Below are 647,601 nucleotides of genomic sequence, written 5' to 3' on the forward strand. Positions count from 1 at the left end.
CGCCTGCCCGGTGCTGGAAGGTTAAGAGGAGATGTGCAAGCATTGAATTGAAGCCCCAGTAAACGGCGGCCGTAACTATAACGGTCCTAAGGTAGCGAAATTCCTTGTCGGGTAAGTTCCGACCTGCACGAATGGCGTAACGACTTCCCCGCTGTCTCCAACGCAGACTCAGTGAAATTGAATTCCCCGTGAAGATGCGGGGTTCCTGCGGTTAGACGGAAAGACCCCGTGCACCTTTACTATAGCTTTACACTGGCATTCGTGTCGGCATGTGTAGGATAGGTGGTAGACTTTGAAGCAGTGGCGCCAGCCATTGTGGAGTCATCCTTGAAATACCACCCTTGCCTATATGGATGTCTAACTGCGGCCCGTTATCCGGGTCCAGGACCGTGTATGGTGGGTAGTTTGACTGGGGCGGTCGCCTCCTAAAGAGTAACGGAGGCGCGCGATGGTAGGCTCAGAACGGTCGGAAATCGTTCGTCGAGTGCAATGGCATAAGCCTGCCTGACTGCAAGACTGACAAGTCGAGCAGAGACGAAAGTCGGTCATAGTGATCCGGTGGTCCCGCGTGGAAGGGCCATCGCTCAACGGATAAAAGGTACGCCGGGGATAACAGGCTGATGACCCCCAAGAGTCCATATCGACGGGGTTGTTTGGCACCTCGATGTCGACTCATCGCATCCTGGGGCTGGAGCAGGTCCCAAGGGTATGGCTGTTCGCCATTTAAAGCGGTACGTGAGTTGGGTTCAGAACGTCGTGAGACAGTTCGGTCCCTATCTGCCGTGGGTGTAGGAATATTGATAGGATCTGTCCCTAGTACGAGAGGACCGGGATGGACGTATCTCTGGTGGACCTGTTGTCGTGCCAACGGCATAGCAGGGTAGCTATATACGGACGGGATAACCGCTGAAGGCATCTAAGCGGGAAACCCACCTAAAAACGAGTATTCCCTATCAGAGCCGTGGAAGACTACCACGTTGATAGGCCGGGTGTGGAAGTGCGGCAACGCATGTAGCTTACCGGTACTAATAGCTCGATCGACTTGATCACTCCCATTTACAATATCCATCGAACAAACTTCGATGAATTTATAGCGCTCACGCCAGTTTGGCTCCGCCAAACGGCTGCGCGGGCGCGGCCTCCGGCCGGCACACAGTCGTGTGCTTATTGTTTATCAGCGTTTATCGCTGAATTATCTGCACGAAAGACAACCAGCTTCTCATATTTGTGTTCTTCGCCGACCTGGTGGTTATGGCGGAGCGGCTGCACCCGATCCCATTCCGAACTCGGCCGTGAAACGCTCCAGCGCCAATGGTACTTTGTCTTAAGACACGGGAGAGTAGGTCGCTGCCAGGTCTGCCAAGAACACAAATCAAATCATCTTCTCAAATACATACAAAACACCCATAGCGCGGGGTGGAGCAGCCCGGTAGCTCGTCAGGCTCATAACCTGAAGGCCGCAGGTTCAAATCCTGCCCCCGCAACCAAATTCCCACAAAAATACACGAAATCTCTCAAGCATAACCGATGTTCGTATCTTTGCGAACTGGCTCCGGCTTCTCCCAGAAGACCGTTCGACCTAATATCGATGCACGGAAGCGAGTTCTATACGCACGCACCGCAGCGCGCTCATAACCCCAAGGGTGGGCAGCAAAAAGAAACGATCCAGCGTAACAATCCCCCGACAAACGCAACCAGGCACCAGCCAAAAACCAAATCAAAACCCGCCGCAACGCGGGCTTTTTTTTGACCAAAGCAGCCGGGGCAGCTGCAAAACTTCCCCGTCCCGACCATAACGACAAACTGACCCGTTTAAGCTATCAAACAGCCTCGTTATCAAAGGAAGACAATCGTGAACCTCGATCGCTCCGCGCTGGCTGATCTCAACATATTCGTGACAATCGTACGCCGCAAAAGCATGAAAATGGCTGCAATCGAGCTCGGCGTAACAACCTCCGCTATCAGTCATCGTATGAAAAATCGAGTGTGTCCGGAAGCCTGGCTCCCAATGCCCACTAAGTGAGGGACTTATTCATATTGATACCCGTCACATGAAATCCCGTTGCATCATAAACATGTCTGGCACGTGCGTTGTCAGCGGACTGTTTTATGCTGGCGATATGTCCGGTGCAGATCGCTGAGCCTGTCTTGGTGCTCGGATTTATGCCGCTCAGCCCACTCGAATACCGGCCTATACGTGGAAGAAACTTTCAACCGCATCTTTATCGGGAACAAAATGGCTTCAGATTCATTTAGTTCGAGCGTTTGTCTGGGAATCACCGGATGATTTGCTGCGTCCAGGTTTCCGGTCGTCACAAATCGGAAGTTTGGGGGCATATCGGTTTTCAACGATTGGAGTTCATTATGGGGATTTTCGATAAGATCAAGAACGCCATTTGGGGCGAGGCACAAGCGGCAACTCCTGAGGCGGAAACGGCTGCACAGCCTGCTCCGACACCTACCGCTTCCTCTACTGCCGCCGCTCCGGCGCCATTTGCATCCGCACCCGCTGCCGCGGGCGCTGTCGACGTAGGCGCCATTCTGGACGCTGCCGTTGCCAAAAGCGGCCAGAAGCTCAACTGGAAGACTTCGATCGTCGATCTGATGAAGGCTCTTGGCCTCGACAGCAGTCTGGAGCACCGCAAGCAACTTGCCAAGGAGCTGGGCTATACCGGCGACACAGGCGATTCCGCGACCATGAATGTCTGGCTGCACAAGCAGGTTATCCAGAAACTCAAGGATAATGGCGGTAAAGTTCCCGCCGGATTGTAATCAGGAGGGTTCCCGATGGGAAGCGCAGGAATTGGCTGGATTGCGGCGATCATCATAGGCGGCCTGGCCGGCTGGATTGCCTCCAATTTCATGAACAGCAATACCGGGATATTCATGAATGTCATTCTCGGTATCATCGGCGCAGCCGTAGCGAGTTTTATTTTCGGATTTCTCGGTGTTTCGTTCGGCGGCTGGCTGGGCTATCTGATCGCGGGCTTTATCGGTGCCTGCATATTGATATGGCTGGGCCGATTGGTAAGTTAGCAAAAAGGCGCCTTACGGCGCCTTTTTCTTTTGGTGCGTTATTTTCTTGCCCTATGCTGGGCGAGAAAAATACGGTCGTCGCGATTGGAACAAATGACTGCGAAGATGACCGCCAGAGCTGCGCCCAGAAACGTATCGAGGATACGTTCGGAAATTATACCATTGTGGGACACTCTGGGCATTGCCAGATAGGTCATCAAAAGCGCCATCGGAGTTACCAGAATCTGCCCCAGCGCATAATTGCTGCCAATAATGACTTCGGTGGCGAATTGCAGTCCGGCCAGGATTGCAATGACGCACCAGAGACTGGGGCCTTGCGCAAGCACCAGCCATGTAATCAAGGCGCCCAGAAGCGTACCTGCCATGCGTTGCAAGGCTCGGTTCATGCTGATGTGCAGATGCGCGCCCTGCATCACGGCGACAGCGCCCATGGCTGCCCAGGCTGGGTGGAGGGCGCCGAGAGCATAAGCGGTCAGCGCGGCAATTGCGGCGCCAAGCGAAATCCGACCGGCGGCAATAAGCCGGTGAACTGTCGGACGTGACGGCTCGGATGGAAATGGCTTTTCCGGAGATGCCTGATGACGAAACTTCTCGGTCAGGGCACAGATCAGGCAAGCGAGAGCCGAGACGATTGCTGTCGCGGCGGTACGCTCAAACACAACGTGCAGCGACGCGACCGGCGTCATGGAGGCACCGGCTGCGAAGATGAATATGAGCGCGCCGGGTGGTCCGAATTTGCCGGTAACGGTTATGAAAGAGAATATGCCCGCAGAAAGTGCCAGCAGCAAAAGCTGGCCGGGCAAGGGCAGGCCAACCCATGTGGCGAGCGACATGAAAAACACCGCGAGTGTCTGGCAGATCGCGCACAGGAGGACGATCCATTCGCGTTTTGCCTCCGGAGCAAACCGGCCGAACAATGCGACGAGCGAGCCAAGCGAGGCAAAGCCGATCAGATGCGACCACGAGGACAGGCTGACCAACGGAAGCGCGATGGCAACCGTGGCGGCAGCCTGTAGCCCGGCAAGCGACGAGTTTCGGAGCGATGGCTGGCCAGCAAGGGCGATGCTTTCGCGAAACTGCTGAGGCTTCAGAAGGTTATAGGCGGCGTGGCGCCGTCCTGAAAGAGATCCGTCCGCTTTCATTATTCTCGGTCCTGCTCGCGATCGGATTGCATCAGCGTCAGTCGGTGCTCAATGCTGTCAAAGCTGCGAAGCATGATTGCAATGTCATTGTCTGACAGATCGGCGAGCATTTCATGCTCGCCCTTTGCAAGCTCCAGACGAATTTCGGCGACCCGCTTTTCCCCTTGCGCCGTCAGATGAACCAGCCTTGCACGACTATCCCTTTCATCGACGCGGCGCTCCGCCAGGCCTTGCCGACATAGAATGTCGAGGAGGCGCACGAGACTGGACCCATCTATGCCGACCAGGGCAGCCAGTTCCTTCTGCGTCAGGCCGCCGCCGGTCTGGTGAAGGTGGACAAGGGGAACCCAGGTCGCATCAGTCAGCCCGGCTTGGGCAAGGCGGATGTCGAGCGCACGTCGCCAGCGCCGTGCCAGCAGTGAAAAGCGAATACCGAATTGAGAGCGGGGAGCGTCTGAAATCATGAGGTCATTAAGATGCAATATAGTTTGAATTGCAAATCAAATTATATTGCGGAATGCGAATGACAGTTGCCGGAACGGGATTAGCCGCTCCGGCTTATGGCCTGTCCCTATTGCGGCAAGCGAGCGATGACTTTGATTTCAAAGTCGAAACCGGCGAGCCAGTTGACGCCGATAGCAGTCCAATTGGGGAAAGGTGGGGCGCTGAAAATTCGGTCCTTGACCTGCAGGACGGCCTCGAACTGGTTTTCAGGATCGGTATGAAAAGAGGTTATATCAACAATGTCATCGAAAGTGGCGCCGGCTGCCTTCAGTGTCGCTTCAAGATTATCGAAAGCGAGTTGAACCTGCTTTGCGAAGTCGGGTTCGGGCCTGCCGTCGCTGCGGCTTCCAACCTGACCGGAGACAAACAGCAGGTCGCCCGAGCGGATAGCGGCGGAATAACGATGCTTGTCATAAAGGGCACTGCGGTCGGCGGGGAAAATTGTTTCTCTTCTGGTCATTTTCGTTTTCCTTTTTGATGCTGAGGCGTGCGTTATCGGAAGATTTTTGTATCTGCGGCTTCACAAACAACCGGGATATTTGATATACGTTACGTATACTAAATAGTGATATACGATCCGTATGTCAATTAATATACGGTGCGTATATCAAAAAAAGGTATGACGATGGCCATGAACCTGCGCATCAAGGCGATGGAAGAAAACCGGGTGAAGCTAATAGCGGCAGCCCGGAAGGCTTTTGCGGAAAAGGGTTATGCCGCCGCCTCTATGGATGAACTGACTGCGGAAGTCGGCCTGACACGTGGTGCGCTCTACCATAATTTTGGAGACAAGCGCGGGCTGCTAGCGGCTGTGGTCAGCCAGATGGATGGCGAAATGGCCGAACGTGCTCAAGAGATTGCTGCGCGGGCGGATAATCTGTGGGAGGGGCTTTTGGCGGAAGGGGTTGCCTATATCGAGGCGGCACTCGATCCTGATGTCCAGCGCATCGTGCTGCTTGATGGACCGGCGTTTCTCGGCGATCCGTCACAATGGCCGAGCCAGAACAGTTGTCTGCAGGCGTCCCGGCAAAAGATTGCTCTTTTGATAGAGCAAGGCGTGCTGAAACCGGTCGACCCGGAAGCCGCCGCACGGTTGCTCAACGGGGCAGCATTGAATGCGGCGCTCTGGATTGCCGCCTGTGACGATCCGAAAGCGGTTCTTTCGAAGGCGATTGATGCCTTTCGAGCGCTTGCAACCGGCCTGCTTGCAAAACCGGTTTAGATATCAGGTCGTCTGGATCGCAATCCGGTTGCCTTCGCTGTCCCTGATCTCCGCGACAAAGCCGCTTCCAACCGGCGTTTTCGGGAACAGCATTTCGCTGCCCTCTTGCACGGCCTTGGTGATGACGGTGTCCACATCGTCGACATTGAAATAGATAATCGCGCCATGCACGGTTGGAATATAGACGTCGCCTTCGGCAAGCGCGGCACTCGCGCCATCCTTGCCTTCTTCAAAAGGGAAATAGGCCATTCTGTTTCCGTGTATCGTAACGACTTCACCAAAAGTCACTCCGAACACTGCGGAGTAGAATCGCATAGCCCTTTCAAGATCAGTTACCGGTATCTCCACATGGGCGATCAGGTTCATTCTTGCTCCGTTCTATATAACCACATGGAATGTAAGCCATAATCAGTTCGGCTGCCACATCGCGGATGGAATTTGAATCCGGTTGACGGAGATGCGTTAATTGTTCAGTTTTTATTGACTTGGTATATTAGTGAAACATAACAAACGGATCCTGACACGGAGACCATATGGCGACTGAAGGACTTGGACAGACACTCGGGCCTGCGGTGGTTCTGCTTGCCGCCGGTGTCGTGGCGGTGCCGTTGTTTCGGAAAATGGGTCTCGGTTCTGTGCTGGGATATTTCGCTGCCGGTGCCTTGGTGGGGCCTTCGGTCTTCGGCTTCTTCACTGACCCCGCAACGATCCTGCATTTTTCCGAACTCGGCGTCGTCATGTTCCTGTTCGTCATCGGACTTGAAATGCGCCCTGGCAAGCTCTGGACGATGCGGCAGCAGATATTCGGTCTCGGTCTTGCACAGGTTCTGGGCTGTATCGCCCTTCTGACAGGGGCGGGGGTTCTTCTGGGCCTGTCTCCGATAACGGCCTTGATCGCGGGGGCTGGCTTCGTGCTGTCTTCCACAGCTGTCATCATGTCGATGCTGCAGGAGCGAGGCGAAATAGCCACGCCCGACGGCCAGAAGGCCGTTTCCATTCTCCTGCTCGAAGATTTGATGATCGTTCCGCTGCTGGCGCTCGTTGCTTTCCTTTCGCCTTCCCAGCATGAGTCCGGCGGAATCCTAGGCATTGCGACGGCCATTGGCGCCATTTTGCTGCTGATTGCTGTCGGTCGCTGGCTGCTTGATCCGTTCTTCTCCTTGCTGGCGCGTGCGAGGGCGCGCGAGGTTTTGACGGCTGGCGCACTGATCGTTGTGCTTGGGGCTGCCCTGCTGATGGAAGCGAGCGGCCTTTCCATGGCGATGGGCGCTTTCCTGGCCGGGGTCATGCTGTCCGGTTCCAGTTACCGGCACCAGATCGAAAGTGACATCGAGCCGTTCAAGGGGCTCCTGATGGGGCTGTTCTTTCTGGCTGTCGGCATGTCGCTTGATCTCGGCGTGGTTGCTTCGGACTGGCCCACGGTCCTCATCTTCCTCATTGCCTATGTGATTACCAAGGCAATCGGCATCTATGCCGTCGCCCGAATTTTCGGCTCCAGCCATCGTTCGGCGCTCGAACGGACGTTGCTCTTCGCGCAGGGCGGAGAATTCGCCTTCGTGCTCTACACGTCGGCATTCGGTAACGGGTTGCTTTCAGCACGCGACAATGCGCTGTTTTCGACTGTCATCATTCTATCGATGGCCGTGACACCGTTCGTGCTGCTTCTGGGTTCCCGACTTTTGCGCGAGGAAGCGCCTTCTCTCGAAGGCGTTGAAACCGCTCATAATCTCAAAGGTCGGGTGTTGATGATCGGTTTCGGGCGTTTTGGACAAATCGCGGCGCAATTGCTTCTTGCCCAGAGATCGGATGTTTCGATTATCGAAGCCGATCCCAACCGTATCCGTGAAGCCGGGCGGTTCGGTTTCAAGATATTTTATGGCGATGGATCACGTCTCGATATCCTGCATCATTCAGGTGCAGACGAAGCGGAAGTCATCATGATCTGCGTGGATGACCGAAAGACGGCCAATCGCATTGTGGAACTGGTCAAGTCTCATTTCCCGGCAGCAAAGATCATGGTGCGCTCCTACGACCGCACGCATTCCATCGAGTTGTTGAAGGCAGGTGTGGATTTTGAACTGCGCGAAACGTTCGAATCTGCACTGCTTTTCGGAAAGGAAGCGCTTTGCGAGCTTGGTCTGGATGAGAGTCTCGCAGAGGATACGCTACGCGATATTCGCATGCGCGATGCTGAACGGCTGACGGCACAGGTGCAGGGCGATATTTATTCGGGGGCCGATCGGCTGCTCACCGGCGTTCCTGTTCCTGAACCGCTGACGCCGCCCGGCAAGGTTACGAAGCTTGCCGGGGACGAAGGTTCAAACTGAACAATATGGATGGGGCGGGGAGCTAGTCCCGCAGCGCCATCTGAAGCTCGGCATGACGTCCCAGCCTCTCCATCAATTCGGTAAACTGAGGGGTGCGTTCAATCTGGCGTCCGTAATGTCTGCGCAATGCAGCGGTCAGTTCGCCTCTGCGTCCAAGCTGCTCGTCGGCAAAGCCGATCATCTGGGAGTTCGGCCATGCCTGCGGGCGAATGGCGACAAGGCGGGTGAAAAGGCTTTCTGCCGTCTCGTCCGGATTGGCCTGTGCCATAAGCGAAACCATTGCCGCCGTCGAGCGCGACACGCCCATATGGCAATGGACCAGCAGATGGCTCGGCGCTTGCGGGTTCGGTGCCGCCTGGAATTCCGAGCCGAACTGCAGGATCGCATTCACATGGTCGGGCGTTGGCATTGTGTGGTTGTCGGCTGCGTTGATGATGTCGTGAAAACGCAGCGTTACACGATGGTGCTGCTCGAAAGTCTGAAACGCATCCAGTTCCGGAAGGTCCGGATCAACCAGCGAAAGAACATGTGTGACTTTGCGCGTCCGCTGATCGGGCAGTTCCTGAATTCCACACACAGTCAGTTGCGGGGCGAAATGCACAGTCATGCCAGTCTCCTTGAATTTCAGTTATGCTGTTCAGTTTGCATTGACGAATGGTGATACACCGGCGGGACGACATTTTCATGGCTGCTATCAATCCCTTGGAAGCTGTCGTCTGGCCCATTCTCTTTCCGGAATTGCCCTGCCGATATTGTAGCTGAAAGAGCCAATCACCATTGTTTCCGCATCGACCTTGCATGTGAAGTCGATAGCATACCACTTGCGCTGGCTGCGAAAGGCGCCGTCGCTGACGGTCAGGCCGGTTGTCGAAACGGAGCCGCCTTCACGCGCAAGCATATCCGGAAAAGCACCGGCTTTATGGCGGCGCACCTGTTCAAGCGCCTCGATGCCGCAAATCTGGATGATCCGGTCCTTCGGCGCGAGCTTTCCCAGCGCCTGTTTCACACGAGGATCGGACATGGCGTCCTTCGAATAGATTTCACGCGCTCGCGTCAGTTTCTTGGCAGGCGTCGCCGGTTTGGGAGCATCGGCTTTTTGCTTCGGTGCTGTTTGAGTTTTTTCCGCGGCGGCCTGACCGGATTCAGATGGTTTCTCCGCTTGAAGAAGCTGTTCGGAAGGCTGGCCCTCCGTCACAGAAGGTTTTTCTTCCGCCTTGTCAGCATCCGTTGTGGCTGCAGTCTCGGAGGGTTCGTCCGGCTTCTGTATTTCTTCAGGCGCTGCGGGCGGCAGGTCCTGCTCTGGCGGTGACTTCACGTCTTGCTTCGCCGAGGCAGATTCGAATGCCTGTGGCTGCGGTGGAGGGGCGGCCTGTTCCGGCGTCTTTGGTGTTTGCTGCTGAGGCTTCTTTTCAGGGGGCGGTGGTTGAACCAGCTCCACATTGACGCTTTGTTCCGAAGCCGGCGAAGGGAGTGCCGGAAGGCGGACCAGAAACAGAGTTGCCAGCACCAGATGCAGGACCACTGAGGCTGGCAAGCCCCAACCGGCCTCTTGCAAAACTCTTCTGGTGAACTGCAACATGGATCCAACGATCAGGGACTCGAAAGCTTCAATCTAGAGCGCATCCTGAAAAGTGTGAAACGGTTTTCGGGTAAGATGCGCGTCAAAATAAACAGTCAGAGACCGACATTCGGCCGGTCGATCACCTCACGCAGCGCAAAACTGGAATTGATCTTCACGACATGCGGAAGGGCCGAGAGCCAGTCGCGATGGATGCGCTCGTAATCCTCAAGATCGCGGGCTGCAACGCGCAGAATATAATCATATTCCCCCGACATCAGATAACAGACAAGTACGTTGGGACAACGCTTCACCGCAGCCTCGAATTCGGCCAGCGTCTTGGCGAACTGTCCGGAGAGCGAGATATGGACAATTGCAATCATCCGGTATTCGAGCGCCTTCTGGGACAGGCGGGCATGATAACCGGCGATTACATCGCTTTTTTCCAGAATGTCGAGGCGACGCGAACAGGCTGAAGGCGACAATCCAACCTTCTCCGCAAGTTCTGCATTGGTGATGCGCGCATTGGCCTGCAATGTCCTGAGAATTGCAAGATCGATAGGATCAAGATTGCTCATTCGAAGAACCTTCGAAAAAGAGGATCATCTGCACAATAATTCACTAAAAAACCTGCGCAGGCAAATCTTCTTTGCAAGGACATTGCAAGCCGCAGATGTTCTCATTTTCGGATCGACAACGACCCACGGCAAGTGGGCAAAAAATGAGAGGAACGCTTATGCGTGTCGGCTGCCCGAAGGAAATCAAGAACCATGAATATCGTGTCGGACTGACCCCCGCCGCGGTTCGTGAATATGTGGCTCATGGCCACGAAGTCTGGATTGAAACAAAGGCAGGTGCCGGTATCGGTGCCGATGATGCCAGCTACATCGCCGCTGGTGCGAAAATTGCCGCTTCTGCAAAAGACATTTTTGAGAAGTGCGACATGATCGTGAAGGTCAAGGAGCCACAGCCCTCCGAATGGGCGCAGCTTCGCGAAGGCCAGCTTCTCTACACTTATCTCCATCTCGCCCCCGACCCGGAACAGACCAAGGGCCTGCTCGCCTCCGGCGTGACGGCAATTGCCTATGAAACCGTAACGGATGATCGCGGTGGATTGCCGCTGCTCGCCCCGATGTCGGAAGTGGCGGGCCGTCTGTCGATACAGGCCGGTGCGACGGCGCTCCAGAAAGCCAATGGCGGCCTCGGCATTCTGCTGGGTGGCGTGCCCGGCGTGCTGCCGGCAAAAGTCACGATCATCGGCGGTGGCGTCGTCGGGCTTCATGCGGCCAGAATGGCAGTGGGGCTTGGCGCCGACGTGTCCATTCTGGATCGCTCGCTGCCGCGTCTGCGCCAGCTCGACGATATATTTAGCGGTCGCGTTCATACCCGCTATTCCAGCATTCAGGCGCTTGAAGATGAAGTCTTCTCTGCCGACCTCGTCATCGGCGCCGTGCTGATCCCCGGTGCCGCAGCGCCGAAACTCGTCACCCACGAAATGCTCTCGGGCATGAAGAAGGGGGCGGTTATCGTCGATGTGGCTATCGATCAGGGCGGCTGTTTCGAGACATCCCATGCAACGACACATTCCGATCCCACTTACGAAGTGGACGGGATCGTCCATTACTGCGTGGCCAATATGCCGGGTGCTGTTCCGGTGACCTCGGCGCACGCCCTCAACAATGCCACCCTTCATTACGGTCTGGCGCTTGCCGATCGTGGCCTGAGAGCAATTGCCGAGGACAAGCACCTGCGCAATGGCTTGAACGTTCACAAGGGGCGCATCACCAACAAACCTGTTGCCGAGGCGCTTGGTTATGAAGCCTTTGCGCCCGAAAGCGTTCTGAACGTGGCTTGAAGCCTTATAGGAACAGCATTGAAAGGGACTGCGATGGCGCTTTGTGCCATCGCAGTAACAAGTAGTCCACTAATATTCCGGTGCGTCGGTCTTGCGTGAAACGGGAAAAAGCTGGATTAGGCTTTGATCTATATCCTGGCAGGAAAATCCCGTGCAGTTTAAATTTTCGCGATCGGCATTGTGTTTCACGCTGATGCTTCTGGCGCTACTTGCTCTGCTGGCGACAATGGGGGCAGGATTGGGCTGGATCAGAAGCTTCATCGGGGATGTGATTGCCGTCATCTTTGTCTATGCGGTGCTCAGAACTTTTATTGACGGAAACCGCCTGCTGCTGGCTTTGATCGCGTTTCTGACCGGAATGGCGGTGGAATATGGTCAGTATCTTGCAAAGCAGTTCGATATCGTGATCGGAAACCCGGCCCTGCGTATTATTCTCGGAGCGACGCCGGATTGGCTGGACGTTCTGGCCTATGCGATCGGTGGCGGAATTGTCGTCGTGTATCTGCTGGCGCGGCGTCAGGTTAAAGCGTCAAACTAATTTATAGAAATTGTTGCACGACCTTGTTTTGAACAAGATGTGCACCTATATGGTTGTCATAGGCATTGCTTAAGAGCGCTGGAACGCGTCTGTCGCTCGCAATAGCCTTCATCGCTTGATGCTTTTGACCACGGATGTACTGGCACTGGTAGGAAAGCGATGATCAGGAAGGTCGGTGCGTTTTCGCCCCGGCCTTTTTTGTTGTCTGCAATTTCACGAGAATGAAGCATAACGGCCTGCTGAAATCCTCAAGCAGGCCGTTTGGCTAGAAATTAAGCAGCCAGTGCTTCGTCTTCCGAGGTCGGGACTTCAGAAATCGTCTTCAGAACCTGCGAAGCGATCTGGTATGGGCAGCCCTGCGAGTTCGGGCGGCGATCTTCCAGATAACCGCGATATCCATCTCTGACGAATGCGTGTGGAACGCGGATCGAAGCGCCACGGTCGGCAACGCCATAGGAGAACTTGTTCCATGGGGCGGTTTCATGCTTGCCGGTCAGGCGCATGTGGTTGTCCGGGCCGTAAACGTCGATATGGTCCTGCAGGTTCTTGTCGAACTGAGCCATGAGCGCTTCGAAATAGTCCTTGCCGCCCACTTCACGCATATACTTGGTCGAGAAGTTGCAGTGCATGCCCGAGCCGTTCCAATCGGTATCGCCGAGCGGCTTGCAATGGAATTCGATATCGATTTCGTACTGTTCGCAGAGGCGAAGCAGGAGATAACGGGCCATCCAGATCTGGTCGGCGGCGTTCTTGGAGCCCTTGCCGAAAATCTGGAATTCCCACTGGCCCTTGGCCACTTCAGCATTGATGCCTTCGTGATTGATACCGGCATCGAGGCAGAGATCGAGATGTTCCTCAACGATCTTGCGGGCGATGGAGCCGACATTCTTGTAGCCGACGCCCGTGTAATATGGACCCTGCGGGGCAGGGAAGCCCTGTTCCGGGAAGCCGAGCGGACGGCCATCCTTGTAGAAGAAGTATTCCTGCTCGAAGCCGAACCATGCATCATCGTCTTCAAGGACGGTTGCGCGGCTGTTGGATGGATGCGGCGTGATGCCATCCGGCATCATGACTTCACACATCACCAGAACGCCGTTCTTGCGCGCGGGATCGGGATAGATCGCGACCGGCTTCAAGACGCAATCGGAGCTGCGGCCTTCGGCCTGCATCGTCGATGAGCCGTCGAAGCCCCAGAGCGGCAGTTGTTCAAGTGTCGGAAAAGCGTCGAATTCCTTGATCTGCGTCTTGCCGCGCAGTCCGGCAGCAGGGGTGCATCCATCGAGCCAAATGTATTCGAGCTTGTACTTGGTCATCGCTAGTCTCTCTGTCATCCTCGGTTGATCGATCACCACAAGTCATGCGGTGTCGCGCGGCTCGGTGTTCGATTTAATAGAAGCAAGGACCGTGCCAGTTTCAAATTTGACGCATTTCCACGGCGACACAGGCGCAAGCGATAAAGCGGCAAGATTTGCACAACGGAAAGCGGAGAATGTCTGCTCAAAAAACAGGCAACAGATTAGAATTTCATCACGCCTGAAATACCGGGTGCGTCATCCCAATCTTGTCACCTGTCACTCAAGCCCAGAAACCCCTGAAATTCAAAGGCATAAAGCAAAATCGAACAGGCGGACAGAATAAGTCGTTGGACGCTCCGACCACCATTCTTCACCTTACCTTCAAACAAAAGGGGAGTGACTGATGGCACGTTCGATCAACAGAAAATCGGCTTTTCTGGCAAGTTTAGCGTTGAGTGTTTCGGCAATGACTGTTTTCGCAGCCAATGCTGCTGAAATCACGGTGATGGGTTATCGCGGCGCATTCCAGGACAATTATGTCAAGGCCGTCATCGAGCCGTTCCAGAAGGAACATCCCGACATCAAGGTCACCTATTACGGTGTGCAGAATGCAGCGACATCGCTCGGCAACATGCGCGCCCAGAAGTCCTCTCCCCAGACGGATGCGGTCATCTATGACCTTTCGGTCGCCAAGATCGCCGATGAGGAAGGGCTGGTCGAGAAGCTCGATCCGGCATCGCTCAAAAATTATGCGGATGTCGCCGACCTCGGCAAGGAACTCGCAGGCGCTGCAATTCCGATCACATATGACACGCTTTCGCTTCTTTATAACAACGATGCATTTGCGCAAGGTGCACCGGATAGCTGGGAAGCGCTCTGGGACAAGCAGCAAAGCGGTAAGGTTATCATCCCGGCACAGGGCGGCGGCGATATTCAAGCCATCCTGCTTACGATCATCGCGAACCGTCTCGCTGGTGAAGACGACTATACGAAGACTGTGAAGCCGGGCGTCGACAAGCTGGTGGAGCTGGCGCCTGCCGTGCAGACGTGGGAACCGAAGCCCGATGCCTATACGCTGGTTGCAAACGGCACTGCGACCTTGTCCATCGGCTATAATGCCCGCGCCCAGTTCTACTTCGACCAGACCGGCGGAAAGCTTCAGTCGGTCGGCCCGAAGGAAGGCACGGCTGCGCAGGTGAATGTCATCAGTGCGATTGCCAACGGCAAAAATATGGATGCAACCAAGACATTCATCGACTATGCGATAAGCCCCGAGACGCAGGCCCGGTTCGCCGAGATCATGTTCTATGCGCCATCGAACACGAAAGCGGACGTGAACGACGAAACGAAGAAGCGCATTCCGTACATGGATGCGGCCCAACGCGAAAAGCTCATTCCGGTCAACTGGATGACCATTGGCGATATGCGCGACAAGCTGCTCAATCCCTGGCGCCGCCAGATCATTCCGGCTGGTCGTTAAAACTCTACCTCACCCTGAAATTCACGCTTCCGCCCCGTTTCTCCGGGGCGGCAACGACCCCTCACAGGTTTCGATATGGTAGCAGAAAGCTCATTTCTACAGTTGAAGGCCCTCACCAAGCTTTACGGTAACAACTACCGGGCAGTGGACGATCTTCATCTCGATCTGCCGCGCGGAAAACTGCTTGGCCTCCTCGGTCCATCCGGTTGCGGCAAGACGACGACTTTGCGCATGATTGCAGGTCTCGCTTCGATCTCGGACGGCAACATCCTGATTGATGGCAACGATATTTCGCACAGGCCGCCCCATCAGCGCGATATCGGTCTGGTTTTCCAGAACTACGCCCTGTTCCCACACATGACCGTGGCCGAAAATGTCGCTTTCGGTCTCGATATGCGCAAGGTCGGCAAGGCCGAAGCAAAGAAGCGCGTTGAGGAAGCACTCGAAATGGTGCGGCTTCCCGGCTACGGTTCGCGCAAGCCCAAGGAGATGTCCGGTGGTCAGCAGCAGCGCGTGGCGCTGGCGCGTGCGCTGGTCATCCGTCCGCGCATTCTTCTGCTGGATGAGCCCCTGTCCAATCTGGATGCGAAGCTGCGCGACGACATGCGGATCGAAATCCGCGAGATTCAGAAGCGCCTCGACATCACGACGGTTTTCGTCACACATGATCAGGTCGAAGCACTGACAATGTGCGACGTCGTCGGCGTGATGGATAGCGGCAAGCTGGCACAGCTCGGTTCGCCGGAAGAAATCTATGAGAAGCCATCCTCCCTGTTTGTGGCCAAATTTGTCGGACGCGCCAATGTCCACAATTGCGAGATCGTTGACGAAAACGTCTGCCGTCTGGGCAGCGGCACCTATCGCTGCAACACGCATGGAAAGTCACGCGGGTCAGGGCAGATCGCCATTCGTCCGCATCGCATCAATCTCACGCCCAACCGCGATCGCAATCTTGTCAGTGTCGTAACCAATAGCGCCCACGGCGTGGTCGAGCGCACGACCTATATCGGTGACATCGTTCAATATGACATCGAGATTGAGGGCGCCTGCCTGAAAGTAGAAGTGCCAACCGCCAGTGCAGGACATGCATTCCATACCGGCGACCGACTGTTATGCGAATGGAAACCGGAAGACATGCTGGTTTTCGGGAGCTGATGTCATGACAGCGATCACATCGACCGACATCATCCCGGCAAAGTCATCAAGGCGCAGACGCTACAGCCTCGTCGCCGTTGCGCTTCTTCTGCCGATGGCCTTGATCAATCTCATTGCCTTCATTGCACCGGTTGCCCATCTGGCGCAGATATCCTTCCTGCAGAGCGAGAGCGGCGGTGTCCTGACAGACCGCTATACGTTTGAGAATTATATCAATTTCTTCACCGACAGTTTCAATTGGGGTCTGGTGTTCAACTCGCTCTGGCTGAGCGCGTTCATCACGTTGGCAACGCTTATCTGTGCCTATCCGATCGCGCTTTTCCTGCACCGTGTTTCGCCGGTCTGGCGCAACTTCCTTTTCGTGGTGACGGTCTCGCCGCTGCTCGTCAGCAGCGTGGTGCGCACCTATGGCTGGATGGTGCTTCTCGGCGATCAGGGACTTGTCAATGGAGCCTTGATGAACCTCGGCATCATTTCCTCCCCCATCAGGCTCGTCAACAATACGCTCGGCGTATTCATCGGGATGGTGGAAATCCTGATCCCCTATATGGCGCTGTCGCTGATTGCCGGTTTCGGGCGCCTGAATGCCTCACTTGAGGAGGCTGCAGCATCCCTCGGCGCCAATGCCTTCACGCGGTTTCGCCGGATCATCCTGCCACTCACCTTGCCGGGCATCGCACTTGGCTGCCTGCTTTGCTTCGTGCTGGCAATCAGCTCCTTCATCACACCGAAATTGCTTGGTGGCGGGCGCGTATTCCTGCTGGCGACGGAAATCTACGATCAGGCTGTGATCCAGCTTGAATGGCCGCGAGCCGCCGCAACCTCCGTCATTGTCCTGATCATCTTCGGTCTCGCCTTGATGGTCTATTCCCGCATCGCACGTCGCATCGACTGATTGGCAAAGGAGAAACGAGATGATTGGTTCAACTTCATTGCCATTCCGCCTACTGGTCGGCCTGCTCTATTTGTTCCTGCTGGCCCCAATTCTGGTCGTCGTGCCGCTATCGTTCAGCAACGACAACTATCTCACTTTTCCGCCGCAGAGCTGGGGTGTGCGGTGGTATGCGGAAATGCTGCATCATGAAACGCTCATTCAGGCGTTCTGGATCAGCCTCGGCATTGCATCGGTCGTCACCGTCCTGTCGCTTCTGGCAGGTATCCCGGCGGCCTATGCCATCCGCCGTTATCAGTTCCGTGGACGCGAAGCGGTGCTGAACCTCTTTACCGCGCCGCTGCTTCTGCCTTCCATCGTGCTTGGCCTTGCCATTCTGCTGGTCTTTGTGCGGCTGGAACTGCTCGGCACGTTCACCGGTCTGGTGATCGCCCATCTGATCGTGACGACCCCTTACGTCATCCGCATCATGATAACGGCGTTCTCGACACTGCCGCCATCGGTTGAAGAGGCGGCCACGATGCTGGGTGCGTCACCGTTCACCGTGTTTCGTCGCATCACCCTGCCGTTGATGATGCCGGGTCTGGTGGCAAGTGCCGCACTGTCCTTCCTTCTGTCCTTCGATGAGGTGGTGATCTCGCTCTTCATCACCGGACCGCGCATGACGACGCTGCCGGTGGAAATCTTCAACTATGTCGAAAGCCGCACCGACCCGATGACCGCTTCCATCTCGGTCGTGCTGATCGCGGCCACGCTGCTCATCATCTTCGTCATCGAACGCACACTCGGATTGTCACGCACAATCGGCAAATAACCTCCCAACTGAAAGTGACTGCAAGCATGGAAAATATCGCCCTCTGGATGTCGCAACCGCATTTCAGCTATCTCGAAATTGCCCGGACCTGCGGCTTCTCATCCTTCGTTCTGGAACTCGAACACGGAACCTTCGACCTGTCGACGCTGGACCAGTTTTTGGCTTTCACCAAGGCGCAAGGTCTCTCCACCCTGACGAAGGTGCTGGCACCGACGCCAGAAGCCATTCAGCAGGCGCTGGACTTCGGATCGGATGGCGTCATCGTTCCGCATATTCTCGGCGTGGAACATGCGCATCAGGTTACGAAGGCTGCAAAATATCCGCTGGTCGGCACGCGCTCTTATACGGGTGGCCGCATTTTCGGCTATGCCCGCCCGGCGACCGATGCCTTCGAAAAAGAGAACAGGCGCACCAAATGCTTCGCCATGGTCGAGACGGCGGAAAGTCTAGCCGACGTCGAGAAGATTATCGCGCTCGATACGGTCGACGGCTTGTTTCCGGGCCCTTCGGATCTGGCGCTTGCGCGCGGTCGGGGAGCATACGCTTTCAATGATGACGACAAGGCCGATCTGCGCCGCTGTGCGGCGGCTGCACGCGCTGCCGGGAAGCCATGGATCATGCCCGCCTGGACTGAAGCCGAACGGCGCTTCGCACAGGAAGAGGGCGCCGCGGTGCTGGTCGTCGCTACCCAGAACATGACGCTTCGCCAGGGCATGGTTTCGACTGTGAACATGCTGAAAAACGAAGCCCTGGTTGCCTGACTGAACTGAATACCCACTCATTCGCTGGAGGAAGAAATGAAGATTAGCCTGATCCAAACGAGCCCGCAGACCGACAAGGCAGAAAACCTGCGTATTACGCGGGGATTGATGGAAGATGCCGTGCGCACGGATTCTCCGGACCTGATCGTGCTGCCCGAGTATTTCGAATATTACGGTGGTACTCCGGAAGAAAAACTTGCGGCAGCCGAGAGCGTTCCCGGTGGCCCTGCCTACAAGATGGCGCAGGACTTTGCTCGCGAGCACAAGGTCTTCGTCCATGCCGGAACCTTGATGGAAAAGGTTCCAAACGAAAAGCGCATCTACAATTCCACCTTTGTCTTCAATCGCGAAGGCAAGGAGATTGCGCATTATCGCAAGATCCATATGTTCGACATCGTCGGGCCGGACGGGACGGCCTATAAGGAATCGGCAACCGTCAAGCCGGGCGAGAATGTTGTCGTCTATGACCTTGACGGGTTCAAGGTCGGCTGCGCGATCTGCTACGACATCCGCTTTGCCGAACTTTATCTGGAGCTGGAAAAGGCCGGTGCCGATGTCATCGTGCTTCCCGCCGCATTCACGCTGCAAACCGGCAAGGACCACTGGGAAGTGCTGGCGCGTGCCCGTGCCATCGAAACCCAGACCTATTTTGCCGCCTGTGGCCAGACCGGCAGCACGGTTTCGAATGGCGAGCGGCGTCATACCTATGGTCACTCGCTCGTCTGCGATCCGTGGGGCCACGTTGTGGCGCGCGCGTCTGACGGTGTCGGGTTCGTGACGGCGCGCATCGAGCGCGCGCAGATCGAGCGTGTGCGTTCGCTCATCCCCATGGTCAGCCATCGCCGTATCGGCAAGCAGTTGCAAGCCTGCGCATAGGAGGCCCCATATGTATACGATCAATCCCATGCCGGAGCAGGTTGCTGCCGGTGACCTCCAGCTTCTGTCGGGGGTCGAGACAGCCACTGTCGGACACTGGCGCTTCTTCGGTTTCATGCACCGTTCCATCCAGCCGCTCCTCCCGAAGCGCCGTGTGGTCGGTACCGCCGTCACCATCGCCATACCGGGTCCGGATTCCACCCTGCTTCACCACGTAACCGGAATGCTTCGCCCCGGCGATATTCTGGTGGTGGACCGGATGGGCGACGACCGCTATGCGTGCTGGGGCGGCGGTGTGACCATCGCTGCGAAGGCCTCGGGTGCGGTCGCTGGCATCGTGGATGGCCCGTGCACGGACCTGACGGAAATCGAGGATTCCGATTTTCCGATGTGGGCGAGGGGTATCTCGCCCATCACCACGCGGCTCTATGATCTGGGCGGTGGCATCAACATTCCGGTCTCTTGCGGCGGTGTGGTTGTCAATCCCGGTGATGCCATTCTGGCCGATGAGAGCGGGGTTCTGGTCCTGCCGCGGGACGAAGTGAACGCGGTTGCCTCGCGCGCGCTCGATATACAGGACAAGGGAAAGGTGCGTGAGGCTTCGGTGAAAACCGGTCTCAAGCTCGGTGACGTGTCTGGCGCCACCAAGAAAATTCTCGCCCACGCGGGAAGCTGATCCGATACGGGCCGGTTTCGGCCGGCCCTGATCATTTGTGGGATGGAATATGACTATTTGCTTATTTTCATCCCGCAAGTGTCTTAGAAGGAAAGGACGAATCTGATTGCCCGGAGCGCTATAAGGGACTTCAAGAAACGCAGGCGCGCGGGTGATTGAAATGGGAAGGGACATGCCCGTCCATGAATATCCGTTTTCTGGAAACGGTGATCTGGTTGTCGGAACTGCGTAATTTCCGGGCGACGGCGGCTCGCCTCAATATGACCCCGGCGGCGATATCCAATCGTATCGGCGCGATGGAGCAGGAACTGGGGTTCCGGCTCTTCGACCGCGATGCCCGCGACGTCAATCTGACGGCGGAAGGCGAAGCTTTTGTCGAGGGCGCGCGCGATGTCGTACGCCGTTATCATGATCTGGTGGAAAGCCTGAGTCCGCAGAACGGGCTTGAAGGCACGCTGAAGATTGGTATTGTTCCGAGCCTCGCCATGACCATATTGCCAGGTATTCTCGATATCGTCCGCCAACGCTATCCGCAGATACGCATCTCGATCACGACCTCATCATCGAAAGGGATCGTGCAGAAGCTGGAGCAGCGGGAACTCGACATCGTTTTTGCCATCAAGCCCGAGCCTACGCCCAACCTGCGCATCGTCGACATATGCACTTTCGGCATGTTCTGGATATCGCGCAGCAATCAGTTTCCGGGCGGGGCTGAAGACATGCTGTCACGCGATGACCTGCTTGGCTGCAATCTCATTTCCTATGAGAGCGGTTCCTATAATTATCAGCAGATCATCAATTATTTCACGGAAGAGCGCCTGAAAGACGCGACCGTTCATTATTCCAATTCGCTCACCACGACGATCAACATGATTTCGGCTGGTGTCGGTATTTCCGTCATTCCGCCGGTGGTGATCCAGAAAGAGCTTCGGACAGGTGAGTTGCAGGTGCTGAATACCAATGCCGTTTTCCCGGCGACGAGCTATAGCGCTATTTATCTCGAAAGCGCAGCGACGCGCCTGATCACGCTTGTGGCCAATATCGCCCGTGAAGCCGGGCGCAATTTCAGCGGCAATTTCAGTGATAGTCTGGCCTATCAGGATTAGCGCGCAGCTTTCCGTTCAGGCTGGTTTCAGGCTCTGCGTGGGCATATCCCCGCAATAAATGCTGATGATCTCTTCGGCGACCAGACGCTGCAACTCCCAGAGATTGCGGTCGCGGATGCCTTTTTCTTCCAGATGCTTGACGGTGAGATAGAGATATTCGGCGCAGGAGCCCATATGCCCGCAGGCGCGCGCAAGCAATTGTGCCACGGACGTCAGGGGCATGTTGTCCGAAAGCCTGTCTCCACGCGGTCCGGCCCAGAAAACGAGCGCACGTATTGGTCCATCCTCGGTGTCGATCGAAACCCAGCGGATGGAATAGGCATCGTCAATCGAACTGATTTCGCGCCGGATCATTCGACGCAATTGTCCAAGGCGGTCCTCATCGGACAGCCGGAAAGCAATACCCTTGCAGCTGCCGCCCGGTCGCAGCGCCAGCATAAGGCCCGGCTGGGCCATCGTTGCGCGCCAGCGGGTCAGCCGAAGGCAGAATGAACGGTGCCAGCCGCTCGCCGTTCCGGCGCGCGAGTCCACCGCCTCGAAATCCGGCTTCCAGATCAGGGAGCCATAGGCGAAAACCCAGAGCGGTTCGTCTCCTGCTTCGTGAAAGAGCTGTTCCGCCAGTTCATCGACCTCATTGTCGGTGATCGGTGCCCGGCTCGGATCAGGACCGCGATCAACCTCAAGCCGAAGGCTCAGCGAAACGAGCTCCTCGGTCAAAGCCATACGGGACAGATCGGCAGAAGGCACGGCGTATTCAGGCTGATCGTAATTCTGGGTCATTCTTTCACGGCAAAGCATGTTCATGGATGCGTCGCCTCAGATACTCGCATTTTTGCGCATATCATCAAGCTGCCGCAATGATGAAAACAACAATTCCCGGTCTCGCAGATGTTCTTCGTAGAGAGACACGAAAATGGAATTCGTCGTTACATGTGGCTCAGGCGCGGACTGGGCGCGTCGCAAGCTGTTGTTGGCCTTGCGCTTGGCATCTTCGACTTTGGCAAGCAATTCCTGAAGTCTGCCGGAATTGCCAAACGCACGAACACCGGCTTCCGGTGCGCCTGAGGCGACTGTATTCGATGTCGAGTGGATCATGGTCTGCATCTCCAATGGCAAGATATAGAGCTGATCGTGGAGTCTGTTTATGATATAATGATGTTATAAAATGTACTAAATTACATTCTTGTGATGTTGTGTTTCGGGCATTGTTTTTAAGAATAATTCTATTTCTTGCTAAGAGCATTTTTAGCACTGTCGCCCCATTGAAAACGAGGCATTCAATGCCAAAACATCCAGTGAACAAGGAAAATTCGCGCGGTAGTGCTGCGCTCGGACAGATTCCGGGATGCGCGGGCAGCTGGCATTTGAGACCGGGATATCAATCAGCGTCATGATTCATGAAGGGGAGCATATCGACCGTGTCGATTGTCGTCGGCTCGACGGGCTTGCCGTCTGGCTTGGCAAAAATCATCACTGCAAAACAGTAGATCAGAAACACTGCCACGCCGATAGCTAGCAGGCTGGCAAATATGAGTGGCCAATCAATCATGGCCGACACCTTGGCGCAGTTTTCGCGTCAACTCAACCGTCTGTTGCGATGGGAAAGCCTTAACGCTAGCCTGTAAAAGAGAGCGGCAGGTTTCGACCGGAGGCTGGATGTCGGAAATAAAAACACTGGGATCCAGACGGGTCTACGAAAATCGTTGGATGAAGGTTCGCGAGGATCGCATTGTTTATCCGGACGGCAGCGAAAGCATTTATGGCGTTGTCGAGAAAAACGATGCCGCACTGATTTTCGCAATGGATGACGAAGACGGCGTCTATTTAGTGGAACAGTTCCGCTATCCCGTCGGGCGCCGCTTCTGGGAGCTTCCGCAAGGGGCCTGGCAGGAGCAGGAGAACGTCGATCCGCTCACTTTGGCTCGTGGAGAACTGCAAGAGGAAACCGGGCTGACCGCTGAGGAAATGGTCTATTTCGGAGAGACTTACGAAGCCTACGGCTTTGCGGCTAACAAGTGCCATATCTTTCTCGCTACAGGACTGAAAATGGGAAAGCCCAACCTCGATGCCGAAGAGCAGGGGCTCATCTGCCGCCGCTTTCCTATCGGGGAAGCCGTCGAGATGATTCTTCGTGGCGATATCAAAGATGCGAGTACTATTGCCGCCTTCGGGCTTCTGCGCCTGAAAGGGATTATCTGAAGCATACTGCGCGGTAACAGGGAGCGCCCACTGAAATCAATGGGGCAATCTCCACAGCAGATACAGGCCTACGACCGTTGAAAAAATGACGCCTGACCAGAGCCAAATCTGATCGGCAAGTAACAAGCGCGTCATTTTCTGTGGATCTCGATCCAGGTAATGCCGAAGACAACAGCGCTGACGGCCAGGATCGCTGTTAACTCAATCCAAAAAATCAACTGCATGGCGATGTCCTCCAGCATGGTTAACAAACAACTAATGAAAAGGTTCACTCAGCCGGGTGAGTTTCATTGACATCATGACATCATGATGTCACTATCTTCTGATGAAAATCGCAGAAGATCATGCTCCGCTCTATGCCAAGGTGGAAACATCGCTGGCGGACGATATTTCAGCCGGTGCTCTGCCTGCTGGCAGTCAGCTTCCTCCAGAAGATCGCCTGATCGAACGTTTCGGAGTCAGCCGGACGACCGTTCGCAAGGCCATCGAGAATCTGGTCGCGCGTGGCCTTGTCGAAATTCGTCGCGGCAAGGGAACCTTCGTTGCCCAGCCCAAAGTCACGCAGGAATTGACGGAGCTGACCGGTTTCGTCGAAGACATGCAGGCGCTTGGCCGCGCGCCGACGGCACGATTGCTTGACACGGAGATAGTGCCGGCCGATGCAGACGTTGCGCGTCAGCTCGCTCTGCCGTCCGGAGCTCTGGTGATGCGGATCCGGCGCGTTCGGCTTGCCGACGGCGTCGCCATGTCTCTGGATGAAACATATCTGTCACGTGAAATCGGTGAGAAGATTGTTACGCACGATCTGGACGTCGAGCCGATCTTCACACTGCTGGAAGACAAATATGATCTGCCGCTTGTCGAGGCGGAGTATCGGCTGGAGGCTGTCACTGCTTCGCCAGATGTTGCGGAGGCCCTCGCAGTCGAGCCGGGCAGCGCTGTCTTCCTGATCGAGCGCACGTCCTACACCGAGGGGCATCGGGCAATCGACTACGAAAAGCTTCACTATCGCGGTGATCTCATCAGCTTTGTCACTCGCCTGGCCCGGCGACCGCGCGGCCAAAGATAGCCGGGGGTGAAATGTTGGCTTTATGGCTGTTCATAGCGGCTTTCGGGGCAAGCGCGCTCGGTGGCGTGCTGGGCATGGCAAGCGGCATCTTCATCGTGCCGGCGCTTACGCTGTTTTTCGACGTGGATATTCACGTCGCTATCGGGGCGAGCATTGTTTCGGTCATCGCCTGCTCTTGCGGCAGCGCGGCTCCGCTTTTGAAGCGACGGCTGACCAATGTCCGGCTCGCGGTCGTTCTTGAGACGGCAACCACGCTTGGTGCGCTGACCGGCGTGCTTCTGATCGGAATCGTTTCGACTTCGGTTCTATATGGTTTGTTCGCAGCCATTCTGGTGCTTTCTGCAAAGCAGATGCTGGTACGGCGGCGCGACGAAATCGGCTCAGCGATGCCGGATGCGAAGAGCCTCGCCACAAGCCTGCGACTGCATTCCAGCTTTCCCGATCACATATCCGGGCAGGAGGTGCACTATCGCGTCGGCCATGTTCCGCTGGGCATGGCGCTGATGTATGGGGCAGGACTGGTCTCGGCCCTTCTGGGGATAGGCTCGGGCGTTTTGAAAATCCCGGCGATGGACACCGCCTTGAAACTTCCTATCAAGGTCTCGTCCGCCACCTCCAATTTCATGATCGGCGTGACGGCTGCTGCAAGCGCAAGCGCCTATTTTGTTCGCGGTGACATCGATATCGGGATCACGGGACCGATTGCGCTTGGTTCGGTCATCGGTGCGCTGGTCGGCGCTCGCCTGCTGATGAGCCTTCCAGCGGAAAAACTGCGCATCTTCTTCGTCGTGGTTCTCCTTGTTCTCGCGGTCCAGATGCTTCTGAGCGCTTTCGGTATAGAGATATTTAGAGGCTTAGAATGAAAGTTACCGCAGACGCCGGACGAGGGGACAAAATCATTGCAGCGCTTCTTTGGTATGGCACATGGTTCGCTTCTGCCTTGATCGCGGTCGGAGTCGTTATGACTTCTATTGAACCACCGTCGCTTGCACTGAACGGCTATGACATCGTGAAAGCTGGTATTGCGGTATTCATTCTCCTGCCGATCATCCGGGTCGCGCTGACGATGTATCTTTTTCTGCGCGAGCGTGATTACGTCTACACCGTCATTGCCGCAACGGTTCTGCTGATTATCGCAACCGGCATCGTCGTGGACTTTCGCTAATCCCGATAAATCGCGTGAAGCATAAGCAATATGGCTTGCATCGGCGTGCGTGGGCTGATTTTCTGCTCGCCAAAGCCGAAAGCATCGACCCTGATCTGTCGCACGCTCCGGACAAAAGCGGAGGGGACGGGATGGCCACTGGATTGGCAAAGCGACTGGCAGCATTCGGCATGGTTATCCTGCGCGAGGCGATCGGCGTCTACTGGACGCTCGTCAAGATCATGCTGCCGGTGATGGTGCTGACGCAGCTGGCAATCGAGATGGGCTTGATCAAAGCCATTTCTCCTGCCTTCGCTCCCGTCATGCAGTTCGTGGGGCTGCCGCCTGAAGCCGGTTTTGTTTGGGCTATGAACCTGCTGGTTGGCGTGTGGAGCGGGGCAGTGGTGATGTTCGCCGTCTTGCCGGTCGACACGCTCACCACAGCTCAGGTGACGATCCTCGGTTCGCTTTTCCTCTTCGCTCATGCTCTTCCCATCGAACAGCGTATCGTACAAAAGGCAGGCCCGCGCCTGATCGTCTCGACGCTGATACGGCTTGTTGGCGGACTTGCTTTCGCATGGGGGATCAACCTGATTTCCAGTCATACCGGCTGGCTGGCAGAACCGACTGCACCGAGCTGGGTGCCGGGCCATTACGATTCAAGCTGGAGCAGCTTCGTCACCGATACGGCCTCCACGCTGGTCTGGATATTTATCGTCCTGCTCGGTCTGGTGGCCGTGCTGAGAACAATGGACGCGCTGGATGTGACACGCTTCCTCAACCTGCTTCTTTCACCCTTGTTGCGCTTGCTCGGCATATCGAAAAATGCCGCTCCATTGACCGTGGTCGGGCTGGTGCTGGGACTGTCCTATGGTGGAGGTCTCATCATCCGTGAAGCACAGCGCGGACACATTCAGCCTCGGGACGTCTTTCTCGCGTCGAGTTTCATGGGGCTGTGCCACAGCCTGATCGAAGATACGCTGATCGTGGTGGCTCTTGGCGCGGATATCTATGTCGTCCTGTTCGGTCGATTGATTTTCTCCATTGTTCTGGTCGCGATATTCGCCAGACTTCTGCGCGGAACGGGCGACGCCTTCTTCTTCCGTTTCCTTTATAGGGATACACTGCACGGCAAATCCCGACTGCACTACGGGGCAACAGTTGAACAGCCGGCAGATTCATCGCGCTGAGCTATTATTTCATCTGACAAGCATCGTCTGGAATTTCATTCTTGAGCATTCTCGCTCGGAATGAGCGCATCGATGACACTGGCAAGCTGCATGTCACGTTCACCCGCCTCCATGGTACGCCTGAGTACTTCAAGCACAGTTGCAGCGGCGCTGCGGGCTGCCTCGATCAATGTATTCCCCCGCGTAAGCTTGGCGGTCAGAAGGCCGGTGAAAAGGTCACCAGTCCCCACAGGTACGATCGGCAGGCGCGGCGATATCAGTCGCGTGCGGGTCTCGTGGTCGAAGACGATGTTTTCCAGCAAGCCTTCAGGAGTGTCGGCAAGTTCGCAACTGGTCACAACCAGCTGCGCGCCGTGAAGTGCCTGCACACGCCCCGCCGCGGTTTCAAGTGCAGCCCAGGAGGTTACATCTGTCTGTGCGATAAGACCCAATTCGAACTGGTTGGGTGTCAACAGATCGGCTAGCGGAACAAGCCGTTCAACGATACATTCCACCACCTGATCGGCAACGAAGATCCCGAGGTTCATATCGCCCATGACCGGATCGCAAATGTATTTTATGTCGGGATTGATCTGGCGGGCGCGTTCGACGAACGCGGCGACCACATTCCCGTTTGCCTGAGAGCCGAGATAGCCGGAAACAATATAGTGGCTTGTTTCAATCAATCCGCGCTCTTCGACGCCGCGCAGAAGATCGCCGACCAGTTCGGATTCGAGAACCCGCCCGCGCATGGTTTCGAAATGCGGATTGTTGGACAGCAAGGTCGTCGGGACTGCAGCGACATTCAACCCATGGGCCTGCATGGGCAGAACCGCAGCGCTGTTGCCGACATGCCCGTGCACAACCTGGCTCTGGATTGAAATGATGGAAGTGGTCATTCCAGTGCTTTTGGCAGTCATTTTGCAGCTCCTTCGCTCACGCTCAATTCGGTCCGTTCACGACGCGGCAGACGACCGTTGAGAACGATATAGGCAACCAGTCCGATTATCAGTCCCCAGAAAGCACCGCCGATGCCGAAGAGATTGATGTTTGCGGCGGATGCGAGAAAGGTAATCAATGCTGCCTCGCGATGCGTGGGGTCTGACATGGCTCCAGCCAGACTGCTGCCTATCGTGCCCAACAGGGCCAGACCTGCGAGCGTTGTGATAAAGCTTGCGGGAAAGGCCATGAAGACAGCTGCGAGCGTCACACCGAATATGCCGACGAGAATGTAGAACACGCCCGCTGCAATACCGGCGATCCAGCGCTTGGATGGATTTTCGTGTGCTTCAGGCCCGGTCGCGATTGCTGCCGTGATTGCCGCAATGTTGAAGGCATGCGATCCGAATGGCGCCATGATGAGCGAGCCGAGACCTGTTGCGGTAACGATTGGATTGGCGCTGGTCTTGAAACCATCATTACGCAGAACCAGCATCCCCGGCATATACTGTCCCGTCAGTGTGATGAGGAACAATGGCAGCGCGACGGACAGCAGGGCATTGAGAGAGAATGCAGGCATGGTGAAGACTGGAGTTGCAAACTCCAGTCGCAGTCCAGACAGGTCGACCCTGTTTTGCAGAAGCAGGAAGGCCAGTCCGAGCACGAGAATGCCGACTACGGCGTAGCGGGCGGACAGCCGTTTCAAAACCACATAGGCAACAATCAGCAGTCCAACCAGCAACGGGTCGGTGGTGGTGCCGCCGAAGGCCCCTATTCCGAATTGCAACAGAATGCCGGCCAGAAGCCCTGAAGCTATGCTTGGTGGTATCAGCCGGATGACTTTCTCGAAATAGCCCGACACGCCGAGGATGACAAATGCGAGAGCCGAAATCATGAAAGCGCCGATTGCCTCGGCGTAGGATGTGGTGGCAAGTGCCGTTACAAGAAAGGCAGCAGCTGGCGTCGACCAGGCGGTGATGATCGGCTCGCGGTAGCGCCAGCTGAGATAAAGGCCGGTAAGCCCGACGCCAATCGAAACCGACCAAACCCAGGAGGCAGTCAGTTCCGGGCTCAATCCCGCAACCTTTGCGGCCTGAAAAACAAGAATGAATGTGCCGCCATAATTGACAATGACGGAGATTAGGCCCGCCACGATAGGATGGGCAAGGTCGCTCAAGCGGATCGATGACGTTGAAGCACGGGATGGTATCATCCTCAAAAACCTTCTGGGAATTGGGCACATGGCCTGCAAGTCGGGCTGAAAAGATTGATTGACAGTTAGCTGTTTAATGGCCTGATATGCCCATCCATTTTTGACAAAAGGACCAGTCCATTTGTTCAGGCATTCGCAACTTGAATCCGTCAAGGCTTGGATTGCCCACCCCGCCCATGCGGCAATGCCGCTCCATGCGCGTATTCAGCGGTCGATCCGGCAATTGATCATCGATGGTGCGCTGGGGCCGGGAAAGCCGCTTCCGGCTTCGCGCAGCCTCGCCAAATCGCTGGGTGTCTCCCGAGACACGATCGAAGCGGCTTATGCGCAGCTGCATGCAGAGGGCTTTATCGACCGCCGGGTGGGCAGTGGAAGTTTCGTGGCGCAGATAACGGAATTCACACCCGGACACAGCGTTTCCCAGCGCGAAGCGTTATTGCGCAATCAGGCGCCCAATCTGAGCAAACGCGGAGCAGCCATGTTCCGAAGCGGTGGTGTACGCGAGCTGCTGGCGCCACGACCTTTCGCTCACGGTGTTCCGGAAACACGAAATTTTCCGCTTCAGCTTTGGGAACGTCTGGAACGGCAGGTTTTGAAGGAAGCCGGCACGCAAGCGCTGCTGCATGGTCATCCGCAGGGGACAGAGCCATTGCGACGCGCTGTTGCCGAGTACATGAACCTGGAACGCGGAGGACGCGCGACACCTGACAGGGTGCTGATCCTCACCAGCTCGCAACAGGCGCTGACTTTATGTGCCAACATGCTGTTCGACCCCGGTGACCGCATCTTCATCGAAGACCCGGCTTATTACGGTGCACGCAAGGCGTTCGATGCTGCAGGCCTTGAATCCATTCCGGTCAATGTGGACGACCAAGGCATTGTGATCGAGCGGATGGTTGGCGAAACGCTCAAGGCCAAGGCCGTGTTTCTCACACCCTCGCACCAGTTTCCAACCGGCGCGACCCTGTCGCTGGATCGTCGACTGGCGCTGATCGAATGGGCCGCCCGCCAGCAGACATGGATTATCGAAGACGATTATGACAGCGAGTTTCATTACGCTGGCAAACCGACCGCCTGCGTACAAGGCCTCGACCGGCATGAGCGGACAATCTATATCGGCACTTTCACCAAATCACTCTTTCCGGGCCTGCGTATCGGCTACATGGTTTTGCCGCCGCAACTGGTCAAACCGATGACCGTTGCGCGCACCCTGCTTGATGGGCATTCCGCACCGATGGCGCAGTTGACGCTTGCCCGGTTTATGGAAGGTGGACATTTCGGCGCGCATGTCCGGGCCATGCGCGGCATCTATGCTGAACGGCGCGATGTACTGGCCAGACTGATCGAGCGATATCTGGCGGATTTCGTCGAGCCGCATGTGCCTGCCGGAGGGTTACAGATGTCTTGTCTGCTCACCGGTGATTTATCTGAGCGCAATGCCGTCGCTGCAGCCCAACGTGTCGGTATCGAGCTCCTCGGTCTGTCCGGGCTTTACGCTGCCGGTGATGGAAAGGCCGGTTTTCTGATGGGGTTTGCAGCCTATACGCCGACAGAAATCGAGATCGCAGTTAAAAAGCTGGCGACGGCCTTTCGCGCGATCATGAAGCCATAGGTGTTCGAATGGTCAGCCGTTGAATGATCGTCATTACCGGATGACTTGGAAATTGGTCTGATCTTTGTGCTGGAAGTGGATGGGAGAACCAGACCATCTCCATGATACAAGCTGGCGGGATGGTTGCCATGTCGTATCCGCGCAGCGGCAAGCATTTGTATCGGCGCTTGAAGGGAGATTGGCGATGCAACTATCTGTCGAGCCGCAGCCGGTTGAGGGGCAGGCAATCAAAGACGAGATAGCGCGTTTCGGTGCTGATCCGACTTCTGTTTTCGCGAGCAATCTCAAAGAGGTTCGCGCGCGGATCGCCGCGGCTTGTCATCGCAGCGGACGCGACCCGAACGATGTGCGCCTTCTCCCGATCACAAAAACAGTTCCGGCTCGCATCCTGCGGCACGCTTATGCGGCCGGAATTCTCGATTTCGGAGAAAATAAACTTCAGGAAGCGCGCGACAAACAAACGGCCCTGAACGATTTGCCGATCCGTTGGAGCATTGTCGGCCATCTGCAGACAAACAAGGTCAAATATCTCGTTCGTCTTGCATGGGAATTCCATGCGCTGGATAGTTTCCGCCTCGCGGAAGAACTGAATCGCAGACTGGACGCAGAAGATCGTGATCTTGATGTTTACGTTCAGGTCAATACTTCGGACGAGGAAAGCAAATATGGGCTGCATCCGGACGATCTCATGTCGTTCGTGGCGCGCCTCTCAGAGTTTCCCCGCCTCAAACCACGTGGGCTGATGACGCTCGCAATTTTCAGCTCCGACACAGAGCGCGTGCGCGCCTGCTTTCGCCTGCTTCGTGGTCTGCGGGATCGTGTTGTTGATGTGCATCCGCATATGAACGGACTTTCCATGGGCATGTCTGGCGATTTCGAGGTTGCAATCGAGGAGGGGGCAACCGTGGTGCGGGTCGGGCAGGCCATTTTCGGTCCGCGTCCGACCAGCAATGGTTATTACTGGCCGGGTCTGGCTGCGGACGCCCACACTCAGGCTTCTGGCGGCCTGCGATAGCAGTATACGCCAGAAAAATGCGGGGTCAGGGTTTCAGGCTGATCCAGTATGAACCTTCAAACGGGACAGCCGCGAAACGCTGGTTAATTTCCGCCAGTGTCGCTTCGGGGCTGATATCCGCGAACAGTTCCGGTCGCAACCAGACGGCGAAGGCTTCTGCTGCCAGAACATTCAAGGGAACAGCATTGAAAAAGTTCCACAATCCATACACGCGCTTGTCGTTCACGGCCTTCAAACCAGCGCGGAAAGGATTTTTCAGGGCATTTGAAAGTGTGTCGCGCGCTTCCTGTTCGCTTACGCCCGGCCCAACCGAAAAACCGCTATACTTCCCGCCTGGGGATGAGGTGGCGATGTAAACTTGCGGGTCGGCGGCAACGATAAATTCGCTGCTGATCACCCCTCCCTGTGCTGGTCCATCTGCAGCAATATTTCGGCTGCCGGTCAATGTGATGAACTCGCCCATACTGGTTCGCCCGTAAGCGTAGCAGCATTGATCGGCATTGGGAAAGGCTTCCAGCAATACAGTCGGTCCGGCATCGCTCTTCGCCACCCGATCACGAATGCGGGCAATGCGCTCGTCGTAGAAGTCGGCAAAAGCGTTAGCCTGCTCCTCGCGGTTGAGTACCTTGCCCAGCAGGCGCATGTTTTTCGAAGTATTTTCGAGTGCATGATTGCCGAAGTCGACCACGAGCACCGGTATGCCCATTTTCTCGAGATAGGCGATCGCCTGCACGCCTTCATCATTGCGCATCTGCCAGTCTGAAAGAATGACCAGATCGGCTTTTACAGAAACGATTTTCTCGACCGAAACTGTAATGCCGTCGCCAATGATCGGCAGTTTTTCAATTTCCGGGAAGCGCTGTTTGAAGCCGGCATAGATTTCCGGATTGTCCCCCTTGAGGTCACCGGCCCAACCGGCCAGCACACTGACGGGATCTGGATGGACGAGCGACAACGCAATCAGATTGAATCCGCTGCCAAGCAATATGGATTTTGGTTGGGCGGTAATGGTGACTTCCCGGTCAAGCGCATCCTTGACGTGAATGGGATAGGTTACCTCTGCAACAGCGCTTTTACCGAGGGCCAGCCAGATTACAGTCAGACACACAACAAGACGGATCATTTCATTGCTTTCTAAGTTCGGGGAGCGCGCATAATTCACCGCATCCGGCAACGCCCGGCAGTTTATAGCGCAGGCAGCAAATCTTGCGCCGGCACAAATTGGCGCCATGATCTGTTTCTTGACGCAGACACCCAAAAAACGGGTTGCGCGTTCCATCGTCAAAAATCTGCGTTTCAAAAAGCGGGCGACATGGCCAGCCATCACGACAATGGTTTTCAGCTGCGCTGTTGACGGCGTAGTCGATATAGACCGCTGCATTATTCCAGGCGAGCTTCGGTGAGATGCCGGTGCGGTCTTTCAGGACTTGAACGACAGTGTTCAGATGGCTTTTTGCGACATGGCTGATAACCGTCATCACATCCGGCGCGTCACAAGCTTGCCCTTCGTGGGGCAAGCCAAAGGAACGTGGCAAGCCCTGATCATTGATGGCAATGGTCATATTCTCGAGCTCGACCGGAAGGGCCACTCCACTTTGTCGGGCGCAGATATAGGGAATGACCAGAAGCGAAAAATAATAGAGCGACCAGAACGAAGAAACCGCCCGCAGGTCGGCATCAGGATAGGCGGCTGCGCATTGATGCAGGGTTTTCGTCAGGAGAGGGCCGTACAGAAATTCCGACAGAGGCATGCTGTCAGTCATTTCGCAGGACAGCATCATACTATCGGCACACCATGCATTGTCACCATGGAACAGTGCTCTCAGGCCTTGGGGCCTGAGAGCTTGCAGTGCTTCATTTCTGGTATCGGCGCTTACCATGAATATTTCAGGCTGCCGACAACAGTGCGGCCCTGATCACGATAACAGAAACCTGCGGAGCAGACCGGCTTGCTGGTGTCGAACAGGTTGGTGGCGTTGACCTGCAGTTTGACACCTTCATAGTCCTTCTTGATCGCGCCAAAATCGAAATCAATTGCTGCATCGACAAAGGCGCGCGAACTGTTTTTCATAGTATTTTCGTCATTGCCGTAACTTGAGCCGACAAAACGGACACCTGCGCCGACACCCAGCCCGTAAAGGAAGCTGTTCTCAGGCAACTTATAGTGAGCCCAGGCTGACGCCATGTGGGTCGGTACAGATGAGATTTCATTGCCCACTGTTCCGTCCGGACCGTCCTTGATGCTGGTCTGCATGTAGCTATAGGACGCAATGAGGGAGAGGCCGTTGTCGAGACTGGTGCTGGCTTCCAGTTCCAGGCCGCGCGAACGCAGTTTCCCGCGCTGTACCTGAATGTTGGCCGGGCCAGCATCCAATTCGACCACTTCGTAATAGAGACCGTTGTCCTGATTGATGTTGAACAGGGCGGCCGTTATCAGGGTGTTGCTGTTGGGCAGCTGATACTTGATCCCGACTTCCTGCTGTTCGCTTTCCGTTGGCTCGAACGGATTGCCTGTTGCCCGGTTTACACCGGCATTGGGCGAAAAGGCTGTCGAATAGCTGGCATATGGCGTGATGCCCCAAGGTGTTTCGTAAGTCAGCCCGGCGCGCCATGTGAAGGCCTTGTCGCTCTGATCAAAATCGCTGGACGTGCCGGTTGCCAGATCGGTGTTCTTGGTGTCGGTGCTGACCCAGTCCTGACGACCGCCGAGGGTTATGGTCCAGGCATCATAGCGGATCTGATCCTGCAGATAGATGCCAGCCATGAGCTGGTCCTGAACGTCTTTTGTCTGGAAATCGATTGGCGCTACAGGGCGCCCCATGGACGGATGTCTGGTATCCAGCGGTGGCGTATAGCCATACCCGTTCAATCCCTTCCATTGCAGCTTTGTCAGGTCTACGCCGGCCAAAAGCGTGTGCTCGAAATTGCCGGTATCGAAGCTTGCTTCCAGTTGATTATCGATTGTGAAACTGGTCAGCCGCTCCTCAAAAGTGCCTGCGCTGCTGTCGAGCAGTAACGGATCGATTTCATTGGCCTGATAGGCAAAGGCCCAGTCGGCTCCGATCTTGGTCGATGCAAGGCGAGCATTCTGGCGGAACACGAACGTGTCGTTGAGGCGGGTTTCAAATTCATAACCGACACGCCCCTGCGTTTGTACTGAGTCATTGAAGGCAGTGTTGCCTGCAAAAATGTCGGATACCTTGCCCGTTACGGCATCGTAATAATAAGCGGCAGTGCCGCCGGTTTTGATGCGGGAGAACTCGCTGAGGATTGTCAGGCGCGTGTCTTCGTCGGGCTTCCACGTAAATGCCGGTGCAATGTAAATACGGTCGTCGGGAACCGAGGGTTGTTCGGTATCGGCGTTGCGCCAAAGCCCTGTCAGGCGGTAGTAAAGTGGGTCGCCTTCCTTGACCGGGCCGGAGAGGTCGAACTGGGTCTGATAACGATTATTGGTACCGTACTGGACCTGTACTTCGTGAAGCGGGGTTTCGGTCGGGCGCTTGCTGATCAGGTTGAACAGGCCACCGGCACCGGAAGCGCCGTAAAGGGCTGACGATGGGCCGCGCAGAATGGAAACGCCTTCCAGGCCATAGGGTTCAGTCTTGAACAGCGCCGAGCTTGCTCCGGGCTGGCGCAGATTGTCACGAAAGACACCGGTATAGGTGACGTCGAAGCCACGCACGGTGAAGGAGTCGAACCGCGGATCGAAACCAAAGCCGCCAACGCGTGCACTGGGCGTATAGGCAATGGCGTCGAGCAAGGTCTGCGGATTGCGATCTTCAAGCTGCTGTTGGGTGACGGACGAAATGGACTGCGGGGTCTGCACAAATGGCGTGTCGATCTTGGCGCCGGTCGCACTGCTGCGCGCCACATAACCGTCCGCATCGATCACGCCGCCGCTGCCGCCGTCGATCACAATCTTGTCGAGAACGATTGCACCATTCTCCGTTGGAGAGGCAGTGGTCTGGTCCTGCGCTATTGCCGTGGCGGCAAGAGCAATCAGGGATGTACCAGCCAGAATTGTACGGCGAAGAGGCATGCAATCGGAGCGCATATAGAATATTCCCAACATGATTTTGACAATCATGAGTGATATATTCATGTATTGGTGCTGGCAAGAAATTACATGATTAAAAGAGTCATGTTTGTTGGTTTGTAGTCATCCTGCAACACTCCCACTTTTGAAGCGGCGAAAGACCGGAACAGGTGTATGAGCGCATGATGTTCAACCGCTCATTTGTCGTCTTGGTGAAGGTCACGATGAATTCTGGCAAGGTGATTGGTTCCGGTGCAATCTTCTCACTCTGCGGACCGGTGTGGTGCGATCAATGTGGGTGAGCATGATAATGGCAAGCACGTCAGGTCACGACCACCGGCGTCAGCGCTAGCATGGGTTATCATCTTGCCAGAGAACTGACTGTCGGGGCAGCTTCGGCTGTGGTCGTGATGATAGCGATATTGGCGACAAAGGGACAAGCAGCACTGCTTGAATATCGTGGTCTGATAGCTGCAGACGGGGACCGTGAACACGGTTTCCTGGTCAATTTCAAGAAGCGGTTCTGATAACGGAGGCGGCATGTTCCGCCTGTCCATCCTTATTTTATTTGCATCGGACGGCTCTCAGGTCAGTCAGTGTGTCACGTCGTTACGGACAGTTCGTCGAAAGGCACTTGACTGATGTATAGCCATTCGGCTATGTATCAACGCATAGCCAATTGGGTATGAATTGAGCGATGACTATGCGAGACGAAGTTTTCAAAGCTTTATCCGATCCGACCCGACGGTCGATATTTGAACGACTTTGCCGAGAGGGCGAGAAGACGGTTACGGTTTTGACTGCAGGAACGAGTGTGTCCCAGCCGGTCGTCTCAAAGCATCTTGCCGCTCTCAAGAGGGCAGGCCTCGTCAGTGATCGTCACGAGGGGCGCCAAAGCCACTACAGGGCCGAATACACGGCACTAATTCCACTGATCGATTGGGCGAAAGAGTTGAACGGTTTCTGGGAGCAGAAGTTCGATGCCCTTGAAGACCTGTTGAAGAGGATGGATCAATGACCGAGATATCAGATGATGTGCGAACGGTAATTGTTGAGCGTGAAATGCCTCATCGGCCTGAAAAGCTCTGGCGCGCATTGACGGAGCCTCACCTCATCGCGGAATGGCTGATGAATAATGATTTCGCTCCGACCGTAGGCCATTGTTTCAAGCTCAAAGGTGAGTGGGGCGGGGTGCTGGATTGTGAGGTTCTGGTGGTCGAGCCGAACAGGCGGCTATCCTACACCTGGAACCACACCCATGAGGACGAAGCATACAATCTCAGAAGTATCGTGACCTTGACTTTGATACCGACCGCCACCGGGACACATTTGCGGATGGAACAGTCGGGCTTTATGCCAGGTCAGAAACAGGCCTTTCACGGTGCACATCATGGATGGCGAAATTTCCTTGAAAAGCTCGATGCCGTCGCCGCTGATTTGGACTGAACCTGCTCCTAGAGAGAGTGCCGCAAAACATAATGAGCTGGAAGGAGCTGGAGTTCAGCCAATGTGGTTGGCGAACTCCATAAGGAGAAGCACATATGGTCTTGAATAAATCCATACGCCAAATTCACCGCTGGTTGTCGATCATATTCACGCTTACCGTGATTGCGAATTTCGTCACTATGGCGTTCGGGCAGCCTCCGGTGTGGATCGTTTATTCTCCGCTTCTACCGCTGTTTATATTACTCGCAACCGGGCTGTATCTGTTTATTCTGCCCTATACTCTGAGACGGGGTGAGTGAAGCCTTTTGAACTCCGTTCGAGAGGCTCCTTCACCAGGCCAGCTTGGGCACCGCGTCAAGCAGCATGCGCGTATATGGCTGTTTCGGCTGAGTGAATATTTGAGAAACGGTACCTTCTTCGACAATCTTGCCGTGATGCATGACAACAACGCGGTCGCACAGATGGCGAACGACAGACAGGTCATGGCTGATAAAAAGCAATGTCAGATCAAGGCTTTTCCTCAGTTGCAACAGGAGATTGATAACCTGTGCCTGAATGGAAACGTCGAGCGAAGCCACTGGTTCGTCGCAAACGATGAGCTCCGGTTGCATTGCCAGCGCCCGCGCAATAGCAATGCGCTGTCGCTGTCCGCCGGAGAATTGGTGAGGATAACGGTCTGCCAGCGCCGGATCGAATGCCACTGATTTCAGCCAGCGATTGACATATTCGCGCGCGTCTTTCTTGGTGCAAAGCCCGTGTGCGATCGGCCCTTCCGCGACGGACTGAAATATTGTGCGGCGTGGATCAAGCGATGCAAAGGGGTCCTGAAAGATCATTTGAACGGAAGTGCCGATCTTACGGTCTTTTTCCCGCACCTTGCGAGCGTCAACCAGAACATTACCCGAAGTTGGCGTGGAGATGCCGCAGATGATGCGGCCAAGCGTTGATTTCCCCGAGCCGGATTCGCCGACCAGCCCCAGCACTTCGCCGCGTGCAATCGTAAGAGTTGCGGACTGAACGGCATGGACGGCATGAGCTGGTTTGGCGAGGCCGAGCCGTTGGGCAAAACGGCCAAGCGAGCCTACCGGCTTTTGGAAGACCATCGTAACGTCATCGGCGCTGACGAAGTTCGGGCTTGGGGCGAGAGATTTATTCTTCTGCGTCTCTATAATTGAATATTCGCCAGCGTTCTCGGTGGCGCTTGAGGTTAGAAGCTCCCCTGGCTGTTTTCGTGACGGCAGGGCATCAAGCAGGCCTTGAGTGTAGGAGTGCTTGGGAGAACCGAGTACTTCGGCAACGCTCCCCATCTCGACAATCTTGCCAAGCCGCATGACGGCTATTCTCTGTGAGATTGAAGCAACGGTCGCGAGATCATGGCTGATCCAGATCATCGAAATACCCAGTTCAGAGACGAGCGCTTTCACTTCTTTGAGGATTTCCGCTTGAACCGACACATCGAGCGCCGTTGTGGGTTCGTCCGCGATTACCAGTTTTGGCTTGTGAAGCAGCGCAATAGCAATCGCCACGCGTTGGCGCATGCCACCTGAAAACTGATGTGGATACTGGTCGACCTTCTTTTCCGGCTCGACAATGCGCACCCGCGCCAAAGCTTCGATCGCTCTGCGGCGAACTTCGGCATCCGAAACCTTTTCGTGAGCGCGGATAGCCATTGCGATCTGGTCGATGACCTTGAGGACCGGGTTTAGGGTCATCATGGGGTCCTGAAAGACCATAGAGACTTCCCGGCCGCGAATGCTGCGCAATTGGTTTTCCGGCAATCCGACCAGCTCCCGGCCTTCAAATCGAATTGAACTTCCGGGTTGAATTCTGCCAGGCTTATCGATCAGGCCAATCAGAGAGAAACCGGTGATCGATTTTCCTGAACCGGATTCTCCAACAAGGCCAAGTATTTCGCCTTTCCCGATTTCAAATGAGATGCCATCGACGGATTTCACCGTACCGCGGTCAGTTTCAAAATAAGTGGAGAGATTGTCGACTTGTAGCAGAGCTGTCATTTGCGCAGCCTCGGATTGAGTATGTCTCTGATCTGATCGCCCATGAGATTGATGGCCATGATCAGAACGATCAGCGCAACGCCCGGATAGATGGAAATCCAGTAGCGGCCCGACAGAAGATACTGAAAGCCATTGGCAATCAACATTCCAAGGGAGGGCTCTGTTGGCGGCAGGCCGACACCAAGAAATGAAAGCGTGGCTTCCAGCGAAATGGCTGAAGCAACTTGCACAGTTGCCACGACGATGAGCGGTGGCAGGGAGTTGGGCAGGATATGCCGTGTCACGACGTGCCAGCCACTCATCGGCACGGAAAGGGCTGCCTGCACGTAATCCTTTTGCCGTTCCGCCGCCGCCGCACCATGTGCCGTGCGTACGAAATAGGCATATTGCGCGAAGACAAGTGCCAGAATGAGCTGCCACTTTCCCTGACCGAGCACGGCGGCAACCACGAAGGCCAGCAGGATGGCCGGAAAGGACAATTGCACGTCCACAAGGCGCATTATGAAAGTTTCTGTTCGCCCGCCAAGATAGGCCGCGAAACAACCGACAATCGCGCCGAGGCTGAAGGCTATGGCCCCTGCAATCAGTCCCATTTCGAGTGATATGCGCAGACCATATATAATGGCTGACAGCAGGTCGCGTCCCTGACTGTCCGAGCCGAGCAGATAATACATGCCCTGGGCACCGACATAGCCGGGCGGCCGGCGCGCATCACGCAGCACGAGAGATTTGAGGTCGTAGGGGTCTTGTGGCGTGATCCATGGCGCGAATATTGCCAGCAGAGCAATGATGACAACCACAGCGAATGCGATAACCGCGACCTTGTTCTTGGAAAAGGCCCGCCAAAACTCCTTCACAGGAGACGTGCTGCTTATTGGAGCGGAGCTTTGAGTTGATACCGTTTCGGCCATCTCAGCGACCTTTCTGACGCAGTCGTGGATCGAGGGCTGCATAAGCCAGATCGACGCAAAGGTTGATGACGACGAAGAGGATCGCGACCATCATCAGATAGGCGACCATGACTGGACGGTCGAGCGATGCGATGGAGTCTACGATGAGTTTTCCGAGCCCCGGCCAGTTGAAAATGGTTTCCGTGACAAGAGCGAAGGCAAGTGTTGAGCCGAGTTCCAGACCAAACACCGTAACAAGCGGAATGGAGATCAACTTCAATACATGCCGGCGCAGGATCGTGTGTTCAGGAATGCCTGCCGCCCGTGCAAATTTAATTGTATCGGTCGTCATTATCTCGCGTGTGCCTGCTGCTGCCAGTCGACACATCATCGCCATCTTGAACAGAGCCAGATTAAGAACTGGAAGGAAGAGATGTGACCAGCCATCGCGGGTCAAAAACGAAAAGGGAATCCCGAAAATATCGGCAGTCTCTCCTCGCCCACCGGCGGGCAACATGCCGAGCTGAACAGCAAACACCATAATCAGCATCAATCCGATCCAGAAGGTAGGTACGGAAAAGCCAAGTATCGAGCCTGCCATGATCAGTTTGGAAACGAACCCTTCTGGCTTGTAACCGGCATAGACGCCAAGAGGGATGCCGATAAGAGAGGCAAGCAGAACGGCGATAACAGCGAGCTCCAAGGTCGCCGGCAATCGCTGGGCAATCAACTCGCTGACTGGCATGTTGAAGACGAATGATCTTCCGAAGTCGCCACTGACAGTCTTGGCGACAAAATCGGCATATTGTTTCCAGAGGGGCTGGTTGAGGCCGTATTCCTCGATAACCCGCTGGCGGATTTCTTGCGTAACATCCGGTGAAATGAGTACGTCAATGGGGTTGCCGATGACGTAAACGCCAATGAACACAAGAATGGACATGACCACCAGGACGATGAACGCCTGTCCCGACCTGCGGAGAATGAATGAGGCCATTGGCTTTTCTCTGGCTAGTGCCCCAATGGTTGCATTCGGGCAAGGGTTGCGAGGGACTTGGAAGGTTTGACCGGCGCGTTAATGCCAGTCATGCTCGATCTCGTGGCGTGTTTCCTCGACACCGACCTTCCAGATTTCCATCATGTCCCGATCGGGCCTTTGGAAGACGCCGTGATAATTGCCCTCGGCAATACGTTCACGCTTTCTGCCAGCATCGACGCGCGCGGATGCGGCAAAGTCGATGCGCTCTTTCTGGAAATTCGGGATCGGCGCACCTTCCAGGCGGGTCCATGGAAAGTTCTCCATCCAGCTGGCATGGCTGGCAGCAGGGTCAATCTCCTGCACTTTTGCCATGGTCTTTGGCGCGCGCCACCAGTCGTGAAGCTTGACCGAAGTGTCGCGATGACTGTTCATCCATTCCGACAGGAGAGGGTTGATAGGCGAATTGCCGCCATGACCGTTGACAATCAGAATGCGACGGAAACCTGAATGATAGACACTGTTCAGAACGTCCTCGATCACATTGATGTAGGTGCGCAGCGTCAGCGTAACCGTACCTGGAAAATCAGCGAACCCGGATGCCATTCCATAGGGCAGGCAAGGAAACACCGGCACGCCTGTCGGCTCGGACGCCTCTACGGCAACGCGTTCGGCCAGGATCATATCGGTTGCCAAGCTCAAATAGGCATGTTGTTCAACAGACCCGATCGGGATGACGCAACGGTCGTCTTCTTTTACACGTGCTTCGACCTGCGACCAATGCATGTCCTGAATGCGCATTTTCGTCTCCTGCAATTTTCCGGATTGGCAACCAGAGCGCACTAACCCCTCGCAGGGATGGTTGTGCGATGGCATCCCTGCATTCATTTGCTTTTTTGAATTCGGTTCCATTAGGAACAAAAAAATAGAGTTGACGCAACAAAATTTTTAAATATCGTTCCAAATAGTACTAAATGAAAAACCGCTGAGGTTTTATCGATGGATGATTTGTTGCGTACGGCTCTTTACGAAGGGCGCGCGGGACGGGAGGAGCCGGGGCTTTCCAGTCTTTCGGAGGGCGATCCGCTCTATCCCAAGCTCTGGCGAAATCCGTGCTGGCTTTCATTTCGGTTGAACTATCTGGCGTTGCGGTTCAACAATCCTGTTTATGGATTGATCCAGCAGCAACTTGGTTTGCTGCGGCCGGAGTTTGTCGTGCTTTGGTCGCTCTATCTGAGCGCCGAGTTGACCCTGACCGAAGTTGTCCGGTCGTCCGGTTTCCCAAAAAATACCTTGAGCCGTGCCGTGAACAAGCTCGACACGTTGGGCATGATCAGCCGCGAGCTCGACCCCATTGACCAGCGCCGAGTTGCTTTAAAACTGACTGAAAAAGGGCGTTTGGCGGTGGAAGCTGTCGAGGCGAAGATGATGGATCACGAACGCATGATGCTCGAATCCCTGTCGCCCGCCGAGCGTTTGAACCTTTCTGAAATCCTGACCAAGCTGGTGGTAGCTTCGGAAAGCTGGCCGCAGCAGCTCGTCGCGGATTTGGAGCCTATCGAAGGCGAAGATACCTGAAACAGCACATCTCGGATCAATAATCGGCAAGTCGGCTTGCCATGGATTTTACTACTCGTCATGCCAATGAGAAAATTACAGGGGAAAAAATGACCATTCGTTCGATATTCAACACCGCCTTACTGGCAACGACACTGATGATGCCGTTGTCAGCGATTGCTGCCGACCTCGTGATTGCCACGAAATCGGGGCCAGCTTCAATGGACCCGCACTTTACGGCAACGTCTGCGAATGCCGAAGCGACCAAGCATGTTTTCGATACGCTCTTGAAATCGGGCAATAAGCTCGAAGTCGAACCGTCACTCGCTGTGAGCTGGAAGCCTGTCGATGACACGACGTGGGAGTTCAAACTGCGTGAAGGTGTCAAATTCCACGATGGATCGGACTTTACTGCCGAGGACGTGAAGTTTTCCATCGAGCGCATTCCAAATGTTACGGGACCTAATCCTTCGACCATTTATATTCGCAGGGTGAAGGGTGTGGAAGTGATCGATCCGCTGACCGTCCGTGTGACGACGGTTGGATCGGCGCCAACATTGCCCAATGATTTCGTACGTCTGTTCATTGTTTCCCACAAGGCTGCAGCGGATTACTCGACCAAGGAAACGGCCGCAGACGGTTTCAATTCAGGTAAGGCTACGATTGGTACGGGTCCTTATAAATTTGTGAAATGGGCTCCCACGCAGGACTTGGTACTGGAAAAATTTGACGGTTACTGGGGTGGTGCCCAGCCTTGGGATCACGTCGTGCGCAAGGAAATTCCCAATGATGCTGCTCGCGTTGCCCAGCTGAAGGCCGGTCAGGTTGATTTGATATCGAAGGTTCCTTCGACAGATCTTGCTGCCTTGGAGTCCGATTCCAAGCTGGACGTCGTGAAGGATGAATCCGTCTATATTCCCTATCTGGAGTTCGACTTCCGCAAAGAATCGCCAATGGTCTGGGATAAAACCGGCAAAAAGCTGGAGAAGAACCCATTCCTTGATCCGCGTGTGCGTGAAGCTTTCGACCTGGCTATTGATCGCCAGACGATCACGGAAGTAGCGTTGGAAGGCATGGGCTCGGTGCCCACGCAAATGGTGGCCTCGAATATTTTCGGCTACAACAAGGACATTGCTCCGGCTGCTTACGACGTTGAAAAGGCAGTCAAGCTGATGGCCGATGCTGGCTATCCGGATGGTTTCAAAGTGTCATTGAATTATGCCAATGACCGTATGCCGATGGAATTGGGGCCGACAATTGCCCAGTTGCTCGCTTCGATCAATGTTCAGGTCGATGTCAGCGGCGTCCCTGCAGCGGTATTTAATCCGGCCAAGACGCGCGGGGATTATTCGCTCTATATGGCGTCTTGGGGCACGCTGACCGGTGAATCCAACTATATGCTGTCGTCATTGATGCATACAAATGACACCGCGAAATCACTGGGCGCTTTCAATACGCGCGGATATTCCAATCCGGAAATGGACAAGCTGATTGAGGATGCCGGTAGTGAAATGGACGAGGCCAAGCGTGGCGCTCTTCTTGAGAAAGCCAATCTGCTTGTTTCAACCGACAGACCAGATTTGCCGCTTGCTGTGAACATGTCGGCATGGGGTGTAAAAAAGGACAAGATTTCCTATACGCCGCGCTCTGACGAGGACACGTTGGCAATGGACGTCAAGCCGAAATAAGACCGTATCCACTGGCGGCTTCAAGGCCGCCGGTTTTTTTAGCGAGTTAATGCAGATGCCCGAATTTGTACCTGTCATCGCGTTGCATGGCGGCGCTGGAACCATTCTTAAAGCCAATATGACGCCAGAGAAGGAAGCAGCCTATCATGCCGGCCTGCGGGAATGCCTGCAGGCTGGACTGGATGTTCTGCGTAAAGGTGGCAAAGCACTTGATGCCGTGACGGCATCTGTGATTGCCCTGGAAGAAAATCCGCTTTTCAACGCCGGGCGCGGAGCCGTTTTCACGACGGATGAAACGCATGAGATGGATGCGGCCATCATGGATGGTGCAACGCGGGCATGCGGTGCCATCTCCGGAATTTGCGGGCCACGCAATCCTGTTCTGGCGGCACGTGCAGTCATGGAGCAGACCGAACACGTATTTTTCGCAGGCGAAGGGGCAAAGCGATTTTGCGAAGCTGCCGGTCTGGAAATGATGGCGCCGGAATGGTTCTCGACGGAACAGCGTCGCAAGGCCTTGCACGACGAAATGGCACGTCGTCGCAGTGGTGCCGCCGACGATGGCGATCCTGCCCGCAAACATGGCACTGTCGGAGCAGTTGCACTGGATCGTTTCGGTCATCTGGCGGCAGCCACATCCACGGGCGGCATGACCGCCAAGACACCGGGACGCGTTGGCGACAGCCCGGTCATCGGTGCTGGAACCTGGGCGGATGACGAGACGGTAGCGCTTTCCGCCACAGGTCACGGAGAATATTTCATTCGCTGGGCGGTGGGTCACGAAGTGGATGCACGGATGCGCTGGGCAGGGCAATCGCTCAATGAGGCAGCTGGCGCGGTTGTCCGCGAGCTGGGTGAAATCGGTGGCTCTGGCGGTCTTGTTGCGGTGGATCGCAAAGGCAATGTCAGCCTGCCGTTCAACAGCCCAGGCATGTATCGTGCATGGTGCGGTTTGGACGGGGAGATAAATACGGGTATATATAGATAGCAGAGATGCCATAAAGACCAGAACACAGCCTGATATCGGGATGCAATTTATGAACCTCTACAATGGAAGCATCCGATCTGCCTTGCTTCCATTTCTCTTGTGTCTGCTGTTCAACCTTCTGGCGATAGGCAGCCTTGCTGTTTATCAACGAGCGGCGCTGTTGTCCGAACTTCAAGCTGCCAGCTTTACGTTACATCGTGAGGCTTCCCAACGTGCCGACCAACACGATGCCCATCTGACGGCGCTTTCAACGATCGCTCAATCCAAAGCGCGAACGGCTGATGTTTCGCAGGATGACGTTTTCCTCGAAGTGGCGGCAACGATCACTCGTTTCTATCCGCGCATCGATGAAATTCAACTGGTGCCGATGAACCCGGCTGAGCCGGTGACCGGCACAAGAAAGCTGGAACCGGAACTGGCTGATGCCATACGTGTGGCCGCTCGTTCATCGCGAGGCGTCCCCGAGCTTCTGGCACCTGCTGCGCGACCCGGGCATTACATGATCGTAAAACGCAGCCCGAATACGGACACCCCGCACGACGGTCTGACACTCTCGATCAATGCGAGCAGTCTCATCAGTTCTGACGATGCATTCTGGAGCCGGGATGGCGTTGCGCAGCGTATCCTCATGCCAGATGGGAAGGTTTTGTTCAGTAGCGCGGGCACATTTGGTGAAGCGCATTTTTCCAAGAAACTGGGCAGTGCAACGCAACCGCTTCTCTTCCAGACAGCCCTTGCCATGGGCTGGACTGATCTTTTGCCGTTTGACCAGCTTATTCCGATCCTCGTTCTTACGAACCTGCTGTTCTTTGGTGGATTGGTCATCGTTCGCCAGACACAACGCACGCGCCATGCGGAACGTCGTGCAGAACTGAGTAGCCTCGAAGCCCGATTGGCACACGCCTCACGCGTCAACACGATGGGCGAAATGGCAAGCGGCATGGCACATGAGTTGACGCAGCCCCTGACGGCCCTTCTGGCGGGGGCTCAGGCGGGGCGCCGCTTGTTGAGCCGCAACAATATGACGGCACTGGCCGGAGCGCTGGACGATATGGTGGATCAGGCGCGTCGGGCATCCGCCATTCTGGATCGGCTACGCAATTGGTCTCGTCCGCAGCGCCGGCAGACGAAACATGCTGATCTGCGCCTTTCACTTCAGAACGTGCAGACACTGCTCGCCTCGGAGGCTGTACGACAAGGCGTCAAAGTTGAACTCTCGATACCCGAGACACCTTTGTTGGCTGCGTTTGACCCGGTGGAAATGGAACAGGTGATGTTCAATCTTCTCCGCAATGCAATTGAATCCTTTCATGATAGTGATGGTGATCGACGGATCAACGCATCTCTGAAAGCTGACGGATCGCTCGCTATTCTGGAAATTGCCGATAACGGCCCCGGTGTTGCGCCAGAGTTGTTGCCGCGTCTTTTTACCCCTTTTACGACAAATCGCCCTGAAGGGACCGGTCTCGGCCTGGCACTCAGCCAGCGGCTGGTTGAACGCTTTGGTGGTGAAATTTCCTATATTCCTCAGGAGCAAGGTGCGTTGTTTCGCGTTGTGCTCCCAATCGCCGATGGCACAGGAAGTTAAGACGATGGTTCAACCGGTCTATCTTGTCGATGATGATGAAGCGGTACGAAAGTCGCTCAGCCTTCTTCTGTCGACCATAGACATCGAGGTCAGGGGGTTTGCTGATCCTTCCGCTTTTTTGGCGCAGCTGCCGCGACTGAAACCCGGATGCATGATTTTCGATATTCGCATGCCTGTCATGACGGGCCTGAAGCTTCAGGAGCTTCTGGCCGGGCAGGAAGTTGACTGGCCGGTGATCATCATCTCGGGCCACGGCGATATCGAAGCCTGTCGTCGCGCCTTTAGAAATGGCGCGGTGGATTATCTTTCCAAGCCGGTCGATGAGCAGGATTTGATCGATGCAATCCAGAAGGCTCAGCAACTGCTTGAACGCAAGCTGGGGAGCGAGGCTCTGAGAGCCGAAACGCTGGCATTGCTGGACGCGCTGACGGCGCGTGAGCGTGAGGTGCTTGATCGTATTGCACAGGGCTTCACTACCCGGCAAATTGCCGATGGTCTTGAATTGTCGCCACGCACGATAGATAGCCACCGTGCGGCCATAGGAGCAAAACTGGGCACGACTTCGCAAGCGGAAATGACACGCTTGTGGCTTGAAGGACAGTCACATCCGTAGAACTACCGATAAGTTCGTAAATGTTACGGATTTCACTGCTTGCTGACGGGAACTAAATGTTCCTCATCACAACTGAGGAACGACCATGATCCGTAAACTTGCAATTATCGTTTTGTCGATGGCCCCGGCTGCCGCTTTCGCTCAGACTCTTCCCACCACGCCCTATCTGCCGCTTGATCTGGCAACCAAAGCTGCACAGGCTGCACTGGATGCCTGTGTCGCCAAGGGCAATAATGTGAGCGTTGCAGTTGTGGCGCGAGACGGATCGACCAAGGTTCTGCTCAAGGCCGATCTTTCCGGTCCGCATACCGGCAACAGCGCGGAAGGAAAAGCGTTCACGTCGGCTGCTCTGGGCCGTGATTCCGGTGAAGTCGCAGAGTTTATCGCGTCGAAGCCAGCCAATAATGGCATGCGGGACATGGATTCTCGCTTCGTTATTCAGGCGGGTGGGTTGCCGATCAAGATCGGGGATGCATTGGTTGGCGGAATTGGCGTTGGCGGCGCACCATCGGGTGCAACTGATGCGGAATGCGCACTTGCCGGTCTGCAGGCTATCGAAGCAAAGTAAGAATGAACAATCGGGGCTGAACGTGGTTCAACCCCGATCATTTTCAGCGAGAATGAAAAAAGGGGGCGCGGTTACGCGCCCCTTTCGCTAATAGTGACCCTGCCTCACGCGTGGCCCACTATAATAGTGGTGTCTGTGATGATTGCGCCAGGCGTTGTGCCTGTAATGACGATGCGAATGCCAGCGTGGTCCACGATAATGGCGGTGATGCGAGCGCCAGTTGTTTCGCTTGTAGTGATGCCGTTTCTTCCAATGTTTCCGTGAATGATGCCCCCGATGATCCCGGACTTGTTCGACATTCGAACTCACGTCTGGTTTTGCGACGTTCAGTGTCGGCGCGGCATTGGCAGCACCTGCTCCGATCAGCATCCCGACACCGAGAACACCGGCGATCAGTCCTTTAACTAGGTTCATTCTGCGTACTCCTTTCAAGCTCGCATCCTGAAATCTGGCGCATGAACTGATGATGAACGGGAAAAAGCGGGGAAAATCCGGCTTGATGGTCATACAAGTTTTACAACCACAAACCTCCCCAGACTGGTAGCTTCGCGATTCAACGACTACGTATAAGGGTGGAATCGTAACCCGTGAAATCGCGACGGAGAAACATGCACAGAACTGGCTTCGTCGGAACTATCCTGATGCTGTTTGCAGCCTTTCCCGCTGCTGCAAACGACGCGCAATTGGTTGCCGATATGGCTTCCGAGTGCTGGAAGTTGCCCGAGAATATTGACTATCAACGAGCGTCCGCAACTTTCGAGGTTACATATAATGCTGAGGGCGAGTTGGTGCGCATCGTGACTGTCGAGTATCAACCAGTTAGACGAGCGGGCCGAGAATTCGCAATCAGCGCGCAGCAGGCGCTGAATGAGTGCGCGAACAGAGCTCCGGTTAAGTCGCGGACGATCCGGGTGGTAATGCGATATACGGCACCCGCCTCAGATGGGCCATTGATCATGAAGAAGCCCCTCCGGTAGCCAATGTCTATCTCTTATGGGCCAGTACCAAGTGCCGCTCGACTGAATAATTCATACAGACGGTTGCCAAAAAAACATAATTGCTGAACAAGGGTTGGAACTAAGCGCTCAATGTCGAGAATGGAACACAGCTTGAAACGCATTAAAATTGGCTTGGTCTGGCTCTTTTTGGCAGGCATTTCGTCAGCGCATGCTCTTGAAGTCAGTTCTCCGGCCATTTTGAAGCCGTCGCCGGAGCAAATGCAAGCCGCCAATCTAACGGCAGAGTTTCTCACGCGTTTTCATTATCGGCCCATTCCTCTGGATGATGCGCTGTCGATCCGGATCATGAACCGGTTTATCGACTCGCTGGACCCGGATCGGCTCATCTTTCTGCAGGCGGATGTCGACAAGTTCCTGACCGGCAGCAAGGAAATCGATGATGCCATCGAACGTCAGGATTTGACTGTTCCGTTTTCCATCTTCAACACCTACCAGATGCGCATCATCGAGCGCATGACCTTTGCGCGCAGCCTGCTCAAGCAGGGGTTCGATTTCAGCAAGCAGGAAGATTTCTCTATCGTGCGCGACAAGGAGCCCTGGCCGCGATCAAGTGAGGAGAGCAATGATCTGTGGCGCAAACGCGTCAAGAACGACTGGCTGCGTTTGAAGCTTGCCGGCAAGGATGATGCGACGATTCGCAAAACGCTCGACAAGCGCTATGAAAACTCCATCGAGCGCACGTTTAAATACAACAGCAACGACGCTTTCCAATCATTCATGGCTGCCTATACGACGTCGGTCGATCCGCATACCGATTACTTCGGTGCTAAGGCTTCAGCCGAATTCGATATTTCAATGAAGCTGTCTCTGGTCGGTATCGGCGCGGTGCTCCAGGAAAGAGACGACTATACGACGATCCGTGAACTGGTTGCGGGTGGTCCGGCACAGTCATCGGGCAAGCTTGCCGTGGGCGACCGTATTGTTGGCGTTGGACAGGGCAAGGAAGGTCCTATCAAGGAAGTGATCGGCATGCGTCTCGATGAGGTCGTGCAGATGATCCGTGGTGACAAGGGTTCGGTTGTGCGGCTCGATATCCTGCCCGTTGATGCTGGCCCCGACGGCAAGCACCATGTCATCTCTCTAGTCCGCGACAAGATCAGTCTCGACAAGCAGGCCGCCCAGAAGAAGATCCTTTCGGTGAAAGACGGAGACGCCTCCCGCAAGATTGGAGTGATCACTCTGCCTGCGTTTTACGAAGACATTGAAGCGCGGCGCAAGGGCGATAAGAATTACAGGAGTGCCAGCCGCGACGTTGCCAAGCTCATTGCTGAGTTGAAGCAAGACAAGGTTGATGGTGTGCTGGTCGACCTGCGCAACAACGGCGGCGGTTCGCTCAGCGAAGCGATCGATCTGACAGGATTGTTTGTTGGAAAAGGACCGGTCGTTCAGCAGCGCAATGCAAGCGGCGAAGTCAAGGTGGAAAGCGATACTCTTTCGGCACCTGCCTGGAAGGGCCCGCTGGGCGTACTCATCAATCGCGGTTCAGCTTCGGCTTCCGAGATTTTTGCTGCGGCGATACAGGATTATGGTCGTGGTGTGGTTATCGGCGAACCAAGTTTCGGCAAGGGAACGGTGCAGACCGTGGTCAATCTCGACGAAGTGGCCAATAACCCCAAACCCGAATATGGCGAGCTTAAATTTACAGTCGCGCAGTTCTTCCGAGTTGACGGTGGTACGACCCAATTGCGTGGTGTAACACCCGATATCAGTCTACCGGGGCTTTTCGATCTCAAGCTTGTCGGTGAATCAAGCTTCGACAATGCGTTGCCGTGGTCGCAGGTGAAGGCTGCGAAGTACAAGTCATCGGATAATATAAAGACGCTGTTGCCCCGGCTGCAGAAGCTGCATGACGAGCGCGTGCAGAAATCTCTGGAGTTTCAGGACTTTTTGCAAGACGTTGCAACGCTGAAAGAGCAGCGCGAGAAAACGTCCATATCCCTCAACGAAACTGAACGTCGCAACGAGATGGCCGCTCAGGAAAAGCGGATCAAGGCACGCGGGAAGGTCAACGACGGTATTGATACCGGGATGGATGACGGTCTGCAGTCGAATGAGCGAAGCTTGAGTGCTGATCTGGCGATTGAGAAAAACCGCAAGAGCGCGACAGATGTCCTGCAGAACGAGGCTGCGGCGATTGTGGGCGATCTGGTTGATCTGCGATAGGGCTTTGGTTCAAGCCAGTGCGGGAGAGAACTCGCAACGGGAGGTGCTGGCGCCGCCCGCTGCGCTGTTGCGAAACTTAGGGATTATCGGATTTCAGAAGATAACCCGCACTAAACCCGTTAGGTCGCGTGAACGGTCAGGTTTTACGGTCCGCGCTTATTTGCGCAACTCGGCTTCGATCTGATCGAGAACCTGATCCTTGCCGATGCCGGTCAGGAAGGGGAGGCCCTTGATGACGGGCTTGGTCACCGAAGCCGAAATAGGCGTGGTGGAAACGATGAAATCCACATTGTCGGCGAGAGAAGGAACTTCCGTGGCTTTTGCCTGTTGAGCATTGAAGGTAAGCCCACGCTTTTTCATTTCTTCGGTGACGGTTGCATTCACTGCCGTAGATGTCGCTACACCTGTACCGCAAGCGAAGAGAATTGTTTTCATTTTAGCCATGGTTTCCTCCAATTGGTGCTTGTGTGTTCAGGGCGCTAGAGCATTTCCTGTTTTTCTTGAATCATTGGAAATGCTCTATTTCTTTGTTTTTCGCATTATCCGACGCAAAACCGCTTCGCACTTTTGCTGGAAATGCTCTAGCCTCTATTGCAAGGCAGTTTGAACGTCCTCAAGCGTGCGTGCGGCCTTCAGCCTGTCGAGTGCATCAGCATCCTGAATGGTTGCCATGATCTGCTGCAAGGTTTCAATCTGTTTGTCCTTGTCATTGATGGCAAGCAGAAACACATATCCAACCGGGACAGCTTCTTCCGGGTCTTCCATATTGGCGAACTGGATGGGCGATTTCAGCGTCGCGAATGCAATACCAGCCTTGATCACATGTTCAGGATCGGTGTGAGGGACTGCGACGTTATCATCGCGCTCAAGCGGTAATCCGGTAGGCATGGACAGTTCGCGGCTGACGACGGCATCAGCATAGCTTGGCTTGACGTAGCCAAGTTTCTCCAGCTTGCCCGCCAATATCCGGATAATCTCTTCGTTGGTTTTTGCGTCGCTCTGAAGCTCGATCGCTTGTGGGTCGAGAAAATCAATCAGACCAGCAGCCATTCCATTCTCCATTCAAAGAAGGTCGCACGCCGATCTCGACGTGCGACTTGTATTTCATGCAGCGATCATTGCCGCCCTCAGGCAGCAATTTCGTCTGCAGGTTCGTCCTCAGCACCCGCAGCGCGTTCCCATGCCTGCGTATTGCGACGATAGAGCATGAAAAGCGCTGCAATAACGACGGCGATTACCGCGATACCAATAGCACCGAGCCACTGGATGGCCGAGATGATGACGTAAGGCACCCACAGGAATCCATCGACCACCGAAGTAATCTGCAAGGCGTTCTCAGGCAGCTTGAAGCCCGATGAAACAGCAGCGCCGGTGAACAATGGTGCGAGCGCATTGGCGACATAGAAGCCGATGGCCAGTGTGATGGTTCCGACAACGACCATACGGAACACGTTTCCTTTCAGAAGCGGTGCCGTCATGGCGACGATAAACGGAATGACGGCAAGATCGGCGAACAGGATCACGCGGTTACCCGGCAGGATGACCGACAGAATGATCGCAATCGGCACAAGAATGAGTGACGACGAAATCGCAGCCGGGTGTCCGATCAGGATTGCCGAGTCGAGACCAACGAGAAGTTCGCGGTCGCCTGTGCGCTTGCGCACAAATTCCTGTGCAGCATCAGAAACTGGCAACAGACCTTCCATCAGGATTTTCACCATGCGCGGCAGAAGCAGCATGACTGCTGCAAGCGTCATGCCGGTGCCGAGAACCTTGGCGAGGATCGTGCCGAAGTCGCCTGCATTATAAAATGCGATAGTACCAAGAACGAGACCTATGATCAGCCCCATCACGACCGGCTCACCGAAAACCCCAAAGCGACGTTCGATGGTTTCGGTGTTGATGTTGATCTTGTTGATGCCGGGGATGCGATCCATGATCCAGTTGAGCACGATGGCAATTGGCAGGATCTGCGCCGAGGCCAGATGCGGCACGGACACACCGGGTACGCCATAGAACTGCTGAACAGCGCGTGCGGACCAGTCTGCAAACAACAGCGACAGTGCTGCAACCAGTGCTGCAATGATGATGCCGTAAGCGAGGTTATCGGTTGCAGCGACAACCAGCGAGCCCACGAAAGCAAAGTGCCAGAAATTCCATACGTCCACATTGAGCGTGCGCGTCCAGCGCATCAGCAGGAGGACGATGTTGACCAGAATACCTACTGGAATAACCCACAAGCCCACGGATGAACCAAAGGCAATGGCTGCAGCGGAAGGCCAACCGACATCAACGATGTCGCGTTTGATGCCTGTATTGGTCACGATTGCCTGAGCCACTTCACCGATGGAGGTGAACATAAGGCCAAGGACCAGGTTGATACCGATGAAAGCGACGCCAATTGTTATGGCTGCACGGAAGGCTTTGCCGACCTTCGCCCCAAGTACCACTGCGATAATGAAAATCACGATAGGCAACAGGACTGTCGCCCCAAGCGTATCGACTGCCGTTTTAAGTCCGCTCAGAAATGCGTCCATTTATCTCTCCTCCCCCTCGGAGCACGTCCCAAAGTGCACCGAACTAACAGAACATCATTATTAGCTCGCACGTATCGACGTTTCAAAATGTGAATTGGGCGAAACGGCAGAACATTTGTATTCTATAGCAAACTAAAGTTGAATAACAAGATGGCATTTCGGGAGGTGTAAACGCTGCGAGAAATGAACACTGGTATTGACTTAGAAACAAATGTTCATTAATCGATAATGCATCAGAGGAGACTGCGAGAATTTTGCAGGGACGTTCAGGAGGAAACGATGGCAACCAATGTGGCGTTGACAGGTTTGGCGCGTGACATGCAGGCGCGGGCGGATAGTGGGCGACCAATTCGCATCGGACTGATTGGCTCCGGCGAAATGGGCACCGATATCGTCACGCGCGTTGCACATATGCCGGGCATCGAGGTTGGCGCTATTTCTGAACTGCGCGTTCCCAATGCTCTCAAGGCTGTGGATATTGCTTTTCAGGAAGAAGGCCATGGCCGCGAGGTCTCGACAGCTTCCGACCTGACTGCTGCTATGGAAGCGCACAAGGTTGCTGTAACCGACAATGCCAATCTGATCCTCGAAAATGATCTTATCGATGTCGTGATCGATGCAACCGGTGTTCCAGCTGTGGGGGCCGAAATCGGCCTGCGCGCTATGGAGCATGGCAAGCATCTTGTCATGATGAATGTCGAAGCGGACGTCACCATCGGTGCATATCTGAAAGCCGAAGCCGAGCGCCTTGGCGTGACCTATTCGCTGGGCGCAGGCGATGAGCCGTCATCCTGTATGGAGCTGATCGAGTTTGTGACTGCCATGGGTCATCCGATTGTGGCGGCGGGCAAGGGCAAGAACAATCCGCTCAATATCGACGCCATTCCAGATGAATATATGGAAGAAGCCACGCGCCGTAACATGAATGTACGCATGTTGGTGGAATTCGTTGACGGTTCAAAGACCATGGTTGAAATGGCGGCTATTGCCAATGCCACAGGTCTCGTCCCCGATAAAGCTGGTATGCACGGCCCTGCTGCAACGCTCGACCAGCTCAATAAGACGCTGATCCCTGAAAAGGATGGCGGCGTGCTGTCGAAGGTCGGTGTGGTCGATTATTCCATCGGCAAGGGTGTTGCGCCGGGCGTATTTGTTGTCGCCGACATGTCGCATCCGCGTATTTCCGAGCGCATGGAAGATCTGAAAATGGGCAAGGGTCCATATTTCACGTTCCATCGTCCGTATCACCTGACTTCCCTTGAAGTGCCGCTCACCTGCGCCCGCGTTGTGCTCTATGGCAAGCCGGACATGGTTCCGCTTTCAAAGCCGGTCGCCGAAGTGGCAGCCGTTGCAAAGAAGGACATGCAGCCGGGCGAAAAGCTCGATGCGATTGGCGAATATTGCTACCGCGCTTGGATCATGACTTCCGGTGAAGCAAGAAGCGCGCATGCGATCCCATGCGGGTTGTTGCAGGGTGGCAGCGTGACCAAGCCGATCAAAAAAGGCGAACTGATCACTTACGACAATGCGGCTGTGGCACCCGGTTCCAAGATTGCCGAGCTGCGCGCACGTCAGGACAAGCTCGTTTACGGAGCGTGAGGACAAAACATCATGGTTCAAGCCAAAAAAGTCGAACCGCAGGATACGGGCGACCGTCACAATTTGCCTTATGCTTTCCGCACTTATTCGCCGGAACAGCTGAAAGAAGCACTGCATAAAATGTATCTCATCCGCCGCTTTGAAGAGGGCGCGGAAGAAAGCTACACGCGTGGCCTCATTCATGGAACGATGCATCTGTCCATCGGGCAGGAAGCAAGCGCGATGGGCTCGTGTCTGCCGCTTAACGATGACGACATGATCACCTCGACCCATCGTGGTCATGGCCACTGCATCGCCAAGGGTGCAGACGTGAAGCGCATGTTTGCTGAGTTTTTCGGCAAGGAAACCGGCTATTGCAAAGGCCGTGGCGGCTCGATGCATATCGCAGATGTTTCCAAGGGAAATCTCGGTGCGAACGGTATTGTCGGCGGGGGTATCCCGATTGCGGTAGGTGCAGCTCTTTCCGCCAAGAAGCAGAAAAACGGCAAGGTGGTCGTGTCGTTCTTTGGCGATGGTGCGAACAATGAGGGTGCTTTTCACGAAGCACTCAATATGGCCGCGGTCTGGAAGCTTCCGGTTGTTTTCATCTGCGAAAACAATGGCTACGGCATGTCCACCTCCACTAGGCGCTCGACGGCAGTTGCCAATGTTGCTGACCGCGCCTCGGCCTATAACATGCCGGGCGTGATCGTGGACGGCAACAATCTGTCGGAAGTGGCGGAAGCTGTGAATGAAGCCACTGAACGCGCGCGGCGCGGCGATGGACCGACGCTCATTGAAAACAAGACCTACCGCATTCGTGGTCATTCCAAGAGCGATCGCAACCGCTATCGCACCAAGGAAGAAATTGAGCATTGGCAGAATGATCGCGATCCCATCGCGCATTTCGAGGCCGATTTGAAAGCCTATGGCTTCATCAATGACGCTGAGATCGAGGCAATTCGTGCTGAGGTGGAAAAGGAAATCGCCGACGCGATTGAATTCGCCAAGAACAGCCCGGCGCCTGATCTTACCAACCTGACCCGCGACGTTTACACGGATGATATTTGAACATGGACACAGCAATCCGTGAGTTGAGTTACTCGCAAGCTATTCAGGAAGCTATGGCAATTGCCATGGAACGCGACGACCGCGTTTTTCTGATGGGTGAAGACATTGGCGTCTATGGTGGCGCATTTCAGGTGACAGGGGATCTGGTGCATCGCTTTGGCGAGGACCGTGTCATGGACACCCCGATTTCAGAACTGGGCGGCGCAGGTGTAGCGGTCGGCGCAGCACTGACCGGCATGCGTCCGATCTTTGAATTCCAGTTCTCCGACTTCGCAGCACTTGCCATGGAGCAGATCGTCAATCAGGCTGCCAAAATCCGCTATATGCTTGGCGGGGCGGTTTCTGTGCCACTGGTCATGCGCTTTCCTGCAGGCTCTGGAACGGGTGCCGCAGCGCAGCACAGCCAGAGCTTAGAGGCTTGGCTTGGTCATGTTCCGGGTCTCAAGGTTTTGCAGCCCTCGACACCTTATGATGCCAAGGGCATGTTGCTTGCGGCCGTTGAAGATCCTGATCCGGTTATGATTTTCGAGCATAAGCTGCTTTACAAGACCAAAGGTCCGGTTCCTGAAGGCTTCTACACCGTGCCAATCGGCAAGGCGGAAGTGGTTCGCGAGGGTCGCGATCTGACCATCGTCGCAACCGCAATCATGGTGCACAAGGCGCTTGATGCGGCTGCTGAACTTGCCAAAGAAGGCATTGATGTTGAAGTGATCGATCTGCGCACCGTGCGCCCGATTGATCGCGAAACCATCATTAAAAGCGTCAAGAAGACGTCCAAGCTTCTCTGCGTTTATGAAGCGGTGAAGACGCTTGGTATCGGTGCTGAAATCTCCGCAATCGTCGCAGAAAGTGATGCCTTTGACTATCTTGATGCGCCAATCGTGCGTCTTGGCGGGGCAGAAACTCCAATTCCTTACAATCCTGATCTTGAACGCGCAACGGTTCCGCAGGTGCCTGATATCCTGAAAAGTGCGCGTGATCTGGCCAAGGGAGTACGCTGACCATGGCTGTGGAAGTCATTCTCCCCAAGGTCGATATGGATATGGAGACGGGGCAGATTTCGCGCTGGTACGCCAAGGATGGCGATACCGTCACGAAGGGCCAGCTTCTCTTTGAAATTGAGACTGACAAGGCGGCGATGGAAGTCGACGCTCCGGCATCAGGCATCATTGCGGATATCAGTGCCGCAGAAGGCGCCGTTGTCCCGGTTGGTCAGACTGTCGCCTGGATCTACGACGAAGGCGAAGAGCGTAATGCTAAGTCAACTTCGGTCGTTGAAGAGCCAGTTGCCGCTGTACCCGTAGAAACCGTCATTGAGCCGGTAACTTCAAAACAGGCTGAACCAAAATCCTCCCAAGGCTTTGAGCCGAGCTCAGCCAATGATGTGCGGGCAACACCACTCGCTCGTCGGCTTGCACGTGAAGCGGGTGTTGATCTTGCAAGTATCTTGGGTTCTGGACCCAAAGGTCGTGTCCAGAAAAAGGACGTTGAAGGCAATATCAGCGTCGCGAAGCCAGAAATTTCTGGGGTTGCTGCTAAACCGCCAGCGAGAAACACTGCTGAACCGTCCTCTGCGGGACAGCTCAACGCAGTCTGGTTGCGTGAGGGTGAGGCCGATCGGTTGCCGATTGTTCTGATCCACGGCTTTGCTGCGGACCTCAACTCATGGCGTGGCTTGTTTGCCGGGGCATCGCTTGGCCACCCGATACTGGCGCTTGATCTTCCGGGACACGGCAATTCGCCACGTGTTGTTCCTGAAAGCATCGATGACATTGCTGCTTCAGTCGAAGCGACGCTTGCTGCTTTCGGTGTGACGTCGTGCCTGTTGGTCGGCCACTCGCTTGGTGGAGCTGTCGCCACAGTCACCGCTGCGCGTGGTGTTGTCGATGTGCGTTCCCTGTTGCTTATTTCTTCGGGGGGCTTGGGACCGCAGGTCAACGGCGCGTTCATAAAAGGTCTCGTCGGCGCGAAAAGCGAAGCCAGCATCGTTCCCTGGTTGAAACTGCTCGTTGCCGATGAGAGCCATCTGACGAAGCCGTTCATCAATGCAACAGTTGCACAAGCCGCTGATGCAGAACTGCGCGATACGCAGGAAGCGATTGGTCATCGGTTTTTTGCGGACGGCACACAGACTTTTGAGGTTCGCTCAAGCATTGCCTCGCTTGCAATGCCGGTGCGGCTCATCTTCGGTGCCGAAGATCGGGTTATTCCCGTTGCCCAGGCTCATGGTTTGCCGGGGAAAGTTGGCGTCCACATTTTCGCAGGTTGTGGACATATGCCACAAATCGAAGAGCGGGCCGCGGTGCTGCAAATCCTGAAAGAATGCGCTGCCGCCGCCAATTGATGCGGTAACCGAAAAAAGCACATTGTTTGTGACGATGTGCTTTTTGTTGTTACTCGGACTGCGCCTTGTCCTTGAGCATCTGTGTCGCACTTTCTTCATCGGTGATGAGAACGGTGGGTTTCAGAAGTTCGATTGCACCAAGCAGAGCGGCAATCTTCTCTTTGCCGCCTGATGTAAGAATACGTTGCGGCGTCTTCTGAAGACTTTCAATTTTGGCCGACATAACGCGATCATGCACGGGATCATCAACGATCTTGCCGTTCTTGTCATAGAAGTGGAAAAGTACGTCGCCAACAGCGCCATTTGCAATGAGCGATAGCTTCTGTTCCTCGTCAATCAGGCCGACGCGATAAGACGTGCTGCTGGCGGTTTGAATGTCGCCGACGCTGAGCAGAACCATGTCCAATTCTTCGGCCATATCCAGCACAGTATTCAATCCGCAACGTTCGATAAGAGCTATCCGTGTCTCTTTGCTATCAACCAGAGCAGGGGCGGGGATAAGATAGCCTTCACCCTGAAAAATCTGCGCAAACTGCCAGGCAAATTCCGGCGGATTGGAACGGCGTGGTTGCACGATGCCGCCGAGCAGCGAGATGACTTTCAAATCGTTGAGTGGGCGGGCACCGATGTGCTGCAGAGTGCTGGAAAGGGTACGCCCCCAGCCGACGCCAATCGTCATACCGTGCTGCACCTTTTCCGACAGATAAGCGCCGGTGGCAGCACTGATCGGTGGAATAGGATCAATGTCGGATGAAGAGAGCGGCGCGACAATCGCGCGTTCCAGACCAAAGGTCTTTTCAAGCTCCACTTCCAATGCGGTCAGGCTTGCCAGCTTGCCTTCGATGGTAATTTTTACTTCATTGCGAGCACGGGCATCAGCAAGAAGGCGAACGATTGTGACACGGCCGACGCCAAGCGCTTCAGCAATGTCGTTCTGGGTCATTTGTTCGACATAATACATCCACGCAGCACGCGTTCTCAGCCGGCTCGTGCGGTTTTCAGCGGCAACGCCTTCCGATCCAATGATGAGGTCAGCGGTCTCCGGATTCTTTTGCGTCTTCTTGCCAGCTTTTTTCAAAATAATCCCTCAAATTATTGGCGCAATACTGCTTTATAGAAGTGATACTCTTAAAGCGAACCTATTGCTTTTCCACGTGAAGGCAAACAATAATTCATGTGCTCTGTCCAGGCTGTTCCGGTGGCGCTTCGGTTAAGGAAAATGAACATGCTACGCATTCTTTCGGAAGAAATTGCAGTCAATCTGAAGGACCGTCTGCGCGAGGTTCGATACATGATTCGTCGCAATCGTCATGAAAGTTTGCAGGGCGAACAGGCCGCTTCCCGGCCGGGTGAAATCGTGTCACCGGAACTGCTGCTTGGACATGCTGCGAGCATGATGGACAAGGCGCTGACGACGGCTGAAACAATCTCCATTTCGTTGATTTCATCGAACCCGAATGTTCATAACAGTGCGCCGCATGTGAGAAGCCTGTCAGTCTATTTCGGCGCAGGAGCTGAAGGTGGGCGCGCGTTCCGCAAGGATATGTACTATCTCACCAAAGAAGTGCTCCGCCGCCATCAGTTGCAGAATGTGCTGATTCAGGAAGCTGTGTTTGTCACCGTGCATGCAAAAGTAATGCGCAAACATGGAGCTCTCTTGAAGAGCGCGGTTGCCGCCGAGGCGGGCGACAAAAAAGTAGCCGAAACGGCCAAGGCCATCACGGCCATGTTTTTCGAGCTTCTCGCGGAAAAGCCGGTTCGTTTTATTTCATTGGATGGCCATTGCGATCCGCAGGCTTTGCGTAAATTCGAAACAATGTGTTTCGCTGCTGTTGGCCTGGCATGCGGACTGGCCACAGCGAAAGCTGGCGACCTGGAAGGAATTGACCCACTTGAGAGCGCCATTCTGGCTTTGGACGCAAGACATGAGCGTCTGATGCAGGCTGCTGAAGATCGAGATCATCCACAGCTCGAAAATCTGTTCCAGACCTTGATTGCACACCTGCCATAAAACAAAGCCCGGATACGATGATCCGGGCTTTGTTTTATAGATGCGTCGCAGATGAAGTTTAGTTTCCAAACATATCTGCGATCAGCTTTTTTGCGCGGGGAATTGAAGCCGGACTCATGCTGAGCTCGGTCAGTCCCATGCGCAGGAATTCGCCGATGAGTTCCGGCTTTCCTGCAGCTTCGCCGCACATGCCCACCATGATGCCTGCTTCGGTACCCGCCTTTGCGGTCATCTCAATTGCCGCCATGACAGCCGGGTGGCTTACGTCGTTGAGCTTCGCAACGGTTGGATTGAGCCGATCCGCAGCCATCACATATTGCGTGAGATCATTGGTGCCGATGGAGAAGAAAGCCGCTTCTTTTGCGAGTTCTCTGGCGGCAAAAACAGCCGCCGGTGTCTCAATCATAACGCCAAGGTCGAACTGGGCGAAAGCTTTACCTTCGTTTGTAAGTTCGCTGATGCATTCTGCGATCAGTCGTTTGGTTGCGCGAATTTCTTCGACATCCGAGACCATCGGCAGCATCACCTTGAGGTTGCCGTTGACCGCTGCGCGCAGCAATGCGCGCAACTGCGGCTTGAACACATCCAAACGATCCAGACACATGCGAATGCCGCGCCAGCCAAGGAAAGGGTTTTCTTCCTCGGGAAACTCGATGCCTGCAATGGGCTTATCGCCACCGATATCGAGGGTCCGGACAATAACCGAATGTGGTGCAAATGCTTTGAGAAGTGCCGAATAGGTTTCGGCCTGCATATCTTCGGACGGCAGATGAATATGCTTCATAAAGAGGAGCTCAGTACGGAAAAGACCAACACCCATCGCACCGGCTTCGAGCGCGACGTCGATCTCCTCAAGTGCGCCCATATTGGCGGCAACTTCGATAATATTTCCATCTGCGCGTCGAGGAATTATCGAGCGGTAGGCATCAAGCGCCTGCTTTTCCTGTAATGCCACAGCGATGCGTGCTTCGATATCGCTGCAGGTGGCCGCATCCGGGTCTGAATGAACGATACCGCTACTTCCATCTACAGCAACGACTTTAGCATTTTTAAGCTGCTGAACCGCACTTCCGAGGCCAAGAACAGCCGGAATGCCATGCGTGCGCGCAATGATCGCAACATGCGATGTGGCGCCGCCATGTCCGCAGACAACACCTTTGATTTTCTTGAGCGGTGCACGTGCCAGATCCCAGGCGCCGATGTCTTCGGCAATAAGCACCGATCCTTCCGGCAAGCCTTCCAGATTGATATCTTCCTTGCCGAGAAGTGCAAGACAGATCTGGCGACTGACGGCATGCACATCATCTGCACGTGCAATAAGATAGTGATCGTCGAGTGCCGCAAACTGCCCGGCAACTGTGGAAGCCGCAGCAAGCATCGCCGAAATGGCATCTAAACCATCTCGAATGAGCCCAAGTGCTTCGTCGGTCAGGCTATCATCCGCAGCAATATCCTTCAATGCCGCAATGATGCCTCTGTCAGCGTCAGCGAGGTTGCCGCTGGAGAGCGAAGCATCCATGCGTTGCTGTACCGTCGCGATAGCCGACTTAAAATGGGCAATCTCGGTGTCTATTTCAGATGCTGCAAGCTTCCGGCCCAAAGGCTTGATTTCTTCAGGAAAAAACGGAAACGCAGTGCCCAATGAGATGCCTTCGCTCGCACCAATGCCTTTTATCTGACCCGTGGGCAGCTTTATCGTAATCGCAGGCTGAATAGCGGCTGGCGGCGCGGTTTCTGCTTGAGGGGTAGCAGCGGGTGCAGCGGCCTCTTCAAGACCAGCCTGCGGGTTTTCCAGATAGCCAATCAAAGCTTCGATGGCTTCAATGGCATCGGCACCATCGGCACGAACGGTCACTTCATCAAGTTCTTTCACACCAAGCAGCATCAGCTTGACGGAGCTTTTGGCACTTACGCTTTTCCCGGCCTTGGCGATTTCGATGTCGCTTTCAAAACCCTTGGCCAGTTTAACGAAGCGGGTTGCGGGGCGCGCATGCAGCCCTTCATGCACCCGGACGATAGTCGAGCGTTCCATTTATATAAGCCTCAAAGCGACATCTGAAACATTCCAACATCCTGAATGTCGAAACTTGTTCCAATTATCTGTTTTAACACGTAATTCCAAATCCAATGATGGCCAGATTCAGCCGCCAATGGTGATAATCTGCCCTTCTTTGAGAGCAGCGACAAGCTCTTCGCCGACGATTTCAGTAGCGCAAATTTCGCCTGGACGATCTGTCGATTGTGCGCCCGTAAACGAAATAACGACGTGGCCGATTTCGCGTACTTTTTGCCAGGCGCTATCACCGACAGCAGTGATTTCTGCGTTGAGCGAGCCGATGGTGATGCGGGCTCCGACAGCAGGTGCGGCCGCTTCAGGGCCTTCTTCCACGACATGCATTACGGAAACTTCAGCGAGTTCGGGTGGCGACCCATCTGCAAAAAGAATGAGAACGCCGCCTTCAGCGAGATCCGCAACTTCCGGGCCGATCGCGGTGATCCGCGTTTTCAGATGTATCGACATAGAGGCGGTCCTTTCTTGGTATGGTCTTCGATGCCCGGAAATAGTGATCAGGGGACGCCGACATTGCAGATGTTTGGGAGATTGCCTGCCGCTGCTTTTGCTGCGACAGGCTGAACGTCTTAAAGCACTGCGAGGCTGACAACCCATGCGATCAGGACCGAAAGTGGCCCCATGATCTGACGGCTGATCAGAACTGCCGGAACACCAATTTCGATTGTCTTGGGTTTCGCCTCACCGAGCGCGAGACCAACCGGCACGAAGTCACAACCGACCTGCGTGTTGTAGGCAAAGAGCGCAGGCAGGGCCATGGCCGGAGCGATGGTGCCGTTGGCGATCTGCGGTCCTATGATCGCCACGCCCACGACCTGCGCGATAACCGCGCCCGGTCCGAGGATTGGCGACAGGAACGGCAAGCCGCAGATGGCGGAAAGCACGAGCAAGCCGACAATATTATTGGCTAGGGGGCCAAGCGGCTGGGCAAGAATATCGCCAATGCCTGTATAGAGGATCAGACCGATCAGCATGGTCACGAATGCCATGAATGGCAAAACGTTACGGATAACCTGATCGATTGTGCGGCGACCCGCCTGGAAGAAGATACCAACCACACGGCCCATAACACGACCGATACTGCTGATCAGTCCGACCAAGCCGCCTTCGCTCGGCTGTTCTACCGGTGCAGACTCTTCTTCTTCAACTGCGGCAACTGCAGGGGCAGCGGCGGCCGAGCCATCAGCAGAAACGATGTCTTCCGGCTTCACACCTGACACGTAAATGTCCTCGGTGATGAACTGCGCCAGTGGCCCGGATTGTCCAACCGGTGTGATGTTTACCGTTGGAATGCGCTTGCGCGGATAGACGCCGCAGCGGGCAGTGCCGCCACAATCGACAACCACGACTGCCATTTCGCTTTCAATTGGTGGTGAGCGGAAGCCGTCAACGGCCTCTGCTCCGGTCAGTTCGGCAATCCGGCGTGCAAGCGGATGAATGCCGCCGCCAGTGACCGAAACCACCTTGTTGCGTTGCTCTGTCGGCTGAATGACAAGCGGACCGCCCCAGCCATTTGAGCCGCGGGAAATTTTAACTGCCTTATAGGTCTTTACCATGTCGTCCTCCCCAATTCCCGCTTAAAGCTCAATGCCTTGACGCCGCGCCATGATGGCGGTGATGCGTTCTGTGAGCATGCCTTTAAGGAGGATCACGACGAGACCAACGATGGCGTACCAGATGGCGACGTTGATGTGATAACCCGTTGGAACAGCGCCCTTCTTCTCAAGTTCGAGAAGTGCAACGAGCACGCCGCCCCAGACAAAGTATTCGCCCGGATTGATATGCGGGAAGAGACCCAGTGGCGGATGAACATAGGAAACAGCCGCGTCATAGAAGGCGGGCTTGTATTTTTCGTCCAGAAACGACCCGAATGTGTAGGCCATCGGGTTGGTCAGGAAGAACACCGAAAGAACCGGCAGAACCGTATAGCGGGTAAGCGCGATACGTCCGGCGCTGCGGGCAATGCCGTGGACGCGCTTTTCACCGACCAGTTCGGTTACGGCATAGAAGGCGGTCATCAACACGACGAGCGTCGGGATAATACCCGTTACAAACCCGGCAAAAACTTCGCCACCCTTCTGGAAGACGCCAATGAAATGCTTGCCGATCGAAGCAAGCCAGCCCAGCTGTTCTTCCTGCTGGACGTTCTGAAGGCGTTCCTTGAACTGATCAACGGTAATTCCGCCGCTGCCGGCATCGGCTGGCGCGGTGGTTGTTGCTTGTGCAAGCTGCAGAAGATCATTTCCGGCGTGCTCTGCGGCATGTTTGCCATGCAGGGCCGCATCGGAAATCATGCTGCCGGCCATATGTATAGATTGCATTGTTACGTCAGCATGTTGTGCCAACATCGTCACTATCGACATTGCTCCTCCTCGATTGCTTGTTTCAGGCAAGCAACTCCTATGCTCCCACTGCCTTCAGACCTTCGAGTTCGATCCCATCGGATTGATCTCTTATGCGACCGATCTGCTCTATCGCCTGCTTGGCAGCAGCCACCACTTCAGGCGTTCCTTCTCCAATTGCGGGATTGTCCTGCAACTCGCTGAGGCGCATTCCCTCAAAGCCTTCGCGGCGGCTGAATTTTGCAAAAACTGTTCGTCCGCTCATTTGCAGGAAGCGTCGCACCACCAAGTTGCGGTCTACGACGAGTAAAACAATGACGCCTCTGCCAAAGCGACCTCGCACATGACCCGCGCCGACAAAGCCGTCAGAATATTTCGAGGTGATGCCTTTCATCACATCGGAATAGTGACGCATCTGAAACCAGACGCCCAGAGACTGAAAGCCCCAAAGCAAGGCGAGCGCCAGCAAAGCCCATTGCCAGATAGCCATTTTGTTCTCCTCCCACGAAGGACGAATAGGATATTTTCCGAGTTCGTCCTTCAGTAAATAGAGAACATTTGTCTTCTTGAATGTCAATATGTATAATTTTGTCAGCAAATGAAGACGAATGACGACTGACATTGCAATCGGTTTCGCATAATGTCGTTTGTAAACGGGAGGCCGCTCGCAACATGGATTTGCTACTCAGAGAACAAATGGCATCGATGCCAGATTTGCGTCATCGACTGCGCCAGCTGCGTTGGTTCAGGGCGACGTTCCGTAAACATGCGAGCTTACTGCATGAGCTTTATGGCGTCGAATATGAGATTGATGAAAAGAAGCTCACAGAAGCCTTCCTAAACTGGGTGGAGCTCGTTAATCAGAACAAGCGTTTCGCCAAGGTGGATCGTAAGGATTTCATCACCTTTGCTGCGGGCCTTGTGTTGCGAGAGCTGATCCGCTTGTCACCTGCGAAGGTCGTTTCGCCGCCAAAGCACGCTGCAGACGATGCCGCGCGTCTTTACGAAATCGTCAGCTTCTGGCCAGAAGGTTTTCTCTACACAAACTACTGTATCTGCGCGATTGCTGCTGTGCAGGAGCAGGAATTCGGTACTGTTCCGGATATCGATCAGTGTGCTGATGAGCTGCGGACATGGTGGTCTTACAAGGAAAACGTCTCGGAAATGCCGGGTTATGCGATAGCATTTCTTGATAAGTTTCTTGGTAGCGAGCCGAACTGGGTCATGCCGGATCTGGCGTCGGCGCGTGCAGCGGTGAAGCGTGCTTTGGGGGCTGATAATCCGGTCACGAAGATCCAAAATAATTAGTGGCCGCTTTGTTCCAGTGCGGAAAGTGCTTATTCCACTCGGAATATCTGCGTTTAACCAGCACCGGAGCCGGGCATTTCAAAGGCTCATATTCCACCATACCAGTCATAGCCATAGTCCTCCCAGTAACCACCTTTCCCACCTTGAATGGCCGCAAAGCTTGAGACAAGCTCAATCGACTTGATGTATTTGCTCATCTTGTATCCGAGTTGTCTCTCTACGCGCAGACGAAGCGGAGCTCCGTTTTCTACCGGCAGGACACGATCATTGAGACCATATGCCAAAATAGTCTGCGGATGACGGGCGTCGATGAGATCTATGCTGCCGTAAAATGACGCTGCTCCTTTCGCGCCGTCTACCCTATCGAAGCAGTGGAAGACGACAAAGCGTGCGGATGGCGTGGGACGTGCCGCATTGAGAATCTGGCTCAAGGGAACGCCTGTCCATTTGGCGATTGTACTCCAGCCTTCCACGCAGTCGTGGCGGGTGATCTGGGTGCGCCCTGGCATGTTGCGCAGTTGCTCCAGCGAAAAACTTGCCGGTTTTTCCACGAGACCTGTTACCTGCAAAACATAGTCTGAGAAATCGGCTGCGCGAAGTGCTTCATATTCTTCCGTCGCAGGATTAGTTTCACCATTCGGTTTTTGACCCTGACGCAGCTCGCTTTCCCCATACTCCCTTGCAAGTGCATTATGTCCCTGCAGTTGCCGTTGAATGAGGTAGGTCAGATCGTTCGCCTTTTCGAGGACTTGCCGCGTAGCGCTTTCGTTGTTGCCGACAAAATCGAAAGCATCACAACCGCTCAACATAATGGAAGAGGCTGCGGCTCCGGAAAAAGTTAGGAACTTTCGTCTGGAAAGATTCAGCTTGCTCATGGATGCCTGTCCTCGTCTTTTTTCGGAAGATCGGCGCGATACCAACCAGAAATCATCGATCGCATTTCGTTGAACGGACCTGCCGCAAGCACCATCACGATATGAATGACGACGAATGCGCAAAGCAGGAAAACAGCTACAAAATGAAGAGTGCGGGCTGTCTGGCGTCCGCCGAGCCATTCCGTCAGCGGCAGTATGGCATCCATGCCGGGAGACATGGCCAGCCCCGTAATTATAACCATCGGGAAAAGCCCGAAAAACACCATGCAATAGGTCAGTTTCTGCATAGGATTGTATGTTTTCCCATGCTGGAAACGAAATTTCAGATGGTTGAGAAAATCGCCGGGCAGGCTCTTTATATCCAATGCAGATGGCAGTAGCTCGTTCTTCAGATGCCTGTTCAGAACACTGCCGATCAACCATAGCATGAGCGTGCCCACCAGAACCCAGGCGAAGAAGAAGTGAACCACACGTCCGGTTGCCAGATCGCGATAGGACGGAATGATCAACGCTGGGGGAAATGCCTGATAGTCGGGAGCGCTTGTGGCTCCCGATACGCCGAGAAAACCGGTTGTCTGGAAGCTTTTACCCAAGATATCGACACGACCTTCAGGGCCGCTTTCGCCCTCGACGGCATAAATTGCCAGAATGGCATTATCATAGTCGAAACCGGATTCGTTGCCGAGATAGAGTGTGGGGTGCGCATTGAATATCTGCAGCCCGGACAGCAGCAGAAAGAAGAGGCTTGCGGCCCAAATCCAGTGTGTGAGACGCGTCAGCAGACGCTGGCGATAGACGAGCTGTTTCATGATGTTGCGCTCCGGTAATTTGCCCGCCAATCGTGAGGGAAGACTGGCGGGCCAGAACAATTACTGTGGCTTCTTCATGGAGTCGGACTGCATTGCGTCCTGTTTCATGGCATCGCTCTTCATCGCTTTGTCGTCATGTTTCTTCATTTTCTTTTTTGTATCGCTATGCATGGCGTCACCTTTCATGGCGTCATGCTTGCCCATGGAATCCTTCTTCATAGTGTCAGACTTCATGGTGTCGGTTTTCATCGCGTCTTGCGCGAAAGAAACCGGCGTGAAAGATATAGCGGCAAGCAGGGCGAGCGCCGGAAGGACGATGATGTTCTGTTTGATGGTCATGACGATACTCCTGTTCATCTGGGCGCCAGCGGCGCGTAACGGGAGGAGTTTCGACAGGCAGAGGCAAATGGTTACACCGATCACGGCGATGTGATCACCTCATTGGAAGATGTAACCTTTTCCGCTTCTTTCACGAATATGCCGGTGATTGGGAGTTGTAACCTGACCTATTCGAACGAAGAGAGGTTGAAAAAACTGATGATATTGGCGCTCGACGGAGACAAGGCAGCCTATCGGACCTTGCTTGAGGATCTGTCGCGCCGACTGAAACCTTATTTTCTGCGGCGTCTTTTCGGCGATAAATCGCAAGCGGAGGACCTTATTCAGGAGACTTTGCTGGCGATCCATACCCGACGCATAACCTATGATCGAGGCATGGCGTTTCTACCCTGGGTGAATGGAATCGCACATCACAAGCTTGTCGATCATCTACGCCGTCACGGGCGTGAGACTGCTACACCTCTGGAAGAGGATGTTCCTGTGTCCGATGATGCTGAAGCCGCCGATGCGCGCATGGATGTGGACCGGATGTTGAGCGGTGTTTCCGAACGCACGGCAGGTTTGATCCGCAAAGTAAAAATCGAGGGACAATCCATAGATGAAGCTGCACGTGACACCGGCTTGAGCCAGAGCGCGGTCAAAGTCGCCATTCACCGCGGTCTTGCAACAATAGCGAAAAGATTTGGAGGCAAAGGGCATGACCGATGATCTGATCGACAAGCTGACAGCAGATGTCAAACCGGTTGGCCCTCACGCAATGCGCCAGCTTTTCTTGCGCTATGCGACGGGAGGCATTGTAGGCGGGCTTGCGATTATGCTGGTTTTCCTTGGCGTGCGTCACGATTTGTTGTTGGCGATGACGACGACAGCCTATTGGATGAAATTCGGCTACGCAGTCCTGCTTTTATTGATACTGATCCCCGCATTATTCACCTTGTCGCGGCCCGTTCGCACGGGATTGCACTGGTTGCCGCTGGCCATACTTCTGGCTTGTCTTGCAGGCGCTGCATCAATCCAGCTGCTGAACGCCGAGCCCGGACAAGCAGAGGTGTTGATATGGGGGCGGACGGCGTTGGTCTGTCCATGGTTGATTGTTCTCATCGCTCTTCCCATGCTCGGGTTTCTGCTTACTGCCATGCGGCGGCTTGCTCCGGCAAATCCTGCTCTGACCGGTCTTGTCGCCGGTATCGTTGCTGGCGCCGTAGGAGTTCTTATCTATTCACTACACTGTCCGGAATCCGGAATGCCGTTTATTGCAATCTGGTATACGCTCGGCATCGCAATCATGGGTTTTTTGGGCATGATTGGCGGGCGCGTTTTACTCAAATGGTAAGACCTGAAAGCAGACAGCTTCTATCCTGGTTTGAACCAGTAACAGACCTCTCACTGGCGAGTTAACTGCTAGCCCCGGACGAGTGGGCTTTGATCTTGGTTGAAACACGGCTTTGCCGTGCGCTCTGCATAACGGTGGCAGAACCTCGTCGTCTTCAAAGCAAACATGGTGAATTAAACTCACTGGGCAATAACGGTCAAAAACATTTTGGATTCTCCCCAGAATGCGTTAGCGTCTTCGCAGTTCCGTGGGAGGACCTTATGAAATGCAGTGGGGGAAGTAATCTAGAAAAACTTCCCGCTTAGTCGTGGTGTCTGCACCATGGCAAAATCTATTGGAGTGAGGAGGAAGTATGCAAATCTTTAATCGGAAAACGACTGTTTCTCTGGCTGCCGCATTGGGGCTTGTGTTCGGTGCTGCGCAAGCGAAAGCCGAGGAGTTTGTAAATATTCTGACCGGTGGCACCAGTGGTGTCTACTACCCGCTCGGCGTCGCTATGGAAAAAATCTACTCGAGCATTCCTGATGTGCGTCCCTCGGTTCAGGCGACGAAAGCATCCATTGAGAATATCAATCTCATCAACAGCGGCCGGGGTGAAGTGGCGTTCACGCTGGGCGATTCCCTGCGCGATGCCTATGAAGGCAATGAAGCAGCCGGTTTTAAAAAGAAGCTCACCAATCTGAGTACGCTTGCGGCAATCTATCCGAATTATGTGCAGATCGTCGCCTCCAAGGAATCCGGCATCAAGACATTGGCTGATCTCAAAGGAAAGCGTTTGTCCGTCGGTGCACCGAAATCGGGAACCGAACTCAATGCGCGCACCATTCTGGGGGCTGCTGGACTTTCCTATGATGATCTCGGCAAGATCGAATATCTGCCCTTCGCGGAATCCGTCGAGCTGATGAAGAACCGCCAATTGGATGCAACCTTGCAATCTTCCGGACTTGGCGTCGCCTCGCTGCGCGATCTTGCCAATTCCGTGGACATCAATGTGGTTGAGGTTCCGGCAGACGTTATCGAGAAAATCGGCGCGCCGTATCAGGTCAACACGATCCCGGCGAATACCTATAGCGGGCAGGACAAGGATGTCGTGACAGCTTCCGTGATCAACTATCTGATCGTTCGCCCCGATATGGATGAAGAACTGGTTTACCAGATGACCAAGGGGCTATTCGAAAATCTCGACCAGCTAACTGCCGCCCATTCTTCCGCAAAGGCAATCAAGCTCGATAAAAGCACCATCGTGTCACCTGTTCCGGTTCATCCCGGTGCTCTGCGTTACTACAAGGAAAAAGGCATCGAATAGGCTGGCAGCAATCCTGCGCGGCGGTTGGTACCCGGGTGACAGTCCCGGGTTCCTTCCTTTTTCTGACAGACGGTGTCCGATCCTTGTTAATCGGAACGCTCCCTTAACTGTTCATTTTAAATGCACAATCTGATGAAGGTTCGTTCATGACGCAGAGCGAGAACAGCGCCGTAGAATCGGCCGAGCATATTCCCGCCTGGGGCACAGGCACAGGCGCAAAAGTCCTGTTTGCCATCGCCGTGGCTTTTTCGGTTTTCCAGCTTTGGACTTCCGCTTATTCACCACTGCCAAGTCAGGTGGTCCGCTCCGTCCATGTCGGATTTCTGCTTCTGCTTCTCTTCGGCCTTTACGCCAATGCGAGCACAGTCGCTGCAAAGCGAGCGGCCTTCTGGCTGGCGGCCATCGTTGCTTTCGTGCTCAGTCTTTATCATTGGGTTTTCTACGAAGACCTGGTGATCCGGGCTGGCGAACCCAACACGCCGGATATCATAATCGGCATTCTCGTGGTCGCTCTCGTCTTCTGGGCGGGAAAAAAGATGATGGGTTGGACCTTACCTCTCATCTGCGCGATCTTTCTGGCTTACGGCTTGTTCGGACAATATCTCCCGCACCCGTTCAACCATCGCGGATATGATTTCGAGCAGGTGGTCGAAGTTCTCTTTCTGGGAACAGAAGGAATTTACGGCACGCCGATCTATGTCTCATCGAGCTATATTTTCCTTTTCATCCTGTTCGGCGCATTTCTCGAACGCGCGGGCATGATCCAACTCTTCAATGACATTGCCATGGGAACGGTTGGCGCGTCGCGTGGCGGCCCTGCAAAAGTTTCGGTGATTTCGTCGGCCTTGATGGGAACGATCAACGGTTCCGGTGTCGCCAATGTTGTGACCACGGGCGCTTTCACCATTCCGCTCATGAAGCGCTCCGGTTTCCGCCCGGCATTCGCGGGTGGTGTCGAAGCCGTTGCGTCTATGGGTGGCCAGATCATGCCCCCGGTCATGGGGGCGGTTGCTTTCATCATGGCTGAAACGCTGGGTCTGCCTTATGTTGAGATCGTCAAAGCGGCAATCGTGCCTGCTATTCTCTACTTCATAACTGTCTTCGTGATGGTTGACCTTGAGGCGCGTCGCCTCAAGATGAAAGGCCTCAATAAAAGCGAAATGCCAAGCGCCCTCGAAGCAATCAGAAAACGCTGGTTTCTGGTTCTGCCGCTCGTCGCATTGGTGTGGCTCCTTTTCTCCGGCTATACGCCACTTTTTGCAGGCACTGTCGGCCTCAGTCTGACCGCGCTCATCATTCTCGGCGTGCCGCTTTCCGGCTCGATGTCGATGCCTTTGCGTGTGCTGTTCTGGGTCGCGCTCGGCGTCATGTCAGCAGCAGCCTTCGGCACGACCTTCAACATTTTCGGCTATGCCCTGCGCGGTATTACGCTGATCATCGCCCTCGTTGTGCTGCTGGTCATGATAAATTTTCTGGTGCGCGGTGGTCGGGAAACGCTCAGTCTGTGTCTTCAAAGCCTCGGGGAAGGTGCCAAGAATGCGCTGCCCGTGGGCGTTGCCTGCGCGCTGGTTGGCATCATCATTGGCATTCTGGCGCTTACCGGAGCCGGGTCTACTTTCGCTCGTGTGATTGTCAGCGTTGGAGAAAACTCGCTGTTCTTTTCGCTGGTGCTGACCATGCTGGCCTGTCTGGTACTCGGTATGGGCATTCCGACTATCCCAAACTACATCATCACATCCTCGATCGCTGGCCCAGCACTCCTTCACCTGGAAGTGCCGCTTCTGGTATCGCACATGTTCGTTTTCTATTTCGGTATCATGGCTGATCTCACGCCGCCTGTTGCGCTTGCGGCTTTTGCGGCAGCGCCAATCGCGCGCGAGTCCGGCATGAAGATCGGCATGCAGGCGATCCGTATTGCGGTTGCGGGTTTTGCCGTGCCTTTCATGGCGGTGTACGAGCCGGTCATCATGCTTCAGGAAGGAGGGCCTCTTTCGGAAACGCTCGGGTTCTGGCCTGCATTCGCCTATATGTTCATCAAGGCACTGCTCAGTATTCTGCTATGGGGCGCAGCCGCTATCGGCCATCTTCGAACGCCGTTGAACATGTGGGAACGCATATGGGCTTTCGTCGCTATCGCGCTGATGCTCGCAACCTATCCCTATAGCGATGAACTCGGTTTTGCTGCCTGTGCAGCTTTCCTTGCATGGCATTTCTGGAGATCGCGGCCTTCCGTCGTCGCGTCATCCGGTTGATGGCGGTCTGCATTGCGACGGCTGGCGGCGTACTGAAAATCGCCGCCACGAGCTTTGTTCTCTCATGGACGCACAGCGTTGAGAAAGTGCCATGGCAGGAGTTCTGGAATGTTACGTCCCAGGGCTTGGTATTGTCAGAAGCTCGCATCAAAGGCTCTGGCGCAGGCATGGATCCACCTGCCGATGCCGTTCTTAAGGACGGTTGGTATATCTATCACCCAACCATCCCTCCGCGTCATGAAATTGTTCTGGCTGCCTCCGGCAAGACGACTGAAGGCTGGACTTTCTGTTCGGAACAAAAATGTGTTGAACTTGGAAAGACGGAGGAGACACCGATCCATATCAAGTCGTGTAGTTAGGTCTCTTTTACCTGTAGTTCACTCGTTCTGCTCACCTTGATGTGCGACGGCTTAGCACAAGAAACCTGCGAAATAGCGTTTTGCTGCGACGTGATTTGCCTGTGAGTTGGGAAAAACGGGGAGCCATGATGGCCCCCCGTTTCATAGGCGACGTGATGAGAATTAGTGCCCAGAAAGCACAAGGGTCTGCACTGGCATCATCACGGCTTGTATTCGCAGGATCATGGCATGAACGAGCGCGGTTGCGTCGACGGCATGCAGGAATATCGACCGCAGCGTACCCGCTTCACCGGATTGCAGTTCCTCGTGATTGCTCGTGTAGGCATTGGCCACACAACTGCTACCCGGGGGTATGCCTGCAAGCTGTCCTTCGTAGAGAGGCTCCAGAGTGACTGTGATTGTTCCCGGTTTCGCCAATTGCTGGATGTCGACCAACTGATCGCTGGCGCGTACCTGTCCGCCAGCGATAACGTCTTGCACCTCGGTTACAACCATAGGGATAATCGTGAACGGCTTTCCGATACATGTAGCTTCAGCAATCATGCCGGGCTTCATGACTTGTGCCTCAATCTGTCCGAATCCTGCGATAAGAGCCGTTCGGCCTGCTGTTTCCGGCACCAGTATGCCAGCAGGGCGGAGCAGTGGATTGACGACTTCACCTGCGCGCAGGGTGAACTGTTGAACGGTTCCCGAAACGCCCGCCTTCACGATCGTTTTATTAAGTTCAACTTCCGCCTGAGCGGCGGCAGCTTCGGTGCTTGCCCTCTGCGCCGGAAGTAATGAGGTGATTTTGGTTTCGAGCGTCTGCTTGCTGGCGGTTGCGGCTGCCAGTTCGCTGCCTTTGCCATCGGCTATCGACTGGAGACGTTCAATATCCTTGCGGGCGACGATGTTTGAGTTGCGGCGTTGCAGTTCAAGCTGCGTGTTTACATCGTTCTGTGCTTGAACAAATGCTATCTCACCTTGCTTGATACGGGCGTCGGCAGCGACAAGATCGCTTTTGGCGACAACCATCTCCGCATCGATTTCTGCAATGCGTTTCCGGGCTGTTTCCAGCGCGGCTTTTTGTTTGCTGTCGTCGAGCTTGAAGAGCGCCTCGCCGGCTTTTACCTTCTGGTTTCGCGAGACATATACCTCATCGACACGTCCGCCTATTTCAGGAAGGATCGTAACGGTTCGAAATGCAGCCGTTACGTTAGATGTAGACGGATGGTAATAGAAGATCATCGTAATCAGGGAAATTGTGAGGATGAGGCACGCCGTGATCCCCCATCTGAGTTCAAACCACATGGAATAGATCGTGATCTCGTGTCCAATTCGCTTTCCCTGGCCAAATCGACGGTAAAGATAATCTGGAAGTATGGTGATCATCGAACAAAGCAGGAATTCGAACATTATTTCTGCTCCTCTTTGTTCTGATCGAGGGATAATCCGGTGTCGGGCGCGGTTGTCGAAGCGGCAACATTTTGCGGCGTCGGTGATGCAGTCTGTGACGAAACATCATCGCCTGTCGTTGGGGCGGATGGCGGAATCGTCAGGTGAAGTCCTCGCCGAGCAATGGTACGCAGAGACCTTGCCATTGATGTTACCGGCGACAGGAAGTCTGGAAGATCCGTCATTGCCAACAAAAGAGCTGCAATCCAGAAGAGCTGATTGTGGGTGAAGAGCGCTATCAAGCCTAATACAGCAACAAGCTGAATCTGAATCTTGTTCGTCTGATGAGCGATGTGTTCGGGGAGAGCATGGAGTCTCAGGTAGAGAATACCAGTTAAGAATACTACGCAGATAAGAAAAATAATGACGATGTTCAAAAGTACATCGGTTTGACCTGGGGGTGTTATAAATGCGGGTATGTGTCCGGCCGCTGCTTTATGCACGGCATCTGCTGATTGAACCATGTTGCCTCCAGCCTTTGTTTGTTGGCGTCCCATACGCTTCACCGGATGGTGGCGATAGAGAGCGCGGCTGTTCACCAACAAATGTGCCCGAAAAATGTCAGGCACTCCTCATTATATCAGATCGCAATAACGTTGTCGGAATTTCATTTTAGGATAGGGAAAATTACCAAATGCGCCGAGAACTATAAACAAAGTAAGCCATGGTTAGCCGCTCGGAGCCTGATATCGTCACGTTCATTATGATTCAGGCTCTTGTGTTCAGAGCAATGACAGCAAAGTCTTCTGCCTGTATCGACGCTCAGGAAGCTTCTGCCGCTTTTTGTTTGATGACCTTTGGCATCCCTTCCGACTGGATTGTGTGAAGCGTATCACGCAGCGCTGAACCGAATACGCCATTTGTTAGCTTACTGGGAAGGATATCGGGACACACAGACGCAACCGCACGGATTATTTCCTCGGGCGTCTTGATGTCTTTCAAGCCGGTCTGAAGCTCGGTCGCTTTGGGGTCATTCAATGGAACCGGGTGGCCGTCGTCCTCCTTTCGAGCCAGATAGGCGAGCCACGCAGCGAGAGCAAATACGAAGGGTCCGTACGGTTTGCCCGATGCCAGAGCTTCCAGGGCCGGGGTTGTGATGCGTTGGGGAAGCTTCTGTGTTCCATCCATTGCAATCTGTGCGGTGGAATGGGCGATAGCCGGGTTGGCGAACCGCTCGGCAAGAGCCGCAGCATAGGCGTCGAGATCGATGGACAGTCCTTCTACAGTTGCCGCAGCGACAGCAAGGTGACGACGGACGAGCACAGCATGATCCGGGTCGGCCATCACGTCTCGGACAAAGCTTTTACCTGAGAGCTGCCCGCTATAGGCAAGCATAGAATGTGCCCCGTTCAGCATTCGCAGCTTCATGCTTTCATATGGGGCGACATTGTCGACAAAGAGGGCGCCAGCACATTCCCATTCCGGTCGTCCGGCACAGAATTTGTCCTCAATCACCCATTGGCTGAAAGGTTCGGTTTCAACGGCAGCGTGATCTTCTCGCCCCGTCAGCTCCACGGCGAGCTTGACGGTCTGGGCATTTGACGCCGGCGTGATCCGATCCACCATAGTGGACGGGAAGGCGACTTTTTCTGCTATCCAGAGCGAAAGCAGTCTTCCACCCGTTTGATCGGCGAATGCCAATACTGCGTCCCGCAACTTCTGACCATTGTGAGAGAGATTATCGCAACTGAGCACCGTGAAGGGTGGCAATCCACCGATCATACGGCGAGATAGCGCTGCCACAATAAGCCCGATCACGCTGGTGGGCGCGTCTGGATTAGCGAGGTCGGCGACGATTGCCGGATGCTCACGATCCAGCCTACCGTCACTGGTGATGCCATATCCTTTTTCCGTTACGGTTAAACTGACGATGCGACATCCGGGCGAGGTCATGGCATCCAGGGCATCATTGCCAACCGTCGGGCCGGATAGCACCCGGTTCAGTGCGCCAATCACACGTGCTTCTGTGACCGGACCGCGTGTGATCAGGGTATAGCGGCCGTCTTGTGGATTCAGACTATCAGCAACGGCGGTTCCGCGCAGCGACACTCCCGTCACCCGCCAATTGCCACCTTTCTGTGCCAACACGGTATCGGTATAGGATAACAAGTGCGCGCGGGCAAAATTGCCGAGGCCGAGATGAACAATACCGACCTCGTGATTTTCGGGAGTATAAGCGGGCCAGCTGGCTGCTACGGCATCGTTCACCAGTGCTGAAAGCCGTGTCACTTGTCTATCCTGACATTTGGATGGGACAGGGCGGTCATGATTCCGCGCAATTCGGCCAGGCCTTTCAGGCGCCCAATGGATGGATAACCCGGCTGAGCGCGTCTGTTCAGATCATCGAGAATATCCTGACCGTGATCAGGGCGCATAGGAATGCGCCAGTCGGCACGACCTTCGGCCTTGCGGCGGTTCTCCTCTGACAAAATGGCAGCAATCATCGCCACCATATCCGTATGGCCTTCAAGATGAGCGGCCTCATGGAACGATCCGCCAAGGTGGGGTTCTTCAAGTGCGACATTGCGCAAATGCAGGAAATGCACACGGTCACCCAAGCGCTTCATCATACCTGGCAGGTCATTATCGGCGCGCGCGCCCAGTGAGCCAGTGCAAAGTGTGATACCGTTCGCCGGAATGTTTACTGCATCCATGACCGCTTTATAATCAGCTTCGGTGGACATGATGCGCGGTAGTCCGAGAAGGGGGAAGGGCGGATCGTCTGGATGGCAGCACAGACGTACGCCAAGCTCTTCCGCCAGCGGACTCACCTCTGCCAGAAAGTCGATCAGGTGGTTTCGCAGGCGCTCTGGCGAAATATTGTCGTAATGGGCGAGATGAACCTTCACATCGTCCATCGACATGCGTTCGGCAGCGCCAGGCAGACCGAAGACGACGTTGCCGGAAAGCTCAAGCCGCCGCTCCTCGGACATCTCCGCAAAACGCTTGCGTGCAGCTTCGATGAGTTCAGGTTTGTAACTGTCCGATGCGCCCTTGCGTTCGAGCAGAAACAGATCGAAGACGGCGAAATCGAGGGCGTCGTAACGCATGCAGGTTGCCCCGTTCGCCAGCCGATAGGCAAGGTCGGTGCGTGTCCAGTCGAGGATGGGCATGAAATTGTAGCAAATGACCTCGATGCCTGCGTCACGCAGGTTATGCATCGATGTCTTCCAGTTCGAGATATGAGTTTTCCAGTCACCTGTCTGGCGTTTGATATCTTCTGAAACCGGAAGGCTTTCCACGACTTCCCATTTCAGTCCCGAAGGTTCGCCGTTCTTCATCCGGGCAATTTCGACCTGCCGTTTTTCGATTTCGGCGGGCGACCAGACGGATCCGGTCGCCACATGGTGCAGGGCGGTGACAACGCCTTCAACACCTGCTTGTAGCATATCATCGATGGATACGAGGTCCTTGGGGCCAAACCAGCGCCAGGTCTGTCTCATTTATTCGTCTTTCTGTTTTCAGTACTAGGCTGACGCATCAGCGAAACTAATCTGAACCTTAACGGACCGCGTACGATCCGTAGCCGCCTGAAAGGCAGACAAGGCTTCCGTCAGGGGAATGGTTGCGGTGATGATCGGTCGAGGATCGATAGCTTTTGATCCGATAAGGCGTACGGCCTCGGCGAATTCTGTATCGAACCTCTGCGAGCCGACAAACTGGATTTCTTTACCCACCATGACGTTGAGAGGTAGGACGGTCGGTCCGCCGACGCCAACCTGTACGAGGGTGCCGAGCGGTCGAAGGCAGGAAATTGCGTCGCCGATGGCCGGTGCTGCAGCAGAGCATTCAAATACCAGATCGACCTTGCCTTTGCCTTCCTGCCAGCGGGCGAGCCCTGTCGGGTCGGTTGCAATATTGACCGTATGATCTGCGCCCATGCGTGCGGCGACAGCCAGAGTGGCGTCCTGAATATCAGTCACAATGATTTCCGACGCGCCGCGTTGTCGCGCTACCGCCACGCAAAGGGCGCCGATCGGGCCTGCACCCGTCACCATGACGACCTTACCGACCAAGCTGCCTGCAATCGCTTCCCCACGATTGGCGGCATGAAGGCAAACTGCCAGTGGTTCAGAGCAGGCTGCGGCTCCCGGATCAATACCGTTCGGGACAGGAAAACACTGGTCCGCCGCAATCACTATCCTGTCGCGGAACATGCCTTGTTGGTGCGGGAGATACATTGCCGATCCCTTGAAGCGCATCGCACTGCAATGGCGCGTCAGACCCTGCTGGCAGAAACTGCAGGTGCCGCAAGGCTGCGAAGGGTTCATAGCAACGAGCTGACCCGGCACCAGCCCCGTCACTCCCTCGCCGAGAGCCTTGATGCGTCCCGAGGCCTCGTGACCTAGGATGATCGGTTCCCGGACACGGATAGTACCAATGCCGCCTTCCAACCAGTAATGCAGATCCGATCCACAAATCCCGCCTGCTTCGACCGCGACCAGCACTTCTCCTGGCCCTGGTGTTCCGACAGGCCGACTTTCGATCCTCAGATCGTCCTGCGCGTGAAGGCAAATCACGCGCGTGTTCGACAACTTAGTCATTCCCACCTCACGGCATCAGCGTGTTGGGCAGCCAGGTCGCCAGAGGCGGCATGTAGCTGACCATCAAAAGGACAATCAGATTGGTGATGATATAGGGAATGATCGCCCTGATCACCGGCGAGAGTGGGAGACGCGCAATATTGGACGCGACAAACAGGCAAACGCCGACCGGTGGTGTAGTCAGGCCGATCATAAGGTTCAGGACCGCAAAACACGCAAAATGAATGGGGTCGATACCGACTGCCAAGGCTAGAGCCTGCAATGGTACGAATAGAATGATCAGGGCTGCAATCGTTTCCATGAACATGCCGACGAACAGAAGCAGAATGTTGATCAGCAGGATAACGAGAAACTTGTTATCGGTGATGGAGAGAACCGCATTGGCCAATGTCTGCGGAATACGTTCGGCGACGAGAATCCAGCCGAACACATTGGCTGTGCCCACCAGTACGAGAATGCCTGCCGAACTGATTGCACTATCGATGATGATTTTCGGAATCCGACTTACTGGCAGTTCTCTATAGACGAACAGCCCCACCACCGCCGCATAAAGGCACGCAACCACTGCCGTTTCGGTCGGTGTCGTGATGCCGATCAGCAGGCCACCCACGATCAGTGCGGTCATTGCAATAGCCCAGATCGCTCCGGTGAATGACGACAGCAACTCTCGGGCGCCCTTCCAGTCCTCGCGAGGGAAATTTTTCTTCTTGGCGATGAAATAGGTCGTCACCATCATGGCAAAACCCATCAGAAGGCCGGGTATTGCACCTGCCAGAAATAACTTGCCGACCGAAAGACCGGAGAGCGATCCGACGATAATCATCGGCACGCTTGGCGGGATCATTGGGCCGACAGTCGATGAGGCGGCTGTGACTGCAGCGGAGAAATCAGCCGGATAACCAACCTTCTTCATGCCGGGGATCATCATGCCGCCAACGGAAGCTACATCTGCGACTGCGGTTCCTGAAATACCGCCGAAAAGCATCGAGGCTGCGATATTGGCCTGTGCCAGCCCGCCGCGCATCCAGCCCACAAGGGCATTTGCAAAGCGAATAATCCGTTCGGTAATGCCGCCGGAATTCATAAGGTTACCAGCCAGAATGAACCCTGGAATGCAGAGCAGAACAAAGCTGTCCATCCCGGCATACATTTTCTGCGGGATGACAACCAAGGGGATGTCCGCGAACAGAAGATAGGCCATCGAGGAAAGGCCCAATGTCACAGCTACGGGCAAGCCGATGGCAAGGCCCAGCACGAACGAGCCAAGAAGAAGGGTCAGGCCCATCAATTTTCCTCCGAATTGGGGATAGGGCGCCCATCATGACGGCCCGAGAGCATTTCAATGATGCGCATCAGTGCCCAGAGACCCAGAGCGACGAGAAGAATGAGCTGTGTTGCGTGGACGAAATCCATTCGCCAGCCAAGCGACGGGGCGGTCTGACGGCTGCCGATCATGGTGTAATCCCACGCGGCGGGCAGGAGAATAGCCGCAAAAGCCACCGTCAATGCGGCGCTGACCAGTCGCAAAAGCCACGGGATACGTCCGGGAAGGCTTTCGCAAAGAAGGTCAACATTGACCATATCGCCACTACGCAGCGCAAGACCCGCGCCGAGCGCACCAATATAGAGCAGGCAGAATCTGGTCAGTTCCTCGGTCCAGACCGGGGCGCTGCTCAAAAACGTGCGTGCATAGACCTGCAACAGCACCGCCCCCATCAATAAGAGAAATGCTGCCAGTATCAGAAGGCGACATATGCCTTCCAATCCTTTGAATAGTTTTGTCATGGTATCCTCGACGTGGCAGCTGCCGGATTGGGTCCGGCAGCCCCATTATCTCAGTCGTTGAAAACCTGTTCGACCAGGGGACGGATTTCCTGCGGAACAGAGTTGATGACAGCGTCGCGCGCCTTGTCGGCAAAGGCAGCCTGATCCACGTCGACAAACTTCACGCCGCGGCTTTCGAGATCGGTGACGAGCGCCTTTTCGTCGGCGATGAACAATTCGCGTTCGTAAGCCTGCGTGGCCTTGGCGGCTTCCTGCAATGCAGCCTGATCGATCTCCGAAAGCTTGCCCCAGCTTCGTTCCGATATGGCCAGATAGATCCACGAGCGAACGTGTTCCGTCTTGTTGACGACTTTCTGGACTTCATAGAAGCCGCCAGACTTGAAAAGCGCGAGCGGGTTTTCCTGACCTTCGATAGTGCCGTTCTGGAGTGAGGTGAAAACCTCCGAGAAGGCCATCGGGGTTGGGTTCGCACCAAGCGATTGCCATGCGGCGACAAAGATCGGCACATTCGGCACGCGAACCTTGAAGCCTTTCAGCTCTTCCGGCTTTGTTATCTCGCGATTGGCAGAAAGGTTGCGCGGGCCGCGTGCAAAATAGGTCAGCGGGCGAATACCCGCCTTTTCGACGATCTCTGCCTCGATCTGCTTTCCGATTTCGCCGGAGGCAATCTTGTCCATATGTTCAAGCGATTTGTATGCATATGGCAGAGCAAGCAGGGCTGCTTTTGGCGCCCAGTTCTGCAGGCTTTCACCGGTGATGGTCATATCGGCCGTGCCAAGCTGCATGCCGTTGATGACGTCGATTTCCTTACCGAGCGATTCATTCGGATAGACTTCGACGGCAACGCGTCCTTCTGTACGAGATTTGACCTCTTCCGCGAATTTCAGTGCCGCTTTGTGCCAGATATTCTCTTCATTGGCCAGATGGCCGAGCTTGAGTGTTACCTCCTGCGCCAGCGATGTTCCTCCCATGATAGCGAGAACAGCACTGGTTGCTGCCAGACGCGTAAGAATCCGAAATTTCATTGTTTCCTCCTCTGGATAATGTCTTTGCTGTTGCTGTGAACCCTACAGAAAATATTCGGGCCGCTCCTGTTCGATGACAGGCAAATCACTCAGAATTCCTCGCAGATGTCCTCGCATCGACTGTTCGGCCTGGATGGCATCGCCGTCCGCAATTGCTTCCACCACTGCGCGATGTTGTGCAATGAGGCGATCAACCGGGAAATGCATGCTGGAAAGAAACCGTACCCGGTCCATCTGAGCCTTCATCTCGACGACGACGCGCCAGGCTTTTCCCTTGTCAGCTCCCTCGGCCAGGGTGCGGTGAAATATTTCATCCGCCTCCATGAAATCCCGTGCAGACCCGCCAACGAGCTTTTCCTGACAAACGAGCTGGGCTCGCAACTCGGTAACCAACGTCTGATCAGGAGATTGGGCCAGAAGCTTAACGATGTCCGCTTCAACCGCTTCGCGCACGAAGCGCGCATCCATTACGGCCTGAAGTGAAATTTTCGCGACGAAAGTGCCTCGCTGAGGCCGAACCTCCAGCAGCCCTTCATTGGCAAGCTTGATGAAGGCTTCACGCACAGGCTGACGGCTAACCCCATATTGCTGAGCCACATCGGCCTCGGAAATCCGGGTGCCGGGCGACAATGCATTATCAATGATGGCAGCCCGCAGCGTTGCATAAAGCTGATCGACCACACTGACGTGTTTCGGTTGCAACAATGGGCTTCGCATGATTTTGACTCCTCAAATTCCGGATATACCATACTACCATACCAGTCAATATAGGACGTGTTCATACGTCATCCGAACCAAATGATTCCAGAGCCGTCAGAATTGCAGATGTCGAGAAACAGCTAAACGAGTTACGAGAAAACGGGCTGAACCCAAGAAGCTGTGCCTGGATTTCCAGGCCGGATCGTTCCTGTTGACGAAGAGGCAGAAAAATATTGAAACAGCGGACGCTGACAAACCTATGTAACGAACGTCCTACTTGGTGGGGCCTTGAACACGAGGCTCTGGACGAGGTTGTAGCTGCAGCATACGGTTTGGCGGTCGACTTGACGGAAGAGGACGTGCTTGCCGGCCTGTTCGCCCTCAACCAAGAGCCGGCAACTAAACACTAAGAAGGTTGTCGCTCATCAGGCGAAATGTTGACATTTACTGGATCGCTCAGTACCCAGAAGAAAGCTCGAAAATATGCTTGGAATCTCATAAGACGTTGTTTTCGTTTCTAATCTAAGCTCGCGCTGGTGTGCCCGCTCTCCCCCCGTGCCCAAAAACTGCATGTCGCTCTTAATAGGGCAGAACGTCCGCTACCGCCATCTTGGAAGCCACAAGCTGATAGTCCACTCTTGGCCCCATTCCGGCTACTCACAAAATTAATGACCAGTTGGCGGTTCATATCTCTTTCAAGCGCAGGGATATAATAGTTATCGAGTGGGTCGATAATCTTGGCTGACTTCAGTCTGCGGTGCTGAATATCTGAGACATCGGAAACAACTCGGCTGGAAGTCGTCCTTTCAAAGTCCACCCATCTTTTGTACCAAAACCACCTTACTCCGTGAGATGTTCGAAGAAGGTATTTCCTGAATATTCTGAACGCAGTAACCCTTCTTCGCTAAGCCTTGGCATGAGTTCATCCAGCGCTAGCCGCATTGATCCGGTTGAGCCACCCGGCGCGGTTATGAAACCGTCGATTGCGCCTGCCTCAAACCATTTGCGAATCTCTTTGGCTGCATCCTCAACCGTGCCGATCACCTGCCAATGAGCGGCGCTGATGACCTCGGGTCTGCGCAAGAGCTCATCAAGCGAAAGCTCCTCACGTTGCAGCAAACGCCGAAGCAATCCTGCATGGGTTTTGCTTCGGACCTTTTCGGGTGGGGGTGGCAGGTCGGCTGGTCGAATGAGACGATTTGCGGGCCATTCGGATAGGTCGAGACCGGTCATCTCGCGGATGAATGCGATTTTGCGAACCCTATCGCCTCGCGCATGCGTGTAGGCGAAAAGTTCTTCCGCTTCTTTCCGCGTGGGAGCCAAATAGAGGCTGAGACCGGGAAGCAGGCGAACGTCGTCCGACTTTCGGCCATGGAATTGCGCACGGTCACGAAGATTGCGGCGAAGATCGATTGCCGCTTCCATATCCGGGGTCGCGGAAAAGACGGCGTCGGCAACGGATGCCGCAAAGTCGCGCCCTGCCGGTGACGCGCCAGCCTGAATAAGCGGGATGGGAGCATCCTGAACAGAAGGGACATTGAGCGGACCTTTAACCCGGTAATAGGTACCGTCGTGATTTATCGGATTTATGGCTGCCGTATCTGCAAAGCGGCCGCTTTCACGATCACGTTTCAAGGCCGATCCAGGAAAACTCTTCCATAAATCACGCACGACGCTGGTAAATTCGGCTGCCCTTGCATAGCGTTCGTCGGATGAAGGCATTTCCGTCAAACCGAAATTCTCGTTGCCATCGAGTGCCGTGACAATATTCCACCCGGCCCGGCCATTACTGAGCCAGTGCAGGGACTGGACCTGACGGGCAACGACATAAGGCGGCATGAAAGTTGTCGATATCGTGGTCAGAAGACCGATATGCGAAGTCTCCCGCGCCAGCGTTGCCATGACGAGCGTCGCATCCATGCTGCCGAAGCCCGGAGTGGTTTCCATGATCTGATGGTTCATGAAAAGGCTATCGGGACGGAATACGAAATCAAGCTTCGCCGCCTCGGCTCGCCGGGCGATATCGATATAGAAATCTGAACCGAGTGTCCCTTCGATGTTGCTGTCCGGATGCCGCCACCCGTCGCCACTCAGCCAGGTCGGTGCCAGCGACATACCAATGTGAAGTTTCCGTTGCTTACCCATTTCGGGCTCCCGTTAATGCATATAAAAAGCTGTGCCGGCCACGGATGTGACCGGCTGGATTGGCGATTTTACAAAATGCCTAGAACGTGCCCTTGATGCCGACGCCGAATGTGCGAGGCATGGTCATGCTTGCCTCGATGCCACCAATACCGCGGTTCTGCTGCAGATAGGTCGGGGTGCGCTCATCGAAAATATTCTTCACATAGCCGTAAAGCTGCAGTGATTCATGGAAATCATAACTCACACGCGCATCGGCAATCGTATAGGCGTCCACGACATAGGTCGGTGTATTGGCAAGGTCGGAATAGTAACCGTCAGTGTGGCGAACCTGTCCGGAGATATTGAGCTTTTCCGTTGCATCCCAGCTCGCACCGATGCTGAACATATAACCGGGAGACTTGGCGAACTCGTTACCCTCATAGCGCACATTGCTCGAAATTTCGTCGATTTCGGTGCGGAGAATACCGGCACTTGTCTTGATCGTCAGATTAGACAAAAGCTGATAGTCGAGCCCCATTTCGAGACCATAGGCATGAGCCTTTTCGGCATTGATCGTATAGGATTGCGCCACACCGGGAGAGACGACGACAGGAATGTTGTACTGGGCGTTCTTGAAGTCCATGTAGAACAGATTGCCTGTCAGTGTCAGCTTGTCGTCAAGCAGATTGGCGCGCGTGAACAACTCGTAGTTCCACAGCGTCTCATCCTCAAAAGGCTTCCACTGCCTTGAATTGAGATTGAGGGAAACCCCGCCGGGGTTGTAACCCTTGCTGACCAGTGCTCCGATCGTCAGATCGGGTGTGACAGCATATGCCAGCGATACCTTTGGCAAGAGCGCGGAGAATGTTTCGTCGTAATCGAGCGGCGTTGGCGCCAGCGCCGATTTTCCGATGCGCTGTACACGATCCTGCTGGTAACGAAGCCCACCGGTCAACGTCCACTGGTCGTCGAGCCGGTAGCTCACTTCGGCAAAAAGCCCCAGATTGTCTTTCGTATCGTCAAACGTCGTCGTGCCTTGAAGCAGCATGAACTCGTCCGACTTGGTATTGGCGTAGAAAATACCGGCGACACCGCTGATGACGTCTTCCTGCTCGCCAAACGTGATACGAGACTCATTGGAAATGTTCTTCTGGTTGATATCGGCCTTGCCGTTATTCGCAATGCCGGTATGGCGATGCACAGACGAGGCGGAATATTGCGCCTGGTTGTAGAATTTCACGCCGTTGCCAAAATCATAGCCAACATCAAGGATGCCTGTATTGGTATCCTGCTTCCAGCTTGGCATGGTCGTAGTCAGATGTTCGAGTTCGTCGAATGGTGCAGACGCTGCTTCCTGGCTTGGACGGTTGGATCGATTGTGGGAATAGGTCAGCTTTGCCGTGAGGCCGGGAATCTCTGCCGGTTCCCACAGCAGTTTCAGCCGCGCATTCAGTGCTTCGAAATCTTGATTTGTCTTTTCGGAAATGAAGTTGGGGCTGATATAGTCGATGAAGGTATCACGGCCCGAATAGTCGATTGCAAGGCGCGCTGCCAGCTCATCCTTGTAGATGGGACTGTTCAGCATGATTGAGGTGCGCTTGGTGTTGTAATTGCCGATCTCGACCTGATAAGCGCCTTCGCGTGTGAATACCGGGTCCTTGGTGTTCACGATGATCGCACCCGCAATCGCATTGGCACCCTGAGATGTCGTCTGCGGGCCACGGAACACTTCGATGCTGTCGAGATCCCACACCGAGGTCGCACCGAAGTAGTATTCATTATAGTTGAGATAATGTCCGTCGAGATTAATCGTGGCGCGCGGCACGGTGCCGCCCCAGAACACGTTCTGCCCTGTGTTTGGGCCCTGCGTATCCTGCCCACGAATGATGGGAGCGCCGACGTTGTCGGTATAGATGAGGTTTGGGACGTTCGCGATCACTTCAGCCACGGATGAATCGCCTGTCTTCTCCTTGTCGATTTCCTTGGCCGAAATGACGGTGACCGATGACGCCGTGTTCTTGATGTCGCGCGCGACTTTTTCCCCTGTCACGACCACAGTATCAAGCACGATCGCGTCGGAGCTGGCTTTCGCAGCCTCCTGGGCAAGCGCAGGCGTTACCACAAACACTGCCAGCGTGAGTGCACTGGCGCTGGACATCAAGCCACGATTCAAACGGATATTCATAAGTCGCCCCAAACATGAGTATATTAGTCATGTTCTGTTAAAGCATAAGGGCATCATTCCGCAATAAGGAATGCATACCGCAATACAGTACAATATCAAGCCTCCGATATGTGTTGCATGCCCGCAACAGTGAGGGAGAGGCAATTCAATCCGGCTCAAAACCCTCGAGGTCCTCCCATCGCATTCACAATGTAGAGGGCATGACTTTCCAACGGCTTGTCGCTAAACATCGATTTGCTATTACCGAGGAGGAGGCAAAGCATTTGAACGAGAACGACCTGTCCGATGAGAGCGACACCACGAGTGAAAAACGCTCGGGTACAATACAGTCGGTTTCCATTGCCGCGCGCTTTCTCCGGATTCTGGCCAATGCTGAAACCGAGCTTGCGTTGGGCGAAGTCGCCCGGCGGGCAAAGACGGGCGGCTCGACAGCGCATCGTTATCTGCAGAGCCTCGTCAAGGAAGGCCTTGCAAAACAGGACGCTGCAAGCGGTCTTTACGATCTGGGGCCGACTGCGCTGAGCATCGGCATAGGCGCCTTGAAACGTGTGGACGCTGTGGAGATTGCGGCGCAACACATGAAGGCCCTTTCGCAACGACATGCCGTCAGCGGTGGTGTCGCTATCTGGACAGATCGTGGCCCGACGCTCGTGCGCTGGTATCGAAGTGCGTATTTCTCGGTCAATCCGCTGGCGCTGGGAGACACATTGCCCATCGATAATACGGCTTGCGGTCTGGTTTTTCAGGCTTTTCTACCCAAGGCTATGGTCGATGCAGCGCGTAAGGTACAGCCAACTCACTTTCGGGGCAGCCCGCCGGCAAAGTCACTGCTGGAACAAGTGCGCAACGAACGATGGTCCGAAATGACCAGCCATCTTCTTTCAAATGTGACAGGGCAGGCCGCCCCGGTCTTCGACGCGCAGCGGGAAATCGTCTGCGTTATGACGACGGTGGCCGATCTTGGGCAATTGCGAAGCGAGGACGAGCGGAAAGCGCTTTTTCATGAAGCGTCACTGGTCAATCAGGCAACCGGCGGAAGGATCGTAGACGGGGAGGATGGCGCCGCCAGCGATTGAAATATCACGGAGATTGCGAGGGCGTTGCTCGGGGGACGACGAGCGGCGTTCCCGAAACCGGATCGGTAATGATTACCGATGCAAGGCCGAACACATCTTCTATCAGCTTTTCTGTAACGATCTCGGATGGAGCGCCTTCCGCCATGATCGCCCCGTTTCGCATGGCCACCAGATGTGAAGCATATCGGCAGGCATGATTGAGATCGTGTAGTACGGCAACGACAGTCCGGCCCTCGCGGTTAAGTTTCGCCAGCAATTCCAGAAGTTCGATCTGATGCGCGATATCGAGATAGGTTGTCGGTTCATCGAGCAGAAGGATCGGTGTTTCCTGGGCCAGCACAAGCGCAATCCAGACGCGCTGACGCTGTCCGCCGGAAAGTTCGTCGACTGAACGGTTGGCGAGGTCGGAAATGCGGGTGGCTTCCATGGCGAGTGCTACCGCTTCTTCGTCTTTCACCGACCATTGTCGCAGAAAGGACTGATGTGGATAACGACCGCGTGACACCAGATCGGCAACGGTGATGCCATCGGGAGCAACCGAGGTTTGCGGAAGAAGACCGAGCCTGCGCGCAGCTTCCTTTGCCGGAAATTGGCTTATATTCCTGCCATCCAGCACGACTTCTCCACTGGCCGGTGCAAGCAATCGTGACAAGGCACGCAGCAACGTGGACTTCCCGCACGCATTGGGGCCGACAATGACGGTGAAAGACGCATCGGGAATACTGACCGACAAGTTCTCGACGATGACCCGATCATCATAGCGCAATGTAACGGCGTCCGCATGCAGGCGTTGCATCATGGTTGGTCGTCCCTGGAGGAAATCATGTGGCTGTTCGTATTGCATTGTAGAACGCATTCTGCAATATGGAGTAATCAGCTCCAGTTTTCGAAGCTGAAGCAGACCGCTCGCTCCTCGTTCGATAACGGCGCAGTGTTTTCCTATTCGAAATGCTGGCTGGTCGCGCATTCGTTCGGAAAGCTTTCCGTCTGAAGATTTCCAATTTGCGTCGGTGGAGAATAGCCATGCAAGCCGCACGTCCGATTTTCTTGCTTCTGGCCACCATGGTTATTCTGTTTTCTCCATATCGGACAGCCATTGGAGCCGAACAGGTCTGGCCCCGCACTGTAAAACATGAAGCAGGTGAACTCACACTGAAAACCAAACCCGTTCGCATCGTATCGACCACGCCCAGCATAACCGGCATTCTGCTGGCTATGGGCGCTCCTCTGGTGGCGACAGCCGCGACGACCCCGAGCCCGCTGACAGATAACAAGGGCTTCTTCCTTCAATGGGCAGACGTCGCCGATGAGCGCGGCGTCGAAGTGCTATATCCCAATCTCGAATTCGACATGGAAGCCATTATCGGTTTTGAACCGGACCTGCTGATCGCATCGGCGACCGGAGCGGATAGTGTCGTCCAACATTACAGTGAATTGAAAGCGCAAGGTATTCCGACGCTGGTCGTCAATTATTCCAACCAGAGCTGGCAGGAGATTGCTACTCAGCTCGGCACGGCATTGGGGTTGGAAGACGAGACCGGCGCGACCATCGCCCGTTTCGACGCGAAGGTTGCAGTGGTGGCTGCAACGATTACGCCGCCCAGCGAACCCGTCACAATCGTCGGCTACAATATCGGCAACAGTTACTCGGTCGGCAGAATTTCGAGCCCGCAGTCACAGCTACTGCAAGCATTGGGTTTCAAGGTCGATGGCTTGCCCGACACGGTAGCCAAGGATGTCACACGCCGGTCCGATTTCGATTTCATTTCCCACGAGAACCTTTCGGCAGCGATCACAGGCAAGAGCATTTTCCTTTTGCGCGGCTCACAAAATGACGTCCAGGCATTGTTGAAAGATCCAGTATTGGCGAACCTTCCTGCGGTCCGCGATCATAACGTCTATCCTCTCGGACCATCTTCTTTCCGTATCGACTATTATTCCGGTCTCCAGATGATCGAGGCTGTCGCGTCCAATTTTCCCAAATGACGTCAAACAGGATGCAGTTTGTCATGCCATTGCAGAAGAGGCGTGTTAGGGGTCTTATTGTTGCCGCCGCCGTTTTGACCGCAATGGCGCTTTGCAGCCTTGCTCTGGGCTCCCGGTCAATCGCCCTTAGCGAGACCATCCATGCGCTATGGCAGCCTGATTTTTCGAACAACGAACATCTTGTCATTCGCGAACTGCGTATCCCGCGCACCATCGTTGCAATCATTGCCGGTATGGCCCTTGGAACCGCTGGCGCCATCATGCAGGCTGTGACGCGCAATCCGCTCGCCGAACCAGGATTGCTGGGGATCAATGCAGGTGCAGCCGTCGCAGTTATTCTGGGGATCGTGACCTTTAACCTGACGACAATGGCGCAATATGTCTGGTTCGGATTTGCGGGCGCTGGTCTTGCTGGAATTGCTGTCTTCATTCTCGGAGATGCCCACGGCAAGGCGAATAATCCCGTGCAACTGGTGCTGGCCGGAGCCGGATTGTCGGTTGTGCTTGCGTCGGTCACGGGTATTGTTGTCATCAATGCACCGCTCGCTGTCCTTGACCAGTTTCGTCACTGGGCCGCAGGCTCCGTTGAGGGGCGCGGCCTTGATGTCGTCGCCATTCTGGCTCCAGCAGTCATCGCAGGGCTTGCCGTGGCGATGTCGATCGCCGGTAACCTGAATGCAATGGCGCTGGGCTGGGATTTTGGTGCTGCGCTGGGCGTCAACCTGCATGTAACCTGGCTTTTGGCCTGTCTTTCCGTAATGCTTCTGGCAGGTTCTGCCACTGCTGGGGCTGGCCCCATTGCGTTCGTCGGACTGGTTGCGCCGCATCTGGCCCGGACCATCACCGGCCCGGACTATCGTTGGATACTGCCATATTCCGCATTGCTGGCATCCATCCTTTTGCTTGGCGCTGACATCATCGGCAGGCTAATTGCAGCACCTTCGGAAGTTGCGGCCGGGATTGTCTCCATGTTGATCGGCGGGCCTTTCTTTATTTTTGTCGTGCGCAAATTCCGGCTGACAAAACTATGAGCAGTTCAATGAATATGTTGCGAATAGGTCCTGTTTCTGTTCGCTGGAAATCGCGCCCGCTGATGATTTTCTGCCTCTTGCTTGCAACCATCCTGTTGCTTGCGGTTTTCCACATCGCAACAGGCACAATGTCATTCAGCTTTTCCCAGGTCGTCTCGAGTCTTCTTGGCGGAAGCGACAATGCGACCGCCGACCGTATAATCCAGCGCGTACGTCTGCCCCGCCTTGTCACGGCCTTGTTTGTGGGGGCTTCACTCGGCATGGCAGGCTCGATCTTCCAATCAATCTCGCGCAATGCCCTTGGCTCGCCCGATGTGATCGGCTTTACGACAGGCGCAGCAACCGGCGCCATTGCACAAATCATATTGTTCAATGCCGGTCCGCTTGAAACAGCGCTTTCAGCCGTTGCAAGTGGAATGGCGGCGGCAGTTCTTGTGTTCATGTTGGCTGTCAAAGGGCGACGAACCGGTGGCTATAGGCTTATCCTTGTCGGAATTGGCGTGGGGGCCATTCTTTCGGGCATCAATACTGTACTCCTGGTTGCGGGCGATCTGGACCAGGCCGCGTCGGCCCAACTCTGGCTATCGGGGTCACTCAACACAAGAAGCTGGGCACATGCTGTCCCGGCGATGACCGGATTCGCGGTAACCGTGCCATTGGCACTTTACTACGCCAAATCTGTCAATCTGCTGGAAATGGGCGATGATGCAGCATGCCAGCTCGGCATCCAGCCGGAGCGTACGCGTCTGACAATGGTGTTGGTCGCGGTCACCCTGACATCTGTTGCTACCGCATCCGCCGGACCGATTGCCTTTGTCGCTCTGGCAGCGCCACAATTGGCCCGGCGTCTGACAGCGAGTTCGAATGTCCCACTGATATCGGGCGCGCTCATGGGAGCGACCCTTCTGGTCGGCGCTGACTTGTTAAGCCAGCATGTGCCATTCGGCATCAAAATGCCGATTGGTCTTACGACCGGACTATTGGGTGGACTTTATCTCCTCTGGATTCTTGCTTGCCACAAAAACGTGTTTAGTTCTAGTTGAGAAGCAACGTAAATCAGCCAACAGATAACTCACTACAGGAGCTGTGTTCTACGGCAGATGGCGTCTAAGACACTCATAAGTTTCATGATTCAGGTTCGGTCGCATCAAAATTAGTGCGCTTTTTGCGATCATGCCGCCCCACACCTGCGTTTCGTCGGCATTGATATGCAACGGCCGTCGATCCGATGGTTCAGCCCGAAAATGATAGCGCCTATTCTCGGCCCGTCAGTTTCTGAAGGAGTTGTGGAATGCGCGGCGCAGATATTTTGGTCCAAATGTTGATTGGCTATGGCGTGGAGACAATCTTCGGGGTGCCGGGCGATACCAATGTGCCTTTTTATGAAGCGCTCCAGCAACGTGAAGGCGAAATCCGCCATGTCATGGCCCGGGATGAACGCTCTGCTGGTTACATGGCGGATGCCTATGGTCGTTTTTCCAATAAGCCCGGTGTTTTCGAGTGTCCGTCAGGTGCGGGTGCTATGTATTCGCTGCCGCCCGTTGCTGAATCGAATGGATCATCGATACCTGTTATTCTTCTGACCATTGATATTCCTTTGCCGGGAGAAGGGCGCGGTGTTCTCACCGAGCTTGATTGCGCCAAACTGTTCGAGCCTGTGACCAAGCTGTCCGTTCAGGTGAAGTCAGCGGAGAAATTGCCGGAAATCATCCGTCGCGCGTTTCGTGTCGCTTGTTCCGGTAAACCGGGTGCGGTACATCTCCAGATCCCCGAGGACATGCTTCTCGCTGAGGTCGATTCCGCGCGCATTTCACTGCACATTGAAGAAGAGTGCAAAACGTTCCCGGCTTTTCCGACATTGCCGCCAAAACAGAAGCTGCATGAACTGCTCGAACTGATTGCGAAAGCAGAGCGACCTTTGATCGTTGCTGGTGGTGGCGTCAATCGTGCCAGAGCGGGCGATCAGATTTCGAGCTTGGCTGAGAAATACAACATTCCAATGTGCACAACGATGACGGGGCAGGGCGCGATTGATGATGATCATCGTCTGGCCATCGGGGTGATCGGCGACAATGGTTATCATCCCCATGCCAATTGGGCTTTGGAACATTCTGATTTTACCCTTTTTGTCGGATCACGCATCGGCTCTGTCGTGACGATTGGCTGGACCTTTCCCAAGATCACGCTCAATCGGCGCCTTGCACAAATCGATATTTCGCCTGAAATCATGGCCAACAACTATGAGAATTTGCTCTCCATTCAGGGCGATGCATTGCTGGTTCTTGAAGAATTACTGCAGATCGATCTGGCGATTGAACCGAAAAAGCATGATGGCTGGATCGAGGAATTGAATGCTCGCAGGCGCATATTCTGGGAACATGCTGAGGAAGCTTTGAATGACGAGCGTGTGCCTTTGCGTCCAGAGCGGGTTGTACGTTCCTTCAATGATGCATTGAGTCAATCGGGACAGCCTGCCCTGATTTACTCTGATGCAGGCACACCGACGCCCTACATGACACGCTTCTTGAAGATCAACGATCAGGAAACACGGTTTGCCATTCCGCGTGCTTTTGGTGGTCTTGGATCAGCACTTCCAGCTACGGTGGGTGCATGGCGTGCTGATCCAGACAAGCGTCCCATCGGATTGTTTGGCGATGGGTCTTTCGGCATGACGGTGGGCGAGCTTGAAACGCTGGTGCGCTTGCAGGTGCCAGCGATCCTTATCTTGTTCAACAATGCGACATTTGGCTGGATCAAAGGTTTGCACAGGTTGAAAGGGCACAATCAATGCTTTGGCGTCGATTTTCTTGCTCCCAAAGGTCAAGCAATCGCCGAAGCCTATGGCCTGAAAGCATGGACGGCAAAAACCGCCGATGAGGTTGATATAGCCTTGGCGGAAGCTTTCGCGTGGAAGGATGGCCCTTGCTTTGTCGATATTCATGTTGAATCGATCGCTGACCGAGTGCCGCCGGTTTATTCATGGCTTTTAAAGCGTGGTGAAGACCCGCTTAATCTCAAGCCTGTTGAGCGTTCTTACGTCTGAGCCGTTTTTGAACGCCATTATTTACGACGCTACAGGCAGAGAATGTCTGTGGCGTTTTGCTTCAGTAATAAACCAATCGCGGAACAGCCGGACATTTTTCGAACCCTGACGCGCCTGCGCTGAGCAAAGAAAATAGCTCTCGCCAGATGTCTGCACGCGCTCAAGTGCCAGCTTGAGTTTTCCGGAGCGCAATTCTTCCTGCACAAAAATTCTGGGCGCGATTGCAAGCCCCATACCCGCCACGGCGCATTCGATAATAACGTCATGTGTTGGCAGACGCGGCCCAAAGATACGCTTGTTGTAATGGATGCCTGCGCCGCGCAGCCAATGCAGCCATAGGCTAGGCCTGTTTGAGTTCTGGATCAGTGGGAAATCGAGCAATTCGACGTCTCCGGCCAGTCCGTTTTCAGGCACGATGTCAGGTGATCCGATCACGACGAGCTCTTCAGGAAACAGCAAATGGCTACGCACATTGGCCCAATTGCCAATACCGCGCAGTACGGCAAGATCGAGATCGGACTTCCCCCAGTCAAGATCATGTGAGCAGGGAAACACCTCAAACCATATTTGCGGATGAGATCTCGCAAAGGTGCTGATAATACCCGGCGCCCATTTCCGCATCAGTGTTGGCGGCAAGCCCACTTTGAGCAGGCTTTGCGTTTTATACCCACGGACTGCATCCATCGACACTTCTTCAAGCTTTGCCAGAATGCGCGAAACTTCCTCGTAATAGTTCTGCCCCTCTTCGGTCAGAACCAGTCGCGGTCCAGCGCGTTCAAACAGTTTAAGCCCGAGAAAAGATTCAAGATTTTGTATCTGGCGGCTCACTCCGCTTTGGGTCATCCCGAGATTTTCCGATGCGCGCGTGAAGCTCAGATAGCGTACCGAAGCATCGAAAGCGTGCAGAGCCGAAAGAGATGGAAGAAAGCGGCGCATTGGGTAACCTCAGAATTTCATCATGAGTTTAAGTCATGCATAATCCAATTTTCAATGCTTTTATTTGATGAGAAAGCGCCGCATTCTTATTAAAAACAAACATAAGGGAACACGATGGACTACGGTGATAGTATCGACCGAAATCTGGTCAGTATCCTGGAGGAAAACGCACGTCTCCCGGCGAGTGAGTTGGCGCGGCGCGTGGGTCTTGCCCGATCAAGTGTTCAGGAGCGGATAGGCCGCCTGGAGCGTCGCGGCGTCATATTGGGATATCGGGCTATCGTTCGTCGGGCGAAGGATGACAACAGCATTTCCGCCTATTTGTTCATCACGGCCTCACAACGCATTGTGCAGCGCTTGTTTGCAGCCTTGCGCGCCTATCCGGAAATCCTGACCGCTGATGCTATTAGTGGCCCGGCCAACATATTGTGCCGGGTTCATGTCGGATTTCTTGAAGATCTGGAAGCACTCATCGAGGAGCTGGCACAAATCGAAGGTATCGAGAACGTCAGTTATTCGGTGGTACTTTCCAATAAGTTTAATAGAGAAAGCAGTCTGGCGCATTCAAGCGCTCAATAATATTCGACGGAATGCTCGATTCAAAAAGAGGGAAACAACAATGAATAGACGTAAGTTTATCCAGACAACGCTTTTGGGTAGCGCAGCGGTCATGCTTGCTCCCGGCTTTTCGTGGGCTGTCGAAGACGGTGCAACACTGAAATCCATCAAGGACCGGGGTGCCCTGCGTATCGGTGTGTTCAATGGTACACCGCCTTATTATCAGAAAAATCTCGCTACCGGCGAATGGGACGGCTTCTGCGTTTCCATGGGCAGGGACTTGGCCGAATATATTGGTGTTCCGCTCGAAATGGTCGAAACCACCTGGGGTAATTCCGTCATGGACCTTCAGGGCGGCAAAATCGACATCATGTTTGCCCTAAGCAACAATCCTGAGCGCGCGAAATCCGTCGATTTCACCGAAGCCATGATGGATAACGTCTTCACCGTCATCACCAACAAGGACCGCGAGGTCAAAAATTGGGAAGAATTGAACAAGCCGGAAATCCGCGTCACGGTTGATCTCGGATCAACACAGGATCTCTTCGCCCGCAAAACCTTACCTAATTGCACGCTCGTTGCGCTCAAGGGTGCGGATGAAACAGTTATCGCACTACAGTCTGGCCGGGCAGATGCGATTGTGCAGGTTGCTCTGATGTCCGTGGTGACGGCGCACAAGCTTGGCAGCAAGTTTAAGGTTTTTGTTCCAGAGCCGCTGGATAGCCAGCCAACGACGATTGGTGTGCGCAAAGACGAAAAGGGCGAATTCCGCGACTACGTTGATGTTTGGCTTAAAAAGCGCCGCGAGGAAGGCAAGGTCAATGAATGGATTGTCAGCAGCCTGTCGCTTGTTGGCGTGCAGCCATCTGACCTGCCGCCAACTTTGAAGTTCTGATGCGTCAACCATCATGCAGCATCAGCAAGGATCACTCGGTGTCATCATGCTTGACACCGGCTTTCCACGTCCGCCCGGAGATGTCGGCAATCCGGCATCATGGGAGATGCCGGTAAGGTTCAAGAAGGTAAGCGGAGCATCGCCGGATAAGATCATTCGTCAGGGCGGCGCCGGGTTGATCGAAGACTTCGTCATTGCGGGTGAAGCCTTGATCGCTGAAGGCTGCAGCGCGCTGGTGACGTCTTGCGGTTTCATGGCCCGTCACCAAAGCGCGCTGAGTGCAAAGCTTGCGGTGCCGATTGCCACTTCCAGCCTGCTTCAATTGCCAATGGTCCGCACGGTGATCGGACAGGAACGCAAAGTGGGAGTAATCACCTATGACGAAGCGAGCCTTGATGATGCGATCTTCGCGGCCTGTGGTGCCGACATCAGAACCCCACGAATTGGCATGTCAGACGGTGGCGCGTTTCGTGAACTGATTGAAGGCGGCGGAACTTATGACCACGCTGCGCTTGAAGCTGAAATCATACATGCGGCGCGAGAGTTGAAGTCGCGCGAACCCGACCTTGGTGCTGTTGTTCTTGAATGCACGAACATGCCGCCATTTGCTCAAGCCGTCGCAAAAGCCTCTGGCTTGCCGGTATTCGATGTTCTGTCGCTTGGACATTGGCTGTTCAGCTCAACGTCTTCCCGTGCCGTTGCCGGGATGTCAGAAAGAGTGAATTAATGGACTATCAATGGGACTTTTCCGGCCTTTGGCAGTATCGGGGATTATTCCTTCAGGGACTTGGCTACACCGTTGGTTTCACGGTTATCACTGTGATTTCCGGCATTCTTGTTGGAACGGTTTTTGCTCTCGGCAGGCTTTCCGGCAACAAGATCATAACCGTCCCCATCATGACGGTCGTTGAGATATTTCGTTGCACACCAGTGCTGGTGCAGCTTGTCTGGTGCTATTACGCGCTTCCAATGCTGATTGGCTTTGAAATTTCGCCTGCCATGGCGGCTTTCATCACGCTTACCTTCTATGGCGCTGCATTTTATGCAGAAATCATTCGTGGTGGTATCGTTTCCATTGATGCGGGCCAATGGGATGCAGGGCGTGCAATCGGCATGCGCCGCGGCCAGCTCATGGGCAAGATCATATTGCCACAGGCACTGCGTCGCATGGTGCCGCCGCTGGTCAACCAGTCCGTGCTTCAGCTCAAAAACACATCGCTTTTATCGGTTCTTGCTGTGCCTGACCTTCTTTATCAGGGCCAGCTTGTCACCTCGGCAACCTATCGCCCGCTTGAAACCTACACCCTGATTGCAGTGCTTTATCTCGCCGTTCTCTTCCCTCTGACACGGCTCGCTCATGGACTGGAAGGCAGGCTGAAATGATGAACCGTATCGAGCGAACCGTCATTGTGGAGATAAGCCATGAGCGCTGAACCGATGATCGAAGTACGCGGGCTGAAAAAGTCGTTCGGCGAAATCGAGGTGCTGCGCAATATCAGCCTCACAGTCGAGCGCGGGCAGGTGGTAGGGCTTATCGGGCCAAGCGGTTCCGGAAAGTCGACACTGCTGCGCAGTCTCAATCTGCTTTCATTGCCTGATGCCGGTTACATCGCAATTGGTGATCAGAAAATAGACTTCTCGTCCGGGAACGTGTCACTCAAGGACAAATATCTCGCGGCGTTCCGTGCCAATACCGGCATGGTGTTCCAGAACTTCAATCTGTTTCCGCATATGAGCGTTCTCGATAACGTTATGATCGGACCGGTCAGTGTTCTCAAACAGGACAAAAAGGCTGCCCGCGAGCTGGCCATGGAACTGCTGGAAAAGGTCGGCCTTGCCGCCCGTGCGGACGCCAGACCAGAACAGCTCTCAGGCGGTCAGAAACAGCGTGTTGCGATTGCAAGGGCGCTCGCAATGCGCCCCGATGTGATGCTGTTTGACGAGGCAACATCGGCTCTCGATCCGGCACTTGTCGGTGAAGTTCTGGCGGTCATCCGGCAATTGGCCGAGCAGGGCATGACGATGATCCTTGTGACCCATGAAATGGCGTTCGCTCGTGATGTCGCCGACAAGGTCATCTTCATGCAGGACGGTTACGTCGTTGAAACCGGCGACGCTCGTCAAGTGATCAATGAGCCGCGCGAAGCTGCAACCCGTGAGTTTCTGAGTCATTTCCATGGCGGTCTCGCATAAATGCGCGCGCAGAACGGATAAATGTCATGACAGGCAATGTTATTGTCGTTGGGGCTGGCATTATCGGCTCCACCACCGCCTTGCGGCTCGCTGAAGCCGGTCTGAAAGTAACGCTGTGCGACGGCTCAGAACCGGGTGGTGAGCAAAGTGCAAGCTATGGCAACGGTGGCTGGATCAGTCCCGCCTCGATCATTCCCATGAGTATGCCGGGCCTGTGGCGACAGGTCCCCGGATTTCTGCTTGATCGCAACGGGCCACTGACCCTTGACTGGAAATCGGTGCCTAGGCTGACACCATGGCTTCTGCGTTTCCTGCTTGCTGGCGCCACAAAATCGCGGGTGACAAAAACTGCGGCTAAGCTCAACTGGTTGCTTCATGATGGGCCGAAACGCCACCTTGAGCTGGCCAGCAAGACCGGGCAGGAACATCTCATCGTGCAGAAAGGCCTGCTTTACGCCTATCCTGATCGTGCAGCCTTTGAAGCTGAAGCGCTTAGCTGGCAGCTGCGCCGTGATAACGGCATTCTGTTCGACGAATGGCAGGAAGCAGAATTGCGCGAACGTATCCCTGCTCTTGGGAGTAACTATCGCTTTGCCATTCATGTGACGGAAGGCGCGCATTGTCTTGATACCGGAGGTTATGTTGCGGGTATCGCGGCGCAGGCTGAAAAAGCCGGTGTTCGCTTCATCCGAAGAAATGTCGTGAGGGTCCTCACCGGCGTTTCGCCGCGTATTGTGCTCGATAATGATGAGAGTATTGCCGCCGATCACATCGTGCTGGCAGCGGGTATTCATTCTGGGCGTATCATGCACGATCTCGGCATGCATGTGCCCATGCAAAGCGAGCGCGGCTATCATGTAACCTTGCCGATGGCCGAGCTTCCCTTTGATATCCCGATTATGCCGAGCACCGGGCGGATGGGAAATACACCAACCAATATGGGACTGCGGCTTTCCGGCCAGGTTGAATTGGCAACTGTGGAGAAAGCCCCGGATTGGCGACGCTCGGAGGTGCTGCTTAAGCACGCATTGGCGAGCTATCCCGACCTGGCAAAGCAGGATCTGCAGAATCTCAAACTCTGGATGGGGCACCGGCCATCGCCTGCAGATGGCGTTCCGGTGATAGGCAAACTAACTCAGCATCCGGGAATTATCGCAGCTTTCGGCCACGGCCATATCGGGATCGCTGGGGCCCCCAAAACGGCCGATATGGTGCTCGATGAAATCAACAACTTACCTTCCGAAAGCGCTCGCGCCTTCTCGCCCGCTCGCTTCGGCTGTTAGAGCGGTTCCAGTTAATATTGAACAGTTGGAACTGCTCTATCTTTTTGTTTTTACGCATTATCCTTACGCAAAACCGCTTCGCACTTTTGCTGGAAATGCTTTGATTATCCTGAATTCAAAGGAATGAAATTATGATGCTCAAAGGTGGCTACACCAATTATGGCCAGCAGATCGGCGTGCTGATGCTGGACACGATTTTTCCTCGTCCTGCTGGCGATATCGGCAATGCGCTGTCCTATGATTTTCCTGTGCGTTACAAGACCGTAAAAGGTGCGCATGCCACACGCATTATGGGCAACAATCCTGATCCAAAACTCATCGAACCCTTCATTGATGCGGCACGCGAACTGGAAGCGGAAGGCGTGCGCGCCATCACCACGAGCTGTGGCTTTCTTGGGCCGTTTCAAAAGGATATCGCGGCAGCGGTCAACATTCCGGTCTTTACTTCATCCTTGATGCAGGCGCCGATCATCCACGCAATGCTGGCGCCCGGCAAGGTGATTGGCGTCTTTACCGAACGCGCGCATCACATGAATGACGAACATTTCAAAGGCGTTGGCTGGTCATCTGAGGTCATTCCCGTGCAGGTGCAGGGGATGAAGCAGAATGCTGAATTTCCGCAGACCTATATTGAAGGCCGCGATTATCTTGACACGGAAGTGCTGAAGGAAGAGATGCTGGAAATGACGCGGGAGTTCATGGCAAGCTGTGAAAATCCCGGCGCGATCTTGTTTGAATGCACGAATATGTGCCCGTTTTCGTCCTATGTGGCTGCTGAATCCGGTTTGCCGGTATTCGATATCAACACGCTGATCAATACGTTCTATCTCGCAGCCAATCCGCGTCGCTATCTCTAAGTTCAACCCGACAATCAATAAAGTCAGCGATTCAGACGTAGTGCTTGATGCCATGATAATTGCCCTTAACATGGCATATAACATTAGCTCAGACTGAAAAGCCCCGGTTTTGTAGACAGCTGCGATTAGTGTTTCTGCTTTTCGAATTCGACGTTTGACCGCATCCCGTTCCTGATGTGGTTGCGTTTCGGATGGTAAAACATTTTGATGTAATCGAAAGCGTCCGATCCCTGGTAGAAAGCGGTATAGGTAAGATGTCAGTTGGCTTCCGTGAAGCTATCGCGCATTGCACGCAGGATGATGATTGCGGAAGCCGCACCGGGATCGACATGCCCAAGCGAGCGCTCGCCCAGCCGGGCAGCTCGACCTCGCGTAGCGACCATTGAGCGGGTTGAATCCGTACCTTTTTCGGCGACTTCGAGAATTTTGCTCCACATTTCCTGGCTGGCCAGATTGTGTGTTCGCGCGTCGATGGCTACCTCCATCGCTGGTATCCATGCATCCAACATGGTTTTATCGCCGCGTTGGCCCTTTCCTCGTTCCTGAATGCCACGTGTCATCGCCTCTACGATGATGGCTTGTCCCTCAGTATCGAGGGCTTCATGTGATTTAAGCGCTTTTGATGCATGACGGAATGCTGTCGCATAAAGTGGCCCGGTTGATGCACCCACGGCATCGAGAAAAGCGGATGCTGCAGTAGTGAAAATATCAGAGGGCAGTGCTTTCTCGAGATCCATTTTTGCGAGTGCACTATTCACCGCTGAAAAGCCGAGAGCCATCGTGATACCGTGATCCGCGTCGCCGATAGCTCCGTCGAGATCGGAAAGTCGCTCTTTCTCCGCCTGCATGGAAAAGGCGATGAGCTGAAACATTCGGCTAAGACGACGCGCTGCGGCTTCCTGCATTTTTACCTCCCAGATGATCTGGAATTCATGATCCGCCGGAGGCGGCATTAGTCAGTTGATCCGAAGAAAAGCCGTATCGCAAGGGTGTGATAGGAGACCGGACAATTCCTGGTCGAGATGCATGATGGATATGGATGCTCCATTCATGTCCAACGATGTACAGTAATGGCCGATCCAGTTGGCTTCGATTGTTATTTGTTTAGCACTTAAGCGTTGTTCGACACGTCTGAACAGGATGTACAGTTCCATGAGTGGCGTTGAACCGAACGAATTTACGAGCACTGCCACCCTGTCTCCGGGTGACGCATTCATCTCACTGAAAATCCGATCCATGATGTGATCAACAATAGCGTCGGCTGGCATCATTTTTTCGCGGATAACGCCCCGTTCGCCGTGAATACCCATGCCGATTTCCATTTCCTCGGCACCGATTTCAAAATTGTGGCGTCGCGTCTGAGGCAAAGAACAGGGCTCCAACGCGACACCCATCGTATAGGTGCGCCGATTGGCCTTGCGTGTTACCGCCTCGCACGCCTCAAGCGACATGCCCCGATCACAGGCTGCACCTGCCACCTTGAAAATGAAGAAGTTACCCGCGACACCGCGACGGCCATCGCGATCCTCTATGGGGGAAGAGGATATGTCGTCTGTCGTCAGAACGGTGCGCGTCGGAATAGCAACTTCTTGCGCCATTTCGGCAGCCATCTCGAAGTTCATGACGTCTCCGACATAATTACCGTACACGAAGAGCACGCCTTCTCCGCCGGAGGCCGCCTTGGCACATTCAAGGATTGGGGCCGGCGGAGGGGAAGAAAAGACATTGCCGATAGCTACAGCATCGGCAAGACCTTTGCCGACATAACCAAGAAAGCAGGGTTCATGTCCTGACCCACCGCCAATTACCAGGCCAACTTTTCCCTGGCGCGGACCCTGACGTGCGACGAGTGCACGTTTCGATTCCTTGATCGGAGCAAGATAGGATCGGTGCGCTTTGATGACACCGTCAAGCATTTCCTCGACGACATCGTCTGGGCTGTTCAGAAATTTCTTGATATGCGTACGATAATGGCTGGACACATTGACTGTCGGTTCTGCACGCAGCTTCTGGGAAAGCTTGCTGTCGATTTCTGTCACGCCGTCCGCATTGAGAATGCCGCGCCCTGTCGCAGCATCAGTAATCAGAACATTGACATAGTCGCCTCGCAACGCTGCAAGAATTGCCGGTACCTTGTCGAAGCCACCCGCAACGGCGATACGCATGTCGATGTTTTGCAGCATTTCGAGCGTGATACCGATGGTCCTGTCGTCAAGTGGTCCGGACACGGGCTGCCCATAAGAATCGATGAAGCGTCCAGCCACGACGCCGACGGCATTCTTGGTGAGATAATCCTGTATAGAGACGCTCTCAAAAAAGCCGCTGGTGTGAATTGTCGAATTTGGTCGTAGCGAAGAAATGCCGAACAGTGCCTTGTTCGCATGATTGAGCGCCTGAAATTGCTCCGCAATAATCGGTTCTCCGATAATCGCCGCTTTTACATCGGGACTGGATACGATGGCAGGCGCGGTGATGTTGACGAGGTGTGCATTTGTCGCCCGGGCCATGGCGGCCGCGCATAGTTCGGGGGTGTAAGCAAAACTGGCGCGCGTTCCGCCCGTCGCCTGTACGACGGTCACATCCTGCAGGTTGGATATGCGAGTATTTTCGGCGATCGCGAGAACTGTTCGCCCCCAGGCTACAGCAAGTGTGTCTCCCGATTTCAGAAGCTTGGCGATGGCCTGCGCTGCGGCTGTCCCGAGCCGGTCAATAAGAGTCTGTGCACCGTCGTCATTGGGCACCACCAGACAGTCATTCAAACCGAAATGACGCTTGAGTTCCTGGGCGATTGCAAGAGAACTGAGGCGTGCGGGTTCGATCGAGATATTGACGATGCCACGGCTACGTGCATCTGCCAAATAGCTGTTCACCGTGGCTCGCGAAATTCCCATGATTTCGGCGATTTCGCCTTGCGTGCGTCCATCTTCGTAGTAAAGCCAGCAAGCCCAGACGTAAGGATCGTCGCCATATCGCAGTGGAATGCCATCAGTCGGGACCACCTGCCCGATTTTGCTTGCGGTTGTTTTTCCGTTTGACGCCATCTTGTTTGCACTAATTCCCGTGGTTTTTCCTTCTATCTGCCGGCTTGTCCTGCAATACAATGTTTTTGTTTGTTTCCTACCGGATTCAATCTGCCGGAGAACGGATCGGCCCGGTTTCGCGACAGTGCGCCAAATCTATTTGAATGTAGATGCTCGTATTACTGCAATCGTTCCCGCGCACCGTTGGAAAGCTCTTTAAGGATGATCGCGCATGAGGTCGCTCCGGCATCCAGCACGCCCAGTGATCGCTCGCCAAGACGGCTGGCACGACCGATTTTCGCCACCAGATCAATTGTGGAGTCGCGGCCTTTCTCAGCGGCAGCAACCAGAGCTTCGAGTGCCTCGGCAAAGGTTCTTCCGGCAGCAGTGGCTTCATCGAAGGCTTCGACCGCTGGCACAAGCGTATCCAGCAAGGTTTTGTCACCAACCTTGGCAGAACCGATGGACTGAATGCCCTCCAGTCCGGCATGAAGCATACGGCTGAAAGCAGCGGCATCGATATTGTCGATCCCATCGATTTTTTCTGCAAATTCGGTGAACATAACACCATAAAGTGGTCCCATCGAACCGCCAATCTCGGTCATGAGCACAGTGCCGAGCGTATCGAGGGAAGCAGCCAGCGCTTTATTCTTTCCCTTCAGGCGTTCAGCAGCCATGTTGAAGCCCTTGGCCATGTTGACGCCGTGATCCCCGTCGCCGATTTTCCCATCAATTTCACTGAGATAGGCGCGATTTTCGACAATCCGGTCGGCCATTGCGAGTACAATGTCTCCGGCTGTTGCGTTATTAAGTGTTTGCACAGGTCTCTTCCTTACAGAATGATGGTGCACTGCACTTCGACATCGAGCAATTCCTTCAGCTCGCTGTCCAGCGCCATGACTGTCAGCGTTGCTCCTACCATTTCAAGTGACGTGAAGTAGTTGCCGATATAGGTGCGATGGATTTTCAGGCCGCGTTTGGTAATTTCCGACTCAATCGTATCATTCAGAATATAAAGTTCGTTGAGCGGTGTTGCACCGAGACCTGAAATGAGAACGGCGACTTCGGTACCTTCTGCCAGTGCATGATCGTCAAGCACGATCTGGCACATGTCTTTTGCTACCTCGGCAGCAGACTTAAGCGGCTCAACCCGCACGCCCGGTTCGCCATGATGACCAATACCGACTTCCATTGTACCCGGCGCAATCTCGAAATTCGGATGTCCGACTGCGGGCAATGTGCATGGGCCGAGACCAACACCGATTGAGCGGCAGTTGTCGATGGCCTTCTGAGCTGTTGCGCGAACCTCTTCGAGCGTGGCTCCGGTTGCCGCTTTTGCACCGCCAACCTTCCACATGAATATCTCGCCAGCGACGCCGCGACGTTTTTCACGTTCATCGACCGGGGCTGAGCAGACATCGTCATTAGCGACAACAGTGGCAACTTCTATACCGTCTTTGGCGGCAAGTTTCGTGGCCATCTTCACGTTCATGTTGTCACCGGCATAATTACCGTAAAGTACGACAACACCTTTGCCGCCATTAGCTTCGCGGATTGCGTCATGGAAGCTCTTGGCAGTGGGGGAGGAAAACAGTTCACCGACCGCTACAGCGTCAAGCATGTTCTTGCCGGTATAACCGATGAATGCCGGTTCGTGACCGGAACCGCCGCCGGTGATGACACCGACTTTGCCAGCGATAGGGGCGTTTCTGGCGACAATGACACGCGGGTTTTCTGCAAGTCGAACGATGTCGGAATGAGCTTTGACAAAGCCTTTTACAGTATCCTCAACGACTTCGTCCGGATTGTTGATGAAGCGCTGCATGGTATCTCCTATAAGGTGAATGAGGGCCGGGCTCAAAGAATGGTATAGCCGCCATCGACCAGAAGATCGGCGCCTGTAATCATGTCTGCTCCAGCTGAGGCAAAGAAGACTGCAGCGGCGGCGATTTCTTCCGGATATGCGAAGCGCCCAATCGGAATGCGTTTCTTTGCGGCCTCACCCTTTTCGCCAGCCCATGCTTTCTTGCCAAGTTCGGTGAGGACGATGGTCGGGGAAAGCGTGTTGACGCAGATGCCATATTTGCCCCATTCGGCGGCAAATGTCTTCGACATGCCAATGACGCCGAACTTAGACGCGCAATAGGCGACATGCTCTTCAATGGCCACGGTTCCGGCCTGGGAAGCCAGATTGATAATCTTGCCACCCTTGCCTGCCGCAATCATGGTGCGACCAACGGCCTGAGTGACGAGAAAGCTTCCCTTGAGATTGATGTTGATCGTCTTGTCCCAATAGTCGAGCGATATATCTTCCGCCGGAGCCAGATAGACCACGCCTGCGCTGTTGACCGCAATATCGATAACCCCGAGTTGTTCGATAACGCTGGCGATCGCATCGTTGACCGATTGCTGGTTGGAAACATCGCAAACGAAGGGCTTTGCGTTTTCGCCAAGCTCCTCGGCTTTGGCTTTCGCTATGTCGGCACTAATGTCCAGCACAGCAACTTTAGCTCCTTTGGCAATGAAAGCCTTGGAAATTGCAGCACCAATGCCGGAAGCGCCTCCGGTCACGATGGCAACTTTTCCGGTGAGTGGAAAGTTCAGGTCAATTTGGGGAGCTTGATCGGACATTTTTGCCTCGGAGTTCTGGATTGTGAGCCTGATGGCCCGGCGCGTTCATGACACTTTTCATGAGAGGGTGTGCCGGGCCGCCCAGACAATTTTACTTGCGGCTTTCCAGGAGCTTGTCGACGTTCTCAGCCGTCACCGGCGTCCATGGAACATTGTAGTTCTTGTCCTTGCCGTCGTTGAAAGGCATATCGGGATATTGGGCCCAGATATCGGACTGAGGTTTGTAGTCGCCCTTCTTGGCGTGGAAGATCGCGAGGTCGAGGGCGCCTTGCGCCTGAGCGTTCGCGTCCTGCAGGATGGAGGTCATCGTGCCTTCCTTGACAGCACGCAGTGCGTCGGTAATGCCATCGATGCCGGCAATGGAAAAATCGCCCACTTTGAGATTGGCGGCTTTGATCGCTTCGATTGCACCCAGTGCCATTTCATCGTTTTGACCGATCACGCCGTTGATCTGGCCGGGATGAGCCGTCAGCCAGTTCTCCATAAGTGTCTGGGCCTCAGCGCGAGACCAGTTTGCGGTTTGGTCTTCGAGAACTTTCACGTCCGGGCATTCGGCAAGAGCCTTCTTGTTACCTTCCAGACGGGAAATCTGTGCGGACTGCCCGATCGGGCCTTCCAGAATGACGACATTGCCTTTGCAGCCGATCTTGTCGAGAACGTTCTTGGCTTCCATATAGCCCGAAATCGTATCGTCGGAGCCGACATAGGCGGCAAGCAGCTCGGAGTTGACGCGGGTGTTCGAGCCGACAACCGGAATGCCTGCATCGCTGGCTGCCTGAACGGCCGTAGCACCCGCTTCGATGTCAATAGGAACGAAGATGATCGCATCGAATTTCTGCGTGATCATCGTGTTGAATTGTTCCTGTTGCACGAGAGCGTCGTAACGTCCGTCGAAGATGGTCAGATCGACTTCTCCGTTCTTCACGGCAGGGTGTTTTTTCAGCGCTTCGGACCAGACCTGCATGAATTCAGCATTGAGCCCGTATGGTGCAGCGCCGATCTTGAGTTTCTTGTCCTGCGCCAGAGATGGTGTCACCATCAGTGCAGATGCTGCGGCAAGCGCAATGAGAAGTTTCTTCATTTCATTCTCCTCCTTTGATAATTGGCCCCGGTCGGGCGGCACGTTTGTTGTTACAAGTCAGGGTAGATTACGCATTTTGGTTGCGCTTCTGGTCAAGCATGACTGCGCCGACGATCAAGGCGCCTTTCAGAACCTGCTGGTAGTAGGACTGGATGCCCATCAGATCGAGGCCATTGTTCATGACACCAATGATGAGTGCGCCGATGAGCGTTCCGGTGATGCGGCCGACGCCGCCGGACAAGCTGGTGCCGCCAATGACGACCGCCGCGATGGCGTCGAGTTCATAGCTGATACCGGCCTGCGGGAGGGCGGAGCCGGTGCGAGCTGACAGGATCATGCCTGCAAGACCTGCAAGGCCGCCGGAGATGACGTAGACCGAAAAACGCACCCGGGAAATATTGATGCCCGATGTATTGGCAGCATGGGGATTGCCGCCGACAGCATAGATATAGCGCCCGAACCGTGAACGGTTGAGGATCCACCACGATGCCAGAAAGACGACGGCGAGCAAAATAACCGGAACCGGAATACCCAGTATGTTTCCGGTTCCGATCCAGCGGAAATCCGGGATGAGAGCAGGCACCGGCTTGCCACCGCCATAGATGAGCGTCAGGCCGCGCGCAGCGGAAAGCATGCCCAATGTCGCGACAAAGGCTGGAACCGCGAAGCGCGAGACAATCGTGCCGACGAGCGCGCCGCAGCCAACGCCCACCAAGAGGCCAACGGGAATGGCTATGAATGGCGAATAGGGAGCGCCTGCAACACCTGCAGTCGCCGACGTGGTTGCAAAGCTGGCGCTGACAATACCGGCCAATGCCACCACCGAGCCAACGGAGAGGTCAATGCCACGCGTCAGAATGACGAAGGTCATGCCAATGGCGAGAATGCCGTTGATCGAGGTCTGTAGCAGGACGTTGGAGATATTGCCTGCTGTCAGGAAATACTGGTTGGAGAATGAGAGGATCGTAACCAGGAGCAGAAAGGCGATGAATATGCCATATTCCTGGATGACCAGTCTGCGACGTTCGGAGCCAAACCAGCTCGTCGATGAATTGTTTTCTGTGGTGGACACTGTTCTACCTCTCTAGAACGAAACACGGTGCTTTTGGGGTGGCTTTCATGTCGAAAGATGCACCAGCGACTGCGCGTCCGTTTCCTCCCTGCGAAAAATGCCTGCCGACTGTCCACTGCGCATGACCATGATGCGATCGGACATGCCAAGAACTTCATCAATCTCGGAAGAGACCATGATGACGGTCCCGCCTTCAGCGGCAAATTCACAGATGATGCGATAAATTTCCTGTTTTGCGCCGACATCAACGCCGCGTGTGGGTTCATCAAGCAGCAGAACGCGTGGTTTTCTCAGGAACCATTTTCCCAGCACGACCTTCTGCTGATTGCCTCCCGAAAGGCCGGAAACGGGCATCGTATCGCGCGCGACCTTGATCCTGAAACGTTCGATCATGTCTCTGCTGGCGGATGTTTCCTCACGCTGGTTCATTGCAAAATGCGGGCTCATCTCGGGAAGACTGGCAAGGCAAATATTGTTGCGAACGCTGTCATCAAGGTTAAGGCCGGTCAGCTTGCGATCTTCTGTCACAAAGGCCAATCCCAAAGCCATGGCATCGGAGGGTCGCCGGACGGTGACGGGTTTACTCTCAAGTCTGATTGCACCCTGGGAGGCTTTATCCAGCCCGAAAAGACAGTTGAATATTTCTGATCGGCCAGACCCCATCAATCCGTAAATGCCGAAAATCTCGCCCTTATGTGCTGTAAAGGAGATGTCGGTTATCTTGCCGGGCGCGCTAAGGCCGGAGACCTCAATGCCTGGTATTTCAGTTGGTGCATTGGTCTTGATATATTCGTCGCCCAGCTCCCGTCCGACGATCATACGGATCAATTCGGCACGGGTAATGCCATCGAGATTGCCGCTATCTATATAGCTGCCGTCACGAAACACAGTATAGGTATCGGCGATCTGGAAAATTTCCGACAGGCGATGCGAGACATAGACGATACCTTTTCCGCTCGCTTTCAGGCGCTCTATCGCGGCAAAGAGATGTTGCGCTTCTTTTTCGCCGATGGCCGAAGTCGGCTCGTCCATAAAAATGACTTCGGCATCGTGGCTGAGCGCCTTGGCGATCTCGACGAGCTGAATCTGGGCAACAGACAGGTTCATCATGAACTGGTTGGCACGGATCTTGAATTCGAGCTGATCTAGAAGTTTCTGAGCATTTCGGTTCATCGTCTTGAAGTCGATTCCGCCGAAGCGACGGAGCGGCTCGCGACCGAGATAGATATTCTCAGCGACGGTCATATGCGGAACCGGACTTAATTCCTGCTCGATAATGGCGATCCCGGCCTGAAGCGCTTCAGCGGGACTGGAATAAACAACGTCTTTTCCACGTCGCCGGATGTGACCGTCGTCGCGGGTATAAATCCCCATCAATATCTTCAGGAAAGTGGATTTGCCTGCGCCGTTTCCGCCGCACAGTGCGTGAACTGAGCCAGCTCGCAACTTCAGCCGTCCATCCCGCAAGGCGGCAACGCCACCAAAGGACTTCTTGAGTCCTTCTACTTCCAGCAGAAATTCCAATGCAGTTCCTCCGTTGGCAACAGTTAGCGCCGTCGCCATTTTGACAATATTCGATAAATGATCGACAAATGTCAACCCATGCGGTATGAAAGTAAAAAGAAGGGGAGAAACGCTGGCCTTTGATAACCGGGCTAAGGACTGGGAGGCATGAATGATCGTTTCTATTCAATTTGTTAGCGCAGTTCTGCGCGCTTGTTAGGCTTCGACAGAGCGTGTTGCTATGTGCTCGGCTGTTTCAGCCTGCAGCTCCATTTTTAGAGGATCTCGTTGAATGGGGGAAACATATTGACAAGAGACAAAAGTGACTGACAAATGTCAAAAGTGAGTTTGATCTTCAAGTCATAAGACTGTCTGGAGGCGGCAGGGTTTGATGATCAAAGAGGTGCTTCGATAGCGGGAGGATGGACGTGTCATCGAATAGCCTGGATCGACAGACGCTATTTCTGGCGTTGATCAATGTTGCTGTTCTGGCAGCGGGCGGCTTTCTGGCCGGCTCCAATTTCATGGACAGTTATAATCTGCAGTCGATGGCTTCACAGGTTCCGGAGTTGGGACTTCTTGCGCTGGGGGTTATGCTGGCGATGATTTCCGGCAATGGCGGGATCGATCTGTCCGGCATAGCGCTAGCAAATCTCGCTGGCATTATCGCGTTCTTACTGACACGCCATTACATTCCGGCTGCTGATGCGCCTTTGCTGTTTTCATGGGTATTCGCTGGTTTAGCGCTCGTTGTCGGGCTGGTTGGCGGCATTATCAATGGGGTTGTAATAGCCTATGCACGCCTGACTCCGTTGATCGCTACGCTTGGGACACAGCTTCTTTTTACCGGCATAGCCGTCTATCTCACTAACGGTTCAGCCGTCAGCATGGGTTACATCGAGCCGATGGATAATTTCGGCAACATGCCCATTCTTGGCATTCCCATGTGTTTCGCGCTATTTCTGGTTATCGCTGCGGCGCTTTCATTTCTGCTGAAATATACGCCTTTTGGCGTGAAACTCATGCTGCTCGGAAGCAACGCCAAGGCGGCGCGCTACGGTGGTATCAATGAGAAACGCATGCTCCTCATCACCTATACGCTGTGCGGCCTGCTCGCGTCCGTTGCGGGAATTATCATCGCGGCACGCAACTCGTCCGTAAAGTGGGATTACGGTGGGTCTTATGTGCTGATTGCTATCCTCATCGCCGTTCTTGGCGGCGTCAAGCCGGAAGGTGGATATGGCAAGGTGATCTGTGTGTTGCTGGCTGCAACCGCGCTGCAGATTCTCTCAAGCCTGTTTAACTTCATGAACATTTCGAATTTCTTCCGCGACCTCGCTTGGGGTGTTCTGCTTCTCGCGTTGCTCGCATCGGCACGCGTGCACTTGGGTTACTGGTTACGACCAAAACGACAATAGAAACAAAGCCGGCAACTTCGAGATGAAGGACGCTGGCAAACACCTAAAGAAACAATCTGCTTATATTCATGGAGGAGTCATATGAGCATGTTTTCCAAAATAATAGCTGGCACAATGCTTGCCAGTACAGTCGTAGCAGGGGCGGCATTTGCCCAAGACAAGCCCACCATAGTGACAGTGGTCAAGGTTACCGGCGAAAACTGGTTTACCCGTATGAACGAAGGGGTTGATGCTTATGGCAAAGATAATCCCAACGTGAGCACCAGCCAGGTCGGACCCGCAAAAGCGGATGCCGCCCAGCAGACCCGTATTATCGAAGATCTCGTCGCCAAGAACGTCTCAGCGATTGCGATCGTGCCTATGGACCCATCAGCGCTTGAAGGTGTACTGCGTCGCGCTTCGCAGCGTGGTATCAAGGTCATCACCCATGAAGGCGATAGTCTGGTCAATACGGACGTCGATATCGAAGCCTTCGACAACAAGGCTTTCGGCGCACGCATCAACGAAAAGCTTGCTGAATGCATGGGTAAGTCCGGTAAGTGGACTTCTTTCGTTGGATCACTGGGCAGCCTGACTCACAATCAGTGGGTTGATGCTGGTGCAGAAAACGCCAAGCAATATCCGGACATGGAGCTGGTGGCGGAAAAGAACGAGTCGTTCAACGATGCCAACCGCGCCTATGAAAAAGCCAAGGAGATTCTCCGCAAATATCCGGATATCAAGGGCTTTCAGGGATCCTCTGCCATCGATGTGATCGGGATTGGCCGCGCTGTCGAGGAGGCCGGTCTTCAAGACAAGACATGTGTGTACGGTCTCGGTCTGCCAAAAGATACCGGCCCATATCTGGAAAGCGGCGCCGTCGACCAGATCTTCTTCTGGGATCCGAAAGACGCTGGCTATGTCATGAACAAGGTCTCCGATCTCGTTCTGAAGGGCGAGGAGATCAAGGATGGTATCGACCTTGGTGTACCGGGTTACGAGAAAATGACTGTCATCAAGGGACCGGGCAAGGGCATCATCATCCAGGGGCAGGCCTGGGTCGATGCGGACAAATCCAACTACAAGGACTTCCCGTTCTGATCGAATAATAACGCACCAAAGCTGACTTCCGGGGCCGACCACACTACGGCGGTCCTGGAAAGAATATTCGATAATTTCAGGAATTTGCCATGCACGCCGTCAATGCCACGACACATCCTGTACCACCGTTTCTTGAGGTCAGAAACGTCAAGAAATCCTTTGGCGGCGTGAAGGCACTGAAAGACGTCAGTCTGACGATCGAAGCCGGACAAATCTACCATCTGATGGGAGAGAACGGTTGCGGTAAGAGCACGCTGATCAAAATCCTCTCGGGTGCGCAACCTGCCGATGAGGGGCAAATACTGATTGATGGTGAGGTTATAGGCTCGCGTGCTGGCGATCTCGGCGCCATAGGAGCCCTTCGCGCCGGGATCGAAACCGTCTATCAGGACCTGTCGCTGCTTCCAAATCTTTCCGTTGCGGAAAACGTGGCCTTTACCGAACAGCTTGTTGAAGCCTCTGGGCGCCTTGCTCGCCGATTGAACGTTTCCCTTCTGAATGAAACAGCGCGACGGGCGCTTGCCGAAGTGCACCTACCAACCGACAAGGCGTTTCTTTCGCGCCGAACCGACACGCTACCGCTGGCGACCCGCCAGCTGATTGCCATTGCACGCGCCGTTGCGTCCGAAGCGCGTCTCGTTATCATGGACGAGCCTACGACATCGCTGACGCGTCAGGAAGTTGAAAATCTGTTGCACGTGGTAGAACGCCTTCGCAACAAGGGTGTCGCGGTGTTGTTCGTCACGCACAAGCTTGATGAATGCAAATTGCTTGGCGGACGTGCAATTATCATGCGCGACGGATTGAAAGTGGCCGAACTTGACGTCGCTGGGCATAGCAAAGCGGAATTCAGTCATTGGATGACGGGTCGCGAAATTAGCCAAACGCGCTATCGCACCGAGCCCAAGCTGGGCGAAGTCATGCTCGAAGTTGAAAAGCTTGGCGACGGTGAAGCCTTTCAGGATGTCTCATTCAGTCTCAGAAAAGGCGAGATACTCGGTGTCACGGGACTGCTGGATTCTGGTCGTAACGAGCTTGCACTTGCACTTGCTGCCGTCAAACCGGCAACGAATGGTAAGGTACGCTTGAACGGGCGCGAAATCGCACCACAATCGACGGCACAGGCCATTGAATATGGCATCGGTTATGTGCCGGAAGATCGGCTGACGGAAGGCCTTTTCCTCGAAAAGCCCATACAGGATAATATCACCTTGCCGATCCTCGATCGGCTGCGCAGTGCACTAGGCATCATCAGTGATCGTCGCGCACGCCGTGTTGCGGAGGAAAGTGTCGCGGATCTTCAGATTGTAGCGCCGGATGTCACCATACCGGTACAGTCTTTATCGGGGGGCAATCAACAGCGCGTTTTGATCGGTCGCTGGCTGACCATTAACCCGCAACTGTTAATTTTGCATGGGCCAACAGTCGGGGTTGATGTCGGTTCGAAAGATACGATCTTCCGCATCATCCAGCGCCTAGCCGATGATGGCATGGGCGTCATCATCATCAGCGACGACCTGCCGGAGCTTCTGCAGAACTGTGACCGCATTCTCATCATGCGTCAGGGCCGTATTGTTGCAGTACATGCTGCCGAAGACCTGACCGAAGATGCCATCTACCAATCCATGGCCAGCACGTCGAAGGAGGTGGCACAATGACCGAGATCGTATCAGCCAACGTTACGGACAAAGGTCAGCCCGGTATTGGTGCGCGGCTCTGGGATATGATGGGCCGTAGACCTGAAATGTTCACGCTTCTTTTGATTATCGTAACCTGCGTCGTCGTGATCGCAGCCAATCCTGATTTCCTGCAAATGAGCAATATCGTGGATATTCTACGCGCTTCCGTCGTGCGCGGACTGTTTGCGATGGGCGTGCTGGTCGTGCTGGCTTCGGGCGGGATTGACGTCTCGTTCACCGCAATTGCAGCCTTTGTGATGTACGCTCTTACCATGCTGGTTACGAACTGGTTCCCCGAAATGCCGATGACGATCATTCTGATCCTTGCGGCAATTGGGGGGGCTGCTTTCGGTGCGCTGAACGGCTTGCTGGTCCAGAAGCTGCAGGCGCCTTCGCTTATCGTCACCATCGGCACGCAATACGTGATCCGCAGCTTTCTGCTGACCTTTGTCGGGACCGCGCTGTTCATGAATATTCCGGTGGCGATGGATGCATTTGGCAAGGCATCACTCTTCACCCATCATGCATCGAATGGTGTAGTCTCCGTTCTACCGGCGACGGTTCTGGTTCTTGTGGCTGCTGCCCTCGTGACGTGGTTCATTCTTGAGCGGACACTGATGGGACGCGCGATTTTTGCGGTTGGCGGCAATCCGGGCATTGCCGAAAGACTGGGTGTCAACCTTTTCCGTGTGCGTATTTTCGTCTTTGCTTATGCGGGCCTTCTGGCCGGCATTGCGGGCGTCGTGCACGTTTCGAGTAATCGTCTTGCAAATCCTTTTGACCTTGCAGGTATGGAGCTTGAAATTATCGCCGCCGTTGTGCTGGGCGGAGCGCGTATCACGGGCGGTTCAGGCTCAGTGATGGGGACGTTACTCGGCGTGCTTCTCATCACGATTGTCAGTAATGTGCTGATTTTTGTTGGCATTCCAAGCACGCTGCAGCTCGCTATCGTAGGTATTTTCATTCTGCTTGCTGGCACAATCTTTGCTTTGCGTGATCGCGGCTGAAACCAAAATAATCGCGCTTTGGCTTAAGCGCTCTTGATGCGGTCTTGTGCATTTTCTGGGAGGTTTTTCATGTCACACGATGTGTCGGTCGTCGGGCTTTATATTCTTGATGTGCTCGGTCGGCCGGTCGATGCAATTCCGCCAGGCGGAAATGTTGAGTTTATAGATGAAATCCGGTTGACCGTTGCAGGCACCGCCGGCGGTACGGTGGTGGACCTAGCCAAACTCGGTCTCAACTGTCTGGCTGTGGGTGCAGTTGGCGACGATGAGAAGGCCGATTTTGTTATCGCGACGCTACAACGTTTTGGGGTCGATACGGCACAGATGCAGCGTCTTAGAGGCGTGCCAACATCATCGACGATTCTGAATATCCGCCGCAACGGCGAGCGCCCGGCTTTGCATGCACGTGGTGCATCCGATCATTTCGAGATCGCCGACGATGCGCTGGATGCAGTGCTGGAACCACCGATCATTCACCTGGGAGGCACCGGCCTGCTGGCAAATCTCGACGGCGAACCGAGCCGTAAGTTGCTTGCCGAAGCAAAGGCGCGCGGAAGGACGACAACCTTTGATCTGCTTGGCGCGAATGATGGCACGCTTGACCTTATCGCTCCACTCTTCCCACATATCGATTACTTCATGCCGTCCATCGAGGAAGCGAAGCAGATTTCGGGGGCAGCGGATGCCGAAGGCGCGGGAGCATTCTTCCTCGAACGCGGTGTGAAGCATTGCGTGTTCACGCTGGGTGGCGACGGTGTCTGTTTCATGGACGCATCGGGAGAAATCGTGCGTCAACCTGCTTTCCGGATTGAGGTTGTTGACACGACCGGATGCGGTGATGCTTTTGACGCCGGATTCATTACAGCATTGCGTCGCAAGATGGACTTGAAAACTGCTTTGAATTTCGCTCAGGCGTCCGCAGCGCTGGTCGCGACGGGACTCGGTTCAGATGCGGGTATCCGTTCGTTCGATGATACGCTTGCGTTCATGAACACAGTGCCTGTTCATCAATAAACTGACGGATGGTGGGCCGGTCGAAAATCGGCTCGCCCTCTAATCGGCAAGAAGCTGTTCGGCGGCGTCCATATCAGTAACCAGATGCGTGGCGTAACCACCCTTTAGAACAGCGCGGATCGCTTCGACCTTCTGGACTCCACCCGCAACGCAGAGCCTCGTTGGCACACCACGCAGTTCATCCAGTTCGATGCCGATAACGCGCTGGTCGAATTCGCGGACGATTTGGTTACCGTCGCGATCAAGAAAGCGGCATATCAGAACCGCTGCGGCCCCCTCACGAGCATAAGCATCAATCTCTTCATTACTGGTCACATCGGCGATGCGCATCGTGCTGTCGGCGGCCAGGCCGCCGACACCGAACACAATTATATTGGCCTGGCCGATCAGTTCGAACTGTCGTTGGAGTACGGGTTCGCTCATAAGGGCATCCCGTAGCTTGGCCGTGCTCAGTACTGCCGGAGCCAGCATATTGACGCTGGTCGCTCCCATGTTTCGCGCCATGATCGATGTGCAAAGCTCTGCGGAAAACTCTCTTTTGCCGATGGAGGAACCAGTGACCTGCACTACGACCACCCCTTCCATGGCTTGCGGCAATGAAATAGCGTCGGCGACGGCGAGTACTGTGCGTCCCCATGAAACACAGATGGTTTGGCCTGGCTTGACTATGCGTTCCATCAAACGTGCACCACCTGCGCCCAGCGTTTTCAGACGCGTTTCTGTCGTGAATGATTTTTCCGATGGAATGACGAGCACTTCCGACAATCCAAACCGCGCAGCCAATTTACGTGCGATATGCGTGCGTGTCGCGATTTCAGGATTCATCAGAATGCGCACAACGCCTCTTTGTCGCGCTTCCTGCAGATAGTTAACTATGGTTGCGCGTGAAACGCCAATCATCTGTGCAATTTCGTTCTGGGTCAGCTGGTTCTCGTAATAGAGCCATGCCGCCCAGATGATGGCGTCATCGAACTCGGCCGGGATGGCATGCGCAGACGGTGTTTGAGCGCCCGATGTCATACTCGTTTCCTACTGTCTCTGTTGTGACTGAGTTGCACAGAAAAATCTTTCGATCAACACGACAAACATACGATCTGACTAATGTCAAATGATGATGCCAATTGTGTTTGAGATGACCTTGCCCCCAAGTTTTATCCAGTTTTGAGTTCGCTCCAGCGGTTTTGGGTTGCTGTATTTGGGGCGGTAGCGGCGGGTTGCGGTGCGGAGCCATTTCGGCTGCGCAGCACCGCATCACGTCGCGGGTTGATGGTCTGAGCGAACTCGGCAGGTGTCAGCCAGCCGAGGCCAGAATGTGGACGGTGATCGTTGTAATCGCCGCGCCAGTTTGAAAGCGCTGATCGAGCATGGGTCAGTGACGAGAAGAGGGTTTCATTCAAGAACTCGTCTCGCAGCCGTCCATTGAAGCTTTCGATGAAAGCGTTCTGAATGGGTTTGCCAGGCGCAATGTAGTGCCAATCCACCTTAGTCTTGTCCGTCCATTGCAGGATCGCGTTGCTGGTGAACTCGCTGCCGTTGTCACTGACGATCATTTTCGGTTTGCCGCGCTCCTCGATGATCCGGTCAAGCTCGCGGGCAACGCGCAGACCGGAAAGCGATGTATCGGCGACGAGTGCCAGGCATTCCCTGGTGCAATCGTCGACGACCGTCAGAATCCGGAACCTGCGTCCATCGGTGAGTTGATCCGACACGAAGTCCAGTGACCAACGATCATTGGCCGTCATCGGAACCAGCATCGGTGCTCGTGTGCCGATCGCTCGCTTGCGACCGCCGCGCTTGCGCACCATCAGCTTTTCCTCCCGATAGAGCCGGAAGAGCCTCTTGTGGTTCACAAGGTGCCCCTCGCGTCTGAGTAGGACATGAATGCGTCGGTAGCCAAAGCGGCGGCGTTCATGCGCCAACGCCTTCATTCGCTCGCGAAGGTCATGGTCGTCGATGCGGCTGCTTTCGTAACGAACTGTCATCCGGCAAACACCGATAGCTTTACACGCCCGCCGTTCGCTCATCCGATGTTGGTTCATCAGATGCGCGATAGCGTTCCGCTGGGCTGCGGGCGTCACCACTTCTTTCCCAAAAGGTCTTTCAACGCGGCGTTGTCGAGCATCGCATCCGCCAGAAGCCGCTTCAGTTTCGTGTTCTCGTCCTCCAGCGTCTTCAGCCGCTTAGCCTCAGACACGTCCATCCCGCCGAACTTGGCCTTCCATTTATAGATGCTCGCATCGCTGACACCGTGTTTGCGGCAAAGCTCCGAGACAGGCGTGCCCGCCTCGTGCTCCTTCAGGATGCCAATGATCTGTTCGTCTGTGAAACGGTTGCGCTTCATTCTCTGGTCCTCTCAATGGGCCAGAGCTTACTTCAAAATGGATTATTTCAACGGGGCAAGGTCAGAGAGTAAGAAGAATATCCATAAGACATTGTTATACAACATAAAAAGAAAATCTCTTATGAAGGAATCTATGTGTTCGCACTTCAATGTGTGGGTCAGTAGTTAAGGAAACTGTAGATGAAATCAAATTGGTGACAGGCAGACTTCGACAGGATTGTCAGCTCACGAAAAGGCGAGGGCGGCTTCTGGTATGACAAGCGGCGATGCGCCTCCCAGTGTTAGCTGGTCTACGAAGCTTATGGATGCTTTCAAATCGCCCAAACATGAAGCGATGGGCTTCAGGCTTGTCGTGGGCCATCGGCTTCCCTGTCTGGATGCCCATTCGTCATGCACCAACCTTGTTGCAATTAGTCTGATCGTATTGACCCTTTTTGTTTACAATGAACGCATATGGCGAAGGCTTTCGCTCATTATGTCCAGCTGTCGGATGTAGTAGCGCCCCGAACAGCACTCCGCCCATACCGGCGCTTCCGCTACGATGCGCTCATTTGATGCCATGTCGGGGCCGACGAATAGCTCTTACCTTTCCGCTGCTTCCACCTCCGCAGAAAAAGAGGTCGCCGCCATCGGATTCAAGCCCCGATACTCCGGTTCCGTCCGGCATGTCCAAACGTTCAAGCACGGCCCCCGTTTTCTGATCGATGCGGCGAATATCACTGCCGATGTCTTCCCACGTGCCGTGCCAAAGTTCGCCGTCGACCCAAGTGACGCCGGTGACGAACCGATCGGATTCGATCGTGCGCAGTACTTCTCCTGTCTCGGGGTTCACCTGATGTATCTTTCGAGCGCGATGCTGTCCGACCCAGAGCGAACCCTCTGCCCAGGCCAGGCCGGAGTTTCCGCCATTTCCGGGAGCCGGTATTGTGGCGACTATCTCTCCGGTCTTGGGGTCGATCTTTCGGATGATGGAATCACCGATCTGGAACAAGTGCTCGCCGTCGAACGCGGTTCCCGCATCGGCCGCGACGTCGAGCGAGCGCAGGATCTCTCCGCTTTCGGGGTCAAGAGCATTCAGTTTCTTGCCCGTTGCAAACCAAACTTTATTGCCGTCGAAGCTGACCCCGGCCACGTCATCTGCATCGGGGAAGGGGCCATATTCACGGATGATTTCAGCGGTTGAGTGTTTCATGTCTTCATCCTAACTGTAAATCTGCGTGGTGGGGAGCAACAAGCTTGTCGGGAATCCAGGCACACTCGCCGCGATCCAGCGGCATGCTCTTCCGCGTCCGAATGTCTCGACCTTGCTGTCGCGAGCAAGCTCTTCGAGTGCTCGCTGCACCGTACGTGGGCTCACGTTCAAGGCGAGCGCCAATGCCGAACTCGACCAGGCTTCCCCATCGCTGAGCAAAGCTAGGATTTGGGCATGGTCGCCTTCTACGTGCGGCACCAGCACGGCGACATTGCGCGTGGTGTGAGGTTGCAGAACAAACCCGTCCCTGGTTGCATTCAGTGTCGCCAGCGGTTTGACGGCCTCACGCAGCCGGGCAACTTCAACACGCAGGCGCGCGCGGTGTGACACATCAGCTTGCCGCGCGTTGAAAGCCCGTTTGAGAAGCGTCTCACGTGCTACATCCTTCGGCCAAGCTTCCGCCAGAGCGCGCATGAGTTTAAGCAGCACCGGACGAGTGATGAGTGGAACTATTGTTGTCCCTCCACGCACTACATTGCGGCAGGTATCCACTATGAGTGTATCGGAGGCCAAAAGCCTTTCGATGTCTTCGAGATGGAGCAAGCGCTCTTTGCCACAGGCTACCAAGCGAGTTGCTGGCGCGCCGAATGCTTGTTCTGCCCGGTCGACCTCGGTCGAGAGCGCCGGAATACGTGCGTCTGTCGCCGCCTGTCTTGCCCGTTCCAGAGCTGCTTTCGCCAGTTCGGTCCTGATGCGGCGGATGGCTATGCCAGCCGCCACCAGTTCCCGACCGGCCAGCGACGCGCGAGGCAGAGCGCTGTCATCCAACTGACTGAGCAATGCTTCGGCTTCATCAAGACGGCCGATCAGGAGAAGGTGCCGGGCTTCGAGATAGCCGGCGTGGGCCGCGTTGCTGCGGTCACCGAACGCTTGAAGTGCCGACCGGGCTGCATTGAGCCTTTGCAATGACCGGCCGAGATCACGCGAAACAAGTGCGATTTCGGCTTCGGCAACGGCGCAACGCGCACGGGCTACAAGTTCTTTCGGACCGAAATTACGCGCAGCGCTTCGCAGAAGCCCCCTAGCGCGCACAAAGTCTCCGAGTTGCGCCATTGCGATGCCGCGCAACGCCAGCGCTGGCGGGTCATCACGTAATGCAACCCTTTTCAGCGCGGCGAGGGGATCGCCTGCCGAGAGAGCGTTTGCAGCGGCGGCGATCAGTGGGTCCATTGAAATCCCGTCACACTTGTAACTCTCACGCGCACCTCCATCCGAGCTAGCTTCATTGTATCGCAACCGCTGGAAACGGCAATTCGATGGGAGAAGCGGAAATGCCAATGCGCACCGTAACAGGAAAGGTCGGTTCGCCGTCCAGACTGACGAGCAAAGCGTCCGGTTGGATTGGGCTCGCCGCCACCCCGACATTCGCGCTGATGGCGTGGATTTCTGCATCCGGCTCGCAGGACATAATGATGTGTTCTGGCGCATCGACCTTCGCCGCCGTCAACAGTATGGCCGTGATGTACGTGTTGATGAGCCTCTTTCACCTATCGCCGTGGATGAAGCTTTTTGCCGCCTGTTTCCAACTCCCCAATACCAAACCATAGGAGACTCACAATGCAACACGCTGTTGTTTCACACGATGACTGGCTGACCGCTCGCCGGGATTTCCTGAAAGCGGAGAAGGAGCTGACACATCTTCGCGACAAGGTTGCCCAGCAGCGGCTCGCCTTGCCGTGGGTGCGCATCGACAAGGAATATGTCTTCGACACGCCGGAGGGCACACGCACGCTGTCCGATCTCTTCGACGGTAGGTCTCAACTCTTGGTGCAGCATTTCATGTTTGCGCCGGGATGGAAGGAAGGCTGTCCCAGCTGCTCCTTCATGGCTGACCACACCGACGGTATGAACAAGCACCTTGCGCATCACGACGTTACCATGATCGCCGTCTCCCGCGCGCCGCTTGCCGACATTGAACGTTACCGCAAACGTATGGGCTGGGAGTTCAAATGGGTGTCGTCGTTTGACACTGACTTCAACTATGATTTTCGGGTGAGCTTCTCACCCGATGAGGTCGCCAGCGGAAAAATTGACTATAACTTCGGCGAATGGAAGGAAAACGGTGAAGAATGGCCGGGCGTCAGCGCCTTCTACAAGGACAATGCAGGCGAGGTCTTCCGCACCTACTCCACTTATGGACGCGGTGTCGAGGCAATGATGGGCACTTACAATATGCTCGATCTCGCTCCGAAGGGCCGTAACGAGGTCGGCGGAATGGACTGGGTACGCCGCCACGATCGCTACGAGCAATCGCCCCATAAGGCATGATGACCGTCTGGCAAAGAGAGAACGAAGCACTAGCCGGAATCCGTTGGAGTTCCGGCTCTTGCCTCTTTGCTGTTATGGCACCGCCTTCTTCTTTTAAACTGTTCAACAACGGCCCCCTCTGAACATTTGAGTATTCAGTGCTCGGGGAGCAAACTCTGCACGCAGATCAAGCCGACGCCGTATTCTTGGAATTGGCCGTTTAATGTGTTTTTGCTCGGATATTGTCTTCGTATGAATACATGAACCATCTTCTTGATAGTCCAGGTTTTCTTCCGCATTCCCGTATGTCAGGGTGCTTCGGCTTATTATCATGGTTTCTGTTCTTGTGCCGATCCTGCAACATTTTTATCTCGACGCAATGCGATTTTTCGCACCACGACGTAGAATATCGGCGTCAGGAGCAGCCCGAACAACGTGACGCCGAGCATACCGGAAAACACGGCTATGCCCATGACATGCCGCATTTCGGCACCCGCTCCTGTTGCGATCACAAGTGGTACGACACCGGCAATGAAGGCGAGCGAAGTCATCAGTATGGGTCGAAGTCGAAGCCGTGCCGCCTCTAGCACGGCATTTAACGGATCGACGCCCTCATTTTCCTTTGCTCGCGCGAACTCGACGATCAGGATCGCATTCTTGGCAGCAAGGCCAACCAGAACGACGAAACCGATCTGAGTAAAAATGTTGTTGTCGCCACCGGTAAGCCAGACCCCGACAATTGCCGAAAGCAGAGCCATCGGCGCGATCAGCAATACAGCGAGCGGTAACGACCAGCTATTATACTGGGCAGCCAGAATGAGAAAAGCGAGTAGAACGGAAAGTGGGAAAATATACATTGCCGTGTTTCCGGCCTGCTTCTCCTGATAAGCGAGCTCGGTCCATTCGAAGGCCATGCCGGATGGCAGGGTTTCTGTCATTATGCGTTCTATTGCGGCTGTTGCCTGTCCGAACGAATAGCCGGGCGCCGGACCGCCGCTGATATCGGCCGATGGGAAGCTGTTGTAATGCATGACGCGATCCGGTCCCGAACTATGCTGGATCGTCAAAAGCGCCGACAACGGAATCATTTCACCAGCCATGTTGCGCACCTTCAGTCGGCCAATATCTTCCGGGTGCATCCGGAAAGGCGCATCTGCTTGGACAACCACCCGATAAGTCCTGCCAAAACGATTGAAATCATTCACATAGAGAGAACCAAGGTTCACCTGCAGCGTTTCAAAAATTGTGTTGAGGGGCACACCTTGCGATTTGGCTTTCACCCTGTCGATATCCACCTGAACCTGCGGCGCATTCATCTGGAAGCTTGCAAGCATGCCCGCGAGTTCCGGTGCCTGCATCGCCTTGGCCATGATTGCCCCTTGCGCCTCGGCAAGCGCTTCAAGCCCAAGGCTGGCCCTGTCTTCGATCTGGATTTTGAAACCTCCAGTCGTACCGAGGCCAGGAACCGGCGGTGGCGGAAATATACCGGCAAAACCATCAGGTATCTGGCTGAACTTGCCCATCAAGCGGCCTGCTATGGCAAAGGCGGACAAGGAGGGATCGTTACGTTCGTCAAAGGGCTTGAGCATCGTGAACATGACAGCAGCGTTCGGGATATTGACCATGCCATTGACCGAAAGCCCCGGGAAAGCGACCACACTTTCCACGCCGGGTTCGGCAAGTGCGATCTCCGACATTTTCTTAACCACCGCCTCGGTTCTGTCGAGCGACGCTCCCGTCGGCAGCTGCGCAATACCAACGAGATAATATTTGTCTTGAGCCGGAACAAATCCGCTGGGTACAGTCTGGAACCCCATCCATGTCATGCCGAGCAGGCCAGCATAGACGAACAGGACGAACGCGCTCAACCTCAAGGCCCGTCGCACCGACCAGACATAGGCAGTTGATGCACTGTCGAAGAACCGGTTGAAGAGCCTGAAGAACCAGCCGAACAAACCGTCGATCACCCGTGTCAGGAGATCACGTTTCACGTCGCCGTGATGCGGCTTCAAGAGCACGCCTGCAAGTGCGGGAGAAAGTGTGAGGGAATTGATTGCCGACAGGATGGTCGAAATTGCGATTGTGAGGGCGAACTGGCGATAGAACTCACCTTGCAGGCCGGACAGAAATGCGGACGGGATGAAGACCGCCGAGAGCACAGACGTAATGGCAATGATTGGTCCCGTCACTTCGTCCATAGCCTTGCGAGCAGCTTGCTTGGGCGTTTCGCCGAGCGCGATGTGACGCTCGACATTTTCGACGACGACGATAGCGTCATCGACCACAATTCCGATGGACAGCACCAAGCCGAACAGAGATAGCGTGTTCAGCGAGAAACCGAACATATACATGAGGGCGAATGTGCCGACCAACGATATCGGCACGGCGACCAAAGGAATGATCGAAGCACGCCAAGTCTGAAGGAAGAGCACGACAACGATTACGACCAGGACAATGGCTTCAAGCAATGTCATCACGACAGCCTCAAGGGAGGCTTTCACGAAGACTGTGGGATCATAGGCAATGCGATATTCGATCCCTTCGGGAAACCCCTTCTGCAGTTCTTCCATGGTGCCGCGAATGGCACTGGCTACATCGAGTGCGTTGGCGCCGGGGCTCTGGACGATCTGCATCGCCAGTGCCGGTTTTCCATCGAGAAGACTGCGCAGAGCATAGCCGTCAGCCCCTAGTTCGATTCGTGAAACGTCCCGCAACCGGGTAACCTGACCATCAGCGCCGGTCTTGACGACGATATCGCCGAACTGTTCCTCATTGGATAACCTGCCGAGTGTATTGACCGTAACCTGAAGTGCAGCCGAGGCATCTGGTTGTTGGCCTACCGAGCCTGCGGCTACCTGGGCATTCTGCTCCTGAATTGCTGCCACGACGTCCGAAGCGGTCAGACCGCGGGCGGCCACTTTCGCCGGATCAAGCCAGACCCGCATGGAGTATTCACCAGCCCCCCAGACAAGCACGTCGCCTACACCCGAGATACGCGCAAGCTGGTCGCGTACCTGCAAGGTGGCGAAATTCGACAGATAGAGCGGATCATAGCGATCATCGGGTGATACGAGATGAACCACCATCAGAATATCGGGCGAAGTCTTTTGCGTCACCACGCCGATGCGCTGAACCTCCTGCGGCAGACGCGGAAGCGCGCGTGAGACACGATTCTGCACCTGAATTTGCGCCATGTCAGGATCCGTGCCCTGCTGGAACGTCACGGTCAACGTCATACGTCCATCGGTGGCAGCCTGCGAGCTCATATAGAGCATATTCTCCACGCCATTAATGACCTGCTCCAGCGGCGCGGCGACCGTTTCGGCGATCACTTCAGGGCTGGCACCCGGATAGTTCGCCGTAACCTGCACCGTTGGAGGAGTTACCTGCGGATACTCACTCAAGGGCAGCTTCAGGAGTGTGAGTCCTCCACCAATCAACATCAGGACAGAGAGGACAACCGCAAAGATCGGGCGATCTACGAAAAAGCGCGGGATGTTCATCGATGCGCCTCCCGAACATCTGCTGCAGCCTGGGCAGCTTCGCCCTGCTGGTTGGAGAGCATCGGCACTATCTGCGGATCGACTTCCATTCCGGGGCGAACGAGCCCCTTGATGATGATTTTTTCACCGGACTTGAGTCCCGCAGAAATAACGCGCATTCCGTCGATCATCGGTCCCAGTTCAATCGGGCGGTACTCTGCCTTATTCTCCGCTCCGAGTACCAGCACATAGCGTCGCCCCTGGTCGACGGCAATCGCCTGCTCATCAATGAGTACGGTTTGGGTCGGTTCGGCAGTCACGAGCTTCACTCGGACGAAAAGGCCAGGAGCCAGCCTGTCGTCGTAATTCTGAACGATTGCACGGGCTCTGATCGTGCCTGTGCCCCGGTCGATGCGGTTGCCGAGAAAATCGAGTTCGCCGACAAGCGGGTGGCCATTATCGGTCATCAAGCCGACCTTAACCGAAAGCCTGTCTGCTTCGCCCTCCGTCACGGATGCGCGTCCACGAGCTGCGAATTCCAGATAGGTTGCTTCATCGATATCGAAATAAACATAGAGTGGATCGGTCGAAACAATCGTGGTGAGAAGCGTGGCAGCCCCCGCATTGCCGCCGGTAACGAGATTGCCTTCTGTGACAAGAACGCGATCAACGCGACCGGCAATCGGTGCTGTGACACGCGTGAAAGACAGATCGAGTTCTGCAGCTGCAATGGCAGCCTTGACGATCTCCACCTGAGCCTTGCGCTGCCTAAGTGCAGCCCTCGCATCATCAAAGGTCTTACGCGATACAGTCCCATTCGGAGCCAGCGCTTCAGCGCGTTTGAAATCGATCTCAGCCTGATCAAGCAAAGCAATAGCCTGCTGCAATTGAGCTTTGGCTGCATCCAATGCGACCTGGAACGGCCTTGCATCGATCTGGAACAGAAGATCGCCGGGTCGAACAAGGCCGCCTTCAGGAACGCTGACGCTAACTATGGCCCCACCTACACGTGGACGCAGGTCAACTGTCCTTGTGGCCTCGGTATGACCGGTAAACTCTACGGATGGGGCAACATTGCGTGTGACGACCTCGGCAACCGGTACTTGGGGAGCAGGCATTTGAGCGGGCTGTGCGGCTGCGGATGAAACAAGCGAGAGGAATCTTTGGGTATATGGCTCGATATCGTCTCGATAGACCGCATAAAAGGTACCACCAACGATGACGGCGCCGGCCAGGAACAGGGCGGCGGCTCTATTACTCATTCTCGTTCTCCTTCATAGGGCCGCAGCGTCTGCCAGCGGGACATGACGACGGTCATTTGACGACCTTGCTGTTTCCAACGGTGGAAAGGTCAAGGCCCTGAGAGTTATTTTCCCAAGGAGAGTATTGGTGGCAGCTGCAACCTCGTTTGGCGGCCAATCTCGCGCGTTGTTTCGCCAATATTCCGGGAAAGAGAAGAAGCGATCGATCAAACGATGCTGCTCTTGCATGTGAGGGCCGGAGCCTTCGCACTGTTCGTGATCGGGTCACGTCCCTGCGCAAAAAAACGGTCTTGACCTTACAAGTGTTGGAAGCTGCAGGCTGACAAAAATTCCGCTCAGAACGCCAGTCGATTGTCGGCCGGACTGGGAACGCAAGCACGTCCACCGAGTGAAAGGCCCAGATATGACGCACACCAGTACGCCACACATTCTCATTTACACAACCCCGACTTGTCCGGACTGTCATGCCCTTAAGCGCTGGCTCTCCGAGCAGGGGCTTTCCTATGAGGAGCGCGACCTAAGTGAGCCGGAGATTGCCGAGGAAGCCAAAGCGCGCACAGGGGTTCGGGTGGCTCCGATCACGATTGTCGGTTCCGAAATTTTCTACGGAACATTCGTGCGGCAGAAGCCAGGTTTGCTCAAGGCCCTCGGATTGAATGATGGACTGTAAGGAAAGCCGGATGACCAGAAGAAACGTTGATATACGACAGACACGGACCCGACTGGAAGTCTCGAACGGACAAACAATCCTCGAAGCTGCACTCGCTGCCAGTATTTCCTATCCTCATGGCTGCCGATCCGGTCGCTGCGGTTCATGCAAATCGCGCCTGATCGAGGGTGAGGTTCAATTGCTTCAGCACTCGCGCTTTGCACTGACTGAGGAGGAGAAATCCGACGGCTTGATCCTCGCGTGCTGCGCATTGCCGCAAACGGATGTCGCTGTCGCGTGGCTTGTCAGCGACGAAAAGGCCGTGGAGGCTCCGCGGCGTCTTGATGCGGTCGTGATCGGACTATATGACCTCACGCACGACATCAAACTGATACGAATTGCGCTTGCAGATGGCTCGTCTTTGCCGTTTACCGCCGGACAATATGCCCAGATCAGATTTACCGGAACTCCGATGCGCAGCTATTCCATGGCCAACCGTGTAGGTGAGGGCAGTCTGGAATTTCACGTTCGCCGCGTCGCAGGAGGTATTACGTCCGAACACATACACGGCGCGCTGAAGTCCGGTGACAAAGTTGAACTCGAATTTCCCCTTGGTTCCTCCTATCTGCGCCAAAATCATTCCGGCCCGATGCTGTGCATCGCTGGCGGTTCCGGCCTTGCGCCGATCAAGTCGATCGTTGAGACCGCCCTTGCTCACGGCATGAAGCAGCCGATCCATGTTTATTTCGGAGCACGCAGCGAGTGTGATCTCTACCTCGTCGAGCATTTTCAGTCCTTGGCCGAACAGTATGCCAATCTTACCTTTGTGGTGGTGTTATCCGAGGCAGAAGCGACACAGTACCGCTGTGGTTTTGTGACAAAGGCGGTTGCCGACGACCTGATGGACCTTGATGGGTGGAAGGCCTATTTCGCCGGCCCGCCGGGAATGGTTGACGCTGCCATTCAGCTCGCCTTGGCGCGCGGATTACGTGTTGAGGACATGCATGCCGATGTGTTTTTCACGCCCGATGACGGGCCTAACCAAACACCAGCCCAGTGAACTGGATCAAGGGTCAATCCTGAGAGAGAGTATGAAGGGAGAGAATTCATATGTGCAATAGATTCGACTGCTACCCGGAGCCAACCGCTCAGGAACTACTCTCGGATCCCATAATCCGCGCTGTCATGGCTGCAGATGCTGTGGATGAAAACCAGTTGCGAGCCTTGCTTGAACAGATGAGCCGGCAGCAGGCGGCGAAAACTCAGAGTATTGTTGCTCGCCACTAAAATCGCTGTGCAAATCGACGAAGTGGACAACGTGATGATAGAGCGCAGGTCTGGATCAGATTTGCGCCCTTTAATTTTGCTCCGAAAGCCGACTTGTTCGAAACCTTTTCACTTTTTCCGAGATGCGTTCCAGACAGGACTGCCCCATACCGATGATTTCCGGCGGAGAATAATACTGAGATAAAAAGCCGCCGCTGCGTATGGTCATGATACGCGGCGGCGGTTCCAGGCAGCTAGTCGCTGTGATCGGCGCTTCATTTCTTCATCATGGTATCCATGGAGACTGTATAGGCCTTTGTCGAAGGACTGCTCGACAAAGGCTTCTACATTGCAGACATATCGTGACAATGCATGGATTATCCGTTGTCATCTAGCCTTGTGCGATCGCCATGCCTGCGCTGATCGCAAGCACATCCGTGATGAATATCGGCGCGATCTTGTTCCTATTCAGTTAGCGGTTGCGGGATAACCTGCTTCCTCGAGAACCTTCAAGACAGATGCCAGTGTCGCAGTTGTTTCGACCTTGACCGCGCGCTCTGTCGGATTGGTGTCGACCTTGGCGCCGGAATCTACCGATTGGATCGCCATAGTTACAGATTTGGCGCACCCGCCGCAGGTCATGCCTTCGATTTTCAATTCCATGAGATTTCTCCTTGTTTGGGTCTCATGACATGCAAGGTGGTTCTTCCAACCGTGGAAAGGTCAAGTGGAAAAAACAAGAAAAATGTCATTGACCTTCCCACGGTTGGAAGAACCATACTTCAACTGAACCTGAATTTAGGAACGAAAAAGGAGTCAGCTATGAATGCTCTTGTTAGAACTCCAGAGACGAAGAACGCAGCAATTTGTCTACCCAATAAAGGCGATACTTGCACGTTCCAGATCGGCTCTCGCGAAAATGCTCTTAAGGCTTTGCCGGCCTGAAGATTGCGGGAGTGATTACATGAATATTGGACAAGCTTCTAAAGCATCCGGCGTATCAGCCAAGATGATCCGCTACTATGAGCAGACCGGCCTCATACCTGCTGCCGACCGAACAGCTTCCGGCTACCGCGACTATTCGGACACAGACGTGCATATGCTCCGTTTCATACGGCGAGCCAGAGATCTCGGCTTCTCCGTTGCGGAGATAGGTGATCTTCTCGGGTTATGGCGTGACGAGACGCGACAGAGCGCGGTAGTCAAACGTTTGGCACAAGTTCATATCGACGAACTCCAGAAGAAGATCGCCGATCTGCAAGACATGACCCAGACACTCACGACGTTGGTCAACGCCTGTCACGGCGACCATCGCCCCCATTGCCCGATTCTGCAGCGGCTCGAAACCGATCAGGATGATGAAGACCTTTCGGTTCAGCCGCGTAGTGGTGCTATTGCCCGCTTCATGCAGTGAGACTGACGCCACTGCGACAGAACCCATGAACGCCTTGCGTCTGGCGTCATTGAGAACCTCGACTGGAGCGCCTTCATCGACCGCTACGACCGACCGGAGACGCTGTTTTATCTCGATCCGCCGTATTGGGGCAGCGAGGGCTGTTATGGGAAGGAGTTGTTCAGCCGAGGCCAATACGAGGTGATGGCCGAGCGCCTCGGTCGCATCAAGGGTCGCTTTATCATGTCCATCAACGACGTGCCGGAGATCCGATCGATCTTTTCGGCCTTCGACATCGAAGATGTGGACCTGACCTACGCAGCGGCTGACGGTAAGGGGAAGGTGGTCAACGAACTGATAATTAGCGGGAGGGCTTAACGGCCCCTTCAGTGGGGCTTCAATGAACGTTCCGCTCAGTTCTTTGAAATCGTAAAACTGTTGTCATTCGATTTTGCGCGCTACACAACGATGATTGCTATTTGATTGCTAGCGTCAATGTGGTGAAAACGAAAACTGGCTAAATCATTGATTTTATGGTGCCGCTTAGGTGACTCAATGATGTAGCATAAGTCATTGTAAATAAACAGCATTCACTTCATCGATTGTGCCCGATACCACGTATGATACCATGACTCGGGACACGTGCTCAATCAATATCAATCTGTGTCAATCAGTATCACAGATTAAGTGCTTCCTCAATGTCGACCAAAGGATCGACCTGTTCGTTGCCGACAATATACTCGCCTTCGATGCACTTAACTAGCAGCTCGGTCATGCCGTCCTTCTGCTCGCCATGCTTCCGGATAAGCTCAGCAGTAAACGGAAGTACGTCAATGCGGAATGGTGCCGTGCGGCAGACGCCGAGTACCAGACATTTTTCAAACCGATTGGTGAACCTAAAACGGAATAGACCGGGCTCGCCGGTATCGCTTGCGGGGGAGCCATGAATACGAAGCTGTCGCCCTTTGACGATGGCATAAAAGTGCACGAATGACGAGTTATCGTCATTCGCATCAGGAATGGCGCATTGCCAGCCAGCCATTTGAATAAAACCAATTAGGCAGTTTACGGAGCCATCGCCAACAATTTCAAATTGACGGCTTGCTCTATCGTCAAGTTCCGGCAATTTTCCACTGGTTAGCCACGTCGGATCGACGCCGAGCACCTTGGACAAAGCGGCCAGTTTCATTGAGCGGGGCTTCGCATTGCCATGATACCAACGATGGATGGACTGGAGCGTCACTTCGGCTCCGTTCATCTTCATTTCGTTAAGCAGCCAAGTAAGGCGTCCGGCATTCATCGCCGGCGCTCGTGGGTGATTGTCGAGTGCAATCTCCATGCGTTTTGCGAACCGCGGGTCGATCTCTGGTTCTCTTAGTGCGTCACTGACTTTAGCCACGGTGCCACTCCTTAGTTCGCAGCACGTTTCGTACTACGCTATCGTAATTAACATACTAACTAAGGTTTCCAGTTAAAGTAGTCAACTTAAAAGTGACTAAACACGTTTAAGGTGATAATCATATCGCTCAGCAAGGTTAACGCGGAACGCTCTCATGATGGAGTCTTGCGTTTGCCCTCTTTCACTCAGAAGAGGTAACATTTCTTCATCATAAGTGCCACGGGCTATAATATGATAATTAGTAACGCGCCGTTTTTGACCGGGGCGGTGAAGGCGTTTATTGAACTGCAGGTATAATTCGAGATCAGGGGTTAGGCCGTACCAAACCATATTATTTCCACCGAACTGAATATTCTGCCCGTGCCCGACGGACTGAGGATGGGCCAAGAGCATATCGATTTCACCAGCGTTCCATGCGGCTTTAGTCTTGCGAACATCTCCCTGACCGAAGACAACTGCTTTCTTGTATCGTTTTTTTATGCGTGCCAGATCGAACTTAAAACTGTAGCCGACTAGGACGGGCTCACCGTTTGCTTTCTCGACGATCTCTTCCAAAGCGTGCAGCTTCTCGTCGTGAATGTGAATGTCGCCGCCGTCGTCTTGATACATTGAGCCGTTCGCAAACTGTAGCAGCTTGCCAGCCAGAACGCCGTTATTAACTGCCTCAACGTCGTAAAGCTCGGAAACGAGAGTCTTCTCAAATCGCCGGTATTCATCCATCGCCTTCCGAGGGAGGTCCACCTTGAAGTTCTTCGAAAGAAGAGGCGGTAGTTCAGGGTAGTCGTCAGGACCGAGGGTGAACATGATGTCACTGAGCCGTTCGGTGATCTGCTGCTCGGCTCCATCGCGAGGGGTGAGGTTCCATCCCATATAGTCAGATTCAAACCAACGCTCCTCGAATTTCGTGCGACTGGTGCCGAGGCGTTCACCGAGATCGGCAATGTAGGCCAATCCCCATAAATTCCGGAGCCCCTTGGGGGCCGGAGTGCCGGTCATAAGTACGACGCGCTTTGCGTGTTTCCGGGCTTTCGCCATGACGCCAAACTGGCTCAGTTGCTTGAGCTTGGTACGACGGCGGCCATTTTTGAACATCGAGGCTTCGTCGACTATGATCATATCGTAAGGCCAACGTTTGCCGCTCCCGAAGTGATCCCAAAGCCAAAGCAGTGCTTCTTTGTTGACAATGTGCACTTCGGCACGGTCATCGGCCAAACGTCGCCGTTTCCATTCCTTTATCTTCGTCTTCTGCTTATTCGCCCACCGAGCAGCTTCCGCGGCGTCGAGGCCGATCACGTCGCGAGCGAAGCGGTATTCAGATTTCCTGCCGGCGACAACATCATCATCTTCATCTTCGGCGCGGATCAGTGTCCAGTCGATGTGGTTGAGGTGCCCCCAATCATCGAACTCGTCAGGGAAGGTCGCAGAGGCCACCAGGAGCGGCGCGACGATGAGGACGCGCCGAACGATGCCATCTTCTAAGAGATCGTCCATAGCGGTCAGGGAGGTGACAGATTTACCTGCTCCCATGTCCCAAGCGAGGATTGTGATCTCGTGATCATAAATGTGCCTCACACCCCATTTCTGCACGCGACGCATATCGCGGCGACGGAGACCGTTGCTCATGCCAGATCCCCGATCTCAAAGACACGCCGGGCCTGAGCGACTGTGCTAACGACACGGACATCGAAGCCGAGGGCGCGGAGGCGCTTGATCTCGCGCTCCTGATGCGGTTTCGGAGGTTTCCCTGGACGTTTGTGCTCAATGATGATGAGGCGGGCGCCAGCGCCGAAATACCAGTCGTCAGGCGCTCCCGTGCGCCCCTGATAAACGACCTTTCTGTGGAGGAAACCCGCACGCTTAGCAGCTTTGTTGGTGGTCTGGACGACTTCCCATTCCCCCACGTCTTTCATATAGCGTGGCTTCATCAGGCTACCTTCCGCTTGCGAGGGGGAGCCTTACCGACCAGATCGTCGTGATAGCCTATGTCGTGTAATATTTGCCGTGCCTCGCGAACGTAAGCAGCGAAATCGACGTCATTGGGGAACTCGATGGGGAGCTCCATGAGTGGTCGACAACCGTCGCTCTGAGGCACACGATTGAGGTTTGTCTTGTAGTGGAGCGCACCGAGAGACTTCGTGGAGCGGTAGTAGCGGACCGCTTTGCCGAGGTACTCAGCACCGCTGTCGTCGAATTTGACACCGGGCTTCAACACCTTGCCAGTCTTCTCGCTGATGCGCTCGAACTCAACCTCTCTCACACCGTATATCGCGCCGCCGTTGACGGTGCGGACGGTGACGAACTGACGAATATCACGGCACTTCCTGATGGTATCGGAGATCGGCGTCCCATGTTCTAGGAACTGAGCGACGGCTTCCGAACAGATGTCGTTCGCCGGGTTGACCTTGGCCTCGAGTCCCGACTTCGCATAAAGGCCCTTGCGCTTCACACCCCCGCCAGCCTTGAGCGCGAAATATGAATTGACGCTCGACTGGTACATCGCCTTGTAGGGCGTCTCTTCCATCTCAAACGAAGTGGCCTTCTGCCAGTCATCAATGATCTCGCGCATCAGTCCCAACTGCGACTCGTGCGGACGCACAACGATGCCGTCGGTGTTACCGCTGGCCACTGAGATACCCTCGTCTTCGAGCCATTCGATCAGCATGAGTAGCGACAACTGTCCCGTGAGCGTCACGGTCAACATCAGGTCGTGTGAGCAGAGAACCGAGTATGGCGATCCGAGTTTGCCGAAGGAGCCGTTGATCATGATCTTGCCGCCTTCATTGGCGACGTTTTCCACCTGCCACTCGGCTTTGAGTTCCGCCAGGCGCTCTTCCATAAGCTCCGACGGCCCGTTCGCTTGCTTAATACGGGCTTCGAGATCATCGATCTCTTTTTGGAGGGCCTTGGCGGCGGCCTTCGCTTTGAGACGACGCTCGACGATAGCGCGATAGACCTTGAGGAATGCCTTGCCGAGGTGCTTCGGGTACAGGCCAAGATTGAGGATGATGTTCGGGTAGTAGGAAGCCACGTCCACGTCGAAGAGCAGATAACCATTCTCGGCGAGCAGTTTCCGGTTTTTCTCGGACGAGTGAAGGCCGCCAATGCCCATACGATAGATGCTGTCGCCGATCCGTATCTCCGCTTCGGAGAGAAAGTCGGGCATCAGAACCTTGCCGCCGAGTGAGATGCGGAAATCCCAATCCTCGATCATGTCGAGGATGCGGTTCAGATCACGGTTGCGGAAACGAATGTAGTCTGGTGCGCGATAGCGGAACTTCATGCCGCCGTGCAGTTCTGGCTTCTTCACGCGCTGGCCGAGGAGTTTCTCGACCTGCTTCTTGATCACCGCTTCTGCGAGCTGCGCGTCCGACTTCGAGCGCAGTTCCAAGCCGTATTGCTTGCCCATGGCCGTGCGCAAATCGAGTTGCGTCTTCAAATTAGTATGGAGAAGTTCCGTGGCAGCGAGGTCATTCTTCCAATAGGAATAGACGTTCTCGATTTCCTCGTCGCTGAGCCGATGGTTCGGATTATATGGCAAGTCCTGCATGCGCTTGCCGTGCATGCGTCCATTGTAAATTTTCAGGGACGCTTTGCCGGGGGCGACTTCGATAAGGTCGATAAAATCAAGGTTGCGGGGCACTGTGATGCCGTATTCATCTTCGGCTTCCCACGACTTCATGCCGCCGACGATAATGTCGTCGCGCAGTTCCCTGAGTTCGCGGACGGTCAGACCGGCGATAGCACCGTAGATGATGAGAAGATCGAAGCCATTCAGATTAAAACCGATTATCCGATTGCGGCGCATGAACTCGCGCAGCCAATTCCGGTCTTCCTTCGACAGCCGGTCGTCTGGACCGAACGCCTCAACAGACCAGACCTTCCCGGTCGATTTGTCCCTGAAGCCAATCAGCAGATAGTTCGGATAGATTTCTGTGTCGTTGGTGCAGGTCTTCTTCATGCCGCCCCTCAGAACGGCGGGGCGGTTTAACACCGCCCCACGCATTAACTTTAAAAGTGATTATCAGATTAAGCCAAATCGTCGTCGTCACGAGAACGGCGACCACCTCCACGGCGACTTCCGCGATCATCATCGTCCCGAGAGCGACGGCTACGACGCTCGTCACGGCCACCGTCGTCGTCATCATCATCCCGACCACGGGAGCGACCACCGCGACGGTCGTCACCATCATCGTCGTCATCCCTGGAACGGCCCCGACGGTTGCTGCGGCGGTCATCACCATCATCGTCGTCATCCTTGGAACGACCACGGCTACTGCGGCGATCATCACCATCGTCGTCATCCTTGGAGCGGCCACGGCGGCTGCTGCGACGATCATCACCATCGTCGTCGTCATCCTTGGCACGACCGCGACGGCTGCTACGGCGATCATCTCCGTCGTCATCGTCTTTATCGCGCGACCGGCCACCGCGACCGCCACGGGAGCCACGATCATCATCGTCTTTGTCACGGGAACGGGACGACTTGTCGCGACGGCTACCGCGATCATCATCGTCATCGTCGTCGAACTCATCAGGATCGAGCGGAGCAGCGCCGAAGGCATCACCGTCGTCACGGAAGCGGATGCCTTCCAGTGAGGCATTGATGCGCTTGCCGAACTTGTTATCCTGCGCCCATACACGAACGATCATATCGACATAGCAGCCGGAATACGGAGCTTCGTCATCGCCTTCCTGCACGTCGAGCTTGTCGCGGTCCAAGATGCGGGGCTTTTTTGCATTTGACGCCGAGACGTACATCATGCCGTCGTAGCCATCAGAATCCTGATTTTCACCATCGCGAAGCGGCAATTTGGCTTCAGGGAACTTAGGGGTCTTTCCGCCCGACCACTTATGCTCACCGATCACATAGTCGATGGCATCTTCCATCTTTTCGATGTTAACTTTGCCTTCGCGGGTTTCTGGATCAAGCAGAGCATTGGCCGAGAACTTCGGTTCGCTCTTGTCGTCACCATTCCCGCCCGCAAAGCCTTTCGCCTTGTAGATATGAGCGTATGACAACCGCACGTTCTTCAATTGAACGCGGGCCGGGTCTTTCTTCTTTTCTGCCATGTTAGAATCTCCTTTTATGGCATCACTAACTTTAAAAGTGATTCTCAATCCATGTCATCGAACAGATCGATGATTGTGGAGTACGCCGGTCTGGCGTCATCCGATGGAACGAGAACCGGCTTCTTCTCTCCATGATCAACAAGGCGTTTCAATTTGCCGTACTGTTTTTCTGGCAGTTCCCTTTCCGCCTGCGTAGGTGAGATCAGCTTCTTTGTGAAAATGTCTTCCTCTGGCAGGACAGCCTTGAGGCGAGCCTCGGCTGTCATTTGATCCTTCCATTTTCGCGGGGGTGAGCGTCCTTCGACGGCTTTCAGGCCGGGTGTCGGGAGCCCTTTCAGAGCGTCATCCAGAGTGTCCGCATGGAGACGATCGAGGAATTTGGTGATGAGCGGTCGATGCTTCACAATGAAACTGCGCCGCTCAGGAGTAATCAGTGACGGACGTTGCATTCGCATCGGCAAATCGTGCTCGATGCAGTCGTCCATCTCGTCGAACTCAGCGACCAGCATGTCCAGATTGAATTTCTGGTACTCATCGCAAGTGAGCTTTTTGGCACCTGGGCAGTAGGTACTGTCGCAATGTTCGCCTGCAGTGCACGGGGCATTCGGATCACGGGTGAGGCGAGCTCTCTTTTTTACCCAATCGCCGAAGTCGAGCAGGTCGTCGAGGCTGACATCCCATTCGCCACCGCCGCCCGGTGCGCGGGGCTGCCAGATGATCAATCGAAAGGTTTCGATGTTGGGATATCGACCACGGATGTAGTTGTCGTAGACGCCGAGCGCATAGATGCGGAGCTGGTCGTTTTCGACCGGGGAAACAGGAATGTAGCCGAACTTATGATCCCAAACCGTGACCCGCCGCTTGCCGATAATGATCACGTCAGATGTTCCGAACTGGTCCGGCATCCACCGGCCAAGATCGACCCGCTTTTCGATCAGCAGTTTTCCCGGTATCGCATCGATCTCATCAAGGCCCGACTGGAGCATGTCGGCAATCTCGTCGTCCACATCGAGGGTGACATTGTTGAGTGTGTGCGTCTCGCCGATGAAATCGTATGCGTCCACGTCTTCTTGCAAAGCCCGTTCCATCAGGCCATGCAAGATCGTCCCTTCGTCAGCAGCATCGTTCGTCTCATCTTCTTCTTCGAGGCTTTCGATGAAGTTGACAGAGCCGAGGCAGCGGAGCCATCTGCGGGACGCCGAAGGGCTGAGACGGGCGTGAGCGCGTGGAGCCATTATGACTCCAGCTTTGCGCGAACCAAACAATCCTTTGCTTCAAGGAGCTTCCGGAGACCTGCGCTCTTTTCCGCGCTGTCGGGCAGGCTAATGTCCATGACACGCGCCAGATCGCCTATAGGAGCACTTACCTCCTGCAAGTGAAGCGGGAGATGCTCATAGGCGAAGTGCTTCATGATCGGGGAGGCCATACTGATGATCCTAAAGTTGGTTGGAGTTTGATGAGACGCGCCCTCGTTCTTCGGGCGGGGCGGGGGCGTTGCGGGCCAGATCGCTGACGCGCCTCACCAAACTCCAACGATCAATGGACAAGCCTCAGCGATGGCTTTTGACGTGCGATCCGCGCCTGTTCGGCGTTGCGCTCGCGGTTCATATCGGCGTTCAGCCGAACGAAATATTCCGCTTGTCGCTGCGCCCGTTCATCATTTTCCGGATCGCCAGGGAAAGAGATTTCATTCCACCGAGCGAAAATCGCCCGGATGCTATCCAGCGCAGGTGTTGAGATTTTCACGGTGTTCTCCATGGGTCTTCGGGAGAGCGGCGGATCAGCGCTGTGGGTCGTTACAGCCCCACATGGCTCACGGGGCGACCCGCCGCTCACCGAAAGACCCCGCTGTCGCGGGGATTTCGATCAGGCCGGGCCTACGGCGTCTTCCTGCCACCAGTTCTCAACCAACCGTCCGTCGCCGGCCTTGTAGCGGACGAGGTAGCGGTCGGTGTCGCCATCATATTCGGCGCGACCTATCACGACGCCCTGCTCGCCACTCATTGCGAGGGTCACGGTCTGTTTCAGCTCAAGCTTCCAGCTCTTCATGTTGTTCTCCAGATCAGTGCGACGCCTCACGAAAAGAGAGGCGTCACTTTAAAAGTTATAATCAGGTTACGCCAGATCGTCGTCCTTGCGCGCGTCTTCTGCGAACGGATCGTCGCCGTTCTTATAAGTATCGAGGAAGTCCAGGGCGGTCTGACGGTCTTCCTCTTCGATCTCGCTCATCTTTTTGACGCCGAACTTATCAACGATCTGCTTCACGAGGTCGCGCCGGTCCTTGTATTCACCCTCGTCATCGACATCGAGGAAGTTTGTGGTGGCTTCGGACATATCCTTGGCACTCGGTGCCTTTGGCGCCTTGGTTGACCGCGAGCGGGATGCGGGTTTTTTCTCTTCGGTTTCCTTGGCGGAAGCCTTGGCAGGCTTGGTCGATTCGTCCTTGCCAGTCAGACCGTCGCGCGCCTTCGATGTCAGAAACTCAAGGAGTTCGCTGTTACGGTTCAGCGCTTCGGTGTTGGCTTTGAGGGCTTCTTCGATGCTCATTAAGGTGTTCTCCTGTTAGAAATTATCGTGGGTAGATCGTCGTTGTGTGATCCACTAAAATCACTTTAAAAGTAAGTTGTCAATCAACAAAATCACTTTTATAGTTATTATCAAATCACTGAATGAAGGACACACAATGAACAACGTCGATCAGATCGAGAGCGTTGGTCGCTTCGTGAACGGCCGTGAGCCGAGCGACCTCTACAAGCTGTTGGTAGACAAGCTGCCGGAGCATCGCTTTCAGGAGAAGGGTCGCGACATCCTCGATGTTGAGAAGATCGCGAATGACACGAAGGTCAAGAATAAGCAGACCATCTACGTCTGGACGAAGAACAATGCGCTCCCTGCAATTCGCATGCAGCAGCTCATCGAACTTCCGGGCTCGAAGCTCACGGCTGCCGACCTCACGCCGTACATCACCCGCAAGTAATCCCTCCTGTTTCCTCGATTGGAGGTGCGGCGTTGCTAGAAGAAGCAATCCGGCTGGCAGAGGCCGGTTTTTCTGTCATTTGGCTTAAAAATCGCTCAAAGGCGCCAGTTGGTAACAACTGGACCGATCTACCGACAATGACCGCTGCGGAATTGGATAAAACCTATATTCCCGGCAGGAATATTGGCGTTCGTCTCGGCGAACCATCTCGGATCGAAGGTTTCTATCTCCAAGTCATCGACATGGACATCAGAGATCCGGACTATGCCGAACTTGCGCGCGAAAAGCTCGTAGAACTGCTAAATTTGCCTAATTCCGAAGCGCTTTTGGACTACCCGAGTGTGATTTCGGGGTCTGGCGGCGATTCCAGGCACATCTATTTGCTTTCTGAGAATGCGTATCGCTCAAAAAAGCTCTGGCACACTGATGAGAAAATCAAAGGTGCCGATGGTAAAATGCATTGGTGTGCTGAAATTGAGCTATTCGGGACGGGCAAACAGGTAGCTCTGCCGCCTTCAATTCACCCGGATACCGGCGAAAAATACCGTTGGGAAAGACCTTTCGACCCCATGAAGACGGCGATCCCGGTCGTCGATCCTGATCTTCTCGACGAACTGACCGGCGAAGACGTGGAATACGCCGTCGACTACGACGCTGAGCCACTCGGAATCAGTTATGCGGATGCAGAAGACTACCTGAAGCAACTCGACCTGCCCGATTGGTGCGATGACCGCGAGGGATGGATTAAGGTCGGTATGGCATTGCACCACGAGTTCGAGGGTGCCACTGAGGCCATGCAAGTATGGGCCGACTTCTCGAAGCAGTCCCGCAAATATCAGGCCCGCGTCCTAAAGGACCAGTGGCGCTCATTCAAATTCAGCAAAGACCGCCCCGTCACCTTCGCCAGCATCATCCAAGCGTCGAACGATTGCCGTTGGCAGGCCGAATATGACGCCATCGCTGACGAGTTCGATGACATAGTTGGCGAAGAACCCGAGATCGACATCGCCGATGAGTTCGACGACCTGCCGACCCGCGATGATAAAGAAAAGCAGGAAGCCCCGCGTACCAAGGGCATCCCCCCGCATCTACTCTCTGTACCGGGTGTTCTCGGCAGCGCCGTTGACCACTACAACGCAACGTCGGTTCAAACGCAGCCGCAGTTTGCTGTGCAAAGCGCATTGGCTCTTGGATCGGTGGTTCTTGCACGTTACTTCTCAACTGACTTCGACAATTTCACGTCACTCTATCTGGTCAATCTCGGCGCGACAGGTTCCGGTAAAGAGTTCGGTCGCAAATTCTTGACACGCTCATTGGGGGAGGCCGGTCTCGGCCACTTGATGGGGCCGAACAAGTACGCATCGGAAGCCGGTATCATGGGCGAGATCGCCTGGAAGCCGCGCCACGTAACCGTTTATGACGAGTTCGGTCGTTTGCTCGACTCCACCGGGAAGGCATCAAGCACGAACCTCCGCGACGCTCAGACTATGCTCATGAGCTTGTTCGGCACACTGGACACGGAAGCCCGTCCCACATCCTACTCAACAAACGGGAAGTCGAAGGAACAGATCGAGGCGATGCGGAACATGGTCGTCAAACGCCCTGCAGTCACTATGCTTGGGCTATCCACGCCTGAAACGTTCTTCGATGCCTTGTCTCAAGACGACGTTGCCAATGGTTTCATGAACCGCCTTATCGTGGTGAACAGCCGCGAACCGCGTCGCGTAGAGCAGCCGCGGCGATGGAAACAAATTCCGGTCGAACTCAAAAAGTGGCTCGCGGCCTACGGAAATCCCGACAGTGATGATGAGTTCATGGCGGAGGAAAGCGCTGTTGAAGTGGATGAGCCTGAGATCGTCGAGTTCAATGATCGTGCGAAGCGCCGGCTTGACGAGATCGCTCAATCAATCGTCGACTTGCAAAACGAATATAGTTCCGCGAGGCTCGACGGGCTCTTTTCGCGTTCCAAAGAGCTGACGCAGCGCATCTCGCTGATTGTCTGCCTCTCGACTGATTCCAAGCGGATCACGGAAAAGCACGTCGATTGGGCGTGGGATTATGTGCGTTTTTACACAATGGAAATGGTGCGTAACGCTCAGAAGATGATGGGCGCAAGCCAGACCGTCCGTGTGGCTGACCATGTTGCGAAGCTGATCATAGATAGCGGCAGCAGGGGGATGTGCCACTCTGACATCGCGCGCAAGGACACCTCGTTCGACAAGATGTCCAAGCGCGATCAGGAAGAAGTCGTCTATCGACTTGCGAATGCTCACGACATTCACATCGTCAACATCAAAACCTCGAAGAGGGGCCGCCCCACAAAGCGGTTCCTCCACTCAGATTACATCAATCATCAAGGCCGGGATCGTTAGTCTCGGCCTGCGGGCGGAATATCGCTTCCAGAGTGGCTGAAACCCGCAGCGCAATGCGATCAGCAACTTCCGCCTTGCTCAATGAAGGCCAATCCTCAACGCCGTTGCGGCTGATGAGATAGACCTTATTGCTTTCTTTCCCGAACGCACCAGAGTTCTCTCCCGCCACCGACACGTCGTTAGCGACTATGATGTCAGCTTTCTTATTAGTCAGCTTAATCTGCGCATTTGCGATCAGATCGTTGGTTTCTGCTGCAAAGCCGACGACAAGGATCGGCCTGTTCTCAGCGTGACCGACCGTAGAGAGAATGTCCGGATTACGCTTGAACTCAATGTTCATCCGATCCTGGCCGGGCTCTTTCTTCATTTTCATAGGAGCAACATTCACAGCTTGCCAATCCGCCACAGCTGCGGCCATGACGGCCACATCGGCCGGCAGCGATGCTTGAACAGCTTCGAGCATCTGCTCGGCACTCTCAACGTGCGTCACCTTTACGCCTTCAGGATTCGGAATGGAGACTGGACCAGAGATCAGATGTACTTCGGCGCCGAGAGCGGCGAATGCAGCGGCAATAGCATGACCTTGTTTTCCGGAAGAACGGTTGCCGACGAACCGCACCGGGTCAAGCGCCTCATAGGTTGGACCCGACGTGACGATGACCTTGCGTCCTTTGAGCGGCGATTGTCGGCCCATGAGAGCATTGCTGACGACGCTGACTATGGTGTGAACATCTGACATCCGACCAACGCCGAGCTCGCCACGTTCTGCCATCTCTCCACTGTCGGGGCCGACAAACCTCACTCCATCGGCTGCCAGCATCTCCCTGTTGCGGCGCGTCGCAGCGTTGTCCCACATCGCAGGGTTCATTGCTGGAGCTATGACGACGGGTATCTTGCGCGCCAGCAGGACCGCGCTGGCGAGATCGTCGGCGAGGCCATGGGCCATCTTCGCCATCAGGTCGGCAGTCGCAGGTGCCACGACGATCAGATCAGCATCACGCGCGAGTCTGATGTGCCCAACGTCCTGCTCTTCATCTCGCGAAAACAGATCGGCGTACACGCGGTCTGCTGTGACCGCTCCGATTGCAAGAGGCGTTATGAATTTCTGTGCCGCTTCCGTCATCACGACACGAACGTTCGCGCCGCGCTCGCGAAGTCGGCGAATGAGGTCTGGTGTCTTATATGCAGCGATACCTCCGCCGATGATCAGCAGAATTTTCGCGCCATGTAGAGATTTAGTACGAGTGTTTTCTTCATCGGAGGTCGGGATTGGGAGTGTTTCCCCGCTTGCGGTAGATGCGAGAAGGTTTCGGACTTCCTGTTCAAGCGAAACTCCGTGCAGTGCAGCTCGTTGACGAAGTGCTTCTTTCACGTCGTCAGTTATGTTTCGAATGGTGATGCTCGCCATGAAAATTTCCCGAACGCTTTGATGTCAATTTCGATGTCGTTATAGCGGTTTTCTATTTAATTGCATTTTTTGCATTTTCCGCGGAGGGGGTATCTGTGAATGACGAACGTTGAAACGACGTAGATGAACACCCTTTGCAGAAAATGCAATTAAATACCCCCTAACTATATATCATATTGAATCTACGTTGTTTTTTGCCCTTATTTTTCTGCAAAACGCTTTGCAATTAAATGCAATTAAATGCAGAAAATTCTCCGAGGTGATCTTGTGAAATTTTGCCGCAAAACTCTCATAACCCCCGGCTCTGCGCCCCCCGCGGTCCGACCGTCCAGGAGGAGGGACCCGAAGCCGGGCTTGTGTCTATCAGTGTCAAGCGGTCTCACACGCGCACAAGCGGCCTCATTCACGGCCTGTCACGCTCTATCAGTGTCAATGTGTTTCAATTAGTATCAGTCACGCGCTATCACGTTCATGCATGTGCACGCTCTATCATGCGCTATCCATTAGGCGCATGTGCGCACTATCACGCTATAGCTATCAATGCGCACCACATGACACGCATAGACACAATTCAATTCCATCCCTCGATATAGGCTCATGGTTTAGGTTTATAGGCTGCATACCAGGCTCACACCTAAAGCCCTGCAGCGCTGGCGCCTTTCGACGGCGCATCATTTCGCTCACTTTTTGCTTGACTTAATAACTTTAAAAGTGATTATATGAGGCACGAACAAACAAGGAGTCTCGCATGTCTATCCCGGCTCATCGCCTCGCCCTCGCAGTAGAAACCAAGGCCGAACGTTCGGCACGTCGCGCATGGGCAGGCCCTGCAGTGGTTCGTCGTCCTGCAATGGTTCAGCCGGTTGAAAGCTACAGCTTGTTTGATGATGCGTACTTGACGCTTTCGAATATCGGCCTTGCCCTAGCGTTCGGTTTCGTGGGCGGTTGCGTACTCGCCTTGTTTGGCATGCCTTTCTAATAACTATTAAAGTTAGGAGTCACTTTAATGTTGAAGACTTTCGCCCTCATCGCCGCACTGCATGGGAATGTCTATGTGCTTGATAGCGGCCTGACATCCGATGACTGCATGACCGCCATTATGAGCGGCGTTCACACGATCCAGCTTGATAACGGCGAACTGGTTAGCGCCCGTGGCGCGCGCCTCGCATGTGAAGTTGAAGACACGGAATAAACCGTCAATCCATCCAAGGAGTCAGACAATGAAGCTCGAACTTAAAGCTATTTCCTACAATGCGGGCCTTTCAGAAGAGACCCATGCCTATAGCGCTAATCTATATTTGGACGGGCGCAAGGTCGCTGTCGTGTCTAATCATGGCCATGGTGGATGCGATAACCAGCATTGGCTCGACAAGGCGGCGGAAGCAAAGATAACCGCTCATTTCGCCGCAATGCCGGAAGTAGACACGGGCATGACGTTGCGCGGCGAGCCGTTCATGATGCAGCCCGATCTTGAGTCATGGTGCGCTGATCAAGTCACTGACTTTCTGATTTTGCGCGACACAAAGCGCCTATGCAGCCGCAAGGTTATCGGGATCGACGACGGCAAGGAATACCAATTCAAAATGAAGCCTGCCGACTTGAATAAGATGTTCAGCGATGGCAAGGGCGGCACGATAACCGGGCGCGCTCATCTGCTTTCGAAGTATCCGAACATGGTCATTCTTAATGAGCTGGACGACGCTGGCAAATTGGCCGCTGTAAAGGCGGTGCACAAATGAGAACGCTTGAAACATTGCAGGTTGAACTTGCCGCGACGGAATACGGCAAAACGTTCATGAAAGCCGGTTTCGAGGTCGCACATATGGGCGGCGGTTGCCTCGCATGGGAACGCTACCAGTTCGGACTCGGCTTGTCATTGCGCATCACGGAGTCGGAAGGCGTTGACGTTCGGCTAGGCGATGCGCATGCAGATAATCCCGACAAGCCCGATGCGTGGCTGATAGGGCTTTACACGTCCGAACACTGCGAGGGCTTCTATATGGAAGCGGCGACTGCAGGCGACGCGATAGCGTCATGCCTCGCGCTTGTATTCCGGTTCATTGTGAAGCGCGACCTTGCCGCTCATCTGGTCGACATAGACAAACGGAATGCGGTTTACAAGGCAACGGGCATGGGCGCGCTTTGTGCCACGCATGATTATTGCGATACGAACATGCTCATGTTGGAAGCATGGGAAAAGTTCTGCCTGCAACCGATGCGCCCGCATGTGCAAGCCAATGCCGATCTATGGAATCAGGCTTGGCAGATTGCCCACTCGCGGCCTTTTGGGGAGGCGTGACGATGGATAATCAATGGATCATAGTTGCCGGTTCAATGGGTGGCGGTTTCTTCTTTCATGGCCCGTTCCCGACGCCTCAAGCGGCGGAAGAATACGCGCATGCGGAAGCCTTCGGCACATACGAAATTAGCGAATTGGCCGCACCCGTGACAGATGAGGAGTCAGAACGATGAACAAAGAAGCTTTCCTTTCGACATATCGCAGCGAGCTTATCGACCGTTACGCATGGGCCGCTGATACAGCCAAGCTTGATCGGTTCATGGGATCGGTGAAGGCGACAATAAGTGACGCCAGCGTGTCGACGTGGAACCATGACGGCGAAGCAGTTACCGCCGCATGGCGGGCGATAGGCGGCAAGGGCAAGCCGACAAAAAAGGCATTGCGCGCGCTTGCATAGTTACTTTTTGTGCTTGTATAATCACTTTAAAAGTGATTATGTGTTACTAGATCAATTCAGGCAAAGGAGTCATTGCCATGTCATCCGAATTTCAGGCGGCGATTGATAAACACGGCATTTCAATCAAGGCTGAATTTGTGCCCTTTTCGAAGTCGCGCAACGCTGCAAACGATCCGGGCAATAAGCCTAGCTGGCGGTCGCTCAACTGGAAAGTGACGCTTGTTAAGGACGGGCGCGACATCGTGACAACCGACTATAGCGCGGGAGTAGGTCACTGCCCGTCATACAAGCAAATGGCGTGCTGGACGCTGGATTATACCGCCCTAATCGTGTTCGAGACGGAACACGGCAAAACTGCAAAGCGCAATCATGGTTTCGGTTCCCTCATTGGCGGCAAGCCGATCCTGCCCGAAACGCTAAGCGTGATTTATTCCCTCATTCGAGATTGTGACGTGCTGGATTATTACGGGTTCGAAGAATGGGCGCGTGAATTTGGTTATGATGAGGACTCCCGCAAGGCCGAGTCTATCTATCGGGAATGCCTAGAAATAGCGCTGAAGGTTCGCAACGGCATAGGCGAAAAAGCCATGTCGGAAATTCGAGACGCTTCTAGCGATTATTGAGCGCAATCAATCACTTTTAAAGTTAGGAGTCACGCAATGGCGCAAGTTCATAGGTTCCGCGAAAAGGTCGCGGTTTCACTGGAAACGGGCGAAACCGCCTATTTGAGCGCAACGGAAGCCCGGAAGATTGCCCGCGCGATGAATGCCGCCGCTCGCGAGATAACCAAGGGAGTCGCCTTCACGGACTCCAAGGTCGGCACGGTTCAAATCACGCTGGAGTCGCGCAATGGCAAGGCTTGATTATTGGCAGGCTCGCGCGCTCGCTTCGTCATTCGGGTTTAACCCGATGGAAGATTTTCACGCGATGAGCACGGCTAGCAAAGAAGCCGTCATAAGGGCGGCGGACTCCGTGAAGTACCGCGCGCCAAAGAACGCGAACGGCTCGCGCGGTCGATACTTCGCCGCATACGTCCGCCGCGTCATCGAAAAGGGCGACGTTTAGAGCGCCCGCATAATCACTTTTAAAGTTAATCGCAATTGTGAGGAGTCACGCAATGCCCAAATTGATTATTGAAATTTGCCCGCATGAGCCGCGCGCAAGCATATGCACAATGGATGGATTGCCGGTTTCGTGTGATCCCGTTTTGAGCGCTCATGTTATGGATTGCACCGCGTCGGGCGATTGCCAGCCCGCTTGTGAGTATGTGCGCGACGTGATCGGAGTCGAGTTCCGCATAGTCGCGCGGAATGCGGCGGGGGAATACGAAAACCGCTTAGCGACTGCCGCCGAAAAGGCCGCGACCTCGCGAGTAATCTATTTCGAGTCCGAGTCTGATTTTGACGACGAACCGACGGCAGAAACGTATCTGATTTGGAGCGCGGCCCATGACGCTGAACAGGAGTCGCACCAATGAAGGGATTCACTTTTCACGCTGAAATGCCGGAAGCCATGAAGAGCAAGCACGGCAACCATATGTTTAACCCGTGGACTCGCGCGACGTTGCGAGACATGGCGGAAGTCGGTTCACACGCGAACGTCATCGCAGTTTTTACCGATCGGGAACACTGGCGAGTCGAGCGCGGCGGGCTGATGAAAGAATGCATTTCGGCAATTCAGGACATTAAAAATTCGCCCGTCACCTATTGCGCCGCGAGCGATGAATATTTGCGGACGCGCACGACTCGCATTGATGAGGCAACCGCCCGCAAGTTGCATCCGGCATTGTTCGCCCGGCTTGATGAGGTGACATCATGAGCAACCTTGTCCCCTTTGAAGCCGTCGCGCCCTCGCATTGGGCTTCATATCTTATCAATGGTGATGCATCCGGGCTTGAACCGGACGAAAAGCGGCAAGCCGACTCATGGATTGCGCGCGAGGGACTCGGCCTTCCTGTTTCTTGCGAGGATGCGGGTTTTCGCTGGCGGCACGACGCCTATGCAGAATGCCCGCTAGGCTCCGATTGTCAGACTTACGTTTTCCTTGTGAAGGAGTCGCGCTCATGAGCCTGCCATGGTGTGACATGAAAGTGGCGTTCCCGTGCGACAATCCAGAACGGCTTTGGCGCGCAATTGAGAACGGTAAAGCATCGTTGCCGGAAGGCTGGCAAATGGTCGAAACGGATTGCAGCGGCGCGCGTTGTGTCGCAATTTTCCGGGTAGAAGAAACCGGCTTTGTGCCGTCGCCTGATATGGTAATTAAAGGCCGCGAAGTGACAGCAGTTATTAGGCGGTTTGGCAGATGAATAACCCCTATATCGGTTTCGTTCTCATCTTGGCAGTTGTGGGCATAGTTAGCGCCGTATCGCAGGCCAGTTTGACTCCCCTTTGGATCGTCGCCCTACTGGCGTTCATGTTAAAGCCCTTCCTACCGCCGCGCGACTGACTCCCGCACGGCATAGGCAAAGCCCGGCAAGGTTGACTCCCTTTGCCGGGCTTTTTGCGTCGACTGATGCGCAACGGCTTTACCGGCGCAACTGATTCCATGCACTTCTAGGGCGGTTAGCCACGGCTGGCTTATCGCGAACTTGCCCGGATTCCCTTTATGGGTTCCGGGCCTTTTGTTTCCCGATCCGTTGCATAGCCTGCATTTCAGGCCGGTTTCGCCGAAACCGTCATAGGGCGACGCTGGCGCGCGTTCTCCCCGGCAGTGTGAAACCCTTCGACTTGTCCGCGACGCGCCCCACGGCCTTGCCCTGGTTGAACCTGGACGCATTCAGACGGCGTTCGAGGGGGCGGGTTCGCGTTAGACCAGGGCGTCTGCAGTTAGCCGCGACGTGGATAGTGAGATGGTCCTTCGAGAACAGCAAGCGCCAGCACTACCTGGACTACCTTGGCGTTTGAGATTCAGTCCTTACCTTGGAGCTTTTGATTCAGTCCTGCAGCGCGCTACCTCAGAACTTGCGAGTCAGTCCTTCGCGCAGATCCGCAGCGCGATCGAGGGAGGGGCAGGAGAGCGACGAAAAGTGATTCAAAAGTGATTTTGTCTTTGACAAAGTGTATATCACAGTATACAGTTTGATCATGTTCACGATCAAGCGCACCAACCTATTCATCGACTGGCTCAAGCGGCTGAAAGATCGCCGCGCCGCCGCTCGTATCGCAGTCAGGATCGACCGGCTGGCCGATGGCAATCCGGGGCAGGTCAGGGAGGTGGGCGAGGGCGTCAGTGAATTGAAGATCGACTATGGACCGGGTTATCGTGTTTACTACATTCGACGCGGCAAAGAGGTCTATCTCTTGCTCTGTGGCGGTGACAAGGCGACACAGAACAAGGACATAGCCGAAGCGAAACGGATCGCGAAGGAGTGGAAAGATGAGTAAGAAAATAGAGGTAGCGGCGTGGGATAGCGCCGAAGTCCTCGACACGCCCGAGGCGATTGAGGAATACCTCACTGCTGCGTTCGAAACCGACGATCCCGTCTTCATTGCGAAGGCACTTGGGGTCGTTGCACGCGCACGTAACATGAGTGAGCTGGCGCGAGATGTCGGAATGACACGTGCGGCGCTTTACCGTGCGTTCAGCGGCGAGACCAGTCCTGAGTTTGCGACGATCATGAAGATCATGCATGCCCTCGACATCGGGATCGCGCCAGTGGTCAAGAAGACAGAGAAAGCCGCTTAATCGCTGGCGCGGCTTAGCGCGTCCAGGCTGAAAACGAATCCATTTTGTAGGTTGCGGAAACGAATCCGCGCCTGAGTTTGTGCGAACGAATCCGCTCATGAGTTTGAGCCATTTCACAAAGGCCAACTCATGAGCGACTTTGTACTTGAATAATAACTTTTAAAGTGATTATATCACCTTAAAGGAGAACAGAGATGCAGTTCATTTTGGAGGTTCCGGGCGCGCAGTTCGTTGCCGTTTACGAGCCGATCTACAACGTCGAGTTACCTTGCTATTATTCCATCAGCTTCGATTATCGATTGCTGTCCGAGGCTGCTGCCGATCTGCTCAAGCACAAGATCGAAGCGTGCCTGCGCGGTGCGCCGGATCGCAACGGTTACGGTCTCATATCTGCTTCATCGCAGCGTCGCCCACTCGTGATCCCTCTGCCTGGCCATTGGAATGAAGTCGAGGCTGCCCTCGCGGACGCCGATATGTGCGGTCTGCGGCGCGACCACCTGCTCAGGGGCACACCCGTCAAACTCAACTGCCGCGTCTACGAGTATCGCAGCCCGGAGGGAGGCGGGCACGGGCTTTCCCTTGAGTCCGTGCAGGTTGACGGGCAGGTTATGCGGAAGCGGTTCGAGGTGCTAATCGAGGAAGCTCGTTCCCTTGATGACGGCCCTGACTGCGAGGCGGCATGATGAGCGGACTGTTCAGGAACATGCTCGCACTTGGGGCTGCTCTCATGGGCGATTTACCCGCAGGGTCGGACCTCAGTGGCATCCGGCATCCACGAGCGCCATACAAGCAGCCCGTCACGAGGGCAGAGAGCAAGAAGCGGCAGGTCATCAAGGCGAAGCGCGCCAAGGACAAGGCGAACCGAAAGAGGGCACGCGCATGACGAAGCTGACAACAGCGAAATTGCAAGCCGCCTGTCGGCTTGCCGAGAAGCACACCAAGGTTAACCGGGAAATTCATCGGCTATTCGAAGAACGCTACGGGGTTTCCTACAGCGAAATTGATGAAGATTGGCTGATTGACAGCCTCGATTACGGAACAGGTGCGCTAGTTACTTTGAGACAGTGCGACGATCTTATGCGCACGAATGGCTATCCAGCGTTGCCGAGCGGGAAGAGGGCACGAGCATGACGGGCGAAACAGTAAAGAAGGCAGTCGAGTTCGCCCGCACCTATCTACAGGAAGGCGACGATGAGACCCATGCCCGGCGCCGAATGCAGGTCAAAGCTTTCCTCGATTCCGTCAATAAGCAGAAGGTGAGCGAACTCTCCGAAGCGGAAGCGGACAAGTTCATTCGGACGATTGACAGGCAGACTTACCCCACCTCTTCGGACGATGTGCGAGCGCAATTGCCTGGAATTGTGGTGGAGCGCATCAACCGTTTCGACGATTCCGCGCGGCATTGGGGGTACATTTCAGATCAAGGTAGCAAAAGCGACGACATTGAAGGAGCACTTAGGGATTACAAGTCAGCCCGTAGAGAGCTTGAAACGGTCATTTGGGCGTTACTGCCATGAAGTGGGAATCGATCAACGACCGCGAGGATCGCTCAGATAAGCTGACAGTGGTGGGTGGGCGTTTCCGTGCGTCTCATGCCGACTGGTTCATTACCTTGGAAGATGACGAGGGAAAGCGCCTCGAACTTCAAGTCAACAACTTCACTCAGTTTGTTGACTCGACGGGCGGATCGGTCATCAGCCTCAGTGACAATGATGTGGTGCGGGTCATAAGCGACAAGAAGCACAAATACATGCGATCAGCGATGATCGTCGGCACTGTGAAACCCGTCCAGATCGTAGATGCACCGAAAACCCCGGCGAGTCCGATGCGCAAACTCCGAGTTGCCACAAAGGCCGAGCGCACTGAGATCGACCTCATCGCAGCCAGTTTCGTTGATGCTTGGGCCCCGCCGAAGGACGTGCGCAATGCCTTCATCGACATGATCGACGAGGCCGAACTGACCGAATCCGTGGCGTTCCTGATCACACAGGCGATTTTGCAGGATAGGGGGTTGAGATGAACCTTACTCTTATGATTTTCGAAAACAGCATCATGGCGCACCGGGCCGGGTTCAGGGGGCACAGGCATCCTCATGATGCCGACTTGGTTGCATGGTGGCCTGCGGCAGGGGAAACCTCGATCTCTGCGATGCGGTTTCCACGCATCATCGTCTCGGCGGAAACACGTCTCCCCGGTGAATATGAGCACTTCCTGCGCTCAGGTCAGCGCGTATTCGAAAACCCGATCTGGATTGAGCTATGAGTGACCGCCTTGATGAAGCCTTCGAACAACTCCGGCGATACGCGGGCGAGCCTGACGATCGGGTGCTGAGACTGGTCGAGGTGCTCACCGACATCAACGATAATCTCTACAACATGCGCAGTCCGGAAACAGTAGCCGAGGGCATCATGAAGGCGGAAGAATTACTGGTCGAGATCGCCTTCAAGCCGGAGCTTGTGTTCACCGTCCATCAGGACAAATAAAAAGGCCGCCCATCACAGGGACGGGCGGCTAGTCTGGAGGCTCAGGAGCAACCAAAGCCTCCTCTCAGAAGTGAAGAATGAATTAGCCGCCGGTGCCAGTCGTGCCAGTCGCGCCAATCTTGTCGGCAATCGTCTGGAACGTAGTGGAGATGTTCTCTCCAAGTGCGGTGACTGCGCCAATAATGACAACTGCAATCAGAGCGGCGATCAGGCCATATTCGATTGCGGTAGCGCCACTTTCATTCTTACGAAACTTGCGGAAAATCTTCATCATGGTAATGCCCTCGTTTAACCCTATACCCTGTTACCTTAATTATTCGTTTCGAGGCGTTTTGCTTCGATGGGGTTATTACTACCTTGGATTTGTTTCGCCTCATTTAAGAGTTGTAGTTAAGTCGAGATTAAATACACGTATTTCGTGAAATTGATAAAATGTCGCAGGGGGCGAATATGACCGAGAGCGAACTCATCACAGAGATCATCCGTTTAAAACAGGGCGACAAGGCGTTTCTGCTTTGGTGTGAAGATGAGGAGTACGGCCGTTGTCCGTGGGTCGCTGCAATCGGCAATAAGTCACCACATGTCGGCATCGGCGAGGCGCTCACTTATGGAAATCAATACGTGGATTTCTGTGCCGAAGGGGCTACCCCGCTCGAAGCCCTCGCAAATCTCCATGTCTTGCTCAAGAAAGCGTTGAAATGAACAAGATCGATACAGGAAAAATCTTAGCCGAAGTGAGAGAGAACAACCGCCGTTGGCGCGAATGTCCACGTCATCTGTACGAGGCATGGGACCCGAGCAAACACAAGTTCGGTCAGAAGCACACTTGTCTCAACTGCGGATCGTCGATGTCGCTCACGGACATCGGCTGTTACATCGAGGGTTATGAGGCTGCAGGCGGCGATGCCAACGACATCATGCCGGGATATTCGTAATATGTGAAAAGGGACGCCGAAGCGCCCCTTTTTTCTAGTCAGTTGCCGCCAGATATTCTCTGCCGGGCGGTTGTGAGGCGCTGGATCGCTTCACTCAATTCAACCAGGCGATCACGCTCAGCTTCAACGATTTCCGGCTTGGCGTTTGCGACAAACTTCTCGTTCGAGAGCTTGTTCCCTACGCGCTCCATCTCTTGAGCAAGCTTGGTCAATTCCTTGTTCAGGCGAGCGTCTTCGGCCTTGAGATCGATAAGGCTGCCGAGTGGGATACAGATCGTAGTCTGATCCAACATCAGCTGTGCGGACGAGCCGGGAGCCTGTTCGGCGAAGGAAATCTCTTCTACGCGAGCGAGACGCTGGATTGCTGCCTCATGGCGTTCGAAGCGTCGCTTCGCCAATGCATCCGCATCCAGTACCACGATGGGAGCCTTTGCGCTGGCGGGGACGTTCATTTCAGTGCGAACCGAACGAATGCCTGTGACCAGATCGACCAGCCAATTGATGTCAGCCGCCGATTCCGTATCTTCGAACGTGAGGGCCGGCCATTCTGCGAGAGCGAGTACGCTTTCACGCGGCTTGCCCTCGCTTGCGGTCAGCGACCACAGTTCTTCCGTCATGAATGGCATGAATGGATGCAGCAGTTTGTAAATCTGATCCAGACAGTACGCAGCGATAGCCTGAGCCTCTGCCTTCGCAAATTCATCATCGCCCATGAAGATCGGCTTCAGGAGTTCCAGATACCAGTCGCAGAACTGGTTCCAGACAAAACGATAGGCGGCGCCGGCGGCGTCGTTAAAGCGATAGCCCTCGATGCCTTCCGTGACGGCGCGCGTAGCCTTGGTCAGTTCGGTGAGAATCCAACGGTTGACCGGGAGTTCAGCTTCGTGCGGCCGGAAATCAGGATTGATCTCCACACCGTTCATTTGAGCGAAACGGGTCGCGTTCCAAAGCTTGGTGCCGAAATTGCGATAGCCGGCGATGCGAGCCGGGTCGAGCTTAACGTCACGGCCCTGTGCTGCCATGATAGCGAGGGTGAACCGCAGCGCATCGGCGCCATATTCGTCCATAAGTTCTAGCGGATCGATGACGTTGCCCTTGGACTTGGACATTTTCGCGCCGTGCTTGTCGCGAACCAATGCGTGAAGGTAAACCGTGTGGAACGGGATTTCCTCCATGAAGTGGATGCCCATCATCATCATGCGGGCGACCCAGAAGAACAGGATGTCGAAGCCTGTGACCAGCACGCTTGTCGGGTAGTAGGTTGCCAGTTCCGGGGTCTTATCCGGCCAGCCGAGCGTCGAGAACGGCCACAGGCCCGATGAGAACCATGTGTCCAGAACGTCGGTATCGCGTTCGAGCGTGACATCTTCACCGTAGTGCGCGCGAGCCGCTGCCTTGGCTTCCTCTTCGCTCTTTTCAACGAAGCAATGACCATCGGGACCGTACCACGCTGGAATCTGATGTCCCCACCAAAGCTGACGCGAGACGCACCAGGGCTGAATGTTTTCCATCCACTCGAAGTAAGTCTTTTCCCAATTTGTCGGGACAATTTTGGTCTTGCCCTCGCGAACCGCCGCCATCGCCGGTTTCGCCAGCTCTGCCGCGTTCACATACCACTGATCGGTCAGATAAGGCTCGATCGGCACGCCACCGCGATCCCCGTGCGGGACCATATGCGTGTGATCCTCGATCTTTTCCAGATAGCCGCGCTCATCCATTAACTCGACGATGCGCTTGCGTGCTGCGAAGCGATCAAGACCGTCCAGATCGTGAATCAGAGCCTTCAACTGTGGCGTCAGTTCCAGACCTTCGAGGAAGTCGGCATTATCCTTGATCGTGATCGACGCATCTGGTGTCAGAATGTTGATGGCACGCAGGTCGTTGCGCTTGCCCACTTCGAAATCGTTGAAGTCGTGCGCGGGTGTGATTTTCACCGCACCGGAACCGGCTTCCGGATCTGCATAGTCGTCCGCGACAATCGGGATATGACGACCGACAAGCGGAAGAACCACGTCGTTGCCAACCAGAGCGTGGTAGCGTTCGTCGTTCGGATTGACGGCGACGCCCGTGTCACCAAGCATCGTCTCCGGGCGCGTGGTGGCGACGACAATATAAGTGTGCGGGTTTTCCGGATCGAACGGTACGTTCTCCAGCGGATAACGGAAGTGCCAGAGGTGGCCTTTGGATTCCCTCGACTCGACTTCGATGTCGGAGATCGCCGTCAGAAGCTTCGGGTCCCAATTGACCAGTCGCTTGTCGCGGTACATTAGACCTTGCTTATAAAGCGTGACGAAGACTTCCAGAACAGCACGAGATAGACCTTCATCCATCGTGAAACGTTCGCGGGACCAATCGCAAGATGCCCCGAGGCGTCGCAACTGATTGGAGATCATGCCTCCGGATTCGGCCTTCCACTGCCAGATGCGTTCGATAAACTTCTCGCGCCCCATGGTATGGCGGTTTGGTTCTTGACGTTCAGCTAACTGGCGTTCAACGACCATCTGCGTCGCGATGCCAGCGTGATCCATGCCGGGCTGCCACAGCACATTCTTCCCGCGCATCCGTTCGAAGCGGACCATGATGTCCTGAATCGTGTTGTTGAGCGCGTGGCCCATATGCAGAGACCCGGTGACATTTGGCGGAGGAATAACCACGGCAAAGGGATCGGCGCCCGGCTTTGCTCCCGCGCCAGCCTTGAATGCGCCAGCATCTTCCCATCGTTTGGCGATTTTCGGCTCTATCGCCTCGGCGTCGTAGGTCTTCTCAAGCATGAAATTGTCCGGTGTCAAAAGGTATGGATGAGTTTGCAAGCCTATTAACAATTAAAGCTACTAAAATCACCATCTAACTCACCGATTGGCGTCTCGCGACGCTCTGCGAACGATACCTCTTGACTCTCTGTGGTAATGTTCTCTTTATGTTCTCATGCAGATCGAGACCCTTGGAGACGCTTTCACCCACAGCGCACGCATCACCATGTTTTGCAATCATGGTAAGCGTGACGGGATGTATTCGATACGTGAATGTCAGTTCGAGTTCGAACTGGACATGATGACGTTGCTGTGCACGCGCGGGCGAGACATGCCAATTTCTATGCTACGCGAGCGCCTCAAATGTCCGCGATGCGGCTCCCGCCAAGTGGTGTTCGTCATGAAATTCCCGGATCAGCCTAACGCGCAACCTGCTCGTATCGTCGGAGCACGACGCTGAGATTAACTTTAATCACTTTTAAATTGACTTCCTTTTAATTATCACTTTAAAAGTGATTATGAAGAAGGAGAACGTCATGCAGATTCGAGAAGGCGGGTATTACAAGCAGCGAAACGGTCTCATCCGTGGGCCGATGTTGATCGCAGAGGATGAGGGGTTCGCGTTCGAGGGAACGAAAAGCGCCAAGCCGAGGCCGATGCGGTGGAGGTTGAACGGCCAGTATATGCCTCGCTCGGAGGCAATAACCAACGAGAACGTCGATCTGGTCGAAGAGTTGGCCGTCTTCCCGATGCCGGAGATGTCCCCGCGCGATAGCACTGTAGCGAGCGATGAGGACGGCTACGTCCTTGAGTTCGTTATGGACTATCAGGCCGACTCGGATGACGACGGATTGTATCTGTTCACACGCGGTCGCCTACTCGACATGCTCAAGGTCCGCGACGGTTACAACAAACGCATGGTGTCGATGAATGTCACCCTCGATACGACCGAAGCGCGTGAGAAACTGAGCAAGGCGCTGGAAGAGATTGCTCTTGAACGCACCATGATCAGCCATTTGGCTCCACCTACACCCATGCGGTTACCCAACATCAGCCCTGAAAAGGTCTACACATTCGCGGCCGGTCTAGCGCAGAACATCATCGATACTACCGCCCTCAATGGTTTTGTCAGCGATAAGACTGCCACGAAGGTACGCGGGAAGCAGAAGAAGACAATCGAGTCTGCCATCGCCGAACGCATGCTCAACTTCCTCAACCTAGAGGGAGTGGCGACGTTCCATGACGGCGGTTACGTCAAAGGACCAGGCGAAACGCTTTTCGGCGAGCATGCGTCAGACTCATTCGCATTCACCATGAACGCCAAGAATTGGGCCGAAGGCGGCTTCACCGGAAAGCCGGGTCTCAAGCCGGACGAAGGAGCAGGCGTCGTAAGCCCTGAGAAGGTTGGGGAACTCTATACCGGGGTAATGCGCAAAGCCGTCGTTTCGTTGGAAGATTTCAGAAAAAAAGCCGAAACGATTCTTGGAAAAGGGAAGCCGAAGGAGTTCATCGTCGCGGCAGCCATCCATCACGGCGGCATCATTTCCCTGCCGCGTCCGGCCCGTCATCATACGATTTTACAGACGTTGGACACCGAGATGCAGATCGGCGGCGTCATCAATCCACAGCAGCAGGGCTTCATCACCTCGACGGGTCGCTACGTGAACCGCACTGAGGCTTGGTACATCGCCCTGGCGGCCAATCAGATCATTCGGAAGTCGAACGACGACACACCGAACCTCTATTCGGAGGACTTGTGGTGAGCGAAGCAGGTCAGGTCAGATTCCGCTGCTCGCTCTTCGGCAAGCTCATCCCTCAAATCTCATATCGCGCCAGCAATACTTACTACGACGACTTCTATTTTCAGGAAAGCGTCTATTGGCGCGACCTGACGGTCGAGGACATGAAGACGATCTCGTCATCTGAGAGTTTCCGTTACCGTCGCAGCTTCTTCGGCAGGCTTATCCTGCAGGTCAAGGAGGTCGATTGGAAATGGCGCGATGCGACGATCATGGACTTGCAGAACAGCAGATTTGCAGAGGTGCTCAAATGAGCAACGACAAGATTATCATTGCTCCGAAGGGCCGTCTCACATTCGGCGATCTGGTTCCGCCGAAGCCGCGCAGTATTATCGATGACTTGCTCGGCCCGAACCCAAGTCCCGACGCCGAGATGGTCTATCTGACCAATTCCTCGATTGATGATGAGGTTGGACTGATGGGGCCTCAAGACCCACTGCGCAGAGCCGAGTTCAATTTGCAGCCGTCATACCACCCCTACGACGAGCGTTGCTATCCCGAAGCCGAGGACGATTTGATACCGCTGGCAGTGACGCGGGAGCCGACCTACCGCACCGAGTTCAAGTTGCAGCCGTTTCAGGCAGAAGCCATGCAAAAGTTTCTGGGGCAGACCCAGGAAGCCTATCAGCGTGCGATGGACCGGATGGTCGGCGATATCTTCATGGTTCCGGCCCGGCGCTTCGGCAAAACAGTCACTGCCACGACAGCTACCGAGACGGCGCTCCGCGTGGAGGAAATGTGGAAGAAGCTCAGATTGAACGCCGAATATGGTCGCGCCAACAATCATTTCGTCAACATCCTCTACAGCGAGCATGCGACTAAGCCGACTGCGGAGCGCCTGTTCCCGTTCAGCCGACACCGCTCGGCGCGTATCACGAAGAAGCTGATAAAGCGCTTTGGCGGTGTCTATGGACACGAACCTGCGATCTGGAAGATGGGCTACCTCGTTATCGCTCATCCGTCTTTCCGGGCCGAGATAGAGGCGAAACTTGCGGTTGAGAAATAACTTTTAAAGTTAGAAAAGGATTTGGTGATGAAAGCACCTCTGCATTTTTGGGACTTAATCTGCCCGAAGTACGACCAAATCGACCGACGGAACGAAGGCGGCATCATCGACGGCGACGAGTTGGCAGCAACTTTGATCGAAGCCGTCGCACCATACCGAGGCATCGACGATGAATATCGCGAGAAGCTTCAGGCCGACCTCAATCAGCTCGACGGGCAGGAGACCATCCTCGTCGAAGAGCTCATGTACCGGGAGACTCGGCTCAAGGAGGTCCGTCGCAGCAAGACGGCCATCAAGGCCGCCCTCGATGCTCTCGCTCCTGAAAAGAAGGTCGCTGACGGTTACGCCGGGGCTGCGTGATGAAGGGCTGGCACGAACTCAGCATCAAGGAGAAGCGCTCGGCGATTGAGAAGGTATACGGTGATGAGGGCGGGAGCGCCTCAGCAATCGCCGCGCGAATTTCTCATGAGACCGGCTTTCAGGTCAGCCGCAATGCGGTGATCGGCTTCTACGCGCGTCATCCGAATTTGCACACGTCCCACCCTTTCACCGGGATGCGAGTCGGAGCAGCAATAAAAAGATCGGCGAGCGAGTTACCAAACGGCCCGTTGCGCAGGTCTCCGCGGACAACGAAACGCAAGTTCGGAATCCTTGATCAGATCGGGGAGACAGTACCGGAACCGGCTCCAGAGATCGAACCCTCTGCAAGGGAAATCTATGACGCCAAGTCTCTCCGGATACCGCTCCTTGATCTGAAATCGAACCAATGCCGATACGTGGTCGACGATGGTGGACCATACCTGTTTTGCGGGCACGAAACCGAGCCGGGCGTAAGTTGGTGCCAGCATCACCGTGAGCGCGTAACACGAGCGGCCCCGGAGATCGTCAAAAAGAAGAAGAGGAACCCGCGCTATGCGTGACCCGATCACTTTCACTCCGATCATGAAGCAAATCGCGCAAGCTTTATATGGACACGGCGGTGAGATGACTCCGACGCAGATCGGTCAAAGTATCTATCCGAAGATGAGCGGCCAGCAACTCACAGGCGCGTTACGGTCTCTCCGAGTTGGCGGATGGGCGGTGAGAAGGAAGGAAACGACAGGTCGTAAAGAGTATGGACACCGATCCTTCCCCGTCATCGCCCGATGGTATCGACTAACTGACGAGGGTCGCCGCGCATGGTCCGACTATCTTATAGAATGCAAGATGAACCGACGGACGGCTGCAAGCTGCGAACATGCAGGGTGTGACCACAACTGGCTCAATCACTATAGCGCCGAGAACGGTGACCTGCCCGACGCGCGCCTGTGCACTACCTGCGGCGAGTTCGAGCAGACCGAAAGTTTCGGCCGCCCGACACGGTTCCCCGATCTGCGTGACCAACTCACCAACCAGAGCCTCATTGCCCTCGACACAGTAGAGCGGGCACCTTGGCATGAGCGTGTCTGGTCGAAGGTACTGCGAGGCTATCGTAACCTCGTCGACTTCGTTTTCTTCCGCAACTAACTTTTAAAGAGAGTAATCACATGAGTGTGTTGTTTCAGGCCCGCGTTCTCAACAGCAGAGAGACACCCGAAGCGATCCAAATTGCACATCCAAACAAACCGCTGAAAGTCCTGTTCTTACCTAAGTCTGAAATTCGTGACATCTCCCCGATAGAAGGTAAAAAGGGTTTCTACGACATCGAAATCCCTGACTGGCTGGCGGAAAAACACGATCTTTGATTCTTGAGTAATCACTTTTAAAGTGATAATAACCTTAACAAGGAGAATGCCATGACCAGTGATGAAAAAATTGCAGAAGCTCGCGCCTTTATGGCGGAGGATCACCGCGCAAAGTTCGCCGGAAAAGTAGATGGCGGAATTGCAGTCACAATGCAGGCACCCGGTTACGACTCCTTAGCCCGCATTCTTGGCGAAGCGTTCGTCCAGTCGGCTTTCGGCAAGGGCAAAGAGCGGCACGCGAACGACCGATCGTTCGACAATCAGCCAATCAGCACCATCCCCGAGCTTCTTGGGAACGTTGGCGTCGGCGGCACCGCCTATCAGGTGATCAAGAAGACTCAGGAAGCCGTCGGCATGCACCAGCGAGGTAAAGCTGACGCAGCTATCGCCGAAATGCTCGGCGTCATCGTCTACGCGGCGGCAACGATCCGCGTCATCGAAAAAAGCTTGGAAACTGAATAACTTTAAAAGTTAGGGAGAGTATCATGGCCCGCAGACACGACGATGACGAGGACTTGGCTGGCGACGGCAGCGATTCACGCGGACACAACAGCAAGAAGTTCTCCGGCGACGACATAACCTCCGACGCATCGACCATCGCGGTCGGACAATTGCGGGCGTTCATCGAACGCATTGAGCGGCTGGAAGAAGAGAAGACGACAATCGGCGACGACATCAAGGAAGTCTACGCCGAATTGAAAGGGTCAGGCTTCGACTCGAAGATCGTCCGAATGATCATCCGCCTGCGCAAGAAGGAAGATCACGAGCGGCAGGAAGAAGAGGCCATGCTGCAACTTTATATGGATGCGCTTGGGATGAATTGATGACGCTCGCCGACATCCCATTACTTCTCGCCGTGGGTATCGGCTTGAATGTGGTCCTCGACCTTCTCGAAATCGCGCTCAGAAACAGGCGGTAGCGACATGTCGATCAAACTCAGCATGCCACAGGCAACAATTCTAGGGAGCCTCGCGCACGGCCCGATGAATGGCGTGAAGCGGACTCCCCCCGTGATGGTGCTGGTCAGCAAAGGTCTGGCCGAGTTCACCAGCCCCTCAACGCTCACGATCACGGAAGCCGGAAAGCGCTTCATCAAGGTAGCCTTATGAAAATGAAAATAGTCGAATGTGATGCCAAGCACGCGGCATTCATGGATGACCTCAAAGCCGTGCTCAAGAAACACGGCGAGGACCTGACCGCCAGTGAGATGCTTGCCATCTGCGCTCAGCTAACCGGGCAAGTGCTGGCTTTGCAGGATCAGCGCGCCATGTCGCCGGAGATGGGAATCCAGATCATCGGCCAGAACCTTGAGATCGGCAATTCACGGGCGATCGAGGAAGTGCGGAACAGCGCCAACACGAGGCCCATATGAGCGATAGTCTTGCCGCAGAGCTGCGCCGTGCGATCAAGAATGGCCTCCTGCATATCAGCCTACATCGCCGATGGGATGGCAAAGTCTGGTGCGCCGGCTACCGGAACACCGACAATTCGAATGTTCAGTACAAGGAAGACGCCGATCCAGAGAAGGCGCTTCTCACCGCGCTCAGAGCTGGCATCCGTGATGTGAAAAGCCATTCTCCGAGGATGGAGCCGAAGGCGCAGGCGAAGCCATCGCGCCGCCGAGACATCGAGGATCTGGCATGAGTGAACTCCTGAAAGACTATCTGCCGTGGCTGCTTTCTGTGATCACCATCTACATGACGGTGCTTGCAGGGAATAAATCGAAGCATGCGTGGCTCGTTGGTCTCGCCAGTCAGGCCCTCTGGCTTGTTTGGATCATTGCGACATCTGCGTGGGGGCTGCTGCCAATGAACGCCGCATTGTGGATTGTTTATGCCCGTAACCATTTCAAATGGAGTGCGGCATGAGTGAGATCGACCGTCTAATCCGCAAAGCATTCGTCTCCAAGAAGAAGGGCATCACCCTTTGGCCGCGTCAAGAAGGGGGCTTCCAGGCGAACGTCCAGCATGAGGACGGATCATGGACCGTCGAGATGGACGACATGCCAGACGAGGCCCTCCTGAAAGCCCTCAACACGGCACTCGCCTTCCCCCGACACAGAACACCGCCGAAGCCCGGAGCTAATCGCCCGGAGGCGAAGAGGCGTCGTGATATTGAGGATTTGGCATGATCCCTGTCATTATTGAATCGCCATTTGCCGGTCGATCACCCCATGAGCGTGAGCGAAATATCGGTTACGCACGCCGCTGCATGCGCGATTGTTTGGAACGCGGGGAAGCGCCATTCGCATCGCACCTGCTCTACACGCAGGATGGTATTCTCAACGACGATATTCCGGCGCAGCGTGCCCTTGGGATCGAAGCAGGTTTGATGTGGGGGCAGTATGCCCTGAAGACGGTTGTCTACATTGATCTCGGTATCAGTCAGGGCATGCAGCAGGGCATTCTATCCGCGCAGAAGTTCAACCGTCCCGTCGAGTATCGTCGGCTGCTCGGGGAAATCGGATGACGGAAGTCCTCGATGTCTGTTGTGGCAGTCGCATGTTCTGGTTCGACCAATCAGACCCGCGAGCGATATTCGGCGACAAGCGCAGCGAGCGTCACATTCTGCGCGACTCGTCATCGACAGGGGGCTCACGCGAGCTCGTTATCGAGCCTGACATTCTACTCGATTTCACCGATCTACCCTTCGACGACAACAGCTTCTATCTGGTTGTCTTCGATCCGCCGCATCTGCTCAACAACGGCAAGAGCGGCTGGCTCGCGAAGAAGTACGGCAAACTCGGCCAGAACTGGAAAGACGACATTCGTGCTGGTTTTGCCGAGTGTTTCCGCGTTTTGAAAAACAACGGCACCCTCGTTTTCAAATGGAACGAGCATGAAATTCCCGTCTCGGAATTGCTGGCGCTGACTCATCGGAAACCTCTGTTCGGCAATCGCAGCGGGAAAGCAATGAAGACGCACTGGCTGGTTTTTATGAAGCCATCTCGTCGTCAGGAAATAGAGGAACTGGCATGACAGCGTGGGCCTATTACAACGAGTTCGACCCCCACGCTGCCGCTTGGCTCCGCAACCTGATCACAATGGGGCTGATCGCCCCGGGAGAAGTAGATGAACGTGACATCCGAGAGGTTCAGCCCGACGATTTACGAGGCTTTACTCAGTGCCATTTTTTCGCCGGCATCGGCGTCTGGTCGTACTCACTCCGTCGTGCAGGGTGGTCGGATTCGAGGCCAGTTTGGACAGGGTCGTGCCCATGTCAGGGGTTCTCGGCAGCTGGCCAGCAACGCGGGTTCAACGACGAGCGTCACCTCTGGCCTGACTGGTATCGACTTATCAAAGAAGGGAAACCGCCTGTCATCTTCGGCGAACAGGTTCAAAGCGCCCTCATCGTCGGAAAAGCTCGAAATAAGACGAGCGAGTTTGGACCTTACGGCCTCTATGACCCGGATCGCGATGCGCAAATCCCGACAGCTTGGTTCGACCTTATATGCGCTGACCTGGAAGAAGCAATATACGCCGTGGGGGTTCGAGATACCCCGGCTGCGGGCAGTGGGGCGCCCCATATCCGTCAGCGTCTCTTCTTTGTTGCGAAGCGGATGGAACACTCCCAGAGCGACGGACGGCTCGAATGGCGGCCCGAACCAAGCCGGGGGAGCATTGTCAGCGGATGCGGCGCTGTCGGGCTGGTCGACGGCGAGCGCTCGGGACTGGAAGGACTCGCCGGGCATGACGGTAGTGACCGAAGACGGCAGGGTGAGGCTGGATCAGTTGCCGCGTCAAGTTTCGTTGGCCGGGTGGCCGACGGCAACATCGACAGATGCGACGAGAGGATCACCAGAGACGCCCGAAGCGAAGAAGGCTCGCGGAGCGAACACGGGAACGTCGATGATCGACGCGGCGCATCTGGCAGCGTGGCCGACGCCGAATGCTTCGAACGGCAGCGGGGGAAGTCAGGCGAAGAGGGCGTTCAACAAGGAGCGCTCGAACGAACTGAACGACTTCGTGATGCTGAGCGGATGGCCTACGACGGTGGCGAACGACGACAACAAATCGCCAGAGGCGCATTTGGCGATGAAGAAGAGAATGGGCGAACGAGACGGATCGGAAGCCGAGCGGACAGCGATAACATCGCTACAGGTTATGGCGAAAACGATTGGTCCGGCCCGGTTAACGGCTTCTGGCGAAATGTTGACTGGCTCTTCTGCCGAGATGGAAAGTGGCGGCCAGTTGAATCCGGCACATTCCCTCTGGTTGATGGGGCTGCCTTTCGATTGGGTTCTGGCAGCCCCTTTGAAGGCAAGTCTCGCCAAGAAATCCTCAAAGGCGTGGGAAACGCAATCGTCTTTCCGGTCGCCGTCAGCTTCATCGAGGACTTCCTCGAAGCCACGGGCCAGATCATTGACAGCGATGACGAAATTGTTGTGCGCGCTGAATCACTTTTAAAGTGACATATTAACTATAATAGTTATAAGAGGTGAGTATGAACCTAAAAAGCCACCCAATTCGCGAATCTGCCGACCTCGACGAGGCATTGTCATGAGCCAACCTCGCCTCGATCGCAACGCGCATCTGGCTGCCATTCGACCCGATCTCGACGCATGCGGACTGCCGTGGCGCGCGCTGAACGGCAAACGGCACATCAAGGTTTTCATTCGAGAAAAACTCGCTCTCGTCATTTCTCACGGGAAGGGTGGTCTCGGTAACCAACGAGTTTTGAAGAACGCTCGCGCTCATATCCGTCGGGCAGTAAAGGCAGCATCGTGATCAGATCAGTCAGGCTCTTCGAGGGAGATAGCAGGCAAGTTCTCACAAGAATGATCGCATTGGGCGAACAGGTAGATTCAGTAGCGACTGACCCGCCTTACCACCTCGATTCCATGGTGAAGCGCTTTGGGAAGGAAGGCTACAAAGCTGCGAAATTCGGTCGCGACGGTGCTTATTCACGAGCTTCGGCCGGGTTCATGGGTCAGAAATGGGACGGGTCTGACGACGAGGGCACCAAGATCGCTCAGGATCCAGAGTTCTGGAAACTAGTTTATCAGGTGCTCAAACCGGGAGGCTACATCGTAGCGTTCTCGTCGAGTCGGACATACGGTCATATGCAGGTTGCCTTGGAAGCTGCTGGCTTCATCACTCATCCTATGATCGGATGGGTTTACGCCAGCGGTATGCCAAAGGCCCACAGCGCCGCCCGTGCAATCGACAAAACCCTCGGCAAGCGTGGCGACATTGTGCCGACGGGAAATCCGGTTCGCCGCATTCGGCCCGGAGCCGATCAGAATAAAGACGGATCATGGGAAAAGCTTGCTGACCGGGAATATCAGCCGGGAGAGTATGTCCCGGCGAGCGACGAGGCGCGGGAGTGGGATGGCTGGCATTATGGTGGCCAAGCTCGCAAACCGGCGATGGAGCCGATCTATGTCGGCCAGAAGCCATTCTCCGAGAAGAACGGCGCACTCAATATCCTGAAGCACGGCGTCGGCGCAGTGAACATCGACGGTTGCCGGGTTCCATCGGAAGGCGGCAAGCACCGTGAAGGCGAAGCTTCGCAGGGACGCGACTATCGTGAGAACGGCTCGACGAACTTCGCCATGAAGCCCGGCCCCCGCGGTGGCGATCCGAAGGGTCGCTGGCCTGCGAATCTCATTCACGATGGATCGGCTGAGGTTGTCGCATTGTTCCCCGAGAGCAAAGGAGCGAAAGCCCCTGTGAAAGGGACTGAGCCTTCCAGCCCGACAAAAGAAATTTACGGGCAGTTCGCTGGCAGGGTGCCTGGGCCGTTTTATGGAGATCAATCCGGCTCTTCGGCACGGTTTTACGAAAGTTATCCTCACCCCTTCGACGTCTGCGAAAGTGGGGAACAAATTGAGAACATGCCGTTCGAAGGAGTGCCGATCATTTATCATCCGAAGGCGAACAATTCCGACCGTTGCGGATCGCGCCATCCCACAATCAAACCTCTCGGCCTAATGCAGTCGCTAGTTCGCCATGTGACTCCGATGGGCGGGATCGTACTCGATCCGTTTGCTGGCTCAGGCAGCACCGGGGCAGCGGCATTGCTGGAAGGGATGCGGTGCGTCCTGATCGAACAAGAGCAGACATATTGCCGCGACATCCGTCGGAGGCTCGGCATTAGTGAGCCAGTTACCTTTTCGATCACAGAGTATTTAAGCGCGTTAGGTTTTAGTGATCTTCGCGCGTGAGTGACCCCCGATGGGGAGGAAATGAAAGTGGAAGGGCGGAAAGCCGCCGAAAAACACCAAGGCAACACATCGTTTTAGGAGTAACTACAGTGTGCATTTTGCAAAGGCATCGGGCGCTCGCATCGACTTTGAGTTTCATCTCAGTTGGTGACGACGGGGCAGTTAAGTATTGGGCTCCGGCCCGTACTGAAGCGTGGGATGTCGATTGTGCAGCGGGGCGCAAAGCTGCTGTTGAATTAACTACCTACATAAAGAACAGTCAGGATCAGAGGATTATGGCTCTGGTTACCTCGGCTATTGCTGCGGAGGAAAAGCTGGAGGAGGGCGTTGAAGTGGGCTTCTTCACTGCTCTTTCTCAAATGGCCATTCGCGGACTTTTTGGATGAGCCCCACGACACGCACCCGATTGATCGTGCTCAAGGAGACGCTGGAAAGCTGGTATGTCTCCTTGGCACTTTTTTGTATTCAATTCGGAATGGCACTCTCGGTCGCGTTTTCGAGCTGGCGATGGTTTTCCATCCCACTGTTCGCATTAGCGGCGGTTGACGCTATCCAGTTCATCCGCCGCTTTTCGATGTCAAAGCGAGCCAAATAACACCGATAATGCCGCTTGTAAGGATGGCAATGGCGGTCATCAGTGATTGCTTCTTTACGGTAGCAACTGACTTCCGCCATTCGCGTAGATGCCGCATGTCCGCCTGAACTTCGATAGGGTCTTGGGTATCGATCCCAAGAGTCAGAAGGGTCTGGCGGACTGCTTCTTTCGCAGCGTGCTCAGCCGTATCCTTGACCAGTTCTCGAATTTCTTCATTGTGGATCATCTCGTTCTGGTCCCGCACAGTTCTTTCCACACAGCGTTTCTCGCCTTTGCCTGGCGAATGGTTTCGTCTGTATCCTTTTCCGACCACATGATCGGTTCGGCGTTATCACAGTAAATGCTAATCCCGGCGCTTGAATCCGTCGTCGTCGCGCAGCCGGCTAGGATTGGCAGCGAGAGAGCGATCACGAGCGGCCCGAGCGCGCTTGGCGATGTGAGCCTCATATTCCTTCTCCCTTTTGATGCGCTCCTGCCAACCATGCTGTTTTCCGCGACGGTAGGAGAGGGCGACGAGGAGCGATGTCCCGACTGCAAAGGCTGCGATGATTGCGCTGCGAACGCCGAAGGTGCGGCTGACGAATATAAAAATAGTCAGCAGCGTGGCGGTTGCAGGGAAGGCCCACAACCACCATGGAACATCATAGCCGAAGAAGTCGGAGAGCACCGACATTATGGGGTGGGGGTTTCGAGTGCGGTGACGCGGGTTTTGAGGTCCGCTACATCGGCGAGCAGAGCATCAATGCGCGGATCGGCACCTCCGCTGCCACCAGTCTGCAGGGCTTTCACTGCCTGGTCGATCTTCTCGAATCCGTCGCGAACGGAGCGTTGCATCTGGACGTGGCCGGAAGTACGGAGCGGGAGCTTCAGGTTTTCAGTTTCGACTTTCATTTCAGAGTTCCTTCGTTAGTTGATTATTGAGTGACCTGAAAAATGGTGGGATATGTGTATTCGAGGAGGGTGCCGTTAACGGCGACCGCCTTCCCGGTGAACCGCAGTGCCATCCAGTTGTCGGCAGTCTTGAGTGACCATTGCCGCTTGAACTCTACGCGAGGGATCGAAATGTCGATGTTCGGCCCTACAACGTTGCGCGCCTTGAAGGAGACCCGACCAGCATCGCATGTGAAGAACATCTGAATGTTCTCTTGGCTGATGTCGTCGCAGTCGAACTCGACGCGCAGCTTTCCCGCCTTCGACATGCGGAGGTCGAACTTTGGCGTGTTACCGATGTAACGGCCGTCAATGGAAACTTCGCCGCGTCCGAGTACTACGCTGCATCCGGGCTTGAGATTCTTGACCTTCACGCTGTTACCCCTTCATAGGTGCGCCGAGACTTGAGCCAGCCGTAACCGGCCCAAATAATCCCCCCGACGACCAGCACGGCGCTGATCGTATAGAGACCGTTGGAGATGTGATTGAAGATGCCCTCAGCTCCACCAAGCTTCTCAGCAATCTCGTTGATCTTGTCGGCCGCGACAGCCGTGCCTACGCCGCCGATAGTGCCAGCGCCGCCAGTGGTTGTTTCGGGCAAGGTTATCAGCGCTGGCTGACCGACCTTTTCCTCGATCGAGGAACGATAAGTGGCGAGAGTTTCCATAGTCTTCGGGCCAACGACGCCATCCGCTTCGAGGCCGTGTATCGTCTGGAAGGACTTCACTGCGTCGCGTGTCGCAGGACCGAAGTCACCGTCGACGGAAAGAACGCTGCCTGCCCGTACAAGGAGCTGCTGCACCTCGCGGACGCGAGCGCCCTTCGAGCCGAGCCGCAACATGGAAGATGCGCTGCCCTTCGAATTGTTTTCGACGTTGCGTTCTGCAATACGCGGGTCCGCGATGGCTTCGGCATAAGCCGCTGCCATTTTGGTATGGTACTTGTTCTTCTGATATGCCGGGCCGTTGTATGCGCGCGCGAAGGCTGACCAGTCGCGGCGCTGGATTTCATCGACGAGGGAGTTCTCTTCAATGAACTTGAGCATGACTTCGACCTGCCCCTTGAAGCCGGAGCAGGCACGAGTGAACATCGAATAAGGGGACGCGAAGCCGAGAGTTTTCCAATGAGAACCCATGACCTGACCGACTCCCATGGAGATCGACGAGTACGCGGCGTCCTTGTCGATCCCCGCCGCCCGGCTCAGGAGGTCGTAGCGAGCGGATTGGGAAGTCGGGTTCTTGATTGCTCCGGCAGTAGGACTCGCGAGCTTGGCTGCTATTGCCTTGTCGCGCTTGGCTCCCTTTAGGAAACGGTAGAAGTAATGTCCTTCCCACCGAATAACGGGGAGCTTGGTCTCGGGCGCAAAGATAATGCCGTTGCTCTCGACAGCTATAATGGCAGCGAGTGCAGCTACTTCAATCTCGTAGGGCTTTGCGAGGGCGACCAGATCGGCGATCTGAGAGTCTGAGAGGCGCATCACTTTCACCGTTTCCGGATAAGTCAGAATCACTTTTGAAGTGATTATATACTTTTAAAGTGATGTCGCCTCCCTGCTTAGGCGAGGAAGCCGATAGTCTGGAAGCTGAACGAACCAGATGTGGGGAGAATTAGCGGCGTCAGAGTCCCGTCCGCTTCCTGCTCATAAAAATGAATATCCTTCGTCCAAGCCCTCCATCTTGCCACAACAGGCTTCGTATTCCCGACGCCTTCGACATGGACGGGGATCGGAAGATCGAGGCCCATAACGTTATCATAAGGCATGACGGGCGCGGTCATGGCTCCGGAGCCTGTATGGCCTTCCCAAACAAGGAAACCGCAGAAGAATGTGGTTTCTCCGCTTCTCATGGCCCACATAGAGTTGCGGGTGTAGGTGCATTGACCAGGCACATCGCCGCCAGCGACGGTCAAAGTGTTGTAATAGGCCGTGCGGAACGTGCTCATCCGACCGTTGCCGTCGGTCGATTTGAAATCGAATATCTCATCGAAATCGCCCGAGCCGAAATTGATTCCGCGACCGTAGATGCGCAGCGCCTCGCTGTAAGGGTCATCATCGAATGCGATAGTCGTAGAGGCCCCGCCTGATCGAAGAGCGACGCTTGCGATCTTGGATATGGTTTCATAGCCAAGAGAGGACATATGAACGTCCTTTAAGCCACCTTCGCCGTCAGGCAACCAATATTTTGACTCAGCGAGGGTGGCGGTGGGAACAAAAACACCGCTTCCGCCAAGGCGCGAAACGAGAGCCCGTAATATCCGATTGATGTTGCTGTTCGTAGCCCATTCGACGCGAGGTGCATCCATAATCCCGAAGATCAATGTCTGAGTTGCGCGCCAGTCGAACCAGTCATTACTGTCCAAGGCTTCCATAAAGCGAAGATAGTTTTCAGTGTACTGGTTTGCGAGTGTGTAGTTGGTGTCGTTTTCCCCCTGCCACCAGAAGAAATAGTCGAACGGCTTGTTGATCCCAATGTGCGAAAGTGCAGCTTGCACATTAGCGACAAGCGTATCCCGTGCTGCGATAGGCGTGTTGTCTGACCAAGCACTGAGCGCGGTGCCTCCAAAGGAGACGTTCACGACATACACTTTGCGCCCCGGATGCGTCTTCGCAATTTCGTTGCCGAGGCACATCGCCACGCTGACCTCAGTCGCAGCAGGTTTGCGGAAAGACGTTCCTACTTCCCCGTCCCAACCCGGAAAATTCCAGTAATGGAGATTGTCGGCATACGCGACGTTGTTGGTCTCCTCGTCATAGACATAAGCCATGTTTGACTGACCCGACGCCAGGATCAGAATTGGCTCACTGTTCACCGGCGAACCGCCTCCTGCGGAAGAAGTGAAGCCGATGTGCGGATTATCGTTGTTGACAGAGATAGCCATGGCAAAACCTCAATAGCTCATGACTACAGCATCGGCGGACGACCCTACCGAACGGATGTAAACTTTGCTTCCTGCCGGGATGTCACTCGCCGAGAATGTCTGTGTTCCGGTGATAACGAGGCCGGGTGCATCTGCCTCGGGTGCATTCTCCAAGATGCAAATCATGAGCCGACCCTGCGTCCGGAGTTGAATGGCGACATTCGCTGCATCGTCTGCCGCGAGCGTCCACTCATTGGTCGCTTTGACTGTTTCCGTTTTCGCCATGGCCGCCACCTGTTCTAATCTTTGGCAAGGGAATCACTTTTTGTAGTGATTATACACTTTTAAAGTGATGACTCGATCAAGCGTTACGCGCTATCGCCCTCGTGATCGCCGATCCCGTGCCGACTTTTTCCTGAATGAAGGACTCCAGCTTCCAGTTGGTCCCGTCATCAGACGACCAGAGGAAGAAGTTGGGGTCGCCCATGCTTCCATCAGTCTTGATAGGGTTGATGTAGTATGTCGTTGGCGATACTTGCGCTGCAAACTCATATTGCAGCCAATCGGTATTGCCTGCGCCATACGTAGTACACCATTCATTTGAGGTATTTTGATTGAAGGCATTGGCGGGACTATAAGCGGCACCATATTGACTCGATGCCGATGCGATCCCGCCAGTGGTAAGCAGAAGGTCACCGTCGTACATATCGAAGTTGTAAATATCGACGTATCCGCCACGCCGCTCACGGAACTCCATGCGCCAGAACTTATGCGGCGTACCGTCATAGGTTACGGCACCTGGCTTGATGTTGTAGTTCCAACGATTGGCCGACCCTCCTGCGGGCGGTATCCAAGGTTCCCATGCATCGACCCAAGCAACTCCGTCCGTGGAGTACTGGACCTGCACGGATTTGGGAAAGCGTCCTGGTGCTAAGGAATTTAATCCGATGAGCCTTACATCGACAATGTTCTTTGGCTCTGGAAACTCATATGCGATCCACGAGCCGACGTGCTGGTTTTTAGCACTACCCCATGCGGTATTCCTTAAACCGTCAAACGCAAACTGCGGTGCGTAAGAGCTTGTGTCCCAAGCGCTACTCGCGCTGGCGACACCTGTTGTTGTGTCGAGTGAACTCTCCGTTGGAAACGCACGGAACTCAATTTCAGAGAGTTCGAGGTAGTTGTCGCTGACCGCCCCGTCAGGGAATAGGAGACGCCAGAAGCGATAGCCTTCTGGAGCGGGTGCCTCATTGAAGAATACCGTGTTGATGACGGGCGACGGTGATAGTTCGACCGCCTTCGGCTTTATGATGGCATAAGCATTGACCTTCGAAACCTTTGCGCCTGATGGAGGTTTCAGGACGGCATAAGCGTTCAATTTCGAAACGTCGGAGGTCATACCGTCACTCCAATGCCGAACTGCAGGGCAGTCCCGTTAATGTCCGTTGGCCGCCAAGGTGCGCCCGTCGCCGGGTTCGTCGGCCACAAAGAGCGGAAAGTGGCCCAACCGACATTCAAGGTTTCGGGGATATCCGCGTAATTCTGACCGTCGAGACGGACGAAATTGCTGATCGCAGCCGTCGTGTCTGAAAGAGCATAACTGCTCAAACTGATGCCCGCTATCTCGAAACCAGCCGGTACGTTCCACGACGCGGGCTTGAAGCTCGACTGTGCACTTTCGTCAGCGCTGATCTTGGTGTCGTTGTTGAGTGTCGTTTCATTGATGCCAGCAAAGGTTCCGGAGAACTCAGCAAGATCACCGGCAGCCGCGGGAGCGAGGGTCTTTAATTTCCAACCGAGCGTCGGTTCCGTCGCAATAATCACCTGTGAATACAGCCATCCCCAGGATGACGTGTACGAACCATGACTGAGGCGGAAGTTCGTGAGAGTATATGTCTGTAAGAGCGTGAAATTCTCGGCCCGTACGAGAACTTCATTATTATATAGTTCCACGAGTAGGGAAAGACCATCAACACGGACATGCATGTCCCAAGTACTCAATGTCGATACATTGGGAAGAAAAAAACTATCCGACACGATATACGCGCTCAAGCCGTCATAAACCTGAAGCCGGGCAGTCGATTGCCCCGGATTGGTTTGGACAGTCACCTGAGAATCATTTCTCTCCGGAGACCAAAAGCCCCAAGCCCCATTGAACTGGTTCTGGCTTGCTGTGCCTATTACGCTTACAAAGTGCAACCAGGCTTCAGTCGTGTTGAAAGTTTTCTTGCCTTCTAGCCGCGTTATCGCACGTATTGCTACACGAGAATAGGCAGTTTGCATGTAGGATGAGTGGTCCACGTAGCTGCTTGCAGCTCCTCCGACAAAATTGAAGTCGATGTCTTCGGCTCCGATGAAAAGAAGGGCCATTTGATCAACCTCACAGCGACAGTTTCAGAGAGATGGCAACGTCCGCCAGAGTGCTGTCGACTGTCGCTGGCGCTGAAATGCCGAGCACGTCGCCCGCGACGAAAGTGACACCCGACTCTACGGTAAAAGTGCCGTCGGTGGCACTCGCGGCAAAGTCGACCGTTCCAACGGAGATGCCATTTTTCAGAATCGTGAGGGATTTGGCAGCCGACGGTGCCGTTCCGGCCTTAGCCACGCTACCCACTGCTCCGACCGAGAGCGATGCATCAAACAGCATAGGGTAGTCCAAGAGCTTCTGACTTACGCCATAGGTGCCGGGCACGTACACGCTGACAGCGACAGAGGACGCTCCACCGCCACCACTCGTCACTTCGGACCAATCGCCGTCCCTTCGACCATAGGTTTTGCCGTCCGAGGGGGCGTCAGGAAGGCCCTCGCTGTCTGTCTCATCCACCCACGCCGATCCGTCGAAGTGCGCGAATGACGAAGTGTCAGCCAGCCACGCGCGCCAGCCAGCCTTCGGTGTCAGATACACCCACGCACCGTTGTCGCGGATCGCAATCTTGTTCGCATCGCCGCCGCTCGGCACGATGTAAATCTGACCATCAGTCGGTGATGCGGGAAGGGAGGTGACCTTCGAGAGCACGCCCATCTGCGTTACGGCAGAGAGCATGCGTAGATTGCCGTCCATCCCCGTGTCCCATCCATCCGAACCAGTGAGCCAGAAGCCCGTCAAGCCGAGTCCTGGAAGTTGCCTTTCAGCCATTTCAGCCTCCGTAATTCATGCCATAGGCGAGGCCGTATCCACCTTCGGCGACCTGAACCTTGATTTCGTGACCTTGTAGGGATTCGAGACCCTCACGCTTTGATTGGATGCGAACAATGCCGACCGACTTGCCGCCGAATGATGCTTTCGGCAGATCGAAACTCGTACCGACTAAGCCGTCGTGCGTCGTGATGACGTTGCCCGAGACATCGAGGACTCTAATGGTCGTCGTCTGTCCGCTCTCCGGATTGACCGTTGCTTCATTCCAACGCAGCACCACGGCATCTTCCATCTCGCGGTTACGGTTCGACCAAGTGACAGTGATGCTGGTCGCGTCGACCGCATCTACTAGGCCGTGATCGATGCCATTGATCTTTACGTTTGCCGGACGGCTCGGGAGCCAAGGGCGTTCGGTCAGAACAGCTTCGAGCGTGGGGGCATCCTCGACATTGAGTCTGCCCTTGGAAGTGATCGTCAGCAGCCGGTATTCGACACCCTGGCCGCCAACGCGGATTTCGGCATCCGCGATGATGCTCTCGTCGTCGACGAACCAAATCGGGGTGCCCGCAGCCCATTCCTTCGGCGTCGTGTCGAGCACACCGCGATTGACCGTGATGACGTTGCCGGTGATGTCGGTGACGACGACAAGCTCCATGTTCTCATCGGTCGTGCCGAGAATGCCGAACGAGCCGACGGCGACACCCAACCCCTGCGATAGATCGTTGATTGCGACCGCACTCGTCGGGCCAAACGAAAGAGCAGTGTCGATGTATCCGCGCGAGGTGATTGATAATTGAGCGCCAGCCTGCCAGCCGATCTCACCGGCCGGATTGGCGCCCTCATAAGCGAGAAGGAACTCCTTCGTGTCGCTACCGGGCTGACCGCCGAGAACGGCCGACACGACCTGCGGATAAGTGCCTGTCGCTGTATCTTCGGCCAGATTGCGCACCCAAAAATAAGGCATCGTCATAGCCAATGCCCACACCATCGGTACTGGAGCCTCAGAAGGATCGATCCATTCTGATGAAGGTGGGGTAACATAGTGCGCCTGGGGCAGAGAGAACACGTCTTCCGCAAGCTGGACGCGGATCGCAGAGTCGCTTGTCTTGCCGTAGTCGACGTTACCGACACGCATGACGACTTCATCCATGCCGTGCTCGGGCCAGGTGACCTTCACGACGCTACCGGGCACAACGTCCCATGCGTCGCGGTTGACGATAGCCTCACAGCTGGCGAGAGGGGCTGACGCGACGCGGAGATCGCGCGCAGCTACCATCATAGCCGTATCGGCGTTCCGGATGCCTTTGTAGTCCTTCGGGCTGCTGACTACGCCGCCCTGCATGGCGATGTTGCCGAGATCCTGAATGGTTACAGTCTCGGTCTCCTCGCTCTCAGGATTTGTCCAAGAGACGACTATCTCATTGGTCGTTTCAGCCCAAAGTTTACGGGCGAAGTTCGAAAGTTTAGCGTTGCCCGGATTGATGACGAAGAGACCGTCAGGGCTATAATCCCCTCGAATCAACTTTAAAGTGATTAGGCCGTCGCGCGGATTGACGAATAGCACACCTTCGATGTGGTTGATGATATTAGTTACGAAATTCTCGATTGTTTCTTGCTGCGTCCAGAGCAGCGAGATGCCGAGCTTTTCGTTGAAGAGTGTTTGCGCAGCATCGAGGAAGGACTGGATATTGATCGATTGCGGAGAACCGCCCATTCCCCAATCAGTGTTCGTCAAACATTCGTAGATGATGTGAGCGCCATTGGCGTCATCGCCGATCATAGCGGTAGCGCTATCAAGGCCGCGCGGGCGGCGTTTCACCGTTATCCACGTTCCGGGCAAGTAAGGTGTATTTGCGCGCCAGTAGAAGCCGCCGCTTCCCGTGCCACCGCCACCGAACATACGGATGGCTTCGCCCAATGGCGTCTTAGGTAGCTCGCCATCATTGAAGCCGAGAGCTTGACCGTTGTGGAAGAATATCGACGACAAGCCGCGATATGCGGGGCAGGTGTCTCGCGTCAGCCCCAATTTATTTGCGAGGATTTCGGGGAAGCTCTGGAGAGAGTCGCCCGCAAGATAGGTTGCCGTACCTTGGGCGCCGCCTTCTTTTTTCAACCCTCCGAAGAGCTCGCTCTTATTTATGGCGAGGTCCGTCGACGCGGTGACGCTGCCTGTCCATGCATCCTTCTTGTCGATCTGGATGCGACTGATCTCATCAACGGGCCCAACACAGATGCCGTAGTGAATCGACATATAGTATTGGGTGACTTCCATCTTTGGAGATTTAGAGCCCACGGCGTTTCCTCGTCAATTCGACGGCACGAAGGCCGAGGGCGTCTCCCAACTCGACGAGAGCCGAAGATGCGATGCCGTTCGCCAAAAAGTCTTTGAAATCAAGATTGTGGTCGAGAAACCAGCGGCGAACACCGGAAGCGCACATGCCGCACTTCCGCAGGTCCTCCATGCTGATCACGAGGTCCTCGCTCATGCCTTGATCTTTCTTTTCTGATAACGTTTCTCGCCGTACCAAAGAACGTTGAGCCCCTTGATCGTCATCTTTCCGAAGGCCACAGGCATAGGCTTCCCGGCTTCCGCAGTCGGGTCGTCCATGTCCTGTATTTCGGGGGATGCCTGCTTCGGCTTCGGCATGATCAGGTACGAAACCACCATCAATGCCAAAGCGATAATCAGGCCGAGAAAAAATCCCATTGCTCACCTTAGAATCACTTCTAAAGTGATTATACACGATCAATAGAACTGGTTCGTCAAGCCGATAGGGTTCTTCGTGGGGATAGCGAAGCAGCCACCGAAGTTCTTAATGTTGTTGTGAACGAAGTGGCAGTCAGTCTTCTGATCAAGGCCGATGCCGTTCGCGTTCTTCCAAAGGCCGTGATTGCAGCCGAGAATGACGCGGATCGGGGAACCAGCTTTCAGGTCACGGGTTGTTCCGGAAACGATGAGATGCCGACCGTCACCCACCTGCAGGATGGTGCGAATTTCCGTATCCCCACCCTTGTTCTCCCACTCCACCATTCCATTGACGTACTTTGAGGCTCGCTCGGGTGTGACCCAACCATCGGGGAGGACAATAGTTGTGCCGTTGACAGACTCCACGGTCGCCCCCATCGTCGCTGCGGCCTTCGACGCCTGGCATCGCTCACCATAGAGAGCGTGCGGGCAAGAGTATTGATAGTGGCGTCTCAGGCCGATGCGCTTGAGAGATGTCGAGACCGGCTCACAAGACAGGACAAGCTCGTGCCCGTCTCGTTTGGCGCTCACAACACGGCCGGCGTATGCTACGAGGAACTGCGAGTCCGGATCACTCAGATGCCCTTGATAGATTGTGATGTTGACGACCTGCGATGGCGGATAAACCCGGAAATGTTCGGCGAGGGGGATGTTCAATGTGGCGCGAACTTCGAGCTGCGACTTGTCGAGTGTACCGCTGGCAGTGATCTTGCCGCGCGTGATGGCAATCGGCGTGTACTCGATGCCGCCGTTGATGATAGTCTTTTCGGCATCGGTATAGGCGTAGAACGAGTTCGGTGCCGCACCGTAGCGCACGAGAAATAGATTGGTCGGGCGACCCTTGTAGCGGGTCTTTTCGATTCCGCCGAAGCTCATATTTTATCCTTCCGCATCGTTGTATTCGAGTGTCTTCATATTGAGTGCGAACTGAGCAGCCTCGTCGGTGACGTACTGAATCGTCATGCTGTCTGAGAGGAGGCGCCAAAGTGGCATCCAACAAATCTGCCGAACGTTGTAATCACTCAGCTCGACGGGCCACGGCTCGGTTACCTGTATAATGCTGTCATTCCCGATTGCATCATCGACCTGATAGATGCTCTGCACGTGCCGGAGCAGGTACGAGCCGTCAGCCAGGAAGACGATGAGATCGCGATAAACGGTCCCATTTGTGTAGTCGTCGGCCGTCCCCGCTCCTTCAATACGCAGGTTGCTTGTCGTTGCGGGCGAGGGCAACTTGATCTGGAGGTCTTCTGTAAAGGTCGGCATGAAGAACTCACCCACCTGACCGAATTGCCGACGGAAGAAGTCAGTGTACTCCTTCACGTTACCCACATTGACGCCGAGATACTCGGCTTTATGCAGTCGGTCATTGAAGAGTATCGGCAGATAGTTGTCGATGCGACCCACACCATAATCCACCTGCTCGATAACGGCGGCGAACTCTGGCGAAACGGAGGCTCCCCAATTCGGACGCTTCAGGAAGACTTCTCGCCCGAGATGCGTGACTGATGGAGCCGCGGGATCAGCCCAATCTTCAAGTCCGGGGTCAGCATTAAAACTGAGGCCGACTGTAGCCGTTCTGTTCGTGTGCTGAGTCGCCTGAATGCTGGTAGCAAGGCGGCCGGACAATGCCGAGAACAGCCGTGAGCCGGCGAGCCAATCACCCTCGATCGAGGATGAGAAGGAGACCGTGTTACCGCTGACACCCTCAATCGTGCGAAGAAGCGCTCTCTCACGATCCATGAGGACGACGAGGCTACCTGCTTTGAGCCAGTCAGGTACTACCTCGACGCTCGCGCTACTAAATCCATTGTAGAGCGGGGCAGCTAGTCGCGCTGTTCTGCTGAACTCAGGGACAACCGTGCTGCGCTGCTGCCAGACCGACATATGTCTAATGAAGCGACGGAAGCGTTCCTCATGGACGAGAGAGTTGAATGAGAAGGACTTGCGCGGCGTCTGCCGTAATGCACGGCGCTGTTCTTTACCGGAGTCTGATGTGATGATTTCGCTACGGTATTCGAGGGTTACCTCAAAACCGTTATCCCAATTTGGCGGAAACTCCCACAGCCGCGACCGAATACCAACGGTACGGAGCTTGACAGTTTCGACAGGGAGGAACTGAAATGTGAACTCATCGTCAATGGATGGCTGTCCATTTGCGTCCACCCATACGTCGAAGAACGCACCCCCGAGCGCGTGAAATGTCGTCGGGGGCGTGAGGCCCGACAGAGTGATGGTCGTATCATCGGGCATCGTGATCTGGTTGAGCGTCGTGGGACGAAGATGCGCGTTCCAGACATACACCTGCTTAGAGGTCGTGGCCGTTATAGGTCCGAAGTCCAGCGTCGTCGGCACGAACCAGACGCGCTCATAATAGTCCTCGAAATATGACCGCATCCTTGCGCCGATATAATGGCGTGGCAGGAAGTTGACCGGCTGCTCGATGTGGAACGAACCGTAGCTCGCACCCTGCGTATGCAGCACACCATAATCTCCGACGACGAGACCGTCCGTAGGCTTAATGGTAGTCCGCGCTACAGGAAATGGGACAGATGGAAAAGGGAGCGCACCGGAAACAGTGACCATCAATCCCCCCTATATGCGTAGCCAAGGTAATAGCTGCTCTCACTGACCGGATAACGGTAAGAGTTCGTGGGTCCGCGCGTGTAAAGGTCGTTGGTTTTGCGATGAGCTGCGAAAACATACCACGTCTCACCGCCCACTTCCGCGACGCTCTGAGCTTCCAACTCCTCGATGTTGATCATACGGACGCCAGTCGGGCATCCGATGGGAATGAATCGAGCGTCACCCGTCACCGGCTGAGACACGAGGAGGTTGATTGGGGTCAGGACACTCGCGCCAGCGAGAGCGTTCTTCCCCTTCGCCACGTAGAGGTCGTTGAACGAGTCTCCGAAGCCACCGAGAGCGTCGGTGCCGTCGAAGGCAACCCCCCAATTCTCAACCCCGGTAATTGTCGTGGAACGACGGAAGTGTCGCCATTTATTTGCGTTGTCAGCATGTTCCAAATGGACCCCACCCGAAGCGTCTTGAGACCAAACACTATTGTAACGCCTGAAGAGGTAATGGCAGCCGGGATATGTAGCGCCGCCGTCATCGTACCAAAGGCGAGTATCGTAGACAGTCTGACCAACATTGCCGTTCGAGGAGGCAATTACTTCCCCGCCAGTGTAATTTCCAATCTTCTCCATGAAGCCGAAATAAAGGTGGCGGTAGAGGTTGTAGCCATATTCAACGACGATGGCGATGTATGGCTCAGGCTCAAGTCGGCTGATCAGGAACAATTTCGTCGGCGTCTGTGTCACACCTACGGTCGGGGCGGCGACTGTCGAAAAGATAGGCGAGCGCAGAACAGCCGACTTCGTATTGTAGGGAGGGGTCGCGCACGTCCAGCGCAAACTATGGTTGAGACCGTCGATGTCCGCAGTCAGTTTAAAGGCAAGGCCGCCCGGCCCGGCACCCTCGTAGTTTGGATGGCGAAGCGTGTTCGTGTCAGGTACGTTCCATCCGAGGCTTGACGCAAAGGTAGAGACAATAGCCGGGATGTCTGTGATCGCGTTAATTGAATATTCCTGATAAGCCATCGTTCACTCCAAACGCAGGGCGCAATAGTCCTTCGTCGTTGTGCGGTAGACGTTTTGCACGACGAGGTGGTCTATCGAGTCAATTTCAATGATGTTCTCGGAGGCGTTGCCGACGCCGGGTGCCGCATAAAGACCGTCGAGAACGCCGAAGTTCTGAATGCCGGGGACGCTCTGAATCAGCGTGAAAGGCAGCAGCGCAAAACCGCCGCCGTAATTCTGTGTGATGCGGGAACGGATGTCATCCCAACCGTAGCGGTCGCCGCTATAGGAGTAGCTATTGTAAAGCTTCCATCGATTTGTTCCGTCCGGATCACCTCCATTGACATTGCGAGGGGCAATATTGATGCGGGCGGTGGTATCAACTCCGGCCACGGTCAGCCATTCTCCGGTTGGTGACAGCATCCAAGCGTTAGTATAGGTGCTGGCGTCCCCGTACGTGTTGTAGGGGCCGTAAGGGAAGATGGCGTGGAGGTTCGACTGTGTGCGCCAACTCGTAACAGGCGTTACGCTGCTACCGGAATAATTGTTCGATGAGCCGCCGATGAACATCGGATACGGATATGCGAGCGGGTTCGCGTAGGGCAGGAAAAACCCGGCATAGGCCATCTGATAGACGGTGCTCATGTTCACTACGACGATGAAGCGACGGCCGCTGGCGACGAACCAGTATTTCATCGGCGATCCGTCGAGCCAGATGCGCACTTCCGGCGACATGTTAATATGAGTGTTCCAGGAAGTGGAGTCGGGCAGATAGCCCGTCATACCTCTGATGCGGATATTCTTCGTGTCCGTATCCGCGGTGTCGGTTCGGGCGAGCCCCACATAGATGCTATCAGTAGCTGATGCTCCCGGTCCTTTGAGAACCACGCGAGGCTGAGCGTTTTCCGTATATGTCTTGACGACCTGCCATGCCTCTTGCGCTGCAACAAGCTCTGGATTCGTCGTCAGGAATGCGATGAGCTTGTCCCAAAGATCGATGCTGTTTGCGGCTGTCCCTGATTGAAATGCCATATCGTTACCCCATTGCAGCCTTGAACGCGGCGGGGTTTGCCCGCACGAAGTTCAGGATGGTTTCTTCGCCGATGGCGCTATGCATCGCTTCCGATAGGAAGCTGGCGGCATCGAACATATTGACGATTTTGGTGCGGCCCGACGCCCCGTCGGAGCCTCCCTTGCCGAGGTTCTTCGAGTGGCGAGCGTCCTGTTCAGTGAGCACTTCCTCGCCTACCTCAAGGATCGCTGGAACTTCATTCGGCTTGAGACCAGCAATGCCGCCAGTGTGATAACGGGTGGCGCCAGCAAACCAGCCGGGAGCGACGGTTCGGGAGCCACTGACCGATTGACCTACGATGCCACCCGTGTGAGCGACGATAGACATAATGCCACCAGTAAGAGCTCGGCTGATCGACTGCAGGGCATTGAACATGATCTGCTTCAAGATCATCTTCGCGATTTCCATAAGGAAACTTGCTGCAAACTGACGGAATGCGTTGCCAAGAGCCTGAATAGCGTTCTCGCCGTTAGCGACAGCCTGGGCGAAGGAATCAAAGGCGCTGATGATGCCGCTCTCAAGATTAGAGAAGATGGCCGACTGCATTTCGCCCGCAGTCATCGCCATCTTGCGCATGCCATCGCCGGCCGCGACAATCTTTCCCTTCATCGCTTCGAGCTTGCCAATAGTCGCATCTGCCGTCGCGCCCCCGAGTGCCTGGTGCATGGCGATGGCTTTGTCGATGGCTTCCTGCAGCTTTGTGTTTACGCCAGCGAGCTCGGCATTGACCTCTTTGACCTTCTCGGTGTTACCCTGATCCTGATATGTCTTGCGAGTGGCGAGGAGGGCGTTCCGCTGCTGCTCCAGCAGGTTGACTTCCTTCATCGCCTCTTTGATCTGCTTATTCTCTTCCTTCTCAGCTTTTTTGAGTTGCTGCTTGTCCCACAGAGCCCCCGTCTGCTGACGAATGGTTTCGAGTTCCTCTGCCGAGATTTTCGGGTTCTCGGCCTTGGCATCACGTATGGCCTTCTCGATGGCAGCTTCACGTTCCTTGCCGACGTTCTTTAGATCCTGCTGAGTGATCTCGAACTTCTGGTCTTCGATACGCTTTTTGGTCGCGTCGCCGGCTTTCTTTTCGGCTTCCGCGATTTTTTCCTTCTGCTCAGCGACTTGCTTCACGACCTTCGGATCGTCAGCCCCACTCGCGAAGAGATCAGCTTCACGCTGACGACGCTTTTTGAGAGTCGGTACTTCTTTTCCCTTGGAGGTGGTAACACCATTGCGGATCGCCGCTTCGGCGCCTGCGTAGTCGCCACGATTCAAGGGCGCGAGGATGCCGTCTCGCTTGAGGGAGCCGATGCCCGCATTATAAGCATATGAAACAAGGGCACGAAGCTGGCCGTCGGAAAGGGCAACCTTCACCATCGACTCGATCTGTGCGATCAGCTTGTCCAGATCGCCGATTGCCTGTTTCATCCCCTCGTCTTTGGTGACGTAATCTCCCTGCTGCACGGCCTTGCCGTTCAGTCGGGTGGACCCGTAACCGATGGTCCACGTGCCGTATCCGTCGTCATAAGCCTTGTTGCGGAAACTTTCTTCCTTGAAGATGTCATTGAACATCTCCTTGGAAACCTTTGTATTGCCCGCGATTTCTTTAAAGATTTTCTGATCAGCTTCGGACAATACGGCTTCAACAGCCTGCTTTCCGTAGCGAGCCATCTCGGGCGTAATGTTATTAAATCCAATGGAACCAAACTGAGACTGTATCTCAGTGAGGTCCTTCATTTTCTTCATCTCAGCGGCGAGGCCGGGGATGAATCCTTTGATTTTTTCGAGAGCTTCCTTGTACGCCTCAGCGGACTCCGCACCGGCATCGAAGGCTTTTGCGTTGTCGTCGGCAGCAGCAGTGGCTTCGTCAAGCGGACCTTTCACATCGCTGAGCGTGCCACGCAGTCCGTCTATGCCCTGCCGGGCCTTGTCGGAAGCATCCTGAAGGCGCTCGGCGTTAAGTGAGGCTTCTTCGAGTTGGCGCGCAACTTCGAGTTGGTTGCGCACGAATTCCTTGGCACCATCATCGGACAGTCCGTTATAAATGCGCTCAATTGCTTCACGGTATCGTTTGGCCGTGATCTGTCCGTCGTTCAACTCCCCGCGGAGCTTTTCCAGTTCGTCGCGTTCAGCTGACCATCCGCCCCACCACGATTTCATCGAGGGCGTGACGTTACCGACCAGCTGTGATTTCAGACCAGCAACGGTGTCTTTGGCTTCTTTGAGTTTCCCATCGATCTGGTCAAGAGGGATGCCCTTGAGAGCTTCGGCCCAACTCCGGGTGGCCTCGGGAAGTGACTCGTATTTCTCTACGATGCTATTGACGAAGTTCTTATGCTTCTCAATTGCTTCGGTGGCTTTATCAACTTCCCCGACCCAACTCGCGATGAGTTCGGTAGCAAAATATGTACCCACGGCAATGGCTATGCCGGCAGGGCCGCCAAGTGCCGTCAGTAGCCCCGTGACTGCGACGCGCGCCGCAGCGAGTCCACCGCGAAGAACCGCAAGCGAACCAGCCCACGCACTCGTCATTGCCGACGCAGCTGCCATACGCGCCTGTGACAGATTTGTAGTTGCGGCGTAGACCTTTGTTGCGGTTTCGAGCAGCTTCACCTTCGTTTCGGCGAGGCTCAGATTTCTTACGTAGGAGACTAGGCCGGTGCTGCGGCCGAGGAGACCGAAAAAGCTGTTGGTGCTGCCGAGAGCTACGTTCTGTGCGGTTGCTAGTCCTTTTGTCTCTGCACTCAGCAAGGACATATTACGCGAGGCCGCCACGGCATTGTTCGCGATGCCAGTCAGCCACGAAGCTGCCTTCATCGTGACCAGGATGCGGACGACGTTGAGCACGAGGTCCATATTATCGAAAAGGGCATGCACGATATCGACGACGCCACCGGCAGCTGCGCCCATAGACATGAAGAAGCTTACCGCGTCGTCTGTCTGGAACCATTGGTTCATGTCGCGGAGAAGATCAGTGAAACTCTGGATGAAGCCGCCTTTGGCGAACATCAGCTGAGCCCTGTAGAGGTTATTGCTCAAAAGACCGATCTGTGTCGTCGTGGAACGCAGAGCTTCTGACAACTGCGGGCCGAACCGCTTATTCAGCTCGTCCGCGAACTTGAGCATGGTGTCTTGATTGGCGATCACCTCGCCTTTCTTCATCATGTCGTCGAGTTCGGCCGTCGTGACACCGATCGCGTCCGCCATGATGTTGAACGCACCTGGCAGTTGGTCACCCAACTGACGGCGGAGTTCTTCAGACTGGATTTTACCCTTCGAGATCATTTGCTGGAGGGCAAGGAAGATGAGCGACATCTGCTGCATCGACAGCTTGTTGACGCGCCCGGCCTCTGCGACACGCAGGAAAACCTTGCGGGTTGCTTCCGATTCAAATCCAGCAGCTTTTGTGGCTACAGCAAATTTGGAATACTCATCCGACAAAACATCGAAGCCGATGCCGAGGCGAGCGGCTTGGCGTTCAAGCCAGCCCATCTCATTACGAATGGAGGATGCATTTTGCTCGAATACCGCGCCAAGTCGGTTCTGCGCTGCCTCAAACTTCTGGTAAGCCCCGATGACATTGCCAATGTTGGAGATCGTTCCGTAGAGACCAACATACGCCGTCGACAACGACAGAAGTTCACCGCGAAGGCGTTGAAAAAGGGACATGGCCTGCCGCGATTCACGCGCAGCGCCGCCGAACAGACCACCAGAGCGACTGCTCTGCTGCATACCTTTCATGGCAGAAGCGGCTTCGCGAAATTCCTTCTCAGCCAGATTTGCTGCGGAAGCAAGGTTGCGCAATTGCTGCGCTTCTCCCGCAGTGGAAGCCCCACTGGCAGAGATTTGCGCCTGAAAGCGCTGTACCTCAGATCGAAGGAGCTCATAACGCTTACGGGCAACATCGACTGCATCGGCTTGCTTGCGCATCGACGCCGCCTGCTCGGCGTTAGCAAATCCTCCGGCTCCCGTAGAATAACGCTTAACAGCGGCCTCCAGCGCTTCCGTGCGTTGACGTGCAGCTTCTAGATCTTGACCGACCCGCTTCAACGGGGATGTACTGGCGGCAAATTCAGCGAATGTGGATTTGGCGGTTCCCTGCAAAGCATACAGGGCGGACTGGTTCGCCCTGTATTCAGCCTTGGCGGCGGCTGCTGCCGCAGTCACTTGCTTGAAGGCTGCAACCTGTTCCTGCGTCGGCTGAGCGACACCTCGCATCTCTCTGGCAAGACGCTTCGCTTCTGACTGCAAGGTGCGCCAAGTCTGCTCAGTCTTATCCATCTCGGCGCGTTGCGCACGGAAGGCCGCAGCAGACTTCGGATCGACAAATGCGCCTCCGCCCGTCGAATATCGCTGCATTGCAGCCATAGTGCGTCCGAGGCGTTCTGCCTGCGGAATCAGTGTAGCGAGTGAAGCAGCTAGATCACTTTGTTTCGTGGAGACATTACCGAGGGCAGACGCCGCCCCATCAATGACGGTACGAAGTTGAGCAAATTCATGTTCACCCTTCGCGAGATTGGTGCGCTGGCGACCAAGTGCTACCTCGGCGTCGGAAGCAGCATTCGCAAGCTGGTTCTGGTTTTTCGTAGACTCACGGATTTGCTTGTCGAGGCTCGCGGCCTCTGTCTTCGTCCCGGTATATTCGCCCTTGAGACGCTTGTAGGATTCGACGTTGGCATTGACCGCAGCCTGCGCAGCGTCGAGCGTCGCTTTGGTGGTCGCGATGCCTCCATCGCGACCGGCTGTACCCTCTTTCACCTTGAGGGCATCGTTGTAAGCTTTCCGGGCCTGAGTTAGTTCCTTCTGCGCTTCGGAGTTGCGCAGCGTGGCCTTGCGCGCGGCTTCCATCTCGGAGCGCTGCTGTTTCTGGCGTTCATTGAGAGCCGTGGCCTGCTTTTCGAGTTCCTTAGTGGAAGCAGCAGCTTCGGTTGCAGACTTCGATAGTTCTGCGAATTTTGCTTCGGCTCCGCTGACGCCCTGCTTGAGATTGCCGACGGCGCTGCCAGCACGATCGAGGAAGCCCGCAACCTTGTCGAGGGCACCGAGCGCGGACACTTGCGAATTGAGTTTCTGGAACTCTTGCCCCAAACGACCGATCAGGTCGTCCGTTTTTGCTGCGGACGACCCAACCTTCTTTTGGGATTTTTCGAGGTCATTAAGAGCGCTACTGACGGATTCAATCGTGCGGGTCGCTTCGTTCTTTGCCCGAATAATGAGTTTTACGTCGCGATCTGCCATTCCTGAATCTCACTTCCAGAGTGATAACTGACTTTAAAAGTGATTTCGTACTCAGCCGTTGCCCGTCAGTTCTTTGATCTTTTTGTCGAACGCCTTGCCGCCCTTTTTCGAGAAGAGAGATGAGGCCGCCAACTGAACCAGAATTGCCCTCGTCGCTTCCTCTCGATTGATGCGCTCGACGACGAACTCTGACTCCACGAACACCTTGCCGATGGGATAGCGAGCGGCATGCAGGTGTCCGTGCGCAATCAACAGACTTACTTGCCTGCGGACGCCAACGATCCAATCTTCGACTGATTCAGGTCGATCATCAGATTGGTCGTTCCGCCCATGATGCGGATGACGGCCTCGAAGAATTTTTTTGGGCCGCCCTCGGCTTCGAAGGTAAGCGCTGCAATCTTTTCGAGTGCGTCAAGCTGAACGTTCAGCGGGAGCTTGGTTGCCCTGTCAGCCATCTTCGGTTCGTCAGCCGCACATGCGATGATCTCGCCAACCAACTTAGGGGCCGCGTCGAGGAGCTGCATGCCCAAGTCAGAGGAAAATCCCGAAGGCAGACCGCTCTTACCTGTTTGCATGCCGCTGTACTTCGCGAAGAAGATGCGAATTTCGGGACCACGGCTGCGCAGAAGCACAGACACGTCTTCCAATCCGATCCCGCGAACCGAGAAGCTCTTGCCTTTCGGCAAAGAGACCTCTTCGGTTGCGATTTCATAGTCTTCAAGTGCCATGGTGTTCTCCTGTTATGGCGGTGAGGATCGATGAAGCTAGAACTACGGGGTCGGCGTGTAAGGTCGACCGTCGATGTAGATGGCTTCCAGAGGGGCCTTCTTGAGGATTTCGATGCTGAAAGGAATCTGCTGCCACTCGTCACCCTTGAGGTTGTAGTCACCGTTCGGGGAGAGCTTCACGTAAGGCATGTACCAGTCGAAGTTCGAGCCAACCGGGTTGTAGGCGATATAGCGAAGTGCGCCGGAAACTGCTTCCGCACCGGAGATGATACGGTCGCGAGTGCCGCTCTTGGTGTCGTAAGTGACGCGCAAATTGATGCCGGCGGTGATTGCTCCGCCCGAGATGATTTCCAGGCGTCCGAGATCATGGTTGATCTTGTAGTCGGTGCCTGCAGTGAACTCGACGGGATCGGTCGCTGCGTCGTCAGTCACCTTGAACGGCTTGTCAGCATCGATGAGGCGAGCACCCGACGGATTGGTTTCCGTCATGCCAAGCTGGTAGGTGAGACCGGGAATGACGCCGTTGATAGCTTCGCTCGTGACAGTAGCGGCGGCGATAGTCAGCGCACTCGAACTGCCGAGGAAGAAAAGGGCAATGTTTTCAGGAGCAACGTTGTCGGTGATGAGAGAACCAGAGCGGTTTGTCTGCGTCGTAATCGACTCGTCCTTTTCATTGACTCCGTGGTCAGAGTCGAAGTGATCGAGCGTTTCAGACTCGATGGTTGCGTTGAACTCCGGCGAGTTGCCGATGTAACGCTCGCCTTCCGGGTCGCGGGTTCCGGGCTTGTACTTGGCGAACCAAAGCTCACCACGACCCAAAGTAAGATTGTTCGCCATTTCGGTAATCTCCTTTAAAGGGATAGAATCACTTTAAAGGTGATAATACACGAATATGGATGTTCACTCGTAAGGTTTGTCCAGCGTTTCCGCGATGCGCAGCGTCAGAGTGAGCCAGAAAAACGCTTTGTCGGAAACCTCGTCTGGCGGACGCACCGACCCTTGCCCGATCTGCATTTCCATGACGCGACCACCGAGGCCGAATATGTTCGGCTCACGGTCGTTACGACGAAGCTTTTCGAGGGCGAGTACAGCCTTCACTTCTGCCATGAGATGATGAGCAGGATCGCTCGGATTCTTGGGATCATCCTTCACGAAGCCCTGAATAAGAAGCTCCCAAGGGCCGCTCGAATTAGGGTTCGCTCCCCGGCTCTGGATCACATCGAGCGGGATCGGCGCTTCGAGGATTGAGAGCATCGGTATCGGGTCTCTCGGGCCGTAGCGAACGCGGCCACGGAAGACGGCTTTGCGCATATCGTGCGCGTACCCGTTATCGAGATTGACCTCTTCGAGGGTCTGTGTGAGCGCTTTCAGGACGCGAAGGCGAAACGGGTCGATACTCATATCCGAAGATCCAGAAGACGTGAGAACTCTGATGCAAGATGACGCTCGGCATCCGGTGTCACGTCTTTTCGAACACTCTTGAATGCCTGATCAACAGAGGGTCCATAAAGAAGCCAGAGACCGTCTGCGATGCGCGTCGGTTTGTATGCTCCATCAGGTCGCGCACCCTTGGAGGTTCGAATGGCTAGACCGAGGTTATTCTTGGTTTCTATGTCGTTGCCTGAGCGCAGTTTCATAAGGAAGGCACTTGGCATCGCAACATTGCGCCCCGGCTTTACTGCCACGTTTACACCACGCTTCCCAGGAGTACCGCTCGTTACGAAGCGCGCGAGGGAGGTTGCCCGGCGACGGCCTGTGATGATCGCTTCGAGGCTGCTGCTATTGGCGCGCTGCGAAACGATAAGGCGACCCTGCGAGGGCTTCAGGTATGCGGCGGGGAAATTGAGTTGCCGACGAATTTCGTCTGCTGAGTCTGTGCGGGCGCGATCTGCCGTGGAATTTATGGCCCGGTATGCCGCCTGCACGATTCGGGGATCAACCTGCTTGTCGAGGTCGGTCAGCTCGCTTAGCCCCTCTACAAACAGTGCATATTCGAGCATCAGACACCTTCTGGTAGCGGAAAACCTACGGTCTCTTCCGGACGCAGTTTCGAGACGGTAGCGGTGACGGTGATGTCGTCAGGTTCCAGCGGGGTATCGATCCGGTATGCGACGCCCGGTTCGACCGAGATAATCGCGTTGCGGGCCGGGTCTACTTCCGACAACATGAAAATAACGCGGGGAGTGATGGACTCCATTTCCGCATAATTGAAATTCGTCCCTTTCAGATCGCCGAGGGCCATCCACTTTTCATGAGGACGGACTGTGATCTGGATGGCGTTTTCCGGCTCATCCTCCATGAAGTACATAGCAGGGACGCTCATGTCTCCGTGGAGGGTGCGCCGGGCATCGCGCATCTGTTCGCGAAAGACTCCCATTAGAAGCTCTTCTTGAAACGCGATGCGCGACGTGGAAAACGTTCGCGGCGATCTTCGACCACCTCGACCTCGGAGACTTCGCTCGATACCGGAGACGCGACGGGCACACGCTTAATAGCTCCAGCTCGGACGAGTTCGGCTTCCAAGTCCACATCGATATGAATGTGAGCAGGGATGTCCTTGCCCGGCCCGATCAACTCACGGGCATTCTGAGGTCCGACCTCAACCGTGTGGATGGCTACAAGTTTGCTGTCAGTCATGTCGGTCTCCCTTCGGATCAGGCGAGGTCGTCGTCCTTGTTGGGCGCACCCTTCTTGGCGCCATCTTCCGATTTCTGCTCCTTGGCGGCGGTCTTTTTGTCAGAGGGAGCGACAACCTTCTTGGCCGATGATTTCTTTCCAGGAGCGTCGCTTTCGACAGGGCCGCGATAGGTGCCATTGTCCTTGGCTTCGGCTACTTCGCCGACGGTGGCCTTGCGGGCGTAACCCTTACGATCCCACTTAGCAAACTCGTCTGGATCGAAATCTGCGAATACGGTGCCAGCAACGGCGGTCGACTTCTCGCCCTCAGTATTGAGGTATTTCAGCGTCACAAGCGCATAAGCATTCATTGTTGTTCTCCATTTTAAGGTGATTAGTCCCCGCAAAAGTGATTCTGCGGGGACGGTGAAAATGGGCTGATTACTGATCCAGAACGGTCGCCTTGAAGGTACGGTTCGGGAAACGCGGGATCGGGAGCGGGGCCGACTGAGTCAGAAGGTTAAGCTGAGACGGGTTGTCCTGCTCGTACTGCTTCTGGAACACGTCGGTCGGAGCGCCCGAGCCATTACCGATGGCCTTGAGGTCGTAGATTGCGCCATATGCCATGACACCATCGACGCCCGGAGCCGACAGGAACACGTCGTTCGGGTCGAGCATTTCATGCACGTTGCCCGCGTCGTCGTACTGCTGATCCGAGTAGGCGTACACGTCAATCGAGCCGCCGTTGCCGCCGAGACGACCGAGATAGGTCGGCACGTTCTGGTCTTCGTTATAGAGCGTTTCCCTTTCAAGTTGGATCATATCCGCACGAGTTGAAGTAATTCTGAGCCTCTTGCGGTTCGATGAGTTCAACCATCTGACCGATGCGATCCCAAAGCCCATTGACTGTTCTCTCGGCAGCCTTTCGTAAAAGCGCCTTCAGCTTGGAGAAGGCCTTTTCGATCGGGTTGAAGTCTGGACTGTAAGGTGGAAGGAACATCATTGTCGCGCCGACCGCCTCGATCAATTCTCTTGCTGCCGGTCGTTTGTGGCTGGACAGATTATCGAGGATGACAATATCACCTGGTTTCAATGTTGGAACCAACACCTGAGCGACATACGCCTCGAACCAATCACCGTTGATGGGGCCGTCGATGACAAGTGGCGCGACCATTCCCGTATTGCGCAGCCCCGCAACCAACGTGGTCGTTTTGCGATGGCCGTGAGGAAAACCCATTCGCAACCGCTCACCCTTGCGGCACCGCCCATGACTACGGGCCATATTGGTCGCTGTCCAGGTCTCATCGATGAACACGAGCCGCTCTGGATCGAGATCAAGTTGCTCCTCGAACCAGCATTGCCGCTTTTCCAGAACGTCTGGACGGCTTTGCTCTACAGCATGGCCAGTCTTTTTTTACGCGTTTGTTCGTGCCGGACAAGAAAGCGGTGCAGTGCCGACTTGCTGATTATGATGCCTTGGGCGGCCAAATCACTGCGAAGTTCGAAGAGAGTACCGTCCCTGTGTTCGGCGAGCCAGATCATGATCTGATCAGCATGAGCTTCTGTCTTGTGAGAATTGCGGTCGCCGCCCAGTGGACCGGGTCGAACATTTCCCTGCTGGAGTTGAAGGTTACGCCAACGGCTAACGCTGGCTGCGCTTACACCGAAACGCTCAGCAGCCTCTCGATGCGATGCACCGCCATCAACGGCAGCAACTACACGTATTCGAAGATCAATGGAAAGGGCTCGCGACATATCTGCCGACCTCCATCGGCAGATAGCTTGAATCAGAAAGTAACTGATTTGCAAAGCCTGCTGATTCAATCAGGCAGGGAAACGCTCTAGAACTGCAGGCCACGGGTGAACTGAGTTCCTTCGCCGCCACGAATCTGCGTGTCGAGCTTGTCGACGATCGAGGCGTTGTTGGCGAAATACGGAGCAACGTTCGCGCCGACAATCATCTGCGTGAGATTGCCACCGAACTTCGACTTGCGAGCCGTGTCGATGTACGTCTGCACTTCTGCGAAGATATCGAGTGACGGATCGGACCAATCGGCGCCGGAGCCGTAAGCGACAGTATGAGCGGCGCTGCGACCGAAGTCGATGATCACCGACGGATAAGGCATGCCCTGTTCCGCGAGGTACTTGATCTCGACGCGACCGTCGATGGCAGCGCGGGCGCAGAGCCAATCCCAGGTGCGTTCGACTGCGGTGAGATGTTCCTTGCTGATCTCGGCGGTGCGAGCGTCGAAGCGAGCGTCGATGCTCATCTGCTCGCCGGTCAGAATTTCCATCGGAGTGACGGTCGTCGCATCTTCCGGACGCACGGCATCGAGGAGCTTGATGTAACCAGGCGTGAAGGATTCGAGGCTTGCGCCGCGTTCCGTCATGATCGGTTTACCCATGCTGCTCGGCAGAGCGAACGGAGCCATGATGCGATGGCCGCCGATCTCGCCGAAGTGAATCTCCTTGTTACGGGAGAAGTGGCGGCCCTTGAAGAAGGTGCTCCGCCAGAAGTTGGTAGCGCCTTCCAGCTTCATATCCTTGCGGATACCCATCAGGTCGCGCTGCGTCCACAATTCCAAAGGCATTGATGTCTTCCTTATCGATTCAGTGTTGCGTCAGAGCCGGAGGAGACACCCCTTATGGGGTGTAGCTCCGAGGCGTACCGATCCGGATGTTCGTCGGGGTCGGAGCACCCTCGAACGCCATCACCTTGTCGGCGTCGGTGGCGTAGGATGCATCCCAAACGAGACGCTTGTGGTTGAAGTGGCCGGCGCGATAGACGCCAGTGCCGACGAGAGGCGCAGCGCCGGTCTTCACGTCAATCGGCAGAACGCCAATCGCTTCAACCGTACCTTTGACTGCAGGCACAATCTCATTGTCGCCATTGAAGCCGACGACGGTATTGGCCTTCATGTCCTGATTGGCCGCGATGACATAATCGAACGTCAGTGCAGGCGGATGGGTGCTCAAGAAGAGAGCGCCGAGAGGAGCCGCGATAGTATCCTTCCACTGAGAAGGAATGCCGACGGTGTGCTCCTGATTTGGAATTTCGATAGCCATTGAACTACCCTTTCAAGAATTGTTTCGGGAAGACGAACCGGGCGACTGTTAGGCCGCCTTGTTGTCCGTCCAGCCCATCATGCGAGCGGTACGCTGCGCACGGGTTTCTTCGGAGCCACCTTTGCCAGCGTCGGCGCCGACCTCCGGATTGCCGGATTCCTTCATGGCCTTGCTGAAATCAGCCCCCTGTTCGGCAGCCGTCTTCTTGCCTTCCTCTTCGGCGGGCTTTTCCACGACGGCAGCCTTCGGAGCTTCTTCTGGAAGCTTGGCGATGAAGGCGGTTGCGGACTCGACGCTCATGTCAGTGTCGAGGGCGGCAGCGAAAGCAGCAGCGGGGCGCTTCTTGCCTTCTTCGGAATCGAGGATTGCCGAGATACGCTGACGCTCCTCGATCGCACCTTCCTTCTTGCCCTGAGCAATGCCCTCGGTGCGCGCGGTATCAATGGCGGCCTGATCGACCGCCGCAGGGGTCTTGTCACCCATCTGCTCATCTCCTTCTACGTTGGAAAGATCAGCTGCAAACGCAGCCATGGCGTCATCAAGCGGACCAACTTCATCAGCCAGGCCGATAGACATTGCCTCGGAGGCTGAATAGGTGAGCGCTTCGGTCCCCCGAACCGCGTCCTCATCCAGCCCACGGTTTCGCGCCACCGTGGCGACGAACACTCCACCAAGCTCGTCAATGCGAGCCTGAATACGGGCTTTCACCTCGGGCTTGAGTGCCTCGTAGGGGTTCCCGTCAACTTTATGCTTGCCGAAATGGATGAAGGTGATCTTGTAACCGTTTTCCTTCATCATCTCGCTCACATCGAAATGCGCGGTGACGACGCCGATGGAACCAACGCCACCCGTGCGAGACATGACTAGCTTGTCAGCGACCGATGCGATGGAGTATGCCGCCGAGTAGGCGAACTCACTCGCGAAGGCCCGCACCGGCTTCTGCCCGCGCATCGCGAACATCCGGTCCACCATGTCAAAGTTGCCTGCAACATCGCCGCCCGGAGAATGGATCAGGAAGGCGATGCCACGCACTTCGGGGTCGTTCTGTCCTCGCTGGAAGGCACGCCAGATATATTCATAGCCGGTGGCCCACGAGCCGATCTGCCACGAGAAGTCGTGCAGCAGTACGCCCTTGACTGGAATCGTCAGGATGCCGTTGCGCACACTGTACGGACGATAGCCTGCACGCCAGTTGTCGGGTGCGGGCCAGAAGTTATCGTCGTTGTCGCTCGTCGAGCGCTCGGTCATCAACTTCGAGAAGTCTTCCATCTTCGAGAGCGCTGAAAGACATCCCTCGAAGGTGTGCTGACCTTCGGGAGCTACGAGTGCAGGGGAGTCCTTGAAACGAGCGAGGAGTGTCTCAAGCATCGGTGTTATCCTCCGAGCCGTCGTCTTTTTCGTCTTTGGCCTCTTTCTCGCGAGGAGCGCCGGTCGTCGCGTTCATCGTGTTGTCGTCTTCCATGAAGACGAGGCCGCGTTCTTTCGCGAGGGCTTCTTCACGCTCAAGCTGAGCGAACACTTTGCGCCAGTCCTTGCCGAGGCGGGCGAGTTCGTCTTCGCGGGTAGAGAGGCCGTATTTCAGGCGGAGGACGGCGGCTTGCGTTTCCTTCAATTCGTCGATCTGGCCGCGAGAAGCGCCGATCCATTCGCAGGCTGAGTACGCCTCGCGGTTGAGACCTTCCCAAAAGTTTGGCGCTCGACGCGGGAGAGAAGTGATCTCCCCCTTGGCGAAAGCTTCTTCAAGCCAGAGCATAAAAATTGACGTTGCGAGGCGGTCTGCGGTCATCCGCTTGCTCGCCTGCATCGTTTTGTGGGTTTCGTTCATCGCGGCACGGGCCGACGAATAGTTTGTCCGGCTATAGTCCTTCGACAACTGCTCGTAGGATACTCCGAGCATGGCGGCGATGTAACGGAGGAGCGACTGCTCGAACTCGGTTCCGAGGGGGCCGCCCTGACCTGCTGGCCGAAGTTGAAGCTTCGTCCCCGGCATCAGATGCGGGATTTTCACCCCGTCGATGCTCAGGTTTTTAGCATTCGACATGTATTCCGAGATGGTCTCCATGTATCCGCCAGCGAAGGAACGGACGGCATTAGCTACCGTCGCGGCGTCCAGCTGCCCGCCGCCAAGCATGGCGTAGACGGCCTCAGTCGGCAGATCGGACTCAACGGAAGCCGCGTATGTGGCGTTGACGACAGCATTCTGCAGGACGACATCGCGGAAGCGCTTTGTGATGCGGGTTTCTTTCAGGGCCGAGACCATGCGAGAAACGCCACGGCTCTGATCGGGCCTGAACTGCTCGTAAATGTGGATGACTTGCTGGCGACCCCAGGGCTTGCGGGCAGCAACACGCTTCCATTGATAGGAATCCGGGTTCAGAAAATCTGTCGGATGAGCTTTGCGGATATGATAAGCAAGCGGCTGACCATACCTGTTGCGCTCAACGCCACCTCGAACGCGATCCGTGCCACGCAAGTTAGGTGGTGTCGAAAGGCGATCCGTGTCGATCATCTGCATTGCGGTGTTGAACGGTCGACCGTCCTCGATCCACTCTGCCGTCGTGAGAATTTCCCCGGTGAGGCCGGAAATTCCGACGCCCAATCGAATGAACGCCGTGAAATTGTTGATTGCCGAAGCGTCGACGTAGTTGTTCTGGCTTTCAGCCCAAAGCGTAAACTTCGCTTCGACCTCTTCCTGATATTCCTCTTCCCATACCTCATCGAGGCCGAGCACCCTGGCGTTCGGTTTCGAGTTGAGTAGGAACATCGAGCCGACGATGTTGTCCTTGCGGATTTCTGAACCGGCAGCGGCGTAAGCGTCGTTGCGCGCAGTATCGCGGACACGGGCGTCGATGACAGGCTTGTCATGTAGAAGGTCGGAGTCGGCGGATCGAATGGAAGGGGTCCAGAGCGCTACTTCCTTGTCGAAGCGGCTCGCCGCGTCATATGCCCCGCCGACCATGGCACGTTCTTTGCCCCCGCCAGCGCCGGGCAGGAGAACGTCCCCCTGCGCTGGCGGGGTTGCTTGATCGAGATCAAGCAATTCCAACATTTCAGGATCGTTGGCCAAGAAGCTCATGGGAACCAAGCCCTCATGGGACCTACGGTCGTCAGGAGGCCGAGTTGTCGCTTCAAATCCTGGATGTAGGCTGCGAGGCGATATGCATTGATGGCTGTGAACTCCATGCGTTCGCCGTTCTGGTCGACGAGTACGCGCGCAGATTTCCCGGTCAGCAGGAGGTGCTGAGAACGCTCCGCTTCCGCCAATCGCTGTTCGAGTTCTGCTTTTGTAGCCAAACCGATTCTAACCTCCAGATGTGAGGCAAGCATATATCACTTTAATAGTAAGTCATCACCTTAAAAGTGATTATTTAGCCAAGCTTAGCCGCGAGCTTTGCAAAGTCGATACCAGAGTCTTTTGCGGCAGTGGTAAACGGAAGTCCGTCATTCGGAGAGAACACCATGTCATTGTCATCCCACAATGCAGCCCATGCGGGAGGATTTTCCCAATCGATCTTTTCGATACCGATATGCCGACCTGTCAGGCAAATACCTATAGCGTAGACAAGCAAGTCCCACGCCTCGTTGCGGAGCTTTTTGGGGTTCTCCCATCCCTTGTTCGGGATTTTTACCTCGACGGTCAATTCGGTGAAGAACCAGTCAGGTAACCATTTAGGGAAATATACAGACGAGGACTGACCGTCGATGCGATCGAGCATGCCATCCAGCTGATCTTTGAGCATATCCACATTGAGCAGGAGAACCGGCACTTCGCCACGAGCTCCAGCGTGTCGATCCTTACGGTCGCTGTCAGGAAATGAAAGCGCCGTTCGAGGTGCCGTGCGTTGAGGATTTCCCTTGATGAGCTGAAAACGGCGATGGTGGTTTCCGGGATGCTCATCGCGAAGCCAGCGCCAGAAAGCATACGCTCTCGTTGTCACACCTTCGCGCCCACCGGAGTCGCAAGCGATTGCTTTAATGCGCATGTGGCGACCGCTGTCATCAGCGAGGGGATAGGTTTTCTCAATGACTTGCTCGACGAGGACGTGCCAGTCCTCTTCGTAAGCATGAGGGGAGAGAGGATATGGATGACCGTCTTCATCGAGGCGCTTTGATTTCTTGATACGGAAGCGGTCGATCACCGTTATAGAATTGTCAGAACTATGCCCGTGGACCTGCACGATGAACATATGTTTCTGAACGTCGATACTGGTCGTCAGGAAGCGAATGCCATCGGGCACAACCTTCTCGCCAATTTCCTTCGCACGGGATTTCAGATGCTCAGGGAGACGGTCGCCAACGAGGATCGGAGGTGTGAATGGATGTCCTTGGTCGGTGTTGACGGTCTTTTTGAGAGGCCCGATGTCGAGGTTTCTCTCATAGTCATCCATCGCATTGAGATAGTTGAGGACGATTTCCTTCCACGGCATGAATGCCGCAGCTGTCCCCTTAAGCCAGAAAGATGCGATCTTGCTTTTGCGTGCATCGCCTTCGAGGCGGCCGCGAATCTCTGCTTCATTGCGCTGCCGAGGGATCCAGAGCTGTCCATCCTTTACCCACTGAGCATTGCCGAGGTTAATCTGGTTTAGCTCGTGCTTGCCCGGCTGACCTGGACCCGGATCATGGGTGTGGTCATATCCGCAATGAGGGCAACGCATCGTCGCCATCTCGGCTGCTTCCATAAAATCGGCACTGTCGGGGTAAACGAGATGTTTGAAATCACCTTCGAAGGGCTGCTTGCAGTCCACGCAACGCCAATAGTACCGGCGCCGATCTCCCTGATTGTAGAGCGATAGGATACCGAGTGTGGGCGGAGCTTCGTGCGGGGTGCTAGGCATCCAGCGATGGTTTGTCACTTCGTAGCCCGGTGACGATTCGGCGACCGTCATGGCCTTGCGCATGAATGTCTGAGTACGTTTCTGGCCGAGGAAGAACGGCGGACCTTCGCCCGCGATGTCTTGCTCAATGCGATCATAATCCTTGAACCAGACCCGGCGCAGCGTCTTGCCCGAGAGTTCGGTGATCGTCGGCCACTTCACAAGCAGGCGCATGTTCACGAAATTGATGTCGTGAGTATTCAGATTTTGTCTGCCGCCCATGAGCTTAGCGGCGACTTTCTTGGAGTGACGGAAGAATTTGCGCAGTTCGCCCTGCGACCACTCACGCGCCGTCGCCTGCGTCATATCAACGACCATCATGTCACCCGGATCGGTCATGACAGAATGTGCGAGCCAGTTGTTGAAAGCGTAGGATTTGCCGCAACGGGCGGGACCAACAAAGATCACGCCGTTATAGAATGGCGACTCCATCTCATCCATGATGTCGACGAGGTAAGGAGCGATGGTGTTATCGAACCAACCGCTATGAGTGGCCTCGCGGAGGTAGACATATTTCTCGGCTGACTTCGAAACCGGCATTCGCTCGGGAGGCTTGATGCCAGCAGCGAGGGTTTGGAGCATGTTGCCGAAGGTGCGGAAATGATAACTCATGCCAAATCCTCTTCTTCCTCGTGCTCCTCTTGCCCCAACTGGTTGAGGGTGGTGTCGCCCGCAGCAAAGCGGGTCATTTCGGCAAATATCTCTTCCTGAGCTTGGTCGACGAGATTGCGCACCATCTGCCACTGCTTGACATCGAGGCCGCCAAGACGTTCCACGGTGTCGGGAATGAGTTGGAGCTTGTCGCGGATGTTGCTGAGAACTTCCGCAAACACTGTCATGACTTTCTCGGTTTCCCAAAGATCGCCGGCGGCCCGCTTCCAACGCTGTTCTTTAAGCTTGGCGTTCCAAAAGCTTTCTCGGAGGCGTTCGGGGAGCTTCTCGGGTTTGATCTTGGAAAAGTATTCTTCGAGGTCGATCTTCGGTTCGACCAGATAAGCGGCGGCATCACGCAGGTCATACAAGGGGTTACCGTAGTCGCCGCTCCCGACGATCCGACATCCGCGGATGCGTTTCTCGACGTGATGTCGCGTGTAACCGAATGCTTTGGCGAGCCATTGCACGGAGACACCATTGACGATTTTGTAAATGTCGCGCGAAGAGGTGCTGAACTCCTCTTCGGGTTCTGCAGGTCTCTTCTTTACTGGCGGACGTTTCGGCTCGACGACCTCTCCCTTTCGAGGGCGACCACGGCCGCGCTTCTCAGGGAGGACGTCTCCGGCTAACTCGGCCAGATCACGCTGACGCTGTTCCTTCCATGTGCTCATGCCAGATCATCGATTTCCCTGCGTTGACGACGGGAGCGAGAACCGGAAGGCTTGGGCCGATTGTCATCCAGCCATTTCCTCAATTCAGCACTCGACCAGACGTTGGTAGCGCCTAGCTTCATTGGCCTCGGGAACTTCTCATCTTTGATGAGGCGATAAAGCGAGACCTTGGAAATCGGAAAGAGCTCCAGCACTTTGTCGATGCGGAGCATCCGGAGGTCTTCGTGGGAGTGATCAATCGATGTCATATTAAGCCTATTGATTAACTTTAAAAGTGATTATCACTTAAAAAGTTAATCAGCAAGCGCTATTTGACACCGATTGAAACGACCTGTTGTTGACAGCTGCCTCTAGAAGCTCGTCTAGGCTAGTTGCAGTTCATCGATAATGTTCGCCCACTTTTGCATCAATTGGACCCGGTCTTCCCACATATCTCCACGGTTATAGATGCGGCGGATGCGATCCGTGTTCAGATGAGCAAGTTGCAATTCAATCGCATCAGCGTCGAATTTTCTACCATTCAGAATGGTACTGGCGGAAGAACGGAAGCCATGGGACACCATCTCGCTCCCTGAGTAACCCATCCTACGGAGAGCTTGATTGATGGCATTGTCCGATAATGGGCGCCGATTGGTTCTGATGGAAGGAAATAGCCAAGCACTTCTCGGATCAAATTCTTTGGCCTCCCATAGCACTGAGATCGCCTGATGTGACAGCGGCACTCGATGCGGGCGACGCATCTTCATGCGTGAAGCCGGAACACTCCAAACTTTATTGTCGAAGTCGATCTCATCCCACTTGGCCAATCTGGCTTCCCCTGGACGACAGAACGTGAGCGCTATGAAGCGCATTGCCATGCGAAGAGTCGGCCAACCGCTGTGCTCGTCGATAGCGTTCATCAAAATGCCGAACTCTTTCTCGTCGATAATTGCGGCCATGTGAGTGGGCTGAGGGGCAGCAACGGCGTCTCGGAGGACTGGTGTCGGATCACTTTCCGCTCTCTGAGTGGTGACCGCAAACCGAAAAACTCCGCCTAAGACAGAGCGTGTCCTTCGGGCAGTTTCGAGATGTCCTTTGCTCTCTAACTTTTGAAGGATATTGAGAACTTCGACCGGCTTAATTTCGGCAACTGGTCTACGATCGAGGACCGGGCCCGCGATGTCTTCGATGATCCAGCGCTTCTTTTCCAAGGTTCTTGGTGCGAGTGGAGGCTTTCGTTTGCTCTCACGTTCAAGGTATTCGGCACCGACGAGTTTGAACGTGACGCCTCTTAGGGTCGCGTCTGCGAGTTTTTGCAGGCGCTTCTCTTCGTTAGGGTCTTTTCCTTCGGCGAGTAGCTTCTTGAGCCGATCTCGCTCTTCCCGAGCGGCCGTCAACGTCACTAGCGGATATGACCCAATGGCGGCTGTTTTCTGCTTCTTGTCGAATGTGTAGTTATAGCGCCAAAGCTTCGCGCCTGTTGTCGAAACCAGCAGATACAGCCCAAAAGCGTCCGATAGCTTATAGTCCTTTTCTGCCGCCTTTGCGTTGCGGACACGAACGTCGCTCAATGGCATCCGAGAATTTCTCCCTTCGAAGCCATGGTATCCTAAAAAATAGGATTTTGCGCAATACCATGCACGATACCATGTGTTTCAGTTGCTAGAGGGTTTTTCCAATCGGAACTGAATGACACTGATTGACACAACGGAAATTCAAGAAAACTTGCGCAAACAGCGTCTTAGGTCCGATTGAAGAACCTAACTGACATCAATTGAGACTGTTTGAAAAAGTGTGTTGGTGCCGCTTAGGTGACTCGAACACCTGACCCCATCATTACGAATGATGTGCTCTACCAACTGAGCTAAAGCGGCCCGGAACATTACATTCCAATTTCCCGAAGGAAGCCAACCGTTTCCGACTGAACGGTGCGCTGATAACCAAAAGCACGGAGGAAAGCAAGGCCCAAATCAAACAATATCGTTGTTTGTTAGAAAGGTTTCACAACATGTACATCGGCAGTACCAGACGGGGCGGAAATCAACCGGGTTTTACAGCGGGCATGCGATAATGATCCGTAGAGTGTGAAACGTTGGAACCGCACCAGCCTTCAAGCTGGCGCGGTTCCGTGACCATCAAAGAATCAAACGCCTGCGCAAAGACGCTGGCGGGCGTCGTTATATTCACGCTCCAGCCGGTCGACCAGTTGCCCGGCAGGCGCAACTTCATGGATGGCGCCGATACCCTGGCCGCAGCCCCAGATATCCTTCCAGGCCTTGGCTCCTTCCTGCTGAGCCTTGTCGAAATCCATCTTGGACGGATCGGCTTCCGGCAGGTTTTCCGGATCGAGACCTGAATTGGCGATCGACGGCTTCAGATAATTGCCTCCGATGCCGGTGAAGTAGTTGGAATAGACGATGTCGGATGAATTCGAGTCGACGATCATCTGCTTGTAGGCATCTGTCGCGCGCGCTTCGGTCGTGGCGATGAAAGGCGAGCCGATGTAGGCGAGGTCGGCGCCCATGGCCTGAGCGGCGAGGATCGATCCGCCATTGGCGATGGCGCCCGAAAGGAGCAAGGGGCCGTCGAACCAAGAACGGATTTCCTGCACAAGCGCGAAGGGCGATAGCGCACCGGCGTGGCCGCCAGCACCGGCAGCCACCGCGATGAGGCCGTCCGCGCCCTTACGGATTGCCGAATTGGCATGGCGGTTGTTGATGACGTCATGAAGGACGATACCGCCATAGGAATGGATTGCCGCATTCACTTCCGGCACAGCGCCGAGCGAGGAAATGACGATCGGCACCTTGTATTTCACGCAAAGGCCAAGATCGTGCTCAAGGCGCTTGTTGGAACGGTGCACGATCTGGTTGACCGCGAAGGGCGCGGATGGCCGATCCGGATTGGCCTTGTCGTAAGCGGCAAGTCCTTCCGTGATCTCTGCCAGCCACTCATCGAGTTGTGCTTCAGGACGGGCATTGAGTGCGGGAAAGGAACCGACGACGCCTGCCTTGCACTGCGCCATGACCAGAGCCGGATGCGAAATGATGAATAGGGGAGCACCAACCACCGGGATGCGCAGTCTGCTTTTCAGAATATCCGGCAAGGCCATCTTCAATCGTCCTCCGTGATTGACGTTTCCGTAAACGTAATATTTCTAGCAGCTCTTTGTCCAACGGCAATATCAAAAGCGCGCGAGCCGACCTATCAATACAGGTCGCCTGCGGTTTTCCGAGAATCTTGACAGGAAGCGACGGAAACCAGCTGATTGGGACATTCTTGATGCACGGACACTCTATGGTAAGCGGAAATGCCGGGAGGGGAGGGAATCGCCAACATACTTTGGGATGTCTCGTTCATTCGCATGGCGCAGTTTGGCGCTGTAAAACCATACGGATGGGGGAAAACCGCAGTCAGAGTTAATATTTGGTGTCTCCGACATGCTTATTGGCTAGTCAAAGCGGGTGATGAACAGCTAAATGCCTTGATTCAGACGTTAATTTCGCTGAGGCTTATGAAATCGTCTGCATCGGAGACCGCTTGCTCCTGTTGAGGGCGTGACGAAACGGCGGGAAGAACGAACAAGGGAAGAGCAACCTTTGGAAAGTATTGAGCGCGCGATCAGGAATGCATTTGCCAAGGCGGATGCGCATAATCCGGCGACCCGCCAGCGAATCTATGAGTCCGCTTGGGGTGCGCATGAGCGCGCTCTTGCGGCAAATACCGCGCTCAGCGATGTGCAGAAGGAACAGCGCCGCCAAAAGCTAAAGGACGCGATCTCGCACATTGAACAGGAATTCAAGACCGGTGGTGACAAGACTGAGCGTCACGACCCGTCACTTGATGCTCCGCACAGGGAAGATCCGATCCTTGGCGGTAAGGCGGAAGAGGCATCGCCTGCGCTCGATACCAGCGACATCCGTGCGACCTCGCGGCAGAAGAAGCGCAGCAATGCCGATCTCGGTTATGAGGGCGGCGTTTCGCGTAAGGACCGCAGGAAAAAGAAACGCCATTCGCCTTTCTATAGCTATGGTATTCCGGCGCTTGTGCTCGCTGTTGCCGCTTTCATCGGTTATTCGCTCTATAACAGCTTTATCGATTTGAGCCGTGGACCGGCGAACAATCCGCTGCATAGCGATGGCAGTATTGCGCCTTTGAAAGAAGGCGAAGAGCCCGGCGGATTGAAATGGATCACGATTTTCCAGCCATCTGAGGCAACACGAATGTCCGTCAAGGGACGTGCGACGGCGGAAATCAGGCAGGAAGGCACACGCAGTTTTGCACGTGTACAATCTTCCGGTGCCGAAGATACGGTCACATTCGATGTGGGCGAAGGCATTTTGAACCAGCTGGAAGGCAAGAAGGCGACCTTCGACATTGTTGCGCGAGCGGATGATGGCAAGACGACCCAGATGTCAGTCAATTGTGATTTCGGCGGTCTTGGCGATTGTGGGCGAAGGCGCTACGACGTTCGCGATTCCGTGAGCGACTTCCTTTTCGATATGGATATTTCGTCCGGCCAGAAGGCAGGTCGCGCAGGCACGATCACGGTCAACTCAGATTTGAGCGGTTCCGGCAAGCCGGTGAATATCTATGAAATCCGCGTTTCGACGGCGGCTGAATAATCAACTTAGCAGCTTTTCCAGTGTTTCAAGCCGGTCCGCTTCGCGGGGCGGCTTGTCCCAGCGAAGCCGTGAGAAACGCGGAAAGCGCATGGCAACGCCGGATTTATGGCGCGTGGAGCGATTGAGACCCTCGAAAGCAACTTCCACCACCAGGCCATGATCGGGCTCGGCACGCACGGACCGAACCGGCCCAAAGCGCTCGGTGGTGTTCTCGCGCACAAACTTGTCCAGCAATTTCAATTCTTCGTCCGTAAAGCCGAAATAGGCTTTGCCAACCGGCACCAGCACTGGCTCGCCTTCCGGTCCCGTCCAGACGGCAAAGGTGAAATCTGAATAATAGCTGGAGCGCTTGCCATGTCCACGCTGGGCATAAACGATCACGGCATCGACGGTGAACGGATCACGCTTCCATTTGAACCAGGGCCCTTTCGGGCGTCCGGGCAGGTAAGTGCTGTCGTGGCGTTTCAACATGACGCCTTCGATGACGGGATGGGGTGGATTGGCGCGAAACTGCGCCAATTCCTCGAAGTCAGCGAAAGGCAGTATTGGCGAAAGATCGAAGCGGCGAGGGTCGAGCTTGCTGACGAAACCTTGCAGGCGGGCACGGCGCTCGGAGAAAGGCAAGGCGCGCAGGTCTTCGCCAGTCTGCTGGTTCCCGTCCTGCAACAAATCATAGGCCCGCACAAAAGCGGGATAGTCGCGTAACTGCTTCGCGCTCACGGTCTTGCGGTTCAGTCTTTGCTGGAGATCGGAAAACGTGGCAGTTTCTATGCCGGTTTCGCCGTGATGACCGACAAGCAATTCGCCATCGATTGCACCTTCGAAATCCATGGCCTCCAGAATGTCCGGGAATGCGCCGGAAATATCGTCACCGGTGCGCGAGTAGAGGCGGCGTACACCGCTTTCCGCGACAGCCTGAACGCGAATGCCGTCCCACTTCCATTCGGCGCTGTAGGCGGATGCCTCAAGCGAGGGGATTTCAGCTTCGTCGAGTGCTGTCGCCAGCATGACGGGGTGAAACGGTGCGGCCGCGGTGGCAGCAGGCTTTTCACCGCGACCTTCAAGCCAGGCGAAAAGCGCCTCATAAGGCGGTGACTGGCCGTGCCAGAGTTCTTCGATTTCCACGATGTCGACGTCGCCGAAATCAGCAAGAGCCTGTTTGGCCAGACGGGCCGAAACCCCGATGCGCAAACCGCCGGTGACGAGCTTCAACAGTGCATAACGTTCGGAAATGCCGAGCAGATCGAGCCATCCGGCCACGAGCATCGGGCCTTCGCGGCGCGACGCAAGCCGCAATTCATGCACCACAATCCCAAGTGGCAGATTTGCGCCGGGCGCGGTTTCACTGGGGCCGGGCCAGGTGAGCGAAATCGTTTCGGCGAGATCTCCCACATAATCATAGGAATAGGCAAAGAGTGTGGGATCGGTGCGCTCGGCTATCAGTGCGCGCAGCATGGCGGGCTTCACGCTTTGCAGTTCGAGATCGCGCGTGATTGCCGCCAATGCCAGACCGCGATCCGGGTCGGGAGTAGCACGGAAATAGTCAATAAGCAGACGAAGCTTGCCGTTGCGCTGCGGTGTCAGAACCAGCCGGTCAAGAAGTTCAGCGAAAGCACGCATCAATCGCCCTCATCTTCATAGCCGATGAGATGCAGCGGCTTGGCCGGTATGTTCTGCAACTCGCACCAGCGAACAAGCGCTTCCTCGCGTCCATGCGTGACCCACACTTCGGCAGGTGCGATTTCCGTTATGGTCGCCGTCAGTTCATCCCAGTCGCAATGGTCGGAAATGATGAGTGGCAGTTCAACGCCCTGTTGCTTGGCGCGCTGGCGGATGCGCATCCAGCCGGAGGCGAAGGCCGAAATGGGATCGGGAAAACGCCGCGCCCAACGGTCGGAAAAAGCCGATGGAGGACCGACGATGATCTTGCCTGCAAAATCCGGCTGCGCTTCGTCACGTTCCAGGGTTGCCGGTTCAAGCGGACCGAGATCGATACCTTGTGCCTGGTAATAATCGCACATCTTTTCCAGTGCACCGTGAATATAGATCGGTTCCGAGTAGCCTGCGTTGCGTATGAGTTTGATAACCCGCTGCGCCTTGCCCAGCGAATAGGCACCGACAAGGTGCGCGCGTTCAGGAAATTGCCGGATTGATTTGAGAAGCGTTGCGATCTCGTGTGACGCATCAGGGTGACGAAACACTGGCAGCGCAAAGGTTGCTTCGGTGATGAAGACATCACAGGCGACCGGCTCAAAAGGTGCGCAGGTTGGATCGGCTGCGCGCTTGTAATCGCCCGAAGCGACAATGCGGGTTCCGTCCTTCTCCACTGCGATCTGGGCCGAACCGAGCACATGGCCTGCGCCATGAAAACTGACCCGGACACCATTGATCGTCAGGGTTTCACCGAGGCCTATCGGTTGCGTGGTTTCGGAGAAGTTCGCGCCGTAGCGTAGCGCCATGATGTCGAGCGTTTCGGGCGTTGCCAGTACATGGGTGTGGCCCGAGCGGGCATGATCGGAATGTCCGTGCGTGATGAGCGCGCGTTCCACCGGACGCACGGGGTCGATGTAGAAATCGCCGGGCGGGCAATAAAGACCTTTGGGAGAGGAGCAGAGAAGCTGGTTGAAACGCATGGTTTCAAGATAGGTCACGAAGTTCGCGCCGAAAAGAGAGGGAACTTGCATCTGCTGACAAAATGAGAACAAAAGTGAACAAACACCTTGGCGGCTTGCCTCGCTGCGATTAGATTGACGGCGTGACACTGAACCTGAAACCCGCCGCCGCATCTGCCGCTTTTCCCTTGCCGGACCGTTTTCTTGAATGGTTTGCGGCCAAGGGCTGGTCGCCGCGCGCGCATCAGCTTGAGCTTCTGGCCCGTGCTGAACAGGGCCAGTCCACGCTTCTGATTGCGCCCACCGGGGCAGGTAAAACGCTGGCCGGGTTTCTGCCTGCATTGGTGGACCTGGAACGAAATGGCCGTAAAAAGCCGGGTATGGCGAAGCGCGGCGTGCATACGCTTTATATCTCGCCGCTGAAGGCTCTGGCCGTCGATATTCATCGCAATCTGACGGTGCCGGTCGAGGAAATGGGTCTCGACATCACCATCGAGACCCGGACCGGCGATACGCCTGCGCACAAACGCCAGCGGCAGAAGCTGGCACCGCCGGATATTCTGCTGACCACGCCAGAGCAGCTTGCACTGTTGATCGCATCCAAAGGTTCGGAACAGTTCTTCAAGGGGCTGCGCTATGTGGTGCTGGACGAATTGCACTCGCTGGTGATTTCCAAGCGCGGGCATTTGTTGGCGCTGGGGCTGGCGCGGCTGCGCCGCCTGCAGCCGCAATTGCAGACCATCGGCCTTTCCGCAACGGTGGCTGAGCCCGATGAACTGCGCCGCTGGTTGGTGGAACAGGACAGCACCGGGCCGATGGCCGGACTTGTGACGGTGGACGGCGGAGCCAAGCCGGAAATCACCATTCTCGATTCCGACGAACGGGTGCCATGGTCAGGCCATTCGTCACGTTATGCTATTCCTGACATTTACGAGGCGATCCGCCAGCACCGCACGACGCTTTTATTCGTCAATACGCGCAGTCAGGCAGAGATGCTGTTTCAGGAGCTGTGGCGGGTCAACGAGGACACGCTGCCCATTGCGCTGCATCACGGTTCGCTCGATGCCAGCCAGCGCCGCAAGGTCGAGCAGGCCATGGCCGCCAACACGTTGCGGGCTGTGGTAGCGACTTCGACGCTTGATCTCGGGATCGACTGGGGTGATGTCGATCTAGTCATTCATGTCGGCGCACCGAAAGGGGCCAGTCGCCTTGCGCAGCGCATTGGCCGTGCCAATCACCGCATGGACGAGCCAAGCCGCGCCATTCTTGTACCCGCCAATCGCTTCGAGGTGATGGAGTGTCGCGCCGCACTTGATGCCAATTATCTGGGTGCGCAGGATACGCCACCCCTGATCGATGGGGCGCTGGATGTGCTGGCGCAACATGTGCTCGGCATGGCCTGTGCCGAGCCTTTCAACGCCGATCAGCTTTATCGTGAGGTGCAGAGTGCCGCACCCTATTCGAACCTTCCGCGAGACACGTTCGACCGCATTCTGGATTTTGTGGCGACCGGCGGCTACGCACTCAAGACCTATGAACGGTTCGCGAAAATCCGCAAGACCGTGGACGGCACTTGGCGGGTTTCCAATCCGCGCATTGCGCAGCAATATAGGCTCAACATCGGCACGATTGTCGAAGCGCCGGAGCTCAATGTCCGGCTTACTCGTGGCGGCAAGGGCGGAAATGCGCGCGGCGGACGTGTTCTTGGTCGCATCGAGGAATATTTCCTTGAGACGCTCACTGCTGGCGACACGTTCCTGTTTGCCGGAAAGGTTCTGCGGTTTGAAGGCATCCGTGAGAACGAATGCATCGCCTCCAATGCTGCCGGGCAGGATGCCAAGATTCCTGTCTATGCAGGCGGCAAGTTTCCGCTTTCCACCTATCTCGCCGCGCAGGTGCGCGCCATGCTTGCCGACCGCACGCGCTGGCAGTTTTTGCCGGAACAGGTGCGGGAATGGCTGGAAGTGCAGCAGTGGAAATCCGTGCTGCCTGCAACGGATGAGCTGCTGATCGAAACCTTTCCGCGCGGCAATCGCTTCTATATGGTCGCCTATCCGTTCGAGGGCAGGCTGGCGCATCAAACGCTCGGCATGTTGCTGACGCGCCGTCTGGAACGCATGGGCGCGCATCCGCTTGGCTTTGTCGCTACCGATTATTCGCTGGGGCTTTGGGGCCTCAAGGATATGGGCGCGCTGATCGGCACGGGAAAGCTCAATCTCACCCGTCTGTTTGACGAGGATATGCTGGGGGATGATCTCGAAGCCTGGCTTGATGAAAGCTACCTTTTGAAACGCACTTTCCGCAATTGTGCCGTGATTTCAGGGCTTATCGAGCGCCGTCATCCGGGACAGGAGAAAACGGGCCGTCAGGTTACGGTTTCCACCGACCTGATCTATGACGTGCTGCGGACCCATGAGCCGGACCACATATTGCTGCAGGCGACGCGCGCGGATGCCGCGACCGGGCTTCTGGATATCAAGCGTCTTGGCGACATGCTGGCGCGTGTGAAAGGTCATCTCCTGCACAAGCCGCTCGACAGGATTTCACCGCTGGCGCTGCCTGTGATGCTCGAAATCGGACGCGAGCGTGTGGCAGGCGATGGCGATGAAATGTTGCTTGAAGAGGCCGCAGACGACCTGATCAAAGAGGCGATGCAATGAAGACTGCCGTGTGGGGCAATGGAGAGGCCTACAGTCTGGCCCATACGGAAGTGCGTGGCGTTGCAGCCGTGTGCGATCCATCCGGTGCACTGTTCCTGCCTGATCTCCATATGCTGATCGTTTCCGATCTGCATCTGGAAAAAGGTTCATCCTTTGCCCGGCGCGGCCAGCTCATCCCGCCTTATGACACAGCAGCGACGCTCGACATGCTGGCGCTGGCCATCGCGCGTTATCAGCCGCGAACCGTCATCAGCCTTGGCGACAGTTTTCACGATGCGACGGCCAGCGAACGCCTGCCGTCGCTTTATGCCATCCGGCTGAAATCGCTTATGGAGCATCGGGACTGGTTCTGGATCACTGGCAATCATGATCCGGATCGCCCGGTCGACCTGCCGGGCGATTGTGTGGAGGAACTGGCAGTCGGGCCGCTTACCTTCCGGCATGAACCATCGCGCAAGGCCGGGCAGGGCGAGATTGCAGGGCACCTTCACCCCGCGGCCCGCATCGTGCGACGTGGACGATCAGTACGCCGCCCCTGTTTTGTTAGCGACGGGGAAAGGCTCATCATGCCTGCTTTCGGAGCCTATACGGGTGCGCTGAATATTCTGGATCGCGCTTTCCGAGGGCTGTTCGCTGACGAGACCCTGCGCGCCTATATGCTGGGACAGGGTAAGGTTTACCCGATTGCGCGCGGTGCGCTTTATGGGGGTTAATCCCTGCGGAACAGAATGCGTCCGAACCAGCCGGTGAAGACGGCAAGGAAAACGGCAAAAAGGCCGTAGAGAAAGCTGTTCTGGTGGGCGGCGTTGTAGATGCTCTGTTCAAAACCAGCCTTGACGATTTCCAGACTGGCATTGGCTTCACGCAAAAAAACACCGTTGCGGAACAGAAGCGCCCGAGCCTTGTGGCGCCCGACCGGCACATTGGCGGGCAGGTTCAATGTGGCGCGAAACAAGGTGCGGGAAATGAACTCCACACCCCCGATGCGCTGCGTATAGAGGCCCTGGCGGATTTTCATTTCGCGCAGTTCGTTGCCAAATGTCGGGATATTGCCCGACAGGCTGCCCGGATCTTCCGGGACGAGATAGAAGTTGCGCACGCCCACCGAAAGTTGTCGGTAGATTTTCTCTTCGGTAATGTCCTGCAGATTGCGGGTAGAGGCCAGCGAGTAGGAGAGCGGCACGCCCATGAAGGTTTCCGAATCCGAATTCACCCAGACACCGAGATAACGGTCCTTCTTGCGCACCACGAGATCGCGCGAGGGGCCTTGCAGCACGACGATGATATCGTAACGGCCTTGTCGCTGGATCATCGGGTCGGCATTGTCGAGCGCGCCGAATATGGTGAGGTCAGTGCCGCCGAAATTCGATGTGATGGCGATGGTTTCGGTTGAAAGTCCGATTTCGATGGTTTCATCCGCAGGGTTCTGCAATTGCGGAACCGTGTTGCCGTTGCCGCTGGAATCGACCTGCGCCAGTGCGCTTCCCGTCATTAGAAGGAACATCAATGCGGAGGAAAGCGTAAGGCTCCGCATGTCAGATATCCGCAATCGAAATGGAAAACAGATTGTCGGGCCGCACGAACAGGCCAAAGGCGAGGCGCAGGCCAACGGCAAGCACGAGAAGCGCCAGCAAAAGGCGCAACTGTTCGCCGCGCAATTTTTGGCCCGCGCGTGCGCCATATTGCGCACCGATCACGCCGCCAACCATCAGCAGGAAAGCAAGCACGATATCGATGGACTGGTTGGTCGTTGCCTGCAGGACGGTCGTGACTGCGGTCACAAAGGTGATCTGAAACAGCGAGGTTCCGACAACCACATTTGTCGGAACATGCAGCAGATAGATGAGCGCCGGAACCATAATGAAACCGCCGCCGACACCCATCACCGATGACAGAAGGCCGATGAAGAAGCCGATGCCGAGAACCGGAATGATGCTGACATAGATGGTAGAGGCGCGAAACCGCATCTTGAATGGCAGGCGGTGTATCCACGTATGCTGGCCGGATCGCCGCACAGCACCTGCTTGTCCCTTCTTCACACGGCGCAAGGCGCGCAGGCTTTCCACCAGCATCAGACCGCCGACAGTGCCGAGAAAGAAGACGTAGAGGATGGAAACGATCAGGTCCAACTGGCCGAGATCGCGCAGCCACGAGAACACGAAGATACCGACAAGGGAACCCAATACACCACCCGCCACGAGAAACAGGCCGAGCTTGATATCGAGCGTGCGACGTTTGAAATGCGCCAGTGCGCCGGAAACCGACGAGGCGATGACCTGATTGGCACCGGTGGCGACCGCGATTGCAGGTGGAATGTTATAAAAGATCAGAAGCGGCGTGATCAGAAAGCCGCCGCCGACGCCGAACAGTCCGGAGAGAAAACCCACGGCGGCGCCCATGCCGAGAAGAACCAGCATGTTGACCGATAATTCCGCAATGGGAAGATAAATACCCAATTCCGAACCCGGCTTTCACGAACGCATGACACACAGTTGCTTGCGGTCGCGCTTCTCCGCAAGATGTTTCACTCTACTAAAACATCTCCGGCAAAATTATGAAACTGTTCTGCGTGCGGAAATGCATGAAAACAAGTAGTTAGGCTTAACTTCACACGTGAGTTTCAGCCCGACCACTCCTCATAATGTCTTGCTCTGTCGCCATCGCGAAGTCAAACGCCGATTGCTGATAAAGTTATCTCGCGAAACTCTATTCGAGGAAAAATGCTAGGTGTTGTTTAAGAACAACAAAAAGAGCCTTGAAGAGAGCTTAAAACAGTCATTGTTGGTATAATCCCATAGAATATATAGGAAATACATGAGCGCAATCTGGCCACGATGCACTGCCGATCAGTCGATGGCATTCTGTCGGTTGCTGATGACGATATTGATATCTTCTTTCGGCGTGATGATGGAATGGCCAGACGATGGGTAAAACTGTGCACGGATCGAAATGTTGTCGGACATTTTACTGTCGGTCAGGCTGCCGTTCTTTATAATATAAAGATAGGGATTGGTCAGGTTTACGCTGAAGTTTCCAGCAAAGCGGCTGCTGGACTTGAAACCAAAGCAGTTCATGCTTTCGGCATAGTAGTTGCCATTCATGACATTCCATTCTTCCATCGGGCTGGACCGTGTGAGACAGGTCTTTTTGCCGTCTGGTGTGGTGAAATTCGCATTGAACGACACGCCTATGAAGATGTTCTTCAGCTCGAAACTGCCGGATAGGACTTTGAAAATGGATTTGTACGGATGAATATCCTCGGCAGGGATAAGTTGCTTGTCGCCAGAGGAAATCTCAAAGTCGATCGCATCTCCCTGGAAGTTTTTGATGTCCTTGTCGAGCGCGAGGGGAATCTTCGCGATGATCCCGTTTTCCATGTCGTTGTTTACGTGCAAGAGCATCGTCTATCCCTCGTTGATAGGGCTTAGATAATAAGGCTCAACGAGTCGATTCAACCTGTCACTTCTTTCAGACGCTTGTGGCCAAAACGAAAAAAGGGCAGCATCTGCTGCCCTCGAAAAATCCGATTTACTTCAATGCGTTACTTGTTCTTCTCGAGAAGAAGCTGGACCAGTTTCTGGTCAACGTCACCGGTCGGCGTCTGGCCATTCGCCTTCTGGAAGGCAGCAATTGCAGCGCGGGTCTTGCCGCCCATCAAGCCATCGGCGGTGCCGACGTCGTAGCCGTTCTTCTGGAGAATAAGCTGGATGTTACGAACAGCCTTCTTCATATCCACCGAGCCGGTGGTGAGCGGTTTGCTCTCGGTCCAAGCATCCGGGACGTCGATGGAGTTGGTTGCCTGGTCGAGCGGCTTGGCCTTCCAGAGCTTGACTAAATCCTTGGCGCGTTCAAGCTGTTCCGGTTTCAATGCCTTGGCAATCTGGTCGCGCTTGTCGGCAGCATCCTTGTCACCAGCATTGGCGGCGAGCGAGAACCATTTGTAGCTTTCTTCCAGATTGACCGGCATGCCCAGTCCCTTGGCCGCAAGGATTCCAAGATTGAACTGGCTGTCCTTCACGCCGAGTTCGGCGGCATCGGTGAACCAGCGCACGGCGGAAGCATTGTCAGGGTTGCCGTTGGCACCGGTTGCGAAAAGGACGGCGAGGTTGTGCATCGCGCTGGCGTTACCCTGTTGCGCTGAAAGCTGGTACCAGGTCTTGGCCTTTTCGAGATCGCGGGCCATGCCAAGGCCCTTCTCGTTGAAGTTGCCGAGACGATATTGCGCGGGAGCAAAGCCTTGACCTGCAGAAATCTCATACCATTTCGCCGCCTTGGCAAAGTCGGCAGCAACGCCGCGACCTTCCATGTAGCGATTGCCGACCTCGAAGAGGGCACGGGCGTCGCCCTTGGCTGCAGCCTCGCGAAGCGCTGCCGGACCGGCTTCTTCCGGTACAGACGGAATGGTGGCCTGAGGCTGTGCGGCAGGTTCGGTTGATGTAGCCGTTTCCGCAGGGGCTACCGGATGGACGGTTGTTCCGGTTGCTGCGGCAGGCTGTTCAATCTGTGTGGGGATTTCGACCGCTGCCTGTTGCTCGTTCGCTAGTTTCGGGATTTCTTCCTGCGCAATTTTTTCCGCGCGGGGCTCTGCGATTACGGGCGTGGTTTCCGCGGATTGTTCGAGGGCAGGTGTGGTGTCCGACGCGATTTTTGCAGCGATTTCGTCGGCTGGCGCAGGTGTATTATCGGCGGCAGTTGTGTCGATCTGAGGCGGCACCGTATCAAGTGCGGCTTCCACCGGCTCGTCGCGGTTGAGGAAAGCTGAGCCGATCTGCAGGCCAGCCATCGCGATCATCACAGCACCGATTGCCATCAGGATCGGCTTGCGCTGGCGCTGGATCATGTCGCCGACTGATGACTTTTTCTTACCAGTGCGCTTGGTCGTGCCCTTCTGAAGCTGTTCGGATTCAGCGGCGGCAAGCTGGGCGGCGCGACGCGCCGCCGTGATGAAGTCCACCTTGCCGTTGGCGGCAAGGGCCAGATCGGCAGCGTCTTCGCGCTGGCGGCGTTCTTCGCGCACCCGCTTCATAATCGAATTGAGGTCCGGCATGCCTTCGCCCTGAGGGCGAGGGGATGGAGTCGTTTCCAGCTCCGGTTCTTCGCGTGTGATCGGCTCGATGGCCGCAAGATCGCTTTCGAAGGCTGGCGCATCAAGCGTCGCGTCAAAAGCGCTGGCTTCGAGTGTTTCGTCGTTCTTTCCGACGGATTTGTCGGCGCGGCGACCGCGTATAGCTTTCGCGAAACCGCCGAAGAGCGATGACTTCCCGGTCAAGTCACCTGCCTGCATATCGGCGGGACCAGCTTCGCTCTGGACGGTTGCAAAAGCTGCTTCCGCTGCCGCTGCAGCCGGGGAACGCGGTGCCGACGGACGCGGCGATCCAGCGTTGGGGCTGGTGAAGGCCGACTTTTCAGTGTCCGACGTGTCTGATTTGCCTGCCACGTCCTGCTCAAGCCTGGCCAGACGATCAACGATCTTGACCAATGTGTCGTGGACGGTCTCGAATGTCTTGCCGTTGCGCTCGTCGGAATTGCGCGCCAGGGCCTCAAGCGATTTCATGTCTTCGGCGAGTTGCCGGGCGATCACGCTGTCGCCATGTGATCCATGCTGCAGAACGCGCGCGACAGCACTTTCGGCAGCTTCGCGCGCTGCATCCAGCACTGTTTCGCGATTGGAGGCGATGGAGCGCTCGATGGAAACGAGACGCGGCTTCAATTCTGCGAGCTCGGCAACGGGCTGCGCAAGATGATGGGCGATATTTGCAATCTGATCTTCGAGGCTGCGGATTGCCTTCACATCCAGTCCAGGGCCGTCATAGGTCGGCGCCTGAAGGAGACCCAGTGAAATCTGCTGCGAAAGATCGTCGAGGCGGCCTTCCAGAGTGTGGATCGCGCTGTTGTCGACATGCTGCGTGGCATATTGCGCGTCGAGACGCTCGGTCAGTTCTGCAAAGCGGCGGTCGATTTTGTCCAGAACGGAAGGATGCGGCTCCTCTACCCGGCGCTCGGCAGCTTCGAGCTTCTCGCCGATGGCTTCAAGACGTGCCTCTACAGCGTGATAGTCGGACTGGTTCAGATTCTCCATGACCTTGCCAACCTGATTGGCAAGCAGGTTAATCTGGTGTGCGAGCTGGTCAATGACGCCTTCCGGTAGCGCTGAGCCGCTTGAAAGGCCGTCGATGCGAGAGGAAAGTTCGCCGAGCTTGCGATAGAGCGTATCGGAATTCTGCTGCGTTGCCGAAGTGGCGAGCTGTTCTGCGAGCTCTGCCAAACGGCTTTCGATACGCTCCAGTCGGCGCGCACTGTCCTGATCCGGGCGCTGGGCGCGGCTGGTGGCGATGATAGCGCGGCTGATTTCGTCCAGCCGCTCATCGATCTGCTGCAGACGGCTCTGATCGAGCGACGACGCGTGTTGTGGGCTGAGCGATTCCTCGATGGAATTCGCGAGCTGGCCGATGCGATCCTCGATTGCGCTCAGGCGGTTCGACTGGGGCAACGTACCGATGGCGTCGCGCACCTGCTCAAGCCGCGAGCCGATCGCATCCAACGCCGGATCGACGGCGTTGTGGCGCTGTTCGAAGGCCTCGAAACGCGCGTCGAAGCGATCCCAACGATTGTTGAGACGATGCAGTGTTTCTTCGCGCGCGAGGCTCTGGACGGTGCGATGGAGCTCTTCGAGCTGGCGGCGGAGCGCCTGCGCGTTTGCCTCACTGCTGCGTTCGGCGAGAAGGCGTACGCTGTCGTTGATACGCTCGAAATCATCGCTCATCTGCTGTGAAAAGCCTTCTTCGCTTGCGGCGCGCTGAAGGCGGGTCATCTCGCGGCTGGCACGGCTGACCTCGGCGCTTGAGGCATAATGCGGCTGCGGTTCTTCATGGCTACCGCGCATCCGACGCAGATTTTCGGCAATTTCGGCGAGGCCAGTTACAGTCTCGTCAGGATGGCGAACTGGGTGACGTTCGGAACGCAGAATATCGCGTACGTCCGGGGCGCTGTCGTGCTCCAGATCCATCAGGCGTTTTTCAAGGCTCGCCAGCGTGCGGTTAAGTTCTTCCATGGCAGGCGATGACGCTCGGCGCTCGCGGTGGGCATTCAAATCGTCAATAATTGATCGTGAACCTGACGCCATATCTGGATTTGCCATGATAAATTCACTTTTTCTAATGATAGAGGCCGCCGGGAGCAAATTTCACCAGCGCAACAGGCAAGAATTTGCTCTGCTTACATTTGTACAAACGTGGTAAATAACTCGTTAATATATGCGGCTAAGTGAGTGCTTTCGTGGATGCCGAATAGCATCCCATGGTTGAGCGGGCTGAATTCAGCGTGTCAAACGCAACCCGGCATGAAAAGCGGATCTATCGAATACGAAAGATGCGTGAACCGCGGCGGCAAAATGTAAATCGAAGCTACGGCACTGACAGCAATGTCAATGTGAGCTGTCATCAACAGTGGTTCCATCGCGCAATCGCGCGGTGACCGGGCGTTTCCGGGGGCGGAAACAGGGTAGGACATGAGTAAACAGGCTAACGCACCAGGGCTGGTCGCAGATTTAGCAATTGCGGATTTGCTAACCGGCACAAGCGTGAATATGCGAAAGGAAGGTCAGTCAGGCGGTCAACTATACCGGATCGGCGATCTAGCGGAGGAGTTCGACCTGACGTTGCGCGCTTTGCGCTTCTACGAAGACAAGGGATTGCTCAATCCGCGCCGTGCGGGCGTGACGCGGCTTTATGATTACAACGACCATACACGCTTGCGTCTCATCCTGTTTGGACGACGCATCGGCTTCACGCTGAGCGAGATGGGGCAGTTGATCAGCGTGTGGGAAAATGAGACCCGCGACGCTGTCGAAGTGGAGAAGCTACGCAAGCGTTTCAAGGAAAAACTGGTCGAGCTTGAGAAGAAAAAGGACGAGGTTGATCAGTCTGTCGAAGAGCTGCGAACCATCCTCGCACGAATGGGGCGACAATCGTTTTGATTGCGGGTGTGTGAAGTTTGAAAATGTGGCTGCCCCTATCTGATTGACAGGACAGATAAGGGCAGCCTATTCGCTCGTAATGAAAAATATATATAAAAATCAACGCTTTTAGAATGCAATCTAGACTTTGACGCCATACGGGGAATGACGGAACAGCCTGTCTTGTATCGGTAATATACAAGCCATTTTGCATCCTCCATTTTTGCTCTGCAGGCTGTGTTTGGTCTAATCCACCAACACAGATGTTGCTTGCAGGGCGAGAACGGGTCGCGTTTAGCAATAAGAAAAAGTTTTAAAACCTCCTGTTCATTGAAAACAAGGCCATCTTAACTGGATTTAGATCGATCTTAAAATAGCAACTTGCTGGGTAAGATTTCTCAATCTATATTGGCTAATTTAACTAACGCTAAATATTGAAATGTAATTTTCGAATAACTGATTTATCCGCAAGGAAGCTTCCGGAAGGCTTCGTTCTGGGATTCCTGAAAACTTGTATCGACTTGTGTCTCGCCAAGTGCGCTCTGGGGCGGCTTTGGGCAATGAAACTACGGTTCACAATTATTCGCCGTCATCTTTTTAATTTGGGTATATGTGCGCATCCACGAATGTGCGGCCTCGGCCAGATCGAAGTCAGAGCGAACTCCGCCTGACAGGTCCGAATGTTTCAGCCTGTTGCATGAAGTGTGCCCTGGAGTGGGAACCTCGACGCATCGACGGGGTTATTCCAGCCTTGCGACTGATGGCGCATCCAAGATGTGCCCAGAACGAACAGATGGAGCGCCGGTCTGATCCAATCAGATCGAATTCGCTCTGATGCGAAAGTGAGGCTGACAATGAAAAAAGCTCTTGTTCTGACCGTAGCGGCGTTTCTTGCTAGCTCCGGTTTTGCGCTGGCGCAGGATCGAGTGCTTATCGAAGTGCCTCAGGCAGCACGCGATTATGTCATCGCAAATCCTTCGGACCCGGTCGTCATTGAGGGCGAAATCAGTGACGGTTATGTTCTCCCCGATGCAATCGCGGTTCATCCGATCCCCGACAATCCGGGTTTCGGTTACATCTATGTCAATGGTGAACCGGTGATCGTTTCCATGCAGAACCGTCAGGTCGTCTATTATACCGAAGGGCCGAATGCTGGTCCGCTGGTGCCGAATGAAGTCGTGACCTACATCGAAACCAATCCGGTTGATCCGGTCATCATCGAAGGAGATATCGCCGAAGGTATGGTCATCCCCGAGGATGTGCCTCTGGTGGCTGTTCCTGAGCAGCCGACTTATTCCTATGTTTATGTGGAAGATCGTCCGGCTCTGATCGATACGCAGACCCGCCGCGTTGTATGGGTCAAGTAAGCCTTCAAGGATCGATTAATAGTAGAAGGGCGGCAGAATTGCCGCCTTTCTCATGTCTCACATCTGGTCATCCGGTCTACGCAATCGGCGTGATTTTCACCGTTCAGCTCGCGTTACCGGTCAAAAATGACCGTTCACGAAGCCGTAAACTTGACCATAACACCACGCTGGCGAAAATATGCCTGCATGAGCTTCCTGCCGGAGCGATTGTTCTGCACCAGCTTGGCCGGATCGAACACAGCCTCTTTCAGGCCCGCGCGCTCAAGCGCTGCTTTCAGGGCGGCGATATGTAAATCGATGTCGACATTATCCGCCTGAAGCGATTCATAAATTCGGTCTGTCGCTTCCGCTACAGTAGGTTCGCTCACCACTATACTCCTGTTGTTGCTTGCAGGCGCTTATCACACTTTCCCTTCGACCACTATCAGGATGAAAAGCGTCTTTACATGAACATTTCCCCGTCCCGCACGAACTTGTGTAATTTTTGACGTTTACGGAAACGTCAAAGTAGGTTAGCTTCGAGCCGAAATTGACTGGACGAGCGCGAATTCCGTGATGTGGTCAGTCAAAAAAGCGGCAAAAATGGCTGTTTTCGGAGAAAATCATCCCTTTTTGTTGCAACATGCGCGCTGTCACAACGTTTTGCTATAATGTGGCATGCAGGCATGAAACGCGGTTACGGGCTCGTTCCAGCCATCGCGGAACGGCTCAGGTGGTGAATTTGGAGGATTTCTATGCCGAGCTATCGCGCGCCAGTTGAGGATACGAATTTCGTTCTCAATGACGTTCTGAATTATCAGCGCTACAACAATCTACCGGGCTTTGCCGACGCGTCGCCCGATGTCGTCGAGGCAATCCTGTCTGAAGGCGCGAAGCTTGCCGAGGGCACCCTGTTTCCGGTCAATCAGACCGCTGATCGCGAAGGCTGCAAGCGTCATTCGGACGGTTCGGTGACGACGCCGAAAGGCTACAAGCAGGCTTACGACCTTTATCGCGAAGGTGGCTGGCTCGGCCTCGCCGTGCCGGAACAATATGGCGGGCAGGGGCTTCCTTATCTGCTGCACACGGCTGTCGGCGAATATATGTCGTCTGCCAATATGGCGCTCACCATGTATCCGGGCCTGACACAGGGCGCGATTGCCGCGATCCTGACCCACGGCACCGATGAGCAGAAAGACACCTATCTGCCGAAGATGGTGGAAGGCACCTGGACCGGCACGATGAACCTGACCGAGCCGCATTGCGGTACCGATCTGGGCTTGCTGCGCACCAGCGCCGCGCCGCAAAAAGACGGTTCCTACAAAATTTCCGGCCAGAAGATTTTCATCTCGGCTGGCGAACACGACATGTCGGACAACATCATCCATCTGGTGCTGGCCCGTATCGACGGCGCGCCGGAAGGTGTGAAGGGCATTTCGCTGTTCATCGTGCCGAAGTTCATTCTTGATGAGAACGGCAATCCGGGCGAGCGCAACGGCGTGTCCTGCGGTTCCATCGAAGAAAAGATGGGCATTCACGGCAACTCCACCTGCGTCATGAACTACGATGATGCGACGGGCTTCCTGATTGGCGAGGCACACAAAGGCCTGCGCGCCATGTTCACCATGATGAATGAAGCGCGTCTTGGTGTAGCTTTGCAGGGCCTTTCGATTGCCGAAACTGCTTACCAGAATGCCGCTATCTATGCGCGTGAGCGTATTCAGGGTCGTGCGCTTTCGGGTGCCGCGGCACCGGACAAGAAGGCCGATCCGATCATCGTGCATCCGGATATCCGCCGCAACCTCATGAATATCCGTGCTTTCAACGAAGCTGGTCGCGCGCTTATCCTCTGGACCGCACTCAACTCCGATATTGCCCATCGCGCAGGCGATGAGGCGGAACGTCAGGCGGCGGATGATCTCGTTGGTCTTTTGACGCCGGTTCTGAAAGGCGTTCTGACCGACAAGGGATTTGAACACGCCGTCATGGCGCAGCAAGTCTTCGGCGGGCACGGCTATATCGAAGAACACGGCATGAGCCAGTATGTGCGCGATGCGCGCATCGCGATGATCTATGAAGGTGCAAACGGCATTCAGGCGCTTGACCTCGTCGGTCGCAAGCTGGCGCTTAACGGTGGTCGCGCAATCACTGCCTTCTTCAAGGAAGTGGGCGATTTCTGCGAAGCCAACCGCGAAAATGAGAAGTTTTCCTTCTTCACGAAGCATCTGAAGAAGGGCCTCAACGATCTTCAGGCTGCCACCATGTGGTTGATGCAGAATGCGATGGCCAAGCCCGACAATGCAGGTGCCGCCTCCAACGACTATATGCATCTGTTCGGACTGGTGGCGCTTGGCTTCATGTGGGCGCGCATGGCGAGGATCGCGGAAGAAAAGCTTGGCAGTGGCGAAGGCAACAAGGCGTTCCTTGAAGCCAAGCTTGTTACCGCGCGCTATTATTTCGAGCGGATCATGCCGGAAAGCGCCGCACATCTCGCACGCATCCAGTCGGGCGCGGATTCGATGATGGCGCTCAACGCGGACACATTCTGAGTTAGAGATCAGGCTGAGTTAGAGATCAGGCTAAGTTTTCGAACTTAGCGGGAAGGAGCAAAAATGGCTGAGGCTTATATTTACGATCACGTGCGCACACCGCGCGGACGTGGCAAGAAGGATGGCAGCCTGCACGAAGTGCCTGCCGTTCGTCTGGGCGCGAAGGTTCTGGAATCCCTGCGCGACCGCAACGGTATCGACACGGCAAAGGTCGATGACATTATTTTCGGCTGTGTCGATCCGGTGGGAGAAGCTGGTGCGGTCATCCCGCGTTCGTCAGCTTTTGAAGCCGGTTACGACTTCAAGGCGCCGGGCATCCAGATTTCGCGCTTCTGCGCTTCCGGCCTCGATGCGGTCAATCTGGCGGCAGCCAAGGTCGCCTTCGGTTCCGACGATCTGGTGATTGCAGGCGGCGTGGAAAGCATGTCGCGCGTCGGCATGGGCATGTCGGGCGGTGCCTGGTACATGGACCCATCGGTCGGCTTCCCGGGCTATTTCATGCCGCAGGGCGTTTCCGCCGATCTGATCGCCACGAAATATGGTTTCAGCCGCGATGACGTCGACGCTTATGCCGTCGAAAGCCAGAAGCGTGCCGCCAAGTCGTGGGAAAAGGGCTATTTCAAGAATTCGGTCATTTCGATCAAGGACCAGAATGGCCTGACCATTCTCGACCATGACGAGCATATGCGCCCGACAACCGACATGCAGGCGCTGGGCCAGCTCAATCCATCCTTTGTGATGCCGGGTGAAATGGGCGGCTTCAATGCGGTCGGCATTCAGGCCCATCCGGAAATCGAAACCGTCAACCACGTCCACCATGCCGGTAACTCGTCGGGCATCGTCGACGGTGCGGCTGGCGTTCTGGTTGGTTCCAGGAAGGCTGGCAAGGCATTCGATATCAAGCCGCGTGCGCGCATTCGTGCTTTCGCCAATATCGGCTCCGAACCGGCGCTCATGCTGACCGGCCCGGTTGATGTGACGGAAAAGCTTCTCAAGCAGGCGAAGATGAAAATCTCGGATATCGATCTGTTCGAGCTGAACGAAGCCTTTGCTGCCGTTGTTCTGCGCTACATGCAGGCCTTCGACATTCCGCACGACAAGATGAACGTCAATGGTGGCGCCATTGCCATGGGCCATCCGCTCGGTGCAACCGGTGCGATGATCCTCGGTACGGTGCTGGATGAACTGGAACGCCGCGATCTCAACACCGCGCTGGTGACATTGTGCATCGGTGCCGGCATGGGCACGGCGACGATCATCGAGCGCGTTTAAGGCGAGGGAGGTTTTACGAATGGCTTATGTAAATTTCAAAGTTGAAACCGACGCCGATGGCATTGCTCTCGTCACTTGGGACATGCCTGAAAAGTCGATGAACGTCTTCACCGTCGATGCGATGCAGGAATTGAATTCCATCATCGACGCGGTGACGGCCGACGATAAGATCAAGGGCGTTGTTATTACGTCAGGTAAGGACAGCTTCTCTGGTGGCGCCGACCTGACCATGCTGGAAGGCATGTTCAAGGAATTCCAGAAGCAGAAGGCCAAGGACCCGCAGGGCGCGGTCCAGACCCTGTTCGACAATGTCGGCAAGATGAGCGGTCTTTTCCGCAAGCTTGAAACCTGCGGCAAGCCGTGGGTGTCGGCCATCAACGGCACCTGCATGGGCGGCGCGTTTGAAATGTCCCTCGCCTGCCATGCCCGCGTAGCATCCGATGCGCCGGGCGTGAAGATGGCACTGCCGGAAGTCAAGGTCGGCCTGTTCCCGGGCGCTGGCGGTACGCAGCGCGTTCCGCGCCTTGCCAATCAGCAGGACGCGCTCCAGATGATGACGACGGGTTCCAGCCTGACGGCGCAGCGCGCCAAGGCAATGGGTCTCGTCACCGAGATTGCTCCGGCCAAGAAGCTGGTCGAAACCGCAAAGAAGCTCATCAAGGGCGGTCTCAAGCCAGTTCAGCCATGGGATGAAAAGGGCTTCAAGTTGCCCGGCGGCGCGATCTATTCTGCTGCCGGTGCGAACCTTTGGCCTGCCGCAACGGCAATCCTGCGTCGCGAAACCTCCGGTAATTATCCTGCAGCCCTTGCTATCCTGAAGTCGGTTTATGAAGGTCTGCTGGTCCCGTTCGATACCGGCCTCAAGATCGAGCAGCGCTATTTCACCGAAATCCTCCAGACGACCGAAGCGGGCATGATGATCCGTTCGCTCTTCGTGTCGCTGCAGGAATTGAACAAGGGCGCACGCCGTCCGGTCGATGAAAAGCCGACCAAGCTCAAGAAGATCGGCGTTATCGGCGCTGGCTTCATGGGCGCAGGCATCGCCTATGTGACCGCCAAGGCAGGCATTCCGGTGGTGCTGATCGACCGCGATCAGGAGTCTGCCGACAAGGGCAAGGCACATACGGCTGACCTTATCGCCAAGGAAATGCAGAAAGGCCGCGCCACGGAAGCCGACAAGGAAAAGCTCCTGTCGCTTATCACGGCAACGCCGGATTACGCGCTTCTCGAAGGTGCCGATCTGGTGATCGAAGCCGTGTTCGAGGACCGTGAAGTCAAGCGTGTTGCGACTGAGAAGGCCGAGGAAGTGCTCAAGACTTCCGCAGTCTTTGCTTCCAACACCTCGACCCTGCCGATCACTGGTCTTGCGAAAGTCTCGAAACGTCCAAAGAACTTCATCGGCATTCACTTCTTCTCGCCTGTCGACAAGATGATGCTGGTGGAAGTGATCCTCGGCAAAAAGACCTCGGACAAGGCACTGGCCGTAGCCCTTGATTACGTTCGTGCGATTAAGAAGACGCCGATTGTCGTCAACGATACACGTGGCTTCTACGTCAATCGTTGCGTGCTGCGCTATATGTCGGAAGCCTACAACATGCTGGTTGAAGGTGTTCCGGCGGCCATGATCGAAAATGCCGCCCGTATGGCTGGCATGCCGGTTGGTCCGCTGGCGCTCAACGACGAAACCGCTATCGACCTGTCACAGAAGATCCTCAAGGCAACCCTTGCTGATCTCGGTGAAAAGGCGGTCGATCCGCGCCATGTAGAACTGGTGGATCGTCTCGTCAACGAGTTCGACCGCAAGGGCCGCAAGAACGGCAAGGGCTTCTACGATTATCCGGCGAAGCCTGCCAAGAAGCATCTGTGGCCGGGCCTCAAGGATCTCTATCCACAGCAGAATCCGGACAAGATCGATGTAAAGGAGCTGAAAGAGCGCTTCCTCGTCACCATCGCTCTGGAAGCTGCCCGCGTGATGGAAGAAGGCATTGTCACCGATCCGCGTGAAGCCGATGTCGGCTCCATTCTTGCCTTTGGTTTCGCGCCTTATACCGGCGGTACGCTGTCCTATATCGATGGCATGGGTGCGAAGAAATTCGTCAAGCTTGCCAAGGAGTTGCAGAAGAAGTACGGCCAGCAGTTCAAGGCGCCGAAACTTCTGCTCGACATGGCCGAAAACGGTGAAAGCTTCTACCAGCGTTTCAACCCTTACAAGACGGAAGCAAAGAAGGCAGCGTAAGCTTAACCCTTCGCAAGATCATCAGGCGCGGCATGTTTCATGCCGCGCTTTTTGTTTGTGCTTCTTGTCATAGCTGAACTGCAGCATCCCCGGATAAGAAAATTTTCCCTGTTAATTCAGCCGTCTTGCGCAATTACTGCTTTTTCGGTAGGTTGAAGCCGAAGATGGGACGGAATAATAGGTTTAAAATCCTTTGAAACATATCTTTCCTGATGGGGATTATTCAGGAAGATATGTCGGAACCTAGGTGGCGGATCATTACTATGTTTTCTCACGAGAGCGTGTGGGCGGCCATTGATGCCCTGGCTGAACGTCATTCCCTGAGCGCGTCCGGGCTGGCGCGTCGTGCAGGGCTCGACCCTACGACCTTTAACAAATCCAAGCGCTATGCTTCCGATGGGCGTGCGCGCTGGCCTTCGACGGAATCGCTGGCCAAGGTGATGGAAGCAACCGGCTCGACGTTCGATGAATTCACGCGGCTCATCCGTGGCGAAAATCGCACGCCGCAATTCGGCGAATATACGCAGGACATGCAGTCCATTCCATTGCTCGGCATGGCCGAAGCGGGCGCTGGCGGCTATTTCGACGATGCCGGTTTCCCGGCTGGACAAGGCTGGGACATTGTGGAATTCCCGGCCGGATCGGGGGAAGGTGTGTACGCGCTGGAGGTTTCGGGCGACTCAATGTTGCCCCTTTACCGTGATGGCGATACGCTGATCGTAGCACCCAATACCGCCATTCGCCGGGGCGATCGCGTAGTGGTGCGGACGAAAGACGGAGAAGTGATGGCCAAGATCTTGCATCGCCAGACGCCACGAACCATTGAGCTTCATTCGCTCAATCCCGAACATCCGAACCGCATTTTCGAGTCCAAGGATATCGAATGGGTCGCCCGCATTTTATGGGCGAGCCAGTAATGGCGCAATCGCAGGATAGAAGCCATGCACGCGCCGTTTTCGGCGGTCTGGCTGGCATAACAGGCGCAGTTCTGATCGCAGCCTTCGTGGCGCCGTTCTATGGTGCACTGGATCGCCCGGTGGTCGTCATCAACTCCGGTGATACGAAGACAGAATCCGGTACGGGAAACGGTATCGTCGTCGAACAGTTTGACTATAACGAGCCGGAGACATCGCCTGAAACGGGCAATGCTTCGGAGGAGACGTCGCCGCAACCGGGCCAAACCGCCCCCGTTGAAGGGCAGCCGCCTGCGTGGAAAGAGAACGGCAAGGTCAACGACCAGGTGAATGACAACGGCATTGAACGCGAAGCACCGCGTCCACCGCTGAGCGATCTCGGTCTTGCATCCACGCCCAAGCCGCCGGAGCCACCGGCACCGGCCACGCCTGTCGATGCGGGTGAACAGATGCAGCTTTTGCAGCGACCTGTCGCTGTGGCGGCCGGACGGCTTGAAAGTCAGGGCCGTATTATTGAATTGCAGGGCATCGAAATCGTACCCTTAGAACAGACCTGCCAGACCGCTTCCGGTGAAAGCTGGCCATGCGGCATGCAGGCGCGCACTGCCTTCCGGCAATGGCTGCGCTCCCGTGCCGTCATGTGCCGCCTGCCTGAAAACGACAGCGGTGGCGCGGTGGCGACCGAATGCTTGCTGGGCAATGAAGATGCAGCCGCATGGCTGGTTGCCAATGGCTGGGCGAAGGCCGCTCCGGGCGGTGCCTATGACGAAGCGGGTCGTAAGGCTGTGGAAGCGCGTCTCGGCATTTTCGGCGACAAGCCCGATACGTCTCTGCCCAATCCGGAGCCAGATAGCGGCAATATGATGGATAATCCGTCGCCGCTGGCCCCTGAACCGGAGCCGCAACCATCCTCGCCGTCGCCGCAGCCGCAGGGTGATTTTCCGCCCGCGCCGCCTGCACAATGACGAAAAGAGATCAAGCCTCTTAAAGCAAGCCTCCAAGAAGAGGATCGTATCGAACTGGAATGCGGGTGTACCTGTTCTCAGATGCCAGAGAATACCGTTCGAAATGTGCTGTTCATCGACATGAGGCTTGCCGCGCACTGTGGTCGGAAGAAGTGGTTCAATCACCGACCATTCGAAATCAGTTCAATCAAAGGCACTCTCACTGCCTCCAATCGCTGGAGACAGTGAATCGCAACATACTTTATAGTATGTGACGTAGTCTTTCTTGGCTCTGTGCAGGACTTCCTTGTCGCAGATGCTACTGTCCGGTCGTTTTTTCTCCGACGATGAGTGCGAGTGCACGGACCGGCGAGCCGGTTCCTTTCACGAATTTCAGGGGTGCTGCGATCAGGATCGCCCCCTTGGCTGGTAGCTGATCAAGGTTGCTCAGGCTTGCCAGTCCGTATCGGTTTGCCTTGTGCATGAGGTTGTGTGCCGGAAATGGAGGGGTCATGGCTCCTGCGGATCCTGCATCCGTACCGACTGTTTCCTGACCCCAACCGATAATGCCTTTGGAAAGCAGATACTCGATTGCTTCAACCGTTGGTCCCGGAGAATGTGGGCCGTTTTCATCGGCATTCAGAAATGTATCGGCTGAACCATTGCGCTTGTACCAGTCGGTACGCATCAAAACCCATGATCCAGCTTCAATTTCGCCATGCTCTGCTTCCCATTCCCTGATGCTATCAACCGTCAGCAGATAATCAGCGTCGGCGGCGGCTTGTGCGGAACGGTCGATTACGTTTACGGGAGCAACGAAGTTCTGTGGCGGGATCGTATCAGTGGTGTTGTTGGAGTGATCCTTGCCGGTGATCCAGTGACACGGGGCATCGAAATGGGTGCCGGTGTGCTCGCCAAGCTCTATCCAGTTCCAGGCCCAGAACGGACCATTCTGATCGTATTGGCTGATAGTGTGAACTTTAACGTTCGGTGTGTTTTTGCCGAATTGCGGGGGAAGGTAAAGGACGGGCGTATCCGGACCGAGTGGTGCGGTGATGTCAACGACCTTGACGGTGCCAGACAGCAGTCCGGACGCAAGGCTGGAAAGAGCAGATGTATCGTTCATGAAATCCCCATTTCGCCCTGAGCCGGCGCCGGCTTTATTGTGCGGTCCTTGATGAACCGGTCTCTTTCGGACGTTCACTCGAAGCCTATGGCAGGAAATATGCTCTTGCAAGTATCTCTTTTACAAAATCTTCTAGGAATTTTCTCGCGGCAGAAGAGCGTTCGCCAATAGACCAAATTTCTGGACTTTTCTGTCCGTACGTCCTTCTGTGACTGGTAGTAAAACCTCATGCAAGGTAATGCAGTTATATGCATTCAAGTATAATATCGGTCATCTGTAAAAAACTGGGCTCGCATGTCGACGGCATTCTTCACGGTTCGATTGCTTTAAGGGAAGGTTTTTGTGTGATCTGCCGACCAACAAAGGGCAGGGGTGTAGCGGTCAGGTTAATTTAGGCTTGAAATATCGGCTGTCTGGCGCAATTCTCATTGATTGCAGCGCAACGATATGCACCGGGCGGATAATGGATCTCGAATTTATAGTCACCGAAGTCGATGAGGGCGAGAAGCAGGAATTGCGCCTCTGGCTGCGTATGCTGGCAACAACCAGACTGGTTTCACAGGAAATCCGCCGCCGTCTGCGCAATGAATTTGGTGTCACGCTGCCACAATTTGACATTCTTGCCCAGCTTTACCGGGAACCGGACGGGTTGCGGCTGGGAGAACTCTCGCGTCGGACCATGGTGACGAATGGCAACATCACCGGCTTGATTGAGCGATTGGAAGCCGACGGTCTTGTGCGTCGTGAAACACCTGGTGCCGACAGACGCGTTACCGTCGCGCGATTGACTGATTCTGGGCAGACGGTGTTCGCAGAAATGGCACGGGTCCATGAAAGCTGGTTACGTGATCTGATGGCCGAGGTCGATCGCGACACGATCGCTTCGTTGCTGAGAGATATGAAGCGTGTCAAAAAATCGGTCGGCAATCACCTCATGGATGACAATGAGGAATAGCATTCCCATATCCGCTGTTCGATATGGATTACTGACCTACTCTCTGCCCTCGCGTTGAGATACGATAAAAAACACAATAATAACAATTGGATATAAGGAACGATATAATTCCTGCACTTGCAGAAATTATCAGGGAATATTTCACTTGCTTATTTGATCAAATGATCTTTAGATACGCGCATGTTGGGAAGCCAATCCAGGTTGAAGCTGCGTTTATGCAGTCTGCTCAGGACGAAGATGTGAAAACAAAGGGACAGGACGGTGTTGGCTTGAATGCGCCAGCTGACCAGATTCCCGGAAGGCCGGCTTTGACACTCGCTGAGGGGCAGGGCTGAGACGGAAAACAACAGGAGAGAAAGACTTATGATCCGCCTTGCCAGACGCATCACCGAAAGTTCCCGCAAATCTTTTGGCATGTATGCCCGGGCGGCAGCACTCGGAGCGAATGCCGGTGACCTCATTCACATGGAGCTTGGCAGCCCCCATGCCGATACGCCACTGCATATCAAGCAGGCGACGGTCAATGCACTGATGGCAGGCGATGTCCATTATTCGCATTTTCAGGGAATTCCAAAATTGCGCGAAGCCCTGGCCGCCCGTCTGCGTGAGAAGAATGACATGGATGTTTCAGCCTCCGATATCGTTGTCACTAACGGGCTGACCCATGCGTCCTTTGCCGCTTTCATGGCGCTGCTTGACCCGGGCGACGAGGCGATCCTGTTGGAACCTTATTATCCTCAGCATATCGGCAAGATAGAACTCGCCGGAGCCAAACCTGTTCTGGCGCCGCTGGATGCCAGCGACCGTTTCTCGATCAAGGCGGAACTGATCGAACCCAAGATCACGGCCCGCACAAAAATGATTGTTCTGATCAATCCGTGTAACCCGACAGGACGGGTCTACAGTCGCGAGGAGCTGGAAGTTCTGGCGGATATTGCTCGCCGTCACGATCTGGTGGTGGTTTCTGACGAGGTTTACGAAGAGATACTGTTTGATGGCGCGCGCCATGTTTCGATCGCTTCGTTGCCCGGCATGAAGGAGCGAACGATTTCAATGTTCGCCTTTACCAAGAGTTTCGCCATGGATGGTTGGCGACTTGGGTATCTCACCGCACCGCGGCATATGATCGAAGGTATCCTGAAGATCACGACCAACGACGTCACTCACGTGAACACATTCATTCAGGCGGGGGCTCTGGCGGCGGTCTCGGGGCCAGAGGAGATATTGGCCGAACTGGTGACGGAAGACAAAGTAAAGCGCGACATTGTCGTGTCGCGGTTAAATCAAATGTCTGGTGTCACGTGCGACTGGCCGGAAGGCACGATCTACGCGTTTCCCAAAATCGCTGCATTGGGTCTTAAGTCGCAGGACATGGCCGAACGCATCATGACAGAGGCGGGCGTTGTGCTGGAAGCGGGGAGTTTTTACGGAGCGGGCGGTGAAGGGCATTTGCGTGTCTGCTTCGGTTCGCAATCGCTTGCACGTGTCAATGAAGCCATGGATCGCCTTCAGCGGTTCTTTGGTTCCCTTTGAATGACTGGAGCATCTTCGCTGCGGTCTGGTTGCTCAGACCAATGCGATTTTAGTTGAAACTTAAAATTCCATATGATCAAATAATCAAATAGGTCGACGCAGGTAGGAGCAGGAACTTCTGCCGAAAAGAAACGACCCATAGAGGGAATAACAACATGATGATCTGTCGCCGTAATTTTCTGGCTATGGCAGGCCTTGCAAGCGCTCTGGCTGCGAGCTCCTTTGCCATGACATCTGCATCTCTGGCTGCCGATGCACTTAATATCGGTGCCTATCCCAGTAACCCTCCTTTCGAGTTGAAAAATGCCGATGGGACGTTCGAAGGCTTCGAAATCGATATCGCGACCGAGGCAGCCAAACGGGCCGGTCTAGAGCCGGAAATCGCTGATTACGGGTTTCAGGCCCTGTTTGCTGCAACGACTTCCCGGCGTATCGACGTGGCGGTTTCGTCCATAACAATTACGCCGGAACGCCTGAAATCACAGTCCTTCACCCAGCCATATTACGATTCAGACATCGGGGTTGCGACCAAGACCGATAGTGCTGTCACCGGACTGGCCGATTTGAAGGGCAAGACCGTTGGTGCCCTTTCCGGCTCTACCGGCGAAAAATGGGTCAAGGAAAACAAAGAGGCCAAAGGCTTCGTCGATATCAAAGGCTATAACTCGCAACAGGATCTGTTTCTTGATCTCGGTGCAGGCCGCATAGATGCCGTCATTTCCGACATACCCGGCATGGAACATCTCTTTCTGAAGATGAAGGGGTTTGCCGTGAAAGACCGAATTCAGACCGGGGAGCAATATGGTCTGATGATGGCGAAGGACCATCCGTTGCTTGGCAAGCTCAACGATGCGATTACCGCCATGAAGCAGGATGGGACCACTGCGGCTATTCACAAAAAGTGGTTCGGTACGGAACCTGCAGCCAGTTCCTCGACAGTCACCGTCGTGCCGATCCCCAAGCCGTAATCTTTTGACGTTGGTGACAGATGGGCCGCATTTGCAGGATCGGCCCATCTTCGACCGTTAATTCTCAGACTGACCGGTCGTGCGCTCCCAGGATTTGCCTGCGAAGGACGCCAATATGACATTCGTCGAAACCTTCCTGAACACCGATGTTCTCGCTTCGAGCCTGCCAGCGCTTGGACGTGGCCTGCTCAATACGTTTCTCATCGGTATCGCCAGCATTTTCTTTGGTGTTCTGTCGGGCTTGCTGATCAGTATTGTCCGTATATACGGACCGAAGGTTCTTCGTTATCTCGCGATCGCCTATATCGATGTATTCCGCGCCATGCCGGTTTTGGTCGTGCTGATCCTGATCTATTATGCACTGCCATTCATCGGGATACGCTTTTCTGCCTGGACCTCTGCCATCATGTCTTTCTCCATGGTTATGGCGGCATATTCGGCGGAAGTGTTCCGGTCCGGCATCGAAAGTGTACCACGCGGCCAGTTCGAAGCTGCTTCTGCGCTTGGAATTCCATTCCCGGTTACTCTGTGGAAAGTGGTTTTGCCACAGGCGATCCGTATCATCATTCCGCCGACTACCAGCAATTGTGTTTCCATGTTCAAGGACACCGCATTGGCGTCTACTGTGGCTCTGCCCGAGCTTTTGAAGGAAGCGCAGGACGCGCAGGCGCTTTATGCCAATCCGACACCATTGATCGGCGCAGCGCTTATCTATCTCATCCTCCTGCTGCCGCTTGTGCGCTTGGTCGCGCTTCTTGAGGCGCGGTTCAAAAAGGAGAGAGTCCGATAGTTCCAATTTCGGTTTCATCGACGGATATCGGCAATAGCAATATGGCAGGCATAATATGAGCGGTTATTTTCTCTATCACTCGATCGGTACCTTTCCGGGTAAAGCGGAAAAGGTGAAAGCGGCACTTAGTCGTTATTCGGATATCTGGTCGGCAGAAAATGACTCTCAATGGCCGGCAATGCTGGCGGAGCGCGGGCATTTCATCCGAAGCTGGGAGAACCTGATTGGCGCTCCCGCAGGCTCCATGACTACTGCAGAGAATGTGACACTGGCCCTTTACAGTCTGATCGGTGCACTGCCTGAGGAATTATTGCGCGGCCGCCGAATTCTGGCCGCCGCCGATTGCTTCCCGAGTCTGCATTTTTTGCTGGCTGGGTTGCAGGCGCGGTTCGGATTTACGCTCGAAACCGTACCCATGAGACAGGGCGAGAGTTTTGTACGCGACGAGGATTTCATCGATGCTTGGGGCAGCGATGTTGCGATTGCGTTGGTGACATGGGTGTCGTCCACGACATCGAAGCGCGCCGACCTGGACCTGATGTCCAAACACGGCAGGCAGCACGGCACGATCATCGTTGCAGATGTCACCCAGGGCGTAGGCATCCGCCCCTTTTCCGTCGGAGAGATAGATGTCGTGGTGGGATCGTCTCTCAAATGGCTTTGTGGAAGTTCGGGAGCAGGGGCAATCTATGTGCGTCCGGGACTATTGACGACTTGCAAGCCGGAATTGCGTGGCTGGTTTAGTCAACCTAATCCGTTTTCCTGGGATCTTGATACTTTTGCCTATGCCGACGATGCGCGGCGCTTCGACCATGGCACGCCTGCCGTGCTGGCGGCTATAGCCTCGCAACCCGGCCTTGATTTTGTTTCCGCGACAGGTGTCGACATGCTGGCCCGGCATAACGAACTGTTGACCGGCAAGATTGTGGAACGGGTCGCTGCCAACACTGCACTGTCGTTGGTCTCTCCAGAAAGGCCTGAAGAGCGCGGCGGCAGCGTGATGGTGCAAGCGGTTTCGGCTGAAAAGGCGGCCGTGATCGTGACCGCATTGAAGGTTGAAAATTTTTACTGTGATTGTCGCAGTCGTATTCTGCGGTTTTCACCTGGGTCGGTGACCTCCCTGATGGAAACGGAAGCCTTGTGTGATGCGCTGGATAGGCTGGCGCTCGATTAAGCCTTTTGGTTCCATGCCGATTTCTGCTCGAACCTGTTGTTTTCACCGTATTTATGCGACACCCGGTGATCCTATCGGGTGGTAAAATGCTATAACTGAGGAACACGGAGACAAGGGATTTGAAGCAAATGATCGGTGAAACCCGTCTGTTGAAGGTATCCTCGCGCGTAACTGTGCAGGACGGTGTCTACCAACAGCTTCGCCAGGCTTTGATGTGGGGCTCATTCGAGCCGTCGCAGGCGGTGACGATCGCTTCACTTGCCGAGGAGTTCGGCACAAGCCATATGCCCGTACGTGAGGCGCTGCGACGGCTGGCGGCGGAGAACGGACTGGAAATCGCCCGTAATGGATCGGCACGTGTGCCTGATATTTCGCGGACACGGCTGGATGACATTTGTCGGGTCCGCGTTGCTCTCGAGGGGCTCGCCACCGAACTTGCAACGCCGCGGATGACGGCTGCCGATATTGACCGCTGTCTGACGCTCGCGCGGGAGCATGAAGCTCTCGGTCAAGAAGGCAAGATCTATGAGATGCTGCGCAAGAACCAGGAGTTTCATTTCACGATCTACGAACTATCGGGATCGGAAACATTACCCCAGATGATTGAAACGCTGTGGCTGCGACTTGGACCCTATATGCGCCTTCTTTCCAATCATGTCCGTCAGCAAGTGGACCAGGGTATTATCCATCCTTATTCAGCCTATCATTACGAAATGCTGGATGCCATTCGTGCCGGCGACGCAAAAAAAGCGGGCAGTCTGATGATCCAGGACATTGAAGCAACGCAACGACTTTTGCAGAAACTTTGTTAGGCATCGAGATACGCTTGCCTTGATTGCAGACTGACGCGCTCTAAAGGGCTGATCGTTGCGATGGACGTTAAACCCTTTCAAGCGCGATGGCGATACCTTGCCCCACACCGATGCACATCGTGGCGAGCGCAAAACGACCACCGCCAAGTTTCAGTTCCAGCGCTGCCGTGCCGGTGATGCGCGCTCCGGACATGCCGAGCGGATGTCCGAGAGCGATGGCACCGCCATTCGGATTGACGCGGATGTCGTCGTCGGCAACTCCAAGAAGACGTAACGTGGCCAATCCCTGGCTGGCGAAAGCTTCATTCAGTTCGATTATACCGAACTGCTCCTGCTTCATTCCCAGCCGTGCCATCAATTTCTGGCTGGCTGGCGCCGGGCCGATACCCATGATGCGTGGAGGAACTCCTGCCGTAGCACCACCCAGAACTCGAGCAACAGGCGTGAGGCCGAACTTGCGGGCAGCGGCTTCCGAAGCAATGATGAGCGCTGCCGCTCCATCGTTGACGCCCGACGCATTACCAGCTGTAACTGTTGCACCTTCCAGCTGGTTGATTGGTTTCAGTTTGGCCAGTGCGTCCAGCGTGGTTTCACGCGGATGTTCGTCAGCACCGACGACCACGGGATCACCCTTGCGCTGAGGAATGGAAACGGGCGTTATTTCTTGCGCCAGTCGGCCGTTGCTTTGTGCTGCTGCAGCCTTCTTCTGGCTTCGCAAGGCGAATTCATCCTGATCGGCGCGTGTGACCGCGTAATCGACAGCCACGTGATCCCCGGTCTCCGGCATGGAGTCGATGCCATATTGAGCTTTCATCACCGGATTGACGAAACGCCAGCCAATTGTCGTATCGTGAATTTCTGCGCGGCGGGAGAACGGGCTGTCTGCTTTAGGTAAAACAAAGGGCGCGCGGCTCATGCTTTCCACACCACCCGCAATCATAAGTTCTGCTTCGCCTGCACGAATGGCACGCGCGGCGGCAAGCACGGCGTCCATCCCGGAACCGCAAAGCCTGTTGATCGTCGTACCGGTGGCGGTAACGGGATAACCGGAAAGCAGTGCCGCCATGCGCGCAACATTGCGGTTATCTTCCCCGGCCTGATTGGCGCAGCCGAAAATCACGTCCTCAATCGCCTCGCAATCCAGTGCCGGATTGCGCTCGACCAGCGCTTTGAGCGGAATAGCGGCAAGATCGTCCGTGCGGATGCTGGACAACGCCCCGCCAAAACGCCCGATGGGGGTGCGGATGTAGTCGCAGATGAAAGCTTCTGTCATCGGGTTTCTCCAGTCTGGCGTGTCGCGAACAGGGGGCCGCCCTTGATCGAGGGAAAGCTGTAGCCGTTGACCAAAACGAGATCAATGTCGTCGGAATGGCGCGCAATGCCTTCTTCAAGCAGGGCTTCCCCTTCATACGCCATGGCGGCGAGCAGGCGCTGCATGATCGCTTCATCGCTGAAACTGCGAGGAACAATGGCGTTGCGCGCGCGGTAATCGTCGATCAGCGCGTGGACGTCGGGGTCGCTTGTGCGGACACCGTCCGCATAGCGATACCAGCCGAGACCGGCCTTGCAGCCAAAACGCCCGGCTTCGCATAGTTTGTCGGCAACGTCGAAATAGGGAAGGTTAGGATCGCGGCTTGCCGCCGCTCTCTTGCGCCGCGCCCAGGCAATTTCCAGGCCGGCCATGTCGTAAACCGCGAAGAGTCCCATCGGAAAGCCATAGGCTTCCATGGCACGATCGATATCTTCGGGATAGGCGCCTTCAGCCAGCATTTTCTCGGCTTCCGTGCGATAGGCCGAAAACATCCGGTTGCCGATGAAGCCTTCACAGACACCGGTGACGATGGGCAGCTTCTTGATTTTGCGGGCAAAGGCGATACCCGTTGCAAGCGTCTCGTCGGAGGTCTCCGCGCAGCGCACCACTTCCAGAAGCCGCATGATATTGGCTGGCGAGAAGAAATGTAATCCCAGCACCCGGTCGGTGCGGTTCGTAACGGCGGCCAGTTCATCCGGATTGAGATAGCTGGTATTGGTTGCCAGTATGGTTGCCGGAGGCAGCAAAGCGTCGAGCTCGCGGAACAGCGATGCCTTGACGGTGAAATCATCGAAGACGGCTTCGATGACGAGATCGGCATCGGCAAGCGCAGCCATATCGGCACTGACGGAGAGCTTTGCGCGTTGCGCGTCTGCGGCTTCGGTGGAAAGCCTGCCGGTATCGACAGCCTTCTGGATCATATCGCTGATCCGCGCATGGCCTTTGGCAGCTGCTTCCGCGGTCGTTTCATAGCCGATAACCGTGTAGCCAGCGGCAAGGCAGGCGACGGCAATGCCTGATCCCATCAGGCCGGTCCCGGCAATGCCGATGGTCGAAAGCGCCAGAGGTTTTGCCTCCATGCCTTCGACTTTTCCAGCGGCGCGTTCGGCAAAGAAAAGATGCCGCAAGGCGGCCGCCTCTTCGCTGTCGCGCAGGCGGATGAAGGTTGCCCGTTCCTCGGCCAGACCTTCGGCAATCGAGATCGTGGTGGAAAGCTGCACCAGCCGCGCGGCTTCGCCAGGGGCGGTCGCGCCACGCGCTTTCTTCAGTATCTTCGCTTTGGCCTGTTCAAAGGTGGCGGCATCGGGCGCGGTAACCGGCAGATCGCCGGTCCGGCGCAAAGGCTTGCCGACCAGCGCATGGGCAAGCGCGATGGCGTCGGTCACAAGATCGCCGTCCGAAATCCGGTTGATCAGGCCCAGTTGCTGCGCTTCGTCCGGGGCAATCTGGCGTCCCATGGCGATCATGTCCAGTGCTGCGAGCGACCCGATCAATCGGGGCAGGCGCTGTGTGCCGCCAGCGCCGGGCACGATCCCAAGCTTGACTTCCGGCAAGGCAAAGGAGGCGCTGGTCGATGCGATGCGGGCGTGAGCCACAAGTGCTACTTCAAGTCCGCCGCCCAAAGCGGGGCCGTTGATTGCGGCCACCACGGGTTTGTCGGCGTTTTCGATGATCGTGATGACATCCGGCAATGTCGGTTCAACCGGCGGTTTGCCGAATTCGCGAATGTCCGCCCCGCCGATGAAGATCTTGCCTGCACCGCTCAGCACGGTCGCCCGGATCGCAGCTGTTGCGGAAGCATGGTGAATGGCTGCGGCAAGCCCTTTGCGCACCTCGGCAGAGGTGGCATTGACCGGCGGGTTGTCGATCGTGACGACAAGAATGCCATCGACAACCATGCCTGTCACAACGGGGGAGAATTCGCGTCTATCGGCCATGGTGGTCTCAGTCCGGTATCACGGCAAAAGCCTGTATTTCTATCTTGGCCCGGTCTTCGACCAGCGCGACCACCTGCACCGCCGCCATGGCGGGGAAGTGCTTGCCGATCACATCGCGATAGGCGCGACCGATGCCTTTCAGATTGGCGTTATATTCAGCCTTGTCTGTGAAATACCAGGTCATGGAGGCGATATGCTCCGGCCTGCCGCCAGCTTCCGCCAGAATGGCGACGATGTTCTTCAATGTCTGCTCGGTCTGCTCGACAAAATCGTCGGTCTCGAACTGTTGCTGTTCGTTCCAGCCGATCTGGCCGCCGATATAGACGGTGCGCCCACGCGCTTCAACGCCATTGGCATATCCGATGGGGCGGGCCCAGCCTTGCGGCTGAAGTGTCTTATGCATGTTGTGTCTCCAGAAAATACGTGCGGGACAGGCTTAGTTGGCCTTCAGCAGTTCGCGCGCGATAATGAGTTTCTGCACTTCCGTTGCGCCCTCATAGATGCGAAGTGCGCGTATCTCGCGATAAAGCCGCTCGACGATTTCGCCGCTTTTCACACCGCGACCGCCAAACATCTGCACGGCCTTGTCGATGGTTTGCTGGGCGTTTTCCGTCGCAACCATCTTGGCCATCGCGGCTTCCTTGGTGGTGTTCAGCTTCTGAACGTCGCGCCGCCATGCTGCGCGATAGGTCAGAAGCGCTGCGGCGTCGATATCGGTCGCCATGTCGCCAAGCGTCGCCTGCGTCAGCTGCAAGTCGGCCAATGCGCCGCCGAACATCGGGCGCGACCGTGCATGGGACAGCGCCTCGCTGGCGGCACGGCGTGCAAAGCCAAGTGCTGCTGCGGCAACCGATGCGCGGAAAATATCAAGCGTGCGCATGGCGATCTTGAAACCTTCGCCCGGCGCGCCGAGGCGGCGCGAGGCCGGGATGCGGCAATTGTCGAAGCGGATCGTGGCCAATGGATGCGGCGCGATCACATCAATGCGTTCCGCGATGGAAAAGCCGGGATCGGTGGCGAAAACAACAAAGGCCGAAATGCCCCGTGTTCCCGGTGCTTCGCCCGTGCGGGCAAAGACGGTGTAGACATCGGCGATGCCGCCATTGGAAATCCACGTCTTTTCACCGTCGAGCACATAGTCATCGCCGTCGGCTCTGGCGGCGCAACTCATTGCCGCCACGTCGGACCCCGCCAGTTTTTCCGACAGGGCAAAGGCCGAAATCCATTCGCCGCTTGCCACTTTCGGCAGTACGGTCTGCTTGAGTTCGTCCGATGCCGTGAGGCTGATCGCACCGGTGCCAAGGCCCTGCATGGCAAAAGCGAAATCAGCGAGACCATCGTGGTAGGCCAGTGTCTCGCGGGCAATGCAAAGCTTGCGGGAATCGATACCTTCGCCGCCAGTCAGGCTGACTGCTGCTTCCAGCAGTCCGGCTTGGCCGAGTGCCTTCACCAGCGCGCGGCAGGCATTGTCCGTGTCGCTGTGGTCGACACCGGCCAGCGCCGGGCTTTTAGCAAAGGCATCCAGTTTTGCGGCCCAGTCGGTGTGGGCTTTGTCAAAAAACGGCCAGTCGAGATGCTCCCGCGTGAGCGGTTTTGCTGCGGAACTATCCATCGTCAGTTCCCCTCGAAAACGGGCTTCTGCTTGGCTGCGAAAGCCTCAAAGGCGCGGCGGAAATCCTGCGTCGCCATGCAAATGGCCTGCGCCTGTGCTTCCGATTCCACCAGCTCTTCAATGCCCATTGCCCATTCCTGATTGAGCATGGTTTTGGTCATGCCATGCGCGAACCATGGGCCATCGGCGATGTTGCGCGCCAGCGCTTCGGCCTTGCCGATGAGGTCGCCCTCCGGATGCAGCGCGTTGAAGAAGCCCCAGCGCTCGCCTTCGTCAGCGCTCATGAAGCGTCCGGTATAAAGCAGTTCCGATGCGCGGCCCTGACCGATCAGTCGCGGGAGAATGCCGCAGGCACCCATATCGGCGCCTGCGAGACCGACGCGGGTGAACAGGAAAGCCGTCTTTGCTTCCGGTGTTGCGATGCGCAAATCCGATGCCATGGCCAGAATAGCGCCAGCGCCAGCGCAAATGCCGTCAACGGCGGCAATGATCTGCTGCGGACATTTACGCATGGCCTTGACGACATCGCCCGTCATGCGCGTGAAAGCCAGAAGGTCGGGCATCGCCATTTTGGTCAACGGTTCGATGATCTCGAACACATCGCCGCCCGACGAGAAGTTTCCGCCAGCGCCGGTCAGGACGATGGTGCGTACGTCGGAGGCATAGACGAGATTGCGAAACAGGTCGCGCAGCTCGGCATAGCTTTCAAACGTCAGCGGATTTTTCCGGTCCGGGCGGTTCAGGGTCAGCGTGGCAACGCGACCGTCTTCGCTCGTCTGCCATAGAAAATGCGTCGCCTGATAATCCTTGAAAGGCTTCAGATTGCTCGCCATCGAAACAGTGCCGTCGCTCATCCTGCCATTACCTCCCCACCGGCGATTGCAATCGCCTGTCCAGTTATCGATTGCGCGCCGGGCGATGTGAGCCACAGCACGGTTTCAGCCACTTCTTCCGGCTGTATCAGGCGTCCCTGCGGGTTCGCCTTGACGAATTCCGCCAGCACATCGTCCTCCGACCGCCCGGTCTTCGCGACAATGGCGGCAATCGAGCGGGAAATGATCGGCGTATCGGTGAAGCCGGGGCAAACGGCGTTGACGGTCACGCCCTTGCGGGCGAGTTCCAGCGCCAGTGCTCTGGTCAACCCGACGACCCCGTGCTTTGCGGCGCAATAGGCCGAGACATAAGCATAGCCGCTCAGGCCCGCCGTGGAGGCGATATTGATGATGCGCCCGCCTTTGCCGCCCGCCTTGATATCGTCAAGGGTGGCCTGCGTTACATTGAAAACGCCGGTCAGATCGACGTCGAGTACACGGCTCCACATGTCGAGGCTGGTTTTCTCGAAAGGTGCGCTCGGTGCTTCCCCGGCATTGTTGACAAGAATGCTGACCGGCCCGAAAGCGGCGCGCGCGCTGTCCAGCCCGGTTGCAATGGCTTCGCGGTTGGTCACATCGAAACCATCGGCAATGAAGCATCGCTGCCAGTCCAGAAGGGCGGCGGTTGCTTCCAGCGGTTCGCGGCGGCGACCCGCCAGGGTCACATTGGCCCCGGCGCGCGCAAGACCGACGGCGATGGCGGCGCCGATGCCGCTACCGGCGCCGGTGACCAGCGCATGCTTGCCGGAAAGGGCAAGACCAACAGCGGCATCGTTCATCGCAATCTCCCGTTACTTCGCGCCTTGCGGCGCTGTGGCGGCGCGGGCGAGATTGGCTTCATACTGATATTTGGCGGAGCGATATTGCTTCGGCCATGCGATGGAGTTGATGCCGATTTTTGCCGCTTCGTGCAACGCCCAGGACGGATCGGCCAGATGCGGACGGGCCACGGCGCAGAGATCGGCGCGCCCGGCAGCAATGATCGAGTTGGCATGATCGGCTTCCGAAATCGCGCCGACGGCAATGGTCGGAATGTGGATTTCGTTGCGGATCTTGTCGGAGAACGGGGTCTGGAACAGACGGCCATAAACCGGCTTTTCTTCCTTCCAGACCTGACCCGACGAACAGTCGATCAGATCGGCACCTGCGGCCTTGAACATCTCCGCAAAGATCGCCGCATCTTCCGGCGTGTTGCCGCCTTCGAACCAGTCGTGGCAGGAAAGACGAACCGAGATCGGCTTGTCCTGTGGCCAGACTTCGCGGATCGCATGGAAGACTTCCAGCGGATAGCGTGCGCGGTTTTCATAACTGCCGCCATATTCGTCCTCGCGCCGGTTGGTGAGCGGCGAGAGGAAGCTCGACAGAAGATAGCCATGCGCACAGTGCAGTTCGAGCCAATCGACGCCAGCTTCTGCGGCGCGTTTGGTGGCGGCGACGAAGTCCGCTTTCACTCGATCCATGTCGGCGCGGTCCATCGCCTTCGGCGTCTGGCTGTGCTTGAGATAGGGAAGGGCGGAAGCGGACAGAAGCGGCCATGAACCCTCTTCCAGCGGCTGGTCGATCCCTTCCCATGCAAGCTTGGTAGCACCTTTGCGCCCGGCATGGCCGATCTGCATGGCAACTTTGGCATTGCTGTTGTTGTGCACGAAATCCACAACGCGCTTCCAGCCTTCGGCCTGTGCATCGTTCCAGATGCCGAGACAGCCGGGCGTAATCCGCGCATCAGGCGACACGCAGGTCATTTCGGCAAAGACCAGTCCCGCGCCGCCCATGGCGCGGCTGCCCAGATGCACCATATGGAAATCATCGATCAGGCCATCGGTCGCGGAATACATCGCCATCGGCGACACGACGATGCGGTTTGGCAGCGTCACGCCGCGCAGCGTATAGGGCGTGAACATTGGCGGCAGGCAACGCTCGTCTTCCGTCACGTTCAGCCCCTGCTTGCGGGCAAACCAGCGCTCATAGCCTTCCAGCCAGTTCTTGTCGCGCAGGCGCAGATTTTCGTGGCTGATGCGCTGCGAGCGCGTGAGCATGGAATACATGAACTGTTCCGGCTCCAGCGTGTCGGCATAACGCTGGCCTACGACCTCGAACCATTCCATGGCATTGCGCGCAGCGTTTTGAATGCGTGCGACATCGACCCGGCGGATCTCCTCATAGGCATGCAGCACTTCAGGAATGCCTTCCTTGCCGTGACCGAGCTTCTGGAACTGGTTGGCCAGTTCAATCGCGTCGTCGATGGCGAGTTTTGTGCCCGATCCGATGGCGAAATGCGCGGTATGGGCTGCGTCACCCATCAGCACCACATGGGAGTTGCCGTTGAAGTGGCTCCACTTTCCGCAAATCAGACGGTTGAAGTTCAACCAGGCCGAGCCGCGCATATGGCGCGCATTGGTCATCAGCGGCACGCCTTCCAGCGTTTCCGCAAACAGCTTTTCGCAGAAATCGATGGATGCAGTCTGGTCCATCTGGTCCAGGCCATGCGCCAGATAGGCTTCCTCGGTGGTTTCGATGATGAAGGTCGAGGTTTTGTCGTCGAACTTGTAGATATGCGCCTGGAACCAGCCGTGATCGGTCTTGCGGAAGTCGAAGGTAAAGGCGTCGAACAGCTTTTCCGTGCCGAGCCAGATATAGCGATTGGGCCGCACGATCAGATCGGGCTCGAACACATCCTCATAGCGATTGCGAATGCGGGAGTTCAGACCGTCCGAAGCGATGATGAGATCGGCGTCCGGGAAATCGAGATCGCTTTCCACGTCGGTTTCAAACTGAAGCTTCACGCCCAGCGCTTCGCAGCGCAGCTGAAGAATGTTGAGCAGGCGCTTACGGCCGATGCCGACAAAGCCATGACCGCTGGTGCGCTGGCGCGTGCCCTTGAACAGCACCTCGATATCGTCCCAGTGATTGAAGGCGTCCTGAATTTCGGCCGCACTTTCCGGGTCCCAGACCTTCATGGACTCCATGGTCGCGTCGGAAAACACCACGCCCCAGCCGAACGTGTCATAGGGGCGGTTTCGCTCCACGACCGTAATGTCATGTTCCGGATGAAGTTTTTTCATCAGAAGGCCGAAATAAAGGCCGGCCGGACCTCCTCCAATACACACGATACGCATGTTGAGTTCCCTTTCCGATATGCTGCCGAACGGCGCCGGTTAATTATTTTAAGTTTAAAATATAATTGGCGACTTCGACGCGTCAAGTGAAAAAATCGCCATCTTTTTCATATCGCCTACGACACAGGGGAAATGGCTGTGAACTAAAATATGCAAATGCAATAATTATAATCACACCAAAAACCGCTATTGACACAGTTTAGAATTGGAAAATATGCTGATGCAAATGAATTGATATTCCGGCAAACGGAAAAGGGGAACTATCATGGCGGAGCGGTCATTCGCCCGCGAGGTCGAGGATCTGAAACTCGGCTCAGGCGAAATTTTCAGTGGTGAAGGCATTCTCGCCATCACCAAGGCGCTGTTGCAGTCGGGCGTGTCCTATGTCGGCGGCTATCAGGGTTCGCCGATTTCCCACCTCATGGACGTTCTCGCGGATGCGAAGGACGTGATGGAAGATCTGGGCGTTCATTTCGAATCGTCCGCGTCGGAAGCTGCGGCTGCGGCCATGCTTTCCGCCTCCGTGATGTATCCGGTGCGCGGGGCGGTGACGTGGAAATCGACGGCTGGCACCAATGTCGCCTCCGACGCCCTGTCCAACCTTGCCTCTGGCGGTGTGACCGGCGGCGCGCTGGTCATCATCGGCGAGGATTATGGCGAAGGCTCCTCCATCATGCAGGAGCGCAGCCATGCCTATGCGATGAAATCGCAAATGTGGCTCTTGACGCCGCGGCCCAACCTGCCCTCGATTGTGGAAGCCGTTGAAAAAGGCTTCGAATTGTCGGAAGCCTCCAACACGCCGGTCATGTTGCAGGTCGGCATTCGCAGCTGCCACGTGCATGGTCAGTTTGTGGCGAAGGATAACAAGCGGCCTACCCACACGCTGGCCGAAGCACTGGAAAATCCGAGGCGCGACGTCAACCGCATCGTCCTGCCGCCTGCATCTTTCCTGCATGAGAAGGAAAAGCTCGAAAAGCGCTGGCCCGCAGCCGTCGAGTTCGTCAAAGCCAATCGTCTCAACGAATATTTCGGCCCGAAAGAGGGCGATGTCGGCATCATCCTGCAAGGCGGGCTTTACAACAGCGCCATGCGCGCCTTGCAGCAAATGGGGCTGGCCGATGTTTACGGCGAAAGCCGGGTTCCGCTCTATGTGATGAATGTCGCCTATCCGATGATAGACGACGAGGTCATCGACTTCGTTGCCGGCAAAAGAGCCGTGGTGATGCTGGAGGAGGGCGCGCCTGAATATATCGAGCAGGCGCTGCATACGCTGCTGCGCCGCCGCGATATACAGACAAAACTGTCCGGCAAGGACGTGCTGCCGCTTGGCGGCGAATACACAACGCCTGTGCTTTTGAAGGGCTTGACGGCGTTCTTCGATGCGCATGCGCCGCAATTGCTCGGCAACCGTCCGCCGCTGCCCGATCCGTCGCCGGTTCTGGCCGATGAGCGCGTCAAGGCGCTGGCCGAAGTGGTGCCGCCGCGCCCCGCAGGTTTCTGCACCGGTTGCCCGGAACGCCCGATCTTCGCCGCCATGAAGCTGGTGGAAAAGGAGCTCGGCGAGCATCACGTGTCAGCCGATATCGGCTGCCATCTTTTTTCCATTCTGCCGCCGTTCAATCTTGGCGGCACGACCATGGGCTATGGCCTTGGTCCGGCCTCGGCTTCGGCTTTCAACGTGCCTGCGGGCAAGCGCTCCATTTCGGTGATGGGCGATGGCGGTTTCTGGCACAACGGTCTTGCCACTTCGGTCGGCAATGCCGTCTTCAACAAGCAGGACGGCGTCATCCTCGTGGTCGACAATTACTATTCGTCGGCGACGGGCGGTCAGGACGTGATGTCCTCCAGAGCGATCAATCCGCGCCGCAAGACCAACAATTCCATCGTCGATGCGGTCAAGGGAATTGGTGCGGGCTGGGTCCGCCAGATCGACCACACCTATGACGTTGCAAAGATGCGCGACACGCTGAAGGAAGCGCTGACGACGGAAGAAAAAGGCCCAAAGATCATCGTGGCGTCGTCGGAATGCATGCTCAACAAGCAGCGCCGCGTGAAGCCGCAATTCGCCAAGGCGGTTAAAGACGGCAAGCGGATGGTCAAGCAGCGTTTCGGTGTCGATGAGGATGTGTGCACCGGCGATCACGCCTGTATTCGTCTGTCGGGCTGCCCTTCGCTTTCGGTGAAGCACACCGACGATCCGCTGAAGGACGATCCGGTCGCGGCCATCGACAATTCATGCGTCGGTTGCGGCAATTGCGGTGAGGTTTCGGAAGCGGCGGTTCTGTGCCCGTCCTTCTATCGCGCCGATGTCATCCACAACCCGACGGGTTGGGACAAGTTCGTGCATCGCCTGCGCTCGGGCGTCATCGGCTGGCTGCAAAAGCGCCGCCGCGCGTCGCGCATTGTCTTTGCGGATTGAGGAACAGGCCATGTCTACATTGAATGCATCGGCGTCCGCCCCTCTTTCGCAGGACAAGCCGCTATCGATTGCTATTCTCGCCATGGGCGGTCAGGGCGGCGGCGTTCTGGCCGACTGGGTTGTGGCGCTGGCGGAAACCAATGGCTGGGTCGCGCAGACCACATCCGTGCCCGGCGTGGCGCAGAGAACCGGCGCGACGATCTATTATCTCGAACTGTTGCGGGCCCGCGAAGGGGCGCATCCGATCCTGTCGCTGATGCCCACGCCCGGCGACGTCGATATCGTCATCGCGGCTGAATTGATGGAAGCGGGGCGCTCGGTGCTGCGCGGCCTCGTGACGCCCGACAAGACATTGCTCATCACCTCCACCCATCGCTCCTTCGCGGTGGGCGAAAAGGAAAAGCCGGGCGACGGCACCGGTAATCCGGTGGTGGTTGAGGACGCGACGGCCTTTGCAGCGCGCAAGACCATTGCCTTTGACATGGAAGCGCTGGCGACAAAAAGCGGCAGCGTGGTATCTTCGGCTTTGTTCGGCGCGCTTGCGGCTGCCGGCGCTTTGCCTTTCGACAAGGCCGCCTTCGAAGCGACCATCAAGTCTGGCGGCAAGGGCATCGAGGCAAGTCTCAGGGCTTTTGAAGCTGCCTATCAGCGCGCACTTGGCGGCGCGAATGACAAGCTTGCGGCAACGCCCGCAAAGCGGCTTGACCCTCTGCCCGAACGGTCCGATCATCCGGCACTTGACGGGCTTATCAAGCGCATTCGCAGCGAATTCCCGGGTGAATGTCATCCGATGTTTTTTGCGGGCATCAAGAAACTGACCGAGTTTCAGGACCCGGCCTATGCGGATGAATATCTGACCCGTTGCGCTGCCTTGCTCAAGGCGGATCGCGATAATGGCGGCACGGCGCATGGCTTTGCCTTCACCGAACAGGCGGCAAAATATGTCGCTATCGCCATGGCCTATGACGATGTGGTCCGGGTGGCCGATATCAAGGTGCGCGGCTCGCGGTTCGAGCGGGTGCGTAAGGAAATCGGCCTCAAGAAAGACCAGATTGCCTATACGACCGAATACATGCATCCGCGCATGGAAGAAGTGTGCGGCACTTTGCCCAAAGGCATCGGCGCCTGGATCGAAAATCGACCAAAACTCTTTGCCTGGCTCGACAAGCGCATCAGCAAGGGTCGCCGGGTGAATACGGGAACATTGTTCTGGTTCACCGGGCTTTATGTCGTGTCTGGCCTGCGTCGTTTCCGGCGCGGCAGCCTGCGCCATCAGCGTGAGGTCGAACATCGCGAAGCCTGGCTGGCGCAGGCGCTGGCCACCTTACCCAAGAATTACGATCTCGCGGTCGAGGTGCTTGGTTGCCGCCGTCTGGTCAAGGGTTACTCCGACACGCATTCGCGCGGCTTGTCGAAATTCGACCGCGTTCTGTCCGCCTTGCCTGTTCTGACCGAGCGGGACGACGGCGCGGCCTGGTTGCGGCGCCTGCGGCAGGCAGCCTTGCTGGACGAACAGGGTATCGCGCTTGATGGCGCGCTGAAAACAATCGCGACGCTCTGAGAGAAGCGCGCCGCTATTTCAAAGAAAAAAGGGGAAGGACTATGTCTCAAGCGCAGAGCATAGATGCGCCGGCTGTTGCCGGAAAGGAAATATCGGCAGGCAAAAGCCTGCTCGTCGTCGGCCTGTGCTGGCTTGCCATTTTTGCGGAAGGCTATGATGTCGGCGTCATCGGGGCCATTCTGCCCGCCTTGTCCGTCGATCCGGTCTGGCAATTGACACCGATAGAGCTTGGCGCCATCGGCAGCTACACGGTCATCGGCATGCTGATCGGCGGTATTCTTGCTGGCACGCTGAGCGAGCTTCATGGGCGCAAACCGCTATTCGTCGCCTGTATCACCCTGTTTTCGCTGTGCATGATCGTCAGCGCCATGGCGCCGTCGCCTTTCATCTTCGGATTGAGCCGATTTATTTCGGGCATTGGTCTTGGCGGGATTATACCGGTCGCCGCCGCGCTGACGGTGGAATATTCCCCGATCAAGAAGAAGAGCTTCAACTACGGTCTCATGTATTCGGGTTATTCAATGGGATTGCTTGCCGCTGCCTTGTGCGGTCGTGGCTTTCTGGAAGTCCATGGCTGGCGCACCATCGTGCTGATCGGCGCAATCCCGCTGCTGTTTGTTCCGATCTTCCTCGCATTCCTGCCGGAAAGCGTGGAATCGCTGGTCCAGCGCGGCAAGCATGATGCAGCACGCAAGACGGCAGCGCGCATGGGCGTCGGCGTTCCGGCGGCAATTGTCCGCAAGCATGGCAAGGTTGGTTGGCGCACCGTTTTCAGCGAAATCTTCTCCCCGAAAAAGGCGTTCGAAACCGCCTGTTTCTGGATCGCGCTCTTCATGGGGCTACTGCTGGTCTATGGTCTCGCGCAATGGCTGCCGCAGATCATGCGCAAGAATGGCTATGATCTTGGCAACAGCCTGCTGTTCCTTGCTGTCTTCAGCCTCAGCTCGGCGATTGGCGGTATTGTATTGGGCACATGGGCGGATCGCTTTGGCGTGCGCCGCACGGTTGCCTGCTCCTATGCGCTGGGCGCGCTTGGCATTGTGGCGCTCGCCTTCAAGGGCTCGCTGATGATGAACTATGTGTTTGTCGCGATTGCCGGTTTTGGCACCGTGTCCGCGTCGCTGGTTCTCACGGGCTTTCTTGCCCAGCGGCTCGATTCCTCGATCCGTTCTGCCGGAACCGGCTGGGCGCTGAGCTTCTCGCGCATTGGCGCGCTGTCGGGTCCGCTTCTGGGCGGATTGATCGCAAGCCTCAATGTCGGCCCGCAGTGGAACTTCTATATCTTTGCCATCGTCGCCGCTTTGGCCGCTGTGGCAACCGCGCTGATTCCGTCACGCTCGACGGACTAAGCCACGAAAAGGCCGATCCGCACTTGAGAGCGGATCGGCCTATTATTCAGCATACTATCAAAGTTCGTTCTTACGGATATTGCGCAGCATTTTCTGCAAGGTGCCGACAAAGGCGCGATGCTCGTCTTCATCAATGCCTTCAAACAATTGCAACAGCAGATCATACATGACCGGCCATGCTTCGTTAAAAATGTTGCGGCCTTCTTCGGTCATCGAAATATCGCGAATGCGCATGTCTTCTGCACGCGCCTGACGGCGGATGTAACCCTGCTCTTCAAGGGAATCGAGCGTGCGGCTCATCGTTGATTGTTCGGTCACGGTAAAGACCGCAAGCTCATTGATCGTGGCCGAAGGCGTGACACTCAAGACGGCCAGCGTTCGCAATTTGACTGTCGTGATCTGGCGGCCTTTCAGCGCCTCCGCAAGGTTCGCATTGTAGCGTGCCATCAGGCGGTTCATCAGGTAGGGCGCAAAACTGTTCAGGCCGATTTCGCCCAGCGAACGCGCGGGGTTCTCCTCCTGATGTTCGGAAGCCAGAACCGTACCTGAGAAGCGTTCCTCCATGAATTCCCTCACTTTAGATCATGGTTACAATAGTCATGCGCCCGATGCGGTGAGGCATCAGGCGCAACAAGGCGCTCTCATCGGTGTTAATATCGGTTGTGGAAAGATGCCAGAGAAAAAGGCGGATGCGATCTTGCAATCGCATCCGCTGCTGTTTCTGGATCAGGGGCGGGAGGCCTCACTCGAGATGCCGTTGCCGCTGGTGGCAATGGCAACCTTGTCGTCGTTGAGGCTGAAACTCTCGCGGGTGACTACAAGAACGATAGCCAGAATGATCGCTTCCATGATCGCGAAGGTCAGGAAGGCGCTGACAAAGGACCCGCCCGAAACCTTGATGACCACGCCCATGACCCAGGGCGAAATGAACGTCGCAAGGATGGCGAAGATTTCAGCATAACCAACCGCTGCTGTTGCCAGCTCTTCTGGGTATTTTTCACTGAGAAAGGCGAAGATTGCACCGCCGCCGAAAAGTGCCATGCCGCTCAGGAGCGCCATCAGGATGAGCCAGCCGAAGCCAAGCGGTATGGCCATGCCGACCGTGAACATTGCAGCGACGAGGACGGCAAGCACGGTTCCGAACTTGATCATCCCTGTTTTGTTCAGGCGGTCGGCGGCGTAACCGCCGATGACGAGAAACACGACCTGCGACAGTCCCATCAAGGTGCCGATCAGTGCTGCGTCTTCCACCGGCATCTGATGCACGGCAATATATCCGGGAATGACCCAGGTGGCGGTTCCGGCAATGGCCATCGTGCAGGCCGAAATGCCGAGGCTGCCGACGATAATCCATTTCGAGCGGAAGATGCTGGCCAGAGACGCCGTGGAGGTTTGCTGCTTTTCCGGCTCCCAGCGGAAATCCTTATAGCCGATATGAGCCGGATTGTTGCGGGTGAAGAGCAGCACAGCCGCCGCCGTCACCAGCGTTCCGATGGCAAGAATAGCAAAGAAGGTGCGCCAGCCGTAGGTGATGGAAAGCGGAATGCCAATCGCAAAGTCCAGCGTGATTGCAAGACTATAGGCCGCGAGGATCAAGCCGATCATGCTGCCGCGCCGCTTCTGCGGGAACCAGCCGATGATGAGTTTCATATTGCCGAGGAAGATTGCGGCATCGAAGAAACCGATGAACAGGCGCAACGCAATCAGCTGGGCATAGTTCTGTACATAGACTTGCGCCACCATGCCGACAGCGGTGCAGAACAGACCGATCAGCAGCAGCGACCGGGCATTCATGCGGCGGCTCAATTGTGACCAGACAATCATGCCGAGACCATAGGTCAGTGCGAAAATCCCCTGTGCCAGACCGGCCTGCGCGGAATCAAGCTGGAGCGTTTCCGAAATGAACGGTATCACTGCCGCAAAGGCGTACCAGTCAGCGGCGAGAAACATTTCGCATAAAAGCGCCAGCGCCAGCATGCCCCATTGCCAGCGCTTTATTCTGGATTGATCGAAGTCCGATAGGCTTTCCCATTGCATGGCTGGTTCCCCTTATTTTTACCTGCAAAGTTATGATGCTTCCTCGCGGGAGCGTGCTGTGCCCAATGTTTGAAGTCGGATCTCAGACCGTAGACAGGAAATCGCGCACAAGTGTCGCCGCAGCTGGCGCCTCTTCAAACAGCAAATGTCCGGTCGCGCCGAGTTTTTCCAGCCGTGCTTCATCGATCCCGCGCTGCCATTCTTCGGCATATTGCGCGGGGATGACCCTGTCTTCCTCGCCCCAGAGGATCAGGGTCGGCATGTGAAGCCGGTGCAGCCAGTGTCCAAGCTTCGGATTGCCGCGTCCGTCAGTTGCGTGGACCAGCGCCAGCGCACCCATTTCGCGTCCCAGTGCTTCATCGAACCGGCTGTCAGGCGCAGTTGGGAAATAGCGGAGTGCAACTGACGGATCATGCGTGAGATGGGCTGGGATATCGGCAGGCGCGACCTGAAACAGATCGGGAAGAGGGATTGCCGGAAGGTCAAGTCCGGCGGGCGCTGCCAGAAACAGCGCGGCGAGCCTGTCCGGCTGCCTGATCGCGAATTCTGCGGCAATCCAGCCGCCAAGCGAAAAGCCGCCAAGGCTGAATTGATCCAGCGCGAGTGCATCGAAGAAATCCATGTAATGGAGTACATAGTCGCCAATCTGCACGATATCGGCGTCGTCGTCGCTTTCACCGAAATTCGGATGAAACGGAATGATGAGCCGGTTTCGCGAAGCAATGTCGGCCAGGCTGTCAAAGCCGGGAAATGTCCCGGTTCCATGCAGAAAGACCACATCCTTGCCTTCACCCTTCACAAGATAGGTGACGGTTTTGCCTCGGATTTCGACCGTGCGTTTTTCAAAACTGCTCGAGTAATTCAACATCTTTCCACCTTATGCCGCTGGCTTGGTGTGACTGGACCAATTGCTTTTTCATCTGGTCGACGGCGCTGTCGATCCGCGCTTCCAAGGCCGGGGGCAGAAGCCCATCCGGTTCCAGGTCCGCCGAACAGGCATAAATGCCCGTTGCGACGGTTCCCGCTTCGAAAAAGCCGAAGAGCGGACGCAGATGATGCTCGACGACCAGCGCATGACGATGCCCGCCGCCCACAGCGCACAGCACGGTCGGGCGACCGCGCAGCGCGAGCGGATGGACGAGATCGAACACGTGTTTGAAAAGACCGGGATAGCTTCCCTGATAAACAGGGCAACCGACGATCAAAGCATCGCAATGTTCAATCTCTGAAATGAGGCTTTCGGATTGCCGGTCCAGCGCCTTGCGATTGACGGTAAACAGGTTCGGCCCGGCATGCGACAGGTCCAGATGCGTGACCGACACATCGTCTTCCGCTTCCAGCCTTGCGGCAATCGCCTGGGTTAGCCGGTGAACTTTCGTCGGGCGGTCACACCCGACGAAGCTGACAATATTTCGCGCCATGGCCGGTCTCAGTTTTCGCTGATGCCGAAAACGGTCCATCGCGCATCGGCGCCTGAAAGGCCAAGTAGCCCTTTGCCGCATTCCTCGACGATCTGGTCGGCGAGCAAAATATGCTGGGTGCCGGAATGGATATCGCGATAGAAGCGCTGCATGGCCGTGTTATGCAGCGATGCGCCCCGAGCCGCCCGATGCGCGAATGTCGCCACATCTGAAACGATGTCGTGTATATAGCGCAGCGAGAGCTTCACCATCGTCATCTGGTCGAGGGACGGGACACCGCCGGATGCGGTGGTCTGCGAGACGTCTTCCCATGTTTCCATGGCCAGCGCCCGTGCGGCCCGGTAACGGGCTTCGGCATTGGCAAACTGGAACCGCAGGCTGGCGCTGTCTGCGCTCTTGCCGAACGGATCCTGTCGCTGACGGATCACCTTGGCGAGTTCGTCGAGTATCCGGCGACCGACGCCGATGGCCCAGCCTGTATGGGTGAGGGCGCTGTAGCCTGCCAGCCCGAGATGGCCCTGTGTCTGACCGCGCTTCGGTGCGGACTGCGTGAAACTATAGGTCATTGAATCCGGCACGAAGAGGTCTTCATCGGTTGCCAGCGTGTAGTCGAAGCTGCCGGTGGCGCGCAGGCCCAGCACATCCCAGTTGCCAAGCAGCTGGATCGTCGAGCGCGGGTGATGTGCGACGATGATCTGCGGTGCGCCGGTTTCGTCTTTCAAAAGCGCCTTGCCGCTCGGATCCTTGGGATCGAGCAGGAAGCAACCGGAATGAATCCATTCCGCGTGGAAGATGGAGCTTCCATAAGCCCAGTTGCCGCGGATCATGTAGCCGCCATCGACCTTGCGGGCAAAGCCGCGCGGCACGCCATTGCCTGCAATAGTGATGTCGACGCCGTCCTTGAAGACATTCGCAATCCCCTCGTCGTCGAGGTAGATCGCCATGGTGGTGCCTTCCATATTGTTGACCATCGTGCACCAGCCCGATGAGGCATGGGCATAGGAAAGCGCCGACATGATCTTCATAGCATCGATGGGTCGCAATTCCGCGCCGCCGACTTCCTTGGGAAACAGCATTGTGTAGAAGCCACCCTTGCGCATGGCGTCCACGACGTCGTCATGCATCCGTCCGAGTGTCTCTGCCTCTTCTGCCTTTTCTTCAATCAAGGGTAGAATCGCTTGAAGGCGGTCATTGAAGCCCTGAAGGACTGCGGAATAGTTGTCGGCTGTGTGAGTCCGGTGCACGCTGGTATCCAAGTTAGTTCCCCTTGATTTAGTGGTTATAAGCAGGAATGATACGGACAAGAGTGGGAACGGACATTCCCCCCAGATGGGGGGCTTGGGAACTCGGGAGAGAGAATGCCCAGGCAAATATTATCGACAGACGAGCGGATATCTGCAGCGCTTTCCGTTGCGGAGAGTCGCAATTATGACGACTTTACAATAGCTTGTGATTATTTTGCCGCGAATGTCCTGCGGGTGCGATCGCTTGGAATTTATTTGCTGGAGAATAATCGGCCGCGCCTTTTTCACAGCATCAACACGCCCACCGGCTTTCTTCTTGAATATCAGAATGGGCTTGCGGATTCGGATCCGATGATTGCGGCAGTGGTGCAGAATGCCGGCGCGGTTGCGGGCTCGCGATTGCCCCAGAATGCGGCGGGGAATGTGCCGCTGATGCGAACGCTGCTCTATCGATGGAACTACAACGATAACTTGTGCTGTCCGGTTTACGTTGGCGACAACATACAGGCGCTGATCTATGCCGCCGGTTTCGAGATGCACGCAACACAGCTCGAAGAACAGGTTTCGCTGCTGTGCCGTTCGTCGGCGCTTGCCTTGCGCAACATTCAGGAAGCACGTCCGGCGAAGACGCCCAGCGCCAATCTGACCAACCTGTCGCCGCGCCTATCGACGGTCGCCCGGTTGCTTGCAGCTGGCAATACCAACAAGCAGATTGCCCGACATCTGGAGCTTTCACCCCATACGGTGAAGGATTATGTCGACGATCTGATCAAGCGTTTCGGTGTTCGTAACAGAACCGAAGTGGCCGTCCTGATCAACCGCATGAGCGGTGCGAGGAAAGCCGAGCCGGCCGGATTTGTCCTGTCGGGACAGGAACGGCGCGGCCTTCCCATAGAGCATTTCTGAAAACGCTTTCCGCGTTACTAAGGGCAGAGGAATTTAACGGCGCGGCTTTCGGGATCGCACAGCGTGTCGATGACATTGCAATGATGCGTGCCATCGATTTCCCAAGCGCTGGTTTCTATCCCCAACCCGTACCAGATGTTTTCCAGCAGCGCATTTTGCCGTCTGAACTCCATCAGCTCATCGCCGCCGACGCAGCAATGAACGGCAATATCTGTACGCGGGCGCTGGAGTGCCGCGCTCTCCGCGACAGCTTCGGCCTCGTCCATAGAGAAAATATCGTTCATCGCGGTTTTGAGAAGCGGGCGTAAATCGTGCAGCCCGCTGATAGAAAGAACACGCTTGATCCGTTCCGCCGTTGCGACGGCAATGGGCGCATTTTCGCACGCCATGCGGCTGACCAGATGCCCTCCGGCGGAATGGCCGGTCAAGGCGATATCGCCGTCCACTTCCTGCGCCAGATGGTCGATAAAGCGGCCAATTTCCCGTGTGATACCAGAAATGCGCGCTTCGGGGCACAGCGTATAGCTTGGCATGGCAACGCGATATCCGCGCGCAAGCGCGCCTTGCGCCAGATGTGACCAGAAGCTTTTGTCCAGCCCCTTCCAATAGCCGCCATGGACATAAACAAGTGTGCCCTTGGCCGTGCCTTCCGGCAGGAAGAGGTCATAATGGTTCCGCGCGCCGTCGGCATAGGCGATGTCAGGGATCAAGCGACCCTGATCGCGCATTTTCTCGCGAAAGCCGGATGCCAGTTTCGTCCAGCGCGGCGGATAGGTGGCGGAATCGCTGATGGCCTTCATATTGTCGTAAGCGGTATCGTAGTCGTGCAGCACAGAAGTCTCCTGCGTATTTCATGCTTGAAGCCGCACGTCAGGCGCGGGCTTCGGTTGCCGCCTGCGCGCGCAGGGCGGATCGCTGCAATTTTCCGGATTCTGTTTTGGGCAGGCTTGAAACCCAGCATATGAGGCGTGGATATTTATAAGGCGCGAGTTCGCTTTTGACGTGACTTTGCAGTGCTTCCTGCAAGTTCGTGTCGCCATTATATCCTTCGTTCAGCACGACATAGGCTTTGACGATGCAGCCCCGTTCGTCATCGGGCGCCGCCACCACGCCACATTCCGCCACGGCTGGATGCGCGAGCAGGCTGGCTTCGACCTCCGGTCCGGCGATGTTGTATCCGGCAGAAACGATCATGTCGTCATTGCGGGCCTGATACCAGAAATAGCCGTCCGCATCCATGACATAGGTATCGCCGGTGATGTTCCAGCCGTTCTCGACATATTTGGTCTGGCGCGCGTCGGCCAGATATTTGCAGCCGAGCGGCCCGCGAACGGCAAGTCGTCCGGGGGTGCCGGGCGCGCATTCCTGCCCATTGTCATCGATGACACGCGCTTCATAACCGGGGATGGGTTTACCAGTCGCTCCGGGTCTGATGTCGTCTTCCGGCGCAGAGATGAAGATATGCAGCATTTCCGTCGCGCCGATGCCGTCGGCCAGCGAAAGCCCGGTCGCACGCTTCCACGCTTCGAAAGTAGGGAGCGGCAGGGCTTCACCAGCTGAAACACATTTGCGCAGGGACGAAAGATCGTACTGATCGATCTTCGAAAGCATGGCTCGGTAAGCGGTCGGCGCTGTGAAACAGACAGTTGGTTTATATTCCCCGATAGCGATCGCGAGGTCATGCGGGGCGGTTTTTGCCGGTAGCACTGTGGAAGCGCCGATCCTGAAGGGAAACAGGACCAGTCCGCCAAGCCCGAATGTAAAGGCCAGCGGCGGTGAGCCGATGAAAATGTCATCTTCGGTCGCGTTCAATATATGATGTGCATAGCAATCACAGACGATCAGCAGGTCGCGGTGGAAATGGATCGTCGCTTTCGGCAAGCCGGTGGTGCCGGATGTGAAGCCGAGCAGGCACGGATCATCCCCGCGTGTCGCGACCGCCTCGAAATCGCTGGAGGCACCGGCCAGCAATGCCCCAAGCTCTCCGCCTGCATTGCCCTCCCAGGTCACCAGAGTTTTAATGAAATCGGTCTGTGCCACGGCATTCTGCATCTCGCCGATCAGCGCGTGATCGCAAAAGGCAATGCTGATTTCGGCCTTGTCGATGATCTGGACCAGTTCACGGGCGCGCAGGAGTGGCATGGTCGCGACCACAACGCCGCCCGCTTTGATGATCGCCATATAGAGCGCAATCTTGGTCGGGTTATTGCCCGAGCGGATCATCACGCGATTGCCTGTTTTCATGCCGAGCTTGTCGGTCAGCACATTGGCGATCTTGTTGATCATTGCGGCGAGATCGCTATAGGTCCAGCGCACGCCAGGCGCCTGCAATGCAATGCGGTCGCCTTTGCCGTTTGCAAGATGTGCATCCACCAGTTCGGTGGTGGCATTGAGCTGTTCCGGGTAGCCGAGTGCGTCGAGGTTGATGATATCCGGTAGAAATTCCGCAGCCGGGAGATTATCCAGAACGAATGTGTCCACATGAGCGCTGGGGTGCATGCTCGTCTCCTGTCAATGCCAGTTTGCGTTCGACTGCTGGGTCAAACGTGCAAGTAACGTTCCTTGATGTCCGGGGTGTTCAAAAGGGCGGCGTTGTCACCGCTCCACACCACACGGCCCTTTTCGATGACCACATGACGGTCTGCGAAGCGCGCCAGCGCATCGACATTCTTGTCGATGACGAGGATCGCTTCGCCCTCGTCCTTGATGTTGCGCAGGCAGGACCAGATCTCTTCGCGCATGAGCGGCGACAGGCCTTCCGTAGCCTCGTCCAGCACGACCATTTTCGGATTGGTCATCAATGCGCGACCAACCGCCAGCATCTGCTGCTCACCGCCGGAAAGCTGGTTGCCCATGTTGCGCCGCCGCTCTTTCAGGCGTGGGAACATCCGATAGATGCTTTCCAGCGTCCATTTGCACGAGCGCGCTTCCGAACGCCGGGTGGCCAGCAGGTTCTCTTCGACGCTCAGCGTCGGAAATATCTGCCGCCCTTCCGGGACCAGACCGAGCCCCTCGCGGGCAATTGCATAGGGCGGTTTGCCGGTAACGTCATGGCCATTGACGAACACCTTGCCGCCCTTGGGCGGCAGCAAGCCGAAGATCGACTTGATGGTCGTCGTTTTCCCCATGCCGTTTCTGCCGAGGATCGTGACGACTTCTCCCGCACTGACTTCAAAGTCGATGCCGAAGAGAATGCGAGACTGGCCATAGGCGTTCTGGAGTCCTTCGACCTTCAGCATCACGCGGCCTCCTCTTCGCCGAGATAGGCGGCGCGCACGTCCGGATCAGAGCGCACGGCAGCGGGTGTTCCGGACGCGATGACGCGTCCGTAGACGAGGACGCTCACCTGATCCGCCAGCGAGAAAACGGCATCCATGTCATGCTCGATCAGAACCAGCGTATGCGTCTGACGTAATGCGCGCATCAGTTCGACCAGCACCACGGATTCCTCGTGGCTGGTGCCAGCCAGTGGTTCATCGAGCAACAGCATCTGCGCTTCGGTGGCGAGCGCGATGGCAATCTCAAGCTGGCGCTTTTCGCCGTGCGACAGCGCTCCGGCCCGGCGATGGGCGCGGTCGTCCAGCCGGACGCGAGCAAGCGCAGTCATGGCTTGCTCGTTGATATCGGCTTCCTTGTTTGCCGCCTGAAAAAAGCGGAAGCTTGAACCGGATCGTGCCTGAACGGCAAGTGCAACATTGTCCAGCACGCTGAAACCTTCAAGAACCGAGGTGATCTGAAACGAACGTGCAAGGCCGAGATGGACACGATTGGGCATAGGCAGACCGGAAATGTCACGGCCATCGAAGATGACCGAACCGCGGTCGCTTTTGAGATTTCCCGAAAGCTGGTGGATCAATGTCGTCTTTCCGGCGCCATTGGGGCCGATCAGCGCGTGAATTTCGCCGCGTTTGACGGTGAGATTGACCCCATCCGTGACCTTGAGCGCGCCGAAGCTTTTATGCAGGTCATGAACCTGAAGCAGTTCATCCGACATCGGAACCTCCACGCAGCTTGCGGAGCAGCCCGCCGATACCGTCGCGACTGAAAAGCACGACGAGAACAAGGAAAAGACCAAGGCCGAGTTTCCAGTGCTCTGAGAAATGCGCCAGCACTTCCTCAAGAAAGATGAAGGCAGTTGCGCCGAGGACCGGGCCGATCAGCGTGCCCATTCCACCCAGAACGACCATGACGATCAGTTCGCCAGAACGCTGCCAGCTCATGAAGGCAGGCGAAACGAACTGGATCTGGTTGGCTAGCAGAACACCGGCAATGGCCGCTGCCACACCGGCAATCACATAGGCGGTGAGCTGAAACGAGAAGGGCGAGAAACCGATGGCGCGCATACGCACCGGATTGTCCCGCGTTCCACGCAGCACACGACCGAACCGTGAATGCACCAGCATGCGGAAGATGAAAAATGCGCCCATCAGAACCGCCAGCACGAAGTAGAACAGCACCAGATTGCTGGAAAGCAGCGTATTGCCGAACAGCGTTGAGCGGGTGGACAGCGTCATTCCATCGTCGCCGCCAAAGGCTGACAGGGAAACCATGAAGAAGAAGGCCATCTGCCCGAAGGCCAGCGTGATCATGATGAAATAGACGCCGCTGGTTCTCAGCGAGATATAGCCGGTGACGAGGGCGAAGAACGCCGCAACAACGATGGCCGCAACCAGCTGAAGGACCAGATCGTCGATGCCATAGCTGGACAGGATGCCGACTGCATAAGTGCCGATCCCGATATAGGCGGCATGACCAAAGGACACGAGCGCGCCGTAACCCATGATGAAATTGAGCGAAAGCGCGGCTAGCGCGAAGATCATGATGCGTGTCACGATCACGAGAAGAAAGCTGTCGTTCAATACGGATGCGAGAAGCGGAACGATTGCAAAGGCGGCGAAGACCAGCCACGGGCCCGCATCCAGCAAAGGCGAGGTTCGGCTCTTTGCCGTTTCCGGCATGGCGGTATCGCGGGTGCTGTTATGGGTAATCTCGCTCATCGGGTTCCTCCCTGCGCCGGGAAGAGACCTGTCGGACGGAAATAGAGCACGGCTGCCATCAGAATATAGGTGAGCATCGGCACCAGCGTGCGGCCCATCTGGGAGGCAGCGGCCGGATCGAGCAGGTTGCGGAGCAGCATCGGCCCGAAGGTGCGGCCAAGCGTATCGACGAGGCCAACGGTTATGGCGGCAACGAAAGCACCGCGCACGGAACCGACGCCGCCGATCACGATGACGACGAATGTGAGGATCAGGATGGAATCGCCCATGCCTGGATCAACGGAGAGAATGGGAGAGATCATGCCACCGGCAAAGCCTGCAAGCATCGCGCCAAGTCCGAAGACCACCATGAACAGGCGGCGTATATTGATGCCCAGAGCCGAGACCATGTCGCCATTGGTCGCTCCGGCACGCAGCAACATGCCGATGCGCGTGTGATTGACGAGGACATAAAGACCTGCCGCCGTGGCGAGGCCAGCGGCGATGATCAGCAGGCGATAGACGGGATAGCGCAGGTTGCCAAAGAGCTGGATGGAACCGGATAGGGAATCCGGCATCGGCACGCTGAGCGGAGCCGCGCCCCAGATGATCTTCACGAGTTCGTTCACGATCAGGATCAAGCCGAATGTAGCCAGAACCTGATCGAGATGGCTGCGTTCGTATAATCGTCGAAAGACCAGCACTTCCAACACAATGCCGATGACAAGGGTGACGGGCAGGGCGATCAGGATGCCGTAAAAGAAGCTGCCTGTCATGGCAGTGAAAGTCGCAGTCAGATAGGCGCCGACCATATAAAGAACGCCATGCGCCAGATTGATGAGGTCCATGACGCCGAAGATCAGTGTCAAACCGGCTGCGACGAGAAAGAGCAAAATGCCAAACTGAATCCCGTTAAGGGACTGCAGCAGAAAAAGATTGAGCATGGGGGACGTCCGGAACTCGTTGTACTGAAGTCCGTTTCACGCCAGACAAACTGGCGTGAACTGTTTCAGACTTGGAAATTGAGAGGACTGGGCTCATCGGAGCACCCGCCTTCCACCGGGTTACATCTTGCATTCAGCTGCGTAATTATCCTTGTAATCGTTGAAGACCGTTTCAACGTAGGACGTGGCGAACTGGCCGTCGTCACGCTTGACGACTTTGGTCAGGTAGAAATTCTGGATCGGAAAGTGGTTGTCGCCAAAGCTGAATTCACCGCGCGGCGAGATGAATTTCGCGTCTTTCATGGCGGCCCGCAAGGCATCCTTGTCGGCAATATTGCCGTTGACCTGCTTGACGGCCGCATCGATCAGCATGGCGGCGTCATAAGCCTGCACCGCAAAAGTCGCCGGAATGCGCTTGAATTTGGCTTCATAGGCGGCGGCAAATTCCTTGGCTGGTGCGGAATCAAGATCCGGCGCCCAGTTCGAACCGGCGAAGAAGCCAACTGCCGCATCCTGCTGCGCGGGCAGGGTGGTCTCATCCACGGTAAATGCCGAGAGGAACGGGGTGCCTTCAAGACCGGCCTGACGATACTGTTTGACGAAATTTACGCCCATGCCGCCGGGCAGGAAGGCGTAGACGGCGTCAGGCTGTTCGGCTGCGATCTGCGCCAGTTCTGCCGAATAGTCGAGCTGGCCAAGCGGCACATAGATTTCCTGCGCGACTTCGTTCTTGTAGGAGTGCTTGAAACCGGCCAGAGCGTCCTTGCCAGCCTGATAATTCGGGGCGATCAGCACGACGCGCTGGTAGTTCTGCTTTTCGGCATACTTGCCGGAAACTTCATGCATCTGGTCGTTCTGATAGGAGGTGACGAACAGATTGGGGTTGCAATCCTTACCGGCCAGATTGGACGTGCCTGCATTGGTCGAGATCAGAAACGTGCCGGAATCGGTCGCTGGCTTGACGATAGCGTTCAGGACATTGGAGAAGATGGGACCTACGACAAAATCCACCTTGTCGCGCTGGATCATCTGCTGGACCTTGTTGACGCCGATATCCGGCTTCTGCTCATCGTCCTGAATGATGATTTCAGCATCGAGGCCGCCGAGCTTGTTGCCCAGCTTGTCCATGGCAAGCAGAAAACCGTCGCGGGATTGTTCGCCCAGCAAGGCCGCTGGCCCGCTCAGCGTATAGATCAAACCGATCTTGATCTTGCCTTCTTCGGCCTGCGCGGTTCCGTTCAACATGGTTGCGGCGAGCAGCGCGAAGGCCGCTTTCGTCGAAATTTTCATTGTTCCACCTCGATTGCAGCGTTCTGCTTTGTCTTATTTTTCTTTCGCATTATCCGGCGCAAAACCGCTTCACACTTTTGCTGGAAATGCTCTGATACCCGGCAGATGTACTCCCATACTTCTGCCGGGCGGATGCATTATTCTGCTGGAGCGGGCAAAAATTCAACCTCGTGTGCCGGTGCAATGCGAACTATTTCGGCAGGATCACCGACATTGTCGATACGAACGAACAGATCCCAAAGTTTTGCGGTCGGCGAAACCCAGAAAACGCACTTCACTGGCTGCTCGGTCTTGTTGAAAATACCGTGCGACACGTTGCGTGGCAGGCAGACGAGATCGCCAGCTTCGGCAACGGCTTCCTTGCCGTCGAGAAGCAGGTCGAAGCGTCCTTCCAGCACGTAGATGAATTCTTCCTGCGTGGTGTGGATATGTGGCGGAACGAAAGTGCCGGGAGGGAAGGTTGCGTGCCAGGACATGGAGCTTTCGCAGACATGCTTGGGCACATAGGTCTGACCGAGAATATGCCAGACAACACCGTCCACGGAGGAACCGGATTTGGTCACGCCAGCTTGAAGAACAGTCACTCGAATTCCCTTTCATTAGAGCGCACCCCGAAAAGTGTGAAACGGTTTTCGGAAAAGATGCGCGTTAAAAATTATTCCGACGCAGGTTTCAGGCAGAGGCCCGAGACACTCCCCGATTGACTTGCTGTGTTGAAAAGCCAGCCTTTGCGGCATAGCCGCGAACAATGGCTTCGCGCTCGGCAAAGCTGATGACGCCGTCCAGATCGGCAACACCGGATGGAGCGCGGCGTTCAACCTCATCGATGACGCCTTCCGGGCCGCCCAGCCGGTTGAGCCGGACGATTTCCGCCGTCGCGGGCAGCCGGATTGCCTGATAGGCCGCCAGCGCCGCGCGACCGTGCTCCGCAGCGGCAAGATGGTCGGCAAGCGTGCGTGCGTCGATGATCGCTTGGCTCGCGCCGTTCGACCCCACCGGATACATCGGATGGGCGGCGTCGCCGATCAGCGCCACGCGGCCATCCGTCCACCAGCGGGCGGGGTCGCGGTCGCACATCGGATATTCGAAGAATGTATCGGTTGCGCGCACCAAAGCGGCAAGGTCCACGACATTGATGCCGAATTTTTCGACATGGGGCATCAGCTCTTCATGCGTGCCGCGACGGCTCCAGTCCTCGCGCTTCGGCGCAGGCGATCCGTCGGCGCCGGGACGATAGGTGACGACCCAGTTGTTGAGAATCTTGCCGGGCGTGGTGCCCTTGGCTATCGGGTAAAGCACCAGCTTATACGTAAAGCCGCCAGCGACGATCATGGTGCGACCGTCAAGGAACGGATCGCTTTCAACAGCGCCGCGCCACATCATGACGCCGTTCCATTTGAGACCGGCTTCGTTCGGGAACATCTGATGTCGAATGACGGAATGAATACCGTCCGCGCCGATAATGATGTCGGCAGTTGCCGAGGTAATTTTTGAACCTTCGGCAAAATGAACCGTGGCAGAACCCTCGTTCTGGGTGTAGCTCACGCAGCGCTGGTTCGCGATGACGGCATCCGGTCCAAGCCGTTCGATGACGGCATTATAAAGCAGTTTCTGCAAATAGCCGCGATGGATTGAGAACTGAGGCACATCATAGCCTGCATCGATGCCGCGGGGCTCGCGCCAGATTTCCTGACCCTGCCGTGTAGCGTAAATCAGCTCTCGGGTGCGGATGCCGGTGGCGTCCAGCGCGGGCAGAAGGCCGATTTCAGCCAGTTCGCGGATGGCGTGCGGAAGGACATTGATACCAACGCCCAGTTCACGGACTTCCGGTGCTGCTTCGAAAATCTGGCAGTCAATGCCTCGTGCGTGCAGCATCAATGCCATCGTGAGGCCACCGATGCCCCCTCCGACGATAATCGCTTTCATTCGCGGTTCCCTTTTTCGTGGCTGCTCTTTGGCGCCTGGGACCAACGATAAAAGCGGGAACAATGCTGTCTATCACCAAAACGCCATTCCTAACAGGAAACCGCCAGAAACGCGCTTTCGTGCAAAATTTTCGTGGCGCTTGCGCTCTCGCTCCAGCGTGATACTTTAATCTTAAAATAAAATGCTCTCTAAATGAGATACGGGGAATATCGTGATGCCGACTACGAGCTATATGCACAGGCTTTCGCCGTCCATCGATTCGTTCCAGGACACCATGTCGGGTCTCCTCAGGCCTTGCCGCATCTCGAAAAAATCCAGCCGGACCTACCGGACGGAAGTTTCACATGGGCGCATGCGTCCCTTCGGCCTGACTGCGATCCGCATTGGCGGCCATGCCCGCATCGAAGTTGAAGCGCATAACGACATGACTTTGTTGCAGGTTCCGTTGCAGGGCATCTTCGTCTCGCGCGACCGGCGCGGTGACGAGTTGTTGTATCAGTCCGGCATGAATGCGCAGCTGGTCGACGCGCATTCGGCGATTGATCTCGAATTTCACCCTTCCACGCGCATGCTGATCTTCAGCCTGAACGATACCCAGATCGATATTCTGGGGGGCAAGGAATTTATCGAGCAGTTTACCCATAACAAGCGCGTCGTATCCTTCGATACTCTGGTGGGGCATGCCTTCTATCAGCTGGCGCATTTCGTCATAAACGAAATCGAGAAGGATAAGGAAGCATTTTTCCATGGCGGTCTGTCGGAGCGTCTCGAAGACAGCCTGATGGCATCGCTTGCAGCGGCGCTCGACACGCAGCCGCGCGCAAGGCCGCTGACGAGTGCGGTTCCGAGCTATGTCCAGCGTGCTGAAAAATTCATGCTCGACAATCTCGACAAGCAGCTGACCTTGCAGGAGCTTGTCGATGCAACGGGCACCAGCGCACGTACCTTGCACCGCACATTTCGCAGTGTCCGGGGCAACACGCCGCTCGGCGTGTTCAAGAACATGCGGCTGGACAAGGTGCATGCAGAGCTTGTCCGCGGCCACGCCGGGCCGGGGGATATCACGCGTATCGCCATGGCCTGGGCTTTCAATCATATGGGCTTGTTTTCAGCGGATTACCGACAGCGCTTCGGCTATCTCCCATCGGAAACCGTGCGCCGCGCGCAATGATCCTTCGGTAGACCCGCCTCGGGGGGCACCCCGTATATTGAATTTCCGGCTGGACTGTGGTGCTGCACGCCGCCAACCTCAGGCGTGCCTGTGCCGGGAGCAAAGCCCCGGGGCCTGCTCGGCGAGCATATGTTCTTGCAAATCAGAAACACTATCACTGCCGACCGTATAGACGGTAGGACGGCCGGTCGGTTACCTTGGCTCTTGAGATTTGAACCGGAGATGAAGCCTTCATGATCAAGGGTATAGCGCTGCTATTGTTGTTTCAGCTGCTTGGCGAAAGCTTTATCTTCATGAGCGGGCTTCCTATACCGGGCCCCGTTGTGGGGCTCGTGCTTCTGTTCGTTGCCATGCAACTGTGCAAGATATTCGACTGGGGTATATTTGCCGAAGCAGAAACGGCGGCCGATGGTTTTCTTGGTAATCTCGGCCTGCTTTTTGTCCCGGCGGGGGTCGGAGTGGTGGCTATGTGGAGCCAGATTCAGGGGCAGGCCACGGCAATTCTGGCTATCGTGGTGATCTCGGCAATTCTCACATTGGCGGTGACGGTCTGGACCTTCATTCTTGTGCAACGCTTCATGGGGCGGAGGTAGCGTCATGAAACATCCACTGGAACTATGGGTTTACCTTTCAGCATCACCTTTGCTGTGGCTCACTCTCACATTATGCGCATGGATCGCGGCGACGCATATTTCCGTTCGACTGAAGCGCCATCCATTGGCCAATCCTGTACTGATTTCCATCGTGCTGCTTTCCAGCCTGCTTGTGATTTTTGATGTTCCCTATGGACGATTCTTTGAAGGAGCCCAGTTTATCCACTTCCTGCTCGGTCCAGCCACAGTAGCCATCGCCGTGCCTCTATTCCGCCAATGGCATCAGGTGCGGCAAGCGCTGATCCCAATGGGAGCAGCGCTGGTCGTCGGCTCTTTCTTTGCGGTTCTTTCCATTGTGGTGATGGGTAAATGGGCCAATCTCTCCAATGAAGTGCTGATTTCTTTTCTGCCAAAATCCGCAACTGCCGGGGTTGCCATGGCGATCTCTTCCACACTTGGCGGCACACCGTCGCTAACCGCGGTATTGGTCGTACTTACCGGTATCATCGGCGCACTTGTCGTCACCCCTTTCATGAATGCCATGCGGATAAGGGATTACGCCGCACGTGGATTTGCTGTTGGGCTGACGTCGCACGGTATCGGAACTGCACGTGCTTTCGATGTCGATGAGACGGCTGGGCTCTTCGCCGGGATTGCCATGGCGCTGAACGCTATTGCAACGTCACTCGTTGTGCCGCTGCTCGTCAAATTGTTCCTCAGCTGAAACGCCGACGCGGTATTCCAGCAGGTGGCTGATTGATACTAAAGCGTATTCCGAAAAATGTGGAACGGTTGTCGGAACGAGATGCGTGTTGAAGCAAACCGTTAGAGCTTCTCATAGCCACGCGAGCCGTTTGGCTCGCTGGCTGGCACTACGGCATGGTGCTATGCAGTTCGGATTACGGTACTCAATGTCCCATAGGTAGGACGGCTGCCTACGCTGAATCGAAACTGCACAGGATGCTACATATTTTCGGGGCGTATCTGGCAGTTGACGGCTGCGCTCCGTTCTCCGTGAAGCGATAACAGCTTCTCAAGCCTGACTCATCAGAAGTGACAAAAATGCCGGGCTATAACCCGGCGTTCTCTTGCAACGTTCCAACCGACAAGCACAGCTCGCTTACCGGAATTGTCGCGGCGGCTTATTTGCCGGATGCCATCGTGTTGTAGCTGGTAATCAGGTTGCGATAATCTGGAATGTGGTTTGCAAACAGCGTACCCAGACCTTCAATATCGTTGCGCCAGTCGCGATGCAGTTCACAATATCTGGTTGTGCTGGACGGTGCCGGGATCGTGCAGTTGCCAACCATGATGATCTGGCGTGACCTTGCCGCAGGCACATTGGTGCCTGTCTTGCCCGAATGGCGCCCGGCCGCGGGTATCGTCCATGCAGTATTTCCATCCAGGCGTGGCCTGCTGCCTTCGGTGCGTACCCTGATCGACTTTCTGGCGCGGGAATGCGCCGTTCAGCGCAAGGCCATCGACGAAACTATTCTTTAGCCAGCGGCAGACCATACGTCCGAGAAGGTCTCTGGGTCGTCATGACCTGTGTTCGCTTGCGGATAAAGCGGCATACTCTTCGACCAAAGAATCGAGAAGCGCGCGCACCGAAGGCAGCAAGCCACGCCGCGAGGGAAAGGCAGCATGGATGATGCCGCTGCGGGGTGCCCAGTCGGGCAGAAGATCAACCAACCGCCCAGCCTTTATATCATCCCGGACAACCATTGTAGGAAACTGGCAAACGCCGATGCCTTGAAGAGCGGCCAGCCGCAGCGCAACCATATCTTCCGTGATCAGCAGCGGTTGATAGGGAATTTCAGCCGTGGTGCCGTTCGGACCAAGCAGGTTCCATTCAAAACTGTTGTGGGATGATCCCCAGGCAAGGCCGGGCATGTCGACGAGGTCGGCGGGGACGGCGTTGCATCCCTCCTTGACGAATACAGGGCTTGCCACCAGTCGTTGCTCGCTTTCCGCCAGCTTGCGGATGACGAGATCGCTATCCTCGAGCGGTGGAAAGCGGACGCGGATAGCGAGATCGAAGCCTTCGCGGATAACATCCACGCGCCGGTTTGTGCTTTCCAGATGTATTTTCACCTTTGGGTATCGCGCCATGAAACGGGCGATCATTTCACCGACCTGGAAATAAATGACCGATGCCGGGCAACTCACCCGCACCGTGCCTTGCGGTTCTGTGCGCATTCTGTCGATCACATCCAGTGCGGCATCGGCCTCAACCATCATCGCCAGACAATGGCGATAAAATTCCTGGCCGATATCCGTCACGGCAAATTGTCGGGTGGTGCGCTGGATAAGCCTGACACCGAGATCATCTTCCAGCAGGGCGATCCGGCGGCTCAGCCTGGAGCGCGGCATATCCAGTTTTCGGGACGCAGCGGAAAAGCCGCCTTGCTCCACGACTTCCACATAAAGCCGCATATCGTTGAGATCAGCCATGGCCGGGCCTTTCATTGTCCTGTTTTCAGGACAGTATAGCCTGAACTTCGATCTACCGGTCAATTTGTTCCAGATTTATTTTGCTCTCAGACAGTCAATTCAGTGTCCGCAAGGCAACGAAATAAATCGGGAAGATCGAGATGAGACAGGTTATCGGCATTTACAGCAGCTCATCGCCCCATTGGGTGGGTGATGGATTTCCGGTTCGCTCCATGGTTTCCCATGCGACAATGGGCGAACACATCAGCCCCTTCTTGCATCTTGATTATGCCGGGCCGGAACAGTTTGCACCCACGGCAACCCCGCGCGGTGTTGGCAGCCATCCCCATCGCGGTTTTGAAACCGTGACCATTGTCTATCAGGGCGAAGTTGAACATCGCGATTCCACTGGAAGCGGAGGCATGATCGGTCCCGGTGATGTACAATGGATGACTGCTGCCGCCGGGATTTTGCACGAGGAGCGCCATTCGAAGGCGTTTACCGAACAGGGAGGCACGCTGGAAATGGTGCAGCTCTGGGTCAACCTGCCTGCCAAGGACAAGTCCGCGCCCGCCGCTTACCAGACGGTGCTCGATCGGGATATTCCGACCGTGGCCCTGCCGGATGAAGCTGGAATTGTCCGTGTCATAGCCGGGAACTATGCCGGACATGCCGGACCAGCACGCACCTTCACGCCGATTGATCTATGGGACCTGCGCCTGAAACAGGGCGGAAGCGTTGTGTTTGATCTTCCCGATCAACATACGACCGGCCTGGCAATCTTGCGCGGAACGATCACCGTCAACGGCAACAGATCGGCACGGGATGCGCAATTCGTTCTGCTCGACCGAAAGGGTGGCAGTTTCGAGATTACGGCTGACAGCGACGCAACCGTCCTTCTGCTGAGTGGCGAACCGCTTGGCGAGCCTGTCGCCATGCGTGGCCCTTTCGTTATGAACACAAATGAAGAATTGCAGGATGCTTTCGCGGATTTCCGAACAGGGAAATTCGGCACCATTCCTGCCTGATCCATTCCCCTGGTGTCAGTATGAACCACGGGTATCCCCGGACCGGAAATGCTTTCGGCCCTGAATACGTCCAAGCCTGAAGAAGGAGACTTAAAATGAGCAGCCCAGCTAACTTTAATGGCCAGCGTCCGGTTATCGACCCCAACGACGCCGTCATGCTTCTGATCGACCATCAGAGCGGCCTGTTTCAGACCGTCGCAGACATGCCGATGCCTGTTTTGCGCAATCATGCGACCGCGCTTGCCAAGATGGCCACGCTGACCAAGATGCCGGTCATCACCACGGCATCCGTGCCGCAGGGCCCCAATGGTCCGCTGATCCCCGAGATTCATGAGAACGCCCCTCATGCCAAATATGTAGCGCGCCGTGGCGAGATCAACGCATGGGACAATCCGGATTTCGTTGCTGCCGTGAAGGCCACGGGCCGCAAGACCCTGATCATCGCAGGCACCATCACCAGCGTTTGCATGGCCTTCCCGGCAATCAGTGCCGTTCAGGATGGCTACAAGGTTTTCGCCGTGGTGGACGCATCCGGAACCTATTCCAAGATGGCGCAGGAAATTACGCTCGCTCGTGTTGTTCAGGCCGGTGTCGTGCCGATGGACACGGCTGCGGTGGCTTCGGAACTCCAGAAGACATGGCATCGTGACGATGCGCAGGAATGGGCCAATGTCTACACCAAGATTTTCCCTCCCTACCAGCTTCTCATCGAAAGCTACATGAAGGCGCAGGAAGTCGAAAAGAACCACGAACAGCTCGATTCACAGCGTGGCTGATTGTGACCGAAATACAAAAGGGCGGCATTACCTGCCGCCCTTCTTCTTGTTCTCAAGTTGATATGAAAACCGCATTGCGCAATGAATGTACGCAATGCGGTTCAATGTTCAGCCTGTCGTGTCATCCCACGGATTTCCCGACAGTGTTTATGCGCAAGGCTTACTTCTGCCAGCTCTTGACCAGTTCATCGTAATTGACCGTAACCGGCTTTTCTTTTTCGTTCTCGATCTTCAGCTGAGGAGCGAGGTTACCCTTGGAAACGGCATCCTTGTTCCAGTACTCGATGTCATGTTCCTCGGCGAGCTTCGGTCCGATGTCGCCCTGTACCCCCGCACGTTCCAGACGCGAGAGAACTTTTTCCTGTTCGGCGCAAAGTGAATCCATCGCTTCCTGTGCCGTTTTTGCACCCGACGATGCATCACCGATCGCCTGCCACCAGAGCTGAGCCAGCTTTGGATAGTCAGGCACGTTGGTGCCGGTTGGCGACCACTGGACGCGGGCCGGCGACCGATAGAACTCGACCAGACCGCCGAGCTTCGGTGCCCGATCCGTGAAGCTTTGATGATGGATGGACGAGTCGCGGATGAAGGTCAGACCCACATGGCTCTTTTTCACATCGACCGTCTTGGACGTCACGAACTGCGCATAGAGCCAGGCAGCCTTGGCCCGGTCATCCGGGGTGGACTTCATGAGGGTCCAGGAACCCACGTCCTGATAGCCCAGCTTCATGCCGTCCTTCCAGTAGACGCCATGCGGGGAGGGGGCAACACGCCATTTCGGCGTGCCATCCTCGTTCACGACCGGCAGGCCGGGCTTGGCCATATCGGCGGTGAAAGCCGTGTACCAGAAAATCTGCTGGGCGATGTTGCCCTGCGACGGAACCGGACCGGATTCGGAGAAGGTCATGCCTTGAGCTTCTGCCGGAGCATAGGCCTTGATCCAGTCGAGATATTTCTGGATGGCGTAGACCGAAGCTGGTCCATTGGTATCGCCGCCGCGGGCTACGCATGAGCCGACCGGACGCGACTGGTCATCAACCTTGATACCCCATTCATCGACCGGCAGACCGTTTGGCAGTCCCTTGTCACCGTTGCCAGCCATGGAAAGCCACGCATCGGTAAAGCGCCAGCCGAGAGACGGGTCCTTCTTGCCATAGTCCATATGGCCGTAGACCTTTTTGCCGTCGACATCGCGACCGGTGAAGAACTCGGCGATGTCCTCATAGGCAGACCAGTTGACGGGTACGCCAAGATCGTAGCCGTACTTGGCCTTGAAGTCGGCCTTGTTCTTCTCGTCGTTGAACCAGTCGTAGCGGAACCAGTAGAGGTTTGCGAACTGCTGGTCGGGAAGCTGGTAGAGCTTCTTGTCCGGAGCCGTCGTGAACTTGCTGCCGATGAAATCGTCCAGATCGAGGCCCGGATTGGTGACATCTTTACCTTCATTGGCCATGAAGTCGGTGAGGTTGCGGACCTGCTGATAGCGCCAGTGCGTGCCGATCAGATCGGAGTCGTTGACCCAGCCGTCATAAAGATTCTGGCCGGTCTGCATCTGGGTCTGAATTTTTTCGACGACGTCACCTTCCTGAATAAGGTCATGCGTGACCTTGATGCCGGTGATGGCGGTAAATGCGGGCGCCAGCACCTTCGATTCATAATCATGGGTGGTCAGCGATTCCGAAACGACCTTGATGTCCATGCCCTGGAAAGGCTTGGCTGCATCGATGAACCACTGCATTTCCTTTTCCTGATCGGCGCGCGAGAGGGATGAAAGGTCGCCAATTTCCTTGTCGAGAAATTGCTTCGCCTCATCCATTCCCGCTGAAGCTGCCCCTGTCATTGCCAGCACGATAAGTGCTGTAGTCGTCATTAGATGCCGTCGCATGTTGATCCTCCCAAAGCTTGCGAGTGCATTGCATATCGACTTCCGGGCGCGGTTTGTCCCCCGAGCCCATTTTGCGCGGAGCGGAAACCTTCCGCTCCGGATTTCTCACACAAAGCGGAATACGCCGATGGCGTAGACCACTGAAATGGCAAGAGCCCACCAGAGGTTCGGACCAACCAGCCCGAGCCATGCCAGATTGATGAATGCGCTGCCGAGCAGCGAGATAAACAGGCGGTCGCCGCGTGTTGTCTCGAAGCGCAGGATACCATTGCGCGGCGAGCCGCCGGGCGAGATATATTCCCACACGCCCATGCCCAGCAGCAGAAATGCTATGGCGCAGAAAAACGCCGCCGTCTGCCAGGTCCAGGCCATCCATGAGAAGTCGGGTATATGAAACATCGTCATACCCTCCCCAGGGCAAAGCCCTTGGCGATGTAATTGCGAACAAACCAGATCACCAACGCACCGGGTATCAGCGTCAGAACACCCGCCGCAGCGAGCAGCCCCCAGTCCATACCGGCAGCAGAAACGGTGCGTGTCATCGTGGCTGCAATGGGTTTCGCGTCTGTCGTCGTGAGCGTGCGGGCGATGAGCAATTCCACCCATGAGAACATGAAGCAGAAGAAGGCTGCCACGCCGATGCCGGATGCGATCAGGGGCATGAAGATCTTCACGAAGAACTTTGGAAACGAATAGCCGTCGATATAGGCTGTCTCGTCGATTTCCTTCGGTACGCCCGACATGAAGCCTTCCAGAATCCACACCGCCAGCGGCACATTGAACAGACAATGCGCCAGTGCGACCGCGATATGTGTATCGATGAGCCCGAATGCCGAATAGAGCTGGAAGAACGGCAGGGCGAACACCGCCGGAGGCGCCATGCGGTTGGTCAGGAGCCAGAAGAACAGGTGTTTGTCGCCCAGAAACCGGTAGCGCGAGAAGGCATAGGCTGCAGGCAGCGCCACCGAAACCGAAATCACCATGTTCATGACCACATAGATGATCGAGTTGATATAACCCGAATACCAGGCGGAGTCGGTGAAGATGGCGCGATAGTTCTGCAATGTTGGCTCATGCGGAAAGAGCGTCAGCGACGTCAGGATTTCCTGATTGGTCTTGAAGCTCATATTGATGAGCCAATAGATCGGTATCAGAAGCAGAACGATGTAGATTGTCGGTATCAGCCAGCCGAACCGCGACCTCTCACGTCTGCTCGATTTTTGTCGGACGGCGTTTGAGACCGGTGCAATTGCAGGTGCACTGCCCACGGAAGTTCCCTGTATGGCGTTCATCTCACACCTCCTGATCGTGGCTGGTCATGACGGTGTAGAACACCCATGACAGCAGCAGGATGATGAGGAAGTAGATCAACGACATCGCCGCCGCCGGTCCAAGATCGAACTGACCCAGCGCCATCTTGACCAGATCGATCGACAGAAATGTTGTCGAATTGCCCGGTCCGCCGCCAGTCACCACGAAGGGCTCAGTATAGATCATGAAACTGTCCATGAAACGGAGCAGGACGGCGATCAGCAGAACGCGCTTCATCTTCGGCAGCTGGATGTAACGGAACACTGAAAACCGCGAAGCTCCGTCGATTCTGGCTGCCTGATAATAGGCATCCGGAATGGATACGAGACTTGCATAGCACAACAGCACCACGAGGCTGGTCCAGTGCCATACGTCCATGATGATAATCGTCACCCAGGCGTCGAACGGATCGTTGACGTAGTTGTAGTCCAGCCCCAGCCAATTGGCGTAATAGCCGAGCAGGCCGATGTCGCTGCGTCCGAAAACCTGCCAGATCGTGCCGACCACGTTCCACGGGATCAGCAGGGGCAATGCCATTGTGACAAGGCAGACGGGGACCCAGAAGCCCTTTTTCGGCATGTTGAGCGCAATCAGGATGCCGAGCGGTATCTGGATCGCGAGGACGATGAACGAGAAAATGAGATTGCGCCAGAGCGCATCCCAGAAACGACCGGAGTGAAGAATTTGCTCGAACCAGTCCGTCCCGGCCCAGAAGAACTGGTTGTTGCCGAACGTATCCTGCACCGAATAGTTCACCACCGTCATCAGCGGAATGACGGCGGAAAAGGCGACCAGCACCAGCACCGGCAGGACCAGGAACCAGGCTTTGTTATTCCAGCTTTTTTCCATGGTCAGCCCTCCATTCCCACGCGCCAGGAATCCGCGAATATGCCGATTGCCTTCGGATCGAAGGTCACGCGCGGTTCGGCTGGTATCTCGTCGTCCTCGCCGATCACGACGGCGAGTTTCTGCCCCTCGAAGCCTGCCCGCACGATGCGGTAGCGCCCGATATCCTCGATCTTGTCGATGTGGATTGGCAGGCCTTCGCGACCGAGCCTGACAAATTCCGGCCGGATGCCCAGTTCGATGCTTTTTGCATCGCCAATCTGCGGTATGCCGGGCAGTGGAATGGCCTGCGCGCCGACTGTGGCAGTCTGGCCGTCGATCCGTGCTGGCATGAGGTTCATACCCGGCGAGCCGATGAAATAGCCAACGAATGTATGCTTCGGGCGCTCGAACAGTTCGGCAGGCGTGCCGATCTGCACGATTTCTCCGTTATGCATCACCACGACCTTGTCGGCGAATGTCAGCGCCTCCGTCTGGTCATGTGTGACATAGACCATCGTGAAACCCGATTGGCGGTGCAAGCGTTTCAGCTGCGAGCGCAGCACCCATTTCATATGCGGATCGATAACCGTCAGGGGTTCATCGAACAGGATTGCGTTCACATTCGCGCGTACCAGTCCCCGACCGAGCGAAATCTTCTGTTTCTGATCTGCCGTCAGTCCGCGTGCGCGTCGCCCGGCAATGCCGCCGAGATCGGTCATTTCCAGAATATCCTTGACGCGACGTTCCACTTCCGCTTCCGGCATCCGTCGGTTGCGCAACGGAAAGGCCAGATTGTCGAACACGGTCATCGTGTCGTAGACGACGGGAAACTGAAAGACCTGCGCAATGTTGCGGTCTTCGGTGGCAAGGCCGGTTACGTCCTGCCCGTCGAAAAGGATGCGCCCCTCAGTCGGTTGCAGCAGGCCGGAAATGATGTTGAGCAGGGTTGTCTTGCCGCAACCGGACGGGCCGAGCAGCGCGTAGGCGCTGCCGTCCTCCCACTCGTAATTGACCATGTTGAGAGCGTATTCGCCTGCGGCTTGCGCCTTCGCATTATAAGCGTGGCGGATATGATCGAGAGTGATACGTGCCATCGTCGCCCTCCTATGCCGCCAAACCAACCGTGCGGCCAACCGCGCGGCCAGTTTCATCGAATGCCATCAGGTGTCGCGTGTCGAGGTAGACCTCGATTTCGCGATCAGGCTCAATGATCTGGATACCGTGCGCCAGCATGACCCAGCGGTCGCCTTCGTAATCGAGATGGATAAAGCTTTCCGATCCTGCGATCTCGGATACCAGCGTGCGGGCCCGAATGGGAACCGTAGCGTTTTCCGCCGGACGGACCAGCAGATGATGTGGCTGAAACGCGATCGTCAGTGGACCGTCGCTTATATCAGCCAATTGGCTTGGTACGGCAATGGCCGGGCGGTCGGCGCGCAGGAAACGATCCCCCGACTTCACCATGCGTGCTGTGTTCAGGGGCGGGTCGGCAAATGTTCGTGCCGTGATGAGGTCGAGAGGGCGGCGATAGACATCGATTGTGCGCCCGAACTGCGTGATGCGGCCTTCTGAAAGTGCCGCCGTATTGCCGCCGAGCAGCAGTGCTTCCGAAGGTTCGGTTGTTGCGTAAACAAAGATCGCACCGGATTCGGCAAAGATGCGCGGCAGCTCTTCACGGAGTTCCTCACGCAGCTTGTAGTCGAGATTGGCCAGCGGTTCATCGAGGAGGACGAGATTGGCCTTTTTCACAATGGCCCGGGCAATCGCAGTGCGCTGTTGCTGTCCGCCGGAGAGGTTAAGCGGTGTGCGGTCCAGATAAGGCGTCAGCTTGAGAAGGTCCGCCGCCTTGCGAACCTCGCTGTCGATCTCCGACTGTGCCTTTCTGGCGATGCGCATCGGCGAAGCAATGTTTTCATAGACCGTCAGAGCCGGGTAATTGATAAACTGCTGGTAGACCATCGCCACATTGCGCTTCTGCACGGGCATGCCTGTAACATCCTGTCCGTCGAACAGAATCGAGCCTTCACTTGGCTTGTCCAGACCCGCCATGAGGCGCATGAGCGAGGTCTTCCCGGACAAGGTCGGTCCGAGCAGCACATTCAGGCTCCCGCGAGGCAGTACCAGACTTGTCGGATGGATATGGGTGGCTCCACCAACCGTCTTCGAGATATTTCGCAATTCCAGCATATGTCCCGAGGCCTCCTCCAACCGTCGGAATTATTGCGCTTATTGGCAATTCCTCTCAATATGAACTTCCAGGGACTGTGCCTTATCCCTTATGAGCAATCCGTGTTCTGCGGACCGCTTCCACACTTTCTCAGGAAACATGCAAGTTCCAACGACAATCCGGGCGCTGTTAACAGGATGTTTCCCAACGGATTTCATCCAGCTTAACACAACACCGAACCCGGCGCTCAATGAGCGCGAGCCAGCAGATGCGGCAGCGCGACCGTGATCTTTAACGCTTGAACAAACTCGGTTTGGATGACTTCGACAAGCACGCAGCTTGTCGCTTTGGCGATGGTGCCGAACACCGTTATCGCCACTGTCCGAGAAGAGGGCATGCGCACTCGTAACTGACATGTTCCTCCCCCTGTTCACACGTTCGGCCATTGCGAGTGTGAAAGCCAAACAATGAAAATCGAAAACAAAAAGAAAGTCAAATGAAGATAATTGTTTCACTTGCGAAATGTGGGCAGACCGTCGCGCGCCATGTGAAATGGTGGCTGTCGGTATAGCCATGGTCCGTGCAGAGCACGTTTCCAGCAGCGGATCCATATAAGCTCAAGTTACCCGCACGGAACCCGAAGGGTGCATTACACCCAAACAGATGTAGACAAATTACCGGCTCTTCTTTTGCGTCATTTGACGGCACAATAGCCATGGAGCCGAATATTTCTCAACACCATTGGGAATTGGGCCCGGCGAGGAGAAATGGTGATGAATGAACTACGTCCCATATCCAACGAGACCCTCACTGCAGGTGGTGTTCAAGGTACGTCTTTAACTACCGCAGCCGGACATCTGGCGCTCGTGCCGACATGGCTCCCTTTCGGTGTCGCTTCAGGCACAACTGGCAATTCCGCTGGAAGCGGTGGAATGGGACTGAGCGTCGGTGTGATAAGCAGCGACGCATCCGCTGTGTTCGTTCCGTCCAATACGGCAATTGCCGGTCCGGGAGCCGGGGCGGGCGCGGACCAGTTCAACAATGCATTGATTAATCAGCATGTCGTTGAAATGGCTGGAATGGGGGGAGACGGCGGAAACGGCAACGCCGTGATCGGAGGTACAGAAGGCGCGACCTCCAATCATGCAGGAAGCGGTGGCGCCGGGGTTTTCTTCGGGGGACTTGTCAGCTCTGACGTCGCGGTTTTTGCTCCCGTCAATGCTGCGGTTGCAGGCGGATCCAATTCCGTAGCGTCTGCCAACCAGACCAACAACGCTGCCTTCCTGCAAGGCGCGGACCAGATGGCGGGTATTGGAGGCTCGGGTGGAGATCATAATGCCGCCGGGTCCGTTTCGGCCTCTCCGATACATACAGACGCTGGAAATTCCTATTATTTCACCGGTGATAATTATGCGGGTCATGGTGGCGCGGGTGTTTTTGCCGGCACCATGATCGATGTGAACGTGGCGATTTTCTCCCCCATCAATATCGCTGTCGCTGCCGCTGGCGGCAATGCAGAGGCGCACCAGACAAACAACGTGATTTTCGATCAGGGCGGCACGCGGATTGCCGGGATCGGCGGTAATGGCGGCGGCTTCAACATGGCCTCGGACACAATTTTCACCGGCAATACAGCTGCAGGAAGCGGTGGTGACGGTGTTTCCCTGGGCAGTATGGTGGACGTGAATATCGGGTATTTCCACCCGATCAATATTGCAGTTCCCGCTGGCGGAACCGCTGATGCCCAGCAGATAGACCATCTGCTTGTCGATCAGCATGCTTTACAGATTGCCGGTATCGGTGGTTCAGGCGGCTACGATAATCTGACCGACACAAGCCATGATGCGCTTCTTGCAAACGACATTCTTGGCCTTCTTCACGCTTGATACATTCCGGTCTGATCCACCCTAAAGTAGGTACCCGAATTTCTAGCTAGTCCCGTAACATCAACACGCGCACTCTTTAGAACACGGTCGGTAACGCGATTTTACCAATCTCTTATCTGGGAGTGCCGACCACCAAGACTGATGTTCAATCCGAAACAGGGCTGGGGCTCAACAGGGAGGAATTAAACAATGCCTATTCCGAGAGTTTCCGACACAATCCATCTCAGTGACGTTTATGCAGGCGACGCTAATGCCGGTAACGGTGCTGATGGCTATAATTTTGGGAATATCAATTACAATCCAAGTGCAGTCGTGGCCAATACGCAAAACGTAACAGGCGCAGCCGTTGATGTGCATAGTGGCGATTCCCCGTGGTTAAACGCCAGCTGGGACGCAGGCCATGCCGGAGATGGTGGCGGAGCCGATGCAGCGAATGGCTTTCTCGCCAACATCACCAACAATGGTGCTGGCGGTGCTGGCGGCGACGCGAATTCCAACGGCAGTCTGGGTTCTTCGAGCGGCGGCAATGTAGCAGCCGGTCAGGCGGACACCAGTGCCGTTCAATATACCGAACTTCTGGCCGACCAGCACGCAACGATCCTTGCAGGGGTCGGTGGCAACGGCGGCGATGGGAACATGGCTCGCGGCGGTGATATTTCCTCTGCGCTCGTGCACTCCAATCCGGAAACGACGACCACAACAACCACTACGACGACCAACGATATAGCGAACTTTATCGACAGCTTTAACGACAATTTTCACGATATCGATCTGAGCCACTTGCCGCTGTGATCGGCGATTGGCTTTTGCTGGGTAGTCGAGAAATCCGACTTGGGAGCGACGGTTGAAATCGTTGCTCCCCATTTTACCCGGAATTGCCGATACGCTGACATTGCCTCACAGGCCAATGGGTATTGTGAACCTACGATAACAATGGAGATCTCGACGGAGACGACACATGACAGCGGCATTTACGCAAGCGCGCTATACGGTGACCCCATTGGTCGCTGCCTTGCGTCGGTGTGCCGGTGCCTTCGGTTTGGTCTTCGCCTATAGCTGCGGCTATAATATCTTTCTGCTTGCTCCCTCCCTCTATCTTCTTCAGATCTATGATCGTGTTCTGTCGAGCCGCAGCGTCGATACTTTGTTGATGCTCACGATCATCATCGCGATAGCTGTTATTGTCGGGTCTCTGCTCGATATCGTACGCCGCGCCGCGCTTTCCCGGATCGGTAGCTGGCTCGACCGTCAATTGCGTCCTGTCGTCATGAATGCATCCTTCGAATATGCGGCGCGCACCGATGCCGGAACAGCCGCTGAAAATTATCGTGACCTTTCCGTTTTGCGCCAGTTTCTGGATTCCCCATCATGTGCGCTATTGTTCGATATTCCCTGGGCCCCAGTTTTTCTTGTGCTGCTTTTTCTGGTTCACCCGCTCCTCGGGTTTATCGGCTTGAGCAGTGCATTGTGCCTGCTGCTTTTGGCCTTGTTGAATGAATTCACGACGCGCGAATTGAATGAACAGGCAAATATTGCGCAGGCACGAAGCTATTCCCGCTTCACAATGGCTCTCAAATATATCGGTGTAATCCGCGCGATGGGGATGCAACATGGCGCAGCTCACCTCATTTATCGGGATGCCGAGGCTGTCAGAGCGGCTCAGGACGGTGTGGCACGTCGAACAGAGGTGCTTCAGGCATTCTCGAAATCGGTGCGTGCGTTGACGCAAATTTTGATGATGGGAGCCGCGACATGGCTCGTCCTCCAGAACAACAGCAACCCCGGAATTATTTTTGTCGCCAGTCTGTTGCTGGGGCGTGGACTGGCACCTGTAGAAGGCGCCATAGGCGCGTGGCGGGCACTGGCTTTCGTGCGCGGCGCATTCAACCGCCTGAATAAGATGCTCACTCTGGTTGCACCCGGAGACAACAAGCGAACCATTCTGCTACCGGAGCCCAAAGGCCAGCTCGTTCTCGACAATGTCGGCTATCGGTTCCCCTCATCGGATCGGTTCATCCTGCGAGGCGTATCGTTTCAGGTTGCTCCTGGCGATTGTGTTGCCTTGATCGGCCCTTCAGGATCGGGAAAATCCACTCTCGGACGAATTCTGGCCGGCGTTTCACGGCCCACCTGCGGATGTGCTCTTCTGGGCGGCATCGATATTTCACTGCTTCGCCATTGCGACAATGCCCGCCATATCGGCTATCTGCCGCAGGATATTGAACTTTTCGGCGGTGCGATCAAAGATGTCATCGGTCGGCTCGACAGCTCGGATCCGCGTAAGGTTATCGAAGCTGCCAAACTCGTCGGACTGCATGAGACGATCATGCGATTGCCGCAGGGATACGAAACCGATATCGGCGAAGGTGGCGCCTTGCTTCTGCGGGCGCAACGCCAGCAATTGGGACTGGCGCGCGCAGCCTATGGCAACCCTCCTCTCGTGGTCCTTGATGATCCGAATTCCAGTCTCGACTATGAGGGTGAGCGGCTGTTGTTCGACGCCATAGAGCGCATGAAGTGCAGGCAAATTACAATTGTGATCATCACGCATCGAATGGGCATTCTGCCCGTGACCGACAAAATCGCTGTGATGCGCGACGGTATGGTGAGCGCTTTTGGAGATAGCGAGAAAATCTTCGATGCTTTCCTTCGCGTCCCCGCGAAAACTGGACCGTAAGGGATGCCTCGTCATGACCCTCGTTCCCATCGAACTCCCGGTGAAGGTAGCAAATGCGTTGAAGTATTCGCTGCTGCTGGCTCATTTGCGGGCAATACAGCTGAAGCTCCCGTCTTTCCCGCTGTTGCTGCCTGGGAAAAACACTTTGCCAACGCCGCTTACATCACGGCCAAGGCTGCGCGGCGTGGCCTGGACAGGAAACCTGCTCGTATTGATATTCGTTGCAGGCTTCGGAATATGGGCAGTTTTCGCACCGCTTAAAAGTGCGGCGGTTGCTGTGGGTGTTGTCGAAGCGGAATCCAGCCGCAAGACCATTCAGCATCTGGAAGGTGGTATTGTTCAGCAGATCTATGTCCACAATGGAGATCTGGTTTCCAACGGCCAGACTCTGATCAAGCTGGACGATACCAAGCCCAGGACGGAGCTGGTTGGCATTCAGGGGCAGCTGTGGGACGCGCAGGCGAGCCGGGCTCGGCTGGTCGCTGAACAGGCGAACGAGATGCAACTTTTGTTTCCACCGGAGCTGGAACAACTCGCGCCGCATAACCCGGCCGTCAACGCCATTGTCGTCGGACAACGAAGAATATTTGAAGCCCGTCGCGACGTCTATCGATCTGAAATTGCCATAACGCACGAGAAAATGGGGCAGGTGAAGGAAGAGATAACCGGATTGGCAGCGCAAAAAATGGCCTTGTCGTCCCGCATCGAGATCACGCGCCAGCAACTGGACATGATAAACCCGCTTGTGAAAAAGGGACTCGAGCGCAAAACGAGCGTATTGAATCTCGCACGCGAGAAAGCTGATCTGGATGGACAGCTGGGAGAGACCATAGCTCAGATGTCCCGCGCTTATCAGGTGATCAATGAAGCACAGGCCAATCTCGTCAAGCTGGAGAGTGATCGCCAAAACGAGATCGCAAAGGAACTGCGCGAGACCGAAAACCAGCTTTTCCTGTTAAGCGAACGATACCGCGCAATCAACGATCAACTGATCCGGACAGATATCAAGGCGCCCGAGAACGGGATTGTCATGGATTTGCGCATTCACACGACGGGCGGCGTTATCGGGGCAGGCGAGCCGTTGCTGGATCTGGTGCCGCAGGATGGCAACATGATCGTGTCAGCGCATGTTCGGCCCGAGGATATCAACCTTGTGCGTCCCGGCTTGAACGCTCAGGTGCATCTTTTGCCCTATGATCAGCGACGCGTGCCTCTTCTGGAAGGACAAGTGACATATGTTTCGGCCGACCGGCTTATCGATAAACAGACCGGGCAGCCCTACTATGCCGCGACGATCCGCGTGACCGACGATGAACTGATGCAGGCCGGAGACGTGGAAATGATCCCCGGAATGCCTGTGCAGGCCCTGATAGAAACCGGGGAAAGCAGTGTCGCACTTTATGCTGTCAGGCCATTGCTGGACAGTTTTCACCGGGCTTTCCGCGAAAACTGAATTATCTGCGCCTATTGAATGGCGCTCCCATTGGCAGTCGCTTTGGCACCAAGCAACAGAACGACTTCAGTTCTGTTCTGAACATGTAGTTTACGCATAATATGCTGCAAGTGCATCTTCACGGTATTGCCGGAAAGATTGAGCTTCTCAGCAATGACCTTGTTTGAATGACCGCGCTGCAACTCAGTCAGAACGTCAACTTCCCGCGGTGTGAAACCGGTAATGGCTGGCTGGCACCAGCTGTAGTTCACACTATCGGTTCCATCGTCGGTCAATTCAGTCGTTGATCTGTCTTTGAGGGAGATCGTTGTTTGAATCGTACTCTGAGCGCCCTGCGGATGCGGACAGAATATGCCTCCCGCGAGCACCAGCCGAATGCCAGCCAGAGCGATCTCTACCGGAAGGGACGACGTAAAGAACCCTCGCACGCCCATTTTAATCGCTTGTGACTCCAGCAGAACATCGTCCTTGTCAGAGAAAAGGGCAATCGACGGCGCTTGAAAGTGGCTCTCAACGGTGAGGAGCTCTTCCCGCAGTGCGGAGCTATCCATCGCTCTGCCTCCCAGATCCAACGCAATAAGAGCTATGTCACGTCTGCTGGCTTTGACCAGTTCTGTTAAAGAGGCCATGCCAACGACATTACAATCGGCAAGTTCGTATTCCAGGAATTTCACGATGGATGTCCGCACGAGCGTATGTTTGGCCACGATGATCATGGTCCGACGTCTGCGCACTGTGCGCCGTATCTTTTCAAACTCGGTTGACACTGCAGGCTCCGTTTCTTCAATCGCCGGAGGTCTTCTCGACAGTTCCGAATGTCCATCGAATCTAGCATTCGATGGAGTAAAGGGATGCTCGCACTGTGTGTGAAGATTGGATATTATCCATACATCCTATCACAGATGATGGTGGGATTACCAAATAATCTTTGGTTTATATTCCATTTTCGTCTTTTAATAGAGATTATTTCAGATTAACATATGTTAATACAAGAAAAGTCGAAATGACAATCAAGAGTATATTTAAACTTACTTTGAAATACTCCGGTGCCGGAGCGCAGAAGTGAATAGGTGACCGGGAGGCCACCATGGCTCCTCAACAGGATTGGTTCAGCATAGGAAGCGTGGTTGCTCATCATCCCAGGCATATTGGGGTCGAGTGATAGATAGCAGCTGGGCGGCGGAGGTTATTGAAACCGCGCAGAGCCCGCAGATCAGGCGCTTTTTCAGCGCATGGGTATATGTGACCCAGGGCAATGTCGGTCATCCAATGAAAAAAGCCCCGGAAAACCGGGGCTGTTTCCTGTAGTGTCTGGGCACTTAGGCCAGTTCGCCAGCCAGCGCCTTTTTGATCAGCGCGCGGGTTTCGTCGATGCCGTAAAGCGCGACGAAGGAGCCGAAGCGCGGTCCGCGTTCCTGACCGATCAGCACTTCATAGAGCATCTGGAAGAAGGAAACCGAAACGCCGGGACCGCCTTCCGGGCTCTTCTTGGTGTGGTCCTGATAACGCTCAATGGCGCGGGCAACGTCGAGAATGGCATTCTGGATGTCGTTGCCATCGGTGCCGGCAGGCAGCGTTGCGAGCTTCGCATCCAGCGCTTCGAGCGCTGCGCGTTCCACATCGTCCGGCGCGCGGAACTGCTTGGTCGGCTTCACGAAATCGTTGAAGTAACGGATCGCATAGCCGACGAGCGCGTCGAGTTCCGGATTGTTTTCCGGCGTAACGCCCGGCACGTGGCGCGAGATAAAACCCCACAGCACAGCCGGATTTTCGGCATTCGATGCGCTGACCAGATTGAGCATCAGCGCGAAAGTGACTGGCAGGTTCACCTTCGGCGGGTTGCCGTAATGAATGTGCCAGACCGGATTGTTCAGCCGGTCCTTCCATTCCTGACGCTCATAGGCCGAGAGATAGGTGAAATATTCGTCCACCGCCTTCGGGATGACATCGAAGTAAAGCCGCTTGGCGGTCTTCGGCTTCTGAAAATTGTAAAGCGCAAGGCTTTCAGTCGGCGCATAGGCCAGCCATTCATCGATGGAAATGCCGTTGCCTTTGGACTTGGAAATCTTCTGGCCCAGCTCGTCGAGGAACAGTTCGTAGACGAAATGTTCCGGCGCGCGACCCCCGAGGATTTCGCAAATGCGGTCATAAACGCCCGCATTGGTCTGGTGGTCCTTGCCGAACATTTCGAAATCGACGCCGAGCGCTGCCCAGCGCATGCCGAAATCCGGCTTCCATTGCAGCTTCACCTTGCCGCCTGTGACGGACAGCGTGGTTTCAACGCCATCCTCATCGTCGAACGTGATGGTGCCAGCCTTGGCATCCACGCTCTTCATCGGCACGTAAAGCACGCGACCGGACTTCGGCGAGATCGGCAGGAACGGGCTGTAGGTCGCCTGACGCTCTTCGCCGAGCGTCGGCAGCATCACCTTCATGATGTCGTCATAGCGCTCGACAGCCTTGAGAAGCACGGCGTCGAACTTGCCGGACTGGTAATATTCCGTCGCGCTGGCGAATTCATAATCGAAGCCGAAAGTGTCGAGGAAGCGGCACAGCATGGCGTTGTTATGGTCCGCAAAGCTCTTGTAGTCGCCACCGAACGGGTTCGGAACGGCGGAAAGCGGCATCTGCAGATAGGGTTCAAGGGCTGCCTTGTCCGGCACGTTGTCCGGGATCTTGCGCATGCCGTCGAGGTCGTCGGAGAAGCAGATCAGGCGTGTTTTGACCTTGTCTTCGGTGAGGATGCGAAAGGCGTGGCGCACCATCGAGGTGCGCGCCACTTCGCCGAACGTGCCGATATGCGGCAGGCCGGAAGGGCCATAACCGGTCTCGAAAATCACCGTTTCCGGCAGGCCGGTCTTTGCATAGCGCTTGAGGATTTTCTTCGCTTCTTCAAAAGGCCATGCTTTCGCTTCCGCAGCCGCCGCGGTCAGTTCCGGGGTCAGCGTGATTTCGGGAAGGCGGTGCGAGGTCATGGTTTAATCCTGTGAAGAAAGTTTATTCATTGAAAACTTGCGCGCAAGGGAGGCGCATACTGCTCTATGGCGCGGCAACCACTGTCCGTCAACGGTTGCGACCGAATTTCCTTGCGCAACGGGATGCGGCTTCCTAACTTTCAAAACAATTTGGGCCGTTGAAGTTGATTCCGGCTATTGTTGTGCAGGAGTACCCGATGAAAAAGATCACCCAGCAGGATGCACTCGTCTATATTATGATTACGACGTCTGCCGCCGACACCACCATGACCGATGCCGAGCTGGAATCCATCGGCAATGTGGTGACGCGCCTGCCGGTTTTCCGCGGTTTCGATACCGGGCGCCTGCCGCAGATTGCCAATGATTGCTATGCGCTTCTTGCCGATGAAGACGGCCTGGAAAAAATTCTCGACCTTGCCCATGAAGCACTGCCGGAACGTCTCTACGATACGGCCTATGCGCTGGCTGTCGAAGTCGCTGCTGCCGATCTCCATGTGGAGCAGGAAGAACTGGAATTTCTCCAGATGCTGCGTGACCGCTGGACACTGGATGAACTGACCGTTGCCGCCATCGAACGCAGCGCCCGCGTGCGCTTCCGCAAACTTGAACCTGTTGTTTAGAGCCTGTTCCAAAAGCCATCCTGTGTGGCTGCAAATGGCAATTTGTCTGCGTTCCGGCGCTCATGTAGCTTTCTCTGGTGCATAGTCTTATCCGAAAAGTCTGCAACTTTTGGGGACCATGCTCAAAAGTACACTGCGCTCCGGTACTCGAAAATCACCATTTTCGCACACACATGCAGCTTTTTGATTCAGGCTCTTAAGCGCTGGTGGCTGAATAGGCTCGGCTTCCTTCATCCAGAACTGTCGAACCTCATCCTGAGCTTGTCGAAGGATCAGCAGTTGAATGCAAAACGGGCGGAAAATCCGCCCGTTTCCTTTATGGTTTCAGGAAATCAGCACACGACCGGGAGCCGTCGTGCCTTGCGCCCTTCCAGAGCGGCACGCATGATGCGGGCAGCTTCTGCAAATGTGGGCGTTTCCTTCCAGTGTTCAGCATGGATGATGCCGGTCGGAACGATATCCCTCAGCGCTTCCAGCGTGTGGCGCGGCACCATGTCGGTGCAGTTCCACAGGCGGCGGAAGATGACACTGATCCGTGTGACCTTGCCGTTGACCTGAACGGACGGTTCGGTCGTTTCCAGAGCCCAATCTTCATAAGCATCGACCGCATCCTGGAATGCATGATGCAGATAGATCGGTGCGTGACCGTCATGAAGCGGGGGCAGCAAACTAGACATTTCTGTTTCCTCTCTTCCAATGGGTTCAGCTTTCAGGGGGCATTTGCCGCCAGATGAATGAAATGGGGCGCACAAATGCATTCAAATAAGAGCCATGAATTGCTCTTCAGTGGTCTATGCGTGCCGTGTCGAAATGGAAGCTCACGAAATACGACAACACATAATTAACCATGATCTACGGAAGAAGCCCTGTTTGGCAAGAGGGGATTTTCTTTAAATTGGGTTTAATCGAAAAAATAATTCAAACGCATAGGTTGAAATACTTCAATAATAAGCTAGCAAATAATTGAAATATTATTTTTACTTGACGGTTAAAGATGCCGGAAAGCGAAGTGTTTTTCGATATTTATTGTTCCGGTAACAGGTTTTGATCCTGTCATTTACGGGTGACTGGTATAAAAAGTCGTCAAATGAAAATGTGATTGCGGGGCAATGGATATGGTTCAACTGGTTCTGTCACGTAGGGCTTTTCTGGCGGGATCGACCGCTTTGGCCGCTGTCGCCGTCTGGCCGCAACGGTCGAATGCGGCTGGTGAAGCGCAGAAAGGCGGGCGACTGGTCGTGGCCGCAGATTCAGAGCCACGTAATCTGAACCCGGCCATCGTGGCCTCCAATGGCGTTTTCTTTGTCGCAAGCAAGGTGATCGAACCTCTGGCGGAAGCGTCCTTCGAGGGCGAAAATGGTCTCGCGCCACGGCTTGCCACGAGCTGGGAAGGTTCGACCGACGGGCTGACGGCGACGTTCCACCTGCGCGAAGGCGTCAAATGGCATGACGGCACGCCTTTCACATCGGCGGATGTGGCATTTTCGGCCATGGAAGTCTGGAAACCGCTGCAAAACCTGGGACGTGTCGTGTTCAAGGCGCTGGAGAAGGTCGAAACGCCGGATGACCTCACTGCCGTTTTCCATTTCTCCGAGCCGACGCCCTTCCAGCTTATCCGCAATGCCCTGCCGGCGCTGACGGCAGTGCTGCCGAAGCATGTCTTCGCGGGCAGTGACGTCATGGCCAACCCGGCCAATGAAAAGCTCGTAGGCACCGGCCCGTTCAAATATGCCGAACATAAGACCGGCGAATATTACCGGCTGACACGCAACGACGATTATTGGGGCGAGGGTGAGCCTTATCTGGACGAGATTGTCTATCGCGTGCTGCCGGATCGCGCCGCAGCGGCTGGCGCGCTGGAGGCCGAAGAAATCGACCTCGCCGCCTTTTCCGCCGTGCCGCTCGCCGATCTGGACCGCATTTCGAAGGTTCCGGGCCTCACGGTCATCTCCAAGGGCTATGAGGCGTTGACCTACCAGCTCGTGGTGGAAATCAACCACCGCCGCAAGGAACTGGCGAACCTGAAGGTTCGGCAGGCAATCGCCCATGTCATCGATCGTGATTTCGTGGTGAAGACAATTTTCCTCGGTTACGCCAAGACCTCGACCGGTCCTGTACCGCGTTATGACAGCCAGTTCTATACCGATGACGTGCCGTCCTATCCGTTCAACGTCGCGAAAGCGAATGCGCTTCTGGACGAGGCTGGTTACGAGCGGGGCAAGGACGGAACGCGCTTCACGCTCAAGCTTCTTCCGGCGCCCTATTTCAACGAAACGAAACAGTTCGGTGATTATCTGCGGCAGGCGCTTGCGGCGGTCGGCATTGATGCACGCATCGTCAACAACGATTCCGCCGCGCACCAGAAGGCAGTTTACACTGACCACGATTTTGATCTGGCCATTGCGCCGACGGTTTATCGTGGTGATCCGGCCATATCCACGACAATTCTGGTTGAGGGCGGTATCCCGGCAGGCGTGCCGTTTTCCAATCAAGGCGGCTATGCCAATGCTGAACTGGACGCGCTGATCGCCAAATCCGCACGCGAAATCGATGAGAAAAAGCGCACGGCGCTCTATCATCAGTTCCAGCAGATGGTGGACGCAGATTTGCCGCTCATCAATGTTGCGGAATGGGGTTTCATCACCGTAGCCAGCGACCGCGTGAAGAATGTTTCCAGCAATCCGCGCTGGGTAGTTTCCAACTGGGCGGATACGTGGCTGGAACAGTGACGAACCTCGTGGATTGATTGTATCCTGCCACCGTGAAACAGATTCTGGCCCTTTTCCGCAAACGATTGATCAGCAGCATTATGGTGCTGGTGATTGTCATTGTCGGCTGCTTTTTTATGTTGGAAAGCGCGCCGGGCGATGCCGTCGACGCTTATGCCGTAACATTCGGCGGTGATGCGGCAACGATTGCAGAAATGCGGGCGCGCTGGGGACTGGATCAGTCGGTCTGGCATCGGCTCGGGGCCTATCTGGCAACCCTTGTGCAGGGTAATCTTGGCTGGTCCGTCAGTTTCAACCGGCCCATTCTCGACGTTATTCTGGAGCGCCTGCCCAACACGCTTCTATTAATGGGCGCGGCGACTGCCTTGTCTTTTGCCGTGGGGTCGCTCCTTGGCATCGTGGCAGGGGCGAAGCCCGGAAGTTTTAGCGACCGGTTTCTTTCCGTTGCATCGCTGGTTCTTTATGCGATCCCCGGTTTCTGGCTGGCGCTCGTGCTGGTCATCCTGTTTTCGATCAGGCTGCGCTGGTTGCCGTCGAGCGGCATTGAAACAATCGCTTCCGACAAGCACGGGTTGGCGCGGGCAGGCGACATTGCGGTCCATCTGGTGTTGCCGGTCGTTTCGCTGGCGGTGATCTATCTGGCGCTTTACCTGCGGGTCATGCGCGCCGCCATGGCCGACATATGGCGCATGGATTTCGTGCGCGCCTTGCGGGCGAGGGGCATTTCGCATTCGCGTATTGTCCTGCGCCACGTGGCGCGGAATGCATTGTTGCCGCTCTTTACCGTGCTGGGCTTGCAGGCCGCATCCATGCTCGGCGGCAGCGTGGTGATCGAAAGCGTTTTCGCCGTGCCGGGGCTGGGGCGGCTTGCACAGGAGGCCGTCGCAAGCCGCGATACGCCGCTTCTGCTCGGAGTCATTCTGATCAGCGCCGTCATGGTGATCGTGGTGAATTTCCTTATCGACCTGATCTATCTCTGGCTTGATCCGCGTATCGCTGCCGGAGGCGGTAGGGCATGAGCGGGGCTAAACGTTATTTCAGAACGGGTGAGGGTATAGCAGGTGCAATCCTGCTGGTGCTGCTCGTGCTGGCAGCACTTGCCGCTCCGCTACTCTTTCCCGCAGATCCTTTAAGTATTGTCTCAACGCCGCTGCTGCAACCCTTTGACAATGCAGATTTTATTCTTGGAACTGACCGGTTGGGACGTGATGTTCTGGCTGAGCTTTTCTATGGTGCGCGCACATCGCTTGCAGTCGGGCTGGCCGCGGCCTGCGCCGCAGTCGTCCTCGGCAGCATTGTGGGGACGCTGGCCGGTTTTGCGGGCGGTATCGTCGATGAAGTCCTGATGCGGATTACGGAAGCCTTCCAGACCGTGCCGGGCTTTCTGCTGGCGCTGGCGCTGGTCAGCATTGCCGGGCCGTCGCTGCCGGTGCTGATTGCAGCAATTGCACTTTCAAGCTGGACGCAGGCTGCGCGCCTCACACGCGGGCAGGTGCTCACAATTCGCGAAAGCGATTACGTGGCGTCGGCTCGCGTCATCGGCATGCATCCGATGGAAATCGCTTTCCGCCAGATATTGCCCAATGCTCTGCCACCGGTTCTGGCGCTGGTGCCGGTGATCGTCGCTTCCGCCATATTGATCGAAGCGGCCTTGTCCTTTCTGGGCTTGGGCGATCCGAACCGCGTCACCTGGGGCGGCATGATCGCCGAGGGTCGCACGGTCCTGCGTTCCGCCCCCTGGCTTTCGATCTTGCCGGGACTGGCACTGGCGTTCACTGTCGTCGGTGTCTATCTGGCGGGCGAAGGACTGACGAACGCCTTGTCCCGGCGCGAGGTGCAGTCATGACGGTGATCGTCCGGCTGGAACAGCTTTCCGTGCGCTATGGCCGTGAAACGGCGCTGGAGAACATCGATCTTGATGTCCGACGTGGTGAAACTCTGGCAATCATCGGCGAAAGCGGTTCGGGCAAAAGCACGCTGGCGCTCGCGCTGGCCTCGCTCCTGCCGGGGAATGCAAGCATTTCGGGCAATATGGAATGGGCAGACGGTAAGCTGCTGCCGGGACGCGACATTGGCTTCGTGTTTCAGGACCCGGCATCGAGCTTCGACCCACTGATGACGGTGGGCGCGCAACTTGTCGAGACCATTCGCGCCCACACAAAAATTGACCGAGCGGCAGCGAAAGCCAAAGCAGTAAGCCTTTTACAGCGGGTTCACATTCCGCAACCCGAAGCAAGTTTTTCGCGCTATCCGCACCAGTTTTCGGGCGGGCAGAAACAGCGTATCGCGATTGCGCTCGCCATTGCCGCCGGGCCGCGCCTGCTGATCGCGGATGAGCCGACAAGCGCGCTCGACACCATTGTGCAGAAGGAGATTGTCTCTCTTCTGCAGGAACTGGTGCGCGCAGACGGAATGACGCTGATCTTCATCACCCATGATATTGCTTTGGCATCGGGACTGGCGGATCGCATCGCGGTTTTCCGGCGGGGTGTGCTGGTGGAACTTGGCCCCGCTCGAACGATCATTTCTGACCCACAAACAGATTACACGAAAGCGCTGATCACCGCCGTGCCGGTGCTGGAGGCGGCCCATGGCTGATCCGCTTCTGAATGCAGATCAGCTTGTGGTTCGCTATGGCGACGCCCTTGCGCTTGACGGCGTCAGCCTGACGATCCAGCCGGGCGAGACACTGGCGCTGGTCGGTCCGTCTGGCAGCGGCAAGTCCACGCTGGCGCGGGCACTGCTGCGACTTCACCCGCTTGCAAGCGGTACAATCCGTTTTGAAGGCGAGGACTGGCTGGCGCTCAAAGGGGCTAGTCTCCGCAAGCAGCGGGCGCGCATGCAGATGGTGTTTCAGGACCCGCTCTCGGCTTTTAATCCACGTGCGAGCGTCTACGATCTCTTACGCGAACCGCTGCGCATTCATGGGCTGAAACGCGATATTGCCAGTCTTCTGCAAGCGGTGGGGCTTGATCCGGCACTGGCCCGGCGCGGCGTCCAAGAGATTTCCGGTGGGCAGCGCCAGCGCGTCGCAATTGCGCGGGCGCTTGCAACTACTCCGTCGCTGATCGTGCTGGACGAGGCTGTTTCGGCGCTCGACGTCACCGTACGCGGCGCCATTCTCAACCTTTTGCGGGATATACAGAAAGCCGAACAGACAGCCTATCTCTTCATCACGCATGATCTCGCAGTGGCAGCGCAGATGGCGGACCGTATCGCGGTGATGGAACGCGGGCAGATTGTTGAATGCCGCCCGACGCGGGAGCTGATAGCGGCACCGCAAGCGCCTGTTACAAAGGCGCTCATCGAAGCGGTGCCGCGTCTCTCAGTTTAGCTTTTGCCCAGTTCCACCGAACGCTTGCGAGCCGCTTCCACCGCTTCGGCCACCAGCGTCTTGAGGCGGTCGCCGCCCATCAGAACTTCGAGCGCGGCAGCGGTGGTGCCGTTCGGGCTTGTCACCTGTTCGCGCAGCTTTGACGGCGTGTCCGTGCTGGCATCGGCCAGCGCGCCTGCACCCATCACCGTCTGCATGGCCAGCAAAGCTGCCGTTTCCTGCGGCAGACCGGCGGTCACACCGGCATCGGTCAGCGCCTCGATGAAGTGGAACACATAGGCAGGCCCGGAACCCGAAACGGCGGTTACAACGTCCATCAGCACTTCATCGTCAACACTTGCGACCTTGCCGGATGTCTCAAGCAGGCGGCCTACGAAGACTTCGTTCTCGTCGGTCACATTGGCGTTCTTGTAGGTGACGAGCATCCCCTTGCCGATGGCGGCAGGCGTGTTCGGCATACAGCGAAGCACGGCTGCATCGTGACCAAGCTTGCTTTCAAAAAGGGCGACCGGAATACCGGCTGCAACACTGACGAAAGTGGCAGCGGGTGCGAAGCGCTTATAGGCTGGCAGAACCTGTGCCATGACCTGCGGCTTGACCGCCACGAGAACCATACGCGGCTTCAGATCGCCGGGCAGGGCTTCAGCATCGGCAAATGCATGGACGCCAGCACCAGCGGCGCGATCGCGAAGCGCTTCGGTCGGCTCCACGACATAAACGTCTTTTGCCTTGAGGATACCGCTATCGAGCCAGCCTTTCAGCATGGCGAAGCCCATATTGCCGCAACCGACCAGAATTACCGTGTCATGCATATTGATTGTTCCACCTTTGGATTTCATTTGGACATGGCCCGCGATGGTATAGCCCCGCCTTATTACACTCCGCAAGTATATGCGGCGTATCCACGAATTTCTGAGGTTAAATCATTGATCGCCCAAAATATATCGACCAATATGAACCAAAGTTGAGTGAAGCTTCGGAGGGGAAGAATGGATCCGGCTTTGACAACGGGTGTGCCGCCAGCCGAAGCCTTTGGCCATGTCCGCATCATCATAGGCATGATCCTCGGCCTGTGTGTTTCACGCCTTTTGACTGGATTGGCACGCTTTATCCAGCATCCCGGCAAGCAGAAAATTTACCCGGTCCATCTGGCTTGGGTGGGTTTCATCCTGCTTTCGGTCATCCATTTCTGGTGGTTCGAGTTCAGCTTGCGAACCATTCCGCTCTGGACTTTCGAGAAGTATCTGTTCGTAATCTTCTATGCCGGATTGTATTTCCTGCTCTGCACGCTGCTCTTCCCCGACAGTATGGAAGAATATACCGGCTACCGCGATTACTTCATTTCCCGGCGCAAGTGGTTTTTCGGCATTCTGGCGCTGGTCTATGTGGCCGATTTCATCGATACGTTGTTGAAGGGAGCCGATCACTACCGGCTCTATGGCACTGAATATCCGATTCAGGTTGCAGGCTTTATCCTGTTCAGTCTGATTGCGGTGTTCTGGGATAACCGGCGCTATCATGCGATTTTCGCCGCCGCCGCGCTGATTTACCAGATCACCTTCACACTGCGCCACTTCGCGACGTTGAGTTAGAGCATGTCTTTATCCCGCAACGATAGGATAAAGACATGCGTAGAAACAAAGAGATAGAGTATTTCTGATGGTGCAATCAAAACAGGAAATGCTCTAACGCTTTTCGGCATTGCGCCGGGTTTCCGCGTCCACGATTTCGCGGAACTGGCGTAGCAGCGGGTGGCGCGCTGTCTGCTTGACGCCGTAGTCGAGATTGAATGCATAATCAAAATCCGGCGGATTGAGCCCGATATTATGCTGCATCATGGTTTCGAGCTTGTCGAAGCCCTTGGCAAAAATAGCTTCAGTCGATTTGCCTTCGCTGTAATCCGCCCACAGCTCCATGATTTCTGCGCGCAGATCCTCCGGCAGCGGGGCACACAGCGTCATGAGGTCCGTTTTTTCGCGCTCGGCTCGCCCGTCATCGGCAGATTGGTGGATTGCGGGCACATCGCCGGAAATCGCCTCGCCCAGATCGTGGACGATGCACATCTTGATGAGTTTCAGCCGGTCGCAATCGCCCAGCTCGCGGTCGAACAGCGTAACTAGAAGGCATAGCCGCCAGCTATGTTCGGCGGTGCTTTCCGGTCGGCCCTGTGAGGTATGACCGGATCGCAAAGTGCTTTTCAGCCGCTCTGCATTCTGGATAAACTCGATTATGCCACTCAGCCGCTCTGGATCGGTCGGGTACTCCGTTTCGGTGCTCACAACGGCCTCCTGATTTATCTGTATGAATCAATACATATAATTGCAATTTTAACGATTTATTTGCCATGATGAATACTAATCTGGATTAATAGCCACGGGTGAAAAACGGGACGGAGCGATGGTGGAAAGGGACGGAGAAAGGAGACGTGCCGCTGCGCGCCCACTTCTGGCCTATGCGCCGGAATTCCTTGTGCCTGTGCCATCCGCTCGCGCGACCGAAGACAATGACGAAGAGCGCGAACATCAAAGGCGCCGCGAGGAGTTGCTCCGCCGCAAACAGGATTTGTTAGACGCTGAAGCGAGCGAGCGAGTTGATCCGAAGGCGGATATGCAGGGCCGGATGAATGCCGTGCGGGAGGCGCTGCAAGCCAATCTCGACGGTGCACCGGTCAAGACGCAACCCGCGCCAGCTGCCCCCACATCAACCATCGTCCCGAAGCTTGAAAAGCCGCTACAATTGCCACGCCGCAGGCGTCGCTGGGGGCTTCTGGCGGGTTTCACAATGCTGGGCGGAATTATCGGAACCGCATATGCTGTTCTGGAGCCGCCCCAATATAGCGCGACAGCATCCTTGCAGGTTTTCCCGCCCGAGCGACGGAGCGAAATTGCCTCGAATGCCGTGCTTGAGCGCGCTGCACAGATGGCGCGCATTGAACGTGCAGCCGATCTCGGCGCTCCTTCATTTCTGGAGGAATTGCACTTTCGCCTGACCCTATTGTTGCCCGAAGACCAGCAATCTCCGGCCCTGGCCGGACACAAAAAGATGTCGGGTGCGCAATTGCTGCGCCAGCGTCTTGATTTTACACAGGCACTCGACAGCGGCACGGTCAATGTCGAGGCTATGGCTGACAGGCCGGAAACGGCAGCACTTTTGGCCAATGCCGTTGCACAGGCGTTTCGCGATCATCTGCAGGGTGGCGCGGAACTGAGCGGGTCTGAGGGTGATCTTCCGACGCGCCTGCAAAGTCTGGAAACAGACGCCGAAGCGGCGCAGCAGGCGGCAACTGCTTTTCGCGTCAGCCGCGATTTTGGCGACGACGACAACAAGGCCGCACTTCAACGTGAATTCGCCGACAGCAAGGCCGAGACAGCGCGCATCGCAGCGGAGGCCAACAGCCTGAACGGCGCGACTGCGGAGAGCCTCGCCGGTAAGGGCGTGCCTGAAACCATGCGATCTGGAGCGTTGGGTGCTCTGGTGGAGCGTTATCGCGCTGCAGGGCAGGGGGCTGACGCGAACCAGATCGAAGCGGAAATCGACAAGGAGATTTCCAGCCAGCGTAGTGTGTTACAGGCCGATCTTAAGAATGCAGTCGAACGCGAGCAAAAGGCAGCAGCTGCTATTGCCGGTTTCGGCTCGACGCCTGCCACGGACGAAGACAAAGCACGCCTGCAGATGCTGGAACGCGATGCGGCGGCAAAGCAGGCGCTGTTTGAAGATTTGCAGATGCGTGCGGCACGGGGCGAACCTGCCTCGGCGGGGTCTGCTGCGACAGTGCGGATCGTTACGCCAGCGATGGCGGAACCGAACCCGCGCACTCTCTCTCCACAAGGGATTATCGCCCTTGGACTGCTGGGCGGGTTTTTGCTTGGCCTTCTTGCGATGATGCTGGCCGGTCGCAAGCCCCGATCGTCGGTCAGAAGCGAAGCCGATCCGGACGAGGTACTGGAACCCTATGGCGAAACCCGGCTTGCTGCCGTTATCCGCGAAGCCAATGCGCGCTGGGAAGCCGAGAATGAAGGCACCAACAGCACCAGGGAAAATGCCGCCCTCGGTCGTGCCATCGATGATGTGCGCTCATCCCGTGTCGCAAAGTCCTGACCGGTTCTCGCAGGACTTTCCGTTCTGAAACTTCATAAAATCCTGCATTGTCGCGCATTCGCCAATTGTCATCGGGCATCATGACGCTTATGGGCATGTGTACGAAAAAGATGTCGTGTATCTCCCAGACACTTAAGCCCGATATCACAAAAGAACGGAGCGCTCGCTATGGCTCAATTGATTGATGGCAAGAAGCTCGCCGAGGATGTGGTTTCCACGGTGAAGACCGAAACCGAAAAGCTCGTGGCCGCAACCGGCATCGTGCCCGGCATTGCGGTGGTGATTGTCGGTGAAGACCCGGCAAGTCAGGTCTATGTCGCTTCCAAGAGCAAGAAGGCCAAGGAATGCGGTTTCCACTCGGTGCAGCACGATCTGCCGGAAACGGCGTCGGAGCAGGAGCTTCTCGACCTGATCGAGAGTTTGAACAACGATCCCGCCATTCACGGCATTCTGGTGCAGTTGCCGCTGCCGAAGCACATCGACTCGGGCCGGGTGATCCAGACCATTTCACCCGACAAGGATGTCGATGGCTTTCACTTTATCAATGTCGGCAAGCTTGGCACCGGCGAAGTTGAAACGGCTTTCGTTCCCTGCACGCCCGCGGGCGCGATGATCATGATTGAGCGCATCCATGGCCATGATCTTTCGGGCCTTAATGCCGTGGTAATCGGTCGCTCCAACATTGTTGGCAAGCCGATGTTCAATCTTCTGCTCGCTGCCAATGCAACCGTTACGGTTGCGCACAGCCGCACGAAAGACCTGCCCGCGATTGCCCGCACTGCGGATATTCTGGTGGCGGCGGTCGGACGCCCGCAAATGGTCAAGGGCGATTGGGTCAAGCCGGGCGCAACGGTGATCGACGTCGGTATCAATCGCATTCCGGCACCGGAACGGGGCGAGGGTAAGACGCGACTGGTCGGCGATGTCGATTTCGCGGAAGCCGAAAAAGTTGCCGGAGCGATCACGCCAGTTCCAGGTGGCGTCGGTCCGATGACCATCGCCATGCTGATGGCCAACACGCTGACTGCGGCCTGCCGCACTGCTGGCGTGAAAAAGCCAGTTTTTTGACACAATTGAGCCGCGCTTTTTGCGCAGTTTTATTCCGGTTTTGATGGTTTGAGAGGCAAAACAGCTGAAATCGCTGTTTTGCCTTAATTTCATTCGGACTGTTTTCAGAACACCGAAGCGCCTTCGTCGGCCCGTCCCGCGATTTGGCGGAAAGCGCGGAACAATTCGCGCCCCATGCCATGCTCGTTGCCTGAAAGATCAGGACGGTCTTCGCCACGATCATTCAGCAAGGCCACATTGACCAGAGCTTCCAGAGTGCCGTTCACGGCATCCAGACGAATGACATCGCCGTCGCGGATTTTTCCGATGGCGCCGCCATCGAGAGCTTCCGGCGTGACATGGATAGCGGAGGGCACCTTGCCTGATGCACCGGACAGGCGACCGTCGGTAACAAGAGCAACACGCTGGCCGCGATCCTGCAGAATGCCCAGAACCGTCATCAGCTTGTGCAGCTCCGGCATACCATTGGCTTTCGGCCCCTGATAGCGAACCACCGCGATGAAATCGCCGGTCAGCTCGCCAGCCTTGAACGCGGCCTGCATTTCTGCCTGATCGTTGAAGACCTTGGCGGGCGCTTCGATGACCTGGCGCTCCGGCTTCACGGCGGAAACCTTGATGATCGCATTGCCGATATTGCCGGTCAGAACCTTGAGGCCGCCGGTCGGCTGGAATGGCGTATGGATCTTGGCCAGAACCTTGTCGTCGCCGCTTTTCTCCGGCACCGGCTCACGCACGACTGTACCGTCAGCACCCAGCTTCGGTTCGATCGCGTAAGGACGCAGACCTTCGCCGAACACGGTGCGCACATCCTCATGCAGGATGCCGCCATCGAGCAGTTCGCGGATCAGGAAGCCCATGCCGCCAGCGGCATGGAAATGGTTCACATCGGCAAGGCCATTCGGATAGACGCGGGCCAGAAGCGGAACCACATCCGAAATCTCGGAAATATCGTGCCATGTCAGCTTGATACCGGCCGCAGCTGCCATGGCGATCAGGTGGATGGTATGGTTGGTCGAACCGCCGGTCGCATTCAGACCGATGACGCCATTGACGAAGGAACGCTCGTCCAGCATCTCGCCGACCGGCGTATATTCATTGCCGCAGGCAGTGATCGCCAGCGCGCGCTTGGCAGCCTCGCGGGTCAAGGCGTCGCGGAGCGGCGTGCCCGGATTGATGAAGGATGCGCCCGGCAGATGCAGGCCCATGATTTCCATCAGCATCTGGTTGGAATTGGCCGTGCCGTAGAAAGTGCAGGTGCCGGGACCGTGATAGGACTTCGATTCCGATTCCAGAAGTTCGGCACGCCCGACCTTGCCTTCGGCATAGAGCTGGCGGGTTTTGGCCTTTTCGTCGTTCGGCAGGCCGCTGGTCATCGGACCGGCAGGCACGAACACGGCGGGCAGGTGGCCGAAGGTCAGCGCACCAATGATGAGACCGGGCACGATCTTGTCGCAGACACCGAGATAAACGGCTGCATCGAACATATCGTGCGACAGGCCGACGGCGGTTGCCATCGCAATCACTTCGCGGGAGAACAGCGACAGTTCCATACCCGCAAAACCCTGCGTAACCCCATCGCACATGGCAGGCACGCCGCCAGCAACCTGCGCCACGCCACCCGCTTCACGTGCAGCCTGCTTGATAAGCTGCGGGAAGGTTTCGAATGGCTGATGCGCCGACAGCATGTCGTTATAGGCGGTGATGATGCCGAGGTTCGGAATCTCGTCGCCGATCAGCGCCGCCTTGTCGTGCGGGCCGCAGGCGGCGAAACCATGCGCGAGATTGGCACAGCCCAGCACTGCGCGTTTTGGCTTGTTGGATGAAGCCTCTCGCACACGGCCAAGATAGGCTTCGCGTGTCGGCTTGGACCGTTCGCGAATGCGCGCGGTGATTTCCTGAATGCGTTTATGTGCCGTCTCGGTGGGCATGGGTATCACCTGTGCCAATCTGGCTTGAATCGAATTTAACTTGTCCAGTAGAGCTGGATCGGTGTGCGCGCATGATGGAAGACAGCCCGCACGGGCATTTCATTCTCGTCATCGCCGGAAAGCGCCTTTTCCAGCGTTGCCTGCTTGGCAGCGCCTTCGATATGCAGAACCAGCAGGTCGGCTTCGGCAATGATGGGAAGGGTCAGGGTCAGACGTTTTTCGCCAGCACCCTCGGCATGGATCGGCAGCACAAGCGCCCTTGTTTCCGGGTTGATCGCCTGATCAAGCCGGTCGGCACCGGGAAAGAAGGAGGCGGTATGACCATCATTGCCCATGCCAAGCACCACCACGTCGAAAGGACGACGCAACGCATCGATGCGGCTGGCGGCAGCAAGCGCCGCCGTTTCGGCCGTCGCCGCCGGATTGTAAAGGCCGACGAATTTGGCCACGCCCGCATGATCGCGCAAAAGATGCTCGCGCACCAGCTTTTCGTTGGAACGGTCGCTATCGACGGGGACGAAACGCTCATCCACAAGGGTGATCGTGACGAGGTTCCAGTCGATCATCTTGCGGGAGAGCACTTCGAACAGCTTGAGCGGCGTGGTGCCGCCAGAGACGGCCAAGGTGGCCTGTCCCCGTTCAGCGATGGCGGCATTCAGCTTGTTCGCAATGGCTTCCGACAATGCCTGCGCCAGTTCCGTTCCGCTGGTAAAATCGTGCCGTTCAATGCTCATTCCATACCTTTCCAAAGCAGAAACCAGAGCGGTTTCAATCGGATAAAATCGTGAAGCCGCTCTATCTCTTTGTTTTTCGCATTATCCTACGCAAAACCGCTGCGCACTTTTGCTGGAAATGCTTAGAGCGCGTTTCGATCTGATTGGATCAGATCGGCGCTCTATCTCTTTGTTTTGACGCGCATCTTTTCCGAAAACCGTTTCACACTTTTCGGGATGCGCTCTAGAGGCTTTCGTGCCATGTGCGTCCGTCACGCTCAATGAGCGCGATGGACGATGACGGTCCCCAAGTTCCTGCTGTGTAGCCCTGCACAGGCTGGCTGTTCAATTCCCATCCCTGAAGGATAGGGTCGACCCAGCGCCATGCCGCCTCAACTTCGTCGCGCCGCATGAAGAGGGTCTGGTTGCCGCGAACGACATCCATGATGAGACGTTCATAGGCATCCGGATTGCGCTCGCTGAAAGATTCGGCAAAGCTCATATCCAGCGGCACGTGACGCAGGCGCATACCGCCCGGACCCGGATCCTTGATCATCATCCACTGCTTCACGCCTTCATCCGGTTGCAGGCGGATGACAAGCTGGTTGGCGATGACCTTGCCAGCACTTTCGCCGAAGATGGAGTGCGGGATCGGCTTGAACGTGACGACGATTTCCGAAACGCGCGTGGCAAGCCGCTTGCCGGTGCGCAGATAGAACGGCACGCCAGCCCAGCGCCAGTTGGCGATTTCAGCTTTCAGCGCCACAAAGGTTTCGGTGTTGCTGGTGTTGTTTTCGAGGTCTTCCAGGTAGCCCTTGACCGGACCGCCTGCGGATGCGCCTGCACGATATTGGCCGCGAACGGTCAAGTCTTCAACATTTGCATTGGTAATCGGCTGAAGGGACCGCAGAACCTTGACCTTCTCGTCATGGACGGCATCGGCCTCCAGCGAGGATGGCGGTTCCATGGCGACAAGGCAGAGCAGCTGAAGAATGTGGTTCTGCACCATGTCGCGCAGCGCGCCTGCCGTGTCGTAATAACCGGCGCGGCCCTCAAGGCCGACAGATTCGGCAACCGTGATCTGCACATGGTCGATATGGGCAGAGTTCCACAACGGCTCATAAAGCGCATTGGCAAAGCGCAGCGCCATCAGGTTCTGCACGGTTTCCTTGCCGAGATAGTGGTCAATGCGGAAAATCTGATCTTCGCGGAAAACGCTGCCCAGCGTATCATTGAGCGCCATGGCGGATTCCAGGTCGCGACCGATCGGCTTTTCCACGATGATGCGTGTATCGCGGGTAATCAGGCCATGCGCCTTGAGGCGCGTGGCGATATCACCGAAGAGCGTGGGGCTGACGGCGAGATAGAAAGCGCGAATCTTTTCCGGCTTCTTGCCGATCAGCGTCTTGAGCGCATCCCAGCCCTCTTCGGACTTGGCATCGACCGCCACATAGCTGAGACGGGCGAGAAACTTGTCGACTTCCTTCTCGTCGACTTCCGAAGCCTTCACATGCTCGTGGATGGCATCGCGTGCGAACTGCCGATATTCCTCATCGGTCATGGCACTGCGCGATGCGCCGATGATGCGCGTTGGGTCGGTGAGCTGGCCTGCACGCTGACGCTGATACAGTGCCGGAATGAGCTTGCGTTCGGCAAGATCGCCGGAACCGCCGAACACGATGCAGTCGAAAGGCTCTACCGGAATTGTCTGGCTGGTCATCTATCGCTCTCTTCTCTTCTTGCGCAAATCAGTCTGCCTGTGGGCAGCATGCGATTTTCAAGCTGCCCTTGTCTATTATCTAATCGATTTAAATTCAACAGTCGCAATGCTGCAATCGCACGAAATTGAAGGCGCCCTGCCATAATTGACGGATTAACGGGTTGTGCATACATGACATGTTCATTTTGGTTCAGGCTCTTTACGCCATATTGAAACAAATAATCTGGATTCAAGTGATTGCACTTTACTGGAAATGCTCAAAAGGAGAATGACATGAAGAGGCTGCAGGATAAGGTCGCAATCATCACCGGTGCCGGCTCGGGCTTCGGTTCAGGCATGGCGCGCCGATTTGCAGCCGAAGGTGCAAAGGTCGTTCTCGCCGATGTGAACGTGAAGCGTGTCGAGGATGAGCTTGCCGATATCGGCAAGAACGCTCTTTCCGTGCAGGCCGATGTCTCGCGCAAGGACGACATGGAGCGCGTGGCGCGCACAGCCTTCGAAACGTTCGGCCGCATCGACATCATGATCAACAATGCCGGTTTTACGCATCGCAACATGCCGCTGACCGAAGTGACGGAGGACAGTTTCGACCTGATCGCGTCCGTGAATATGAAGGCGCTTTATTATTCGACGCAGATCGTTGTACCGATCATGGAGCATCAGGGCGGAGGCGTCATCATCAACACGGCTTCGGCAACCGCGCTGCGTCCGCGCAAGGGTCTCGTCTGGTACAGCGCGTCCAAGGGCTGGATCATCAGCGCGACCAAGGCGATGGCGCTGGAACTCGCGGACAAGAATATCCGCGTGAACTGCATCTGCCCGGCCGAAAGCGACGGTGAGGCACTGAAACTGTTTCTGGAGGAGGACACGCCGGAGGCTCGTGCAGCACTCAAGGCCACCATTCCCCTCAATCGGTTTTCGACGCCGGAGGATGTGGCCGAAGCTGCACTCTGGCTGGCCTCGGACGCCGCCTCCATGGTGACGGGTACGGCACTTAATATCGACGGTGGTTACTCAATCTAGCCATCGGCTTCGGCAAGGAAGTCATCAAAAATGGCTTCCAGCCGCCTGTGCCGTTCGGCGGCCATGAGCTTTCCGGTTTCCGTCTTGAAACCGGAGGCGAGGCCGAACAGTTTGGTGCGGAAATGGTCGAGCGCGAAAAGTTTGTCGTCCAGCGGGCGGTTTTCGGCGTGTGGATCGCGCCAGTCGTAAAGCGCACTGCCCATGCGGCCCGCAATGTAGAAACACCGGGCAGCTCCAATCACGCCAATGGCATCAAGTCGGTCCGCATCCTGCAGGATTTTCGCTTCCATCGTGACAGGCTCGATATTGGCTGAAAAGCTGTGCGCCTCGATGGCATGGGCGGCGAGGTCGATGTGTGTTTCATTCCAGCTGAGACTGCGCAGCAGCGTTGTCGCCTTTTCTGCCGCCAGACGCGAGGCGCGATTTCTGTCGGGCGAATTCTTCTCCACGCTTACGCAGTCATGCAGCAGGGCTGCGGCGCAAAGCACTTCGGCATCGCCGCCTTCCTGACGCTGGATCGCAGCGGCATTTTTCCAGACACGGGCAAGGTGGGACAGGTCATGTGACCCGTCCTCGCCGTGTTCGAGCGCATGAGGCAGCAGCCTTTCGGCAAGCGTTGCGAAAGGCGCGAAGATATGTGCTGTCATTCTGGTTCTGCCGTGGGTTTTGCGGATTCGGGAGATGGCCGAAATTATCGGTTCTTCCGCAGGACGGTCCAGTTATAAAATGCGCCGAGAGCCATAATCAGGCATGTGCCGAGAAAAACGGAACGCATGCCGAAGTGACCGCCGACGAAACCGCCAGCGACGGGGCCTGCAACCTGCCCGACATATTGGGCCGAGACGGAATAGCCCAGAATGCCGCCCGCTACGCGGTCGGGCACATTGTGCCGGATGACGCTGGTGATGCAGGGCAGCAATCCGCCCAGCGCCAGCCCCATCAGAAAACGCAGGCCGATCAGCTGCCAGGCTTCCGTCACGAAAGCCTGCGGGATCAGAAGCAGCGCGGAAACTGACAGTGCACCGATGATGACGCGGGTGTGGCCAATGCGGTCGGCAAGGCGCCCCAGTCGCGAGGATGACATGATGCTGCCGAGGGCTGCAGCAGCCATTACCACGCCGGAAATCAGTGTCACTTTCGTCTGATCGTCCATCAGCTGGATCACATAGACGGTGATGATCGGCTCAATCGACATATTGGCAAAAAGCAGCAGCATACCCGTCACCAGCATGGCGATAACCGGTTTCCTGTCAGGAATGGCAGCCCAGATGGATTCCGCCTTCTGCTCTTTGGTCGGCTTCGGTGGCTTGCGCTCTTCGCGGATCAGAAAGGTGGTGGCCAGAAAGGTGAGAAAGATCACGCCGCCAGCCAGCCAGAAGGTTGCGCGAATGCCGATCAGCGGCGGCAAAGCGCCGCCGAGCAGCGGGCCGGCCAGATTGCCCGCCATGATGCCAGCCGAAAGCGCGCCCAGCGCCCAGCCGGTCTTTTCTTTTGGCGTCTGGGTAGCGACGAGGATCATCGAGCCGGACGAATAGCCGCCCGCAATGCCCACGAACAGGCGCAGCGCCACCAATTGCCAGACGCTCGTCACCATGCCGATCAGCGACATGGCGATGGCCATGCCGAGGCTGGCGCGGATCAGCATCAGCTTACGTCCATAGCGATCGCCGAGCCTGCCCCACAGCGGTGCGACGAAGGCTGCTGCCAGAAAGGTGGCGCCGTAAGCGATACCTGACCACTGCACGATTGCCGCGTGATCGGTGACGCCCAATTGTTCCACATAGAGCGGCAGGAAGGGGAGGAGGAGCGACATGGCAATGAGCGTCGTGAACGAACCGATGAGGCAGATCAGCAGATTCTGCTTCCAGTAGCGCTCGTGATTATCTTCGACGGCCATATTTTCCTGGCGGGCTGCAGCGACGGTTTCGTCGCTTGCAGCGGCTTGGGCGGTGCTCATGTCATGTCTCGCGATTGCAATGTATTCCATTTTGGGATACCAAAACGGTATGCATGAATGCGCCTGTTGATGAGACTTGTCAATTGCAGCGCTGCCTTAGAGAGCGTTTTGTTCTGATTGTATCAGATCAAAACGCTCTAAGCCCTTTTATTTGAAGCATAATCTTATCGATCCTCGTTTCACTCCGGTCGGATTATGCTCTAAAATGGAGAATGGTCGCCAATGTCACAGATGAGGCAGGTTGAAACGCAGCTTCGCGACATGATCCTCGGTCTGGAACTGGGGCCGGGCGAACGTTTGACCGAGCGCTGGATCGAGGCACAGTTTGAAGCCTCACGCACGCCGATCCGGGCAGCGCTTCTGCGGCTGGAGGCGGAAGGCCTGATCTGTCGTGAAGGGCGTGGCTGGACGGTCTCGCCAATCAATCTCAGCGAAATTGAACAAATCGGTGTCTATCGTGAAGCACTGGAAATTGCCGCGTTAAAGCTCACCTGCGCGCTTGAAGATCGCAGCGGTGCGGAGCTGATTCTGGCTATGCTGGATAGCTGTGATGCGGACACATCGCGCGAGGAATGGCACCGGATCGGCATGGATTTTCATATCGAACTGGCGCGCCTGTCCGGCAATGAGTTCCTCAGCCGTGGCGTGCGCGATGCTATGCAGCGCCTCTCACGGGCGCGCTGGCTGGAAGTGCGCGACGAGGCGGCGCTCGCTCGCGCATGGGCCGAACACCGCGCCATTCTCGATGCGGTGCGCGAAGGAAATGCCGACAAGGCGACGGCGTTGATGAGCGCGCATCTGGACGGAAGCCGCAGCCGCCTCGTCAATAGTCTGCACGAGGACCGGCGCGGGCTCAAGGCGCGGGGCTTTGCCGTCATCAGTGCGTGACGCAATCATTACCATTCGGGCAGCTTATGGCCGTCTCGCGAATAATATTGCGTGCGCCCATCACCGATGCCGATATCCCGCAAGAGATATTCCGGCGAATGTTCGGTAACGACGATATGAGTACGTTTGCGCGAAAACAGGCGGGAGAACAGCGCGCTCCAGCCGCTTTCCGGTCTGTGGTTGATCGTGGGCGCTGTGGCGGTTGTGCAGGCAGAATCGACGTTTTTCATGATCTCACCTATCGAATGAAGCGGCTGTGGGAGGCAGCTGCTTGTTAAATTCTGCCTATAGGTATGCGCCTGAAAACCTTTGTTTTCCAATCGAACCTCGATTAGTATGCATAAGGAGGACTTATGCATCATGACGACAGCGCTTCCCCCTTTATCGGCCATTCGCGTTTTTGAATCCGCCGCCCGCCATGCAAGTTTTACCCGCGCTGCGGAGGAGCTGGGCATGACGCAGGCTGCGGTCAGCTATCAGATCAAGATATTGGAGGAGCGTGTCGGCGCACCGCTTTTCTTACGTATGCCGCGACAGGTGGAACTGACCGAACTTGGCAGGCAGCTTGCTCCCGCGATTACGGAAGCGTTCGAGACGATGCGCAATGCCTTTGCCAGCCTGCGGGAAGATGCGGAAGGTACGCTGTCGATCAGCGTTCTTGCCACTTTTGCCGCCAACTGGCTGGCGCATCGGCTTGGTTCGTTCCAGATGCGGCATCCGTCACTCGCGGTCCGGCTCGATACGTCCGACAGCATGATCGATTTTGCGACGACCAATGTGGACATCGCGATCAGAAGTGGCTTCGGCAAATGGCCGGGGCTGGAGGCGCATCAGCTCATCAAGGCGAGTTTCACGCCCATGCTGAGCCCGGCCTTGGCGGCCACTATAGGCGGGGTGAAAGAACCTGCGGACCTTCTGCGGCTCAAGATCATCGATGTGAGCGATCCGTGGTGGAATATCTGGTTCAAGGCGGCGGGGATCGAAAACCCGCAAATGCAAGGCAATACGCAGAGCCGGCTCGGAGCGCAGCATATTGAAGGTCGGGCGACAGTCGCAGGGCAGGGGGTGGGCATTCTCACGCCTGCTTTCCACCAGATGGAAATCGCTACCGGCCAGCTTATCCAGCCGTTCGATATTCTTGGCGATGATGGACGATCTTATTGGCTCGTCTATCCCAAATCCCGTCGCAATACGCCAAAGGTGCGCGCATTCAGGGAATGGATATTGAGCGAGCTCGACTGCGGATAGATAGCTGCCAAGACAGGCTCAACCTTTCGACACGGCGAGGAAAACCGCGTGCTGGGCGTCATACGCACGCTCGAAGGCGGGGCGGGCTTCTCCGCGCGCCACATAGGCCGCAAGGTTCGGATAGTCGTTCAATATGCCTGAACTCTTCAGCCTCCGCAGCACGGTCACCATCAGAAGATCACCGGCACTGAACGCACCCTCCAGCCAGTCCTTGTTGACAAGACAGGCGGAAAGGGCATCAAGTCTTTTGCGGATACGCGCTTCCACGATGGGGATGCGCTGCTCGTACCAGCTTTCCTTGCGTTCTACGAAACCGGCAACTTCCCTTTCGAGGATCACTGGCTCGATGGTGTTATGCGCGGCGAACATCCATGTGATGGCGCGTGCCCGGCCATTGGCGTCATCCGGCAGAAGGCCTGGGTTCTGTTCTGCAATATGAAGCACAATTGACCCGGATTCGAACAGCGCCAGATCGCCCTCTTCATAGGTTGGTATCTGCCCGAAAGGTTGCAGATCGAGATGGGGGTGGGCTTTCAGCGCCTCAAACGAGACGAGGCGGACATCATAGTCCTGCCCGGTCTCTTCAAGCGCCCATCGAACGGGCATGTCACGCGCCATCCCTCGGCCGCGATCGGGCGAATTTTCAAATGCGGTGATGACGGGACGTTTCGGACTGTTGCTGTTGGTGGACGCGTTTTTCATGATGGTTCCTCCTCACTACAGCACAGCTGCTCGCAAGGTGTGTTGCAAACCGTGCGCCGGTTCAGTGGCAGCCTGCTGTCGCTTGCTCTGAGCGGTTCCCGATATGATCGGGAAAATCTCCTCCGCTAAATAATACCGACCGGTTGGTATGTTGTCAATGTGGAGAGGCAGGAAGATGGGGTAAGGGGGCGGAGCGAGGGTAGAAGGAGGAACCGGGAGATGGGCGTTGGAAAGGTGGGAGCAGGTGAAAGGAAATGGGGAAAGGATGAGCGGATTGGTGCTGTTTGGATTTAAACAGATCACGGAAAAGCAGCCTATCTTGTGGCGTTCTCATACATCAATTTCACCATAACGTGGCGATTAGTTCCGTCGATTGGTTTCGTGGGAGGCAGTTTGTTCCATCGCATAAGAACCAAAATGTCGGGCATTCAAATTTTTTTCCACCGGATGTCACATTCGGCGTTGCTGTCTCGTCATGTCTATCGAACCCCTTGAACCGAAAGGAACAATGCCATGACCCCTCTGCTCAACCCGTTCGATGTTGCCCCTGCCACGATGAAATCCTGGTTGAACGCTTCGATGACCATCGCATCCAGTCTGGAAGCGAGCCTGATCGAGCTTGTCAAAATCCGCTCCTCGCAGATCAATGCCTGCGCCAATTGCATCAATATGCATACGCTTGAAGCACGTTCTCTTGGCGAGACCGAACAACGCATCTATTTGTTGTCCGCATGGCGCGAAGCACCGTGCTACTCTGAGCGCGAACGTGCGGCTCTGGGATGGGTCGATGCGCTGACCCGTTTGTCACAAGGTCACGATCTGGAAGACGCCCGCACTGCCATGCAGGCACAGTTCACTGAGGAGGAGCAAGTGAACCTTACGCTGATGATCAACATCATCAATGGATGGAACCGCATGGCGGTTGGCTTCGGCCTCTGGTTCGAGCCGGAAGCCAAGAAGCCGGCAGTAAAGGCAGCCGTCTGATGGCTGACACATCCTTGCAAGGCGATGCAGCTGACAGCTTCGATCCGCTGCGCCCGAAACTGATCCGCGTTGCCTATCGCATGTTGGGTTCGGTCGCCGATGCCGAGGATATGGTGCAGGAGGCGTTCATCCGATGGATGAACGCTGATCGCAGCGAAGTGCGCGAGCCGGAAGCCTTTCTGCGTCGCACTGTTACCCGCCTGTGCCTCGATTTTCTGAAATCCGGTCGCAACCAGCGCGAAACCTATTTCGGGCCATGGATTCCCGATCCGGTTGTCGAAGAGGAAGCGGATGACGATGTCACCCTTCCGCTCATGCTGGCGCTGGAGCGTCTTTCGCCATTGGAACGCGCGGCCTTCCTGCTGCATGATGTCTTCGGGCTGGATTTCGACGAGATAGCCAGGACAATCCAGCGCGATGCCGCTGCCTGCCGCCAGCTTGCTGCACGGGCGCGCAAGCATGTGCGCGAGGAGCGTCCGCGTTTTCAGGTCGATAAGCAGCGCGGGCTCGAACTGGCGCAGGCCTTCTTCAATGCATCGCGCAGCGGCGACATGAATGCGCTTGGTGCGATGCTGGCAGCAGATGTCAACCTTCAGGCCGATGGTGGCGGCAAGCGCCCAGCTTTCCCGAAGCCTGTTTTCGGCTTCGAAGAGGTGATGAAAACCCACGAGAAACTGGCGGGCTATTTCCGTGGCAACCAGTCCACGCTTTTGCGTGCGGTCTTCATCAATGGTTTGCCCGGCATCATCACGCGTGAAGCCGATGGGGAAATCCAGACGACAGCTCTCGATATAGAAGACGGCAAGATTGTCGGTATCTATGTGGTGCGCAACCCGGACAAGCTAAAGCATCTGCACTGAGCAATACTGGGCCCCGCTTTCGGGCAGCATGCTTATTTGTTTTCAAACATGTCTTTGTCCCGAAACCGGTCTCCACTTTCGGGAGACATGTTTATTTGCTTTCAAGCATGTCTTTATCCGAAAACCGGTTTCCACTTTTTGGAGACATGCTTTACCCGATCAGGTAGCGGCAAGCGCCTGCCGCGCCGATGCCGATCAGCACGGTTGGCAGCATGGAAAAGCGCGTCGCAGCGAAGATCGTGATTGCAAGCGCGATCAGGTCGGCAGGCTTGTCGGACACGAAATCGGGCGCGATGACCGAAATCAGAACACAGCCGGGAGCTGCTTCCATCACCGCCGTCGCGCGCTTGCTGAGCGTGCGGTTGCGCAGCAGCACATAGCCGCCGATCCGCGTGAGATAGGTGACACTTGCCATCAGAACGATGGTCAGAACGGCCAATGGATCGATCATTCTTCACCTGCCAGCAGATAGGCTGCAACGAGTCCGGACAAGGCACCGGCGGCGACATACCAGGCGCCGGGAATGGTGAGATAGGTCAGCGCGGCCACCACAAGGCTGACCAGCCACGGGCGCGCGGCCGCAAAACCTTTCCACATGCCCGCCAGCAGAACCAGAAACACTGCCGGAAATGCCATGTCGAAACCATAAGGGCGCAGGTCTCCCATCATCGGCCCGAAGGCGGCACCCAGCGTGGTGAATAGAACCCATGCGAGATAGAAAGGAATGGCCACACCGGCATAGAAGGTGAGGCTCAGTGCCGGATTGACGCCTTTCGACTGGCGACGTTTCGCATCGGCAAGTCCGAGCGCCCAGCTTTCATCGCACATCAGAAACAGGCTCGCAAAAGCCTTGCGCTTGGGCAGATGGCGGATGAAGGGGGCCAGAGCCGCGCCCATCAGCAGATGGCGGCTGTTGACCAGAAAGGTGATCGCAACAATCAGCAGGACATGCGGCGGCGAGGTCCAGAGCTGGATGGCTGCGAATTCCGATCCGCCTGCAAAATTCAGTCCGGTCATCAGGGGGACTTCGATGACGCTGAGGCCTTTTTGTGCGGCCTGCGCGCCCAGAACCAGCGCATAGGGAATAATGCCAAGCAGAACCGGCAGACCGGCTGCGGCCCCGCGACGGAATTCCGAGCCGCGCCCGGATCTGCTTTTTTGAGGCACATAGGCCTGTGAAATATCCATAAAATTCCCGTTGACCAACCGGTAACTGGTTGCCCCTTGCTCAGTCTCTTGCGTGTTTGCTTGAGAAGTTTCGCGACTATAACCAATCTCTTGAGCAATTTGGTTGCGAATTATGCCCTCATGCATCAATATTTGGCAGAGAATGCCAGTAAGGTCAGCATAAATGGAATCGAACGCCAATGAAGCTGGATGATATCGATAAACGGATTCTGCGCGTGTTGCAGCGCGATGGCCGCATCGCCAATAACGATCTCGCACGCGAGGTCGGCCTTTCGCCGTCACCATGCCTGCGGCGGGTGAAGCTTCTGGAAGAGGCGGGCGTGATCGACCGTTATGTCGCCGTGCTGAACCCGGCCAAGGTTGGCAAAGGGCTGACTTTCTTCACGCGCATCCGGCTCGACCAGCAGGATGAGGAAACGCTTCAGACTTTCGCCAAGGAAATCCTGAAGCTGCCGCAGGTGCTCGAATGCTATTTCATGCTCGGCGATTATGATGCGATGATCCGCGTGGTGGCGGCGGATATCGAGGATTACCGCCGCTTCCAGTCGGAATATCTGAGCCGTATCAAGGGCGTTCAGAATCTGAAGACCGACGTACCGAGCCAGACAGTCAAGCAGACTTCCGAAATGCCGCTCTAACCTGTCTTGCGGGCGGCGATGCCGGGCAGCAGCGCCAGACTAAGCAGCGTGACGGCGGATAGAATTGCACCGGCAAGGAAGGTGGCGGAGGAGCCATAGCTTTCCCACAGCCAACCGGCGCCGATGTTGCCGACAAGCATGACAAGACCCGTTATCACGTTGAACATGCCAAAGGCCGTACCCTTGAGGTGGCCTGGTGCCGTGTCGGCGATGAGCGTTGCGAGAATGCCCTGCGAAAAACCCATATGCAGGCCCCAAAGAACGATGCCCGCAAGGAACGGATAGATCGTGGTCGATTGGGCAATCACAAGATCGGCGACGATCAGGAAGCCGAGACTGGCGGCAAGCAGGCCCTTGCGCCCCAACCTGTCCGAGAGCGCGCCAACCGGATAGGCTGTCAGCCCATAGACGGCATGCATGACAACCATGGTGATCGGTACCCATGCGGCTGCAAACCCGGCTTCCTGCGCCTTAAGGAGCAGGAATGCTTCGCTGAAACGAGCCACGGTAAGGATCGATGCAACTGTAATCACGATCCATACGGTCGCGTTCAGCTTGCCCGCATCGGCAAATCGTGGAAATCCCTTGGAGCGAGCAAGGGGGCGTTTAGAGGGCGTTTCCGGTTCACGAATGCCGACAATCAAAAGCGCGACCGCAATGAAAGCCGGAATGGCAGCAATCCAGAAAATGGTGATGATGTTGCCGCCGGTTGCGAGCATCAGCCCTATGGCAATGAGCGGGCCAACGAAGCCGCCGACCGTATCGAGAGACTTGCGTAGCCCGAAGGCTGCGCCGCGTATTTCCGGCGGTGTCACATCGGCAATCAAGGCATCGCGCGGCGTGCCGCGTATGCCCTTGCCAACACGGTCTATCGCCTTGGCCATTACGATGCCGCCCGCTGTCGTTGCCAGCGGGAAGATAAGCTTGGAAATGGCTGCCAGCCCATAGCCTGCGACGGCAAGCGGCTTCCTTCGGCCTGTCCAGTCGGAGATGACGCCCGAGAAAAGCTTGGTCACCGTTGCTATGGCGACTGACAGCCCTTCGATGAATCCGACCATCATGGCCGAAGCGCCGAGACCGGCCACCAGATAGAGTGGCAGCAGCGTCTGTACCATTTCCGAAGAGATATCCATCAGCAGGCTGACGAAACCAAGAATCCACACCGTTGACGGTATGGATGCGGTTTTCTGAGTGGACGCCATGTTGAAAACCCGAATCTGCCGAAGGAATTATCAAGCTGTTAGCACAGTACGAAAAAAGATGAGTAATAAACTCCTATTATTTCGGATAGGCGTCGGCCATATTCAGCAGTTTAGCTGTATTCTCGTTGAGTATTGGTTGCATATCGTCAAGCGAGCTGTGTCGACGGGATTGATGATCCAGTTCTTCGTTGATGCGGTCGGCAAGTGCGAAGAAATGTTTGCGTACCTTTGGAGCATAAGGATTGGCGCGCTCGATGGCCTGAAACACTTCCGGTGCATCGTGGCGGACCATGCCGACCGCCTGCATCATAAGGTCGAAGCTCTTTGTCGTCATGCGGGTTGGTAACGGCTCCATCTGCACCAGAACCTTGGCGATCAGATGCGTCAGACCCTGAACCATTGCGGCTTCGCGGTCGTGGTCTTCTGGTGTGGTGACGATGACGTCGAGGGCAAGATGCTTTTTCAGGAAGGCTGCAATGCGGCGAAATTTTGTACCGCGCACGGGGCAGACGGCGATTTTTAGACCGGCAATGCCGTCACGCGCGCTCTGCGGACCGAAGAGCGGATGTGTGGCGACAATATCGACATGCATGGGCAGGCCGCGCTGCATGATATCGGCAGGCCCGACCTTGACTGAACCGACGTCGAGAACAAGCGCGCCGGGACGCAGATGCGGCGCGATCATCGCTACCACGCGGTCGAGCGTCGCGACCGGCGTTGCGAGGATGACGATATTGCACCGGGCGACCTGTTCCATGGAGGTCAGGGTAACGCCATGCATTAGCACCGTCTGTTCAAGGTCTGCGACGGGGTCGTAGGCATACAACTGGAAATACGGGTTCAGGTGACGGGCTATAAGCTGCCCGAATGCACCAAAGCCGATAATGCCAATTTTTATATGCTGATTATTGTCGCAAGACATGGACTGACCTCTTTAGGGCCGCATGGCCAGAGGCGCTGTCCTTGAAACTCAACCGCTGGCAATGCAGCGGTTGAACTATGACAAAGCAAACCCGCCGCTATATGAGCGGGGCGTAATAAGACCGGGTGCTGATGAGTGCTTTGTTCATGCCGCCTTGCTATTCCTGCTTTTGGTAGATGTCAACACACCGTCTATTTCATATAGGCGCGAACCACGTCGACGAGTTCGCCTGCACCTTCGTCGCGTTCCTTTTGCGGAAGGGCGCCATCGGCAACATGCATCAGGATGTGGTCTTCGATCACTTCCGCCATCAGTCCGTTGACCGCGCCACGGACGCCCGCAATCACCTGCATGACTTCGGCGCAGCCCTTCTCTTCCTCAAGCATCCGTTCCACGCCCTCAAGCTGGCCACGAATGCGACGCACGCGATTGATGAGCTTCTGCTTTTCACGGATAGTGTGGGTCATGGGAACTTCGGTCCTTCATGGCAATGTTGCGATTTTCAGGCAGCGCGCGCTTCCACCTCCACCGTCACATGCGACAAATCATGGATCGCCGCAAGCTTGTTCCGATAGTAGGACGGTGCCTTCGGCTGCTCCGCGACGATCGACACAATGGCACCGTGATGGCCCGGCCCGAGTTGCCAGACATGCAGGTCGGCGATCTCTCCGCCCTCGCGGCTGATGATCTCCGCGATCTCGTCCGGCAGGTCTTCGTCTTCGGGCAGATAGTCCAAAAGGGTCGAGCCGGTGTCTTTGATCAGCCCCCATGACCAGTGTGCGATCACCGCAGCGCCGACAATGCCCATTGCCGGGTCGAGCCAGAGCCAGCCATAAAGACTGCCCAGCAGGAGCGCTGCGATGGCAAGCACCGATGTCAGCGCATCGGCGAGCACATGCATATAGGCTGCGCGCAAGTTCTGGTCGTGGCCACCCGCGTGATCGTGATCGTGGTCATGGTGATGGCCATGATGGTGTGAATGATCGTCCCTGAGAAGCCAGGCGCAGACGAGGTTGACGATCAGTCCGATGATTGCGACGAGAATAGCCTCGTGAAAATTGATGTTTACCGGGGAACTGAAGCGCCAGAAGCTTTCCCAGCCGATCAGGAGGGCGATCAGTGCGAGAACGATTGCGCTGGCAAAGCCAGCGAGATCGCCAAGCTTGCCTGTGCCGAACGTGAACCGCGAATTATGTGCGTGCTTGCGCGCATAGAGATAGGCAAGGGCCGCGATCAGCATTGCCGCTGCATGGGTGGACATGTGCCAGCCATCGGCAGTGAGCGCCATGGAGCCATAAAGGTTTCCGGCTGTGATCTCGATTATCATCATCGCTGTCGTGATGGCGATCACGATCCAGGTTCGCTTTTCATTACGCCGGTGGTTTTCTCCCAGAAAGACATGGTCGTGTCTGGAACTCAGCTGATGCCCGGAATGGTGGGAGTGATGATGCGCGCTCATGAAAACAGCCTCTCTATTAGAATAGGGGGGTATACTATTTTCTGGAGCGCTACAAATCACACTTTCAGGAGCCGACTTAACTTCGATCAGCAGGAGCAACCGCTGGCAACGCCTTTCAACGGCAGAAAAACTCACCTTTCGATGTAGGGCTTACGCCTATTCGAGGAGGCTTTAGACCTGATTGCCGGAATCTTTTCGAGGTCGGGATCAGTTAAGATCAGACTTGTTAACTTGGGGCAAAGCACTGAAGCGCCGCTGATCCGGGCAACACGGAACGACGCTTCAGATTTTGAAGCTGTGCATCGTGCTTTGCTAGAAATCCACGCTGATTTTCAGGCCGGTGCCGTAACGAGAAGAGCGGAGGGATTCATGTCTTCAGAAAAGAACGGGCATTCGCCGCGAAGTCGTGCGCGACGACATTTTCTGGGTCTCACAGCAGCCACTGCCGCCAAGGTTGTGGCACTGGGTGCTCTGGCTTCAACAATGTCATCACGCCCGTCGCAAGCCCTGGGCACGAAATGGTGGCATGGTGGTCATGGTGGCGGAGGAGGCTCCGGATCGCACTGTCTTTTGAAAGGCACACTTATCGAAACGCCCACCGGCCCGGTGGCGGTGGAGACATTATCCGTTGGCGATCTTGTGACCACGACTTGCGGTGAAACGCGTCCGGTCAAGTGGGTCGGATGGCAGAGCTGCAGAAAAGGCGGCACGCAATGGAATGAGAGCGTGATGCCGATCCGTGTCAAACGTTATGCCATCGACAGCAAAACCCCGCAGCGCGACCTTTACCTTTCGCCCAACCATGCGCTGCTTATCGACGGCGTTCTGATCCGCGCGAAGGATCTGGTCAACGGCCAGAGCATAGCGCGCGTGTCGATGGATACGACAATCGACTATTACAACATCGTTCTCGACAGTCATGATGCCGTGCTGGCGGAAGGGGCAGCCGTCGAAACCTACCTGATGCGCGGCGACAGCTACAAGGGCTTCACCAACTTTGCCGAGTATCAGGAACTATATCCGGACGAAGCCAATATCATCATGCGGCCCTATGCGCCGCTTATGGGCTATGAAGGTGCCCGCCAGCACATGCATGCATTGTTGTGCATGAGCGGCATTCTTCCGCTGCGCGACGTGGTTGAGGAAACCTATCAGCGTCTGGCAGCAAAGACGAGTGAAAGCGTAGCGTAGAATAATGAATAGTACCGGGCGGTGGTAAGAAAGGCGGGGCGCTGATTGGTGCCCCGCCTTTCTCGTGAACCGAGTTTAGCCAGCTTCTGCCGTGCGCAGGAAGGATTTCCGTTCCATTTCACTGCCGTTGATCTGGCCTCTCAGTTGCAGGAGGTCTTTTCGGCTGACCAGTCCGCAGAGTTTTCCGTCGCGTGTCACAATCGGGATACGTCCACAATCGGTAGCGATCATCATGTCGGTGATGAACGCCACGCTGTCGTCCTGATGGCCGACGGGATTGGAGGTGTCGGAAACAGCATCTGCAAGCGTCTGGCTGGACAATTCGCTCTTACGTTGCCATTCCAGCGCATCAGCGCGCGTCACCATGCCGATCAGTATCCGGTCGTTATCGATGACTGGATAAAGCCGATGCCGTGCCGCTTCCGAGGCAAAAAAGGCAGAGGCTTCCTGCACGGTCATGCTTGCCGGTAGCGTGTCCACATTCGTCACCATGACTTCATGCACACGGGCGGACTCGAACGGACTTACGCCATATTCGCGCGTAATGTGCTGTCCGCGCCGCGCAATTTTCTCGGTCAGGATTGAACGCTTGAGCAGAAGAACCGTGACCGCATAGGCGGTTACCGTCGCCACGAACACCGGAACGATCTGGCCGAAATCGCCAGTGACTTCAACTGCAAAGAACGTGCCGGTCAGCGGTGCGCGCATCGTGCCGCCCATCATGGCGGCCATTCCGAGCAGCGCCCAGAAGCCGGGTTCGCCGCCTGGCAGGATCAAGCCGAGCAGCCAGCCCATCGCGCCGCCGAAAATCAGAAGCGGGGCCAAAACACCGCCGGACGTGCCCGATGCCAGAGCGCAGAGCCAGATCGCGCTTTTGACAAGCAGGACCACCAGCACTGTGGTTGCCAGAAATTTATCATTGAGGAAACCGTCGATGAGATCATAGCCGACGCCAAGCGCACGAGGCTCGATCAGACCGCCAATGCCGATGGCAATGCCGCCGATTGCCGGCCACCACATCCAGTGAATGGGCAGTCGCTCGAATGCATCCTCCAGCTTGTAGAGAAGGGTCGTGAGCAAGCCGGATTGCAGGCCGGCGACAATGCCGATCAGGGCACATGCGACTATTCCCCACCAGGGCAATGCCAGATGAAAATGGGTCTGGAACAGCGGACCTGTTTCGAAAAACAAGGGTCGGTTTGTGTGAGCGACTGCTGCTGCAGCTGCCACAGGAATGAAGCTGCGGGGCTTCCACTCGAAGAGCAGCAATTCGACGCCTAGCATCACGGCGGCAATGGGCGTACCGAAAATGGCGGTCATGCCTGCGGCGGCACCGGCTACGAGCAAGGTCTTCCGCTCGGCTGAACTCATCTGAAACAATTGCGCAAAAAGCGATCCGATAGCTCCGCCCGTCATGATGATCGGACCTTCGGCGCCAAAGGGGCCGCCTGTACCGATCGAGATCGCCGATGAAAGTGGCTTCAGTATCGCCACTTTGAGCGACATGCGACTGCCGCCGATCAGGATGGCTTCAATCGCTTCCGGTATGCCGTGCCCGCGAATTTTCTCGGAGCCGTAACGTGCCATCAGCCCGATGGCGAGGCCACCCACCACGGGGATAAGCACGATCCAGAAGGACGGCGAAAGGTGCGCCAGTGTTGCCGGGTCAATGCTGATGCGGCCAAACCAGACCAGATTGGTGACCAGGGCGATCAGGCTTACAAGCACCCATGCGGCAGCGGTGCTGGCGGCACCGATAACGATCGCCATCGCGATCAGGAGCAGCATTCGCCTGTCGGCGGTAAAATCGCCCGCGACGCGGCGCGCGACGCCGCCGGTGAAATCGTGCGGTCTTCGAAACTCGTTTTGCCGGGCCATAGCAAACTCCTGTCTTTCTCGGCGGATACGCTAGCTTGGGGGAGAGCGTCTTGGAGCGCGTATCGATCTGATTGAATCAGATCGGCGCGTCTCGATGTTTGTTTTGACGCGCATCTTGTCCGAAAACCGCTTCACACTTTTCGGGATGCACCTAAACGGCGGGTTAAATATATCGTAATACGATATAAATCAATTGCCATCTTTGTGTTTGGGCAAGGGGCTTGCTATTGGGGAAGGGATTGCTGCAAAGCGCCTTCGGAAAAGCCGAACGGGCGTGTTTATATTGAGGTCAGGGAAGAAGCCTGTTGTGAAACAAAATCCGGATGCTTTGACACAAGCCGACTATCAGGCGCTTGCGGAACTTCGCTATCGTTTGCGCCGGTTCATGAGTTTCAGTGCAACGGCTGCGGAAGCGGAAGGGCTTCCGGCGCAACAGCATCAGGCGCTGCTTGCGATCAAGGCCCATGCCGCTGATGCACCGTTGACGGTTGGCAACCTTGCGGAATGGCTTGTCATTGCTCCGCATACTGCAACGGAGTTGGTCGGCAGGCTGGCGGATGCCGATCTGGTGATGCGGATGGTCGATCCTTCGGACCGCCGCCGCCACACATTGGCGCTGACCGACAAGGCCGAGCAGGTTCTTGAGCGGCTCAGCGCCGCGCACCTTGCCGAGATACGCGAGCTTGCCCCCAATCTGATCGGTGTGTTGACTAAGCTGGAGCGCGCAGCGAACAAGCCGAAGTAACGGCTTAGAGCGCGTATCGATCTTATTCAATCAGATCGATACGCGCATCTTGTTCCGAAAACCGTTTCACACTTTTCGGGATACGCTCTAAATCCTGTCCATCAGTGCATACCACGACAGGGCGAGGAACAGCAGCGGTGAGCGGAAAGTACGGCCGCCGGGGAAGGCGGGAATCCGCAGTTCTTCGAACAGTTTCAACCGGTCGCGATTGCCAGCAACGGTTTCGGCATAGAGCTTGCCCATATAGTTTGCCAGCATGACGCCATGACCGGAATAGCCACCTGTGGAAATGACACCGGGCATCACCTCCCGCACGAAGGGCTGGCGCGGCATGGTAATGCCGACCGAACCGCCCCATGCATGGGTGATTTCGACCTTGTCCAGCGCCGGATAAATCTCGGCTATCTGGCGGCGGATGTGGGTGCTGATATCGCGCGGATTGTCGGCAGTGTAGGCTTCGCGCCCGCCGAACAGCAGCCTTCCGTCCTTTGAACGACGGAAATAACGCACCACGAAGCGGGAATCGTCGATGGATTCACCGCCCGGAATAATGGGGCTGTCGTCGCCGAGCGGCACTGTTGCGCCGATGAATGAGCGGATCGGCATGACATGCGATGCGCTGACCGGCTCAAGCAATCCGCCATAGGCATTAACGGCAATGAAGGCGTTTTTCGCGACAATGGTTCCGCGATTGGTTTCGACTTCGACCCGCCCGCTTGCGGTGCTGATTTTGGTGGCTCTGGTGTCTTCAAACAGCTTTGCGCCCGCCGCATGGGCGGCCTTTGCAGTTCCGACAAGCAGTTTCAGCGGATGAATATGGCCGGTGCCTGCATCATAAACGCCGCCAAAATAGCGCTCTGAACCGAGCAGACTCGCTGTTTCAGCGCGGTCGAGCAGACGCAGGTGCTGATAGTTGAAGCGACTCGCCATCAGCTCGACATGGCGTTCATACGACTTCAGATAGCGCGGCTTATGCACGACCGAAATCTGGCCGGGCACATATTCCATGTCGATCCTGTGTTCGTCGGCAAAGGCAAGGAGATAGGCCTTGGCTTCTTCCGCCACGTCGAACAGAGCCTTGGCGCGCTCAAAGCCATATTCCGCTTCAAGATCTTCGGCCCATGTGCGCTGGCCGGTGCCGAACTGGCCACCATTGCGTCCCGACGCCCCATCGCCGAACCGCGCTCCGTCGATGAGTGTGACGTCCACGCCCTGTCTCGCCAGATGGTAGGCAGCCGAAAGCCCTGTATATCCGCCACCAATGACAACGACATCGGCCTGCCGCGAGCCATCCATTTCAGGATATTGCGGCCGATCAGGGACACTCGCTTCGTACCAGGAAATGCCGGGCGAGATTGGGCTTTGGTAGGGCATGTGGAACCGGTCAGACGTTGAGCAGCAGGAACTCGCGTTCCCACGGGCTGATGACTTCCATGAAGGTTTCGAACTCGGCACGCTTGATGGCGGCATAGGTCGTGACGAAGGAACTGCCGAACAGATTGCGCAGCTCCGTGTCTTCCTCAAACAGTTCCACCGCGTCGATCAGGCCGCGGGGCAGTTCGATTTCCTTGGTGTTGACGCTGGTGGTCGCAGGCTGTTCAGCTTCAATCTTGTTCACGAGGCCGATCAGGCCGCAGGCAAGCGAAGCCGCCAGCGCGAGATAGGGGTTGGCATCGGAGGAGGGGATGCGGTTTTCCACGCGGCGCCCATTGGGGTCGGAGCGTGGGACGCGGAAAGCGGTGGTACGGTTGTCGTAGCCCCATTTGACGTTGACGGGTGCGGAAGCATCTGGCGTCAGGCGGCGATAGGAATTCACATAGGGCGCGAACATGACAAGTGCATTCGGCACATGACGCTGCATGCCGCCGATAAAATGGCGGAAAGCCTCGCTTTCGCTGCCATCCTCATTGGTGAAAATGTTGCGTCCGGTCTTCTTGTCCACGATGGACTGGTGGATATGCATTGCCGATCCGGGCTGGCCCTGAATGGGTTTGGCCATGAAGGTGGCATACATGTCGTGCTTGAGCGCCGCCTCGCGGATGGTGCGCTTGAACATGAAAACCTGGTCGGCGAGCTCTACCGGGTCGCCATGGCGCAGGTTGATCTCAAGCTGGCCAGCGCCTTCTTCGTGGATCAGCGTGTCGATCTCCAGCCCCTGGCCTTCGGAGAAATGATAGATGTCGTCGATCAGTTCGTCGAACTCGTTCACGCCTGCAATCGAATAGCCCTGACCGCCGCCAATGGCACGACCCGAGCGACCGACAGGTGGCGTCAGCGGATAGTCGGGGTCGGGGTTCTTGCGGACCAGATAGAACTCGATTTCTGGGGCAACGACCGGTTTCAGGCCGCGCTTGCTGTAGGCGGCAACGACATTGCGCAGCACGTTGCGCGGAGTGAATTCCACCCCGCGTCCGTCCTGATAGACGAGATCGCAGATAACTTGTGCCGTTGGATCGGATTCCCACGGCACAGCCGAAAGGGTCGAGAGGTCCGGCACCAGCTTGAGGTCGCCGTCATCCTCCGGGTAATGAAAGCCGTAGCCGTCTTCCGGATAGTCGCCGGAAATCGTCGTCATGAAGACGGCCGAAGGCAATGCCAGCGAGGTATTGGAGGTGAACTTCTTCGACGGCATCATCTTGCCGCGGGCAACCCCGGCCTGATCAGGGGTGATGCATTCGATGTCTTCGATGTCACGCCAGGCAAGCCATTCGGTCGCCTGCTTCCAGTTCTTCACACCGCGAAGAGATTTGACATAGGCAGGTGTACGGCGACGCGGGGCGCGCGTAACCTTCTTTTCCGTCGTATCAGCAGACATCAATCACCAGAAAATGATTTCGATAGTGGCATGATAGCTGCGACCGGCCTCAATGACAAATGGGTCCGGCAAGCTTTTGTGTGCGCCATCGCAGAAAGCGCACACAAAAGAAATTTGATGCGTCAGAGGCCGAAATGACCCTTGAGTGCAGGCACGTTTGCCACCAGCTGGTCGACCAGCTGCGGGTCATGGTCGCGCACATAATTGATCACCTGCCCGCCTGCTTCGGTGATCTGGTCGCTGGAGAGGCCGCTGGAACGAAGCGTGGCAGCGGCTTTGAGAAGCGCACTCATCTTTTCGCCAGCCACATTATCCATCAGTCCCGACAGCGCACCCATAATGCCGCCCGTGCCTGTTGCAAGTACATCGTGGGCGCTGGCGAGCTGCTGGGCATCCGGCAGAAGTGCGAAGATCTTGTTGCCGATTTCCGGTGCGCTGTGCTGCAGAACGGAAAACACCGAGCCAGCCAGCTTTTCTGCAAGCTGCGGATCGATGTTGATCTTGGTGGCGATACTATCAATGAGAGACTGAACAGACATGAAAATTCCAAATTCCTTGCCCCCGCAAGGGGCGGTTCAAACCGCAGTCGGCGAGCAAACCCTATGGCTTCCACGACCAACCATTCACAAGTGACCCGCAGGCTTGTGCGCCGGATCGGGGTGCAGGGACCACCAATGGTGCACCGGCGTCAATGCATGAGGCGCGGCTTTGTTGGAGTTCGGTGAATTTTCGGTCAAGATTCAGTTTGCGGAATATTGAAGTGGCTTTTCAGTGCCGGGACGAAAGCAAAGAGCTTTCGCACAAGCTCGCGATCTTTTTGCCTTATATGACGGATGACTGTCAGGAATGCCTGATTGGCCTGATCCATGCTCATGCCGGTGGATTTCAATGCCGCCAGACCGCAGACCAGAGCGCCTATTCTCTCGCCCGCAAAATTTCCGGCCACATTCGAAACTGTTCCGAGGATCCCATCTGCATGATAATTTTCAGGGTTGAGCACATCATTGGCGCGTGCCAGTGCGGGCGCTCCGGGAATCAGGTTGAATATTTGCGGCGCGACAATCGGAGCCTCGTGTTGGATGATGGAGAGCAATATACCAACTGTTTGCTCGGCGGTTCCAGGGTCTATATTGGCGTTTGAGGCAATATTGTCTATCAAGGATTGGATTGACATTTCTCACCCATGAAAATTGATAAAATAATATTTGTCAGAACAATTTTATGAGAAGTAATACTGTTATTTAGAATAATATAATTTTGTATTATCTTATACGGTAAGAAAATACAGGGTGCTTCTGGTCGTGTGTTGCAAGAAGGCGTATAGGCTGCATTTGCTCATCTTCGTCGGACCCACTTGAAATGATCGTTCGCCCGCGCCCCCCTTTGTGGAAGCTCTTCTTCATACTCAAGGGCTCCATCATCCTGCGTATCCTGCCGCAGATTTTTGCGGTTTTCCTTCTGTCGGTGCTGGTTGTGTGGGCGCATCGCGCGTTTCCCGGCTGGGTGCCAGCCGTCAACAACGGGACGGCTTTGGCGCTGCTCGGCATTGCGCTTTCGATCTTTCTCGGCTTCCGCAACAACGCCTGTTATGACCGCTGGTGGGAGGCTCGCAAAATCTGGGGCAAGCTCGTCTATACGACGCGCGGTCTGGGGCGTCAGACGCTGTTGCTGGAGAATGTGCCGGGACTGGAAGGCGGACGGGAAAAGCTGCTCCGTTATGCGATTGCGTTTTCGCAGGCCATGGTCAGCCATCTTCGGCCAGAGGAAACCGGTGGCTCAAACAAATACGACAAATGGTTGTCTGCGGAAGAGCGGAAAGCGTTGGCGGAAAGCCGCAACAAGCCTGATTTCATCTTGCGTCGGCTTGGTGCTGCTCTGGCGGATATGCGTGTGAAAGACACTCTGCATCCGGTCGATTTCCAGACGCTTGACAGTTCAGTGTCCGCATTGGCAGAGGTTCAGGCGGCCTGCGAGCGGTTGCGGTTCACGCCGGTTCCTTTCGGCTATACGCTGCTTCTGCATCGCACGGCCTATCTGTTCTGTTTCTTCATACCGTTCGGCTTTGCCGATATGCTTGGTTGGGGAACGCCATTTGCGACGACACTGGTGGCCTATACTTTCTTTGGGCTGGATGCGCTGGGCGACGAGCTGGAGGAGCCGTTCGGAACATTGCCCAACGATCTGCCCATCGGGGCCATCGCCGATACAATCGAAATCAATCTGCGGGAAGCATTGGGTGAGGAAAACCTGCCCGACCTTCCTCAACCAGTCGATTATCTTCTTATGTAAAAAAAGCCCCGACTGGCAGGGCCAGCCGGGGAGGTCAGTTGAGGAAATCCGACCATAAAGCGAGTGGCAGATCAACCCTGTTTCATCGAATTTTACGGGCAACTGCCAGTTTGGACATTGTGTCGCTGCCAAAAGAGAAGTGTGTGAGCATGGCAGCGAGCATGAGAGCGAGGACCGTCATCATTTGTCGTGGGTGACAATGACTGGGATCAGTAGGTCACCCCAGTTGCCGTCGCCACCATGATGCCGGGCCGAGCGGACCAATTCCACGGAAACGCCTGCCTCGACCGCCTTCATGACGGTGTAGTTGAGGCGATGCAGATCGTTGGCGAGCATACGGATAACGGTCTGCTGATCCGTGGTCATGCTTGAAGATTGTTCTTCTGCTCTTTCCTTGACGCGTGCTGGCGAATTCATGGAACTATTCCTCCTGTTTGTCGCCGGGCTGTTACTCAGCAGCCGGTCTGAACTGTGCTGTTTCAGTCGATTCCTTCATGGCGGTGGTCGAAGACTGGCCGCCGGTGATTGCGAGTGACACGGCATCGAAATAACCGGTGCCGACTTCACGCTGATGCTTGGTCGCGGTGTAGCCGTTGGCTTCGGCTGCAAATTCCGCCTGTTGCAATTCGGAATAGGCTGCCATCTGCCGGTCCTTGTAGCCGCGTGCCAGTTCGAACATGCCGAAGTTGAGCTGGTGGAAACCGGCCAGCGTGATGAACTGGAACTTGTAGCCCATCGCGCCCAGCTCACGCTGGAACTTGGCAATCGTGGCATCGTCGAGGTTCTTCTTCCAGTTGAACGACGGCGAGCAGTTATAGGCGAGCTTCTTGCCCGGATGTGCCTTGTGTACGGCTTCCGCGAAGCGGCGGGCCTGTTCAAGATCCGGCTTGGATGTTTCCATCCAGATCAGATCGCAATAAGGCGCATAGGCAATCGCACGGGCGATACATGGCTCAATGCCGTTCTTCACCTGATAGAAGCCTTCAGCCGTGCGGCCCGCATCGTAATCGACGAAGGGCTGGTCGCGCTCGTCAATGTCCGAGGTCAGAAGCTTGGCGGCTTCCGCATCCGTGCGGGCGATAACCAGCGTTGCCGTTCCCATCACGTCAGCAGCCAGGCGCGCCGCGTTAAGGTTGCGGATGTGCGCTGCCGTCGGGATCAGAACCTTGCCGCCGAGATGGCCGCACTTCTTTTCCGAGGCAAGCTGGTCCTCGTAGTGAACGCCTGCTGCACCCGCCTCGATGAAGGCTTTCATGATCTCGAAAGCGTTCAGCGGACCACCGAAGCCTGCTTCAGCGTCGGCAACGATGGGGGCAAACCAGGTATCGACCGAAAGTCCCTTGCCTTCGGCGGTTTCGATCTGGTCGGCACGCTGCAACGTCTTGTTGATGCGCTTGGCCAGTTCCGGGGCGGCATTCGCCGGATAGAGTGACTGGTCCGGATACATGGCCGAAGCCGTGTTCGCATCCGCTGCAACCTGCCAGCCGGAGAGGTAGATTGCCTTCAGTCCGGCGCGAACCATCTGCATTGCCTGATTGCCGGAAAGCGCGCCCAGCGCATTGACGAAATCTTCCTCATGGATCAGCTTCCAGAGGCGGTTGGCGCCCATCTCGGCCAGCGAATACTTGATCTCCACCGAACCACGCAGCCTTTTTACATCTTCGGCCGTATGCGCACGCTGGATGCCGTCGAAGCGACCCTTTGGTGCCGAAGGAATAAGGCTGTAAAAATCTGTCATTTCGGTGTCTCCTCACACTTTGGACTGGTTCTGGAAGAGCAATTTGTATGCGCTCTTTCTGTGACCAGATTTACAATCGAGATTGTTAGTGCGCCAGAAAAACCAATAAAAAGAGCTTATAATTGAGGTAATGCTGTCGGAGTTTTGACTGGATGGCACTGTAAATTTGTAAATCTTGTCAAAGTTGAATTTTACAGCTATTTTGTCATGAATTGTAAAACTGCCGTTATGGGTCGGGAGGATCAGGTGAGCGAACGCAAGATATTTGCCGGCCCACGCATCAGGCGCATCCGCAACGAGCGAGGCTTGACCCAGACGGCGATGGCCGAGGCGCTTGGCATTTCGCCGTCCTATCTCAACCTGATCGAGCGCAACCAGCGGCCCTTGACGGTGCAGCTCCTGTTGAAGCTCGCCAGTGTTTACAAGCTCGACCTCGACAGTCTTCAGGCCGAAAGCGGCTCCACGATCACGGGGCTGAAGGAAGTGTTTTCCGATCCACTTCTGACCGGTGAACTGCCGGGCGATCAGGAATTGGTCGAAATCGGCGAGGCCGCGCCCAATGCTGCCGTCGGCATTATGAAACTTTACCGTGCCTATCGCGAGCAGCAGCAACGCTTGTCCGATTTGTCGCAATTGCTGTCGCATGAGGGAAGCGGGGCTGAGCTTTCCGCGACGCGCCTGCCGCTCGATGAAGTGCGCGATGTGATGGCGCGGCGGGCCAACCATTATCCGCGTATCGAGGAAGAGGCGGAGAGCTTTTACACCCTCCTTAAGCCGGACGGGGATTTACCCAGCGCCTTGAAGGACTGGCTGCGCCGCGAGCATGGCATCACGGTTCGCATGTTGCCGGTCGCCACCATGCCGAACTGGCGCAGGCGTTATGACCGGCATTCGCAGCGGCTTTTCATCTCGGAGCGTCTGTCGCCCTTCGATCAGCTGCAGGAAATTGCCATGGAGGCGGCGCTGATCCGGATGCAGGTGGTGATCGGCGCAGAGACGGAGAACTTGAAACTGTCGTCGGGCGAAGCGAGGCGCATCGCGCGGTTCGAACTGGCGCGCTATGCGGCGCAGGCTTTGATGATGCCCTATCGCCAGTTTCGTGATGCAGCTGTGCGGGCCCGTTATGATGTCGATGTGTTACGCACGCGTTTCGGGGTTTCATTCCAGCAGGCGGCAAACCGGCTGACCACCTTGCAGCGACAGGGGGCAAGTGCGCTGCCCTTCTTCGTGATGGAAATCGATCATGCAGGCAATCGACTGCGCGTTGCAGGGGCGGAAGGTTTTCCGACCCGCTTCGGCGGTCAATGCCCCAAGCTGCCGGTCTATGCGGCTTTCGCTCAGGCAGGGCAGGTGCTGGTGGAACCGGCGGAACTGCCGGACGGCTCGGCTTTCCTGACAATTGCCCGCACGCTGGAAGGGCCGCAGGGCGCATTCAGTGAGCGCCCGCGCCGGACAGCGCTGTTGCTTGGTTGTGCGCTGGAAGCGGGGAGCGACACGGTCTATGGCGCGTCACTTTCAAAGGCTGGCAATACGGAGATCGGTCCGGCCTGTCGTCTGTGCGAAAGGCAGGGCTGCATCACTCGTGCCGAGCCACCGCTGACACGTCCGCTCGGGCTGGATGAGATGGTGGCGGGGTTATCTGCCTTCGACTTCCAATAGTAAGCTGGTGTTTGTCAGGCATAACCGAAATCTCATTGCCCCACGGATGGGGGCGGATGGGGCCTGCGATGCAATTTTTATGTTCGTCCTGTCACGACCCTGTTGACGAATGCTGTGCAATCTAAAAAAGTGCAATAAAGAAACAGTATATCCACCTTGAACCTGCACCGGAATTTATCGTGCAGATTGGAGCAAATGATGGGGATCAAATCCTTCCTTCTGGCAACGACCGTCGTGACGGGCTTTGTAGCGGCTGCCACATTTTCCGCGAGCGCGCAGGAGCGGGTGGTCAATATCTATAACTGGTCGGATTATATCGACGACTCCATTCTCAAGGATTTCACCAAGGAAACCGGGATCAAGGTCGTCTACGACGTTTACGACTCCAACGAAATTCTGGAGACCAAGCTTCTGGCCGGTGGCAGCGGCTACGATCTCGTGGTGCCATCGGGCGAATTCCTTGGCCGTCAGATTCCGGCAGGCGTGTTCCTGAAACTCGACAAGGACAAGCTGCCGAACCTCAAGAACATGTGGGATGAAATCTCCAACCGCGCGGCAACCTACGATCCGGGCAACGAATATTCCGTCAACTACATGTGGGGCACGACCGGCATTGGCTACAACAAGGCCAAGATCAAGGAAGCGCTCGGCACCGACACAATCGACTCCTGGGACGTGCTTTTCGACCCGGAAAAGTCTGCGAAGCTTAAAGGTTGCGGCATCTATCTTCTTGATTCTGCCAGCGAAATGCTGCGCCCGGCTTTGAATTATCTGGGTCTCGACCCGAATTCGCCGTCGCCGGACGATCTGCAGAAGGCTCAGGACCTTTATCTGAAGATCCGCCCGAATATCCGCAAGTTCCACTCGTCTGAATATATCAATGCGCTGGCCAATGGCGATATCTGCATGGCCATCGGCTATTCGGGCGATATCTTCCAGGCACGTGATCGCGCTGAAAAGGCAAAGCAGGGCGTCGAGATCGGCTATTCGATCCCGAAGGAAGGCGCGCTGATCTGGTTCGACCAGATGGCGATCCCGGCAGACGCCAAGCATGTGCCGGAAGCGCTTGAATTCATGAACTACATGATGCGTCCGGAAGTGGCTGCCAAGGCTTCGAACTACGTGTTCTATGCCAATGGCAACAAGGCGTCGCAGGAGTTCATCGACAAGGAAATTCTTGACGATCCGGAAATCTATCCGACCGAAGACGTCATGAAGAAGCTGTTCGTGCCCACGCCTTATGACACCAAGACCCAGCGCGTGGTCACCCGCGCCTGGACCAAGATCGTCACCGGCCAGTAAGAGCCGAAATACTATGGGACCGATATGTCCCGCCCGACATCGTGAAGAGCGGCCCACTGTGCAGACGGAGGGCCGCTCTGCGTCTTGTAATACAGCAAATTATCGAGAGCGGTCCCGCTTTATAGACAGGCTTTTGGTTCCGGGTAGATCGGATAGGGGAACGGAATGGAATCTTTTGGCAGTTTTCGCCGCAAATTTGCGCCCTGGAACGATCCGGCGGCCAAGCCCTTCATTTCTTTTGAGAATGTGACGAAAATATTCGGCGATTTTACCGCCGTCGATGATCTCTCGCTCAATGTTTTCAACCGCGAGTTCTTCGCGCTGCTTGGCGCTTCGGGCTGTGGCAAGACCACGCTGATGCGCATGCTGGCAGGCTTTGAGGAGCCGACATCGGGCCGCATCACGCTCGACGGCCAGGATATGCGCGGCATCCCGCCCTATAAGCGCCCGGTCAACATGATGTTTCAGTCCTATGCGCTGTTTCCGCATATGACGGTCGAGAATAATATCGCTTTCGGCCTCAAGCAGGACGGCATGGCGAAGTCGGAAATCGATGCGCGCGTCGCTGAAATGCTCAAGCTCGTGAAGCTGGAGCAATATGGCAAGCGCAAGCCGCATCAGTTGTCTGGCGGCCAGCGTCAGCGCGTGGCGCTCGCCCGCTCTGTCGCCAAGCGCCCCAAGGTGTTGCTGCTGGATGAGCCGCTGGGCGCGCTCGACAAGAAGCTGCGCGAGGAAACCCAGTTCGAACTGATGGATTTGCAGGTCAAGCTTGGCATGACCTTCATGGTCGTCACCCACGATCAGGAAGAAGCAATGACCATGTCCGACCGCATCGCGGTGATGGACAAGGGCCGTATCAAGCAGGTGGCGACGCCGGCGGAAGTCTATGAGGCGCCGCGCTCCAAATTCGTGGCCGACTTCATCGGCAATGTGAACATCATCGAAGGCGAAGTGGTGAAAGCCGCCAATGGCGAGGCCGAGATCGCTACCGAAAAATTCGGTTTCCACATTCAGACCGAGACTCGCGAAGAACTCAATCCGGGCCAGAAGGTCTGGTATGCGGTGCGTCCTGAAAAGACGCGGATCACACGCGAAAAGCCGGACGATGCGTCGGTCAATGCGGTGGAAGGCGAGCTTTGGGATATTGCTTATTTCGGCGACATGACGGTGTTCCACGTGCGGCTCGAAAATGGGCGCACGATCAAGGCTGCAAGCCTCAATGCCGCGCGCAGAACCGAAAATCCGCTGACCTATGACGAGCGCGTCTGGGTTTCCTTCGATACCGATGCCGGTCTGGTACTGACAGTTTGAGGAGGCAAGCCCATGCAAAAGCTGATTGCTTCCATATCCAGTCGCCTCGTCATCGCAGTGCCTTATCTCTGGCTGTTGGTATTCTTTCTTGTCCCGTTTTTCATCGTCTTCAAGATTTCCCTGTCGGAAGTCGCGATGTCGATTCCTCCCTACATGCCAACTTTCGATTTGATTGATGGCTTTGCGACAAACTGGGAAAAGATAAAGCAGCTTAGTTTTGATAACTATGTGTGGTTGATGGATGATCCGCTTTATATAAAGGCGTATCTATCCAGTGTACGCATAGCGGCGTTATCGACGCTTTTGGCACTGTTAGTCGGTTATCCTTTAGCTTATGGCATCGCGCGCGCGCCGACAACAATCCGCTCGACGCTGTTGATGCTGGTCATTCTGCCGTTCTGGACGTCCTTCCTCATCCGTGTCTATGCGTGGATTGGTATCCTCAAGCCGGAAGGGCTGCTTAACCAGTTCCTGATGTGGCTCAATGTCATCGATACGCCACTCACAATTCTGAATACAGACACTGCGGTGTATATTGTGATCGTTTATTGCTACCTGCCATTCATGGTGCTGCCGATTTATGCCTCGCTTGAAAAACTTGACTATTCGTTGATCGAGGCAGCGCAGGATCTTGGCTGCACACCATTCGCTGCATTTTGGAAGGTGACATTCCCTCTATCCCTATCCGGCGTGCTGGCTGGGTGTTTCCTCGTCATGATTCCGGCGATCGGCGAGTTCGTTATCCCGGACATGGTTGGTGGGTCTGAGACGCTTATGATCGGCAAGACAATCTGGAGCGAATTCTTTTCCAATCGCGATTGGGCTGTGGCATCGGCCGTCGCTGTCGTTCTGCTTGGTATCTTGATTATCCCGATTGTCTTTTTCCAGCATGTTCAGGCGCGGGCACAGGAAAAGGGGAAATAGGATGCAAAACAACTGGTCCCGTTTCAATATCGCATCGGTGGCTCTGGGCTTTGCCTTCCTCTATCTGCCCATCGTCCTGCTGGTCATCTACTCGTTCAATGAATCCCGGCTCGTTACCGTCTGGGCGGGGTTTTCGACCAAGTGGTATGTCGAGCTGTTTCGCAATCAGGCGCTGATGGATGCGGCATGGGTGACGATCCGTGTCGGGCTTCTGTCTGCAACGATTGCAACTGTTCTGGGCACGCTCGCAGCACTCGCGCTGACGCGCTATACGCGCTTTCGTGGACGCATCCTGTTTTCGGGCATGGTTTACGCACCGCTGGTCATGCCGGATGTCATCACCGGTCTTTCATTGCTGCTGCTGTTCGTGGCGATGAATTTCGACCGTGGCTTCTGGACGGTGACGCTTGCACACATCACCTTTTCGATGTGTTTCGTGGCGGTCGTCGTGCAGTCGCGTCTGGTGAGCTTTGATCGTTCGCTGGAAGAAGCGGCAATGGATCTGGGTGCGCCGCCGGTCACGACCTTCATGAAGGTAACTCTGCCGGTCATCCTGCCTGCCGTGGTTTCAGGCTGGATGCTTGCATTCACCCTGTCGCTAGACGATCTGGTGATTGCAAGCTTTACCTCTGGTCCGGGCGCAACCACGCTGCCGATGAAGATTTACAGCCAGGTGCGTCTTGGTGTGACGCCGGAAATCAACGCTGTCTGTACAATCCTGATCGCGCTGGTGACCATCGGCGTCATTATTGCTTCGGTCGTCAACAAGCGCCGTGAAGTGCAGCGCCGCCGCGACGAGCAGGCGGCATTCCGTATGGGATAATGAAAAACGGGGCTTACTGCCCCGTTCCCATGGATGACGGTGAAATAAATGGCCGATCCCACGAGCCGCCGACGAAGAAATTGAGCGGCGGCTTGGCGGGCGGAGTTTCGGCTGGCGGCTGGCTATCCTGACCGTCTGTGCTGCCTTCCTCTGGCTGCTGCGGCTGGCTGTTCGGGAAAACGACTTCACCACTCAGCGCCAGACTGCGATCCACGAAAGGCACAATGCCTGCCAGCGTCAGCGTGCCATCGGAAGTGTCGAGACGCGCATTTTCCAGCGTCGCCACACCATCGGAAAGATTGGCTTTCACATCCAGACGATTGAAGGCAAGCGCCACGTTTTCCTTCCGTTCCAGAGCGAAGAAGCGCTGGCTCTGCGCCTTGGTCAGAAAATCCTGCACGGCAAAGCCCTGCATCTGACCATTGTTGAGCTGGATGGAAACATTGCCCTGCGCGTTGGTCAAAAGGCCGGACCAGCGATTGGCCGGACCTCTCATGAACAGGGAAACATTGCCTTTGCCGCTTACGAAAGGCTTATCGAAGCCAAGTGCCGTAAAGAACTGCGAACTGTCGATATCCGAGGCGTTGAAACGCAATTCGCCGCTCGCACTTTTCAGGTCACGCACGATCTGCACATTGGCTTGCATGATGCCGTTGAAGGCTTTGGCGTCGCCGATGTCGAAGATGGCACGTCCGCCTCGTATCTGAACCGCAGCAGCTACACCCGTCATGTTCACCGGGCCCGCCGTGGCACTCTGCGCGGAAAGGCGAAGGTCGACTTCTGCGCGATCAATGAAGCTCGTATCGACCACGTCGCGGTCGTGATTGTTGCGCTCGTTCGGCGAGCGCGCGCCGCTATCGGGCAGTGGAATGAAGGCTGAAAACAGACGACCAAGGTCAAGCTTGTCGAAAGCCAGTGTTCCGGTTACCGCAGGCTGTTCCTGTTCCAGACCGATCTCGATCACGCCCTTGGCCGGGCTGTCGCTGGCGGTCATTTCCACATCGGCGAATTTCAGCCGTTTCGGTGTCGCGGTTATGGTAGATTCCAGCGAGAATGCACCGATTTCGGCGCTGCCCGCAATTGGCGGAAGGCTGAGCCAGCGCACCGCGCCGCTGAGTGACGGGGTCTTGGCAGTCAGATCGCCTTCGAAAAAACGATCCTTGGAAATATTCGCCTTGCCCTGAAATGTGAGGCTTAGCGGATTGGCGGTCAGGCTTGCGGTCACATCCGATGTGCCGCCCGCCAGAAGCGGCAGCGCTTGTGCGGCAGTCAGGCTGAACTGGGAGGTCTCTTCGCGCCATTTGGCGCTGCCTTTCAGCGTTGCGGCACTCGATGTGCGCGGCCATTCCAGCGTTGCGTTGACATCGGTTATCTGTTCGTCACTGGTGATTTCGGGCTCGCTATCCGGACGGTTGAAGGCAATCGTCCCATCACGAACCACGACACGGCCAAACGGTTGTGAAGCCTGCTGCGTTGCCTGTGCATTATCTCCGGAACCGTCTTTTTGCAGGGCGCGCTGCGCACGGATCGCGGTGCCGAGGCGTCCGTTGGAATTGGCGATGGCGTCGAGGAGCTGTGAGAAATTCGAAATCGGTCCGTCGAGGTTCACATGCGGACGGACGATCTGCGTTTCGGAAAACGAGATATGTCCCATGATGGCATCGAGCGGAGAAAGCTCCACATCGATGCGATCAGCGCTCATGAGTGGCTTCTGCCCCTGATCGGTAAGTTTGCTGAGCGTCACGCCGTTCAACGATGCGCGCAAAACGGGGAACACCTTCAGGCGAGGGGCTTGTCGCAGTTCAACGCTATAGCCGGTCCAGGCGCTGATTTCCTGTGCAACGCGGATACGGATGGCATCGGTAGAGACGATAAAAGGCACCACGGCCAGCAAGGTTGCTGCAGCCGCGGCGCAGAGAATGACGAGCGCAATTATGAGGCGCGTAAATCGGGGCCAGCGCATCAACCATCCAATCAGTGAAGTTTCATAGAAACACGCCACGTTTTTTCTTCGCGCCGCGCCTCTGGTATTCGTTTTTTTGCATATCGTTATCGCAAAACTGCTGAGCACTTTTGCGCGACATATTTCAAGCTGTAAACCAGCAATGGGTCAAAGCAAAGACGCTAGTTTTATGATAAGTCGTCTACGGTTGCAGAGAACGGAATCAAATCACCAGCGCTGCTTCTTTCCTATGGTTAATCAATTGTTGCGCGGAAATTAACCCTGATTTTACAGTCGCTACTAATGCGTAAATTCTGAACGAAGAACTTAAGGCGTCGTTAACCGGCTTCACGCGATAAGGAATGCAACACTGAGTGATGATCGAGCTGCCGTTTCCGGCGCTCCGTTGCGAATTGCTTTTGTGTCCTTTGTCTCTGAGATTCTGATAGCGCCGGTTCGTCCGGCGCTTTTTTTTGAGTTGAATCAGGACATGAAAAAACCTCCCGCAAGGGGAGGTTCTTTAGTCTTTCAAGGTGCCGATCAGTCAGCCAGTACGCGTGTCGGTGGGAAGGCAATCTCGACCACCGTTCCGTGTCCCGGAGTGGAATCGATGGCAAATTGCGCCCGATTGGCTTCTACCATGGCTTTTGTCAGGGGCAGGCCCAGCCCGGTGCCTTCACTGCGCCAGTCCTTCGCGGTCTCGGCCTTGCGGCGTTCCAGCGCGTTGACCTGCCGGAATGGTTTCAGTGCCTGCTCGACCTCGGATTTGGTCATGCCGATGCCGGTATCGCGCACCCGCATCACGACATCGCCGTTCATTTCATAGCTTGTCGACACGATCACCTGACCGCCCGGAGCCGTGAAGCGCACAGCGTTGGACAGAAGGTTCAGGGCTACCTGCTTGATTGAACGCGTATCGGCAACAATGTCGGGCAGGTTGGATTGGAAGCTCGAACGGATGATGACGCGCTCGCGATTGGCCTGCGGTTGCATCAGTGCGATGGCTTCGGCAATGGCATCGTTGAGTGAGACCGCTTCAAACTGCATGTCGAGAGCGCCAGCTTCGATCTTTGAAATGTCGAGCAGATCATTGACCAATGCCAGCACGTGATTGCCGGAACGGTTGATGTCGCGCAGGTAATCCCGATAGCGATCATTGCCGATGGAGCCGAACTTTTCATCGGCCATCAGCTCGGAAAAACCGATGATTGCATTGAGCGGCGTGCGGATTTCGTGGCTGATGCGTGCCAGAAACTCTGTTTTCTGGCTTGAAGCGCGTTCAGCTTCCTTGCGCGCATTGGTCAGTTCTTCCTCGGTGCGTTTCCACTGCGTGATGTCACGCAGAACGGCGCAGAACCCACGCGTGTGCGGCAGTTTGCCGATGGTCATGAACAGCGGAATGAAGCCGCCCTTGGCTTCGCGGCCGATCACTTCGCGCCCATCATTGAGGACACTCAGAACGCCGTTGCCGGAAAGGCCGTGCAGATAGTCCATGGCGGCGCGCTGGCTTTCGATGGCGAACAGCATCGAAAAGAACTTGCCTTCCGTCTCGTCGCGTTCATAGCCGAAGAGGGCCGAGGCCGAATGGTTCATCGAGCGGATGCGGCCTTCAGGGTCAATAAGGACAACGCCATCCGTCGCCGTGTCGAGAATGGTCTTCAGTTCCTCGACATGATCCGCAAGTGCCTGCTTCTCGTCGTCCTTGTCGATCGCAACCGGCGCTTCAGCGGGGGCCGCAACGGCTTCAACGGATACCGGTGCAGCTGCCACCGGCATCAGGCTCAGCATGAGTGCGCGGCCTTCGCGCCAGGAAATGGCGTTGAGATGCGCATCGACAGGTTCTTCGCTGCCATTGGCGCGGCGCAGCACCATGCCTTGTCGCGTTTCGCCATCGTCGCTTTCGCTGTTGAACAGCACATCGACGCCACCCGCACCGCGAATATCATCAAGCGATTCATAGCCGGTGAGATCGAGCAAGGCCTGATTGACGTAATGGATCTTATCGCCCGAATGAATGATGACCGGCACAGGCAGATTGGCCAGCAGGGCCGTTTCATCTCCATAGGCCATTCCGGATGACGGAAGTGATGCTTCGTCGGCGCTAACTTCGTCGATGAGCGACGCTTTCACTTCGGTCTTTTCGACCGGCTGCGAGCTGTCAATAACGGTCTTGTCCGATATGGCGACCGTTTCGGTTTCGGCGCGCGAATTGGCAAGACCCTGCTTGCGCAGACGATCAGCAATTTCGCGAAATGCGTTGCGCTCGGTCTTGGTCAGCCCGCCTTCGGGACGCTCTTCGCGCTCCCGTTCTTTAAGCATCCGTGCCTGGTCCGCAGCCACTTTCTCTTCTGCGCAAGCGTTCAGTAAGCTGATCACCTTATCGGATTCCCGGCGTCCCGGTGTTGGCGCGATATCCAGCGGCGGCTTGGGCAGCGTTGCGACAGGACTGTCGTCATTGGCAATTTCTTCGCCTAGCGCCAGAACATCGTCGTCTTCGACAGGCGTTGCCGTTTCGACCGGTTCGCTGACGGGCTTGCGCGCCTGCGGAATGCCGCCTGCAAGCACCAGTCCGATTTTTTCCGGGTCCTTTTCGGCCTCAGCCGGACGCACCAGGCCAAAGCCGCGGAAACCGGTAAATTCCCGATCGCGCGAATAAACGGGCAGGGCGGCAAGCTCGACCGGCACGCGCAAATCCGTGCCTTCCACCGGCCACATCAACCGTTTTCCCGACCATGTGTCACGCTTGTCCAGCAGCGCCGCAATACTGCCATCAGGGTCGAAGCCGAAGACATTGGCCACATCGGCAAAGCGACGCCCGACGACATCAGCCGCATTCGGCCCAATCGTGGCGGCGAGGTCCGGCGATATTTCGCTGAATGTGCCGTCCGGTCCCACCTTCCAGATGAAGCGCGCGGGCGGAGCATCCTGTTCGAACACAAAACTGCGGGGCTTCTGCTGATCGGCGGAAGCATCTTCAGTATTTGCGCTCTCCACAGGCTCTGGAAGTATCTCTTCCAGAATTTCTTCGGCTTCACCCTGCAGAGCAGCGGGTGCTTCCAATGTCGCGACGGGAGCATCACCGATGATGCAAAGAAGATGCATGGGCGGTGTATCGGTCAGCCGCGCAATCGCTCCCGGCACGGAATGCTTTCCGGCGCGGATACGGCGCTTGACGATACGGTCGGTCGCATCTGCAGCTTCGATGACAAGGTCTTCCAGCGTCGTGGAGGAAATGTCGAGCGCAGCAAAACGCGGGCTTGCGGCAATCACCCGGCTGTTCGCGTCGATCAGCGCAATATGCGTGCTGTCGTCGCTGAGGCCGGAAATGATGTCTTCAGCTTCTGCGTCCTTGCCATCGGCAGTCAGCAGCAGCCCGGATACGCCGTCGGGAAGCGTAATATGCGACACGCTGAACCGGGTAAGGTCGGAACGCAGTCCGCCGCCGAGGCGAACGGAAACGGTTCGGGTTTCACCCTCCGCATTGCTGTTCGAAGAGGCGATCTGCCGGCGTGTGGCGATGGGCAAATCAAGTCCGCCGCCGATCATGTCTTCCACGCGATCGAAGCCGAAAAGCTTCGCGCCGGGGCCGTTGACCCAAAGCACTGCCGACAGGTCGTGCGTCAGCACGAGCTGCGCATCGCCCTTTGCAAAGCCCTCGCGGATAGAATCCAGCGCGGCAATATCGATGAAGGGGTATGATCCTGACATACCTGTCCTTACCTGTTCTTTCGACCGCCCGCAGTGCTCGTTAACACCCTGTTAATAAGCCTCTTATGGGCGCGGGTCCACATTGCCATTTGGTATGGGCTGCATTTTCTGTTTCATTAGTTAATACGGGAAAGGCAATTTTACAGGCTCGGGCCAATATCCGGGTTGTGCACAGCCGGTCACCTATAATGGTTACCAGCCGGTGACCGTTAACAGCAGGATTTGATATTGAATCCCGCAATTGGGAATTTCTCAAAAAAGAGAGCTATAATCACTTGCAATATGGATCGATTCTCCGTATGTGACCCCCTGTCGGCGACGCCAGAGCGTCACGCAGCCGACACAAAGGTACGCGGTCGTAGCTCAGTTGGTTAGAGCGCAGGATTGTGGCTCCTGAGGTCGTTGGTTCAACTCCAACCGACCGTACCAATTTCACTTTCAGGCCATCACTATAAGACATTGAATTTACAGCGAGAAATGACAATCGCGCTGTATTGCTATTGTCGCTTGCGGAAAATTTGGCTACATATGCGGACACAAACGGGCGCACTTATGGGTGCACAAATCGCCGGATTGCATATGTGGAGCTGCCTATGGGGCGCAGGATTGACGATAGCAGTGCAGACCGTCATCTGACCAAAATCAGGGGCATTTACTATTACCGCCGTCGCGTACCGGGAACCATCGGGACGCTCGATTCGCGCTCTCCCATCATTAAACAGTCACTGCAAACGACAGATTTGGTCGTTGCGCGGTCCAAGCGTGATCTGCTCGAAAAGGCAGATGGCGAGCTTTGGGCCTCGCTAATTATGGGCGGTGACAAGGACGAGGCCAGAGCGAAATACGACGCTGCAGTTAAGCGCGTGGAGGCTCTGGGCTTCACCTTTCATACGGCAAGGGAAATCGCTTCCGAGCCGCTGGATAAGATCCTCAAGCGCATTGAGACCATCCTCGCGCCGAGCGCGCCGGTTATGCAGGCCGCTGCCATTCTGGGTACCGTCGATGCGCCCAAGGTGACGATCAATCAGGCGTTCAAGATTTATCGCTCTCAAATTGCAGCTGACCAGCTCCGCGACAAGAGCGAGGCGCAGCGCCGCAAATGGGTGCAGCAGAAGCAGTCGGCGGTGAATTATTTTGTCGAGTTGAATGAAGATAAGCACATTGATGAGATTACCCGCGCTGACGCGCTCAAGGTCTATAATTTCTGGTTGAAGCGGATAGCCCCTGACAAGGGTGAAGCTACACACACAGCGACGGCTGGCAACCGAATCCTGTCGGATCTCAAAATTCTCTACGGTCGTTACTTCACTCACATTGGTGACAAAAACCGCGAAAACCCTTTCGCAGATCTCGGTTTTATCGAGAAGAAGAGATCCAGACCGCCTTTCAGCGCCACGTGGATCAAGGATAGCATTCTCAAAAAAGGTGCCTTGGCTGGCCTGAATGATGAAGCGAGAGGCGTTGTTCTCGCTATGATCGAGACAGGCGCGCGCCCCAGCGAGATCTGCAACCTCCTGCCTGAACATATACATGCAAACGAAAAGCTGCCTTACATAGAGGTAACAGCTATCGAAGATGGCGAAGGCAAGCGGGAGATCAAAACGGAATCATCCAAGCGGATTATTCCGCTCGTGGGTATCGCTGTTGAAGTGTTTAAAAAGCACGATGGGGGATTTCCCCGTTACCGGCACAAAGAAACCCATATGTCGAACACGCTGAATAAGTTCTTCAAAAATAACGGGCTGTTCCCAACCGACAAGCACAAGATCTATTCGTTTCGACACGCGTTCGAAGATCGGATGAAAGAAGCAGGTCTGGATGCAGAACTGCGCCGGTCGTTGATGGGGCACACCATCGACAGGCCTAATTATGGGGAGGGCGGCTCTCTGGAGTGGCGGCATACTGAGCTGCAGAAGATTGCACTGCCGTTTGATGCTTCGATCGTTTAGCGCGAGCGAAGATCTCCGCCATTTTGCTTTCTGTGGATGAAAGCGCCTCCAGCTCCCGCTCAAGGCGTTCATATATAGGGAGGCATTTCACTCCATCCGCGCCAAGTCTCACCATCCACTGGGCAAGTGCGTCCATCGCACGCTCGATGCGCTCTCGCGTGATAGGCTGAGAATGGCCGGATATGCCATCAGCCATGACCAGCATCCTTTGCGCGCAAGGCGAACTCGATCCGCTCGACTTTTTCCTTGAGGTAGGCCAGTTTGTATTGAAGTACTTCGACACTCACCCAGTCGATGACTTTTCGATAGGTGACTGTTTCCCTGTCATGATGGCGATAAAGCCATGTCTCCAAAAGATATTCTTCAATCTGACGTTCTACAAACTTTGAAAAGTCATTAGGCCGCTCCGCAGGCGCGGTCGAAATGCGTGAAAGTGCAACATTGTTCTCGGCAAAAGATTGGCGCTGTTCTTCCATCATTTCGTGCTGCTGCTCTGGCGACAGGGCGTTGAATGCAGCGACTGCTTTCTTCAAAAGGTCTTCACTCGCCATGACGGTCGCCTTCTGATGGGTAGGAAAGCAGGCCAAGACCATCCGCAAATGCTCGTTCAAGCGCAGTTACGCCGGTAGAGCCTGATGCAAAAAGGGTTGTGCCTGTGGACGGTGATTTACCAACACTGCCATCTGGCCGGATGAATTTGACCTTTCCAGCAATGAATAACAGGGCATCGGCCTTCTTTGCGGCCTCCTGCCACCAAGGCGCACTCGTCCGATCTGGAGTGAGCGCAATGCCGTTGCCATGTTTGAAGAACTTATCGAGCCACGGTTTCAAGCCATTACGGCCACCGAATGGCGGGTTCATCCAGATAAAACCATGCCAAGGAAGATCTAGAGAGTTGCTTGCGATCAGCTGATCAGCAGGAACGTGGGTTTTCTGCGATGCAGGATGCGCAACGTCCAGATCGAACCGACAACCGAGCCTTCCGAACACATAAGCTGGCGTGTACCATTCATCAGATGGGCCGTTGTTTTCCCAGAAACTCATTCCGATGCCTCCTGAGAAGGTGCAGATGGGAGAGCCATAACGTTGGCGATCAACTGATGATGCCAAGTGTAGTCGGAATAGAAGCGTTCAATCATCAGAACGACTTCTTGGCGCATTAGCTCGCGACTGTTGCACCCATCCCCCTCGACCTTACCGGCGTCGGCATGGTCCGGGGAGGATAGGGAGCGGCGTTCTTGAATGGCCTCGATAATGTCATTGCAGGCCAAACGGTATTCGCTGTCGGGCTGGCTGTCTTCGCCGTAGTCCCTGCAAAGCGCAATGACTTCATCCAACACCGTTTCCCATTCGCCATGCGCTCCCGGTTCGTTCTTCTGCTGATCCGGTACATTAGAGACAGCTTTATTTAGCTGTTCGCGGGACGTTCCAAGGGCGCGGATGGCGGAGATGTGTGAAATGATATGTGATTGAAGCGTTTCGAGCAGGATACGCTTTTCATCGTGGAAATATCCAAGATTGACGACAAGCTGTTGTTCTATAGCCTGAAGTCGTTCCTCCAATGCCAGCTCACGCGCTGCGGATGGCTCAAGCGCGGAGAGGATGCGGGCGTCATAGTCAGCCTGTGCGGAGGCTCTGGCCTCATCCAGCGTCCAGAAGCTAAATACTTCACCGATTGGTTTGGTGAGGTTCCACATCCTGTGAGGCAAACCGATATGATACCAGCCAACGATACTCTCCGCGATGAAGTCGCCATTCTCCTCTTGCCGCCACTCCAGTTCCTTCACACCCACCCCTTGCGGAAGGTGAGGCAATGCGGCAGTGAGGGCAACCGTAGCTTTATCGACGCATTTTTCAGTCATTCCGTGGCCGATGTAGTTCGCCAAGGCTGTTGCTGCCGCCTTCACGGCTTCTTCCGGTACTGTGGTCATGCTCGCGCACCTTCGCTAACAGGGCGACCGAATATGTCGCGCTTACGGGGAGGGAGTTGTTTTGTGAGGCGCTTCGGCTGCTTGTCCTTGGCGGAAAGCTTTGAAGATGGTTTGATCGCGCCGTTGTTCTTGTCCCGCTGGCGGTCGGCCTGACGTGTGCGGCGAATATCATCTGCCGTTTTTTCGATATGGCAGACTTTGCAAAGAACCTGAGCATTGGCCAATACGGGCTCGCCGCCGAGAACATCAGGCAAGATGTGGTCTACTTCGGCCTCTCCCTTTTTGAGAGCGGCCTTGCATTTCTCACAGTGACCGGATGCGCGCGCGATGGCGGCGGTGCGGATTTTCCGGGTGAACTCTTTCCGGGCCATATCAGTGCCTCGCATAGCCGAGTTCTTCGGCCAGTTGCTCGGCCATCAGGCCGTTGAGTTCGTCGTAAAGGTGGCTTCGCGGGCGATGCTGGCGCTTGGCCGTTTCGATTTCTGCGATCTTGGCGTTAATCTCGGCCTGAAGGTCGCGGCGCTCCGGTTCGGGGAAAAGCCAGTTGAAGAATTTTGCAATGAAAGAGGGGATCATCACGCAACCTCCTCACGGACATAGCCGTAGGTTTCGGCAAGCCATTTCTCAGCCTTCTTGAAGAAAGACTGGAATTCGGCCTCGCTCATTTTGTCGAAAGAAATGGAACCCGGAATAGCGATGGTGAGGCCGCTTGGAAGCGTGACAGGATCAATGACGCCATTCTGAAGCTTGAGAATTTCGTGCAACTTTTCCTTGGTGTAAGGTAGGTCGCAAGCATTGATGACTTCGCGGAGGATGGCGAAATACGCACGAAGCCTTGAAGTGTTTCTGAATTGCTTGATTTCGATGTTGACCAATTCGCCTTGAGCAACGCCATCAAGCGCGGCCATGTCGAATTCCATTGCCGGAACAAGAGAATTCCCCTTGCGGACGAAACCGTAGACTGGCTTTTCTCGCTTGCTCATGGCTCACCCCGCGTTGACAGGGTGAGAGTTGAGCATTGCGCGAAGAACGCGGGCGATCTGATGCTTGCGAAGGTCAAAGGCGCGCTGAAGCGCTTCTTCATTCTCGGTCAAGGTTGCCTCAACGTCGAAGTCATCCCAGATTTCTATAATCTGTTCCTCGGTCTTTCCGGTCGCCATGGCTTCATCGACCTCGGACAGAAACGCATCAATGTCGAAGGCTTCGCCACCATTGATGATTTCAGCTTCTTCAATGACTTCCTGAGCCGGCGCCGAGATAGAAGGCGAAGGCGGAGAAGGTGGGCTTGGTGGTGACGGTGGCGTGACGTTGACAGCTTCCTGTTGTGCCGGAATGTCTTGCACTTCTTCAGCAATGCCCAAGCCGCGAAGAACATCAGAGAACCCATCACGCAACGCGAAGGCGCGGGCACGCATCTTAAGCATGCGGTCGGCATATTGCGACCAAGGGCCAGATTTACCCCAGAGGGAAGCCTTGCGGGCATGTGCAACGGAGAATTCGCCAAGTTTTGCTTCAGGGTCGCCCTTGCGCTTCACAAGGCAGAGCGCTTTGCGGTTATCGCCTTCGCCTTCAAACCATTCTTTGAAACTCTCCATCTTGCCAGACGCTTGCACGACACCAAGTGCACCGTCACCCCAGAGGGTGGCACGACTGTTGATGACGGCAATCGACTGTAAAGCGGCCATCGGCGTTAAACCGACTTCCATACCGTGCATGATTGCAACCATGGCTTTTTCTGGCGTTTCCAGTCCCTTTGGGGCCATGCCCGCCTTGCAAACTGCTGACGCAATCCGCCATGCGCCGTCAAAATCCTGCGGGACTATTGCGCTAACCCTGCCGCCTGCTGGCAAAGATGGGAGGCGATTGCTTTCGTGATGAGCTACAGCGTTCATTATGCGGCCCTCTTTTCTTCAAAGCGCTCAACGCCAGCAACTTCGACACCGGCGCGAACCACACGGTTGGCAAGCTGCTCGACAAGAGCTTTCATTTCGGGGTGATCTTTCAGGGCAACCAAGGCCTTGTCGTAATCAACGATCCGGGCAGAGACGAACGTGCGAAGGCTCACCTTTGCCCCAGTGCGACCGGCGTGAGCATTCGTAGCCTGCGCGGCTTTCTCACGCTCGGAAGCTTCTGCCTTTAGCTGTTCCGCCTCGGCCAATGCAGTTTCGTCGTTGCCTTGCTCTGCTGCACGGGCGCGTTCCTCAGCCTCTCGGCGCAACCGGTCTGCTTCTTCCTGCTCCTTACGGCGGCGCTCGTTTTCAAGGCGCTGCTGCTCAATCAGAAATGCGTCCATATGGCGCTTGAGCTTCTTGGATAAGTCGGCGGGTTCTTCCTTGAGGTCGCGCCATTTGTCATCAACGGCACGACCAGCATCAAGGCTAGGCTGTTTCTCGACCTTGTGCAGATCGGTTGCCTTCTTGGCGATACCGGCGAGCTTCTTTGACCACACCGCCGCCTTGTCGGCCTGTTCCTGAGTGGTGATAGGCGTTTTCAGGAATGTATCGGCCAACTCCTTCTCGGCCTGAAATTCTAGCTTAAGCGCTTCGTGGGGATCATCCGGCAGATTGTGACCGATTGGAGCAACCGGCGCGTCATCATCCCAACCGTTGCCGTCAACGGCCTTACGATATGCAGCCTCGGAAACCGGGAAACGGCAAACCCACGACCATAGGTCAACCGGATCGCCCATTTTGTCGCCAATCTTTGCAACAAGCTGGCCGTCCTGTTCCCAGATGGCGACCGGAAGCCAAGGTCCATCCTTGCCGTTGCGCTTGCGGTAAAAACCGGGCTGTGCATCGCCTTCGTGGACTGGCAGGCCCTTGCCCACTTCTTTCGGGTCTGCAAGCGCGGCGGTCCAGAATTCATAGGTATGCGTCATGCTGCAATTCCTTCTTGAACAAGGTCGCGTGTGTCGGTCAGGTCGAGGTAAATCGACCGAATTTCACGACGGGCGTCATATGGGAGAGGACGGGCGAGAAGATCGCCAGCGGCTTCAATACGATCTTCGATAGGCTTGTCTGTGCTGATTGCGGTCAGATACAAATCAACCTGTTCAGCGCTGAGGTGATCGGCGTGACTGGTCATGGCTTACCCCCACCGGCTGTCAGAGCCGATAAGCAAGCTCTGCTTGGTCGTGATGAAAACCGGGCCAAGTTCTTCCATGCGAATAGCGTGATGGGCGTCCTGAAGCGCGTAGCCGAACTGCTTGGCGTTGAATGATGTGTTGCGCTTGAACCAACGCTCAAACTGTTCCGGCGTAGCCTCGGCGCGGTACAGTTCAATGTCCTTGAGTTCTGCCGCCTGTTTTGCGCGGTACATGGACCATGCAAGCTGCATGACGCGTTTTTGGCGGGTGGTTTCACGTACTGGCTTTGGTGCGCTTGATTTCAGGCCCGTAAGAGCCTGCGCAAGGTCGTTGTAGGTTGTCTGGATTGAGGGGTGCATGTTGCGCTCCGATCTCGTTTATTGAGATCGAATATACACGCTTCTGCGTGCATTGCAATAGAATACACGCAATTACGTGCAATTAGTTTTGACGCCAGCCCGTGATGTGCTAGAATCAGCGGTATCCCAGATGGCCATTTTTACTGTTCATCAACCGCCATCGGTTAACCATAAAGGGATGCTAGGAGCGGGTGATGGCTGACACGTCGATTGAATGGACAGATGCAACATGGAACCCGGCTGCCGGATGCACGATTCTTACCGCTGGATGCACTAATTGCTACGCGATGCGCATGGCGGCTCGATTAGAAGCCATGGGCGTTGAAAAGTACGTCGGCACGACACGCAAATCAGGTGGGCGTGCAAAATGGACAGGTAAAATCGTTCTAGATGAGAACGCCTTACAAATCCCTGAGACTTGGTCAAAACCTCGGCGCGTGTTCGTCAACTCGATGTCCGACCTGTTTCACACCGATGTGCCGGAAGAATTTGTGAGGAAAGTCTGGGATGTCATGGCGCGCACCCGTCGTCACACTTATCAGATACTTACAAAACGTCCTGACCGCATGGCGGAAATTCTCCAGAAGGACGGGTTTAAAGTCCTTCCCAATGTATGGCTGGGGACCAGTGTGGAAGATAGCCGTGTGCTACACCGACTTGATGAGCTTCGCGAAGTTCCTGCTGCGGTTCGGTTTGTTTCATACGAGCCGCTAATTGGTTCGGTTGCAGGCGGAGAACTTAGAGACATACATTGGGCAATCGTCGGCGGCGAAAGCGGACCGAATGCCCGACCAATGGATCCGCGCTGGATTGATGAGATTTTTGATCAGTGCACGGATGCTGACGCTGCATTCTTTTTCAAGCAGTGGGGTGGCAAAAACAAAAAAGCCACCGGCCGCGTTTATCGTGAACGCACTTGGGATGAGCTCCCGCGCTTGAGTATGTGAGACGCGATATCTGAAGCCAGTTTGACAGCGGGCGGACTCGTATTTGAAATTGCGAAGAAAAGAGAGGCGAGAGGCGCGCCGTTTTTGTGATGCAAGCGGATCGGCTTCAGTACTGCACCCCTGAAGGCATCTGACAATCTTTCTGCCACATAGGCTTCAATGGCGTCGACATCAGCAGTCCTGGCCGTTGCAATTGGATCGCCGAACAAATCGGTTGTTACTGTTTCATGGTTGTACCAGCGATTGTACCATTCTTCTGTACCAAAGAGTCTATTGAGCGCTCGTCGTTTATCTGCGCTCAATTTTGGAGCTTGCTTAGGTGCATTTCTGTAAAGGCCTGAAAGGGGAAAGAAGTACCAGCAATCCAACGCCTCAGTTTTCCCGATTTCAGAAACCGTCTGCCAATCTACTTCCATTCCATACGGATCAAGAAATATAACGCCTCTAATGCCACGTCCAACCGTATTTGGCCCTCGCCACGGGGTCCTTTTGCACAAACGCTGCACTAGTTCATTCGCATCACCATTTTTAAGTATTACGCGCCTTTCCGGATATTCGGCCTGCAACTGGATGAGAGCGTTGTAACGATGCGGATCGCGTTCAATAAGTACCAATGTGTTCAGTGGCGGATCAACGTCCAGTGCGAGGCGCGCCGATCCAGGTGTCGTAACTTCTTCAGGCTCGCTGAACTCTGAACCAAGTAGCGGCAACGCCGGGCGCACTTGAGTGCGTTCACCGGAGCCAGCAAAAGCATCAATATAAATGCGGGCGAATTGCTGTTTGCGAAGCGCAGTGGAAAATGCGGTTAGATACTCATTGAGGCACTGAAGCTTGGTTTCGGTGTCCGGCCCACCGAAAATATGTCCCGCCATGATCTCCCCCTTGAACGTGTCCCCACCGAACATCGAAGCCGATTTACATGGGCAAGTCGAGTCAAAATAGGTGGGAAGAACCGCAACGCGTGGCGCTTCTACAATGATAATTGTCTAACATCGATTTCATCGGAACGTTTTTGCGCTCTCTCCGTTTTCGCTTGGCGAAGAAATTCATATCAATCAAAGGATGATGAGATGAGCAGCACCACGGACAAAATTAAGGGAAAAGCCAATCAGGCTGGCGGAGCTATCAAGGAAGAAGCTGGCAGGCTTACAGGCAACCGAAAGGTTGAAGCAGAAGGTGCGGCCCAGAAGCTGAAGGGCAAGGCTCAGGAAGCCAAAGGTAAAGCAAAAGACGCCGTAAAGTCCGTTGTCGATAAAGCCTAAGTGATTTTTCACTGATAACTCCCCATTTTGCCGGGTGGGGAGTTTTCTTTTGCGCAAGCAAAACCCCACCGAAGCGGGGTTGTCTGTTAAGCTGCTTTCGCGGGGAACAGCACATCCAACCGTAACGGGTGTGCCAACTTGCCCGCTTTAATGTCACCAGCTACAAGCGCGATATGATATCTTTTCCTTGGTGGGTTGCCGTTCTCGTCATCATGTCGATCTATTGGCCGATTACCGTAATGGTCGCGGCAGCTATAGTCATGACGGCATTTCTGTAACGTCCCGATTGCTGCCGCCTTTTGAACCAAGGCCTCGTGGCATAAGACACGTGTTTAACGACGTCGTTAGCGACGTGTCTTATGCGAGGATTGGATGCGAGTTGAGGTTCTTGGCGCGGAACGGCGTCGTCGCTGGGGCGATCAGAAGAAACTGGATATCGTCATGTCGATTGGGATCGGCGGTGCGACGGTCACGGATGTGGCTCAGCGGTACGATGTGACCCGTCAGCAGATTTACACATGGCGACGGGAACTGAAGAAGAAGGGTCTTCTGCTCTCTTCGCGGGAAGCCGTATTTCTTCCTGTTGATATGGGTAGTGAGCAGATCCCTTCTGGGGTTAGCGATGACGCTGATGCTTCGTCCTCAATGATTGAATTGCACTTGCGCTGCGGTCGCAGCCTTCGTTTCACGAGCACGCTGGAGGATACGGTGCTGGCACGGCTCATCCGGACGGTGGAACAGGCATGATTGGACCGGGCACTGGCGTTCGGGTTTACCTTGCCTGCGGCGTGACAGATATGAGGAAAGGTATTGAGGGCCTTTCGATGTTGGCGCAGGATGTCTTGCGCCAGAAGCCGACAGGTGGAGCTGTCTTCGCCTTTCGCGGGCGGCGTGGTGATCGGGTGAAGCTGTTGTATTTTGATGGCCAGGGATTTTGCCTTTACTATAAAATCCTGCAGAAAGGGCGTTTCCCCTGGCCTTCAGCGGCCGATGGGACGGCTCGACTGACAGCAGCGCAGCTGGCGATGCTATGGGAAGGAATAGATTGGAGACGTCCGGACTGGGGTGCTCCGCCCGCCCGCGTCGGTTGATTTTATCTTACTGAAACTACTTGTTTTTATGGCGTTCTGTCCTGACTTATGCTAGTCAGGATCATGTCGAATGCGAGCTCAATTCTTCCTGATGATCCAGCCTTTCTGAAGGCAATGATCACCGCCTTGCAGGCGGAGAATGCGAAGATGTCGGCGGCGTTGAAAGCACACGATCACCTGATCCAGGGTCTGAGGCTACGCATTGCGCGATTGAAGAAACAGGTCTTCGGCAAGTCTTCTGAAAAAATCGAGCGGGAAATTGCGCAACTGGAACTGGCGCTGGAGGATCTGTTGATTGCCAGCGCCGAGCATGAGGCCGGGCCCGTCGAAGAGCTTGAAAACGATACGGCTTGCGGTCCGGAGGAGACTTTAAAGCCCAAGTCATCACGTCGGCGTCCACGTGTGTCGGAAAATGCTGTTCGCGAACGTCGTGAACTGGATCCCGGTCATTGCTGTCCTGCGTGCGGAGGCGAGTTGCGTTTTGTTGGAGAGGATGTCAGCGAAATCCTCGACATGATCGCAGCGACGATGAAGGTCATCGAGATCGCCAGGCCAAAGAAGTCATGCCGTTGCTGTGAGAAGATGGTGCAGGTTCCTGCTCCCAGCCGCCCGATACCGGGCAGTATGGCTGGTGCCGGGCTTCTGGCCTATATTCTGGTCTCCAAATTCGATGATCATCGTGTGTCCTGAGTACCAACATGGAAAGGAGGTACGTAACTGCAAGAGAGATGAGGGTGGGCCCCTCGGGTTCGGCGATCAGGAGCCGATCCCAAACCACCACAAGCTGCTGTCGTAAAGAGCGATGGTGGTGAGCGTTGTGGAAACGGCGGGACATGATCCCGTCAGGTAAGATCCAGAGAGACGAGCGAAAGCGAACCGTCGATGAACTGCCGAAAGCGTATGGTTGATGTCAGAACCGGGGGTGGTGGTCATCCCGGGATGAGTATGGGCGGTGCCCTGAAGTCCGGCCCACACGGCATCCGGCTCGAAGGCGGCGTGAATCTGGGTCAGGCTCTTTTGCGGAACAGGAGAACCTGTCGTCCCGATGCCAAGGGAGAGGACCGATCGGGCAGCCCCCGAAAGGGCCAGAGTACCGATGCGGGGCACAGGGACAGAACAGCTCGTAGTAGGGTTGAAGGCGCTGTAATGGTGCTGGACCAAAGGGGCTGTGGTGTTCAGCCGCTGCCACTGGCCAACTGGTAACAGGATGAGCTGGATGACAGAGGCAAGACCGTTTACAATTGAGAAGAGAGAGATCTGGGAGGCGTTCCAGCATGTGAACGCCAATCAGGGAGCAGCTGGTGTAGACGGGCAGACGCTCGAAAGCTTTGGGGAACGGCTTGGTCCGAACCTTTACAAGCTTTGGAACAGAATGTCTTCGGGCAGCTACATGCCATCGCCGGTACGCCGGGTGATGATCCCCAAAGCAGACGGGACCCAACGGCCGTTGGGTATTCCGACTGTCACGGACCGCATCGCGCAGGAGGTCGTCCGGCTTTATCTGGAGCCGCTTGTGGAACCAGTATTCCACAAGGATTCCTATGGGTATCGGCCTGATCGCTCTGCCATTGACGCCATCCGGACGGCGCGTCAGCGATGCTGGCGTCACGATTGGGTGTTGGACATGGACATCAAAGGGTTCTTTGACACTATCGATCATGGACTTTTGCTCAGGGCGGTCCGCCATCATACGGATTGTCGCTGGGTTCTGCTCTATATCGAACGGTGGCTAAAGGCACCAGTGATGATGGCGGATGGCAGTCTTGTCTCGCAGGAACGCGGAACGCCGCAGGGTGGGGTGATCTCGCCGCTGCTGGCTAACCTGTTTCTGCATTACGCTTTCGACAAATGGATGGATCGAGAGAATCCGCAAGTGCCGTTCGAGCGCTATGCGGATGACATCATCTGCCATTGTCGGACGGAAGATGAAGCACGCAGGCTATGGCAGCAGGTCGAAGATCGTCTCGCTGACTGTGGACTGACGCTTCATCCGCAGAAGACAAAGATCGTCTACTGCAAGGATACCAACCGGAAAAGATCGTTCCCGACGGTTGCTTTCGACTTTCTCGGCTACAGGTTCCAGCCCCGGCTGGCGATCTGGCGTGGAGGGTTGTTTGGCGTATCCTACCTTCCGGCGGCCAGCCCAAAAGCGCTCAAGGCGTTTCGACGTCGGGTACGCAATTGGGGATTGCAGCGGCGTAGCGACAAGGGGCTGATCGATCTGGCCCGTATGTTTAATCGACAGATTAAAGGTTGGATCGGCTACTTCAGGTGTTTCTACAAATCGGCGCTTTATCCGACACTTCGTCTGATTGACGCTCATTTGCTCCGATGGGTGATGCGGAAGCATAAACGCTTTAAGCAGCGGCCCCGGCAAGCGCGACTCTGGCTCGCCAGACTTGTGAAATCCACGCCGGGGTTGTTCGCCCATTGGTCTCTTCTTTACGCAAATGGTTGAATACTGGGAGCCGTATGAACCGAGAGGTTCACGTACGGTTCTGGGAGCGCGTGAGGGTGAAATCCCCTCGCGCGACTCGCTTGCCGCTCTATCGCCTCAACGAGATATTCGCGCGGATGGGGGCCGATATACCTGACAGCACACTGGTGGATTGGTGCGGTCGTGCCATGCAGGTGCTCCGTCCGCTGATCGAGCGCATTGAGATTGAGATCATGAAAAGCGATCTCCTCCATGCTGACGATACGCCGATCCGGGTGCTGGATCGCTCATTGCGCGACAAGGGATTGGGCAAAGGTGTGAAGAAGGGCAGGATCTGGACATATGTCCGCGATCAGCGTCCATGGGCAGGTAGTGCGCCACCAGGTGCGGTTTATTACTTCGCGCCCGACTGGAAGGAAGAGCACGTTCATCGCCATCTCGAAAAGGCGAGTGGCATTCTTCAGGCCGATGGCTACAAAGGCTATACGAAGCTATATGAGCCGGGATCGGACGGAAAGCGTCGGTTCTGGGAAGCTTCATGCTGGGCGCATTGGCGGCGTGACTTTCATGACATCTGGACCGCGAACAAATCCGGGATTGCGCGCGAGGCTCTCGATCGGATCGGTGCGCTGTATGATATCGAACGGGATATTGTAGGCCGGCCCGCCGATGTACGGCTCGCCACGCGTCAAAAGCACAGCAAGCCAAAGATCGATGAACTGCACGCATGGGCAGAAAAGCAGTTGCTTCGCATTCCGGGAAAAAGCGAACTTGCGAAAGCTTTGCGCTATGGGCTGAGCAGATGGCCGTCACTCTGCCTGTTCCTGGAGGACGGACGCGTGGCCATGGACAACAACGCTGCGGAACGAGCCCTCAGACCGATAGGAGTAGGACGCCGGAATTGGTTGTTCGCAGGCGCTGACACCGGCGCGGAAACCTTGGCACGCGCCATGACGATCATTGAAACAGCGAAGATGAACGGCATCAACCCGCAAGCTTATCTGGCCGATGTGCTCGACCGCATTCACGACCACAAGATCAATCGGCTCGATGAGTTGCTCCCGTGGAATTGGAAGCCCCTCGCAGCTGAACATGCAAAGGCAGCCTGATGACCACGGTCAGATTTGTTTACACGCTCGACTATGTCGCCGAAATGCTCGAAGAGGATGTCGATCTTCTTCAGGCGATCATCTACAATGATGACAACTTGACCTATGGCAATATCATCAGTGTCGTGACCGGAGACGACCAGTCTACAAGCGCCCTGACGGACGACGGCATTGATGAGCTAAGACAGATGCTGGCTGACGCCCGTAAATCAGTCGAAAAATGGCAAGAATTCCTCGAATGCTTTGTCGATGACGAAGAGATCGTCGCCCGCCTCAAGACATATTCACCACGGTAACAATCGGGCGGTTACGCATTTCTGGGAACGAAGAGCGTTGGATGGCGAGTAACTTGGAGTGTAGCTGCTTTCCTGATCGTCGCGCCGGTGCTTTGGTTTTACTCGCTTGCATAAGCAAAAACCCCGCCGAAGCGGGGTTGTCTCATTAACCGCCGTTAGACATAGCAAGCCCCTTCTACGACAATCACGAGTGATATAGTCAATATAATAGTTATACAGTTTGATTAGTCAACGATTCCTCAACACGACTCGAACAGAATCACCTCACCAGCAGCAAGGCGGGTCAATTCAGCCCACGCTGCAAGGTTATGTGCATTCTTATGTGTAGGTAAGATAACCTGTTGTTGTTTCTCATCTTTTCCGTGTGACAGTGCGTTTCTGATCTTTCGGATGGTAGATGCGAAAATCGACAGACCGTTGTTGCAGAAATCCTTGTAACTTTCAGGCCCGCTGACCAGGGGTGGTACGGTATGCCCTCCGTCGAACTCAAGCTTCTTGGCAAATGCATCTAAATTTTTCTCAATGTATCGCCACAGTACATCCGGAGAAACCGACAGTTTCATTATTGCTTCGAATTTATTGTAATCATCGATTTTCGATTTGCTCATCGCTGTGATAATATCAGCGCAAGCTTGGTCGATATTATCGGAAATATGAGGTGATAGCAAAACCTTTCGGATTGCTTGTTTTGGTGCGGTCTCAATGTAGTTCGTTCCTGCATACTCAATTATGCGATATGAATAAAGAAATCTCTGAGAGGAATCGTTTGATTGTGCTGCTGACCAGAAATTGGTTAGATTGCGATCTAAAGGACGTGCGGAAATTTTTGTGGGGAAATTTCCATGGATGTACCTTACGGAGTTTGTTTCATATGATTTTTTAGCTTCATTATGTATCAAAATGGACGGTGATTTGTTGTCATAGTAATGTAAATAAAAGTTTAGACTGTCCAACGTTGCCTCAATTAGATCCTCATCATATTCTATATTGTCAATCCAGAAGCATCTGGGGGAACCAAAGATACCTTTTCGGTCTAATTTTGCGTCATTCTGTCCCCGGAGATATGAACGAAATGAACGCAAATTCCGGTAGTCGGTTTCGGTGGCACCTAGTTCAATGAAATTTTCAGCAAGGATATGCAGTTCGTTGCTACTAGGGGCAAATCGACATTGGTAAGATCTTCCCTCAAATCTGAATTCAAACTGACGCCCGATAACTTCGGCTCCTGCAGGAGAGGGAAGAAACGCGGACCAAATGAATTCGAGCGATCTAGTAGATTTGTGGTAGATAGCAGAAAGTGTTGATGGAAAGAACAGTTTGGTAATATTATTCAAGACATTTCTGGCTTCTGCCTCGCTGTCTGGAATTACTATTCCGACTGATTTGTCGCGCCACAAGCCATGTATCGCGTTTTTGACTATTCCATTCGACTGAACAGCGGTAAAGGTAACTTCATCGTTCTCTGCTTTGATTAGCTCCAGAATTTCGTTTACTTTCTTATCATTTGCCGGATCGGCAATATCATTGTTGCGATGAATGGTAATATTGGAATCGTTATTTTGCATACCCCGTAACCCCTAAAATCCCTGTAAACTGCGGAAGAGTTGTGCTGTCGCCAAGAAAGCCACAAGCGCTATAGTCGCGTTGTGTCAGGTGGCTGCGAATCTAAGCATCGGTATTCCCACATTATTAGGATACAGCTAGTTGCATCGCTGTCTATAGCCGACAGTTTTTTGTTCGCCGCTCCACATCTAGCGGCGGCAAAATGCCGTTAAAGTTTCATCAAGAAGGTTCTTGTTTTGTTCTAATATCTGAGTCATCCTGTCGCACATAACAAGCGTACAGGGAGTAACGGGTATGAGCATGCAAACCAATTTTATCGTGCAGAGCTACAGCAAGGGGCCGAGGGGCAAATTGATTGCCGACACACCCTTCGTCGCGAAGGACGTGGCCCACGCAAAGCGCATGGCAGTGAGCAGCCCCATGGTGATTGCCTTCGCCAATACAGGCGACGCAGATACCGGAGATTTCGAAGAACCTAAGCTGATTTATGCTCATGGCGATCCGTTGCCGCCCCAAATCGAAGAAATGGAAAAAATCTAACGCCGGAGGCCGAATTGATCCGTTATGTCTCAGGCGGTAAAATTCTAAAGAAATCAGCCGTGGATGAAATGCTCGAACAAGCTCTTTCCTGCAACGAGTTAAATGCGGCAAGGGAAATTGAAAAGATCAGCCAGCGACTATCCGATCTTATGGAGTTGGTTCACGGTGGGGATTGGCAGTCTCAGATTGATCATCAGTACGGCTATGTTCTCGTTCGTAAGCATTCGCCTTGATGGTGTTCAGGATCATACCCAAAAGTAGCCCTATGTCGTCTGGCTTCAGCCCTTGCACACGACCTAACATAGCTCTGATTTCGTGTTCACCACGGATAGGGGCTTTGTCATCTTCTGCGCCCCAGAAGAGATAAGCCAAGCTTACGCCTAGCTCTTCGCTCAGCTTCATAACTTTTTCGATGCTGGGCGACTTATCAGTATTTCGCAGTTCGTTGACCGTGTTGACGCCAAGACCCGTCGCCAAACTAATGGCGCGATCTGATCGTGGGTCTTCATCGACAGCCTTCAAAAGGCGGCTTTTCCAGTTCTCTTCCATAGCAATTTTTTATCACGTACACGGAAAAGCGTGCACACGTTGTTGCGTGTATTGATCATGCACGCGATAGCGTGTATATGTCGGTTATGAGCACGAAACTTCTCGAAGAAATTGAAGCCTTCATGGCTGAAACAGGAACCGGCGCTTTCCGATTTGGGATGAAAGCGATCAAGAACGGTCGCCTTGTCGAAAGGCTTCGTTCTGGCGGGAGAGTTTGGCCTGAAACGGAGATGGAAGTTCGCGCATACATCCGTGCCGAGCGCGCAAAGCCCAACGTACAGGCTTCCCGCCCGCGCAAAGAGGCGAAAACAACCGACCAACCACCAACCCTATCAGGAACCGTATAATGAGCGACGATATCACATCGGAAGCGCAGACGATTGCCGTTGGCCAGCTTCGGGCCTTCATTGAACGAATTGAACGCCTCGAAGAAGAAAAAAGAACCATCGGCGACGATATCAAGGAAGTTTACGCGGAAGCAGATGGCAGCGGCTTCGATAAGAAGATTGTCCGCGAAATCGTCCGTCTCCGCCGCAAGGAAGACCATGAGCGTCAGGAAGAAGAAGCGATGCTTCAGCTTTACATGGACGCTTTGGGGATGTCGTAAGCCATGACCGCGACCGTTTTCCCAACCCATGATGGAACATTCATCGCCTCTTGCCGTAAGACCGGCAGGAGCGCGAGCGGTCGCACGCATGCACACGCATTGCGGAATTTTCATTCGTTGGTGAACTCCTCCCACACTGACGAAGAAAGCCTCACCGCCTTCAATAAGCGCGGTGAGGCTCCCTTTTCGAGCGAGGGGCGGCGATGAGGAACAAGCCTCGCTCAATCTCCAATTCACGAACCCGTGGGGCGCTTTTTGCGCGTTCTTTCAAGTCCAGAGCGTTCTCCCACGGTAGGAGAAGCGGCGCTCTGGCGCGTGTCCGGGTAACTACCCGTCGCAACCTTGAACAAGGCAGGATCACGCTCTCCCGCTTCTTCGACATTTCCTCGGGCAATTGCTGCTTTTCGTGCGTTCTGCAAAACGCGCCATGCGGCATGCCCGATGTGCTCCAAACCTCTACTCCTGCTCTCGTTTCGTTTCAGTCGGCTGCTGTTGTCCTGAAACGTAGCTGGAGAGCTTTGCAATGTCCGACAAAGGTTTTGAAGGATCTGACAAAATGAGTGTCGAGTTTGTCAGCAGCGCGAGAGGGATGAGTGATTTCATCCTTCAAAGTACCTACCGGGGGCCGGGTGATACCGTTGACGCTGCCATGCACCGGGCTGAGCGCATGTATGGCGCTCCGGCTTCTTGGATGCATCGCCTCCGCTATCGATCAATCAAAGATATGCCTGTTTCCGCATATGCGGCCATCGCTCGCGCCTACAAAGCGGCGCTTGAAGCATCAGAAAGAGCCTATGCGGCTGAGAGGGAACTAGCCCATGCGCGCAATTCGAAACTTCTTGGCATCGCGGATGCTCTGGCTGGAACGCCTTATGCAAGCAGCGTGGCGGAAATTGCGCCAGTACTGGTTGAGACTGGTTCAACGGGAGAAGGACGAAAAGACATTCCCGACACGAATAGAGAAGGGTGAGAAATGAACCCTTTACCCGCGGCCACTCTCGCCACCCTTCTGACAATCCTGCTGATCTTTTTGATCGGCCTCTATCTCGTATGGAGGATGTAATGGAAACCCAGAAAATACCGCATTACGTGAAGCCAGCTCTTGGCCGTCTCTATGGGGGGGCAACCCTTGCTCACGAGGTATCGCAGACGGAAGAAGCCATAAAGGGCGGCGGTTTCGTTTATTTCACATTGCCAGACGGCAAATCTGTGGGGCCTGCCTCGGGGAAATGGCTGATCGAAAATGGCTTTGTAGCAGCAACTGGAGACGATTTGTTTCCGGGTGGCTCGCAAACCTATCGGATAGCGTGAGGCCCTGATGCTCTCCCTGCGCCAGATGCACGATATCGCCATAGGCGAAGTGCGGTCGATGGATGACCTGCTTCGCAAAGGCCGCACGTCCAAGCCGCCGCGTCCAGATATGTGGATCGCGCAGCATGAGCGTATTCGTCAGCATCGTTTGCAGGTCGTCAAACTGATCGAAAGCGAGATTGACCGCCGCAAGGCAGAAGGTGAGGCGGCATGATCAAGCTTGCGCTCCCATTCCCACCTTCTGTCTGGGATATTTACGTTGGATGGGGCAAGGCGCGCCGCCTTTCGCCGGAATATGCGAAGTGGCGCAGCGACTGCGGCTATTTCCTCAATGGGAAGAACGGCTTCATCGAAGGCCCATTCAGCATTCAGGTTGCCTTGAAGCGTCCGCATAAGCGCATGGACCTCGACAACCGCATGAAAGCGCTTCTGGACGTTCTCCAGCACTACAAGGTCATCAAGAACGACAGCCTCTGCGAACGCCTCACAATGACGTGGGACGCCGGTTTGAAAGAGGAATGCGTCGTTATCCTGCAGAGCGCCGAGGAGGCGCAAGCAGCATGAGCCGCGACCGTATCCCTTATTTCGATTTCTACCCCTCCGACTTTATGCACGGCGTGCGTGGCCTGTCGGCGCAGGAAGTCGGCGTTTACACGATGATGCTCTGCCGCATCTATGAAGAAAACGGCCCCGTTGAATTCCACGTCATGCGCCTATCCACCTATTGCGGAATGCGTGAGAACACGTTCGTCAAGACAGTCGAAAAGCTTATCGAGCTTGGCAAGCTTCAGCTTATCGATGGCATGATAACGAACCATCGTGCTGAAGCTGAAATTTCAAGTCGTGCGAACAAGTTGAAAAATAATTCCAAGGCCGGGAAAGCAAGTGCCGAAAAAAGGCAACAAAAACAACGGTCGAATTCAACAGACGTTCAACAGACGTTCAACCATACAGATACAGATACAGATATAACATCTTCACTTCGTTCAGATGTATCGATCAAACCGGATTTCGACAGCGAGTTCGAGCAACAGTTCTGGCCGATCTATCCGCGTCGTGTCGGCAAGGGGCAAGCGCTCAAGGCGTTTCGTTCGGCTCGAAAGCAGGCCGAGCTTGAAACGATCCTCGCTGGCGTCCGTCGATACGCGGATGACCGCCAAGGCGAAAGCCCGGAATTCACCAAACACGCTTCGACGTGGCTCAACGGCCAATGCTGGCTGGATGAGACGGTTCCGAAGCGTGCCGCTCCCCCTCCGAAGCAATCATCACGCGCCAATCCACGGCAACAGATGTGGATAGACGAATTCAACAAACACAGCGGACAGAGCCATGAACCAGTTAGCGAAGAAGGATCAGTTTTGGACCTTAGCCACGGCGACGGATATAGCCGCAGCGATGGCGGGTCTGTCCGTCTTGCCTACTCGCGCCTTGGGTAATCCTGACGCCGAGAAAATGGCCTACATGAAGGCTCTGGACGGCGTGACGAAGCACGGGCTGGAACTGGCCGTCGATAACATCCTGCGCGGATCCCTTGGACACGGCTTCATGCCATCTCCGCCAGAGATGCGCCTGCAATGCGATGAGGTCATGCGACCGATCCGAGAAGCAGAAGCCCGCGACCGCCGCGAAGCTGAAATCCTCAAGGAGCAGCGCGAAGAAAAACGCCAGCGTGAGCACTCGCAATCCACGTGGACGCCAGAAAGCCGCCAGCGCGCATCAGCCAAATGGCAGCAGATCAAAGCCCAGATGCAGGCAGAAGGCGCGAAGGATGACGCCAAGCGTGATCAGTATGACGTTAGCCCGGAAGCCTGCATGGCTCGGTTAAAGGCGGCGGCAGAAGCCAACGGCCACAAATTCAACATCGACAATCTCAAGTCAGCGCCAAGCGGATCATTCAAGCAAGTAGGGAGGGCAGCATGATGATATCAGACTCGAAAGTGGTCCACGACAGTGTAAGTTCGAGTTGTTCCACGCTCACTACGAAACTTAACTTTGAATTCAAATTGCCATTTATATGTCCCAGATTCAGGATGGGGACCTTTTACATTGAACTTTATCAATTTGCACGGCGGAGCGTGATCTGGTCGAATATTTCCGTCAACAAACTGTCGGTCAGGAAAATCGGTTCGCGTCTCGCCCGGTTTGAAATAACCGATATCTTTATTGGTGTCCCAGTACATTTTTACTTGAAATGGTGTGAGATTTGTAACCGAAACAATCTCCACACGCCTGCGATTAAAGTTTTGAACCAAAATGCCAGCACTGATCGCGGAATCAATGGAGAGCTCGAAACTTGGATCGGTGTTGCCCAGAATAAAGTCAGTTTGTCGCCTCTGATCGGAAATCTGCTTTCTCAGGTGGGATATAGTCCAACCAGCAGCAACCAAGGCGCCAATAGCGCCTGCCCATCCGCTCAGCGCCCCGATCCACTCGCGCCACCAAACTTCTTCTTGTTGGCTCATGTAACTTACAAAATGAATAAGAAGGCTAACTGGCCAAGTTTGTGTCAGTGTGTATATCGCGAACACGTAGGCCGCGCAGGCCGCATAAAACCACTTAATAGTGTTCATTCCCCAATCCCCCGTGTTTTGACTGATTTAACTGGAGCGGATGCTATCCGCAAGGTCGCAGCATGATGCACGATGCAGCAGAGCACCCCATGGGCAAATATCACGGCTATGCACCGTCTCTCATCAGGAGATTGCAGGCGCAGAAGAAGTTCTTGACGGGAAACTCCCGCCGTTCTCAGGCGCACCGGCTGTTCCGCAAGGGAATGGATACGGTCGAGATTGCCCAGATAATGAACAAGACGGAGGCCGAAGTTGAAAAACTCCTGCATCAGGCGCGAAACGAAATTCTCGGTATCGAGATAGCAGCATAACCCACGTCAACGAGGAACAGACATGGCGAAAACCAAAGCGGCGAAGATCAAGGCGAAACGCGGACGGCCGAAGAAGGAAGGAGCTCTGCGTACGCCTTCTGGCCAGATTAGCAGAGCAAAGGAGCCGCCAGCAAAAATGGCCCAGCTTGCGAGGATGAGGATATTCGGCATGACAGCATCGGAAGCGCTTTCGGATCTGGCAAGCGACAATCTCGGTAGGCTTCACATGGCGTACAAGCGCGACAAATCGGAAGGCATCAGCACAAGCCAGTACGACGCCGCCGAGCGCTATCGTGAAGTGCTGAATGACCGGCGCAAGGCCGAATGCTCTCCGGCTGCGCATTACGACCAAACAGGCACCGTCGGAACATCTGAACCAGACGATTACGAGAAATGGGTTGTTCGGGCAAAACAAGCCTATAGCGATGCGCGGAGGGCCATTGAAGAGGCTCAGCTTGAGGCACGAAACTCGAACCTATTCGCTGCCGTGCAGTTCATGCTTGAGAACGACCAATACTTACCTCACATGATAGGGGATATTCGTCTCGCTTGTAATGCACTTCATCGACATTTTTTCACACAAACTCGTAAGAAAGTCGCATAAGTGTCTTGTCACATCGGGCGAAGCAGAATAATCTGCGCATAGTTTCAGGGTGCAAAATCGCGTCCTGATAAGAATTCAGCGGCCTTCGGGCCGCTTTGTTGTTTTAGGCGAGCCGATGTTCACCGCATTTTTAGCGGCCTTCACATTGCTGATCTGTGCGCCTATGGCATATGTTTGCCTCAAACTACCAATGCCAACCTTGTTCAAGTTCGTACACCTGGCGGTAATCGTGTTGGTTGCAGGTATCACAATTATTCTTGGCAGGCATTTAGGCTAAGGGAATGGGACCCTCTGCATAGCGGATGGGCACCAATAGGCGGCTTTAGGGGCGCTTTATAAGGGAAATTGACGGCAAGGTTGTTGCGATAGTGGATATTATCGAAGCTCATAAGCGTTCCATCCATCACCGACCTGAGATAGAGGCCAGCGGGAAGTGCGGGTGCTTCTACTGTCTGGAAATATTCGAACCGGGTGCAATCACAGAATGGGTTGATGACGATGACACGGCCCTTTGTCCCCATTGCAGCATTGACTCAGTGATTGGTGACGCATCGGGCTATCCAATTGATGGCGCCTTCTTAACTCGGATGCACAGGCATTGGTTTATGAACGAAGTGTAGGGCCTCCATGGAATGCGAAGGCGTTTTACACATCGAGCGTATTAAACGCCTATCCTCGCAAGTAGCTGACGGCCAGCGAAGATAGCCGTAGTCGGTTAAGGGTGGCGTAAAGACGTTGTGAGAGCCTCGCCTGAGAGGTGGCTCGGTTTGTCTGAACAGTTTCGGGCGTTTCGCTAAGTGGATTTCCGCCTCGATTATGCCGCCGCCATCATTGGCGTCAGCGCGTTGAAGTAGGCCTGATCCGGTGTCTGCCGGTCAAGGGATGAATGTGGGCGTCGGCTATTGTAAAAGGTCAGATAGCGGCCGATGCCAGCGCGGGCCTCGGACACTGTTTTATAGGCGTGGAGGTAGACTTCCTCGTATTTGATCGAACGCCAGAGCCGCTCGACGAAGACGTTGTCCCGCCACGCACCCTTGCCATCCATCGAGATGGCGATTTCCGCCTTCTTCAGCACCGTCGTGAAGTCCATCGAGGTGAACTGCGAGCCCTGGTCGGTATTGAATATGTCGGGTCTGCCATAACGGGCCAGCGCTTCCTCGACTGCTTCGATGCAGAAGGCTGCCTCCATCGTGATCGACAGTCGCCACGACAGAACCTTCCGGCTGAACCAGTCCACAACGGCGCAGAGATAGACAAATCCGCGAGCCATCGGAACATAGGTCAGGTCCATCGCCCAGACCTGATTGGGTCTGGTAACCGCCAGCTTGCGCAGGAGGTAGGGATAGATTTTGTGCCCAGGTGCCGGTTTCGACGTGTTCGGGCGACGGTAGATCGCCTCGATGCCCATCTTCTTCATCAGCGTGGCGACGTGCAGTCGACCGGTTTGTAACCCTTCTCCCCTCAAGAGCCCTTGCAACATCCGGCTTCCGGCAAACGGGTATTCGAGATGCAACTCGTCGATCTGGCGCATCAGAGCCAGATCGCCGTCAGACACCGGACGCGGCGAATAATAGACACTGCCACGGCTGAAGCCGAGAAGCTTCGCCTGACACACGACGGACAGCTTGTGCTCGCGGTCGATCATTTCTTTCCGCTCAGCAATCCCGCCTTGCCGAGCGCTCCGGCTAAAAAATCATTCTCCAGCGTCAGCTCCCCGATCTTGGCGTGCAGCGTTTTGACATCGACAGTTGGCCCCGTCGGCTCCGCCTTCGCTTCATCGCCGAAAACGCCTGTCGCCCCCTCAAGGAGCTGGTCTTTCCATTGCTTGATCTGGTTGGCGTGCACGTCAAACTGTTGGGACAGTTCCACCAGCGTCTGCTCGCCTCGAATGGCGGCGAGCGCCACTTTTGCCTTGAAAGCCGGGCTATGGTTCCGGCGCGGTCGTCTCGTCATGGTATCTCCTGTTCCCGGCATCTAAGCCGAACTCAGGCAGAAATTCCACTTATCCCCCTGTTCAAATTTCCCGAGCCAGCTCTCCTGAAAGGGTCCGACTAGCGCAGAATTTAGATCGCAAGTTTTATTGACCAAGTGACCAGACTCACAGAAGCCTAATGCTTTACGGGCCATTGGGGTGAGTTATGGAAAAAGAAGATCATCTTTCAAATGAGATTTCTGTATCGGCAGAGGTAGTTGATAACAGCGTTAAGGCATCCGCCAAAAGTAGAGCTTTATCTGGAATTGATCGGTTAGTCGGCAGTTCAGCTGACTTTTTTAGCGCACAAATTGAAGCGCTTACGGAAAAGCGTCGAGAAAAAACGCAAGGCGAAGTTGCTATTATTCGTAAGGCGGCTGAGTTCGGGATACAAGAAATGCATACTGATCACGACTTTGCTAAGCGAGCCTTTGAAACACATTACAAAGGCATATTGCGAGAACAAGAGAATAAAGAAGCGGTTGTTGTGAACGCTCTTCAGGATTTGCGCAGCGATCCAATGAGTGAAGATACAATGAGCGCAGGTCCTGAGGAGTTGAGTGAAGATTTTCTGGGACGCTTCGAGGAGTATGCTAAGGGCGCTTCCACTGAGGAATTGCGAGAGCGTTGGGGTAAAATTTTATCGGGAGAAATTCGCAAGCCAGGCACTTTTAGCCGAAAAGTATTAAGAGCAATTGACGAATTAGAGCCTAGCATCGCAGCACTATTTGAAGACATATCAAAGTTTTGCATACAAGGAGCGATGTTTAGGCCCATTGCACGAGATTTAGCCTATACTGAAAGGGTTAATCTCTTCACTGCCGGTCTGATCACAGACGTTGGCGAAAGCCAGGTAAGATACTTTACCGAGGCGCCTTTGGTTGACGGAACCACAGTGTGGTTTCTAAGATTAGGAGATTTCGCAATAGCATATCCAAAAGATGCTGTTGTTGATTACACCAATAGTAAAATCCTATCTAAGGATGACAATAAACCTTATCTTCCAACCAATCTTCTCAGTGACGTTGGCAATGCGTTACTTTCAATTATTCCACGTGATGAGAAGCTAATCGCGCGCAATATAGCAAACGTTGTGAGCTCTCAGCTGCCGGCTGGAATACTGATGTATTATAAGATGGATGCAAAATCAAATAAGTGGTTAAATATTCCCGTGATTTAACAACTGACCGAATTAATTCAAGCTACTTGAGGCCGGGGTAGCGTCCGGCCCGTTCTGGTCAACAGCGCCGATAGAAATCGGCAAGCATGAGCAGAAGCATTAATGTGGCGATTGTGTCGGAATAGCTGAGAGCGTTCATTGCTTTGAACCGTCGATTGTTGAACCGACAGTTCTATTAGCGCCCAAATAGTTTCCGCACAAAGCACAGGTTTAGCCTCGTCATTGAGCGGGGTTTTTCATTGACTTCGTTCGACAGCAAAGCTCGGAGCGTCGTCGCCTTTGCCTTCCTGCAGGAAATCGATCAGTTCACCCATCAAGGCTTCGGCGACAGGTTTGATCATTGCCAGTTCGATTGTACCTGTATCGGTCTTGAGTGTGAGAATCCCGACCAGAGGGTCTTGGTTGAGTACGGTATAGCCCGCGCCTAGTATTTTGTTGAAGCCGGAACGACCGATCTTAGCCATGTGTTTTCTCCATTGGGTTCGGATGGCTTGATCTCTATCACCAAAAAATGTGGAGAACGATATGCGCTTTGGGTTCAGTGTCATGGCGGCGGCGCTGAAGTCGTCTGTTTGTGGATTCTTTGGCGGAGCAATGGTTTCTCCGCTCCTGGAGATTTCCTTACCGGCATCGATCGTCAGGCAAGCGTATTCGTCTCGGTGGACGCACATTTAAGCCAAACGGCGTCCCTGAAGCGGCCCGCCGCCAACGCCAGATTGCCGAGGGGAGACCTACCGCGAGCAACGGGAATATCTGAATATGAGTGCTAAAGAGGAGTCTATTTTGAACGCAACTGCTTTATTAACGTCTCGCCGAGGGCTTCAGTTTCGTTCCATAGGTCGATTTCTGATTGGACAATATCAATAACCTCAGCAGGGCCGCACTTGTCGAACTTTCCTTCGTCCGTGGCAATCAACGTAAGTCGTATCGCAGCTGATTGACTATAAAATCGAACAATACCGCCACAAACTGATCCTAACTTGCCAATTTTATCGACATTATTTCGGAAGACGGGGAACGCTTCGCTGTTCTTTTCAAAAGAAGTTAGCCATCCCTTTGGAAGTACTGATGATGAAGAAGTGAAATGTCCGTGGTTTAGTGCCGCGCGATTTGCCTCGATTAATTGCTGAGCCAACGGAATTTGGTCTCTGAGGCGCACCATATGGATGTAGGCCTCTATCTCTGCTGCAAGAGCGTTCTTAAGACCTGCCACTTCTTCCTTGTTGGCGTCTCGCCGGATAATCCTCTGGCCAATTAGCGTGGAGCCAGCTCCAACTAAGGTTCCGATAAGCCCTGAAAGACCAGTAATTATATTCGGCCAATAGTCAGCCATTCAATCGCCTCCGTCTAAACCCATCAGGAATTGAACCGTGAGTCTCACGCCGAAACAAGAGCGGTTTGTCGCTTAACATGGAGATCGGAAATGCACCGAACTATGTGTTCGACAACTTAGTTTCCAGCTCTTCTATCCGCTTCTCAAGTCTCCGGACTGTTGCCGAATGCATAGCCTCACGTAATTCCCTAGTGGAGAGGAAAATATGCAGCCGGAAGTGACCACTGAGAGCGAGCTTCTTCGAACGAGAAACATAAATCTCGACGCCATCATCGGTTGGAAAGAATGCGGACTGACTTAAATCGGCCTCGGTAAGAGTATGTGAGCCGACGACGTTGCGACCGTATCCATTTGCTGTAACTTTCATTGTATTCCCCAAGGTTATCCCATGCCTGTTCTGAAAAATGCCCGTCACGAAGCGTTTGCACAAGAGCTCGCAAAGGGAAAGACTGCGGATGAAGCATACAGGATTGCGGGGTTTAAACCGAACCGAGGGAATGCAGCGACGTTAAAGCAGAAACAAAGCATTTCAAAACGGGTGAATGAGCTTCTCGAGTGGGAGCAAACGGTAGAGCGCAAGGCCACTGAAAAGGCCATCGACAAGCTTGCGATCACCAAAGAGCGAGTGCTCGCAGAACTCGCCAAGATCGGGTTCTCGGACATCCGTAAAGCCATCAAATGGCAAGGATCGCTCGTAACCGAGGAAGACAATCCCGGTGGCGGCGACGTGCTGGTCATCAAGAACGTGGTCACGAACAACGTGCAGCTCGTTTCGAGCGACGAGATTGACGACGACACGGCGGCAGCAATTGCAGAGATCAGCCAGAATTCTACCGGCGGGATCAAGTTGAAGCTGCATGATAAGAAGGCGGCGCTTGTCGACATTGGTAAACACCTCGGGATGTTCATCGAGAAGCACGAGCACTCCGGTGAGATATCTCTGACTGTGTCGCAAGAGGACGCTGAACTGTGAGACATGGCTTCAATTCAACTTACGGAGAAACAACGACAGGCTAACCGCCTTTTGGCTGGTCCTGCGCGCAACATCATGCTGCGCGGCGGATCCCGGTCGGGAAAGACCTTCGTACTTGTCCGAGCCATCATTCAGCGGGCAATCAATGCGCCAGGCTCTCGGCATGTCATTTTCCGTTTCCGGTTCAACCATGCCAAGACCTCGGTTTGGTCCGATACGCTGCCAAAGGTTATGAAACTGTGCTTTCCATCGCTGCGCGTGCGGTTTGACAAGACTGACTTCTATGTCGAGTTACCGAACGGTTCTCAGGTCTGGATTGCGGGGTTGGACGACAAGGAGCGCGTTGAGAAGATTCTCGGGCAGGAATACGCAACCCTCTATTTCAATGAAAGCAGTCAGATTCCGTGGGCATCGGTGGAAACCGCAATGTCCCGCCTGGCCCAGAAGTGTGTGCTCGCCGCTCAAATAGCGAAAGCCACCGGACGGCAGTATCTGGCGCTTAAGGCCTATTTCGACTGTAACCCGCCGTCAAAACTGCATTGGAGCTTTCAGCTATTCCGGTCGAAGATGAAGCCTGGCACGAAAGAGGCGCTTCCCAATCCCGACGACTACGTCGAGATGAAGGTAAACCCATCCGATAATGCCGATAACCTGCCGGCGGAGTATTTCGACGTGCTGGCCTCGATGTCGGCAGCAAAGCGGCTTCGTTTTGAAGCGGGTGAATGGGCAAGTGAAGTCAACGGCGCCTTGTGGGCGCTGGATGACCGCATGGCTGCCGACGGCAAAATCATGCCGGGTATAGACAGCCTGCGCGTGAAGCAGGCCCCGGAACTTGTTCGAATTGTGGTTGCTGTCGACCCCTCGGGTACGCGGGGTGATGACGGTGGCGACGACATCGGCATTGTTGTCGCAGGTCGTGGGGTAGATGGTCACGCATACATTCTCGAGGACGGCACTTGCCAATTGTCGCCGGAAGGATGGGGCAGGCGGGCAGTCGACCTCTATCACCGTTTCGAGGCTGACCGGATTGTCGGTGAGCGGAACTACGGCGGCGACATGGTGCGCTTCACGGTGGCGACCGCCGATAAGAAGGCTGCCTTCAAGGAAGTTGTTGCCAGTCGTGGCAAAGCCGTTCGAGCCGAGCCGATCAGCGCCTTGTACGAGCAAGGCAAAGTGCATCACGTGCGCATTTTCCCCGATCTTGAAGACCAGATGTGCAACTTCACTGCCTCCGGTTACGTGGGTGATGGATCGCCTGACCGTGCCGACGCCCTTGTATGGGCAATCACTGAACTGATGCTTGGTGCTGAGATGCCGAAAGCTGTCTTCGGAACCTATGGACGGATAAATGGCTGATACAGATTTTCTCGCTACATCAGCCGATTATAAGGCGATGCTCGGCTACTGGACGAAGGTTGCGGCGATCCGCGGTGGCGTCGACGCCATGCGGAAAGCTGGTAAATCCTATCTTCCGCAGTTTCCCAATGAGAGTGACCCGAACTACGACTATCGTCTGGCGAACTCGAAGTTCACTGACATCTATTCGGATATCGTGGAGAACTTGGCGTCCAAGCCGTTTTCGAAGGAAGTGACGCTCGCCAACGATACCGTGCCGGAAGCGATCAAGGTTGTGACCGAGGATATCGACGGTGGCGGCAATCATCTGCACGTCTTCGCCGACACAGTGTTCTTCAACGGGATTCACAACGCCATTGACTGGATACTGGTCGACTATCCGACAGTGCCGGAAGGTGCCACGCTTGCCGATGAGAAGCGGATGGGTGCGCGGCCGTACTGGGTGAATATACCCGCTACCGACATGCTCTGGGTCGAAAGCAAGGTCATCAACGGCAAGGAACAGTTCACCTACGCCAAGATTTACGAGCCCGTCACCCAGCGAGACAGAACCGGTACGGAACAGCGCATCGATCGTGTTCGCATCCTGCTCCGGGATGAACTTGAAGGTGGTCAGTATGGTCCTGCCCGATATGAAATCTGGGAGAAGGCCACAACGAACAATGCGGGTTGGACGCTGATCGCGGAAGGGCCGATCTCGATTGGTGTGATTGCATTGGTGCCGTTCTTCACCGGCAGACGCGAAGGCTCGACATGGCGCATTCGCCCACCGATGCGAAACGTCGCTGAATTGCAGGTCGAACATTATCAGCAGGAAACCAATCTCAAGTCTGCGAAGGAACTGACCGCCTTTCCGATGCTGGCGGGCAATGGTGTGACGCCGCCGGTAGATGAGAATGGCAAGCCGATCATGGCGCCGATTGGCCCATCGGTCGTTCTCTATGCGCCTCCGACGCCGGATGGCACGAAAAGCGGGCAGTGGCAGTTTATCGAACCTTCGGCATCGTCTCTCAAGTTTCTCTCTGAGGAGGTGGATAAGACCGAGACACAGATGCGCGAGCTTGGCCGTCAGCCACTGACAGCGGGCACAAGCGGAATTACGCAGGTTGCAGCCGCCTTCGCTTCCCAGAAGTCAGCCAGCGCCGTACAGGCTTGGGCTTTCATGCTCAAGGATTGTCTGGAGCGGGCATACGTATTCACATCGATGTGGCTGAAGGTGAAGCTCGAGCCGACCGTTTACGTGAATACTGACTTCGCAATCGAACTCGGCGAGGACAAGGCGCCTGACACGCTTCTGACCATGAACGAGCGCGGCAAGCTCAGCACACAGACGCTCTGGCAGGAAATGAAGCGCAGAAGCATCCTTTCGCCCGAGTTCGACGCGGACGAAGAGGAAAAGCGGATCATGGATGAACTCCCCGCTGACGACACTGAGGATGATCTGACCGCTGCCGTCACTCCCCCGGTGAAAGAACGGGCGGAATAGCTCAACGACAATCTGACTTCACACGGCTCGGCAGGGTGATCCTTCCGGGCCTTTTTCAATGCGCGGGACGCGCACAACTATCCGGGATGGATAAACATGGCTCTCAAAGCAATTCTGGCATCGCTTGATGGTATCGATGAAGCAATCTCGGCTTTCTATGTCGAGAAGGACGGCAAGTTCATTCTTGATGTGGAGGGTGTCGACGGCTTCGCACTGGAAGACGTGAATGGTCTCAAGACTGCACTCGGCAAGGAACGCACGACACGCGAACGTCTTGAGCGCGATGTGATCAAGTTCAAGGACCTTGACCCAGACAAGGCTCGCGAGGCTCTGGCCAAGCTGGAAGAACTGACCAGCATCGACCCTGCCAAGGAAGCCGACAAGATCGCGAATACGAAGTTCGAGGCTGCCAAGGCCCAGCTTCTGGAGAAGCACACCGGCGAGCTTACGAGCCGTGATGAGCGTATCGGGCATCTGACCAAGACGGTTGAGGGTCTGCTCATTGACGCCGCTGCAACCTCTGCGCTGGCTGAAGCCAAGGGCTCGGTGGAACTGCTCCTTCCTCACGTACGGGCTCACACCCGCGTCAAGGAAGTCGACGGCAAGTTTACGGTCGAAGTGATCGACAAGGACGGCAACGCAAAGATCGCGGATTCCAAGGGTACGCCGATGGATATCTCTGGTCTGGTTGCCGAAATGAAGGAATCTGACGCGTTCGGACGCGCCTTTGAAGGTTCCGGCCAGTCGGGCAGCGGTAAACAACCGGGCGCAGGTGGCGGTGGTAATGCTCCGCAACGCGGTAATTTCGGCGGATCGAAGGAAGAGCGCGCAGCCGCTATCGCTTCGAAGTTCCCCGAACTGAGGGGCTAAGCCCCTCAAATCTCTCTGCTGCTGTCTCGGGATGAGAAGCGGCATCAAGCGGGCGGGAAGCCCATCCAACCAACAATCCCGAGACACAGCATAGGAGCTTTCCATGTCTCTTTCCCAGATGCAGGTATTCAACAAATACTTCATGCCCGCCATCATCGAAACGCTGGCGCAGATGGTGCAGAAGTTCAATGCCGCCTCCAACGGCGCAATCCGTCTCACCACGGAGGGTTTTGAGGGCGATTTCCTTCAGGAATCGTTCTTTGCATCCATCCACTCAGCACAGCGTCGTGTTGATCGGTATGCGGCACAAGCCGCAGCAGCCGCGACCGATCTGACCCAGCAGAAGCACTCTTCGGTCAAGATCGCCGGCGGCTTCGGCCCGATCCGCTACGAACCATCGCAGATGACTTGGCTTCAGAAGCCGACCGCTGAAGGTATCGAAGTGGCATCCCGCAACTTTGCCGAAGCCATGATGGCTGACCAACTCAACACGGCTATTGCTGGACTTGTCGCCGCCATCGGCAATCAGCCGGACGCGACGAATGATGTGTCCGCGGCAACCGATCCGGCCCTGTCGTACGTGGCAATGAACGATGCGCATGCAAAGTTCGGTGATCATTCGGGCAATCTGATCGCTCAGGTCATGAACGGCACGGCCTATCACAAGCTCATCGGCGCCAATCTCGTCAACACGGCTCAGCTCTTCCAGGCGCAGAATGTCCGTGTGGTCGATATCCTCGGCAAGCCCGTGATCGTCACCGATGCACCGGCTCTGTATGAGGCCGGAACGCCGAACAAATTGAAGGTGCTTTCTCTCGCGGAAAGTGCTGCGATTGTTCATGACGGCAGCGATGTGATCACGAACATCGAAACCTCCAACGGCCAGACCCGCATCGAGACGACTATGCAGATGGACTATTCGTTCGGTCTGTGTCTTAAGGGCTACACTTGGGATGAAGCCAACGGTGGTAAGTCGCCGTCCGACGCTGAGATCGCCACCGGCACGAACTGGGACAAGGTCGCGACCAGCATCAAACACACGGCCGGCGTTCTGACTGTGGCCGCAGCCTAATCATCAACCTGGGCGGGCTTCGGCTCGCCCTTTTTATTTGAGGGTTCCCATGTCGAAAGAGCGTGAAATCGCATATGTCGTTCACCCGGTATCGCAGAAGCTCAAAGAAAAGCTTCGGGCCGATGGCTTCAAGATCATCGATGCTCGGTTCGCGCCGGAAGACGCAAAGGTGATCAACCCGCACAAGAAGCGCGGGAAGGACGAAGGCCAGCAGTCGCAGACGCCGCCTGCCAACGGCATTGGCACGGACAGCGGCGACCAGTTCAGCGAAGAGCAGCTCCGGGCGGCAGTTGAAGCCGCAACCGGCAAGGCTCCTCATCCTTCAGCCAAGCTTGAAACGCTGATCGACAAGTTCAATGAACTGAATGCCCAGGCTGCCGCAGAATGAGCGACAAAGACCGCGTGATTTGGTGTGATCGCGGTTGGCAACCAGTCTATTTCGGCTTCTGCCCGTCAAAGAGGGCATGGAAGCGCGAAATGAAGCGATTGGACTGCAAGGAACCTTATCCAGACACCGACGGGCGATGCACCACTTTCACGAATGACGGGAAGGTGGTTGTCATCGTCACGATCCGCGACGGGAGTGAGAATGAACGGTCGATTACTGAAATCACCGGCCTTCTTGTCCATGAGGCTACTCACGTCTGGCAGACAATCCGCAATGACATTGGTGAGCAAGACCCGTCGCCAGAATTCGAAGCATATTCGATGCAGGCGATATTCCAGGGCTTACTCTCAGCATTTCAGGAAACGCGAGGTTTGAACTGATGCCACTCATCATCACTCCTGGCGATCCTGACGCTGACAGCTACGTCGATCTGGACGAGTTCAAGGCCTACTGTGGAAAAGTCGACTATGACCTTGAAGGGAAAACAGATACCGATCTTGAGCAATCCTTGCGCCGTGGCACGATATGGTTAGACGGAACTTACGGACAGCGATTCATCGGTGAACCCGCCACGGTAGAGCAAGCACTGGAATGGCCTCGCAAGAACGCCGTATGGCGCGGATCTGCGCTTCCGAGTGATGTTGTTCCGGTAAAGGTCAAGAACGCGCTGTGTGAAGCCGCTTGGCGGGAATTGAGTGCACCGGGAAGCCTTTCGCCAGACTACGTGCCAGCCGAAGCGATCAAACAGGAGGTAGTGGGGCCAATCTCGACCACTTATCAGGATACGAACGGTGGAGCCTCCGATGTTCTACCCGTTTTGAGCATCGTCGACGGCATCCTTGCCGGGTTCACCCGCGGCAAGGGCCCCGGTGTGTTCGGATCGGCAGCAAGAGCCTAAAGCATATCGTTATATGGCTGCTTCGTTTCGCCAACCAAACGGGCAAGTTCGGTGAAGTTCCACGGACGTTCTGCGCCGGTGGTATTGGCGATTTGAAGAACCCTGATGGGAAAGCAGATTGCATCGCGATTGGACGGGTTTAAGTCCTCAACAAAGCGATCATCTCCACGAGCGGTTGCTTCGGCCCGTCTGAGGGCTTCGTCAATCTCAACCTGAGAGAGAATGCCCTTCTCGACCAGTGCATGATTGATCGCGGCGAAAGCGAGGCACAGACCCTCGAGCTGCAAGTTTGCGACGTTCATGTTGTCCTCCTTCGGTTCCCGATGTTTTTCAACGCATTTGGTCGGGGATTTGATCCATTGGAGAGCGCCATAATGGCCAAGTTCAATTATGCCCGCTCGGTAGCCACGGCGAACCGTTTGATTGATAAGTTCGGTCAGACTGGCGCTATCCGGCGTACCGAGACATCGGGTGACCCGTGGAACCCCGGTACGAGTGATACGGACTATCCGTGTACTCTGGTCGCGCTGGATTATGACCAGAAGGACGTTGACGGGACACTGATCAAGTCGACCGACAAAAAGGTCTACGTCGCCATCAAGGGCCTGGCAATCCAGCCGACGACAACCGATAAGGTTATTATCGGCGGTGTTGTCAGCACGATCGTCGAGGCAAAGCCACTCAATCCGGCGGGCATCATCGTGCTTTTCGAGTTTCAAACTAGGTCGTGATAATTATCTCATTCTACTATCGATGAGATTAGAAATTTCGTCATATGTCTCGTTCAGCTTGAGAGCGCTGCGTCTTGCGGCTTTGTATGCTCGTTCAAGTTCAGTAAACCGTCCTGAGTACCTATCGCCATACTCTGAATCTAGGAAGTTCGTGGAGTCGGGCGCATAGTAGGTATTCTTATGAATAGCAAAAGTGTAACCCAGCTCGCCGGTATCATCATCAACGTACTGGCGCGTCACGGCTACCACATTTCCTAGCTTACAAACGTAAACTTCGTGCGCTTGTTCTGTCCATTCGAACTTCCCTGTTTCAGTGGCCTCGGTTATTTTGATTATTAGCTCGGATAATTTCATAGCTGTGCACTCGCTTTTGTTTGGGCCACGGCTTCCCATCTGGCACTGATCTCCATCACGCCAGAAATTGCCTTAGTAAGTGAAACGCGATTGAACTTCTGATTGGGTTCAATCGCGAGGATCAATTGATAGTCAACAATTCCAAGTCTTCGTTTCAGATCTTGAGCGTCAGACTCGAGAAATTCGGCGTGCAGAGACTGTATATGTAAGCTTCTCTTGATTGGGTCAAACAACGCTTGTGCGACCGAGAATTGGTTATTTTGGATAGCGCTGGAGACCGCAATTAGCTGACCGCTAGCAAAGGCGGCGTTAGATGCATCAATGCGCAATTTAAGGGCGTCCGCGGCTGTTTTGGCAGCTACAGAAGCGCGCTTGGCAGCAGTTGCTTGATAAATCGCAAAGATTAGCCCAACGAAAGTTAGAATAAAGCCGATCCAGGTAACCCAGCCCATAACAGGGGCGGACACAAACCAATCAGCCCAGCTGAGTGGATCTATTGCCGTAGTAATAGGTTCGAGCCCGGATTCTGTCACGCTATCACCCCAAATGATTCCCCACACATTTGTTTATCACGGAGTGTAAAATGCTCAAGCGTCTCACGCCCCGCGAGCGGGTTGAAGCATTTATCGCGACATACGAGCCAATTCTGCGCGCCGCATTTATGGCAGCCGTGGATGATATCCGGTCCAACATTGTCCTTCGGAGGGTCGTTGAACGGCTGGAGAAGGGCGATATATCCGGCGCGATTGATGCAATGTTCATTGAAGAGGCGGCATTCAATCCGCTCGAAGAGGCTCTACGTCAAGCGTTCAACGCGGGCGGCGTCGACACTGTATCCAACATGCCAGCTCTCAAGGACCCAGAGGGCCACACCGTCGTTATTCGATGGGATGCGCGAAATGTCGTTGCTGAAAACTGGCTACGCGATCATTCAGCAAGCCTTGTTTCGGGAATCGTCGCTGATCAGGTCGAAAGCATCCGCACCGCTCTGACGGAGAGCCTTGCTCGAGGCGACAACCCGACGAAGGCCGCAAAATCCATCGTTGGGCCGGTGAATCGGGCTACTGGAAAGCGAGAAGGTGGGATTATCGGTCTGACGGCAGCACTGGCCCGGTTCGTCCAGAGCGCTCGCGATGAACTGCTGTCCGGCGATCCTGCGCTGTTGCGGAACTACCTGGAGCGCGGCCGGCGGGATAAGCGATTTGACCGAACGGTGATGAAGGCGCTCAAAGAGCAAACCCCGTTGCCGGCGGATGTCGTGGACAGGATCGTCAATCGATACAGTGCGGGTCTGTTGAAACTTCGCGCCGATACGATAGCGCTGAATGAAACATTCGATGCGATGGCAGCGGCCAAAGACATCGCTTTTCGTCAGCAGATCGATAACGGGAACCTTTCGGCAGACATCGTCACCAAGACTTGGCGGCATACACCGCAGGAGCACCCGAGAGCGCAGCACGTGGCGATGAGAGGCCAGAAGGTCAGATATGACCAGCCTTTTGTCGCGCCTGACGGGACGTTGATTATGTATCCGCATGCGCCAGGCATTCCGGCTCGGCACAAGATCGGATGCAAGTGCATCGCCGAATACAAGATCGATTTCGTCGCTCAGTTGGTGGAATAATGGCCAAGTCTTTTGCTGCAACCGTCGGACAGTGGGCCGTTAAGGTCGATGGCGCGCTAGAAGTCGTGTTCAAAGAGAGCGCGCAGGCGCTAGTCAGCCAGATGGATAAGCTTCTGTCTGACATGGTCTATGACCAGCCATCGTCTGAGAAATACCGGCGAACCGGCTATCTTCGTGCGTCTCTGATGGCATCGCGTGAAGCCATGCCGAGGCTGTATCGTGACAATCCCGGCGGGTCGGTTCCTCCTGATCTGCAGCCAGTCATTCTGGTGATCAACAGCGCTGATCTCGGCGATACGATCTATCTCGGCTACACGGCGAACTATGCGGCCTATGTGCACTACGGTGCCAAAGGTTCGGCTCCCCGCCCGTGGGTAACGCTCATCGCTCAGCGGTGGGAGGAAATCGTTGCCGCCAAAGCCAAAGAAGTGAAGCAAAGGCTCAAGCTCTGATATGACTATCGAGAAGAGTATAGAAAACGCTCTGTTCGAGCGTGTGGCTTCGTTGGTGCTTAATCCTGCGCTTCCGGTCGCTTGGCCCAATATCGCGTTCCAGCGGCCTGCGACGGGATATTTGCGCGTGACACATGTCCCGAACACATCGCGCCGCCGGTTCGTCGGGTCGACTGAGCCGCACCAAAGACGCGGCATTCTTCAGATTGACGTATTCCTGCCGCTGAACGGTGGCACAACAAGTTCGACAGAGAATGCAGGGAAGGTGGCCGAACATTTCCCGACGGACCTTATGCTGCCGAAAGACGGATTGTCCGTTCGCATCACCAAGGCGCCCGACATCGCGCGAGGGTTCAGCGACGAGACGCACTGGCAAGTGCCGGTGACGATCTCATACGACTGTTTCGCATAACTTTCATCCGGCCTGAGCCGTTAACAGCCCCGATCCGGGGCTTTTTTCATATGGAGAAGACCCATGATTACAACTGCTTCGGGCTCTACGATTGCTATCGGGCCTGCAACTCCCGTAACCGGTGCCAATGAGGCCGCTATCATCACAGCATATAAGGCTCTGGCGTTTGTTCCGGTTGGCGAGGTCCAGAACCTCGGCGAATTCGGCGACGAAGCCAATGACGTGACCTTCACGTCATTGTCGGATGCCCGGGTGCGCCATCTTAAGGGTGCTCGGGATGCTGGCGTTCTCGCCCTGGTGTGTGGTCGTGATCCTCTCGACGCCGGCCAGATCGCGCTGAGGGCGGCTGAAAAAACCAATCTGGCTTACGCTATCCGTATCATCGCGAACGATGCTCCAGATGAAACCGGAACCCCGACCGAGTTCTATTTTCACGCGCTCGTACAGTCGGCCAAGGAAAGCTACGGCGAAGCCGATGATGTGGTCACTACGACTTTCAATCTCGGCATTACGACTGCCGTTTTTGAACAAGAAGCCACTGCCGGAACCCCGTAATTCCAACAGTTTATCAACCGCTTCTCCACAGACGTATCAACAGGAAGTTCACAGATGGATCTGTCAGTATTTGACGGTGCGGCGAAGGCATTTGACGAAGGTTTCGAGGTGGATATTGTTCACCCGACCACAGGCAAGAAATTGGGCATGAAAGTTCGCGTTGCGTCGTATCAGTCGCAACGCGTTCGTGATGTCCAGCGTCGCTTGGCTAATGCCAATATTCGCGACCAGAAGCGCAATCCGAAGAAAGTTCAGACGGTCGAAGAAATCGAAGATCGCGCAATTGATGTGATGGTGGCTGCTGTACTTTCGTGGGAAGGATTCGAGCGAGGCGGCAAGGCCATTGAATGCACGACGGAAAACGTCCGAGCAGTGCTGACCAACCCGGATTTGTGGTTCATTGCCGAGCAAATCGACGCCGCGGCGGATAATCAACTGGCTTTCGTGAAAGCCTCGCCAGCGACCTAATTTCGTTCGGCGAGGCCGTCTTCGCTAAACGACGGCCTACCGTACTGCCAGACTTCCCAGACGATTTACGGCACGTCTGGGGCTGGTTCCTTGATCTGAACGCCCGCCGATCAGTTGGCATGTCTGCAAATCCGATCTCGTATGGAGAGATCGACGCCTATAGCCGTGTTCATGGCATCTCGATGCTGACATGGGAGGTCGAACTGATCTGCTTACTGGATAACGCCATCCTCGCTGTTACGCGGGCAGGGCAGAAAACGAAATCCAGCGACCAGTTGAAGAATGAAACACCAGCCAGTGACGGGCATGGCGTTGCATCGCTGTTGCGCGGCTTCAAACGGAAGAAGGGGTAGGAGATCGCACGCGGAGCGATGGACAAGCAGTCGCCGGGAGGTGTCGAGCCTCGTTCAACCTTGCTGATAACAACCCAACTGGGCAGCTTCGGTTCTGGCCTGTACTCGCTCGATTTCCCGAATGGCCGGGTATTCCGTCCGACTGAGCAACTGCTTGCAGCGAACTTCCTTGTACTCAGGGTCAGGCGCCCTATTGCTTGTGCAACTGGAAAGGACGAGCAGGGCGAAACTGGCGGTCACAAGTGCTTTCATGTGGGTTCCCCTCTATTGGGGAATTATAGCGTTCGATTCGTGAGTTGGTAGGTGTCGATGGATGCAGATAATGTTTGCAATTTATAATTATACCGGTGTTTGCTTGGGTACTCAAATTACCGTGCTCGGAATCATGCAGGGGGCGATATGTCTGAATATTCGGAGGCCGATCACTTAGGCAGGGTTGGAGAAGATTTTTTCCAAGGGCTAGCGAATAAGGCAAGGTTGCTCGTTGGGAAGATCGACCCTGATCGTGTGGGAAAAGACCGAATAATTGAGTTTAAACTTCCAGAACGAGACGAGTGTCTCTCTTTTGACAAGCAACTCCCACCTCTAAAATGTGCCGTACAAATTAAGGCAGTGAAGCAAACAACCGAACGAGTAACGCTGTCACTTTCTGTCGCTGCTCGTTTGATCGCGGATTCCCATCCTGTTTTCGTGGCGATGCTCAAAATAGGTCCAGAGGACGATGTAGTTGAGATGCGTCTATTGCATCTATTGAATGATCCTCTAGCTAAAATTCTAAAACGTCTACGAGAAGAATACGCAAAAGGCTCTACTAAACTAAATGAGCATAGTATTTCATTTTCGTTTGGAGAAGGCGAACAGGTAGATCTGGCGCCTACGGCTCTGGTGGAAGTATTACAGCGCGCCATCGGTCCAGACATGGATCGATATGCGGCGGAAAAAACCCGTCAGCGTAAATTGCTCGGATATAAGCAAAATTTCTTCAGTGTGAATACCACTTTTGATGCCAAGGACATGGGTGAGATTGTTGATGGTATGCTCGGCCTTAAGACACTCAATGTGCAAAGTATAAAGGCATACGAAGAACGCTTCGAAATTAAGCTGGAAGACAAAGAAATCTTTCCATACGACTTCACGGAAGGAACGATGACCATCACAGCGAGTTCCTCGGAAAAAGCTGAGGTGGTCGTGCGGTCAATGGAGAATGAAGATTTTGCGAAATTTGTTTGCGAAGTAATTAGCCCTAACATACCGAACTTGCCAGCTGAGTACTTTAAAGTAAGATTAAAGACAAATATGGTGGATTTCATATTTGGGGGCGGAAGCCTAAAGTTCAGTATTACTAATGGGTTAAATGAATATTCGATCGCTACGGTTTTTTCTTGGTTGAATATTTTAAGGGTCTTGAAGATATTTAAGGAAGGGAAGTTCGCGCTTTGGGTGGTCCGGGATGGCGAAGAACATCGAGTTGGTCATGTTGATGAGCCTATGCTGATCGACGATCAGGGGTGGCTAAGTTTACTGCCTCTTGTCGAACGATTTGGATATCTGCGCAATGAAGCCGCAGTGCCTGATAAAGAGATTTCCATAAAGGATATTTATGATGCCAAAGATGCCATTGATGCAGCGTACTATTCGTTCAGGGATCCTGGGGCATTGAGCCCACTAACATTTAAAACGGATGCCCCATCCGTTGAGCTTCCAAGGACAATGTCTTGTCTTCTTACAAATTTGCTTGTGGTCGGCGATGAGCGTTATGCGTATGCGACGAAATTTGAAATGACCTGGAGCAAGTCGAGCCTTGGGTTTAACTGGACAGGAAAGAACGGACAAGCAGTCGCGATTGAACCCATTTTTGATCAAGCTTCGATCAGCAGCTTTAGTAAGAGAATGGGAAGAATTAGCGGTTGCCAGTTAGCGATCGTCCCTGATTTGACAATGAATGTTGATGCTCCGGTAGATACGGTTGAAATGGATAAATCTGTGGAGAAGTATTGTGAACCTCAGGTCCGAGATCAGTCATCTTCTGACGCATAAGCCCTTCCAGAAACGGTCAACCAGCAGCGGCGCAGACTCCCAGCATAAGGAGCGGCCTACGGGCCGCTTTTAATTTCCTAGCTCTTGTTTCAATGATGTTGCCAACTTCCCGCACATGGTCGGATTGAACAGCGAGAAATTGGTTTGCTCTTTTTCCTGCGGTTGGTCGGCAAGTTTCTTCAAAGCATTGCTTGCCGTTTCAGAGGGGTTTTTCACGCCAGCCGAGGCCAAAAAATTGATCAATGCCTTTTGGGCGTCTTCAACGATTTCTGGCATATCTAGCCGCTTGTTACATTGATCCGCAAAGATCAACCGAGTGAGAGATTTTTGTAACTGTTCCTGTTTTTCTGGTGCAACTTCAATTGGCTGAGAAATAGCAGGAGAGGTTAAGGTCAGTGCCAATGCAAATACACTTGACCTAATCATTTGAACTCTTCCTTCGACCCGTCCTCGTACAGGACAGCGGAAACGCATATCTTAGCGGTTACGTCTTGAGGCCGGACTTTTGCTAGCCGAGCGGCGCTCCAAGAACCCTTTTCCACAAGGGCTGCCTTGGGCTTGATTACCGTGTCAGGATCGAGTGCAAGGTTTGCGATTTTCTCGCCAAAAGGGTCAACGAACAGTGCGACGGCTTTGAGCATGCGGATTTGTTTGTCGCTGTTGCTTTGTAGGGTCATGCTGACGGATACGCTCCCGAAATCTCCCGGTTTCGCTGACCAATCTTTGATCGTAAGCAGTTGAGAATTAAGGTTACCGCAGTCTGCGGTTTCAGCCGCTGCCGTGCTGGCCCAGAGCCCCGCAATCATTGCCCCGATGAATAAATACTTCATGCCCCGTCTCCTTCTTAGGTGGCGAGGACGATAGCTTTCGCCTGAAAGGAACGCAACATGGCTGACATCGCTACTCTGGGCTTGGAAGTGCGCAGTGATCAGGTTGAGAAAGGCACTCGTGCGCTCGACAAGATGTCCGGTGCGGCAAAACGGGCAGAAGCAGCGGTAAACGGCTTTTCCTCGACCAGTTCAGGTGCCGCATCTGCGGCTTCGCGGCTTGCGGCAGGAACGAATAACGCCGAAGCCGGACTGGAACGTGTTGCGGGCGCTGCAAGGCAAGCACAACAGTCACTTCGGTTGGCGAGTGCTGCCGCAAACGACAACATCAAGGCAGCAAGCAAGTTCAATACAGCCAACATCGCGGCACAATTTCAGGACATCGCCGTTTCTGCGCAGATGGGAATGGGCGCATTCCAGATCGGCTTGCAGCAGGGCACGCAGCTTGCAGCGGTCATCAGCATGATGGAAAACCCGTTACGCGGTCTCGGCGCGGCATTCATGTCCGTCATCTCGCCAGTAAGCCTCCTGACCATCGGCCTTGTGTCGCTTTCTGCGGCGGGTCTGCAAATGGTCGATTGGCCAAAGCGCACCGCTCAGGCTCTCATCTTCCTTGCCGACAATCTTAAGGCCATTGCTCCTTACGCTGCAACGGCTGCTGCGGCACTCGCGCTAATCTATGCGCCATCCGTGATCGCCGGAATGGTAAATCTCATCGCCTGGATGGGACGTGTATCGGTCGCTGCGGTCAGCATGGGTGCATCGTTCGCGCTCGCTAATCCCGTTACCGCTCTGGTGGCTGGTTTTGCCGCAGCCGTCATTGCCGCAAATATATTCCGCGATGAACTGACCAGGATCTTCGGACTGGACATCGTCGGGGCCGCAAAAAGCGGGGTCAATGCTATCATCGGGGTATTCGTCGGAAGCTACAATGCTATTGTAAAAGGATGGTCGGCACTTCCCGGGGCATTTGCTGATCTGTCCATTCAGGTCGCTAATAATTTTCTCGGCGGTATCCAGTATATGGTGCGCGAGACTGTAAGCCTCGTGAACGGCATGATTATAAGCATCAACGGGTCGCTTCGGAACGGATTTGAAGCATTGGGAATGGATCGGGAAGCGGCGCCGCAGTTTCCCGATCTGGGGCCATTGCGCAACTACAAGATTAGTCAAATTGAAAATCCCTATGCAGGCCAAGCCCAAGCATTTGACAAAGGTGTGTTAAAATCCATTCAGGATGCGCAAAAGACTGACTATGTCGGCAATACGTACTCAGCTATTGAAAGCGGGGCATCTGCCGCAGCGGGTAAGCTGAGAGAGCTTGCCAAGGGCCTAACCGACGTTGACGATAAGTCGAAGAAGGGTCGGAAGCGGAGGGGCAAGACTGATGCCGAATATTATCAGGACATCATTGACGGTGCTGATCGGCGGATAGCGTCACTTCTGGTCGAACAGCAGGCACTTGGCATGACGGAAGAAGCCGCCAATGCGCTTCGGTACGAGCAGGAAATGCTCAATCAGGCGCAACAGCATGGTATCGAGCTCACGCCGAAGCAGGCTGACTATATCAAGATGCTTGCCGGAACCATGGCGGGTCTGGAATCAGCAATCCAGAAGGCACAGGATGCGATCAACTTCGCCAAGGTTACAACTAAGGGATTCTTCTCCGATATGGCGAACGGTCTTGCCAATGGGCGAGGCTTGTGGGGTTCACTTGCCGACGCTGCGGTAAATGCGATCACCAAGATTGCTGATGCCCTGATCGATAGCGGGATAGATTCGCTCTTTGGCGGAAGTGGCTTTGGCAGCCTCTTAGGCGAGTTGTTCGGCGGTAAATCGGCAGACCCGTGGTCAGGCCTGCGGCTTGCAAGTGGCGGCTACGTATCCGGTCCCGGCTCTGCGACCTCTGACAGCATTCCTGCATGGTTGTCGAATGGTGAGTTCGTCATGAATGCCCAGGCAACCAAGGCATTCGGGCCGTGGTTGCAGGCGATGAACGATAACAAGTTGCGCGGTTTTGCCTATGGTGGTCCGGTCGACGGGAATGTCGTCTCTATGCCGTCTCGCTCCACCTTGCCGAGTGTTCGAGAGGCTGCTGTTAGCGGCGGTCGACAGACTGTTCGTGTCATCACCGAAACTCGTTTCGTGAACGATGGAAACTTTCAGAACTATATCAAGGGCGAAGTTGAGGAAGGTTCTGCGAAGACCTTCAAGGCCGGTATTCAGAAATACGACAAGGGCGGCGCCGTTCGTGCTGCTCGTGATCTGCGTCAGGTGAACCAGAGAGGCTATGCGAAATGAGTATCAGTCTCCCTGACTTCATCGAGTATCAGGCTGGCCGTCCACGACTGAACAAGCCGATTTCCATGTCTCGGTATGGTGAACGCGCCATATCAATGATTCAGAACGGTGATGAGTGGTGGACGGTCAATATCGAAACACAGCCAATGTATGATGAAGACTTGGCCGAGTTCGAAGGCTGGCTTGCTCAGGCACAGAACGGCATGGAGACGATTGTTTACACGGTTTTGGGCAAGCAATCGCTTCCTCGTGCTTATTGGATCAATCCGAATAGTGCTGTTCCGGCAGACAATGGTACTCTTACATCCGTGACGAATGGGAAAGCGCTGCTGATCGGAGGCGTAACGGTTGGACTGGCGATGACAAAGGGCGATTTGATCTCGCTTACGACCGGTGAATATCACAGCCTGCATCGAGTAACTGCTAATGCAACCGCAGGAGCGACAATCACTCTTCCCGTCGAGCCTCCGGTGCCATCGTATATCGCCAACGGGGCAACGGTTCGCTTCAAAGACCCGGTTCTGAATACCCGGATTGTTCCGGGATCGACCGAAGTTGAAGATGGCGTAATGCCAACGGCAAAGTTTCAAATCATTGAGGTGCCGAAATGAATGTTACCGAAACTCAATAGTGAAATTCACGGGGCCGATATATTTCGATTTCAAGGGTTCGCATTCCAGAATCAGATCTGAAGCGTCTTTCCCGAATGTAACGTTGCCGTCGTCTCCGTTGTGTCTGACTTCAATCTCTTGAAATATTCCACCTTCCGAGACAACGAGTTTGATCGATGCTTTGCCGTCTAGTGGTATCCCTTTGACCTTACTCAACTTGGATACACACTGGATTATTTCCGTTCGGAGCTCCTCTATTTCCTGCTGAGCGTATTCTTTGGGTGGTCCATAACCGGCCAAGACAATTGATGCAGCAGGTACGAAAAGCAATCGAACATTCCGCTGCATCGTCTTGCCTCCAAAAATCGTCGATCGCTCGTATTACGATGAGTTTATCACATGGCTTTCCCAGCACGTCTACAGCAATTGCTCAACGAGGGCAGGGGCAAGATCGCCTCTGCCGTGAAGTTCGAGTTCGGCACCGGCATTTATGGATTCTTTTCAGGTAAGGGCAGTCAGGACTACGGTGGCCTGACCTATCACGGCAATACGCTGATCGATATCGACGAGCCGATGTATGCGCTCGGCACGGCAGCGCAGCCAGTGACTATGCGACTGCCAGCTGCCGCCGACTTTGGCCTGACCCCAGACAAGCTCGGTCAGATCGAGCAGGAAGACTACAAGAACCGTCCTGTCACTTTCTACGACTTCTATTTCGACCCTGACACCAACGCTTTCCTTCATGTTGAGCCGACGTGGTACGGGTATGTCGATACCATCGATCACCGCGAGGAAAGCGACGAGGTTTGGCTTGAAGGCCATATCGAGACCGGCGCAGTCGACAATTTCCGCGAAGGCTATCGATACGCCTCACATGAGGATCAGCAGCTTGTTTCGCCGGGCGATATGCTTTTCGAATACGCAGCAAGGACCAAGAATGAATTCTTCAAAATCAAGTTCGGCTAGGGTTGCGGGCTGGGATCGAGCGCTGGAAGACCTTGCAACCACTCACGTGTCGATCATTCCGGAATGGGGCGTTTCAGACTGCCTGATGACGGCAGCTGATGCGATCAAGGCAGTCACCGGTGAAAACCCACTTGCTGAGTTTCGAGGCAAGTACAAAACCGAAGCCGGTGCGGCTCGAAAGATGCGCGCAAATGGCTGTGAGAACGTCAAGGACGTGTTCGAGACCTATCTCCGGCTTGAGCCAATTAATCGGCTCTCCGCCCGCCGGGGTGATGTCGGCGTGATGATCATCAACGACGAATACGTGGCCGGGTTCATCTGTGGATCAGGCTTTGCTGTGAAACAGCCGCACGGGCTCACGTTCTTTCCGGTGACCGATATCGAGCAGGCCTACAGGGTCGGCAGCTAACCACAACTACAATTTGCGCCTTTGAAGGTCCGCCAGCAGCGGGCCTTTTTTGTTGCGCGTGCATGAGGCTTCCATATGCCATTCCTAGCACCTATTGGCGCTTTCATTGGAGGCGTTGTGTCCAGCGTTGCCGCATGGGCGGCAGCAAGCCCGATCCTTGCCGGTATTGCGCAGACAGCCTTCGGCATTGCAGCTAAGTTTGCTCTCAATGCAATATTTCCGCCAAAGACGCAGAGCCGCGCTTCCGAACTGGAAACTCAGTACGGGGCAAACATCCCGCGTTCAGTCATTCTTGGCACGTGTGCGACCGAAGGTCATCATATCTATCGCAACAGCTACGGCAGCGGCGGGCGTCTCATTCAGGACGTGTTCGTCCTGTCCAGCTTCCGTATCACCGCTGTGCCGCGTGTACGCTACAACGGTGAGTGGCGTTCGCTAGTGCAGCAAGATGCTGACGGATACTGGCTTGTGCCGAACGAAGGGACGAGTGGCGACGATCACGACAACGTCCGGGTGAAGTTCTATTACGGCACGATGGATCAGCTAGCAGAGCCGACGCTGATCAATAATGCCCGCCCTGCCGGTCGCTGGACTGCGAACCATCGTGGCGCTGGCATTGCCTATGCCATCGTGTTTTCGGAACTGCGCAAGAACGGCGATGGCCTGACCTCGCCAGCCAAGTTGCTGTTCGAAGTCGTTGGCGCTCCGCTGTACGACTGGCGCAAGGACAGCACCATGGGCGGTTCGGGCGCGCATCGCTGGAATGACCAGAGCACGTGGGAATATTCCGATAATCCGCCAGTCCAGATCTACAATCTGGAGCGCGGTTTCTTCAACGGAACCCAGCGCATGGTCGGCAAGGCCGTTCGTGCAAGCCGCCTCCCATTGGCAGAATATACCCAGGCTGCGAACATCTGCGATGAATCCATGCCGGACGGTTCGAAGCGTTATCGTGCACATGCGATTGCCAAGGATGGTCCCGGAGCGAACCACGATGCCAACCTGATGCCGATCCTAGAAGCGATGTGCGGCTCATGGGTTGAGCGCGTTGATGGTGAATTCCCGATTGCAGGCGCGCCACAGGCAATCGTTGCCACGATCACGGACGACGATATCAAGCGTGGTGCACCGCTTCGCTTCAGCGCGAAACGCAAGCGGACTGAGCTTATCAACACTGTTGCGGCTTCTTATGTCTCACCTGAAGATTTCTACGAGACGAAGGACGCGGCAACCCGCATCGATGCAGGCGCTCTGGCCGAAGATCGGGAAACGCTGGCCAGCGCCATTCCTTACGCCGCCGTCACCGATGTACGGCAGGTGGACAGGCTGGCAGACATCGCAATTCGTGGCGCTCGCTATCAGGCGTCGGCGGAAATCGTCGTTCATCCGAAGTTCCTCGACACGATCAAGGAAGGCCGGTGGGTTCGCTGGAATAGCGCCAAGTATGGCGATCGCACGTTTCAGGTGCTGACCCGCCAGCTTGGTGGGATCAATACCGATGGCGCTCGCGATATCTCGCTGTCTTTGCAGCAGATCAGCAACGGGGTCTTCGACCCGACCGCATACGAAACAAATCCGCCTGCGTAGCGACAATCAAGGTGAGATTCAGCGTCAATCAGGATGAGACTCGCGCCGGGGTGTGACGGAGAGAGGGCGTAGCCCGACCGTAGTCATATCCCGGCGCGGCGCAGATTTTCGACGTCTCATGATCGCGGTCGGTCCGATACATTTCAGGTTTTCTGGATTGGAGAACCAGTTTGTGCCGGGTCGTCATGTAACCGATCATCAGATGAGATTATTCATGAAGTATCGACAAATGCATTCAGTAGAGGTCGCCGCTGCAAAAGCGTCGATCAGCCGGGCCACGGCCTATCGTCTCGATAAGGAGACGCAACTTCCATCCCAAAGCAAAGCACCACGCGGGCGTCGTCGTCCTGATCCGCTTGAGCCGATATTCGATACGGAAGTTGTTCCGCTCCTCAAAGCAGCACCGGGCATCCGCGCCGTGGCCGTTTTCAACGAGATGCTACGGCGGCATCCAGAACTGCCCGAAGGTATCCGCCGCACGCTCGAGCGTCGCATCCGGTCCTGGCGTGCTGTTCACGGTGAGGCCCAGGAGGTCATCTTCCGCCAGACGCATGAACCTGGTCGGCTGGGCCTTTCGGATTTTACTGACATGAGCAGCCTCGGCATCACAGTCGCCGGCCAGCCGCTCGATCATTTGTTTTATCACTTCCGGCTTGTCTGGTCTGGGTTCGAGCATGCTCATGTCATTCTCGGCGGCGAGAGCTTCGTTGCGCTGGCAGAAGGGTTGCAGAACGCCCTGTGGTCTGTGGGGGGCGCGCCCCTTTATCACCGCAGCGACAGTCTGTCGGCCGCCTTCCGCAACCTCGATGCCGATGCCAAGGTCGACCTGACAAATCGCTATGACGAACTGTGTGCCCATTATCGCATGACGCCGACGCGCAACAACAAGGGCATCGCACATGAGAACGGCTCGATCGAAAGCTCCCATGGCCATCTCAAGAATGCTGTTCGTGATGCCTTGCTGATGCGCGGTACCAGGGAATTCGCTGATCTCAGCTCTTACCGCGCCTTTGTCGACGAGATTGTCAGCCGGCGCAACGCCGCCCATGGCAAGCGTATCGATGCCGAGCGGTCCCATTTGCAGGCGCTGCCCGAGCGCCGGACCACGGACTTCGAAGAGGTTGTCGTGACGGTATCTCGCACCGGCGGCTTTACCTTGCGCAAGGTGTTCTACACCGTGCCGTCCCGCCTCATCGGGCATAGACTTCGGGTGCGCTTGTTCGACGATCGGCTTGATGTCTTTGTCGGGGGTACGCACCTGATGACGCTGCGCAGGGGACGTGGCCATGCCGACGGGCGGCATGATCAGGTCGTCAATTACCACCACATCATCCATTCCCTGCGCAAAAAGCCGATGGCGCTGCGTGGTCTCGTCTATCGTGACAAGCTCTTTCCACGGCAGGAATACCGCAGAGCCTACGAGACACTCATCGAGCATCTTCCCGACAAGCAGGCCTGCAAGATCACCGTCGAGCTTCTGGCGCTGGCGCATGATCGCGGCTGCGAGCGCGAACTTGCCGAAGAATTGGCCACGACACTCGATGCCGGAGATCTGCCCGATCTGGCTGCAATGCAAGCGCTCTTCGGTCCCGATCCAGCCAAATTGCCGACCGTCCATGTCCAACTCGCATCGCTTCATGGCTACGAGGCCTTGATCGGGACAGGAGAAGCAGCATGAAGAACGCTCATGTCATCGATGAAGCGCGGCTCGGCATCATGCTCAACGAACTCCGACTGCCGACAATCAAGACTCTATGGTCGCAATTTGCCGAACAGGCCGATCGAGAAGGATGGCCGGCCGCACGCTTCCTATCGGCCATCGCCGAGCACGAATTGGCCGAGCGTGCCCACCGCAGGATTGAAAGGCATCTCGCTGAGGCACACCTGCCACCTGGAAAGACCCTGGATAGCTTCGCTTTCGACGCCGTGCCCATGGTCTCAAAGGCCCAGGTCATGGCAATTACCGCTGGCGACAGTTGGCTCGCCAAAGGTGCCAATATCCTCATGTTCGGCCCACCCGGTGGAGGAAAGAGCCATCTCGCTGCCGCTATCGGCCTCGCACTTATCGAGAATGGATGGCGCGTGCTATTCACCCGAACAACCGACCTCGTGCAAAAGCTACAGGTCGCGCGCAGGGAACTGCAGCTCGAATCTGCTATCGCCAAACTCGACAAGTTCGACTTGCTCATCCTCGATGATCTCGCCTACGTCACCAAGGATCAGGCCGAAACGAGCGTGCTCTTCGAGCTGATATCGGCACGCTACGAGCACAGATCGGTCTTGATTACCGCAAACCAGCCATTTGGAGAGTGGAACCGGGTCTTCCCAGATCCTGCCATGACACTCGCAGCGGTCGACCGGCTTGTTCATCACGCTACGATCTTCGAGATGAATGTCGAAAGCTACCGGCGAAGAACGGCGCTGGAGGAAAAACGCCAACGCGGACGACCGGCATCTTTTGCGACAATCAAAACCTCGACGGTGATTGCCGCGGAGCGACAATCAGAAAGCGACGAAGAGCTTGCCAGCGACATTCAACGTGATAACTTCAACTCGACCGCGACATAAGAATCTCATCCAGATTGTCGCCCGCGTCTCATCCTGATCGCCGCGCTATATCCGCCCAACATCATCGTTGTCCCGCCGCCGCAGTATCTGGCCGAGGTGCAGAACTTCGATGTCATTCCAACCATCGTCAAGGCTGATGGAGCTGGAGAACTACCGGGTGCCCGACTGCTGTGGGATACGATCGATGACATTTCTGTTGTCGGTGTCGATATCGAGTACTGGCCGGCCAACGATCCAAACCAGGTATTCAAGCGCTTCGTGACGTGGGACGTGGTGAACGTTCTTCTGGTCGAAGGCCTGACCTCTCTTACGGACTGGTTCGTTCGGACGCGCCTGCGTGTCGATAATGGGCGTGCTGTGGCGTGGGCCGCGGCAAAGCCATTTCGGACGCTGAATGCACAAGGTGATCAAAACCCGATCGATTATGAAGCTCTGGCCGATGATCTGAAAGGTTATCTCGGCTGGATAGGGCCACAGGTGCGCGAACTGATCCGTCTCAGTCAGGAGCTGGTGACACAAATTGCTGACAACCATGCCAATGCCTATGAGGACCGGCAGATGCTGGTCCGCAGACTGGAAAGCACGTTCGGCAGTGCTCAAGCACAGTGGGAGGAAGCCATTTTCGTCGCCACCGGGCCAAACAGCGCCATCGGGCAGCAACTCACGACGATCAATGCTCAGCTGTTCGACGTGAACGGCGCGAGCATCATTCAGTTGCTGCAAGTGCGGGTTGATGGTGTCGAGGATGATGTAGCGGCACAAGCCAATCTCATCACGCAGCTTTCCTCCAATATCGGTGAAGTGTCAGCCAATGCCACGTTCCGGATGGGCACTTACAATGCTCCATCGGGCTGGAATGCTCGTATCGGTATGGAAGTGCGCGGTGGGACAGATGACAGCTTCAAAAGTGCTGGCTTGTTCCTTGATGTTACCAGCACCCAAGCGCGTATCGCTCTTATTGCGGAGCAGATCGTATTTTCGAACGGAACCGAGTTCTTCAAGCCTTTCGTCATCCAGAACAACGTGATGTACGGCGAAGGCTTCGTCATGGATTGGGCGAAGATCGTAAATGTTTCGATCCAGTGGGCACAGATACAGAATGCCGTTATCAATAATCTGGTCGTCGGAACAAGCAATCTGGATTTCGGGGCAGTCACAGGCGGCTCACGCGCTTCATTCAACCAGCTTCTGAACGGATCAACCGGAGCTGTTGCGGCCCTGACCATTAACAATCCGGTCGGCAACAAGACTATCCCCGGCTGCAATGTCTCCCTGACCTATTCGTCTACGGGTTCAATGACGCTGAAACTGGCGCTCCTGAATATAACCACCGGTGCAGAGATAATCTCGAACACCGGCACGGCTTCGGGCGGTAGCAACACACTGACCCTTGGCGGCAGCAATGTCGATTTCAGTTCGGTTGCCGGAAACAACGTCTACGGGCTTCAGGTAACCGTTCTGGCCAGCAGCGGAACCACAACAGTGAACAATACTGTCGGGACCGTACAAGCGCTCTTCTGGAAGCGCTGACCTTCATCAAAATCCAATCATAGGAAACCGCGTGAACAGCGCGGGGAGGTATTTCATGGCTGTTCTGTCGGACTATACCGATGGCACGATCACCGTAACCAATGGATCGGTTGATTTCACGGGAACGGACACGCTCTGGCGAAGTGCTGCATTTCGAGAGGGTGATACCGTCCTTCTACAGGGCTTCACCGGAGTGATCGCCGGTACGTCGGACGATGATCCGCTGATCTTGTCCAACACGACAGGGCAGTTCACCGAGCCGTGGCCGGGTGCAAGCGGTACGTTCTCCTATCGGATGCGCTATCAGCCAGACAATGCCCGTTTTTCGGCGAAAAGCACGGCTCTGATCAATCTTCTCGCCAATGGCATTCTGCGAGGTATTGCTGACATCGGCGTGCAGGATGGCAAGCTTCTAATCGGCAACGTTGCTGGTCTTTATGACCTGATTGATAAATCGGAACTCGGATTGCAAGACCCGAACGGCAGTCTCGCCAAGCTGGCGGCGCTGCAGCTGGCTGCGAACATGGTTCTTCGGACAAACGCCGAAGGAGCAATGGAACAGTCTCAGTTAACGTCATCCGGCGTGGCGCTCTTAAAGGCTCCACCAGTCGCGGACGGCCAGTTTCTATACGCAATTGGACCGGACGAATTTTCTGTCGCTACGCTCACGACATGGTCGCGCAGTTTTCTGGCTTCACCAGATGCGGCCGAGCAGCGCCGTATCATCGGCTATAATCGACCGGCATTCAAAGCGCATCTCGCTTCCAATCAGCTTGTCTATAACGGCACGACTAATCTGACCTTCACGGCAGCGCCTTTGAATGTCAACAACGGGTGGTCAGGCGGCAGGTTTACCATCACCCAGCCAGGCACCTATTTCTTCATGTTGAATATTACGATTGGCGATGGCTTTGCCGGGCAGTTCATCCCGCAGATATTCGTCAGTAACGGTACAAATCCATCATCTGTCTACAGTGAGGTCGTTGCCCCCATCGGGCCGCAGAGTGCGCAGCGGTTCTATGCCGGAGGAAACGTGGGAGCCGCTATATGGCTCAACACAGGATCTTACGTAGAATTCAAGCTAGTGTTGGATGCCGTACAGGGCAACCCGTACATGGGTGCCTTTCGGTGTTCTGCGACCGGCTTTTTGATGTGAGGGCACTATGAAATACAAGTTCATCAAGTTCGGCCCGGAGGGTTTCCCGCTCTTCTATTATGACGAGGTCACCTATCCGCCGACCGAAGACGGAAACCGGAACCCTGATATTCCAATGGATGCGGTTCCTGTTACCGACGAACAATGGGCAGATGCACAGCGTATTGCTTTGTGGCAATCGCTGGACGGCACGCTTACAACCCCGCCGCCACCGGAGCCGGTGGAAAGCCCTTCAGTTGTCGTCATTCCATCTGTAAGCCTCTGGGAGCGCCTGACTGAAGCCGAGGCGGAGCAAGTAAATGCTGTCATGGCAACACAACCGTTCCGCACCCGGCAGATTTTCCTGACAGCAAACACCTTTTGTTCCGACCATGAATTGTGGCCACTCCTGCAGCAGATGGCGATCGAACTGTTTGGAGAAGTCAGGGCAGCTGAACTACTCGCTGGCTGATTGCGTCACCTGCGTTTCTCCCGCCAGATCATCCATATGATGATTACCAGAAGCGCTGCAACCAGAGCGCCTTCGATCCAGTAGTACCAATGCATGGCGTCCCTCCCGCTGATGATAACGGCGAACGGACAAAATAGTTCAAAATTCAAAATATCGAGGTTCTTATGAAACTCGTCTCCGACTGGAGGTGGGTGCTTCGCTATGCGTGGTCCATCCGCCTCTTAATCGCTGCCGGCATCCTGACCGGCCTAGAAGCTGTGTTGCCCTACCTGGCTGACACATCCCTCATCCCCGATCAATGGTTTCGCCTTTTGATGTTCGTCGTGACGATAGCGGCGTTCATGGCGCGCATCATTTCCCAAAAGGATTCCTCAAATGAGTAAACGTGCAAAGGGCGCTCTGGCGTCCGGACTTGGCCTTGTTGCGATGACCGCGGCATATCTCACCGTTCCGTGGGAGGGCGTCGAGAACAAGGCCTACTACGACAAGCTGGGCCGTGTCTGGACGGTTTGCGCAGGCGAAACCAAGGGCGTGAAGCCAGGCGACCGATACAGCGATGCGCAATGCCTCAAGATGCTGGAAAAGCGGCTTGAGAACGATTTCCGCAAACCCCTGCAGAAATGTATCGTCACCTTCGATCTTGCTCCGATCAGCGTGCAGGCCTCCATGCTCGATCTTTCCTATAACGTCGGGATAGGTGCGGCCTGCAAGTCGACAGCAGCGCGGCGCATGGCCGAACGTAAATGGCGAGACGCTTGCCAAGCGATGACGCTCTATAACCGCGCCGGCGGCAAGGTGATCGACGGCCTGAAAAAGCGCAGGGAATACGGAGACGCGCAGCGCGTCGGCGAACTGGAGCTTTGCCTCGCGGGGCTGGGTTGATGTTCGGGCTTCTGGACTACATCAAGATCGGGCTGGGTGTGGTCGCTGGCATCGTGCTTGCCTCGATTTACTTCAATGGCGTTCCGGTTCTCAAGGATCTGCCAGCAGTCGGATTCCTGTTCGAGGGGCAAGCGAAGAGAGGCCTTGTTCCCCAGTTCGAGCTTGCTGCAGCACGTGCCGAGCGGGATGAGCTGCAGCGCCAGCTGAAAGTCAGCGAGTTCGTGACTGCCGCCTATCAGGAACAGATCCGCAATGTCTGGGCCAGTGAAGCCGCCCGGACTGAGAAAACCGAACAGGAGATCGCCGACTATGAACGCAAGCTTGCTGAGGCGGGCCGCGCTTGCCTGCTTGATAACGACGATATTGAGTTCCTGCGCCGCTGAAAGAAAGCTGATTGCCGCAGGCGAGGCACAAGGGCGGGCCGCTGCAGGAACGACCCTGCCTGACTACCCTGAAGACTGCCGGCGCAAGGAAGCGCATGCGCCGCTCGTCGAGGGGCAGGAAAAGCTATCGATCTTGAAACGTGAGCGTGAGGCGCTCGATAGGCAGAACGCACGGACTGACCGGTGCGCCGGCTTTTATGATGAAGTGAAGAGGGGGCTTCAATGAATGCTGATTTGCAATGGTTGATCGGCACGGCTCTCGGTTTGGCGACTTTCTTCGGCGGAGCGCTTCTCACCGCATTCAGATCCCTGTCTGCCTCCATAAAAAACGGGGATGATCGGTTGGCCGAAGGGATCAAGGCGGGCGACGATCAACTGCATGAACGGGTTAACCGCGTTCGCGACGAATATGTCCGACGTGTAGATCTGGACGACCACGTGAAGCAACTGCGCGACGGCATGAAGGAAATGCGGGATGAAACCAGAGAAGGCCTGAAAGAGACGAACAAGCGCCTCGATCAAGTGCTCGCCGTTCTAGCGCAGGATAAAAAGGTTTGACCTAAAAAGAGCCCCGCAGCGAAGAACGTGCGGGGCTGGAAGTCATATGTCATCATCGGCACCCAAAATTTTATTGAGGGATTCGGATTTGTAAAGCCCCGATGTTTAACGTTCATTCAAACGGTACCAGCCTCGCATCACTCGGATGTAGGCTGGCTTATGCTGATAGTTGGTCTTGACAGAATGCTTGCGCAGATGATCTGCGATTTTTGCAACGTCCACGTCAGGCAAAGCACGATGAACGAACCTAGCGCTAAATGGTTCGCGCAGCTGCAGGCGTCGAAGCGCCCTTTCGATCTCTGAATTTTTCATTGCCCCCTCTGCCCACAATCGAATTAGATGCCCCGACGCGCTCTTCCCGGAGGCGTCGGGGCCGCGCTCGACAAATGAGGTGCATGCCCTTGCCTTGCGCTTTATCCGCTGAGCTTCGTACGACCCAGCGAATAACTGAAAAATGCCCTGCCGAGGGACGAGCTAGGCAGGGCTGCGCCAGCGGTGGTTCTGGTGCCAGTAGTAGAGGTGAACTGGCGCGAAGTTATCGTTCTTGCATCATTAAAACTCTGGGGAGGGGGAATGGTTCCGCGGCGGGAGCTCCAGACCATTCTTCGGGAATAGTTCTCTTATCACCCGTGTGTACGCCATTAACCATGCTATTCATTAAATCATAGCTACGCGTTTCTGCGACGGCGCTTATTGGTTAGCAGGGTCTAATTAAAAGTTGTTAAGAAGGTGTTTGGCTTCGCCTGGGCGTGGTCGGTGCCTTGCGCTTAGGTTTGGGTAACAAGCCTTCCCTTTGTGCCCTCTTTTTCGCATCCTTACGTGCACGTCGAATAGCCTCTCCCTTTTCGCGGGTGCGCTTTTCGGATGGCTTTTCGTATGCTCGGCGCTCTCGAAGTTCACGGAAAATGCCTTCTCGCTGCATCTTCTTTTTGAGCACGCGCAGCGCTTGATCAATATTATTATCTCGTACAAGTACCTGCATTAAATTCCTAACTATGGCTTTGGTGGTTGGTTATGTTCTAATCGCGCAGCTCGCAGCCGCTCTGTTTTGGCGTCTATAGCTGCTTTTTCTGTCTCGAGAATAGCTTTTGCGGCGTTGTCCGTTATCGCGTTTTTCGCTTCCGTACGTGACAACGGTTTCTTGAAAAGCGTATCTTTAGTTAGTTCGGTCGATTTTGCTTCAAGCATTTTCCTTGTCCTTGTCCTGGTTCTGGAAAGGTCACACTTTCCGTGAAGGATTGAATGGGTGGGGGACAAGCCTCCATATGATCGCCGTAACATCGGTTTCGCCGACATAATTGGAATTGCTGATATCTATCCTATCAATGCGAGAACACCGTTTGGATGTTTTAACCTCTGTTTACGGGCAAAAAACAAAAAAGGCCGGGAAAACCCGACCTTTTAATCGCCTCAACGATCAGTGCCAGTACATCCGTGGTCATGGATCGAAGGCAATGTCTGAACACTAAAACTAAAGTGCTTGCAGATTATCTGCGGCTTTCTTGCCAGAACGGCGATCAGCTACGAGTTCGAAGCTAACCCGTTGACCTTCGTTGAGCGTATGCAATCCTGCGCGTTCAACTGCGGAAATGTGAACAAAAACATCTGGAGATCCGTCTTCGGGTTGGATAAATCCAAAGCCTTTGCCGCCATTAAAGAATTTTACTGTTCCGTTGGTCATATTGAATATCCTTCAAATCGAACGGTTAAATAATAACGAAAATTAATTCGCTGCGAGTTTTACGATTTGAAAGAAAAAGAGGGGCTTTAAATCTTAGCCACGTCGTTCGATAACAAAGTCGATGGACATCATTTAGCGTTAATCAACGCTTTTTACAAGAGTAGCGCTCTTGTTTTATTAAAAATTGATTCTGCGGCTTAAAAAAAGAACCCCGCAGCGAAAACTGCGCGGGGTAATGGGGAGGTATAATGAACCTGACCAAAATTCTAATCACGCGAGATAAAAAGTAGAGCCCCGACGCTTTCGGCCGGCGTCGGGGTCGCGCTCGGCATTTGAGGTGCATGACCTTGCCGTGCGCTCTATCCGCTGAGCTTCGTACGACCCAGCGAATAACTGAAAAATGCCCTGCCGAGGGACGAGCTAGGCAGGGCTGCGCGCGATGGTTCTGGTGCCAGTAGAGGTGAACTGGCGCGAAGTTATCGTTCTTGCATCATTAAAACTCTGGGGAGGGGGAATGGTTCCGCTGTGAGCGCCACGCTATTCCTCCGGGTCAGTTCCCATCTCTCCCATCTGGACGCGCTTAGCCATGCTGGCGGCTGGAGGTCAGTCAGCGTCGGCGCGTACCCTAGAAAGCGGATTCCCCCGTCCTCCTACTAATCCGCTTGATCCTTGATGTTCTTTGAGAAATCTACGACTTTCACTTTATTCCCGTAATCCCTCGCGGCCTCTTCCTCTGTAAGATGATCAAGTGGAATATACGTATGGATTTGATTGCCCGCTGCCTCGCGTTGCCTCTGATGCTCACGAACAGCGTCTCTGAGGCCTTGTATAAATGTGGCGTCTGGGCGTGACTCCCTGCCCATAGGGCTTGGATGTGATGACATTACCGCTTGAAGGATTTCATCGATAACCGCACGAAACGTTTCGTTTTCGATGTTCGTGATGTGTGGGCAATCCGCCAGTCTGTCTCGTTCACGCTTCAGGTTGTCGTGAAACCTGATTTCATTCCAATTAGCCATAGTCCCGCCTAAAGTTTAGAATTGCGTGGATTGTTTTGTATCCAAATTGTTTCGACTGTGCAGCCTAACAGGCCTGCACGGGGGCTCAGACCAGCTTCAAGCCAGTTTTGTTCCCTCCGGTTGGGCTTCCTGGTGCTCCGGTCAAACCAAAGACCAATTTTTCAACTTCATCGTGGGGCCACCCGAGCTCCTTCGCGATATCTGCTTTAGTCATTTTGCGCTGCCAGAGATCCGTGAGAACGAGCTGCCAAAGCGTTGACCTTTCTCGTTCGATGCCGATCTTCTCACTTTTCCGGTAACCGCGTTTCGCTAGGTCGATACAGAAACTACGGTATTGCCAATCGGATAAGAAGCCTAGCTGGTTCAATCTAACAGTAAGGGCCATGGCAGAAACTCTCCATCGCTTCTTGGCGCTGATGATCAAATTGACGCTAATACCCCTTCTCGGCATTGTGGCCTTTATGTCATTCTCAGGCATCAAGAAGGCTGACCCAAATTGGTTGGCTTCTATTTCCGCAGATTTTGTAGGACGGGGACCCGCATGCTTATGCATCACGAGGTGGCCCAGTTCGTGGGCGCTATCAAAAATGCTATGCTCGGCGCTTTTACACGTGTTCAGGAAAACAAAAGGTTTTTCGTCGCGCCAGAATGAATAGGCATCGACGTTATCATTGTTCTCCGCCAACGACAGTACGCGAACGCCCTTCGATTCCAGCAGTTTAAGCACATTACCGATTGGTCTATCCCCGATACCCCAATGTTGCCTCACAAGCCGCGCAGCTCCTTCTGGATCATCAAGTGAACTGAGATCCAGAAGGTCGGGTTGTGGCAGATTATAATGCTTCTGAACCCAGTCGTAGAGCTCCAAGCCCAACGTACCGGCACAGAGCGCGGTATCGCGCTCTTTGGCACTCATCTTCTTCAAACTGCGGAAACTAACTGTTTCGGGATCGAGTTCTTCCGGATCGATATCAACTTCAAAAAACTCTGCTGGATATCCTAAAGCCTGCGCCAAAGCTCCGACAGTATCGTTATCGGGCGACCGTGTCTGGCCACTTTCGATGCGCGAGATTGTAACAGCCGTAATGCCGGACATTTCTGCCAGCTGGATACCAGAAATCCCTCGCCTTTTGCGGGCGAGGGTGAAGCGCTTACGGTTAAACATGGTCTCTACTAACGTCTCGAAATGGTTACGTCGAATTCGTCTGCCGGTTGAGGCGGGGTCGCATCTAGCTCAATTTTCCCGAAATCTGAGCCATCAGATACAAAAATTCTCTCAACAAAATCAATGAATTTCTTCTCTGCTACGATAGGTCTCGATACTTCGACGCCGCCCTTTTGATCGACCATTACAAAATATATTGCAGATCGAGCTCCAATAGGGGTGGGCTTGGGTGGAACCGCTACGCCTGCCTTTGCGAAGAGATTTCCTTGGCACGCGCGCTCAGCGCCCGCACCTTTTTCCGAAATGGGCTTGGGTTCCGTCAACGGATCACACGCTACATCGATATTTTGGAAACATACTTTTACCCCGGTATTGATATTAACAATTCCTTCGAGGCCTCCATCTCGGTCAAGGCGCCAAATGCTTCCGATATACTGTTGGCGCATTGACTCGACACCAAAGTGATATGCGAGCGAACCGGGTGCGTTCGCCGCCATTAGTGGACCAGCATCGAGACGATAACCGTGCGCCACGTCGCGAATCGTGAGAATGCCATCTTTGGATAGTCCCAGCGCAGTTAACCGAGCCTCTGCGGAGTGTGCTTCTACAATTGTGTACTTTGACTTGACGCTGCTCATTGCTCAAACCTTGTTAATTTTTCTTACCACAAATGTGGATCAAAAAATTAACAAGGTCAAGCCGGGTTCTGTTCCCTGTTCACAAGGAAATTGCGTTGCACCTTGAATCTTTCGGCGAGCGATTGCCTCAACTTCGGGTCGAATCGAATCCAAGGCACTGTTTTCCTTCAGAAGGTGGGGCAGGCGCATGAAAAAACATAATGTTTGCAACGAATACTTTTCTGCCCCACTTTTCTGCAAGCTATTGAAAAGGCCGGAAATCCCTAGAACCTCCGGTACTCCCATCTAACAGTGCGCTGCATCTGCTGCATAGCGGATGAAGATCTAGCCTCCAGAAGTGTAGATCGGCGGCTGCCAAACTGGCGGGTCGTAAGTCTTCGATCTTTTAATCTGACCAGTGAATCCAGTTGCGTCCCGTATCTTGGATTTATCTGACTTCCAATTGGTGCGATTTCTGTTCGGGTCTGCCATTATCTGAGTGATCATAGTGTGCGGATCTACGTCATAACGATAAAGCCCGCGATTGTTGAAATCGCCATTGTTGCCAAAAAAGAGAAGCCGCACTTCGTTCTCGTGTCGAAATGCACGCCGCTTCAGTAGCAAAGACTGCGCGAAACGATGAGCCGATAAAGGCATTGGTCCGCCTTCACCCAGGAATTCTATGAGACGTTTTTCCGTGCAGTATGAGACTTTGCCAAGAAAGCATGTCTGATGCCATGTCGATGCATGCGCCTGAGTAAGCCCCGCGAGGAGTTTACGGGGAGTAGAACGAATACGGAGATACCGCTCCGTAGGATCATTGGCGTAAATTCCCCACATGGCCTCGGAAAGATAGCTTCGGCTCCAGCACTGACCACCAAAGTCATCCTTAAAGCTGTAGGTAAACTTTCTGCCGTCGAGCACTCCTCCCAGTGCCAGTTGAAAATTTTCGAATTTATCTTTCCAGTTCTTAACTTGACTAATCACATTCTTCTTTTGGACGAAAAGATCTAAAACGTACTGTTCTTTCATTATCCGATAGATTGGTTCATCAAGTTGCTTCTCTGTCAAGTTGAGAAAGTTTTGTTCTGCCAATACGACCTCCCGCGGTTTCGAATCGTATCCCCTTCGAAGGGGCTAATTTGTTCCAACTTTGTATTATTTATATATCTTGCCGGATCAAGAAAAGTTGGAACTCCTGCTGTAATTGCAGGGTATGTTGCCGCCTTCTAAGCCGGTGCTGGACCTCGCGCGGGCCGTGAGCGGTGCGTCGATATCAGGTATGAAATAGCCGGAGTATGGGTACACATATAGGCGCATAAATAAGTACACATAACGGCGCACAAAAAACCTAGAAACCCACAAAACATGGATTTTTGGAGCAATAAAGTTGCTAGTGGCTCCAACCGACCGTACCATTGTCTCTCATATATTCGTTGCGAGTTTAAATCAGCGATAAAACGCTGGTTCGTAGATCTGAGAAAAATTTATAAAAACAACAGTTTGACGCGAATTGCAGGAATGCGATAGCGCGCTCGATGCTTTAATTGGAACCAATAGCCTACCCTGCCATTAGGTCTGTAGCGGCAAATCTTATGCCGCTGAAACCAACAGGAGGATTTGATCCATGAAACAGGTCAACCCGACTGAGGCAAGGCAGGGGCGCGAAGGCAAGCCCGTTCTCATCGTGCTGCTGGTCAGTATCGCGGCGGCACTGGTCGTGTGGGTGCTGGTCGAAATCTACGGCACCGTTATTTCTCCCGATGAGAATACGCCCAATGGCGAGAACTCCCTGCCACCCGCCACGACGGAATCGGTCCCACCGGCGTCGGCGAAATGATCGTTTGCTTGCGAGTGCGCGTCGTTGGTACATTCGTCTATAGCGGAACCAAACCCAATGGTGCCCGTTGTGAAGCATGGAACAATTCTGGGCTGAATTTACGCATGAGAATGTAATCAGTTTGCCGGTGGTTCTGGCGCGGATGCTGCTGGCAACACTGCTCGGTTCCATTATCGGTCTGGAGCGGGAATGGCGTCGGCGACCGGCCGGGTTGAAAACCCATATGCTCGTCTGTCTCGCCTCCGCTACCTTCACGATTGTTTCGCTGGAACTGGTCAATGTGCCGGTATTCAACGATCAGAATATCCGGATGGACCCTTCGCGGCTCGTTGAAGCAATCACCAGCGGGGTCGCCTTTCTGGCGGCGGGTTTCATCATCTTCGCACGCGGAAAAATAACCGGCATCACGACCGGCGCTGGCATGTGGCTTGCAGCCTCAGTGGGGCTCGCCAGTGGTCTGGGCCTCTGGCATATCGCAATCATGGCGACGTTGATTGCCGTCACGGTTCTGGTCGTGGTGGGCAGGATGGAAAACTCGGTTGGCCCGGACAACAGCAAAGTCGAGGACAAAACCTCCTGAGCGGTTACCGAGCCAACAGTTTGCCGGAGTGACGGATCAAGCGTCGGCGAGCGCTTCGGCGATGCTGTCCTTCAGGGCAAGGCGCTGTTTGCGCAAATTTGTTTCTTCTTCCTGGCTTACTGGCGCAATCTTCGTTTCAGCGCGGTGGATGCGGTCATTGACGGAATCGTATTCTTCCAGAATGCGGGCAAAATGCGCATCCTTTGCCTTCAATGCGTGAATGGCGTCGAGCTGGCCGGGAAACTCTTCTCCAAGTGTATGGGGGGTGTTCGACATTCTTTAGCTCCTTCTTTTGTTGAAAAGAGCTTCGCAAGCCAGCGAGCCAAAGGCATTGATCGCGATCAAGTTGAGCGGAAAGGAATATGCGGAAACTGCATGGCTGGCATGCAAATGCCGATCTTCTAAGTTGTCAGTGCGATCCCCATCTCATGGGCACGGACCAATGAAGTGTCCGTGATGGAGAGAAAAATGTTTACCCGCTTCAATAATCGTTTCGGTCGTGCATTCGCGCAATTCGGCAGCGCCATTCGTGCTTCTGCTGCTGTGCGCGCTGGTCAGAAGCCTACTGCCCAGGACCTTGAGACGCTTGGTATCGACGTTGACCAGTTCCGTCGTATTCAGGGTTGAGCAATCAAGTAAGCGTATGCGTATCTGAGTAAAAAAGCCCCGGATTTCCGGGGCTTTTGTTTTTAGTCTTCGTCCGTCGCCATCTGGCTCAGCAGGGCACCCTTGCCGCGCTGGCGCATGATCATCGGCACAACGACTGCTGCAATCGCCAGTGCGATCAGTACAATCGATACCCAGGAATGCACCAGAGCCATCGGGTTGCCCTGACTGATCTGCAATGCCTGACGCAGGCTCTTTTCTGCCATTGGCCCGAGGATCAGGCCAACAACAACCGGCGCGATGGGATATGAGAAGCGCCGCAGCACGTAGCCCAGCACACCGAATGCCAGTAGCAGGCCGAGCTCGAATGAAACCGGCAGGCCGAACAGCATCGAGGTGGAGGCATTCGCACCGATTGTTCCAAGCGTTGCGAAAACCAGAATGCCTGCATAGAGCCAGTGGCGCGGGATGGTGAGCATCTTCACCCACAGGCCGATCAGTGGCAGGTTGAGAACCAGCAGCATCAGATTGGCCACGAGAAGGCTCGCCACCAGACCCCATACCAGCGTGGCATTGGTCACGAACAGGAGAGGGCCGGGCTGCAGGCCGAACTGCTGAAAACCGGCAAGCATGATTGCTGCCGTTGCCGTGGTTGGCAGGCCGAGCGTCAGAAGCGGCACGAGGGTGCCCGCAGCCGAAGCGTTATTGGCCGCCTCCGGTCCCGCAACGCCTTCGATAGCGCCTTTGCCGAATTCTTCCGGATGTTTCGAGAACTGCCGTTCCGCTGAATAGGAAAGGAAGCTCGACACGTCGGCGCCGCCTGCTGGCATGGCTCCGATTGGAAAGCCGATGGCGGTGCCGCGCAACCACGGCATCCATGAGCGTTTCCAGTCATTCTTGGTCATCCAGACGGAACCCTTGACGGCGATGACTTCATCCTCTGGTCGAAGCTTCTTCGACACGACCGCAAGGGTTTCACCGATGGCGAACAGCGCCACCGCCAATGTCGTGACATTGATCCCGTCGAGCAGGTTCGGCGTTCCCATGACGAGACGTGCCTGACCCGTCAGCTGATCGATGCCGATCAGGCCGAGCGCCAGTCCGATGAACAGGGATGTCAATCCGCGAAGCGTGGAATCGCCGAATGCTGCCGAGACCGTCATGAAGGCCAGAAGCATGAGCGCGAAATATTCGGACGGTCCGAAGGACAGGGCGAATTTCACGACCCATGGTGCGACGAAGGCAAGCGCCAGTGTGGCGAGCAGGCCTGCGATGAACGAGCCGATGGCCGCCGTTGCAAGCGCTGGCCCGCCACGCCCGGCCCGGGCCATCTTGTTGCCCTCCAATGCGGTGACGATGGAGGCGCTTTCTCCCGGCGTATTGAGCAGGATCGACGTGGTCGACCCGCCATACATGCCGCCATAATAAATGCCCGCGAACATGATGAGTGAGCCGGATGGATCCAGCTTGTAGGTAACGGGCAGGAGGAGCGCGACGGTAAGTGCAGGGCCGATACCCGGCAAAACACCGACAGCGGTGCCGAGCGTGACGCCGATCAGCGCGTAAAGAAGGTTCGATGGTTCAAGCGCCACCAGAAGTCCGTTGGCGAGAAGTGCGACAGTATCCATGATGGCACTGAGCCTTTAAAGCATTTCCAGCAAAAATGCGAAGCGGTTTTGCGTGGGATAATGCGACAAAACAAGGACTTAGAGCATTTCCAATGTTTCAGTCAAAACTGGGAATGCTCTAAACGAATTGTTCGAGCCAGCCGGACGGCAGCGATAGCTGCAGGCCGCGTGCAAAGATGAACCAGATCACGAAGGCGAAGACGATGCCGACGGGAACGCTGATCCAGAATTTGCGATAGCCGAAGCCACGTGCGGTTGCTGCGAAAAGCAGGCCGGTGGACAAGGAAAAGCCGACAGTCTTCATCGTCAGCATCTGGATGGCCAGACCGCCGATGATCCATGCCATCGGGGCGATCTCCTGATGCTCTCGCTCTGGAAAATCACCGCGAAGCGCCTCGAATACGGTCCAGATGGCAAGGCCGAACAATCCGGCTGCGACGACATAGGGAACGGTTTTCGGGCCGACCGGCGAGTAGCTCGTCACGTCGTTTCCATAGGTTGTCGACCAGGCAATGGCGATGGCGACAGCGGCAAGAACAAGGGCGATGACAAGAGCGGCGAAATCTGGCGCCGCCCCTTCCGGGCGGCGCTTTTCCTGCGGTTCTGTTCCTGTCATTTGACGAGGCCGATTTCCTTGAGGATGGTTTCAGTCGCAGCGACGTCCTTGGCAAGCTGCTCCTTGAACGCCGGGCCGGCGAGATAAGTATCCGCCCAGCCCTTGTCTTTCAGAGCCTTCTGCCAGGATTCCGACTTCACCATTTTCTCGATGTCGGCATTGATGGCAGCTTCCTGCTCGGCAGTGATGCCGGGAGCAGCGGCCACCATGCGCCAGTTCTGGATAGAAACGTCCACGCCGCCTTCCTTGAAGGTCGGTGCGTCAATGCCTTCCACGCGCTCGTCGCTCGAAATGCCGATGATGCGCAGCGTACCGGCCTTGATCTGGGCGTCGAATTCGCCATAGCCGGAAATGCCGACGGTTACCTGATTGCCGAGAATGGCTGCCAGTGCTTCGCCGCCGCCTGAGAAGGCGATGTAATTGACCTTGGTCGGGTCGACGCCTGCTGCCTTGGCAAAGAGGCCAGCGGTGATGTGATCGGTGCCGCCCGCAGAACCGCCGCCCCACGAAACGGAGCCTGGATCAGCCTTCAGCTTCGCGGCAAGGTCGCCAAGGTTCTGGATGTCGGAAGAAGCAGGCACGACGATGGCTTCATATTCACCGGTAAGGCGTGCAATCGGCGTGATGGCGTCGAGCGTGACCGGCGATTTGTTGGTCAGGATAGCGCCGACCATGACATAGCCACCGACGATGAGCTGGCTCGGGTCGCCCTTGTTCTGGTTCACAAACTGGGCAAGGCCGATAGTGCCACCAGCGCCCGGAACGTTGATGACCTGCACGCTGCCGGAAATCTTTTCGTCCTGAAGCGCGCTCTGCATCGTGCGCGCCGTCTGGTCCCAGCCGCCACCCGGAGCCGCAGGCGCCAGCACCTTGTAGTCTTCTGCGGAAGCAGAGCCTGCCATAGCCAACGCCGCTACCGACGTCAGGGCCAGAATAAATCTACGCATATGTCCTCCCAGATAGAATGTATGCCGCCTCCCGGCGGACCTCCCCAAAGTCCCGCTCCTCTAGCGGGAGAAAACTACATGGAGATTAGCGAAAACAAATTCAATAGGCCAGCGCATGCGACGATAGTTTGGCCGCAATTTAAATAACGGGCTTTCGAATCGCTTGAAAACCGTGTGTTGGAAATAGCCATCGAGACCTGCTTGACGGCGACATCGGGTCAACGTAATAGTGTAACGACGGTTCCCCGACCGAGAGCGAAGGGGATTAATAGGGAACACGGTGAGGACGACCCGAAAAGGGGCCAAGACCGTGGCTGCCCCCGCAACTGTAAGCGGATTGCCGTTCATCCTCGTGACGTTGAAAGCGTCATGCCACTGTGCCGGAGAAGCGCGGGAAGGCAGATGAACAGCAGATATTCGTGAGCCAGGAGACCTGCCGTCTAGTGTTGTCCATTGTCACGGGCGGGGATGCCCGGAGCAGGAGCCGGTTATGACAGATTTCCGCGTCGCAGGACGCATCCTTCCATCGTCATCACATGATTTCGACATGTCCCCGGATATGCCTGTCCGTCTTCCGTATCGGATTTTTTCCGTCAGCTGACAGGGCGTCTTTTTCTCATCATTTCGGGGACTTTCATGAATATTCTCGGCAAGATGCCGTTTCGCGCCGCCCTCTGTGCGGTTGCATTTCTCGCAGGCGGTTTGGCTGCACAGGCAGCGGAAACGCAATATCCGCTGACGCTGAAAAATTGCGGTCGTGACGTGACCTTCAAGCAGGCACCGAGCCGCGCGGTTGCGGTCGGCCAGAGCAGCGCAGAAATTCTTTACAGCCTTGGTCTCGGCGACAAGGTCGTCGGCACGGCAGTGTGGTTCGGGCCTGTTCTCAAAGGTTTTGAGGAGGTGAATGCCAAGGTAAAGCGGCTCGCCGATAACGATCCGAGTTTCGAAAGCGTTCTGGCGCGGAAGCCGGATATCGTGACGGCGGATTTTCAGTGGCATGTCGGGCCGACCGGCATTGTTGCGAAGCCTGAACAATTCGAGGAACTGGGCATTCCGGCCTATACATCGCCTTCCGATTGTGTTGGCAAGGACAATTCCAGCGGTGGCGACGGTGTTCGTACGGCAGCCTTCAAGATGGATATCGTCTATCAGGAAATCACCGAACTGGCGGAAATCTTCAATGTGCAGGATCGCGGCGAGAAACTCGTCGCCGACCTGAAGGCGCGCGAAGCGGCCGCGCGCGAAAAAATTGGGTCTGCTGGCGGCAAGCTGTCTGCCGTTGTCTGGTTCTCCAGCACGCAGGTCGATGCCGATCCTTACGTCGCAGGCAAGTTCGGCGCGCCCGCCTATATTCTTTCGGCGCTCGGCATCAAGAATGTGATCAACAGCGAGGAAGAATGGCCGACGGTCGGATGGGAAACGATTGCAAAATCAGACCCTTCGATGATCGTTGCTGCAAAGCTGGATCGCCGCCGCTATCCGGCTGACGATATCGCTGTCAAGCACCAGTTTCTTGAGAACGATGCGGTGACGAAGCTGATGCCAGCAGTCAAGGACAAACATGTCTTCGACATGGATGCGCAGTCGATGAGCACTTCGCTTCGCGTGATCGAAGGCATCGAAACACTTGCAGCCGATATCGCCGCCTCGGACCTGAACAAGTGACGGCGCGGGCAGCGACAACAGGCTTCAAACAGAAGGGAAGGGCCCGCTCCGGCGTGTTCTTCCTGGCCTTTTCGCTTGTCCTGCTTCTTCTTGCCCTTTGGCTCGGAGCGGCGATAGGCGAAACGGCGATACCGCTCGATGTGGTTGCGAAAACCGTAGCCAATCGGGTGTGGAATGCCGGATATCCGCTCGAACCCATCGATGAAGGGATTGTCTGGAGCTATCGCCTCAGCCGTGCGGTTATCGCTGCATGTTGCGGCGCGTCACTCGCAATATCCGGCGTCATTCTGCAGTCGCTGCTCCGAAACTCGCTCGCCGATCCGTATATTCTGGGCATTTCCGCCGGCGCCTCGACTGGAGCCGTCGCCGTTGCCATTCTCGGCATCGGCGCTGGCGTGCTGACACTCTCGCTAGGTGCGTTCATTGGCGCTATTGTTGCTTTCTGCCTTGTTTCCTTGCTGGCGCTGCGGGCGGGGCGGGGCAGCAGCGCGATCATTCTGGCGGGTATTGCCGGTTCACAGCTTTTCAACGCGTTGACTTCGTTCATCGTCACCAAAGCTGCAAATGCCGAACAGGCGCGCGGTATCATGTTCTGGCTCCTTGGCAACCTTTCCGGCGTGCGCTGGCCCGATGTCACTCTTGCTCTGCCTGCCTGTCTGATCGGTCTTGCCATCTGTCTGTGGCATGCGCGTGCGCTCGATGCCTTCACCTTCGGAACGGAATCCGCAGCTTCTCTCGGCATACCGGTGCGCCGCGTCTACGCGGTGCTGATCGGCGTCAGCGCCATGATGACGGCGGTCATGGTCTCCATCGTCGGCTCTGTGGGCTTTATCGGTCTCGTCATTCCCCATGCGGCGCGAATGGTGGTCGGGGTCAGGCACGGCAGGTTGTTGCCCGCGGCGGCCCTTATCGGAGCAATCTTTATGATCGTCGCCGATATTCTGTCGCGTATCATCATTCCGGGTCAGGTTCTGCCGATCGGGGTCATTACGGCGTTGTTCGGTGCGCCGGCCTTCGCCCTGTTGCTTGGACAAAGGAGGGCGTCGTCATGATCCTCTCAGCATGCAATGTCGGCTGGTCGGCGGGCAGTGTCGAAATCTTGCGCGATGTTTCGCTGGAAGTGGCGGAAGGTGAGTTTCTCGGCATCATAGGGCCGAATGGATCGGGAAAGACCAGCTTTCTGTCTTTGCTTTCCGGTGTTCGCAGATGCCGCGTTGGCGAAGTGAACCTCTGCGGTGCATCCATCGACAGTTTTAGTCGTCGCGAGATTGCGCGCCAACTGGCGCTGGTCGAGCAACAGGCGGGAACAACCGAGCGCATTACGGCGCGTCAAGCGGTCGAACTCGGGCGAACGCCCTATCTTGGGGCCCTGTCGCCATGGTCGGCGGAGGATGATGCCATCGTTGACCAGGCGCTGGTCAATGTCGATATGGTCCATCTGGCTGACCGCTATTGGCATACGCTTTCCGGCGGAGAGCGGCAGCGCCTGCATATAGCGCGCGCCCTGGCGCAGGAGCCGCGGATTTTGCTTCTGGACGAACCGACCAATCATCTCGATATCGGGCACCAGATCGGGTTGCTTGATCTTGTCAGTCGTCAAAAACTGACAGTCGTGGCCGCCTTGCATGACTTGAACCATGCCGCGATGTTCTGCGACCGCATCGCGGTGATGGACAAGGGCAATCTCGTCGCGCTCGGCACACCGCGAGAGGTGTTGCGGGCAGAGCGTATCGCCGAGGTCTTCGGTGTCGATGTCGACGTCGAATATCAGGGCATCAGCGGCTGTCACATCCGCTATCGTGCTCCAGGTCAGCGCCCGTTGGAACTCAGACATTCTGCATGATCGGTCAGGCTGCAAGTCGTTGTTTCGGTTGCTGCGGTACTTCTAATAAACGGGAAATAAATAGGATTATAAAATAGGTATTACTAATATTAATATTGATGTTTTCGGATAACATCATGAAAAGTTGTAGCTTTTTCAGAGTTTACTCACAGTAATGTGAGCGGTTTTGTTGACAAACTGTTTCCATCGCGTTGACGGTTGCGCTATACAGCCTCAGCGCATCAGGGCATGCATTCACTTGTAAGGCTGTGGCCTTTCTTGTTGAGTGCAGGCTGAAGGACAGAAGAGATCATTCTTTGATTTGTTCCGTCATTCACGGTTCTGATATGCGGGTCGCCCCGGTTTTGGGCCGGGAAGATCCGTTTTAAATAAAGAAACCTTATTGGCAGGTTCGCATGAATGCGACTTGCGGCGAATGCAGTTTTTTCAATGAATTATTATACTTATAAAGAGCGGCGGCTTTTCGTTTTGGAAAGCCGCCGTTGTTTTATCAAGGATATTGGGCACCGGTGACGGTGAGATAGACCGCATAAAGCGACTTCGTTGCTGTGATGAACAGCCGATTGCGACGCGGACCGCCGAAAGTCACATTGGCGACAGTTTGCGGCGTCCTGATCTTGCCGAGTAGTGTCCCTTCCGGCGAAAAGCAGTGCACGCCATCACCAGCACTGGTCCATAGATTACCATCCGTATCGAAACGAAAGCCATCCGGCAGGCCCATGTCGATGGTGCAAAAAACCGTGCCGCCCGTCAGGCGCTTACCGCCATCCACAACGTCGAAGACGCGGATGTGACGGGGCGCATCCTCATTGTGGCTATAGGCGCTGTCGGCGACGTAGAGTTTTGTTTCGTCCGGTGAAAAGGCGAGACCATTCGGCTGGTGGAAGTCAGTTATGACCGCATCGATATTGCCGGTCTTCGGGTCGAGGCGATAGACATTGCGCGACGGCTGTTCCGGGTCGGCCTTATAGCCTTCGTAATCGGCCATGATGCCGTAGGTCGGATCGGTGAACCAGATCGTTCCATCCGAGCGCACGATGACGTCGTTAGGCGCATTGAGCTTCTTGCCCTGATAGCTGTCCGCCAGCACAGTGATGCTGCCATCTGGTTCCGTGCGGGTGACGCGGCGACCGCCATGCTCGCAGGTGACGAGGCGTCCTTCACGATCACGGGTGTTGCCGTTGGAGAAATTGGAGGGCTGGCGGAACACTGAAACGCCGCCATCTGGGACCCAGCGCAGGATGCGCTGGTTCGGAATGTCACTCCACAAAAGGCAGTTCTGGTCACCGAACCACACCGGACCTTCCGCCCAGCGGCAGCCGCTATAAAGTTCGTCCAGATCGGCGCTCGGCACGATCATCTGCTTGAAGCGTTCGTCGTGGATTTCGTAAATCGAAACAGTCTGAGACAAGGGAGATACTCCGAAGATAATTAGCGCTCGGCGCGTCGACCACTGGCGAGGATGATCACCGCAATGATGGTGAGGCCAGTCAGGACAAGACGGACACCGGCGCCGAAGCCGTAGGTGTTGAGCATCGAAACTATGAGGAACATGAAGAGGGCGGCACCCCAAATACCAGGGATGTTGGAATCACCACCTGCAACCGCCGTGCCGCCGATGATGACGACGGCAATCGACATCAAAAGATATTCCGCGCCCATGTTTAGCGCTGCGCCGCCCGAGAAGCAGGCAAGCAGGAAGCCGCATAGCGAAGCGAGCACTGCACAGAGCAGATAGGTTACGAAGCGGGTGCCATCGACCGGAACGCCCGCCATGCGTGCAGCGAAAGGATTCTGGCCAATTGCCGAAATCCAGCGTCCATAGATGCTCTTCTTCAACAGTACCCAGCCAATGACTGACAGGATCAGCGCCACGAGGGCAACATTGGGAACGCCAAACGTGGAGGATGTTGTGAACTGCGCTAGGCTTTCTGGCGGTTTCACGCGCAGGCCGCGATTGCTCCAGATGGCGGTGGACTGGATCAGGAAGCTCATCGACAAGGTGGCGATGATGGGCGGAATGCGTAGAAGCTTGATCAGCGCATAATTGCAGATGCCAATGGCAACACCAACCAGAATGGCAACACCAAGCCCCGCCAGCACCATGCCGTCCTGCGTATCCATGAGCTTGAGCGCCAGTGTTGCGGCGAGCGTCATATTGGCCGGGACCGACAGATCGATATTGCCGGGTCCGAGCGTGATGACGAACATCTGGCCGAGGCCGACAATCACCGAAAAGGACGCGAAAGTGAAAGCTGCGTGGGAGAGCCCGTGCGCGCCAGCACCGCCGGTAAAGAGGATGGTGATGATCCAGACGACGGCAGTGGCGATGAACGACCATATCCACGGACGGTTGGTCAGGATGGTGAGACCGCTCATTGCTTTTTCTCCCTCTTTTCGAGGCGATTGAGGAAGAGGCGCAATGCCAGCACCACGATGAGAATGCCGCCTTGCGCACCGATCTGCCAGTCCGGCGAAATGCGCATGAAGGATAGGAAGGATCCGGCAAGCGTCAGCGTCAGTGCGCCGATGACGGCTCCGATAGGCGATACGCGTCCGCCGACGAATTCACCACCGCCGAGAATAACGCCTGCGATAGACAGAAGCGTATAACGTAACGCGATATTGGCATCGGCTGATGTGGTGAGACCGACGAGTGCTATACCTGCAAGCACTGCGAAGAAGGCCGCCAGTGCATAGGTTCCGGCGCGGATCATGGTCACAGACCAGCCCGCACGTTCTATGGAACGGCTGTTACCGCCCGCGCCACGCATCAGCACGCCGAAGGTCGAGCGCATGACGATGAAATGCGTGACGACCGCGATCAGGATGCTGGCGACAATGGCCATCGGCATGAAAGGCGGCTTGGCGGTCATGATCCAGCGCGCCCAGTCCGGCGCCTGTCCGCCGGGCGAGGGCAGCAGCAGAACGGCAAACCCGCCCCAGACGAAGCTCATGCCAAGCGTGACGACGATGGAAGGCAGATTGCGCAGGTGGATCAGCGCGCCAAGCGCCGCATAAGCTGCAATGGCTGCGGCAAGGATCAGCACTCCGATGACGGGCGCAGTGTTGAGATAGGTTGCGGCAACACAGACCACGAAACTCACGAAGGTGCCCATCGAGAGGTCGAGGTCGTTGACCGCCATGATGAGCATCTGGGCGATGGTCGCTAGCGCAATGGGGACGGCCAGATTGAACAGCAGATTCAGCCCGGTATAGCTCATGGCGCGTGGTTGCATGTAGAAGACGGCGGCAAGCAGCAGAACCAGCGAGAAAACCGGCGTCAGCAGGCGGATGGAGGAAGAGGAAAGGCGCATTATTCGTGACCTCCCTCAAATGATGCTGCAAGCACGTTCTTTTCCGTAATGTCTTCGCCGGTCAGTTCCGCAACGATAGCACCGTCGCGGAAAACATAGACACGGTCGCAAAGTTCGATTTCGTCCATTTCGGTGGAGTACCAGACGAATGTGCGTCCGTTTTCGGCCTCATGGCGCAGGATTTCATAGACTTCCTGCTTGGTGCCGACATCGACGCCACGCATCGGATCGTCCATCAAAATAGTGTTGGCGCTGGTTGCCAGTGCACGGGCGAAAAGCACTTTCTGCTGGTTGCCACCCGACAGTGACAGGATGCGGTTACCCATATCCGGTGTGCGTATCTGGATGCGGTCTTTCCAGTCGCTGCCGAGGACGTCTTCCCGCTTCTGGTCAACCAGCTTTGCCGACGACAGCCGGTCCAGCGAGCCGATGGTGAGATTGTGCAGAATGCTCCACAGCGGGAAGGTGCCGTTGAGGCTGCGGTCGCCCGCAACGAAGGCGATTTCGCAATTGCGAGCCGGAACCCAGTTCGGCCGCCGTGCATAGTAGAGATCGAGCAGCATCCTGGTCTGTCCGTGTCCGGCAAGACCGGCGAGACCAATGACTTCGCCCCTGAATGCCTGAAACGGCTTGATGTCGCTGGCGCGCTTGGCAAAGGACAGAACGGGCGTGCCGCTCATATCGGTCTTTGCAACGCGGCGCGCAGCCTTTTCGCGCTCGACGCTGCCCATGGCTTCGACAAGGCTGCGATTGGTGAAATCGTTTGCGGCGCGGTTGGCGACCACCTTTCCGTCCTTCATCACCACGATGCGGTCGGAGGTTGAGAGGATTTCACCCAACATATGCGAAATCAGGATAACCGCGCCGCCGGTGCTGACGAAACGGCGCACATAGGCCATGAGCTGCGCGGCGATGCCTGCATCAAGCGAAGAGGTCGGCTCATCGAGAATAACCAGTTTTGGCGCAGTGCCGGGCGCGGTAAAGTTGATGGCGATTTCCACCATCTGCCGTTCGGCGATGGAAAGCTCGTCGATGGTGGCACTGCTGTCGATCTTGTGGCCCGGAAAAATCTCGTTGAGCTTTTTGGCAATCAGATCGACCGCCTTGCCGCGCCAGCCAGCGCCCGTCAGGTCGCGCTGCATGATGCGGACATTTTCGGCAATGGTCAGGTTTGGAAGCAGCGACAATTCCTGAAAGACGCAGCGCACGCCGTGCTTGCGCGCCATCGCTACGCCGTATCCTGCTTCCTCATGATAGGAAACGCTGCCTTCATGTGGCGACAACCCGCCATTGATGACATTGACGATGGTGGATTTGCCCGCGCCATTGTGGCCGACCAGCCCGACGCATTCACCTTCGCGGATCACGAGCTCGGCGCCATCCAGTGCTTTCACCGCACCGAACTGCACGCGAATATTGCGCGCGGCGACGACCTCCCGTTTCTCTGCTGTTTCTGTCATACGCTCAACTGATTGCTGGAAATGCTGAAGAATAGACGATGGAAAAGGGCGGGAACGAAACCCGCCCCAATCGCTCGATTATGTGACGTCCGGCTTACTTGGCCGCGGCGATGACCTTCTGCGCGTCTTCCAGCGAATATTCGACATTGGCGACGCCACCCTTCTGGGTGTTGGCCAGATCCTTGTCGAGCGATTCCTGGCTGACGCTGAGGAACGGAACCACGAGGTCCTTCTTCACGTCCTTGCCGTCGAGAATCTGCTGGGCAACCCAGAAAGCAAGCGTTGAAACGCCGGGTGCAATCGAAACCGACATGGTTTCGTAGCCATTGGCGTCCTTCTGTTGCTTCCACCACTGCAGTTCGTCTTCACGGTTGCCCATGATAATGATCGGCGTTTCGCGCTTGGCGGCGGCGAAGGCCTGTGCAGCGCCATAGCCGTCACCGCCTTGCGTCACGACTGCGTCAACTTTCGGCAGGCTTGGGAGGATGCCGGCGACGGCACGCTGTGCGACGTCCGCCGCCCAGTCGCCATTGACGGAGCCGACGATCTTGAATTTCGGATGCTTCTTCACGCCTTCTTCGATACCGGCATGGATATTGTCATCGACCGAAACACCGGCAAGGCCGCGGATTTCAAGCAAGTTGCCGCCATCGGGGAAGCGCTTTGCGAGATAGTCGATCTGGCCTTCGCCCATTGCCTTGAAATCGACCGCGATGCGCCACGCGCAAGGCTCGGTGACGATGCCGTCGAAGGAGACGACGGTGATGCCCGCATCGCAGGCTTCCTTCACGGCACCGTTTAGGGCGGTCGGTGAAGCCGCGTTGATGACGATGGCGTCATAGCCCTGCAGGATCATGTTCTGGATCTGTGCGGCCTGCTCTGTGGCCTGATTTTCAGCCGTCGTGAACGGGTCAGCCGCAGCGACCACACCGGCCTTCACGGCTTCCTTGGTAATCTTGTCCCAGCTTTGCAGCATGGCCTGGCGCCATGAGTTGCCAGCATAATTGTTGGAGAATGCAATCTTCTTCGACGATGTGTCAGCCATCGCGCTGCCAGCGGCGAGAACGCCTGCCAGTGCTGCGGATGCGAAAAGGATTCTTGCGAGTTTCATTCTTTCCTCCCGGTTGCCAGTGTACGACCCGCAGCGCCCCGGCACTTCGGATCGTCTGAATTGATTATGATGCGAGCCTCCCGCACCGCCGCTCCTCAACGGCACCAGTCTGCACCTGACGCGATTTTACGCTCTTGTCTTGCGGGCAATTTTCTGGTGAAGCGAGGATGAAAGAAGACAAGCCTTCTGTGAAGGCCGAATGAAGCAACTGTCTTGCGGGTTCCCGCAGCAAAATTGCGGGAACCCGCAAGACGCGCCGAGGATGTGACGGCGTATTATAGTGCTTCAGGAGCAATTTGCGTTTGGAGGAGAAACGCTTGGCCGAACTCGTGCCCCAGAGGTTGCTCGACCACTATCTGAATATTTCCAGATTGCTGGCGGGACAACTCGACTTCGATTCCATTATTCAGGCGGTGGCGGCGGAAATCACGCATATCGTGCCCTATGATCATCTGGACGTTTGCATTAAGATGGTCGATGGCAAGTTCCACATCGCCTATGAGAGCGGCATATCGACGGCCTGGAGCCGTAATCCTCCCGCCCTGTTGTCGGGCAGTCCCATTCGAACAGTGCTCTCCGGCGAAGTCGACCATCTTCTGACCGACGATGCGCGCACCGATCAGCGTTTTCACTTTGAAGGTTCCTTTTCCAGTCCGATCATCGAGCATGATCTGAAAGGCCGCCTGCATGTGCCCTTGAAGGCGCAGGGCGATATTATCGGCGCGCTCAGCTGCTCCAGTCTCGCGCCCGCCTGCTACACCATGCGGGACGTGGAAAACGCCCAGTCGATTGCTGATCTCCTTGCACCATACTTTTTTGCGATCCGCGCGGCGGAACAGGCCAAGCGTTCCGCTATCGTGGAAACGGAAGCGCGCGCTCGCGAGGAAGGCTTGCGTTTCGGCGCGTTGAAGCTGACCGAAGCACTGGAGACAGAGCGCCATCGCATCGGTATGGATTTGCATGACCAGACGCTGGCCGACCTGACACGCCTTGCGCGTCATGTGGAGCGGCTTACCCATGCACCGGACCTCTCGGGCGAGCAGCTTGAACCGCTGTTTCGCGGGCTGCAGCATTGCATGCACGATCTCAGGCAAATCATTGAAGAAGCTAAGCCTTCGATTCTTCAGCTGTTCGGTTTTGTGCAAGCGACGGAAAACCATCTTGACCGTTCGGTGCGCGACAGTGGATCGTCTATCGAATGGACGCTGGACGACCGCAGCGACGGCATGGCCGATCGGCTGGAGGAAACGGTTGCGACTTCGCTGTTCCGCATCGTGCAGGAAGCGATCAACAATACGATCCGCCATGCTCATGCCAGCCGGTTGCAGGTTACGTTTCGCGACAAGGGCGGTCGCCTGCACGTCGAAGTCGCTGACAATGGCATCGGCATGGATCGCCAGGTGCAACGTTCCAGTGACGGGCATGGCGTCGGACATGGGATCGACAATATGCGCACGCGCGCGCGGTTGATTTCTGCAAGTTTTGCTATCAGGAAAAATGGGGAAGGCGGTGGCACCAGCGTGACGATCCATCTGCCTGTGGAAATGTGCCGGGAGACGGGAGGGTAAAATGCATGTTCTGATCGTGGAAGATGATCCATTGCATCGCGCCTATCTTGGCGAGGCTGTGCGTGCGGCATTGCCTGAATGCAGCGATGTGCTGGAAGCCGACAACGGCTCGGCAGGTGAGAAGCTGGCCCGTCAGCACCGCGCAGCCCATATTGTCATGGACCTGCAGATGAGCGGGCGCAATGGTATTGAGGCCGCCCGCACCATCTGGAAGGAGAATCCTGAAACGCGCATCCTGTTCTGGTCGAACTATGCCGACGAAGCCTATGTGCGCGGTGTGTCGCGCATCGTGCCGGAAGGGGCGGCTTATGGCTACGTGCTAAAATCGGCGTCCGACGATAAGCTGCGGCTGGCATTGCGCAGCATCTTTGTCGAAGCACAATGCGTCATCGACCGCGAGGTGCGCGGCCTGCAGCAAAAGAGCCTCGGTCATGCCAGCGGTTTCAGCGAAAGTGAGTATGAAATTCTGGTCGATATTGCGCTGGGGCTTACGGATCGCGTTATTGCGCGCCGCCGCAATCTGTCGCTGAGAAGCGTCCAGAACAGATTGCAGCAACTCTATGAAAAACTTGGCGTTTATCAGGAGAAAGGCGAGCCGGAGGAAGGGCGTTTCAACCTCCGGGCTCGTGCCGTGACGGTAGCGCTTTTGCGCAAACTACTGAATTACAGTGCGCTGGAACGCGCAGAAATCGAACTGAACGAATGGCTTAGCCGACAGCTGCCTTCAAACGGCTCTGTGCGAGATTGAGGCCGAGTTCCGACGCACGGGCGATGACCGGAGCGAAGCGACGCCGCTTCTTTTCGTCATGGTTGGAAGCAATGTCTGCGATGCGATGCTTGAGGAAAGGGTTGAGAAACCGCTCTCGCACCGAAGCCACGTAAGCTTCGGCCTGTTCGCCAAGGCCGTCCGCAGCAAATACCGGCAGGACTTCCTCGCGCCATACCGCTTCCAGTTCATTCCGGATCGTTTCGTCCTGCATGGCTTCCAGTACGATCTCGTCTTTCGGACGGCTGCCCTTGAGCCATTGTTCCGCGATGAATGTGTGGCCAAGGTTGAGCAAGTAGAGTTTCAAATGCTCATAGCGCGCAAGATCGTCGGTGACGACGATATCTTCGTGTTCGCAAGGAAGCGTCAGGCCATCGGCCTTCTCGATTGCCCAGAGCGCATAGGGCTCGGCGATGGCGCCGATTGGCTCGATAGGTTCGGAAACGATGCGGTCGACAAGGCTGTTGGCAAAAATGCATCGGGTTTCGAGCCATTGCACGAAACCGTCCGGCAGTTTCCAGTTATGGGCAAGATCGATGAGGATCGAGTGCAACCTGTCGCCATTGCGCGAGATCAGCTCGCAGGGAAACAGCGACAATGGCGCATCGGGATTGTGCTGCCAGCGGTGATGTAGAAGCACCAGAAGTTTGGCTGGAAAACTCTTCGGCAAAGCATCCGGGTTCGCAAGAAGCGAGCTGTCATCGCTTCTGTCGAGTTCGTAGCCCTTGTCGCCGGTGTTGGAGAGGATCACATCGACGCTGGCACCGAGGTCGAGAATCGCCGCCCAGTCGTGATGTGCGGAATAGGCAGCGGTAACGCCCTTCGCCTGATGTTCCGTCTCGGATGGCTTGCTGTCGACAAGCCCACGGATCATCACAGGATAGCCGTTGCTTTCGTTCAAAGCCGCGATGCGCTGGCTGCTCTGCGGGTTTGAAGTCGTCTGCACGACGGCAATTGTCCCAATGGCTTTGCCCTTGGAAAGCGCCTCTGAAACAAAGAAATCGACATGAGCCAACAGAAAACGGCTGGTGCCGAACTGCAGGATCGCTGGCTTCTCGTGCATGACCTTCTCCCATAAATCAGTGGTTTTAACTAAGCGATGCAGGGTAAATTGGTCAAGCCAGTAGGATTCTTTATCGAACGATTGGTTCGGTTCCACATGATGAAATGCGCGATTTGCCGCAATTAATCGGGTTTTTAAGCATATTGCGCTTCTGTCCGGTTGGAAATATGGTAAGGCCAATTCGAGGAGAGGCGGATTTGGGAGCGCTATGAGCGATTTTACGGCAACTGCGGAACCGCGCAGGCTTTATCAGCAGATTGCAGACCGGGTGAGAAGCCTTATCCAGGACGGCCAGTTTCCTGCTGGCAGTAGGCTACCGGCTGAACGCGAGCTGGCGCAGCAACTTGGCGTGTCGCGGCCTTCGCTGCGCGAGGCGCTTATTGCACTCGAAATCGCCGGTAATGTCGAAATCCGCATGGGGTCCGGCATCTATGTCACGGCAGAGTCGGAAAAGCGTTCGCTTTTACATGGCGCTTCCATCGGCGAGAGCCCGCTAGAAATCATGCAGGCGCGCGAAATGGTCGAAGGCAGCGTGGTCGTCACGGCTTGTGCGCGCATGACGCCTGAAAGGCTTGCCGAGTTGCGCGCAACGATTGACGCAATGAAGGTGAATGTCGATGCCGGGCGAAAGGCGATTGAGCTCGACAGGCAGTTTCATCTGCTCATTGCCGAACAATCGGGCAATTCCGTGCTGGTGCGCATCGTGCGCGACCTTTTTGACGAGCGGCATAGTCCGCTGACGTCGCATATCAGGACGCGCTTCGAGGACAACGATACATGGGCTCTGGCTTTGGCCGAGCATGAAGCCATCTATGCGGCGCTGGAAGCGAGGGATCCGCTTCAGGCGCAGGCTGCCATGCGAACGCATCTGGACCGGTCCAAGCAGCGTTGGATGGATAATGAACCCAGCGAGTAGTTAGCCGGGACGATTTGGGAGTGAGGTCAGACAAATGAATGAATCCGTTGATACAGCGGTTGCGCCGGTTATTCTGCTGCATCCGTCGGATGATGTTGCCGTTGCGCGCATTTCGGTTCGCGCCGGTGATCCGATCGGCCTTGACGGGATCAGGGCCAGCGAACTGATCGGTCGCGGGCATAAGGTTGCCATTCGTGATATTCCGGAAGGCAAGGAAGTCCTGAAATACGGTCAGGTGATCGGCGTTGCGACGAAGGATATCGCTCAGGGCGAGCATGTGCATTTGCAGAATCTCGCCATGCTGCCCTCCGAACACGAGCATCAGTTCTCCATCGATATTGAAGAGCGCGGTATGCTGCCCGAGGCGGAGCGTCGTCATTTCATGGGCTATGACCGGGGTGCTGGCGGTGTCGGCACGCGCAATTTCATTGGGGTGATTTCGTCGGTCAATTGCTCGGCCACGGTGTCGCGTTACATCGCCGATTATTTCAACCGCATGGGCGGTCTCGATGGTTTCGACAATGTCGATGGCGTCGTGGCGCTGACACATGGCAGCGGCTGTGCGCTCAACACCAAGTCGGAAGGCTATCGCCTGTTGACGCGCACTATTCAGGGCTATGCCAAGCACCCGAATTTCGGCGGCATCCTGCTGATCGGGCTTGGCTGCGAAACCAACCAGATCGCGCCGATCCTCGAACATTACCGCATGGAAGAAGGCTCGCGCCTGCGCACCATGACGATCCAGCAGCATGGCGGCACGCGTAAGACCATCGATCATGCGATCGCCGAGATCAAGGAAATGCTGCCGCTGGTCAATTCGGCGGTGCGCACCAAACAGCCTCTGTCGAAGTTGAAAGTAGCGCTGGAATGCGGCGGCTCGGATGGCTATTCCGGCATTTCGGCCAATCCGGCATTGGGCTATGCCTCGGACCTTATCGTGCGCAATGGCGGCACGACCGTTCTTTCGGAAACGCCGGAAATTTATGGTGCCGAACATCTTTTGACCCGTCGCGCAGTAACGCCTGCGGTCGCTGAAAAGCTGTTGCAGCGCATCGACTGGTGGCGTGATTACACGGCGCGCAATGGCGACGAACTCAACAACAATCCATCGCATGGCAACAAGCTCGGCGGGCTGACCACCATTCTGGAAAAATCGCTCGGTGCAGTTGCCAAGGGTGGTTCCATGCCGCTCAAGGCCGTCTATGAGTTTGCCGAAACCGTCACGGAACAGGGTTTCACTTTCATGGATACGCCGGGTTACGATCCCGTCGCGGTGACTGGACAGGTGGCCGGTGGCTGCAACGTGATCTGCTTCACCACTGGCCGTGGTTCGGTTTCCGGTTTCAAACCTTCGCCTTGCATCAAGATTGCCACGAATTCCGAAATGTACGAGCACATGAAGGAAGACATGGACATCAATTGCGGCGGTATCGTCACCGGCGACGAGACCATCGAACAGTCCGGCATCCGCATCTTCGAACATATCATCGCGGTCGCATCCGGCGAGAAGACGTTGAGTGAAGTCTACGACTATGGCGACAACGAATTCGTGCCTTGGCAGGTCGGCGCCGTAACCTGATCCCTTTCTTTAATGACGACTGACAGGAATAATTCGATGGTCAAAGCTCTGCGTATCGAGAGCGAAAACGTCACACGTTTTGCAGAAATCGACGAAGCGCCGTTGCTGGCCGGTCAGGTCCGTGTGCGGGTTCGGCACGTGGGTCTCTGCGGCAGCGATCTGAACACCTTCAAGGGGCTTAATCCGCTGGTGCAGCTGCCCCGCATTCCTGGGCATGAAATCGGCGGCGAGATCATGGAAGCCGGAGAGGGTGTCAGCGCTGCCTATGTCAAAGGCAAGCGGGTTATCGTGCTGCCTTATACGAATTGCGGTGAATGCTCGTCCTGCCGCAAAGGTCGGCTCAATGCGTGCCGTTATAACAAGACGCTCGGCGTGCAGCAAAATGGCGGACTGGCCGACCAGATCGTGTTGCCTGCCGAAAAATTGATCCTCAATGAGACACTGGCGCCCCGCCATCTGGCGCTGGTCGAGCCGCTTTCGGTTGGCTTCCATGCCGTCGAGCGCGGACGTGTTCAGGCAGGTGATACGGTTGCTGTTCTCGGTTGCGGCATGATCGGTATGGGTGTTCTCATCGGCGCGCTGGCGCGCGGTGCCAAGGTCATCGCCATTGATCCAAGTGCCGAAAAGCGCGAACTCGCACTGCAATTCGGCGCAACGCACGCATTGCCGGGCGGTGAGGATGTCGTCGCCAAGGTTCAGGAACTGACCAACGACGACGGCGTGGATGTTGCTTTCGAAGCAGTCGGCCTGCCGATCACCTTCACGCAGGCTGTCGACCTGGCGGGCTTTGCGGGCCGGGTGGTTTATGTCGGCTATTCCAAGGCGCCAGTCACCTATCAGACGCAGTTCTTCAACCTGAAGGAACTCGACATCATGGGATCACGCAATGCGACGCTGACCGATTTCGAGGCCGTCATTGCGCATCTGGAAAAGCTTGGGGCGGATGCCGACAAGCTGATCTCGAAGATATTTCCGTTTGATGAGGCTGAAGCGGCACTCCCTTACTGGGACGGCGACCGTAACGTTTTGAAGATCATCATCGAACGCGACTGAAATCGAAGCAAATGCTCCACGTCGGGAAGGAAGACGTGGGCTGCCACGCATCGATGGAAAATCGATGCGTAAACTGAAGAAATTAGAGCGTCCTTTATGCGTCCAAATTGGACGCATGGCGCTCTAACGGAGGAAACCGGCCCTAAGGCCAATTGTTTAATGACCCCATATGGGAGGACAAAGATGAAGAAACTCGTTACCGGCATGATCGCCGCCAGCATGCTGCTGGCAGGAAGCATGGCTGCCTATGCTGCCAATGTTTCGATCAAGGTTGCCTATGAAAACAACCCCGGCGAGCCTTTCGATGAGGTGATGCATTACTGGAAAGATGATCTTGCCAAGCGCAGCAATGGCGAGATCACGCTCGAACTCTATCCAAGCTCGCAGCTTGGCTCCAAGAAGGACGTGACCGAGCAGGCCATGATGGGGCTCAATGTCGTGACCATTTCCGACGTTGGCTTTCTGGCCGAATATGACCCGGACCTCGGCGTACTCTACGGTCCGTTCCTGACCGATGATCCGGCACAGCTTTTCAAAGTTTATGATGGTCCCTGGTTCAAGGAAAAGAGTGAAGAGCTGAAGAAGAAGGGCATTCACATCGTAATGCCGAACTATCTCTACGGCATTCGTCAGATCATTTCCAAGAAGCCGATCCGTACGCCTGAAGATTTGAAGGGCATGAAGATTCGCGTGCCGAACAACGTCATGCAGATCAAGACTTTCGAAGCCATGGGCGCAACGCCAACCCCGATGCCGCTGGGCGAAACCTTCCCGGCGCTGGCGCAGGGCGTGATTGATGGCGTTGAGAACCCGATCTCGGTTCTTTACGGCCAGAAGTTCCAGGAAGAAGCCAAGTATCTGAGCAAGGTCGGCTATCTGACCAACGTTGCTCTGATTGTCGGCGGCGAAGCCTTCTTCTCCACGCTGCCGGAAGATCAGCTCAAGATGATCCATGAGTCCGCTTACGATGCGGGTCTCTACAGCCAGAAGCTGACGATCGAAAAAGACAATGAAATGATCGAGAAGATGAAGGAAGCCGGTGTCGAGATTATCGATGTCGACCGCGCTCCTTTCAAGGCACTTGCTGAAAAGGTCTACACCCAGTTCCCGGAATGGTCGCCCGGCCTTTATGACAAGATCAAAGCCGAACTGAACTGATCCATCCTTACTCGGATAATGCCGTGTCGCGGTTTGCCGCGGCATGGCTCGATCGTGGAACTCAATCCGATGAAATACTTTGAAAAACTGATCGAATGGCTGGCTGCTGTGCCGCTGTTCATCCTGCTTGCGATGTTCAACATTGCCGTCGTCATGCGTTATTGGATGCATCAGCCATTGCAATGGACCGAGGAAATGGCCGGTCTGTTGATGATCTGGATCGTGATGCTTGGCAGTGTCGCCGCAGAACGCAGCAACCAGCATCTTGCCATTCCGATGCTCGTGGATCTGCTGTCGGAAAAGGTGCGCGATGTCGTCAACGCCATCGTCTCCATCCTGTCGGGACTGTTCCTGCTTTACGTGTCCTATGCCGGTTACAAGCTTTCGGTTGCGGCTCAGTTCAAAGTGACTGACGTGCTGCGGGTCTCCTATTACTGGATCGATATCGCTGTGCCGGTCGGCTTCGTCATTATCGCTCTTTATATGTTTGCAGGCGCATTCAAATCCTTGCGCGCCGCTTTTGCGGGAGGCAAGGCATGAACCTGACAACCATCGTTCTCATCATGCTGGCGCTGATCGCGCTCAATATGCGCCTCTATGTGGCCATTTTGATTGCGGTCTTCACCTATTTCACCTTTTTCAATCAGATGCCGATAGCGATTGCCGTGCAGCGCTTCATCAGCCCGGCACAGAACACGTCGCTGCTTGCCATTCCGTTCTTCATCATGCTTGGTACGGTGATGTCGCATACCGGCATTGCAGAACGTCTGATCAAGGTCGCGGAAATTCTGGTCGGTCGTATGCGCGGCGGCATGGCACTTACCAACATCATGGTTTCCACCCTGATGGGTGGCGTCAGCGCTTCCAATCTGGCCGACAGCGCCATGCTCACCCGCATGATGGTGCCGGAAATGGTCAAGCGTGGCTATGACAAAGCGTTCTCCTGCGCGGTGACGGCAGCTGGCTCGCTGATTACGCCGATCATTCCTCCCGGCATTGCGCTCATCATCTATGGTCTGATTGCGGATGTTTCCATTGGCAAGATGTTCATGGCAGGTGTGCTGCCGGGCATTCTGGGCGCCGTTATCCTGATGATCGCGGCTTATGCGACATCGGTAAAGCGCGGCTACAAGCCAAGCCGTGAAAAGCGGATGAGCGGCGCCGAAGTTGCCTCGACGCTTGCTTCGGCATGGCCTGCGGTGCTGCTGCTGTTCGCGATCATCGGCGGCATCCGCTTGAACATCTTCACCCCGACGGAAGCCGGTGCAGTTGCCGTTACGCTGGTTCTGATAATCGGCTTCGTGATCTATCGCGAAATGCGCGTCTCGCATGTGGTGGATTCGCTGATCGAAACGGCGAAATCGACCGCGTCCGTCATGCTGGTCATCATGGCATCATCGGCGCTCGCATGGGTGTTTTCGCTTGAACAGGCCGGCCAGTCGCTGATGCAGCTGATCTCGTCCTTCACCAGCAATCCTTATGCGTTCCTGCTGGCAGTCAACGTGATCTTGCTGATTCTCGGCGCGCTGATCGAGGGCACGGCCCTGATGATCGTTCTGGTGCCGCTTCTGATGCCGACGGTAAAGGCTCTGGGCATTGATCCTGTGCATTTCGGTATCATCGTGATTATCAACCTGTCGATTGGCACGCTGACACCGCCTGTCGGAACGGTCATGCTGATGGTCTGCAATATTGCGAAGGTGAGGGTGGGAGATTTCACCCGCCAGGCATTCAGCATGTATATGGCGCTGTTCATCCTGCTGGCGCTGGTCACTTACGTGCCGATTATCTCAACCTATCTGGCTCATTAGAGCATTTCCAGCAAAAGTGCGAAGCGGTTTTGCGTCGGATAATACGAAAAAACAAAGAGATAGAGCATTTCCAATGTTTTAATTTAAACCGGAAATGCTCAAAAAAAGCGCGGGAAATTCCCGCGCTTTTTTCGTTTGTTCACCACGGGTTTTCGACACGCGGCCAGATGGCACGGCTGAGCTTGCGGTAATTGGTCGTGCGCGGATTGCTCGGATAGGAGCTGGGCGCCGCGACATAGATAATCTCGGCAGCAATCGGCACGAAGCCTGCGTGGAAATGATTGGTGGATTTGACTACCAGTATATCCTTCTTCATCGGATCGATGCCGATATTGGAGAAGATATCCGGCTCGAATGTCTGCGTCCGGTTGGTGTTGAGAATGATATCGGTCTCGGTGCCTTCTAGGCGCACGACTGCCGAGGCCCCCAGCGTCACGCGGCTTGGGCCAAAACTCTGCCAGCCTTCGGCAAGGGTTTTCATGACTGTCACACGCGCATCGATGGGTTCGCCACCAAGCGGACCGGACTTGCCGCCGAAACGAAGATCGATCACCGCGCCTTCGCCTGCCGCATGACAGAAGGTCACTGCGATGGGGTCCCAGATCGTAGCAATGCCTATATTGTCGATGCCGCGTTCGATCAGGCGGCGAAGGACATAGGTTCCGTCGCCTGCAACCCCGCCGCCGGGATTGTCCCATACATCGGCGATCACCGCAGGTTTGGCGGGATTGGCTGCATGGGCAGCCAGCGCCCGGTCGATGCCCTGATCGGTGTCGAACATGGTCATCAATGTCTGCTCGCGCATCGCAATCAGTTCACGCCCGAGTTTTTCGGCAAGTGCTGCCCCCTTTGCCGGATCGTTGTCTGTGACGACGAGAATACGGGTTCCCATTTCCGGCACATCGGCAGCCATGAAGCCATGAATGACGGAGATCGACAGAATTCCGTCTTTGCCGTGCATCGCCTTGATGCGGTCGACGAAGGAGCGCATCGGTTCCTTGCTTGTGGGAAAAACACTGATCATATGGCAGTCGAATGTGGATATGACCGGCTTGATGTGACCTTTCAGGGCGTCCAGCGCAAGATCGACCACATGCTCGCCGCGCTCATAAAAATCCGTGTGAGGAAATTCGAGGAACGACGCGAAAATATTGAGGTTTTCGACACGCTTCGGCGTCAGATGGCTATGCGGATCGAATTCGCTGGCAACCAGAATATCCGGCCCGACAATGGCGCGCACGCGTTCCAGAAGATCCCCCTCGCAATCGTCGTAACCTTGAGCGACCATGGCGCCATGCAGGCCGAGCACGACTGCATCAACGGGCATTGCGGCTTTCAGCTGGTCAAGGATTTCATCGCGCAATTCCTCGAACGTCTGCCGCTGCAACAATCCGCCCGGTTCCGCCCAGGTGGCAGTGCCTTCGATGACGGTCAGCCCTTCCGCTGCCGCACGCTTGCGCAATGCGACAATGGGCGAAGAGCAAAGCGTCGGCGTTTCCGGATGCTTGCCCGGCGCGGCATAAAAAGCCATCTCGAACGAGGCCCTGTCGGTTGGAACCGGCGAGAACGTGTTGGTTTCTGTCGCAAGCGATGCGGTGAAAATGCGCATGGAAATACTCTGTGCGGGGAGGTGACGTGCTAATTTTGTGGTGCGTAGGCGATGGCTTCGACTTCGATCTTGATGTCGATCATCAGGCGGGATTCAACCGTGGTGCGCGCGGGAGGCTCTTTTGGAAAATAGGTGCCGTAAACGGCATTCATCCGCCCGAAATCCCGAGCATCTTCCAGCCATATGGTGGTTTTGACCACGTCTTCCATTGTGGCGCCTGCAAGCGCAAGTGCGGCCTTGACGTTTTCGAGGACCTGTTTTGTCTGGGCTTCGATGCCGCCTTCAACAATTTGGCCGTTTGGTCCGACCGGTACCTGACCCGAAATATAGACTGTGTCGCCTGCGCGAACGGCGGGGGAAAGTGGCACATGTGATGCGCCGAAGACCTGTTTTCTGGACATGATTTTCTCCGGTTATTTGACTGCTCCAAGGGCCAGTCCCTTGATGAGATAGCGCTGGAGCCAGATGAAAAGGATGGCGACCGGCAGTGTTGCAAGAAAGGTGGCTGCCATGACGTAGTGCCATTCGACCGTGTAGCGCCCCGCGACGAGCGAGAAGACCTGAATGGGCAGGGTGTAGCTTTCCTGCCTGCGCAGCATGGTCAGCGCCACGACAAATTCGTTCCATGCATTGATGAAGGTGAAGATTGCCGTGACGGCAATGGCGGGCAGGCAGAGCGGCAGAAACACTTTTATCAGTGTCTTGCCGCGCCCGGCGCCTTCCATCCACGAAGCTTCTTCCAGATCGCGCGGTATGGTGTCGAAATAGCTTTGCAGCATCCACACGGTGAAGGCGATGTTGAAGGCCATATAGACCGCGCCGACCGCGGAGACACTTTCAATCAATCCATAGGCGGCGAGCAGCCGGAAAAGGCCCAGCACCAGAACGATGGGCGAGATCATCTGCGAAATCAGCAGGAATTGCCGGAATGCACCGTGGCCTGCAAAGCGGAAGCGCGACATGGCATAGGCGGCAGGAATGGAAACAATGATGGCACCGACGGAAGCAATAACCGAAACGTAAAGCGAGTTCAGAAGCGCTTGCCCGAATTTGGTCTGAACCCACATTTCCGAAAAATTCTGCCAGCGGAAGCTGCTTGGCCACCATGTTGGAGATAGGACCTCCTGTGGAGGCTTGACGGCGGTGAAAAACATCACCGCGAAGGGAAACAGTGTCAGCACGATAAGCGGCGACAGAACGGCCCAGGCAATGATTGTGCGTTTCAGCTTCGAGCCGGTCATGCGCGTTCTCCCCGCATTGCGAGGCGGATATAGATCGCCGTGAAGACGAGGAGTATTGCCAGCATGATAAGCGATACGGCGGAGGCTTCTCCCAGCTTTCCGAGGCGGAAAGCCAGCTTGTAGAGATGCGTTACCAGAATATCGGTGGAGTTTGCCGGTCCACCCTGCGTCATGACCCAGATGATCGGGAATGAATTGAAGACATAGATCGTATTGAGCACGATGGCGATGTTGACGAAGGGCTTGAGCAGCGGAAACGTGATTTCGCGAAACTGCTGCCACAGGCTAGCGCCTTCGAGAGACGACGCTTCATAAAGATCCTCCGGGATGGATGACAGTCCGCCGAGAAATATGGTGGTCGTGAACGGCACGGTGACCAGAATGCCGACCAGTATTTGCATTGGAAAGGCGGTGGCCGCGCTCGCCAGCCATTGAATATTGCTGTCGATGATACCGAGATTGCGCAGTGCGGAATTGAGCATTCCGCTTTCGCCATTGAGCGCCCAGCGCCAGACAATGGCTGTCATGGTGAGCGAAACTGCCCACGGCAGCATGACGATGACCCGCGCTACCGAACGGCCATAGAAATCCATGTTGAGGATGATGGCGACCGGAATGGAGACGATAAGTGCCCCGCCAACCACGGCGACGGTCCAGAGTGCGGTGCGCCAGAGTGCATTCAGAAAATCGGGTGTTGCGAAAAGTGCAGTAAAATTTGCGCCGTCGTTGAAATCGCGTAGCTGCCCGAAGCGGTTTACGTCATGGCTGGCAATTTCAACGAGATGCACCACGGGCCAGAAGATCACCACCGCAGCCAGAAGCAGGCTCGGCAGGATCAGGAGATAGGGCAGGGTGCGGCTTTGCATTGGCAATCAAAATCCCTGAAAAGAAAAAAAGCCCGGCAGAGCGAGGGCACTGCCGGGCAGGCGGGGAGTGTTACTTCTTCAGGATTGCATCCGCCTTGGCGGCGGCGTCCTTCAGCACGGCATCAGGTTCGCCCTTGCCGAGATAGATGCTCTGCATGGCGTTGGACGTGATGTCGGCAATTTCTTCCCAGCCCGGAATGATCGGTGCAAAGCGGGCATCCGGCAGAAGCGCGGTGAAGGCGGCAAGATCGGCATTATTGACGTAATAATCCATCTTCGCTTCTTCCTTGTTGACCGGAAGGAAACCTTCACCCTGCGTGAACTTGGCGCGCCATTCAGTCTGGAACAGGAAGTCGAGCACCTTCCAGGCTTCCTCCTTGTTCTTGGAATTCTGGAACATGATGACGGAATCGGTCACGCCATAAGTGCCACGCGCGCCTGTCGGTCCGGCAGGAATGGCTGCAACGCCATATTTGAGGTTTGGCGCTTCTTCCTTGATCTGATTGGAAAGAAAGGGCGCGGTAATCATCATGCCGACCTTGCCCTGCTTGAAGAGGTTCTGAACGTCTTCACGGGCATAGGAGGTGACGCCAGGCTGGGTCAGGCCATCATCGATCAGCGACTTGTAAAGCTTTGCGGCTTCAAGTGCACCGGGTGTGCTGAGGCCCGACGTGCCGTCCTTGTTGAGAATTTCTGTCCCATAGGACCACATGCCGTAATAGTAATAAACGTCGGTCTCGATTTCCTTGCCCTGTAGGCCGAAACCGTAATTCTCTCCGCCAAGTGCCTTGATCTTGGTGGCGGCGGCTCTCAGCTCGTCCCAGGTTGCGGGCGGGTTTTCGACGCCTGCCTTGGCCAGCAGATCCTTGTTGTAATACATAGCGCGGGCAGAGGCTGCGATCGGCAGGCCGTAAGTCTTGCCCTCAAGGATGGACGGAGACAGGAAAGTCTCGATGAACCGGCCCTTGAACTCGTCGTTCATGTAACCGTCGAGCGGTTCGGCGATGCCCTGTTGCACGAAATCGATCAACCAGCGTGTGCCGATGATCGAAAGGTCTGCGTTGGTGCCTGCTGAAATGTCGGTGGTCAGTTTCTGCAGAAGTACATCCCATGGAACCACTTCAAAGTTGAGCGTGATGCCGGGATTGGCAGCTTCAAATGCCTTCTTGACCTCTTCGAAGTAGGGGCCGGTCTTGGAGCTGTACTCCGCGACGGTCATGCGCACTTCGCCTGCATTCGCAACCGATGACAGCGCCAGAACGCTCAATCCGGCCAGCAGGCCGGCCTTCCATTTATTGATAGACATCTTCCCGTTCCCTTGTTTTGCCCCGCATTGGTGCGGAGACGATCTATTTTTGTTATTTTCTTACATTATCGGCTTAATCTGCACTTTCAAGCGAAAAGTTTTGTTGCAAACTTACATTTTGACTTTTACGCTGGTGGGAATAAACAGGTGCAGAAAGCTGCCGCATAAAAGGGGAATAGCGTGGAGCAAGCAGGCGAATTTACCGGAAAGTCGGTGCTGGTTACCGGAGCCGGTGGCGGTGTTGGAAGAGCGCTGGTCAAGCTGTTCTCTGAACGCGGCGCCCGCGTGATCGGTTGCGATACGACACTGGAGGCAATGACCGGCGATGATTTTCATGTGCGTCATGCCTTTGATCTGCTTGATCGCGACGGGCTGGAGCTGGCTGCAAAGCGGATAATAGCGGAATCGGGCCTGCCCGATATTGTCATCAACAATGCGGGCTGGACCCGTGCCGAGACCTTCGATGGGCTGGATCAGGGCAACATCGACGCTGAGATCGATCTCAACCTGACTGCGGTTGCCGGATTTTCAAATGTCATGGCGCAGGCCATGGCAGCGCGAGGACAAGGCGTTTTCGTCTTCATTTCCTCGGTCAACGGTCTCCTGCATTTCGGAAACCCGGCTTATGCGGCTGCCAAAGCCGGAATCAATGCCTTTGCGCGTGGTATTGCGGTTGAGTTCGGAAGGAAGGGCGTGCGTGCCAACGTCGTCTGTCCGGGGTCGATAAGAACACCCGCATGGGATCATCGTATCGCACAGGATGCGAGCGTGCTGGAGCGCCTACAGCGCTTTTATCCGCTGGGGCGCATCGTTGACACGCGTGAAGTGGCGGAAACGGTAGCATTTCTGGCCTCTGACCGCGCATCGGGGATTACCGGCGCGATCCTTCCGGTCGATGCCGGGCTGACTGCGGGCTGCCGTCCTTTCATCGAAGATATTCTCGGAGGGAACTGACCGATGAAAGAGGTTTCTCTGCGCGGCATCACCAAGACTTTCGGACAATTAACGGTCCTCGACCATGTCGACCTCGATATTCAAAGTGGAGAGTTTCTCGTACTGGTTGGCCCTTCCGGCTGCGGAAAATCCACGCTTTTGCGGATGGTGGCCGGGCTTGAACCCATTTCCGGTGGTGACCTTCTGATTGGTGGGGAACGGGCTAACGAGTTGCCACCGCAAAAGCGCAATATTGCGATGGTGTTTCAATCCTATGCGCTGTTTCCGCATATGACGGCGCGTGAAAACATCGGCTTTGGTCCGCGCATTCGCGGCGAGAAGTCAGAAGAAACGGCCGCGAAGGTCGACAGGGCGGCGTCCATCCTCAATCTCCATTCCTATCTTGATCGCTACCCACGCCAGCTTTCAGGCGGGCAGCGCCAGCGCGTCGCCATGGGGCGCGCCATTGTTCGCGAACCGTCGGTATTTCTGTTTGATGAGCCGCTTTCCAATCTGGATGCGCAATTGCGCGTGCAGATGCGCACGGAAATCAAGGCGCTACATCAGCGGCTGAAGTCGACGGTGATCTATGTCACCCATGACCAGATTGAGGCCATGACCATGGCCGACCGGATTGTGGTCATGAATCAGGGTAAGATTCAACAGATCGGTGCACCGCTGGATCTTTACGATCGTCCTGCCAACAAGTTTGTCGCGGGCTTTATCGGCTCGCCGTCGATGAGTTTCATTCCGGGAACTGTGTCAGACGGAGTATTCCGTACCGGAGAGGGCGAGGAAATCGCTGTTGGCGCGGGATCATCCGAAATCCGGCAGGTGGAAGCAGGCATTCGACCGGAAAATTTTACGGTCGCGCCGGATGGCAAGGGGCTGAAACTCACCGTCGAGGTGATCGAGCCGACTGGTCCGGAAACGCATATTTATGGCCGGATTGCAGGACAGCCTATACGAGCTGTGTTTCGCGAGCGCATACGTCTTGCGCCCGGCGAGCAAGTGCCTGTAACTGCGAAGAGCGAACACATACATCTTTTCGACAAGGATAGCGGTCTCCCGCTTTGAATTTCCGATGAGCAAGGTTGCCGACATCATCACGCGGCTGCATGTCGTGGCGCAGGACGGATCGAAATCCGACCGGAGGCTGGCTGCACTCGTGCTGGCCGATCCCGATTATGCTTCCAAGGCGGCAATCTCGGAAATTGCGGCCAGAGCAGGTGTCAGCGAACCCACGGTGACACGTTTTTGCCGGGCACTTGGCTGTGACGGGGTTCGTGACTTCAAGTTCTTTCTGGCGCAGGCCTTGGCCATCGGCGGGCAGTATCTGACGGCTGAAATCCCCGCGCGGGATGTGCGTGAAAGCCGCATAGCGACGGCTGTGACCGATGCGGCAGTTGCTGCTATCCAGCGCGCCAGCGACGGGCTCGACATGGGCGTGTTGATGAAAGTGGCCGAACGGCTTGCCGCCGGTGGCCCTGTGCTATGTCTCGGGTCTGGCGGCATCTCGTCCATGCTGGCAACAGAAATGCAGAACCGCTTGTTCCGGCTCGGTATTCCGGTCAGCGCACAGGTTGATGGGCAATTACAGCGCATGTATGCCGCCGTCACCACGCATGAAACAACGGTAATCGCTTTCTCCGTCTCCGGCTTTGCGCGTTCGGTGGTGGAGGCCGTGCTGGTTGCGCGGCAATATGGAGCGCAGACGGTAGCGATCACGCCTGCCGGTTCCGATCTCGCCAAGGCGGCGGATGTGCTCATTCCATATCAGGCCAATGAAGACGGCAATATCTACAAGCCGACATCGTCACGCTTCGCGCTGCTGGCCATTCTCGACATGATCGCCACGGCGACAGCAGAAGCGCGTGGCCCGAAGGTGCTGGAAAGCCTGCGCCGCATCAAGCATAGCCTCAATACGCTCACCATAGACGATCCGCGCTTGCCGCTGGGAGACTGATCCATGACCAGACCGAAAACCGTTCACGAGGTGGATACACCTGCGATCCTCATCGATATTGATCGCGTGAAGGCGAACATCGCCAAGGCGCAGGCCCATGCGGATGCGGTGGGGGTTAAACTGCGCCCGCATATCAAGACGCATAAGCTGCCGCTCTTCGCCAAAATGCAGGTGGAAGCGGGCGCGACCGGGATCACCTGCCAGAAGCTAGGCGAGGCAGAAGTCATGGCCGATGCCGGGCTGACGAACATTTTCCTGCCCTACAATATTCTCGGACAGGAAAAGCTTGATCGCCTTCATACGCTGCATCAACGCATCACCCTGTCTGTAACGGTCGATAATCGAACCTCCCTTGCAGGACTGGCGGCGCGTTTCACTGATGAAAAGCATCCGTTGAAAGTGCTTGTCGAATGCGACACGGGCATGGGGCGCTGTGGCGTGCAGACGCCAGCCGAAGCCCTGGAGCTGGCACGCATTATAGACCAGAGCGCAGGACTGCGTTTCGGTGGTCTGATGACCTATCCCGCAGCGGGTAAGCCGGACGAGGCTGAACAATGGCTTTATTCGGCCCGTGAGTTGCTGGAGGCGAATGGCCTTCCCTGCGAGACGATTTCAAGCGGCGGCACGCCCGATATGTGGCGCAAACCCAGCGACAGCGTCGTCACCGAATATCGCCCCGGCACCTATATCTATTTCGATCGTTATCAGGTCGAAAAGGCCGCGGCGACAGTGGATGACTGCGCCTTGACGGTGCTTTCAACGGTCGTCAGCCATCCAACATCAGAACGAGCGATCATTGATGCCGGGTCCAAGGCACTATCCAGCGATACGCTGGGACTGAGCGACTTTGGTGAAGTGATGGGCCGTCCCGATGCCCGTGTGATCGGCCTGAGTGAGGAGCACGGCAAGCTGGTTGGTGATGTCGCGGGTCTGAAGGTTGGTGAGCGGCTCCGAATTATTCCCGACCACGTCTGCGTCGTTTCCAATCTCTTTGATGAAGTTCATCTTGTTTCGGGCGAGGATGTCGTCGATATCCTGCCGGTCGCCGCACGTGGAAAATTAAGATAATCAGGAGGATAGCATGAAGGGTGCGGCCAATCCGTTTGCTGGCGACAAGGATCGCGAGCAGATTTGGGAGATGCTTGTACGGCGCGATATCGAGGCCTTCGTATCGCAGGACTGGTCATTGGTGGCCGATGATTTCGATGAGGTGCGCTTCCTTGGCATTCATGCGCACAATGATCGCGATCCTGACAATTGGGACGCCGGTTTTCCGACGCTCGCAAGTTATCGCGATGAATGGCTGCGACAGGCAGCGGAGAGTGCAGCGGTGGAATATGCCGAATCTCTGGCGGACGGTATCTTTCGTGCGACCAACCTGAGTGTGATCGATATTACCGGCGACGTCGCTCTCGCACGGAAAAAATTCGATGGAACGATCGCCAGAAAGGACGGAACAATCGATCGCCTCAACTGGCAGACGCTTTATTTTTGTCGTCGCGACGGGGCACGCTGGAAGATCACCGGCTTTGTCGGATATATGGCTTATCGTTGAAGAAACAGGCCTTTGAAACAGGTCTATCACGGCGCGGATTGCTCAATCCGCGTCGTCTTTATGTATAGACTAGATAATTCCGAGCGACAGTATAATCACACTATTTTTCTGTAATTATAGTCATTTTTATCCCGAATTGTACTAATTCGGACGATGTCGCAGCTGATAGCATATTTGTCGCAGGGTGTTCCGGTAATTGACTGGATCGGGACTACTATTGTGTTCAAGCTGGTCGATTGCCTCCTGCTTTAGGCAGTGTCGAACAGCCCTCGAAATGCGTCGTGCAACCCTTCAAAAAAATCATTCAAGGGGACGGTTGCTGGACGGATCATTCAGATGAATTCACGGCTGTGGGTGGACATGTCGGGAAATGACCTATATAGAATCAAGCAATCTATCGATAATCATTCCATGCGGACCGTTTGCGGAACGCAGATCGCGTGTGGGCACTTTGCGCTGGAATGAAGTTCTATCAATGTTAAAAAGGAGATTAAGTCCGCCAGCACAGCGGGGTTAAACTTAATGCATGGTATTTTATACAAGGAAGAAAGTATGAAGTCGCCGGCTGAGACGAAAATAAGCTTGAAGAGAGTTTTTAAAGTCTTCGGCGATGACCCGGAGCGTGCAATGCAAGAATTGCGCGCAGGTAAATCAAAAACCCAGATTCACAGCGAACTTGGCGCAACAATCGGCGTCGATGATGCGACCTTCGACATCTATGAAGGCGAAGTATTCGTTATTATGGGCCTCTCCGGCTCGGGCAAATCCACGCTTCTGCGTCTGCTCAATCGCTTGATCGAACCGACTGCCGGTTCCATCGAAGTGGACGGCCGCGATATCGTCAAAATGACGAAGCGCGAGCTGATCGATCTTCGTCGTCGCGACATGAGCATGGTGTTCCAGTCTTTTGCGCTCCTGCCCAATCGTTCGGTTCTGAACAATGCGTCGTTCGGTCTCGAAGTGGCCGGAATGGGTGAGGCTGAACGTCACCAGAAGGCACTGAAAGCACTCGCTGCTGTTGGTCTTGAACCATATGCCCACAGTATGCCGGATCAGCTTTCCGGCGGTATGAAGCAGCGTGTCGGACTGGCGCGCGCGCTGGCAAGCGAGCCGACCATTCTTCTGATGGACGAGGCATTTTCTGCCCTTGATCCGCTGATCCGCACCGAAATGCAGGATGAACTCAAGCGGCTGCAGGCTGAACATAGCCGGACGATCATTTTCGTGAGCCATGATCTGGACGAAGCCATGCGTATCGGTGACCGTATCTGCATCATGCAGCACGGCAAGGTCGTCCAGGTGGGAACGCCGAACGAAATCGTGTCCGCACCGGCCAACGATTATGTTCGTTCCTTCTTCCGCAATGTCGACGTGTCCCGCGTATTCAAAGCCGCTGATGTGGCTCGCGACGACGAGCTGATCGTGTTTGAACCCGAACAGCTGGCGACGGCGCTCGAGCGTTTCGACGCGAGCGGCAAGACGTTCGGCGTGTTGATCGATGCCGACCGCACATATCGCGGCATGGTCAGTCGTGATGCGCTGGCAAAGGGTGCTGTCGCGCAGGATGGCGAGAGACTGGATAGCGTCTCTGCTATCGAAGCCGAAGCGCCGCTTGCCGGATTGCTGACACAGGTGGCGGAAAGCCCTTGGCCGGTCCCGGTCACTGACCGCCAGAACCGTTATGTCGGTGCTATCAGCAAATCGGCCTTGCTTGAAACGCTTGGTCGCGCGGGCTGAGACCTGCGCGCCAACGGCCTTTTGCCTGATGAAGGCAGAATTGGTCCAATCCAGAAGAAATACGGAAATGGACGGTAAAACATGGATTTGAATTTCAGTGTCGGCGGATGGGCGGATGTTGTGGTCAACTACATTCTCGACCACTTTACGCCTGCGCTCGATATGATCGCAGCCGCCATCGGTTTTGTGACTGACGGTATTCAAAACGCTCTTCTCGCAGTCCCGCCGATAGGTGGGGTCGCAATTCTTACACTGCTCGCGCTGTGGCGTGTGGGGTGGAAGTTCGCGATATTCACGGCTCTCGCATTGGGCCTTATCATCCACATGGAATTGTGGACGGGCACGATGGAAAGCCTCTCTCTGGTGCTGGCATCAACGGTTATTGCTGTCGTGATCGGCATTCCGCTTGGCATCGCCATGGCGCGCAGCGATACAGTCGCCTCGATTGTGCGCCCGGTGCTCGACCTCATGCAGACGATGCCCGCTTTCGTCTATCTCATTCCGGCAGCAATGTTCTTTGGCCTCGGTGCCGTGCCCGGAACAATTGCGACGGTGATTTTCGCCATGCCGCCGGTTGTGCGTCTGACCAATCTTGGTATCCGGCAGGTACATGCCGAATTCGTTGAAGCCGGGCTGGCCTTCGGCTGCACGTCACGGCAGCTTCTGTTCAAAGTGCAGCTTCCAAACGCCATGCCCTCGATCATGGCCGGCATCAACCAGACGATCATGCTGTCGCTTTCAATGGTGGTCATCGCGTCGATGATCGGTGCGGGCGGCCTCGGCAATACAGTGTTGACCGGCATCCAGCGCCTCAATGTGGGCCTCGGCTTTGAAGGTGGCCTTGCAGTGGTCATTCTGGCGGTCATTCTCGACCGCATTACCCAGAGCTTCGGCAAGGGCGGAGCCGGATTTTTCAAAAGGTTCGCATCTTTAAGAAAGGCGGCGGACACTCAGTCCGCCTCGTCCTTTCGCAAGCAGGAAGCATGAAGAAAGCCAAAATAACCAAGAATAACCCAATAATAACAATGGGAACTGATACCAATCGAAAAGGAGAAGCTATGTTAGGCAAACTAACCAAATTCGGTCTGGCGGCAGTTGTGGCGGGAACGATGACTATGGGCGCAGCATTTGCGCAGGACGGCAAGCCGGTGAAGATCGGCTGGGCACCTTGGTCGGATGCTGAGTTCGTCACCAAACTTGCCAAGAAACTGATCGAAGACAATCTCGGCCAGAAGGTTGAGCTGGTTCAGACGGACGTGGCCCCACTTTATCAGGGCGTGAGCCGTGGCGATATCGATGCCATGATGATGGCCTGGCTGCCGGAAACGCACGCCGATTACTATGCACGCGTGAAGGACAAGGTCGAAGACCTAGGCCCGCTCTATGAAGGTGCAAAGCTCGGTTGGATTGTTCCGGCTTACATCCCGGAAAGCGAGATCAGCTCCATTGAAGACCTGAAGAAGCCGGAAGTTCGCGAGAAGCTGAAGGGCGAAATTCAGGGCATCGATCCGGGCGCAGGCCTCACTCGTCTGTCGCAGGAAGCGATCAAGAAATATGGGCTGGACTACAAGCTCAATATTTCGAGTGAAGCGGCCATGCTGACGACAGTTGATCGCGCCACACGTTCCGACGGCTGGTTCGTGGCAACTTCGTGGAGCCCGCACTGGATGTTCGGCAAGTACAAGCTCCGCTATATTGCCGATCCTGAAGGCGCACTGGGTGGTGCCGAACATATCGACGCCATTGCACGTAAGGGCTTCAAGGAAGACAATCCGAAAGTTGCTTCGTTGCTGACCAAGATGAGCATTCCGATCAGCGAGCTCGAAGCTGCAATGTTCGATGCGCAGGAAACGTCCTATGAGAAGGCCGTCGATAAATATATCGCTGACCATCCGGACCGCATCAAGGAATGGCTGGCTGAGTAATCAGCTCCGTAAGAAAGCCCCGGGAAACCGGGGCTTTTTCATATCTTATCCTCTTCGAGCGATCAAAATGCCCGATATCACGATGATGCCGCCCAGAGCCTGTAACATGCCGATAGGTTCCGACAGGATAGTCCAGGCAAGAAACGCTGCGACAACCGGTTGCAGAAGCAGGGTGAGTGACGAGAACGATGCCGGAAGATAGGCGAGGGAATAAGCGATCATGCTCTGGCCTGCGGCATGAGTTACCCATGCGAGGCCTGCAAGAATAAGCCATCCATAGAGCGTGGCAGGCAGTATCTGACCTTCCATGAAATACGCAACCGGCAGCGAAAAGACGGCTGCAATCGCGCTGCTCCACAGCATGATGCGCATGGTGGAAAAGCGGCTGCGCAAGCGGCCAACCGAGAGAATGTAACCGGCATAGAAGACTGCGGCCAGAAGCGCCATCGCATCGCCGGACGATTGGGACTGGAGAAGCTCGCCCGGTCCACCCTTTAGCACGACGACGCCAATGACCGCGACGGCAAGGCCGATCATGAAAGACGTGCTCACGCGCGATTTGAAAAGCAACCAAGCGCCCAATGTCACGAAAATCGGCGCCATATTGGCAAGCAGCGTGGCATTTGCAACGGATGTCATGTGCAGCGACAAGTGCCACGCGCCGAGGTCGAAAGCGATAAACAGGCCTGGCAGGGCGAGGCGCAAACAGTCGGACAGCGTGAGCGGGGTAGTATCCTTTTCGTCGCGCCGTTCGCGACCATCCATGAGCAGAAGCGGTAAAACTGCGAGTGCAAGACGCCAGAAGCCTGTTGCGAGCGGACCCACCTCGGAAAGTCGGACAAAGATCGGCGAGCTGCCAATAGCGATTCCGCCAACGATCAGAGCGGTCATCGCCAGACGTTGCGCATTGGTAGGAGCGGGGCTTGCGGCGGTGGTATGCGACATTCTCAAACTCAAGGTTGTGCCGAAATCGTTCTGTTGCCCGCGCAATGCACGCAGCTAAAGAGCGACTGCCGGCTTTGGACTGAACTGGTCGTGGAGAAAGTCGAGCACATTTCTTTCACCATCCACGTTCTGAATATTGTCCGTCATGTCGCAAAAGAATGGGAACGAAGAAAATTTTGCCCGCGACATTGTTATGACGCGGGCTTGCTTATTCCTCTTTGAGAGAGGCGTCCAGCATTGGGTTATCGCAGAAACCGGAAATTTCATCACGTTTCTGTTCGGCACATCGTAAAATATATGAAAAAGCGCCCTCAAAAGGCGCTTTTCCAATTATCAACGAGAATAGGGCGAATAGCACTGTCTGCGCGGCCCATTATAGGGCTGGAATGTATTGTCCGAGGAGCGATAGGATTTGTAGCGGTTATAGCACCACTGAACATGCGCGTTGGACATCCTCGGTGCACGATAAACGGGGCGAGGCTGACTTACGGCACCGCCAATGATGGCACCTGCGCCGAAAGCTGCCAGCGGATACCACCACCCGTCATTATAGCGACGATAGCCATGACGATAATGCCGATAGCCGCGATGACCGTTCCAGTATCCCGGCCGGTGGGGCCTATGGCCATTATAGTGACGTGGCGGGCGGCGATGATCGCGCACCTGTTCCACATTATGATTGATGACCGGACGTTCCAGATTCAAAGGCGCTGCCATTGTCGGCGCGATGGACGTCGCTCCGAAGATCACGGCCAACGCACCGACACAGGTCTGTTTGAAGATATTCACGTGCAACCCTCCGTCTTAGGTGATTAAGGTAAACGCTTGAAATATCGATTTGTTCCCGCTTCTCTACAGGCGGAAAGCCGGGTTTTCGCTATTTTGGGCAGGCCTGAATGTTGCGCAAAATGAAAGGGAGCAGGCTCCTCCCCAAGAACCTGCTCCCCAATGCATCGCCCCCCGCCATAGGTGGTGCGATGCTTACTTCTATGGCCCTCGCCGAGCCTGAATTCAGCGTGTCAGACCTTACCTTCGAGTGCAGCATTTAGCAACTTCAACGCGCGTTCTTTTGTCAATTCAATCGGGTTGCCGCCAGCGGTCGGATCGACGATAGCCATCTCGGCAATCAGGTCTTTCCGGGCGTCATCCATTGTGAGGCCTTTGATGAATTCGGGCAGCGTATTGGGGACGCTCAAATCGCTCCGCAATTTCATGACTGCTGCCAGAAATCCGTCGAATCCGCCCTTGATGCCGAGATAATCGGCAAGCCGTTCTATACGCTTTTCGATGGCAGATCGGTTCTGAAGCAGGACATAGGGCATGAAAACCGCATTCGTCATGCCATGATGGGTATCATAAAGGGCACCGATGGGATGCGACAGCGAATGGATTGCGCCGAGCCCTTTCTGGAAGGCCGTTGCACCCATTGCGGCCGCTGCCATCATGTTCGCACGCGCTTCAATATTCTTGCCATCGGCATAGGCGGTGGGAAGGTTTTCAAGAACCAGACGGATACCCTCCACCGCGATGCCATCGGCCATCGGATGAAATCCCGGAGCGCAATAGGCTTCAAGGCAGTGTGCCAGTGCGTCCATGCCAGTGCCCGCAGTGATGAAAGGGGGCATTCCGGTGGAAAGCTCAGGATCGGCAATGACTGTGACCGGCAGCATCTTGGGGTGGAAGATGACCTTCTTGGTATGGGTCGCTTCGTTGGTCAAGACACCTGCACGGCCAACTTCCGATCCTGTGCCAGCGGTCGTGGGCACGGCAATGATCGGGGCAATTGCTTTGCTGTCAGCGCGCGTCCACCAGTCACCAATGTCTTCGAAATCCCAGACCGGTCGTGTCTGCCCTGCCTGAAAGGCAATCAGCTTGCCGAGGTCGAGCGCTGAACCACCACCAAAAGCGATGACACCATCATGCTTGCCGCTTTTGAAGACCTCAACGCCCGCATAGAGATTGCTTTCGACCGGATTAGGTTTGACGTCGGAGAAAACCCCGTATCTCACACCGGCTTCATCCAGAATAGCGAGCGTGGACGCCACCACTGGAAGTTTTGCCAGACCGGGGTCAGTCACAAAGAGCGGATTCTGAATGCCAGCGGCCTTGAGGACGGCAGGCAATTCCTTGATGCGGCCTGGGCCAAAAAGCACGGTGGTGGGGAAATTCCATTTGGCAGTCAAAGTGGTCATGTCGATTGCTTTCCAGAAATTCAATTCAGATCAGATTTTCTCACGCAGGTGGAAGGATTTCGGTCGCGTGAGGTTGCCGTAGCCGATGGGTGACAGGGCAGCACCCTTGCCAGTGTCTTTGACCCCGGTCCAGACAAGTGCGGGGTCGAGATAATCGCAGCGGTTCATGAAAACCGTGCCCGTTTCGATGCGGTCACCGAGAGCGGCAGCGTGGTCCGTATCTGCTGTCCAGAGCGAAGCTGTGAGGCCGTAGATGCTGTCATTCATGAGCGCGAGAGCTTCCTCGTCATTGCGTACTTTCATGATGCCGACGATGGGGCCGAAGCTTTCTTCACGCATGACGCTCATCTGGTGGTCGACATTGGTGAGCACTTCCGGCGCGACATAGGGAGAGCCCGCGCGATCATTCTCGACGCTCATATTGACGTGGGTCTTCGCACCCTTGCGCAACGCTTCCGCCTTCTGCTCGCGGATGAGATCGGCAAAGCGCGCCTGCGCCATTGGTCCAAGCGTCGTTGAGTTATCCAGCGGATTGCCGACGACATATTGCTTCGTCAGGTCGATGAAACCATCGACGAAGCGGTCATAGACTGCTTCATGAACATAGATGCGCTCGATCCCGCAGCAGCACTGGCCGGAATTGAAAAAAGCACCATCGACCAGATTGGCGACGGCATGGTCCAGATTGACATCAGGAAGCACATAGGCCGGGTCCTTGCCGCCAAGCTCCAGCCCGAGCGTCATGAATGTGCCTGCAGCAGCCTTTTCGATGGCGCGCCCCCCGCCAACCGAGCCGGTGAAATTCACGTGGTCAATTGTGCCGGATGCAAGCAACTTTTCGGTCGATGCGTGATCGAGAACGATATTCTGGAAGACACCCTTGGGCAGCCCGGCCTTCTCAAACGCTTTTGCAAAGCGTTCACCAGCCAGAAGTGTCTGCGTTGCATGTTTGAGGATCACGGTATTCCCGGCCATAAGTGCGGGAATGATTGTGTTGACGGCGGTGAGATAGGGATAGTTCCACGGTGCAATCACCAGAACCACGCCGAGCGGCACGTGCTTCACATACCGACGGAAACCATCCTTCTGTGTGGGCACATAAGGTTTCAGCGCCTCTTCGGCGATGTCGATCATATATTGGCCGCGTTCCTGAACGCCGCCATTCTCCCCGCCGTAACGGGTCGGGCGCCCCATCTGCCATGCGATTTCAGGGATAATCTCTTCCTGCATCCCGGCAAGCGCATCCAGTGCGGCCCGGCAATAGCGCGCGCGCTCAGCAATACTCAACTGAGCCCAGCCTGTTTGCGCAGCGCGCGCTGCCGCCACCGTCGAGGCGATTGCAGCCTCATTTAAAAAAGGACGCTCGGCATATACCGAGCCGTCTATCGGAGAGATGATCTTGGCCGTGCCGCTCATCTGCAATTTCCTCTGAAGTCTGGCATTGCGTTATTCATTTCGGGACCGGTCACGCGGGTCAATAGCGCTCGAAACCGCGATGTAGTTCCCAGTCGGTCACGCGCCGGTCGTATTCGATCTGCTCCCAATGGGCGGTGTGGACATAGTGGTTGACCACAGCCTCCCCAAAAGCTTCCTTGAGAAACGACGAGTTCTTGAGCGCCTGTGCGGCCTCCCGGAGCGTGTAAGGAATTTCCTTGAGTTTGACCGCACTATAGGCATCGCCGACAAAGGGCTCATCAAGTTCCAGTTGTTCATCTATGCCTTGCAAGCCCGATGCGATAAGCGCTGCAAAGGCCAGATATGGATTGAGATCAGCACCACCGATGCGGCATTCGATACGGATGCCTTTCGTGCCTTCGCCGCAAAGGCGGAAACCTGCAGTGCGGTTATCCTGGCTCCACATGATTTTCGTTGGCGCAAAAGTGCCTGCCTGAAAGCGCTTGTAGGAATTGATGTAGGGCGCCAGGAAATAGGTGTAGTCGGTGGCGTATTTGAGCTGTCCGGCCACCCAGGAACGCATCAACGGCGTCATAGTGTATGGGGCTTTCGGATCAAAGAAGAGCGGTTCCTTGCCATCGGCGCTCCAGATGGAATTATGCACGTGGCTGGAGCTTCCAGCCTTGCCGTAATCATACTTGGCCATGAAGGTGATGCATTTGCCGTGTGCTTCGGCGATTTCCTTCATCGCATTCTTCATGATGACATGGCGGTCTGCCATTTCGAGCGCTTCGGCATAGCGCACATTCAGTTCTTCCTGTCCCGGACCCCATTCGCCCTTGGAGTTTTCGACCGGAATTCCCGCTGCCGCGAGCTGGTTGCGCATTGCGCGTAGAACCGGTTCCTCCTTGGTGGTCAGGTGGATGACATAATCCTGTACGTAAGGAGATGCCGTTTCCATATCCTGCCAGTGCTTTGCGCGGGCTGTCTTATAGGTCTCGTCAAAAAGATAGAACTCAAGCTCAGACGCGAAATAGGCGCGATAGCCGCGCTCGTGCAGGCGCGCGAGCTGTTTCTTAAGGATAGCACGCGGGGAATGCGCCAGATCCTGATGGTCGTGATGATCGAGCACGTCGCAAAGCACGATGGCGGTCTTTTCCAGCCATGTGGCGACGCGCAAGGTTGAAAGATCCGGCTTGATGACAAAATCACCATAGCCCTTGTCCCATCCGGCGGCCTCATAGCCCGGCACCGGTTCCATATCGATATCGTCGGCAAGAAGATAATTGCAGCCGTGGGTCTCGTCGTAACCAGATTCCACGAAAAACTGCCCGTAGAAGCGTTTGCCGATCAAGCGTCCCTGCATGTCCACAAAACATGCGAGAACCGTATCGATTTCATCATTCGCAACAGCTTTTTTCAATGCATCGAAAGTCAATTGTCCGGCCATTTATGCTCGCTCCAGAACGGAAAAAAGTGATGGACGCGGCACAGTGTGCCGCGTCCAAAATCCTTAGGCATAACGGTAAGGTGCACCCGCACCTCGCATGGTTTCCTGATATTTTTTCAGGATTGCGACCACCTTCGCGTTTCTCTCGCTCTTGGTTGCGATTTCATCCCAGAACTGTTCGGCAGCGTCCTCGATCTGCTTCCATTCCGATTCCGGAATAGTTGTCAGTTCCAGCTTCCCACCGGTGGTGCGATAGTGAGCTTCGCCCCACCAGTACCAATGCTGGCGATAATAATGCGATGAGTCCATTGCCAGCTTGAAGAGCGTCTTCAAGTGATCCGGCACAGCGTCCCATTTCTCGGTATTCGCGAAATAGGAACCGGCCCATGCGCCGTTGATATTGTTGGTCAGATAGTATTTGTTGATGTCGGCCCAGCCGACTGTATAGGCCTCGGTCGCGCCACACCATGCAACGCCGTCAAGCTCACCCGTCTGGATAGCGACTTCGATATCTTCCCAAGGCAGCGTGACAGGCACGACGCCGAATTTGGTCAGGAAGCGGCCACCGGTCGGGAATGTGAAGACCCGAAGTCCCTTTAGGTCAGCAACGCTGCGGATCGGCTTGGTGGTTACGAAATTGCAGGGGTCCCAGGAACCGGCGCTGAGCCATGTGACGCCCGGAATTTCCTTATAGGCTTCCTCCCAGATTTCATTGAGTCCGTACCAGTTGAACAGGGCAGGCACATCGAGGCTGTAGCGCGATGCGAAGGGGAAATAAGCCCCAAACACCGCGACATCGACTGGTGACGCCATGGAGTCGTCATCACTTTGCGCGGCGTCGATTGTGCCGGACTGAACCGCGCGGAACAGCTCACCCTGCGGCACAAGCTGGTCGGCAGTATAAAGTTCGATCACCATCTCGCCATTGGCAGCCTTGTTGAAGGCGTCGATAGACGGCTTGATGACGTGCTCTGCAAGTGCCGGACCTGCATAAGTCTGGAGCCGCCATTTGATTGGGCTTTGCGCCCTCACATATGGCGTTGCAAGCGTGCTTGCACCCAGCGCGCCAACAGTTGTCAGCCCGGCTTTCTTGAGAAAATCGCGTTTGTTAAGCTTGCTATTCTCACTCATGCCCATTCTCCCACTCTTGTTTGAGTTCACCCTTTATGTGTTCCGGTCTGGCCGTTCTGGCTCTTGTCACCGGCTTATGCGCATTCTCCCGTAATTATCGTCATCGTCCGGTGTACCAGTTGGGCAACCACATCGCGATCTGCGGAAAGATCATCAGAAGGATGATGGTCAGCACCATGAGGAAGAAGAACGGTACGATTGAACGATAGATGTCTATCAGCGTGACTTCCTTCGGGGCCAAGGCCCGCATCATGAATAGATTGTACCCGAAAGGCGGCGTGATATATGCGATCTGGCAGGTGATCGTGTAGAGCACACCGAACCAGATGGCGTTGAAGCCGAGGCTCTTGACCAGCGGTATGTAAAGCGGTGCCACGATGACCAGCATTGCCGTGTCATCAAGGAACATGCCCAATATGATGAACGAAAACAGCATCAGTATCAGGATTGTCCAGGGCGACAGATCGAAGGTGTTCAGCAACACGCTTTCAATGGCTTTCACCGCTCCGAGGCCATCGTAGACCGACGAAAAGCAGAGTGCAGCCAGAATGATCCAGAGGAACATGCAGGTGACGGTGAGACTGTTCCGTGACGTGGTTTCCCAGACAATCTTGTTGAGGCGTCCGGTGAAAAGCGCGGCAAGCGTTGCAAGTAATGCGCCGACGGCCGAGCTTTCAACAAGGCTGGTAACGCCGGTGAGGAACAGGCCCATCATCGCGCCGAAGACCACGAGTGGCAGAATGCCTGCGCGTAGCGCGACGAAGCGGTCGTGCCATGTGATCCTGTCCAGTTCTTCTTGTGGCAAAGTCGGTCCGAGCTCGGGCTGGAGGCGGCAGCGTATGTAGATATAGATCGCAAAGAGCGCGGCCATGAGAAGGCCGGGACCAATCCCTGCGAGCCAGAGCTGCAATACCGGCTGCCGGGCAATCATCGCATAAAGTACCAGCACGACGCTTGGCGGAATAAGGATACCAAGCGAGCTGCCCGCCTGGATAACGCCCGTTACCATAACCTTGTTATAGCCACGCTTGAGAAGCTCTGGCAGTGCGACGGTAGCGCCGATTGCCATGCCTGCGACGCTCAGGCCGTTCATGCAGGAAATAATGACCATCAGGCCGATCGTACCCAGTGCCAGACCGCCGCGAATGCCGCCGAACCACACGTGGAACATGCGGTAGAGATTGCTGGCAATGCCCGATTCCGAGAGCATGTAGCCCATGAAGACGAAGAAGGGCACAGTGATAAGCGGATACCAGTTCAGCACCGCAAAGGTGGCATTATACGGCATCTCGAACGAGCCTTTGCCCCAAAGCAGAAGCGCGGCGAGCGAGCCGACAAAACCGATCACGCCGAATACGCGCTGCCCGGTCATGAGCAGCACCATCATGGTTGCAAACATGAAGAGCGTTATGAATTCCGAACTCATATGTGATGCCCTTCCTCAATGGCAGGACCCGCAATGGTGCTGATCGGCTGTCCACGCAGGGAGGCCCAGTCCTTGAAGAAATTGGAGACGCATTGCAGCAGCAGCAGGAGAATACCGACAGTCATGATGAGCTTGATCGGCCAGAGAAGCGGCGCCCAGGCGGTATAGTTCTTCTGGCTGTAAACGATGGCGTAGTTGGTCGATGAAATGCCACCGGCGACCATCACACCGAGATAGAAGATGATGAACAGGATGGTGATCATGTCGGTGATCATTTTCCTGCGCGGTGAAAGACGGTCAAAGAACAGGTCCATGCGCACATGCGCGCCCTGTTGCATGGCGTATGCTCCACCGAGCAGATAGTAGGCCGAGAGCAGAAACTGGGACATTTCCAATACCCAGTTGACCGGTACTCCGAGAACAACACGCGAAAAAGTCGAATATAGAAGGCAGGCACCGAGCACGAAGAAGAGATACATCGCGAAGCGCCCGACATAGTAATTCACTGCATCAACATATTTGACGAACAGTCTGATCGGCTTCGGCATTTCCCGCTCCTTCAGGCTTTCTGTTCTGTGTTGCGAGGGTCAATTGCTTTCGCAATGTCCCTCAATATCGTTGCGAGTTTTTCGGCCCAGGCAATCTGTGCCGGACCATCGGCAATCTCATTGTTGCGAAGTTCGATCATCACGCAGGGCGCATTGCGCGGACGCGCGTGCCGCTCCAGCGTGTAATAGACGCGATCGGCTGGTGAATAGGGTTCGTTGACGCCGACATTGAGCGCTGGATCTTTTCGCAGTGCGGCGATTAACGGCTTGCCGATCCGGTCATCTTCGTCGTGGATGATGCCGATCGGCCAGGGGCGGGGGACGTCGCGATAGATGGGCGTGAAGGAGTGGATCGTCACGATCCAGGATGCCTGTCCTCGTCGCGCACGCTCTGCAATCACGTGTTCGACAGCAGTGTGGAATGGCCGATGTGAAAGATCGATACGTGCCAGACGTTCCATGGAATTGAGCGCGTGATTTCCGGGAACCACGGTTGTCTCGCTGATTTCCGGAATGAGGTCGTGAGCGTCGAGTGGACGATTGCAATCAATCAGCAGTCGCGAAAGCTGGCTTTCGACGAGCGGCGCGTGAAGGGACGAGGCGAGATGCCTTGCGACTTCCACCGCGCCGGGGTCCCACGCGATGTGTGCCTGCAAGGCATCTCCCTCCAGACCGAGCCCCTTGAAAGTCTCGGGAATGAAATTGGATGCGTGCTCGCAGACAAGAAGATAGGGACTTTCCCCATTCTTGTTGAAGACAGAAACAGGCTCGCACGTAGCCGTGCGATGTTCTCGCTCGTCCGTCATTCTGTTCGTTCCCCGCGCTGTAACTTATGTTACGTTTTTTCCAATTATGCGCTATTGCGGATTATTTGATACGTCCTATGATTATTTGTCAAACACAATTTCGCCCGAATTCAAAAAGGGTGTTCAGGAATGGGAAGTGCTGTGCCGGTGCATGCAAGCGTTGCGGAATTGATCAATGAACGGATCGACACGATGCCAGCGGGCGAGCGCAGTGCCGCCCAGACGCTGATCGCCAATTACCCGATGCTGGGACTAAAAACTGTCGCGGAGTTTTCCGGCTTGGCCGGTGTCAGCTCCCCAACGATATTGCGCTTTGTGAACAGGCTCGGGTTTCAGAGCTATCCTGATTTTCAAGCGCGCTTGCAGGATGAACTTGCGGCTCAACTGCAATCACCGCACCACCGCAACGAACAGCCGGGAACCGGGCGAGACACAGCCTATCCGGCGGTGGAACATACGCTTGAGAATATTCGTGAAAGTTTCCGGCATTTGGGTGCAAAGCAGTTGCGGCAGGCCGTGTCGGCTTTGAGTGACGCCAAGGGCAATGTCTATCTGATTGGCGGGCGCTTCACCGATCCGATTGCGCAATATATGGCGGCGCATATGACGGTCATTCGCCCGCATGTCTTTCACTTGGGCGGACAGGAGAGCGTGTGGCGTGACCGTCTTCTCGATATGGGAAAGCGTGATGTTCTGGTGGTTTTCGATATTCGTCGTTATCAGGACAGTCTTTTGAAACTGGCTGAGACGGCAAGGTCACGAGGCGTGGAAGTCATCCTCGTGACCGACCAGTGGCTTTCACCGATTGCACGCGTGGCGCGCCATGTTCTGGCGGGACGTACGGCCGTACCGTCAGCCTGGGATTCTTCGGCAGCGCTCTTTGTGCTGGCGGAAACGGTCATTCGCGAAATGACCAGAATGCTTGAAAAAGACAGTGCCGCCCGCATCGCGGAACTTGAAGGATTACGCTGAAAGGGTTGTCGGTACGCGTTTTATTCCAACCCACAGGCCCGCAGAAACAGCGCCGAAACCTCTTTCTCGATCCTTTCGAGATCGAGCGGTTCGTCCTTGTTGAGTTCCATCATGCTGCGAACCTGCGTTTCAAAGTCGGCATAATGCTGGGTGACGGCCCAGATATGCATCTGAAATAGTAGGGGATCGACAGGTTTGATCCGACCATCATCCACCCACGACTGGATGAGTTTCACTGCATTATGGGTCGCTGCGACGTGCTTTTTCCAATGGCGGCTCAGATAAGGTGCGCCATTGGCAATTTCGGTGGTGAAAAGGCGCGAGGCTTTGGGGCTTTTCTGGCTATATTCGAGCTTGGCGCGGATATATTGGCGGATCACCTTGGCAGGGTCATCTTCGGTACTGGCCCCGAGGAATATGTCTTCCCATTCTTCGAGGATGTAGACGATGATATCCTCGTAAAGCTCTTCCTTGCTCGAAATATAGTAGTGCAGTTGCGGCTTGGTGAGACCGGCGCGGTGCGCAATGCCTTGCGTGGATGCCCCCGCAAGGCCTTTTTCGGCAAATTCATCGATCGCGGCAGCCCGTATTGCACCGAGAATGCGCCGCCTGCGTCCGAGAACCTTGTCCCGTCCGGTCAGTTCGGTGTCGTCATTCTCGTCGCCGTTGTTCATTCATGCCTGCCGCGATTGAGGAGGGGTTATTGCCCCAGCTTTTTCTTGATGTCGAGCCCTACGCCCTTGTTTACGAAGGCATCGGTCGCGACCTTGCTCATGTCGAGTTCGTCGCCGCTGACAATCCCTGCCTTGCGGGCGAGTTCGTAGAACGCCTTGACGCGATCCATCGAGATTGCGCCAATTCCCTTTTCAAGCGTATCGCCACTGTCGATAAGCTGAAGGTTCTTTATCCGCTCCAGTTCCGCATTGAGCGTTTCCTTGCTCATATCCGGATTGTCTTTCAGGATCAGTTCATAGGCTTTGCTGCGGTCGCCGTAGAGGAAATTGGTCCAGCCTTCCACGGAAGCGCTGACGAAGCGCTGTACCAGATCAGGGTTCTTTTCGATCAGATCCTGACGGGTTTCGATTGTATTGCCGTAAGTGCTGTAACCGTAGTCGGCGAGGAGATAGGTCGTAACCTTAGCGCCTTCCTTTTCTGCATAGATCGGCTCGGCGGTCGCATAGGCCTGTTGCACGACTTTCTTGTCGTTGAGGAACTGGGCGAGGCTGTAGCCATAAGGGCGCAGCTGTTCGTCCTTGAAGCCGAAATCCTTGACGAGCCATGGCCAGAACGAGAACTGGCCGTCCTTCGAAATCAGGATCGTTTCGGCATTGGCCAGGTCTTTGAAGTCCTTGTACGCACCTTCATGCGCCATCAATGCCTGCGGATCCTTCTGGTAGAACGCGGCAACAACCGTCGTCGGCACGCCGTTGGCGACATTGTTGAACGACAGTAGCAAGTTTCCGGTCAGCAGGAAGTCGAGACGGCCTGCAGCAAGCATCGGGCGATTGTTGACCTGCGGTCCGCCCATTTCGATTTGCACATCGAGGCCGTATTTTTCATAGGTACCATCTGCGACAGCCTGATAGAAACCGCCGTGACCGGCTTGCGCGAGCCAGTTGGTGCCGAGCGTCACCTTGTCGAGCGCATAGGCCATCTGTGCAGAAAGGCCCATGGAAAGTGCAGCCAACGCCGCAACCAGTGTCTTTTTCATTTGGTTCCCCTTGTTTTAATCAGTCGAAGCCATGTCAGCGGTCCAGCCGCGCGTTTTGCCCGGATTGAGCAGGCCATATGGGTCTGCCAGTTTCTTGAATTCGATCTGGACACTGTCGATTTCTTTCATGCCGCCATCCTCGATGGTGTAGGCATGCGGATCGTAGATATCGCAACCGTCAACCTGCTCCAGTTCCTTGATCAGGCGGTACATCTCGTCACGGCCTTCAAAGCGAACAAGCGGAAGCGCGAAAATCTGCACTTCTCCTTCAAGGCGCGCCATTTCATGATGCATATACTGCGTTTCGCCGTAGCGCTTGATCTGGCGTGTCACTACATCCACGTCAAACGGACGCGGATAGGCGACCTGCAGATAGGTCCAGCCTTCCTCGGCTTTCAGTGCCTGCAAGGTTGTGTGGTTCCAGCCACATTCATAAGCGGGTTGCAGCCCGTTCTTGTGCAATTCATCCAGCGTCATGGCGAAGGAAATCTTGCCACCAAATTCAGTGGCGAGCGCTTCGAAACGAGCCATTTCTTCCGGGGCAATCATGGCAAAAACCGCATCCTTGTCGGATGGGAATAGGTCGCCGAACTTGGTGTAAAAGCGCGCAAAACGGCGATCTACAGTGGTCAGAAGATAGCAGTCGAGATTGCCTTCTAGCGCCTTGAGGCAGAAGTTGAGCGTTGCCTCGTAACTATCGAACAAGGCTGCAGTATGTATCCAGTCCGTTGCCTTGGTAAGACCGATTTCCAGTTCCAGAATGATGCCGTTGGTGCCATAGGCATGCTGGACTTTATGAATGTCGCGTCCGGTCAATTCGATAATCTTCGGCTCCGGTTCGACAGTCAGAACCTTGACCGAATAGACATTGCCATCGTCGCGCAACATGCCGTGACGCAATGAGCCGATGCCGCCTGAACCACCTGAGAAGAAGCCGCCAATCGTGGCGATGCGGCGGGTTGACGGATACATCAACAGTTCCTGACCGGTTTCGCGCACGGCATCGTCGAGGCGCGAAATGCGCGCGCCGCCTTCCACGCGAACCTTGCCGGGTTCGATGGAGACGATGCGGTCGATCTTGGTCATGTCCAGAATGATGCCGCCTTCGAGCGGAACGCATTGACCGTAATTGCCGGTACCTCCACCGCGAACGGTGATCGGAATACGCAGCTTCGCGGCGGCTGCCGCTACGCGACGCACCTCATCCTGATCTTTCGGGATGACGACGAGATCGCCGACATAATGGCCGATATCTTCGGTGAGGATCGGGCTATACCAGAAATAATCACGCGAGCGCAGTTCGACTTGCTTTGGGTCGTCATAAATGCGGATTCCATCGATTTCGGCGCGAAATGCGGCCCAGTCGTAGATGCGCTGTGGAGCGGCAGAATTCATGTGGCTCTCCCGTTGATTTGAGGCACGGCAACGCCATTACGCCAGACGACGCGGCGGGCCTGCGGGCGGCTGATGAGATCGTTCAGGTCTGCTGCGTCGTGCCAGACAAAACTGGCCACGCCACCTGCCTGCGGTTGCTGCACGCATTCGCTGCCAATAAGGCGGGCGGGCAGGGTGGTGATGCTGTCGAGCCAGTCCTGCGGCTCGACATGGCAAACCGGCGCTGCGAGACGAAGAATGGCGAGCGGGTCGTAATCGCCATAGGGATAGAATGCATCGCGGACATTGTCGGAACCGAGCATGACATCCATGCCTGCTGCGCGCGCTTCCTTCAACGGTGCAACACCGCGCAGGCGCGGAGACTTTCCGCCGATCCGGTCTTGCAGATAGAGATTTGTCGTGGGTAGCGAAACGAGTGCCGTGCCTGCATCCGCGGCAGCGTCCAGGATACGCTGCAGTTCGTCCGGCTTGCGCAGTGATAGCGAGCAGGCATGACCGCACAGCACCCGACCAGCCATGCCATGGCGTTTGGTTGCCGATACTATCAGCGAAAACCCGTTTGCTTCGACATCCAGACCTTCATCGACATGGAAGTCGAGATTGAGATCATGCTGCACGGCGAGGCGGAACATCTCTTCGATTTTGGCTTCAAGATCGGCGTTGCGATAGAAGAACGCTCCGAAGACGCCGCCGTCTTTTGCAACACGGGCCGCGATTTGTGAGCCTGCATCAAGCACCAGATCACCATGCACAAGTGCCGCCAGCTGAAGGTCGATCCGGTCTTTCCATTCCTCGCGCAGCTCGTTCAGAACGGGCCATGCAACAGGAACTTCCGGTGTCGTCCAGTCCACATGGCTGCGCATGGCGCCGACGCCTTGTTCGAACGCAGCCTCAATGCCTCTGCTAGCGCGAGTGCGGATATCTTCCGCGCTCCAGTTCGTCCGATCTGTGCCCATCAGGTCTATGGCGTCGAACAGGCAATCCACTCTGGCGCTGCCATTTTCTGCAATACGCTGAATCGTGAACGTCTTGTCGAGATGGACGTGGACATCCGCAAAAAGTGGGGTGACAAGTCCGCCGCCAACTGCCTGCGACGGAACAAGCGATGCGATGCGATCACCTTCGATCTTGATGTCGTAGTGTCCGGAACGTCCGGCTATGGCGACGCCAGTCAGCATTTTAGCGCTCACGACGGATTTCGCTTTCGTGCCAGCGTCCGAGGACGAAGCGCGACAACCAGCTTGTGATGAGGAAAATCACGATGCCGAGCAGCGACACGAGGAAAAGTGCCGCAAACATGCGCGGAATTTCGTTGCGAAAGCTCGATTCCAGAATACGCGAGGCAAGACCGGTGCTCTGGCCTGCCGTACCGGCAACAAACTCAGCTACAACCGCACCAATCAGTGACAGGCCGCCAGCGATTTTCAGCGCGGCCATGAAATAGGGCAGAGCGCTTGGTGCCAGCAGATAGCGAAGGCGCTGCCATGGCGAGGCGCGGTAGAGCTTGAACAGATCGCGCAGATTGTGGTCGGCGCTGCGCAATCCTATTACCGTGTTGGAGAGGATCGGAAAGAACGCCACGATCCAGGCGCAGATCAACAGGGCTGAAAATGTATCGCGTACATAGATGAGGATGAGCGGCGCAATAGCAATGACCGGTGTGACCTGCAGGATTACGGCGAAGGGAAAGAACGCCATTTCTATCGGGCGCGATAGGGCAAAGATCATGCCGAGCAGAACGCCGCCAATAATGGCACAGGCCAGCGAAATCAGGGTTAGCTTGACGGTAAACCACATGGATGCCGTTAAGGATGGACCGTCCTTGATCAGGGTCTCGGCGACCAGCGAAGGAGCTGGGATCAGGTAATGCGGTACCTGATAGTAGCGGACAAGGCCTTCCCATATGCCGAGCGCGATGATGATTGCCAATGTCGGCATCATGATGCGCAAAGTGCGCTCGCGCCGGGCGAGGCGATCCTGTTCGGAATTGAGGACTGGCAGTTCGTTTTGCATCTGGTTCATCTTCCCGCCCTCAATGGTCTATATCTTGAGAAGAAAGCGTCGCGGTCAGCGCGTCGGAAACCTTGGCGCAATATTTCGCATATGCGTCTGTCGTGCGGTAATTTTCGGCGCGAGGATAGGAACCAATGATTGGTATATCGGCAACCACTCGGCCCGGTCTTGCCGCCATGACGATAACGCGGTTTGACAGGTAGACCGACTCGTAAACGCTGTGAGTGACGAAGATCACCGTCAGGCCATGTTCCTGCCAGAGGCGCAGCACGTCATTATTGAGCTTGAAGCGCGTCATTTCATCGAGTGCCGCAAAAGGTTCATCCATCAAGAGAAGGCGCGGACGTGTAACTAGCGCGCGGGCGATGGAAACGCGCATTTTCATGCCGCCTGAGAGCTCTCGTGGAAAAGCCTTGGCAAAGCGTGACAAGCCAACCTGTGCCAGAGCTTCTTCAACGCGCGGGGTCGCCTCCTTGCGGGAGATACCGGCAAGGCGCAGCGGCAGATAGACATTGTCGAAAACGCTGGCCCACGGCATCAGCGTCGGCTCCTGAAAAACAAAGCCGATATCCTGCGCTCCGATAGGACCTTTGCCGGGAGCATGGCCGTTGACGCGGATATCACCGGCGGAAATCGATTCCAGACCGGCGATCATACGCAGCGCTGTGCTCTTGCCGCAGCCCGATGGACCAAGGAAGCTGACGAACTGGCCTTGCTCGATCGTGAGCGACATGTCGCTCACGGCCATCACACCAGTGCCATATTGCTTGTAGACGCCGTCTATCTCGATCAGAGAGGACGAAGCTTGCGAGTTGGGGGCCACGCTCATTGTCCTTACCAGGCTGGTTGATTGTCGAGCCAGGAAAGCGGCGCTCGTTCGATTTCTGCGAGAACCTCGACCAGCCGCTCGGCGGCAAAATCGATGGTCGCTCGACCTTTTTCGGCAGTCGCGAGCGTTGCGTCGCCAGCGGCGCCGTAGGGATTGATATCCTGAATCTGCCAGGCAGGCTTCGCGCCGCCGCTCAGCGCAAGATGCTTGAAATCACGTGCAAAAGTTTCCGTAAGAGTGCGGAAATCCTGGGCTTTCGACATGTCGACCAGGTCTGGATGCATTTCCAGCATCACCGAGGTTTCCATGTCACCGGCATGAATGCCGTGCTTGGCGTCGTGGTCGCTGTAGACGCCTTCCGGCATTCCGAGACCGAACCAGTTGATGCTCACAACCATCATATTGTGGCGGATACGAAGTTCTCGTGCCACGATATCCATGACACTGATCTGGCCGCCATGGCTGTTGAGAAGCGCCATCTTGCGAACGCCGCTTGCCGCCACGCAGCCACCTATTTCGCACCACATGCGAATGATCGTCTCTGCCGAGAACGTCAGCGTGCCGGGATAAAGACTGTGTTCGTTGCTCTTGCCAATGGCCTGCGTCGGCAGGAAAAGCGCGTGGCTTGTTTCAGGCAGGCGGGCGATTGTTTCCTTCACCATGCCGTCGACAATCGCGGCATCGACCGCCAGCGGCAGGTGCGGTCCGTGCTGTTCGATTGCGCCGACGGGCAGAACCGCCACGAGCTTCTCGCGATCGAGGCGGGAGAATGCCTCGCTCGTATAATCGGACCAATATCGTTTCAAGATTGCAACTCCTACACGCTCGGGCCAAGGGCGTTAGACATATCCTACTAAACAATCTGACCGATCGGTCAAACTAAATGTTTTAAATATTCGAATTGCGTGCAATTAAGGTGTGAATCCGTGGCTATTCGGTCACGCGACGGGCCGTGACGTGTTTATGATGCGCGGAAATTTCCGGAGGTCCTATGGACGACAGATGCATTATCATTGGTGCCGGCCATGCCGGTTCGCAGGCCGCTATCAGCCTTCGGCAGGAAGGCTATGCAGGCGAAATCGTTCTCATCAACGACGAAACCGATATTCCCTATCATAAGCCTCCGCTCTCCAAATCCTATTTGAAAGCCCCGGAAGGCGGTGGCCTGGTGTTGCGCCCGGAAGCAACCTATCGCGACAATAATATCGAGATGCTGTTCGGCCATCACGTCGATGCCGTATCGATTGCCGACAAGACGGTCGCGCTTGATGATGGGCACGTGTTGAACTGGTCTGAACTGATCTTCGCGACCGGCGCACGTGCGCGCATTCCCAATGTACCAGGTGTCGGGCTCGAAGGTGTCTTTACGCTGCGCCGGATGGAAGATGCACGCCGTATCGCAGCGGCAATGCCGAATGTCGAGAATGTCGTCATTATCGGTGGCGGTTTCATTGGCCTCGAAATGGCCCATAGCGCAATCGCGCTTGGCAAAAAGACGGTTCTGATCGAAGCGGCGCCTCGTGTGCTGGGGCGTTCGGTTGCAACGCATATCTCTGCCCATGTGGAAGCGCGCAGCCGCGCCGCTAACATCACACTTTTAACCGGTCTCGGCGTGGCGGCAGTCGAGGGGGAAAATAACCATGTTATCGGCGTGAAAGCTGCAGACGGCACGATATTCCCGGCGGATATGGTCGTGATCGGCACTGGTGCGGTGCCAAATGTCGAGCTTGCAGTAACGGCGGGACTTGCAATCGACAACGGGATTATTGTCGACGAGAACCTGCGTACTTCTGCTAGCCATGTCTACGCCATTGGCGATTGCGTGAGCTACGATCACTTTCATGCTGGTCGCCGGGTACGGCTGGAATCGGTACAAAACGCGACCGATCAGGCAAAGCATGTGGCGCGCACCATTGTCGGACGCGAAGCGCCGTTTCGGGAAGTCGCCTGGTTCTGGTCTGATCAGGGCGATATGAAGCTGCAGACGGCAGGACTTTCCTTCGATGCTGATCGGCATATCCTTTCGGGGAACCCGGAAGAAAATGCATTTTCCATCTTCCATTTTGCCGGTGACAGGCTTGTGGCTGTCGATTCCATCAATCGTCCGGCAGACCATATGATCGCGCGCCGTCTGCTGGCTGCGGGTATTAATCCGACCGAGGCCGATATTGCCGCCGGGGCGGCGCGGCTGAAAGAAATGCTGGCCGCTGCGCCGAAATCTTGAGGATTCACGATGAACAGTTTGAAACATCTGCTGCCTGCTGACATGGCAGCACCCTTTGCCGCCTACAGCCATGGCGTGAAGGTTAAAGCCGGTGCTGAAATGATTTTCTGTTCCGGTCAGTTAGGCATCGCGCGGGATGGAAATGTGCCGGAAGACGCAGGCGCTCAGGCTGAACTCTGCTTCGAGAATATTCGCCGTATTTTGCGCGATGGCGGTATGGACCTTTCCGATGTCGTGCGTATCAACGCCTATGTGACAGACCGGGCCTATATGCGTCCTTATATGGATGTTCGTGACAGGCTGTTCCCGCAACCAGCGCCAGCCTCCACGCTGATGATCGTTTCCGGTTTCACACGTGAGGAATTCAAGGTCGAAATCGAGGCGGTCGCGGCCAGATAATCGTTTGTTTTGAGCCGTCAAAGCGCCGCAGCAATGCGTATCGCCTTTGCCTGAAAGGAGTGGTAGGGTTGTCCGACATCCTCCATTCCCTTCAGGCCCATTCATGTCCAAAATTCAGCCTTCGGCTTCATCGCCGGAAACTTCGCTACGTTCGTCTGCACGATTGGCGGAACTAGCGCTTGCCATCGGCGGCTTCGGTATAGGTACCGGTGAGTTCGCCATTATGGCGCTGCTGCCCGATATCGCGCGTGATCTTGAGGTGACCATACCGCAAGGCGGCCATCTCATCAGTTCTTACGCGCTCGGTGTTCTGATTGGCGCACCGGTGCTTGCAGTGATCGGCGCAAAGCTTGACCGCCGCAAGCTCCTCTTCCTGCTGATGGGGCTATTCGCTTTCGGTAATCTCGCAAGCGCATTCATGCAGGACTATGCCGGTCTTTACATGATGCGGTTCGTCGCTGGTTTTCCTCACGGAGCCTATTTCGGCGTTGCTTCACTTGTCGCCGCATCTTTGGCGGAACCGGGCAAGCGTGCTCAGGCTGTAGGACGGGTCATGATGGGACTGACCATTGCGACATTGTGCGGGACGCCGCTTGCGACCTCTCTCGGCCAGATTGCCGGGTGGCGCGCAATGTTTGCATCCGTTGGCCTGATCGCAATGCTAACTATGGTGCTGGTCGCGATCTATGTACCCAAACAGCCTGCAGAGGAGGGGGCGTCACCCCTGCGCGAACTGGGAGCATTTCGCCGCAAGCAAGTCTGGCTGACGCTTGGGATTGGTGCAATTGGCACGGGCGGCCTGTTTTCCGTTTTTACCTATGTCGCGGCAACAGTTACCGAGGTTTCGCATGTCGATGTGAAATGGATGCCTTTCGTCTTCGCGATGTTCGGCCTCGGCATGGTGCTTGGCAATATAGTTGGGTCGCGACTGACAGATCGTTCGGTTATGGGAACGGTTGGTCTGGTGCTGCTCTATGATATGGCCGTCATGTTGGCATTCCCCGTCCTCATGCAGCATCCTGTGACTGCATTCTTGAACGTGCTTCTGGTCGGCGGCGGGTTTGCACTCGTCCCCGCATTGCAAACGCGTCTGATGGATGTAGCGGCGGATGCGCAAACGCTGGCGGCTGCCCTCAACCATTCCGCGCTCAATCTCGCCAATGCGCTCGGTGCTTGGCTCGGCGGTCTTGCGGTTGCATGGGGCTATGGCTGGACGTCGACGGGAACAGTCGGCGCATTGCTTGCCTTATCTGGTCTGGCGGTCTTTGCAATCTCGATTGCATTCGACAGACGCGGTGCGGCAACACCTGCCTCGCAGGAGGCATAAATACAGCCCATAAACGAAAACACCCGTCGCGGGAGGAGGCGACAGGTGTTTTATGGGGAAGACCGGACTTGGGAGGAGGACATCCGGTCTTGAATCACCGAGGAAATGGGAGGAGGAGAAAGCACCCCGGTGATATTCTGGAAACTGTAGGACCGCGCGGTTATGGGGACTCGCGATCCTTGAAGAAGGCTGATGCCTTCCGGATGGGCTATTAGCGAGCAGCGGCCTTGCGTGCAACGAACGGGATTTCCGAAGGCAGGATGCCAAGGTCGTTCAGTTCACGTGGGCTCAGGCGGCTCAGTTCGTTTACGGTGTTACGGTAACGGCGCCAGTTGTTGTACGAGCGGATCAGGTTCATTTCTCTCACCTAGTAAAATCTTATCTCTTTGTTGCAAACAGCATATAGGCTTGAAGCATTTCGAATTGGAGAGACAGATTTGCATAGCTGCAATGCGTTAAAGCTTGTCAGTTGCACGCCTTTTGCGCAGCTTGGTCATCATGCGATCACAATCTGATGCCCTGTTAGGCAAATCGGCCGGATTCAGGCTGCTCCGGCAGCTAACTGGTTAAAACTTCTTTAAAAATTCGCTGGCCGAAAAACTGCTCCACAAAATGTGATGGAGAGCGGCACGTCCAACGGATTTAGTTGCCGGTAAATGCGCGGTCTCGTCTGTGCCGCAATATGCATGTATAATAGAGTATAAATCCGGACCTCCTGTCCGCTTAAAATTTTGTCGCAAAAGTCCGGGAAATCGTCGGTTAGAGACAACAATTCTACATGACTTGCGCGCCGGATTGGAGTAAGGGAGTTCCGTCGGGTGTCGGGACGCCATATCATGTGACGTTCTTGCACTGTCTGTCTGCGGGAGAGCGCCAACTGGCCGCCGAAGGGGAAATCGCCCGAAATCTCTCAGGTACAAGGAACCGCAGACGGGTAAGACAACTCTGGAAAGTCAGGGGAAACCCTGCGCCGAAGGTGTAAGTATGGCTTTCTATATAGCCATGCGAGTCTCTCAGGCCTGAGACAGAGGGGCACGAAGCAACCGCATTTTGCGGAGGCACACGTGCGACTCTGGAGTTGTTATGGGCGATACCGCACATTTGAATACCCTGCCTTTGCAGGATTTGCATGAACAGGCTGGCGCGCGCTTCGGCGGCTTTGCTGGCTGGAACATGCCGATCACCTATCCGCTGGGCGTCATGAAGGAACATCTTCATACGCGTGAACATGCGGGCCTTTTCGACATTTCTCATATGAAGCTGATCGAGGTTTCGGGTGCGGATGCCGCTGCGCTTCTTGCCGAAACCTGTCCGCTTGACCCGACTGTGCTGAAGGAAGGCCAGTCGAAGTACACTTTCTTCCTCAATGATAATGGCGGCGTTCTGGACGATCTGATCGTCACGCGTCTTGGCGAAGACCGTTTCATGGTTGTCGCCAATGCGGGCAATGCCGATGCCGATATCGAGCATTTGACGGAAGCTGCATCGGGCAAGGACGTTAAGGTCAATCCGCTTGACCGTGTGTTTCTTGCTCTTCAGGGACCGGAAGCGGAAGCCGTCATCAATGATGCCGGGCTGGCTGGTGCCGAGCTTGCTTTCATGAGCGGGTTTGAACCCAAGGCTGGCTGGTTCATGACCCGTTCGGGCTATACCGGCGAGGATGGTTTCGAGATCGGCGTTCCAGCCGATGAAGCCCGTGCGCTTGCAATGAAACTGCTTGCCGACGAGCGCGTCGAATGGATCGGCCTGGCTGCTCGCGACAGTCTGCGCCTTGAAGCCGGTCTCTGCCTGCACGGTCAGGACATCACGCCGGAAACGGATCCTGTTTCGGCGGGCCTCACATGGGCAATCACCAAAGCCGTGCGCGAAAAGGCTGCATTCAACGGCGCAAAAGCCGTGCTGGACGCGATCGCCAAGGGCGCATCTGCCAAGCGCGTCGGCCTGAAGCCGGAAGGCCGTCAGCCGGTTCGCGGCGGAGCCGATCTTTTTGATGAGTCCGGTCGCCAGATCGGAACAGTTACTTCCGGTGGGTTCGGTCCATCGGCAGGCTTCCCAGTCGCCATGGGTTATGTCGAGGCAAGCCTCGCTACCCCCGGCACACGTGTTTTCGCTGACGTTCGCGGCAACAAGGTTCCCGTTGACGTTTCGGCGCTTCCCTTCACTCCGCATCGCTATCGCAAAGGATGATTTCCATGGCCAATATCCTGTTCACCGAAGATCACGAGTGGATCAGCGTCGAAAACGGCGTTGCCACTGTCGGCATTACGATCCACGCACAGGAACAACTGGGTGACCTCGTTTTCGTCGAACTGCCGGACGTCGGCCGCACGGCCACCAAGGGTGAAGGCATCGTGGTTGTGGAATCGGTCAAGGCCGCTTCCGACGTTTACGCGCCAGTCGATGGTGAAGTGGTCGAAGTCAACGAAGCCGTTGCAAGCGATCCAGCCCTTATCAATCAGGCCGCAGAAGGCGAAGGCTGGCTGTTCAAGCTGAAGCTTTCCGACGAAGGCCAGCTCTCCGGTCTGCTCGACAAGGCCGGTTACGACAAACTGGTAGGATAAACAAATGACGCAACAGGTTCTTCCCTTTGTTGCCCGTCATATCGGGCCAAGACTGGAAGACGAGCGCGCAATGCTTGCAGCGCTCGGCCTTCCTTCCATGGAAACCCTTATCACCCAGGCGGTTCCAGCATCCATTCGTTTGAATCGCGCGCTCGATTTGCCAGCCGCTTTGAGCGAACATGCAGCGCTTGCGGAGCTCAATGAAATCATGGGCCGCAATGTGGTGAAGAAGAGCTTCATCGGCGCGGGCTATCATGGTGTGGAAACGCCACCCGTCATTCAGCGCAACCTGTTTGAGAATCCGGCCTGGTACACGGCCTATACGCCCTATCAGTCGGAAATCAGCCAGGGCCGTCTTGAGCTTCTTTTCCACTTTCAGACGCTTGTTGCTGAGCTTTCCGGCCTGCCGGTTGCCTGCGCATCGCTTCTGGATGAAGCGACTGCGGTTGCTGAAGCCATCGGCGTTGCTTGCCGTCACCACCGCGACAAGCGCAGCCGTATTCTGCTTGCAGGTGAACTGCACCCACAGACCGTCGATGTGATCAACACCCGCGCCGAACCGCTCGGCTGGGAGATCGAAACTGGCAGCACTGTCGATGACAATACCGCTGCCATCGTCGTGCCGTGGCCGGATACGCGTGGTGTCTATGGCGATTTCAGCAAGGTCATCGCCGATGCGAAAGCCAAGGGCGCCCTCGTCATCGCCGTTGCCGATCCGCTGGCATTGACCATTATGGAAGCGCCTGCCAGCTGGGGTGCCGACATGGCTGTAGGCTCCATGCAGCGTTATGGCGTTCCGATGGGCTTCGGCGGTCCGCACGCCGCGTATCTGGCGGTGTCCGAGCCTCTGACCCGCATCATTCCGGGCCGCATCGTCGGTCAGTCGGTTGATGCGCATGGTCGTGCGGCCTATCGTCTGGCGCTCCAGACTCGTGAACAGCATATCCGTCGCGACAAGGCCACGTCGAACATCTGCACTGCACAGGCACTGCTTGCCAATATGGCTGCATCTTTCGCGATCTGGCATGGCCCGGCAGGACTGCAGGCTATTGCTACACGCGTGGCCGGCCTTGCTGCACGCTTTGCGGCTGGCCTCAAAGCTGCTGGTGTCGAGATCGCAGGTGATAGCCTATTCGATACGGTAACGATTAAAGTTGCCGGTAAGGCTGCGAAGATTGCCGACGAAGCCGACAAGGGCGGTCGTCTGCTCCGCATCATTGATGCGGATACAGTTGGTGTCACCTTTGACGAAACCTCGACCGAGGAAGATCTTGCAGCACTCGCCGTTCTGTTCGGTGCCAAGTCGGTCGATGGCGACAAAGCTCTTGTTCCCGGCAAGGGGCGCGGTGAAGGTTTCCTCACGCAGGACGTGTTCCATTCGCACCGTTCCGAAACCGAGATGATGCGCTTCCTGCGTCGTCTGGCCGACAAGGATCTGGCGCTTGACCGTGCAATGATCCCGCTCGGTTCCTGCACCATGAAGCTCAATGCAGCGGCAGAAATGATGCCCGTGAGCTGGAATACGGTTGCAAACCTGCATCCATTCGCGCCTGCGGCCCAGACTGAAGGCTATGCGAAGATGACGGCTGACGTCGAAGCATGGCTTTGCGAAATCACCGGCTTTGCGGGTGTTTCGTTGCAGCCTAATGCAGGCAGTCAGGGCGAATATGCTGGTCTCCTGGCCATTCGCCACTATCACCAGTCACGCGGCGAAGGTCATCGCAACATCTGCCTTATCCCATCGTCTGCACATGGCACTAATCCGGCCAGTGCTTCGATGGCAGGCATGAGCGTTGTTGTGGTCAATTGCCGTCCGGATGGCGATATCGATATCGACGATCTCAAGGCCAAGGCCGAGAAGCATCGCGATAATCTCGCGGCGTTCATGATTACCTATCCGTCGACCTATGGCGTGTTCGAGGAAGGCATCAAGGCTTTCTGCGAAATCGTCCACGATAATGGCGGTCAGGTCTATTTCGATGGCGCAAACCTCAATGCACTCGTCGGCCTTGCGCGCCCTTGCGATATCGGCGCCGATGTCTGCCACATGAACCTGCACAAGACCTTCTGCATCCCGCACGGCGGTGGTGGTCCGGGCGTCGGTCCGATTGGTGTTGCGAAGCATCTGGTGCCTTACCTGCCGGGCCATGTGGATATCGGTTCCAAGCATGCGGTTTCGGCTGCACCGTTTGGTAGCGCATCCATTCTGGTCATCACGTGGATGTATATCCGCATGATGGGCGGCGCAGGTCTCAAGAAGGCAACCGAAGCTGCGATCCTCAATGCCAACTACATCGCGCATCGCTTGAAGGACGCCTATCCGATCCTTTACACCGGCGCGCATGATCGTGTGGCGCATGAGTGCATCGTCGATACGCGTGTTCTGAAGGACAGCGCAGGTGTGTCCGTGGAAGACGTGGCCAAGCGCCTCATCGACTATGGTTTCCATGCACCGACCATGTCCTGGCCGGTCGCCGGAACGCTGATGATCGAACCGACCGAGTCTGAGCCGAAGTCGGAAATCGACCGTCTCTGCGATGCGATGATCGCCATTGCGGGCGAAGCGAAGAAGGTTGCCGACGGCGTTTGGCCAGCAGATGACAATCCGCTTGCCAATGCACCGCACACGGCAGGCGATACACTGGCAACGGAATGGACGCATCCTTACACGCGTGAGGAAGCCGTATTCCCGGCAAGCGCGATCAATGGCGACTTCGATGCGACGGCAAAATACTGGCCGCCGGTCAGCCGTGTCGACAATGTCGGCGGCGACAGAAATCTCATCTGCTCGTGTCCGCCAGTAGCAGCCTACGGCTGAGATAAAATGTAGGTCTATTGATGGAAAGCGCCGCGGAAACGCGGCGCTTTTTTCTATGTTGCACCCAAGTGTATTTGGCTGATTAACTGAGAATAAGTTAATTTGCAGAGGGGCGAATATAGTGAAGCTGATTTTTATGAATTAGTGTTTTTAAAACAGCAAGTTGCACAAGTTGCACATTTTTAGTGAAACGAGCCGCTATCCAGATTTTGGGCAAAAAAAGAGCCGGACTGAGAAGTCCGGCTAAGTTATGAAGGTGCCACATTGGGCAAACCTCCAGAGGGGAACACTTACCGCGCGCAATGGGAGGAGGCACAGCGGTAAGTGACTGTGATATGTATCACCTTGCTCCAATCTTCAACCCCTGAAACACGAAATTTTTGACCATTTCGGAAAATTCTGAAACTTTTCGAATTTCGGCCGTGCTCTTTGGCTTATTGGTCAGTATTTGTATCCCATGGCGGCTTCGCCGTACTCCAAATCGAAACAATCTCCCGTTGCAAATGCCAAGTCGGTTGCGACTAGCAAATCGGCCCGCAAAGTTTTGGGATGTATTCGCACTGGTTGATGACTAGGATGTCGTCGGGAACATTTTGGCATCGCTGCGAATGGGAGATTTCATGGATTTGCGGCTGCTTCTGCTTATGGTTGTCGCCGGGATAGGCTTCGGGGTTCTGTTAATTCATTTTCTGGGTGGAGGGCTTAAGCGTAGCATTCTTCCCGACGACGAAAGTGTCAAAGCGCGCTTTCATCTTGACTATCCTGAAATCAAAATCGGCGAGATTTGTTATACCGATGATCGTCGTACAGCATTTTTCCCGTTGCGTGGCGCATCCACAGGGCTCGTCCATAGCGTCGGGGACCGCTTTTTGACGCGATGCGTGACCGCCGCAGACGTCCTTGCTCTAGAGGATAAAGGCAATACCGAACTGATATTGCATATGAAGGATTTTACCTGGCCCAAAGCGCGGTTTCTTTTCAGTAATGCTGAGGACCGGGAAAGAGTGATGGCCTGGCTTTCAGGTCCGTCTGGGGAGGGGAACCGACATGGATAGCAATCCGGTATTTTTCGATGTGACGCGTGTTGCGATCCCGCTTTATGTGCTGGGAATCCTGATTGAACTCGTGGCAATCCGATATTGGCAACGCAAGGGCGAATTTGAGACAAGAGACGCTTTTACAAGCCTGTTGATGGGGGCGGGCAATGTTGCGGCGGGTTTGCTGCTCGGCTTCGTTTCCGTGACAGCGCTGCTTTGGGTTTGGCAGTTCCGCTTTCTTGATCTCGGCCTGCACTGGTGGGTATTTGTAGTCGCCTTCATCTTCGATGATTTGCGCTACTACTGCTATCATCGGATTGCGCATCGTGTGCGCTGGGTCTGGGCGGAACACGTCAACCACCACTCCAGTCAGCACTATAATCTCACGACGGCGCTGCGTCAGTCGTGGACAGGACAGATGACGGGCATGTTCGTGTTGCAAGTGCCGATGGTACTCATCGGATTTCACCCTGCGGTGATCGCCTTCGTCTATGGGTTCAATCTGATCTATCAATTCTGGATTCACACGGAAGCCATAGACAAACTACCGAGGCCTATCGAGTTCATCTTCAACACCCCGTCGCATCACCGCGTGCACCACGCGACCAATCCGCGTTATCTTGATGCAAATTACGCTGGCACGCTGATTATCTGGGATCGCATGTTCGGCACTTTCGTGGAGGAATTACCGGAAGATATGCCGCGCTATGGCATCGTGAAAAATGTCGGCACATTTAATCCGGTGCGTGTGGCGTTTCACGAATGGGTTGGTATGTTTAAAGACGTATTCTCGTCAGGTCTCACCTTGCGGCAGCGCCTGATGTATATGATCGCGCCTCCCGGCTGGAGCCATGATGGCAGCCGCAAGACATCCGAAGATTTGAAAGCTGACTATGTCAGGCTTAATCCGTCGCAAGCCGGGAAAGCAGGTTTGCCCGAGGGATTTGAAACCTAGATCGGTTTGATTTCAGCTCGCAATCAACTGCTGTCTAAAAGTGCTTGGGCCATGGCTTCAGTGCATTTTCAATGACTTATGCAATCATCTCTGAACTTGGCAGACGATCATTCCTCGCTAACAAACGGACTCATAAGCTCCTGAAATAATTAGAATAATTCTAAAACATTCCTACGTTGGTCAACTTCATTTAGCTTGCAGCGCTGGCCGTGCGGATATAAAAAGATGACCAAATGGCGAAGGCTTCATGCCGGGTTTGAAGAGAAGCGACCGAGGGACAGGCCGATTTCTCTGTCTTTTGGATAGTTGGAATGCTCGTACCTTTTCTAATCATGTTCCGCGAAGGCGTGGAAGCAGCGCTGATCGTTGGCATTATTGCCAGTTATCTCCATCAGACTGGCCGCAGTGCCTGGATGCCAGTGGTCTGGATCGGCATATTGCTGGCATTGGCCATGTCGTTGGCCGTCGGCGCTATCCTGCAGCTTTTGAGTGCAGAATTCCCACAGAAGGCGCAGGAACTGTTTGAAGCCATTATTGGTCTGATTGCCGTTTTTGTGTTGACCTCGATGGTGTTCTGGATGCGCAAGGCGGCCCGTTCTATCAAGTCGGAACTGCATCATTCCATCGATGCAGCTTTTCAGACACCGACACATAAAGGTTTCGGCCTCATTCTGATGGTGTTCTTTGCTGTCGCACGCGAGGGGCTTGAATCGGTCTTCTTTCTGCTGGCGGCTTTCCAGCAGAGCGAAGGGGCGGCAGCACCGCTTGGCGCGCTTCTTGGCGTGTTGCTAGCTGCGGCAGTTGGCTACGGCATCTTTAAAGGCGGCTTGAAGCTGAACCTTCGCCGTTTCTTCCGCTGGACCGGCGGTTTCATTTTGATCATTGCGGCAGGCATTCTCGCCAATTCGGTCATGGCGTTGCACGAAGCTGGCATCTGGAACCATTTCCAGACGGTCGTTTTCGATATGAGCGATATTCTCCCGCTCGACAGCACGCTTGGTTCAGTTCTTGCTGGCATTTTCGGTTACATCGCGACACCGACCGTCAGTGAAGTTGTTGCCTATGTAGCCTTCCTCGTTCCAGCGCTCATTCTGTTTCTGATGCCTGCAAATGCACCAGCAACGGCAAGCCAGGCCAAAACAAGCGCACAGTAAAAGAGATTTCAATGACGAATTCGAAACCTGCTGAACCCATGTCGCGCAATCTGGTCCGCATCGGACTGGCTTTCGCCGTGCTGTTGCTGCTCGCCGCTGGCGCTGCGTTTTATTATGCATCCCGTGTATCGGACAAAGCCCGCCATGCAGAAGCCGGTGACACAATACAGGTCGCGATCAACGCAAAAAGCTGCGAGCCGAACGAACTGACCGTTCCGGCCGGGCGCTCGGTATTCGAAATTGTCAATAAGTCCGACCGTACGGTCGAGTGGGAAATTCTCGACGGAGTAATGGTTCTTGAGGAGCGCGAAAATATTGCTCCTGGCTTCAAGCAGACCATCACCGCCAAGCTGACGCCAGGCGAATACCAGATTACCTGCGGGCTTCTTTCCAATCCGCGTGGCAAGCTGATCGTGACTGCGACCGCTGCCAGTGAAGCGGAAAAGGGCAAGCTTCCGCTTACAGCTTTCATTGGTGCACTGGCTGAATATCAGATTTATCTGACCACAGAGGTTGCCGAATTCCAGAAATCGGTTTCGGCACTTTCCACGGCAATAGCCAGCGGTAATCTTGAGGCTGCGCAAACCGCCTACGGTCCGGCGCGAGAAGCCTATGCGCGCATTGCTCCCGTGTCGGAAGCGTTCTCCGATCTCGATACAGCTATCAATGCTCGTGCGGATTATTTTGAAAAGCGCGAGCAGGACCCTGCGTTCGGTGGTTTGCACCGTATCGAATACGGTTTGTTCGAACAGAAATCCGTCAATGGTCTGGCTCCTGTTGCTGGCAAGCTTGAGCAGGATGCCACTGCATTGAAAGAGCGCATTCGCGGGCTTCGGATTTCGCCGGATCGCATGATGGCGGGCACTGCTTCTGCATTGAACCGTTTTGCATCGACGGCGTCGGATGCTGGTGAAGACCGGTACGCTCACACCGATCTGCAGGCTTTGTCTGGCCTTCTTGAAGGCTCTGGCAAGACTGCCGATGTTCTGCGCCCCATTGTTATAAAGGCTGATCCGAAAGCCTTTGAAGGCATCGACAAGGACGCAGCTTCGATCAGGAAGCTGCTTGGTACGGGTGCTGAAGGCAATGGCTACAAGGCGTATGATGCTCTGTCGTCTGATGAAAAGACGAAAATTAAGGAAGGTGCGGCTCAACTCGCTGCACAGTTTACGAAACTCCGCGATCAGCTTGGGGTAGATTGATGACCAGAAAATTTTTCAAAACCGATAAGATTACCACAGAAGAGCCTGTTTCCGCCGGTCGCCGTGCACTGCTCCTCGGGGCTGGTGCAACCGGGGTTGCCGGAGCAGTTGCAGGCGTGCTTGCCCCGCAGACAGCCCATGCTCTTTCTTCGGAAAGCGTGACCAATGCGCCGGAAAGCGACAAGATTCACGAAAGTCAGCCTTTTTATGGGAAGCACCAGCCCGGTATCGTCACGCCGCGCCCTGCTGCGGGTCTCGTCGCTTCCTTTGATGTGTTGGCGCGTGACCGCGCCGAACTGGAACGCATGTTCAAACTGCTCACCGAGCGGGCAGAATTTTTGATGAAGGGTGGAGAACCACCGGAGCTTGATGCGAAGTTTCCGCCATCGGATTCCGGTATTCTTGGACCTGTCGTCACGCCGGATAACCTCACGGTTACGGTGGCGCTCGGCTCATCATTGTTCGATGATCGTTTCGGTTTGAAGCCGTTGAAGCCGAAACTTCTGCAGCGCATGACCGGTTTCCCCAACGACGCCCTGCAGAAGGACATCTGCCACGGGGACCTCGTCATTCAGTTCTGTTCGAATACGCCGGACACGAACATCCATGCGCTGCGCGACATCATGAAGAACATGCCTGATCTTCTGATGGTTCGCTGGAAGCAGGAAGGGACGGTTCCGGTGCAACCGCCGCATTCGCCCCGGGCGAAGGAAAGCGCACGAAACTTCCTCGGTTTCCGCGATGGATCCGCCAATCCGGATTCCGCCGATGATGCATTGATGAACCGCATCGTTTGGGTGCAGAAGCAAAATGAAGAGCCGGGCTGGGCCGCTAATGGCAGCTATATGGCTGTGCGCATCATTCGCAATTTTGTCGAACGCTGGGACCGCACGCCGCTGCAGGAGCAGGAAACCATTTTCGGACGCCGCAAGAATAGTGGCGCGCCATTCGACGGTAAAACCGAAGCCGATGTTCCCGATTATGCGAAGGATGCGGATGGCAAGGTGACGCCACTCGACTCGCATATCCGTTTGGCAAATCCGCGGGATGCCAATGCCGAGCAGCACCTCATTCTGCGTCGACCATTCAACTATTCAAACGGGGTCAGCAAATCCGGCCAGCTTGATATGGGGTTGCTCTTCATCGCCTATCAGGCCGATCTGGAGAAGGGCTTCATCACGGTCCAGAACCGTCTCAACGGCGAGCCGCTGGAAGAATACCTGAAACCGATTGGGGGCGGGTATTTCTTCGCGCTGCCTGGTGTTCAGGATCATAAGGACTACTACGCGCGCGCACTTTTGGAGGCAAGCGGTCCGCAAAATGCTGGCGGGTGAGGATCGCATCTCAAGTTTTTGATTTGACGCGCATTTCCCGCAATGCGCTTTATCTGGAGAGGCTAAACATGAAGTATCGTCTGCCATTGTTCGCATCGGCATGTGCCGTTGCCCTCACGCTCAGCTTCGGCGCAGCCAAGGCCGAAGTTTCGCCGCTGGACCTTGTTCAGCCGATTGCTGACTACAAAGTCTATGTGCAGGAAAACCTCGACGTTCTGGTAAAGGACACCAAGGCTTTCACCGACGCGGTCAAGGCAGGCGATCTGGAAAAGGCCAAGGAGCTTTATCCTTCATCGCGCGTCTCCTACGAAAAGATCGAGCCGATTGCCGAGCTTTTCGCCGATCTTGACGCTTCGATCGACAGCCGCGCCGATGACCATGAAAACGGCGAGAAGTCGGAAGACTTTATCGGGTTCCATCGCATCGAGTATGGCCTGTTTGCGCAGAATTCAACCGAAGGACTCGCTCCGGTTGCCGACAAGCTCTACGCAGATGTGCTGGAACTCCAGAAGCGTGTAAAAGACCTCACCGTTCCGCCAGAAAAGGTTGTTGGCGGAGCTGCTGCCCTGCTTGAAGAAGTGGCTGCAACCAAGATTTCCGGTGAGGAAGATCGTTACAGCCACACCGATCTTTGGGATTTCAAGGCCAATGTCGATGGCGCCCAGAAAATCGTCGAGCTCTTCAAGCCTTTGCTGGAAAAGGAAAATCCGGATCTCGTGAAGAAGGTGGAAGCCAACTTCAAGACTGTCGACGACATTCTTGCAAAGTACAAGAAGGGTGACGGCTACGAATCCTACGACAAGCTGTCGGATGATGATCGCAAGGCGCTTGCTGGTCCTGTGACCACGCTTGCCGAAGATCTTTCTACCCTGCGCGGGACGCTCGGCCTGAATTAAAAAGCGAACACTGAAATGGCGGGTTACCCCGCCATTTTCATGCGCTCATGCGCAGTTTGATTTCGGCATTGAGTAGAATGCGCTGTGTTTCTGGAAGTTCCAGTCGGTCATCCGTTGTTTCGCCCAGTGTTCGAAACAAGAGCTCAATCGCCAGCCGTCCGATTTCATTGTAATCCTGCGCCACTGTAGTGAGTGGAGGACACGTATATTCCGATAACGGATTATTGTCGTGACCGGCGACACGAACGTCGCAATCCTTGAGTCTGCCAATTTTCAGACCGGCCTGCCAGAGTGCACTCGTTACGCCAAAGGCGATGCGATCATTGGAGCACAGAACAGTGCTTGTCGGCAGGCGTCCCTTTTCGCGTAGAATTCTCGCGGTCTGCTCGAAGGCATAACGTTCGAAATCCCAGCTTCGGCTTTGTTCGAGGTCAATGATGCGTGGCTCATAACCAAGCTTTTCCATGGCTTGTCGATACGCATCTTGCCGCTTGATTGCATTGTTGTTGACCATCGGCATGGAAAAATAACAAGGCTCGCTGCCCGAGCGGCACAGATAATCGACAATCAGATGGAAGGATTTGAGATTGTCGGTGCCGACAAAGGGTGAGGTGCTGTCGAGCGGAGAGTCGACATAGACAATTGGAACGTGTTCCGCGAGACGTGCCAGCGTCGAATGTTGCGACTCTTCGCCAAGCGGTGCGATGATGGCACCAGCGACATTGAGCGAACGCAGGGTTTCAATTGCCTGCTTTTCCAGCTCAGGCTTGCCATCGGATGACAGGACAATCGCAAGATAGCCGCGTTGCTCTGCGAGCGATTGCAATCGTTTCGTCATCGCCATGTAGAAATGATCGAGCTGGTTGGGGATAATTATACCCAGAATTGTCGTGCGACGTCGATTGAGGTTCACCGCGAAAAGATTGGGACGAAAGCCGGATTGCTTGATTGCCGCTTCAATCAGTTCGCGGGTCTTGGGACGGACGGACGACGGATCGCTGAAATATTTCGACACTGTCGGGCGGGAAAGCCCAACAAACTCCGAAAAATCCTCCATGGTGCGTATTGTTTTGCGCACGTCTTTACGTCCTGTTCGTCAGTTGTCGCGGCCTAGGTACACACGACGATGCTGTTTTCTGCGAAGCCGCCGCATAAACTGGAATGTGCTGATTTCTCGGGACAAAATCTGGTCCCGGTTGCCGCTTCTGTAACGATTTCAGGATGTTCCTCCAGCTCCGCTCGCCGTTGTATTCCTCCAGGCGAAGTCCCGTCAAACTGTCAAAGGCGGGGCAAAACGTCAAGCAGTCAAATGTGTTCGCAGAGAATGATGCGGTGAATATCCATATATGCTAAAACAACGGTTCGTGAATTTGGCAGGTGGAAATGTCCGCGATTTCGGCCCTTGGAACTGTTCACAAAAGCGGTCGTTTCTTCTCGCAACGCAAAATTGAAAACCGTGCTTGACAAGCTACGGAAGCTCACGCCATAAATTTTACATATGTAAGAATTTTGCTATGCATTCGTAAAGGAGGAGACGAAATGCGGACCAAGTCTTATGTTGCAGGGCTTATTGCGTCTGCTGCAAGTATTGCAGTTATGGCCGGGGCTGCGTGGGCGGAAGAGCTCACCATCGCGACGGTCAATAATGGTGACATGATCATCATGCAGAAACTGTCGCCGGAGTGGGAAAAAGCCACCGGCAATAAAATCAACTGGGTTGTGCTTGAAGAAAACGTGCTGCGTCAGCGCGTCACGACCGATATCGCCACCAAGAGCGGCCAGTTCGATATCCTGACCATTGGTGGTTACGAGACGCCAATCTGGGGCAAAGCTGGCTGGCTTCTGTCGGTGGATGATCTTGGTGATGATTACGGCTATGACGATCTCATCAAGCCGGTTCGCGCCGGTCTGACGGTGGATGGCAAGCTTTACGCCGTGCCATTCTATGCCGAAAGCTCGTTTACGCTCTATCGCAAGGACTTGTTTGACGCGGCGGGTCTCAAGATGCCCGATGCGCCAACCTATGCGGAAATCAAGGATTTCGCGACCAAGCTGACCGACAAGTCGAAAGAGCAATATGGTCTCTGTCTGCGCGGAAAGCCGGGCTGGGGCGAAAACATGGCTTACCTTGGTACATTGATCAATACGTTCGGTGGCAGGTGGTTTGATGAAAACTGGAAGCCCCAGATCAATTCCGACGAATGGAAGAAGGCGATTAACTTCTACGTCGATCTGATGAAGGAAGCGGGCCCTCCCGGAATTACCTCGAACGGTTTCAACGAAAATCAGGCCCTGTTCTCGACCGGCCATTGCGCCATGTGGATCGACGCCACTTCGGCTGCCGGACGCATCTATGATCCGAAGCAGAGCCAGGTTGCCGACAAGGTTGCCTTTACCAAGGCGCCGGTCGAGGTGACGCCAAACGGTTCTTCATGGGCGTGGTCCTGGAACCTCGCAATTCCGGCATCGAGCAAGAAGGTGGAAGCCGCGAAGTCGTTCCTGAAATGGGCGACCTCGAAGGAATATGTCGAGCTCGTCGGCAAGTCCGAAGGCTGGGTTGCTGTTCCTCCGGGCACACGCCAGTCCACCTATGCCAATGAGGAATACAAGAAGGCAGCTCCCTTCGCGGATACGGTGCTGAAAGCCATCGAATCTGCCGATCCGACAAAGCCGACCAAGGACCCGGTCCCTTATACCGGCATCCAGTTTGTGGCCATTCCTGAATTCCAGGCCATCGGCACGCTGGTTGGACAGGCGATTTCGTCGGCTGTTGCCGGCCAGCAGAGCGTTGATGCGGCACTCGACGGTGCGCAGCGTCAGGTCGAACAGATCATGACGCAATCCGGTTACATCAAGTAGCCGTGAGATAAAGGTCTGCCGCCTTCGGTAGGAGGAGGGCGGCAGACCTGATTTTCGTAGAGGTTCGCCACGGTGAATCCGAAACGGGAAAGGGAGGATAAGTCCGAATGCCAGCAAACCATGCGTTGGCCGCAGGCACAAAATCACGCTTTGCAGCAAAGTCTCGTCGCAGTGTCCGCACTGGACCTCTGCTCGCTCCGGCAGTCATTCTGCTTTTGCTGTGGATGATTGTTCCACTGGCGATGACCTTGTGGTTCTCGTTTCAGTATTACAATCTCATCAATCCATTTATTACTGGTTTTGCCGGTTTCTCGAACTATTCCTTCCTGTTATCCGATCCGACCTTGTGGTCCGCAATCGCCAAGACACTGATCCTTGTTGTGTCGGTTCTTGTGATATCGGTCGTCCTAGGAGTGCTGTTCGCGGTCATCTTTGATCAGGATTTCTGGGGCAAGAATATAGCGCGGCTTCTGGTCATTGCGCCGTTCTTCGTTATGCCAACCGTTTCGGCGTTGATCTGGAAAAACCTGCTGATGCATCCGGTGAACGGGCTGTTCGCCTTCATTTCACGCAGTTTCGGATTGCCGGTCATCGACTGGTTCTCGCAGTTCCCAATGGCTTCCGTCATCATAATTGTGTCCTGGCAATGGGTGCCGTTTGCGACGCTGATCCTGATGACGGCGATGCAGTCTCTTGATCGGGAACAGATGGAGGCCGCGCGCCTGGACGGGGCCAAAGGCCCGGTAATGTTCTATTATATCGTGCTGCCGCATTTGCTGCGCCCGATCTCGGTCGTCATCATGATCGAGACGATCTTTCTTCTGTCGGTGTTTGCGGAAATTCTTGTTACCACTTCGGGTGGACCGGGTATCGCCACGACGACGCTGACCTATTTCATTTATCTGAAAGCGCTCCTGCAATGGGATATCGGCGGCGCTTCCGCAGCCGGCGTCATCGCCATCATCCTTGCCAACATCGTTGCCGCGTTCCTGATCCGGACTGTCGCACGAAATCTGGATAATTAGGAGGGCTGACCGATGGCTGCAAAACGCAAGATCAACAAGGCTGCCGTCTCTGCCGGGATCATTGGCTGGATCGTGGCGTTGCTGATGTTCTTCCCGATCCTCTGGATGCTGCTTGCTGCATTCAAGACGGAAATTGACGCGGTGGCACCACCAAAGCTGTTCTTCGAGCCAACGCTGGAGAATTTTGTCGCGGTCAATCAGCGTGCTGATTATTTCCGCTATGCCATGAACAGTGTGGTTGAAAGTCTGGGTGCGACTATTCTCTCGCTCATTATCGCGGTGCCCGCGGCTTATGCGGCAGCGTTCTTCCCCGGCAAGCGCACCAAAGACCTTCTTCTATGGATGCTGTCCACCAAGATGCTGCCTGCAGTCGGCGTGCTGGTGCCGATCTATCTTTTGGCACGCGATACTGGGCTTCTTGATACGCGCACCGGTCTCATCATCATCTTCACCTTGTCCAATCTGCCGATTGTGGTCTGGATGCTCTATTCCTTCTTCAAGGAAGTGCCCGGAGAAATCCTCGAAGCAAGCCGTATGGACGGTGCGAAAGTCGGCCAGCAGATACGCTATCTGCTTCTGCCGCTAAGCCTTCCGGGTATCGCGTCCACCGCGCTCCTTTCGATCATCCTTTGTTGGAATGAAGCGTTCTGGAGCCTGAATCTGACGGCTTCGCAAGCAGGCCCGCTTACCGCCTTCATAGCGTCCTTCTCGTCACCGGAAGGGTTGTTCTGGGCAAAACTCTCGGCAGCTTCCACGCTCGCCATCGCGCCAATACTTGTCTTCGGATGGGTCACGCAGCGCCAGCTGGTGCGCGGCCTCACTTTCGGCGCAGTGAAATAAAGGGAATGAAATGGCTACACTATCACTGAAAAACGCCACCAAGTCCTTTGGCAATATTGATGTCATCAAAGGTGTCGATCTCGACATTGCAGACCGCGAATTCGTGGTTTTCGTCGGGCCATCCGGTTCGGGCAAGTCGACGCTTCTGCGCATGATTGCTGGGCTTGAGGAAATCACCGGCGGAGACCTCACGATTGATGGTGAGCGTATCAACGATACGCCGCCGGATGAGCGTGGTCTTGCCATGGTTTTCCAAACCTATGCGCTCTATCCACATATGAATGTGCGCGACAATATGGGTTTTGCGCTGAAACTGGCGGGCGTTGCCAAAGCTGAACGCGATCGCAAGGTGGAAGAGGTTGCAAAAACGCTGCAGCTTGACCAATTGCTTGACCGCAAACCGAAACAGCTTTCCGGCGGTCAGCGTCAGCGTGTTGCCATTGGACGCGCAATGGTGCGCGAACCGAAGATTTTCCTGTTCGATGAGCCGCTGTCCAATCTCGATGCCGCGCTCCGCGTGCAGATGCGTATTGAATTGGCGCGCCTGCACGACCGGCTCAATGCGACGATGATCTATGTCACGCATGATCAGGTGGAAGCGATGACGCTCGCACACAAGATCGTGGTTCTCCGCGACGGGAAGGTGGAGCAGGTAGGATCGCCACTGGAGCTTTATCATCATCCGGTCAATCGTTTTGTGGCTGGTTTTATCGGTTCACCGACCATGAACTTCATCGAAGTCAAAGCTAGTGCCGTCGATACCGACGGGGTGACAGTTCAGCTTGCAAATGGACGTTCGGTCAAAGCGCCTGTCAAAAGCGAAGGCGTAAGCGCTGGGGCGCCGCTGGTTCTCGGTATTCGTCCGGAACATCTTCATCCGGCAGCGGATGGTATCCTCGAAGGTGAGATCATGGTTGTCGAGCGCCTTGGTGGTGAGACCTATCTCTATGTGCAAAATGAAAGCACAACCGGACTGATTGTTGCGGAGGCGGGCGGTGGCAGCGCAGCACGTGCACACGAAACGACGAAACTGGGTTTTGACCCGACCGACGCGCATTTGTTTACACCCGATGGCAAGGCTTTGGAGCGCTTTGAACGGCATCCATTATTGCTGACGGAAAAGAAAACGCACCTGTGAGTGCAGGCTGCAATATCCCGGAGTATCCCCATGCGACTTAAAGACAAGGTGGCCCTCATCACTGGTGCTGCGCGCGGTATCGGACTTGGCTTCGCTGAAGCCTATGCGCGCGAGGGCGCGAGGGTTATTATTGCCGATATTAATATTGAGCGGGCAGAGGAGGCCGCACGCGGCATCGGTTCATCGGTCAAGGCGGTAAAGCTTGACGTGACCGACCTCAATCAGATTGACAAGGTCGTTGCAGAGATCGACGCGGAATATGGCGGCATTGATATTCTGGTGAACAATGCCGCGATCTTCGATATGGCTCCTATCAACGAACTGACCGAAGACAGTTATGAGCGTGTGCTCGGTATCAATCTCAAGGGACCGCTTTTCATGATAAAGGCGGTCTCGAACGTGATGATCAAGCGCGGACGCGGCGGCAAGATCATCAATATGGCGAGCCAGGCCGGTCGTCGCGGCGAGGCGCTGGTGACCCTCTATTGCGCGTCTAAGGCCGCCATCATTTCCGCCACGCAGTCGGCTGCTTTGGCGCTCGTCAAGCATGGCATCAATGTCAATGCGATTGCACCGGGCGTGGTCGACGGTGAACATTGGGACGTGGTGGATGCGAATTTTGCCAAATGGGAAGGTCTGAAGCCGGGTGAGAAAAAAGCGGCGGTAGCGAAGTCCGTTCCAATCGGTCGCTTCGCGACGCCGGAAGATATTACCGGCATGGCCGTTTTCCTTGCATCATCTGATAGCGACTACATCCTCGCCCAGACCTTCGGCGTTGACGGTGGCAACTGGATGGCTTGAGACAGGGCCGGGACACACAATGAAAGCGATCTATTTTACAGGCCACGGCGAAGCCGGACTGACTGATCTGCCGGAGCCAGCATTGCGGCCGGGACACGCCTTGATCGACGTCAGGGCGTCGGGTTTGTGTCACACCGACATAGATGTTTTGCATGGCCGCTATGGGTCCAGCGCATTTCCGCTGGTACCAGGGCATGAATATGCGGGCATTGTGGTCGCGGTGGCGGAAGACGTGACCAATGTGAAGGTGGGCGACCGCATTGCGGTCGATCCGAATATTCCCTGCGGTCATTGCCGTGCCTGCCTCAAGGGACTGACCAATCTGTGCTCGGACTTAAAGGCCTATGGGGTAACCCATAATGGTGGCTTTGCAGGCATGAGCCTTGTCGATGCCAGCCATCTCCATTCCATTGGCAATCTGCCTTTTGACGTAGCAGCACTCGCGGAACCACTTGCCTGTGTCCTCAACGGTCTTGGCGCAGCGAAACTGAAAATCGGCTCACAAGGTGCCGAAAATGCACTCGTCTTCGGTGCAGGCCCGATTGGCTTGTTGCTAGCCTTATCGTTGAAGGCGCAAGGCGTGCAACAGGTTGCCGTGGCTGACATCAACGAACACCGTCTGACTTTTGTCGAAAGTCTCGGCCTTGAGCCAGTCGTGTCGGGCTCGGAAATGCTGGATAAGCGTAAGCGCAGTTTCGATTTTGTTGCCGATGCGACCGGTATCGCCAAGGTCGTTGAAAGCATGATTGGCTTCACGGCTGACGGTGGTACGGTGCTGGTGTTTGGCGTTTGCGCACCTGACGCGCGGATTTCGATTGCGCCTTTCGACATTTTCCGTCGTCAGATCCGAATTGCCGGGTCACATTCGCTGAACCGCAACATTCCGCAGGCCTTGGAAATCCTGAAAAAGGACAAGGGCGAAATGGCGCGCCTCGTTTCGCATCGGCTGCCGCTCAGTGAAATGCTGTCGTTCTTCACCAAGCACGGTGGCGATCCAGCTACGATGAAAGTCCAGTTCGTACCCGATTGAATTGAAGGAAATCGTCATGACCAAGCTGTCGCGCGCAACGCTCCAGAGCTTCGACAAGGTACACAAACCCGGCTACGATCCAACCGGTTTGAAACCGGGCATCGTGCATTTCGGCGTCGGCAATTTTCATCGCGCTCACCAGGCTGTCTATCTGGACGATCTGTTCGGAATGGGTGAGGGGCACGATTGGGCGCTGGTCGGCGCTGGTGTGCGTGGCAGTGATGATGCCATGCGGGACACGCTCAAGGCGCAAGACTGGCTTACCACAGTTGTCGAACAGGAAGCCGATTATGCGGGGGCAAGGATTACCGCTTCCATGATCGATTATGTAACCATATCGACCGAGGAAGGGCGAAAGGCTTTGATGGCCTATCTCACATCGCCCTCTACTCGCATTGTTTCCATGACGATCACTGAAGGTGGTTATTATATCGATCCGGCCAGCCAGACCTTTGATCCTGCTCATCCTGATATTGTGGCAGATGCCACTCATCCGGACCAGCCAAAGACCGTGTTCGGCTTAATCGTGCAGGCACTGAAACTGCGCAAGACGGCGGGTGTTCAACCTTTCACCGTCATGTCGTGCGATAACATTCCGGGCAACGGGCATGTGACGGAAGATGCCGTCACCGGCCTCGTGAAGCTTAGTGATCCGGCCTTTGCCGACTGGATTTCAGCCAATGTCGCATTTCCGAATTCCATGGTGGATCGCATTACGCCAGCCACTGGTACACGCGAGCGTGAAATCGCTGCGAAAGATTTCGGGGTTGAAGATGGCTGGCCGGTCTTTTGCGAAGTTTTCAAGCAGTGGGTGGTAGAGGACAATTTCCCCACTGGGCGTCCTGCGTTGGAAAAAGTCGGTGTCACGTTCACTGATCAGGTCGCTGCTTATGAACTGATGAAAATCCGCATTCTGAACGGCGGTCATGCAGCCATTGCCTATCCGGGTGGACTGCTCGACATTCACTTCGTGCATGAGGCGATGGAGCATCCGCTGATCCGGCGCTATCTGGAAAAGCTCAGCAAGGATGAGATCATTCCGGAAGTGCCACCCGTGCCGGATACCAATCTCGAAGACTATCGCATCCTCATCGACGAACGCTTCGCCAATCCAAGCATCGGCGATACGATCCGCCGCCTTTGCCTTGATGGCTCCAACCGTCAGCCGAAGTTCATTCTGCCCACTGCTTCTGATCGTGTGGCAGAAGGCAAGTCTGTGACAGGACTGGCGCTTGTTTCCGCATTCTGGTGCCGTTACTGCTATGGCACGACCGATAGCGGCACGGTTATTGAGCCGAACGATCCGTCATGGGACCGCCTGACAAAGCAGGCGGCTCTTGCAAAAAGCAATCCGGCGGCATGGCTTGCGATGGATGATATCTTTGGCTCGCTCGCTTCAAATCCAGCTTATGTGGCGGCTTTTTCATCCGCACTTCTGCGCATCTGGCAGGATGGGACTGTCAAAACGCTCGAGCGTTATCTGGCAAGTGAGCCGCTATAACTGAAAATTACAATGCGCCCGGATAGACCCTTACCGGGCGGTTGTCCTTGACCGACTCCATCACCACAAATGTCGATGTGCTTGCGACATTGGGCAGGCTCGATATCTTTTCGCCCAGCACCTCGCGGTAACGCCGGATGTTGGGCGTTCGCACCTTCAGAAGATAGTCGAAAGAGCTTGCGATCATATGGCATTCTTCGACTTCACGTATCTTGCGCACGGCCGTGTTGAACGCCTCAAGCGCGGCTTCGCGTGTGTCGGAAAGCTTGACCGTCGTGAAGGCGATATGATCGAGACCGAGTTTCTCAGGGTCGATGGCCGCACGAAAGCCGACAATATAGCCTTCATCGACCAGTCGTTTCAGCCTTGCCTGGCATGGTGTCTTGGAAAGACCGACCTTTTTCGAGAGTTCGGTGACAGGAATGCGTCCGTCTTCGCTCAATACTTCCAGAATACGCCGATCGAATTGGTCCAGATCGTCTACAGAATCTATCTTTCGCATTCTTTTAGCCTACTTTGGAACCTATAATAAGATCGATAATCCTTTATATGGAGCAAATGAAGGCAGAATGCAATTTGCACAAATGATAGTGTGCGCCCACTTAAAGCAGAGCTAAACTGGGCAAAGACGCTCGGGGCTGTTTTCATTTGTGAGCATTGCACCATGACCGACACCATACCCGCTCCTACCAATCCGGTTTTCCAGAATTTTGCGCCGCCGATCCGCGAGCAAAGCGCACTGAGGCAGGCGATTACCGCCGCTTATCGCCGCCCGGAAGCTGAATGCGTTTCCGCGCTGGCTGCACAGGCCGCCTTGCCGGAAGAAACAGCCAAGCAAGTCCGTTCCACGGCTCGCAAGCTGATTGAAGCGCTGCGCGCCAAGCACAAGGGTACAGGCGTCGAAGGTCTGGTTCATGAATATTCGCTGTCGAGCCAGGAAGGTGTGGCGCTCATGTGCCTTGCCGAAGCGCTGCTGCGTATTCCGGACATGGCGACGCGTGATGCGTTGATCCGTGACAAGATTTCGAATGGCGACTGGAAATCTCATATCGGTGGTGGCCGTTCGCTCTTCGTTAATGCTGCAACCTGGGGACTTGTCGTTACCGGCAAGCTGACCAACACGGTCAATGATCGCGGCCTGTCAGCTGCCCTGACACGTTTGATCGCTCGTTGCGGCGAGCCTGTCATTCGTCGCGGTGTAGACATGGCCATGCGGATGATGGGCGAACAGTTTGTCACCGGCGAAACCATCGACGAAGCTTTGAAGCGCGCCAAGCCGCTGGAAGAACGCGGCTTCCGCTATTCCTACGACATGCTGGGCGAAGCCGCGACCACCGCTGCCGACGCCGAGCGTTACTACAAGGATTACGAAACCGCCATTCACGCCATTGGTCGCGCTTCCGCCGGTCGCGGCATCTATGACGGCCCCGGCATTTCCATCAAGTTGTCCGCTTTGCATCCGCGCTATGTCCGCGCGCAAAGCGAACGCGTCATGGGAGAGTTGCTGCCGAAGGTAAAGGCGCTGGCCGCTATCGCCAAGTCCTATAATATCGGTCTCAACATCGATGCCGAGGAGGCAGACCGTCTGGAACTGTCGCTTGATCTGTTGCAGAGCCTGATCGAAGATCCGGATCTGGCAGATTGGGAAGGCATCGGCTTCGTGGTGCAGGCCTACGGCAAGCGTTGCCCGTTCGTGCTCGATTTCATCATCGATATGGCCCGTCAGAACAAGCGCCGCGTCATGGTTCGTCTGGTGAAGGGTGCCTATTGGGACGCCGAAATCAAGCGCGCACAGGTTGACGGTCTGGAAGACTTCCCGGTTTATACCCGCAAGGTACATACCGACGTTTCCTACATTGCATGCGCACGCAAGCTTCTTGCGGCGACAGATGCTGTTTTCCCGCAGTTTGCAACGCATAATGCGCAGACGCTGGCCACCATCTATCATTTGGCTGGTCCGGATTTCAAAACCGGAAAGTTCGAGTTCCAGTGCCTGCATGGTATGGGTGAACCGCTTTATGACGAAGTTGTCGGTGCCGAAAAGCTCGGCCGTCCGGCCCGCATCTATGCGCCGGTCGGCACACATGAAACGCTTCTGGCCTACCTTGTTCGCCGACTTCTCGAAAACGGTGCGAACTCGTCTTTCGTCAATCGCATCGGCGATGAAAGTGTCTCCGTCGATGAACTGATCGCGGATCCGGTTGATGTCGTTCGCTCAATGGCTGTCGTCGGAGCACGCCACGACCAGATTGCCCTGCCGGAGAATCTCTATGGCGCTCGCAAGAACTCTGACGGTTTCGACCTGTCGAACGAAGTCACGCTCGCTGAACTCAGCAAGATTCTGAAAGACAGCGCTGACCGCGTGTGGACATCGGAACCTCAGCTTGCCGGAACCAAGGTAAAAGGCACCAGCCGCTCGGTTCTCAACCCCGGTGACCGGAACGATGTTGTCGGTACGGTGACGGAGATCGCCGAAGAAGATGTGGCGAAAGCCATGAAAGCTGCACAGAAGGCAACGGCAAGTTGGTCTGCGGTTGCGCCAGCCGAACGTGCGGCTTGTCTTGAGCGCGCAGCGGATATCATGCAGCGTGATATGCCGGTTCTGCTTGGCCTCATCATGCGCGAAGCCGGCAAATCCATGCCGAACGCGATTGCTGAAGTGCGCGAAGCCATCGATTTCCTGCGTTATTATGCAGAGCAGACCCGTCGTACGCTGGGCGTCGGCCACAAGGCGCTTGGACCTATCGTCTGCATTAGCCCGTGGAACTTCCCGCTGGCGATCTTTACCGGTCAGATCGCAGCCGCACTCGTTGCAGGCAATCCCGTGCTGGCAAAGCCTGCCGAAGAAACGCCGCTGATTGCAGCACAGGGTGTTCGCATCCTGCACGAGGCTGGCATTCCAGCGGATGCGCTGCAACTTCTGCCGGGGGATGGCCGCATTGGGGCCGCGCTGGTTGCTGCGGAAGAGACTTGCGGCGTGATGTTCACCGGTTCGACCGAAGTGGCGCGGCTCATTCAGGCTCAGCTTGCCTCGCGCCTGTTGCCGAACGGCAAGCCAATTCCGCTGATTGCCGAGACCGGTGGTCAGAATGCAATGATCGTGGATTCGTCCGCTTTGGCCGAGCAGGTCGTGTTCGACGTGATTGCATCGGCATTCGACAGTGCGGGTCAGCGTTGTTCGGCGCTCCGCGTTCTCTGCCTGCAGGAAGATGTCGCAGATCGTATTTTGACAATGCTGAAGGGCGCGCTCAGGGAACTTTCCATCGGTCGCACCGACAAGCTGAAGGTGGACATTGGGCCGGTTATCACCGATGAAGCCAAGAACATCATCGAAAAGCACGTTCAGGGTATGCGCGATCTCGGTCGCAAGGTTGAGCAGCTTCCGCTCGGTCCTGAAACCCAGAATGGAACTTTCGTTGCACCGACCATTGTCGAGATCAATTCGCTTCGCGATCTGAAGCGGGAAGTCTTTGGCCCGGTTCTGCATGTCGTGCGCTACAAGCGCGATGATATGGAGCGCCTGATCGATGATATCAATGCGACCGGCTACGGGCTTACTTTCGGCCTGCATACGCGCCTTGATGAGACCATCGCCAATGTTGCGGATCGTATCCGTGTCGGAAACGTCTATATCAACCGCAATGTTATTGGCGCGATTGTCGGCGTGCAGCCATTCGGCGGACGCGGCATGTCCGGCACTGGTCCAAAGGCAGGTGGTCCGCTCTATCTCGGACGTCTGGTGGAAACAGCTCCAATCCCGCCGCGTCATAGCTCGGTTCACACTGATCCGGCGCTCAAGGATTTTGCGAAATGGCTTGGCCAGCGCGGCATGAACGATCTGGCTCAGGCTGCGCGCGACACCGGTAGCGCTTCGGCTCTCGGTCTTGACCTTGAATTGCCGGGTCCTGTTGGCGAGCGCAATCTTTATGCGCTGCATCCGCGTGGAAATATCCTGCTGGTTCCGCAAACGGAAGCAGGCCTTTATCGCCAGATGACGGCTGCCCTCGCTACGGGCAATACTGTGTATATCGACGAGGCTTCAGGTTTGCGGAATGTCCTGAAAGATGTTCCAGCTTCAGTCGCAGCGCGCACGATCTGGACGAATAACTGGGAATCCGACGCACCGTTCGCTGGAGCGTTGGTTGAAGGGAACGCTGAACGCATTGTCGAGATCAACAAGAAGCTTGCAACGCTTCCCGGACCGTTGGTTCTGACGCAAGCCGCTTCCACGGAAGAACTGGCAAACAACCCGGATGCCTATTGTCTCAACTGGTTGCTGGAAGAAGTTTCGACTTCGATCAACACCACAGCGGCTGGCGGCAATGCCAGCTTGATGGCAATCGGCTGATCTCCTTGGGGACAGGCAATAACTAAAAGGCGGCTTCGGTCGCCTTTTTCTTTTATCGATACAAGTTTGCATGGCTGTGCAAATGATGGTCAAAAACAGAATGATTGAATTATTTTTTGTAATTTCAGAATAAAATTTACAAAGGCATTGACAGGCTTTCATAAAAGGCAAACACTGTGCACACGCTTGCAAAAGCGTCGGCGTGGAGGCGCCGTATAAAGGGAGGAAAACAATGCGTTCGGCATTTCTGGTTGCGGCGCTGGCCGCAGGTGTATCTTCATTCGCTTTTTCTGCGCAGGCCGCAGGCAATCTCAATCTTATCTGTTCCGCGGACGTGGTCATCTGTGAGCAGATGAAGAACATGTTCGAGAAGGATACGGGCATCAAGGTCAACATGGTGCGGCTTTCCTCCGGTGAAACCTATGCCAAGGTGCGGGCCGAAGCGCGCAATCCGAAGACAGATATCTGGTGGGCCGGCACCGGCGATCCGCATCTTCAGGCTGCAGCTGAAGGGCTGACGCTCGAATATAAATCCCCGATGCTCGACCAGCTGAACGATTGGGCCAAGAAACAGGCCGAGAGCTCCGGCTTCCGCACGGTTGGCGTTTATGCCGGTGCGCTTGGTTGGGGTTACAACACCGATATTCTTGCCAAGAAGAACCTGAAAGAGCCGAAATGCTGGGCCGATCTGCTTGATGCGTCCTATAAGGGCGAAATCCAGATGGCCAATCCGAATTCTTCCGGTACCGCCTACACGGCACTGGCAACGCTTGTTCAGATCATGGGTGAAGACAAAGCCTATGATTATCTGAAGAAGCTCAACGAAAATGTATCGCAGTACACCAAGTCGGGCTCGGCTCCCGTCAAGTCGGCTGCGCGTGGTGAAACTGGCATCGGCATCGTCTTCATGCATGATGCAGTATCGATGACGGCAGAAGGTTTCCCGATCAAGTCGGTCGCACCGTGTGAAGGCACAGGCTACGAAATCGGTTCCATGTCGATCATCAAGGGTGCCAAGAATCTCGAAAATGCGAAGAAGTGGTACGACTGGGCGCTGACCGCCGAAGTGCAGTCGCACATGAAAGATGCGAAATCCTTCCAGTTGCCTTCGAACAAATCAGCCGAGGTTCCAAAGGAATCCCCGCGCTTCGAGGACATCAAGCTCATTGATTATGACTTCAAGACCTATGGCGAACCCGCCAAGCGCAAGGAATTGCTCGAGCGCTGGGATAAGGAAATCGGTGCACACGCCAACTGATCTTTCATTGGCTTGAAATCCGGGTGCGCCGCTCTTGTTGTGCGACGCACCTGTCCCGGATGAGGGAACAAGGCAGCGGTTTTCCTGAAATATGCAGGAGCCGGCGCACCTGGAGCATTTCCAGTTTAAATTGAATCATTGGAAATGCTCCATCTCTTTGTTTCTACGCATTATCCTGTGCAAAACCGCTTCGCACTTTTGCTGGAAATGCTCTAGCCATTCCTTGGAAATCCCCGATCTGGAGGGACGCGGACATCCATGAAACAGCATAATCGCAGACTGGATATCGTTCTGGCACTTGCACTCGCGGCATTTGTCTTGTTGCCGTGGTATCGCATAGAAGACGGCTTTCTGAGCTTCGGCTGGCTCGCTGGAATGTTCGGTGATGGTGCAACGGCACCCGGCCTTTGGCAGGTAGCCTTATTCGGACGGCCTTGGCTTGGCGCTGTTGCTGTATTCATGCTGCTTTGTGCCGGTGCCCGCTTGCTATTGCCTGTTGAACGTCGGAGCGGTGTTCTGATATGGGCGAGCCTTCTTGGTGTACTTTTCCTGGCGCTGCAAGGCTTGGCCATCGGTTTTTCCGGCTGGAACTGGACCATCAGTGAAAATCTGTTCGGCGCACTTTCTGACGGCCAGCCAGCCTTCGGCGCTGGAGCAATCCTGACAGGTCTCTGCTTTCTGCTGATTTTCTCGTTTGGTCTCGCGGAACGCGGTGTGATGAAGGGGGATGCTTTTGTCGTCTCTTCCATTACACTGCTGGTTGCATTGGTGGCTGTATTCGTCTTCTATCCTGTTATCAGCATGTTTGCAGGGTCGGTGCAGGATTTCGACGGTTCTTTCAAACCTGAGGGGTTTATCGGCAATATTCAGGATTCCTCGATCTGGAGTCTGGCCTGCGTTATTGGCGAAGGGCGATGTGGCGTTGCATGGCGCACGTTATGGCTGGCGCTGATGACGGCGACCGGATCCACAGTGCTGGGGCTTGCCTTTGCACTGGTTGCGACCCGCACAGGCTTCCCTTTCAAGAAAGGCTTACGGCTTCTCACCATATTACCGATCATCACGCCGCCCTTCGTTGTCGGTCTTGCATTGACGCTGCTTTTTGGCCGTGCAGGCGTGGTGACGGAGCAGATTTCCAATATATTCGGGGTGGAGCCGGGACGGTGGCTTTATGGCCTCACCGGCATATGGATCGCGCAGGTCCTGTCTTTCACCCCGATTTCCTTCCTCGTACTTATCGGTGTTGTCGAGGGTGTGTCGCCGTCGATGGAAGAAGCATCTCAAACTCTGCGCGCTGATCGCTGGCGTACGTTTCGCAGGGTTTCTCTGCCGCTGATGGCACCGGGGCTTGCCAATGCGTTTCTCATTGCTTTCATCGAAAGCATGGCGGATTTCGGCAATCCTATGGTGCTCGGAGGCAGCAATGGCGTGCTTTCGACTGAAATCTTCTTTGCCGTGGTTGGTGCGCAGAACGATCCATCGCGCGCGGCAGTTCTCGCAATCGTGCTGCTCTGCTTTACATTGACTGCGTTTCTTATCCAGCGCGTCTGGCTCTCAGGCAAGAACTTCGCAACTGTGACCGGCAAAGGCGATTCCGGTATGCATGCCGGGCTGCCACGCGGCCTAAAGATCGGCGTTTATGCCCTTGTCATTCCTTGGATGATTTTCACTGTCGTTGTTTACGCGATGATCCTTATTGGCGGCTTCGTGCGTCAGTGGGGGCTCGACAATACATTGACAGTCGAGCACTACGCGCGGGCGTTTTCCGTCAATTGGACAGAGAGTGGCATTGCGTGGACCGGTGTGGCATGGAATTCGTTCTGGACGACGATGGAAATCTCGCTGATCTCAGCTCCGCTGACTGCTGCTGTCGGGTTGCTGACGGCCTATCTGATCGTTCGCCAGCGTTTTGTTGGACGGAACGTCTTTGAATTCGCCTTGATGCTGAGCTTTGCAATTCCCGGCACCGTTATCGGTGTCAGCTACATCATGGCTTTCAATCTGCCACCGCTTGAAATGACTGGCACGGCGCTGATCCTGATTGCATGTTTCGTCTTCCGCAACATGCCAGTGGGTGTGCGTGGCGGCATCGCCGCAATGAGCCAGCTCGACAAGAGCCTCGACGAAGCCTCGCTGACGTTGCGGGCAAACAGCTTCCGCACGATCCGCAAAGTCATTCTGCCACTGCTGCGTCCCGCAATCACAGCTGCATTGGTCTATTCCTTCGTGCGTGCCATCACGTCCATCAGCGCGGTTATTTTCCTCGTTTCGGCGCAATACAACATGGCGACATCCTACATTGTCGGTCTGGTCGAAAACGGTGAATTCGGCGTGGCTATTGCTTATTCATCGATGCTGATTGTCGTGATGATCGTGGTCATTACAGGCTTCCAGCTCCTCGTGGGTGAACGCAAACTCAGGCGCGAGAACCGCGTTGCGGCTGTCCCCTCCGTCAAAACCGTTCGTCAGGAGAAAACCGCATGACTGCGATCCGTCCCGGCTCCGTTACATTTGAAAATGTCACCAAGAAATTCGGTAATTTTACCGCCTTGCCCGATCTGTCCCTGACCGTCGAGCCGGGAACTCTGGTGACGCTCCTTGGACCATCCGGTTGCGGCAAGACGACGACATTGCGGCTGCTGGCTGGGCTTGAACATCCGACTTCGGGTCGCATTCTGATCGGTGGCAAGGATGTGACCAATCTGCCAGCCAATGAGCGGGATGTGTCCATGGTCTTCCAGTCCTATGCACTCTTTCCGCATATGAACTCGCTCGACAACGTGGCCTACGGCTTGGAATCTTCAGGTTTGAAAAAAGTGGAAGCGCGCGAACGTGCGGAAGACGGGCTGAAGCTCGTCGGTCTTGCAGGAATGGGGCATCGCCTTCCGGCAGAACTGTCGGGTGGCCAGCAACAGCGCGTGGCCGTAGCGCGCGCGCTTGTGCTTGAACCGCAGGTTCTGCTTCTGGACGAGCCGCTTTCGAACCTCGACGCTCGCCTGCGCCGTCGGGTAAGGACCGAAATTCGTGAGTTGCAACAAAGGCTCGGGTTCACTGCCGTCTATGTCACGCATGATCAGGACGAGGCGCTTGCCGTTTCCGATACGATCATCGTCATGAAGGAGGGCAATATCGCACAGAAGGGAAGCCCTCGTGATCTCTATGAAACACCGGCCTCAGCCTTTATCGCGGATTTCATGGGAGAGGCGAATGTTGTGCCGTGTGAGGTGATGACGGCAGATGGGGGCGAAGCTGTCATTCGTGTGGGCAGCCTGACCCACCGGGTTACCGCGCGCAACGCTCGACCAGGTCCGGCGCAGCTTGCGATCCGGCCCAACGCGGTGACCTTGCAGCCAAAGGCTGGCGGCGGATTCCCCGGACGGGTTGCCCATTCGGCCTATCTTGGCGATCATATCGAGTATGAAATCGAGACCGAGCACGGCAAGCTTTTCATTGTCGATCCGGCGGTCGAAGAGGCTCTGCCGCCGCAAACCGATGTATCGATCGAGTTCAAAACGCGCGGACTTGCCATTATCAATCAATAGGCGCAAAAACGTCGCGCCTTTCTTTATCTCTCATCGGAAAATCATCATGACTTCCCATCCCCGACAGGAACTAGAAGCGCGGCTGGCGCTTGCCGAAAAGATCGCGCGCGAGGCGGGCGCCAAGGCTCTCGACTATTTCAAGCAGCGTGAAACACTGGTTATCGAAACCAAGCGTGATCCGCAGGATGTGGTGTCGATTGCTGACAGGGACGTCGAACAGCTTATCCGTGCCCGTGTGTCGGAAGCGTTTTCTCAGGATGGTTTTCTGGGAGAGGAATACGGGTTGAATGAAGGCACTTCGGGTTACACATGGGTTGTGGATCCTATTGATGGCACCAGTCCTTTCGTCAACGGTATGCCGAACTGGTGTGTTTCCATTGCCGTTCTGAAAGACGGCGAGCCCGTCATCGGCGTAATCCAGGCGCCGTGCTTCGACGAGCTCTATGCTTCGGCAAAAGGCTTGGGTGCAACACTTGATGGAAAGAAGCTGGTTCTCGATCCGAGCCGCACGATCCGTAATTCGGTGACGGGTATCGGCGCCAACAACTACGTAACACCACAGGTTGTTGCAAAAATCGTAGAAGACCTGCTTGAGGCGGGCGGAACCTTTATCCGTAATGGTTCAGGCGCACTGATGATCGCTTATGTCGCGGCTGGCAGGCTGGTCGGATATTATGAGCCTTATATGCATGCCTGGGATTGCATGGCAGGCTTCTGTCTCGTGCGTGAGGCGGGAGGTTATGTGCATCCTTTTCCGGTAGACGGAGAACAGCTCACCAAAGGCAACAAGGTCTTCGTGGCTGCACCCGGTGCGGTGGAAGATCTGAGAAAAATCGCGCGTTTAAGCCCGAGATAAGCAAGGAGAGGACAGAAACAAAGAACGCCTAATTTCCTAAACTGTTTGTTTCGGTTTAGCTGAGAGGCTCTGATAACGTACTCGTGAATGTGTTTTATTTAACTAATGCAGGCCGCAATAATATGCTGGCATAGTGTTTCATTTGAAGGAAGGAAGCCTATGTCGGCAAACGGATGGACAGCTGCATATCAACCGATCATGCTCAGTATTTTACGTATCGTGGCAGCTCTTGTACTCTTCAGTTATGGTACGGAGAAGATACTTGGCTTTCCTTCAGGCCGTTCGCCAGCAATGTTCTCATTGTCGTGGACCGCGGGTGTCCTTGAGCTTGTTTTGGGCTTCACGCTGCTAATCGGTCTTTTCAGCCGGTTTTCTGCCTTCATTCTCTCGGGCCTGATGGCATGCGCCTATTTCATCGCTCATGCATCCCAAAGCTTTTTCCCAGGCCAGAATGGCGGTGTTGCTGCAATCCTGTTCTGCTTCATTTTTCTTTATCTGTTTATTGCCGGACCTGGCCCCCTGAGCATCGATGCATCGCGGGCGAACAATGCGCTGCCAGCCGGCCGATAGCGACGAACGACAGCTTATTGAAAAGCCCCGGATCCGGGGCTTTTCTGTTTACGGATTGTCGCGTTTGAAAATCCAGTCATGGTCGGGATGGTTTTTGAAGCGCCATTTGCGCAAGGGACCGGCCATCACATTGAGATAATACATCTCGTAGCCATAGGGCGCGCCACATGGATGGTGGCCTTTTGGTACAAGCACGACGTCTCCGTCAGAGACCGCCATGGTTTCATCAAGGCTTCCGTCTTCGGTGAAAACACGCTGGAAGCCGAAGCCCTGCGCCGGGTTGAGACGGTGATAATAGGTCTCTTCCAGATAGGTCATATGCGGGAAATTGTCTTCGTCGTGTCTGTGGGGTGGATAGGACGACCAGTTTCCCTGCGGTGTGAATACCTCGGTAACAAGAAGGCTATCGGCAACATCGCGGCTTTCCATTGCGATATTATGGATAAAGCGGGTATTGGCACCTTTTCCGCGTTGTTCAAGTGTCAGGCTTTCCGGCCCAAGCTTCTGTGCCTTGCGACCTGGCTTGCCCGGTGCGGTGCAAACAGCCAGAACACAATCTGTCGTGGCGGTTGCATGCCAGTCGCTTTCAGCAGGCACATAGAGGCAGTGTGGCGGCAGTTTCTCGAACACGTTTATGCGCTGGCCCATCTCGCCGAAATCCTCGCCAGAAGCGGAAATCTTTGCCTTGCCTTCCACAAGAACAAGGATCACCTCCGTCGATCCGGTCTTTTCGGAGACACTCTCGCCGGATTTGAGACGATAGAGCCCGAACCCGACATAACCCCATTTGGCGCTTTTCGGAGTGATGTCGTGGACCTTGCCATGCGTGCCGTTGGGCTTGCGTAACAAATTGGCCATGTCTCAGTCTCCTTTGTCGAGTCCTGCTTCGCGTGCGAATGATTTTAACGATTTTAGCCCAAGTGACTGATACTGATACGGATTACGAATATCGGGGTCCTGTTCTGCCTCGATCACCAGCCAGCCTTGATAGGTTTTATCAGCGGCAACTCTCATTACGGGCACGAAGTCGACGCCGCCATCTACATCGCCCGGAACAGTGAAGACGCCGCGACGGACCCCCTCCAGAAACGACAGGCTCTGGTCGCGTACTTCAGTGGCTACGGCCGGACGAACGTTCTTGGCGTGGATATGCCCGACGCGGTCCATATGCTTTTTCGCAACCCGCTCCGGGTCGCCACCACCAAACAGGCAGTGACCGGTATCGAGAAGAAGTTTCGTGTGCGGTCCTGTATGCTGCATCAGAAGGTCTATCTCGTCCTCGCTCTGCACTACCGTTCCCATGTGATGATGGTAGACAAGCGCGATACCTTGGGCGGCGGCATGTTCTGCCAGTGCTTCGACGCCCGCGCCGAATTCTTCCCAGCGCGCTTCTTCCAGCACTGGACGCTCGGACAGCGGCTTGTCGTTATCGCCGTGAATGGCATTCGACGTTTCGCAAACAATGATGACCTTCGAGCCCATTGCTTTCAGGAGGTCGAGCGCGGGCTGCATTGCCTTCTTTTCTTCTTCGACCGAATTCACCAGCAGATTGAGCGAATGCCAGCCCGATACATAGCGAAGCTTGCGAGGTTCAAGCACGGCTTTGAGTGCAGCCGGCTCCTGCGGAAATTTGTGACCTTTCTCGATTCCATCGAAGCCGATCTCGGCGGTTTCATCGAGACATTGATCCAGGGTGATATGCGCACCGAGGTTGCGATCATCGTCGTTCGACCAGGCAATAGGATTGGTGCCATAGAGGATCATCGGTCAGTTTCTTTCTTTGAGCTTGGCTTCATAATCTTTACGCGCAGCACGTACCTGTTCACGCTCCGAGACTTCCGGCACCGCGACATCCCACCACCAACCGCCAGTTTCAGGGGTCGGGTAAGGATCGGTATCGATAATGACGACAGTGGTGCGCGGGCTGTTGCGGGTTTCCGCCAAAGCCTCTTCCAGCTCGCGGATCGACCCTGCTTTCTTCGTATCGGCACCCATAGCTCCGGCATGGGCGGCGAAATCGATGTGCGACGGGTTCACGTGGCTCGAATGGTCGAGCAGGTTGTTGAACTCAGCGCCACCAGTCGCCATCTGCAGCCGGTTGATGCAACCGAAACCACGATTGTCGGTAATAACGACCGTAATCTTCTGCCCCATCATGACGGCAGTGGCGAGTTCGGAATTGGCCATCATGTAAGAGCCGTCACCGACCATCACGATGACGTCTCGATCTGGTTCGGCCATCTTGATACCAAGGCCGCCAGCTATCTCATAACCCATACAGGAGAAGCCATACTCCATATGGTAGGACATGGGGCGACCGGCTTTCCAGAGTTGGTGCAGTTCGCCCGGCATGGTGCCTGCCGCGCACATGACGACTGTGTTCTCTTGTGCCTGACGCTGTACCGCGCCGATCACCTGCATATCGGTTGGCAAAGCGTTGCCGTCACTGGGGGCAGCGGTAAACCCGTCTGCCGCCGCAAACCATTTTTCTTTCAACGCTGTGTCCGCAGGTTGGCGCTTATAGCTGCCAACCGCTTTCGAGAGCGCTTCAAGGCCAATCTTTGCATCGGCAACCAATGGAAGCGAACCGTGCTTGGAGCTGTCATAGGGTTGGACGTTTAGCGAGACAAGCTTGCGCCCTGGATGTTTGAACAGCGCCCATGATCCGGTCGTGAAGTCCTGAAAGCGTGTGCCGACGCCGATCACAAGATCGGCTTCCGCTGCGATAGCATTGGCGCTGTCTGCCCCAGTCACGCCAACCGGACCAAAATTGAGCGGGTGATCCCACGGTAGCGCCGATTTGCCAGCCTGGGTCTCGATGACTGGAATGCCATGTGCTTCGGCAAAATTGCGCAACGCTTCGTGAGCGCCGGAGTAGTGGACTCCGCCGCCTGCAACGATAACGGGTTTCAGCGCTGCCTTGATTGCTGCCGCTGTGGCATTCAGTTCATTCTGATCCGGCGGTGGACGGCGCCAGTGCCAGACTTTCGGTTCAAAGAACTCTTCCGGCCAGTCATATGCTTCCGTTTGCACATCCTGACAGAAAGCAAGCGTAACCGGCCCACAATCAGCAGGATCGGTCATGGTGCGGAAGGCGCGGGGCAGGGCAGTGAGAAGCTGTTCAGGCCGGGTGATCCTGTCGAAATAGCGGCTGACCGGACGAAAACAGTCATTCACGGTCATAGTGCCGTCATTGAAGTTTTCGATCTGTTGCAGCACGGGATCAGGTCCACGATTGGCAAAGACGTCGCCGGGAATGAGGAGAACTGGTAGGCGGTTCACATGGGCAAGGGCTGCTGCAGTGACCATATTTGTTGCGCCGGGGCCGATGGAGGAGGTGACAGCACAGGCACGCTTGCGGCCAAGCTGCTTGGTATAGGCAATGGCTGCATGGGCCATGGTCTGTTCATTATGGCCGCGCCATGTGGGCAGTTCTTCGCGAATGCCATGGAGGGCCTCGCCAAGTCCGGCCACGTTTCCGTGGCCGAAAATAGCCCAAACACCTGCGATAAAGGTCTCACCATCCGGCGTCATCTGATTGGCGAGGTAGCGCACCAATGCCTGTGCGGCGGTTAATCGAACGGTTTTCATAGCTCCTCCAGTTTCCTCCCGGCAGAACGAATTCAATATGTACGCACGCTGTCCCAGACGTTGCAAAGGCCACGATAACGCATCATCATGTCGGCGATTGCTTCTTCGTCGCTGATCGAACCGTTCAGCCATTTGCGTGCCGCGTCACCAAAAATCGTACGTCCCACTGCAAAGCCTTTGACGAGGTCGAATTCGGCAGCAATTGCAAGACTGGCTTTGAGTTCTTCCGCTGGTGCATCCAGACCCAGAACAACAATACCGCGTGTGTGTGCATCATTGCGCGTGATCGCGTCACAGGCATTGGCCCAGGCCGCTCTGGTCTTCATGGGTTCTAGCTTCCACCAGTCGGGATAGACGCCGATTTCATAAAACCGCTCGATCACACGCGCAGTTGTGTCGTCATCGACGGGACCTGCTTTGGATGGGATGACTTCCAGCAGGAATTCCAATCGGTTGCGCCGTGCGGCTGCGAAAAGACGTGAAACAGTTTCTTCCTGTTCTGCCTTGAATTCAGCTGTGTCATCCGGATGGTAGAAGCATAGCAATTTCACTACATTCTCGACAGGCCACTCGACCAGTCCACCGCAGTCTGGTCCGAGTTCCGGTTCCAGCTTGAGTGGACGCGATCCGGGCCATTCGGTCGGACGTCCGATCCACAAGCCCGAACCGGCGGCCCGGTAAAGAGCATCGCGGCCCAGTCGACCATCACACAATATGCCGTAACCCTCATCCCCGTTTGCCACCTGCAAGGCCGCATTCAGGCAAAGCTGTTTGAACTCGCCAATCTTTTCCGTTGAAACGCTCGCCTCGGCGGCCATTTCTTCCAGTTGAATACGGTGATCAAAGGCAAAAACGCGCATATTTGGCCAGTGGCCGTTGCGATTGGTGGACCAATGTATCTGCTCCAGCGCGGCATCCTTGCGCAAAGCCTTGTTGCGAATGCCGGTACGGAAAAAATACTGAAGCTCTTCCCAGCTCGGATAAGCTGGCGTGCATCCATGTCGCGAGACTGCAAAGGCCCCACAGGCATTGGCTAATTTGAGGCTGGTAGGCCAGTCTTCGCCCTTCAACCAACCGCGCAAAAGCCCGGACATGAACCCGTCGCCCGCACCAAGCACGTTGAAAACGTCAATCGGGAACCCTTCGCCGCTCTGTCCCTCGTCGAGGCTGTTAGGGATTGGGCCTTCGAAAACCACGGCTCCCATGGGGCCGCGTTTGCAAACCAGTGCAGCGTCCGTTACTGCGCGCACGGCTTTCAGCGCTTGAAGCGTGTCTGTCGAGCCGCCAGCGATATGAAACTCTTCTTCCGTGCCGACAATCAGGTCGAACAGATGCAGGGTCGATTGCAGTTTGGTCGTAACAGCTGCGGATTCGATAAAACGGTTTTCGCCGTCGCCATGACCGGAAAGCCCCCAGAGATTGGGGCGATAGTCTATGTCGAGTGCCGTCCGGCTGCCATTGTCGCGAGCAAGACGGAGTGCTTTCAGAACAGCCGCTTCTGTCTTCGGATGTGATAGATGTGTGCCCGTAACCAGAATACAGCCAGCTTCGGCGATGAAGACCGGATCGATGTCGTCCTCGCACAATGCCATGTCGGCACAATTCTCGCGATAGAATATCAGTGGAAAATGCTGCTGATCGCGAATGCCGAGAATAACGAGCGCGGTCAGGCGTTCGGGATCGGTGACGATACCGCGTGTGTCCACGCCTTCGCGTTCCAGCTCGCGTAACAGGAAACGGCCCATATGCTCGTCACCAACACGGGTGATAAGTGCGGATTTAAGGCCCAGCCGTGCAGTCCCGGTTGCGATATTGGTAGGAGAGCCACCTACATATTTGTTGAAGGAGGCCATGTCTTCCAGAAGGCCGCCAACCTGTGCGCCATACAGGTCAACCGAAGATCGGCCAATCGTTATCAAGTCGAGCCGCTTCACTACAATCCTCCCTCGCTATTTTCTTATTGCTGCAAGGCTGTGCAGAATTCATGCACGCATAGCAGTTATTCCATTTTTGATTAAAATGGATTTATTATTCCATTTCAACTAAAAAATGGAATATGCACGGGAAGGATCAGTCGCTTTGACGTGCGGTGCCTACGGCTACAGCGAGTGCTATAGCAAGACAAAGCGTTGCGGAGAGTGAACGGAAGGCGCCGAAATCCACCTCTGAAACGAGCAATGTCTGTTTGGCGGATTTACTCATCGGGCTGACAAACGTGTCAGTGATACCAACGACGTCGATACCACGCGCAGCGACAGTTTCGGCCATTGCGACCGTTTCCGGTGAATAGGGGGAGAAGGTAATCGCCAGAAGCACATCACCTTCGCGAATAGCATGCAGGTTCTCCAGTTTGCCGACAGCGCTGTGCAGCATGGCAGGCACTTGCATCTTCTCCAGCGCGTAAGCCAGGTAGCTCGCGACGGGAAAAGCACGGCGGATGCCGACAATGTGGATTGTCTGCGCGCTGGCCAAAAGCTGAACGGCCTTTTCGAGTGCATCTGGATCAATGGTTTTGAGCAGCCCTTCAAGAGACGTGCGCCCTGCTTCGGCAAACTCGGCAAGAAGGGCAGGGGCGCTGCCGGTCGCCGTTTCTCGCAAATGTTGCAATCTGGTTGAATAGTCAGGCCAGCCGCCTGCATAGGAATCCCGGAACAGCTTCTGCATCTCCGAAAAGCCGGAGAAACCCATGATCTGGCAGAAACGCATGAAGGCTGAGCTCTGCACACCCGCACCTTCGGCCATCTCGGCGACGGTCGACACAGCGATACGGTCCTGGTTGGCGGCAACGAAATCGGCGCACTGTTTCAGCCTCTTCGGCAAACGGTCGGAAACCTCTAGCAGCTTCGCCTCGAATTCCTTGATATTCGTCGGAACGTTGATTGATGACGGGGCGGGGGAATCCATCAGTGGCCTTTCATATGGTCTCTTGACAATCTTTATGTCACATTCTAGCAAAATAGAATAAATATTCTATAGTATATCTTCGTTTACCCGAAGATGGCCGTTTCCTGGGAGGATGAGGCAATGGTGACACGTCTGGCACTGCTCGGCGCGGGCCGTATCGGCAAGGTTCACGCAGGCGCAATCGCTGCGGACAAGCGGGCCCGATTGGTCGCGGTCGCAGACGCAAATGAGGCGGCGGCGCGAGCAATTGCTGATTCTGCCGGTGCGGAAGTCCGCAGTATCGACGCTATTGAGCAATCAGACGATGTGGACGCAGTGCTGATATGCACGCCGACCAATACCCACGCCGATCTTATTGAACGGTTTTCTCGCGTCGGCAAGGCTGTTTTTTGTGAGAAGCCGATTGATCTTGACATAGCGCGCGTCAGAGCCTGCCTCAATGTCATTCGAGAAACTGGCGCGAAAGTGATGCTGGGTTTCAATCGCCGTTTCGATCCGCATTTTGCAGCAGTGCACAAAGCCATCGAAGATGGGCGCATAGGCAATGTTGAAATGGTGACGATCACCAGCCGTGATCCGGGTGCACCGCCGGCAGAATATATCAAGGTATCCGGCGGTATTTTCCGCGACATGACGATCCATGATTTCGACATGGCGCGTTTTCTCCTCGGTGAGGAAATCGAGAATGTATCGGCCTCGGCTTCGGTGCTGGTCGATCCGAAAATTGGAGAACTTGGCGATTATGATAGTGCAAGCGTCATTTTGACGACTGCTTCCGGTCGCCAGTGCGTCATTTCCAATTCGCGCCGCGCTTCCTATGGCTATGATCAGCGCATTGAAGTCCATGGATCGCTCGGTGCTGTTTCGGCGGAAAACCAGCGTCCGATCTCGATAGAAATCGCTTCTAAAGACGGTTATAACCGTCCGCCATTGCACGATTTTTTCATGACCCGCTACACGGCTGCTTATGCAGCGGAAATCGCCTCGTTTATCGATACGCTGGACACCGGCAAAGCGCCGCATCCTTCAGCAGAAGATGGATTGCAAGCTTTGGCTCTGGCTGAGGCAGCACTTCGTTCGGTAAGGGAAGGCCGGACTGTCAAAGTTGCGGAAGTTCTCGGATAAGGCGGTAATTTTGTTTGCCTTTGTTCGCAATCGGCTGCGATATGCGGGGCATGGCCTACAAGATCGATGATTTGCCGTTCGGAGAATTTTTCGTACCCGTGAGCAAAGCTACGGCGGCTCTGGTGCGGCTCGATGAACGACTTTTGCGCTCGCCCATTCGCGAAGGGATGCTCGAGCGAATGCATATGCACGATGCCGTCGCTTCGATGTGGCTTGAAGGCGAACTGGTACATATGGAAGACTTGGTCTTGCATGATGCCTTGATGGACAGCCGGATGCCTAGTCACGCCCTGACCATCGCACATGCGGTTTTGCGCATGCGTCGGCAGATTGCTGGAAGACCTGCAGATTGGGCCCTTGACCCTGCTGGTGTTCAGCAATTGCTTGGCCGCACGGTCGATACCGTGCCCTCTGGAATTGAGCCATCCGGGGCAATGGACGACGATGATGTTGATCCGATGCTTGATGACATCGACAACTTGCTTGCGCGAACTGATGCTCTTTTGAAGGGAACTGTCTCAGACAGGTCGAAGCCGGAAGCCGTCGTGCGCGATACGTTACTCTACGACGACGACTGGGATGAGGATGCGCGTTTGCAGGAATGGCGGGACTGTCTTGCAGCGACAAGGCATCTGCCGCCCCTTATGCGCGCCGCATTGATCCACGACGCGTGGTTTTCTCTGGAAGTCGTGCAGCGATCGTCATGGATTGGTCGGTTGCTGACAGCCGCCTTCTTGCGTCAGAGTGGCCTTGCAATCGGTCATTTGCCAGCAATCAGTCTTGGTCTCCGCGCGAAACGACCGGATGAACGGCGCTCACCTAACCGTCTTGTCCGTCTCAGGGCGTTTTTTGAAAGTATCGAAGATGCAGCCGATACGACCATGAAGGAGCATGACCGGCTGCTGCTGGCGCGCGAACAGATGCAGCGTAAGCTCAAGGGGCGCAGGTCCAATTCGCGATTGCCGCAACTGATGGATATGGTTTTGCGCAGTCCCGTTATTTCCAGCCAGATGGTGGAGAAGGAATTGCAGGTTACGCAGCAAGGGGCTTTGAAGCTGATCTCGGAACTCAATCTCAGAGAAGTCACCGGGCGCGGACGGTTTCGCGCCTGGGGAATTCTCTAGGCCGGCTTCATGCACTTGCCGCGAAGATGGTCAGCGAAGAGCTGAAACTCGTTGCGGCGGGCGGCGTTGGAGCGCCAGACGAGAACCAGTGACCGATAATTGTGCTTGCCCTCATAAGGAACGATGCTCAGCTCCGTTCCGCGCGTGGCTCCGGCTTTGACCGCCACTTCAGGCAGCAGCGTAACACCCATCCCGAAGTCGACAAGTTGCACCAATGTCATGATAGATGTGGCATGAACGTCACCGCTTGCTTGGGCCGGTGTGGACCCTATGGCAGCCATGACGTGTTCCCGAAGGCAATGCCCGGTTTCCAGTAGAAGAAACGGCTGGTCCTGCAAGTCGTCTGCATCGACCTGTTCGCGATTGGCCAGCGCATGATCGCGCCGTACTGCCAGATAGAAGATATCCCGACCAAGCTCTGCTATCTCAAATTCATCGAGGTCGTAGGGATGGGCGACCAGTGCTACATCGAGCGAACCTGAACGCAAGCTGTCGAGCAGCGACCGAGTGAGACCTTCACGAATGGTCAATTGCAATTCGGGAAAGGCTTTAGCGGTCGCAGGCAGGACTTTAGGCAGCAGAAAAGGCGCTATCGACGGAATGACGCCCATTCGTAGTCTGGTCGTCAGCGGTCGTTCAGCTTGTCGCGCGTGTTCAGGCAATTCTTCAATGAGGGCTATAATCGTACGAGCGCGTGCCAGAAAATCCTCACCAGCGGGCAAAAGCTGCATTCGTCTGCCCGAGCGATCGATCAACGTTACGCCAAGTTCTGTTTCAAGCGCCTGAATAGCAGCACTCAATGTCGATTGGGTAACACCCACGACCTCAGCTGCACGCGAAAAGGACCCCGCTTTGACAAGGGCCATAAAGTAATGGAGCTGGCGGACACTGATATTGAGCATTGATTCTTTCGACTTTGCTCCATCGTTAAAATCGATGGATTTGATCGTTATAATCGCTTTGACCGATTTAACAAGAATCCCTATATATGACTCGCAGTCGGAAAATTCTGTAAGTTCAGAAATTTCCGCATAACAATTGAATTTACAGGCAGGTATAAAATGCTCGGTATCGGCGATAAGCTTCCCTCCTTCAAGGTCACCGGCGTAAAGCCCGGTTTCAACCATCACGAAGAAAACGGCGTTTCGGCATTTGAAGAAATCACCGAAGCAAGCTTTGCGGACAAGTGGAAGGTTATCTTCTTCTACCCGAAGGATTTCACCTTTGTTTGCCCGACCGAGATTGCCGAATTTGCGCGTCTTGCATCGGATTTCGAAGACCGTGACGCAGTCGTCCTGGGCGGTTCGACCGACAATGAGTTCGTGAAGCTCGCATGGCGTCGCGATCACAAGGATCTCGACAAGCTGCCGATCTGGTCGTTTGCCGACACCAATGGTTCGCTGGTCGATGGCCTCGGCGTTCGTTCGCCAGATGGTGTTGCGTACCGCTACACCTTCGTTGTCGATCCGGACAACACGATCCAGCACGTTTACGCAACCAACCTCAACGTTGGTCGCGCTCCCAAGGATACGCTGCGCGTTCTCGATGCGCTGCAGACCGATGAGCTCTGCCCATGCAACCGTGAAGTCGGTGGCGAGACGCTCAAGGCTGCCTGATAGGCCCTGATTGGTTTGCAGAAAGGCGGGTCAAGGCCCGCCTTTCTTTTATCTAGAGCGGTTCCGGTTAAAACGGAAACGTTGGAACCGCTCTATCTCTTTGTTTTCGGCATGTCTTTACCCCAAAACCGGTTCCCACTTTCGGGAGACATGCTCTAATATCCAAATGACAGATAAAGAGGGTTCCATGTCCATTGATGATCTGAAGTCAAAGATCCCGGATTTCGCCAAGGACGTTCGTCTCAATCTTTCGTCGATGGCAAGCGACGAAACTCTGACACCGCAACAGAAATACGGTCTGTTCGTCGCCTGCGGCATTGCTTCTCGTAATGCCGACGTGCGCAAAGCGCTTGTTGCCGAAGCCGCTGCCAAGGTCGATGCGTCCGTCATTCAGTCGGCAAAATCTGCTGCGTCGATCATGGGCATGAACAATGTCTATTATCGCTTCGTGCATCTTGCGACCAACAAGGACTACCGCACCATGCCAGCGAAGCTGCGCATGAATGTGATCGGTAATCCGGGTGTCGATAAGATTGACTTCGAACTCTGGTCGCTGGCCGTATCTGCTATCAATGGCTGCGGCATGTGCATCGATGCGCATGAGGATGTTTTGCGCAAAGCCAATGTGACGTCGGAAACGATCCAGACAGCCGTGCGTTTTGCGTCGATTATCCAGTCAGTGGCTATTGCGCTGGAAGCTGCTGACACAGAATAAAAGCTGCAAGCTCCTTAAAAGGAAAAGCCCACGTGGATCGCTCCACGTGGGCTTTTTCGTTTCGGAAGTTCGTTATTCGCCGCGCTTGAACGAGATAAAGGCAAAACCGATCAGCGAGATCACAGCTGCGGCAGACATGTAATAGCCGACATAGTCGAAGCTATAATGCGTTGCGAGCCAGGTTGCGATGTAAGGCGCTACTGAAGCACCCAGAATGCCTGCCAGATTAAAAGTCAGCGAAGCACCGGTGTAACGAACCGAGGTTGGGAATGGTTCGGCCAGAGCAGCGCCAATCGGACCGTAGGTCAGACCCATCAGGCCGAAGCCGATGACGAGGAATGCGAGTACGCCGGCCGTACCAGCCATGAACAAAGGCGCCATGATGAAGCCGTAGAGGCCGATCAGAACGGTGACGATGATCATGACCGGACGCATGCCGAAGCGGTCTGACAGCAGGGCCGCTACCGGAATCATGAGGCCGAAGAAGATTACGCCAATCATCTGAAGAATAAGAAATTCTTCGCGGCTGTAACCAAGGGCGCGCGTGCCCCAACCCAATGAGAAGACTGTCATCAGATAGAACAGGACGAAGGTTGCAACCGCACCGATCGTGCCGAGGAACAGGCTCATCTTGTGCTTTTTGAACAGAGCTGCGACCGGTACTTCGACGCGTTCAGCCTTGTCGATTGCTTTCTGGAATTCTGGCGTTTCAGCGATTTTCAGTCGGATGAACAGGCCTACACCGACCAGAAGTGCACTGGCGATGAAAGGAATGCGCCAGCCGAAAGCGAAAAACTGTTCTTCAGTTAGAGCTTCTGCCAGAACTAGGAAGATGCCCGTCGCCAGAATGAAGCCAACTGGCGCGCCAAGCTGCGGGAACATGCCGTACCAGGTGCGCTTGCCTTCGGGTGCGTTTTCTGTTGCGAGTAGCACTGCACCACCCCATTCACCGCCAAGACCAAGTCCCTGGCCCAGACGGCAGAGAGCGAGCAAAAGGGCTGCCCAGACGCCAATCGAATCATAGGTTGGCAGGAAGCCGATGGCGACGGTGGAAATGCCCATGGTCATGAGCGCTGCAACGAGCGTCGCTTTGCGTCCAACCTTATCGCCAAAGTGACCAAACAGAGCACCACCGATAGGGCGGGCGAAGAAGGCAATCGCAAAGGTTGCCAGAGACTGGAGAAGCGCGGAATTGCCGTCGCTCGCAGGGAAGAACAGATGCGGGAATACGATCACCGCAGCGGTGGCATAAATATAGAAGTCAAAGAATTCGATCGTGGTGCCGATCATGCTCGCGGCCAGAACTCGGCGCGCGGAATTTTTCTGCGGGGCAACCGCTACAGCGACAGTCATTGTTTCAGATCCAATATTTACGGGCCGTCTAAATTTGGGGGAGGAGCCCGAGATACGGCTTCTTTAAAACCGCAGGGTATGGAATCGCAAGCAAAAAACGGCTTTTGAGCAACTTTATGATTTCGAATAGGCGATTTTGGAAAGAAAAGCGAAAGTGGGTAAAATTCCCGTCAGTGCTCCGTCAGGTCTTTTAATTGCCGCAACGGACGACTAGATTTCCAATGTCGTCCGTTTGGAAGCAAAGATGTATCGAGCACAGTACGATATCGGTTTCAGGAATACAGCACGAGGCCATGCGGTCTTGTGTTCGCCCTCCCGCGTGCTCGTGACAATGCTTTCGTTCGTGTTTCTTCTCTCAGTGCAACTCTGTTACGCAATGGCGCATGACATGCCATCTGTGCAGACAGTTTCTGATTGCAGTGTGAGCCTGCCGCATCACGTGGACAATTCGTCGATGCCGTCGAGCATGGATAAATCTGCCCCAATGGATCACGGCGCTAAAGCACCCAATGCTTGTGTCATGATGATTTGTGGCTGCGTCGTTCAGCTTGGCACGAATTTGCGTGCCTTTACTCCTGTTCTGGATTTTGGTTTGCCGCCGCTTGTCGCGGCACTTAGCGGCAAAATGCCGAATAGAGATTTGCGGCCTCCCATACTGCTTCCGGCTTGATCTGAAAATCGCCGCCAAACCTTTGGCGGCCATGAGATTATTGTCTGGAGAATAACCATGACTGGAATTACACGTCGTCGCCTGCTGTCTCTTGGGGCAGGGGCCGCTTTTCTAACCGCTATTCGCCCTTTTGACAGCATTGCCCAGGACGCGCACATGGGCCATGGCGCTGCTTCCTCAGCGACCGCCACGGCTGGACGGCCTTTGCCTTTACCGCCGTTGATCGAACCGGACGCATCGGGCGTTGTTGAACTGAAAGTGCAGACAGGCCGGCACAGCTTTGAAGAAGGAAGCGAAGCGGCATCTGCTGGCATCAATGGTGCCTATCTCGGCCCCCTCGTCCGTCTGAAGAACGGCGAAACGGTCACTCTTTCCGTTGAAAATGGCATGGATGAAGAGACTACACTTCATTGGCATGGGCTTTTCGTTCCGTCCGTACTCGACGGCGGGCCACACAATCTGATTGCGGCGGGCGCAGAATGGAAGCCGAAAGTTACGGTTAACCAGCCGGCCTCGTTCAACTGGTTTCATCCACATTTGCATGGCAACACCGCCCGCCAGGCGCATATGGGTATTGCCGGTTTGATGGTGGTTACTGACGGCAAGGATGCTGAGCGCGGACTACCAGAAGATTACGGAGTGGACGATATTCCGCTGGTGCTTCAGGATCGCCGGGTGATCGAAGGTGATAAGGTCTATCAACCGGATATCATGGACTTGATGCATGGTTTCCGAGGTGACAAGCTTATCGTGAATGGTATCGTTTCACCGGAAGCACGTGTTCCCGCCTCCATTGTCCGCCTGCGTATCCTGAACGGTGCCAATGCGCGAAATTTTCATATTCGTCTGAGCGACAATCGGCCTTTGCTTGTCATAGCATCTGATGGCGGCTTCATTGGAAAGCCAGAAGCGGTCGAAAGGCTGACCATCAGCCCCGGCGAGCGCTACGAGGTTCTGGTTGATTTCTCCAAAGGTGAAGCCGCTGATTTGTTGACCTATGGGGATGACAGCGGCGGTGACGATCTGCACTTGATGCGGTTTGTCGTGGACAGCACCTTGCGAGGGAAAATCACGGCAGTTCCAGATCGTCTTGATGGTCCTGATGCAGCCGATGAAAAACTATCCGTAAAACGTCGGTCATTTTTCTTCGATGAGCGCATGGCGGAAAATATGAAACTGATGATGGCAAAGCCGTCAGCTGATCCTCATGCCGGGCATAATATGGGCAATATGGATATGAACTCGATGTCCAGCGCCATGGATCATGATATGCACGGTGCCAGAACTTCTGCCGATGCGGGGCCTGCGCTTGAAGCTCTGACTTCGGGTGTGGAAATGGCAATCGCGGGTAAACCGTTCGACATGGATCGTATTGATGTCGAGGCTAAACTTGGCTCCTGGGAGATTTGGGATCTCACAACCAAAGAGATGCCACACCCATTCCATATCCATGGAGCCTCATTCCGCATTCTTTCCCTGAATGGCAAGGCTCCGCCAGTGTACCAGTCGGGATGGAAGGATACTGCTTTGATCGATGGCAAGGCCGAAATACTTGTCCATTTTGATCGTGAGGGAGCGAAGAGCCACCCGTTCATGTTCCATTGCCATGTGCTGGAGCATGAAGATGTGGGCATGATGGCTCAGTTCGTAACGGTATAATCCGGCTGGACCGCGTGTCAGGCGTTTGTCACGCGGTCCTCACACGGAAGATTTATTTTCGAACAATTTCTGACGGTGTGCGTTGTCCTCTCATCACGAATTATCGCGATCAGGAGGAAATGATGCAGCCGTTATTGATTGCTTCAGCAATGATGCTTCTGACAGTTCCAGCCGCTGCGGCGGATGTGAGTGTCAAACTCTACGAAGCTCTGCCGACGGGGCAGGGGAAGGAAATCGGCACCGTCACGATCTCGCAGACTGCGGACGGATTACAATTCAAACCCGATTTGCGTGGCCTTCCCGCGGGTGAGCACGGTTTTCATGTCCATGAGAAAGGAAGCTGCGCACCCGGCGAACAAGATGGAAAAACTGTTCCGGCGCAAGCCGCCGGTGGGCATTACGACCCCTCACATTCCAAGCATCACATGGGGCCGGAAGGCGAAGGACATCTTGGTGATTTGCCTTTGCTCAAAACAGATGCCGAGGGCAACATAACGCAAAGCGTTATGGCACCGCGTCTCAAGTCACTGGATGAAATCAAAGGCAGAGCTTTGATGGTTCATGTTGGTGGCGACAATTATTCCGACGAGCCCAGGCCCCTTGGCGGCGGCGGAGCACGGTTTGCCTGCGGTGTGATCGAATAGTCTGGAGCGCAGATCTATCCCCAGTTCTCGATGCGGATTTTGGAGCCATCTGAAAAGCGCGATATATGAAACGCTGAAGGATCGACAACCGGCGTTTCTCCCGTGACCATATCGGCCACAAGCTTACCTGCGCCTGGGCCGATACCGAAGCCATGCCCTGAAAAGCCTGTCGCTACGATCGCCCCTTCCACGCCTGGAAGGGGTGAAATGACCGGAATGACGTCCGGCATTGTGTCAATGAGGCCTGCCCATTCCTGCGCTATTGTGGCCGACGCGAAAGAAGGAATTGCCTGCTTCAGTTTCGCAAGGACCTGAGCATTCGCTGTCTTATGTGGAGCGGGGTCGAGAGTGCGGATTTTCTCGAAGATGGAGACCTGATCGGCGGGACAAAGCTTCCACTGGAATGCTTCCTCGAAGAAACGTTCGCCAAACCGGAATCGCAACGACCGCCACTCGGTCGAAAGCGACGGTATAAAATCGCGGAAGAACCGAAAGCTGTCGGGCACGATATCGGCGATGGAGCCTCCAAGGCTTGCGACCGTATAACCTCCGTCCAATCTTTTGCGTAGTGCAAAATCTGAAAATGCAATCGCAGGCTCCACACCGGCATCAATAGGCGCTGTACGGAAGACGGATGAACGAACTTTCAATTGAGGCAGATGGGCATCAAAAGCGGAAACGATAAGTCTGGACCAGGCCCCGCCCGCGATGACCACCGCTTCACAGCGCAGGCGGCCCTTTTCAGTCAAGACTGCAGTGACTCGGCCATTGGTCGTTTCGATACCGCGTACTGCACAGTTTTGCAGGATGACAGCACCATTCTCTTGTGCTTTTGCTGCAAATGCCGGAACGGCCTTTTGCGGTTCCGCGCGACCGTCGAGTGGCGTAATCATGCCGCCTGCGAGATGTCGATTGACGCCCGGTGCAAGTGCTGCAGCTTGCTCAGTATTGAGAAGTTGTGTTTCGATACCGTGTTCGCTGGCGATTTTTATCCATTCGGCATAAAGAGCCATTTGCTCTTCTTTTTCAGCTGTATAGGCAATCCCGGTAACGCGAAAGCCCGTTTCACGACCTGTGCGTTCGTTCATACCACCCCATAGCCGCATGCTCTCGACGATGAGCGGCATTTCGCGGCTGTCACGGCCTGTGCGGCGGCACCAGCCCCAGTTACGGCTGGACTGTTCGCCAGCAATCTCTCCCTTTTCAAGAAGAGCGACGGGAATACCGCGTTCGGCCAGGAAGAGGGCTGTAGAAACACCAATAATGCCGCCGCCAATGATGGCAATTTTGGTTTCCTGCGGCAAGCTTTCGGCTGTCGCCACCTTATCCGTGACCGGCCCCATTTCGGTATTCTCCTGCAATGCGATTGGGTGATTTGGGTATGTGGAAGCATGGTGAGCATGGCCCGCTTTTTGTTCGCGATCAACCAGATAACCCATTCGAAAAATACTCAATTACGATATTCCTGAGATATTCTATCCTGTTTTGGTAGCTTTCTGGAGAATGTGTCTCTATATCCGCCTGAACTGCAATCTGGACACGCGATCTTGCTTATGGACGCACGCAACCCGCATGATGAACGACAGGTCTCCGGTCATTCCGGTCCGGCGCTGACTCTGTCCGGTGTCAGTCGCCAGTTTGGCGCAGTGCGTGCGCTTGATGACGTGTCTCTTGATGTTCATGCGGGTGAGATCATTTGTCTGGTTGGTCATTCGGGCTGCGGCAAGACTTCCCTGTTGCGCATCATCGCCGGCATTGATGCTCCAGATAGTGGAACACTCACGATGGGGGGCAAGACACTTGTCGGACCATCTATCTTTATTGAGCCGGAAAAACGGAACGTTGGTGTGGTCTTTCAGGACTACGCCTTGTTTCCGCATCTGACGGTCAAAGAAAATATCCTGTTCGGCTTGCGAAGAATACCCCGCGACGAAGCGAACGCACGAGCAACCGAGCTTCTCGAACTGGTGTCGCTCTCCCATATGGCGGATCGCTATCCGCATATGCTGTCGGGCGGTGAGCAGCAGCGTGTTGCTCTTATCCGTGCCCTTGCTCCGAACCCACATCTTCTGCTGATGGACGAGCCGTTTTCGAACCTCGACAGAGGTCTGCGTGCCCGGGTTCGTCGTGAGACAGTGGCATTGTTAAGGGAACTTGGAACGACAGCGATTATCGTAACGCACGAAGCAGAAGAAGCATTGTCGACTGGGGATAGTGTGGTGTTGATGCGCTCCGGCAAGATAGTTCAAAGCGGCCCGGCACGCGAACTCCATGACCGGCCAACGAACCGTTATGCCGCAGATTTTTTCTGCGACTTCAATATGATATCGGGCAAAGCTGAAGACGGTAAACTGGCAACTCCCTTTGGAGAGCTTGCTCTGGCTGAACAGCTTGAACCAAATGTAGAAGCGTTTGTTTATCTGCGTCCGCGCGACTTCTCGATTCTGTCCGATGCTGAATCCAACGAAGCTGTGCTGCATGGACATATTGAATCACGAACGTTTCTCGGTGAAATCGAAGAATTGGTTGTACGGGTGACTGATGCTGCGCCGTTGTTGCGGGTGCGTACAGAATTGAGGCTTCCGGCCTCTGCGACCGATATTTTTTTATGCCCACATTGGGATAAGGCGCTCATTTTCCCCAAGTGATGGAAAATATACGCCGTTAGAGTTGCATGGGTAATTGACCGTCAGCGAGCCTCACCGTATAACTTGATTAGTCCGCTCATAATTCAAAATGAACCATGTCCATCTGGAGGTAAAATGTCCAAATTTGCGCGTTCCGGTCTCGCCCTCGTCGCAGTAACGCTGTTCGCAGGAGCCGCCCACGCAGATGAAGTGAACATTTACACGACACGCGAACCGGGTCTCATTCAGCCTTTGCTCGACTCTTTCAAGTCATCCACGGGAATTACGGTCAATACGGTGTTCCTGAAGGATGGTCTGGCAGAGCGTGTGGCCTCTGAAGGTGCGAATTCGCCCGCCGACATCCTTATGACGGTCGACGCCGGTAATCTGGTCGATCTCGTTGACAAGGGCCTTACCCAGCCGGTCGACTCCAAGGTGCTGAAAGAGGCCGTTCCGGAGCAGCTTCGCGACGCGAAGGATAACTGGTTCGCGCTCTCCATGCGCGCTCGCGTTGTCTATGCAGCCAAAGATCTGGAACTCGACAAGATCAATTATGAAGACCTCTCTGATCCGAAGTGGAAAGGCAAAGTCTGCATTCGTGCGGGCCAGCATCCTTACAACACCGCTCTCTTCGCGGATTATATTGCGCACTATGGTGCGGAAAAGACTGAAGAATGGCTCAAGGGTCTCAAGGATAACCTCGCGCGCAAAGCTGCTGGCGGGGACCGTGACGGAGCTAAGGACATCGTCGGGGGTATCTGCGACATAGCAGTTGCCAATTCCTATTATGTCGGTCTGATGCGTTCGGGCAAGGGCGGCGACGAGCAGAAGGCTTGGGGCGAAGGCATCAAGGTTCTGCTGCCAACCTTCAAGGATGGCGGTACTCAGGTTAACATCAGTGGTGCGGCTGTTGCAAAGAACGCGCCGAACAAGGACGCGGCAGTCAAACTGCTTGAATATCTGGTTTCCGATGAGGCTCAGCAGATCTATGCCAAGGCCAATTTCGAATATCCGGTAAAGCCGGGCGCGCCGCTTGATCCGATTGTGGAATCGTTCGGTGCGCTGAAGATCGACAGCGTTCCGCTGTCTGAAATCGTCAGCCATCGCAAGCAGGCAAGCGAGCTGGTCGACAAAGTCGGTTTCGACAACTAAAAGCCTGATGAGTTAAGCGAAATAACGCCGGTGCAGTTCATGCGCCGGCGTTGCACTATAGAGAGACGAATGGAAGTCCTTGCAGCCATGCGGAAACGAGTTTTGCGACCCGCAAGAGCAGGGCGCAACTGGTTATGGTTCTCGGTTTTCGTCGCAATTCTGGTTTTGCTGCCGGTTTTCGCCCTTGCATTGGAAGCCATACAAGGCTCAGCCGGGCTATGGACGCATCTATTTACCACCAACCTGCCAACGGCTTTTCTTGAAACAGTCATTTTGCTTACCGGCGTTGGCATTATCGCTGCCGTCCTCGGAACGTCGATGGCTTGGCTGGTCACAGCTTATGATTTTCGCGGTCGGGGTGTGCTGGAATGGGCGCTTCTGCTGCCATTGGCTGTACCGACATATATTATCGCTTATGCCTATCTCGATATCCTGCATCCCATTGGTCCGGTGCAAGGTGCTGTGCGCTTCGTACTAGGATATGAAAGCCCGCGTCAGTTTCGATTGCCCGACGTCCGCTCGATGACCGGGTGTATCATTCTGCTAGGCTTCGTTCTCTATCCCTATGTCTATATTCCTACACGAGCCATGTTTCTCACCCAATCCGCCAGCCTCATCGAAGCAGCGAGAACTCTGGGGGTAAGCCGCAAGGGCATCTTCTGGCGGGTTGCATTGCCACTTGCCCGGCCTGCCGTGGCGGTCGGTGTCAGTCTGGCCTTGATGGAAACATTGAACGATGTGGGGGCTGCCGAGTTCCTGGGCGTTCGCACATTGACCGTTTCGATTTATACGACCTGGATAACGCGTTCCGATCTGCCTGGTGCAGCCCAACTTGCACTCGCTCTTCTGTTTCTGGTTGTTGCTCTCGTTTCAATCGAGCGCTGGGCACGGCGCAAGCAGCGCTTTGCTTCCAATATCCGCCATTCGCGTGGCTTCGAGCCGTTGAAAGTCAGACGAGGGCAAGCGATCTGGTTGTTCTGTCTCTGCTCACTGCCGGTAGTTATCGGATTCGTACTGCCGGCAATCTATCTGGTCGTGGAGGCCATAAAACGTATTCGTTTTGCAGGTGTGTCCCCGCGATTGCTCGGAGAAGCTTTTAATACTGTTGCTCTGGCTTCGATCGCGACTGCGCTGGTGCTCATATGCGGAATGTTTGTCGCATATGCCGTCCGACTTTTTCCGGGTTCAATTTCGCGCTGGTCTTATCGCTTTTCGACGATGGGATATGCGGCGCCGGGCACTGTAATCGCCATCGGTATTCTGGTGGTCGCCGGCGGCTTTGATCATCTCTTCAATCAGTTCACATTGCATTTCTTCGGATATTCCGCCGGATTGGTACTGATCGGAACGGGTGCAGCGGTCATTTATGCCTATGTGGTCCGATTTCTCGCCATTTCTGCAGGTGGTATTGATTCCGGATTAGAACGCATACCCTTGTCGCTGGATCATGCATCGCGCACATTAGGGCGCGGTGTGACACAAACATTCTGTGCAGTTCATCTGCCACTATCCAGAACAGCCATTGTGGCGGCAGGTCTGCTCGTATTCGTAGACTGTGTGAAAGAATTACCAGCAACACTTTTGCTGCGCCCACTTAATGTCGAAACTTTTGCAACGCATCTTTATGGTGAGGCTGCGCGCGGGACTTATGAGGAAGCGTCCATTGCGGCGCTTGCCATCGTGGTAGTCGGAATTTTGCCCGTGATATTGCTTGCTCGTGTCGGACGGCGTTTTGGCAAGCGTACTTGATCCACTCTTGCAACGTCAGCTTATGTGGACCGATATATATCATAGTTCAGAAATGCTTAAATAGTTATTGGTACTTTTGTTCAGGGAACAAAGCACAGTCTGAATGATGCTTCTGGTTGTATTTTTATATGGTGGCACTTCAGGCGGGCGCAGGGGGCGGTATGTTTAAAGTCCTGGAATGCGTAACAGTACAGCACGATCAGCCTTTCGTGGTTTTGGCTGCATCCATCTCATTTGCAAGCATGTTTGCTTTCTTTCTGTTGCTCGTCCGCGCGCGGGAATGCACGGAAAGCCGCCGTGACAATTGGCTGGCGATAAGCGCGCTTGCGGGTGGATTGGGCGTGTGGGCAACCCATTTCGTGGCGATGCTTGCATATCGTGGCACTGTGGCAATCGAGTTCGATTTTACAATCACGGTTCTTTCAGCAGCTATTGCCGTACTTGGCTTTTGGCTGAGCGTGCGCTTCCTGAATGGTAAGGCGTTCAAATACGTTTTGATCGCAGCCATTTCAGCAACCCTATCGATTGCCGCGATGCATTTCACTGGTATGAGTGCAATCAGAGCAGCTGCAGATGTTCATTATGACCTTCCACCGATCTTGACTGGCAGTATAATATCGATCCTGCTTTTGCTGGCTGCTTTCTGGTTCGTGATGAACACTTCCGGCTGGATGCGCGTTTTGCTACCGACCGTTGGGGGGATTCTTGCTGTTTGCACGCTCCACTTTACTGCAGTTGCGTCGACCGAGCTGGTTCCAAACCCGACCCTTCCTGCTGCTGATCCGCTGGGCATAGGGCGTCTCTGGCTGATCGGTGCAATTGCCGCTGTTGTCAGTATAGTAGCGCTGACAACGATTGTTGCAGTATTTGTAGATCGTTACATGACGGACTTGAAGGGATTTGCGAACGCTACCCTGGACGGACTGGCCGTCGTTCGTGATGGTGGAATAGTCGAGATGAATGCTCGGTTTTCCGATCTCATGCGACGCAGTGAAAAGGCGCTTGTCGGTGTTGTGCCGGATACTCTGTTGCTGGCGGCTGATGGGCTCCCCGTCTGTGCTTCTCGCCCGGAAGCAATCGAAGCCGCACCCAGATTTCCAAATGATGAGCGTATCTTTGAACTCGCAGTTCATACGATTGAGTATCAGGGACGCCCTTGCGAAGTTCTGGCTGTCCGTGATCTTACCGAAAAGCGTACGGCCCAGCGTCAGATCGAGCATATGGCGCGGCATGATACACTCACGGATTTACCTAACCGAATGTTCTTTGAAGAGCGTCTCGCAAACGCAGTGGCACGCCGCAGCCGAGAGCCTTTTGCTGTACTCGCGCTTGATCTGGACCGGTTCAAAGCAGTGAACGATATTTTCGGCCATGCCGAAGGTGATCGGGTATTGAAGACGGTTTCAAGCATTCTGAAGCGATCCATAAACGGTATAGACACGGCAGCACGTATTGGCGGCGACGAGTTTATCATTCTGCAGGTCGGGGTTCCGCAGCCCAAGGGTGCACGGAAACTGTCCGAAAAGATTCTGGATACCTTCCGGTCGGAACTGAACACAGTACTCGATCCGACTGCTGTCGGTGTCAGCATTGGCGTTGCCGTGTATCCGAATGATGGCAAGGATGCAGAAGCCATCCGACATGCGGCAGACATTGCGCTTTATCGGGCGAAGACAGAAGGACGGGGTACGGTTGCATTCTACTCGCCGGAAATGGACCGCGAAATAAGAGAGCGTCGCCAGATGGAGGCTGATTTGCGCCACGCCATGGTTCGCGGTCAGATCAGTATTGCCTATCAGCCATTGTTCGCAACAGCAGATGGTAGTTGTACCGGCTATGAAGCACTGGTTCGTTGGAACCATCCGGAACGTGGCCAGATACCACCGGAGGTTTTTGTTCCTATCGCTGAGGAAACGGGGGTAATTGTCCCACTCGGTGAGTGGGTTCTGCGTGAAGCCTGCCGCACTGCCGCCGGATGGGAGAAGCATCTAACTATCGCTGTAAACCTCTCCCCAGTACAGTTCCGTTTGGTCAATCTGCCGGACACGGTCAGTTCGGTTCTTCTAGAAACGGGCCTGGATCCTACGAGATTGGAGCTGGAGGTAACGGAAGCCGCATTAATGAAGGACCGATTGACGACACTCGAACTGTTGCGTCGCATGAAGAAGCTGGGTGTCCGTATCGTGATGGATGATTTCGGCACTGGCTATTCGTCGCTCAGTAACCTTCAAAGTTTCCCATTCGACAAGATCAAGATCGACCGCAGTTTCATCACCAGCATGGAAACGGATGTTAGTGCGAGAGCCATTGTACGAGCCATCGTCGGGTTGGGTCGTAGTCTTGATCTCCCGGTGGTGGCCGAGGGTATAGAAACCTTTGACCAGCATCGCATGGTGATCGAAGAGGGCTGCGAACAGGTTCAAGGCTTTCTTTTCGGACGTCCGGCCAATGCGCCAGCGTCAGCGGATCCGTCTTCGCGGCTTCCTAGCAAAAAGGGCGGTGGGCAAGTAAAGACTACCTAGGCGGCGTGGACGAATTTGAGCCAGTATCTTGCGGTAGCAATATGAACCATGCTGATGAAGCTCTCGGCGAGTTGGTCGTATCGAGTAGCAATGGCGCGGTTGATTTTCAGTCTGCCAAACATCCGTTCGATTAGGTTGCGCTGTTTATACAGCGTGCGATCATATTCAATCTTCACGCGGCGGTTTGCTCTGCCAGGAATGACGGGCTTGATATTGCGGCTGGCAAGATCATCACGAATGGCATCCGCATCATATCCCTTGTCAGCAAGAAGCGCCTGTGGCGCTTGCTCGGGTAAGCTGATCAGAGTGTCGTAAGCCTTGCAATCTGCGGCTTCGCCAACCGTCAGATGGAAGGCAAGCGGTCTTCCTCTGGCATCAGCCAGACAGTGAAGTTTACTGGTGAACCCGCCCCGCGAGCGGCCAAGAGCGCGTCGATGAATCCCCCCTTTCCGCCCGCTGCCGAAATATGGGCCCGAACTGTGGTGCTATCGATGCTGTAGTGGCCGCTGTCAGCCATGATCTCAGCGAGCGTGATCGAAACAGCCTCCCAGACCCCGGCTTCGCTCCAACGCCGAAACCGCCGATAGATCGTATTCCAATTGCCGTATTTGGGTGGGACATCCCGCCAAGGCGTCCCGCAGCGAAGTCTCCAAAGTATGCCGTTGATGATCGCACGATTTTGCTCCGGACGACGACCGCGTCCCCGATTGACTGCTTCAATCGGCAATAAATCCTTCAGAACACGCCATTCGGATTCGCTCAGATCGCCTCGGCTCATGACTGCCTCCAAAAAGCAGTCTTGAATCAAGCTGCGATCAATTCGTCAACCAATTCGTCCACGCCGCCTAATAAACTGCGACCTTGTGAATAACTTTGAGGCTTCGGTGTTGCCGGAGCCTCTTTGCTGTGCCGAATTGTTACAAAGCTGTTATTTGATGCGATTGTGAATGAAATTCCATAGTGAAATATTCAGGGGGCGGAACCACAAATTTCTCAATCGCTGGAAGGGGTTGCGCCACATCCAATGCAGTCGAACACTGCGAATAGCGTAGTGTTTTCAACACGATATTTCGCGTGATCGCAATAATAAGTGAATTTATCCGAAGGAGCTTTCCGTGCTTGTAACACGTTACGGCCACAAAGCGAAAGCTGAATAGGACGAACAGTAACAGTACTAGTGATCGTAAAGACAAATCCCGTAACGGGGTCCTCGATACGCATCTTGGTTAAGTGGATGATGGAAACGATGCTTACTTCGCAACAATGGCTTCCGGTCGAGTTGCTCAATATCGGGCTGGCCGCTGCCCTTTTCTTCGCCTGCCTTGTTCACTCACTGTGGAAGGCCGTCTTCGATGAGCTCAACCCGGTATTCTGGCGCCGCACGGCTGCTCTGCTCTGGGCTGGTATCTTTACTGTCGCGCTGAGCGGCGGGATTGAAAGCTTCAACTGGCCACAGGCCATTGGATGGCTTCTCGTTCTTGGCGGTGTTGTTGCGACTGTGACACGTACCGGTATGAGCTATTATCGCCAATATTGCGCACATACATCGCGCGGTGTTCATTCGGGCCGCACCCGGCTTTCTGGACGGTGATCGCCATGTTTGCAAAGACTGTTGAAATGCCTTTGCGGCTTCACCGCCCACATAGCTTGCGCTCGTTCTTTATCCGCGCTTTTGCTGCTGCACGATCCCGTAAATATTCGTAGAGCGTGCACCCGATCGGCAGTAACCAAGAATGGGGCCCTCAGCTTCATCCAGCGCTGCTGCCATTGCATCCACATCTTCTTGCGTCAATTGTCCGCCTACAACCGGGATGTAGTAAGTTGCAAGCCCGGCTTTTTCGGCGACACGTGCAATTTCGCTGAACTCGGGTTGTTCAGGGCCGCCTTCGCCGTCTGGCCGATTGCAAATGATTGTGCGAAATCCCTCCGCTGCAATATCGCGTACGTCGTCGGGCTCGATCTGGCCCGAGACTGAATAATTGTCGTCTACCTGGCGAATATCCATATTTTCCTCACTTGCGGCTCAAATCGCGACGGCTTGTCCGGTGGCAACTTACATTAAAGTTGTTTTCATGCCACATGAAACTGCTGGGAGAACGGATGCGATGACAGGGGAGCGATTAAGGTGACGATCCACAAGGTTAGCCAGAGCGCTGTACGTATCGCGCATCGTGTGTCGAGCTTTCATGAAAGCACCCGAATGGTCCCGGAAGAAGTGCCTGTGGCGGTCAGCTATAACGGTTCAACCCAAGCCGTAATGATGGCTACACCGGATAATCTTGAGGACTTCGCGATCGGTTTCACGCTCACCGAGAATATCGTTGACCATATTTCCGAGATAGAAGCGGTTGATGTCGTAGCCTTTGAAAAGGGTATAGACCTACAGATCAGACTGTCCGAACGCCCCGAGCAGAGGCTTGCCGCGCGACGCAGGTTTATGGCTGGTCCCGTTGGGTGTGGTCTCTGTGGTATAGATTCAATCGACCATGCGTTGCGGTCGCTTGAGGCTTTGGAACAAGGTGATAGGAAATTTTCTTCCAACGATATTTCAATGGCTGTCGTGTCTCTTACGAAAGAGCAGCAACTGAATGCTGAGACCCATGCAGTTCATGCGGCGGGGTTCTATGTGCCAGGCGAGGGGCTTATTGCTGTACGTGAGGACGTGGGGCGTCACAACGCATTGGATAAACTCGTCGGAGCTGTCTCGCGTACCGGTACTGCACCGGGAAATGGGATCGTCGCGATTACCAGCCGTGTTTCGGTCGAAATGGTGCAGAAAGCAGTTATGTTCGGCGCGCCAGTTCTGGCCGCAATCTCTGCGCCGACAGCTCTTGCCATTCGAACGGCGGAAGATGCCAACCTAACGCTTGTTGCACTGGTGCGAGGTGTTGAATTCGACGTTTATGCCCATGGAGAGCGTATCGCAGGAGAATGACCGGCCTTTTCGCAAAGGCCGGTCGAAGCATCATTATGCAAGGGCGGCAATACGGCTGCGTTCGCTAACGACCTGTAACACCGCATTGGCTGCTTCCACGCCCTTCACCTTGAAGTGGGCATGGAAAAATTCATGATGTTCCTTGCTTTCATGGAAATGATGCGGTGTCAGAACAACGCTGAGCACCGGAACTTCGGTCTCTAGGCCGACTTGCATCATGCCGTTGATGACAGCAGTTGCCACGAAATCATGTCGATAGATGCCGCCATCCACGACGAACGCAGCGCCGACAATGGCAGCATACTGGCCGGTTTTGGCCAGAGTCTTGGCGTGGAGAGGAATTTCATAGGCACCTGGAACGTCGAAGATGTCGACTTCTATATTTGTGCCAGCCTTTGCGGACAGTTCCGCGATAAAGCTCTTGCGAGCTTCGTCGACAATATCGGCGTGCCAACGGGCCTGAATGAATGCGATCTTGAAGGAAGTCTTGTTCGGATAGCTCTGGTTCATAGGTTCCACACGAAACTAGAATCAGGGCGCACAAAAGAACGCATTGATTGTGCCCAAGGGCGCAATCCTAACGCTCATTCGCTCTCTTCCATCCGGACTTTAACCGTCGGCTCCGGCATCTCACCGGATCTGCTGACCCTGAACGGAAGCCGAATCGGCATCTTTCAGGCGCTCGCGGGCTCGAAACTTTCGCTTCATACCGCCGGTGGGGAGTTTCACCCCGCCCCGAGAACAAGCCCGCACACCATTGTGCGAGCGGCGTGAAATTAGGGTTTCGTCGCGGGCTTGTCCAGTAAAATAAGGGAAATTTTATACTCCCGACATTTCAGGTCGATGAGGGGGATTTTAGAGTGCTGGTTTGATGGGAGGCACCATGTAAAACGCTGCCCTTGAGGTGGTAATGCTTTAATTTCTAAGCGTTTTTCAGGGCGCCGGCTCTACCTGAAGTTTTAATCGATTGAATTTTACGTGTTTTATCTATCGGAAGATATTGACACCCTGGCAGGGTTTGGGCCTATCCTATGTTCACATCTTGTCTTGCGGATATTTAGCGTCCTTAAAAGACAACGTTGTCAATTGGGCTTAAGCGGCGTATGAGTGGGATGGAGGATTGCAGGAAAAGCGTCGTGAGGGATGGCCGGGCACAGGTGAAAGCGGAAGCTTTCGCATCGTATTGCGGCAGTGAGTAGGAGAAACTGGTTGTGTGGTGCAGCTGGTTTCGAGTCTGTGCCGAAGAGGCGCGGATGGGAATGACGAGACGGATTACTGCGCTGAAGCAAAGGCTTAGCCAGATATCCGATAGTCTTAGTTTCGTTTGTTTCTACGGGAGGTAGACATGCATAAACTTTTGAAGCTCGCCGCGATGGGTACAGCGGCCTGTGCTTTGCTCGCCGGAACGGCCCCTGTTGCCAGTGCGCAGGACAAGCAGAACGTTGAAGTTCTGCATTGGTGGACTGCTGGCGGTGAAGCCGCCGCGCTCGACGTTCTCAAGAAGGATCTCGAAAAGAAGGGCATTAGCTGGACCGATATGCCGGTTGCCGGTGGCGGTGGTACGGAAGCCATGACAGTACTGCGCGCGCGCGTCACAGCTGGCAATGCTCCGACGGCAGTGCAGATGCTCGGCTTCGACATCCGCGATTGGGCAGAGCAGGGTGCTCTTGGTAATCTTGATGAGATCGCAAACAAGGAAGGTTGGGAAAAGGTCATCCCGGCTCCTCTGCAGGAGTTTGCCAAGTATGACGGCCACTGGATCGCTGCTCCTGTCAATGTTCACTCCACCAACTGGATGTGGATCAACAAGGCAGCGCTCGACAAGGCTGGCGGCAAGGAGCCTACCAACTGGGATGAACTGATCGCTCTCCTCGATAAGTTCAAGGAACAGGGCATCACTCCGATCGCTCATGGCGGCCAGCCATGGCAGGACGCAACGATATTTGATGCTGTAGTGCTTTCTTTCGGTACAGATTTCTACAAGAAGGCCTTCATCGATCTGGATCCAGAAACGCTCGGCAGCGATACGATGAAGCAGGCTTTCGATCGTATGACGAAGCTGCGTTCCTATGTTGACGATAACTTCTCGGGTCGCGACTGGAACCTGGCTTCAGCTATGGTCATTGAAGGCAAAGCCGGCCTTCAGTTCATGGGCGACTGGGCGAAGGGTGAGTTTGTCAAGGCTGGCAAAAAGCCGGGCGAAGACTTCGTTTGCATGCGCTATCCGGGCACCCAGGGCGCTATCACATTCAACTCCGATATGTTTGCCATGTTCAAAGTCTCGGAAGACAAGGTTCCTGCACAGCTTGAAATGGCATCGGCGATTGAAAGTCCGACTTTCCAGTCGGCATTCAACGTAGTGAAGGGCTCCGCTCCGGCTCGTACCGATGTGCCTGATACCGACTTCGATGCTTGCGGCAAGAAGGCTATCGCTGACGAAAAGGAAGCGAGTGAAAAAGGCACGATGCTGGGCTCCATGGCGCATGGTTACGCTAACCCTGCTGCGGTGAAGAATGCGATCTATGACGTCGTAACACGCCAGTTCAACGGTCAGCTTTCCTCGGAAGATGCTGTAAAAGAACTCGTGTCGGCTGTTGAAGGTGCGAAATAACAGCAAAGAGGCGTCCGGTCCTTTCCGGACGCCTTCTATCTCAGGTGCTTTGGATATTGGTAGAGCATCTGAAAGTACTGGCATCAGTGGCCAGAAATCAAAACAACAATTGCATGATGAAGGCCTGCATGTTTCCATCGGAAATTGCGGCAGACTGAATTTATTGGGTGCATTCGGTCGCGCATAATGCAGAAGCGCTGGAATGCCGATCAAACAGATGTCCGGAACGTGCGCCTGATGTTTGGCGTATGTCTGGGTGGCGTAAACAAGGTGACGCAGAGATGCAGCGTAACAACCGATTACAAGAACTGGTGCCAAAGCTGGTTCTGGGGCCGAGCTTTCTGATAGTGCTCGTGTTTGTCTATGGTTTTATCATCTATACGGGCGTTCTTTCGCTAACCAATAGCCGAATGCTGCCGTCATATGGCTTCGTCGGACTTACGAATTACACCAAGTTGTGGGCCTTGCCTCATTGGTGGCGTGCGATCACCAATCTGGCGATCTTTGCATCGCTCTACATCATTATCTGTTCGGTTATCGGGCTGTTCCTTGCGATCCTTCTTGACCAGAAGATCCGCGGTGAAGGCGTTCTACGTCCGATCTATCTTTATCCGATGGCGTTATCTTTCATCGTCACTGGAACGGCATGGAAGTGGTTTCTCGATCCAGGTATCGGTCTGGAAAACACAATGCATTTATGGGGTTGGGAGAGTTTCTCCTTCAACTGGATCAAGAGCAATACAATGGCAATCTACTGTCTGGTGATTGCTGCTGTGTGGCAATCCTCCGGATTTGTGATGGCGATGTTCCTAGCAGGATTGCGCGGCGTGGATAATGAAATCATCAAAGCGGCGCAGATTGACGGAGCATCATCCGGTACGATCTATCGCCGCATCATTATCCCGTTGATGCGTCCGGTTTTCCTGTCAGCTTTCGTGGTTCTCGCTCATCTGGCAATCAAGGCATACGATCTTGTTATTGCGCTGACCGGTGGCGGTCCGGGGCAGGCCACCGAATTACCTGCCACTTTCATGTATTCCTATACGTTCACACGGAACCAGATGGGCATCGGTGCATCGTCGGCGATTATTATGCTGGCGATGATCTTCTCGATTATCATTCCTTATCTGTATTCTGAAATTCGCGGAGGGTTGCGGTCATGAGCGCCCAGTCGCAAGACAATGCCATCAACAGCGGAAAGCTGACGCGAGCGCTGATCTACACTGCGCTAATGCTCTTCGCATTCTATTATCTGCTGCCGCTTTATGTGATGCTGGTCAACTCCTTCAAACCCCTTGAAGAAATCCGCCAGGGCGGGATGTTGAACTTCCCGCAGCAATGGACCATCGAACCATGGTTATCTGCATGGTCGACCGCACAGATCGGAGTTCAGCCTACCGGGCTGAAGCCGTTCTTTATCAACTCGATCCTGATGGTGGTTCCAGCCGTTGCGATCTCGACTATTGTCGGCGCGTTGAACGGTTACGTTCTAACCAAATGGCAATTCCGCGGGTCGAACATCTTTTTCGGCTTATTGCTGTTGTCGTGCTTCATTCCGTTCCAGATCGTACTCATTCCGATGGCGCGTGTTCTTGGTTTTCTGGGGATTGCGGGCACGATTTGGGGACTGATCCTCGTGCATGTGGTTTACGGTATCGGTTTCACGACGCTCTATTTCCGCAACTATTATGAAGCCTTCCCGACAGAACTGGTGCGGGCGGCGCAGATCGACGGAGCGAGCTTCTTCCAGATATTCTGGCGTATTTTGCTACCGTCTTCAGGACCGATCATCGTTGTGTCGGTGATCTGGCAGTTCACGAACATCTGGAACGACTTTCTGTTTGGTGCCTCCTTCTCGGGTGCAAATTCCACACCGATGACGGTTGCACTCAACAATCTGGTTTCCTCCTCCACCGGCGTTAAGGAATACAATGTCCATTTCGCAGCTGCCATCCTGGCAGCTCTGCCGACGCTGATCGTCTATATCGTTTCCGGTCGCTATTTCGTACGTGGCCTGATGTCCGGTGCCGTAAAGGGATAAGTTGCAATGTCTTTTCTGAAAATATCTGATCTCTACAAATCCTACGGCAATGTTTCGGTTTTGAAGGATATCAATATCGAGATTGATGAAGGCGGTTTCCTCGTTCTCGTGGGCCCGTCTGGCTGCGGCAAGTCAACATTGTTGAATACTATCGCCGGGCTTGAGCCGATCACATCGGGTGACATAGCCATCAATGGCAAGTCGGTGTCCGGCCTGCATCCATCCCAGCGCGATATTGCAATGGTCTTCCAGTCTTATGCGCTTTATCCGAATATGACGGTTGCCGGGAATATCGCTTTCGGCATGGAAATTCGTAAGGTTCCGAAGGCTGAGCGCGATAAGGCTATTCAGGAAGTTGCCGATATCCTGCAGATCGGCCATCTGCTGGATCGCAAACCAAGCCAGCTTTCAGGCGGCCAACGTCAGCGTGTGGCCATGGGGCGTGCTCTGGTGCGTAATCCGCAGGTATTCCTGTTTGATGAACCACTTTCCAACCTCGATGCCAAGCTGCGTGTCGACATGCGCACCGAGATTAAACGGCTGCACAGCCGGATGAAAACTACGATCGTTTATGTGACGCATGATCAGATCGAAGCAATGACGCTGGCAACTAAGATCGCCGTTCTCAAGGATGGAATCTTGCAGCAATTCGGAACGCCAGCCGAAATCTACAATAATCCGTCCAATATGTTCGTTGCTGACTTCATGGGATCGCCAGCAATGAACCTACTAACTGCTCGGGTCGAAAAGAACGGTTCGGGCTATGCCATCAATCTCGGACGTGGTGAAGGTGAACCGTTGAAGCTGCCATTGAAGGCGGCGCCCCAAGGACTAGGCGCTTATGAAGGCCAGGATATTGTCTTCGGTATTCGCCCTGAAGCACTCACAGATCCGGATGGAGCTGATCGCAATGCAAATACGATAGTGGAAGGGGATTGCCTGATCGATGTTGTCGAGCCCGCAGGCTCGGATACGTTTGCTGTTACGCGATTGGGCGGCAAGCACGTTGTGGCACGACTGCGCGCAGATGCCCGCATCGCTGCGGGACAACCGGCCACGTTGGCCTTCAACCTGGACAAGTCGGTCTTCTTTGACCCGAACAGTCAGGGTCGAATTCTCTGACTGTGAGGCACATAGTGCAATCTTTGCCAACACTGCGGAGACTGTATGAAACGAAAAGAGCGCTTCCATTTTATTGGAAACGCTCTTTTTCATGTCTGCCTGGAGGGCAAAAAACTTTGTTTAGGGGCACGCTTTAATGCAGGAAATCAAGCCCAAGAAGGCCGACTGCAAGCGCAGTGTTCAGTGAAATGATCATCATTCCGTAGATGATGGCGGTTCTTGTAATATCGTTCATTTCCTACCTCCTTGAACCGGAGCGGCCCCCCACCCGGTTCGAAGCCTCGTGAAACTGTAACGAAATGTAACAAGCTGTTACGGGAAGCGCAACCCTGTTTTACGCAAATGTGAACGGTTGAAATCTGGCGTGAGAAATTCAGTGACTTTTGTCGGCAGAGAGCCAGTTAGGCCCAAAACCGCGATAAATTACTGATTTTATCGCATATTCACCGCAATGTGACGCTGCTCTGACTAGCAATAATCAGTGTGGCGCTACATAGGATTGTCAGCTCTTAAATATCCGTCATTTCGGAATATTACCGTGAATCGCATCATTCCTCTCGTACTGGCCATAGCCCTATTCATGGAGCAAATGGATTCGAACGTCATCTCGACGTCGCTTCCTGCTATCGCTGCTGACATCGGTACAAGCCCTATTGCGCTCAAGCTGGCGCTGACTGCTTACCTTGTTGCGCTCGCAGTTTTTATTCCCGTCAGCGGCTGGATGGCCGATCGCTTCGGGGCCAAGAATGTCTTCCGGGCTGCAATTGCGGTATTCGTGGTTGGTTCTGTAGCCTGCGCTGCATCGAATTCACTGACTGCTTTCGTCGTTGCGCGGTTTTTGCAGGGTATGGGCGGTGCGATGATGACACCGGTTGGCCGTCTCGTACTTATCCGTTCGACTCCGCGCAGTGAACTTGTGTCAGCCATGGCGTGGCTTACGATTCCAGCAATGGTCGGGCCGCTGGTAGGTCCACCAGTCGGTGGTTTCATCACGACTTTTCTGACTTGGCATTGGATTTTCCTGATTAATGTACCGATCGGTTTCGTCGGTATCTGGTTTGCAACGCGGTTTCTGCCGGACACAGACGAGCGCATCGTAAAGCGCCTTGATTGGACGGGCTTCTTTCTTTCCGGGATCGCAATGTCGGGCGTTGTCTTCGGATTGTCGGTCGTCAGCCTGCCAGCCTTGCCGCCTGCGGTGGGTTTTACAACCCTTGCAATCGGTATTGTCTGCACGGTTCTCTATCTTCGGCATGCGAGGAGAACCGATGATCCGCTGCTGAACCTGAAACTTTTCGATAATCAGGTATTTCGTTCCGCAGTCATCGGCGGCAGCATTTTCCGGTTCGGGATCGGGGCTATTCCATTCCTGCTGCCATTGATGTTTCAGCTTGGCTTTGGTCTCACACCGTTTCAGTCGGGTATGATGACTTTCGTTTCGGCGATCGGTGCGATCAGCATGAAATTCGGTGCAAAGCGTATCTTTGTTCGCGTTGGTTTCCGGCGCGCCTTGATGGCAGGGTCCTTGATTTCGGCCTGCTTCATTGCCGTCAACGGCCTGTTCACACCGACAACACCTTACTGGATCATCATCGGCTTTTTGCTGGTGGGGGGCTTTGCGCGTTCGTTGTTTTTCACTGGTGTCAATGCGCTTGCTTTCGCCGAAATCCCCGATGAAAAGACCAGTCAGGCGACGCCCATCACGGCAGTGGCGCAGCAGGTTTCCATTGCTATCGGTGTGGCACTGGCAGGTGGTATTCTGGAAATCAGTACGTCGTTACGCGGAGCCCATCTCGAATTGGTGGACTTCCACATCGGCTTCTTTGTGGTCGCTGCCGTTTCCGCTCTGGCTTTTCTCTGGTTTGCGCAGCTCGCACCTGATGCAGGCAAGGAACTGTCTGCGCCAACAGTCGTGAAACATCACGGTAAGGAGCCCGCAGCCATCGAAGCCGCGAGCACCTCAGCCGGAAAATAAGCTTCAGCCTTTGAAATCGCGGGCGAGTAGATAAAGCTCGACCGATTCCGCGCGTGATGCAGGTGGTTTGACATGATGCACAGAGCGGAACTTCTGCTTCAGCAGAGCTAGTAGTTCATTTTCCGTGCCACCCTGGAATGTCTTGGTGAGAAAATGCCCGCCCGGCTTCAAAACCGAAATGGCAAAATCAGCGGCGACTTCACACAGATGCACGGTACGCAGATGATCAGTCCTGCGGTGGCCAGTCGTCGGGGCAGCCATGTCGGAAATGACTAAATCGGGCTTGTCACCGAGCGCATCCATCAGTTTTTGTGGCGCCTCATCATCGAGAAAATCCATTTCCAGCAAGACAACGCCGGGCAGGGGGTCGACGTGAAGGTAGTCGATGCCAACGACGTTCGGATTCTCGTCGGTTGAACCGACAATCTTGGCCGCGATCTGCGACCAGCCGCCAGGCGCAGCGCCGAGATCGATGATCTTTTGACCCTTTTTGAGCAGATCATAACGATCATTGATTTCAATGAGCTTGTAGGCTGCGCGCGAACGATATCCGTCCTGCCTGGATTTGTGCACATAGGGGTCGTTCAAATGGCGCTGCAGCCAGCGGCGTGACGATTCCTTGATCGTGCCTGCCTTTTTCTTCACACGTACCTGCAGATTGCTGGAGCCCGCGCCACCGCGACCACCAGTTTTTACTCCACCCTTGTTTCCGCCTGCCTTGCTCATTTTCAGTGCCTGTTTCTAGCGCCTGTCGCGCGATTGTGTCGCCATGCGCCGTCGCGCGACATCAGTTCGGTCAAAATGCCTTCACGCAAACCACGATCGGCAACAAGTAGTTTTTCGCTGGGCCATACTTTGCGTATCGCATCGAGAATAGCACAGCCTGCCAATACCAGATCGGCGCGATCTGCGCCAATACACGGGTTCGCTACACGAGCGTCAAAATCCCACGACAGAAGACGGTTGGTCATTTGCGTCACATCGTCGGCATCCATCCACATGCCATCGACCCGGCGCCGATCGTAGCGGTCGAGGCCGAGATGAATTCCAGCGAGCGTGGTTACGGTTCCAGATGTACCCAGCAGGTGGAAACGCGGACTGGCAGTCAGATTTCCGAGACACTGCCGCTCGGCAAATTGCGCAAGCAGATCGGTCACATGCGAAACCATGGAATCGAAACTTTCCTGCGTGACATTGCGTCCGCCGAAACGTTCTGCCAGCGTCACGACGCCGACAGGAAGAGACGTCCAGGCCATGATATGCTCTGCCAGACGAGGAGAACGGCGACGGGAAACATCAATCAGCGCAATTTCAGAAGAGCCGCCACCAATATCGAACAACACGACGGCATCCGTTTCGCGGGTAACCAGTGTACCGCAGCCTGAAACAGCGAGCCGGGCTTCCGTCTGCCGGTCTACGATCTCCAGTTCAAGTCCGGTTTCCGCCAGAACCCGTGCCAAAAATGCTTCGCCATTCGAAGCCGAACGGCAGGCTTCGGTGGCTATCAGTCGCGAACGTCTGATTTTCTTTCCTGCAAGTTTGTCACGGCAAACCTTCAGTGCTTCAACGGCACGATCCATCGCATTTTCGCTAAGCTGGCCAGTGGCACTCAAGCCTTCTCCCAATCGTACGATGCGTGAAAATGCATCTACAACGCGGAATTGGCCAGGCCGCGTCGGCGACGCAACCAGCAGGCGGCAATTATTTGTGCCAAGATCCAAAGCTGCATAAAGTGGAGCGTCGCCCTTTTCGTGATGCGCGCCATTAGCAGCGCGGGGCATCTGGCCATTGCCGCCCTTACGCTTGTTCGGCGTCGATGCATGTTGGCTTTCCGCGCGCGCGACATTATGCGTAGACTTCAACGCAGCTTCAGCTACCAGCGGCGTCTGCGCACCCTGTTGTCGTGACTGCTTCTTTTTACGAGCGCGGCGGCGGCGATTCGAGATTTTTCCGGAAGATCGCTGTTGGTTGTTTGCTGCTTCTGCAGCCTCGGGCTTTTGCGCAGAAGCTTCAACAGCCGGCACAGACTTACCGCGCCGACGCCGACGTGCGCGTTTACGCTGGCTCTGCGAATTCGTGCCTTCGGTCTCGTCCTGTGGCTTTGAGCGTCCTGAATCGGATGCACTACGGGCATTGCCGATATCTGTAACGGCTTTCTTGCGCGGTCTGCGCTTGCCGTTATCGGACGGATTCCGGGCCTGCGAATTGCCCGATTGTCCGCCGGACGCCCCTTGATGCACCATTTCGGCGGTGCGCTCGTCGGGGTTCTTCAAGGTTTTTGTCCTTATGGCGCCGCGCGAACCTGTCAGGACGCAAGCAAGGCGCTTCAATTTCTACGTTGTGCATAATGTAACAGTGGTTTTCTGTTTTACCAAGGGGCAGGCTGTCGAGAGCCGCCGGAAAATTTTGAATGCACGTATGAAATTTGAGCCAACGGCGCGCCCGAGGGCTTTCGCTGGTGGCGAAAGCCCTTAAGGAGACGATATGTCTGCAGGTTAGATGTCGTAAGTATGGGCTGCGTTGATTGTCGCAACGAATTGTTTTGTGCGCTCACGCGTAGGCCGCGTGAAAACCTCGTGTGCGGAGCCCGTTTCAACGATGTTGCCCGACTCGAGAAAGACGACGTTCTTTGCAATTTTGGAAGCGAGCCGCAGGTCGTGTGTCGCGATCACCATGGTGGTGCCTTCCTTTGCAAGTTTGCTCAGAACATCAACGACTTCGGAGGCGAGTTCGGGGTCAAGGGCCGAGGTGGGCTCATCGCATAACAGAACACGCGGGGATGGTGCCAATGCACGTGCAATCGCGATACGCTGTTGCTGGCCACCAGAGAGCGTTGAAGGCCAAGCATCCGCTTTATGCGCCATCCCTACCTTTGTGAGCAATTCCATCGCACGTTCTTTTGCCTTGTCCTTCGGCCATTTCAGAACCGTAACGAGGCCTTCCATCACATTCTGGATCGCGGTCTGGTGAGGAAAGAGCTGGAAGTTCTGAAACACCATGCCTGTCTGGCGGCGGATTGATTGGATTGCCTGCCAGCTCGGCTTACGGTCAGGCTCGAAGCTGAGACTCTGGCCACCCAGAACCAGAGTGCCCGACGTCGGAATCTCCAGCAGGTTTATGCAACGGAGCAACGTGCTTTTGCCTCCGCCGGATGGACCGACTAGTGCTGTTACTGTGCCCTCGGCAATCGCAACGTTGATATCATTAAGGATCACAGCGTCGTCAAAGCGCTTTACGATATGTTGCAGCTCGATCATGCGTTTGTCTCCAGTGTGCCGCCATAACGTCCGAAGCGTTTTTCAAGGCGCACTTGCAGCGCTGAGAGTACGGAACTCATCACGAGATAGATCAAGGCTGCTTCGATATAGAGGATGAGAGGTTCGTAAGTGGTCGCGACGATACGTTGCGCGGACTGGAAAAGCTCCGGCACGGTGATGGCGGCTGCAAGCGACGTATCCTTTACCAAAGAAATGAAGGAATTGGAGAGCGGTGGTACTGCGGTGCGGGTTGCCTGTGGCAGAATGGTGCGCGCAAGTGCCTGACGCCAGCTCATACCAATTGAATATGCGGCTTCCCATTGACCTTTCGGAACGGCGGATATGACAGCCCGGATAATCTCCGAACTATAAGCACCAACGCTGAGAGAGAAACCAATTACGGCTGCTGGAAATGCATCGAGATAGATGCCGGCGCTTGGCAGGCCATAAAAGATTACGAACAACTGCACAAGCAGGGGGGTGCCGCGAAATATCCAGACATAGAAGCGTGCAATAGATGAAAACCAGAGCGGAGCGAACAAGCGCACGAGCGCGGTCAGTAGCCCTAATGTCAGGCCGAATGCAAAGGACAGAAGGGTGAGGGGAATGGTGAAAATCAAGCCAGCCCACAAAAGAGTCGGCAGGGATTCCACCATCAGTTGAAGCCAATCGGGCACGGTTTTCGGCTCCTCAATAATGCATAAAGTCAGACTGAAATGAACTTGCGCTGATGAACCTGCGCGTCCTTATCTTATACAGTCTGACATTCATGTCTTGGGAATAGTTTTTCACAATCACAATAAAACGAAGCCGGAAGTGGCTTCCGGCTTCGTCTTGTAAACCAGGAAAAACGCTTACTTGGAAACGTCCTGACCGAAATACTTCTGTGAAATTTTGTCGTAGGTGCCGTCGGCTTTAATTTCGTCGAGAGCCTTGTTGATCGCCGTAACGAGATCATCGTCGCCCTTGCGGACGATGATGCCCGACGCGTCGGCATTTTCTTTCTCGGCCACAACCTTGACCGGAGCTTTAGGCTGGTGCTTTTTGAAGTCGAGGAAAGACAGGCTGTCATTAAGGGTCGCATCCGCACGGCCTGTCAGAACAAGCTGGATCGACTGGTCGAAACCATCTGTGGCTACGAGTTCAGCGCCAGCTTCCTTCGCGAGCTTGCCGTAATTGCTGGTGAGCGACTGTGCTGACTTCTTGCCCTTAAGGTCAGCAAAATCCTTGATCGTATCGTCCTTGTCGTTGACGATCAGAACGACCTTGGAAACGATATAGGGGTTGGAGAAGTTGAACTTCTTCTGACGCTCTTCGGTAATGCCTACCTGGTTGATAACGGCATCATAGCGTTTGGAATCAAGCCCAGCGATGAGCCCGTCCCATTTGCCTTCAACGAATTCCGGCTTTACGCCGAGCTTGGCAGCCACGGCTTCACCGATTTCCACGTCGAAGCCGACGAGCTTGTTGTCCTTGTCGTGATAGGTGAACGGCGCGTAGGTGCCTTCAGTGCCGATCTTTAAAACGCCCGCCGACTTTATGGCGTCGAGATTTTCTCCGGCCATAGCACCAGTGAAAAGAGCTGCCTGAATGATGCCTGCGGTAGCGATGATCTGAGCGAATTTCATTTTCGGTATCCGTGAACTGGTTGAGGTTCTATTGATCGCAGAAATTTAATTCTAAAGATGCGTCCAAAACGACCATTACGCAGCAATTATTAGGATTGGTTACTAATTATTTGAATAATTTGAGTGAATAATTCTAACACCTTTCAGTCCGGATCGGAAGGGTGGAGAAAGCATTCACCCGCCCTGAGTCACTATGAGATGACTTTAACCAATCGATGCCGGTTGAACGCAAAGCGCCGCCAGAATTTCAGCTGGCGGCGCTTTGCGTGTCGGTGGGCAGGCCAACTACTAGGGTTTGCCGTAACCGCCACCGGTTGGTGTGATGACGGTGAAGGCTTCACCTGCTTCCAGAACGGTCTGGTCGCAGTTGCCGAGCACTTCGATGGAGCCGTCCTTTCGCCGTACTTCATTGCGACCGGTTTGACCGGCTTCGCCGCCTTCAAGGCCGAAGGGCGCTACGCGGCGATGTCCTGAGAGAATGGCGAAATCGAGCGTCTTAAGTGCACGGATCGTGCGCTTGGTGCCGTCGCCAGCGTGCCACTTGCCCTTGCCGCCCGATCCATGCCGAATGTGGAAATCTTCCAGCAACACCGGGAAGCGTGTTTCCAGAATCTCCGGATCGGTGAGGCGGGAATTGGTCATATGTGTATGCACGGCATCTGCACCGTTGAAACCCGGACCGGCGGGGGCACCAGAACAGATGGTTTCGTAATACTGATATTCATCATTGCCGAAGGTCAGATTATTCATAGTGCCTTGCGCTGCGGCCATGGCCTTGGTCGCGCCAAACAGGCAGTTGGTGACAGCCTGACTGACTTCGACATTGCCCGCCACCACGGCTGCCGGATAGCGCGGTGAAAGCATCGAACCTTGCGGAACGATGATCTTGATCGGGCGCAGGCAGCCCGCATTCATCGGAATGTCGCCTTCGACCAGCACACGGAAGACATAAAGCACAGCTGCGCGGGTCACGGGTTCCGGTGCGTTGAAATTGTCGGAACGTTGTTCCGATGTGCCGGTGAAATCAACCGTCGCTTCGCGCTTTTCTTTGTCGATCGTGACGCGCACCTCAATTTGGCAGCCCTGATCCATCTCATAGGTGAAATGGCCGTCCGGCAGCTTGTCGAGCACACGGCGCACGCTTTCGGCGGCATTGTCCTGAACATGGCCCATATAGGCTTTCACAACATCCTCGCCGAAAAGACCGATCATTTTTTTCAGCTCGGCGACGCCCTTTTCGTTGGCGGCGATCTGCGCCTTCAAGTCGTTGACGTTCTGCGTCAGGTTGCGGACGGGGTAGGTCGCACCCGTCAGCAGAGCGGCGAGCGCTTCCTCGCGGAAGGTGCCACGATCAACCAGCTTGAAATTGTCGATATAGACGCCTTCCTGCTCGATATTGACCGCAAGCGGCGACATGGAACCCGGCGCGATGCCGCCAATATCCGCGTGATGGCCACGGCTAGCGACCCAGAAGCGGATTTCGCGATGGTCGTCATCGAAAACCGGCGTGCATACTGTAAGATCGGGCAGATGCGTGCCGCCATTATAAGGCGCGTTGATGAGGAACACATCGCCCGGCTTGATGTCGCTGTTTTCGCGGATGGCGGTGGCGACGGATGCATCCATGGAACCCAGATGCACCGGCATATGCGGCGCATTGGCGACGAGATTGCCTGCCGCGTCGAAAACTGCGCAGGAAAAGTCGAGACGTTCCTTGATGTTCACCGAATAGGCGGTGTTTTGAAGCGTCACGCCCATCTGCTCGGCTATGGACATGAAGAGATTGTTGAAAATCTCCAGCATGACCGGATCGGCTTCGGTGCCGATGGCCGTGCGGGCGGGCAGCGCCTTGATGCGCGTCAGCACCACATGGTCATGCGCGGTCAGGCGAGCCTGCCAGCCATCTTCGATGACGATGGTCTGGTTTTTCTCGATGATGATTGCCGGGCCGGTGACGGTCTGGCCGCGCTGCATCTGCTCACGCAAGACGACGCCCGCATCGTGCAACGTGCCTTGCGAGAAGAAGCTGGTCCGTTTGGCGGTTGCCGCTTCCAGATCGCTGTCGAGCGACTGGGCGCTTTCGGTCTCGCCAGCACCTCCGCCAACGGCTTCAACTTCCACTGCGTCGATAACGAGAGTCTTGTTTTCCGCAATGAAGCCGAAACGGCGCTTATGGGCGGCCTCGAACTCGGCGCGAAGACGGTCGGCATTATCCTGTGCCGGGAAGGCGGCTTCAATGGAGAGCACCGTGTCGGTGCCCGCATAGCGGATGTGGGCGCGCAGATGACGCTGCACGGCTTTAGCCTCTATGCCCTGGGCCAGAAGTTCAACGACGCATTCCTGCGCCAGTTCTTCGCCGAGTTCTTTCAAGGCTGAAGGCGCTGCTGAATCGAGCGCGACGCCAAGCGCCTTTTGGCGCGTGGCGCGAATATCGGCCAGGCCCATGCCATAGGCGGACAGCAGGCCGGACATGGGATGGAGAAGAATATTCTTCATGCCAAGCGCATCGGCCACGAGACAGGCATGTTGTCCGCCCGCGCCACCAAAGCAGTTGAGCGCATAGCGCGTCACATCATAGCCGCGCTGGACGGAAATTTTCTTGATGGCCTCGACCATATTGGCAACCGCAATGCGGATGAAACCATCGGCAACGGCTTCCGGCGAACGGCCATCGCCGATTTCAGTTGCCAGCGCGGCGAAGCGTTCACGCACCCGCTCCACATCCAGCGGCTGGTTCTGGTTGGGGCCAAAGATTGCCGGGAAAAATTCCGGCAACAGCTTGCCCAGCATGACATTGGCATCGGTGACGGCGAGCGGTCCACCGTTGCGATAGCAGGCCGGACCGGGATTGGCGCCTGCCGAATCCGGTCCGACACGGAAACGCCCGGCATCGTAATGCAGGATCGAACCGCCACCTGCGGCAACGGTGTGGATCAGCATCATCGGCGCGCGCACGCGCACACCGGCAACTTCCGTTTCAAAAGCGCGTTCATATTCGCCGTCGAAATGCGCGACATCCGTGGAGGTGCCGCCCATGTCAAAGCCGATGACATTCGGGAAACCAGCCGTTTCGCCGGTCCGGGCGAGGCCGACGACGCCGCCTGCCGGGCCGGAGAGGATTGCATCCTTGCCCTGAAACAGATCGGCTGCGGTGAGACCGCCAGACGACATCATGAACATGACGCGCGCGCCGGTGCGCTCGACATCCAGCTCGTTGGAGACCTGCGCAACATAGCGGCGAAGAACCGGCGACAGATAGGCATCGACGACGGTGGTGTCGCCACGCCCGACCAGCTTGATCAGCGGCGAAACTTCATGGCTGACGGAGACCTGTTCAAAGTCGAGACTGCGCGCAATGCGAGCAATTTCAGCCTCATGTGCAGGGAACTTATAAGCATGCATGAGCGCGATGGCGACGGATTTGTAGCCCTGTTCCTTCAGTGCAGCCAGTACGGCTTCCGCCTCGGCGGGATCGAGCGCCGTTTCAACCGTGCCGTCTGCCTGAACGCGTTCGTTCAGTTCCACGACCTTTTCATAAAGCGCTTCCGGCTTGATGATCTCGGTCGCAAAGATGTTCTTGCGCTCCTGATAGCCAATGCTCAGCGCATCGCGAAAACCCTTGGTGGTGACAAGGGCCAGCCGCTCGCCCTTGCGCTCGAGAAGCGCATTGGTCGCGACCGTCGTTCCCATGCGAACTTCGCCGATAATTCCGGCGGGAACCGCTTCGCCGGTCCTGAGGCCAAGATGCAGGCGAATGCCGTGAACGGCGGCATCCTTATAGGCAGACGGATTTTCGGAGAGAACCTTGCGTGCAAGGAGCTGGCCCTGCGGATCTCGCCCGATGATGTCCGTAAACGTACCGCCGCGGTCGATCCAGAAGTCCCATACTCCGCGTCCCGTTCCGCTCATCGTCGGCTCCCTTACACAGCACTACTGGTGCATTTCGAAATCTTTTCAGGATTTCATAGTCCCACTTTATTGACAAAATGTCGATAAGATGGTGACATAAAATACACATAAATAAGGGAGCAGCAAGAATGGGGAAGAACAGGGACAGCGAAGAAACTGTAGCGGTGTCTTCCGAGACCCGGGAAGCAAGCTTCGATGAAGTCGCGTTGCCCAAGCATCTGCGCCCGGTTGCCTCAATAGGTCCCATTGTATCGTCTGCGCATCTTGCCGAAGGTGGTTCGCCAGGTATGTCCGAGGTTGAATATGGCCTCATTCTCGCATCGCACGCATTTTCGCGCTGGATGGTTCGCTGCATGGCCGCGGCGGGCTTGCCGGGGCTTTCCCCCATCGAAGTGCTGATTCTCCATTCGATCCGCCACCGCGACCGTGAGAAGAAGCTTGCCGATATCTGCCTCGTTCTCGACATTGAAGACACGCATATTGCCACCTATGCCATCCGCAAGCTTGAAAATGCCGGCTTGCTGACGACCGGCAAGGCGGCAAAGGAAAAGACGGTGAAGATCACCGCCAAGGGCGCCGATGCCTGCGCGCGTTATGCGCAAATTCGTGAGCGCCTTCTGGTCGATTCTACGGCCAATGCGCGCCCATCGGAAGAAACGCTTTCCGAAGTGGCTGCCCTTCTGCGCTTCATGTCCGGTGCATTCAATCAGGCCACACGGTCTGCCATCACACTTTAAGAGGGTTGAAAGTTTGAGCGGAACCGAGTTGAGCGAACCAGTTTCAAAACCTCTGCTGACTGTCGATGGCCTCAGTGTCGAATTTGGCGCGAGCCGTGTCGTTGACGATCTGAGTTTCTCGGTTCATCCGGGTCGCACGCTGGCCGTGGTCGGAGAGTCCGGTTCGGGCAAGTCCATCACGTCGCTTTCCATCATGCGGCTTGCCGATATGAGCGGCGCGAAATTCCCGTCTGGCCGCATTCTGTTTGGCGAACGCGATTTGCTCAAGGCCGATCAAAAGACGATGCGGAGTATTCGCGGCAAGGAGATCGCCATGATCTTCCAGGAGCCGATGACGTCGCTTAATCCCGTTTTCACCATCGGCAACCAGCTATCTGAAGTGCTGATGCTGCATGAGGGCATGACCCAGCAGGCGGCGCTTGCCGAGGGTAGGCGGCTTCTGGAAATGGTGCGGCTGCCGGATGCGGAAGGACTGCTGAAGCGCTATCCGCACCAGCTTTCTGGCGGGATGCGCCAGCGCGTCATGATCGCCATGGCGCTTGCCTGCCGCCCGAAACTGCTGATTGCCGATGAGCCGACCACCGCACTCGATGTGACCATTCAGGCCCAGATACTGCACATTATCAGAGATTTGCAGCAAGAGCTTGAAATGGCGGTGATTTTCATCACACACGATATGGGCGTGGTGGCGGAAATGGCCGACGATGTCGTCGTTATGTGGAAGGGCAGGAAGGTCGAGGAAGGCCCGGTCGGGCAGATTTTCTCGAAGCCGGAACATGCCTATACCAAGACGCTGCTATCGGCAGTGCCGAAGCTTGGCAGCATGACGGGCGAAGTCTTTCCCAAACGGATGCCGGTCATGACCATGCGTGACGGCATGCCTGTTTTGACGGGCGAGGAGCGCATTCAGGACACGGCGCGTTATGGCGACAAGCCGTTGCTTTCCGTAGACGATCTTTATGTACGCTTTCCGATCAAGAAGAACCTGTTCGGGAAGGTCACGCATGTCTGCAACGCCGTGTCGAAGGTCGCATTCAATATCTATCCGGGTGAAACGCTGGCGCTGGTCGGTGAATCCGGTTCGGGAAAATCGACCATAGGGCGCACCATCCAGCAATTGCAGACGCCGCTTTCCGGCGATATTCGCTTCAACGGCAAGGCCTATTCGGCCATGAGCGCTGCCGAGCGATATGCCATGCGCCGCGAAGTGCAGTATATTTTCCAGGACCCGTTTGCATCGCTTGATCCGCGCAAGACGGTTGGCTTTTCCATTGCAGAACCGATCCGCACGCATGGCCTTCTCGACAATAGTAAGGCGATCAATGCGCGCGTGGCAGAATTGCTGGAGCGGGTTGGTCTCGGCCCGGAACATGCCAAGCGCTATCCGCACGAATTTTCCGGCGGTCAGCGCCAGCGCGTCTGCATTGCGCGTGCGCTTGCCTCCAAGCCGAAGCTCATCATTGCCGATGAAGCTCTGTCGGCGCTTGATGTTTCCATTCAGGCGCAGGTTATCAACCTGTTCATGGACCTGCAAAAAGAGCAGGGGCTCGCATATCTCTTCATCAGCCACGACATGGCGGTGGTCGAAAAGATGAGCCACCGCGTCGCTGTTCTTTATCTCGGCCAGATCATGGAACTCGGCTCGCGGCAACAGGTTTTCGAAACACCATCGCATGACTATACGAAGCGACTTCTCTCGGCTGTGCCGATTGCCGATCCGTCGGCGCGCACCAACCGGCCTGCGCTGGAAGGTGAAATTCCAAGCACGACGCGCCGGATTGATGACAAGCCGCCGATCTATCGTCATCGCGAGATCGCAGCCGGACATTTCGTGGCCGAAACCGTCTGACGCATAAAGTTCAACAGAAACCCAAAGGGGAAAACAATGATAAGGAAGACACTTAAAGCCGTTCTCATGGCTTCCGCCCTCTCGGCGGCTGTGTTTGCATCTGCTCCGGCCTTTGCTGCCGGAAAGCTGACCATTTCGTCGCCGCAGGACCCGGGCAGCTGGGACCCGATCGACACTTTCCTCGTCAACTGGGCTTCTGTCGCCACCAATATTTTCGATGGTCTTGTCTATCGCGGACCGGACCTCAAGATCGTTCCGGCACTGGCAACCTCATGGGAAGAGCTGGATAACGGCAAGCGCATCCGCTTCCATCTGCGCGAGAACGTCAAGTTCCATAATGGCGAGCCGTTCAACGCCGAAGCCGTCAAGTTCACCTTTGATCGCCTGCTCGGTGACGAGGGCGCGAAAGGCCCGCAGCGTTCGAACTATATCGCCATCGAGAAGGTGGAAGTTATAGACGACAAGACCGTCGATTTCCATCTGAAGGCGCCAGATCCGGTTCTGATCACCAAGCTGGCCGGTTATGGTGGCATGATCGTTCCGCCAAAATACATTCAGGAAAAAGGCGACGATTATTTCAACACGCATCCGGTCGGTACCGGGCCATTCAAATTCGTGTCCTATGAACCGAAGGTGAGCATCAAGCTTGAGGCTTTCGCTGATCATTGGGGCGGTGCGCCGAAACTTTCCGAACTGGAATATCGCTTCATCACCGAGCCTTCGACCGCCGTTGCCGAACTTCAGGCCGGGCGCGTCGATCTGGTCATTCCGCCGACCATTCCGATTGGCATGATCCCGACCATTCAGGGCGATCCGAAGCTGGAACTCGTCACGACGGCAGGCCCGACGGTCTATGCCCTGCGCTTCAACACGGCTGATGGCATCACCAAGGACGAGCGCGTTCGCAAGGCGCTGATCATGGCGGTTGACCGCGATGCGATCATCCAGTCCATTCTGGCCGGTCAGGCAGAACCGATTGCAAGCTTCCAGGGCTCGCTGTCCTTCGGTTTCGATCCGAACATGAAGCCGCTGCCTTACGATCCGGAAGGCGCGAAGAAACTGCTCGAAGAAGCGGGCGTCAAGCCCGGCGCAACCGTGCAGATCGATGTGCGCGGTCAAGATGCAAGCTTCAATGAAGTGGCGCAGGCTATCGCAAGCTTCCTGCAAATGGTCGGCGTCAGTGCCACCATCAAGCCTTATGACACCAATGTTTTGCTGAACGATATCATCCCGCAGGGCAAGACCGGCGCGATGTTCCAGCAGGCCTGGGGCGGCTGGACCTTCGACTACGATAACACCGCCTATTCCATGTACCATTCCGGCGAGAAGTGGAACCCGTACGACAAGGACGAAAAGCTCGACAAGATGCTGGAAGCGCAGCGCTCGGTTATTGATCGCGGCGAGCGCGAAAAGCTCTTGCAGGAAATCGCGGTTTACGCTGCCGACCGTGCACTCGAAATGCCGCTTTACAATCTCAAGGCAATCTTCGGCGTCAACAAGCGCGTGAAGAACTTCGTGCCGGTTCCCGACAGCCGTCTGCGTCTCACGGACGTCACTGTCGAGTAAGCAAGAATGACAATACGGCAAGCCGGTCATATCCGGCTTGCTGCAGCATTTTGGAGGCGCACTGGTGGCCGGATTTCTGATCAAACGAATTTTGCAGGCGTTGTTCGTGCTTGTCGCGATGACGCTGCTTGTCGCTTTCGCGGTCCGCCTGACAGGCGATCCGGCATTGATGCTGACGCAAGGCGCGGGCAGCATTACCGAAGCTGATCTTGCGCGCATCCGTGAAGGCCTCGGTCTCAACCAGCCGTTCTTCGTTCAATACTGGCAGTTCCTGAAGGGACTGTTCACGATGGATCTGGGGCGCAGTTTCCTCGGTGGAACGCCGGTTTCCACGCTCGTTGCTGGCGCTCTGCCCGCCACGCTGATGCTGGCCTTCGCCTCGCTGTTCGTTTCTATCGTGATTTCCGTTCCACTCGGTATCAAGGCTGCGGTGTCGCGTGGAAAATGGGCCGATCAGCTGATCCGCATCTGCTCGCTGGTGGGCCTGTCCTTTCCGAACTTCTGGCTGGCGACCATGCTGGTGCTGCTGTTCGGCATCTCGCTGCAATGGCTACCGCCAAGCGGCATGAGCGGCATTGCAAGCTTCATCATGCCCGCGCTCACCATGGGCGTCATCCTGACTGCAACCAATGTTCGTCTTGTGCGCACGGCGATGCTGGAGACGCTGCAATCGCAATATATTATGGTGGCGCGCGCCAAGGGGTTGAGCGAGAACAAGGTTCTCTACAAGCATGCGCTGCGCAATTGCGCCATTCCGTTGATCACCTATCTCGGGCTTCAGTTCGGCGGTCTTCTCGGTGGTATCGTCGTGGTGGAACGCGTGTTCAACTGGCCGGGCATGGGCACACTTGCCTTCGACGCGGTGGCCGGGCGCGATTATCCTGTCCTGCAGGCCACCATCGCGATCCTTTCCATGCTGATCATCGGCGTCAATCTTCTCGTGGACATCGCTTATGGCCTTGTCGATCCGCGTATCCGCACGGAGTAGGACCCATGGCAACCAAGACCTCATCCGTTCTGTTTTCGCGTTTTGCGAGCCTCGAATTCATCGTCGGCGTCGTGCTGACCGGCTGCATTTGTCTGGCGGTGATTTTCTCCGGCTATCTGTTTCCGGGCGGCGCCAACAAGATCGATCTCCTGGCGCGCCTGACACCGCCATTTGTCAATCAGGCCCATATTTTCGGCACAGATCCGCTGGGCCGCGATGTGCTGGCGCGTGTCATCACCGGCGGCAAGATTTCGCTGTTTGTCGGTTTTGTCTCGGTGATCGGCTCCGTTCTTATCGGCACCATCATGGGTCTCGTCGCTGGCTATTATCGCGGCTTCTGGGATATGGCGCTGATGCGCTTTGTCGATGTGCAGCTGGCCATGCCCTTCATTTTGCTTGCCATCACTGTGATGGCCATTCTGGGTGGCGGGCTTTTCAACACCATCATTTTGCTGATCGTCTCGCAATGCGTGCAATATGCGCGACTGGTGCGCGGCTCGGTGTTGTCGTTGCGCGAGCGCGAGTTCATCCTGTCAGCCCGGGCCATCGGCGTGAAGGATTGGCGCATCATCTTCCAGCACCTGCTGCCGAACCTGCTTGGTCCGGTCATCGTGCTGATGACGCTCAATGTCGCCAATAATATCCTGCTGGAATCGAGCCTGACCTTCCTCGGCCTTGGTGTTGATCCGACCATTCCAAGCTGGGGCGGCATGCTGGCCGATGGTCGCACTTATCTCCAGACTGCATGGTGGGTGAGCATTTTCCCGGGCCTCGCCATTCTGTTCACGGTGCTTGGTCTCAATCTTCTTGGCGACTGGCTGCGCGACAGCCTAGATCCAACCGGCAGGACTTCCCGATGAGCGTGCTTTTTGAGAAAACCTATCCGCGTACGGTTCATGCGCTTGTCGAACGCTTCCTGAAACCGGAAATGCGCGGCGCGAAGGTGGAAGCATGGCTGTTCGATGACCAGCCGAGCCGCTTTGCCGCGGAAACGACGTTGCGCGAGGCTGGTGTCGAGGTGCGGCTGCGCTCGGCTTATAAGCCGCTCCTGCATTTCTTTCTGGAAGAAGTTGATGGCTCTGCGCTGAAGTCGGTAGCGATCCGTTATCCGCGTCATGACGCCTGTGTGCAGAACAGGTTTCTGCTTGAGACCTATCCTTTATCAGCGCTTCTTCCGGAGACGGAGATAGATTTCTCGGCTTCGGGCAAAGACGATTTTCATTATGAAGTCGATCTGGTCTTTGCCGATGGCCATAGCGAGAGCCGCCGGGTTTTCGCACCGAACCGCGTGCATGTGGATTTCATCGGCGAAACGCTGGTGTCGCCGACCGGCTGGCTGGCCGTCACGCAGCACGGCAAGATTGAAAGCGCGCGCTATGAGACATCCTATGAAAAGCTGTTTCATGACACCGTCGCGGCCATCGCCGCCCATGACTGGAAGCGTGGCGAACCTTATTTCGATGAGCTGAACATCGCGCTCAGTCTGCCGATCACCGACCGCCGCCTGCCTTACGATGAGGAAACGCTGAGCCTCACCGAAGCCATGCACGAGGATATTTACTTCTCGCTGCTCGAAGTTTTTCAGAAGAAGTCAGGTCGCCCGGTGGGCGATCGTGGCTTGCAACCGGGCCAGATCGTGCCGGAAGTCCGCTTTCGCGATGCCGAGCCGTCGGTCAAAGTGGAGACACGCTCGCTTTCAACCGATGACGCGCTGACGGCAGAACAGGTTCTGGAGACGGCGCAAGCGCCGCTTTCCGCCGATCAGATCCGCCGCGAAATCACCAGACTGGGCGGCAAGCCGTTCGAGGCAAAGACCCGTTCAGGCAGAACGGTGCGCGCGACCTATCGCAAGGGCAGCGATGCCGCGATGATGATCAGCGCCGGACAGCACGCCAATGAAACGACGGGCGTTGTCGGGGCGTTGCGTGCGGCCAACCGGCTTGCTGCGCGCGAAGGCGCGCATTTCACGATCTCCCCGCAGGAGAATCCGGACGGATACGAGATACACAAGCGGCTTTGCGCACTTCAGCCGCACCACATGCATCACGCCGCGCGCTATACGGCGCTGGGTGACGATCTTGAATATCGCAGCGGCGAGGGGCTTTACGAAAAGGCCATTCGTGTCGAGGCTGAAAAGCTGACGGATGCGAAACTGCACGTCAACCTGCATGGTTATCCATCGCATGAATGGACGCGTCCGCTGTCCGGTTATGTGCCGCGTTCCTTTGCCATGTGGACGCTGCCGAAGGGCTTTTTCCTGATCATCCGCCACCATGCCTCCTGGGAGAAGGCAGCAGAAGAACTAATCGACCGCGTGACGAAACATCTGGCCGCGATTGATGGCTTGGTTGCCTATAACAATGCCCAGATCAGGCTGTTCGAGCAGCATGCAGGCGAAACGGGTTTCCGCATCATAAATGGGTTTCCGTGCCTCGTCGGCGTGGATGACCGCCATACGGCGCCATTGACGCTGATCACCGAATATCCGGATGAGACGGTTTATGGCGATGCTTTCGTCAAGGGACATACCGCGCAAATGGAAACCGTGCTGGCATCCTATGATGCCTTGCAAATGCTGTTTCCCTCGGATGCGGTTGCTTAAAGATAATAGACGCCAATGCGTTTGTCGCCGATAATTTCGACGGCAATCTCCATCTCGTAAATGTCTGCAAGGATTTCCGGATGAATAAGTTCATCCGGGCTTCCTTGATGCACAACCTTGCCGTGGCGCATGGCGACTATGTGGTCGGAATAGCACGATGCGAAATTGATGTCGTGCAGAACCAGAACAACGGTTTTTCCAAGTTCGTCTGCAGCTCGCCGCAACAACTTCATCATTGAAGCTGAATGCTTCATATCGAGGTTGTTGAGCGGTTCGTCCAGCAGCACATAATCTGTATCCTGGCATAGCACCATTGCTACGAATGCACGCTGGCGCTGTCCGCCCGAAAGTTCATCCAGAAAGCGTCCGCTTAGATCTTCAAGACCGAGATAGCCGATGGCCTGCTCGACATGATTGCGGTCTTCACTATTCGGGCGGCCTTTAGAATAGGGATAACGACCGAAGGTTACGAGGTCGCGCACGGTCAGGCGGGAATTAATCGCATTTTCCTGTCGTAGGATCGAAAGGCGTTTTGCCAACACATCACCGGATGTCGTTGAAACATCGAGTCCGTCTACGGTCACACGACCCTTGTCCATTGGCAGGAGACGGCTCACCATTGAGAGCAGCGTCGATTTTCCTGCCCCATTCGGCCCGATGATCGAGGTTATGCCGCAAGCAGGCAATTTCAGGGACACATCATCGACGACAAGTGTGCTGTTGTAGGATTTGCTGACTTGGCTGATTTCTATCAACGCGCGTGCCCCCTGACGAGAAGGATAATGAAGACAAGGCCGCCCAGAAACTCGATGATGACACTGAGTGCGGTATTGAACGAGAAGACCCGTTCCAGAATGGTCTGTCCGCCAACGATGCAAAGGATTGCAAGCAAGATGGCTATAGGCAGGATAAACCGGTGTTTTGCCGAGCCGGCAAGCATGTAAGCCAGATTGGCGACCAGAAGACCGAAAAAGGTTATAGGTCCAACCAGCGCGGTGGAAACGGAAACCAACACTGTGACCATGAACAGGATTTTGCGCACGATGCGTCGATGATCGACGCCCAGATTGATTGCCGGATCTCTGCCGAGTGACAGGACGTCAAAGACATAGACGAAGCGCAGACCGTAGAGCGAAACAGCCGCGACAATAACGGCTGACATAATCAGAATGTCGCTATTGATGGTGTTGAAACTGGCGAAGAAACGGTCTTGCAGAACAGCGAAAAGATTTGGATCAAGCATCCGCTGCATCAGGTTGGAAATGCTGCGGAAAAAGACACCGCAGACAATGCCGACAAGCATAACGAGGTGCAGGCTGCGCGTTGCTCCGGAGAAGAGCCAGTAATAGAGTGTACCAGCGAAAACCACCATGATAGCGGTTTCTGCCAGAAAGCGAATATTCGGTCCGATCCAATCGATTTGAACAGCGCCGAAGAAGAAGACTACCAATGTCTGAATCAGAATATAAAGCGCGTCGAACCCCATGATCGAGGGGGTTAGGATGCGGTTGTTCGTGACTGTCTGGAACAACACCGTTGAAACCGCAATCGAGTATGCGACCAGTACCATGGCTGCAAGCTTGGTGCCGCGGAAGGACAGGATGAAAGACCAGCTTCCCTTTGCGCCGACTGTCATGAATGCTGCCACTGCAAGCAGAGTGATCACAGAGAGGAGCGAGAGGATCAAGGTAGGGCGCTTAAGCAAGGCGTGATCCCCGCCGCAACAGAAGATAGAGGAATATGACGCTTCCCACGACTCCCATCATGGTACCGATTGGAATTTCGTAAGGAAAGCGGACTACTCGCCCGACAATATCGCAGGCAAGAACAAGTCCAGCGCCGAGTATTGCAACCCACGGTACAGCCCGCCGCATATTGTCGCCGATGAACATGCTGACGACGTTCGGGACGATAAGGCCAAGGAAAGGTATCATGCCAACGGTCACGACGACTGATGCGCTGACCATCGAAACGATGACAAGGCCAAGTGTGACTACACGGCGATAATTTAGGCCAAGGTTGGTGGTAAAATCCTCGCCCAGTCCCGCGACCGTGAAGCGGTCAGCGGAAATGTAGGCGATGACTGTAAGGAAGAACGCAAGCCACAAGAGTTCATAGCGTCCGCGAAGAACGCCGGAAAAATCGCCGGTTGTCCAGGAGTTGAGCGATTGCAGAAGATCAAAGCGGTAAGCAATGAAAGTAGTGATTGCGCTGACAACACCACCAAGCATGATGCCGACCAAGGGCACGACAAGAACGGATCGCAACGGAATGGCGCGAAGAATGCGAAGGAACAAAGCAGTTCCGGCAAGCGCCGTGACAGAAGCGACCAGCATTTTTCCGATTACAGGCGTTTCCGGTGCGAACAATATGACCAGAAGGATGCCAAGACTGGCTGATTCCACTGTGCCTGCCGTCGATGGTTCAACGAAACGGTTGCGTGTCAGCATCTGCATGATCATGCCTGAGACGGCCATGGACATGCCCGCCAGAATGATTGCAAGGGTGCGTGGAATACGGCTGACAAGCATGACTTCGGCGGCACGGTCAGTGCTTTCGGTGCCGAATAGCGTGCTCAGCGACACATCGCTGACGCCAATAAACAGGCTGATGACAGCCAGTATGGCGACAACGGCAATGGCTGCTGCAAGTCCCTTCACGCTCGTTTCCTGTTCTGTTGCCTGATCACGGTTTCGGGCCACCTGCTATAACTGTGTGGCCCGACCGGATTGGGTTTGGAAAGCTGTTACTTTGCTTTGTCGAAAGCCTGGGAAAGCTGATCGATCGTGCCGTGAAGCGCGCCGAGACCGCCACCAATCAGATACCAGTTCTGAGCGTTCAGATAGACAAGCTGCTCCCTTTTCCAGGCATTGGTCTGGCGCACGAGCTCATTGTCTAGAACCTGCTTTGCCGAATTGCCTTCACGACCGATGGCGGCGTCACGATCGATGACAAACAGCCAGTCGGGATTGGTTTCGAGGATAAATTCCGAGCTCACGGGCTGGCCATGATTGCCGATGGAAAGGTCAGGCGCTGCAGGCTTGACCCCGAAACTGTCATGCAAGACGCCGAAACGCGAACCGGGGCCATAAGCGCTGATTTTGCCGCCGGAAGTGAGGATCAGAAGGCCGGTGCCTTTGTTGGCGGCCTTTTCCTTCAATGCAACAAGTGCGGCATCAAGCTTCTCGGCTTCCGCCTTTGCTTCTGCTTCCTTCCCGAAAATCTGGCCAAGTTTCTCGACATTGGCTTCAGTGTCGGCGATGAAATTCTTCGCATTGGTCGTTAGATCGATGGTTGGAGCGATCTTCGAAAGCTCACCATATTTCGCAGCCGAACGACCTGCCACAATAATAAGATCTGGTTCTGCCGCATTAACGGCTTCATAGTCAGGCTCGAACAATGTGCCGATTTTCGCATACTCGTCGCCCTGATATTTCTTCAGATATGCAGGAAACGATATGCCGCTGGGAACACCAGTCACCTTGACGCCAAGGCGATCCAGATTGTCGAGGGTGCCGAGATCGAAAACCAGTACCTTAGCTGGTGAGGCTGGAACTGCTGTTTCACCCTGAGCATGCTTGATAGTCACATCAGCAGCATTTGCAGTTGAGGCAATGCTCAGCGCCATTATGGCGGCACCGCACAAGCGTGTAACCTGTTGAGCGATATTCAGCATGATGTTCGATCCTTTCATCAATCCTGTGCTTTACAGTCAAGTATCTTCTCCGTCAAAGACCGAGAGAGAAAATTCAGTTGTTTTTGCCCTTGGGGTTTTGTCCGAGCACAATGAAATTAAGGCTGTCCGCCACCGTGAGCGGTATCATTGAGCCGTGGCTCTCATCCTCGAAACGATGAAAGGCTGCGCCAACTTGCGGTAGTTCAGAAAGCTCTTTGAAGATGTCTGAACCGGAAGGTCCGCCACGCAGTTTCTTCAAACGGTCATCGTCCTGCTTCGTCTGGCCGGGGCGGCTACCACGTTTGCCGGAGGTTTCTATAAGCAAGCGGATTGGGCGAGGGGCATCCTTGAAGCGCGTGATGAACTGATTTTTATCAGTTAGAATTGAACGATCATTCCACCAGATCGATGGGTCCGCTGCGCTATAGCTCTGGAAGGAATTCGTGTGGTTGAACAAGGCATAAAGGGTGAACAATCCGCCCAGAGAGTGGCCGAACAGGGCCTGTCGGCTTTTATCGACGTTGAAACGCTTTTCGACTTCCGGCTTTACCTGATTGTCGATGAAGTCGAAGAATGCATCTCGTCCTCCAGTCTTTGGTACATTGAAGTGGACTGGGATCAGATCGTCAGGTGTCGGAGGCGTGAGGTCGAAATATCGCAGGCGGACGATTTCTTCCTGATTGTCAGTCGGGTAGCCGATGCCCACAAATACAGCCTTCAGGGCAGAGTTTTCTGCCATGAGCTTTGCTGCAATCGGCAACATGCGATTGCCGTCGACCATGTATATGACAGGATAGCCACCTTCGGGTGCAGCCTCCTGCGGTGCAGCGGTGAATATACGATAGGCGATGCCGTTGGCTTCCATATCAAAGGACGAGGTGGAAGGCTCAGCAGCCTTCACGGTGGAAGCCATCAGTATCCCCGTCATCATCAGGCATGCTTTCTTCACGATATTCGTCAGTGCGCTCATAAGAGCATCCCATTCATGCAAAAGACGCCAGCCATTGCGGGCAGGCGTCTTTTTGTTGTGATACTAGAAGCGGGAAGTCATACCGACCCAGAGGCGACGACCATCGACGACTGTATTGAAGTCATCAACATCAACCTTCTTGTCGAAGACGTTGTAGACGGCAGCGTTCAGAGTAACATTCTCGCTGAAGTCATACGAGCCGCCGATATCGAAGGTTGCATAGGGCTTGTACTTGCGAGCGACTACCTTGCCGTTCCTGTAGACGGGTTCACCGGCTGTGCCGATACGCGCACCCGCATTGGTTTCTTCGCCGTGGTAGTTACCGCTGGCCCATGCACTCAAGCCTTCAACCGGCGTTATCCAATCTGCACGCAAGCTGGCCATGTGCTTCGGTGTACGTGTCAGAGGCAAGCCCTTGTAGTCACCGGTCTGCTGTTCGGAGTCGGTGTAGGTATAGTTGCCGCGCACGGTAATTGTGTCGGTTGCTTCCCAGTTGAAGGTTAACTCCACACCTTGCATGACGGCTTCATCGATATTGAAGCTGTACCAGAGACGATAGTTCGGATCTTCGCTCCAGCGAATTGGATTACCATTGGCATCCGTCACCAGCGCATTGCTGATCTTGTCTTTGAAGTCCGTGTAGAAATAGGTTGCGCCGAGGCGAAGGCCAGACTGGTTGTCCCAGAGAACACTCGCTTCATAGCTTGTGCTTTTTTCAGGCTGCAGATCTGGATCGCCGATGATTACGCCGCAGGTGCCGTTTGGACCATACGAGCATCCCGCGCCGCCCGTCGTATAAGCATATCCCGGGGCGATAGTACGGAGTTCCGGTGCACGGAAGCCGGTGGAGATACCGCCCTTGAACGTCAGTTGTTCAGTTGCGTGCCAGACGGCATAGCCGCGTGGGCTGAAATGGGAGCCATAAATCTCATGGTCGTCCATACGCAGACCGCCTGTCAGGGCGAAGTCTGGCGTGATCCACCATTCATCTTCTGCAAAGAGCGCCCACTGGCGAACGCTGAACTCTTCATCCAATCCGGTACGACGTCCTGGGTTCTGATCGGTCAGCACCGATTGCGAAAACTGTCCACCGGTTACCAGCGTGTGATTACCGTAGAATTCGAACGGAGTTGTGAACTTGCCATCGAGTACCGAATTACGGATATGCGGCGAACGCAGGTTCTCGACGTAGCTCTTGGTCTTGTTGTCCCAATTGAAATTGGTGCGTTCTGCCCATTCTTGCTGGAATGAGAATTCCGACGTTGTCGGTCCCCAGCGACCAGTATGGCTGATCGACCAATGATCGCGATCATTGTAGTTGTAGGAATCCGAGCCCGATGCCGCCGTGTTGCCGACGGTGGCGTCGCGACGAAGGCGAGTCTTGCCCAGCTCGAGCATGATATCATGATCTTCATTCGGCGTGATTGTAACGCGACCGGTGATGTCGATATCTTTCTGTTCTGGCGTCCCGCTGACGATATTGTCTTCCTGCCGCTTGAGACCGCGTCCCCAGACCTGAACGCCGACGAGGTTCGGGACCAGCGGCCCGGTCATGTAGTAAGACCCCTGCAACGAATTTCCGAATTTGGAATGCTGCTGAACCGTGCCGTCTACAGAGAAAGAACCGCTCCAGGTGTCCGATACTTTCTTGGTGATCACGTTGATAACGCCGCCCATTGCGTCCGATCCGTAGAGCGAAGACATGGGGCCACGAATGACCTCGATCCGTTCGATTGCATTCGCAGGCGGTAAGAAGCTCTGCTCGAAGCCGGAGTTGCCGTTGGTGCGGGCATCGCGCGTGCTCTGGCGCTTCCCGTCAACGAGCAGCAAAGTATAAGAACCAGGAAGACCACGAATGAATATGTCGCGCTCGGCCGCCGGACCTGTCACCGCGACGCCCTGAACGTCTTTCAGAGCATCGGTCAGATCGCGATAGGCGCCTTTTTCCAGCTCTTCGCCAGGAACGACAGTGATGCTTGCCGGAGCGTCGGTGATGTTCTGTTCGAACCCTGTTGCCGTGACAACAATCTGATTAAGTTTGACAGCTCCATCAGCGGTCGTTTCGATGCCCGCTTCCGTTGCCTTTTTCTTCTTGGTGCCAGCTTCGTCTGAAGTTGCCTCTTCCGCAGCGTTGATCGCGGTTTGCGCGATGGCATTCATTTCGCTCAGAAGTAGCGTTGTGGAAAGACACGTCCCCGCAAGGATCGCCCGATAAATGAGCGATTTGCTGGCCAAACGCCTGTTTTGTGTACCATCGGCCCACAATCCCCGAAACAAGCTGGTCATTTTCGTCACCGTTTAAAGTTGAGTTTTCAAGTCTCCTTATGTATGGCTGTCGGGTGACGTCAATCGTGATGTTTTATAAGTGTTCTAAATTTCAAAAACCGCAAATGGACGGGCAAGAAAGTGATGTCGGGCAAGCCGGTGAAAACGCAGCAACAAACGGAGAAAGGTGAGAGTGAAAGCCTTCGTTTGGGACAATTGCGCTTGCTTATCGCTCTTGATGCACTTCTTGTGGAAGGCAGTGTTGGCGGTGCTGCCAAACAGATGGGGTTAAGCATTGCGGCTATGAGCCGACTGCTCGGACAGATTCGCGAAAAGTTCAACGACCCCATTCTGGTTCGCTCCGGCCGAAACATGGTGGCCACCCCGAAAGCCGAGGCGCTGCGCGGGCGTTTACGGCGGTTGGCGAATGAGGCCGAAACGCTGTTGAGTTTGGACTTTACCGAATTGCCGAAGTCGAGCTGTACCGGGCATCACGGGTGGAAGCGAAGCGCCATTGTAACACCGCCGCCGCTCGGAATCCGTAAGGTTGTTGAGCTTGAAAACCATCCGACACCAGAGCAGCTTGCAGCACAGTTCGCCAACATCCAGGACGAAAACGATCCGGCCAGACGACTAGCGAAATATATCGCTGTTGTAGGGCGAAAAGCCGGGCACACCCGTCCGCTCGAGATGTCTGAGGCTGATGATGCATTCACGACGATCTTTACGGGTAATGCCGATCCGATGCAGATCAGTGCGTTGCTGCGGCTCATTCACTATCGTGGGGAAACTGCACCGGAACTTGCTGGCATAGCGCGAGCAGCGAGACGAATTTATTCCGTGGAGGCGGGCTTGAACATGCCAGCGCTGGACTGGCCAGCTTATCTATCGCCGAATTCTGTGCAGTCACCGTGGTTCATGCTTTCAGCCTTGCTGGTCGCGCGGGCTGGTTATCCTGTTGTCTTACACGGTAATTGTGGCACAGGTGAAATCTCGGGCAAGCTTGAGATAGCGGCCGAAGCTATCAATCTCCCGATCGCGACATCACATTCGCTCGCAGAAGGTGCATTAAGAGCGCATGGCATCTGTTTTATGCCGTTGGCCGGTTTCGCTCCTCAGATTCATGCGCTGATGGCGCTTTACCCACTGTTCGAGTCGCGTTCATCGATGAATAGCCTCGTTCATTTGCTCAATCCGATGAATCTCAAGGCATCGTTTTTGGGGGTTACACAGCCCACATATCGTGAGTTACACCGCGATGCGGGCGTACTTCTTGATATGCCTTCTATTTCGGTAGTTTCGACCAGCCGGGACGTTGCCGAGTTAGTTCCGCATCGAACGCATACGATCCATAGGCTTCTTAATGGTCGTGAAACAGATTTATTGCTTCCGACCCTTTCCAAGGAAAGTGGTGACAAGCATTCGAGCTTCAGTTCATTCGAATACTGGTATGGCATCTGGTCTGGCGCGGCAACGGACAAACGTGCAGAAAATACAATCGTTGCGACGGCTGCCATGGCGATGATGACGGCCGCCGCCGCAGACAACGAAAGCCATGCGCAATTTTTCGAGAAAGCCGAAGAGCTCTGGCGAAATCGCCACAGCCGGGCGGCGGCGTGATTTGGAAGTAGTTGCGATTGTGGAACGTAAAACTGTTTCACGTCCGGCAGAATTTGAAAAAGCTTTCTCTCGCTCGTTCGAGGATGGCAAGTCCATGCTTTGTCCACTAATTTTGTAGGCTTTATCTTTCTCCCCGTGAATTCGATTGCAACAGGGGAGCTTCGATGGTCAATCAGGTACTCGGCGAGGCGGGGACGTCTATTTTTGAGGCGATGTCGCGACTTGCTGTTGAGCGTGGAGCCATCAATCTGGGGCAGGGATTTCCAGAAGGCTTTGAACCGTCCGAACTCCTTGATGCCGCTGCTCGCGCTCTTCTTGAAACTTCACAACAATATCCGCCCATGATGGGGCTGCCGGTTCTCCGCCAAGCTGTCGCAGAAAACGCAAGGCGATTTCTCGGTATTGACGTAGACTGGGAAAGGGAAGTTCTAATTACGTCCGGCGCTACGGAAGCGCTCGCCGATACGTTTCTGGCGCATCTGGATACGGGCGACGAGGTTATCTTGTTCGAGCCGGTCTACGATGCTTACGCTACGCTTATCCGCCGTGCAGGCGGGAAGGTGGTGCCGGTACGGCTGAAACCACCTCATTGGGAGCTACCGCGAGAGGAGCTGGCAAAAGCCATTTCTCCACGGACGAAACTCATTGTCGTCAATACGCCGATGAACCCAATCGGCAAGATACTGGATCCAGATGAGCTGGACTTTCTCGCCGAACTTGCGATCAAGCATGATCTCGTGATCGTTTCGGATGAGGTCTACGAACATCTCGTCTTCGACGGTCACCCGTTTCATTCTATGTTCGGTGTTGAGAAAGTCCGCGACCGTGTCGTGCGAATTGGCTCCGCTGGAAAGAGCTTTTCATTGACAGGATGGAAGGTCGGCTATGTGACAGCTTCCGCGAAGCTTCTCGCACCGATTGCTCGTGCTCATCAGTATGTCACTTTCGCCACGCCGCCAGCATTGCAGTCGGCGGTTGCGGTTGGGCTTTCGTTACCTGATAGCTACTTTGTCGGCCTTCGGACAACGCTGGCATCGCGACGGGATCTGCTGGTTGAAGGGCTGAAATCTGTAGGTTTTGATGTCGTAGCTGTCCCTGCCACCTATTTCGCGGTGGCCGATATACAGTCGCTCGATCATGGCGGTGACGATTTCGATTTTTGCCGACGGTTGACGCTTGAAGCAGGTGTAACCCCGGTTCCTATCTCATCTTTTTATGGTGCACGCGATGTGCGCAGCCATGTCCGTTTCTGTTTCGCCAAGGGCGAAGAAACGCTGCGGGAGGCCGCTTCACGGCTGGTCCAGTGGAATAATGAGCACAATTGGCGCGCGGCATCATAGGCGCGCCCGAAAATCACTGCAGGGAAAATAAGATGCATTCAGTTTCATTTTTGCGCGGTGCAGTTTCCGCAGCACTCTTCTCAGTGCTCGTCGCTTCACCGGCGCTTGCGGAAAAAATCCGGTTTGGTGTGACTTCGGGGCCGCATGCTGAAATCGCCGAAGCACTCGCGCCCGTTGCCAAGGCAAAGGGGCTGGATATCGAGATTGTGGAGTTTTCGGACGGCGCACTGATCGACCCGGCGACAAATGATGGCGATCTCGACGTCAATGGCTTTCAGCATACACCTTACTTCGATCAACAGAACAAGGATCGAGGTCTCAATCTCGTTGCTGTTGGCGGACGTACTGTCTTGCTGCCAATGGCTGGTTACTCACGCAAGTACAAATCTCTAAGTGAGCTGCCAGAGGGCGCACAAATCTCCATTCCCAATGATCCGAGCAATGCAGGCCGTGCCTTGAAGCTTCTTGAAGCTGGCGGCGTTATCAAGCTTACGCCGGGTGTAACTTTCAACGCAACTGAACTCGATATTGTCGATAATCCGAAAAAGGTCAAAATCATACTGATGGAAACGGCCCAGCTTCCACGGTCGCTGGAAGACGTGGATTTTTCCGTCATCACTTCACATTTTGCGCTGAGTGCCGGGCTGGTTCCGACCCGTGATGCGATCCTGATCGAAGACCAGTTATCCGATTATTTCTGCCTGCTTGCTGTCGCGGGAAAGAACAAGGATGCCACGTGGGTCAGGACGCTTGTCGAGGCTTATAAATCTCCTGATGTCAAAGCCTTCATTGAGAAGAAGTTCGATGGCAATATCGTAGCGGGTTGGTGACATGAACGTGCTCGTACGCAGCGGACCTGTGTCGAACGCCGTATCGGACGATACAAACCCGGCACCGTCAATCATCGACATACGTTCGCTGACAAAGACCTATGACACGAAGGCCGGTCCGGTCATCGACAATGTCTCGCTTCAAATCGCCAAGGGAACCATTCACGGAATAATTGGTCGTTCAGGCGCTGGAAAAAGCACGCTCGCGCGTTGCCTGAATGGTCTGGTGCACCCAACCGGAGGACAAGTCGTTGTCTCCGGGCGAGAGATCACAACGTTGCGTCAAGGCGAATTGCGACAGGTTCGGCGTGAAGTATCAATGATATTTCAGCATTTTAGTCTGCTGTCTTCACGAACTGCTTTTGGAAATATCGCCCTGCCATTGGAGCTCACAGGCGTTGATCGCAGCACCATAAGAACCCGCGTGAACGATTTGCTTGATCTGGTGGGGCTCAAGGGAAAGGCCGATGCTTATCCATCGGAATTGTCTGGTGGTCAGAAACAACGTGTGGGTATCGCGCGCGCATTGGCTCTGGAGCCGAGCATCTTGCTGTCGGATGAGGCGACGTCGGCGCTTGATCCCGAAACCACGGAGCAAATTCTTTCACTATTGAAAGATATCAATCGGCGACTGGGGCTGACGATTGTACTCATAACGCATGAAATGGACGTGGTGCGCCAGATCGCAGACCATGTGACGGTTCTTGATGGCGGCAAAGTCGTTGAAAGCGGAGCGACCTTCGACGTTTTCGCCTTTCCGCAAACACCGATCGCCCGATCATTTCTAGCTAGCATCGTCGCCCACGACCTCCCGCCGGAGGTATCGCAGCGGGTGCTTCCACAACCAGTTGTTGGGTCGGATCCGGTTCTGCGCATTATCTTTTCCGGTGAAGCCGCGCATGCGCCGGTCGTTGCGACACTCGTGCAGCGCTTTGGGATAAATCCGAACATACTGCATGGACGCATAGACTATATCGGCGGCAGACCACTGGGCGTCATGACACTCGTCGCTGAGGGTGGTTCCACCGATCTTACCGACGTCCGCAATTATCTGTCTTCACTCAATCTTCATGGAGAGGTCATCGGTCATGTTGTCCGATCTGCTTTCGCCGGCACTCGTCGGGCTCTTGCTTGAATCGCTGAAGCAGACGGCCATTATGGTGGCCGCATCTGCCATTCTGTCGACATTAATTGGCCTGCCGCTCGGTGTTGCACTGGTTGTTACCAGTCCGGGCCAGTTTCTTGAACGACCGGTCTTCAATCGTATTGCTGGCACTGTCGTCAATCTGGTTCGATCCACGCCATTCATCATTTTGATGGTGGCGATCATTCCCTTGACGCGCCTGATTGCCGGAACAACTGTTGGCACCTATGCGGCCATCGTGCCACTGACCGCGGCCATCACACCTCTCTACGCACGGCTCGCCGAAACGGCGATGCGTGAGGTGGACCACAGCCTGATCGAGGCTGCGGAAAGCATGGGCGCAACACCAATTCAGATCATCTTCAAGGTACTCTTGCCTGAAGCGCTACCAGGGATCATTGCGGGGCAAACGGTTACGCTAGTCAGCCTTGTCGGGTACTCGGCGATGGCAGGAACAGTCGGCGGCGGTGGACTTGGCGATCTCGGAATTCGCTTCGGATATCAGCGCTTCATGCCGGAGGTCATGGTGGCCGTCGTCATCATCCTGGTTGTGATCGTGCAATCCATCCAGATCACGGGCGACTACGCCGTCCGTCTTGTCAACCACCGTGTGGCGCGCAGCCGTCGTTCCCGCTGAGAGTTTTTCAGGAGCTTCCGATGAATATACATACCACCCCAATCAATCTGCCTCTGCTTGATTTGTCCCGTTTCAACGGCAGCGCCGAGGAGCGCGACAGTTTCATTGAGGAGCTGCGCCGCACTCTTCACGAACATGGCTTTTTCTATCTCACGGGACATGGCGTCGATCCGAAACTCGTGGAGGACGTGGTTGCAACGGCGAAGACGTTCTTCGCACTTCCAGCGGAAGAAAAACTCAAGATAGAAATGGTGAAGTCATCGCATTTCCGCGGTTACAATCGTGCCGGCCTTGAACGGACGCGTGGCGAGCAGGATTGGCGCGAACAGCTCGATATCAACACGGAAGCAGAACCTGCCGAGATCGGTCCGAATAGCCCGGCATGGAAGCGTTTGATCGGCCCGAACCAGTGGCCGGAAGCACTGCCCGAACTTAAGCCATTGTTGCTTGCTTATCAGGCCGAGGTGACACGCGTTGGCATTGATATTCTCAAGGCCATCGCGGCGGCTTTGGGACAGCCGGAAGACTTTTTCGCCCAGATCTATGAGCCGCATCCGTCTCAGCTCCTAAAGATTATCCGTTATCCGGGGCGCGGTGTGGCGGAAAGCGAACAAGGGGTAGGAGCCCACAAGGACGGCGGTTTCGTTACTGTTCTGTTGCAGGATGTTGTCCCCGGTCTGCGCGTTCAGCGGGAAGACGGTGAATGGATCGATGCGCCTCCGGTTCCCGGCACTTTTGTTATCAATACGGGAGAATTGCTTGAGCTTTCCACCAATGGATTCGTGCGGGCAGATGTGCATGGCGTTGTCGCGCCGCCAGCCGGTGTGGAACGCTTTTCCGTCGCCTTTTTCCTGGGCGCCCGATACGATGCAATCATCCCTGTTATAGATTTGCCGGATGAGTTGAAGACCAGGGAGCGCGGCGTTACTGTTGATGCGCTAAATCCAATCTTCCGAGAGGTCGGTGCAAATAATCTCAAAAGTCGCCTCCGGTCCCATCCTGATGTTGCGCGTGCTCATCATGCAGATTTGCTGACACCCGAACAATTGGCGGATCGCTCGCCCGGATCGGCATATTGACAGGTTGGTCGTCATTTTCCAGGGCGTCGTGGTCGTGCTGACGAGGATGCCCTGTTCACCCCATCCCTTGACGGCTAATTGTGCTGGTCTCAACAGTCGTCAAGGAACGAGTTCGGGGGTACGTGGTTGATCCAGATTGTTCCGGATCATGCGACACCCTCACGAGTGACCGCCGCTCATGTTTCGCTTTTTCGCTAACATTTATAAGCTGCGATTGCTGACAGGTGAGCGCGGCAGCTATCATTATGGTGGAAACCTTTTATCATTTTGCCAAGCGGATGCCGGTCTTTTTTTCAAAAGTTTCGGCAGATTGACCGTGTAGTTGTCATTTTGAACAATTTGTTCCCACGAAATTTAACAAATCCACGGCTTGATCGTTCAAAGCATCAATGGAAATCTCCCTGCACTTATAAAAGCGTGAAGTAGGGAGGGGATCGCTGAAATGCCTGTAATGCCCAAATTGTGTGCCGATACCATAGTTTATAACGGCACGATCTGGTGTGGATATGAAGAGGGCACAGTCGAAGCCCTAGCGATCTGGCAAGGCAAGGTGCTTGCTACGGGCACCAAGGATCAAATCTGGTCTTTGAAGGGCGATAATACGCGTTTGATCGATCTGAAAGGGCGCTTTGCCACACCCGGGCTGAATGACGCTCACCTGCATCTCATTTCGATTGGGTTGACACTCAAGTGGATTGATGCGACGCCGCAGGCGGCCCCGACATTGCAAAGCCTGCTTGACGCCATTCGGGAACAAGCTGCTTCCGCACCTCCCGGGGCATGGATCAGAGCACGCGGCTATGACCAGACCAAGCTCGATGTCGGTCGCCATCCGCATAAGTCGGAGCTTGATGCTGTTGCTCCAAACAATCCTGTCATGGTGGTACGCGCATGTGGCCACGTTTCGATCTTCAATTCGAAGGCATTTGAACTGGCGGGTATCGACGAAAATTCCCCGGTACCGGATGGCGGCTTGATCGAGCAAAAGAATGGTACTTTGACGGGGATGGTTGCAGAAAATGCGCAAGGCGCCGTCCGCAAAGCGATCCCCAAGGCAACGACGGAAGAGATGATCGAGGCCATTGAGGCCGCAGGCAGTCTTCTCCTTTCCTATGGCATCACCAGCGTTATGGACGCCGCTGTCGGTCAGGTCGCGGGCTTCGATGAAATCCGTGCCTATAACCTCGCCAAACTCGACAAGCGCTTGCCGGTGCGCACCTGGCTCGTACTGCTCGGCGATCCGGGACCTTCCATTGTCGAAGAATGCTACAAAGCAGGCCTTGTTTCCGGTGTCGGCGATGACATGCTGACAGTCGGTGCCGTCAAGATTTTCCTTGATGGATCGGCGGGCGGACGCACTGCATGGATGAGCAAGCCGTATCTCGGCGACGACGATAATATAGGTGTCCAGATATTGCCGGATGCAGAACTGGAAGCGCTGGTGCTCGATGCCCACAAAAAGGGTTATCAGTTGGCTTGCCACGCTATCGGCGATGCAGCGATTGGACAGCTTATTACAGCCTATGAAAAGGCACTCGCAGCGCATCCCGATCCAGATCGCCGCCATCGTATCGAACATTGCGGATTCTCTACGCCGGAACAGCATGAGCGGATGAAGAAAGCCAGGATTTATCCTTGTCCGCAACAGGTCTTCATATACGATTTTGGTGACGCCTATATTTCTGTTCTTGGCGAGGAACGCGCTCTTTCAAGCTATCCGCTGAAAACTTGGAAGGATCTGGGCTTTAAGCCTGCGACTGGCAGTGATTCACCGGTCTGCCATCCGAACCCCTATCCAAACATCTATTCGATGCTTACGCGCGAAACGGGTAAGGGAACGGTGATGGATACCCGCGAATGCGTGACCATCGAAGAGGCCCTGCAGGTTTATACGGAGTTCGGTGCTTTCTCTCAGAAGCTGGAGAATGTGAAGGGCAAGCTTGTACCTGGGCAGGTTGCTGATATTGCGGTCTTTTCACGCAATATGCTCACCGCGAAGCCGGAAGAGATTCTCAACGACACGCATTGTGTTCTTACCATGCGTGACGGTGAGGTCGTATTCGAACGGTCGTGAGTTAAATGCTCCCGGTTTCCGGGGGCAATAAAAAGAATTGAAGCGTAAACGCTTCGGGGCGATTTCGGGCAGCGAGGTTTCGACAGAGCTGCCCGAAGAACGGTTCATCTGAATCGCAAGAATGACATTTATGAAGGGGAACAACATGAGAAAATTTGCATTGCTGGCAGCGCTGTCCGCAGTCCTGCTGGCCGGAACGGCGGCTTACGCGGCGGACGAACCACGTTCGGGAGGCGTCATCAATTTTGTCGCGCCCTACGGCGACAGCTTCTCGACGCTCGATATTCAAGCATCGCCTGCCACACAAGACGAGTTCTACGCCAAGGCGATTCACCGTACGCTCTATGATTGGGATGCTGATCTCAACAAACCTGTACTCGGTCTTGCAACTGATGTGACTGTGTCCGACGACAGGCTCGTCTATACCTACAAGCTTCGTCAGGATGCATTTTTCCACAATGGCAAGCCTTTGACGGCAGACGACATTATCTGGAGCTATACCCGGATCATGGATCCGAAAAAGGCATTCCCACCGGCACGTTACATCGCCGAAATCAAAGGAGCGGAGGAATATACGCAGGGCAAGGCCAAGGAAATTTCCGGCCTGAAGAAGATCGATGACCATACGCTCGAAATCACGCTGAAACAGCCAATTGATCCGGGCTTCCAGTTCATGCGCAACAACACTGCCATTTACCCGGCAGGTGAGGGTGATAGCGAAGAGTTTCAGCGCCACCCGATTGGTCTCGGACCTTATAAGTTTGCGGAATATGTTCCCGGCTCTCGCCTGACAGTGGAGAAGTGGGACAAGTACTACGAAAAGGGCAAGCCCTACGCCGACAAGATCAATATCATGATCATGGGTGATGCGGCCGCGCGCGACGTTGCGTTCCGCAACAAGGAGATCGACGTAGCCGTGCTCGGGCCGGCACAATATACCGCCTATCTTGCCGATCCTGAACTGGCAAAGAATATGGTCGAGGTAGCTGAGGTATATACGCGCGCCGTCGGCTTTAATCCGGATTTCAAGCCGTTCCAGGACAAGCGCGTTCGTCAGGCAATCAACTACGCCATCGATAGCGATCTCATCATCAAGCGTCTCGTCAAAGACAAGGCCTATCGTGCTGTTGGTTGGCTGCCGAACTCATCGCCAGCCTTCGACAAGGATGCGAAGCCTTATCCGTATGACCCTGAAAAAGCAAAAGCTTTGCTTACTGAAGCTGGGTATCCCGACGGCTTCGAATTCGAATTGACGGCAACGCAAAACGAGAGCTGGGGCCTGACCATCGTTCAAGCGATCATTCCGATGCTCGCCAAGGTCGGTATCAAGGTGAAGGCAAAGCCGGTCGAAGCGTCAGTGCTTGCGGATGTAGTTCCGGCTGGCAATTTCCAGGCCTATATGTGGTCGCTCGAAAGCGGTCCGGATGCACTGACGGCGATGCAGTGCTTCTATTCCACAACCCCACAATCTGCGTGTAACTACCAGAAGTTCTCGAACGCAGAATTCGACAAGATTGTCGATGAGGCAAAGGTGGCGAAAACCGAAGAAGAGAAGAACGAGCTTCTGAAGAAGGCCAACAACCTGTTGCAGGAAGAAGCGCCGGTCTGGTTCTTCAACTACAATAAGGCTGTCATGGCACATCAGCCATGGTTGCATGGCCTGCAGCCGAACTCGGCGGAGCTCGCCGTTCAGTCCTATGAAAAGCTGTGGGTTGATGACACGGTTCCGTCCGGTCGCTAATTCTGGCTGATCTGGATCGGCCCGCTCGTTATCGGGCGGGCCACTGATCCCCTTTGCTCCAGCGTAGTTTACGCTGATCCGAAAGGAGGACCATGTGCTCTATTTTATTTTTCGGCGCGTCTTGCAGATGATACCGACGGTCGTCGCTGTATCACTGCTGATCTTCATCATTTTCAGTGTTGTTCCGGGCAGCATCGCTTCTGGCCTAATTGCCAATGGCAAGGGCATGAACGACCCGAAGATGGTCGAAAAGATCACTCAGGAATTTGGCCTCGACAAGCCTGTCCATGTGCGTTTCGGCAATTATCTGGTTCAACTGGCACAGTTTGATCTTGGTACGTCCTATCGATCAAGACAGCCGGTTGTCTCGCTTATTCAGGAGCGCATGTGGCCAACATTGAAGCTCGCTTTTGCGGCTATGGGGTTTGCGATCCTGATAGGCGTACCGCTTGGGTTTCTCGCGGCACTTAAACCCGGAAGCCTTCTCGACAGTGTGACGATGATAGGCGCAGTCTCGGGCCTCTCGCTACCACAGTTCTGGCTGGGCCTGCTGGCCATGTATCTCTTCGCACTGACACTCGGATGGTTGCCGAGTTTCGGCTATGGCGATGGAGGCATCAGAAACGTCATTCTGCCTGCGCTGACGTTGGGTGTTGCGCCATTGGCGTTGCTGGCAAGAACAACGCGTGCAGCCGTGCTTGAAGTGATGGGCGCTGATTTCATTCGTACCGCCCGCTCTAAAGGCATGAGCAGCTTTCGCTTGGTGAAATGGCATGTCATGCGCAATGCGCTGGTGCTGATTATCACGACAATCGGCTTGCAATTCGGATCGATGATGGGGCAGGCCGTGGTGGTGGAGAAGTTATTCTCGTGGCCGGGCCTTGGTTCCTTGCTGATCGATAGCGTTTCGCTGCGCGACATTCCCGTGGTGCAGGGGGCAATTCTCGTAATCGTGTTGTGGTTTTTGGTCATCAATACGATCGTTGACATTCTCTACGCGGTTATCGACCCGCGCATAAGCCACGAGTAAGCCCATGAAGCTCCGTTTCAATCTCGTATTTGGCGGGTTCGTGTGCATCGTAATCGTAGGCGCTGCCGTATTTGCACCATTGCTGGCGCACTATAATCCGGTTCTCGATGCCGATCTGATGAATGCAGAACTGCCACCCGATGCACAATTCTGGTTTGGCACTGATGCCCAGGGTCGTGATGTTTATTCGCGCATCCTTTATGGTGCGCAAGTGTCTTTGACCGTTGGTGTCGTCTCGCAATGCATCAACACGGTTATTGGTCTGTGTTTTGGCATTTCTGCCGGTTATTTCGGCGGTTGGTGGGATGATTTCGTCAATGGTCTCACTAATCTCATGCTGGCAATTCCGTCGCTGATCTTCGCGCTGGCAATTATGGCGGTCCTCGGCCCCGGTTTGCCAAGCCTTCTGCTCGCGCTTGGCCTGACGAATTGGTCCTGGACTTGCCGCATTGCGCGCAGTTCGACCCTTTCACTAAAGAAGCAGGGCTATATTCAGGCTGCCAAGATGCTTGGCTATAGCGATGCGCGCATCATGATCACGCAGATCGTGCCAAACATGATCGGACCGATCCTCGTTATCGGCACTCTTGGAATGGGCGACGCAATTCTCGCAGAAGCAGCACTTTCCTATCTTGGTCTTGGGATCAGTCCACCGGATCCAAGCTGGGGCAACATGCTCACTGATGCGCGTGAGTTGATCGTGAACGCGCCTTGGGCTGCCGTGTTTCCCGGTTTGGCCATCTTCTTCACGGTGCTTGGACTCAATCTGTTCGGCGACGGTCTTCGCGACTGGCTCGACCCGCATATGAGGACGCGCAAGGTATGAGCGAACAAGCACTTCTTGAGGTAGAGAACCTCCGGATCGATATTGTTTCTGGTTCGAGCAAGCATAACGTGGTCGAAGACGTATCGTTCACTATCGGAGCCGGCGAGACATTCGGACTGGTTGGAGAGTCTGGCTGCGGAAAGAGCATCACTGCACTATCGATGATCGGATTGCTGCGCAAACCACTGTCGATAACGGATGGCGTGATACGCTTCAAAGGGCAGGATTTGCGGTCAATGTCGTCGCGTGAAATGCGCAAGCTGCGCGGCAATCGCATAGCGATGATCTTTCAGGAGCCGATGACTGCTCTCAATCCGTTGTCGCCTGTAGGGCGGCAGATCGCGGAAATGTTCGTGCTGCACCAAGGTGCTACTTGGCACGAGGCGGAGCGCAAAGCGATCGAAGCGCTCGCCAGTGTTCAAGTTCCTGCGCCAGAGCAACGTGTGAAGAACTATCCACATCAGATGTCGGGCGGTATGCGCCAGCGTGTAATGATCGCTATCGCACTCGCGTGTGATCCAGATTTGCTGATCGCTGACGAACCCACGACCGCGCTTGATGTGACTGTTCAGGCGGAAATTCTTCGTCTGATGCAAGAGCTTTGCACTGCACGAGGAACTTCTGTCCTGATGATTAGTCATGATCTTGGTGTCATCGCGAAAATGTGTCGTCGCGTGGGGGTCATGTATGCTGGGCATCTAGTCGAGCAGCGCATAACAGCAGGCCTGTTCCACCACCCGGCTCATCCTTATGCGCATGGTCTTCTGGCCTCTCTACCGCAGCTCGGCTCACGACAAAAAGCAGGTCAGTTGCGGCTGCAGGAAATCGAAGGCGTGGTACCCTCCATTTCCGCTTTTCCAAAGGGCTGCAGGTTCGAGCCGCGTTGTACGCGCGCGACTGATATTTGCCGTGCGCAAAAACCGGGCTGGACGCCACTTGAAGATGCCGGTGTGGTGAGGTGTTTCCATCATGAATGACATGCATTCAGCCAAACTAGCAGAACCATTGGTCCGCATCGACGATGTCTGCGTTTACTTCCCGGTGAGCGGCGGCATTTTCAGTCGCTCAAAGCAATTGCTGCGTGCCGTCAACAATCTCAGCCTGACCCTCAACAAAGGCGAGTGTCTTTCGATTGTTGGAGAGTCCGGTTGCGGTAAATCTACGCTTGCACTCTCCCTCGTCGGCTTGCAAAAGCCGACGAGCGGGCAAATCTATTTTGAAGGACGACCGATCACCGGAAAGGACGAACCGTCGCGGCTGGAACGAGCAAAGATGGCGCAGATGGTCTTTCAAGATCCGTTCGCTTCACTCAATCCGCGCCAGACAGTCTATACGTCCCTGGCGGCGCCCTTGCGACTTCACGGTGTGACCTCGCGCAGCGAAGTCGATGGGCGCGTCGAGGAAATTCTGCGTCTTGTCGGTTTGAAGCCCGAGCAGGCAAAGCGTTTTCCGCACGAGTTTTCGGGTGGGCAACGCCAGCGCATCGGCATAGCACGCGCGCTGCTGCTCAATCCGAAAGTTATCGTGCTTGATGAGCCTGTTTCGGCGCTCGATGTTTCGATCCGGGCTCAGATCATCAATCTGCTGCTGGAACTGAAAGAACGGCTCGGTCTCTCTTATATCATGATCAGCCATGATCTGAGTGTCGTAGAGCATATGAGCGACCGTGTGGCGGTTATGTATTTCGGGCAGATTGTTGAGAGCGGACCGTGGGATCGGATATTCTCGAACCCGACGCATCCCTATACACGGAGACTGATTTCGGCCATTCCCGATCCGATGACGGAATTGACGGGCGGTCGGCTGCTCGACGATACAAGCCCACCGCAAGCACCGGAAGGTTATGCATTCTACCCCGAAAGCTTTGGCACGCACGATGTTCATGAAGTGCCGCCACGGACACAATTCATCGATATAGGCGGGGACCATCGCATTCGCGTTATCGAGAAAGCTTGAGTATCAAGTAAAAAACTAAAAAGCGCCGCTAACCGGCGCTTTTTATTGTCGTAGTATAAAGATCAGCCGCTGATTAGCTTTACTTCCATGAAGTCTTCCAGCCCCCATTTGCCGCCCTCGCGACCATTGCCTGATTGCTTGTAGCCGCCAAACGGACTTCCCGGTGCACGCGATGTGCCGTTGATCTGCACCATGCCAGCGCGCAATTTGCGGGCCACGCGTTTTGCGCGTTCCGGACTACCGGTCTGGATATAGGCTGCAAGCCCGTATGGAGTGTCGTTGGCAATGGCGACGGCTTCTTCTTCGGTATCAAACGGGATCATTGCAAGCACCGGTCCGAAGATTTCTTCGCGAGCAATCGTCATGTCATTGTTTACATCGGCAAAGACGGTTGGCTTGACGAAATCACCTTCGGTGAACCCGTCGGGACGTCCCGTACCACCCGCAACAAGCCGTGCACCTTCATCAATGCCCTTCTGGATCAGGTGTTGAACTTTCTCGAACTGGATTGAGGAGGAAAGCGGGCCGATGTGATCGCCTTCCTTTGCCGGGTCGCCGACCTTCGTGCCTTCTGTTATCTTTTTCGCGAGGTCTACTGCCTTGTCGTAAACTGAGCGCTCCACGAGCATGCGCGTCGGCGCATTACAGGACTGTCCGGTATTCTCGAAGCAATGCGCAAGGCTGCGTGCCATAGTCTTTTCAAGATCGGCGTCGGCGAAAACGATGTTCGGCGATTTGCCACCAAGCTCCAGCGAAACGCGCTTTACCGTTGCTGCTGCTGCTCGCGAAACTGCCGTTCCGGCGCGGGTCGAGCCGGTGAAGGACATCATGTCGACATCTGGGTGTTGCGACAAGGCTTCGCCAACAACGGTGCCTTCACCATTGACGAGATTGAAAACGCCTTTCGGGAAACCTGCCTGATCCACAAATTCGGCAAAGAGCATGGCCGACATCGGCGCAATCTCGGACGGCTTCAGGACGACGGTGCAGCCGACCGCAAGTGCTGGAATAACTTTCAGCGCGATCTGGTTCATCGGCCAGTTCCACGGCGTAATGAGGCCGCAAACACCGATTGGTTCGCGCACGACCGTCTGGTTCGGGTGTTTCGGAGAAAGGATCTCTTCGAACTCGAAGTTTTCAAAGGCCGCAATGAAAGCCTTGGTATGCGAGAGGCCTGCCGCTGCCTGCGATTCCCGCGCAAGTGTAATCGGTGCACCCATTTCGAGTGAAATTGCCTTGGCCATTTCCTCCAGACGGGTTTCGTAAATTTCCACTAACCGTCGGATGTAACCGATGCGTTTTTCCGCCGGGGTTTCGCTCCAGGACGGAAAAGCCTTGCGTGCGGCTGCGACCGCCAGGTCGATGTCTTTTGCGGAACCGGCAGAGATGACGGCATAAGGCTTTTCGTTGGCGGGGTTGATGACCTCAATGGTCTTGGCTTCTATCGGAGCGCGCCACGCTCCATCAATATAGAAGTCTGTTTTCTGGTCGAGGTTTTTCTGAAGCATTGTGCCGTCCTCCGTCGCGCTGAATGTTCGAGTTCAGCATAAGCCAACCCGATTTGCTTTCGACACTAATGCCGGGACATGGCAGCGTCAAAACAGAAGGGTGCATGGAAACATCAATTTTTCTTATTCATTATCGTAGGCTTCAACATCAAAACCCAGGGCAACCAGTCCTTCTTCCAGATAATCTCCGAGAAGCGGTGTGCCTATGAGATATTTGGCTTCACGGCCATTGTCACGATCAGCGGCGGTTGAGAGGGCTTCGTCCCATTCTTCCGCACTGAAATCTCCACGTCCAACCCACATCAAAGCGAGCAGTTCCTGCCGCTCATCTATGTTTAGGGACCGGATAGCCGCAAAAAGTTCCTTGCGGGTGGGATTTGCCAGTGAGGCGTCGAGAATATCAACTTCATTGTCATCGCTGGCATTTGACCCGGATTCTTCATCGGTTGCGGGAACCTGAACGTCATATTCCCGGGCCTTGGCGATTATAAACTCCAGATTGTCGATATTGTTGACCAGCTCGACCACGCTTGCCTCCGTTACCTAGAGCATTTCCAGCAAAAGTGCGAAGTGGTTTTGCGTAGGATAATGCGTAAAAACAAAGAGATAGAGCATTTTTAGTGGTTCAGTTTAAGCTAGAAATGCTCTGGGTTGTTTGGCAAACAACGCTTCCGCAGAGGCTTGGTTCCGGCTGCCTCAGGGAGCTGGATCAGCTTCGCGCAGCCTGTAGCCGACGCCTGTTTCGGTTAGGATATAATGCGGCTGATCCGGGGATTTTTCAATCTTCTGTCTCAGCTGGCGGACATAGATGCGAAGATATTGCACATCAGCCGCCGGCCCCCAGACCTGGCTGAGAATGAAATGGTGCGTCAGCACTTTTCCGGCATGCTGCACGAGAAGACGGAGAATATCGTATTCCTTCGGCGACAGTTTAATTTCTTCACCATTGAGTTTCACAATACGGCGCACAAGATCGACGGTTAGGCCGTCACTCTGGAAAAGTGGCTTTTCTCCCTGCTGTTGCAACCTGTGCCGCAACGCGACACGCAAACGCGCGGCAAGTTCCTTCATACCGAAAGGTTTCGGGACATAGTCATCGGCTCCTTCTTCAAGTGCACGAACAATCCCCGCTTCGTCGGTTCGGCTTGAGAGGACGAGAATAGGCAAGGTCACGCCGGTTTCTCTCCAGCGTTGAAGCAGCGCATGCCCATCAGTGTCAGGAAGGCCCAGATCAAGTATCACGATATCGGGCTTTTCCGTCGTAATGCGCTCGTCGGCTTCGCCACCATTCACGGCCTCGACGACGGTGTAGCCTTCCGTCGTCAGTCCGACCCGCAACAGTTTGCGGATGGCTGGTTCATCGTCGACAACAAGAATTTTCAGTTTCGGATCGTTCATGAGTTCCTGTCAACTTCATCAGCTGGGACGGGCAAAGCGATTGTAAAGACGGCACCGGTGCCTTCATGCCGATTTCCGGCCCGAATAGAGCCCCCCATTGCTTCGATGAAACCGCGAGCGATTGAAAGCCCCAGTCCGGTACCGGCCTGCACGTGATCACCTTTACGCACACGATAGAACGTATCGAACACGCGCTCCAGATCACCGGGTGGAATACCTGGACCCCGATCACTGATTTCCAGTGTTATACGAGACGGAGCAGCATGAGCCTTAATTGTAATCGGTGTGTTTTCGGGGGCATATTTCGCCGCATTGTCGAACAAATTGAACAAGACCTGCTCGAACAGAACGGCATCAAGCTGAACCATAGGCAAATCAGCTGGAACGGCAATGTTGACCTGATGATGAACCAGAATCTTGGCTGCACGATTGAGCGCTGCTCCGACAAGATCACCAACGTAGTGAAGCGACAGATTGGGCTTCATCGCTCCTGCTTCAATCCGCGTCATATCGAGGAGGTTTGCGATGAAGCGGTTCAAGCGCTCTGATTGGTCTACCACGGTTGCAACGAGATCGGAACGGTCTGTATCTGGCAATGAGCCGGAATAGTCGCGCAAGGTCGTGGCTGCGCCCAGAATTGCCGCCAGCGGGGTCTTCAGATCGTGTGAGATTGAGGTGAGCAGGGCCGAACGCAATTTGTCAGCTTCGGCGGCGAGTTTTGCTCGCTCCACATCACCGACAAGCTGAACGCGTTCGATGGCAATTGCGGCCTGATCGGCCAAAGCCTCGAAGAGACGCTGTTGTTCAGGCGTGAGGATAGGCCCCATGCGATCATTGTCGAGGCCGATGACGCCAACTGATGTTCTGGCGGTTTTGAGAGGCAGATAGAGTCGCTTGGCACCCGGCAAAGTATTGGCACCACGCCCAGCGGGAAGGTCGTGCTCCCAGGTCCAGTGTGCTGCAGCGATATCGGCGTCATCCAGAGTGTCATCAGGCGGATAACCACCTCTGACCGTTATACTGTTTCCTTCAGGGAGAAGGATCACGACCCGCACCTTGAGCATTGATGCGATCTGGAATGCGGTGGCCCATAACACATCATCGAGCGAGCCAGTCCCTGCCAGCTTTTTGCTGAAGAGATACAGATCTTCCGTCATGCGTGCACGTTGCCGTGCCGCTGCAGCCTGCCGCTGGACCCGGCTCGCCAGATTGCTGGCAATGAAACTCACGAACAGGAAGAAAATCAGCGCCACAACACTTTCAGGATCGGCGATGGAAAGCGTGTAGAGGGGAGAAAGAAAGAAGAAATTATAGGCGAAAGCGCTAAGTACGGATGCGAAAAGCGCTGGCCAAAGACCAAGGGTGACCGCAACACCAAGAACGCCGACAACGAACACCAGTGCTATGCTGCGCACATCCAGAAACTGGTCGAGCAGCAAGCCGGTGACAAGCGCTATTCCTGTCATCACCATACCGATCAGATAGGGCGTGATGTCGGGCGTTGCCTTCTGACTGGCGGTCTTTACCTTACGAGGGGCCTCCCCGTTTTCATAGTCGACACCTGCCGTTATGTGAATGTCGATGGCGCCGGAGAGCCGCACCAGTTCTCGTGCGATGGAGCCGTCGATCATCTCACGCCAGCGCGATTTTATCGATTTTCCGGCGACGATCTGGGTGAAATTGTGTGTTGAAGCATAGCGAACAATGTCTTCGGCGACGGATTGACCGGGAATGATGATTGTTTCCCCGCCGAGCTGTTCGGCAAGCCTCAATGCCGTTGCAAGCCTGTCCTTTGCTTCTTCAGTAAGCCCCGCAGACCGTGCCGTTTCTATATGGATGGCCGCCCAAGGTGCACGAAGACGATCCGCAAGCCGACGCGCGTAGCGAACCAGCGATATACTACGGGGGCGTTCATCGACCGCAACCAATATGCGGTCGCCTGCAGCCCATGGCCCTTCAATGGCATGGGCGCGCATGTGACTGAGCAGTTGCTCGTCGACACGCTGGGCGGTGCGGCGCAGTGCCAATTCACGCAACGCGGTCAGATTCCCGGGAGAAAAGTAATTGCGGATCGCTCGTTTCGCGGTCTTTGGTAGGTAAATCTTGCCTTCATTAAGACGTTTGATGAGATCATTCGGCGTGAGATCGATAAGCTCAATGTCGTCGGCACGGTCGATGATGCTGTCGGGTACTGTTTCACGCACACGGATACGCGTGATCTGTGCCACAACATCATTTAGGCTTTCGACATGCTGGATGTTGAGCGTCGTATAGACATCAATCCCGCGCGCCAGAATTTCCTCGACATCCTGATAACGTTTGGGGTGTCTGCTGCCCGGTGCATTCGTGTGCGCCAGTTCATCCACAAGAACCAGTTGCGGTTTGCGAGCCAGCACAGCATCGATATCCATTTCATCCAAGAGATGCCCGCGATAGGCCACTTGCGCACGCGGAATAATCTCAAGCCCTTCCGTCAGCGCTTCGGTTTCCACTCGACCATGTGTCTCGACAACGCCGATGACGACATCTATGCCATCAGCTTTGCGCGCGCGACCGGACATCAGCATTTCATAGGTTTTACCAACACCCGGCGCGGCACCGAGAAATATCTTCAGGCGGCCACGCGTTTCGCGTTCCGCCTGTTCAAGCAGAGCATCGGGGGACGGTCTGTTCTCGCCGAAGCGAAGCGGGTCCGATGTCAAATAAAGCTCCTGAAAGGAAGGGGCGGCAAATCATGCCGCCGCCAGTTATTCTACTTGGTGCTGGTCCTGTCCAGAACAAGGTTCAGCTTCAGAACATTGACCACCGGTTCCCCGAGAAATCCGAGCTCACGAGCTTCAACTTGTTGCTCAACAATTCCTCGCAGTGCGGCTTCATCGATCCCGCGCGCCTTTGCGACACGCGGCACCTGATAGAAAGCTGCTTTCGGTGAAATATGCGGATCGAGACCGCTTGCGGATGTTGTCACAAGGTCAATCGGTGGTCGTGCAGAACCTTCATCTTGTGACAGGACGGTGGCGTCAGCTTTAATTCGTTCAATGAGTTTTGGATTGGTTGGGCCAAGATTGGACCCGCCAGAACTCGCGGCATCATAACCGTTTTGCCCTGCCGCAGATGGGCGACCGTGAAAATAGCGGTCGCCGGTAAAACCCTGTCCGACTAACTCGGAACCAATGATTGTACCGTCCTTTTCGATCAGGCTGCCATTGGCATTAGTGGGGAAGATTGCCTGGGCGATACCGGTCATGCCGAGCGGGTAGAGCAACCCGGTTATGACAGTGAGCGACACGATCATCACAAGCGCTGGACGAAGTTGTTTGAGCATTTTTGCTAATCCTTATGCGAGGCCAAGGGCGGTAATGGCCATATCGATGGCCTTGATGCCGATGAATGGCACGATGACGCCGCCGAGGCCGTAGATCAGAAGATTGCGCGAGAGGAGCGCACCTGCGCCGACCGGCTTGTAGGTCACACCTTTCAGCGAAAGTGGGATCAGAGCCACAATAATCAGAGCATTGAAGATGATGGCCGACAGGATGGCACTCTGCGGCGTGGAGAGCCCCATGATATTGAGCGCGCCAAGCTGAGGATAGAAAGCGAGAAACATAGCCGGAATGATCGCAAAATATTTTGCAATGTCATTGGCGATGGAGAAGGTCGTCAACGCTCCCCGTGTCATCAGCAATTGCTTGCCGATTTCAACGATTTCAATGAGCTTGGTGGGATCGCTATCAAGATCGACCATATTGCCTGCTTCTCGCGCGGCAACCGTGCCGGTATTCATGGCCACGCCGACATCCGCCTGAGCAAGGGCAGGGGCGTCGTTTGTACCGTCTCCGCACATTGCAACAAGTTTCCCCTTCGCCTGTTCCTCTCGGATAAGCGACAGCTTGTTTTCTGGCGTTGCCTGCGCAAGAAAGTCATCCACACCTGCTTCGGCAGCGATGGCTGCTGCGGTCATAGGGTTGTCGCCGGTAATCATGACAGTGCGGATACCCATCCGGCGCAATTCGGCAAAGCGCTCGCGGATGCCGCCTTTGACGATGTCCTTCAGGTGCACGACACCGAGAAGGTGGCCATCTTTAGCGACGGCAAGCGGTGTGCCGCCAGCCTTGGCGATTGTGTCAGCGATAGACTGTAGTTCCGACAGTGTTCTTTCATCGGCGTGGCTATTCTGGTCCACATAGGCAAGCACAGCATCCACAGCGCCTTTGCGAATGACGGAACCCTCAATATCGACGCCGCTCATGCGGCTTTGCGCGGTGAATGGTACAAAATGGGCGTGAAGACCTTGCATGTCACGGCCACGTAAACCGTATTTTTCCTTGGCCAGAACGACGATGGAACGACCTTCGGGCGTTTCGTCGGCAAGCGAGGCCAGTTGCGCTGCATCGGCAAGCTCTTGCTCGGTTACGCCATTGACCGGCACAAAAGCGGTCGCCTGACGATTGCCAAGAGTGATCGTGCCGGTCTTGTCAAGCAGAAGCGTGTCCACATCACCCGCTGCCTCGACCGCACGACCGGACATGGCAAGCACGTTGAAGCGTACGAGGCGGTCCATGCCTGCGATACCAATGGCAGAAAGCAAGGCGCCGATTGTCGTCGGGATCAGGGTCACGAAGAGCGCAACCAGCACCGTGACGGGGATATAACCGCCTGCATAAGTCGCAAAGCTAGGGATCGTAACAACGGCGAGCACGAATATCAGCGTCATGCCTGCAAGCAGAATGTTGAGCGCGATCTCGTTGGGTGTCTTCTGGCGTTCTGCACCTTCCACCAGCCTAATCATCTTGTCGATAAAGGTGGAACCCTGCGCGGCGGTGATGCGTACCTTGATCCAGTCGGACAAAACTTGTGTTCCACCTGTAACGGCAGAGCGATCGCCGCCAGATTCACGGATGACAGGCGCGGATTCGCCGGTAATGGCGGCTTCATTGACGGATGCGACACCTTCAATGACTTCACCGTCGGAAGGGATGATGTCATTGGCTTCCACAAGAACGATATCGCCAACTTTCAAGCTGGTTCCCGGCACACTTTTCCAGTTTGGTCCCTCGGGACTATCCAGAAGTTTAGCTTGTGTTTCCGTTCGTGTCCGGCGCAGCGAGTCTGCTTGTGCCTTGCCTCGGCCTTCTGCGACGGCCTCGGCAAAATTCGCAAACAGAACTGTGAACCACAGCCACAAGACGATCTGGAATGAAAAGCCGACACTGGGATTGCCGGTGGCGACGTCTTTCAGCAGCAGCAAAGTTGTAAGCGCTGAAACGACGGCAACCACGAACATCACCGGATTGCGCGCAAGACTCCTGGGATTGAGCTTGCGAAAGGCATCGCCGATGGCGGGTAAAAGGATGCGGGCATCAAGAATGCTCGCGGATTTGGACTGGCTCATAACAGAGGCTCCAGTAAAATTACGTTTCCGTTCGGAAAGCTCAGATCAATCCGGCAAGCTGAACCGCGAGAAGGAGTGCGGTCGTTATCAGAAGGATCGAGAGAATGCAGCTTGAGGGTTTGAGCATCAAAACATCTGCCCCTTGATCATTGCGAGGTGTTCGGCAATGGGGCCGAGCGCCAGCGCCGGGAAGAATATCAGGCCTCCAACCACAAGAATGACACCGATCAGCAAGCCCACGAAAAGCGGCCCTGTCGTCGGGAAGGTGCCTGCAGATTGCGGTGCAGCTTTCTTGGCGACAAGTGAACCGGCGATCGCCATGGCAGGCAGGATCACGAGAAACCGGCCCATCAGCATGGCAAGCCCGATGGTGATGTTATACCAGGGCGTATTGCCGGAGAGGCCGCCGAAGGCGGAACCATTATTCGCTGTGCCTGAGGTATAGGCATAGAGAATTTCCGAGAAACCATGTGGTCCGGGATTGGCGATCGATGCCAGCCCTGTTGGAATAACGGACGCTATGGCGGTAAAACCCAGAATTGATAACGGAAGGCAGAGAACGGCGAGCATCGCCATTTTCACTTCCTTGGCTTCGATCTTCTTGCCCAGATATTCAGGCGTGCGTCCAACCATCAGCCCGGCCACGAAAATGGCAACGACAACAAACAGGACGATACCGTAGAAGCCTGCACCTACGCCGCCGATGATGATCTCGCCCAGCATCATGTTGATCATGGGGATCATTCCGCCCAGTGCCATCATGCTGTCATGCATGGCGATCACGGCACCGCATGATGCAGCGGTGGTAACGACGGCGAAGAGCGCGGACATTGCGATGCCGAAACGTGTCTCCTTGCCTTCCATGTTGCCACCATCAACGCCGAGTGCATGGATGAGGGGATTACCGGCAGCTTCTGCCCAGTAGCAGATTGCAACGCCTGCGACGAACAATATGCCCATCGCAGCAAAGATTGCCCAACCCTGACGTTCGTTGCCGACCATTCGCCCGAAGACGTTGGTAAGCGAAGCGCCGATTGCGAAGATCGCAACCATCTGGATCATGTTGGAGATGGCATCCGGGTTTTCAAAAGGATGCGCGGAATTGGCATTGAAGAAACCGCCGCCATTGGTGCCGAGCATCTTGATGGCGAGCTGCGAGGCAACCGGCCCAAGCGCGATCACCTGTCTCGCGCCTTCCAGCGTTGTTGCTTCGGCATAAGCACCAATCGTTTGCGGCACACCGAGGCTGACGAAAGCCAAGGTAAGGATAATGCACAAGGGCAAAAGGACGTAGAGTGTGCATCGTGTAAGATCGACCCAGAAATTTCCGAGCGTCTTCATGGATTTGCGCGAGAATGCACGAATGAGTGCAATGGCGATGGCAACGCCAGTAGCAGCCGAGACGAAGTTCTGTACCGTCAGTCCTGCCATTTGCGTCAGGTAGGACATGGTGCTTTCGCCACCATAGTTCTGCCAGTTGGTGTTGGTAACAAAACTGGCAGTGGTGTTGAAGGCCAGGTCCGCCGGGACGTCGCTCATACCCATCGGGTTGAAGGGCAGAGAGCCCTGAAACCGTTGCAGCATGTAAAGCAGCAAAAAGCCGGCCAGATTGAACAATAGCAGGGAAGCAGCATAGGTTGTCCAGTGCTGTTCTTCTCGTTCTGCTGTGCCTGCGAGGCGGTAAAGCCCCCGCTCGACCGGAACGAGTACAGGTGAAAGGAGCGTCCGTTCACCGCCGAAAACGCGCGTCATGTAGCCGCCGAGCGGTTTGACGAGCAAAATGATGATCCCGCAAAAAACGAGAATCTGAATCCATCCATTGATTGTCATGGTCTTTTCCGAGGCCTGAAAGGCTGCCGGTTACGCGGGCTTGGCCGGAGATCGGCCTAGAACCGCTCCGGTCGTATGAGCGCGTAAAGGAGATAAGCGGCTATAAAGGCTGCAACCAATGCGCCAGCGACGTATTCGATCATCATGGCGACGCCTCAAAGCCTTTCGCAGATGCGCAGATAGCCGAACAGCAGCGCGAAGAAGCCGATGCCGATTGCAAGGACGGCGAAATCCATAGTCATGCCTGAATTGCCCGAAAGGGCTCCCTGTTTCTTACAGGGACATTATGTTGCCGCATTGCATAGGGTTTCGAGAGCGAGCGCTGCTTCAAAAAATAAAAAACTCATATATGGAATGCGGTCGATAAAGGCCGATGTTGCCGTCTTGTCTTTCACTAGAGCGATGTTGCCGCGGCAGCTGCACGACCGGCCGTTCGTCCGGAAAAGATGCAGCCGCCGAGGAATGTGCCTTCAAGTGCATTGTACCCATGATAACCGCCACCGCCGAAGCCTGCAGCTTCGCCTGCAGCGTATAGACCGGGCACCTTTTCTCCTGCCGCATTGAGAACTTGGGCGTCCATATCGGTATGCAAACCGCCAAGTGTCTTGCGTGTCAGAATATGAAGTTTGACGGCAATAAGCGGACCGTTGGAGGGTTCCAGCAGAGAATGCAGCGGCACGGCGCGCGTGAGACGGTCACCGATATAGGCTCGGGCATTATGGACCGCCATCACCTGAGCATCCTTGGAGTAGCGGTTGACGATCTCGCGATCTCGCGCTTCGATTTGATCACGGATGTGGTCAGGCTTCAGAAGCTTCTCTCCCGTCAAACCGTTCATTTTTGCAATGAGCTCATCCAGTGTTCCAGCTGTGATGAAATCTGCTCCGTTATCGAGAAAGGCTTGGACCGGCGGCGGTGGCGCTTTACCGAGGCGACTTTTAAGCAAAAGCTTCCAGTTTTTGCCCGTGAGGTCCGGATTTTGTTCCGATCCGGACAGAGAGAACTCTTTGCGGATGATTTTTTCGGTCAGGATGAACCACGAATAGTCGTAGCCGGTCGAAAGAATATGTTTGAGCGTGCCAAGAGTGTCGAAGCCAGGAAGATAGGGAGCGGGAAGACGATTGCCCTTAGCGTCGAACCAAATGGAAGAAGGCCCCGGCAGAATGCGAATGCCATGGTTTGGCCAGATCGGGTTCCAGTTTCGCACGCCTTCCGTATAGTGCCACATGCGATCAGCATTGATGACATGCCCGCCCGCAGCCACGGCAATATCTATGCCGCGTCCATCAACATGAGCTGGTACTCCCAATACCATTTCTTTCGGGGGAATGCCGAGTCTGTCGCGCGGCCATGCCCTTCGAACCTTGTCGGGGTCACCGCCTATGCCGCCAGATGTGACGATTACACAGTCAGCAAAATAGGCAAATTCGCCAATGGTGTCGCGTGACGAAGATTGCCCGCGCTCGACAGTCGATGGCACCAGCACCTCTCCATAGACACCACTGACGCGCCCGCCGGTAGTGGCGATACTATTGACTCTATGACGGCATTTTAGGGTTATGAGCCCTTTGCTGATTGCTGCACGGAGCGATCGTTCAAATGGTGCTACGACAGCAGGTCCTGTTCCCCAGGTTACATGAAAGCGTGGCACTGAATTGCCGTGACCATCGGCTTTTGCTCCGCCACGCTCCGCCCAGCCAACAACAGGAAACCAGCGCATGCCGAGACCATGCAGCCATGGGCGCATTTCTCCTGCGGCAAACTCCAGATAGGATTCGGCCCAGCGTTTCGGCCAACGATCTTCCGGCCGATCAAATTGTGCCGATCCGAACCAGTCCTGCCGCGCGAGGTCGATATTGTCCTTGATGCCAAGGCGACGCTGTTCCGGGCTGTCGACCATAAATAATCCGCCGAGTGACCAGAACGCTTGTCCACCAATGGAATTGTCACCTTCCTGTTCGAGAAGAATGACCTTGCGACCCGCAAGAGCCAACTCATGAGCGGCAACAAGCCCAGCTAATCCGGCACCGATGATGATTGCATCCGCATTCTCCATCCCCGCTTCCTCTCTCCCAAAAGGCGCTCGATGAGCGCATCGTGACTGAAGGGATGATGTGTTGCAAGCGGTCGTCGGGTGTATTCAACCGAAGAAATAAAGCACGATCCAGTCGGCAATCAGCTTGATGGAAAGTCCAAACAAGGTCAGCTGCACGAGCAGGAAAAATGGACCGTCGGGCATTATCCGGGTTAGTTTGGCACCGACGAAGGTGCCGATGACTGCGGCAGGGACCAACCAAAGGCCGAGCGAGGTATCGAGATTGGAGAACTGCTGCAACTGCCAGTAGGGAACGAGTTTTGCGGCGTTGACGATGGCAAAAAGAATAGTCGAGGTGCCGGCGAAGACGAGTTTTGGAAGATGCTGCGGCAGCACGTACATCTGGAACGGTGGCGCCCCGGAATGAGAGACAAAGCTGGTCAGACCTGTGAGAACGCCCCAAAAGACGCCGCTAGGAACATCCGCCTTTCGCGCGCTTTTGCGGTAACGCGCCCCGAACCAAGCATTGAAGCAGAAAAGGATGCCGACCAAGCCGACCAGCATTCCGATGAAGGTAGGAGAAAGATGTGCGCTGAACATCCAACCAACGCCAACGCCGAGAATTGCTGCTGGGGTCAGGATTGCAAGATTGCGTGCTGAGAAGTGATGGCGATAAAGATATAGGCCAAACATGTCGCTGATGACATAGATCGGAAGCAAAAGTGCGGCGGCGGTGACCGGCGATATGACCAGCGCCATCAAAGGAACCGCGAGCGTACCGACGGACGGCAACCCACCTTTCGAAAGCCCAACAAGAAATGCCGCAATGACTGCGATTGTGAGAAAAAGAGGCGTGTGTTCGAGCATGTGATAGGGCAGCTTTGCGGTGGGGGGAGAAAACATCTCCGGCGTTGGGCCAGAGATGTTGTGATTGGATGTCAGGCGTGGGCCCATTCCCAGTAAAGCGCCCGTGCCCGCTTCGTCAGTGGTCCATATTCAAGTTTGCGATCATCAAAACCGACAATTGGCACAACTTTGCTCATATTGCCTGTCGAGAAGATTTCATCCGCTTCGCGGAAATCTTCGATCTTTAAAGTGGTTTCATGGACGGTGACGCCTGCTGTGCGCAAAAGCCCGATTACGCGCTGGCGAGTAATGCCGTTGAGGAATGTACCATTGGGCGCTGGTGTGAAAACCTCGCCACCACGTACCATGAAGACGTTTGAGGTTGCTGTCTCCGCAACGTTGCCAAGCACGTCGGTCACCAGCGCATTGTGAAAGCCTTTTGCCTTTGCCTCGCGCAGCATGCGCGCGTTGTTCGGATAAAGGCAGGCGGCCTTGGCATTGACCGGCATGACTTCCAGATATGGCCGACGGAACGATGTCGTGGTGACCGTGAAACCCTTCGGCTCGACCATGGGGATCGCTTCAAGGCAGAGTGCAAAATCCGTTGACGATGCGAGCGGAGCGACTGCGCTGGCGTCACCTTCTTCTGCCCAGTACATGGGGCGGATATAAACGTCTGTTCCAGGCGTGAACTTTTTCAGGCCCTCACGCGCAAGCGTCTCGATGTCATTGGCGGAAAGTGTCGGTTCTAATCCCAAAACACGAGCTGAATCATTGGCGCGGGCAGAATGGCGGTCAAGGTCTGGTGTTACGCCTTCAAAGAGGCGTGCACCATCAAATACCAGCGAACCAAGCCAGGTCGCTTGTGAGGCTGCACCGAGAATGCGAACATCGCCTTCACGCCATTCGCCCTTGTAATAGGTCCACATCGCGCGTTTATCGGTCATTTCCCTAGTCCTTTGACAATATATTTCTCGTGCTTCTGCCCGCGTCAGAGCGCTGTCAAACACAAATCGTTATCGGAAAAATGCTCAAAGCGTCTTGATATGGTTGAATCAGGTTAACGTCCTAAGCACTTCTGTTTGAAGCGTTATTTCATCAACCGTGGACAGGCTACCTATATCGTAGGAGCAGGCAACGCCGGAGACAAGCGCGAACTTGTCACTGTTCGCTTTCAAGATTGTTCGGTCTTGTCTTCTACAAGTGCCGGAGTTGGTTCCGATGTGACAACAGCCGGAGGCCCCTCAACACCGCGTTGCCTTTCGCGGATAAAGGTGAAGAGACCGGAAATAGTAATGAGAACGATGCCGATCAGCATGGGCATATCTATGTGATCGTGGAAAACAAAATATCCGAAAAGGATCGCCCATATCATCTGGCTATACTGTGGGGACGCAATTGCACTTGCTGGCGCGCGTTGGGCTGCAAGCATCAGCAGGATATTGGCTAGCGCGGCAAGAAGACCGTATCCCGCAAGATAAACCCATTGCTCGGTATCTGGCGCTTCATAGGACGGGGTCATCAAGGCCCCGCAGATGATGATAGGGCCGATTAGTCCGCTTGTATAAAGCGATATGCGCTTTTCATGCTTACCCATAACGCGGAAGATGATGATGCTCATCGCACCGCCCATGCCAGCCGCCAGTGCGCCTAGGTGGCCGATCGAGAGCTCCCTGAACCCGGGGCGGAGCACAATCAGAACGCCGATAAAGCCGATCAGAACTGCTGACCATCGCCGCCAGCCAACCTGTTCCTTCAAGAATACTACTGAAAGTATAGTCACGTAGGCTGGGAGAAGGAAAATGAGCGCGAAGGCTTCCGCCATAGAGAGATGTGTGAATGCCGTAACGCTTCCTATTGTTCCCATAGCCGCCGTTACGGTTCGCAATAGCCACATTTTGATATTGGTGGTGCGAAACATATCGAGCCAGACATCGTCAGCATTCTTTGTAAATGGAATAGCCAGCAGACCAAGTACAGCGCCGAAGAATGCCACTTCGTAAGGTGACAGCGTGCCATCAAGAAACTTGACGCAGGCGTCGCTTACAGCGAATGCCGCATAGGACGCAAACGCGAGAAAAATACCGTAAAGCATGTCAATGTCCGAAAGAAACGGGGGGAGGAGTTCGTTCCTGCCGCTCCCTTAATCGATTAGAAGCTTATTGGCAAAAGGCTTTTCTGAAAATTCGCATTTAAGACTATAATTGGGCCATTGCTTGGAAAAGAAGTAAATTCGACCTTTTCAAGGTTTTGAGCTCAAGCAAAAACGCATGCCTCATTTGCAATCATATCCGTGGTGGAAATTTGGGCAAACGCCTATTTGATAATCATCCAAACGAGGAGAAAGCAAATGAACATTCGTCAGAAAGTACAGCAGTTCGTGTCCCGCCGCCGCGCTATCCGTGAGCTCGGTGCAATGGACGACCATCTTCTTGCCGATATCGGTGTTTCGCGTTCGCAGATTCACAGCGCCGTTTTCGGTAAGTAATAGCTTATGGCGTTTCTCTCGAAAGATCGCCCCATAAGTGAAAATCGAATAAAGTAACAAAGCGTCGGTCTCCAGTCCCGGCGCTTTTGTTTTATGCGTTGCCCCTTAAATAGTTTCTTGACCTGAAGGTCTGTGGTTCTGACTGCGCGATGCCGCTTTCCCAGTCGTTACAGCTTTAGTTTCTTGCCCGCTCATTATTCAGCTGTTTATCGCTAATGAGACATAATCCGTACCATTTTGGGACAGATCGCTGTTGTCGCCAACGCAATTTTCCGCCAGCTTGTATTTGCGGGGGCAGGCGATGAAGATACGGCGTTTCCGTTTTAAACTGCGGTTTGTTTGCTAAACTTCATCGCCTCATATTTCATAGCAATGTCTATTGCCGGTTGGTGTTGCGTTTATTGTTCTAAATTATTGCCAGTCAGTATTGCGTGGAATACAGGAGTGCACGCAATCTAGCTCTTGCGCATCGGGCGGTGTCAGGCTTATCTGGCCGCCCGATGACGCAAAGGCAGATACAGCATGGATATTATCTGGCGCGGGATTTTGATTGGAATTGGCGCAACCGTCGTAATGGACTTGTGGGCGCTGATACTGGCCGCAATACCAGGGCAGAGGCGCCCAAATTGGGGGCTGGTCGGTCGCTGGTTCTGGCATCTCCGCCACGGGCAAATTTTCCACGATAATATTTCTGATGCCAAGCCCTATAAGCATGAAGTAGCACTTGGCTGGATTGGGCATTATGCGGTCGGTATTCTTTACGGTGTCATCTTTGCCATTTATGGTGGTGCGGAATGGTTTTCCGACCCGGTCTTTTTGCCGGTTTGGATTTTCGGTATACTGACAGTATCGGCAGGGTGGTTTTTGTTGCAACCCGGTTTGGGAATCGGTTGGGCGGCTTCAAAATTGCCGAATGCGGGTAATGTACGTTTGCTCAATCTTATTGCACATACTTTTTTTGCTCTCGGCATGTATGGCACGGCTTTGCTCTTACAAAGCCCATTTCAATCAGTTAGTTAGAAATAATCGCGCCCCTCTCGCAAATTGTCTTTTTTGAATCTGTTTCAAATATTTCCCGGCAAATGAGTGACTGGCGCGTGATGAAATCTCAGTCCACACTAAATCATGTCAACAAACTGGCATTCACGCGGCAGAACTGTGCTTTTGTCCGTGATGGGTGTATGGGGAACTTGTCCGACTGCAAATCTGCAGCGGCAACTAACATTATGGCAATCGCATAGGTTGCCTCAGCTCGGCTCTTTACGAAGCGCAACAAGTTGCGCGTCGTGAATTAACGCGAACTGAGGCGCCAATTGACGGGCGCTTGCCTTGGAGGGACGATGCTCGAAAAGCTGTTCAAATTACAGGAACACGGCACTACGGCGAGAACGGAAATCATTGCCGGCGTGACGACCTTCCTGACGATGTCTTACATCATCTTCGTGAACCCGGACATTCTGTCCACTACGGGTATGGACCGAAACGCTGTTTTCGTTGCCACCTGCCTTGCGGCAGCTCTTGGCTCGATCATCATGGCGCTCGTTGCGAACTGGCCTATCGGCATGGCGCCCGGCATGGGGCTTAACGCCTTCTTCGCCTTCACTGTAGTCGGGGCGATGGGCTTTTCCTGGCAGCAGGCGCTTGGTGCCGTTTTCATTTCCGGCATTATCTTCCTGATCTTGACGGTAACGGGTGTACGCCGCTGGTTGGTCGAAGGCATTCCGCATTCGTTGCGTAGCGCGATTGCTGCGGGTATCGGTATGTTCCTGGCCCTGATCGGTCTCAAAAGCGCTGGTGTTGTTGTTGGCAACCAGGCAACTTTGGTCGGTCTGGGGGATCTGACGAAAGCTGGCCCGCTGTTGGCGATTGCCGGTTTCTTCATCATTGCAGTGTTGGATGCCCTGAAAGTTCGCGGTGCGATCCTCATCGGTATTCTTGTCGTCACCGTCGCATCGATTGCTCTCGGTATCAGCCAGTTCGGCGGCGTTTTCTCGGCTCCTCCGAGCTTGGCGCCAACGTTCCTTCAGCTTGATGTGATGGGCGCTCTGCATACCGGCATTCTGCACGTCATTCTGGTTTTTGTACTGGTTGAAGTTTTTGACGCCACTGGCACGCTGATTGGCGTGGCAAAGCGTGGTGGTCTGATCGAACCGGGTAAACCAAACCGTCTCGGACGCGCCCTTTTTGCCGATAGCACGGCAATCCTGGGTGGCTCGCTTCTCGGTACGTCTTCTACGACAGCTTATGTTGAAAGCGCGTCTGGCGTTCAGGCTGGCGGTCGCACGGGTCTGACGGCTCTGGTTGTTGCACTCCTTTTCCTTGCAGCCTTGTTCATTTCGCCGCTCGCCGGTTCGGTTCCGGCCTATGCTACGGCACCGGCTCTGATCTACGTCGCTTGCTTGATGATGCGTGAACTGACTGAGATCGAATGGCACGATGTAACGGAAGCCGCGCCTGCTGCACTGACGGCTTTGGCTATCCCGTTCACCTATTCGATCGCGAACGGTCTCGCCTTTGGCTTCATCAGCTACGTCGTGCTCAAGGCCTTCACCGGCAAGGCACGTGATGTGCATCTTGCTACCTGGTTGGTTGCTGCACTCTTCGTCATCCGCTTCGCATTCTTTGCGGAGTAACAATAGATGCGTCGGACCGAAACGGTCCGGCGCTTTTCTGCAACATCGGGAGGAATAGAACTGTGCAAACAGATGAACTGAAACTGCTTGAAAAACTGATCGACGTTATCGAGCAGGATGTCATTCCGCTGACCGAACGAGGCGTTGCGGAAGGCAACAAGGTTTTCGGCGCAGCTTTGTTGCGCAAATCAGATCTATCCCTTGTTCTTGCGGAAACTAACAACGAGACTGAAAACCCGCTCTGGCACGGTGAAGTGCACACTTTGAAGCGTTTCTACGAAATGCCGGAGAATGGACGTCCGGATACGAAAGACATGGTCTTTCTTTCCACTCATGAACCTTGCTCCATGTGCCTTTCGGCCATTACCTGGAGCGGTTTCGACAATTTTTACTACCTGTTCAGCCATGAGGATTCACGAGATGCTTTCTCGATCCCTCACGACTTGAAGATTCTCAAGGAAGTCTTCACGCTGGAGCCGGGTGGGTATAACCGCGATAATACCTTCTGGCACAGTCATTCGATTCCGAAGATGGTTGCGTCGCTACCAGACGCTGACCGCCATCGTCTCGGCAAAAGGCTCGATGCTATTTTCGCCAAGTATGACGAATTGTCCGGCACTTATCAGGCGAGCAAAGATGGAAACGCTATTCCTCTCAATTGAGGAGAAATCGTTTCATATGGTCATACGCCTGAAATAGGCACATGCCAGAGGGGATGCGCGATGTCGGATATTCGGCTCGCGCATTTTTCATGTCTGACAGGACGAGCATCATGACCTCTGACCATACAATATCAGCGATTGGCTTCTGCACCCCTACGGGTGACGGTAATTTCAGCACGCTTGAGGGCGCAATCCGCAATATCGTCGAACTCGGTTCGGAAGCTGTCGAACTGTCGCTATATGGCGAGGAAATAATCTCAGGCGGTCGTCTCATTCCGCATCGCGTGGATCGTCTCATCGATATCACCAGACAGTTCGACATGCGCTACAGCGTTCACGGACAGATTGTTTCCAACTTCATGGATCGAGAGCATCTGGATTATCAAAAGGCGGTTGTTCGGGCGATGCTGGAACTCTGTGACCGTGTCGGAGCGGAAGTTCTGGTTCATCACTCCGGCCATGCTCCGATGCCTGCACTTTCTCGTATTCCCGACCTCGACAAGATGGAACGGGACGCGCTCGCCGAAATGGCGGAGCTTGCGAAAACTTATGGCGTCCGGATCGCGCTGGAGAATATTTTCGCGATGAGCGATGCTGAATATCGCCAGACACCGGCTCAGGTTGCCGAAACAGTAGTTGCGGTCAATCATTCTTCCGTTTGCGGTCTGATCGATTTCAGCCATGCCTATATTGAATGCACACGTCTGGGGATTGACTGGCGTCCGCAAATTCGCGCTATGGCTCCTGTGACCGGACATCTGCACGTTCACGATAGTTTTGGCCGTCCTTATACGATGACCAAGTTTTATCATCCTGCCGAGGCAACAGCACTCGGTATCGGCGATCTGCACCTGCCGATCGGCTGGGGTGATATTCCGTGGGAAGAAATTTTCGACGAACTGACTTTTTTGCCCGATACATTCCTAATCATGGAAATCGGAGAAGATCGTTTCAGTACCGAACAAGCCGACAGTCTTGTACGTGCTCGCAAGTTGGCTGAACGCGTCAACAACCGCCTGAAAGCAGCCTGAATGAAATGAAACAGGCCGCGCAAAGAGCGCGGCCTGTTCTTTTGGTTCAGGCTTTTACTATTTGCGGATTTCACCAAGCTGCTTTTGCACTGCGTCGATAATGTCATCGCCGATCTGGGACTTATATTTGGCATAGATCGGCTGGGACTTCTCAAGCATGCGAGCATGCTCTTCCGGTGACAGTGTGTTTACTTCCAGGCCCGCTTCCTTGATCTTCTCGAGTGACTTCTGGTTCAGTTCGCGAATGACTTTGCGTTCAACGTCGCGACCGACTACGGCACACTCACGCAAGGCGGCCTGTTCTTCCGGTGAGTACGTGTCGAAGATCGGCTTGGAGTAAAGGAACAGAAACGGTGTATAGGCATGTTTCGTTTCCGTTACGTATTTCTGCACTTCGTAGAACTTGGACGTATCGATTGTGACGTAAGGGTTTTCCTGTGCATCGATAGCCTTTGTTTCCAGCGCCGAGAAAATTTCACCGAAAGCCATCGGAGTAGCGTTGGCACCAAAGTTCTGGAATGTGTCGAGGAAGATGTTGTTCTGCATCACGCGGACTTTCATGCCGCTGAAATCTTCCCACTTGTTGACCGGATGTTTTGAGTTTGAAAGATTTCGGAAGCCATTTTCCCAATAGGCCAGATTGACGAGGCCGACGGCAGCAAGCTTTTCGTCCATCATCTTGCCGAAGGGGCCATCGACGACGGCGTCTGCTTCTTTATCATTTGCGAAGAGAAATGGCAGATCGAAGACGCCAAGTGCAGGAACGATGCCCACGAGCGGCGATGACGACGTGACGACGCCTTCCTGCACACCGGAACGCAGTGCCTGTGTGGCCTGCAAATCACCTCCGAGTGCACCGCCCCAGAACGCGGTTATCTTCATCTTGCCGCCGGACTTTTCAGCAAGACATTCATTCATTGCCTTGATGCCATTGCCGACGGGATGATCCTCGTTAATGCCGTTCGAAACGCGAATATTGCGATCCTGAAACTCTGCAAATGCAGGAACGGTTAGCGCTCCCGCCACAAGGGCGGTCGTTGCCAGCATAATCAGTTTTCTCATTGAACTCTCCTCCCAGAGTTGATGTTAAACCTAATGAAGCCAGTTCATGGGTACCAATACGAGGCTTGGGAACAGAACCAGCAGCAACAATACGATCACCTGCGAAATCAGGAACGGATTTACGCCTGCGACCACTTTTCCTAGCGGAACCTTTGAGACGCCGCTCACGACATTCAGCACGACGCCCACTGGGGGCGTGATAAGCCCGATACTGTTATTCATGATGAACAGGACACCGAAATAAGCCGGATCAATACCCGCCTGCTTCACGATGGGCATCAGAACTGGCGTCAGGATGAGAATTGTCGGCGTGAGATCCAATGCCGTTCCAACAATCAGCACCAGGATCATGATCGCAAACATCAACAGTTTTGGGCTGTCGATTAACGGTGCAATATAACCGCTGATTTCTGCGGGAATGTTTGCGGCTGTTATCAGCCATGACGAAACCAGCGCCGAGGCGACGAGAAACATGATGATGGATGTTGTCTTGGCTGCTCGCAGGAAGACGCCGTAAAGATCGACAAACCGCAGCTCGCGGTAGATGAACATACCGACAAAGAGGGCGTAGGCTGCGGCTACCACGGCTGCTTCCGTCGGTGTCATGACGCCCATACGTATGCCACCTAGAATGATGATTGGCATGCCCAGCGCCCACAGTGCGCGTCCGGTTGCTTGCAGCCGATCTTTGCCGGATTGCTTGGGAAGCACTTTGAGATTGTCTTTTCTAACGACGATCTGCCACGTGAAGAGCAGGGCGATACCCATCATCAGACCTGGTACAATGCCTGCCATGAAAAGCTGCGTTATGGATACATTGGCGGCAACGCCGAATACGATCATAGCCATAGATGGCGGGATAACAGGTGCGATAATGCCGCCGGCAGCCATCAGTCCGGCAGAGCGCGGGATATTATAGCCCGCTTTCGCCATCATGGGGACGAGGATCGTGGCAAGCGCTGCAGTATCTGCAGCAGCTGAACCCGATACGCTGGCCATAATGATGGCCGCAAGAATGGCAACGACACCGAGACCACCTCGAATATGGCCAACGCAAGCTATGGCGAAATCAATGATGCGACGGGACAAGCCGCCCGAATTCATTAGTTCACCAGCCAGAATGAAGAACGGAATTGCCAGAAGGGTGAAGGAGTCAACACCAGCAATCATGTTCTGCGCTATGATCTGCGTGTTGAACATCCCCATGTACAACATGAGAATGACACCGCAGAACATAAGCGAGAAGGCGATCGGAACACCAATGGCCATAGCGCTGAGGAGTGAGCCGACAAATACTACAAGCGTCATGTCGTTTACTCCATCAGATGATCGAGCGAATGTTCGCCCGCAAAGGTGGCAATTTCCTCATCGGTCAGACGACCGGTGACAGCGCGCAGGAAACGCTCGGCCGCAATGATGAACATTGCGCCGCCGGTGAATAGTCCGACGCCGTAAACCCAGATCATCGAGAGCCCGGTGACGGGTGCAACCATGCTGGCGTTGATGTCGAATTGTTTCCATGTGCCCCAGAAGAAAATTCCCGAACACAGTGCGACGATCAGATAGCTGATCGCCATGCAGGTAATGCGGCCCTGCCGTCCGAAGCGGGCAACGAGCGTCTCGATGCCCAAATGGCTGTTCTCGCGAAAAGTAAGAACGGCTCCGAGAAACGATACCCAGACGAAGAAATAACGCGCAAGTTCTTCCGATACGGTCAATCCGGAATTTGCGGCGTAGCGCAAAATCACGTTGACGAAGACCATAATGGCCATGCCGGCGAGGAGGAAGACGAGAATTGCGCCAAGCATCTTGTAGAAGAAGTCTATGGCTTTCGTCATATATCCGTCCTCAAATTTTATCGAGCAGATTGCGCGCTTGCAGGTTTCGGATCAGCGCCCTTATGCCGAATGTCCATTCGGGACATTTGTCGGTCCGGTCGACCCAATTGACGAGGCGACCGAGCTTGGGGGTTGATATCTCCACACGATCGCCGACTTCATGTGTGAAACCTTGTCCGACACCGCGACGGTCCTTGACAGGTGCGAACATCGTGCCGAGGAACAACACGGCGCCGTCTGGGTATTGATGATTGCGGTTCATCATCTGCGATGCAAGATTTTCAGGATCGCGACTAATCGCTTCCATAGGGCTTTCGCCGGTCATCTCGAAACCGTCAGCTCCGTGAACAGTCAGCGACAGCTTGAGCTTGCGCAACACGTCCATGGTGAATTCGCCATCGAACAGGCGAATGAATGGGCCGATAGCGCAAGACGCATTGTTATCCTTGGCTTTGCCGAGCAAAAGAGCCGAACGCCCTTCGACGTCCCTGAGATTGACGTCGTTGCCCAGAGTTGCTCCAACAATGCGTCCATCAGAAGCGACGACCAGAACCACTTCCGGTTCAGGATTATTCCATTGTGAAATCGGTAGAATACCGACAGTTGTGCCGCATCCAACGGCGGACATCGGCTGGGACTTGGTGAAAATCTCTGCATCAGGGCCAATACCCACTTCCAGATATTGTGACCAGAGCCCCATTTCTTGAAGGAGCGCTTTAACCTCCGCCGCCTTTTCGGAACCAGCTGCGACGCCTCTCAAATTGTCGCCAATGACAGGGGCCAGACGTTCGCGAATTTCACGGGCGCGGGAGGGGTCGCCTTTTGCCTGTTCTTCGATCACGCGTTCAAGCATGCTGTCAGCAAAGGTGACACCGGCTGCTTTAATCGATTGCAGATCGATGGGAGCAAGCAACTCTCCACAATCACCGGAAAGAAAATCGTCCAGAGAGCCAAGATTGGTGAAGTTTTCTGTGCCATCTAACTCGCGTAACAGTGAGTTGTGCTCCAGAAGACCCGAAACTGTAGCGGACAAGCTGGATATATCGTGCACATAACCGTCTTTTACCAGTACTGGACAAGGGCCGTTTTCGGCTTTCGACCATACGCGACCGATCAAGATCGCAGAATGGCTGTCCTCGGGCAAAATCGCCGTTGCTTTCACTTCACGCTTGTCTTGCACAGATATCCTCCCATTTCATGACCTTTCCCATAGGTCATATGTTGTCAGGATGTCTGACAACAAGAGCGTTATTGTTATTAGCAGTCTGGGGCTGTGTCCAGACTTTAGGCCGAGCCAACATCAAAAATTAGATCGATCTGTTTTCCTTCGGCTGACGGTATAGGCCTTGTCCATTTCTGGGTGAAGTTCCATGCCAAGTCCCGCACCGGGTGGAACCGTGATCATCCCGTTCTTCACTTCGGGCAGGGCCGTGACCAGATCGCGATACCAGGTCTTGTAGAATGCGCGGACGCTTTCCTGAATGAGGGCATTCGGTGCATTCAGTGACAGGTGTGTTGAAGCACACAGAACGACTGGTCCTGTACAATCATGTGGCGCGACCGGCAGATGCCAAGCTTCCGCCATGGCGGCAATTTTGCGGGCTTCTGAAATGCCGCCACACCAGCTCAAATCGAGCATGACGACGCCAGCTACACCCGTTTCGAGAAGATCACGGAACGCCCAGCGACTCCCCAGTGTTTCAGAGGCACAGATCGGCGCTATGCTTGCTTCCGCATAGCGCTTGAGACTGCCAAGACTATCCATCTTGATCGGGTCTTCGTGCCAGAAGGTCTTGAAAGGCGCGAGTTCGCGGGCGATCTGCATGGCGGGTAAGAGCTGCCACATTGAATGAAATTCAACCATGATATCCATGCGGTCACCGACGGCTGCACGGATTTTCTCGAAAGGCTGTAATGCCGCCTTTAGATCAGGTTGAGAGATATACTGCCCGCGTGTCTTTTCTGCCGCCATGTCGAATGGCCAGATTTTCATCGCCGTTATGCCCTCGTCCAGCAACGAGAGCGCAAGCTCGTCGGCGCGGTGCAGGAAGCCATTAAGATCGTCATAATTAGCGCCAGCACCCGCCAGACCATAATTGGCGGATTGCTGGCCGGTAGCCTTCTTGATGTATTCAGTTCCGGCGCAGGTATTATAGGTTCGGATGGACTGACGGCTGAAGCCGCCGAGAAGTTGAGCAATCGGGAGGTTGGTAGCTTTGCCGTATAGATCCCACAGGGCAATATCGAAAGCGGAGTTGCCGCGCACTTCCGCGCCGGTTGAACGGAAACCGAGATAACCCACAAGGTCAGATGCCAGCAGATCAATCTGCAAAGGATCGCGACCGACAACGCGCGGCGCAACATATTCGTGGAGATAGGCCTCGACGGTCTCGGACATGAAAAAGGTCTCACCGAGTCCGGTAATTCCTTCGTCCGTATGAACTTCCACCCACAACAGGTTTGGCCGTTCGGCGATACGGATGGTTTCGATTGCGGTGATCTTCATTGCACCTCCCAATGCAGCTCGATTGCCTGCAAACTAGCTTTTCTGACCTTCATTGAGCTTTTCAAGATGAAGGAGCAGGGCGCTGTGATCCTTCTCACCACCGCCTTCGTCCACGAAAGCTGCGAAGGCTTCGCGTACGGTCTCGGTCAATGGCAAGCTCAACGATAGGTCGCTCGCAGTCTTAAGGATCGAATTGAGATCTTTGAGCTGGATGCGCGATGTGCCGCCTGGTTCAAAATTTCGGTCAATCATCCGTTTGCCGTGCAGTTCGAGAATGCGGCTTTCACAGAAACCACCGCGGATAGCGTCGCGGAATGCTGCCCGCGACCCACCACCTTTTTCAACCAGAACCATTGCTTCAGCGATTGCTCCGATAGTTACGGCGACAATCTGCTGATTTGCAAGTTTTGCGAGTTGACCGGCACCTGACGGGCCGACGCGGGTGAGGCGTCCCATTGGTTTGAACACATCGGCAAGGCCTGCGATGATCGCTTCATCTCCTCCGGCCATGATGGCAAGCGTGCCTTCCTGGGCACCCACTACGCCACCGGAAACCGGGGCATCGATGTGATTGATGTCAATTGCCTTCAGATGCTTGGTATGTTCGCGTGCGAAGTCTGGTGAAATTGAACTCATGTCAATGACTGCACTGCCTTTTTTCAAGGCTGCTGCGGCCCCTTGATCGAAAAGGACGTCGCGTACTGCCGGGCCATCGGTCAACATCGTGATGACTAAATCCGCGGTCTCTGCTGCCTCGGCGGCAGACTGAGCAAGTTTGGCACCTTTTTCAGCAAGAGGGGCAGCCTTGGCGCTGTTCCGGTTCCAGACGGTTACATCAAAGCCTGCATCCAGAAGCCGACTGGCCATTGGTGCGCCCATCAGGCCGGTTCCAAGAAAAGCGATCTTACGTGTCAACGTTGACCTCCCATTTCATCTTCGATGTGAACACGAATGATCTCATCAAAGGATGTTTCTGCGGTGAAGCCAAGAGCCTGGGCACGTTTTGCTTCAAAACCGGGAGCCCAGCCTGCAACCATACGCATGATCATTTCGTCTGGCTCATGGCGGATCAGACCTACCGCCTTTTCCCCCGCAACGCGACGTAATGCTTCAATCTGCTCGCCTACAGTCGCACTGAGACCCGGCATGGAAAGATTGCGACGTGCTCCAACTGCTTCCGTATCGATGGTGGCTCCATGGATTAGAAAGCCGACGGCTGAGCGCGGCGAAGCATGCCAATGCCGGACATCTTCAGGAACAGGCAAGATTGCTTCTTGCCCGGAGAGTGGCTCACGCAAGATATTGGAGAAAAAGCCGGATGCAGCCTTGTTCGGTTTGCCGGGGCGTATGCAGATCGTTGGCAGGCGAATGCCGATGCCGTCGAAGAAACCGCGCCGGGTGTAGTCTGACAACAGAAGTTCGCTGATAGCCTTCTGCGTGCCGTAGCTCGTCAACGGGGTCGTGTGAAATTCATCAGGGATCGGGTAGGGGAGCGGAGCACCAAAAACGGCAATGGACGATGTGAAAACCACGCGAGGCTTATAGCCGTCAGCAATGTGTGCACGCCTGATCGCATCGAACAGATGGCGGGTGCCATCCAGATTGATTCGATACCCCTTATCGAAATCTAGTTCTGCTTCACCGGACACGATTGCCGCGAGGTGGAAGATGACGTCAGGGCGTCCTGACACGATCTTCTGAGCGGTTTCCATGGTGGATATATCTGCTGCCAGAGTATCGACCGATCCTGCAAAGCCTTTAGGAGGTTCCGCTGCAACGATATCGATAAGTGTCAGTTTTTCAACTGGAGTTTCCCCGAGATGGCCGTCGTTTGAAAGGCGCTGCGTTAGTTTGCGCCCGACCATGCCGGCAGCGCCGATGATTGCAATATGCATCTAGAAGGCTCCTCCTTGCCTCGCAGCCGACCCTACTCGAAAACGTGGCGTTGGCTACCATTACGACACTTCTCCAGTCTCCCACCAGATTTGTGTTGTAGGGTTGTCTGATAACCTTATATGTAGGCGTTGAAAACAGTTTTCTCCGTCTTGCCACAGGAATGAAACGGAAAAGCCTGCCGTATCTTAAAAACTGTCGTACATCCGCGACAGCGCATTGCATATCGGTAAAGCCAAGAGGATATCATGTATGGTTCGGGGGACATGACTGGAAACAAGCAGGCTGATCTCGTTGCTCTTTTGGGCGTCGATCTGGTTATGACCGGGAAAAACGACATGCTTGGCTATTGTCGCGACTGGCCGGGAGATGTGGAGAATACGGCAGTTGCCGTGATCCGACCACGCTCGACAGCGGACGTTTCTGCCGCGGTTAAAGCCTGCTATTCACTGGGATTGTCTATCATTCCGCAAGGCGGAAATACCGGTTTGGTGCAAGGAGGGGTGCCGGATGGGCGCGACAATCTCGTCATTCTAAGTCTTGAGCGGATGAATCACATTCGGAAGATTGATCCGGATGATTTTTCGGCGGTTGTGGATGCCGGTTGCATTCTCTCCGAACTGAAAGACAAACTGGCAGCCGAAGGGATGTTTTTTCCATTAGCACTTGGTGCACAGGGAAGCTGTCGCATCGGGGGAAATGTCAGTACCAATGCCGGAGGCATCAACGTGTTGCGTTATGGCATGACCCGTGATCTGGTCCTGGGGCTGGAGGTCGTGCTGCCAGACGGCACAATATTCAATGGCCTTTCGACGCTGAGGAAAGACAATCGTGGGATTGATCTGAAACAGCTATTTATCGGGGCAGAAGGCATTTTGGGAGTAGTGACCGGTGTGGCAATCAAACTTATGCCCTTGCCGGACAAGGTGGAAACTGCCCTGCTGGGGCTCAATTCGCTGGATGACGTGATTGCCCTTTATCGGCGCGCGCGTGTGCAGTGCTGTGATTTGATGTCCGCTTTTGAATTTATGCCGCCAGTGGCTTTTACCTTGGCGCAAGAGGCGATGCCGGAGCTTGCCATGCCACTTGGACAATACCCGGCCTATGTCTTGATGGAGGTCTCGGGTTCAGGGCTGGTCGACATACTATCCTTGATGGAACAGTTTCTCGTGGGCGCGACGGAAGATGGCCTCGTTCTTGACGGGACAATCGCGTCCTCTCGTGCGCAAGGTCAAAATCTCTGGACATTTCGTGAAGCTATGAACGAAGGACAGGCGCTGCGTGGCAAGCACCTGCGTACCGATATCTCGGTCCCTCTTTCAAAGCTGGCATCATTCGTCGGAGAAGCAGAAAGGGAACTGGCCAAGGTCCTTCCAGATTGTCTCGCTGTTTCTTATGGGCATGTCGGCGACGGCAATGTGCATCTCAATGTCATTCCTGAAAGCAATCTCGATGTAGCGACGAAAGACATGAAGATCACGCTTGCAAAAGAAACGATCAATGCTGTTCTGGATCGTTACGCAGGCAGCATCAGTGCAGAGCACGGCATTGGTCGCCTCAAAAGGGAGGATTTCGAGAAGCGCATTGACCCTGCACGGCGAAAACTGCTTGAAGGTATCAAGCAAGTCATCGATCCGGACAATATCATGAATCCGGGCTGCCAGCTTTCTCTTGACTCTTCAAAAGGCTGACGACACACCACTTGCACGGGCAATCAGGGAGACTTCATCAATTTGTTTGGCGAAATCAGGCGTAATGAGCAGCTTCCGGGACGTATTGCTTCGGAAATTACGCGGCAGATCAGTGAAGGTAGTCTTCTGCCGGGACAAAAGTTGCCGACAGAACATAATCTTGCACAAAGCTTCGGTGTCAGCCGGTCGGTTGTACGTGAAGCGATTGCCCAGTTGCGTAACGAGGGCCTGGTTGAAACCCGACAGGGTGTAGGTGCGTTCGTAACTGAACCCGACAGGCGACATGCTCTCCGCATAGAACCTGAAACACTTGCCAATCGCGACAGTTTCCGCAGCCTGTTCCAGTTGCGAATGGCGTTGGAGATAGAAGCGGCGGGGCTAGCTGCGGTGCATCATGATAAACATGACATGATGCAACTGAATGAAGCACTCGCAGAGATGAGCGGTTCGAAAAAATGGACGGATACCGGTATTGCCGCTGATCTAGCATTTCACCGTGCGCTCGCTTCCGCAACACATAACGAATATTTTCCACTGGTTTTGGGTTTCATTGCCGAACGCATCAATCAGGCAATCAATGCGGCGCGTGCGCGGGCGGTACTAGAGCAGATTGTCGAGATTACAATCAATGAACACACCGCAATCAGGGATGCGATTCATTCACGTGATCCGTTGCGAGCGCGCGAAGTGATGCGTCAACACATTGTGCAGGCGGCAAGCCGCGTCGGTCTCAAATTGGAAACTTTCTGATGGCTCCTTCTTTCGAACTATTCAGTCTGGAAGGGCGCATAGCCCTGATTACCGGCTCAAGCCAGGGCATCGGCTTTGCATTGGCTCGTGGGCTTGCAGAACATGGAGCAACGGTAATCATCAATGGCCGTGATCAGAACAAAGTGAATAAGGCCGTTACGCTACTGGAAGACGAGGGCCATACGGTCTTTGCGTCGGTGTTCGATGTGACGGTTGCTGAAGAAGTTCGTGCAGCTATTGATGCGATTGAAGAGGAAATCGGTGCGCTCGATATTCTGGTCAATAATGCCGGGATGCAATATCGCGCGCCGCTTGAAGATTTTCCGATCGAGAAGTGGCAGCAGCTTCTGGAAACCAACATTTCCAGCGCATTTTATGCTGGGCAGGCAGCTGCGCGCCATATGATCCCGCGAGGACACGGCAAGATAATCAACATTGCTTCGGTTCAAAGTGAACTGGCGCGACCTTCCATTGCACCTTACACGGCAACAAAGGGAGCGATCCGTAACCTGACGCGCGGCATGGCCACCGATTGGGCCCGACATGGCTTGCAGATCAATGCGGTTGCTCCCGGCTATTTCAAGACGCCGCTGAATCAGGCATTGGTTGATAACCCCGAATTTACGACATGGCTGGAGAAAAGAACGCCGGCGGGCCGTTGGGGTGACGTGGAAGAGTTGGTCGGCGCTGCAGTATTCCTGAGCAGCGATGCCTCCTCTTTCGTCAATGGGCAGGTTTTGCACGTCGATGGCGGCATGACCGCGAGTGTATGAGGAATTGATGCTGCGTATTATCGTTATGGGTGTTTCGGGTTCCGGAAAATCAACCGTAGGCGAGAAGATTGCCGATGAACTGGCGCTCCCGTTTCTTGAGGGCGACTCTCTTCATCCGAAGTCCAATGTCGATAAGATGTCAGCGGGCATCCCCTTGCAGGATGAGGATCGTTGGCCTTGGCTCGACAAAATCGGTGAACGTCTTGCGGCTTCGACCGACGGAATCGTTGTTTCCTGTTCCGCGCTGAAGAAGAGCTATCGTGAACGTCTCCGCTCTGCTGCTGGTACACCGGTGCTGTTTGTTTTTCTGGATGGCAGTTTTGAAGTGTTGCACGAGCACATGGGGCATCGCACTGGGCATTTCATGCCGGTCACTATGCTGGAAAGCCAGATCGCTACACTCGAAAGCCCTGTTGGAGAGCCGCTGGTCTTCCGTGCAGATATCGCCGAGACCGTGGAAAAAATTGTTTCCGACAGTCTCGAATGGATACGCTCAGTTCAGTTCTAGGACTATTTCAGGGGCCAGAAGAACATCAGTGTTGGGACTGTTACAATCGCTATAATGATTGATAGCGGTAATCCCAGTCGTGGATAATCGCTGAATTTATAACCACCTGGCCCCATGACCAGCGTATTGCATTGATGGCCGATTGGCGTGAGGAAGTCACACCCTGCGCCGATCGCAACCGCCATCAAAAAGGCCTCCGGCTTGAAACCAAGTCCGGAAGCAAAACTTGTGGCGATGGGAGCCATGACGAGCACCGTCGCAGCATTGTTAAGAAATGGCGTCACCATCATCGCTGCTACAAGAATGAGCGCCAACGCACCTGCTGGCGGCAACTGATGGCCGATTGTGGCGAGCCCTTCTGCGATGAGGTCCGTGCCGCCGGTTGTTCGGAGCGCATCCGAAACCGGGATGAGTGCCGCAAGCATCACCAGAATTGGACCGTCGATTTCGTCATAGACCTCGTTGAGAGGTATCACCTTGAACAGCAGCATGGCGACAGCGGCGGCAAAGAAAGCCACCGCCACTGGTACAAGGCTTAATGCGGTTGCTCCGATGGCAGCGATCAGAATGGCGAGCGGGATCAACCCGCGCCGAACGCTGCCAAGCATAAGCTTGCGGCGGGCAAGCGGCAGCAATTCGAACTCCGGCAGGAAGGTGGACAGATTTGCTTGTCTGCCTTGCAGTACGACCACGTCACCGAAACGGAGGATGACCTCACTGAGCCGCTCAGTAATACGTTCGCCTGGCCGGCTGACCGCCAGGAGGTTCAGATCGTACCGCGCAAAAAGGGCAAGTCTCTGGGCAGTTAGGCCGATTAGGCGTGAGTTCTTGCCGATAACAGCTTCCACAACCTCGATGTCGGTGGAACCGCTTGTCTCGGACGGATTGCGGTTCTCGGACAGGGTAAGCTTTCCGGCACTTATGACAGCATCGAGCGCTTTGGGATCACCTTCAAGAAGGACAACATCGCCTTCGTTCAGGATCGTATCTGGAAGTGGCGTCAATCGTTGGTCGTTGCGTATGATGGAAGTCACCATCGCTTCACCTTCAGCTGCCTTGATGAGATCGGTCACGCGCTTGCCGGTCATCGTCGAAGTCTTGGTGATACGCGCTTCGGAAGCATAATTCTTGATCTTGATTGCCTCATCCAGCGATACGTTTTCGCGAGTGCGCTGGGGAACGAGCCAGTAGAAAAGTACCAGATAGATGAGTCCTACCACTGACAGTACAGCGCCGACAGGCGTAAAATCGAACATGGTGAAGGGTTCACCGACCATTTCGCCGCGAATGCGAGAAACAACAATGTTGGGTGAAGTGCCCACCTGGGTCATCAAACCACCGAGCAACGCGCCGAAGGCCATAGGCATGAGAAAGGTCGATGGAGAAACATTGGAACGACGTGCGAATTGAAAAGCAACCGGTATCATGATTGCCAGTGCGCCGACGTTTTTAACAAAAGCTGAGAGAACAGTGACGACTGCCACCAGCACGGCAAGTTGGAGTCGCACACTGTTCATTTCTGGCAGAAAACGCTGCACCGCCGCCTGCATAAGGCCGGAACGTGCGACACCCGCACTGACCACCAACGCACTGCCAACGATGATAACGATGTCGTCGCTGAAACCCGAAAATGCGTGATCGAAGGGTACAACCCCAACTGCTATTGCCAGGAGAAGTGCACAAAGTGCGACCACATCATAACGGAACTTGCCCCAGATAAACGCTCCCATCATGAGTATGATTACCGCGAAGGAGAGTATCTGCTGATGCGTCATCTATCGGGATTTCCTCACAGGCGGAAAAATATTCCACTTCTCTGTAACCGATAAATTCTAAAACAGAAATCGATTATTATAGCGGGTTGCGCTCCGTCGAAGGGCGCAACCCGTTTCATGTCAATCATTTACACGCTGGCCATCATTGCTGAAAACATGCACGTTTCCAGAGGAAGCGCCAACTCTGACAGTCTCATCAATATTATGTGCCGACCGTCCGGCAACGCGGAAGATGAGCGGCTTGCCATCTGGCAACGCAGCGTGGATGTAGCTTTCTGCACCGACGAGTTCGACAGCTTCAATACGAATGGTTGCATTAAATCCGTCAGCGTCCGGCTCGCCATCTTCCAGAATACGGATATCCTCTGGGCGAACACCGATGGTGAAACTCCCGTCAGGTTTTTGTACCGCGCTGCCTGTCGCCCAACCGGTGCTTTCTGTGCTTTGCAGCAGGTTCATTGATGGGGAACCGATAAACGTCGCGACGAAGGTGGAGGCGGGTTTTTCGTAAAGCTCGATCGGCGTGCCAACCTGTTCGATATGGCCAGCATTCAGCACGACAAGACGATCAGCCATGGTCATGGCCTCCATCTGGTCGTGTGTTACGTAAACGCTGGTGGTGCCAAGCGAGCGCTGCAGGCGCTTGATCTCGACACGCATTTGCACGCGCAGTTTCGCGTCCAGATTGGACAACGGTTCATCAAAGAGGAAAGCTGCCGGTTCGCGCACAATGGCGCGCCCCATGGCGACACGCTGGCGCTGACCACCAGAAAGCTGGCGTGGTTTGCGCTCAAGAAAAGGTTCGATTTCCAGCGCTTTCGCAGCCTTGGCGATGCGGCGCTCGATCTCGTCCTTTGGCGTCTTGCGGTTCTTCAGACCATAGGCAAGGTTTTCCCGAACCGTCATATGCGGATAGAGCGCATAGTTCTGAAACACCATGGCAATATCGCGTTCTGCGGGTTCTACTTCGTTGACCACGCGATCGCCAATGGAGATTGTGCCGGATGTAATACCTTCGAGACCCGCTATCATACGCAGGAGAGTGGATTTACCGCAGCCTGAAGGGCCTACCAGCACCACAAATTCACCGTCGTGAATCTCCAGCGATACGCCTTTGATGACTTCTACATTGCCGCCATAGCTCTTGCGGACGTTATCAAGAACGATTTTGCTCATTACTTTTCCGTTTCAACGAGACCTTTGACGAACCAGCGCTGCATCAACACCACAACGAGGATCGGTGGAATGATGGCCAGAATGGCTGTTACCATGACGTAGTTCCACGGTGTGGATGCGTCAGCCCAATCGACCATGCGGCGCAGGCCGATGATGATCGTGTTCATCTTGGCATCATTGGTAACGAGTAGTGGCCAGAGATACTGGGTCCATCCGTAAATGAAGAGAATGACGAAAAGCGCTGCAATATTCGTCTTCGAAAGGGGGAGCAGGATATCCCGCATGAAACGGAATGGTCCGGCATTATCGATACGTGCTGCTTCAACCAGTTCACCCGGAATGGTAAGGAAGAACTGACGGAACAGGAATGTCGCTGTCGCGGATGCCATCAATGGCAGCGTAAGCCCGGCATAGGTATCGATCATGCCGAGATCCACGATCACTTTGTAGGTCGGCAGGATACGAACCTCCACAGGCAGCATCAACGTTATGAAGATCATCCAGAAGAAGAACATGCGCATTGGAAAGCGGAAAAACACAATCGCGAAAGCCGACATGAACGAAATGATGATCTTGCCGACGGCGATTGCCATTGCGACCACGAACGAGTTCCAGAGAAGTCGTTCAAGACTTACACCAACAACACGCTCCACACCGCCAAAGATGGCTTCGCCGTAGTTTTCGACGAAATGGTCGCCGGGCAACAGCGAGATTGGCGGGCGAATGATCTGCGTTGACGTCATCGTTGAAGCGACGAAGGTGTAGTAGATCGGAAAGGCAACAATAATGATGCCTAGGATCAGGATCAGATGGCCGATCAGGCTGGAGATTGGGCGTTTTTCTATCATTGTCGCCTCACTCACGAATAATGCACGCGCTTCTCAACGAAGCGGAACTGGAACGCTGTCAAGGCAATCACGATTGCCATCAAAATAACTGACTGTGCCGAGGAAGAGCCCAGATTCAGATTGACGAAGCCATCGTTGTAAACCTTGTAGACCAGCGTTTCGGTGGCTTTGGCAGGCCCGCCGCCGGTCACCGCATGGATGATGCCGAACGTGTCAAAGAAGGCGTAAACCGTATTCACGACCAGCAAGAAGAAGGAGGTCGGTGCAAGAAGTGGAAATACGATAGACCAGAATCGCCGCGCTCCGCGTGCGCCATCGATGGCTGCTGCTTCGATCAATGATTTAGGAATTGCTTGTAAGCCTGCGACAAAGAACAGGAAGTTATAGGAAATCTGCTTCCAGGCCGCGGCAACGACGACGAGGCCCATAGCCTGATTGCCGTCAAGCAGCGGATCCCATGCAATGCCATTACGGCGCAGAATATACGCAAAAGTACCCATTGCAGGATTGAACATGAAGAGCCACAACATGCCGGCTACGGCAGGAGCTACGGCATAGGGCCAGATTAGGAGCGTACGATAAAATGTCTTGCCACGGATGACGCGATCTGCCGCCGTTGCAAGCAACAATGCTGCGCCCATGGCAAGCAGCGCGGTCAGAACATTAAAGACAATCGTTACTCTGAATGAATGTAGATAGTTCGGGTCGGCCAGAACGGTTGTGAAGTTCGCAAGGCCTACAAAAGTAGACTTCAGCCCGAATGCGTCTTCGCGCATGAAAGACTGATAAATTGCCTGACTGGCTGGCCAGAAGAAAAACACCACAGTCAGAACGATCTGCGGGGCCAGCAGGAAGTAGGGCAAGATTTTATTTGGAAAGGTAACTTTCTGCACGGGGAGCTTCCTCGTGGGTGACAAGGCCGCCCACCACAAGGGCAGGCGGCGTTGTGTTTATGTGATCAATTATTGAGCTGCGGCAATCGCGTCGTTGGCGCGTTTGACAGCGTTTTCAAGTGCAGTTTTCGCATCCTGCTTGCCGCCGAGCATTGCTTCGAACTCTTCGTTCAGAATATCGCGCACCTGCGGCAAGTTGACGAGACGCACGCCCTTCGAATTTTCGGTCGGTGCCTTGCCCATCATCTGCAGGATAGGCGTTTCGCGGCCCGGATTCTTTTCATAGAAATCCGACTTCTTGGTTTCCTCGTATGCCGCCAGTGTTACAGGCAGATAGCCGGATTTTTCGTGCAGCTTGACCTGAATTTTGGTTTGCGAGAGGAAGTTGAAGAATTCTGCGACGCCCTTGTATTGTTCGTCGCTAAGGCCTGCGAAGACCCACAGAGATGCACCGCCAGGGATCGTATTCTGCGGACCGTGACCTTCGTAGTAAGGCAGCTGGCCGATGCCGTAATTGATACCCGACTTAACAACATCGCCGAGGCCGCCGGAGGATTCGGTCAGCATTGCGCACTCACCAGAGGTGAAAAGCTGCTTGGCTTCCGATGTGCGGCCGCCGTAGCGGAACGTACCGTCTTTCGCGAGATCGGCAATCGACTGGAAGTGCTGAATGTAAAGCGGCGAGTTGATTTCGAGCTTCACATCGGTGCCGCCGAGACCGTTTTCATTCGTGCCATAAGGAACGTTGTTCCAAGCCGCGAAGTTTTCGGTCTGAATCCAGGTCAGCCATGTGGAAGTGAAACCGCACGGTGCCGCACCGCTGGATTTGATCTTCTTGGCAGCTTCGAAAACTTCAGGCCAGGTTTTCGGCGGATTGTTTTCGTCGAGACCAGCCTTCTTGAAGGCATCCTTATTGTAATAGAGGATTGGTGACGAGGAGTTGTACGGAAAGGACAACATGGTGCCGTCTGGCTTCGAATAGTAAGCGACGATGCCAGGCAGATACTGCGACTTGTCGAATTTGAAGCCACCCTTTTCCAGAACTTCGGCAGCTGGAACCATTGCGCCTTCGGCTGCCATCATAACGCCACTACCGGCGTCGAAGACCTGAAGGATCGCGGGGGGCTGCTTGGAACGGAACGCGGCAATGCCGGCATTCAGCGTTTCGGGATAAGTTCCCTTGTAGACAGGAACAATCTTGTATTCGCTCTGGCTTTCGTTGAACTCCTTCGAGAGTTCATTGACCATTTCGTTGTTGGCACCGGTCATGCCGTGCCACCATGCCAGCTCCGTCTGGGCAAATGCCTGAGAACTGATGGTGAGGGCGAGGGCGCTTGTCAGCGCCGAAGTCGTGATCAGACGGATAAGCATGTTTCCTCCTCGAGTGTGAGATTGCGTGAACATTTGAGTTCCTTGGTGATGGTCTCAAAGTTCCGACATCTGCAATATTTTCATTGCACCTATATGAATGCAATTTTTGCCAAAGGATCAACCTTCGATTCTTCCAATGGCAGAATAAATCCGAAAACGATAGCGATCCAAATGAAAAAAAACGAAAGGCAAGTGATAATCGTGGGGAGAACATGTGTATAATTAATGGGTTGGGAACGCCACGTAATGCCATTTCCGCATGATGACTGCTGGTTCACCGTTCAACGGATTGACCAATGTGCAAGACTGAACTGATATATGCCTTTCGAATCTGACCGGCGGTTTTATTGAGTTTTGTCTTCAACCGGATCGGACATTGCCCAACTTGCTGACAGGTGAAGTTATGCCGAGTGACGATCGCAGGAAAAGTCGCGTTACGCTGCTGGATGTGGCACGCCATGCCAACGTATCGCGCGCGACGGCTTCCCTTGTCATCCGCAAAAGCCCGTTGGTGGGAACAGTAACGCGCGAAAAAGTAGAAAAAGCCCTTCAGGAGTTGGGCTATGTCTACAATATGGGGGCTGCTAGCCTCCGGGTAGAGAGATCTAATACGGTTGGCGTCATCGTGCCCACCCTTGGCAACCCGTTTTACGGCGAATTGCTTTCAGGAATAGACAGTGTTGTAGGTGAAGCAGGGCTGGTCGTTCTTCTCGCCAATAGTCACGAGAACTTCACCAATCAGAGTACCCTTATGCAGCGTATGCGTGAGCATGGTGTTGATGGCGTGATCGTTTCGCCAACAGCGGAAACAGCACCGGAGTTCGTCGAGCAGCTTGCCGACTGGGGCTTGCCTATTGTGCAGGTGTTGCGTCATGTCACCGATCGTGTCGATTACGCAGGCGTTGATTACGCGGGTGGTATGCGGCAGGCGGTCAATCATCTGGCTACACTTGGGCACAGGACAATCGCATTCGCTGTGCACGGTCCGATTCATTCCGCTTACCGCGAACGTGTCGAAGGTTTTCGCGAGGCAATGCAACAACAAGGGCTCGATCCTGAGATGATTGTCCGCTTTCCGCAGACGATGCCGGATATCGCTAAAGCGGCTCCGCTTCTCTTTCAGGACGGCCGGGAGCCGACAGCTGCAATCTGCTTCAATGACGTGATTGCGCTAGGCCTTTCGGCAGGACTTTATGATTGCGGGAGAATGGTTGGTGGGGATTTTTCGTTGATCGGCTTCGACGATGTAAGCGATGCTGAAGCGACCCGCCCCCGGTTGAGTTCCGTGTCAACCCGACCTGTTACAGTTGGTGAGAATGCCGCTGGATTGCTTCTTTCCCGTTTGGCAAACCCGGAAAAACAGGCGCAGCGGATCATCAGTGAAACATATTTGCGAGTTCGACAGTCCTGTGGACCGGTGAGAGCCTCTGTTATCTAATCCCAATTAATGATTGACGTATGAGGCAAAACGCATTTAGATCGATCTAAATTATTGATGCCGGGAGGAGAAATCGGCACAATTGCGTACCGGGAGGTTCAGCATTGTATAATTTCAACTTCGCGCCTGTTTTCGCGGCGATGGATAAGTTGCTTGTCGGCGCGTGGCAGACAATTGAATTGTCTTGCGCGGCGATGGTGCTCGGCCTGATTGTTTCGATAGTCTGCGCGCTTGGGAAGACGTCTGGACCAAAGCCAGTACGCTTAATCATTGATGCCTATATCGAAATTATCCGCAACACGCCGTTTCTGGTGCAGATTTTCTTCATCTTCTTTGGATTGCCTTCTGCTGGTTTGCGATTGTCGCCCAACAGTGCAGCGCTTCTTGCGCTGGTGGTGAACTTCGGCGCTTACGGTACCGAGATTATTCGTGCCGGCATTGAATCCATTCATAAAGGTCAGGTGGAAGCAGGAACCGCACTCGGTCTCTCAAAGCTGCAAGTGTTCCGTTATGTGATCATGAAACCAGCTTTGCGGACGGTTTATCCGTCACTCACCAGCCAATTTATCTATCTGATGCTGACTTCGAGTGTGGTCTCCGTGATTTCCGCAAACGAACTTGCAGCGGCGGGTAACGATCTACAGTCGGCGACCTTCGCGAGTTTTGAGGTCTATATTGTTATCACGCTCATGTATCTCGTCATGTCCATCGGTTTCTCGGCCATTTTCTCAGTGATCGAGAAGGTGGCTTTTAAATACCCGTTGAGCCGATAGGAGCGGGCCATGATCAGACCTTTCGGCTGGAACGAATTTCTCATTATCGTCTATGCAGCGCAGTGGACCATTGCTCTTTCGGCTATTGCCTTTGTCGGCGGTGGCATCGGAGGGCTGCTTGTCGCGCTGATGCGTGTTTCGGACGCTCGCGCCCCACGTTACATCGCACTCGGCTTTATCAGGCTGTTTCAGGGTACACCGCTTCTGATGCAGCTCTTCCTGGTGTTCTTCGGCCTTAATATTTTCGGTCTGGGTATCAACCCCTGGATTGCTGCGACGATTGCGCTGACATTGCATGCAAGCGCTTTTCTCGGAGAGATTTGGCGCGGCTGTATTGATGCAGTGCCGCCCGGCCAACGTGAAGCGGCGACGGCATTGGGGCTGCGCTACTACAATCGCATGCGCTATGTGATCCTGCCACAAGCCGCACGCATTTCGGTTGCGCCGACAGTGGGCTTTCTCGTGCAGCTCATCAAAGGCACTTCGCTTGCCGCGATCATCGGATTTGCAGAACTGACGCGACAGGGACAGATCATCAACAACGCGACGTTCAGCCCGTTCATGGTGTTTGGCACGGTAGCGGCTGTCTATTTTGTCCTATGCTGGCCGCTATCGATTTTGGCACGCCGCATGGAAACGAGGTTTTCTCGCGCTACAGCTCGGTAATTGGGGGCTTAGGGGGAACGATCAGCATTTTCGACCGAATGTAAACCAACATGGCGTCAGGAAATGCGTTGAAAATAACGAAACGGTGCCGGTGAGGAGACTGGTACTTAATAGGGAAGGGATAAACATGACTATTACCAGACGTTTGGCAATGGCCCTGATTGGTGCGGGTGCCCTTGCAACGGCGTTGGCACCGGCTGCATTCGCTCAGACCGTTGACGACATCAAGTCCGCTGGAAAAATCAAGATCGGTATGCTGGTCGACTTTCCGCCATTTGGCATCATGAACACCAGCAATGAACCGGACGGGTATGACGCCGATGTCGCAAAGTTGCTGGCGAAGGAGCTGGGCGTCGACGCACAGATCGTGCCAGTCACCGGTCCAAACCGTATTCCTTATCTGCAGAGCGGACAGGTGGACGTTCTGGTTGCCTCGCTGGGCATCACCGAGGAACGGGCAAAGAGCGTTGATTTCTCGCAGCCTTATGCTGGTATTTCGATTGGCGTATTCGGACCGAAGGACACCGTTGTTACAAAGCCGGAGGATCTTTCTGGCAAATCGATCGGTGTCGCTCGTGCTTCGACACAGGACACGGCAGTAACCAAGGTAGCGCCGCAGGACGCCAACATCCGTCGTTTCGATGATGATGCGAGCGCAGTGCAAGCCCTGCTTTCGGGACAGGTTGAGTTGATCGGGCTCTCCAATGTAGTGGCTGCCGAAATCGAAAAAGCTGCTCCGGGCCGCTACGATCAGAAAATCCAGCTCAGCCAGCAAGTACAGGGTATCGCTGTTCGCAAGGGGGCGACGGAAATGCTCGAATTCGTCAACAAGTTCATCGAAAAGGCGAAGAGCGACGGTGAACTGAACAAGATTCATGAAAAGTGGCTCGGTGCGCCACTACCGGATTTTGTCTCTCAGGCAAAGTAAGCTCTCGAATTCCGTCATGCCCGTCCATCCGACGGGCATGACGATCCAGTCCACGAAAGTGAGTTTCTCGACATGAACCAGATGGCTCAGGGAAAAGCGAACCGGTTGCCGCAGGATGCTTCAGATCCTGCAGTGCTCATGCAGGGAGTAAACAAGTGGTACGGCACTTATCATGCTCTCAGAGATATTGATCTGAATGTCGCTCGCGGTGAACGCATTGTTATTTGCGGCCCGTCTGGCTCGGGGAAGTCGACCCTCATCCGTTGTATCAATCAGCTGGAGACCATTCAGAAAGGCCGCATCATTGTAGACGGCCACGATCTGACGGCAGGTGGAAAGAATGTGGATATCATCCGGCAGGAAACCGGCATGGTTTTCCAGCAGTTCAACTTGTTTCCGCATATGACGGTTCTTGAGAACTGTACTCTGGCTCCGATGAAAGTGCGCGGTGTTTCGAAAACTGAAGCTGAGAAGACAGCGCGCAAATACCTCGAGCGTGTCCGCATTCCTGAACAGGCGGATAAATATCCGGCCCAGCTGTCGGGTGGCCAGCAACAGCGTGTGGCGATTGCCCGTGCGCTATGCATGAATCCCAAGATCATGCTTTTTGATGAGCCGACTTCTGCACTCGATCCTGAAATGGTCAAGGAAGTTCTGGACACCATGATCGATCTCGCCAGGGAAGGCATGACCATGCTCTGCGTTACCCATGAAATGGGTTTCGCGCGGCAGGTGGCAGATCGCGTTATCTTCATGGATCAAGGACAAATTCTTGAAATGGCGGAGCCGGAGGAATTTTTCGGCAATCCGAAGCATGAGCGCACGAAGGCATTTATCGGTCAGATTTCCTGAGCGTCTCTAGTAGTTTAGTAATGGAGTTTGAAGTGACGAACGAAGTTCTGCTTATCGAACCGATGATGCCGTTGATCGAAGAGCGATTGGACGCAGCTTACAAGGTTCTTCGTCTATACAAGCCGGAAGACACGACGGCGATTGACGCGGCACTTGGCACCATTCGTGCTGTTGTTACCGGCGGCGGAACCGGGCTTTCCAATGGTTGGATGGAGCGTCTGCCATCGCTCGGCCTCATTGCCATCAACGGCGTTGGGACGGACAAGGTCGATCTTGCTTTTGCGCGGGATCGCAATGTGCATGTCAGCACCACGCCTGGCGTTTTGACCGATGATGTTGCCGACACAGGCATTGCTCTCATGCTGGCGGTTATGCGCCATGTTGTTCAGGGCGATCAATTCGTGCGGGAAGGCAAATGGGAGCGCCGTGAAGCATTTCCTCTTGGCGTTAGTCCCAAGGGGAAGCGGGTTGGCGTCCTGGGCCTTGGCCAGATAGGAAAGTCGTTTGCACGACGTGCAGAAGCATTCGGCATGGAAGTGCACTATTGGAACCGCTCTCCTGTCGCGGGCACAAACTGGATTGCCCATGCGACGCCCGTGGAACTAGCGCAGCAGAGCGACGTACTCGCAGTGTGCGTCGCGGCTAATCCGTCGACGGCGAATATTGTGAACGCGGATGTGCTAGCAGCGCTTGGAAGCAGGGGGTATTTGGTCAATGTGGCCCGCGGCAGCGTCGTCGACGAAGATGCGCTTCTGGCTGCTTTGAATAACGGAACTATAGCCGGCGCCGGTCTTGATGTTTTCGTCAACGAACCGACGATCAGGGAGGATTTTCTGTCCGCACCAAACACCGTGCTGATGCCGCATCAAGGCAGCGCAACGGTTGAAACACGTGTCGGAATGGGTGAGCTCGTACTCGCCAATCTTGCCGCTTATTTTTCCGGCGATGTCCCACCCACCAAAGTAAACTGAGTTATTCCCATGATTGTCAGGCAGGCCTTTTTTGAAGGCGCTATCCATGCTGGGCGCGAGGATGCGTTCAAAGCTTATGTCGCGGATATTCTTATGCCGATGTGGCTTGAATTTCCGGGCATCAGGGAAGTCCGAGTTCTTTATGCTGTCGAACGCGACGAAGGTGCGCCAGCCTATCCGATGGTGCTGTGGACCAAGTATGACAGTAGGGAAGCATTGGCCAAAGCGCTTGCTTCACGTGTGCGATATGAAAGCCGAGAGGCAACGAAGGGGCTTCTGGAAATGTTCGACGGGCATATCCACCATCATGTTTTCGATCTCACCCTACGAGGGTGAGATCGTTTCTATTTTTCCCTTAAGCACCCCATGTCCGCTCAAGCACATTGATCCAGTTTCCATGAGCCAGTTTGACGATGGAAGCATCGTCATAACCGTGCTTGCGGAAGGCGTCTATGACGAGCTGGAGATCACCGACATCGCGAAGCGTGGAAGAAATCGTGGTGCCGTCAAAATCGGAACCCAGCGCCAGATGGTCGATCCCGATGCGGTTGACAATGTAATCAGCATGGCGAACGAGTTCGCTCAGATCCGTATTCGGATCGCGTTTTCCATCTTCGCGCAGGAATGAAACGCCAAAGTTAAGCCCGACGAGACCGCCAGTATCGCGAATGGCATCCAGCTGCTTGTCGGTCAGGTTGCGGCTTTGCTGGCAAAGCGCGTGCGCATTTGAATGCGAAGCCACGAGCGGCGCATCGGAAATTGCCGCTATGTCCCAGAAGCCTTTCTCGTTCATGTGGGAAAGGTCGACCATGACTTTGAGTTCATTGCAGGCGCGAATGAGCGCTTTGCCATGATCGGTGAGGCCCGGGCCGATGTCAGGTGACGCCGGAAACCGGAACGGGATGCCATGGGCAAAAATATTCGGACGGCTCCAGACAGGCCCAAGCGTTCTGAGGCCGGCCTCATGCAATAGATAAAGGGCATCAAGGTCTTCGCTGAAAGCCTCCACACCTTCGATATGATAGACAGAAGCAAAAATGCCGTTGGCAAAGGCATCACGAATATCGGCTGCAGTTTTGCAAATACGGACCTTGCCTTCTGACGCCCGTTCGATTTTCAGAAGGATTGCCGACATGGCGAGTGTTGCCTTCATCGCATCCGTCTGGCTCGGCGTCGCCAGATTGCCATTAGTGTCGAGTTCTCGTGAAGGCGAGGGCACATATACTGCGCACAAGCCGCCGCCGAGCCCACCCTTCTGCGCACGTGGAAGGTCGATATGGCCGACATTTTCTCCTTCAAGAAAACGCTTTTCAGGCGAGGAAGCATGCGATGACCACAGGCGCAACAGCACGTCGTTGTGACCATCGAAAACGGGTATCTTCTGTTCTGTCGCCATGGGGAAGCCTTTTCAAAATCAAGTCTGGTATTTGAGAGGGGTGATGGACCCAAGCGAGAAGAATTGCAAATGCGATTTCGGTCATTTGATATGACGGCCCTGCATGAAGGGCGATTCTTTCTTGCAGAAGCTCTCCTTTAGTTTGCCCTCATGCAAACTCTGCATAGGGAATGCAAAATTCTGCATTGGCCCCTGCCTCCGCTGACGTGATAGCGGGAAGCTGGAAAAATATATCCAGAGATAGAACGCTGTCGATAAGCGCCCGATGTCAGGGAGCCATTCAGAAAGCGTTGCAAGAGGAGCTCTCAATGATTTCAAGACGCGGTTTTCTGGCAGGTGCGGCTGCCGTTCCTTTCCTGTCCTATGCGAGCATTTTGCCTGCCATTGGAGCCGGGCGTCAGGATATTCTGGTTGTGGCCCAGCAGCTCGACAATATGACCAGTCTTGATCCGCATGAGAGCTTCGAAGCTGTCGGCAGCGAAGTCTGCAACAACATGTACCAGCGTCTGGTACATCCAAGCCTTTCCAATCCGGACCAGGTGGAAGGCGGCGTTGCTGTTTCCTGGGAAGCCGACGCTGATGGGAAGGTCTTCATCTTCAAGATCGATCCGAATGCAAAATTTGCAAGCGGCGCGCAGATCACGGCTGAAGATGCTGCTTTCTCGCTGCAGCGTGCGATCAAGATGAACAAGGGCCCGGCTTTCATCATTGGCCAGTTCGGTTTCACGCCAGAGAATGCAGAAAAGAACATCGTAGCGACCGATCCGTCGACATTGTCTCTGACGGTCGAGCAGTCGACATCGCTGCCGTTCCTGCTGTATTGCCTGTCGGCAAGCGTTGCCAGCATTGTGGAAAAGAAGACCGTTCTGGAAAATGCATCCGGTGACGATCTCGGTAACGGCTGGCTTCAGAAGAACAGCGCCGGTTCGGGCGAATGGGTTCTCGTTTCCTGGAAGCCGAGCGAAAGCATCATCCTGAACGTTAATCCACATGGCGCATACAAGGGCAATGTGAAGCGCATCCTTCTGCGTCACGTCGCGGACCCGTCTTCGCAGCTCTTGATGCTTCAGAAGGGTGATGTCGATATTGCCCGCAATCTGACGTCCGAGCAGTTGCGTGTTCTCGACGGCAACGGTGATTTCGAGCTCGTCACCAAGGCAATCGCGGGCATTGGCCTGATGTCTCTCAATCAGAAGATTGAAAAGCTCACTAATCCGAAGCTCTGGCAAGCGATCAAGTGGGCCGTCGACTATCAGGGCATCCAGAAGAACATCGTTCCGTTGACGCACAAGGTGCACCAGACCATCATCCCGGAAGGTTTCCCCGGTGCAGTTAACGAAACACCGTTCCAGAAGGATTTGGAAAAGGCGAAGGGCCTGATGCAGGAAGCTGGTCTTGCCGATGGTTTTACCATCAAGATGGATCATTATTCTGCTCAGCCTTGGCCGGATATCGCACAGGCCATTCAGGCGAACCTCGCCGAAATTGGAATCAAGGTAGAACTTCTGGCCGCCGAGAACCGTCAGGTTCTCACCAAAATGCGTGCTCGCGAGCACGAAATTGCGCTGACCGCCTGGGGTTCTGACTACTTCGATCCGAACACCAATGCCGACGTTTTCTGTAACAATCCGGATAATTCGGATAATGCGGCTACCAAGCCTTTCGCCTGGCGCTCGTCCTATCAGAACGAGGAGTTCGCGAAGAAATCGATTGCAGCCCGCGATGAACGCGATTCAGCAAAGCGCATCGAACTCTACGAGGATTTGCAGCGCGAATTCATGAACGATAGTCCGTTTATCGTGATGCTTCAGACTGTTACCACAGCCGCCTGCCGCAAGGATGTTACCGGAATGCGTCTCGGCGTCTTGTCCGATTCTCATTCCTATGCAGGGATCGCCAAGGCGTGAAGAAAAGCCTCAAGAACCTGACCGGTATCCTGAGCAGCGTGTTAATCACGCTGTTCGGGCTTATGGTCATTACCTTCATGATCGGCCGCGTCATGCCGGTCGATCCTGTTATTGCTGCAGTGGGCGACAATGCGCCAGAGGCTGTTATCCAGCGCGTCCGCGCGGAGATGGGACTCGATCAGCCACTTGTAATCCAGTTCGTGCATTATGTCGGGCAGGTCCTGCACGGCGATTTCGGCAACTCTATTCTGACCCGTAATCCGGTGACACAGGATATCGCCCGTTATTTTCCCGCGACATTGGAACTGGCAACGGCTGCGCTTCTTGTTGCTGCTCTTATCGGTATTCCGCTGGGGGTGTGGGCTGCTGTCCGGCAGGGTTCCATCGTCGACCAGACGATCCGCGTGATCTGTCTTGCAGGGCACTCTGTTCCCGTTTTCATGCTGGCTCTGATATCGCTTCTCGTCTTCTATGCAACGCTCGATATAGCGCCCGGCCCGGGACGACAGGACATCATTTATGAGGGCATGATCCCGCATGTTACCGGTCTGCTCACGATCGATACTCTTATTGAGGGCGACTGGGACGCGTTCCGGGATGCCGTCTATCACATGATTCAGCCGGTTCTGATCCTCGCCTACTTCAGCATGGCGTATATCACGCGTATGACCCGCGCTTTCATGCTTGACGCGCTCAAGGGTGAGTTCGTGATTACGGCACGTGCGAAAGGCCTGTCGCTGACCTCGGTCATCTGGAAACATGCTTTCCCGACCGTTGCCGTGCAGCTCGTGACAGTTCTGGCTCTCACCTATGCAGGTCTGCTGGAGGGTGCTGTCGTGACCGAGACGGTCTTCAGCTGGCCGGGCTTGGGACAGTATCTGACCGTGTCGCTGATGAATGCCGATATGAATCCGGTGGTGGGCGCTACACTGCTCATCGGTATCATTTATGTCGGGCTCAACCTGCTCGCCGATATCCTCTACAAAGTTCTGGATCCGCGTGTCCGATGATTTTTGCCAATTTTCATAACTGGGCGCTAGATGACTCGCCTGCTTCTCGTTCTCAGGCTAACTGGGGCAGGCGCTACCGCATTTGGGTGAACCTTCGGGCCAATCCGCTCGCGATGATTGGTCTCTTTATCATTGTCGCTTTCGTCGTTTTGTCGTTGGCCGCACCATTGCTGGCGCCATATGATCCGAGTGTTCAAGACCTAGGCAACCGTCTGTCTGCTCCCACTGCCGCGCATTGGTTCGGGACTGATGAGCTAGGCCGCGATATCCTATCGCGCATTCTTTACGGTGGCCGCGTAACCCTTGGAATGGTTATCGCTGTTGTCATTCTCGTTGCGCCGATCGGGCTCTTTATCGGTTGTATCGCCGGCTATTTCGGCGGGATTGTTGACACCGCGTTGATGCGCGTCACTGATGTCTTTCTTGCGTTTCCTCGGTTGATCCTGGCGCTGGCCTTCGTGGCTGCGCTGAAGCCAGGTGTTGAAAGTGCCGTGCTTGCAATCGCATTGACTGCGTGGCCACCCTATGCGCGTCTGGCGCGTGCGGAAACCATGACTTTGCGTAAAAGCGATTTCGTTGCCGCAGCCAAGCTGACCGGTGCATCGCCATTCCGTATCATTCTGCGTCATATCATGCCGCTTTGTGTGCCAAGCGTCATTGTGCGCATTACGCTCGACATGAGCTCGATCATCATCACCGCCGCAAGCCTTGGCTTCCTCGGAATGGGTGCACAGCCGCCGTCGCCCGAATGGGGTGCGATGATTGCCACTGCCAAGCGCTTTATCTTTGAACAATGGTGGGTTGCCACCATCCCCGGCATCGCGATCTTCCTCGTATCGCTCGCCTTCAATTTCCTCGGCGACGGTCTGCGCGACGTGCTCGATCCGAAGCAGAATTGAGAGAACAGATGCTGGTTGATATTAAAAATCTGCAGATCAGCTTTGAAACGCGCACCAGCCGTTTCGATGCTGTTCGCGGGATCTCGCTTCAGCTCGGTCGTGAAAAACTGGGCATTGTCGGTGAAAGTGGCTCGGGCAAGTCCTTGACCGCGCGAGCCCTCATGAAATTGCTGCCGCCAATCGCTGAAGTGAAGGCCGACAAGCTTTCATTCGATGGCATCGACATTCTGTCAGCCACCGAACGTGGCATGCGTCAGATACGCGGCAAGCGGGTAGGCTTTATTCTTCAGGACCCCAAATATTCGCTTAATCCGGTCAAGACCATTGGCGTGCAGGTAGCTGAAGCGTGGCGTACTCACAAAGGCGGTAGCAAACGTCAGGCAATGGATGCTGCGGTTGATCTTCTGGATCAGGTTATGATCCGCAATCCGCGTGAAGTGGCGAAGCTTTATCCGCACGAAGTTTCTGGTGGCATGGGCCAACGTGTCATGATCGCCATGATGCTGGCGCCCGATCCCGAACTGCTCATTGCTGACGAGCCGACATCCGCGCTCGACGCTACTGTTCAGGCGGAAATTCTTCGCCTGATCGACGATCTGGTTTCCAAGCGCGGAATGGGACTTCTCCTCATCAGCCACGATCTTCCACTTGTGTCGCATTTCTGCGACCGTGTCATGGTCATGTATATGGGCCGTGTCATGGAAGAATTGAAAGCTGCCGAACTTGTGCGTGCTGAGCATCCTTATACGAAGGGGCTTCTCAATTGCATTCCATCGCTCATGCATCCTCGTGATCGATTGCCGGTTCTTAATCGCGAAGAAAGCTGGCTGAACTCATGATAGTCATTGATCAACTTCGTATCAGCTTCAACGAGCATGAAGTCGTCAAGGGTGTGTCCTTCAATGTCGAGAAGGGCGGGAGCTTTGGAATTGTTGGTGAAAGCGGCTCGGGTAAATCCACTATTCTGCGCGCAATGGCGGGTCTCAACGAACAATGGAGTGGCCGCATCGCTTTCGACGGGAAGGACGTTGCCCCAAAGCGCGCACCCGCCTTCTTCCGTCAGGTGCAGATGGTGTTTCAGGATCCCTTTGGCTCACTGCATCCACGCCAGACCATCGACCGTATCCTGAGCGAGCTTCTGCTGGTTCATGGTATCGGCGATATCGATAAGCGTATTGAAAAGGTTCTTGACGAAGTCGCGTTGCCCAAAGCTGCGCGGTTCCGTTTTCCGCACCAGCTTTCGGGCGGACAACGCCAGCGCGTGGCAATCGCGCGAGCCCTGATCGCCGAACCGGAAGTTCTGCTACTGGACGAACCGACATCGGCGCTTGATGTCTCGGTACAGGCTGAAATTCTCAATCTTCTCGCGGACTTGCGCGCTGAAAAGAATCTCACTTATGTGCTGGTGAGCCACAATCTCGCTGTGATCGCGCATCTCTGCCCGCAGGTGGGGGTGATGCAACACGGCGAGATGGTGGAACAGCTTAGCGCCGATGATTTGCGCGCCGGGCGAACGACACATCCGCATACCACAGAATTGCGCGCGCTAAGCGTCAATCTGGAAGAACCTGCCTGACGGAGTTTTCATGTCAACGCATGCTGACTGGAATGCGGCTTCGCTTGCCGCGAAAGTCTTGTCGAGAACCTGGGCCAAGGATGAGCCGGGTGGCGTCATCATCGGTTTCGGCCCAGATGGAGTGAAATTTGCCTATGCGAGCGGGCTTGAAAACCTTTCTACGGGGGTGCCGTTCACGGCGAATACAGTCGTTCGCTACGCATCAGTCACGAAACATGTGTTTTGTGCGATGGTTCTCAAGCACAGCGATATCATCGGCCTCGAGGATCGGCTCGGCGACCATCTGCCGGAGTTGCAAAGTCCACTGGCCGATGTCACCGTGGGGCGTGCACTCGACATGACTGGTGGTCTGCCCGATACGCGGGAATGCCTCACACTTCTGGGGCTGTCTGTTTATACAGAAACGGAAGCAGGTCAGCTTCTGGACTACCTTGCTTCTCTCAACCGGCTCAATTTCGAAGCGGGTTCGGAAATTTCGTATTCCAACACCGGTTATCGTCTGGTGGAAGCTGCACTGGAGCGAAAAGGGTTTCGCTTCAATGATTTAGTTAAATCGGATATTGCGCAGCCTCTCGATATTTTCATGGAAGCGCCGGACGTCTGGAATGATCCGGTCGCGGGTCTTGTTCCCGGTTACTGGAAGTCTGACGAAAAATGGCAGCTCAGCTCTGCTGGCCTGCATATTTCGGCTTCTGGCAGCCTGACTGGCAGTGGCATGGCGCTGACCAAATGGGCGCAGGCGCTCGTCAACGGCGATGGCGTGTTCAAAGGCTTGCTTGATAAACTGTCGGCTGATCGTCGTCTCTCCGACGGGCGTGTAACCGGTTACGGCCTCGGATTGCGGTGGAACGAAGTGGATGGCAAGCGGTTCGTCGGACACGGTGGTTCGCATCCCGGCTATAAAAGCTATTTTCTGCTCGATCCAGCCGCGAAAACCGGCATGATTGTTGTTTCAAATCGTGAAGACGCCAACACCTATAAGATGGCGCGAGATTGCATGGCCGCTCTCAACGGATTGTCGTTGCCAGAGACCAATTGCACGATCCCCGACGGGCTTTATGTGACGGAGAGTGGACCGTTCTGGCTGGAAATGCGCAACGGTATAGCCAACTGGCTTGATTCCGAAGACACGCTTTACGATATCGGCGATGGCTGGTTCTCATCCCTGTCGCCGTCTTCGCCGGTTGAACTCCGCTGGACGGGTACGGAACTGGAAGGTGAGATTGGTTACGTATCTCGCCGGTTGAAGCCGGTGACACCGAAACCTGTGTGCCGGGAACTCGACGGCCACTGGCAGGCATCGCCCTATGGCGCCAGTTTCGATATCAAGGATGGTCACCTCATCATGGGTATAGGCCCGACACGCCGGGCCATGCCGTTGGAAGACCTCGGTCAGGGGCGCGCGCTGTTTACGTTGCATGACGGCCCTTGGACCAAGCGCGTCTGTCTGCATAAGCTTGATGACAATCGGGTCGAGCTCGTTCTCAGCCGAGCCAGAATGATCGAATACGTCCGGTAATCTGGACATTCGTGAGTTATGGACGCGGCGGAAGGGTGACCTTACCGCCGCGTCTTGCATTGTGGTAACTTTCGACAATTGATTCCGAAGGTGAGGTGACGTGATGCTGGAACGGATGATCGATCAGGGCGCAGGTCGGGAACCTGCCGACATCGTGCTGAAGGGCGGCCGTTTCTTCGATCTCGTAACCGGTGAACTTGTCGAAAGTGACATCGCAATCTGCGGCGATCGGGTTGTTGGAACATTCGGCAACTATCAGGGCAAGCATGAAATCGACATTTCCGGACGGATCGTCGTGCCGGGATTTATCGATACGCATCTTCACATAGAATCCTCCCACGTAACGCCGCATGAGTTCGACCGGTGTGTATTGCCACAGGGCGTTACCACGGTCATTTGCGACCCGCACGAGATTGCGAATGTGCTGGGTGCTGAAGGCATAAAGTTTTTCCTCGATAGCGCGTTGGAAACCGTCATGGATATCCGCGTGCAGCTTTCAAGCTGTGTGCCCGCGACCCATATGGAAACGTCTGGCGCCGAGCTTCTGATCGATGATCTGTTGCCTTTTGCTGACCACCCCAAGGTGATTGGTCTTGCGGAGTTCATGAACTTTCCAGGTGTTCTGGCGAAAGACCCCGAATGCATGGCGAAGCTCAAGGCGTTTCAGGGACGCCATATTGATGGTCATGCGCCGCTTCTGCGCGGGCTCGACCTGAACGGCTATATTTCCGCAGGTATTCGCACCGAACACGAGGCGACAAGTGCGGAAGAAGCGCTGGAAAAGATGCGTAAGGGCATGCATGTACTGGTGCGCGAAGGGTCAGTTTCCAAGGATCTGAAAGCGCTTATGCCGATCATTACCGAGCGCCACGCGCAGTTTTTGGCACTGTGCACAGATGACCGGAATCCGCTCGATATTGCCGATCAGGGCCACCTCGATTATCTTATCCGCACGGCGATTGCAGGCGGCGTGGAGCCGATTGCCATCTACCGGGCCGCTAGCGTTTCTGCCGCCCGCGCTTTCGGTCTTTTCGACCGTGGTCTGGTTGCGCCGGGCCAGCGCGCCGACCTCGTTGTGGTGGATAGTCTCGAAGGTTGTCACGCTGAAATCGTGTTGTCGGCGGGCAGGGTGATTTCAGAAGATTTGTTTGCCGCTCGTAAGATCGTTGCTCCTGTCGGGCGCAATAGCGTCAAGGCATCGAAAGTCAGCGCTTCCAGTTTCCGTTCGCATTCCAACAGCGGCAAAACACGTGCAATCGGTATAATTCCGGGCAAGATCATAACGGAAAGCCTCGAATTCGATCTGAAGGTTGGCCCGAACGGCGTTGAGCCCGATTTCGAAAAAGATGTAGTCAAGATCGCCGTTGTCGAACGTCACGGCAAAAATGGAAATATTGCGACCGGCTTTGTGCACGGTTTCGGCTTGAAATCAGGTGCAATCGCGTCAACCGTCAGTCATGACAGCCATAATATCTGTGTGGTTGGCACGTCAGACGAAGATATTGCTGCAGCTGCCAACCGATTGGGCGAAATTGAAGGTGGTTTCGTTGTCGTGCGAGATGGCAAGGTGTTGGCTGAAATGCCTTTGCCCATTGCCGGATTGATGAGCGCCGAACCATATGAAACTGTCCGCGACCAGCTTCGTGTGCTGCGTCACGCAGCGGAAGAACTGGGTTCCGTTCTGGAGGAGCCATTCTTGCAACTGGCCTTCATCGCCTTGCCTGTGATCCCGCATCTCAAGATCACTGACCGCGGCCTTGTGGACGTCGACAAGTTTGCATTTGTCGGGAACTGATCAATGCAAGCCACCGACACCGAGTAGTTCTTCGACAGTCTGCTGGTTTTCGGCGAGTTCTGCTGACGTGCCAGACCATGCAATGCGCCCACGTTCCAGTATGATGATGTGATCGGCAAAATCGAGCGCACTCTGGATGCGCTGTTCGACAAGCAGAATCGTCATGTCTCCCTTCTGTGCAAGTGTCGAGAAAGCAGCCATCAGCTCTTCACAGATGACAGGAGCAAGCCCTTCCAGCGGCTCATCGAGCAGCAGCACTGTCGGTCGCCCGAGAATGCTGCGCGCGGTGGAAAGCATCTGTTGTTCTCCCCCGGAAAGCTGCGACCCAAGATTGCTGCGTCGTTCCTTAAGACGCGGAAACATCGCATAGGCTTCTTCGAGCGCATTCTTTGGTCGGTTTTTGAGGCCAACGAAGAGATTTTCTTCGACGGTGAGGGTCGGAAAAACATCACGAGTTTGCGGCACATAACCGAGACCGGCAATTGCGCGCGCGGCTGATGGAAGCGTGGCGATATTCTTCCCATTCAGCAGAATCTCACCGCCATAACGGCGCGTTTGCCCCGCGATAGTGGCAAAGAGGCTGGTCTTGCCGACACCATTGCGGCCCAGAATGGCAAGTCGCGATCCCGGTTCTGCTTTGAACGATACATTCTCGATGACGCGCGTGGGGCCGTAACCGGAGGAGAGATTGCGAATTTCAAGCGAGGCGGCACTCATTGCGCATAGCTCCCGAGATAGGCTTCGCGGACGCGGGTATCCTGCACGACATCTTCCGGCAATCCGTCAAAAATTACAGTTCCGGCAGCCAGCACGACTACGCGTTTTGCGAAGCGAAAAACGAGGTCCATATCGTGCTCGATCATGAGTACTGTCAGATCGGCCGGTAGTCGGTCGAGCGCTTCCTCGATGCGGCCCGTGTCGCTCTGTGGAACACCTGCAGCTGGTTCATCAAGCAGCAGAACTTTGGGTCGAAGCGCCAATGCAAGGGCAATCTCCAGAAGCCGCTGTTGGCCATATGCGATCTCGCTCACCCGCAACTGCCTGAGATGCAGAAGTCCGAGCGCATCGAGAATATCGCGCACTTCATCCATGACTTCAGGCATTTTGCGATAGTTTCCGAGAATACGTCCTGTCTTGCCTTCGCGTTGCAAAACAGCAAGAGCCACGTGTTCTTCGGGTGTCATGTCGAAGAAGAGACGGGTCACCTGAAATGAACGCACCAGTCCGCGCCTGACGCGCTGCATGGCGTTGAGCCGGGAGACGTTCTCTCCATCCAATGCCACGGTGCCAGAAGTTGCCGCGAGGTTGCCTGTAACCAGATTGACGAAAGTGGTCTTGCCTGCTCCGTTGGGACCAATGAGAGCGACGCGGTCGCCTTTCACCATGTTGAGCGAAACATCGTTTGTCACTGCCAGACCGCCGAAATTCTTGCGCAGTTTCGTTACTTCAAACACGGTGCTCATTTGCGGCGCGCCTTCTTTTCAAAGTAATAGGCGACGGTTCCATAGAGGCCACGCGGCGCGAATAGCACGACGGCGATCAGCAGAGCCCCAACCATTGTAAGCCAGTGGAAGGGGTTCGCAGCAGAGACGAGGTCTTCGAACCACATGAAGACAACCGTACCAACTAGTCCGCCGAACAGCGATCCCGTGCCACCGAGAACCAGCATTACCACAGCTTCCGCCGACATGGTAAAACTGAGACTGTCGAGCCCGACGACCTGCGTTGAAATGGCATTCAGCGCGCCACCGATGCCCGCAACAGCACCTGAAATGACATACATGCGAAGCTGTGCTGACTGCACCGAAGCGCCCATGGCATGAATGCGGATCGGGTCTTCTTTCACACCTCGGCAAAGCATACCGAAGGGTGAACGAACAACATAACGTAGGAAGATGAAGGAAACGAGCAGCAGGAATACGGCATAGACATAGACCGTGTGTCCGTAGAGATCGAACTCGAACATGCCAAAGATCGGATCGGGTGAAATGCCGCTTAGTCCGTCACTGCCGCCGGTCCAGCTTGATGCCTTGTTTGCAACTTCGTGGAACAGATGGACAACGGCAATCGATAGAACGAGTTGAGCGAGCCCGTGCGCGCGCAGAATAACGGCTCCGGAAACAAGCCCGGTGATAGCTCCTGCAACAAGACCGATAAGTGTCATCAGGATCGGGTCGGTAATACCGAAATGGGCAGCGGCGATGCCGGCACCATAGGCACCAGCGCCAAACAAAGCAGCATGGCCGAGCGTTGCTATACCGCAATAGCCCATCACCAGATCGAGTGACAATACGAGCAAGGCAATGGCAATGATGCGTGTCAGCAGTGCCAGATTATCGGGGAACAAAAACCAGCCGCAAATACTGGCAGCGATAATTGCTGCTACGCCGACAAGACCCGCATAGGAGTGACGGTGTTGAGAGAGAGCTTGCGTCATATCGGTCATTTTTTGGCCAGCCTTCCTGCAAGACCACGCGGGAACAGCGTCACAATGACGATCACTGCCAGATAGAAGAAGAACTCGCCATATTCCGGTGCCAGATAACGCCCGGTTGTATCGATTGCTCCGAGCAGGAGGCAGGCAATCAGCGCTCCGGGTATGGAGCCTGCGCCACCGACAGAGACGACGACCAGAAATGTCACCATGTAGCGGAGTGCATAGTAGGGTTCGACAGGTAGAAGTTCGGCGCCGACAACACCGCCGAAAGCTGCGAGCCCAATGGCAAGCGCAAAGCTGATGGCGTAAACGATTTCGGTTCTGACACCGAGCGCAGCCGCCATGTTGGCATTGTCGACAGCAGCGCGCAGTTTCACGCCGAATGCAGTGCGTTCGATGATGTACCAAAGACCAAGGGCCACCGCGAAGCCGCACCCGATTGCAAAGATGCGATGCTTGGCAATTGCCCGAAAGCCGAGATCGACCGATCCACGCAACATTTCAGGCAAAGGAATGGTCTTCAGTGTTGGTCCGAATATATAGTTGGTGAGACCGATGATGCAGAAGGTGATGCCGATGGTCATCAGCACCTGTGTCAGTTCAGGCGCTCCATAAATGCGCCGATAGAGCAATCTCTCCACGGGAACGGCGATTAACATCGTGCCGACGACGGCGATGATGATCGCAAAGCCGTAATTGAGGCCAAGCTGCTGGGCAGCATAGGATGCAAAATAGCCGCCGATCATTGCAAATGCGCCGTGAGCGAGATTGACGACGCGCATCAAGCCCATGGTGACCGAAAGGCCGATGGAAATGACGAAAAGCACCATGCCATAGGCGAGGGCATCAACGGCAATGCTGAGCACAGTCTGCATTGAGTGGTCCTGTTGAGCGCATCCCGAAAAGCACGAAAAAATTTTCGGGTGCGCGTTAAAATAAGCAGTTATGAGCTATGAGCGCGCTTTACGCCTGCTCAGGCATCAAGGCGTTAACTCTTGAATGCCGGAGTTATTGAGCTTTTAGGCCGGGGTCGCCCTGCTTTTCGAAGGTTTGAATTTCCTTGTTATAGTAAGTGCCGTCATCAGCCTTGGCGACTTCGCGCAGATAGATGTTCTGCGTCATATGGCGGCTTTCGGGGTCGATGGATACAGGGCCGCGAGGACTGATCCATTCCATGCCTTTCACGGCCTCTACCGCCTTTTCAGCATCTTTTTCACCGCCGGTCGCTTCGATCATCTTGTAGATGACATGCATGCCATCATAAGCGCCGACCGAAGGGAAGGACAACTCCACAGGATTGCCGATGGCCTTTCGAGCTTCCTCGACAAACTTCTTGTTTTCTGGCGAGTCATGCGAGACTGCGTAGTGGAAAGTCGTCAGAACACCGAGAGCATTTTCTCCGAGTGCGGGAAGATCGGATTCTTGTGTCAGGTCACCTGGAGCAAAAAGCTGAATGCCCGAGCCTTTCAATCCGTTGTCGACATAGGATTTCATGAAACCGAGCGTGGTTGGTCCAGACGGCAGAAAAGCAAACACGCCTTGCGCGCCAGAGTCTTTTATACGCTGCATGATAGGGCTGAAATCGTTCGTAGCGAGCGGCATCCGAATAGCTTCGACCACTTCGCCACCAGCTTCTGTAAACGCTGCCTTGAAAGCGTTTTCCGCATCCACGCCGGGCCCATAATCGCTGACAACCGAGATGACTTTCTTCACACCCTTGTCGAGTGCAACCTTTGCGATCGGGGTTGACGTTTGCCATGTGGTGAACGAGGTGCGCACCACATAAGGGCTCTTCGTTACAATGGAAGAGGTGGCGGCATTCATGACGACCATCGGCACATTGCCCTGTTTGAGAATGGGCGTAACCGCCATGGCGTCAGGGGTGAAATAGAAGCCAGCAAGATATTGGACGCCTTCCTTGACCACGAGTTCCTGCGCAAGCGCCTTCGATTGCGCCGGATCGGCCTGCGGCACATCACGATAAACGATCTCGACAGTGTCATCGCCGATCGTGTTGCCGTGCTCTGTCATATAGGCGTCGATGCCGGCCTTGAAGTTCTTGCCCTGAAGAGCAAACGGGCCTGAAAATGGACCAATGACGCCGACCTTTACCACATCGGCATAAGCTGCTGATGCTGTGAGTGAAAAGACCGCAAGCGCGGTGAATACAATTTTCTTCATGTTCTCCTCCCTATCGCCCACCATTCCCGCGCGTGACCGTCTCGTCGCAACAGGGAATGTCCTGATTTCAGCATGCCTATCTAATTGGTCATGTAAAATGAAAAATTCCTTATAAACGATACCCGGATGGTTATGTGTCCGAGAATTGTTCGTTTCCGATTCGAACCACCTTATCGATCAGGATTGATGCAATCTTGAGTGCACTGCCAGTCGACGCAACAATTTGCGGCAGGATCATCCATTCGATCATCCAGGCCGCGCCTGAGCGCTCCTGCTCATGCACCATAGCCTGATGCAAACCACCCATTTGGGCCGCGTTGAAACGGGCAAGGCTGACCAGTATCTCTGCTGACACCGGATTTTGCTTGTGGGGCATGGCGGACGAACCGCCACCACCGGTCAAGGACAGTTCGGTGCCCAGTTCAGCCATAAGCGCAATATCTTGCCCGAATTTTCCAAGAGTACCCGTGATGAGCGAAAGCAGATTGCCGAACTCGACAATGAAGGCCCGCTGGCTATGCCATTGCGGGCTATCGTGCAATCCGAGCCTATCAGCCAGCAAAGCACGCAGAGCCGGTGCCTGATCTCCGAATTTTTCAAGCGTTCCGGCTGCACCTCCGAACTGTACGGGAAAGACGATGGTGTTCAGTTTGGTCTCATAAGCGTTGAGCGGGTTTTTCCAGCTTGAGATGCGGTCCGATACGGTGATCGGAATAGCGGATTGCATACGTGTATAACCCGTCAGAGCATTCCTTCCGAACGTCGCATCAAGCCAATCGAAACGCTGCGTGAGTTGCTGAATTCGCCCATAAAGAATTGTACTTGCGCGTTTCAGCCGCAAAATCAGGCTCGTATCGATGGCATCCTGGCTCGTCGCGCCGAAATGAACGTATTCGCCGTAATCCGTTCCGACCGCCAGACGTAGTGCCTTAACGAATGAAGGAATGACAACACCGTCTCGCGCAGTCGCTTTTGCCAGATTGGATAGGTTGGGTTCGAACGTTTCTGAGGCTTGTTTGATCGCTTGTCCTGCCTCGACCGGTATCAAGCCGAGCCCCGCTTGAGCTTCAGCCAGAGCCGCTTCAAAGCGCAACATCTCGGCAATATCAGCCGCCGCAGTAAACAAGCTCAATATCTCTTCATCGTCGCCGAAAAGCTGTGCAAGAAACGGATGTTCGAAGACCGAGATGCTCATGCGTCAAATATCGAAAAAGACAGTTTCTTTCTCGCCCTGCAAGTGAATATCGAAATGATAGACGCTACCCTCACGCTGACCAATCAGTGTTTGCGCCCGGCTGCGATGTTCGATGCGTGCAAGGACCGGGTCCTCTGCATTCGCATCGGCTTCATCGGAAAAATACATCCGCGTCTGCAGTCCGAGATTAATGCCGCGGGCCACGATCCACAAGGTAACGTGTGGTGCCATGAGGCGGCCATCTTTGAAAGAAACGCGGCCAGGTTTGATCGTCTCGAAAGTGAACTCGCCCGTGTCCATATGGCTCGCACAACGGCCCCATCCACGAAAGCCAGGGTCGGCTTTGCCGCCGGTTTCAGAGGGGCTGTTATAGAGGCCTTTTGCATCAGCCTGCCATATTTCTACCAACGCATCGCGGAGTGGTGCGCCTATGCCATCGATGACATGGCCCTTGATAGTGATGCGTTCGCCTGTCGTCTTCTCATCATAGAGAGGGCCGGCGCCGAGATCCTGCTCGAAAATGCCGTTGATGCCGACAAAATTGGGTGTCAATCCGATATGGACGTAAGGGCCCGCAGTCTGTGATACGGTTTCTTTCAGGTAGCCGAGAGGTTGCGCCATATCAGTCACCCTCCGGGCGATTTTCAAACAAGGTTGCGCGGCGCCCGCGCAACACAATGTCGAACTTGTAGGCAAGCATATCCATCGGCAAATTAGCGTTCATGTCCAGAGGTGCGACCAGCCGTTCGACGGCTGATTTGTCGGGAATAGTTTTTACGATCGGGCAAATCCAGATCAGCGGATCGCCCTCGAAATACATCTGTGTGATGAGGCGCTGTGCAAAGCCATGACCGAACACAGAAAAATGGATGTGGGCCGGACGCCAGTCATTCACACCATTTGGCCAAGGGTACGGGCCGGGCTTTATGGTCTTGAACCAGTAGTAGCCGTTTTCGTCCGTGACCGCGCGACCGACGCCGCCGAAGTTGGGGTCGATGGCCGCAAGATAGGTTTCTTTCTTGTGGCGATAACGCCCGCCAGCGTTGGCCTGCCAGAATTCCAGCAGTGCGCCTGGAACAGGACGGCTACTCTCGTCCAGAACACGGCCATGCACAAGAATGCGCGGACCTATCGGCATTTCGCCGGGGCGTGCATAATTGAGGATGAGGTCATTATCCAGCTCGTGCAGCATACTGTGCCCGAATACCGGGCCCGTAATTTCACTTTTGGTGCCTTCGAGCGAAAGCAAAGCACGAGTAGGCGAGCGAAGGACGGAGGTCTTATACCACGGCGTGTAAGCCGGTGGATGCATGGACAGATCGCGAGCAAAGAACGGAGTTGCCTCCGGCAGACTGTTCTTCATTTTTCAGTTTCCTCCGCTTCCATCTGCGCATAGGTCTGCTTTGCGATCTTGAAAGCGTGGTTCGATGCCGGAACCCCCGCATAGATTGCAACATGCATCAATGCTTCGCAGATGTCCTCCTTCGTTGCGCCCGTATTTTTCGTAGCGCGTATATGCATGGCAACTTCATCGTCTTGCCCGAGTGCTGCAAGCAGTGCAATCGTAACGATCGACCGTTCTCGTTTGGTCCAGCCGGGTCGCGCCCAGACCGTGCCCCATGCGGCTTCTGTTATAAGCTCCTGAAACGGAGCATCAAGGTCGGTTGCACCGTTTGAAGCGCGATCCACATGCGTATCGCCCAGAACTGAACGGCGCACGTTCATGCCGATCTTGTAGCGTTCCGACCGCACTGCCTTGTCAGCCATGGCTACTCTCCATGTTAGAATCTGTTTGAAATAAAGTTGCGCAACAGCGAGACATAGGCATCGGGCTGTTCAACGCAGGGAATGTGACCGCTGGCGGCAATCTCCGTGAAATCTGCTTCAGGGATAAGACTTGCCAGTTCGCGCACAAGGGTAGGCGGCGTGGAGCCGTCCTGATCACCGACCAAACAAAGTGTTGGCACCGAAATAGTTCTGGCTACTTCGGTTAAATCCGCTTCACGCAGCGCGGCACAGGTGGCCGCATAGCCGTCGAGCGGTTGCCGAACGAACATATTGCAATAGGCATGATAGGCAGGATTATCGGAGCGGCGATAGTCCGACGTGAACCAGCGGGGCATTGTCGCGTCGAGGATGCTTGAAAGGCCATCTTGCTGAATAGCAGCTATGCGCGCGTCCCACATCGCTGCTGTACCGATCTTGTGAGCGGTGTTGGACAAAACGAATCCGGCCACCAGATCGGGGCGCGCTGCATAAACACCTTGCGCGATCAGTCCACCGACGGAAAGACCGCAAATGATCGCCCGTTTTATCGAAAGCTTGTCGAGCAGGTTGATGAGGTCGGTCGCAAGGAGTTCGATTGTGTAGGGGGGGGCTCCGACATCTGAAAGGCCGTGGCCGCGCTTATCATAAACGAGCGTCGATACGTCGTTGCGCAGGCGTGCGCGAACTTCATCCCATATCCGGAAATCGGTTCCGAGCGAATTGATGAAAACCAGAACAGGCTTCTCTGCGGCTATTGGCTGGAAATCATAATGGATGACGACGTCGTTTATGGATGCGAACTGCACAGCTTTCTCCTCTTGCATCGCACTGTCGTGCTTTGAACTGGTTAAGTAAAATGATATTATTCGCAAAAATCATAACTACAGGGTTATAGATAAGTGATTGGGAACAGGATCAAATTTCGTCATCTGCATACGTTTGTTGAGGTTGCGCGACAGAAGAGTGTGGTCAAGGCCTCCGAACTCCTGAGTATCAGCCAACCAGCAGTGACCAAGACGATGCGTGAGCTGGAGGAGATTCTGGGCGTTCCAGTAGTGGAACGCGATGGTCGTGGCATAAGGATAACGCGGTTCGGTGAAGTATTCCTGCGTCATGCTGGGACGGCTTTGACCGCCTTACGGCAAGGGCTGGATTCCGTGTCGCAAGAATTGGATGGATCAGGACCGCCTATTCGTATTGGCGCCTTGCCGACAGTCTCAACACGCATCATGCCGAAAGCGATGAGCCTGTTTCTCGCGGAAAGAACGTCTAGCCGTGTAAAAATCGTTACGGGTGAAAATGCTGTTCTTCTGGAGCAGCTACGGGTTGGCGATCTCGATCTGGTTGTAGGGCGGCTTGCCGCGCCAGAAAAGATGACCGGTTTTTCATTCGAGCATCTTTATTCGGAGCAGGTTCGATTTCTTGTCAGGACAGGGCATCCCCTGACGGACGGACGCGCGGTTTTCGAGCATCTGGCCGACTACCCGGTTCTGATGCCGACACGCAATTCAATCATTCGCCCGTTTGTGGATCGTTTGCTGATTACGAACGGTATAGGTGCCCTGCCAGTTCAGATTGAGACCGTTTCCGATGCATTTGGACGTGCTTTCGTCCGCGACAGTGATGCGGTGTGGATCATTTCAGAAGGGGTTGCTGCCAGAGATGTATCTGAAGGCAAGCTTGTCGCTCTTTCCATCGATACAAGCGAAACGACAGGTCCGGTAGGGTTGACCATGCGAACTGACACGACACAGACAGCCGCTATGCAAATTCTGATCCAGACGTTGCGCGAAGCTGCTGGTGTGAAGCTCTAGAGATTAACGCGGCCAGCTACCCAAATAAGGTAGCTGACCGCGCTATTTGCAAGAAGTTCTGGCCGGAACTTCTTGCTGGGGGTTCGATTAGAAATAGAATTCTACATCAATTCTAAATTAAAGCATCAGTTCTATATGTTTTATTAAATAAAATTAGTTAAACCTTATTTATAGTATTCACCGTTCAGAACGGCAATCCGACGTAGTTTTCAGCAAGTGCGGTTGAGGCAGCTTCGGAAGTGCAGAAGTAGTCAAGTTCTGCTTCCTGCACTTTCTGATCAAACGGAACCATATCAGGAAATCGGTGTAGCATTTTGGTCATGGACCATGAAAAGCGTTCGGCCTTCCAGATGCGCGCAAGCGCATTAGCAGAATAAGCGTCGATGCCAGATTTTGATTTGCCCAGATAAAACTCTCTCAATCCTTCGTAAAGATAGTGCACGTCGCTGGCGGCGAGGTTTAGCCCTTTCGCACCTGTCGGAGGAACGATATGAGCGGCATCTCCAACAAGGAAAAGCTGTCCAAAGCGCATTGGTTCAGCCACGAAAGAGCGTAGAGGCGCAATGGATTTCTCGAAAGACGGTCCGGTTATCATTGCTTCGGCATGATGTGCCGGAAGGCGACAGCGCAGTTCATCGTAAAAGCGTTCGTCGCTCCAGTTTTCGATCTTTTCATCAAGTGAACATTGGATGTAGTAACGGCTGCGTGTGAGCGAGCGCATGGAGCAAAGCGCAAAACCTCGTTCGTGGTTGGCATAGATCAACTCATGAGCGACCGGCGGAATGTCGGCCAGTATGCCGAGCCAGCCGAAAGGATAGATCTTTTCAAAGATATCGATTGCCTTGTCCGGTACAGATTTGCGGCTTATGCCGTGATACCCGTCACATCCAGCGATGAAATCGCAGTCGATGCGATGGGTTTTGCCGTCCTTTTCGTAGGTAATATATGGCGATGTCGTATCGAAATCATGCGGTGTTACGTTGGCGGCTTCATAAATGCTGGTGGTGTTCGACTTCCGCCGTTCATCCATAAGGTCGTGCGTCATCTCAGTCTGGCCATAAACCGTAACGCGCTTGCTGGTCAGCTTGTGCAGGTCGAGACGGTGATCCCGGCCGTCGAAGGCGAGGGAGAAACCGTCATGTGGCAATCCCTCTGCGTGAAGGCGTGTTGAAGCTTCGGCTTCATCCATCAGATTGACCGTGCCTTCTTCCAAGACGCCAGCACGTACACGGCCCAGAATATAATCCGCGCTGACGCGATCCAGCACGACATTGTCTATCCCGGCTTTAGTCAGAAGTTGGCCGAGGAGCAGGCCGGCCGGGCCCGATCCGATGATTGCCACCTGAGTGCGCATAAGTTCCTCCCAATGCAATTCCGTCTTTATTCTTGAAGGAACGTTCCTGCTGGCAATGGATAATCTCGACTATTTATTGTACAAATCGAACATTATTGGAGGGTAAGTGTCGGATAATTTTGTTCCAACATACGAGCTTTATGGAGAAGAAAGCGAGCAGAAGCCGGATTTTTGGCTACACTGCGAGACGCTTTTCTCGCGATCCAGTTTGCATAATTTCGAAATTTCGTTGCATCGTCACGAGAGCTTCTTTCAGCTTTTATATATTGAAGGGGGTACGGGGCAGGTGAGCTTCGATGGCGTCATCTACCCCTTTCAAACGCCATGTGCCATTATGGTGCCACCCGGTTTCAATCATGGGTTTGCATTCTCTCGAGATATAGTGGGGCACATTGTAACGATTTTGAGCCCTCATATGCCGTTTATTGGAGACGGTTCTGGGGGCGTTATGGCGAAGTGGTTGATGCAGCCTCAACTCATATCGATGAAAGGAGCGGGCAACGAGAATCTGGCGTTACTTTCCTCTCTTCTGCGGCAACTACAAGATGAGTTTCACACGAGAAAACCATATAAAAACAGTTTGCTGGAATCTCTTATTCAGGCGGTTTTCGTTTATATTCTGCGGCACGCTTATTCTTCAAAGCTCGTGAAGCAGGAAGACCGCCAGATATATGGGCATGCTCGTATTGAGCGCTTGCAGGAACTGATCGACCGTCATTACCGAGAACATAAGCCCGTTTCATTTTATGCGAAACTGTTGGGTGTTTCATCAACGCATCTCAACCGGACTGTCAAACAACTGACAGGAAGGACGACACAAGACATGGTTGCAAGCAGGCTGATTGAGGCGGCCAAGCGCGATTTGATAGCCATGCCATCGTCGGTGCAGCATATCGCCTACAGCCTTGGCTTTTCAGATCCCGCATATTTTTCACGCTTTTTCCTGAAGATGACGAGCGAAACACCCCGTACATTCCGTTTGAGGGAGCGCGAGCGTCTGGTCGCTCTGGATTCATCATCATAGAATAAATTGGATTTTTCATTCTCTGCGGTCATCTCAGCAAATTGCGTAGATCCAACTGGACTTGAAGCATTGCAGGCAGGAAGCGTTCCACAAGGTCAATTGTTTCGACATGTGCCACGGGTGCCCCGATGTTAAGCGCCGCAACTACTAAACCTCGATGATTGAAAACAGGAACAGCGATGGAGCGTAGTCCGATCTCCAGTTCCTGATCGTTGATTGCATAACCTTGACCACGAATAATGGAGAGTTCTGTCATCAGCGGGGCAATTTCCACCTTTGTAAATGGTGTCAAAGCTTTCCGTTCAGTGCGCTCGAGAAGCACCTGAGCCTCGGGTTCATGAAGCCAGGCCAGAAGCACACGCCCCATCGAAGCACAGTAGGCTGGAAGCCTGCTTCCCGCCATCAAGTTGATGGAAATCACGCGCATTTGTGAGGCGCGCGCGATGTAAACAATTTCCGTTCCATCCAGAACGGATGCGGATGCGCTCTCTCCGACGGCATCAGAGAGCCGGTCCAGATGCGGCTGGATAATTGTCGGCAATGGCGTCGAAGATAGATAGGCATGCCCGAGCCGAAGAATTTTGGGCAGAAGCATGAAGAACTTGCCGTCATACTCGGCATATTCGAGCTCGGTCAGCGTCAGCAGGCACCGTCGTGCGGTTGCACGATCGAGACCAGTTATTTTTGAAACGTCCGCTATTGAAAGACGTGGTTGGTCTTCACCGAACGCTTCGATGACCTTCAATCCCTTTGCAAAACCGCCGATGAAATCTGTTTCGCGCATGAAATCCCTCTCAATTTGCGTAGATATTTTGTGCGATATATGAACAAATGTCAAATATCGCACAAAATGTTTGACCCTTTGCCGACGAGGTGGCTAACTCCAGTGCGATTGCGACCGGACGCTCAAGCACGAAGCTCGAACGCTCTGGTATGGAGGTAAAATGGACAAGACAATCGGAAGTCTAGCCGAGGCTGTTGCCGGAATAGGCGATGGCGCTACGGTCATGATCGGGGGGTTCGGTGGCTCAGGCGCGCCAATAGAATTGATCCATGCCCTGATCGATAAGGGGCCGAAGAACTTGACGGTGATCAACAATAATGCGGGCAATGGGCGCATCGGCATCGCGGCAATGATTGACGCCGGGATGGTGCGCAAGATGATCTGTTCATTCCCGCGGTCTTCCGATCCGCGCGCTTTCACGGACAAATATATTGCCGGTGAAATTGATCTGGAACTTGTACCGCAAGGAACGCTTGCTGAGCGTATCCGGGCAGGTGGCGCTGGTATCCCGGCGTTCTACACGCCGACAGCCTATGGCACGGAACTCGCCGAAGGCAAGGTAATAGCTGAATTTGATGGACGACCTTACGTGCAGGAGCGTTGGTTGAAAGCTGATTTTGCGCTCATTAAAGCGCATCTTGGCGATACGCACGGCAATCTGACCTACCGCATGGCTGCGCGTAATTTCAATCCACTCATGTGTATGGCTGCTGCAAGGACGATCGTACAAGTATCGGAAATTGTTCCGCTCGGTAGCATTGAGCCGGAAAATGTCATCACGCCGGGTATCTTCGTCGACAGTGTCGTTGAAGTTGCAAATCCGCAGCAAGAAGAAGAGCTCATTCGTGCTGGAGTGACCTACGTATGATGATTGATATTCATGATGACATCAAACTGTCCAACGCCCAGATCGCATGGCGCGCCGCGCAGGATATTCAGGATGGTGCCTATGTAAATCTTGGAATTGGCTTTCCCGAAATGGTCGCCCGCTATCAACCGGAAGAACGTGAAGCGATTTTTCACACGGAGAACGGCGCTCTGGATTTCGGTGAAGCACCGCCAGCAGGTGAGGAAGACTGGGACCTGATCAATGCTGGCAAGAAGGCTGTTACGCTAAAGCCCGGCGCGGCATTTTTCCATCATGCCGATAGTTTCGCGATGGTGCGCGGCGGACATCTCGATGTCGCGATTCTCGGCGCCTATCAGGTTGCCCAGAATGGTGATCTCGCCAATTGGCGTGTTGGCGCCAAAGGCGTGCCCGCAGTGGGCGGTGCGATGGATCTGGTACATGGTGCGAAGCAAGTTGTCGTCATCACCGAGCATGTAACGAAGAAGGGTGAACCGAAGCTGGTTGAAAAGTGCACTTTTCCGCTAACCGGCGTCGCATGTATCACCCGCATCTATACCAGCCATGCTGTGATCGATATCGACAAGGGGCGTTTCGTGTTGCGTGAAAAGCTGGCCGCCATGACGCTGGAAGACCTTCAAGCCATGACCGGCGCAAAGCTGCATATCGACGGCCCGGTCGCCGATCTCGTTGTTCCCGAATTGTGAGACCATGTAATGAGTGAAGCCTATATCTGCGATTACATTCGCACTCCCATTGGTCGTTATGGCGGCGCGCTTTCTTCCGTGCGTGCCGACGATCTCGGCGCCATTCCGCTGAAAGCGCTTATGGAACGTAATGGTTCCGTCGATTGGGAAGCCGTGGATGATGTGATTTTCGGCTCGGCCAATCAGGCGGGCGAAGACAACCGCAATGTTGCGCGCATGTCGCTGCTTCTGGCCGGGCTGCCGGCAGGAGTGTCTGGAACGACGATAAACCGTCTCTGTGGTTCCGGGATGGATGCAGTCATAACGGCTGCACGTGCTATCAGGGCTGGTGAGGCGGAACTGCTCATTGCTGGCGGTGTGGAGAGCATGAGCCGCGCCCCCTTTGTCATGCCTAAGGCCGACAGTGCATTTTCACGCAAGGCGGAAATCTTCGATACGACAATCGGCTGGCGGTTCATCAACCCTTTGATGAAAAAACAGTACGGTGTCGATTCTATGCCTGAAACGGGTGAAAACGTTGCCGAAGATTTCAACGTCTCGCGGCGGGATCAGGACGCTTTTGCACTTCGCAGTCAGGAAAAGGCGGCAGCCGCGCAAGCCAATGGACGCCTTGCAAAGGAAATCGTTCCGATCACGATCTCGCAACGCAAGGGCGATCCGGTCGTTGTCGTTAAGGATGAACACCCTCGCGCCACGAGCCTGGAAGCACTGGCGAAGTTGGGCACGCCCTTTCGTGAGGGTGGCACTGTGACGGCGGGCAATGCTTCCGGTGTCAATGATGGAGCTGCCGCGCTTATCATCGCATCTGAAGCAGCCATCAGGAAATACGGCCTCACACCGATTGCCCGTATTATGGGCGGCGCCACGGCGGGTGTTCCTCCGCGCATTATGGGTATTGGTCCCGCTCCGGCGACAAAGAAGCTATCTGCGCGTATCGGTATCGCACCCGACGCATTCGATGTGATTGAACTGAATGAAGCATTTGCGTCGCAGGGACTGGCAGTGTTGCGCGATCTTGGAATTGCTGATGACGACAAACGCGTCAATCCCAATGGTGGCGCTATTGCGCTCGGGCATCCGCTAGGCATGTCCGGGGCGCGTATCGCGGGCACGGCGGCGCTCGAACTTGCGCTCAATGGCGGCAAACACGCTCTTGCAACGATGTGCATCGGCGTCGGGCAGGGGATCGCCATTGCGCTGGAACGCGTCTGACACTGACTAGATCACATATCCGGGTGCTTTCCCGCCCGGATTTGTCACATCTAGCTGGGCAGATACTACTTTTGTATTCTTGGACGACTACAATATTGCCCACGACTACCGATCAAGTTAGCATGACCTCATTACAACAACGGCGGGAACAACCCGTCGAACCAAAATGGGGAACATGTCGATGAAAATTGCTCGCCTTGCCCTGATGGGCGGACTCCTAGCAACCGCACTTTATACTGGCTCCGCTGCTGCCCGCGACCTGACGGTCGTGTCTTGGGGTGGCAACTATCAGGACGCCCAGCGTGAAATTTACTTCAAACCTTTTTCCGAGAAGACCGGCAAACCTTTGCTAGATGAATCCTGGGACGGTGGTTACGGCGTCGTTCAGGCGAAGGTGAAAGCAGGAAAACCCAACTGGGATGTCGTGCAGGTAGAAGCCGAAGAACTCGCTCTCGGCTGTGCTGACGGTCTTTACGAGAAGATCGATTGGGACAAGGTTGGCGGCAAGGACAAATTCCTCGACAGTGCGGTCAATGATTGCGGTGTAGGGGCAATCGTGTGGTCGACAGCAATCGCTTATAATGCGGACAAGCTGAAAGATGGCCCACAATCCTGGGCTGATTTCTGGGATGTGAAGAAGTTTCCAGGCAAGCGCTCCTTGCGTAAGGGCGCCAAGTATACGCTTGAATTCGCTCTCCTCGCCGATGGGGTCAACAAGGATGAGGTCTATGATGTGCTCTCAACCCCGGAGGGCGTGGATCGCGCGTTCAAAAAACTCGATGAATTGAAGCCGAATATCGTCTGGTGGGAAGCAGGGGCACAACCGCTGCAATTGCTGGCCTCGGATGAAGTTGTGATGGCATCAGCTTATAATGGGCGCATCACGGGCATAAACAGGAGCGAAGGCAAGAACTTCAAGGTGGTCTGGCCGGGCAGCATTTATGCTGTCGATAGCTGGGTGATCCTGAAAGATGCCGAGAACAAGGATGCGGGGCTGGATTTCATTGCTTTTGCCAGCCAGCCCGACAATCAGGTGAAGCTGCCGAAATATGTCGCTTACGGTCTGCCGAACAAGGAAGCTGCAAGCAAGGTGCCTGCGGAATTCGCATCGGACCTTCCAACGGCGGAAGCCAATCTGAAAGACGCCCTTCCTCTTAACGTCGATTTCTGGATCGATAATTCCGAAGAGTTGACGAAGCGCTTCAACGCCTGGCTGGCGCAATAACTCACGGTCATGGCCCCGTCGGTGCAATATCGGCGGGGTTTCCCTGTTTTCCGGAAGATGGAGTGATTCATTGACGGACTGCCGCATCCGCTTCGAGAATATCAGCAAATCCTACGGTGATTTCAAAGTTATAGATGGTTTGAACCTCGATATTGATCGAGGTGAATTCGTGAGCCTTCTTGGTCCTTCCGGTTCAGGCAAGACGACGCTTTTGATGATGCTTGCCGGGTTTGAAAGTCCAAGCAGTGGAGCAATCCATGTCGATGGCAAGGCAATCAATACGGTTCCTTCATACAAGCGCAACATGGGAGTGGTTTTTCAGAACTACGCGCTTTTCCCCCATATGACAGTTGGCGAAAATGTCGCCTTTCCGCTTCAGATGCGAGGTATTGGGAAAGCAGAGATCGGCAAGCTGGTGGATAAGGTGCTCGATATGGTTCAGCTTTCCACGATGCGCGAACGCAAGCCATCGCAACTCTCTGGTGGACAGCAACAGCGCGTGGCGCTCGCCCGTGCACTGGTTTTCGAGCCGGGCGTGGTCTTGATGGACGAACCACTTGGCGCACTCGACAAGCAGTTGCGTGAACAGATGCAACTTGACATTCGTGCGTTGCATGGCCGGTTAGGACTGACGATTGTCTTTGTCACCCATGATCAAAGCGAAGCGCTGACCATGTCGGACCGGATCGCTGTCTTCAACAAAGGAAAAATCGAACAGATTGGCACGCCGCGTGCAATTTATGATGAGCCGCAGACCCGCTTCGTTGCCGAATTTATAGGCGAAACCAATCTTGCTGAAGGAACGGTCGAGCGGGTGGAAGGTACGAGCGCTTTCATTCGTCTGAAGGATGGCGGCACACTAACCGCATCATCGAAGGGAACGTTAGGGGCGGGACAGAAAGTTCTTCTGTCCATCCGGCCCGAGCGCATCGAACTGGGCGGGGAGGGTGGTTCAGACAATCTTCTTAAAACACGTGTGATCGACAGTGTCTATCAAGGGGATCATCTGCGTATCCAGCTGGATGCCAGCGCTCATGACTTTATTGTGCGTCTTGACAGAAAAGCGCGTGAATGGGCGGCTGGAACAGATGTCGTAGCGGGGTTCAATGCTGCTGATTGCTGGACTATTGCAGCATGATGGTTCCATCCGGCAAAACTGTCCGAGCGATATTTCTGATCGCGCCCCTGCTTGTTTTCATTGTCTTGTTTTTTCTGTGGCCGCTTGGTGTGATGATGAAACAGGCCGTGTCCGATACGGCGGTTTTGCGTGTTCTCCCCCAGACCGCCGAGACTGTAACTCTTTGGGACGGACAATCGGCTCCATCACCTGAAATGAAACAGGCGCTCGTGGCAGACCTGAAGGCTTCGACCGACCAGCAGGCTGTAGGCGACATGGTCCGCCGCTTGAACAGCGCCCAATCGGGCTTTCGTACCTTGATGAGCAAAACACTTTCAGCCATCGAGAAGGGTGATCCTGTTCCTGACCTGGAAATGATCGACAAGCGATGGAGCCGACCGGAGTTTTGGCATGCTATTGCGAATGCGCTTTCACCAACAACTGATCGCAACCTGCTCGCGGCGGTCGATATGGAGCGCGATACTTCCGGAGAAATTGTTTCAATGACGCCCGGTACATCGGCCAACCGGACGATTATGCTGCGCACGTTCTGGATTGCCGCGCTGGTGACACTTGCCTGTGCAATAATTGGCTATCCCTATGCCGTCTTGCTCACATCATCCTCAGGCTGGATCAGGAGTGTGCTTTTTGCGGCAGTTCTGTTGCCGTTGTGGACATCATTGCTGGTGCGTACTGCGGCCTGGTTCATTCTTCTACAGGACAAGGGACTTATCAATGATACGTTGATCTGGCTTGGCGTCACCGATGGACCGCTACCGTTGATCTTCAACAGGGCAGGGGTAGTGATAGCCATGACCCATGTACTTTTGCCGTTCATGGTGCTGCCGATTTATAGCGTTCTTGTATCGATCCCGAGCAATCTCATGCCGGCTGCTGCATCACTCGGCGCACCGCCTTGGAGGGCTTTCGTGCGGGTACTACTGCCTTTAAGTATGCGTGGCATCCTGTCCGGCATGCTGCTCGTGTTCATGAGCGCTATTGGCTACTACATAACTCCGGCGCTGATCGGTGGACCGGGCGACCAGATGATAAGCTCGATCATCGCCTATTACGCAACCGGTTCGGCCAACTGGGGTATGGCTGGTGCATTGGGGCTCGTGTTGCTCGTCGCCTGTCTCGTACTCTATGCTGTCTACGGACGGCTCACCGCTGATGAGCGGGGGAGAGCATGAACATGGGGCGTTTCGCGAAAATCCTGTTCGGTGTGGCCGCAGTGGTCTTTTTGATTGCTCCGCTGTTTGCAATTCTTCCACTTGCTTTCACATCCAGCGTGTTTCTGACCTATCCAGTGCCCGGCTGGTCAGTGCGCTGGTTTGAAGAACTCGCCACGGCGGATGTCTGGCGGCGCGCAATAGTCAACAGCCTTATTATCGGCTCAGGAACGACGATTTTGGCGACTGTGCTGGGAACGATGGCCGCACTTGGCCTGCGCAGCAGGATTTTGTTTCTTTCAGGCCCCATTAAAACTTTGTTCCTGTTGCCCATGGTCGTTCCCGCCGTGGTTATGGGCGTCGGTATGCAGCTATTGTTTGTCCGGCTCGGAATAGCGAATTCTTATCTCGGTGTGATTATTGCGCATACAGTGATTTCGATCCCCTTTGTTCTGGTGAGCGTTACGGGTGCCCTGGCAGGTATCGACCGCCGTGTTGAACTGGCAGCCGAAAGTCTTGGCGCATCGCCTCTGACAGTTTTTCGTAAAGTCACACTTCCGCTCGCCATGCCGGGCATCGCGTCTGGTGCAGTATTGGCGTTCGCGACTTCATTGGACGAGGTTGTGCTGACGCTGTTCGTCGCTGGTCCAAATCAGCGCACCCTGGCACGCCAGATGTTTTCGACAATTCGAGAAAATATCAGTCCGGCTATCGCTGCCGCAGCATTTTTGTTCATCGCAGGCACCGTGCTCTTAGGCCTTGCGGCAGTGCTCTTTCGCCGAAAGCGCACCAGTGGAACAGTCTCCATCTGATAGGTGAGAGCGATCTCGTTTTCTGCCGTACTAATCTTGTGCCTCAGCGATCAATTCGCGTCGAAAGGATGATGGATGACATCGTGCGCTGAACGCCTTCCAGCGCGCCTATACGATCCAGAACGGCGTCGAGTTCCTGTATAGAAGGAGCTTCCACAACGACGATCATATCGAAATGCCCGCTGACGGAATGGAGCGAACGAACGGCCATCATGCTGCGCAGAACTGTTTCGACTTTCGGCGCGAGCTTGGGTAGTGCGGTCACCAGCACATGAGCGCGAACCAGATCACGCTCGAATTCCGGTGCGATTCGTACCGTGTAGCCCTCGATAACTCCGCGTTTCTCAAGCTTTTCGATGCGGCTTTGGACAGTAGTTCGGGACACTCCGAGGCGCCGTGCGAGGTCAGCTGTCGAGGCGCGGGCATTTTCACGGAGGAGGGCGATGAGGGTAAGATCGGCTTCTGTCGTCATAATGCATATTAAATACGTCAATATGTGCAAACAAACAACGTCATATCGTCAGTTTGTATGCTTCTTTTTGCATGGAACTATGCGATTCTTGCATATCCGAATTGCATTCCAAGGGGAAAGTTATATGAAAGAGATCGTAGTTGTCGGCGCAGGCAAAATCGGTGCCACCATTGCCGATCTTCTCGCTTCCACAGGCGAGTATGCCGTTACCGTTGTCGACCGCTCTCAGGCGCAGCTCGATGCACTGGAATCGGGCGCAGAAGTCAAGACGCAGGCACTTGATATTGAAGATGCCAAGGCTCTTGAAACTGCTCTGACCGGAAAGTTCGCTGTACTCAGCGCCGCTCCATTCCATCTGACGACCCGTATCGCCGAAGCAGCTGCTAAGGCAGGTGTTCATTATCTCGACCTGACCGAAGATGTTGCCAGCACACGCCGCGTCAAGGAACTGGCAAAGGAAGCCAAGACCGCTTTCATTCCGCAATGTGGCCTTGCTCCTGGCTTCATCTCCATCGTTGCCTATGATCTGGCGAAGCGTTTCGACAAGCTCGACAGCGTTCGTATGCGCGTTGGCGCTCTGCCGCAGTACCCTTCGAATGCTCTGAACTACAATCTGACCTGGAGCACCGACGGCGTCATCAACGAATATATCGAGCCGTGCGAAGCCATCGTGAATGGCGAGCTGAGCGAAGTTCCTGCTCTCGAAGAACGCGAAGAGTTCTCGCTCGACGGCGTTACCTACGAAGCCTTCAACACCTCCGGTGGTCTCGGCACGCTTTGCGAAACGCTCGAAGGCAAGGTGCGCACGCTCAACTATCGCACCATCCGCTACCCGGGTCACGTTGCGCTGATGAAGGCGCTCCTCAACGATCTCGGTTTGCGCCATCGCCGTGAAGTGCTCAAGGACATCTTCGAAAATGCCCTGCCGACGACTCTTCAGGACGTCGTGGTGATTTTTGTGACCGTTTCCGGCACCAAGAACGGCCGTCTGGTTCAGGAAACCTACGCAAACAAGGTTTATGCCGCTCCGGTTGGCAAGATCATTCGCTCGGGCATCCAGATCACCACGGCTTCGGCGATCTGCGCTGTGCTCGACATGCTGGCCAAGGGTGATCTTCCACAGCAGGGCTTTATCCGCCAGGAAGACATTACGCTCGAAGCATTCCTCTCGAACCGCTTTGGCAAGGCATATGCACAAGAAGATCATTGCGCACGTATGGTTGCCTGATAGCTTCTGCCGCATGAATGCGGGGTCTGTTGCGCTGGTACGCAGCAGACCCTTTTTGCGTTTTGGTATTCAGTCAATCTGTCCTATCAAAGTCGCAATTGAATGGGATCGGGTTTAAGCGCATTGCCCAATCCAGACTGGCGGATGGATGTGCTACTCTGCCTTATGTGTGTCTACCGGCGCATCTTGACTGAGAACCGTTTCACAGTTTTCGGGTGCGCTTCTAAAGAAGTAGGAAAGTCATGTTGAAATCAGTTTTGCTGGCCGGTCTGGCCTCAGTCTTCCTCGCTTTGCCTGTTCAGGCAAAGGAATGGAAAGAAATCCGCATCGCCAGCGAAGGTGCATATCCGCCGTTCAACTACATGTCTCCAGATGGCAAGCTTGAAGGTTTCGATCTTGATATCGCAAATGCGCTTTGCAAAGCGATGGAAGCCAAGTGCACGATTGTCGCCAATGATTGGGACGGCATGATCCCGGGCCTGCAGGCCAACAAGTTCGACGCTGTCATCGCTTCGATGGCCATCACCGAGGAGCGCGAAAAGCAGGTTGCCTTCACCGAGCGCTATTACACGACCCCGCTTGCGGTTGTCGTGCCGAAGGATACGGATATGACTTCGCTCGATCCGTCGGCATTCGATGGAAAGACGGTTGGTGCACAGGCTGGCACCACGCAGGGCAACTATGCTGATGATGTCTACGGCAAGGCAGGCGCGGATGTGAAGCTTTACCCGACGGCTGACGAAGCCAATGCCGATCTCGAAAGCGGTCGTCTGGACGCAATCGCTGCCGACAAATTCCTCGCCGCAGATTGGCTGAAAAAGCAGGGCGCAAACTGCTGCAAGTTCCTTGGTGATATTCCGGGTTCTGAAACGAAGATCGCCGTTGCCCTGCGCAAGGGTGACGACGATCTGCGTGAACAGTTCAACGCCGCAATCAAGAAAATCCGTGACGACGGCACCTACGAAACGATCCGCAAGAAGTATTTCGATTTCGACATCTATTGATGTGACAAATTAGACTCCGGACGTCTTCAAAACCTGCTTGCAGTGGAAGGCGTCCGGTGCTTCAGTCATGGCAAGCGCATGAAATCAGGCGCTACCATTCGCGGGGGGTGCCCTGCCAATTACAACGATAACAAAGCAGTAAGGGGAATAGTTATGTTGAAAGCCATCCTATTTGCGGGCGTAGCATCTGTAATCGCTGCCTTGCCGGCGCAGGCCAAAGAATGGAAAGAAATCCGCATCGCCACCGAAGGTGCGTATCCACCTTTCAATTTCGTGGCGGCGGACGGTTCGCTTCAGGGACTTGATGTCGAAATAGCCAATGCCCTGTGCAAGGCGATGGATGCCAAGTGCACGATTGTTGCTAACGACTGGGACGGGATGATTCCCGGCCTGAAGTCGAACAAGTTCGATGCTGTCATTGCATCGATGAGCATCACGGAAGAGCGCAAGAAGGAAGTTGCGTTCACGGACAAATATTACTCCACACCACTTTCCGTTGCCGTGTCGAAGGATAGCCCGATCACATCGCTGGATGCCGAAGCATTCAAGGGAAAGTCGGTTGGCGCTCAGGGATCGACGACGCAGGGCAATTATGCGGAGGATGTCTACGGCAAGGCTGGCGCTGATGTTAAGCTTTACCCGACTGCCGACGAAGCCAATGCTGACCTGAAGAATGGGCGGCTTGATGCGGTTGTTTCCGACAAATTCCCGATTTCTGACTGGATCAAGGGCGATGGTGCGGATTGTTGCAAGCTTATCGGCGATATTCCCGGCACGCAGACCGATACCGGAATTGCGCTCCGTCAGGGCGATGACGATCTACGCGAACAGTTCAATGCGGCAATCAAGAAAATTCGCGACGATGGAACTTATGCCACGATCGTGAAGAAATATTTCGACTTCGACATCTACTGATTGCTTGTAAAAGATACAGCTCTTTGCTGTAAGCAACAACGCGCCGGCTGCAATCGGCGCGTTTATTTGTTTGGTTTGGTGGATGCCGGAAATGCCGATTCAGCAACAAGATGTCATCGTTCTGGGCGCCGGTATTGTTGGCGTGTCCACGGCACTACATCTGCAGGCGCGGGGCCGTTCTGTCTGCCTGATTGACAAAGGTGAGCCCGGAAATGGCACCAGTTTCGGCAATGCCGGTCTGATCGAGCGATCAAGCGTTATTCCCTATTCCTTTCCGCAAGGCTTCTGGACGCTTGTGCGTTACGGGATGAACCGTCGCTCAGACGTTCGCTACAACCCGTTTTACATACCGAAGATGGCTCGCTGGCTGTTTCAATATTGGCGGGAATCGTCGCCAGAGCGGTTGAAGACTGCCACGAATGCTATGTTGCCCTTGATTGAAGCGAGTGTTCGCGAGCATGATACTTTGGTGGCCCAATCGGGCAGTGAACGGTTGATCCGGTCGCAAGGATGGATCGAGGTGTTCCGGTCATCTTCTGCATTCGACGCAGCAGTGCGCCGTTTGCCCGATTTGCAACGCTTCAAACTGTCTTATGATATTCTGGATGCGGCAGCCTTGCGCCAGCGTGAACCGTCGCTTGGCGATGTGGTTGGTGGCATTCACTGGCTTGACCCCAAGACGGTTGTGAACCCGGGTGGGCTGGTTAAAGCCTATGCTGATCTGTTCGGCAGGAATGGTGGCGTCTCCGTTCACGGAGATGCTGCAAGCCTGGCACAGAATGAGAGTGGCTGGCAGGTGGCGACGGAGGTGGGTATCGTCCGTGCGCGCGATGTTGTGGTCGCACTTGGTCCGCAATCCGGCCTCATCTTCCGAAAGTTCGGCTATCCGGTCCCGCTTGGCATCAAGCGTGGTCATCATCTTCATTTCACCATGAAGGATGGCTCGCGGCTTGGTCATACAGTGGTGGATGAAGAAGCGGGCTATGTTCTTGCCCCAATGGTACAAGGTGTGCGGCTGTCGACAGGCATAGAGTTTGCTTCACCGGATGCGCCTGCCAACCATATACAACTCAGGAAGGACGAGAAAATCGCGCGCAAGCTTGTGCCTCAGTTGGGAGACCCCATCGAAACGACGCCATGGCTTGGATTGCGCCCGTGCCTGCCGGATATGCGCCCGGTGATTGGGGCAGCGCCAAAACATAAGGGACTATGGTTCAATTTCGGTCATGCTCATCATGGATTGACGCTTGGGCCTGCGACAGGACGCTTGCTCGCTGAGATGCTCGTGGGAGAAGAGCCGTTTGTCGATCCGAAACCCTATTCGGCTGAACGGTTTCTATAGTTTTATCTAAAACTTTCGTGACAGGCTTGTCAGTTACGGTAGAGCGGGGCTATCAATTGGTCCCATTCTCATATCGCGCAGTCGCGAACAATCGATCCGGAAAATTCTCGTGAAAATGAAGCCTTTGGGCCGTACCGGCCTTACTGTCACTGAAATTTGCCTCGGCACCATGACCTGGGGCGTACAGAATACCGAGTCCGATGCTCATGAGCAGCTCGACATTGCTCTCGATGCTGGTATCAACTTTATTGATACTGCCGAGGGATATGCCATACCGATGAGTTCGGAAAGCTATGGCAAGACAGAGACCTACATTGGTAGTTGGCTCAAGAAATCTAGAAAACGTGACAAGATCGTACTGGCGAGCAAGATCGCCGGTGGCGGTAGGCAGAAGTGGATTCGAGACGGCGCCAGGCCAAGCCGAACCAGTGTTCGCGAGGCGGTGGAGAACAGTCTGAAACGGCTTCAGACGGACTATATTGACCTCTATCAGGTCCATTGGCCGATGCGTGCACACTACCATTTCGGCCAGAGCTGGAGCTTCGATCCGTCCAACACGGATTGTGCGGCAGAAACTCAACAGATGCATGATGTTCTGCTCGGGCTCGGAGACATGGTTCGCGACGGAAAGATCAGGCATATCGGTCTTTCCAATGAGACAGCCTGGGGAACGATGCAGTGGCTTCGGTTGGCGGAGCAGCACAGTCTGCCACGCATCGCCTCAATCCAGAACGAATATAGTCTTCTGCAGCGCCAGTTCGATTTTGACATGGCAGAGCTGGCGCTCTGCGAAGACGTTGGACTGCTTGCTTATTCGACGCTTGCAGCTGGCGTTCTGACCGGGAAATATCTGGGCGGCAGGTTGCCCGCCGGTTCGCGCGCGGTCATTTCCGCAGGCGGCATCTGGCGGAACAATGTTCACTCAGAGCCCGCAATTCGCGCCTATATCGATGTTGCGAAGAAGCACGGTCTCGACATCGCCCAGATGGCGATTGCCTTTACATTGACACGCCCGTTTATGACCTCGGCCATCATAGGCGCAACGACTGTAGATCAGTTGAAGACCGATATCGCGGCCCATCAAGTCAAACTGTCGGAAGATGTCCTGACTGATATCGAAAAAGTTTACAGGCAGTATCCGCGTCCGCTTTAGAGCCGAGAGGACGTATAGAGAGCCTGCCGACTGGCAGGCTTTTTCTATCCGGCAAGATAAATTTCGTGTTTGACGATCCATTGATCGATTGGTGTCTCGCTTGAAGAACTGACGATCACCATTCGGTCGAAGCGTAGATTGCGACCAGCAAGTGATCTTGCTAGGCGAGTCATCTCTGTTTCGCGCGAAGCTCGATCAGCAACGCCATAGGCAAGCGAAACATGTGGAAGGAAAGTCGAGATGTCGTTCTCTCCAGATATACCCAGTGAATCCTGTTTCAGTGCCATGAGTGCAGGTGTTTTCTGCAGCGTGGCGTAGAAAGAGCGGAAATAAGCCTCGGTTCCGGTCACGTTCTCAATGAGAACATCCAGAGGTTTGCGACCGACCGCAAGGCTGAGCACCAGCGGCAGCAGTTCGTCTGCCGAGCGTATCATATCGGGTACAAGTGTCGCATGTGGTTCAAATACGGGCGAAGCAAAGTGGCCAGCCAGTTCTGCAACGATGGATTCCAGAAATTTGAGGTCATCGCGTGCAGGACGCAACCAGATGGAGTGGAAAGTCATTGATTTGGCATCCCTCGAACGCCGCGTTCGTTTTTAAGTGGCCTGACGCTGTTCCGCAATATGAGCGGTAGTTCGAGCACAACTGTCTGAGGCAGCGCATTTGGTGCGGCCTGTCTCTCGTCAAGCAGACGGATGATTTCGGCAGAGAGGCGTTCAGCATTCTGATCGAATGTTGTCAGCCGGTAGGCCCCCCAGCGTGCTTCCGTGACATTATCGAAGCCGATAACCGAAATATCGTCAGGAATAGAGAGATTGAAGACATCGCGCGCGCAGTCCATCAGGCCGAAAGCCATAAGGTCGTTGACGCAAAACACGCCTTCGACGCGCTCTCGCTCGCCGAGGAGTAAGGAGGCCGCGCCGTAACCGCCGTCATAGTCGGTCAGGTCACCGCGCTGTATACTGACGCTCAATCCGAGGCTTTTGCCTTTGGCGATGAAAGCTTCCTCACGTTCAATCAGATTGAGACTACCGACATTCGACGTTATGAGGCCAAGCTTTTTCATGCCTCGTGCCGCGAAAATTTCGACAGCCGTTTCGGCGGCTAGTCGATTGTTGATGTGAATATGATCGGCTCCCTCTTCGGTTCGCCCGACGAGGATCAGGGTCTGGCCGTTTCGTTGGGCAAGATCGACAAATGACGACGAGGGCATGCCGGAAAGAACTACCGTCGCTTCGGCACGATAGCGCAACAGCGTTTCGTGGGCTGCAGAGAGGTTTTCTCCATGCTGGCCGGTCGGGATCAACACCGGCACACTGCCACGTGCTGCAAGTCGACGGGAAAGCGCTGCAATCTGGCGGGAGCGAAAAGGACTATCCGGGTCTGCCGCAATCATTCCGACGATACGACTGCGATTGGCAAGAAGACCGCGCGCAAGGTCATTGACCTGATATCCAAGTTTTTCGGCAGCTTTGAGCACTTTCTCGCGTGTTGAGGGCGAAACACTGGCGCCAGGCGTAAAGGTTCGGGACACAGCGGAGCGTGACACGCCTGCCTCGAGCGCGACTTCATGCGCGCTGATGAACCGTGGCTGGTTATCCGCGCCGTCTTGTTCTCGCTGCATTTCTTTATCTGGCATTTTATCGCCCTACTTTTGAAAGGACATCGGCCCTGAGGAAGCGCTCGACCACGAACATGAAGGCAATTGATGGCACCAGCAATATCAATGCGCTGATCGACGCGATTTGATAATTGCCGCCGGAACTCGCTGTATAAAGCAGCAAGGGCAGGGTGGAAATATCAGGGGCGCCAACGAAATAAGTGCCGGTGAACTCATCGAGCGATTCAAGAAAGACAAAGATCGCGCTTGCAAGCAAACCCGGTGCGGCTATTGGCAGGGTGATGTCGAAGAATGTCTTGAGGGCGGAAGCGCCCATTGAGCGCGCCGCTTCTTCAAGCTCCCGATCAATTGCCGAAAACGCTGCCGTGGCGATCCATACGGCATAGACCAGACCATGAGTGACATGCACCAGAACGACACCTGTGATCGTGCCATTCAAGCCGAACGAGTAGAACATCTGCGCGATGTTTACGTAAACGGGCAGGTTCGGAAAAGCCTGCGGGATCAGCAGCGTCAGCAGGATCAGCCCACGAAACGGCAGTTTCAGGCGTGCGAGAGCATAACCGGCGGGAATGGCGAGGCCAAGTGAAACGATCACTGTCAGGCCTGCAATAAGAACGCTTGTGCCAAGTGACGAGAGCGCATTGCCGCGAGGCGAAAACACATTCGCCCAGAAAGAGAAACCATACTGAAGCGGCAGTGTGTGTGGGAAATACCAACGCTCAGCTACAGCCCACAGAAGCAGGTTGGCGAGTGGCCCGAAAATCGCGAAGGCGAGCAGACCAAGCAATATGCCACGTGGTATCCAGCGCCAGTCGATGATGTTGCTCATTGGCCGTGTTCCTTCATGGTCTGGCGCAGGTAAACCCAGGCGACGAGGCTGGTCATGAGGAGCGAGATCGTACCCAATGCATTTGCGACGCCGTAATCCCCATAAGCATTGATACGGAATGCCATGTTTGCCGTGATCATCGTTGGTGATTGGGCGTTGATCATCAAAGGCACGGACAAGACGGACATCATGGTGACAAAGCTCAGTATCAACCCAACGAGCAGCGTTTGGCGGACTTGCGGCAGAACAATCTCGATGAGAATGCGCAGCCGCCCGGCACCAAGATTGCGAGCGGATTCAATCGTGCTGCGATCGATGGATGCCATTGCACCTGCCAGCAACAACGTGACAAATGGCGTCTGTTTCCAGACGAATGCAATGACGATGCCACGCCAGTCGAGAAAGCTCATTGCCTGCAAGGGGGTAAGGACCCCTGTTTCGATGAGCAGGCTGTTCATCAACCCGTTCTTGGCAAGGAAGGTGCGGAGTATCTGGCCAACGACAATGAAGGGGATGAAAAGCGGCCAGCGATAGAGCCAGCGCAGAACAGTGACAGCGCGCGGGTTCGAGCCAAGCGTCAGGTAACCGCCGATGGCGATAGAGAATAACGCAATCAGCAGGGACGACAGTGTAACGATGACAAAGGTGAAGATGATGTCGCTGGAATAAAGTTCGAATGCTTTGGTGAAATTGCCGGTTCCCCATTCCCCGGAAACGTTGAAAGCTCCGGTGATCGCTCCCAAAAGCGGTACGATGAACAGCAATAGGACGATCGCCAGTGCCGGCGCGACAAGAAGAATCCCCGTCAGTCGATGCGACATTCGAAACCTCATGAAGTAGGATGCGCGCCGGAAACACTCGTGGTGCTTTGATTGCGTAATCCGGCGTCAATTTCGGAGCGCTCCGAATGGAACCCAGTTCGTCAAAGCGCTCCGATAGAAGGCAGGATTGTCGGACTTAATTGCCGACCTGACGCTCATAAGCTTCCAGAATCGCGCTGTTATAAGGTGCGATTGGGAAGGGTTTGCCGTATTTAGCAAGCTCGTCCGGCGAAATGTCGGTGAAGAGCTTGTTCCAGGTGTCACCGTCCAGCTCTGCCTTGACATGGTCGGCATCGATGCCCGGATACCAGTTGAAGCGCTTCACGATACCTTCGGCCTGTACTTTCGGGCTCGTCGCCAATGCCACGAATTTTTCGGCCAGTTCCTTATGCGCGCTTTTTTCCGGGATCACATAATGCATCGGCTGACCGGGCATGCCGGGAGCCGGTAGGACAAGTTTCATTTCCGGGGGAAGCTGTCCATTCGCCTTCCACGAATAGAACATGTCGACCCAGACTGGTCCCATCGCGATTTCGCCACGGCTCAACATGTCGAGAGTGCCTGCATTGCCTGGGGTGAGGGTGGCGTTCTTAGTAAAGTCCTTTAGCGAGGCAAACGCCTTGTCCCAGTTCTTCGCTTCGCCCTCTTCGAATGGACCCTTCATCAGCTTGTCTGCGTCGCCACCATAAGCATAGATCCAGCCCATAACAAAGCTCACGCCCGATGCGCCACCCTTGATGCCGTTATAGCCGAATTGCTTTGGGTTTTCCTTGGCCCATGCGACGAGCTCGTCATAACTCTTTGGCGGATTGGCAACGAGTGCAGGATTGTAGGCAAGTGCGGTCTGGCTGTTGAACATCGGCATGACGTAGCCGTCGACATCCGTACCGAGCGCCATTTTCGCATTATCGCGCGTCACCAGCTTACCGCTGTCGATTTTGCCGCGATAATTTTCGAGGAACTTCGCCGTTACCATAGGTCCGACGAACTTCTCGTGGACGACGGCGACGTCGGTGTCCCATTTTTCCACGCCAGCCTTGGACTGGGCTTCGAAACGCTCTAGAACCTTCTGCGAACCCGCATCGCCGGGACCTGTTCCCACAACGCGAACGGTCGTTCCGGGATTTTCCTTCTCGAACAACGGTCCGAGATACTGATTGATATAGTCAACCATGTTCTGGTCACCTGCCGTGATGACGGTAAGCTCATCGGCGGTGGCGGGTGCAACGGTGAGGCCAATTGCCATTGCCGCGTTCAGGATAGTTCTCATGAAAAGGACTCCTGTATGAAACCGGGATTTCCGGTCTTTTGATTGAAAGCAGATGCAGTGCATCCAGTGGCGTCTATCGGGAATGGTGGCATTCACGGGCACGAAAATGCCTGTGAAAACGATCTTGAAACGGGGTGCCCCATTTTGGTGCGGGAAAGACGTTGAGGTCAACGTGCACAGCTGTGCACGATCAAGTTCAACGTGAATTGCGTATTTCGTTGATCTCTAGTCTCCCATTAACTCAATGACGCATCATCAGCACACTGACGAAAAGACGGCGAGCGCCTGACTATTTGTCGAACAGAAACAGGGCGTGTTCAGGTATGTGGATTTCAACATTGGCACCGGGCTGATGGCTTTCCTGAGCGTCGACCATGATGTGCCGATCCCCGACGCGGATCATGTGTCTCCAGAGGCCACCGGGATAGCTGGTCTGCTCCACCGTGCCGTTGAGGGCTAATTCGGACGTCGGGGAGTTCCGAACAACTCCCGGCTTGGTGAGACAGGCTGCTTCGCTGCGGAAACGAGCCGATGCCATGCCGTCGGACAGATTTCGGCGTCCTGCCGAAATCGTACTCGCCTTGTTGTTGGCGCCTGCTGCGATCTCGATACGGTCGGCTTTGATCTGGATTGGTACTTCGATCAGATTCTCAGCACCCATAAATGCCGCGACGAAATCCGAGGTGGGGTGGTTGTAAACCTCTTCTGGAGCACCTGCCTGAGCAATTTCGCCATTATTGAGAATGACGATACGGTCGGCCATGACCATGGCTTCTTCCCGATCATGCGTTACGTGAACAGCTGTAATGCCGAGACGGCGCTGCAAAGCGCTGATCTCATGGCGAACCGATAGTCTGATGCGTGCATCGAGATTGGAGAGCGGCTCATCGAGGAGCAGGATGTCAGGCTGAATGGCGAGGGCGCGCCCGAGGGCGACGCGCTGGCGTTGTCCGCCGGAAAGGGCGGCAGGTTTGCGCTCCAGCAAAGCATCCAGCCCCAGCAGGCGAGCAACTTCATCAACCTTCTGCTTGATGGTCTCCTTCGTCGTGCCACGAATACGCAGACCATAACCCATGTTCTGCGCGACAGTCATATGCGGCCAGAGCGCGTAAGACTGGAAGACAAGGGCCATTCCGCGCTTATCCGGGGGCAATTTGGTGACGTCTCTGCCGTCTACGCGGATCGCACCGTTGGACGGCATGTTGAAGCCTGCAATCGCACGCAGCAGGGTTGTCTTGCCGCACCCAGACGAGCCGAGAAGCGCGACGAACTCACCCTTCTTGACGGATAGATTTACGCCTTTGAGAACTTCATTGTTGCCATAACGAACGCGCGCGTCCGCCACCTCCAAAAACGCTGGCATAAGCGTCTCCTCCCCAGGATCGCCGGCTGATTTTATTTTTTCTGCACAGCCGTGCAAATTGGATTGAAGCATCTTTAAGCCACCTCGACAAGCCGCAAAAGTGAAGTTGCGCTGAAAAAACTATCTTCAGTTCCATTTTGGAACGTCGTCTAGGCGCTGTTTAGCGAGAATTTATAACAGCTGTATGACGTAAAGACGAAGACGTGGACAGCTTTGCAAAGCTGTCCACGTCGCACGCAAGCAGGCCCGACGGAGAGTGTACAGGACCCAGCTTGTTATGAGCGTTCAGTCAAACTTCTTCTGCACGTTCTTCGAACTTGGCATTTCTCCGGGAAGAGTAGATGAACGCGGCGAGAAACATTGCGGTCATCAGCAGAACGATTGTTGGAGCGGGAGCGCTGTCGATGAAAAAAGCCAGATAGACACCGAAGAAGGATGCGGTGACCGCAATTGTTACGGCGAGCAGCATCATGGTGCTGAATTTGCGTGTGAGCAGAAACGCAATTGCACCGGGCGCAATCAACATGGCGATAGCCAGAATGATGCCTACGGCCTTCAAAACGCCGACAATTGTAAGTGAAATCAGGCAAAGCAAACCGTAATGCAGCAGGCGGACCGGTAGGCCGACGGCTCTGGCTTGCGCCGGATCGAAAGCGTGCAGCAGGAAGTCGCGCCATTTGACCACAAGAATGCCAGCGGTCAGTGCGGCGATAATTGCTGTTTCGATGAGGTCGGACAATGTTATTCCGAGCATGTCGCCGAACAGGATATGATCGAGATGCACTGTCGAGCGGATCGCAACATAAAGAACCAGGCCAAGACCGAACATGCCGGAGAATACGATGCCCATCACCGTATCCTGCTTGATGCGGCTGTTTTCGGTGAGGTAGCCGGTTGCAAGGGCGCAGGCCATGCCCGCTACGAAGGCTCCGATACCGAAGGGTATTCCGATAATATAGGCGACAACCACACCCGGAAGAACCGCGTGGCTGATCGCGTCACCCATCAATGACCAGCCCTTGAGGACCAGAAAGCACGACAGCAATGCTGTTGGTATCGCGATGAGCACGGAAATAGCCAGTGCATAGCGCATGAATTCGAACTGAAACGGTGAGGCCAGCATATCCAGAATGGTCATTGCTGGAACTCCCTTAGAGCGATTGCCGCTTTGCGGCGTGCGGCCAGCAGCCCATGCTTTGGAGCAAGCAGAAATACACTGAGGAAGACAAGCGTCTGGAGAACGACGATGATGCCTCCCGTCGCACCGTCCAGAAAATAGCTTACATAGGCTCCTGTGAAGCTTGTGACGGAGCCGATAGCAACAGCAATCCAAAGCAGTCGCGAAAACCGGTCTGTCAGTAGATATGCGGTTGCACCGGGCGTTACCACCATACAGATGACGAGAAAGGCACCAACCGTCTGCATCGCGGCGACAGTCGATGCCGACAGCAATGTGAAGAACATGATCTTCAACAGATTGGGCTTGAGACCGATCGAACGCGCATGGTTTTCATCGAAGAACACTACCATCAGATCTTTCCACTTCAAAAGAAGCAGCGACAGGGAAACGAAGCCGATGATTGCCAGTTGTAGAGTATCTTCCGGTGTGATGGCGAGGATATTGCCGAGAACGATGGTCTGAATGCTGACGGCCGTCGGCTTCAACGAGATCATGAAGAGGCCAAGTCCGAAGAATGACGAGAAGATCAGACCGATGATAGCATCTTCCTTCAGCTTTGTACGTTGGTTGAGAAAGAGCATCGCTGCTGCGGCGAGACCGCCAGAGAAAAATGCGCCGATGGAGAAGGGGAGGCCAAGCATATAAGCGCCCGCAACGCCAGGGACGATGGAATGGGATAGAGCGTCGCCAATCAGCGACCAACCTTTCAGCATGAGATAAGCCGAAAGAAAGGCACATACCCCGCCCACCAGCGCCGAAACCCACATCGCATTCAGCATGTAGCTATAACTGAACGGCTCAAGTAATACGGTCATTGTTGCTGGCTCCGTTTGCGGGTCGCGGAGTCTTCGTTCTCATAAACAACAAACGGGCGCTCATCGTCAGTTATGACGCTGACGGCGCCTCGTCCTGCACCGCTAGTCTCGCCGAGTACAAGATGGCGCAGCACGCCGCCGAAAGTCTTTTCGAGGTTCTCTTGTGTGAAAACCTCCGCAGTCGGCCCGTAACCGAGAACTGTTCGTTTCAGTAATACGGTTCGGTCGCAGAATTCGGGAACACTGCCAAGATTGTGGGTCGAGACCAGCATGACGCGCCCCTCATCTCGCAAACTGCGAAGAAGTGTGACGATTGCTTCTTCGGTCTTCACATCTACGCCAGTGAAGGGTTCATCCAGAAGAATGACGCGCCCGTCTTGTGCGAGCGCTCGCGCAAGAAATACCCGCTTCTTTTGCCCGCCTGAAAGCTCACCGATCTGTCGATGACGAAATTCGAGCATATTCACGCGATCAAGCGCTTTTTCTACGGCTTCTTTGTCGGCGCGGCGCGGGATGCGCATCATGCCCATATGGCCGTAGCGACCCATCATGACGACATCTTCAACGAGAACCGGAAAATTCCAGTCGACGTCCTCACTTTGCGGGACGTAAGCCACTAGGTTCTTCTTGAGCGCAGCCCCAACCGGCATTCCGAGAATAGATATTTCGCCCTTGGCTAGTTTGACAAACCCCATAATCGCTTTGAACAGGGTCGACTTGCCGGATCCGTTGACGCCGACAAGCGCTGTAATCGTTCCGGTTGGGGTCGTAAAACTTGCATTGTGTAAAGCCGTATGGCCGTTTCGATACGTGACAGTTGCATTTTGCACGTTGATACCGTCGACCGCGCTTTTATCCAGCACGGCGAAGGTATCTCCATGAAGATCTATGGGTGCATTCATTGTTTGAGCCCTTGGGCAATCGTGCTGGAGGTGACTTTCAGGAGATCAATATATGTCGGCACGGGACCGTCGGGGTCCGAAAGTGAATCAACATAGAGAACACCGGCATATTTTGCGCCGGTCTCACGAGCGACCTGCTTGGCTGGGGCAGGAGAAACCGTGCTTTCGGAAAAGACAGCCGTAATGCCATTTTCGCGCACTGCATCGATCACTTTTCGCACCTGCTGTGGAGTGCCCTGTTGGTCTGCATTGATTGGCCAGAGATAAAGCTCTTTCAAACCGAAGTCCCGAGCCAGATAGGAGAATGCGCCTTCACTTGAAACGAGCCAACGCTTGTCTTCAGGAATAGCCGTCAGCTCAGCCCGGATAGGATCGATCGTCGCTTTAATCTTCGCTTTGTAAATCTCTGCATTTGCCTTGTAGATGTCAGCGTTCGCCGGATCATTTTTGACAAACGCATCCCGAATATTGTCGACATAGATCAATGCGGCATTCGGTGACATCCAGGCATGCGGATTTGGCTTGCCGCTATAAGGTCCCTCGCTGATATCGATTGGCTCAACGCCATCGGAAACAACTGCGCTTGGAACATCCTTGAGACGCGAAAAGAATTTTTCGAACCATAGTTCCAGACCAAGGCCATTCCAGAGGACCAGCTTGGCGTCCTGGGCTTTAATTAGGTCTCCCGGTGTTGGCTGATAATTGTGGATCTCGGCACCTGGCTTCGTGATTGACTCAACCGTCGCGGCATCGCCCGCAACATTCTGCGCAATATCGGCGATAACAGTGAATGTCGTCACGGCCTTGAATTTCTCCGCAAAAGCAACGCTTGCGCTTGTCCAGAGAAGAGCCCCGCTCACGAGACCGAGTGTCGTTGTTCGTAAAATACGACGCAGCATATCCAAATCCTTGTTGCCAATCAGTTGCAATTGCATAGCCGATCGCTGTTTTACGATCAAGTGCTATTGCGAACCATTTGCAAAAGAATAATCGATGTTTAGCGCTTGAGATTCCGATTGCAAATTTCAATTACACGTTTAAATTGTATTATTGTGAACAATGAAGTTGATTGGTTGTATTTTTGACAAGTGTACGACAGGGAGGCTGTGCGCGGTCTAGCAACAAACTGTGTGTTCTTATTCTCTGTTTTCAGATCGAATGATTAAGGTGAGGATGAGCTTAGTGATTGAATTTCAATCAATTATTACAGGTTAGAGAGCGGGGAAGGAGGCTGGTACAAAAGTGCAGACGAAAGCGAGCAAGAGCGGTTTAACGTGCGCGACTACCCAAATCGGGGTGGCGAGTTACCACAGAGATGTTACAACCATCATGGTTCTGCGAGAACAGGTCCACAATTTAAAATGGTATTCTTCTGTGCGGCAAGATGAGAAATCTAGTTACCCCGCTGGAACTGTTTTCATTATTCCGGCTTCTACGGATTTATCAATCGACTGGCCGAATCCCATCGAAATCATATCCATGCAGCCAGATGAGCAGCTTTTGCAGGACGGGCCCTTTCTGGCCTCTCTATTCGGG

The 647,601-nt window shown here is 55.2% G+C and carries 645 protein-coding genes, 3 tRNA genes, 2 rRNA genes, 8 pseudogenes and 3 riboswitches (1 of these 661 only partly in view); of the genes and pseudogenes, 343 read left to right on the forward strand and 315 right to left on the reverse strand.

Annotated elements, in window-relative coordinates:
* The 6 genes from ABDF71_RS20865 to ABDF71_RS20890 all read left to right on the forward strand — a co-directional run.
* Window positions 1-1,050 (forward strand): 23S ribosomal RNA (locus ABDF71_RS20865); it begins 1,762 nt to the left of the window's first position.
* A gap of 191 nt (window positions 1,051-1,241) precedes the next feature.
* Window positions 1,242-1,356: ribosomal RNA gene (rrf, locus tag ABDF71_RS20870) — 5S ribosomal RNA — on the forward strand.
* A 54-nt stretch (window positions 1,357-1,410) separates the two neighbouring features.
* Window positions 1,411-1,487 (forward strand) — tRNA-Met (locus tag ABDF71_RS20875).
* Between the two features lie 365 nt (window positions 1,488-1,852).
* On the forward strand, window positions 1,853-2,023 hold the full coding sequence (locus tag ABDF71_RS20880) for a helix-turn-helix domain-containing protein (protein ID WP_012093484.1): 171 nt from the start codon (window positions 1,853-1,855) through the stop codon (window positions 2,021-2,023).
* A gap of 341 nt (window positions 2,024-2,364) precedes the next feature.
* On the forward strand, window positions 2,365-2,772 hold the full coding sequence (locus ABDF71_RS20885) for a DUF3597 domain-containing protein (RefSeq protein ID WP_258125243.1): 408 nt from the start codon (window positions 2,365-2,367) through the stop codon (window positions 2,770-2,772).
* A gap of 15 nt (window positions 2,773-2,787) precedes the next feature.
* Window positions 2,788-3,036: a GlsB/YeaQ/YmgE family stress response membrane protein gene (locus ABDF71_RS20890; protein ID WP_010659353.1), complete on the forward strand. Its 249-nt coding sequence runs from the start codon at window positions 2,788-2,790 to the stop codon at window positions 3,034-3,036.
* 38 nt (window positions 3,037-3,074) lie between these two features.
* On the opposite strand, the gene ABDF71_RS20895 is transcribed toward ABDF71_RS20890, so the two are convergent.
* From ABDF71_RS20895 to ABDF71_RS20905, 3 genes are all read right to left on the reverse strand, one after another.
* A complete protein-coding gene (locus ABDF71_RS20895; protein WP_258125242.1) occupies window positions 3,075-4,178 on the reverse strand; it encodes an FUSC family protein in 1,104 nt (367 codons plus the stop codon).
* Entirely contained in the window at window positions 4,178-4,642 is a 465-nt protein-coding gene (locus ABDF71_RS20900; RefSeq protein ID WP_500061712.1) for a MarR family winged helix-turn-helix transcriptional regulator, read from the reverse strand. Before ABDF71_RS20900 ends, ABDF71_RS20895 begins: the two co-directional genes overlap by 1 nt.
* Before the next feature lie 107 nt (window positions 4,643-4,749).
* Entirely contained in the window at window positions 4,750-5,142 is a 393-nt protein-coding gene (locus ABDF71_RS20905; protein ID WP_258125240.1) for a RidA family protein, read from the reverse strand.
* Window positions 5,143-5,307: 165 nt separating this feature from the next.
* Here ABDF71_RS20905 and ABDF71_RS20910 point away from each other — a divergent pair, with 165 nt between their 5' ends.
* Window positions 5,308-5,904: a TetR/AcrR family transcriptional regulator gene (locus tag ABDF71_RS20910; protein ID WP_258125239.1), complete on the forward strand. Its 597-nt coding sequence runs from the start codon at window positions 5,308-5,310 to the stop codon at window positions 5,902-5,904.
* A gap of 3 nt (window positions 5,905-5,907) precedes the next feature.
* On the opposite strand, the gene ABDF71_RS20915 is transcribed toward ABDF71_RS20910, so the two are convergent.
* The gene (locus ABDF71_RS20915) at window positions 5,908-6,270 is read right to left on the reverse strand and encodes a VOC family protein (RefSeq protein WP_258125238.1); all 363 of its coding nucleotides are present in this window, start codon (window positions 6,268-6,270) and stop codon (window positions 5,908-5,910) included.
* A gap of 167 nt (window positions 6,271-6,437) precedes the next feature.
* Between ABDF71_RS20915 and ABDF71_RS20920 the strand changes: the two genes are divergently transcribed.
* On the forward strand, window positions 6,438-8,231 hold the full coding sequence (locus ABDF71_RS20920) for a monovalent cation:proton antiporter-2 (CPA2) family protein (RefSeq protein WP_258125237.1): 1,794 nt from the start codon (window positions 6,438-6,440) through the stop codon (window positions 8,229-8,231).
* Between the two features lie 22 nt (window positions 8,232-8,253).
* Here the strand turns inward: ABDF71_RS20920 and ABDF71_RS20925 are convergent, their stop codons facing one another.
* From ABDF71_RS20925 to ABDF71_RS20935, 3 genes are all read right to left on the reverse strand, one after another.
* A complete protein-coding gene (locus tag ABDF71_RS20925; protein ID WP_010659346.1) occupies window positions 8,254-8,838 on the reverse strand; it encodes a tyrosine phosphatase family protein in 585 nt (194 codons plus the stop codon).
* An 87-nt stretch (window positions 8,839-8,925) separates the two neighbouring features.
* Window positions 8,926-9,810 carry a DUF930 domain-containing protein gene (locus tag ABDF71_RS20930; RefSeq protein ID WP_278437009.1) on the reverse strand — a complete coding sequence of 295 codons (885 nt, stop codon included), beginning with the start codon at window positions 9,808-9,810 and terminating at the stop codon, window positions 8,926-8,928.
* 95 nt (window positions 9,811-9,905) lie between these two features.
* Complete coding sequence (locus tag ABDF71_RS20935; RefSeq protein ID WP_010659344.1) at window positions 9,906-10,367, reverse strand: Lrp/AsnC family transcriptional regulator; 462 nt, start codon at window positions 10,365-10,367, stop codon at window positions 9,906-9,908.
* A gap of 158 nt (window positions 10,368-10,525) precedes the next feature.
* Here ABDF71_RS20935 and ald point away from each other — a divergent pair, with 158 nt between their 5' ends.
* A complete protein-coding gene (gene ald, locus ABDF71_RS20940) occupies window positions 10,526-11,644 on the forward strand; it encodes an alanine dehydrogenase (protein WP_010659343.1) in 1,119 nt (372 codons plus the stop codon).
* Window positions 11,645-11,795: 151 nt separating this feature from the next.
* On the forward strand, window positions 11,796-12,182 hold the full coding sequence (locus ABDF71_RS20945; protein WP_258125235.1) for a ribosomal maturation YjgA family protein: 387 nt from the start codon (window positions 11,796-11,798) through the stop codon (window positions 12,180-12,182).
* Between the two features lie 272 nt (window positions 12,183-12,454).
* Here ABDF71_RS20945 and ABDF71_RS20950 read toward each other — a convergent pair whose 3' ends face one another.
* Window positions 12,455-13,495, reverse strand: coding sequence for a glutamine synthetase beta-grasp domain-containing protein (locus tag ABDF71_RS20950; protein ID WP_010659341.1), 1,041 nt, complete (start codon window positions 13,493-13,495; stop codon window positions 12,455-12,457).
* A gap of 385 nt (window positions 13,496-13,880) precedes the next feature.
* On the opposite strand from ABDF71_RS20950, the gene ABDF71_RS20955 reads away from it, so the two are divergent.
* The 8 genes from ABDF71_RS20955 (at window position 13,881) to ABDF71_RS20990 (ending at window position 21,237) form a co-directional block, all read left to right on the forward strand.
* Window positions 13,881-14,957, forward strand: a complete 1,077-nt coding sequence (locus tag ABDF71_RS20955; RefSeq protein ID WP_036589259.1) for an extracellular solute-binding protein — start codon at window positions 13,881-13,883, stop codon at window positions 14,955-14,957.
* A gap of 75 nt (window positions 14,958-15,032) precedes the next feature.
* On the forward strand, window positions 15,033-16,112 hold the full coding sequence (locus ABDF71_RS20960) for an ABC transporter ATP-binding protein (protein WP_012093472.1): 1,080 nt from the start codon (window positions 15,033-15,035) through the stop codon (window positions 16,110-16,112).
* Window positions 16,113-16,116: 4 nt separating this feature from the next.
* Entirely contained in the window at window positions 16,117-17,007 is an 891-nt protein-coding gene (locus ABDF71_RS20965) for an ABC transporter permease (RefSeq protein ID WP_010659338.1), read from the forward strand.
* Between the two features lie 19 nt (window positions 17,008-17,026).
* Window positions 17,027-17,818 (forward strand): ABC transporter permease, encoded by a 792-nt coding sequence (locus tag ABDF71_RS20970; RefSeq protein ID WP_006470062.1) that lies wholly within the window; start codon window positions 17,027-17,029, stop codon window positions 17,816-17,818.
* Window positions 17,819-17,844: 26 nt separating this feature from the next.
* A complete protein-coding gene (locus ABDF71_RS20975; protein WP_258125234.1) occupies window positions 17,845-18,579 on the forward strand; it encodes an aldolase/citrate lyase family protein in 735 nt (244 codons plus the stop codon).
* Between the two features lie 36 nt (window positions 18,580-18,615).
* Window positions 18,616-19,455: a carbon-nitrogen hydrolase family protein gene (locus tag ABDF71_RS20980; protein WP_029929986.1), complete on the forward strand. Its 840-nt coding sequence runs from the start codon at window positions 18,616-18,618 to the stop codon at window positions 19,453-19,455.
* 10 nt (window positions 19,456-19,465) lie between these two features.
* Window positions 19,466-20,131, forward strand: coding sequence for an RraA family protein (locus ABDF71_RS20985; protein WP_010659335.1), 666 nt, complete (start codon window positions 19,466-19,468; stop codon window positions 20,129-20,131).
* A gap of 182 nt (window positions 20,132-20,313) precedes the next feature.
* Window positions 20,314-21,237 carry a LysR family transcriptional regulator gene (locus ABDF71_RS20990; protein WP_010659334.1) on the forward strand — a complete coding sequence of 308 codons (924 nt, stop codon included), beginning with the start codon at window positions 20,314-20,316 and terminating at the stop codon, window positions 21,235-21,237.
* 15 nt (window positions 21,238-21,252) lie between these two features.
* Here ABDF71_RS20990 and ABDF71_RS20995 read toward each other — a convergent pair whose 3' ends face one another.
* The 3 genes from ABDF71_RS20995 to ABDF71_RS21005 form a co-directional block, all read right to left on the reverse strand.
* Window positions 21,253-22,017: a gamma-glutamylcyclotransferase gene (locus ABDF71_RS20995; protein WP_235916925.1), complete on the reverse strand. Its 765-nt coding sequence runs from the start codon at window positions 22,015-22,017 to the stop codon at window positions 21,253-21,255.
* Window positions 22,018-22,053: 36 nt separating this feature from the next.
* On the reverse strand, window positions 22,054-22,332 hold the full coding sequence (locus ABDF71_RS21000) for a hypothetical protein (RefSeq protein WP_010659332.1): 279 nt from the start codon (window positions 22,330-22,332) through the stop codon (window positions 22,054-22,056).
* A gap of 283 nt (window positions 22,333-22,615) precedes the next feature.
* Window positions 22,616-22,786, reverse strand: coding sequence for a hypothetical protein (locus ABDF71_RS21005; RefSeq protein WP_155243286.1), 171 nt, complete (start codon window positions 22,784-22,786; stop codon window positions 22,616-22,618).
* A gap of 107 nt (window positions 22,787-22,893) precedes the next feature.
* Here ABDF71_RS21005 and ABDF71_RS21010 point away from each other — a divergent pair, with 107 nt between their 5' ends.
* The 5 genes from ABDF71_RS21010 to ABDF71_RS21030 all read left to right on the forward strand — a co-directional run bounded on the left by ABDF71_RS21010 (window position 22,894) and on the right by ABDF71_RS21030 (window position 26,839).
* Window positions 22,894-23,436: an NUDIX domain-containing protein gene (locus tag ABDF71_RS21010; RefSeq protein ID WP_029376026.1), complete on the forward strand. Its 543-nt coding sequence runs from the start codon at window positions 22,894-22,896 to the stop codon at window positions 23,434-23,436.
* A gap of 325 nt (window positions 23,437-23,761) precedes the next feature.
* A complete protein-coding gene (locus tag ABDF71_RS21015; RefSeq protein WP_029929997.1) occupies window positions 23,762-24,505 on the forward strand; it encodes a GntR family transcriptional regulator in 744 nt (247 codons plus the stop codon).
* A gap of 11 nt (window positions 24,506-24,516) precedes the next feature.
* Window positions 24,517-25,368: a sulfite exporter TauE/SafE family protein gene (locus ABDF71_RS21020; protein ID WP_029930000.1), complete on the forward strand. Its 852-nt coding sequence runs from the start codon at window positions 24,517-24,519 to the stop codon at window positions 25,366-25,368.
* Window positions 25,365-25,670, forward strand: coding sequence for a DUF1634 domain-containing protein (locus tag ABDF71_RS21025; protein WP_043062254.1), 306 nt, complete (start codon window positions 25,365-25,367; stop codon window positions 25,668-25,670). Before ABDF71_RS21020 ends, ABDF71_RS21025 begins: the two co-directional genes overlap by 4 nt.
* A gap of 14 nt (window positions 25,671-25,684) precedes the next feature.
* A complete protein-coding gene (locus ABDF71_RS21030) occupies window positions 25,685-26,839 on the forward strand; it encodes a nucleoside recognition protein (RefSeq protein ID WP_258125233.1) in 1,155 nt (384 codons plus the stop codon).
* A 35-nt stretch (window positions 26,840-26,874) separates the two neighbouring features.
* Here ABDF71_RS21030 and pdxY read toward each other — a convergent pair whose 3' ends face one another.
* Together pdxY and ABDF71_RS21040 are read right to left on the reverse strand one after the other, a co-directional pair.
* Entirely contained in the window at window positions 26,875-27,738 is an 864-nt protein-coding gene (gene pdxY / locus ABDF71_RS21035; RefSeq protein WP_029930005.1) for a pyridoxal kinase, read from the reverse strand.
* Window positions 27,735-28,970 (reverse strand): benzoate/H(+) symporter BenE family transporter, encoded by a 1,236-nt coding sequence (locus ABDF71_RS21040; protein WP_010659325.1) that lies wholly within the window; start codon window positions 28,968-28,970, stop codon window positions 27,735-27,737. Before ABDF71_RS21040 ends, pdxY begins: the two co-directional genes overlap by 4 nt.
* A 121-nt stretch (window positions 28,971-29,091) precedes the next feature.
* Here ABDF71_RS21040 and pdxR point away from each other — a divergent pair, with 121 nt between their 5' ends.
* Complete coding sequence (pdxR, locus tag ABDF71_RS21045) at window positions 29,092-30,582, forward strand: MocR-like pyridoxine biosynthesis transcription factor PdxR (RefSeq protein WP_151610405.1); 1,491 nt, start codon at window positions 29,092-29,094, stop codon at window positions 30,580-30,582.
* A 184-nt stretch (window positions 30,583-30,766) separates the two neighbouring features.
* Complete coding sequence (locus ABDF71_RS21050; RefSeq protein ID WP_151610404.1) at window positions 30,767-31,597, forward strand: YggS family pyridoxal phosphate-dependent enzyme; 831 nt, start codon at window positions 30,767-30,769, stop codon at window positions 31,595-31,597.
* Window positions 31,598-31,622: 25 nt separating this feature from the next.
* On the opposite strand, the gene ABDF71_RS21055 is transcribed toward ABDF71_RS21050, so the two are convergent.
* From ABDF71_RS21055 to ABDF71_RS21065, 3 genes are read right to left on the reverse strand one after another with little or no spacing between them, the layout of a single operon-like run.
* On the reverse strand, window positions 31,623-32,720 hold the full coding sequence (locus tag ABDF71_RS21055; RefSeq protein WP_036577601.1) for an ABC transporter substrate-binding protein: 1,098 nt from the start codon (window positions 32,718-32,720) through the stop codon (window positions 31,623-31,625).
* A gap of 1 nt (window position 32,721) precedes the next feature.
* Window positions 32,722-33,477: a siderophore-iron reductase FhuF gene (fhuF, locus tag ABDF71_RS21060; RefSeq protein WP_012093457.1), complete on the reverse strand. Its 756-nt coding sequence runs from the start codon at window positions 33,475-33,477 to the stop codon at window positions 32,722-32,724.
* On the reverse strand, window positions 33,471-35,651 hold the full coding sequence (locus tag ABDF71_RS21065) for a TonB-dependent siderophore receptor (protein WP_151610403.1): 2,181 nt from the start codon (window positions 35,649-35,651) through the stop codon (window positions 33,471-33,473). Before ABDF71_RS21065 ends, fhuF begins: the two co-directional genes overlap by 7 nt.
* A 335-nt stretch (window positions 35,652-35,986) precedes the next feature.
* Here ABDF71_RS21065 and ABDF71_RS21070 point away from each other — a divergent pair, with 335 nt between their 5' ends.
* From ABDF71_RS21070 to ABDF71_RS21085, 4 genes are all read left to right on the forward strand, one after another.
* Window positions 35,987-36,160, forward strand: a complete 174-nt coding sequence (locus tag ABDF71_RS21070) for a hypothetical protein (protein WP_155269270.1) — start codon at window positions 35,987-35,989, stop codon at window positions 36,158-36,160.
* A 170-nt stretch (window positions 36,161-36,330) separates the two neighbouring features.
* Complete coding sequence (locus tag ABDF71_RS21075) at window positions 36,331-36,651, forward strand: ArsR/SmtB family transcription factor (RefSeq protein ID WP_010659318.1); 321 nt, start codon at window positions 36,331-36,333, stop codon at window positions 36,649-36,651.
* On the forward strand, window positions 36,648-37,079 hold the full coding sequence (locus tag ABDF71_RS21080) for an SRPBCC family protein (protein WP_010659317.1): 432 nt from the start codon (window positions 36,648-36,650) through the stop codon (window positions 37,077-37,079). The genes ABDF71_RS21075 and ABDF71_RS21080 overlap by 4 nt, the downstream gene beginning before the upstream one ends.
* 95 nt (window positions 37,080-37,174) lie before the next feature.
* On the forward strand, window positions 37,175-37,378 hold the full coding sequence (locus ABDF71_RS21085) for a hypothetical protein (RefSeq protein ID WP_010659316.1): 204 nt from the start codon (window positions 37,175-37,177) through the stop codon (window positions 37,376-37,378).
* Window positions 37,379-37,408: 30 nt separating this feature from the next.
* Here ABDF71_RS21085 and ABDF71_RS21090 read toward each other — a convergent pair whose 3' ends face one another.
* The 4 genes from ABDF71_RS21090 to ABDF71_RS21105 form a co-directional block, all read right to left on the reverse strand.
* A complete protein-coding gene (locus tag ABDF71_RS21090) occupies window positions 37,409-39,094 on the reverse strand; it encodes a dipeptide ABC transporter ATP-binding protein (protein ID WP_258125232.1) in 1,686 nt (561 codons plus the stop codon).
* A complete protein-coding gene (locus tag ABDF71_RS21095; RefSeq protein ID WP_010659314.1) occupies window positions 39,091-39,951 on the reverse strand; it encodes an ABC transporter permease in 861 nt (286 codons plus the stop codon). Before ABDF71_RS21095 ends, ABDF71_RS21090 begins: the two co-directional genes overlap by 4 nt.
* Window positions 39,952-40,006: 55 nt before the next feature.
* Window positions 40,007-40,978, reverse strand: a complete 972-nt coding sequence (locus tag ABDF71_RS21100; protein WP_010659313.1) for an ABC transporter permease — start codon at window positions 40,976-40,978, stop codon at window positions 40,007-40,009.
* A gap of 78 nt (window positions 40,979-41,056) precedes the next feature.
* Complete coding sequence (locus tag ABDF71_RS21105) at window positions 41,057-41,758, reverse strand: creatininase family protein (protein ID WP_258125231.1); 702 nt, start codon at window positions 41,756-41,758, stop codon at window positions 41,057-41,059.
* Between the two features lie 198 nt (window positions 41,759-41,956).
* Between ABDF71_RS21105 and ABDF71_RS21110 the strand changes: the two genes are divergently transcribed.
* The 6 genes from ABDF71_RS21110 (at window position 41,957) to ABDF71_RS21135 (ending at window position 47,959) form a co-directional block, all read left to right on the forward strand.
* Window positions 41,957-42,535, forward strand: coding sequence for a MarR family winged helix-turn-helix transcriptional regulator (locus ABDF71_RS21110; RefSeq protein WP_010659311.1), 579 nt, complete (start codon window positions 41,957-41,959; stop codon window positions 42,533-42,535).
* An 89-nt stretch (window positions 42,536-42,624) separates the two neighbouring features.
* A complete protein-coding gene (locus ABDF71_RS21115; RefSeq protein ID WP_258125230.1) occupies window positions 42,625-44,202 on the forward strand; it encodes an ABC transporter substrate-binding protein in 1,578 nt (525 codons plus the stop codon).
* A gap of 55 nt (window positions 44,203-44,257) precedes the next feature.
* Window positions 44,258-45,190 carry an isoaspartyl peptidase/L-asparaginase family protein gene (locus ABDF71_RS21120; RefSeq protein WP_029926422.1) on the forward strand — a complete coding sequence of 311 codons (933 nt, stop codon included), beginning with the start codon at window positions 44,258-44,260 and terminating at the stop codon, window positions 45,188-45,190.
* Between the two features lie 49 nt (window positions 45,191-45,239).
* Window positions 45,240-46,778 (forward strand): sensor histidine kinase, encoded by a 1,539-nt coding sequence (locus ABDF71_RS21125; protein ID WP_264811667.1) that lies wholly within the window; start codon window positions 45,240-45,242, stop codon window positions 46,776-46,778.
* A gap of 4 nt (window positions 46,779-46,782) precedes the next feature.
* A complete protein-coding gene (locus tag ABDF71_RS21130; protein WP_010659306.1) occupies window positions 46,783-47,391 on the forward strand; it encodes a response regulator transcription factor in 609 nt (202 codons plus the stop codon).
* A gap of 85 nt (window positions 47,392-47,476) precedes the next feature.
* Window positions 47,477-47,959, forward strand: a complete 483-nt coding sequence (locus tag ABDF71_RS21135; protein WP_010659305.1) for a GlcG/HbpS family heme-binding protein — start codon at window positions 47,477-47,479, stop codon at window positions 47,957-47,959.
* Between the two features lie 87 nt (window positions 47,960-48,046).
* Here the strand turns inward: ABDF71_RS21135 and ABDF71_RS21140 are convergent, their stop codons facing one another.
* Complete coding sequence (locus ABDF71_RS21140) at window positions 48,047-48,373, reverse strand: hypothetical protein (protein ID WP_155997873.1); 327 nt, start codon at window positions 48,371-48,373, stop codon at window positions 48,047-48,049.
* A 683-nt stretch (window positions 48,374-49,056) separates the two neighbouring features.
* Here ABDF71_RS21140 and ABDF71_RS21145 point away from each other — a divergent pair.
* Window positions 49,057-51,141 carry a carboxy terminal-processing peptidase gene (locus ABDF71_RS21145; protein WP_258125145.1) on the forward strand — a complete coding sequence of 695 codons (2,085 nt, stop codon included), beginning with the start codon at window positions 49,057-49,059 and terminating at the stop codon, window positions 51,139-51,141.
* A gap of 156 nt (window positions 51,142-51,297) precedes the next feature.
* On the opposite strand, the gene ABDF71_RS21150 is transcribed toward ABDF71_RS21145, so the two are convergent.
* The 3 genes from ABDF71_RS21150 to ABDF71_RS21160 form a co-directional block, all read right to left on the reverse strand.
* Window positions 51,298-51,585, reverse strand: a complete 288-nt coding sequence (locus ABDF71_RS21150) for a PTS sugar transporter subunit IIB (RefSeq protein WP_151689345.1) — start codon at window positions 51,583-51,585, stop codon at window positions 51,298-51,300.
* A 144-nt stretch (window positions 51,586-51,729) separates the two neighbouring features.
* Window positions 51,730-52,191 (reverse strand): PTS sugar transporter subunit IIA, encoded by a 462-nt coding sequence (locus ABDF71_RS21155; protein WP_010659300.1) that lies wholly within the window; start codon window positions 52,189-52,191, stop codon window positions 51,730-51,732.
* Between the two features lie 77 nt (window positions 52,192-52,268).
* Window positions 52,269-53,678, reverse strand: coding sequence for a PTS galactitol transporter subunit IIC (locus ABDF71_RS21160; protein ID WP_258125120.1), 1,410 nt, complete (start codon window positions 53,676-53,678; stop codon window positions 52,269-52,271).
* 279 nt (window positions 53,679-53,957) lie between these two features.
* On the opposite strand from ABDF71_RS21160, the gene ABDF71_RS21165 reads away from it, so the two are divergent.
* The 4 genes from ABDF71_RS21165 to ABDF71_RS21180 are packed head-to-tail and all read left to right on the forward strand — an operon-like array spanning window position 53,958 to window position 58,671.
* On the forward strand, window positions 53,958-55,277 hold the full coding sequence (locus ABDF71_RS21165; protein ID WP_010659298.1) for an NAD(P)H-dependent oxidoreductase: 1,320 nt from the start codon (window positions 53,958-53,960) through the stop codon (window positions 55,275-55,277).
* Between the two features lie 12 nt (window positions 55,278-55,289).
* The gene (locus tag ABDF71_RS21170; RefSeq protein WP_151664278.1) at window positions 55,290-56,327 is read left to right on the forward strand and encodes a thiamine pyrophosphate-dependent dehydrogenase E1 component subunit alpha; all 1,038 of its coding nucleotides are present in this window, start codon (window positions 55,290-55,292) and stop codon (window positions 56,325-56,327) included.
* 2 nt (window positions 56,328-56,329) lie between these two features.
* Window positions 56,330-57,328, forward strand: coding sequence for an alpha-ketoacid dehydrogenase subunit beta (locus ABDF71_RS21175; protein WP_024896483.1), 999 nt, complete (start codon window positions 56,330-56,332; stop codon window positions 57,326-57,328).
* A gap of 2 nt (window positions 57,329-57,330) precedes the next feature.
* Window positions 57,331-58,671, forward strand: a complete 1,341-nt coding sequence (locus ABDF71_RS21180) for an acetoin dehydrogenase dihydrolipoyllysine-residue acetyltransferase subunit (protein WP_258125121.1) — start codon at window positions 57,331-57,333, stop codon at window positions 58,669-58,671.
* A 49-nt stretch (window positions 58,672-58,720) separates the two neighbouring features.
* On the opposite strand, the gene ABDF71_RS21185 is transcribed toward ABDF71_RS21180, so the two are convergent.
* Window positions 58,721-59,749: a sugar-binding transcriptional regulator gene (locus tag ABDF71_RS21185; RefSeq protein ID WP_258125122.1), complete on the reverse strand. Its 1,029-nt coding sequence runs from the start codon at window positions 59,747-59,749 to the stop codon at window positions 58,721-58,723.
* 315 nt (window positions 59,750-60,064) lie between these two features.
* Here ABDF71_RS21185 and ABDF71_RS21190 point away from each other — a divergent pair, with 315 nt between their 5' ends.
* Entirely contained in the window at window positions 60,065-60,682 is a 618-nt protein-coding gene (locus ABDF71_RS21190; protein WP_258125123.1) for a hypothetical protein, read from the forward strand.
* Window positions 60,683-60,740: 58 nt separating this feature from the next.
* Here ABDF71_RS21190 and ptsP read toward each other — a convergent pair whose 3' ends face one another.
* From ptsP to ABDF71_RS21215, 5 genes are all read right to left on the reverse strand, one after another.
* Window positions 60,741-62,714 carry a phosphoenolpyruvate--protein phosphotransferase gene (gene ptsP / locus ABDF71_RS21195; RefSeq protein WP_258125124.1) on the reverse strand — a complete coding sequence of 658 codons (1,974 nt, stop codon included), beginning with the start codon at window positions 62,712-62,714 and terminating at the stop codon, window positions 60,741-60,743.
* Between the two features lie 108 nt (window positions 62,715-62,822).
* On the reverse strand, window positions 62,823-63,203 hold the full coding sequence (locus ABDF71_RS21200) for a PTS glucitol/sorbitol transporter subunit IIA (protein WP_010659291.1): 381 nt from the start codon (window positions 63,201-63,203) through the stop codon (window positions 62,823-62,825).
* A 119-nt stretch (window positions 63,204-63,322) separates the two neighbouring features.
* On the reverse strand, window positions 63,323-64,309 hold the full coding sequence (gene srlE, locus ABDF71_RS21205; protein ID WP_151609369.1) for a PTS glucitol/sorbitol transporter subunit IIB: 987 nt from the start codon (window positions 64,307-64,309) through the stop codon (window positions 63,323-63,325).
* Window positions 64,310-64,330: 21 nt separating this feature from the next.
* Complete coding sequence (gene srlA, locus ABDF71_RS21210; protein ID WP_084094417.1) at window positions 64,331-65,116, reverse strand: PTS glucitol/sorbitol transporter subunit IIC; 786 nt, start codon at window positions 65,114-65,116, stop codon at window positions 64,331-64,333.
* Between the two features lie 37 nt (window positions 65,117-65,153).
* Window positions 65,154-65,585: a transcriptional regulator GutM gene (locus tag ABDF71_RS21215; protein WP_029376019.1), complete on the reverse strand. Its 432-nt coding sequence runs from the start codon at window positions 65,583-65,585 to the stop codon at window positions 65,154-65,156.
* Between the two features lie 182 nt (window positions 65,586-65,767).
* On the opposite strand from ABDF71_RS21215, the gene ABDF71_RS21220 reads away from it, so the two are divergent.
* Window positions 65,768-66,403: a hypothetical protein gene (locus ABDF71_RS21220; RefSeq protein ID WP_029376018.1), complete on the forward strand. Its 636-nt coding sequence runs from the start codon at window positions 65,768-65,770 to the stop codon at window positions 66,401-66,403.
* An 86-nt stretch (window positions 66,404-66,489) separates the two neighbouring features.
* Here ABDF71_RS21220 and ABDF71_RS21225 read toward each other — a convergent pair whose 3' ends face one another.
* The 3 genes from ABDF71_RS21225 to ABDF71_RS21235 are packed head-to-tail and all read right to left on the reverse strand — an operon-like array spanning window position 66,490 to window position 68,426.
* Window positions 66,490-67,278 carry a molybdopterin-binding protein gene (locus ABDF71_RS21225; RefSeq protein ID WP_151616590.1) on the reverse strand — a complete coding sequence of 263 codons (789 nt, stop codon included), beginning with the start codon at window positions 67,276-67,278 and terminating at the stop codon, window positions 66,490-66,492.
* Window positions 67,275-68,087: a cytochrome b/b6 domain-containing protein gene (locus ABDF71_RS21230; RefSeq protein ID WP_258125125.1), complete on the reverse strand. Its 813-nt coding sequence runs from the start codon at window positions 68,085-68,087 to the stop codon at window positions 67,275-67,277. Before ABDF71_RS21230 ends, ABDF71_RS21225 begins: the two co-directional genes overlap by 4 nt.
* A gap of 60 nt (window positions 68,088-68,147) precedes the next feature.
* The gene (locus ABDF71_RS21235; RefSeq protein WP_029926454.1) at window positions 68,148-68,426 is read right to left on the reverse strand and encodes a pentapeptide MXKDX repeat protein; all 279 of its coding nucleotides are present in this window, start codon (window positions 68,424-68,426) and stop codon (window positions 68,148-68,150) included.
* A gap of 198 nt (window positions 68,427-68,624) precedes the next feature.
* Between ABDF71_RS21235 and ABDF71_RS21240 the strand changes: the two genes are divergently transcribed.
* From ABDF71_RS21240 to ABDF71_RS21260, 5 genes are all read left to right on the forward strand, one after another.
* A complete protein-coding gene (locus tag ABDF71_RS21240; protein WP_029926457.1) occupies window positions 68,625-69,134 on the forward strand; it encodes a sigma-70 family RNA polymerase sigma factor in 510 nt (169 codons plus the stop codon).
* On the forward strand, window positions 69,124-69,759 hold the full coding sequence (locus ABDF71_RS21245) for an NrsF family protein (protein WP_258125126.1): 636 nt from the start codon (window positions 69,124-69,126) through the stop codon (window positions 69,757-69,759). Before ABDF71_RS21240 ends, ABDF71_RS21245 begins: the two co-directional genes overlap by 11 nt.
* A 352-nt stretch (window positions 69,760-70,111) precedes the next feature.
* Window positions 70,112-71,065, forward strand: coding sequence for a TAXI family TRAP transporter solute-binding subunit (locus ABDF71_RS21250; RefSeq protein ID WP_036588587.1), 954 nt, complete (start codon window positions 70,112-70,114; stop codon window positions 71,063-71,065).
* 146 nt (window positions 71,066-71,211) lie between these two features.
* Entirely contained in the window at window positions 71,212-73,317 is a 2,106-nt protein-coding gene (locus tag ABDF71_RS21255) for a TRAP transporter permease (RefSeq protein WP_258125127.1), read from the forward strand.
* A complete protein-coding gene (locus ABDF71_RS21260) occupies window positions 73,317-73,676 on the forward strand; it encodes a DUF1850 domain-containing protein (protein WP_373418767.1) in 360 nt (119 codons plus the stop codon). The genes ABDF71_RS21255 and ABDF71_RS21260 overlap by 1 nt, the downstream gene beginning before the upstream one ends.
* A 162-nt stretch (window positions 73,677-73,838) precedes the next feature.
* Here ABDF71_RS21260 and ABDF71_RS21265 read toward each other — a convergent pair whose 3' ends face one another.
* The 11 genes from ABDF71_RS21265 to ABDF71_RS21315 form a co-directional block, all read right to left on the reverse strand.
* Window positions 73,839-75,071: an HlyD family secretion protein gene (locus ABDF71_RS21265; protein WP_258125129.1), complete on the reverse strand. Its 1,233-nt coding sequence runs from the start codon at window positions 75,069-75,071 to the stop codon at window positions 73,839-73,841.
* Complete coding sequence (locus tag ABDF71_RS21270) at window positions 75,071-75,574, reverse strand: hypothetical protein (protein ID WP_036596005.1); 504 nt, start codon at window positions 75,572-75,574, stop codon at window positions 75,071-75,073. The genes ABDF71_RS21265 and ABDF71_RS21270 overlap by 1 nt, the downstream gene beginning before the upstream one ends.
* A gap of 298 nt (window positions 75,575-75,872) precedes the next feature.
* Entirely contained in the window at window positions 75,873-77,339 is a 1,467-nt protein-coding gene (locus ABDF71_RS21275) for a mannitol dehydrogenase family protein (RefSeq protein ID WP_258125130.1), read from the reverse strand.
* On the reverse strand, window positions 77,336-78,553 hold the full coding sequence (uxuA, locus tag ABDF71_RS21280; RefSeq protein WP_114048072.1) for a mannonate dehydratase: 1,218 nt from the start codon (window positions 78,551-78,553) through the stop codon (window positions 77,336-77,338). Before uxuA ends, ABDF71_RS21275 begins: the two co-directional genes overlap by 4 nt.
* A 24-nt stretch (window positions 78,554-78,577) precedes the next feature.
* A complete protein-coding gene (locus ABDF71_RS21285) occupies window positions 78,578-79,654 on the reverse strand; it encodes an L-idonate 5-dehydrogenase (RefSeq protein WP_209418891.1) in 1,077 nt (358 codons plus the stop codon).
* A 7-nt stretch (window positions 79,655-79,661) separates the two neighbouring features.
* Window positions 79,662-80,939, reverse strand: a complete 1,278-nt coding sequence (locus tag ABDF71_RS21290; protein WP_258125132.1) for a TRAP transporter large permease — start codon at window positions 80,937-80,939, stop codon at window positions 79,662-79,664.
* A complete protein-coding gene (locus tag ABDF71_RS21295; protein ID WP_258125133.1) occupies window positions 80,939-81,439 on the reverse strand; it encodes a TRAP transporter small permease in 501 nt (166 codons plus the stop codon). The genes ABDF71_RS21290 and ABDF71_RS21295 overlap by 1 nt, the downstream gene beginning before the upstream one ends.
* Window positions 81,440-81,489: 50 nt before the next feature.
* The gene (locus ABDF71_RS21300; RefSeq protein WP_258125134.1) at window positions 81,490-82,464 is read right to left on the reverse strand and encodes a TRAP transporter substrate-binding protein; all 975 of its coding nucleotides are present in this window, start codon (window positions 82,462-82,464) and stop codon (window positions 81,490-81,492) included.
* Between the two features lie 42 nt (window positions 82,465-82,506).
* Complete coding sequence (locus ABDF71_RS21305; protein ID WP_029926471.1) at window positions 82,507-83,181, reverse strand: GntR family transcriptional regulator; 675 nt, start codon at window positions 83,179-83,181, stop codon at window positions 82,507-82,509.
* A gap of 822 nt (window positions 83,182-84,003) precedes the next feature.
* Complete coding sequence (locus ABDF71_RS21310) at window positions 84,004-85,308, reverse strand: NtaA/DmoA family FMN-dependent monooxygenase (protein WP_036588569.1); 1,305 nt, start codon at window positions 85,306-85,308, stop codon at window positions 84,004-84,006.
* Window positions 85,309-85,387: 79 nt separating this feature from the next.
* The gene (locus tag ABDF71_RS21315; protein WP_258125135.1) at window positions 85,388-87,472 is read right to left on the reverse strand and encodes a TonB-dependent receptor; all 2,085 of its coding nucleotides are present in this window, start codon (window positions 87,470-87,472) and stop codon (window positions 85,388-85,390) included.
* A 263-nt stretch (window positions 87,473-87,735) separates the two neighbouring features.
* Here ABDF71_RS21315 and ABDF71_RS21320 point away from each other — a divergent pair, with 263 nt between their 5' ends.
* Window positions 87,736-88,548 (forward strand): IclR family transcriptional regulator, encoded by an 813-nt coding sequence (locus tag ABDF71_RS21320; RefSeq protein WP_258125136.1) that lies wholly within the window; start codon window positions 87,736-87,738, stop codon window positions 88,546-88,548.
* Between the two features lie 4 nt (window positions 88,549-88,552).
* On the opposite strand, the gene ABDF71_RS21325 is transcribed toward ABDF71_RS21320, so the two are convergent.
* The gene (locus ABDF71_RS21325; RefSeq protein WP_151609376.1) at window positions 88,553-89,347 is read right to left on the reverse strand and encodes an ABC transporter ATP-binding protein; all 795 of its coding nucleotides are present in this window, start codon (window positions 89,345-89,347) and stop codon (window positions 88,553-88,555) included.
* Window positions 89,348-89,571: 224 nt separating this feature from the next.
* Here ABDF71_RS21325 and fepB point away from each other — a divergent pair, with 224 nt between their 5' ends.
* From fepB to ABDF71_RS21345, 4 genes are all read left to right on the forward strand, one after another.
* A complete protein-coding gene (fepB, locus tag ABDF71_RS21330) occupies window positions 89,572-90,534 on the forward strand; it encodes a Fe2+-enterobactin ABC transporter substrate-binding protein (protein WP_029926477.1) in 963 nt (320 codons plus the stop codon).
* 23 nt (window positions 90,535-90,557) lie between these two features.
* Window positions 90,558-91,565: a FecCD family ABC transporter permease gene (locus ABDF71_RS21335; RefSeq protein ID WP_258125137.1), complete on the forward strand. Its 1,008-nt coding sequence runs from the start codon at window positions 90,558-90,560 to the stop codon at window positions 91,563-91,565.
* Between the two features lie 8 nt (window positions 91,566-91,573).
* Window positions 91,574-92,608: a FecCD family ABC transporter permease gene (locus tag ABDF71_RS21340; RefSeq protein WP_258125138.1), complete on the forward strand. Its 1,035-nt coding sequence runs from the start codon at window positions 91,574-91,576 to the stop codon at window positions 92,606-92,608.
* 248 nt (window positions 92,609-92,856) lie between these two features.
* Window positions 92,857-94,608, forward strand: coding sequence for a thiamine pyrophosphate-binding protein (locus ABDF71_RS21345; protein WP_258125139.1), 1,752 nt, complete (start codon window positions 92,857-92,859; stop codon window positions 94,606-94,608).
* A gap of 21 nt (window positions 94,609-94,629) precedes the next feature.
* On the opposite strand, the gene ABDF71_RS21350 is transcribed toward ABDF71_RS21345, so the two are convergent.
* Complete coding sequence (locus tag ABDF71_RS21350; RefSeq protein WP_010659260.1) at window positions 94,630-95,544, reverse strand: LysR substrate-binding domain-containing protein; 915 nt, start codon at window positions 95,542-95,544, stop codon at window positions 94,630-94,632.
* Between the two features lie 114 nt (window positions 95,545-95,658).
* Here ABDF71_RS21350 and ABDF71_RS21355 point away from each other — a divergent pair, with 114 nt between their 5' ends.
* From ABDF71_RS21355 to ABDF71_RS21385, 7 genes are all read left to right on the forward strand, one after another.
* A complete protein-coding gene (locus ABDF71_RS21355; RefSeq protein ID WP_010659259.1) occupies window positions 95,659-96,123 on the forward strand; it encodes an Lrp/AsnC family transcriptional regulator in 465 nt (154 codons plus the stop codon).
* A 40-nt stretch (window positions 96,124-96,163) separates the two neighbouring features.
* Window positions 96,164-96,997: a transporter substrate-binding domain-containing protein gene (locus ABDF71_RS21360; protein ID WP_151664699.1), complete on the forward strand. Its 834-nt coding sequence runs from the start codon at window positions 96,164-96,166 to the stop codon at window positions 96,995-96,997.
* Between the two features lie 13 nt (window positions 96,998-97,010).
* Complete coding sequence (locus ABDF71_RS21365) at window positions 97,011-97,724, forward strand: aspartate/glutamate racemase family protein (RefSeq protein ID WP_029926489.1); 714 nt, start codon at window positions 97,011-97,013, stop codon at window positions 97,722-97,724.
* The gene (locus ABDF71_RS21370; RefSeq protein WP_010659256.1) at window positions 97,724-98,380 is read left to right on the forward strand and encodes an amino acid ABC transporter permease; all 657 of its coding nucleotides are present in this window, start codon (window positions 97,724-97,726) and stop codon (window positions 98,378-98,380) included. The genes ABDF71_RS21365 and ABDF71_RS21370 overlap by 1 nt, the downstream gene beginning before the upstream one ends.
* Window positions 98,381-98,419: 39 nt before the next feature.
* Window positions 98,420-99,190 carry an amino acid ABC transporter ATP-binding protein gene (locus tag ABDF71_RS21375; RefSeq protein ID WP_029926492.1) on the forward strand — a complete coding sequence of 257 codons (771 nt, stop codon included), beginning with the start codon at window positions 98,420-98,422 and terminating at the stop codon, window positions 99,188-99,190.
* A 26-nt stretch (window positions 99,191-99,216) separates the two neighbouring features.
* On the forward strand, window positions 99,217-100,473 hold the full coding sequence (locus ABDF71_RS21380; RefSeq protein ID WP_258125140.1) for an NAD(P)/FAD-dependent oxidoreductase: 1,257 nt from the start codon (window positions 99,217-99,219) through the stop codon (window positions 100,471-100,473).
* 131 nt (window positions 100,474-100,604) lie between these two features.
* Window positions 100,605-101,330: an aspartate/glutamate racemase family protein gene (locus ABDF71_RS21385; RefSeq protein WP_010659253.1), complete on the forward strand. Its 726-nt coding sequence runs from the start codon at window positions 100,605-100,607 to the stop codon at window positions 101,328-101,330.
* 257 nt (window positions 101,331-101,587) lie between these two features.
* Here ABDF71_RS21385 and dhaL (ABDF71_RS21390) read toward each other — a convergent pair whose 3' ends face one another.
* The 8 genes from dhaL (ABDF71_RS21390) to ABDF71_RS21425 form a co-directional block, all read right to left on the reverse strand.
* Window positions 101,588-102,235, reverse strand: a complete 648-nt coding sequence (gene dhaL / locus ABDF71_RS21390) for a dihydroxyacetone kinase subunit DhaL (RefSeq protein ID WP_029926496.1) — start codon at window positions 102,233-102,235, stop codon at window positions 101,588-101,590.
* Between the two features lie 51 nt (window positions 102,236-102,286).
* The gene (locus tag ABDF71_RS21395; protein WP_080692103.1) at window positions 102,287-104,371 is read right to left on the reverse strand and encodes a bifunctional sugar-binding transcriptional regulator/dihydroxyacetone kinase subunit DhaK; all 2,085 of its coding nucleotides are present in this window, start codon (window positions 104,369-104,371) and stop codon (window positions 102,287-102,289) included.
* 158 nt (window positions 104,372-104,529) lie between these two features.
* Window positions 104,530-105,171 (reverse strand): dihydroxyacetone kinase subunit DhaL, encoded by a 642-nt coding sequence (gene dhaL, locus ABDF71_RS21400; protein ID WP_029926498.1) that lies wholly within the window; start codon window positions 105,169-105,171, stop codon window positions 104,530-104,532.
* An 11-nt stretch (window positions 105,172-105,182) separates the two neighbouring features.
* Window positions 105,183-106,175 (reverse strand): dihydroxyacetone kinase subunit DhaK, encoded by a 993-nt coding sequence (locus ABDF71_RS21405; protein WP_258125141.1) that lies wholly within the window; start codon window positions 106,173-106,175, stop codon window positions 105,183-105,185.
* Between the two features lie 32 nt (window positions 106,176-106,207).
* Window positions 106,208-106,981 (reverse strand): SDR family oxidoreductase, encoded by a 774-nt coding sequence (locus ABDF71_RS21410; protein WP_012093398.1) that lies wholly within the window; start codon window positions 106,979-106,981, stop codon window positions 106,208-106,210.
* A gap of 91 nt (window positions 106,982-107,072) precedes the next feature.
* Complete coding sequence (locus ABDF71_RS21415) at window positions 107,073-108,062, reverse strand: substrate-binding domain-containing protein (protein ID WP_010659247.1); 990 nt, start codon at window positions 108,060-108,062, stop codon at window positions 107,073-107,075.
* A gap of 67 nt (window positions 108,063-108,129) precedes the next feature.
* Complete coding sequence (locus ABDF71_RS21420) at window positions 108,130-109,134, reverse strand: ABC transporter permease (protein WP_010659246.1); 1,005 nt, start codon at window positions 109,132-109,134, stop codon at window positions 108,130-108,132.
* A gap of 45 nt (window positions 109,135-109,179) precedes the next feature.
* On the reverse strand, window positions 109,180-110,658 hold the full coding sequence (locus ABDF71_RS21425) for a sugar ABC transporter ATP-binding protein (protein ID WP_258125142.1): 1,479 nt from the start codon (window positions 110,656-110,658) through the stop codon (window positions 109,180-109,182).
* A gap of 407 nt (window positions 110,659-111,065) precedes the next feature.
* On the opposite strand from ABDF71_RS21425, the gene ABDF71_RS21430 reads away from it, so the two are divergent.
* The 5 genes from ABDF71_RS21430 (at window position 111,066) to ABDF71_RS21450 (ending at window position 116,835) form a co-directional block, all read left to right on the forward strand.
* A complete protein-coding gene (locus ABDF71_RS21430; protein WP_373418766.1) occupies window positions 111,066-112,055 on the forward strand; it encodes an ABC transporter permease in 990 nt (329 codons plus the stop codon).
* Window positions 112,056-112,136: 81 nt separating this feature from the next.
* Window positions 112,137-113,135: an autoinducer 2 ABC transporter substrate-binding protein gene (locus ABDF71_RS21435; RefSeq protein WP_151664705.1), complete on the forward strand. Its 999-nt coding sequence runs from the start codon at window positions 112,137-112,139 to the stop codon at window positions 113,133-113,135.
* 89 nt (window positions 113,136-113,224) lie between these two features.
* Complete coding sequence (locus ABDF71_RS21440; protein WP_029926507.1) at window positions 113,225-114,793, forward strand: sugar ABC transporter ATP-binding protein; 1,569 nt, start codon at window positions 113,225-113,227, stop codon at window positions 114,791-114,793.
* Window positions 114,790-115,821, forward strand: a complete 1,032-nt coding sequence (locus tag ABDF71_RS21445; protein WP_029926510.1) for an ABC transporter permease — start codon at window positions 114,790-114,792, stop codon at window positions 115,819-115,821. The genes ABDF71_RS21440 and ABDF71_RS21445 overlap by 4 nt, the downstream gene beginning before the upstream one ends.
* A 69-nt stretch (window positions 115,822-115,890) precedes the next feature.
* Window positions 115,891-116,835: a carbohydrate kinase family protein gene (locus ABDF71_RS21450; RefSeq protein ID WP_258125144.1), complete on the forward strand. Its 945-nt coding sequence runs from the start codon at window positions 115,891-115,893 to the stop codon at window positions 116,833-116,835.
* Between the two features lie 39 nt (window positions 116,836-116,874).
* Here ABDF71_RS21450 and ABDF71_RS21455 read toward each other — a convergent pair whose 3' ends face one another.
* The 4 genes from ABDF71_RS21455 to ABDF71_RS21470 form a co-directional block, all read right to left on the reverse strand.
* Complete coding sequence (locus ABDF71_RS21455) at window positions 116,875-117,855, reverse strand: sugar-binding transcriptional regulator (RefSeq protein WP_010659239.1); 981 nt, start codon at window positions 117,853-117,855, stop codon at window positions 116,875-116,877.
* Window positions 117,856-117,986: 131 nt separating this feature from the next.
* Window positions 117,987-119,176, reverse strand: a protein-coding gene (locus ABDF71_RS21460) for an IS3 family transposase (RefSeq protein ID WP_086000502.1) whose coding sequence is annotated in 2 segments (ribosomal slippage) — window positions 117,987-118,927 and window positions 118,927-119,176 — 1,191 coding nt in all. Because the reading frame shifts where the segments join, the coding sequence is not laid out codon by codon here.
* Window positions 119,177-119,723: 547 nt separating this feature from the next.
* Complete coding sequence (locus ABDF71_RS21465; protein ID WP_029926514.1) at window positions 119,724-120,368, reverse strand: NHL repeat-containing protein; 645 nt, start codon at window positions 120,366-120,368, stop codon at window positions 119,724-119,726.
* 9 nt (window positions 120,369-120,377) lie between these two features.
* Window positions 120,378-121,598 (reverse strand): HTH domain-containing protein, encoded by a 1,221-nt coding sequence (locus tag ABDF71_RS21470; RefSeq protein ID WP_258124862.1) that lies wholly within the window; start codon window positions 121,596-121,598, stop codon window positions 120,378-120,380.
* A 107-nt stretch (window positions 121,599-121,705) separates the two neighbouring features.
* Here ABDF71_RS21470 and ABDF71_RS21475 point away from each other — a divergent pair, with 107 nt between their 5' ends.
* Window positions 121,706-121,975 carry a hypothetical protein gene (locus tag ABDF71_RS21475; protein WP_308669818.1) on the forward strand — a complete coding sequence of 90 codons (270 nt, stop codon included), beginning with the start codon at window positions 121,706-121,708 and terminating at the stop codon, window positions 121,973-121,975.
* Between the two features lie 10 nt (window positions 121,976-121,985).
* Complete coding sequence (locus ABDF71_RS21480) at window positions 121,986-122,696, forward strand: DUF899 domain-containing protein (RefSeq protein WP_029926520.1); 711 nt, start codon at window positions 121,986-121,988, stop codon at window positions 122,694-122,696.
* Window positions 122,697-123,004: 308 nt separating this feature from the next.
* On the opposite strand, the gene ABDF71_RS21485 is transcribed toward ABDF71_RS21480, so the two are convergent.
* On the reverse strand, window positions 123,005-126,178 hold the full coding sequence (locus tag ABDF71_RS21485) for an efflux RND transporter permease subunit (protein WP_036588545.1): 3,174 nt from the start codon (window positions 126,176-126,178) through the stop codon (window positions 123,005-123,007).
* Window positions 126,175-127,419, reverse strand: a complete 1,245-nt coding sequence (locus ABDF71_RS21490) for an efflux RND transporter periplasmic adaptor subunit (RefSeq protein WP_036588542.1) — start codon at window positions 127,417-127,419, stop codon at window positions 126,175-126,177. Before ABDF71_RS21490 ends, ABDF71_RS21485 begins: the two co-directional genes overlap by 4 nt.
* Before the next feature lie 403 nt (window positions 127,420-127,822).
* Here ABDF71_RS21490 and ABDF71_RS21495 point away from each other — a divergent pair, with 403 nt between their 5' ends.
* A complete protein-coding gene (locus ABDF71_RS21495; RefSeq protein ID WP_010659232.1) occupies window positions 127,823-128,089 on the forward strand; it encodes a glutaredoxin family protein in 267 nt (88 codons plus the stop codon).
* Between the two features lie 10 nt (window positions 128,090-128,099).
* Window positions 128,100-129,128, forward strand: a complete 1,029-nt coding sequence (locus ABDF71_RS21500) for a 2Fe-2S iron-sulfur cluster-binding protein (protein WP_258124861.1) — start codon at window positions 128,100-128,102, stop codon at window positions 129,126-129,128.
* Between the two features lie 674 nt (window positions 129,129-129,802).
* Here ABDF71_RS21500 and ABDF71_RS21505 read toward each other — a convergent pair.
* Complete coding sequence (locus tag ABDF71_RS21505; RefSeq protein ID WP_010659230.1) at window positions 129,803-129,997, reverse strand: heavy-metal-associated domain-containing protein; 195 nt, start codon at window positions 129,995-129,997, stop codon at window positions 129,803-129,805.
* Between the two features lie 301 nt (window positions 129,998-130,298).
* Between ABDF71_RS21505 and cueR the strand changes: the two genes are divergently transcribed.
* Together cueR and ABDF71_RS21515 are read left to right on the forward strand one after the other, a co-directional pair.
* Complete coding sequence (gene cueR / locus ABDF71_RS21510) at window positions 130,299-130,748, forward strand: Cu(I)-responsive transcriptional regulator (RefSeq protein WP_010659229.1); 450 nt, start codon at window positions 130,299-130,301, stop codon at window positions 130,746-130,748.
* A 24-nt stretch (window positions 130,749-130,772) separates the two neighbouring features.
* Window positions 130,773-131,105: pseudogene (locus ABDF71_RS21515) on the forward strand (DNA adenine methylase); the annotation flags it as partial.
* 298 nt (window positions 131,106-131,403) lie between these two features.
* Here ABDF71_RS21515 and ABDF71_RS21520 read toward each other — a convergent pair.
* The 9 genes from ABDF71_RS21520 to ABDF71_RS21560 form a co-directional block, all read right to left on the reverse strand.
* Window positions 131,404-132,126, reverse strand: coding sequence for a hypothetical protein (locus ABDF71_RS21520; RefSeq protein ID WP_500061713.1), 723 nt, complete (start codon window positions 132,124-132,126; stop codon window positions 131,404-131,406).
* Window positions 132,127-132,222: 96 nt separating this feature from the next.
* Window positions 132,223-133,749: an SNF2-related protein gene (locus ABDF71_RS21525; protein ID WP_500061714.1), complete on the reverse strand. Its 1,527-nt coding sequence runs from the start codon at window positions 133,747-133,749 to the stop codon at window positions 132,223-132,225.
* Window positions 133,746-134,051 (reverse strand): PDDEXK family nuclease, encoded by a 306-nt coding sequence (locus ABDF71_RS21530; protein WP_500061715.1) that lies wholly within the window; start codon window positions 134,049-134,051, stop codon window positions 133,746-133,748. Before ABDF71_RS21530 ends, ABDF71_RS21525 begins: the two co-directional genes overlap by 4 nt.
* On the reverse strand, window positions 134,051-136,084 hold the full coding sequence (locus ABDF71_RS21535; protein WP_500061716.1) for a hypothetical protein: 2,034 nt from the start codon (window positions 136,082-136,084) through the stop codon (window positions 134,051-134,053). The genes ABDF71_RS21530 and ABDF71_RS21535 overlap by 1 nt, the downstream gene beginning before the upstream one ends.
* A 68-nt stretch (window positions 136,085-136,152) precedes the next feature.
* Window positions 136,153-137,196: an ssDNA-binding protein gene (locus tag ABDF71_RS21540; protein WP_500061717.1), complete on the reverse strand. Its 1,044-nt coding sequence runs from the start codon at window positions 137,194-137,196 to the stop codon at window positions 136,153-136,155.
* A 44-nt stretch (window positions 137,197-137,240) separates the two neighbouring features.
* Window positions 137,241-138,431, reverse strand: a complete 1,191-nt coding sequence (locus ABDF71_RS21545; RefSeq protein WP_500061718.1) for a DUF2800 domain-containing protein — start codon at window positions 138,429-138,431, stop codon at window positions 137,241-137,243.
* A 301-nt stretch (window positions 138,432-138,732) separates the two neighbouring features.
* A complete protein-coding gene (locus ABDF71_RS21550; protein ID WP_500061719.1) occupies window positions 138,733-138,942 on the reverse strand; it encodes a hypothetical protein in 210 nt (69 codons plus the stop codon).
* Between the two features lie 120 nt (window positions 138,943-139,062).
* Window positions 139,063-139,275, reverse strand: coding sequence for a hypothetical protein (locus ABDF71_RS21555; RefSeq protein ID WP_500061720.1), 213 nt, complete (start codon window positions 139,273-139,275; stop codon window positions 139,063-139,065).
* A gap of 36 nt (window positions 139,276-139,311) precedes the next feature.
* Window positions 139,312-139,743 (reverse strand): hypothetical protein, encoded by a 432-nt coding sequence (locus tag ABDF71_RS21560; protein WP_500061721.1) that lies wholly within the window; start codon window positions 139,741-139,743, stop codon window positions 139,312-139,314.
* Window positions 139,744-139,879: 136 nt separating this feature from the next.
* On the opposite strand from ABDF71_RS21560, the gene ABDF71_RS21565 reads away from it, so the two are divergent.
* Both ABDF71_RS21565 and ABDF71_RS21570 read left to right on the forward strand, forming a co-directional pair.
* Complete coding sequence (locus tag ABDF71_RS21565) at window positions 139,880-140,173, forward strand: hypothetical protein (RefSeq protein WP_500061722.1); 294 nt, start codon at window positions 139,880-139,882, stop codon at window positions 140,171-140,173.
* A gap of 32 nt (window positions 140,174-140,205) precedes the next feature.
* Window positions 140,206-142,545: a PriCT-2 domain-containing protein gene (locus ABDF71_RS21570; protein ID WP_500061723.1), complete on the forward strand. Its 2,340-nt coding sequence runs from the start codon at window positions 140,206-140,208 to the stop codon at window positions 142,543-142,545.
* Here the strand turns inward: ABDF71_RS21570 and coaBC are convergent.
* Complete coding sequence (coaBC, locus tag ABDF71_RS21575; RefSeq protein ID WP_500061724.1) at window positions 142,520-143,953, reverse strand: bifunctional phosphopantothenoylcysteine decarboxylase/phosphopantothenate--cysteine ligase CoaBC; 1,434 nt, start codon at window positions 143,951-143,953, stop codon at window positions 142,520-142,522. The genes ABDF71_RS21570 and coaBC overlap by 26 nt on opposite strands.
* Window positions 143,954-144,701: 748 nt before the next feature.
* Between coaBC and ABDF71_RS21580 the strand changes: the two genes are divergently transcribed.
* The 22 genes from ABDF71_RS21580 to ABDF71_RS21685 all read left to right on the forward strand — a co-directional run bounded on the left by ABDF71_RS21580 (window position 144,702) and on the right by ABDF71_RS21685 (window position 152,816).
* On the forward strand, window positions 144,702-144,932 hold the full coding sequence (locus ABDF71_RS21580; RefSeq protein ID WP_500061725.1) for a hypothetical protein: 231 nt from the start codon (window positions 144,702-144,704) through the stop codon (window positions 144,930-144,932).
* Window positions 144,933-144,959: 27 nt separating this feature from the next.
* A complete protein-coding gene (locus ABDF71_RS21585) occupies window positions 144,960-145,145 on the forward strand; it encodes a hypothetical protein (protein WP_500061726.1) in 186 nt (61 codons plus the stop codon).
* 28 nt (window positions 145,146-145,173) lie between these two features.
* A complete protein-coding gene (locus ABDF71_RS21590) occupies window positions 145,174-145,692 on the forward strand; it encodes a hypothetical protein (RefSeq protein ID WP_500061727.1) in 519 nt (172 codons plus the stop codon).
* The gene (locus ABDF71_RS21595; RefSeq protein ID WP_500061728.1) at window positions 145,689-146,252 is read left to right on the forward strand and encodes a hypothetical protein; all 564 of its coding nucleotides are present in this window, start codon (window positions 145,689-145,691) and stop codon (window positions 146,250-146,252) included. Before ABDF71_RS21590 ends, ABDF71_RS21595 begins: the two co-directional genes overlap by 4 nt.
* Window positions 146,253-146,254: 2 nt before the next feature.
* Window positions 146,255-146,425 (forward strand): hypothetical protein, encoded by a 171-nt coding sequence (locus ABDF71_RS21600; protein WP_500061729.1) that lies wholly within the window; start codon window positions 146,255-146,257, stop codon window positions 146,423-146,425.
* Complete coding sequence (locus ABDF71_RS21605) at window positions 146,422-146,649, forward strand: hypothetical protein (RefSeq protein ID WP_500061730.1); 228 nt, start codon at window positions 146,422-146,424, stop codon at window positions 146,647-146,649. The genes ABDF71_RS21600 and ABDF71_RS21605 overlap by 4 nt, the downstream gene beginning before the upstream one ends.
* A gap of 77 nt (window positions 146,650-146,726) precedes the next feature.
* Entirely contained in the window at window positions 146,727-147,272 is a 546-nt protein-coding gene (locus ABDF71_RS21610; RefSeq protein WP_500061731.1) for a hypothetical protein, read from the forward strand.
* A gap of 36 nt (window positions 147,273-147,308) precedes the next feature.
* On the forward strand, window positions 147,309-147,512 hold the full coding sequence (locus ABDF71_RS21615; protein WP_500061732.1) for a hypothetical protein: 204 nt from the start codon (window positions 147,309-147,311) through the stop codon (window positions 147,510-147,512).
* The gene (locus ABDF71_RS21620; protein ID WP_500061733.1) at window positions 147,499-147,714 is read left to right on the forward strand and encodes a hypothetical protein; all 216 of its coding nucleotides are present in this window, start codon (window positions 147,499-147,501) and stop codon (window positions 147,712-147,714) included. The genes ABDF71_RS21615 and ABDF71_RS21620 overlap by 14 nt, the downstream gene beginning before the upstream one ends.
* 52 nt (window positions 147,715-147,766) lie before the next feature.
* On the forward strand, window positions 147,767-148,126 hold the full coding sequence (locus tag ABDF71_RS21625; RefSeq protein ID WP_500061734.1) for a hypothetical protein: 360 nt from the start codon (window positions 147,767-147,769) through the stop codon (window positions 148,124-148,126).
* Complete coding sequence (locus ABDF71_RS21630) at window positions 148,123-148,467, forward strand: hypothetical protein (RefSeq protein WP_500061735.1); 345 nt, start codon at window positions 148,123-148,125, stop codon at window positions 148,465-148,467. Before ABDF71_RS21625 ends, ABDF71_RS21630 begins: the two co-directional genes overlap by 4 nt.
* A complete protein-coding gene (locus tag ABDF71_RS21635; protein ID WP_500061736.1) occupies window positions 148,464-148,715 on the forward strand; it encodes a DUF6926 domain-containing protein in 252 nt (83 codons plus the stop codon). The genes ABDF71_RS21630 and ABDF71_RS21635 overlap by 4 nt, the downstream gene beginning before the upstream one ends.
* Window positions 148,712-148,954, forward strand: a complete 243-nt coding sequence (locus tag ABDF71_RS21640; RefSeq protein ID WP_500061737.1) for a hypothetical protein — start codon at window positions 148,712-148,714, stop codon at window positions 148,952-148,954. The genes ABDF71_RS21635 and ABDF71_RS21640 overlap by 4 nt, the downstream gene beginning before the upstream one ends.
* Window positions 148,955-149,732: 778 nt before the next feature.
* Window positions 149,733-150,032: a type II toxin-antitoxin system RelE/ParE family toxin gene (locus ABDF71_RS21645; RefSeq protein WP_500061738.1), complete on the forward strand. Its 300-nt coding sequence runs from the start codon at window positions 149,733-149,735 to the stop codon at window positions 150,030-150,032.
* Window positions 150,025-150,333: an addiction module antidote protein gene (locus ABDF71_RS21650; RefSeq protein ID WP_500061739.1), complete on the forward strand. Its 309-nt coding sequence runs from the start codon at window positions 150,025-150,027 to the stop codon at window positions 150,331-150,333. The genes ABDF71_RS21645 and ABDF71_RS21650 overlap by 8 nt, the downstream gene beginning before the upstream one ends.
* A gap of 194 nt (window positions 150,334-150,527) precedes the next feature.
* On the forward strand, window positions 150,528-151,016 hold the full coding sequence (locus ABDF71_RS21655; RefSeq protein ID WP_500061740.1) for a hypothetical protein: 489 nt from the start codon (window positions 150,528-150,530) through the stop codon (window positions 151,014-151,016).
* Window positions 151,013-151,216: a hypothetical protein gene (locus tag ABDF71_RS21660; RefSeq protein WP_500061741.1), complete on the forward strand. Its 204-nt coding sequence runs from the start codon at window positions 151,013-151,015 to the stop codon at window positions 151,214-151,216. Before ABDF71_RS21655 ends, ABDF71_RS21660 begins: the two co-directional genes overlap by 4 nt.
* A complete protein-coding gene (locus ABDF71_RS21665) occupies window positions 151,213-151,464 on the forward strand; it encodes a hypothetical protein (protein WP_500061742.1) in 252 nt (83 codons plus the stop codon). Before ABDF71_RS21660 ends, ABDF71_RS21665 begins: the two co-directional genes overlap by 4 nt.
* Window positions 151,461-151,850, forward strand: coding sequence for a hypothetical protein (locus ABDF71_RS21670; protein WP_500061743.1), 390 nt, complete (start codon window positions 151,461-151,463; stop codon window positions 151,848-151,850). The genes ABDF71_RS21665 and ABDF71_RS21670 overlap by 4 nt, the downstream gene beginning before the upstream one ends.
* Window positions 151,847-152,353, forward strand: coding sequence for a hypothetical protein (locus ABDF71_RS21675; RefSeq protein ID WP_500061744.1), 507 nt, complete (start codon window positions 151,847-151,849; stop codon window positions 152,351-152,353). Before ABDF71_RS21670 ends, ABDF71_RS21675 begins: the two co-directional genes overlap by 4 nt.
* Window positions 152,350-152,595, forward strand: a complete 246-nt coding sequence (locus tag ABDF71_RS21680) for a hypothetical protein (protein ID WP_256886089.1) — start codon at window positions 152,350-152,352, stop codon at window positions 152,593-152,595. The genes ABDF71_RS21675 and ABDF71_RS21680 overlap by 4 nt, the downstream gene beginning before the upstream one ends.
* The gene (locus ABDF71_RS21685) at window positions 152,592-152,816 is read left to right on the forward strand and encodes a hypothetical protein (protein WP_500061745.1); all 225 of its coding nucleotides are present in this window, start codon (window positions 152,592-152,594) and stop codon (window positions 152,814-152,816) included. Before ABDF71_RS21680 ends, ABDF71_RS21685 begins: the two co-directional genes overlap by 4 nt.
* A gap of 82 nt (window positions 152,817-152,898) precedes the next feature.
* Here the strand turns inward: ABDF71_RS21685 and ABDF71_RS21690 are convergent, their stop codons facing one another.
* On the reverse strand, window positions 152,899-153,090 hold the full coding sequence (locus ABDF71_RS21690; RefSeq protein ID WP_500061746.1) for a Flp family type IVb pilin: 192 nt from the start codon (window positions 153,088-153,090) through the stop codon (window positions 152,899-152,901).
* Between the two features lie 176 nt (window positions 153,091-153,266).
* Between ABDF71_RS21690 and ABDF71_RS21695 the strand changes: the two genes are divergently transcribed.
* Together ABDF71_RS21695 and ABDF71_RS21700 are read left to right on the forward strand one after the other, a co-directional pair.
* Entirely contained in the window at window positions 153,267-153,518 is a 252-nt protein-coding gene (locus tag ABDF71_RS21695; protein ID WP_500061747.1) for a hypothetical protein, read from the forward strand.
* Entirely contained in the window at window positions 153,515-153,751 is a 237-nt protein-coding gene (locus ABDF71_RS21700) for a hypothetical protein (RefSeq protein ID WP_500061748.1), read from the forward strand. Before ABDF71_RS21695 ends, ABDF71_RS21700 begins: the two co-directional genes overlap by 4 nt.
* A gap of 38 nt (window positions 153,752-153,789) precedes the next feature.
* Here ABDF71_RS21700 and ABDF71_RS21705 read toward each other — a convergent pair whose 3' ends face one another.
* Entirely contained in the window at window positions 153,790-156,522 is a 2,733-nt protein-coding gene (locus ABDF71_RS21705; RefSeq protein ID WP_500061749.1) for a valine--tRNA ligase, read from the reverse strand.
* Between the two features lie 497 nt (window positions 156,523-157,019).
* Between ABDF71_RS21705 and ABDF71_RS21710 the strand changes: the two genes are divergently transcribed.
* The 20 genes from ABDF71_RS21710 (at window position 157,020) to ABDF71_RS21805 (ending at window position 167,582) form a co-directional block, all read left to right on the forward strand.
* Window positions 157,020-158,264, forward strand: a complete 1,245-nt coding sequence (locus ABDF71_RS21710; protein ID WP_500061750.1) for a Y16D family protein — start codon at window positions 157,020-157,022, stop codon at window positions 158,262-158,264.
* On the forward strand, window positions 158,261-158,554 hold the full coding sequence (locus ABDF71_RS21715) for a hypothetical protein (RefSeq protein WP_500061751.1): 294 nt from the start codon (window positions 158,261-158,263) through the stop codon (window positions 158,552-158,554). Before ABDF71_RS21710 ends, ABDF71_RS21715 begins: the two co-directional genes overlap by 4 nt.
* On the forward strand, window positions 158,551-159,306 hold the full coding sequence (locus ABDF71_RS21720) for a hypothetical protein (protein WP_500061752.1): 756 nt from the start codon (window positions 158,551-158,553) through the stop codon (window positions 159,304-159,306). Before ABDF71_RS21715 ends, ABDF71_RS21720 begins: the two co-directional genes overlap by 4 nt.
* Window positions 159,307-159,333: 27 nt before the next feature.
* Window positions 159,334-159,666, forward strand: coding sequence for a hypothetical protein (locus ABDF71_RS21725; protein WP_500061753.1), 333 nt, complete (start codon window positions 159,334-159,336; stop codon window positions 159,664-159,666).
* The gene (locus ABDF71_RS21730) at window positions 159,666-160,226 is read left to right on the forward strand and encodes a GcrA family cell cycle regulator (RefSeq protein WP_500061754.1); all 561 of its coding nucleotides are present in this window, start codon (window positions 159,666-159,668) and stop codon (window positions 160,224-160,226) included. Before ABDF71_RS21725 ends, ABDF71_RS21730 begins: the two co-directional genes overlap by 1 nt.
* A gap of 286 nt (window positions 160,227-160,512) precedes the next feature.
* Window positions 160,513-160,812, forward strand: a complete 300-nt coding sequence (locus tag ABDF71_RS21735) for a hypothetical protein (RefSeq protein WP_500061755.1) — start codon at window positions 160,513-160,515, stop codon at window positions 160,810-160,812.
* 20 nt (window positions 160,813-160,832) lie between these two features.
* The gene (locus ABDF71_RS21740) at window positions 160,833-161,030 is read left to right on the forward strand and encodes a hypothetical protein (RefSeq protein ID WP_500061757.1); all 198 of its coding nucleotides are present in this window, start codon (window positions 160,833-160,835) and stop codon (window positions 161,028-161,030) included.
* A gap of 51 nt (window positions 161,031-161,081) precedes the next feature.
* Entirely contained in the window at window positions 161,082-161,492 is a 411-nt protein-coding gene (locus ABDF71_RS21745; RefSeq protein ID WP_500061758.1) for a hypothetical protein, read from the forward strand.
* A 113-nt stretch (window positions 161,493-161,605) separates the two neighbouring features.
* Window positions 161,606-161,854, forward strand: coding sequence for a DUF2312 domain-containing protein (locus ABDF71_RS21750; RefSeq protein ID WP_500061825.1), 249 nt, complete (start codon window positions 161,606-161,608; stop codon window positions 161,852-161,854).
* A gap of 99 nt (window positions 161,855-161,953) precedes the next feature.
* Window positions 161,954-162,139 carry a hypothetical protein gene (locus ABDF71_RS21755; protein WP_500061759.1) on the forward strand — a complete coding sequence of 62 codons (186 nt, stop codon included), beginning with the start codon at window positions 161,954-161,956 and terminating at the stop codon, window positions 162,137-162,139.
* Window positions 162,136-162,402, forward strand: a complete 267-nt coding sequence (locus ABDF71_RS21760) for a hypothetical protein (protein WP_500061760.1) — start codon at window positions 162,136-162,138, stop codon at window positions 162,400-162,402. Before ABDF71_RS21755 ends, ABDF71_RS21760 begins: the two co-directional genes overlap by 4 nt.
* Window positions 162,399-162,674 carry a hypothetical protein gene (locus ABDF71_RS21765; protein WP_500061761.1) on the forward strand — a complete coding sequence of 92 codons (276 nt, stop codon included), beginning with the start codon at window positions 162,399-162,401 and terminating at the stop codon, window positions 162,672-162,674. Before ABDF71_RS21760 ends, ABDF71_RS21765 begins: the two co-directional genes overlap by 4 nt.
* Entirely contained in the window at window positions 162,671-162,898 is a 228-nt protein-coding gene (locus ABDF71_RS21770) for a hypothetical protein (RefSeq protein WP_500061762.1), read from the forward strand. Before ABDF71_RS21765 ends, ABDF71_RS21770 begins: the two co-directional genes overlap by 4 nt.
* Window positions 162,895-163,161 (forward strand): hypothetical protein, encoded by a 267-nt coding sequence (locus tag ABDF71_RS21775; RefSeq protein WP_500061763.1) that lies wholly within the window; start codon window positions 162,895-162,897, stop codon window positions 163,159-163,161. Before ABDF71_RS21770 ends, ABDF71_RS21775 begins: the two co-directional genes overlap by 4 nt.
* Window positions 163,158-163,499, forward strand: coding sequence for a DUF7768 domain-containing protein (locus ABDF71_RS21780; RefSeq protein WP_500061764.1), 342 nt, complete (start codon window positions 163,158-163,160; stop codon window positions 163,497-163,499). The genes ABDF71_RS21775 and ABDF71_RS21780 overlap by 4 nt, the downstream gene beginning before the upstream one ends.
* Complete coding sequence (locus ABDF71_RS21785) at window positions 163,496-164,008, forward strand: SAM-dependent methyltransferase (protein WP_500061765.1); 513 nt, start codon at window positions 163,496-163,498, stop codon at window positions 164,006-164,008. The genes ABDF71_RS21780 and ABDF71_RS21785 overlap by 4 nt, the downstream gene beginning before the upstream one ends.
* Window positions 164,005-165,441 (forward strand): DNA cytosine methyltransferase, encoded by a 1,437-nt coding sequence (locus ABDF71_RS21790; RefSeq protein WP_500061766.1) that lies wholly within the window; start codon window positions 164,005-164,007, stop codon window positions 165,439-165,441. Before ABDF71_RS21785 ends, ABDF71_RS21790 begins: the two co-directional genes overlap by 4 nt.
* An 88-nt stretch (window positions 165,442-165,529) precedes the next feature.
* Window positions 165,530-165,757 carry a hypothetical protein gene (locus tag ABDF71_RS21795; protein ID WP_500061767.1) on the forward strand — a complete coding sequence of 76 codons (228 nt, stop codon included), beginning with the start codon at window positions 165,530-165,532 and terminating at the stop codon, window positions 165,755-165,757.
* Window positions 165,758-165,807: 50 nt separating this feature from the next.
* Window positions 165,808-167,196, forward strand: coding sequence for a DNA methyltransferase (locus ABDF71_RS21800; protein WP_500061768.1), 1,389 nt, complete (start codon window positions 165,808-165,810; stop codon window positions 167,194-167,196).
* Between the two features lie 89 nt (window positions 167,197-167,285).
* The gene (locus ABDF71_RS21805; protein ID WP_500061769.1) at window positions 167,286-167,582 is read left to right on the forward strand and encodes a hypothetical protein; all 297 of its coding nucleotides are present in this window, start codon (window positions 167,286-167,288) and stop codon (window positions 167,580-167,582) included.
* Window positions 167,583-167,753: 171 nt separating this feature from the next.
* Here ABDF71_RS21805 and ABDF71_RS21810 read toward each other — a convergent pair whose 3' ends face one another.
* From ABDF71_RS21810 to ABDF71_RS22000, 39 genes are all read right to left on the reverse strand, one after another.
* A complete protein-coding gene (locus ABDF71_RS21810; protein WP_500061770.1) occupies window positions 167,754-168,017 on the reverse strand; it encodes a hypothetical protein in 264 nt (87 codons plus the stop codon).
* A 117-nt stretch (window positions 168,018-168,134) separates the two neighbouring features.
* Entirely contained in the window at window positions 168,135-168,464 is a 330-nt protein-coding gene (locus ABDF71_RS21815; protein ID WP_500061771.1) for a hypothetical protein, read from the reverse strand.
* Window positions 168,464-168,682: a coiled-coil domain-containing protein gene (locus tag ABDF71_RS21820; RefSeq protein WP_500061772.1), complete on the reverse strand. Its 219-nt coding sequence runs from the start codon at window positions 168,680-168,682 to the stop codon at window positions 168,464-168,466. The genes ABDF71_RS21815 and ABDF71_RS21820 overlap by 1 nt, the downstream gene beginning before the upstream one ends.
* 23 nt (window positions 168,683-168,705) lie before the next feature.
* Window positions 168,706-169,095 carry a hypothetical protein gene (locus tag ABDF71_RS21825; RefSeq protein ID WP_500061773.1) on the reverse strand — a complete coding sequence of 130 codons (390 nt, stop codon included), beginning with the start codon at window positions 169,093-169,095 and terminating at the stop codon, window positions 168,706-168,708.
* A complete protein-coding gene (locus tag ABDF71_RS21830; RefSeq protein ID WP_500061774.1) occupies window positions 169,092-170,198 on the reverse strand; it encodes an N-acetylmuramidase domain-containing protein in 1,107 nt (368 codons plus the stop codon). The genes ABDF71_RS21825 and ABDF71_RS21830 overlap by 4 nt, the downstream gene beginning before the upstream one ends.
* 77 nt (window positions 170,199-170,275) lie before the next feature.
* Window positions 170,276-171,598: a sialate O-acetylesterase gene (locus ABDF71_RS21835; protein WP_500061775.1), complete on the reverse strand. Its 1,323-nt coding sequence runs from the start codon at window positions 171,596-171,598 to the stop codon at window positions 170,276-170,278.
* 9 nt (window positions 171,599-171,607) lie between these two features.
* Entirely contained in the window at window positions 171,608-171,862 is a 255-nt protein-coding gene (locus ABDF71_RS21840; RefSeq protein WP_500061776.1) for a hypothetical protein, read from the reverse strand.
* Between the two features lie 76 nt (window positions 171,863-171,938).
* The gene (locus ABDF71_RS21845; protein ID WP_500061777.1) at window positions 171,939-172,976 is read right to left on the reverse strand and encodes a discoidin domain-containing protein; all 1,038 of its coding nucleotides are present in this window, start codon (window positions 172,974-172,976) and stop codon (window positions 171,939-171,941) included.
* Window positions 172,973-173,947, reverse strand: coding sequence for a hypothetical protein (locus ABDF71_RS21850; protein ID WP_500061778.1), 975 nt, complete (start codon window positions 173,945-173,947; stop codon window positions 172,973-172,975). The genes ABDF71_RS21845 and ABDF71_RS21850 overlap by 4 nt, the downstream gene beginning before the upstream one ends.
* 10 nt (window positions 173,948-173,957) lie before the next feature.
* Complete coding sequence (locus ABDF71_RS21855) at window positions 173,958-174,713, reverse strand: DUF2793 domain-containing protein (RefSeq protein WP_500061779.1); 756 nt, start codon at window positions 174,711-174,713, stop codon at window positions 173,958-173,960.
* Window position 174,714: 1 nt separating this feature from the next.
* On the reverse strand, window positions 174,715-177,006 hold the full coding sequence (locus ABDF71_RS21860; RefSeq protein WP_500061780.1) for a phage tail protein: 2,292 nt from the start codon (window positions 177,004-177,006) through the stop codon (window positions 174,715-174,717).
* Window positions 176,996-177,199 carry a hypothetical protein gene (locus tag ABDF71_RS21865; protein ID WP_500061781.1) on the reverse strand — a complete coding sequence of 68 codons (204 nt, stop codon included), beginning with the start codon at window positions 177,197-177,199 and terminating at the stop codon, window positions 176,996-176,998. The genes ABDF71_RS21860 and ABDF71_RS21865 overlap by 11 nt, the downstream gene beginning before the upstream one ends.
* Entirely contained in the window at window positions 177,196-177,420 is a 225-nt protein-coding gene (locus ABDF71_RS21870) for a hypothetical protein (RefSeq protein ID WP_500061782.1), read from the reverse strand. The genes ABDF71_RS21865 and ABDF71_RS21870 overlap by 4 nt, the downstream gene beginning before the upstream one ends.
* A gap of 39 nt (window positions 177,421-177,459) precedes the next feature.
* Entirely contained in the window at window positions 177,460-178,335 is an 876-nt protein-coding gene (locus tag ABDF71_RS21875; protein ID WP_500061783.1) for a hypothetical protein, read from the reverse strand.
* 3 nt (window positions 178,336-178,338) lie between these two features.
* Window positions 178,339-180,045: a hypothetical protein gene (locus tag ABDF71_RS21880; protein ID WP_500061784.1), complete on the reverse strand. Its 1,707-nt coding sequence runs from the start codon at window positions 180,043-180,045 to the stop codon at window positions 178,339-178,341.
* Window positions 180,045-181,061 carry a hypothetical protein gene (locus ABDF71_RS21885; RefSeq protein WP_500061785.1) on the reverse strand — a complete coding sequence of 339 codons (1,017 nt, stop codon included), beginning with the start codon at window positions 181,059-181,061 and terminating at the stop codon, window positions 180,045-180,047. Before ABDF71_RS21885 ends, ABDF71_RS21880 begins: the two co-directional genes overlap by 1 nt.
* A gap of 3 nt (window positions 181,062-181,064) precedes the next feature.
* Window positions 181,065-182,072 (reverse strand): hypothetical protein, encoded by a 1,008-nt coding sequence (locus ABDF71_RS21890; protein WP_500061786.1) that lies wholly within the window; start codon window positions 182,070-182,072, stop codon window positions 181,065-181,067.
* A 4-nt stretch (window positions 182,073-182,076) separates the two neighbouring features.
* On the reverse strand, window positions 182,077-187,338 hold the full coding sequence (locus tag ABDF71_RS21895) for a glycoside hydrolase family protein (protein ID WP_500061787.1): 5,262 nt from the start codon (window positions 187,336-187,338) through the stop codon (window positions 182,077-182,079).
* 51 nt (window positions 187,339-187,389) lie between these two features.
* On the reverse strand, window positions 187,390-187,590 hold the full coding sequence (locus tag ABDF71_RS21900) for a hypothetical protein (protein ID WP_500061788.1): 201 nt from the start codon (window positions 187,588-187,590) through the stop codon (window positions 187,390-187,392).
* 5 nt (window positions 187,591-187,595) lie between these two features.
* Window positions 187,596-188,066 (reverse strand): phage pre-tape measure protein, encoded by a 471-nt coding sequence (locus ABDF71_RS21905; protein WP_500061789.1) that lies wholly within the window; start codon window positions 188,064-188,066, stop codon window positions 187,596-187,598.
* A gap of 42 nt (window positions 188,067-188,108) precedes the next feature.
* Window positions 188,109-188,903, reverse strand: coding sequence for a phage tail tube protein (locus tag ABDF71_RS21910; RefSeq protein ID WP_500061790.1), 795 nt, complete (start codon window positions 188,901-188,903; stop codon window positions 188,109-188,111).
* Between the two features lie 63 nt (window positions 188,904-188,966).
* The gene (locus ABDF71_RS21915; RefSeq protein ID WP_500061791.1) at window positions 188,967-189,467 is read right to left on the reverse strand and encodes a hypothetical protein; all 501 of its coding nucleotides are present in this window, start codon (window positions 189,465-189,467) and stop codon (window positions 188,967-188,969) included.
* Entirely contained in the window at window positions 189,464-190,066 is a 603-nt protein-coding gene (locus ABDF71_RS21920) for a hypothetical protein (RefSeq protein ID WP_500061792.1), read from the reverse strand. Before ABDF71_RS21920 ends, ABDF71_RS21915 begins: the two co-directional genes overlap by 4 nt.
* Window positions 190,066-190,443: a hypothetical protein gene (locus ABDF71_RS21925; protein WP_500061793.1), complete on the reverse strand. Its 378-nt coding sequence runs from the start codon at window positions 190,441-190,443 to the stop codon at window positions 190,066-190,068. The genes ABDF71_RS21920 and ABDF71_RS21925 overlap by 1 nt, the downstream gene beginning before the upstream one ends.
* Entirely contained in the window at window positions 190,443-190,703 is a 261-nt protein-coding gene (locus ABDF71_RS21930; protein ID WP_500061794.1) for a hypothetical protein, read from the reverse strand. Before ABDF71_RS21930 ends, ABDF71_RS21925 begins: the two co-directional genes overlap by 1 nt.
* Before the next feature lie 17 nt (window positions 190,704-190,720).
* On the reverse strand, window positions 190,721-191,053 hold the full coding sequence (locus ABDF71_RS21935; RefSeq protein ID WP_500061795.1) for a hypothetical protein: 333 nt from the start codon (window positions 191,051-191,053) through the stop codon (window positions 190,721-190,723).
* A gap of 70 nt (window positions 191,054-191,123) precedes the next feature.
* Window positions 191,124-191,504: a major capsid protein gene (locus ABDF71_RS21940; RefSeq protein ID WP_500061796.1), complete on the reverse strand. Its 381-nt coding sequence runs from the start codon at window positions 191,502-191,504 to the stop codon at window positions 191,124-191,126.
* Window positions 191,491-192,437, reverse strand: a protein-coding gene (locus ABDF71_RS21945; RefSeq protein ID WP_011982578.1) for an IS630 family transposase whose coding sequence is annotated in 2 segments (ribosomal slippage) — window positions 191,491-192,098 and window positions 192,098-192,437 — 948 coding nt in all. Because the reading frame shifts where the segments join, the coding sequence is not laid out codon by codon here. The genes ABDF71_RS21940 and ABDF71_RS21945 overlap by 14 nt, the downstream gene beginning before the upstream one ends.
* Before the next feature lie 86 nt (window positions 192,438-192,523).
* Window positions 192,524-193,273 carry a major capsid protein gene (locus ABDF71_RS21950; protein WP_500061797.1) on the reverse strand — a complete coding sequence of 250 codons (750 nt, stop codon included), beginning with the start codon at window positions 193,271-193,273 and terminating at the stop codon, window positions 192,524-192,526.
* A gap of 52 nt (window positions 193,274-193,325) precedes the next feature.
* Complete coding sequence (locus ABDF71_RS21955; RefSeq protein WP_500061798.1) at window positions 193,326-193,748, reverse strand: head decoration protein; 423 nt, start codon at window positions 193,746-193,748, stop codon at window positions 193,326-193,328.
* A 48-nt stretch (window positions 193,749-193,796) separates the two neighbouring features.
* Window positions 193,797-195,116, reverse strand: coding sequence for a S49 family peptidase (locus ABDF71_RS21960; RefSeq protein WP_500061799.1), 1,320 nt, complete (start codon window positions 195,114-195,116; stop codon window positions 193,797-193,799).
* Window positions 195,109-196,824, reverse strand: coding sequence for a phage portal protein (locus ABDF71_RS21965; protein ID WP_500061800.1), 1,716 nt, complete (start codon window positions 196,822-196,824; stop codon window positions 195,109-195,111). Before ABDF71_RS21965 ends, ABDF71_RS21960 begins: the two co-directional genes overlap by 8 nt.
* Entirely contained in the window at window positions 196,821-197,042 is a 222-nt protein-coding gene (gpW, locus tag ABDF71_RS21970) for a gpW family head-tail joining protein (RefSeq protein ID WP_500061801.1), read from the reverse strand. The genes ABDF71_RS21965 and gpW overlap by 4 nt, the downstream gene beginning before the upstream one ends.
* 74 nt (window positions 197,043-197,116) lie before the next feature.
* Complete coding sequence (locus ABDF71_RS21975) at window positions 197,117-199,234, reverse strand: terminase gpA endonuclease subunit (protein ID WP_500061802.1); 2,118 nt, start codon at window positions 199,232-199,234, stop codon at window positions 197,117-197,119.
* Window positions 199,231-199,947, reverse strand: coding sequence for a DUF1441 family protein (locus ABDF71_RS21980; protein WP_500061803.1), 717 nt, complete (start codon window positions 199,945-199,947; stop codon window positions 199,231-199,233). Before ABDF71_RS21980 ends, ABDF71_RS21975 begins: the two co-directional genes overlap by 4 nt.
* The gene (locus ABDF71_RS21985) at window positions 199,944-200,159 is read right to left on the reverse strand and encodes a helix-turn-helix transcriptional regulator (RefSeq protein WP_500061804.1); all 216 of its coding nucleotides are present in this window, start codon (window positions 200,157-200,159) and stop codon (window positions 199,944-199,946) included. The genes ABDF71_RS21980 and ABDF71_RS21985 overlap by 4 nt, the downstream gene beginning before the upstream one ends.
* 150 nt (window positions 200,160-200,309) lie before the next feature.
* Complete coding sequence (locus ABDF71_RS21990; RefSeq protein ID WP_500061805.1) at window positions 200,310-201,503, reverse strand: tyrosine-type recombinase/integrase; 1,194 nt, start codon at window positions 201,501-201,503, stop codon at window positions 200,310-200,312.
* A 221-nt stretch (window positions 201,504-201,724) separates the two neighbouring features.
* Window positions 201,725-201,800: transfer RNA gene (locus ABDF71_RS21995), tRNA-Thr, on the reverse strand.
* A 269-nt stretch (window positions 201,801-202,069) separates the two neighbouring features.
* On the reverse strand, window positions 202,070-203,038 hold the full coding sequence (locus ABDF71_RS22000; protein ID WP_010659227.1) for an NAD(P)H-dependent flavin oxidoreductase: 969 nt from the start codon (window positions 203,036-203,038) through the stop codon (window positions 202,070-202,072).
* 487 nt (window positions 203,039-203,525) lie between these two features.
* Here ABDF71_RS22000 and ABDF71_RS22005 point away from each other — a divergent pair, with 487 nt between their 5' ends.
* Complete coding sequence (locus tag ABDF71_RS22005; protein WP_012093378.1) at window positions 203,526-204,551, forward strand: hypothetical protein; 1,026 nt, start codon at window positions 203,526-203,528, stop codon at window positions 204,549-204,551.
* Here the strand turns inward: ABDF71_RS22005 and ABDF71_RS22010 are convergent, their stop codons facing one another.
* Window positions 204,552-206,171 (reverse strand): cisplatin damage response ATP-dependent DNA ligase, encoded by a 1,620-nt coding sequence (locus ABDF71_RS22010; protein WP_500061806.1) that lies wholly within the window; start codon window positions 206,169-206,171, stop codon window positions 204,552-204,554.
* Entirely contained in the window at window positions 206,171-207,184 is a 1,014-nt protein-coding gene (locus tag ABDF71_RS22015) for a ligase-associated DNA damage response exonuclease (protein ID WP_151615275.1), read from the reverse strand. The genes ABDF71_RS22010 and ABDF71_RS22015 overlap by 1 nt, the downstream gene beginning before the upstream one ends.
* Before the next feature lie 122 nt (window positions 207,185-207,306).
* Between ABDF71_RS22015 and ABDF71_RS22020 the strand changes: the two genes are divergently transcribed.
* Both ABDF71_RS22020 and pdeM read left to right on the forward strand, forming a co-directional pair.
* Entirely contained in the window at window positions 207,307-209,823 is a 2,517-nt protein-coding gene (locus ABDF71_RS22020; protein ID WP_258124859.1) for a ligase-associated DNA damage response DEXH box helicase, read from the forward strand.
* Window positions 209,820-210,536 carry a ligase-associated DNA damage response endonuclease PdeM gene (gene pdeM, locus ABDF71_RS22025; protein ID WP_029926544.1) on the forward strand — a complete coding sequence of 239 codons (717 nt, stop codon included), beginning with the start codon at window positions 209,820-209,822 and terminating at the stop codon, window positions 210,534-210,536. Before ABDF71_RS22020 ends, pdeM begins: the two co-directional genes overlap by 4 nt.
* On the opposite strand, the gene ABDF71_RS22030 is transcribed toward pdeM, so the two are convergent.
* The 4 genes from ABDF71_RS22030 to ABDF71_RS22045 form a co-directional block, all read right to left on the reverse strand.
* A complete protein-coding gene (locus ABDF71_RS22030; RefSeq protein WP_010659221.1) occupies window positions 210,533-211,357 on the reverse strand; it encodes a TIGR02186 family protein in 825 nt (274 codons plus the stop codon). The genes pdeM and ABDF71_RS22030 overlap by 4 nt on opposite strands.
* A gap of 1 nt (window position 211,358) precedes the next feature.
* Window positions 211,359-212,240 carry a sulfite exporter TauE/SafE family protein gene (locus ABDF71_RS22035; protein WP_029376011.1) on the reverse strand — a complete coding sequence of 294 codons (882 nt, stop codon included), beginning with the start codon at window positions 212,238-212,240 and terminating at the stop codon, window positions 211,359-211,361.
* Window positions 212,241-212,669: 429 nt separating this feature from the next.
* Entirely contained in the window at window positions 212,670-213,224 is a 555-nt protein-coding gene (locus tag ABDF71_RS22040; protein WP_500061807.1) for a hypothetical protein, read from the reverse strand.
* 140 nt (window positions 213,225-213,364) lie between these two features.
* The gene (locus tag ABDF71_RS22045; protein ID WP_258124856.1) at window positions 213,365-216,961 is read right to left on the reverse strand and encodes a peptidoglycan-binding protein; all 3,597 of its coding nucleotides are present in this window, start codon (window positions 216,959-216,961) and stop codon (window positions 213,365-213,367) included.
* 369 nt (window positions 216,962-217,330) lie between these two features.
* Between ABDF71_RS22045 and ABDF71_RS22050 the strand changes: the two genes are divergently transcribed.
* Both ABDF71_RS22050 and ABDF71_RS22055 read left to right on the forward strand, forming a co-directional pair.
* Complete coding sequence (locus tag ABDF71_RS22050) at window positions 217,331-217,798, forward strand: MerR family transcriptional regulator (RefSeq protein WP_029376010.1); 468 nt, start codon at window positions 217,331-217,333, stop codon at window positions 217,796-217,798.
* Between the two features lie 833 nt (window positions 217,799-218,631).
* The gene (locus ABDF71_RS22055) at window positions 218,632-219,144 is read left to right on the forward strand and encodes a DUF1236 domain-containing protein (protein WP_029926551.1); all 513 of its coding nucleotides are present in this window, start codon (window positions 218,632-218,634) and stop codon (window positions 219,142-219,144) included.
* A gap of 134 nt (window positions 219,145-219,278) precedes the next feature.
* On the opposite strand, the gene ABDF71_RS22060 is transcribed toward ABDF71_RS22055, so the two are convergent.
* Window positions 219,279-219,515 carry a hypothetical protein gene (locus ABDF71_RS22060; RefSeq protein WP_151615271.1) on the reverse strand — a complete coding sequence of 79 codons (237 nt, stop codon included), beginning with the start codon at window positions 219,513-219,515 and terminating at the stop codon, window positions 219,279-219,281.
* 363 nt (window positions 219,516-219,878) lie between these two features.
* Here ABDF71_RS22060 and ABDF71_RS22065 point away from each other — a divergent pair, with 363 nt between their 5' ends.
* From ABDF71_RS22065 to ABDF71_RS22085, 5 genes are all read left to right on the forward strand, one after another.
* Window positions 219,879-221,672, forward strand: coding sequence for an acyl-CoA dehydrogenase C-terminal domain-containing protein (locus tag ABDF71_RS22065; RefSeq protein ID WP_258124851.1), 1,794 nt, complete (start codon window positions 219,879-219,881; stop codon window positions 221,670-221,672).
* Window positions 221,673-221,735: 63 nt separating this feature from the next.
* Entirely contained in the window at window positions 221,736-222,944 is a 1,209-nt protein-coding gene (locus tag ABDF71_RS22070) for an acetyl-CoA C-acetyltransferase (RefSeq protein WP_012093366.1), read from the forward strand.
* A gap of 19 nt (window positions 222,945-222,963) precedes the next feature.
* Window positions 222,964-225,180 (forward strand): FAD-dependent oxidoreductase, encoded by a 2,217-nt coding sequence (locus ABDF71_RS22075; RefSeq protein WP_500061808.1) that lies wholly within the window; start codon window positions 222,964-222,966, stop codon window positions 225,178-225,180.
* Window positions 225,181-225,443: 263 nt separating this feature from the next.
* On the forward strand, window positions 225,444-226,097 hold the full coding sequence (locus tag ABDF71_RS22080; RefSeq protein ID WP_029926626.1) for a S24 family peptidase: 654 nt from the start codon (window positions 225,444-225,446) through the stop codon (window positions 226,095-226,097).
* The gene (locus ABDF71_RS22085) at window positions 226,097-227,059 is read left to right on the forward strand and encodes a thermonuclease family protein (protein WP_151615316.1); all 963 of its coding nucleotides are present in this window, start codon (window positions 226,097-226,099) and stop codon (window positions 227,057-227,059) included. The genes ABDF71_RS22080 and ABDF71_RS22085 overlap by 1 nt, the downstream gene beginning before the upstream one ends.
* Window positions 227,060-227,122: 63 nt before the next feature.
* On the opposite strand, the pseudogene ABDF71_RS22090 reads toward ABDF71_RS22085, so the two are convergent.
* Together ABDF71_RS22090 and ABDF71_RS22095 are read right to left on the reverse strand one after the other, a co-directional pair.
* A pseudogene (locus ABDF71_RS22090) lies at window positions 227,123-227,224 on the reverse strand (transposase); the annotation flags it as partial.
* Window positions 227,225-227,357: 133 nt separating this feature from the next.
* Complete coding sequence (locus ABDF71_RS22095) at window positions 227,358-228,164, reverse strand: cyclase family protein (protein ID WP_029926628.1); 807 nt, start codon at window positions 228,162-228,164, stop codon at window positions 227,358-227,360.
* 463 nt (window positions 228,165-228,627) lie between these two features.
* Here ABDF71_RS22095 and ABDF71_RS22100 point away from each other — a divergent pair, with 463 nt between their 5' ends.
* From ABDF71_RS22100 to ABDF71_RS22125, 6 genes are all read left to right on the forward strand, one after another.
* Entirely contained in the window at window positions 228,628-229,119 is a 492-nt protein-coding gene (locus tag ABDF71_RS22100; protein WP_036587599.1) for a MarR family winged helix-turn-helix transcriptional regulator, read from the forward strand.
* Window positions 229,120-229,482: 363 nt separating this feature from the next.
* Window positions 229,483-230,652, forward strand: a complete 1,170-nt coding sequence (locus ABDF71_RS22105) for a pyridoxal phosphate-dependent aminotransferase (RefSeq protein WP_258124849.1) — start codon at window positions 229,483-229,485, stop codon at window positions 230,650-230,652.
* 155 nt (window positions 230,653-230,807) lie between these two features.
* Entirely contained in the window at window positions 230,808-231,620 is an 813-nt protein-coding gene (locus ABDF71_RS22110; protein ID WP_258124847.1) for an ABC transporter substrate-binding protein, read from the forward strand.
* 115 nt (window positions 231,621-231,735) lie between these two features.
* Window positions 231,736-232,410: an amino acid ABC transporter permease gene (locus ABDF71_RS22115; protein WP_010659204.1), complete on the forward strand. Its 675-nt coding sequence runs from the start codon at window positions 231,736-231,738 to the stop codon at window positions 232,408-232,410.
* Window positions 232,411-232,465: 55 nt separating this feature from the next.
* Entirely contained in the window at window positions 232,466-233,584 is a 1,119-nt protein-coding gene (locus ABDF71_RS22120; protein ID WP_258124846.1) for an aminotransferase class V-fold PLP-dependent enzyme, read from the forward strand.
* A gap of 128 nt (window positions 233,585-233,712) precedes the next feature.
* Window positions 233,713-234,396, forward strand: a complete 684-nt coding sequence (locus ABDF71_RS22125) for a GntR family transcriptional regulator (RefSeq protein WP_010659202.1) — start codon at window positions 233,713-233,715, stop codon at window positions 234,394-234,396.
* A gap of 67 nt (window positions 234,397-234,463) precedes the next feature.
* On the opposite strand, the gene pcaF (ABDF71_RS22130) is transcribed toward ABDF71_RS22125, so the two are convergent.
* The 7 genes from pcaF (ABDF71_RS22130) to ABDF71_RS22160 are packed head-to-tail and all read right to left on the reverse strand — an operon-like array spanning window position 234,464 to window position 243,245.
* Window positions 234,464-235,669, reverse strand: coding sequence for a 3-oxoadipyl-CoA thiolase (pcaF, locus tag ABDF71_RS22130; protein ID WP_258124845.1), 1,206 nt, complete (start codon window positions 235,667-235,669; stop codon window positions 234,464-234,466).
* Window positions 235,666-237,645: a 3-hydroxyacyl-CoA dehydrogenase NAD-binding domain-containing protein gene (locus ABDF71_RS22135; RefSeq protein ID WP_258124844.1), complete on the reverse strand. Its 1,980-nt coding sequence runs from the start codon at window positions 237,643-237,645 to the stop codon at window positions 235,666-235,668. Before ABDF71_RS22135 ends, pcaF (ABDF71_RS22130) begins: the two co-directional genes overlap by 4 nt.
* Before the next feature lie 7 nt (window positions 237,646-237,652).
* Window positions 237,653-238,048: a RidA family protein gene (locus tag ABDF71_RS22140; protein WP_012093354.1), complete on the reverse strand. Its 396-nt coding sequence runs from the start codon at window positions 238,046-238,048 to the stop codon at window positions 237,653-237,655.
* Window positions 238,049-238,081: 33 nt separating this feature from the next.
* Entirely contained in the window at window positions 238,082-239,257 is a 1,176-nt protein-coding gene (locus ABDF71_RS22145; RefSeq protein ID WP_258124843.1) for an acyl-CoA dehydrogenase family protein, read from the reverse strand.
* 2 nt (window positions 239,258-239,259) lie between these two features.
* The gene (locus tag ABDF71_RS22150) at window positions 239,260-240,111 is read right to left on the reverse strand and encodes an enoyl-CoA hydratase family protein (protein ID WP_258124842.1); all 852 of its coding nucleotides are present in this window, start codon (window positions 240,109-240,111) and stop codon (window positions 239,260-239,262) included.
* Window positions 240,108-240,908, reverse strand: a complete 801-nt coding sequence (locus ABDF71_RS22155) for an SDR family NAD(P)-dependent oxidoreductase (protein WP_010659196.1) — start codon at window positions 240,906-240,908, stop codon at window positions 240,108-240,110. Before ABDF71_RS22155 ends, ABDF71_RS22150 begins: the two co-directional genes overlap by 4 nt.
* A gap of 12 nt (window positions 240,909-240,920) precedes the next feature.
* Window positions 240,921-243,245, reverse strand: a complete 2,325-nt coding sequence (locus tag ABDF71_RS22160; protein ID WP_258124841.1) for a bifunctional salicylyl-CoA 5-hydroxylase/oxidoreductase — start codon at window positions 243,243-243,245, stop codon at window positions 240,921-240,923.
* A gap of 265 nt (window positions 243,246-243,510) precedes the next feature.
* Here ABDF71_RS22160 and ABDF71_RS22165 point away from each other — a divergent pair, with 265 nt between their 5' ends.
* Genes ABDF71_RS22165 through ABDF71_RS22175 form a run of 3 tightly spaced genes read left to right on the forward strand, consistent with a single transcriptional unit; the run spans window position 243,511 to window position 248,574 of the window.
* Window positions 243,511-245,664: a ferredoxin family protein gene (locus ABDF71_RS22165; RefSeq protein ID WP_258124840.1), complete on the forward strand. Its 2,154-nt coding sequence runs from the start codon at window positions 243,511-243,513 to the stop codon at window positions 245,662-245,664.
* Window positions 245,665-245,674: 10 nt separating this feature from the next.
* Complete coding sequence (locus tag ABDF71_RS22170; protein WP_258124839.1) at window positions 245,675-247,225, forward strand: indolepyruvate oxidoreductase subunit beta family protein; 1,551 nt, start codon at window positions 245,675-245,677, stop codon at window positions 247,223-247,225.
* Between the two features lie 41 nt (window positions 247,226-247,266).
* Window positions 247,267-248,574 carry an MFS transporter gene (locus ABDF71_RS22175; RefSeq protein ID WP_151664732.1) on the forward strand — a complete coding sequence of 436 codons (1,308 nt, stop codon included), beginning with the start codon at window positions 247,267-247,269 and terminating at the stop codon, window positions 248,572-248,574.
* A 57-nt stretch (window positions 248,575-248,631) separates the two neighbouring features.
* Here the strand turns inward: ABDF71_RS22175 and ABDF71_RS22180 are convergent, their stop codons facing one another.
* The 5 genes from ABDF71_RS22180 to ABDF71_RS22200 form a co-directional block, all read right to left on the reverse strand.
* On the reverse strand, window positions 248,632-249,138 hold the full coding sequence (locus ABDF71_RS22180) for a MarR family winged helix-turn-helix transcriptional regulator (protein WP_010659191.1): 507 nt from the start codon (window positions 249,136-249,138) through the stop codon (window positions 248,632-248,634).
* 162 nt (window positions 249,139-249,300) lie between these two features.
* Complete coding sequence (locus ABDF71_RS22185; RefSeq protein ID WP_258124837.1) at window positions 249,301-250,611, reverse strand: MFS transporter; 1,311 nt, start codon at window positions 250,609-250,611, stop codon at window positions 249,301-249,303.
* Window positions 250,612-250,693: 82 nt separating this feature from the next.
* Entirely contained in the window at window positions 250,694-251,479 is a 786-nt protein-coding gene (locus ABDF71_RS22190; protein ID WP_258124835.1) for an alpha/beta fold hydrolase, read from the reverse strand.
* Window positions 251,454-252,032 carry an NAD(P)H-dependent oxidoreductase gene (locus tag ABDF71_RS22195; protein WP_151615254.1) on the reverse strand — a complete coding sequence of 193 codons (579 nt, stop codon included), beginning with the start codon at window positions 252,030-252,032 and terminating at the stop codon, window positions 251,454-251,456. The genes ABDF71_RS22190 and ABDF71_RS22195 overlap by 26 nt, the downstream gene beginning before the upstream one ends.
* A gap of 8 nt (window positions 252,033-252,040) precedes the next feature.
* A complete protein-coding gene (locus ABDF71_RS22200) occupies window positions 252,041-253,276 on the reverse strand; it encodes an acyl-CoA dehydrogenase family protein (protein ID WP_258124833.1) in 1,236 nt (411 codons plus the stop codon).
* A 114-nt stretch (window positions 253,277-253,390) separates the two neighbouring features.
* Here ABDF71_RS22200 and ABDF71_RS22205 point away from each other — a divergent pair, with 114 nt between their 5' ends.
* Window positions 253,391-254,182, forward strand: coding sequence for a response regulator transcription factor (locus ABDF71_RS22205; protein WP_151689462.1), 792 nt, complete (start codon window positions 253,391-253,393; stop codon window positions 254,180-254,182).
* Window positions 254,183-254,199: 17 nt separating this feature from the next.
* On the opposite strand, the gene ABDF71_RS22210 is transcribed toward ABDF71_RS22205, so the two are convergent.
* The 9 genes from ABDF71_RS22210 to ABDF71_RS22250 form a co-directional block, all read right to left on the reverse strand.
* Window positions 254,200-255,015, reverse strand: a complete 816-nt coding sequence (locus tag ABDF71_RS22210; protein ID WP_010659185.1) for a hormone-sensitive lipase — start codon at window positions 255,013-255,015, stop codon at window positions 254,200-254,202.
* Between the two features lie 37 nt (window positions 255,016-255,052).
* Complete coding sequence (locus tag ABDF71_RS22215) at window positions 255,053-256,681, reverse strand: benzoate-CoA ligase family protein (RefSeq protein ID WP_258124831.1); 1,629 nt, start codon at window positions 256,679-256,681, stop codon at window positions 255,053-255,055.
* 41 nt (window positions 256,682-256,722) lie between these two features.
* Window positions 256,723-257,421, reverse strand: coding sequence for an ABC transporter ATP-binding protein (locus tag ABDF71_RS22220; protein WP_342062217.1), 699 nt, complete (start codon window positions 257,419-257,421; stop codon window positions 256,723-256,725).
* A complete protein-coding gene (locus ABDF71_RS22225) occupies window positions 257,421-258,176 on the reverse strand; it encodes an ABC transporter ATP-binding protein (protein ID WP_010659182.1) in 756 nt (251 codons plus the stop codon). The genes ABDF71_RS22220 and ABDF71_RS22225 overlap by 1 nt, the downstream gene beginning before the upstream one ends.
* Window positions 258,166-259,179 carry a branched-chain amino acid ABC transporter permease gene (locus ABDF71_RS22230; RefSeq protein ID WP_258124830.1) on the reverse strand — a complete coding sequence of 338 codons (1,014 nt, stop codon included), beginning with the start codon at window positions 259,177-259,179 and terminating at the stop codon, window positions 258,166-258,168. Before ABDF71_RS22230 ends, ABDF71_RS22225 begins: the two co-directional genes overlap by 11 nt.
* On the reverse strand, window positions 259,176-260,102 hold the full coding sequence (locus tag ABDF71_RS22235; protein ID WP_010659180.1) for a branched-chain amino acid ABC transporter permease: 927 nt from the start codon (window positions 260,100-260,102) through the stop codon (window positions 259,176-259,178). Before ABDF71_RS22235 ends, ABDF71_RS22230 begins: the two co-directional genes overlap by 4 nt.
* A gap of 120 nt (window positions 260,103-260,222) precedes the next feature.
* Complete coding sequence (locus ABDF71_RS22240; RefSeq protein ID WP_258124829.1) at window positions 260,223-261,392, reverse strand: ABC transporter substrate-binding protein; 1,170 nt, start codon at window positions 261,390-261,392, stop codon at window positions 260,223-260,225.
* 137 nt (window positions 261,393-261,529) lie between these two features.
* Entirely contained in the window at window positions 261,530-261,976 is a 447-nt protein-coding gene (locus tag ABDF71_RS22245) for a cupin domain-containing protein (protein WP_010659178.1), read from the reverse strand.
* Window positions 261,977-262,064: 88 nt separating this feature from the next.
* Window positions 262,065-263,318, reverse strand: a complete 1,254-nt coding sequence (locus tag ABDF71_RS22250; protein WP_258124828.1) for a flavin-dependent oxidoreductase — start codon at window positions 263,316-263,318, stop codon at window positions 262,065-262,067.
* A 214-nt stretch (window positions 263,319-263,532) separates the two neighbouring features.
* Here ABDF71_RS22250 and ABDF71_RS22255 point away from each other — a divergent pair, with 214 nt between their 5' ends.
* From ABDF71_RS22255 to ABDF71_RS22265, 3 genes are all read left to right on the forward strand, one after another.
* Window positions 263,533-264,489: an AraC family transcriptional regulator gene (locus ABDF71_RS22255; RefSeq protein ID WP_010659176.1), complete on the forward strand. Its 957-nt coding sequence runs from the start codon at window positions 263,533-263,535 to the stop codon at window positions 264,487-264,489.
* Between the two features lie 233 nt (window positions 264,490-264,722).
* Entirely contained in the window at window positions 264,723-265,082 is a 360-nt protein-coding gene (locus ABDF71_RS22260; protein WP_010659175.1) for a CidA/LrgA family protein, read from the forward strand.
* A 4-nt stretch (window positions 265,083-265,086) separates the two neighbouring features.
* Window positions 265,087-265,806, forward strand: a complete 720-nt coding sequence (locus ABDF71_RS22265; RefSeq protein WP_010659174.1) for an LrgB family protein — start codon at window positions 265,087-265,089, stop codon at window positions 265,804-265,806.
* A gap of 418 nt (window positions 265,807-266,224) precedes the next feature.
* On the opposite strand, the gene ABDF71_RS22270 is transcribed toward ABDF71_RS22265, so the two are convergent.
* On the reverse strand, window positions 266,225-266,392 hold the full coding sequence (locus ABDF71_RS22270) for an isochorismatase (protein WP_258124827.1): 168 nt from the start codon (window positions 266,390-266,392) through the stop codon (window positions 266,225-266,227).
* Between ABDF71_RS22270 and ABDF71_RS22275 the strand changes: the two genes are divergently transcribed.
* Window positions 266,319-266,582: a LysR substrate-binding domain-containing protein gene (locus ABDF71_RS22275; RefSeq protein ID WP_235691746.1), complete on the forward strand. Its 264-nt coding sequence runs from the start codon at window positions 266,319-266,321 to the stop codon at window positions 266,580-266,582. The two genes, ABDF71_RS22270 and ABDF71_RS22275, sit on opposite strands and share 74 nt — an antisense overlap.
* Window positions 266,583-266,621: 39 nt before the next feature.
* Here the strand turns inward: ABDF71_RS22275 and ABDF71_RS22280 are convergent, their stop codons facing one another.
* Window positions 266,622-267,536, reverse strand: a complete 915-nt coding sequence (locus ABDF71_RS22280) for a LysR family transcriptional regulator (protein ID WP_258124825.1) — start codon at window positions 267,534-267,536, stop codon at window positions 266,622-266,624.
* A 140-nt stretch (window positions 267,537-267,676) separates the two neighbouring features.
* On the opposite strand from ABDF71_RS22280, the gene ABDF71_RS22285 reads away from it, so the two are divergent.
* Together ABDF71_RS22285 and ABDF71_RS22290 are read left to right on the forward strand one after the other, a co-directional pair.
* Window positions 267,677-268,543, forward strand: a complete 867-nt coding sequence (locus tag ABDF71_RS22285) for a pirin family protein (RefSeq protein ID WP_258124824.1) — start codon at window positions 267,677-267,679, stop codon at window positions 268,541-268,543.
* A gap of 95 nt (window positions 268,544-268,638) precedes the next feature.
* Entirely contained in the window at window positions 268,639-269,319 is a 681-nt protein-coding gene (locus tag ABDF71_RS22290) for a hydrolase (protein WP_043062825.1), read from the forward strand.
* A 160-nt stretch (window positions 269,320-269,479) separates the two neighbouring features.
* Here ABDF71_RS22290 and ABDF71_RS22295 read toward each other — a convergent pair whose 3' ends face one another.
* From ABDF71_RS22295 to ABDF71_RS22325, 7 genes are all read right to left on the reverse strand, one after another.
* Window positions 269,480-271,201: an ABC transporter substrate-binding protein gene (locus ABDF71_RS22295; RefSeq protein ID WP_010659168.1), complete on the reverse strand. Its 1,722-nt coding sequence runs from the start codon at window positions 271,199-271,201 to the stop codon at window positions 269,480-269,482.
* Window positions 271,202-271,306: 105 nt separating this feature from the next.
* Entirely contained in the window at window positions 271,307-271,600 is a 294-nt protein-coding gene (locus ABDF71_RS22300; protein WP_029376005.1) for a DUF2160 domain-containing protein, read from the reverse strand.
* A 2-nt stretch (window positions 271,601-271,602) separates the two neighbouring features.
* Complete coding sequence (locus tag ABDF71_RS22305; protein WP_010659166.1) at window positions 271,603-272,493, reverse strand: carbohydrate ABC transporter permease; 891 nt, start codon at window positions 272,491-272,493, stop codon at window positions 271,603-271,605.
* 1 nt (window position 272,494) lies between these two features.
* On the reverse strand, window positions 272,495-273,361 hold the full coding sequence (locus ABDF71_RS22310) for a carbohydrate ABC transporter permease (RefSeq protein WP_010659165.1): 867 nt from the start codon (window positions 273,359-273,361) through the stop codon (window positions 272,495-272,497).
* 2 nt (window positions 273,362-273,363) lie between these two features.
* Window positions 273,364-274,434: an ABC transporter ATP-binding protein gene (locus ABDF71_RS22315; protein ID WP_010659164.1), complete on the reverse strand. Its 1,071-nt coding sequence runs from the start codon at window positions 274,432-274,434 to the stop codon at window positions 273,364-273,366.
* Window positions 274,435-274,444: 10 nt separating this feature from the next.
* The gene (locus ABDF71_RS22320) at window positions 274,445-275,527 is read right to left on the reverse strand and encodes an ABC transporter ATP-binding protein (protein WP_258124823.1); all 1,083 of its coding nucleotides are present in this window, start codon (window positions 275,525-275,527) and stop codon (window positions 274,445-274,447) included.
* Window positions 275,528-275,754: 227 nt separating this feature from the next.
* On the reverse strand, window positions 275,755-275,904 hold the full coding sequence (locus tag ABDF71_RS22325) for a hypothetical protein (RefSeq protein ID WP_155269240.1): 150 nt from the start codon (window positions 275,902-275,904) through the stop codon (window positions 275,755-275,757).
* Between the two features lie 376 nt (window positions 275,905-276,280).
* Between ABDF71_RS22325 and ABDF71_RS22330 the strand changes: the two genes are divergently transcribed.
* The 4 genes from ABDF71_RS22330 (at window position 276,281) to ABDF71_RS22345 (ending at window position 281,523) form a co-directional block, all read left to right on the forward strand.
* Entirely contained in the window at window positions 276,281-277,393 is a 1,113-nt protein-coding gene (locus tag ABDF71_RS22330) for a hypothetical protein (RefSeq protein WP_258124822.1), read from the forward strand.
* A 189-nt stretch (window positions 277,394-277,582) separates the two neighbouring features.
* Complete coding sequence (locus ABDF71_RS22335; RefSeq protein WP_029926710.1) at window positions 277,583-278,185, forward strand: hypothetical protein; 603 nt, start codon at window positions 277,583-277,585, stop codon at window positions 278,183-278,185.
* A gap of 166 nt (window positions 278,186-278,351) precedes the next feature.
* Window positions 278,352-280,070, forward strand: a complete 1,719-nt coding sequence (locus tag ABDF71_RS22340; protein ID WP_052174248.1) for a type I secretion system permease/ATPase — start codon at window positions 278,352-278,354, stop codon at window positions 280,068-280,070.
* Window positions 280,071-280,083: 13 nt separating this feature from the next.
* Entirely contained in the window at window positions 280,084-281,523 is a 1,440-nt protein-coding gene (locus ABDF71_RS22345) for an HlyD family type I secretion periplasmic adaptor subunit (RefSeq protein WP_258124820.1), read from the forward strand.
* An 11-nt stretch (window positions 281,524-281,534) separates the two neighbouring features.
* Here the strand turns inward: ABDF71_RS22345 and ABDF71_RS22350 are convergent, their stop codons facing one another.
* Together ABDF71_RS22350 and ABDF71_RS22355 are read right to left on the reverse strand one after the other, a co-directional pair.
* The gene (locus tag ABDF71_RS22350; protein ID WP_258124819.1) at window positions 281,535-282,239 is read right to left on the reverse strand and encodes a response regulator transcription factor; all 705 of its coding nucleotides are present in this window, start codon (window positions 282,237-282,239) and stop codon (window positions 281,535-281,537) included.
* Between the two features lie 603 nt (window positions 282,240-282,842).
* The gene (locus tag ABDF71_RS22355; RefSeq protein WP_010659158.1) at window positions 282,843-284,498 is read right to left on the reverse strand and encodes a lysine--tRNA ligase; all 1,656 of its coding nucleotides are present in this window, start codon (window positions 284,496-284,498) and stop codon (window positions 282,843-282,845) included.
* A gap of 197 nt (window positions 284,499-284,695) precedes the next feature.
* Between ABDF71_RS22355 and ABDF71_RS22360 the strand changes: the two genes are divergently transcribed.
* On the forward strand, window positions 284,696-285,118 hold the full coding sequence (locus tag ABDF71_RS22360; protein WP_258124818.1) for a tellurite resistance TerB family protein: 423 nt from the start codon (window positions 284,696-284,698) through the stop codon (window positions 285,116-285,118).
* 332 nt (window positions 285,119-285,450) lie between these two features.
* Here ABDF71_RS22360 and ABDF71_RS22365 read toward each other — a convergent pair whose 3' ends face one another.
* On the reverse strand, window positions 285,451-285,795 hold the full coding sequence (locus tag ABDF71_RS22365) for a BRA0787 family protein (RefSeq protein WP_010659156.1): 345 nt from the start codon (window positions 285,793-285,795) through the stop codon (window positions 285,451-285,453).
* Between the two features lie 438 nt (window positions 285,796-286,233).
* On the opposite strand from ABDF71_RS22365, the gene ABDF71_RS22370 reads away from it, so the two are divergent.
* Genes ABDF71_RS22370 through ABDF71_RS22390 form a run of 5 tightly spaced genes read left to right on the forward strand, consistent with a single transcriptional unit; the run spans window position 286,234 to window position 291,181 of the window.
* Window positions 286,234-287,847 (forward strand): ABC transporter substrate-binding protein, encoded by a 1,614-nt coding sequence (locus ABDF71_RS22370; protein ID WP_258124817.1) that lies wholly within the window; start codon window positions 286,234-286,236, stop codon window positions 287,845-287,847.
* Between the two features lie 17 nt (window positions 287,848-287,864).
* Complete coding sequence (locus ABDF71_RS22375) at window positions 287,865-288,866, forward strand: ABC transporter permease (RefSeq protein WP_151663249.1); 1,002 nt, start codon at window positions 287,865-287,867, stop codon at window positions 288,864-288,866.
* Complete coding sequence (locus ABDF71_RS22380; RefSeq protein WP_258124816.1) at window positions 288,863-289,693, forward strand: ABC transporter permease; 831 nt, start codon at window positions 288,863-288,865, stop codon at window positions 289,691-289,693. The genes ABDF71_RS22375 and ABDF71_RS22380 overlap by 4 nt, the downstream gene beginning before the upstream one ends.
* A complete protein-coding gene (locus ABDF71_RS22385) occupies window positions 289,690-290,445 on the forward strand; it encodes an ABC transporter ATP-binding protein (protein ID WP_036587566.1) in 756 nt (251 codons plus the stop codon). The genes ABDF71_RS22380 and ABDF71_RS22385 overlap by 4 nt, the downstream gene beginning before the upstream one ends.
* Window positions 290,438-291,181 carry an ABC transporter ATP-binding protein gene (locus ABDF71_RS22390; protein ID WP_258124815.1) on the forward strand — a complete coding sequence of 248 codons (744 nt, stop codon included), beginning with the start codon at window positions 290,438-290,440 and terminating at the stop codon, window positions 291,179-291,181. The genes ABDF71_RS22385 and ABDF71_RS22390 overlap by 8 nt, the downstream gene beginning before the upstream one ends.
* Here the strand turns inward: ABDF71_RS22390 and proC are convergent.
* Window positions 291,178-291,993, reverse strand: coding sequence for a pyrroline-5-carboxylate reductase (gene proC, locus ABDF71_RS22395; RefSeq protein ID WP_151663246.1), 816 nt, complete (start codon window positions 291,991-291,993; stop codon window positions 291,178-291,180). The two genes, ABDF71_RS22390 and proC, sit on opposite strands and share 4 nt — an antisense overlap.
* A 177-nt stretch (window positions 291,994-292,170) precedes the next feature.
* Between proC and ABDF71_RS22400 the strand changes: the two genes are divergently transcribed.
* On the forward strand, window positions 292,171-292,773 hold the full coding sequence (locus ABDF71_RS22400; RefSeq protein WP_010659149.1) for a hypothetical protein: 603 nt from the start codon (window positions 292,171-292,173) through the stop codon (window positions 292,771-292,773).
* Window positions 292,774-292,866: 93 nt separating this feature from the next.
* Here ABDF71_RS22400 and ABDF71_RS22405 read toward each other — a convergent pair whose 3' ends face one another.
* Entirely contained in the window at window positions 292,867-293,460 is a 594-nt protein-coding gene (locus ABDF71_RS22405; RefSeq protein ID WP_258124814.1) for an HD domain-containing protein, read from the reverse strand.
* Between the two features lie 118 nt (window positions 293,461-293,578).
* On the opposite strand from ABDF71_RS22405, the gene ABDF71_RS22410 reads away from it, so the two are divergent.
* Together ABDF71_RS22410 and folD are read left to right on the forward strand one after the other, a co-directional pair.
* The gene (locus tag ABDF71_RS22410; protein WP_258124813.1) at window positions 293,579-295,279 is read left to right on the forward strand and encodes a GumC domain-containing protein; all 1,701 of its coding nucleotides are present in this window, start codon (window positions 293,579-293,581) and stop codon (window positions 295,277-295,279) included.
* 168 nt (window positions 295,280-295,447) lie between these two features.
* Window positions 295,448-296,347, forward strand: coding sequence for a bifunctional methylenetetrahydrofolate dehydrogenase/methenyltetrahydrofolate cyclohydrolase FolD (gene folD / locus ABDF71_RS22415; RefSeq protein WP_258124812.1), 900 nt, complete (start codon window positions 295,448-295,450; stop codon window positions 296,345-296,347).
* Window positions 296,348-296,451: 104 nt separating this feature from the next.
* Here folD and edd read toward each other — a convergent pair whose 3' ends face one another.
* From edd to zwf, 3 genes are all read right to left on the reverse strand, one after another.
* Window positions 296,452-298,275 carry a phosphogluconate dehydratase gene (gene edd, locus ABDF71_RS22420; RefSeq protein ID WP_151663243.1) on the reverse strand — a complete coding sequence of 608 codons (1,824 nt, stop codon included), beginning with the start codon at window positions 298,273-298,275 and terminating at the stop codon, window positions 296,452-296,454.
* Between the two features lie 35 nt (window positions 298,276-298,310).
* Window positions 298,311-299,009: a 6-phosphogluconolactonase gene (gene pgl, locus ABDF71_RS22425; RefSeq protein ID WP_010659144.1), complete on the reverse strand. Its 699-nt coding sequence runs from the start codon at window positions 299,007-299,009 to the stop codon at window positions 298,311-298,313.
* 223 nt (window positions 299,010-299,232) lie between these two features.
* Window positions 299,233-300,708, reverse strand: a complete 1,476-nt coding sequence (gene zwf, locus ABDF71_RS22430) for a glucose-6-phosphate dehydrogenase (RefSeq protein WP_012093297.1) — start codon at window positions 300,706-300,708, stop codon at window positions 299,233-299,235.
* Between the two features lie 273 nt (window positions 300,709-300,981).
* On the opposite strand from zwf, the gene ABDF71_RS22435 reads away from it, so the two are divergent.
* Window positions 300,982-301,731: an SDR family oxidoreductase gene (locus tag ABDF71_RS22435; RefSeq protein WP_010659142.1), complete on the forward strand. Its 750-nt coding sequence runs from the start codon at window positions 300,982-300,984 to the stop codon at window positions 301,729-301,731.
* Here ABDF71_RS22435 and ABDF71_RS22440 read toward each other — a convergent pair.
* On the reverse strand, window positions 301,728-302,378 hold the full coding sequence (locus ABDF71_RS22440; RefSeq protein WP_151663242.1) for an HD domain-containing protein: 651 nt from the start codon (window positions 302,376-302,378) through the stop codon (window positions 301,728-301,730). The two genes, ABDF71_RS22435 and ABDF71_RS22440, sit on opposite strands and share 4 nt — an antisense overlap.
* A gap of 44 nt (window positions 302,379-302,422) precedes the next feature.
* Window positions 302,423-303,688 (reverse strand): multidrug efflux MFS transporter, encoded by a 1,266-nt coding sequence (locus tag ABDF71_RS22445; protein ID WP_040128633.1) that lies wholly within the window; start codon window positions 303,686-303,688, stop codon window positions 302,423-302,425.
* A 222-nt stretch (window positions 303,689-303,910) separates the two neighbouring features.
* On the opposite strand from ABDF71_RS22445, the gene ABDF71_RS22450 reads away from it, so the two are divergent.
* Window positions 303,911-304,576, forward strand: coding sequence for a GntR family transcriptional regulator (locus tag ABDF71_RS22450; RefSeq protein ID WP_036587555.1), 666 nt, complete (start codon window positions 303,911-303,913; stop codon window positions 304,574-304,576).
* An 8-nt stretch (window positions 304,577-304,584) separates the two neighbouring features.
* Here the strand turns inward: ABDF71_RS22450 and ABDF71_RS22455 are convergent, their stop codons facing one another.
* The gene (locus ABDF71_RS22455) at window positions 304,585-304,806 is read right to left on the reverse strand and encodes a hypothetical protein (protein ID WP_010659138.1); all 222 of its coding nucleotides are present in this window, start codon (window positions 304,804-304,806) and stop codon (window positions 304,585-304,587) included.
* A gap of 130 nt (window positions 304,807-304,936) precedes the next feature.
* Here ABDF71_RS22455 and gcvA point away from each other — a divergent pair, with 130 nt between their 5' ends.
* Window positions 304,937-305,824: a transcriptional regulator GcvA gene (gene gcvA / locus ABDF71_RS22460; RefSeq protein ID WP_151663240.1), complete on the forward strand. Its 888-nt coding sequence runs from the start codon at window positions 304,937-304,939 to the stop codon at window positions 305,822-305,824.
* Between the two features lie 18 nt (window positions 305,825-305,842).
* Here gcvA and ABDF71_RS22465 read toward each other — a convergent pair whose 3' ends face one another.
* Window positions 305,843-306,526 (reverse strand): glutathione S-transferase family protein, encoded by a 684-nt coding sequence (locus ABDF71_RS22465; RefSeq protein WP_151663239.1) that lies wholly within the window; start codon window positions 306,524-306,526, stop codon window positions 305,843-305,845.
* A gap of 513 nt (window positions 306,527-307,039) precedes the next feature.
* Here ABDF71_RS22465 and ABDF71_RS22470 point away from each other — a divergent pair.
* Window positions 307,040-307,510 (forward strand): carboxymuconolactone decarboxylase family protein, encoded by a 471-nt coding sequence (locus tag ABDF71_RS22470; protein ID WP_010659135.1) that lies wholly within the window; start codon window positions 307,040-307,042, stop codon window positions 307,508-307,510.
* A complete protein-coding gene (locus tag ABDF71_RS22475; RefSeq protein ID WP_010659134.1) occupies window positions 307,510-308,370 on the forward strand; it encodes a sigma-70 family RNA polymerase sigma factor in 861 nt (286 codons plus the stop codon). Before ABDF71_RS22470 ends, ABDF71_RS22475 begins: the two co-directional genes overlap by 1 nt.
* Window positions 308,371-308,521: 151 nt before the next feature.
* On the opposite strand, the gene ABDF71_RS22480 is transcribed toward ABDF71_RS22475, so the two are convergent.
* On the reverse strand, window positions 308,522-308,821 hold the full coding sequence (locus ABDF71_RS22480; protein WP_010659133.1) for an AzlD family protein: 300 nt from the start codon (window positions 308,819-308,821) through the stop codon (window positions 308,522-308,524).
* On the reverse strand, window positions 308,818-309,558 hold the full coding sequence (locus ABDF71_RS22485; protein WP_010659132.1) for an AzlC family ABC transporter permease: 741 nt from the start codon (window positions 309,556-309,558) through the stop codon (window positions 308,818-308,820). Before ABDF71_RS22485 ends, ABDF71_RS22480 begins: the two co-directional genes overlap by 4 nt.
* Before the next feature lie 179 nt (window positions 309,559-309,737).
* Between ABDF71_RS22485 and ABDF71_RS22490 the strand changes: the two genes are divergently transcribed.
* Window positions 309,738-310,196: an Lrp/AsnC family transcriptional regulator gene (locus ABDF71_RS22490; protein ID WP_010659131.1), complete on the forward strand. Its 459-nt coding sequence runs from the start codon at window positions 309,738-309,740 to the stop codon at window positions 310,194-310,196.
* On the opposite strand, the gene ABDF71_RS22495 is transcribed toward ABDF71_RS22490, so the two are convergent.
* The 4 genes from ABDF71_RS22495 to dmeF all read right to left on the reverse strand — a co-directional run bounded on the left by ABDF71_RS22495 (window position 310,193) and on the right by dmeF (window position 313,779).
* On the reverse strand, window positions 310,193-311,398 hold the full coding sequence (locus ABDF71_RS22495; RefSeq protein WP_258124807.1) for an MFS transporter: 1,206 nt from the start codon (window positions 311,396-311,398) through the stop codon (window positions 310,193-310,195). The genes ABDF71_RS22490 and ABDF71_RS22495 overlap by 4 nt on opposite strands.
* Window positions 311,399-311,474: 76 nt before the next feature.
* Window positions 311,475-312,320, reverse strand: a complete 846-nt coding sequence (locus ABDF71_RS22500) for a prephenate dehydrogenase/arogenate dehydrogenase family protein (RefSeq protein ID WP_151663237.1) — start codon at window positions 312,318-312,320, stop codon at window positions 311,475-311,477.
* Window positions 312,321-312,511: 191 nt separating this feature from the next.
* Window positions 312,512-312,787, reverse strand: a complete 276-nt coding sequence (locus ABDF71_RS22505) for a metal/formaldehyde-sensitive transcriptional repressor (RefSeq protein ID WP_012093288.1) — start codon at window positions 312,785-312,787, stop codon at window positions 312,512-312,514.
* A 35-nt stretch (window positions 312,788-312,822) separates the two neighbouring features.
* Window positions 312,823-313,779: a CDF family Co(II)/Ni(II) efflux transporter DmeF gene (dmeF, locus tag ABDF71_RS22510; protein ID WP_258124806.1), complete on the reverse strand. Its 957-nt coding sequence runs from the start codon at window positions 313,777-313,779 to the stop codon at window positions 312,823-312,825.
* Between the two features lie 369 nt (window positions 313,780-314,148).
* Here dmeF and ABDF71_RS22515 point away from each other — a divergent pair, with 369 nt between their 5' ends.
* A complete protein-coding gene (locus tag ABDF71_RS22515) occupies window positions 314,149-314,970 on the forward strand; it encodes a Hint domain-containing protein (RefSeq protein WP_036587540.1) in 822 nt (273 codons plus the stop codon).
* A 75-nt stretch (window positions 314,971-315,045) separates the two neighbouring features.
* Here ABDF71_RS22515 and ABDF71_RS22520 read toward each other — a convergent pair whose 3' ends face one another.
* The gene (locus ABDF71_RS22520) at window positions 315,046-316,848 is read right to left on the reverse strand and encodes a chloride channel protein (RefSeq protein WP_258124805.1); all 1,803 of its coding nucleotides are present in this window, start codon (window positions 316,846-316,848) and stop codon (window positions 315,046-315,048) included.
* A 385-nt stretch (window positions 316,849-317,233) separates the two neighbouring features.
* Here ABDF71_RS22520 and ABDF71_RS22525 point away from each other — a divergent pair, with 385 nt between their 5' ends.
* Entirely contained in the window at window positions 317,234-317,593 is a 360-nt protein-coding gene (locus tag ABDF71_RS22525; RefSeq protein WP_235824328.1) for a MarR family winged helix-turn-helix transcriptional regulator, read from the forward strand.
* An 87-nt stretch (window positions 317,594-317,680) separates the two neighbouring features.
* Here ABDF71_RS22525 and ABDF71_RS22530 read toward each other — a convergent pair whose 3' ends face one another.
* The 4 genes from ABDF71_RS22530 to ABDF71_RS22545 form a co-directional block, all read right to left on the reverse strand.
* On the reverse strand, window positions 317,681-318,967 hold the full coding sequence (locus ABDF71_RS22530; RefSeq protein ID WP_151663234.1) for an NAD(P)/FAD-dependent oxidoreductase: 1,287 nt from the start codon (window positions 318,965-318,967) through the stop codon (window positions 317,681-317,683).
* Between the two features lie 10 nt (window positions 318,968-318,977).
* Window positions 318,978-320,408 (reverse strand): glutamine synthetase family protein, encoded by a 1,431-nt coding sequence (locus tag ABDF71_RS22535; protein ID WP_010659122.1) that lies wholly within the window; start codon window positions 320,406-320,408, stop codon window positions 318,978-318,980.
* A gap of 122 nt (window positions 320,409-320,530) precedes the next feature.
* Window positions 320,531-320,947, reverse strand: a complete 417-nt coding sequence (locus ABDF71_RS22540; RefSeq protein WP_010659121.1) for a hypothetical protein — start codon at window positions 320,945-320,947, stop codon at window positions 320,531-320,533.
* 194 nt (window positions 320,948-321,141) lie between these two features.
* Window positions 321,142-321,582: a hypothetical protein gene (locus tag ABDF71_RS22545; RefSeq protein WP_029376001.1), complete on the reverse strand. Its 441-nt coding sequence runs from the start codon at window positions 321,580-321,582 to the stop codon at window positions 321,142-321,144.
* A 185-nt stretch (window positions 321,583-321,767) separates the two neighbouring features.
* Here ABDF71_RS22545 and ABDF71_RS22550 point away from each other — a divergent pair, with 185 nt between their 5' ends.
* The gene (locus tag ABDF71_RS22550) at window positions 321,768-322,697 is read left to right on the forward strand and encodes a bestrophin family protein (protein ID WP_151663233.1); all 930 of its coding nucleotides are present in this window, start codon (window positions 321,768-321,770) and stop codon (window positions 322,695-322,697) included.
* Window positions 322,698-322,877: 180 nt separating this feature from the next.
* Here ABDF71_RS22550 and ABDF71_RS22555 read toward each other — a convergent pair whose 3' ends face one another.
* Together ABDF71_RS22555 and aceA are read right to left on the reverse strand one after the other, a co-directional pair.
* Window positions 322,878-323,114 carry an SMc00767 family acetate metabolism repressor gene (locus tag ABDF71_RS22555; RefSeq protein WP_010659117.1) on the reverse strand — a complete coding sequence of 79 codons (237 nt, stop codon included), beginning with the start codon at window positions 323,112-323,114 and terminating at the stop codon, window positions 322,878-322,880.
* Between the two features lie 31 nt (window positions 323,115-323,145).
* Complete coding sequence (gene aceA, locus ABDF71_RS22560) at window positions 323,146-324,435, reverse strand: isocitrate lyase (protein ID WP_010659116.1); 1,290 nt, start codon at window positions 324,433-324,435, stop codon at window positions 323,146-323,148.
* A 246-nt stretch (window positions 324,436-324,681) separates the two neighbouring features.
* Here aceA and ABDF71_RS22565 point away from each other — a divergent pair, with 246 nt between their 5' ends.
* The 5 genes from ABDF71_RS22565 (at window position 324,682) to ABDF71_RS22585 (ending at window position 330,454) form a co-directional block, all read left to right on the forward strand.
* Entirely contained in the window at window positions 324,682-326,094 is a 1,413-nt protein-coding gene (locus tag ABDF71_RS22565; protein WP_151663232.1) for a helix-turn-helix domain-containing protein, read from the forward strand.
* Between the two features lie 198 nt (window positions 326,095-326,292).
* Complete coding sequence (locus ABDF71_RS22570; protein ID WP_010659114.1) at window positions 326,293-327,396, forward strand: polyamine ABC transporter substrate-binding protein; 1,104 nt, start codon at window positions 326,293-326,295, stop codon at window positions 327,394-327,396.
* Between the two features lie 165 nt (window positions 327,397-327,561).
* Window positions 327,562-328,707 (forward strand): ABC transporter ATP-binding protein, encoded by a 1,146-nt coding sequence (locus ABDF71_RS22575; protein WP_151663231.1) that lies wholly within the window; start codon window positions 327,562-327,564, stop codon window positions 328,705-328,707.
* A gap of 12 nt (window positions 328,708-328,719) precedes the next feature.
* Window positions 328,720-329,631 (forward strand): ABC transporter permease subunit, encoded by a 912-nt coding sequence (locus tag ABDF71_RS22580; protein ID WP_151663230.1) that lies wholly within the window; start codon window positions 328,720-328,722, stop codon window positions 329,629-329,631.
* 1 nt (window position 329,632) lies between these two features.
* Complete coding sequence (locus ABDF71_RS22585; protein ID WP_010659111.1) at window positions 329,633-330,454, forward strand: ABC transporter permease; 822 nt, start codon at window positions 329,633-329,635, stop codon at window positions 330,452-330,454.
* A 13-nt stretch (window positions 330,455-330,467) separates the two neighbouring features.
* On the opposite strand, the gene ABDF71_RS22590 is transcribed toward ABDF71_RS22585, so the two are convergent.
* Together ABDF71_RS22590 and pdhS are read right to left on the reverse strand one after the other, a co-directional pair.
* Window positions 330,468-332,417 (reverse strand): AsmA family protein, encoded by a 1,950-nt coding sequence (locus tag ABDF71_RS22590; RefSeq protein ID WP_258124803.1) that lies wholly within the window; start codon window positions 332,415-332,417, stop codon window positions 330,468-330,470.
* A 519-nt stretch (window positions 332,418-332,936) separates the two neighbouring features.
* Entirely contained in the window at window positions 332,937-336,104 is a 3,168-nt protein-coding gene (gene pdhS, locus ABDF71_RS22595) for a cell-division control histidine kinase PdhS (protein WP_151663228.1), read from the reverse strand.
* 352 nt (window positions 336,105-336,456) lie between these two features.
* Here pdhS and ABDF71_RS22600 point away from each other — a divergent pair.
* Window positions 336,457-336,533 (forward strand) — tRNA-His (locus ABDF71_RS22600).
* Window positions 336,534-336,697: 164 nt separating this feature from the next.
* Window positions 336,698-338,053 (forward strand): tyrosine-type recombinase/integrase, encoded by a 1,356-nt coding sequence (locus ABDF71_RS22605; protein ID WP_258124802.1) that lies wholly within the window; start codon window positions 336,698-336,700, stop codon window positions 338,051-338,053.
* 188 nt (window positions 338,054-338,241) lie between these two features.
* Here the strand turns inward: ABDF71_RS22605 and ABDF71_RS22610 are convergent, their stop codons facing one another.
* From ABDF71_RS22610 to ABDF71_RS22655, 10 genes and pseudogenes are all read right to left on the reverse strand, one after another.
* Window positions 338,242-338,604, reverse strand: coding sequence for a hypothetical protein (locus ABDF71_RS22610; protein WP_258124801.1), 363 nt, complete (start codon window positions 338,602-338,604; stop codon window positions 338,242-338,244).
* Window positions 338,594-339,097, reverse strand: coding sequence for a DNA N-6-adenine-methyltransferase (locus ABDF71_RS22615; protein ID WP_258124799.1), 504 nt, complete (start codon window positions 339,095-339,097; stop codon window positions 338,594-338,596). Before ABDF71_RS22615 ends, ABDF71_RS22610 begins: the two co-directional genes overlap by 11 nt.
* Window positions 339,094-339,960, reverse strand: coding sequence for a hypothetical protein (locus ABDF71_RS22620; RefSeq protein WP_500061809.1), 867 nt, complete (start codon window positions 339,958-339,960; stop codon window positions 339,094-339,096). The genes ABDF71_RS22615 and ABDF71_RS22620 overlap by 4 nt, the downstream gene beginning before the upstream one ends.
* Before the next feature lie 209 nt (window positions 339,961-340,169).
* Window positions 340,170-340,370, reverse strand: a pseudogene (locus tag ABDF71_RS22625) (HNH endonuclease); the annotation flags it as partial.
* Window positions 340,357-340,560 carry a hypothetical protein gene (locus tag ABDF71_RS22630; RefSeq protein ID WP_022570408.1) on the reverse strand — a complete coding sequence of 68 codons (204 nt, stop codon included), beginning with the start codon at window positions 340,558-340,560 and terminating at the stop codon, window positions 340,357-340,359. The gene ABDF71_RS22630 and the pseudogene ABDF71_RS22625, both read right to left, overlap by 14 nt.
* Window positions 340,560-340,967 (reverse strand): DUF1367 family protein, encoded by a 408-nt coding sequence (locus ABDF71_RS22635; protein ID WP_258124796.1) that lies wholly within the window; start codon window positions 340,965-340,967, stop codon window positions 340,560-340,562. The genes ABDF71_RS22630 and ABDF71_RS22635 overlap by 1 nt, the downstream gene beginning before the upstream one ends.
* 3 nt (window positions 340,968-340,970) lie before the next feature.
* Window positions 340,971-341,876 carry a hypothetical protein gene (locus ABDF71_RS22640; RefSeq protein WP_258124795.1) on the reverse strand — a complete coding sequence of 302 codons (906 nt, stop codon included), beginning with the start codon at window positions 341,874-341,876 and terminating at the stop codon, window positions 340,971-340,973.
* Complete coding sequence (locus ABDF71_RS22645) at window positions 341,876-342,862, reverse strand: hypothetical protein (RefSeq protein WP_500061810.1); 987 nt, start codon at window positions 342,860-342,862, stop codon at window positions 341,876-341,878. Before ABDF71_RS22645 ends, ABDF71_RS22640 begins: the two co-directional genes overlap by 1 nt.
* A complete protein-coding gene (locus tag ABDF71_RS22650) occupies window positions 342,859-343,068 on the reverse strand; it encodes a hypothetical protein (RefSeq protein ID WP_151646729.1) in 210 nt (69 codons plus the stop codon). The genes ABDF71_RS22645 and ABDF71_RS22650 overlap by 4 nt, the downstream gene beginning before the upstream one ends.
* 3 nt (window positions 343,069-343,071) lie before the next feature.
* On the reverse strand, window positions 343,072-343,428 hold the full coding sequence (locus tag ABDF71_RS22655) for a hypothetical protein (protein ID WP_258124792.1): 357 nt from the start codon (window positions 343,426-343,428) through the stop codon (window positions 343,072-343,074).
* A gap of 194 nt (window positions 343,429-343,622) precedes the next feature.
* On the opposite strand from ABDF71_RS22655, the gene ABDF71_RS22660 reads away from it, so the two are divergent.
* Window positions 343,623-344,375, forward strand: a complete 753-nt coding sequence (locus ABDF71_RS22660; protein ID WP_258124791.1) for a DUF5131 family protein — start codon at window positions 343,623-343,625, stop codon at window positions 344,373-344,375.
* On the opposite strand, the gene ABDF71_RS22665 is transcribed toward ABDF71_RS22660, so the two are convergent.
* Window positions 344,330-345,247, reverse strand: coding sequence for a three-Cys-motif partner protein TcmP (locus ABDF71_RS22665; RefSeq protein ID WP_258124790.1), 918 nt, complete (start codon window positions 345,245-345,247; stop codon window positions 344,330-344,332). The two genes, ABDF71_RS22660 and ABDF71_RS22665, sit on opposite strands and share 46 nt — an antisense overlap.
* Before the next feature lie 198 nt (window positions 345,248-345,445).
* Between ABDF71_RS22665 and ABDF71_RS22670 the strand changes: the two genes are divergently transcribed.
* The 4 genes and pseudogenes from ABDF71_RS22670 to ABDF71_RS22685 form a co-directional block, all read left to right on the forward strand.
* Entirely contained in the window at window positions 345,446-345,637 is a 192-nt protein-coding gene (locus ABDF71_RS22670) for a CsbD family protein (RefSeq protein ID WP_258124789.1), read from the forward strand.
* Window positions 345,638-346,009: 372 nt separating this feature from the next.
* A complete protein-coding gene (gene tnpA, locus ABDF71_RS22675; protein ID WP_011982989.1) occupies window positions 346,010-346,384 on the forward strand; it encodes an IS66-like element accessory protein TnpA in 375 nt (124 codons plus the stop codon).
* Window positions 346,381-346,728, forward strand: a complete 348-nt coding sequence (gene tnpB / locus ABDF71_RS22680) for an IS66 family insertion sequence element accessory protein TnpB (protein WP_011982990.1) — start codon at window positions 346,381-346,383, stop codon at window positions 346,726-346,728. Before tnpA ends, tnpB begins: the two co-directional genes overlap by 4 nt.
* Window positions 346,729-346,791: 63 nt before the next feature.
* Window positions 346,792-347,406 (forward strand): annotated as a pseudogene (locus ABDF71_RS22685) (transposase domain-containing protein); the annotation flags it as partial.
* Window positions 347,407-347,484: 78 nt separating this feature from the next.
* Here ABDF71_RS22685 and ABDF71_RS22690 read toward each other — a convergent pair.
* Window positions 347,485-347,835, reverse strand: coding sequence for a hypothetical protein (locus ABDF71_RS22690; protein ID WP_124916644.1), 351 nt, complete (start codon window positions 347,833-347,835; stop codon window positions 347,485-347,487).
* A 109-nt stretch (window positions 347,836-347,944) separates the two neighbouring features.
* Here ABDF71_RS22690 and ltrA point away from each other — a divergent pair, with 109 nt between their 5' ends.
* The 3 genes and pseudogenes from ltrA to ABDF71_RS22705 all read left to right on the forward strand — a co-directional run bounded on the left by ltrA (window position 347,945) and on the right by ABDF71_RS22705 (window position 350,570).
* Window positions 347,945-349,186 (forward strand): group II intron reverse transcriptase/maturase, encoded by a 1,242-nt coding sequence (ltrA, locus tag ABDF71_RS22695; protein WP_500061811.1) that lies wholly within the window; start codon window positions 347,945-347,947, stop codon window positions 349,184-349,186.
* Window positions 349,187-349,266: 80 nt separating this feature from the next.
* Window positions 349,267-350,274, forward strand: a pseudogene (gene tnpC, locus ABDF71_RS22700) (IS66 family transposase); the annotation flags it as partial.
* The gene (locus ABDF71_RS22705) at window positions 350,274-350,570 is read left to right on the forward strand and encodes a hypothetical protein (protein ID WP_012092492.1); all 297 of its coding nucleotides are present in this window, start codon (window positions 350,274-350,276) and stop codon (window positions 350,568-350,570) included. The pseudogene tnpC and the gene ABDF71_RS22705, both read left to right, overlap by 1 nt.
* Before the next feature lie 239 nt (window positions 350,571-350,809).
* Here ABDF71_RS22705 and ABDF71_RS22710 read toward each other — a convergent pair whose 3' ends face one another.
* Entirely contained in the window at window positions 350,810-352,135 is a 1,326-nt protein-coding gene (locus ABDF71_RS22710) for a hypothetical protein (protein WP_258124787.1), read from the reverse strand.
* Window positions 352,136-352,427: 292 nt separating this feature from the next.
* Here ABDF71_RS22710 and ABDF71_RS22715 point away from each other — a divergent pair, with 292 nt between their 5' ends.
* On the forward strand, window positions 352,428-352,673 hold the full coding sequence (locus tag ABDF71_RS22715; RefSeq protein WP_258124786.1) for a hypothetical protein: 246 nt from the start codon (window positions 352,428-352,430) through the stop codon (window positions 352,671-352,673).
* A gap of 147 nt (window positions 352,674-352,820) precedes the next feature.
* Here ABDF71_RS22715 and ABDF71_RS22720 read toward each other — a convergent pair whose 3' ends face one another.
* Window positions 352,821-353,222 carry a helix-turn-helix domain-containing protein gene (locus tag ABDF71_RS22720; protein ID WP_258124785.1) on the reverse strand — a complete coding sequence of 134 codons (402 nt, stop codon included), beginning with the start codon at window positions 353,220-353,222 and terminating at the stop codon, window positions 352,821-352,823.
* A 346-nt stretch (window positions 353,223-353,568) separates the two neighbouring features.
* Here ABDF71_RS22720 and ABDF71_RS22725 point away from each other — a divergent pair, with 346 nt between their 5' ends.
* From ABDF71_RS22725 to ABDF71_RS22755, 7 genes are all read left to right on the forward strand, one after another.
* Window positions 353,569-353,829: a DUF2312 domain-containing protein gene (locus ABDF71_RS22725; RefSeq protein ID WP_258124784.1), complete on the forward strand. Its 261-nt coding sequence runs from the start codon at window positions 353,569-353,571 to the stop codon at window positions 353,827-353,829.
* Between the two features lie 523 nt (window positions 353,830-354,352).
* A complete protein-coding gene (locus ABDF71_RS22730; protein ID WP_258124782.1) occupies window positions 354,353-354,799 on the forward strand; it encodes a hypothetical protein in 447 nt (148 codons plus the stop codon).
* 92 nt (window positions 354,800-354,891) lie between these two features.
* The gene (locus ABDF71_RS22735; RefSeq protein WP_258124781.1) at window positions 354,892-355,140 is read left to right on the forward strand and encodes a hypothetical protein; all 249 of its coding nucleotides are present in this window, start codon (window positions 354,892-354,894) and stop codon (window positions 355,138-355,140) included.
* 7 nt (window positions 355,141-355,147) lie between these two features.
* Window positions 355,148-355,354, forward strand: a complete 207-nt coding sequence (locus ABDF71_RS22740) for a hypothetical protein (protein ID WP_258124780.1) — start codon at window positions 355,148-355,150, stop codon at window positions 355,352-355,354.
* The gene (locus tag ABDF71_RS22745) at window positions 355,351-355,704 is read left to right on the forward strand and encodes a RusA family crossover junction endodeoxyribonuclease (protein WP_258124779.1); all 354 of its coding nucleotides are present in this window, start codon (window positions 355,351-355,353) and stop codon (window positions 355,702-355,704) included. Before ABDF71_RS22740 ends, ABDF71_RS22745 begins: the two co-directional genes overlap by 4 nt.
* Window positions 355,701-356,576: a DUF1376 domain-containing protein gene (locus tag ABDF71_RS22750; RefSeq protein ID WP_258124777.1), complete on the forward strand. Its 876-nt coding sequence runs from the start codon at window positions 355,701-355,703 to the stop codon at window positions 356,574-356,576. Before ABDF71_RS22745 ends, ABDF71_RS22750 begins: the two co-directional genes overlap by 4 nt.
* Window positions 356,536-357,060 (forward strand): oxysterol-binding protein, encoded by a 525-nt coding sequence (locus ABDF71_RS22755; RefSeq protein ID WP_258124776.1) that lies wholly within the window; start codon window positions 356,536-356,538, stop codon window positions 357,058-357,060. Before ABDF71_RS22750 ends, ABDF71_RS22755 begins: the two co-directional genes overlap by 41 nt.
* 5 nt (window positions 357,061-357,065) lie before the next feature.
* Here the strand turns inward: ABDF71_RS22755 and ABDF71_RS22760 are convergent, their stop codons facing one another.
* Window positions 357,066-357,710 carry a hypothetical protein gene (locus ABDF71_RS22760; protein ID WP_258124775.1) on the reverse strand — a complete coding sequence of 215 codons (645 nt, stop codon included), beginning with the start codon at window positions 357,708-357,710 and terminating at the stop codon, window positions 357,066-357,068.
* 62 nt (window positions 357,711-357,772) lie between these two features.
* On the opposite strand from ABDF71_RS22760, the gene ABDF71_RS22765 reads away from it, so the two are divergent.
* The gene (locus tag ABDF71_RS22765) at window positions 357,773-358,021 is read left to right on the forward strand and encodes a hypothetical protein (protein WP_258124774.1); all 249 of its coding nucleotides are present in this window, start codon (window positions 357,773-357,775) and stop codon (window positions 358,019-358,021) included.
* Window positions 358,022-358,043: 22 nt separating this feature from the next.
* Window positions 358,044-358,625 (forward strand): hypothetical protein, encoded by a 582-nt coding sequence (locus tag ABDF71_RS22770; RefSeq protein WP_258124773.1) that lies wholly within the window; start codon window positions 358,044-358,046, stop codon window positions 358,623-358,625.
* A gap of 814 nt (window positions 358,626-359,439) precedes the next feature.
* On the opposite strand, the gene ABDF71_RS22775 is transcribed toward ABDF71_RS22770, so the two are convergent.
* A protein-coding gene (locus tag ABDF71_RS22775; RefSeq protein ID WP_500061812.1) for an IS3 family transposase occupies window positions 359,440-360,578 on the reverse strand; the annotation gives its coding sequence in 2 pieces (ribosomal slippage) (window positions 359,440-360,311 and window positions 360,311-360,578; 1,140 coding nt in all).
* A 185-nt stretch (window positions 360,579-360,763) separates the two neighbouring features.
* Here ABDF71_RS22775 and ABDF71_RS22780 point away from each other — a divergent pair.
* A complete protein-coding gene (locus ABDF71_RS22780) occupies window positions 360,764-361,777 on the forward strand; it encodes a DUF2806 domain-containing protein (RefSeq protein ID WP_258124101.1) in 1,014 nt (337 codons plus the stop codon).
* A gap of 236 nt (window positions 361,778-362,013) precedes the next feature.
* Here ABDF71_RS22780 and ABDF71_RS22785 read toward each other — a convergent pair whose 3' ends face one another.
* The 3 genes from ABDF71_RS22785 to ABDF71_RS22795 all read right to left on the reverse strand — a co-directional run bounded on the left by ABDF71_RS22785 (window position 362,014) and on the right by ABDF71_RS22795 (window position 363,477).
* Entirely contained in the window at window positions 362,014-362,241 is a 228-nt protein-coding gene (locus ABDF71_RS22785) for a hypothetical protein (RefSeq protein ID WP_258124102.1), read from the reverse strand.
* Between the two features lie 314 nt (window positions 362,242-362,555).
* Window positions 362,556-363,110, reverse strand: a complete 555-nt coding sequence (locus tag ABDF71_RS22790) for a hypothetical protein (RefSeq protein ID WP_258124104.1) — start codon at window positions 363,108-363,110, stop codon at window positions 362,556-362,558.
* Window positions 363,111-363,210: 100 nt separating this feature from the next.
* Complete coding sequence (locus tag ABDF71_RS22795; RefSeq protein ID WP_258124105.1) at window positions 363,211-363,477, reverse strand: hypothetical protein; 267 nt, start codon at window positions 363,475-363,477, stop codon at window positions 363,211-363,213.
* A 21-nt stretch (window positions 363,478-363,498) separates the two neighbouring features.
* Here ABDF71_RS22795 and ABDF71_RS22800 point away from each other — a divergent pair, with 21 nt between their 5' ends.
* From ABDF71_RS22800 to ABDF71_RS22835, 8 genes are all read left to right on the forward strand, one after another.
* Window positions 363,499-364,083 (forward strand): terminase small subunit, encoded by a 585-nt coding sequence (locus ABDF71_RS22800; RefSeq protein ID WP_258124106.1) that lies wholly within the window; start codon window positions 363,499-363,501, stop codon window positions 364,081-364,083.
* Between the two features lie 3 nt (window positions 364,084-364,086).
* Entirely contained in the window at window positions 364,087-365,439 is a 1,353-nt protein-coding gene (locus tag ABDF71_RS22805; protein WP_258124107.1) for a phage terminase large subunit, read from the forward strand.
* Window positions 365,432-366,925, forward strand: coding sequence for a DUF4055 domain-containing protein (locus ABDF71_RS22810; RefSeq protein WP_258124108.1), 1,494 nt, complete (start codon window positions 365,432-365,434; stop codon window positions 366,923-366,925). Before ABDF71_RS22805 ends, ABDF71_RS22810 begins: the two co-directional genes overlap by 8 nt.
* 96 nt (window positions 366,926-367,021) lie before the next feature.
* The gene (locus ABDF71_RS22815; protein WP_209419045.1) at window positions 367,022-367,795 is read left to right on the forward strand and encodes a hypothetical protein; all 774 of its coding nucleotides are present in this window, start codon (window positions 367,022-367,024) and stop codon (window positions 367,793-367,795) included.
* Between the two features lie 103 nt (window positions 367,796-367,898).
* On the forward strand, window positions 367,899-368,867 hold the full coding sequence (locus ABDF71_RS22820) for a major capsid protein (protein WP_258124109.1): 969 nt from the start codon (window positions 367,899-367,901) through the stop codon (window positions 368,865-368,867).
* 49 nt (window positions 368,868-368,916) lie between these two features.
* A complete protein-coding gene (locus tag ABDF71_RS22825; protein WP_258124110.1) occupies window positions 368,917-369,255 on the forward strand; it encodes a hypothetical protein in 339 nt (112 codons plus the stop codon).
* A gap of 89 nt (window positions 369,256-369,344) precedes the next feature.
* Window positions 369,345-369,635, forward strand: a complete 291-nt coding sequence (locus ABDF71_RS22830) for a basic secretory family protein (protein WP_258124111.1) — start codon at window positions 369,345-369,347, stop codon at window positions 369,633-369,635.
* A complete protein-coding gene (locus ABDF71_RS22835) occupies window positions 369,635-370,153 on the forward strand; it encodes a DnaT-like ssDNA-binding protein (RefSeq protein WP_258124112.1) in 519 nt (172 codons plus the stop codon). The genes ABDF71_RS22830 and ABDF71_RS22835 overlap by 1 nt, the downstream gene beginning before the upstream one ends.
* Here ABDF71_RS22835 and ABDF71_RS22840 read toward each other — a convergent pair.
* On the reverse strand, window positions 370,150-370,455 hold the full coding sequence (locus ABDF71_RS22840; protein WP_151576524.1) for a hypothetical protein: 306 nt from the start codon (window positions 370,453-370,455) through the stop codon (window positions 370,150-370,152). The genes ABDF71_RS22835 and ABDF71_RS22840 overlap by 4 nt on opposite strands.
* A gap of 72 nt (window positions 370,456-370,527) precedes the next feature.
* Here ABDF71_RS22840 and ABDF71_RS22845 point away from each other — a divergent pair, with 72 nt between their 5' ends.
* A complete protein-coding gene (locus tag ABDF71_RS22845) occupies window positions 370,528-370,884 on the forward strand; it encodes a hypothetical protein (protein ID WP_258124113.1) in 357 nt (118 codons plus the stop codon).
* A gap of 350 nt (window positions 370,885-371,234) precedes the next feature.
* Here the strand turns inward: ABDF71_RS22845 and ABDF71_RS22850 are convergent, their stop codons facing one another.
* Window positions 371,235-371,771 carry a hypothetical protein gene (locus ABDF71_RS22850; RefSeq protein ID WP_204157898.1) on the reverse strand — a complete coding sequence of 179 codons (537 nt, stop codon included), beginning with the start codon at window positions 371,769-371,771 and terminating at the stop codon, window positions 371,235-371,237.
* 221 nt (window positions 371,772-371,992) lie between these two features.
* On the opposite strand from ABDF71_RS22850, the gene ABDF71_RS22855 reads away from it, so the two are divergent.
* The 6 genes from ABDF71_RS22855 (at window position 371,993) to ABDF71_RS22880 (ending at window position 375,102) form a co-directional block, all read left to right on the forward strand.
* Window positions 371,993-372,862 carry a putative phage head morphogenesis protein gene (locus tag ABDF71_RS22855; RefSeq protein WP_500061813.1) on the forward strand — a complete coding sequence of 290 codons (870 nt, stop codon included), beginning with the start codon at window positions 371,993-371,995 and terminating at the stop codon, window positions 372,860-372,862.
* Entirely contained in the window at window positions 372,862-373,314 is a 453-nt protein-coding gene (locus tag ABDF71_RS22860) for an HK97 gp10 family phage protein (RefSeq protein ID WP_258124115.1), read from the forward strand. The genes ABDF71_RS22855 and ABDF71_RS22860 overlap by 1 nt, the downstream gene beginning before the upstream one ends.
* A 1-nt stretch (window position 373,315) precedes the next feature.
* Window positions 373,316-373,726 carry a DUF4128 domain-containing protein gene (locus ABDF71_RS22865; protein ID WP_258124116.1) on the forward strand — a complete coding sequence of 137 codons (411 nt, stop codon included), beginning with the start codon at window positions 373,316-373,318 and terminating at the stop codon, window positions 373,724-373,726.
* Between the two features lie 63 nt (window positions 373,727-373,789).
* Window positions 373,790-374,281, forward strand: coding sequence for a phage tail tube protein (locus tag ABDF71_RS22870; protein ID WP_258124117.1), 492 nt, complete (start codon window positions 373,790-373,792; stop codon window positions 374,279-374,281).
* A 54-nt stretch (window positions 374,282-374,335) separates the two neighbouring features.
* Complete coding sequence (locus ABDF71_RS22875; protein ID WP_112702498.1) at window positions 374,336-374,749, forward strand: hypothetical protein; 414 nt, start codon at window positions 374,336-374,338, stop codon at window positions 374,747-374,749.
* Between the two features lie 44 nt (window positions 374,750-374,793).
* Window positions 374,794-375,102, forward strand: a complete 309-nt coding sequence (locus ABDF71_RS22880; RefSeq protein WP_439710725.1) for a phage tail assembly chaperone — start codon at window positions 374,794-374,796, stop codon at window positions 375,100-375,102.
* A gap of 54 nt (window positions 375,103-375,156) precedes the next feature.
* On the opposite strand, the gene ABDF71_RS22885 is transcribed toward ABDF71_RS22880, so the two are convergent.
* Window positions 375,157-375,354: a hypothetical protein gene (locus ABDF71_RS22885; protein ID WP_151576533.1), complete on the reverse strand. Its 198-nt coding sequence runs from the start codon at window positions 375,352-375,354 to the stop codon at window positions 375,157-375,159.
* A gap of 147 nt (window positions 375,355-375,501) precedes the next feature.
* Between ABDF71_RS22885 and ABDF71_RS22890 the strand changes: the two genes are divergently transcribed.
* Complete coding sequence (locus ABDF71_RS22890) at window positions 375,502-377,139, forward strand: hypothetical protein (protein WP_258124118.1); 1,638 nt, start codon at window positions 375,502-375,504, stop codon at window positions 377,137-377,139.
* A 69-nt stretch (window positions 377,140-377,208) separates the two neighbouring features.
* Here ABDF71_RS22890 and ABDF71_RS22895 read toward each other — a convergent pair whose 3' ends face one another.
* Complete coding sequence (locus tag ABDF71_RS22895; RefSeq protein WP_151576535.1) at window positions 377,209-377,565, reverse strand: hypothetical protein; 357 nt, start codon at window positions 377,563-377,565, stop codon at window positions 377,209-377,211.
* Window positions 377,562-377,969, reverse strand: a complete 408-nt coding sequence (locus ABDF71_RS22900; RefSeq protein WP_025091520.1) for a hypothetical protein — start codon at window positions 377,967-377,969, stop codon at window positions 377,562-377,564. The genes ABDF71_RS22895 and ABDF71_RS22900 overlap by 4 nt, the downstream gene beginning before the upstream one ends.
* Before the next feature lie 57 nt (window positions 377,970-378,026).
* Here ABDF71_RS22900 and ABDF71_RS22905 point away from each other — a divergent pair, with 57 nt between their 5' ends.
* Both ABDF71_RS22905 and ABDF71_RS22910 read left to right on the forward strand, forming a co-directional pair.
* Window positions 378,027-380,267, forward strand: coding sequence for a phage tail length tape measure family protein (locus tag ABDF71_RS22905; RefSeq protein WP_258124119.1), 2,241 nt, complete (start codon window positions 378,027-378,029; stop codon window positions 380,265-380,267).
* Window positions 380,264-380,878, forward strand: a complete 615-nt coding sequence (locus tag ABDF71_RS22910) for a hypothetical protein (RefSeq protein WP_151576537.1) — start codon at window positions 380,264-380,266, stop codon at window positions 380,876-380,878. The genes ABDF71_RS22905 and ABDF71_RS22910 overlap by 4 nt, the downstream gene beginning before the upstream one ends.
* 3 nt (window positions 380,879-380,881) lie before the next feature.
* On the opposite strand, the gene ABDF71_RS22915 is transcribed toward ABDF71_RS22910, so the two are convergent.
* On the reverse strand, window positions 380,882-381,226 hold the full coding sequence (locus ABDF71_RS22915; RefSeq protein WP_151576538.1) for a hypothetical protein: 345 nt from the start codon (window positions 381,224-381,226) through the stop codon (window positions 380,882-380,884).
* Between the two features lie 51 nt (window positions 381,227-381,277).
* Between ABDF71_RS22915 and ABDF71_RS22920 the strand changes: the two genes are divergently transcribed.
* From ABDF71_RS22920 to ABDF71_RS22980, 13 genes are all read left to right on the forward strand, one after another.
* Entirely contained in the window at window positions 381,278-381,844 is a 567-nt protein-coding gene (locus tag ABDF71_RS22920) for a hypothetical protein (RefSeq protein WP_258124120.1), read from the forward strand.
* On the forward strand, window positions 381,816-382,253 hold the full coding sequence (locus tag ABDF71_RS22925; protein ID WP_258124121.1) for a DUF6950 family protein: 438 nt from the start codon (window positions 381,816-381,818) through the stop codon (window positions 382,251-382,253). Before ABDF71_RS22920 ends, ABDF71_RS22925 begins: the two co-directional genes overlap by 29 nt.
* A 117-nt stretch (window positions 382,254-382,370) precedes the next feature.
* Window positions 382,371-383,840, forward strand: coding sequence for a phage tail protein (locus ABDF71_RS22930; protein ID WP_500061815.1), 1,470 nt, complete (start codon window positions 382,371-382,373; stop codon window positions 383,838-383,840).
* A 172-nt stretch (window positions 383,841-384,012) separates the two neighbouring features.
* Window positions 384,013-385,518, forward strand: coding sequence for an IS21 family transposase (gene istA, locus ABDF71_RS22935; RefSeq protein ID WP_500060850.1), 1,506 nt, complete (start codon window positions 384,013-384,015; stop codon window positions 385,516-385,518).
* Window positions 385,515-386,408, forward strand: a complete 894-nt coding sequence (gene istB, locus ABDF71_RS22940; RefSeq protein ID WP_500060852.1) for an IS21-like element helper ATPase IstB — start codon at window positions 385,515-385,517, stop codon at window positions 386,406-386,408. The genes istA and istB overlap by 4 nt, the downstream gene beginning before the upstream one ends.
* A gap of 96 nt (window positions 386,409-386,504) precedes the next feature.
* Complete coding sequence (locus ABDF71_RS22945) at window positions 386,505-387,938, forward strand: hypothetical protein (protein ID WP_500061816.1); 1,434 nt, start codon at window positions 386,505-386,507, stop codon at window positions 387,936-387,938.
* Between the two features lie 55 nt (window positions 387,939-387,993).
* Window positions 387,994-389,094, forward strand: coding sequence for a hypothetical protein (locus tag ABDF71_RS22950; protein WP_258124123.1), 1,101 nt, complete (start codon window positions 387,994-387,996; stop codon window positions 389,092-389,094).
* A 7-nt stretch (window positions 389,095-389,101) separates the two neighbouring features.
* Complete coding sequence (locus ABDF71_RS22955; protein WP_258124125.1) at window positions 389,102-389,545, forward strand: hypothetical protein; 444 nt, start codon at window positions 389,102-389,104, stop codon at window positions 389,543-389,545.
* Between the two features lie 164 nt (window positions 389,546-389,709).
* Window positions 389,710-389,928, forward strand: coding sequence for a DUF7940 domain-containing protein (locus ABDF71_RS22960; protein ID WP_258124126.1), 219 nt, complete (start codon window positions 389,710-389,712; stop codon window positions 389,926-389,928).
* On the forward strand, window positions 389,921-390,427 hold the full coding sequence (locus ABDF71_RS22965; RefSeq protein ID WP_258124127.1) for a lysozyme: 507 nt from the start codon (window positions 389,921-389,923) through the stop codon (window positions 390,425-390,427). Before ABDF71_RS22960 ends, ABDF71_RS22965 begins: the two co-directional genes overlap by 8 nt.
* Window positions 390,427-390,810, forward strand: a complete 384-nt coding sequence (locus ABDF71_RS22970) for a hypothetical protein (RefSeq protein ID WP_258124128.1) — start codon at window positions 390,427-390,429, stop codon at window positions 390,808-390,810. The genes ABDF71_RS22965 and ABDF71_RS22970 overlap by 1 nt, the downstream gene beginning before the upstream one ends.
* The gene (locus ABDF71_RS22975; protein ID WP_258124129.1) at window positions 390,791-391,036 is read left to right on the forward strand and encodes a hypothetical protein; all 246 of its coding nucleotides are present in this window, start codon (window positions 390,791-390,793) and stop codon (window positions 391,034-391,036) included. Before ABDF71_RS22970 ends, ABDF71_RS22975 begins: the two co-directional genes overlap by 20 nt.
* Window positions 391,033-391,368, forward strand: coding sequence for a hypothetical protein (locus ABDF71_RS22980; RefSeq protein ID WP_258124130.1), 336 nt, complete (start codon window positions 391,033-391,035; stop codon window positions 391,366-391,368). Before ABDF71_RS22975 ends, ABDF71_RS22980 begins: the two co-directional genes overlap by 4 nt.
* A gap of 721 nt (window positions 391,369-392,089) precedes the next feature.
* Here the strand turns inward: ABDF71_RS22980 and rpsU are convergent.
* From rpsU to ABDF71_RS23015, 7 genes are all read right to left on the reverse strand, one after another.
* Window positions 392,090-392,350: a 30S ribosomal protein S21 gene (gene rpsU / locus ABDF71_RS22985; RefSeq protein ID WP_122241923.1), complete on the reverse strand. Its 261-nt coding sequence runs from the start codon at window positions 392,348-392,350 to the stop codon at window positions 392,090-392,092.
* An 11-nt stretch (window positions 392,351-392,361) separates the two neighbouring features.
* On the reverse strand, window positions 392,362-392,556 hold the full coding sequence (locus ABDF71_RS22990) for a hypothetical protein (protein ID WP_258124132.1): 195 nt from the start codon (window positions 392,554-392,556) through the stop codon (window positions 392,362-392,364).
* Between the two features lie 283 nt (window positions 392,557-392,839).
* Window positions 392,840-393,049 (reverse strand): cold-shock protein, encoded by a 210-nt coding sequence (locus ABDF71_RS22995; RefSeq protein WP_122241926.1) that lies wholly within the window; start codon window positions 393,047-393,049, stop codon window positions 392,840-392,842.
* 653 nt (window positions 393,050-393,702) lie between these two features.
* Complete coding sequence (locus ABDF71_RS23000; RefSeq protein WP_258124133.1) at window positions 393,703-394,068, reverse strand: hypothetical protein; 366 nt, start codon at window positions 394,066-394,068, stop codon at window positions 393,703-393,705.
* An 85-nt stretch (window positions 394,069-394,153) separates the two neighbouring features.
* Complete coding sequence (locus tag ABDF71_RS23005) at window positions 394,154-395,233, reverse strand: helix-turn-helix domain-containing protein (RefSeq protein ID WP_258124134.1); 1,080 nt, start codon at window positions 395,231-395,233, stop codon at window positions 394,154-394,156.
* 8 nt (window positions 395,234-395,241) lie between these two features.
* Entirely contained in the window at window positions 395,242-395,871 is a 630-nt protein-coding gene (locus ABDF71_RS23010; protein ID WP_258124135.1) for a hypothetical protein, read from the reverse strand.
* A 324-nt stretch (window positions 395,872-396,195) separates the two neighbouring features.
* Window positions 396,196-396,945: a hypothetical protein gene (locus ABDF71_RS23015; protein ID WP_258124136.1), complete on the reverse strand. Its 750-nt coding sequence runs from the start codon at window positions 396,943-396,945 to the stop codon at window positions 396,196-396,198.
* Between the two features lie 532 nt (window positions 396,946-397,477).
* On the opposite strand from ABDF71_RS23015, the gene ABDF71_RS23020 reads away from it, so the two are divergent.
* A complete protein-coding gene (locus tag ABDF71_RS23020) occupies window positions 397,478-397,690 on the forward strand; it encodes a hypothetical protein (protein WP_010659108.1) in 213 nt (70 codons plus the stop codon).
* A gap of 76 nt (window positions 397,691-397,766) precedes the next feature.
* Window positions 397,767-398,270 (forward strand): MgtC/SapB family protein, encoded by a 504-nt coding sequence (locus ABDF71_RS23025; protein ID WP_010659107.1) that lies wholly within the window; start codon window positions 397,767-397,769, stop codon window positions 398,268-398,270.
* A gap of 36 nt (window positions 398,271-398,306) precedes the next feature.
* On the opposite strand, the gene ABDF71_RS23030 is transcribed toward ABDF71_RS23025, so the two are convergent.
* Window positions 398,307-398,546 carry an HP1242/YdcH family protein gene (locus ABDF71_RS23030; protein WP_010659106.1) on the reverse strand — a complete coding sequence of 80 codons (240 nt, stop codon included), beginning with the start codon at window positions 398,544-398,546 and terminating at the stop codon, window positions 398,307-398,309.
* Window positions 398,547-398,738: 192 nt separating this feature from the next.
* On the opposite strand from ABDF71_RS23030, the gene ABDF71_RS23035 reads away from it, so the two are divergent.
* The gene (locus ABDF71_RS23035; RefSeq protein WP_167387152.1) at window positions 398,739-398,897 is read left to right on the forward strand and encodes a hypothetical protein; all 159 of its coding nucleotides are present in this window, start codon (window positions 398,739-398,741) and stop codon (window positions 398,895-398,897) included.
* 62 nt (window positions 398,898-398,959) lie between these two features.
* Here ABDF71_RS23035 and ABDF71_RS23040 read toward each other — a convergent pair whose 3' ends face one another.
* The 3 genes from ABDF71_RS23040 to ABDF71_RS23050 all read right to left on the reverse strand — a co-directional run bounded on the left by ABDF71_RS23040 (window position 398,960) and on the right by ABDF71_RS23050 (window position 402,067).
* Window positions 398,960-400,504 (reverse strand): tripartite tricarboxylate transporter permease, encoded by a 1,545-nt coding sequence (locus tag ABDF71_RS23040; protein ID WP_010659104.1) that lies wholly within the window; start codon window positions 400,502-400,504, stop codon window positions 398,960-398,962.
* A 118-nt stretch (window positions 400,505-400,622) separates the two neighbouring features.
* The gene (locus ABDF71_RS23045) at window positions 400,623-401,120 is read right to left on the reverse strand and encodes a tripartite tricarboxylate transporter TctB family protein (RefSeq protein ID WP_010659103.1); all 498 of its coding nucleotides are present in this window, start codon (window positions 401,118-401,120) and stop codon (window positions 400,623-400,625) included.
* Window positions 401,117-402,067: a Bug family tripartite tricarboxylate transporter substrate binding protein gene (locus tag ABDF71_RS23050; protein WP_010659102.1), complete on the reverse strand. Its 951-nt coding sequence runs from the start codon at window positions 402,065-402,067 to the stop codon at window positions 401,117-401,119. The genes ABDF71_RS23045 and ABDF71_RS23050 overlap by 4 nt, the downstream gene beginning before the upstream one ends.
* A 221-nt stretch (window positions 402,068-402,288) precedes the next feature.
* A riboswitch (cobalamin riboswitch) is annotated at window positions 402,289-402,522 on the forward strand.
* Window positions 402,523-402,703: 181 nt separating this feature from the next.
* Here ABDF71_RS23050 and ABDF71_RS23055 point away from each other — a divergent pair.
* The 3 genes from ABDF71_RS23055 to ABDF71_RS23065 are packed head-to-tail and all read left to right on the forward strand — an operon-like array spanning window position 402,704 to window position 405,575.
* A complete protein-coding gene (locus tag ABDF71_RS23055; protein ID WP_151663227.1) occupies window positions 402,704-403,732 on the forward strand; it encodes an ABC transporter substrate-binding protein in 1,029 nt (342 codons plus the stop codon).
* Window positions 403,729-404,784, forward strand: coding sequence for a FecCD family ABC transporter permease (locus tag ABDF71_RS23060; RefSeq protein WP_010659100.1), 1,056 nt, complete (start codon window positions 403,729-403,731; stop codon window positions 404,782-404,784). Before ABDF71_RS23055 ends, ABDF71_RS23060 begins: the two co-directional genes overlap by 4 nt.
* A complete protein-coding gene (locus ABDF71_RS23065; RefSeq protein WP_010659099.1) occupies window positions 404,781-405,575 on the forward strand; it encodes an ABC transporter ATP-binding protein in 795 nt (264 codons plus the stop codon). The genes ABDF71_RS23060 and ABDF71_RS23065 overlap by 4 nt, the downstream gene beginning before the upstream one ends.
* A gap of 490 nt (window positions 405,576-406,065) precedes the next feature.
* Here the strand turns inward: ABDF71_RS23065 and ABDF71_RS23070 are convergent, their stop codons facing one another.
* The 5 genes from ABDF71_RS23070 to ABDF71_RS23090 form a co-directional block, all read right to left on the reverse strand.
* The gene (locus tag ABDF71_RS23070; RefSeq protein ID WP_151663304.1) at window positions 406,066-406,935 is read right to left on the reverse strand and encodes an SMP-30/gluconolactonase/LRE family protein; all 870 of its coding nucleotides are present in this window, start codon (window positions 406,933-406,935) and stop codon (window positions 406,066-406,068) included.
* Window positions 406,936-407,006: 71 nt separating this feature from the next.
* Entirely contained in the window at window positions 407,007-407,954 is a 948-nt protein-coding gene (locus ABDF71_RS23075) for an ABC transporter permease (protein WP_151663226.1), read from the reverse strand.
* Window positions 407,951-408,892 carry an ABC transporter permease gene (locus tag ABDF71_RS23080; RefSeq protein ID WP_010659096.1) on the reverse strand — a complete coding sequence of 314 codons (942 nt, stop codon included), beginning with the start codon at window positions 408,890-408,892 and terminating at the stop codon, window positions 407,951-407,953. The genes ABDF71_RS23075 and ABDF71_RS23080 overlap by 4 nt, the downstream gene beginning before the upstream one ends.
* Complete coding sequence (locus tag ABDF71_RS23085) at window positions 408,892-410,352, reverse strand: ATP-binding cassette domain-containing protein (protein ID WP_258124139.1); 1,461 nt, start codon at window positions 410,350-410,352, stop codon at window positions 408,892-408,894. The genes ABDF71_RS23080 and ABDF71_RS23085 overlap by 1 nt, the downstream gene beginning before the upstream one ends.
* A gap of 94 nt (window positions 410,353-410,446) precedes the next feature.
* Window positions 410,447-411,463 carry an ABC transporter substrate-binding protein gene (locus ABDF71_RS23090; protein WP_029926968.1) on the reverse strand — a complete coding sequence of 339 codons (1,017 nt, stop codon included), beginning with the start codon at window positions 411,461-411,463 and terminating at the stop codon, window positions 410,447-410,449.
* Window positions 411,464-411,780: 317 nt separating this feature from the next.
* On the opposite strand from ABDF71_RS23090, the gene ABDF71_RS23095 reads away from it, so the two are divergent.
* Window positions 411,781-413,031 carry a GAF domain-containing sensor histidine kinase gene (locus tag ABDF71_RS23095; RefSeq protein ID WP_151663224.1) on the forward strand — a complete coding sequence of 417 codons (1,251 nt, stop codon included), beginning with the start codon at window positions 411,781-411,783 and terminating at the stop codon, window positions 413,029-413,031.
* A 1-nt stretch (window position 413,032) separates the two neighbouring features.
* Window positions 413,033-413,779, forward strand: a complete 747-nt coding sequence (locus tag ABDF71_RS23100) for a response regulator transcription factor (protein WP_010659092.1) — start codon at window positions 413,033-413,035, stop codon at window positions 413,777-413,779.
* Here ABDF71_RS23100 and ABDF71_RS23105 read toward each other — a convergent pair.
* Window positions 413,739-414,860, reverse strand: a complete 1,122-nt coding sequence (locus ABDF71_RS23105) for a mannitol dehydrogenase family protein (protein ID WP_151664825.1) — start codon at window positions 414,858-414,860, stop codon at window positions 413,739-413,741. The genes ABDF71_RS23100 and ABDF71_RS23105 overlap by 41 nt on opposite strands.
* Window positions 414,861-415,068: 208 nt before the next feature.
* Between ABDF71_RS23105 and ABDF71_RS23110 the strand changes: the two genes are divergently transcribed.
* The 6 genes from ABDF71_RS23110 (at window position 415,069) to ABDF71_RS23135 (ending at window position 421,377) form a co-directional block, all read left to right on the forward strand.
* A complete protein-coding gene (locus tag ABDF71_RS23110) occupies window positions 415,069-415,776 on the forward strand; it encodes a FadR/GntR family transcriptional regulator (protein ID WP_010659090.1) in 708 nt (235 codons plus the stop codon).
* Between the two features lie 34 nt (window positions 415,777-415,810).
* Window positions 415,811-417,355 (forward strand): UxaA family hydrolase, encoded by a 1,545-nt coding sequence (locus ABDF71_RS23115; protein ID WP_036587493.1) that lies wholly within the window; start codon window positions 415,811-415,813, stop codon window positions 417,353-417,355.
* A gap of 36 nt (window positions 417,356-417,391) precedes the next feature.
* Complete coding sequence (locus tag ABDF71_RS23120) at window positions 417,392-418,408, forward strand: zinc-binding alcohol dehydrogenase family protein (protein ID WP_151663222.1); 1,017 nt, start codon at window positions 417,392-417,394, stop codon at window positions 418,406-418,408.
* Between the two features lie 183 nt (window positions 418,409-418,591).
* Window positions 418,592-419,566 carry a C4-dicarboxylate TRAP transporter substrate-binding protein gene (locus ABDF71_RS23125; RefSeq protein ID WP_012093254.1) on the forward strand — a complete coding sequence of 325 codons (975 nt, stop codon included), beginning with the start codon at window positions 418,592-418,594 and terminating at the stop codon, window positions 419,564-419,566.
* 69 nt (window positions 419,567-419,635) lie between these two features.
* Complete coding sequence (locus ABDF71_RS23130) at window positions 419,636-420,106, forward strand: TRAP transporter small permease (protein ID WP_181152405.1); 471 nt, start codon at window positions 419,636-419,638, stop codon at window positions 420,104-420,106.
* Window positions 420,103-421,377, forward strand: coding sequence for a TRAP transporter large permease (locus ABDF71_RS23135; RefSeq protein ID WP_029926981.1), 1,275 nt, complete (start codon window positions 420,103-420,105; stop codon window positions 421,375-421,377). The genes ABDF71_RS23130 and ABDF71_RS23135 overlap by 4 nt, the downstream gene beginning before the upstream one ends.
* Window positions 421,378-421,516: 139 nt before the next feature.
* On the opposite strand, the gene ABDF71_RS23140 is transcribed toward ABDF71_RS23135, so the two are convergent.
* The 5 genes from ABDF71_RS23140 to ABDF71_RS23160 all read right to left on the reverse strand — a co-directional run bounded on the left by ABDF71_RS23140 (window position 421,517) and on the right by ABDF71_RS23160 (window position 426,399).
* Entirely contained in the window at window positions 421,517-422,986 is a 1,470-nt protein-coding gene (locus tag ABDF71_RS23140; RefSeq protein ID WP_151663221.1) for a M81 family metallopeptidase, read from the reverse strand.
* A 29-nt stretch (window positions 422,987-423,015) separates the two neighbouring features.
* Complete coding sequence (locus ABDF71_RS23145; RefSeq protein ID WP_036587486.1) at window positions 423,016-423,387, reverse strand: RidA family protein; 372 nt, start codon at window positions 423,385-423,387, stop codon at window positions 423,016-423,018.
* A gap of 12 nt (window positions 423,388-423,399) precedes the next feature.
* Window positions 423,400-424,227, reverse strand: a complete 828-nt coding sequence (locus tag ABDF71_RS23150) for a carbohydrate ABC transporter permease (protein ID WP_010659082.1) — start codon at window positions 424,225-424,227, stop codon at window positions 423,400-423,402.
* Window positions 424,224-425,093: a carbohydrate ABC transporter permease gene (locus ABDF71_RS23155; protein WP_012093248.1), complete on the reverse strand. Its 870-nt coding sequence runs from the start codon at window positions 425,091-425,093 to the stop codon at window positions 424,224-424,226. The genes ABDF71_RS23150 and ABDF71_RS23155 overlap by 4 nt, the downstream gene beginning before the upstream one ends.
* A gap of 70 nt (window positions 425,094-425,163) precedes the next feature.
* Complete coding sequence (locus ABDF71_RS23160) at window positions 425,164-426,399, reverse strand: ABC transporter substrate-binding protein (protein WP_029926988.1); 1,236 nt, start codon at window positions 426,397-426,399, stop codon at window positions 425,164-425,166.
* A 180-nt stretch (window positions 426,400-426,579) separates the two neighbouring features.
* Between ABDF71_RS23160 and ABDF71_RS23165 the strand changes: the two genes are divergently transcribed.
* From ABDF71_RS23165 to ABDF71_RS23200, 8 genes are all read left to right on the forward strand, one after another.
* Window positions 426,580-427,353 (forward strand): SDR family oxidoreductase, encoded by a 774-nt coding sequence (locus tag ABDF71_RS23165; RefSeq protein ID WP_151663219.1) that lies wholly within the window; start codon window positions 426,580-426,582, stop codon window positions 427,351-427,353.
* Between the two features lie 3 nt (window positions 427,354-427,356).
* Window positions 427,357-428,409 (forward strand): ABC transporter ATP-binding protein, encoded by a 1,053-nt coding sequence (locus ABDF71_RS23170; RefSeq protein ID WP_029926991.1) that lies wholly within the window; start codon window positions 427,357-427,359, stop codon window positions 428,407-428,409.
* Window positions 428,410-428,416: 7 nt separating this feature from the next.
* Window positions 428,417-429,298 (forward strand): MurR/RpiR family transcriptional regulator, encoded by an 882-nt coding sequence (locus ABDF71_RS23175; protein WP_010659077.1) that lies wholly within the window; start codon window positions 428,417-428,419, stop codon window positions 429,296-429,298.
* 3 nt (window positions 429,299-429,301) lie between these two features.
* On the forward strand, window positions 429,302-430,366 hold the full coding sequence (locus tag ABDF71_RS23180; protein ID WP_036587479.1) for a D-TA family PLP-dependent enzyme: 1,065 nt from the start codon (window positions 429,302-429,304) through the stop codon (window positions 430,364-430,366).
* Window positions 430,367-430,379: 13 nt separating this feature from the next.
* Window positions 430,380-430,853, forward strand: coding sequence for a hypothetical protein (locus ABDF71_RS23185; RefSeq protein WP_010659075.1), 474 nt, complete (start codon window positions 430,380-430,382; stop codon window positions 430,851-430,853).
* Between the two features lie 552 nt (window positions 430,854-431,405).
* Window positions 431,406-432,590, forward strand: coding sequence for a glycine betaine/L-proline ABC transporter ATP-binding protein ProV (gene proV, locus ABDF71_RS23190; protein WP_151663218.1), 1,185 nt, complete (start codon window positions 431,406-431,408; stop codon window positions 432,588-432,590).
* 81 nt (window positions 432,591-432,671) lie between these two features.
* Window positions 432,672-433,577, forward strand: a complete 906-nt coding sequence (locus ABDF71_RS23195; protein WP_151663217.1) for an ABC transporter permease — start codon at window positions 432,672-432,674, stop codon at window positions 433,575-433,577.
* A gap of 71 nt (window positions 433,578-433,648) precedes the next feature.
* Window positions 433,649-434,515, forward strand: coding sequence for a glycine betaine ABC transporter substrate-binding protein (locus ABDF71_RS23200; RefSeq protein ID WP_010659072.1), 867 nt, complete (start codon window positions 433,649-433,651; stop codon window positions 434,513-434,515).
* Between the two features lie 45 nt (window positions 434,516-434,560).
* Here the strand turns inward: ABDF71_RS23200 and ABDF71_RS23205 are convergent, their stop codons facing one another.
* From ABDF71_RS23205 to ABDF71_RS23245, 9 genes are all read right to left on the reverse strand, one after another.
* Window positions 434,561-435,460: a DMT family transporter gene (locus tag ABDF71_RS23205; RefSeq protein ID WP_151663216.1), complete on the reverse strand. Its 900-nt coding sequence runs from the start codon at window positions 435,458-435,460 to the stop codon at window positions 434,561-434,563.
* Window positions 435,461-435,793: 333 nt separating this feature from the next.
* Window positions 435,794-436,249 (reverse strand): BA14K family protein, encoded by a 456-nt coding sequence (locus tag ABDF71_RS23210; protein WP_010659069.1) that lies wholly within the window; start codon window positions 436,247-436,249, stop codon window positions 435,794-435,796.
* Window positions 436,250-436,479: 230 nt separating this feature from the next.
* Window positions 436,480-437,652 (reverse strand): iron-containing alcohol dehydrogenase, encoded by a 1,173-nt coding sequence (locus tag ABDF71_RS23215; protein WP_151615204.1) that lies wholly within the window; start codon window positions 437,650-437,652, stop codon window positions 436,480-436,482.
* 30 nt (window positions 437,653-437,682) lie between these two features.
* Window positions 437,683-439,068 carry an aldehyde dehydrogenase family protein gene (locus tag ABDF71_RS23220; protein WP_151663215.1) on the reverse strand — a complete coding sequence of 462 codons (1,386 nt, stop codon included), beginning with the start codon at window positions 439,066-439,068 and terminating at the stop codon, window positions 437,683-437,685.
* A 58-nt stretch (window positions 439,069-439,126) separates the two neighbouring features.
* On the reverse strand, window positions 439,127-440,497 hold the full coding sequence (locus tag ABDF71_RS23225; protein ID WP_010659066.1) for a glutamine synthetase family protein: 1,371 nt from the start codon (window positions 440,495-440,497) through the stop codon (window positions 439,127-439,129).
* A gap of 63 nt (window positions 440,498-440,560) precedes the next feature.
* Window positions 440,561-441,628, reverse strand: a complete 1,068-nt coding sequence (locus ABDF71_RS23230) for a TRAP transporter substrate-binding protein (RefSeq protein WP_012093235.1) — start codon at window positions 441,626-441,628, stop codon at window positions 440,561-440,563.
* Between the two features lie 100 nt (window positions 441,629-441,728).
* Window positions 441,729-443,054, reverse strand: coding sequence for a TRAP transporter large permease (locus ABDF71_RS23235; protein ID WP_012093234.1), 1,326 nt, complete (start codon window positions 443,052-443,054; stop codon window positions 441,729-441,731).
* Window positions 443,051-443,602, reverse strand: a complete 552-nt coding sequence (locus ABDF71_RS23240) for a TRAP transporter small permease subunit (protein ID WP_010659063.1) — start codon at window positions 443,600-443,602, stop codon at window positions 443,051-443,053. The genes ABDF71_RS23235 and ABDF71_RS23240 overlap by 4 nt, the downstream gene beginning before the upstream one ends.
* A gap of 11 nt (window positions 443,603-443,613) precedes the next feature.
* Entirely contained in the window at window positions 443,614-444,408 is a 795-nt protein-coding gene (locus ABDF71_RS23245; RefSeq protein ID WP_151663214.1) for an N-formylglutamate amidohydrolase, read from the reverse strand.
* Window positions 444,409-444,537: 129 nt separating this feature from the next.
* Here ABDF71_RS23245 and ABDF71_RS23250 point away from each other — a divergent pair, with 129 nt between their 5' ends.
* Window positions 444,538-445,380, forward strand: a complete 843-nt coding sequence (locus ABDF71_RS23250) for a MurR/RpiR family transcriptional regulator (RefSeq protein WP_010659061.1) — start codon at window positions 444,538-444,540, stop codon at window positions 445,378-445,380.
* A gap of 20 nt (window positions 445,381-445,400) precedes the next feature.
* Here the strand turns inward: ABDF71_RS23250 and ABDF71_RS23255 are convergent, their stop codons facing one another.
* From ABDF71_RS23255 to ABDF71_RS23285, 7 genes are read right to left on the reverse strand one after another with little or no spacing between them, the layout of a single operon-like run.
* A complete protein-coding gene (locus ABDF71_RS23255; RefSeq protein ID WP_010659060.1) occupies window positions 445,401-446,054 on the reverse strand; it encodes a TetR family transcriptional regulator C-terminal domain-containing protein in 654 nt (217 codons plus the stop codon).
* Between the two features lie 26 nt (window positions 446,055-446,080).
* Window positions 446,081-447,091 carry an ABC transporter substrate-binding protein gene (locus ABDF71_RS23260; protein ID WP_010659059.1) on the reverse strand — a complete coding sequence of 337 codons (1,011 nt, stop codon included), beginning with the start codon at window positions 447,089-447,091 and terminating at the stop codon, window positions 446,081-446,083.
* A 15-nt stretch (window positions 447,092-447,106) separates the two neighbouring features.
* Window positions 447,107-448,486: an FAD-binding oxidoreductase gene (locus ABDF71_RS23265; RefSeq protein WP_151663213.1), complete on the reverse strand. Its 1,380-nt coding sequence runs from the start codon at window positions 448,484-448,486 to the stop codon at window positions 447,107-447,109.
* Entirely contained in the window at window positions 448,483-449,676 is a 1,194-nt protein-coding gene (locus ABDF71_RS23270; RefSeq protein ID WP_235918615.1) for an amidohydrolase family protein, read from the reverse strand. Before ABDF71_RS23270 ends, ABDF71_RS23265 begins: the two co-directional genes overlap by 4 nt.
* Entirely contained in the window at window positions 449,666-450,508 is an 843-nt protein-coding gene (locus tag ABDF71_RS23275; protein WP_029375997.1) for an ABC transporter permease, read from the reverse strand. The genes ABDF71_RS23270 and ABDF71_RS23275 overlap by 11 nt, the downstream gene beginning before the upstream one ends.
* Window positions 450,509-450,518: 10 nt before the next feature.
* Window positions 450,519-451,328 carry an ABC transporter ATP-binding protein gene (locus ABDF71_RS23280; protein ID WP_010659055.1) on the reverse strand — a complete coding sequence of 270 codons (810 nt, stop codon included), beginning with the start codon at window positions 451,326-451,328 and terminating at the stop codon, window positions 450,519-450,521.
* A gap of 5 nt (window positions 451,329-451,333) precedes the next feature.
* Entirely contained in the window at window positions 451,334-452,134 is an 801-nt protein-coding gene (locus tag ABDF71_RS23285; protein ID WP_010659054.1) for a creatininase family protein, read from the reverse strand.
* 185 nt (window positions 452,135-452,319) lie between these two features.
* On the opposite strand from ABDF71_RS23285, the gene ABDF71_RS23290 reads away from it, so the two are divergent.
* The 3 genes from ABDF71_RS23290 (at window position 452,320) to ABDF71_RS23300 (ending at window position 455,278) form a co-directional block, all read left to right on the forward strand.
* Window positions 452,320-453,552 (forward strand): NAD(P)/FAD-dependent oxidoreductase, encoded by a 1,233-nt coding sequence (locus ABDF71_RS23290; protein ID WP_125301175.1) that lies wholly within the window; start codon window positions 452,320-452,322, stop codon window positions 453,550-453,552.
* Window positions 453,553-453,561: 9 nt separating this feature from the next.
* Window positions 453,562-453,951 carry a RidA family protein gene (locus ABDF71_RS23295; protein ID WP_010659052.1) on the forward strand — a complete coding sequence of 130 codons (390 nt, stop codon included), beginning with the start codon at window positions 453,562-453,564 and terminating at the stop codon, window positions 453,949-453,951.
* Window positions 453,952-454,054: 103 nt separating this feature from the next.
* Window positions 454,055-455,278, forward strand: a complete 1,224-nt coding sequence (locus ABDF71_RS23300; protein WP_012093218.1) for an MFS transporter — start codon at window positions 454,055-454,057, stop codon at window positions 455,276-455,278.
* A 211-nt stretch (window positions 455,279-455,489) separates the two neighbouring features.
* Here the strand turns inward: ABDF71_RS23300 and ABDF71_RS23305 are convergent, their stop codons facing one another.
* Window positions 455,490-455,636, reverse strand: coding sequence for a DUF1127 domain-containing protein (locus ABDF71_RS23305; RefSeq protein WP_002965914.1), 147 nt, complete (start codon window positions 455,634-455,636; stop codon window positions 455,490-455,492).
* A 495-nt stretch (window positions 455,637-456,131) separates the two neighbouring features.
* Window positions 456,132-456,215: riboswitch (glycine riboswitch) on the forward strand.
* Between the two features lie 146 nt (window positions 456,216-456,361).
* Between ABDF71_RS23305 and gcvT the strand changes: the two genes are divergently transcribed.
* From gcvT to efeO (ABDF71_RS23350), 9 genes are all read left to right on the forward strand, one after another.
* Window positions 456,362-457,465: a glycine cleavage system aminomethyltransferase GcvT gene (gene gcvT / locus ABDF71_RS23310; RefSeq protein ID WP_010659050.1), complete on the forward strand. Its 1,104-nt coding sequence runs from the start codon at window positions 456,362-456,364 to the stop codon at window positions 457,463-457,465.
* 5 nt (window positions 457,466-457,470) lie between these two features.
* On the forward strand, window positions 457,471-457,839 hold the full coding sequence (gene gcvH, locus ABDF71_RS23315; protein ID WP_010659049.1) for a glycine cleavage system protein GcvH: 369 nt from the start codon (window positions 457,471-457,473) through the stop codon (window positions 457,837-457,839).
* A gap of 4 nt (window positions 457,840-457,843) precedes the next feature.
* Window positions 457,844-460,657 carry an aminomethyl-transferring glycine dehydrogenase gene (gcvP, locus tag ABDF71_RS23320; RefSeq protein WP_010659048.1) on the forward strand — a complete coding sequence of 938 codons (2,814 nt, stop codon included), beginning with the start codon at window positions 457,844-457,846 and terminating at the stop codon, window positions 460,655-460,657.
* Between the two features lie 620 nt (window positions 460,658-461,277).
* Window positions 461,278-461,712 (forward strand): hypothetical protein, encoded by a 435-nt coding sequence (locus tag ABDF71_RS23325; RefSeq protein ID WP_036563560.1) that lies wholly within the window; start codon window positions 461,278-461,280, stop codon window positions 461,710-461,712.
* Complete coding sequence (locus tag ABDF71_RS23330; protein ID WP_010659046.1) at window positions 461,705-462,649, forward strand: sterol desaturase family protein; 945 nt, start codon at window positions 461,705-461,707, stop codon at window positions 462,647-462,649. The genes ABDF71_RS23325 and ABDF71_RS23330 overlap by 8 nt, the downstream gene beginning before the upstream one ends.
* 311 nt (window positions 462,650-462,960) lie before the next feature.
* Window positions 462,961-463,803 (forward strand): iron uptake transporter permease EfeU, encoded by an 843-nt coding sequence (gene efeU, locus ABDF71_RS23335; protein WP_258124156.1) that lies wholly within the window; start codon window positions 462,961-462,963, stop codon window positions 463,801-463,803.
* 11 nt (window positions 463,804-463,814) lie between these two features.
* Window positions 463,815-465,005: an iron uptake system protein EfeO gene (efeO, locus tag ABDF71_RS23340; protein WP_258124158.1), complete on the forward strand. Its 1,191-nt coding sequence runs from the start codon at window positions 463,815-463,817 to the stop codon at window positions 465,003-465,005.
* Window positions 465,005-466,339 (forward strand): iron uptake transporter deferrochelatase/peroxidase subunit, encoded by a 1,335-nt coding sequence (gene efeB / locus ABDF71_RS23345; protein WP_010659043.1) that lies wholly within the window; start codon window positions 465,005-465,007, stop codon window positions 466,337-466,339. The genes efeO (ABDF71_RS23340) and efeB overlap by 1 nt, the downstream gene beginning before the upstream one ends.
* 68 nt (window positions 466,340-466,407) lie before the next feature.
* A complete protein-coding gene (efeO, locus tag ABDF71_RS23350) occupies window positions 466,408-467,235 on the forward strand; it encodes an iron uptake system protein EfeO (protein WP_151663124.1) in 828 nt (275 codons plus the stop codon).
* A gap of 37 nt (window positions 467,236-467,272) precedes the next feature.
* On the opposite strand, the gene ABDF71_RS23355 is transcribed toward efeO (ABDF71_RS23350), so the two are convergent.
* The gene (locus ABDF71_RS23355) at window positions 467,273-468,292 is read right to left on the reverse strand and encodes a LacI family DNA-binding transcriptional regulator (protein WP_010659041.1); all 1,020 of its coding nucleotides are present in this window, start codon (window positions 468,290-468,292) and stop codon (window positions 467,273-467,275) included.
* Between the two features lie 482 nt (window positions 468,293-468,774).
* Between ABDF71_RS23355 and ABDF71_RS23360 the strand changes: the two genes are divergently transcribed.
* The 7 genes from ABDF71_RS23360 (at window position 468,775) to ABDF71_RS23390 (ending at window position 476,429) form a co-directional block, all read left to right on the forward strand.
* Window positions 468,775-470,094: an ABC transporter substrate-binding protein gene (locus ABDF71_RS23360; RefSeq protein WP_036587439.1), complete on the forward strand. Its 1,320-nt coding sequence runs from the start codon at window positions 468,775-468,777 to the stop codon at window positions 470,092-470,094.
* 107 nt (window positions 470,095-470,201) lie between these two features.
* Window positions 470,202-471,119, forward strand: coding sequence for a carbohydrate ABC transporter permease (locus ABDF71_RS23365; protein WP_012093208.1), 918 nt, complete (start codon window positions 470,202-470,204; stop codon window positions 471,117-471,119).
* Between the two features lie 12 nt (window positions 471,120-471,131).
* Complete coding sequence (locus tag ABDF71_RS23370) at window positions 471,132-471,959, forward strand: carbohydrate ABC transporter permease (protein WP_010659038.1); 828 nt, start codon at window positions 471,132-471,134, stop codon at window positions 471,957-471,959.
* A 10-nt stretch (window positions 471,960-471,969) separates the two neighbouring features.
* Complete coding sequence (locus ABDF71_RS23375; protein WP_151663123.1) at window positions 471,970-473,097, forward strand: ABC transporter ATP-binding protein; 1,128 nt, start codon at window positions 471,970-471,972, stop codon at window positions 473,095-473,097.
* Window positions 473,098-473,127: 30 nt separating this feature from the next.
* Window positions 473,128-473,898 (forward strand): L-iditol 2-dehydrogenase, encoded by a 771-nt coding sequence (locus ABDF71_RS23380; protein ID WP_029927083.1) that lies wholly within the window; start codon window positions 473,128-473,130, stop codon window positions 473,896-473,898.
* A 19-nt stretch (window positions 473,899-473,917) separates the two neighbouring features.
* Window positions 473,918-474,928, forward strand: a complete 1,011-nt coding sequence (locus ABDF71_RS23385; RefSeq protein ID WP_151663121.1) for a zinc-dependent alcohol dehydrogenase family protein — start codon at window positions 473,918-473,920, stop codon at window positions 474,926-474,928.
* 16 nt (window positions 474,929-474,944) lie between these two features.
* Window positions 474,945-476,429, forward strand: coding sequence for a mannitol dehydrogenase family protein (locus ABDF71_RS23390; protein WP_151663120.1), 1,485 nt, complete (start codon window positions 474,945-474,947; stop codon window positions 476,427-476,429).
* 7 nt (window positions 476,430-476,436) lie between these two features.
* Here ABDF71_RS23390 and ABDF71_RS23395 read toward each other — a convergent pair whose 3' ends face one another.
* Complete coding sequence (locus ABDF71_RS23395; protein ID WP_010659033.1) at window positions 476,437-476,931, reverse strand: Lrp/AsnC family transcriptional regulator; 495 nt, start codon at window positions 476,929-476,931, stop codon at window positions 476,437-476,439.
* A gap of 162 nt (window positions 476,932-477,093) precedes the next feature.
* Between ABDF71_RS23395 and putA the strand changes: the two genes are divergently transcribed.
* The 6 genes from putA (at window position 477,094) to ABDF71_RS23425 (ending at window position 487,003) form a co-directional block, all read left to right on the forward strand.
* Window positions 477,094-480,777 carry a trifunctional transcriptional regulator/proline dehydrogenase/L-glutamate gamma-semialdehyde dehydrogenase gene (gene putA, locus ABDF71_RS23400; protein WP_258124165.1) on the forward strand — a complete coding sequence of 1,228 codons (3,684 nt, stop codon included), beginning with the start codon at window positions 477,094-477,096 and terminating at the stop codon, window positions 480,775-480,777.
* A 232-nt stretch (window positions 480,778-481,009) separates the two neighbouring features.
* Window positions 481,010-482,035, forward strand: coding sequence for an ABC transporter substrate-binding protein (locus ABDF71_RS23405; protein WP_010659031.1), 1,026 nt, complete (start codon window positions 481,010-481,012; stop codon window positions 482,033-482,035).
* A gap of 258 nt (window positions 482,036-482,293) precedes the next feature.
* Window positions 482,294-484,519 carry an ABC transporter permease gene (locus ABDF71_RS23410; RefSeq protein WP_151663118.1) on the forward strand — a complete coding sequence of 742 codons (2,226 nt, stop codon included), beginning with the start codon at window positions 482,294-482,296 and terminating at the stop codon, window positions 484,517-484,519.
* Window positions 484,516-485,577 carry an ABC transporter ATP-binding protein gene (locus tag ABDF71_RS23415; protein ID WP_151663117.1) on the forward strand — a complete coding sequence of 354 codons (1,062 nt, stop codon included), beginning with the start codon at window positions 484,516-484,518 and terminating at the stop codon, window positions 485,575-485,577. The genes ABDF71_RS23410 and ABDF71_RS23415 overlap by 4 nt, the downstream gene beginning before the upstream one ends.
* Before the next feature lie 46 nt (window positions 485,578-485,623).
* Window positions 485,624-486,433, forward strand: coding sequence for an inositol monophosphatase family protein (locus ABDF71_RS23420; protein ID WP_012093200.1), 810 nt, complete (start codon window positions 485,624-485,626; stop codon window positions 486,431-486,433).
* Window positions 486,434-486,592: 159 nt separating this feature from the next.
* Window positions 486,593-487,003 carry a DoxX family protein gene (locus ABDF71_RS23425; RefSeq protein WP_010659027.1) on the forward strand — a complete coding sequence of 137 codons (411 nt, stop codon included), beginning with the start codon at window positions 486,593-486,595 and terminating at the stop codon, window positions 487,001-487,003.
* A gap of 48 nt (window positions 487,004-487,051) precedes the next feature.
* On the opposite strand, the gene iolB is transcribed toward ABDF71_RS23425, so the two are convergent.
* From iolB to ABDF71_RS23450, 5 genes are all read right to left on the reverse strand, one after another.
* Entirely contained in the window at window positions 487,052-487,861 is an 810-nt protein-coding gene (gene iolB / locus ABDF71_RS23430) for a 5-deoxy-glucuronate isomerase (protein ID WP_029927090.1), read from the reverse strand.
* Window positions 487,862-487,864: 3 nt separating this feature from the next.
* The gene (gene iolE / locus ABDF71_RS23435) at window positions 487,865-488,767 is read right to left on the reverse strand and encodes a myo-inosose-2 dehydratase (protein ID WP_029927092.1); all 903 of its coding nucleotides are present in this window, start codon (window positions 488,765-488,767) and stop codon (window positions 487,865-487,867) included.
* A gap of 3 nt (window positions 488,768-488,770) precedes the next feature.
* Window positions 488,771-490,594, reverse strand: a complete 1,824-nt coding sequence (gene iolD, locus ABDF71_RS23440; RefSeq protein WP_500061817.1) for a 3D-(3,5/4)-trihydroxycyclohexane-1,2-dione acylhydrolase (decyclizing) — start codon at window positions 490,592-490,594, stop codon at window positions 488,771-488,773.
* Window positions 490,595-490,626: 32 nt separating this feature from the next.
* Window positions 490,627-492,528, reverse strand: coding sequence for a bifunctional 5-dehydro-2-deoxygluconokinase/5-dehydro-2-deoxyphosphogluconate aldolase (locus ABDF71_RS23445; RefSeq protein WP_151663115.1), 1,902 nt, complete (start codon window positions 492,526-492,528; stop codon window positions 490,627-490,629).
* A 136-nt stretch (window positions 492,529-492,664) separates the two neighbouring features.
* Window positions 492,665-493,498 (reverse strand): MurR/RpiR family transcriptional regulator, encoded by an 834-nt coding sequence (locus ABDF71_RS23450; protein WP_010659022.1) that lies wholly within the window; start codon window positions 493,496-493,498, stop codon window positions 492,665-492,667.
* A gap of 120 nt (window positions 493,499-493,618) precedes the next feature.
* Here ABDF71_RS23450 and iolG point away from each other — a divergent pair, with 120 nt between their 5' ends.
* Together iolG and ABDF71_RS23460 are read left to right on the forward strand one after the other, a co-directional pair.
* A complete protein-coding gene (iolG, locus tag ABDF71_RS23455) occupies window positions 493,619-494,623 on the forward strand; it encodes an inositol 2-dehydrogenase (protein ID WP_036587417.1) in 1,005 nt (334 codons plus the stop codon).
* Window positions 494,624-494,664: 41 nt separating this feature from the next.
* Window positions 494,665-495,747: an RHE_PE00001 family protein gene (locus tag ABDF71_RS23460; protein ID WP_373418744.1), complete on the forward strand. Its 1,083-nt coding sequence runs from the start codon at window positions 494,665-494,667 to the stop codon at window positions 495,745-495,747.
* On the opposite strand, the gene ABDF71_RS23465 is transcribed toward ABDF71_RS23460, so the two are convergent.
* A complete protein-coding gene (locus tag ABDF71_RS23465) occupies window positions 495,744-496,649 on the reverse strand; it encodes a hydrogen peroxide-inducible genes activator (RefSeq protein WP_010659019.1) in 906 nt (301 codons plus the stop codon). The two genes, ABDF71_RS23460 and ABDF71_RS23465, sit on opposite strands and share 4 nt — an antisense overlap.
* 159 nt (window positions 496,650-496,808) lie before the next feature.
* On the opposite strand from ABDF71_RS23465, the gene ABDF71_RS23470 reads away from it, so the two are divergent.
* Window positions 496,809-497,363: a peroxiredoxin gene (locus tag ABDF71_RS23470; protein WP_012093191.1), complete on the forward strand. Its 555-nt coding sequence runs from the start codon at window positions 496,809-496,811 to the stop codon at window positions 497,361-497,363.
* Between the two features lie 187 nt (window positions 497,364-497,550).
* Complete coding sequence (gene ahpD, locus ABDF71_RS23475) at window positions 497,551-498,078, forward strand: alkylhydroperoxidase, AhpD family (RefSeq protein WP_151663114.1); 528 nt, start codon at window positions 497,551-497,553, stop codon at window positions 498,076-498,078.
* A 72-nt stretch (window positions 498,079-498,150) separates the two neighbouring features.
* Here ahpD and ABDF71_RS23480 read toward each other — a convergent pair whose 3' ends face one another.
* On the reverse strand, window positions 498,151-499,431 hold the full coding sequence (locus tag ABDF71_RS23480; RefSeq protein WP_043062872.1) for an MFS transporter: 1,281 nt from the start codon (window positions 499,429-499,431) through the stop codon (window positions 498,151-498,153).
* Between the two features lie 244 nt (window positions 499,432-499,675).
* Here ABDF71_RS23480 and ABDF71_RS23485 point away from each other — a divergent pair, with 244 nt between their 5' ends.
* The 3 genes from ABDF71_RS23485 (at window position 499,676) to sodC (ending at window position 502,404) form a co-directional block, all read left to right on the forward strand.
* The gene (locus ABDF71_RS23485) at window positions 499,676-500,101 is read left to right on the forward strand and encodes a hypothetical protein (RefSeq protein WP_080574583.1); all 426 of its coding nucleotides are present in this window, start codon (window positions 499,676-499,678) and stop codon (window positions 500,099-500,101) included.
* A 57-nt stretch (window positions 500,102-500,158) separates the two neighbouring features.
* On the forward strand, window positions 500,159-501,760 hold the full coding sequence (gene cueO, locus ABDF71_RS23490) for a multicopper oxidase CueO (RefSeq protein ID WP_151663113.1): 1,602 nt from the start codon (window positions 500,159-500,161) through the stop codon (window positions 501,758-501,760).
* Between the two features lie 122 nt (window positions 501,761-501,882).
* Window positions 501,883-502,404, forward strand: coding sequence for a superoxide dismutase family protein (sodC, locus tag ABDF71_RS23495; RefSeq protein WP_036587410.1), 522 nt, complete (start codon window positions 501,883-501,885; stop codon window positions 502,402-502,404).
* Window positions 502,405-502,418: 14 nt separating this feature from the next.
* Here sodC and ABDF71_RS23500 read toward each other — a convergent pair whose 3' ends face one another.
* Entirely contained in the window at window positions 502,419-503,747 is a 1,329-nt protein-coding gene (locus ABDF71_RS23500) for an NAD(P)/FAD-dependent oxidoreductase (RefSeq protein ID WP_036587656.1), read from the reverse strand.
* A gap of 210 nt (window positions 503,748-503,957) precedes the next feature.
* On the opposite strand from ABDF71_RS23500, the gene ABDF71_RS23505 reads away from it, so the two are divergent.
* The 4 genes from ABDF71_RS23505 to ABDF71_RS23520 all read left to right on the forward strand — a co-directional run bounded on the left by ABDF71_RS23505 (window position 503,958) and on the right by ABDF71_RS23520 (window position 510,454).
* Window positions 503,958-505,052 carry an ABC transporter ATP-binding protein gene (locus ABDF71_RS23505; protein ID WP_036587407.1) on the forward strand — a complete coding sequence of 365 codons (1,095 nt, stop codon included), beginning with the start codon at window positions 503,958-503,960 and terminating at the stop codon, window positions 505,050-505,052.
* A 114-nt stretch (window positions 505,053-505,166) separates the two neighbouring features.
* A complete protein-coding gene (locus ABDF71_RS23510) occupies window positions 505,167-506,183 on the forward strand; it encodes a Fe(3+) ABC transporter substrate-binding protein (RefSeq protein ID WP_010659011.1) in 1,017 nt (338 codons plus the stop codon).
* A gap of 39 nt (window positions 506,184-506,222) precedes the next feature.
* Window positions 506,223-507,932, forward strand: a complete 1,710-nt coding sequence (locus tag ABDF71_RS23515) for an ABC transporter permease (protein WP_192800227.1) — start codon at window positions 506,223-506,225, stop codon at window positions 507,930-507,932.
* Window positions 507,933-508,093: 161 nt separating this feature from the next.
* Window positions 508,094-510,454 (forward strand): bifunctional diguanylate cyclase/phosphodiesterase, encoded by a 2,361-nt coding sequence (locus ABDF71_RS23520; protein ID WP_258124184.1) that lies wholly within the window; start codon window positions 508,094-508,096, stop codon window positions 510,452-510,454.
* On the opposite strand, the pseudogene ABDF71_RS23525 reads toward ABDF71_RS23520, so the two are convergent.
* Window positions 510,451-511,232, reverse strand: a pseudogene (locus ABDF71_RS23525) (IS5 family transposase). The gene ABDF71_RS23520 and the pseudogene ABDF71_RS23525 overlap by 4 nt on opposite strands.
* A 468-nt stretch (window positions 511,233-511,700) precedes the next feature.
* On the opposite strand from ABDF71_RS23525, the gene ABDF71_RS23530 reads away from it, so the two are divergent.
* Window positions 511,701-512,045 carry a hypothetical protein gene (locus ABDF71_RS23530; protein ID WP_151663111.1) on the forward strand — a complete coding sequence of 115 codons (345 nt, stop codon included), beginning with the start codon at window positions 511,701-511,703 and terminating at the stop codon, window positions 512,043-512,045.
* A 69-nt stretch (window positions 512,046-512,114) separates the two neighbouring features.
* Here ABDF71_RS23530 and ABDF71_RS23535 read toward each other — a convergent pair whose 3' ends face one another.
* Window positions 512,115-512,459: a protein tyrosine phosphatase family protein gene (locus ABDF71_RS23535; protein WP_010659007.1), complete on the reverse strand. Its 345-nt coding sequence runs from the start codon at window positions 512,457-512,459 to the stop codon at window positions 512,115-512,117.
* A gap of 120 nt (window positions 512,460-512,579) precedes the next feature.
* Between ABDF71_RS23535 and fdhD the strand changes: the two genes are divergently transcribed.
* Complete coding sequence (gene fdhD, locus ABDF71_RS23540; protein ID WP_029927126.1) at window positions 512,580-513,389, forward strand: formate dehydrogenase accessory sulfurtransferase FdhD; 810 nt, start codon at window positions 512,580-512,582, stop codon at window positions 513,387-513,389.
* Window positions 513,390-513,422: 33 nt separating this feature from the next.
* Here the strand turns inward: fdhD and ABDF71_RS23545 are convergent, their stop codons facing one another.
* Entirely contained in the window at window positions 513,423-513,899 is a 477-nt protein-coding gene (locus tag ABDF71_RS23545) for a 6,7-dimethyl-8-ribityllumazine synthase (protein ID WP_043062867.1), read from the reverse strand.
* Window positions 513,900-513,975: 76 nt separating this feature from the next.
* Window positions 513,976-514,136: riboswitch (FMN riboswitch) on the reverse strand.
* A gap of 598 nt (window positions 514,137-514,734) precedes the next feature.
* Between ABDF71_RS23545 and ABDF71_RS23550 the strand changes: the two genes are divergently transcribed.
* From ABDF71_RS23550 to ABDF71_RS23570, 5 genes are all read left to right on the forward strand, one after another.
* Window positions 514,735-516,000, forward strand: coding sequence for an ABC transporter substrate-binding protein (locus tag ABDF71_RS23550; RefSeq protein ID WP_043062866.1), 1,266 nt, complete (start codon window positions 514,735-514,737; stop codon window positions 515,998-516,000).
* A 281-nt stretch (window positions 516,001-516,281) separates the two neighbouring features.
* Window positions 516,282-517,163, forward strand: a complete 882-nt coding sequence (locus ABDF71_RS23555; protein WP_258124190.1) for a carbohydrate ABC transporter permease — start codon at window positions 516,282-516,284, stop codon at window positions 517,161-517,163.
* Window positions 517,160-518,041 (forward strand): carbohydrate ABC transporter permease, encoded by an 882-nt coding sequence (locus tag ABDF71_RS23560; protein ID WP_043062865.1) that lies wholly within the window; start codon window positions 517,160-517,162, stop codon window positions 518,039-518,041. Before ABDF71_RS23555 ends, ABDF71_RS23560 begins: the two co-directional genes overlap by 4 nt.
* Window positions 518,042-518,047: 6 nt before the next feature.
* Window positions 518,048-519,163: an ABC transporter ATP-binding protein gene (locus tag ABDF71_RS23565; protein ID WP_036587395.1), complete on the forward strand. Its 1,116-nt coding sequence runs from the start codon at window positions 518,048-518,050 to the stop codon at window positions 519,161-519,163.
* A 538-nt stretch (window positions 519,164-519,701) separates the two neighbouring features.
* Window positions 519,702-521,138 carry a DHA2 family efflux MFS transporter permease subunit gene (locus ABDF71_RS23570; protein WP_151663109.1) on the forward strand — a complete coding sequence of 479 codons (1,437 nt, stop codon included), beginning with the start codon at window positions 519,702-519,704 and terminating at the stop codon, window positions 521,136-521,138.
* Between the two features lie 3 nt (window positions 521,139-521,141).
* On the opposite strand, the gene ABDF71_RS23575 is transcribed toward ABDF71_RS23570, so the two are convergent.
* From ABDF71_RS23575 to ABDF71_RS23600, 6 genes are all read right to left on the reverse strand, one after another.
* Window positions 521,142-521,864, reverse strand: coding sequence for an RlmE family RNA methyltransferase (locus tag ABDF71_RS23575; RefSeq protein ID WP_010658998.1), 723 nt, complete (start codon window positions 521,862-521,864; stop codon window positions 521,142-521,144).
* 2 nt (window positions 521,865-521,866) lie between these two features.
* Entirely contained in the window at window positions 521,867-523,411 is a 1,545-nt protein-coding gene (locus tag ABDF71_RS23580; protein WP_151663108.1) for a Ppx/GppA phosphatase family protein, read from the reverse strand.
* Window positions 523,412-523,633: 222 nt separating this feature from the next.
* Complete coding sequence (locus ABDF71_RS23585) at window positions 523,634-524,395, reverse strand: amino acid ABC transporter ATP-binding protein (RefSeq protein WP_012093173.1); 762 nt, start codon at window positions 524,393-524,395, stop codon at window positions 523,634-523,636.
* Entirely contained in the window at window positions 524,392-525,072 is a 681-nt protein-coding gene (locus ABDF71_RS23590) for an ABC transporter permease subunit (protein WP_029927140.1), read from the reverse strand. Before ABDF71_RS23590 ends, ABDF71_RS23585 begins: the two co-directional genes overlap by 4 nt.
* Before the next feature lie 177 nt (window positions 525,073-525,249).
* Window positions 525,250-526,023, reverse strand: coding sequence for an amino acid ABC transporter substrate-binding protein (locus ABDF71_RS23595; RefSeq protein ID WP_010658994.1), 774 nt, complete (start codon window positions 526,021-526,023; stop codon window positions 525,250-525,252).
* Between the two features lie 288 nt (window positions 526,024-526,311).
* Window positions 526,312-529,932 (reverse strand): hydantoinase B/oxoprolinase family protein, encoded by a 3,621-nt coding sequence (locus ABDF71_RS23600; protein ID WP_151663107.1) that lies wholly within the window; start codon window positions 529,930-529,932, stop codon window positions 526,312-526,314.
* Between the two features lie 128 nt (window positions 529,933-530,060).
* On the opposite strand from ABDF71_RS23600, the gene ABDF71_RS23605 reads away from it, so the two are divergent.
* From ABDF71_RS23605 to ABDF71_RS23630, 6 genes are all read left to right on the forward strand, one after another.
* Window positions 530,061-530,669, forward strand: a complete 609-nt coding sequence (locus tag ABDF71_RS23605) for a winged helix DNA-binding protein (RefSeq protein WP_029927145.1) — start codon at window positions 530,061-530,063, stop codon at window positions 530,667-530,669.
* A 13-nt stretch (window positions 530,670-530,682) separates the two neighbouring features.
* Complete coding sequence (locus ABDF71_RS23610) at window positions 530,683-532,518, forward strand: ABC transporter ATP-binding protein (protein ID WP_258124203.1); 1,836 nt, start codon at window positions 530,683-530,685, stop codon at window positions 532,516-532,518.
* Window positions 532,519-532,554: 36 nt separating this feature from the next.
* A complete protein-coding gene (locus tag ABDF71_RS23615; protein ID WP_151663105.1) occupies window positions 532,555-534,084 on the forward strand; it encodes an ABC transporter substrate-binding protein in 1,530 nt (509 codons plus the stop codon).
* Window positions 534,085-534,148: 64 nt separating this feature from the next.
* Window positions 534,149-535,072 (forward strand): ABC transporter permease, encoded by a 924-nt coding sequence (locus ABDF71_RS23620; RefSeq protein WP_036587650.1) that lies wholly within the window; start codon window positions 534,149-534,151, stop codon window positions 535,070-535,072.
* A 5-nt stretch (window positions 535,073-535,077) separates the two neighbouring features.
* Window positions 535,078-535,932, forward strand: a complete 855-nt coding sequence (locus tag ABDF71_RS23625; protein WP_029927154.1) for an ABC transporter permease — start codon at window positions 535,078-535,080, stop codon at window positions 535,930-535,932.
* A complete protein-coding gene (locus ABDF71_RS23630) occupies window positions 535,929-537,674 on the forward strand; it encodes a M14 family metallopeptidase (RefSeq protein ID WP_043062861.1) in 1,746 nt (581 codons plus the stop codon). The genes ABDF71_RS23625 and ABDF71_RS23630 overlap by 4 nt, the downstream gene beginning before the upstream one ends.
* On the opposite strand, the gene ABDF71_RS23635 is transcribed toward ABDF71_RS23630, so the two are convergent.
* The 6 genes from ABDF71_RS23635 to ABDF71_RS23660 all read right to left on the reverse strand — a co-directional run bounded on the left by ABDF71_RS23635 (window position 537,671) and on the right by ABDF71_RS23660 (window position 544,606).
* A complete protein-coding gene (locus ABDF71_RS23635; protein ID WP_029927159.1) occupies window positions 537,671-538,429 on the reverse strand; it encodes an iron ABC transporter ATP-binding protein in 759 nt (252 codons plus the stop codon). The two genes, ABDF71_RS23630 and ABDF71_RS23635, sit on opposite strands and share 4 nt — an antisense overlap.
* Window positions 538,426-539,379: an iron chelate uptake ABC transporter family permease subunit gene (locus ABDF71_RS23640; RefSeq protein ID WP_010658985.1), complete on the reverse strand. Its 954-nt coding sequence runs from the start codon at window positions 539,377-539,379 to the stop codon at window positions 538,426-538,428. Before ABDF71_RS23640 ends, ABDF71_RS23635 begins: the two co-directional genes overlap by 4 nt.
* Window positions 539,372-540,334 carry an ABC transporter permease gene (locus tag ABDF71_RS23645; protein ID WP_258124211.1) on the reverse strand — a complete coding sequence of 321 codons (963 nt, stop codon included), beginning with the start codon at window positions 540,332-540,334 and terminating at the stop codon, window positions 539,372-539,374. The genes ABDF71_RS23640 and ABDF71_RS23645 overlap by 8 nt, the downstream gene beginning before the upstream one ends.
* A gap of 86 nt (window positions 540,335-540,420) precedes the next feature.
* On the reverse strand, window positions 540,421-541,368 hold the full coding sequence (locus ABDF71_RS23650) for a siderophore ABC transporter substrate-binding protein (RefSeq protein ID WP_373418742.1): 948 nt from the start codon (window positions 541,366-541,368) through the stop codon (window positions 540,421-540,423).
* A 55-nt stretch (window positions 541,369-541,423) separates the two neighbouring features.
* Complete coding sequence (locus tag ABDF71_RS23655) at window positions 541,424-542,320, reverse strand: alpha/beta hydrolase (RefSeq protein ID WP_029927163.1); 897 nt, start codon at window positions 542,318-542,320, stop codon at window positions 541,424-541,426.
* A 63-nt stretch (window positions 542,321-542,383) separates the two neighbouring features.
* On the reverse strand, window positions 542,384-544,606 hold the full coding sequence (locus tag ABDF71_RS23660; RefSeq protein WP_094515672.1) for a TonB-dependent receptor domain-containing protein: 2,223 nt from the start codon (window positions 544,604-544,606) through the stop codon (window positions 542,384-542,386).
* Window positions 544,607-544,729: 123 nt separating this feature from the next.
* Between ABDF71_RS23660 and ABDF71_RS23665 the strand changes: the two genes are divergently transcribed.
* From ABDF71_RS23665 to ABDF71_RS23720, 12 genes are all read left to right on the forward strand, one after another.
* Window positions 544,730-546,205: a glycosyl transferase family protein gene (locus tag ABDF71_RS23665; RefSeq protein WP_151663102.1), complete on the forward strand. Its 1,476-nt coding sequence runs from the start codon at window positions 544,730-544,732 to the stop codon at window positions 546,203-546,205.
* A gap of 164 nt (window positions 546,206-546,369) precedes the next feature.
* Window positions 546,370-547,545 carry an aminotransferase gene (locus ABDF71_RS23670; RefSeq protein WP_036587372.1) on the forward strand — a complete coding sequence of 392 codons (1,176 nt, stop codon included), beginning with the start codon at window positions 546,370-546,372 and terminating at the stop codon, window positions 547,543-547,545.
* A 32-nt stretch (window positions 547,546-547,577) separates the two neighbouring features.
* On the forward strand, window positions 547,578-548,375 hold the full coding sequence (locus ABDF71_RS23675; protein WP_036587369.1) for a MetQ/NlpA family ABC transporter substrate-binding protein: 798 nt from the start codon (window positions 547,578-547,580) through the stop codon (window positions 548,373-548,375).
* Between the two features lies 1 nt (window position 548,376).
* Window positions 548,377-549,510, forward strand: coding sequence for a methionine ABC transporter ATP-binding protein (locus tag ABDF71_RS23680; protein ID WP_151663101.1), 1,134 nt, complete (start codon window positions 548,377-548,379; stop codon window positions 549,508-549,510).
* Window positions 549,464-550,156, forward strand: a complete 693-nt coding sequence (locus tag ABDF71_RS23685; protein WP_151663100.1) for a methionine ABC transporter permease — start codon at window positions 549,464-549,466, stop codon at window positions 550,154-550,156. Before ABDF71_RS23680 ends, ABDF71_RS23685 begins: the two co-directional genes overlap by 47 nt.
* Window positions 550,157-550,176: 20 nt before the next feature.
* Window positions 550,177-551,235 carry an isopenicillin N synthase family dioxygenase gene (locus ABDF71_RS23690; RefSeq protein ID WP_151663099.1) on the forward strand — a complete coding sequence of 353 codons (1,059 nt, stop codon included), beginning with the start codon at window positions 550,177-550,179 and terminating at the stop codon, window positions 551,233-551,235.
* Window positions 551,236-551,686: 451 nt separating this feature from the next.
* Window positions 551,687-553,309 carry an amidohydrolase gene (locus tag ABDF71_RS23695; protein WP_369522077.1) on the forward strand — a complete coding sequence of 541 codons (1,623 nt, stop codon included), beginning with the start codon at window positions 551,687-551,689 and terminating at the stop codon, window positions 553,307-553,309.
* A gap of 145 nt (window positions 553,310-553,454) precedes the next feature.
* Entirely contained in the window at window positions 553,455-555,050 is a 1,596-nt protein-coding gene (locus ABDF71_RS23700; RefSeq protein WP_151663097.1) for an ABC transporter substrate-binding protein, read from the forward strand.
* A 94-nt stretch (window positions 555,051-555,144) separates the two neighbouring features.
* Window positions 555,145-556,080 (forward strand): ABC transporter permease, encoded by a 936-nt coding sequence (locus ABDF71_RS23705; protein ID WP_010658972.1) that lies wholly within the window; start codon window positions 555,145-555,147, stop codon window positions 556,078-556,080.
* Window positions 556,081-556,084: 4 nt separating this feature from the next.
* Window positions 556,085-556,906 (forward strand): ABC transporter permease, encoded by an 822-nt coding sequence (locus ABDF71_RS23710; protein ID WP_012093150.1) that lies wholly within the window; start codon window positions 556,085-556,087, stop codon window positions 556,904-556,906.
* Window positions 556,903-557,883, forward strand: a complete 981-nt coding sequence (locus ABDF71_RS23715) for an ABC transporter ATP-binding protein (RefSeq protein WP_010658970.1) — start codon at window positions 556,903-556,905, stop codon at window positions 557,881-557,883. The genes ABDF71_RS23710 and ABDF71_RS23715 overlap by 4 nt, the downstream gene beginning before the upstream one ends.
* Complete coding sequence (locus ABDF71_RS23720; protein WP_010658969.1) at window positions 557,876-558,862, forward strand: ABC transporter ATP-binding protein; 987 nt, start codon at window positions 557,876-557,878, stop codon at window positions 558,860-558,862. Before ABDF71_RS23715 ends, ABDF71_RS23720 begins: the two co-directional genes overlap by 8 nt.
* Window positions 558,863-558,924: 62 nt before the next feature.
* Here ABDF71_RS23720 and ABDF71_RS23725 read toward each other — a convergent pair whose 3' ends face one another.
* The 12 genes from ABDF71_RS23725 to ABDF71_RS23780 all read right to left on the reverse strand — a co-directional run bounded on the left by ABDF71_RS23725 (window position 558,925) and on the right by ABDF71_RS23780 (window position 573,966).
* A complete protein-coding gene (locus tag ABDF71_RS23725; RefSeq protein WP_151663096.1) occupies window positions 558,925-560,370 on the reverse strand; it encodes an aldehyde dehydrogenase family protein in 1,446 nt (481 codons plus the stop codon).
* Between the two features lie 123 nt (window positions 560,371-560,493).
* The gene (locus ABDF71_RS23730; protein WP_012093148.1) at window positions 560,494-560,898 is read right to left on the reverse strand and encodes a DUF3775 domain-containing protein; all 405 of its coding nucleotides are present in this window, start codon (window positions 560,896-560,898) and stop codon (window positions 560,494-560,496) included.
* A 168-nt stretch (window positions 560,899-561,066) separates the two neighbouring features.
* Window positions 561,067-561,768 (reverse strand): response regulator transcription factor, encoded by a 702-nt coding sequence (locus ABDF71_RS23735; protein ID WP_151663095.1) that lies wholly within the window; start codon window positions 561,766-561,768, stop codon window positions 561,067-561,069.
* Window positions 561,765-564,470 carry a DUF4118 domain-containing protein gene (locus ABDF71_RS23740; protein WP_151663094.1) on the reverse strand — a complete coding sequence of 902 codons (2,706 nt, stop codon included), beginning with the start codon at window positions 564,468-564,470 and terminating at the stop codon, window positions 561,765-561,767. Before ABDF71_RS23740 ends, ABDF71_RS23735 begins: the two co-directional genes overlap by 4 nt.
* A gap of 50 nt (window positions 564,471-564,520) precedes the next feature.
* Window positions 564,521-565,093 (reverse strand): potassium-transporting ATPase subunit KdpC, encoded by a 573-nt coding sequence (gene kdpC, locus ABDF71_RS23745; protein ID WP_151663093.1) that lies wholly within the window; start codon window positions 565,091-565,093, stop codon window positions 564,521-564,523.
* A 12-nt stretch (window positions 565,094-565,105) separates the two neighbouring features.
* Window positions 565,106-567,160: a potassium-transporting ATPase subunit KdpB gene (gene kdpB, locus ABDF71_RS23750; protein WP_151663092.1), complete on the reverse strand. Its 2,055-nt coding sequence runs from the start codon at window positions 567,158-567,160 to the stop codon at window positions 565,106-565,108.
* Window positions 567,161-567,286: 126 nt separating this feature from the next.
* Window positions 567,287-568,990 carry a potassium-transporting ATPase subunit KdpA gene (kdpA, locus tag ABDF71_RS23755; protein ID WP_500061818.1) on the reverse strand — a complete coding sequence of 568 codons (1,704 nt, stop codon included), beginning with the start codon at window positions 568,988-568,990 and terminating at the stop codon, window positions 567,287-567,289.
* Window positions 568,991-569,046: 56 nt separating this feature from the next.
* Entirely contained in the window at window positions 569,047-569,136 is a 90-nt protein-coding gene (gene kdpF, locus ABDF71_RS23760; protein WP_036578495.1) for a K(+)-transporting ATPase subunit F, read from the reverse strand.
* Between the two features lie 248 nt (window positions 569,137-569,384).
* Window positions 569,385-571,046 carry an FAD-binding dehydrogenase gene (locus ABDF71_RS23765; RefSeq protein ID WP_036587346.1) on the reverse strand — a complete coding sequence of 554 codons (1,662 nt, stop codon included), beginning with the start codon at window positions 571,044-571,046 and terminating at the stop codon, window positions 569,385-569,387.
* An 84-nt stretch (window positions 571,047-571,130) separates the two neighbouring features.
* On the reverse strand, window positions 571,131-571,892 hold the full coding sequence (locus ABDF71_RS23770; RefSeq protein ID WP_258124240.1) for a sulfite exporter TauE/SafE family protein: 762 nt from the start codon (window positions 571,890-571,892) through the stop codon (window positions 571,131-571,133).
* A gap of 71 nt (window positions 571,893-571,963) precedes the next feature.
* Window positions 571,964-572,818 (reverse strand): branched-chain amino acid aminotransferase, encoded by an 855-nt coding sequence (locus tag ABDF71_RS23775; RefSeq protein ID WP_029375981.1) that lies wholly within the window; start codon window positions 572,816-572,818, stop codon window positions 571,964-571,966.
* Between the two features lie 227 nt (window positions 572,819-573,045).
* Window positions 573,046-573,966 carry a DMT family transporter gene (locus ABDF71_RS23780; RefSeq protein WP_151663091.1) on the reverse strand — a complete coding sequence of 307 codons (921 nt, stop codon included), beginning with the start codon at window positions 573,964-573,966 and terminating at the stop codon, window positions 573,046-573,048.
* A 255-nt stretch (window positions 573,967-574,221) separates the two neighbouring features.
* Here ABDF71_RS23780 and ABDF71_RS23785 point away from each other — a divergent pair, with 255 nt between their 5' ends.
* From ABDF71_RS23785 to ABDF71_RS23805, 5 genes are all read left to right on the forward strand, one after another.
* The gene (locus ABDF71_RS23785; RefSeq protein ID WP_010658957.1) at window positions 574,222-574,359 is read left to right on the forward strand and encodes a DUF1127 domain-containing protein; all 138 of its coding nucleotides are present in this window, start codon (window positions 574,222-574,224) and stop codon (window positions 574,357-574,359) included.
* Window positions 574,360-574,881: 522 nt separating this feature from the next.
* Window positions 574,882-575,379: a DUF2938 domain-containing protein gene (locus ABDF71_RS23790; protein WP_036578490.1), complete on the forward strand. Its 498-nt coding sequence runs from the start codon at window positions 574,882-574,884 to the stop codon at window positions 575,377-575,379.
* 320 nt (window positions 575,380-575,699) lie between these two features.
* The gene (locus ABDF71_RS23795; protein ID WP_010658955.1) at window positions 575,700-576,992 is read left to right on the forward strand and encodes an NCS2 family permease; all 1,293 of its coding nucleotides are present in this window, start codon (window positions 575,700-575,702) and stop codon (window positions 576,990-576,992) included.
* A gap of 62 nt (window positions 576,993-577,054) precedes the next feature.
* Window positions 577,055-577,654 carry a nucleoside deaminase gene (locus tag ABDF71_RS23800; protein WP_010658954.1) on the forward strand — a complete coding sequence of 200 codons (600 nt, stop codon included), beginning with the start codon at window positions 577,055-577,057 and terminating at the stop codon, window positions 577,652-577,654.
* Window positions 577,655-577,764: 110 nt separating this feature from the next.
* On the forward strand, window positions 577,765-578,685 hold the full coding sequence (locus ABDF71_RS23805; RefSeq protein ID WP_036563545.1) for a sugar phosphate isomerase/epimerase family protein: 921 nt from the start codon (window positions 577,765-577,767) through the stop codon (window positions 578,683-578,685).
* A gap of 57 nt (window positions 578,686-578,742) precedes the next feature.
* On the opposite strand, the gene ABDF71_RS23810 is transcribed toward ABDF71_RS23805, so the two are convergent.
* The 7 genes from ABDF71_RS23810 to denD all read right to left on the reverse strand — a co-directional run bounded on the left by ABDF71_RS23810 (window position 578,743) and on the right by denD (window position 585,986).
* On the reverse strand, window positions 578,743-579,747 hold the full coding sequence (locus ABDF71_RS23810) for a TRAP transporter substrate-binding protein (RefSeq protein ID WP_010658952.1): 1,005 nt from the start codon (window positions 579,745-579,747) through the stop codon (window positions 578,743-578,745).
* Window positions 579,748-579,777: 30 nt separating this feature from the next.
* Window positions 579,778-581,055, reverse strand: a complete 1,278-nt coding sequence (locus ABDF71_RS23815; RefSeq protein WP_029927202.1) for a TRAP transporter large permease — start codon at window positions 581,053-581,055, stop codon at window positions 579,778-579,780.
* Window positions 581,056-581,060: 5 nt separating this feature from the next.
* Window positions 581,061-581,585, reverse strand: coding sequence for a TRAP transporter small permease (locus tag ABDF71_RS23820; protein ID WP_010658950.1), 525 nt, complete (start codon window positions 581,583-581,585; stop codon window positions 581,061-581,063).
* Between the two features lie 10 nt (window positions 581,586-581,595).
* A complete protein-coding gene (locus tag ABDF71_RS23825) occupies window positions 581,596-582,765 on the reverse strand; it encodes a fumarylacetoacetate hydrolase family protein (RefSeq protein WP_010658949.1) in 1,170 nt (389 codons plus the stop codon).
* Between the two features lie 120 nt (window positions 582,766-582,885).
* Window positions 582,886-584,091, reverse strand: a complete 1,206-nt coding sequence (locus ABDF71_RS23830; RefSeq protein ID WP_043062450.1) for a mandelate racemase/muconate lactonizing enzyme family protein — start codon at window positions 584,089-584,091, stop codon at window positions 582,886-582,888.
* A gap of 33 nt (window positions 584,092-584,124) precedes the next feature.
* Window positions 584,125-585,006, reverse strand: a complete 882-nt coding sequence (locus ABDF71_RS23835) for an NAD(P)-dependent oxidoreductase (protein WP_151663090.1) — start codon at window positions 585,004-585,006, stop codon at window positions 584,125-584,127.
* Complete coding sequence (gene denD, locus ABDF71_RS23840; RefSeq protein WP_010658946.1) at window positions 585,003-585,986, reverse strand: D-erythronate dehydrogenase; 984 nt, start codon at window positions 585,984-585,986, stop codon at window positions 585,003-585,005. The genes ABDF71_RS23835 and denD overlap by 4 nt, the downstream gene beginning before the upstream one ends.
* Window positions 585,987-586,232: 246 nt before the next feature.
* On the opposite strand from denD, the gene ABDF71_RS23845 reads away from it, so the two are divergent.
* The 4 genes from ABDF71_RS23845 to ABDF71_RS23860 are packed head-to-tail and all read left to right on the forward strand — an operon-like array spanning window position 586,233 to window position 589,706.
* Complete coding sequence (locus ABDF71_RS23845; RefSeq protein WP_258124252.1) at window positions 586,233-587,675, forward strand: FAD-binding oxidoreductase; 1,443 nt, start codon at window positions 586,233-586,235, stop codon at window positions 587,673-587,675.
* A 42-nt stretch (window positions 587,676-587,717) separates the two neighbouring features.
* Window positions 587,718-588,425, forward strand: coding sequence for a FadR/GntR family transcriptional regulator (locus tag ABDF71_RS23850; protein WP_029927212.1), 708 nt, complete (start codon window positions 587,718-587,720; stop codon window positions 588,423-588,425).
* Window positions 588,425-589,198, forward strand: coding sequence for an SDR family oxidoreductase (locus ABDF71_RS23855; RefSeq protein WP_010658943.1), 774 nt, complete (start codon window positions 588,425-588,427; stop codon window positions 589,196-589,198). Before ABDF71_RS23850 ends, ABDF71_RS23855 begins: the two co-directional genes overlap by 1 nt.
* A gap of 7 nt (window positions 589,199-589,205) precedes the next feature.
* Window positions 589,206-589,706, forward strand: coding sequence for a gluconokinase (locus ABDF71_RS23860; RefSeq protein ID WP_071632196.1), 501 nt, complete (start codon window positions 589,206-589,208; stop codon window positions 589,704-589,706).
* Window positions 589,707-589,708: 2 nt separating this feature from the next.
* Here ABDF71_RS23860 and ABDF71_RS23865 read toward each other — a convergent pair whose 3' ends face one another.
* From ABDF71_RS23865 to ugpB, 5 genes are all read right to left on the reverse strand, one after another.
* The gene (locus ABDF71_RS23865; protein WP_029927216.1) at window positions 589,709-591,481 is read right to left on the reverse strand and encodes an SLC13 family permease; all 1,773 of its coding nucleotides are present in this window, start codon (window positions 591,479-591,481) and stop codon (window positions 589,709-589,711) included.
* A 120-nt stretch (window positions 591,482-591,601) separates the two neighbouring features.
* Window positions 591,602-592,657, reverse strand: coding sequence for a sn-glycerol-3-phosphate import ATP-binding protein UgpC (locus ABDF71_RS23870; protein WP_029927218.1), 1,056 nt, complete (start codon window positions 592,655-592,657; stop codon window positions 591,602-591,604).
* On the reverse strand, window positions 592,657-593,505 hold the full coding sequence (ugpE, locus tag ABDF71_RS23875) for a sn-glycerol-3-phosphate ABC transporter permease UgpE (protein WP_010658939.1): 849 nt from the start codon (window positions 593,503-593,505) through the stop codon (window positions 592,657-592,659). The genes ABDF71_RS23870 and ugpE overlap by 1 nt, the downstream gene beginning before the upstream one ends.
* Before the next feature lie 11 nt (window positions 593,506-593,516).
* Entirely contained in the window at window positions 593,517-594,398 is an 882-nt protein-coding gene (gene ugpA, locus ABDF71_RS23880; protein ID WP_010658938.1) for a sn-glycerol-3-phosphate ABC transporter permease UgpA, read from the reverse strand.
* A gap of 69 nt (window positions 594,399-594,467) precedes the next feature.
* A complete protein-coding gene (ugpB, locus tag ABDF71_RS23885) occupies window positions 594,468-595,769 on the reverse strand; it encodes a sn-glycerol-3-phosphate ABC transporter substrate-binding protein UgpB (RefSeq protein ID WP_029927219.1) in 1,302 nt (433 codons plus the stop codon).
* A gap of 403 nt (window positions 595,770-596,172) precedes the next feature.
* Between ugpB and ABDF71_RS23890 the strand changes: the two genes are divergently transcribed.
* From ABDF71_RS23890 to ABDF71_RS23920, 7 genes are all read left to right on the forward strand, one after another.
* A complete protein-coding gene (locus ABDF71_RS23890) occupies window positions 596,173-597,207 on the forward strand; it encodes a LacI family DNA-binding transcriptional regulator (RefSeq protein WP_012093122.1) in 1,035 nt (344 codons plus the stop codon).
* 104 nt (window positions 597,208-597,311) lie between these two features.
* On the forward strand, window positions 597,312-597,980 hold the full coding sequence (locus ABDF71_RS23895; RefSeq protein WP_010658935.1) for an amino acid ABC transporter permease: 669 nt from the start codon (window positions 597,312-597,314) through the stop codon (window positions 597,978-597,980).
* A gap of 9 nt (window positions 597,981-597,989) precedes the next feature.
* Entirely contained in the window at window positions 597,990-598,646 is a 657-nt protein-coding gene (locus tag ABDF71_RS23900; protein ID WP_151663088.1) for an amino acid ABC transporter permease, read from the forward strand.
* 127 nt (window positions 598,647-598,773) lie between these two features.
* Window positions 598,774-599,574 carry a transporter substrate-binding domain-containing protein gene (locus ABDF71_RS23905; protein ID WP_010658933.1) on the forward strand — a complete coding sequence of 267 codons (801 nt, stop codon included), beginning with the start codon at window positions 598,774-598,776 and terminating at the stop codon, window positions 599,572-599,574.
* Window positions 599,575-599,646: 72 nt separating this feature from the next.
* Window positions 599,647-600,426 carry an amino acid ABC transporter ATP-binding protein gene (locus ABDF71_RS23910; protein WP_151663087.1) on the forward strand — a complete coding sequence of 260 codons (780 nt, stop codon included), beginning with the start codon at window positions 599,647-599,649 and terminating at the stop codon, window positions 600,424-600,426.
* 20 nt (window positions 600,427-600,446) lie between these two features.
* A complete protein-coding gene (locus ABDF71_RS23915) occupies window positions 600,447-601,397 on the forward strand; it encodes a 2-hydroxyacid dehydrogenase (protein ID WP_151663086.1) in 951 nt (316 codons plus the stop codon).
* 9 nt (window positions 601,398-601,406) lie between these two features.
* On the forward strand, window positions 601,407-601,733 hold the full coding sequence (locus ABDF71_RS23920) for a hypothetical protein (protein ID WP_010658930.1): 327 nt from the start codon (window positions 601,407-601,409) through the stop codon (window positions 601,731-601,733).
* Between the two features lie 19 nt (window positions 601,734-601,752).
* Here the strand turns inward: ABDF71_RS23920 and ABDF71_RS23925 are convergent, their stop codons facing one another.
* A complete protein-coding gene (locus tag ABDF71_RS23925; RefSeq protein WP_151663085.1) occupies window positions 601,753-602,793 on the reverse strand; it encodes a dipeptidase in 1,041 nt (346 codons plus the stop codon).
* 308 nt (window positions 602,794-603,101) lie between these two features.
* Here ABDF71_RS23925 and ABDF71_RS23930 point away from each other — a divergent pair, with 308 nt between their 5' ends.
* From ABDF71_RS23930 to ade, 7 genes and pseudogenes are all read left to right on the forward strand, one after another.
* Window positions 603,102-604,700: an ABC transporter substrate-binding protein gene (locus ABDF71_RS23930; protein WP_029927227.1), complete on the forward strand. Its 1,599-nt coding sequence runs from the start codon at window positions 603,102-603,104 to the stop codon at window positions 604,698-604,700.
* Entirely contained in the window at window positions 604,697-605,710 is a 1,014-nt protein-coding gene (locus tag ABDF71_RS23935; RefSeq protein ID WP_010658927.1) for an ABC transporter permease, read from the forward strand. The genes ABDF71_RS23930 and ABDF71_RS23935 overlap by 4 nt, the downstream gene beginning before the upstream one ends.
* On the forward strand, window positions 605,707-606,609 hold the full coding sequence (gene nikC / locus ABDF71_RS23940; protein ID WP_151615143.1) for a nickel transporter permease: 903 nt from the start codon (window positions 605,707-605,709) through the stop codon (window positions 606,607-606,609). Before ABDF71_RS23935 ends, nikC begins: the two co-directional genes overlap by 4 nt.
* Window positions 606,610-606,617: 8 nt before the next feature.
* Window positions 606,618-607,448 carry an ABC transporter ATP-binding protein gene (locus ABDF71_RS23945; RefSeq protein WP_151615142.1) on the forward strand — a complete coding sequence of 277 codons (831 nt, stop codon included), beginning with the start codon at window positions 606,618-606,620 and terminating at the stop codon, window positions 607,446-607,448.
* On the forward strand, window positions 607,445-608,185 hold the full coding sequence (locus ABDF71_RS23950; protein ID WP_010658924.1) for an ABC transporter ATP-binding protein: 741 nt from the start codon (window positions 607,445-607,447) through the stop codon (window positions 608,183-608,185). The genes ABDF71_RS23945 and ABDF71_RS23950 overlap by 4 nt, the downstream gene beginning before the upstream one ends.
* A gap of 10 nt (window positions 608,186-608,195) precedes the next feature.
* Entirely contained in the window at window positions 608,196-609,704 is a 1,509-nt protein-coding gene (locus ABDF71_RS23955; protein WP_151663083.1) for a serine hydrolase domain-containing protein, read from the forward strand.
* A gap of 54 nt (window positions 609,705-609,758) precedes the next feature.
* Window positions 609,759-611,499, forward strand: a pseudogene (ade, locus tag ABDF71_RS23960) (adenine deaminase).
* On the opposite strand, the gene ABDF71_RS23965 reads toward ade, so the two are convergent.
* The 10 genes from ABDF71_RS23965 to pcaD form a co-directional block, all read right to left on the reverse strand.
* Window positions 611,500-612,216, reverse strand: a complete 717-nt coding sequence (locus ABDF71_RS23965; RefSeq protein WP_151663082.1) for an ABC transporter ATP-binding protein — start codon at window positions 612,214-612,216, stop codon at window positions 611,500-611,502.
* Window positions 612,213-612,962 (reverse strand): ABC transporter ATP-binding protein, encoded by a 750-nt coding sequence (locus ABDF71_RS23970; RefSeq protein WP_151663081.1) that lies wholly within the window; start codon window positions 612,960-612,962, stop codon window positions 612,213-612,215. Before ABDF71_RS23970 ends, ABDF71_RS23965 begins: the two co-directional genes overlap by 4 nt.
* On the reverse strand, window positions 612,959-613,945 hold the full coding sequence (locus tag ABDF71_RS23975) for a branched-chain amino acid ABC transporter permease (protein WP_258124265.1): 987 nt from the start codon (window positions 613,943-613,945) through the stop codon (window positions 612,959-612,961). Before ABDF71_RS23975 ends, ABDF71_RS23970 begins: the two co-directional genes overlap by 4 nt.
* Window positions 613,942-614,811, reverse strand: coding sequence for a branched-chain amino acid ABC transporter permease (locus tag ABDF71_RS23980; RefSeq protein WP_010658918.1), 870 nt, complete (start codon window positions 614,809-614,811; stop codon window positions 613,942-613,944). The genes ABDF71_RS23975 and ABDF71_RS23980 overlap by 4 nt, the downstream gene beginning before the upstream one ends.
* A 133-nt stretch (window positions 614,812-614,944) precedes the next feature.
* Window positions 614,945-616,117: an ABC transporter substrate-binding protein gene (locus tag ABDF71_RS23985; protein ID WP_010658917.1), complete on the reverse strand. Its 1,173-nt coding sequence runs from the start codon at window positions 616,115-616,117 to the stop codon at window positions 614,945-614,947.
* A 130-nt stretch (window positions 616,118-616,247) separates the two neighbouring features.
* Window positions 616,248-617,312, reverse strand: a complete 1,065-nt coding sequence (locus ABDF71_RS23990) for a 3-carboxy-cis,cis-muconate cycloisomerase (protein ID WP_151663080.1) — start codon at window positions 617,310-617,312, stop codon at window positions 616,248-616,250.
* Window positions 617,313-617,315: 3 nt separating this feature from the next.
* Window positions 617,316-617,933 (reverse strand): protocatechuate 3,4-dioxygenase subunit alpha, encoded by a 618-nt coding sequence (gene pcaG, locus ABDF71_RS23995; protein WP_151663079.1) that lies wholly within the window; start codon window positions 617,931-617,933, stop codon window positions 617,316-617,318.
* Window position 617,934: 1 nt separating this feature from the next.
* A complete protein-coding gene (gene pcaH, locus ABDF71_RS24000) occupies window positions 617,935-618,675 on the reverse strand; it encodes a protocatechuate 3,4-dioxygenase subunit beta (RefSeq protein WP_151663078.1) in 741 nt (246 codons plus the stop codon).
* A complete protein-coding gene (pcaC, locus tag ABDF71_RS24005) occupies window positions 618,672-619,079 on the reverse strand; it encodes a 4-carboxymuconolactone decarboxylase (protein ID WP_010658913.1) in 408 nt (135 codons plus the stop codon). The genes pcaH and pcaC overlap by 4 nt, the downstream gene beginning before the upstream one ends.
* A gap of 14 nt (window positions 619,080-619,093) precedes the next feature.
* Complete coding sequence (pcaD, locus tag ABDF71_RS24010; protein WP_010658912.1) at window positions 619,094-619,885, reverse strand: 3-oxoadipate enol-lactonase; 792 nt, start codon at window positions 619,883-619,885, stop codon at window positions 619,094-619,096.
* Window positions 619,886-619,978: 93 nt separating this feature from the next.
* Here pcaD and pcaQ point away from each other — a divergent pair, with 93 nt between their 5' ends.
* Window positions 619,979-620,893, forward strand: coding sequence for a pca operon transcription factor PcaQ (gene pcaQ, locus ABDF71_RS24015; protein ID WP_010658911.1), 915 nt, complete (start codon window positions 619,979-619,981; stop codon window positions 620,891-620,893).
* A gap of 184 nt (window positions 620,894-621,077) precedes the next feature.
* On the opposite strand, the gene pobA is transcribed toward pcaQ, so the two are convergent.
* Window positions 621,078-622,247, reverse strand: coding sequence for a 4-hydroxybenzoate 3-monooxygenase (pobA, locus tag ABDF71_RS24020; RefSeq protein ID WP_258124275.1), 1,170 nt, complete (start codon window positions 622,245-622,247; stop codon window positions 621,078-621,080).
* A 106-nt stretch (window positions 622,248-622,353) separates the two neighbouring features.
* Between pobA and ABDF71_RS24025 the strand changes: the two genes are divergently transcribed.
* Window positions 622,354-623,271, forward strand: a complete 918-nt coding sequence (locus ABDF71_RS24025) for a helix-turn-helix domain-containing protein (RefSeq protein ID WP_151663076.1) — start codon at window positions 622,354-622,356, stop codon at window positions 623,269-623,271.
* Between the two features lie 28 nt (window positions 623,272-623,299).
* Here ABDF71_RS24025 and ABDF71_RS24030 read toward each other — a convergent pair whose 3' ends face one another.
* Entirely contained in the window at window positions 623,300-624,055 is a 756-nt protein-coding gene (locus ABDF71_RS24030; protein WP_010658908.1) for an IclR family transcriptional regulator, read from the reverse strand.
* Window positions 624,056-624,215: 160 nt separating this feature from the next.
* Here ABDF71_RS24030 and ABDF71_RS24035 point away from each other — a divergent pair, with 160 nt between their 5' ends.
* The 7 genes from ABDF71_RS24035 to ABDF71_RS24065 all read left to right on the forward strand — a co-directional run bounded on the left by ABDF71_RS24035 (window position 624,216) and on the right by ABDF71_RS24065 (window position 631,147).
* Entirely contained in the window at window positions 624,216-624,923 is a 708-nt protein-coding gene (locus ABDF71_RS24035; protein ID WP_151663075.1) for a 3-oxoacid CoA-transferase subunit A, read from the forward strand.
* Window positions 624,920-625,609, forward strand: coding sequence for a CoA transferase subunit B (locus tag ABDF71_RS24040; protein WP_151663074.1), 690 nt, complete (start codon window positions 624,920-624,922; stop codon window positions 625,607-625,609). Before ABDF71_RS24035 ends, ABDF71_RS24040 begins: the two co-directional genes overlap by 4 nt.
* A 9-nt stretch (window positions 625,610-625,618) precedes the next feature.
* Window positions 625,619-626,821, forward strand: coding sequence for a 3-oxoadipyl-CoA thiolase (gene pcaF, locus ABDF71_RS24045; protein ID WP_010658905.1), 1,203 nt, complete (start codon window positions 625,619-625,621; stop codon window positions 626,819-626,821).
* Window positions 626,822-627,002: 181 nt separating this feature from the next.
* The gene (locus ABDF71_RS24050; protein WP_029927257.1) at window positions 627,003-628,046 is read left to right on the forward strand and encodes an ABC transporter substrate-binding protein; all 1,044 of its coding nucleotides are present in this window, start codon (window positions 627,003-627,005) and stop codon (window positions 628,044-628,046) included.
* Window positions 628,047-628,116: 70 nt separating this feature from the next.
* Entirely contained in the window at window positions 628,117-629,184 is a 1,068-nt protein-coding gene (locus ABDF71_RS24055) for an ABC transporter ATP-binding protein (protein WP_043062469.1), read from the forward strand.
* The gene (locus ABDF71_RS24060; RefSeq protein WP_151663073.1) at window positions 629,181-630,356 is read left to right on the forward strand and encodes an ABC transporter permease; all 1,176 of its coding nucleotides are present in this window, start codon (window positions 629,181-629,183) and stop codon (window positions 630,354-630,356) included. The genes ABDF71_RS24055 and ABDF71_RS24060 overlap by 4 nt, the downstream gene beginning before the upstream one ends.
* Window positions 630,357-630,358: 2 nt before the next feature.
* Window positions 630,359-631,147, forward strand: a complete 789-nt coding sequence (locus tag ABDF71_RS24065; RefSeq protein ID WP_151663072.1) for an ABC transporter permease — start codon at window positions 630,359-630,361, stop codon at window positions 631,145-631,147.
* 43 nt (window positions 631,148-631,190) lie between these two features.
* Here ABDF71_RS24065 and ABDF71_RS24070 read toward each other — a convergent pair whose 3' ends face one another.
* Window positions 631,191-631,619, reverse strand: coding sequence for an Lrp/AsnC family transcriptional regulator (locus ABDF71_RS24070; protein ID WP_500061819.1), 429 nt, complete (start codon window positions 631,617-631,619; stop codon window positions 631,191-631,193).
* Window positions 631,620-631,743: 124 nt separating this feature from the next.
* Between ABDF71_RS24070 and ABDF71_RS24075 the strand changes: the two genes are divergently transcribed.
* The 5 genes from ABDF71_RS24075 to ABDF71_RS24095 all read left to right on the forward strand — a co-directional run bounded on the left by ABDF71_RS24075 (window position 631,744) and on the right by ABDF71_RS24095 (window position 637,261).
* Window positions 631,744-632,847: a saccharopine dehydrogenase family protein gene (locus tag ABDF71_RS24075; protein ID WP_010658899.1), complete on the forward strand. Its 1,104-nt coding sequence runs from the start codon at window positions 631,744-631,746 to the stop codon at window positions 632,845-632,847.
* A gap of 242 nt (window positions 632,848-633,089) precedes the next feature.
* Entirely contained in the window at window positions 633,090-633,851 is a 762-nt protein-coding gene (locus ABDF71_RS24080) for an ABC transporter substrate-binding protein (protein WP_010658898.1), read from the forward strand.
* Between the two features lie 153 nt (window positions 633,852-634,004).
* Entirely contained in the window at window positions 634,005-634,766 is a 762-nt protein-coding gene (locus tag ABDF71_RS24085; protein WP_010658897.1) for an ABC transporter substrate-binding protein, read from the forward strand.
* A 91-nt stretch (window positions 634,767-634,857) separates the two neighbouring features.
* Window positions 634,858-636,108, forward strand: coding sequence for an NAD(P)/FAD-dependent oxidoreductase (locus ABDF71_RS24090; protein ID WP_010658896.1), 1,251 nt, complete (start codon window positions 634,858-634,860; stop codon window positions 636,106-636,108).
* 115 nt (window positions 636,109-636,223) lie between these two features.
* Window positions 636,224-637,261, forward strand: a complete 1,038-nt coding sequence (locus ABDF71_RS24095; protein ID WP_500061820.1) for an aldo/keto reductase — start codon at window positions 636,224-636,226, stop codon at window positions 637,259-637,261.
* A gap of 44 nt (window positions 637,262-637,305) precedes the next feature.
* On the opposite strand, the gene ABDF71_RS24100 is transcribed toward ABDF71_RS24095, so the two are convergent.
* The 10 genes from ABDF71_RS24100 to ABDF71_RS24145 form a co-directional block, all read right to left on the reverse strand.
* Window positions 637,306-637,824 carry a haloacid dehalogenase gene (locus ABDF71_RS24100; protein WP_010658894.1) on the reverse strand — a complete coding sequence of 173 codons (519 nt, stop codon included), beginning with the start codon at window positions 637,822-637,824 and terminating at the stop codon, window positions 637,306-637,308.
* Window positions 637,821-638,900 (reverse strand): LacI family DNA-binding transcriptional regulator, encoded by a 1,080-nt coding sequence (locus ABDF71_RS24105; RefSeq protein ID WP_029375971.1) that lies wholly within the window; start codon window positions 638,898-638,900, stop codon window positions 637,821-637,823. Before ABDF71_RS24105 ends, ABDF71_RS24100 begins: the two co-directional genes overlap by 4 nt.
* 1 nt (window position 638,901) lies before the next feature.
* Window positions 638,902-639,714 (reverse strand): ABC transporter permease, encoded by an 813-nt coding sequence (locus tag ABDF71_RS24110; protein ID WP_029927273.1) that lies wholly within the window; start codon window positions 639,712-639,714, stop codon window positions 638,902-638,904.
* Window positions 639,711-640,535 (reverse strand): ABC transporter permease, encoded by an 825-nt coding sequence (locus tag ABDF71_RS24115; RefSeq protein WP_258124295.1) that lies wholly within the window; start codon window positions 640,533-640,535, stop codon window positions 639,711-639,713. Before ABDF71_RS24115 ends, ABDF71_RS24110 begins: the two co-directional genes overlap by 4 nt.
* Before the next feature lie 136 nt (window positions 640,536-640,671).
* Window positions 640,672-641,805, reverse strand: coding sequence for an ABC transporter substrate-binding protein (locus ABDF71_RS24120; protein ID WP_029375970.1), 1,134 nt, complete (start codon window positions 641,803-641,805; stop codon window positions 640,672-640,674).
* A gap of 289 nt (window positions 641,806-642,094) precedes the next feature.
* Window positions 642,095-643,168 (reverse strand): ABC transporter ATP-binding protein, encoded by a 1,074-nt coding sequence (locus ABDF71_RS24125; protein ID WP_151615126.1) that lies wholly within the window; start codon window positions 643,166-643,168, stop codon window positions 642,095-642,097.
* A 289-nt stretch (window positions 643,169-643,457) separates the two neighbouring features.
* Window positions 643,458-644,306 carry a metal ABC transporter permease gene (locus ABDF71_RS24130; RefSeq protein ID WP_010658888.1) on the reverse strand — a complete coding sequence of 283 codons (849 nt, stop codon included), beginning with the start codon at window positions 644,304-644,306 and terminating at the stop codon, window positions 643,458-643,460.
* On the reverse strand, window positions 644,303-645,163 hold the full coding sequence (locus ABDF71_RS24135; protein ID WP_010658887.1) for a metal ABC transporter permease: 861 nt from the start codon (window positions 645,161-645,163) through the stop codon (window positions 644,303-644,305). The genes ABDF71_RS24130 and ABDF71_RS24135 overlap by 4 nt, the downstream gene beginning before the upstream one ends.
* Complete coding sequence (locus ABDF71_RS24140) at window positions 645,160-646,065, reverse strand: manganese/iron ABC transporter ATP-binding protein (protein ID WP_010658886.1); 906 nt, start codon at window positions 646,063-646,065, stop codon at window positions 645,160-645,162. Before ABDF71_RS24140 ends, ABDF71_RS24135 begins: the two co-directional genes overlap by 4 nt.
* The gene (locus tag ABDF71_RS24145; protein ID WP_151663070.1) at window positions 646,062-646,964 is read right to left on the reverse strand and encodes a metal ABC transporter substrate-binding protein; all 903 of its coding nucleotides are present in this window, start codon (window positions 646,962-646,964) and stop codon (window positions 646,062-646,064) included. The genes ABDF71_RS24140 and ABDF71_RS24145 overlap by 4 nt, the downstream gene beginning before the upstream one ends.
* Window positions 646,965-647,307: 343 nt before the next feature.
* Here ABDF71_RS24145 and ABDF71_RS24150 point away from each other — a divergent pair.
* Window positions 647,308-647,601, forward strand: a pseudogene (locus ABDF71_RS24150) (AraC family transcriptional regulator); the annotation flags it as partial.

The sequence above is a fragment of the Ochrobactrum sp. WV_118_8 genome (assembly GCF_039631535.1).
GTDB classification, from domain to species: domain Bacteria; phylum Pseudomonadota; class Alphaproteobacteria; order Rhizobiales; family Rhizobiaceae; genus Brucella; species Brucella anthropi.

Coding starts and splice junctions, on each gene's coding strand:
- ABDF71_RS20885 (WP_258125243.1), top strand. CDS start 2,365: ATGGGGATTTTCGATAAGATCAAGAACGCCATTTGGGGCGAGGCACAA.
- ABDF71_RS20890 (WP_010659353.1), top strand. CDS start 2,788: ATGGGAAGCGCAGGAATTGGCTGGATTGCGGCGATCATCATAGGCGGC.
- ABDF71_RS20895 (WP_258125242.1), bottom strand. CDS start 4,178: ATGAAAGCGGACGGATCTCTTTCAGGACGGCGCCACGCCGCCTATAAC.
- ABDF71_RS20900 (WP_500061712.1), bottom strand. CDS start 4,642: ATGATTTCAGACGCTCCCCGCTCTCAATTCGGTATTCGCTTTTCACTG.
- ABDF71_RS20905 (WP_258125240.1), bottom strand. CDS start 5,142: ATGACCAGAAGAGAAACAATTTTCCCCGCCGACCGCAGTGCCCTTTAT.
- ABDF71_RS20910 (WP_258125239.1), top strand. CDS start 5,308: ATGGCCATGAACCTGCGCATCAAGGCGATGGAAGAAAACCGGGTGAAG.
- ABDF71_RS20915 (WP_258125238.1), bottom strand. CDS start 6,270: ATGAACCTGATCGCCCATGTGGAGATACCGGTAACTGATCTTGAAAGG.
- ABDF71_RS20920 (WP_258125237.1), top strand. CDS start 6,438: ATGGCGACTGAAGGACTTGGACAGACACTCGGGCCTGCGGTGGTTCTG.
- ABDF71_RS20925 (WP_010659346.1), bottom strand. CDS start 8,838: ATGACTGTGCATTTCGCCCCGCAACTGACTGTGTGTGGAATTCAGGAA.
- ABDF71_RS20930 (WP_278437009.1), bottom strand. CDS start 9,810: ATGTTGCAGTTCACCAGAAGAGTTTTGCAAGAGGCCGGTTGGGGCTTG.
- ABDF71_RS20935 (WP_010659344.1), bottom strand. CDS start 10,367: ATGAGCAATCTTGATCCTATCGATCTTGCAATTCTCAGGACATTGCAG.
- ald (WP_010659343.1), top strand. CDS start 10,526: ATGCGTGTCGGCTGCCCGAAGGAAATCAAGAACCATGAATATCGTGTC.
- ABDF71_RS20950 (WP_010659341.1), bottom strand. CDS start 13,495: ATGACCAAGTACAAGCTCGAATACATTTGGCTCGATGGATGCACCCCT.
- ABDF71_RS20955 (WP_036589259.1), top strand. CDS start 13,881: ATGGCACGTTCGATCAACAGAAAATCGGCTTTTCTGGCAAGTTTAGCG.
- ABDF71_RS20960 (WP_012093472.1), top strand. CDS start 15,033: ATGGTAGCAGAAAGCTCATTTCTACAGTTGAAGGCCCTCACCAAGCTT.
- ABDF71_RS20965 (WP_010659338.1), top strand. CDS start 16,117: ATGACAGCGATCACATCGACCGACATCATCCCGGCAAAGTCATCAAGG.
- ABDF71_RS20970 (WP_006470062.1), top strand. CDS start 17,027: ATGATTGGTTCAACTTCATTGCCATTCCGCCTACTGGTCGGCCTGCTC.
- ABDF71_RS20975 (WP_258125234.1), top strand. CDS start 17,845: ATGGAAAATATCGCCCTCTGGATGTCGCAACCGCATTTCAGCTATCTC.
- ABDF71_RS20980 (WP_029929986.1), top strand. CDS start 18,616: ATGAAGATTAGCCTGATCCAAACGAGCCCGCAGACCGACAAGGCAGAA.
- ABDF71_RS20985 (WP_010659335.1), top strand. CDS start 19,466: ATGTATACGATCAATCCCATGCCGGAGCAGGTTGCTGCCGGTGACCTC.
- ABDF71_RS20990 (WP_010659334.1), top strand. CDS start 20,314: ATGAATATCCGTTTTCTGGAAACGGTGATCTGGTTGTCGGAACTGCGT.
- ABDF71_RS20995 (WP_235916925.1), bottom strand. CDS start 22,017: ATGACCCAGAATTACGATCAGCCTGAATACGCCGTGCCTTCTGCCGAT.
- ABDF71_RS21000 (WP_010659332.1), bottom strand. CDS start 22,332: ATGATCCACTCGACATCGAATACAGTCGCCTCAGGCGCACCGGAAGCC.
- ABDF71_RS21005 (WP_155243286.1), bottom strand. CDS start 22,786: ATGATTGATTGGCCACTCATATTTGCCAGCCTGCTAGCTATCGGCGTG.
- ABDF71_RS21010 (WP_029376026.1), top strand. CDS start 22,894: ATGTCGGAAATAAAAACACTGGGATCCAGACGGGTCTACGAAAATCGT.
- ABDF71_RS21015 (WP_029929997.1), top strand. CDS start 23,762: ATGAAAATCGCAGAAGATCATGCTCCGCTCTATGCCAAGGTGGAAACA.
- ABDF71_RS21020 (WP_029930000.1), top strand. CDS start 24,517: ATGTTGGCTTTATGGCTGTTCATAGCGGCTTTCGGGGCAAGCGCGCTC.
- ABDF71_RS21025 (WP_043062254.1), top strand. CDS start 25,365: ATGAAAGTTACCGCAGACGCCGGACGAGGGGACAAAATCATTGCAGCG.
- pdxY (WP_029930005.1), bottom strand. CDS start 27,738: ATGACTGCCAAAAGCACTGGAATGACCACTTCCATCATTTCAATCCAG.
- ABDF71_RS21040 (WP_010659325.1), bottom strand. CDS start 28,970: ATGATACCATCCCGTGCTTCAACGTCATCGATCCGCTTGAGCGACCTT.
- ABDF71_RS21050 (WP_151610404.1), top strand. CDS start 30,767: ATGCAACTATCTGTCGAGCCGCAGCCGGTTGAGGGGCAGGCAATCAAA.
- ABDF71_RS21055 (WP_036577601.1), bottom strand. CDS start 32,720: ATGATCCGTCTTGTTGTGTGTCTGACTGTAATCTGGCTGGCCCTCGGT.
- fhuF (WP_012093457.1), bottom strand. CDS start 33,477: ATGGTAAGCGCCGATACCAGAAATGAAGCACTGCAAGCTCTCAGGCCC.
- ABDF71_RS21065 (WP_151610403.1), bottom strand. CDS start 35,651: ATGCGCTCCGATTGCATGCCTCTTCGCCGTACAATTCTGGCTGGTACA.
- ABDF71_RS21070 (WP_155269270.1), top strand. CDS start 35,987: ATGGGTTATCATCTTGCCAGAGAACTGACTGTCGGGGCAGCTTCGGCT.
- ABDF71_RS21075 (WP_010659318.1), top strand. CDS start 36,331: ATGACTATGCGAGACGAAGTTTTCAAAGCTTTATCCGATCCGACCCGA.
- ABDF71_RS21080 (WP_010659317.1), top strand. CDS start 36,648: ATGACCGAGATATCAGATGATGTGCGAACGGTAATTGTTGAGCGTGAA.
- ABDF71_RS21085 (WP_010659316.1), top strand. CDS start 37,175: ATGGTCTTGAATAAATCCATACGCCAAATTCACCGCTGGTTGTCGATC.
- ABDF71_RS21090 (WP_258125232.1), bottom strand. CDS start 39,094: ATGACAGCTCTGCTACAAGTCGACAATCTCTCCACTTATTTTGAAACT.
- ABDF71_RS21100 (WP_010659313.1), bottom strand. CDS start 40,978: ATGGCCTCATTCATTCTCCGCAGGTCGGGACAGGCGTTCATCGTCCTG.
- ABDF71_RS21105 (WP_258125231.1), bottom strand. CDS start 41,758: ATGCGCATTCAGGACATGCATTGGTCGCAGGTCGAAGCACGTGTAAAA.
- ABDF71_RS21110 (WP_010659311.1), top strand. CDS start 41,957: ATGGATGATTTGTTGCGTACGGCTCTTTACGAAGGGCGCGCGGGACGG.
- ABDF71_RS21115 (WP_258125230.1), top strand. CDS start 42,625: ATGACCATTCGTTCGATATTCAACACCGCCTTACTGGCAACGACACTG.
- ABDF71_RS21120 (WP_029926422.1), top strand. CDS start 44,258: ATGCCCGAATTTGTACCTGTCATCGCGTTGCATGGCGGCGCTGGAACC.
- ABDF71_RS21125 (WP_264811667.1), top strand. CDS start 45,240: ATGAACCTCTACAATGGAAGCATCCGATCTGCCTTGCTTCCATTTCTC.
- ABDF71_RS21130 (WP_010659306.1), top strand. CDS start 46,783: ATGGTTCAACCGGTCTATCTTGTCGATGATGATGAAGCGGTACGAAAG.
- ABDF71_RS21135 (WP_010659305.1), top strand. CDS start 47,477: ATGATCCGTAAACTTGCAATTATCGTTTTGTCGATGGCCCCGGCTGCC.
- ABDF71_RS21140 (WP_155997873.1), bottom strand. CDS start 48,373: ATGAACCTAGTTAAAGGACTGATCGCCGGTGTTCTCGGTGTCGGGATG.
- ABDF71_RS21145 (WP_258125145.1), top strand. CDS start 49,057: ATGGAACACAGCTTGAAACGCATTAAAATTGGCTTGGTCTGGCTCTTT.
- ABDF71_RS21150 (WP_151689345.1), bottom strand. CDS start 51,585: ATGGCTAAAATGAAAACAATTCTCTTCGCTTGCGGTACAGGTGTAGCG.
- ABDF71_RS21155 (WP_010659300.1), bottom strand. CDS start 52,191: ATGGCTGCTGGTCTGATTGATTTTCTCGACCCACAAGCGATCGAGCTT.
- ABDF71_RS21160 (WP_258125120.1), bottom strand. CDS start 53,678: ATGGACGCATTTCTGAGCGGACTTAAAACGGCAGTCGATACGCTTGGG.
- ABDF71_RS21165 (WP_010659298.1), top strand. CDS start 53,958: ATGGCAACCAATGTGGCGTTGACAGGTTTGGCGCGTGACATGCAGGCG.
- ABDF71_RS21170 (WP_151664278.1), top strand. CDS start 55,290: ATGGTTCAAGCCAAAAAAGTCGAACCGCAGGATACGGGCGACCGTCAC.
- ABDF71_RS21175 (WP_024896483.1), top strand. CDS start 56,330: ATGGACACAGCAATCCGTGAGTTGAGTTACTCGCAAGCTATTCAGGAA.
- ABDF71_RS21180 (WP_258125121.1), top strand. CDS start 57,331: ATGGCTGTGGAAGTCATTCTCCCCAAGGTCGATATGGATATGGAGACG.
- ABDF71_RS21190 (WP_258125123.1), top strand. CDS start 60,065: ATGATGGACAAGGCGCTGACGACGGCTGAAACAATCTCCATTTCGTTG.
- ptsP (WP_258125124.1), bottom strand. CDS start 62,714: ATGGAACGCTCGACTATCGTCCGGGTGCATGAAGGGCTGCATGCGCGC.
- ABDF71_RS21200 (WP_010659291.1), bottom strand. CDS start 63,203: ATGTCGATACATCTGAAAACGCGGATCACCGCGATCGGCCCGGAAGTT.
- srlE (WP_151609369.1), bottom strand. CDS start 64,309: ATGGTAAAGACCTATAAGGCAGTTAAAATTTCCCGCGGCTCAAATGGC.
- srlA (WP_084094417.1), bottom strand. CDS start 65,116: ATGTCGATAGTGACGATGTTGGCACAACATGCTGACGTAACAATGCAA.
- ABDF71_RS21215 (WP_029376019.1), bottom strand. CDS start 65,585: ATGGCTATCTGGCAATGGGCTTTGCTGGCGCTCGCCTTGCTTTGGGGC.
- ABDF71_RS21220 (WP_029376018.1), top strand. CDS start 65,768: ATGGATTTGCTACTCAGAGAACAAATGGCATCGATGCCAGATTTGCGT.
- ABDF71_RS21225 (WP_151616590.1), bottom strand. CDS start 67,278: ATGAGCAAGCTGAATCTTTCCAGACGAAAGTTCCTAACTTTTTCCGGA.
- ABDF71_RS21230 (WP_258125125.1), bottom strand. CDS start 68,087: ATGAAACAGCTCGTCTATCGCCAGCGTCTGCTGACGCGTCTCACACAC.
- ABDF71_RS21235 (WP_029926454.1), bottom strand. CDS start 68,426: ATGACCATCAAACAGAACATCATCGTCCTTCCGGCGCTCGCCCTGCTT.
- ABDF71_RS21240 (WP_029926457.1), top strand. CDS start 68,625: ATGATATTGGCGCTCGACGGAGACAAGGCAGCCTATCGGACCTTGCTT.
- ABDF71_RS21245 (WP_258125126.1), top strand. CDS start 69,124: ATGACCGATGATCTGATCGACAAGCTGACAGCAGATGTCAAACCGGTT.
- ABDF71_RS21250 (WP_036588587.1), top strand. CDS start 70,112: ATGCAAATCTTTAATCGGAAAACGACTGTTTCTCTGGCTGCCGCATTG.
- ABDF71_RS21255 (WP_258125127.1), top strand. CDS start 71,212: ATGACGCAGAGCGAGAACAGCGCCGTAGAATCGGCCGAGCATATTCCC.
- ABDF71_RS21260 (WP_373418767.1), top strand. CDS start 73,317: ATGGCGGTCTGCATTGCGACGGCTGGCGGCGTACTGAAAATCGCCGCC.
- ABDF71_RS21265 (WP_258125129.1), bottom strand. CDS start 75,071: ATGTTCGAATTCCTGCTTTGTTCGATGATCACCATACTTCCAGATTAT.
- ABDF71_RS21270 (WP_036596005.1), bottom strand. CDS start 75,574: ATGGTTCAATCAGCAGATGCCGTGCATAAAGCAGCGGCCGGACACATA.
- uxuA (WP_114048072.1), bottom strand. CDS start 78,553: ATGAGACAGACCTGGCGCTGGTTTGGCCCCAAGGACCTCGTATCCATC.
- ABDF71_RS21285 (WP_209418891.1), bottom strand. CDS start 79,654: ATGACTAAGTTGTCGAACACGCGCGTGATTTGCCTTCACGCGCAGGAC.
- ABDF71_RS21290 (WP_258125132.1), bottom strand. CDS start 80,939: ATGGGCCTGACCCTTCTTCTTGGCTCGTTCGTGCTGGGCCTTGCCATC.
- ABDF71_RS21295 (WP_258125133.1), bottom strand. CDS start 81,439: ATGACAAAACTATTCAAAGGATTGGAAGGCATATGTCGCCTTCTGATA.
- ABDF71_RS21300 (WP_258125134.1), bottom strand. CDS start 82,464: ATGAAATTTCGGATTCTTACGCGTCTGGCAGCAACCAGTGCTGTTCTC.
- ABDF71_RS21305 (WP_029926471.1), bottom strand. CDS start 83,181: ATGCGAAGCCCATTGTTGCAACCGAAACACGTCAGTGTGGTCGATCAG.
- ABDF71_RS21310 (WP_036588569.1), bottom strand. CDS start 85,308: ATGGGTAAGCAACGGAAACTTCACATTGGTATGTCGCTGGCACCGACC.
- ABDF71_RS21315 (WP_258125135.1), bottom strand. CDS start 87,472: ATGAATATCCGTTTGAATCGTGGCTTGATGTCCAGCGCCAGTGCACTC.
- ABDF71_RS21325 (WP_151609376.1), bottom strand. CDS start 89,347: ATGATGCAACGCCTGCATGCGGACGCCGTTACATTGCGCTATGATGAT.
- fepB (WP_029926477.1), top strand. CDS start 89,572: ATGCAAGCCGCACGTCCGATTTTCTTGCTTCTGGCCACCATGGTTATT.
- ABDF71_RS21335 (WP_258125137.1), top strand. CDS start 90,558: ATGCCATTGCAGAAGAGGCGTGTTAGGGGTCTTATTGTTGCCGCCGCC.
- ABDF71_RS21340 (WP_258125138.1), top strand. CDS start 91,574: ATGAATATGTTGCGAATAGGTCCTGTTTCTGTTCGCTGGAAATCGCGC.
- ABDF71_RS21345 (WP_258125139.1), top strand. CDS start 92,857: ATGCGCGGCGCAGATATTTTGGTCCAAATGTTGATTGGCTATGGCGTG.
- ABDF71_RS21350 (WP_010659260.1), bottom strand. CDS start 95,544: ATGCGCCGCTTTCTTCCATCTCTTTCGGCTCTGCACGCTTTCGATGCT.
- ABDF71_RS21355 (WP_010659259.1), top strand. CDS start 95,659: ATGGACTACGGTGATAGTATCGACCGAAATCTGGTCAGTATCCTGGAG.
- ABDF71_RS21360 (WP_151664699.1), top strand. CDS start 96,164: ATGAATAGACGTAAGTTTATCCAGACAACGCTTTTGGGTAGCGCAGCG.
- ABDF71_RS21365 (WP_029926489.1), top strand. CDS start 97,011: ATGCAGCATCAGCAAGGATCACTCGGTGTCATCATGCTTGACACCGGC.
- ABDF71_RS21370 (WP_010659256.1), top strand. CDS start 97,724: ATGGACTATCAATGGGACTTTTCCGGCCTTTGGCAGTATCGGGGATTA.
- ABDF71_RS21375 (WP_029926492.1), top strand. CDS start 98,420: ATGAGCGCTGAACCGATGATCGAAGTACGCGGGCTGAAAAAGTCGTTC.
- ABDF71_RS21380 (WP_258125140.1), top strand. CDS start 99,217: ATGACAGGCAATGTTATTGTCGTTGGGGCTGGCATTATCGGCTCCACC.
- ABDF71_RS21385 (WP_010659253.1), top strand. CDS start 100,605: ATGATGCTCAAAGGTGGCTACACCAATTATGGCCAGCAGATCGGCGTG.
- dhaL (WP_029926496.1), bottom strand. CDS start 102,235: ATGCAGGAAGCCGCAGCGCGTCGTCTTAGCCGAATGTTTCAGCTCATC.
- ABDF71_RS21395 (WP_080692103.1), bottom strand. CDS start 104,371: ATGGCGTCAAACGGAAAAACAACCGCAAGCAAAATCGGGCAGGTGGTC.
- ABDF71_RS21405 (WP_258125141.1), bottom strand. CDS start 106,175: ATGCAGCGCTTCATCAACAATCCGGACGAAGTCGTTGAGGATACTGTA.
- ABDF71_RS21410 (WP_012093398.1), bottom strand. CDS start 106,981: ATGTCCGATCAAGCTCCCCAAATTGACCTGAACTTTCCACTCACCGGA.
- ABDF71_RS21415 (WP_010659247.1), bottom strand. CDS start 108,062: ATGAAGAAACTTCTCATTGCGCTTGCCGCAGCATCTGCACTGATGGTG.
- ABDF71_RS21435 (WP_151664705.1), top strand. CDS start 112,137: ATGAGCATGTTTTCCAAAATAATAGCTGGCACAATGCTTGCCAGTACA.
- ABDF71_RS21440 (WP_029926507.1), top strand. CDS start 113,225: ATGCACGCCGTCAATGCCACGACACATCCTGTACCACCGTTTCTTGAG.
- ABDF71_RS21445 (WP_029926510.1), top strand. CDS start 114,790: ATGACCGAGATCGTATCAGCCAACGTTACGGACAAAGGTCAGCCCGGT.
- ABDF71_RS21450 (WP_258125144.1), top strand. CDS start 115,891: ATGTCACACGATGTGTCGGTCGTCGGGCTTTATATTCTTGATGTGCTC.
- ABDF71_RS21455 (WP_010659239.1), bottom strand. CDS start 117,855: ATGACATCGGGCGCTCAAACACCGTCTGCGCATGCCATCCCGGCCGAG.
- ABDF71_RS21465 (WP_029926514.1), bottom strand. CDS start 120,368: ATGAAACACTCAACCGCTGAAATCATCCGTGAATATGGCCCCTTCCCC.
- ABDF71_RS21470 (WP_258124862.1), bottom strand. CDS start 121,598: ATGGACCCACTGATCGCCGCCGCTGCAAACGCTCTCTCGGCAGGCGAT.
- ABDF71_RS21475 (WP_308669818.1), top strand. CDS start 121,706: ATGCGCACCGTAACAGGAAAGGTCGGTTCGCCGTCCAGACTGACGAGC.
- ABDF71_RS21480 (WP_029926520.1), top strand. CDS start 121,986: ATGCAACACGCTGTTGTTTCACACGATGACTGGCTGACCGCTCGCCGG.
- ABDF71_RS21485 (WP_036588545.1), bottom strand. CDS start 126,178: ATGAACATCCCGCGCTTTTTCGTAGATCGCCCGATCTTTGCGGTTGTC.
- ABDF71_RS21490 (WP_036588542.1), bottom strand. CDS start 127,419: ATGAGTAATAGAGCCGCCGCCCTGTTCCTGGCCGGCGCCGTCATCGTT.
- ABDF71_RS21495 (WP_010659232.1), top strand. CDS start 127,823: ATGACGCACACCAGTACGCCACACATTCTCATTTACACAACCCCGACT.
- ABDF71_RS21500 (WP_258124861.1), top strand. CDS start 128,100: ATGACCAGAAGAAACGTTGATATACGACAGACACGGACCCGACTGGAA.
- ABDF71_RS21505 (WP_010659230.1), bottom strand. CDS start 129,997: ATGGAATTGAAAATCGAAGGCATGACCTGCGGCGGGTGCGCCAAATCT.
- cueR (WP_010659229.1), top strand. CDS start 130,299: ATGAATATTGGACAAGCTTCTAAAGCATCCGGCGTATCAGCCAAGATG.
- ABDF71_RS21525 (WP_500061714.1), bottom strand. CDS start 133,749: ATGAGCAACGGTCTCCGTCGCCGCGATATGCGTCGCGTGCAGAAATGG.
- ABDF71_RS21530 (WP_500061715.1), bottom strand. CDS start 134,051: ATGAAGCCACGCTATATGAAAGACGTGGGGGAATGGGAAGTCGTCCAG.
- ABDF71_RS21535 (WP_500061716.1), bottom strand. CDS start 136,084: ATGAAGAAGACCTGCACCAACGACACAGAAATCTATCCGAACTATCTG.
- ABDF71_RS21540 (WP_500061717.1), bottom strand. CDS start 137,196: ATGGCAGAAAAGAAGAAAGACCCGGCCCGCGTTCAATTGAAGAACGTG.
- ABDF71_RS21545 (WP_500061718.1), bottom strand. CDS start 138,431: ATGGCTCCACGCGCTCACGCCCGTCTCAGCCCTTCGGCGTCCCGCAGA.
- ABDF71_RS21560 (WP_500061721.1), bottom strand. CDS start 139,743: ATGAGCATCGAAGAAGCCCTCAAAGCCAACACCGAAGCGCTGAACCGT.
- ABDF71_RS21565 (WP_500061722.1), top strand. CDS start 139,880: ATGAACAACGTCGATCAGATCGAGAGCGTTGGTCGCTTCGTGAACGGC.
- coaBC (WP_500061724.1), bottom strand. CDS start 143,953: ATGGCGAGCATCACCATTCGAAACATAACTGACGACGTGAAAGAAGCA.
- ABDF71_RS21580 (WP_500061725.1), top strand. CDS start 144,702: ATGTCTATCCCGGCTCATCGCCTCGCCCTCGCAGTAGAAACCAAGGCC.
- ABDF71_RS21585 (WP_500061726.1), top strand. CDS start 144,960: ATGTTGAAGACTTTCGCCCTCATCGCCGCACTGCATGGGAATGTCTAT.
- ABDF71_RS21590 (WP_500061727.1), top strand. CDS start 145,174: ATGAAGCTCGAACTTAAAGCTATTTCCTACAATGCGGGCCTTTCAGAA.
- ABDF71_RS21595 (WP_500061728.1), top strand. CDS start 145,689: ATGAGAACGCTTGAAACATTGCAGGTTGAACTTGCCGCGACGGAATAC.
- ABDF71_RS21600 (WP_500061729.1), top strand. CDS start 146,255: ATGGATAATCAATGGATCATAGTTGCCGGTTCAATGGGTGGCGGTTTC.
- ABDF71_RS21605 (WP_500061730.1), top strand. CDS start 146,422: ATGAACAAAGAAGCTTTCCTTTCGACATATCGCAGCGAGCTTATCGAC.
- ABDF71_RS21610 (WP_500061731.1), top strand. CDS start 146,727: ATGTCATCCGAATTTCAGGCGGCGATTGATAAACACGGCATTTCAATC.
- ABDF71_RS21615 (WP_500061732.1), top strand. CDS start 147,309: ATGGCGCAAGTTCATAGGTTCCGCGAAAAGGTCGCGGTTTCACTGGAA.
- ABDF71_RS21620 (WP_500061733.1), top strand. CDS start 147,499: ATGGCAAGGCTTGATTATTGGCAGGCTCGCGCGCTCGCTTCGTCATTC.
- ABDF71_RS21625 (WP_500061734.1), top strand. CDS start 147,767: ATGCCCAAATTGATTATTGAAATTTGCCCGCATGAGCCGCGCGCAAGC.
- ABDF71_RS21630 (WP_500061735.1), top strand. CDS start 148,123: ATGAAGGGATTCACTTTTCACGCTGAAATGCCGGAAGCCATGAAGAGC.
- ABDF71_RS21635 (WP_500061736.1), top strand. CDS start 148,464: ATGAGCAACCTTGTCCCCTTTGAAGCCGTCGCGCCCTCGCATTGGGCT.
- ABDF71_RS21640 (WP_500061737.1), top strand. CDS start 148,712: ATGAGCCTGCCATGGTGTGACATGAAAGTGGCGTTCCCGTGCGACAAT.
- ABDF71_RS21645 (WP_500061738.1), top strand. CDS start 149,733: ATGTTCACGATCAAGCGCACCAACCTATTCATCGACTGGCTCAAGCGG.
- ABDF71_RS21650 (WP_500061739.1), top strand. CDS start 150,025: ATGAGTAAGAAAATAGAGGTAGCGGCGTGGGATAGCGCCGAAGTCCTC.
- ABDF71_RS21655 (WP_500061740.1), top strand. CDS start 150,528: ATGCAGTTCATTTTGGAGGTTCCGGGCGCGCAGTTCGTTGCCGTTTAC.
- ABDF71_RS21660 (WP_500061741.1), top strand. CDS start 151,013: ATGATGAGCGGACTGTTCAGGAACATGCTCGCACTTGGGGCTGCTCTC.
- ABDF71_RS21665 (WP_500061742.1), top strand. CDS start 151,213: ATGACGAAGCTGACAACAGCGAAATTGCAAGCCGCCTGTCGGCTTGCC.
- ABDF71_RS21670 (WP_500061743.1), top strand. CDS start 151,461: ATGACGGGCGAAACAGTAAAGAAGGCAGTCGAGTTCGCCCGCACCTAT.
- ABDF71_RS21675 (WP_500061744.1), top strand. CDS start 151,847: ATGAAGTGGGAATCGATCAACGACCGCGAGGATCGCTCAGATAAGCTG.
- ABDF71_RS21680 (WP_256886089.1), top strand. CDS start 152,350: ATGAACCTTACTCTTATGATTTTCGAAAACAGCATCATGGCGCACCGG.
- ABDF71_RS21685 (WP_500061745.1), top strand. CDS start 152,592: ATGAGTGACCGCCTTGATGAAGCCTTCGAACAACTCCGGCGATACGCG.
- ABDF71_RS21690 (WP_500061746.1), bottom strand. CDS start 153,090: ATGATGAAGATTTTCCGCAAGTTTCGTAAGAATGAAAGTGGCGCTACC.
- ABDF71_RS21695 (WP_500061747.1), top strand. CDS start 153,267: ATGACCGAGAGCGAACTCATCACAGAGATCATCCGTTTAAAACAGGGC.
- ABDF71_RS21700 (WP_500061748.1), top strand. CDS start 153,515: ATGAACAAGATCGATACAGGAAAAATCTTAGCCGAAGTGAGAGAGAAC.
- ABDF71_RS21705 (WP_500061749.1), bottom strand. CDS start 156,522: ATGCTTGAGAAGACCTACGACGCCGAGGCGATAGAGCCGAAAATCGCC.
- ABDF71_RS21710 (WP_500061750.1), top strand. CDS start 157,020: ATGAAGAAGGAGAACGTCATGCAGATTCGAGAAGGCGGGTATTACAAG.
- ABDF71_RS21720 (WP_500061752.1), top strand. CDS start 158,551: ATGAGCAACGACAAGATTATCATTGCTCCGAAGGGCCGTCTCACATTC.
- ABDF71_RS21725 (WP_500061753.1), top strand. CDS start 159,334: ATGAAAGCACCTCTGCATTTTTGGGACTTAATCTGCCCGAAGTACGAC.
- ABDF71_RS21730 (WP_500061754.1), top strand. CDS start 159,666: ATGAAGGGCTGGCACGAACTCAGCATCAAGGAGAAGCGCTCGGCGATT.
- ABDF71_RS21735 (WP_500061755.1), top strand. CDS start 160,513: ATGAACCGACGGACGGCTGCAAGCTGCGAACATGCAGGGTGTGACCAC.
- ABDF71_RS21740 (WP_500061757.1), top strand. CDS start 160,833: ATGAGTGTGTTGTTTCAGGCCCGCGTTCTCAACAGCAGAGAGACACCC.
- ABDF71_RS21745 (WP_500061758.1), top strand. CDS start 161,082: ATGACCAGTGATGAAAAAATTGCAGAAGCTCGCGCCTTTATGGCGGAG.
- ABDF71_RS21755 (WP_500061759.1), top strand. CDS start 161,954: ATGTCGATCAAACTCAGCATGCCACAGGCAACAATTCTAGGGAGCCTC.
- ABDF71_RS21760 (WP_500061760.1), top strand. CDS start 162,136: ATGAAAATGAAAATAGTCGAATGTGATGCCAAGCACGCGGCATTCATG.
- ABDF71_RS21765 (WP_500061761.1), top strand. CDS start 162,399: ATGAGCGATAGTCTTGCCGCAGAGCTGCGCCGTGCGATCAAGAATGGC.
- ABDF71_RS21770 (WP_500061762.1), top strand. CDS start 162,671: ATGAGTGAACTCCTGAAAGACTATCTGCCGTGGCTGCTTTCTGTGATC.
- ABDF71_RS21775 (WP_500061763.1), top strand. CDS start 162,895: ATGAGTGAGATCGACCGTCTAATCCGCAAAGCATTCGTCTCCAAGAAG.
- ABDF71_RS21780 (WP_500061764.1), top strand. CDS start 163,158: ATGATCCCTGTCATTATTGAATCGCCATTTGCCGGTCGATCACCCCAT.
- ABDF71_RS21785 (WP_500061765.1), top strand. CDS start 163,496: ATGACGGAAGTCCTCGATGTCTGTTGTGGCAGTCGCATGTTCTGGTTC.
- ABDF71_RS21790 (WP_500061766.1), top strand. CDS start 164,005: ATGACAGCGTGGGCCTATTACAACGAGTTCGACCCCCACGCTGCCGCT.
- ABDF71_RS21795 (WP_500061767.1), top strand. CDS start 165,530: ATGAGCCAACCTCGCCTCGATCGCAACGCGCATCTGGCTGCCATTCGA.
- ABDF71_RS21800 (WP_500061768.1), top strand. CDS start 165,808: ATGATCGCATTGGGCGAACAGGTAGATTCAGTAGCGACTGACCCGCCT.
- ABDF71_RS21810 (WP_500061770.1), bottom strand. CDS start 168,017: ATGATCCACAATGAAGAAATTCGAGAACTGGTCAAGGATACGGCTGAG.
- ABDF71_RS21815 (WP_500061771.1), bottom strand. CDS start 168,464: ATGTCGGTGCTCTCCGACTTCTTCGGCTATGATGTTCCATGGTGGTTG.
- ABDF71_RS21820 (WP_500061772.1), bottom strand. CDS start 168,682: ATGAAAGTCGAAACTGAAAACCTGAAGCTCCCGCTCCGTACTTCCGGC.
- ABDF71_RS21830 (WP_500061774.1), bottom strand. CDS start 170,198: ATGCGCCTCTCAGACTCTCAGATCGCCGATCTGGTCGCCCTCGCAAAG.
- ABDF71_RS21835 (WP_500061775.1), bottom strand. CDS start 171,598: ATGGCTATCTCTGTCAACAACGATAATCCGCACATCGGCTTCACTTCT.
- ABDF71_RS21840 (WP_500061776.1), bottom strand. CDS start 171,862: ATGGCGAAAACGGAAACAGTCAAAGCGACCAATGAGTGGACGCTCGCG.
- ABDF71_RS21845 (WP_500061777.1), bottom strand. CDS start 172,976: ATGACCTCCGACGTTTCGAAATTGAACGCTTATGCCGTCCTGAAACCT.
- ABDF71_RS21850 (WP_500061778.1), bottom strand. CDS start 173,947: ATGGCCCTTCTTTTCATCGGAGCCGAAGACATCGACTTCAATTTTGTC.
- ABDF71_RS21855 (WP_500061779.1), bottom strand. CDS start 174,713: ATGGCTGAAAGGCAACTTCCAGGACTCGGCTTGACGGGCTTCTGGCTC.
- ABDF71_RS21865 (WP_500061781.1), bottom strand. CDS start 177,199: ATGAGCGAGGACCTCGTGATCAGCATGGAGGACCTGCGGAAGTGCGGC.
- ABDF71_RS21870 (WP_500061782.1), bottom strand. CDS start 177,420: ATGGGATTTTTTCTCGGCCTGATTATCGCTTTGGCATTGATGGTGGTT.
- ABDF71_RS21875 (WP_500061783.1), bottom strand. CDS start 178,335: ATGAGCTTCGGCGGAATCGAAAAGACCCGCTACAAGGGTCGCCCGACC.
- ABDF71_RS21880 (WP_500061784.1), bottom strand. CDS start 180,045: ATGGTCACTGTTTCCGGTGCGCTCCCTTTTCCATCTGTCCCATTTCCT.
- ABDF71_RS21885 (WP_500061785.1), bottom strand. CDS start 181,061: ATGGCTTATCAGGAATATTCAATTAACGCGATCACAGACATCCCGGCT.
- ABDF71_RS21890 (WP_500061786.1), bottom strand. CDS start 182,072: ATGGCATTTCAATCAGGGACAGCCGCAAACAGCATCGATCTTTGGGAC.
- ABDF71_RS21895 (WP_500061787.1), bottom strand. CDS start 187,338: ATGGCAGATCGCGACGTAAAACTCATTATTCGGGCAAAGAACGAAGCG.
- ABDF71_RS21905 (WP_500061789.1), bottom strand. CDS start 188,066: ATGGCACTTGAAGACTATGAAATCGCAACCGAAGAGGTCTCTTTGCCG.
- ABDF71_RS21910 (WP_500061790.1), bottom strand. CDS start 188,903: ATGGCGAACAATCTTACTTTGGGTCGTGGTGAGCTTTGGTTCGCCAAG.
- ABDF71_RS21915 (WP_500061791.1), bottom strand. CDS start 189,467: ATGAGTATCGACCCGTTTCGCCTTCGCGTCCTGAAAGCGCTCACACAG.
- ABDF71_RS21920 (WP_500061792.1), bottom strand. CDS start 190,066: ATGCTCGAATATGCACTGTTTGTAGAGGGGCTAAGCGAGCTGACCGAC.
- ABDF71_RS21925 (WP_500061793.1), bottom strand. CDS start 190,443: ATGGGAGTCTTTCGCGAACAGATGCGCGATGCCCGGCGCACCCTCCAC.
- ABDF71_RS21930 (WP_500061794.1), bottom strand. CDS start 190,703: ATGACTGACAGCAAACTTGTAGCCATCCACACGGTTGAGGTCGGACCT.
- ABDF71_RS21935 (WP_500061795.1), bottom strand. CDS start 191,053: ATGAATGCTTATGCGCTTGTGACGCTGAAATACCTCAATACTGAGGGC.
- ABDF71_RS21940 (WP_500061796.1), bottom strand. CDS start 191,504: ATGATCCAACTTGAAAGGGAAACGCTCTATAACGAAGACCAGAACGTG.
- ABDF71_RS21950 (WP_500061797.1), bottom strand. CDS start 193,273: ATGCCTTTGGAATTGTGGACGCAGCGCGACCTGATGGGTATCCGCAAG.
- ABDF71_RS21955 (WP_500061798.1), bottom strand. CDS start 193,748: ATGGCTATCGAAATTCCAAATCAGGAGCACACCGTCGGCATTCCTTCT.
- ABDF71_RS21960 (WP_500061799.1), bottom strand. CDS start 195,116: ATGCTTGAGACACTCCTCGCTCGTTTCAAGGACTCCCCTGCACTCGTA.
- ABDF71_RS21965 (WP_500061800.1), bottom strand. CDS start 196,824: ATGAGCTTCTTGGCCAACGATCCTGAAATGTTGGAATTGCTTGATCTC.
- ABDF71_RS21975 (WP_500061802.1), bottom strand. CDS start 199,234: ATGAGTTATCATTTCCGCACCTTCGGCAACATGCTCCAAACCCTCGCT.
- ABDF71_RS21980 (WP_500061803.1), bottom strand. CDS start 199,947: ATGAGCACATGGAAGGAACAGCGTCAGCGTGATCTGGCCGAGTTAGCC.
- ABDF71_RS21985 (WP_500061804.1), bottom strand. CDS start 200,159: ATGCTCCGCATCGACAAAGTGCTGGAGCTCTTTCCGATTTCCAAGGTC.
- ABDF71_RS21990 (WP_500061805.1), bottom strand. CDS start 201,503: ATGCCATTGAGCGACGTTCGTGTCCGCAACGCAAAGGCGGCAGAAAAG.
- ABDF71_RS22000 (WP_010659227.1), bottom strand. CDS start 203,038: ATGGCCTTGCCGGATATTCTGAAAAGCAGACTGCGCATCCCGGTGGTT.
- ABDF71_RS22010 (WP_500061806.1), bottom strand. CDS start 206,171: ATGCGTGCTTTCGCTGAACTTCTTGACCGGCTGGTTCTGACACCGCAG.
- ABDF71_RS22015 (WP_151615275.1), bottom strand. CDS start 207,184: ATGCGTTTCAACCAGCTTCTCTGCTCCTCTCCCAAAGGTCTTTATTGC.
- pdeM (WP_029926544.1), top strand. CDS start 209,820: ATGAAGACTGCCGTGTGGGGCAATGGAGAGGCCTACAGTCTGGCCCAT.
- ABDF71_RS22030 (WP_010659221.1), bottom strand. CDS start 211,357: ATGCGGAGCCTTACGCTTTCCTCCGCATTGATGTTCCTTCTAATGACG.
- ABDF71_RS22035 (WP_029376011.1), bottom strand. CDS start 212,240: ATGCTGGTTCTTCTCGGCATGGGCGCCGCCGTGGGTTTTCTCTCCGGA.
- ABDF71_RS22040 (WP_500061807.1), bottom strand. CDS start 213,224: ATGCTCTTGCACGTAAACAACGACATGGAAAACGGGATCATCGCGAAG.
- ABDF71_RS22045 (WP_258124856.1), bottom strand. CDS start 216,961: ATGGCAAATCCAGATATGGCGTCAGGTTCACGATCAATTATTGACGAT.
- ABDF71_RS22050 (WP_029376010.1), top strand. CDS start 217,331: ATGAGTAAACAGGCTAACGCACCAGGGCTGGTCGCAGATTTAGCAATT.
- ABDF71_RS22055 (WP_029926551.1), top strand. CDS start 218,632: ATGAAAAAAGCTCTTGTTCTGACCGTAGCGGCGTTTCTTGCTAGCTCC.
- ABDF71_RS22065 (WP_258124851.1), top strand. CDS start 219,879: ATGCCGAGCTATCGCGCGCCAGTTGAGGATACGAATTTCGTTCTCAAT.
- ABDF71_RS22070 (WP_012093366.1), top strand. CDS start 221,736: ATGGCTGAGGCTTATATTTACGATCACGTGCGCACACCGCGCGGACGT.
- ABDF71_RS22075 (WP_500061808.1), top strand. CDS start 222,964: ATGGCTTATGTAAATTTCAAAGTTGAAACCGACGCCGATGGCATTGCT.
- ABDF71_RS22080 (WP_029926626.1), top strand. CDS start 225,444: ATGTTTTCTCACGAGAGCGTGTGGGCGGCCATTGATGCCCTGGCTGAA.
- ABDF71_RS22085 (WP_151615316.1), top strand. CDS start 226,097: ATGGCGCAATCGCAGGATAGAAGCCATGCACGCGCCGTTTTCGGCGGT.
- ABDF71_RS22095 (WP_029926628.1), bottom strand. CDS start 228,164: ATGAACGATACATCTGCTCTTTCCAGCCTTGCGTCCGGACTGCTGTCT.
- ABDF71_RS22100 (WP_036587599.1), top strand. CDS start 228,628: ATGGATCTCGAATTTATAGTCACCGAAGTCGATGAGGGCGAGAAGCAG.
- ABDF71_RS22105 (WP_258124849.1), top strand. CDS start 229,483: ATGATCCGCCTTGCCAGACGCATCACCGAAAGTTCCCGCAAATCTTTT.
- ABDF71_RS22110 (WP_258124847.1), top strand. CDS start 230,808: ATGATGATCTGTCGCCGTAATTTTCTGGCTATGGCAGGCCTTGCAAGC.
- ABDF71_RS22115 (WP_010659204.1), top strand. CDS start 231,736: ATGACATTCGTCGAAACCTTCCTGAACACCGATGTTCTCGCTTCGAGC.
- ABDF71_RS22120 (WP_258124846.1), top strand. CDS start 232,466: ATGAGCGGTTATTTTCTCTATCACTCGATCGGTACCTTTCCGGGTAAA.
- ABDF71_RS22125 (WP_010659202.1), top strand. CDS start 233,713: ATGATCGGTGAAACCCGTCTGTTGAAGGTATCCTCGCGCGTAACTGTG.
- pcaF (WP_258124845.1), bottom strand. CDS start 235,669: ATGACAGAAGCTTTCATCTGCGACTACATCCGCACCCCCATCGGGCGT.
- ABDF71_RS22135 (WP_258124844.1), bottom strand. CDS start 237,645: ATGGCCGATAGACGCGAATTCTCCCCCGTTGTGACAGGCATGGTTGTC.
- ABDF71_RS22140 (WP_012093354.1), bottom strand. CDS start 238,048: ATGCATAAGACACTTCAGCCGCAAGGCTGGGCCCGCCCCATCGGATAT.
- ABDF71_RS22145 (WP_258124843.1), bottom strand. CDS start 239,257: ATGGATAGTTCCGCAGCAAAACCGCTCACGCGGGAGCATCTCGACTGG.
- ABDF71_RS22150 (WP_258124842.1), bottom strand. CDS start 240,111: ATGAGCGACGGCACTGTTTCGATGGCGAGCAATCTGAAGCCTTTCAAG.
- ABDF71_RS22155 (WP_010659196.1), bottom strand. CDS start 240,908: ATGAACGATGCCGCTGTTGGTCTTGCCCTTTCCGGCAAGCATGCGCTG.
- ABDF71_RS22160 (WP_258124841.1), bottom strand. CDS start 243,245: ATGCGTATCGTGTGTATTGGAGGAGGTCCGGCCGGCCTTTATTTCGGC.
- ABDF71_RS22165 (WP_258124840.1), top strand. CDS start 243,511: ATGGCGGAGCGGTCATTCGCCCGCGAGGTCGAGGATCTGAAACTCGGC.
- ABDF71_RS22170 (WP_258124839.1), top strand. CDS start 245,675: ATGTCTACATTGAATGCATCGGCGTCCGCCCCTCTTTCGCAGGACAAG.
- ABDF71_RS22175 (WP_151664732.1), top strand. CDS start 247,267: ATGTCTCAAGCGCAGAGCATAGATGCGCCGGCTGTTGCCGGAAAGGAA.
- ABDF71_RS22180 (WP_010659191.1), bottom strand. CDS start 249,138: ATGGAGGAACGCTTCTCAGGTACGGTTCTGGCTTCCGAACATCAGGAG.
- ABDF71_RS22185 (WP_258124837.1), bottom strand. CDS start 250,611: ATGCAATGGGAAAGCCTATCGGACTTCGATCAATCCAGAATAAAGCGC.
- ABDF71_RS22190 (WP_258124835.1), bottom strand. CDS start 251,479: ATGTTGAATTACTCGAGCAGTTTTGAAAAACGCACGGTCGAAATCCGA.
- ABDF71_RS22195 (WP_151615254.1), bottom strand. CDS start 252,032: ATGGCGCGAAATATTGTCAGCTTCGTCGGGTGTGACCGCCCGACGAAA.
- ABDF71_RS22205 (WP_151689462.1), top strand. CDS start 253,391: ATGCCCAGGCAAATATTATCGACAGACGAGCGGATATCTGCAGCGCTT.
- ABDF71_RS22215 (WP_258124831.1), bottom strand. CDS start 256,681: ATGCACCCCAGCGCTCATGTGGACACATTCGTTCTGGATAATCTCCCG.
- ABDF71_RS22220 (WP_342062217.1), bottom strand. CDS start 257,421: ATGCTGAAGGTCGAAGGACTCCAGAACGCCTATGGCCAGTCTCGCATT.
- ABDF71_RS22225 (WP_010659182.1), bottom strand. CDS start 258,176: ATGTCGGATGAACTGCTTCAGGTTCATGACCTGCATAAAAGCTTCGGC.
- ABDF71_RS22230 (WP_258124830.1), bottom strand. CDS start 259,179: ATGAGCGAGATTACCCATAACAGCACCCGCGATACCGCCATGCCGGAA.
- ABDF71_RS22235 (WP_010659180.1), bottom strand. CDS start 260,102: ATGCTCAATCTTTTTCTGCTGCAGTCCCTTAACGGGATTCAGTTTGGC.
- ABDF71_RS22240 (WP_258124829.1), bottom strand. CDS start 261,392: ATGAAAATTTCGACGAAAGCGGCCTTCGCGCTGCTCGCCGCAACCATG.
- ABDF71_RS22250 (WP_258124828.1), bottom strand. CDS start 263,318: ATGAAAGCGATTATCGTCGGAGGGGGCATCGGTGGCCTCACGATGGCA.
- ABDF71_RS22255 (WP_010659176.1), top strand. CDS start 263,533: ATGCCGACTACGAGCTATATGCACAGGCTTTCGCCGTCCATCGATTCG.
- ABDF71_RS22260 (WP_010659175.1), top strand. CDS start 264,723: ATGATCAAGGGTATAGCGCTGCTATTGTTGTTTCAGCTGCTTGGCGAA.
- ABDF71_RS22265 (WP_010659174.1), top strand. CDS start 265,087: ATGAAACATCCACTGGAACTATGGGTTTACCTTTCAGCATCACCTTTG.
- ABDF71_RS22270 (WP_258124827.1), bottom strand. CDS start 266,392: ATGGTTGGCAACTGCACGATCCCGGCACCGTCCAGCACAACCAGATAT.
- ABDF71_RS22280 (WP_258124825.1), bottom strand. CDS start 267,536: ATGGCTGATCTCAACGATATGCGGCTTTATGTGGAAGTCGTGGAGCAA.
- ABDF71_RS22285 (WP_258124824.1), top strand. CDS start 267,677: ATGAGACAGGTTATCGGCATTTACAGCAGCTCATCGCCCCATTGGGTG.
- ABDF71_RS22290 (WP_043062825.1), top strand. CDS start 268,639: ATGAGCAGCCCAGCTAACTTTAATGGCCAGCGTCCGGTTATCGACCCC.
- ABDF71_RS22295 (WP_010659168.1), bottom strand. CDS start 271,201: ATGCGACGGCATCTAATGACGACTACAGCACTTATCGTGCTGGCAATG.
- ABDF71_RS22300 (WP_029376005.1), bottom strand. CDS start 271,600: ATGTTTCATATACCCGACTTCTCATGGATGGCCTGGACCTGGCAGACG.
- ABDF71_RS22305 (WP_010659166.1), bottom strand. CDS start 272,493: ATGAACGCCATACAGGGAACTTCCGTGGGCAGTGCACCTGCAATTGCA.
- ABDF71_RS22310 (WP_010659165.1), bottom strand. CDS start 273,361: ATGGAAAAAAGCTGGAATAACAAAGCCTGGTTCCTGGTCCTGCCGGTG.
- ABDF71_RS22315 (WP_010659164.1), bottom strand. CDS start 274,434: ATGGCACGTATCACTCTCGATCATATCCGCCACGCTTATAATGCGAAG.
- ABDF71_RS22320 (WP_258124823.1), bottom strand. CDS start 275,527: ATGCTGGAATTGCGAAATATCTCGAAGACGGTTGGTGGAGCCACCCAT.
- ABDF71_RS22325 (WP_155269240.1), bottom strand. CDS start 275,904: ATGCCCTCTTCTCGGACAGTGGCGATAACGGTGTTCGGCACCATCGCC.
- ABDF71_RS22330 (WP_258124822.1), top strand. CDS start 276,281: ATGAATGAACTACGTCCCATATCCAACGAGACCCTCACTGCAGGTGGT.
- ABDF71_RS22335 (WP_029926710.1), top strand. CDS start 277,583: ATGCCTATTCCGAGAGTTTCCGACACAATCCATCTCAGTGACGTTTAT.
- ABDF71_RS22340 (WP_052174248.1), top strand. CDS start 278,352: ATGACAGCGGCATTTACGCAAGCGCGCTATACGGTGACCCCATTGGTC.
- ABDF71_RS22345 (WP_258124820.1), top strand. CDS start 280,084: ATGACCCTCGTTCCCATCGAACTCCCGGTGAAGGTAGCAAATGCGTTG.
- ABDF71_RS22350 (WP_258124819.1), bottom strand. CDS start 282,239: ATGATCATCGTGGCCAAACATACGCTCGTGCGGACATCCATCGTGAAA.
- ABDF71_RS22355 (WP_010659158.1), bottom strand. CDS start 284,498: ATGACCTCGCACCGCCTTCCCGAAATCACGCTGACCCCGGAACTGACC.
- ABDF71_RS22360 (WP_258124818.1), top strand. CDS start 284,696: ATGAAAAAGATCACCCAGCAGGATGCACTCGTCTATATTATGATTACG.
- ABDF71_RS22365 (WP_010659156.1), bottom strand. CDS start 285,795: ATGTCTAGTTTGCTGCCCCCGCTTCATGACGGTCACGCACCGATCTAT.
- ABDF71_RS22370 (WP_258124817.1), top strand. CDS start 286,234: ATGGTTCAACTGGTTCTGTCACGTAGGGCTTTTCTGGCGGGATCGACC.
- ABDF71_RS22380 (WP_258124816.1), top strand. CDS start 288,863: ATGAGCGGGGCTAAACGTTATTTCAGAACGGGTGAGGGTATAGCAGGT.
- ABDF71_RS22385 (WP_036587566.1), top strand. CDS start 289,690: ATGACGGTGATCGTCCGGCTGGAACAGCTTTCCGTGCGCTATGGCCGT.
- ABDF71_RS22390 (WP_258124815.1), top strand. CDS start 290,438: ATGGCTGATCCGCTTCTGAATGCAGATCAGCTTGTGGTTCGCTATGGC.
- proC (WP_151663246.1), bottom strand. CDS start 291,993: ATGCATGACACGGTAATTCTGGTCGGTTGCGGCAATATGGGCTTCGCC.
- ABDF71_RS22400 (WP_010659149.1), top strand. CDS start 292,171: ATGGATCCGGCTTTGACAACGGGTGTGCCGCCAGCCGAAGCCTTTGGC.
- ABDF71_RS22410 (WP_258124813.1), top strand. CDS start 293,579: ATGGTGGAAAGGGACGGAGAAAGGAGACGTGCCGCTGCGCGCCCACTT.
- folD (WP_258124812.1), top strand. CDS start 295,448: ATGGCTCAATTGATTGATGGCAAGAAGCTCGCCGAGGATGTGGTTTCC.
- edd (WP_151663243.1), bottom strand. CDS start 298,275: ATGCCCACCGAGACGGCACATAAACGCATTCAGGAAATCACCGCGCGC.
- pgl (WP_010659144.1), bottom strand. CDS start 299,009: ATGAGCATTGAACGGCACGATTTTACCAGCGGAACGGAACTGGCGCAG.
- zwf (WP_012093297.1), bottom strand. CDS start 300,708: ATGACCAGCCAGACAATTCCGGTAGAGCCTTTCGACTGCATCGTGTTC.
- ABDF71_RS22435 (WP_010659142.1), top strand. CDS start 300,982: ATGAAGAGGCTGCAGGATAAGGTCGCAATCATCACCGGTGCCGGCTCG.
- ABDF71_RS22440 (WP_151663242.1), bottom strand. CDS start 302,378: ATGACAGCACATATCTTCGCGCCTTTCGCAACGCTTGCCGAAAGGCTG.
- ABDF71_RS22445 (WP_040128633.1), bottom strand. CDS start 303,688: ATGAGCACCGCCCAAGCCGCTGCAAGCGACGAAACCGTCGCTGCAGCC.
- ABDF71_RS22450 (WP_036587555.1), top strand. CDS start 303,911: ATGTCACAGATGAGGCAGGTTGAAACGCAGCTTCGCGACATGATCCTC.
- ABDF71_RS22455 (WP_010659138.1), bottom strand. CDS start 304,806: ATGAAAAACGTCGATTCTGCCTGCACAACCGCCACAGCGCCCACGATC.
- gcvA (WP_151663240.1), top strand. CDS start 304,937: ATGACGACAGCGCTTCCCCCTTTATCGGCCATTCGCGTTTTTGAATCC.
- ABDF71_RS22465 (WP_151663239.1), bottom strand. CDS start 306,526: ATGAAAAACGCGTCCACCAACAGCAACAGTCCGAAACGTCCCGTCATC.
- ABDF71_RS22470 (WP_010659135.1), top strand. CDS start 307,040: ATGACCCCTCTGCTCAACCCGTTCGATGTTGCCCCTGCCACGATGAAA.
- ABDF71_RS22475 (WP_010659134.1), top strand. CDS start 307,510: ATGGCTGACACATCCTTGCAAGGCGATGCAGCTGACAGCTTCGATCCG.
- ABDF71_RS22480 (WP_010659133.1), bottom strand. CDS start 308,821: ATGATCGATCCATTGGCCGTTCTGACCATCGTTCTGATGGCAAGTGTC.
- ABDF71_RS22485 (WP_010659132.1), bottom strand. CDS start 309,558: ATGGATATTTCACAGGCCTATGTGCCTCAAAAAAGCAGATCCGGGCGC.
- ABDF71_RS22490 (WP_010659131.1), top strand. CDS start 309,738: ATGAAGCTGGATGATATCGATAAACGGATTCTGCGCGTGTTGCAGCGC.
- ABDF71_RS22495 (WP_258124807.1), bottom strand. CDS start 311,398: ATGGCGTCCACTCAGAAAACCGCATCCATACCGTCAACGGTGTGGATT.
- ABDF71_RS22500 (WP_151663237.1), bottom strand. CDS start 312,320: ATGTCTTGCGACAATAATCAGCATATAAAAATTGGCATTATCGGCTTT.
- ABDF71_RS22505 (WP_012093288.1), bottom strand. CDS start 312,787: ATGACCCACACTATCCGTGAAAAGCAGAAGCTCATCAATCGCGTGCGT.
- dmeF (WP_258124806.1), bottom strand. CDS start 313,779: ATGAGCGCGCATCATCACTCCCACCATTCCGGGCATCAGCTGAGTTCC.
- ABDF71_RS22515 (WP_036587540.1), top strand. CDS start 314,149: ATGTCTTCAGAAAAGAACGGGCATTCGCCGCGAAGTCGTGCGCGACGA.
- ABDF71_RS22520 (WP_258124805.1), bottom strand. CDS start 316,848: ATGGCCCGGCAAAACGAGTTTCGAAGACCGCACGATTTCACCGGCGGC.
- ABDF71_RS22525 (WP_235824328.1), top strand. CDS start 317,234: ATGAGTTTCAGTGCAACGGCTGCGGAAGCGGAAGGGCTTCCGGCGCAA.
- ABDF71_RS22530 (WP_151663234.1), bottom strand. CDS start 318,967: ATGCCCTACCAAAGCCCAATCTCGCCCGGCATTTCCTGGTACGAAGCG.
- ABDF71_RS22535 (WP_010659122.1), bottom strand. CDS start 320,408: ATGTCTGCTGATACGACGGAAAAGAAGGTTACGCGCGCCCCGCGTCGC.
- ABDF71_RS22540 (WP_010659121.1), bottom strand. CDS start 320,947: ATGTCTGTTCAGTCTCTCATTGATAGTATCGCCACCAAGATCAACATC.
- ABDF71_RS22545 (WP_029376001.1), bottom strand. CDS start 321,582: ATGTCAATCCAATCCTTGATAGACAATATTGCCTCAAACGCCAATATA.
- ABDF71_RS22550 (WP_151663233.1), top strand. CDS start 321,768: ATGATCGTTCGCCCGCGCCCCCCTTTGTGGAAGCTCTTCTTCATACTC.
- ABDF71_RS22555 (WP_010659117.1), bottom strand. CDS start 323,114: ATGAATTCGCCAGCACGCGTCAAGGAAAGAGCAGAAGAACAATCTTCA.
- aceA (WP_010659116.1), bottom strand. CDS start 324,435: ATGACAGATTTTTACAGCCTTATTCCTTCGGCACCAAAGGGTCGCTTC.
- ABDF71_RS22570 (WP_010659114.1), top strand. CDS start 326,293: ATGGGGATCAAATCCTTCCTTCTGGCAACGACCGTCGTGACGGGCTTT.
- ABDF71_RS22575 (WP_151663231.1), top strand. CDS start 327,562: ATGGAATCTTTTGGCAGTTTTCGCCGCAAATTTGCGCCCTGGAACGAT.
- ABDF71_RS22580 (WP_151663230.1), top strand. CDS start 328,720: ATGCAAAAGCTGATTGCTTCCATATCCAGTCGCCTCGTCATCGCAGTG.
- ABDF71_RS22585 (WP_010659111.1), top strand. CDS start 329,633: ATGCAAAACAACTGGTCCCGTTTCAATATCGCATCGGTGGCTCTGGGC.
- ABDF71_RS22590 (WP_258124803.1), bottom strand. CDS start 332,417: ATGCGCTGGCCCCGATTTACGCGCCTCATAATTGCGCTCGTCATTCTC.
- pdhS (WP_151663228.1), bottom strand. CDS start 336,104: ATGTCAGGATCATACCCCTTCATCGATATTGCCGCGCTGGATTCTATC.
- ABDF71_RS22605 (WP_258124802.1), top strand. CDS start 336,698: ATGGGGCGCAGGATTGACGATAGCAGTGCAGACCGTCATCTGACCAAA.
- ABDF71_RS22610 (WP_258124801.1), bottom strand. CDS start 338,604: ATGGCGAGTGAAGACCTTTTGAAGAAAGCAGTCGCTGCATTCAACGCC.
- ABDF71_RS22615 (WP_258124799.1), bottom strand. CDS start 339,097: ATGAGTTTCTGGGAAAACAACGGCCCATCTGATGAATGGTACACGCCA.
- ABDF71_RS22630 (WP_022570408.1), bottom strand. CDS start 340,560: ATGATCCCCTCTTTCATTGCAAAATTCTTCAACTGGCTTTTCCCCGAA.
- ABDF71_RS22635 (WP_258124796.1), bottom strand. CDS start 340,967: ATGAGCAAGCGAGAAAAGCCAGTCTACGGTTTCGTCCGCAAGGGGAAT.
- ABDF71_RS22640 (WP_258124795.1), bottom strand. CDS start 341,876: ATGAACGCTGTAGCTCATCACGAAAGCAATCGCCTCCCATCTTTGCCA.
- ABDF71_RS22645 (WP_500061810.1), bottom strand. CDS start 342,862: ATGACGCATACCTATGAATTCTGGACCGCCGCGCTTGCAGACCCGAAA.
- ABDF71_RS22650 (WP_151646729.1), bottom strand. CDS start 343,068: ATGACCAGTCACGCCGATCACCTCAGCGCTGAACAGGTTGATTTGTAT.
- ABDF71_RS22655 (WP_258124792.1), bottom strand. CDS start 343,428: ATGCACCCCTCAATCCAGACAACCTACAACGACCTTGCGCAGGCTCTT.
- ABDF71_RS22660 (WP_258124791.1), top strand. CDS start 343,623: ATGGCTGACACGTCGATTGAATGGACAGATGCAACATGGAACCCGGCT.
- ABDF71_RS22665 (WP_258124790.1), bottom strand. CDS start 345,247: ATGGCGGGACATATTTTCGGTGGGCCGGACACCGAAACCAAGCTTCAG.
- ABDF71_RS22670 (WP_258124789.1), top strand. CDS start 345,446: ATGAGCAGCACCACGGACAAAATTAAGGGAAAAGCCAATCAGGCTGGC.
- tnpA (WP_011982989.1), top strand. CDS start 346,010: ATGCGAGTTGAGGTTCTTGGCGCGGAACGGCGTCGTCGCTGGGGCGAT.
- tnpB (WP_011982990.1), top strand. CDS start 346,381: ATGATTGGACCGGGCACTGGCGTTCGGGTTTACCTTGCCTGCGGCGTG.
- ltrA (WP_500061811.1), top strand. CDS start 347,945: ATGACAGAGGCAAGACCGTTTACAATTGAGAAGAGAGAGATCTGGGAG.
- ABDF71_RS22705 (WP_012092492.1), top strand. CDS start 350,274: ATGACCACGGTCAGATTTGTTTACACGCTCGACTATGTCGCCGAAATG.
- ABDF71_RS22710 (WP_258124787.1), bottom strand. CDS start 352,135: ATGCAAAATAACGATTCCAATATTACCATTCATCGCAACAATGATATT.
- ABDF71_RS22715 (WP_258124786.1), top strand. CDS start 352,428: ATGAGCATGCAAACCAATTTTATCGTGCAGAGCTACAGCAAGGGGCCG.
- ABDF71_RS22720 (WP_258124785.1), bottom strand. CDS start 353,222: ATGGAAGAGAACTGGAAAAGCCGCCTTTTGAAGGCTGTCGATGAAGAC.
- ABDF71_RS22725 (WP_258124784.1), top strand. CDS start 353,569: ATGAGCGACGATATCACATCGGAAGCGCAGACGATTGCCGTTGGCCAG.
- ABDF71_RS22730 (WP_258124782.1), top strand. CDS start 354,353: ATGTCCGACAAAGGTTTTGAAGGATCTGACAAAATGAGTGTCGAGTTT.
- ABDF71_RS22735 (WP_258124781.1), top strand. CDS start 354,892: ATGGAAACCCAGAAAATACCGCATTACGTGAAGCCAGCTCTTGGCCGT.
- ABDF71_RS22740 (WP_258124780.1), top strand. CDS start 355,148: ATGCTCTCCCTGCGCCAGATGCACGATATCGCCATAGGCGAAGTGCGG.
- ABDF71_RS22745 (WP_258124779.1), top strand. CDS start 355,351: ATGATCAAGCTTGCGCTCCCATTCCCACCTTCTGTCTGGGATATTTAC.
- ABDF71_RS22750 (WP_258124777.1), top strand. CDS start 355,701: ATGAGCCGCGACCGTATCCCTTATTTCGATTTCTACCCCTCCGACTTT.
- ABDF71_RS22755 (WP_258124776.1), top strand. CDS start 356,536: ATGGCGGGTCTGTCCGTCTTGCCTACTCGCGCCTTGGGTAATCCTGAC.
- ABDF71_RS22760 (WP_258124775.1), bottom strand. CDS start 357,710: ATGAACACTATTAAGTGGTTTTATGCGGCCTGCGCGGCCTACGTGTTC.
- ABDF71_RS22765 (WP_258124774.1), top strand. CDS start 357,773: ATGATGCACGATGCAGCAGAGCACCCCATGGGCAAATATCACGGCTAT.
- ABDF71_RS22770 (WP_258124773.1), top strand. CDS start 358,044: ATGGCGAAAACCAAAGCGGCGAAGATCAAGGCGAAACGCGGACGGCCG.
- ABDF71_RS22780 (WP_258124101.1), top strand. CDS start 360,764: ATGGAAAAAGAAGATCATCTTTCAAATGAGATTTCTGTATCGGCAGAG.
- ABDF71_RS22785 (WP_258124102.1), bottom strand. CDS start 362,241: ATGGCTAAGATCGGTCGTTCCGGCTTCAACAAAATACTAGGCGCGGGC.
- ABDF71_RS22790 (WP_258124104.1), bottom strand. CDS start 363,110: ATGGCTGACTATTGGCCGAATATAATTACTGGTCTTTCAGGGCTTATC.
- ABDF71_RS22795 (WP_258124105.1), bottom strand. CDS start 363,477: ATGAAAGTTACAGCAAATGGATACGGTCGCAACGTCGTCGGCTCACAT.
- ABDF71_RS22800 (WP_258124106.1), top strand. CDS start 363,499: ATGCCTGTTCTGAAAAATGCCCGTCACGAAGCGTTTGCACAAGAGCTC.
- ABDF71_RS22805 (WP_258124107.1), top strand. CDS start 364,087: ATGGCTTCAATTCAACTTACGGAGAAACAACGACAGGCTAACCGCCTT.
- ABDF71_RS22810 (WP_258124108.1), top strand. CDS start 365,432: ATGGCTGATACAGATTTTCTCGCTACATCAGCCGATTATAAGGCGATG.
- ABDF71_RS22815 (WP_209419045.1), top strand. CDS start 367,022: ATGGCTCTCAAAGCAATTCTGGCATCGCTTGATGGTATCGATGAAGCA.
- ABDF71_RS22820 (WP_258124109.1), top strand. CDS start 367,899: ATGTCTCTTTCCCAGATGCAGGTATTCAACAAATACTTCATGCCCGCC.
- ABDF71_RS22825 (WP_258124110.1), top strand. CDS start 368,917: ATGTCGAAAGAGCGTGAAATCGCATATGTCGTTCACCCGGTATCGCAG.
- ABDF71_RS22830 (WP_258124111.1), top strand. CDS start 369,345: ATGAAGCGATTGGACTGCAAGGAACCTTATCCAGACACCGACGGGCGA.
- ABDF71_RS22835 (WP_258124112.1), top strand. CDS start 369,635: ATGCCACTCATCATCACTCCTGGCGATCCTGACGCTGACAGCTACGTC.
- ABDF71_RS22840 (WP_151576524.1), bottom strand. CDS start 370,455: ATGAACGTCGCAAACTTGCAGCTCGAGGGTCTGTGCCTCGCTTTCGCC.
- ABDF71_RS22845 (WP_258124113.1), top strand. CDS start 370,528: ATGGCCAAGTTCAATTATGCCCGCTCGGTAGCCACGGCGAACCGTTTG.
- ABDF71_RS22855 (WP_500061813.1), top strand. CDS start 371,993: ATGTTCATTGAAGAGGCGGCATTCAATCCGCTCGAAGAGGCTCTACGT.
- ABDF71_RS22860 (WP_258124115.1), top strand. CDS start 372,862: ATGGCCAAGTCTTTTGCTGCAACCGTCGGACAGTGGGCCGTTAAGGTC.
- ABDF71_RS22865 (WP_258124116.1), top strand. CDS start 373,316: ATGACTATCGAGAAGAGTATAGAAAACGCTCTGTTCGAGCGTGTGGCT.
- ABDF71_RS22870 (WP_258124117.1), top strand. CDS start 373,790: ATGATTACAACTGCTTCGGGCTCTACGATTGCTATCGGGCCTGCAACT.
- ABDF71_RS22875 (WP_112702498.1), top strand. CDS start 374,336: ATGGATCTGTCAGTATTTGACGGTGCGGCGAAGGCATTTGACGAAGGT.
- ABDF71_RS22885 (WP_151576533.1), bottom strand. CDS start 375,354: ATGAAAGCACTTGTGACCGCCAGTTTCGCCCTGCTCGTCCTTTCCAGT.
- ABDF71_RS22890 (WP_258124118.1), top strand. CDS start 375,502: ATGTCTGAATATTCGGAGGCCGATCACTTAGGCAGGGTTGGAGAAGAT.
- ABDF71_RS22895 (WP_151576535.1), bottom strand. CDS start 377,565: ATGATTAGGTCAAGTGTATTTGCATTGGCACTGACCTTAACCTCTCCT.
- ABDF71_RS22900 (WP_025091520.1), bottom strand. CDS start 377,969: ATGAAGTATTTATTCATCGGGGCAATGATTGCGGGGCTCTGGGCCAGC.
- ABDF71_RS22905 (WP_258124119.1), top strand. CDS start 378,027: ATGGCTGACATCGCTACTCTGGGCTTGGAAGTGCGCAGTGATCAGGTT.
- ABDF71_RS22910 (WP_151576537.1), top strand. CDS start 380,264: ATGAGTATCAGTCTCCCTGACTTCATCGAGTATCAGGCTGGCCGTCCA.
- ABDF71_RS22915 (WP_151576538.1), bottom strand. CDS start 381,226: ATGCAGCGGAATGTTCGATTGCTTTTCGTACCTGCTGCATCAATTGTC.
- ABDF71_RS22920 (WP_258124120.1), top strand. CDS start 381,278: ATGGCTTTCCCAGCACGTCTACAGCAATTGCTCAACGAGGGCAGGGGC.
- ABDF71_RS22925 (WP_258124121.1), top strand. CDS start 381,816: ATGAATTCTTCAAAATCAAGTTCGGCTAGGGTTGCGGGCTGGGATCGA.
- istB (WP_500060852.1), top strand. CDS start 385,515: ATGAAGAACGCTCATGTCATCGATGAAGCGCGGCTCGGCATCATGCTC.
- ABDF71_RS22950 (WP_258124123.1), top strand. CDS start 387,994: ATGGCTGTTCTGTCGGACTATACCGATGGCACGATCACCGTAACCAAT.
- ABDF71_RS22955 (WP_258124125.1), top strand. CDS start 389,102: ATGAAATACAAGTTCATCAAGTTCGGCCCGGAGGGTTTCCCGCTCTTC.
- ABDF71_RS22960 (WP_258124126.1), top strand. CDS start 389,710: ATGAAACTCGTCTCCGACTGGAGGTGGGTGCTTCGCTATGCGTGGTCC.
- ABDF71_RS22965 (WP_258124127.1), top strand. CDS start 389,921: ATGAGTAAACGTGCAAAGGGCGCTCTGGCGTCCGGACTTGGCCTTGTT.
- ABDF71_RS22970 (WP_258124128.1), top strand. CDS start 390,427: ATGTTCGGGCTTCTGGACTACATCAAGATCGGGCTGGGTGTGGTCGCT.
- ABDF71_RS22980 (WP_258124130.1), top strand. CDS start 391,033: ATGAATGCTGATTTGCAATGGTTGATCGGCACGGCTCTCGGTTTGGCG.
- rpsU (WP_122241923.1), bottom strand. CDS start 392,350: ATGCAGGTACTTGTACGAGATAATAATATTGATCAAGCGCTGCGCGTG.
- ABDF71_RS22990 (WP_258124132.1), bottom strand. CDS start 392,556: ATGCTTGAAGCAAAATCGACCGAACTAACTAAAGATACGCTTTTCAAG.
- ABDF71_RS22995 (WP_122241926.1), bottom strand. CDS start 393,049: ATGACCAACGGAACAGTAAAATTCTTTAATGGCGGCAAAGGCTTTGGA.
- ABDF71_RS23000 (WP_258124133.1), bottom strand. CDS start 394,068: ATGGCTAATTGGAATGAAATCAGGTTTCACGACAACCTGAAGCGTGAA.
- ABDF71_RS23005 (WP_258124134.1), bottom strand. CDS start 395,233: ATGTTTAACCGTAAGCGCTTCACCCTCGCCCGCAAAAGGCGAGGGATT.
- ABDF71_RS23010 (WP_258124135.1), bottom strand. CDS start 395,871: ATGAGCAGCGTCAAGTCAAAGTACACAATTGTAGAAGCACACTCCGCA.
- ABDF71_RS23020 (WP_010659108.1), top strand. CDS start 397,478: ATGAAACAGGTCAACCCGACTGAGGCAAGGCAGGGGCGCGAAGGCAAG.
- ABDF71_RS23025 (WP_010659107.1), top strand. CDS start 397,767: ATGGAACAATTCTGGGCTGAATTTACGCATGAGAATGTAATCAGTTTG.
- ABDF71_RS23030 (WP_010659106.1), bottom strand. CDS start 398,546: ATGTCGAACACCCCCCATACACTTGGAGAAGAGTTTCCCGGCCAGCTC.
- ABDF71_RS23035 (WP_167387152.1), top strand. CDS start 398,739: ATGTTTACCCGCTTCAATAATCGTTTCGGTCGTGCATTCGCGCAATTC.
- ABDF71_RS23040 (WP_010659104.1), bottom strand. CDS start 400,504: ATGGATACTGTCGCACTTCTCGCCAACGGACTTCTGGTGGCGCTTGAA.
- ABDF71_RS23045 (WP_010659103.1), bottom strand. CDS start 401,120: ATGACAGGAACAGAACCGCAGGAAAAGCGCCGCCCGGAAGGGGCGGCG.
- ABDF71_RS23050 (WP_010659102.1), bottom strand. CDS start 402,067: ATGCGTAGATTTATTCTGGCCCTGACGTCGGTAGCGGCGTTGGCTATG.
- ABDF71_RS23055 (WP_151663227.1), top strand. CDS start 402,704: ATGAATATTCTCGGCAAGATGCCGTTTCGCGCCGCCCTCTGTGCGGTT.
- ABDF71_RS23065 (WP_010659099.1), top strand. CDS start 404,781: ATGATCCTCTCAGCATGCAATGTCGGCTGGTCGGCGGGCAGTGTCGAA.
- ABDF71_RS23070 (WP_151663304.1), bottom strand. CDS start 406,935: ATGATCGTGCCGAGCGCCGATCTGGACGAACTTTATAGCGGCTGCCGC.
- ABDF71_RS23075 (WP_151663226.1), bottom strand. CDS start 407,954: ATGAGCGGTCTCACCATCCTGACCAACCGTCCGTGGATATGGTCGTTC.
- ABDF71_RS23080 (WP_010659096.1), bottom strand. CDS start 408,892: ATGCGCCTTTCCTCTTCCTCCATCCGCCTGCTGACGCCGGTTTTCTCG.
- ABDF71_RS23085 (WP_258124139.1), bottom strand. CDS start 410,352: ATGACAGAAACAGCAGAGAAACGGGAGGTCGTCGCCGCGCGCAATATT.
- ABDF71_RS23090 (WP_029926968.1), bottom strand. CDS start 411,463: ATGAAACTCGCAAGAATCCTTTTCGCATCCGCAGCACTGGCAGGCGTT.
- ABDF71_RS23100 (WP_010659092.1), top strand. CDS start 413,033: ATGCATGTTCTGATCGTGGAAGATGATCCATTGCATCGCGCCTATCTT.
- ABDF71_RS23105 (WP_151664825.1), bottom strand. CDS start 414,860: ATGCACGAGAAGCCAGCGATCCTGCAGTTCGGCACCAGCCGTTTTCTG.
- ABDF71_RS23110 (WP_010659090.1), top strand. CDS start 415,069: ATGAGCGATTTTACGGCAACTGCGGAACCGCGCAGGCTTTATCAGCAG.
- ABDF71_RS23115 (WP_036587493.1), top strand. CDS start 415,811: ATGAATGAATCCGTTGATACAGCGGTTGCGCCGGTTATTCTGCTGCAT.
- ABDF71_RS23120 (WP_151663222.1), top strand. CDS start 417,392: ATGGTCAAAGCTCTGCGTATCGAGAGCGAAAACGTCACACGTTTTGCA.
- ABDF71_RS23125 (WP_012093254.1), top strand. CDS start 418,592: ATGAAGAAACTCGTTACCGGCATGATCGCCGCCAGCATGCTGCTGGCA.
- ABDF71_RS23130 (WP_181152405.1), top strand. CDS start 419,636: ATGAAATACTTTGAAAAACTGATCGAATGGCTGGCTGCTGTGCCGCTG.
- ABDF71_RS23135 (WP_029926981.1), top strand. CDS start 420,103: ATGAACCTGACAACCATCGTTCTCATCATGCTGGCGCTGATCGCGCTC.
- ABDF71_RS23140 (WP_151663221.1), bottom strand. CDS start 422,986: ATGCGCATTTTCACCGCATCGCTTGCGACAGAAACCAACACGTTCTCG.
- ABDF71_RS23145 (WP_036587486.1), bottom strand. CDS start 423,387: ATGTCCAGAAAACAGGTCTTCGGCGCATCACATGTGCCACTTTCCCCC.
- ABDF71_RS23150 (WP_010659082.1), bottom strand. CDS start 424,227: ATGACCGGCTCGAAGCTGAAACGCACAATCATTGCCTGGGCCGTTCTG.
- ABDF71_RS23155 (WP_012093248.1), bottom strand. CDS start 425,093: ATGCAAAGCCGCACCCTGCCCTATCTCCTGATCCTGCCGAGCCTGCTT.
- ABDF71_RS23160 (WP_029926988.1), bottom strand. CDS start 426,399: ATGTCTATCAATAAATGGAAGGCCGGCCTGCTGGCCGGATTGAGCGTT.
- ABDF71_RS23170 (WP_029926991.1), top strand. CDS start 427,357: ATGAAAGAGGTTTCTCTGCGCGGCATCACCAAGACTTTCGGACAATTA.
- ABDF71_RS23175 (WP_010659077.1), top strand. CDS start 428,417: ATGAGCAAGGTTGCCGACATCATCACGCGGCTGCATGTCGTGGCGCAG.
- ABDF71_RS23180 (WP_036587479.1), top strand. CDS start 429,302: ATGACCAGACCGAAAACCGTTCACGAGGTGGATACACCTGCGATCCTC.
- ABDF71_RS23185 (WP_010659075.1), top strand. CDS start 430,380: ATGAAGGGTGCGGCCAATCCGTTTGCTGGCGACAAGGATCGCGAGCAG.
- proV (WP_151663218.1), top strand. CDS start 431,406: ATGAAGTCGCCGGCTGAGACGAAAATAAGCTTGAAGAGAGTTTTTAAA.
- ABDF71_RS23195 (WP_151663217.1), top strand. CDS start 432,672: ATGGATTTGAATTTCAGTGTCGGCGGATGGGCGGATGTTGTGGTCAAC.
- ABDF71_RS23200 (WP_010659072.1), top strand. CDS start 433,649: ATGTTAGGCAAACTAACCAAATTCGGTCTGGCGGCAGTTGTGGCGGGA.
- ABDF71_RS23205 (WP_151663216.1), bottom strand. CDS start 435,460: ATGTCGCATACCACCGCCGCAAGCCCCGCTCCTACCAATGCGCAACGT.
- ABDF71_RS23215 (WP_151615204.1), bottom strand. CDS start 437,652: ATGACCACTTTGACTGCCAAATGGAATTTCCCCACCACCGTGCTTTTT.
- ABDF71_RS23220 (WP_151663215.1), bottom strand. CDS start 439,068: ATGAGCGGCACGGCCAAGATCATCTCTCCGATAGACGGCTCGGTATAT.
- ABDF71_RS23225 (WP_010659066.1), bottom strand. CDS start 440,497: ATGGCCGGACAATTGACTTTCGATGCATTGAAAAAAGCTGTTGCGAAT.
- ABDF71_RS23230 (WP_012093235.1), bottom strand. CDS start 441,628: ATGAGTGAGAATAGCAAGCTTAACAAACGCGATTTTCTCAAGAAAGCC.
- ABDF71_RS23235 (WP_012093234.1), bottom strand. CDS start 443,054: ATGAGTTCGGAATTCATAACGCTCTTCATGTTTGCAACCATGATGGTG.
- ABDF71_RS23240 (WP_010659063.1), bottom strand. CDS start 443,602: ATGCCGAAGCCGATCAGACTGTTCGTCAAATATGTTGATGCAGTGAAT.
- ABDF71_RS23245 (WP_151663214.1), bottom strand. CDS start 444,408: ATGACGGACGAGCGAGAACATCGCACGGCTACGTGCGAGCCTGTTTCT.
- ABDF71_RS23250 (WP_010659061.1), top strand. CDS start 444,538: ATGGGAAGTGCTGTGCCGGTGCATGCAAGCGTTGCGGAATTGATCAAT.
- ABDF71_RS23255 (WP_010659060.1), bottom strand. CDS start 446,054: ATGAACAACGGCGACGAGAATGACGACACCGAACTGACCGGACGGGAC.
- ABDF71_RS23260 (WP_010659059.1), bottom strand. CDS start 447,091: ATGAAAAAGACACTGGTTGCGGCGTTGGCTGCACTTTCCATGGGCCTT.
- ABDF71_RS23265 (WP_151663213.1), bottom strand. CDS start 448,486: ATGAATTCTGCCGCTCCACAGCGCATCTACGACTGGGCCGCATTTCGC.
- ABDF71_RS23275 (WP_029375997.1), bottom strand. CDS start 450,508: ATGAACCAGATGCAAAACGAACTGCCAGTCCTCAATTCCGAACAGGAT.
- ABDF71_RS23280 (WP_010659055.1), bottom strand. CDS start 451,328: ATGAGCGTGGCCCCCAACTCGCAAGCTTCGTCCTCTCTGATCGAGATA.
- ABDF71_RS23290 (WP_125301175.1), top strand. CDS start 452,320: ATGGACGACAGATGCATTATCATTGGTGCCGGCCATGCCGGTTCGCAG.
- ABDF71_RS23295 (WP_010659052.1), top strand. CDS start 453,562: ATGAACAGTTTGAAACATCTGCTGCCTGCTGACATGGCAGCACCCTTT.
- ABDF71_RS23300 (WP_012093218.1), top strand. CDS start 454,055: ATGTCCAAAATTCAGCCTTCGGCTTCATCGCCGGAAACTTCGCTACGT.
- ABDF71_RS23305 (WP_002965914.1), bottom strand. CDS start 455,636: ATGAACCTGATCCGCTCGTACAACAACTGGCGCCGTTACCGTAACACC.
- gcvT (WP_010659050.1), top strand. CDS start 456,362: ATGGGCGATACCGCACATTTGAATACCCTGCCTTTGCAGGATTTGCAT.
- gcvH (WP_010659049.1), top strand. CDS start 457,471: ATGGCCAATATCCTGTTCACCGAAGATCACGAGTGGATCAGCGTCGAA.
- gcvP (WP_010659048.1), top strand. CDS start 457,844: ATGACGCAACAGGTTCTTCCCTTTGTTGCCCGTCATATCGGGCCAAGA.
- ABDF71_RS23325 (WP_036563560.1), top strand. CDS start 461,278: ATGGATTTGCGGCTGCTTCTGCTTATGGTTGTCGCCGGGATAGGCTTC.
- ABDF71_RS23330 (WP_010659046.1), top strand. CDS start 461,705: ATGGATAGCAATCCGGTATTTTTCGATGTGACGCGTGTTGCGATCCCG.
- efeU (WP_258124156.1), top strand. CDS start 462,961: ATGCTCGTACCTTTTCTAATCATGTTCCGCGAAGGCGTGGAAGCAGCG.
- efeO (WP_258124158.1), top strand. CDS start 463,815: ATGACGAATTCGAAACCTGCTGAACCCATGTCGCGCAATCTGGTCCGC.
- efeB (WP_010659043.1), top strand. CDS start 465,005: ATGACCAGAAAATTTTTCAAAACCGATAAGATTACCACAGAAGAGCCT.
- efeO (WP_151663124.1), top strand. CDS start 466,408: ATGAAGTATCGTCTGCCATTGTTCGCATCGGCATGTGCCGTTGCCCTC.
- ABDF71_RS23355 (WP_010659041.1), bottom strand. CDS start 468,292: ATGGAGGATTTTTCGGAGTTTGTTGGGCTTTCCCGCCCGACAGTGTCG.
- ABDF71_RS23360 (WP_036587439.1), top strand. CDS start 468,775: ATGCGGACCAAGTCTTATGTTGCAGGGCTTATTGCGTCTGCTGCAAGT.
- ABDF71_RS23365 (WP_012093208.1), top strand. CDS start 470,202: ATGCCAGCAAACCATGCGTTGGCCGCAGGCACAAAATCACGCTTTGCA.
- ABDF71_RS23370 (WP_010659038.1), top strand. CDS start 471,132: ATGGCTGCAAAACGCAAGATCAACAAGGCTGCCGTCTCTGCCGGGATC.
- ABDF71_RS23375 (WP_151663123.1), top strand. CDS start 471,970: ATGGCTACACTATCACTGAAAAACGCCACCAAGTCCTTTGGCAATATT.
- ABDF71_RS23380 (WP_029927083.1), top strand. CDS start 473,128: ATGCGACTTAAAGACAAGGTGGCCCTCATCACTGGTGCTGCGCGCGGT.
- ABDF71_RS23385 (WP_151663121.1), top strand. CDS start 473,918: ATGAAAGCGATCTATTTTACAGGCCACGGCGAAGCCGGACTGACTGAT.
- ABDF71_RS23390 (WP_151663120.1), top strand. CDS start 474,945: ATGACCAAGCTGTCGCGCGCAACGCTCCAGAGCTTCGACAAGGTACAC.
- ABDF71_RS23395 (WP_010659033.1), bottom strand. CDS start 476,931: ATGCGAAAGATAGATTCTGTAGACGATCTGGACCAATTCGATCGGCGT.
- putA (WP_258124165.1), top strand. CDS start 477,094: ATGACCGACACCATACCCGCTCCTACCAATCCGGTTTTCCAGAATTTT.
- ABDF71_RS23405 (WP_010659031.1), top strand. CDS start 481,010: ATGCGTTCGGCATTTCTGGTTGCGGCGCTGGCCGCAGGTGTATCTTCA.
- ABDF71_RS23410 (WP_151663118.1), top strand. CDS start 482,294: ATGAAACAGCATAATCGCAGACTGGATATCGTTCTGGCACTTGCACTC.
- ABDF71_RS23415 (WP_151663117.1), top strand. CDS start 484,516: ATGACTGCGATCCGTCCCGGCTCCGTTACATTTGAAAATGTCACCAAG.
- ABDF71_RS23420 (WP_012093200.1), top strand. CDS start 485,624: ATGACTTCCCATCCCCGACAGGAACTAGAAGCGCGGCTGGCGCTTGCC.
- ABDF71_RS23425 (WP_010659027.1), top strand. CDS start 486,593: ATGTCGGCAAACGGATGGACAGCTGCATATCAACCGATCATGCTCAGT.
- iolB (WP_029927090.1), bottom strand. CDS start 487,861: ATGGCCAATTTGTTACGCAAGCCCAACGGCACGCATGGCAAGGTCCAC.
- iolE (WP_029927092.1), bottom strand. CDS start 488,767: ATGATCCTCTATGGCACCAATCCTATTGCCTGGTCGAACGACGATGAT.
- iolD (WP_500061817.1), bottom strand. CDS start 490,594: ATGAAAACCGTTCGATTAACCGCCGCACAGGCATTGGTGCGCTACCTC.
- ABDF71_RS23450 (WP_010659022.1), bottom strand. CDS start 493,498: ATGGATTCCCCCGCCCCGTCATCAATCAACGTTCCGACGAATATCAAG.
- iolG (WP_036587417.1), top strand. CDS start 493,619: ATGGTGACACGTCTGGCACTGCTCGGCGCGGGCCGTATCGGCAAGGTT.
- ABDF71_RS23460 (WP_373418744.1), top strand. CDS start 494,665: ATGCGGGGCATGGCCTACAAGATCGATGATTTGCCGTTCGGAGAATTT.
- ABDF71_RS23465 (WP_010659019.1), bottom strand. CDS start 496,649: ATGCTCAATATCAGTGTCCGCCAGCTCCATTACTTTATGGCCCTTGTC.
- ABDF71_RS23470 (WP_012093191.1), top strand. CDS start 496,809: ATGCTCGGTATCGGCGATAAGCTTCCCTCCTTCAAGGTCACCGGCGTA.
- ahpD (WP_151663114.1), top strand. CDS start 497,551: ATGTCCATTGATGATCTGAAGTCAAAGATCCCGGATTTCGCCAAGGAC.
- ABDF71_RS23480 (WP_043062872.1), bottom strand. CDS start 499,431: ATGACTGTCGCTGTAGCGGTTGCCCCGCAGAAAAATTCCGCGCGCCGA.
- ABDF71_RS23485 (WP_080574583.1), top strand. CDS start 499,676: ATGTATCGAGCACAGTACGATATCGGTTTCAGGAATACAGCACGAGGC.
- cueO (WP_151663113.1), top strand. CDS start 500,159: ATGACTGGAATTACACGTCGTCGCCTGCTGTCTCTTGGGGCAGGGGCC.
- sodC (WP_036587410.1), top strand. CDS start 501,883: ATGCAGCCGTTATTGATTGCTTCAGCAATGATGCTTCTGACAGTTCCA.
- ABDF71_RS23500 (WP_036587656.1), bottom strand. CDS start 503,747: ATGGGGCCGGTCACGGATAAGGTGGCGACAGCCGAAAGCTTGCCGCAG.
- ABDF71_RS23505 (WP_036587407.1), top strand. CDS start 503,958: ATGGACGCACGCAACCCGCATGATGAACGACAGGTCTCCGGTCATTCC.
- ABDF71_RS23510 (WP_010659011.1), top strand. CDS start 505,167: ATGTCCAAATTTGCGCGTTCCGGTCTCGCCCTCGTCGCAGTAACGCTG.
- ABDF71_RS23515 (WP_192800227.1), top strand. CDS start 506,223: ATGCGCCGGCGTTGCACTATAGAGAGACGAATGGAAGTCCTTGCAGCC.
- ABDF71_RS23520 (WP_258124184.1), top strand. CDS start 508,094: ATGTTTAAAGTCCTGGAATGCGTAACAGTACAGCACGATCAGCCTTTC.
- ABDF71_RS23530 (WP_151663111.1), top strand. CDS start 511,701: ATGCTTACTTCGCAACAATGGCTTCCGGTCGAGTTGCTCAATATCGGG.
- ABDF71_RS23535 (WP_010659007.1), bottom strand. CDS start 512,459: ATGGATATTCGCCAGGTAGACGACAATTATTCAGTCTCGGGCCAGATC.
- ABDF71_RS23545 (WP_043062867.1), bottom strand. CDS start 513,899: ATGAACCAGAGCTATCCGAACAAGACTTCCTTCAAGATCGCATTCATT.
- ABDF71_RS23550 (WP_043062866.1), top strand. CDS start 514,735: ATGCATAAACTTTTGAAGCTCGCCGCGATGGGTACAGCGGCCTGTGCT.
- ABDF71_RS23555 (WP_258124190.1), top strand. CDS start 516,282: ATGCAGCGTAACAACCGATTACAAGAACTGGTGCCAAAGCTGGTTCTG.
- ABDF71_RS23560 (WP_043062865.1), top strand. CDS start 517,160: ATGAGCGCCCAGTCGCAAGACAATGCCATCAACAGCGGAAAGCTGACG.
- ABDF71_RS23565 (WP_036587395.1), top strand. CDS start 518,048: ATGTCTTTTCTGAAAATATCTGATCTCTACAAATCCTACGGCAATGTT.
- ABDF71_RS23575 (WP_010658998.1), bottom strand. CDS start 521,864: ATGAGCAAGGCAGGCGGAAACAAGGGTGGAGTAAAAACTGGTGGTCGC.
- ABDF71_RS23585 (WP_012093173.1), bottom strand. CDS start 524,395: ATGATCGAGCTGCAACATATCGTAAAGCGCTTTGACGACGCTGTGATC.
- ABDF71_RS23595 (WP_010658994.1), bottom strand. CDS start 526,023: ATGAAATTCGCTCAGATCATCGCTACCGCAGGCATCATTCAGGCAGCT.
- ABDF71_RS23600 (WP_151663107.1), bottom strand. CDS start 529,932: ATGAGCGGAACGGGACGCGGAGTATGGGACTTCTGGATCGACCGCGGC.
- ABDF71_RS23605 (WP_029927145.1), top strand. CDS start 530,061: ATGGGGAAGAACAGGGACAGCGAAGAAACTGTAGCGGTGTCTTCCGAG.
- ABDF71_RS23615 (WP_151663105.1), top strand. CDS start 532,555: ATGATAAGGAAGACACTTAAAGCCGTTCTCATGGCTTCCGCCCTCTCG.
- ABDF71_RS23625 (WP_029927154.1), top strand. CDS start 535,078: ATGGCAACCAAGACCTCATCCGTTCTGTTTTCGCGTTTTGCGAGCCTC.
- ABDF71_RS23630 (WP_043062861.1), top strand. CDS start 535,929: ATGAGCGTGCTTTTTGAGAAAACCTATCCGCGTACGGTTCATGCGCTT.
- ABDF71_RS23650 (WP_373418742.1), bottom strand. CDS start 541,368: ATGAAAGGATCGAACATCATGCTGAATATCGCTCAACAGGTTACACGC.
- ABDF71_RS23655 (WP_029927163.1), bottom strand. CDS start 542,320: ATGAGCGCACTGACGAATATCGTGAAGAAAGCATGCCTGATGATGACG.
- ABDF71_RS23660 (WP_094515672.1), bottom strand. CDS start 544,606: ATGACCAGCTTGTTTCGGGGATTGTGGGCCGATGGTACACAAAACAGG.
- ABDF71_RS23665 (WP_151663102.1), top strand. CDS start 544,730: ATGTCGGGCAAGCCGGTGAAAACGCAGCAACAAACGGAGAAAGGTGAG.
- ABDF71_RS23670 (WP_036587372.1), top strand. CDS start 546,370: ATGGTCAATCAGGTACTCGGCGAGGCGGGGACGTCTATTTTTGAGGCG.
- ABDF71_RS23675 (WP_036587369.1), top strand. CDS start 547,578: ATGCATTCAGTTTCATTTTTGCGCGGTGCAGTTTCCGCAGCACTCTTC.
- ABDF71_RS23680 (WP_151663101.1), top strand. CDS start 548,377: ATGAACGTGCTCGTACGCAGCGGACCTGTGTCGAACGCCGTATCGGAC.
- ABDF71_RS23685 (WP_151663100.1), top strand. CDS start 549,464: ATGTTGTCCGATCTGCTTTCGCCGGCACTCGTCGGGCTCTTGCTTGAA.
- ABDF71_RS23690 (WP_151663099.1), top strand. CDS start 550,177: ATGAATATACATACCACCCCAATCAATCTGCCTCTGCTTGATTTGTCC.
- ABDF71_RS23695 (WP_369522077.1), top strand. CDS start 551,687: ATGCCCAAATTGTGTGCCGATACCATAGTTTATAACGGCACGATCTGG.
- ABDF71_RS23700 (WP_151663097.1), top strand. CDS start 553,455: ATGAGAAAATTTGCATTGCTGGCAGCGCTGTCCGCAGTCCTGCTGGCC.
- ABDF71_RS23710 (WP_012093150.1), top strand. CDS start 556,085: ATGAAGCTCCGTTTCAATCTCGTATTTGGCGGGTTCGTGTGCATCGTA.
- ABDF71_RS23715 (WP_010658970.1), top strand. CDS start 556,903: ATGAGCGAACAAGCACTTCTTGAGGTAGAGAACCTCCGGATCGATATT.
- ABDF71_RS23720 (WP_010658969.1), top strand. CDS start 557,876: ATGAATGACATGCATTCAGCCAAACTAGCAGAACCATTGGTCCGCATC.
- ABDF71_RS23725 (WP_151663096.1), bottom strand. CDS start 560,370: ATGCTTCAGAAAAACCTCGACCAGAAAACAGACTTCTATATTGATGGA.
- ABDF71_RS23735 (WP_151663095.1), bottom strand. CDS start 561,768: ATGAACGATCCGAAACTGAAAATTCTTGTTGTCGACGATGAACCAGCC.
- kdpC (WP_151663093.1), bottom strand. CDS start 565,093: ATGCTCAAACAACTTCGTCCAGCGCTTGTGATGATCGTGTCGCTCACT.
- kdpB (WP_151663092.1), bottom strand. CDS start 567,160: ATGAGCCAGTCCAAATCCGCGAGCATTCTTGATGCCCGCATCCTTTTA.
- kdpA (WP_500061818.1), bottom strand. CDS start 568,990: ATGACAATCAATGGATGGATTCAGATTCTCGTTTTTTGCGGGATCATC.
- kdpF (WP_036578495.1), bottom strand. CDS start 569,136: ATGATGATCGAATACGTCGCTGGCGCATTGGTTGCAGCCTTTATAGCC.
- ABDF71_RS23765 (WP_036587346.1), bottom strand. CDS start 571,046: ATGGAGAATGCGGATGCAATCATCATCGGTGCCGGATTAGCTGGGCTT.
- ABDF71_RS23770 (WP_258124240.1), bottom strand. CDS start 571,892: ATGCTCGAACACACGCCTCTTTTTCTCACAATCGCAGTCATTGCGGCA.
- ABDF71_RS23775 (WP_029375981.1), bottom strand. CDS start 572,818: ATGACCGATAAACGCGCGATGTGGACCTATTACAAGGGCGAATGGCGT.
- ABDF71_RS23780 (WP_151663091.1), bottom strand. CDS start 573,966: ATGCTTTACGGTATTTTTCTCGCGTTTGCGTCCTATGCGGCATTCGCT.
- ABDF71_RS23785 (WP_010658957.1), top strand. CDS start 574,222: ATGAACATTCGTCAGAAAGTACAGCAGTTCGTGTCCCGCCGCCGCGCT.
- ABDF71_RS23790 (WP_036578490.1), top strand. CDS start 574,882: ATGGATATTATCTGGCGCGGGATTTTGATTGGAATTGGCGCAACCGTC.
- ABDF71_RS23795 (WP_010658955.1), top strand. CDS start 575,700: ATGCTCGAAAAGCTGTTCAAATTACAGGAACACGGCACTACGGCGAGA.
- ABDF71_RS23805 (WP_036563545.1), top strand. CDS start 577,765: ATGACCTCTGACCATACAATATCAGCGATTGGCTTCTGCACCCCTACG.
- ABDF71_RS23810 (WP_010658952.1), bottom strand. CDS start 579,747: ATGAGAAAACTGATTATGCTGGCAACGACCGCCCTTGTGGCGGGAGCG.
- ABDF71_RS23815 (WP_029927202.1), bottom strand. CDS start 581,055: ATGACGCTTGTAGTATTTGTCGGCTCACTCCTCAGCGCTATGGCCATT.
- ABDF71_RS23820 (WP_010658950.1), bottom strand. CDS start 581,585: ATGACGAAAGCCATAGACTTCTTCTACAAGATGCTTGGCGCAATTCTC.
- ABDF71_RS23830 (WP_043062450.1), bottom strand. CDS start 584,091: ATGAAGATCACCGCAATCGAAACCATCCGTATCGCCGAACGGCCAAAC.
- denD (WP_010658946.1), bottom strand. CDS start 585,986: ATGCATATTGCAATCATCGGCGCTGCCGGCATGGTCGGGCGCAAACTA.
- ABDF71_RS23845 (WP_258124252.1), top strand. CDS start 586,233: ATGTATGGTTCGGGGGACATGACTGGAAACAAGCAGGCTGATCTCGTT.
- ABDF71_RS23855 (WP_010658943.1), top strand. CDS start 588,425: ATGGCTCCTTCTTTCGAACTATTCAGTCTGGAAGGGCGCATAGCCCTG.
- ABDF71_RS23860 (WP_071632196.1), top strand. CDS start 589,206: ATGCTGCGTATTATCGTTATGGGTGTTTCGGGTTCCGGAAAATCAACC.
- ABDF71_RS23865 (WP_029927216.1), bottom strand. CDS start 591,481: ATGACGCATCAGCAGATACTCTCCTTCGCGGTAATCATACTCATGATG.
- ABDF71_RS23870 (WP_029927218.1), bottom strand. CDS start 592,657: ATGAGCAAAATCGTTCTTGATAACGTCCGCAAGAGCTATGGCGGCAAT.
- ugpE (WP_010658939.1), bottom strand. CDS start 593,505: ATGATAGAAAAACGCCCAATCTCCAGCCTGATCGGCCATCTGATCCTG.
- ugpB (WP_029927219.1), bottom strand. CDS start 595,769: ATGCTTATCCGTCTGATCACGACTTCGGCGCTGACAAGCGCCCTCGCC.
- ABDF71_RS23890 (WP_012093122.1), top strand. CDS start 596,173: ATGCCGAGTGACGATCGCAGGAAAAGTCGCGTTACGCTGCTGGATGTG.
- ABDF71_RS23900 (WP_151663088.1), top strand. CDS start 597,990: ATGATCAGACCTTTCGGCTGGAACGAATTTCTCATTATCGTCTATGCA.
- ABDF71_RS23905 (WP_010658933.1), top strand. CDS start 598,774: ATGACTATTACCAGACGTTTGGCAATGGCCCTGATTGGTGCGGGTGCC.
- ABDF71_RS23910 (WP_151663087.1), top strand. CDS start 599,647: ATGAACCAGATGGCTCAGGGAAAAGCGAACCGGTTGCCGCAGGATGCT.
- ABDF71_RS23915 (WP_151663086.1), top strand. CDS start 600,447: ATGGAGTTTGAAGTGACGAACGAAGTTCTGCTTATCGAACCGATGATG.
- ABDF71_RS23920 (WP_010658930.1), top strand. CDS start 601,407: ATGATTGTCAGGCAGGCCTTTTTTGAAGGCGCTATCCATGCTGGGCGC.
- ABDF71_RS23925 (WP_151663085.1), bottom strand. CDS start 602,793: ATGGCGACAGAACAGAAGATACCCGTTTTCGATGGTCACAACGACGTG.
- ABDF71_RS23930 (WP_029927227.1), top strand. CDS start 603,102: ATGATTTCAAGACGCGGTTTTCTGGCAGGTGCGGCTGCCGTTCCTTTC.
- nikC (WP_151615143.1), top strand. CDS start 605,707: ATGATTTTTGCCAATTTTCATAACTGGGCGCTAGATGACTCGCCTGCT.
- ABDF71_RS23945 (WP_151615142.1), top strand. CDS start 606,618: ATGCTGGTTGATATTAAAAATCTGCAGATCAGCTTTGAAACGCGCACC.
- ABDF71_RS23950 (WP_010658924.1), top strand. CDS start 607,445: ATGATAGTCATTGATCAACTTCGTATCAGCTTCAACGAGCATGAAGTC.
- ABDF71_RS23955 (WP_151663083.1), top strand. CDS start 608,196: ATGTCAACGCATGCTGACTGGAATGCGGCTTCGCTTGCCGCGAAAGTC.
- ABDF71_RS23965 (WP_151663082.1), bottom strand. CDS start 612,216: ATGAGTGCCGCCTCGCTTGAAATTCGCAATCTCTCCTCCGGTTACGGC.
- ABDF71_RS23970 (WP_151663081.1), bottom strand. CDS start 612,962: ATGAGCACCGTGTTTGAAGTAACGAAACTGCGCAAGAATTTCGGCGGT.
- ABDF71_RS23975 (WP_258124265.1), bottom strand. CDS start 613,945: ATGACCGATATGACGCAAGCTCTCTCTCAACACCGTCACTCCTATGCG.
- ABDF71_RS23980 (WP_010658918.1), bottom strand. CDS start 614,811: ATGCAGACTGTGCTCAGCATTGCCGTTGATGCCCTCGCCTATGGCATG.
- ABDF71_RS23985 (WP_010658917.1), bottom strand. CDS start 616,117: ATGAAGAAAATTGTATTCACCGCGCTTGCGGTCTTTTCACTCACAGCA.
- ABDF71_RS23990 (WP_151663080.1), bottom strand. CDS start 617,312: ATGAGCATCTCGGTCTTCGAACATCCGTTTCTTGCACAGCTTTTCGGC.
- pcaG (WP_151663079.1), bottom strand. CDS start 617,933: ATGGCGCAACCTCTCGGCTACCTGAAAGAAACCGTATCACAGACTGCG.
- pcaH (WP_151663078.1), bottom strand. CDS start 618,675: ATGAAGAACAGTCTGCCGGAGGCAACTCCGTTCTTTGCTCGCGATCTG.
- pcaC (WP_010658913.1), bottom strand. CDS start 619,079: ATGGCTGACAAGGCAGTGCGGTCGGAACGCTACAAGATCGGCATGAAC.
- pobA (WP_258124275.1), bottom strand. CDS start 622,247: ATGCGCACTCAGGTGGCAATCATCGGATCGGGCCCGGCCGGCCTGCTC.
- ABDF71_RS24030 (WP_010658908.1), bottom strand. CDS start 624,055: ATGCGCGAAACAGATTTCATCGGCGGTTTTGCAAAGGGATTGAAGGTC.
- ABDF71_RS24035 (WP_151663075.1), top strand. CDS start 624,216: ATGGACAAGACAATCGGAAGTCTAGCCGAGGCTGTTGCCGGAATAGGC.
- ABDF71_RS24040 (WP_151663074.1), top strand. CDS start 624,920: ATGATGATTGATATTCATGATGACATCAAACTGTCCAACGCCCAGATC.
- pcaF (WP_010658905.1), top strand. CDS start 625,619: ATGAGTGAAGCCTATATCTGCGATTACATTCGCACTCCCATTGGTCGT.
- ABDF71_RS24050 (WP_029927257.1), top strand. CDS start 627,003: ATGAAAATTGCTCGCCTTGCCCTGATGGGCGGACTCCTAGCAACCGCA.
- ABDF71_RS24060 (WP_151663073.1), top strand. CDS start 629,181: ATGATGGTTCCATCCGGCAAAACTGTCCGAGCGATATTTCTGATCGCG.
- ABDF71_RS24065 (WP_151663072.1), top strand. CDS start 630,359: ATGGGGCGTTTCGCGAAAATCCTGTTCGGTGTGGCCGCAGTGGTCTTT.
- ABDF71_RS24070 (WP_500061819.1), bottom strand. CDS start 631,619: ATGACGACAGAAGCCGATCTTACCCTCATCGCCCTCCTCCGTGAAAAT.
- ABDF71_RS24075 (WP_010658899.1), top strand. CDS start 631,744: ATGAAAGAGATCGTAGTTGTCGGCGCAGGCAAAATCGGTGCCACCATT.
- ABDF71_RS24080 (WP_010658898.1), top strand. CDS start 633,090: ATGTTGAAATCAGTTTTGCTGGCCGGTCTGGCCTCAGTCTTCCTCGCT.
- ABDF71_RS24085 (WP_010658897.1), top strand. CDS start 634,005: ATGTTGAAAGCCATCCTATTTGCGGGCGTAGCATCTGTAATCGCTGCC.
- ABDF71_RS24090 (WP_010658896.1), top strand. CDS start 634,858: ATGCCGATTCAGCAACAAGATGTCATCGTTCTGGGCGCCGGTATTGTT.
- ABDF71_RS24095 (WP_500061820.1), top strand. CDS start 636,224: ATGAAGCCTTTGGGCCGTACCGGCCTTACTGTCACTGAAATTTGCCTC.
- ABDF71_RS24100 (WP_010658894.1), bottom strand. CDS start 637,824: ATGACTTTCCACTCCATCTGGTTGCGTCCTGCACGCGATGACCTCAAA.
- ABDF71_RS24105 (WP_029375971.1), bottom strand. CDS start 638,900: ATGCCAGATAAAGAAATGCAGCGAGAACAAGACGGCGCGGATAACCAG.
- ABDF71_RS24110 (WP_029927273.1), bottom strand. CDS start 639,714: ATGAGCAACATCATCGACTGGCGCTGGATACCACGTGGCATATTGCTT.
- ABDF71_RS24115 (WP_258124295.1), bottom strand. CDS start 640,535: ATGTCGCATCGACTGACGGGGATTCTTCTTGTCGCGCCGGCACTGGCG.
- ABDF71_RS24120 (WP_029375970.1), bottom strand. CDS start 641,805: ATGAGAACTATCCTGAACGCGGCAATGGCAATTGGCCTCACCGTTGCA.
- ABDF71_RS24125 (WP_151615126.1), bottom strand. CDS start 643,168: ATGCCAGCGTTTTTGGAGGTGGCGGACGCGCGCGTTCGTTATGGCAAC.
- ABDF71_RS24130 (WP_010658888.1), bottom strand. CDS start 644,306: ATGACCATTCTGGATATGCTGGCCTCACCGTTTCAGTTCGAATTCATG.
- ABDF71_RS24135 (WP_010658887.1), bottom strand. CDS start 645,163: ATGACCGTATTACTTGAGCCGTTCAGTTATAGCTACATGCTGAATGCG.
- ABDF71_RS24140 (WP_010658886.1), bottom strand. CDS start 646,065: ATGAATGCACCCATAGATCTTCATGGAGATACCTTCGCCGTGCTGGAT.
- ABDF71_RS24145 (WP_151663070.1), bottom strand. CDS start 646,964: ATGCTGCGTCGTATTTTACGAACAACGACACTCGGTCTCGTGAGCGGG.